This is a genomic window from Arthrobacter sp. QXT-31, from assembly GCF_001969265.1.
GTDB lineage: Bacteria > Actinomycetota > Actinomycetes > Actinomycetales > Micrococcaceae > Arthrobacter.
The window spans coordinates 2,678,450-3,584,983 of the sequence record NZ_CP019304.1; the positions used below are offsets into that span (position 1 = coordinate 2,678,450).

820 protein-coding genes, 4 tRNA genes, 13 pseudogenes and 1 riboswitch (2 of these 838 only partly in view) are annotated in these 906,534 nt (G+C 66.4%); of the genes and pseudogenes, 411 read left to right on the forward strand and 426 right to left on the reverse strand.

Translation table 11 applies throughout. The features are described 5' to 3' along the window. From BWQ92_RS12055 to BWQ92_RS12080, 6 genes are all read right to left on the reverse strand, one after another. Positions 1–1,121 carry the 5' portion of an NAD-dependent succinate-semialdehyde dehydrogenase gene (locus BWQ92_RS12055; RefSeq protein ID WP_076799791.1) on the reverse strand. The gene continues 355 nt to the left of window position 1, outside the view, so the window shows 1,121 of its 1,476 coding nt (coding positions 1–1,121); the start codon lies at positions 1,119–1,121; its stop codon lies off the left edge, out of view. Positions 1,122–1,171: 50 nt separating this feature from the next. Then, on the reverse strand, positions 1,172–2,422 hold the full coding sequence (locus BWQ92_RS12060; RefSeq protein ID WP_076799792.1) for an iron-containing alcohol dehydrogenase: 1,251 nt from the start codon (positions 2,420–2,422) through the stop codon (positions 1,172–1,174). A 154-nt stretch (positions 2,423–2,576) separates the two neighbouring features. Then, a complete protein-coding gene (locus BWQ92_RS12065; protein WP_083706291.1) occupies positions 2,577–4,544 on the reverse strand; it encodes a helix-turn-helix domain-containing protein in 1,968 nt (655 codons plus the stop codon). Between the two features lie 130 nt (positions 4,545–4,674). Further along, positions 4,675–6,000, reverse strand: coding sequence for an MFS transporter (locus BWQ92_RS12070; protein WP_076803682.1), 1,326 nt, complete (start codon positions 5,998–6,000; stop codon positions 4,675–4,677). 87 nt (positions 6,001–6,087) lie between these two features. Next, positions 6,088–6,828, reverse strand: coding sequence for a FadR/GntR family transcriptional regulator (locus BWQ92_RS12075; protein WP_076799796.1), 741 nt, complete (start codon positions 6,826–6,828; stop codon positions 6,088–6,090). A gap of 77 nt (positions 6,829–6,905) precedes the next feature. Next, on the reverse strand, positions 6,906–8,267 hold the full coding sequence (locus BWQ92_RS12080) for an NAD(P)H-dependent oxidoreductase (protein WP_076799797.1): 1,362 nt from the start codon (positions 8,265–8,267) through the stop codon (positions 6,906–6,908). A gap of 291 nt (positions 8,268–8,558) precedes the next feature. On the opposite strand from BWQ92_RS12080, the gene BWQ92_RS12085 reads away from it, so the two are divergent. Continuing rightward, positions 8,559–8,996 carry a hypothetical protein gene (locus BWQ92_RS12085; RefSeq protein ID WP_087871940.1) on the forward strand — a complete coding sequence of 146 codons (438 nt, stop codon included), beginning with the start codon at positions 8,559–8,561 and terminating at the stop codon, positions 8,994–8,996. Between the two features lie 30 nt (positions 8,997–9,026). Here the strand turns inward: BWQ92_RS12085 and BWQ92_RS12090 are convergent, their stop codons facing one another. Next, positions 9,027–12,455 (reverse strand): DEAD/DEAH box helicase, encoded by a 3,429-nt coding sequence (locus tag BWQ92_RS12090; protein ID WP_076799799.1) that lies wholly within the window; start codon positions 12,453–12,455, stop codon positions 9,027–9,029. 258 nt (positions 12,456–12,713) lie between these two features. Between BWQ92_RS12090 and BWQ92_RS12095 the strand changes: the two genes are divergently transcribed. After that, complete coding sequence (locus tag BWQ92_RS12095) at positions 12,714–13,592, forward strand: DMP19 family protein (RefSeq protein ID WP_076799801.1); 879 nt, start codon at positions 12,714–12,716, stop codon at positions 13,590–13,592. Positions 13,593–13,641: 49 nt separating this feature from the next. Here BWQ92_RS12095 and BWQ92_RS12100 read toward each other — a convergent pair whose 3' ends face one another. Together BWQ92_RS12100 and BWQ92_RS12105 are read right to left on the reverse strand one after the other, a co-directional pair. Beyond that, positions 13,642–14,235 carry a DUF5655 domain-containing protein gene (locus BWQ92_RS12100; protein ID WP_083706292.1) on the reverse strand — a complete coding sequence of 198 codons (594 nt, stop codon included), beginning with the start codon at positions 14,233–14,235 and terminating at the stop codon, positions 13,642–13,644. Positions 14,236–14,290: 55 nt separating this feature from the next. Then, positions 14,291–14,815, reverse strand: a complete 525-nt coding sequence (locus BWQ92_RS12105) for a COG4315 family predicted lipoprotein (protein ID WP_076799804.1) — start codon at positions 14,813–14,815, stop codon at positions 14,291–14,293. 192 nt (positions 14,816–15,007) lie between these two features. On the opposite strand from BWQ92_RS12105, the gene BWQ92_RS12110 reads away from it, so the two are divergent. Next, positions 15,008–15,508 carry a sigma-70 family RNA polymerase sigma factor gene (locus BWQ92_RS12110; RefSeq protein ID WP_076799805.1) on the forward strand — a complete coding sequence of 167 codons (501 nt, stop codon included), beginning with the start codon at positions 15,008–15,010 and terminating at the stop codon, positions 15,506–15,508. Next, positions 15,505–16,188 carry an anti-sigma factor family protein gene (locus BWQ92_RS12115; RefSeq protein WP_076799806.1) on the forward strand — a complete coding sequence of 228 codons (684 nt, stop codon included), beginning with the start codon at positions 15,505–15,507 and terminating at the stop codon, positions 16,186–16,188. Before BWQ92_RS12110 ends, BWQ92_RS12115 begins: the two co-directional genes overlap by 4 nt. Before the next feature lie 13 nt (positions 16,189–16,201). Here BWQ92_RS12115 and BWQ92_RS12120 read toward each other — a convergent pair whose 3' ends face one another. Further along, positions 16,202–17,062, reverse strand: a complete 861-nt coding sequence (locus BWQ92_RS12120) for a DUF1206 domain-containing protein (RefSeq protein WP_076799808.1) — start codon at positions 17,060–17,062, stop codon at positions 16,202–16,204. 181 nt (positions 17,063–17,243) lie between these two features. After that, positions 17,244–18,176: a tRNA (guanosine(46)-N7)-methyltransferase TrmB gene (trmB, locus tag BWQ92_RS12125; protein ID WP_076799809.1), complete on the reverse strand. Its 933-nt coding sequence runs from the start codon at positions 18,174–18,176 to the stop codon at positions 17,244–17,246. A gap of 180 nt (positions 18,177–18,356) precedes the next feature. Between trmB and BWQ92_RS12130 the strand changes: the two genes are divergently transcribed. Beyond that, positions 18,357–19,037 (forward strand): FAD-dependent oxidoreductase, encoded by a 681-nt coding sequence (locus BWQ92_RS12130; RefSeq protein WP_076799811.1) that lies wholly within the window; start codon positions 18,357–18,359, stop codon positions 19,035–19,037. Between the two features lie 155 nt (positions 19,038–19,192). On the opposite strand, the gene BWQ92_RS12135 is transcribed toward BWQ92_RS12130, so the two are convergent. Next, positions 19,193–19,582, reverse strand: coding sequence for a hypothetical protein (locus BWQ92_RS12135; protein WP_140416329.1), 390 nt, complete (start codon positions 19,580–19,582; stop codon positions 19,193–19,195). Between the two features lie 192 nt (positions 19,583–19,774). Between BWQ92_RS12135 and BWQ92_RS12140 the strand changes: the two genes are divergently transcribed. Beyond that, entirely contained in the window at positions 19,775–21,094 is a 1,320-nt protein-coding gene (locus BWQ92_RS12140) for an MFS transporter (protein WP_076799815.1), read from the forward strand. 60 nt (positions 21,095–21,154) lie between these two features. Here BWQ92_RS12140 and BWQ92_RS12145 read toward each other — a convergent pair whose 3' ends face one another. Both BWQ92_RS12145 and BWQ92_RS12150 read right to left on the reverse strand, forming a co-directional pair. Next, positions 21,155–22,444: an MFS transporter gene (locus tag BWQ92_RS12145; RefSeq protein WP_076799817.1), complete on the reverse strand. Its 1,290-nt coding sequence runs from the start codon at positions 22,442–22,444 to the stop codon at positions 21,155–21,157. 26 nt (positions 22,445–22,470) lie between these two features. Then, complete coding sequence (locus BWQ92_RS12150; protein ID WP_076799819.1) at positions 22,471–23,742, reverse strand: M20 metallopeptidase family protein; 1,272 nt, start codon at positions 23,740–23,742, stop codon at positions 22,471–22,473. Between the two features lie 138 nt (positions 23,743–23,880). On the opposite strand from BWQ92_RS12150, the gene BWQ92_RS12155 reads away from it, so the two are divergent. Both BWQ92_RS12155 and BWQ92_RS12160 read left to right on the forward strand, forming a co-directional pair. Further along, a complete protein-coding gene (locus BWQ92_RS12155; protein ID WP_076799821.1) occupies positions 23,881–24,915 on the forward strand; it encodes an Lrp/AsnC family transcriptional regulator in 1,035 nt (344 codons plus the stop codon). A 1-nt stretch (position 24,916) separates the two neighbouring features. Next, a complete protein-coding gene (locus BWQ92_RS12160; protein ID WP_076803684.1) occupies positions 24,917–26,356 on the forward strand; it encodes an MFS transporter in 1,440 nt (479 codons plus the stop codon). An 18-nt stretch (positions 26,357–26,374) separates the two neighbouring features. Here the strand turns inward: BWQ92_RS12160 and BWQ92_RS12165 are convergent, their stop codons facing one another. From BWQ92_RS12165 to cycA, 3 genes are all read right to left on the reverse strand, one after another. Beyond that, the gene (locus BWQ92_RS12165) at positions 26,375–26,971 is read right to left on the reverse strand and encodes a dihydrofolate reductase family protein (protein WP_076799822.1); all 597 of its coding nucleotides are present in this window, start codon (positions 26,969–26,971) and stop codon (positions 26,375–26,377) included. Between the two features lie 43 nt (positions 26,972–27,014). Beyond that, positions 27,015–27,734: an SAM-dependent methyltransferase gene (locus tag BWQ92_RS12170; protein ID WP_076799824.1), complete on the reverse strand. Its 720-nt coding sequence runs from the start codon at positions 27,732–27,734 to the stop codon at positions 27,015–27,017. Between the two features lie 179 nt (positions 27,735–27,913). After that, on the reverse strand, positions 27,914–29,401 hold the full coding sequence (gene cycA, locus BWQ92_RS12175; protein WP_076799825.1) for a D-serine/D-alanine/glycine transporter: 1,488 nt from the start codon (positions 29,399–29,401) through the stop codon (positions 27,914–27,916). 697 nt (positions 29,402–30,098) lie between these two features. On the opposite strand from cycA, the gene BWQ92_RS12180 reads away from it, so the two are divergent. Continuing rightward, positions 30,099–31,967 carry a DEAD/DEAH box helicase gene (locus BWQ92_RS12180; protein ID WP_076799827.1) on the forward strand — a complete coding sequence of 623 codons (1,869 nt, stop codon included), beginning with the start codon at positions 30,099–30,101 and terminating at the stop codon, positions 31,965–31,967. A gap of 147 nt (positions 31,968–32,114) precedes the next feature. Here BWQ92_RS12180 and BWQ92_RS12185 read toward each other — a convergent pair whose 3' ends face one another. The 5 genes from BWQ92_RS12185 to BWQ92_RS12205 form a co-directional block, all read right to left on the reverse strand. After that, positions 32,115–32,765 (reverse strand): MBL fold metallo-hydrolase, encoded by a 651-nt coding sequence (locus tag BWQ92_RS12185; protein WP_076799829.1) that lies wholly within the window; start codon positions 32,763–32,765, stop codon positions 32,115–32,117. A gap of 27 nt (positions 32,766–32,792) precedes the next feature. Further along, on the reverse strand, positions 32,793–33,161 hold the full coding sequence (locus tag BWQ92_RS12190) for a DMT family transporter (protein WP_076799830.1): 369 nt from the start codon (positions 33,159–33,161) through the stop codon (positions 32,793–32,795). Continuing rightward, positions 33,161–33,484 (reverse strand): DMT family transporter, encoded by a 324-nt coding sequence (locus BWQ92_RS12195; protein WP_076799832.1) that lies wholly within the window; start codon positions 33,482–33,484, stop codon positions 33,161–33,163. Before BWQ92_RS12195 ends, BWQ92_RS12190 begins: the two co-directional genes overlap by 1 nt. Positions 33,485–33,493: 9 nt before the next feature. After that, positions 33,494–33,559: riboswitch (guanidine-III (ykkC-III) riboswitch) on the reverse strand. A gap of 117 nt (positions 33,560–33,676) precedes the next feature. Next, the gene (locus tag BWQ92_RS12200) at positions 33,677–34,207 is read right to left on the reverse strand and encodes a ferritin (RefSeq protein ID WP_076799833.1); all 531 of its coding nucleotides are present in this window, start codon (positions 34,205–34,207) and stop codon (positions 33,677–33,679) included. 42 nt (positions 34,208–34,249) lie between these two features. Beyond that, positions 34,250–34,825 (reverse strand): HutD/Ves family protein, encoded by a 576-nt coding sequence (locus tag BWQ92_RS12205; RefSeq protein WP_076799835.1) that lies wholly within the window; start codon positions 34,823–34,825, stop codon positions 34,250–34,252. 105 nt (positions 34,826–34,930) lie between these two features. Here BWQ92_RS12205 and BWQ92_RS12210 point away from each other — a divergent pair, with 105 nt between their 5' ends. From BWQ92_RS12210 to BWQ92_RS12220, 3 genes are all read left to right on the forward strand, one after another. Next, positions 34,931–35,527, forward strand: a complete 597-nt coding sequence (locus tag BWQ92_RS12210) for a phosphoribosylanthranilate isomerase (protein WP_076799837.1) — start codon at positions 34,931–34,933, stop codon at positions 35,525–35,527. 19 nt (positions 35,528–35,546) lie between these two features. Beyond that, a complete protein-coding gene (locus tag BWQ92_RS12215) occupies positions 35,547–36,722 on the forward strand; it encodes an MFS transporter (RefSeq protein WP_076799839.1) in 1,176 nt (391 codons plus the stop codon). Positions 36,723–36,796: 74 nt separating this feature from the next. Further along, positions 36,797–37,198: a YccF domain-containing protein gene (locus tag BWQ92_RS12220; RefSeq protein WP_076799840.1), complete on the forward strand. Its 402-nt coding sequence runs from the start codon at positions 36,797–36,799 to the stop codon at positions 37,196–37,198. Between the two features lie 24 nt (positions 37,199–37,222). On the opposite strand, the gene BWQ92_RS12225 is transcribed toward BWQ92_RS12220, so the two are convergent. The 8 genes from BWQ92_RS12225 to BWQ92_RS12255 all read right to left on the reverse strand — a co-directional run bounded on the left by BWQ92_RS12225 (position 37,223) and on the right by BWQ92_RS12255 (position 45,883). Continuing rightward, complete coding sequence (locus BWQ92_RS12225; RefSeq protein ID WP_076799842.1) at positions 37,223–38,092, reverse strand: DUF4031 domain-containing protein; 870 nt, start codon at positions 38,090–38,092, stop codon at positions 37,223–37,225. 148 nt (positions 38,093–38,240) lie between these two features. Next, positions 38,241–38,411 carry a hypothetical protein gene (locus BWQ92_RS23545; protein WP_157365144.1) on the reverse strand — a complete coding sequence of 57 codons (171 nt, stop codon included), beginning with the start codon at positions 38,409–38,411 and terminating at the stop codon, positions 38,241–38,243. Continuing rightward, the gene (locus BWQ92_RS12230; RefSeq protein WP_076799844.1) at positions 38,408–38,815 is read right to left on the reverse strand and encodes a hypothetical protein; all 408 of its coding nucleotides are present in this window, start codon (positions 38,813–38,815) and stop codon (positions 38,408–38,410) included. The genes BWQ92_RS23545 and BWQ92_RS12230 overlap by 4 nt, the downstream gene beginning before the upstream one ends. Beyond that, a complete protein-coding gene (locus BWQ92_RS12235) occupies positions 38,805–40,730 on the reverse strand; it encodes a hypothetical protein (protein ID WP_236782936.1) in 1,926 nt (641 codons plus the stop codon). Before BWQ92_RS12235 ends, BWQ92_RS12230 begins: the two co-directional genes overlap by 11 nt. Then, on the reverse strand, positions 40,727–42,847 hold the full coding sequence (locus tag BWQ92_RS12240; protein WP_076799845.1) for a glycosyltransferase: 2,121 nt from the start codon (positions 42,845–42,847) through the stop codon (positions 40,727–40,729). The genes BWQ92_RS12235 and BWQ92_RS12240 overlap by 4 nt, the downstream gene beginning before the upstream one ends. Position 42,848: 1 nt before the next feature. Further along, positions 42,849–43,949, reverse strand: coding sequence for a hypothetical protein (locus BWQ92_RS12245; protein ID WP_076799847.1), 1,101 nt, complete (start codon positions 43,947–43,949; stop codon positions 42,849–42,851). Between the two features lie 70 nt (positions 43,950–44,019). Continuing rightward, entirely contained in the window at positions 44,020–45,018 is a 999-nt protein-coding gene (locus BWQ92_RS12250) for a glycosyltransferase (protein WP_076799848.1), read from the reverse strand. Position 45,019: 1 nt separating this feature from the next. Then, positions 45,020–45,883, reverse strand: a complete 864-nt coding sequence (locus BWQ92_RS12255) for a glycosyltransferase family 2 protein (RefSeq protein WP_335633060.1) — start codon at positions 45,881–45,883, stop codon at positions 45,020–45,022. A 224-nt stretch (positions 45,884–46,107) separates the two neighbouring features. Between BWQ92_RS12255 and BWQ92_RS12260 the strand changes: the two genes are divergently transcribed. Continuing rightward, positions 46,108–47,259 (forward strand): family 16 glycosylhydrolase, encoded by a 1,152-nt coding sequence (locus BWQ92_RS12260; protein ID WP_236782938.1) that lies wholly within the window; start codon positions 46,108–46,110, stop codon positions 47,257–47,259. A 217-nt stretch (positions 47,260–47,476) separates the two neighbouring features. Beyond that, positions 47,477–48,169, forward strand: a pseudogene (locus BWQ92_RS24580) (S1 family peptidase). A gap of 68 nt (positions 48,170–48,237) precedes the next feature. Here BWQ92_RS24580 and BWQ92_RS12270 read toward each other — a convergent pair. Next, positions 48,238–48,573 carry a YciI family protein gene (locus tag BWQ92_RS12270; protein ID WP_076799851.1) on the reverse strand — a complete coding sequence of 112 codons (336 nt, stop codon included), beginning with the start codon at positions 48,571–48,573 and terminating at the stop codon, positions 48,238–48,240. A 298-nt stretch (positions 48,574–48,871) separates the two neighbouring features. Between BWQ92_RS12270 and clpB the strand changes: the two genes are divergently transcribed. Then, the gene (clpB, locus tag BWQ92_RS12275) at positions 48,872–51,529 is read left to right on the forward strand and encodes an ATP-dependent chaperone ClpB (protein WP_076799853.1); all 2,658 of its coding nucleotides are present in this window, start codon (positions 48,872–48,874) and stop codon (positions 51,527–51,529) included. Between the two features lie 29 nt (positions 51,530–51,558). Here clpB and BWQ92_RS12280 read toward each other — a convergent pair whose 3' ends face one another. After that, the gene (locus BWQ92_RS12280; RefSeq protein WP_076799854.1) at positions 51,559–52,308 is read right to left on the reverse strand and encodes a septum formation family protein; all 750 of its coding nucleotides are present in this window, start codon (positions 52,306–52,308) and stop codon (positions 51,559–51,561) included. 324 nt (positions 52,309–52,632) lie between these two features. On the opposite strand from BWQ92_RS12280, the gene BWQ92_RS12285 reads away from it, so the two are divergent. Beyond that, complete coding sequence (locus BWQ92_RS12285) at positions 52,633–52,866, forward strand: DUF3073 domain-containing protein (RefSeq protein ID WP_076799856.1); 234 nt, start codon at positions 52,633–52,635, stop codon at positions 52,864–52,866. A 294-nt stretch (positions 52,867–53,160) separates the two neighbouring features. Beyond that, positions 53,161–53,955 carry a VOC family protein gene (locus BWQ92_RS12290; protein ID WP_076799858.1) on the forward strand — a complete coding sequence of 265 codons (795 nt, stop codon included), beginning with the start codon at positions 53,161–53,163 and terminating at the stop codon, positions 53,953–53,955. 85 nt (positions 53,956–54,040) lie between these two features. Here BWQ92_RS12290 and purM read toward each other — a convergent pair whose 3' ends face one another. The 6 genes from purM to uraD are packed head-to-tail and all read right to left on the reverse strand — an operon-like array spanning position 54,041 to position 59,103. Beyond that, positions 54,041–55,204 carry a phosphoribosylformylglycinamidine cyclo-ligase gene (gene purM, locus BWQ92_RS12295; RefSeq protein WP_076799859.1) on the reverse strand — a complete coding sequence of 388 codons (1,164 nt, stop codon included), beginning with the start codon at positions 55,202–55,204 and terminating at the stop codon, positions 54,041–54,043. Next, positions 55,201–56,964, reverse strand: coding sequence for an amidophosphoribosyltransferase (gene purF / locus BWQ92_RS12300; RefSeq protein ID WP_076799861.1), 1,764 nt, complete (start codon positions 56,962–56,964; stop codon positions 55,201–55,203). The genes purM and purF overlap by 4 nt, the downstream gene beginning before the upstream one ends. 47 nt (positions 56,965–57,011) lie before the next feature. Continuing rightward, the gene (locus tag BWQ92_RS12305; RefSeq protein WP_076799862.1) at positions 57,012–57,368 is read right to left on the reverse strand and encodes a hypothetical protein; all 357 of its coding nucleotides are present in this window, start codon (positions 57,366–57,368) and stop codon (positions 57,012–57,014) included. A gap of 45 nt (positions 57,369–57,413) precedes the next feature. Beyond that, positions 57,414–58,259 (reverse strand): fumarylacetoacetate hydrolase family protein, encoded by an 846-nt coding sequence (locus BWQ92_RS12310; protein ID WP_076799864.1) that lies wholly within the window; start codon positions 58,257–58,259, stop codon positions 57,414–57,416. An 11-nt stretch (positions 58,260–58,270) separates the two neighbouring features. Beyond that, complete coding sequence (gene uraH / locus BWQ92_RS12315) at positions 58,271–58,609, reverse strand: hydroxyisourate hydrolase (RefSeq protein WP_076799865.1); 339 nt, start codon at positions 58,607–58,609, stop codon at positions 58,271–58,273. Further along, positions 58,606–59,103, reverse strand: coding sequence for a 2-oxo-4-hydroxy-4-carboxy-5-ureidoimidazoline decarboxylase (uraD, locus tag BWQ92_RS12320; protein ID WP_076799867.1), 498 nt, complete (start codon positions 59,101–59,103; stop codon positions 58,606–58,608). The genes uraH and uraD overlap by 4 nt, the downstream gene beginning before the upstream one ends. Positions 59,104–59,632: 529 nt before the next feature. Between uraD and BWQ92_RS12325 the strand changes: the two genes are divergently transcribed. The 7 genes from BWQ92_RS12325 to BWQ92_RS12355 all read left to right on the forward strand — a co-directional run bounded on the left by BWQ92_RS12325 (position 59,633) and on the right by BWQ92_RS12355 (position 70,401). Next, the gene (locus BWQ92_RS12325; RefSeq protein WP_076799869.1) at positions 59,633–60,316 is read left to right on the forward strand and encodes a response regulator transcription factor; all 684 of its coding nucleotides are present in this window, start codon (positions 59,633–59,635) and stop codon (positions 60,314–60,316) included. Beyond that, entirely contained in the window at positions 60,313–61,713 is a 1,401-nt protein-coding gene (locus tag BWQ92_RS12330; RefSeq protein ID WP_076799870.1) for a sensor histidine kinase, read from the forward strand. Before BWQ92_RS12325 ends, BWQ92_RS12330 begins: the two co-directional genes overlap by 4 nt. Positions 61,714–61,987: 274 nt before the next feature. Continuing rightward, the gene (locus tag BWQ92_RS12335) at positions 61,988–63,124 is read left to right on the forward strand and encodes an S-(hydroxymethyl)mycothiol dehydrogenase (protein WP_076799872.1); all 1,137 of its coding nucleotides are present in this window, start codon (positions 61,988–61,990) and stop codon (positions 63,122–63,124) included. Beyond that, positions 63,121–63,741, forward strand: coding sequence for an MBL fold metallo-hydrolase (locus BWQ92_RS12340; RefSeq protein ID WP_076799873.1), 621 nt, complete (start codon positions 63,121–63,123; stop codon positions 63,739–63,741). The genes BWQ92_RS12335 and BWQ92_RS12340 overlap by 4 nt, the downstream gene beginning before the upstream one ends. 102 nt (positions 63,742–63,843) lie before the next feature. After that, positions 63,844–66,204, forward strand: a complete 2,361-nt coding sequence (locus tag BWQ92_RS12345; protein ID WP_076799875.1) for an FdhF/YdeP family oxidoreductase — start codon at positions 63,844–63,846, stop codon at positions 66,202–66,204. A 246-nt stretch (positions 66,205–66,450) separates the two neighbouring features. After that, positions 66,451–68,220, forward strand: a complete 1,770-nt coding sequence (locus BWQ92_RS12350; RefSeq protein ID WP_076799877.1) for a calcineurin-like phosphoesterase C-terminal domain-containing protein — start codon at positions 66,451–66,453, stop codon at positions 68,218–68,220. Between the two features lie 231 nt (positions 68,221–68,451). After that, on the forward strand, positions 68,452–70,401 hold the full coding sequence (locus BWQ92_RS12355; protein WP_076799878.1) for a BCCT family transporter: 1,950 nt from the start codon (positions 68,452–68,454) through the stop codon (positions 70,399–70,401). A gap of 266 nt (positions 70,402–70,667) precedes the next feature. Here BWQ92_RS12355 and BWQ92_RS12360 read toward each other — a convergent pair whose 3' ends face one another. After that, a complete protein-coding gene (locus BWQ92_RS12360; RefSeq protein ID WP_076799880.1) occupies positions 70,668–71,792 on the reverse strand; it encodes a mandelate racemase/muconate lactonizing enzyme family protein in 1,125 nt (374 codons plus the stop codon). Positions 71,793–71,826: 34 nt separating this feature from the next. Then, positions 71,827–72,978, reverse strand: a complete 1,152-nt coding sequence (locus tag BWQ92_RS12365) for an alcohol dehydrogenase family protein (RefSeq protein ID WP_236782941.1) — start codon at positions 72,976–72,978, stop codon at positions 71,827–71,829. Positions 72,979–73,244: 266 nt separating this feature from the next. On the opposite strand from BWQ92_RS12365, the gene BWQ92_RS12370 reads away from it, so the two are divergent. Together BWQ92_RS12370 and BWQ92_RS12375 are read left to right on the forward strand one after the other, a co-directional pair. Beyond that, on the forward strand, positions 73,245–74,966 hold the full coding sequence (locus BWQ92_RS12370; protein WP_076799883.1) for a dihydroxy-acid dehydratase: 1,722 nt from the start codon (positions 73,245–73,247) through the stop codon (positions 74,964–74,966). Between the two features lie 61 nt (positions 74,967–75,027). Next, positions 75,028–75,330 (forward strand): CBU_0592 family membrane protein, encoded by a 303-nt coding sequence (locus tag BWQ92_RS12375; protein WP_076799885.1) that lies wholly within the window; start codon positions 75,028–75,030, stop codon positions 75,328–75,330. Between the two features lie 23 nt (positions 75,331–75,353). Here the strand turns inward: BWQ92_RS12375 and BWQ92_RS12380 are convergent, their stop codons facing one another. Then, entirely contained in the window at positions 75,354–76,136 is a 783-nt protein-coding gene (locus tag BWQ92_RS12380) for a FadR/GntR family transcriptional regulator (RefSeq protein ID WP_076799886.1), read from the reverse strand. Positions 76,137–76,514: 378 nt separating this feature from the next. On the opposite strand from BWQ92_RS12380, the gene BWQ92_RS12385 reads away from it, so the two are divergent. Further along, positions 76,515–76,724 carry a hypothetical protein gene (locus tag BWQ92_RS12385; RefSeq protein WP_076799888.1) on the forward strand — a complete coding sequence of 70 codons (210 nt, stop codon included), beginning with the start codon at positions 76,515–76,517 and terminating at the stop codon, positions 76,722–76,724. On the opposite strand, the gene BWQ92_RS12390 is transcribed toward BWQ92_RS12385, so the two are convergent. The 5 genes from BWQ92_RS12390 to BWQ92_RS12410 form a co-directional block, all read right to left on the reverse strand. Continuing rightward, positions 76,714–77,451 carry a cache domain-containing protein gene (locus BWQ92_RS12390; protein ID WP_076799890.1) on the reverse strand — a complete coding sequence of 246 codons (738 nt, stop codon included), beginning with the start codon at positions 77,449–77,451 and terminating at the stop codon, positions 76,714–76,716. The genes BWQ92_RS12385 and BWQ92_RS12390 overlap by 11 nt on opposite strands. 45 nt (positions 77,452–77,496) lie before the next feature. Continuing rightward, positions 77,497–78,084 carry a TetR/AcrR family transcriptional regulator gene (locus BWQ92_RS12395; protein WP_076799891.1) on the reverse strand — a complete coding sequence of 196 codons (588 nt, stop codon included), beginning with the start codon at positions 78,082–78,084 and terminating at the stop codon, positions 77,497–77,499. A gap of 409 nt (positions 78,085–78,493) precedes the next feature. Next, entirely contained in the window at positions 78,494–79,090 is a 597-nt protein-coding gene (locus BWQ92_RS23975) for a hypothetical protein (RefSeq protein ID WP_216639945.1), read from the reverse strand. 31 nt (positions 79,091–79,121) lie between these two features. Beyond that, the gene (locus BWQ92_RS23980) at positions 79,122–79,634 is read right to left on the reverse strand and encodes a hypothetical protein (protein WP_216639998.1); all 513 of its coding nucleotides are present in this window, start codon (positions 79,632–79,634) and stop codon (positions 79,122–79,124) included. 119 nt (positions 79,635–79,753) lie between these two features. Then, positions 79,754–80,215 carry a hypothetical protein gene (locus tag BWQ92_RS12410; protein WP_236782942.1) on the reverse strand — a complete coding sequence of 154 codons (462 nt, stop codon included), beginning with the start codon at positions 80,213–80,215 and terminating at the stop codon, positions 79,754–79,756. A 510-nt stretch (positions 80,216–80,725) separates the two neighbouring features. Between BWQ92_RS12410 and BWQ92_RS12415 the strand changes: the two genes are divergently transcribed. From BWQ92_RS12415 to BWQ92_RS12430, 4 genes are all read left to right on the forward strand, one after another. After that, positions 80,726–81,064, forward strand: a complete 339-nt coding sequence (locus BWQ92_RS12415) for a cupin domain-containing protein (protein WP_076799894.1) — start codon at positions 80,726–80,728, stop codon at positions 81,062–81,064. A gap of 261 nt (positions 81,065–81,325) precedes the next feature. Beyond that, positions 81,326–82,384: an APC family permease gene (locus BWQ92_RS12420; protein ID WP_236782943.1), complete on the forward strand. Its 1,059-nt coding sequence runs from the start codon at positions 81,326–81,328 to the stop codon at positions 82,382–82,384. A gap of 116 nt (positions 82,385–82,500) precedes the next feature. After that, a complete protein-coding gene (locus BWQ92_RS12425) occupies positions 82,501–83,823 on the forward strand; it encodes an ISL3 family transposase (protein WP_157365141.1) in 1,323 nt (440 codons plus the stop codon). Next, entirely contained in the window at positions 83,763–84,317 is a 555-nt protein-coding gene (locus BWQ92_RS12430) for an amino acid permease (RefSeq protein WP_076799896.1), read from the forward strand. The genes BWQ92_RS12425 and BWQ92_RS12430 overlap by 61 nt, the downstream gene beginning before the upstream one ends. A gap of 153 nt (positions 84,318–84,470) precedes the next feature. On the opposite strand, the gene BWQ92_RS12435 is transcribed toward BWQ92_RS12430, so the two are convergent. Beyond that, on the reverse strand, positions 84,471–86,108 hold the full coding sequence (locus BWQ92_RS12435; RefSeq protein ID WP_076799898.1) for a serine/threonine-protein kinase: 1,638 nt from the start codon (positions 86,106–86,108) through the stop codon (positions 84,471–84,473). A gap of 219 nt (positions 86,109–86,327) precedes the next feature. On the opposite strand from BWQ92_RS12435, the gene BWQ92_RS12440 reads away from it, so the two are divergent. The 3 genes from BWQ92_RS12440 (at position 86,328) to BWQ92_RS12450 (ending at position 89,962) form a co-directional block, all read left to right on the forward strand. Further along, on the forward strand, positions 86,328–87,230 hold the full coding sequence (locus BWQ92_RS12440) for a TerC family protein (RefSeq protein WP_076799899.1): 903 nt from the start codon (positions 86,328–86,330) through the stop codon (positions 87,228–87,230). A gap of 337 nt (positions 87,231–87,567) precedes the next feature. Further along, positions 87,568–88,932: a cytochrome ubiquinol oxidase subunit I gene (locus tag BWQ92_RS12445; protein ID WP_076799901.1), complete on the forward strand. Its 1,365-nt coding sequence runs from the start codon at positions 87,568–87,570 to the stop codon at positions 88,930–88,932. A 10-nt stretch (positions 88,933–88,942) separates the two neighbouring features. Next, positions 88,943–89,962 carry a cytochrome d ubiquinol oxidase subunit II gene (locus tag BWQ92_RS12450; RefSeq protein WP_157365145.1) on the forward strand — a complete coding sequence of 340 codons (1,020 nt, stop codon included), beginning with the start codon at positions 88,943–88,945 and terminating at the stop codon, positions 89,960–89,962. Positions 89,963–90,651: 689 nt separating this feature from the next. Here the strand turns inward: BWQ92_RS12450 and BWQ92_RS12455 are convergent. Together BWQ92_RS12455 and BWQ92_RS23550 are read right to left on the reverse strand one after the other, a co-directional pair. After that, complete coding sequence (locus BWQ92_RS12455) at positions 90,652–91,077, reverse strand: YciI family protein (protein ID WP_076799903.1); 426 nt, start codon at positions 91,075–91,077, stop codon at positions 90,652–90,654. A 133-nt stretch (positions 91,078–91,210) separates the two neighbouring features. Next, complete coding sequence (locus BWQ92_RS23550) at positions 91,211–91,348, reverse strand: hypothetical protein (protein WP_157365146.1); 138 nt, start codon at positions 91,346–91,348, stop codon at positions 91,211–91,213. Positions 91,349–91,674: 326 nt separating this feature from the next. Between BWQ92_RS23550 and BWQ92_RS12460 the strand changes: the two genes are divergently transcribed. The 5 genes from BWQ92_RS12460 (at position 91,675) to BWQ92_RS12490 (ending at position 99,655) form a co-directional block, all read left to right on the forward strand. Then, positions 91,675–91,920 carry a hypothetical protein gene (locus BWQ92_RS12460; RefSeq protein WP_236782944.1) on the forward strand — a complete coding sequence of 82 codons (246 nt, stop codon included), beginning with the start codon at positions 91,675–91,677 and terminating at the stop codon, positions 91,918–91,920. 934 nt (positions 91,921–92,854) lie between these two features. Continuing rightward, the gene (locus BWQ92_RS12470; protein WP_076799908.1) at positions 92,855–94,999 is read left to right on the forward strand and encodes an amylo-alpha-1,6-glucosidase; all 2,145 of its coding nucleotides are present in this window, start codon (positions 92,855–92,857) and stop codon (positions 94,997–94,999) included. Between the two features lie 640 nt (positions 95,000–95,639). After that, a complete protein-coding gene (locus BWQ92_RS12480) occupies positions 95,640–96,191 on the forward strand; it encodes an AMIN-like domain-containing (lipo)protein (RefSeq protein ID WP_076799912.1) in 552 nt (183 codons plus the stop codon). Between the two features lie 377 nt (positions 96,192–96,568). Next, positions 96,569–97,249, forward strand: a complete 681-nt coding sequence (locus tag BWQ92_RS12485; RefSeq protein ID WP_236782945.1) for a peptidoglycan-binding protein — start codon at positions 96,569–96,571, stop codon at positions 97,247–97,249. A 6-nt stretch (positions 97,250–97,255) separates the two neighbouring features. Beyond that, positions 97,256–99,655, forward strand: a complete 2,400-nt coding sequence (locus BWQ92_RS12490) for a hypothetical protein (protein ID WP_076799913.1) — start codon at positions 97,256–97,258, stop codon at positions 99,653–99,655. Positions 99,656–99,756: 101 nt separating this feature from the next. On the opposite strand, the gene BWQ92_RS23555 is transcribed toward BWQ92_RS12490, so the two are convergent. Both BWQ92_RS23555 and BWQ92_RS23855 read right to left on the reverse strand, forming a co-directional pair. Beyond that, positions 99,757–99,981 carry a hypothetical protein gene (locus BWQ92_RS23555; protein WP_076799915.1) on the reverse strand — a complete coding sequence of 75 codons (225 nt, stop codon included), beginning with the start codon at positions 99,979–99,981 and terminating at the stop codon, positions 99,757–99,759. A gap of 309 nt (positions 99,982–100,290) precedes the next feature. After that, positions 100,291–100,458 (reverse strand): hypothetical protein, encoded by a 168-nt coding sequence (locus BWQ92_RS23855; RefSeq protein ID WP_172804282.1) that lies wholly within the window; start codon positions 100,456–100,458, stop codon positions 100,291–100,293. 866 nt (positions 100,459–101,324) lie between these two features. Between BWQ92_RS23855 and BWQ92_RS12500 the strand changes: the two genes are divergently transcribed. Both BWQ92_RS12500 and BWQ92_RS23560 read left to right on the forward strand, forming a co-directional pair. Continuing rightward, positions 101,325–101,585 carry a GlsB/YeaQ/YmgE family stress response membrane protein gene (locus tag BWQ92_RS12500; RefSeq protein WP_076799917.1) on the forward strand — a complete coding sequence of 87 codons (261 nt, stop codon included), beginning with the start codon at positions 101,325–101,327 and terminating at the stop codon, positions 101,583–101,585. Between the two features lie 663 nt (positions 101,586–102,248). Beyond that, complete coding sequence (locus BWQ92_RS23560) at positions 102,249–102,671, forward strand: hypothetical protein (RefSeq protein WP_157365147.1); 423 nt, start codon at positions 102,249–102,251, stop codon at positions 102,669–102,671. Between the two features lie 69 nt (positions 102,672–102,740). Here the strand turns inward: BWQ92_RS23560 and BWQ92_RS12505 are convergent, their stop codons facing one another. Further along, entirely contained in the window at positions 102,741–103,037 is a 297-nt protein-coding gene (locus tag BWQ92_RS12505) for a rhodanese-like domain-containing protein (protein WP_236783219.1), read from the reverse strand. Positions 103,038–103,471: 434 nt separating this feature from the next. Here BWQ92_RS12505 and BWQ92_RS12510 point away from each other — a divergent pair, with 434 nt between their 5' ends. Together BWQ92_RS12510 and BWQ92_RS12515 are read left to right on the forward strand one after the other, a co-directional pair. After that, positions 103,472–103,858, forward strand: a complete 387-nt coding sequence (locus BWQ92_RS12510; protein ID WP_076799919.1) for a hypothetical protein — start codon at positions 103,472–103,474, stop codon at positions 103,856–103,858. Between the two features lie 250 nt (positions 103,859–104,108). After that, on the forward strand, positions 104,109–104,294 hold the full coding sequence (locus tag BWQ92_RS12515; protein ID WP_076799920.1) for a hypothetical protein: 186 nt from the start codon (positions 104,109–104,111) through the stop codon (positions 104,292–104,294). Positions 104,295–104,520: 226 nt separating this feature from the next. On the opposite strand, the gene BWQ92_RS12520 is transcribed toward BWQ92_RS12515, so the two are convergent. Continuing rightward, the gene (locus BWQ92_RS12520; RefSeq protein ID WP_236782946.1) at positions 104,521–105,492 is read right to left on the reverse strand and encodes an NAD(P)/FAD-dependent oxidoreductase; all 972 of its coding nucleotides are present in this window, start codon (positions 105,490–105,492) and stop codon (positions 104,521–104,523) included. Between the two features lie 172 nt (positions 105,493–105,664). Here BWQ92_RS12520 and BWQ92_RS12525 point away from each other — a divergent pair, with 172 nt between their 5' ends. Both BWQ92_RS12525 and BWQ92_RS12530 read left to right on the forward strand, forming a co-directional pair. Further along, positions 105,665–106,264 carry a TetR/AcrR family transcriptional regulator gene (locus BWQ92_RS12525; RefSeq protein ID WP_076803691.1) on the forward strand — a complete coding sequence of 200 codons (600 nt, stop codon included), beginning with the start codon at positions 105,665–105,667 and terminating at the stop codon, positions 106,262–106,264. Between the two features lie 93 nt (positions 106,265–106,357). Further along, positions 106,358–110,038 (forward strand): homocysteine S-methyltransferase family protein, encoded by a 3,681-nt coding sequence (locus BWQ92_RS12530; protein ID WP_076799923.1) that lies wholly within the window; start codon positions 106,358–106,360, stop codon positions 110,036–110,038. Positions 110,039–110,057: 19 nt separating this feature from the next. On the opposite strand, the gene BWQ92_RS12535 is transcribed toward BWQ92_RS12530, so the two are convergent. Together BWQ92_RS12535 and BWQ92_RS12540 are read right to left on the reverse strand one after the other, a co-directional pair. Next, a complete protein-coding gene (locus tag BWQ92_RS12535; RefSeq protein WP_076799925.1) occupies positions 110,058–112,967 on the reverse strand; it encodes an ATP-binding cassette domain-containing protein in 2,910 nt (969 codons plus the stop codon). After that, entirely contained in the window at positions 112,964–113,539 is a 576-nt protein-coding gene (locus BWQ92_RS12540; RefSeq protein ID WP_076799927.1) for a hypothetical protein, read from the reverse strand. The genes BWQ92_RS12535 and BWQ92_RS12540 overlap by 4 nt, the downstream gene beginning before the upstream one ends. 169 nt (positions 113,540–113,708) lie before the next feature. Between BWQ92_RS12540 and BWQ92_RS12545 the strand changes: the two genes are divergently transcribed. Both BWQ92_RS12545 and BWQ92_RS12550 read left to right on the forward strand, forming a co-directional pair. Next, on the forward strand, positions 113,709–114,071 hold the full coding sequence (locus tag BWQ92_RS12545) for a cupin domain-containing protein (protein WP_172804283.1): 363 nt from the start codon (positions 113,709–113,711) through the stop codon (positions 114,069–114,071). A 110-nt stretch (positions 114,072–114,181) separates the two neighbouring features. Then, the gene (locus BWQ92_RS12550; protein ID WP_076799930.1) at positions 114,182–115,150 is read left to right on the forward strand and encodes an IS481 family transposase; all 969 of its coding nucleotides are present in this window, start codon (positions 114,182–114,184) and stop codon (positions 115,148–115,150) included. On the opposite strand, the gene BWQ92_RS12555 is transcribed toward BWQ92_RS12550, so the two are convergent. The 5 genes from BWQ92_RS12555 to BWQ92_RS12575 all read right to left on the reverse strand — a co-directional run bounded on the left by BWQ92_RS12555 (position 115,147) and on the right by BWQ92_RS12575 (position 121,734). Continuing rightward, positions 115,147–115,707 (reverse strand): DUF2231 domain-containing protein, encoded by a 561-nt coding sequence (locus BWQ92_RS12555; RefSeq protein ID WP_157365148.1) that lies wholly within the window; start codon positions 115,705–115,707, stop codon positions 115,147–115,149. The two genes, BWQ92_RS12550 and BWQ92_RS12555, sit on opposite strands and share 4 nt — an antisense overlap. A 240-nt stretch (positions 115,708–115,947) precedes the next feature. After that, positions 115,948–118,455 carry a GcvT family protein gene (locus BWQ92_RS12560; RefSeq protein ID WP_076799933.1) on the reverse strand — a complete coding sequence of 836 codons (2,508 nt, stop codon included), beginning with the start codon at positions 118,453–118,455 and terminating at the stop codon, positions 115,948–115,950. Positions 118,456–118,490: 35 nt separating this feature from the next. Continuing rightward, complete coding sequence (gene purU, locus BWQ92_RS12565; protein ID WP_076799935.1) at positions 118,491–119,459, reverse strand: formyltetrahydrofolate deformylase; 969 nt, start codon at positions 119,457–119,459, stop codon at positions 118,491–118,493. A 9-nt stretch (positions 119,460–119,468) separates the two neighbouring features. Beyond that, complete coding sequence (locus BWQ92_RS12570; protein WP_076799936.1) at positions 119,469–121,352, reverse strand: BCCT family transporter; 1,884 nt, start codon at positions 121,350–121,352, stop codon at positions 119,469–119,471. Between the two features lie 31 nt (positions 121,353–121,383). Continuing rightward, positions 121,384–121,734, reverse strand: a complete 351-nt coding sequence (locus BWQ92_RS12575) for a bifunctional 3-phenylpropionate/cinnamic acid dioxygenase ferredoxin subunit (RefSeq protein WP_076799938.1) — start codon at positions 121,732–121,734, stop codon at positions 121,384–121,386. 249 nt (positions 121,735–121,983) lie between these two features. Between BWQ92_RS12575 and BWQ92_RS12580 the strand changes: the two genes are divergently transcribed. Both BWQ92_RS12580 and BWQ92_RS12585 read left to right on the forward strand, forming a co-directional pair. Next, positions 121,984–123,225 (forward strand): NAD(P)/FAD-dependent oxidoreductase, encoded by a 1,242-nt coding sequence (locus BWQ92_RS12580; RefSeq protein WP_076799940.1) that lies wholly within the window; start codon positions 121,984–121,986, stop codon positions 123,223–123,225. Positions 123,226–123,281: 56 nt separating this feature from the next. Continuing rightward, positions 123,282–124,508: an aromatic ring-hydroxylating oxygenase subunit alpha gene (locus tag BWQ92_RS12585; RefSeq protein ID WP_076799941.1), complete on the forward strand. Its 1,227-nt coding sequence runs from the start codon at positions 123,282–123,284 to the stop codon at positions 124,506–124,508. A 72-nt stretch (positions 124,509–124,580) separates the two neighbouring features. On the opposite strand, the gene BWQ92_RS12590 is transcribed toward BWQ92_RS12585, so the two are convergent. From BWQ92_RS12590 to purU (BWQ92_RS12635), 11 genes and pseudogenes are all read right to left on the reverse strand, one after another. Further along, positions 124,581–125,387, reverse strand: coding sequence for an IclR family transcriptional regulator (locus BWQ92_RS12590; RefSeq protein WP_076799943.1), 807 nt, complete (start codon positions 125,385–125,387; stop codon positions 124,581–124,583). A 221-nt stretch (positions 125,388–125,608) separates the two neighbouring features. Beyond that, a pseudogene (locus BWQ92_RS12595) lies at positions 125,609–127,107 on the reverse strand (catalase). Between the two features lie 30 nt (positions 127,108–127,137). Further along, a pseudogene (gene fdhD / locus BWQ92_RS12600) lies at positions 127,138–127,893 on the reverse strand (formate dehydrogenase accessory sulfurtransferase FdhD); the annotation flags it as partial. 22 nt (positions 127,894–127,915) lie between these two features. Next, a pseudogene (locus BWQ92_RS12605) lies at positions 127,916–129,123 on the reverse strand (IS481 family transposase). Between the two features lie 135 nt (positions 129,124–129,258). Further along, positions 129,259–129,414, reverse strand: a pseudogene (locus BWQ92_RS23565) (formate dehydrogenase accessory sulfurtransferase FdhD); the annotation flags it as partial. Positions 129,415–129,417: 3 nt separating this feature from the next. Then, complete coding sequence (locus tag BWQ92_RS12610; protein ID WP_442856726.1) at positions 129,418–130,617, reverse strand: molybdopterin molybdotransferase MoeA; 1,200 nt, start codon at positions 130,615–130,617, stop codon at positions 129,418–129,420. 487 nt (positions 130,618–131,104) lie between these two features. Further along, positions 131,105–131,353, reverse strand: coding sequence for a hypothetical protein (locus tag BWQ92_RS12615; protein ID WP_076799946.1), 249 nt, complete (start codon positions 131,351–131,353; stop codon positions 131,105–131,107). Continuing rightward, on the reverse strand, positions 131,350–132,225 hold the full coding sequence (locus tag BWQ92_RS12620; protein WP_076799948.1) for a bifunctional 5,10-methylenetetrahydrofolate dehydrogenase/5,10-methenyltetrahydrofolate cyclohydrolase: 876 nt from the start codon (positions 132,223–132,225) through the stop codon (positions 131,350–131,352). The genes BWQ92_RS12615 and BWQ92_RS12620 overlap by 4 nt, the downstream gene beginning before the upstream one ends. Then, positions 132,222–132,848, reverse strand: a complete 627-nt coding sequence (locus tag BWQ92_RS12625; RefSeq protein ID WP_076799949.1) for a cyclodeaminase/cyclohydrolase family protein — start codon at positions 132,846–132,848, stop codon at positions 132,222–132,224. Before BWQ92_RS12625 ends, BWQ92_RS12620 begins: the two co-directional genes overlap by 4 nt. A gap of 108 nt (positions 132,849–132,956) precedes the next feature. Beyond that, positions 132,957–135,449: a GcvT family protein gene (locus BWQ92_RS12630; RefSeq protein ID WP_076799951.1), complete on the reverse strand. Its 2,493-nt coding sequence runs from the start codon at positions 135,447–135,449 to the stop codon at positions 132,957–132,959. Positions 135,450–135,523: 74 nt separating this feature from the next. Beyond that, positions 135,524–136,438, reverse strand: a complete 915-nt coding sequence (purU, locus tag BWQ92_RS12635) for a formyltetrahydrofolate deformylase (protein WP_076799952.1) — start codon at positions 136,436–136,438, stop codon at positions 135,524–135,526. Between the two features lie 120 nt (positions 136,439–136,558). Here purU (BWQ92_RS12635) and BWQ92_RS12640 point away from each other — a divergent pair, with 120 nt between their 5' ends. After that, positions 136,559–137,239: a GntR family transcriptional regulator gene (locus BWQ92_RS12640; RefSeq protein WP_083706298.1), complete on the forward strand. Its 681-nt coding sequence runs from the start codon at positions 136,559–136,561 to the stop codon at positions 137,237–137,239. A 91-nt stretch (positions 137,240–137,330) separates the two neighbouring features. Here the strand turns inward: BWQ92_RS12640 and BWQ92_RS12645 are convergent, their stop codons facing one another. Further along, a complete protein-coding gene (locus BWQ92_RS12645) occupies positions 137,331–138,788 on the reverse strand; it encodes an MFS transporter (RefSeq protein WP_076799955.1) in 1,458 nt (485 codons plus the stop codon). Between the two features lie 606 nt (positions 138,789–139,394). On the opposite strand from BWQ92_RS12645, the gene BWQ92_RS12650 reads away from it, so the two are divergent. Both BWQ92_RS12650 and BWQ92_RS12655 read left to right on the forward strand, forming a co-directional pair. After that, complete coding sequence (locus tag BWQ92_RS12650) at positions 139,395–140,480, forward strand: inositol-3-phosphate synthase (RefSeq protein WP_076799957.1); 1,086 nt, start codon at positions 139,395–139,397, stop codon at positions 140,478–140,480. A gap of 195 nt (positions 140,481–140,675) precedes the next feature. Further along, positions 140,676–140,987 (forward strand): DUF6457 domain-containing protein, encoded by a 312-nt coding sequence (locus BWQ92_RS12655; protein WP_076799958.1) that lies wholly within the window; start codon positions 140,676–140,678, stop codon positions 140,985–140,987. A gap of 206 nt (positions 140,988–141,193) precedes the next feature. Here the strand turns inward: BWQ92_RS12655 and BWQ92_RS12660 are convergent, their stop codons facing one another. From BWQ92_RS12660 to BWQ92_RS12670, 3 genes are all read right to left on the reverse strand, one after another. Continuing rightward, entirely contained in the window at positions 141,194–141,466 is a 273-nt protein-coding gene (locus BWQ92_RS12660) for a MoaD/ThiS family protein (protein WP_076799960.1), read from the reverse strand. A 1-nt stretch (position 141,467) separates the two neighbouring features. Next, complete coding sequence (moaA, locus tag BWQ92_RS12665) at positions 141,468–142,598, reverse strand: GTP 3',8-cyclase MoaA (protein ID WP_157365149.1); 1,131 nt, start codon at positions 142,596–142,598, stop codon at positions 141,468–141,470. A gap of 106 nt (positions 142,599–142,704) precedes the next feature. Continuing rightward, positions 142,705–144,603, reverse strand: a complete 1,899-nt coding sequence (locus tag BWQ92_RS12670) for a BCCT family transporter (protein WP_076799962.1) — start codon at positions 144,601–144,603, stop codon at positions 142,705–142,707. 342 nt (positions 144,604–144,945) lie between these two features. Here BWQ92_RS12670 and BWQ92_RS12675 point away from each other — a divergent pair, with 342 nt between their 5' ends. Beyond that, positions 144,946–146,151, forward strand: coding sequence for an NAD(P)/FAD-dependent oxidoreductase (locus BWQ92_RS12675; RefSeq protein ID WP_076799963.1), 1,206 nt, complete (start codon positions 144,946–144,948; stop codon positions 146,149–146,151). 91 nt (positions 146,152–146,242) lie between these two features. Here BWQ92_RS12675 and BWQ92_RS12680 read toward each other — a convergent pair whose 3' ends face one another. The 3 genes from BWQ92_RS12680 to BWQ92_RS12690 form a co-directional block, all read right to left on the reverse strand. Next, positions 146,243–147,052 carry an IclR family transcriptional regulator gene (locus tag BWQ92_RS12680; protein WP_076799965.1) on the reverse strand — a complete coding sequence of 270 codons (810 nt, stop codon included), beginning with the start codon at positions 147,050–147,052 and terminating at the stop codon, positions 146,243–146,245. Between the two features lie 168 nt (positions 147,053–147,220). Continuing rightward, positions 147,221–147,793, reverse strand: coding sequence for a GNAT family N-acetyltransferase (locus tag BWQ92_RS12685; protein WP_076799967.1), 573 nt, complete (start codon positions 147,791–147,793; stop codon positions 147,221–147,223). A gap of 41 nt (positions 147,794–147,834) precedes the next feature. Further along, the gene (locus BWQ92_RS12690) at positions 147,835–149,175 is read right to left on the reverse strand and encodes a helix-turn-helix transcriptional regulator (RefSeq protein WP_172804357.1); all 1,341 of its coding nucleotides are present in this window, start codon (positions 149,173–149,175) and stop codon (positions 147,835–147,837) included. Positions 149,176–149,351: 176 nt separating this feature from the next. Between BWQ92_RS12690 and hxlA the strand changes: the two genes are divergently transcribed. Beyond that, complete coding sequence (hxlA, locus tag BWQ92_RS12695; RefSeq protein ID WP_076799340.1) at positions 149,352–149,975, forward strand: 3-hexulose-6-phosphate synthase; 624 nt, start codon at positions 149,352–149,354, stop codon at positions 149,973–149,975. Positions 149,976–150,119: 144 nt separating this feature from the next. On the opposite strand, the gene BWQ92_RS12700 is transcribed toward hxlA, so the two are convergent. The 7 genes from BWQ92_RS12700 to BWQ92_RS12730 all read right to left on the reverse strand — a co-directional run bounded on the left by BWQ92_RS12700 (position 150,120) and on the right by BWQ92_RS12730 (position 157,521). Next, positions 150,120–150,539, reverse strand: coding sequence for a hypothetical protein (locus tag BWQ92_RS12700; protein ID WP_076799969.1), 420 nt, complete (start codon positions 150,537–150,539; stop codon positions 150,120–150,122). Positions 150,540–150,705: 166 nt separating this feature from the next. After that, on the reverse strand, positions 150,706–151,695 hold the full coding sequence (locus tag BWQ92_RS12705) for an EAL domain-containing protein (RefSeq protein WP_236782947.1): 990 nt from the start codon (positions 151,693–151,695) through the stop codon (positions 150,706–150,708). A 72-nt stretch (positions 151,696–151,767) separates the two neighbouring features. Beyond that, entirely contained in the window at positions 151,768–152,115 is a 348-nt protein-coding gene (locus tag BWQ92_RS12710; protein WP_076799972.1) for a DUF202 domain-containing protein, read from the reverse strand. A gap of 2 nt (positions 152,116–152,117) precedes the next feature. Beyond that, the gene (locus BWQ92_RS12715; protein ID WP_076799974.1) at positions 152,118–152,513 is read right to left on the reverse strand and encodes a YidH family protein; all 396 of its coding nucleotides are present in this window, start codon (positions 152,511–152,513) and stop codon (positions 152,118–152,120) included. A gap of 12 nt (positions 152,514–152,525) precedes the next feature. Further along, the gene (locus BWQ92_RS12720; protein ID WP_076799975.1) at positions 152,526–153,377 is read right to left on the reverse strand and encodes a formylglycine-generating enzyme family protein; all 852 of its coding nucleotides are present in this window, start codon (positions 153,375–153,377) and stop codon (positions 152,526–152,528) included. Between the two features lie 295 nt (positions 153,378–153,672). Continuing rightward, positions 153,673–156,024, reverse strand: a complete 2,352-nt coding sequence (locus BWQ92_RS12725; protein ID WP_076799977.1) for an arylsulfatase — start codon at positions 156,022–156,024, stop codon at positions 153,673–153,675. A gap of 87 nt (positions 156,025–156,111) precedes the next feature. After that, positions 156,112–157,521 carry an MFS transporter gene (locus tag BWQ92_RS12730; RefSeq protein ID WP_076799978.1) on the reverse strand — a complete coding sequence of 470 codons (1,410 nt, stop codon included), beginning with the start codon at positions 157,519–157,521 and terminating at the stop codon, positions 156,112–156,114. Between the two features lie 457 nt (positions 157,522–157,978). Between BWQ92_RS12730 and BWQ92_RS12735 the strand changes: the two genes are divergently transcribed. Next, positions 157,979–158,788 carry an IclR family transcriptional regulator gene (locus BWQ92_RS12735; RefSeq protein WP_076799980.1) on the forward strand — a complete coding sequence of 270 codons (810 nt, stop codon included), beginning with the start codon at positions 157,979–157,981 and terminating at the stop codon, positions 158,786–158,788. A 153-nt stretch (positions 158,789–158,941) separates the two neighbouring features. After that, positions 158,942–159,481, forward strand: coding sequence for a hypothetical protein (locus BWQ92_RS12740; protein ID WP_076799981.1), 540 nt, complete (start codon positions 158,942–158,944; stop codon positions 159,479–159,481). A gap of 72 nt (positions 159,482–159,553) precedes the next feature. Here the strand turns inward: BWQ92_RS12740 and BWQ92_RS12745 are convergent, their stop codons facing one another. Next, the gene (locus BWQ92_RS12745; protein ID WP_076799983.1) at positions 159,554–159,994 is read right to left on the reverse strand and encodes a hypothetical protein; all 441 of its coding nucleotides are present in this window, start codon (positions 159,992–159,994) and stop codon (positions 159,554–159,556) included. A gap of 145 nt (positions 159,995–160,139) precedes the next feature. After that, positions 160,140–160,811 (reverse strand): GntR family transcriptional regulator, encoded by a 672-nt coding sequence (locus BWQ92_RS12750; RefSeq protein WP_076799985.1) that lies wholly within the window; start codon positions 160,809–160,811, stop codon positions 160,140–160,142. Positions 160,812–160,954: 143 nt separating this feature from the next. On the opposite strand from BWQ92_RS12750, the gene glyA reads away from it, so the two are divergent. Genes glyA through purU (BWQ92_RS12785) form a run of 7 tightly spaced genes read left to right on the forward strand, consistent with a single transcriptional unit; the run spans position 160,955 to position 169,753 of the window. Then, positions 160,955–162,295: a serine hydroxymethyltransferase gene (glyA, locus tag BWQ92_RS12755; RefSeq protein ID WP_076799987.1), complete on the forward strand. Its 1,341-nt coding sequence runs from the start codon at positions 160,955–160,957 to the stop codon at positions 162,293–162,295. After that, a complete protein-coding gene (locus BWQ92_RS12760; protein WP_076799989.1) occupies positions 162,292–163,512 on the forward strand; it encodes a sarcosine oxidase subunit beta family protein in 1,221 nt (406 codons plus the stop codon). The genes glyA and BWQ92_RS12760 overlap by 4 nt, the downstream gene beginning before the upstream one ends. Before the next feature lie 27 nt (positions 163,513–163,539). Further along, complete coding sequence (locus tag BWQ92_RS12765) at positions 163,540–163,911, forward strand: sarcosine oxidase subunit delta (protein ID WP_076799990.1); 372 nt, start codon at positions 163,540–163,542, stop codon at positions 163,909–163,911. Continuing rightward, on the forward strand, positions 163,908–166,850 hold the full coding sequence (locus BWQ92_RS12770) for a sarcosine oxidase subunit alpha family protein (protein WP_076799992.1): 2,943 nt from the start codon (positions 163,908–163,910) through the stop codon (positions 166,848–166,850). The genes BWQ92_RS12765 and BWQ92_RS12770 overlap by 4 nt, the downstream gene beginning before the upstream one ends. Continuing rightward, complete coding sequence (locus tag BWQ92_RS12775; RefSeq protein ID WP_076799994.1) at positions 166,843–167,478, forward strand: sarcosine oxidase subunit gamma; 636 nt, start codon at positions 166,843–166,845, stop codon at positions 167,476–167,478. The genes BWQ92_RS12770 and BWQ92_RS12775 overlap by 8 nt, the downstream gene beginning before the upstream one ends. Beyond that, a complete protein-coding gene (locus BWQ92_RS12780) occupies positions 167,478–168,851 on the forward strand; it encodes an L-serine ammonia-lyase (RefSeq protein WP_076799996.1) in 1,374 nt (457 codons plus the stop codon). Before BWQ92_RS12775 ends, BWQ92_RS12780 begins: the two co-directional genes overlap by 1 nt. A 2-nt stretch (positions 168,852–168,853) precedes the next feature. Next, a complete protein-coding gene (gene purU, locus BWQ92_RS12785; RefSeq protein WP_076799999.1) occupies positions 168,854–169,753 on the forward strand; it encodes a formyltetrahydrofolate deformylase in 900 nt (299 codons plus the stop codon). A 206-nt stretch (positions 169,754–169,959) separates the two neighbouring features. Here purU (BWQ92_RS12785) and bcp read toward each other — a convergent pair whose 3' ends face one another. The 8 genes from bcp to BWQ92_RS12825 form a co-directional block, all read right to left on the reverse strand. Further along, on the reverse strand, positions 169,960–170,439 hold the full coding sequence (gene bcp / locus BWQ92_RS12790) for a thioredoxin-dependent thiol peroxidase (protein WP_076800001.1): 480 nt from the start codon (positions 170,437–170,439) through the stop codon (positions 169,960–169,962). Positions 170,440–170,538: 99 nt separating this feature from the next. Further along, positions 170,539–171,264 carry a winged helix-turn-helix domain-containing protein gene (locus tag BWQ92_RS12795; protein WP_076800002.1) on the reverse strand — a complete coding sequence of 242 codons (726 nt, stop codon included), beginning with the start codon at positions 171,262–171,264 and terminating at the stop codon, positions 170,539–170,541. Positions 171,265–171,274: 10 nt separating this feature from the next. After that, the gene (allB, locus tag BWQ92_RS12800; RefSeq protein WP_076800004.1) at positions 171,275–172,618 is read right to left on the reverse strand and encodes an allantoinase AllB; all 1,344 of its coding nucleotides are present in this window, start codon (positions 172,616–172,618) and stop codon (positions 171,275–171,277) included. Further along, on the reverse strand, positions 172,611–173,813 hold the full coding sequence (locus tag BWQ92_RS12805; protein WP_076800006.1) for a glycerate kinase: 1,203 nt from the start codon (positions 173,811–173,813) through the stop codon (positions 172,611–172,613). The genes allB and BWQ92_RS12805 overlap by 8 nt, the downstream gene beginning before the upstream one ends. A 3-nt stretch (positions 173,814–173,816) precedes the next feature. After that, entirely contained in the window at positions 173,817–175,595 is a 1,779-nt protein-coding gene (gene gcl, locus BWQ92_RS12810) for a glyoxylate carboligase (RefSeq protein ID WP_076800008.1), read from the reverse strand. 191 nt (positions 175,596–175,786) lie between these two features. Beyond that, entirely contained in the window at positions 175,787–176,665 is an 879-nt protein-coding gene (locus BWQ92_RS12815; RefSeq protein WP_076800009.1) for a 2-hydroxy-3-oxopropionate reductase, read from the reverse strand. Between the two features lie 39 nt (positions 176,666–176,704). Continuing rightward, on the reverse strand, positions 176,705–177,505 hold the full coding sequence (locus tag BWQ92_RS12820; protein ID WP_076800011.1) for a hydroxypyruvate isomerase family protein: 801 nt from the start codon (positions 177,503–177,505) through the stop codon (positions 176,705–176,707). Between the two features lie 220 nt (positions 177,506–177,725). Next, complete coding sequence (locus BWQ92_RS12825; RefSeq protein ID WP_076800012.1) at positions 177,726–178,139, reverse strand: SRPBCC family protein; 414 nt, start codon at positions 178,137–178,139, stop codon at positions 177,726–177,728. Positions 178,140–178,458: 319 nt separating this feature from the next. Here BWQ92_RS12825 and BWQ92_RS12830 point away from each other — a divergent pair, with 319 nt between their 5' ends. Continuing rightward, the gene (locus BWQ92_RS12830; protein ID WP_076800014.1) at positions 178,459–178,665 is read left to right on the forward strand and encodes a hypothetical protein; all 207 of its coding nucleotides are present in this window, start codon (positions 178,459–178,461) and stop codon (positions 178,663–178,665) included. Positions 178,666–178,788: 123 nt separating this feature from the next. Here the strand turns inward: BWQ92_RS12830 and BWQ92_RS12835 are convergent, their stop codons facing one another. The 7 genes from BWQ92_RS12835 to BWQ92_RS12865 form a co-directional block, all read right to left on the reverse strand. Beyond that, positions 178,789–179,670 carry an SRPBCC family protein gene (locus BWQ92_RS12835; RefSeq protein WP_076800015.1) on the reverse strand — a complete coding sequence of 294 codons (882 nt, stop codon included), beginning with the start codon at positions 179,668–179,670 and terminating at the stop codon, positions 178,789–178,791. A 272-nt stretch (positions 179,671–179,942) separates the two neighbouring features. Continuing rightward, entirely contained in the window at positions 179,943–180,524 is a 582-nt protein-coding gene (locus BWQ92_RS12840; protein ID WP_076800017.1) for an AAA family ATPase, read from the reverse strand. Positions 180,525–180,868: 344 nt separating this feature from the next. Next, positions 180,869–180,991, reverse strand: a complete 123-nt coding sequence (gene ykgO, locus BWQ92_RS12845) for a type B 50S ribosomal protein L36 (RefSeq protein WP_076800018.1) — start codon at positions 180,989–180,991, stop codon at positions 180,869–180,871. A gap of 51 nt (positions 180,992–181,042) precedes the next feature. Further along, a complete protein-coding gene (locus BWQ92_RS12850) occupies positions 181,043–182,152 on the reverse strand; it encodes a GTP-binding protein (RefSeq protein ID WP_076800020.1) in 1,110 nt (369 codons plus the stop codon). Positions 182,153–182,252: 100 nt separating this feature from the next. Next, positions 182,253–183,098 carry a PhzF family phenazine biosynthesis protein gene (locus tag BWQ92_RS12855; protein ID WP_076800022.1) on the reverse strand — a complete coding sequence of 282 codons (846 nt, stop codon included), beginning with the start codon at positions 183,096–183,098 and terminating at the stop codon, positions 182,253–182,255. Then, complete coding sequence (locus tag BWQ92_RS12860; protein ID WP_076800024.1) at positions 183,098–183,607, reverse strand: YbaK/EbsC family protein; 510 nt, start codon at positions 183,605–183,607, stop codon at positions 183,098–183,100. The genes BWQ92_RS12855 and BWQ92_RS12860 overlap by 1 nt, the downstream gene beginning before the upstream one ends. A gap of 13 nt (positions 183,608–183,620) precedes the next feature. Next, positions 183,621–184,127 carry a hypothetical protein gene (locus BWQ92_RS12865; protein WP_216639946.1) on the reverse strand — a complete coding sequence of 169 codons (507 nt, stop codon included), beginning with the start codon at positions 184,125–184,127 and terminating at the stop codon, positions 183,621–183,623. A 156-nt stretch (positions 184,128–184,283) separates the two neighbouring features. Between BWQ92_RS12865 and BWQ92_RS12870 the strand changes: the two genes are divergently transcribed. Together BWQ92_RS12870 and BWQ92_RS12875 are read left to right on the forward strand one after the other, a co-directional pair. Next, positions 184,284–186,035, forward strand: a complete 1,752-nt coding sequence (locus BWQ92_RS12870) for an ABC transporter ATP-binding protein (protein ID WP_076800027.1) — start codon at positions 184,284–184,286, stop codon at positions 186,033–186,035. After that, positions 186,032–188,062 (forward strand): ABC transporter ATP-binding protein, encoded by a 2,031-nt coding sequence (locus BWQ92_RS12875; RefSeq protein WP_076800029.1) that lies wholly within the window; start codon positions 186,032–186,034, stop codon positions 188,060–188,062. Before BWQ92_RS12870 ends, BWQ92_RS12875 begins: the two co-directional genes overlap by 4 nt. 10 nt (positions 188,063–188,072) lie before the next feature. On the opposite strand, the gene BWQ92_RS12880 is transcribed toward BWQ92_RS12875, so the two are convergent. Continuing rightward, positions 188,073–188,816: an SDR family NAD(P)-dependent oxidoreductase gene (locus BWQ92_RS12880; RefSeq protein ID WP_076800031.1), complete on the reverse strand. Its 744-nt coding sequence runs from the start codon at positions 188,814–188,816 to the stop codon at positions 188,073–188,075. Further along, positions 188,813–190,213, reverse strand: coding sequence for a DUF6421 family protein (locus BWQ92_RS12885; protein ID WP_076800033.1), 1,401 nt, complete (start codon positions 190,211–190,213; stop codon positions 188,813–188,815). The genes BWQ92_RS12880 and BWQ92_RS12885 overlap by 4 nt, the downstream gene beginning before the upstream one ends. 261 nt (positions 190,214–190,474) lie before the next feature. On the opposite strand from BWQ92_RS12885, the gene BWQ92_RS12890 reads away from it, so the two are divergent. Further along, on the forward strand, positions 190,475–192,028 hold the full coding sequence (locus BWQ92_RS12890; RefSeq protein ID WP_236782948.1) for an amino acid permease: 1,554 nt from the start codon (positions 190,475–190,477) through the stop codon (positions 192,026–192,028). Between the two features lie 86 nt (positions 192,029–192,114). Here the strand turns inward: BWQ92_RS12890 and BWQ92_RS23570 are convergent, their stop codons facing one another. Both BWQ92_RS23570 and BWQ92_RS12895 read right to left on the reverse strand, forming a co-directional pair. After that, the gene (locus tag BWQ92_RS23570; protein ID WP_157365150.1) at positions 192,115–192,264 is read right to left on the reverse strand and encodes a lmo0937 family membrane protein; all 150 of its coding nucleotides are present in this window, start codon (positions 192,262–192,264) and stop codon (positions 192,115–192,117) included. Positions 192,265–192,399: 135 nt separating this feature from the next. After that, positions 192,400–193,323 carry a LysR family transcriptional regulator gene (locus tag BWQ92_RS12895; RefSeq protein ID WP_076800035.1) on the reverse strand — a complete coding sequence of 308 codons (924 nt, stop codon included), beginning with the start codon at positions 193,321–193,323 and terminating at the stop codon, positions 192,400–192,402. 268 nt (positions 193,324–193,591) lie between these two features. Here BWQ92_RS12895 and BWQ92_RS12900 point away from each other — a divergent pair, with 268 nt between their 5' ends. After that, positions 193,592–193,990 (forward strand): CBU_0592 family membrane protein, encoded by a 399-nt coding sequence (locus BWQ92_RS12900; RefSeq protein ID WP_076800037.1) that lies wholly within the window; start codon positions 193,592–193,594, stop codon positions 193,988–193,990. Between the two features lie 53 nt (positions 193,991–194,043). On the opposite strand, the gene BWQ92_RS12905 is transcribed toward BWQ92_RS12900, so the two are convergent. The 8 genes from BWQ92_RS12905 to BWQ92_RS12940 form a co-directional block, all read right to left on the reverse strand. Then, positions 194,044–195,459, reverse strand: a complete 1,416-nt coding sequence (locus BWQ92_RS12905) for an MFS transporter (RefSeq protein WP_076800039.1) — start codon at positions 195,457–195,459, stop codon at positions 194,044–194,046. Between the two features lie 140 nt (positions 195,460–195,599). Further along, entirely contained in the window at positions 195,600–196,667 is a 1,068-nt protein-coding gene (locus BWQ92_RS12910) for an LLM class flavin-dependent oxidoreductase (protein ID WP_076800041.1), read from the reverse strand. A 16-nt stretch (positions 196,668–196,683) separates the two neighbouring features. Further along, positions 196,684–196,905 carry a tautomerase family protein gene (locus BWQ92_RS12915; protein WP_076800042.1) on the reverse strand — a complete coding sequence of 74 codons (222 nt, stop codon included), beginning with the start codon at positions 196,903–196,905 and terminating at the stop codon, positions 196,684–196,686. An 11-nt stretch (positions 196,906–196,916) separates the two neighbouring features. Further along, on the reverse strand, positions 196,917–198,398 hold the full coding sequence (locus tag BWQ92_RS12920) for an aldehyde dehydrogenase (protein ID WP_076800044.1): 1,482 nt from the start codon (positions 198,396–198,398) through the stop codon (positions 196,917–196,919). Then, a complete protein-coding gene (locus BWQ92_RS12925; protein WP_076800046.1) occupies positions 198,395–199,135 on the reverse strand; it encodes an alpha/beta fold hydrolase in 741 nt (246 codons plus the stop codon). Before BWQ92_RS12925 ends, BWQ92_RS12920 begins: the two co-directional genes overlap by 4 nt. After that, complete coding sequence (locus BWQ92_RS12930) at positions 199,132–199,683, reverse strand: amino acid synthesis family protein (RefSeq protein ID WP_076800048.1); 552 nt, start codon at positions 199,681–199,683, stop codon at positions 199,132–199,134. The genes BWQ92_RS12925 and BWQ92_RS12930 overlap by 4 nt, the downstream gene beginning before the upstream one ends. Beyond that, complete coding sequence (locus BWQ92_RS12935; RefSeq protein ID WP_172804284.1) at positions 199,680–200,345, reverse strand: amino acid synthesis family protein; 666 nt, start codon at positions 200,343–200,345, stop codon at positions 199,680–199,682. Before BWQ92_RS12935 ends, BWQ92_RS12930 begins: the two co-directional genes overlap by 4 nt. Before the next feature lie 53 nt (positions 200,346–200,398). Then, positions 200,399–201,151, reverse strand: coding sequence for a GntR family transcriptional regulator (locus tag BWQ92_RS12940; protein WP_236782949.1), 753 nt, complete (start codon positions 201,149–201,151; stop codon positions 200,399–200,401). Positions 201,152–201,269: 118 nt separating this feature from the next. Here BWQ92_RS12940 and BWQ92_RS12945 point away from each other — a divergent pair, with 118 nt between their 5' ends. From BWQ92_RS12945 to BWQ92_RS12955, 3 genes and pseudogenes are all read left to right on the forward strand, one after another. Next, positions 201,270–202,220 carry a flavin reductase gene (locus tag BWQ92_RS12945; RefSeq protein ID WP_076800050.1) on the forward strand — a complete coding sequence of 317 codons (951 nt, stop codon included), beginning with the start codon at positions 201,270–201,272 and terminating at the stop codon, positions 202,218–202,220. 30 nt (positions 202,221–202,250) lie between these two features. Further along, a complete protein-coding gene (locus BWQ92_RS12950) occupies positions 202,251–203,930 on the forward strand; it encodes a BCCT family transporter (RefSeq protein ID WP_076800052.1) in 1,680 nt (559 codons plus the stop codon). 35 nt (positions 203,931–203,965) lie between these two features. Beyond that, positions 203,966–205,461, forward strand: a pseudogene (locus BWQ92_RS12955) (NAD-dependent succinate-semialdehyde dehydrogenase). Between the two features lie 75 nt (positions 205,462–205,536). Here BWQ92_RS12955 and BWQ92_RS12960 read toward each other — a convergent pair. From BWQ92_RS12960 to hisC, 3 genes are all read right to left on the reverse strand, one after another. Beyond that, positions 205,537–206,016, reverse strand: a complete 480-nt coding sequence (locus BWQ92_RS12960) for an Lrp/AsnC family transcriptional regulator (RefSeq protein WP_076800054.1) — start codon at positions 206,014–206,016, stop codon at positions 205,537–205,539. Between the two features lie 83 nt (positions 206,017–206,099). Beyond that, complete coding sequence (locus tag BWQ92_RS12965) at positions 206,100–207,812, reverse strand: thiamine pyrophosphate-binding protein (RefSeq protein ID WP_076800056.1); 1,713 nt, start codon at positions 207,810–207,812, stop codon at positions 206,100–206,102. Positions 207,813–207,850: 38 nt separating this feature from the next. After that, positions 207,851–208,942, reverse strand: a complete 1,092-nt coding sequence (gene hisC / locus BWQ92_RS12970; protein WP_076800058.1) for a histidinol-phosphate transaminase — start codon at positions 208,940–208,942, stop codon at positions 207,851–207,853. A gap of 322 nt (positions 208,943–209,264) precedes the next feature. On the opposite strand from hisC, the gene BWQ92_RS12975 reads away from it, so the two are divergent. Further along, positions 209,265–210,692, forward strand: coding sequence for an amino acid permease (locus BWQ92_RS12975; protein WP_083706299.1), 1,428 nt, complete (start codon positions 209,265–209,267; stop codon positions 210,690–210,692). A 23-nt stretch (positions 210,693–210,715) separates the two neighbouring features. Here BWQ92_RS12975 and BWQ92_RS12980 read toward each other — a convergent pair whose 3' ends face one another. After that, positions 210,716–211,417, reverse strand: coding sequence for an SCO1664 family protein (locus BWQ92_RS12980; RefSeq protein ID WP_076803697.1), 702 nt, complete (start codon positions 211,415–211,417; stop codon positions 210,716–210,718). 30 nt (positions 211,418–211,447) lie between these two features. Then, on the reverse strand, positions 211,448–212,095 hold the full coding sequence (locus tag BWQ92_RS12985; protein ID WP_083706300.1) for an MSMEG_4193 family putative phosphomutase: 648 nt from the start codon (positions 212,093–212,095) through the stop codon (positions 211,448–211,450). Between the two features lie 105 nt (positions 212,096–212,200). On the opposite strand from BWQ92_RS12985, the gene BWQ92_RS12990 reads away from it, so the two are divergent. After that, positions 212,201–213,589 carry a sigma 54-interacting transcriptional regulator gene (locus tag BWQ92_RS12990; protein WP_076800060.1) on the forward strand — a complete coding sequence of 463 codons (1,389 nt, stop codon included), beginning with the start codon at positions 212,201–212,203 and terminating at the stop codon, positions 213,587–213,589. Between the two features lie 31 nt (positions 213,590–213,620). Next, positions 213,621–215,627 (forward strand): vWA domain-containing protein, encoded by a 2,007-nt coding sequence (locus tag BWQ92_RS12995; RefSeq protein WP_076803699.1) that lies wholly within the window; start codon positions 213,621–213,623, stop codon positions 215,625–215,627. Positions 215,628–215,629: 2 nt separating this feature from the next. On the opposite strand, the gene BWQ92_RS13000 is transcribed toward BWQ92_RS12995, so the two are convergent. The 10 genes from BWQ92_RS13000 to BWQ92_RS13045 all read right to left on the reverse strand — a co-directional run bounded on the left by BWQ92_RS13000 (position 215,630) and on the right by BWQ92_RS13045 (position 224,036). Beyond that, a complete protein-coding gene (locus BWQ92_RS13000) occupies positions 215,630–215,974 on the reverse strand; it encodes a hypothetical protein (protein WP_076800062.1) in 345 nt (114 codons plus the stop codon). Between the two features lie 232 nt (positions 215,975–216,206). Then, the gene (locus BWQ92_RS13005) at positions 216,207–216,668 is read right to left on the reverse strand and encodes a DUF4383 domain-containing protein (RefSeq protein WP_076800064.1); all 462 of its coding nucleotides are present in this window, start codon (positions 216,666–216,668) and stop codon (positions 216,207–216,209) included. Between the two features lie 127 nt (positions 216,669–216,795). Continuing rightward, a complete protein-coding gene (locus BWQ92_RS13010; RefSeq protein ID WP_076800066.1) occupies positions 216,796–217,785 on the reverse strand; it encodes a cyclase family protein in 990 nt (329 codons plus the stop codon). Next, the gene (locus BWQ92_RS13015) at positions 217,782–218,045 is read right to left on the reverse strand and encodes a hypothetical protein (RefSeq protein WP_335633062.1); all 264 of its coding nucleotides are present in this window, start codon (positions 218,043–218,045) and stop codon (positions 217,782–217,784) included. Before BWQ92_RS13015 ends, BWQ92_RS13010 begins: the two co-directional genes overlap by 4 nt. Positions 218,046–218,050: 5 nt before the next feature. Further along, positions 218,051–219,397: a TRAP transporter large permease subunit gene (locus tag BWQ92_RS13020; RefSeq protein ID WP_076800067.1), complete on the reverse strand. Its 1,347-nt coding sequence runs from the start codon at positions 219,395–219,397 to the stop codon at positions 218,051–218,053. 79 nt (positions 219,398–219,476) lie between these two features. Next, complete coding sequence (locus BWQ92_RS13025; RefSeq protein ID WP_076800069.1) at positions 219,477–220,262, reverse strand: NAD(P)-dependent oxidoreductase; 786 nt, start codon at positions 220,260–220,262, stop codon at positions 219,477–219,479. Positions 220,263–220,275: 13 nt separating this feature from the next. Next, on the reverse strand, positions 220,276–220,905 hold the full coding sequence (locus BWQ92_RS13030) for an RraA family protein (protein WP_076800071.1): 630 nt from the start codon (positions 220,903–220,905) through the stop codon (positions 220,276–220,278). 58 nt (positions 220,906–220,963) lie between these two features. Continuing rightward, positions 220,964–221,965, reverse strand: a complete 1,002-nt coding sequence (locus tag BWQ92_RS13035; RefSeq protein WP_076803701.1) for a tripartite tricarboxylate transporter substrate binding protein — start codon at positions 221,963–221,965, stop codon at positions 220,964–220,966. Positions 221,966–222,027: 62 nt separating this feature from the next. Next, entirely contained in the window at positions 222,028–223,530 is a 1,503-nt protein-coding gene (locus tag BWQ92_RS13040) for a tripartite tricarboxylate transporter permease (RefSeq protein ID WP_076800073.1), read from the reverse strand. Positions 223,531–223,532: 2 nt separating this feature from the next. Beyond that, entirely contained in the window at positions 223,533–224,036 is a 504-nt protein-coding gene (locus BWQ92_RS13045) for a tripartite tricarboxylate transporter TctB family protein (protein WP_076800075.1), read from the reverse strand. A gap of 122 nt (positions 224,037–224,158) precedes the next feature. Here BWQ92_RS13045 and BWQ92_RS13050 point away from each other — a divergent pair, with 122 nt between their 5' ends. The 4 genes from BWQ92_RS13050 (at position 224,159) to ppk2 (ending at position 227,408) form a co-directional block, all read left to right on the forward strand. Beyond that, positions 224,159–224,956, forward strand: coding sequence for an IclR family transcriptional regulator (locus BWQ92_RS13050; protein ID WP_076800077.1), 798 nt, complete (start codon positions 224,159–224,161; stop codon positions 224,954–224,956). 23 nt (positions 224,957–224,979) lie between these two features. Continuing rightward, on the forward strand, positions 224,980–225,864 hold the full coding sequence (locus BWQ92_RS13055; RefSeq protein WP_076800079.1) for an aminoglycoside phosphotransferase family protein: 885 nt from the start codon (positions 224,980–224,982) through the stop codon (positions 225,862–225,864). A gap of 37 nt (positions 225,865–225,901) precedes the next feature. Continuing rightward, the gene (locus BWQ92_RS13060; RefSeq protein ID WP_076800081.1) at positions 225,902–226,390 is read left to right on the forward strand and encodes a universal stress protein; all 489 of its coding nucleotides are present in this window, start codon (positions 225,902–225,904) and stop codon (positions 226,388–226,390) included. A gap of 82 nt (positions 226,391–226,472) precedes the next feature. Beyond that, the gene (gene ppk2, locus BWQ92_RS13065; protein ID WP_083706302.1) at positions 226,473–227,408 is read left to right on the forward strand and encodes a polyphosphate kinase 2; all 936 of its coding nucleotides are present in this window, start codon (positions 226,473–226,475) and stop codon (positions 227,406–227,408) included. A gap of 10 nt (positions 227,409–227,418) precedes the next feature. On the opposite strand, the gene BWQ92_RS13070 is transcribed toward ppk2, so the two are convergent. Then, positions 227,419–228,222: a helicase associated domain-containing protein gene (locus BWQ92_RS13070; protein WP_157365151.1), complete on the reverse strand. Its 804-nt coding sequence runs from the start codon at positions 228,220–228,222 to the stop codon at positions 227,419–227,421. A gap of 70 nt (positions 228,223–228,292) precedes the next feature. Then, the gene (locus tag BWQ92_RS13075) at positions 228,293–229,327 is read right to left on the reverse strand and encodes a LacI family DNA-binding transcriptional regulator (RefSeq protein ID WP_076800083.1); all 1,035 of its coding nucleotides are present in this window, start codon (positions 229,325–229,327) and stop codon (positions 228,293–228,295) included. Between the two features lie 226 nt (positions 229,328–229,553). Here BWQ92_RS13075 and BWQ92_RS13080 point away from each other — a divergent pair, with 226 nt between their 5' ends. The 6 genes from BWQ92_RS13080 (at position 229,554) to BWQ92_RS13105 (ending at position 237,259) form a co-directional block, all read left to right on the forward strand. Then, positions 229,554–230,810 carry an ABC transporter substrate-binding protein gene (locus tag BWQ92_RS13080; RefSeq protein ID WP_076800085.1) on the forward strand — a complete coding sequence of 419 codons (1,257 nt, stop codon included), beginning with the start codon at positions 229,554–229,556 and terminating at the stop codon, positions 230,808–230,810. Positions 230,811–230,928: 118 nt separating this feature from the next. Then, positions 230,929–231,897, forward strand: coding sequence for a carbohydrate ABC transporter permease (locus BWQ92_RS13085; RefSeq protein ID WP_236782951.1), 969 nt, complete (start codon positions 230,929–230,931; stop codon positions 231,895–231,897). Beyond that, on the forward strand, positions 231,897–232,781 hold the full coding sequence (locus tag BWQ92_RS13090) for a carbohydrate ABC transporter permease (RefSeq protein WP_076800087.1): 885 nt from the start codon (positions 231,897–231,899) through the stop codon (positions 232,779–232,781). The genes BWQ92_RS13085 and BWQ92_RS13090 overlap by 1 nt, the downstream gene beginning before the upstream one ends. A gap of 56 nt (positions 232,782–232,837) precedes the next feature. Then, positions 232,838–234,592: a DUF5605 domain-containing protein gene (locus tag BWQ92_RS13095; RefSeq protein WP_083706304.1), complete on the forward strand. Its 1,755-nt coding sequence runs from the start codon at positions 232,838–232,840 to the stop codon at positions 234,590–234,592. A gap of 53 nt (positions 234,593–234,645) precedes the next feature. Then, a complete protein-coding gene (locus BWQ92_RS13100) occupies positions 234,646–236,457 on the forward strand; it encodes a hypothetical protein (protein WP_076800089.1) in 1,812 nt (603 codons plus the stop codon). Between the two features lie 46 nt (positions 236,458–236,503). Further along, positions 236,504–237,259: an SDR family NAD(P)-dependent oxidoreductase gene (locus BWQ92_RS13105; protein ID WP_076800091.1), complete on the forward strand. Its 756-nt coding sequence runs from the start codon at positions 236,504–236,506 to the stop codon at positions 237,257–237,259. 17 nt (positions 237,260–237,276) lie between these two features. Here BWQ92_RS13105 and BWQ92_RS13110 read toward each other — a convergent pair whose 3' ends face one another. Continuing rightward, a complete protein-coding gene (locus BWQ92_RS13110; protein ID WP_076800093.1) occupies positions 237,277–237,957 on the reverse strand; it encodes a GntR family transcriptional regulator in 681 nt (226 codons plus the stop codon). Between the two features lie 110 nt (positions 237,958–238,067). On the opposite strand from BWQ92_RS13110, the gene BWQ92_RS13115 reads away from it, so the two are divergent. From BWQ92_RS13115 to BWQ92_RS13125, 3 genes are all read left to right on the forward strand, one after another. Further along, positions 238,068–238,853: an alpha/beta fold hydrolase gene (locus BWQ92_RS13115; RefSeq protein WP_236782952.1), complete on the forward strand. Its 786-nt coding sequence runs from the start codon at positions 238,068–238,070 to the stop codon at positions 238,851–238,853. A 67-nt stretch (positions 238,854–238,920) separates the two neighbouring features. Next, on the forward strand, positions 238,921–239,424 hold the full coding sequence (locus BWQ92_RS24325) for an ABC transporter substrate-binding protein (RefSeq protein WP_335633063.1): 504 nt from the start codon (positions 238,921–238,923) through the stop codon (positions 239,422–239,424). Further along, the gene (locus BWQ92_RS13125; protein WP_076800097.1) at positions 239,421–240,431 is read left to right on the forward strand and encodes a cation transporter; all 1,011 of its coding nucleotides are present in this window, start codon (positions 239,421–239,423) and stop codon (positions 240,429–240,431) included. Before BWQ92_RS24325 ends, BWQ92_RS13125 begins: the two co-directional genes overlap by 4 nt. An 18-nt stretch (positions 240,432–240,449) precedes the next feature. Here the strand turns inward: BWQ92_RS13125 and BWQ92_RS13130 are convergent, their stop codons facing one another. Continuing rightward, entirely contained in the window at positions 240,450–241,094 is a 645-nt protein-coding gene (locus BWQ92_RS13130; protein WP_076800099.1) for a VOC family protein, read from the reverse strand. A 119-nt stretch (positions 241,095–241,213) separates the two neighbouring features. On the opposite strand from BWQ92_RS13130, the gene BWQ92_RS13135 reads away from it, so the two are divergent. The 15 genes from BWQ92_RS13135 to BWQ92_RS13205 all read left to right on the forward strand — a co-directional run bounded on the left by BWQ92_RS13135 (position 241,214) and on the right by BWQ92_RS13205 (position 254,790). Then, the gene (locus BWQ92_RS13135) at positions 241,214–242,428 is read left to right on the forward strand and encodes a Vgb family protein (protein WP_157365152.1); all 1,215 of its coding nucleotides are present in this window, start codon (positions 241,214–241,216) and stop codon (positions 242,426–242,428) included. Positions 242,429–242,460: 32 nt separating this feature from the next. Beyond that, a complete protein-coding gene (locus BWQ92_RS13140) occupies positions 242,461–243,462 on the forward strand; it encodes a LacI family DNA-binding transcriptional regulator (protein WP_076800104.1) in 1,002 nt (333 codons plus the stop codon). A gap of 230 nt (positions 243,463–243,692) precedes the next feature. After that, complete coding sequence (locus BWQ92_RS13145; RefSeq protein WP_157365299.1) at positions 243,693–244,994, forward strand: extracellular solute-binding protein; 1,302 nt, start codon at positions 243,693–243,695, stop codon at positions 244,992–244,994. 18 nt (positions 244,995–245,012) lie between these two features. Further along, positions 245,013–246,008 carry a carbohydrate ABC transporter permease gene (locus BWQ92_RS13150; RefSeq protein WP_236782953.1) on the forward strand — a complete coding sequence of 332 codons (996 nt, stop codon included), beginning with the start codon at positions 245,013–245,015 and terminating at the stop codon, positions 246,006–246,008. Positions 246,009–246,010: 2 nt separating this feature from the next. Beyond that, positions 246,011–246,907: a carbohydrate ABC transporter permease gene (locus BWQ92_RS13155; protein WP_076800108.1), complete on the forward strand. Its 897-nt coding sequence runs from the start codon at positions 246,011–246,013 to the stop codon at positions 246,905–246,907. 54 nt (positions 246,908–246,961) lie between these two features. Continuing rightward, positions 246,962–248,500, forward strand: coding sequence for an arabinosylfuranosidase ArfA (arfA, locus tag BWQ92_RS13160; RefSeq protein ID WP_076800110.1), 1,539 nt, complete (start codon positions 246,962–246,964; stop codon positions 248,498–248,500). 85 nt (positions 248,501–248,585) lie between these two features. Next, positions 248,586–249,167: a sugar O-acetyltransferase gene (locus BWQ92_RS13165; protein ID WP_269466404.1), complete on the forward strand. Its 582-nt coding sequence runs from the start codon at positions 248,586–248,588 to the stop codon at positions 249,165–249,167. Further along, on the forward strand, positions 249,164–249,709 hold the full coding sequence (locus tag BWQ92_RS13170) for a TetR/AcrR family transcriptional regulator (RefSeq protein ID WP_076800112.1): 546 nt from the start codon (positions 249,164–249,166) through the stop codon (positions 249,707–249,709). The genes BWQ92_RS13165 and BWQ92_RS13170 overlap by 4 nt, the downstream gene beginning before the upstream one ends. Further along, on the forward strand, positions 249,706–250,962 hold the full coding sequence (locus tag BWQ92_RS13175; RefSeq protein ID WP_076800114.1) for an MFS transporter: 1,257 nt from the start codon (positions 249,706–249,708) through the stop codon (positions 250,960–250,962). Before BWQ92_RS13170 ends, BWQ92_RS13175 begins: the two co-directional genes overlap by 4 nt. Beyond that, a complete protein-coding gene (locus tag BWQ92_RS13180; protein ID WP_172804285.1) occupies positions 250,952–252,148 on the forward strand; it encodes a hypothetical protein in 1,197 nt (398 codons plus the stop codon). Before BWQ92_RS13175 ends, BWQ92_RS13180 begins: the two co-directional genes overlap by 11 nt. 297 nt (positions 252,149–252,445) lie before the next feature. Next, a complete protein-coding gene (locus BWQ92_RS13185) occupies positions 252,446–252,889 on the forward strand; it encodes a DUF3592 domain-containing protein (protein WP_236782954.1) in 444 nt (147 codons plus the stop codon). 42 nt (positions 252,890–252,931) lie between these two features. Continuing rightward, entirely contained in the window at positions 252,932–253,153 is a 222-nt protein-coding gene (locus BWQ92_RS13190; RefSeq protein WP_140416407.1) for a hypothetical protein, read from the forward strand. A gap of 85 nt (positions 253,154–253,238) precedes the next feature. Continuing rightward, positions 253,239–253,523, forward strand: a complete 285-nt coding sequence (locus BWQ92_RS13195; RefSeq protein ID WP_076800121.1) for a hypothetical protein — start codon at positions 253,239–253,241, stop codon at positions 253,521–253,523. 129 nt (positions 253,524–253,652) lie between these two features. Then, positions 253,653–254,198 (forward strand): hypothetical protein, encoded by a 546-nt coding sequence (locus BWQ92_RS13200; RefSeq protein ID WP_157365154.1) that lies wholly within the window; start codon positions 253,653–253,655, stop codon positions 254,196–254,198. Then, complete coding sequence (locus tag BWQ92_RS13205; protein WP_076800125.1) at positions 254,185–254,790, forward strand: DUF6036 family nucleotidyltransferase; 606 nt, start codon at positions 254,185–254,187, stop codon at positions 254,788–254,790. Before BWQ92_RS13200 ends, BWQ92_RS13205 begins: the two co-directional genes overlap by 14 nt. Before the next feature lie 165 nt (positions 254,791–254,955). On the opposite strand, the gene BWQ92_RS13210 is transcribed toward BWQ92_RS13205, so the two are convergent. The 4 genes from BWQ92_RS13210 to BWQ92_RS13225 are packed head-to-tail and all read right to left on the reverse strand — an operon-like array spanning position 254,956 to position 258,068. Next, positions 254,956–256,005 carry a sulfate/molybdate ABC transporter ATP-binding protein gene (locus tag BWQ92_RS13210; RefSeq protein ID WP_076800127.1) on the reverse strand — a complete coding sequence of 350 codons (1,050 nt, stop codon included), beginning with the start codon at positions 256,003–256,005 and terminating at the stop codon, positions 254,956–254,958. Further along, complete coding sequence (locus BWQ92_RS13215; RefSeq protein ID WP_076800129.1) at positions 256,002–256,865, reverse strand: ABC transporter permease; 864 nt, start codon at positions 256,863–256,865, stop codon at positions 256,002–256,004. The genes BWQ92_RS13210 and BWQ92_RS13215 overlap by 4 nt, the downstream gene beginning before the upstream one ends. Next, a complete protein-coding gene (gene modA, locus BWQ92_RS13220; protein WP_076800131.1) occupies positions 256,843–257,661 on the reverse strand; it encodes a molybdate ABC transporter substrate-binding protein in 819 nt (272 codons plus the stop codon). Before modA ends, BWQ92_RS13215 begins: the two co-directional genes overlap by 23 nt. Continuing rightward, entirely contained in the window at positions 257,658–258,068 is a 411-nt protein-coding gene (locus tag BWQ92_RS13225) for a TOBE domain-containing protein (RefSeq protein WP_076800133.1), read from the reverse strand. Before BWQ92_RS13225 ends, modA begins: the two co-directional genes overlap by 4 nt. Before the next feature lie 129 nt (positions 258,069–258,197). Between BWQ92_RS13225 and BWQ92_RS13230 the strand changes: the two genes are divergently transcribed. From BWQ92_RS13230 to BWQ92_RS13245, 4 genes are all read left to right on the forward strand, one after another. After that, entirely contained in the window at positions 258,198–258,542 is a 345-nt protein-coding gene (locus tag BWQ92_RS13230) for a PadR family transcriptional regulator (protein WP_076800135.1), read from the forward strand. Beyond that, positions 258,539–258,934, forward strand: coding sequence for a hypothetical protein (locus tag BWQ92_RS13235; protein WP_076800137.1), 396 nt, complete (start codon positions 258,539–258,541; stop codon positions 258,932–258,934). The genes BWQ92_RS13230 and BWQ92_RS13235 overlap by 4 nt, the downstream gene beginning before the upstream one ends. Before the next feature lie 109 nt (positions 258,935–259,043). After that, positions 259,044–260,012: a GNAT family N-acetyltransferase gene (locus BWQ92_RS13240; RefSeq protein ID WP_076800139.1), complete on the forward strand. Its 969-nt coding sequence runs from the start codon at positions 259,044–259,046 to the stop codon at positions 260,010–260,012. Positions 260,013–260,146: 134 nt separating this feature from the next. After that, positions 260,147–260,659, forward strand: coding sequence for a flavin reductase family protein (locus tag BWQ92_RS13245; protein ID WP_076800141.1), 513 nt, complete (start codon positions 260,147–260,149; stop codon positions 260,657–260,659). A 37-nt stretch (positions 260,660–260,696) separates the two neighbouring features. Here BWQ92_RS13245 and BWQ92_RS13250 read toward each other — a convergent pair whose 3' ends face one another. From BWQ92_RS13250 to BWQ92_RS13265, 4 genes are all read right to left on the reverse strand, one after another. Then, the gene (locus BWQ92_RS13250) at positions 260,697–261,290 is read right to left on the reverse strand and encodes a GNAT family N-acetyltransferase (protein WP_076800143.1); all 594 of its coding nucleotides are present in this window, start codon (positions 261,288–261,290) and stop codon (positions 260,697–260,699) included. After that, the gene (locus BWQ92_RS13255) at positions 261,287–263,410 is read right to left on the reverse strand and encodes a penicillin acylase family protein (protein ID WP_076803710.1); all 2,124 of its coding nucleotides are present in this window, start codon (positions 263,408–263,410) and stop codon (positions 261,287–261,289) included. The genes BWQ92_RS13250 and BWQ92_RS13255 overlap by 4 nt, the downstream gene beginning before the upstream one ends. 151 nt (positions 263,411–263,561) lie before the next feature. After that, positions 263,562–265,745: an amylo-alpha-1,6-glucosidase gene (locus BWQ92_RS13260; RefSeq protein ID WP_076800145.1), complete on the reverse strand. Its 2,184-nt coding sequence runs from the start codon at positions 265,743–265,745 to the stop codon at positions 263,562–263,564. Between the two features lie 126 nt (positions 265,746–265,871). After that, positions 265,872–266,399, reverse strand: coding sequence for a hypothetical protein (locus tag BWQ92_RS13265; protein ID WP_076800147.1), 528 nt, complete (start codon positions 266,397–266,399; stop codon positions 265,872–265,874). A 271-nt stretch (positions 266,400–266,670) separates the two neighbouring features. Here BWQ92_RS13265 and BWQ92_RS13270 point away from each other — a divergent pair, with 271 nt between their 5' ends. Further along, positions 266,671–267,879: an aspartate transaminase gene (locus BWQ92_RS13270; protein WP_076800149.1), complete on the forward strand. Its 1,209-nt coding sequence runs from the start codon at positions 266,671–266,673 to the stop codon at positions 267,877–267,879. Positions 267,880–267,906: 27 nt separating this feature from the next. Next, entirely contained in the window at positions 267,907–268,584 is a 678-nt protein-coding gene (locus tag BWQ92_RS13275; RefSeq protein WP_076800151.1) for a 4-carboxy-4-hydroxy-2-oxoadipate aldolase/oxaloacetate decarboxylase, read from the forward strand. Between the two features lie 86 nt (positions 268,585–268,670). Here the strand turns inward: BWQ92_RS13275 and BWQ92_RS13280 are convergent, their stop codons facing one another. Together BWQ92_RS13280 and BWQ92_RS13285 are read right to left on the reverse strand one after the other, a co-directional pair. After that, positions 268,671–270,383: an HNH endonuclease gene (locus BWQ92_RS13280; RefSeq protein ID WP_076803711.1), complete on the reverse strand. Its 1,713-nt coding sequence runs from the start codon at positions 270,381–270,383 to the stop codon at positions 268,671–268,673. A gap of 201 nt (positions 270,384–270,584) precedes the next feature. Further along, positions 270,585–271,370, reverse strand: coding sequence for an IclR family transcriptional regulator (locus BWQ92_RS13285; RefSeq protein WP_076800152.1), 786 nt, complete (start codon positions 271,368–271,370; stop codon positions 270,585–270,587). 228 nt (positions 271,371–271,598) lie between these two features. On the opposite strand from BWQ92_RS13285, the gene BWQ92_RS13290 reads away from it, so the two are divergent. After that, positions 271,599–272,696 (forward strand): alcohol dehydrogenase family protein, encoded by a 1,098-nt coding sequence (locus tag BWQ92_RS13290; RefSeq protein WP_076800153.1) that lies wholly within the window; start codon positions 271,599–271,601, stop codon positions 272,694–272,696. A gap of 46 nt (positions 272,697–272,742) precedes the next feature. After that, on the forward strand, positions 272,743–273,852 hold the full coding sequence (locus BWQ92_RS13295; RefSeq protein ID WP_076800155.1) for a mandelate racemase/muconate lactonizing enzyme family protein: 1,110 nt from the start codon (positions 272,743–272,745) through the stop codon (positions 273,850–273,852). Positions 273,853–273,879: 27 nt separating this feature from the next. Here BWQ92_RS13295 and BWQ92_RS13300 read toward each other — a convergent pair whose 3' ends face one another. Further along, positions 273,880–274,113 (reverse strand): hypothetical protein, encoded by a 234-nt coding sequence (locus BWQ92_RS13300; protein WP_076800157.1) that lies wholly within the window; start codon positions 274,111–274,113, stop codon positions 273,880–273,882. Positions 274,114–274,246: 133 nt separating this feature from the next. Next, the gene (locus BWQ92_RS13305; RefSeq protein ID WP_076800159.1) at positions 274,247–275,167 is read right to left on the reverse strand and encodes a LysR substrate-binding domain-containing protein; all 921 of its coding nucleotides are present in this window, start codon (positions 275,165–275,167) and stop codon (positions 274,247–274,249) included. Positions 275,168–275,788: 621 nt separating this feature from the next. On the opposite strand from BWQ92_RS13305, the gene BWQ92_RS13310 reads away from it, so the two are divergent. The 9 genes and pseudogenes from BWQ92_RS13310 to BWQ92_RS13350 all read left to right on the forward strand — a co-directional run bounded on the left by BWQ92_RS13310 (position 275,789) and on the right by BWQ92_RS13350 (position 284,125). Beyond that, complete coding sequence (locus BWQ92_RS13310) at positions 275,789–276,577, forward strand: LamB/YcsF family protein (protein WP_076800161.1); 789 nt, start codon at positions 275,789–275,791, stop codon at positions 276,575–276,577. 1 nt (position 276,578) lies between these two features. Continuing rightward, positions 276,579–277,304 carry a 5-oxoprolinase subunit B family protein gene (locus tag BWQ92_RS13315; protein ID WP_076800163.1) on the forward strand — a complete coding sequence of 242 codons (726 nt, stop codon included), beginning with the start codon at positions 276,579–276,581 and terminating at the stop codon, positions 277,302–277,304. After that, the gene (locus tag BWQ92_RS13320; protein WP_076800165.1) at positions 277,301–278,314 is read left to right on the forward strand and encodes a biotin-dependent carboxyltransferase family protein; all 1,014 of its coding nucleotides are present in this window, start codon (positions 277,301–277,303) and stop codon (positions 278,312–278,314) included. Before BWQ92_RS13315 ends, BWQ92_RS13320 begins: the two co-directional genes overlap by 4 nt. A gap of 48 nt (positions 278,315–278,362) precedes the next feature. Continuing rightward, entirely contained in the window at positions 278,363–279,703 is a 1,341-nt protein-coding gene (locus BWQ92_RS13325) for an MFS transporter (RefSeq protein ID WP_076800167.1), read from the forward strand. Positions 279,704–279,739: 36 nt separating this feature from the next. After that, positions 279,740–280,495 (forward strand): SDR family oxidoreductase, encoded by a 756-nt coding sequence (locus BWQ92_RS13330; protein ID WP_076800169.1) that lies wholly within the window; start codon positions 279,740–279,742, stop codon positions 280,493–280,495. 73 nt (positions 280,496–280,568) lie between these two features. Beyond that, positions 280,569–281,510, forward strand: a complete 942-nt coding sequence (locus BWQ92_RS13335; protein ID WP_076800171.1) for a 2-hydroxyacid dehydrogenase — start codon at positions 280,569–280,571, stop codon at positions 281,508–281,510. A 184-nt stretch (positions 281,511–281,694) separates the two neighbouring features. Continuing rightward, positions 281,695–282,465: an SDR family oxidoreductase gene (locus tag BWQ92_RS13340; RefSeq protein WP_076800173.1), complete on the forward strand. Its 771-nt coding sequence runs from the start codon at positions 281,695–281,697 to the stop codon at positions 282,463–282,465. Then, positions 282,465–283,583, forward strand: a pseudogene (locus BWQ92_RS13345) (L-idonate 5-dehydrogenase). The gene BWQ92_RS13340 and the pseudogene BWQ92_RS13345 overlap by 1 nt, the downstream one beginning before the upstream one ends. Then, positions 283,580–284,125 (forward strand): gluconokinase, encoded by a 546-nt coding sequence (locus tag BWQ92_RS13350; RefSeq protein WP_076800175.1) that lies wholly within the window; start codon positions 283,580–283,582, stop codon positions 284,123–284,125. Before BWQ92_RS13345 ends, BWQ92_RS13350 begins: the two are co-directional and overlap by 4 nt. A 3-nt stretch (positions 284,126–284,128) precedes the next feature. On the opposite strand, the gene BWQ92_RS13355 is transcribed toward BWQ92_RS13350, so the two are convergent. The 6 genes from BWQ92_RS13355 to BWQ92_RS13380 form a co-directional block, all read right to left on the reverse strand. After that, the gene (locus BWQ92_RS13355) at positions 284,129–284,578 is read right to left on the reverse strand and encodes a hypothetical protein (RefSeq protein ID WP_076800177.1); all 450 of its coding nucleotides are present in this window, start codon (positions 284,576–284,578) and stop codon (positions 284,129–284,131) included. 285 nt (positions 284,579–284,863) lie between these two features. Further along, entirely contained in the window at positions 284,864–286,249 is a 1,386-nt protein-coding gene (locus BWQ92_RS13360) for a DUF3100 domain-containing protein (protein ID WP_076800179.1), read from the reverse strand. Further along, positions 286,246–287,472: an amidohydrolase gene (locus BWQ92_RS13365; protein ID WP_076800181.1), complete on the reverse strand. Its 1,227-nt coding sequence runs from the start codon at positions 287,470–287,472 to the stop codon at positions 286,246–286,248. The genes BWQ92_RS13360 and BWQ92_RS13365 overlap by 4 nt, the downstream gene beginning before the upstream one ends. A 13-nt stretch (positions 287,473–287,485) precedes the next feature. Next, positions 287,486–289,033 carry an aldehyde dehydrogenase family protein gene (locus BWQ92_RS13370; RefSeq protein ID WP_076800183.1) on the reverse strand — a complete coding sequence of 516 codons (1,548 nt, stop codon included), beginning with the start codon at positions 289,031–289,033 and terminating at the stop codon, positions 287,486–287,488. A 61-nt stretch (positions 289,034–289,094) separates the two neighbouring features. Further along, entirely contained in the window at positions 289,095–290,021 is a 927-nt protein-coding gene (locus BWQ92_RS13375) for an NAD(P)-dependent oxidoreductase (protein ID WP_076800185.1), read from the reverse strand. 58 nt (positions 290,022–290,079) lie between these two features. Further along, complete coding sequence (locus BWQ92_RS13380) at positions 290,080–290,973, reverse strand: MurR/RpiR family transcriptional regulator (RefSeq protein WP_157365155.1); 894 nt, start codon at positions 290,971–290,973, stop codon at positions 290,080–290,082. A gap of 170 nt (positions 290,974–291,143) precedes the next feature. On the opposite strand from BWQ92_RS13380, the gene BWQ92_RS13385 reads away from it, so the two are divergent. The 3 genes from BWQ92_RS13385 to BWQ92_RS13395 all read left to right on the forward strand — a co-directional run bounded on the left by BWQ92_RS13385 (position 291,144) and on the right by BWQ92_RS13395 (position 294,975). Next, the gene (locus BWQ92_RS13385; RefSeq protein WP_076800187.1) at positions 291,144–291,782 is read left to right on the forward strand and encodes a GOLPH3/VPS74 family protein; all 639 of its coding nucleotides are present in this window, start codon (positions 291,144–291,146) and stop codon (positions 291,780–291,782) included. Between the two features lie 143 nt (positions 291,783–291,925). Next, entirely contained in the window at positions 291,926–294,421 is a 2,496-nt protein-coding gene (locus tag BWQ92_RS13390; protein WP_236782955.1) for a sensor domain-containing protein, read from the forward strand. Then, positions 294,388–294,975, forward strand: coding sequence for a DM13 domain-containing protein (locus BWQ92_RS13395; protein WP_076800191.1), 588 nt, complete (start codon positions 294,388–294,390; stop codon positions 294,973–294,975). Before BWQ92_RS13390 ends, BWQ92_RS13395 begins: the two co-directional genes overlap by 34 nt. Positions 294,976–294,980: 5 nt before the next feature. On the opposite strand, the gene BWQ92_RS13400 is transcribed toward BWQ92_RS13395, so the two are convergent. From BWQ92_RS13400 to BWQ92_RS13460, 13 genes are all read right to left on the reverse strand, one after another. Further along, positions 294,981–295,949: a sugar kinase gene (locus tag BWQ92_RS13400; protein WP_076800193.1), complete on the reverse strand. Its 969-nt coding sequence runs from the start codon at positions 295,947–295,949 to the stop codon at positions 294,981–294,983. Then, complete coding sequence (locus BWQ92_RS13405) at positions 295,946–296,632, reverse strand: bifunctional 4-hydroxy-2-oxoglutarate aldolase/2-dehydro-3-deoxy-phosphogluconate aldolase (protein WP_083706306.1); 687 nt, start codon at positions 296,630–296,632, stop codon at positions 295,946–295,948. The genes BWQ92_RS13400 and BWQ92_RS13405 overlap by 4 nt, the downstream gene beginning before the upstream one ends. A 105-nt stretch (positions 296,633–296,737) precedes the next feature. Beyond that, on the reverse strand, positions 296,738–298,126 hold the full coding sequence (locus BWQ92_RS13410; protein ID WP_076800194.1) for an MFS transporter: 1,389 nt from the start codon (positions 298,124–298,126) through the stop codon (positions 296,738–296,740). Between the two features lie 123 nt (positions 298,127–298,249). Continuing rightward, positions 298,250–299,302 carry an NAD(P)-dependent alcohol dehydrogenase gene (locus BWQ92_RS13415; protein WP_076800196.1) on the reverse strand — a complete coding sequence of 351 codons (1,053 nt, stop codon included), beginning with the start codon at positions 299,300–299,302 and terminating at the stop codon, positions 298,250–298,252. After that, positions 299,299–300,822 carry a mannitol dehydrogenase family protein gene (locus tag BWQ92_RS13420; RefSeq protein ID WP_076800198.1) on the reverse strand — a complete coding sequence of 508 codons (1,524 nt, stop codon included), beginning with the start codon at positions 300,820–300,822 and terminating at the stop codon, positions 299,299–299,301. Before BWQ92_RS13420 ends, BWQ92_RS13415 begins: the two co-directional genes overlap by 4 nt. A 2-nt stretch (positions 300,823–300,824) precedes the next feature. Next, positions 300,825–302,042: a D-mannonate dehydratase ManD gene (gene manD / locus BWQ92_RS13425; RefSeq protein ID WP_076800200.1), complete on the reverse strand. Its 1,218-nt coding sequence runs from the start codon at positions 302,040–302,042 to the stop codon at positions 300,825–300,827. After that, positions 302,039–303,019, reverse strand: coding sequence for a 2-hydroxyacid dehydrogenase (locus BWQ92_RS13430; protein ID WP_076800202.1), 981 nt, complete (start codon positions 303,017–303,019; stop codon positions 302,039–302,041). The genes manD and BWQ92_RS13430 overlap by 4 nt, the downstream gene beginning before the upstream one ends. A 2-nt stretch (positions 303,020–303,021) precedes the next feature. Continuing rightward, positions 303,022–304,011, reverse strand: coding sequence for a LacI family DNA-binding transcriptional regulator (locus tag BWQ92_RS13435; RefSeq protein ID WP_076800204.1), 990 nt, complete (start codon positions 304,009–304,011; stop codon positions 303,022–303,024). Positions 304,012–304,198: 187 nt separating this feature from the next. Continuing rightward, on the reverse strand, positions 304,199–305,863 hold the full coding sequence (locus tag BWQ92_RS13440) for an FAD-dependent oxidoreductase (protein ID WP_076800206.1): 1,665 nt from the start codon (positions 305,861–305,863) through the stop codon (positions 304,199–304,201). Further along, positions 305,860–306,945 (reverse strand): alcohol dehydrogenase catalytic domain-containing protein, encoded by a 1,086-nt coding sequence (locus BWQ92_RS13445; protein ID WP_076800208.1) that lies wholly within the window; start codon positions 306,943–306,945, stop codon positions 305,860–305,862. Before BWQ92_RS13445 ends, BWQ92_RS13440 begins: the two co-directional genes overlap by 4 nt. Before the next feature lie 9 nt (positions 306,946–306,954). Then, positions 306,955–307,263, reverse strand: a complete 309-nt coding sequence (locus BWQ92_RS13450; RefSeq protein WP_076800211.1) for a YciI family protein — start codon at positions 307,261–307,263, stop codon at positions 306,955–306,957. Positions 307,264–307,422: 159 nt separating this feature from the next. Further along, positions 307,423–308,319: a LysR family transcriptional regulator gene (locus BWQ92_RS13455; RefSeq protein ID WP_076800212.1), complete on the reverse strand. Its 897-nt coding sequence runs from the start codon at positions 308,317–308,319 to the stop codon at positions 307,423–307,425. A 118-nt stretch (positions 308,320–308,437) separates the two neighbouring features. Further along, the gene (locus BWQ92_RS13460; RefSeq protein WP_076800214.1) at positions 308,438–309,766 is read right to left on the reverse strand and encodes an MFS transporter; all 1,329 of its coding nucleotides are present in this window, start codon (positions 309,764–309,766) and stop codon (positions 308,438–308,440) included. Between the two features lie 205 nt (positions 309,767–309,971). On the opposite strand from BWQ92_RS13460, the gene BWQ92_RS13465 reads away from it, so the two are divergent. The 10 genes from BWQ92_RS13465 to BWQ92_RS13510 all read left to right on the forward strand — a co-directional run bounded on the left by BWQ92_RS13465 (position 309,972) and on the right by BWQ92_RS13510 (position 320,852). After that, on the forward strand, positions 309,972–310,757 hold the full coding sequence (locus BWQ92_RS13465; protein ID WP_076800216.1) for an IclR family transcriptional regulator domain-containing protein: 786 nt from the start codon (positions 309,972–309,974) through the stop codon (positions 310,755–310,757). Further along, entirely contained in the window at positions 310,757–311,554 is a 798-nt protein-coding gene (locus BWQ92_RS13470; RefSeq protein ID WP_076800218.1) for an IclR family transcriptional regulator, read from the forward strand. Before BWQ92_RS13465 ends, BWQ92_RS13470 begins: the two co-directional genes overlap by 1 nt. Before the next feature lie 195 nt (positions 311,555–311,749). Next, positions 311,750–313,120 carry an MFS transporter gene (locus BWQ92_RS13475; RefSeq protein ID WP_076800220.1) on the forward strand — a complete coding sequence of 457 codons (1,371 nt, stop codon included), beginning with the start codon at positions 311,750–311,752 and terminating at the stop codon, positions 313,118–313,120. A 45-nt stretch (positions 313,121–313,165) separates the two neighbouring features. Beyond that, positions 313,166–314,329, forward strand: coding sequence for a Gfo/Idh/MocA family protein (locus tag BWQ92_RS13480; protein WP_076800222.1), 1,164 nt, complete (start codon positions 313,166–313,168; stop codon positions 314,327–314,329). Positions 314,330–314,332: 3 nt separating this feature from the next. Beyond that, complete coding sequence (locus BWQ92_RS13485) at positions 314,333–316,423, forward strand: oxidoreductase (protein WP_076800224.1); 2,091 nt, start codon at positions 314,333–314,335, stop codon at positions 316,421–316,423. Beyond that, complete coding sequence (locus BWQ92_RS13490) at positions 316,420–317,283, forward strand: sugar phosphate isomerase/epimerase family protein (protein ID WP_076800226.1); 864 nt, start codon at positions 316,420–316,422, stop codon at positions 317,281–317,283. The genes BWQ92_RS13485 and BWQ92_RS13490 overlap by 4 nt, the downstream gene beginning before the upstream one ends. Beyond that, positions 317,280–318,143 (forward strand): aldo/keto reductase, encoded by an 864-nt coding sequence (locus BWQ92_RS13495; protein ID WP_076800228.1) that lies wholly within the window; start codon positions 317,280–317,282, stop codon positions 318,141–318,143. Before BWQ92_RS13490 ends, BWQ92_RS13495 begins: the two co-directional genes overlap by 4 nt. 20 nt (positions 318,144–318,163) lie before the next feature. Next, a complete protein-coding gene (locus tag BWQ92_RS13500) occupies positions 318,164–319,954 on the forward strand; it encodes an FAD-dependent oxidoreductase (protein ID WP_076800230.1) in 1,791 nt (596 codons plus the stop codon). Positions 319,955–319,987: 33 nt separating this feature from the next. Then, on the forward strand, positions 319,988–320,341 hold the full coding sequence (locus BWQ92_RS13505; RefSeq protein ID WP_076800232.1) for an ArsR/SmtB family transcription factor: 354 nt from the start codon (positions 319,988–319,990) through the stop codon (positions 320,339–320,341). Between the two features lie 13 nt (positions 320,342–320,354). Next, entirely contained in the window at positions 320,355–320,852 is a 498-nt protein-coding gene (locus BWQ92_RS13510; protein WP_076800234.1) for an SRPBCC family protein, read from the forward strand. Positions 320,853–320,954: 102 nt separating this feature from the next. Here BWQ92_RS13510 and BWQ92_RS13515 read toward each other — a convergent pair whose 3' ends face one another. The 4 genes from BWQ92_RS13515 to BWQ92_RS13530 all read right to left on the reverse strand — a co-directional run bounded on the left by BWQ92_RS13515 (position 320,955) and on the right by BWQ92_RS13530 (position 325,739). Next, positions 320,955–321,137 carry a hypothetical protein gene (locus BWQ92_RS13515; RefSeq protein ID WP_076800236.1) on the reverse strand — a complete coding sequence of 61 codons (183 nt, stop codon included), beginning with the start codon at positions 321,135–321,137 and terminating at the stop codon, positions 320,955–320,957. A gap of 333 nt (positions 321,138–321,470) precedes the next feature. Then, a complete protein-coding gene (locus tag BWQ92_RS13520) occupies positions 321,471–323,231 on the reverse strand; it encodes an acetyl/propionyl/methylcrotonyl-CoA carboxylase subunit alpha (RefSeq protein ID WP_076800238.1) in 1,761 nt (586 codons plus the stop codon). Next, positions 323,231–324,979: a 5-oxoprolinase/urea amidolyase family protein gene (locus tag BWQ92_RS13525; protein WP_236782956.1), complete on the reverse strand. Its 1,749-nt coding sequence runs from the start codon at positions 324,977–324,979 to the stop codon at positions 323,231–323,233. The genes BWQ92_RS13520 and BWQ92_RS13525 overlap by 1 nt, the downstream gene beginning before the upstream one ends. A 1-nt stretch (position 324,980) precedes the next feature. Then, on the reverse strand, positions 324,981–325,739 hold the full coding sequence (locus tag BWQ92_RS13530; RefSeq protein WP_076800240.1) for a LamB/YcsF family protein: 759 nt from the start codon (positions 325,737–325,739) through the stop codon (positions 324,981–324,983). A gap of 104 nt (positions 325,740–325,843) precedes the next feature. Between BWQ92_RS13530 and BWQ92_RS13535 the strand changes: the two genes are divergently transcribed. The 3 genes from BWQ92_RS13535 (at position 325,844) to BWQ92_RS13545 (ending at position 329,032) form a co-directional block, all read left to right on the forward strand. Continuing rightward, on the forward strand, positions 325,844–326,518 hold the full coding sequence (locus tag BWQ92_RS13535) for a GntR family transcriptional regulator (RefSeq protein ID WP_076800242.1): 675 nt from the start codon (positions 325,844–325,846) through the stop codon (positions 326,516–326,518). A 343-nt stretch (positions 326,519–326,861) separates the two neighbouring features. After that, entirely contained in the window at positions 326,862–328,223 is a 1,362-nt protein-coding gene (locus BWQ92_RS13540) for an MFS transporter (protein ID WP_076800244.1), read from the forward strand. Further along, entirely contained in the window at positions 328,220–329,032 is an 813-nt protein-coding gene (locus BWQ92_RS13545; protein WP_076800246.1) for a putative hydro-lyase, read from the forward strand. Before BWQ92_RS13540 ends, BWQ92_RS13545 begins: the two co-directional genes overlap by 4 nt. Before the next feature lie 111 nt (positions 329,033–329,143). Here BWQ92_RS13545 and BWQ92_RS13550 read toward each other — a convergent pair whose 3' ends face one another. After that, positions 329,144–329,938, reverse strand: a complete 795-nt coding sequence (locus tag BWQ92_RS13550) for a carbon-nitrogen hydrolase family protein (RefSeq protein WP_076800248.1) — start codon at positions 329,936–329,938, stop codon at positions 329,144–329,146. 49 nt (positions 329,939–329,987) lie between these two features. Here BWQ92_RS13550 and BWQ92_RS13555 point away from each other — a divergent pair, with 49 nt between their 5' ends. Continuing rightward, positions 329,988–330,644: a GntR family transcriptional regulator gene (locus BWQ92_RS13555; RefSeq protein WP_076800250.1), complete on the forward strand. Its 657-nt coding sequence runs from the start codon at positions 329,988–329,990 to the stop codon at positions 330,642–330,644. 72 nt (positions 330,645–330,716) lie between these two features. On the opposite strand, the gene BWQ92_RS13560 is transcribed toward BWQ92_RS13555, so the two are convergent. After that, positions 330,717–332,117: an MFS transporter gene (locus BWQ92_RS13560; protein ID WP_076800252.1), complete on the reverse strand. Its 1,401-nt coding sequence runs from the start codon at positions 332,115–332,117 to the stop codon at positions 330,717–330,719. A 149-nt stretch (positions 332,118–332,266) separates the two neighbouring features. Between BWQ92_RS13560 and BWQ92_RS13565 the strand changes: the two genes are divergently transcribed. Continuing rightward, positions 332,267–332,953 (forward strand): DUF2848 domain-containing protein, encoded by a 687-nt coding sequence (locus BWQ92_RS13565; protein ID WP_076800255.1) that lies wholly within the window; start codon positions 332,267–332,269, stop codon positions 332,951–332,953. Positions 332,954–333,050: 97 nt separating this feature from the next. Here BWQ92_RS13565 and BWQ92_RS13570 read toward each other — a convergent pair whose 3' ends face one another. Next, on the reverse strand, positions 333,051–334,331 hold the full coding sequence (locus tag BWQ92_RS13570) for a pyridoxal phosphate-dependent aminotransferase (RefSeq protein ID WP_076800257.1): 1,281 nt from the start codon (positions 334,329–334,331) through the stop codon (positions 333,051–333,053). Between the two features lie 165 nt (positions 334,332–334,496). On the opposite strand from BWQ92_RS13570, the gene BWQ92_RS13575 reads away from it, so the two are divergent. The 6 genes from BWQ92_RS13575 to BWQ92_RS13600 all read left to right on the forward strand — a co-directional run bounded on the left by BWQ92_RS13575 (position 334,497) and on the right by BWQ92_RS13600 (position 339,053). Then, entirely contained in the window at positions 334,497–334,964 is a 468-nt protein-coding gene (locus BWQ92_RS13575) for a hypothetical protein (protein WP_076800259.1), read from the forward strand. Beyond that, entirely contained in the window at positions 334,965–335,873 is a 909-nt protein-coding gene (locus BWQ92_RS13580) for an LssY C-terminal domain-containing protein (RefSeq protein WP_076800261.1), read from the forward strand. Positions 335,874–335,883: 10 nt separating this feature from the next. Beyond that, a complete protein-coding gene (trxA, locus tag BWQ92_RS13585; RefSeq protein ID WP_076800263.1) occupies positions 335,884–336,309 on the forward strand; it encodes a thioredoxin in 426 nt (141 codons plus the stop codon). Then, positions 336,306–336,815 carry an ASCH domain-containing protein gene (locus tag BWQ92_RS13590; protein WP_076800265.1) on the forward strand — a complete coding sequence of 170 codons (510 nt, stop codon included), beginning with the start codon at positions 336,306–336,308 and terminating at the stop codon, positions 336,813–336,815. Before trxA (BWQ92_RS13585) ends, BWQ92_RS13590 begins: the two co-directional genes overlap by 4 nt. 730 nt (positions 336,816–337,545) lie before the next feature. After that, the gene (locus BWQ92_RS13595; RefSeq protein ID WP_076800267.1) at positions 337,546–338,142 is read left to right on the forward strand and encodes a J-domain-containing protein; all 597 of its coding nucleotides are present in this window, start codon (positions 337,546–337,548) and stop codon (positions 338,140–338,142) included. A gap of 26 nt (positions 338,143–338,168) precedes the next feature. After that, positions 338,169–339,053: an HNH endonuclease gene (locus BWQ92_RS13600; RefSeq protein WP_076800269.1), complete on the forward strand. Its 885-nt coding sequence runs from the start codon at positions 338,169–338,171 to the stop codon at positions 339,051–339,053. 22 nt (positions 339,054–339,075) lie between these two features. Here BWQ92_RS13600 and BWQ92_RS13605 read toward each other — a convergent pair whose 3' ends face one another. Together BWQ92_RS13605 and BWQ92_RS13610 are read right to left on the reverse strand one after the other, a co-directional pair. Next, complete coding sequence (locus BWQ92_RS13605) at positions 339,076–339,399, reverse strand: DUF6221 family protein (protein ID WP_076800271.1); 324 nt, start codon at positions 339,397–339,399, stop codon at positions 339,076–339,078. A 57-nt stretch (positions 339,400–339,456) separates the two neighbouring features. Further along, positions 339,457–341,301 carry an ABC transporter transmembrane domain-containing protein gene (locus BWQ92_RS13610; protein WP_076800273.1) on the reverse strand — a complete coding sequence of 615 codons (1,845 nt, stop codon included), beginning with the start codon at positions 341,299–341,301 and terminating at the stop codon, positions 339,457–339,459. 266 nt (positions 341,302–341,567) lie between these two features. On the opposite strand from BWQ92_RS13610, the gene BWQ92_RS13615 reads away from it, so the two are divergent. Further along, positions 341,568–341,936, forward strand: a complete 369-nt coding sequence (locus BWQ92_RS13615; RefSeq protein ID WP_076800275.1) for a hypothetical protein — start codon at positions 341,568–341,570, stop codon at positions 341,934–341,936. Between the two features lie 17 nt (positions 341,937–341,953). Here BWQ92_RS13615 and BWQ92_RS13620 read toward each other — a convergent pair whose 3' ends face one another. From BWQ92_RS13620 to BWQ92_RS24485, 3 genes are all read right to left on the reverse strand, one after another. Then, positions 341,954–342,253, reverse strand: coding sequence for an antibiotic biosynthesis monooxygenase family protein (locus tag BWQ92_RS13620; protein ID WP_076800276.1), 300 nt, complete (start codon positions 342,251–342,253; stop codon positions 341,954–341,956). 70 nt (positions 342,254–342,323) lie between these two features. Continuing rightward, positions 342,324–342,545: a hypothetical protein gene (locus BWQ92_RS13625; protein WP_076800278.1), complete on the reverse strand. Its 222-nt coding sequence runs from the start codon at positions 342,543–342,545 to the stop codon at positions 342,324–342,326. Positions 342,546–342,749: 204 nt separating this feature from the next. Further along, the gene (locus tag BWQ92_RS24485) at positions 342,750–342,881 is read right to left on the reverse strand and encodes a hypothetical protein (protein ID WP_257787650.1); all 132 of its coding nucleotides are present in this window, start codon (positions 342,879–342,881) and stop codon (positions 342,750–342,752) included. Positions 342,882–343,103: 222 nt separating this feature from the next. On the opposite strand from BWQ92_RS24485, the gene BWQ92_RS13630 reads away from it, so the two are divergent. Continuing rightward, positions 343,104–343,715, forward strand: coding sequence for an NADPH-dependent FMN reductase (locus BWQ92_RS13630; RefSeq protein WP_076800279.1), 612 nt, complete (start codon positions 343,104–343,106; stop codon positions 343,713–343,715). Between the two features lie 7 nt (positions 343,716–343,722). Here the strand turns inward: BWQ92_RS13630 and BWQ92_RS13635 are convergent, their stop codons facing one another. The 3 genes from BWQ92_RS13635 to BWQ92_RS13645 are packed head-to-tail and all read right to left on the reverse strand — an operon-like array spanning position 343,723 to position 347,973. After that, positions 343,723–345,246: a carboxyl transferase domain-containing protein gene (locus BWQ92_RS13635; RefSeq protein WP_076800281.1), complete on the reverse strand. Its 1,524-nt coding sequence runs from the start codon at positions 345,244–345,246 to the stop codon at positions 343,723–343,725. A 2-nt stretch (positions 345,247–345,248) separates the two neighbouring features. After that, positions 345,249–346,520 (reverse strand): CaiB/BaiF CoA transferase family protein, encoded by a 1,272-nt coding sequence (locus BWQ92_RS13640; RefSeq protein ID WP_076800283.1) that lies wholly within the window; start codon positions 346,518–346,520, stop codon positions 345,249–345,251. A gap of 52 nt (positions 346,521–346,572) precedes the next feature. Next, positions 346,573–347,973 (reverse strand): SLC13 family permease, encoded by a 1,401-nt coding sequence (locus tag BWQ92_RS13645; RefSeq protein ID WP_076800285.1) that lies wholly within the window; start codon positions 347,971–347,973, stop codon positions 346,573–346,575. A 128-nt stretch (positions 347,974–348,101) separates the two neighbouring features. Between BWQ92_RS13645 and BWQ92_RS13650 the strand changes: the two genes are divergently transcribed. From BWQ92_RS13650 to BWQ92_RS13675, 6 genes are all read left to right on the forward strand, one after another. Then, a complete protein-coding gene (locus BWQ92_RS13650) occupies positions 348,102–348,803 on the forward strand; it encodes a FadR/GntR family transcriptional regulator (protein ID WP_076800287.1) in 702 nt (233 codons plus the stop codon). A 4-nt stretch (positions 348,804–348,807) separates the two neighbouring features. After that, positions 348,808–349,539 carry a glutamine amidotransferase gene (locus BWQ92_RS13655; protein ID WP_076800288.1) on the forward strand — a complete coding sequence of 244 codons (732 nt, stop codon included), beginning with the start codon at positions 348,808–348,810 and terminating at the stop codon, positions 349,537–349,539. A gap of 110 nt (positions 349,540–349,649) precedes the next feature. Next, positions 349,650–350,876, forward strand: a complete 1,227-nt coding sequence (locus tag BWQ92_RS13660) for a globin domain-containing protein (RefSeq protein ID WP_076800290.1) — start codon at positions 349,650–349,652, stop codon at positions 350,874–350,876. Between the two features lie 210 nt (positions 350,877–351,086). Next, entirely contained in the window at positions 351,087–351,485 is a 399-nt protein-coding gene (locus BWQ92_RS13665) for a cupin domain-containing protein (protein ID WP_076800292.1), read from the forward strand. Positions 351,486–351,533: 48 nt separating this feature from the next. Then, positions 351,534–352,550: a magnesium and cobalt transport protein CorA gene (locus tag BWQ92_RS13670; RefSeq protein ID WP_076800294.1), complete on the forward strand. Its 1,017-nt coding sequence runs from the start codon at positions 351,534–351,536 to the stop codon at positions 352,548–352,550. 229 nt (positions 352,551–352,779) lie between these two features. Next, positions 352,780–354,876, forward strand: coding sequence for an Ig-like domain-containing protein (locus tag BWQ92_RS13675; RefSeq protein WP_083706309.1), 2,097 nt, complete (start codon positions 352,780–352,782; stop codon positions 354,874–354,876). A gap of 115 nt (positions 354,877–354,991) precedes the next feature. Here BWQ92_RS13675 and BWQ92_RS13680 read toward each other — a convergent pair whose 3' ends face one another. Next, entirely contained in the window at positions 354,992–355,522 is a 531-nt protein-coding gene (locus tag BWQ92_RS13680) for a hypothetical protein (protein ID WP_157365156.1), read from the reverse strand. 323 nt (positions 355,523–355,845) lie between these two features. Continuing rightward, positions 355,846–356,682, reverse strand: a complete 837-nt coding sequence (locus BWQ92_RS13685; RefSeq protein WP_076800297.1) for an alpha/beta fold hydrolase — start codon at positions 356,680–356,682, stop codon at positions 355,846–355,848. Positions 356,683–356,824: 142 nt separating this feature from the next. On the opposite strand from BWQ92_RS13685, the gene BWQ92_RS13690 reads away from it, so the two are divergent. Continuing rightward, positions 356,825–357,871: an LLM class flavin-dependent oxidoreductase gene (locus BWQ92_RS13690; protein ID WP_076800299.1), complete on the forward strand. Its 1,047-nt coding sequence runs from the start codon at positions 356,825–356,827 to the stop codon at positions 357,869–357,871. An 83-nt stretch (positions 357,872–357,954) separates the two neighbouring features. Next, positions 357,955–358,200, forward strand: a complete 246-nt coding sequence (locus tag BWQ92_RS13695; RefSeq protein ID WP_076800301.1) for a hypothetical protein — start codon at positions 357,955–357,957, stop codon at positions 358,198–358,200. On the opposite strand, the gene BWQ92_RS13700 is transcribed toward BWQ92_RS13695, so the two are convergent. The 3 genes from BWQ92_RS13700 to BWQ92_RS13710 form a co-directional block, all read right to left on the reverse strand. Further along, positions 358,201–358,866 (reverse strand): nucleoside/nucleotide kinase family protein, encoded by a 666-nt coding sequence (locus BWQ92_RS13700; RefSeq protein WP_076800303.1) that lies wholly within the window; start codon positions 358,864–358,866, stop codon positions 358,201–358,203. A gap of 66 nt (positions 358,867–358,932) precedes the next feature. Next, positions 358,933–359,406, reverse strand: a complete 474-nt coding sequence (locus BWQ92_RS13705) for a sensor histidine kinase (protein WP_076803716.1) — start codon at positions 359,404–359,406, stop codon at positions 358,933–358,935. Between the two features lie 199 nt (positions 359,407–359,605). Continuing rightward, positions 359,606–359,842, reverse strand: a complete 237-nt coding sequence (locus tag BWQ92_RS13710) for a hypothetical protein (protein WP_076800305.1) — start codon at positions 359,840–359,842, stop codon at positions 359,606–359,608. Between the two features lie 140 nt (positions 359,843–359,982). On the opposite strand from BWQ92_RS13710, the gene BWQ92_RS13715 reads away from it, so the two are divergent. Then, positions 359,983–360,597, forward strand: a complete 615-nt coding sequence (locus tag BWQ92_RS13715) for a TetR/AcrR family transcriptional regulator (RefSeq protein ID WP_076800307.1) — start codon at positions 359,983–359,985, stop codon at positions 360,595–360,597. A gap of 31 nt (positions 360,598–360,628) precedes the next feature. On the opposite strand, the gene BWQ92_RS13720 is transcribed toward BWQ92_RS13715, so the two are convergent. Further along, positions 360,629–361,087, reverse strand: a complete 459-nt coding sequence (locus tag BWQ92_RS13720) for a hypothetical protein (protein ID WP_140416438.1) — start codon at positions 361,085–361,087, stop codon at positions 360,629–360,631. A 405-nt stretch (positions 361,088–361,492) separates the two neighbouring features. On the opposite strand from BWQ92_RS13720, the gene BWQ92_RS13730 reads away from it, so the two are divergent. Next, a complete protein-coding gene (locus BWQ92_RS13730) occupies positions 361,493–362,014 on the forward strand; it encodes an Hsp20/alpha crystallin family protein (RefSeq protein WP_076800313.1) in 522 nt (173 codons plus the stop codon). A 7-nt stretch (positions 362,015–362,021) separates the two neighbouring features. Here the strand turns inward: BWQ92_RS13730 and BWQ92_RS13735 are convergent, their stop codons facing one another. After that, positions 362,022–362,765: a GAF and ANTAR domain-containing protein gene (locus tag BWQ92_RS13735; RefSeq protein ID WP_076800315.1), complete on the reverse strand. Its 744-nt coding sequence runs from the start codon at positions 362,763–362,765 to the stop codon at positions 362,022–362,024. 288 nt (positions 362,766–363,053) lie between these two features. Between BWQ92_RS13735 and BWQ92_RS13740 the strand changes: the two genes are divergently transcribed. Further along, complete coding sequence (locus BWQ92_RS13740) at positions 363,054–363,926, forward strand: NAD-dependent epimerase/dehydratase family protein (RefSeq protein ID WP_076800317.1); 873 nt, start codon at positions 363,054–363,056, stop codon at positions 363,924–363,926. Positions 363,927–364,094: 168 nt separating this feature from the next. On the opposite strand, the gene BWQ92_RS13745 is transcribed toward BWQ92_RS13740, so the two are convergent. Together BWQ92_RS13745 and BWQ92_RS13750 are read right to left on the reverse strand one after the other, a co-directional pair. Further along, positions 364,095–364,292 (reverse strand): hypothetical protein, encoded by a 198-nt coding sequence (locus BWQ92_RS13745; protein WP_076800319.1) that lies wholly within the window; start codon positions 364,290–364,292, stop codon positions 364,095–364,097. A 102-nt stretch (positions 364,293–364,394) separates the two neighbouring features. Then, positions 364,395–364,649, reverse strand: coding sequence for a hypothetical protein (locus tag BWQ92_RS13750; RefSeq protein WP_076800321.1), 255 nt, complete (start codon positions 364,647–364,649; stop codon positions 364,395–364,397). 224 nt (positions 364,650–364,873) lie between these two features. On the opposite strand from BWQ92_RS13750, the gene BWQ92_RS13755 reads away from it, so the two are divergent. Together BWQ92_RS13755 and BWQ92_RS13760 are read left to right on the forward strand one after the other, a co-directional pair. Beyond that, positions 364,874–365,575 (forward strand): phosphatase PAP2 family protein, encoded by a 702-nt coding sequence (locus BWQ92_RS13755; protein WP_083706462.1) that lies wholly within the window; start codon positions 364,874–364,876, stop codon positions 365,573–365,575. A gap of 2 nt (positions 365,576–365,577) precedes the next feature. Beyond that, a complete protein-coding gene (locus tag BWQ92_RS13760; protein WP_076800325.1) occupies positions 365,578–365,883 on the forward strand; it encodes an MmcQ/YjbR family DNA-binding protein in 306 nt (101 codons plus the stop codon). A gap of 3 nt (positions 365,884–365,886) precedes the next feature. Here the strand turns inward: BWQ92_RS13760 and BWQ92_RS13765 are convergent, their stop codons facing one another. Continuing rightward, the gene (locus BWQ92_RS13765; protein WP_157365157.1) at positions 365,887–366,273 is read right to left on the reverse strand and encodes a MerR family transcriptional regulator; all 387 of its coding nucleotides are present in this window, start codon (positions 366,271–366,273) and stop codon (positions 365,887–365,889) included. Positions 366,274–366,393: 120 nt separating this feature from the next. Here BWQ92_RS13765 and BWQ92_RS13770 point away from each other — a divergent pair, with 120 nt between their 5' ends. The 3 genes from BWQ92_RS13770 to BWQ92_RS13780 all read left to right on the forward strand — a co-directional run bounded on the left by BWQ92_RS13770 (position 366,394) and on the right by BWQ92_RS13780 (position 367,700). Then, positions 366,394–366,816, forward strand: a complete 423-nt coding sequence (locus tag BWQ92_RS13770) for an Hsp20/alpha crystallin family protein (RefSeq protein WP_076803718.1) — start codon at positions 366,394–366,396, stop codon at positions 366,814–366,816. Between the two features lie 107 nt (positions 366,817–366,923). Then, positions 366,924–367,277 carry a J domain-containing protein gene (locus tag BWQ92_RS13775; RefSeq protein ID WP_076800327.1) on the forward strand — a complete coding sequence of 118 codons (354 nt, stop codon included), beginning with the start codon at positions 366,924–366,926 and terminating at the stop codon, positions 367,275–367,277. 33 nt (positions 367,278–367,310) lie between these two features. Then, positions 367,311–367,700 (forward strand): hypothetical protein, encoded by a 390-nt coding sequence (locus BWQ92_RS13780; protein WP_076800329.1) that lies wholly within the window; start codon positions 367,311–367,313, stop codon positions 367,698–367,700. Here BWQ92_RS13780 and BWQ92_RS13785 read toward each other — a convergent pair whose 3' ends face one another. Beyond that, complete coding sequence (locus tag BWQ92_RS13785) at positions 367,701–369,209, reverse strand: AAA family ATPase (RefSeq protein WP_076800331.1); 1,509 nt, start codon at positions 369,207–369,209, stop codon at positions 367,701–367,703. 192 nt (positions 369,210–369,401) lie between these two features. Between BWQ92_RS13785 and BWQ92_RS13790 the strand changes: the two genes are divergently transcribed. Both BWQ92_RS13790 and BWQ92_RS13795 read left to right on the forward strand, forming a co-directional pair. After that, positions 369,402–369,794 (forward strand): VOC family protein, encoded by a 393-nt coding sequence (locus tag BWQ92_RS13790; protein WP_076800333.1) that lies wholly within the window; start codon positions 369,402–369,404, stop codon positions 369,792–369,794. 65 nt (positions 369,795–369,859) lie between these two features. Then, positions 369,860–371,428, forward strand: a complete 1,569-nt coding sequence (locus BWQ92_RS13795) for a GH1 family beta-glucosidase (protein ID WP_076800335.1) — start codon at positions 369,860–369,862, stop codon at positions 371,426–371,428. Between the two features lie 30 nt (positions 371,429–371,458). Here the strand turns inward: BWQ92_RS13795 and BWQ92_RS13800 are convergent, their stop codons facing one another. Genes BWQ92_RS13800 through BWQ92_RS13810 form a run of 3 tightly spaced genes read right to left on the reverse strand, consistent with a single transcriptional unit; the run spans position 371,459 to position 374,063 of the window. Beyond that, positions 371,459–372,532 carry an App1 family protein gene (locus tag BWQ92_RS13800; RefSeq protein ID WP_076800337.1) on the reverse strand — a complete coding sequence of 358 codons (1,074 nt, stop codon included), beginning with the start codon at positions 372,530–372,532 and terminating at the stop codon, positions 371,459–371,461. A 52-nt stretch (positions 372,533–372,584) separates the two neighbouring features. Then, positions 372,585–373,319, reverse strand: coding sequence for a DUF72 domain-containing protein (locus tag BWQ92_RS13805; RefSeq protein ID WP_076800339.1), 735 nt, complete (start codon positions 373,317–373,319; stop codon positions 372,585–372,587). Positions 373,320–373,328: 9 nt separating this feature from the next. After that, positions 373,329–374,063, reverse strand: a complete 735-nt coding sequence (locus tag BWQ92_RS13810; protein WP_083706310.1) for a GAF and ANTAR domain-containing protein — start codon at positions 374,061–374,063, stop codon at positions 373,329–373,331. 149 nt (positions 374,064–374,212) lie between these two features. On the opposite strand from BWQ92_RS13810, the gene BWQ92_RS13815 reads away from it, so the two are divergent. From BWQ92_RS13815 to BWQ92_RS13830, 4 genes are all read left to right on the forward strand, one after another. Continuing rightward, a complete protein-coding gene (locus tag BWQ92_RS13815) occupies positions 374,213–376,018 on the forward strand; it encodes a glycoside hydrolase family 15 protein (protein ID WP_076800341.1) in 1,806 nt (601 codons plus the stop codon). Positions 376,019–376,093: 75 nt separating this feature from the next. Further along, the gene (locus BWQ92_RS24720; protein WP_236782957.1) at positions 376,094–376,504 is read left to right on the forward strand and encodes a YegP family protein; all 411 of its coding nucleotides are present in this window, start codon (positions 376,094–376,096) and stop codon (positions 376,502–376,504) included. Next, positions 376,504–377,199 (forward strand): HAD family hydrolase, encoded by a 696-nt coding sequence (locus tag BWQ92_RS13825; RefSeq protein ID WP_076800343.1) that lies wholly within the window; start codon positions 376,504–376,506, stop codon positions 377,197–377,199. Before BWQ92_RS24720 ends, BWQ92_RS13825 begins: the two co-directional genes overlap by 1 nt. Before the next feature lie 74 nt (positions 377,200–377,273). Beyond that, positions 377,274–378,830 carry an IS1182 family transposase gene (locus BWQ92_RS13830; protein WP_076800345.1) on the forward strand — a complete coding sequence of 519 codons (1,557 nt, stop codon included), beginning with the start codon at positions 377,274–377,276 and terminating at the stop codon, positions 378,828–378,830. A 256-nt stretch (positions 378,831–379,086) separates the two neighbouring features. On the opposite strand, the gene BWQ92_RS13835 is transcribed toward BWQ92_RS13830, so the two are convergent. Continuing rightward, positions 379,087–379,383, reverse strand: a complete 297-nt coding sequence (locus BWQ92_RS13835) for a hypothetical protein (protein WP_236782959.1) — start codon at positions 379,381–379,383, stop codon at positions 379,087–379,089. A 171-nt stretch (positions 379,384–379,554) separates the two neighbouring features. Between BWQ92_RS13835 and BWQ92_RS13840 the strand changes: the two genes are divergently transcribed. Then, entirely contained in the window at positions 379,555–380,730 is a 1,176-nt protein-coding gene (locus BWQ92_RS13840) for a zinc-dependent alcohol dehydrogenase (RefSeq protein ID WP_076800347.1), read from the forward strand. Between the two features lie 92 nt (positions 380,731–380,822). Here BWQ92_RS13840 and BWQ92_RS13845 read toward each other — a convergent pair whose 3' ends face one another. The 6 genes from BWQ92_RS13845 to BWQ92_RS13870 form a co-directional block, all read right to left on the reverse strand. After that, on the reverse strand, positions 380,823–381,620 hold the full coding sequence (locus BWQ92_RS13845) for an SDR family oxidoreductase (RefSeq protein ID WP_157365159.1): 798 nt from the start codon (positions 381,618–381,620) through the stop codon (positions 380,823–380,825). A gap of 20 nt (positions 381,621–381,640) precedes the next feature. After that, positions 381,641–381,997 (reverse strand): VOC family protein, encoded by a 357-nt coding sequence (locus BWQ92_RS13850; RefSeq protein ID WP_076800351.1) that lies wholly within the window; start codon positions 381,995–381,997, stop codon positions 381,641–381,643. 133 nt (positions 381,998–382,130) lie between these two features. After that, complete coding sequence (locus BWQ92_RS13855) at positions 382,131–382,943, reverse strand: bifunctional allantoicase/(S)-ureidoglycine aminohydrolase (protein ID WP_076800353.1); 813 nt, start codon at positions 382,941–382,943, stop codon at positions 382,131–382,133. 10 nt (positions 382,944–382,953) lie between these two features. Further along, complete coding sequence (locus BWQ92_RS13860; RefSeq protein WP_076800355.1) at positions 382,954–384,225, reverse strand: DUF6986 family protein; 1,272 nt, start codon at positions 384,223–384,225, stop codon at positions 382,954–382,956. Between the two features lie 3 nt (positions 384,226–384,228). Further along, complete coding sequence (aceB, locus tag BWQ92_RS13865) at positions 384,229–385,827, reverse strand: malate synthase A (RefSeq protein WP_076800357.1); 1,599 nt, start codon at positions 385,825–385,827, stop codon at positions 384,229–384,231. A 23-nt stretch (positions 385,828–385,850) separates the two neighbouring features. Beyond that, positions 385,851–387,305, reverse strand: a complete 1,455-nt coding sequence (locus BWQ92_RS13870) for an NAD-dependent malic enzyme (protein ID WP_076800359.1) — start codon at positions 387,303–387,305, stop codon at positions 385,851–385,853. Between the two features lie 213 nt (positions 387,306–387,518). Here BWQ92_RS13870 and BWQ92_RS13875 point away from each other — a divergent pair, with 213 nt between their 5' ends. Next, positions 387,519–388,274, forward strand: coding sequence for an IclR family transcriptional regulator (locus tag BWQ92_RS13875; protein WP_076800361.1), 756 nt, complete (start codon positions 387,519–387,521; stop codon positions 388,272–388,274). 131 nt (positions 388,275–388,405) lie between these two features. Here the strand turns inward: BWQ92_RS13875 and BWQ92_RS13880 are convergent, their stop codons facing one another. Continuing rightward, the gene (locus BWQ92_RS13880) at positions 388,406–389,887 is read right to left on the reverse strand and encodes a nucleobase:cation symporter-2 family protein (RefSeq protein ID WP_076800363.1); all 1,482 of its coding nucleotides are present in this window, start codon (positions 389,885–389,887) and stop codon (positions 388,406–388,408) included. Positions 389,888–390,176: 289 nt separating this feature from the next. Next, positions 390,177–391,085, reverse strand: coding sequence for a factor-independent urate hydroxylase (gene pucL, locus BWQ92_RS13885; RefSeq protein ID WP_076800365.1), 909 nt, complete (start codon positions 391,083–391,085; stop codon positions 390,177–390,179). 375 nt (positions 391,086–391,460) lie between these two features. Between pucL and BWQ92_RS23860 the strand changes: the two genes are divergently transcribed. Beyond that, entirely contained in the window at positions 391,461–391,634 is a 174-nt protein-coding gene (locus BWQ92_RS23860) for a hypothetical protein (protein WP_172411654.1), read from the forward strand. Positions 391,635–391,790: 156 nt separating this feature from the next. On the opposite strand, the gene ligD is transcribed toward BWQ92_RS23860, so the two are convergent. Both ligD and BWQ92_RS13895 read right to left on the reverse strand, forming a co-directional pair. Further along, positions 391,791–393,035, reverse strand: a complete 1,245-nt coding sequence (gene ligD / locus BWQ92_RS13890; protein ID WP_076800367.1) for a non-homologous end-joining DNA ligase — start codon at positions 393,033–393,035, stop codon at positions 391,791–391,793. 45 nt (positions 393,036–393,080) lie between these two features. Next, complete coding sequence (locus BWQ92_RS13895; protein ID WP_076800369.1) at positions 393,081–394,484, reverse strand: 8-oxoguanine deaminase; 1,404 nt, start codon at positions 394,482–394,484, stop codon at positions 393,081–393,083. Between the two features lie 404 nt (positions 394,485–394,888). On the opposite strand from BWQ92_RS13895, the gene BWQ92_RS13900 reads away from it, so the two are divergent. From BWQ92_RS13900 to BWQ92_RS13930, 7 genes are all read left to right on the forward strand, one after another. Next, on the forward strand, positions 394,889–395,383 hold the full coding sequence (locus BWQ92_RS13900) for a nucleoside deaminase (protein WP_076800371.1): 495 nt from the start codon (positions 394,889–394,891) through the stop codon (positions 395,381–395,383). A 6-nt stretch (positions 395,384–395,389) separates the two neighbouring features. Continuing rightward, positions 395,390–396,955 (forward strand): NCS2 family permease, encoded by a 1,566-nt coding sequence (locus tag BWQ92_RS13905; RefSeq protein ID WP_076800373.1) that lies wholly within the window; start codon positions 395,390–395,392, stop codon positions 396,953–396,955. Positions 396,956–397,154: 199 nt separating this feature from the next. Beyond that, positions 397,155–398,552: an XdhC family protein gene (locus BWQ92_RS13910; protein ID WP_076800375.1), complete on the forward strand. Its 1,398-nt coding sequence runs from the start codon at positions 397,155–397,157 to the stop codon at positions 398,550–398,552. Next, positions 398,543–399,481: an FAD binding domain-containing protein gene (locus tag BWQ92_RS13915; protein WP_076800376.1), complete on the forward strand. Its 939-nt coding sequence runs from the start codon at positions 398,543–398,545 to the stop codon at positions 399,479–399,481. Before BWQ92_RS13910 ends, BWQ92_RS13915 begins: the two co-directional genes overlap by 10 nt. 2 nt (positions 399,482–399,483) lie before the next feature. After that, positions 399,484–402,402, forward strand: coding sequence for a molybdopterin-dependent oxidoreductase (locus BWQ92_RS13920; RefSeq protein WP_076800378.1), 2,919 nt, complete (start codon positions 399,484–399,486; stop codon positions 402,400–402,402). 57 nt (positions 402,403–402,459) lie between these two features. After that, positions 402,460–403,440 (forward strand): aldo/keto reductase, encoded by a 981-nt coding sequence (locus BWQ92_RS13925; RefSeq protein ID WP_076800380.1) that lies wholly within the window; start codon positions 402,460–402,462, stop codon positions 403,438–403,440. Further along, on the forward strand, positions 403,440–404,078 hold the full coding sequence (locus BWQ92_RS13930; RefSeq protein ID WP_076800382.1) for a uracil-DNA glycosylase: 639 nt from the start codon (positions 403,440–403,442) through the stop codon (positions 404,076–404,078). The genes BWQ92_RS13925 and BWQ92_RS13930 overlap by 1 nt, the downstream gene beginning before the upstream one ends. 5 nt (positions 404,079–404,083) lie before the next feature. Here BWQ92_RS13930 and nboR read toward each other — a convergent pair whose 3' ends face one another. After that, on the reverse strand, positions 404,084–404,707 hold the full coding sequence (gene nboR, locus BWQ92_RS13935; RefSeq protein WP_076800384.1) for a nicotine blue oxidoreductase: 624 nt from the start codon (positions 404,705–404,707) through the stop codon (positions 404,084–404,086). 183 nt (positions 404,708–404,890) lie between these two features. Here nboR and BWQ92_RS13940 point away from each other — a divergent pair, with 183 nt between their 5' ends. Continuing rightward, entirely contained in the window at positions 404,891–405,082 is a 192-nt protein-coding gene (locus BWQ92_RS13940) for a YegP family protein (protein WP_076800385.1), read from the forward strand. An 85-nt stretch (positions 405,083–405,167) separates the two neighbouring features. Here the strand turns inward: BWQ92_RS13940 and aceE are convergent. Next, positions 405,168–407,920 (reverse strand): annotated as a pseudogene (aceE, locus tag BWQ92_RS13945) (pyruvate dehydrogenase (acetyl-transferring), homodimeric type). Positions 407,921–408,226: 306 nt separating this feature from the next. Between aceE and BWQ92_RS13950 the strand changes: the two are divergent. From BWQ92_RS13950 to BWQ92_RS13970, 5 genes are all read left to right on the forward strand, one after another. Next, positions 408,227–409,795, forward strand: a complete 1,569-nt coding sequence (locus BWQ92_RS13950; RefSeq protein WP_076800387.1) for an NCS1 family nucleobase:cation symporter-1 — start codon at positions 408,227–408,229, stop codon at positions 409,793–409,795. Positions 409,796–409,899: 104 nt separating this feature from the next. After that, entirely contained in the window at positions 409,900–410,643 is a 744-nt protein-coding gene (locus tag BWQ92_RS13955) for an aspartate/glutamate racemase family protein (protein ID WP_076800389.1), read from the forward strand. A 63-nt stretch (positions 410,644–410,706) separates the two neighbouring features. After that, on the forward strand, positions 410,707–411,468 hold the full coding sequence (locus tag BWQ92_RS13960; protein ID WP_076800391.1) for an SDR family oxidoreductase: 762 nt from the start codon (positions 410,707–410,709) through the stop codon (positions 411,466–411,468). Positions 411,469–411,628: 160 nt separating this feature from the next. Continuing rightward, on the forward strand, positions 411,629–412,633 hold the full coding sequence (locus tag BWQ92_RS24335; protein WP_236782960.1) for an endonuclease domain-containing protein: 1,005 nt from the start codon (positions 411,629–411,631) through the stop codon (positions 412,631–412,633). Positions 412,634–412,822: 189 nt separating this feature from the next. Beyond that, positions 412,823–414,301, forward strand: coding sequence for a cation:dicarboxylate symporter family transporter (locus tag BWQ92_RS13970; protein WP_076800393.1), 1,479 nt, complete (start codon positions 412,823–412,825; stop codon positions 414,299–414,301). Between the two features lie 158 nt (positions 414,302–414,459). Here BWQ92_RS13970 and BWQ92_RS13975 read toward each other — a convergent pair whose 3' ends face one another. The 3 genes from BWQ92_RS13975 to BWQ92_RS13985 form a co-directional block, all read right to left on the reverse strand. Then, a complete protein-coding gene (locus tag BWQ92_RS13975; protein WP_076800395.1) occupies positions 414,460–414,882 on the reverse strand; it encodes a sterol carrier family protein in 423 nt (140 codons plus the stop codon). Between the two features lie 27 nt (positions 414,883–414,909). Continuing rightward, complete coding sequence (locus BWQ92_RS13980) at positions 414,910–415,926, reverse strand: asparaginase (protein ID WP_076800397.1); 1,017 nt, start codon at positions 415,924–415,926, stop codon at positions 414,910–414,912. A gap of 80 nt (positions 415,927–416,006) precedes the next feature. Beyond that, on the reverse strand, positions 416,007–417,584 hold the full coding sequence (locus BWQ92_RS13985) for a molybdopterin-dependent oxidoreductase (RefSeq protein ID WP_157365160.1): 1,578 nt from the start codon (positions 417,582–417,584) through the stop codon (positions 416,007–416,009). A 152-nt stretch (positions 417,585–417,736) separates the two neighbouring features. Here BWQ92_RS13985 and purD point away from each other — a divergent pair, with 152 nt between their 5' ends. Together purD and BWQ92_RS13995 are read left to right on the forward strand one after the other, a co-directional pair. Further along, complete coding sequence (gene purD / locus BWQ92_RS13990; protein WP_076803723.1) at positions 417,737–419,065, forward strand: phosphoribosylamine--glycine ligase; 1,329 nt, start codon at positions 417,737–417,739, stop codon at positions 419,063–419,065. 2 nt (positions 419,066–419,067) lie between these two features. After that, positions 419,068–420,006, forward strand: a complete 939-nt coding sequence (locus BWQ92_RS13995) for a phosphoribosylaminoimidazolesuccinocarboxamide synthase (protein ID WP_076800399.1) — start codon at positions 419,068–419,070, stop codon at positions 420,004–420,006. A 103-nt stretch (positions 420,007–420,109) separates the two neighbouring features. On the opposite strand, the gene BWQ92_RS14000 is transcribed toward BWQ92_RS13995, so the two are convergent. Further along, the gene (locus tag BWQ92_RS14000) at positions 420,110–421,372 is read right to left on the reverse strand and encodes a helix-turn-helix domain-containing protein (RefSeq protein ID WP_076800401.1); all 1,263 of its coding nucleotides are present in this window, start codon (positions 421,370–421,372) and stop codon (positions 420,110–420,112) included. A 134-nt stretch (positions 421,373–421,506) separates the two neighbouring features. On the opposite strand from BWQ92_RS14000, the gene BWQ92_RS14005 reads away from it, so the two are divergent. After that, the gene (locus tag BWQ92_RS14005) at positions 421,507–421,701 is read left to right on the forward strand and encodes a hypothetical protein (RefSeq protein WP_076800404.1); all 195 of its coding nucleotides are present in this window, start codon (positions 421,507–421,509) and stop codon (positions 421,699–421,701) included. Between the two features lie 110 nt (positions 421,702–421,811). Continuing rightward, entirely contained in the window at positions 421,812–422,165 is a 354-nt protein-coding gene (locus BWQ92_RS14010; RefSeq protein WP_076800405.1) for a hypothetical protein, read from the forward strand. Between the two features lie 48 nt (positions 422,166–422,213). Here BWQ92_RS14010 and BWQ92_RS14015 read toward each other — a convergent pair. The 5 genes from BWQ92_RS14015 to BWQ92_RS14035 form a co-directional block, all read right to left on the reverse strand. Further along, positions 422,214–422,290 (reverse strand) — tRNA-Pro (locus tag BWQ92_RS14015). A gap of 83 nt (positions 422,291–422,373) precedes the next feature. Then, complete coding sequence (locus tag BWQ92_RS14020) at positions 422,374–424,266, reverse strand: ABC transporter ATP-binding protein (RefSeq protein WP_076800407.1); 1,893 nt, start codon at positions 424,264–424,266, stop codon at positions 422,374–422,376. Beyond that, entirely contained in the window at positions 424,263–426,080 is a 1,818-nt protein-coding gene (locus tag BWQ92_RS14025) for an ABC transporter ATP-binding protein (RefSeq protein WP_076800409.1), read from the reverse strand. Before BWQ92_RS14025 ends, BWQ92_RS14020 begins: the two co-directional genes overlap by 4 nt. A 143-nt stretch (positions 426,081–426,223) precedes the next feature. Continuing rightward, positions 426,224–427,171 (reverse strand): metallophosphoesterase, encoded by a 948-nt coding sequence (locus BWQ92_RS14030; protein WP_076800410.1) that lies wholly within the window; start codon positions 427,169–427,171, stop codon positions 426,224–426,226. 2 nt (positions 427,172–427,173) lie between these two features. Next, a complete protein-coding gene (locus tag BWQ92_RS14035; RefSeq protein WP_076800412.1) occupies positions 427,174–429,504 on the reverse strand; it encodes a transglycosylase domain-containing protein in 2,331 nt (776 codons plus the stop codon). 37 nt (positions 429,505–429,541) lie between these two features. Here BWQ92_RS14035 and BWQ92_RS14040 point away from each other — a divergent pair, with 37 nt between their 5' ends. From BWQ92_RS14040 to BWQ92_RS14050, 3 genes are read left to right on the forward strand one after another with little or no spacing between them, the layout of a single operon-like run. Then, positions 429,542–429,697 carry a DUF4177 domain-containing protein gene (locus tag BWQ92_RS14040; RefSeq protein WP_003797879.1) on the forward strand — a complete coding sequence of 52 codons (156 nt, stop codon included), beginning with the start codon at positions 429,542–429,544 and terminating at the stop codon, positions 429,695–429,697. Between the two features lies 1 nt (position 429,698). Continuing rightward, on the forward strand, positions 429,699–430,232 hold the full coding sequence (locus BWQ92_RS14045; protein ID WP_076800415.1) for a RidA family protein: 534 nt from the start codon (positions 429,699–429,701) through the stop codon (positions 430,230–430,232). Between the two features lie 16 nt (positions 430,233–430,248). Next, a complete protein-coding gene (locus tag BWQ92_RS14050) occupies positions 430,249–431,160 on the forward strand; it encodes an NUDIX hydrolase (RefSeq protein ID WP_076800417.1) in 912 nt (303 codons plus the stop codon). Between the two features lie 131 nt (positions 431,161–431,291). Here BWQ92_RS14050 and BWQ92_RS14055 read toward each other — a convergent pair whose 3' ends face one another. Continuing rightward, the gene (locus BWQ92_RS14055) at positions 431,292–431,969 is read right to left on the reverse strand and encodes a Crp/Fnr family transcriptional regulator (RefSeq protein ID WP_003797871.1); all 678 of its coding nucleotides are present in this window, start codon (positions 431,967–431,969) and stop codon (positions 431,292–431,294) included. Positions 431,970–432,161: 192 nt separating this feature from the next. Between BWQ92_RS14055 and BWQ92_RS14060 the strand changes: the two genes are divergently transcribed. Beyond that, positions 432,162–433,346, forward strand: a complete 1,185-nt coding sequence (locus tag BWQ92_RS14060) for a MarP family serine protease (RefSeq protein WP_076800418.1) — start codon at positions 432,162–432,164, stop codon at positions 433,344–433,346. A gap of 24 nt (positions 433,347–433,370) precedes the next feature. On the opposite strand, the gene BWQ92_RS14065 is transcribed toward BWQ92_RS14060, so the two are convergent. The 7 genes from BWQ92_RS14065 to BWQ92_RS14095 form a co-directional block, all read right to left on the reverse strand. Beyond that, positions 433,371–434,402 carry a DUF2332 domain-containing protein gene (locus BWQ92_RS14065; protein ID WP_076800420.1) on the reverse strand — a complete coding sequence of 344 codons (1,032 nt, stop codon included), beginning with the start codon at positions 434,400–434,402 and terminating at the stop codon, positions 433,371–433,373. 2 nt (positions 434,403–434,404) lie between these two features. Further along, positions 434,405–434,881 (reverse strand): type II 3-dehydroquinate dehydratase, encoded by a 477-nt coding sequence (gene aroQ, locus BWQ92_RS14070; RefSeq protein ID WP_076800422.1) that lies wholly within the window; start codon positions 434,879–434,881, stop codon positions 434,405–434,407. A 60-nt stretch (positions 434,882–434,941) separates the two neighbouring features. Next, a complete protein-coding gene (galE, locus tag BWQ92_RS14075; protein WP_076800424.1) occupies positions 434,942–435,967 on the reverse strand; it encodes a UDP-glucose 4-epimerase GalE in 1,026 nt (341 codons plus the stop codon). Between the two features lie 105 nt (positions 435,968–436,072). Next, entirely contained in the window at positions 436,073–438,277 is a 2,205-nt protein-coding gene (locus BWQ92_RS14080; RefSeq protein ID WP_076800426.1) for an alpha-galactosidase, read from the reverse strand. Between the two features lie 131 nt (positions 438,278–438,408). Next, positions 438,409–439,749 (reverse strand): ABC transporter substrate-binding protein, encoded by a 1,341-nt coding sequence (locus tag BWQ92_RS14085; RefSeq protein WP_076803724.1) that lies wholly within the window; start codon positions 439,747–439,749, stop codon positions 438,409–438,411. 46 nt (positions 439,750–439,795) lie between these two features. Beyond that, complete coding sequence (locus BWQ92_RS14090; RefSeq protein ID WP_076800428.1) at positions 439,796–440,734, reverse strand: carbohydrate ABC transporter permease; 939 nt, start codon at positions 440,732–440,734, stop codon at positions 439,796–439,798. A 10-nt stretch (positions 440,735–440,744) separates the two neighbouring features. Further along, positions 440,745–441,695 carry a carbohydrate ABC transporter permease gene (locus BWQ92_RS14095; protein ID WP_076803725.1) on the reverse strand — a complete coding sequence of 317 codons (951 nt, stop codon included), beginning with the start codon at positions 441,693–441,695 and terminating at the stop codon, positions 440,745–440,747. A gap of 215 nt (positions 441,696–441,910) precedes the next feature. On the opposite strand from BWQ92_RS14095, the gene BWQ92_RS14100 reads away from it, so the two are divergent. Beyond that, positions 441,911–443,113: a Gfo/Idh/MocA family protein gene (locus tag BWQ92_RS14100; protein WP_076800429.1), complete on the forward strand. Its 1,203-nt coding sequence runs from the start codon at positions 441,911–441,913 to the stop codon at positions 443,111–443,113. A 26-nt stretch (positions 443,114–443,139) separates the two neighbouring features. Then, entirely contained in the window at positions 443,140–444,159 is a 1,020-nt protein-coding gene (locus BWQ92_RS14105; protein ID WP_076800431.1) for a LacI family DNA-binding transcriptional regulator, read from the forward strand. Between the two features lie 7 nt (positions 444,160–444,166). On the opposite strand, the gene BWQ92_RS14110 is transcribed toward BWQ92_RS14105, so the two are convergent. Beyond that, on the reverse strand, positions 444,167–444,949 hold the full coding sequence (locus BWQ92_RS14110) for a DeoR/GlpR family DNA-binding transcription regulator (protein ID WP_076800433.1): 783 nt from the start codon (positions 444,947–444,949) through the stop codon (positions 444,167–444,169). Between the two features lie 133 nt (positions 444,950–445,082). Beyond that, positions 445,083–447,092: an acetate--CoA ligase gene (acs, locus tag BWQ92_RS14115; protein ID WP_076803726.1), complete on the reverse strand. Its 2,010-nt coding sequence runs from the start codon at positions 447,090–447,092 to the stop codon at positions 445,083–445,085. A 413-nt stretch (positions 447,093–447,505) separates the two neighbouring features. On the opposite strand from acs, the gene BWQ92_RS14120 reads away from it, so the two are divergent. The 3 genes from BWQ92_RS14120 (at position 447,506) to BWQ92_RS14130 (ending at position 450,590) form a co-directional block, all read left to right on the forward strand. Beyond that, positions 447,506–448,963 carry a hypothetical protein gene (locus BWQ92_RS14120; protein WP_076800435.1) on the forward strand — a complete coding sequence of 486 codons (1,458 nt, stop codon included), beginning with the start codon at positions 447,506–447,508 and terminating at the stop codon, positions 448,961–448,963. Between the two features lie 128 nt (positions 448,964–449,091). Further along, positions 449,092–449,916, forward strand: a complete 825-nt coding sequence (gene nth, locus BWQ92_RS14125; protein ID WP_076803727.1) for an endonuclease III — start codon at positions 449,092–449,094, stop codon at positions 449,914–449,916. Beyond that, entirely contained in the window at positions 449,913–450,590 is a 678-nt protein-coding gene (locus BWQ92_RS14130; RefSeq protein WP_076800437.1) for an NUDIX hydrolase, read from the forward strand. Before nth ends, BWQ92_RS14130 begins: the two co-directional genes overlap by 4 nt. Positions 450,591–450,621: 31 nt before the next feature. Here the strand turns inward: BWQ92_RS14130 and BWQ92_RS14135 are convergent, their stop codons facing one another. Both BWQ92_RS14135 and BWQ92_RS14140 read right to left on the reverse strand, forming a co-directional pair. Beyond that, entirely contained in the window at positions 450,622–450,885 is a 264-nt protein-coding gene (locus tag BWQ92_RS14135) for a YegP family protein (RefSeq protein ID WP_335633066.1), read from the reverse strand. A gap of 258 nt (positions 450,886–451,143) precedes the next feature. Next, entirely contained in the window at positions 451,144–452,922 is a 1,779-nt protein-coding gene (locus BWQ92_RS14140; protein ID WP_076803728.1) for a bifunctional 3'-5' exonuclease/DNA polymerase, read from the reverse strand. A 155-nt stretch (positions 452,923–453,077) separates the two neighbouring features. On the opposite strand from BWQ92_RS14140, the gene ssd reads away from it, so the two are divergent. From ssd to BWQ92_RS14175, 7 genes are all read left to right on the forward strand, one after another. Next, complete coding sequence (gene ssd / locus BWQ92_RS14145; RefSeq protein ID WP_236782961.1) at positions 453,078–454,274, forward strand: septum site-determining protein Ssd; 1,197 nt, start codon at positions 453,078–453,080, stop codon at positions 454,272–454,274. 59 nt (positions 454,275–454,333) lie between these two features. Further along, the gene (locus tag BWQ92_RS14150; protein ID WP_076800441.1) at positions 454,334–455,617 is read left to right on the forward strand and encodes a TadA family conjugal transfer-associated ATPase; all 1,284 of its coding nucleotides are present in this window, start codon (positions 454,334–454,336) and stop codon (positions 455,615–455,617) included. Next, entirely contained in the window at positions 455,614–456,411 is a 798-nt protein-coding gene (locus tag BWQ92_RS14155; protein ID WP_076800443.1) for a hypothetical protein, read from the forward strand. The genes BWQ92_RS14150 and BWQ92_RS14155 overlap by 4 nt, the downstream gene beginning before the upstream one ends. Positions 456,412–456,489: 78 nt before the next feature. Then, positions 456,490–457,104, forward strand: coding sequence for a type II secretion system F family protein (locus tag BWQ92_RS14160; RefSeq protein WP_076800445.1), 615 nt, complete (start codon positions 456,490–456,492; stop codon positions 457,102–457,104). A gap of 320 nt (positions 457,105–457,424) precedes the next feature. Then, positions 457,425–457,712, forward strand: coding sequence for a DUF4244 domain-containing protein (locus BWQ92_RS14165; RefSeq protein ID WP_076800447.1), 288 nt, complete (start codon positions 457,425–457,427; stop codon positions 457,710–457,712). Then, positions 457,709–458,254: a TadE family type IV pilus minor pilin gene (locus BWQ92_RS14170; protein ID WP_236782962.1), complete on the forward strand. Its 546-nt coding sequence runs from the start codon at positions 457,709–457,711 to the stop codon at positions 458,252–458,254. Before BWQ92_RS14165 ends, BWQ92_RS14170 begins: the two co-directional genes overlap by 4 nt. Further along, the gene (locus BWQ92_RS14175; RefSeq protein WP_076800449.1) at positions 458,251–458,646 is read left to right on the forward strand and encodes an Rv3654c family TadE-like protein; all 396 of its coding nucleotides are present in this window, start codon (positions 458,251–458,253) and stop codon (positions 458,644–458,646) included. The genes BWQ92_RS14170 and BWQ92_RS14175 overlap by 4 nt, the downstream gene beginning before the upstream one ends. Positions 458,647–458,798: 152 nt before the next feature. Here BWQ92_RS14175 and BWQ92_RS14180 read toward each other — a convergent pair whose 3' ends face one another. Together BWQ92_RS14180 and BWQ92_RS14185 are read right to left on the reverse strand one after the other, a co-directional pair. Next, on the reverse strand, positions 458,799–461,195 hold the full coding sequence (locus tag BWQ92_RS14180) for a DEAD/DEAH box helicase (protein WP_076800451.1): 2,397 nt from the start codon (positions 461,193–461,195) through the stop codon (positions 458,799–458,801). Positions 461,196–461,241: 46 nt separating this feature from the next. After that, positions 461,242–461,934 (reverse strand): GNAT family N-acetyltransferase, encoded by a 693-nt coding sequence (locus BWQ92_RS14185; protein WP_076800453.1) that lies wholly within the window; start codon positions 461,932–461,934, stop codon positions 461,242–461,244. Positions 461,935–462,058: 124 nt separating this feature from the next. Here BWQ92_RS14185 and trhO point away from each other — a divergent pair, with 124 nt between their 5' ends. After that, positions 462,059–462,952, forward strand: coding sequence for an oxygen-dependent tRNA uridine(34) hydroxylase TrhO (trhO, locus tag BWQ92_RS14190; protein ID WP_076800455.1), 894 nt, complete (start codon positions 462,059–462,061; stop codon positions 462,950–462,952). A 49-nt stretch (positions 462,953–463,001) separates the two neighbouring features. On the opposite strand, the gene BWQ92_RS14195 is transcribed toward trhO, so the two are convergent. Genes BWQ92_RS14195 through BWQ92_RS14205 form a run of 3 tightly spaced genes read right to left on the reverse strand, consistent with a single transcriptional unit; the run spans position 463,002 to position 464,672 of the window. After that, a complete protein-coding gene (locus tag BWQ92_RS14195) occupies positions 463,002–463,565 on the reverse strand; it encodes a hypothetical protein (protein ID WP_076800457.1) in 564 nt (187 codons plus the stop codon). Positions 463,566–463,618: 53 nt separating this feature from the next. Further along, entirely contained in the window at positions 463,619–464,074 is a 456-nt protein-coding gene (locus BWQ92_RS14200; protein WP_076800459.1) for a hypothetical protein, read from the reverse strand. Between the two features lie 10 nt (positions 464,075–464,084). Next, entirely contained in the window at positions 464,085–464,672 is a 588-nt protein-coding gene (locus tag BWQ92_RS14205; RefSeq protein ID WP_076800461.1) for a hypothetical protein, read from the reverse strand. 125 nt (positions 464,673–464,797) lie between these two features. Between BWQ92_RS14205 and BWQ92_RS14210 the strand changes: the two genes are divergently transcribed. Then, the gene (locus tag BWQ92_RS14210) at positions 464,798–466,414 is read left to right on the forward strand and encodes a DUF7059 domain-containing protein (protein WP_076800463.1); all 1,617 of its coding nucleotides are present in this window, start codon (positions 464,798–464,800) and stop codon (positions 466,412–466,414) included. 128 nt (positions 466,415–466,542) lie between these two features. On the opposite strand, the gene BWQ92_RS14215 is transcribed toward BWQ92_RS14210, so the two are convergent. Beyond that, the gene (locus BWQ92_RS14215; RefSeq protein WP_076800465.1) at positions 466,543–466,857 is read right to left on the reverse strand and encodes a hypothetical protein; all 315 of its coding nucleotides are present in this window, start codon (positions 466,855–466,857) and stop codon (positions 466,543–466,545) included. Between the two features lie 186 nt (positions 466,858–467,043). Here BWQ92_RS14215 and BWQ92_RS14220 point away from each other — a divergent pair, with 186 nt between their 5' ends. The 5 genes from BWQ92_RS14220 (at position 467,044) to proC (ending at position 473,546) form a co-directional block, all read left to right on the forward strand. Further along, positions 467,044–467,760: an ArsR/SmtB family transcription factor gene (locus BWQ92_RS14220; RefSeq protein ID WP_076800467.1), complete on the forward strand. Its 717-nt coding sequence runs from the start codon at positions 467,044–467,046 to the stop codon at positions 467,758–467,760. Between the two features lie 105 nt (positions 467,761–467,865). Beyond that, entirely contained in the window at positions 467,866–470,589 is a 2,724-nt protein-coding gene (topA, locus tag BWQ92_RS14225; protein WP_076800469.1) for a type I DNA topoisomerase, read from the forward strand. Positions 470,590–470,638: 49 nt separating this feature from the next. Next, positions 470,639–471,088 carry an SseB family protein gene (locus BWQ92_RS14230; protein WP_076800471.1) on the forward strand — a complete coding sequence of 150 codons (450 nt, stop codon included), beginning with the start codon at positions 470,639–470,641 and terminating at the stop codon, positions 471,086–471,088. 140 nt (positions 471,089–471,228) lie between these two features. Next, positions 471,229–472,221 carry a Ppx/GppA phosphatase family protein gene (locus BWQ92_RS14235; RefSeq protein WP_076800473.1) on the forward strand — a complete coding sequence of 331 codons (993 nt, stop codon included), beginning with the start codon at positions 471,229–471,231 and terminating at the stop codon, positions 472,219–472,221. A gap of 491 nt (positions 472,222–472,712) precedes the next feature. Continuing rightward, positions 472,713–473,546, forward strand: a complete 834-nt coding sequence (gene proC, locus BWQ92_RS14240) for a pyrroline-5-carboxylate reductase (RefSeq protein WP_076800475.1) — start codon at positions 472,713–472,715, stop codon at positions 473,544–473,546. Between the two features lie 84 nt (positions 473,547–473,630). Here proC and BWQ92_RS14245 read toward each other — a convergent pair whose 3' ends face one another. Together BWQ92_RS14245 and BWQ92_RS14250 are read right to left on the reverse strand one after the other, a co-directional pair. Continuing rightward, complete coding sequence (locus BWQ92_RS14245; protein ID WP_076800477.1) at positions 473,631–474,317, reverse strand: potassium channel family protein; 687 nt, start codon at positions 474,315–474,317, stop codon at positions 473,631–473,633. After that, a complete protein-coding gene (locus tag BWQ92_RS14250) occupies positions 474,310–475,740 on the reverse strand; it encodes a TrkH family potassium uptake protein (RefSeq protein WP_076800479.1) in 1,431 nt (476 codons plus the stop codon). Before BWQ92_RS14250 ends, BWQ92_RS14245 begins: the two co-directional genes overlap by 8 nt. A gap of 107 nt (positions 475,741–475,847) precedes the next feature. Between BWQ92_RS14250 and BWQ92_RS14255 the strand changes: the two genes are divergently transcribed. Together BWQ92_RS14255 and BWQ92_RS14260 are read left to right on the forward strand one after the other, a co-directional pair. Further along, a complete protein-coding gene (locus BWQ92_RS14255) occupies positions 475,848–477,059 on the forward strand; it encodes an acetoin utilization protein AcuC (RefSeq protein WP_076800481.1) in 1,212 nt (403 codons plus the stop codon). 70 nt (positions 477,060–477,129) lie between these two features. Next, entirely contained in the window at positions 477,130–477,804 is a 675-nt protein-coding gene (locus BWQ92_RS14260; protein WP_076800483.1) for an ArsR/SmtB family transcription factor, read from the forward strand. 82 nt (positions 477,805–477,886) lie between these two features. On the opposite strand, the gene BWQ92_RS14265 is transcribed toward BWQ92_RS14260, so the two are convergent. Then, positions 477,887–479,248 (reverse strand): alpha-hydroxy acid oxidase, encoded by a 1,362-nt coding sequence (locus BWQ92_RS14265; RefSeq protein ID WP_076800485.1) that lies wholly within the window; start codon positions 479,246–479,248, stop codon positions 477,887–477,889. Positions 479,249–479,359: 111 nt separating this feature from the next. Here BWQ92_RS14265 and BWQ92_RS14270 point away from each other — a divergent pair, with 111 nt between their 5' ends. Together BWQ92_RS14270 and BWQ92_RS14275 are read left to right on the forward strand one after the other, a co-directional pair. Further along, positions 479,360–480,067 (forward strand): FadR/GntR family transcriptional regulator, encoded by a 708-nt coding sequence (locus tag BWQ92_RS14270; RefSeq protein WP_076803731.1) that lies wholly within the window; start codon positions 479,360–479,362, stop codon positions 480,065–480,067. Between the two features lie 65 nt (positions 480,068–480,132). Then, positions 480,133–480,723 (forward strand): TetR/AcrR family transcriptional regulator, encoded by a 591-nt coding sequence (locus BWQ92_RS14275; protein ID WP_076800486.1) that lies wholly within the window; start codon positions 480,133–480,135, stop codon positions 480,721–480,723. Positions 480,724–480,847: 124 nt separating this feature from the next. Here the strand turns inward: BWQ92_RS14275 and BWQ92_RS14280 are convergent, their stop codons facing one another. Beyond that, entirely contained in the window at positions 480,848–481,861 is a 1,014-nt protein-coding gene (locus BWQ92_RS14280; protein ID WP_076800488.1) for a LacI family DNA-binding transcriptional regulator, read from the reverse strand. A 217-nt stretch (positions 481,862–482,078) separates the two neighbouring features. On the opposite strand from BWQ92_RS14280, the gene BWQ92_RS14285 reads away from it, so the two are divergent. Genes BWQ92_RS14285 through BWQ92_RS14300 form a run of 4 tightly spaced genes read left to right on the forward strand, consistent with a single transcriptional unit; the run spans position 482,079 to position 486,529 of the window. Next, complete coding sequence (locus tag BWQ92_RS14285) at positions 482,079–483,485, forward strand: Gfo/Idh/MocA family protein (RefSeq protein ID WP_076800490.1); 1,407 nt, start codon at positions 482,079–482,081, stop codon at positions 483,483–483,485. A gap of 22 nt (positions 483,486–483,507) precedes the next feature. After that, positions 483,508–484,494 carry an NAD-dependent epimerase/dehydratase family protein gene (locus tag BWQ92_RS14290; protein ID WP_076800492.1) on the forward strand — a complete coding sequence of 329 codons (987 nt, stop codon included), beginning with the start codon at positions 483,508–483,510 and terminating at the stop codon, positions 484,492–484,494. Continuing rightward, positions 484,491–485,396, forward strand: a complete 906-nt coding sequence (locus BWQ92_RS14295; RefSeq protein WP_076800494.1) for a 5-dehydro-4-deoxyglucarate dehydratase — start codon at positions 484,491–484,493, stop codon at positions 485,394–485,396. Before BWQ92_RS14290 ends, BWQ92_RS14295 begins: the two co-directional genes overlap by 4 nt. Beyond that, complete coding sequence (locus tag BWQ92_RS14300) at positions 485,396–486,529, forward strand: mandelate racemase/muconate lactonizing enzyme family protein (RefSeq protein WP_076800496.1); 1,134 nt, start codon at positions 485,396–485,398, stop codon at positions 486,527–486,529. The genes BWQ92_RS14295 and BWQ92_RS14300 overlap by 1 nt, the downstream gene beginning before the upstream one ends. Positions 486,530–486,596: 67 nt before the next feature. On the opposite strand, the gene BWQ92_RS14305 is transcribed toward BWQ92_RS14300, so the two are convergent. Together BWQ92_RS14305 and BWQ92_RS14310 are read right to left on the reverse strand one after the other, a co-directional pair. After that, positions 486,597–487,763 carry a M24 family metallopeptidase gene (locus BWQ92_RS14305; protein WP_083706311.1) on the reverse strand — a complete coding sequence of 389 codons (1,167 nt, stop codon included), beginning with the start codon at positions 487,761–487,763 and terminating at the stop codon, positions 486,597–486,599. Further along, on the reverse strand, positions 487,760–489,811 hold the full coding sequence (locus tag BWQ92_RS14310) for a DUF6807 family protein (protein ID WP_076800498.1): 2,052 nt from the start codon (positions 489,809–489,811) through the stop codon (positions 487,760–487,762). Before BWQ92_RS14310 ends, BWQ92_RS14305 begins: the two co-directional genes overlap by 4 nt. A 397-nt stretch (positions 489,812–490,208) precedes the next feature. On the opposite strand from BWQ92_RS14310, the gene BWQ92_RS14315 reads away from it, so the two are divergent. The 3 genes from BWQ92_RS14315 (at position 490,209) to BWQ92_RS14325 (ending at position 493,589) form a co-directional block, all read left to right on the forward strand. Then, positions 490,209–491,153, forward strand: a complete 945-nt coding sequence (locus BWQ92_RS14315; protein ID WP_076800500.1) for a carbohydrate ABC transporter permease — start codon at positions 490,209–490,211, stop codon at positions 491,151–491,153. Then, complete coding sequence (locus tag BWQ92_RS14320; protein WP_076800502.1) at positions 491,143–492,090, forward strand: carbohydrate ABC transporter permease; 948 nt, start codon at positions 491,143–491,145, stop codon at positions 492,088–492,090. Before BWQ92_RS14315 ends, BWQ92_RS14320 begins: the two co-directional genes overlap by 11 nt. A gap of 140 nt (positions 492,091–492,230) precedes the next feature. Continuing rightward, positions 492,231–493,589 (forward strand): ABC transporter substrate-binding protein, encoded by a 1,359-nt coding sequence (locus tag BWQ92_RS14325; protein ID WP_076800504.1) that lies wholly within the window; start codon positions 492,231–492,233, stop codon positions 493,587–493,589. A 72-nt stretch (positions 493,590–493,661) separates the two neighbouring features. On the opposite strand, the gene BWQ92_RS14330 is transcribed toward BWQ92_RS14325, so the two are convergent. The 3 genes from BWQ92_RS14330 to BWQ92_RS14340 form a co-directional block, all read right to left on the reverse strand. Continuing rightward, the gene (locus BWQ92_RS14330; RefSeq protein WP_076800506.1) at positions 493,662–495,695 is read right to left on the reverse strand and encodes a beta-galactosidase; all 2,034 of its coding nucleotides are present in this window, start codon (positions 495,693–495,695) and stop codon (positions 493,662–493,664) included. A 41-nt stretch (positions 495,696–495,736) separates the two neighbouring features. Next, the gene (locus BWQ92_RS14335; RefSeq protein WP_076803733.1) at positions 495,737–497,815 is read right to left on the reverse strand and encodes a DUF6807 family protein; all 2,079 of its coding nucleotides are present in this window, start codon (positions 497,813–497,815) and stop codon (positions 495,737–495,739) included. A 245-nt stretch (positions 497,816–498,060) separates the two neighbouring features. Then, positions 498,061–499,083 carry a LacI family DNA-binding transcriptional regulator gene (locus BWQ92_RS14340; protein WP_076800508.1) on the reverse strand — a complete coding sequence of 341 codons (1,023 nt, stop codon included), beginning with the start codon at positions 499,081–499,083 and terminating at the stop codon, positions 498,061–498,063. A gap of 170 nt (positions 499,084–499,253) precedes the next feature. Between BWQ92_RS14340 and BWQ92_RS14345 the strand changes: the two genes are divergently transcribed. The 8 genes from BWQ92_RS14345 (at position 499,254) to BWQ92_RS14380 (ending at position 507,530) form a co-directional block, all read left to right on the forward strand. Continuing rightward, positions 499,254–499,622 (forward strand): L-rhamnose mutarotase, encoded by a 369-nt coding sequence (locus tag BWQ92_RS14345; RefSeq protein ID WP_076800510.1) that lies wholly within the window; start codon positions 499,254–499,256, stop codon positions 499,620–499,622. Between the two features lie 92 nt (positions 499,623–499,714). Further along, positions 499,715–500,881 carry an L-rhamnose isomerase gene (gene rhaI, locus BWQ92_RS14350; RefSeq protein WP_076800512.1) on the forward strand — a complete coding sequence of 389 codons (1,167 nt, stop codon included), beginning with the start codon at positions 499,715–499,717 and terminating at the stop codon, positions 500,879–500,881. Between the two features lie 5 nt (positions 500,882–500,886). Further along, positions 500,887–502,923 (forward strand): bifunctional rhamnulose-1-phosphate aldolase/short-chain dehydrogenase, encoded by a 2,037-nt coding sequence (locus BWQ92_RS14355; protein ID WP_076800514.1) that lies wholly within the window; start codon positions 500,887–500,889, stop codon positions 502,921–502,923. Next, complete coding sequence (locus tag BWQ92_RS14360; RefSeq protein ID WP_076800516.1) at positions 502,920–504,386, forward strand: rhamnulokinase; 1,467 nt, start codon at positions 502,920–502,922, stop codon at positions 504,384–504,386. The genes BWQ92_RS14355 and BWQ92_RS14360 overlap by 4 nt, the downstream gene beginning before the upstream one ends. A gap of 44 nt (positions 504,387–504,430) precedes the next feature. Continuing rightward, the gene (locus BWQ92_RS14365) at positions 504,431–505,441 is read left to right on the forward strand and encodes an acetylxylan esterase (protein ID WP_076800518.1); all 1,011 of its coding nucleotides are present in this window, start codon (positions 504,431–504,433) and stop codon (positions 505,439–505,441) included. Between the two features lie 320 nt (positions 505,442–505,761). After that, on the forward strand, positions 505,762–506,898 hold the full coding sequence (locus tag BWQ92_RS14370) for a 3-deoxy-7-phosphoheptulonate synthase (RefSeq protein ID WP_076800520.1): 1,137 nt from the start codon (positions 505,762–505,764) through the stop codon (positions 506,896–506,898). Positions 506,899–506,996: 98 nt separating this feature from the next. Beyond that, positions 506,997–507,209: a helix-turn-helix domain-containing protein gene (locus tag BWQ92_RS14375; RefSeq protein ID WP_003797758.1), complete on the forward strand. Its 213-nt coding sequence runs from the start codon at positions 506,997–506,999 to the stop codon at positions 507,207–507,209. Between the two features lie 222 nt (positions 507,210–507,431). Then, on the forward strand, positions 507,432–507,530 hold the full coding sequence (locus BWQ92_RS14380) for a 30S ribosomal protein bS22 (RefSeq protein WP_003792170.1): 99 nt from the start codon (positions 507,432–507,434) through the stop codon (positions 507,528–507,530). A gap of 174 nt (positions 507,531–507,704) precedes the next feature. On the opposite strand, the gene BWQ92_RS14385 is transcribed toward BWQ92_RS14380, so the two are convergent. Continuing rightward, entirely contained in the window at positions 507,705–508,523 is an 819-nt protein-coding gene (locus tag BWQ92_RS14385) for an HAD family hydrolase (protein ID WP_076800522.1), read from the reverse strand. Positions 508,524–508,606: 83 nt separating this feature from the next. On the opposite strand from BWQ92_RS14385, the gene BWQ92_RS14390 reads away from it, so the two are divergent. Beyond that, positions 508,607–508,864, forward strand: a complete 258-nt coding sequence (locus BWQ92_RS14390; protein WP_076800524.1) for a glutaredoxin family protein — start codon at positions 508,607–508,609, stop codon at positions 508,862–508,864. An 86-nt stretch (positions 508,865–508,950) separates the two neighbouring features. Next, positions 508,951–509,646 carry a redox-sensing transcriptional repressor Rex gene (locus tag BWQ92_RS14395; RefSeq protein WP_076800526.1) on the forward strand — a complete coding sequence of 232 codons (696 nt, stop codon included), beginning with the start codon at positions 508,951–508,953 and terminating at the stop codon, positions 509,644–509,646. An 89-nt stretch (positions 509,647–509,735) separates the two neighbouring features. Here BWQ92_RS14395 and BWQ92_RS14400 read toward each other — a convergent pair whose 3' ends face one another. Continuing rightward, positions 509,736–510,650 carry a hypothetical protein gene (locus tag BWQ92_RS14400; protein WP_076800528.1) on the reverse strand — a complete coding sequence of 305 codons (915 nt, stop codon included), beginning with the start codon at positions 510,648–510,650 and terminating at the stop codon, positions 509,736–509,738. A gap of 277 nt (positions 510,651–510,927) precedes the next feature. Beyond that, on the reverse strand, positions 510,928–511,476 hold the full coding sequence (locus BWQ92_RS14405; RefSeq protein ID WP_076800530.1) for a YceI family protein: 549 nt from the start codon (positions 511,474–511,476) through the stop codon (positions 510,928–510,930). Positions 511,477–511,674: 198 nt separating this feature from the next. On the opposite strand from BWQ92_RS14405, the gene BWQ92_RS14410 reads away from it, so the two are divergent. The 5 genes from BWQ92_RS14410 to ccsB are packed head-to-tail and all read left to right on the forward strand — an operon-like array spanning position 511,675 to position 516,584. Next, positions 511,675–512,340: a histidine phosphatase family protein gene (locus BWQ92_RS14410; RefSeq protein ID WP_076803734.1), complete on the forward strand. Its 666-nt coding sequence runs from the start codon at positions 511,675–511,677 to the stop codon at positions 512,338–512,340. Between the two features lie 3 nt (positions 512,341–512,343). Then, on the forward strand, positions 512,344–512,955 hold the full coding sequence (locus BWQ92_RS14415; protein ID WP_076800532.1) for a TlpA family protein disulfide reductase: 612 nt from the start codon (positions 512,344–512,346) through the stop codon (positions 512,953–512,955). Positions 512,956–512,962: 7 nt separating this feature from the next. Beyond that, positions 512,963–513,718: a cytochrome c biogenesis CcdA family protein gene (locus tag BWQ92_RS14420; RefSeq protein WP_076800534.1), complete on the forward strand. Its 756-nt coding sequence runs from the start codon at positions 512,963–512,965 to the stop codon at positions 513,716–513,718. After that, positions 513,718–515,484: a cytochrome c biogenesis protein ResB gene (gene resB, locus BWQ92_RS14425; protein ID WP_076800536.1), complete on the forward strand. Its 1,767-nt coding sequence runs from the start codon at positions 513,718–513,720 to the stop codon at positions 515,482–515,484. The genes BWQ92_RS14420 and resB overlap by 1 nt, the downstream gene beginning before the upstream one ends. Further along, positions 515,484–516,584, forward strand: a complete 1,101-nt coding sequence (gene ccsB / locus BWQ92_RS14430; RefSeq protein ID WP_076800538.1) for a c-type cytochrome biogenesis protein CcsB — start codon at positions 515,484–515,486, stop codon at positions 516,582–516,584. Before resB ends, ccsB begins: the two co-directional genes overlap by 1 nt. 392 nt (positions 516,585–516,976) lie before the next feature. Here ccsB and BWQ92_RS14435 read toward each other — a convergent pair whose 3' ends face one another. After that, on the reverse strand, positions 516,977–517,597 hold the full coding sequence (locus BWQ92_RS14435) for a hypothetical protein (RefSeq protein ID WP_236782963.1): 621 nt from the start codon (positions 517,595–517,597) through the stop codon (positions 516,977–516,979). A gap of 602 nt (positions 517,598–518,199) precedes the next feature. After that, positions 518,200–518,694, reverse strand: coding sequence for a PLD nuclease N-terminal domain-containing protein (locus tag BWQ92_RS14440; RefSeq protein WP_076800542.1), 495 nt, complete (start codon positions 518,692–518,694; stop codon positions 518,200–518,202). 129 nt (positions 518,695–518,823) lie between these two features. Here BWQ92_RS14440 and BWQ92_RS14445 point away from each other — a divergent pair, with 129 nt between their 5' ends. Further along, positions 518,824–519,147 carry a DUF4229 domain-containing protein gene (locus tag BWQ92_RS14445; RefSeq protein ID WP_172411778.1) on the forward strand — a complete coding sequence of 108 codons (324 nt, stop codon included), beginning with the start codon at positions 518,824–518,826 and terminating at the stop codon, positions 519,145–519,147. A 132-nt stretch (positions 519,148–519,279) separates the two neighbouring features. On the opposite strand, the gene BWQ92_RS14450 is transcribed toward BWQ92_RS14445, so the two are convergent. The 5 genes from BWQ92_RS14450 to BWQ92_RS14470 all read right to left on the reverse strand — a co-directional run bounded on the left by BWQ92_RS14450 (position 519,280) and on the right by BWQ92_RS14470 (position 523,731). After that, the gene (locus BWQ92_RS14450; RefSeq protein WP_076800546.1) at positions 519,280–520,161 is read right to left on the reverse strand and encodes a 1,4-dihydroxy-2-naphthoate polyprenyltransferase; all 882 of its coding nucleotides are present in this window, start codon (positions 520,159–520,161) and stop codon (positions 519,280–519,282) included. An 89-nt stretch (positions 520,162–520,250) separates the two neighbouring features. Beyond that, positions 520,251–521,411: an AMP-binding protein gene (locus BWQ92_RS14455; RefSeq protein WP_076800548.1), complete on the reverse strand. Its 1,161-nt coding sequence runs from the start codon at positions 521,409–521,411 to the stop codon at positions 520,251–520,253. A gap of 66 nt (positions 521,412–521,477) precedes the next feature. Further along, complete coding sequence (locus BWQ92_RS14460) at positions 521,478–522,431, reverse strand: 1,4-dihydroxy-2-naphthoyl-CoA synthase (RefSeq protein WP_076800550.1); 954 nt, start codon at positions 522,429–522,431, stop codon at positions 521,478–521,480. A gap of 21 nt (positions 522,432–522,452) precedes the next feature. Beyond that, entirely contained in the window at positions 522,453–522,893 is a 441-nt protein-coding gene (locus BWQ92_RS14465; RefSeq protein ID WP_076800552.1) for a VOC family protein, read from the reverse strand. A 76-nt stretch (positions 522,894–522,969) separates the two neighbouring features. Then, entirely contained in the window at positions 522,970–523,731 is a 762-nt protein-coding gene (locus BWQ92_RS14470; RefSeq protein WP_076800554.1) for a CPBP family intramembrane glutamic endopeptidase, read from the reverse strand. 150 nt (positions 523,732–523,881) lie between these two features. Here BWQ92_RS14470 and BWQ92_RS14475 point away from each other — a divergent pair, with 150 nt between their 5' ends. From BWQ92_RS14475 to BWQ92_RS14490, 4 genes are all read left to right on the forward strand, one after another. Next, entirely contained in the window at positions 523,882–524,844 is a 963-nt protein-coding gene (locus tag BWQ92_RS14475) for a metal ABC transporter substrate-binding protein (RefSeq protein ID WP_076800555.1), read from the forward strand. Then, positions 524,841–525,650, forward strand: coding sequence for a metal ABC transporter ATP-binding protein (locus BWQ92_RS14480; protein WP_076800557.1), 810 nt, complete (start codon positions 524,841–524,843; stop codon positions 525,648–525,650). Before BWQ92_RS14475 ends, BWQ92_RS14480 begins: the two co-directional genes overlap by 4 nt. 3 nt (positions 525,651–525,653) lie before the next feature. Further along, positions 525,654–526,526 (forward strand): metal ABC transporter permease, encoded by an 873-nt coding sequence (locus BWQ92_RS14485; protein WP_076800559.1) that lies wholly within the window; start codon positions 525,654–525,656, stop codon positions 526,524–526,526. 285 nt (positions 526,527–526,811) lie between these two features. Continuing rightward, the gene (locus tag BWQ92_RS14490; RefSeq protein WP_076800561.1) at positions 526,812–528,581 is read left to right on the forward strand and encodes an ABC-F family ATP-binding cassette domain-containing protein; all 1,770 of its coding nucleotides are present in this window, start codon (positions 526,812–526,814) and stop codon (positions 528,579–528,581) included. 85 nt (positions 528,582–528,666) lie between these two features. Here the strand turns inward: BWQ92_RS14490 and BWQ92_RS14495 are convergent, their stop codons facing one another. After that, positions 528,667–530,496, reverse strand: a complete 1,830-nt coding sequence (locus BWQ92_RS14495; RefSeq protein ID WP_076800563.1) for a hypothetical protein — start codon at positions 530,494–530,496, stop codon at positions 528,667–528,669. Beyond that, positions 530,493–530,963: a hypothetical protein gene (locus tag BWQ92_RS14500; protein WP_157365161.1), complete on the reverse strand. Its 471-nt coding sequence runs from the start codon at positions 530,961–530,963 to the stop codon at positions 530,493–530,495. Before BWQ92_RS14500 ends, BWQ92_RS14495 begins: the two co-directional genes overlap by 4 nt. Positions 530,964–531,363: 400 nt before the next feature. Between BWQ92_RS14500 and BWQ92_RS14505 the strand changes: the two genes are divergently transcribed. Further along, on the forward strand, positions 531,364–532,827 hold the full coding sequence (locus BWQ92_RS14505) for an amino acid permease (RefSeq protein ID WP_076800567.1): 1,464 nt from the start codon (positions 531,364–531,366) through the stop codon (positions 532,825–532,827). 135 nt (positions 532,828–532,962) lie between these two features. Here BWQ92_RS14505 and BWQ92_RS14510 read toward each other — a convergent pair whose 3' ends face one another. Then, positions 532,963–533,139, reverse strand: a complete 177-nt coding sequence (locus BWQ92_RS14510; RefSeq protein ID WP_076800569.1) for a CsbD family protein — start codon at positions 533,137–533,139, stop codon at positions 532,963–532,965. A 173-nt stretch (positions 533,140–533,312) separates the two neighbouring features. On the opposite strand from BWQ92_RS14510, the gene BWQ92_RS14515 reads away from it, so the two are divergent. From BWQ92_RS14515 to BWQ92_RS14525, 3 genes are all read left to right on the forward strand, one after another. After that, complete coding sequence (locus BWQ92_RS14515; protein WP_076800570.1) at positions 533,313–533,771, forward strand: SRPBCC family protein; 459 nt, start codon at positions 533,313–533,315, stop codon at positions 533,769–533,771. Positions 533,772–533,821: 50 nt separating this feature from the next. Further along, positions 533,822–534,460, forward strand: coding sequence for a pentapeptide repeat-containing protein (locus BWQ92_RS14520; RefSeq protein ID WP_076803735.1), 639 nt, complete (start codon positions 533,822–533,824; stop codon positions 534,458–534,460). 91 nt (positions 534,461–534,551) lie between these two features. Further along, a complete protein-coding gene (locus BWQ92_RS14525) occupies positions 534,552–536,042 on the forward strand; it encodes an FGGY-family carbohydrate kinase (RefSeq protein ID WP_236782964.1) in 1,491 nt (496 codons plus the stop codon). On the opposite strand, the gene BWQ92_RS14530 is transcribed toward BWQ92_RS14525, so the two are convergent. Next, a complete protein-coding gene (locus tag BWQ92_RS14530; RefSeq protein WP_076800574.1) occupies positions 536,039–537,004 on the reverse strand; it encodes a sugar-binding transcriptional regulator in 966 nt (321 codons plus the stop codon). The genes BWQ92_RS14525 and BWQ92_RS14530 overlap by 4 nt on opposite strands. A gap of 160 nt (positions 537,005–537,164) precedes the next feature. Here BWQ92_RS14530 and BWQ92_RS14535 point away from each other — a divergent pair, with 160 nt between their 5' ends. The 7 genes from BWQ92_RS14535 to BWQ92_RS14565 all read left to right on the forward strand — a co-directional run bounded on the left by BWQ92_RS14535 (position 537,165) and on the right by BWQ92_RS14565 (position 545,140). After that, positions 537,165–538,292, forward strand: a complete 1,128-nt coding sequence (locus tag BWQ92_RS14535; protein ID WP_076800576.1) for a zinc-binding dehydrogenase — start codon at positions 537,165–537,167, stop codon at positions 538,290–538,292. Positions 538,293–538,428: 136 nt separating this feature from the next. Continuing rightward, positions 538,429–539,733, forward strand: coding sequence for an RbtT/DalT/CsbX family MFS transporter (locus tag BWQ92_RS14540; RefSeq protein WP_076800578.1), 1,305 nt, complete (start codon positions 538,429–538,431; stop codon positions 539,731–539,733). Between the two features lie 33 nt (positions 539,734–539,766). Further along, entirely contained in the window at positions 539,767–541,491 is a 1,725-nt protein-coding gene (locus BWQ92_RS14545; RefSeq protein WP_076800580.1) for a dihydroxyacetone kinase family protein, read from the forward strand. 55 nt (positions 541,492–541,546) lie between these two features. Next, positions 541,547–542,005 carry a ribose-5-phosphate isomerase gene (locus BWQ92_RS14550; protein WP_076800582.1) on the forward strand — a complete coding sequence of 153 codons (459 nt, stop codon included), beginning with the start codon at positions 541,547–541,549 and terminating at the stop codon, positions 542,003–542,005. A 176-nt stretch (positions 542,006–542,181) separates the two neighbouring features. Beyond that, positions 542,182–543,393, forward strand: coding sequence for a thiolase family protein (locus BWQ92_RS14555; RefSeq protein ID WP_076800584.1), 1,212 nt, complete (start codon positions 542,182–542,184; stop codon positions 543,391–543,393). Positions 543,394–543,458: 65 nt separating this feature from the next. Further along, positions 543,459–544,289 (forward strand): enoyl-CoA hydratase/isomerase family protein, encoded by an 831-nt coding sequence (locus tag BWQ92_RS14560; protein ID WP_076803736.1) that lies wholly within the window; start codon positions 543,459–543,461, stop codon positions 544,287–544,289. Beyond that, on the forward strand, positions 544,286–545,140 hold the full coding sequence (locus BWQ92_RS14565; RefSeq protein WP_076800586.1) for a 3-hydroxyacyl-CoA dehydrogenase family protein: 855 nt from the start codon (positions 544,286–544,288) through the stop codon (positions 545,138–545,140). The genes BWQ92_RS14560 and BWQ92_RS14565 overlap by 4 nt, the downstream gene beginning before the upstream one ends. 60 nt (positions 545,141–545,200) lie before the next feature. On the opposite strand, the gene BWQ92_RS14570 is transcribed toward BWQ92_RS14565, so the two are convergent. Genes BWQ92_RS14570 through BWQ92_RS14580 form a run of 3 tightly spaced genes read right to left on the reverse strand, consistent with a single transcriptional unit; the run spans position 545,201 to position 546,771 of the window. Further along, positions 545,201–545,431, reverse strand: coding sequence for a DUF6480 family protein (locus BWQ92_RS14570; RefSeq protein ID WP_076800588.1), 231 nt, complete (start codon positions 545,429–545,431; stop codon positions 545,201–545,203). Positions 545,432–545,460: 29 nt separating this feature from the next. After that, positions 545,461–545,892 (reverse strand): SRPBCC family protein, encoded by a 432-nt coding sequence (locus BWQ92_RS14575; RefSeq protein WP_076800589.1) that lies wholly within the window; start codon positions 545,890–545,892, stop codon positions 545,461–545,463. Positions 545,893–545,919: 27 nt separating this feature from the next. After that, a complete protein-coding gene (locus tag BWQ92_RS14580) occupies positions 545,920–546,771 on the reverse strand; it encodes an SGNH/GDSL hydrolase family protein (RefSeq protein WP_172804287.1) in 852 nt (283 codons plus the stop codon). A gap of 118 nt (positions 546,772–546,889) precedes the next feature. Between BWQ92_RS14580 and BWQ92_RS14585 the strand changes: the two genes are divergently transcribed. After that, positions 546,890–547,597, forward strand: coding sequence for a tyrosine-protein phosphatase (locus BWQ92_RS14585; RefSeq protein ID WP_083706313.1), 708 nt, complete (start codon positions 546,890–546,892; stop codon positions 547,595–547,597). Further along, positions 547,594–549,639 (forward strand): S1 family peptidase, encoded by a 2,046-nt coding sequence (locus BWQ92_RS14590; protein ID WP_076800595.1) that lies wholly within the window; start codon positions 547,594–547,596, stop codon positions 549,637–549,639. The genes BWQ92_RS14585 and BWQ92_RS14590 overlap by 4 nt, the downstream gene beginning before the upstream one ends. 9 nt (positions 549,640–549,648) lie before the next feature. Here the strand turns inward: BWQ92_RS14590 and BWQ92_RS14595 are convergent, their stop codons facing one another. From BWQ92_RS14595 to BWQ92_RS14610, 4 genes are all read right to left on the reverse strand, one after another. Continuing rightward, positions 549,649–549,945, reverse strand: coding sequence for a putative quinol monooxygenase (locus tag BWQ92_RS14595; protein WP_236782965.1), 297 nt, complete (start codon positions 549,943–549,945; stop codon positions 549,649–549,651). A 107-nt stretch (positions 549,946–550,052) separates the two neighbouring features. After that, positions 550,053–551,381, reverse strand: a complete 1,329-nt coding sequence (locus BWQ92_RS14600; protein ID WP_076800599.1) for a hypothetical protein — start codon at positions 551,379–551,381, stop codon at positions 550,053–550,055. A gap of 125 nt (positions 551,382–551,506) precedes the next feature. Continuing rightward, a complete protein-coding gene (locus BWQ92_RS14605) occupies positions 551,507–552,256 on the reverse strand; it encodes an ABC transporter permease (RefSeq protein WP_076800601.1) in 750 nt (249 codons plus the stop codon). A 36-nt stretch (positions 552,257–552,292) separates the two neighbouring features. Beyond that, a complete protein-coding gene (locus BWQ92_RS14610) occupies positions 552,293–552,646 on the reverse strand; it encodes a PaaI family thioesterase (RefSeq protein WP_236783224.1) in 354 nt (117 codons plus the stop codon). Between the two features lie 268 nt (positions 552,647–552,914). Between BWQ92_RS14610 and paaZ the strand changes: the two genes are divergently transcribed. Beyond that, positions 552,915–555,026 (forward strand): phenylacetic acid degradation bifunctional protein PaaZ, encoded by a 2,112-nt coding sequence (gene paaZ / locus BWQ92_RS14615; protein WP_076800603.1) that lies wholly within the window; start codon positions 552,915–552,917, stop codon positions 555,024–555,026. Between the two features lie 133 nt (positions 555,027–555,159). After that, positions 555,160–555,567 (forward strand): VOC family protein, encoded by a 408-nt coding sequence (locus BWQ92_RS14620; RefSeq protein WP_076800605.1) that lies wholly within the window; start codon positions 555,160–555,162, stop codon positions 555,565–555,567. A gap of 118 nt (positions 555,568–555,685) precedes the next feature. Here the strand turns inward: BWQ92_RS14620 and BWQ92_RS14625 are convergent, their stop codons facing one another. Both BWQ92_RS14625 and BWQ92_RS14630 read right to left on the reverse strand, forming a co-directional pair. After that, positions 555,686–556,516 carry a DUF427 domain-containing protein gene (locus BWQ92_RS14625; RefSeq protein WP_076800607.1) on the reverse strand — a complete coding sequence of 277 codons (831 nt, stop codon included), beginning with the start codon at positions 556,514–556,516 and terminating at the stop codon, positions 555,686–555,688. A 55-nt stretch (positions 556,517–556,571) separates the two neighbouring features. Then, positions 556,572–557,189 (reverse strand): TetR/AcrR family transcriptional regulator, encoded by a 618-nt coding sequence (locus BWQ92_RS14630; RefSeq protein ID WP_076800609.1) that lies wholly within the window; start codon positions 557,187–557,189, stop codon positions 556,572–556,574. Positions 557,190–557,444: 255 nt separating this feature from the next. On the opposite strand from BWQ92_RS14630, the gene BWQ92_RS14635 reads away from it, so the two are divergent. Continuing rightward, positions 557,445–559,634, forward strand: coding sequence for a multicopper oxidase family protein (locus tag BWQ92_RS14635; protein WP_076800611.1), 2,190 nt, complete (start codon positions 557,445–557,447; stop codon positions 559,632–559,634). A gap of 49 nt (positions 559,635–559,683) precedes the next feature. Here BWQ92_RS14635 and paaK read toward each other — a convergent pair whose 3' ends face one another. Genes paaK through BWQ92_RS14655 form a run of 4 tightly spaced genes read right to left on the reverse strand, consistent with a single transcriptional unit; the run spans position 559,684 to position 563,228 of the window. Further along, a complete protein-coding gene (paaK, locus tag BWQ92_RS14640; RefSeq protein ID WP_076800613.1) occupies positions 559,684–561,036 on the reverse strand; it encodes a phenylacetate--CoA ligase PaaK in 1,353 nt (450 codons plus the stop codon). A 10-nt stretch (positions 561,037–561,046) separates the two neighbouring features. Further along, entirely contained in the window at positions 561,047–561,502 is a 456-nt protein-coding gene (locus BWQ92_RS14645) for a hotdog fold thioesterase (RefSeq protein ID WP_076800615.1), read from the reverse strand. A gap of 36 nt (positions 561,503–561,538) precedes the next feature. Further along, a complete protein-coding gene (locus BWQ92_RS14650) occupies positions 561,539–562,396 on the reverse strand; it encodes a CPBP family intramembrane glutamic endopeptidase (RefSeq protein WP_076800617.1) in 858 nt (285 codons plus the stop codon). Next, complete coding sequence (locus BWQ92_RS14655) at positions 562,374–563,228, reverse strand: CPBP family intramembrane glutamic endopeptidase (RefSeq protein WP_172804288.1); 855 nt, start codon at positions 563,226–563,228, stop codon at positions 562,374–562,376. Before BWQ92_RS14655 ends, BWQ92_RS14650 begins: the two co-directional genes overlap by 23 nt. 263 nt (positions 563,229–563,491) lie before the next feature. Here BWQ92_RS14655 and pta point away from each other — a divergent pair, with 263 nt between their 5' ends. Together pta and BWQ92_RS14665 are read left to right on the forward strand one after the other, a co-directional pair. Continuing rightward, entirely contained in the window at positions 563,492–565,654 is a 2,163-nt protein-coding gene (gene pta, locus BWQ92_RS14660) for a phosphate acetyltransferase (protein WP_076800621.1), read from the forward strand. Between the two features lie 8 nt (positions 565,655–565,662). Beyond that, positions 565,663–566,817 carry an acetate kinase gene (locus tag BWQ92_RS14665; RefSeq protein WP_076800623.1) on the forward strand — a complete coding sequence of 385 codons (1,155 nt, stop codon included), beginning with the start codon at positions 565,663–565,665 and terminating at the stop codon, positions 566,815–566,817. A gap of 69 nt (positions 566,818–566,886) precedes the next feature. Here BWQ92_RS14665 and BWQ92_RS14670 read toward each other — a convergent pair whose 3' ends face one another. From BWQ92_RS14670 to BWQ92_RS14680, 3 genes are read right to left on the reverse strand one after another with little or no spacing between them, the layout of a single operon-like run. Next, positions 566,887–568,422: a putative bifunctional diguanylate cyclase/phosphodiesterase gene (locus BWQ92_RS14670; RefSeq protein ID WP_076800625.1), complete on the reverse strand. Its 1,536-nt coding sequence runs from the start codon at positions 568,420–568,422 to the stop codon at positions 566,887–566,889. After that, positions 568,412–568,843: a DUF7793 family protein gene (locus tag BWQ92_RS14675; protein ID WP_157365162.1), complete on the reverse strand. Its 432-nt coding sequence runs from the start codon at positions 568,841–568,843 to the stop codon at positions 568,412–568,414. Before BWQ92_RS14675 ends, BWQ92_RS14670 begins: the two co-directional genes overlap by 11 nt. Next, entirely contained in the window at positions 568,844–569,911 is a 1,068-nt protein-coding gene (locus BWQ92_RS14680) for a hypothetical protein (protein WP_076800629.1), read from the reverse strand. A 211-nt stretch (positions 569,912–570,122) separates the two neighbouring features. On the opposite strand from BWQ92_RS14680, the gene BWQ92_RS23575 reads away from it, so the two are divergent. Next, positions 570,123–570,275, forward strand: a complete 153-nt coding sequence (locus tag BWQ92_RS23575) for a hypothetical protein (RefSeq protein WP_157365163.1) — start codon at positions 570,123–570,125, stop codon at positions 570,273–570,275. A 70-nt stretch (positions 570,276–570,345) separates the two neighbouring features. On the opposite strand, the gene BWQ92_RS14685 is transcribed toward BWQ92_RS23575, so the two are convergent. Continuing rightward, complete coding sequence (locus tag BWQ92_RS14685) at positions 570,346–572,112, reverse strand: ATP-binding response regulator (RefSeq protein ID WP_076800631.1); 1,767 nt, start codon at positions 572,110–572,112, stop codon at positions 570,346–570,348. Between the two features lie 135 nt (positions 572,113–572,247). Here BWQ92_RS14685 and BWQ92_RS14690 point away from each other — a divergent pair, with 135 nt between their 5' ends. Then, positions 572,248–572,622: a DUF7793 family protein gene (locus BWQ92_RS14690; protein WP_076800633.1), complete on the forward strand. Its 375-nt coding sequence runs from the start codon at positions 572,248–572,250 to the stop codon at positions 572,620–572,622. Between the two features lie 52 nt (positions 572,623–572,674). Here the strand turns inward: BWQ92_RS14690 and BWQ92_RS14695 are convergent, their stop codons facing one another. Both BWQ92_RS14695 and BWQ92_RS14700 read right to left on the reverse strand, forming a co-directional pair. Beyond that, positions 572,675–573,481: a class I SAM-dependent methyltransferase gene (locus BWQ92_RS14695; protein ID WP_076803738.1), complete on the reverse strand. Its 807-nt coding sequence runs from the start codon at positions 573,479–573,481 to the stop codon at positions 572,675–572,677. 351 nt (positions 573,482–573,832) lie between these two features. After that, complete coding sequence (locus BWQ92_RS14700) at positions 573,833–576,073, reverse strand: S9 family peptidase (RefSeq protein WP_076800635.1); 2,241 nt, start codon at positions 576,071–576,073, stop codon at positions 573,833–573,835. A gap of 193 nt (positions 576,074–576,266) precedes the next feature. Between BWQ92_RS14700 and BWQ92_RS14705 the strand changes: the two genes are divergently transcribed. Beyond that, positions 576,267–576,449, forward strand: coding sequence for a hypothetical protein (locus tag BWQ92_RS14705; protein ID WP_076800636.1), 183 nt, complete (start codon positions 576,267–576,269; stop codon positions 576,447–576,449). Between the two features lie 282 nt (positions 576,450–576,731). Then, positions 576,732–577,070: a hypothetical protein gene (locus BWQ92_RS14715; RefSeq protein WP_083706315.1), complete on the forward strand. Its 339-nt coding sequence runs from the start codon at positions 576,732–576,734 to the stop codon at positions 577,068–577,070. Positions 577,071–577,166: 96 nt separating this feature from the next. Here BWQ92_RS14715 and ctaD read toward each other — a convergent pair whose 3' ends face one another. Both ctaD and BWQ92_RS14725 read right to left on the reverse strand, forming a co-directional pair. Continuing rightward, positions 577,167–578,915: an aa3-type cytochrome oxidase subunit I gene (gene ctaD / locus BWQ92_RS14720; protein ID WP_076800642.1), complete on the reverse strand. Its 1,749-nt coding sequence runs from the start codon at positions 578,913–578,915 to the stop codon at positions 577,167–577,169. A gap of 130 nt (positions 578,916–579,045) precedes the next feature. Continuing rightward, the gene (locus BWQ92_RS14725) at positions 579,046–579,510 is read right to left on the reverse strand and encodes a DUF4383 domain-containing protein (protein ID WP_076800644.1); all 465 of its coding nucleotides are present in this window, start codon (positions 579,508–579,510) and stop codon (positions 579,046–579,048) included. 567 nt (positions 579,511–580,077) lie between these two features. Between BWQ92_RS14725 and BWQ92_RS14735 the strand changes: the two genes are divergently transcribed. Beyond that, positions 580,078–580,989: an FRG domain-containing protein gene (locus BWQ92_RS14735; RefSeq protein ID WP_076800648.1), complete on the forward strand. Its 912-nt coding sequence runs from the start codon at positions 580,078–580,080 to the stop codon at positions 580,987–580,989. Positions 580,990–581,011: 22 nt separating this feature from the next. Here the strand turns inward: BWQ92_RS14735 and BWQ92_RS14740 are convergent, their stop codons facing one another. Then, the gene (locus BWQ92_RS14740; protein ID WP_076800650.1) at positions 581,012–581,428 is read right to left on the reverse strand and encodes a CBS domain-containing protein; all 417 of its coding nucleotides are present in this window, start codon (positions 581,426–581,428) and stop codon (positions 581,012–581,014) included. 54 nt (positions 581,429–581,482) lie between these two features. Beyond that, the gene (locus BWQ92_RS14745) at positions 581,483–581,905 is read right to left on the reverse strand and encodes a hypothetical protein (RefSeq protein WP_076800652.1); all 423 of its coding nucleotides are present in this window, start codon (positions 581,903–581,905) and stop codon (positions 581,483–581,485) included. Positions 581,906–582,461: 556 nt separating this feature from the next. Here BWQ92_RS14745 and BWQ92_RS14750 point away from each other — a divergent pair. After that, positions 582,462–583,880 (forward strand): ABC transporter substrate-binding protein, encoded by a 1,419-nt coding sequence (locus tag BWQ92_RS14750; RefSeq protein ID WP_076800655.1) that lies wholly within the window; start codon positions 582,462–582,464, stop codon positions 583,878–583,880. Between the two features lie 21 nt (positions 583,881–583,901). Here the strand turns inward: BWQ92_RS14750 and BWQ92_RS14755 are convergent, their stop codons facing one another. The 6 genes from BWQ92_RS14755 to BWQ92_RS14775 form a co-directional block, all read right to left on the reverse strand. Continuing rightward, positions 583,902–584,894 carry an ADP-dependent NAD(P)H-hydrate dehydratase gene (locus BWQ92_RS14755; protein ID WP_172804289.1) on the reverse strand — a complete coding sequence of 331 codons (993 nt, stop codon included), beginning with the start codon at positions 584,892–584,894 and terminating at the stop codon, positions 583,902–583,904. Next, positions 584,878–585,636: a histidine phosphatase family protein gene (locus tag BWQ92_RS14760; RefSeq protein ID WP_076803739.1), complete on the reverse strand. Its 759-nt coding sequence runs from the start codon at positions 585,634–585,636 to the stop codon at positions 584,878–584,880. Before BWQ92_RS14760 ends, BWQ92_RS14755 begins: the two co-directional genes overlap by 17 nt. A 276-nt stretch (positions 585,637–585,912) precedes the next feature. Beyond that, a complete protein-coding gene (locus BWQ92_RS23580) occupies positions 585,913–586,077 on the reverse strand; it encodes a hypothetical protein (RefSeq protein WP_157365164.1) in 165 nt (54 codons plus the stop codon). Between the two features lie 33 nt (positions 586,078–586,110). Continuing rightward, positions 586,111–587,208: an LCP family protein gene (locus BWQ92_RS14765; protein ID WP_076800657.1), complete on the reverse strand. Its 1,098-nt coding sequence runs from the start codon at positions 587,206–587,208 to the stop codon at positions 586,111–586,113. A 53-nt stretch (positions 587,209–587,261) separates the two neighbouring features. Continuing rightward, on the reverse strand, positions 587,262–587,885 hold the full coding sequence (locus BWQ92_RS14770) for an arsenate reductase/protein-tyrosine-phosphatase family protein (protein WP_076800659.1): 624 nt from the start codon (positions 587,883–587,885) through the stop codon (positions 587,262–587,264). A gap of 70 nt (positions 587,886–587,955) precedes the next feature. After that, positions 587,956–588,429 (reverse strand): hypothetical protein, encoded by a 474-nt coding sequence (locus BWQ92_RS14775; RefSeq protein ID WP_076800661.1) that lies wholly within the window; start codon positions 588,427–588,429, stop codon positions 587,956–587,958. A gap of 94 nt (positions 588,430–588,523) precedes the next feature. Between BWQ92_RS14775 and BWQ92_RS14780 the strand changes: the two genes are divergently transcribed. Both BWQ92_RS14780 and BWQ92_RS14785 read left to right on the forward strand, forming a co-directional pair. Next, entirely contained in the window at positions 588,524–589,084 is a 561-nt protein-coding gene (locus tag BWQ92_RS14780) for a universal stress protein (protein ID WP_083706318.1), read from the forward strand. 75 nt (positions 589,085–589,159) lie between these two features. Further along, complete coding sequence (locus BWQ92_RS14785; RefSeq protein ID WP_076800663.1) at positions 589,160–589,447, forward strand: DUF6221 family protein; 288 nt, start codon at positions 589,160–589,162, stop codon at positions 589,445–589,447. 7 nt (positions 589,448–589,454) lie between these two features. On the opposite strand, the gene BWQ92_RS14790 is transcribed toward BWQ92_RS14785, so the two are convergent. From BWQ92_RS14790 to BWQ92_RS24340, 9 genes and pseudogenes are all read right to left on the reverse strand, one after another. Beyond that, a complete protein-coding gene (locus BWQ92_RS14790) occupies positions 589,455–590,129 on the reverse strand; it encodes a DUF6766 family protein (protein ID WP_076800665.1) in 675 nt (224 codons plus the stop codon). Positions 590,130–590,221: 92 nt separating this feature from the next. Beyond that, on the reverse strand, positions 590,222–590,638 hold the full coding sequence (locus BWQ92_RS14795) for a hypothetical protein (RefSeq protein ID WP_083706319.1): 417 nt from the start codon (positions 590,636–590,638) through the stop codon (positions 590,222–590,224). Next, complete coding sequence (locus BWQ92_RS14800; protein WP_076800667.1) at positions 590,625–591,248, reverse strand: Rho termination factor N-terminal domain-containing protein; 624 nt, start codon at positions 591,246–591,248, stop codon at positions 590,625–590,627. The genes BWQ92_RS14795 and BWQ92_RS14800 overlap by 14 nt, the downstream gene beginning before the upstream one ends. 577 nt (positions 591,249–591,825) lie before the next feature. Then, on the reverse strand, positions 591,826–592,053 hold the full coding sequence (locus BWQ92_RS14810; protein WP_076800672.1) for a hypothetical protein: 228 nt from the start codon (positions 592,051–592,053) through the stop codon (positions 591,826–591,828). Next, positions 592,043–592,420 carry an ANTAR domain-containing protein gene (locus tag BWQ92_RS23205; protein WP_083706320.1) on the reverse strand — a complete coding sequence of 126 codons (378 nt, stop codon included), beginning with the start codon at positions 592,418–592,420 and terminating at the stop codon, positions 592,043–592,045. Before BWQ92_RS23205 ends, BWQ92_RS14810 begins: the two co-directional genes overlap by 11 nt. 485 nt (positions 592,421–592,905) lie before the next feature. Then, positions 592,906–593,667, reverse strand: coding sequence for a GAF and ANTAR domain-containing protein (locus BWQ92_RS14820; RefSeq protein ID WP_076800674.1), 762 nt, complete (start codon positions 593,665–593,667; stop codon positions 592,906–592,908). A gap of 465 nt (positions 593,668–594,132) precedes the next feature. Continuing rightward, positions 594,133–594,773 (reverse strand): annotated as a pseudogene (locus BWQ92_RS14825) (DUF3618 domain-containing protein). Further along, positions 594,770–595,201, reverse strand: a complete 432-nt coding sequence (locus BWQ92_RS14830; RefSeq protein WP_076800676.1) for a phage holin family protein — start codon at positions 595,199–595,201, stop codon at positions 594,770–594,772. The pseudogene BWQ92_RS14825 and the gene BWQ92_RS14830 overlap by 4 nt, the downstream one beginning before the upstream one ends. Next, a complete protein-coding gene (locus BWQ92_RS24340) occupies positions 595,198–596,082 on the reverse strand; it encodes a hypothetical protein (protein WP_442856727.1) in 885 nt (294 codons plus the stop codon). The genes BWQ92_RS14830 and BWQ92_RS24340 overlap by 4 nt, the downstream gene beginning before the upstream one ends. Positions 596,083–596,220: 138 nt before the next feature. On the opposite strand from BWQ92_RS24340, the gene BWQ92_RS14840 reads away from it, so the two are divergent. Beyond that, positions 596,221–596,496, forward strand: a complete 276-nt coding sequence (locus tag BWQ92_RS14840; protein WP_076800678.1) for a GlsB/YeaQ/YmgE family stress response membrane protein — start codon at positions 596,221–596,223, stop codon at positions 596,494–596,496. Between the two features lie 238 nt (positions 596,497–596,734). Further along, complete coding sequence (locus BWQ92_RS14845) at positions 596,735–598,195, forward strand: protein adenylyltransferase SelO (protein ID WP_076800680.1); 1,461 nt, start codon at positions 596,735–596,737, stop codon at positions 598,193–598,195. A 30-nt stretch (positions 598,196–598,225) separates the two neighbouring features. Here BWQ92_RS14845 and BWQ92_RS23585 read toward each other — a convergent pair whose 3' ends face one another. Continuing rightward, the gene (locus BWQ92_RS23585) at positions 598,226–598,381 is read right to left on the reverse strand and encodes a hypothetical protein (protein ID WP_157365165.1); all 156 of its coding nucleotides are present in this window, start codon (positions 598,379–598,381) and stop codon (positions 598,226–598,228) included. A gap of 205 nt (positions 598,382–598,586) precedes the next feature. Further along, positions 598,587–599,300, reverse strand: coding sequence for a GAF and ANTAR domain-containing protein (locus tag BWQ92_RS23590; RefSeq protein WP_076800682.1), 714 nt, complete (start codon positions 599,298–599,300; stop codon positions 598,587–598,589). 348 nt (positions 599,301–599,648) lie between these two features. Here BWQ92_RS23590 and BWQ92_RS14860 point away from each other — a divergent pair, with 348 nt between their 5' ends. After that, on the forward strand, positions 599,649–600,224 hold the full coding sequence (locus tag BWQ92_RS14860) for an ArsR/SmtB family transcription factor (protein ID WP_076800686.1): 576 nt from the start codon (positions 599,649–599,651) through the stop codon (positions 600,222–600,224). Between the two features lie 381 nt (positions 600,225–600,605). Here BWQ92_RS14860 and BWQ92_RS14865 read toward each other — a convergent pair whose 3' ends face one another. The 4 genes from BWQ92_RS14865 to BWQ92_RS14880 all read right to left on the reverse strand — a co-directional run bounded on the left by BWQ92_RS14865 (position 600,606) and on the right by BWQ92_RS14880 (position 602,579). Beyond that, positions 600,606–600,983, reverse strand: a complete 378-nt coding sequence (locus BWQ92_RS14865; protein WP_076800688.1) for a VOC family protein — start codon at positions 600,981–600,983, stop codon at positions 600,606–600,608. A 304-nt stretch (positions 600,984–601,287) separates the two neighbouring features. After that, on the reverse strand, positions 601,288–601,689 hold the full coding sequence (locus BWQ92_RS14870) for a response regulator transcription factor (RefSeq protein ID WP_076800692.1): 402 nt from the start codon (positions 601,687–601,689) through the stop codon (positions 601,288–601,290). Between the two features lie 201 nt (positions 601,690–601,890). Beyond that, positions 601,891–602,319: a hypothetical protein gene (locus BWQ92_RS14875; RefSeq protein ID WP_076800694.1), complete on the reverse strand. Its 429-nt coding sequence runs from the start codon at positions 602,317–602,319 to the stop codon at positions 601,891–601,893. 2 nt (positions 602,320–602,321) lie between these two features. Next, positions 602,322–602,579 carry a hypothetical protein gene (locus BWQ92_RS14880; RefSeq protein WP_076800696.1) on the reverse strand — a complete coding sequence of 86 codons (258 nt, stop codon included), beginning with the start codon at positions 602,577–602,579 and terminating at the stop codon, positions 602,322–602,324. 404 nt (positions 602,580–602,983) lie between these two features. Between BWQ92_RS14880 and BWQ92_RS14885 the strand changes: the two genes are divergently transcribed. From BWQ92_RS14885 to BWQ92_RS14895, 3 genes are all read left to right on the forward strand, one after another. Further along, positions 602,984–603,229 carry a hypothetical protein gene (locus BWQ92_RS14885; RefSeq protein ID WP_076800698.1) on the forward strand — a complete coding sequence of 82 codons (246 nt, stop codon included), beginning with the start codon at positions 602,984–602,986 and terminating at the stop codon, positions 603,227–603,229. Between the two features lie 129 nt (positions 603,230–603,358). Then, positions 603,359–603,727, forward strand: a complete 369-nt coding sequence (locus tag BWQ92_RS14890) for a VOC family protein (protein ID WP_076800700.1) — start codon at positions 603,359–603,361, stop codon at positions 603,725–603,727. Between the two features lie 79 nt (positions 603,728–603,806). Beyond that, positions 603,807–604,214: a VOC family protein gene (locus BWQ92_RS14895; protein ID WP_076800702.1), complete on the forward strand. Its 408-nt coding sequence runs from the start codon at positions 603,807–603,809 to the stop codon at positions 604,212–604,214. 101 nt (positions 604,215–604,315) lie between these two features. Here the strand turns inward: BWQ92_RS14895 and BWQ92_RS14900 are convergent, their stop codons facing one another. Then, entirely contained in the window at positions 604,316–605,782 is a 1,467-nt protein-coding gene (locus BWQ92_RS14900) for a sugar porter family MFS transporter (protein ID WP_076800704.1), read from the reverse strand. Between the two features lie 138 nt (positions 605,783–605,920). Here BWQ92_RS14900 and BWQ92_RS14905 point away from each other — a divergent pair, with 138 nt between their 5' ends. Next, complete coding sequence (locus BWQ92_RS14905; protein WP_076800706.1) at positions 605,921–606,928, forward strand: LacI family DNA-binding transcriptional regulator; 1,008 nt, start codon at positions 605,921–605,923, stop codon at positions 606,926–606,928. 14 nt (positions 606,929–606,942) lie between these two features. Here the strand turns inward: BWQ92_RS14905 and BWQ92_RS14910 are convergent, their stop codons facing one another. After that, positions 606,943–607,587 carry a GDSL-type esterase/lipase family protein gene (locus BWQ92_RS14910; RefSeq protein ID WP_076800709.1) on the reverse strand — a complete coding sequence of 215 codons (645 nt, stop codon included), beginning with the start codon at positions 607,585–607,587 and terminating at the stop codon, positions 606,943–606,945. Between the two features lie 114 nt (positions 607,588–607,701). On the opposite strand from BWQ92_RS14910, the gene BWQ92_RS14915 reads away from it, so the two are divergent. Next, a complete protein-coding gene (locus tag BWQ92_RS14915) occupies positions 607,702–608,136 on the forward strand; it encodes an arsenate reductase ArsC (RefSeq protein WP_076800711.1) in 435 nt (144 codons plus the stop codon). Between the two features lie 38 nt (positions 608,137–608,174). Further along, positions 608,175–609,209, forward strand: coding sequence for a thioredoxin-disulfide reductase (gene trxB / locus BWQ92_RS14920; protein ID WP_442856728.1), 1,035 nt, complete (start codon positions 608,175–608,177; stop codon positions 609,207–609,209). Positions 609,210–609,663: 454 nt separating this feature from the next. Here the strand turns inward: trxB and BWQ92_RS14925 are convergent, their stop codons facing one another. Continuing rightward, positions 609,664–610,704: an NAD(P)-dependent alcohol dehydrogenase gene (locus tag BWQ92_RS14925; protein WP_076800713.1), complete on the reverse strand. Its 1,041-nt coding sequence runs from the start codon at positions 610,702–610,704 to the stop codon at positions 609,664–609,666. 292 nt (positions 610,705–610,996) lie between these two features. Between BWQ92_RS14925 and BWQ92_RS14930 the strand changes: the two genes are divergently transcribed. Further along, positions 610,997–611,728, forward strand: a complete 732-nt coding sequence (locus BWQ92_RS14930; RefSeq protein WP_076800715.1) for an SDR family NAD(P)-dependent oxidoreductase — start codon at positions 610,997–610,999, stop codon at positions 611,726–611,728. Between the two features lie 179 nt (positions 611,729–611,907). Here the strand turns inward: BWQ92_RS14930 and BWQ92_RS14935 are convergent, their stop codons facing one another. Next, positions 611,908–612,126, reverse strand: a complete 219-nt coding sequence (locus tag BWQ92_RS14935; protein WP_076800717.1) for a three-helix bundle dimerization domain-containing protein — start codon at positions 612,124–612,126, stop codon at positions 611,908–611,910. A 194-nt stretch (positions 612,127–612,320) separates the two neighbouring features. Here BWQ92_RS14935 and BWQ92_RS14940 point away from each other — a divergent pair, with 194 nt between their 5' ends. Beyond that, a complete protein-coding gene (locus BWQ92_RS14940; protein ID WP_076800719.1) occupies positions 612,321–612,737 on the forward strand; it encodes a CBS domain-containing protein in 417 nt (138 codons plus the stop codon). Between the two features lie 281 nt (positions 612,738–613,018). After that, positions 613,019–613,828 (forward strand): SGNH/GDSL hydrolase family protein, encoded by an 810-nt coding sequence (locus tag BWQ92_RS14945; protein WP_087874738.1) that lies wholly within the window; start codon positions 613,019–613,021, stop codon positions 613,826–613,828. 136 nt (positions 613,829–613,964) lie between these two features. Here BWQ92_RS14945 and BWQ92_RS14950 read toward each other — a convergent pair whose 3' ends face one another. Continuing rightward, positions 613,965–614,879 (reverse strand): trypsin-like serine protease, encoded by a 915-nt coding sequence (locus tag BWQ92_RS14950; RefSeq protein WP_172804290.1) that lies wholly within the window; start codon positions 614,877–614,879, stop codon positions 613,965–613,967. A gap of 249 nt (positions 614,880–615,128) precedes the next feature. Between BWQ92_RS14950 and BWQ92_RS14955 the strand changes: the two genes are divergently transcribed. Next, positions 615,129–615,656, forward strand: coding sequence for an alternate-type signal peptide domain-containing protein (locus tag BWQ92_RS14955; protein WP_076800723.1), 528 nt, complete (start codon positions 615,129–615,131; stop codon positions 615,654–615,656). Positions 615,657–615,852: 196 nt separating this feature from the next. Here BWQ92_RS14955 and BWQ92_RS14960 read toward each other — a convergent pair whose 3' ends face one another. Continuing rightward, entirely contained in the window at positions 615,853–616,461 is a 609-nt protein-coding gene (locus tag BWQ92_RS14960) for a helix-turn-helix domain-containing protein (protein ID WP_076800725.1), read from the reverse strand. Between the two features lie 98 nt (positions 616,462–616,559). Here BWQ92_RS14960 and BWQ92_RS24590 point away from each other — a divergent pair, with 98 nt between their 5' ends. Together BWQ92_RS24590 and BWQ92_RS14970 are read left to right on the forward strand one after the other, a co-directional pair. Further along, a complete protein-coding gene (locus BWQ92_RS24590) occupies positions 616,560–618,197 on the forward strand; it encodes a bifunctional NAD(P)/FAD-dependent oxidoreductase/class I SAM-dependent methyltransferase (protein ID WP_076800727.1) in 1,638 nt (545 codons plus the stop codon). Between the two features lie 70 nt (positions 618,198–618,267). Beyond that, positions 618,268–619,005: a GAF and ANTAR domain-containing protein gene (locus BWQ92_RS14970; RefSeq protein WP_076803744.1), complete on the forward strand. Its 738-nt coding sequence runs from the start codon at positions 618,268–618,270 to the stop codon at positions 619,003–619,005. A 22-nt stretch (positions 619,006–619,027) separates the two neighbouring features. Here BWQ92_RS14970 and BWQ92_RS14975 read toward each other — a convergent pair whose 3' ends face one another. The 5 genes from BWQ92_RS14975 to BWQ92_RS14995 form a co-directional block, all read right to left on the reverse strand. Further along, on the reverse strand, positions 619,028–619,438 hold the full coding sequence (locus BWQ92_RS14975; RefSeq protein ID WP_076800729.1) for a four-helix bundle copper-binding protein: 411 nt from the start codon (positions 619,436–619,438) through the stop codon (positions 619,028–619,030). Positions 619,439–619,567: 129 nt separating this feature from the next. Continuing rightward, positions 619,568–620,458 carry a F510_1955 family glycosylhydrolase gene (locus BWQ92_RS14980; protein ID WP_083706322.1) on the reverse strand — a complete coding sequence of 297 codons (891 nt, stop codon included), beginning with the start codon at positions 620,456–620,458 and terminating at the stop codon, positions 619,568–619,570. Positions 620,459–620,569: 111 nt separating this feature from the next. Continuing rightward, a complete protein-coding gene (locus BWQ92_RS14985) occupies positions 620,570–621,259 on the reverse strand; it encodes a DUF305 domain-containing protein (RefSeq protein WP_076800731.1) in 690 nt (229 codons plus the stop codon). Positions 621,260–621,395: 136 nt separating this feature from the next. Further along, entirely contained in the window at positions 621,396–621,863 is a 468-nt protein-coding gene (locus tag BWQ92_RS14990) for a hypothetical protein (protein WP_076800733.1), read from the reverse strand. A gap of 99 nt (positions 621,864–621,962) precedes the next feature. Further along, positions 621,963–624,128: a copper-translocating P-type ATPase gene (locus BWQ92_RS14995; protein WP_076800736.1), complete on the reverse strand. Its 2,166-nt coding sequence runs from the start codon at positions 624,126–624,128 to the stop codon at positions 621,963–621,965. A gap of 373 nt (positions 624,129–624,501) precedes the next feature. Between BWQ92_RS14995 and BWQ92_RS15000 the strand changes: the two genes are divergently transcribed. Beyond that, a complete protein-coding gene (locus tag BWQ92_RS15000; protein ID WP_076800738.1) occupies positions 624,502–625,773 on the forward strand; it encodes a glycosyltransferase in 1,272 nt (423 codons plus the stop codon). A gap of 5 nt (positions 625,774–625,778) precedes the next feature. Further along, positions 625,779–626,438, forward strand: a complete 660-nt coding sequence (locus BWQ92_RS15005) for a class I SAM-dependent methyltransferase (protein ID WP_076803746.1) — start codon at positions 625,779–625,781, stop codon at positions 626,436–626,438. Positions 626,439–626,835: 397 nt separating this feature from the next. Here BWQ92_RS15005 and BWQ92_RS15010 read toward each other — a convergent pair whose 3' ends face one another. Next, entirely contained in the window at positions 626,836–628,134 is a 1,299-nt protein-coding gene (locus tag BWQ92_RS15010) for an Nramp family divalent metal transporter (protein ID WP_216639947.1), read from the reverse strand. Between the two features lie 136 nt (positions 628,135–628,270). Continuing rightward, on the reverse strand, positions 628,271–629,212 hold the full coding sequence (locus BWQ92_RS15015) for a dihydrodipicolinate synthase family protein (RefSeq protein ID WP_076800740.1): 942 nt from the start codon (positions 629,210–629,212) through the stop codon (positions 628,271–628,273). A 170-nt stretch (positions 629,213–629,382) separates the two neighbouring features. Here BWQ92_RS15015 and BWQ92_RS15020 point away from each other — a divergent pair, with 170 nt between their 5' ends. Then, positions 629,383–630,402 carry a LacI family DNA-binding transcriptional regulator gene (locus BWQ92_RS15020; RefSeq protein ID WP_076800742.1) on the forward strand — a complete coding sequence of 340 codons (1,020 nt, stop codon included), beginning with the start codon at positions 629,383–629,385 and terminating at the stop codon, positions 630,400–630,402. Between the two features lie 9 nt (positions 630,403–630,411). Then, positions 630,412–631,593, forward strand: a complete 1,182-nt coding sequence (locus tag BWQ92_RS15025) for an FAD-dependent monooxygenase (RefSeq protein ID WP_076800744.1) — start codon at positions 630,412–630,414, stop codon at positions 631,591–631,593. A gap of 7 nt (positions 631,594–631,600) precedes the next feature. On the opposite strand, the gene BWQ92_RS15030 is transcribed toward BWQ92_RS15025, so the two are convergent. Further along, complete coding sequence (locus tag BWQ92_RS15030) at positions 631,601–632,644, reverse strand: hypothetical protein (protein ID WP_076800746.1); 1,044 nt, start codon at positions 632,642–632,644, stop codon at positions 631,601–631,603. 199 nt (positions 632,645–632,843) lie between these two features. Here BWQ92_RS15030 and BWQ92_RS15035 point away from each other — a divergent pair, with 199 nt between their 5' ends. Continuing rightward, complete coding sequence (locus BWQ92_RS15035; RefSeq protein WP_076800748.1) at positions 632,844–633,479, forward strand: hypothetical protein; 636 nt, start codon at positions 632,844–632,846, stop codon at positions 633,477–633,479. A gap of 39 nt (positions 633,480–633,518) precedes the next feature. Here BWQ92_RS15035 and BWQ92_RS15040 read toward each other — a convergent pair whose 3' ends face one another. Next, positions 633,519–633,872 (reverse strand): DUF202 domain-containing protein, encoded by a 354-nt coding sequence (locus BWQ92_RS15040; protein WP_076800750.1) that lies wholly within the window; start codon positions 633,870–633,872, stop codon positions 633,519–633,521. 3 nt (positions 633,873–633,875) lie between these two features. Then, positions 633,876–634,277: a YidH family protein gene (locus tag BWQ92_RS15045; protein WP_076803748.1), complete on the reverse strand. Its 402-nt coding sequence runs from the start codon at positions 634,275–634,277 to the stop codon at positions 633,876–633,878. Between the two features lie 105 nt (positions 634,278–634,382). Here BWQ92_RS15045 and BWQ92_RS15050 point away from each other — a divergent pair, with 105 nt between their 5' ends. Together BWQ92_RS15050 and BWQ92_RS15055 are read left to right on the forward strand one after the other, a co-directional pair. Continuing rightward, positions 634,383–635,186, forward strand: a complete 804-nt coding sequence (locus BWQ92_RS15050) for an alpha/beta fold hydrolase (RefSeq protein ID WP_076800751.1) — start codon at positions 634,383–634,385, stop codon at positions 635,184–635,186. A 257-nt stretch (positions 635,187–635,443) separates the two neighbouring features. Continuing rightward, a complete protein-coding gene (locus BWQ92_RS15055; protein ID WP_076803749.1) occupies positions 635,444–636,484 on the forward strand; it encodes an EAL domain-containing protein in 1,041 nt (346 codons plus the stop codon). Between the two features lie 97 nt (positions 636,485–636,581). Here BWQ92_RS15055 and BWQ92_RS15060 read toward each other — a convergent pair whose 3' ends face one another. The 7 genes from BWQ92_RS15060 to BWQ92_RS15090 all read right to left on the reverse strand — a co-directional run bounded on the left by BWQ92_RS15060 (position 636,582) and on the right by BWQ92_RS15090 (position 641,480). Continuing rightward, complete coding sequence (locus tag BWQ92_RS15060) at positions 636,582–636,875, reverse strand: antibiotic biosynthesis monooxygenase family protein (RefSeq protein ID WP_076800753.1); 294 nt, start codon at positions 636,873–636,875, stop codon at positions 636,582–636,584. A 47-nt stretch (positions 636,876–636,922) separates the two neighbouring features. Continuing rightward, positions 636,923–637,357: an SRPBCC family protein gene (locus BWQ92_RS15065; protein ID WP_083706324.1), complete on the reverse strand. Its 435-nt coding sequence runs from the start codon at positions 637,355–637,357 to the stop codon at positions 636,923–636,925. Positions 637,358–637,422: 65 nt separating this feature from the next. Next, a complete protein-coding gene (locus BWQ92_RS15070; RefSeq protein WP_076800757.1) occupies positions 637,423–637,692 on the reverse strand; it encodes a hypothetical protein in 270 nt (89 codons plus the stop codon). Positions 637,693–637,844: 152 nt separating this feature from the next. Beyond that, a complete protein-coding gene (locus tag BWQ92_RS15075; protein WP_076800759.1) occupies positions 637,845–639,266 on the reverse strand; it encodes an FAD-binding oxidoreductase in 1,422 nt (473 codons plus the stop codon). A gap of 215 nt (positions 639,267–639,481) precedes the next feature. Beyond that, positions 639,482–639,919, reverse strand: coding sequence for a hypothetical protein (locus BWQ92_RS15080; protein WP_236782967.1), 438 nt, complete (start codon positions 639,917–639,919; stop codon positions 639,482–639,484). A 92-nt stretch (positions 639,920–640,011) separates the two neighbouring features. After that, complete coding sequence (locus BWQ92_RS15085) at positions 640,012–640,506, reverse strand: MarR family winged helix-turn-helix transcriptional regulator (protein ID WP_076800761.1); 495 nt, start codon at positions 640,504–640,506, stop codon at positions 640,012–640,014. 128 nt (positions 640,507–640,634) lie between these two features. Next, the gene (locus BWQ92_RS15090) at positions 640,635–641,480 is read right to left on the reverse strand and encodes a PRC and DUF2382 domain-containing protein (RefSeq protein ID WP_076800763.1); all 846 of its coding nucleotides are present in this window, start codon (positions 641,478–641,480) and stop codon (positions 640,635–640,637) included. 971 nt (positions 641,481–642,451) lie between these two features. Here BWQ92_RS15090 and BWQ92_RS15095 point away from each other — a divergent pair. Then, a complete protein-coding gene (locus BWQ92_RS15095; protein ID WP_076800765.1) occupies positions 642,452–642,748 on the forward strand; it encodes a hypothetical protein in 297 nt (98 codons plus the stop codon). A gap of 423 nt (positions 642,749–643,171) precedes the next feature. On the opposite strand, the gene BWQ92_RS15100 is transcribed toward BWQ92_RS15095, so the two are convergent. Further along, positions 643,172–643,726, reverse strand: coding sequence for a DUF3090 domain-containing protein (locus tag BWQ92_RS15100; RefSeq protein ID WP_076800767.1), 555 nt, complete (start codon positions 643,724–643,726; stop codon positions 643,172–643,174). A gap of 360 nt (positions 643,727–644,086) precedes the next feature. On the opposite strand from BWQ92_RS15100, the gene BWQ92_RS15105 reads away from it, so the two are divergent. Continuing rightward, positions 644,087–644,557 (forward strand): hypothetical protein, encoded by a 471-nt coding sequence (locus tag BWQ92_RS15105; protein ID WP_076800769.1) that lies wholly within the window; start codon positions 644,087–644,089, stop codon positions 644,555–644,557. A gap of 227 nt (positions 644,558–644,784) precedes the next feature. Here BWQ92_RS15105 and BWQ92_RS23595 read toward each other — a convergent pair whose 3' ends face one another. The 4 genes from BWQ92_RS23595 to BWQ92_RS15125 form a co-directional block, all read right to left on the reverse strand. After that, positions 644,785–645,159: a hypothetical protein gene (locus BWQ92_RS23595; RefSeq protein ID WP_157365167.1), complete on the reverse strand. Its 375-nt coding sequence runs from the start codon at positions 645,157–645,159 to the stop codon at positions 644,785–644,787. Positions 645,160–645,179: 20 nt separating this feature from the next. Then, entirely contained in the window at positions 645,180–646,784 is a 1,605-nt protein-coding gene (locus BWQ92_RS15115; protein ID WP_076800770.1) for a radical SAM protein, read from the reverse strand. Further along, a complete protein-coding gene (locus tag BWQ92_RS15120; protein ID WP_236782968.1) occupies positions 646,781–647,056 on the reverse strand; it encodes a hypothetical protein in 276 nt (91 codons plus the stop codon). Before BWQ92_RS15120 ends, BWQ92_RS15115 begins: the two co-directional genes overlap by 4 nt. Before the next feature lie 83 nt (positions 647,057–647,139). Then, entirely contained in the window at positions 647,140–647,898 is a 759-nt protein-coding gene (locus tag BWQ92_RS15125; RefSeq protein WP_076800774.1) for a prolipoprotein diacylglyceryl transferase, read from the reverse strand. A 171-nt stretch (positions 647,899–648,069) separates the two neighbouring features. On the opposite strand from BWQ92_RS15125, the gene BWQ92_RS15130 reads away from it, so the two are divergent. Together BWQ92_RS15130 and BWQ92_RS15135 are read left to right on the forward strand one after the other, a co-directional pair. After that, positions 648,070–648,594 carry a TetR/AcrR family transcriptional regulator gene (locus tag BWQ92_RS15130; RefSeq protein ID WP_076800775.1) on the forward strand — a complete coding sequence of 175 codons (525 nt, stop codon included), beginning with the start codon at positions 648,070–648,072 and terminating at the stop codon, positions 648,592–648,594. Positions 648,595–648,672: 78 nt separating this feature from the next. Then, on the forward strand, positions 648,673–649,347 hold the full coding sequence (locus BWQ92_RS15135; protein WP_076800777.1) for an NAD(P)H-dependent oxidoreductase: 675 nt from the start codon (positions 648,673–648,675) through the stop codon (positions 649,345–649,347). A gap of 105 nt (positions 649,348–649,452) precedes the next feature. Here the strand turns inward: BWQ92_RS15135 and BWQ92_RS15140 are convergent, their stop codons facing one another. Further along, complete coding sequence (locus BWQ92_RS15140) at positions 649,453–650,217, reverse strand: IclR family transcriptional regulator (protein ID WP_076800778.1); 765 nt, start codon at positions 650,215–650,217, stop codon at positions 649,453–649,455. A 174-nt stretch (positions 650,218–650,391) separates the two neighbouring features. Between BWQ92_RS15140 and BWQ92_RS15145 the strand changes: the two genes are divergently transcribed. Beyond that, positions 650,392–651,669, forward strand: a complete 1,278-nt coding sequence (locus tag BWQ92_RS15145) for a lyase family protein (protein WP_076800780.1) — start codon at positions 650,392–650,394, stop codon at positions 651,667–651,669. Continuing rightward, the gene (locus BWQ92_RS15150) at positions 651,666–653,021 is read left to right on the forward strand and encodes an MFS transporter (protein WP_076800782.1); all 1,356 of its coding nucleotides are present in this window, start codon (positions 651,666–651,668) and stop codon (positions 653,019–653,021) included. The genes BWQ92_RS15145 and BWQ92_RS15150 overlap by 4 nt, the downstream gene beginning before the upstream one ends. A 448-nt stretch (positions 653,022–653,469) precedes the next feature. On the opposite strand, the gene BWQ92_RS23600 is transcribed toward BWQ92_RS15150, so the two are convergent. The 4 genes from BWQ92_RS23600 to BWQ92_RS15180 all read right to left on the reverse strand — a co-directional run bounded on the left by BWQ92_RS23600 (position 653,470) and on the right by BWQ92_RS15180 (position 660,059). Further along, on the reverse strand, positions 653,470–653,637 hold the full coding sequence (locus BWQ92_RS23600; RefSeq protein ID WP_157365168.1) for a hypothetical protein: 168 nt from the start codon (positions 653,635–653,637) through the stop codon (positions 653,470–653,472). 104 nt (positions 653,638–653,741) lie between these two features. Continuing rightward, on the reverse strand, positions 653,742–654,062 hold the full coding sequence (locus BWQ92_RS24490) for a heavy-metal-associated domain-containing protein (RefSeq protein WP_083706325.1): 321 nt from the start codon (positions 654,060–654,062) through the stop codon (positions 653,742–653,744). Between the two features lie 240 nt (positions 654,063–654,302). Next, positions 654,303–657,884, reverse strand: coding sequence for a CBM96 family carbohydrate-binding protein (locus BWQ92_RS24350; protein WP_236782970.1), 3,582 nt, complete (start codon positions 657,882–657,884; stop codon positions 654,303–654,305). Positions 657,885–658,583: 699 nt separating this feature from the next. Next, complete coding sequence (locus tag BWQ92_RS15180; protein WP_157365170.1) at positions 658,584–660,059, reverse strand: hypothetical protein; 1,476 nt, start codon at positions 660,057–660,059, stop codon at positions 658,584–658,586. Positions 660,060–660,510: 451 nt separating this feature from the next. On the opposite strand from BWQ92_RS15180, the gene BWQ92_RS15185 reads away from it, so the two are divergent. Continuing rightward, positions 660,511–660,912 carry a hypothetical protein gene (locus BWQ92_RS15185; RefSeq protein WP_076800788.1) on the forward strand — a complete coding sequence of 134 codons (402 nt, stop codon included), beginning with the start codon at positions 660,511–660,513 and terminating at the stop codon, positions 660,910–660,912. A 5-nt stretch (positions 660,913–660,917) separates the two neighbouring features. Continuing rightward, complete coding sequence (locus tag BWQ92_RS15190; RefSeq protein WP_172804292.1) at positions 660,918–663,476, forward strand: DUF4132 domain-containing protein; 2,559 nt, start codon at positions 660,918–660,920, stop codon at positions 663,474–663,476. A gap of 51 nt (positions 663,477–663,527) precedes the next feature. Here BWQ92_RS15190 and BWQ92_RS15195 read toward each other — a convergent pair whose 3' ends face one another. The 3 genes from BWQ92_RS15195 to rfbA all read right to left on the reverse strand — a co-directional run bounded on the left by BWQ92_RS15195 (position 663,528) and on the right by rfbA (position 667,908). Continuing rightward, complete coding sequence (locus tag BWQ92_RS15195) at positions 663,528–664,337, reverse strand: SGNH/GDSL hydrolase family protein (protein ID WP_076800792.1); 810 nt, start codon at positions 664,335–664,337, stop codon at positions 663,528–663,530. A gap of 151 nt (positions 664,338–664,488) precedes the next feature. Further along, positions 664,489–666,798 (reverse strand): acyltransferase family protein, encoded by a 2,310-nt coding sequence (locus BWQ92_RS15200; RefSeq protein WP_157365171.1) that lies wholly within the window; start codon positions 666,796–666,798, stop codon positions 664,489–664,491. A gap of 204 nt (positions 666,799–667,002) precedes the next feature. Continuing rightward, entirely contained in the window at positions 667,003–667,908 is a 906-nt protein-coding gene (gene rfbA / locus BWQ92_RS15205; RefSeq protein WP_076800795.1) for a glucose-1-phosphate thymidylyltransferase RfbA, read from the reverse strand. A gap of 65 nt (positions 667,909–667,973) precedes the next feature. Between rfbA and rfbB the strand changes: the two genes are divergently transcribed. The 8 genes from rfbB (at position 667,974) to BWQ92_RS15245 (ending at position 675,535) form a co-directional block, all read left to right on the forward strand. Further along, positions 667,974–668,972: a dTDP-glucose 4,6-dehydratase gene (gene rfbB, locus BWQ92_RS15210; RefSeq protein ID WP_076803753.1), complete on the forward strand. Its 999-nt coding sequence runs from the start codon at positions 667,974–667,976 to the stop codon at positions 668,970–668,972. A 4-nt stretch (positions 668,973–668,976) separates the two neighbouring features. Further along, the gene (locus BWQ92_RS15215; RefSeq protein WP_076800797.1) at positions 668,977–670,386 is read left to right on the forward strand and encodes a sugar nucleotide-binding protein; all 1,410 of its coding nucleotides are present in this window, start codon (positions 668,977–668,979) and stop codon (positions 670,384–670,386) included. A 177-nt stretch (positions 670,387–670,563) separates the two neighbouring features. Beyond that, a complete protein-coding gene (paaA, locus tag BWQ92_RS15220) occupies positions 670,564–671,604 on the forward strand; it encodes a 1,2-phenylacetyl-CoA epoxidase subunit PaaA (protein WP_076800799.1) in 1,041 nt (346 codons plus the stop codon). Beyond that, on the forward strand, positions 671,601–672,011 hold the full coding sequence (paaB, locus tag BWQ92_RS15225; RefSeq protein ID WP_076800801.1) for a 1,2-phenylacetyl-CoA epoxidase subunit PaaB: 411 nt from the start codon (positions 671,601–671,603) through the stop codon (positions 672,009–672,011). The genes paaA and paaB overlap by 4 nt, the downstream gene beginning before the upstream one ends. Beyond that, positions 672,008–672,922 (forward strand): 1,2-phenylacetyl-CoA epoxidase subunit PaaC, encoded by a 915-nt coding sequence (gene paaC, locus BWQ92_RS15230; RefSeq protein ID WP_076800803.1) that lies wholly within the window; start codon positions 672,008–672,010, stop codon positions 672,920–672,922. The genes paaB and paaC overlap by 4 nt, the downstream gene beginning before the upstream one ends. 5 nt (positions 672,923–672,927) lie before the next feature. Then, positions 672,928–673,479, forward strand: a complete 552-nt coding sequence (paaD, locus tag BWQ92_RS15235; RefSeq protein ID WP_157365304.1) for a 1,2-phenylacetyl-CoA epoxidase subunit PaaD — start codon at positions 672,928–672,930, stop codon at positions 673,477–673,479. 11 nt (positions 673,480–673,490) lie between these two features. Next, complete coding sequence (paaE, locus tag BWQ92_RS15240) at positions 673,491–674,717, forward strand: 1,2-phenylacetyl-CoA epoxidase subunit PaaE (protein ID WP_076800805.1); 1,227 nt, start codon at positions 673,491–673,493, stop codon at positions 674,715–674,717. A 38-nt stretch (positions 674,718–674,755) separates the two neighbouring features. Next, positions 674,756–675,535: an enoyl-CoA hydratase/isomerase family protein gene (locus tag BWQ92_RS15245; RefSeq protein ID WP_076800807.1), complete on the forward strand. Its 780-nt coding sequence runs from the start codon at positions 674,756–674,758 to the stop codon at positions 675,533–675,535. Positions 675,536–675,566: 31 nt separating this feature from the next. Here the strand turns inward: BWQ92_RS15245 and BWQ92_RS15250 are convergent, their stop codons facing one another. Further along, a complete protein-coding gene (locus BWQ92_RS15250) occupies positions 675,567–676,025 on the reverse strand; it encodes a VanZ family protein (RefSeq protein WP_076800809.1) in 459 nt (152 codons plus the stop codon). Positions 676,026–676,113: 88 nt separating this feature from the next. Here BWQ92_RS15250 and galU point away from each other — a divergent pair, with 88 nt between their 5' ends. After that, positions 676,114–677,004 (forward strand): UTP--glucose-1-phosphate uridylyltransferase GalU, encoded by an 891-nt coding sequence (gene galU, locus BWQ92_RS15255; protein ID WP_076800811.1) that lies wholly within the window; start codon positions 676,114–676,116, stop codon positions 677,002–677,004. Positions 677,005–677,147: 143 nt separating this feature from the next. On the opposite strand, the gene BWQ92_RS15260 is transcribed toward galU, so the two are convergent. From BWQ92_RS15260 to BWQ92_RS15285, 7 genes are all read right to left on the reverse strand, one after another. Further along, the gene (locus BWQ92_RS15260; protein WP_076800813.1) at positions 677,148–677,774 is read right to left on the reverse strand and encodes an LPXTG cell wall anchor domain-containing protein; all 627 of its coding nucleotides are present in this window, start codon (positions 677,772–677,774) and stop codon (positions 677,148–677,150) included. Between the two features lie 160 nt (positions 677,775–677,934). Next, positions 677,935–679,812 carry a DUF4012 domain-containing protein gene (locus tag BWQ92_RS15265; RefSeq protein ID WP_083706328.1) on the reverse strand — a complete coding sequence of 626 codons (1,878 nt, stop codon included), beginning with the start codon at positions 679,810–679,812 and terminating at the stop codon, positions 677,935–677,937. A 50-nt stretch (positions 679,813–679,862) separates the two neighbouring features. Beyond that, positions 679,863–681,299, reverse strand: coding sequence for a sugar transferase (locus BWQ92_RS15270; protein ID WP_076800815.1), 1,437 nt, complete (start codon positions 681,297–681,299; stop codon positions 679,863–679,865). Positions 681,300–681,432: 133 nt separating this feature from the next. Next, complete coding sequence (locus tag BWQ92_RS23605; RefSeq protein ID WP_157365172.1) at positions 681,433–682,458, reverse strand: hypothetical protein; 1,026 nt, start codon at positions 682,456–682,458, stop codon at positions 681,433–681,435. Between the two features lie 68 nt (positions 682,459–682,526). After that, entirely contained in the window at positions 682,527–683,477 is a 951-nt protein-coding gene (locus tag BWQ92_RS15275) for a glycosyltransferase family 2 protein (protein WP_076800817.1), read from the reverse strand. Positions 683,478–683,738: 261 nt separating this feature from the next. Next, positions 683,739–685,106: an O-antigen ligase family protein gene (locus tag BWQ92_RS23220; RefSeq protein WP_083706329.1), complete on the reverse strand. Its 1,368-nt coding sequence runs from the start codon at positions 685,104–685,106 to the stop codon at positions 683,739–683,741. Between the two features lie 237 nt (positions 685,107–685,343). Next, positions 685,344–686,876 (reverse strand): UDP-N-acetylglucosamine 1-carboxyvinyltransferase, encoded by a 1,533-nt coding sequence (locus BWQ92_RS15285; RefSeq protein ID WP_076800821.1) that lies wholly within the window; start codon positions 686,874–686,876, stop codon positions 685,344–685,346. Between the two features lie 229 nt (positions 686,877–687,105). Here BWQ92_RS15285 and BWQ92_RS15290 point away from each other — a divergent pair, with 229 nt between their 5' ends. Then, on the forward strand, positions 687,106–688,665 hold the full coding sequence (locus BWQ92_RS15290) for a polysaccharide biosynthesis tyrosine autokinase (protein ID WP_083706468.1): 1,560 nt from the start codon (positions 687,106–687,108) through the stop codon (positions 688,663–688,665). A gap of 294 nt (positions 688,666–688,959) precedes the next feature. Further along, entirely contained in the window at positions 688,960–689,517 is a 558-nt protein-coding gene (locus BWQ92_RS24725) for a WecB/TagA/CpsF family glycosyltransferase (protein ID WP_442856765.1), read from the forward strand. A gap of 430 nt (positions 689,518–689,947) precedes the next feature. Here the strand turns inward: BWQ92_RS24725 and BWQ92_RS15300 are convergent. From BWQ92_RS15300 to BWQ92_RS15315, 4 genes and pseudogenes are all read right to left on the reverse strand, one after another. Continuing rightward, positions 689,948–691,017 (reverse strand): annotated as a pseudogene (locus BWQ92_RS15300) (UDP-N-acetylmuramate dehydrogenase). Between the two features lie 96 nt (positions 691,018–691,113). Next, positions 691,114–692,376, reverse strand: coding sequence for an oligosaccharide flippase family protein (locus BWQ92_RS15305; protein WP_083706330.1), 1,263 nt, complete (start codon positions 692,374–692,376; stop codon positions 691,114–691,116). Then, positions 692,354–693,031, reverse strand: a complete 678-nt coding sequence (locus BWQ92_RS23865; RefSeq protein ID WP_172804294.1) for a glycosyltransferase family 4 protein — start codon at positions 693,029–693,031, stop codon at positions 692,354–692,356. Before BWQ92_RS23865 ends, BWQ92_RS15305 begins: the two co-directional genes overlap by 23 nt. A 622-nt stretch (positions 693,032–693,653) precedes the next feature. Next, complete coding sequence (locus tag BWQ92_RS15315; protein WP_076800831.1) at positions 693,654–694,118, reverse strand: Lrp/AsnC family transcriptional regulator; 465 nt, start codon at positions 694,116–694,118, stop codon at positions 693,654–693,656. A gap of 160 nt (positions 694,119–694,278) precedes the next feature. Here BWQ92_RS15315 and pdhA point away from each other — a divergent pair, with 160 nt between their 5' ends. The 5 genes from pdhA to BWQ92_RS15340 all read left to right on the forward strand — a co-directional run bounded on the left by pdhA (position 694,279) and on the right by BWQ92_RS15340 (position 701,739). After that, entirely contained in the window at positions 694,279–695,538 is a 1,260-nt protein-coding gene (gene pdhA, locus BWQ92_RS15320) for a pyruvate dehydrogenase (acetyl-transferring) E1 component subunit alpha (protein ID WP_076800833.1), read from the forward strand. Next, a complete protein-coding gene (locus BWQ92_RS15325; protein WP_076800835.1) occupies positions 695,535–696,647 on the forward strand; it encodes an alpha-ketoacid dehydrogenase subunit beta in 1,113 nt (370 codons plus the stop codon). The genes pdhA and BWQ92_RS15325 overlap by 4 nt, the downstream gene beginning before the upstream one ends. 4 nt (positions 696,648–696,651) lie before the next feature. After that, positions 696,652–698,163 carry a dihydrolipoamide acetyltransferase family protein gene (locus BWQ92_RS15330; protein WP_076800836.1) on the forward strand — a complete coding sequence of 504 codons (1,512 nt, stop codon included), beginning with the start codon at positions 696,652–696,654 and terminating at the stop codon, positions 698,161–698,163. Positions 698,164–698,462: 299 nt separating this feature from the next. Beyond that, complete coding sequence (locus BWQ92_RS15335) at positions 698,463–699,278, forward strand: MBL fold metallo-hydrolase (protein ID WP_076800838.1); 816 nt, start codon at positions 698,463–698,465, stop codon at positions 699,276–699,278. A 1,219-nt stretch (positions 699,279–700,497) separates the two neighbouring features. Further along, positions 700,498–701,739 (forward strand): ATPase, encoded by a 1,242-nt coding sequence (locus tag BWQ92_RS15340; protein WP_076800840.1) that lies wholly within the window; start codon positions 700,498–700,500, stop codon positions 701,737–701,739. A gap of 100 nt (positions 701,740–701,839) precedes the next feature. Here the strand turns inward: BWQ92_RS15340 and BWQ92_RS15345 are convergent, their stop codons facing one another. Then, positions 701,840–703,723: a glycosyl hydrolase family 28-related protein gene (locus BWQ92_RS15345; protein WP_172804295.1), complete on the reverse strand. Its 1,884-nt coding sequence runs from the start codon at positions 703,721–703,723 to the stop codon at positions 701,840–701,842. A gap of 539 nt (positions 703,724–704,262) precedes the next feature. Here BWQ92_RS15345 and BWQ92_RS15350 point away from each other — a divergent pair. From BWQ92_RS15350 to BWQ92_RS15370, 4 genes are all read left to right on the forward strand, one after another. Next, positions 704,263–705,363: an acyltransferase family protein gene (locus BWQ92_RS15350; RefSeq protein WP_257787673.1), complete on the forward strand. Its 1,101-nt coding sequence runs from the start codon at positions 704,263–704,265 to the stop codon at positions 705,361–705,363. A gap of 52 nt (positions 705,364–705,415) precedes the next feature. Next, positions 705,416–705,913 carry a hypothetical protein gene (locus tag BWQ92_RS15355; protein ID WP_076800846.1) on the forward strand — a complete coding sequence of 166 codons (498 nt, stop codon included), beginning with the start codon at positions 705,416–705,418 and terminating at the stop codon, positions 705,911–705,913. A 556-nt stretch (positions 705,914–706,469) separates the two neighbouring features. Then, positions 706,470–708,686 carry a S8 family serine peptidase gene (locus BWQ92_RS15365; protein ID WP_076800850.1) on the forward strand — a complete coding sequence of 739 codons (2,217 nt, stop codon included), beginning with the start codon at positions 706,470–706,472 and terminating at the stop codon, positions 708,684–708,686. 168 nt (positions 708,687–708,854) lie between these two features. Then, positions 708,855–710,324 (forward strand): NCS1 family nucleobase:cation symporter-1, encoded by a 1,470-nt coding sequence (locus tag BWQ92_RS15370; protein WP_076800852.1) that lies wholly within the window; start codon positions 708,855–708,857, stop codon positions 710,322–710,324. Between the two features lie 855 nt (positions 710,325–711,179). On the opposite strand, the gene BWQ92_RS24005 is transcribed toward BWQ92_RS15370, so the two are convergent. Further along, the gene (locus BWQ92_RS24005; RefSeq protein WP_216639948.1) at positions 711,180–711,884 is read right to left on the reverse strand and encodes a hypothetical protein; all 705 of its coding nucleotides are present in this window, start codon (positions 711,882–711,884) and stop codon (positions 711,180–711,182) included. A 233-nt stretch (positions 711,885–712,117) separates the two neighbouring features. Here BWQ92_RS24005 and BWQ92_RS15380 point away from each other — a divergent pair, with 233 nt between their 5' ends. After that, positions 712,118–712,942 (forward strand): hypothetical protein, encoded by an 825-nt coding sequence (locus BWQ92_RS15380; protein ID WP_076800855.1) that lies wholly within the window; start codon positions 712,118–712,120, stop codon positions 712,940–712,942. A gap of 139 nt (positions 712,943–713,081) precedes the next feature. Continuing rightward, complete coding sequence (locus tag BWQ92_RS15385) at positions 713,082–714,347, forward strand: S1C family serine protease (protein ID WP_076800857.1); 1,266 nt, start codon at positions 713,082–713,084, stop codon at positions 714,345–714,347. A gap of 88 nt (positions 714,348–714,435) precedes the next feature. Here the strand turns inward: BWQ92_RS15385 and BWQ92_RS24010 are convergent, their stop codons facing one another. Then, the gene (locus BWQ92_RS24010) at positions 714,436–715,911 is read right to left on the reverse strand and encodes an FG-GAP repeat domain-containing protein (protein ID WP_216639949.1); all 1,476 of its coding nucleotides are present in this window, start codon (positions 715,909–715,911) and stop codon (positions 714,436–714,438) included. A 275-nt stretch (positions 715,912–716,186) separates the two neighbouring features. Between BWQ92_RS24010 and BWQ92_RS15395 the strand changes: the two genes are divergently transcribed. Then, entirely contained in the window at positions 716,187–716,828 is a 642-nt protein-coding gene (locus BWQ92_RS15395; protein ID WP_076800861.1) for a LysE family translocator, read from the forward strand. A gap of 10 nt (positions 716,829–716,838) precedes the next feature. On the opposite strand, the gene BWQ92_RS15400 is transcribed toward BWQ92_RS15395, so the two are convergent. Further along, positions 716,839–717,726 carry a helix-turn-helix transcriptional regulator gene (locus BWQ92_RS15400; protein ID WP_076800863.1) on the reverse strand — a complete coding sequence of 296 codons (888 nt, stop codon included), beginning with the start codon at positions 717,724–717,726 and terminating at the stop codon, positions 716,839–716,841. A gap of 136 nt (positions 717,727–717,862) precedes the next feature. On the opposite strand from BWQ92_RS15400, the gene BWQ92_RS15405 reads away from it, so the two are divergent. From BWQ92_RS15405 to BWQ92_RS15415, 3 genes are all read left to right on the forward strand, one after another. Beyond that, positions 717,863–719,140 carry an MFS transporter gene (locus BWQ92_RS15405; RefSeq protein WP_083706332.1) on the forward strand — a complete coding sequence of 426 codons (1,278 nt, stop codon included), beginning with the start codon at positions 717,863–717,865 and terminating at the stop codon, positions 719,138–719,140. Positions 719,141–719,217: 77 nt separating this feature from the next. Beyond that, positions 719,218–720,267 (forward strand): zinc-dependent alcohol dehydrogenase family protein, encoded by a 1,050-nt coding sequence (locus BWQ92_RS15410; protein WP_076800865.1) that lies wholly within the window; start codon positions 719,218–719,220, stop codon positions 720,265–720,267. Positions 720,268–720,375: 108 nt separating this feature from the next. After that, a complete protein-coding gene (locus tag BWQ92_RS15415; protein WP_076803757.1) occupies positions 720,376–720,798 on the forward strand; it encodes an Hsp20/alpha crystallin family protein in 423 nt (140 codons plus the stop codon). Positions 720,799–720,914: 116 nt separating this feature from the next. Here BWQ92_RS15415 and BWQ92_RS15420 read toward each other — a convergent pair whose 3' ends face one another. From BWQ92_RS15420 to BWQ92_RS15430, 3 genes are read right to left on the reverse strand one after another with little or no spacing between them, the layout of a single operon-like run. Further along, positions 720,915–722,423 (reverse strand): tripartite tricarboxylate transporter permease, encoded by a 1,509-nt coding sequence (locus BWQ92_RS15420; protein ID WP_076800867.1) that lies wholly within the window; start codon positions 722,421–722,423, stop codon positions 720,915–720,917. After that, positions 722,423–723,070 carry a tripartite tricarboxylate transporter TctB family protein gene (locus tag BWQ92_RS15425; protein ID WP_076800869.1) on the reverse strand — a complete coding sequence of 216 codons (648 nt, stop codon included), beginning with the start codon at positions 723,068–723,070 and terminating at the stop codon, positions 722,423–722,425. Before BWQ92_RS15425 ends, BWQ92_RS15420 begins: the two co-directional genes overlap by 1 nt. Further along, entirely contained in the window at positions 723,067–724,047 is a 981-nt protein-coding gene (locus tag BWQ92_RS15430) for a Bug family tripartite tricarboxylate transporter substrate binding protein (protein ID WP_076800871.1), read from the reverse strand. The genes BWQ92_RS15425 and BWQ92_RS15430 overlap by 4 nt, the downstream gene beginning before the upstream one ends. Before the next feature lie 239 nt (positions 724,048–724,286). Between BWQ92_RS15430 and tcuA the strand changes: the two genes are divergently transcribed. Beyond that, positions 724,287–725,780, forward strand: a complete 1,494-nt coding sequence (gene tcuA, locus BWQ92_RS15435; RefSeq protein ID WP_076800873.1) for an FAD-dependent tricarballylate dehydrogenase TcuA — start codon at positions 724,287–724,289, stop codon at positions 725,778–725,780. Positions 725,781–725,877: 97 nt separating this feature from the next. Next, positions 725,878–726,543 carry a GntR family transcriptional regulator gene (locus BWQ92_RS15440; RefSeq protein WP_236782972.1) on the forward strand — a complete coding sequence of 222 codons (666 nt, stop codon included), beginning with the start codon at positions 725,878–725,880 and terminating at the stop codon, positions 726,541–726,543. A 296-nt stretch (positions 726,544–726,839) separates the two neighbouring features. Here the strand turns inward: BWQ92_RS15440 and BWQ92_RS24730 are convergent. Continuing rightward, positions 726,840–726,938 (reverse strand): annotated as a pseudogene (locus BWQ92_RS24730) (quinone oxidoreductase); the annotation flags it as partial. 44 nt (positions 726,939–726,982) lie between these two features. Then, on the reverse strand, positions 726,983–728,416 hold the full coding sequence (gene rox, locus BWQ92_RS15450; protein ID WP_076800877.1) for a rifampin monooxygenase: 1,434 nt from the start codon (positions 728,414–728,416) through the stop codon (positions 726,983–726,985). Between the two features lie 73 nt (positions 728,417–728,489). Between rox and BWQ92_RS15455 the strand changes: the two genes are divergently transcribed. Next, the gene (locus tag BWQ92_RS15455) at positions 728,490–728,987 is read left to right on the forward strand and encodes a DUF2975 domain-containing protein (RefSeq protein ID WP_076800879.1); all 498 of its coding nucleotides are present in this window, start codon (positions 728,490–728,492) and stop codon (positions 728,985–728,987) included. Beyond that, on the forward strand, positions 728,987–729,271 hold the full coding sequence (locus BWQ92_RS15460) for a helix-turn-helix domain-containing protein (RefSeq protein WP_076800881.1): 285 nt from the start codon (positions 728,987–728,989) through the stop codon (positions 729,269–729,271). Before BWQ92_RS15455 ends, BWQ92_RS15460 begins: the two co-directional genes overlap by 1 nt. Here the strand turns inward: BWQ92_RS15460 and BWQ92_RS15465 are convergent. Then, entirely contained in the window at positions 729,268–729,687 is a 420-nt protein-coding gene (locus tag BWQ92_RS15465; protein WP_076800883.1) for a hypothetical protein, read from the reverse strand. The genes BWQ92_RS15460 and BWQ92_RS15465 overlap by 4 nt on opposite strands. 97 nt (positions 729,688–729,784) lie before the next feature. Here BWQ92_RS15465 and BWQ92_RS15470 point away from each other — a divergent pair, with 97 nt between their 5' ends. The 4 genes from BWQ92_RS15470 to BWQ92_RS15485 all read left to right on the forward strand — a co-directional run bounded on the left by BWQ92_RS15470 (position 729,785) and on the right by BWQ92_RS15485 (position 732,830). After that, positions 729,785–730,135 (forward strand): ArsR/SmtB family transcription factor, encoded by a 351-nt coding sequence (locus BWQ92_RS15470; RefSeq protein ID WP_076800885.1) that lies wholly within the window; start codon positions 729,785–729,787, stop codon positions 730,133–730,135. Continuing rightward, the gene (locus BWQ92_RS15475; RefSeq protein ID WP_076800887.1) at positions 730,132–730,830 is read left to right on the forward strand and encodes an aquaporin; all 699 of its coding nucleotides are present in this window, start codon (positions 730,132–730,134) and stop codon (positions 730,828–730,830) included. The genes BWQ92_RS15470 and BWQ92_RS15475 overlap by 4 nt, the downstream gene beginning before the upstream one ends. After that, the gene (locus tag BWQ92_RS15480) at positions 730,827–731,237 is read left to right on the forward strand and encodes an arsenate reductase ArsC (protein WP_076800889.1); all 411 of its coding nucleotides are present in this window, start codon (positions 730,827–730,829) and stop codon (positions 731,235–731,237) included. The genes BWQ92_RS15475 and BWQ92_RS15480 overlap by 4 nt, the downstream gene beginning before the upstream one ends. Before the next feature lie 213 nt (positions 731,238–731,450). Beyond that, the gene (locus BWQ92_RS15485) at positions 731,451–732,830 is read left to right on the forward strand and encodes an FAD-dependent oxidoreductase (protein WP_076800890.1); all 1,380 of its coding nucleotides are present in this window, start codon (positions 731,451–731,453) and stop codon (positions 732,828–732,830) included. 76 nt (positions 732,831–732,906) lie between these two features. Here BWQ92_RS15485 and BWQ92_RS15490 read toward each other — a convergent pair whose 3' ends face one another. Together BWQ92_RS15490 and BWQ92_RS15495 are read right to left on the reverse strand one after the other, a co-directional pair. Beyond that, positions 732,907–733,146 carry a hypothetical protein gene (locus BWQ92_RS15490; RefSeq protein WP_236782973.1) on the reverse strand — a complete coding sequence of 80 codons (240 nt, stop codon included), beginning with the start codon at positions 733,144–733,146 and terminating at the stop codon, positions 732,907–732,909. A 91-nt stretch (positions 733,147–733,237) separates the two neighbouring features. Continuing rightward, entirely contained in the window at positions 733,238–736,447 is a 3,210-nt protein-coding gene (locus BWQ92_RS15495) for a bifunctional cytochrome P450/NADPH--P450 reductase (RefSeq protein ID WP_076800894.1), read from the reverse strand. A gap of 447 nt (positions 736,448–736,894) precedes the next feature. Between BWQ92_RS15495 and BWQ92_RS15500 the strand changes: the two genes are divergently transcribed. From BWQ92_RS15500 to BWQ92_RS15520, 6 genes are all read left to right on the forward strand, one after another. After that, entirely contained in the window at positions 736,895–738,544 is a 1,650-nt protein-coding gene (locus tag BWQ92_RS15500; RefSeq protein WP_157365174.1) for a M23 family metallopeptidase, read from the forward strand. A 247-nt stretch (positions 738,545–738,791) separates the two neighbouring features. Then, complete coding sequence (locus BWQ92_RS15505) at positions 738,792–739,559, forward strand: ATP-binding cassette domain-containing protein (RefSeq protein ID WP_076800896.1); 768 nt, start codon at positions 738,792–738,794, stop codon at positions 739,557–739,559. A gap of 11 nt (positions 739,560–739,570) precedes the next feature. Continuing rightward, positions 739,571–740,470, forward strand: a complete 900-nt coding sequence (locus BWQ92_RS15510) for an ABC transporter ATP-binding protein (RefSeq protein ID WP_236782974.1) — start codon at positions 739,571–739,573, stop codon at positions 740,468–740,470. A gap of 102 nt (positions 740,471–740,572) precedes the next feature. Then, positions 740,573–742,057, forward strand: coding sequence for an ABC transporter substrate-binding protein (locus BWQ92_RS15515; RefSeq protein ID WP_257787651.1), 1,485 nt, complete (start codon positions 740,573–740,575; stop codon positions 742,055–742,057). Next, a complete protein-coding gene (locus BWQ92_RS24355) occupies positions 742,057–742,377 on the forward strand; it encodes a hypothetical protein (protein ID WP_236782975.1) in 321 nt (106 codons plus the stop codon). The genes BWQ92_RS15515 and BWQ92_RS24355 overlap by 1 nt, the downstream gene beginning before the upstream one ends. Next, a complete protein-coding gene (locus BWQ92_RS15520) occupies positions 742,332–743,861 on the forward strand; it encodes an ABC transporter permease subunit (RefSeq protein WP_236782976.1) in 1,530 nt (509 codons plus the stop codon). The genes BWQ92_RS24355 and BWQ92_RS15520 overlap by 46 nt, the downstream gene beginning before the upstream one ends. Positions 743,862–743,915: 54 nt before the next feature. On the opposite strand, the gene BWQ92_RS15525 is transcribed toward BWQ92_RS15520, so the two are convergent. The 3 genes from BWQ92_RS15525 to BWQ92_RS15535 all read right to left on the reverse strand — a co-directional run bounded on the left by BWQ92_RS15525 (position 743,916) and on the right by BWQ92_RS15535 (position 747,549). After that, the gene (locus tag BWQ92_RS15525) at positions 743,916–744,731 is read right to left on the reverse strand and encodes an IclR family transcriptional regulator (RefSeq protein WP_076800900.1); all 816 of its coding nucleotides are present in this window, start codon (positions 744,729–744,731) and stop codon (positions 743,916–743,918) included. A 145-nt stretch (positions 744,732–744,876) separates the two neighbouring features. Then, positions 744,877–746,133, reverse strand: coding sequence for an aminopeptidase P family protein (locus BWQ92_RS15530; protein ID WP_076800902.1), 1,257 nt, complete (start codon positions 746,131–746,133; stop codon positions 744,877–744,879). 36 nt (positions 746,134–746,169) lie between these two features. After that, positions 746,170–747,549 (reverse strand): MFS transporter, encoded by a 1,380-nt coding sequence (locus BWQ92_RS15535; protein ID WP_076800904.1) that lies wholly within the window; start codon positions 747,547–747,549, stop codon positions 746,170–746,172. 455 nt (positions 747,550–748,004) lie between these two features. Between BWQ92_RS15535 and BWQ92_RS15540 the strand changes: the two genes are divergently transcribed. Beyond that, positions 748,005–748,562: an NADPH-dependent FMN reductase gene (locus BWQ92_RS15540; RefSeq protein WP_076800906.1), complete on the forward strand. Its 558-nt coding sequence runs from the start codon at positions 748,005–748,007 to the stop codon at positions 748,560–748,562. A 328-nt stretch (positions 748,563–748,890) separates the two neighbouring features. Here the strand turns inward: BWQ92_RS15540 and BWQ92_RS15545 are convergent, their stop codons facing one another. The 6 genes from BWQ92_RS15545 to BWQ92_RS15570 form a co-directional block, all read right to left on the reverse strand. After that, positions 748,891–750,219: a flavin monoamine oxidase family protein gene (locus BWQ92_RS15545; RefSeq protein ID WP_076800908.1), complete on the reverse strand. Its 1,329-nt coding sequence runs from the start codon at positions 750,217–750,219 to the stop codon at positions 748,891–748,893. Positions 750,220–750,239: 20 nt separating this feature from the next. After that, positions 750,240–750,665: a universal stress protein gene (locus BWQ92_RS15550; RefSeq protein ID WP_076800910.1), complete on the reverse strand. Its 426-nt coding sequence runs from the start codon at positions 750,663–750,665 to the stop codon at positions 750,240–750,242. A gap of 122 nt (positions 750,666–750,787) precedes the next feature. After that, positions 750,788–751,654: a substrate-binding periplasmic protein gene (locus tag BWQ92_RS15555; protein WP_076800912.1), complete on the reverse strand. Its 867-nt coding sequence runs from the start codon at positions 751,652–751,654 to the stop codon at positions 750,788–750,790. Between the two features lie 56 nt (positions 751,655–751,710). Beyond that, positions 751,711–752,373 (reverse strand): amino acid ABC transporter permease, encoded by a 663-nt coding sequence (locus BWQ92_RS15560; RefSeq protein ID WP_076800914.1) that lies wholly within the window; start codon positions 752,371–752,373, stop codon positions 751,711–751,713. Beyond that, a complete protein-coding gene (locus tag BWQ92_RS15565; protein ID WP_076803760.1) occupies positions 752,373–753,020 on the reverse strand; it encodes an amino acid ABC transporter permease in 648 nt (215 codons plus the stop codon). The genes BWQ92_RS15560 and BWQ92_RS15565 overlap by 1 nt, the downstream gene beginning before the upstream one ends. 8 nt (positions 753,021–753,028) lie before the next feature. Then, positions 753,029–753,820, reverse strand: a complete 792-nt coding sequence (locus BWQ92_RS15570; RefSeq protein ID WP_076800916.1) for an amino acid ABC transporter ATP-binding protein — start codon at positions 753,818–753,820, stop codon at positions 753,029–753,031. Between the two features lie 340 nt (positions 753,821–754,160). On the opposite strand from BWQ92_RS15570, the gene BWQ92_RS15575 reads away from it, so the two are divergent. Both BWQ92_RS15575 and BWQ92_RS15580 read left to right on the forward strand, forming a co-directional pair. After that, positions 754,161–754,928 carry an SDR family NAD(P)-dependent oxidoreductase gene (locus tag BWQ92_RS15575; protein ID WP_083706336.1) on the forward strand — a complete coding sequence of 256 codons (768 nt, stop codon included), beginning with the start codon at positions 754,161–754,163 and terminating at the stop codon, positions 754,926–754,928. 52 nt (positions 754,929–754,980) lie between these two features. Beyond that, positions 754,981–756,636, forward strand: a complete 1,656-nt coding sequence (locus BWQ92_RS15580; RefSeq protein ID WP_076800918.1) for an amino acid permease — start codon at positions 754,981–754,983, stop codon at positions 756,634–756,636. 228 nt (positions 756,637–756,864) lie between these two features. Here BWQ92_RS15580 and BWQ92_RS15585 read toward each other — a convergent pair whose 3' ends face one another. Next, positions 756,865–757,560: a maleylpyruvate isomerase family mycothiol-dependent enzyme gene (locus BWQ92_RS15585; RefSeq protein WP_076800920.1), complete on the reverse strand. Its 696-nt coding sequence runs from the start codon at positions 757,558–757,560 to the stop codon at positions 756,865–756,867. 267 nt (positions 757,561–757,827) lie between these two features. Next, entirely contained in the window at positions 757,828–759,420 is a 1,593-nt protein-coding gene (locus tag BWQ92_RS15590; RefSeq protein WP_076800922.1) for a PucR family transcriptional regulator, read from the reverse strand. A 133-nt stretch (positions 759,421–759,553) separates the two neighbouring features. Between BWQ92_RS15590 and BWQ92_RS15595 the strand changes: the two genes are divergently transcribed. Together BWQ92_RS15595 and BWQ92_RS15600 are read left to right on the forward strand one after the other, a co-directional pair. Beyond that, positions 759,554–761,086, forward strand: a complete 1,533-nt coding sequence (locus BWQ92_RS15595; protein ID WP_076800924.1) for a purine-cytosine permease family protein — start codon at positions 759,554–759,556, stop codon at positions 761,084–761,086. A 31-nt stretch (positions 761,087–761,117) separates the two neighbouring features. Beyond that, positions 761,118–762,077: a polysaccharide deacetylase family protein gene (locus BWQ92_RS15600; protein WP_076800926.1), complete on the forward strand. Its 960-nt coding sequence runs from the start codon at positions 761,118–761,120 to the stop codon at positions 762,075–762,077. A gap of 522 nt (positions 762,078–762,599) precedes the next feature. Here the strand turns inward: BWQ92_RS15600 and BWQ92_RS15605 are convergent. The 4 genes from BWQ92_RS15605 to BWQ92_RS15620 all read right to left on the reverse strand — a co-directional run bounded on the left by BWQ92_RS15605 (position 762,600) and on the right by BWQ92_RS15620 (position 766,249). Beyond that, positions 762,600–762,776: a CsbD family protein gene (locus tag BWQ92_RS15605; RefSeq protein ID WP_003804064.1), complete on the reverse strand. Its 177-nt coding sequence runs from the start codon at positions 762,774–762,776 to the stop codon at positions 762,600–762,602. Positions 762,777–762,898: 122 nt separating this feature from the next. Continuing rightward, positions 762,899–764,371, reverse strand: a complete 1,473-nt coding sequence (locus BWQ92_RS15610; protein WP_076800928.1) for a PepSY-associated TM helix domain-containing protein — start codon at positions 764,369–764,371, stop codon at positions 762,899–762,901. A gap of 295 nt (positions 764,372–764,666) precedes the next feature. Next, positions 764,667–765,452: a YcnI family copper-binding membrane protein gene (locus BWQ92_RS15615; RefSeq protein WP_076800930.1), complete on the reverse strand. Its 786-nt coding sequence runs from the start codon at positions 765,450–765,452 to the stop codon at positions 764,667–764,669. Positions 765,453–765,634: 182 nt separating this feature from the next. Then, positions 765,635–766,249, reverse strand: coding sequence for a hypothetical protein (locus tag BWQ92_RS15620; RefSeq protein WP_076800932.1), 615 nt, complete (start codon positions 766,247–766,249; stop codon positions 765,635–765,637). Between the two features lie 284 nt (positions 766,250–766,533). On the opposite strand from BWQ92_RS15620, the gene BWQ92_RS24015 reads away from it, so the two are divergent. Beyond that, on the forward strand, positions 766,534–766,920 hold the full coding sequence (locus BWQ92_RS24015) for a hypothetical protein (protein WP_076800934.1): 387 nt from the start codon (positions 766,534–766,536) through the stop codon (positions 766,918–766,920). A 15-nt stretch (positions 766,921–766,935) separates the two neighbouring features. On the opposite strand, the gene BWQ92_RS15630 is transcribed toward BWQ92_RS24015, so the two are convergent. Both BWQ92_RS15630 and BWQ92_RS15635 read right to left on the reverse strand, forming a co-directional pair. After that, positions 766,936–767,628: a potassium channel family protein gene (locus BWQ92_RS15630; protein ID WP_076800936.1), complete on the reverse strand. Its 693-nt coding sequence runs from the start codon at positions 767,626–767,628 to the stop codon at positions 766,936–766,938. Further along, positions 767,621–769,012, reverse strand: coding sequence for a TrkH family potassium uptake protein (locus BWQ92_RS15635; RefSeq protein ID WP_083706338.1), 1,392 nt, complete (start codon positions 769,010–769,012; stop codon positions 767,621–767,623). Before BWQ92_RS15635 ends, BWQ92_RS15630 begins: the two co-directional genes overlap by 8 nt. Positions 769,013–769,458: 446 nt before the next feature. Here BWQ92_RS15635 and BWQ92_RS15640 point away from each other — a divergent pair, with 446 nt between their 5' ends. Then, the gene (locus tag BWQ92_RS15640; protein ID WP_076800938.1) at positions 769,459–771,441 is read left to right on the forward strand and encodes an APC family permease; all 1,983 of its coding nucleotides are present in this window, start codon (positions 769,459–769,461) and stop codon (positions 771,439–771,441) included. Between the two features lie 384 nt (positions 771,442–771,825). Then, entirely contained in the window at positions 771,826–772,674 is an 849-nt protein-coding gene (locus BWQ92_RS15645) for a phosphatidylinositol-specific phospholipase C/glycerophosphodiester phosphodiesterase family protein (RefSeq protein WP_076800940.1), read from the forward strand. 63 nt (positions 772,675–772,737) lie between these two features. Here BWQ92_RS15645 and BWQ92_RS15650 read toward each other — a convergent pair whose 3' ends face one another. From BWQ92_RS15650 to glgX, 3 genes are all read right to left on the reverse strand, one after another. Continuing rightward, on the reverse strand, positions 772,738–773,403 hold the full coding sequence (locus BWQ92_RS15650; RefSeq protein WP_076800942.1) for a class F sortase: 666 nt from the start codon (positions 773,401–773,403) through the stop codon (positions 772,738–772,740). A gap of 24 nt (positions 773,404–773,427) precedes the next feature. Beyond that, positions 773,428–774,351, reverse strand: coding sequence for a hypothetical protein (locus BWQ92_RS15655; protein WP_076800943.1), 924 nt, complete (start codon positions 774,349–774,351; stop codon positions 773,428–773,430). A gap of 297 nt (positions 774,352–774,648) precedes the next feature. Then, positions 774,649–776,814 carry a glycogen debranching protein GlgX gene (glgX, locus tag BWQ92_RS15660; RefSeq protein WP_076800945.1) on the reverse strand — a complete coding sequence of 722 codons (2,166 nt, stop codon included), beginning with the start codon at positions 776,812–776,814 and terminating at the stop codon, positions 774,649–774,651. A 216-nt stretch (positions 776,815–777,030) separates the two neighbouring features. Between glgX and BWQ92_RS15665 the strand changes: the two are divergent. The 6 genes and pseudogenes from BWQ92_RS15665 (at position 777,031) to BWQ92_RS15690 (ending at position 785,025) form a co-directional block, all read left to right on the forward strand. Beyond that, positions 777,031–778,247 (forward strand): annotated as a pseudogene (locus BWQ92_RS15665) (MFS transporter). A gap of 268 nt (positions 778,248–778,515) precedes the next feature. Beyond that, a complete protein-coding gene (locus BWQ92_RS15670) occupies positions 778,516–780,057 on the forward strand; it encodes an ABC transporter substrate-binding protein (protein WP_076800946.1) in 1,542 nt (513 codons plus the stop codon). 43 nt (positions 780,058–780,100) lie between these two features. Continuing rightward, positions 780,101–781,042 (forward strand): ABC transporter permease, encoded by a 942-nt coding sequence (locus BWQ92_RS15675; protein WP_076800948.1) that lies wholly within the window; start codon positions 780,101–780,103, stop codon positions 781,040–781,042. Then, positions 781,035–781,880, forward strand: a complete 846-nt coding sequence (locus BWQ92_RS15680) for an ABC transporter permease (protein ID WP_076800949.1) — start codon at positions 781,035–781,037, stop codon at positions 781,878–781,880. Before BWQ92_RS15675 ends, BWQ92_RS15680 begins: the two co-directional genes overlap by 8 nt. Beyond that, complete coding sequence (locus BWQ92_RS15685; protein WP_083706339.1) at positions 781,873–783,627, forward strand: ATP-binding cassette domain-containing protein; 1,755 nt, start codon at positions 781,873–781,875, stop codon at positions 783,625–783,627. The genes BWQ92_RS15680 and BWQ92_RS15685 overlap by 8 nt, the downstream gene beginning before the upstream one ends. Positions 783,628–783,642: 15 nt before the next feature. Further along, complete coding sequence (locus BWQ92_RS15690) at positions 783,643–785,025, forward strand: MFS transporter (protein ID WP_076800951.1); 1,383 nt, start codon at positions 783,643–783,645, stop codon at positions 785,023–785,025. A gap of 74 nt (positions 785,026–785,099) precedes the next feature. On the opposite strand, the gene BWQ92_RS15695 is transcribed toward BWQ92_RS15690, so the two are convergent. From BWQ92_RS15695 to BWQ92_RS15715, 6 genes are all read right to left on the reverse strand, one after another. Next, the gene (locus BWQ92_RS15695) at positions 785,100–785,780 is read right to left on the reverse strand and encodes a hypothetical protein (RefSeq protein WP_236782977.1); all 681 of its coding nucleotides are present in this window, start codon (positions 785,778–785,780) and stop codon (positions 785,100–785,102) included. A 337-nt stretch (positions 785,781–786,117) separates the two neighbouring features. Continuing rightward, a complete protein-coding gene (locus BWQ92_RS15700; RefSeq protein ID WP_076800952.1) occupies positions 786,118–786,666 on the reverse strand; it encodes a hypothetical protein in 549 nt (182 codons plus the stop codon). 58 nt (positions 786,667–786,724) lie between these two features. After that, the gene (locus BWQ92_RS23870; protein ID WP_172804296.1) at positions 786,725–787,048 is read right to left on the reverse strand and encodes a hypothetical protein; all 324 of its coding nucleotides are present in this window, start codon (positions 787,046–787,048) and stop codon (positions 786,725–786,727) included. A gap of 419 nt (positions 787,049–787,467) precedes the next feature. Next, positions 787,468–788,757, reverse strand: coding sequence for an aminotransferase class I/II-fold pyridoxal phosphate-dependent enzyme (locus BWQ92_RS15705; RefSeq protein WP_076800954.1), 1,290 nt, complete (start codon positions 788,755–788,757; stop codon positions 787,468–787,470). Beyond that, entirely contained in the window at positions 788,754–789,611 is an 858-nt protein-coding gene (locus BWQ92_RS15710) for a class I SAM-dependent methyltransferase (protein WP_076800955.1), read from the reverse strand. Before BWQ92_RS15710 ends, BWQ92_RS15705 begins: the two co-directional genes overlap by 4 nt. Before the next feature lie 252 nt (positions 789,612–789,863). Beyond that, positions 789,864–790,820 carry a phosphatase PAP2 family protein gene (locus BWQ92_RS15715; protein ID WP_076800957.1) on the reverse strand — a complete coding sequence of 319 codons (957 nt, stop codon included), beginning with the start codon at positions 790,818–790,820 and terminating at the stop codon, positions 789,864–789,866. A gap of 159 nt (positions 790,821–790,979) precedes the next feature. Between BWQ92_RS15715 and BWQ92_RS23620 the strand changes: the two genes are divergently transcribed. Both BWQ92_RS23620 and BWQ92_RS15720 read left to right on the forward strand, forming a co-directional pair. Then, positions 790,980–791,138, forward strand: a complete 159-nt coding sequence (locus BWQ92_RS23620; RefSeq protein ID WP_157365176.1) for a hypothetical protein — start codon at positions 790,980–790,982, stop codon at positions 791,136–791,138. An 83-nt stretch (positions 791,139–791,221) separates the two neighbouring features. Next, a complete protein-coding gene (locus BWQ92_RS15720) occupies positions 791,222–791,614 on the forward strand; it encodes a hypothetical protein (protein ID WP_076800958.1) in 393 nt (130 codons plus the stop codon). A 147-nt stretch (positions 791,615–791,761) separates the two neighbouring features. Here BWQ92_RS15720 and BWQ92_RS24020 read toward each other — a convergent pair whose 3' ends face one another. The 4 genes from BWQ92_RS24020 to BWQ92_RS15740 form a co-directional block, all read right to left on the reverse strand. Beyond that, a complete protein-coding gene (locus BWQ92_RS24020; RefSeq protein ID WP_076800960.1) occupies positions 791,762–792,079 on the reverse strand; it encodes a hypothetical protein in 318 nt (105 codons plus the stop codon). A 55-nt stretch (positions 792,080–792,134) separates the two neighbouring features. Further along, positions 792,135–792,632 (reverse strand): hypothetical protein, encoded by a 498-nt coding sequence (locus BWQ92_RS15730; protein ID WP_157365177.1) that lies wholly within the window; start codon positions 792,630–792,632, stop codon positions 792,135–792,137. 128 nt (positions 792,633–792,760) lie between these two features. Then, entirely contained in the window at positions 792,761–793,495 is a 735-nt protein-coding gene (locus BWQ92_RS15735) for a response regulator transcription factor (protein WP_076800963.1), read from the reverse strand. Beyond that, positions 793,492–795,189, reverse strand: a complete 1,698-nt coding sequence (locus tag BWQ92_RS15740; RefSeq protein WP_076800965.1) for a sensor histidine kinase — start codon at positions 795,187–795,189, stop codon at positions 793,492–793,494. Before BWQ92_RS15740 ends, BWQ92_RS15735 begins: the two co-directional genes overlap by 4 nt. A 589-nt stretch (positions 795,190–795,778) precedes the next feature. Here BWQ92_RS15740 and BWQ92_RS15745 point away from each other — a divergent pair. From BWQ92_RS15745 to BWQ92_RS15770, 6 genes are all read left to right on the forward strand, one after another. Continuing rightward, positions 795,779–797,251 (forward strand): BTAD domain-containing putative transcriptional regulator, encoded by a 1,473-nt coding sequence (locus BWQ92_RS15745; protein WP_236782978.1) that lies wholly within the window; start codon positions 795,779–795,781, stop codon positions 797,249–797,251. Beyond that, on the forward strand, positions 797,244–798,635 hold the full coding sequence (locus BWQ92_RS15750; protein WP_076800968.1) for a sensor histidine kinase: 1,392 nt from the start codon (positions 797,244–797,246) through the stop codon (positions 798,633–798,635). The genes BWQ92_RS15745 and BWQ92_RS15750 overlap by 8 nt, the downstream gene beginning before the upstream one ends. Positions 798,636–798,807: 172 nt before the next feature. Continuing rightward, the gene (locus tag BWQ92_RS15755) at positions 798,808–799,806 is read left to right on the forward strand and encodes an o-succinylbenzoate synthase (RefSeq protein WP_076800970.1); all 999 of its coding nucleotides are present in this window, start codon (positions 798,808–798,810) and stop codon (positions 799,804–799,806) included. A 232-nt stretch (positions 799,807–800,038) separates the two neighbouring features. Beyond that, positions 800,039–802,129, forward strand: a complete 2,091-nt coding sequence (locus BWQ92_RS15760) for a PhoX family protein (protein ID WP_076800972.1) — start codon at positions 800,039–800,041, stop codon at positions 802,127–802,129. A gap of 327 nt (positions 802,130–802,456) precedes the next feature. Next, complete coding sequence (menD, locus tag BWQ92_RS15765; RefSeq protein ID WP_442856766.1) at positions 802,457–804,220, forward strand: 2-succinyl-5-enolpyruvyl-6-hydroxy-3-cyclohexene-1-carboxylic-acid synthase; 1,764 nt, start codon at positions 802,457–802,459, stop codon at positions 804,218–804,220. Between the two features lie 351 nt (positions 804,221–804,571). Continuing rightward, complete coding sequence (locus BWQ92_RS15770; RefSeq protein ID WP_335633068.1) at positions 804,572–805,405, forward strand: hypothetical protein; 834 nt, start codon at positions 804,572–804,574, stop codon at positions 805,403–805,405. A gap of 127 nt (positions 805,406–805,532) precedes the next feature. Here the strand turns inward: BWQ92_RS15770 and BWQ92_RS15775 are convergent, their stop codons facing one another. The 4 genes from BWQ92_RS15775 to BWQ92_RS15790 all read right to left on the reverse strand — a co-directional run bounded on the left by BWQ92_RS15775 (position 805,533) and on the right by BWQ92_RS15790 (position 809,580). Continuing rightward, entirely contained in the window at positions 805,533–806,336 is an 804-nt protein-coding gene (locus BWQ92_RS15775) for an amino acid ABC transporter ATP-binding protein (RefSeq protein ID WP_076800976.1), read from the reverse strand. Between the two features lie 12 nt (positions 806,337–806,348). Next, a complete protein-coding gene (locus BWQ92_RS15780; RefSeq protein ID WP_076803765.1) occupies positions 806,349–807,143 on the reverse strand; it encodes an amino acid ABC transporter permease in 795 nt (264 codons plus the stop codon). 102 nt (positions 807,144–807,245) lie between these two features. Then, positions 807,246–808,052, reverse strand: coding sequence for an ABC transporter substrate-binding protein (locus BWQ92_RS15785; protein ID WP_076800978.1), 807 nt, complete (start codon positions 808,050–808,052; stop codon positions 807,246–807,248). A 205-nt stretch (positions 808,053–808,257) separates the two neighbouring features. After that, positions 808,258–809,580 carry an isochorismate synthase gene (locus tag BWQ92_RS15790; RefSeq protein WP_076800980.1) on the reverse strand — a complete coding sequence of 441 codons (1,323 nt, stop codon included), beginning with the start codon at positions 809,578–809,580 and terminating at the stop codon, positions 808,258–808,260. Between the two features lie 114 nt (positions 809,581–809,694). On the opposite strand from BWQ92_RS15790, the gene BWQ92_RS15795 reads away from it, so the two are divergent. The 4 genes from BWQ92_RS15795 (at position 809,695) to BWQ92_RS15810 (ending at position 814,217) form a co-directional block, all read left to right on the forward strand. Continuing rightward, positions 809,695–810,474, forward strand: coding sequence for a demethylmenaquinone methyltransferase (locus tag BWQ92_RS15795; RefSeq protein WP_236783228.1), 780 nt, complete (start codon positions 809,695–809,697; stop codon positions 810,472–810,474). 4 nt (positions 810,475–810,478) lie between these two features. Then, complete coding sequence (locus BWQ92_RS15800) at positions 810,479–811,813, forward strand: geranylgeranyl reductase family protein (protein WP_157365178.1); 1,335 nt, start codon at positions 810,479–810,481, stop codon at positions 811,811–811,813. A 9-nt stretch (positions 811,814–811,822) separates the two neighbouring features. Then, positions 811,823–812,923: a polyprenyl synthetase family protein gene (locus BWQ92_RS15805; RefSeq protein WP_076800986.1), complete on the forward strand. Its 1,101-nt coding sequence runs from the start codon at positions 811,823–811,825 to the stop codon at positions 812,921–812,923. Between the two features lie 448 nt (positions 812,924–813,371). Then, the gene (locus BWQ92_RS15810) at positions 813,372–814,217 is read left to right on the forward strand and encodes a type IV toxin-antitoxin system AbiEi family antitoxin domain-containing protein (protein ID WP_076800989.1); all 846 of its coding nucleotides are present in this window, start codon (positions 813,372–813,374) and stop codon (positions 814,215–814,217) included. 123 nt (positions 814,218–814,340) lie between these two features. Here the strand turns inward: BWQ92_RS15810 and BWQ92_RS15815 are convergent, their stop codons facing one another. Beyond that, positions 814,341–814,763 (reverse strand): hypothetical protein, encoded by a 423-nt coding sequence (locus tag BWQ92_RS15815; RefSeq protein WP_076800991.1) that lies wholly within the window; start codon positions 814,761–814,763, stop codon positions 814,341–814,343. A 14-nt stretch (positions 814,764–814,777) separates the two neighbouring features. Next, a complete protein-coding gene (locus BWQ92_RS15820) occupies positions 814,778–815,449 on the reverse strand; it encodes a trimeric intracellular cation channel family protein (RefSeq protein WP_076800993.1) in 672 nt (223 codons plus the stop codon). Positions 815,450–815,509: 60 nt separating this feature from the next. Between BWQ92_RS15820 and BWQ92_RS15825 the strand changes: the two genes are divergently transcribed. The 5 genes from BWQ92_RS15825 (at position 815,510) to BWQ92_RS15845 (ending at position 821,334) form a co-directional block, all read left to right on the forward strand. Then, positions 815,510–816,370, forward strand: a complete 861-nt coding sequence (locus BWQ92_RS15825) for a sirohydrochlorin chelatase (RefSeq protein WP_076800995.1) — start codon at positions 815,510–815,512, stop codon at positions 816,368–816,370. Between the two features lie 146 nt (positions 816,371–816,516). Then, positions 816,517–818,256, forward strand: coding sequence for a nitrite/sulfite reductase (locus BWQ92_RS15830; protein ID WP_076800997.1), 1,740 nt, complete (start codon positions 816,517–816,519; stop codon positions 818,254–818,256). After that, a complete protein-coding gene (locus BWQ92_RS15835; RefSeq protein ID WP_076800999.1) occupies positions 818,253–818,969 on the forward strand; it encodes a phosphoadenylyl-sulfate reductase in 717 nt (238 codons plus the stop codon). The genes BWQ92_RS15830 and BWQ92_RS15835 overlap by 4 nt, the downstream gene beginning before the upstream one ends. Continuing rightward, entirely contained in the window at positions 818,966–819,913 is a 948-nt protein-coding gene (gene cysD, locus BWQ92_RS15840; RefSeq protein WP_076801001.1) for a sulfate adenylyltransferase subunit CysD, read from the forward strand. Before BWQ92_RS15835 ends, cysD begins: the two co-directional genes overlap by 4 nt. Continuing rightward, complete coding sequence (locus tag BWQ92_RS15845) at positions 819,913–821,334, forward strand: sulfate adenylyltransferase subunit 1 (protein WP_076801003.1); 1,422 nt, start codon at positions 819,913–819,915, stop codon at positions 821,332–821,334. Before cysD ends, BWQ92_RS15845 begins: the two co-directional genes overlap by 1 nt. A gap of 91 nt (positions 821,335–821,425) precedes the next feature. On the opposite strand, the gene BWQ92_RS15850 is transcribed toward BWQ92_RS15845, so the two are convergent. Then, positions 821,426–821,869, reverse strand: coding sequence for an SRPBCC family protein (locus BWQ92_RS15850; protein WP_076801005.1), 444 nt, complete (start codon positions 821,867–821,869; stop codon positions 821,426–821,428). A gap of 96 nt (positions 821,870–821,965) precedes the next feature. On the opposite strand from BWQ92_RS15850, the gene BWQ92_RS15855 reads away from it, so the two are divergent. From BWQ92_RS15855 to BWQ92_RS15880, 6 genes are all read left to right on the forward strand, one after another. Beyond that, a complete protein-coding gene (locus tag BWQ92_RS15855; RefSeq protein ID WP_076801007.1) occupies positions 821,966–823,132 on the forward strand; it encodes an RtcB family protein in 1,167 nt (388 codons plus the stop codon). Positions 823,133–823,259: 127 nt separating this feature from the next. Further along, complete coding sequence (locus BWQ92_RS15860; protein WP_076801009.1) at positions 823,260–824,414, forward strand: ABC transporter substrate-binding protein; 1,155 nt, start codon at positions 823,260–823,262, stop codon at positions 824,412–824,414. A gap of 53 nt (positions 824,415–824,467) precedes the next feature. After that, positions 824,468–825,193: an ABC transporter ATP-binding protein gene (locus tag BWQ92_RS15865; RefSeq protein WP_076801011.1), complete on the forward strand. Its 726-nt coding sequence runs from the start codon at positions 824,468–824,470 to the stop codon at positions 825,191–825,193. After that, entirely contained in the window at positions 825,183–826,169 is a 987-nt protein-coding gene (locus BWQ92_RS15870) for an ABC transporter permease (RefSeq protein WP_157365179.1), read from the forward strand. The genes BWQ92_RS15865 and BWQ92_RS15870 overlap by 11 nt, the downstream gene beginning before the upstream one ends. A gap of 202 nt (positions 826,170–826,371) precedes the next feature. After that, on the forward strand, positions 826,372–827,643 hold the full coding sequence (gene cobA, locus BWQ92_RS15875; protein ID WP_076801013.1) for a uroporphyrinogen-III C-methyltransferase: 1,272 nt from the start codon (positions 826,372–826,374) through the stop codon (positions 827,641–827,643). An 87-nt stretch (positions 827,644–827,730) separates the two neighbouring features. Continuing rightward, entirely contained in the window at positions 827,731–829,197 is a 1,467-nt protein-coding gene (locus BWQ92_RS15880) for an FAD-dependent oxidoreductase (RefSeq protein WP_076803767.1), read from the forward strand. Between the two features lie 54 nt (positions 829,198–829,251). On the opposite strand, the gene BWQ92_RS24360 is transcribed toward BWQ92_RS15880, so the two are convergent. The 3 genes from BWQ92_RS24360 to BWQ92_RS15895 are packed head-to-tail and all read right to left on the reverse strand — an operon-like array spanning position 829,252 to position 831,833. Next, positions 829,252–830,631, reverse strand: coding sequence for an SRPBCC family protein (locus tag BWQ92_RS24360; protein ID WP_236782979.1), 1,380 nt, complete (start codon positions 830,629–830,631; stop codon positions 829,252–829,254). Between the two features lie 34 nt (positions 830,632–830,665). Then, positions 830,666–831,490 (reverse strand): DUF1206 domain-containing protein, encoded by an 825-nt coding sequence (locus BWQ92_RS15890; RefSeq protein WP_076801015.1) that lies wholly within the window; start codon positions 831,488–831,490, stop codon positions 830,666–830,668. A gap of 52 nt (positions 831,491–831,542) precedes the next feature. Beyond that, complete coding sequence (locus tag BWQ92_RS15895; protein ID WP_076801016.1) at positions 831,543–831,833, reverse strand: hypothetical protein; 291 nt, start codon at positions 831,831–831,833, stop codon at positions 831,543–831,545. 168 nt (positions 831,834–832,001) lie between these two features. Between BWQ92_RS15895 and BWQ92_RS15900 the strand changes: the two genes are divergently transcribed. Further along, positions 832,002–832,535: a hypothetical protein gene (locus BWQ92_RS15900; protein WP_076803769.1), complete on the forward strand. Its 534-nt coding sequence runs from the start codon at positions 832,002–832,004 to the stop codon at positions 832,533–832,535. Positions 832,536–832,640: 105 nt separating this feature from the next. On the opposite strand, the gene BWQ92_RS15905 is transcribed toward BWQ92_RS15900, so the two are convergent. The 3 genes from BWQ92_RS15905 to BWQ92_RS15915 form a co-directional block, all read right to left on the reverse strand. Further along, entirely contained in the window at positions 832,641–833,831 is a 1,191-nt protein-coding gene (locus tag BWQ92_RS15905) for an AI-2E family transporter (RefSeq protein WP_076801018.1), read from the reverse strand. Positions 833,832–833,913: 82 nt separating this feature from the next. Beyond that, positions 833,914–834,594 carry a FadR/GntR family transcriptional regulator gene (locus BWQ92_RS15910; RefSeq protein ID WP_076801020.1) on the reverse strand — a complete coding sequence of 227 codons (681 nt, stop codon included), beginning with the start codon at positions 834,592–834,594 and terminating at the stop codon, positions 833,914–833,916. A 6-nt stretch (positions 834,595–834,600) separates the two neighbouring features. Then, positions 834,601–835,911: an MFS transporter gene (locus BWQ92_RS15915; protein WP_076801023.1), complete on the reverse strand. Its 1,311-nt coding sequence runs from the start codon at positions 835,909–835,911 to the stop codon at positions 834,601–834,603. Positions 835,912–836,052: 141 nt separating this feature from the next. Between BWQ92_RS15915 and BWQ92_RS15920 the strand changes: the two genes are divergently transcribed. The 4 genes from BWQ92_RS15920 to BWQ92_RS15935 are packed head-to-tail and all read left to right on the forward strand — an operon-like array spanning position 836,053 to position 841,404. Then, on the forward strand, positions 836,053–837,660 hold the full coding sequence (locus BWQ92_RS15920; protein ID WP_076801024.1) for a CYTH and CHAD domain-containing protein: 1,608 nt from the start codon (positions 836,053–836,055) through the stop codon (positions 837,658–837,660). Between the two features lie 11 nt (positions 837,661–837,671). Further along, positions 837,672–840,344: a PEP/pyruvate-binding domain-containing protein gene (locus BWQ92_RS15925; protein WP_076801026.1), complete on the forward strand. Its 2,673-nt coding sequence runs from the start codon at positions 837,672–837,674 to the stop codon at positions 840,342–840,344. Positions 840,345–840,395: 51 nt separating this feature from the next. Beyond that, a complete protein-coding gene (locus BWQ92_RS15930) occupies positions 840,396–840,674 on the forward strand; it encodes a YciI family protein (RefSeq protein ID WP_076801028.1) in 279 nt (92 codons plus the stop codon). A gap of 46 nt (positions 840,675–840,720) precedes the next feature. Next, positions 840,721–841,404: an alpha/beta fold hydrolase gene (locus BWQ92_RS15935; RefSeq protein WP_076801030.1), complete on the forward strand. Its 684-nt coding sequence runs from the start codon at positions 840,721–840,723 to the stop codon at positions 841,402–841,404. 44 nt (positions 841,405–841,448) lie between these two features. Here the strand turns inward: BWQ92_RS15935 and BWQ92_RS15940 are convergent, their stop codons facing one another. Then, the gene (locus BWQ92_RS15940) at positions 841,449–842,885 is read right to left on the reverse strand and encodes a PucR family transcriptional regulator (protein WP_076801032.1); all 1,437 of its coding nucleotides are present in this window, start codon (positions 842,883–842,885) and stop codon (positions 841,449–841,451) included. Positions 842,886–843,027: 142 nt separating this feature from the next. Between BWQ92_RS15940 and BWQ92_RS15945 the strand changes: the two genes are divergently transcribed. The 3 genes from BWQ92_RS15945 (at position 843,028) to BWQ92_RS15955 (ending at position 847,091) form a co-directional block, all read left to right on the forward strand. Continuing rightward, on the forward strand, positions 843,028–844,458 hold the full coding sequence (locus BWQ92_RS15945) for a gamma-aminobutyraldehyde dehydrogenase (RefSeq protein ID WP_076803770.1): 1,431 nt from the start codon (positions 843,028–843,030) through the stop codon (positions 844,456–844,458). 157 nt (positions 844,459–844,615) lie between these two features. Next, positions 844,616–845,971, forward strand: coding sequence for a 4-aminobutyrate--2-oxoglutarate transaminase (gene gabT / locus BWQ92_RS15950; protein WP_076801034.1), 1,356 nt, complete (start codon positions 844,616–844,618; stop codon positions 845,969–845,971). A gap of 253 nt (positions 845,972–846,224) precedes the next feature. Continuing rightward, positions 846,225–847,091 (forward strand): universal stress protein, encoded by an 867-nt coding sequence (locus BWQ92_RS15955; RefSeq protein ID WP_076801036.1) that lies wholly within the window; start codon positions 846,225–846,227, stop codon positions 847,089–847,091. Positions 847,092–847,184: 93 nt separating this feature from the next. On the opposite strand, the gene rarD is transcribed toward BWQ92_RS15955, so the two are convergent. Next, positions 847,185–848,288, reverse strand: a complete 1,104-nt coding sequence (gene rarD / locus BWQ92_RS15960) for an EamA family transporter RarD (protein WP_236782980.1) — start codon at positions 848,286–848,288, stop codon at positions 847,185–847,187. 115 nt (positions 848,289–848,403) lie between these two features. On the opposite strand from rarD, the gene BWQ92_RS15965 reads away from it, so the two are divergent. From BWQ92_RS15965 to BWQ92_RS16010, 8 genes are all read left to right on the forward strand, one after another. Then, the gene (locus tag BWQ92_RS15965) at positions 848,404–849,402 is read left to right on the forward strand and encodes a DNA topoisomerase IB (RefSeq protein ID WP_076801040.1); all 999 of its coding nucleotides are present in this window, start codon (positions 848,404–848,406) and stop codon (positions 849,400–849,402) included. Positions 849,403–849,647: 245 nt separating this feature from the next. Continuing rightward, positions 849,648–851,081 carry an FAD-dependent oxidoreductase gene (locus BWQ92_RS15970; RefSeq protein WP_076801042.1) on the forward strand — a complete coding sequence of 478 codons (1,434 nt, stop codon included), beginning with the start codon at positions 849,648–849,650 and terminating at the stop codon, positions 851,079–851,081. Positions 851,082–851,147: 66 nt separating this feature from the next. Then, positions 851,148–852,524, forward strand: a complete 1,377-nt coding sequence (locus tag BWQ92_RS15975; RefSeq protein ID WP_076801044.1) for a GAF domain-containing protein — start codon at positions 851,148–851,150, stop codon at positions 852,522–852,524. Positions 852,525–852,685: 161 nt separating this feature from the next. Then, complete coding sequence (gene exaC / locus BWQ92_RS15980; RefSeq protein ID WP_076801046.1) at positions 852,686–854,209, forward strand: acetaldehyde dehydrogenase ExaC; 1,524 nt, start codon at positions 852,686–852,688, stop codon at positions 854,207–854,209. A 95-nt stretch (positions 854,210–854,304) separates the two neighbouring features. Then, complete coding sequence (gene adhP / locus BWQ92_RS15985; protein ID WP_172411554.1) at positions 854,305–855,327, forward strand: alcohol dehydrogenase AdhP; 1,023 nt, start codon at positions 854,305–854,307, stop codon at positions 855,325–855,327. Next, positions 855,324–855,809, forward strand: coding sequence for a DUF779 domain-containing protein (locus BWQ92_RS15990; RefSeq protein ID WP_157365309.1), 486 nt, complete (start codon positions 855,324–855,326; stop codon positions 855,807–855,809). Before adhP ends, BWQ92_RS15990 begins: the two co-directional genes overlap by 4 nt. A gap of 364 nt (positions 855,810–856,173) precedes the next feature. Beyond that, a complete protein-coding gene (locus BWQ92_RS15995; RefSeq protein WP_442856767.1) occupies positions 856,174–861,828 on the forward strand; it encodes a peroxidase family protein in 5,655 nt (1,884 codons plus the stop codon). A 261-nt stretch (positions 861,829–862,089) separates the two neighbouring features. Next, positions 862,090–863,637, forward strand: a complete 1,548-nt coding sequence (locus BWQ92_RS16010) for an amino acid permease (RefSeq protein WP_076801051.1) — start codon at positions 862,090–862,092, stop codon at positions 863,635–863,637. A gap of 78 nt (positions 863,638–863,715) precedes the next feature. On the opposite strand, the gene BWQ92_RS16015 is transcribed toward BWQ92_RS16010, so the two are convergent. The 5 genes and pseudogenes from BWQ92_RS16015 to BWQ92_RS16035 form a co-directional block, all read right to left on the reverse strand. Further along, positions 863,716–864,351, reverse strand: coding sequence for a DUF2461 domain-containing protein (locus tag BWQ92_RS16015; protein ID WP_076801053.1), 636 nt, complete (start codon positions 864,349–864,351; stop codon positions 863,716–863,718). A 154-nt stretch (positions 864,352–864,505) separates the two neighbouring features. Then, positions 864,506–866,605 (reverse strand): DUF6541 family protein, encoded by a 2,100-nt coding sequence (locus BWQ92_RS16020; protein ID WP_076801055.1) that lies wholly within the window; start codon positions 866,603–866,605, stop codon positions 864,506–864,508. Positions 866,606–866,612: 7 nt separating this feature from the next. Beyond that, on the reverse strand, positions 866,613–867,842 hold the full coding sequence (locus BWQ92_RS16025; RefSeq protein ID WP_076801057.1) for a polysaccharide pyruvyl transferase family protein: 1,230 nt from the start codon (positions 867,840–867,842) through the stop codon (positions 866,613–866,615). Positions 867,843–867,975: 133 nt separating this feature from the next. After that, positions 867,976–869,468 (reverse strand): annotated as a pseudogene (locus tag BWQ92_RS16030) (catalase). Between the two features lie 19 nt (positions 869,469–869,487). After that, complete coding sequence (locus tag BWQ92_RS16035) at positions 869,488–869,961, reverse strand: Fur family transcriptional regulator (RefSeq protein WP_076801058.1); 474 nt, start codon at positions 869,959–869,961, stop codon at positions 869,488–869,490. Positions 869,962–870,037: 76 nt separating this feature from the next. On the opposite strand from BWQ92_RS16035, the gene BWQ92_RS16040 reads away from it, so the two are divergent. After that, positions 870,038–871,309, forward strand: coding sequence for an MFS transporter (locus BWQ92_RS16040; protein ID WP_076801061.1), 1,272 nt, complete (start codon positions 870,038–870,040; stop codon positions 871,307–871,309). 39 nt (positions 871,310–871,348) lie between these two features. Then, positions 871,349–872,218, forward strand: coding sequence for a zinc metalloprotease HtpX (htpX, locus tag BWQ92_RS16045; protein WP_076801064.1), 870 nt, complete (start codon positions 871,349–871,351; stop codon positions 872,216–872,218). A gap of 143 nt (positions 872,219–872,361) precedes the next feature. On the opposite strand, the gene BWQ92_RS16050 is transcribed toward htpX, so the two are convergent. Together BWQ92_RS16050 and BWQ92_RS16055 are read right to left on the reverse strand one after the other, a co-directional pair. Next, positions 872,362–872,817: a GNAT family N-acetyltransferase gene (locus tag BWQ92_RS16050; RefSeq protein ID WP_076801066.1), complete on the reverse strand. Its 456-nt coding sequence runs from the start codon at positions 872,815–872,817 to the stop codon at positions 872,362–872,364. Positions 872,818–872,946: 129 nt separating this feature from the next. Further along, the gene (locus tag BWQ92_RS16055; protein WP_076801068.1) at positions 872,947–873,438 is read right to left on the reverse strand and encodes a YajQ family cyclic di-GMP-binding protein; all 492 of its coding nucleotides are present in this window, start codon (positions 873,436–873,438) and stop codon (positions 872,947–872,949) included. A 199-nt stretch (positions 873,439–873,637) separates the two neighbouring features. Between BWQ92_RS16055 and BWQ92_RS16060 the strand changes: the two genes are divergently transcribed. After that, on the forward strand, positions 873,638–873,892 hold the full coding sequence (locus BWQ92_RS16060) for a hypothetical protein (protein WP_076801070.1): 255 nt from the start codon (positions 873,638–873,640) through the stop codon (positions 873,890–873,892). Between the two features lie 116 nt (positions 873,893–874,008). Further along, positions 874,009–874,090 (forward strand) — tRNA-Tyr (locus BWQ92_RS16065). Positions 874,091–874,168: 78 nt separating this feature from the next. Here BWQ92_RS16065 and BWQ92_RS16070 read toward each other — a convergent pair. Both BWQ92_RS16070 and BWQ92_RS16075 read right to left on the reverse strand, forming a co-directional pair. Continuing rightward, complete coding sequence (locus tag BWQ92_RS16070) at positions 874,169–874,903, reverse strand: potassium channel family protein (RefSeq protein ID WP_076801072.1); 735 nt, start codon at positions 874,901–874,903, stop codon at positions 874,169–874,171. 97 nt (positions 874,904–875,000) lie between these two features. Beyond that, positions 875,001–876,020 (reverse strand): LysM peptidoglycan-binding domain-containing protein, encoded by a 1,020-nt coding sequence (locus BWQ92_RS16075; protein WP_076801074.1) that lies wholly within the window; start codon positions 876,018–876,020, stop codon positions 875,001–875,003. 398 nt (positions 876,021–876,418) lie between these two features. Between BWQ92_RS16075 and trxA (BWQ92_RS16080) the strand changes: the two genes are divergently transcribed. Continuing rightward, complete coding sequence (trxA, locus tag BWQ92_RS16080; RefSeq protein WP_076801076.1) at positions 876,419–876,856, forward strand: thioredoxin; 438 nt, start codon at positions 876,419–876,421, stop codon at positions 876,854–876,856. A 75-nt stretch (positions 876,857–876,931) separates the two neighbouring features. Here trxA (BWQ92_RS16080) and BWQ92_RS16085 read toward each other — a convergent pair whose 3' ends face one another. After that, the gene (locus BWQ92_RS16085) at positions 876,932–877,210 is read right to left on the reverse strand and encodes a putative quinol monooxygenase (protein WP_076801078.1); all 279 of its coding nucleotides are present in this window, start codon (positions 877,208–877,210) and stop codon (positions 876,932–876,934) included. 100 nt (positions 877,211–877,310) lie between these two features. Between BWQ92_RS16085 and BWQ92_RS16090 the strand changes: the two genes are divergently transcribed. Continuing rightward, the gene (locus tag BWQ92_RS16090; protein ID WP_076801080.1) at positions 877,311–878,984 is read left to right on the forward strand and encodes an AMP-binding protein; all 1,674 of its coding nucleotides are present in this window, start codon (positions 877,311–877,313) and stop codon (positions 878,982–878,984) included. 68 nt (positions 878,985–879,052) lie between these two features. Here BWQ92_RS16090 and BWQ92_RS16095 read toward each other — a convergent pair whose 3' ends face one another. Next, the gene (locus BWQ92_RS16095; RefSeq protein ID WP_076801082.1) at positions 879,053–880,072 is read right to left on the reverse strand and encodes a DNA-3-methyladenine glycosylase family protein; all 1,020 of its coding nucleotides are present in this window, start codon (positions 880,070–880,072) and stop codon (positions 879,053–879,055) included. 153 nt (positions 880,073–880,225) lie between these two features. Between BWQ92_RS16095 and BWQ92_RS16100 the strand changes: the two genes are divergently transcribed. The 7 genes from BWQ92_RS16100 to BWQ92_RS16130 all read left to right on the forward strand — a co-directional run bounded on the left by BWQ92_RS16100 (position 880,226) and on the right by BWQ92_RS16130 (position 887,432). Continuing rightward, positions 880,226–880,627 carry a VOC family protein gene (locus tag BWQ92_RS16100; protein ID WP_076801084.1) on the forward strand — a complete coding sequence of 134 codons (402 nt, stop codon included), beginning with the start codon at positions 880,226–880,228 and terminating at the stop codon, positions 880,625–880,627. 65 nt (positions 880,628–880,692) lie between these two features. Further along, positions 880,693–882,078 (forward strand): cystathionine beta-synthase, encoded by a 1,386-nt coding sequence (locus BWQ92_RS16105; protein WP_076801086.1) that lies wholly within the window; start codon positions 880,693–880,695, stop codon positions 882,076–882,078. Between the two features lie 32 nt (positions 882,079–882,110). After that, positions 882,111–883,271 (forward strand): cystathionine gamma-synthase, encoded by a 1,161-nt coding sequence (locus tag BWQ92_RS16110; RefSeq protein ID WP_076801087.1) that lies wholly within the window; start codon positions 882,111–882,113, stop codon positions 883,269–883,271. After that, positions 883,268–884,587: a glycosyltransferase family 87 protein gene (locus BWQ92_RS16115; protein ID WP_076801090.1), complete on the forward strand. Its 1,320-nt coding sequence runs from the start codon at positions 883,268–883,270 to the stop codon at positions 884,585–884,587. Before BWQ92_RS16110 ends, BWQ92_RS16115 begins: the two co-directional genes overlap by 4 nt. Before the next feature lie 32 nt (positions 884,588–884,619). After that, complete coding sequence (locus BWQ92_RS16120; protein ID WP_076801092.1) at positions 884,620–885,168, forward strand: winged helix-turn-helix transcriptional regulator; 549 nt, start codon at positions 884,620–884,622, stop codon at positions 885,166–885,168. Then, positions 885,165–886,580 carry an MFS transporter gene (locus BWQ92_RS16125; RefSeq protein WP_236782981.1) on the forward strand — a complete coding sequence of 472 codons (1,416 nt, stop codon included), beginning with the start codon at positions 885,165–885,167 and terminating at the stop codon, positions 886,578–886,580. The genes BWQ92_RS16120 and BWQ92_RS16125 overlap by 4 nt, the downstream gene beginning before the upstream one ends. Positions 886,581–886,661: 81 nt before the next feature. Further along, positions 886,662–887,432: an SDR family oxidoreductase gene (locus BWQ92_RS16130; RefSeq protein WP_076801094.1), complete on the forward strand. Its 771-nt coding sequence runs from the start codon at positions 886,662–886,664 to the stop codon at positions 887,430–887,432. A gap of 4 nt (positions 887,433–887,436) precedes the next feature. Here BWQ92_RS16130 and BWQ92_RS16135 read toward each other — a convergent pair whose 3' ends face one another. From BWQ92_RS16135 to BWQ92_RS16145, 3 genes are all read right to left on the reverse strand, one after another. Beyond that, the gene (locus BWQ92_RS16135) at positions 887,437–888,384 is read right to left on the reverse strand and encodes a DUF6454 family protein (protein WP_076801097.1); all 948 of its coding nucleotides are present in this window, start codon (positions 888,382–888,384) and stop codon (positions 887,437–887,439) included. Between the two features lie 125 nt (positions 888,385–888,509). Then, positions 888,510–889,250 carry an SDR family NAD(P)-dependent oxidoreductase gene (locus BWQ92_RS16140; RefSeq protein ID WP_076801099.1) on the reverse strand — a complete coding sequence of 247 codons (741 nt, stop codon included), beginning with the start codon at positions 889,248–889,250 and terminating at the stop codon, positions 888,510–888,512. Between the two features lie 79 nt (positions 889,251–889,329). Beyond that, complete coding sequence (locus BWQ92_RS16145) at positions 889,330–889,728, reverse strand: nuclear transport factor 2 family protein (protein ID WP_076801101.1); 399 nt, start codon at positions 889,726–889,728, stop codon at positions 889,330–889,332. A 141-nt stretch (positions 889,729–889,869) separates the two neighbouring features. On the opposite strand from BWQ92_RS16145, the gene BWQ92_RS16150 reads away from it, so the two are divergent. After that, positions 889,870–891,426 (forward strand): IS1182 family transposase, encoded by a 1,557-nt coding sequence (locus BWQ92_RS16150; RefSeq protein ID WP_076800345.1) that lies wholly within the window; start codon positions 889,870–889,872, stop codon positions 891,424–891,426. Positions 891,427–891,629: 203 nt separating this feature from the next. On the opposite strand, the gene BWQ92_RS16155 is transcribed toward BWQ92_RS16150, so the two are convergent. The 5 genes from BWQ92_RS16155 to BWQ92_RS16175 are packed head-to-tail and all read right to left on the reverse strand — an operon-like array spanning position 891,630 to position 898,048. Beyond that, a complete protein-coding gene (locus tag BWQ92_RS16155; RefSeq protein ID WP_157365180.1) occupies positions 891,630–893,276 on the reverse strand; it encodes a phospholipase D family protein in 1,647 nt (548 codons plus the stop codon). 55 nt (positions 893,277–893,331) lie between these two features. Continuing rightward, positions 893,332–894,552, reverse strand: a complete 1,221-nt coding sequence (locus tag BWQ92_RS16160) for an acyl-CoA dehydrogenase family protein (RefSeq protein ID WP_076801103.1) — start codon at positions 894,550–894,552, stop codon at positions 893,332–893,334. A 49-nt stretch (positions 894,553–894,601) separates the two neighbouring features. Next, on the reverse strand, positions 894,602–896,125 hold the full coding sequence (locus BWQ92_RS16165) for an APC family permease (RefSeq protein ID WP_076801105.1): 1,524 nt from the start codon (positions 896,123–896,125) through the stop codon (positions 894,602–894,604). 13 nt (positions 896,126–896,138) lie between these two features. Continuing rightward, positions 896,139–897,359, reverse strand: coding sequence for a glutathionylspermidine synthase family protein (locus BWQ92_RS16170; RefSeq protein ID WP_076801107.1), 1,221 nt, complete (start codon positions 897,357–897,359; stop codon positions 896,139–896,141). 2 nt (positions 897,360–897,361) lie between these two features. Further along, on the reverse strand, positions 897,362–898,048 hold the full coding sequence (locus BWQ92_RS16175) for a Tat pathway signal protein (RefSeq protein ID WP_076801109.1): 687 nt from the start codon (positions 898,046–898,048) through the stop codon (positions 897,362–897,364). A 220-nt stretch (positions 898,049–898,268) separates the two neighbouring features. On the opposite strand from BWQ92_RS16175, the gene BWQ92_RS16180 reads away from it, so the two are divergent. The 4 genes from BWQ92_RS16180 to BWQ92_RS16195 all read left to right on the forward strand — a co-directional run bounded on the left by BWQ92_RS16180 (position 898,269) and on the right by BWQ92_RS16195 (position 901,954). Next, positions 898,269–898,922 carry an MOSC domain-containing protein gene (locus BWQ92_RS16180; RefSeq protein WP_076801111.1) on the forward strand — a complete coding sequence of 218 codons (654 nt, stop codon included), beginning with the start codon at positions 898,269–898,271 and terminating at the stop codon, positions 898,920–898,922. Positions 898,923–899,424: 502 nt separating this feature from the next. Next, the gene (locus BWQ92_RS16185) at positions 899,425–901,455 is read left to right on the forward strand and encodes a DEAD/DEAH box helicase (RefSeq protein WP_076801113.1); all 2,031 of its coding nucleotides are present in this window, start codon (positions 899,425–899,427) and stop codon (positions 901,453–901,455) included. Positions 901,456–901,747: 292 nt separating this feature from the next. Further along, a tRNA-Thr gene (locus BWQ92_RS16190) sits at positions 901,748–901,819 on the forward strand. A gap of 61 nt (positions 901,820–901,880) precedes the next feature. Beyond that, a tRNA-Met gene (locus BWQ92_RS16195) sits at positions 901,881–901,954 on the forward strand. Positions 901,955–902,132: 178 nt separating this feature from the next. On the opposite strand, the gene BWQ92_RS16200 is transcribed toward BWQ92_RS16195, so the two are convergent. Then, complete coding sequence (locus tag BWQ92_RS16200; protein WP_236782982.1) at positions 902,133–902,759, reverse strand: HNH endonuclease family protein; 627 nt, start codon at positions 902,757–902,759, stop codon at positions 902,133–902,135. 339 nt (positions 902,760–903,098) lie between these two features. Between BWQ92_RS16200 and BWQ92_RS16205 the strand changes: the two genes are divergently transcribed. Together BWQ92_RS16205 and BWQ92_RS16210 are read left to right on the forward strand one after the other, a co-directional pair. Further along, positions 903,099–903,662 carry a dihydrofolate reductase family protein gene (locus tag BWQ92_RS16205; protein ID WP_076801115.1) on the forward strand — a complete coding sequence of 188 codons (564 nt, stop codon included), beginning with the start codon at positions 903,099–903,101 and terminating at the stop codon, positions 903,660–903,662. 67 nt (positions 903,663–903,729) lie between these two features. Next, on the forward strand, positions 903,730–904,389 hold the full coding sequence (locus BWQ92_RS16210; RefSeq protein WP_076801117.1) for an SDR family oxidoreductase: 660 nt from the start codon (positions 903,730–903,732) through the stop codon (positions 904,387–904,389). A 93-nt stretch (positions 904,390–904,482) separates the two neighbouring features. Here BWQ92_RS16210 and BWQ92_RS16215 read toward each other — a convergent pair whose 3' ends face one another. Then, on the reverse strand, positions 904,483–905,685 hold the full coding sequence (locus BWQ92_RS16215) for an ROK family protein (protein WP_076801119.1): 1,203 nt from the start codon (positions 905,683–905,685) through the stop codon (positions 904,483–904,485). 226 nt (positions 905,686–905,911) lie between these two features. Here BWQ92_RS16215 and BWQ92_RS16220 point away from each other — a divergent pair, with 226 nt between their 5' ends. After that, positions 905,912–906,534: the beginning of an ABC transporter substrate-binding protein gene (locus tag BWQ92_RS16220; RefSeq protein WP_076801121.1), read on the forward strand. The gene runs 703 nt beyond the window's last position; the window shows 623 of its 1,326 coding nt (coding positions 1–623); its start codon is at positions 905,912–905,914; the stop codon falls past the right edge of the window.

Here is a 906,534-nt window from a genome sequence, read left to right on the forward strand (position 1 = left end):
CCGTTCCCTTCGGGCAACTGCCCGCCGGTGAGGAGGCGCGCACCCTGGTCGAGAGCATCGCGCACCAGGGCGTCAACCTTCAGGACACTGGCCTCGTCCACCAGGGGCCCCACCTCGGTGGAGGGGTCTGTGCCCGGTCCGACTGCCAGGGCTGCCATGCGGCTCGCGAGGCGGCTCGCGAACTCCGCCTGGATTCCGCGCTGGACGTAGATCCTGTTGGCTGCCGTGCAGGCCTGGCCGCCGTTGCGCATCTTGGCGATCATGACGCCGTCGATCGCCTTGTCCAGGTCAGCGTCCTCGAACACCAGGAAAGGTGCGTTGCCGCCCAGTTCCATGGAGCATTTGAGCACGTTGTCGGCCGCCTGGCGCAGCAGGTGCCGTCCGACGCCGGTGGAACCGGTGAACGAGAGCTTTCGGACGCGGGGGTCTGCCAGGATCGGTGTCATGACGTCGCCCGTCCTGGCGGTGGTGATCACGTTGACGACGCCGGCCGGGACCCCGGCGTCGACCATCAGTTGGGCGATGGCCAGCGAGGTCAGGGGCGTCAGGGTGGCCGGCTTGAGCACGGCAGTGCAGCCGGCGGCAAGCGCCGGTGCCAGCTTGCGGGTAGCCATGGCGGCGGGGAAGTTCCACGGAGTGATCAGCACGCACACGCCGATCGGCTGGTGCTGCACCAGGATGCGGTTCGCCCCGGACGGCGAGATGGAAACATCTCCGATGATCCGGACTGCCTCCTCGGCGTACCAGCGGAAGAACTCGGCGGCGTATGCCACCTCCCCGCGGGCGTCAGGCAGCGCCTTGCCGTTTTCCAGGGAGATGAGGTGCGCCAGCTGCTCGCTGCGCTCGGTCATCAGCTCGAAGCAGCGGCTGAGGATTTCGGCGCGGCGCCGGGGCGGTGTGGCAGCCCAATCCGGGAAGGCGGCTGCGGCAGCATCGACGGCGGCCAGGCCGTCCTCGACGTCGGCATCCGCGATGGCGGTGATGACGGTCCCGTCGGAAGGATTGGCGACGTCGACGGTGCGGCTGCCGGCGGCGTTACGCCAGCTGCCGTCGATGAGCAGCTGGCGGGGGACCGCCAGCTCGTCGATGTCGAGGGGTTCGTGGGCGGAGAGAAGTGTCATGGGGATCCTCAGGTATTGATCAGGCAGTGGCAGTGTTTCTGCGAAGAGTTTCAGGCGATGGTGCGGTCGCCGGCGTACGCGGCCTGCACGATGGCGGTAACGGACTCGAGGTCGAGCGGCACCGGGTTGTTGTCAATGAGCCGCTTGGAGTTCAGCGACAGCCTGGCAATCTGGCCAAGGTCGCCCTCCTGTACCCCGAGGTCCTGAAGCGTGGCAGGCAGTTCGATGGTGGCGATGATTTCGTCGATGGCCTCAACGCCGGCGATGGCCGCGCTTCGGGTGTCCATGCCCTTGATGTCGCGTCCAAGCGCATCGGCAACCTGTGCCAGCTGCGGTTCGATCGCGCGGAAGTTGTGGCGCACGACATAAGGGAGCAGCAGGCCGACGCCCACGCCGTGCGGCGTGTGGGTCAGCGCCCCGACGGGGTACTGGATCGCGTGTGCCGCTGCCGTTCCGGCGTTGCTGAGCACTATGCCGCCGTAGAGTGCGGCCAGCATCATGTCTGCACGGGCATCGGTGTTGTCCGGGTCCTTGTACGCGGTGGCCAGGCTCCGGCCCAGGAGCCGGATCCCGTCCAGCGCGAGGGAGTCTGTCAGGACATTCTTGCCTACGAACACGCGCTCGTTCGCGAGCGTGCGGGTTGGTTCCCGGGTTACCGCGGTAAACGACTCGACCAGGTGGACGAAGGTGTCGGCGCCGGTGGCCGCGGTCAGTGACGGCGGGCAGGTGTAGGTCAGTTCAGGGTCGCAGACCGCGGCGAAGGGGATGATGTGGGGGCTGGAGATGCCCATCTTCATGCCGAGGGCGGGGTCGGAAACCACGGCGATCGCCGTCGCTTCCGAGCCGGTGCCGGCCGTGGTGGGCAGGGCGATGACGGGCTTGACGGGGCCGGGAACGGCGAACTCGCCGTAGTAGTCGCTGGGCTGGCCGCCATGGGTCAGCAGCACCGAGACCACTTTGGCCATGTCCATGCAGCTGCCGCCGCCGAAGCCGATGACGACGTCGACCTTGTGTCCCTTGAGCTCGTCGACGCAGGCCATGATGCCGGGCGTGGGCAGTTCGGCCTCGGTTTCTCCATAGACGCGGACGGACAGCCGCCGGCTTTCAAGACTTGTGACCAGGGCCCGCAGTTCGTCGGAGGCGGCCAGGCGGGGGTCAGTGCAGATGAGGACGGTGTCGCCGAGATCGGCTGCGATATCGGCGATAGCAAATCGCTGCTGGGCACCGACGACGATGTTCCGCGGCAAGCGCAGGACGCCGAAGGTTGCGGGACGGATGCCCGCTGCATGCGCACACGACATTGTGAATGACTCCTAGGAAATGGGGATCTTGGCTACCGGAAAGGTGCCGCAGATCTCATGGTTCCAGAGCCGTGTGGTGTTCCCTATGGAAGTTCCTGCCATATTTGGGGGCTGAACATGTGGGAACACACCACACCCCTGCGGGCGGTGGAGGTCAGGACCCGTTGCTGTTGAGGCCGGCGGATTTCAGCCGCCACAGCCGGAGGGCCACGTGCACGTCCAGCGATCGTCCGCCCCGGCGCCAGCCAGTGCCAAGGACGGTGTCGATGCGCTCCAGCCGCTGACGGAGCGTGTTGGGATGGATGTGGAGTGCCTCGGCCGCAGCCGTAGCGGACGCGTCGTTCTCCAGAAACGTCCATGCCGTCAGGACCAGCTGGGTTCCGCGGCGGCTGTCGTAGTCCAGCAGGGGTCCGAGCTGGGCAGTCAGCAGTTGGGTAGCAAAGGGGCTGTCCATGGCGCCCAGCAGCATCCCGGCGGTGCCGAGGGCAGCCCGGTCGGCGGCCTCGCCGTCGCGGGACAGTGCCCGCAGCGCGCGCAGCACGGCGTCGGCTTCGGCATGCGCGCCCGGCAGCCGGGAGAACCCGGCCACCGCCTCTGATGACCCAACGCTTGCCTCGATGCGATGCTGCCTCAGGGTATCGACGAGCGATTGCCCGTTGTCCTCGCCACGGTCCCGACGGTGACTACCGCCACGGCGCACAGGCGGTTCAATGACGCACAGATGCGATTCGTGGAGGGCAGTGATACCAGGCCTGTCCTGGGCTTGCTGCTTCAACACGGCGAGTGCCCTTTGTCGCTGGTCCTCCCGGACATCCACCACACGGACCACGAGCGGGATGTTGTCCGCCAGGCCGAATCTTCCGGCCCGCCGCTTCAATGCTTCCGTGTCCCCGGAGCGCGGATTAAGGAGTTCATCGATGAGCTCCAGCTGCAGCCGGTACTGCGCGTCCTGAAAGGTTCGTTCAAAGAGCAGCGCCGCGCTGAGGACCAGGGCGCTTCGCTCCAGCACGGCAAGCCGGTCCTGACTGAGATGCCCGGCTACGACCAATGACGCAAGGTGCTGGTCGCCTGCAACCGCGGACATCACTGTGTACTGGCGGCCTTTGACTGTGAAAGGCACGGGCAGTGACCGCTTGGCAGAGAGCTCCGCCGCACTCAGCGCAGCTGGGTTTCCAAAATCCGGGTTTGTGCCCAGCCCTGCCACGGTTTCGCCCATGGGCGAAACCACGGACACTTCGCTCTCCATCGACTCGGCCAAAAGCAGCATGAGGTTGGGCAGGCTGTTGGCGGACGCCAGGGTTTCCATCAGCCTCTGGTCGAGGGAGGAAAGCTCTTCCAGCGCCTTCACATGGGCAAGGTTCTGCTGCTGCGCCTGGTCCAGCCGCGCCAGGGCGTTGGCCATTTCGGTGAAGTGACGCGCGTTCTCCAGCGCCACCGCGGCGTGGGTGCCAATGGATTCCATCAGGGTGATGTCGTCGCTGCTGAAGCTGTGCGCATACCGGTCCGCGACGAGCAGCGCGCCGATGACTTTGCCCTCGGCCCGCAAGGGGACGCCCATGATGGCCTTGACGCCCTCTGCCGCGACCGCCGCATCACTCGACTCGAGGTGGGATTTCGTCTGGTCGGTCAGGTAGTCCGCGGATTGTGAGGGGGCTTCACCGGTGGCCACGGCACCGAGGACTCCTTCGCCCAGGGGCATCCGGATGTTCCGGAAGAGGGCCGTGGCAGCACCGTCCGTCACCCGAATGTACGACTCGCCGGAGCCGTAGTCGTTGAGGCTCAGATAGGCAATGTCGCTGCCGATGAGCGAGCGTGTTCTGCGGACGATGGCCTTCAGTACCGCCTCAACGTCCCGGATGCCGGTGAGGTCGGTGGCGGTGTCGTAGAGGACGCGGAGCAGGCCCTCCCGCCGGCTGGCCTCGCGGAGCCGGGCATTGAGGCTGCGGGCAGCTGCTGCCATCCCCTGATCGATGGCGTTCTCCGCCTGCATCGCTGCCAGCTGTGTTTCCAAGGCTTCGGCAGAGATGCCATCCCCGAGAAGGGCGAGAAGCCGCCCCAGGGCCATCCCCTCCGGGGAAGGAACGACGCCGGCGCGGACGGGCTGACGGTCTTGGGCACCCATAGGGCCAATGCTAATGTCTGCCGCCGGCTGCGCTGCCGGGTTGCCGCGCCCTGCCCAGGTTTAGGGGAGAAAAAGCAGTGTTCCCGGCAAAAGCCTGCCCGGGAACACTGCTCAAATCGGTGGAGTAGGTTCACTTGCCGGCAGCGATCACGGCACCTACCTCGTTCTTTTCGCGGTTTCCCCAGGTTTCCCGGGTTGCGAGCGCCGCAATGAGGCCGATCGCCCCGCAGGCGATGTAGACGATGGATACCCCGCTCCAGCCCCAGGCCGCCGCGGTGGCAGCGGCGATCAGTGGGATGAAGCCGGAGATGGCCGCGGAGAACTGGTAGCCGATGGATGCGCCGGAGGTGCGGGTGTTGGCGTTGAACAGTTCGGAGAACCACGCGCCCTGGGCGCCGGCCAGCATGTCGTGGAGCACGGGCAGGCCGACGATGTACACGAGGACGATCAGGAACGGGACGGCTGTGTTGACCATGAGGAACATGGGGAAGCCGAACAGGATGATGCCGGCGCAGCCTGCAAGGTAGAGCTTGCGGCGTCCGATCCGGTCGGTGACCCGGCCCCAGAGGATGGTCATGGCAACGCCGAGTGCGGCTGCCAGCACCAGTCCGGTCAGGCCGACCTGCCGGTCAACGATCTTGTTGGTGGTGATGTAGGAGAGCAGGTAGGTGACGATGACGTAGAAGCCGCCGGATTCAGCCAGGCGCAGGCCGATGACGCGCAGGATGTTCCGCCAGTCGTCCTTGATGACGGTTAGCAGCGGGTTCTTGACGAGTTCCCCGCGGGCCTTCGTCTCCTCAAATTCAGGGGATTCGCTGACCTTCATGCGGATGATGATGCCGGCGATGATCAGGAGGGAGCTGGCCAGGAACGGCACGCGCCAGGACCACTCGTTGTTCCAGCCCGTGGTGCCGAGGAAGACGAGGTTGGCCAGCAGCAGGCCGAGCGGAACCCCGGCCTGCGGGATGCCGGTGTACTGCCCGCGCTTGCGCCACGGGGCGTGCTCGAACGTCATCATAATGGCGCCGCCCCATTCGGCACCGAAGGCCAGGCCCTGGATGATGCGGATGGCCACGAGCAGGATCGGTGCCAGAACGCCGACCTGCTGGTACGTGGGCAGAATGCCGATCAGGAACGTTGCCGCGCCCATCACCAGCAGCGCGCCTACCAGGACCGGCTTCCGGCCGTACTTGTCGCCGAGGTAGCCGCCGATCAACCCGCCCAGGGGGCGCATGGCGAAGCCGACGGCAAGAGTGGCGAAGGCGAGGAGGGTGGCGGCGAGGGGATCCTGGCCCGGGAAGAAGGCACTGCCGAAGTACAGTGCGGCGGCCGTTCCATAGGCGAGGAAGTCGTAGTTTTCAATGGTCGTTCCAACGGCGCTGCCGACGGCGACCTTCATCTTGTCCGGTGATCCGTGCTCGGCCTGCTGGGCGTGCGTTTGCGTGAGGGTGCTCATCGCGTTCATATCTCCTTCGATATGGGACAGGATTTCCTGCCCCTGCGGTCGCCGCAGGCGCTGTCCCCGTGGACGCCGGCCCCGGCGTCACCAGGGCTGTTTCAGAGCCTTGGCGTTGTCAATGTTGTAAAAACTGCGGATGTGGTCGCCCACGGTCCGCCGTGCCTCATCGGCATCCCTCCGGCGGAGCGCCGCAAGGATCTCGCGGTGTTCGCTGCGGACCACCTTCGCTGTTTCCCGCCAGTTCTCCAGCCGGGCATAGGCCTCGATCATCTGGCGGTTGATGGCCGTTCGCAGGGAGCCCATCAGGTGTGCGGTGAGGGAGTTGCCGGTGGATTCCGCGATCCGCACGTGGAAGGCAGCATCCAGCCGGTTGAACTCGGGGGTGGAGATGTCCGGATTGTCCATCTGGTCCAGGATCTGTTCCAGTTCCACCAGATCCTCCTCGGTGGCCCGCTGGGCCGCCTCCTCGCAGCACCATGTTTCGAGGGCGATCCGCGTCTCCAGTACCTCGTTATGGTCAAACTGGCCGAGCGCAAGCTGAAGCTTGAGGAGGTTGATGAATCCGGACCCCGGCTCCTCAACCAGCACCGCCCCGCCGTCTGCTCCGCCGCCCGGGCGGATGTCGACGATGCCGAGTGCTTCCAGGACCCTGAGTGATTCCCGCAGCGACGGGCGGGAAACGTTCAGGAGGGCGGACAGGTCACGCTCGCTGGGGAGCTTGTCCCCGGCCTTGAGCCTGCCGTCCAGGATGCGTTCCTCGATCTGGGCCATTACCTGTTCGTAGGTACGGACCCGCTGTACCGGTTCCCAAGCTTCTGCTGTCATGCCGACCACCTCTTTGATTTGTCTGCCAGCGGCAGAGGGCCGCGACACCTTCATCGTAGTTGCTCGGCCTGACCGTCTTACCGTTGCAGCTGGAGGAGCTCGGCGCGCGCTTCGTCCTCAAGCTGGCGGCGGATCTGGACGGCCAGCAGGCTCTCATCGGCGTCGACGTCGTCCCACGAAACCGTGCGGTCCTTGGGGACGTCGCGCTTCAGCTTCATGCCGTGGGCCAGGCCCAGCGGCAGGGCATTGTGCTCCAGTGAGATGCGCGCCGGGGCCAGCTTGCCGAATGCGGTGTAGCCGCCTTCACCGTCGAGGACTTCGCCGGCCTTGAGGTCCTTCTTCGCGGTAGTCACGACGTCACCGCGAAAGCCGGTCGGGGCGCCGGTGGCTTCCCCGCGGAGAACGGCGGAGGCGATGCTAACACCAAGCTCCAGCCCGATCATGTGGTACGGGCGGTAGAGCGAGCCGTAACGTCCCGTGGAGTCGGTCTTAACCCCGTATTCCGCGAAGCACTGCACGGCGTAATCGGTTTTGGCCTCGAAGGTGACGTACACGCCCCAGCGGAGATCGCGGTCCACCTCGGTGCCATCGCGGTTCAGGCTAGAGGCGATCTCCACCGTACCGCGGCGGGTAAGGACGCCGCCGACGGACTGTTCGCGGTAGACGTGCGGAAGATCATCGACTCCGGCCGGCGGGAAGAATAGCCCCTCGTCCTGCGGCGTGAGCCCTGTGCCGTTGGCGACGGCCGCCATCTCGATGGCGGACTTGGTGCCGTCCAGGAACGAGTTGAACATTTTCGGGTTGAAGTCACCGCTGGCGAGCTGCTCGTCTGTGAAGCCGTAGTAGTTCCAGACTGTATCCGGCGTTGAGTAGTTGTATTCGGGCAGGTACTTGGTGCCCTTGCCGGCCGCCACCACGTCGAAGCCCACTGTGCGGCACCAGTCGACCATTTCGCAGATCAGGGCCGGCTGGTCGCCATAGGCCATGGAGTAGACGACACCGGCGGCCTCGGCGCGTCGCTGCAGAAGTGGGCCCACCATGCAGTCGGCTTCCACGTTGACCATGACGATGTGTTTGCCGTTGTCGATGCTCTGCACTGCATGGGCGGTGCCGACGATTGGGTTGCCGGTTACTTCGAGGATTACCTCGATCTGAGGCTGCTGGATCAAGTCTGCGGAGCTGTCGGTAACGAAGGTGCTGCCGTTCCGGAGCGCCTCGGCAAAGCTGGTGGCAGCGTAGCGTTCCGCCGGCCAGCCCGTTCGCTGCAAGGCTCCCTTGGCTTTAGGGACATCGATGCCCGCGACACCGACAACGTGGATTCCCTCTGAATTCAGGGCCTGGGTCAGAAACATCGAGGCGAACTTTCCCGCGCCGATGACGCCGACGCGGATAGGGCCTTGGAGGGCTGTTCGTTTCTGGAGGAGCGAGTGGAGGTTCATGGACTACTTCCTCGTAGCGGTTGGTGGTCGGGAATCATTACTGGTTAGTTGGTCTGACCATCTGATGTTGCAACCATGGCATGGGTGCGTGGAATGTGTCAAGCGTCACCTGCGTCCGGCCTGCGTACCGCAGCCCGGAGACGGGTAGCCGCTGCGGCAAAGACGGGTAGCCGACCCCCGTGACTTGGTTGCAGGGGCGCGCGTTGAATGGTCTGACACCCGCCGGGGTACAGACAGGGTAGCGGGGGACAGCGCAACGACGGAGGAAACGAACATGGAACGGTGCAGGCCATGAATTCCGGGCTGGCGGCGGCAGCGGGCTTCGCGGGAACCCTGCCGGGGTCCATCCTGCTCACGCTGGGGCAGGCCGTGGTGGTGGTGTGCGCCTGTTCGGACATGGTGCGCCTGCTGTACGTGCAACGCTCGCGCAGAAGATACCTGGCCAACACCGTCTTCCGCACACTGGCACCGCTGGCGATTCTGGCCACCGCCGTCAGGGCGCTGCTCGACGCTGCCTCCGGCGTCTGGCCGAACGTCACGGCCGGCATGTTTGTGCTGGTGGTCCTGATCTACCGGTGGCGGACCGACACCGACGAGGACAGTTGGTGGAAGGGCAAGGGCAAGGCGCTGGGGCGCTGGTTCAGCAAACGGATGGCCTTTGGGCTGCGGCCTGCCACGGCCACCGCGATGCAGGCCGCAGCAATGCGGGAGGGCCTCCCAGTCCGGTAATGGGCTCAGCCGCAGCCGCCTGCCGGCTACTCAGTCGTTGAAAAGCCCCGCCAGGTCCTCGGCTGTGAGTGTGCCGCTGGAGAGGGCATCGCCCTCCATCACATCGGCGAACAGCTGTGACTTCTTGGCCTTCAGGGCCATGACCTTTTCCTCGATGGTGTCCTTGGCCACCAGCCGGTACACCATGACGTTCCTGGCCTGGCCGATGCGGTGCGTGCGGTCCACGGCCTGGGCCTCCGACGCCGGGTTCCACCAGGGGTCGAGCAGGAACACGTAGTCCGCCTCGGTCAGGTTGAGGCCGAAGCCGCCGGCCTTGAGGCTGATCAGGAACACCGGGGCCGTGCCGTTCTTGAACTCATTGACGACGTCGGAACGGTTCCGGGTGCCGCCGTCGAGATAGCAGAACTCGATGTTCTCCTCGGTGAGGCGCTCGCGGACCTTGCCCAGGAAGCCGGTGAACTGGCTGAAAATGAGCGCACGGTGGCCCTCCGCCACAAGGTCCTCCAGCTGCTCGAACAGCACGTCCAGCTTGCTGGACCGCACGCCGGACAGCGACTCGTCCACGAGCGAGGCGTCCAGGCTGAGCTGGCGCAGCAGCGTGAGCGACTGGAAGATGGTGAACCGGTTCTTGTTCACGTCCTCGATCAGGCCCAGGATCTTCTGCCGCTCGCGCTGCAGGTGTGTCTGGTAGACCTTCTGGTGCCGCGGGTTGAGCACCACCTCCAGCACCTGTTCCTGCTTGGGCGGCAGGTCCTTGATGACCTGTTCCTTGGTGCGGCGCATCATGAGCGGACGGACCCGACGGCGGAGCTTGTCCAGTTGCGCCTTGTCGCCGTTTTTCTCCACCGGCCTCTGGTAGTACTCGGCGAACCGCGAAGGACTCGCGAACAGCCCCGGCGCGACGATGGAGGTCAGGGCCCAGAACTCCATGAGGTTGTTCTCCAGCGGCGTGCCGGTGATGGCCAGCTTGAATGCCGCCGGGAGCTTCCGGGCGCACTGGTAGGCCTTGGACTGGTGGTTCTTCACGAACTGGGCCTCGTCCAGCACCAGCCCGGCCCACTGACGCCCCGCGTAGGACTCGTAGTCGATCCGGAACAGTGCGTAGGACGTGATGACCACGTCGGCCCCGGCCAAGGCTTCGGCGGGGTCCGCGCCACTCTTGGCAAACGTCTCGCCCACGGCGCGGACAGTCAGGCCGGGCGCGAAGCGGGCGGCCTCCGCCTCCCAGTTGCCCACGACGCTGGTGGGCGCCACCACCAAAAAGGGCGTGCCGCCGTCGTTCTGTTTGGGATTCAGTGTTGTGGCGTCCGCCGTCTCGGTTTCCGCGGAGGACGCGGCGTGCTCCTTGGCCGCGCACATCAGGGCCAGCGCCTGGACCGTCTTTCCCAGGCCCATGTCGTCAGCGAGCACGCCGCCGAGGCTGTGGCGGTACAGGAAGCTCAGCCAGTTGTAGCCCTCCAGCTGGTACGGGCGCAGTTCGGCGTTGAGCGTCGCCGGCAGCGGCAGGCCCTGGACGCCGTCCTCCAGCAGTCCGCCCACGGCCGCGCGCCAGGCGGCCGCCTGCTCGTCCACGATTCCCAGCTGGGCAAGCTCATCCCACAGGCCGGCCTGGAACCGGCTGATCTGCAGCGGCGCGTCCTTGTTGTCCTGCAGACTGCGGGCCTCATCGATCAGTGCCCGCAGCTGATGCAGCTCCGGAAGGTCGAGGGAGAAGTAGGCGCCGCTGGGCAGCAGCATCCGCGTCTGCCCGGCGGCGAGGGCGGAGAAGAGGGCCGCGAAGGACACCGGCTGGCCCTCGAGCGTGATCACGATGCCAAGGTCGAACCAGTCGCGCTGGTCGGTGGCCTTCGTGGAGATCGCCACCACCGGCGCCTCCTCGGCCTCCCGGTAGTCCGCAATGTCGCCGGAGGTGTCCACGTCGACGCCGGGCGTAGCCTTCAGCTTGGGGAGGACCTCCTCCGTGAAGGCCAGCGTGTCCAGCCCGCTCAGCTCCGCCGTGGCCGCGAGGCGCGGCGTGCCCCAGCCGCCCGTGGCGGACTCGGCCAGCTTGGGCACCATATCCCAGGGCTGGCCCACGGCCTCCAGGATCCGGGCCTCGGCCGGATCGTCCCGGTAGCCGTGGTCGCCGGGGTGGCGCCAGAGTGGCTGGGCAGTGACGATGTTGCCCGACTTGTAGTGCCACTCCCAGTGCAGGCGCACCCGGTGGTCGGTGCCGTAGTTGGCCAGCAGCGACAGCGTCGGGACGGCGAGTTCGGGCAGCTCGACGGATTCGTCCGCCGCCGTCACGCGCGCGGTCTGCTTGAGCTTGGGGTAGAAGCCGGTGAGGAAGCGACCCTCGTCCCGTGCCGGGATGTGCAGCGTGCTGCCCGCGGTGACGAAGGCCAGCAGCTCCTCGCTCAGCCCGCTTTCCAGCGGGGCAAGCGTGATCACCTCGTCCGCGGCGACCCCCGGCAGCGAGTTCCCGCCTGAGGTGAGGAAGATGCCGTGTGCCGGGCGCCCGATGGTGCCCACCGACGCCGGGTCAACCTCGGCCCCGTCGACGGTAATCGTGGAAGCCAGCTCCAGGCCCCCTTCCTGGGCGTCACTGCCGTAGCGGCCCAGGTTCAGGCCCACCGCCGCCGGGTCCGCCGCTACCTTCACCGGCTCCTGGCCGCGGCTGTGCACCAGCGCGACGCCGATCTGCCGGGCCTCCTCCAGCAGGCTCCACAGATTCTTTCCCGCGAACGTGTTCAGCCCCAGCCAGGGGGCGGACGACGACGAATACGTCCGGTTTGCGCCGGCGGTGTGCGCGGCGAGGAAGGTTTGCATCCATTCCACGTGCGCCTGGTTGCACTCGCGCTTGAAGCCCAGGTAGCTCAGGGTGTTCCACGAGACGTCGCCACGGATCCACTTGCCTTTGGCGCCCATGATCACCGGGCGGGCCTTGAGCTGGCGGACGCTGCGGAGCGGGTCCCGGCGGCCTGTGTAGGAGAAGTGCGGGGCGGGTTCCTCCACCTCGAACTGCAGGGCAAGCGGCGTGCCGCCGCTTGGCTGGGCAGGGCCCGCCTGCGAGATGAGCGGGCTGAGTGCCTGCTCCCAGTCCGAGAGTGCCGGGACCGACTGTTCCCGCGACACCCTTGACACGTCGGCGGGGGACAGCAGCTGCACCCTGACGGCCGGGTTGTCCTCGGCGGCGAACAGCAGCGCGGCCACGTGTTTGCAGTCCTTGCGGACAGGGCAGCTGCAGACGCCCACCGTGCAGCTCCAGCCGCCGCCCTTCCGGACGAGTTTGGCGGTGGTGGAATACGGCACCTCGGCACCGCCCCGGACCTTGCCCAGCATCAGGCCGGTGCCGGCGTCGAACGAGATTCCCGAGACGCGGCCGCCCATGGCATAGGCAAGCCCGGCCGCGAGGGAGCGGTCGTTGATCGCGGGGGTTTGGATTGCCAGTGCCGCACTGTCGTCCGGTTGGGAAGGCATGGGGTGCGCGCTACTTTCGGCAGGTCGAGAATCTGCAGGTTATCTGATCCATCTTAGTCCGGCGGAGGGGGCTCTCAAATTTGCCGCCGCCCGCCGTCGGGCTCTCTTGTGGCGGTCCTGCCGGAGTCCTGATGGTGCCCCTAACAATGAGGCGCAAACTTCGCCTGACGTTCACTTCGCCCTAAACCTCCGGGCTGCCGGCGGCACATACGTTGAAGGAGTCCCGAGCACCACCGGCTTCTGCAGTAAGGATTTCCCATGACTTCCAACGAATACCCCGTTGTCCTGACCGTCGAAGGCGCCGCAGGCGGCCACAGCGGCAGCGATGCAGAGACAGTTGATTCGAATGTTGCCGTGGTGAACACCATGTACCAGGAGCTGCTCGGTGCGGGTGAGATCGCCCCCAACGCCCTGCGCAGCTATTTTGTGGACTTTTACCTGACCCAGTCACTCGGTGGCGGCTTTGCACAGTATGTCTTCACCGCTCCGGACCGTGAGGAGTTGGACGCGTACATCCGCGAGGGCCTGGAAAGCATGGGCGCCGCCGGACACGTTGACCTCTTCGACCGCACCGTGGACGCCTTCGACTCCCTGTCGGAGGAGGAGACGGACATCTACCTGGACGGCGTGCCTGACGGCGGTGAATCTGATGAGGATGGCGTGCTGCCGGAACGCGTGCAGGCCATGGAGGACCTCGACGCCGAATTCGAATCGCTCCTTGAAACGGAGGACATTGTGGCGCTCAATGCGGCGTGGCTGCGCGGGCAGGAAGGCCTGCTGGTCCTGAACGACGACGAGCTCACCGCCCACATCGCCAAGCGCGTGGCGGCGCTGCCGGACCTCGAAGAGCGGCGCGCCGAGGCCGAAGAGGAGGCTCTGGAGAACGCCCCGGAATTCGAGGTCATCATCCGCGAGCTGTGCGACATCGCCGGGTATGAGCTGCAAAAAATCACCATGGGCGACCCGAATTACGACCACAACGGCGAGACGGTGCTCGCCTGGCGCTTCAGCACCGACCACGGCGACTTCCTCATGATCGAGGACGACGACGAGGCTTTCATGCTGAACCCGGACACCAAGGAAATAGTGGCCGCCGTCGAGTTCGAAGAGCTGGACGGGGACCTCGTGGAGGCATAGCGGAGGGCGGCGCAGCCGGTATTTCCCGGTGCCGGCTCGACCGGCGGCGTCAGCTGTTTTGCCCGAGCGCCGTCTCGAGGAAGTCCAGCATTTCCTGGTCCACCTGGTCCTCCGAGGTGAGCCGGACCTTCCGGTCGAAGACGTCGCCCTCGCGGACCCTGACCGCCTTGAGGCGCTCCCCCACGGGCGCCTCAAGGCGGAGGGTCACATCCACTGCCGTATTGTTCGCGCGGGTCACCTGCGCGAACTTCCGGCGGCTGCTGTGCAACGACACGTAGCCTTTGCGCATCTGGATTTCCACGCCCGGATGGGCTGCGGCCCATGCCAGGAGGGTGTTGGCGATGGGCCGCAGGTTCGGGTGGTCCCTGTACTGGCCATCAAGGAGTTCGTCGGCGTCCCGCAGCATGAAATCGGGGTAGCCGAACATCTCCCAGGACACGGCGTACTGGGCGTAGCCTGTGATCCCGTGCTCGCCGCGCATCCAGTCGCGCAGCTCGGCGTCGTTCTTCACCCCGGCGGAGCGTCCCTGCTCCGCCCACCAATGGACGTCATGTCCTGACTTCCGCAGCAGCAGTGCCTGGTTGCTGTCCACCATGGACTTCCAGGTTCCGGCCGTTGCTGTCAGATCGTGTGGATTCGCCATGCTCCGATGGTAGTGCCGGCGCCCGCGAAGAGGCGCCGGCCCCATACCCGGAGGCTTACTTGATCATCTCCCCGTCAGGTGCCACGAGGTACCAGACATTGCCCACGCCCTGGCCTGTCACGTCACCGGGAGCCTTGTCCTTCTCCCACAGGTATACGGGCATGCCGTTGACCGTCACCTGCTTCTTGCCGTCAGGTGTATCAATGGTGCCCACCGTCCCCGTCACGCCCTCAACCTTGGGGGTGTCCGTTGCGGAAATCACCGGAGGCCATGCCACGAGGCAGTCGCCCGTGCAGTTGCTCTTGCCTGAATCCTTCACGTCCTTGGTGAAGTAGTAGACGCTCATGCCCTTGCCGTCCACCACGATGTCCCCCTTGCTGGAGGATGCAACCTTCAGGTCCACCATGGCCGTTTCGCTGGCGGTTGCCGTCGTGATTTCAGTGGTCGTTGCCGTTGGTGATTCAGTGGCGGGCGGCGCCGCGGGCGTTGTGGTGGTGGTTGTGCCGGTTCCGCCGCCGCAGGCTGTGAGTGAGGCGGCAAGGGCCAAAACTGCGAGGCCAACGCTCAGTTGCTTGTTCATGTGCTGCTCCTTGGCTCGGGCCGGCAGACTGGGAGACCGGCGCTATTTGGAATGACGCACAAAGGTGAAGAATGGTTCAAAGAATCCGACGCCGGCCGGAAGTGAACCTATCGCCAGCCTCCGACGTCGTATTTGCCAGGAAAGCCGGCCCGCCCGGAACGGCTTCATCAGGTCACTGCAGGGAGGCCTCAGGTGCCGCTGGATGAGGATTTTGTCACGGAGATCTACCGTGAGCATGGAACGGCGCTCCGCCGGTTTGTGCTCAGCGCCTCCAGGGACCCGCACTTGGCCGACGACATCGTCCAGGAAACAGTTCTTCGGGTCTGGCAGCACGCGCCCAAAGTTACGGGCAGCATGCGCAGCTACCTGTTCCGGACGGCCCGGAACATCATGATCGATAACTACCGGAAGGCCCAGCGCCGGCCGCTGGAAGCGGAGGACCGCGACCTCGCCGACGCGGAGGAAGCCGCCGGGCGGGTGGACGATCTCCTGAACAAGGTGTTGATGGAGGAGGCGCTGCTGCGGCTAAGTTCGGAGCACCGTGATGTGCTGGTGGCACTGCACTACCGGCGGTTCACGGTGGGCGAGGCGGCGGTCCAGTTGAACATTCCGAGCGGAACGGTGAAATCCAGGGCCTTCTACGCGGTGAAGGCCCTGCGGACAATACTCGATGAAATGGGTGTGGAACGGTGAACGGCAAGGAAGTCCATGAGCTGCTGGGGGCATACCTGCTGGGCGGGCTTGACGACGCCGACCGGCTGCGCTTCGAGGAGCACCTCAAGCAGTGCGGCACGTGCCGGAGCGAACTGTCCGACCTGGAATCCCTGCCGGCCCTGCTGGATGCCCTGCCAGTCCCGGATGCCGTGGCGCTCGCCGTTCCGGCGCCGCGCCGTCCCGGCACAGATCCCGCGTCACCTGACCTGGCCCCCGTCCCCCAGCCGGTCCTCGACGAACTGGCCGGCCGCCGTCGTAATTCCCGACGGCGGCTGACGGCACTTGTGGGGGTGGTGGCAGCGGCCTGCCTGGCCTTGGGCTTTGCGGCGGCGCCGCTCTTTGATCCCGCAGACAAACCCGACGCGAGCTACTCGGTCAGGGCCGACACCGGCCTGCAGGTCACGGTGGGAATGGTCAAGAAAACCTGGGGCACAGAACTGGCCGTCGACGGTCGGAGCCTGCCCCAGAACGGACGGCTGTCACTGTGGGTGAAGGACCGTGCCGGGGGTGAGGACCGGGCGTGTGCCTGGATGGCGACGCCGAGCGGCAGGGTCCGGGTGACCAGCGCCACCCCGCTGCAGTACACGAGCATCGCCAGCGTCGAGGTGCGGAACGACCGGCAGCAGACGATTGCCGTCATCCCGGTCCCGGGCAGCTGAACCGGGCTGGCTCTCACATTTTGGCGAGCCGCGCCCGCACCACCGTGAAGACCCCGTAGCAGATGAGGCCCGCGCCCACCGCGGCCAGCACGTAGACCCCGTAGGGCTGTTCGCGCAGGGCATGAAGGCCGCCGTCGAGGCCTGTCGACTGCTCGGGACGGGCGGTGACCGTCGCGATAACCACCAGCAGGCCCGTCACGAACAGCGCAACACCCTTGGCCACGTATCCCGCCACGCCCAAGGCGGTGATGGCTTTGCGCCCGTTCGGGGAAGGCGGCAGATTGATGTGCTTTTCGAAGGACTTCCTGAACCCGCGGACCACATAGACGATCCCGACGATGGCCACGGCCGCCCCGATGAGCACCAGAAGCAGGACGCCGCCGGGTGCTTTCATCAGGTTGACCGTCATGTCACTGGCTGACTCGCGGTTGTCTTTGCCGGCACCCCGCGCAAAGGCGGCCAGCGTGACAGCCAGACCGGCATAAACCACCGCCTGCGCGGCGGCCTTCAGTTTCTTGCCGGCCTTGTGCTTGGCCGGCAGGTGTTCGAAGTCGAAAATTGCGTCGCCGGCCTGCCACAGGGCCAGGGCCACACAGCCGGCGAAGCTGCACCACAGGAGCAAAGGGCCGGCGGGCTGGGTGGCAAGTTCGGCGACAGCGCCGCTGACATCGGCCTGGCCGCCCGCGCCCCTGGCGAGCCCGAAAGCGATGAGGCCGACCAGCACGTGCAGTACACCGCTCGCGGCATAGCCGCCCCGCGCGAGCATTTCGAGCGGCCTGGAGTTCGTGACGTCCTCGGCTTTGCCGGCTGCGCTTCTCAGTTCCCGTTTGATGATCATTCCTTTGGGCCGGCACACCGTACAGTTGCTCTGCATCCGTGCAACTGCTGTGGCACTCCGCCACACGCTTATCGTGCCACGGTGTGGCACCGGGGAACAGAGCCCTGGACAGGACGGGCCAGCCGGTGCTGCCACGCCGGATCTTGGTGTACGCCGGGGGCCACAACTGTACGTTCGCGCTGCAGGAACGTGCTGCAGGAGCGCGCTGCAGGTTCGGCTAGATCCGGCGGTAGCAGAGGTCGAAAATCATCCGGCCGGCTTCGTGCGCCTTGTTTTCAAAGCTGGTGCGGATGCGGCCCTCGAAGCGCGGAGCCCACCCGCCCCGTTCGTCGACGCCCTCGTTGGGTCCCGTGTGTTCGGTGCTCACAGGCGCCCGGCCCTCCTTGACCGGGGCACCGCCTACGAGCGTTTCGACGCCGGTCTGCCACACCCGCGTGAGGGGACTCTCGGCACCGCTGCGCTCGCCGTCGTGCAGGTTTTCGAATGCATCTGACCCGGCAAGGACATCGCGGACGTGCACGGCGTAATTGGACCAGTCCGTGGCGATGCGCCAGAGGCCGCCCGGCTTCAGCGCCTTCGCCGCGAGCTCTGCGAACTCGGGCTGGATCAGGCGGCGCTTGTGGTGCCTGGACTTGTGCCAGGGGTCCGGGAAAAAGACCCAAAGTTCGCTGACCGAGCCGGGCGGCAGCATGGTGGCCAGGACCTCCGGGGCGTTTGCCTCCACCACACGCACGTTGGTCAGGCCACGGCTGTTGATCTTGATCATGGTGTTGGCCAGGCCCGGCGTGTAGACCTCGACGGCGAGGAAGTCCTTGTCCGGGTTCTCTTCCGCGGCATGGCAGACGGCTTCACCCAGGCCCGACCCGATCTCGACGATCAGCGGTGCCTGGCGCCCGAATTCGGCTTCGGCATCGAACGAGTAGTCGGGGTGGACCGACGTGTTGGCCACGTGGCGGGGCACGTCGATGGCCCAGCGCCCGGAGTGCTCCTCCCACGCGGCCTGGCGGCGCCCCTGCAGCCGGGTTCCGCGGCGGACGAAGCTGACCGGCCGCCCGCCGTAGGTTCCGTAGGACGCCTGGCTTCCGGGCGTGACGGGCCGTGGCTGGTTTGGATTTGCCGGCGGCTGCGGGGTTTCGGGAGTTTCGCTCATCCCTTCCAGAATACCGGCGGTCCGCAGGGCCGGTTTCCGGTTTCCGCCCGCTGCTGGCGGGCGTACAGTGATGCTATTCCACCGGATGCCGAGCGAAGACGCTTATGGGTTTCCCTTTTCCTTCGGGACATTTTCCCGCCTCCTTCGGGACATTTTCCCGCCGCGGCGGCGGATGAACGCATGGCTACGCAGCTCAGGAAACGCCATGGAACCATCTGCATTCCTCCCCGAACCCGTAAAGTCCCCCGGAACCATAGCCATCCTCTGGGCGGGACCGGCGGGGCCGGTGCGATCAGGGGAGAGGGCGGGCAGGACTCGGCCAAATGGTTCTGCGCCATCGGCACCAAGGAGCGGATCGGCTTTTCCGGCGCGGAGGAAGCCCGGAAGTTCCTGCAGGACCGGTGCCCGCGGGTTCTCGAGTTCACCGGTGAGGAGCAGGTAGCGGCTTTTGCGGACAGGACGTGCTACCACATCGGCCGCAGCCTGAGCTGTTCCCAACTTCACGGCGGGAAAGCGGTCCTGATCGGGGATGCAGCCGCGCCGTATCCTCCGATCGGACAGGGCGTGAACGGGGCCATGGAGTCAGCCATGGTTCTCGACGAGTGCATCCGGGATGCAGGCAGTTCACCTGGCTCCTTTCCGGGGGCGGCGGCAGAATACACGGCACGGTGGAAGCCGGAAGCTGATGCTGTGTCCTGGATCAGCGAACGAAGCCTGTTCGAAAATCGGTTCCACACGGTCCGCGCGCTCGCCACGTCCGTGCTGAGACTGAGCATCTTCGAGCAGGCCAAAAGCGCGGATGTGCCGTACTCCCAGGTGCGGCGCCGGGCCGAGAAGCTGTGGCCGCTCTGGGCCCGCTGACGCCGGGTGTAGGCGGTCCCTAAGAACGTCCGGGCGCCTCAACACCGGCCGCCTCAACAGTGGAGTTAGCGAGACAGTGGAGTTAGCGAGGCAGCTGGCTCCAGGGCGGGCGAAACAGGACGGGGCGGGCATCGACATGCAGTCGTGTCCATTGGCTAGTAGCCACGCTGGAGCGACGGCACAAGCACGAAGACGGCCATCACGGCCGTCACTGTCAGTCCGATAGCGCCGCTCCTGTACCCCGTAGAACCTCGACGTGTCCCCCACAGTGCGAGGAGCCCGAAAAGCAGGGAGAACAGAGTGAGCGACACCGGCGGGCCGAAGAGGACCGTGCTTGCGACCCATTCCCTGCCACTTCTTCCACGGTCCGGGCGCGTGAACAAGGAGACGAACGCCGCGGGGAACACCATCATCATCATGCTGGGCAGAATCAGTGCCCCACACGCCAGGCTGGCCACTCCCATCCCGGAATCGCCAAGGCGCCGGTGACCAGGACCATGTCCAGGTGAGGGCCCGCCGGGTTCCTGTGCCTGTGGAAAGCTCATGGTTCCCCTCCTGGATCGGGCCGGGCTGGCCCCGGCACGGCTGTCGCCCGGATTGGCTGCGGTCCGACCAGACTATTGGCCTGCCGGCAGGCGGGATACCGGGCTAAGTCCGTATGTGGATAACTTCAGCAGTTGGAAGTGCCGCCAGGGTCGGGGCCGGGCCTCAGGCTGCGCGACTGCAAGAATGGGCGGGTGACCGACACCCGGAATCCACGCAAGAGAAATACCCCGCCGCAACACTCTGCAGCCAGTGCAGACGCCCTTGCGGACACGCTCGTTGATGCAGAGGCGGACGAGGTTCCCGCGGCTGAACCCACCCGCGTAGGCAGCCGCCGGACCCTGGCCTACCTGGGCCTGTGCCTCGTGCTGATCGGGCTGAACCTGAGAACTGTATTCTCCAGCTTTTCGGCCGTCCTTCCCGAGGTAACGTCCGACGCCGGCCTGCCGGGCTGGGCGGTGGTGGTGCTGACCACAGTGCCGGTCACCCTGCTCGGCGTGTTTGCCCCGCTGGCGCCGGTTTTGGCCCGCCGGTTCGGCGCGGAACGGGTGCTGCTGGGCGCCATGGCGGTCCTGACGGCCGGCCTGCTCGTAAGGCCCGCCGAGATCCCGGGCGCCGGGCACCTGCCGGCGCTGTTCGCCGGGACGGCCGCGTGCGGGGCCGCGATCGCGCTGTGCAACGTTCTGCTGCCCGGACTGGTGAAGCGCGACTTTCCGCACCGGCTCGGCCTGATGGGCGGCCTGTACACCACGGCCATCTGCGCCTCGGCCGCCCTGGGCGCCGGCTTCACCTACCCCGTTTTCACCGCCGCCGGACACTGGACAGCCGCGCTGTGGTTCTGGGCTGTACCGGCCGCCGTCGTGCTCTTGCTTTTCCTGCCGGTTGCCGCACGGCAGCGGCACGGCCAGCACACAGCCGTGCGGGAGGGCGTTAACGTGTGGCGTTCGGCGGTGGCCTGGCAGGTCACGATCTTCATGGTGCTGCAGGCCATGATGTCGTTCAGCGTCTTTGCCTGGCTGGCGCCGATCCTGCGCGAGCGCGGGGTGGACGGCGGGACAGCAGGGCTGATGGTGTCGGTGTCCATCGTGTTGCAGATGCTGGGCTCGCTGTTCGCTCCGGCGCTCGCGGCCCGGTTCCGCGACCAGCGGGCGATCAACACAGTGGTGGCGCTCATGACCGGCGGCGGCTTTGCCCTGAGCATCTTCGGCCCGCTGGATTTCGTCTGGATATGGACCGGCCTGCTCGGGCTGGGCCAGGGAAGCCTCACCGCCGTCGCCCTGACGATGATCATGCTCCGCACCCGCGACGGGCACACCGCAGCCCACCTCTCCGGCATGATGCAGGGGGTGGGCTACGGGCTCGGCTCCACGGGAACGCTGCTGGTGGGCCAGCTGCACCAGGCAACGGGATCCTTTGCGGCGGCGGGGCTCCTGTTCCTCGTTGTTGGCCTTCTGGCGGCAGTGTTCGGCTACCGGGCGGGGCGGAACAGGTTTATCGGAGACCGGTCCAAGTAGCTCGCAGTTGTTGTCGTTATGAGCCTCGGCAACGACAACAACTGCGAGTCAGTTGGGTGGTCAGTGCGCCAGGTCCTTGCCCTTGGTCTCGGGGATGGTGAAGATGAAGGCCACGCTGACGGCCAGCAGCACCACCGCGTAGACGTTGAACAGCTGGGGCATCTGGAGGGTGGTGCCCAGCCACTGCTGCAGGTACGGGGCGGTGCCGCCGAACACTGCCACGCAGATCGAATAGGGCACGCCCACGCCGACGGTGCGGATGCTGGTGGGGAACAGTTCGGCGTAGACGGCAGGAACGATGGCGGCGCTCGCGGCGATGAAGATGAGCATCACGGACATGGTCACGGCCAGCTGCCAGGCGGAATCCTTCAGCAGCCAGGTCATCGGGAAGTGCATTACGGCGGAACCGATCGCGCCGGCCCACAGCACCTTCTTGCGGCCGATCCGGTCGGACAGCTTGCCCCAGACCGGAAGCGCGGCGATGAACACGATGTTCCCGATGACGCCGGCCCAGAGTGCCTCGCCGCGGTCGATCTTCAGGGCGGTCGTCGCGTAGCTCGGCGCCACCACGCCCCAGATGTAGTAGATCACCGTCAGGCCCACGGTCAGGCCGATCACCTGGCCGGCCTGCTTGCGGTGCCGGACAATCTGCGGCCAGATCGGTGCCCGCTTCTCCCCGGCGGTCTCGCCCTCGAAGGCGTCCGTCTCGTGCAGCCGGGAGCGCATGATGAGGGCGTACAGCCCCATTGCGGCTCCCAGCAGGAACGGGATGCGCCAGCCCCAGGCGTTCATGACCTCGGTGGTCAGGGCCATGTTCAGCACCGCCCCCAGCAGCGTGCCGAAGAGGATGCCGACAGTGCCGGACGTGTAGATCAGGGTGGCCCAGAAGCCGCGGTGCTCCCGGGGCGCCATCTCCGAAAGATACGTTTGCGACGACGGCAGCTCGCCGCCGTGCGCCAGGCCCTGGACCAGCCGGGCCACCAGCAGCATGAGCGAGGCCCATGCCCCGACGCTGGCGAACGTGGGGGCGATGCCGATCATGAGGCTGCCCAGGGACGCCAGTCCGACGGCGAGCGTCATGGACGCCTTGCGTCCCACCCGGTCGCCGATCCAGCCGAACAGGAAGCCGCCGAAGGGGCGGGCAACGAAGCCGACGGCGAAGATCGCCAGCGTGGACAGCACGGCTGAGGCGGGGTCGGACTTGCTGAACAGCTGGCTGGCGATGAACGGCGTGAAAGTGGCGTAGATGGCCCAGTCGTACCATTCGACGGCGTTTCCGATGCCGGTACCGACGATGGTCCTGCGGGTCGAGACCTTGCCCTCGTGCCGGGCGTTGATGGTGGCGGTCATGGTTGTGTCTCCCTGGATTGGGCGGGTTAAAGAGCCGGGACGGAAGCGGGGGCGGCGGCCAGTGCTTCCAGGCGGGTGATGGCGAGTTCCGCGTAGAGCGCGGCACCGTCCGCCAGCACGCCGTCGTCGAACGTGGCGTACGGCGAGTGGTTGAACGGGGAGGTGGCGTGGTCCGCGCCCCGGGGGACGGCGCTCAGCCCGATGAACGTGCCGGGCACTTCGGCCAGGACCCGGGAGAAGTCCTCGGAGCCGCTGAGCGGCGTGGCCCAGCGCGAGAGCCTGGAATCGCCGAACATCTCGCCGATGACCTTTTCCGCGGTATGGGTTTCGTCCTGGTCGGTGACGGTGAGGGGGTACTCCTGCTGGTAGTCCACGTCCACCTCGAGGCCGTGTGCTGCCGCGATGCCCTTGAGCAGCCGCGGAACGGCGTCCATCATGCGCTGCCGGTTCTCCTCGGAGAACGTCCGGATGGTGGCCTCGATGCGTGCCGTTTCCGGGATGACGTTGCGCTTGGTTCCCGCCTGAAGCACGCCGACGGAGAGGACCACGGGATCGAACATGTTGAACTGGCGGGTGACCATCACCTGCAGGGCGGTGACCATCTCCGCTGCGGCCGTCACAGGATCCTTGGCTGAGTGCGGGGCGGAGCCGTGGCCGCCGGCGCCTAGGACCGTGACCACCAGGCCGTCGGAGGCGCTGAGCATCACGCCGGGCTTGGTGCAGAACGTTCCGTGCGGTTCGAGGGAGGAGAACACGTGCATTCCGTAGGCCGCGTCCACCCGCCGGCCGGGGGCATCGAGGACGCCTTCGCGGATCATGTAGCTGGCGCCGTCGCAGCCTTCCTCGCCGGGCTGGAACATCAGGACCACGTCGCCGGGCAGCCGGTGCCGCCGCTCGGCAAGGAGGGTGGCAGCGCCGGCGAGCATGGCGGTGTGCAGGTCGTGGCCGCAGGCGTGCATTGCGCCGTCGATGGTGGAGGTGTAGCCGACGCCTGTCTTCTCCTGGACGGGCAGCCCGTCCATGTCCGCCCTCAGCAGGACGGCAGGCGGCAGCACGGCGGGTGCCGCGCCGGCAGTCCCGCCGGGAGTTCCGCCGTCGTACGCCCCGCCGCGCAGCACTGCGGTGACCGACGTCGTCTCCTTGCCCAGGGTGATTTCGTACGGCAGGCCCTCCAGGGCCTTCAGTACTTTTTCCTGGGTCCGCGGCAGCTGCAGCCCGATCTCTGGTTCCCGGTGCAAATCGTGGCGGAACCGGGCAAGGTCTTCCTGCATCTGGCGGGCGTCTTCGGCGATCGGCACGTGCTCTCCTCGTTGGTGGTCAGGTTGTGGGTCTATTCTGGAGTGGCCTGGTTCACATCTGGCTGAAGAGCTGGAAAAATGCAAAAGCCGGGCCTTGTATGCAGGATTCGTGCACGATCGTCATAGGGGGTAGGAGCGCTGGACGTCACGGAGGAGGACCTCGCGCTGGTCAACGCGCTGCAGATCGCACCGCGGCTGAGCTGGGCGGACGCCGCGGAGGTGCTAGGCGTGCACGCCACCACGCTCGCGGCACGGTGGGAAAGGCTGACGGCAGCCGGCGCGGCCTGGGTCACGGCCCACCCGATGGGGGATCCGCAGAAGATGTGCCTCGCCTTCGTTGACGTCGAGTGCGAGCTGCACCGCCGGGCTGAGGTCACCCAGGCGCTGGCTGCGGTGCCGGAGATCGTCACCGTGGAGGAGGCCGCGAGCAACCGGGACCTGATGCTGACAGTCATCACCGGCTCCCTGCAGCACTTCACCGCCGTGGCGTCGAAGCTGCACGCCATCGAAGGGCTGGTGAAATACCAGACCTCGCTGGCCACGCGGCTGCACACCGGCGCCTACGCCTGGCGCATCAATGTGCTCAACCGCAGCCAGCTCCAGGCGCTCCGGGCGCTCGCGGGTCCCGAGGCAGCGGCCTCGGCACCCTCGGCGGCGGTGCGGGAGCCGTTGCCCGCCAGCCATCTGGCGATCCTGCCCTTCCTGTCGAAGGACGGCCGGGCGACGGCCGCCGACATTGCAAGGGCACTGGACCGCCACCCGGCCACCGTGCAGCGCCAGCTGAACAGGGTGCTCGCCAGCGGCATGCTCTCTTTCCGCTGCGAGATTGCGCAAAGGTACTCGGGCTTCCCGGTGACCTGCCACTGGTTCGCCAATGTCCCGCCGGGCCAGCACGAGGCCGCGGCCGAGGAGCTCCGCAGCTTCCGGAATGTGCGGCTGAGCGCCTCCACCACGGGGCGCACCAACTTCGTCATCATCATGTGGCTGCAGTCCCTCGCCGACGTCATGACCGCGGAGCTGGCCCTCCAGCAGCGCATCCCGGGCATCGAACTGGCGGAGAGCGTGGTCATGCTGAGGACCGTCAAACGGGTGGGCTGGATGCTGAACCCCGATTCGACGGCGAGCGGTGACGTCGTGGCTGTACCCGCCGCTGCGCCGGAGCTGGTGGGCTGACATGCATGAATCCGCCCCGCCCCGGCCCGCCCCGTCCGGCACGGGGATCCTGCAGCGGCCCTACCTGCTGGTGACGGTGGGCGCCTGCGCCCTGGTGTTTCTGGCCGCGTTCGAGTCCCTCGCCGTCACCACCGTCATGCCCGTCGTGAGCCGGGAGCTCGGCGGGGCCGGCCTGTACGCGCTCGCCTTCGCGGGTCCGCTGGCCACCGGCGTGATCGGCATGGTGGGCGCGGGGAACTGGTCCGACCGGCGCGGACCCGTCGGCCCGCTGTTCGCATCCGTGGCGGTCTTCGCGCTGGGACTGCTGGTGGCGGGCACTGCAGGAACCATGTGGGCGGTGGTGGCCGGCCGGCTGGTGCAGGGGCTGGGCGGCGGCGCCATGACGGTGGCCCTGTACGTGGTGGTGGCCCGGGTTTATCCGGCCGTCCTGCACCCGAAGATCTTCGCGGCCTTCTCCGCCGCGTGGGTGATCCCGTCGCTCGTGGGGCCGTTCGCCGCCGGGCTCGTGGCCCAGCTGGCGAGCTGGCACTGGGTGTTCCTCGGCGTCGTCGTGCTGGTGCTGCCCGCTCTGGCCATGCTGTTTCCTGCGCTGCGGGGCGTGCGGTCCGGCAATGCGAACGGGAACGGCTCGGCGGACGGGAACGGCCCGGCGGACGGTACCGCGGAAGGGAACGACGGCGGTCCGGACCCGGCAGGTGCCCCGGTGCCCTGGGCACCTGCCCGGCTGGCCTGGGCGGCACTGGCCGCGCTGGCGGTCCTGGGCCTGAACCTGTCCTCCGGACTTCCGGTGGCCGGACCGCTTTTGGCGGGAGCCGCCGTCGTGATTGCACTGCTGGCAGTCCGGCCGCTGGTGCCCCGCGGAACCCTCACCGCCCGGCGGGGGTTGCCCAGCGTGATCCTGATCCGGGGACTGGTTGCCGCCGGCTTCTTCGGCGCCGAGGTCTACCTGCCGTACCTGCTCGTGGAGCGCTACGCCTTCTCGCCCACCTTCGCCGGCCTCACCCTGACCGGCGGAGCCCTCGCCTGGGCCGCTGCGTCGGCCGTGCAGAGTCGGCTGGGCGGGAGGCTTGGCAGCCCGGTCGCCGTGCGGATCGGTTCGGTGATGGTGCTGCTGGCGATCGGCCTGGCGCTGGTGACCACCGCGCTTGGCTGGCCGGCCGCCGTCGTGATTGCCGGCTGGGTTCTCGCCGGCGGCGGGATGGGGCTTGCCTACCCGCGGCTGAGCGTGATGACCCTTGCCCTTTCCACGCCGGACACCGAGGGCTTCAACAGTTCCGCGATGTCCATTTCCGATTCGCTCGGCGGCGCCCTCGCGCTTGCCGCAACAGGGATCGTGTTCACGGCATTTACGACGACGGCGGCCTCCTTCACCGGCGTCTTCGTGCTGACCGCGGTGATCGCCGCCGCCGGGGTCGCCATAGCGCCCCGCGTCGCCCACTAAAACTCCAGGCTAAGCAGGTCAGATGCGGGGGAGGACCTTGTAGTACAGGTGGGTCACGGCGTCGCCCTGGATCACCGCGGTCTGCTCGAGCTTCACCGGGGCCGCCGCGAGGTTGTCGAAAAACCGGATGCCCTGGCCAAGGATCCGCGGCGCCAGGTTCACCCGGATCTCCTCCACGAGACCGGCGTCGATCGCCTGCCGGATGATGTCCGGCCCCGCCAGGGCCACGTCCTTGTCCCCCGCCAGTGCGGTGGCGGCCCGCACCGCATCCGCGAACCCGGTGGTGACGAACGTGTAGGGGATGCCGTCGCGCGGCCAGCCGTCCGGGACGGAATGGCTGAGCACCACGATGGGGCAGTCGATGGGGTGCCGGCCGTCCCAGCCGTGCGTCAGGTCGAAGATCCGGCGGCCCACCAGCATGGCACCGGCCGTGGTCACGGTGCGCCGGAGGTGCATCGCGCTAGCTTCAGTCACGTGCCAGGTCATGTCCGGCCTGGCAGTGGGGACCTCCACCGGGCCGTTGCTGTACCAGTCGAAGAGGCCGTTGACGGAGTCGTCCGGGAGGGCGATGAAGCCGTCCAGGGACATCGTCATCTCGGCAACCAACCTGGCCATCCTGCGCTCCTCTCGACGGGTGTCCGTGCAGCAGTTCCGGGCTTTAGGCTCGTTGGGGCTGCAGGCGGGTGGCGCGCAGGACGGCATCTGCGAGCACAGCCGTCTGCCCGTCCGGGCCCGTGGCCTCCCGCTCCCGGCTGGCCGCCACCTCTACCCGCCATTCGGGCGGCGCGATGCCGAGTTCGGCTGCTGCCTGCTCCGCGGTGAAGAGCATCTCCGGACTCCTGTGCGCGCCGCCCCCGCTGGCGTGGCCTCCGTCAGCGTGGCCGTTTCCATGCGAGTGGCTGCCCTGGCCAGACATGCTCCGCCACGGCGGCAGCCCCTCGGGATGGTGGCCGACGATCAGCAGCGTCCCGCCAGGCCGCACCGCGGCCGCGGCCACCCGGTGCGGCCCCTGCCACGGCGCCTCAGTGGAGTGCAGAAACTGGGCGGACACAAGGTCGAACTGCTCCTCGGGCGCCCACGCGTCAAGGTCGCGCTGCAGCCAGGTGATGCGGTCCCGGACCTCCGAGCCGGCGGCATGCTGCTCGGCCCGTTCCAGCGCGACGGCGGAGACATCCACCGCGGTCACCGTCCAGCCCTGTTCGGCGAGCCAGAGGGCATCGGCGCCCTCGCCGCAGCCCAGGTCCAGGGCAGTGCCGGGCTCCAGCCCGCTTGCTTCGGCCACCAGTTGCGGGTTGGGCCGGCCGCTCCACACCCGCGGGCGGCTCCGGTACATTTCGTCCCAATGGCGCGCGGCGCCGTCGTGCCCCTCGTGGTCCATGGGGAATACCCTGCCACAGAATCCAGGGGGCAACTAGGGCGTGCGACGGCACAGAAACAGCATCAGCCAGAGAAAAAGCATCAGGCACAGAAAAACCGCGCTGCGGCCACCGGGGTGGCCGCAGCGCGGTTTCTGGTTCGCACGGTTTTCTGTTCGTGCGGAACTGGGAGTTGGCCGAACTAGGAGCTGACGGCAGCAGCCGGGCTGGTGCTGTTCGCGGCCTTCCATTCCTCGATCCGGGCCTGCTGCAGCGGCGTCTGGCGGTTGAAGTACCAGGCGGCACCCAGGAGCAGGAACCACAGCGGGGCAACCACCAGGGCGAGGCGCGTGTCCTCGGCCTGGGCCAGGGCCACGAGCATGAACACGAAGAAGCCCAGCACCACGTACGGCATGAAGGCCGAGCCCGGCATCTTGAAGGCGGACGCCTCGTGCAGTTCCGGCCGGCGGCGGCGGAACACGATGTAGCTGATGAGGATCATCGACCAGACGAACATGGTCAGCACCGAAGCCACAGACGTGACGATGGTGAACGCGCCGATCACGGAGTCGCCCGCGTACAGCAGGACCAGGCCGGCCAGCAGGAAGATGCAGGAGAAGAGGAGCGCGTTCTGCGGAACCTTGCGGACGCTCAGCTTGCCGAAGGCCTTCGGTGCGTTGCCGTCCTGCGCGAGCCCGTAGACCATACGGGAGGTGGAGTAGATGCCGGAGTTGGCGCTGGAGGCGGCCGAGGTGAGGACCACAAGGTTGATCACGACGGCGGCGATGCCCAGGCCGGCGAGGGTGAACATGCCGATGAACGGGCTGCTCGCGGGATCGATGCTGCGCCACGGGTTGACGGCCATGATGACCACCAGGGCGCCCACGTAGAAGAGCAGGACGCGGACCGGGATGGAGTTGATGGCCCGGGGGAGGTTCTTTTCCGGATCCTTGGTTTCGGCGGCCGCCGTGCCCACGAGTTCGATGCCGGCGAAGGCGAAGATGGCGATCTGGAAGCCGAGGATGAAGCCGAACAGGCCGTGCGGGAACATGCCGCCGTCGTTCCACATGTTGGCCAGGTTGGCCACTGCGCCGCTGGGCGAGGTGAAGTTGGTGGCGATCATGACGATGCCGGTGGCGATCAGGGCGATGATGGCCACCACCTTGATGATGGCGAACCAGAATTCGGCCTCACCGAAGGCCTTGACGGTGGGCAGGTTCAGCAGGATCAGGACCACGGGCGTGATCAGGGCGGGAATCCAGAGGGGAGTGCCCGGTGCCAGCTTGTCCACGTAGCCGGCGATGGCCACGATGTCGGCCACGCCCGTCACCACCCAGAAGAACCAGTAGGACCAGCCCGTGAAGAAGCCCGCCCAGGGGCCGAGGATGTCGCCGGCGAAGTCGCTGAACGACTTGTAGTTCAGGTTGGAGAGCAGGATCTCGCCCATGGCGCGCATGACGAAGAACAGCATGAAGCCGATGATCATGTACACGAAGATGACGGACGGGCCGGCGAGGGAGATGGTCTTGCCGGAGCCCATGAACAGGCCGGTGCCGATGGCTCCGCCGATCGCCAGGAGCTGGATGTGGCGGTTGCCAAGCCCGCGGGTGAGGTGCGGTTCCCTGCTCTGGCCGGGGTCGGCATGCTCTGTGGACGGTGGAACGGAAATGCTGGTGGTGCGTTCAGACATCAAGTCTTCTTCCTTGTCACAGGTGCCGGCACATGCGGATAGGTGGCGTGCCGGCCGCGTCGTTCCGCAGCAGATGTGACGGAACTAACAGTTGGGATGGTGTTAAGACTAAGAGCGGCGGAAGGCGGCCGGTGCGCGCAGGTCGGCCGTGCCGCCTGAAGTGGAGCTGCGGGAACGCCCATCTGACGGGCGGGCTGGAGCGGCCGGAAAAGCGCGTTCCCCCAGCCCAGGCGGGAATCCGGCCGCGTCAGCGGAAAATTCGCAGTGACCACGAAACGCCGCAATAGTCTTCGACATATGTCCAGTTTGCCAGCCCCAAATGTCGTCTATTGTTGTCCGTGAGCTGCGTCACGCACTTTTCAGCGGGTTGGCCGTGCCGCAGAGTCCTCCGGCTGCCGCCCAAATGAGCTCAGCGGAAGCTGCTCCCGAAACCGGGACGGGCGTGCAAGGCCCGGATGGTAGACTGGTGGCACTTGATGTGCAGTGATGCCCGCTTTGCTCTGTAATTTGGAGGCGGGCTTTTTTCATGTGAGAGGCACATCCTGCGTCGATGAACGCTATTGGTCCCGGCGGCCGTTGCCTGAACACGGCAGCAGCCCGGTTGACCACCTGACTTTTCTTCGGCGACCCCCTGGGCCAACCGGCGTCGGGGGCCGATATCCGCTGGATACCGCCTGAAAGACCCTGATAAACCAATATGACTACTTTTGCTGCCCTCGGTACGCCCAAGGCACTCTCCGAAACCCTGGCCGCCCAGGGCATCGAATCCCCGTTCCCCATCCAGGTCAAGACGCTGCCCGACACCCTCGCCGGCCGCGATGTCCTGGGCCGTGGCCGCACCGGTTCCGGCAAGACCATCGCCTTCTCCATCCCCCTCGTGGCACGCCTCGCCGAGCGGGAAGCCGCCTACTTCCGCAAGCCCGGCCGCCCGCTGGGCCTGGTCCTGGCGCCCACCCGTGAACTGGCCACCCAGATCAACGCCACGATCGAGCCGCTGGCCAAGGCCATGGGCCTGAACACCACGGTGATCTACGGCGGCATCTCGCAGGCGCGCCAGGAAAAGGCGCTGCGAGCCGGCGTCGACATTGTCATTGCCTGCCCCGGCCGCCTGGAGGACCTGATCCGCCAGCGCATCCTGACGCTCGAGGCCGTCGAGGTGACGGTCCTGGACGAGGCAGACCACATGGCCGATCTCGGCTTCCTGCCCGTGGTCAAGAAGCTCATGGACATGACCCCGAGCCAGGGCCAGCGCCTGCTGTTCTCCGCCACCCTGGACAACGGCGTGGACAAGATCGTCCAGCGCTACCTGTCCAACCCGCTGACCCACTCCGTGGACGATCCGCAGGCGGCGGTGACCACCATGGAGCACCACGTGCTGGTGGTCAACGACCAGACCGTCAAGAAGCAGCTGATTGTTGAACTGGCTTCCGGCGCAGGCCGCCGCGTGCTGTTCATGCGCACCAAGCACCATGCTCGCAAGCTGGCCAAGACCCTGACCGACGCCGGGATCCCCGCCGTCGACCTGCACGGCAACCTGTCGCAGAACGCCCGCGACCGCAACCTTGCCGAGTTCTCCTCCGGTGACGTCCGCGTCCTGGTGGCCACCGACGTCGCCGCCCGCGGTGTGCACGTCGACGACGTCGAGCTGGTCATCCACGTCGCCCCGCCCACCGAGCACAAGGCTTACCTGCACCGCTCCGGCCGCACCGCCCGTGCCGGCTCCGAGGGCACCGTGGTGACGCTGACCCTGCCCGAGCAGCAGACGGACGTCAAGAAGCTGATGAAGGCTGCCGGCGTCGACGTCACTTTCGAGCGGGTCACCGCAAACTCACCGGTTGTGGCTGAGCTGGTGGGCGAGATCGCGGAGAAGGTGGATCCCCGGACCCGCGCCGCGTTGCTTGCTGCCAAGCTGCCGCAGCAGGGCGGCGGCAAGTCCACCGGCGCCAACGCCGAACGCAAGCGTGCACGCCGCCAGGCCTCACCCACGGCCGGCGGCCGGGGCGGGCGCGGCGGCCGTGGGCGGGTTTCCGCCGAGGCTCCGCGTACGGACTTGCCCCGCGCCGAGCGCCGTGCCGCGGCCTACGAGGGCCGCGCTGCTGCCCGTGACGCCGCAGAGCGCGTGATCGAGGAGCGGCAGGACCGCGCGGATGCAGAGCGCGCCGCACGCCGCAACTCCCGGGGCCGGGGCCGCCCCACCGCCTACGCGCACCACAACGACGTTCCGTCCGCCGGCGGCCGTGCCTCGGCCGGACGCGGTTCCGACGGCCGCACCGCCGAGGGCCGCGGTGCCGGACGCCCGGCAGGCACGGGCCGTCCCGCGTCAGGTGCCGGCCGCTCCGCAGCAGCCAGCGGAGGCCAGCGCAGCGGACGTCCGGCCACCGGCCAGCGCGCCGCGGGCGGCTCCAAGGCCGTCTGGTCCTCCACCACCGGCGGCACCTCGGGCGGCTCGTACGGTTCCTCCGCGGGCGGCAGCGGCGGCAGCGGCCGCTCCGGTGACGGACGTCCGGCCCGGAAGGCCCCGCGCCGCGCATCGGCTCCGGCCTCGAACGAGCGCCGCGGCCGCTAATCCCCAACCGCCCCCTAACCTCGCAAGCTCGGTCAGGGAACCCGGCGGTCGTGGCCCCACCCAACCGAACATCGAGTGCTCCAAAACTGCCGTTATGAACGCTCATAACGGCAGTTACGGAGCACTCGATGTGTTTTTAACGGGAATTCACCAGCCGCGGGCGCGCCACTCCTCAAGGTGCGGGCGTTCCGCGCCGAGGGTGGTCGGCTTGCCGTGGCCCGGGTGCACCACGGTGTCGTCCGGATAGACGTCGAAGATCCGCTCGGTGACATCCGTGATCAGCTGGTTGAACCGCTCCGGGTCCTTCTGCGTGTTGCCGACCCCGCCCGGGAACAGGGAGTCGCCGGAGAAGATGTGCGCCGGGCCCTCGGGGTCCTGGTAGACCAGCGCCACTGAACCGGGGGTGTGGCCGCGCAGATGGACGGCCGTGACGTCGAACCCGTCGAAATTGCCGACGTCGCCGTGGTCCAGCAGCACGTCCACCGGCACGGGAAGCTCCGGGGCATCATCGGTGCCGGCAGCCGTCTTGGCCCCGGTGGCTTCAACGAGGCCCGGCAGCGCGCGGACATGGTCCCAGTGCTGGTGCGTCGTGGCGATGAGTGCCAGCTTCGGCTCGCCCGAGGTGTCGCCGGCGGCATCCGCCAGCAGGCCCTGGATGGCCGGCAGGTCGTCCGCGGCGTCGATCAGCAGCTGTGCCCCGGACCCCCTGGCCGTCAGCAGATACACGTTGTTGTCCATCTCGCTGACCGAAATCCGGCGGATGGTGATGTCCCGAAGTGAATGAATGAGCGTGTCCATGGGCCCAGTCTAGGGAGCGGAACCAGACTAGGGAGCCGAATCAGCCCCGCGCCGGTCCCGGCCGGCCGGCAGCATCTTGAGCCCCGCCGCACATGCCACAATGCCCGCGATGAACAGCACCTTGAGGAGGTTGAAGGGTTCGACGCCGGTGGCCATCGCCCAGCCGACCGTCAGTGCCGCTCCGATCCCCACCCAGACGGCGTAGGCCGTGCCGAGCGGGATGTGCTTCACCGCCATGCCCAGGCCCTGCATGCTGAGCGCGGCCGTCACGATGAAAACCACCGTGGGCAGCGGGCGGGTCAAGCCGTCTGAGAGGCCCAGGGCCGTGGCCCATACGGCTTCCAGGATTGACGATGCGAGCAGGATGATCCACGCTGTGGCGGGCTTTGCGAGCATCACGCCACCGCCTTCAGGCCAACCACGCACGCGGCGATTTCCGCGAGCAGCAGCAGCCGCACCGCCGTCGGCCGTTCAACTCTGGCGGCGATCGCGTAAGCCGACGTCAGCACCACGCCCACGCCGACCCACACCGCGTAGGCGGTGCCGGTGGGAATGGACTGCATCGCGATGCCAAGACCCGCGGTGCTGGCCACCACGGCGACGAGGAAGAGGGCCCCGGCCGCGAGCCGGCGCCGGCCGGTCGACTGGGACGCCCGGTGCAGCGCTGCCGCCCACACCGCCTCAAGCGCGCCGGAAAGAATGAGGATGAACCACGACATGACAGATCCTTTGGCCAGTCTTGTCGCGCACCGGGTACTGAACCGTCGTCCGGAGGTCCGGAAGGGGGACCTTGGTTTTTACCATAGCAACGCCCGACGGCGGTGGCCACCGTTGGTGGCAAGAGTCACCGCCGGCGGGCGCCAGGGTTAGGGTGCCGCCGTCAACGTGCGCTGCGGTTCAAAATGTTCCGGTCAGAGCCTGCCTCCGGCTGCCTCCGGCGCCGCGGCGTCACGGCCGCCGTCGCCGATGGTTTCACGGGCAACGAAGTTTTCGATGTCGAAGGTGTTGTCCGCGCGTTCGGCGATGTTCAGGAGGGTGGTCATCGAGGCGACTTCCTCAACCTGCTCCTTGAGGAACCAGAGCATGAACTGCTCGCCGAGGGCGTCGTCCTCGGCCCTGGCCGCCCGGAAGAGGCTTTCGATGCTGCGGGTGACTTCCTTTTCCTGCTGCAGCGCGAGGGACAGCGGGTCGGTAACGGAGGTGAAGTCGTTGCGGACGGCGGGCACGCCCGGGATGCTGACGGAAACGCCGCGGTCCACCATGTACTGGACCATCATCATGGCGTGGTTGCGTTCCTCCACCGACTGCCGGTAGAAGTACTTGGCCAGTTGGGGGAGGTCCTGGTTGGCGAACCAGACCGCCACGGCAATGTACTGCTGGGAGGCCGCGAATTCGTTGCCTATCTGCAGCAGCAGGAGGTCACTGAATTTTGACTTGCTCATGGCCCCGAGTCTAGGTACCGGCGCGGGGTGTGGCTAGAGCCGTTAACTAGTCACCGGATCGATTGACACTACGGCCAGGAACCCGCGGCCCAGGATCTCCGGCGTCCGGGTGTTCGAACCCACCACCACGTCGTAGCGGTCGAGTGCGGTGGGAGTTTCCGCCGGATCAGCATCGCCGGGAGTGACGCTGGCCTGCCCCTGCAGCAGGATCCCCAACTGGCCCTTGAACACCGGATGGGCACGCTTCTTGGACAGCTCCACGATGGAGGTGTACGCCTTGAAGGTGCCCTCCCTGGTGATGACGTTGAGGTTGCGGATATCCCCGGTGGGCAGCGCAGAGAAGGATTCCGCGCCTCCAGGGAACCGGAAGGGGCGGTACTTTTCCAGCGGGTGCTCGGTTCCCTCCACTGAAAGCAACAGCAGTTCGCCTTCGATGACGGTCAGCAGGCGTTCCATTCCCGGGAAAGCGGAGTACGCCCCGGCCTTGGTGACGTCGGCAATGCTGACCCGCCAGTCCCATTCGCCCTCTTCGGGGGAGTGGCTGGCCAGTTCGCGGGTGACGCCGCCGCCGTTGCGCCAGGGCTGGGGTTTGATGTCGGCGAAGCGGATGATCTGCATCAGCCCAGCCTATCCGCGCGTTGCCCGCACACTCCCTCCCCGCGTAAAGTCGGCGACGGATCGCTGCGGTCAGGGGCGACGCTTTCAACAACAAGGAGCCGGTCAATGTTCGTCAAAGTCTGCGGCCTGAGCACGCCAGAAACAATCCGGGAGGCCGTGGAAGCCGGAGCGGACGCGGTCGGCTTTGTCCTGACGGCCAGTCCCCGGGTGGTTTCACCGCACCAGGTTACCCAGCTCGTAAAGTCCGTACCTGAGGGCGTCGCCGCGGTAGGCGTCTTCCGTGCGGAACCGGCCGCCGACGCGGTGACCATCGCCCGCGCGGCGGGGTTGAGCTGGATACAGCTTCATGGGGAACGCACCCCGGACGATGTGAAAACAGCGCACGACGCCGGCATGAAGGTCATCCGTGCCGTCACCATGGGTGACGCGCCGGACGCGTTTGCCGACTGGGGAGAGGAACTGCTGCTGATCGACGCTGCGGTTCCCGGTTCCGGTGAAGCCTGGGACTACGGTTCCGTACGCGAGAAAGGCCTGGAAGGACGGCAGTGGCTCCTGGCGGGCGGGCTTGACTCCGAGAACGTGTCCCAGGCCGCGCGCGATGCCGGGGCGTGGGGCGTGGACGTGTCATCCGGCGTCGAGCAAAGCAGGGGAGTGAAGGACCTGGCTAAGATCAGGGCGTTTGTGACGGCAGCCAAGGGCTGAAACTGCCCGTGACTCCTCGATGACAGTCCACGGCGCCCGGACGCCCGCCGCACCCCTCTATGCCGCCGGATTCGTGACGGCGTTCGGTGCCCACAGCATTGCCGCCGGCATGGGCGCGCAGAGTGGCAACATCGGACTGACCCTGCTCAACCTGGGAATCCTGCTGGCGGTCTACGACATCTCCGAAGTGTTCCTCAAGCCGGTCTTCGGGGCGCTGAGCGACCGGATCGGGGCCAAGCCGGTGATCGTTGGAGGACTCATCGGCTTCGCCGCACTGTCCCTGATCGGCCTGTGGGGCGCCAATCCGCTGATGCTGGGCATGGCCCGCCTTGGCCAGGGTGCCGCCGCCTCGGCTTTCTCCCCGGCGTCCTCGGCGATGGTGGCGCGGCTCTCGGCAGGGAAGAACGCCGGGACCTTCTTCGGCAGGTACGGATCCTGGAAGAGCCTCGGATACGTGATCGGCCCGCTGCTCGGTGCCGGGCTGATTGCCGCCGGCGGCTTCGCGCTGCTGTTCGGGGCGCTGTCAGCGCTTGCCGCGGCCACCGCCCTGTGGGTCCTTCTCGCCGTGCCGCACCTGCCGCCGCTTCCGCGCCAGCGGTACACCGTGCTGGACCTGGCACGCCAGGTGGCCGAGCGCAGGTTCCTGGTCCCCACCCTGGTGCTGGCCGCATCGATGGCGGCCATGGGGGCGGCCATCGGTTTCCTGCCGGCCCTTGCCGTGCAGCACGGCCTGGACCCGGTGGGCGCCACCGCCGCGGTGAGTGTACTGGCCGTCGCCTCCCTGCTGGTCCAGCCGCGCGTCGGGGCGATGCGCGACAGGCACGGCATCGGTGACGCCGGCGGGATGCGCACCGGTCTGCTCCTCACCGCCGCCGGAGTCGCCCTCGTGGCGGTGGCACCGGGTCCGGCCACTATCTTCATCGCGGCTGCGGTGATTGGCGCGGGCGTCGGCGCGGCCACGCCGCTGGGCTTTGCGCACCTGGCGGACAGCACGCCCAAGGAAAGGATGGGGCGGACCATGGGCTCGGCCGAGCTGGGACGCGAACTCGGCGACGCCGGCGGCCCGCTCGCGGTGGGAGCCGTCGCCACGGCCGCCTCGCTGCCGCTGGGCCTCGGGCTGCTCGCGCTCCTGGTCGCCGCGGCCGCGGTCCCGCGCCTCACCCCCATCGTCAAGGTGCCAGAGCCTGAAGGCTAAGCGGCTGGGGATTAAGGGTTAAATCAGGGCACATCCCGGGTCATGTCAGGCTCCCCGACCGGCAGAATGGACGGATGAAGACACTCCTGAACATCATCTGGCTGGTTTTCGGCGGTTTCTGGCTGGCGCTCGGTTACTTCGCCGCGGGCGTCGTCTGCTGCCTGCTCATCGTGACCATCCCGTGGGGGATTGCCTCCTTCCGGATCGCGTCCTACACCCTCTGGCCTTTTGGACGGATGGTGGTGGACAAGCCGGGCGGGAACGGGGTGTTCTCGCTGCTCGGCAACGTGATCTGGCTGCTGGTGGCCGGCATCTGGATCGCAGTGGGCCACGTGGTCACGGCGGTGGCCATGGCGCTCACCGTCATCGGCATCCCGCTTGCCATTGCCAACCTGAAGCTGATCCCGGTTTCCCTGATGCCGCTCGGCAAGCAGATTGTCCCCACCGACAGGCCGTTCATCACCGCCTACCGCTGACCGGCGCTGCACGCGGCCAGCTCGTCAGGCCAGTTCGCCCTGCAGATTCCGCCGTGCGGCTTCCTGCCACAGCTGCCGGGCCCGCTCGGTGTGGAAGAGCGGGTCCAGTGCCAGCAACTGGCGGACGACGGCGGCCCGTCCGGCCGCGAAATCGGCGTCGCCGATGTGCGCATAATCTTTCCGGACGGCCGCCACATACCGGGCGTAGGGCTCCGGTTCCCCGCCCAGAACCGACAGGTCGGCGTCGCAGAGGAGGGCGCCGTCGTCGTCCCCTTCTTCCGGCCGGTGATCGGAGGTGAGCCGGACCAGCCGGGCCACTTCCTCGACCTCCGCGTCCGGGAGGCCGGTCTGGCTGAGCCGCATTTCGGCGAGCCGGGCGGATTCCTCCTCGTCCTGGCCCGCGGTTCCCCGGTAGACGGCGTCGTGGAACCAGGCCGCCAGCACCACTGGGCGCGGCGGCCTGGCGGGTTCGGTGAGCAGGTCCAGTGCCTCCAGCACCGCGAGCAGGTGCGTGCAGCCGTGGTATTTGCGGTGGCTCTCGCTCCAGCGGTCCAGCAGGTCCAGGAACAGGGCGTCGTGGCCCGGCATCACCGTATTCCAGCGGTTGAAGAGCGGAGTCTTGAGGGACTTTGTGCGGCTGCGCGCCGGAATCCGCAGCCCGCTGGCGATGAGTTTCCGGACCAGGACGCGGGCCTCCACCGGAATGGCACCGGCGGCAACCAGATCGTCATAGCGGCGCTGCGGGACGTCGTAGTGGTCGCCGTCGAAGGCCCGCTCCGGGATGCCAGCCGCGGCGGCGAACGCGTGCAGCTCCGCCAGGGAGGTGTCCGAAATCAGGTGCGAAAACAGTGTTTCGTGGGCAGGCCACAGCGGCGGATCGAGGTAGATGGCCATGGGGAGAGTCTAGTGCGCGCCGGCACAGCACGGCGTAGCAGCACGGCGCAGCCCTGCCGTGCTGCCTACGGCACGGCAGGCGTACTACCGGCCACCGCCTGCCGTGCCGTAAGACCGGATTCAGCTGTGACGAAGGAGCGAAACAACGTCAAAGCAGCTGGGTGAGCCTGGTCGCAATGGAAACACACACTATGGCAAGGAGGGCCGCTGCGGTGTACACCGCAACCTTCGGCACGCGGACATCCGGTCGAGCTATGCGCATGGCATCGCACGTCACCACTGCTACGACGGTGGCAACACCGGTCAGAAAGACGATCATGACGCACCTGCCGTCGAAGCCTGGGTCCTCCTGGCGCCAAGGACCAGAAGGAGGAGCGTGATCAGGGACAGCACGAGCACGGCCACGGGCGGGGACCACACCCGGGCAAAGACCATGGTTGTGGACACGATCGTGGAGAGGGCCAGGCTTGCTGCCACGGCGATGGAGACGGCCAGCGGAAGGGTGCCGTGCCCGCCCGAGCGGTGTGCGCCGGCACCGTCCGCGTCGTCTGCGTCTACGGCGCCGAGCCGGAGGCAGAGAACCAGGGCTGTTCCGGGCCCGGCGAGCATCAGGAGGCCGATGACCACCATCCGCAGTCCCTCCGGACCGAAATATGACAGCGGCACCGCTGCGACGGCAATGGCCGCCGCAGCCCATGCGATGTATCTGCGATCAATTGACATTGCCTACTCCTTGGATATGGAAGACCACGCCGCCGGCATTCTCAAACAGTTTCGACCAGTGCGGCAAACTGCCACAGGTGGCGATGAAGCGGTCAAGATCCCCCGGTGGCGTTGTTTCGAGAAGGTCCGAGGCCAGTTTCTGGCTTGTGGTGACGATCAGATAGGCGCCGGACTTCTCGGCGATCTTGTCGGGCACGTCGCAACTCAGCGGCTGCGGGTCGGGCATGGGCTCGGACGGCAGCAGGGCACGGTAGTCGTAATCGGCGTACTTCCGGAACTGCCAGGGCGTGTTGCCGACCGCCTCGATGAGGATTGAGCCGTTCGGTGCTGTCGCGTAGAGCTGATTGACCAGTGCGATTTCATCGGTCGTGAACTTTTCCATGCTGGTGTTGCCGTAGCGGCTGACCACGGTGGCGGACGCCAGAACGGATCCCACCGCCAGCAGCGCCAGCGCGCGCTTCCAGCCGGGGGCGCCGCGATGATCGGGCAGGAATGTCAGCACTGCCAGGCAGGCGGCGAACGGCAGGCTGAACAGGTAGAGGCGCATCAGCAGCTCGCCCCCGTATGGCTGGCCCGGGATCAGAAGCAGCGGGGCCAGGGCGCCGAGTGCGGCGGTAAGCCAGGCGGTGCGCCTCCGATGAGCCAGGAATGCCCCCAGGGCGGCGAGAAGCCATACCAGTGCCACTTCGGCCATTCGGATGGCGACGACCAGCACGTGCGGAGGGCTGCCGGCCACCCGCTCGGAAAGCGCGCCGAGGGTATGCGCCTCGATGTCGCCGAAGGATCCGAACAGGTGGGTCAGGTGGCCATCGGTGAAATCGCTTGCCACGAACACCAGCCACCCGACGGGCAGCACCAGGGCGAGGATCGGTAACGATGGCATCCGGAGCCGCCCGCTCAGGAGGAACAGGGCCAGAATCGGGATGGCGGCGAACGGCGTGAGCTGGTGGGACGCCGTCGTGGCCACGAGAAGTCCTACGCTGACCACGAGCAGGATGACCGCGTCCCGCGGCTGCGGGCTCGACATGCCCTGGTGGGGCACAGTGGGATCAAGACGGGTGGCGGTCCGGGCCAGGAACCGGGTCAGCGGGTTGCTGCCTGTCGGCCAGGCCCAGCCGCTGAAGGCGCTCAGCAGGCATGCCAGCAGGGTGACCAGGAGCAGGAAGCCGTACGCCTGGGGCGCGAGGTAGTCCTGCCCCACCCAGCTGGTCAGGTAGAAGAGCCAGACGGCCGCCCACGCCTGCCGCGGCTGCGACGTCAGCCTCCGGGCCAGCGCCAGAAGCGGTGCCAGCAGCAGCAGATTCGTTGCCAGCGGCGCCCAGGTGGCGAGGCCCATCAGGTCACCGACACCGGTGGCGCCGGACAGCAGGACCAGCAGGTTGAAGAACCCGGGCCAGTTGAAGTAGGCGTCGATGGTGGTGTCCAGCTGACCGGACTGCGAGATGTAGTCGGCTATGCCAAGGTGCCGGTAGCTGGCCTGCAGCCGGGGCAGGCCGTGGATGATCGGATCGGCGGCATGCAGGATCACCACCAGCACCAGTACCTGGGTGGCCAGCAGCGCGGGCGTGTGCCGGCGCAGATTGAGAGTGGCGACGAACGCGGTCAGGCTCAGGAGGATGGCAATGAAAAAGGCCGGGGGCACCGCTTCCACGAGCCCGGTCCCGCCGATCCGCGCGGGATCGACGGCGAGCAGGCTCCAGATCCCAAGGACAAGGGCTGCTGCCGCCATCGCGGCCAGGGTGATCAGCTTCCAAGGCGGCGTAGGGCCGTGATGTACGACGGCGGGGGGTTCCGTCCCGCCGTGCCTGGCACCGCTGTGCTTGGGCTCGGCGTGTTCGCCGTGCCTGGGCTCGGCGTGCCGGTGCGGGGTATGTGACGGCGGCGCCGACGCCGTGGACGTAGGTTCTGGTGTCATGGCTTCTCGATTCCGGTCGGCTGGTGAAGGGGCAGTGCAACCTGGACTACGTGGGCGGTGGGCCTGGCGGAGGTCAGCATCCTGAGGCGCCAGACGGCCATCAGGGCAGCAGTGGCCTGCGCGGCGGAGCAGAGAACGGAGACGCCGGTGAGGCCGAACTGTTGGGCGGTGAAGGCGGCCGGGGCGACGATGAGGACAGCGGCGGACACCGCCACTGCCGTAGCTTCGGCGATGCGGCCCTCGGCCCGGCACAGGCCGAAGTAGATCTGGGTGACGCAACTCAGCAGCAGAGCCGGCACCAGGATGGGGAGCAGGATCGCTGCCGCGGCGTACTCCGGTCCAAGGACACGAAGAAGGAACGGGCCGACGGCCAGCAGCAGCACTCCGGTTACCAGCGTGAGGCCGAGGCTGGCCTTGAGCGCCGTGGAGATAAGCCCCGACCGGGACCTGCCGCTGGCCAGTGCGGTCTGCAGGGAGAGCCCTGCCGACTGCGGTACAAAGAACACTGCGGAGGCCATCATCCACACCATGTACCAGGAAGCCGTTGCGGCATGGCCGAGGACGGCGGCGACGATCAGCGGAAGGAGGTAGCCGGGGGCATGGTCGGCGAGCATCAGCGCATGGTTGGGCAGGCCCGGCTTCAGCAGCCGCAGGGCCGGACCGGGTCTGAGCCCGTGTTTCCAGTCCGGCGCCACCCCGGCACGCCTGAGCTGGCGCAGGCCGAGGATCACGCTGGCTGCGGCGCCGGCGCCAACTGCTCCGACCACCACGGCTACTTCCCGGATTCCGGTGGCCAGCGCAAAACCCAGTACTGCCAGCTGCACCACGCTCTGGGCAAGGCTCCTGACGAGAGCGCGGTCGGCACGTTCCTGTGCCACGCCCACATGATCCAGCTGGTACGCGAATGCGGCGAACAAGGCAGTCGTGGCGAACAACGGCGTCATGAGCGGATCATGCCAGGCCAGCCCCAGGCCGGACCCCAGCACATAGGTCACGCCAATGATGGCGCCGGCCAGAACAAGTGTGGAAACCCCGACGCTGAGAAAACTGCCGGCAATCAGCCGCCGGCCGCCGTCGGACTGTTCGGGAAGCAGGGTCAGGGTGGCCTGCCCTACTCCCAGCATTCCCAGCTGCACCGTCAGGTGCGCCGCAGCCGCAACGGCGGAACCCATGCCCAGCTGCTCGGGTGGCAACATGAGGGCTGCCACTGCCCAAAACAGGAACCCGATGGCCATCGGTGCCACCCGCGCCGCGGTCAGCCAGGCCGCGTTCCCGCCCACGGAGAGACCGGTGCCGGGCGGGCGCAGGAGTTCCCCGAACATCGATCTGTAGTTGTACACGAGGAAGCAGACCCAGTAGGCGAGGAAACGGGGTGCCTGCAGCAGCGACAAGCCGACGCCCCGGATCGTGGCCAGCAGCGGCAACACCAACAGCCAGCCGGCGCGGCCGGGGTGCTTGCGGATGGTGCGTGCGAGCCCGGCTCCGTCCTGGAGCCACTGGTCACGCGCGGTGTCGAAGGAGTCCGTGAACCGGTGCCGCACAGCTGTGGTGCTGGAAACGCCGAGCCGGTAGCCGGCATCTTCAAGCCGGATCCTGAGCTCGATGTCCTCGCCGGAGCGGAAGGCGTCGTCGAATGGCACGGACAGCAGCACGTTCTTCCGCATGAGCGTGGCGGAGACGCCGAACCACGAGCGGACCCGGCTGTGGATGTGGTGCCAGGCCAGGGCAGCGCCCCAGTACCCGGGCCCATCTGCCTCGCTCACCAGGCCGAACTGCAGGCCGTCGTAGCCGCAGGCCTTGAACTCGTCCAGAAGCCCGGCCAGGGCACCAGGGGGAAGAATGACATCGGCGTCGATCAGCGCAACCAGGTCAGAGCGTGCGCTCTGGACGCCGAGCATCCGTGCTGCCGGAAGCCCGCGGCCCCCGTCAGAGATGACCCGGGCGTCCATGGACTGCGCGATCTCCACCGTATCGTCCGTGGAACAGCCGTCCACCACGATGATCTCCCGCGGATTTTGGGCGCGGATCGATTCCAGGCAATCGCCGATCCAGTGGGCCGCATTGCGCGCGGGAACCACAACGGACACCTCGAGGTTGCTGACGTGGGCACCGCCCATGTCACTCCTCCAGTTTGGAGCCGATCAGGCCCGCAACGTAGTCAGACGTCCGGTCGGCGGACCACGCGGCGGGGATCCTGAGAAGGGAGCACGGCACGCCCTCCAGGGCCCGGCGCACCACGGCTGCCTTCTGGCTGAAGAATTCGTCCAGCGGAACCAGGCCGGTTGCGCCGAGGGCCTCGATCAGCCGCCGCGAGACTACCGGGAGCTCCGAATGGAAGTTTCCGACGATGCGGGAGGTCATCCATTCACGGCTGCGCGTCTCCAGCCGGGCTTCGGATCCGTCGTAGCGTTCCAGGAAGATTGCCAGCCGGGTAGGCGCCGCCGGCGAGATGCCGGCCTGCCCGAAGACGAGTTCCGGATGGACCATCCGGTGTTCGGGGGACCAGCGGCGCGTGAAGGCGGCTGTCTTCGGATAGCGGACGATCACCGGATGGACGGCCGTCGCGAGGTGGGCCACCGTATTCGTGAGCCAGCCCGGGGCGAGGGGTTTGCGGGCACCGCTGAACACCTCGGGGTAGATCCTGCGGTGGTGCGGCTTGAGGAACATCGGCTTCGCATAGCCCAGGAGCATGCCGTCGGCGTCAAGGAACGCCCAGTCATCTGCCATGAACCGCACGCCGGGCATGGCCACAAGTTTGGCAACCGTGCTGGTCTTGCCTACGCCGCCCCACGCGGGAAGGAGGACTCCCGAGCCACGGAAATCCACCACCGCCGCGTGGATCATGGCGGCGTTCTGCGTGATGCAGAGCCGGTCCAGCAGGGGGATGACGGCCGTCAGCAGCTCGCCGCGGCCCCGGACAGAGTAGCCGTCACCGGTTTCCTGCACCTGGACGCGGTCCGCCGGAATGTAGAGCGATTCCGCTGTGAAGCGGTAGGCATCCTCTGCGTGCGACTGTTCGGCCACGTCGGCCGCTTCGGCGCTGACGTGCAGCCGGAGCGGCGCACGGGACGGTCCCAGGAACGGAGCGAGCATGTCCCGCAGCTGTGCTTCGCCGGGTGTTTCGGCGGCCACATCGATGCCAACGAGGCCATGGACATCAAAGCTGGCGCCGGTGGACGGGATCGCGTCCCTCAGCATGTCTTTCTCTGACTGGCTCATGCCCGGTGGCCTCCGGAGGTCTCGGCGGCCCTGGCCGTAGAGGCAGGTGTGTAGTGCGGGTATATCCGGATCATTTGACTTCCCTCCAGCTGGCGTGTGGCTCGTGCGGCGCGAGTTCAGCGTCCGCCGGAACAAGGGGCAGGCGGCGTCCCCGGATGTACCCGCAGGTGGTGACGGCCAGCACGGCGACCGTGGCCATGGCACGGCGGAAACCCGCGGGGTCCGTTCCCCGGATCCTGCCTGCTATGCCCGAGGCCACGGCACGCGGCAGCACACCGCGGACGTACCGGCGCTCGGGGCCAAGGGCACGCTTGTGGCCGACGATCTTGCTGACCAGTGCTTTGGATATCCCCTCAGACCAGCCACGCCGCAGCATGTAGCTCAGCGTGCCCCGCTGGGCGGGAACGTAATGGTTCACCAGGGCCGCCGGTTCGTACACCACGCGGCCGCCCGGCGAACCAATGACCGCCCGGATGCAGATCTCCGTTTCCTCGCAGCCCAGGGGCAGCGAGTTCTGGCGACCAAGGGCAGTGTTGAAGCCACCCACGACCTGCAGGACCTGGGACCGGAAGGACATGTTGGCACCGATGACGTTGCGCACCTCGGCCGCCACCTTGGGCATGCCGCGGTGCGTGCAGCCGACAATCCAGTCCAGCTCCTGGCCGAAATAATCCGGCCGGCCGGTTTCCCAGTCCGGCACCACGCGGCCGCCCACGGCGAGCACGTCGGGGTCGTCGTACAGGGACCCCAGCCGCTCCAGCCAGTCAGGGGCAGCCACTGCATCGTCATCGAGAAAGGCAACCACACCGGCCGTCGCCGCAGCGGCGCCTGTGTTCCGTGCTCCGGAGAGGCCCTTGGGCCCGGTGTTCTCCAGGATCACCACGTCGTCGACGTTGAAGATGAGCCGCTTGTAGAGGTCCACGTTGTAGTCCACCACCACAATGGTCTGCTGGGGCGGCAGCGTCTGGGCGCGGACGGATTCGACGGCGGCCATCAGCCTGTCCCAGCGGTCTTCCGTGTAGGAGCAGATCACAACCGAAATTGCCGGAAGCCCTTCAGAATGGTTCACCTTATTCACCCGCTACCAGGCCAAGGACGGTTGCCGGATCCGTCGGAATGTGGGGGAAAAACATGCTGGGATATCTGTATTTCACGCGTCTTAGTGATTCGGGCCGGGCGCCGGCTGTGGGTGCTTCCCAGCCCACGCATTCACGCGCCAAGGTCCGCAGGACGCGCCATCCGTCACGGAAAGTATGAAGATTCGAGTTGCCGGAGATCCGGGTCAGCTCGTTGCTGGGGACCTCGGCAATCCGCAGGCCCGCCCTTGCGGCGCGGACGATCAGTTCGGTTTCGATTTCGAACCCTTCCGATTCCAGCTCGAGGATCTGCAGGCATTCGCGCCGCATGGCGATATAGCCGTAGCAAAGATCGGAATAGTTGCTGTGCAGGACCAGGTTGGCGAGGCCGGTCAGGGCGCGGTTACCCGCGCTGCGGAGCAGCGTGATGTCCTCGGAACCGCCGCCCGTCACATACCTGGAGCCCTTGACGAAGTCGAACTCATGCTGGAGCGGCGAGACGAACCAGCCGATTTCCTGCGGATCCATGCTCCCGTCGGCGTCCAGCATGACGATGATGTCGCCGGATGCCGCGGACAGTCCGGCCCGTACGGCGAAGCCTTTTCCGGCGTGCGGTTCGGAGACCACCACGACGTCCAGGCGCAGCGCGCGGGCGACCTCAACGGTGCTGTCCAGGGAACGTCCGTCGACGATCACAACCTCGTCCACATACGAGGGCATGCGTCGCAGGACCCATGGAAGGTTCATGGCCTCATTGAGGGTGGGAATTACCACGCTGATGGAGGCCAGGGGTACCGGTAGAGCATTTGGTGCACGGACAGATGAAACTTGTATTGGGATGGTCACTAGCCTCACCACTCATCGGAGTCGTATGCCTATGCCCCTCCCGCGCAGCCCTCCCGGCTGGGTACGGGAAAATTGAAGCGCCTGCTGCTGCGGTATTGGCAACTTTGCTTGCACTCCCCCTCGGAACATGTTGGGCTGAGCAACTTGTAAAAAGCTTGGGAATTCTTCAACCGGGCCCAGTTTTAGGGGTATAGGAACCCTAGGAAACCCCCAAGCTCCTATGCCACACTGTCCCCATGGCCGAGCCATCGCGCAGTCCCCGCCAAAAACATCGCATGCGCTTCGGTGTGCTCGCCGCGGCGGCGACGCTCACGGCCTGCGGCATTATGGCCGGACCGGTGGGCATGGAAGCACAGAGGGTGCCATCGGACCGCCCTTCGTCGGCGGAACCGTCCGAAGCATCTGCAGCACTCCCCACAGTGAGTCCATCAGTGCGGGCGTCCTCTGCGGCGCGCGAGGCAGCAACACCACGCCGCGCACCATCATCCCCGGCGGCGGAATCCCGGGAAACAGCGCAGTCGGCAGCACCGCGTCCCGCACCGGAACTCAAGGCGGCGGAACAGCCAGCGGCGGAACGGCCGGCGCCGGAACAGCCGGCGGCGGGGCCTGTGGAGGCGCCGCCGCCTTCCACCGAATCGATCCACAAAATGCCAATAGGCGACCTTCCGGGCTGGAAGCAGGTATTTCGGGAGGAGTTCAACAAGGGCAATGTGCCGATCGGCGCTTTTCCAGGTCCGGCTTACTCTGCGAAATGGAGTGCAGGATATAAAGACGGAACGCCGGATACCGCAGGTCAGAAGGGGACGAAGTCCGGCTACTACCCGTCCAAAGTGCTGAGCGTTAAGAACGGCATGCTGGACTGGTATCTCCATTCGGAGAAGGGGATCTCCATGGGAGCGGCGCCTGCGCCCAAGATTCCGAATGACAGTAATCGTGACAAAAGCCTGCTACCGCGGCACAACAGCCTGATGTACGGGAGGATTTCGGTGCGGTTCAAGGCCGACTCCCTCCGCGGCTATAAGGTTGCATGGCTCCTTTGGCCGGATAGCGGTGTATGGCCCCGGGACGGAGAGATAAATTTCCCGGAGGGGGACCTCGCCAAGACCTTCTACGGCGCTGCCCATTACCGGGGGAATGACCCTGCGGCGTCTGACATGTTCCAGTCGCACACCACTTTCACGGATTGGCACGTCGCCACGATTGAGTGGACTCCGGGCAAGGTCGAATTTATCCTTGACGGCCGGTCGCTGGGAGCCAGTACAACACTGACGCCTAATACACCCATGCACTACATTCTCCAGTCCGAGTCATGTCTTCCCCGGTGTCCTGCACCACAGACAGCAGGGCATCTCTACTTGGACTGGATCGCAATCTGGAAGCCGGCCTAGAAGCCGGACCCGGGCACATACTCCTAGCGTCGTGCGGAGTTACTGACAGCTGCGGTAATGGATATGACAAAATCTGTCATCGACAGGTAGGCTCGCGGTCGGACCCGCACCGACGTTTAGGAGCCTCCCGTTGAAGATCTCGAAAATCCTGGTTAAGGCCGCGGCCAGCACGGCATTGCTGGCCCCCGTTCTGTGCGGTCCGGCCCAGGCGGCTGGAGTGCCGGAAGCGCCGGCCCCAATCGATGACCGCACCTTCAGTAAGGACATCGCCGGTGGTGCCACCACCACCGTTTCAGCCGCCCCTTACGTGGCGCAAGTTTCCTTCGACGCCGCCGGCACCAATGTGGGGTGCACCGGCAGCCAGATCGCGGCCACCTGGGTCATCACAGCGAAGCACTGCAACTCCACGAGCCTGAAGTCGGTCCGGCTCGGCACAAGCTATTTCGGATCCGGTGGTGCCATCCGTTCCGTTGCTGCCCGCTATCCGGCCCCGGCCGGGGACGTCCTGCTGCTCAAGCTGTCCACGCCGTACTACGGGGCCTTCGTAGGCTTGTCCAACGCCTTTCCTGCCACCGGAACGCGCGCAAAGGTATAGGGCTGGGGCGATCAGTCCGAGGGGTCCGGCGCCATGTCCTACTACCTCAAGGCGGCGGACGTCTCAGTGGTGTGGCAGGGGCTCGACAACTATGGCGGCCCGTCTGTCCGGACCCGGTCGGAGAGCGGCCACACGCTCAGCGGCGACTCGGGAGGCCCGCTGATCGTTAACGGCAAGCTGGCGGGCGTCCTGTCCGCATCGGACATCCTGCCGGCCCGGAACCCCGCCAATTTCACCGGCTACTACAACGACCACGCCTCTGTGGTGCGGAACCTCGCCTGGATCACCAGCGTCTCAGGAGTCCGGGGCTCCTAGGAGCAGGCGTGCCCGGCCGGCAGCCGGGGCCCGCCCGGCAGGCGGCCCGCCAGGCGCGCCTGGGCGTGTTACATCCCGGGCAGGTCGAGCGTCTCGTAGACCTGAATGCTCGCACCGGGCATCATGAGGTGCGGGTGCCCCTCGATCAGGGCCAAGGCGCCGTCCATGTCCTCAGCCTGCAGGATGCCGTATCCCCCCACGTTCGTATTCGTGTCCGAGGTGCCTGCCTGGCTGACCTCCTTGCCGGCGCCCAGCGGCAGGCCCATGTCAACAATCCCGCTGCCTGCCCGGGTGGCCCACTCCATCCACGCCTTCATGCCCTCCTGCGCGGCCTCCGGGGTGCTTTCCGCCATCTGGGATTGTGCCGACTGCGGAGCGTTGTAAAGCACTACGAACTTCTTCATTGCCGGTCCTGTCTCTGAGGTAGTGGTCGCTGGGATCGTGGCCTGGCAGCTCTGGGCTGAGGGTCCCCAAGCTGATGCTCCTGGAGCAGCCGCACCGGGGCTTCCCCCGGCAGCCACAGGTCGATCCTAGGGGGATTCGGGCGACGGCGATACAGTTCAAGGGCCACCGTTCTCGGAAAATTCGCATGCCCGCACCAATGGCATTTCGCTGTGGGAAAACTTGGCCGTGAAGAGCGGAAAAGCAAACTTGAGCGTAGTAGACTCAACTTAGCTAAACCGCCCTCGAAAGGAGCTCTCTTTGGACGTCAAATTCACCACCAAGAGCCAGGAGGCTCTTTCGGCTGCCGCCATGAACGCCTCCACGGCAGGGAATCCGCAGGTGGAACCGGCCCACCTGCTCAAGGCGCTGATGGATCAGCGGGAGGGTGTCGCCGTCGCCCTTCTGCGCGCCACCGGGGCAGATCCGGACGCCGTCAGTGTGCAGGCCAGCACCGCCATCAAGGCCCTTCCCGCCACTTCCGGAAGCTCGGTCCAGCAGGCCCAGCTGTCCCGGCCGTCCCTGCAGGCGATCCAGAACGCCCAAAACGAGGCTGACAAGCTGGGTGATTCCTTTGTCTCCACCGAGCACCTGCTGCTAGGTCTCTCGGCCGGCAGCGACGGCGTGGGCAGGCTGCTGCGCGACGCCGGCGTGTCCCACGAGGCCCTGGCCGCGGCGCTTCCGGGCGTCCGCGGCGACCGCAAGGTCAACTCGCCCGCCCCCGAGAACACCTTCCAGGCCTTGGAAAAGTTCGGCACCGACCTCACCGCCGTGGCCCGTTCCGGGAAGCTTGATCCGGTGATCGGCCGTGACAGTGAAATCCGGCGCGTGGTACAGGTGCTCAGCCGCCGCACCAAGAACAATCCGGTCCTGATCGGCGAACCCGGCGTGGGCAAGACCGCCGTCGTGGAGGGCCTGGCCCAGCGGATGGTGGCCGGCGACGTGCCGGAAAGCCTGCGCGGCAAGACCCTGATCGCCCTGGACCTGGCCTCCATGGTGGCAGGCGCCAAGTACCGCGGCGAGTTTGAAGAGCGGCTCAAGGCCGTCCTCGAGGAGATCAAGAACTCCGATGGCCGCATTGTCACGTTCATCGACGAGCTGCACACCGTGGTGGGGGCCGGGGCCAGCGGTGAAAGCGCCATGGACGCCGGCAACATGCTCAAGCCGATGCTGGCCCGGGGCGAGCTGCGGCTGATCGGCGCCACCACCCTCGACGAATACCGCGAGAACATCGAGAAGGATCCCGCCCTGGAGCGCCGCTTCCAGCAGGTGTTTGTCGGGGAGCCCAGCGTGGACGACACCATCGGCATCCTCCGCGGCCTCAAGGAACGGTACGAGGCCCACCACAAGGTTGCCATCGCCGACTCCGCGCTGGTGGCCGCCGCAACGCTGTCCAACCGCTACATCTCCGGCCGCCAGCTGCCGGACAAGGCCATCGACCTCGTGGACGAGGCCGCCTCCCGCCTGCGCATGGAGATCGACTCCGCTCCGGAGGAGATTGACCAGCTCCGCCGTGCGGTGGACCGGCTCACCATGGAGGAGCTTGCCCTGCAGGGCGAGACGGACGCCGCCTCCGTGGAGCGCCTTGCTGCCCTCCGCGCGGACATGGCGGACAAGAAGGAGCAGCTGGCCGGACTGAACGCCCGGTGGGAGGCGGAGAAGGCCGGCCTGAACCGGGTGGGCGACCTGAAGGCGAAGCTGGACGAGCTGCGGTCCACCGCGGACAAGGCGCAGCGCGAGGGCGACCTGGAAACGGCATCCCGGATCCTCTACGGCGAAATCCCCGCGCTGGAGCGCGAACTGAACGATGCCGCGGAGGCCGAGGCCGCCGTCGCCGACAAGGCCGCCCTGATGGTGGCCGAGGAGGTCACCGCCAACGACATCGCCGAGGTCATCGCGGCCTGGACGGGCATTCCGGCCGGCCGCATGCTCCAGGGGGAAAGCCAGAAACTGCTGCACATGGAGGAGGAACTCGGCCGGCGGCTGATCGGCCAGTCCAAGGCCGTCACCGCAGTGTCCGACGCGGTCCGCCGCGCCCGGGCTGGCATCAGCGACCCCAACCGGCCCACCGGCTCCTTCCTGTTCCTCGGCCCCACAGGCGTCGGCAAAACCGAGCTCGCCAAGGCGCTCGCGGACTTCCTGTTCGACGACGAACGCGCCATGGTCCGGATCGACATGTCCGAATACAGCGAGAAGCACTCCGTTGCCCGCCTCGTCGGTGCGCCTCCGGGCTACGTCGGCTACGAGGAGGGCGGCCAGCTCACCGAGGCGGTCCGCCGCCGGCCCTACTCCGTGGTGCTGCTGGACGAGGTGGAGAAGGCCCACCCCGAGGTGTTCGACATCCTGCTGCAGGTTCTCGACGACGGCCGCCTCACCGACGGCCAGGGCCGCACCGTGGACTTCCGCAACGTGATCCTGGTGCTTACCTCCAACTTGGGCAGCCAGTTCCTCGTGGACCCCACTTTGGATGCGCAGGCCAAGCGCAACGCAGTGATGGCCACGGTGAACGCCAGCTTCAAGCCGGAGTTCCTCAACCGGCTGGACGAGGTGGTGCTGTTCGATCCGCTGTCCGTCGAGGAGCTGGCCCGGATCGTCGAGCTGCAGGTGGCCGAGCTGGCCAAGCGCCTGCACGAACGGCGGCTCTCGCTCGAGGTCACCGAAGGTGCGCGCGCCTGGCTGGCGATGTCCGGCTTTGACTCCGCCTACGGCGCCCGGCCGCTGCGCCGCCTCGTCCAGCGGGAAATCGGCGACAGGCTGGCCAAGGCCATCCTCGCCGGCGAAATCTCCGACGGCGACACCGTCCTGGTGGACACGGCCGCGGACCTCGGCGAACTCACCGTCGAAGGCCTGGAAGCACTGTCACGGTCCGACGGCGGTGCGCCGCTGGGCAGCGGGCTCACCGTCCGCCGCCGGGACTAGCAGGCGGGATTAGCCGCCCGGGGACATCATCAGGGCAGCAGGCTTGCCTTGATGATGTTCCCGGATGCGGTGACGTAGCAGTCCACGCGGCGGTCACCCTTGGCCCAGCTGGACGTGCTCGGATAGGCGAGGCGGTAGTTCAGGTTGTAGGCATTGGACTTCTCCGTCAGGGCCGCCGTCTGGCACGTCTCCCTGGCCTTGGTCTTCATGGCCTCACGGCCCGGGTATGCGTCACCGTCCGCGTACTGCGTGACCGCCACCAGTTGGGCCGAGTGGTCGGTGGTGCAGGCAACCACCGTGGATTTTGCCGCCTCGGGGTCGAAGTCCTTGAAGCAGTCGCCCACCCGGAAATCCAGCGGACTGACGCTGGCCAGGGGCAGGCTGGGCCTTGGTGAGGCGGCCGGTGCCGGCGGCGCGGCGGCCGTGGGATCCGCCGCCGCGGCAGGCCGGTTGGCGGACTGCATCGTGGCGGTGGCCAGGAGCGAGGTCAGAAGCCATACGAGCAGGCCGCCCACCACGAGCAGCGCGAGGACAAAGCCGATCTTCGGCAGCGTTTGCCGCATTCCAGGCTGCCTGAGCCGGGACTGGATTGAGCCGGCGAGGCTTGTGAGCCTTGATGCCGCGGGTACTGATGTGGGTTCTGCTGCGGGCTGGGCAGGTTCGGGCTTGGCAGGTTCGGGCCGGGCAGGTTGCCCGGCCTGCGCAGGTTGCTGGGAGTGCACGGCGACGGCATGGGCCGGCCCGCGTTCCCCGTCGTGGTTGGGATCGTTGTCATTCATATGGGGCGGCACCCCTTCCTGGCGTTCGCTTGGCGGTGAGCATCCGGCGCTCTGCGTTTCCGCGGTGCGGCCCCGGCGGCCAACAGCCGGATCTCCATGCCCGCTTAATTCAGTCGTTCAGGAGACTCTATCGAACAAAAAATCCCTGCACGCTTCGAATTGCCGCGGAGAAGCGGGCCACGGCGGCCACCCAAGGTCCCCGTGGCAAGCAGATGCCGCCGAAAGCATGTAATCTAGGGGTACGACAAATTGACCAATCATTCCGGGGCCTCACCATCGCCAAAGGTGACCACCTCCGGTCCAAGTACAAAAGGGGGTCACGCCATGGGGCGCGGCCGTCAAAAGGCAAAAGCTACTAAGCAGGCTCGGGACATCAAGTACTACTCCCCGAACACCGATTATTCGGCCCTACAGCGCGAGCTCACGGGTCCGGGCAGTCGTGCCACGAGCCATTTCGCGAATGAACCGGCCGAGCCGGACTATTCAGCTTACGTGGATAAGTACGCGGACGATTTGGATGAAGACGACGACGAGGTAGACAGCCGTCGCATCGGTTAGTTGCTGCCGCTGACCTGCCGCAAGGCAGTACGCTGTACGCCGCCGTCGTGCACCTCCCGGGCAATTCCCGCATTCGGGCTGCCCGCTTCCCTCCCTGACCCGGATATCTGGCCTTAGCCAGAAACCTGGGGCAGAGGGATCCGTCCGGTGTCACCACAGCTACTAAGGCCCGCCGGGCTCGCCAGTCTTTGGCGTGCCCGGCGGGCCTTTGGCATCGGCCGTGAATCCCGTCGAAACCGCGCCCCTGAGGAATTAGGCTGGGAGGAATTCAGCCAACGAAAGGGGCACGGACGCATGGTGCAGCGCAACGGGTACGGCCTCGGAGAGCTCTGCTGGGCGGACGTCCAGACACCCGACGTGGCGGCTGCGAAGGCCTTCTACGCCGCCGTCTTCGGATGGCGCTACGAGGACTTTCCCACCCCCGATGGACGCAGCTACGCCAAGGCGTTCCTCGATGACGACCTCGTGGCTAGTGTGGCGCCCCAGCCGCACCAGGGCGGCGCAGCGCTGCCTGCGCACTGGAACGTCTACTTCGCCGCAGTCGATGCCCGGGCCGCCGCAGAGGAAGCCCAGCATGCCGGCGGCACTGTCCAGTTTGGGCCGGAGGATATCGGGGACACCGGAACCATGGTGTTCGTGGAACCGCCGGGCGGTGGTGCCACGGGCATCTGGCAGGCCGGAACACACCCGGGCAGCGGCCGGCACAATGAGCCCGGCGCGTTCGCTTGGGCCGAACTGCTCACGCCCGAGCCGCAGGCCGCCGTCGGATTTTTCCAGCAGCTGTTCGGGCACGAGGCGACCGAGTACCCGCAGGACGACGGCGGCACCTACACCACGCTGATGGTGAACGGCACCGAGGTGGCCGGCGTCGCCCCTGTCCCGGAAGAGGATGAAGACGACGCAGGTGGCGAGTCCGGCAGCCGCGGGTGGCAGGTGTACTTCGGCGTCTCCAGCGTCAAGGAAGCCGTGCTGGCCGCCGTGGCGGCCGGAGCCGAGGTACTGGTGGAGCCGGAATTCTCCGAGGACGGCGGCACCATCGCCACCCTGAAGGACCCGCAGGGCGGCGTGTTCAGCGTCCTGGAGGTCTAACCCAAGCGCCTTAAACGCCGAGTGCTCCGTAGATGCCCTTATGAACCTTCATAACGGCAGTTACGGAGCACTCGATGTGCTTAAGCTACGCGTAGGCGTTGACCAGCTGGACTGCGCCGCCGTCTACGCCCTTGGCCCCCTGCACGTAGTCCGGTCCGGTCTTCACCACGGCGTCGGAATCGGCGCTGACGGAGCCCATGATCCAGGACGGCAGGCCGCGCTCGTTCAGGCGGGCCACGGCGGCGTCTGCGGCCTCGGGGGAGACCACGGCCACCATGCCGACGCCGAGGTTCAGCGTGCGCTCCAGATCGGCCAGCGGCACGCGGCCCAGTTCGGAGACGAGCTTGAAGATGGCGGGCAGCTCCCAGGTGGAGCGGTCAACGGTGGCCACGAGGCCCTGCGGCAGGACGCGGGCCAGGTTGGCGGCGAGCCCGCCGCCGGTGACGTGGCTGAAGCCGTGCACGGCTTTGCCGGCGGTGACGGGGAATTCCCGCGCGAGGTCCAGGCAGTCGGCGGCGTAGACACGGGTGGGTTCCAGCAGTTCCTCGCCCAGCGTGCGGCCGAGTTCGGAAACCTGGCGGTCCAGGGCCCAGCCGGCGTGGTTGATGACGCGGCGGACCAGGGAGTAGCCGTTGGAGTGCAGGCCGGAGGAGGCCATGCCGATCACCACGTCGCCGGCACGGACGCGGTCGGGTCCGAGCAGCGCGTCGGCTTCCACAACGCCGGTGGCGGCACCGGCGACGTCGTATTCGTGTTCGCCCAGCAGGCCGGGGTGCTCGGCGGTTTCGCCGCCCACCAGCGCGGTGCCGGCCACGGAGCAGGCGGCAGCGATGCCGCGGACGATGTCCGCGATGCGCTCCGGAACCACCTTGCCGCAGGCGATGTAGTCGGTCATGTACAGCGGCTCGGCGCCCACCACCACGATGTCGTCCACCACCATGCCCACGAGGTCGTAGCCGATGGTGTCGTGGATGTCCATGGCCTGGGCGATGGCCACCTTGGTGCCCACGCCGTCCGTGGACGTGGCCAGCAGGGGCTTCTTGTAGGTCAGGAGCTTCGAGACGTCGTACAGGCCTGCGAAACCCCCGACGCCGCCAATCACCGACGCGTTGTGGGTCGCCTTGACGGCGTCCTTCATGAGCTCGACGGCGCGGTCGCCTGCCTCAACGTCCACACCGGCGGCCGCGTAGGTGATGCCGGTGTTGTTCTGGGCAGCATTCATGTCAGCAGTGGAGGAAGCGGAAGTCATAGGGACTCTTTCTTGTCAGCGCCAACGGTCGCAGCGTCGGGGTGGAGATCGGGCACGCGGTCGGCGTCGGTGAGCAGGTTCTCGAGCTCGGAATCCGGTCCCGGATCACAGCCAGTGGCCCCCGGCTTTTCGGCGGGGTCCTCGGTGACCGGGATGTTCTCCGGGTTGCCGGGGGTGGCGGCGGCCGGTTCGATGGCGGCTTCCGCCGCGGCCTCGGCCGGGGCACCGGCGGTTGCTGCTGTTGAACCGGCAGCCGCACTGGTGGTGCTGGCGGAGGTGGCAGGCAGGCCGCCCAGGTCCGTGCGCTCCAGCAGGTTCTTGCCGAGCTTGTCGGCGCCGGGCAGTTCGATGGGGTACTTGCCCGTGAAGCAGGCGGTGCAGAGCCGCTCGCGCGGCTGCTGGGTGGCACCGATCATGCCGTCTTCGGAGATATAGGCCAGGGAATCGGCGCCGATGGCCTGGGAGATCTCCTCGATGGTGGCACCGTTGGCGATCAGCTCCGCCCGGGAGGCGAAATCGATGCCGTAGAAGCAGGGCCACTGGACCGGCGGGGAGGAAATCTTGACGTGGACGGCGGCTGCACCGGCTTCCCGCAGCATCCGGACGATGGCTCGCTGGGTGTTGCCGCGGACGATCGAGTCATCCACCACCACCACGCGCTTGCCGCGGATCACGGATTCCAGGGCGTTGAGCTTCAGCCTGATCCCCAGCTGGCGCAGCGTCTGCGAGGGCTGGATGAACGTGCGGCCCACGTAGGAGTTCTTGACGAAGCCGTGCGCAAACGGGATGCCGGATTCCTCGGCGTAGCCCACGGCCGCGGGGGTGCCGGATTCGGGGACCGGGATGACGATGTCGGCCTCGTGCGTGTTCTCGCGCGCAAGCTGGCGGCCCATCTCCACACGGGATTCGTAGACGGAGCGTCCGCCAATGGCGGCGTCGGGGCGGGCGAGGTAGACGTATTCGAAAACGCAACCCGCCGGCGTCGGATCCGCGAAGCGGCGGGACCGCACGCCCTGTTCGTCGATGGCGATGAACTCGCCGGGTTCGATCTCCCGGATGAAGCTGGCGCCGACGGTGGCGAGGGCGGACTGCTCGGACGCCACCACCCAGCCGCGCTCCAGCCGGCCCAGGCAGAGCGGGCGGATGCCGAAGGTGTCGCGGGCCGCGTACAGCGTGCCTTCATCCATGAAGACGAAGCAGAAGCCGCCGCGGATCTTGGGCAGCAGTTCGAGGGCGGTCTCCTCGAGGGTCTTGCCCTCTTCGCCTTCCAGCAGCGCCGTCACCAGCGCGGTGTCGGAGGTGTTGCCCTGCTTCATTTCGCCGCTGAGCTGGCCGCCGTTGCGCTCGTGGATCATGGCGTTGAGTTCGGCGGTGTTGGTGAGGTTGCCGTTGTGCGCCAGGGCCACCGTGCCGGTGGCGGTCGCGCCGAGCGTGGGCTGCGCGTTGGCCCAGTGGCTCGCGCCGGTGGTGGAGTAGCGGCAATGGCCGACGGCCAGGTGCCCGGTCAGGGTGTTGAGCGTGGTCTCGTCGAAGACTTGGGATACGAGGCCCATGTCCTTGTAGACGTTGATCCGCTTGCCGTCGCTGGTGGCTATACCAGCCGACTCCTGACCGCGGTGCTGTAGTGCATACAGCCCGTAGTAGGTAAGTTTTGCTACTTCTTCACCTGGTGCCCAGACCCCGAAGACGCCGCAAGCGTCCTGTGGGCCCTTTTCGCCAGGGAGAAGATCATGAGAAAGTTTTCCATCGCCGCGTGCCACTGGTCGATTATCTCACGTCATGGGGTAAGGAATTTCCGGCGGCCGGATTATGACCGCAGGCCGGGGCTCCCGCCGTCGTCGTCTCCGGTCTCCCCGGTGGCGTCCGGAACGGCTTCGACGACGCCGCGGCGGGAGCGGCGGACGCTGGCCCGGTCCAGCACCAAGGCGGTAATTGCGCCGAGAATCACACCGGCCGCCGCGCACGGCACCATGAAGAAGCCGTACACGGTGCCGCGGTCGTAACTGACATCGCCGGGCAGGGCGAAGGCGATGACCGCCGCCGCGGCGAAGCCCAGCAGCCCGCCCACGATCAGGAAGGGAACATACTTGGGGGCACGCCTGACGGTGATTTCGCGCCGTTCAGGAAGTTCGTGCCGTTCAGGGGTGGGCTGGTCGGAAGACATGCCATCTAGCCTACTGTCATCCCGGCCGCCGGGCCTGCCGGGGGTTCAGGCCTGCACCAGCCGCTGCCGCTGCTCGCCCAGGAGGTCCCCGCCGGACAGCCGCATGACGTCCCCGGCTTCCAGGTACGGGAAGCGCCCGGACAGGGCTACGCCCTCCGGAGTTCCGGTGGTGATCAGGTCGCCGGGTTCGAGCACCATGTACTGCGAGAGCCGGCGGACCAGTTCCGCGGGGCCGAACACCATGTCCGCCGTCGAGCTGTCCTGCCGGACCTCGTCATTGACCCAGGACGCAAGCCGGATGTCGTCTTCGTCGACGGCCGCCGCCGGTACCAGCCACGGACCCACCGGGTTGAAGGTGGGGCAGGACTTGCCGAGCGACCATTGCGGGCCGGAGTGCTCCAGCTGGTACTCGCGCTCGGAGACATCGTTGGACAGAACGTAGCCGGCAATGCACCTGGCTGCCTCGGCATCGGATGACAGGTAGCTGGCCCGCCGGCCGATCACCACGCCCAGCTCCACCTCCCAGTCCACGCGCTGCGCCCCGGGCGGGATGACGACGTCGTCGTCCGGGCCCACCACGGTGTTGGGGTGCTTGAAGAAGATAATGGGTCGCTCCGGCACGGGAAGGCCGGATTCGGCGGCGTGCGCGGCGTAGTTCAGCCCCACGCCGATCACGGCGCCGGGCCTGGCGATCGGCGCTCCGATCCGCTTGCCGTCGACCGTTACCCGGGGCAGGCCCGTCAGGTCCAGGTCGGGCAGTTGGCCGGCCCAGGTCTCCAGGAAGTTCCCGTCAATGTCCTGGGTGACCGGCCGCAGGTCGTAAGCCTGGCCGTCGTCGTCGATGACCACCGGAACTTCATTGCCCGCCGGGCCAATGCGCATCAGCCGCATGCTGTCTCCTTTCAGCTGCCGCGGTAGGTGGAGTAGGCGAACGGGCTCAGCAGCAGCGGCACGTGGTAGTGCTCGGTGCCGGTGACCTCGAAGACCAGGTCCACCTCCGGGAAGAACGTTGTGCCGCCCTGCTGGGCGTAGTAATCGCCCGTGGCGAAGTTGAGCCGGTAGTTTCCGGGGGCCAGGACCTCCGGACCCAGGTCCTTCGCGCGGCCGTCTGCATCGGTGATGCCGCTTGCCAGCTCTGTCCACTTGTCGCCGTCGTTCGCGTAAAGCACGACGGCGACACCCGCCGCCGGGCGTCCGGCGCCAGTATCCAGGACGTGGGTTGTCACGTGGGAAACGCTCATTCGCTGATCACTCCTTCCAGACGCAGCAGGGCGATTTCCCGCAGCTGCTGTGCAACGATGGCGTCTTCCTGCGCCGGGGTGTTGGCCAGGCGCTCGTTGAGCGCTGCCAGGATTTCGGGGGCGGTGCGGCCTGCGGCGCGGATCAGGAAGACCCGGCCGAACTTTTCCTCGTACGCGCGGTTGCCGCGTGCGAGGGCGTCGGCCACCTCGGTGTCAGCGGGGTCCACGCCGGCCTGTTCGGACCTGGACATGGCCGCCTCGGTGGTCTGGGCCTTGGGGCGTTCGCCGATCCGGGGATGGTGTGCCATGGCGCCCTCCACCTCTTCGGGGGTGAACGGTGCGGCGGCGGCGCGGGCTCCGTCAAGGAGCTCCTGGCGCGAGGCGAACGGGCGCGCTGCGGCGACCTGGTCCACCCAGCGCGGGACGTCGATGCAGGGGCGCAGGACCGCGCTGGCGGCATCCCTGTCCGCGGCATTGAATTCGGCAAGCTTCACGTTGTGATCCTCAAGCAGATGCTGGCATCCATGGTGACGGCTATGCGGAGGTCCGGGTCCTCTCCCGGTGCTCACGGTCCCCTTTCATCGCAGACCATGAGTTCCGCATCATGGAACTGTTATTTCAGCATACGTAATAGTGAAGCCGAGCATGCGCGCCGGTGTCAAGAGACTACAGCAGGGGGCCGAGCGTGGCGGATATCGCAATGCAACCGTGTATATAGGCGCTTCCTCACCTTTCGCCGGGTCTTTCCCCGACCCTCCATCACTTGCTGCCGAATACTTCCGCACGCTCTCTCAGTTGTCGTGTCCTTTTGACCGACGCTCTTTCACCCGGTGAGAGAGGGTCTGCGTTTTTCCTGCGCGTAGTGAGAGAGCGTCGCTGGCTGGGGGGGGGGCGGGCTCGGGGGCGGGGCGGGAGGGGGGAGGGGGCCCTCGATGGCCCAAGAATTGCCAAAGCTGTGAGAACTAGCCTGTCCACGCCGTGGCTATCCACCGCGGCACCGTACTGGCCGGAAGATAATCGGATATGCAGATCCTGGTGGTTGAAGACGACGAATCGGTGGCGGCCGGAGTGCTGGAGGGCCTGACGAGGGCCGGGTTCCAGGCTCGGCACGTTGCCCACGGGGCCGGGGCGCTCGCCGAGGTCCGCTCCGCCAGTCCCGATTTCGTGCTGCTGGACCTCGGCCTGCCGGACATGGATGGCACGGACGTCTGCCGGTCCATCCGCTCATTGACCAGGACGCCAATCATCGTCGTCAGTGCCCGCGACGAGGAAATCGACCGGGTGCTGGCCCTGGAGCTGGGGGCGGACGACTACCTGGTGAAGCCGTTCGGAATGCGCGAGCTCATCGCACGGATCCGGGCCGTGGCCCGCCGCACGGCCGATCCGCAAAGCGATGCCACTCCGCCCGCCGACGGCACCCGCACCATCGGCAGCCTGAGCATCAACCAGCGCTCGCGCCGGGTCCTGGTGGCCGGCAACGAAATCCACCTCACCGCCAAGGAGTTCGAGCTCCTGTACTACCTGGCGGAGGACCCGGGCGCCGTCTGCCAGCGCACCGACATCCTGCGCGCGGTGTGGGACGGCACCTGGTACGGAACCACCGAGACCCTGGATGCGCACGTGGCCGCGATCCGGAAAAAGCTCGGCGACCCCCGCTGGATCGAGGCGGTGCGCGGCGTAGGGTTCAGGCTGGACGTGCCCGGATGAGGTGGCGGCTGATTTCCGCGTTCATGGCCATCACGCTGCTGGTGGTGCTGGTGCAGGACATTCCGCTGGGCAGCTACCTGGTCCGGGTGGAACGCGACCGGCTGGCCACCTCCCTGGAACGCGACGCCTTCCTGCTCAGCGGGCGGGCACAGCAGCTGCTCGAAACGGGCGGCACTGCCGCCGGGACGGTGGCCGTCGCCGTCCGTGATTACGGCCGCGCCAGCGGCGCCCGCGTCGTCGTCGTGGACCGCTCAGGTACCGCAGTGGCAACGTCCGACGACGACCAGTCATCTACCGGTTCCTCTTACCTTTCGCGCCCCGAAATTTCCGCCGCGCTCGCCGGCCGGATCACCTCCGGACAGCGGCACTCGGACACGCTGGGGTTTGACCTGGTGTACGTCACGGTTCCCGTCCTCAGCGGAGAGAACATCACCGGCGCCGTCCGCCTGACCTATCCGGCGTCCGTGGTGGAGGACCGCGTGACCGGGCAGCTGAGGGTGATGTGGGCCGTTGCGGGCACCACCGTGCTGCTCGCCGGACTGCTGGCCTACCTGATGGCCGGTGCCGTGACCAGGCGCATCAAGCGGTTGCAGAAGGCCACGGAACTGCTGGCGGAAGGCAACCTCGCCACCCGCACCGAGGAGGAGCAGGGGCCGCCCGAGCTGCGCACCCTGGCCCGGTCCTTCAACCAGATGGCGGACCGGCTGGAGCACGTGCTGCAGCAGCAGCGGGGCTTTGCCAGCGACGCCTCCCACCAGCTGCGCACGCCGCTGACAGGACTCCGGCTGCGGCTGGAGAACGCCGTGGACGCGGTCGGCAACGATCCCGACGGCGCACGCGTCATGGTGGCCGACTCGCTGGAGGAGACGTACCGGCTGCAGCGCATCATCGACGGCCTGCTCCTCCTCAGCCGGGCGGATGGGCGCAATGTGGAGCGTGAGGAAGTGGATCTCAGCGGGATCGCCCGGACCCGCGTGGAGCAGTGGGAGGCGCTGGCCGAGGAAAGCGGAGTGCGGACGGTACTGGACGCGGTTCCGGGGGCGAGGGTCATGGCGATGCCGGGAGCTGCGGAGCAGATCATCGACAACCTCATTGACAACGCGCTGGCCGTGGCACCGCCGGACTCGGAGATCCGCCTGCTGATCCGGCCGGACGGCACCTCCACAGGGTATGCGCTTCACGTGCTCGACGACGGTCCAGGGCTTTCCGAGGAGGACCGGCAGAAGGCCTTCAACCGGTTTTGGCGCGGCCAGTCGACGTCGGAGGGCAGCGGACTGGGCCTGGCCATCGTCCAGCAGCTTGCCGAGGCAAGCGGCGCGAGCGCGTCCCTGGAGGCCCGGCCCGGTGCCAGAGGACTGGATGCACGCGTCCTGTTCAAAGCTGCTTCGCGTCCATAACGCGACTTGCGCGCTTCATGGACTTACGGATATGTGTGAGGCCTGTCATACTTGTTGAAGACGCGTTATGTGCGCCGTGTTGTGTAATACGCAATTAGGCACTCCATGACGAAGAAGAAACCTGAAGATCGGCGCCGCCGCCCGCATCCACGTCGAACATACCGAACTGAGTGTCCGGTCTGCGGGACGGGGATTTCGAACCATGGCCGGTCAGTTACATTTGGCTGAGGTGCCGCAGCCAAAGAGCCCTGCGCTCAGGAAGGAACGTGAACTCGTGGTTCATAAAGTCAAGGCAGTTGTCGTCCGGGAAAAGGACGCCCCGGTATCGGTGGAGACGATCCTGGTACCGGATCCGGGCCCGGGCGAGGCCCTCGTGGACATCCTGACGTGCGGGGTGTGCCACACGGATCTGCATTACAAGCTGGGCGGCATCGGGAACGACTTCCCGTACCTGCTCGGCCACGAGGCCACCGGTGTGGTGTCCGCGGTCGGCGAGGGCGTCACCGAGGTCGCCGTCGGTGACCGGGTGATCCTGAACTGGCGCGCGGTGTGCGGGCAGTGCCGGGCGTGTGCGAAGGGCCAGCCGCAGTACTGCTTCAACACGGCCAACGCGACGCAGAAAATGACCCTGGAGGACGGCACCGAGCTGTCCCCGGCGCTGGGCATCGGAGCCTTCGCCGAGAAGACCCTGGTGGCTGCCGGGCAGTGCACCAAGGTCGACGAGGACGCCGATCCGGCCGCTGTGGGGCTGCTAGGCTGTGGTGTGATGGCCGGCATCGGTGCCGCGATCAACACCGGCGAGGTCAAGCGCGGCGAGTCGGTGGCCGTGATCGGCTGCGGCGGCGTGGGTATCGCCGCGATCGCCGGTGCGAAGCTGGCGGGTGCGACGACGATCATCGCCGTCGACATCGACGACAACAAGATTGAGATGGCCAAGTCCCTGGGTGCGACGCACGGGGTGAACTCCCGTGCCGGTGATCCGGTTGAGGCCATCCGGGCGCTCACGAACGGCAACGGCGCCGACGTCGTGATCGAGGCCGTCGGCCGTCCCGAGACGTACAAGCAGGCGTTCTACGCCCGCGACCTCGCCGGCCGTGTGGTCCTGGTGGGTGTCCCGACGCCGGAGATGCAGCTGGAACTGCCGCTGCTGGACGTGTTTGGCCGGGGCGGATCGCTGAAGTCCTCCTGGTACGGGGACTGCCTGCCCTCCCGCGACTTCCCGATGCTGGTCTCGCACTACAAGCAGGGCAACCTGGACCTGGACGCGTTCGTGTCCGAACGGATCACCATCGACCAGGTCGAGGAGGCCTTCGACAAGATGCACGAGGGCAAGGTCCTGCGCTCCGTCGTCGAAATCCAGCCCGCCGCCGAAACCCGCACCGTCACCGCAACCGAAGGAGCATCAGTATGAGTGTCACCATCGAAAACCTCGTCACCTCCGGTACGTTCTCGCTCGACGGCGGGACCTGGGATGTGGACAACAATGTCTGGATCGTCGGCAACGATGAGGAATGCGTGATCATCGATTCGCCGCATGACGCGGCCGCGATCATCAACCAGGTCAAGGGCCGCACGGTCAAGGCCATCCTGCTGACCCACGCGCACAACGACCACATTGGCGCCGCCCGTGAGGTCTCGGAGGCTGTCGGTGCCCCGATTTACCTGAACCCGGAGGACCGCGTCCTGTGGGAGCAGGTCTACCCGGACTTTGAACCGCAGCGGCAGCACGCCGACGGCGACGAATTCCAGGTGGGCGGGGCAACGCTGAAAGCCATCCACACGCCGGGCCACTCTCCGGGGTCCACCTGCTTCTACCTGGAAAGCGAGGGGACCGTGTTCACCGGGGACACCCTGTTCAACGGCGGACCCGGCGCGACCGGCCGCTCGTACAGCGACTACCCGACCATCCTGACCTCCATCCGCGAACGCCTCCTGACCCTGCCGGCGGAAACGGTCGTCCGGACCGGGCACGGAGACAACACCACCATCGCCGCCGAACGCGAAACCCTCGCCAAGGTGGCCCAGTAAGAAAAAACCACGACCGCTGAACGCATGGCGTACCGGGAACGTCCGGTGCGCCATGCGTGGCGGTCAGACAGGCACAAAAGCAGCCATAAGGAAGTTGGAACAATGAAGTTCGGGAAGCAGCCCGCCCCCGTCGCGGACATCAACGAGGACGAGCTTGAAGTCCACAAGCCGAAGACAGAGGCCGCCGGCGTCAAGGCCGTGATGGTGGCGCTGGAACGCGCCGTGGCGCAGGCGGGTGTGACCCGCACCGCACATTCGCTGCTTCGGCTGAACCAGCGCGGCGGCTTCGATTGCCCCGGCTGCGCCTGGCCGGAGTCCGACAAGAAGCGCAAGGCCGCCGAATTCTGCGAGAACGGCGCCAAGGCCGTGGCCGAGGAGAACACCCTCCGCACCGTGGGCGCGGAGTTCTGGGCGAAGCACTCCATTGCCGAGCTGTCGGAGAAGACCGAGTACTGGCTGGGCAACCAGGGCCGCCTCAGCGAACCGGTGGTCATCAGGGAGGGTGAGACGCACTACTCGCCGATCTCCTGGGCCGACGCGTTCGAACTGATCGGCGAGCACATCCGGGCCAGCACGCCGGACCGCTGCGTCTTCTACACCTCGGGCCGCACGGCGAACGAGACGGCGTTCATGTACCAGCTGTTCGCCCGGTCCCTGGGTACCAACAACCTGCCGGACTGCTCCAACATGTGCCATGAGTCGTCGGGTTCGGCGCTGAACCCGACCATCGGCATCGGCAAGGGCACGGTATCGCTGGATGACATCCACGACGCCGAACTCATCTTCGTCGTCGGGCAGAATCCCGGCACCAACCACCCCCGCATGCTGTCCGCGCTGAAGGAATGCAAGGACAAGGGCGGCAAGGTGGTGGCCGTGAACCCGTTGCCCGAGGCGGGCCTGTTCAACTTCCGGGACCCGCAGACGATCTCCGGCGTGGTGGGCGGCGGCACGCCACTGGCCGACGAATACCTGCAGATCAAGGTCGGCGGCGACCTTGCCCTGTTCCAGGCACTGGGCCACCTGCTCCTGAAAGCCGAAGAGCAGAACCCGGGGACCGTCGTCGACCGTTCCTTCATCGACGCGCAGACGGACGGCTTTGAGGCGTACGTTGAAGCCCGCCAGGAACTGGACTGGGAGGAGACGGAGCGGGCCACCGGCCTGAGCCGGGAGCAGATCGAGACCGTGGCGGGCATGCTGGTCAAGTCCAAGGCCAGCATCTTCTGCTGGGCGCTCGGCGTTACCCAGCAGCCGCATTCCGTGGACACCATCAAGGAGATGGTCAACGTTCTGCTGCTGCAGGGCAACTTCGGCAAGCCCGGCGCCGGCGCCTGCCCGGTGCGGGGACACTCCAACGTCCAGGGCGACCGGACCATGGGGATCTGGGAGAAGCCCAAGGAATGGCTGCTCGAAGCCCTCGACAACGAGTTCGGCATCCAGTCGCCGCGGCACCACGGCCATGACGCCGTGGAGTCCATGGAGGCGTTCGAGCGCGATGAGGTGGACGTGTTCGTGTCCATGGGCGGAAACTTCTCGCTGGCATGCTCGGACACCGAGACCCTGGAAGCCGGAATGCAGCGGATCGGGCTCACCGTCCACATCTCCACCAAGCCCAACCGGTCACACATCGTGCACGGCCGCACCTCCCTGATCCTGCCCACGCTGGGACGGACGGACAAGGACGACAAGCACCCCAAGGGTGCCCAGTTCCTGTCCGTGGAGGACTCCATGTCCGTGGTCCACTCCACCCAGGGCAGGCTGCAGCCGGTGTCGGACCACCTGCTCGCCGAGCCCGTGATCGTGGCACGGATGGCCGAGGCCACGTTCGGACCGGACCACTCCGTGAACTGGCGGGCCATGGCCGAGGACTACGACGTGGTCCGCGACCACATCGCCCGCGTCCTGCCCGGATTCGAGGACTTCAACGCGCGGGTCCGGACCAAGAACGGCTTCGTGCTGCCCAACCCGCCGCGCGACACCCGGTCCTTCGCAACGGACATCGGCCGCGGCCGCTTCACGGTCAGCCCGCTGGAGTACCTGACGCCGCCGGCCGGCCACCTGGTGCTGCAGACCATCCGCAGCCACGACCAGTACAACACCACGTTCTACGGCCTGGATGACCGGTACCGCGGCATCTCCGACGGCCGCCGCGTGATCCTGGTGCACCCGGAGGACCTGGCCGAGCAGGGCTTAAAGGACCGAGACCTCGTGGACGTGGTCAGCACGTTCCAGGGGACAGACCGCCGGGCCGAGAAGTTCCGGCTGGTGGCCTACCCGACGGCGAAGGGCTGCGCCGCGGCGTACTTCCCCGAGGCCAATGCCCTGGTCCACAAGGAAAACGTGGCCCGCGTATCCAACACCCCCGGTTTTAAGGCCATGTTCGTCCGCTTCGAGCCGCACGCGGGCGGGATTACGACGGCGGAGGCCGGCGCTGCTGCGGACCTCGAGACCGCTACGGCTGGCTAGCAGACCCGCACAACGGCCCCGCTTCCTTTCGGAAGCGGGGCCGTTGTGCTTTGCGTGTTCCCTGCCGGAGGGCGAGTGGTTACGTGGACGTCCGCTTTCCGTGACCTACCCGTGGGTAACCGTTCACCCGGTCCTGTGAGGGTGGGTGCTGCCGGCCGAAATGGCCGGGAGCATTCACTCGACCGGAGGATCTTCGTGTACCTGACCGCCAGACCGTTTAAGTTACGCCCCGCCCGGCCTTTGGCCATGACCGCCAGCACCCTGGCCGTCATTGCCGCCGGGTCCCTGCTGAACCCCGCCGCCGGCAACGCCGCCGAGGCAACTGACTGGACGGCCACGGCCTACCGCGGAAGCGTCAACGTCGTCGAAGGACCTGACGAAGACCAGCAGGTTGTGGACGGCGTCGCCTTTGTCGACTCGGACCAGGACTCCGTGCAGGACGAAAAAGAGCGCGGTCTTGCCGGGGTGACCGTGTCCAACGGGCGTGACGTCACCAAGACGGACAGCCAGGGCCGTTACCAGCTGCCGGCGTTCGACAACATGACGGTGTTCGTGACCCAGCCGCGCGGCTACCAGGTCCCGGTGGACTCGGACAACGTGGCGCAGTTCTTCTACCACCACCTGCCCGAGGGCTCCCCGGATCTGAAGTTCGGCGGCATCGACCCCACCGGCCCGCTGCCGGACCAGGTGAACTTCCCGCTGGCCAAGAGCAGCCTGACGCAGTCGCCTGAACAGCACTGTGTAATCGGCGGAGATGTCCAGACTTACGACCAGGACGAAGTGGAGTACGCCCGCACGGGCGCCTTCGCCGACCTGGCGGCCCGCAACGACTACGCAGGCTGCGGCGCCCTGTTCATCGGCGATGTCGTGGGCGACGACCTCTCGCTGTACCCGCAGACCCGGGAACTGGCCGGCATGCTGAACGGCCCCGCCCGCTTCCTGCCCGGCAACCATGACCTGGACTTCGATGCCGTCAGCAGCGAGCACACGTTCGACACCTTCAAGGCCAACCTTGGCCCGGAGTACTACTCGTACGACGCCGGCAAGGCCCACGTCGTCGCGCTGAACACCGTGGAGTTCCCCACCAAGCTTCCGGCCGCCAAGGGCGACTACACCGGCTCGCTGGATGAGCAGCAGCTCGAGTGGCTGCGCAGGGACATCGCCCAGGTGCCGCGGAACCAGCTGATCGTGCTGGGAGCACACATTCCGCTGCTCGACTATGCCGACCAGGGCAGCAGCAAGCACCAGGTGGAGCAGGTCAAGGAGATCTACAAGATCCTCGAAGGCCGCAAGGTCGTCGCCCTGGGCGGACACACCCACAGCATCGAGAACCTCCGGGAAGGCGACTCCCTGGCAGGCTGGTCCGAGGTCTTCGGGGTGGAAAAGCTGCCGTTCACGCACATCACCGCCGGCGCCATCTCCGGCGACTGGTACTCCGGGCGCCAGACCTCCGAAGGGTACCCGCTCGCTTTCCAGCGCGACGGCGGCCTGCCGGGCGTGCTGACACTGGACATCAAGAACACAGAGTTCCGGGAGCGCTTCACGGTCCGCGGTGAGGATGAATCCCTGCAGATGTCCCTCGGCCTGAACACCCCACGCTACCGCGAGTGGTATGCGGAGAACGTGGACAACAAGGGCGAGGCCCCCGAGTTCACGGACCCGCTGACCGTTTCCCGCGAGGACCTGGCCAACACCACCTGGCTGACCACAAACTTTTGGATGGGCAGCACCGGAGCCACCGTCAAGGTACAGATCGACGGCGGCCAGGCCGTCGAGGCGGTCCGCACCCAGCAGATGCAGGGCGAAGGCCAGCTGGCCGGCGCTGAATACTCCGATCCGGTGGCCGTGCAGGAACAGCTGGTCAACGGCGGCAGCCTGGCCGACCGCATGATGCACCTGTGGCGGCTGCAGCTGCCCGCCGACCTGGCGGCCGGCCAGCACACCGCCACCGTCACCTCCACCGACGTGTACGGCCGAACGTTCACGGAGACCCTGACCTTCGAGGTTGCCGGATAACAACAGGCGCACTGCCCGCATCCGGCAAGCCCCGGCACGACTCATCGTGCCGGGGCTTTACCGTTGCGGAAGAGCGCATAAGCGTTCGACAAATGAACGTCATGTTTAAAAAATAAGCGCGGAAGTCTTGTCGGCTGTATGTGATCCACGGCACAATGAACATCGCGTTCAATTCGTTTGGGAGGGACGACGTCGTCCTTGCCCCTAGTGAAGACAGTCGAAAGAGGTTTCATGAGTACGGGAAGTTCCACATCAGAACCGCCGGTTATCGAGGTGGCAGACGAGTCTCCGGTAGATGACACTGCCCACCTGCACCATGCCGAGGCGGAGGAGGTAAAAATCCTCGAAGAGCTCAGGGACGGGGCGGAAAAGCGCCGCAGCTTCCTCAAGCGGGGCTTTGAAGGCCTGGACAAGACGATCTTCGCCGTCACGGGGGCACTCGTCATCGCCTTCGTCATCTGGGGCTTTGCCGACACGGCCAGCTTGTCCACCGTGTCCCAGGCCGCGCTCGACTGGGTCCTGGCAAGCACCGGTTGGGTCTTCGTGCTCCTCAGCCTCCTGTTCCTCGTCTATGTGCTGTGGGTGGCCGCCGGACGCTTCGGCCACATCTCCCTCGGCAGGGACGGGGAACGCCCGGAATTCCGCACCTCCTCCTGGATCGCGATGATGTTCGCCTGCGGCATGGGAATCGGGCTGATGTTCTACGGCGTCGCCGAACCCCTTTACCACTACATCTCCCCGCCCCCTGCCACCGTGGATGGCCAGACGGCCGAAGCGGTCGAGACCGCCATGGCCACCACGCTGTTCCACTGGACGCTGCACCCATGGGCCATTTATGCCGTCGTCGGTCTCGCCATGGCCTACAGCACGTTCCGCATGGGGCGCAAGAACCTGGTCTCTGAGGCCTTCGTGTCCCTCTTCGGGCGCCGCGCCATGAATGGCGCCGGCGGCAAATTCATCAACATCCTGGCCATCTTCTCCACCCTCTTTGGCTCCGCGACGTCACTGGGGCTTGGCGCCCTGCAGATCGGCAGCGGCCTGCAGTTCAACGGCGTGGTGGGGGAAGTCGGCACGCCACTGCTCGTCGTCATTATCGCGGTGCTCACCATCTGCTTCGTGGTCTCGGCCGTCTCCGGGATCGAGCGCGGCATCCAGTACCTGGCCAACACCAACATGGTCCTCGCGGTCCTGATGGCTGTCGTCATTTTTGTCATCGGCCCCACCCTCTTCATCCTCAATCTCCTGCCCTCGGCGCTCGGCTCCTTCGCCGAGCAGTTCCCGTCCATGGCTGCCCGCACCGAGGCTTCCGGGGACGAGGCAATGCGCCAGTGGCTGTCCGGATGGACCGTCTTCTACTGGGCCTGGTGGATCTCCTGGACGCCCTTCGTCGGCATGTTTGTGGCGCGCATTTCCCGCGGCCGCACCATCCGCCAGTTCGTCACCGGCGTCCTGGCCGTCCCCTCCCTGGTTTCACTCCTCTGGTTCGCCATCTTCGGCGGCACCGCCATCGACATCCAGCGCCAGGCGGACGCCTCAGCAGATCCCAATGACGGAATAGCAAAAGTGGTGGACGGCGCGCCCACCATCTCCTTCGACGGGGCCCTGTTCGCAATGTTCAACAACCTCAACGTGCCCCAGATTGTGACCATCGCTCTGGCCGTGCTGGCCATGGTCCTCACGTCCATCTTCTTCATCACCGGAGCTGATTCCGCGTCCATCATCATGGGCTCCATGAGCTCGCGCGGCACACTCGAACCCTCAAAGCCCGTCGTGGTGTTCTGGGGAACCCTGATGGGGGCGGTCGCAGCCGTGATGCTGCTGGCCGGCGGAGACACTCCGGCAGAAGCCCTGGCAGGTGTCCAGCGCATCACCATCGTGGCCGCCTTGCCGATTGTCCTGATGATGCTGGGCATGTGCATCGCCCTGACCCGCGACCTGCACAAAGACCCCACATATCTGCGGGAGCGCCTGTCGGAGTCCGTGATCCGGCGCTCTATCCGCAAGGCCGTGGACGAACACGGCCACAAGAAGTTCACTCTCACCACCGAGGAGAGCTCAGAACCGCTCACCGGGCAGATGCAGGCCATCGATGCCACCGCCGCCGGCCAGCCCATCTACCCCTCGGGGAAGGGCAAGAAGGACGGGGCAGAGAGGCGTCAGGCGACCGAGGTGCGTAGCTAAGCACCCCGCCCTACCCCGACCGTTCTCCAACCGGACAACAAAATGGCCTCCCCTGAGGGGAGGCCATTTTGTTGTGGGGAAATCAGTGCGGGCGTCCCTGAGATTCCGGAGCGGACAGAGCTGTGTGGGTGAACCGCCGCCGTCGGGCTTCCGCACCCCGACGGCGGATGGCCTCCGGGTCTCTTCCGGGGAAGCTGGCAGATCACGAAAAAACGCTTGGTTCCCCTGGCCCGGGGCCAGGGGAACCAAGCGTTTAGCAGGTGACTTTAGTTGGACCAGACGGCGACGGGCTCGCCGAGGACGTCTTCGTTCACTTCGATGCCGAGTCCGGGTGCTTCCGGGGGCAGGATGCCGCCGTCGCGGTGGATGACGTCGAACTTCGCGGTCTCGAGGGTGACCATGTCGGCGGTGTTCAGGACGCAGCGGAGCAGCTTTTCGGGGATGGTGGCACCGAGGTGGGCGACTCCGGCGAACGCGATGGCCGAGCCGACGGTGTCCTGGACGCTGACGGTAAGTCCGCCGCCGCGGGCGATGTCGCGCTGGCGCCGTCCGGGGGTGAGCCCGCCGGACTTGGAGACCTTGAGGTTGATTCCGTCGGCGGCGTCCTGGGCTATGGTCCAGATGACGTCCTCGTCCTGCTGGATGAGCTCATCCAGGATGATGGGGTACTGGAACCGCTGGCGAAGCGACATGGTCTCACGGCGGGTGGACACTGGCGCCTCGAACACGAAGTCCAGGCCGGGCTTGAGCAGCGCCTGCATGCGCAGGACGGTTTCGGGCGTCATGCCGCCGTTGGCATCGACAAAGTAGAACTCTCCCGGCTCCCGGTCCGCGAGGCAGGCGGTGATGCGCTCGGCGTCGAGGGCGGGGCCGCCCTCGCTGTCGGCCGTCCCGACCTTAATGGAGTGGCCCCGGTAACCGCGGGCCCGGTGGTCGGCGACCCGTGCGCGCATTTCCTCGGGGTCCCCTGCGTGGATCGAGGACATCATGCTCATCGGGACGCCGGTGGAGCCGCCGAGCAGTTCGTAAACCGGCAGCCCCACGGACTTGCCAAAGATGTCCCAGCAGGCGATATCCAGCGGCGCCTTTGCGTGGTTGTGGCCCACGAGCGTGGCGTCCATCAGATCGTAGTTCCGGTCCACCTGGCGGGGGTCGCGGCCCAGGAGTGCCGGTGCGAGCTCGGCAATGCCGGCCCGGGCGCCCAGGGCGTGGGCGGCGACGTACGTGGCGCCGAAGGGCGTGCTTTCGCCCCAGCCTGTTGTTCCGTCGTCCGTGGTGATCTTGACGATGGAGGCGTCGAAGGACTCGTAGGTGCGTCCGCCGGACAGGTGGTAGATCCCGCCGGAGTAGGGCAGGTCCACCTGGAACAGTTCAATGCGTTCGATTTTCATGGTCAGATTTCCGTCTTGTTGGGGTTTGCGGGGTTCACGCGTGGGCAGCAGGCGGGAGGAGGACGAGCTTTCCGGTGTGCTTCTTGGACAGGAAGTCCTCCTGGGCCTGGGCAATGTTGGACAGCGGGTAGGTTTTGGAGACGACCGGGTGGATCTCATTGGCCTCGATGTAGGTGATGAGGTTTTCGAAGACCTCGTCCTCCTGGAAGGTGCAGCCGAGCAGGCTCAGGTCCTTGAGGTAGATGGTGCGCAGGTCGATCTCGGCCACGGGGCCGGAAATGGCGCCGGCGATGGCGTAGCGGCCGCCGGAGCGCAGGAGCTCGAGCAGTTGCCCGGCTTCCGGTCCGCCCACAATGTCAATAACGACGTCGAACGAGTTGCGTCCCAGCTCGGCCACCAGGTCCGTTCCGCGGTCGACGGTACGGTCGGCGCCTTCAGCCCTGACCTGGGCGGCCTTGGCGGCAGAGCAGACGGCCGTGACGGTGGCGCCGCGGCGCTTGGCCAGCTGGACGGCGGCGAGGCCGACGCCGCCGGACGCTCCGGTGATGAGGACGCGTTCGGCGCCCGCTTGGGCGCGGTGCAGCATGTTCTCCGCCGTGGAGTAGGCGCAGGGAATGGCGGCCAGATCGGCGTCGGACCAGTCTGAGTTAACGGCGTAGGTCTCCCGTGAGGGGGCGACGGCGAACTGGGCGAAACCGCCGTCGCATTCGCTGCCAAAGGTCCAGCACTCATAGGGGCGGTACCCGACGTAGGTGCGCAGCATGTTCCGTACGAGCACCCGCTCGCCGATCCGGTCAGGGGAAACACGCTCACCGACGGCCACGATGCGTCCGGCCGCGTCGGCGCCCTGGATCCGGGGGAAGGTCAGCGCCTCGCCTGACCAGGTGGCGTCCGAATCGGAGATTTCAGCAAAACCTTCGGCGCCGCCGGCATTGGTTCCGGAATCGACGGCTTTGGAGTACCAGCCGATCCGTGTGTTGATGTCGGTGTTGTTGATCCCGGCTGCTCCGACTTCGATGAGAACCTCGCCCTCACCGGGGGTGGGAACAGGAACATTAGTGCGGTACTCCAGCTTCTCCAGCCCGCCATGCCCGGTCAGCAGCACCGCCGCCATGACCTCGGGGAGCGTACCTTGGGAAGTTGCTTCCAGACCGGAAACGGTCCCTTTTTCAGTGCCAGTGCTCACAGAACTCCTATGTTCGTCTCTGCTGTTGATCGAAGGACATCCCTGACGAGGGCTCTCCAGCGGATCACCTCACATACTTGAACGTCACGTTCATTTTCAGGCCCATAACCTTATCGTGTCAACGGTAAACCGTTTGCTTGACTAGCTGTGAGCTGTGCCATAAATTGAACAAGGCGTTTACTAAATGAACGCACTGGTTTGGATCTCCAGGCTTTCCTTGCCAAGGATCCGGGCTGGTGTCGACACAAAATTTGAGAGGTGGCCTGATGCGTAGCGCACAGTGGTTCGGACGGGATGATCTCGCAGGGTTCCTGCACCGCTCGTCGCTGGCGGGCACCGGGCTCGGCCGGCACGCTCTTGATGGGCGGCCGGTCATCGGCATCTGCAACTCGTGGTCGGACCTGGTCAGCTGCAACTTCCACCTGAAGGGCCTGGCTGATGCTGTCCGGCGCGGCGTCGCGCAGGCCGGCGGCGTCGCGGTGGAGTTCACCACCATGAGTCTTGGCGAGGCCCTGATGAAGCCGACCGCAATGATGTACCGCAACCTCGTGGCGATGGAGGTCGAGGAATCCATACGCGCGTATCCGCTCGACGCCGTGGTGCTGCTTGGCGGATGCGATAAAACGGTTCCGGCGCAGCTCATGGGAGCGGCCGGCGCAGATGTGCCGGCGATCGCGCTCACCGGCGGCCCGGCCAATCCCGCTGTCTTCCGCGGCCGGGAACTCGGAGTCGGAACGGACCTGTGGGCCTACGTTGACGAGCTGCGTGCCGGACGGATGAGCCAGTCCGACTTCGCTGAACTCGAGGCGGCATCCGGCCCCTCGGTCGGGCATTGCCCGGAGCTGGGCACTGCATCCACGATGGCAGCGCTCACCGAAGCACTCGGGATGGCCCTTCCGGGCAGCGCCACCGTGCCGGCCACCCACTCACGCCGCTACGCCCTGGGCGAGGCCACCGGCGAACGGGCCGTGGATCTCGCCCGCAGCGGTCTCCGGCCCTCCCGGATCCTCACCCCCGCGGCCTTCGACAACGCGATCACCGCCCTGATGGCCCTCGGGGGATCCACCAACGCTGTCATCCACCTGCTTGCGATCGCGCGGAAGGCCGGGGTGGAGCTTGCCCTGGACCGGTTCGACCAGATCTCCGCCCGGACCCCCCTGATTGCCAACCTGCGCCCCAGCGGGGAAGAGCTCTTCGCGCGGCTCAACACCGTCGGCGGCATCCCCGCAGTCCTGCACCGGCTGGAGCCCCTGCTGGACACGGACACGCTGACCGTAACCGGAAAGCCCCTCCGCGAAAGCATCCGGCCGGCCGCCGTCGAGGACGTGGTGCTGTCCACGCTCGACAGCCCGTTCGCCCCCAGCGGGGGCATCGCCGTCGTCAAGGGCAACCTCGCACCCGACGGCGCGCTGATCAAGACCAGCGCCGCGACCCCGGCGCTGCTGCGCCACCGTGGCCCCGCGCTGGTCTTCGATGACCATCACGAGCTCAGCCACCGCATCGACGACCCTGACCTGGACGTCACGGCCGATACCGTGCTCGTGCTCCGCAACATCGGCCCGGTCGGGGGACCGGGAATGCCGGAATGGGGAGCGCTGCCCCTGCCCGAGAAGCTGCTCCGGCAGGGAGTCACTGACATGGTCCGCATTTCCGATGCCCGCATGAGCGGAACGTGCTTCGGCACCATGGCCGTGCACGTCGCCCCGGAAGCCGCCGTCGGCGGACCGCTGGGCAAGCTGCGCACCGGGGATCCGGTGGTGCTCGACGTCAGGCAGCGGACTCTCGCCGTCGACCTCCCGGACAGTGAGTTCCTCAGCCGGCCATCCTTTACCCCTCCCCGTACCCCGCCCAAGGGATACCGGAAGCTGGTCAACGACCACATCCTCCAGGCCGACAAGGGCTGCGACTTCGACTTCATGGCCGACGGCGGGCCCGCACCGGACCTGGCCCCGGGCTCCATCCCGGCGGGATGGCACGGAGGTTGGTAACGCCACGGGGTGCCGACATCCAGAAAATAACAGGGGAAGAGGGACGAAGATGTTGACGGTATTGGCTGACATAAGTGGATGGGTAGGCGCCTTCACCACACTTGCCGCGTATACCGCCTTTTCCATGGGCTGGATTACCAACGGACGTCTCTTCCAGACAGCGAACCTGATCGGATCCGCCGCGCTGATAATCAACGGCTACCACCAGGAAGCATGGCCCTTCGTGCTCCTGAACGCCGTCTGGGGCACCATCTCCATCGCGGCCCTGGTCCGCCTGCGACGAAACAGGCCCAGCGGTAACCGCTCAACTCCGCTCGCGGCCAGGGTAACCAGGCCCGCCGCCGTCGACGTCCTGACCGACTGACACGACGGGCATGAGGATGGCGTTTAGGCGCTCATGACTTCGCCTGCGGCGTCTTCCTGGATGGCTCGGCTGTATCCGAGTGTGAGTTTCGTGTCGATCAGGTGGAAAATGTTCCGCCGAATGTGCTCGAGGACCAGTTTCTGGGCTTTCTCGGTCTGGTCCTGGGCAACCGCCCGGACCAGCTCCAGGTGTTCAGCAGTTGCCGTTTCGGAGTCAAGTTCCCCGCCGAGGGGAGCCCACAACTGTAGGACTGACTCTTCCTGCAGCCGGATTTCGGCCGCCGCGAGCCTCGGTGACTGCGGCGAAACGGCCAACTCAATGTGGAAGCGGCTGTCAGCGGAAGCACGAACCTCCGGGCTCCTGGCCAAAATCAAGGCGCGGGCAAGTTCGCGAAGACGCTCAAGGTTATGTGCTTCCGCACGTTCACAGGCCAGGCGTATGGTGGTGGCCGCAATCGCCGAGTGTTCGTCCCCGATGTCACGGATCTCGGAAATGGATGTCGAAAGAAACCAATCACGGACCCTGTCGGTAGGGGTTTGCGGCTGACTGACCACAAAGGTACCTCCGCTCCGGCCGCGGCGGGTCTCGACGATGCCCCGGTCCCGTAACTCGGCCAAAGCTTCCCGAAGCGTCGCGCCGCCAACTCCGAACATCTCCGAGAGCGCCGCTTCAGGCGGCAGCCGCTGACCCACCTCAAGCAAACCGAGGCCGATGCCGGTGGAGATTCTTTCGACAATCGCATCCGACCTCTCGATTTCCGGCAGGGACCGATAGATCTGCGACTGCAATGACGTCGTCGAGGTCATTCTCCGCTCCCACCATGATTAAGGGTCGTAAGTATTACTGCAGCGCGTCGACCGGACCCATCCCGTTGCGAAAGCGGTGATCCGATGCGCCTCCACTTGCCCCGGCGCGCCCCGCGTCTGGAGCAAAGCTACCCTCCAGAAAACATTAAGTACAGTCTTTTTTGCAGCGGGTCGATCCGGCGCGAAAGCCGGCCATAGTCCCGGCGGAGTCCAAATAAGTCTTTTCAAATTGGCCGAGTAAAAGTGCTGGACTGAATGTATTGAAGGGCGTATCTTTGCTAGAGCAAAGGACGTGACTACCGTCACACCGGCAACAGCAGCCCTCCAGCCGTGGGCGGCAACAGACCACCGAAGAACGAGCAGAAAATGGAAGCCGCCATGACCGCACTCACTAACTCCATCGATATCCATGTCACGACCCGGCGCGCGCTGGACGAGCGCCTTGAGGAAGCCGTGAACAAGCTCCAACAACTGGCCATGCACACCCGCACGCACGGCATTGTGGTGGCCCGTAACAAGCCGGGACACTATACGGCCGCGCTCTCTGACCAGGTCCCGTTCGGGGTTACGCGCGAAATTATGCGCTAACTGCTGCGGAAGCCTTCAGCGGGTCGGTGTAGATCAGCGCGAGCCCCAGGTGGGGGACATCCAGGGCCAACCGCTGCTGCTCCGCAGCTCCGGGTTTGATCCGGTCGCCCACCAGATACATCGGGGAGTTGCCGAGAATGACGCGGTTGCTGGCGTTGATGAGGGCGGCGTTGCCCGGGACCACGCGCAGGTGGGGCATGATGAGGGCTTCCAGGTCCTTGATGCGGATATCGCATCCAGCGACCCCCATGAAGGTTCCGTGGACGTAAACGGGGGCTGTGAACGTCAGGATGTACTCCTCGAAGCCGAGATAGTCGATGTACGGGCCCCAGAGGGTCTGTTCACCTGTGGACGCGGCAGTCGAGAAGAAGGGCAGCTTCTCAAAGTCGTAGTACCGGTTACTGCCCGGAGTGCGGTCAAGATCAAGCCGGCCCATGGATCCGGGTTCCTTGCGGGACCACCACTCCAGGGCTTCGCTGCCCTCCGCAACGAAGCCAGGAGCGAAGAACGTCCCGGCCCCGACGGCGAAAGCGTGATTCGCCAGGAACTCCTGCGAGAGCTTATCCAGTCCGGCTAAGGCTGCTTTGTCGATCTTTGATTTGCCGCCGGGATTTCGTTCAAGCAGCGAGGCGACGCTGCCGGCGAGTCCCTTAATCCCGGCGGAGACGCCCTTGGTCCACGAAGTGAGGGCGGTGGCAGCATGCGCGGCTTCTTTGTCGTGGTTCATGGGCCTCCTGAATTGATTCGCTGTAACCGTGGGGCAGTCTCCGGGTTAGACGCCGGCTTTGGTCAGGAGTGCGTCTACGAGTGTGAAGAACATGGTGCGGTGGTCGGTGGCTTTGGGGTTGGTGAGGTATTGGATGGCTGCGCCGTCGTAGATCATGAGGAAGGACCGGGCGAGGGTGGGGAAGTCTATGAGGCTTTTTTCGCCGGTGGTTTGGGCTGCGGTGGAGAAGATGTTGCCGAGTTCTGTTTCGTAGGCGGGGTAGATTTTGGCGGCGAGGGGGCTGGCGGGGGCGTTGCGGGTGGCCCAGAGGATGAGTTCGATTTCGGCGAGGAGGCTGGCGGGTTCTTCTTCCAGTGCCCGCCAGTAGCCTTCGGCGACTTGTTCGACGGCTTTGCGGAGGCCGAGTTCGAAGTGGATGTCGCCGGAGAAGCTGCTGAGGTTCTTGAGCCAGGCTTCGGCGGCGGCGTCCATGATTTCGTCTTTGCCGCTGAAGCAGTAGTGTGCGGTGGCCAGGGGTGCGTTGGCTTCTTTGGCGATGGCCCGGACGGTTACTGACTGGACGCCTTCGCACCGCATCAGTTCAACGGTGGCTGCGATTAGCTGTTCTTTGCGTTCCTCTGCGGGTACCCGCATAGCTCACTCTCTCGTCTCCCGGCATCAGGCCCCCGGTGAGGGCCTTGTCCTAAGACTATTGCCTGGATAAACATCGCGCACCATTCATGAACTATTGACTCGAACGGCTGTCCCTGTCGTGCGGAAGTCCGTTGCCCGGGTCCGGGTCTGGGTGCCGGTGCCGGCCCGGTTGCGGTGGCGCGCCACAGCCCCGCGGTCCGGTGTGGGCCGCGGGGCGGAGGCGTGCGTGGTGGTTTACCTTGCGGCCAAGGTATCGGTGAGGTCTTCGGGCGTGTCGGTGTTGATGTCCTGGCCGGTGTTGATGTCCTGGCTGGTGCCGTGGAGGTAGCGTTCGAGGGAGTCGTCCATGGCGTTGAGCCAGCGGGTGTGGTGTGGGTGGCCATGGTCCCGGTGATGACGGAGCGGTGGGTCATGTCGCGGTAGCCGAGGATGTTCTCGTGTTTGTGGCGCATCCAGTCTTTGAAGAGCTGGGAGACGGCGTCCAGGTCGAAGGGCGGGTAGTCGGTGGCGTTGATGAGTTCGCGCAGGTAGTCGGTTTGGAAGTCGGCTTCGGCGTCGTGGTCGGGGAGGCGGCCTGGCGGTCGAGCCAGTGCCGGATGTCGGTGTCGCGTTCGGTGATGGAGGGCAGGTCGATGACGCCGGTCATGACGTCGCGGGCGAACCAGGCCTGGGCGTCGAACATGTTGAAGGTGTAGTACTGGTCCTGCGCGCCGAGGTAGAACAGGTTGGTGTTCTGCTGCCAGACCACGCCCTTGTAGAGGTTGCCCGGGTAGAGCACGTTCGGCGATGTCAGGGACAGTTCGCTGGGCAGGAAGGGTATTTGTGCTGGTAGCCGGTGCAGAGCACGACGGCGTCGAAGTCGTCGTGGGTGCCGTCGCTGAAGTATGCGGTGCTCCCTGGAAGTGGTGACGAGGGCGTCCACGGTGGTGTCGGGCCAGTGGTAGCCCATGGGGTTGCTGCGGTAGCTCATGGTGATGGCGGCGGCGCCCATTTTATGGGCCTGCATGCCGATGTCTCGGCGGAGTAGCTGCTGCCGATCATGAGGAGGCGTTTGCCGTAGAAGCGTTCGGCGCCGCGGAAGTCGTGGGCGTGCATGACTTCGCCGGGGAAGGTTTTGATGCCTTGAATTCGGGGACGGCGGGGACGTGGAAGTGGCCGGTGGCGACGACGAGTTTGTCGAAGATGTGGGTTTCGGTGATCCCGGTTTTGAGGTTCGACGGTGACGGTGAATTCCCGGGTGGTTTCGTTGTAGCTGGTGTGGCGGGCGACGGTGTTGAACTGACGTACTGGCGGACGTCGGATTTTTCGACCCGGCCCTTGATGTAGTCGAAGAGGACCTCCCGCGGCGGGAAGGAGGAAATGGGCCGGCCGAAGTGTTCGTCGAAGGAGTAGTCGGCGAACTCGAGGCATTCCTTGGGGCCGTTGGACCACAGATGGCGGTACATGCTGGAGTGGACCGGTTCGCCGTGGCCGTCCAGGCCGATCCGCCAGCTGTTGTTCCACTGCCCGCCCCAGTCGTCCTGTTTTTCGAAGCACTTGATCTCGGGGATGGCGGCGCCTTTCTGGCGTGCTGATCAAAGGCCCGCAGCTGGGCCAGGCCGCTGGGGCCGGCACCAATGATTCCTACTCGCAGTGTCATCTTGCTCTCCAATTCCAATGAAAATTTCGGTCACGGATCCGGATCTCCGGTCGCGGATCCGCGACGGTATGGGGACGCGCTAACGCGTGGGGGGGTGGGGATGCTGCCCGGGGGATCAGGCGGGGAAGGTGCGGTCGCCGGCGAAGAAGCCGAGGCCGTAGTCGGGGGTTTCGAACCTGACGGTCGTGCCTTCGGGAAGAACAGCACGTCGCGCTCCCTGGCGTGGGTGACTTCGCCGGTGGTTTCGTCGGTGAGGATGAACTCACCGGCGATGACGACCTTCATCTCGTCGTAGGTGTACGTGTACACCAGGGGTTCGGAGGCCTTCAGCTCGAAGAAGCCGGCGCTCATGACCGAGCCTTCCGGGTTGTGCAGCGAGTCGCCAATCGCAGCGACCGTGCCGGGTTCGTTCATCGACGGCAGACCGGTGTAACCGCCAACGACCTTGTGGATGGATCCGGCCTTGCTCAGGGTTCCTACGAGGGTTTCCATAATCTCTCCTGGATCGATAGTGCGTGCATGATCAGCCCAGAACTGCGCCTTTGACAGAACTGGAAGCGGACGGGACCTGCGGGGCTGCACCGAAGGCAGCCGGGGAGCCCGATCGGGGACCCCGCGAGAGTCAGTTGCAAACCGGAGTTCTCCGGATCTGCAGGGCCAACCAGGCCCCGGCTGGTGTGATGCCAGTCACGTTTGCTCGTGGCAGAAACTCTGACATGAACGAATGTATTAGTCAACCGTCCAAGTTCAGTTCTTTTGGGATTCCCGGGAAGTCAATGTGCAGTCCATGTCACTTATCTGGAACCGTTGACTAGGACTGCCGTCCGTGTCAGAGTGTTCCGCAGCGTGGTGATCTAGATCACAGCTGCGCTTCTCGTGCGATTCACCGCCCCGTGCAAAATCCCCATTCCGAGAAAACGGGTAAAGACAATGACGACAACCACCCCTCAACTCGCGACACTTACGACCGGTGCCCCAATCGATTTCTGGCCGGCGGAGTCCATGACGGTCATGAGAGCCGAATGGCCGCGGTTGCGCTGCAGGTTCATCAACTCCAAGCCTGTAGGCCGGTGGAGCGAGTTCATCCTCTCGGAGTGGGAGCTGGAGGCGTGTGGCTGGGAGGACTTTCATCCCCACACCGAGACGAACTTCGTCCTGGAAGGCGAACTCCACATCCAGAGTGAAGGCAAGACGGTCATCCTGAAGCCGGGCGACGCGGCGCGTGTTAATTCAGGACAACTGGGGCGGTACTGGGCGCCCGTCTACGCCCGGATGGTTACCACGTACGGCCCGAACCCGGAAGGTGCAGAGTCGCACTCCTTCCGGTACTTCGAAATCTAGTTCGGCACTCCTGCACATGCAGTTGGGGCTGCAATGTGCAAGGCGGTTTTCTGCATCTTTTACATCCAGCAATAGCTGCCGCCGACTGCCATTCTTCTTGAATCAAAACCACCCCCATTGATTCTGCGGGGCCAGTTGCAATCCTGCCTTACCCACTGTCTGCAGGCGCTATGGCTCTTTTCGCTGCCACTTTATCTTTTCAAGAATTAATTTCACGCAACTAAAAGACCGGACGGCTTCAGTCGTCTAAGGGAGACTGTTATGAGTAAAAATCTTTCGGATGGTGTTGGTTACCTGGAAAGGTCGATTGACTGGAAGCAGGGCCTGGCCATCGCTCTGGGTGTGCCTTTGCTGATTCTGCCCTCTTTGGGCTACCTGCCGATGTATCTGTCGGCCGCAGCCATCCTCATCTGGGGGCTGTCCGTCATTCAGGGCTTCTTTCAGAACGCGGCGTACGCTGAAATGGCCACCACCTTTCCCAAGGCCTCCGGTCTGCCGGGTTTCGCGCAGCAAATATTCCGCACCGAGAACTACAAGGGCAAGTATGACAAGGGCAAGCTGATCGGGGGCTTCAGCGCCTGGAGCTACTGGTTCGCCTGGAACCCGGTCCTCGCGATTTTCGCCATCCTGGTCGGCGGTTACCTGCACGGGCTCTTCCCGGCACTCGGGCAGACCTTCAGCGAGTACCAGCTTTCACTCATCTCGGGTCTGGTGATCTTCACGGGACTCTTCATCATCAACTGGTTCGGACTCAAGGAAGGCGCCATCCTGGGCTACGTCCTGGCGGCTTTTTCCCTCATCCCGCTGGTGGTCCTGACCGCGGCACCTTTTGCCACCGGACACGTCGAGCTGGCCAATATCACCGGCAACTGGCTGCCGGCCGACTGGTCCTGGGACGCGCACCACATCCTGATCCTCTTCGGCATCTTCGCAATCGCGCAGTGGAGTGCCTGCGGCTGGGAAACGGCAGCAATCTACGGCCCTGAATACAAAAACCCCGCCAAGGATATCCCCAAGGCACTGTTTGCGTGCGGCATCATCTGCCTTTTCTCGTATGTACTCGTGCAAACTGCAGTGATCGGCGTGCTGGGTGTTGACGGTGTGGCGGCCGAAGCTGTGTCACCGCTGATTCCGGTCGCCCAGGCTACCTTTGGCCAAGCCGGCTCCGTCGTCACCATCATCATGCTGATCGCCGCCATGATCCTGATCATCCAAACGGCCTACCTCGGTTCCTCCCGTGCCCTGCACTCGATGTCGACCGAAGGCAACCTGCCCAGGTATCTCGGCCCTTCGCAGATGAGCGTGGTTAGGGCGGTCTGAGACTTCCGCCGCGGCGTTGGACGTTTTCCGGTACGGCGTGGTGCGGCAGGAAAGAGGTCAGGGCCTCTTTGAATTGGTTGCGACCAAGCAAACCAATACCCAAAAGAGACCCTGACATGAATAACTCTATGTCTTGTTCCCACGGCCGGTGGTGCACGCGCGCGGATACGCTGCTCGGTGTTGAGGGCATCCACATCAGCTCTGTCACGGCGACCGGGGCCGGCCTCGTTCTGGGCGTCGAGACCGGGGAAGACGTCACCGGTTGTCCGGACTGCGGCGTCGTTGCCGTGGGCCACGGCCGCCGGCCGGTCCGGCTCCACGACATCCCGTGTTTCGGCCGGCCGGTGCGGCTGCTCTGGGCGAAGCGCGTCTGGCGATGCCCGGACCCTGACTGCCCCAGAACGACGTTCACCGAGGAGCATCCAATGGCGGTATCCCGAGCGAAACTCACGACCAGGGCAGTCGGGTGGGCGACCGATGCGCTGCAGCGTTTCGACACCTCGGTTTCCGCTCTGGCCCATCAGCTCGGCGTTTCGTGGCACACCATCTGGGACGCTGTCCGAGTGGAAGCCTCCCGCCGGATCGCAGCGACGGACCGGCTGACAGGGGTGGACGCGCTCGGGGTTGATGAGCACGTCTGGTCCCACATCGGCCCACCGGGATCCGGCATGGTCACCGGGATCGTGGACCACACGCGCGACGCCCACGGTGTGGTGCACGCCAGGTTGCTGGACCTTGTCCCGGGCCGGTCCGGGAAGGCCTACGCCGACTGGCTCAAAGAGCGCGGGACCGGGTTCACCGCCGGAATCAAAACGGCTGCGCTGGATCCCTTCCGCGGCTACGCCAACGCGATCCGCGACGAGCTGCCCGAAGCCATCACCGTCCTGGATGCCTTCCATGTCGTGAAGTTAGGCTCAGCCATGGTCGATGAGGTCCGCCGCCGGGTCCAGCAGGACACCCTCGGGCACCGCGGCCGCAAGGGCGATCCGCTCTACGGCATCCGCCGGACCTTGCAGATCGGGGCCGAACACCTCACCGACAAACAGGCCGCCCGGCTCGACGCGAAGCTCACCCTCGGGGACCCGGACCACGAAGTCAGCCTGGCCTGGCAGTGCTACCAGAAGCTCCGAAACATCTACCACGCCAGACCGGAGAAGGGCCGCCAACTCGTCAGCGAGGTGATGGCCCAATTCCCGACCTGCCCGATCCCGGAAGTCGCCCGGCTCGGCAGGACACTCAAACAATGGAAGGCAGCGATCCTGGCCTACTTCGACACCTTCGGCGCCTCCAACGGCCCCACCGAAGCGATCAATGGGGTCATCGAAACCACCCGCAGAATAGCCCGCGGCTTCCGCAACTTCACCAACTACAGACTCCGATGCCTACTCGCAGCCGGCGGCCACCGCCCCTACCGAATCAACCAGACAAACCATGCCTAAATGCGAAGGGCCGGTATCTCGGCAAAACAAATCGCCATGGAACCCCGTTCATTGCCCTGCTCGTTACCGCGGCATTCAACATGGTGCTAATTTCCACGGGGTCCCTCGCCGCCATCCTTGCAGCTGCCGCGATCGGCTACACCTGCGCCAACGGCATCAGCCTGTTCGCCTACGTCAGGGCCAGGAAGCACCCGGCCCTCGCCCAATTGGAACGGCCCTTCAAGGCACCCAGGGGCTGGAAACACGTCGCCATGCTCTTCGGCCTGTTCAACCTGCCGCTGTGCCTGGTCGGCGTCGTCTACCTGAACAGCCTGGAGATCGGCTGGACCTCAACCTGGCTCGGCTTCATCGTGTTGTCCCTCTACATACCAATCTGGCTGTATTCCCAGCACGAGACGAGGCGCAGAAACAACAGGGAACTGCCCACCACCATCCCTTCAAACAGCAAACCAGACGACGACGCCGCAGACCTGGAGAAAGTACCCAGCCTCTGACTGTCCTCAACCGCTATTGAACCCCGCCTCCTGCCGGGACGAACCATTCGTTCGTCCCGGCAGGTCCGCGTGCTGGGCCGTGGGCGGACACCCTTGTCGACCCGGCCGGACCGCCGTCTTGGACTTCCTCCGCCGGAATCTGCCACCCGGACCCTACCTATTGCTCTTGGTCCCGCTTTGGTTGTTGGCCTTGTCGGGTTTGGGCTTGTCGACAGCGCCGGGGCCCGGAACGGGCCGCTTGGACTGACCTTCGGCCATGACCTTGTTCTCTTGCTGCTGGACAGGATCCTCAGTCCCGGTCTGTGTGCCGGGCGATGGGTTTACGACGACGAGCGGAGCAGGTTCCAGGTTCCCTGCAGGAATGCCGTTCCGCGTGGGCGCAGGCTGGGGAGCGGCGGGAAGTGCTTCAACGGGTGATTTTGTGGAGGTTGTGATGAGTGTCTGCAGGTCGTTGCGGACCAGGCGGATGGCTGCGGTGATGTTCCGGTATTGTTCGAACGTCAAGCCGTTGCGTGCGGCTTCGTCGGTCGCGTCTTTTTCGAGGCGGTCCAATTGCACAAGGGCGCTTTGCAGGTCCCCGTCGCGTATGGCTTGGCGCACCTGGTCAAGAATGGACCGGAGCGCGGTTGAGGGCTCCAGGGCTGCCTGGAGTTGATGCAGATGGAAATCCAGAGGATTGTTTTGCACGGGCACTGCCTGTGGGGTGGGCGCTGCGGACCGATCCGGGCCAGCAGGCCCGAAGGTGGCGGACGTGGTTCCGGTCAGAATAACGGCCGCAATGGATGCGACGATCACCGTCCGCATATGCCTGCCAGGTTTGCGGCCCGCCCGCGAAGCAACATTTGGCGGACGTGAAGGAATGGGAGGACATGGCCTGCTCCGGACCTCCGGCAAGGGCGTGACGCTGACGGACGTCTGAGGAGCGACGGGAGTCTTACTGCCCGGTGCCAGCGCCAGTCGCTGCAGGGCAGTCGCGGCCTCGGCCGCAGAGGGGCGGTCGGTCGGGTATCTGGCGGTCATCGCGGTCAGCAGGGTCTTCCACTCCGGGCTGACACTGTCCGGTACGACGGGGTTCCTGTGGATTCTTGCCACGCCGGACTCGATCTGGCTTCCGGGAAACTCGACCGTACGGGTGAAGCACTCCAGCAGCACCAAACCCAGGGAGTAGATGTCGCTGGTACCGTTCAATGGCTCACCGAGGGCCTGTTCCGGACTGAGGTACGCGGCAGTGCCGACGGTGCAGCCTGTCCTGGTCAGGTGCTCTTCGTCCATGACCCGGGCGATGCCAAAATCCGTGAGTTTGGCGCGCCACTGCTGTCCCGGCTCACCCGGGCGGGGGTTGTAGAGCAGCACGTTGCCGGGTTTGATGTCGCGATGGATCACGCCGCGGCTGTGGACATAGTCCAAGGCGGAAGCCAGATCTGCTCCCAAAGCTGCGACGTCGGCCTGCGCCAGGCTGTCGGTCCGCAAGTGGCGGCGGAGGTCCGGGCCGGCTACGTACTCCATGGCCACGAAGCTGCGTTCCATCGCGGGGTCGGTACCGGCATCGAACAACGTCACCAGGGACGGATGGACCATTGAGGCGAGAATCCGGATTTCGGCTTCCTGACGGGCCAGCAACTCCGGCTCGCCGCCTTCCTTGGAAAAGACCTTCAGGGCCACTTCACGGCCTAATGCTTCGTCGACCGCCCTGTACACCGCTGCCGCGGCACCACGGCCGACCAGTTCCTGGAGACGGTAACGCTGGCACATAAGCTGCCCGGTCACGACCGGCCGCTGTCCCTCAGTCATGCGAACTCCCACACTGCGTCTCATTTGTCGTATCCGGCCTGCTGTCAGGTCGCGGAGTATTCGCTGGTCTTTACACCCCGCCCGGTAGAACGCGACGGGTAGTAAGACTGCTTAGTATTACACGCGCGGAGCTTCGTACGCCATGAATCAGCCCCGCTGATCTCCGATCGGAATTCGCCCTTTCCTGTTCCAGGAAATGGCGTCGGTTACACTTCGTAAGTGGACTTAGCATTTGAACTGACACCGGACCTTGCCGTTGCTTTCGTTACGCTTTTCGTGCTGGAAATAGTTCTGGGCGTGGACAACGTCATTTTCATCTCGATCCTGGCCAGCAAGCTGCCCTTGGAGCAGCAGGCTAAAGCCCGCAACCTCGGTCTGACCTTGGGGATGCTGATGCGGATCGTGCTGCTGTTCGCCGCATCCTGGATCATCAGCCTGACGAACGATCTGTTCGAACTGTTCGGGAAGGGCTTTTCAGGCAGGGACCTGATCCTGACTTTTGGCGGCCTGTTCCTGGTCTACAAGGCAGTCACCGAGATCCACGAAAAACTCGAAGGACGCGAGTCCCACGGCCCGGGCCGGCTCACCAGCGTGACGTTCGGTGCGGTGCTGACCCAGATCATCCTGCTGGACATGGTGTTTTCGTTCGACTCGGTGATCACCGCCGTCGGCATGGTCGATAACCTCCTGGTCATTGTCACCGCGGTCCTGCTCTCGTTCACCATCATGCTCTTCTCCTCGAAGTTCATCTTCTCCTTCGTGAACCGGCACCCCACCGTAAAGATGCTGGCCCTGGCCTTCCTGGTGCTGATCGGAACCTTCCTCATCGCCGACGGCTTCGAGGTCAAGATCGACAAAGCCCTGATCTACGGCCCCATGGCCTTCGCCATCATCGTCGAAGCCCTGAACCTGACCTACAAACGACGCCAGGAAAAACTTTCAGGCGAACCCATCGAACCGGTCCACCTCCGCCACGCCTACTCCAAAGCCGATGACCACGACGCCATCGCCGCCGCCACATCGACCGGGCCAGAAGCCGGGGAAGTCTGCCTCTCCCGCAAGCCCGTGAGCGGCAGGATTGTCGACGGCGACGGCCACCAGGAACCCGCCGGCCTGGGATAGGCCGAACCTGAGGGTCCCCTCTCCCTGCCGGCAGACCTCACAGGGCGCGGCACGAGCTGTCCCCCGGGGGTGTGGCGTCACGCCCAGGGGCGTCGGGAGCCGGAGCTGCAGCAAGCAATAATGAAGACGTCAGAAACTGTTGAGCGTGCGATGAGCTACCTAAGCTGCGCGGGGACCCTGCCGTCGTCCTCTGGCTCCAGGCTGCGGCGGGAAAACGCTTACTCCATTTGATGAGAGCTTTCTCTTCTCCCAGTAATGCATGAACTCCTGGCCCATGGGTACGTTTGCTGCAGCAACGTGTATTTGTGTTCCTCTGGTCCGGCGGTAGGAGTGACGCGTGCTCACCGACGTGTATTTCCAAGTGCAACCTGTTGATCTTCTGGCGGCGCGCCTTCAGATGGCGCTGTCGCTGGGATGGCACATCATCGTCGCTTGCTTCGGAGTCGGAATGCCGGCAATCACGTTGTTGGCCGAGTGGCGTGGTTACAAGACCGGCGACCTGAACTACCGGCTGCTGGCAAGGCGCTGGGCCAGGGTGATGGGTGTCCTCTTCGCGGTAGGAGCCGTATCGGGAACGATTCTTTCGTTTGAGATGGGCCTGCTCTGGCCGGGGCTGATGGGCGTTTACGGTGAGGTCATTGGTCTGCCGTTCACGCTTGAGGGCATAGCGTTCTTCATTGAGGCTATTTTTCTCGGCATTTACCTCTATGCGTGGGACCGCCTCTCGCCGCGTGTCCATATGCTTACCGGTATCCCGGTGATCGTGGCAGGGGTGGCCAGTGCTTTTTTTGTGGTCACAGCGAATGCGTGGATGCAGCAACCCACCGGCTTTGATGAGGAAAACGGGCGGATCATCGCGGTGGACCCGGTGGCGGCCATGTTCAGCCCGGCCACTCCGCCGCAGACCGTCCACATGATCCTGGCTGCCTTCATGGTTGCCGGGTTCGGAATGGCTTCGGTCTATGCCGTTGCCATGCTGCGCGGTCGGCGGGACAGGTACCACCGGCTGGGTTTTGCGGTGCCCTTTGCTGTGGCTGCGGCCATCACTCCTGTCCAGATCGGTGTTGGGGACTGGGCCGCCCACTTCGTGGCAAGCTACCAGCCAGTCAAGCTCGCCGCCATGGAGGGCATTTTCGAGACCCAGCGCAACGCCCCGCTCCACATCGGCGGGGTCGTCATCGACGGCGAGATGCAGTACGCCATTGAGATCCCCAGCGGCCTGTCGCTTTTGGCGCACTTTGATCCGAATGCCGAGGTAATGGGCCTGAACGAGGTACCCGAAGACGCCAGGCCGCCGGTGAACGTTGTCCACCTCGCTTTCCAGGCCATGGTGGGCGGCGGATTTGCCCTGTTGGCACTGTCCGTTTGGATGGCGGTCGCCTGGAAACGCCGGAAGGACCTCCCCCGGTCCAAGTGGTTCCTGCGGGCAGCGTCGGTCTCCGGATTGATCGCCGTCGTATGCCTGGAGGCCGGCTGGGTAGTCACCGAAGTCGGCCGGCAGCCCTGGATCGTCTTTGGAGTTTTACGCACCTCCGACGCGGTCAACCCGGCGCCGGGACTGTTCTACGGTTTCATTCTGGTCTCTGTGGTGTATCTCTTCCTCACGATCGCCACGGTCTATGTGCTGCGGCGGCTCGCCAAGGACAAGCCGGTACCCCTGGCGCCACAGGAGTCAGACGTGACCGGCTACAAGATCATCTAGGAGGCCTGCCGTGCCGCTTGCTGAACTGCTGATGGCAGCGATGTGGATCTGTTTGACAGCGTATGCCCTGTTTGGAGGGGCGGACTTCGGCGGTGGCTTCTGGGACCTGGTCGCAGGCCGGGCGGAGAAGGGGCGTCCGCAGCGAAACCTGATCGAGCACTCGATCGGGCCGATCTGGGAGGCCAACCATGTCTGGCTGATTTTTGTGATCATCCTAACCTGGACCGTTGTACCGTCAGTGTTCGCTGCCGTCTCCTCCACCCTCTACATTCCCCTCACCCTCGTCGCGCTGGGCATCATCAGCCGCGGAGCCGCCTTTGCCTTCCGCAAAGTGAGCCAGGAGCTGTGGCAGCAGCGCCTGTTCGGCGGAGCCTTTGCATTGTCGTCGGTGCTGACACCCTTCTTCCTTGGAACGGTGGGCGGCGCCCTCGCCGCTGAGCGCGTGCCGCCGGGCATAGCGGCCGGCGACCCCGTGACAAGCTGGATAAACCCGACCTCGATCACCAGCGGCTTCCTGGCTGTGGCCACTACCGCCTACCTGGCTGCCGTGTACCTGACCCATGATGCTAGAAGGGAAGGGAACCCGGAGCTAACCGAGGCCTTCCGGCGGAAAGCCCTGACCGCAGGCGTCGTCACAGGCGCCCTGGCGGTGGTGGAGCTTGTAGTACTCGCAGCGGATGCCCCCGGGCTGTTCCGGCAGCTGCTGACGCTGCCCGCACTGCCCTTTGCAACCCTGTCAGTAGCCGCCGGGTTCGCTTCACTAGTGTTGATGTGGCGTCGCAGGTTCCTGACCGTGCGCGTCTCAGCTGCCCTCGCCGTCACCGCCTTGCTATGGAGCTGGGGAATTGGACAATATCCCTTCGTACTTCCGGGCCTCACGCTGGCCGAGGCCGCAGCCACCGAAAACGTCCTTGCTGCCAACACAATTGCAGTGCTGCTCGCCGGAATTCTGGTGCTTCCATCACTTTGGTGGCTCTACTCCATCTTCCAACGCGACCAGTTTCCCCGGGCCAACGAACCCCACCAGTAGGGCCAGCGGTACTGAAGCCGGAAGCCGCTACTTCTCGCTGCTTTCGGAACGCCGGTAATGGCGGTTCCGTCAACCTGCCGGACACGAGCGGTAGCCCATCGCATATGTGCCACGGCCTGTGGCACATATGCCGGTCGGTAGGGGTGAGGCATGGTGTCCTGAGAAATCGATCTGCCAGCGGACGACGCGGACCTGCTGGAGGAGCTGAAGGCCCGGATCTCTGGTGCCAGGATCCAAGCCCAGAGGACTGGCAACATGCTGGTCATCGAGTTGTATTGGTCGCTGGACAGGGACATCATGCTGAGGTGATTTCCAGCTGAAGGGACCCTGCCGGCAATAGCTGGCAGCGTGCCGTCCGATATGGCCGGCCTCGGGTGCGCGGTGTGCGTGACGCCGTTCTGGTTCGGACGAAGGGGCGTTCGCCAACGTAGTCCGGATCAATAGGGAAGCTGTCCCCGAGGGCCATGGGCTTCGGTATGTAGTCGTCAATCGCCACGCCGATAGCCTTCCAGCCCGTTTAGGGGTCCGTCTGTTCCAGGAACATCTCGATCGCCGGGTGCTGGCGGACGATGGTCCGCAGCCCTGTCGCCATGTCGGTGTGCACCTTCGATCCCCGCGTCCCCGCGCACGGCGTCCAGAGTGCACTGGCTCGCTGGGGCGCGGCCGCCCATCTGTCTGTCGCTCTGCTGTTATGGCTGGTTGAGTTCCTCGCGCCAGCCGGCTTCCTTTTGGAGGAACTCGTTGTCGGCGAAGTCTTCAAAGTCGCTCATATCGGTCACGCGGCGGACTTCGAGCTTGTTGCCCGGGCCCAGGGGACACCGGCTGGCCCACTCGACGGCTTCTTCCTTGCTGGCGGTCTGGATGATCCAGAAGCCGTTGAACAGTTCATGGGTTTCCCCGTACGGGCCGTCAGTAACAACGGGGTTGTCGCCCGAAAAATCAACTACAAAAGCTTCGCTCATGTCATCGGTCAGCCCTTCCCCGGCAAGCAGCACCCCGGCGTTCATGAGCGATTCGTTGTACGCTCCCATGGCATTGATGATCTGTTCGATGTCGGCCGTTGCGTAAGCCTTCTTTGCCTCGTCCGTGGCGCGCATGATCAGCATGAACTTCACTGTTCTACTCCTTCGTCCCGGGAACGCCTGATGCATCCTTCTACTGTTGCGTCGAACAGGCAAGCGCCGGATCGACAACGATCAGAAAAATTCTTTTTCAAAGACGCCTGATCGCAAAGAACCAATCCGCTTCTCATTCGTTCGGCTCGTCCGCAGGGGCCTTGCGGACGGGCTGGTCTTCGTCTTCTGCAACCTGGTCGCGGCGGACACGCTGCGGGGCGCCCACCAGATCGGCGGGTACAGGAGGATCCTTCTCATCATCAGCTGTCATGAGGCTCATCCTATGGGTAACGAAGGGCTGCGGTAGCCGTTCACCCAAGGCGCGCCCCTCCAAGCCTGTGCGCAGGACTCGAGCAACCGGCGTGTTCTGTCGTTCATGCTCGAGTTCCCGCAGGGGGGGCGGTGTCGTTACTGCGCCGAACTTCAGGGGCTTCTGCCGCGTGGAGCAGGACGACTGGCTTCCTGATGAGATCAGCCGTTTCGGAAACCAGGTCAATTTCGTATCGAGGAAGTCATTCGTCGGAAACGCGGGCGCAAACTTCAGCCCCTACTCTGAATTACCGGGGTCAACCCGTCGGCATGAACGGAGGAGGGGACGTGACGGAAGAACAAGCAATCGGAGTCGTACAGGACCTAACGAACCTTGCCGTTGGCGACGTTATTGAAGCCTGGCACGAAGGACGGTGCTACAACCGTGGAAAGGTGCTGCAGACGATCCCGTCCATGGGGATGTTCTGGATTCTGGACACCGGCAGCGGCACCCGCAAGCTCGTTGATTTCGAATCGCTGCTGGTCCGCCGCCTCCCAGTGGAAGAACCCCGAACCAGCCCTTCCGTGGCCTAACTTCTGGCCCCGGTGTGTCCGGCGCCAACCTGAATACTGACAGACCCGCTTTCTGCGCCCCATGCAGTAAGTTCCCCGCCTTATTCGTTCGCCGGTAATGGGGTTTCGTCAACCGGTGATAAGGGATCCGGCGACCAGCGGATCAGGACGCCATGGTAGTTCGGGTTGCCCTCATCAGCCGCGTGTGGAGCCCGGGATGGGGACCGCCCTGGAGCGCTTTCTGCAGACGCGGAAGGTGGAGCTCGATGTCCCTTGCGACGGCAGTGGCGGTGGTCCAGTTATCCAGCGCCAGGGCCAGCTCAAGTCCAGTGCACAGCTGGTTCATGTGCAGAGCTCCGACCAACCAGGATTTCGTCTTCAATCGCAGTGAGGCATCCAGCGCCAGATCCCTGTTGCGGGTGCCGACGGCGGACCTGATTTGCTCAACGTACCGGGGGAGCAAAGACCTATAGTCAGCGGTAAATGACTCTGCCGCCTCCAGGGAAGCCTGTCCCGCAAGTATTTGGAGATGCTGAATGTCCAGCGTCGGTCTGGCCCTGTTGTCCATATGTGCCCCCCCTGCGCAGTGTACAACTCGTTTCCCGCCCACGTCGGGTGTGGATCACGGCCCCAGATGCCAGAAGGCGAGTGATTTCTGTTGCCGTCAGCCTCTGTCCTGCTTTTGCAGGTCATAGCCAGAGTGCATGGCCGGCATCAAGGATGCCGCAGCGAACGCGCAGGATGAGGTCAAGATGCTGCAAGCCAACCACTCGAGACATGCCGTCCGAGGGTCCACGGCATCCGGATAGTCGGCGGACAGCGGTGGCCGTCCTGAGACTTGCCGAGGCCGGACCGATCAGGCGAAGGCCGGGGACGCACTCGCCGTTGCCAACCCACAGGCGTAGATTTAGTAGCCAGGTTGCAGTTTGGTTCGTGGTTTTATGAGGAGCCAGAGTTGGCTGGATGGAATGCAGACAATGCGGCTGGATCCATGGGCGAAGGGGCCATAACCCTCGTCGCCGGCTCGTCCTTTTGTATCTCCTTGCCGAACGGGGACATCGTTCCGAGCCACCCCCACGGGGTGTTTCACCGGGACACCCGGATCCTGTCACGTTGGTCCATCGCTATTAACGGGCAGCCAGTGGAACCGTTGGGAGCCTGGAACCCTTCGCCCTACCAGGGCACCTACATGGGCAGGGCAGCGCGGGCCGATGGCCGCGCGGACACTCCACTGACCGTGGAGCGCAAACGCGAACTGGGGTCCGGCATCGTCGAGGACATCACCATTCACAACTATTCGGTCCGCCCGGCCTCCTGTGAACTGGCACTTGCCGTGGATGCTGACTTCGCGGACCTTTTCGAAGTCAAGGACGGCCGGCCGCAACGGCAGTGGGAACGAACAAGGACTGCCAGGGCCGGGTTGCTGAGGATCGAAGCGGTGTGGCAGGAAACCAGGAAAGAGATCGTGGTGCGGATGCGCGACGCCGAAGCCACCTCCGACGGTCTCCTCCTGCGAATGGACGTCCCCGCGCGGGGCCACTGCAGTGTCCGGGCCACCGTCCTGCCGCTGACAGCGGAAACCGAAGTTGATACAGAACTGCCCACGCTCGTCCTCTCCGCCGAGATCATCGCAGCACAGCAGGGACGGCAACGGGCATGGGATGCACACGTCCCAATGACCAGGGTCGGGAATCCGACCGTCGAACGAAGCCTCGCACGCAGCCATGACGACATCGGAGCGCTGCGCCTGGTTGACCCCGACCACCCTGACCGGATGGTCATCGCCGCCGGAGCGCCCTGGTTCATGGCGCTTTTTGGCCGCGACTCACTCCTGACCTCCTTCATGTACCTTCCCGTCGACCCGACGTTGGCCTTGGGCGCCCTGCAAACACTGGCCGACCGGCAAGGACAGAAAACGGACCCGCTGACCGAAGAGCAACCGGGCCGGATCCTGCATGAGGTCCGGCTCGATGTCGGCACCGGCCTGGCCCTGGGAGGCCGGTCAGCCTACTACGGAACCGTGGACGCCACCCCGCTGTTCGTCACGCTGCTGGGCGAAGCCCGGCTCTGGGGACTCCCGGCCGACGACATAGCCGCACTCGTGCCCCACGCCGACCGCGCCCTGGACTGGATCCAAAACTACGGCGACCGGGACGGCGACGGGTTTGTCGAGTACGAACGCCTCAATGACCAGGGGCTCATCAACCAGGGCTGGAAAGACTCCTGGGACGGCATCAATTTTGCCGACGGCCGGCTCGCTGAGCCCCCGATCGCCCTGTGCGAGGTGCAGGGCTACGTCTACAGCGCCCTCATGGCACGGGCCCGGATAGCGTACGACGACGGCGACAATGCCCTCGCCCTCGATCTCCGGCACCGTGCCGGGCTCCTCAAAAAACAATTCAACGAACAGTTCTGGATACCAGACCGCGGATACTACGCCGTCGCCTTGGACGGCGAGAAGAGACCGGTGGATGCCTGCGCATCAAACATGGGCCACTGCTTATGGTCAGGCATAGCCGACACCGACAAGGCCGCTTACGTTGCGCACCGGCTCCTTTCAGCGGAGATGTTCAGCGGCTGGGGGGTCCGCACCCTCGCCACCGACATGGGCGCCTACAACCCCGTCAGCTACCACAACGGCTCAGTCTGGCCGCACGACAACGCGCTCATCGCGGCAGGACTGATGAGGTACGGCTTCGTGAAGGAAGCCCAACTGATCGCCACAGCGCTGATGGACGCCGCCGAACACACCAACAACCGACTGCCTGAACTGTTCTGCGGATTCAGCCGGTCCGATTGCCCCGTACCGGTCCCGTACCCCACCGCCTGCGCTCCCCAGGCCTGGGCATCAGCGACACCGGTGATGCTCGTACGCACCCTCTTGCGCTACGCCCCGCACATACCAGACGGGCTGTTCTGGATGCAGCCGGCATTGCCACTATCCTGGGGCACCCTTCACAGCGAGAACCTGCCACTAAAGGGCGGACGGGTCACCATCGACGTGACCGGAACCCGGGTGAACGGCGTGGACGGGCTGCCCTCCGGTGTGGTCTTCCGAAACGGGACCCGGCCGCAGGCCGAAGACTTCGCCGCATCCTAACCCGCCATTACCGTCACGGTGATGTGCACAGCCTTGTAGATGGCCTGGAAGGCACTTGGAGGCTTTACCGTGGTCGCATGGCCACATCATCACTTGACGCTCTCCCGAGGATTGGAATTCCCGCCACTCGCGCCTTGCATGCTGCCGGTTATATCACTCTCAGGGGACTTGCCGGGGCGTCCCGGGCGGACCTGGCAAAACTCCATGGAGTCGGACCCAAAGCGCTCCAGATCATCGAGACGGCACTGAAGGAACACGGCTTAGCCTTGAGGTAGACCTGAGCTATAGGTTCCCCGACTCCCGAATCACACAACGTGCACCTTCCGCGGTCCGGGACGACTGTCCGGGCGCCTCTCGTTCCCTGGGTGGTGGACGGCGCAGGCTTGCCGATGACGGACCTGGACCTGACGTCCCATTGCCCACCTCCTTATGGCCGTTACCAGCGGTAACGGCGGTGTGGAGAAAGGGCCACGAACGCCTTTCGACTGCCCCCGAAACGCGCTCCGGAATTACGCTCCCGTGACCGGAATCCTTGCCGATTAACGGTTGCACGAAGAACCGGAAACATCCCTCGTTTCGGGCCTGTGGCGCTCCTACGCTGGAGTCACCCCATCACTCACACCCGAAAGGTGTACCCCATATGAAAAAACTAAGTGCCTGGCTGACAGCCACCATTGTGGCTCTCGGACTGGGCCTGCTGGCTCCAGGGCCCGCCTCCGCAACCCCTTCCTACTGCGGACTGGTATGGAGCTCCCTCGGCAAATCGAACCAGGCCATGAGCGGCGCATCGGTAACCAACATACGCTCGGGACAGCACCCCTGCTTCGACCGGCTGGTCATCGACATCAAGGGAAAAGCAGCCGGCTACAACGTCCGCTACGTCTCAAAGGTCGTGCAGGACGGATCCGGACATCCAATCAAATTGAGGGGCGGCGCCTTCCTGCAGGTTACCGCCAACTCACCCAGCTACGACAACGCAACTGGCAGGGCCACCTTCACGCCGGCCAATCGTTCCGAGGTCACCAACGTTTCGAAGTACCAGACATTCCGGCAGGTTGTCTGGGCAGGCAGCTACGAAGGCTACACCACCCTGGGCCTCGGCGTCCGCGCCCGGCTGCCCTTCAAGGTCCACGCCCTGCCCGGCCCCGGCAACGGAACCAAGCTCGTAATCGACGTCGCCCACCATTGGTGACACCAGATGTGACAGCCGCCAAAGTTTGACATCAAAAAGTCAGGCATGCCGGTGCCCTGCTTCCGACCGGAGGCGGGGCGCCGCTTTGCCCGCACCGTGCGGCTAGGCCTGATCCACCAACTAGCATCTCCGACTGTCGGCGAGCCTTGGGACCCGGACAGGAACAGGTCACCCCGCATCCATGCCGGACCGCCGTCGCAGGATTCGTGGGGCGGATGCGATAACGCCGGCGCCGGACCGTGGCGGCAGGTCGGTGCCGGGCCGGCGATCAACTTTTGCCAGATGATCATCATGCTTACTATTGAGTCGCATGAGGCGCATCGGTATGGGAGCCCTTCGCTGGGGAGGGCTGACCGGCGCCGGAATGGAGCTTGAACGTGAGCAACGAACAGGATCTGACCCCGCTGACCGATGAAGAACTGCTGGCGCAGCAAGGCGCCGCCCTGCCTGACAAGGAAGTCGCCTCCGTGCTGGACCTGAATGCGGACCTCGACCTTGGCATTGACGCGGCAGCACCAATTGACCTTGCCGTGGCAGCCAACGCCAATGTCGCAGCCCCGATTGATGCCGCGGCCGCGGCCAATATTCTCTCGTTCGGCTCGGAGGCGCAGGCGCTCTCCGACCAGGGGGTCATCATTAATCAGGGCATCACCGCGGACGCTACCGCGGAATCGGCACAGGACAGCACAATCGACCAGGGCAATGACACTGTCGATGACGGAACCGCCACGGAGGAACCGGCCGCTGACGGGCTGCTTCCCGGCAGCGGAACAACGGACCTGGGTGCGCTGCCTACCGATCCGGCTGCTGCCTTGGACGGCGATCTGTTGAACGTCAATGTGGATCTTGCCGCAGATGCCGACATCGCCGCGCCGATCAACGGTGCGGTGGCGGCGAACGCAAACGTTGCTGCACCGATCGACGCAGCCGTGGCCGCGAACATCGGCTCGATCGACAGCAGCGCCACCGCTGTCTCCCAGCAGGACGCCATCATCAACCAAGGGATCGAGGGCGCAGCCACGGCGACCGCCGACCAGCAGTCCGACCTGCAGCAGTAAACCAGGATGGCTACCGCGCACGGCGGACCGTTCACCCAGAGCGGCCCGCCGTCTCCTGCCACGCCTCAGGGTCCTGCCGCCCGACCCGGAGGCGTTCCGGAATATCCCGTACGGGCCGAGGGCGTGCAGCTGCTGGGTGAGGCGAAGGACTCCGGCTACCTGGAACCGCCCTCCCTGGTCCGCAGGGCCGACGGTCAGGCCCTGCACCTGACCCGCTTGCTGTACCTGGTGATGGAGGCAGCGGACGGGACCCGCAGCATCGAGGACATCGCCGGCGACGTGACGCCGGCCTTTGGCCGGCTGGTCAGTGCCGAGAACGTGCGCGCTCTGATCCGGACGCAGCTGCTCCCCCTTGGCCTGCTGCGGCTCGCTGACGGCTCCGAGCCGGAAGTGAAACGCGCCGATCCCCTACTGGGAATGCGCCTGCGCTACACCGTCACCGATACGACGCGGACGGCCAGGATTACCAGGCCCTTCGCTGTCCTGTTCCACCCGCTCATCGCCGTTCCGGTGGTCGCTGCATTCCTGGCTGCATGCGGGTGGCTGCTGCTCAGTAAGGGACTTGCCTCGGCAACGCATAACGCCTTTGCCAACCCCGGGTTGCTCCTGCTCGTCTTCCTCGTGACCGTCCTGTCGGCGGGGTTCCACGAGTTCGGGCACGCCGCCGCCGCGATGAGGGGCGGTGCCACACCGGGAAGGATGGGCGCGGGCCTGTATCTGGTGTGGCCTGCGTTCTTCACGGACGTCACCGATTCCTACCGGCTGGGCCGTGGCGGACGGCTCCGCACAGATCTTGGCGGCCTCTACTTCAACGCGATCGTGGCCGTCATCATCATGGGCATCTGGTGGCTGACCAACGACGACGCGTGGCTGCTGGTGATCGCCACGCAAGTGCTGCAGATGGTGCGGCAGCTCCTGCCGCTGCTGAGGTTCGACGGCTACCACATCCTTGCCGACGCCACCGGCGTGCCCGACCTGTTCCAGCACATCAAACCCACCCTCCTGGCGCTCCTGCCCTGGCGCCGGAACACCCCGGAAACCCGGGCGCTGAAGCCGTGGGCCCGTGCCCTGATCACGGTGTGGGTGCTGGTGACCGTCCCACTCCTGTTGCTGAGCCTGGTCCTGATCGTGCTTGCGTTGCCGCGGCTGCTCGCCACCGCGGGGGCCGCCGGGGCCGCACGCTACGCGCAGGCTACCGGCAGCCTGGCAGCCGGTGACTTCACCGGAGGTGCGGCGAACATGCTGGCGATGGTGGCTATCGCCCTGCCGGTCCTGGCAATCCTGTACATGCTGCTGCGGCTGGCCCGCCAACTGCTGCAGGCCATCCTGAAACGGACCAAAGGCAACACCCTCCGGCGCGGAACGGCCCTGGTGACTATCGCGGCAATTCTTGCCGGGCTCGCCTGGGCCTGGTGGCCTCGGCCGGAAACCTACCGCCCGGTTCAGCCATACGACCGCGGGACCCTGCTGGACGCCGTCCCCACCGCCCTGTCGGGGCCCGGTTCGGCGGGACTGGTGGAAGGCCGCCAAGGCGGGACCGTGGCCCTGTGGCCGGACGGGGCGGAACTGCCGACCCGGGAAAAACCGCAGCTGGCCCTGGTGCTGGTGCCCCGCCCGGACGCCGGAACGCCGCCGGACGAGGCGTCCCGAACAACCGTCGAAGACGGGAACCAGGTGGCGCCGTCATGGGTGTTTCCCTTCGACAAACCCCAGGCGCCCTACGGGGACGGCAACCAGGCGCTGGCGGTCAACACCACGGACGGGTCCGTCGTCTATGACATCGCCTTCGCCCTGGTCTGGGCGGACGACGGCACGCCCGTCGACACACGCAACGAGGCCTACGCCTTCGCCAACTGCACCGGCTGCGCAGCCGTTGCGGTGGGATTCCAGGTCGTGCTGGTAGTGGGGCAGGCGAACGTGGTTGTTCCCGAGAACCTGTCCGCGGCCGCGAACTACAACTGCGTATCCTGCCTCACCTATGCCCTTGCCAGCCAACTGGTGCTGACCCTTGACGGGCCGCTCAGCGCCGAGGGTGCAGCCAGGCTGCAGGCACTCTGGGAAGAGATCGCCGAGTTCGGACGCAACCTCCGCAACGTCCCGCTCACCGACATCCAAGCCCGGCTGTCTGCCTACAAGGAAATGATCACCGAGATCATCCGCACAGACCCCAGCACCGGAACACGGACCCCTGACACAACAGGCACCCAACCGACGTCACCAACCACCCCTTCGCAGACCCCGGACGGCGGGGAACCGCCCGCCCCTCCCGCGCCGGGGGACACCACGCCCGCCAGCCCAGTCCCGGCCGTTCCCGCACCCACGGTGCCGCCGGCACCGACGATATCCGGGACACCGGCGCCTACATCGACCACCACCCCGTCTCCGGGGCTCCCGCCAGCGGGCTAAGGCGCCGGCGCCGGAAACCGGAAGGGCTGGTCCTACTGATATCCGGGGCAGGGGACTTGCCTTGGTGATTTCAGCAGCGGCTGACGACCGGGACCGGCAGGCTAATTGGCACGGCGCCTGCCTTTCCAACGTCCCGGCGGACGCCTTCGGCGCCGGGACAGGCGACGGGCCAGGTCGATGGCGGCCCACAGACCGACGGCCACCGACAGGACGACAGAGCCGTAGACGAACAGCAGCCAGGCCAGGGTGCCCAGCGGAGGGCGGCTTCGGCTCGCCGCGGCCGGGAAGTACTGGCTCCGGACGACCCGGCGCAGGGATATCACCACCCATACTCCTTCAGCACGACCGTGGCGCTGCCATTTGCTGTAGGGCCGATGGAGAGGGGTCCACAGGTCATGCCGGGATCAGCCGTATGGAAACGAAGGGAACTTACTGATGAGGAAGCCATGGCGGCCCTTCCCGCTACTGGGATTGACGCCTACTGCTCGACTCCGTCACTTTAAGTCTCCTGACGTAGGTCATGTCAATAAGTCTGCTTTCTACCCCGAAGGCTCTCCGGCCCTGCCTGTCGCCCTGTCCGGACGGCAGCCGCGCCGGGGACGAAGTCCCTCGGCGGCCTCAGTGGGGCAGTGACCTCACCCTCCTGTTGGTCCTACCCAGGCGCTGAAGTCGCCCTTTCCTCCGCCGCCGCTATCGTCATCTTTGCCGCAGCGCAGGCAGCGCTTATAAAGGCTGCCGTCTTCGGTGTGTTCGACGTGCCACTCGTGCCGAATGTTCAGCTTGCACATCAGGGCCTTCAACATGACCTTCTCCGATCCGCGTAGTCAGCCGTCCTGGCATTTCAATGATGGCCCTGGTGGTGCCGCCGGAGAAGAAGGAACTGCTTGTACACCTGCCGGGCAGTCACTGCCCGGCCGCGAGCAGTGCCAGCAGCTAGTATGCAGGCGTGCCCAAACGGATGAGGTTCGCGGCGTTCAGGGGGAAGCAGTTCGAGGACGTGTACCTGCCCCACGTCACCGCCGTGAACAGCCTCGTTGAGTAGCTCCGGGAGGACGAGTCGCCGGCGGGGCGGGGCTGGGGCTCATATACATCGCTCCCCTTCACGGTGGTCAGAGGCAAAGACCCTGAAGTTCGCGCCGGGGAAGCGCGACGGGTTCCGGCCTTTGAGGAAGTCAGCGTGGAGCTTCGCAAAAGTCGCTAGGAGCCGGGCGCGCCGACCCCGGAAGATGGCGGCCCTGGTTGCAGGCTGGCGGCGGTGCATCAAGGGTACCGGCCTCGAGGGCTGGGCTCCTCTTCGAAAGCGTCGTCAGTGAGCCCGGTATCCCAAGAAACTCCACGGTCATTCCAAGAATGAATGCTGAAACTACTGGGGGCGGCGGCGGTCCACTAACCCACCCGGGGTCCTCGCTCCTCAACCAGTCCGCCGCTCGCCCCGCCAATGAGGGGATGGGCGTGACGAATGCCGCCGTTTCCCCTGATCGGAAGCCGCGCTCACAGCGGCAAGTTCCTGCGCTGATTCCCCGATGATCGGCCTAATGGGATACGACTACCCCCAGAAGGAACGGTTTTAGCATGCTGACGATCCGCCTCACAGTCTTCCGGTATTGACGATTGCGTTAAGTTACTAAGTACTCTTATTGTTTTTGGGAGTGTTAGGGGAAGGAAAATCATGATCGGTTTCATCGTTGCGGGTCTCGTGATCGGGGTACTGGCGCGGTTCATTAAGCCAGGCAGGCAGAATCTGAGCTTGGTCGCCACGCTGCTGCTTGGGCTGGCCGGTTCTGTCGTAGGAGGGGTTATCGCTAGCCTGCTGGGCACCGGGGACATCTTCGAACTGAACGTCCTTGGATTCATCGTTGCCGTCATCGCCGCCGTTCTTCTGATTGGCGTCGCGGAAGGGATCTCCGGCCGCAAGGGCGCCCGCCGATAACAAGATCACGACTGCCCCTGGCGGTTCAGCACCCCGGTGCCGGAGTTCCCGTCAGCTCAGGCACGGGTGCCCAAAACCGGACAGGGCCTGCCGAGAACCGGGGGAGGGGAGGCGCCTGGTGAAATCAGCGGCGGCTGACGACCCGGACCGGAACGCCATTTGGCGCGGCGCCTACCTTTCCAGCGTCCTGACGGACGCCTCCGACAGCGGGACAGGTGGCGAGCCAGGTCGATTGCAGCCACAGACCAAGGGCCGCCAACACGACGACAGAGGCGTAGACGAACAGCAGCCAGGCCCGGGCGCACAGCGGCGGGCGGCTTCTGCTCAGCAATGAAAGTCCGCCAGGATCCCGACTGACACAGAAGAGAACCACCCGCGTAAGTGGGGCCCAGACGGAAAGTACTGGCGCCGGCCTCCTGACGGGCTTGCACGGAGTTGGAGTCTCGCATAGCGGAGTAGTGGCCCTAGTCAATCATCACGAGCGATCTATATTTCAGTCAGACGGAAAAGGTCAAGTTCATCCCCGTCGTTGTGAGCGGAGAGGACGTCAGATTCATCTCTCCTCCCTTGGCCCTGACGAACTTCTATGAGATTGGCGTTCCGGGCAATCGGAGCTTGGACAGATTGCTTCGTCACCTTCACGGTCAGCCAGCCTTGGTACCAGTGGAACTGGGTGAAGTCCCGGTTTTGAACGCTCCCGATTCTAGCGACCCACCTAGAGACGAAAATGACGAGCTGTTTTCATGTGCCCTCGACTTGGCATCCCGAGGTGCAGTACAAGAAGCAGAAGAGAAGATTTTCCCCCTACTTGATTCCGGAGTCCCCGCCATTGCATCAAGGGCAGCGCACGCCATTGGAAAGATCCGACTGCAGGATGAACAATATTCGGCATCTACTAGTGCGTTTAGACGAGCGCTGGAATGGAGCGGCGACCCGATATTCACTGAGTTAGTAGCGGAAGACCTGCGTGTTGCTCTAGCTGTTATGAACTCGCACTATGGCGAGGGAGGGCCAGTTGAAGCATCGCTGTTTTGCTTTACATACGATCAATTATCGGCGTCACAGCGCGTAGAGAAGAAGCTGTGAAGCTCCAGTCGCGAGGGAACCAGGGTCTAGGATTTCGCATCGTCGATAACTCCAGCGGAGACAAGTCATTCAATCGGACTTTTTGCGCAGTGCTGCCCAGGCTTGGAAACCGCCGACAAGGTCAGTCGCATGGATCAGCCCTAGCCGTTGCAGGGTGTGTGCAGCGAGACTGGAGCTGTAGCCCTCATTGCAAACGACCACGATCCGCCGGGCGGGGTCGTCGGCGATCGCGAGCCGGTGGGGGCTGGAAGGGCCGAGCCGCCACTCGAGAACGTTTCGGTCAATGACGACCGCTCCCGGAAGATCACCGTCGCGGTCTCGCTGATCGACCGGCCGTGTGTCTACGACAAGGGCGCCCGCTGCCATCTCCCGCTCAAGATCCGACGCGTGAACACGCTCGAGCCCGCTGCGGCTCTCAATCAGTAATTCGTTGATCGTAAGAGTCCCGGGGGAACCGCTCTGATCTGAACTGCTTTGGCCGGTCGCGGCGCCGTCGTCTGAGAAATGACACTGCTTCACCGTTTTCCTCGCTTGCCTGCTGATTGCTCGGTCGTTTCCACTATGAAGCGAAATGATGGGCTATTTTGGTCGTCAATTTCAAGGCTATGGAGGGAGCCAGTTCAACGGAGATGCGATTGGAGGCGTTTGCGGAGGACGACTCAATCCGACGTCCAGCACGGTGGTTGTTTTGAGGTGCGGGCTTGTTCGCCATGGATTTGTGGGAATGAAAGACAGGCGGCAGTGGCTCGCGTTTGTCCTGTGCCTGCTGATCCCTCTGACCGGCAGTGCGGGGTGCGCCTATGAATACCCCGAACCCGCGCATACCCCAACAACTGGCTCCGCGCCCGTTTACGCACCGGCAGCTGACCCGACGCCACGTACCAGCTACCGCGAAGCCCTACAGTGCTCCGGAGGTACTGGAGCGGGAAGCTGGGAACTACGCTGAGCTGGACCGGCTCCTTGAGTCAGTGCCGGGTCCGGTCCTCCTTGCCGATGTAGGGCCGTTGGACGGGCCTCTCAGGGGTCTTGACGGCATCGAGAAGGTGCCTGCGGCCGGGCAGTACACGGTCACCGCCGCCTGTGTCGGCGCGTCCGCCGCGACGGTCGCCGTCGGACAGGAGAATCCAGGTGCCCCCTTCCGGCCGATGGAGCTCGCGCTGGATCGCGCCGTTGCCGCTGGGGCTTAGCCGCAAGGACGTAGTGCAACTGCACGAGGCCATGATGCGCCTCATTGCAGCGACCAGGGCTGTCCCGGTGCCGTAAACAGCAAGGAAAACAGCCTGCTCGCAGCTGGGGCGAGGGGTTGTCTTTTAGCTGTAGGGTGGGGCAGTGCAAGCAGGGAAGGAATGCCGTAGCACTGTCCGGTCCGCGGGCGCGGAGCTGGCCGTGTTCGAATATGGGCCACCTCCAGGAAACGGCGTTCCCAGTCTGCTTCTCGTGCACGGATACCGGGATGACCACCGGCTTTATCTTCCGGTCATCGCCGAACTGGCCGCAGCCCACCACATCATCACCTACGACACCCGCAACGCCGGGATGTCCTCAGTGCGGCACGCTCCTGATGACTTCACTCTCAACGCCCTGGTGAACGACGCGGCAACCGCTTCCCCGCCGGAGAGGTAACGGCCCCGGAGTCGGTACATTTGCCCGTTGCCGTAGTGGTTCCCCTCAAGGATCCCTTCCTCTCACCACACCTGAGGGAGGGGCTGGGGTCCTGGGTCAGTGACCTGACCGTCATTCACGTCGACGGCGGGCACTGGTGGCCTGCCACCCATCCCAGGAATTCGCGCACCTCCTGCGGGGTCGATGAAGCCCCAGAGGGCAGGCCCTGTCCTGCTCGGGGCGCCGCCTAAGACAGCACCGCCGGTGGGAAGGCGGCTCGCTTGGCCGCCTCTACTGCAAGGCGGGTGTCCTCGTCCACAAGATCGGCATTGATAGCAGTGGCTGCCTTAACTCCTGCCGAGGCTGCTGTTATCACTTCTGCCGTTGGGTCACAGATATTGCCGGCAGCCCATACGCCCGCAGCAGTCGTCAGACCATTGGGGTCCGCGCCCAAATGCCGGCCCTGCGCGGCGCCGTCTGCCTGCTGCAGTCCGAGCGACTGAAGCACCGGCGACTCGGTCCTGGCGGTGGGTTTCACGACGAGGTAGTCGCAGGCGACCGACTGGCCGGATGCCACGCGCAGTCCCCTGAGGGTGTCCTGCGATATTTCCAACGCAGCCACGCGTCCTTTGACGACGCGGATTGACCGGGCCTCAAGCTGTTCACGGTCTCCGGAATCGAGGTCCTCCAGGAGGTGCTGAAAGAAAGTGACGTTGCCGCTCCACTGCCGGAAGAGCAGTGCCTCCTGCACCGCCGCGGGTTCCGTGGCAAGAATTCCTATGGCCCGATCGCGGATTTCCCAGCCGTGGCAGTACGGGCAATGCAGCACGTCGCGGCCCCATCGTTTGTTGATGCCAGTCACCTCCGGCAACTCATCCTCAAAGCCGGAAGCGATGAGCAGGCGCCGCGAACGGAGGCTCCGCCGGTCCTGCAGCTCAGTGATGAAAATGCCGGCTTCTTTGCGTGCCGAGACGGCCCGCCCCTGCAGGATCTCACCACCGTATGCCCGGACTTCCGTGCGGCCAGCCGCAAGAAGCTCGCCAGGCGGCAGGCCCTCATGGGCGAGGAACCCGTGCACCTCCGGGGAACGGCCGTTCCGTGGCTCACCGGCGTCGATGACCACCACGGAACGCAGTGCCCTGCTGAGAGTCACAGCCGCGCTCAGGCCGGCTGCTCCTCCTCCGACAACCACGACGTCATAGATCTTTTCCGGTGCCATGCGGTCCCCTAACCAGCTTCGCTTCATACGTTTCCGTACCCTCTGCATACCGCCACTAAGAGGAGCATCATAAGCATACTTATCAATCCCTTGCCATGCCGGCCTGACCCAGTCCTTTAGGCGTAGACAGAACGGTCTGTCTACGTGCATCGAGACGATGTATTATCCGTGTGTGCAGACCCCAGAGAGCCGGGCCGAGGAGCCCAAGCGCCTTGCGGCGGACGGGCCTCGGGAGAAGATTGTTGCCGTCGCCTACGAGCTGTTTGCCCGCCGCGGGATCCGCGATGTGGGAGTCGACGAGCTGATCCGTGCTTCAGGAGTGGCCAAGGCAACCTTCTACAGGCACTTCCCCTCCAAGGACGACGTCGTCCTGGCCTTCCTCGAGCAGTGGTACCTGGAACGGACGGCGGCGATCCAGGAGGCGATCGCCCGGCATGCGACCAGCGACGGGGCAGCCGTGCTGACCATCTTCGACGTCTTCGACGATTGGTTCCGCCAGGGCGCGGCGCAGGTCGGCTCGTTCCTGCACGTGATGATGGAAATGGGCCCCGAGCATCCCCTCGGCAAGGTGAGCATCGAGTACCTGGACAAAACGCGGCAGGAGATCGCCGAACTTGCAGAATCCGCTGGCCTGGACAACCCCGACGACTTCGCCTGGTCCATCCACATCCTGCTTAAAGGTGCCATCGTTGCCGCGGCCGAAGGTGACCCCCACGCCGCTGCCCGCGCCAAGGCCATGGCCGCGCTGCTCATGGACGACCGCCGGTCCTGACCGGAGGCGGCTTGAAGGACAGCAGGCCACCCGCCGTCGTAGCACACGGACACACGAAGCAATGTTTCGGCGACTCGCCCGTAACCTGTTTAGATGCCTCGTTTTGCTCTTGATATAGAATCCGTCGCCCGCCCTGCCCGTTCGCAGGAACTCCTGGACGCCGTGAACCACCGGGTCGTCATCGCCGACGGTGCGATGGGCACCATGCTGCAGGGCCGCGAGCTGTCGCTCGAGGTGGATTTCCAGGGCCTGGAAGGCTGCAACGAGATCCTCAACCACACGCGCCCGGACGTCATCGCCGACATCCACGACGCGTACTTCGCCACGGGCATCGACGCGGTGGAAACCAACACCTTCGGCGCCAACTGGTCCAACCTCTCCGACTACGGCATCGACGACCGCATCACCGAACTCGCGCTGAAGGGCGCGAAGATCGCCCGCGAGCGTGCCGAGGCGGCAGAAGAAACGGACGGCCGGATGCGGTGGGTCCTTGGCTCGATGGGGCCGGGCACCAAGCTCCCCAGCCTCGGCCACACCAGCTACGACTACCTCAAGCAGACGTTCGCCCTGCAGGCCGAAGGCCTCATCGACGGGGGAGCGGACGCATTCCTCATCGAGACCAGCCAGGACCTCCTGCAGACCAAAGCCGCCGTCAACGGCTGCAAGCAGGCCATCGTGGCCCGCGGCATCCGCCTCCCGATCTTCGTCGAGGTGACCGTCGAAACAACCGGAACCATGCTGATGGGCTCCGAAATCGGCGCCGCGCTCACCGCGCTCGAACCGCTCGGCGTCGACGCCATCGGCCTGAACTGCGCCACCGGCCCCGACGAGATGAGCGAGCACCTTCGCCACCTCTCCAAGCAGTCCTCCGTCGCGATCGCCTGCATGCCCAACGCCGGCCTGCCGGTGCTCACCGCCGACGGCGCGCACTACCCGCTCTCGCCTGCCGAACTCGCCGCCTCCCACGAACAGTTCGTGCGGGAGTTCGGCCTGGGGCTCGTGGGCGGCTGCTGCGGTACGACGCCGGAGCACATGGCCGCCGTCGTCGAACGTCTTGCCCCCTTCCGCACCATAAGCAACGCGCCCGACGGCGGCGCTGCCGCCGGCAGCGGGAACGGCACGGGCAGCGGGAACGGCGCCGCCCGCGTCCCCACCGAGCAGGACCCGGGCATCGCTTCCCTGTACCAGCATGTGTCGTTCGACCAGGACGCCTCCTACCTGGCCATCGGTGAGCGCACCAACGCGAACGGTTCCAAGGCGTTCCGCCAGGCGATGCTCGAAGAGCGCTGGGACGACTGCGTGGATATCGCCCGCGAGCAGATCCGCGTCGGCGCGCACCTGCTCGATGTCTGCATTGACTACGTGGGGCGCGACGGCGTCGCCGACATCAAGGAGGTGGTCTCGCGTTTCGCGTCCGCTTCCACCCTCCCGCTCGTCATCGACTCCACCGAACCGCCCGTCCTGCAGGCCGGCCTCGAACTCATCGGCGGCCGCCCGGTGGTCAACTCCGTCAACTACGAGGACGGCGACGGCCCGGACAGCCGCTTCGCGCGCATCATGCCGCTCGTCAAGGAACACGGCACCGCCGTGATCGCCCTGACCATCGATGAGCACGGCCAGGCGCGCACCACAGACGGCAAGGTGGCCATCGCCTCGCGCCTCGTCGACGAACTGGTGGGCGAATGGGGGATGCGCGTCGAGGACATCATCGTCGACTGCCTGACCTTCCCCGTGGCCACCGGCCAGGAGGAGACGCGACGGGACGGCATCGAAACGATCGAGGCGATCCGCCAGATCACTGCGAAGTACCCCGGCATCAACACCACGCTCGGCGTCTCCAATGTGTCCTTTGGCCTGAACCCTGCCGCGCGCATCGTCCTGAACTCCGTGTTCCTGCACGAGGCCGTGCAGGCAGGACTGACCAGCGGCATCATCGACGCCGCCAAGATCGTGCCGCTCGCCTCCCTGCCCGAAGAGCAGCGCCAGGTGGCCCTGGACCTCGTGTGGGACCGCCGCGAATACGACGCTGACGGCAACACCACCTACGACCCCCTGGCCCGCATGCTGGACCTCTTCGCCGGCGTCGACACCGCAGCCCTCAAGGACCAGCGCGCCGCGGAACTCGCCGCGCTGCCCACCGGTGAACGCCTGCAGCGGCGCATCATCGACGGCGAAGGCAAGGGCCTCGAGGAGGACCTCGACCTGGCGCGCAGCGAGGGCATGACCGCGCTCGGCATCATCAACGACCACCTGCTCGAAGGCATGAAGGTGGTGGGTGAACGCTTCGGCGCCGGCGAGATGCAGCTGCCGTTCGTGCTGCAGTCCGCCGAGGTGATGAAGAACGCGGTAGCCCTGCTCGAACCGCACATGGAGAAGTCCGACTCCTCGGGCAAGGGCACCATGGTGATCGCCACCGTCCGCGGCGACGTACACGACATCGGCAAAAACCTCGTGGACATCATCCTCACCAACAACGGCTACAACGTGGTCAACATCGGCATCAAGCAGGGCATCGCCGAGATCATCGCCGCCGCGGAGGAGCACGACGCCGACGTGATCGGCATGTCCGGGCTGCTGGTGAAATCCACGGTGGTGATGAAGGAGAACCTCGCGGAGCTGCAGTCCCGCGGCCTGGCGAAGAAGTGGCCGGTAATCCTCGGCGGGGCTGCCCTGACCCGCGCCTACGTGGAGCAGGACCTGGCGGAGCAGTTTGACGGCGTGGTCAGGTACGCCAAGGACGCCTTCGAAGGCCTGGGCCTCATGGAACCGCTGGTCCGCGTGGCCCGCGGCGAGTCGCCGGATGACGTCGGCCTTCCGCCGCTGAAGAAGCGCATCCACCGCGGGGGCGCGAAGCTCACTGTGACCGAGCCGGAGGCGATGCCCGGCCGTTCCGACGTGGCATCCGATAACCCTGTGCCTGCGCCGCCGTTCTGGGGTACCCGCATCGTGCGCGGTGTTGCGCTGCACGACTTCGCGGCCTTCCTGGATGAGCGTGCCACCTTCATGGGGCAGTGGGGGCTGAAGCCCGGCCGCGGCGAGGGCGGCGCCACCTATGAGGAACTGGTGGAACGCGAGGGCCGGCCGCGCCTGCGGTATTGGCTGGACCGCATCCTCGCCGAGGGAATGCTCGACGCGTCCGTCGCGTACGGCTACTTCCCGGTGGTTTCCGAAGGGGAACAGGTGGTGGTGCTGCACCACGCGGAGGATCCCGACGGCGTGCTCGGCACCCCGGGCCTCCTCGCCACGGACGGCGGGTCAGGAGGACCGATCGGTACCGAGCGGCTGCGTTTCGACTTCCCGCGCCAGCGCCGCGACAAGCACCTGTGCCTCGCCGACTTCGTGCGGTCGCGCGAATCCGGGACGATCGACGTCCTGCCGGTGCAGCTGGTCACCGCCGGTGCCAAGATCGACGAGGTGCTTGCGGAGATGTTCGCGGGGAACCACTACCGCGACTACTACGAGCTCAACGGGCTGGTCATGCAGCTCACCGAGGCGCTCGCGGAGTTCTGGCACGCGCGCGTCCGCTCGGAGCTGGGTTTCGCCGCCGAGGAACCGAAGGACAAGGCAGGACTGTTCAAGCTCGACTACCGCGGTGCACGCTTCTCGCTCGGATACCCCGCGTGCCCCGAGATGGAGGACCGCCGCAAGGTGGTGGAGCTGCTGCGTCCCGAGCGCATGGGTGTGATCCTGAGCGATGAGCTGATGCTCCAGCCCGAACAGTCCACCGACGCGTTCGTGTTCCACCACCCGGAGGCGAAGTACTTCAAGGTGTAAGGCGAAGCCGGTCTTTGGCCTAGATGGACAGGGTCTGCGTGGCTTGAGCCTGCATGGCCTGCCCGCTTCCGCCGAAGACCGGCTTTACCCGCCGCAGCGCGGCAAGGATCGCCCGCCCCACCACACAGATTCCGATGATCGTGGTGACGGCGCGCAGCGTGTCCCAGCCGGCCGTGGAGGTCAGGAGCGAGTAGAGCAGGAAGCTGCTGAGGTTGGTGCCCAGCGGAGCGCCAGGGACGTAGGAGATGCCCGTGCCGGCGCCGACGGCGAAGGGCCAGAACCACAGGTTCGTCAGCAGGCCGAACAGGTAGGACGCCAGGGCCCCGTAGCCGCACAGCATCCACAGCTCCGCTTTCCCGCGCACCCGGCGGGGGAGCAGGCCGGCCCCGGCGCCCACCCACGCGCAGGCGAAGATCTGGAACGGCGTCCACGGTCCGATGCCGCCCCACAGCGCACTCGAGACGGCGATGGTGGCGGCACCGAGGAGCAGACCGAAACGGGCACCGAAGGCGCGGCCGGCCAGGATCAGCAGAATAAAGACTGCCTCAACGCCCCCGACGCCGGTGCTCGCCACCCGCACCACCGAACCGACGGCGGCCAGCACGCCGAGCAACGCGACAGTGTGCGCGGAGCGCACCGAGCCGTCGAGGGACACCACGACGGCGACGGCGGCAAGGGGCGCTATTGCCAGCGCCGCGTAGGGTGTGGCGGCGGCGGCATCCTCCGGGAGGGCCGTCGCGAGCAGCGGCCAGCAGAACGTGGCCAGAGCCAGGAGGTTTGCTGCCGCGAGAACCGCAACTTCGACAGCCCGTGGCATCCGGATCCGGCGGGTTTTTGCCCTTCCCTGCATATCCGTTGGTTGGGGAGAGACCCAAGGCTTCCGTGCAGTGCCTGCCGCTGCTGTGCCCGCCGGGGAGGTGGCCGTCAGCGCCGTAGCTGCTTCCGGGGGAGCGTTGAGAGGCGGTTCGACGGCGCCGGGTAGGACAGCGCTGGGCGACACTGATGAGGGGGTGACGCCGTCGTGCATCGGCAGGATCCGGGCGCCGAGGCCATGGGCGAAATCAACATCGTGCGTGGCAATCAGGACCGCCGCACCGGCATCCGCTGCGGCCCGCAGCGCCGCCGAGACTGCGGTGCGCGCCGCAGGATCGAGGCCGCGCGTCGGCTCATCGATCAGGAGCACCTGGGGATCGTCCATGGTCTGCAGCGCGATGGCAAGGATCCTGCGCTCGCCGGCAGAGAGGTCCCGGGGATGCTCGTGCCCGATCGGCATCCGGGCATTTCCCCGTAGCCGGGCAAGGCGTGATTCCGCAGGCACAGGGTTTGAACCCCCCGGGCTTGAACGCCGCGAGTCACGCGCGTGGCGCCGCTCTGCCGCCCGGAGCTCCGCCGCCACGGTGTCCCTGGTGAAGAGGTCGTCAGAGGCGTCCGGAACGAGGGCCACGCGCCCGCCGCCGGCTGCGCCTTCAACGCGCGTCCCCTCAAGCGTGCCTTCACCCAGGGCAAGCGCCACAAGGAGCGATGACTTCCCGGCTCCGTTCGGCCCCACCAGGGCCACGACTTCCCCGCGGTGGAGGGTGAAGGATGCGTCGCGCACCAGCGGCTTGCCCTCGCGCTGCACCTCGAGTTTCGTAGCCGTCAGCACGGGCGCGTGCTCCGCCGGGTTTTCCCCTGCTTCCCCGGGCGTTGGATGGGGAACGGCCGTGGCCGGAGCGGAGGGTGCGACGCCGGGAACCAGGGTGCCGTCGTCGATGGTCCACCAGGAGTCGGCAATGGGCACGAGCGGCTTCGCCCGGTGCTCCGCCACGATGACGCAGACGCCCGCTTCGCGGGCCAGGGCGTTGAGCACGGCGATGACGCGGCCGCGTGCTGCGGAGTCAAGGTCGGCCAGGGGCTCGTCGACCAGGAGCAGGGCCGGGTGCTCCACCACCGCAGCGGCGATGGCCACGAGCATCGCCTCACCCGCCGAAAGCGTGCTGATGTTCCGGTCCAGCAGGGCCGACACCCCGATACGCTCCGCGACCTCCGATACCCGTGCCTTGGCGGCGGCTGATGCCACGCCGCGCAGTTCGAGGGCGAGGGCGATTTCGTCGCGGACCCGGGTGGTGGCGAAGGCGGCGCGCGGATTCTGCAGTACGACGCCGATGAGGCGGGCGGTGTCCCGCGGCGGCGTCGCGGCCCGGTCCGTTCCGGCGATGCACAGCGTGCCGGAAATGCCGCCGCCGTCAACGTGTGAGAGGAGGCCCGCGATGCCCCGCAGGATCGTGGACTTGCCGGAGCCGGTCGGCCCGGTTATGACCGTGATGGACCCGCTCGACGGCGTGAACGTGGGGACGCGGACCTGCGCGTCACCAATGCTGAAGTGTGCGTCCCGGACGAGCAGCGGTGCTTCATCGCCGCGGCCGGACTGGAGCGGCGACCGGCTCCCGAAGCCCCGCAGCTCCAGGGCTGCGGCGACCCGGCTGGCGTGCTCGAGGGTGCGCTCGAGCACGGGAACCAGCGCGCGGGGTCCGAAACGTTCGCCCCGCAGCCGGAAAGCCAGGCGCACGGAGCCCACGGCGTCGGAGAGCGCGGGCAGCGCTGCCCAGGCCACCACAAGCATCCGGGCCATGCCCTGCATGGGGCCGCCGCGGGCCAGGACGACGAAGCCACGGGCCACGTCCACGCAGGCGTTGAGGAGGCCGAAGCCGAAGATCAAGCCGGCAATCGGCAGGGCGGACAGGACCGCCTCCTCCAGGCCCTGGGCCGTTACCGGCCCGAAGAGGACCACATGGGCATACGGGGCAGGCAACGGGATCGCCGGTATGTCGAACAGAACCGAATCACCAATGCCTGCCCCGTTGAAAAGGATGCGGTAGATGACCCGCGCCGCGATGAAAACGACGGCGAGAGCCGCCCCTGCCCGTAACGGCGCGGGTCGAAAGGTCACGCCGTCGGTGCGGCCGGTGCGCCGTCGACCGTGTAGAGCAGCTCCAGGCTCTGTCCCGGGCTGACCTTCAGGGTGGCGAGGCCTTCCTGCGCGTATGCCCAGGGGCCGGATTCCGGCTTAACCCACAGGGACCAGTAGGCGAAGGCGGCAGGCATCTTCTTGCATTCCTCGCGGTACGTGCCGCCCTTGTGGGTGATGTCCAAGTCCGCGGCTGGCACGCCGTTCACCCGGCACACCAGTTCCTTGGGGTATTGGTCGGTGCCCTCGGTCTTCACCTTTGCCTCATCGAGCACCTTGGAAGCGAGAGTCGGCGCGTCCACGGGCACGCAGACGGATGTGTCGGCGGCAGCCTGCTTCAGGGCGCCCGAGTCGACGATCACCTTCACCCCGGCGCAGGGCTCGGTGGCCGCGCTGGATTCAGAGGCGGCGCTGGTGGAAGCCGCTGCTGTGGAAGTCGTTTCAGAAGCGGTTGGCTGGGTGGCGGCCGGCGAGGAGCAGGCGGCGAGGCTAAACAGGAGACCTGCGGCGGCGAGGGAGCTCGCGGCGGCGGTGCGAATCTTAGTCAGTGTCACTTGTTAAGGGTAGGACGTTGCCTGCCCGGAACCGGATGCCTTCGCGTTGTGTGACGTTACTTTGGCCCTCTTGACCGAAGTGAGCGCATGTGCCACATTGAACACAATGTTCATATTATGAACGCCCCCCGTGTGCATGATGACCGTCATGCATGATGAAAGGAAGCACATGACGAACGCACAAGTAAAAGTCCTCCGTTCGCTGGAGAACCTGTCCCTCGGCGACCTGGTCCTCAAGCCAACAGCCGTCAACGGCACCGAGCCGAAGGACGCGGCCGACAACGCCCTCACCGTCAACGCCAGCAGCGTGGACCTCGGATTCTGGGAGTGCTCGCCGGGCAGCTTCAAAACCGCCCGCCAGGGCGTCAACGAGGTCATCCTGGTGCTGGAGGGCAAGGGAACCCTCGTCTCCGACGCCGGCGAGCGGGTGGACCACAAGGCGGGCGACATGGTCCTGATCCCGAACGGCTGGAGCGGGGTCTGGGAAATCCACGAGCACTTCAAGAAGCAGTACGTCACCATCGCCGTCTAGTTGTATTGACCACGGACGTTAGTGACGCTCGGCGTGGTTCGGTGACATGAAGAAGACCTCCGGGTGGAGTGGGGCTTGTCTAGAGTCCAATTCCACGCACGGAGGTCTTCATGTCCCACCCTAACGCTCTTCTGACGCCCCGTGGCCGGCTGCAGCTCGCGCAGTGTGTCGTTGACCAATGTTGGAGTCTGCGCCGGGCCGCGGAACGGTTCCAGGTCTCGGTCCCGACCGCTGCGCGCTGGGCTGAGCGCTACCGCGAGCATGGACCGGAAGCAATGGAGGACCGCTCCAGCCGCCCGCACTCTTCGCCTCGGCGGACTGCCACGCGTACCGAGCGGCGGATCATCGCCCTCCGTGTGAACCGCCGGTGGGGCCCTGCCAGGATCGGTTATCTGCTGGGCATCCACCCCTCCACCGTCCATCGTGTGCTGTCCCGCTACCGGCTCGCGAAACTGGCCTGGCTCGATCGCGGCACCGGCAGGGTGATCCGCCGCTACGAACACGACAAGCCCGGGGACCTGGTCCACGTCGACATCAAAAAGCTCGGCCGTATCCCCAATGGCGGCGGACACCGGGTCCTGGGCAGGACCGCCGGGTGGAAGAACAAGACCGGCACCACGGCCAACCGCCGGCCCGGCTATCACTACCTCCACAACGCCGTCGATGACCACTCACGTCTTGCCTACAGCGAGATCCTCACCGACGAGAAAAAGGAAACAGCAGCAGCCTTCTGGTCCCGGGCCAATGCCTGGTTCAACGCCCACGGAATCACCGTCCAGCGCGTCCTGACCGATAACGGGAACTGCTACCGGTCCCGCGCTTTCGCTGAAGCCCTGGGCCCGGACATCAAGCACAAACGCACCCGCCCCTACCGGCCACAAACCAACGGCAAGGTCGAACGCTTCAACCGGACCATGCTCGAGGAATGGGCCTACATCCGCCCGTACCGCTCAGAGGCCGAGCGTGTCGCCGCTTTCCCCGACTGGCTCCATGCCTACAATCACCACCGATCCCACACCGCCCTCAAAGGTCAGACACCGGCCAGCCGCGTCACCAACCTCTCAGGTCAATACATCTAGTTTGGGCCGGGGAGCCTCAGGTCGGCATCAGTGGTCCTTCGGGCCGTTCCCCGGTTGAGCGCCAAATGCCCGCCCAGGAAACCGGCGCCCGCCAGGACTGCATTCCCCGCGAGTCCAAGCCCCGCACCGAGGCCATGCCGGCCGCGCAGCCGCGCGACCAGGGACCCGAGGAACAGGAAGATGGCGACGTCGGTCCCGAGACCGTGTACTGCCCCGATCCGGCGCTCGGCGCCGGTCATCTCCGCCCAGTCCCCGGCACCCGCGAGAGAGGTTGGCCCGGACGCTACCAGGCCGGCCCCCACCAGAAGCGTTGCCCCGGACCGGGCCTGGGTTCCTCCGGCCAGGTCGAGAATGGAGGCGGCGGTCCAGCACCCAATTGTCACGTCAGTCAGTGGGGGATGGGCTGAGTGGCCGAGGACGCCGGTGTGGAACAGGCTGCGCCGTGCCCAGGCCGGTATCGGGCCGTAGAGGAGCTCCTGGGCGGCAGCCAGCTTTTCCGAGACAGGGCTCGAGCCCACCGCCCGGGCCACGCGCTGCGGCAACGACAACTCATTCACGGGTCACACGCTACGCCCTCGGCTCAGCTCTGGACAGGGTGCCACCTCTGGACAGGATCAGTGCCCGGCAACTGCCAGCCGTCCTGACCCTTTCTTAACCAAGAACGACGGCGACACGCCGGATCTACCGGTGTGTCGCCGTCGTTCCCCAACCGCCCCCTAACCTCGCAAGCTCGGCCAGGGAACCCTGCGGTCGTGGGCCCAGCTTCAAAGAAGGTCAGGACGGCCCCGCAAAGCGGGTTAGCCGCGGAGGCGCTCCATGCCGGGGTCGAACAGCGGCTCGGCGCTGACCGTGGCGGCGACGCGGCGGCCGAAGTACTCGATCTCCACGGCGTCGCCCTCGGAGACAGCGGCAGGCAGCCAGGCGTAGGCGATCGGCTTGCGGATCGAGTAGCCGTACGCGGCGCTGGTGACGTAACCGGACGCTACGCCGCCCACGAACACCGGTTCCTTGCCCAGCACGATGGACGTGCCGTCGTCGACCGTCAGGCAGCGCAGCACCTTGTCCACGGGCTGTTCCTTGAGGGCCTTCAGGGCCTCCGCCCCCACGAAGCCTTCCTTGTCCTTCGCCACGGAGAAGCCGAGGCCGGACTGGTAGGGGTGGTGCTCGGTGGTCACGTCCGTGCCCCAGAGGCGGTAGCCCTTCTCCAGTCGCAGGCTGTTGAAGGCACCGCGGCCGGCGGCGATGATGCCGTGCTCCTGGCCGGCCTCGAACAGCAGGTCCCAGAGCTTGAGGCCGTACTCGGCGGTGGTGTACAGCTCCCAGCCGAGTTCGCCCACGTAGGACAGGCGCATGGCCGTGACGGGGATGCCGCCCACGTTGATTTCCTTGGTGCGGAAGTACTTCAGGCCGTCGTTGGTGACGTCGTCGGTGCTGACCTTGCCGATGACCTCGCGGGCCAGCGGGCCCCACAGGCCGATGCAGCAGGTGCTGCCGGTGATGTCTGTGACGTGCACCCACTTGGCCGGATCGGCGGCCGACTGCTTGCGGGCCTCGACGCGCAGGTAGTCGAAGTCCACGTTGCTGTTCACGCCAAGCTGGAAGTCTTCCTCCCCGAGGCGGGCGACGGTGACGTCACTGCGGATGCCGCCGTCGTGCTCGAGCAGCAGGCAGTAGGTGACGGCGCCGGGCTTCTTGGCGATGTTGCCGGTGCTCAGCCGGTGCAGCAGCTCCTGGGCGCCGGGGCCGTTGACGGCCAGGCGCTTCAGCGGCGTCATGTCGTAAAGCGCGACGGCGGTGCGCGTCTTCCACGCTTCGGCTGCGGAAATGGGGGAGGAGAACATGGCGGCCCAGGGCTCGCGTTCGGGTGCCTGCCACTCTTCCGGCAGTTCGTCCAGCAGGGGACGGTTGGCCTCGAACCAGTGCGGGCGCTCCCAGGCGGCCGACTCCAGGAAGAAGGCGCCGAGTTCCTTCTGCCGGACGTTGAACGGGCTGACGCGCAGGTCCCGCGGGGATTCCTTGGGCTGCAGCGGGTGCAGGACGTCGTAGATCTCCACGAAGTTCTGCTGCGAGGTCTCGCTGACGTAGTCGTCGCTGGTCTGGACCTTCTCGAAGCGGGTGAGCTCCGTGCCGTGCAGGTCGATGCGGGACCGGCCCTCGGTGAGCAGCTCGGCCACGGCCTTGGCCACACCGGCGGAGTGCGTCACCCACACGGCCTCGGCAACGAAGAAGCCGGAGAGCTCCGGGGCTTCGCCGATCAGCGGGCCGCCGTCGGGGGTGAAGGAGAAGATGCCGTTGAAGCCGTCCTGGATCGCGGCGCTGCGCAGTGCCGGCAGCAGGTCCTGGCTGTCTTCCCACGCGGGCACGAAGTCTTCAAGGGTGAAGTCCAGGCGGGAGGGCATGCGGTGGTCGGACATTTCCTCGGCCGCCACCTTCGGCAGGGCGGACATATCCACCGGCATCGGGCGGTGGGCGTAGCTGCCGATGCCGATGCGGTCGCCCCATTCGCGGTAGTACAGGTCCCTGTCCTGGTAGCGGAGGATGGGCTTGCTGGCGCCCTTGGGAAGCTCGTTGACGCCCTCGAGTTCGGGAAGCGGGGTGCTGACGACGTACTGGTGGGCCAGCGGCAGCAGCGGCACCTCCAGGCCCACCATCTTGCCAAGCTCACGGCCCCAGAAGCCTGCACAGGAGACCACGACGTCGGCGGGAATCACGCCGGAGGAGGTCTCGACGCCGGTGACCTTGCCGCCCCACTGCGAGATGCCGGTGACGGTGGTGGAACCGAGGTAGGTCACGCCCCGTTCGCGGGAGCGCTCGATCAGCAGCTGCACGGCACGGGCAGCCAGGGCCAGGCCATCGGTGGGGATGAGCAGGCCGCCCAGGACCTCGCGGCCGCCGGTGAGCTTGCCGGTGTTCAGCAGCGGGTAGATCTTTTCGCATTCGTCGGCGTCGACGATCCGGCTTTCGACGCCCCAGGAGGTCATCACACCCATCTTGCGCTTGAGGTCGGCCAGGCGCTCGGGAGTGGTTGCCAGCTCCAGGCCGCCCACCTGGTTGAAGCAGGACTCGCCGTCCTTGCTCAGCGCGAGCAGCTTGTTGACGGTGTAGGTGGCGAATTCCGTCATGGTCTTGGACGGGTTGTTCTGGAACACCAGGCCGGGGGCGTGCGACGTTGAACCGCCGGCCAGTTCCAGCGGACCCTGCTCGACGACGGTGATGTCCGTCCAGCCGCGGCTGGACAGCTCGTCCGCGAGGTTGGTGCCGACGATGCCGGCGCCGATGATGACGACGCGTGGTGATGCGCTCATGGTGTGTGTTTCTCCTGGATCGCGTTAGCGGAAAATTAACGGAAGACGACGGTGCGGGTGTTGTTGAGCAGGACGCGGTGCTGGCAGTGCCACTTCACCGCGCGGGAGAGCGCCTGGGTCTCGGCGTCCCGGCCCACCGTCACCAGCGCGTCCGGGTCGAGGGCGTGGTCCACGCGGAAGACTTCCTGCTCGATGATGGGACCTTCATCGAGGTCGGCGGTGACGTAGTGGGCCGTGGCGCCCACCATCTTCACGCCGCGGTCGTAGGCCTGGTGGTACGGCTTCGCACCCTTGAAGCCGGGCAGGAACGAGTGGTGGATGTTGATGGCCCGTCCGCGCAGCTTCTTGCACAGGTCGTCGGACAGCACCTGCATGTAGCGGGCCAGCACCACGAGGTCGGCGTCGTATTCGGCCACGAGGTCCAGCAGGCGGGCCTCGGCCTCGGGCTTGGTGGCGGCCGTTACGGGCACGTGGATGAAGGTCAGCCCGGCCGCTTCGGCCATGGGGCGCAGGTCCTCATGGTTGGAAACCACGACGGCGATCTCCGCACCCAGGCTGCCGGCCCGCCACCGGAAGATGAGGTCATTCAGGCAGTGGCCGAACTTCGACACCATGACCAGCAGCCGCTGCGGGCGTCCGTCGTGGATGCTGAAGTCCATGCCGAACTCGCCGGCGATGGCTGCGAACTCTGCGGTCAGGCTTTCGGCCGTCTGCTGGCCGGGCTCACCGAGCCTGGCGAAAGGACCCTGGTCGCCGTCGATGCCGCTGTGCGTGAAGGCGGTCCGCAGGTACAGGTTGCCGCTGACGTGGTCGTCGAACTGCTGGTGCTCCACGATGTCGAAGCCACGGTCCGCCAGGAAGGTGGTGATGGCGCGGACGATGCCCGGCCGTTCCGGGCAGGCCAGGGTGAGGACAAATTCCGCAGCGCGGGCTTTTGCCGGAGTGCCGCTGTTGGCGGCGGTGGTGGAGGCGACTGCGGGGGCGCCTTCAAGGACTGTGGACAAGATTTTCTCCTAGGGTGTAGCAGACTGGGCTGCGGTTGGGGCGGTGGCAGGGGCATCGGTGGCCCGGCCACTGCAGGGGGCGTCATCTGGGCAATGCGGGGTGCATTCGTGTTTGGTGACGAGGTCGAAGTGGACACCGCCGTGTTGCTGGACGCCTGAACGGATGGCCCGTTCGACGACGCTTGTGGCCAGCCTGCTTCGCAAGGCCAGCGGATCACGCCGCAGGTCCCGGGCCAGGGCAAGGCACAGGAGCAGCATGACCAGGACAAAGGGCAGGGCGGCGACGATGGTGATGCGCTGCAGCCCCGATAGTGCTTCGGACGGTTCATCTCCGCCGGCCAGCAGCATCACCGCGGCCACGCCGCCGGTCAGCAGGCCCCAGAAGATGACCAGTCCGCGGCGGGGTTCGCTGGATCCGTTGGAGCTCAGCGACGCCATGATGATGGAGGCCGAGTCGGCTCCGGTGACGAAGAAGATGGCCACCAGGACCATGGCCAGGACGATGACGGCGGTGGTGGCCCAGGCCGGCATGCTCAGGTTCGAGACCAGGTCGAAGAGGGCGCCGTCAAAGTCGATCGACGGGGATCCGCCGGCCATGGACACCAGGCCGTCGGCGGGGTTCTCCGTCCGGTCGGCCTGCTGCTGGATTCCGAAGGCGGTGCCGCCGAAGATCCCAAACCAGATCACACTGACGATGCTGGGAACCAGCAGCACGCCGGTGACGAACTGCCGGATGGTCCGTCCCCGGCTGATCCGGGCGATGAACATCCCTACGAACGGCGTCCAGGACACCCACCAGGCCCAGTAGAAGATGGTCCAGCCGGACAGCCAGCTGCGCAGCGCCTCGTCGCCCACGGCTTCGGTACGGGAGGACATGACCGCCAGGTCCCTGGCGTAGTCACCCAGCGCGGCCGGAACCAGGTTGAGGATGAACAGTGTGGGGCCGGCAACGAAGACGACGACGGCCAGGACGACCGCGAGGACCATGTTGATGTTGGACAGCCACTGGATGCCCCGGCTGATGCCGGAGACAGCGGAGGCCACAAAGCAGGACGTGAGTACGGCCACGATCACCACGAGCACCGGTGTGCCGATTTCCCCGACCCAGCCGTTGGAGGTGAAGCCGCTGCCGATCTGAAGCGCACCCAGGCCCAGCGACGCGGCCGTGCCGAACAGCGTGGCGAAGATCGCCAGGATGTTGATGAACTTGCCCACCGGCCCCTCGACCATGCGAATGCCGAAGAGCGAAGTGAACGCCGCGGAAATCAGCTGCTTGCGGCCCAACCGGTAGGTGCCGTAGGCCATCGCGATTCCCACCACGGCGTACATGGCCCAGGGGTGCAGCGTCCAGTGGAAGATGGATGTGGCCATGGCGGTCTGGACCGCTTCCGGGGTACGCCCGTCAACAGTCCCGGGCGGCGGCGCAATGTAGTGGTAGAGCGGCTCTGCCACGCCATAGAACATCAGCCCGATGCCCATGCCGGCGGCGAACATCATGGCCACCCAGGAAACGGTGCGGAACTCCGGCTTTTCACCGTCCTTGCCCAGCGGGATGTTGCCGAACTTGCCCAAGGCCAGCCACAGGACAAAGACCACGAACAGCGAAGCCAGGACCATGAACAGCCAGCCGGTGTATTCCATCACCCAGCCGAGGACGCTTTGCGACGTGGCCGCAAGGCTGTCCCGGCCCAGGAAACCCCAGAGCACAAAGGCGACGGCGAACACCCCGGTAATCCCGAACGTCACCTTGTCGAGGGTGAGGTGGCGGTTACGGCGCGCCGACACCGCCTGCTCGGTTTTGCTCTGCCGGAGTTCCTGAAGGATCTGGACGTGCTCGTCCAGTTCCGGCAGGCGCGCGTCGCCGCTGCTCCGGGTGCCGCTGTTCAGGGCCATGAAAGTCCTTTGCTCCGATTAAAGGGCTCGCTTAGATGTGGCCGTTAACCGTCAGGCCCGGGGGAAGGTTGGGCTCGTCCTCGGACTCGATGACCATGATGTCGCCGTCAACAACCTGGACTTCGTGCACGCGGACGGGGAGTTTGGCCGGCGGTGCGTCAACCTGTCCGGTCCGGAGATTGAACTTGGAGGCGTGCAGCGGGCACTCGACCTCGCAGCCTTCCACCCAGCCGTCGGTCAGCGACGCGTCCTGGTGGGTGCAGGTGTCGTCAATCGCGAAAAGCTCGCCCTCCTCGGTGTGGAAGACGGCGATGGGCGGCGCGGTGTTCAGGCGCAGGGCTTCCCCTGGTGCCAGTTCGCTGAGCGGGCATGCCTTGTGCATTGGGGGGCCTCTTTTCTCGTGTGGAACGTATATATGTGGTGCTGACGGGTTGTTCCGTATAGTTCAACAGCCGTCGTAATATGCAACAGAGTGCTTTCCGTCACAGCCTTTTGTCAAGGGCAGGGGGCCCGATTACGCGCCCGTTCTTTTATGAGTCATTTGCCCCTTGACAGTGACGGTGGCATGGATCACTCTGTTGCATATAGCGATTGTTGTTGCGCTAAAAGCAATAGAAAGAGGGGTGTACATATGCAGACGCTTGCGATCGTGGGAGCCTCCCTGGCCGGTCTTTCCGCCGCGCGGGCAGCCCGCGCCCAAGGCTTTACCGGACGGCTCGTCATCATCGGCGATGAAGAGCACCGTCCGTACGACAGGCCGCCGCTCTCCAAGGACTTCCTGCTCGGGTCCATCACGGCGGAGGACCTGTCCCTGGAGACCGAAACCGACGACCTCGATGCCGAGTGGCTGCTGGGCGTAGGAGCCGTGTCCCTGGACGCGTCGTCGAAGATCATTGGCCTGTCCAACGGCAAGGTGGTCCAGGCCGACGGCATCGTCATCGCCACCGGCGCACGCGCCCGTCAGCTGCCGGCCCTGGCCGGCCTGAGCAACGTCTTCTCATTGCGCACCCTCGCCGATGCGCAGAGCCTGGCGCCTGAACTGGTGCCGGGCAGCAAGATGGCCGTCATCGGTGCCGGCTTCGTTGGCGCCGAGGTTGCCTCTTCCGCAGCTTCCCGCGGGATGGACGTCACCCTGGTCGACACCAAGCCCGTGCCGTTCGCCGCCCAGCTGGGCATGGAAATGGGCTCTGTGGTGGGCGGACTGCACACCACCAAGGGTGTCCGGCTCATCTCGTCGGCAGTCATTGAAGACTTCTACTCGGGTGAAGGGAACGTGACCGGCCTCCGGCTGGCCGACGGCACCTACATCGCCGCCGACGTTGTGGTGGTGGGCATTGGCGCGGAGCCGAATGTTGAATGGCTCGCCGGTTCCGGCGTGGAGGTCGACGGCGGGGTGCTGTGCGATGCGATGGGACGCACCAATGTTCCGGGCATCGTAGCGGTCGGTGACTGCGCCGCCTGGTTCGACGCCGCTGTTGACAGGCACCGCCGGGTGGAGCACTGGACCGGCGCCCTGGAGCGGGCCGCACTTGCGGTGCAGGCCCTGTTCGACGACGACGCCCCGGCTCAGCCGCTGAAGCCGCCGTACTTCTGGTCGGACCAGCACGGCGTGAAGATCCAGTTCGCCGGCCACTCCGCCGGCTACGACCGCCTCGAGGTCGAGGCGGGCGATGCTGCCGAGCACAGCCTGCTGGCCATCTACTACCGCGAAGACGTTCCCGTCGCCGTTCTGGGCATGAACCAGCCGCGGCTGTTCACCAAGTGGCGCAGGAGCCTCGCGCCGTCGGCACCCAGGCCGGCAGCCGCCGTCGTGCCCTCAGCTTTGGCGCCGGCGGGCGAACCCGCCCTTGCCGGTGCCGCCGCGGGGCTTTAGCCCCAACCCTTTCTTTGTAATTCGTGTTGTTTGTGCTGTTTTGTTAGGAGAACAAATTGTCTGTTGAGGTATCCACCCCGAGCCTGATCCCCACGCTGGGCGGCCACCTGTACACGGATCCGGCGATCTTCCGGGCCGAGCAGGAGCGTATTTTCGAGCAGATGTGGTTCTGCGCGATCCGGTCCTCGGACCTGGGGAAGCCCGGGGCATGGCAGACGGTGCAGATTGGCCGCGAAAGCGTGCTGATCTCGCGCACCCGCAAGGGCGAGATCCGCGCCTTCTACAACGTCTGCCGGCACCGCGGCGTGAAGCTGTGCATGGAGGAAAAGGGCGAAGCTGCCCGCAACTTCCAGTGCCCGTACCACGCCTGGACCTATGACTTCGAGGGCAAGCTCATCGCGGCCCCGAACCTGACCAAGATGCCGGACATCGACCGCGACGAGTACGGCCTGTCCAAGGTCCACATCCGCGAATACCTGGGCTACGTGTGGGTCTGCCTGGCCGAGGAGCCGCCGTCCTTCGAAGAGGAAGTCATGGGCGCAATCGAGGAGCGCCTCGGCAACGTCCACGCCATCGACGGCTACGATGTGGCCAACCTGTCCGTGGGCCGCCGCATCCGCTACGACGTGAAGGCCAACTGGAAGCTCATCATCGAGAACTTCATGGAGTGCTACCACTGCGCCACCATCCACCCGGAGCTGACCGAGGTCCTGCCCGAGTTCGCCGACGGCCTGGCCGCGCAGTACTTCGTGGGCCACGGCGCCGAGTTCGGTGAGGACATCAAGGGCTTCACCGTGGACGGCTCCGAGGGCCTGGACGTCATCCCGGGCGTGGCCGAGGACCAGGACCGCCGCTACTACGCGATCACGATCAAGCCGACCGTGTTCGTGAACCTGGTTCCGGACCACGTCATCATCCACCGCATGTTCCCGATGTCCGCAGACCACACCATCGTCGAATGCGACTGGCTGTACCTGCCCTCCGTGGTGGAGTCCGGCAAGGACGTCAGCGCCTCCGTTGAGCTGTTCCACCGCGTGAACATGCAAGACTTCGACGCCTGCGAGCGTTGCCAGCCGGGCATGGCCTCCAAGTCCTACGCCAAGGGCGGCGTGCTCGTCCCCAGCGAACACCACATCGGCGCTTTCCACGACTGGGTCCAGGAAAAGGTCGGCGACGTCCCGCTGTCCGGAGAAGCCCTGCTGGGCCTCACCCCGGACACCCCGCCGCTGGAAGAGCGTGCAGAAACCATGCAGCAGAAAGAGACCGCAACCCCGGCCTCCTAAAGCTCTAGCCCACTGACTGAGCCTGCCGAAACCACAAGTTTCGGCAGGCTCAGTCGTTTAAGCCGGCGGGTTCTACCGGTGCGTGTAGCCCATCTTTCCGCTGATGACCAGGCCGGCATCCTTCAGGCCCTGGATCAGTCCCGGAGTGTTTTCCGGGTCGAAGCGGAAGGCAGGGCCGGAGATGCTGACGGACCCGATAACTGTCCCGAAGTGGTTGTAGATGGGCACGGCAACGGCGGTCAGGCCTATCTCGAACTCCTCGTGGACAATGGCATAGCCGTCGCGCGACACGTCGAGGAGCTGTTTTTCCAGGGTGTCCCGGTCCGTGATGGTCCGCGGGGTACGTGCAGGCAGGCCCGTCTTCTGGAGGATGCGTGAGCGTTCTTCGACCGGCAAGGCCGCCAGCATTACCTTGCCGCTGGAGGTGGCGTGGAGGGGCGTGAGGCTGCCCACCCAGTCGGAGGTCGCCAGCGTCGACGGGCCCATGGCCTGGTCCACGTTTACCGCGTAGTTGGAGCGCAGCACGGCGAGGTTGACGGTCTCCTTGTACTGGTCCGCGAGGCTCTCCAGAACGGGGCGTGCCTCGTGGACCAGGCTCAGCCTGCCGGGAATGGAGCTGGCCAGGCGCAGGATGCCAAAGCCCAGCTGGTACTTGCCGCGGTCGCTGTTCTGCCGCACGATCTCCCGGGACACCAGCGAGCCGATCAGCCGCGAGACGGTGGACTTGTGGACCCCCATCTCTTCGGCGATTTCACTGACGCCTGCATGCCCGTCCCGGGCCAGGATTTCCAGGATCTGGAGGGCGCGGTCGACGGACTGGACGCCTCCGCCCTGGGCGTCCGGACCCCGTTCGGTCCACTGTTCGTCTCTTGCAGCCATCAGAAGGTGCTCCCGGTTCGTCGCCGTAACCAGCGGTCAGGCGCTCCGCCTTTCCGCCTGGTTCACACTTCCGATCCTAGACTGAGACGGATCGCCGGCGTCATTTTCCCCACAAGACGCTGATGGCCCGGCTCCACCGGCTCTTAACGCAGGGAACCCCGCCGCGGTGGTGAGCGGGTCACTGTGCCGTGGCGGGGTTCCGTGGTGTTTAGCCGTGGTGGTTAGCCGATTTTGTTGGCGGCTTCGGCGTCGGAGAGGGGTGCTGCGCCGAGGTTGGCGCGGAGTTTGGCGCCGAGTTCGGCGTCGACGTTGGTCCAGTACTGGATGGCGCGTTCCTTGATGCCGGGGCTCTTCACGCCGCCCACGGCGCCGGTGATGGTGTCCAGGAAGCGGGCCTTTTCGGCGTCGTTGTAGACCTCGCGGTAGAGGGTGCCGGCCTGGCCGAAGTCGCTGTCCTGGGCGTGCAGGGAGTGCGCGGCGTGGGTGAGTTCGCCGTCGTTTTCCCAGCCGCCGGCCGGGGACTGCGGTTCCACGGCGGCCGGGCCGCCGAGGGTGTTCGGGGCGTAGACCGGCACGGTGGGGGCGTTGAACAGGTAGCGTCCGGCGCCGTCCTGGCTGTAGTTGTTGACCGGGCTCTTGGGCTGGTTCACCGGGATCTGGGCGTGGTTGGTGCCCACCCGGTAGCGGTGGGCGTCGGCGTAGGAGAAGATCCGGGCCTGGAGCATCTTGTCCGGGGACGCGGCGATGCCGGGCACGAAGTTCGACGGGGCGAAGGTGGCCTGTTCGATCTGCGCGAAGTAGTTTTCCGGGTTCCGGTTCAGTTCCATGGTGCCGACCTTGATCAGCGGGTAGTCCGCGTGCGGCCAGACCTTGGTCAGGTCGAACGGGTTGAACCGGTAGGTCTTGGCGTCCTCGTAGGGCATGACCTGCACGTGCAGGTCCCAGGAGGGAGGTTCCCGGCTTCGATGTTTTCGTGCAGGTCGCGGATGTAGAAGTCCGCGTCCGAGCCGGCCAGCGCCTCGGCTTCCTCGCCGGTGATGTTCTTCACGCCCTGGTTGGAGTGGAAGTGGTACTTGACCCAGAACCGTTCGCCTTCGGCGTTGATCCACTGGTAGGTGTGCGAGCCGTAGCCCTGCATTTCGCGCCAGGACGCGGGCAGGCCGCGGTCACCCATCAGCCAGGTGACCTGGTGGGCGGATTCGGGGGACAGGGTCCAGAAGTCCCACTGCATGTCCGCGTCGCGCAGGTGCGTGCCGGGCAGGCGCTTCTGGGAGTGGATGAAGTCCGGGAACTTGATCCCGTCGCGGATGAAGAACACCGGGGTGTTGTTGCCCACGAGGTCGTAGTTGCCCTCGGTGGTGTAGAACTTCACCGCGAAACCGCGCGGGTCCCGCCAGGTGTCGGGGGAGCCGTTCTCGCCGGCGACGGAGGAGAAACGGATCAGCATCTCGGTCTCGACACCGGGCTGCAGGAACGCGGCCTTGGTGTACTTGGAGATGTCCTCGGTGGTCCTGAACGTGCCGAACGCGCCGCCGCCCTTGGCGTGCACCACGCGCTCCGGGACCCGCTCACGGTTGAACTGCGCGAGCTTTTCCACCAGGTAGTGGTCCGTGAGGATGATCGCGCCGTCAGCACCGACAGACTTCGAATGCGAATCCGAACTGACAGGCGCACCCGACTGCGTGGTCGACACAGCAGGCGCAGAGATGTTCAAAGTCATCTTTCTCCTAATTACTTGATTACTTGCCATCTACGTTTGCAGGTTTTGGGCCGGGTGCGGACCCGTCAGCGCAGGTGCCAGGCGTTCCTGGCCCACATACGCGTTCAGGCTCTTGCCCCGACTGAAGCCCACGAGGGTTACGCCGGTATCGGCGGCGAGGTCGGCTGCCAGGCTCGAGGGCGCACTGACCGCTGCCAGGACCGGGATGCCGGCGAGGGCGGCCTTCTGGACGAGCTCGAACGACGCCCGGCCCGAGACCTGCAGGACCGTGCCGCGCAACGGGAGGAGCCCTTCGCGCAGCGCCCATCCGATCACCTTGTCCACGGCGTTGTGCCGGCCCACATCCTCACGGAGGCACAGCAGCTCAGCTGAACCGCCGTCGTCGATCCTGAACAGCCCTGCCGCGTGGACGCCGCCGGTCTTGTCGAACAGCGCCTGGGCTTCGCGCAGCTGTTCTGGCAGGCGCGCAAGCACGTCGACCGGCACGCGCAGCCGGTCCTGGTGCACGTCATGGTTGAGGGTCTTGCGGACGGCCTCGATGGACGTGCTGCCACAGATCCCGCAGGAGCTGGAGGTGTAAACGTGCCGCCCGGTGTCCGGAAGGATAAGGCCGGGACGGAACTGCGCTTCCACCACGTTGAAGGTCTGCCGGCCGGTTTCGTCCTCGCCGGCGCAGAAGCGGAGCGACACAAGGTCCTCCTGGCTGCGGATGATGCCTTCGGAGACGAGGAACCCGGCCACGAGGTCAAAGTCGTCGCCGGGGGTCCGCATGGTCACGGCAAAGGAGTGTGATGTCTCGGGACATTGACTACAGATGTCCCGAGACATCGACGACACCCCCGGTCTTCGGACCGGGGGTGTTTTGTTTTTTCGGCTGGTAGCCGCGGGCGGGGTTGATGGTGAACTCGGCGAGGATTTCGCCGGTGCCGTGTTCGACGGCGGTGGCGTCGGTGTCTCTGACGAGCAGGATGATGCGTTTGTGCTTGTGGGCGCGGCCGATGCCGAGGTGCCGGAGGCGTCCGGCGTGGCGGAGGGTGACCTTTCCGTCGGCATCGACGCGGTCGGTGCGGATCCGCCAGTGTTCCCCTTGGGCGGCGATGGCCGGTGCAGCCTTGGGGGTCGCTGCGTAGGCCCGGAAGGTGTGCGGCGTTTGAGGGCCCGGTGTGGCCGTTCGTGGTTGTAGACGTGGCGGAACTTGGCCAGGAGCTCGTTCAGGTCGGCGATGGTGTGGGCCTCGGGCTGGTTTTTGAGCCATTTTTTGAGGGTCTGGTGGAAACGTTCGATCTTGCCCTGGGTCTGGGGGTGACTGGGGCGGCCGTTCTTCTGCGTGATGCCCAGGGACGCGATGAGGGTTTCGAAGGCGTTGCGTCCGCCGCGCCCGCCGGCGAGGCGGGTGGTGTAGACCAGGCCGTTGTCGGTGAGCGTGGAGGCGGGCAGGCCGTGCTCTTGTGCGGTGTCCAGGAAGGCATCGGTTACGACGGTTCCGGTGACTTTGGGGTGGGCGGTGAGGTGGAGCAGGTAGCGGGAGTGGTCGTCGATGAAGTCCAGGATCTCCACCTCGGTGCGGTCGGCCAGGGTCCAGTAGGTGAAGTCGGATTGCCACATCTCATTGGGTTGGGCGGCGGTGAAGCGGCGCAGTGAGGAACGGGGCCGCTTGCGCGGTTCCGGGGCCACGGTGCCTGCGGCGCGCAGGATGCGGTGGATCGTAGATCTGGCCGGCGGGGTTCGGCCTTCGCGTTCGAGGTGCGCGGCGATGGTCTCGGCGCCGGCGTCGAGCCCTTTTTTGGTCAGCTCGGCGCGCAGCGCGAGGATGCGGGCGCGTACGTCCGGGTCCGTGGCCTGTGGGTTGGTGCGGGGTCTGCGGGAACGGGGCGCCAGGCCCGCGTCGCCCTCGGCCGCGTACCTGGCAAGGAGTTCGTGGACCCATTGGCGGCCGACGCCATAGCGTCGGGCAGCCTCTGATTTGGACATTCCGCCCTCAAGTACGGCCAGGACGATGACCTTGTTCTTCGACATGGCCCATCGTCGACGGCCGGGGTGTCGCCGATGTCCCGGGACACGCCAAAGACCGTCGCCGATCTCCGAGGACATGTGTCGCGTATCAGCTGTCGTGCATGTCCCGAGACATGTGTCGCCTATGTCCTGAGATCACACAGTCACGGCAAAGGAGAGGTTTCCGAAGCGGATCTCCAGCGGTTCCTCGGCCGCCAGCACGTCCTCGCGCACCCGGACAGGGAATTCCATGGCGGCTTCCGAGCCGTCGAGCAGGTAGCGGTGCACCTTGCGGCGCTGGGTCAGGCGTGCCACTCCCTAGTCCCCCCAGACCAGATCGCCGGGCAGCCGGGGCTGCAGCGGCGGGCACCAGGGGAGGGAAAAGGCCGGAACCGGCTCCCCCAGCTGGGCGCCCCGGGACGGAACCGCCATGACGCCGTCGGCGCTGGCGAGTCCGCGCATCATGCCGGGGCCCGTGAAGTCGGCGGGAACCGCCAGGCCGTTGACCCAGCGGAACGGCAGAAGCCGGGTGGATGCCCGGTGGGCGTCAATGGTTGTGCCGCACAGCACCCGGCTGACGCCGGGCAGTGGCTGGTGGCCGAGGGCGGCCAGCAGGGGACCGCCAATGGTGAAGAGGGCCATCAGTGCGGCGAGCGGGTTGCCGGGAAGTCCGACGACGAAGCGGCCGTTGGGCAGTTTGCCCAGGGCCGCGGGATGGCCGGGCCGCATGGCGATGCCGTCGATGAGGAGCCGGCCGCCGAGCGCTGCCACGGCATTGCGGAAATGGTCCGCGCCTGAGCGTCCTGTGCCGCCTGTGGTCACGACGACGTCAGGCCACTGGCCCATCGGCGCTTCGGACGCACCCAGGGCCGTGAGCCATTCCTCGTACGAGTCCCCGATCCTGACCAGCGGCCCAGGGACACCTCCGAGCATCTGGATGACAGTGCGGAGCTGCGGTCCGAAGGCGTCCCTGACCTGTCCCGGCTCCGGGATGCTGGCCGTGACCACCTCTGAGCCGGTGACCAGCATTTTGACCAGCGGCTTGCGGCGCACCACCAGCTGGTCGAAGCCGGAGACGGCGGCCAGGGCGATATGCGCAGGGTTCAGGGCCGTCCCGGCAGGGATCAGGACCTCGCCGGCTGCCGCTTCCTCGCCTGATTTGCGTATGTGCTGGCCCGGGCGGGGTTCGCCGGGGGATGCGCCGTCGCCGAGCATCAGCAGGGCCCGGCCGGCTGGGGAGGTGGTGAGCCGTCCGCTCTCGACGCGGAGCACCGACTGGGTGCCCGGAGGGATGACGCCGCCTGTGACCACCGGGCTGGCCTCCCCGTTGCGGAGCGGCCGTCCCGGTTCCGTCAGTGTCCAGGGGCCCTCACCGCTGACCGTCCAGCCGTCCATGGCGGACGATGCGTAGTGGGGCAGTTCCTGAAGTGCGACGACGTCGGCCGCCAGCGTCCTTCCGCTCGCCTCGGCGAGCGGGACACGTTCCGGGCCCAGGGGGCCGGCACACTCGAAAGCCACACTGCGTGCCTCGGCCCAGGTGTGCTCTCGGTGAGTGGTGTGGTTCCTGTGAGCGATCTGCTCCGTGTGAGTGGCCCGCCCGGTGGCCCTGTCCGGCCTCTCGATGGCTTGAAGGGCTGGAGCTGTCACTGGTCGTTCCCTCGTTGGTGAAAATGCTAGCTGAAACGGGCGGCCGCCTGGCGGCGCGGCGCGGGCCAGGTTTGCGCAACGGGAAAGCCCGCCGCTGCTGTTCGTTTCCCGAAAGCGGTGCTTCGGCGCTTACCTCCCCAGGTATTTCAGGCCTCCGAAACACCGTTCACGGGAAACGAAACTGATTTATGCCCTCGACGCGGGCCCGGGCTCTGCGCCCTTGGCGGCCGCCCTGATATTCCAAATATATCTCACAGATATATCAGAGGGAAGGGGTAGAAGCCCCTGGTTTTCCGCTGATTCAATTTGTGCCGGTTCCCGCCTTCTGGGGCTGGCTCTCTGGCGAGGTGTTTGGTGCCTAGGGAGCCTCGACCATGACGACGTCGCCGTTCTCCCGGCAGAACATGCGGCGGCCGCCCCCGTAGGTGCGGACCAGCCACAGGATGCCGCCGTCCTTGGTCAGATCATCGATCCAGCCGCTGTGGTGGTACCCGTACGACTCCAAAACGGTGACGAAATCGCCTCGCGTGAGCGTGGTCCAGTCCGCCACGACCTCGGCACCGGTGGACGGCGCCGAGGTACTGGGTGCCATGACTGCCGCGGTCATGGCGTGAGGACCGGCGTCCGGGCGCGGAGCTGGTCGCGCGCCGCCTCGGCGGTGTGGAGGAGCAGCAGCGCCGTGGTGACTGAGCCGACACCGCCGGGGACCGGCGTCAGTGCGGCGGCGACCGTACGGACGCTGGCTTCGTCGACGTCGCCGACGAGTGAGCCATCGGAAAGCACGTTCGTTCCCACGTCGATGACCACTGAATGTTCCGAAACGTCAGTTCCGGTGAGCAGCCCGGTGCGGCCGGCAGCCACAACCACCACGTCGGCAGCTTTGGTGTACTTCCCGAGGGGGCCGGACTTCGAGTGGCAGACGGTTGTGGTGGCGTCCTTCTGCAGCAGCAGCAGGGACAGCGGCTTGCCAACCACTGTGGAACGCCCGACCACCACCACGTTGCGGCCAGCCACCGGAATTTCGAAGTGGTCCAGGATTTCCACCACGGCGCGCGCCGTGGCCGGAGCGAAGGCACGTTCCCCGACGGCGAGAAGCCCCAGGCTCTGCGGGTTGGCGCCGTCGATGTCCTTTTCCGGGGAAATGTACTTGACCAGTTCCTGGGTCCTGACGCCCGGGGGCAGGGGAGTCTGCAGGATGATGCCGTTGACGGAAGGCTCGGCGCTGAGGTCCTTCAGAACTGTGATGAGCACCTGCTCGGTCGCGTCATGTCCGACGTCGATAATCCTGCAGTTGATGCCGGCCGCTTCCGCAGCGCGCTCGATGGAGCGCACGTACCAGTGCGTGGAGCTGTCCTCCGTCGCAACCACGACGGCCAGGGTTGGGCAGGAGCCCTCTTCGGCCAGTGCTTTGGCTTCAGTCTGGGCCTGCTGCTGGATCAGTTTGGCGAGAGGCTTGCCGGAGAGCAGTGAGGCCGTCATCGGAGGATCCTTTCCCGTACCTGGCGTGAGAGCGAGTCAGCTGCCAGCACAACTTTTTCTTCGAGTCCGTCAGTTTGTTCAGCCAGTGCGGCGCGCGCCTGGGCATCCTTGATGGCGACGACGTTGATGTCGATGTTGACCCGGGCCGTGGTCGCGGCTGCCCTGGCCGCGTCGGCTGCCGCGGCAATGTCGCTGATGACATTGGGGTTCGCAATATCCAGAAGTTCTGCTGCGAGATCCACGACGGCGGCCGACAGCCTGATCAGCTGTGCCGGCGGCTGGGCAGCCTGGCCCAGCGCGGCGTCGATGGCGGCTGCCCGCGCAGCACGCTCGGAGTCGCTTTCGGCGGGCAGCCTGTAGGAGGCGATCACGCCCTTGAAGGCGGCCTCGTCGGCGTCGGCAAGGCCGAGCGTTTCCCCGACGAGCTGGTCGGCGGCGGCAATGATCCTGGACGTCGTCTCGGCATGCTGCTCATATTTGCCGCCGGTGCTGAACCTTGCCACCATCGCCACCAGGGCCGCACCCTGCGCCGCGTGGAGCGCCGCGGCCGCGCCGCCGCCGGGGGTGGGCTGCCGGGCGGCAAGCCGGGCCAGGTAGTCATTAATTGTTTCTGAACCGATCATTTGTTCATTCCTGGTAGAAGCTAAAACGGAAAGGGGGCTGCACGCAGCCCGGCTCCCGTTGCGAGGATGAGCCGGGCTGCGTGCCCCCCAGTGGGCCCTGCGGGCTGGTTAGCCGCGGAGCCGGGTCATTTTCGGGTCGTACAGCGGCTCTTCCGAAACGGTGGCCGCGATACGACGTCCGAAGTATTCGTTCTCGACGGAGTCGCCCACCGAGACGGCGCCCGGCAGGTAGGCGTAGGCAATCGGCTTGGCCACGGTGTATCCGTAGGCGGCGCTGGTCACGTAGCCAACCGCCTGCTCCTTGTAGAAGACAGGTTCCTTGCCGAGGACGATGGACCGGCCGTCGTCGATGGTCAGGCAGCGCAGCCGGCGGGCCGAGCCCTCCTCGGTCCGGCCTTCGAGCGCGCCCTTGCCGATGAAGCTCTCCTTGGCCATCTTCACGGCGAAGCCAAGGCCTGCCTCGAAGGGGTCGTGCTCCGTGGTCATGTCCGTACCCCAGGAGCGGTAGCCCTTCTCGAGCCGCAGCGAGCTGAACGCTGCCCGTCCGGCGGCGATTACTCCGAAGGGCTGTCCCGCCTGCCAGAGCGCATCCCACAGCCGCTGTCCGTTGTCGGCGCTCGTGTAGAGCTCCCAGCCGAGCTCTCCGACGTAGGACAGGCGCATGGCCGTAACGGGGACCCCGCCGATGACGACGTTCTTGGACCGGAAGTACTTCAGGCCGTCGTTGGAGAAGTCATCGTTGCTGACCTTGCCGACCAGGTCGCGTGCCAAGGGACCCCAGAGGCCGATGCAGCACGTGCCGCCCGTGGTGTCGCGCACCTGGACCCAGTCAGAGGCGGAGCCGCTCTGCGTCTGGTGCCGGGCCGCCCTCGTGAAGTAGGCGGTGTCGATGTTGCCGTTGGCGCCGAGCTGAAAGGTGTCCTCGCTCAGGCGGGCCACCGTGATGTCGCTTCGGACGCCGCCGGCGTGGTCGAGCAGCAGGGTGTAGGTGACCGCACCCGTCTTCTTGGCCAGGTCCGCCGTCGTCAGTTCCTGCAGGAGCTTGAGGGCGCCCGGGCCGGAAACCTCGAGGCGCTTGAGCGGGGTCATGTCGTACATGGCCACGGCCGTGCGGGTCTTCCACGCTTCGGCGGCGGCGATCGGGGAGCTGAACATTCCGGACCAGGCGTCACGGGCCGGCGGCAGCCATTCGGCCGGCATCTCCTTGAGGAGGGCGGCGTTGGACTCGAACCAGTACGGCCGCTCCCAGCCGCCGGACTCCAGGAAGAACGCGCCGAGCTCCCTGTGCCGGGCGTGGAACGGGCTGACGCGAAGGTTGCGCGGGGACAGCTTGGGCTGGAGTGGGTGCAGCACGTCGTAGATTTCCACGAAGTTCTGCTGCGAGGTTTCGCTGACGTACTCGGGGGTGAGCTGGACGTCCTCGAAGCGGGTGATGTCGCACTCGCCCAGGTCGGTTTCGGACTTGCCCGTGGTGAGCAGCTCCGCCATGGCCTTGGCCACGCCGGCGGAGTGCGTCACCCACACGGCCTCGGCGACGTAGAAGCCGTCGAGCTCCTTGGACTCGCCAAGGAGCGGCCCGCCGTCGGGGGTGAAGGAGAAGATGCCGTTGAAGCCGTCCTCGATTTCGCTTTCCGCCAGTGCGGGGAGGAGCTGCTTCGTGGCCTCCCAGGCCGGCAGGAAGTCCTCCAGGGTGAAGTCCAGGCGGGAGGGCATGTTGTGTTCGCTGACCGTCTCCGGGGCGTACGTGCCCAGGGTGTCGACATCGACCGGCATGGGGCGGTGGGCGTAGGAGCCGATGCCGTAGCGCTCGCCATGTTCGCGATAGTAGAGGTCCTGGTCCTGGTGGCGCAGGATGGGCAGCTGGGCGCCGTTGGGCAGTTCGTTCTTGCCCTTCTGGGCCGGCACCGGGGTGGTCTTGACGTACTGGTGGGCCAGCGGGAGCAGCGGAACGGACATGCCGATCATGGCACCGATCTTTGCACCCCAGAACCCGGCGCAGGAGATGACGATGTCGGCCGGCACTACGCCTTCGGCGGTCTCGACGCCGGTGACCCGGCCGCCGGACTGCTCGATTCCCGTCACGGTGGTGGAGCCGCGGTACTTGACGCCCGCCGCCTCGGTGCGCTTGATCAGCAGCTGCACGGCGCGCGCCGCGCTGGCCAGGCCGTCGCTGGGAACGTGCAGGCCGCCCAGGATGTTCTCGTCATCCAGGAGCGGGTAGAGCTCCTTGCATTCGGTGGCGGAGAGGATCCGTCCGTCGATGCCCCACGAGGCGGCGTAGCCCAGCTTGCGCTTGAGGTCAGCGAGGCGGGTTTCCGTGGTGGCGACTTCCAGGCCGCCCACCTGGTTGAAGCAGCTGACGCCGTCCTCGGTCAGGGACAGCAGCTTTTCCACCGTGTACTTGGCGAAGGATGCCATGGTCTTGGAGGGGTTGGTCTGGAAGACCAGGCCCGGAGCGTGCGAGGTGGAGCCGCCGGGCATGTTCAGTGGCCCCTGGTCCAGGACCGTGATGTTGTTCCAGCCCCGCGCGACCAGTTCGTCGGCGAGGTTTGTTCCGACGATGCCGGCTCCGATGATGACAATACGTGGCGTGGATGCCATGTGCTTTCTCCTGCAGATTAGAGGTACTGGGCTGCCGCGGCCTGTGGGAGGCTGCTTGGCGGAACGACGCTGGTTTAGCGGAAGACGATGGTGCTGGCCTGGTCAATCAGCACGCGGTGCTCGCAGTGCCAACGGACGGCGCGGGCAAGTGCCAGGGCTTCCGCGTCCTGCCCGACCGTGGAGAGCGTGCCCGGTCCGAAGCTGTGGTCCACGCGGATGACTTCCTGCTCGATGATCGGGCCCTCGTCGAGGTCTGCCGTGACGTAGTGGGCGGTGGCGCCCACCAGCTTGACGCCGCGGTCGTAGGCCTGGTGGTAGGGGCGTGCTCCCTTGAACCCCGGCAGGAACGAGTGGTGGATGTTGATGGCCCTGCCCTCGAGGGACCGGCACAGGTCATCGGAAAGCACCTGCATGTACCGGGCCAGGACGACGAGGTCGATGTTGTACTCGTCGACGAGTTCGAGCAGGCGCCGCTCGGCGTCCGCCTTGGTCTCCGGAGTCACGGGGATGTGCACGAAAGGAAGGCCTGCGGCCTCGGCCATGGCCCGGTGCGTCTCGTGGTTGGAAACCACCAGGGCCAGCTCGCCGCCGAGGCTGCCGCCGCGCCAGCGGAAAATCAGGTCGTTGAGGCAGTGCCCGAACTTGGACACCATGACCAGAACGCGCTGCTTGGTCTCGTCGTGGACGCTGAACTTCATGTCAAAGCGTTCCGCGATGGGCCGGAACTCGTCTTCGAGCTTCTGCAGCTCGTACCCGGTTGCGCCGGAGAAGGCCGTGCGCAGGTGCAGGGTCTGGCGGAGGCCGTCGTCGAACTGCTGGTGCTCTTCGATGTTGAACCCGCGCTCGAACAGGAAGGTGGTCACGGCCTGGACGATGCCGGCACGCTGTGCGCACGACAGTGTGAGCACGAACTTGCCGGTCTTGGTTTCTGCAGCGGCTTCCGTCTGCGGCGCCGGGCTGCTTTTAGTGGCTGTATCCACAACGGTCATCTCTAATCCTTTAGATATATGGTTGATCACCTTATTGATATATCAGGGCTGATGGCCAGCGTATACTGGTGTGCGGATGAGGTCAATAGTCGAATGTTGGCCCATAGGAGAGGCGGAGCGGTGGCGTTTGAAGCTTTGGCGACGGCGGAGGCCGGAGGCTCGAGGTCGCTGGCCGATGTGGCCTATGAACGGATACGTGACAGGCTGCTGACCCTGGAGATCCGGCCCGGAGATCCGCTCTATGACGAGGGGATCGCCAAGGAGCTCGGCGTGGGGCGCACCCCCGTCCGGGAGGCGCTGAAACGGCTTGAAGTGGACCGGCTCGTGGTGACGTATCCACGGCGCGGCACGTTCGCAACGCGCGTGGAGGTCACCGACCTCGCCTTTATCTCGGAAATCCGTGCGCAGCTCGAGCCCCTGGCGGCTGCCCGGGCTGCGCGTGTGGCCACCCCGGCCGTGCGGGACCGCCTCCGCCTCATCGTGGAGGAAGTGAAAGCCTTTGATGTTGACAGCGCATCCGTCGTGGAGACCCTGCGCCTGGATGCCAGGGTGCACCAGGGAATCTACGCCGCCGCGGCAAACCCGCACCTGGAAGACGCCCTGATCCGCTATGACAACCTGGCAACGCGCATCTGGTGCATGGTGCTCGACCGCCTGCCGAACCTTTCCGGGCACGTGCACGAGCACGTTGACCTGCTGGAAGCGGTGATCGACGGCGACGAGGCCCGGGCGGCAGAGATGGCCCGCGCCCACGTGGACGGCTTTGAAAAGGCCGTGCGCACCGCCCTGTTTGCTGCCTGACCAGCCAGCCCTGGCCGCACCTGAATACCGCCCATAAAGCAGTGTCCCCGTCGTTCTCACGACGGGGACACTGCTTTATGCTCGCGTGGGCCTAGCGCCACGCCTGCTGGGAAGCGACGAGCTCGTGCGCCTCCTCTACCGTGTCCACGCTCGGCATGGAGCCCGGCAGCGGCCGGCGGGCGGATTCACGCAGGAAGTAGATGGCAATCGCCCCAATGACCGACGTCGCCATCAGGTAGTATGCGGGGGCCATGTCGTCGCCCGTGGCCTCGATCAGGGCCTGGATGAGGAACGGCGTTGTTCCGCCGAAAATGGCCACCGAGAAGTTGTAGGCGATGCCCATGCTGCTGTAGCGGACGGAAGTGGGGAACAGTGCGGGCAGTGCCGAGGCGAGGTTGGCCACGTAGAACGTCACGGGAAAGGCGACCAGGGCGAGGCCGGCCAGCGTTGACCAGGTCTCGCCGATGCCGATCAGGGTGAAGGCAGGGACGGCGAACAGGACGGTGCTTCCGGCGCCGATCCACAGCACGGGACGCCTTCCGATGCGGTCCGAAAGCTTGCCGGTGAGCGGGATGCACAGCGCCATGACCACCAGCACCGGAATGGTCAGCAGGGTTCCGTGCACGGGGTCGTAGCCCTTGGATTCCGTCAGGTAGGTCGGCATGTAGGACGTCAGCGCATATCCGACGGTGTTGGCGGCGCCGGCGAGGATCATCGCCAGCACGATCGGGCGCCAGTATGCAGCGATGATGCCCACGGGGCCCTTGGCAACAGCCGCATCGCCGGAGGCGGCTTCGACGGCGGCCGACTCCTGCGCGTTCAGGGCTGCCTGGAACTGGGGGGACTCTTCGATCCTGTTCCGGAAATAGATGGCCACCAGGCCCAGCGGCCCGGCCACCAGGAACGGCAGCCGCCAGCCCCATTCCTCCATCGCGGCTTCGCCGAGGGTGATCTGCAGGACTGAGACGGTGGCAGCGCCCAGGGCGAAGCCGATGTAGGAACCCATGTCCAGGAAGCTGGCAAAGTACCCGCGCCGCTTGTCGGGCGCGTATTCACACAGGAACGTGGTGGCGCCGGCGTATTCCCCGCCGGTGGAGAAGCCCTGCACGAGCTTCAGGAGCACCAGCAGCGCGGCGGCCCAGACGCCGATCTGTGCGTAGCCGGGCAGCAGGCCGACGGCGAAGGTGCTGGCCGCCATCAGCATCAGTGTGGCCGCGAGGACTTTCTGCCGCCCCACCTTGTCGCCAAGCCAGCCAAACACGACGCCGCCGATCGGGCGGGCGATGAAGGTGGCCGCGAACGTGCCGAGCAGGAACAGCGTCTGGACGGTCCTGTCTGCCTCCGGCAGGAACACCGGGCCCATGGTGGTGATCAGGTAGCCGAACACGCCGACGTCGTACCACTCCATGGTGTTGCCCACCACTGTGCCGCCGAGGGCCTTCTTGAGCATCCGCTGGTCCACGACGTTTACGTCGGACGCCGTGAGTCGGCGGGAGGCCTGTCTATCCTTACTGCTTGGCTCGGTTGTGACATCACCTTTGATTGTCATAAGGGGTTCCTTACTGGGTATTGACGGGACGGACGTGCAGCGAGCTGCGGCCCCGCGGACAGGTTCGGCTGGTCCTCGGACTCCAGGGTTGGGGAAGCCGCCGTCCGGGACTATGACTTTCTATATGGGACCGGCACTGCGGCCGGGGGCGGGTCAAGGGATCCAGTGCGAAGAATGGGCCCGCCTGCTTGCAGCTAACGCCGCCGGGGGAGCGGACTCGTAGGCTGGCAGGGCGTGGGCAAGAAGCACCTTGTTCGTCAGGAGGTGCGTGAGCACGTGTGATCCTCTCGTGTTCCGCATGAATCAACAGGGTTCGGTTTATGCAACAGAGTGCGTCAGCTCACAGTCATTGTCAAGAACATGACTTTCGACGGCGCGGCCTTCTGAAGGGTGAATTTCGCACCACCTGCCCGTTTGGGTAGGCGCTACCGCCCGATCGTGACATTGCGCGCGTCCGGGACCGCGGGGGACGATGGAAGGCAGCATGTTCGGATGAGATCGGCACCGCAGGGGGCGGTGCTTCGGGTGGTCCGAGATCGCTTCTGCCCCTGCCGGCCGGTGCCCTCAGTCCCGGCCCGGCAACAGCTTTTCCCCCAAAGGAGTTCCGTGTCTTCGAATCCGATTCGTGTAGCTATTGTCGGTGTGGGTAACTGTGCCGCTTCGCTGGTTCAGGGTGTCCATTACTACCGGGATGCTGACCCGCGGGCCACGATTCCGGGTCTGATGCATGTGGAGTTCGGCAGGTACCACGTCCGTGATGTGCAGTTCGTGGCCGCGTTTGATGTGGACGGCAAGAAGGTCGGCCATGATCTGGCGGATGCGATCCTGGCCAGTGAGAACAACACGATCAAGCTGGCCGAGGTCCCGCCGACCGGTGTGACGGTGCAGCGCGGCCACACCCTGGACGGGTTGGGCCGGTACTACCTGGAGACGATTGAGCAGTCCACCGAGGAGCCTGTTGACGTGGTCCAGGCGCTCAAGGACGCGCAGGTGGATGTCATGGTGTGCTACCTGCCGGTGGGGTCGCAGGAGGCTGCGGAGTTCTACGCGCAGTGCGCGATCGATGCCGGGGTGGCGTTCGTGAACGCTTTGCCGGTGTTCATCGCCGGCACCAAAGAGTGGGCTGACAAGTTCACCGCAGCCGGTGTCCCGATCGTGGGCGATGACATCAAGAGCCAGATCGGTGCCACCATCACGCACCGCGTCATGGCGAAGCTGTTCGAGGACCGGGGTGTGACGCTGGACCGGACGTACCAGCTGAACGTGGGCGGGAACATGGACTTCAAGAACATGCTGGAGCGTGACCGGCTGGAGTCAAAGAAGATTTCCAAGACCCAGGCCGTGACCTCGAACGTCGAGGCCGAGCTGTCGGCCAAGGATGTGCACATCGGTCCGTCCGATTATGTGCAGTGGCTTGATGACCGGAAGTGGGCGTTTGTGCGCCTGGAGGGCCGGAACTTCGGTGACGCGCCGGTGTCTTTGGAGTACAAGCTGGAGGTGTGGGACTCGCCGAACTCGGCCGGTGTGATCATTGATGCGATCCGTGCGGCGAAGATCGGCCTGGACCGGGGCATCGGCGGTCCGCTGGTCTCGGCGTCGAGCTACTTCATGAAGTCCCCGCCGGAGCAGTTCAACGACGACCTCGCCCGCGAAAAGGTCGAGGCCTTCATCCGCGGCGACCTCGACCGCTAAACCCCCACCCGACGCTCTATCACTTCCTGCAGGTTTCGGGCCGACGCCCTATCACTCCCTGCAGGTTTTGACACGATGCCCTCTCACCTCCGGGCGGGGGAGCATCTACCGGTGACTTACGCCGCCACGCCTTGTAAGGTCGGGGCACCAGCTTCGAGATGAAGCCTCAACGGGTACCCAGCAAGGAGAGAGATCATGGCCGGCGACGATGAAATGCAGATCCTGAGTGCGTGGTACGAGCAGCTGGCGAGGGCGTTGCAGATCCCGTCCCTCGACGTCGATCAGGAGCTGTTGCTGGATCTGGCGAGGAAGTCCGCCGATTCAGTGATTCATGCTGCGGCACCGGTGACAGCGTTCATGGTGGGATACGTGGCGGGGCAGGAAACCGCACCCGAGAAGGCCGGTTCTGAGGCCTCCAGGAACGCGACAGCCCGGGCCGCAGAAATCGCATTCGAGCTGTGCCGGAACTGGACGGACGGCAGGACCGGCGGGGCGGCGTCGCAATAGTCGGTCGGTCCCGTCAGTCAGTGGGTCGCATTAGTCAGTCGGTCTCAGGGCCGGAACAGAAAAAGCACCCGTGGTAGTCGCAGTCATCCAGTGCGCGGTCTTCGCCACGTTCGATTTCTACATCCGCCATTGTGGACGCTGTTAGGGCCATGTGGGTGCCTTTCTAATTAAGACGCGTTGGGACGCGCCCGTCGGTAGGGAGAGGGTCAGCCGCCCGCGAAGGGCGGGAGGACGTCCAGTACGTCTTCCGGGCCGAGTGCTATCGAACGGTCGCGGACGGCGACTTCGTTCCGGAGAAAGCTGCTCCTGGTCAGGAGCCTGTTCAGCTCCGGCGTGCCGGCCGGTGGCCGGGGCCGGTTTGCCGCGACGATTTCGGACAGCAGGTTGTCCAGTGTTGAGCCGGGGGCGAGGCGGTAATGTTCCTCCGTGGTGCCGGCAGCGGCTGCCGCAGCGGCAAAGTAACGTACCAGTACTGCCAAGTCAGCCTCCGATGGCGCTCATAGTGCGGTCCGGCTGGACGAAGTCGTCTGCATCCAGCCCTGTCTGTTCCCTGCCGTGCGCCTTCGGTTTGGCCCACATGGCATCCTCCCAGCGGCGCGCCAGTTCGTCGTCGGACGCACCTGCCCGCAGGAGGCCCAGAAGGTCGAACTCCTGGCGGGAGAAGAGGCAGCTCATGATCGTGCCCTCGGCCGTGATTCGGGTTCGCCGGCAGTCCGAGCAGAACGGCTCCGTGACGGAGGCGATGATTCCCACCGTGCCCAGCACGGGGCCGGCGGTTCCTTCGGTGAGCGGGTTCCGGCGCTGAACGCGGAAGCGTTCGGCGGGCGCGCCGTCGCGCTCCCCGGGATCGCGGGAGAGCACGAACTCGGTGGCCAGAAGCTCCCGGATTTCCGCTGCGGTGATCATCTCTCGCCGGGACCAGCCGTGGTCGGCGTCGAGCGGCATTTGTTCGATGAACCGCAGCTCATGGCCGCTCCCCAGGGCCCATGCCAGCAGCCCCGCTGCTTCGCCGTCGTTGATGCCCCGCATGAGCACGGCGTTGATCTTGACCGGGCCGAGGCCCGCGGCCGAGGCTGCCTGGACGCCGGCCAGCACGCGGTTCAGGTAGGGGCGCCGGGTGATCTTGGCGAAGGTTTCTTCGTGCAGGGAATCAAGGGAGACATTGATCCGCGTGAGGCCCGCGTCCTTCAGTGCCTGCGCTTTCCTGTCCAGCCCCACCGCATTGGTTGTCATGGAAATGGGAAGATCCGGATGGCGGTGACGGAGTGCCCTGACGATGTCCACGAGGTCGCCCCGGACCAGCGGTTCACCGCCTGTCAGGCGAAGTTCCCTGACGCCCAGATGCCCGACGCCGATCCCCACGATCCGTACGATCTCTGCAGCCGTCATTACGGCCGGCTGGGGGAGCCACTCCAGGCCTTCGGCAGGCATGCAGTACGTGCAGCGCAGGTTGCATTTGTCCGTCACCGACAGCCGCATGTCAGTGGCACGCCGGCCGAAACGGTCGAACAGTCCCGAGGGCTGTCCGGCCGGCCGCTGCGGCGGTGCCTGCAGAAGGCTGGTTCTGGGGACTTCCTTGCGCAGGACAGGCAAGCCCAGCTGGACGGTCATGAGTTTGAGGTTCCCTTTCCGGGTTGGCGTTTTTGGATGAGTGTGAAAGCGGCCGGATCCCGGTGATACCGGGCTCCGGCCGCTCTGTCTTTAGTGTTCTCGGTGCCTAGTGGTGCTTGTCCCCGCTCGGATCAAGCTCACCCTTGGCGCACCGTTCATCGCATTCGTGCTTGGTCACAAGATCGAACTGGACGCCTCCGTGCTTTTCCACCCCGCTCCGGATGGAGCGCTCGACGACGGATGTAACCAGCCGGCTCCGCAGTGACAGCGGGTCCCTGCGCAGGTCCCTCGTGAGGGCAAAGCACATCAGGAACATCACGATGACGAAGGGCAGCGCGGACACGATGGTTATCCGCTGCAGTCCGGAGAGCGCCTCGGCGGGCTTGTCACCGCCGGCGAGCAGCATCACTGCGGCGACGGCGCCGGTGAGGGTGCCCCAGAAGATAACGACGCCGCGGCGCGGTTCTTCAGCACCGTCGGAGCTGAGCGAACCCATCACGATGGAGGCTGCGTCGGCGCCCGTGACGAAGAAGATGGCCACCAGGACCATCGCCAGGACGGACACCGCGGCGGCGATGACCGTGGGCAGGGACAGGTTGTGCAGCAGGTCGAACAGGGCACCGTCGAAGGAAATCGAGGGAGTCCCGTCCACGATCGTGGCCAGGCCGTCGCCGGCATCCGGGGTGGCATCTGCCGCGGACTGGATGTTGACGGCAGCACCGCCGAAGACGCCGAACCAGATCACGCTGACGATGCTGGGGACCAGCAGGACGCCGGTGACGAACTGGCGGATGGTGCGGCCGCGGCTGATGCGGGCGATGAACAGGCCTACGAAGGGGGTCCAGGAAACCCACCAGGCCCAGTAGAAGATGGTCCAGCCGGACATCCACGTGCGCAAGGCGTCGTCGCCGACGGCCTCGGTCCGGGAAGCCATCTCGGCCAGGTCCCGAGCATAGTCGCCGACTGCAGCCGGGATCAGGTTCAGGATGAAGAGCGTTGGCCCGGCAACGAACACGATAACTGCCAGGACTGCAGCCAGGACCATGTTGATGTTGGACAGCCACTGGATGCCGCGGCTGATTCCGGAGACCGCCGAGGCCACGAAGCAGGCTGTGAGCACGGCAACGATCACCACGAGCACGGGGGTGGCGAGCTGGCCGCCGATCCAGCCGTTGGAGGCCATGCCGCTGCCGATCTGCAGGGCTCCGAGTCCGAGCGATGCTGCCGTTCCGAACAGCGTGGCGAAGATGGCCAGCATGTTGATGAGCTTGCCGAGGGGGCCGTCCACGCGCTTGATGCCGAACAGGGACGTGAAGATGCTGGAAACGAGCTGCTTCCGGCCCAGTCGGTAGGTGCCGTAGGCCATGGCAACGCCCACCACCGCATACATGGCCCACGGGTGCAGGGTCCAGTGGAAGATTGAGGTTGCCATTGCAGTCTGGATGGCCGCGGGAGTCTGGCCGTCAACCGTGCCCGGCGGCGGGGAGATGTAGTGGTAAAGCGGTTCGGCCACGCCGTAGAACATCAGGCCGATGCCCATGCCTGCGGCGAACATCATGGAGACCCACGAGACCATGGAGTACTCGGGCTTTTCCGCGTCTTTGCCCAGCGGAATGTTTCCGAAGCGGCTCAGCGCCAGCCACAGCACGTAGACCACGAACAGGGAGGAGAGGGCGACGAACAGCCAGCCGGTGTTTTTCATGACCCAGTCCAGGACCACCTGGGACGTGGAGGCCAGGTTCTCCCTGCCGGCAAATCCCCAGATAACAAAGGCGAGCGTGAGCAGTCCGGCGACGCCGAAGACTACCTTGTCGATGCCTCCCTTGCGGAACAGCTGGCTGCTGCGGCGTGCTTCTTCATGCTCTGATTCGGTTTCCCGGAGGGCCTGAAGGATTTGCAGGTCTTCCTGGGGAGGAACAGGTTCCCGTTCCAAGGTCGGTTCCACCCCCGAGGCCCGACCGTCTTCACTGCTTTCATCGATAGTGACGTCACTATTGATTGTCATAAGGGGTTTCCTTATCTGGATTTGGGGCGGCTCAGCTGCTGCCGGCTGTTACGCCGGCGGCAGGTTGGCTCATCCTCGGATTCGATTGTCGCCATCGACAATCTTGGTTACGTGTATGCGGAGCGGCAGTTCCGTCGGGGGAGGAGCGACGGATCCTCTTATTTAACCGTTCCGCGATAATCAACGCGTTTCGTCCACAGCAACAGAGTGCTTTACGTCACAACGCTATGTCAAGACCCTGCTGTTGCTCCCGTCACTTATTGACACTACATATGAGATGGGCCACGCTGTTGCATATCGTGACTTTCGTTGCGCATCAAGCAATTAAGGAAGAAGTGATTTATGCAGACGCTTGCGGTTGTGGGAGCCTCGCTGGCCGGTCTTTCGGCGGCCAGGGCGGCCCGCGCTCAAGGCTTCTCCGGACGGCTGGTCATCATTGGCGATGAGCATCACCGTCCCTACGACAGGCCCCCGCTCTCCAAGGATTTCCTGCTCGGCACCATTACGGCAGAGGACCTGTTCCTTGAGACCGATGATGACGGATTGCACGCGGAGTGGATTCTGGGCGGCGGTGCCGTTGGACTGGATGCAGCCGAGCGGACCATCCGCCTGCACGACGGCGGCACCGTCACTGCCGACGGCATCGTCATAGCCACCGGTGCACGCGCGCGCCAGATCCCCGCCCTCGCCGGCCTGGAGAATGTCTCCTACCTGCGGACCATGGCCGATGCCCAGGCGCTGACGCCCAGGTTGGTGGCCGGTGGCCGCATGATCGTGATCGGTGCCGGCTTCATCGGCGCCGAGGTTGCCTCCTCCGCCGCCTCACGGGGGATGGAGGTGACCATGATCAACAACGGCCCGGTCCCGTTCACTGCGCAGCTCGGCGAGGACATGGGTTCCGTGGTGGCCAGGCTCCATGCGGCCAACGGGGTGAACCTGGTCTGTGGCACCGGCATCGAGGAGTTCCACCGCGCGGGCAACAGCGTGACGGGGCTCCGTTTGGCGGACGGCCGGGAGCTCGCCGCCGACGTTGTGGTGGTGGGCATCGGTGCGGAGCCGAATGTTGAATGGCTCGCCGGTTCCGGCGTGGAGGTCGACGGCGGTGTGCTGTGCGATGCGATGGGACGCACCAATGTTCCGGGCATCGTCGCCGTGGGCGACTGCGCCGCCTGGTTCGACGCCGCTGTTGACAGGCACCGCCGGGTGGAGCACTGGACCGGCGCCCTGGAGCGGGCCGCCCTGGCGGTGCAGGCCCTGCTCGACGACGACGCCCCGGCTCAGCCGCTGAAGCCGCCGTACTTCTGGTCGGACCAGCACGGCGTGAAGATCCAGTTCGCCGGCCACTCCGCCGGCTACGACCGCCTGGAGATTGAGGCGGGCGATCCGCAGGAGCACAATTTCCTCGCCATCTACTACCGCGAAGACGTTCCCGTCGCGGTCCTGGGCATGAACCAGCCACGGCTGTTCACGAAGTGGCGCAGGAGCCTGGCCGTTCCGGCGCCGCGGGCGGACACGCCGCAGGGCCTGGCGGCGGCAACCAAACCGTAGCCGCCTTCCTGCTGATTGAGCAGCAACTGCTGGTTGACCTGTAACCGCTGGTTGAGCCTGTCGAAACCCCGACAAGCTCAACCAGCGGTTTTTAACGCCGGGTGTAGCCCATGTTCGAACTGATCTTCATGCCGGCCTGGCTCAGGCCATCGATCAGGCCGGGTGTTTTCTCCGGGTCAAAGCGGAAGGCCGGGCCGGAGATGCTGACCGCGCCGATCACGGTTCCCAGGTGGTTGTAGACCGGCACCGCCATGGAGTTCAGCCCAATTTCAAACTCTTCAAGGACCACTGCGTAACCGTCGTGGGCGACGTCGATAAGCTGCTTTTCGAGCTTGTCGCGGTCGGTGATGGTCCGCTGGGTCCGGGCCGGAAGCCCTGTCTCCTCCAGGATGCGTTCCCGTTCATCTGCCGCCAGCGCTGCCAGCAGAACCTTCCCGCTCGACGTCGCGTGCAAGGGCGTCAGGCTGCCCACCCAGTCGTAGGTGGCCAGGGTTGACGGCCCCATGGCCTGGTCCACGTTGACGGCGTAGTTGGAGCGGAGAACGGCGAGGTTGACGGTTTCCTTGAACTCCTCCGCCAGGCTTTCGAGCACAGGGCGCGCCTCCCGGACCAGGCTCAGCCGGCCGGGAATGGAACTGGCCAGGCGAAGGATGCCAAAGCCGAGCTGGTATTTTCCCCGTTCGCTGTTCTGGTGAACAATCTCCCTGGTCACCAGGGAACCGAGCAGCCTGGATACGGTGGATTTGTGGATTCCCATTTCCTCGGCGATTTCGCTCACGCCTGCATCGCCGTCGCGGGCCAGGATCTCCAGGACAGCGAGGGCTCGATCGACGGACTGGACGCCGCCCTGCTGGCTGCCTTCACCGTCGGCATCGGATTCAAGGACAATGTTCGAAGCCATGACCCATACTCTCAGTTAGTTTCTTCGGCTGCTTTGCCGGGAATGGATCGGCCCCGTGGCCGATCCCACACTCCTGATCCTACGGGGAAAGTGTGACTTAGCTGACATTACGTTAAGCCGATTACCGACGTCGTGCATTCCGGTTCCTGGATCCAACGGCCGGCCGGCTCAGCGGAGACCAAGGCGCATGAGCACCCGCGGGAAGCCGTTGAGGACGGAATCGGTATCGGCGGCCTTGGTGAAGCCTGCCGCCTCAAAGAGCCTGCGGGTGCCGACGTAGGCCATGGTCAGGTCCACCTTCCTGCCCTGGTTGTCCACCGGATAGCCCTCAATGGCGGGCGCGCCGTAGGAGCGCGCAAAGTCGACGGCGCCCTGCAGCAGCCGGTGGGAAATTCCCCGGCCCCGGTACCCCGGGCGGACCCGGATGCACCACACGGACCACACCTCCAGATCGTCCACGTGGGGGATCCGGCGGTTGCGGGCGAAGCTGGTATCGGCGCGCGGATGGACACCCGCCCACCCGACTGGTTCCCCGCCGTCGTACGCCAGCACGCCGGGCGGCGGATCCTGCGTCAGCAGATCCCGGACCAGGTCCCCGCGGGCAGTGCCCCGCAGCTCCAGGTTCTGTTTGGAGGGGATGCGGTAGCTCAGGCACCAGCAGACGGTCGCGTCAGGCCGTTTGGGCCCCACCACCGCTTTCACGTCCTCAAACTGCGTCGCGGGACGGACTTCGATCGCCATGCCGCCACCCTGTCACCGGTTTCGGGCGGGGGCAAGGGCCGCTAGTGCAGCCCGCTGCTGTGCGCCATCGCGATGGCCTCGGTGCGCGACGTGGCGCCGAGCTTGCGGTAGATGTTGCGGAGATGGAACTTCACGGTGTTCTCGCTCAGGTGCAGCTTCGCGGCAATCGTCCGGTTCCGCTGCCCGGCGGCGAGCTGTTGGAGCACCTCCAGTTCCCGCTCGCCCAGGTCCCAGGCGGCGGCGTCGGGCAGTTTGCGCCCCGGCGGGTCCAGCGGCAGGGTGACGGCGATGTCGGCGCCCCAGCCCTGCATCAGGTCCATCGTCATGCGCCCGTCCAGGACCTCCACCCGTTGCGCCAGCCGGGCGATGCTGGGGGCATCGGTGGAAAGATTGCCCATGCCGTCGTCGCGGACGTTGATGAGGAGGTTCTCGCCGTCGCAGTCCCACTGGGTGCGGATGCGCCGTACTTCCGGCTGTTCAACCATGGCGAGCACCAGGCCGCGGACGATGGCCCGGGCAGCATGTGCCACTTCCCCGGGAAGTGCCCGGCCGTTGACCGGCGGCTCGATGAACTGGACATCGATGCCGCTGAAGTGCGTGAGCGGGCGGAGATCCTCGCGGAGGCGCTGGAAGGCCGTGGCAACAGGCTCTTCGACAAGTTCGGTGGTCCGGTCGTTGAGCGTGCGCAGTTCCACCAGGGCCTTGGCGGCGACGTCGGTGGCGGACTTCCGCGCCGCGTCGTCGGCCAGCGCGGGGGAGCGCAGTGCGGCCAGCAGGGTCTCCAGCGTCGTTGAGTGCCGGTCCACCAGCTCCGCCGTCACCCTGACCCGTTCGGCGGACGCCGCCCGGGACTCGATGAGGTACGACGGCGGTGCATCCGCCACCTTTTCCCGGATACGCTCCGCCGCGAGGTTCCACAGGTAGCGGACCAGCCACGGCACGTCTTGTCCCGTCAGGTCCGCAAGTTGTCCGGGTACGTCTTGTCCGGGTGCGTCCTGTCCGGGTGCGTCCTGTCCCGCCGCCGGCCGCGGATCGACCAGAACCAGCAACGCATTCGTCGGTGAGGGGAGGGCAAGGACCGGGTGCTCCTGCCCGCCGATAGGTGCCCGGCCCTGCCAGGTTTCATGCCCGTCCAGGAACGATCTGACGGCGTCCAGCTCCGCAATGGAAACCTGGCTGATGACGGACTCCGCGCCGGACTTCTTCTGCGGCCGGCCTGTGCAATCCTCGGTAAAAATCACCATGGCGGTACTGTCCAGGTACGGCCGGGTGGCCTGGTGCAGCCGCTGGGCAATCTCGGTGAGCGGAGCCGTGGACAGTTGCGCGATGGCCTCCAGCAGCGGACCTGCGCTCTCCGGCATCTCCGGCACGGGGAAAGGCATGGTGGCTTGGGGAGTGGCGGGCACCTGTCCATTGTATCGAAATCCGGCATGGCACCTATCCCTTTGGGTGGGAAAGACCGTCCGATAATGTCGTGGCGCCCACCCGCCTGGCATTCGAGGATGGAACCAGGGAGAAACCAATCCTGAAAGATCTCACCAGCAAAGGAATAAACACCATGAAGCTCCAAGTTGCCATCGACCTCCTGACCACCGAAGCTGCCCTCGAGCTGGCCGGCAAGGTTGCCGAGCACGTTGACATCATCGAACTGGGCACCCCGCTGATCAAGGCCGAAGGCCTCTCGGTCATCACCGCCGTGAAGAACGCCCACCCGGAGAAGATCGTCTTCGCCGACCTGAAGACCATGGACGCCGGTGAGCTCGAAGCCGACATCGCCTTCAAGGCCGGCGCGGACCTGGTCACCGTTCTCGGCTCCGCCGACGACTCCACCATCGCCGGTGCGGTCAAGGCAGCCCAGGCCCACAACAAGGGCGTTGTCGTTGACCTCATCGGCATCGAGGACAAGGTCACCCGTGCCAAGGAAGTCCGCGCCCTGGGTGCGAAGTTCGTTGAGATGCACGCCGGCCTGGACGAGCAGGCCAAGCCCGGCTTCGACCTGAACGGTCTGCTCCGCGCCGGTGCCGAGGCCCGTGTTCCGTTCTCCGTGGCAGGCGGCGTGAAGCTGGCCACCATCGGTGACGTCCAGAAGGCCGGCGCCGACGTCGCCGTCGCCGGCGGCGCCATCTACGGTGCCGAGGACCCCGCACAGGCCGCAAAGGAACTCCGCGCCGCCATCGTCTAGGGGCCTTTCCGCAACAAAGGGCTCTTCGCAACATGGGGCTGACTTCAGTCCCCGCCGCACGGCGGTCCTCACCAAAAGGTGGGGGCCGCCGTCGGCGTTTAATGCTGCTGAAGAGCGGGCTGGCGCTGGGTCATCCGGGGCCGGCTAGGAGCACGATTCTTCGGCTGAATCCCCGCCGGTGGCATCGACGCCGGGCAGGGATTTGAGCACCACTTCCACGCCAGCGCTGACGGATGGCTGACGGCTGGCCTGGCCCCACACCCTGGTTTCAGCGGCTGCCTCCACCCCGACCTCCGCCGACCAGTTCTGCCCTGTCCTGCTCTTGCCGGTCCTGCCGTGGGAACTCCCGTTCCGCTCCGACCAGTCGGCGCGGTGGATATGGGTGCTGCGGCGGTGTTCCCCGTGGTCCTGGTGATCCCGGGAAACAGCAGATATGAGGATCACAACCTCCTCCGTCACCTGCTGCTGGCCCTGTCCCTGTGCGGAGAGAGTTCCGCTGCCTGCCGCGCCCACGAGGATGGCGATGCCGGCCACGGCGGCGGCCCTGCGTGTCAGTATCTTCATGTTGGCCTCTTCCGGACCCGGCGGCCGAGATCTCCAGCGCGGGTGCAGCGGAGAGAAGGCCCTTTCTCGAAAGTTACGCCCGCTTGGCTGCGACAAAAAGCCCGCAGGGCAGATTAAGAGGGAATTCCCAGCTTCACAGGTTGCGGGCATCCAGGGTCCGCGTGCTTTATTCGCGGTCTTCCACCGGCTCAGGATCGCCGGTCCAGGCTGCCCAGTCCCGCGGGTCCACCGAGGGCCTGCCCAGCAGGTAGCCCTGGCCCCTCGAGATTCCCAGTTCCGTGATGGCGTTGAGTTGCTCGCGGGTTTCGATTCCTTCCGCGGAAAGCGTTGCGCCGGTCTGCTCGGCCAGGGCTAAAACGAAGGGGCTCGTGGCCGGGCGGCCGCCCGAGGCGGCGGGGCCACAGAGAAAATCGCGGTCGACCTTGATGATGTCGGGGAGCAGATGGAGGATCTGCTTCGCGGAGGTGGCGCCCGGCCCGGATCCGTCCACGGCGAGGCGCACACCATGCTGGCGCAGCGGGCTCAGGACCTCGGCGAGGGCCGCGAGTTCCCGGTCCGCAATGTCGCCCATGATTTCGATGACCAGCCTGTCCGGGGCGACGGCCCCTCCCAGCATCAGCGCCTGAACGCGGGGGTCGGCGCAGGCGGTGGGGCTCAGGTTGACGGACGCGAAGAGGTGCGCCGGAATCTCTCCTGCTGCAGCCAGGGCGAGATGCAGGGCGGCGATTTCCAGGTCCGGCCCCAGTCCCATGGCCGCTGCCCCCCGGAACCAGACGTCTGCGCTGGTCCCTTCATGGCTCACGAACCGTGACAGCGCCTCAACCCCGATCACTTCTCCGCCGGCCAGCAGCCTGATGGGCTGGAACGCCGTCATCAGCATCCTCGGGACGTCCCCGGAAGAGTCTTCCGGCTGATTCTCGTGGGACGAGGCAGGGACGTTCCTGGTGCTGATCAGATGGTGCAGGAGGGCCTGTTCGGGGTCATCCATGTGGGCCGCCAGGAGGTCAAGCAGCTGCTCCCTGGCCCAGGCCTTTTGCGGATCCGAGTCTGCGAGGACGTCGCTGATGATCTCCAACACCTGGCGCCGAAGGGTTGCGCGGTCCACGTTGGAGAACAGCTCCGGTGTCAGTTCACCGTTTGCGGGCGACTCGTCCATGGCCATCACACTACCCCTCGGTAGCGAATGCCGCGATTTGGGGGACTGCGGGATTGTGGCCCGCCATGCTGGTCACGGCACCAAGGGAAGGAACACGACCGTGTAGATTCCGAGCAGGGCAAGGATGATCACGCTGGCCGCCACGGCTGCCGTGGAAGCGGTGTCCGGAGGCATTTGTCCTTGCTGAATGCCCCGGATGGCGCCGTGGAGCCGTCGCTTTCGGGTGACTTGGATAGCGGCGGCGGTGACCACGGCGGCTGCGACGAGGGTGCCTGCGAACCAGCCGTGATGGGGCAACCAGCGCAGGAAGACGGCCGCGGCCATGACCATCGACAATGTGGTGCGTCCCCATGCCAGGTCGGTGCGTTCTGGCTGCAGGCCGTCGTCGCCGTGGGTGGGGATGTGCTGTTGCAGGGGCATGGTCAGGCGCCCGTGGCGAGGACGAATGCGGCCACAATGACGGCCACGACGGCGGCGCCCGTGGCGAGGACCGGTGCAATCCAGGGCAGGGGCAGGGGCGCCTTGTGGCGCATGGAGCGTTCGACGTTGAGCCAGCGGAAGAAGGATCCGCCGCCGATCACGAGTGCCAGAAGCAGCAGGAGTGCCGCGACGGTTTTGCGTAGTTCCGGGCTAAAGAGGTCTCCCATGAAAGCCTCAACCGCGACACCGCCGGCGAGCAGGGCCAGGGACGTACGGATCCAGGCGAGGAAGGTGCGTTCATTCGCAAGGGTGAAACGGGGGTCGGGTTCGCTGCCTCCGCGCAGGATCCGGGCGGAAAGTCCGCTGCGCCGTCGGCTGGACGGTGCTGTTTGCGTCACGTCGTGTTCTTCCTAGTTGGTGGCGACGGTGCGGAAGCCGCAGTTGCCGGAGGAGGATTCAGGGGTGTTGAAGGTGCGGGCGGCGACGCGGTAGCGGTTGCAGTACGAGTCATGGCAGAGGTAGGAGCCGCCTCGCATAACGCGCCCCTTGCCGATGGTGGGCCCTTGAGGATTGTCGGTGGGGGAGTTCCAGTAGTACTTGGGCAGGAACCAGTCGCTGCACCATTCCCAAATGTTGCCTGCCATTTCGTAAAGCCCGTAGCCGTTAGGAGGAAAAGACATAACGGGGGCGGTACCCAGGTGGCCGTCCTCTTGGATGTTCACTGCGGGGAACGCGCCCTGCCAGATGTTGCAGCGGTGTTCCCCGCCGGGGGTGAGGTCGTCGCCCCACGCGTAGCGCATGCCGTTCAGTCCGCCGCGGGCGGCGTATTCCCATTCGGCTTCGGTGGGCAGGCGGCGTCCGGCCCAGGCACAGTAAGCCAGTGCATCGTGGTGCGAGACGTGCACCACCGGGTGGTCCGGGACATCCCGCCAGTTCGATGACGGTCCCGTCGGGTGTGCCCAATAGGCGCCGCGGATCTCAAGCCACCAGGGGGCCCCCGCGGCGGCACCGAGGACATCGCTGCCGGTCGCCGTGCACAGCAGATGGAACACGGCGGAGGACCCGTACTGCTCCGCCTCTGTCCGGTAGCCCGTGGCGTCTACGAACGCCGCGAACATTGAGTTGGTCACTGCCGTCGCGTCGATACGGAAGCCATCCACGCGCACCTCGTGCACCGGTGTCTCGCCGTCGGACGGATAGCCTTCGCCAAAAGCATCACCCATCTGGAAGGGCCCACCGGGAATCTCGATGTCACGGTGCATGTCCGGCCCGGGACCAGGTGTGGAGTGCGCCTTAGGCCTGGCGGCGTCTTCCGTTGGCCGGGGTTCACGGGATGGTGTGCAGCAGCCCTTGCCAGGGGCGCCCGTGTGAAGGCCACGGGGTTCAGCGTAGTTCGTGGAGCTGAGGGGCAGCAGGTTCATGATCGTGGGTTTCCCAAGCATTGGTTCGATTCTTCTGTGTCCGCCGATGCGGTGAGGCCGACGGCGGACACAGAAGGGGCAGCTTTGCGGGTGTGCTTCCTGTCAGAAGATGTCCGGTACTGGCTGGTTGTGCCGGCTACTGGTGGGCCAGGGCAATGCGCTGCCGGTCGGTTGCCGTGAGGTGCTGCTCTGTTCCGTCGTCGTGCAGGTCGATGCGCACGGTTTCGATTGTTCCGGTGAACGCGTTGTGCACCGGGAGATAGTCGTCGGTGACTGGCGTGCCGCGGTCGACCCCGACGTTGAGCGTTTCATCGAAGGAGAAGTAATAGGCGGTCGTCTGCTCCACACGGCCCTTGCCGACGACCTTGCCGCCGGCGGCGAGCCGGACCTCCCCGCCCCTGCCGATGCCGCCGCCGTCGTACTGGAACTCAAAGGTAAGTTCCTGGGGACCAGCTTCCAGCCGCTCATCCGAGCGCACAGTGTAAAGATCCCGGCCGTAGCAGTTGTGGGCATAGCTGAGGTGGCCGTCCACCACATACAGGGACCAGCCTCCAAAACGCCCGCCCTGCGCAATGAGGACCCCGTCGCCGCCGCCTTCCGGGATGTCCACCCGTGCAGTGACGCTGTGCGACCTGTTCTTCACGTTAAGGGTTGTCTCCTCGGTAAAGCGCCCCATTCCGCCCCGATAGGTCACTGAGGTCCTGCCACTGAACAGGTCGATCCGGCCGGCCACTTCCGGGTTCTCCCGTTCGGTGACACGGTCATCGAGGGGGAACACGTTGTACTTGCTGGCTTCAATCAGGAAAAGGTGCTGAAGTTCCCGCAGTTTGTCCGGGTACTTTTCTGCCAAGTCGTGCGCTTGGCTCCAGTCGGTCCGGGTGTCGTAGAGCTCCCACACATCCTTGTCGAAGGCCGGGAGTCCTTCGGGCACCATTTGCCAGGGAGTGCCATGGCGGGTGACTGCAGTCCATCCCTCGTGGTAGATGCTGCGGTTTCCGCACATCTCAAAGTACTGGGTCCGCCGGCGGTCCTCAGCGTCGGGAGCGTTGAAGGTATAGACCATGCTGGTGCCCTCGATGGGCTGCTGACTGACGCCGTTGACCAGAACAGGGTGGGGGACTCCTGCTGCTTCGAAGACCGTGGGGGCGATGTCGATGACGTGGTGCCACTGGTGCCGGATCCCGCCACCGGCTTCGATACCTTGGGGCCAGCTCATGATCATGCCGTCCCGGGTGCCGCCGTAGTGCGAGGCGACCTGTTTTGTCCATTGGTATGGGGTGTTCATGGCCAGCGCCCACCCGACAGGGTAGATGGCGTAGGTAGTTGCGTCCCCCAGGGCATCGATCTCGTTGGCCATTGTTTCGGTGCTGTCCTGAAAACCGTGGCCGACCAGGTGCTCACGCATCGTGCCTTCGATGCCGCCTTCGCCCGAAGCACCGTTGTCACCGAGCATGTAGATGAACAGGGTGTTGTCCAGTTGGTCGATGTCCCTTAGAGCGTCCACGAAGCGCCCCACCTGCCGGTCCGTGTGCTCGGCGAAACCTGCGTAGGTTTCCATGAAGGCTGCGGCGACGCGGCGTTCTGTGCCGTTCAGTTCGTCCCAGTGCGGCACGACATCGGCCCAGGGCCCGAGTTCGGCAGATTCCGGGACAATGCCAAGTTCCTTCTGCCGGGCCAAGGTCGCTTCGCGCTGGGCGTCCCAGCCGCCGTTGAAGCGGTCGCGGTACTTGTCCTTCCATTCCTTGCCGACATGGAAGGGACCGTGCGTGGCGCCGAAAGCGATGTAGCTGAAGAACGGCTTCTCCGGCGTGAGTGTCTTCTGCGTGCGGACCCAGTCGATGGCGTGATCGACGAGGTCTTCGGAGAGGTGATAGCCATCTTCTGGCAGCCGGTCCGGTTCCACAGGAGTGGTTCCGTCAAACAGTTGGGGGTACCAGTGGTTCATCTCGGCGCCCATGAAGCCGTAAAACTTGTCGAAACCCTCACCAATGGGCCAACGGTCAAAGGGACCTGAAGCGCTGACTTCCCGCGGAGGGGTCTGGTGCCACTTTCCGAATGCGGCCGTGCTGTAGCCGTTCTGGCCAAGCGTCTGCGCAATCGTGGCGGCACTGGCCGGGCGGAAACCGGTGTAACCGGGGGCGGACGTGCTCATCTCGGTGGTCACTCCCATGGCGACGGAGAGGTGGTTCCGGCCAGTCATGAGCGCCTGGCGGGTAGGGGAGCACAACGCCGTGACGTGGAAGCGGCTGTACCGGAGGCCATCGTCGGACAGCCTGTCCGCCGTCGGCATCTCACAGGGGCCACCGAAGGCGCTCGAGGCACCAAATCCCATGTCATCGATCAGGACGATCACCACGTTGGGAGCACCTTCGGGTGCCCTGAGCGGAGCCACCGGGGTGAACGCGCTCTCCTGATTGTGGATGCCCATTGCCGTGGTCACGGTCCGGTTCCGCTCCGGGATCGGGAGGATCTCGCGAATCTCGGTCATTGTCTTGCTGCTCCTTTTGGTCTGTGGGTGAGTGATTCGCGCCTGTGGGACGCGGCTGGGGAGGTAGCCAATGGCCTGCTTGCTTCGCTACGTGATGTCAGCGCCCTGCCTGGGGTTACTGCCGGCGGTGGAGATGGGCGCAGGCTGAGGGGACGTCGCCATCACCTCAATCGCACCGGTCTCTTCCAGCGAGCGGTTCCGGGTTTCTTCAGCCCAGGCGATGCAGGCGAGAAAGCCGATGAACGTGATGCCCGCGCCGATGTACATCGTCGTCGACGTGCCCAGGGTTGATAGGGAGAGCGGGACCAGGAAGGTTCCGATAGCGGCACCGAAGCGGGTCAGTGCAACGGCCATCCCCACAGCGGCGGCGCGAATGCGGGTTGGGAAGAGCTCGTTGGGATAGGCCCACTCAAGGATGCTCGGGCCTCCGGAGAACAGCGCGTACAGGCAGAAGAAGCCTACGACGAACGGACCCGGGGCATTAGTCCACGCCCCCAGTGCGAGCAGCGGGAGCACCATCAGGCCAAAGGACCAGATGATGGTCTTGCGTCGGCCAATGTTGTCGAGCATGCGCATGGCCGGCAGGCAGCCGATCGCGAACACGAGGTTGATGAGGGCTGTTCCGAGGTTCGCCTCGTTGCCTGATTCCATGCCCAGCGATCCCAGCAATTGCGGACCGAAGGTGAGCAATGCAAACAGCGGTACGATCGCGCAGGTGAAGAAGACGACGATGAAGACCATGCGGCGCAGGTAAATCCCGCGGAAGAGGTCGGCGATATTGCCCCGCCCTTCGTTCGAGAGGGGCATGGAGCCTGCCAGTTCAGCGGGTGTCACCTTGGTGTCAAGGGTGGACTCGATGACCTTGCAGGCCTCGTCGATGCGTCCGGCGCCGACCAGCCACCGCGGTGATTCCGGCGTGCCCACACGAAGCAGGAAGACGATCGTGGCAAGCACCGCGGCGGTTGCGAGCATCCAGCGCCAGCCGTCGTCGCCCATCACTTCGTTGATGAGATACCCCACCAGGTAGGCCAGGGACGCGCCGATGTACCAGATGATGATTACTGCGCTGAACATGCGGGCTCGCCGTTTGGTCGGGAGCCACTCAGAAAGCAGCGCGGTGGCAATGGGATAGTCGGCAGCGATAGCGGCGCCAATGACAAAGCGCAGGATGATCAAATGCCAGGCTTCGGTGGCAAAGATTGAAAGCACCGAGGTGACGATCAGGACAAGCAGATCGAGGGTGTACATGGGTTTTCGGCCAATGCGGTCCGTCAGCGGGCCGCAGATCAGGCCGCCGAAGAACATGCCAATCAGTGAGGCGACGCCGATCATCGCTTCAGTGCTCGTTGGCAAATGCATTTCTCTAGTGATGCCGGGAAGTGCGATGCCGACAATCGCGAGCAGGTAACCGTCAAGCAGGGGGCCTCCTGAACACGCAACTATGAGCTTGCGATGGAAGCCCCGGATGGGGGCCTCGTCTACTGATCTGAAACTCATGGGTCTCCTCACAATCACTTTCGGTGGAGTAGGAATGGCAGGGCGCGGGCGAAGGCCGGAATTGAAGGCACGCGTCTTCGTCGTGACGTTCAACGGCTTCTACGGGTTGCGCCACTTTTGGAAGAAAAGGGCGAATGGTCGATCAGGGGGTCGGGACGCAGAGCAGGGGATGTGTTGCTCCCTTCAAATCCCGCTGGTCCGCATTGGGGTGACGCAGACCCTCTAGGGCGTGGTTGCGGTAGAAGCAACAACATTTCCTATGTGAAACAGTCTGAACGGCAGTGTTCGCGCTGTCAATAGGATTTGTCGTATAAATCACAGTCAGCCTTGTTGCGCTGTGCGCACACTCACTGTTTGCGCCGTCGCCCTTTGGTAGTAGACCGCATTTCAGGAAAGCGGTCAGCCGATCGAAACCGGTTGCGTTTCTTGGCCGCTGATTCGTCTGAGAAAATGGGGCATGCTGTCTCACAAAACGCAGGGACCGGATTACGCGGCGGACGGGGAGCCGCAGGCAAGTCTGCAGTCTGTTGAGCGGGCCATTACAGTGCTGAAAATTCTCGCCCGGACGGGCGGTGCAGGAGTCAGCGAAGTCGCAGAAGAAATGGGTGTACACAGGTCCACCATTTCCCGATTGCTGCGCGTGCTCGAAGCCCGGGGAATGGCACAACAAAACAGCGGCCGCGGCAAGTACCAGCTGGGGCTTGGGATCCTGCAACTCGCAAATTCCATACCGGTGCGCCTCAATCTCGTACGGGAAGCCCGGCCCGTCCTCGAAGCCCTTGCCGCGCAAACTGGCGAAACCGTGAACCTCGCCGTCCTGAGCTCCAATTACGTCGTGAATGTCGACGAGGTAATGGGCCCATCGACCCTGGCCACCCAGGACTGGATCGGCAGGCTAACCCCGATCCATGCCACGTCCAGCGGCAAGGTTTTCCTTGCGGCGATGGACGCTGCCGAACGTAGCCGCGTGCTTGGCGAGACGGGCATGCCTCCTACAACTCCGAGGACGATTACATCGAGGCAGGATCTGGAAGCGCAACTCGTTGAGGTTGCGGAGGCGGGTTACGCAACTGTCTATGGAGAACTTGAGTTGGGGCTTAACGGGATCGCCACCCCGGTGTTCGGCCATTCCGGGACGGTCCTGGGAGCCATCAGTGTTTCGGGGCCAGAATTCCGCTTCGACCCCCGCAAATCACGCACCCTGGTCCGGGAACTCAAACATTCCGCCCGGGAGGTCAGCAGGAGGATGGGGCACGCTGAGGCGTAGCTGTCCATCTAAACCTCCGCCCGTTAGGTTCACAGCCTCCTGACAGTTTCCGAACAGCGGCGCCCTAACCTGTTCCCCGATCTTTGAGGAAGGGGGCTAGGACAGATGCCCTTCCGCTCAAAGCCGTAGTGCACGGCCGATCAAGGAGACACCATGTCACGAACCAAGAGAATCACCCTCGGCATCACCGCTGGCGCCCTGGCGCTGGGTGCAGGAATGGGAGTTACCGGGATGGCCTCCGCAGCCACTACCCCCAGCCCCAGCGCCACCTCGGGCACATCGACGGACAGCAGCGCCCCGACTGACGGCTTCCGGGACCACAAGGGGGGCCACGGCCAGATCGCTGCAGACCTTGCCACCAAGCTGGGCGTTGACGAAGCGAAGGTCACCGAGGCGATGCAGGCGTTCCGCGAGGCCAACAAGCCGACGACGCCGCCGACCGAGGGCACCAAGCCTGACCGCACCGCCCAGGACGCGGCGATGGCCAAGTCCCTTGCCGCGGCGCTCGGCGTCGAGGAGTCCAAGGTCACCGCGGCCCTGACGGAAATCCGCGAGGCGAAGCAGGCCGAACGCGCGGCCGCGCTGAAGACCAGGCTGGACACGGCGGTCAAGGACGGCACGCTTACCCAGGCCGAGGCCGACGCCGTCACGAAGGCCGTCGAGAAAGGCGTGATCGGAGGGGGTGGCCGCTAACGCCTGCTGAAACACATGAAAGGAGAGGAGCCCCCGGGAAAGTCCCGGGGGTTCCTCTCACCTCGCGGGAAACTAGCCCCGCTGCAGGGTCACGGTCCAGCTGCCGCCGGCATTCAGAGACGAGCACCGGAACTCCGTGGGTGAAGCCTTGCCGGCGGTCGGGTCAGTGTAGGAGCCGGAGGTTTCGAAGGTTCCGCTCTTCGCCTTGGCGGATGACTTGGTGCCGGGCTGGACCTCGGCGGTGGGGTACTTCTCCGTCACCTGCATTTCGCACACAGAACTGGCCTCGTCCAGGAGCTCCGCGTCCGCCGGCTGCGCGGCTTCCTCACTAGGGGAGGCAGGGCCCGGTGCGGCGGTGGTGGAAGCGGGAGCGGTGGCGGCCTGCTGGTCCGCGGACGGACCCGGCGCCGAAAGGGCAATGACGGTGCCCACCAGAACCACCGCCACGGCAGCAAGGAGGATGAGAAGCAGACGACGGCGGGACGCGCCATTGGGGGTGGGTGCAACGGACACGGCGTGCCTCTTTCGAAACGCTGGTCAGGGCCTGGAAGTGGCAGGTACCTGGCCCTGCAGTCACCCTCATTGGCGGCGGACGTTTCTGGCAGAATAACCGGCCGCGTTTCGGTCAACAAGGCATAGGGCGACCCGGCGCCGAAGCCTACAGCACCTTGCGGATGGTCTCCTCGAAGCTGGTGACGTGGTGCAGCGCCAGTTCCCCGGCCTTGTCCGCGTCCCCCTCGGCCACGGCCTTGAGCAGATCCACGTGCTCGTTGATGTGGCCGCTCACCGACGGGACCTTGTCCAGTACCAGGCACCAGATGCGGGTGGCCAGGTTGTCGTACCGGATCAGGGTGTCCTCAAGGTGCGGGTTGGCCGCGGCGCGGTAGATCAGGCGGTGCACGGTCAGGTCGTAGCGCATCAGCTCCCGGGACTGGGCGGGGGTGGGCGCCAGCTCCGAGATGGCCTTGGCGACGTCCAGCAGCTCCTCGCGCATGGCGGTGTTGGCCCTCTTGGCGGCCCGGCGTGCCGCGAGCGGTTCAAGCAGTTCACGGATTTCCGAGACATCGGCCAGTTCCGTGAAGTCCACGGTGGTGGCAAAGGTTCCCCGGCGGGGGTAGGACACCACCAGGTGGTCCACCTCCAGCCGCTTGATGGCTTCGCGCACGGGCGTGCGCCCAAAGCCGAGCTCAGTCGCCAGCTGGCCGTCATTGATCGGCTCACCGGGGCGGATGTCCAGCATGATCAGCTTGTCGCGCAGCTGCCGGTAGGCAGCCTCGGCCTGGGACAGCGATTCATCCTCGGCAGGCAGCACGGCGGGAAGGGCATTCACAGCGAGGCTCCGTTCATGGGCTCCAAGCGGAAGCGGATAGTCATTTTGCTTCGGCTATTGACTCTGTTGTGAGCTCAATCATACCATTGTCGTCATACTGATATATCAGTCCCAAGCTAAGTGGTATTTCATAAGGAGTATTCGTGGTTGAGCAGTTGAACGACCGACTTTCCGTAGTCGATCCCGAGATCCAGCAAGCAGTAGCCCGTGAGCTGGACCGCCAGCAGTCCACGCTGGAAATGATCGCCTCGGAGAACTTCGCTCCTGCGGCCGTTATGGAGGCACAGGGCTCGGTCCTCACCAACAAGTACGCCGAGGGCTACCCGGGTAAGCGCTACTACGGTGGCTGCGAGCACGTCGACGTCGTCGAGCAGCTGGCCATCGACCGCATCAAGGCACTCTTCGGCGCCGAGTTCGCCAACGTCCAGCCGCACTCCGGTGCGCAGGCCAACGCTGCCGCCATGTTCGCGCTGCTGAACCCGGGCGACACCATCCTCGGCCTGGACCTGGCCCACGGCGGCCACCTCACCCACGGCATGCGCATCAACTTCTCCGGCAAGCTCTACAACGTGGTCCCGTACCACGTCCGCGAATCCGACTTCCGCGTGGACATGGCCGAGGTTGAGGCCCTTGCCCTGGAGCACAAGCCGAAGCTCATCGTGGCCGGCTGGTCCGCCTACTCCCGCCAGCTCGACTTCGCCGAGTTCCGCCGCATCGCCGACCTCGTCGGTGCCTACCTGATGGTGGACATGGCACACTTCGCCGGCCTCGTCGCCGCAGGCCTTCACCCCAACCCGGTGCCGTACGCCGACGTCGTCACCACCACCACGCACAAGACCCTGGGCGGCCCCCGCGGCGGCGTCATCCTGGCCAAGGAGCAGTACGCCAAGAAGATCAACAGCGCAGTCTTCCCCGGACAGCAGGGCGGCCCGCTGGAGCACGTCATCGCCGCCAAGGCCGTGGCCTTCAAGCTCGCAGCATCCGAGGGCTTCAAGGAGCGCCAGCAGCGCGTCCTCGAAGGCGCCAAGCTGCTGGCCGAGCGTTTCCTGCAGTCCGACGTCGAAGCTGCCGGCATCACGGTGGTCAACGGCGGCACGGACGTCCACCTGGTCCTCGTTGACCTGCGCAACTCGGAGCTGGACGGCCAGCAGGCCGAGGACACGCTGCACCGGATCGGCATCACCGTCAACCGCAACGCCGTGCCGTTCGACCCCCGCCCGCCGATGGTCTCCTCCGGCCTCCGGATCGGTACCCCGGCCCTGGCCACCCGTGGCTTCGGCGCTGCCGAATTCACCGAGGTCGCCGACATCATCGCCAAGGCCCTGATCGGCGCCGCCGGCACCGGAACGCTCGACGACGACACCGCCGTCGAACTCCGCGCACGCGTCACTGCGCTCGCCGAGCAGTTCCCCCTGTACCCCCAGCTCAGCGGTGCCAATGACATCGCCGCATTCGAGAATGACATGATCGGAGCAGCCCAGTGAGCACGCACCACCTCCCGGAGCACCCGGAATTCCTGTGGCACAACCCGGACCCCAAGCCCTCCTATGACGCCGTGATCGTCGGCGGCGGCGGGCACGGCCTGGCCACCGCCTACTACCTGGCCAAGAACCACGGCATGACCAACATCGCCGTCCTGGAAAAGGGCTGGCTGGCCGGCGGCAACATGGCCCGCAACACCACGATCATCCGTTCCAACTACCTCTGGGACGAGTCGGCCGCCATCTACGAGCACGCCCTGAAGCTGTGGGAGATCCTGCCCGAGGAGCTGGACTACGACTTCCTCTTCAGCCAGCGCGGCGTGATGAACCTGGCCCACACCCTGGGCGACGTGCGCGAGAGCATGCGCCGCGTGGGCGCCAACAAGCTCAACGGCGTGGACGCGGAATGGCTGGACCCGCAGCAGGTCAAGGAACTCTGCCCGATCCTGAACATCCGCGATGACATCCGCTACCCGGTCATGGGCGCCACCTACCAGCCGCGCGCCGGCATCGCCAAGCACGACCACGTCGCCTGGGCCTTCGCCCGCAAGTGCGACGAGATGGGCGTGGACATCATCCAGAACTGCGAAGTCACCGGCTTCATCAAGGACGGCGAGCGCGTGGTGGGCGTCAAGACCAACCGCGGCACCATCAACACCGAAAAGGTGGGCCTCTGCGCCGCCGGCCACAGCTCGGTCCTGGCGGAGATGGCAGGCTTCCGGCTCCCCATCCAGTCCCACCCGCTGCAAGCACTGGTGTCCGAGCTCCACGAGCCCGTCCACCCCACTGTCGTCATGTCCAACCACGTCCACGTGTACGTCTCCCAGGCGCACAAGGGCGAACTGGTCATGGGCGCCGGCGTCGACTCCTACAACGGCTACGGCCAGCGCGGCTCCTTCCACGTGATCGAGCACCAGATGGCTGCCGCCGTCGAGCTGTTCCCGATCTTCGCCCGGGCACACGTCCTCCGGACCTGGGGCGGCATCGTGGACACCACGCTGGATGCCTCACCGATCGTGGGCACCACCCCGGTGGAGAACATGTTCGTCAACTGCGGCTGGGGAACCGGCGGCTTCAAGGGCACGCCGGCTGCCGGCCTGACCTTCGCGCACACCATCGCCACCGGCGCACCGCACAAGCTCAACAAGCCGTTCGCCCTGGAGCGCTTCGAAACCGGCGCCCTGATCGACGAACACGGCGCTGCCGCCGTCGCCCACTAGCCACGGTCCTTAAGAAAGAAGACGCACATGCTGCTTATCTCCTGCCCCAACTGCGGCCAGCGGGACGAAACCGAGTTCCACTACGGCGGCCAGGCCCACGTGCCCTACCCCGAGAACCCCAACGACCTCACGGACCGGGAATGGGCCGAGTACCTGTTCTACCGTGAGAACACCAAGGGCACCTTCGCCGAACGGTGGGTGCACAGCACCGGCTGCCGGCAGTGGTTCAACATGCTCCGCGACACGGTCACCTACGACATCCAGGCCGTCTACCCGATGGGGACGCCGCGGCCCGCCGCGCCCGTCCCCCCGGCAGCTGACACCGGCACCGCAAGCACGGGCCCCGCCAGCACCACCCCCCTCAGCCCCAGCACCGCCCCGGAAGGAGCGACCAAGTGACCTCCCAGAACGCGCGCCTCAGCACCGGCGGCCGTATCGACCGCAGCATCTCCTGGCGCTTCACCGTGGACGGCGAGGAATTCACCGGTCACCCGGGCGACACCCTGGCCTCCGCACTGCTGGCCAACGGCCGCATCGCCGCCGGCAACTCGCTGTACGAGGACCGCGCCCGCGGCATTCTGGCCGCCGGCGTGGAAGAACCCAACGCGCTGGTCCGGATCGAGGCCCGGTTCCCCGGTGACGTGGCCGAGTCCATGCTCCCCGCCACCACCGTTTCCCTCGTGGACGGTCTGCAGGCCGGCTTCCTGAACGGCCTTGGCAAGCTTGACCCGGCCGATGACCGCGCCGAGTACGACAAGAAGTACGTCCACACCGACGTCCTGGTGATCGGCGGCGGCCCCGCCGGCCTCGCCGCTGCCCGCGAAGCAGTCCGCAGCGGTGCCCGCGTCATCCTCATGGATGACCAGCCGGAACTGGGCGGTTCGCTGCTGTCCGGATCCACCGCTCCCGAACTGGCCGAGACCATCGAGGGCAAGCCCGCGCTGGAGTGGGTTGCCGACGTCGAGGCCGAGCTCGTCTCCGGCGCCGAAAGCACCGTGCTGAACCGCACCACCGCCTTCGGCGCGTACGACGCCAACTACGTCATCGCGGTCCAGAACCGCACCGACCACCTCACCAGCCCGGCCGCCGCCGGCGTCTCCCGCCAGCGGATTTGGCACATCCGTGCCAGCCAGGTTGTGCTGGCCCCCGGCGCCCACGAGCGTCCGCTGGTGTTCGAGAACAACGACCGCCCGGGCATCATGCTCGCCTCGGCCGTGCGCACTTACCTGAACCGCTACGCCGTGGCTGCGGGTTCGCGCGTGGTGGTCAGCACCACTAACGACAGCGCCTACGCCCTCGTCGCGGACCTGCGCGCTGCCGGCATCAAGGTCGCCGCCGTGGTCGACGCCCGCTCCAGCCTCACCCCGGTGGCTTCCGCCGCCGTCGAGGCCGGCACCCGCGTCCTCATCGGCAGCGCCGTGGCCAATACCGCCGCTGATTCCGACGGCCGGCTGAACAGCGTCACCGTCCGCAGCATTAACGACGACGGCGAACTCACCTCGGGCGTCGAAGAGATCGCCGCCGACCTGCTGGCAGTATCCGGCGGCTGGAGCCCGCTGGTGCACCTGCACTCACAGCGCCAGGGCAAGCTGCGCTGGGACGAGGACCTCGCTGCCTTCGTGCCATCCACCCTGGTCGCCAACCAGCAGACCATCGGCTCCGGCCGCGGCAGCTTCGACCTCGCCGACTGCCTGGCCGAGGGCATCTCGGCCGGCGCCGCCGCCGTGATTGCCGCCGGCTTCGAGTCCTCCGTCGAACCGTCTGTCCTGGCCGAGCCGAAGGCATCCGCCCCGACCCGCCAGCTGTGGGTTGTCCCCGGCCAGACCGGTACCCCCGACGACTGGCACAACCACTTCGTCGACTTCCAGCGTGACCAGTCCGTGGCCGACGTCCTGCGCTCCACCGGCGCCGGCATGCGCTCGGTTGAGCACGTCAAGCGCTACACCTCCATCAGCACCGCCAACGACCAGGGCAAGACGTCCGGCGTGAACGCCATCGGCGTCATCGCCGCGGCCCTCCGCCAGGCCGGCGAGGCTTCCCGTGGCATCGGCGACATCGGCACCACCACCTACCGTGCACCGTTCACCCCGGTGGCCTTCGCGGCACTGGCCGGACGCCAGCGCGGCGAGCTGTTCGACCCCGCCCGCGTCACCTCGATCCACCCGTGGCACGTCGCCCAGGGCGCCCTCTTCGAGGACGTCGGACAGTGGAAGCGGCCGTGGTACTACCCGCAGAACGGCGAGGACATGGACGAGGCCGTACTGCGCGAGTGCGCCGCCGTCCGCGACTCCGTGGGCTTCATGGACGCCACCACCCTCGGCAAGATCGAGATCCGTGGCAAGGACGCCGGTGAATTCCTGAACCGCATCTACACCAACGCATTCAAGAAGCTCGCCCCGGGGTCCGCCCGCTACGGCGTCATGTGCCTCGCTGACGGCATGATCTTCGACGACGGCGTGACCCTGCGCCTGGACGAGGAAACGTACTTCATGACCACCACCACCGGCGGTGCCGCCAAGGTGCTGGACTGGCTCGAGGAATGGCTGCAGACCGAATGGCCGGAACTCGACGTGCACTGCACCTCGGTGACCGAACAGTGGAGCACGATCGCCGTCGTCGGACCCAAGTCCCGCGACGTCATCGCCAAGGTCGCCCCGGAACTGGCAGCCAACGGCGGCCTGTCCGCCGAGGCCTTCCCGTTCATGACCTTCCGTGAAACCACCCTCGCATCCGGCGTGCAGGCCCGCGTTTGCCGGATCTCGTTCTCCGGTGAACTGGCCTACGAAATCAACGTGCCGTCCTGGTACGGGCTGAACACCTGGGAATCCGTTGCCGCGGCCGGTGCCGAGTTCAACATCACCCCCTACGGCACCGAGACCATGCACGTGCTGCGCGCCGAGAAGGGCTACCCGATCGTCGGTCAGGACACCGACGGCACGGTCACCCCGCAGGATGCCGGCATGGAATGGATCGTCTCCAAGGCCAAGGACTTCATTGGCAAGCGCTCCTACAACCGCATCGACCAGCACCGCGACGACCGCAAGCACCTGGTCAGCGTCCTGCCCGTGGACGGCTCGCTGAGGCTTCCGGAAGGAACCCAGCTGGTGGAGAAGGGCATCCCGGCGAACCCCGCCTACGGCCCGGTCCCGATGCAGGGCTTCGTGACCTCCAGCTACCACAGCGCCGCCCTGGGCCGCTCGTTCGGCCTCGCGCTGATCAAGAACGGCCGCAACCGGATCGGCGAGACCCTGGTGGCTGCCGCCGGCAACCAGCTCGTCGACGTAGTCGTGGCAGAAACCGTACTGTTTGACCCCGAAGGGACCCGCAAAGATGGCTAACACCGCAGCCTTCACAGGCATCAATGGACTCCGGGAAATCCGCCGCAGCCCAGCCTCCCACCTGGCCGAAGCATTCGAGACCGGGTCCGTGCAGGGAACCGTCACCCTCAAAGAGGGCCCGTTCCAGACCATGGCCGGCGTCCGGGTTGACCCGAACTCCGAGGCCGGCGCCCGGATCGGCTCCGTCACCGGCGGCCTGCCGGTGCGCTGCGGCGAGGTCCGCGGCACCGACCGGGTGAGCGCCCTTTGGCTCGGCCCGCAGGAGTTCCTGGTCGTGGCCCCGGAGGACGCCCACGACTCCCTGGGCGGGGACCTGATCGGCTCCCTCAAGTCCGCCCTGGGCGACGGCGCCGGGCAGGTGGTGGACCTGTCTGCCAACCGCACCACGTTCGAGCTGTCCGGCCCGCGGGCCCGCGCGGTGCTGGAAAAGGGCTGCGCCCTGGACCTGCACCCGCGCACCCTCAAGGCGGGCACCGCCCTGAACACCGAAGTGGGCAACATCCCTGTGGTCCTGTTCAAGGACGGGGAGGAAAGCTTCCGGCTGTTCCCCCGCGCCTCGTTCGCTGACTACCTGGGCCGCTGGCTCCTGGACGCAATGAGGGAGTTCGCTTCCCCCGAGGTGCCTTAATGGCGCTTAGCGCACTGGACCTGTTTTCCGTTGGCATCGGGCCGTCGTCGTCACACACGGTCGGCCCGATGCGGGCGGCAAAGCAGTTCGCCGACGGACTCAAGGGCGGCGGGCTGCTGAGCTCGACCACGCGGGTCCAGGCAGAGCTCTTCGGATCCCTGGGCGCCACCGGCCGGGGCCACGGCTCCGACAAGGCCGTGGTCCTGGGGTTGCAGGGCCTGGAGCCGGAAACCGTGGACACGTCCACCGCGGATGACCAGGTGGCCGCGGCCGCGCTCGACGCCGAACTCCGGATCGGCGGGGACCACCGGGTTGACTTCAACTGGGACGAGGACGTGGTGCTGCACCGGCGCAAGTCGCTGCCGGCCCACCCCAACGGCATGACGTTCCGCGCCCTGGACCACGCCGGCAGGGTGCTGAGCGAACGGAGCTTCTACTCCATCGGCGGCGGTTTCGTTGTTGACGGCGATGCCGACGCCGGCGCCAAGGTGGTGGCGGACGAGACCCCGCTGGCATATCCCTTCAGCACGGCCAACGAGCTCCTGGAGATCTGCCGCCGCGAAAACATGTCGATCTCCGACGTCATGCTCGCCAATGAGCTGGCATGGCGCAGCGAGGCGGAGCTCCGCGAGGAACTGCTGAAGCTGTGGGCCGTCATGCGCGAATGCGTGGAGAACGGCTGCTCCGCGGAGGGCATCCTGCCCGGCGGGCTGCAGGTGAAGCGGCGCGCGCCGCAGCTCTTCCAGACCCTGTCCAAGGACTCGGCCAGCACGGACCCGCTCCGCGCGATGGAGTGGGTGAACCTCTTCGCGCTGGCCGTCAACGAGGAGAACGCGGCCGGCGGCCGCATCGTCACCGCCCCCACCAACGGGGCAGCCGGCATCGTGCCGGCGGTCCTGCACTACTACGTGAAGTTTGTTCCTGGAGCGAACGACGACGGTGTGGTGCGGTTCCTTCTGGCGGCGGCCGCCGTCGGAATTCTGTTCAAGATCAACGCCTCCATCTCCGGCGCCGAGGTGGGCTGCCAGGGCGAGGTCGGCTCGGCCTGCTCCATGGCCGCCGCCGGGCTCTGCGAGGTGCTGGGTGGCACCCCCGCGCAGGTGGAGAACGCCGCCGAGGTGGGGATCGAGCACAACCTCGGCCTGACCTGCGACCCCGTGGGCGGCCTGGTGCAGATCCCGTGCATCGAACGGAACGCCATCGCCAGCGTCAAGGCCATCAACGCGGCCCGGCTCGCCCTGCACGGGGATGGCAGCCACAAGGTGTCGCTGGACAAGGCCATCAAGACCATGCGCGAGACCGGCGCCGACATGAAAACCAAGTACAAGGAAACCTCTCGAGGAGGCCTCGCTGTGAATGTAATTGAGTGCTGACCATGACTGCTATTCAGACTGAGTCGCGTGCCGCCGGGCAGTCCGCCAACAGCGTCGAGCACGTGCTGACCCTGGACTGCCCCGAAGGCCCGGGCATCGTGCACGCCGTCTCCGGCTTCCTGCTGGAATACGGCTGCGACATCATCGACAACAAGCAGTTCGGCGACCGCGCCGAAGGGCACTTTTTCATGCGGGTGCACTTCGCATCGGACGGCAACGAGTCCACCCTGGAGCAGCTTCGCGCCGGTTTCGCCCCGGTGGCGGAGAAGTACAACATGAAGTGGCGGCTGGAACGCAACGGCTCCCGCCGCAAGGTCCTGATCATGGTCTCCAAGTTCGGCCACTGCCTCAACGACCTGCTCTTCCGTGCCCGCGTGGGGGAACTGCCCATCGAGGTTGTGGGCGTCGTTTCCAACCACACGGACCACCAGGCCCTCGTGGACTGGCACGGCATCCCGTTCTTCCACATTCCCGTCACCGCGGACACCAAGCCGCAGGCCGAGGCGCGGCTGCTGGAAATCGTGGACGAGCTCGATGTTGAGCTGGTGGTGCTGGCCCGCTACATGCAGGTCCTCAGCGACGACCTGGCCCGGAAGCTGGACGGCCGCGCGATCAACATCCACCACTCGTTCCTGCCGTCCTTCAAGGGTGCCAAGCCGTACCACCAGGCCTACGCCCGCGGTGTGAAGACCGTGGGCGCCACCGCGCACTACGTGAACGCCGAGCTTGACGAGGGCCCGATCATCGCGCAGCAGGTCGTCGAGGTGGACCACACCTTCGGCCCCGAGGACCTGGTTGCCGCCGGCCGGGACACGGAGTGCAAGGCGCTCAGCAACGCCGTCCGCTGGCACTGCGAAGGCCGGATCATCCTGAACGGCAACCGGACCGTGGTCCTCAAGTAACAATGGTCCTGAAGTAGGGACGCTCTATCACTTCCTGCCGGGTATTACAGGACGCTCTTTCAGCTCCTGCCGCTTAACCGGAACCCTCCTGCAGTTTGATGCAGGAGGGTTCCGGTTAAGCGGTGAAAGGGTGAGAGAGCGTTTGAGGTTAAGCGGTGAAAGCTGAGAGAGCGTCGGTCAGAACGCTGCGGAAAGTGAGAGAGCGTTTAGACGCCGAGCTGTTCGCGGAGCGCCTGGACGTGGCCCTGCGCCTTGACCTGGTACTGGGCCAGCGTGACCTTGCCTTCGGGATCCAGGACCACGGTGGAGCGGACGATGCCCTCGTGCACCTCGCCGTCGATGAGCTTCTCGCCCCAGGCGCCGTAGGCCAGGGCAACGGCGTGGTCCTCGTCGGCCAGCAGCGGGAAGGTGAGATCGAAGTCGCCCGTGAAGGTGGCCAGCTTCTCCGGCGCGTCGGGGGAAATGCCCAGCACTGCGTAGCCCGAGCCCTGGAAGGAGGCCAGGTTGTCCCGGAAGTCGCACGCCTCGGTGGTGCAGCCGGGGGTGGCAGCCTCGGGGTAGAAGTACACGATGACGTTCTTGCCGCGGTAGTCGGCCAGCGCGGTCTGCTTGCCTTCTGCGTCCCGCAGGGTGAAGTCCGGCGCCTGGGTTCCGGGCTGGAGCTTGGTGGTCAGTTTGGGGCTCATGGCATTCCTTCTGATGGATCTGGGTCGAGCGAAAATCTGGTCAAGCAAAATCACTGATCTGCAAAATCACTGATCGGACTGAGATGGATAACAGCAGCCCTAGATGCTGTATTCCGCAGGGCCGCGCACGGTGGCTGCGGGCCCGCAGATGAAGCGGTAGCCGCCGCCGCGGACGGTGGCGATCGCGTGCCGGCCGCCGCACAGCTTCCGCCGCACCCGGCCCACGTACACGTCGATGGAGCGGGCGGCGGCACCGGGGCTGTCGCACGACTCCAGGAACAGCCGCAGCTCCTCCCGGTCAACGGTCCGCGAGCAGTGTTCCACCAGGTAGCGCAGCAGCTTGAACTCGACGCCGGTCAGCGGCACCCGCTCGCCGTCCAGCAGCACCTCGGACCGGGCCAGGTCCACAGCCACTTGGCTGACGTGCCCGGCCGACGGCGGGAGGTGGGCGGCGCCGCCGTCGTCCGTCTCCCGGGACTCCGCGTCCATTGGATCCTGTTGCGAGGGGTCCGGCTGCGGGGAATCGGGGGAGGACGACGGCGGCACTGTCGTTCCGCCGTCGGGCGCACCGTTGGGCGCCCCCTCCCCAGGGGGCGGGCCCGGGCGCGTCCCGGCGGCGGAAGTTGCAGCTCCGGCGGCGGGCCAGTGGACTTCCGCCTCCGGAGCAAACTGAAGGGCCCGTGCCAGCACCAGCTCCGCGGCCCGGGCCAGGACGTCGGGATCGATGTCCTGGCCCTCGGGGGGAGCTACCCAGACGGCCAGGCCGTGGGCCTTGGCGCCCCAGGGGGCCGAAGTGCCGCGCGGTGAATGGGCATGCACAGCCACCGCGCGGCCCTCAGATGCCGCCGCGGCGGATCAGCTTGCCACCGGGGGTCCTGCCGTCCACCACGCTGCCGCGCAGGTAGGTGCGGCGGACCACGCCGGAGAGAGCCTTGCCGTCGTACGGGGTGATGGGGTTCTTGTGCTTGAGCTTGGACACGTCCACCACGAAGGCCTCGTCCTGGGCGAAGACGGCGAAGTCGGCGTCGTACCCCAGCGCCAGCTGGCCCTTGTTGGAGAGCCGGGCCAGGGACGCGGGCTTCTCGGCCATCCACGACACCACCTGCTCCAGCGGAATGCCGCGGTGCCGGGCCTCGGACCAGATCAGGGACAGGCCCAGCTGCAGCGAGGAGACGCCGCCCCAGGCCACGGCGAAGTCACCGTTTTCCAGATCCTTCAGATCCAGCGTGCTGGGGGAGTGGTCGGAGACGATGCAGTCGATGGTGCCGTCCTGCAGGCCCTGCCAGAGGAGCTCGCGGTTGGAGGCCTCCCGGATGGGCGGGCAGCACTTGTACGCCGTGGCGCCGTCGGGGATCTCCTCGGCCATGAGCGTGAGGTAGTGCGGGCAGGTCTCCACGGTGAGGTGCACGCCGTCGCGCTTTGCCGAGGCGATCATCGGCAGCGCGTCGGAGGACGAGAGGTGCAGGATGTGGGCGCGGGCGCCGGTCCAGCGGGCGCGCTCGATCACCTCCGCGATGGCCTTGTTCTCGGCGCCGCGGGGGCGGGAGGCCAGGAACGTGGAGTAATGGGCGCCGCCGGGGTGGGGCGCGTGGTCGATGGCGTGGGAGTCCTCGGCGTGGACGATCATGAGCGAGTCGAAGGACTTCAGCTCGCGCATGTCCTCCTCCATCTCGTCCGCGTCCAGGTGCGGGAACTCGTCCACCCCGGAGTGCAGCAGGAAGCACTTGAAGCCGAAGACGCCCTCATCGTGCAGCGGGCGAAGGTCGGACTTGTTGCCGGGGATGGCGCCGCCCCAGAACCCGACGTCCACGAACGCCTGGTCCTCGGCCACCTCGCGCTTGAGCTTGAGGCCGTCGACGTTGGTGGTGGGCGGGATGGAGTTCAGCGGCATGTCGATGATAGTGGTGACGCCGCCGGCGGCCGCGGCGCGGGTGGCGGACGCGAAGCCCTCCCACTCGGTGCGGCCGGGCTCGTTGACGTGGACGTGGGTGTCCACCAGGCCGGGGATCAGGGTTTCGTCGTCGGCGAGTTCCACCACCTCGTCCCCCTGCAGGCCATTGCCGAGCGGCTCGAGGGCGACGATCTTGCCGCCGCGCACACCCACTTCACGGGCGGCGATTCCGGCGGTGGTGAGGACGCGCCGGCCCCGGATGACCAGGTCAAAGCGTTCTTCAGACATTCAGGGGCTCCTTCGTGTTCGCAGTGTCGGTCACGTGCACGCCAATGTGCTGACCCAATTCCTCAAGCAGGCGTCCTGCTTCGGCTATACATATCTCTACATTGCTCTCCAGCGCCGTCAGGGGATAGACCTGCCGGAAGCCGGAGTTCTGCTGCTGTTCGGGCGAGAGCGTGGTGCGGCCGCAGACGGCAACCACCGGTACGGCGGCGGCAGCTGCCGCGCGGGCAACGCCCATGGGCGTCTTGCCCAGCAGGCTCTGTTCGTCGAGGCTGCCTTCGCCGGTGATCACCAGGTCCGCGCCGGCCAGGCGGTCGGCGAGCCGGGTGAATTCAAGTACGACGTCGATGCCCGGCCGCCGTGATGCCGCCAGTGCCGCGATGGCGGCGTAGCCGACGCCGCCGGCTGCCCCGGCGCCCGGCGCGCTGGCGGCCTTGACCGCCCGCGGCCCGATCTCCGCGGCGAGGACCTGGACGAAGTTGGCCAGGGCGGCGTCCAGTTCGCCGACGTCGGCGGCGGTGGCGCCCTTCTGTGGTCCGAAGATCGCGGCTGCGCCTTCCGCTCCGAGCAGCGGGTTGTCCACGTCGCTCGCCAGGATGAAGCGGGATTCCTCCAGCCGGGTGTCGAAGCCGGAGAAGTCGATTTCCGCCAGGTCCGCGAGGGCGGCGCCGCCGAGGGGCAGTTCGTTGCCGGCGGCGTCGAGCAGCTTCGCGCCGAGCCCCTGCAGCACCCCCGCACCGCCGTCGGTGTTGGCGCTGCCGCCGACGCCGAGGATGATCTGCCGGCAGCCGGCGTCGAGCGCCGCGCGGATCAGTTCGCCGGTGCCCAGGCTGCTGGCAGTCCGGGCCGTTACGGAATCCGGCCGCCCGCCGTCGTAGTTGGGAAGCACCGCCAAACCGGAAGCCGCGGCCATTTCGATCACGGCCTCCCGGCCGCGGACCGCGAACTCGGCCGTCAGCGGCTGTCCGGTGGGGCCGCTGACCACGGCACGGCGGCGGGTGAAGCCGGAGCCGACGGCGGCGTCGAGGGTGCCCTCGCCGCCGTCGGCCACGGGAATCCGCAGTACCTCAAGTGAGCGCCGTCCCTCATGGCTGACGCCGTCCGCTGTGGCGGAACGCAGCCCGGTTTCAAGGTGCCGGGCCACGTCAGGGGCGGAGAGTGAGCCCTTGAACTTGTCCGGCGCGATCACGATGCGCATTGCTTAGTCCTGCAGCGCCAGGATGGCGGTGGGGGCGTCGGCGGCGCTGGTGGCCAGCTCCTCGAACTCGTTCACGGCGTTGATCTCCAGACCCATGGAGATGTTGGTGACCTTTTCCAGGATCACTTCCACCACCACGGGAACCTGGAACTCGCCCATCAGTGCCTTGGCCTTGTCGAAAGCGGCCGGCATGTCCTCGGGGCTGGTCACACGGATGGCCTTGCAGCCCAGACCCTCGGCGACCTTGAGGTGGTCCACGCCGTAGCCCTCGGTCTCGGGGGAGTTGATGTTGTCGAAGCCCAGGGACACGTGGTAATCCATGCTGAACCCGCGCTGGGACTGGCGGATCAGGCCCAGGTAGGAGTTGTTCACCACCACGTGGATGTACGGCAGGTTGAACTGCGCGCCCACGGCCAGTTCCTCGATCATGAACTGGAAGTCGTAGTCACCGGACAGCGCCACCACGTTCTCGCCCGGCTTGCCGCGCACCACGCCGAGGGCGGCCGGGGCGGTCCAGCCCAGCGGGCCTGCCTGGCCGGCGTTGATCCACTTGCGGGCGCCGAACACGTGCAGCATCTGCGCGCCGGCGATCTGGGACAGGCCGATGGTGGACACGTAGGTGGTGTCCTTGCCGAACGCCTTGTTCATCTCCTCGTACACGCGCTGGGGCTTCATCGGCACGTTGTCGAAGTGGGTCTTGCGGTGCAGGGTGGCCTTGCGCTCGGCGCACTCGGCAACCCAGGCGGAGTAGTCCGGCAGGGCCTTGGCGGCCTGGCGCTCGCGGGCGATCTCCAGCAGGCCGTCCAGGGCGGCGCCGGCGTCGGAAGCGATGCCGAAGTCCGGGGAGAACACGCGGCCGATCTGGGTGGGCTCGATGTCGATGTGCACGAACTTGCGGCCGGCGGTGTAGGTGTCCAGGCCGCCGGTGTGGCGGTTGGCCCAGCGGTTGCCGATGCCGATCACGAAGTCGCTGCGCAGGAAGTTCTCGTTGCCGTAGCGGTGGCTGGTCTGCAGGCCCACCATGCCGGCCATCAGCCCGTGGTCGTCCGGGATGGCACCCCAGCCCATCAGGGTGGGGATCACGGGAACGTTCAGCAGCTCGGCCAGTTCCACCAGCTGGGCGGAAGCGCCGGCGTTGATGATGCCGCCGCCGGCCACGATCAGCGGGCGCTCGCCTGCCGTCAGCATGTCCAGGGCCTTCTCCAGCTGCTTGCGGGAGGCCTTGGGCTTCTCCACGGGCAGCGGCTCATAGGTGTCGATGTCGAATTCAATCTCGGCCATCTGCACGTCGATCGGCAGGTCCAGCAGCACCGGACCGGGACGGCCGGAACGCATCAGCTGGAAGGCCTTCTGGAATGCGCCGGGGACCTGGCCGGGCTCCAGGATGGTCATGGCCATTTTGGTGACGGGCTTGGCGATGGACTCGATGTCCACGGCCTGGAAGTCTTCCTTGTGCAGCTTGGCAACCGGGGCCTGTCCGGTGATGCAGAGCATGGGGATGGAGTCTGCCCATGCTGCGTACAGGCCGGTGATCATGTCGGTGCCGGCCGGGCCGGAGGTGCCGATGCAGATGCCGATGTTGCCGTCCGCTGCGCGGGAGTAGCCGTCGGCCATGTGGCTGGCGCCTTCAACGTGGCGGGCCAGGGTGTGGCGGATGCCGCCGTGGGCTTTCATGGCGGAGTAGAACGGGTTGATCGCCGCGCCCGGCAGGCCGAACGCCTCGGTGGCGCCCTCCTTTTCCAGGATGGCGATGGCAGCGTCTACGGTGCGCATCTTGGTCATGGTGTGCTCCTAAAAAGTCTGGGTGGCTGAGCTGGTCAACCTGTTTTTGGGTGTGCTGAAGGAAGCCCCGGCGTTTGCTGGGCACTTAGTGGGGGTGCCGCCGTCGTAATTCCCGACGGCGGCAGGTGAGTTTTTGTACAGATAATGGCCTCTGGCAGGCCTTTAGGGCCGATTATCTGTACAAAAACTCCTTACTTGCGGCCGCTGAGCTGGAGGACCTGCTTGAAGAGTCCGGAGTGGTCCAGTCCGCCGTCGCCCTGGTTGACGGTGGCGGCGACGAGCTGGGCGACGACGGCGCCGAGCGGGATGGAGACGTTGGCTTCGCGGGCGGCGGAGGTGACGATGCCCAGGTCCTTGTGGTGGAGGGCGAGGCGGAAGCCGGGGTCGAAGTTGCGGTCGAGCATCTTCTGGCCCTTCTGGTCCAGGACCTTGGAGCCGGCCAGGCCGCCGCCGAGGACCTTGAGGGCGGCGTCGGTGTCCACGCCGTAGGCCTCGAGGAAGGCGATGGCTTCGCCGAGGACCTCGATGTTGACCGCGACGATCAGCTGGTTGGCTGCCTTGACGGTCTGGCCGGAGCCGGAGGGGCCGACGTGGACGATGGTTTTGCCGACGGCGTTCAGGACGTCCGAGGCGGCGTCGAAGTCTGCCTTGTCGCCGCCGACCATGATGGAGAGGACGGCGTCGATGGCGCCCTGTTCGCCGCCGGAGACCGGGGCGTCGAGGGGGCGGATGCCGGCGTCGCGGGCGTCGTCGGACAGGCGCTTGGCGACGTCTGGGCGGATGCTGGACGCGTCGATCCAGAGGGTGCCCTGCTTGGCGTTGGCGAAGACGCCGTCGGGGCCGCTGACGACGCCTTCGACGTCGGGGGAGTCCGGGACCATGGTGATGACGACGTCGGCGTCCTTGACGGCGTCAGCGATGCTGGAGGCGCCCTTGCCGCCTTCGGAGACGAGCTTGTCGATCTTGTCCTGGCTGCGGTTGAAACCGGTGACGGTGTGGCCGGCCTTGACGAGGTTGATGGCCATGGGCAGGCCCATGATTCCGAGTCCGATGACTGCAACGTTGCTCATGATGGTTCTCTTTCTGAAGTCTTTGTCTGGTTCTGCTGGTCAGGAGGCGGCGTGTTCGCGGATCGCCCAGCTGAAGGCGGTTTCCTGCGGTTCCTTGTATTCGAGGCCGATGTAGCCCTCGTAGCCGAGTTCGCGGCTGCGGGCGATCCACTCGCCGAGGGGAAGCTCGCCGGTTCCGGGAGCCCCGCGGCCGGGGTTGTCGGCAATCTGGATGTGGCCGAAGTCCTTGGCGTGGTTTTCGATGACCGTGGCGACGTCGTCCCCGTTGACGGCCAGGTGGTAGAAGTCCGCGAGGAGCTTGATGTTCCGGGCGCCGGATTCGGCCTTGACCCGGGCGATCACGTCGAGTGCGTCCTGGGCCTTCAGGAGCGGGTACCGCGGGGCTCCGCTGACGGGTTCGAGGAGGACGGTGCCGCCGATCCGGGCCACGCCTTCCGCGGCCGCGGCGAGGTTCCTGGCTGCGAGCTCGTCCTGCTCTTCCGGGCTGAACTCTTCCTGGCGGTTGCCGTAGAGGGCGTTGAAGGCCTTGCAGCCGAGGCGCTCACCGATGCCGGCGACGACGTCGATGTTGTCCTTGAACTCAGAGCAGCGGCCCTTCCAGGACACCAGGCCGCGGTCGCCGCCGGGCATGTTGCCGGCATTGAAGTTCAGGCCGGAAAGCTGCACGCCGGCGTCGGTGATGGCGCGCTCGAAAGCCGTGATCTCGGCGTCGGAAGGGACTGAGCTCTCAAAAGGCCACCAGAACTCGACGGCGTCAAAACCGGCCGCCTTCGCGGCTGCGGGGCGCTCGAGCAAGGGCAGCTCCGTCAGGAGGATGGAGCAGTTCACTGTGTACGTCATCGTAGGTCCTTCCGGGGAGGGGCGTTGATCTATCTTCCCTGCTTCTCGGCTTTTCGACCGTTTCCGCTTTGTGGAATTTAGATTCTGCTTTATGAAAAGTGTAGGGAAGGGGTGGCGGGAGAGTCAAGGGGAGCGGCCGGGGCGACCGTACTGGAAGCACAGGAGGGCCGGCACCAGCGGTGCCGGCCCTCCTGATCTGGGGCGGAATTTGGTGCTGCGGCTACGGCTGTGCAGCCTCGGCGAGGACGTCGTCGATGCGGGAAAGCACCCCGGGCCAGCCGTTGCCCATGCCCTGGAAAGCCTGCTGCCCCATCGGGGTGTCCAGCTTGAAGCCGGAGTGTTCGAAGTGCAGGACCGTGCCGTCCTCAACCGTTTCGAGGGTCCATGTCACGGTGGTGTCCAGGGCGCCCTCGGCGAACAGGAAGCTGATGGAGGCGCCGGGATCGACGCTGAGGACCTCGCACTGCTGGGTTCCCCAGCCGCCCATGTCCAGCGTGAAGCGGTGCCCGACAGTGGGGGCGATGTCGCCGGCCGCCCACCACCGCGCGAGCAGGTCCGGCGTGGTGAGCGCCTTCCAGACTGCCTCCGGCGGGTGTGGGAAGTGCCGTGTAAGGCGGATCGTGTTGTCGGTCATGTCAGGTTCTCCTCGTTCAGTAGGTTGCCATCCAGCACGTTGCCCGGCGCGTCGAGGCGCGGTTCCGAGCATATCTGCACCACTTTGGCCGCAGCACTGGCGATTCGGGTGCGGGGAAGCCCAAAAACCCCTGTTTCACTGGGCTCCGGGCTCGTAAAATAAAGGTGGGGCCGACGGCAAGAGCCTCGGAGAGCGATCCTTACGAGCCCGGGGTGCCTTCCCAACCGCCGCCGGCCCTTACGAATGCCGCCAGGTTCCGATCCGGTCACGCTCCGGCATCAGCTCTTCCCGCAAGATCACGGCCATGTGACCATTGGGCATGAGCGACGAACTTATGGCGGCGGCACCCTCCGGCGGTGGCGCTCCCCGCAACCGAACAGCCGGACTGATCCACTCCGAAGGCTCCGAGGCCACACGGAAGATGCGCGAGCAGGCCAAGCGGCGCCGGGAAGCAGAAGCGAAGCTGCAGCTGCACCTGATGGAAACCCGCAACAAGGCAGCAGGAACGCCGGACCCCGCACTCTGACAGACACCCCGAAAACCAGGCCGGCCCAAACGCCGGCGGTCCAAAAGTACGCGAACAGCAATCACGGCGGCACCTTGAACGGTGCCGCCGTGATTGCGCTTCAGTTGTCAGCCGAGCGGGCCTCTAGTGCTGGCCGCTGGTGCCGCCAAGGGGCGGGATGGTTCCGGGGCCGCGGTCTGCCCTCTCGGCCCGGTCCGCGGCGCTCTGTGTGTCGCTGGCTGCCGTCTCGTCCGAGTCGCCTTCGTCGTCAATCAGCCCGTTGGTCTGGTCGAACGGATGCGCGATGGTCTCGTCCGTCAGCGCCGAGCCCGTGCCGGTCGTGTCGGCAACAGTGGTTTCGGTGTATTCCGGCACCACCGGGGTGACAGTCTCGTCCACGACATAAACCGTGTCCGCATCCTTGTCCTTGCTGCCCGCGGCAGCGGCCACTGCCGCACCTGCTGCAGCCGCCACTCCGGCGGCCGCGGCCGCCTTGCCGGAGATGCCTGCCTTGCCGCTGTCGCCGAGCGACCCGGCAGCATGCTCGACGCCCGGCGTGCCTACCGATCCGCCTTCGTTGACCGAGCCGCGCCAGGCGCCGCTGGCGTAGCCTTCGTCCTCGATGAATTCCTTGAACCTCTTGAGGTCGGCCTCGGCCTGGTGCTCCACCACATGCAGTTTGTCACCGATCTTCTCCACGAGCCCTTCGGGTTCGTAGTCGATGAAGAGCTTGATGGAGGTCTGGCCGCCGCCCACGTCTTCAAATTCCACCGATCCGGCGTTGGTGGCCCCCTCGGTGGCTGCCCAGGCAACCTTCTGGTCAGGCTTCTGCTCCAGGATCCGCGCCTCCCACTTGCGCTTCACACCCGCGATCTCGGCCACCCACTCGAGGCGGTCGTCGCTGAGCTGGGTCACTTTCTTGACGCCGCCCATGAAGTGCGGAAAGTCCTCGAACTGGGTCCACTGGTTGTATGCCGTGCTGACCGGCACGTTCACCAGAATGCGCTTCTCAACCCTCGTGCTCATAGTGTCTCCTTCGTCGAAGTGAACAGATGATGGTCCGGTAATCCGAAGTCATCAGCATGCTTACTATATCGTCGACGGCGGAGTGTGGCCAGTGCGGGCAGTGGCCGATTGTGATGCTTGGGGGGAAGCGTGAAGCCTCCGCGCGAATCATCGGACTCAAGCGCGGAGGCTTCCAGCGCTCCATTTTTTGGGGGGAAAGAGGAGAGCTGGCACTAATGTACAGGCGGCGGGAGTTCAGTAAAGGCGTATTCGGCCGTTTCGGCAATTCTTGACTAAACCTTGAGTTGCCGGCGGAAATCGACCGCATCAACCAGCCTGGCGACCACCTCGGCCGGGGGACCGTCGGCGTCGATCTTCACCATCCCCGCGTACTCGGGCAGTGCCCGGTAGGCGTTCCGCAGGGCGGTCAGTTCGGCCACGGATTCCTCGTCCGTGCCGCGCGCCACGATCCGCTGGTGTGCGGCTTCGGGGCTCACGTCCAGGTAGAGGACGAGGTCCGGGGCGGGCAGCCTCCGGAGGAGCCAGGGGAGAAGCCAGCCGCGGCGTAGGCCCCGTGCTTCGCGCAGCGCCAGCTGGCAGTGGAGGTGCCGGTCCATGACAACCAGGCCCTGGAACCGGGACGCCCGCACAGTGGACACCAGCACGTTGAACACCCGCATGGTGGTTTCCAGGGCGTCGGCCAGGCGGGCTGGCAGCCGGATGCCGAGCCTGGCGCTGAGCAGGGACATTCGCCGTCGGCCTGCATAGTTGTTCAGCAGGAGTGCGCTGCTGCCCTTCTCACGGGCTGCGGCAGCCAGCGAGCGGGCCGCCGTCGTTTTGCCCGAGCCGTCGATTCCTGTCAGGACAATGAGCATGTGGCCTCCTTCCGTCCCCTGTCCAACGTCCGGGGGGCGGCCAACGTTGCGGCTTTGAGGCGCACGTCACGTTATCATGCCCGGATTGCCGCGGGCCAAGGCCGCCGCACTTCAAAACGGACGACGGCGGTGCCAGCGGATCTTGCAGTGATCCTTCCGGAAAGTTGCGCCTTTCTTGAGCCTGTCGGAGGACAGTATTCCGCAGGGGCCGTGCAGAAGCGCCGCGGCCCCGTAAAACGACCCGCTACGAACATCACGGATTCACCCAGGAAAGCCATGGACTGGGACGGGCAAGGCGCAATGGGGCACCGGCCCGTCCCCGGCACTAATTCCTGACGCGGGGCTCAGCCTTGACGGGCCTTCATCCTCGGATTCTTCTTGTTGATGACAAACGTCTTTCCGCGGCGGCGCACCACCTGGGCTCCCGGAATCTTCTTCAGTGCGCGCAGCGAATTCCGTACCTTCATGTGGCTTTCTCCTTCATGTGGTGATGGTTGGGCGTGTAGTGATACTGCGGGTCAGTTCCGCTGGGTGAGACCAAACGGATCGTCCAGGGCCTCGAATCCGGCATCCATTTCTGACTCGGTGAGCTCGCAGGATGCGAGCAGCTCGGCGATCCGGTCCCCGTCCAGGCTGTCGCCGGTGGCGGCGAGTACCGTCCCGCGGCCGCCCGGACCGGTGTGCGGGTCCTGCAGTGCGCCAGGGTGTGCGGCCTCTTGCGCCAGGTGCGGTTCGGCCCTGCTGGTTGGCCATGGCCCGGTATTCTCCAGCCAGATGCGCGGGCCGATGCCGTGGATGGCGATCCGGCAGCCGGGGGCTGTTGCTATCCAAAGGTGGCCGCGGAGCCAGCAGCATCCGGCGGCCAGCGTGGCCAGGGCGTGCCGGAACCTCTCCGGGTGGAGCGGGCGGCGGATCCGGTGGGTGACCGTGGTGAACGGTCCGCCGGACGTGCGTGCTGTCCGCACGGTTCCGGGAACTGTTCTGCCGACGGCGGCGGCGTAGTCGTGCCGGCCCGGCCGAATCCGCGCCGCGTCCTCGGCGAGGTCGGCGTGCGGTGCCAGTTCACGGAGGAGTTGCAGGCCGCGGGCCCGCCCATCGGGATCTACGGGGAGAAGGTCCGGTTCTGCGGCAAGGATGGTGTCGCAGAACGATAGCTCTCCCATGACGAATTCGCCGGACGTCCGCTCGTCATCGGGCACGGGTGTGAAACCTGATTCGAACAATGTGTGGCGGTCCCAGATGTGGTCCTCCACGCAATCCGGCGCGCAGGCGTGGACGGCGGAGCTCACCCGGCAGTCCCGGCCAAGCTCCTGCCTGAGCGCGGCGATAGTGGTGGACGCCGGCACGCCCGAAGGTAGCCCAACAATGACGTGTTCCTCCCCGCGCGCCATCAGCTGCCTGACGGTGGGCACCACGTCCAGGCGCACGGTGCAGCTCAGGCAGCCGTGTTCCAGAACTGTTTCGTGCCGCTGGACCGGCCCGTCGTGGCTGAAGACCCGGCGCACAACAGTGCCGTTTTCCAGGAGGTCATGGACCACGACGGCGGCCGAGGGGTGTGCCGCGGCCAGCGCTTCGCACGCCTGCTGCCGGCAGAGGGAGTCGAGGGAGCTGAGGACGGTCAGGATCATGTACCCAGCATAATGAGAACCATTCTCATTTACAAGCTAGGTGCCGCAGTGCGGCGGCACCGGCTTGCATTAGGACGGCGGGCATCCGCCGCCAACCGGATCAGAGGAAGACGCTGCCCCTGACCACCGTGCGGCTGGTTCCGCCCACCCAGATGCTGTCGCCTTCGCTGGTGATGGTCAGCCGGCCGCCGCGGCCCAGGGCAGTGCCCTGGCTGACGGTGTAGTTGCCCTCCGCCGCACCCGAGCCGATCAGCCACTGGGCGAGGCCCGCGTTCAGGCTGCCGGTGACCGGGTCTTCGGGGATGGCCAGTCCGGGAAGGAAACCGCGCACCTCGAAGTCGGCCGGTCCGCCGTCCCCGTAGGCACCGATGACGCCGACATTCAGCTGTCCCATCGCGGTGAAGTCCGGCTTCAGGTCGAGCACAGCCCGGGCCGAGGCCAGCCGGATACCGAGCCAGCCCGGTCCGTTGTCCACCCAGTTGCTGTCGAGGACCTCTTCCGGAGTGATGCGCAGACTCGTGATGGCCTGCTCCAGGACCTCAGGCTCCAGAGGCCCGGAGTGACGCAGCGGCGGGGCCTCGAAGAACTGCTCGTTCGCGGTCTGGCTGATTTTGACCAGCCCCACCTCGCATTCCTGCACGAGTTCGCCGGGGCGGTGCGGCTGGCCGCCGTTCTCCAGCCACGCGTGTGCGGAGCCGAGCGTGGGGTGCCCGGCGAAGGGAAGCTCGGACGCCGGCGTGAAGATCCGCAGCCGGTAGTCCGCCTCCGGCCGGGTGGGCCTGAGCAGGAAGGTGGTTTCGGGGAGGTTGGTCCAGTTGGCGAAGCTTTGCATCTGCTCAGCGGACAGGTCATCGGCATTATGGACGACGGCCACCGGGTTGCCGGGCTGCGGCCCCGGGGCGAAAACGTCAACCTGCGAAAAGGGGTATTCGCTCACGCTGGTCATTATGCCTCCGCCGGTTCCCGCGGCCTGGCGAGCCCGTCCACTACCTCGACGCCGGGGAGCTTGAGGAGCTCGGCCGGGTCGAGGACGATCTTGCTGGACCTGTTGCCCCCGCCCATGACCACCCGGGGCACCTCCGTCACGGCCCGGTCCACGTACACGGGCAGCCCCTCGATGCCGGGCACGGTCACGCCGCCCACCAGCATGCTGGTCAGCGCGGTGGTGGTTTCGGCGTCGGCAAACGAGGCGCGCTTGACGTCGAGCAGGGCCCGGACCGCACGGTTTACGTCGAGGCGGGTAGTGCCCAGGACCACGCACACCGCATACCGCGGCGGCTCCACCTTCTTGGAGGCGACCAGGATGGTGTTGGCCGCCTGCTCCAGGCTGAAGCCGTAGTGGGCACAGAACTCCGCGGTGTCCGCCAGCTCCGGCAGGCATTCGAGGACCTCGTGGGCCACGCCGTGGGCGGCCAGGGCATCGGCCACGGCGGGCAGCAGGAGCGTATCACTCACAGCAGTTCTCCTTTCAGTGCGGTGTCTTTGAAGCCGCGTCTTTGAGCGTGCTGTCGCTAAGGGCGGCGTCCGCGCCGGACACCGCCGGCACAGGATAGGCGGTAACGCCGCGGTGCAGCAGGAAGAACCGGTTGGACACGGGCAGCCACATGAGCGTGGCGCCGGCCAGTGTCAGGAGCAGGCCGGCAAGGATCAGGACGGTGAGGTCGACAGGTGCGCCGAGCGCCGAGAGGGCCGCAGCGGCCGTAAGGAGGATGCGGGCCCACCGCTCGCCGTGCAGCAGATGCTGGGCCGCCAGGACCTGCAGAGCAGTCAGCGGGACGGCGAACGCCACGAGATAGGGCACGGCCCAGTCGGGGATCGACTGGCCGAAGTCGATTCCCGAGACCTCCAGGATGACAGGCATCATGCCCGCCACCACGGCGCTGGCCACCCAGCAGGCTGCCGAGAGCCGGACAGCCGCCGGTGTGTTTCCGGGCTCGCCAAAGCCCAACTGCTGATCGCCCAATGAAGTCCCCATTCTTCAATTTGCGGTGCTTGTTCCCCGCACACACTGCGCGGTGTTTATTTGCCGTGCCCGGATTTCCGGCGACGGCTCCAGCCTACAGGCTGTCCTTCAGCGGCCGGACGTACACTGGCCTTCCCATCTCTTCGAGGACCTGCTGCGAGTGCCTGAATGCTCTGGAAGCTTCTTGTCCGGTACCTGCAGCCGCAACGGCGGCTGCTGATCGCCGTCGTCGTTTTCCAGCTGGCGCAGTCCATTGCCTCCCTCTACCTCCCCACCCTCAACGCGGACATCATCGACCTGGGTGTGGCCAAAGGAGACACGGGCTACATCCTGCGCGTCGGCAGCCTCATGCTGGTCATCACCCTGCTGCAGATCGCGTGCGCGGTGACGGCGGTGTACTTCGGGGCCAAAGCGGCGATGGGCATGGGCCGGGACCTGCGCGGGGCGATCTTCACCCGGGTGGGCGGGTTCTCCGAGCAGGAGGTCACCCAGTTCGGCCCCGCCAGCCTGATTACCCGGTCCACGAACGACGTCCAGCAGGTGCAGCAGCTGGTGCTGATGTCCGCCACACTGATGGTGGCCGCACCCATGCTCAGCATCGGCGGCGTGGTGATGGCGGTCCGGCAGGATGCCCAGCTGTCGTGGCTGATCGCGGTGAGCGTGCCGGTGCTGCTGGCCGGCGTCGCGGTGATCATCAGCCGGATGGTGCCCCTGTTCCGCCTGATGCAGCTGCGGATCGACGCCGTCAACAGGGTGCTCCGCGAGCAGCTGGCCGGCATCCGGGTGGTGCGGGCGTTTGTGCGCGAGGACCTGGAAACGGAGCGGTTCGCCGGTGCCAACGCCGACGTGACGGATACGGCGCTGCGGGCCGGGCGGCTGATGGCGCTCGCGTTTCCCGTGGTGATGCTGGTGCTCAACGTGTCCAGCGTGGCGGTGATCTGGTTCGGGTCGTTCCGGATCGAGGACGGCTCCATGCAGGTGGGGACACTGGTGGCGTTCCTCAGCTACCTGCTGCAGATCCTGATGTCCGTCATGATGGCCACCTTCATGGCCGTGATGATCCCGCGCGCGGCCGTCTCCGCGGACCGGATCGGTGAGGTGCTGGAGACGGAGTCCTCCGTGCGGCCGCCCGAGCACCCGGTGCGTTTTGCCGGCGATGCGTCCGGCGGCACCGCCCGCGGTGAGCTGGAAATGCGCGGCGTCGGATTCGCCTACCCGGGTGCCGAGCGGCCGGTCCTCAGCGGCGTCAGCTTCACCGCCGCCGCGGGCAGGACGACGGCGGTCATCGGCAGCACGGGCTCGGGGAAAACCACCCTGGTGAACCTCATGCCGCGGCTCTTCGACGCCACGTCAGGATCCGTGCTGATGGGCGGCGTGGACGTGCGGGAACTGCACCCTGACCTGCTGTGGGGGCACATCGGCCTGGTCCCGCAGCGGCCGTACCTGTTCTCCGGGACGGTGCGGAGCAACCTGCTCTACGGCAAACCGGACGCCACCGAGGAGGAGCTGTGGCACGCCCTGTCCACAGCCCAGGCGGAGGACTTCGTGCGCAGGATGGAGGGCGGGCTGGACGCGCCCGTCTCGCAGGGCGGCACCAACGTCTCCGGCGGGCAGCGGCAGCGGCTGGCGATCGCCAGGGCACTGGTGAAACGGCCGGAGCTGTACATCTTTGACGACTCGTTTTCCTCACTGGACACCGCCACGGATGCCCGGCTGCGGCAGGCGCTGCGGCGGGACACCGCCGGGGCCACGCTGGTGATCATCGCCCAGCGCGTCTCCAGCATTGCGGACGCGGACCAGATCCTGGTGCTCGACGGCGGCAGGATTGTCGGGCGCGGAACGCACAGTGAGCTTTTGGAGACGTCGGAGACGTACCGCGAGATCGTGTCCTCGCAGCTGGCGGCGGAGGAGACGGCATGAGCACAGCCCGCGGAACCCCGCCCGGCCCCGGAGCTGGAGCCCCCGGAACCGGAGCTGCCCCGGGAACCCGGCAGGCCGCCGTCGTACGCATTCCCCGGCCCGCCGGAGGGCCCGGGCGCGGCGGGCCGTTCGCGGGGATGAATGTCCCGGCGGAGAAGGCGCTGAACTTCGGGCCGTCGGCCCGGCGGCTGCTGGGGGAGCTGCGCCCCGAACGGGCGTGGCTGGCGCTGGTACTGGCGCTCGCCGTCGTCAGCGTGGCGTTCTCGGTGACCGGGCCGCGGCTGCTGGGCGAGGGCACCAACCTGATCTTCGCCGGCGCCGTCAGCAAAAACCTGCCGCCCGGGGCGAGCAAGGAGCAGGTGATCGCCGGACTGAGGGCGTCCGGGCAGGATGAGCAGGCGGACATGCTGGGCGCGATGACGCTGACGCCGGGCACGGGGATCGACTTCGCCGCGCTGGCGAGCGTGCTGCTGTTGGCGCTGGCGCTGTATGTGCTGGCCTCGGCGTTCGGCTGGATCCAGGCGTACGTGCTTAACAGTGTGGTGCAGCGGACCGTGTACCGGCTGCGGGAGCGGATCGAGGCGAAGATCCACCGGCTGCCGCTGCGGTACTTCGACTCCATCCAGCGCGGCGAGCTGCTCAGCCGGGTGACGAACGACGTGGACAACATCTCGCAGAGCCTGCAGCAGTCGATCAGCCAGGCAGTCACGTCGCTGCTCACGGTGCTGGGCGTGCTGCTGATGATGTTCCTGCTCTCGCCGGTGCTGGCGCTGATTGCCCTGGTGACGGTGCCGCTGACGCTGGTGACGACGGGCCTGATCGCCAAGCGCTCGCAGAAGCTGTTCGTGGCGCAGTGGAAGCACACGGGGGAGCTGAACGGGCAGATCGAGGAGACGTACACGGGGCACGCACTGGTCAAGGTGTTCGGCCGGCAGCGGGAGGTGGAGGAGCGGTTCCGGCAGAAGAATGCGGAGCTGTTCGAGGCGAGCTTCGGCGCACAATTCATTTCCGGACTGATCATGCCGGCGCTGACGTTCATCGGGAACCTGGTGTACGTGGCGATCGCGGTGGTGGGCGGGCTGCAGGTGGCCTCCGGGGCGATGCAGTTGGGCGACGTACAGGCGTTCATCCAGTACTCACGGCAGTTCACCCAGCCGCTGGCGCAGCTTGGGTCGATGGCCAACCTGCTGCAGTCCGGGGTGGCCTCGGCGGAGCGGGTGTTCGAGCTGCTGGACGAGGAGGAGCAGTCTCCCGAATCTTCAGGTGCTGCCCCTTCCGGCGGCGGCGGGCGGCTGGTGTTCGAGAATGTTTCCTTCTCCTATTCGCCCGACAAGCCGCTGATCACGGACCTGAGCCTGGTGGCGGAGCCCGGGCAGACGGTGGCGATCGTCGGCCCCACCGGGGCCGGCAAGACCACCCTGGTGAACCTGATGATGCGGTTCTACGAACTGGATGCCGGGCGGATCACGCTCGACGGCGTGGACGTCACCGCTGTTCCGCGGCGCGAGCTGCGCTCGCGGATGGGAATGGTCCTGCAGGACACCTGGCTGTTCGGCGGGACCATCCGGGACAACATCGCCTACGGCCGGCCGTCGGCGTCGGAGGCCGAGATCGTGGAGGCAGCGCAGGCGACGTACGTTGACCGGTTCGTGCGCGCCCTGCCGGAGGGGTACAGCACGGTGCTCGAGGATGAGGGATCCAACGTCTCGGCCGGCGAGAAGCAGCTGCTGACCATCGCCCGGGCTTTCCTTTCCCGGCCCTCGGTGCTGATCCTGGACGAGGCCACTTCTTCCGTGGACACCCGGACCGAGCTGCTGGTGCAGAAGGCCATGAGCGCGCTGCGGTCGGACCGGACTTCGTTTGTCATTGCCCACCGCCTCTCCACGATCCGCGACGCCGACCTGATCCTGGTGATGGAGGCGGGGCGGATCGTGGAGCAGGGCACGCACGCGTCGCTGCTGGCTGCGGGCGGGGCATACGCACGCCTGTACGAGGCGCAGTTCGCGGCCCCGGCGGCGGAGGTTTAAGGACTGAGGCTCAGGAGGGCGCACCCACGAGGTGGCCGGCCGTGAGGGGCAAGCGCTGCCCGTTGATCCGTTCCGCCTCCAGGCCGAAGATCCGCTGTACGGCGTCGGCAAGGACACTGACATCGGTGAAGTCCGGAAACTTCCGTTCCGGCTGGGCTGCGCGCATCCGGTCATCGACCAGGGCCTTGACAACGAAGACCAGGGCGGCTGAGCGGCTTTCGTTTCCTCCCTGCAGATGCCGGAAGCCGTCGGCCACGGCAAGGGTCCATGCCTCGGCGGCGGACTTGACGGCGGCATAGGCGGCGCCGTCCGCTGTCGGCGATGAAGCGGACTGTGCGGAAACGATGGCCAGACGGCCCACCGGGGAGGCAGCCAGATCCTGGTAGAAGGCGCGGCTGGTGTTCCTCAGGGTGGTGAGGACGCTGGTGTGCAGGAAGTCCCAGTCCTCATCCGTCTGGCCTGCAATGCCCGTGCCGCCCCGCCACCCTCCGACAAGATGAATGAGCCCGTCCACCGGCCCCAGATCGTTACGGACAGATGCCGCCAGGTCCTCAACGGCTTGCAGGTCCGCAAGGTTGCAGACATAGCCCGTGACATTGTCGTAGGATCCCGAGAGCTCCTGCACGCGGTCCTCAAGAATGTCCACGGCGGCCACGCGCGCCCCGGCTTCGGAGAGGGTGCGGACTACTGCGGCGCCGGCTGCGCTTGTCGAACCGGCGACGACGACCGTACGCCCTGAGAGTTCCTGGCTCATGCGCCCGCCCCGCCCTCGGTCTTCACGGGGCTTTTACCGGTGATCCCGGCAGTTGATTCAATGACCGGGGACATCTTCTTCTCCAGTGCCTCATAGAACATCGACAGGGGGAATTCGTCGTCAAGGATCTGGTCCGTCAGTCCCCGGGGAGGGCCGTCGAGCGGAAGAGCCTCCGGTCCCTTGGCCCACACGGAGGCCGGGTGCGGGGTGAGGGTTTCCGAGACGAGCTCATAGGCGGCCAGCCAGTGTGCGGTCTTCGGGCGGTCGATTGAACGCCAGTAGAGTTCCTCGATGCGAAGGCCCAGCTCGACGACCACGCCGGCGACGTCCTTCCAGTCGATGCTCAGCTTTCCATCGGTCCAGTGCAGGACCCGGTGCTGGTGCATCCAGGCGAACAGCAGTTGGCCGCCCACGGCGTCGTAGTTACGGACCCGGTTCCCGGTAATCGCGAAGCGGAAAATGCGGTCGAAGATCACGGCGTACTGGACCAGCTTGGCGTGCTTGCGGGCGTCCTCGGAAGCCGTTTCGTCCCGCTCGATGAGGACTGATTCGCGGAAGGCGGTTAGGTCACAGCGGAGCTCCTCCAGGGAGTACAGGAAATACGGCATCCGCTGCTTGATCATGAACGGGTCAAAGGGCAGGTCGCCACGCATGTGGGTCCGGTCATGGATCAGATCCCACATCACGAAGGTCTTCTCCGTGAGGTGCTGGTCTTCAATCAATTCCGCGGCGTCGGCCGGCAGGTCCAGGGACGTGATGTCGGCAGCAGCTTTCAGGACGCGGCGGAACCGGGCAGCTTCACGGTCCGCGAAAATGCCTCCCCATGTGAAGGAGGGGGTGCTCCGGACCGCGACGCTCTCGGGGAAGAGAACGGCGGAGTTCGTGTCATAGCCGGGTGTGAAATCGACGAAGCTGATGGGGACGAACAGCTTGTTGGAGTAGTTCGCCGCCTCCAGTTCAGCGACGAAGGAAGGCCAGATGACCTCGATGAGGACGGCCTCGAAGTAGCGGTTGGTGCTGCCGTTCTGGGTGTACATGGGGAACACGACCAGGTGCGGCAGCCCGTCGATGCGCCACTGCTCGGGGTGGAAGGCTGCCAATGAGTCGAGGAAATCCGGTACAGCGAAGCCCCCGGCCGCCCACCGCTGGAAGTCCTGCACCAGCAGTTCAAGGTAGTCCCTGTCGTGGGGGAGGTGGCGGCACAGGTCACTGACCGCGTCAGTGATGATGCCGACGTTCCGGCGGGCCTGGTCATGGTCAGCGGCTTCAGGAACGGAACCGTCCTGCACTTGAACCTGCTGCAGTTCCATGACGGCTGCCTTCAACGCCTGCCACGCCGGCAGCGGTTTCAGGTCTTCTGCCCGGCTCGTCGTCACTTCGGGGCTTGCAATGGACATCTTCGTTCCTTCCGTTGAGGGGTCCGGATGAACGTAGCAATGGATAAGCACGATTGATGTGCAATTTCGACAAGAGTAAGAAACTCTTGCGCTCACGCGGCTGCTTTTCGGGCCTATCCGTAAGACTTCGATCATTCGCCGGGCAACATTCGCTTCGCCGGAGGGCCCGTTCCGCTCATGTGTTAGCTTGATCACCGTCCTTCCCGGCCGGGCCCGCCGGAAAGCTCCATCCACCGCAGCTACCTTCCCGGAGGCATCTCAATGAGCACGACTTCCACAGGCATCAAAGACGATGCAGTGGCACAACCCGGATACGCCCCAGCCACAGGGGCGGCCCGCGCGTCCGACGAAACCGCCAACGATCTCAAGCGCGGACTCAGCAGCCGCCACCTGCAGATGATCGCCATCGGCGGTGCGATCGGCACCGGGCTGTTCGTGGCCTCGGGCGGCACCATTTCCCAAGCGGGCCCCGGTGGGGCGCTGGTCGCCTACGCGCTGGTCGGGCTGATGGTGTTCCTGCTGATGCAGTCACTGGGCGAAATGTCGGCCAAAATTCCGGTCGCCGGTTCCTTCCAGTCCTTTGCCACCCGTTTTGTCTCCCCGTCCTTTGGCTTCGCGATCGGCTGGAACTATTGGTTCAACTGGGCCATCACGGTGGCCGCCGAGCTGGTGGCGGCCGGAATCATCATGGACTTCTGGTTCCCGGGCGTCCCCGGCTGGGTGTGGGCCGGCATCTTCCTGCTGGTGCTGGCTGGACTCAACGCCCTCTCGGCGAAGTCCTTCGGTGAGTCGGAATTCTGGCTGTCCCTCATCAAGGTCACCGCCGTCGTGCTCTTCCTGATCGCTGGTGTGCTGATGATCTTCGGCATCCTCGGGGGCAACTCCCCGGGCCTCAGCAACTGGGAAAACCGGGATGATGTGTTCCACGGGGGCTGGGTCTCGATCATCTCGGTCTTCATGATTGCCGGGTTCTCCTTCCAGGGCACCGAGCTGGTAGGCGTGGCCGCAGGCGAAGCCAAGAACCCGCGCCGCGAAGTGCCGAAGGCTATCCGCACTGTCTTCTGGCGCATCATGCTGTTCTACATCGGTGCCATCTTTATCATCGGCTGCCTGATCCCGTTCACCGATCCGAGCCTGCTGGCTTCCGGCGAGGCCGACATTGCAGCATCGCCGTTTACCCTCGTCTTCTCGCGCGCCGGGATCGCCTTCGCAGCGGCCCTGATGAACGCAGTGATCCTGACCGCCATCCTGTCCGCAGGTAACTCCGGACTGTATGCCTCCACCCGGATGCTTTACGCCATGGCCCATGACGGCATGGCCCCGAAGGTCTTCGGGCGGACCAATGCGCGCGGCGTGCCGATCCCGGCATTGCTGGCCACCTCGGCCGTGGGACTCTTCGGATTCCTCTCCGCAATCGTCGGTCAGGGCGCGGCCTACTCCTGGCTGCTGAACATGTCAGGCCTGTGCGGTTTCATCGTCTGGGCGGGGATCGCGGTTTCCCACCACCGTTTCAGGCGCGGCTTCCTGGCCCAGGGGAACAAGGTCAGCGACCTGCCATACAAGGCATCCCTGTTCCCCATTGGCCCACTGCTGGCCTTCGCCCTGCTCGTGCTGGTGATCGCGGGACAGAACTACGAAGCCGTGCTTGCGGGGAGGGCGATGGAGGTGCTTTCCTCCTACATCGGGCTGCCTGTCTTCATCGGCCTGTGGCTAGCTCACCGCTACATCACCAAGTCCAAGGTAGTGCCGCTGCTCGAGATGGATCTCTCGGCACCTAAGGACCTCGAGGACGAACCTGCCCGCGTCACCCGGTGACCGGGAATTCACCCGGCTTTCCTGTTGCCCTGTGGTCTATGCAACTGTTTCTGACCACAGGGCGGCAAGGCTTTCAAAATTTCGTACTACACGCGGGAGGATCTGCCCCGGATGAAATGGAAGACCAGGACGACCATGGCTATTACCAGCAGCAGGTGAATTAGCCCGCCGCCTATGTTGCCGAGCAGGCCGAGAAGCCAGAGAACTGCGATGATGATGGCTATCCAAAGCAACATGGGAGTCTCCTTCGCCTTTGCGGCTGGAAATGCCAATTCCAGCTGTGGTGCCTATCACAATAGGCCCGGATCGGGTTGCCGGAAATAGCCGTATCCCATCTAATTGCCGGAGAATTTGGGACTAGTAGAAAACGCTCACGACGTCGACCGGGTGTCGAACGCGGCAGCGGATTCCCGCAGCAGGCGCGCGACCGTGTCCACCGGGCTGCTGGCAGACCGCCGCCGGTCAAAGCGCCGCAGCACAATGCGCCGCGTGCCCAGGCCGGGGACGTCCAGAACGTCCACCCCGTCCTGGACGACGCCGCTCAACGCCAGGGTAGGCACGATGGCGACGCCCTCACCTGCAGCGACCAGCGCCAGGGCGGTCAGTGTGTCCTGGTACTGGTGCACGGTTTCCAGCTGGGCGCCCGTTGACTCACGGAGCCGGCCGAGCACCGACGCGTTGGCGGCCGAGGACTCGACGCCCAACCACGGAAGGGGCAGGCGGCCGAGGTCGATGTTCTCGGTGCTGAGCAGTGCGCCGGCTGGTACCACCAGTTTCCAGGGCTCATCCAGCAGGGGCTCCTCGGTCATTCCGGCGGACATCGAACGCTGGCCGGACGTCGTCGAATCGAGCTCGACCACCACGGCGTCGAGCGCGCGCTGCCGGAGCAGCCGCATCAGGGCCGGGAAGTCGTCCTCAATCATCCGGATCTGCAACTGCGGATACTGGCTGCGCCACTCGGGCAGGCGCGGGATCACCACCGTGCGGACAAAGCTGGTGAATCCGCCCACCCGCACCACGCCGGAGATCTTGGCGCCGCCTTCTATCCGGGCTCGCGCCACACTGAGGGCGCGCTCGATCTCTTCGCCGGCCTCTGCGACGGCCAGGCCGGCGGGCGTGAGAACCGAGCCTTTGGGCGTGCGCACGACCAAAGCGTGCCCCGTCTCTTCCTCTAATTTGTTCAGTTGCTGGGACACGGCCGACGGCGTAATCCCCAGTTCGTCTGCCGCGGCGAGGACCCCGCCCGTGCGGGCAACAGCCAGGAGGACTCGCAGCCTTCGCGGATCGATATCCATGTTAAGAAGTTCTAAACCATATCTTCAGCGGAATGCAATTGATCTAAAGATCCTTCTTCCTCATAATTGCTGTTGTAACTACAGGACAGTGGGAAAATTAAGGCCGGGCGGACCAACTGGAAGGTCCACATCCCGGGGCCAAGCCAACGCTGGTACAGCGTCCCTTATCCCTTCGGCAATGGAGCCTCTTCTGAACCACACACATATATAGCCCGCCCCTCCACTCCGATCAGCGAATGGCAGCCGGGCACAACCCTGAAAGGACGTCATGGAACTGCTGTTTGAAATTTCTGGTTGGGCAGGGGCGGTTGCGATCCTCAGTGCGTACCTGGCTGTGTCCATGGGGTGGCTGAAGGCTGGCAAGGGCTTCCAGATCGCGAATCTCCTCGGTTCCTGTGCCTTTATTGTCAATGGCGCGTTCCACGGAGCGTGGCCGTCCGTGGTCACGAACATCGCCTGGTTCCTCATTTCTGCGGTGGCGCTGGTCCGCATGCGCGCCGCGCAGGACGCTCCGGCACCGGCCGCCGAAGCCCCGCAGGTGCAGTTTCCGGGCGTCCCCGAAACCGGCCAGTTGGCCATCATTGAGGCGCCGCAGGTGCAGTTTCCCGGTGTCCCCGAAACCGGCCAGCTGGCCATTGTTGACGGCCCGCAAGCACGCTGTGCCTAAAGCGGACGACGGCGGGACGTCCCGCCGTCGTCCGTCTCACGGCATTTCTGCTGTTACACCGCTTCATTAGGGGCGGCGGCTGCCTGCACATACGAGGCCGAGACCCGGCGGTAGACCGGGGTCAGGAAGGCTGCCAGGGCGGCCGCGATCATAATCACACCGGCCACCAGGAACACCAGGGCAATGCCGCGGGAGGTACCCTCGCCCAGGAGCGGGGCCAGCTGCGCTCCGCCCTCGGCGGACCGCGCGTAAGGGATGATCCAGAACTGCGCGATGGGGGCAATCAGGAACGCGGTGACCGGTGCCGCCGCGGACTCGAAAGCCATGGCGAATCCGAACACCCGGCCCTGGCGGGGCAGGGGAACCACCTGCTGGATGACCGTCTGCTCGGCGGCCTCCACGAACGGTATCAGGACCAGGTACAGCCAGATGCCCGCCACGTACAGCCAGGCCCACTCCCGCAGCGTGAACACGGCACCGAGCAGCCCCATCACGGCCACGGCGATGAGCATGGTGCGCAGCGGGTTGGCGCCGAGCCCGAACTTGCCGATCAGCGCGCCGCCGATGATGAATCCGGTGGAGCCGAGAGCGAAGACGGCGCCCCACATCTCCACGGAGAACATCTCCAGCCCGTACGGATCCATCAGCGCCATGTAGACGCCGCCGATGAAGTTGTTGAATGTGGAAAACAGGATGAGCGCGAACAGCCCGGCGATGGCAAGCACCGCGGCGAGTGAACCGCGCAGATCGAATCCGCCCTGCGCATCAGTGGCGGCAGCGCGCACTTCCTCGGGCATTCGCAGGGTCAGCAGATGCGCGAAGGCCAAAGCGGTAAGCGCCAGGGCGACGACGATCGTCCACCCCATGCCGAGCAGCCCGACGGACAGCCCGGAGAGCAGGGAGGTGACGATGAACATCAGTCCCTGCACCATGCCCACCATCCCGTTGGCATTGGCACGCCGGTCGGGCTCGATGAGGATGGTTACCGTGGTGGACAGTGCGATGTTGCGCATGTTCTCCACCACCGCACCGACCAGGATGATCAGCGTAAAGAGCCAGAACCACGGCTGCGTCAGGTCCAGCAGCATGGCGGCGGGTGTCAGCAGGAACATGACGCCGGACAGCAGGAACATCACCAGGGTGAAGGCGGCGGCGAAGCGCATCACCGCCAGTTTGCGGTAGCGGTCCACGAAGGTGCCGAAGCTGATGCTGGACAGGGCGATCAGCAGCATGTACGCGCCACCGACCACCCCGGTGGCGATCACGTTCCGCGTCTCCAGGTACACCCAGAACGTCAGGGCGAACCACAGATAGCTGGTGGTGACGTTGGCCAGCGCGGTGTTCACCACGATTCCGGCGAAGGTGCGGGACCGCTGCGCTGGAGTGCGCAGGGATGTGTCGACGGCGTCGGGATCGGTCAGATGCGGAGCCTCGGCCTCCTCGACCGGGGCCGGATCCTGCTCGGTCATGCGTCCCAGTGTACTGACAACCCACGCGCCGGTCACGGCCCGTGGGCGTGCTTAAACTGAGCGCGAACGTACAGTTGTGGCCCCAAAACGCCGTGAAAATGGGGCCACAAGTGTCCGTTCGCGCTCAGTCCTGCCCCGGCTTAGCGTGCCGCGGAGACGGGCTGCTCCTGGAAAGCCGGCATGACCTGTTCGATGAAGAGCTCGAGGGAGCGCTTCTTCTCCTCGTGGGTCAGGCTGTTGTCGGACCAGAGGCTGAACTCGGTCACGCCCAGTGCCTCGTAGTGGCGGAGCCGTTCGATGACCTCATCGGGCGTGCCGATCATCGCGGTCCGGTGCAGGGACTCCGGGGTGAACTCCGGGCGTTCGGCGAACTTTTCTTCCGGGCTGGGCTCCAGGAAGCCGTTCTTCGGGGTGGTCTTGTTGCCGAACCAGGCATCAAACGTCCGGTAGAACTTGTTGATACCCTCGGCCGGACGCCGCCAGCCTTCGGGGTCGTCCGCGGCGTGGACGTGCGTGTGGCGGAGCACCATGAGGTCCGGGCGGGGGACACCGGGATTGTTCTCGACGGCGGTGTCGAACTTCCGCGCCAGGTCCTCGACCTCCTCGTCGCCCTTCATCAGCGGCGTCACCATCACGTTGCAGCCATTGGCGACGGCGAACTCGTGCGAGGAGATGTCGCGGGCGGCGATCCACATGGGCGGCGTCGGCTTCTGCAGCGGCTTGGGCACGCTCGTGGAGGTGGGGAACTGCCACACCTCGCCGTCGTGCGCGTAGTCACCTTCCCACAGGGCACGCACGGCAGGCACCATTTCGCGCAGGTGCTTGCCGCCGTCGACCGCCGACATGCCGCCCATGAGGCGGTCGAACTCGAACTGGTACGCACCGCGTGCCAGCCCCACTTCCGCCCGGCCGTTGCTGATGACGTCCAGGAGGGCGCACTCGCCGGCGACGCGTAGCGGGTTCCAGAAGGGAGCGATGATCGTGCCGGCGCCCAGCCGGATGCGGGAGGTGCGCGCCGCCAGGTATGCGAGCTGCGGCATGGGGCTGGGGGAGATGGTGTACTCCATCGAGTGGTGCTCACCGATCCAGACGGTGCTGAATCCGCCGGCCTCCGCGATGAGGGCGAGCTCGGTCAGGTTCTCGAAGCATTCCTGGTGCGAGACGGACTCGTCCCAGCGTTCCATGTGGACGAAGAGGGAAAAGCGCATTGGTGACTCCTTGGTCTTACTTGCTGGACGCCTGTTGTGCGACGGATGCAGCGTTGCGTTCGGCGATGGTCTGGTTGCCGCGGGACCAGTGTTCGTGCTCGATTTCACGGACGATGACGGTGGTGTTGTCCGGCACCGCGCCCACAGCGGTCTCAGCGGCTCGGTGCAGCTCGGCGATGAGGGAGCGGAGCTGCTCGGGGGTCCGGCCGCGGGCGATGGAAACTTCGATAAGAGGCATGGCGGGCTTCCTCAGCTGCGCAGGACGAAGGGGTCGGAGACGGGTCCTTCGTCGGTGTTGATCCAGACGCTTTTAAGCCGGGTGTACTCATGCATGGACTCGAGCCCGTGCTCGATGCCGACGCCGGAGTTCTTGAACCCCTGCCGCGGGGACATGGGGGACATAGCGCGGTAGGTGTTGACCCACACGGTGCCTGCTTCCAGCCGGCGCGCCATTCTGTGGGCGCGTGCGAGGTTTTGCGTCCAGATGCCGGCGGCGAGGCCGTACTCGGTGTCGTTGGCCAGGCCCACCACCTCGTCCTCGGAGTCGAAGGGCATGATCGCGGCGACCGGCCCGAAGATTTCTTCGCGCACCACGCGCATGGTGTTGTCGACGTCGGTCAGCACGGTGGGCGCGAAGAAGTAGCCGGGCAGGTCGATGTCCGGGCGCTTTCCTCCTGTCCGTACCGTGGCACCCTCACTGACGCCGATGTCCACGTAGGAGCTCACCTTGTCCAGCTGGGCGCCGAAGGCGAGTGGGCCGAGCTCCGTGGTGGCCAGCCGCGGGTCGCCGATGATGATCGAAGCCGCACGTTCGGCAACGCGCTCAACGAGTTCGTCGTAGACGCTGCGGTGCGCGAAGACCCTGCTGCCGGCAATGCAGGTCTGGCCCGCTGCCGCGAAGATCCCGGCGATGACACCCATCGCCGCATTGGATACGTTGGCGTCCTCGAACACGATGTTGGGGGACTTGCCGCCGAGTTCAAGGGTCGAGCCGATGAAGCGAGACGCGGTCTCCGCGGCGATGCGGGCACCGGTCTGGGTGGATCCGGTGAAGGAAATCTTCGCGAGATCGCGGTGGCTGACCAGCGCGGCCCCGGCTTCCTGGCCGAAGCCGGTGACGACGTTCACCACACCGTCCGGGAACCCGGCCTGGGAGGCCAGTTCGGCCACGCGGAGGATCGTCCGGGAGGTGTACTCGCTGGGCTTGATGACCACGGTGTTGCCGGCGGCCAGCGCAGGGGCGAGCTTGGACGTGGTTAGCGTCAGCGGCGAATTCCATGGTGTGATGGCACCGACAACGCCGAGGGGTTCGCGCTGGGTGTAGTTCAGCATGGTGATCGAGTTGGTGGGGATCTGGCTTCCCTGGACCTTGTCCGCGAGCCCGGCGTAGTAGTAGAGGTACTCGGGCAGGGAGGCGAGCTGGCCGCGCATCTCGCGCAGCAGCTTGCCGTTGTCCAGGGTTTCGAGCTCGGCAAGCTCATCTGCGTGCTCGCCGATCAGGTCACCAAGGCGCCGGAGGAGGTGGCCGCGCTTCGTTGGTGTGAGGTCGCGCCACAGCGGGGATTCGAACGCCTCCTTGGCTGCTGCCACGGCACGGCGGACGTCTTCCTCGGTTCCCCTTGCAGCTTCGTAGAGCAGCTCGAGGGTGGCCGGGTTGGTGCTGGCGAAATATTCCCCGCTGGCGGGAGCAGACCAGGTACCCCCGATGAAGTGGTCGAGTCGAAGCGTCATGCCCGTTCTCCTTCGGATTCTTGGATGAAGTCGTTGATGGCCCCGGCCAGGACGTCGGCGTCCTGGACCGGCAGCATGTGCCGTGCGCCGGGCACGACGAGACTCTTCGCGCCCGGGACGGCAGCCGCCAGGCGCTGCGTCATCTCGGGTGTCGATCCCGGGTCCAGCTCTCCGGTGACGGCCAGGGTAGGAACTTGGATGTTGCCGAGTTCCGGACCGATGACCGCGTCCCCGAGGGCGAAGACGCGGTAAGCGTGCACAAAGGACCCGACGTCGTTCGCCTCCAGGGTGCGCCGCGTCGCTTCCACAACATCAGCGGGCACGGACGTTCCGGTGTACCAGCGGTCGATGGATGCCTCGACGGTCGCCATGAAGTTCTGCTCGGCGGAGACAAGCCTTGCCATCACCGCCTGTGATTCAGCCTCCGTGCGCCGGCACACGGAGTTCACGCACGTCAGAGTCGCAACCCGATCGGGGTGGTATCTGGCGATGTACTGGGCGATAAGGGCGCCGAGCGAAAACCCCACCAGGTGGCTTCGCCCGGGTAGCCGGGCCAGCACATCCTCGGCCAGTTCGGCCAGGGAGGTGGGCTGCGTCAGGGCCGGCTGCCGTCCATGGCCCGGCAGGTCGATGGCCACCGAGTTCCGCTTGAGGGCATCTTGGACCGGCGCCCACATGCCCGCGTCGAGGCCGACACCGTGCAGGAGGGCAACGGAGGTTTCAGGCACGTGGGTCATTGCTCCGTGGACAGTGGCGCCAGGCGCTCCTGCGGCCGGCCCTGGGCGGAGGCTGCAAGGGCGATGAGGATCTCACCGGGATGGGGAGCGTCAGCCACCCTGACCTCGACGCTCTGGTGGTGCGAGCGGATGGTGGCATCCGTAATGTGCTTCATCGGGATGTCGAAGACGGTACCGGCCGGCGCGCGCTTCTCGACGGCGGGCAGCAGCGTGGTGGCGGAAGCGGCCTTGCGATAGTGGTCACCGAACTTCAGGGTGTGAATCAGCGCCGAGCCGTGCTCGATCTCGCCTTCGATGCCGACGATGGCCGCCTTGCCGTAGGCCTCGACGGGAGCGCCGAGGGTTTCAATCACCTTGGGGGCCAGGAGGGCGCCGAGGTCCGAGGCGGTGGCATCGATGCCCTCGGTGAGATCCTCGACGAAGCCCTGGCCGGCCCAGGGGTTGTCCACGACGGCGACGGCGATCGCGACCCGGGCACCGGGCGTTACGGGGCGGCCGCCCTCGGTAAGGATTTCTTCGGACAAAGTAACGATCTTGCGGATGTTCACGGCAGGATTCCCTCCAGGATTTCAGCGGTTACGGGGCGGTCGGTGGTTCGGTCACCGATGCGGGGATGCGGACGCGACCCCGTAGAGGCGGCGGCGACCACGACAATCTCGTTGGGGTGGGGCGCGTCGCTCAGGTTCAGCGTCAAGGTTTGGTAGTGGCTGCGCGTGGAAGCGGCTTCCTTGTGCCACATCGGCACGGCGATGGTGGTTCCAGGCTCTGCCCGGTCGTCCGAGAAGGAGAGGATTGACGTGCCTTCGAGGAACTCGCGGACGAGGTTGCCGAAGAACGGGGTGTGAATCAGCGCCGCGGCGTGCTCAACCTCGCCCTTCAGCCCGACAACGGCGGATTTGCCGAAAGCCTCGATCTCGCCGGCACCTCCCAGAGCTGCCGTGAGGCGGTCGGTGAGAATTTTCGCGAGCACGGGAGCTATGCGTTCGGTTTCGGATGCCAGGTCGGTTGAGACAGCCGAACCGATCCACGGATTGCGGATGACGGCGGCTGCGGCCGCCCTGGTCACGCTGGTGGCCAGGGCACCTGACCCGTCCCGGAGGATTTCTTCCGTTAGGACGGTGATCTTCCGGACCCCGAGTTCGCGGGCGAGTTCTTCGACGGCGGACGCCGGGTTGGTTCCCTCAGCGACGGGTGTGATTGTCTCGGACACGGTTCAACCCTTCTTTGGGGAGCTAGTGGCAGTCATGGGGTTCCTTTCGGTAACTAAGCTTCTTTTTCTGCCCCGGCTTGTTCTGCACCGGCGGCAGTGCCGGTGTCGGCGCCGACACCGGCGGCAGTGCCGGTGTCGGCGCCGCGCGCCGCAGCCAGGCTGGAGGCATTGACGTGGCCGCGCATGGCAAGCTCGGCGCCAACAGGATCCTTTTCCAGGAGCGCATCCACCACCGACTGGTGTTCCCGGATGGAGGCGCGCATACGGGCGGGGCGCTCAACGGTCTCGAGCACAATCCGGTGGTAGGCAAGCTGGTTCATGAGGCGCCCGTAGTGCTCGACGAGCTTCGAGTTGTCGGAGCCCCTGACGATCGTCCAGTGGAACTCGTGGACTAGTTCCGCGTACCTGGCGCTGTCCGCAGTCCGTTCAGCGCGCTCCGACTCCTCGATGTTGCGCTTGAGGATTTCCATTTCCGGGACAGGGCCCCGCCGGGAAAGCAGGCTTGCGGCCAAGCCCTCGAGGCTTTCCTTCAGCTGGAAGAGCTCAACGATCTCGCGGCGCGTCGGAATCCGGACAAAGGTCCCTACCTTGGGCCTGATTTCAACAAGGCCTTCGTTCTCCAGTTGCTTGAGCGCCTCCCGCACGGGCGTCCTGCTCACGTCAAACTCCTCCGCCAGGAACAGCTCCGGCAGCGGGGCGCCCGGAGGGTACTCACCGCTGAGGACCAGCTTCCGCAGCTTGTCCAAAAGGCTGACCTGATTAGCGGACGCCGGGGCGTCCTTTCGCAACTGGATGGCTTCTTGCATGCATCAAACCTATGTTGCATACAAGAGCCTCGTCAAGGGGTTGGCGGGAACTCGGGGATTTTCCGCACTTTGCAGTACACCTATTGACGTAGATCACACTCGGGCCTACGGTTGTGGCATGCAACAGACATTCTCTGACACCTTGACCGCAGCGTGGACGGCAGCCTGGGACGAGGGTGACGTCAACGCTTTCGACGCAATCGTCACTGCCGACTACCGCCGTGAGAGCGCCGGCACGAAAAAGATCACCGGCCTGAAAGAGCTGCAGCAGGAAATCCTCGATGTCCGGGCGGCATTCCCGGACCTCACCACCCGCATCGACAAGGTCATCGCCAGCGGTGACGACATGGCGATCTTCTGGACCACGACCGGCACGTTCACGCATCCCCTCGGCGGGGTTCCGCCCACAGGACGCGTCGTCGAGACCCGCGGCTCAAACGCCATCACCCTGCGCGATGGCCGGATTGCCTATGAGCGGGTTACCTGGGACGCGGCCGAACTGCTTGCCCACCTGGGTATCCCGTCCCTCAACTCGGCCTTCGAGGATGGAACGCCGGACGTCGTTGTGGACAACCTGTCCGGCAACCTCCCGCTGGACATCATGAAGGGATTCAACCGCCAGTTCATCACCGGGGTTACTGTCGTGACGACCGTTGACGAAACCGGCACGCCGCGGGGCCTGGCCGCCAACTCCTACGCCTCAATTTCCCTGGACCCGCCGCTGGTTCTCGTCTGCGTCCAGAAGACGTCGTCGACCTATCCCGCGCTGTTCCAGTCCTCACACTTTGGAATCAATATCCTCAGCAACGACCAGCTGGGGACCGTGCGGACATTCGCCTCGAAAACACCTGACAAGTTCGCAGACCTGGAATGGCATGCAGGACCCAACGGCGTGCCACTCATTGACGGGTCGGCGGCTTCACTCGAGGCCGAAATCAAGGAACGCTTCCAGGCCAAGACCCACACGATCTTCGTCGGCCGGGTCCGGCACGCCGAAGTCGCTGAAGCGGCTCCGATGGTCTATAAAGCAGGCCACTTCTTTGACGGCGCGCGCCTCGAGGAACTCTGAGACGCCAGCGAACTGCAATTTGGAGCACTCATGACCCACATCAAAAATGCTGAGGACCTGATGGAAGACACATCCTCCGGCATGGGCGAAAACCACCAGCTCGCCGACTCGCCCACTGCCGGTGAGCCGACGGCTGAAACAGCAATGGCCAAGGCAGACCGCCTGCGGCACAAACCCGGAGCAGTGTTCTGGGCGGCCGTCGGGCTGATCGGCGCGTTCACGGCCTGGGCATCATTGGCACCCGAGAACCTGAGTGCCGTCATGACCGCGGCCATGGACTGGGTGGCACAGAGCGTCGGCTGGAGCTACCTGGCTGTGACCCTCGGCTGCATCGGACTGCTCATCTACATCGGCCTCAGCAGGTTCGGAACCATCCGGCTCGGCGCCGACGACGCGAAGCCCGACTTCAGCACCTGGTCGTGGCTGGCGATGATCCTCTCCGCGGTCATGGGAATTGGCCTCATCAGCTACGGTGTGGCCGAGCCGATCTCGCACTTCGCTTCGCCGCCCCACGGTTTGGCCGAAGCCGGCACCTCGGAGGCCGCGGTCCGGGCCATGCAGTTCTCCTACTTCGACTGGGGCCCCCACGCCTGGGCAGTATTCGGCGTCTTCGGCCTCGCCATCGCATACTCCACGCACCGCCGCAACAATGCAGGGTTGGTGTCACCGATGCTGCGCCCGGTCTTCGGCAAGCTGGTCGACGGCTGGTTCGGCAAGATGATCGACGTGTTCGCCATCATCGCCACCCTCTTCGGGACGACGACGTCCCTCGGGCTCGGCGCTTCCCAGATCGGCGAAGGCATCGACCGTGTGTTCGGCATCCCCTCCAACCTCCTGGGCCAGATCCTGATCATCGCCGTCATCACCGTGATCTTCACACTGTCCGCGCTCTCCGGCGTGCACCGCGGCGTCAAATACCTAAGCCAGGGAACAATGGTTCTCTCCGCCGGGCTGGGACTCTACGTGCTGTTCGCCGGTCCCACCAACTTCATCTCGAACCTGTTCTTCCGCTCGCTCGGCGAATACCTCAGCGGTTTCTTCGCGGTGAGCCTGCTGACCCCCAGCACGCCGGAAGACGTCCAGTGGATGCAGTGGTGGACCTACTTCATGATGGCCTGGTGGCTGAGCTGGGGCGCCTTCGTCGGCGTCTTCCTCGCAAAGATCTCCGGGGGGCGCACGGTCCGCCAGTTCATCGCAGGCGTCATGATCGTCCCGAGCATTGTCTTCTTCGCATGGTTCACCATCTTCGGCGGCTCAGCAATCAAGTTCGACATGGAAAATGGGGGCCAGATCGGGGCCGCTGCGCTCGAGGACGTCAACTCAGCGTTCTTCGCCACCCTCGCCGAGCTCCCCCTGTCCGGGCTCACCTCCGTCGTGTCGATCTTCCTGGTGGTGATGTACTTCGTCTCCGGCGCGGACGCGAACACCTTCGTCCTGAGCATGATGTCCTCCCGCGGAACGCTCAATCCAACCAAGCCGGTCCTGACCACCTGGGGCCTGCTGACCGGGCTGTGCGCGGTCGTGCTCCTCATCGTCGGCGGCCTCAGCGCACTCCAGCAGGCAGCAATGCTGTCGGCACTGCCGTTCACCGTGATCGTGGCCCTCCTCGGAGCCGGCCTGGTGATCGAGCTGAGGAAGGACCCCCAGTTCGAAGGGACACGCGCCCTCACGCAGCGCGATCTCAACCGGATCCTCAAGCCCCAGGCCTAGCACCAGCTTCTGACACCTCCTAAAAGGACTTCCTGATGACAGTTACTTCTGCGCTTTCCCCTGCCGCCTCGACCGAGCTGGAATCCTCCCTCCTCGCCTCCGTGCCGACCGGCCTGCTGATCGGCGGGCAGTGGCGGGACGCGTCCGACGGCGGCACGTTCGACGTCGAGGATCCGGCGACCGGCAAGGTTCTGGCAACGCTGGCCAGCGCGACGAGCGAAGACGCCCTCTCCGCGCTGGATGCGGCCGACGGCGTCCAGGCGGCCTGGGCGCGGACCGCGCCGCGTGAGCGGGCAGAGATCCTGCGCCGGGCCTTCGAGCTGGTGACCGAACGGGCGGAGGACTTCGCCCTGCTCATGACCCTCGAGATGGGCAAGCCGCTGGCCGAGGCGCGGGGCGAGGTGGCCTATGCGGCCGAGTTCCTGCGCTGGTTTTCAGAGGAGGCGGTGCGGGATTACGGCCGCTATCTGACCACTCCCGAGGGCAAAAACAAGATCCTCGTCCAGCACAAGCCGGTCGGCCCCTGCCTGCTGATCACCCCGTGGAACTTCCCGCTCGCCATGGCCACCCGCAAGGTTGCCCCTGCCGTGGCGGCAGGATGCACCATGGTGCTTAAGCCCGCAAAGCTCACGCCGCTGACCTCGCAACTCTTTGCGCAGGTGATGACCGAGGCGGGCCTGCCAGCCGGGGTACTGAACGTCGTGTCGTCGTCGTCGGCCTCATCCATCTCCGGGCCCCTGATGAAGGATGCGCGGTTGCGGAAAGTGTCCTTCACAGGCTCGACGCCGGTGGGCAAGCAGCTGATGGCGGAGGCGTCCCGGAACGTATTGCGCACCTCGATGGAGCTGGGCGGGAACGCCCCGTTCATTGTGTTTGAGGACGCCGACCTGGACAAGGCGGTGCAGGGCGCGATGGCGGCAAAGATGCGGAACATGGGGGAGGCGTGTACCGCCGCCAACCGGTTCCTCGTGCACGAATCCGTGGCGCAGGAGTTCACCGGCAAATTCGCCGAGGCGATGAAAGCCCTCCGGCCCGGCCGCGGCACCGAGGCCGGCGTGACGGTGGGCCCGCTGATCGACGCCGGCGCACGCAAGGATGTGCACGCCCTGGTGGAAGACGCCGTCACCGCCGGCGCAACACCGGCGGCGCGCCTGTGGATGGCCCCGGCTACTTCTATCAGCCCACCGTCCTGGCGGGCGTATCAAACACCGCGGAGATCCTGCGCACCGAGATCTTCGGTCCGGTCGCCCCGGTCACCACGTTCAGCACCGAGGAACAGGCCATTGCCATGGCCAACGCCACCGAGTACGGCCTGGCCGCCTACCTCTACACCCGCGACTACGAGCGGATGTTCCGCGTGTCAGAGCAGATCGAATTCGGCATGGTCGGTTTCAATGCAGGCGTCATCTCCAATGCCGCGGCACCCTTCGGCGGCGTCAAGCAGTCCGGGCTGGGGCGTGAAGGAGGCTCGGAAGGCATCACCGAATACACCACCACGCAGTACATCGGCATCGCAGACCCCTACGCCTAAAGCCCGGCAAAGCGCGAACGGACAGTTGTGGCCCCAAAACGCCGGGAAAATGGGGCCACAAGTGTACGTTCGCGCTTAACCGGTTTTGTGTGCGGCCTCGGCTTCCAGCAGCGGCAGGGTCCTTCCCTGGAAGTGGGTGTTGAGGACGATCACCGTGGTGGAGCGCAGCACCGTCTTGGTGGACATCATCGCGTCGAGCACCCGCTGCAGGTCCGGATTGGAGCGGGCGGCGATGCGGGCCATGAGGTCCGAGCTGCCGGAGACCGTGTGGATCTCCGTCAGTTCGGGGATTTTGGTGAGCGCGGCCACCACGGCGTCATGGCCCAGGTCCTGGTTGATGGTCAGCGAGCAAAAGGCCACCACGGGGAAACCGAAGTGGGCGGGGTCGGGCTGCGGCACCCACGAACCGATCACGCCCTTGTCCGTCATGCGGTCCAGCCGGGCCTGGACCGTGGCCCGCGCGATTTTGAGCACCCGCGAGGCCTCCAGCACGGAGGCGCGCGGCGCATCCGTGAAGAACCGGACAATTTTCGCATCCAATGCGTCCACGTTCATGGCGTGCTCCCGCTTCCTCCGGATCCGGCAGCACAAACTGCTGCCGGATCTGCCAATGCCTTAGGCAAACTGGCACCATGATCTCACGCCGGAGCGGCGACCCCTGCGAGTGCTGGTTCCTGGGATGCCGATTCCTGCATGGCGCGGGCCTGGTCGGCGGCGAGGACCGGTGCCATGCTCTCCCGCATGTAGTCCGCCACCACGCTCTGCGAAATCGCCACATCGAGGACAAAGAGGCCGCGCGCCCCGGCCGCCTGCCATTCCCGCAGGGCGGCAATGTCCGCCAGGGAGCGCATCTTCGTTCCCTGGGCGCCCATCGCCCTGGCCACGGCGCTGAAGTCCACTTCCTCGATCTGCATGGCCGTATCGTCCAGTCCACGCACCGCGTACTGGTGGATCTCGGCACCATAGGCGGCATCGTTGAAGACCACCATGACGCCGCTGGCGATCTCCCGGACGGCGGTTTCAAGGTCCGCCAAAGCCATGAGCGCACCACCGTCGCCGGAGATCAGCACCGTCGTCCGGTCTGGCCGGGCCGCCGCCGCCCCCACCGCCGCGGGCAGTCCCAGCCCGATGGTCTGGAAGGCTGTGCCCACCATCATCAGGCCCTGCGGATCCGGCACCTGGCAGTACATGGGCATCCAGCCGCAGAAGTGTCCGCCGTCCTGGACGATCGTGCGTTCCGCGGGGAGAACCGAGTCCAGCAGCCGGGCAACGGCATGCGGGTTCAGCCGGCCGTCGGGTGCGGACTCCGCTGCCGCCTGGTCGAGGCCGACGGGGCCGGCCAGCAGTTTCGGATGCTTTGCGCGCCAGCCGCCGTCCGTTGCCGACGGAACTGCTGCGGCCAGCTGCCAGGCAAAGGCCGCGGCATCCGCCTGGACGAAGTCCGTCACCTGGTCGCAGGTTGCTGCCGGCTGCTCGTCAATCTGGATCACGGTGGTCCCTGGGGCAAACAGGGAGCCATACCGGGTCTGGAAGAGGTTCAGCCCGGCCCCCACGACAAGCACGGCGTCGGCCTGCCGCATGATGTCCACGGCCTGGGGGCGGGCGAAGCCGCCGGCAATGCCCAGGTCCCAGGGCGAACCGAAGAAGTTCCGTGCCATAACGGACGTGGCATACAGGGCCCCCACCCGGTCGCCAAGTTCCAGGAGGGCAGCCCGGGCGTTGGACAGCACCGCACCGCGCCCCGCAATGATCAGCGGCCTCTCCGCCTGGTTGAGCAGTGAGGCTATCCGCCGCACGTCGAGGCTGTCCGGGTGCAGGACCTTCCCGGCGGGACGGGCTCGGTCGGGCTGCTGCTCTACGGCGGAGAGTGAAGAGATGTCATAGGGCAGGGCCACCACAACAGGCCTCCGCTCCTGGCGGGCAATCGTCCACGCTTCCTCGGTGGTCCGCGCGGCATTGTCGGCAGCAACGGTGACGGTCTGGACGCCTAGCCCCCGGGCCACCATGACCTGGTCAATGTCCCAGGGGCGGGGGCCCGCCGCCGGTGCGTCACCGACCACCACCACCATCGGGATCCGTGCCTTTGCGGCTTCGGTGAGGGCGGTCAGGCTGTTGGTAAATCCCGCGCCGTAGGTCACCGTGGCGACGGCAACCTTGCCGCTGGCCCGGTGGTAGGCGTCAGCCATCGCGATCGTCCCCGCCTCATGCCGGGCGCTGATGTAACGCATGCCCCGGCTGGTGAGGCTGCTGATGAAGAAGGCGTTTCCATTCCCCATCAGCCCAAAGATGACGTCGGCGTGGCTGGCGCAGACGTCTGCAACAACATCGGATACGGTCAGGCGGTGTGTCATCGGGTTTGTTCCTCGTGGCTAGAAGTTGGGGGAGTGGGTCAGTGTTGGCGGAGCAGCAGGCGGCCGGCCCGGCGGGCGATCTCCAGGACGCGGTCGTTGGCGTCGGCTGTCCCCACGGAGACGCGGATTCCCTCAGTCGGGAAGACACGGACCGCGATGGCGTTGGCCTCGAACAGTGCGGCCACCTCCGCGGTATGGATGCCGGTGTCCAGCCAGAGGAAGTTCGCACCTGACGGCCTCACCGGAAGTCCGGCCCCGAGCAGCCCGGAGTAGACGCGCTGGCGCTCGCTGATCAGGCTGTCGATGCGGTCCTGAAGTTCCTTCCCGGCCCGCAGGGAGGCCAGCCCTGCCTCCTGTGCCAGGGCTGTGACGGCGAAGGGGATGGCCACCTTGCGCAGGCCGGCAATCAGTTCGGGCGTGCCAATGGCATAGCCGAGGCGCAGGCCCGCCAGACCGTAAGCCTTGGAAAAAGTGTGCAGGACAACCACGTTCGGGTGCCGCCGGAACAGGTCCACTCCGACGGCGGTTTCCGGGTGGTCGTTGAAGTGCAGGTAGGCCTCATCGATGACCACCAGCACGTCCGACGGCACCGTGCCGAGGAACCGTTCGGCGGCGGCGGCAGTCAGGACTGCGCCCGTAGGGTTGTTCGGGTTGCACAGGAAAATGACCCTCGTGCGCGGGGTGACCGCGGCAGCCATCGCCTGCAGGTCATGGCCGCCCTCCGGGGTCAGGGGGATTGGCTGGGGTTCCGCTCCCGCCACTGTGGCCAGGATCGGATAGGCCTCGAAGGACCGCCAGGCGAACATCACCTGGTCACCCGGGTTGGTCACGGCGTGGATGATTTGCGAGGCAACCTCCACAGAGCCGGCCCCGAACGCGATGTTGCCGGCGGTGATGCCCCACTCGTCGGCAATTGCCGCGGCCAGGGCGTCCGCAGCCAGGGAGGGATAGCGGTGGATGCCCGACACGGCGCCGGCCACGGCCTCCGCCACCGAGGGCAGGGGCGGATAAGGATTCTCGTTGGAGGAAAGCTTGAACGGTGCGAGCCCGTCCACAGGTTTGGGTGCTGCTCCCTGCCGGTAGGCCGGGATCGTGTCGAGGCCTGCCCGTTGCCCGATGGTAGTGGTCATGGTTTCCTCCGGATGATGCTGCCCTGCAGCTCTGTTGTGGTCTGGGGCACACCGTAGGGAACGGGTGAAGGGCTAGACAAGTTAGCAATCAGATAGTGAGCAAAGTGCACAGCCTGTCCGCGGGTGGACCCGTACCGGTAGGCAATTTGCCAAGCGGATATGCAATTGGTTGCCACACCCCCGCAGAGTGACTAGCGTCACTTCCGGACTCCCCAACGACGGAGCCGCGACCACTGGGCCGGTCAACGATGACCTGCCCTTTTGGCTGTCCATGACCTCCAAGCGGTCCGCCCGCTTGTCACACCCTGATACGAGGCAATCTATGAACAAGGCACCCACCATCGCCAACGCACCGGCGGCAGCTCCACCCGCGCACGGACCTACAGCGCAGGGACCCAGCGCGCAGCGGCCCACACTGGGCCGCTCCCTGAAGTCCCGCCAACTGACCATGATGGGGCTGGGCAGCGCCATCGGTGCCGGGCTGTTCCTGGGTTCGGGAGTCGGAGTAAAGGCGGCCGGGCCGGCTGTATTGATCTCGTACCTGGTGGCCGGAACCCTTGTCATCCTGGTCATGCGGGCGCTGGGGGAACTCGCGGCCGCGAATCCGAACATCGGGGCGTTCTCCGTTTACGCGCAGAAGGCGTTTGGAAAGACGGCGGGCTCGACTTTGGGCTGGCTCTGGTGGTTCCAGCTGGTGGTGGTGATCGCGGCCGAGGCGGTCGGAGCCGCTGGCCTGCTTGCGACGGTGTTTCCGGATCTGCCCGTCTGGCTCCTGTCGCTGGTCTTCGTCACGGTGTTCACGGCCGTGAACGTGGCCGGCGTCCGCAACTACGGCGAGTTCGAATTCTGGTTCGCGATCCTGAAAGTAGCGGCCATCGGAGCCTTCATCCTGATCGGCGCCGCCCTCATCTTTGGCTGGCTACCGGCCGTGGACTCACCGGGCCTGTCCAACCTCTTTGGCAACGGCGGCTTCGCCCCGACCGGTCTGGCGGGCGTGGCGTCCGCACTGCTCGTGGTGGTCTTCGCCTTTGGCGGCACGGAAATCGTCAGCGTTGCGGCCGCCGAGACCCAGGACCCGGTCCGCAGCGTCGGCAAGGCGATCCGCACCGTCGTGTGGCGGATCATGGTGTTCTACGTCGGCTCGCTTCTCGTCATCGTCACCGTTGTCCCCTGGGATTCAGAGCAGCTCGCCTCCCCGTTTGCCGCAGTGCTGCGCGTGGCGGGCATCCCGGGGGCGGAAACCGCCATCACCCTGGTCGCCGTCGTTGCCCTGCTCTCTGCGCTCAACGCCAACCTCTATGGCGCCTCCCGCATGGTGTACTCCCTTGCTGAGCGCGGCGAGGCGCCCAAGGGGCTGACCCGGCTGAACAGGGCGCAGGCTCCGGTCCGCGCCGTGCTCGCGTCTGTGGCCTTCGGCGTCGGCTCGACGGTTTTGGAGCTCTTCTTCCCGGGGAAGGTATTGCCGCTTCTGCTCAGCCTGGTCGGCTCCACCATCCTGGTGGTGTGGACTTCGGTGCTTCTTTCCCAGTTCGTCCTGCGGCGGCGTGCTGACCGGGAAGGCCTTAAACTTCCGCTGCGGATGTGGGCCTTTCCGTATCTGAGCTATCTGGCCATGGCTATCCTGGCCGCCATCTTTGTCCTGGGCTTCCTCGACGCCGGCACCAGGATTCAGCTGCTCTCGACGTTCGCGCTCACGGCAGCCATCGCCGTCGCCTGCCGCCTGACGGGCCGCGCACGCAGCCGGAGGTAGGAAGCGGGAGGCAGGAAGCCGGGCTAGACAAGCGGCCACGGGTAGCGCATGCCGGTGCGGTCAATGGGCAGCACCGGCTCGCGCAGCAAACGCTGGACCCGGCGCCGCAGGGCGCTGACCTCGGATCCGTCGAGGAGCTCGGCAACCTCGGCGGGTACGGCGTCGGCGAGGGGGGTGATGTCCTCGAGCAGGGTTTCGGGAACGGGGTCACCTGCGAAGTCCCAGATCACGGTGCGGAGTTTGAAGATTGCCGAGAAGCACAGGCCGTGGTCGATGCCCCACACCCGCCCGTCGTCGCCGCGCAGCACGTGCCCGCTCTTGCGGTCCGTGTTGTTGGCGACGTAATCGAACAGTGCTATCCGCGCGAGGTCGCCGTGGGTTTCCGGGACGTCGGCGTACAGCGTGAAGTAATGCTCGCTGAAGTCGCAGTCGATGAACCACTGCAGCGACCCGACCCCGAGGGGCGCCTCCTCGCGGATCACCGTGGGCGGCACGAACCCCCAGCCCAGGGACTCGCTGAGCAGGTACGCCGCGCGTTCCCGCCGGTACAGCCCGGGCTCGAAATCGGACAGTGGCCGCTCTCCGGCCTCGGGTTTGTACACGGCAAAGGCAGAGTCGTCCCCGGCGAAGATCCGGACCAGGAACGTCTCGTTGCTGCTGCGCGGGATGCGCCCGATCAGCTCCACATCGCCCCCGGCCAGAAGTGTCAGCTCCCGTCCGGACACCGGCTGCCCCACGTCACCGTCGGTCCCATGTCACGCCCGCAGTCCGCTCAGCGGTTCCGACGTCGAATTCACCATGAGCACGGCGGGCGCCCGGCCGTCCGACAAGGAGATGGCCGAGACCGATCCCGGGCTGATGACAATTCTCTGGAAGAGGTCCAGGTGCGTGCCCAGGGCGTGCGCGACGGCCGCCTTGATCGGGTCGGCATGGGAGAAGCAGACGACGACGCCCCCCGCGTGCGCGGTGCCCAGCACCTCGAGCGCCCCCACCATCCGCGCCTGCATCTGCGTGAAGCTCTCGCCGTTGGGAAAGCGGAAGGCTGACGGGTTGTGCTGCACCGTCTGCCACTGCGGAAGGCCCGCCAGTTCGGAAAGCGCGACGCCGGTCCACTCGCCGAAGTCACATTCGATCAGGCCGGCCTCCGCGCGCACCTCCAGCCCGGTGCGCGATGCTGTGGGTTCGGCTGTCTCGCGGGTGCGCTCCAGCGGCGAGGTGTAGATACCGGAAACCGGAAGGCCGGCGAGCCGTTCCGCGACCCGCTCGGCCTGGGCGCGGCCCCGGTCGGACAGGTGCAGTCCCGGCGCCCGCCCCGGCAATACCTGGCCCGTGGTGGGCGTTTCCCCGTGGCGCACCAGAAGGAGGAGGGTGCTCTCCGGTTTCGACGGCGGTGCGGCAGTCACAGCACAAGCCTAAGCGTTCGCCGCCTGCCCCGTGCAGCTCTCTTACGCACTGCTTTCCGAGGAAATCCCTCGATTCCCTGCGCGGTCCGGGACTACGGTAGAGGGGTGAGTGATCGTCCCGATATCTTCACCGTTGGCGAACTGCGTGCTTCCGGGCACGTCCACAAGGACCTGCGCCACGAGATCCGCGACAACCTGATCGCCGCGCTCGCCGCCGGCCGCGATCCCTGGCCCGGGTTGTTCGGATTCAGCCGCACCGTCCTTCCCCAGCTTGAGCGTGCCCTGATCGCCGGGCACGACGTCGTCCTGCTCGGCGAACGCGGGCAAGGCAAGACGCGGCTGCTCCGCACCCTGGCCGGGCTGCTGGACGAGTGGTCCCCGGTGATCGAGGAATCGGAACTCAACGAGCACCCGTACGAGCCGATCACCGAGCAGTCCCGCGCCCGTGCCCTCACCGAAGGGGACCGCATGCGGGTGGCCTGGCGGCACCGCTCCGAACGGTATGTCGAAAAGCTCGCGACACCGGACACGTCGGTCGCCGACCTCATCGGCGACGTCGACCCGATGCGGGTGGCGGAGGGGCGCCGCCTCGGCGACCCGGAAACCATCCACTACGGCCTCGTTCCGCGCTCCAACCGCGGGATCATCGCCATCAACGAGCTGCCCGACCTTGCCGAGCGGATCCAGGTGTCGATGCTGAACGTGATGGAGGAGCGCGACATCCAGATCCGCGGCTACGTGCTGCGCCTGCCGCTGGACGTGCTCGTCGTCGCGTCGGCCAACCCTGAGGACTACACCAACCGCGGCCGGATCATCACGCCCCTGAAGGACCGCTTCGGTGCTGAAATCCGTACCCACTACCCGATCGAGCTCGATGACGAGGTCTCCGTCATCCGGCAGGAGGGGAAGCTGGTGGCCGACGTCCCGCCTGTCCTCCTTGAGATTCTGGCCCGCTACACGCGGGCGCTGCGCCAGTCCCCGGCCATCAACCAGACTTCCGGGGTTTCCGCCCGGTTCGCCATCGCGGGCGCCGAAACCGTTGCCGCCGCAGCACTGCGCCGGGCCAGCGTCCGCGGGGAGGACCAGGCGGTGGCGCGGATCATCGACCTGGAGACCGCGGTGGAGGTCCTCACCGGAAAGATTGAGTTTGAGTCGGGTGAGGAGGGGCGCGAGCAGGGCGTCCTGGACCACCTCCTGCGGACGGCCACCGCCGAAGCCTGCCGGGCGCACTTCAAGGGCATCGACATGGGCCCGCTGGTGGCCGCGCTCGACGGGCACAAGACCGTCACCACGGGGGACCAGGTCACGGCGCGGGAGTTCCTGGCGAACCTGCCGTCCCTCAACGGCTCAAGTCTCTACGACAAAATCAGTGAGCGCCTGGGCGCGGAAAACGACGGCCAGCGGGCTGCCGCCGTCGAACTTGCCCTGGAGGGCCTCTACCTCGCCCGGCGGATCTCCAAGGAGTCCGACGACGAGGAAACGGTCTACGGCTAAGCCCAGTTCTCGCTTTGGTACAGGAGGCATGATGACCCTGCATAACCGGTCCAGGTACGGCCGGTACGCCGGAGGCCCCGATCCGCTGGCCCCGCCGGTGGATCTGACGGAGGCGCTGGACGCCGTCGCCGAGGACGTCATGGCGGGGTACTCGCCGCGGCACGCCCTGCAGGAGTACCTGCGGCGGGGCGGCCAGAACCGCGACGGGCTCGACGACCTGGCCCGGCGCGTCCAGCAGCGGCGGCGTGAACTGCTGGGCCAACACCGGCTGGACGGCACACTCAACGAGGTCAGGAAGCTGCTCGACACGGCCGTGCTGGAGGAGCGCAAGCAGCTGGCGCGCGACGCCATGATGGACAACACCGACCGGGCCTTCCGCGAGATGCAGCTGGAGAACCTGCCCCCGTCCACGGCGGCTGCGGTCAATGAGCTCGCGTCCTATGACTGGCAGTCGAGCAGTGCCCGGGAGGCGTACGAGAGGATCAAGGACCTGCTGGGCCGGGAGGTCCTTGACCAGCGGTTTGCCGGCATGAAGCAGGCGCTGGAGAATGCCACGGATGAGGACCGCGAAGCCGTGGGCGAGATGCTGCGCGACCTCAACGAACTGCTGGGCAAACACCGGCGCGGCGAGGACACCGACGCGGATTTCCGGGAGTTCATGGCCAAGCACGGTGACTTCTTTCCGGAGAACCCGCAGTCAGTCGAGGAGCTGGTGGACGCCCTTGCCAAGCGCGCAGCCGCGGCCCAGCGGCTCCTGCAATCGATGTCCGCAGAGCAGCGCGACGAGCTGATGCGGCTGTCCGCCCAGGCCTTCGGCTCGGCCGAACTGATGGCACAGCTCAACCAGCTCGACGACAGCCTGCGCGCCCTGCGGCCCGGCGAGGACTGGAGCGGCTCCGAACGCTTCGGCGGCCAGGAAGGGCTCGGGCTGGGCGACGGCACCGGTGTGCTGCAGGACATCGCCGAACTCGACGAGCTGTCCGAACAGCTCTCCCAGTCGTACAACGGGTCCACGCTCGACGACCTGGACCTGGATGCCCTGGCGCGGCAGTTGGGCCAGAACGCCGCAGTGACGGCGCGCACCCTTGCCGAGATTGAACGGGCCATGCAGGAGGGCGGCTACCTGCGCCGCGGCTCCGACGGCGACCTCCGGCTGTCGCCGCAGGCCATGCGGCGGCTTGGGAAGTCGCTGCTGCGGGACGCCGCCAAGCAGCTGTCCGGACGGCAGGGCCGCCGGGACACCCGGGTTGCCGGGGCCGCCGGAGAGCAGACCGGCTCCAGCCGGCAGTGGGAGTTCGGCGACGCCGAGCCCTGGGATGTCACCCGCACCATGACCAACGCCATCCGCCGCACCATGGCCGACGGCGGTGATCCGGCCGGCGGACTGCACCTCGCCGTCGGGGACATCGAGGTGGCGGAGACGGAGGCGCGGACCCAGGCCGCCGTCGTCCTCCTCGCGGACGTGTCATTCTCAATGGCCGCCGAGGGGCGCTGGGTGCCCATGAAGCGCACCGCACTCGCCCTGCACCACCTCGTCTCAACCCGGTTCCGCGGGGACCGGCTGCAGCTGATCACGTTCGGCCGCTACGCACAGGCGATGGACATCGGCGAGCTGACTGCCCTGCCGGCCCTGCGGGAGCAGGGGACCAACCTGCACCACGGCCTGCTGCTGGCCGGCCGGTTCTTCCGAAAGCACCCGTCAATGCAGCCCGTCCTCCTTGTGGTGACCGACGGCGAGCCCACCGCGCACCTGCTGCCGGACGGCGAGTCGTGGTTCTGCTGGCCCCCGGACCAGGAGACCATCCGCGTGACGGTCGCTGAGCTGGAGCGGCTGGGCCGTGCCGGCACGCAGGCCACCTTCTTCCGGCTCGGCGACGACCCCGGCCTGGAACGCTTTACCCGCCGGCTGGCCCGCCGGATCGACGGCAAGGTGGTGGCACCTGAGACCGGCGACCTGGGGGCCGCGGTTGTGGGTGCGTACCTCCGCACGCACTTCCGCGATGGACTGTACGACGACGACTGGGTCGCGGGGATTTAGAGTCAGGCGGCCGCCAGCACTGATTCGGCCACCGGAAGTACTGCAAGCTTCGGCGCTGCAACCTTCGGTGCCAGGATGCTGAACCGGTAGTCGCGCTGGAGCGGGTCCACCTGGACGGGCAGGTGACGCGTGCGCGCGCAGCCACGGAGCTCCTCCATGGCCTGGGGTTCCACGTCGGCGAGGGTCATGTCCAGTTCCAGAGCCAGCCCGGGGACCAGGGAGTCCGCGCGCTTCATCACGTCGTACAGGCCCTGAATGCTTTGGATAGTTACGTGGCCCTGGGTCTTAACCTGGGCCTTGGCGCCGTCGAGGTCAACGCTGACCAGCACCCGCAGCTTCTCGTTCACTAAGTTTTCTCCCCGTTTTAGAAAGGGCCACCACGCTGTGGCCCCCGACAACGATAGACGAATGTGACGTGGGTAACAAGTCCAGGGGCTGGGAGGCGCAGTTGGGATCTCTCGCGACCGGTGGCCGCCGGGTGTAATGGCAACATGAGCAGGAGCGGAAATGCCGACGGCGGTACCGCCGGCAACGAGGGTGCCGGCGGTACCGCCATCCAGGCAGTCAACCGTCCGCCGCTCAGCGTGACGTGGCTACTCCCCTCGCGCGCGGGTCACGGGAAAGCAGTATCGCCAAAGCGATCATGGCCAGGCCAAGAAGCAGGTGCAGCCAGTTATCAGCACTGTTGACCGGGACGAAGTTGGCGACGCTGTCGTGGTCGACCAGCAGGCCGTACAGCCACAGAACGAGGTAAACGACGCCGCCGTAGAGCAGGAAGTTCCTGGACCCGCTGTGGGACCGGGCCATCGCCAGTCCCGCTGCTCCAAACAGCAGGTGGACGATGTTGTGCAGCACGGAAACCTGGAAGATGCCCAGGAGCAGGGCTTCGGAGCCGTGCCCTGCGAAGCTCAGGGAATCGTAGTTGCTGGTGATCCCGGGAATGAAGCCGAGGACGCCGACGAGCAGGAAAACCGCTCCTACGCCCTGTGCGGCCTTTTGCAAGTTGGTTGTGCGTCCGGTGGTCCTGTTTGTGGTCGCCAATGTGGTGGCCTTTCTGCTCTCCGGTGCGGGTCGGCTGCTACTGGTGAACCAGCGCGCCACAATAATAAGCATGCTTACGATGAAATGGTAAGCAGGCTTGCTAAATTGTGACCGGAAGGCAATCTCGCTACGTCACCGCCGTCGCATTGGCGGGCGAACCGGTGGCCCCCGTGATGTTCAGCGGCTTGATGGTGACGAACGCATCCCAGGAGCCGGCCGCCCTGAGGTGCCGGCTGAGCGGGCCGAGCTGCCAGAGTTCTCCCAGGGGCAGGCCGAGCTTGGCGAGGAGCTGCTGGTGCATCATGCCGTGATCGTTCGGGGCCGTGTCCCGGAACGGGCTCGTGGGGACCGCCGGCAGGCATTCGACGGCGAAGTTGTCCGCGGCGATGACAGCGAGTCGGTTATCCCAGGCCCAGGCAACGAACTCGGATGATTGTTCGATGCCGCTGGCCCGCCGGCTGTCACGGAGGCTCTCCTTGTCCTCTGCCGGCAGTGAGAGGAACCATTCGCACCACCCTGTGTGCAGCATGAGGATGTCCCCGGGCCGGAGGGACACGGACTGCGCTGCGGCGGCGGCCTGGACCAGCGCGAGGCCCAGCGGCTGCCCGGCCGCGTGGTCGATCGGCGTGCCCTGTTCCCGGCAGTAGCCATCGAGGTCCACCAGGATGCCGCGGCCGACGATGGGCTGCTCGGCCCACGTCTGGATGCCGAGGTCGGCGGTCCCTTCCCGGATGCGGTCGTCGGGCGTGCCGTTGTAGAAGCCCACATCGTCTGCCCGGCGGTGCCGGAGGCCGTCGATCTGGCTGGAGCCCTGGAGGTAGTACCCGTCGAGGTAGTCGTCGCGGTGGGCAGGGTGCGCTGAGTAGATCGTGTGCCGGGGAGCCCGCCGTTTCAGGGACATGCCGGGGTCGAAGGCGTCGGCGGGGTAGTCGAGGCCGAAGGCGGTGCCGGTCCGGATGCAGCCGGCGGCTTCCCTGACGGCGTCCGGGCCGATGAAGGACGGGGTGCCGCGTCCGGCGTCGGGAAACAGGCCCCACGAGGTCCCCGAGAGGTGCCCATCCCGTTCCAGCAGGGACTTGTACGAGGGGTAGGTGGTGTCGGATTCCGTCGCGGTCATGGGGTACGGGCTTCCTGCTGCCGCTGGTCTTGTTTTGCCGGCTGCTTGTAGCTGAGCAGGAAGCCGGTGATGGCGCAGATGGACGCGGCGATGCAGGCCGGGACCTTGACGCCCTCATTCAGGGCTGCCAGCCACTCGCCCTGGCCAGTAACCAGGGCGAGGGCCTGCCCGGCAACGAACACGATGCCGGCGATGAGCAGTAGGGCCAGGCTGGCCACGAAGACGGAGTTGACGGTGCGTCGTAGCTTCTGCATTTCCATGCTTCCTAGAGGGGAACGCCGATGGGGAGAACGCCGACGGCGATCAGCACGCCGATGGCCAGCAGGGGCAGGGCGTAGAGGGTGAACAGGCGGGCAAAGGTCTTGATCGGGTCGACGTCGGCGATGCCGCAGGCAACGTACAAGGGGGCACCTCCCGGCGGGACCGCGGCCTCGCAGGAGGAGAAGACCAGCACGGCCACTGCCGCCGTGGTGGCAGGCACGCCGGCGGCTACCAGTGTGGCCACGCCGACGGTTCCGACGGCGGCCATGGTCGCCGTCGCGGACAGGGGCGCGGCGACGGCGATGACGATCAGCCCGATCAGGACGGCCAGCAGCCACAGCGGCAGCTGGAGCTCGTTCAGCAGTGCCGTCATCTGTTTGGGCAGGCCGGTTGCGGCCAGGGCGTTGGCGCCGGCGAACGCGAACACCACCGTGACGCCCACGACGCCGAAGCGCGGGGCGGACTGCTGCAGGAAGTCCCAGTATGCCTTCGGGCCGCGCGGCAGCCGCTTCCGGCCCAGGATGGCCCCGGTGATGATGAGGATCACCGGGATCCAGACGATGACGCTGACCGCTTTGGTCACGTCCGCGCCGGCCCAGTCCGTCAGGGCTGCGGCGATGGCACCGGAGGTGATGATCAGGGGGATGGCCACCACGGCGAACAGGAGCAGGGTGGCCCAGCCATGGCTGAACGCCCGCCGGATGGGCGTCCGGTGGGCGTGGTCCAGGGGCGCCATGCCGCTTTTGCGGATGAGCACGTAGGTGATGATCAGGCGGTGCAGGAAGCACCAGAGCCCGCCCAGCAGCAGGGGAAGGACAAGGTCGTTGACCTGCAGCAGCGGGCCGACGGTGGCGGATCCTACGAGGACGAACATGGAGGCACTGAACGGAAAAGTAATGCCCATTCCGGCGTTCCCGGCCACGAGCGTGGCCGCCGACGGCTTGTCGAGCCGGGACTTTTCCATCCAGGGGATGGTCACCGAGCCCACGGTCGCCGCGATCGCGGCCTGGTTGTGGACCACACCGCCCAGTCCGGCCGACGCGACCGTGGAGACCCAGGCCGGGCCGCCCTTGACGCCGCCGATCAGGGAGTTCAACAGGTCGATGAGCCGGTCCAGCACGCCCGTCCGCTCCAGCAGGTACCCCATGAAAACAAACGCCATGGTGGCGTAGACGATCTCATCGGTGATGGCGTCGTAGAACGAGCTCCAGCCCACCTGTGCGGCGGCCCCGGTGAACGGAAGGACAACGAGGAACCCCAGGAGCATGGCTTCGCCGACGCTGCGCTTGATGACAGTCGTCCAGAGCAGGATGACGGCCAGGTAGGCTCCCAGCGCCCAGATGCCGGTCATCGGGCTGCTCCTTCGGGCTGTTTGTTGGTTTCGGGGTTCATCGTTGACTCCCTGTTCATTGATTCTGCCTCATGCGCGGTCAGCGCAGGGCTGCCTCCGGTGCCGGGACTGCGGCGATCCGGGCCAGGGCGGCCGCCGAGGCTTCCGTCATTTCCGCCGGGGCGCCGAGCTCTGCAAGATAGCTGGCGGTGTCCTGCATTTCCCGGGACCTGCGCACGGCGTGCTTGGCCGTTCCGGTGAGGAACCTGTCGATGACGGCCTGGCCGTCGCCGGCGAGCTGACGCGCGATCTGCTCCCGGATCCAGTCTTCCAGCCCTGCTGCCCGGCCGGCAGTGACGGCTTCGACAACAACCGACGCCAGACCCTTCATCAGTACGCTGCGCAGCAGCTTGTGGGACATAGCCGCCCCCGGCCCGCCGTCGGCAATTTCGATGTCGGGCCCCAACGGCGTCAGCAGCTGTGCCACCGCAGCCGAACCGGGACCGCTGACCATGAGCGGCGTCTTGACTCCAAGGGCGGCGACGGGGCCGAGGATCGCGACGTCGGCGAACAGCGCCTGGCTGGGCAGCTGGCCGAGTTCCTCCATGACAGTGGGGGAGGAGGAGGTGAGGTCCGCGTAGGTGCTGCCGGCCGGAAGCACCGGCAGGCAGTCCTCGGCGACGCTGCGGGCGGCGGCGGCGCCGGTGAGCACCAGGACAATCTCCGCGTCCCGGCAGGCTTCGGCGGCGGTGGCCGCCCGGGTGATTCCCGGCGGGGTGGACGGGGCCACCGGGTCGAAGCCGGTGACCTGGTGGCCGGCGGCAGCCAGGGCTTCGGCGTAGGCAGCTCCTGCTTCGCCCAGGCCGATGATGGTGCACTTTGTCATGGGAGGTCTTTCCTTACTCCTGGCCGCGCGCGGCGATGATCGACGCGCGGCGGTTGGTCTCGTCTGCGAAAACTGCTTCTGCGGCGTCCGCCACGGCCGCGGCCTGCTCACGGGGGATGACGACGACGCCGTCGGAGTCGCCGATGATGATGTCGCCCGGCAGGACCGGAACGCCGCCGAAGGCGACCGGACCGCCGATTCGGTGCGGCCCGTTCTTGTACGGGCCTGCCGGGGTGACCGCACGGGCGAAGACCGGCATGCCGATTTCGCCCAGGGCCTCGGCATCGCGGGCAGCGCCGTCAAGGGCGAAGCCGGCGATGCCGAGGTTGATGGCACGCTCGCCGATCAGCTCGCCCAGCAGGGCGCGGGACTCGTCGCCGCCGCCGGAGACCACGATGACGTCGCCCGGCTTGGCCTGCTTCAGGGCCTCGTGGATGCCCTGGTTGTCGCCGGGGCGGGTCCAGACAGTGAAGGCCGGTCCGGCGATTTTCGCCCCGGGCCAGATCGCCTGGATCGCTGAGTCGGCGACGCCCAGCCGGTCCATGGCGTCACCGATGTTCGCGGCGGGCAGCTTGGCCAGCCGCTCGACCAGTTCCTGGTCCGGGCGGATGAAGGAGGTGTCCTGAAGGGCGGGGGTGGTCATGGCGGTGTCTTCCCTGGTGGTGTTGGTGTGGGCTGGGACGGGCGGGGGAGGGTTCGGGCTAGTCCTTCTTCTGAACCAGGGGCAGGACCTTCTTGAAGTCCCCTTCCTGGCCGGCCCAGAACGTCTCGTAGTCCTTGCCGGAGAGGTAGCTGGTCTGCAGGCCGAGGTCGTTCATCTTCTTGACGACCTCCGGGTCCTCGATGGCCTTCTGGAGCGCGGCCTCGAGCTTCTTGGCAACGGCGTCCGGCAGGCCGGCGGGGGCGGAGTAGCCGCGGGCGGTGCCGGCCTCGACGTCGTACCCGCTTTCCTTGAACGTGGGCACGTCCGGCAGCGACGGGGACCGCTCGGCGGTCATGACGCCAAGGACACGGGCCTTGTTCTGCTTGGTCAGGTCGGTCACGTCACTGACGTTCGCCACCAGGATGTCCACGTGCTTGCCCAGGAATGCCGTGGTGGCCTGGGAGGCGCCCTCGGAGAAGTGGACCGGGACGAACTCGGCGCCCGTGGTCTCCTGGATCTGGGCCATCGCGAAGTGCTCGCCGGTCTGCAGACCGGTGGTGCTCGCGGTCATGGATTTCGGCTTGGCCTTGGCCGCGTCGAGGAGTTCCTTGAGGGTCTTGTACGGGCTGTCCGGCTGGACGGCAATGACGGCGGGGTCAATGACCTGGCGGCCGAGCGGCTGGAAGCTGCTGCGCGTGTACTTCGCACCGCGCGCCGGGTCCAGCGGGGATACGACGACGGACGGGGAACCGGTGGCGCCGATGGTGTAGCCGTCGGGCTTGGCGCTGGTCAGCTGGGTGTAGCCGATCTGGCCGCCGGCGCCCGGTTTGTTGATGACCTCGACGTTGGTGCCAAGTTCCTTTTCCAGCACGGGCTGGACGAGGCGCGCTGCGGTGTCGACGGCGCCGCCCGATGAGAACGCGACGATGAGCTCAACGCTCTTGCCCTTCCTGGGGAAGTCGTCCCCGGAGGCGGCGTTTGTGCCGGCATTGGCGCCGCATCCGGTGAGGGCGAGCAGGGCGGCTCCGGCGAGGGCCGCGGTTACTTTCTTGCGTGACATGTTCTTGCGTGACAAGGGTCTTCTCCTTCGAAGAGGCTGGTTGTTGTGTAGTTGGGGACGGTTTAGGTTTCGGGGTCGTCGTCCATCAGGGCCTTGGGCTTCCGGAGCTTCAGCAGCGGGCTGCAGATGATCAGCGCGCCGAGGAGGATCAGCACCATGGAGATCGGGCGGTTGAGGAAGATGCCGAAGTCGCCCTGGGAGATTTCCAGCGATTCGCGCAGCGACCGTTCCATAAGCGGGCCCAGGACCAGGGTGAGGACCATGGGGGCCAGCGGGATCTGCAGGTGCCGCAGGGCCAGGCCCAGCAGGCCGAAGCCGATCATGACGAAGACGTCGAAGACGCTGAAGTTGATCGTGTAGGCGCCGATGACCATGAAGAGCAGGATCAGCGCGGTCAGGATGGAGGACGGCACCCGAAGGATCGAGGTCCAGAGTCCCACCAGGGGGACGTTCAGCAGCACAAGCAGCAGGTTGCCGATGAAGAGGCTTGCGATGATCGCCCAGGCAATCTCGGAGTGCTCGGTGAACAGCGTCGGCCCCGGGGTCAGGCCCTGCTGCAGGAAGGCCCCCATGAGGACAGCGATGGTCGGCGAAGCCGGGATTCCGAGGGTGAACAGGGGGATGAGTGCCGCGTTGGCGTGCGAGTTGTTGGCTGTTTCCGGCCCGGCGACACCCTCGACGGCTCCGCTACCGAGCTCGTTGCGATACTTGGAGAACTTCTTCTCAGCACCGTAGGAGAGCAGGGAGGCGACCGATCCGGTCATGCCGGGGATCAGGCCAAGCCCGAAGCCGATGCCGGTTCCGCGGGCCATGGCCGGCGCGCTGCGGCGCCATTCCTTGCCCGTGGGCAGCAGCGAACGGAAGCCGGGGGCGTGCACCACCGTCGACTCGCCCTTGCGGTAGGAGAGGATCTCGGACAGGCCGAAGACACCCACGATGACGGCCACGAAGCTCACGCCGTCCAGGAGCCGGTCCACGCCGAACGTAAACCTCGGGGCTCCCGCGACGGGGTCGATGCCAACCATGGAGATCAGCAGGCCCAGGGCCCCGGAGATCAGGGCCTTGACCATGGACTTTCCTGCCAGCGCCACCAGCAGGGAGATGCCGACAACCATGAGGGCGAAGAACTCCGGCGGGCCGACCAGAAGGCCGAGCTCGCCCAGTGGTTTGGCGGCGGCCACGAGTCCGAGCGTGGCGATGGTGCCGCCGACGAAGGAACCGATGGCGGCGATGGTCAGGGCAGCGCCGGCCTTGCCGATCTTGGTCATGGCGTGGCCGTCGATGGTGGTGATCGCCGATGCCGCCTCACCGGGCGTGTTCAGCAGCACGCTCGTGATGGTTCCCCCGTAGGCAGTGCCGTAGAAGATGGCGCAGAGCATGATGATCGAGCCGGTGGCGTCCATGTTCAGCGTGAGCGGAATGAGCAGGGCAACGCCTGCCACGGGGCCGATGCCCGGCAGCACGCCGATGACTGTGCCGAGCAGGCAGCCCAGGAACGCGAAGATGAGGTTCTGCCACGTCAGCGCGGCCGCGAAACCGTTCAGCAGTTCATTGAGGGTGTCCATGTCTAGAGTCCGATCAGGTTCAGGACGTTGATGGATGAGACGGGCAGGGCCACGTTCAGTCCGTAGTTGAATGCGTAGAAGGCTCCGACGCTTCCGGCCAAAGCGGTCAGCAGAGAGGACAGCCAGCTCCTCTTTCCCCGGATCTTCAGGTGGTACATCAGGAAGAGGAACATGCTCAGCTGGAAGCCGAGCAGGTCCATCACCGCGGCCAGCACCAGAAGGCTGACGACGACGGCTGTCACCAGTCCGCGGTCGGCACCCTCACCAGCGGCGCTGGGTTTCTTGAGCTCCTGCAACAGCCACAGCACCGACATCGACGCGAGCAGCGCGCCCATGGCGAACGGGAACAGTCCGGGCCCGGGTCCCAGGGAAGTCCAGAGGCCGAGGCCCACCGAACTAACCAGTACGTAGGCGCCCAGTGCCGCGAAGGCGGTGATCCCTGCCAGAACGCTGCGCGCTGGCCTCGCCCGGGCAGGGGACTGGGTCATGGTCGACTCCGTTGTCATTCGAAATGCCTTCCAATTGCTTTCATAGAATGAAAGTCTCTTACATCAGAAGAAATAGTGACACGGCCCACAGGTGCTGTCAAGCGGAGGGAATGAGGGCAGAAGTTACATAGAATGAAAGAATGACGGTCACCAATGCCCAGCCCGGCACTGCGGCGGACGACGGCGGCAAGCCCTCCAACATGCGCTCGCTGTCCCGGGCCTTGGAAGTGTTCGCGGAACTGCAGCGGGCCGACCGGCCGCAGCGGCTCAGCGACCTGGCGCGGAACTGCGGCATGAGCCTGCCCACGACGCTGCGCATCCTGCGGGTCCTGCAGGACTTCGGCATGGTCAGCCAGACGGACAAGACGTACCGGATCGGACCGGCCGTCCTGCCCGCGGCACGCAGCTACATTGAAAACGACCCCCTGGTGACCGCGTCCCGCCCCGTGCTCCAGCAGGTGGCGGCGCAGACTGGAATGACCGCGTCCCTGTACACCCGCCTGGGCCTTGAACGCATCCTGGTGGTCCGCGTCGACGGCGACGCCCCGCTGCGGTATGACATGCCCCTGGGCAAGCGGCTGCCCCTCACCGTTGGTGCTGCCGGCAAGATCCTGCTGGCCGGTGCCCCGGACGAACACCTCGAGGGCGTGGTGCAGGGCGCGGTGGCGGCCGGGCATGAAAAGCCCGACTTCAGCCTGGCCGAGCTCAAGGCCCGCCTGCCCGAACCCGGAACGGACTACGCCTACTCGGCCGATGAGCGTGCCACCGGAGTGCTCTCAGTCGCGGTGGCCATCAGCAGGTCGGGGCTGCCCAGCGAATCGATCGCGCTGACCAGCCCCGTGGAGGCAGCCACCGAGGACGGGCTGAAGGCAGGGGTGCCCGAGCTGCGGCGCGCTGCTGCCCGGCTTGCCGAACTGCTGGAGGGAACCGTCTACTAGGGACGGGAAAGGCGGGAGTCTTCATGGCAGGAATGCCGCCGGCCACGGTGGAGGTGAGTCCCGCCGTTGTCCATGCCCTCATCCGGGACCAGCGGCCCGACCTCGCCGGCCGCTCCCTGGTACGGATAGCGAACGGCTGGGACAACGCGACATTCCGGCTCGGTGCGGACCTGGCGGTCCGGCTGCCCCGCCGCGAGGAGGCTGTGCCGCTGGTCCTGCATGAGCAGCGGTACCTTCCCGGCATCGCCGGCCGTTCGCCGGTCCCGGTTCCCGTGCCCGTCCACGCCGGCTGGCCGACGCCGGACTTTCCCTGGCCGTGGAGCATAGTGCGGTGGGTTCCCGGCGCTGCTGCGGCCGACGCCGGTCCGGCGGACCGCGAACACGCCGTTGACGGCCTGGCCGCCTTTATCCTGTCCCTGCACGTTCCCGCGGAAGCGGACGTCCCGGTGAATCCCGTCCGCGGGGTGCCGCTGGCGGACCGGGACGCGGTGCTGCTGGAAAGGCTGGGGGACCGGGAACGCTACCCAGACGCCGCCGGGTTGAACGCGGTGTGGGCTGAGGCCCGTGCGGCCGCAGCCTGGGACGGTCCGGCAATGATGCTCCACGGGGACCTGCATCCGGCCAACATCCTGCTGGCAGCCGACGGGTCACTGGCTGGCGTGATCGATTTTGGTGATGTCGGGGCCGGGGATCCGGCAGTGGATCTCGCCGTCGGCTGGTTGATGTTCGACGCCGGGACGCGCCAGCGCTTCACGGGCGCCTTTGGCTCCTCGGTAGACAGCGCCACCTGGGCCCGTGCCCGCGGCTGGGCACTCGTCCTGTCGACCGCGATGGTGAGCAACTCCGACGACAACCCACGGATGTTCTCGGTGGGGGAGTTCGGGATCCGGCAGGTCCTGGAAGGCTGAAGCCAGGCCGGGCGGCAATTCCGCGTAGGGTGGGCGCATGGAAACCGGTGGGAACGAGGGATCCGCATGGACAGACGGACCCCTGATCCTTGGTGTGCCGTGGGAACCGCCCCGCCGGTTGATTGCCGCCGCTGCCGGCCTCGCCGACGGGCTGGGCGTGCACCTCATCTGCGCTTTCGTGGATCCCTCCGGCTATCTGGCTGAATTCGAACCTGCACGGTCGCGCACGGCCAGCTCCATCGACCCCGACACCAACAGTGAGGCGCTGTTCCCGGCCGCTGACGTGCGGTCCTCGCTGGAATCGGTCATGGGCGCCCCCGGGGAGGCGTGGTCCCTTCGGGTGCTCAATGGTTCCGTTCCGGATGCCCTGGCACGGCTGGCCGACAGCACCGGAGCCTCGGCAATCGTTGTCGGAGGTCCCCGCCGCGGCGCCCGGGCGCGTTTCAACCGGATGCTTGAGCAGCCGGTGTCTGCCCGGCTTATGGGCATCCAGCGCCGACCCGTGGTTGTCATCCCGGAGGTGTAGCCGGGCGCCGCCTCGTTCACCTGGGCTTTAAGCTGGCCTGTTAAAATCCGGACCACGATCCGCTGACGTGAAGGAGATCCCGATGGCACAGTCCTCCAACCCAATGGTGCCCGGCGAAGACTGGTGGGTCCGGGAAAACCTGCGCCAGGCGATCGACGACCTCGTGGAATCGGGGTACACGGTCAGCGGCGGGCAGGGCGAGGACCCCGAGCTGATCGACCCGGGCGGATCCGCGGTGGAGACGTGGCGGGAGGACTATCCGTATGCAGAGCGGATGACCCGCCGGGAGTACGAGATGGAGAAATACCTGCTGCAGATCGAGCTCCTGAAATTCCAGTACTGGGGCCAGGACAACGGGCTCAAGAACGTGATCGTGTTCGAGGGCAGGGACGCGGCCGGCAAGGGAGGGACGATCAAGCGCTTCACCGAGCACCTGGATCCCCGGTCGGCCAGGACCGTGGCGCTCGGCAAGCCCTCCGACCGGGAACAGGGGCAGTGGTATTTCCAGCGCTACGTCCAGCACCTTCCGACGGCGGGCGAGATCGTGATGTTCGACCACTCCTGGTACAACCGCGCCAACGTGGAAAAGGTCATGGGCTTCTGCACGGACGAGGAGTACCGCAGCTTCATGTGGCAGGTCCCGGAGTTCGAGCGGATGCTGGTGGACTCCGGAATCCACCTGAACAAGTTCTGGTTCTCCGTGACCCGCCGCGAGCAGCGCACGCGCTTCGCCATCCGCCAGATCGACCCGGTCCGGCGCTGGAAGCTCTCGCCCATGGACCTGGCTTCACTGGACAGGTGGGACGACTACACCGAGGCCAAGGAGCAGACGTTCCTGCGCACCGACACGGACGACGCGCCGTGGATCACCATCAAGTCCAACGACAAGAAACGCGGCCGGATCAACGCCCTGCGCTTCTTCCTCAACCAGTTCGACTACGAGGGCAAGGACACCTCCGTGGTGTACGAACCCGACCCGCTCATCGTGCGGCGGGGCCGAGAAGCGGTGGGCGACTGATCCTGCGTCTCTAGTAGTCTTCGTCAGGCGGGGAATCCCCGCCAGCCGCCTTGCGGCCTGCGCGCCATCCCGGCAGGGCGGCATCCAGCGCGTCTGTCCGATCAGGGGTGAGGTCGCCGTGGCGGAACTTGTACCGCTGGCTGCGCAGCCAGCCGCCGAGTTCCTTTTCCGGCACGGCCACGCCGGGGGTGGTGCGTGGCCAAGGGTGTCCCGCGGCCCGGTACGCGGCCAGCTGCTGCAGATGGTCCTGCCACTGCTGCTCCTCCCTGACCTCCCGGGGCCTGCGGCGCCAGTCGGGCAGGACGGACAGGCCTTCGGCGATGACCGGATGCAGGATGCCCGCGTCCGCATCACGGCGGCGGCGGCGCAGCCACTGGGCCAGTTCCCGCTCCGCCTTGTCCTCGGCGTTGCGGGACGGGTAGCGGCCCGTTGCGTCGACCATGGCCAGCAGCTGATACAGGCGTTTGAGGCCGGGCGCCGCGTAGCTTTTTCCGGCGGCAGTTGCTGCGCGGTGCTCGGTTTTCAGGGCGGGATCGGCGGCCTTGACTGCCGCAAGGTGGGCCGCGACGGCGGAAGCCTTGACCCGGGCCAGCTCGGCGATCTTCTTCCGGGACATGCCCTTGCGGTACATCAGGGTCCACTCCGGATGCGCATCCCTTGGCGTCTCGAGAGGGCCGGCGTGTTCCTGGTCCACCATGGTCATGACGTTCTGCAGGGCAGTTTGGCGCGGATCCGCACCCCGGGTGTAAGGGGAACCATGGGCAAAGGATAGCCAGAGGAGTCCGCTGCCCGGCCGGGTGTCCCTACTTTTCACCCAACGTTCATCCAGGGAAGCACAGCCGGAGCGGTGCTGGGGTTGGGCGGCGGGTGCCCCCGGTGTCCGGCTACTTACCGGCCACGCGCGACGTCGAGTCACGGATCACGAGCTCGGGTTCGACGACGTAATGCCGGGCAGGTTCTCCGGTCAGGATCTGGTGGTGGAGCATCTTGAACGTGGCGATGCCCAGTGCCTGGAAGTCGAGCTTCATGGTGGTCAGCGGCGGCGAGAAGTAGGCGGCGGCAGGCATGTCGTCCACCCCGACGATGGAAAAGTCCCGGGGCGCCCGGAGTCCGCGTTTCTCCATGGCACTCATGAAGCCGAGGGCAATCTCGTCATTCGCGGCGAAAACAGCCGTGAACGTGCCGGACTCTGCGGCTTCGCCTGCCTGGTATCCGGCGTCCGAGGACCAGTCCTTGGCGACATCGAGCACCTGGGGGTTAAGGCCGGCGCTCTGCATGGCATCACGGTAGCCGCGCTCACGCTCCCGGGCTTCATTGCGGGTGGAGGGTCCGGCCACATGCAGGATGTCACGGTGTCCCAGTCCGATGAGGTGGCGGGTCGCCTCCCAGCCGGCCGCGTGCGAATGCGTGCCTGCTGAGCCTTCGTCGGAGGACGGAAGCTCCGAAACCGTGATCAGCGGCGTCGACTGGTCCCAGCCGGCGAGCAGCTTGTCGACGCCGGGCAGCGGTGTGGACACAACTACCCCGTCGACCTGGATGGACTTGAAATGCGCCAGTGCCCGCCGAGCCTCGGCTTCCCAGTTCTTTGCCTCAAAGTCGAGATTCAGCGCGGCAATCGTGAGGGTGAAATCGGCCTCGCGGGCCGCAAATCCCAATCCCGTGAGCACGCCCGCGCTTCCGTAGACAAAGGCGCCCATGGTCAGTACGCCCACTGAGTTCGTCCGGCTGGTGCGAAGGGCCCGGGCAGACTGGTTGGGCACATACCCCAGTTCCTCGATGGCGGCGGTGATCCGCTCGCGCGTCTCGGCGCGGACGTAACCGACGCCCGTGAAGTAGCGCGACACCGTCTGGGTGGAGACGTTGGCCAGCCTGCCGACGTCGGCCATGCTGGGACGCGCTCCCGCCTTCGATCTCGTCATGTCCGCCTTTCTTCGCAGCAGTCTGCACCCTATGTGGTCCCCAGATAAGTTTACGATCACCCATGTCTGAACTGGGCCGATTTGTCCTTTTTGAAGGAATATTGGTCAACCGGTTGACGTGAGTTATCGTAAACCCCCATACTCCTTATGGGCTAGGTCACACATCTTCGGCCGAGATAGCAGTGACGAAAGCACCCTCAACTGAAACCTACGAAAGGACGCGACGATGCGTTTGCTTGCCAAAGGCGCTGTTGCTCTGACCGCCATTGCCGTTCTGGCTGGCTGCTCCGCCGGAGCCGGCTCCTCTGCTTCCGGCAAGACCCAACTCGACTGGTGGGTGATCAACCCGGCCTCCCCGACTGCGGCTGCGGCCCAGGACAAGATCATCAAGGATTTCGAAGCAGCAAATCCGGACATCACCATCAAGAAGACCAACCGCGCCGTTGACGCGCACAAGGACGCGCTGCGGACCTCCATCGGCACCTCCGCCGCTCCCGACATCTACGACTTCTGGGCAGGGCCAGGCCTCGGCGGCGAGCTGGTCAAGAACGGCGCCAGCGCCGACCTCAGCAGCGAGTACACCCAGTACAAGTGGCCGGAGCGTTTCACCGAGGCTGCACTTGGGCCGGCCAAGCAGTATGGCGGCTACCACGGCGTTCCGTGGAAGCTCAACGGCGAAGCCCTCTACTACAACAAAGCCCTGTTCGAAAAGGCCGGCATCACCAAGCTGCCGACGACCATCGACGAGCTGAACGACGCCGCCGCCAAGCTCAAGGACGCCGGCATCACCCCGATCGAGTTCGGCGGCACCGTCAACTGGCACGTCATGCGCCTGCTGGACACCTTCCTTGAGGGCTACTGCGGCTCCGAGACGTTCGACAAGCTGGTCACCAACAAGGCCAACTGGGGCCAGGAGGAATGCGTCACCAAGTCCTTCACCAACCTCCAGAAATGGTCCAAGGACTACTTCAACACCGGCTTCATCGGCATCAACAACGACGAGTCGTCCGCCCTGTTCTTCAGCGGCAAGGCCGCCATGGCACTCGAGGGCGACTGGTTCAACGCCCAGATCAAGGACAACGCCAAGGCCGAAGACTTCGGTGTGTTCCCCCTGCCCACCGGGACCGGGCGCATGTACGGCTTTGAGCAGGCCATGTACATCACCAAGGACAGCAAGCACAAGGATGCCGCGGCCAAGTTCCTGGACTTCATGATGTCCACTCCGGTCCAGCAGGAAACCCTGGGCCAGTTCTCCACCCAGTCGGTGAACAAGGAAGTCAAGCCCGCGGCCTCGGACGAACTGAGCAAGTCCTGGAACGGCATCTTCGAGAACGCCGAGGGCCTGTACATGAACAACGACCAGAACCTCACCCAGGCCCAGACCACTGAGTACTGGCGGATCCAGAACCTGGTTGCAACCGGAGGCCTGGACCCGGCCAACGCCGGCGCTGAATTCCAGAAGTTCCTCGATTCGAGCAAGTAGCTCGTTCGCTGAAGGGCGGGACTGCGCCCCGCACGCGGCCCGCCCTTCAGCTCCCCGCCCTTCAGCACCCCTGCCCTTCAGCCCACTGACCGATCCACAGATCAAAGGCGACCTACTCTTGTCTAAGCTCACAGCCACGCGCCTGGAGACACTACCGGGCCCCGTTACGCGGCAACCATCAAAGAAGCCGCTCCTGAAGCGCATCGCCGGCGGCGGCTTCGTCGCAGCCCTGCCCTTCCTCGCTCCCGCCCTGGCAGCCTACGTTGTCTTCGTCATCGGCCCGATGGTCAGCGCCGTGCGCCTGAGCCTCTTCGAGTGGTCCGGCTTCAACGCGGACCCGCAGGTATTCGTCGGCTTCAAGAACTACGTCCGGCTCTTCACCGCCGATCCGGTGTTCTGGACCGCCATGCAGAACACGATCGTCTGGGTTCTGCTCTCCCTGGTGATCCCCACCAGCCTCGGCCTGGTGATGGCCCTGGCACTGAACCGGCCCATCTTCGGCCGGAACCTGTTCCGCTCCGTCTTCTACATTCCCGGCGTCCTGGCGCCGATCGCCATCGCCAACATGTGGCGCTGGATGTACAACCCGAACTACGGCGTCTTCTCCGAACTCGCCAGGGCGTGGCACATCGGTGACGGCTCGGGCGTCACGTTCCTCAGCGACCCCAAGGTGGCCATCTACGCCATCTTCGCCGCCTTCGTCTGGCAGATCGCGGGCCTGAACATGGTCCTCTTCCTCGCCGGCCTGCAAAGCGTCTCCAAGGAACTGGTCGAATCGGCCCGCCTGGACGGGGCTAACAACTGGAAAGTCTTCCGGCACGTGACGTTCCCGGCCCTCCGGCCCACCGTCGTCGTCGTTCTGGTGCTGACCATCGTCCACTCCATCAAGGTCTTCGACCTCGTGGTCGGCATGACCGGCGGCGGCCCGGCCCAGTCCTCGCAGGTGCTGGCCCTGTGGTCCTACTCCCAGTCCTTCCTGCAGCACGACTTCGGCATGGGCAACGCGGTGGCCACGGTGCTGCTGGGCATCACCCTTGTCCTTGTCATCCCCTACCTGATCTGGTCCACCAAAGGAAACGAAGACTGATGAGCACCCTCACTCTCGGGCGCGCAAAGCACGCCGACGGGACCGCCCGTCCACGCCGCAACGTCGACTACGTCAGGATCGGCCTCTGGCTCGCCCTGGCCGTGACCATGGTCATCTGGGCCATGCCCCTGATCTTCGTGATCTTCACGTCCCTGAAGTCAGAAGCCGCCATCTTCTCCACCTCGTCCTTCGCGTTCCCCGGCTCGCCTGAATGGCAGAACTACACCGAGGCGCTGGAGACCGGCAACCTCCTCACCGCCGGCGGCAACAGCCTCCTCATCGCAGCGATCAAGGTCCCCCTGGGCCTGCTGTTCTCCGCCGCTGCGGCCTTCGGCCTGTCCCGGATCCGCTTCAAGCACAGCAAGCTGCTGCTCGGAGCCTTCGCGCTTGGTTCCATGGTGCCCATCCAGGTGGCCCTCGGCCCGCTGTTCAAGACCATCCTGGACATGGGCCTGCTCAATCACCCGCTCGGCGTGATCCTGCCCTACATCGGCTTCGGACTGCCCATCCAGGTCTTCATCCTGCACGGCTTCTTCAGCGCCGTGCCGAAAGAGATCGACGAGAGCGTCCGCGTAGACGGCGGCGGCAACTGGCGGCTGTTCTGGCAGATCATCCTGCCCCTGTCCAAGCCGGCCCTGGCTGCCCTGTTCATCCTGGACTTCGTGGCCACCTGGAACGAATACGCGATCGCCCTTGTCATCCTCCAGGACCAGGCCGCACAGACCATCCCGCTGGCCATCCAGGGCTTCCAGTCCCAGTTCACCAGCTCCTACGGCCCGCTGAACGCCTTCACCATCATGTCCATCCTGCCCGTGATGATCGTCTACCTGCTGTTCCAGCGCTACTTCGTCCAGGGCATGTTCACCGGCGCCGTCAAGGGCTAACCGGCCCTTCCGGTCCCCACCATCTTCCACCCCACTTTCACCGCAGAAAGGCCACCATGGCGACCTTTACCGCACAGACCCCGCTGTTCGATGTCATGCGCGACCCCGCAGGGCACGAGATCCTGGCCAGCCACGTCCCCGACCTGGCAGCCAACCCCCTGCTGCACACGCTCTACCACTACCAGCTCGGCCTGATCCTCGGCACCGAGGAATCCCTGCGCGACGACCCCCAGAAGAGGGCGGAGATCCTCGCCAAGATCGAGGCGCTGGACCCCGTACCTGCCGGCCAGGACCGCTCCGTGCGGGACATCGAGCGGCCCTCCGGTTACGAACCGGACTCCGTGGAAACCGGCAGCGCCGCCGCCGAGTATCCGGCCGAGGCCCGCAAATGGCAGCGCTTCGAGCTCACCCTCCAGGGTTCCTCGCACGGCAACCCGTTCACCGACGTGGACCTTCACGCGACCTTCAGCAACGGCGACCGGACCCTGCGGGTTCCGGGTTTCTACGACGGGAACGGCACCTACCGCATCCGTCTGCTGGTGCCCGCGGAGGGCGGCTGGTCCTTCACCACGGAAAGCAACGCCCGCTCACTGGACCAGATCACGGGTTCGTTTACAGCGGCAGGCACCGAACCGGCGTCGCGCGGTGTGGTCCGGGTAGCGGATAAGTTCCACTTTGCTTACGACGACGGCACCCCCTACCTGCCGATCGGCACCACCTCCTACGTCTGGACGCACCAGGGCAATGAGCTCGAGGAACAGACGCTCGCGTCCCTGAAATCGGGACCGTTCAACAAAATGCGCATGTGCGTCTTCCCCAAGTCCTACCTGTTCAACGAAAACGAACCCGGGATCTACCCCTACGAGGGATCCCTGCAGGAGGGCTTCGACTACACCCGCCCGAATCCTGCCTACTACCACCACCTGGAACGGCGCATCAGCCAGCTCGAAGAGCTGGGCGTCGAAGCCGACCTGATCCTCTTCCATGCCTACGACCGGTGGGGCTTCTCCACCATGAACGCCGCGGCCGACGACCTCTACGTCAAGTACGTCACCGCCCGCCTGGCCTCGCACCGGAACATCTGGTGGTCCCTGGCCAACGAATACGACCTCATGTTCGAGAAGACCACCGAGGACTGGGAACGCTTCGCGGCCATCGTGCAGGAGAACGACCCGAACCAGCACCTGCTCTCCATCCACAACTGCCGTGAGTTCTACGACCACAGCCGGCCCTGGGTCACGCACTGCAGCATCCAGCGGCGGGACATCTACAAGACCGCCGAGATGACCACCGAATGGCGCGAGCAGTACGGCAAGCCGGTCGTCATCGACGAATGCGCCTACGAGGGCAACATCGACCAGGGCTGGGGCAATATCACCGGCGAGGAAATGACCCGGCGGTTCTGGGAAGGCGCCATCCGCGGAGGCTATGTGGGCCACGGCGAAACCTACGTCCACCCGGAGGACATCCTCTGGTGGGCCAAGGGCGGCGAGCTTCGCGGAACCAGCCCGGACCGGATCGGCTTCCTGCGCCGCATCCTCGAGGAAAGCCCCGGCGGGCACCTCGAACCGCTGCCCGGCCACTGGGACGCCCCCAGTGCAGGCATCAAGGACCGGTACGAACTGATCTACTTCGGGTTCAACCAGCCGACGTACCGCCGGTTCGTCAAGCCGCAGGACCAGACCTTCCAGATCGATGTCATCGATACCTGGAACATGACCGTGGAAACCCTCCCTGGCACGTTCTCCGGCCGGTTTAGGATCGAGCTGCCGGGCAGGCAGTTTGTGGCCGTGCGGCTGCGCGCCGTCTGACCGTCCCCGATGGCCGGGGACAGGTCTTCCTGTCCCCGGCCGTCACACCGGATGTGAACCATCCCGACCTCGAAGCCCTTCCGACCGAAAGCGCAGACGTGATCCTCGCCGAGAACGAATCCCGACTCCATGCACCGGCCCGAACGATTGAGAACGGCCCGTGGCGCGTGCAGCTGCGCGGGGACGAACTGGCGGACATCGAGTACCAGGGACACCCCGTCCTCAGAGCCATCAGGCCAGTGGTCCGGGACCACGACTGGCGGACGCTAGTACCTGAAGTCGAATCCGTCCCCGAGGTTGAATCTGCGACTGGCGACGACGACGACGCGTCCCTCCGGCTCGCCGTCGGCTTTACCGGTTTTGGCTCCGAGTACGCTGCCGACGTGGCCGTCAGCTTTTCGGGCGACGGGCTCACGGTTGCCTTCGACGGTACCGCGCCTCAGGATTTCCGCAGTAACCGGATCGGCCTGGTTGTCCTGCACCGGCCCGACGACGGCGGACGGCGCGTCATCATCACAGCCCCAGACGGGACCCGCACAGAGTCAGCTTTTCCAACCGACGTCAGCCCGCACCAGCCCTTCATGGACATTGCCGCGCTGGCCTGGGAACGCGACGGCACCGCCTACACACTCGAGTTCAGCGGCGACGTCTTTGAAACCGAAGACCAGCGGAACTGGACCGACGCCTCCTTCAAGACCTACAGCACCCCGCTGTCCCGCCCGTTTCCGGTCAGTGTGCGCGCGGGGGAGCGGGTGCAGCAGAGCATCCGCCTCACGGCCGCACCCACGGACCAGGCGGCCGGATCAACAGCCCCTTCGACTTCCGCGGAACGGGCCGACGGCGTGCTGACGGTGCACCGGCAGGTCCAGGGTTTTGTCCCTGGGCTGGGAACGTCAGCGTCCCGCTCAGCGGCGAGGCTCGGCGTCGTTCCCGGGCTGGACGCCCTAATCGTTGAGCTGCCGGGCAGCGGCCCCGCAGCAGCGGAAGTCCTGCACCACGGAGAGCGGCAGGCCGCCGAGCTGGACGCTCCGCTGGACGTGCGGATCACCGCGGCCAGTGCCGCCGACATTGCCCCCAGGCTGGACCTGCTGCCCCTCGGGAAGGTGGCCAGGCTCGGGGTGTTCAGCTCCGACGGCCATGTCACCGAACCGGAACTGTGGGACGAACTGCGCGTCGAAGCGCAGCGGCGCGGCTTCACCGGCACCCTGCTCGCCGGCGCCCGCTCCCATTTCACCGAGCTCAACCGCCGCCAGGACGTCCTTCCCGGTGACGCCGGCGCCCTCACCTACAGCATCACGCCGCAGATGCACGCCACCGAGGTGCCTCATATCGTCGAAAGCCTCCCGATCCAACGGCTCACGGCGCTGAACGCACTCCGCATCGGGGCCGGCAAGCCGCTGCACATTGGCCCGGTCACACTCAAGGCCCGGTTCAACGCCGTCTCCACGGACGGTGGCTATGACCCTGCGACAGTCGAAGCGATGACCACGGATCCGCTGCAGGGCGAGGACTTCACCGCCGCCTGGCTGCTGGGCAGCATCGCGGCCCTGACCCTGCCCGGCGTCGATTCCGTCAGCTACTTCGAGGCCAGCGGACCCAGAGGCTTTATCGCCGACGACGGGACCCCGACGCCGGCCTTCCGGCTCTTCGAAAAACTGGCCGCCCTGCGCGGCGCCGAAGTGCTGGAGGCACCGCAGGGGATCCCCGGGCTGGTCCTCTACCCGGTTTCATCAGGCTCCGGCGTGTTGCTTTTTGCCGCGAACCTCACGGCAGAACCGCTGACCACAGCGGTCCGGCTTGAAGACGGCGAAACCCACACCTTCGACATTCCCGCCTGGTGCCACACGGCCCGGCGGCTCGACTGATCCCTCCACCCGGAGCCGATCCATCCACCACGAAATGAGGAACAAGATGTCCACCAGGCTTGCAGGCAAAACCGCTCTGGTCACCGGCGCCGGATCCGGAATCGGGCTGGCCGTGGCGCAGCGCTTCGCCGCCGAAGGCGCCCGCGTGTACTTCGCCGACATCAACGCCGAAGCTGCCGAAAAGGCAGCCGCGGCCACCGGCAGCGAACTTGCCGCAGCGCTGCCCGTGGACATCTCCGATGAAGGCAGCGTGGAAGCGGCCTACGCCTCCGTCGCGGCCGGCGGACCGCTGGACATCGTGGTGGCCAACGCCGGAGTCCAGCTTTTCGGCCAGGACGCGAAGGTGGGCGAGCTGTCCCTCGAGGTGTGGGAGAAGACCGTGGCCGTCAACCACCGCGGGGCGTTCCTGACGCTCAAGTATGCGGTGCGGGCGCTGCAGGGGAGGGGCGGCTCCATAATCTGCACCGGCAGCCCCACCGCGGTGGTGGCCTGCGGGCAGACGTTCACCGCCTACTCCAGTTCGAAAGCAGGCGTCCACGGACTGGCGCGCGTCGTCGCTGCTGATTACGCCAGGGAGGGCATCCGGGTGAACACCGTGGTCCCCGGCTACACGGAGACGCCGCTCGTGCAGACCATTGCGGATGATCCTGCCAGCCGCGCCGGCCTGGTCGACTCCACCATGCTGGGCCGCGCCGGCACCGCCGCGGATGTCGAAGGCATCATGGTCTACCTCGCCAGCGATGAATCGGCGTACGCAACCGGCGGCCTGTTCACGGTCGACGGCGGCCTTACGGCGCTCTGAGGTGCGGCCTCCTGAGGTCAGGCGCGCCGCTGCTCCAGCAGATCGTGCTGGGCGGTGACGATCTGTTCCTCGCCGCCGACGACGAGCTTGCGCACCTCGGCGGCGATGGCCTCCGGGTCTCCTCCGTAGACGGTGTCAAGCATCTGGCGGTGCCAGTCCACGGAGCGCGACAGCGGCTCATCCAGTGCTGTGGTGAGCCGGAATAGCTCCGTGAAAGTGGGTACCTGCTGCTCCCAGACCGCCAGGAGCCGGCGGTTGCCGCACGAGGTGAAGAAGGCTGAGTGGAATGCTGCATCTGCGGTGGCAAACGCGTCCGTGTTGCCGGCTTCGGCCGCGGTGCGCATGTCCTCCAGGGCGGCTTCTGCTTCCTGGCGCAGTCCCTCGGGGTTTTCCGCCGCGCACTGCTGGGCCGCGGCGACCTCGAGCAGCTCACGGAGTGCGAAGAGGTCGCGGAGGTCCTGCTGGTCCAGGCCGACAACCCGGTAGCTCCTGCCGGAGGCCGCGATTAGGCCCTCGCCGGCGAGGGTTCGCAGGGCGTCCCGGACGGGTCCGCGGCTGACGCCAAAGGATTCCGCGAGTGCGGCCTCCACCAGCAGGTGCCCGGGAGGAAGATCGCCTGTAAGGATGTCGGACCGCAGCGCTGCCACAACCTGTTCTCCCAGTGCCTCCGCACGGGTCACGCGTCGGGCCAAAGCCATTGGATTCCACCTCTCGTCAACTGCTGTTCATTCTAACGGTCAACCGGTTTCGGTTAACCGCCGACAAAATCATCCGTGGCGCCGGCAACCACCCGGCGTTAGGATGCCGTGTGACGTTCAGGCAGGGATACGCGGACAACGGCGGCCTCCGCATGTACTACGAGGTCCACGGCGAGGCGCAGACAGGCAGGGCACCCCTTCTCCTGATCCCCGGCGGGGGATCCACCATCCAGACGAACTTCTCCAGCATCATTCCGTTCCTGTCCGAGCGCCGCCTGGTGATCGCCGTCGATGAGGAAGGCCACGGCCGGACGGCCCCGACCGATCGGCCGCTCACCGCCGAGAACTCGGCCGGGGACGTCCTGGCGGTCCTCGACCAGCTGCACCTGGACGCGGTGGATGTGCTCGGGTTCAGCGCCGGCGGCCACACCGCCCTCGCTTTGGCCATGCAGCACCCGTTCCGGGTGCGCCGCCTCGTCGCCGCCTCCACGTTTTTCAGCCGGGACGCCGTGCCAGACGAGTTCTGGGAGGGGATGAAGGCGGCCACCCTGGACGACATGCCCGCTGTCTACCAGGACGCCGACCGCAGCATCAATCCCGAGCCCGGCCACCTGGAGCGCCTGTTCGAACTGGACCGGCAGCGCATCCTCGGCTTCCCAGGCTGGACCGACGAGGAGCTCGGCAGAATCACTGCGCCAACCCTGGTGCTCTGCGCCGACCAGGACGTGGTGAGCCCGGAGCACGCAGTGCGCATGAGCCGAGCGATCCCGGATGCCCGCCTCCTGATCGTGCCCGGCGGCCACGGTGACTACCTCGGTGAACTGGCCGCCAGCGACGGCGACCTGCAGGCCATGCACGCTACCCTCCCGTTCCTTCAGCGCTTCCTGGACCGCTAGCGCGGCGCGGAATAGCCCCTTCGGCTAGGGTTCAGGAAGAAGGGCCTCGGCGCGAAAGGTGGATCCAGTGTTGCTCTCCAGGACTCGGGCGGCGTACGCGCTCGCCGCGGTCTTCCTGTCCGCCGGCTGCCTGCTCACCGGTTGCGCCATGCCCGCCGACCCGAAAGGAACGCTGGGAAACATCACGGGAGGAACGCTCCGGGTCGGAGCGACAGAAAGCGTCAGCAAAAGCGGCGACTGGGTCCGGCTGGCTCCAGGCAGTGATCCGGCGGGCATCGAACCGGACCTGGTCCGGAGCTTCGCGGCCTCCCGAGGTGCAGCCGTGGACTGGCGCAGAGGCAGCGAACAGGACCTCGTCAGCGACCTCAAGCACGGGGACCTGGACCTGGTGGTCGGCGGGTTTGCCGACGACACACCATGGTCCAAGGACGCCGGCCTCACCCGCCCCTTCGCGGAAAGCACGGACGAGCGCGGCAAAACCGTCAAGCACGTCATGCTTGTCCCGCACGGCGAGAACGCCTTTCTGCTGGAACTGGACCGCCACCTGCTGGCGCAGGAGGTGACACCGTGAACCGCGCGGACAGCAAAGTAACAGCCCGGTTCGGGCATACGCGGCTCCCCGAGGAACAGCGCGCAGCCCTCCACAAAGCCAGGAAGCTCGAATGGCTGACCATCGCCTTCCTGGCCGTGACCGTCACGCTGGTCTTCCTGGTGCTGGGCAGTTCGCAGGCCATGAAGGCGGCCTGGATCGAGGACCTGCTCTCTTTCCTGCCGCCCATCGCTTTCCTCGTGGCCGCCCGGGTCATCCGCCGTCCGCCCACCGAGCAGCACCCGTACGGCTACCACCGCGCCATCGGTGTTGCCCACGTCGTGGCGGCCGTCGCCCTGCTCGTGATGGGCGGCTACCTGCTCGTCGACTCCGCACTGGCACTCATCACGGCGGAACACCCCACCATCGGCGGCATCGAGCTTTTCGGCCAGACGGTCTGGCTGGGCTGGCTGATGATCGGCGTCATGCTGCTCATCGCCCTGCCGCCGGTCTTCATCGGCCGGGCCAAGATGAAGGTCGCCGAGAAACTGCACGACAAGGTCCTCTACGCCGACGCGGACATGAACAAGGCCGACTGGATGACGGCGGTGGCCGCCGCCGCCGGAGTGGCGGGCATCGGCGTCGGGTGGTGGTGGGCGGACGCTGCCGCGGCCCTCGTCATTTCGGCCGGCATCACCTCCGACGGCGTCAAAAACCTCCGCGGGGCCGTCGCCGACCTGATGGACGCCCGGGCGAGAACGTACGACAATGCCCGGCCCCATCCGCTTGCCGCGCAGATCGAAGCTGCGCTGGTGGACACCGGATGGGTCGCCCGGGCCAGAAGCCGGATCCGCGACGAAGGCCACGTCTTCCACGTTGAAGCCTTCGTGGTTCCCCGCGAGGGCGTCATCCCGTCCCTGGACCACATCGAACGGGCGCGCCGCGAATGCGTCGCCCTGGACTGGAAAGTGCAGGACATGGTGGTGGTTCCCGTCGCCGAACTGCCTGAGGAGTTCCTGCCGGGAGCCACTCCGGGCGGCGAACGCTAAAAGGGGACGGAAGAAAGATCAGTCGCGCCCCTGCCACGTGCAAATGTCGACCACGTTGCCCTCGGGATCTATGAGGGAGACCCATGCGGGGGCGTAGCGGTCGCCGAGGACGCGGCCGCCGGCGGCCAGGACTGCATCGATACGCGCCTGCGCCTGGTCATGCGGGACCGAGACGTCCATGTGGATGCGGTTGTGCGGCGGGACGGACTCTTTGTCCTGGAACCACGCGGACGGGCCGACGAGGTTAGGTTCGACCAGGTCCTCATCCCCGACGGCGACGTAGCCCAGCGCCGCACGCCAGAATTCCATGACGGCCGGCCGGTCGGAGGCGTCGAACGCGAGCTGGACGTGCTGCACGGCCGACGGGTCTGCTTTCAGCCCAAGCCCGGCAGCAACGCCGGAGATGCTGCGGGCAAGCTCGAGGTCGCGGTCGCTCAGCCCCACGCCCGGTGTGACGACCTGGACCGTCACGGTGTCCGGCCGCAGGTCCACCAGAGGGGCGTGGCCGAGTGCTTCCGCAGCCTCAGCGATGGCGGCAACGAACTGTGCGCCGGTGGCGAAGTCGCCGGTCTGGTACAAAGTCTTCGCACCCCAGAACAGCACGCGCCACTCCTTAACACCGTCGGCGGCTGAGAAGTCTCCATCGGAAATCGCTGTTGCCATGCCCCCACTATTCGGAGTCCGCGGGCGGTGGTCAATGGCCTTGTCCCGGTAACTAGTAGGCTTCTCTGGGTTGGCTTCGCGCCGACTCATCATTGGGGAATCTGTTGGGGGAAAATTTCATGAGGTACCGCTGGGCCGCGTCCACTGCCGTTATCGGAGCCATGCTGGGTCTAGCGGCAGCGCCAGCAGTGGCGGCAGCTGACGAAGCAATCTATATCTACGGCACCCCCGTCCGGGTGGCCATCGCCGCAGACGGAACGGCATACCTCGGCAATTACGGCCAGGGCGGTGGAGTCTTCGTGGTTCCCTCGGGCACCACGAAGGCGGCACGCACCCTCAGCACCGGCGGACGCATCACCACTGGACTCGCGCTCGGCCCGGATGGCACGCTCTACGTAGCCACGGCGGAGGGGGACCAAGGCGCCGTCGGGATCATCCCGCCCGGTGCTGCAGGTGTGGAAAGGACCGTTCCGGTGTCCGCAGGCCTCCATCCGCTAGCCGCCGGACCGGACGGAACGGTTTACGTTGCCAACCCCGCCGGGAATTCAGTCTCAGTGATTGCGCCGAACGGAACCGCGGTGGACCGCACCATCAAGGTCGGAGCGGGACCGGCGGAAATAGCGGTCACGAAGGACGGAACCGCGTTCGTAACCAGCCAGACTGCCGGCACCGTCTCCGTGATCCCGGCCGGGGCGGACACTGTTTCGAAGACCATCGAACTGATCTCGGACACCGGAACGTCAGAGCAGCCCCACGGCATCGCCGCCGGACCCGATGGAACCGTCTACGTAGCCAACATCAAGTCCAGTGACATCGCCGTCATCAAACCCGGCGCCGACACTGCGGCTGAGCGGATCTTTGTCGGGGGCGGGCCGCAGGACGTGGCCATCGCATCCGACGGCTCGCTGTACATAACGAGCCTGCTGTCCCAGAAGCTGTCGGTCATTCGGCCGCACGCCAAAGACGTGGCGGGCTCGATCCCCACCGACGGCGGCCCAGGTCACCTGGCGGTAGCCCCGGACGGGTCCGCCATGGTGATCAGCCCCGCGGTGTCATGGCCGGGGGACGGGGCCGTGGTCCGCTACTCCGCGGCTGCCCTGGCGGCCGCGTCGCAAGGTTCGACGGCGGCGGCACTGTCCGCAGCTCCTGCCGGTGAAGCGGCTGTACCGGCAGCCGCCGGCTCCGGGAATGCCCTGCCGGCCGGCTTTTGGTACACACTGCCTGGCGGGGTAGGGGCCGCCGTCGTCGCCCTCGCCGCCTGGATCCTGGTGAAGGGCCGCCGCAGGCAAGGCCGTCCAGAGGACGGCGCCAGCTCAGCGGGTAGCGGGCTGTAACATCGTTCACATACGTCTTTGAAAGGGGAGCAGTGCGCGCAACGGTCAAGGACGTCGCGCGCCGTGCCGGGGTTTCACCCAAGACGGTGTCAAACGTGATGAACGGCGTGGTGCCGGTCAGCGGTTCCACGCGGCTCAAGGTGGAGCAGGCCATCCTCGAACTGGACTATGTCCCCAACCTCTCCGCCCGGGGGTTGCGCAACGGCAGGTCCGGCGTTATAGCCCTGGCGCTGCCGGACCTGGCAACGCCGTACTCCGCCGAGATCGCGCACAACATCGTGGAGGTCGCGCACGAACAGGGCTGGAGCGTCCAGATTGAGGAAACCGGCTCCGATCCGCGCCGCGAATACGAACTGATGTCCCGCGCGCGTTCCAACCTCATCGACGGGCTGATCCTCAACCCTGTGGTGCTGGATGAGAGCGCCGTCAAAGTTGGCGTCTCCCTGCCTCCGGTGGTCCTGCTCGGCGAGGTCTCTCAGCAGCTGGCCGACCGGGTGTGGGTGGACAGCGTTGCCGCCGCCCGCGACATGACCCTCGCACTCGCCCGGACAGGCCGCCGCCGCATCGCCGTGCTGGGTACGGCGGAAGGCCGGCACTCGGCAGCGGCAGTCCTGCGTACCCGGGGTTACCAGGAGGCGCTCGATGAACTTGGGATTGACCAGGATGAGTCGCTGCTGATTCCGTGCGAGAAGTGGACGCCCCAGACCGCGGCGGAAGTACTGGGCCCCTGGCTGGACTCGCACCCGCTGCCGGAGGCACTGTTCTGCTTCACCGATTCCATGGCCATCGGCGCGCTGAGTGTGCTGTGGAAGCGCGGCATCAGGGTTCCGGACGACCTGGCAGTGGCCGGCTTCGACGACATCGCCGATGGGCAATACGCCGTGCCCTCACTGACCACCGTCTCCTTCGACAAGCGCCGTGTGGCCAGCGAAGCCCTGCGCCTGCTTACCGAGCGGATGGCTGACCGCTCCGGTCCGCAGCGGGTAGTCACGGTCGGCTACAGCATCATGGAGCGCGAGAGCACGCGCAGCTAAACCGAGACTGCCGAATCACATTGTTGGCGCTAACAATTTTTCCTTGTGCGCTCTTTTACAACGATGTAATGTGAGGTCTGCGTCACACGCCAGCTGCACCGGACCCCGGATGCAGCAAACCGGAACGGCTGGCAGGGCGCCATCAGGACTACTTTCAGCGGACCCATCCAAAGGAGTGACGGGTGAAGCAGTTTGATTTTTTCGCCGGCAGGCAGCTGCCCGGCCAGCAGATGTCCCGGCGGCAATTATTGACAGGAACAGCAGCCCTGGGCGGCGTGCTGGCTGCGGCCGGACTGACGGGCTGCGGCGGGACCGCCTCGGCGGCGGCCGTGCGGGACATTGCCTTCTGGCACCTGCTGTCCGGCGGCGACGGCGTCAAGATGCAGGCCATGATCAGCGCGGCGAACGGGGCCAACCCCGCCTTCAAAGTCCATCCGACGGTCCTGGCATGGGGCCCGCCGTACTACACCAAGCTGGCCATGGCATCGGCCGGCGGCAGGCCGCCGGAACTGGCCATCATGCACGCCAGCCGGGTTCCCGGCTATGCACCGGGCGGGCTTATCGACCCCTGGGACATGTCCCTGCTGGCGGAGCACGGCGTTACGGCGGAGAGTTTCGCACCGAGGATCTGGGACAAGAGCCAGCAGGACGGCCAGGTGTTCTCCATCGCGCTGGACTCCCACCCCTTCGTCATGTTCTACAACACCAACGTTGCCGGCAAGGCAGGGCTGCTCGCCGCCAACGGCCAGCTGCAGCAGGTGACTTCCCCGCAGGACTTCCTCGCCATGGCCCGCGAGATGCAGAAGGTGACGCAGGCGCACGGCCTGTCCTTCGGCTACCTCGGCAGCGGCTCGCAGATGTGGCGCCTGTTCTACACCCTCTACAAGCAGCATGGCGCGGACATGGAACTCACTCCGGGCCAGCCGATGAAGGTGGACAGGGATGCCGCCGTCGAATCCCTGGAATTCATGGCGTCACTGTTCGACGACACCATCGCCGCACAAAGCGGTGACATCAGCACGGGCATTGCCGAATTCGCCCGCGGCGGTTCCGGGATGCTGTTCAGCGGCGTCTGGGAACTTCCCACTTTCAAGAAGGCGGGCCTGGCCGTCGACGCCGCCACCATCCCCACGCTCTACGGGACCCCGGCGTCCTATGCGGATTCGCATTCCTTCGTCCTGCCGCGCCAATTGAACGTCGACGACGAAAAGCGGCGCGACGTGTACAAGTTCGTCAGCGACATCCTCAAGGGGTCGCTGTCCTGGGCCGAGGCCGGCCACATTCCGGCCTACCAGCCGGTGGTGCAGTCGCAGGCATACCGGGAACTCACGCCCCAGATCCACTACGCCAACGCCGCCGACATCATCACCTACGACCCCGAGGCCTGGTTCAGCGGCTCGGGCTCGGATTGGCAGACGTACTTTGCGGAGAGCGTGCAGAACGTACTCCTCGGCCGCGACAAGGCAGCCGACGGCTGGGACGCCTTTGCGCGGCGCACCAACACCCTTCTTTCCCGGCCCAACCCGGTCTGAGCGACAAAGGAGTCACCCATGAGTTCCTTGGCAACATCCCAAAGCGCCGCGCCTGAAACATCGTCCCTGCCCGGCAAGCCCCGCAGCAACCGCCCCCGCCGAAACCCGTCCCTCCGTGACGGAACCGGTTCGGCAATTGCCGGCCCACGGCGCACCCGGGACAACCTCAACGGCTGGGGCTTTGCCGCCCCGTTCCTGGCCTTCTTCCTGGTGTTCCTCGTCTGGCCCCTGCTGTACGGCCTGTACATGAGCCTCACCGGCAAGTCCCTCACCGGGGCGAATGACAGCCTGATCGGGCTGGCCAACTACGCCGAAGCGCTGGCCGACGCCGACATGTGGCATTCCCTCGGCAACACGCTCTACTTCACGGTGATCAGCACGGTCCCGCTGGTGCTCGTCGCCCTCGTCATGGCCGCCCTGGTCAACGTCGGGCTGCCCGCGCAATGGCTGTGGCGGCTGTCCTACTTCGCCCCGTACCTGCTCGCCTCCACCGTGGTTTCCCTCTTCTTCACCTGGATGTACAACCCGCAGCTGGGCCTCATCAATGATTCTTTGGCGAAGATCGGCCTGCCCAAGGTGGCCTGGCTGAACGACCCGAACGTGGCCATGTGGGCCATCGTCATAGCGACGCTGTGGTGGACCGTCGGCTTCAACTTCCTGCTGTACCTGGCTGCCATGCAGAACATTCCCGCCCAGCACTACGAGGCCGCGTCGCTGGACGGCGCCGGAGCCTGGCGGCAGTTCTTCTCGATCACGCTGCCACAGCTGACCCCGACCACCGTGATGATTGTGCTCCTGCAGATCCTGGCCTCGCTCAAGATCTTCGACCAGGTGTACCAAATGACCGCCGGCGGCCCCGCCGGATCCACCCGGCCCGTGGTGCAGTACATCTTCGAAACCGGGTTCACCGGTTACCGGCTGGGCTACTCGGCAGCGATCTCCTACATCTTCTTCGGACTGATCGTGGCCGTTTCGGTCATGCAGTTCTTCGTCACCCGCCGCAGGAGTGCATAACCATGGCAACCCAGACCCTCACCCGCCCGGCCCTTCGCACCACGTCCGCCACCCAGCTCCGCCGGCCCCGCAGAAAGATGACGGCCGGAAGGGCGGCCGTCCTGGCGGTCGCCGCGATCCTGGCCGTCCTCTGGCTTGTCCCCTTCGCGTGGGCAACCGTCACCGCTTTCAAGAGCGAGACGGACGCCGCCGCGTCGAAGGTCAGCTGGATCCCGCCGTCGGGCTTTACGGCCGACGCCTTTGTGAAGGTGTTCCAGGACGGCAACATCCCGCTGTGGACCTGGAACTCGCTCTACACCTCCGCCGCCATCACCGTGATCACCCTGGCCATCTCCGCGCTGGTGGCCTACGCCCTGTCCCGCATCGACTTCCGCGGCAAGAAGGTGCTGATGACCGTGATCATCGCCTCCATCATCATCCCGCCGCCGGTGCTGATCATCCCGCTGTTCTACCAGATGGTGGCGATGCACATGATCGACACCTCATGGGCCATCATCCTGCCGCAGGTCATCCACCCGGCCATGGTGTTCGTGCTGAAGAAATTCTTCGACCAGATCCCGCGTGAACTCGAGGAAGCCGCAGTGATGGACGGCGCCAGCCGGATGCGGATCTTCACCCAGATCATCCTGCCGCTTTCACGCCCCATCCTGGCCGCCGTCGCGATCTTCGTGTTCATCAGTGCCTGGAACAACTTCCTCTGGCCCTTCATCGCCACCAATGATGGCTCCATCCTGACCCTGCCGGTGGGGCTGCAGACCATCAAGAGCGCCTACGGCATCCAGTACGCGCAGAACATGGCCTCCGCGCTGCTCGCGGCGCTGCCGCTCATCCTCGTCTTCCTGTTCTTCCAGCGCCAGATCATCAAGGGCGTTGCGACGACGGGCCTCGCCGGCACCTGATCCGGCACCACTGCTTTCACAACAGTTCTGAACCACTACCAAGGAGACCCAAACATGTCCCGCGCAAGGATCACCCTCGACCGCGACTTCACCATCGGGGAAGTGCCCCGCCGCCTTTTCGGCTCCTTCGTCGAGCACATGGGCCGCTGCGTCTACACCGGCATCTATGAGCCCGGCCACCCGGAGGCCGACGAGAACGGCTTCCGGCAGGACGTGCTCAGGCTCGTCAAGGAGCTGGGGGCCACCGTCATCCGGTACCCCGGGGGCAACTTCGTGTCCGGCTACAACTGGGAGGACGGCATCGGCCCCCGGGAAAACCGCCCCCGCCGGCTCGACGGCGCCTGGCACACGCTGGAGACCAATGCCTTCGGACTGCACGAGTTCGTGGACTGGTCCCGGCAGGCCGGCACGGAAATCATGGAAGCCATCAACCTGGGCACCAGGGGAGTGGACGCGGCCCGCGAGATAGTGGAATACGCCAACCACCCCGGCGGCACCTACCTCTCCGACCTGCGCGCCAAAAACGGGCACAAGGACCCGTTCAACATCAAGCTGTGGTGCCTCGGCAACGAGATGGACGGGCCGTGGCAGATCGGCCACAAGACCGCCGAGGAGTACGGCCGGCTGGCGCAGGAGGCCGCCAAGGCAATGCGCTTCGTGGACCCGGACATCGAACTGGTGGCCTGCGGCAGCTCCAACTCCGGGATGCCCACCTTCGGAGCCTGGGAGCAGACGGTGCTGGCCCACGCCTACGAGGAGGTGGACTACGTTTCGCTGCACGCCTACTACCAGGAGCACGACGGCGACGTCGGCAGTTTCCTCGCCAGCGCCGTCGACACCGACTACTTCATCGAGTCGGTGATCGCCACCGCCGACGCCGTCCGCGCCAAGGGCAAGCACAAGAAGCACATCAACCTGTCCTTCGACGAGTGGAACGTCTGGTACCAGCGCGGCCTCGACACTGAGGACCAGCCACACAACGTCAGCAAGGCGGGCTGGCGGGAGCACCCCCGGGTCATCGAGGACAAGTACAACGTCACGGACGCGGTTGTCGTCGGAACCCTGCTCAACTCGCTGCTCCGCCACGGCGACCGGGTGAAGATCGCCAACCAGGCGCAGCTGGTCAACGTGATCGCGCCGATCTTCAGCGAGGAAAACGGCCCGGCCTGGCGGCAGGCCATCTTCCACCCCTTCGCCCGCATGGCCGAGATGGCAAAGGGCCAGATCCTGCGTCTGGCCGTCGACTCGGACAAGTACGCGAACGCCCGGTTCGGCGACACCGACCTCGTCGACGTCAGCGCAACCTGGAACGAGGAAACGGGCCGGCTGGCGCTGTTCTTCGCGAACCGCGGCCTGGAGGAGGCCGCCGACGTTGAGGTGGCGCTGCGCGGCTTCGACGCCCGCCAGGTTGTCCGCGCGGAGGTCCTGGAAATTCCGGAAGGCGGGGACCGCTTCACGATCAACAGCCAGGGGAGCCCGGACCGCGTGGGCCTGAAGCCGCTGGAAGGGGTCAAGGCCAGCGGCCCGGAACTGCGGCTGACCCTGCCGGCGCTGTCCTGGACCGCCGTCGAGCTGGACGTGGCCAAGAACTGATCCTTCCCGCCCCCCAGGGAGGGTGTTATGTACACCCGTACACAAGCAGTGTACGCTTGTACATAACGCCCTTCTGGAAGGAACCATCTTGGAGCAGTACTTTGCCGGCGACAGCAGGACCATGCAGGAGCGGATGCTCGCCGGGGACCTCTACATCGCCGACGATCCGAACCTTGCCGCCGACAACATCCGCGGCATGGAACTCGCCGACCGCTACGGCAGGACATGGCTGGCGGACCGCGGCGAGGCCAAGCAGATCCTCGCCGACCTCCTCGGCGCGATCGGCGAGGCCACCGAGATCCGCCCGCCGCTGTACGTCGACTACGGCAAGTACATCCGGATCGGCGCCCGCACCTTCATCAACTTCAACTTCACCGCTCTGGACGTCGCTGCCATCACCATCGGCGACGACGTCCAGATCGGTCCCAACGTCCAGCTGCTGACGCCCACCCACCCGCTGGAGCCCGGTCCGCGGCGCGACAAGCTCGAGGCGGCGAAGCCCATCACCATCGGCAACAACGTCTGGATCGGCGGCGGGGCGATCATCCTGCCCGGCGTGACCGTCGGGGAGAACTCGGTGGTCGGCGCCGGCTCCGTGGTCACCAAGGACGTGCCGGCCAACGTCGTCGCCGTCGGCAACCCCGCCCGCGTCACCCGCAGCCTATGAGCGTGCGGCGCCACGACCCCAACCGCCGGCAGCGCCTCATCGAGGTTGCCCTCGACGTCATCGCCGAGCACGGCGTCGCGGCCACCACCCACCGGAAAGTCGCCCAGGCCGCGGACGTTCCGCTCGGTTCGCTGACCTACCACTTCACCGGCCTCGACGACCTCCTTGCCGCCGCCTTCACGAAGCTCGCCGACGACACCGCCGACGGGTTCGAGGCGGCCCTCGCCGGCGCCGGGAGCCCGGACGCCGCCCGGGAAGCCGTGGTGGGGCTCATCACGGGCGAGCTGCTGGGGGCCAGGCGGAACATCCTGCTGACCTACGAGCTCTACGCCCTGGCCGCCCGCCGCCCGGACCTGCGCCGCGTGACCGACACGTGGATGGCCAGGAGCCGGGCCGCCCTGGCGCGGCACTTCGATCCCGACACCACCGTGATGCTCGACGCCCTGATCGAGGGCCTGTCCATCCACCGGGCACTGGCCCTGAACCCCATGTCCGCCGAGACCGTTCGTGAAGCCGTGAACAGAATTGTGACCCCGCAGTGAACAGCCCTTCGACAACAGCAGCCGTCCTCTCCGCTCCGCCAGCCGGCTCCGGCAGGGCCCGCGCCGCGGTGGCACTGCTTTTCCTCACCAACGGCGCGCTCTTCGCCAACCTGCTGCCCCGGTATCCGGCCATCATGGAGGAACTGCGCCTGAGCAATGCTGAATTCGGCCTTGCCGTGGCGGCATTTCCCCTCGGCGCCCTCATCGCCGGACTTGCCTCCGGTGCCCTGATCCGCCGCTTCCGATCCTCGCGGGTTGCCGTGGCGGGCACCATCCTGACCAGCCTGGGCATCCTCGGCGCGGGCACGGCGCCATCCTGGGCGGTGCTGGCGGCCGCACTCTTCTTCGCCGGAGCCATGGACGCCGTCACCGACGTGGCCCAGAACGCCCACGGGCTGCGCGTCCAGCGGCTGTACCAGCGCTCCATCATCAACTCCCTGCATGCAGTCTGGAGCATCGGCGCGGTGCTCGGCGGCCTGATGGGGGCCGCGGCGGCGGGCCTGAACCTCGCACCCGGAATCCACCTCAGCATCTCCGCCGCCCTCTTCGCGGCCCTGACGCTGTGCTGCTACCGCTTCCTCCTCCGGGGACCCGAAACGGACGACGACGGTGCTGCCGCCGCCGCTGCGGATGGCCAGCCTGCCCTGGACGCACCCAAGGCCGCCCGGGGGACAGCTGCCAAGTACGGCATTCTGGCCGCGCTGGTGCTGATCGCCACGGCGGGCGCCCTGGTGGAGGATGCGGGCAGTTCCTGGTCCGCCATCTACCTCAGCGACACCCTGGAAGCGGCCACCACCGTGGCCGGACTCGGCTTCGTGGCGCTGACCGGCGCACAGTTCATCGGCCGCCTGCTGGGAGACCGGCTCGTGGACCGCTTTGGCCAGCGGACGGTGGCGCGGGCAGGCGGGATCATCGCGGCCGTTGGCATGGGTACGGCCCTGCTGGTTCCCAGCATTCCCGGCACCATCCTCGGCTTCGCGGCGGCAGGCCTGGGCGTGGCCACCCTCGTTCCCGCCGCCATGCACGCGGCGGACGAGCTCCCCGGGCTCCGGCCCGGAACGGGGCTCACGATGGTCAGTTGGCTGATGCGCGTCGGCTTCCTGGTGTCCCCGCCTGTGGTGGGAGCCATCGCTGATGCCGTCAGTCTGCGCGCCGGTCTCTTCGTGGTGCCGCTGGCGGGCCTCCTGGTCCTGGCGCTGTCCCCGGTACTGGCGAAGCGGACGGCGAGCTTGGCTACGGGTCGTGTCATATGAACTTTCTGTTTTCGGGACCAATGGGTTGACTGCCGACGCTCTGGCAGATCTTATTCGCTCAGCCAGCATCATGCATGTGGAAGAGGTTCCAGACCCGGCAGCCAACGGACCAGCGTTGCTCACAGCAGTGCGCGGCAGCCGTCGGGTCGACTCTTTCAGCGTCGAAGGACCCTTCCACGTGGAGCCTGAAGACGTTCCGGAGGACGTCACCGCCGCTGTCCTGGATCCGCAGTTCATGTACCAGGTGCTGGCAGTGGGCGGCGCACAGGACATCCCCCACGCAGTGCGGTTTGGGAAGAAGCTGGCGACAGCGGCAGGCGGTGTCCTGGTGGATGAGCAAACCGAGGAAATCTGGCCCAAATCGTCCCGTCGAAAATCGCCGCGGCGCGAATCCGGGGATAAACCCGACGAGGTGGATGTCACGATCTATTTCCTTGCCGAAGAAGCGCCAGAAGACGTCCCCGCCCGCTTCCTGAAGCTCGCAAAGACGTATTTGCCGGAGTCTTTTCCACGCCGTTTTGGCACGTACGAGCCGCTTCAGGGCCGCGTTGACCGTGACGGCGAGGTAGCCTTCCTGGCCGCATGCGAAGAGGAATCCGTGACCGGCATGTTCTTCACAACCGGGTCCCCGGTCCTGTTAGGACGCCTTGACCTGCCAAGACCACGGTACCGTCGGGACATCGGGAAACTTAGTCTCATACTGGCCCGCGATGCGTTGACTGATGCAGCCTGGCGTCGGTCCTTGCGCCGCTTCTTCATGGGCGCGGCGACAGAGTTCAATGCTTTCTTCGCGAGTGCCGAAGTCCTGCGGCGAACCCCTCCAGAGGGAGTGCCCAAGGTCGGAGGCACTGAGCTCCCGCGGCGCCCCATACTGTTTGGCGAGTGGGTAGGCTTGCCACCGTACCCACAGTGGTGGAACTGGTTCGGACCGCTGTGGGCAGACACCGTCCGGCCGTACCTGGTAGGAGAACCGGAAGAACATCCGACAGGGCTGTTTCACGCTTGGTCAGAGGAACCTTTGGACCGCGACCAAATCGCGGCACTCCTTCGCGACCCGACACAGCCTTGGGTGCCCGCCCAATACTCGGCTGTCTACGGGGACGGGGTCGAAGCGCTCCGTGTCGCCGAGGTCGTACCCGGTCGGCTCACCAGAAACACCTTCCGGACGACTGACCAGGCATCCTAGAACAGTCTGCCAGAGCCTTCGGCATCTCCTGCGCCGTCTCAGTCGTCATTCTTTCCAGCTGAATGATCGGAACTCCCACGGGGCGTCACGTGTGAGGCGATCCGCTTGCATGCCTGGTGGCATGGCTGCCAGCTGCGCGAGGGAAGGATCAGCTTTTCCTGCCAGCTGCTCGGCTCTGAACACCAGATCCCTCATCTTGCGCGCCATGAAAACCCGCATAGGTGCTGCCGGACCGTGATCGATTCAATACTCAGGCTCGTCCTTGAGAGACTTTTAGTGCTGTTTACTGTCTGCGACATGGGGATCGCTGTGAAAATCGTGCTGTACATCATCTGGGTGCTGTTCGCCGCTGGCGCGGCGGCTGCCTCCATCCATGCGCTGCGGAAGACGCAGGCCCAGGAACGGCTCATTGACAGCTGGCCCAAGGGGCAGGCAACGGTCACCGGCAGCCGGCAAGGCTGGACTTCCGGTGCCGGTAACGCGAGCCGGAACCAGCGGTACTGGCCGAGGTACGAGTTCACCGGACCGCAGGGCGTCCTGTACCTCGGCGAATCTGAGGTCTCGCGTGTGGAGCGGCCCGTTCCCGGATCGGTGCTGGAGGTCGCCTACAACCCGGAGAACCCGGCCGAGTCCTTCGAGGTCGCGCACCCGTCCAAGGTCGTGCTGGGCTGCCTGATCCCGGTTATGGCGTTCTTCGCGCTGGCGTCGTTCTGGTTCATAGGAGTGTTCCCGCTCGGCTGACCAGTACCGGCCGCCATCCCGGTCCCGTGGCACACTGGCCGCATGGAGGAATTGATCAGCTATCCCGAGCCGCCTGAGCTTCCAGCCGAGAAGATCCGGGAGCTGATCGACTACGCGGAGCAGATGGCCGCGGCCATGGAAGCTGAAATGAAAGTGGTCCGCCGACTGGGCAGGGCATCCCCGGAACACGACCTGACCAAGATCATCGAAGGCTGGAAACTCGTGGCCTTGTCCATCAGGGAAAGCTACGACGGCCGCTTCTGACCGCCGCAGGATCGTCTTGGAGAGCTCGGCAACACGCGGGACCTGCGTCCACAAACATGTCGGCCCCCGGGCGCACCATGGGGCTATGACAGCTCCAACGGTTGAGGCTGCGATCCACGAACTGATGGATCTGGCCTGGAATCTTGTCTACGACCTCCTTCAGCACCGGGGTCTGCTGGGCGACGGGTTCTTCGTCGAGGAGTACACCGGCATCCATTCCTGGGTGGACGGGCAGCGGCGGTACACAGTCGTCCATTCGCGGGACGTGGCGGTCCTGTTCGTGGACACCCGGCCGGTGGACGCCATCGTCTTCCGTCACGATCTGCTGGGCGCGGACGACCCGAAGAGCTTTTTCACGGTAAGCGCCTGAAGCAGATTGCCGGGAAAGCGGGCTCAGCCAATGGGGCAGCGGTGTCCGTATGGAGGCGACAGGATCTCAAGCACGTGCTGATCGCTGAGAACCCCCGTAGCTCCCCTTGTATGGGGGTACCATACAAGTGTGGACGATGAGATGGTGAGCCGTTTGGCTGAAGAGGCCAAAGCCTGGACACGAGAAACTGAGGCTGTCCGTCAAAAACTTTTGCTCACGGCCCGCCGCCGGCAGGAGAGTATCCTCGGTCTGCACGCTTCCGGCCTGTCGGTGCGTGCCATCGCCGCCCGCTTGGGGAGCAGCCCCGCGGTGATCCAGGACGCCATCAGAGCGGCTAAGGCCAGGCATCCGGCCGCCCGGCGGGAGGAACGGTTCCCCTATGAGTTGCATGTCATGGTGGGAATAAGGCTGCACGAGGAACCGGAGCGGCTCCGCAAGGTCGCCCGGACGAATATCGAAAAGATGCGCGGCACTTCGCGTGCACCCATCGCCGAAGGATGGCTGGATCGGTGGGAGGAATTGCTCCATTTGTCCGATGATGAGCTGGAGCGGGCCATGCTGGCCGATGATGAAGAAGGCAGGGACCTCCGGCAAATCAGCCCGTTTGCCGGAGCACTGAGCTCGCAGGACCGGCTGGTCGCAATGAGGAAGGTGCAGTTGCTTGAAAAGGGATGAGCTGGAGCATGCGATCCGTGCCGCGACGCAAATAATCAAGCAAGACCAAGTGATCATCATAGGAAGCCAGTCGATTCTCGGTTCGTTCACCGAAGATCAGTTGCCTGACGTGGCCACCATGTCGCCGGAGGTGGATATTGCTCCGGTGCGCGACGTGGACGCCGAAGCTCTGAGCGACCAACTTAGTTTTGATGCAGGCGAGCTGTCGGAGTTCCACCAGGAGTATGGCTTTTACATTGAAGGCGTTGGACGGCGGACGGCGATCCTGCCCCCGGATTGGGAATATCGTTTGGTTGGCGTCAGGAGCGAGGCCACCAATAATGCCACCGGTCTTTGTTTGGAGCCGCATGACCTTTGCGCGGCAAAACTTATGGCGGACCGACAAAAGGATCTCGACTTTGTCCGGGCGCTGGTGGAAGCGCGGCTGGTCGATCCCGCAATTCTTGAACAGCGTCTGGCGTCGATCGACTTGGCGGGGGTCGACAGCGACCAAGGCGAAGAAGCGTTGGCCTATCGCCAGCGAAAATCCATCGAGTGGGCCAAGGCCGCCCAGACGCAGGCAGGCACTCAAGACCCCCGCAGAACTGGCTAGGACCAATAGCAGCGTCAGGCCTCGACCTTGTTTTCCCCCAATGAACCCCATGCCCGGAGATTACCGGCATCCGCCAGCATGAGCTACCCGCTGACCTGCCCGGAGCGGTGAGTCCTTGCCGATGGGACCTATCCCGGTTAGGGCGCAGGGTTCCGGCGCCGTAGGCTAGGCCGGATAGACGGCGATTGCGGTGGCCTTGATGACGAAGTGGACGGTCATCCCGGGGTGAAGGCCGAGGTCCGCCGAGGCTGCCGGGGTGATGTCCGCCGACAGGCCGCCGGCGTGGACCCGGATCTGGTCGCCGTGCGGTTCCAGGTCCGTGATGGTGACGGCGAACGAATTCCGCGGGCTGCCGTGTTCATCGCCCGGGAAGACCGAGACCGCCGTCGGCGAAAAGACGGCGACGCCGTCCTGGCCGGGGACGGCACCGTCCTCGGGGTGTGCGGTGATGTCCAGCCCGCCGTCGGACGTGAGCCCGTGCGCGATGATGGTGCCGGGGAGAAGGTTCATTCCCGCCAGGCCCGCCGCGAACTTGCTGCGCGGTCTTTCCAGAACGCCGCGGGTGGGACCTTCCTCCGTGATCCGTCCGTGCTCCATGACGACGGCGCGGTCGGCGAGCATCAGGGCATCCAGGACATCGTGCGTGATGATGATGGCCCGGCGGTTTGCCAGGACGCGCTTGAGGAGCCGGCGCAGCATGGGGGCGGCATGGATGTCGAGGGCTGCCATCGGCTCGTCGAGGAGCAGCAGTTCGGGGTCGATGGCCAGGGCGCGCGCGATGGCGACGCGCTGTGCCTGCCCGCCCGAGAGCTGCCCGGGCCGCCGGTCCGCGAACTCCGCCGCATCCACCTCGGCCAGCCAGTGCCGTGCCGTCTGCAGTGCATTGGCCCGGCCCACACCGGCCGCGCGCGGCCCGAAGGCGACGTTCTCCAGCACGCTCATGTGCGGAAACAGCAGTGGCTCCTGGGCCAGCAGCGCTGTTCCCCTGGCGTGCGGGGGCAGGAAGTGGCTGTTGCCGCCGTCGAGATTGAACAGCGTCTTTTCACCCAGGTCCGCGCGCCCGCTGTCCGGGCGGAGCAGTCCTGCGACGATTCCCAGCAGTGTTGATTTGCCGGCTCCGTTGGGACCAAGCACGGCTATGGTTTCGGAGGCCCCGAGCGTCAGGGAGACCTCGAAGTTGCGGGCGTGCAGGGCGGCCTCGAGCGTGAAGGTCATTCCGGACCCGCCTCCGCAGCCAGCGCGCGGGGGCGCCGGTAGGAAAGCCCGACGACGGCGACCGCCACCGCCACGAGCACCAGGGACAGCGCGACGGCGGCATCGGCGTCGGTTTCCCGCTGCAGGTAAATTTCCAGCGGCAGGGTGCGGGTGACACCCTGCAGGCTGCCGGCGAAGGTCAGGGTGGCACCGAACTCGCCAAGGCAGCGGGCGAAGGACAGCACGGCCCCGGAGGCAAGTCCAGGCAGGACCAGCGGAAGGCTGACGCGGCGCAGCACCGTGGTGGGGCGGGCGCCGAGGGTTGCCGCAACCGCCTCGTACCTGGTCCCGGCCGTCCTGAGTGCGCCCTCGAGACTCACCACCAGGAACGGCAGAGCCACGAACGTCTGGGCAAGAACGACGGCGGTGGTGGAGAAGGCGATCTGGATGCCCGCCAGCTCCAGGCTCCGGCCGAGCAGACCCTGCCGGCCGAATGTGTACAGGAGGGCGATGCCGCCGACGACGGGCGGCAACACCAGGGGGAGCAGCACGAAGGCCCGCAACAGGCGCTGGCCGGGGAAGCTGGCGCGGGCCAGGACGAGGGCCAGGGGCACGCCGAACACGATGCACAGCACCGTGCTGGCTGCCGAAGTCCGAAGGCTCAGGCCCAGCGCGGTCAGGGATGATTCCGAGGTGACGAGCGGGATGAACTGCCCCCAGTTGACCCTGGCCGCCATGGCGGCCAGCGGCAGCAGGACAAGCAGAGCCCCCGCCGCCGCGATCGCGAACACCCACGGCGGGACGCCGGTGTATCCGGTGTTCCGCCGGTTTGTTAACGTGCTGGCGGCAGCCTTTTTGCTACGGGGTGCCGAAACCGGCATCACTGAGGACCTTCCTGCCTTCGCTGCCGGTAACCATGGCGATGAAGGCCCTGGCCACTTCCTTGTTGCTGCTGCTGCCGACGGCCGCGATCGGGTAGGTGTTCACTGCCTGGTCCGCTTCGCTGAACGGAATGCCCCTGACCTTGTCCCCGGCGTTCCTGACATCGGTGACGTAGACCAGGCCGGCGTCGGCTTCCCCGGAGGTGACCTTGCCCAGCACGTCGGTTACAGAGGATTCCTCACTGACCGGCTTCAGGGTGGTTCCGGTGGCCTCTTCAACCTTCTCGGTGGCGGAGCCGCACGGCACTTGCGGTGCGCAGACAACCACCTTGACGCCTTCCTTCGCCAGGTCGGCGAAGGAACTGATCGACGCCGGGTTGGCAGCTGGGACGGCGATCTCCAGGACGTTGGTGGCGAAGTTGCTTGCCGGGCCGTCGATGAGCCTGGCGTCGGAGAGTCTGGCCATGTTCTTGGTATCGGCCGCGGCGAACACATCGGCCGGCGCACCCTGGCTGATCTGGGTGGCCAGGCCCGAGGACCCGGCGAAGTTGAGCGTGACGTTGGTCCCTGGGTTCTTGTCCTCGAATTCGGAGGCGATCCTGGTAAAGGTCGCCTTCAGGGACGCGGCGGCGAACACGGTGAGGGTCCCGGCCTGACCGGCTGACTTACCGTTCGCCGTCGAACCGCCACTTTGGGTGGTGCCGGATGCGGTATTGGAGGCGGCGCAGCCGGCCAGCCCGGCGGCAAGGAGGGACGCGGCCAAGAGCGCGGTGGGGCGCGCACGGGTGATGCTCATATGACGCTCTTTCCCTGGGGCGTCTCGATGATGACAGTGGTGGCTTTGACCACGGCGGTGGCCACCGAGCCGAGTTCCAGGCCGAGTTCCCTGACGGCTTCGCTGCTCATCAGGGACACGACGCGGAAGGGTCCGCACTGCAGCTCGACCTGGGCCATGACCTTGTCCGCGGTGATGCCGGTGACCAAGCCAACGAACCTGTTGCGCGCCGAGCTGCCCATGCGGGTGGGGTCATCGGGCAGCTGCGCCTGGTCCCGGGCGAGCTTGGCCAGTTCCAGTCCGTCCACGGCCAGGCGGCCGGAGGAATCCTTGACGGGGGAGAGGGTCCCGTTCTCCGTCCAGCGGCGGACGGTGTCATCGCTGACGCCCAGAAAGCGCGCGGCTTCGGAGATCCGGATTTTCGGCATGACAGCATCGTGGCATATCTGCGGAGTTATTGGCTACTTATTCCCGCGTATGCGGAACTCGCACTCGCCCTCCGGTGCGGTAGCCCGGGAAGGGTTGCAACCCAATGTAAGTAGTGACACTATCTAGCTATGAGCGGAATCGACTGGCAGCAGGAGCTGACCCGCGCTGCTCTCCCGCATGCAGTGCTGGGCCTCCTGGCGAACGGCGGAATGCACGGCTACGCCATGATCGAAGTCCTCCGCTCCGGCGGGTTTCCTCGGACGCGGGGCGGGACGCTGTATCCCCTGCTGCGCCGGCTCGAGGAGCAGGGGCTGGTCAGCCATGTGTGGCAGCACGACACCGCGGGGCCGGGCCGCAAGCAGTTCGCCATCACCGGCGAGGGCCGGGCGGAACTGGCCCGCGCGGCGGACGCCTGGCAGCAGATGGATGAAGCACTCAGCAGGATTCGGACAAGCGGAAAGGAAGCCCCATGACGTACGAGCGTGACCTGGCCTTCAACCTTCGGATACGCGGTGTCTCTGAGCGCCAGATCGCCGAAACGCTGGAGGAAGTCCGTGCCCACGAGGCGGCCTCCGGGACGTCGGCAAAGGACGAGTTCGGAACTCCTCAGGACTACGCGAAGCAGTTCCCCAAAGGGAAGCGCCGGTCATGGGGAACCACCGTGACCACAGTCGCCGTGGCAGTGGCGCTCGCGTACGTGCTCGCCGTCGTCGTCACGCCTTTCCTGGGCCTCGACATTAGGGAAGCCGTGGGGCCGGTCACGCTCCTGCCGGCGCTCGCCGTCCTGCTGGCCGGCGTCATTGCCGGGTTCCTGACCGACTACCTCCGCCCGGCGCCGCGTTCCCTCCAAAGTTCCGCTCGGTAGGTTTTCCGTGGCCGTTTGCCCAGGCACTGTACGGCCTGCCTGGCTCGCGGCATAATGCACCTCACCAATCAACGCGCACAGCCATTTCCAACCTCGACGGGGCAGGCTCATGAACGCAGACCAATCCGAGAGAAAGAGTGGCGGCGGCCCGGTATCGGTCCGCCCGTTGCGCAACGACGACCTCGATCGCGCCGATGAGATTCTGAGAGTTGCGTTTGGTACCTTCCTCGGCATTCCCGATCTGTTCGGGACGGCTGACTACGTCCGTACGCGGTTCGCTGCTGATGCCCACGCCGCGTTTGCCGCTACGGTGGACGGTGACCTCGTCGGATCGAACTTCGCCGCCAACTGGGGCAGCGTTGGCTTCTTCGGACCGCTGACCGTGCGCCCGGACCTGTGGGACCAGGGCGTCGGTCAACGCCTGATGGAGCCGGTCATGGCCTGCTTCGAGACCTGGGGAAACAGGCACCTTGGCCTGTTCACCTTCTCGCACAGTCCAAAACATCTCGAGCTATACCGCCGTTACGGCTTCTGGCCCCGTTTCCTGACCGCCGTCATGCGCAAGAAGGTGGTGCCCGCGGGCCCTGTACCCGGCCGGATGTTGTATGCCGAGCTGTCCGCCGCCGAGCAGGCCGACTACCTTGATGCATGTCGAGCACTGACCGATGCCGTGTATAACGGGCTGGACCTGGGACGCGAGATCACGGCCGTGCACGCCCAAGGGCTGGGTGACACCGTGCTGCTTCAGGGCGAATCAGGGCTTGATGGGCTCGCAGTGTGCCACTGCGGACCGGGATCAGAGGCGGGCACGGACGTGTGCTTCATCAAATTCGGTGCCGTCCGCCCCGGGCCCCACGCTGGTGACAGATTCGAACGCCTGCTCGATGCCTGCGAGCAACTGGCAGCCGAGCGCGGACTGGGCCAGCTCGATGCCGGGATGAACCTCGCCCGCACGGATGCCTATCAGCGCATGGCCGCCCGAGGTTTCCGTACCGGGCTGCAGGGCGTGACCATGCACCGGCCGAACGAGCCGGGGTACAGCCACCCAGACTCCTACGTGATCGACGACTGGCGCTGAATCCTGCCTGTTTTGTTACTCCCCGCTTCGGGCGGTGAAGCTGCGTTTCGGTGCGCGTCCATAGGTTGCATCCCGGGTTGGGAACCGGGCGGCGAGGTGCTTGATTGGGGTGACACGCATCGAAAGGACTCACCATGACGGAACTCTCAGACCTCAGCCCGCGCCGGATCCGTAACGTGCTGGGCCATTTCGCAACCGGCCTGACCGTTATTACGGCCGCGACGGAGAACGGTCCTGCCGGGTTCACCTGCCAGTCCTTTGCCTCCCTTTCGCTGGAACCGGCGCTGGTGACCTTCAGTCCGGCACGGACCTCCAGCACCTGGCCGCTGCTGCGCGCGGCGGGCCGCTTCACCGTCAACATCCTTCCCGCCGAACACCAGCACCTTGCGGCCCAGTTCGCGCGGTCCGGCGCGGACAAGTTCGCGGGCGTCGACCACTCGCCGTCGCCCCTCGGCAACCCGGTCCTGGACGGTGCGTTGGCCTGGGTGGACTGCGAGCTGCACCAGGAGTACGACGGCGGCGACCACACCATTGTGGTGGGTGCAGTCCACGCCCTCAGCGCCCGTTCCGACGTCGACCCCCTCCTCTTTTTCAAGGGTGGCTACGCCTCCCTGCAGGAGCATAAGATCCTGGCGGGCGTCGCCTGACGACGGCGGGCGGCAGCCGACGGGGGAGTGGGAATCGCTACGAGGCCTGGCTTTCGAACCGTTCCCGTGTGAGGAACACGAGCTGTGCTTCCTTCTCCGCGAGTTGCACCGTCGGCCCCAGTTCGAAACCGCAGCCCTCAAAGCGCCGGATCGCTTTGGCATTCCGGGCATCCGGCTCGGCAACGACGCGGTCCTTGGCAGGGTCCGCCAGCAGGAAGCGGGTCAGCGCCGCGACAAGCGTGGGCGTGAAGTTCCGCACCGGCCGGTCGGCGGGAGCCAGGAGCAGATGCATGCCCGTGTCTTCGGCGCGGGCCTCGTACGCTTCGCTGACCGGGTCCTGGAGGGGCTCGTAGGTCTGGAAGATGCCCGCCGGGTTCCCGTCCACGCACATCAGGTACCCGTGATGCGTGTCCAGGCTGTCGAGGAACTGGTAAATGTCCCGGACCTCATCCCGGCTCAAACTGAGCATGCCCCAGAACCGTGCACGCTCCTCCCGCACCCAGCTGTAAAGCAGGTCCGCGTCGGACTCCGGTTCGATGGTGACAAGCCGGAACCGTCCCAGCCCCTGCAGCTCTTCCTCGTAAACGGTGGGCCTGGCGGAAAGCGCGAGGTTGGTGCGGGTGCCGTTCATGTGGTCTCCTTCGTGAGCTGTTCCCAGTCCGTAATGACAGGGATGAGTTCCCCGGCGGCCCAGAGGGGCAGCTGGCTGGCGAAATGCTGGTCTTGTGGAAGTCCGGAGGCGCCGAAAGGCACCACCCACCGGCTGTTCGCCCGGTCCGCGATGTCCCAGATGTAGCGCGCCACGGGTCCCCGGAAGCACCGGTCGCTGGCGCCCGGCAGGCTTTCGGTGGACAGGACGCAGGCCGTGTCTCCGGACAGGCGGGTGGGCGGGACGCCGGGCACAGCCCCGCCGCCGCCCGCTTTTTCTACGGCACTGCCGTGTTCCAGGAGGGCATGGAGCGGCAGGGCCGTGTGGCGGTCACCCCAGGTGCCGGCCGACGCCGCGGCGGCGGTTTCCTCCAGTGCGGTTTCCTCCAGTGCGGTTTCCTCCAGGGCGCGGCGGGCCGCCGCGTCGACGTCCAGGCCCAGGGCCCTACCGTTGGTGAGGAGCGACTCCAGGGCGAATCCTGTGCGCGCCACCGGATGCAGCCACGGTGCAAACAGGGCAGGGTAGCCGTGCGGGTCGGCCAGCCGGAGCAACGCGGGTGAGTTCGCCAGGTCAAGGACCAGCGCGGACCGCCACGCTGCAAAAAATGCGGCGTCACCGCTGTCCGCGTCCATATGGCCGGACCACTGCAGCAGCCGATCGCGGAGTTTGAGGGCGGCGTCGGACAGCGGAGCAGAACCTTCGAGCAGCGCCCGGAATACGGGCCACGAACCGAGCCACGTGTCCGTGTGGATGTCCTGCATCGTTGCTGCGTCCAGGCCGGGGCCATGTTCTTCCAGCAGTTGCCGGATGCGGCGGGCGCGATGGGCCGGGGCAAACTCGAGCCCCAGCCGGTCGCCGCCGCCGGCCTCGCGGTCGTTGGCGTGGACGGCCAGGCCCGGAACAGGGGACGCCGGAAGGTCCTCCCAGTCGCCCGTCCACTGGTGTTCTGCCGACCATCCGGGCACGGGGCGGACGCGGTTGTCCCGGTTCCTGGCCGGGACCTTTCCGGCCACAAGCTGGCGCACCACACCGCCGGAATCGGCCACGAGGACACAGTTCACCGGCTCCACCCAGGCACCCAGCGCCTGTTCGACGTCGTCCGCCGAACGGCTCCGCAGGAGCGGCAGCAGCGCCTGGAACCCAAGGGATTCCGCCGCCCGGGCGGGTGTCCGCAAACTCAGCGCCCCGCCGTCGGGCCCGCCCAAAATCACCGGACCGCGGTCTGTTTCAATGACTTCAACAGTCTCGGCCGCGCCGCCGCGCACCAGGATCGCTTCCTCGTGGTGGGCCCGGACGGGGCTGTCGCCGTCGGGTCCGAGCGCCAGAAGGACGTTCCCGCTGCGCCGCAGCTGTTCCTGGTACAGGTCCTGGTAGTCCGCCATGGCATTGGTGATGGCCCAGGCAACCGTTCCGGCGTGGCCAAAGTGGGGCAGCCCGGGGACGCCCGGAAAGGCGAGTCCGACGACGTCGAACTCCGGGCACGCCAGCCGCACCTGCTGGTACACGCCCGGGAGTTCCAGGAGCCGGTGCGGATCGCCGGCGATAAGCGGGGAACCGGTGGCTGTCAGCCCGCCGGCCGCGGCCCAGGCGTTGCTGCCCGCCCAGACCGGCGCCTCGATGCTGAACAGCGCCACGGCGTCGGGGCCGAGGGTTTTGGCAATGTGTTCCCGCCAGAGCTTGTTGGGGAAAGTGCCGAAAAGGATGTGGTGCACCATGAACACCCCCAGGGGCGTCCACGGCTGCCAGGCCGCAGGAGCGGTGCCGGCGTTCCGGAACTCCGGCGCGTCGCGGAGCTTGGAGTCGAGGGCGTGGTTCACCCCGTCCACGTATGCGGTGCACCAGCGCTGTGTCTCGGCGTCGAGGTTTTGGAAACAGCGGCGGGCGGTGTCGTCCAGGCGCGCACGGCGGGCGAAGCGGTCCCACTCGATCCCGTCGGCGCCCAGGTGCTCGGCGGTCCTGCCTTCTGCGCGCCACCGCTCCATCTCGATTTGCCAGGAGCGGTCCGTGGCCGCATTCTTGCCCTGGAGGAAAGCAAGTTCGTCTGCCGAGTCCGCCCGCAGATGCGGGATGCCCCACGGGTCGCGGAATGTCTCAGCAGACATCGGCGCGGGCATCTTGCGGGCATTCCGGGTGTGCAGGCACACGACTCTCCAACTCTTGTTAGGTAAGGCTTAGCTAACACGAGAATAATCGGCCTGCCTGCGCTGCCAAAATGCAGCGGTAACAGAACCGCGCCCTGGTGGGCAGGCCGGGTTACCGCCCCCAGCTTTCGGACCGTTCCGCCCGGCGGTGACCGGCCTGCTGGACGAGCTCGATCATCCAGGGACGGTGCCCCTGATGGAATGTCATCCCTTCGGGAAGTCCTTGGACGGAGGGGACGGAACCGGCGATGTCGATGGTGATGCGGCCGCCGCCCAGCGGGGCGTTGGTGATGTGCAGGTCCCCGAAGGACTTCGGGAGGACAGGGTCCATCCAGACGCCGCCAGCGGAGACGACGGGGTCGTAGCGCATCAGGCTCGTCACCATCTGGATCGGCGCGGTGGCCGCCCAGGCCTGGGGCGAGCACGCCGTCGGATACGGCACAGGCGCGGCGAGCTGCTCCCGGCTGAAGCCGCAGAACAGCTCAGGGAGCCGGCCGTCTGAGTACTCGGCCGCATCCATCATGCCGGTGGCGATCCGCTGCGCCTCTTCCACGAAGCCATAGCGGAGGAGTCCGGCGGCGACGATGGCGTTGTCGTGCGGCCAGACTGATCCGTTGTGGTAACTGGCGGGATTGTAGGCGCCCATGTCGCTGGCGAGGGTGCGCACGCCCCAGCCGCTGAACATTTCCGGCGACATCAGGTGTTCGGCCACCATGGGGGCCTTGTCCTGGTCGATCAATCCCTGCAGCAGGCAGTGCCCCATGTTCGAAGCACAGGCGTCCACCTGCCTTTTCTTGCCGTCCAGGGCAATGGCGTAGTACCCACGCTCGGGAATCCAGAATTGCTCGTTGAACTGTTTCTTCAGCCGGTCCGCGCGGTCGGTGAGCTCATTTCCCAGAGCCGTGTCTCCGGCGTCGTACGCCAGCCATGCCCGCGAAAGGTAGGCGACGTACACATAAGCCTGGACCTCGCACAGTGCGATCGGCGGCTCGGCCAGGGTGCCGTCGGCGAAGTTGATCCCATCCCAGGAGTCCTTCCAGCCTTGATTGATGAGCCCCTGGTCATTGAGGCGTTCGTACTCGACGAAGCCGTCGCCGTCGCCGTCCCTGTCCCCGTATTTCGTGATCCACTCGAGCGCGCGGTCCGCATGGGGCAGCAGGGCGGCGATCGTGTCGGCGGCGAAGCCCCAGCGGCTGACCGCTCCGAGCACCATCAGGAACAGGGGCGTGGCGTCGACGCTGCCGTAGTAGGCCGACTTGCCGCCCAAGGACAGCCCGCTGGAAACGTCGAGCCGGACCTCGTGGAGGATCTTGCCCGGCTCCTCCTCCGTCATGGGGTCCACCACAGTTCCCTGGCGGTCCGCAAGGGTCTGCAGCGTGCCCAGCGCCAGCGACGGATCAACCGGCATCGCCATCACTGAAGCCCACAGCGAGTCCCGGCCGAACAGGGTCATGAACCAGGGTGCTCCGGCGGCTACTACGACGCGTTCAGGATGCTGGGGATCCTCGATCCGCAGGGCGCCGAGGTCGTCATAGCTGCGGCGCAGGGTCCGCTCAACCGACCGGTTTCCCATCTGCAGGACCGGAATCTTCGCCACCCACTCCCGACGGCGGCGGTCCCTGGGCGACAATCCATCCCCCTCAGCGTGGACGAACGCCGTCGCCGAATCGGTTCCCCCGGTGCTGGGCAGCACGGTCAGGACGGTGCTCCAGTGTCCGTGCGCCGGGACGGAGGCCCGGTACCTTACCGCGTCCGGGGAAACCTCCGCGCCCGGGGCCTGGACCACCACGCCTTTGCGGATGTCCTGCCAGACGGCCCGGATGGTGAGCGCGGCGCCGTAGGCCTGCCGCGTTTCGTCCCAGCGCCGCTGGATCCGGGCCTCTTTCACTTCGAAGAGGTCAGCGAAGTCCGCGCCGATCTTCAGCGCGATTTCGCAATCGGCCGGTTCGGGGGAGTAGTTCCGGACGGTAACCTGCTCCTGGATGCCGGCTCCCACTTCCCGCAGGCGTTCCACGATCAGCGGGCTGTCGGCGTAGCCGTCCGAGCGGGGAACCCGACCGACGAACAGGGCCCGGTACGGCTCCTTCGTCTCGGCCGCCAGCGGCTCCAGCGCCTGGCCGTCGACCGTCAGGTTCCAGCCGGCGAGGATGCGGGCGTCCTGCACAAAGAGGCCATGCGGATGATCGGCGCTGATGTCCCCGTTCGGCAAGGAAATACAGAAGGATGATCCCTCGACCAGGGTGACCGTCCCGGCCCCTAAGGGGCCCGCCGCCGTATCAGCATTCCACCCAGCCATCGCGGCCACCTCCGAGTAAGTAGCAACAGTGCAACTAGCAACAGCGTGCAGTTCGACGCTACGCTTGCTGGCCCGGCCTAGCTAGGCCTTGCTTTTCGGGGTCGAACGACGACGGCGGGTGGAGGCTTACGCCGGGATCGCCCCGGCTTCGGGCTGGATGCCCCAGGTCATCTTCCTGATGGTTTCGCGTTGCAGCCCGCTCAGGGCGGCGAGCTCGTAATCATCCAGGACCCCCCGCCGTCGTGCTGTTGCCAGGAGGTTGAGGCGGCGGTCTTCCAGCGCGGTCCTGGACTCCTCAAGTTCCGCCAGCTCCGACTTCAGCTGCCTGATCAGGGCAAGATGCTCCTCGGCCGGTACACCGGAGGGGACCAGGTCGTCGGCCGACAGGCCCACAGTTCGGACCGTCCAGCGGGAGAGCTCCGCGGCCGCGGCGAGGCGGGTGACTTTCATGCCATCGCAAAGCGCCTGCGCGAGCTGCTGGTTGAGGCGGACGGAGACGGCCCGCATGCTGGTGGCATTGAAGGAGAGTCGCTGCCGGCTGTCCCTGAGCAGTCTTCGTGTCTTCTCGGCCTGGACTGCAGTGTTGTCGGGTTTTGGTGTTCCCCGGTAGCGGTAGTAGCCCTCGCGGCGGTCGTCGCCGTGCAGAACAGCCAAGAGCACTCCTCGGTTCGGATTGACGTCGGGCGGTGTGACTGTGGCCTGACTTACCTAGAAGGCTAGGCAGAACGGGCGGAGGTGCGGAAATACCTATAGTGCGTGGAGCCATAACCAAAAAGTTTGGGTTGGCTGCTCTTTCTGGCGGCCGACGGCGGTCCATAAGGGACGCTTATCCGTCCACGCAGATTAGGTCTTATCCATACACGCCGGGATTCCCTAGTGTCGAAGGAACGAGTATCGCTCCGTCCTGACTCCCTAGGAAGAGACCATGTCTGAATTTGAACCCGCATCTCGAGTGTCCCGCATCAAGCAATCCGCCAGCGTGGCCGCAGCAGCCCGCGTGCGTGAGCTGAAGGCAGAAGGGCGCCGGATCCTGGACCTGACGGTCGGTGAGCCGGACTTCGATACCCCTGAGCACATCAAGGGCGCTGCGGTTGAGGCCATCAGCAAGGGCGAGACGAAGTACACCTCCGTCACCGGAACGCCTGCGCTGCAAACGGCGATCCTCCAGACCATCGAGCTGCGCACCGGCATTCACTACACCCCCGCCGAGATCACCATCGGCGGCGGCGCGAAGCAGGTCATCTTCACCGCTTTCATGGCTTCCCTGGATGCCGGCGACGAGGTCGTGGTGCCCGCACCGTACTGGGTCTCCTACCCGGACATGGTGCTCGCCAACGAGGGCACGCCGGTGGTCGTCACGTGCGGCGAGGAGTCGGGCTTCAAGCTGACCCCGGTGGCCCTGGCCGGCGCCCTGAACGAGCGGACCAAGTGGGTCATCCTGAACACGCCGTCGAACCCCACAGGTGCCGTGTACTCCCGGTCCGAGCTCCGGGCACTGGCCGATGTCCTCGCCAACTTCCCGCAGGTCTACGTCCTGACGGATGAAATCTACGACCAGATCTACTTCGGCTCGGGCAAGATCTCGAGCCTGGTTGAGGTTGCGCCGGAACTGAAGGGCCGGATCCTTGCCGTCAACGGCGTTTCCAAGGCCTACGCCATGACCGGCTGGCGGCTGGGCTATGCAGCCGGGCCGGCCCCGCTGATCGCGGCCATCAACAAGCTCCAGTCACAGATTTCCTCCTGCCCGTCCTCCGTGAGCCAGGCAGCCAGCGTCGCCGCGCTGACCGGCGACCAGACCTTTGTACGGGAAAGCGTCGAGGTCTACCGCAGCCGGCGGGATGCAGCGGTAGCCGGGCTGAACGCCGTCGAAGGTCTTTCATGCGCGACGCCGGAAGGCGCCTTCTACGCGTACGTCAACTGCGGCGGTGCTATTGGCAAGACCACCCCGGAGGGGAAGGTCATCGCCAACGACGAGGACTTCACGCTGTACCTTCTCGAGGCAGCCAGCGTCGCAGTGATCCAGGGATCGGCTTATGGACTGGGCCCGTACTTCCGCATCTCCTACGCCACCAGCCTGGACGTCATAGAAGAGTCCATCGCTGCCATCGACAAGGCCGTCCGGGCCCTCAGCTAAACCCCCATCCAAACGAAGGAAAAATCCGTGATCCACGTAAAGACCAACATCGAACGACCCGACGCTGACGCCGTAGCGCGCCTGGCGAAGTTCTCCTCGGCCACGATCCACGAGGCACAGGGCCGCAAGGGCGCGCTCAGCTCCAAGATCAAGCCGATCGACCGCAGCATGTCCTTCTGCGGCCCCGCCACCACCGTCCGCTGCGCCCCGCGGGACAACCTCATGCTGCAGGTGGCCATCCACTACGCCGAGGCCGGCGACGTTGTCCTGGTGGCGGCAGGGGAGTACGAGGAAGCCGGCACCTTCGGCGACGTCCTCGGCAACGCCATGAAGGCCAAGGGCCTCGCGGGCATGGTGACGGACTCCGGTGTCCGGGACACCCAGGACCTCATCGAACTGGGGCTGCCTGTCTTCTCCGGAAGCGTCTCCATCAAGGGCACCGTTAAGGAAACCATCGGCCCCATCAACCACCCGGTGGTCTTCGGCGACGAGATCATCTATCCCGGCGACGTCCTGCGCGGCGACGCCGACGGTGTGGTTGTGGTCCGGAAGGACGAGATTGAGGAAGTCATCCGCCTCTCGCAGGAACGTGAGGACGCCGAACGCGAACTCATCGAACTTTACAAGGCCGGCGGAACCACCATCGAGCTGTGCAACCTCACCGAGGTGCTGAAGGCCAAGGGCCTGCTCGTCGAGCACGCATAGCCAGGTAGCTGTGTAGCCTGACTGCCTTGACCGGCGCTGGCCATTACCTCGGGCGGGACAGGAATACTGTCCCGCCCGAGGCGTACTTAGGCTGCCGGGCTGCTCCTATCGGTGGGTTTCGTTACCCGCGCTCCCGGCGGACCGGTTTCACTCAACCCCTTTCCGGGCAGCCTGGTTCCCGGTAGCGGGGGTGCGGTGGAGCGGTAGGTGTGGCCGGTTGGGGTGGTGATTTCGAAGGTGTGCCGCGGCCCCGGTCGGGGTTGGGCTTTCCAGCCGGGGAGTTCTTTGGTGTGGTTGCAGGCTTCGCACAGTCCGGCGCCGTTCTCGAGGGATGTTGGACCGTCATCGTGCCAGGGAGCAATGTGGTCGTGGTGGCGGATCGGGGCGTCGCAGTAGGGCGTCCGGCAGGTGTCATCGCGGACCTGGATGAAGCGGCGCAGCGGTGCCGGGAAAAGCCGCCGTTTTGAGTCCATGGCCACCAGGTCACCGGTTTCCGGTTCCGTGTAGAGCCGGCGGAGCCAGACCTTCAGGTCTTTCACTGCGTCGTTCGCGGTACCTTCTCGTTGCCCAGTTTCGTGTGCTTCTTCCTGGTTGACGAGTTCCCGCGCCCAGCCAGCGGGGACGGTGCCGTAGCCTACGAGTCTTGCTGGTTCGCGGTCGGCTTGGAGCAGGGTGCGGTCGGTCATGACGAGGTTTACCTCGATGCCGGTGATGCCGCCGGGGGTGCCGGTGGTGCGTTCGACGAGGGTGTCGGCCATGGCCTGGGTCCGGGAGCGCGGGTCACCGGCGGCTTTGAGGGCGTCGGCCTGCCGGGTCAGGGCAGCGTAGACGGCGACGCCCTGGTGGGCGGGCAGCAGTGCGGTCAGGTAGGTCATGCAGTCCGGGGCCGGGCGCAGGCTCACGCCCCGTTCCGATGCGGCGTGACTGGCGCGCTGGGTGACCGAGCGCGGGTCCCGGCGGGTGGCGGCGGCCTTGACGGCGGCGATGACGCCGCGGGTCCCGACCCCGTTGAAGGTCCCCGTATCCGCAGCGAGTTCCTCATCGACGGCGGTCCGGTCTTCGACGGTCAGGACGGCGGTTTCCTTCACAACGTACATGGCGCGCTCTTCGTTCAGCTGACCGGTATCCAGTGCACCGAGGGTGTGGGGCATCTCGGTGACCAGGGCCTTGGCCATGCCAAGGAGCCGGCCGCCGCGGTGCGGGGACTCGCCCCGGGCCAGGGCGATCTGCTCGGCCACGCCCAAGTTGTCTTCTTTGGGGCGTCTCTTGCCCAGCTCCTCGGCAGCCAGGGTGCTGCCGTTAGCCATCCCCGGTCTGGTCTCGGCGCCAGGTGCAGCTTGTTCCTGGCGCTGTTTGGCTTCGAAGGCGACGGCGAGCCTGGCCTGTTGCCCGGCGGCCCAGCATTTGAGGTCCTCCAGCGCCCTGGTCTGGTCGATCAGCCCGGGACCGTCGGCGGTGAGGTCGACCGGCAACAGGGCAGGTGCCGCAGCGATCCGGTCCGCGACGGCTGGCCGCGGCGTTCCGGTCCTGGGCGTATCGGGGCCCGGGGCGTCGCCGTCGTCAGGCAGGACATCATCAAAAGGGATGCTCCCATACTGCAGTTCGGGAAACGGGTCCTCCGGAAAAGATTCCGGATACTCATCGTCGAAGGGAACACCGTCGTCCACGAACTCAGCTGCAGGCAAGACTTCGTCATTGAACCAGCCACCAGAGAACCAGCCGTCGGGAACCGCGGCAGCATCCAGGTCGTCGCCGCGCGGCGCCGCTCCCGTCAGTGCTGGATTCCCGATGACCTCCATGAACACAGTCTGCCAAGGGGTACCGACATTTAAGGGCCCATCAGGCACCAGACGCGAGCGGAATCGAAAAACATTTTTGATCCACGCGGGAACGACAACTCGGTAGCAGATGAGGGCGTCCCCAGCCCTGAGAACGCCCTGATCTGCCACCCAGTTGGGCGCCGGGGAGACAGGAGCCGCCGGGTCAGGAGCAAGCCGTCCTCAAAACGTACTGACAATCTTGCCGAGCTGCACTGCGGCGGCGCGCAGTTTCTCGACATACAGGTCGACGCTTGTGGACTTCATTCGCTGCGAGAGACCTGACACAGCCAGGCCTGAGACGAGCTTCCCTGCTTGGTTGCGAACAGGTACTGCCACCACGAACAGTCCTTCTTCAAGTTCCCCGTCAAGTGTGGCAAAGCCTTGGGAACGCGTCTTGTCCAACTCCGCGAGCAATGCTGTGCGGTCGGTGATGGTGAAGGGAGTCATCGCTTCAAGGCGCTCCGGGAGCAGGGCACGGATCTCGTCATCGTCGAGGTTTGCGAGCAAGACCTTCCCCGTCGCAGTCGAGTGCAGGGGAAAGCTGCGGCCCACATACTGCTGGGAAAGAGCAAGCAAGCGGCTACCGGACGCCTGTGCGATTGTTTCCTGGGTCGTAGGGCCGGTGAACATCACGAATTCTGCGGACTCATTAAGATCTTCCGCCAGGCTTCCCAGCACCAACTCAACACGGGGGAGAATGCCTCGATAGGGGTCCGCGAGGCGCCCGAGCTGGGCTGTCCGCCAGCCGAGCTTGAAAGTGCCGCCATCGCGGGCGAGGAGCCCCGTATGGGCAAGGCTTAGCAGGATCCGAAACGTCGTGGGTCGGGGAATGTCCGTCTCGATAGCGAGTTCTGCCGCACTGGCCCCCTCAGGGTGCCCGCCTGCGGCGATGAGCAGTGACGCCGCCCGGAGTGCGGACCGATTCATCGCGTCAACATCTGAGTTGGAATCGGTCTCTTCGTTCATTTATGCCGCCTGTTCGTGGGTGCTGCTCACGTCGGTTCTGCTTTCCATCCTAGGGATAATGCCGGATGGAGGCTCACACCCCTCCGCACTCGACTTTACCGGGCTATTGTCAGGCGATGAGCCTCATGTGAAAATGAACATCATGTCCACTAATTGAACAGAAGGATGACTCTTGGCGTTGCTCAAACAGTGCTCACACTCCAGGAATTCTTTACGAAAGGATCGAAGATGACCCTGCCCGCCACCATGGCTGCTGTGCTTCTGACCGGACACGGCGGCCTCGAGAAACTTGAGTACCGCACCGACGTGCCCGTGCCCCGGCCCCGTGCTGACGAGGTGCTGATCCAGGTCGAAGCCGCCGGGATCAACAACACCGACATCAACACGCGCATCGGCTGGTACTCGAAGGCCATCAGTGGCGATACCAACTCGACTGCAACAAAAGGCGCGAACGAGCCGGATGACGACGATGCCTCCTGGTCCGGAGTTCCCCTGACATTCCCCCGCATCCAGGGCGGCGACGTTTATGGCCGGATCGTGGCCGTTGGTGACGATGTGGACCAGCGCCGGCTCGGCGACCGGGTGATCGTCCGCAACCTGATGCGCCACTACGTCGACCGCCGCCCCTACGAGTGCTGGACGTACGGCAGCGACTGCGACGGGGGTTTCGCGCAATTCGCGGTGGCCCCCTCCATTGAGGCCTACTCCATTCACTCTGATCTCTCATCCGAAGAACTTGGCGCGATCTCAATTGCCTACTCCACAGCGGAAGGAATGCTGCACCGGGCCGCGGTGGGTGCCGAGAAGGTCGTCATCACCGGCGCTTCCGGCGGGGTAGGCCTCGCCGCCGTGCAGTTGGCAAAGCTGCGCGGCGCCGAAGTCACCGCGGTCTGCTCGCCCAGCAAGGCCGACGTCGTGCGCGCAGCCGGGGCGGATCACATCGTGGACCGCGGGGAAAGCCTGACTGCGGCGCTCGGATCCCGCTTGATGGACGTCATTGTTGACGTTGTTGGCGGCGAGGGCGTCAGCGACCTTCTGGGCCTGCTGCGACGCGGCGGCCGGTATGCCATTGCCGGAGCCATCGGCGGTCCCATCACGGAGATCGACCTGCGCACGATCTATCTCAACGACCTCTCCCTGCTCGGATGCACGTTCCAGGAGGATGCAGTCTTCGAGAACCTGGTGCGCTATGTCAACAACGGCCAGATCAAGCCTCTGGTTTCAGGGATCTACCCCTTGGCCGAAATACACCGCGCTCAGGAAGACTTCATCTCCAAGAAATTCCCGGGGAAGCTCGTCCTCGTGCCGCCGCCGGTCGAGTCCTGATCGCCACTGCATCAATTAAACGAGAAGCAAAGGATTCAAGAACCGTATGAAAATCACTGAGATCGCGGTCTACGCCCACGACCTTCCGGTGCGAAATGGCCCGTACCGCATGTCACACGGCGAGATCTTCTCCCTCGATACCACTTTGGTACGGATAACAACCGACGTCGGACTCGTCGGCTGGGGCGAGGCCTGCCCGGTAGGACCGGTCTACGAGCAGCACCACGCGGCAGGCAACCGCGCCGCTCTAGCCGAGGTGGCACAAGGACTGATCGGCCAGGATCCCTCCAACATCGTGCTGCTCCACCGCCGTATGGACCAACTTCTCAACGGGCACCGCTACGCGAAAGCAGCGATCGACATCGCAGCGCACGACGTTACCGGCAAACACTACGGCGTCCGCGTTGCCGACCTGCTCGGAGGCGTGGAAACCGAACGAATCCCCTCCTACTACGCGCTGGCCGTCGACGACCCCGACGTCGTTGCGGACCGCGCAGCCGAAAAGGTAGCCGAGGGATACCCGCGGCTGCAGCTCAAAGTCGGCGGACGTCCGGTTGAACTTGATATCGAGACGATCCGCAAGGTGTGGGAACGGGTGGGAAACCGGGGCATTGGCCTCTCAGCTGACGCAAACCGCGGCCTCATAGTGCGTGACGCCCTGCGGCTCAGCCGGGAATGCCCCGACATCCCGTTCATCATGGAACAGCCCTGCAACACCCTCGAGGAAGTGCTTGCCCTGCGTGAACGCGTGAACCACGCGATCTACCTCGACGAAATCACCACTGACCTCGTAAAAACCGTAGGCGCCGTGGCGAAGAGCCAGTGTGATGGATTTGGTTTGAAAGTTACCAGGATTGGCGGCCTGCACCCCGCCTCGGTCATCCGGGACGTGTGCGAGGCGTACACCACGCCGCACACCTCCGACGACTCCTGGGGCGGGGACATCATCGCCGCAGCCTGCGCGCACCTTGGAGCCACGGTGCGACCGGAGCTCAACGAAGGCACCTGGGCCGCCCAGCCCTACATCGAAGGCAGCTATGACCCTCGGGGCGGAATAAAAGTCGACGGCGGACACATACGTCTGCCCGAAGGTCCCGGACTCGGGATCGAGCCGGACGAAACCCTCTTCGGCGAACCCGTAGCAGTATTCGCCTGAAGACATCATCGGAGCGTTGCCGGGCCGTTATACGCGGTGGGGGACCGGGTAGGACGGGGCGCCGAAGACGGCGTCCTCCAGATACCAGACCGTCGATCCCCCGCCACTCACCGGCATGATGCTGCCCTCAAAGACGAAAATCGGATCAGCGGACCGGTCCTCCGGGCGCCAGAAACCATTGGTGGGGCAATGGGACCCGGTTTTCGCCACAAGGCGCAGGCTCGGGTCGGTGGTTCTCCGGATGGTGCTGATCTTTTTCATGGCAGGCTCCCCGTTGATTGTTTGCGGAATATGTTCATCCGCAATTTCTAGGCTCGCTGCCAATATTAGAATCCCGGGAAGCCGGTTACTAAGACAAATGATGAGTGCCCTAATAAGCGGAACCTATGAACCGCTATCGGCCGTACTTATCGTTGAGCATTTCCTGCAGCATTTCCTTCAGCACCAGGAGCACGGCCGAGGCGGCCTCCGAGAGGGGATCGTGGTCGGGCGTGCACAGGGCGATCTTGCACTGCAGTGCGGGATCCACGATCCGCAGGACATTAAAGTCCTCCTCGTGGAACAGGGCGTCGGCGGCCGATTTGGGCATGATGGTGGCACCGAGGTCGGCGCGCAGGAGCCTGGCGATGGACGGCACCGACTCCACCTCGCCCACGAGCTGGAGCTTCAGTCCCTTGCTGTCGAAACCCGCCTCCACGGCCTGACGGAGCGTGTGGATCTTTTCGGGAAGGAAGAGCCCCAGCCGGGCCACCTCCTCCAGCGTGACCTCACCGTTCGTGGCGTCTATATCCGTACGGGCGGCGTTGACCACCAGGTGCAGGTCCTCGACGATCATCGTGGTGAAAAGGACCCCGCGGATGGGCCCCGGCTCATAGATGAGGGCCATGTCCAGCCGGCCGTTCTTGATCGCTTCGCTCAGGACGCCGCCATAGATCTCGGTGGCGTGCAGGACGATGTCCGGGTACCGCCTGGCGACTTCGCTGATGATCTGCGGGGTCAGGCTGGACGCCATGCTGTAAGGCGCAATGGCAATCGACACACGGCCCGACGGCGCGGCCCCCGACTTGGCAACGTCTGTCCGGGCCTGCGCGACAAGCCGAAGGATGGACTGGGCGTGGCGGTACAGCGTGTGCCCGGCGGCGGTGGGCTGAACGCCCTGCTTGCTGCGGATCAGCAGCCGCTGCTTGAGCTCGTTCTCCAGCGCCGAAACCTGCTGGCTCAGGGCCGGCTGGGCCACGTGCAGCGCGGCCGCCGCCTTGGTGATGCTCCCCGAGTCCACGATCTGTACGAAGTACGCAAGCTTCCGGGTATCCACGGCCGCCCTCTCTCATCGCGGCGTCCTGGACCCAGAAGGTCATAACGGGTTGCTATGCAGGGATACGCAATAGGTCTTTGTGTGATCCGCATCGCTGACACTAGGTTGAAACCAGAACGCTATTTCATTAGGCCTACATTCTATCCCGTCGGGTGACATGCGATTTCCTGATGGGGCCAGATGCATTTTGCATAAAAGCGGCTTTTGCCGAAATCACCGGCTTCTTTTACATTCCGGAAATAATCGCTCCATATCTTCAAAGCAATGAGACCGCACCACCCTTGGCGCGGATTCTCCTCAAAGGGAAAGGGACGGCAAATGCGAGCAGGTTTCACAGGCGCGGGTGTCCCGCAGGGTGCGGCCGGCGCGGCCGCACCGGTGGCAGCCAGCCCTGCACTCCGCCGCAGGGCGGGTCATAACCGGCTCCTATCCCGTGACACCGATTACGTCTTTGTGCGAGAAAAAACCCGATGCCACACTTTTTAGCAGAAGCCGGTAGCCCGGCAGTACCGGACCCGAGGACCTTCGCAGGGCCCGTTCGGACACACCTCATCACCAGCGCAGCTGATCCCTTTGCCCCCGCGGGCGGGACTGCTGCTAACCACCCCAGGAAGGCAGATAATGGGACCCACAGTTGATCTCGTAGCAGATCTCGGTGAAGGCTTCGGCGCCTACTCGATGGGCGACGACGCGGCCCTGCTTGAGGTGGTTTCCAGTGCCAACATCGCCTGCGGTTTCCACGCCGGTGACCCGGACATCATGCATGCCACGGTCGCCGAATGCGTCCGCCGCGGAGTCAGCATCGGGGCGCACCCCAGCTTCCCTGACCTGCGGGGCTTTGGCCGGCGCGCCATGGACCTGACGGCGGACGAGGTCCGCAACGACGTCCTGTACCAGTTCGGCGCGCTGAGCGCCTTCGCCGCCTACCACGGCACCAGCGTCGCCCACATCGCACCGCACGGCCGCCTGGGCAACCTGGTCGCCACCCGGGCCGACTATGCAGCAGCCGTGGCCGACGCCGCCGCCCGACTGAATCCCGGCCTCATTGTCCTGGCGCAGGACGGAGAACTGGCCTCCGCTGCCGCTGAACGGCAGCTTCCCGTGGGCATCGTCGGCATTGCCGACCGCGCCTATGAAGCCGACGGAACCCTCGTGCCCCGCAGCCACCCGGGCGCCGTGATCCACGATCCGGCCGCAATCGTGGAGCGCACCGTGCGGATGGTCTGCGAGGGGCTCATTGAAACCGTCGCCGGCACGGACCTGCCGATTGTTGCCGATACCGTCCTCCTGCACGGCGACACCCCCGGCGCGGTGCAGCTGGCCCGCCAGGTCCGCGCCGAACTGGAGAGCGCCGGCGTGACCATCGCCCCGCTGACCCAGGTGCTGGCCGCCAAAGAAAAGGTCGCCTGACATGGCTGCGACCCCAAATCCAACTCCGGTGGAGATCTTCGAGTCGGGGGATTCCGCCCTTCGCGTCGTCGCCTCCTCCGCTGACACGGAGGCCAACTGGAGCACTGTCCATTCCCTTGCGCAGTGGCTTGAGACAGCAGAGGCCGACGGCGTACACGGCGCAGTGCCCACCTACGACTCGCTGCTCGTGGAATTTGACCCGGGGGTCACCTCGGCGCGCCAGGTCCGGGCCTTTGTCCTCCTCGGCCTGCGCCAGCTCGAGCACACCGGTGCACCGGCCCGCACACCCCGCGAATTCAGCGTCCCCGTGGTTTATGGCGGCGAGTACGGTCCCGACCTGGAACGGGTTGCCGAGCACGAACAGCTTTCCGTGGAGGAAGTCATCGCGCTCCACACGGCCAAGTCCTACGTGATCCGCTGCCTGGGTGCCCCCGCAGGCTCACCTATGATGGACGGACCCGACTTCCCACTACCGGTTCCCCGGCTGAAGGATCCCCGGCTGTCCGTCCCTGCGGGTGCTGTTTCCGTTGCCGGCCGGCAAGCGGTGATCGCCCCGGCGGCGGCGCCCGGCGGCTGGTGCGTCATCGGGCAGACCCCGCTGACCGTCCTTGATGCCGCCAGCGAGCCGCTGGTTCCGTACCTGCCCGGCGACCGCCTGACGTTCCGCCAAATCCAGCCGGAGGAATTCGCGGAATACGCGGGCCGGAAGCTGGAGGCAGCACGATGAGCGGGTCACTGATCATCCAGCAGCCCGGAAACTCGGTGGTCACGGACCTGGGCCGCTTCCGCGGACCCCGGTTCGGACTTCCCGTCAACGGGGCCCTCGACCAGTTCTCGGCGAGGGCGGCCAACATCCTCGCCGCCAATGCGGACAACGCCCCGCTGCTGGAAATTACCGCCCTCGACTTCCGTATGCGTGCCACCAGCGACCTGCTCATCGCGGTCACGGGCGCACCATTGACTCTGACCGTTGACGGGCGCGAATGCCAGCAGTGGGAGCCGGTGTCTGTCCGTGCCGGGGAGACGGTTGCGGTGCGCCGCATCACCGGCGGCCTTCGCGCCTACCTCGCCGTCCACGGCTCGGTGGAGGCGCCGGCCCTGCTGGGAAGCTGCGCCCCTGATACGGTCATCGGCTTCGGCCTCCGGCTCTCCGAAGGCATGGAACTGAAGACGTCCAGGAGCGTCGGGCCCATCCGGCAGCCATACTTTGACCTTCCGCTGTTCAGGCTTGGGCTGACCCGGCCCGAGTTCAGCAGCAGGGCGGTCATTGACGTCACGGACGGTCCGGACGTCGACGAATTCGGTGACACAGCAGAGCTGCTGTACAACACCGAATACACCGTCAGCGCCCGGAGCAACCACATCGGGCTGCGCCTCGGCGGTGCCCTTCCCGAACGCCAGACGTCAGCAGAAGTGCTGTCCCGCGGCGTTCCGGTGGGAGCCATCGAGGTTCCGTCCAGGGAAGAACTGCTGGTGCTGCACCGCGGACGCGGCGTCACGGCCGGCTATCCCGTCCTGGCAGTGGTTACCAGCCGTTCCCTGGACACCCTTGCCCAGGCCCGGCCGGGACACACCATCACCTTCCGCAAGACCACCGTCCCCGAAGCCACAGCAAAGCATCGGGCGGCTTTACGGGAACTGGAGAACCTCCGTTCCCGAGTCAGCACAGTCTTCGCCCTCCTTGGCATCGGCAAAGAGCCCGGCTGGCCGGAACTCGCACCGGCAGCCGGCAGCTAAGGATCACCGATGACCTCCCCTCGGACTAACCCCAAGTTAGGAATGAAAATGTCTTCACCAACGCGTGCGGCCGTTCCGCAGCATGACCGCCTCGATGCGAGGCAGACCCGCAAGGTAGTGACCGCCGGCTGTGTCGGCATCTTCGTGGAGCTTTACGACAACGGCATTTTTGCCTTCATGGCCGGAACCCTGGCCCTCGTGTTCCTGGCGCCCGGCAACCCGGACAACGCCCTGCTGTTCGTCTTCGCCGGCTACGCCGTGTCCTTCTTCGTCCGCCCGCTCGGCGCAGTCGTCTGCGGCATCCTGGGGGACAAGATCGGACGGCAAAAACTACTGGTCTTTGTCATCCTGCTGATCAGCGTGGCGACGGCGGGCATCGGCCTGCTGCCTGCCTACTCGGCCATCGGTATCGCAGCACCGGTGCTGCTGGTGCTGCTCCGCATGATGCAGGGCTTCTCTGTGGGCGGCGAGGCCGCCGGCGCCATGACCTTCCTCGCCGAGCACGCCCCTGAAGGCAAGCGCGGCATCATCACCTCCTACGCCCAGATCGCCTCCTTCGCTGCCCTGCTCACCGGCACCCTCGTTGCCTACTCCATGTCCCCGTGGCTCACCCAGGCAGCCATCGATGGCGGCGGCTTCGGTTCCTTCGCATGGCGCATTCCGTTCCTGGTAGCCATCCCGATGGGCGTCATCGGCTGGTACATCCGCAAGGCCATCAGCGACACCCCCAACTTCCAGAAGCTCAAGGAAGAGGGCGGCCTGTCCAAGAACCCGCTGAAGGAAGCCTTCGCTTCCGCCGAACACCGCCGCGCCATGCTGCTGGCACTGTTCATCCCGCTCATGAACGGCTCCGGCTACTACGTCCTGTTCTCCTACATGCCGACGTTCCTCAAGGGCAAGCAGCTCAACTTCACCATCGGCGAGGCCCTGCTGGTCACCGCCTGCAGCCTGGTGGTCATCTGCATCGCCATCCCGTTCATGGGTGCCCTCTCCGACCGCGTCGGGCGCAAGAAGGTCATCGCCGGCGCCGCCATCGCCATGGCCATCCTCGGTATTCCCGCCTACGCCCTGATCGCCACCGGCAACATGGCCCTGGCCATCCTGGGTGCCTGCATCATGGCCGTCGTCTTCGCCGGACACACCGCGGTGATCCACATCCTGATCGTGGAACTGTTCCCCACCCGGGTCCGCTACTCGGCCTACGGCCTGGGCTACAACATCTCCTCGGCACTCTTCGGCGGAACTGCCCCGCTGCTGATGACCTGGCTGATCTCCTCCACCGGCAATATCTACATGCCCGCCTTCTACGCCGTCATCACGGCGCTGGGCACGCTGGCGGCCGTCAGCACCGTCAAGGACCGGGCGCACCTGCCGCTGCGCGACGCCTAACCATTTCCACTGCACTGCAATAACCAGGAGACTTAAATGCCGTTTTCCGACTACTCAACCGCACTCGTCACCGGCGCCTCAACAGGTATGGGTGCCGCGATCGCCGAGCGCCTCGCCAAGCGGGGACTCACCGTCCACGCCGTGGCCCGCAACGAGGAGCGACTGAACGACCTGGCCGACAAGACCGGCGCCATTCCCCACGTCGTCGACCTGACTGACACCGCAGCCCTGACGGCCGCCGTCGGGAACCTGGAGGTCGACGTGCTGGTGAACTGCGCCGGTGTGTCCCGCCCGGGCAACATCCTGGACTCCTCGGAGAGCGACATCGACGAACTCGTGGACGTCAACCTCCGCGGCCTGCTCCAGCTGACCCGGCTGGTCCTGCCCGGCATGGTGGAACGCGACCGCGGCCACGTCATCAACATCAGCTCCATCGCCGGCCTGTACAACTTCTACGGGCACACCGTGTACCACGCCACCAAGGCAGCCGTGCACCAGATCTCGCGGCAGCTGCGCAACGACACCGTCGGCAAGCGCATCCGCGTCACCGAGATCTGCCCCGGACGCGTGGAAACCGAGATCTTCGGCCGCAACATGGGCGGTACGCCCGAGGCCATGGAAGAGGCGTGGAAGACGTACTACGAAGGCTACGAGTCCCTGACCACGGACGATATCGTCAACGCCATGGACTACGCCATCGAAACGCCCCGCCACGTGAACGTGGGCATGCTGGAACTCATGCCCACATTCCAGGTTCCCGGCGGGCTCACGTTCGACCGGCGCCAAGCTTAAAGCTCCCACAGGTGGGGCCGGCCGGACCGGCTCCACCCTGTTTCCCCGCTCCTCCCAATCGATAGGTTTTCCGATGCAAACAGTCCGCACCGTCAGCTTCCCCGACTCCCAGCTGCTCGCTGATCTCTCGCCCCTTCCCGAAGGGCTCAAGGGAGTGGTGTGGGACCTGAAATCGGATCCCGACGGCGGGACGCTGGGCGAGATCGACGGCGTCATCCTCCCGTACATCAACGCCGGTGCGGTTCTGGGATCCCTCGCCAAGGTTGAAAACCTGAAGTACGTCCAGACACAGTCCACCGGATACGACGGCGTGATTGAGGCTGCCGGTCCGGCGGCCGGCGTCGCCAGTGCCTCCGGCGTGCACGCTGCGGCGACGGCGGAACTGGCCGTGGGCCTGATCCTGGCCAAACTGCGCGGCATCGACCAGGCCGTCCGCGACCAGCAGCACGGCCTGTGGCGGCCGGAGCGCCGCCAGTCCCTGGCCGACCGGCGCGTGCTGCTGCTGGGCGTGGGCGGGATCGGGCACGAGATCGCCCGCCGGCTGGAGCCCTTCGAGGTCACCGTTACCCGGGTGGGCAGTTCCGCCCGTACTGACGAGCACGGCGAGGTCCATGCGTCCAGCGAGCTGACTGCACTGGCCGCCACGCACGACATCCTCGTCTCGGTGCTGCCGCTGAACGAGCAGACGAACCAGCTGATCGGTGAAGAGGTCCTCGCGTCCCTGCCGGACGGCGCGCTGGTGGTGAACGTGGGCCGCGGCCCGGTGGTGGACACGGACGCCCTGACCAAGGAAGTACTGTCCGGCCGCCTGAACTGCGCGCTCGACGTCGTCGATCCCGAACCGCTGCCGCAAGACCACGCGCTGTGGTCCGCGCCCAACGCCCTGATCACGCCGCACGTGGGCGGCAACGCGTCAGCCTTCGAGCCGCGGATCCTGAAGCTCCTCCGGGAGCAGCTCGAAGCTCTGGCCGCAGGCCAGGCCCCGGCCAACCTCGTACAGCGCGGCCCCTTCTAGGACAAGCGCCTTTCAAGGACCACTCTCCAATCAAGCGCGAACGTACACTTGTGGCCCCGAACAGGGCCGCAATTGGGGCCACAAGTGTCCGTTCGCGCGAAAGCCGCGGCCTGCCGGGCCCTACTACAACGAACAACCATTGCGCACACAGCGCAGGACCGCGGCGAAGGAGCTGCTCTTTTTCATGACTTCACTTTTTGATTTGACCGGGCGGGTTGCTTTGGTGACGGGTTCGAGCCGGGGGATTGGTAACGCCCTGGCGCGGGGGTTGGCTGACGCGGGCGCGACGGTGGTGTTGAACGGGGTGGATCCGGAGCGGTTGAAGGCTGCGGAGGCATTGATGGCTGCGGATTATGCGCCGGGGCGGGTGCACAGTGTGGCGTTTGATGTCACGGACGACGCCGCAGCCCAGGCGGGGGTGGCGTGGGTCGAGGAGCACGTGGGCCCGTTGGAGGTCCTGGTGAACAATGCCGGGATCCAGCACCGGGTGCCGATGCTGGAGCTGGACGTGGCGGACTGGGAGCGGGTGCTGTCGACGGACCTGACCAGCGCGTTCCTGGTGGGCCGGGCCGCGGCCCGGCACATGGTGGCCCGGGGGCACGGGAAGATCATCAATATCTGTTCGGTGCAGACGGACCTGGCCCGGCCCACGATCGCCCCGTATGTGGCGGCGAAGGGCGGGCTGCGGAACCTGACCCGGGCGATGACCGCGGAGTGGGCCGGTTCCGGGCTGCAGATCAACGCGATCGCGCCGGGGTATATCCATACGGAGATGACGCAGAACCTGGTGGACGATGAGCAGTTCAACGCCTGGATTCTGGGCCGGACTCCGGCTGCGCGGTGGGGCACGGTGCAGGACCTGGCCGGCCCGGCGGTGTGGCTGGCCTCGTCCGGGTCTGATTTCGTGAACGGGCAGACGATCTTTATCGACGGCGGAATGACGGTGGTGGTCTGATGACAACGGCGAACGGTACAACAACACACAGCACAGCAGAAACAGCAGCAGCACCAGTGGAAGCGGAACTGCCGGCCTCGGGTCCGGCGGTGGTGGCGCACGGCAAGGGGATCTGCGGATCGATGACCTCCCGGTCACAGCGCCGGGGCCGGGTGAGACGGTGGTGGAGGTCCTGTACGGGGGGATTTGCGGGTCGGACCTGCATTACTGGCTGCACGGCGCGGCCGGGGAATCGATCCTGAAGGCGCCCCTGGTCCTGGGGCATGAGATCAGTGGCCGGGTGGTGCGGGCCGCGGCGGACGGGACCGGCCCGGCGGCGGGGACGCCGGTGGCGGTGCACCCTGCGACCCCGGGCCCGGGGGACGGGACGGTGAAGTACCCGGTGGAGCGGCCGAACCTGTCGCCGGGGTGCACGTACCTGGGCTCGGCGGCGCGGTTCCCGCACACGGACGGGGCGTTCAGCCGGTACGTGAACCTGCCGGTGCGGATGCTCCGCGCCCTGCCCGAAACCCTGGATCTGCGGACCGCGGCGCTGATCGAACCGGCCAGTGTGGCGTGGCATGCGGTGTCCCGGGCCGGGAGACGTCACCGGCAAAACCGCCCTCGTGATCGGGTCCGGTCCGATCGGGGCGCTGACCGTCGCCGTGCTCAAACGCGCCGGGGCGGCCCGGATCGTCGCCGTCGACATGCACGAAAAGCCGCTGGAGATCGCCGCGGCCGTGGGCGCGGACGAGGTCCTGCACGCCGGTGATACAGACGCGATCGCCGGAGTGCAGGCCGACGTCGTGATCGAGTCCTCCGGGAACCACCACGGCCTGGCCTCCGCGATCCAGGGCGCGGGCCGGGGCGGGACCGTGGTCATGGTCGGGCTGCTGCCCACCGGACCCCAGCCGGTCCTGATCTCCCTGGCCATCACCCGCGAACTGGACCTCAAGGGCTCGTTCCGGTTCAACAACGAAATCGACCAGGTCATCACCGCCCTCGCCGACGGCACCCTGCACATCGGACCGGTCATCACCCACGACTACCCCGTCACCGACGCCCTCCAAGCCTTCGACACCGCCCGCAACTCCGCCCAATCCGGCAAAGTCCTCCTCAACTTCGGAGCAACATCATGATCACCAACCTGCCGCCCCTGGTTGTCATGGGCGTCTCCGGCTGCGGCAAGTCGACCATCGGCGCGCTGCTGGGCGAGCGTCTGGGCGTTCCCTTCTTTGACGGTGACGACTTCCATCCGCCGGCCAACAAGGCCAAGATGGCCAGCGGCACGCCGCTGAACGACGAGGACAGGGCACCCTGGCTCGCGGAAATCGGGACCGCGCTGGCAACGCCCGGTGACGGAGCAGGCACGCGCATCATCGCCTGCTCGGCACTCAAGCGGAGCTACCGGGACCTGCTCCGCAGCCACGCACCGGAGCTCGTGTTCATCCACCTTTCCGGCGCGGAAGCCACCATTGCAGGCCGGATCAGCGGCAGGGCGCACGAGTATATGCCCAGCAGCCTCCTTGCCTCGCAGCTTGCAACGCTGGAGCCGCTGGGCCAGGATGAAGCCCACATTTCCGTGGATATCCTCGGCGACCCGGCGTCGCTGGTGGACGGCATTGTCCGTCAACTGGAACTGGCCGAACAGGATGTACTGGCCACTACGGCCGGCAGCTAGACCTTATTGCTGCGGTGGGAGTCCGGTGCCGGCGGGCTTGGTGAGCGTTAGCTCCGTGTGCACTATGACAGTGGAACACTGGAATTGCACGGTGCAGCTCTGCAAAAGGAGCGTGGCTGCGGCCGTCCCTTCATCGAATGCCATCACGGTTGGAACCACGCGCAGGGTGACGGTTTGGGACTGTTTGGTGCAGCTGATCTGGTCACTTCCGATGCCGGAGGCGATGCGCCCGTCGCTGACCCGTTGGCTGAGCTGGACCAGGGGAACGGCCATGATCAGGCCGGGGTCCGTGTCGCACGTGAAGGTCACGGGGATATCCACTGCGGCACCATCCGCCACGAGGACCCCGGGACCTGCCTCCAGCGTGCCGGGAGTTGCGTGGGCGGGGGCGGCGACGGCCATGAGACCGGCGGTGAGAACGGCGGCGGCGAGGCGGCAACTGGTGCCTAACATCAGGTACTCCCTTGTATGGAAACCTTGAATGGAAGCAGGGCGTCACGGGTTCCCGCAGCGGTACCGGCGGGTCGCCGGGCGCCTGGTTACGGGGCCACGCCAGTGGAGGTCATGGCCCCTGACGGCAGCGCCTGCCGGGCGCTGCCCGATGCGGCCGGAAGTCCGGCTGGCCGCACAATACTCACGTATTTGTGGAGCTGGCAAGAGCCAAAAACAAAGGGAGCGGACGACGGCGGGACCTCCCGCCGTCGTCCGCTCCCTTTTGTGCTGTTCAGCGCTACAGACTCAGTGCCAAAGCCCTAGGGCAAACTCCGCAATCACCGTGGACAGCAGGAACGATGCGGTGATGGCGACGAGGCCCACCGGGATGATCTTCCAGCCGATGTTTCTCAGGAGCGGGATGTCCTTGCCCAGGGACAGGCCGGCGAGCGTCAGCATGACCGTGGCGATCGACAGGAAGTCCACCGCCTTGATGGGCCCGTTCAGCGCCCCGGCTGCGAAGAACCAGGGGCTGGAGATGTAGGCGCCGATGGTGGTGATGTAGACGATCGCCGAGATCTTCTTGGTGAGCTTGGCCAGGGCAATGCTGACCAGCACCAGCGCGAGCATGATGGCGTACCCGGCAACGATGGTCAGGCTGAATCCCTTGGCCGCGATCGAGGCCGTGCCGATGCCCAGGACCGTGAGGACCGAGAGCGAGAGCCACAGCGGCAGGTGCATGGCGGCCGAGGATTCGGCAACCCGTTCGCGGAACCGGCGGTTCTCTTCGGCCTGGGCCTCCGCTGCAGCGTCGGTATCGGCGAGCTCGGCGCCGGTGTGCTGCGACGGGGCGCCGGCCGTGACCGCTGCCTCCTCCCGGGTCTGCTTGCGGGTCAGCGCCCGGTAGAAACGGTCCGCCAGCGGCAGGGCAAGGTAGATGCCGACGTAGACGCCCAGGATGGTGGTGATCAGGTTGGAGATGGCGGCCATGCCGAGGATGGCCTCCTGGTCGCCGGGGTAGGCGGCGATGATGCTGGCCGAGGAGGCCGCCATCATGGATCCGGACCCCACGCCTGCGCCCATGGCCAGGGCCAGGGGGTCGAAGATCTTCCAGTTGGAGATGAGGGAGGTCAGCAGCGTGATGTACACGGCGCCGAACAGGGTTCCGAACACGTACATGGCCAGGACGCCGCGGTACTGGTCGGAGTCGGGGCCGTACTTTTCGGAGACCATGGCGAAGGACGGCTCCCGGTCAAGGGAGAACGTTGCCCCCACGGTGGCCTTGCCCATGCGGAGCAGGACGGCGAGCGGCAGTGCCAGCGCGATGGTGCCCAGCAGGTGCCCGACCTCCTGCAGCAGCAGTGCAGGACCGGCCTTGAGCAGGGTGGGCAGGCTGGGGCCGATGTTGAAGGCCAGCCGCGCCACCAGGAGCAGCACAGCCACACCGACCAGGGCGGCGGCCACGCGCTGCAGGTCCAGTCCCAGGGGCTTGAACTTCTGGACCGAGACCAGCAGGCCGAGGATAAGACCCCAGACCATGGGGAAGATGACGATCGCGCCGATGCCGACGTCGATCTTGGCCTGGCCGATCAGCTGGACCGCCAGGGCAATGACAAAGGCCAGCGCGGCGATGGGAAGCGTCAGCCGGGCACCAGCCCGGTCTGTCCGCGCGGGTGTGGTGCTGGTGCTCATGATGTGCCTTCCTGTGTAACCGTCTGACGGCGGTAAGCCGCTTTGATCAGGCGTGCCCTTTCGGTGGGTGTGGTGGCCGCGGCGGCGACGGTCCAGGCGAGCGCGGTGGCTGCCTCGGACATCACGGCGTAGGCCTCCTGGGAGTCTGCCAGCGCGGCGAAAGCGTGCGAGTGAATGGGAACGTCCGCGCCGGGAATGCTGAGCCAGGGGTGCAGGCTCGGGATGACCTGCGAGATGTTGCCCATGTCCGTTGAGCCGCCGCTGATGCCTGCCGACGGGGAGGTGTCCTTGCCGAACACGTCCATGGCCTCGGTCCAGTGCGCCGCCAGGGCGTCGTCCTGGATCAGGGGTTCGTACAGGGGTTCCGTGTCCTCGATGGCCAGTGTGGTGCCCGTGGCGAGGGCCGCCCCTTCGAAGCAGCGGCGGACGCGTTCCAGCAGCGCCTCATATTCCTTCAGGGTGAAGGCCCGGCATTCGAACTCCACCACCGCCCGTTCCGGAATGATGTTGGTGACGTGTCCGGCCTCTGCGACATAGAGGGCAACACGGTGGTCGCCGGGGATCTGCTGGCGCAGCAGGCCGACGGCGACCTGGCTCAGCACCGCGGCGTCCGCGGCGTTCACGCCCTGGTGCGGGGCAGCTGCCGCATGGGCTGCCTTGCCCGTGAACGTCGCCCGGTAGCGGCCGACGGCCTGGGCGCTGGTGCCAGCCGGGTTGTACGTCACCCCGTCCTGGACCGGGTGGACCATGAGGGCGAGGCTGACGCCGTCGAAGGCGCCTTGTTCCAGCAGGAGCGACTTGCCGCCGCCGTGTTCCTCGGCGGGGGTTCCGATGGCCTTGAGGGTGATGCCGAGCTCGTCGACGAGCGGGCGCAGGGCGAGGGCTGCGCCCACCGAGGCGCCCGCGATCAGGTTGTGGCCGCAGGCGTGTCCGATATCGGGCAGTGCGTCGTATTCCACGCACAGGGCCACTACCAGGTCGCCGCTGCCGGCGGTGGCGGTAAACGCGGTGGGAAGTCCGCCTGTTCCGTGTTCCACCTCGAAGCCGCCCTCAGCGAGCAGGTCTGCCGCCGCCCGGGCGGAGTGGACCTCCTCGAAAGACACCTCCTTGAGGGCATGGATCTGCTGCGCCATGGCCAGGACCCGCGGTTTCCAGTTGCTGACGCCCTCCGCCAGCGCGGTGCGGTGGGCCTGCAGGGCAGGCGTTGGTTCGTTCAGTTCCATGGGTATGCCTGCCTTAGTAGGAGAGGGACGGGAAGGGGGCACCTGCCGCACGGGTCGGCACCCAGATGGCCTTGGTCTGCGTGTACTCGTCCAGGACACCGGGGCCGGACGAGCGGCCGTGGCCGGAGTCCCCGAAGCCGCCGAACGGCACCGCCACGTGGATGGTCTTGTACGAGTTGATCCAGAACGTGCCGGCCTTCACCTGGCGGGCAACGTGGTGAGCGCGTGAGACATCCGAGGTCCACACCGCGCCGGCCAGGCCAAAGTTCGTGTTGTTGGCCCTGGCGATGGCCTCGGCCTCCGTGTCGAAGGCGTCGGCCCCGACGACGGGCCCGAAGACCTCGGTGGTTTCGAGCCGGTTCTGCGGCGTCACGCCGTCGAGCAGGGTGGGCATCACCCAGTGGCCGCCGGACAGCGATGACCCGGCCAGAGCGTCGGGAAGCGTCCCGCCGGTAATCCGGCGTCCGCCGTCGTTCATTCCTGCCTCAATGAGCGAGGTGACGGTGGCGAACTGCTGGGCCGTGATGATGGGGCCCACCTCGGTGTCCGCGCTCAGCGGGTCGCCGACGCGCAGCCGGGCGGCGCGGTCCGCCACCAGTTCGACGAACCGGGCGTGCACGCTGTGCTCCACCAGGAGCCGTGAGCCGGCGACGCAGGACTGGCCGGCGCCGGAGAAGATGGCCGCGATGGCGCCGTCGGCGGCGCGTTCCAGGTCCGCGTCCGCGAACACGATGTTGGCGCTCTTGCCGCCGAGCTCCAGCAGTGCGGGGATGCCGGCCTGTGCTGCCGCGACGGCCACGCGCCGCCCGGTGGGGACGGAGCCGATGAAGCTGACTTTGCCGACGCGGCGGTCGGTGGTGAGGGCCGCGCCCACGGTCTGGCCGAGTCCTGCGGCCACGTTGAACACGCCTGCGGGCAGGCCGGCTTCATGCGCCAGCTGGGCGAGGCGGACGGTGGAGGCGGGCGTGAATTCGCTGGGCTTGATGATGACCGCGTTGCCGGCGGCCAGCGGGGCGGCGGAGTTCCAGCCGGCGGTGAACAGCGGCGCGTTCCAGGGCGTGATGGCGACGACGACGCCCCACGGTACGCGCTCGGTGTATGTGTGCCAGGGGCCGGGAACGGGGATGGTCTGGCCGGTCAGCTTGTCGGCCCAGCCGGCGTAGTAGCCGAACATTTCGGCGACCTTGGCGGCCTCCATCCGGGCGTCGCGGATGGGTTTTCCGGTGGTGGCGGACTCGAGGATGGCAAGCTCTTCAGCGTGGTCCTCCACCGTGCGGCTGACGTTGCGCAGGATGGCGGCGCGTTCGAAGCCGTTCAGCCCGGCCCAGGCGGCGGCGCCGGCCACCGAGCTTTCCAGGATGGCGTTGGCGCCCTCTGCGCCTGGGTCCGCGTACGTGGCGAAGGGCTCCCCGGTGGCCGCGGCGGTGAGCGTGATGCCCTCGCCGCTGCCGGGGACGGTGCGGCCGTCAAGGAATGCGCCCAGTCCGTTGGGGAATGCCGCGTCCAGGACGGCGCGGGCGGTGGCCGCGGAGGAGGAAGTGGGTGCTGTGGCGGTGCTCAAGGTGATGGTCCTCTGGTTTGTGTTGGTCGTTTTGCTCTGGGGGCCGTTAGGCGACTGGGCTTTAGGCGACGGCGGTGGTGGTGTCGTTCTTGGTTCCGGGTGCGCCCGCCGGGGTGATGGCCGGGGCGACGGTGCGTGCAATTTCCGTGAAGTCCGCGCGGGGGCCGAGGGCGGCGAGGGCTTCCTGCCACTGGCCGGCGACGGCGGCCAGCAGTGCCGGGTTTTCGCCGATCTGGGCGGCGACGTCGACGGCGAGGGCGGCGTCGCGGGCCATGAGCCCGAGCGAAAAACCGGAGTCGTGGGTTCCGGAGAGCACCCAGTTGGGGTACATGTTCGCGGAGACTTTGCTGCCGCCGGAAGCCTCGCTGATGCTTGCTGCCGCCTTGGCCGGATCGATGCCGTAGGCCTTGGCGACGCCGAGGGCCTCGCCGACAGAGACCAGGTTGGCCGCCGCCAGGACGTTGTTGAGGAGCTTGACCACGTTGCCGCTGCCGGGCCCGCCGATGTGGCTGTACTTGCCGCCCGTGAGTGCCAGCAGGACGGGTTCCGCCGCAGCAAGGGCGGCGTCGGTTGCCCCCACGAAGGCGCTCAGCGTGCCCGTTGCTGCGCCGTCGCGGCCGCCGGAGACCGGGGCGTCCACGAACGCTGCGCCCCGTGCCTCGGCCAGTTCGGCCAGCTGCTTGCTTGTTGCCGGTTCGGAGGTGGTGGTGTCAATGATCGCGATGGTCCCCGGTGCTGCCAGGAGCTGCGGGACCGTGGCTTCAACGACGCTCGCCGCAGGGAGGGAGAGGACCGCGTAGGGGGTGCCGGCCAGCTTCTCGATGCTGGCGGCGGTGGCGATCCCGGCCTCGGCTGCGGCGGTCCGTGCCGATTCGGAGGGGTCGAAGCCGGTGACTTGCCAGCCGGCCTGGTGCAGCGTGGCCGCCATCGCCCCGCCCATGGAGCCGAGGCCAATGACGGCGATGCGGCGGTCGGTGCTGGTGTTCATGAAGGTGCTCCTGGAAGAAAGTGTGCGGGAAGGCTTGTGTGCTGAAGAGGACTGCGGGTCAGTCGAGGTAAATGTCGAGGTCTTTCCACAGCTGCTGGGTGCGGCGGATCGCTGCGCGGCTCCGCTCCGGGTGGGCGGCCTCCATGCCTGCCAGCAGGCCGTAGACCAGTGAATTGGCGGCGGTGACGGACTGGAAGAAGGAGATTCCCTCCGAGGCCACCACCAGGAGGTGGTCGGCCACGGCTGCGAGGCGGCCGCGGCGCATGTCGGTGATGGCAACGACCTTTGCACCGGCCTGTTTGGCAGCCTCGGCGGTGACGATGATTTGCCGCATGGATCGCCACATGTTGATGACCACCAGGACGTCGCCCGGGCCCAGGGCGTTGGCGCTGGAGGCGAGGTGGACGGCACCGCGGTTCTCGAGGGTGATGGGATAGCCCATGGTCGAGCCCAGGTGTGCCATCACGCTTGCCGGCCCGGCGAAGGAGCCCAGCCCCAGGACGATGATGGACTTGGCCGCGGCCAGGGTGGCGATCGCCGCCTCGGCGTCGTCGGCGGTGTTGGAGTCCAGGGTCAGGCGCAGGTTCCCGATGTCGTGGTTGAGCGCATCATGCAGGGGACTGCGGTGTTCCCCGTGCTCGGTCAGCGTGTCCTCGGTGGAAATCATCACCAGGTAACGCGACCGCAGTTCCCGCTGGAGGTCCGGCCAGCCCCGGTACCCCAGGCGCTGTGCCGCGCGGACCACGGTCGAGTTGTTGACGTCGGCCCGCTGGGCAATCTCCGCGATGTCGGCGTACGAGGACAGCTGCGGGTTGCGGGCAATCACGTCGACAACCCGGGTCTGGGCTTTGGACAGCGGAACGTTCGGAAGCGCGTCGCCGAGCCACGCATGGGATGCGGGTGCGGCGGCGGTTCCCGTGCTGGTGTCCACTCCGGCCGTGTCGGGGTTCAAGGTCAGCCTCTTCCTTTGACGGGATCTGTTACTCGGATCACTCTGCAAGTTCGTTTGCGTCCAATGTACTCTGCAATTTGGTTTGCGAAAAGTGCTTTCCGGTTTGCCGGCTCCGAAACCCGGACCCAAGGCCCATTGCAGCAGCGTTAAGACCGCGCCACCATGAACTTATGAGCACCGAAACACCGGGCACAGGGGAGCTAAGCCTCCCGCAGGCGTTCCTCCTCCTGGCGACGAATGACAAGGACGGCGAGCCGGAAGTGCCGCCAAGCGTTCTGAAAGCCGGATTGGCCGGGGCGATCCTGGCCGAGCTGGACCTGCTGGGGGCAGTCCGCTTAGACGGAAAGTACGTGCGGGCGGTAGGTGAGCCCCCGCCGTCGGACTTCCGGCACCAATGGGAACTCATCCACGACAAGTCCCGGCCGCACAGTCCCCGGCGGTGGGTTGCCATGCTGGAAAACCGCGCCGAACTGCACCGCGTCTATGAGGGCATGGCGGCTCTCGGCGTCGTGACCCACGTCGGCGAAAAGCATTTGGGCGTCTTCAGGACCACCCGGTACCCGGAAAAGGACCATGTGCCGAAAGCGGCACTGTTGGCGAGGATCGAAGGCGTACTCAACGGATCGGCGTCGGACGCCAGGACAACGGCGCTGATTGGCCTGCTGCACGCGGCAGGGCTGATGGACAAGCTTTTCCCGGGCGCGGGTCCCGGCAGGCTCAGGGAGTTGACCGGTGAGCATTGGCCCTCCCGCGCGGTGCGGGACGAACTGCGCATGATCCGGCTCGCCGAGGCGGAAGCGGCCACGTAGCGGGCACTTGCGGAAAAACCCGGCCTGCTGATTTACTTCCCCCACGGTTCCTTAAGCAAACGGGTCCGAGTGCTGTAGCGCGCTGCTATGGGGGAGCACCATTCGGAGGATCAATGGCCGGGGAACACCGTGACGATCTAGTCATGCAGTCACTGCTGCTGGACGAGATCGGCCAGTCAGTGATCGGCATGGACGGCGACTGGCGCATCACCTATTGGAACCGCGCCTCAGAGCGTCTGTACGGGTTCGGCCGGGACACAGTATTGGGCCTGAAGATCTCGGATCTGGGAATCCTGGGAGCCGAGGCGCGGGGCCAGAACGCCACGGACCGGGAGATGGCTGGCAGGCTTGCCCGCGGCGGGGACTGGGCAGGCGAACTGTGGGTCCGCCACAGCACAGGCCGTGAGTTCCCGGTCCACGTAACAGTGAGCCGGATCAGGGGCCGGCACACCGTGCCGGTCGCGGTGGTAGCCATCTCCAAGGACATCACCGACCGCAAGCACACCGAGGCCATCCTGCGCAGGCTGTCCGCCATGGTCGAATCTTCCGGGGACGCCATCATCGGCGCCGATCTCAGCGGGAAGATCACCAGCTGGAACGCCGGCGCGGCGAGGATGCTGGGCTGGAGTTCCTGGGAGGCTGTGGGGCAAAGCCTCTCCCTGTTCACGGCCGACGACGGTCTGTACTTCGGCGCGGACGTCACCGCCCGCACGGGGAACGGGACGTTCATTACGGGTGTGGGCGCGAAGTGGCGCTGCAAGGACGGGGGAGTGATCGACGTCGAACTGACCGTGTCCCCCGTCTATGACCAGGACGGCGTCCGGGTGGGGGCATCGGCCATCGCCCGGGACATCACCGAGATCCAGCGGCTGAAGGCCGCCGCAGAGGCCGAACGGGAGCGGCTCCTGGCTGCCCAGGAAATTGCCCACGTCGGCAGCGTTGAACACACGGTTGCCACGGGGGAGACGTGGCACTCAGAGGAATTCGACCGGATCCTGGGGTTCTCCAAGGGGGACCGGAAGGACCGGGAAACCATTTTGGCGCGGATTCACCACGAGGACCGGGACCGGGTGCTGGAAGTGTGGGAGAACCTGGGGCGCGGCCTGGGCTTCGCAGATTTCGAATACCGGATCATCCGTCCCGGCGGCGAACAGCGGTGGCTGCATTCCCGGATCCGCAGTATCAACGGCGCAGACGGCAAGCCGATCCGGTTCCTGGACACGGTCCTGGACATCACTGACCGGAAAAAGGCGGAACAGATCCTGGAGTGGCGGGCCCGGCACGATGCGCTGACCGGCCTGCCCAACAGGTACATGGTCACCGAGGTGCTCCAGGATGTCCTGGACGGGGAGGCCCGCCCGGTGGTGATGTTTGTCGACGTCGACCGGTTCAAACTGATCAATGACGGCATCGGCCACGGAGCCGGCGACGCCATCCTGGTGCTGCTGGGCGAGCGGCTGAAGGCGGCCGTCCGGGCAGGCGACACGGTGGGCCGGTTCGGCGGCGACGAGTTCGTGGTGATCTGCGAGAACCTGCAGATGTGCGGTGCCCAGGGTCTGGCTGAACGGATACGGGAGGCCACCCGACAGCCGTTCGACGTGGACGGGCGGCAAATCTACCTCAACGTGAGCGTGGGAATTGCCCTGGCGGACGAGGAGGACACGGCCGAATCCATGCTGCAGGGGGCCGACGCCGCCATGTACCGGGCCAAGTCCGCGGGCGGGGATTCGTCGGCCATTTACGACGCGCGCATGGCCGGGCGGGCCACCGGACGCCTTGACCTCGAATCCGACCTGCGGCTTGCGCTGGAGCGCAATGAGCTGTCCCTGAACTACCAGCCGATCATCGACCTTTCCACCGAGGGCGCCGTCGGTTTTGAGGCGCTGCTGCGCTGGGACCACCATGAGCACGGCCCGATCATGCCCGACACCTTCATCCCCATTGCCGAGGAGACGGGCCTGATCCTGCCGATCGGCACGTGGGTGCTGCGCGAGGCAGTGCGCCAGGTGCAGCGGTGGCGCACGCAGGTTCCGGGGGCGGAGAACTTCACGGCGGCAGTGAACATCTCCGGGCGTCAGCTCGTGGCCAACGACTTTCCCGAGATCGTGGAGGCGGCCATCCGCGACACCGGGATCGACCCGGCCGCCGTCCACCTGGAAATCACCGAAACAGTGCTCATGGACCAGCCGGACCTGCCCAAGGAAACGCTGCAGCGGCTGGCCCGCCTGGGCGTCGGCCTGTCCATCGACGACTTCGGCACCGGCTACTCGTCGCTGAGCTACCTCAAGTGGCTCTCCGCCCGCACCCTCAAGATCGACCGCACCTTCGTCGAGGAACTCGGCACCGACCCGCACGGGGCAACCATCATCGAACTGGTCCTCGGCATGGCGGAAAGCCTCCACCTTGATGTCGTGGCCGAAGGCGTGGAGACGAATGCCCAGCTCGCAGAACTCCGCCGGCTCGGTGTGCGCCTCGCGCAGGGCTACCTCTGGAGCCAGCCCCTGACGGCGGAGCGGATCCCGGCCTGGCTGAAGGCGCACCCCGGCAAGGTCCCCGCGGAGGAGTCCCTGCCGTCGGATGAGTCTTTCGGGAGTAGATTGGCAGCATGCAGGAGCGCAGACGCAAGCGCCGCTGGGTGATCGCCGCTGCCGCGGGTGCCGTTGTGGTGGCTTTGGGACTCGCGCTGTTCAAGCCGTGGCTGCTGTTCATCGACGTGCGGGTGGATGAGCAGCTTCCCACCGTTGCGGCCTCCACTGTTGGATCCTCGCCGTCGCCGGAGCGGACAGCCCCCTCCGCCACCGCGAAGCCGACTTCCGGAAGCCCCAGCACAGCGCCCGCCGGGCCGGTCCAGCTTGCCGAAGGCCGCCTGATCAGCCATGAACACGCCACCACCGGGACAGTCCGGATTGTCCGGCAGCCCGGCGGATCACGGGTCCTGACGCTGGAGAACCTGGACACTTCCAACGGGCCGGATGTGCACGTCTGGCTCAGCGCCGCCGATGTGGTGGAGGGAACAGCGGGATGGTTCACGGCCGGCTCCGCCGAACACTATGACCTGGGCCTGATCAAGGGGAACCAGGGCAACCAGGTGTACGCGATCCCCGACGACGTCGACCTGAGCCGGTACCGGTCCGTGGACCTGTGGTGCGTCCAGTTCAGTGTTTCTTTCGGGGCGGCCCAGCTCTCACTTTGAACCTGCTAGCGGGAGACGGGTTCCTTCGCCTCGAGGAGCGCCAGTTCGTGGCGGCGGGGAAAGCCTTCCCAGTCGCCGGGGACCAGGCATGCGAAGGCGCCGGTGGCCGCGGCGGTGCGCATTCGCTCTTCAGGCCCGCGGCCTTCCATGAGTTCGGCCAGGTAGCCGGCCACAAAGGCGTCACCGGCGCCGACCGTGTCCACCACCGAGACGGCAACAGCCTCCTGGCGGAACACCGTTCCCTCTACCAGCGCGAGGGCCCCGTCGGCGCCGAGCTTGATCACGGCCTGCTCCGGCCCCAGGGCTGCAATCCTCTGGGCAAGCTCCTCAGGATCACCGGGGCCGACGGCGATGGCTGCCTCGTCCTCGCCGGCGAACACGATGTCCGCCAATGGAATGATGTCGCGGTAGACACTGCCCGCACCCTCCGCGGACCAGAGGTTCCCACGGAAGTTCAGGTCGAAGGACACGGGAACACCCGCAGCCCTGGCCACACCGATCGCATGCCGTAGCGTCGCCTCCGCCTGGGCGGACAGGGCGGGCGTGATGCCGCTGGCGTGCAGCAGCCCAGCGCCGGCAATGAGCGCCTCGTCAATGTCGGACGGTGCAAGGCGGGATCCGGCGCTTCCGGAACGGTAGTAGCTGACGCGCTGCGCATCGGGCGTCCGGCGCTCCTTGATCATCAGCCCGGTGGGGGCGGACGGGTCGACGGCGATCCGCACATCCACGCCCTCCGCCCGGATCTCGCGCTCCACGAGCTGGCCCAGGGAATCCGCTCCCACCCGTCCGCACCAGACGGACTGGACGCCGAGCCGGCGCAGTCCGATGGCGACGTTGGATTCGGAGCCGCCGATGCCCAGGCTCAGGGTGGAGGCGTGTGCCAGCGGTCCCACCTGGTCGGCACGCATCAGTGCCATGGTCTCGCCGAAACTCAGGACGTATGGCGCATCATCCGCCGGAATGCCGGCGCTCATTTGCCGGCCTCCAGCTGTTCCGCGGTCCGGTCGATCAGCTCGCGCACTCGCCGTGCCCTTGCGGTGAGATCCTGCAGGTCGCCGCCCTTGAAGGCGTCGCCCAGCAGCGGCCCGCCGAGGCTGACGGCCAGCGCTCCGGCCCTGATCCACGCAGGTACGTCCTCGATGTTGACGCCGCCGGACGGGATCACCTCGATGTCCGGGAACGGGCCGCGCAGCTGTGCCACGTAGCCGGCGCCGACAGTGGAGGCCGGGAAAACCTTGACGGCGGTGGCCCCAAGTTTCCAGCCGGTGTGCAGCTCGGTGGGGGTCAGGCCACCCGGGTAGACCGGAACGCCGCGCTCAACGCAGGCGGCGATGACGCCGGGATCCGTGACCGGTGTGACGATGTAGGCCGCCCCCAGTTCGAGGGCCGTCTGGGCTTCCGAGGTGTCGGTGACCGTGCCGACGCCGATCTCGAGGGAGTTCCCGAAGCGCTCGCGGAGGAGGGGCAGTTCGTCCCAGACGCCGGGGGTGCTGAGCGTGAGCTCGATGCTCAGCACGCCGCCGCGCTGCAGCGCCTCGATGACCGGCGCGTAATCCGAGGCGTGGCGGGCCCGGAGGACGGCAACGGCCCGGGTGTCGCGGAGAACTGCGGACGGGGCCGGCCGGGACACCGTGCCGGGGCTTTCGAGGCGGAGCATGGGATTCCTTTGGAGTTGGCGGGCGTGGGTAGCGGGGGAGAACTGGCAGTGCACGACGGCGGGTGGGTGCCGCCGTCGTGCACGGCCAGTTAGGGACTGTGTTGGTTACTTCGCAGTGCGGGCGGCTGCCAGCTCAGCCGCCGCGGAAGGGGTGGCGACCACACCGCCGTCCCGGCGGGCGTCCTCCGGATCTGTGAGATCGCGGTTGAGGGTCTCCGGGGAGAGCCGGGTGGCGATGAAGCTGACGAGCATGGTGAGCGACATGTAGACGGCCACCGGGATCCAGGAGTTGCTGAAGAGACCCAGCAGTCCGGCGCAGATCATGGGTGCGACGCCGCCGCCAATGATCGAGGAGAACTCACGGCCCAGGGTGACGCCAGCGTAGCGGTAGCGGCTGCCGAAGATCTCCGGGAAGTAGCTCATGTGCACACCCACCACACCCTGGCAGGCCAGCATGAAGCCGATGATGATCACCATCACGATCGCCACGGGGGAACCGGTGGTCAGGAGCATGAAGGCCGGTGCCGGGAAGAGGATCAGCGCGCCGGTGATCAGCGAGACAACGCGCCGGCGGCCGATCTTGTCGGACAGGATTCCGAAGGACACCGCCGCGACGCCGCCGCAGAGTGAACCGATGAGCAGCACCGGCGGGATGAACTTGGGGTCCGTGCCGACGACGGTGATCAGGTATGACGCCATGAACACCTGGATGGTGTAGGACTGCGTGCTGACGCCAAAGTTCATGAGGATGACGCGCAGGACATTGGCTTTGCCGCTCCTGGCGACTTCCTTGAGCGGGGCGGGCGGCTCGGTGCGGGCCTGCTTGATCTCCTCGAACACGGGGGATTCATCGAGTTTGCGCCGGATAATCAGGGCGGCGACGGTGACGAAGATGCTGGAGAGGAAGACCAGCCGCCAGCCCCAGGTCAGCATGTCGTTCGGGGCCAGGGACTGGGCGGCGATCCACACCAGCGCGCCGAGTGCGGTGCCGGCAGCGGCGCCGACCATGATCAGCGAGGCCAGCTTGCCCCTCGTGCCGGGGGCTGCGGATTCGGTCAACAGCGTTGCGCCGCCGGACTGTTCCGCGCCAGCGCCGAAGCCCTGGGCTGCACGGCATACGCAGAGCAGGATCGGGGCGAGCAGGCCGATCTGCTCGAAGGTCGGCAGCACGCCGATGGCCATTGTGGCGCCGCCCATCAGGAGCAGGGTGACCACGAGGATCCACTTCCGGCCGAGGCGGTCACCGAAGTGGGAGAAGAAGATCCCGCCGAGCGGGCGGAACAGGAAGCCGACGGCGAAGGTGGTGAAGCTGGCGATCAGCGCCGCGGCGGGGGAGACATTGGGGAAGAACAGTTTGCTGAAGACGAGCGCCGAGGCGGTGCCGTAGATGACGAAGTCGTACAGTTCGAGGGTGGTGCCGATAAGGCCGGCGACGGCGGCCTTCCGGACCTTGCTCTGATCGATTTCCCCTGGGGGGACGTGTGCTGTGGTCATTTCCATACTCCTTTGAATGGATGCTGCAAGGGCTGAGCCTGGCGCCACGACCGCCGGGTTCCCTGTCCGAGCTTGCGAGGCTAGGGAGCGGTTGGGGAGGGTCGACAAGCTCAACCAGCGGGGTCAGTAGGTGATGAGTACTTTGAGGTTGGTGGGGTCGGTCACCGGTGCCGTGAGGGCGGCGGCGGCGTCTTCGAGCGGGAATGTGCTGGTGATGATGGACCGCAGGTCCACAGTGCCGGAGGAGGCGAGGTCGATCGCCGTCGGGAACGCGTTGGCGTAGCGGAATGCGGTGACGAGGTCGATCTCGTAGCGCTGGAGGAACCCGAGTGGGATGCCGTCCACCGTGGGCTTGGCCTGGCCGACGACGGTGGCCCGGGCTGCGGGTGCCAGGGTCTGGATGCCGTCTGCGAGGGCCCGGGTGTTGCCGGAGCATTCGATCAGCCGGTCCATGCCCGCCAGGTCCAGTGGAGTGGCTGCCGTGTTGACCGTGCGGGTGGCGCCGAACTTCGTGGCGACGGCGAGGCGGTCGTCGTTCACGTCGGTCACCACGATTTCCGCGGCACCCCGGGCTGCGGCGACCTGGGCAACCAGCAGCCCGATGGGTCCGGCACCGGTGATCAGCACGCGGTGGCCCCTCCGGATCTGCGCGCGTTCCACCGCCCAGACGGCGACGGCGAGCGGTTCGATCGCTGCCCCGATTTCCGCCGGGATGCTGGCCGGCAGCCGATGGACGGCGGCTTCCGGCACCACCACGTGGCGGGCGAACAGCCCGTCGGTGGGCGGGGAACCGAAGCAGGTTCCGGCCGGGCAGAGATTGTAGCGCCCGGACAGGCAGGTGGGGCATTCCCGGCAGGGCAGCGCCGGTTCGATGGCGACGGGGGTGCCGGCGGCGACTTTCGCGGCCGGCCCGGCGGCGATGACGACGCCCGCTCCTTCGTGGCCCAGGACGGTGGGCTGGCGCAGCACGTTGGTGCCGTTGCGGCCGTCGGCGAAATAGTGCATGTCCGAGCCGCAGATCCCGCCGGACCGCATCTCGACAAGTAGGTCGTTGGGGCCGAGGGCAGGCAGCGGCTTGTGTTCGATGCGCAGGTCGCGGGCACCGTGCAGCACGGCTGCCTGTGTGCCGGTGGGGAGCCCGGCAGTGTTCGTTGCCGGAATGGCTTGGGTAGTCATGGCGTGCTCCGTATGGTTTGAAGGGAGGCGGCGTGATCCAGGGCGGTGCTGGCTTCTGCGATGGCTGCCAGCGGGCCTGCCGCATGGATGATGTCGATGAACTCGCCGGTGCGCAGGATGAAGTCGTCGCGTTCGGCCAGTTCGTCGCCGAGGAGGTGGTGGTCGCCGAGAACTTTCCGCGCGAGGTCGGCGCCCGAGCGGGAGCCGGAGGCCAGACCGGCGAGCAGGCTGCGGGCCGGGTCCTCCATGGCGTGGGCCTGGGGGCCCGGATCGAACCCGGGCAGCGGGGCGATGCATGCGAGATACGCGGCGGTGGTGAGGGCCAGCAGCTGTGGCATCCGACCGTCGTCGAGCATCTGCAGTGCCGGCAGCGGGATGCGCTGCCGGAGTTTGACGGACCCGTCGGAGCCCACCTGGCTGGTGCGGTGGCCCAGGGCCGTGTTGCGCCAGCGGGAGAAGAGCTGTTCCTCATAGGCGTCCACGTCTACGCCGGATGGCACCGAGACGCTGGGCAGGTACTCGTTCCGCAGGACGGAGCGGGCGGCCAGTTCGATGTTCGGGTGTGAGACGGATTCCGGGATGGTGACGGCGCCGGTGAGGGCTCCGAGGTAGGCGATGAGGGAGTGCGTGCCGTTGAGCAGGCGGACCTTCAGCTGCTCGTAGCCGGCTACTTCATCGGAGAACACCGCGCCGCCGGCTTCCCACGTGGGGCGCCCGGCGATGAAGTTGTCCTCGACGATCCACATGGTGAACGGTTCGGCCGGCACCGGGATCCGGTCGTGGTAGCCGCGCTCGGATGCGACCAGTCTGCGGTAGTGGTCCGTGGTGGCCGGCACGATCCGGTCCACCATCGAGGAGGGGAAACTGGTGCGGGTGTCGATGAACGCGAGGGTCTCGGCGGCTTCGGCGGGCGGGAGCAGCGAGGCGAATTCGCGGACCAGCCGCTGCGTGTGGTGGCCGTTGTCGGCGAGGTTGTCGCAGCTGAGGATGGTCACCGGTTCGCCGTGGCTCCGGGACCGGTGCTGCAGCCCGCGGACGATCTGCCCGATCGGCGTCTTCGGGGCGCCGGGGTGCTCGAGGTCGTGCCGGATGGCGGGGTCCTGCAGGTTCAGCGAGCCGGTGGCGGGGGTGTAGTTGTAGCCGTTCTCGGTGACCGTGAGGGAGACGATCCGGGTCCCGGCCTCGCCAATCGCCTTGACTACGCGCTCCGGGCTGGCGGCGGCCGTGAAGGCGTCCGTGTGGACCCGCGGAACGGAGAACTTGGAGCCCTCCGGTGAAATTTCCACCACTGTGTAGAGCATGTCCTGGGCGTGCATTGCGTCCGGGATGGCGCTGGACCGGCTGGCGACGCCGATGATTCCCCAGTCGCCGCCGTGGGCAGCGACTGCGGCATCGGTGTAGACGGCCTGGTGAGCGCGGTGGAAGTTGCCGAGGCCCAGGTGCACGATCCCGGCGGCGGGTGCTGCGGCCCGCCGGAGGATGCCGGGCATGGCCGCGGACAGCGGGGGAATGGAGGTCATGGTCACCAGTCCTTCATGGAGCCGTCGAGCTCGCGGGCGATGGGCAGGTAGGCCTGCTTGTAGGGGAACCGGGCGGCAGCGTCCTCGTCCACGTGCACGCCGAGGCCGGGCTCGTCGCCGGGGTGGAGGTAGCCGTCCTCGAAGCGGAAGCTGGACTGGAAGACCTCGGACACCAGGGGGTCGTAGCCCATGTATTCCTGGATGGCGAAGTTGCTGGTGGCCAGGCCGAGGTGGAGCGAGGCAGAGAGGTTGATCGGGGAGACATCGGAAGGCCCGTGCGGCGCGCCCTTGATCTGGTAGACCTCGGCGAGGGCGAGGATCTTGCGGACGTGCGAGATGCCTCCGGCATGGACGACGGCCGTGCGGATGAAGTCGATGAGGCGTTCGGTGATGAGGTGTTCGCAGTCCCAAACCGTATTGAAGACCTCGCCGATGGCCAGAGGGATGGTGGTCTGCTGCCGCAGCGTGCGCAGGAGCCGCTGGTTTTCTGCAGGGGTGACGTCCTCGAGCCAGAACAGGTCAACGTCCTCGAGTGAGCGGGCCAGCCGGGCGGCTTCGGTGGGGTTGAGCCGGTGGTGGACGTCGTGGAGGAGCTTGAGGTCCGGGCCCACGTGCTCGCGGACGGCGGACAGGACCTTCGGGGCGTGGCGGAGGTAGGCGGAGGTGTCCCAGTCCTCTTCGACGGGTCCGGCGCCGCGGCCTGCCGGTTCGTAGCTGGCGGCGCCCTTGGTGACGCCGTAGACCTTGTCCAGCCCGGGCACGCCGGATTGGGCGCGTACGGCGCGGAAGCCCTGCTCGCGGCGACGGTCCACGGAGTCGAGGAGTTCCGGGACGTCCCAGCCGGTGGCGTGGGTGTAGGTGAGGATCTTGTCCCGGGCGGCGCCGCCCAGCAGCTGGTAGACGGGGACGTCCAGCGCTTTGCCCTTAATGTCCCACAGTGCCAGGTCGATTGCGCCGATGGCCGCCATGGTCACCGGTCCGCGGCGCCAGTAGGCGCCGCGGTAAAAGTACTGCCAGGTGTCTTCGATCCGGTCCGCGTCCCGGCCCAGCAGGGCAGGGGCGAGGTGGTCGCGGAGGTAGCTGGCCACGGACAGTTCGCGGCCGTTCAGGGTGGCGTCGCCCCAGCCGGTAATCCCGTCGTCGGTGGTGATCTTCAGGGTGACAAAATTGCGGCTGGGACTGGTGACGAGGACGTCGACGTCGACGATTTTTCGGGTCATCGGGAAATCACTACATTCTTCAGTGGCTGGTTCGCGGACAGGCGGGTGATGTTTTCGGCGATCTCCCGGGCGCGGCCGCGGAAGGTTTCGGCGGTGACGCCGGAGGAGTGCGGGGTCATGATGACGTTGTCCAGCCGGCCGAACGGCAGGGACGAGGGTTCGCCGCGGCCGTCGGTGCCCGGGTACTGGTACCAGACGTCGATGGCGGCGCCGGCGATCCGCCGGTCCTTGAGGGCTTCGTAAAGTGCTGTCTCGTCGACGACGGGGCCGCGGGCCACGTTGACGAGCTGGCCGTCGGGGCCGAGGTTGTCCAGTTCGGCCGCGCCGATCAGTGAGGTGGTTCCGGCGTCGAGCGGGATGCTGACCACGAGCACGTCGGATTCGCTGAGGGCCTCGCCCAGGCGATCCGTGGCGCCGGTCCAGCGCAGGCCGTGCTCGCCGGCGTTGACGGAGCCGCTGCGGGTGATGGCGATGCCTTCCGCGCCGAAGGCCTGGAGCAGTTTCCAGCTGGCGCTGCCGATGTGGCCGAAGCCGAGGAAGGTGACCACCGCGCCGCGCAGTGTCTCGGGCTGGCGGATGTCGGGGGAGTAGACCGAGGAGGACCACACGCCGGTGCGCAGTGCGGCGTCCTGGCCCAGCAGGTTACGGCGGAGGGCCACGAGCACGGTGGCGATGTGTTCGGCGATGGAGCCTTCGTGGTGGAAGGTGTTGGCGCATACGGCCCCGGCGGGCAGGGCGTCCGCATCGATGCCGTCATAGCCGGCACCGCCCACGTGCACCAGCCGGAGGTTCCCTGCCTTCGCGCCCATGGCGGCGGTGAACTTGGGCCCGACATAGACGTCGGCGTCCTTGAGGTCGGTCAGCACGGAGTGCTCGTTCCAGCTGTCGTGCCAGGAGGTGATGGTGCCTTCCGGCAGCGCCGCCTCGAAGACGGCGCGCTGGGGCATCAGGTTGGGGTCTGCGATGACGATTCTCATGGTTACTTTCCCTGGAGGGTCTGGTCGGCGTTGCGGGCGGCGAAGGTGGAGCCGCGCACGATGAGCTGCGAGTTGAGGTGGACCGCCTCGGTGGCGGTGGGCTTGCCGGCGATCTGCTCGAGGAGGAGTTCGAGGGCGAGGGAGCCGCTTCGGCTGATGGGGACGCGGACGGAGGTGAGGCCGGGTTCGGCGGCCGCGGCGATATCGAGGTCGTCGATGCCCACCACACTGATGTCCTCGGGGCAGTGGTAGCCGAGAGTCCGGGCACCGGCGAGCATGCCGATCGCCACGAGGTCGTTGTAGGCGATGACGGCCGTGGCACCGCTGGCGACCACCGAGGCGGCGGCGGCCAGGCCGCCGTCGACCGTGGCGTTCTGGTTGCCCACGGTGACCAGTTCGATGCCCCATTCGTCGCAGAGGCGCGTGATGGCTGCAAGGCGCTGGCCGTTGGCCCACGAGGAGGCCGGGCCGGGGATGTAGGCAAGCTTGCGGTGGCCGAGGGCGTGCAGGTGTTCGACGGCCTGCCGGATCCCTTCGCCGGCCTCCATCAGTACCCGGGCGGCCTGGTCCGCCTCGCCGTTGATGACCACGAGGGGCGCGCTGCCGGCGAGGTTGTGGATCTGCTCCGACGGGAGCCGCGGAGAGCAGAGGATGATGCCGTCCACACCGGTGGCAAACGCTGCAAGGTGGTCGCGCTCGCGGGCTGAGGATTCGCCGGTGTCCGCCAGGACCATGCGGTGGCGTCCGTGCCAGGCCTGGTCCTGGATCGCCTTGATGAGTGCGGCGAACACGGCGTTGGAGATGTCCGGGACGACGACGCCGAAGGTTCGGCTGCCGTTGAGGCCTGGGACGTCATACCCGAGCTGGGCGGCGGCGTCCATGACCTTCTGCCGTGTTTCGGCGGCGAGCCGGCCGGGGTCGCCGAACGCCCGTGACGCTGTGGCGAGCGAGACGCCAGCGAGCTTTGCGACGTCCGTAAGTTTTGCCGCCATCGGTCCTCCAGTTGCTTCGTTGAAACCCTTCTCCTCAAGTATGGAAAAACTTGTACAAGCTTGTCAAGCATTTTCCATGAGTTGCATCACAGGGTCGGCGGGGGACGGCGTTAACGCAAGAGGACGACGGCGGGAGGTCCCGCCGTCGTCCTTCCTTTGTTTGGAGTTCTTGTACAGATAATGGCCGCTAAAGCGCCTCGAAGTCGCGATAGGTGGACAAAATCTCCGCCAGGTGCTCGCCGGCCGTGAAGGCGCGGGTGACGGCGGAGCCGAGGGTCGCCCCGCCTCCCGGGTAGTTGTTGCGGAAGACGCCGGCGGAGACGTTGCCGGCAGCGTAGAGTCCGGGGATCGGCTGCCGGTGCCGGTCGAGGACCCGGCCGGAGAAGTCGGTGTCCAGGCCGCCGGAGGTTCCCAGCACGCCGGCGGAAATCCGGACGGCGTAAAACGGGGCGGAAGCGAGCGGGGCCAGGCACGGGTTGGGGGTGTTGGCGGCGTCGCCCAGGAACCGGTCCTGCGGGGTTGCGCCGCGGTGGAACTCCGTGTCCACTCCATTCGAGGCGTCCGCGTTGAACCGGGCCACCGTGGCCGCCAGCCCGGCGGGGTCGATCCCGACCTTTTCGGCCAGCTCCTCCAGCGAACCCCCGGCTGTGATCCAACCCGCCGGGGCTCCGGCGGCGGATCCCGCCACCGGATACTTCGCCAGGTACGCCGCATCGAAGACGAGCCATGCCGGGTTGTTCTGCTGGCGGCCGGTCAGCGGGTCGACGGAGGCGAACACCCGGCACGCATCGTGGTAGTTCAGCGCCTCGTTCACAAACCGCGTCCCGGCAGCATTCACAGTGATCGAGCCAGGCAGTGTCATTTCCACGTTCCCCATCCGGCCGGAGCGCACGCCGTCATATTCGTGAGATGCCTCGGAAATCACCGGCACTCCCCAGATTGCGGTCATGTCCGCCACGGCGGCGCCCGCCTTCAGACCCAGTTCCAGGCCGTCGCCCTGGTTGGACGGCGCGCTGATGGGCGTCACGGGAAACGGCAGGAATGCCTGGCGGAGCCGCGGATTCCACTCGAAACCGCCGGACGCGAGGACGACGGCGGCCGCGGACACCGTTCTGCCCGATGCAGCACCGCCGAGGGTCACGACCCATCTGTCCCCATCGCGGGCCAGATCTTCGAACGGCGCAGAGACCGCGATCTCCACGCCGCGGTCCAGGGCGCTCACCACCAGCGAACCCACCAGCGCGCCGCCCATGGTCCGCACGCCCGTTGCGGCGCGCCGTGCCAACAGCTCCGGATCCGCCGCCCGGCCGTTGAGCCGGTCGCGTTCAGTCATGGTCAGCAGCGGAAAATACGACGACGGCCGGATCGCCTCCGCGAGGCCCGGGTACCCCGACATGTCGAAGGCGCCGTTGTCCAAGCTGCGTCCGCCGTCGGCCGCGCCTTGCCATTCCATGTGGTAGTCCGGGCGGGCGATCGGCGTCAGCGAAACCCTGGTTTCGGCGTCGAGATAGGCGACGGCGCGCGGCGCCGTGCTGACGTACCACTCCACCTCCTCGTGGCTCAGCACGTGCCCCGCAGCTTCGGCGAGATACGCAACGCCGTCCTCATGGCTGTCCCCGTAGCCGGCCCGGCGGCCCAGATGGTTGTTGGGAGCCCACATCACGCCGCCTCCGGCCGCGGTGGTTCCGCCGAGGAGCTCCGCCTTCTCGGCCACGAGCACCCCCAGCCCGGCGTCGGCCGCCCGGATGGCCGCCACCAGGCCGGCCGCGCCGCTCCCTGCGACCACCACATCGTAGGTGTCCGAGACATTCCCGGCGGGGGTGAGCAACGGGGTATTCGCCGCCCGGCTCATGCCTTGGCTCCCGTGAAGGCGGGGGTGTCCGTTTCGCAGGCAGCGGACGAGGCGGGCATGTCCACCACGATCTTGCCTACCGGCTCGGTGCGGCTGCGCATCAGTTCGAAAGCCTGCTGCAGGCTGTCGAAACCAAAGCGGTGCGTCACCAGCGCGCGGGCCTGGTCCCGGTGCCGGGCCAGCAGTTCCAATCCCGCCGGAATGAGGTTCAGGCTGTTTCGGCTGCCCAACAGGTCGATCTCCTTGAAAGGGATGGCGTTCACGGGAATGGACGCCATCCTCGCCGAGATTCCGACCTGGACGACCCGTCCGGCACTCGCCACCAGGCGCACGGCGTTCTCCAGCGAAGACGGAACACCCGTGGCCTCGATGACCAGCTCCGGCCCGGCTAAATCCGTCAGCGCGTCCAGCCGGGCGGCCTGGGCCGCGCCCGGGAACTCCGTGCGGGGATCCACCTGGAACGTGTCCACGGCACCGAATTTGGCGGCCAGCTCCAGCCGGTCCGGCTCGGTATCGGCGCAAACCACCCGAACACCGAGGTCCGTCAGGTACAGCGCCGCGAGCAGCCCGATTGGACCGCTGCCCAGCACCAGCGCCGTTTCCCCGGCCGACGGCCGGCCCCGGTTCACGGCCTGCATCGCAATCGACGCGGGCTCGGCCAAGGCCGCGAGATCCAGGTCCACGCCGTCAGGGACCAGGCACAGCTTCTCCACCGGTACGCTAACCAGCTCCACCAGTGCTCCGTCCGAGTAGCAGCCAATGCAGCCGATGTTCTCGCAGACGTTGAACCGGCCCATGCGGCACGGGCGGCACTGTCCGCAGTAGACCATCGGGCTGACGGCGACCCGGTCACCGGTGCGGATGCCGGCGCCGTTGGTTCCGATGGCCTCGACGATGCCGGCGAACTCATGGCCTTGGATGACGGGCAGCCCGGCGGGATAGTCGTCCTCCCAGATGTGCAGGTCGGTGCCGCACAGGGTGACGTTGTGGACGCGGACCAGGGCGTGGCCGGGTGCCAGGACCGGCTCCGGAACGTCCTCGTACCGGATGGTTTCCTTGGCGACCGTGCGGGCAATCAGCATGACGCGCTCCTAGTTCCCGGCGGCGCCGGCGGCGGCGTCAGCACCAAAGACGATGTTCCACTGCCGGATGCTGCGGTGCTCCACAAGTCCGTGGCGGAAGAACGGGTCCTGGTCCATCAATGCTTCGGCGTCGGCCTTCGAGTCCGCCTGGATGATCAGCAGCGCACCCGGATCCTCCCCGGGCCCGAAGGGGCCGCTCTTCACCAGCCTGCCGTCGTCGAACTGTTCCTGCAGGAATGCCACGTGGCGGGGCCGGTGTTCGTCCCGTCGCGGGGACGTGGCGGCGGAGTAGGCGTAGGTAACAGCGAAGGTTCCCATGGGTGTGTCCTCATCGTTGAGCTGACGGTTGTTCCCTCCATGGTGGGCACCACGATTGTGCCGCGTCCAACACTTATTCGGTCTATGAGTATGTTTGGAAAACACATAATGCACGACGGCGGGAGGCCGGGCGGGGTGCCCGGGGGACCGGTGCGGGACTCAGCCGGCAGGTGTGGGGAGGACTTCCTCTGCGACGGCCAGGGCCACCGCCAGGGCGGGGGAGATGCCTGCCGGATTCCATGCCAGGCCCGATTCCAGCAGCGGTGTGGTGCCCGTCAGAGGAATGAACACGGTTCCGCCGGGCATGATGGTGGCGACGGAGGCGGGCATCAGGCTCACCCCGACACCGCCCGCAACGAGCGACAGCGCCGTATAGGGATCGGTGACCTCCTGCGCCACTCTCGGCCTGAAACCGGATGCGGCGCAGGCGGCAAAGATGGCCTCGCGGAGCGTGGACCCCTGGGCGGCGCGCATAGTGACAAAACCGTCGTCGGAAAGCTCGGCGAGCGCGATCGCCGGCCGCTCCGCCAGCGGGTGGTCCACCGGCACGGTGGCGCCCAGCTGTTCGAGGGCGATGGTGCGGGTGGCCAGGGCTGCCGCATCCAGTGGCAGCCCGACAAAGGCAAGGTCCAGTGAACCGCTCCGGAGCTGCTGCAGCGCGTCCTGGGTCAGCAGTCCGCCGGTGAGCGTGAGGTCCAAGGCCGGGTAGCGGTGCCGGAGCGCCCTGGTCAGCGGCGGAAGCGTCCGGTGGTTCAGGGCGCCGGAGAAGCCGATGCTGAGCCGGCCGTAGAACGTGCCGGGCTCGGTGACGGCGGAACGCCGGGCGAGATCAAGTTCGTCCATGACCCGGCGGGCGTGGGGGAGAAAGGCGACACCCGCCGTCGTCAGCGCCACAGAACGGGTGCTGCGCTCAAACAGCTCCGAGCCGAGCTCCTTCTCAAGCTTCCTGATGGTCTGGCTCAGCGGCGACTGGGCCATTCGGAGGCGGTGCGCTGCCCGGCCGAAGTGCAGCTCCTCGGCCACGGCAAGGAAGGCCTCGATTTGCCGAAGCTCCATGCAGTTCCTCCTGTGCCCCGCAGCGGCGGGTCCGAATATGCAGATAATGCCCTCAAATTAGCAATCTGAGGGCATTATCTGCTTGTTCGCGCTTGGTTGCTGTGCGTCCAGAAGGAAGCTAGCGCACCGGGTTGCCCAGCTGCCGCAGCGGGGTCTTGTGGGTTTCGCGGGCCCAGTACGCGCCGGCCACGGCCAGCAGCGAGGATGCCGCGACGATCCAGGCGGCAGGGCCCCAGTTGGCCTTGTCGGCGCCGACCAAGGCAGTGCCCAGCAGGGGGGTGAAGCCGGCGCAGAGGATGCCGACCTGCAGGCCGATGGCCATGCCCGAGTAGCGGACCTTGACGTTGAACAGCTCGGAGAACCAGGCCGGGTAGATCGCGTTGGACATGGAGTACGTGCCGGCGGTGATCACCGTGCTGGCGAGGAAGATCATGGGGATGTTGCCGGTGGAGATGACGGAGAAGTAGACGAAGATCATCAGTCCGGACCCCAGGACGCCGGCGATGAACACCGGGCGCCGGCCGAAGCGGTCCGAGAGGTGAGCCATCAGCGGCTGGCTGGCGATGGCGATGACGTTGCCGACGATGCTCACCCAGAGCATGGTGGACGCCGGTACGCCGACCGACACGGCGTAGGCGAGGCCGAAGGACTGCATGAACGTGTTGGTGACGGTCTCAAAGGACATCAGGGCAACCTGGAAGAACTGCGCCGGGTGCGTCTTGAACATCTTGGCGAACGGAAGCTTGACCAGTTCGCCGTGGTCGTGCTTTTCCTCGAACACCTCGGGCTCCTCGAGGGAACGCCGGACCAGGTAGGCGACGACCAGCACCACCAGCGAGAGCCAGAACGGAATGCGCCAGCCCCAGGCGAGGCGGTCCGCCTCGCTCATCGCGGCCACGGGCAGGAAGGCAAGGGAAGCGAGGACGATGCCGGCGGAGATGCCGCTCATGGCGAAGCTGGCGAAGAAGCCGCGGCGGCCCTCCGGGGCCTCCTCGGTGGACAGGGCTGAGGCGCCTGCGGTCTCCGCGCCGGCGGACAGGCCCTGCATGAGGCGCAGGACCACCAGCAGGGCGGGTGCCCAGTAACCGACAGCGTTGAAGTCCGGGAGCACGCCGATCAGGAATGTTGCCGAACCCATGAGCACCAGGGTCAGTACGAGCGTGTTTTTGCGGCCGATCTTGTCCCCCAAGTGGCCGAAGACGATGGCGCCAAAGGGGCGTGCCACATAGGCAACACCGAACGTGGCAAAGGAGGCGATGAGGGCGACAGTTGCATCGCCTGCGGGGAAAAAGATCTTGGAGAAGACCAGTGATGCCGCGGTGGCGTAGATGAAGAAGTCGTAGTACTCCAGCGCGCCGCCGAGGAAGGCGGCGAGGGCGGCCTTTTTGGCACGCTTCAGCTGGTATTGCTGCGCCTCGGTGCTGACATTAGGGGCAAGCTCGGTCATTGCAGGGTCCTTCCGCACTGAAAGACGGGGTCCGGATTTTCAAATTGTGCGTATCGCGAACAAGCGTACGATATGCGACTAGAAGAAGAATAGCGCAGAGTGAAGTGACTCACAATCCGCTTCTGTTTGCCCGCCCTCCGCGTTTGCGGCGGACCTTATCCTTGGTAGGTCAGGAACAGTTCGCAGCTTGAAGTGCAGGGAGCCCATGGACGAACAGCCGGCCTACTTCGTGAAATCGGTGGAGAAGGCGTTCGATGTGCTCCTGGCGTTCACCCCGAACTCCCCGCGGCTGACGGTCTCCCAGGTGGCTGCCGCAGCGGACATGACCAGGGCTTCCGCCCGCCGGTTCCTCCTCACCCTCGCCGACCTCGGCTACCTGCGCACGGACGGGACACGCTTTGAGCTGACGGCCCGTTCGCTGGACATCGGCCGGTCGTACCTGGCCAACCTCGAGCTTCCGGCCATCGCGGACCGGCACCTGAAATCCCTCGCCGCCGAGCTGAACGAGACCACCTCGCTCTGCGTGCTGGACGGGGCCGATGTCGTGTATGTGGCGTGCGTGCCCTCGCCGCGGCTGCTCAGCGTCACCATCACCGTGGGAACCAGGTTCCCGGCCTGGGCGACGTCCATGGGGCGCGTGCTGCTGGGCGGCCTGGCCGAGGAGGGGCTGCAGGCCTACCTCGAAAACGTCCGGCTGCAGAAACTGACCGAGCACTCGATCGCGAGCCCGGACCAGCTGCGCACGGAGATTGAACGCGCCAGAGCCAGGGGCTGGTCCATGGTGTCGCAGGAACTGGAGGAGGGGCTGCGCGGCGTGGCCGTGCCGGTCTGGCGCGGCCATGACATGGTAGCGGCCGTCAACGTCTCCCTCCAGACCCACCGTTCGCCGGCCGACGACATCGAAAAGTCGGTGGTGCCGCGCCTGCAGGAGGCTGCCCGGCAGATCGGCCTGGATTATGGCGGGGACGCGGCCGGGCTGCGGGGGGCCTGATGGCCAACTCGCCCTCCGGCGAATCCGTCATTCAGCGGGTGGTGAAGATCCTCGATGCCTTTTCGAAGGGCCGTCCGCGGATGTCGCTGAGCGAACTGGTCCGCGCCACGGGCATGTCCAGCAGCACCGCCCACCGGCTGGCCAACGACCTGGTGGACAGCGGGCTGCTGAACCGCAGCGACGCCGGTGACTACGGCGTCGGTATGAAGATGTGGGAACTTGCGTCCCGCAGTAATCCCCTTGAGGAATTCCGGCGGCGGGGCCTGCCGTTCCTGGAAGGGGTACACGCCGCTGTCCGGGAACAGGTCTCACTCTCCATTCCCGACGTCGATTCCGGCACCGTGCTGTACCTGGAGCAGCTGGACCGGCACGGCACCGTCACCAATCTCGCTGCAGTGGCCGGCCGGCTCCTGATCCACAACACGTCCTCCGGGATGGCCATGATGGCGCATATGCCGCGTGACGTGCAGGAACGGTTCCTGGCGGGTCCGCTGGAGAAATCCACCGCCGCCACAGAGACCGACCCCGCCCGCCTGCGCGCCCAGCTCGCCCTGATCCGGGAGCGCGGCTACGTGCGCATGGCGGGCGTGCTGGTGGAAGAAAACACCGCCTACGCCGTCCCCGTCTTTGGTGAGGGCAACAGCGTGATCGGGGCGATCGCCGTCGTAATTCCGACGGCGGACGAGGATCCCAAGGTGGTCCTTCCTGTGCTGGTGGCCGCGGGGCGCGGCCTGTCCCGGACCATGGGCGCCGAACGGCGGCCCTACGGCACACGGCCCTGGCTCCAAGGTGCCTGACCTGAGGCTCTGAGCTCCTGGCCGGACGGCAGCTTCCCAGCTGCCATCCCATTGAACGGGAAATGGCGCCGCGATGCTTTTCCCTGCTCCTAGTGTTTTTCCCCAGAGCCACAGGCACCGGACACGGTGCAGGCCAACACTTCCGGCCCCCTGATTTCGGCGGGGCCGCCCTGGAAACTCAATGAGGAGAAACCTATGGGACACGTCCAACCCCCAACCCCCGCCGGGGAGACCGCCGTCCTGGAACGCGCGGAAAGCCTCCCGGCAAAGACCCCGCGGAAGGCCGCCCTGGCTTCCTTCCTGGGATCCACGCTGGAGTACTACGACTTCTTCATCTACGGCACTGCCGCGGCGCTGGTGTTCCCGAAGATCTTCTTCCCCGGCGGAGATCCTGTGGTTGCCCTGCTCGGTGCCATGGCCACATTCGGCGTCGGCTACCTGGCCCGGCCGCTGGGCGGGGTCATCATGAGCCACTTCGGGGACAAGATCGGCCGCAAGCAGGCACTGATGATCACGCTGGTGATCATGGGCGTGGCCTCCATCGGCATCGGCTTCCTGCCCACTTACGGCCAGATCGGTTACTGGGCCACGGCCCTCCTGCTGGTGGGCAGGCTGGCCCAGGGATTCTCCGCCGGTGCCGAGGCCGCGGGGGCCTCCACCCTGACCATGGAGCACTCCCCGGAAGGACGCCGCGGCTTCTTCACCAGCTTTGTGATGACCGGCTACGCCTCCGGCATGGTGCTCTCCACTGTGGTGTTCATCCCGCTGGCCGCCCTCCCGGAGGAGCAGTTGCTGGGCTGGGGCTGGCGGGTCCCGTTCTGGCTGTCCGCCGTCGTGCTGCTGGTTGCCTACTGGATCCGCACCAGGCTGGAGGAGCCGCCTGTGTTCGAAGAGACCGTGGAGGCGAAGAAGCCCAAGGGCATTCCGGCGGCTGAGGTGCTGAAAACCCAGTGGCGCGATGTCCTGCGGGTGGCCCTGGTGATGCTGTTCTCCGTCATGCAGACCACGTTCACCGTCTACGCCCTGGCCTACGCCACCGGCAAGGGCATCGGGCTGGACCGGACCCTGATGCTCACGGTCAACGCAGTCACCATCGGCCTGTCCATGTTCACCATCCCGCTGGCCGGCATCATCTCGGACCGCTTCGGCCGCAAGAAGGTGCTGCTGGTGGGTGCCCTCGGCTGCGCCGTCACCTCGTTCGGGTACTTCTGGGCCATCAGTGAGCACAACATCCCCCTGATCTTCGCCTTCGGGATCCTGAACATGTCCGTTTTCTACTCCTGCTGGAACGGCGTCTGGACGGTCTTTTTCCCTGAGATGTTCCCGGCGCCGGTCCGCTACTCCGGGATGGCCATCGGCAGCCAGGTGGGCCTGATCCTGACCGGCTTCGCCCCCGCCATTGCCACCCTCCTGGCCCAGCCCGGACCCGGAGGCTGGGTCCCGGTGGCAGCCTTCACGGTGGCCTGCCTGGCGGTGTCCGCGATCGCCATCGCCACGGCCCGCGAAACCCACAGAACGCCGCTCGAGGAACTCGGCCTGCCGCGCCAGCGCCGGATGTCCGCCTGATTCCCCGTTCCCCGTCCCTTCCCCTCCAGAAAGAAAGTTGGAACCATGACCCCGCCAGCAACCGCCCGCCGAACGTACAGAGCCGGAATCGTGGGCTGCGGCGCCATCTCCCGCAACCACCTCGAGGCCTTCGCCGCCCTGGATAACGTCCAGGTGGTGGGTGTGTGCGACATCGACCCGGACCGGGCACGCGCCACCGCCCGTGCCTGGGACGTGCCGAACGCGCTGAACACCGTGGACGAGCTCCTGGCGCTGGGCCTGGACATCCTCTCGGTGGGCACGCCCCACCCCACCCACGAGGAGGTGGTGCTCAAGGCCGCGGCAGCAGGGGTACATGTGCTGTGCGAAAAGCCCATCGCCACGCGGCTGGAGCCGGCCGAGCGCATGGTGGCTGCCTGCGAGGACGCCGGCGTGCAGTTCGGCGCGCTGTTCCAGCGCCGCTTCTGGCCGGCGGCGCAGCGGATCCGCTCGGCGATCGACGACGGGACGCTGGGCCGGCCGCTGCTGGCCCAGTGTTCCGTGATGCTGCACCGCGCGCCGGAATACTATTCCCGCGACGCGTGGCGCGGCACCTGGAAGAACGACGGCGGCGGCGTCCTCATGACGCAGGCCATCCACCAGATCGACCTGCTGCAGTGGTACCTCGGCGACGTCGCGGAGGTCTACGGAAAGGTCAACACCTACCGGCACGGCGACTACATCGAGGTGGAGGACTCCGCCACGGCCGTCATCACCTTCACCTCCGGCGCCATGGCAACGCTGGAAGCGTCGACGGCGGTGTCCCCCAACCTGGGGATCCAGCTCCGGATCACCGGTGAAACAGGTGCCTCGGCATCGCTCACTGAATTCCCCGAGGGCAGCGACGGCCGGCTGGACCTGTGGGCCGTGGGGGAGAAGATCACCGTGGAGCCTGTCCACCCCGAGGGCGTGGAGCCCAACGTGGACCTGTCCACCATCAATGGCCAGTTGATTCCGCACCACACCAGCCAGGTCCGGGACTTCGTGCAGGCGCTGGAGGCAGGCACCGCACCCGCCATCACCGGCAAGGATGCCCTGAAGTCGCTGCGGATCCTGCTGGCGGTCTACGAATCCGCACGCACCGGGCTCCCGGTCCGCTTCGCTGATGCCGAAGCTCCGGCGAGAGTCCAGCTGCCCGCCGACGTCGAGGTTTCAAGCGGCACCCGGGTCCCGGCGGAAGCTGCAGGCTGAGCCATGAACAACACTCGCCACGCCGCCCGCCCGCTCACCCTCGGCCGGAACGGCCGCACGCCGCGGACACTCCGCAACCGGCTCGCCTCCGCGCCGATGGAACGCAACTACGGCACCGCCGACGGTCACATCACCGAGCAGTACATCGACTACCTCGTCACCCGGGCCAGGGCCGGCCTGGGGCTGGTCACGACTGAAGCCACGTACGTCCGGGCCGACGGCAAAGGCCGCACACACCAGCTGGGCCTGCACACCGACGCGGTGATTCCCGGGCTGCGCCGTCTCACCGGTGCGCTGCACGCGGAAGGTGCGCTGGCCGCCGTCGAACTTAACCACGGCGGCCGGACCGCCCAAACAGCGGTGTCCGGGCACAAAAACGTGGCGCCGTCCCCGGTGCCGTGCGAGGTGGCCGGAGGGGAGGTTCCCCGGGAGCTGACCACCAGCGAATGCCATGAGCTGGTGGCCTCTTACGCCGCGGCCGCCCGCCGGGCGGTGGCCGCGGGCTTCGACGTCATCAACATCCACGGCGCCCACGGCTACCTGATCCACCAGTTCATGTCGCCGATCTCCAACCACCGCACCGACGAGTTTGCCGCGCCCGAGCACTTCCTCAACCTGGTCATCGACGCCGTCCGCGATGCCGCGCCGGATGCCATCATCGGCATGCGGGTCTCCGTCCTGGAGGGCCCGGCGGACGGCATCAGCGCAGAGTTCCAGGTAGCCATCATGGCCAAGGCGCACCTGGAGCAGCTGGACTTCCTGGACCTGTCCGCCGGCAGCTACGACGCCGGCGAATGGATCGTGCAGCCCGGTGAATGGGAGCCCGGGCTGCTGCGCGACTACGCAGCGGCCTATCGCCGGTTCGGGCTTCCCCTCGGCATGGCCGGGCGGCTGAACACTCCGGCCGTCATCGAGGAGGTCCTCGGCGATGGCGTCTGTGACTTCGTCAGCCTGGCCCGGGCCATACACGCCGACCCCGGCTTTGCAGGCGGCGTCCTGCGGGGTGAGGTTTACCGTCCCTGCATCGCCTGCAACGTCTGCATCGACACCCTCGGCCAGGGGCAGGTTACCTGCACCGTCAACCCTGCCGTCGGGCGCTCGCGGGTGCCGCTTCCCACGCCGGCCGTGCGTCCGGGAGCCCGGATCACCGTGGTGGGTGCCGGACCGGCGGGACTTACGGCCGCCCGGGAACTTGCCCTGGCAGGTGCGCGGGTCACCGTGTTCGACGACGGCGCCCGGCCGGGCGGGCAGTTCGCCCTTGCGGAACAGATGAAATCGACGCCGGATTTCCACCGGTTCACCGACTGGGCCGCCGCCGAGAATGACCGGCTGGGTATCGAGCTGCGGCTGGGCTGCCGTATCAATACCCGCGACGCAGGGGCGCTGGCCCGGGAAACCGGAGCCGACGCCGTCGTCCTGGCCACAGGCGGGACCCGTCCCGGGGCAGACTTTCCGGGCGCCGACCTGCCGGGAGTTATGGACGTGCGGGACTGGCTGGCGGACCATCCGGAAGTGAATGAGTCAGGCGATGTTCCGGAAGCTGTGACCATCTGGGGCGCCGACTCCGTGGCCATGAGCCTGGCGGATACCCTCGCGGACCGCGGCACCGCGGTGCTGCTGGTGGGGCCGCAACACGTCCTGGCACCGGAATCCGGACGGCGGGCGAAGATCCTTGCCGTTCCACGGCTCGAACAGAATCCCCGGGTCCGGATCCGGCTGGGTGCCACGATCGAGGAATACGACGGCGGCCGGATCCGGATCTCGGGACCGGCACGGGACGGGTCCGGAGCCGACGAGTGGCTGGACGCGCCGGGAAGCCTCCTGGTGTCCCGCTCGGTGCTGCCGCTGGACGCTTCCATCCCGGTGGCTGACCGCGAGGCGGACCTGACCCGGGCTGCCGGCGTGCCGGTGGTGTTCGCCGGAACCGTGGCGGACCCGGCCCCTGCCATTGCGTCCAACGCCGTGAAGAGCGGCCATGACGCCGCGCAGCGCATCGCCGCAGCCCTCGCCGCCGAAGCCGCGGGCGGTGCAGAACCTGACCGTCCCGGCATTCCCACAGACAGCGAACTCAGCATGAACGGAGCAGCATCATGAGCGCACCTGGCCGCCTGCTGGGCCTGGCCCAGCTCTCCCTCCTCAACACCGCCCCGCCGCAGCTCGTGGCCATCGCCGCAGAGGCCGGCTTCGACTTCATCGGCGCCCGCGTCCGCGCCGTCACGCCCACCGAGCGGCCCTACGACCTGCAGCCGGGATCGCCGATGCTGAAGGAGACGCTGGCCCGGATGGCCGACACCGGGGTCACCGTCCGCGACATCGAGTTCCTGCTGCTGGACGGCACCGACCAGCGTGGCTCGTGGCTGGCGATGATGGAAGCCGGGCAGGCGCTCGGTGCCGCGTCCCTGACCGTGGCCGCGTCAGACCCGGACACCGCCCGCCTGGCGGACACGCTGGCCCAGATGGCGGAGGACGGCCGGAACCACGGAATCGTGCCCACCCTCGAGCCGATCTCTTATCAGGCGGTGAACTCGATCCCCGCCGCTGTGGTCCTTGCCCGCGCCGCCGGCTGCAGCATTGTGGTGGACGCGCTGCACCTGAACCGCTTCGGTGCGGTCCCGGGCTCGCAGCAATGGCAGGACCTTGAAGAGAACCTGGATCTGGTGCCGCTGCTGCAGCTGTGCGACGGACCGGCACAGGGTCCGGCCGACCGTGCGGCGCTGGTGGCGGAATCGCGCTCGGAACGCGGTGTGCCCGGCGAAGGCGGCTTTGACCTCGCCGCCCTGGTGCACCTCTTTCCCGCGGACGTCCCGGTGAGTGTCGAGGCGCCGTCTGACAGCACGGTGGCACGGCTGGGGGAGCTGGGCTGGGCGCGGCGGCTGAGGGAAGCGGCGCTCGCCGTCCTCGCGCCGGTGTCTACAGAGAGAGCGTCAGCAGCAGCGAAAGCGGTAAAAGCATGAGGGAAACAGCAGCAGAAGCAACCGCAACCACGGCGGAAACAGGAACGACGGCGGAACTGGCACCCGGCGTCGTCATTCCGCTCATAGGACTGGGCACCTGGCCCATGACCGGCGAAGACGCGGCCAGTGCCGTGGACCGCGCCATCGCCAACGGATACCGGCACATCGATACCGCGGAGAATTACGGCAACGAGGAGGCCGTGGGGGAGGGGATCCGCCGCAGCGGCATTGACCGCGGGGACCTGTTCCTCACCACCAAGTTCAACCGGCACTGGCACAGCAAGGCCGGTGTGCGCGAGGCCTTCGGTGCAGCAGCCCGGCGGATCGGCACCGAGTACCTGGACCTCTTCCTCATCCACTGGCCGAATCCTGCCCAGGGCCGGTTTGTCGAAGCGGCGGAAGGGCTCACCCGGCTTGCAGAGGAGGGACTGATCCGGTGCTGGGGCGTATCCAACTTCAAGCCTGCCCACCTTCGGGAGCTGCAGGCGGCAGGCCTGGACGTTCCGCTCAACCAGGTGCAGGTTGATCCTGAACACCAGCAGTCGGATCAACTGGCCTTCCATGCGGAGCATGGCATTGCGACCGCCGCCTACAGCCCGCTGGGCCGCGGCGGCGGATTCCTTTCCGACCCTGCCGTCATGGGCCCGGCCGGGGAATATGGCAAGACGCCGGCGCAGGTGGTGCTCCGCTGGCAGGTCCAGTCCGGCAGGGTGGCCATCCCCAAATCCGCCGACGACGGGCGGCAGCGCGAAAACCTCGACGTCTTCGGCTTTGCCCTCACCACCCCGGAAATGGCAGCCATCGACGCCCTGAACACCGGAGCGCCGCCGCGGCTGGACTCAGACGAATTCGGACACTGAAAGTACCACTGGAGTAAAAGATGACTTCCCCGATTGATGCAACAACCCTTTCGCTGAGCTGCGACGTGCTGGTGGTGGGCTCCGGCGCGGGCGGACTGGCCGCCGCCGTGACGGCCGCCTACCACGGGCTAAGGGTTGTGGTGGTGGAAAAGGCGGACGTGTGCGGCGGTGCCACGGCGTGGTCAGGCGGCTGGGCTTGGGCGCCCGGCAATCCGTTGGCCAAGGCCGCCGGCGTTAGCGAGGACAAGGAGGCGTTCCGGACCTATCTGCGCGGTGTCCTGGGACCCGACTACCAGGCGGACAGGGTGGACGCATTCCTGGAAGCCGTGCCGCACATGGTGGGCTTCTTTCACGACAAGACGGCGCTGCAGTTCGTTCCCGGCGCCAACATCAACGACATCTACGGCGGGCTCCCCGGCGCCGGGACCGGTCACCGCTCCGTGGGGCCCAAGCCCCTGAACGCCCGGCGGATCCGGCCGGAGGTACGCGCCAAGCTGCGGCACCAGCTGTATGAAACCTCGTTCCTGGGAATGGGCATCATGGCAGGGCAGGACCTGGGCAAGTTCCTGTCCGCTTCCCGGGGCAATCCGCAAGGGATCCTCCATGCGGGCCGGCGTTTTGGCCTGCACCTCGTGGATCTGCTGACGCACCGGCGCAACATGCAGCTGGTCAACGGCACGGCACTCACCGGCAGGCTGCTGCAGTCGGCGGACCAGCTCGGTGTCGACATCCGCGTCTCCACGCCTGCCCGCCGCCTCCTGACCGACGCGGCAGGCAAAGTGGCGGGCGCCGTCGTCGAAACTCCAGAAGGGGAGTTGCGGATCAACGCCTCACGTGGAGTTGTCCTGGCCGCCGGAGGCTTCCCGCGCGACGTAGAGCGCCGGAAGGCGCTGTTCCCGCACGCGCCTTCCGGGCACGAACACTGGACCTTGGCCCCTGCGGAGGCCAACGGCGACGGAATCAGCCTGGGCCAGTCGGTGGGTGCCCGATTCAGGACCGACGTGAAATCCGCCGCTGCGTGGTGCCCGGTGTCGCTGGTGCCGTACCGCAGCGGCCGGACCGGCACGTTCCCGCACATCATGGACCGCGCCAAGCCTGGCAGCATCGGCGTCCTGCGCAACGGGAAGCGGTTCGTCAATGAGGCCAACGGGTACTACGACTACGTGGCGGCAATGCTCGAGGCCACGCCGGCGGGGGAGCAGGCGGAGGCCTGGCAGATCGCCGATGCCCGCTTTGTGCGGCGCTTCCCGCTGGGCATGGCCAAGCCGCTGCCCGTGCCGCTCTTCCCCTATCTGCGCTCCGGCTACCTCAGGAAGGGCCGCACCATCGAGGAACTGGCCGCAAAATGCGGCATCGATCCTGCCGGATTGAAAGAGACGGTGGAGCGGTTCAACCGCCATGCGGCCCTTGGCGAGGACCCGGACTTTGGCCGGGGTGCCACGGCGTTCAACCGGTACGGCGGCGATGCTGCGGTGAAGCCGAACCCCTCGCTCGGCCCCATCGGGAAGGGCCCGTTCTACGCCGTGCGCATCGTGCCCGGGAGCTTCGGCACCTTCGCCGGCCTGGATGTGGACGGCCGCTCCCGCGCCCTGGACGACGACGGCCGGCCGGTCCCGGGCCTGTACGTCGCCGGCAGCGACCAGGCCAGCGTGATGGGCGGGCACTATCCGGCCGGCGGCATCAACCTGGGGCCGGCGCTCGCGTTCGGGTATGTTGCAGGCCGCGATCTGGCTGGCGTGGTGGAGTACGAGGACGACGGGACCAGACCCGCGGAGGCAGTCGCCGAGGCGGATGCTCTCCAGACCCATTGACACCCGCGGCGGGCGGCCATATCCTACAACCAAATGGTTGTAGATCAGCTTAGTGATGCCGAACTTGACCGCCTTTTTCAGGCGCTCGCGGACACCACCCGGCGGGACATCATGCGCCGGGTGACGGTGGGTGACTACTCGGTGACCGGTCTGGCGGCCCTCTACGCCATGAGTTTTGCCGCCGTTCAAAAGCATGTGGCGGTGTTGGAACGCGCGTCCCTCGTCACGAAGGAAAAGCGCGGAAGGGAGCAGATCGTGCGGGGCAACCACGATGGCCTGGAGAAAGCCCGCCGCCTGCTTGACGAGTACGAGGCGATCTGGCGGCAGCGCGTCGCCCGGATCGCAGACATCCTCACTGAAGAAGCGGGCATCCGCACTGAAGAATAGGAAGGGTCCGGCAATGACGGTTATCAGCACCAGCAAGAATCCCGAGGAACTCAGTTTCACCCTCGTGGCAGAGTTCGACGCCGATGTGAAGCGCGTCTGGCAGATCTGGGAAGACCCGCGGAAGCTCGAGCGCTGGTGGGGCCCGCCCACCTACCCCGCCACATTCAGCCGCTACGAATTCACTCCCGGCGGAGAGGCCTCCTATTACATGACCGGCCCGGAAGGCGAGAAGCCCCACGGCTGGTGGCGCATCACCGACATCCAGGCACCGCACCGGCTCGAATTCGACGACGGGTTTGCCGACGACAACGGCGCCCCGGTGGAGGCCATGGGCGCCTCCCACGCCACCGTCACGCTCGAGGATATCGGCGGCCGGACCCGGATGACGGTCCGGTCCGTGTTCGAGTCCGAAGAGCAGATGAACGAGATGATGGAAATGGGCATGGAGGAAGGCATGAAGGAGGCCGCCGGGCAGATTGATGCCCTCCTGGCCGAGCACTCCGTCGCCTAGCTGATGCCCTGGCCGGGACGGGCTGCCGGCCAAAGGGCAAAAAGCAAGAGGACGACGGCGGGAGGTTCCCGCCGTCGTCCTCTTGCGTTGGATTGGTGCTGGTTACAGCGCAGCCGTGTTCAGGCTGAGCGTGAAGGTGTTCGGACCGGTGAGGTGGACGGCCACGTCATTCTTGTGGGCGTTCGCCCGGCTCGAAAAATCGTGCACCAGCGACTCCAGGGTGTGGTCCACAGCGGAGCGGTCCCAGATCTTGATCGTCATTGATTCAGCGTTGTCAAAGGTCATCTCTCAGTGCTTTCGTGTCTGGGCAAGGCGCCTATGCGATGCCGCGGAACAGGACAGCCCAGGAACGCTCGGAGGCCTAAGGCAGCTCGACGAGCTCACCGGTTTGGCCTCATTGCGTCCACCAGGATTTTGTTGTGTTTGAACTTCTCAGCAAGTCCGAATCGGAAAGCGTATTCCTACTCGGTCTCACTCCATGATGCACAGGCGCGGAAGGGCATTTCAACCGATTTGACCCCGAAGGGCGGGTGAGGTTAGCCACACCCCATTACGCGCGAACGTACACTCGGGGCCCTCAGCAAGCGCTTGCCAAGGGCCACAAGTGTACGTTCGCGCTCAGCCGATGACCGCCAGGACTGACCCGGCGGTGACCACCTCGCCTGCTCCGGCGGCGATGCCGGACAGAATGCCGCCCCGGTGCGCGGGGACGCTGGTCTCCATCTTCATCGCCTCCAGCACCACCACCGGGTCGCCTTCGGCCACCTCGGTTCCCGGCTCCACGAGCCACTTCACCACGGTGCCGCTCATGGCGGCGCGGAGCTCGGCAGGGTCGGAGGAACCGCCGTCGGACGGGCCTCCGCCGGCGTGAACAGCCGCAACACCGCCGGGAAGTCCCTGCCCTGAGCGTGCCCAGCCGTCCAGCAGGTCGGCAGGAAGGCCGACGGCGAGCCGGCGTCCGTCCACGTCCACGGTGATGGTGCGGCGCCGGCCTTCGGGTCCGGTGGGGCTGAAGTCGGGATCGGCCGGAATGCTGTCCGCGAAGTCGGTCTCGATCCAGCGGGTATGCACATTCAGGGCGGCCTCCGAAACGAAGTCCGGGGCCTCCACTACGGCCCGGTGGAACGGCAGGACGGTGGCCACCCCGGTGATGCTGAGTTCGGCGAGGGCACGGCGGGCCCGCCGCAGCGCCTGCTGGCGGTCGGCTCCGGTGACAATCAGCTTGGCCAGCAGCGAGTCGAACTGCGGTGCCACGAAAGAGCCGGAGCGGACTCCGGTGTCCAGCCGGATGCCGGGGCCGGTGGGTGCGGTGAATCCGGTGACGGTGCCGGGGGAGGGCAGGAAGCCGCGCCCCACGTCCTCGGCGTTGATCCTGAATTCGAAGGCATGGCCACGCGGTGCGGGATCCTCGGTGAAGCGGAGCCGTTCCCCGGCGGCGATGCGGAACTGTTCCTGGACCAGGTCGATGCCCGTGGTTTCCTCGGTGATGGGGTGTTCCACCTGCAGCCGTGTGTTCACCTCAAGGAAGGCGACGGTGCCGTCGGCGGCGACCAGGAACTCCACCGTCCCCGCGCCCGAGTAGCCGGCTTCCCGGCAGACTGCCTTGGCGGCGTCGTAAATCCGGGCCCGCTGATCCTCGGTGAGGAACGGCGCCGGGGCCTCCTCCACCAGCTTCTGGTGGCGCCGCTGGAGGGAGCAGTCCCGGGTTCCGACGACGATGACGTTGCCGTGCGTGTCGGCCAGCACCTGCGCCTCCACGTGGCGGGGCCTGTCCAGGTACCGCTCCACGAAGCATTCACCGCGGCCGAACGCGGCCACCGCCTCGCGGACGGCTGAATCGAAGGCCTCCTCGACCTCGTCCATGTTCCGGACCACCTTCAGGCCGCGGCCGCCGCCGCCGAACGCTGCCTTGATGGCGATCGGGAGCCCGTGCTCTTCGGCGAAGGCGTGCGCCTCCGCGGCGGATCCGACCGGCCCGTCACTGCCAGCCACGAGCGGGGCGCCGGCGCGGACGGCGATCTCGCGGGCGGTGATCTTGTTGCCGAGCTGGCGGATGGCCTCCGGCGACGGCCCGATCCATGCGAGCCCGGCGTCCAGCACCGCCTGCGCAAAATCCGCGTTCTCCGACAGGAAACCGTATCCGGGATGGACCGCATCCGCCCCGGCAGCGGCAGCCGCGCCGAGCAGCTTCCCAATGTTCAGATAGGTGTCCGCCGGCGAGTTTCCGCCAAGGCTGAAGGCCTCGTCGGCGGCGGCAACGTGCAGGGCGTCCGCGTCGATGTCGGCATACACGGCCACGGAGGCCAACTGCGCGTCGTCGCACGCCCGGGCGATGCGGACGGCGATTTCACCGCGGTTGGCAATGAGGACCTTGTGCATCAGTTACTCGCTTTTCGTTCGGAAATTTCGTCGGAGGGGCCGGCCGGGGCGGCGGCCGATTCGGGGGCGATGCGGAAGCGGATGCTGCCGCCGATCGGGACCTGGGCGGCGAGGTCCAGCTGGTGGTCCACCACCACGCCGATCACGGGGTAGCCGCCGGTGATGGGATGGTCGGCAAGGAAGAGGACCGGCAGGCCCTCCGGCGGCATCTGGATGGCACCCGCCACGGTCCCCTCGCTGGGCAGCTCGCCGGTGCGGCTGCGCTGCAGGGGTGTTCCCTGCAGTCTCATGCCCACGCGGTTGGACTCCGGCTTGACCGTCCAGTCCTGGCCGCACAGGGAGTCGATCGCGGCCTGGTCGAACCAGTCCGCCCGCGGTCCCGGGACAATGTCCAGCACGGTGACGCCGCCTTGCGGATAGTCGGGCTGGAGTTCCGGGCTGCCCACGACGCCGGATTCGGATTCGCCCCCGGAGGGCAGCAGTTGGCCGGGCGCCAGCGGCTGCGGTCCGATGCCGGACATCGTGTCGGTGGAGCGGCTGCCCAGCTCCGGCTTCACGTCCACACCCCCGCGGACAGCGATATAGCTGCGGAAGCCCGCCTCGGGCACGCCGATGGTCAGGATTTCGCCGTCGAGGAGGGCGAACGGCGCAGCCATGGGAACGGTGCGCTGACGCGCCCCTGCTCGGGTGTCCGTCGCATCTGCGGTTTCCGTCTTGCCGGGGGAGTCCGACGGCGTCACAACGGTGAGTGCCGACGGCGCCCCCGTGACGGCCATGACCTGGTCACCAACGGCCTGCAGCCTGAGCCCGCCGGAGACGGTCTCTATGGCGGCGGCCGACGGCGCGTTCCCCACAATGCGGTTTGCCCGCCGGAGCGAGGCCCGGTCCAGGGCGCCGGCAGCGGAGACACCAAGGGCCGAATGCCCCTGCCGGCCCAGGTCCTCGATGAGGCTGTGGAGCCCGGGCGACAGGACACGGAGGCCGTGCGTGGTTGCCGGGGCTGACTGTGTGCTGTTGGCCTGCTTGCTGTCGGTTGCGCCGTTGTCCGCCGAGGCTTCAGGCGCCATCCGGACCACGTCGCGGACGGCGCGGAACTGAACCCGGTGACCGGGGCTGGCCAGGGCGGGCTCGGGGCGGTCGAGGTCCCACATCCTGGCTCCGGTGCGGCCAATGAGCTGCCACCCTCCCGGCGACTTGCGCGGGTAGACGGCAGAGTAGTTTCCGGCGAGCGCCACCGATCCTGCCGGAACAGCGGTGCGCGGGGAACTCCGGCGCGGAACTTCCAAGACCTGGTTCTCACCCACCATGTAACCGAAGCCCGGCGCGAAGCCCGCGAAGGCGACGGTCCAGACCTGGCCGGTATGGGCCGCGACCACGCCGTCGGCACCGAGGCCGGTGAGCGTCCCCACTTCGGCGAGATCCTCGCCGTCGTACACGGTGTCAATGACCACCAGTCCGCCGGCCTGCTCCGCCGGCGCCGTGAGGTCCAGCTCCAGGAGGGCCTGCCCGATCCGCCGGGCAGCCGCGGGTGATTCCGCCCTGACCATGACGGTTTCGGCGGCGGCCAGGACGTCCTGCTGCCCCGGCAGCGGAGCCTCGAGGAGCGCGGCCTGGAGGGCGACCACTTCCTGGGTGCCGGAAACCTCGGCAAGGACGGTGCGCGTTCCCACCGGCCGCACCGAGCGCACCCTGCCCGGGCTGGTTGCAACGTTGGCGTTCGCCATCGGGTCCTGAATCCGCCGCTTCATGCTAGGCGAAGGCCCTGATGTTGATTCCGGCGCCGTCCAGCGCGCGCTTCACGGCCACAGCCATGGCCACCGCGCCCGGGGAGTCCCCGTGGACGCACACCGATTCGGCGTCAATTTTCAGGCTGGAACCGTCGATGGCACGGATGGCCTCCCCGGTGGTCATCTGCAGGACGCGGGCCGCAACCATGTCCGGGTCTTCGAGCACGGAACCGGGCTGGGAGCGGGACGTCAGCGTGCCATCCGGGTTGTAGGCGCGGTCCGCGAAGGCTTCGGTGACGGCCCGGAGCCCTGCGGCCTCCGCGAGGCGCAGGACTTCTGAGCCGGGCAGGCCAAGGATGGGCAGTTCCGGATCCACGGACTTCACCGCGTCCACCACGGCGCCCGCCTGAGCGGTGTTGTGGACGATCGCGTTGTAGAGGCCGCCATGCGGCTTGACGTAGCGGACCCGGGTGCCGGCCGTCGCTGCCAGGGCCTGCAGCGCACCGATCTGGTAGACGACGTCGTCGGCCAGCTCGCGCGGGTCCACCTCCATGTACCTGCGGCCGAATCCGGCCAGGTCGCGGTAGCCCACGTGGGCGCCGACCACCACGCCGGCCTTGGCGGCCGCCTCGCAGGTGGTTCTGATGACGCTGGGATCGCCGGCGTGGAATCCGCAGGCTACATTGGCGCTCGACACGGAGGCCATCATGGCTGCGTCGTCTCCCAGGCTCCATCGCCCGAACGATTCACCGACGTCGCTGTTCAAATCTATTGCGTGCATTGTGACCCTCATCTCAACTCGTCCTAACACAAGGATGCACCCTCCGGCAGAAATGTTCAACAATTCAACAATCCAATTGTGGTGGATTCGTGTAGATTCGGTGTATGGCCACAGTGAACCCGAGCCCAGGCGTCTCCCGGCTGCGCGTGGCTGTGCCGTCGGTGGCCACCCGTGTGGCGAGTGAGCTCCGGCTCCAGATCGCGGAAGGTGCGCTTCCGCCGGGGACCAAGCTGAAGGAAGAGGCGCTGTCCGAAGAGCTCGGGGTCTCCCGCAACACCGTGCGCGAAGCATTTGCCGAACTGGCCAGCGAGCGGCTGGTGGTCCGCCAGCCCAACCGGGGCGTCTTCGTGGCGAGCCTTGACGCCAGCGACATCCACGACGTCTATGCCGTCCGCCGGGCCATCGAGGTCAGCGCCGTCCGCGGCGGCGGAAGCGCCGAGAGTATTGCCGCAGTGCGTGCCGCCGTGGAGGAAGGTAAGCGCGCGGCCGAGGCCGGGGACAGTGAAGGGCTGGGCAGCGCCAACCAGCATTTCCACGGCGCCCTCGTGGCCATGGCCGGCAGCGAACGCCTGAACACCATCATGTCGCAGGTGCTGGCCGAGATGCGGCTGTTCTTCCACAAGGCCTCCATCGACGGCGGCTTCTACCAGGACTACCTGGCGGACAACGAGCAGATCTGCAAGGCATTGGAGGCGGGAGAATACGAGCGCGCCGCCGAGCGCCTCCTGGCCTACCTGGACCGGTCCGAGGAGCACCAGACCGCCGTCCACTCGTCCTAGTCACAGCTCGTCCTAGGTACAGCGCGAATTAAGTACAGCGCGAACGGACACTTGTGGCCCTTGGGAACTGCTTTCCAAGGGCCACAAGTGTCCGTTCGCGCTTTAAATCCTTGACCGTGTGAACCCTTGACCATGTGATCTGGGTCGCGTACATTGTTCAACAAGTTCCGGATTGTTCTACATTTCCACAATCCAACAGAACGCTCCGCTATCGGCGGCTGTCCGGGGGAAGCCGCCACCCAGCCTCAGCGCCCGCGCCTGTCAACGTCGCAGGCCGGACAGACTGGCGCACCAGTGCATCCGCAGCTAACGGATGCCATCCACACTTTCCATGGAGGAACTAATGGCCAACCAATCCGCACTGGCCTCCGCAGGTACCAGGCCCGCCGTCGGGCGCAAGGACATGTACAAGGCATTCGCGGCCAGCCTCACGGGAACGGCGTTGGAGTTCTATGACTTCGCCGTCTACTCCGCCGCTGCCGCCATCGTTTTCCCGCTGATCTTCTTCCCGGCGTCGGACCCTGTGACGGGGACCCTGCTGGCCTTCTCGACGTATGCGGTGGGCTACATCTCAAGGCCGGTCGGCGGCATCATCTTCGGCCGTCTCGGCGACGAAATCGGGCGGAAGAAGATCCTGGTCTTCACCCTGATGCTCATCGGCGTGGCCACCTTCCTCATCGGCCTGCTGCCCACTTACGACAACATCGGCATCATCGCCCCGGCCATCCTTGTCTTCCTCCGGTTTGCGCAGGGCGTCGGTGTTGGCGGCGAATGGGGCGGCGCAGTCCTGCTCTCCAGCGAGTTCGGGGAACCGAGCCGCCGCGGCTTCTGGGCCTCCGCGGCGCAGATCGGCCCGCCCGCCGGAAACCTGATGGCCAACGGCGCACTCGCCGTCCTCACCCTGGCCATGTCCGAGCAGGCATTCCTGGACTACGGCTGGCGGATCGCCTTCCTGATCTCGGCCCTGCTGGTGGCGTTCGGGCTGTGGATCCGCCTGAAGCTCGAGGACACGCCCATCTTCAAGGCCATGGAAGCCCGCGGCGACCAGCCCAAGGCCCCGATCAGGGAAGTCCTCACCACGCAGCGCAGGCCGCTCCTTGCAGCGATGCTCAGCCGCATCGGCCCGGACGTGACCTACGCGCTTTGCACCGTCTTCACCTTGACGTACGGCATCCAGGAACTCGGCTTCGACCGCGGCCAGGTGCTCGTGGCGGTGCTGGTCGGTTCGGCGCTGCAGCTCTTCACGATGCCGCTCGCTGGCGCCATCTCCGACCGGATCAACCGGCGCCTGGTCTACGGGATTGCCGCAGTGGCGGCAGCAGTCTGGGCCTACCTGTTCTTCATCGTCCTCGAAGGGCGCTCCCCGGTGATGCTCGTGGTGGGCACCGTGCTGGGCCTGCTGTGCCACTCCTTCATGTACGGCCCGCAAGCCGCGTTCGTCGTCGAGCAGTTCACGCCGCGGCTCCGCTCCACGGGCAGCTCGCTGGCATACACCTTTGCCGGCATCATCGGCGGCGCCATCGCACCGTTCATGTTCACCCTGCTGCAGAGCACCTTCCACAGCTGGGTTCCGGTGGCCGTCTACCTCAGCGTTGCCTGCCTGCTGACCCTCGTGGGCCTTGCCCTGGGCCGCGACTCGAACGTGGCCGAGGACGAGGAATACCTGCGGGGATCCGCAGAACCTGCCGAAAGCGCAACCCGATGAGCAGCGCCCGGGTAAACCAGGCCAACGCACTCCTGCCGCCGTCGGAAGCCCGCCTGCAGTTCCGCAACGGCTTGGTCACACCCACCTCCGGCTGGAGCGACGGGTACACCCAGGCCAACCTGATCGCGGTGACAGCCGACTACGCGGACGAATTCCTCGAATTCTGCCGGCTGAATCCCAAGCCCTGCCCCGTCGTCGACGTTATTCCCGCGGGGCAGTACGAAAGTGCCCTCGCCCCCGGCTCTGACATCCGGACCGACATCCCGGCCTACCGGGTGTGGAAGGACGGGGTTCTGGCCGCGGAGGTGCCCGACGTCCGGTCCCTGTGGCGCGACGACATGGTGGGCGTGCTCATTGGCTGCAGCTTCACCTTCGAGGCTGCGCTGGCCGCCGAGGGCATCCCGTTGCGCCACACCGAGATGGGCCGCAACGTCCCCATGTACCGCACGAACGTCGAGTGCACCCCGGCGGGGCGGATCCATGGCCGCATGGTCGTCTCGATGCGCCCGATGCCGGCCGAACTCGTGGACACCGCCATCCGGGTCACTGCGGAAGTGCCCAAGGTCCACGGCGCCCCGGTCCACGCCGGATCGCCGGAAGCCCTGGGCATTGCGGATATCGCCCGCCCCGACTTCGGGGACCCCGTGGACATCCGGCCGGGGGAGGTCCCGGTGTTCTGGGCCTGCGGTGTCACCCCGCAGAGCGCGGTCATGGCGTCCAGGCCTGCCTTTGCCATCAGCCACGCTCCCGGACACATGTTCATCACGGACGTTCCGGAGAGCACGTACCGGGTGCCGGCCGGGCAGTAAGGCAGAACGGCAGCAGGGAAGAACGACGGCGGGGCAGGGCCACTCGGTGTGGCCCCGCCCCGCTTTTCGTTGCCCTGCTGTAGTTATGGCCGGGCTGTAGTTGTGGCCGGCCTAGAAGCTCCTGGCGTTCGCCAGCACGGGCAGCTTCCCGCGGACGTCCGGAATGATGGACGGGTCGATGTCGATGACGGCCAGTTCGGGTTTGCCGCCCAGCGCCACCAGCGGGGAACCAAGCGGCGAAATCACCGCGCTGTGGCCGATCCCGGTGGGGGCGGTGCCGGCGGACGGCAGCCCCAGGGTGGCCGGGTCGGCCTGGCCGCAGGCCACCACAAAGGTGGTGCTGTCCACGGCCCGTGCACGGACCAGCAGGTCCCACTGCTCCGCCTTGCCTTCGCCGGCGCCCCACGATGCGCAGACGATGTTGATGGCGGCTCCGGCCCGGGCATTGGCCGTGAACAGTGCCGGGAAGCGGACGTCGTAGCAGGTGGCCAGGCCGATGACGGTGCCGTTCAGCTCGAAGGTCACCGGCGAGGTTCCGGCATCCACCGAATCGGACTCGGCAAATCCGAACGCGTCGAAGAGGTGGATCTTGTCGTAGGACGTGTCGATCCCGGGTCCGGTCACCAGGAGCGTGTTCCGCACCCGTCCGCCGTCGCCGGGGGTAAACATCCCTGCCACGACGGCGATGTCGAGGTCCCTGGCGATCGACCGCACCGTCGTGGCCCACGGTCCGTCCAGCGGCTCGGCGATATCCGCCAGCGGGTTGCCGAAGGCACGCATGGCCGCCTCCGGGAAGACCACCAGCTCGGCCGCGGCCTGTTTTGCCTGCGTGGCGTAGTCTCGGATGAGCTCCAGGTTGGCTTCGGGACTGGCGCCCGTGACGATCTGGGCGACTGCTAAACGCATGTATCTGCTTCTCTCTGTCGTATACACGATCCTGTTGTATACCTGATGTATGCGAAAAAGTTCGGGGACGGCGGCGTCCGGCCGGGAGAAGGCGTACGCCTATCTGCGTGAAAACATCCTGACCAACCCGGAGATGCAGGGCCGCTTCCTCAACGAACAGGAGCTGGCTGCCGAGATCGGGGTTTCCCGCACCCCTGTCCGCGAGGCCCTGCTGCTCCTGGTCTCTGACGGGCTGGTGGAGCTGATCCCGCAGCGCGGCGCCTACGTACCCCCGGTGACCGGCCGGGAAATCTCGGAACTGATGGAACTGCGCGGCGTGCTGGAAAGCCACGCCGCCCGGCTTGTCATTGAGCACCGGAGCGTGCCGGCCGGCAAGATGCAGGAGACCCTGGACCAGCAGTCCAAACTGCCGGAAGACCAGAGTGCCGAAGCCGCCCAGGAGTTCATCCGGCTGGACACCCTCTTCCACCAGCACCTCATCGACGCGGCCGGCAACGAACTCATTTCCCGGACGTACAGCAAGCTGCACGTCCGGCAGATCGTCGTCGGGGTTTCCGCCCTGTTCCGGACGGGAGGCCGGCGGGAGCAGGTGTGCTCCGAACACCAGGACATCCTCGATGCCCTGGTGTTCGGAGACGCGGTGAAGGCGCAGGAGGCCATCGACCATCACCTGGCCGTCACCCGCGACATCCTGCTCCGCACCTGACGGAGTTTTTGTACAGATAATGGGACTTCCGGGGCCCTCGGCGGCCAACATCTGTACAAAAACTCGGAACCGCTAGGCGGATTCGACGCCGGACTGCTGGCGGGCCGATGCGGAACCTTCCAGCAGCAGCCGGTAGTCCAGGTCCTCCACGGCGTCGTTGTCCCGGCCGAGGGCCAGACCCAGGAGGGTCACGGCTGCCGCCACGGCCACGTAGATGGCCACCGGAATCCAGGTTCCGTACTCAGCCAGCAGTACCGTGAACAGCAGCGGCGCGATGGCGCCGCCGATGACGCCGGCGAAGGTGTACGCCAGCGAACTGCCGGTGGAGCGCAGCCGGGGGGAGAACTGCTCCACGATGAAGGCGGCCTGCGGGCCGTACATGAACGAGTGCGCCATCAGACCCAGCACAATGCCGACGATCAGCATCGGCTGGTTGTTCCCGCCGAGGACGCCGAAGAAGATGAACGTCCAGACCGCTCCCACCGTGGCGCCGACGCCGTAGACCAGGCGGCGGTTGAAGCGGTCGGAGACGGCGCCTGCCAGCGGGATCATGAACAGCTGGAAAGCGGAGCCGATCAGGACGGCGGTCAGGACCTGGTTGCGCTCGTAGCCCAGGACCTGGATGCCGTACGTCAGCGTGAAGACGGTGAACAGCGCGTACAGCACGTCAGGTCCAACGCGGCACAGGATCGCGGCGATCAGCGGGCGGAGTTCCTTACGGAAGACCTCGTGGATCGGGGCGTGCGGCTGCTCGCCGTGGGCCTGGATGGCCTTGAACACCGGAGTGTCCTCCAGCTTCAGCCGGATCCAGAGGCCGAAGCCGACCAGCACGGCAGATACCAGGAACGCGATGCGCCAGCCGAAGCTCAGGAATTGCTCCTCGGTGAGTGCGACGGTCAGCACGGCCAGCGCGCCGTTGGCCAGGAGGTTGCCGGCGGGCGGGCCCACCTGCGCGGCGGAGGCCCAGAAGCCGCGGCGGTGCGGATCACCGTATTCGCTGGAGAGCAGCACGGCGCCGCCCCACTCGCCGCCGACGCCCACGCCCTGCGCGAACCGCAGCAGGACCAGGATGATCGGGGCGGTGACTCCGATGCTGTCGTACCCGGGAAGCACGCCGATCAGCACCGTAGCTACACCGATGATCATCAGCGTGGTGACGAGGATTTTCTTACGGCCAATGCGGTCCCCGAGCCGGCCGAAGATGATGCCGCCCACCGGGCGGGACACGTAGCCCACCGCGTAGGTGGAAAACGCGAGGATGGTGCCGGTCAGGGGATCGGACGCCGGAAAGAAGACGATGGGAAATACGACGGCGGCCGCCGCCGAGTAGACGGCGAAGTCGTACCACTCAAGAGCCGTGCCGGTAAGGCTGGCGGCGAAGGCCTTGTACAGGCCCTTGGGGTGAACCGTCGGATGCGGCTGCGGGTGCGGGTGCGGCGCTCCACCGGAAGCCGGAACTGGGACGTTAGCCATTTGTGTAGTCCTCCACGAGGTTTTTTATAGTGACGCCTGTCACGCTGGCGTTAAATGTATACATTACGCATACTGGATGTACATTGGCGACCGTTTCCGGTTTCCGATCTGTAAATTTCTTCAGCAGCACTGCAAAGGATGGATCCACGATGACGACTCTGAGCTTCGAACTACCTGGCGGCCGCACCCAGGACGTGGAGGTCAGGCACCTCCTGAATGCCGGCTACGCCGGGCGTGAGCAGGATGAGGTCCAGGCCCATATTGCCGAGCTCGCTGAACTTGGCGTTCCGGGACCCACCACTACTCCCGCCTTGTATCCAGTGTCCCCCTATCTGGCGCAACAGGTATCGGAAGTTCAGGTGCAGCATGGACGGACTTCCGGGGAAGCGGAATGGGCCATGGTCATCACCGGGGACGGGGTGCTGCTCACCGTCGCCTGCGATCACACCGACCGCGCCCTCGAAGTGCATGGGGTGGCCTGGAGCAAGAACGCCAGCCCTGATGTGCTGGGGCGCAAGGCCTGGCGCCTCGATGACGTGCGGGACCACCTGGACCAGATCACCCTGAAGGCATGGGTGGGGGAAGGGGACACCCCGGACACCCTCATCCAGGACAGCTCTCTGGAGGCCCTGCTGACGCCTGACTACTGGCTGGACGTCCTCACCGAGCGCGGCTTGAACGCCCCCGGAACGGTACTCATTTCCGGAACGGTGGCCATGACCCACGGCGTCAACCAGTTCGCCCGCAGCTGGAAGGTGGAAATGACCGATCCGGTGACGGGCGACTCCGTGGACGTCCAGTACGTCGTGGAGCAGATGGCGGAGCCGATCGGCTGACGGTCGTCCTACCCGGGCAGAAGAACAGTGCCGGGTACAGCAACAGAAAAGCGGACGACGGCGGGAGCCTCCCGCCGTCGTCCGCTTGCGCCAGTGCCTAGGCGGTCAGTTCGTCCTGGCCGTGGTGGGCCGCGTTGCCGGACATGGCGCGGGCGCGCCCGGCTTTGGCCCGATACGAGGACAGGAAGGTGGAGATGCGGCGCACGGCCTCGCGGATGTCGTCCACCGCGGGCAGGATGACGAACCTGAAATGGTCAGTGGCGTGCCAGTGGAACGCCGTCCCGTGCGAGACCAGGATTTTCTGGTCCTGCAGCAGGTCAAGGACGAACTGCTCGTCGTCCACGAACGGGTACATCTCAGGATCCAGCTTCGGGAACAGATACATCGCGCCGGCCGCCGGCACGCAGCTCACACCGGGAATCTCGTTAAGCAGCCGGCAGGCAAGATCGCGCTGCTCCCGCAGCCGGCCGCCGGGCCGGATCAGGTCCGTGATGCTCTGGTAACCGCCCAGCGAGGTCTGGATCGCGTGCTGCGCAGGAACATTGGGGCAGAGCCGGAGCGAGGCCAGCAGCTCCAGGGACTCCCGGTAGGCGGCGGTGGCCCAGCGGGGACCGCTCACGGCCACCCATCCGGCCCGGTAGCCGGGCATCCGGTAGGCCTTGGACAGGCCGGAGAAGGTCAGCACCGGGATGTCCCGGGCCACCGAAGCCATGTGAATGTGGACGTTGTCCTCGAACAGGATCTTCTCGTAGATCTCGTCGGAGAACAGCACCAGGTCATGGCGCCGGGCCAGATCGGCGAACCCCTCCAGGATGTGCCGGGGATACACAGCCCCGGTGGGGTTGTTGGGGTTGATCAGCACGATGGCCCGCGTGCGCTCGGTGATCTTGGCCTCGACGTCCGCCATGTCCGGCCACCAGTTGTTCTCCTCATCGCACACGTAGTGCACGGCGGTGCCGCCGCAAAGCACCGTGGCAGCGGTCCACAGCGGATAGTCCGGCGAGGGGATCAGGACCTCGTCGCCATCCTCCAGGAAGGCCTGGAGCGTCATGGAAATGAGCTCGCTGACCCCGTTGCCGATGAAGATGTCCTCCACACCGATCTCCATCAGGCCCTTGGTCTGGTAGTACTGGGAGATGGCGGTCCGGGCCGAAAAGATGCCCTTCGAGTCGCTGTAGCCCTGCGCCTCGCGGAGGTGGTGGATCATGTCCACCACGATGGACTCCGGCGCGTGCAGGCCGAACGGCGCCGGATCCCCCAGGTTCATGCGCAGGATGCTGTGGCCTTCCGACTCCATTTTCTTCGCCGCATGCTGCACCGGACCCCTGAGGTCGTAACGGACTTCTTGCAATCGGCTGGAATTCTGCATGGCACGCATGAGGCATGTTTTCACAGCTCTACGGGTCCGGACAATGTGAAGACGTCCGGGTCAAACGGCGGCGGGACGTCCCGCCGTTGGCGGCCGCCGGCGTTGCCGCGATTTGTGGCAACACGTAAGTTTCAGGATAGAAATGCCCAGCACACAGCCTGAAGGAGAGCCGGGATGTCCCTGGTCAAAGGACTAGTCAACGGAGCGCTCGCCGGCGCCGCGGGAACCACCGCGCTGAATGCCGCCAGCTACCTGGATATGGTGTGGCGGGGCCGCGCCGCGAGCACGACCCCCACCGACTCGGTGGAGCGGCTGGCCGAACGGACGGGGGTCACCATCCCGGGAACCGAGGCCCAGCGCGGGAACCGGGTGGAGGCCCTTGGACCGCTGCTCGGGATCGCCACCGGCATGGGCCTGGGTGCCGTGCTGGGAGCTGCAGGGTCGCTGGGCTTGCGCACCGGACCCGTCGCATCGGTGGGCGTGGCGTCCCTTGCAGCCCTTCTCGTCTCCAACGTTCCCATGACCGCGCTGGGCATCACCGATCCGCGGACCTGGAGCGCCGCGGACTGGGTCAGCGACATCGTGCCGCACCTCGCGTACGGTGCGGTGACGGGGCACCTGCTCGAGCACCTGCCCAGGTAAGTGGCTATCCCCAAAGATACCCAGGCGCCCCAGGAGCCCAAGCATGCCCGGCCCGTCAGCCGGAAGGCACGCTGGGGCAGCCGCTGGGCCACCGTCGTCGCCGTGCTCCAGCGGCTGCTCTACGTGGCCACCACCGCCGCCGTGGGCTGGGCCGTCTATTTCTTTTTGCTCGCCCGGCTGGCAAAGGGGCCGGAACAGGTATGGGTGTTCCTTCCCGTATGGCTGATTGCGGCCTACGCCTTCCTGCCCCGCGTCCACAAGATCCTCAGCAGCCTCTACCTGCCGAACTACTTCATCGGGCGAGCCCGCACCGGCGACGGCGTGCTGGGTGATCCGGTCAATCTCGCGGTCATTGGCCCGGCGGAGGAGCTGCGCACCGCGATGCTCACGGCAGGATGGACCGAGGCCGACCCCGTGACCCCGGCCACCGCTTGGCGCACCCTGACCTCGACGCTCCTGGGCCGGAGCTATCCGCAGTCGCCGGTCAGTAACCTGTACGTCTTCGGCAACAAGCACGACATGGCGTTCCAGCGCGAAATCGACGGCAACCCGCGGAAGCGGCACCACGTGCGGTTCTGGAAATGCCCGGACGGGTGGATGCTCCCCGGCGGTTTCGCCGTCGACTGGGTGGGCGCCGGAACGTACGACAAGAGCGTGGGCCTCTCGCTCTTCACCTTCCAGATCACGCACAAGATCGCCGACGGCACCGACGAGGAGCGTGACTTCATCATCGGCACGCTGCAAACGGCTCACGCCGTGGAATCCGTGCACGTGATCCGCCACTTCTCCTCCGGCTACCACCACCGCAACGGCGGCGGAGACAGCATCCGCACCGACGGGCACCTTCCCATCATCGACCTCCGCCCGCGCGGCCAGCACGATCCGGCACTGCCGCCGGAAACAGGATAGGAAGGACAACATGGACAAGGCGATCATCAAATGCCCGCACTGCGGCCAGGCCAACCGTGTGCCGGCTGCGGCTGAGGGCCGGCCGCGGTGCGGAAAATGCCGCCGCGACCTGCCTTGGGTGGTGGAGGCGGGCGACGACGACTTCGCAGTCATTGCCGAACAGTCCCGCGTCCCGGTGCTGGTGGACTTCTGGGCGGTCTGGTGCGGGCCCTGCCGCATGGTGAGCCCGGTGTTGGACCAGCTGGCCCACGAGCGGGCAGGCGAGGTCAAGCTCGTGAAGGTGGATGTGGACAAGGCTCCCCGGCTTTCCGCCCGCTTCGCCATCCAGGCCGTCCCGACGCTGCTGGTGATCGTGGATGGAAAGGTCGTGGCCCGCCAGGCAGGCGCGGCGCCGGCCCCCGTTCTGGACCGCTGGCTGAAGGAGGCGCTCACGTGAGTGAGGACATTCTTCCAGCCGTGGATACTGCCGCAGCCGGGCTCTTCTGGTCTGACTATGCGGCAGCCTGCCCCGAAGCTGTCCGCATCTGTCCGGACTACACGGTCGAACGCTTTGGGGATTCCGCGGACCTGGCCGATGAGCTGCTTCGGGCAGTGACGGAAGGAACCAAACGGGCCACTTCCGAGCTTGCCGACGAGTTTCTTGCGGCCGGGGCCGGCCTGCCCCGCATCGGGTCGCACTGGATAGCCTGCGATGGGGCCGGTATCCCGCACGTCATCCTGCGCACCGTCGAGCTGCGTCTCGGCCCGTTCGCCAGCGCAGACGAGGCGTTCGCCCGGGACGAGGGCGAGGACGACCGCTCGCTCGCAAGCTGGCAGGCCGGGCACCGGAAGTACTGGACCCGGATCCGGGCCCGCCGCGGGATGGAATGGACCGAAGCCGACGAGATTGTTTTTGAGCGGTTCCGGGTGGTGTGGCCGCCCGCACTGGCGGACCCGGCCTAGGGTCTGCCAGCCGGGACAGCCGGCCCGCGGCGAGTGCCCAAGTAGCGGGCGGCGTCCAAATTCGAGTACCTGATACGGGTGCCACTGCCCGCGGCAGCCCATAGGGTGGAAGTATCGGGTGGTGGAAAGTGTGCCGGCACCGTCAGATGCAGGCACACACGGGGCTGGGGACGGCCGCCACGGTTGTTGCCGGACCGGCCGGTCCTCCCCGGCTGATTCGGCACGTCATTGGTTGAGTATCCGCTCCGGCCTTAAGTTGCCGCCTCACCTGCGAGGGCCCCCATGAAGATTCCGAGGTCTGAACTACCCGTCGTCACGGCGGCTGTGAATACGGCACCAGTGAAGGCGGTACCCGACCCCCCTTCCGGTCGGGCCACGGCGGCCGGCGCATCCGGAATGCGGCAGGACAAGGGCATCCGGCAGGACAACGCCACTCGGCAAGACAACGCCACTCGGCAAGACAGGGGCACCCGGCAGGACAAAGACGCCGCCCCTGCGCCGGCCCGCGCGGATATCGGCAACTGGCCCGACCCCATGTAGGCACAGTTCAGCATATAGGCACCGTTCAGCAGCCCTGATGCAGCGGACGACGGCGGGAGGTCCCGCCGTCGTCGTTGTCCGTTTTTGCCCTGCCTCCCATCCGTTGGGAGCGGACTTTCGTTGAAGAGTCCGGCACGTGCCGGGAATACTGGAAACGGGACAAACTCCGGCGGCAGGGCGGTGAAAAGCGATGGGTTCAGCAGGCGGCGACTTCAGGCGGAAGGTGGAGCGCGCGGCCGAACTCCGCGCCCTCCGCTCCTCAGGCGGGACAGCGGAGGAGGATGCGGAGCTCTCTGCCGCCGAGGCCGAACTGCGGGAGAAACGCCGGAAGGTCAGTGACGCGGCCCGGGCCGATTACCTGGTTCGGGACGCGATGGCGCAGGGAAAGTTCGACAACTTGAAGTACTCCGGCAAACCGATTCCTGGCCTGGGGGAAGCCTACGACCCGGACTGGTGGGTCAAGGGCCTTATCCAGCGCGAACACCTCAGCGGCTTGGGGCCAAAGGCGATCCTGCTGCGCGCCGAGGATGCGGAACTGGATGCCAGGCTGGACGCCCAGTTCACGGAAAAGCAGGTGCGCGACATTGTCGAGGACTTCAATGCCCGCATCATCGACGCCCGCCGCCAACTGCAGGGCGGACCGCCGGTGGTCACGAAAACGCGTGACGCCGACATCGAGGTGCAGCGCTGGCGCGAGCGGTGGGCAGCGGCGGCCGCGGCCGCACCGGATCCGCTTCCGGAAGCCAAGGCGCCGTGGTGGCGGCGCCGGCGCAAGCGCTCCTCCTGAAGCCTTGCAGGTGGCACGATAAAGGAATGGTGGCTGTTCTGCTGGGCTGGAACCCGGGCGTAGGCGATACCTGGCCGGGCTATTCGCGCGTGGTGGATGAACTGGCCACCGCCGGCGTGCACCGGCGCGCGTGGCCTGTCGGGACCGGGGCCCGGCCCACGCCGGGAACGGACGCCTGGCTCGTGCTGCACGGAAAGACAGGCAGCGGGCTGATTGGCCATGGCGTGGTTGTTTCCGCTCCGTATCTGGCCGCCGGGCCGGATCTGCCGTATCCGCCGTTGTCTCAGCTGCCGGGCGAAGCCTGCGTTGACGTTGACTTTGACATGCTGTTGCCGCTCGGAGACCAGATCCCGGTGGACATTCTGGCAGCGCGCGCGCCGCTGACCGACTGGGCGGCCGCACCTGTAGCGGGCGGATGCCAGCCGGTTCCCGAGGAGCAGTCACGCGCCATCCGGGAGCTCTGGGCCGAGTGCCTGCCTGCCGACGAGATCGATCCCGTCCTTCCGGTGCCCGGCACACTGCCCCAGGACGCCATGATCCGGGTGGGCGTGAACCGGTACGAGCGGAACCCGTACGCCCGCCGCGTTTGCCTGGCGCACCATGGCACCTCCTGCGCCGCCTGCGGGTTTTCCTTCGAGGCCGCGTACGGCCCGGAAGGCGAAGGGTTCATCCAGGTCCATCACCTGGTGCCGGCAGCCCAGCTGGGCCCCGGCTACGAACTGGACCCTGTGGGGGACCTTGTGCCGTTGTGCTCCAACTGCCATGCCATGGCGCACAGACGCCGGATCCCGTACACGGTGGCTGAACTCCGGGCCATGAGGTCCCGTGCGGGGTACATCAGCGGATCCGTGGTGACCCAGCAGGAGCTGGACGCCCAGGCCGACGCCCGCCGCATCCTGGGCAGCACCTAGAACAACGGCTGGTCCCCTACCGTCAGGGGGACCAGAGCCAGTCCCGGTTGAAGTCCGGATGGTCACTGTAGGGGACCGCCAGCGCGTTGAGGGACAGTGTGGTCCATTCCAGCGCCTGCGGAATCCACTCGGTCCCGTCCCCGAAGGGATCACGCACGAGCGTGGCAAGGGCGGTCTGCCTGGCAGACTCCACGATGCCGATCAGCCGCCGTTTGGCTTCGCATTCCAGCAGCAGGCGCCGTTCGTACCACTTGCCTGATTCCGACGTCGTGCGGTCCTCGAGCAGCTTGCGCGCCACGGCCTCGTCCTCGGCGATGCGCGCGGACAGGAACTCCACAATGTCCACTGTCTGAGCGTACGCCCGCCGCAACGCCTGCACATGGGCTACACTCCGGGACGCCGGCTACACGGCAGCGGGGAGGTCCAGCGCGCCGCGGAGCTCCGCTGCCCGGCTCAGCTCTACGGCGGTGCTGAGGTCCGCCGGGGACAGCGGCAGGTAGTAGGCGGAGCGGTAGCGGGTCCGGTCGCCGGTCACCACCCAGGCAGACCCCTTTCGCACGCGGAACCGCTTGGTCAGGACCGTCCGGTCGCGGTGTACGAGGTGGGCCAGGACATCTGCCATGACGTCCTCGTGGGTGCACAGGACAGTCCCCGTTCCGCGGGCCTTGGCCACAAGGTTCAGAGTGCCCGCCAGGCTGCCGCCCGCCAGGTGCTCTGAACGCTCCACTTCGAGGGATTCCCGCCGCGCGAGTTCGGCGACGGTTTCGATGCAGCGGGGTGAGGGTGCGGCGAGGATGCGTTCGATGTCGAACATGGCTCCCAGTGAGGCGAGTGACCTGGCGGCCTGCTCACCGGCCGGTGCCAGCGGCCGGGCGCCCGCCTCCGGGTCCCAGGCGTCCCGTTTCGTCATTTCGGCCCCGCGCACCAGCAGCAGCATTTTTTCCCGCCGCGGGGCAGGCCGGACGCCCAGTTCAAGCTGGAGCCTGGCGCCCAGGGCAAGAATCGCGGGCCTGTCCCGCGGTTCTGTCACCGTGCGCAAGGCTGCCGGCAGCGAAAGCCACCTGATCAGGCTGACGACGGACGACTTGCCGGCACCCGTCGGGCCGGTGATCGCCACGACGCTGCCCGGCTCCGCCTTCAGGTCAATCCCGTGCAGCACATGCCGGTCGCCCTGGTAGCCGAAGCTCACCCGCCGCAGTTCCACCGCACCGGCCAGCCGCGGCGCCGGCCTCGCGCCGGGCCGGTCCGAGATGGCCGGCGCGGTGTCCAGGATCTCCTGGATGCGTTCTGCGCTGGCCTGGCCGCGGCTGATGACGGTGGTGAGCTTGGCCAGGGACTTCATGGGGGAGTACAGGGCCTTGAGGTAGGCGAGGAAGACCAGCAGCAGGCCCAGCGTCAGGGTTCCGTCCAGCACGCGCTGCGCGCCGATCCAGATGACCAGCACCGTGCCCAGGGTTGCGATGATGTCCACCAGCGGCGAGAACATGGACTGCAGCCGGATGACCCTCAGGCCGGCGTCGCGGCGTCCGTCATTCCGGGTGCGGAAGTCCTCCTCGTGGTGCGCCTCGCTCGTGTACGTCTGCATCACGCGCACCGAGGCGAACGTCTCCGACATCGCCGCCGCGATGTCGCTGTCCCTGCTGCGGGCCTCCTTCGACGCGCCCTTGATGCGCCGCCGGTAAAACAGCACCGTCATGAACAGCAGCGGAGACACCGCAAAGGTGGGGTCGATCAGCATGCAGATGGTGATGACGAATCCCAGGATGAAGATGTTGGGCAGCAGCACCGACAGGATCGACACCATGAGGGCTCGCACGTAATCGACGTCGGTGGTGGTCCGGGTGACCAGGTCGCCCAGCCGCTGCTTGTCGTGGAAGGCCAGTGACAGCCGCTGGAGATGGGTGAAGACTTCGGCCCGGATCGTGGCCATGGCCCGCTCACCCACGCCGTTGAGGAGCCGGGTGCCGAGGTAATCCGCTCCGGCGTTAAGTACTGTCATGGCGAGCAGCGCGGACGCGGCGAGCAGAAGCAGCTGGAGCTGGCTCAGGCCGGCCAGGCCGAGGAAGGCGGGCATCTCGTGGAGCTGGGAGCTGCCCGAGGGCTGCAGCACGTCGTCGACTATGACCTTCATGGGCCACGGCACCGCCACCTCCATGGCGGCGACGAACACCACCAGCAGCGCGCCGATCCCCAGCGCCCAGGCATGCGGGACTATCGCCCCGCGGAACCGCCAAAAGGTTTGAAACATTTCTCCCCCTAGAATCCGGCGGTCGCGAGCATCGTCCGAACACTGGATGCCGGGCGATGCTCTGAGACCGTCCAGGGATATCCCTGGTCCGGTCCACTCTTCCCTGAAGAGCTTTGGGAAAACCCTGCCGGAGCTTGGGGAAAACCTGCTGGCGGGCTAGGGCCGACGGCGGTCAAAACCGTTTGGGGGGCTTACAACCGGGCTGTCACGGACTACCGTTTGCAAGTAGAGGCATATTTCCCGCCCGCAGCAGCAAAGGAGTCGCAATGGGTGACGTGTGGATCCGCACGATCAGCCACAGCCTGGTGCGGGCCGACAGGGTCACGGAGATCGCCTCATCCCGCGGATCGGTCCATGAGGAGCGCGGGTACTCGATCAAAGCGGTGGCCGAAGGCAAGGCGTACATCCTCATTGACAACAGCGACCTTGAAGGGACCACGAAGGCACGGTTCGCGCATGCCGGCCGGATGCAGGCGGGACTGCTGCTGGCCGTGGACGAGGCAAGTACTGCCGCCGAGCCCACGGTTATCAGCTATGAACAGGACGGGGAACGCTGGGTCATAACCCCGGCGTCCGATATTGCGGGGGTGTCCCTGCCAATTGCACCTGCCGTAGGTGCCGCCTATACGGAATGACCCTGGACGGAAGCCAGTTAGATTTTGGCCGCCAGGTCATAGTCGGCGCCGCGCATGTTCTCACACAGGGCCACGCACGCACCGATGCGGGTCTTGAAATCGGGTGACTGCTTCCACGCGTCACGGGACGCCTCGTCGGTCCATTCCGAGAAGGAAACGTAGTGCCCGGCCGTGCCCCGGTCCCGCAGCAGGTTCGCCTCGACCATGGCCGGGAAGTTTTCCCGGGACCATTGGAGGAACTCCTTCCAGCGCTCCACGAATTCCTCGTCCTTGCCCTCCTTGACCTGCCAGACCCCGGAGGCGTAATGCTCTGCCATCGGTCTCACACCCTTTCCCAGATGCCGGATAGTCATCATTTTAGGACTGGGCACCATTTATGGGAGGTGCCTAGCGTGCCACCCCGTTGGCGTCCTCCGGGCCCACAAAATCGCATGAGCCCTGATGGCGTTCGGGCAGGATGCAGGTCCGGCCGGTAGCCAGGTGCACATTGCCGCAACGGCCGGCCAGTGCCACATCTTCCCGGACATGAAGGCTTCTAAGATCAGGGCGTTCGCCGCCGCGTACCGGCGAGGTTGCAGGCATTGGTGCGTCGTCGTCGGAATAATTCATGCTGGCGAACTCCTCGTCGAGTGGCTGCCCCTGATGTGCCAGGCCAGTCGTGTGGATCCAATGGTCCCAGTCTCCCGCCCCCGTATTAACGGCGGGTTACGGCGCTGTTAGATCCGATTGGCGAAGTTGTCCGGTCATGCTGCGCATGACCGGACGGCCCCCAGGGCAGGAAGTGCCGGGACGGGTGCGTTGCGGCCGCGGGGGTCAGTCAGGGGTGTCCGCGCCCTCTGCCGGATCCTGCGAGTGCATCCGGATGTCCGTGGGGTCGGCCGTTTCATCCCCTTCGGCGGGGGCTTCGCTGTGGATGCGCTGCAGCGCCTCCGGGGTTTCGCTCATGACTGCCGCTCCTCTGTTGGGCTGTGTGCTGCGCTTAACCTTCATCTAGCTACCGCACCGCTCACGCTGTCAAGAACCGGCTCCCCGCTCTGGCCGGGTGAAAGGTTCTGTGTTGAACTGTTGGGGTTGCACCCGATATGCCTCCGCGGCTGCCAGCCGCAGCACTGCCTCTGCACCGTCGGCCCAGCCGGTTCGCGCCGGCTGCCGGGAAGGAACACAACCATGGCAAAGCACAAGATCGGCTATTTCGTAGGGAGCCTGGCCAGCGGCTCCATCAACCGGACCCTCTCCAAGGCACTCATCAGGCTCGCGCCCGAGGACCTCGAGTTCACCGAGATCCCCATCAAGGACCTTCCCCTGTACAGCTACGACTACGACGCCGACTTCCCGCCGGAAGGCCGTGCACTGAAGGAGGCCATCGAAGCGTCCGACGGCATCCTCTTCATCTCCCCGGAATACAACCGTTCGATTCCCGGCGCCCTCAAGAACGCCATCGACTGGGGCTCCCGTCCATGGGGCACCAACTCGTTCGCCCGCAAGCCCACCGGCATCATCGGCGCCTCGCCGGGAAGCATCGGCACGGCGGTGATGCAGTCCTCCATGCGCGCTGTGCTGAGCTTCCTCGACGCCCCGCAGCTGAATGCGCCCGAGGCCTATGTGAAGTTCAACCCCGACGTGTTCGGCAGCGACGGCGAGGTCAAGAATGAATCAACCGCAGCCTTCCTGCGCCACTACATGGAGGAATACGGCGCCTTCGTCCAGCGGGTCCTGGCCGCCAACGCGCCGGGCCACATCGGCGACCGGGAACCCGACGCCCAGAAGCTCTCCCGGTAGGCACCTCCTAGAGGGGGAGGGGGACGAGGCCGCCGAGGGTGCGGTACTTCTCGAGCCGCAGCGGAAGGAGCTCCGCCACGCCGGCGGCCGAGAGCGCGGCCAGCTCATACTCGATGGCCTGGCCCAGGCGCTGGCAGAACGCCCTGCCCTCGACGGCGGCGTCACCGCGTTCGTCCACGATGTGCTCCACCATGCCGTGGGCGTACAGCGACGCCACGTTGACTCCCTGCGCCTCGGACATGGCCGGGGCGAACTCCGTGCTGCGGTGCACGATGGCGCTCGCGCCTTCGGGCGGCAGCGGGGACAGCCAGGCATGCTGTGCTGCGATGGTGCGGTCGGCCGGGAACAGCGCCAGCGCACCGCCTCCGGTCCCCTGGCCCATGAGCACGGACACCGTGGGGGAGTTCAAACCGATGAGGTCGTGCAGCGACCTCGCGATTTCACCGGCGAGCCCGCCTTCCTCCGCCTCTTTGGAGAGCGCCGCGCCGCCGGTGTCGATCACCGTCACCAGCGGCAGGCCGAGTTCCTCGGCCAGCCGCATGCCACGCCGGGCCTCGCGCAATGACGCCGGGCCCATGGCCGTCTGCTGGGAGGGGCGGGGCCGGGTGTGCCCGATCACCACGCAGGACTTCTGCCCGAACCGGGCAAGTGCCAGCAGCAGCCCCGGGTCCTTTTCACCTTGGCCGGTGCCGTTGAGCGGCAGCACATCCCGGGCCCCGTAGGCCAGCAGCTGCCGCAGGTCCGGACGCCGGGGGTTCCGGGAGATTCCGATCGATTCCCAGGCGCCGGCGTCGGACGGTTTGACGGACAGCGTCCGCGGCGGACGGACACGTGCGTGCGGCCCGGCGACCAGGATGCTCAAGGCGCGGTCGACGACGTCGGACAGCTGCCACGGCGGGACAACCGCGTCCACCAGCCCCTTGTCGAAGAGGTTCTCGGCCACCTGGACGTTCTCAGGGAACGGTGCACCGTACAGCGCCTCGTAGACGCGCGGCCCCAGGAAGCCGAGGAGGGCACCGGGCTCGGCCACGGTGATGTGTCCAAGCGAGCCCCAGGAAGCCATGACACCGCCGGTAGTCGGGTGGCGCAAATACACGAGGTAGGGCAGGCCCGCTTGCCGGTGCGCCCGCACCGCCGCGCTGATTTTCACCATGGAGAGGAAGGCGATGGTGCCTTCCTGCATCCGGGTGCCGCCCGACGCCGGCCCGGCGAGCAGCGGCAGGCCTTCCCGGGTGGCCCGTTCCACGGCGTTCACGATCCGTTCCCCTGCGGCGAGGCCGATGGACCCGGCGAGGAAACGGAATTCGCTGACAATGACGGCCACGCGCCGCCCGCGGATGAGCCCTTCGCCGGTGAGGACGGACTCGTCCACGCCGGTCTTTTCCCGGGCCGCTGCCAGTTCCTGCCGGTATTCCGGGCTGGGGTCGGGGTCCGCCACGGGCGAGTCCCAGCTGCGGTAGGAGCCGGGGTCGAGCACGGCGGCGATGAGTTCGGTGGCGTCCAAGTGCCGGACCTTCTGGGTTTCAGGCATGGTCAGCGGCCTTCCCCTGCAGAGCCGGCGGCGGCATTGGCCGGGACAAGCCCGAGCCACTGCCTGATCTGCTCGCCGTCCTGGTCCAGCAGCGGCGGAGCAGTATGTGCCTTGAGCGTGGTCTCGGCGGTGTCCGCGGCGCTGAAGAAGCGCAGCGGCGGCCCCGGCAGGGTGACGTTCCCGAGGATCTTGTGGTCGACGTCGATCACCAGCCCCTGCGAATGGACCTGTTCCCATGCGTAAACCTCGTCCAGGGTGCGGACCTTGCCCGCCGGGACGCCCGCCTCGTTCAGTTTGGCGAGCAGCGGCTCAGCCTCGTAGTCGGCGAAGACGCGCTCCACCTCCTCGATGACCTTTTCCCGGTTGCGGACGCGCTCAGCGTTGGTGGCGAACTCCGGGCGGTCCGCAGCAATGCCGAACGCGGCAGCAAACGTCCGCCACAGTTTCTCGCTGCCCACGCTGATCTGTACCCGTCCCTGCCGGCAGTGGAACAGCCCGTACGGCGCGATGGACGGGTGGTGGTTGCCCTGGGCTTTCGGCACCTCGCGCGCGACGGTGGCGCGGGTTCCCTGGAAAGCATGCACACCGATCAGCGCTGCGAGCAGCGAGGTCCGCACAATCTGGCCCTGTCCCGTCCGTTCGCGCTGCAGCAGCGCAGCCAGCGTGCCGAACGCCCCGTACATGCCCGAGAGCAGGTCCGCGATGGGCACCCCCACCCGCTGTGGATCGTCGGGGCCGGAACCGGTCAGGGACATCAGCCCGGCCTCGCCCTGCAGGATCTGGTCGTAGCCGCTGCGGCGCGATTCCGGGCCGTCGTGGCCGAAGCCGGTGATGGACAGGACCACCAGCGACGGGTTCAGCGCATGCATCTGCGCGGCCGAGAATCCCAGCCGGGCCAGCACGCCGGGCCGGAAGTTTTCAATCACGACGTCGGCCCGTTCCAGCAGTTCGCGCAGAACCGTCCGCCCGTCGTCGCTCTTCAGGTCCAGGGCGATGGATTCCTTGTTGCGGTTGCAGGAGAGGAAGTATGTCGCCTGGGGATCGTCCTCGGGGCCAACGAAGGGCGGCCCCCAGCCGCGGGTATCGTCGCCGGTGCCGGGGTTCTCAACCTTGATGACCCGTGCGCCGAGGTCCGCGAGCATCATGCCGGCATGCGGTCCGGCCAGGGCGCGGCTCAGGTCCACCACGAGGTAACCGGCGAGGGGGCCTTGGGGCTGGGACGTACCTTGGGGCTGGGGCAGGCTTTCCGACTGGGAGGTGGATTCATGGTTCATGCTGGGTGTTCCTTCTCTTGCTTGCGGGGCTGCTGGTGCTCTTCCGGCCGGCTTACATCCAGCCGGGGAGGACCATGACCAGCCAGGCGATGGCGGGGCCGGCGATGACGACGACGCCGCTGTAGGCCAGGATCTGCTTGTAGAACTTGTCCTTGTCCACGTCCTCCGGAGCGTTGGCGAGGACCAGGGCGCCGTTGGTGGAGAACGGCGAGACGTCCACGATCGTGGCGGCGACGGCCAGGGCGGCGATGACGCCGACGGCACCGATTTCGCCGGTGGACAGGAACGGGACGGCCAGCGGGATGAGGGCGGCCAGGATGGCGGTGGAGGAGGCGAAGGCCGAGACCACGGCGCCGATGTAGCAGATCAGCAAGGCCGCCAGCAGCGGCATCCCGAGCTGGGCGACGCCGTCGGACACGAACTTGATGGTGCCGGCTTCCTCGAGGACGCCCACGAAGGTGAGCATGCCGCAGATGAGCAGGACGGTGGACCAGCTGATCTTGTTGACCGCGCCCTTCTGGGCGGCGGGGGAGACGAGGGCCAGGACCATGGCGATGGTGATGGAGACGAACCCAACGTCCACCTTGAAGCCGAGCGAGATGACGGCGAGGGCGATCAGTCCGGCGATGGTGACCAGCTGCGGAACGGTGGCGCGTGCACCGCCGGCCTCCGCCCCGTCCGTGGTGGCAGGTGAGGCCGGGGAGCAGCCGGACGTTCCCTTGCGGGCGACGCCGGAGGGGGAGATGTCGGAACCGGAGCCCTGCAGGGTGACGCCGGCGGCGCGGGCTCCGACGCTGACGGCCATTCTGGACTCGGCAGCCTGCTCCACGAGCCGGCCGGTCTTGGTGGAGAGCAGTTTGCTGCCGCCCAGCACGATGAAGAGCACCACGGCGATGGCGAGGTTGAAGACAAAACTGGCGAGGAAGATCATCATGGGGCTGGCTTCGAGGTCCGTTTTGCCGATGATGCCGTTGACCGTGACGCCGTAGACGGCAATCGGGGAGAAGCCGCCGGCCTGAGCCCCGTGGATCACCATCATGCCCATCATCAGCGGGTTGATCTTGTGCTTCGCGGCAAAGCTCAGGGCGATCGGCGCGATGATTGCGACGGCGGCCGGAGACAGGGCGCCGACGGCGGTGATGACCGCCGTGATGGCGAACATGACCCAGGGGATGAGCGCTACCTTGCTGCCCACCATCCGGACTGCGCCGCGCACCAGCAGGTCGATGGTTCCGTTGTTCTGGGCAATCGCGAAGAGATACGTGACACCGACGATGGTCAGGAACAGACCGCCGGGAAAGTTGGCGAGGATGTCGCTGGTGGACATCCCCAGGACCACCGAGCCGAGCAGGAAGGCACCCACGAAAGCCAGGGCGCCCATGTTGAGAGGCAGCACCGTGGCCAGCAGGAACATCACCGCCAGGATGATGATGGACAGGACAGGAGCGGACATCGTTGTTCCTCCGGGATGAGAGTTGATGTGATGTGGCTTACAGGCTCACTGGCCTAGCCTCCTAGACACTAGGTGACTTTGTCAATACTCCTCCGCTAAGCTGGACCCAGAACGCCGGAAGGATGCGCATGCCAAGGAAGACTGCAGCCCAACAGATTTCCCGAGTCGCCCGCCCGCGCCTCTACGAGCAGCTCGTGGAGCAGCTGATGGACTTCATCGAGTCCGCGCAGCTGGGCCCCGGCGACACCCTCCCCGCCGAGCGGGACCTGGCCGAACGGCTGGGCGTCTCGCGGGCAACGCTTGCCCAGGCGCTGGTGGCACTCGAGGTCCTCGGCGTCATCGACGTGCAGCACGGGACCGGCGCGGTCCTCGTCTACCGCCCCAACGTTCCCTCCGTACTCAAGGGACTGCGGGAGCACCGGAGCCGCCTCCCCGAGATTGCGGAGGCCCGCAGCACCCTCGAAGTGAAGCTGGCCGAGCTTGCCGCCGAGCGGCGCACCGACGAGGACATGCAGGCGATTGACAAGGCGCTGGACGCCATGGCGGAAGAGGTGGCCTCGGGCGCAAAGGGGGCGCACGGCGATGAGCTGTTCCACCAGGCCATCACTGCCGCGGCGCACTCCGGCGTATTGGCCCAGCTTATGACCTTCATTGCGGAGATGATCCTGGAAACGCGGCTGGAGTCGCTGGGGCAGCCCGGCCGGCCTGAACAGTCCCTGGCATCCCACCGCAAGATCGCCGATGCCATCCGGGCCCAGGATTCGGAGGCAGCCGCGGCAGCGATGCTGGACCACATCACCCTCGTGTCCGACGTCGCCCTGCTGAAGTAAGCCCGTGAAGCCGTTTCTGCTGCTCGCCTCACGGGCCGAGGACGTCGCCGCGGAGGACGAATACGAGGCGTACCTGCGCTTTGGCGGGCTGGAGCCGCACCAGCTGAAGCGGATCCGGATGGAGCGCGAACCACTGCCGGAGCTGGACTTGGACGACTACTCCGGCGTCATCGTGGGCGGCAGCCCGTTCACCTCAAGCGACCCGCCCGAAAAGAAGAGCGAAGCCCAGCACCGCGTGGAGCGTGAACTGTCCGGGCTGCTGGACCGGATCGTGGCGGAGGACTTCCCCTTCCTGGGCGCCTGCTACGGCGTCGGCACCCTTGGCCTGCACCAGGGCGCGGTGATCGACCGGACGTACGGCGAGCAGTTGGGCGGCGTGACCATCAGCCTCAGCCCCGAGGGCCTGCGGGATCCCCTGCTGGCCGGCCTTCCCGCACAGTTCACGGCATTCACGGGCCACAAGGAAGGGTGCACGGTGCTGCCCCCGCACGCCGTGCTGCTGGCGAGCTCCGCCGCCTGCCCGGTCCACATGTTCCGGATCAAGCAGAACCTGTATGCCACCCAGTTTCATCCGGAACTCGACGCCGAGGGCCTGGTGACCAGGATCGACATCTACCGCCACGCCGGGTACTTCCCGCCGGAATCCGCTGAAGAACTGATGGCGCAGGCCCGGACCTTCACCGCCACCGAACCGATGAAGATCCTGCGGAATTTCGTGAAGCTCTACGGACGGTAACTCCGGCGTCCGTCCGGGCTGTCCCGGGAAGGGGTATGTCCTTACAGGCGGGCCGGTGCTAGCGTCGGGGAATCCACAATCCGGCTTGGGCTTTCAAGGGAGAAATAGCCATGCTGTCAGATTCTTCATTCCCGGTGGTTAAGGCAACGCTGCCCGTCGTGGGCGAGCACATCCACGAGATTGCAACCCGTTTCTATCAGCACATGTTCCAGGAGCACCCCGAATTGCTCGACGGGCTGTTCAACCGCGGCAACCAGGCCGACGGGAAGCAGCAGCAGGCGCTCGCCGGATCAGTCGCGGCTTTCGCAGGCTTCCTCGTCAACGATCCCACCCACCTTCCCGACCATCTGCTGTCCCGCATCGCCCACAAGCATGTGTCGCTGGGGCTGAGCCCCGACCAGTACGACATAGTCCACGACAACCTGATGTGGGCGATCGTGGACGTCCTGGGTGATGCCGTCACGCCGGAAGTGGCCGCGGCCTGGGATGAGGTGTACTGGCTCATGGCCAACATGCTCATCAACAAAGAGCGCGGGCTTTACAACGCGGTGCGGCTCACTCCCGATACGGTCTGGCGCACATGGCGGGTGGCCGAAAAGATCCGGGAGACCGACGACGTCATCACCTTCGTCGTGGAGCGCACCGATGAGCGCGAGGTCAAGCCGTCCCTTCCGGGCCAGTACGTGACGGTCAAGATGAAGATGCCCGACGGCGTACACCAGCCCCGCCAGTACAGCCTGACCCGGGCAGACGACGGGCAGCACAGGCACTTCGCGGTCAAGCGGGTGAGGGCGGAAGGCGCGCCGGATGGCGAAGTGTCCAACTTCCTGCACGACAACGTGCACGTAGGGGACGACATTACGCTGTCCGCCCCCTTCGGCGACGTTGTCCTGGAGTACACGGACCGGCCTCTCGTCCTGGCCAGCGCGGGAATCGGCGTTACGCCCATGGCCGGAATGCTGTCCCACCTGGCCAAGTCGGGATCGCAGCGGAAGGTACTGTTCCTCCACGCGGGCGAGTCGCTGGCGTCATTCGCGCTCCGGGACCAGGTGACAGCGGACCTCGCGAAGCTGCCCGATGCATCCATGGCCACGTGGTTCCTGAACCAGGAAGACGCCGGTACCCAGGGGCAATTGCACGGTGCCTTGGGGCCGGTGCACAAGGGGTTCATGGATGTCCGGGCAGTGGACCTGCCGGACGACGCCGAGTACTACCTGTGCGGTCCCATGGCCTTCATGCAGGCTGTCCGGACTGCGCTCGTTGCCTCCGGCGTGCCGGCGAAGGACATTCAGTACGAGGTGTTCGGTCCAGACCTGTGGCTGGCCGACTACCAGTAGGCCGGCCACCCCGGTCCATTGCGTTCCGGTCCATTGACTTCGGCCTGCAGAGGTCTAACGTTGAACTACGTCAACATTGGATCTGTTGCGTGCGCGTGCGGCGAGGGGGTATGCCGCACCAGTTCATGCGGCTGTTGCCCGGTCACGCCTCCGGTGGCAGTCCGCACGCCTTCAATTTTTAGGTCTCAACCAAATCTGCAGGTGCCGTCCATGACCGCCAATTTCATCACCGCCCTCGCCGTCAAATCCTTCGATGAACCGGACAAGAAGAGGTGCCCGGACAAAGCCGAGGTGGACCTGGTCAGCGTCAACGACTTCTCCGTTGCCCGGCTCATCCTCGCTCCCGGCTGGCGCTGGTCCGAGTGCACCAAGCCCACGGAACAAACACCCTTCTGCCAGCACAGCCACCTCGGCTTCTGCGTGTCCGGGGTCATGGAGGTGGAGACGCCTGAGGGTGGCCGCTCCTCCATCCGGGCCAACGACACCTACGCGATTCCGCCGGGGCACGATGAATGGGTGGTGGGGTCCGAACCGTTTGTGGCTGTGGAATTCCTCGGCGCGGCGTCGTTCGGGCGTCCCGTCAGCAGGGGGCTGCACGCCCGCATCTGAAAGCCCCCGGACCAGAGCGTCTGCCGGTCCACCTGAGGAGTCGCTGCCATGGCCATCATCGACAATGCCGTGTACGTGGCAGGACGCCGGACTGCGGATCCGGAAGGCCTGGAGGAGACATACTTCCTGCTGCGGCAGCGCGAGGGAATGGCCTGGATCGGCCTCTACCGTCCCGATCCCCACGAGTTGCGGTCAGTGGCGGACGAGTTCCAGCTCAGCTCCCTGGCGGTCGAGGACGCACTCACCGGGCACCAGCGCGCCAAGCTTGAGCATTACGGTGAAACGCTCTTCCTGGTCCTGCGCCCGGCACGGTACCTTGACGACGTCGAAAAGGTGGAGTTCGGCGAGATCCACGTCTTTGCCGGACCGGATTTCGTGGTCACCGTCCGCCGCGCGGAGTCGCCGGACCTGGCCCGGGTCCGCCGCCGCATGGAATCCCGGCCGGAGTTCCTGGCCCTGGGCCCGGACGCCGTGCTGTACGCGATCCTGGACCAGGTGGTGGACGAGTATGAGCCTGTGGCGGCCGGACTCGAGAATGACATCGACGAGATCGAGGATGAGCTGTTCGGCGCGGACCCGGAGGTGTCCCGGCGCATCTACGAACTGTCCCGCCAGGTCATCACCGTGCAGCGTGCCACCGGGCCGCTGGCGGGAATCCTGCAGGCCCTGATCAGCGGGACGCCGGAGCACCATCCCGGACCCGAGCTCCAGGACCACCTCCGCGATGTGCTGGACCACGTCCTGCGGCTCAATGACCGGATCGCGTCCTTCCGGGCGCTGCTGCAGAACGCGCTCGCGGTCAATGCAGCCCTCGTTGCCCAGCGCCAGAACGACGAGATGCGCCGCCTCACCGAGTCCAGCTTCGCTCAGAGTGAGCAGGTCAAGAGGATCTCCGCCTGGGCGGCGATCCTCTTCGCCCCCACGCTCATCGGCACCATCTATGGGATGAATTTCCGCACTATGCCCGAACTCGACTGGATCTTCGGCTATCCCATGGCGATCGGCCTGATGATTGGCATGGCGCTGATCCTGTACGCCACCTTCAAGCGCAACAACTGGATCTAGGGCGGCGCCGGCCGCTTCAGCCGGCGTTTCAGTCCAAAGGCGCAGGATTAAGCCGGTTTTACCGCAGCAGGCGAAGCTTCATCCAAGCTTCCGTGCAGTTCGGGCCGGGCGCAGGGCCGCGGAAAATACACTGGAATCAGCCTTCCAGTGGATTCACCCGCCGCCCTCAGCTCTCCGAAGGAACCCCAAAATTCGCGCTTCGTCTGTTCTCCGTCCTGCCCTGGCCTCGTTGCTGCTGACGGGCTGCACCGCCGTCTTCACGGGAGTCTCGCCGGGCATTGCCGCCCCAGATGCCCGGGAGGAAACTCCTGCCCGCTACATCGTGCGCTATTCCACCGGGACCGATGTTTCCTCGGCCGTGCGGAGCCTGCGCTCGAAGAACATCGCAGTCGGACGCACCTTCGCCAAAGCCATCCGCGGTGCCGTGGTGACGGCAACGCCGGCGCAGGCGGCGGAACTGAAGCGTTCGGCGGGTGTGTCCGCCGTCGAACCCGATGCCCGGGTGACGGCCAGCGATACCCAGCAGTCCGCAACGTGGGGGCTGGACCGCATTGACCAGCGGTCGCTGCCACTGTCCGGGACCTACACCTCGGCGTCCTCCGGCGCCGGCGTGAGCGCCTACGTGATTGACTCCGGCGTGCTGTCTGCGCACGCGGAGTTTGGCGGCCGCGCTGCCTCCGGATGGACCGCAATTTCCGACGGGCTGGGCACCGGCGACTGCAACGGCCACGGCACCCACGTTGCCGGCACCATCGCGGGAAAGACCTACGGCGTGGCCAAGGCGGCCACCGTCATCCCCGTCCGCGTGCTGGACTGCAGCGGCTCGGGCTACAACTCCGGTGTGATTGCCGGGCTGGAGTGGGTCGCCTCCCACCACCAGGCCGGAACCCCGGCCGTGGCCAACCTGAGCCTCGGCAGCACCGCCAGCGCCATGGTGGACGCCGCGGTGCAGGGCATCATCAACGACGGCGTCACCGCAGTGGTTGCCGCCGGCAACTCGGCCACCGATGCCTGCAACAGTTCCCCGGCCCGCCTTGCCGGCGCGCTGACCGTTGCCGCCAGCGACTCCACGGACAAACAGGCCACGTTCTCCAACTACGGAAGCTGCGTCGACCTGTACGCTCCGGGTGTCAGTATCAGGTCCGCCTCCCCGGCCGCGACCACCGCGACAGCCCTGATGAGCGGCACCTCGATGGCCTCTCCGCATGTGGCGGGCGCGGCAGCCGTGATGCTGTCCCGCTCGCCGGGGCTGCCGCCGGCGGACGTGGCGTCGACGCTGCTGTCCGCCGCCACCGCCGGCAAGGTTTCCGCCGCCACCGCGGGAACGCCCAACCGCCTGCTGTACGCCGACCCTGCCGCGGCGGCCCTTGCCGCGCCGGCCGTGACGGCACTCAGCCCGGCGGCGAATGCCTCCGGCGCCGCCGTTGCAGCCAACGTCACCGCCACCTTCGGCACCACCGTCCAGGGCGTGGACGACTCCACCTTTGTCCTTCGGAACGCCGCCGGAACAACCGTCCCGGCTGTGGTCAGCTACGACGCCGCCACGCGTAAGGCAACGCTGAACCCTGAGGGCCTCCTGGCCGCATCCCAGAAGTACACCGCCACACTGACCGGCGGAGCCTCGGCCATCCGTGACGCCGCAGGCACCCCCTTCGTGACGGGCAGCTGGTCCTTCACCACGGCCGCGGCCCCGACGGTCAGCGCCCGCACGCCCGGCGCGAACGCCACTGCCGTTTCCGCCGGAAGCAACGTCACGGCCACCTTCAGCACGGCGGTGCAGGGCATCAACGGCAGCAGCTTCGTGCTGCGCGGCCCGGGCGGCACCCTCGTTCCGGCGGCCGTCACCTACAGCGCCACCACCCGGACCGCCACCCTGGACCCCGCGGCCAACCTCGCCAACGATGCCAAGTACACGGTCACCCTGACAGGCGGAGCCGCGGCCATCCGCGACACTGCAGGCACCCCGCTGGCCACCGCCAGCTGGACGTTCACCACCGGTCCTGCCCCTGCCATCACCGCCATGACACCGCGTCCCGGCGCCACGCTGGTGCGGCGCGCCAACAACATTGCCGTGACTTTCAGTGAGGCCATCCAAGGCGCCGGCACCGCCACGGTCAGGCTGAAGAACACCGCCACCGGCGCCAGCGTGACCGCCACTGTTTCCCGCTACGGCACCACGAACCAGTGGATCCTGAACCCCTCGGCCAACCTGGCCGCGCGGACCAGCTACACGGTGAGCGTGACCGGAGGCGCCACGGCGGTCCGCGACCTGGCGGGCAACCCGCTGAAATCAGCCAGCTGGACGTTCACTACCGGCTCGCTCTGAGTGACCGGAAGACCTGGGCACAGCAAAACAGAGGACGACGCCGGCACCCAAGTGCCGCCGTCGTCCTCTGTTTCAGTTAGTTAGATGAAGGGCCGGCCCGAAACGCCTGGCCGTGTCAGTACTTGCGGCCGAAATCGACCGTCCCATCGGCGCTGTCTTTCTTGGTTACGGTGTGGGACTTCTTGCCGTCCTTGTCCTTGAAGCTGATCTTGACGACGTGGTACACCTTCTCCTCGCCACCCTTGCGGCCAGTGTCCTTGACCTCAGCCTTGGTGTGCTTGGTGACCTTGTCCTTGACGTTCTCAATCTTGCCGTGGCGGTCCTTGATCAGGACCCACTTGCCGTGCTTCTTCTGGAAGATCCAGTGGTCAAACTTCACATCGGTCTTCTTGTCGCACCAGACTTTGAACTCGAACTTTACGTCCACGGACTTCTTTGTGTACTTGCCGTAGTTCACTTTCTCATCTACGGTCTTGGCCTTGACCCAGCACTCGATCTTTTTGTCCGGCTTATTGTCGTAGGCTGCAGCCGACGCCGGTCCGGCGACCGCCAGGGAACCCCCTATAAGGCTCAGGGATGCTGCGGATACCAGTGCGAGTCGGGCTGCCACAGGGCGCCGCTGCCGTGATGGCATGGTAGTTGTCATTGTTTCTCCCGCGAGGTGTGTTCGGGCATCGCTGGCCGATCACGTGACGCGTGGAGACCTATCAACCACTTCTGCCCGCTTTTATGATCGTCCACCCGGACTGGCCGGGTGGCCCTGAATCCGGAACCGCGTTGAAGGCAACTGCCCGGGTCCGGTGTTCAAATTTTACTCCCAGAAGTGGGTGTCAACCCTTATTTACCGGAACTGTCAACCAATGGCGGTTGTTTCACAGGCAGCGGTCGGGGTTTCACAGACAGGGGCTGGGTGTGTAAAGGCGGCTGGCGGCGGGACCGTCCGCCGCCAGCTGTCCTCCCATCCGCGGGCTACTTGCGCAGGAAGGCCAGCAGGGCCTCGTTGACCTCTGCTCCGTGGGTCCAGAGCAGGCCGTGCGGGGCGCCGTCGATCTCCACGTAGTCAGCCTCCGGGAGCGCCTTGCTGAACTCGCGGCCAGTGGCGTCAATGGGCAGGATGTTGTCAGCCGTGCCGTGCACGATCAGCGCCGGGACATCGATCTTCGGAATGTCGGAGCGGAAGTCGGTGATCCACGTGGGCTGGGCGGCCACAGAGGCAAAGGCGCCTGAGCTCGCGGCGAGGTTCCAGCTGGCCCGGACGGACTCCTCGCTGAGCCGCGGCGTGCCCAGGAAGGTCTCGCTGTTGTAGAAGTTCTTGAAGAACTCCGTGAAGAAGGCGTAGCGGTCCCCTTTGACGGCCTCGGCCAGGCCGTCAAAGACGGACTGCGGCACGCCCGTCGGGTTGTCGTCGGTCTGCAGCAGGTAGGGTTCCAGGGAACCGAGGAAAGCGGCCTTGGCCACGCGGGCAGACCCGAACGTGGAGAGATACCGCGCCACTTCGCCGGTTCCCATCGAGAAGCCCACCAGCACCGCGTCGTTGAGGTCCAGGGTGGTCAGGACCGTGTTGAGGTCGGCGGCGAACGTGTCGTAGTCGTATCCGACGGTGGGCTTGCTGGACTTGCCGAAGCCGCGGCGGTCGTAGGTGATGACGCGGTAGCCGGCGTCCAGCAGGGCGGCCGTCTGCTTCTCCCAGGAGGATCCGTCCAGGGGATAGCCGTGGATGAGGACAACAGCCTGTCCGGTTCCGTGGTCTTCGTAGTAGAGCTCGATGTCGGTGCTGTTTTCCTGTCCAACGGTGATGAAAGCCATGTCAGCATTCCCTTCGGTCTCGTGAGAACGGACGTCCTCAAGCGGTGCTACCAACCTATCGGCATCACGGAGAGGAGCGCGCGGCCTGTCACAGTGCGTAGCCTGCAGGAATGGCAGCGGCTGCGGGGGTGTTGAGCAGGGCATGAAACGAATTGGCTTCCTGTCCTTCGGCCACTGGGGCCCGGTGCAGGGTTCCCGCACCCGGACCGCCCGCGACGCGCTGCTGCAGGGGATCGAACTGGCCGTGGCCGCGGAGGAACTGGGCATCGACGGCGCGTTTTTCCGCGTGCACCATTTCGCCCGCCAGCAGGCCGCGCCGTTCCCGCTGCTCGCGGCTGCCGCGGCGCGCACCAGCCGCATTGAACTCGGCACCGGGGTCATCGACATGCGCTACGAGAATCCGCTGTATATGGCCGAGGAGGCAGCGGCCACGGATCTCATCAGCGGCGGCCGGCTCCAGCTTGGCATCAGCCGCGGTTCACCCGAGCCTGCCCGCAACGGCGCCGCCGCCTTCGGCTATGTGCCGCGGGAGGGCGAAACGGATGCCGACATGGCGCGCCGCCACGCCGAGGAGTTCCGGCGGGCCATCGCCGGCGCCGGCGTGGTGCAGGCGGATCCGCGCTACGCCGGCGGGGCCACCGGGCTGCTGCCTGTCCAGCCCCGCTCGGAGGGGCTGCCCGAACGGATCTGGTGGGGAGCCGGCACCCGGAAGACGGCGGTCTGGGCTGCCGAGCAGGGGATGAACCTCATGAGCTCAACCCTGCTGACCGAAGATACCGGGGTGCCGTTCCATGAACTGCAGGCCGAACAGATCGCCATGTTCCGTGCGGCATGGGCAGCGGCCGGCCACGGCCGTGAACCGCGGGTCTCGGTCAGCCGCAGCGTCCTGCCGCTGGCTGACGACGAGGACCGGCAGTACTTCGGTCTGAGCGCCCTCCGCGAGGGCCGGGACCAGGTTGGCGCCTTGGACGGCACCCTGGCCCGCTTCGGCAAGAGCTACGTCGGTGAGCCGGACGTCATCGCCGCGGAGCTCGCCGCTGATACTGCCGTACAGGCCGCGGACACACTCCTGCTCACGGTCCCCAACCAGCTCGGTGTTGAGTACAACGCCAAACTCCTGGGGACCATCGCCCGGCACGTTGCCCCCGCCCTGGGCTGGACGCCGCAGCAGGTGCGGGAACGGGCGTGACTGCGGCGGTCCTAGTCGCCGCGGTTCCGTTCTCTGTGCCTAGACTGGGACGTGACCGGCATTTCCCAGTGAAAGGCAGTGGCATGACTGACAGCAAGCGCAACGCGCACGAGCCCAGCGACCTTCGGGGCCCTGGCGACCCGGACGCCGTCGAGCAGGAGCAGCCCCAGCCCGAGGCCGGGACGGCGCACAACATCCGCGAGGAACAGATGACACAGCCGGGTGGGACGGTGCCCGCCAGCTATGTGGGCAGCGGAGCGCCGGAGGGCGGACCCAAACCGGAAGAAGCCGCGGACGAATCCGGCATGTGGGATGCCGGGGACAGGTAGCTAAAACCAGGGGATAACCCTGCTGGCACGGGAACGCGTGGCTTCGATCAGGCGGGCATTGGCTGCGTCCGGCCCGTTGGCCCACGCCTCGGCCGCCGCCCGGTCCATGCCGTAGAACATGTGCCGTTCCACGAGGCGGGCAAGGCGCACGTCATGCGGTGTGTCGATGAACCACACCTCGTCCAGCTGTGCCCGCACCTGCTGCCAGCGGGGATCCTCATTGAGCAGGTAGTTTCCCTCGGTGATGATGACGGGGACGGTGGCCGGGATGGCAAGCGATGCGGCAACGGGCTCATCGATTGTCCGCCGGAAGTCCGGCGCATACACCACATCCTCGTCCCGCCGCGCAAGCCGCTGCAGGAGCGAGAGGTAGCCGCCGACGTCGAACGTGTCCGGCGCGCCCTTGCGCTGCCGCAGCGGAGTGCCGTCAATGATGGCGTTGCCCAGGTGGAAGCCGTCCATGGGGACAACGAGGGCGGAACCCGTGCCGAGGGCGTCTGCCAGGCAGGCCGAGAAGGTGGACTTGCCGGACCCGGGGGAACCGGCAACGCCCAGCAGAAACCGCCGGCGGGACGTCAGCCTGCTGCGCAGTTCGGCCACTGCCTGCTGGATTTCCACGGACTCGAAGGCCCGGACAGCCGGAGGCTCAACGTTCGGAAGGGTCATGCACAGCATCCTAGGCGAGGGGGCGCGGACTGTGCTCCGATGCGCCGGGATTCAGCCGTGGGGACCTCAGTCCAGCGGAATGGTGATGGTGACGGCCGTGCCGGTGCCCGGAGCCGAGATGATATCCACGGTCCCGCCTGCCTCCTCGACAGCCTGTGAAATCGTCCTGAGTCCGTGGCCGGTGACTTCTCCTGCCGCGGGCAGAGCCGATTCGAAGCCGGCGCCGTTATCGGCGACCATGAGGCGGATCCCGTGGAAGACTGCGGCAAGCCGGACCGTGACGTCCGTGGCGTGCGCATGCTTGAACGTGTTGCTCAGCGCTTCCTGCGCGGACTGGTAGAGCAGGGAGGCGCAACCGGACGAGATCTCCACCCCGTGGCGGGGCGTCTCCCAGCGGACGCAGGTGCCTTGGCGCCGCAACGGGACTGTGAGCCTGTCGATGCACCCGGCGAGCCCCAGCCGGTGAAAGTCCACGGGCCGGCTGTCGGTGATGACGCCGCCGATTTCGACGACTTCCTCGAGAGTTGCTGACTGGTTCATGACGCCCCCGCTTCCCTGCGGTCCCTTGTGCATACTGTCCCCGGAAGGATCGCTCCTCCAGGGGCTGACGCTCTAAGGGTGGCGCGGCCCCATCAAACTTGCCGCAGGTTTACCCTTGGATCCACTCAGGTTTCCGCAATATGTTCGGGGGCTACGGGGCTACGGGGCTACGAGCTATGCGGCTCACGGGGCCAGGCGGCTACGGAGCGAGCATCCAGGGCTGCAACGACTGCTGCGGATATGTCGCAGCGTCGGCCGCGTCGAGGACTTCCAGCGCCGTCATGTGCGCTGCGGCTGCGACCTCGCGGATCGGCTTGCCGTGGGTTACTGCCGCCGCGACTGCGTGCTGCAGGGTTTCCGCCGCGGGATCGTGCTCTACTGCTGCGGATTCCAGCGTCGCCACGGCCTCTTCCACGGCGCGAATGTCGTCGTCCATCTGTGCCCTCCAGTTTCTGCCCCATTGCAGTGACACCAACGCCCGGGAGCCGCAACTGCCCCAAGACGAAGTGTCATGTTCCTAAAACAATAAGACAGACAGGTCTGTCTCTGCCAGTGCCAAGGTACACTGAATTTCTGATGAGTGCTCCTGATGCAACCGGGGATGCCTTGCTGCCTGAAGAGGTGCGGACCGGCCATAGTGAACCAGTGGACCGGATCCTCGCCACCGCCTACGAGCTTTTTTCCCACCGCGGGGTCCGCGACGTCGGCATCAATGAGCTGATCGAGCGCTCTGGAGTGGCCAAGTCCACGTTTTACCGCCACTTCCCGTCCAAGGACGCGCTGGTCCTGGCATTCCTCGCACTGCGCGACCAGGTATGGACCGTGGACCTGATCGTCTCCGAGGCCAGGCGCAGGGGAACCACCCCCGAAGGGCGGCTGCTGGCCATCTTCGATGTCTTTGGCGACTGGTTCCAGCGGGACGACTTCGAGGCATGCACGTTCATCAACGTCCTGCTCGAGATGGGCCCCGGGCATCCGCTGGGTGAGGCCAGCATCGGCTACCTCGCCAGAATCCGCGGCCACATCCAGGCGCTTGCCGAGGAGGCGGGGCTGGAACACACTGATGAATTCGCCCGCTCCTGGCACATTCTGATGAAGGGTTCCATCATTTCCGCGACGGAAGGCGACTTCCTCGCTTCCAAGCGGGCGCAGCAGATGGCCGGCTGGCTGATCGAGCACCACAGGAGCTGACAGCGCTCCTGACCCGCCGCCGTCGTCCTTGCTAATCAATCCGCAGCAGGTTCCGCAGCGGAGCCGGCACCCACTTCGCCCTTGGTCCGTCCTTTAGGTTCCCGCCTTCGTTTGCGCCGTCACTGGGTCCGGCCGTGAAGTAGTCTCCGCCCGCCGGGAGGTAATCCTCGGCCGGGAGGTTGCCGGGGCCCGTTGCCGGCGGGAGGCAGGCATTCTCACTCAGGTGGCACAGCAGTGCCTGCTCAGGGGACCCCGGATGCGAGGCCAGGTGCTGCAGCAGCCGGTGCCGGGATTCCGACCGGACATCGGTGGTGGCGAGGATGTCCAGGATGAGTTCGATGACCTGGGCGCGCATCACTGTCCTGTCGATCGACCTCAGCGAGTCGCTGCAGAAGATCTCCAATGCTTCCGCCTCATCCTGGGCGCATCCCGGGCCGGTGGCAGTCTTCAGCCATTCGGGTTCACCAGGGGTGGGGACACTAGCGTCCATCGGGACCTCCGTGACGGTTCGCGTTTTCCGCCGGGAAAACGGCTTTGGCTGAAGGCATGCTTCTTTGCATGGTGCCAATGTGCGGCAGTGCTCCTGTGAAAAGCTCGGCGCGTGGACCCCTCGATGGGCCGTTCCGGGTGGAAACGGGGGGACCCATGATGCGAAAAGGCCTCTTCCTGCCTGTTTTGGGAGGAATTCCCCGGGAAGGTCCCGGCTTTTCATAAGGAAACTCTCGGGAATCCTGCGGCCGGCTTTGCCCTTGCCGGAGCTGTTCCGCCACCCGCGGTTGGCTTCCAACGCCGCCTTAACAAGCGTTGCGCAAGGGCGTAGCTTTGTTGGTGTTGGGACCCGTACCGGTCCTTCGCATCCTGCAATGGGGCCGGAAGCTGACAGGAGGTAACAGCGATGACCAACATTTTCAGGCGTGCCGGGGTGGACATCCCCGAACCGTTCCGCCGTTTCCTGGAGGGGGACATGGACGCCTGGCTCCGGGTGGAGGAATACCGCGAGGCCGGCTCCCTGGTGGTAAAGGCCGAAGCGGCGGGGATTGATCCAGACAATGATGTCGACATCACCCTGGCGGGCAGCCAGCTGCAGATCACCGTGCGGCGTGAGGAAAAAACGGAGCACAGGGAGAAGGAAGGTTACCGCTCGGAGTTCCGCTACGGCTCGTTTTCGCGGACCGTAAACCTTCCCGCCGCCGTGAACCAGGACGACATCCGGGCGTCGTACAACGACGGCGTTCTTGAGGTGCGCATTCCGCTGCCCGAGGAGCCTGCTGCCGGAGGCCGGAAAGTCCGGGTGTCCCGCGGTGCTGAAGCAGGCGGCGCCGAAACCCGCGGCACCGGAACCGGCGCGGCGGGAACCGGCGGGCCGTCACGGACCATGGGGGAGGATTCCGAAGGCCAGAGCTTTGGCGGACCCTAGCTGCCGGTCAGCCCTCGTAGTGGGTCTTTGCCGGGCCCTGGCCAAGGGAGTCGACGATTGACGTTGCCACGCTGTGCAGCTTGATGTTGCGGGTACTCGACGCTGCCTTGAGCAGGTCGAAGGCTTCTTCCTGGCTGCACCTGTTCTGCGCCATGATCACGCCGACGGCGACGTCGATGACGGTCCGGGTTTCCAGTGTGGCCTTGAGGTTTGCCGCCGCGTCGCTGTAGTGGGCGAAGCGCACGGCAAGCCTCAGTGCCATCGAAGTCTGGTTGACGAAGTCCTGGGCGAGTTCCAGGACGCGGCCTTCAAAGCGGCCCGGCCGGTGCGAGTAGAGGTTCAGGGCGGCCCGGGTCTCGCCCTCGAGGACGAACGGAATGGCGAGGATGGAACGGACGCCCTGTCCTAGGACCTTCTCGGCGTAGCTGGGCCAGCGGTCGTGGTTCTCGAGGTCCGTGATGTGGATGGTGACCTGGTCGCGCGACGCCGTCATGCAGGGCCCGTCGCCGAAGTCATACTGAATCTCGTCCATGGCCTGTGCCTCAGGGCTGCTGCTGGCCACGGTGGCCGCCTTCCGGTGCCGCAGCAGGGTCACGCCGCACAGAACCTCGTCCCCGGGTTCAGAGAGACTGCGCGCAGAAATCCGGGCAAGCTCGTGGAGGAATTCACCCACGTCGGAGCTGGTGAGCACCAGCTCGTTAAGGTGCTCGGTGATGGAGGCTTCAGGTTTTGCGGTCGACTCGCTGGCCACGATCTTTCGGTACCGTTTCGCTAGGGTCAAGACGAACCGGCGGGCGCGGTGCAGGTACCCCGTGGCGGGGGCGCATGGCAGCGAGCAAGGTGCCGGATCGAACAACAATCCAACGGCCTTCTGCTAAACCGTACCGAGAAAATATACACCAGTTCGTGCACGCAATATGACCGCTGTTGCGGCCCGGGCCCTAGGCTGAGGGAAGGTGCCCGGCAGCGGAAGCAGCCAGGACCATGGAACACTGCCGCCCGGGCGAGGGCCGGCAAACCAACGGGAGGAAATGCCGCAATGAGAATTGCCGTAACGGGAGGCAGCGGAAAGCTCGGGCAGAACGTGGTCCGCAGGCTGGTGGCGGACGGGCACTCGGTCCTCAACCTGGACCGCACCGGCAGCCGGAGCCCACACTTTGCCGCCGTCGATCTGCGCAATTACGGGCAGGTGGTGGATGTCATCCTCGGCCTGGACGACCGGCACCAGGGCTTCGACGCCGTCGTCCATCTGGGTGCCATCCCGGCTCCCGGCCTGGTGCCTGACGCCGCCACGTTCGAAAACAACATGCTGTCCACGTACAACGTGTTCCAGGCGGCCCGCAGGGCCGGCATCAAGAAAATCGTGTACGCCTCCAGTGAGACGGTGCTGGGACTGCCGTTCGACGTCGATCCTCCCTATATCCCGGTGGATGAGGAATATCCCGCGCGCCCGGAGAGCACCTACTCGCTGGTGAAGCATCTTGAGGAGCAGATGGCCATCCAGATGACGCGCTGGGACCAGGAGCTGAGCATCACCGGCCTCCGCTTCTCCAATGTCATGGACCCGGAGGACTACGAGGAGTTCCCGTCCTTCGACTCGGACGCCGCGCTGCGAAAGTGGAATCTCTGGGGCTACATCGATGCCCGCGACGGCGCCCAGGCAGTGGCGCGTGCCCTCGAATACCGCACGCCGGGCTTCGAGGCCTTCATCATCGCCAACGACGACACGGTCATGAGCCGCTCCAGTGCCAGCCTTGCAGCGGAGGTGTTCCCCCGGGTGAAGGTGACGAAGGAACTGGGCGAGCACGAAACCCTGCTGTCCATCGACAAGGCCAAGCGCCTCCTCGGCTACGCGCCCGAACACAGCTGGCGGACCTACCACTCCAACCGGACGACGCCCACGGAGGACTGAGCGCCGAGCCCGGGCTGAGCGCGAACGTACACTTGTGGCCCTTGGGAAGCGCTTCCCAAGGGCCCCAAGTGTACGTTCGCGCTTGACCCTGGACGCTGTCCTGGACGGGGAGGACGCGCGCGTGAATCAGGCAATGCGCCGTTAGGCGAAGCGGCAGGAGGGCCTTTGCTACTTGGAAGGCTGGGGCACTTCGCAGGTCAGCTTGGGGTTGGCGCCCATGTAGTTCAGCGGTCCGGCGGCGATGGTGATCGCCACGGTTCCGGCCTCCGTGCAGGAGTCCGGGGAACCGCCGAAGTAGCCGCGCTGGAATGCGGCAAAAACGCCGATGATGAGCCAGATGACCACAAGCAGTCCGATGATCCTCACGGCAGCCTCCGTAGCCCCGTTGCCACTTGAATGTGTGACCAATTATCCACCGCGTCCGTCATTCAGGACAGGGCTACCGGAACGGGTCTATCGGTTTTGCGCCTAACTGGGCTCAGTGGTGTCTACGGGAGTTTCCTCGACGTCCGGGGTCTCCTCCGCCGTGGCGATCTGGTCATCGGTGGGTGTGCCGGTCTGCGTGCCGCCTGGGGCGCCATTCCTGCCCTCCTCCGGTTCGAACGTGTTCGGCTCACCCGCACCCACCGCGACGCCGGTGCCGGAATCCGGAACGCCGTCCCCCTGCGTCTGCGGTGACGTTCCGCTGTTCTGGTCTTCCTGGCCGGTTCCTTCAGTGCTCATGTCGTCTCCTGAGACCTCGTGGGCTGGAAGTTTTACCGTAACAGCGGGGGAGGACATCCGTAAGGGGTCCGGGTTCCTGCCGCCCGGCGCCGAACAGGGATAACCTTCAGTTCTAGACACTTTCCCTCAGCGCACAGGCGGTCTTTCAGGTGGCAGATGAATCAGTGAGCAAACAGGGACGGTGGCGGGTTTTCCACGACAAGTTCGTGGTGGAAGAACGCTACATGGAACCCGGCGCGAGAAAAGCGCTCTACGTGACGGCGATCGTGCTCGCTGTGGTGGGGGCCGCCGTATTCTTTGTGACGCTGTCCGGCGTCCTGGAACGTGACGGCCTGGCCAGCGCCGACGATGCGGCGCAGCGCTGGCTCCTGACCACGCGCTCGGAGGTCCTGACCGTCGTCATGATTGTCCTCGCCGTCATCTTCGGCCCCGTGGCGCTGCCCATCATCGTCCTTGTGGTCACGGTGGCGTGGGGCATCCTGGCCAAGCATGCCTGGCGGCCCATTCTGCTGGCGTCGGCAATGCTGACAGGCGTGGGTCTGGCCCAGCTAGTCGGCAGGACCGTGGGGCGGGAACGCCCTCCCGTGGACCAGATGCTGTTCGGTGCCGACCACACTTTTTCTTTTCCGTCCGGTCACGTGCTGGGCGCCTCGGACTTCCTGCTGGTCACCACGTTCCTGGTCTTTTCCCGCCACCGGAAGCCCAAGGCCGCGGTCATAGCCTTTGCCTGCGCCATTATCGGCATCGTCCTGTCCGCGATCAGCCGGCTGTACCTCGGCTACCACTGGGTGAGCGACTCCGTGGCATCCGTTGCCCTCTCGCTGGTGGTCCTCGGCGCGGTGATCGCAGTGGACACCTGGCGCACCGCCCGGATACCCGGGGAAGAGGTTACGGGGGAGCTGTCGAAGGCGGACACCCAGGACTAGGCATGGCCACTGAAGCCGATGTCCGCAGGTTGTGCCTTGCCCTGCCGGGCGTGACTGAGCGCGCCAGCTGGAACCAGCCGGCCTGGTTCGCCAGGACCCTGATGGCCCGGATCTGGGAACCGGGCGTGCTTACGGTCAAGACAGCAGAGCGCGAGGCTCTCGCCGGAACGGATCCGGACACCTACTTCTGGACGCCGCACCATGAGCGGTCACCCCGGCTGGTCCTGGTCCGGCTTTCCAGGGTCGACGGCGGCCGGCTCGCCGAACTGCTCGAAGATTCCTTCCTGCTGGCCGGCGGGCGGCTATAGCCCTCAGGCTTCGCCGTCCTGGCTGGCAGACCCTGCTGGCAGGTCGCCGTCGTCGGTGCCAGCTCCACTGCCGGTGCCGGCTTCAGTCCCGCGGGCGCGGGCGCGCTTGAGCTGCCGCCGCAGCCGGGCATTGTCCATTTCCAGTTCGAGCACCTTCGCCACGCCAGCGAGGTTGAGCCCCTCGTCCAGGAGCTCGGCGATGCGCCGGAGGACCGCCAGGTCGGCTTCGCTGTACTGGCGGGTGCCGCCCTCCGTCCTTTCCGGGGTCAGCAGTCCGCGGCGCTCATAGAGCCGGATGTTCTGCTGGCCCGTTCCCACCAGCTCCGCCACCACGGAAATCGCGTAAAGCCCGCGCCCGGCGCTGTCCCGGTTGCCCATATGGTTCCCCATCCAGATTTCCTGATTTTCCTCTTGCACCAGTTTGGCACCGGTGCTATAAAAAATCTATATCCACCACCATAGGTAAACACGGTGGATAGCCAACCTACATGCTGAAGGGAGTGGGAAATGATGCTAATCCGTACTGACCCGTTCCGTGAGCTGGACCGGCTCACACAGCAGGTCTTCGGAACAGCAGCCCGTCCGGCAGCCATGCCGATGGACGCGTGGCAGGAAGACGGGGAGTTTGTGGTGGCCTTTGACCTGCCCGGAGTTTCACCGGACGCCGTGGATCTGAACGTTGAAAGGAACGTCCTGACTGTCCGGGCCGAACGCCGTGACGCCACCCAGCCCAACGTCGAACTGGTGGTGTCCGAGCGGCCGCGCGGCGTCTTCAGCCGCCAGCTCATTCTCGGTGACACCCTGGACGCAGACAACATCAAGGCCAGCTACGACCTTGGCGTCCTGACGCTACGGATTCCGGTTGCCGAGCAGGCAAAGCCACGGAAGATCGAGATCGAAAGCAAGGGCCAGCTGCACCAGATCGAAACGTAGCCGGCCGCCGTGCAGGCAGGGGCGGCCTGCGGTTTCCAGCCGGATTCCGCCAGGCCGCCCAGCCGCGCCCATCAACAAAAGTTCCTTCCAACTGCCAGGCTTCAGTCATGACCAGCCCCTCACCGGACTACTATGCGGTGCTGCAGGTTCCGCAGGCGGCGTCGCAGCAGGAAATCGCCCGCGCCTACCGCACCCAAATGCGCCGCCACCATCCGGATGTTGCCAGCGGTGAAGGGGTGCCGGCCGAACTGCAGCTCGTCATGCAGGCCTTCGCCGTGCTCCGGGACCCGAAACGCCGTGCGGCCTACGACCGGGAGGTCCTTGCCGCCGCTGCACGTGAACCTGCCGGCGCCCAACCATCCGCCAGCAAAGCACAGGACATTCCCGTCCACGTGGTCCGCCACCGGGAGCCGCCGCTGCGCGTCACACCAGTCCGGTGGGAGAGCGGGCCGTGGGCCTGAACCCGATCCGTATGCCAGAGGAGAACCACAGCCATGAGCGATTGGCGCCGCTATGACTCCCACCTGATCCCGGCCTTCCATGAGCGCTTCGAACAGCGCTGGGGCAAGGGAACAGCGCCGTTCCTGGATCCCGAGGCCCACGAGGAGCCGATGCCCCGCGCGCAGTGGATCAACCCCGCCACCGGTGCCGCCCTGGCCGTGGTGCCCGTCTGGTCGGACGACGACCAGCAGCACCGCTCCTTCGGGGTGTTCTATCTGCCGCCGTCGGGGGATATCTGGGTGCTTCGCCCAGGCCTCACCCAGTTCCTGGAGCCGGGCGCGGGCGGCTCCGCCAACCTGGTGGCCCTGCGGAACGATGCCTTCCGCAAGGCCGTGTCCCACGCCAACGAATTCCTCTTCGGCCCGCCGCCACTGGTGGATTGATTAACCCGGTCCGGCGAAGCCTGTGGACCCCGGTCCGAAGGGACCGGGTCCGGGGAATCCCGGTCCGGGAAAACCGTGCCCGCCAAACCCGGCCCCGGGCAGGCCCGGGCCGCCCAACCCGTCCCCGCCGCCGGCGGGGCCGCTGCCCAGCAGGCTCCTGGTGAGGGTCTCGCCGTCGGCCATCAGTTCTTCCACCGCCCCGAGCAGGTAGCTGTCCGACACAGCTGAACCGTCCAGGGCGGCACGCACAACGGCCCGGCGGACCAGTTCACGCGCGAAGGAGGCCGTCGTTCCCTCGGTGCGGGCGGCCGCGTCCCGGACGGCACCAGGGCTGAACGGAATGCCGCGTGCATACAGGGTCACCAGCCCGATGCGTTCGTCCAGCGCCGGCAGCGGAATGTCCACGGCCAGATCCACACGGCCGGGCCGCTGGGCGAGGGCCCGCTCGAGCATGTCCACCCGGTTGGTGGTAAGGATGAACGCGACGTCGGCGTCATGGTCCAGGCCGTCCATGGCGTCGAGCACCTCGAACAGCAGCGGCTGCGGCCCGTGCCCGAAGCTCCGGTCCTCGGCAATCAGGTCGCAGTCCTCAAGCACAACGATCGACGGCTGCAGTGCCCGGGCCATGGCGGCAGCCTCGGAGATCCTGGCCAGTGACCCTCCGGACAGCAGGATCGCCGTGATGCCGGTACTCTGGCTCAGCAGGTACCGCACGGTGTGGGTCTTGCCGGTGCCCGGCCGGCCGTACAGCAGGATGCCGCGCTTGAGGTGCTGGCCGTACTCGTTCAGCGACTCCCGGTGCGCGGCGATGCCCAGGGCGTGATCGGCCACTTTCCGGAGCAGCCCCTGGGGAAGGATGACGTCGGAGGCGGCGAGCCCCGGCCGGGCATGGAAGGTGACTCCGCCGGTGCTGGGCCCGTACTCGCCCATGACCAGGGAGATGACCTGGCCTTTCAGCACGCTGCCGCGCTGCATCCGCCGGCGGAACTCGGCCAGGAAGTCCGCGGTGTTCTTCGCCTCGGAAGCCAGGACCTCGAGGCATGCCGTTTGCCGCCCGTACCGCGGCGCCGCGTCCCGCTGGAGGACAGCAACCGGGCGGCCTTCGTGCCTGAACAGCCACAGGCCCAGCGCCACGGCCTGCCGCTGTTCGTCCGGGCCCACAGCGAGGTTGATGTAGTCGGGCTGGGACAACGGAAACTGCGGGAAAAACTGGGACTGCTGCAGCATGTCGCTCAGCGACTGGTGATGGCGCTGGTCTCCGCCGCCGATGCCCACAAGCCGGAACTGATCATCCTCAGCGGCGAGTTCGGCCATCAGGATGTCCGCGTCCACGAACCGGTGCGCGGGCACCTCCTCCACCACCACCGCGAGCGATTCGGCCGGCACCTCCAGATGGTCCGTGATCGTTGTCACCAGCTGCCTTCCGGCCTTCACCCGGTGCTGTCCGGACTGCGCGATCTGAACCAGCTGCGCGAAATCATCGATGAACTTCCCCAATTTTTCATCCATGCCGCAGACCCTACCAGCGGCGGTCAACACCTGGCGGAGGATGGTGCCCGGCGGGCAGGCGCGGCGACGCCCGGCTCCCCTTCCCGGCCCCTCGTCAGCGAGCCCGGCCTGTGCCATTCTGGGAGATACCGCAGTCCCGGAAGGTGCAGGAGTACGGCGGCGCAAGGACCTGAGCTGCTGAAGGAGAAGGCCATGTTTGTGCCCAGGGGTTCGTTTTCCAGCTTCAGCGTCGATGACGTGGCACGGGCGAGGGAGTTCTACGGGCAGACACTGGGCCTGGCGGTATCCGACGGCGCGATGGGCACGCTGGAGCTGTCCATGCCGGAAGGCCACAGGATTTTCGTTTATCCCAAGGACAACCATGAGCCCGCCACCTTCACCGTGCTGAACCTCGTGGTGGACGACGTCGAGGCGGCCGTTGACGAGCTCAACGCGGCTGGCGTCCGGACCAAGATCTACGACGATGCCGACCTGCCCACGGACGCGAAGGGAATCGCCCGCGGGATGGGGCCGGATATCGCGTGGTTCAAGGACCCGGCCGGGAATGTGATTTCTGTGATTAATCCGGGCAGCCCGGCGCCCTGAGCGGTAGACTCCGGCAATCTGAAGTTTCGGTTACCAGCCGTTCACAACGTCACAGAGGTCCAGCGATGCATCCTTCCGCCAAAGAATTGGCCGCCATGGTCCCGACCGGTTTCACCCTCGGGGTGGCTACAGCCGCGTTCCAGATTGAGGGGGCGCTCGATGAGGACGGCCGCGGACCTGCCGGCTGGGACGTCTTTGCCGCCAAGCCCGGGACGATCGTGGACGGCCACAGCCCCGCCGTGGCGTGCGACCACTACCACCGCATGCCGCAGGACGTGGCCCTTATGAAGGAACTCGGCATCGATTCCTACCGGTTCTCACTGGCGTGGCCGCGGATCCAGCCCGATGGCCGGGGACCGGTGAACCGGGCCGGCCTGGACTTCTACGACCGGCTGCTGGACGAGCTGCTGGCCAACGGGATTTCCCCGATGGTTACGCTCTACCACTGGGACACGCCGCTGGCCCTCGATGAGGACGGCGGCTGGCTTAACCGGGACACCGCCTACCGGCTGGGGGAGTTCGCCGCCATCGCCGCGGCCGCGTACGGGGACCGGGTGGCCCGCTGGGTGACCATCAATGAGCCCGCCACCGTGACCACGAACGGCTACGCCCTGGGCCTGCACTCCCCGGGGAAGGCCGACTTCGCCAACGGCCTGCCCACCGTGCACCACCAGCTGCTGGGCCACGGCCTTGCCCTGCAGGCACTGCGCGCGGCCAAGGTGCCTGGCGAAATCGGCATGACCAACGTGTACTCGCCCGTGGTGCCCAACTCCGGCAACCCCCTCGACTGGATCAGTGCCGGCGCCATGGATGTGGCTCAGAACCGGCTTTACGCGGACCCGGTGCTTACCGGGAAATACCCGGACCTGATCCGCCTCGGGAAGTTCTTCTCCTCCTTCGACCACCCGGATGAGGACATGGCCGTCATCTGCCAGCCGCTGGATTTCTACGGCATGAACTACTACATGCCCACCCGAGTGGCTGCCGGCGGCGGCGACAGCCCGGTGCCGGCGGCCATGGCGGAGGCGATGGGGGATGACCTCAAGGACGCCACGCCCGGTGCGCCGCTGCATATTGAACCGTGGCCGGACACCGAAACCACCGCCTACGGCTGGCCCGTGAAGCCGGAGTACATGGCCGTGGCGCTCAAGGAAATGGCCGAACGGTACCCGAACCTTCCGCCGGTGATCATCACGGAGGGCGGGGCGAGCTTCGAGGACGTCAAGGTCCGCGACAAGTCCACCAACCGGACCTTCATCCCCGACGAGCGGCGGCTCCGCTACCTGTCCGACCACCTCGGCACCGCCCTCCGCGCCACGGCCCCCGGCGGCGAGGCGGAGAAGATCGACCTGCGCGGCTATTACGTCTGGTCCCTGATGGACAACTTCGAATGGTCGGGCGGCTACAAGCAGCCGTTCGGCCTGGTCCACGTGGACTTCGAGACGCAGGAGCGCACGCCGAAAGCCTCCTTCTACTGGTTCCAGGAACTCCAGGAGGAACGGAAGCTGGCCGCCTCGGCGGATGCCGCCGTCGCGGCTGCGGCGGCCGCGCCGGAGGGTGCCGTAACTGATGGCATGCTGACAGACATAGGGATGTCCGACGGCGGAATGCCCGACGGCGGGCCTGTCACCTAAGGCGGCCTGTCACCTAAGCAGCTTGGCCGCCTAAAGCAGTTCGAGCTCCCTGAGCTGCCGGGCTATGCCCGCCCCGTCAGGGGAGTAGATCCAGGGCACCGTCGAGGCGCTGTGGTCCCCGTCCTCAGAATGGCCGCCGGCGAAGACTGCCTCACTCACGGACAGCTGCCGGATGGCGATGGCCGCCACCTTGTCCGCGTTGTGCTGGGTGAACTGTGAGTAGATCTGCTCGTCGTGCTGGCCGTTGTCGCCGATCAGGAGCCAGCGCATGTGCGGAAACTCCGCCGCCAGCCGCTCCAGGTTGCGGCGTTTGTGTTCCTGCCCGCTGCGGAACCAGCGGTCCTGGGTCAGGCCCCAGTCCGTGAGCAGCAGCGGGCCGGCCGGGTACATGTTCCGGGTGAGGAAGCGTGCGAGGGTAGGCGCCGCGTTCCACGGGCCGGTCGAGAGGTAGATGACGGGCGCGTCGGGGTGTTCAACAGTCAGCCGGTCCAGCAGCACGGCCATGCCCGGGGTGGCCATCCTGGCCCGCTCGCTCAGCACAAAGGTGTTCCAGAGGGCCAGGAAGGGCCGGGGCAGTGCCGTCACCATAACCGTGTCGTCGATGTCGGAGACGATGCCGAACTTGGTGTCAGGGGAGATTACAAAGATGCTGGCTTCCGCCGGTTCGGTGCCCGCCGAGCGGAGTATGGCCGTGTGCCAGCCGGGGGAGAGGGACACCGGAATGTCGATGTCCACAAGTCCGCCACGGTCGGCCTTCACCTTCGTGACGGTCCCGGCGATCTCGATCTCCACCTCTGAACGTGGAATGGGAACGCTGGTGAACGCGCGCCAGCCACGCACATTCTGGGTGCCGTTCCGGGCGGCATGGTCGGCACGGCTGCCCGGCACGGGCTTGCTGGCCAGCACTACCCGGCCCAGGACGCGGACCCACTCCGTGGAGCCGTACCCCTGGTAGGCGATCGTCTTCGGTTCGAACTTCCAGCGGCGGGCGAGCTTGAGGCGCGACGTATTGATCGCGTCCGAGAGCCGGTGGGCCAGGCGGAAGACCCGGGTCCCTGACAAACTCGTCCCTGCCAGCGGTGATTCCTGTGACGGCATGTCCATGGCTTCACTCTGCCACAGGGCGGCAGCCCATGGGCTGCCGGCCCGCACTCTGTTACTCGCCGTCTCCCAGCATCCCCCGCAGCGTGGCCGCATTGCGCACGGCGTTGCCGCCGCCGTCGTTATTGAAATAGGCGAAGACTTCCCGGCCCGAGCCGCGCCACTCACGGATCCTGTCCGCCCACCAGCGCAGGTCGTCGTCTGAGTAGGAGCCGCCGTACAGGTGCCGGTGGTCGGGCCCGTGCAGCCTGACGTAGACGAACGGTGCGGTGGCCTCCAGGTTGCAGGGCAGGTTGGCGCCGCTCATGACCGTGTATGCAGCCTGGTGCCGTTCAAGCAGGCCATACACCTCCGGCTGCTCCCAGCTCGGATGCCGGAACTCCACGGCCACGCGGATCCAGTCCGGCATGACGGCAAGGAAATAGTCCAGGCGGGCGTCATCGCGCGCCATGTCCGGAGGCAATTGGACCAGCAGCACCGCCCGCTTGTCGCCCAGCTCATGCCAGCACCGCGAGATCCGTTCGATCCAGACTTCGGGGGCATACAGCTTCTTGCCGTGGGTGAGCCCGCGCGGGGCTTTGACGGAGAGCGCAAAACCGGCCGGCAGCCTGGTCCGCCAGCCGGCAAAGGTGGTGTCCCGCGGCCAGCGGTAGAAGCTGGCGTTCAGCTCCACGGTGCTGAACCTTGCCACATAGTGCTGCAGCCGGTCGCGGGTGGGAAGCCCGGGCGGGTACAGCACATTTTCCCAGTGGTCATAGCTCCAGCCGGACGTGCCGATATGGGTCCTCATGTGGCGGACTCACTCGAAGTGGGTTGTGACGTTGCCGCCGCCGGCGGACTCCACGATGGCCGCAGCGACGTCGCGCAGCTTCAGGTTGCGCGTGCTGGACGCCGACTTGATGAGGTTGATGGCGTCCTCCTGGGTGCAGCGGTTCTGCGCAATGATGATGCCCACGGCCGTGTCAATGATGGTCCGCGATTCCATGGCCCGCCTCAGGTTGGCGGCGTTCTCGTTGCGCTGGGCCAGCATAACCGCGAGCCGGAGACCCTTGGAGGCCTGCCGCACATAGTTGACTGCCCGGTCCACGGCGGCGGCGTCAAAGACGTTTGGCTTCTCTGAGTACAGGTTCAGTCCCGCCCGGGCGTCGGCGCCGGGCAGCTCGAAAGGCACCGCCAGTACCGCACGTATGCCGTTCTTCAGCACGGTTTCGTTGTAGTCCGGAAATTCCGTGTCCAGCTCGAAGTCCGGAACGTGGACAACGACACCTTCCCGGCAGGAGCGAAGGCAGGGACCGTCGCCAAACTGGTACTGGAGTTCGTCCAATGCCTGGGCGTGCTTGCCGCTGCTGGCTACCGTGGCCGCCGAGCGGTGCCGCAGAAGGGTGATGCCACAATAGATCCGGCCGCGCGGTCCCGACATATTGTCCGCGGAGAACCGTGCAAGCTCCTCGAGGAAGTCCTGCACATCCTGGGTGTCCAGCAGCATCTCCTGGACGCGGCCCACCACGTCAGTCTCGTTCAGGCGACTATCCACGCAATGCTCCACTTCCGCCCGCCGAACCGGCGATTCCGGAAGGGCTGGGCAAGCTTATTTGGACAGGGCTCCGGCGGCCGCTCCGCCTAGCTTCAGGCTACACCCGGCTACCCCTCGTGCGGCGGGGCCGCCTGTGGCACTGTAAGGGCATGGTACGCATCGAGGATTATGCGATGGTCGGGGACCTGCACACCGGCGCCCTGGTCAGCACGGAAGGTTCGATTGACTGGCTGTGCCTGCCGCGCTTCGATTCGCCGGCGTGCTTCAATGCGATCCTGGACACCCCCGAATCCGGCCGCTGGCTCCTGGCCCCTGCCGGGGGAGGAGAATGCGCCCGGCGCCGCTACCGCCGGCACACGCTCATCCTGGAAACCGAATGGGAAACCGACGACGGCGCCGTCCGGGTCATCGACTTCATGCCGCCGCGCGACGAGGTGGCAGACATCGTGCGGATCGTGGTGGGCCTCCACGGGCACGTCCGAATGCGGTGCGAGCTGGCCCTGCGCTTCGACTACGGCCACATCATCCCCTGGGTGCGCAGGGACAGCCAGGGCCTGCATGCCATCGCCGGCCCGGATTCCGCCTATTTGGTGACCACCGCCCCCCTGCGCGGCGAACGCATGCACACGGTCAGCAACTTCACTGTCAAGGCCGGCGAGCGGGTGCCGTTCGTGCTGACGTGGGCGCCGAGCCATGTCCGCCGGCCGCGGTCCGTGGACGCCGAGGAAGTCCTGGACTCCACCGAGCGGTTCTGGCACGAATGGACCGATAAGTGCAAGGTGGCCGGACCGTACAAGGACGCCGTGCAGCGCTCGCTGATCACGCTCAAGGCATTAACCTACGCGCCAACCGGAGGGATCGTGGCAGCGGTGACCACGTCGCTGCCCGAACAGCTGGGCGGGCCGCGCAACTGGGACTACCGCTTCTGCTGGCTCCGGGACGCCACCCTGACGCTGCAGGCGCTGCTGGCCGCCGGCTACACCTCAGAGGCGGCCGCCTGGCGGGACTGGCTGCTGCGGGCAGTGGCAGGGGATCCGGCTGACCTGCAAATCATGTACGGAATCCACGGCGAACGCCGGCTTCCCGAGCTGGAACTTCCCTGGCTGTCCGGCTACGAGAAATCGGCGCCGGTCCGGGTGGGCAACGCAGCCGCGGGTCAGCTACAGCTGGATGTGTGGGGTGAAGTGCTGGATTGCCTTGCCCTGACCCGCAACTCACTGCTGAAGCACACCGACGAGGCCTGGGACGTCCAGGTGGCGCTGATGGAATACCTCGAGGGAGCCTGGGACCAGCCGGACAACGGGCTGTGGGAGATGCGCGGCCCGCGCCGCCATTTCACCCATTCCAAGGTGATGGCATGGGTCGCGGCGGACCGGATGGTCAAAGGGGTCCGGGACTCAGGGCTTCCCGGCCCCGCAGACCGCTGGGAGGAACTCCGCGACACCATCCATGCCCAGGTCATGGAGAACGGCTTCGACCCCGTCCGGAACACCTTCACGCAAAGCTACGGCCGGCCCGAGCTCGATGCCAGCCTGCTCCTCATTCCCCGGGTCGGGTTTCTGCCGCCCGACCATCCCCGAGTGGTGGGCACCATCGACGCCATCCAGCGTGAGCTGACGGAGGACGGCTTCGTGCTCCGGTACCGGCCCCAGGTGAGCGACGACGGCCTGCCCGGGGATGAGGGGGTATTCCTCGCCTGTTCCTTCTGGCTTGTGGAAGCACTGCTGGGTGCCGGCAGGCGCAGGGAGGCCACGGAACTGTTCGAGCGGCTACTGTCCCTGCGCAACGACGTCGGCCTCTTGAGCGAGGAATGGGGCGTCCAGAGCGGGCGGCATCTGGGGAACACCCCGCAGGCCTTCAGCCACTTCGCGCTGGTCACCAGCGCGCTGGAGCTGAACCAGCGCAAGCCCCGCCGAAGCGACAAACCACTCCCCGCAAAGGCCCGTACCGGGTGACGTCTCTCACCTTTGACGTTAGGTAAGTATACTTACTAACACCTCACCGAACGGTGAAGAAGGAGGAAGGCCTAAATGTCTGGATATTTCGAGTTGGTGGATGCTCCCGACGGCGGATACAGGATCCGGCTGCTGGACGGGACGGGGGCGCTGATGGCGGTGTCTGTCACCTTCCCGACGAAGCGTGCAGCGGTTGCGGGAATTGCGCAGGCGCGGGAGATCGCCGGAACCGGCCTGATCCGGGACCTCTGCAAGGATGCCGTCAAGCGGCCGGCCCAAAAGCGCCACATGAAGCCCTCCCGGCAGGCATTGAAGTCTGCGGTCAGTGCCGGTCATAGCTCACCGCTGGCTCCCCCGTCGCAGCGTAAGGTCTCACTGCAGGGCAACGCTGCCCCGCAAGGCAAAGTGTCCCCGCCGGGCAAAGTGTCCCCGCAAGGCAAGGCGATGCCGCAGCGCGTGCCCGCCCCGATGCTGGCCGAGCGCTGATGCGCATGAGAGGAACCGATCGCCGGAAGGGTGTCCTGTTCGATGTTGACGGGACGCTAATCGATTCCGCCTACATCCACACCCTCGCCTGGTGGCATGCGTTCCGCCAGTCCGGCTACGACGTGCCCATGGCCCGGATCCACCGCTGCGTGGGGATGGGCGGGGCGCGCCTGGTGGACACGCTGCTGCCGGACTCCCGGAACAAGGATGAGGTGGATGAGGCTGTCCTGTCCGCCCATTCGGGGGTTTTCGGCACATACTGGCCGTCGCTGAGGCCCCTCGACGGGGCCCGCGACCTGGTTGTGCAGTGCAGCGAGAGCGGGCTGGCGGTGGCGCTGGCCTCGTCCGCCAGGCAGCAGGACCTCACGGCGCTCCGGACGGCGTTGTCCGCGGATTCCTTCATTCACGCGGCAACCAGCGCCAACGACGCCGAAAACAGCAAGCCCGAGCCGGACATCCTTGTGGCCGCGCTGAAAGCTGTTGGGGTTGAGGCTTCGGAAGCTGTCTACGTCGGGGACGCGGTGTGGGATGTCATGGCCGCCAATGCCCTCGGCATGCCCACCATCGCGCTCACCTGCGGGGGAACCAGCGAAGCGGAGCTCCTGTCAGTCGGGGCGGCTGAGGTGTACGCGGGGCCGCGGGAACTGCTGGAGAACCTGGGCAGCAGCGCGATTGGAAAGCTGCTCGCCGCCTAGGAGACTGCTGAACTAATCGGCGGTAGTGGGGCGCGTCGGCTGGACTCGTGAGCTGGGTGGTTAAGACTGGGCTTATGCAGGGACGCGAAGACGCGCAGCGTGGGTATTTGGATGTGGAGGCGCTGGCCGGGGAGTTGTTGGCCCCGGGCAGCGTTTTCGCTTTTCTGGCCGCGGATCGGGGGCGGCTGTTCCCGGATTCAATGATGGAGGACCTGTTCCCGTCGCACCGGGGCAGGCCATCGGTTCCGGCCCCGGTGATCGGTTCGGTGCTGGTGCTGCAGGCATTGCTGGGTTTATCTGACCGGGAAACCGCCGAGGCTTTGACTTATGATCTGCGGTGGAAAGCCGCATGCGGGTACGGGCTCACTGATACGGCGTTTCACCCGAGCACGCTGACGTACTGGCGCAGGCGCTTGGCCGCCTCGAAGAACCCGCACCGGATCATGGAGGCCATCGCCGAAGTCGTCGCCGAGACCGGGGTGCTGAAGGGGAAGCGCCGGCGGGCGGTGGACTCCACGGTCCTGGACGACGCGGTCGCCAGGCAGGACACCATCACGCAGCTGATCGCGGGCATACGCCGTTTTGGCCGTGACGTCCCCGGCGGGCAGGATCTGATCACCACCCAGGCCACCGGGTATGACTACACCCGCACCGGCAAGCCTGACATCGCGTGGGATGACCGGGACGCAAAGGACGGGCTGATCTCGGCTCTGGTCACCGACGCCATGGCCCTGCTTGCGGCGGTCGATCCCGAGACCCTGGATGGCAGGGCCGCTGATGCGTACGCGCTGTTGGCCCTTGTCGCCGGGCAGGACGTGGAGCCAGCCGAGGATTCGGACGGGACGGACGGGCGGTGGAGGATCGCCCGGAAAGTCGCCCCGGACCGGATGATCTCCACCGTGGACCCGGACACCCGGCATGCGCATAAGACCCGGGAAGACCGCCGGGATGGCTACAAGGCCCACATCGTGATCGAACCGGACACCGGACTGGTGACCGCCGCGGCGCTCACCAAGGCCGCGGGCGAGGGTGCCACCGATGCCGAAGCCGGGGCCATGCTTTTGGAGCTGGACCAGACGATCACCACCGGCGTGCAGGTGCTGGCGGACTCGGCCTATGGAACCGGAGAACTGCTCAGGACCCTGGCCGCGGCCGGGCATACCGCCTTGATCAAGCCCAAGCCCCTGGCCCGGGCGATCGAGGGCGGATTCACGATTGATGACTTTACCTACGACCATCAGGCCGGAACGCTGACTTGCCCTAACGGGCTGGTGCGCGCGATCACCGCTAAGGGATATGTCACGTTCGGCGCAGGCTGCACCGGTTGCCCGCTGAAGTCCCGCTGCACGACCGCAGCCCGGGGCCGGAAAATTGAGCTGCATCCCGAGCACGCCCTGATGCGCGAGCACCGCACCGCAGCTCAAGAAAACAGCTTCCAGGCCGACTACACGCGTCACCGGCCCATGGTCGAACGCTCCATCGCGTGGCTCGTGAAAGACAACCGGCGCCTGCGCTACCGCGGAACCACGAAGAACCAAGCCTGGTGGCAATTGCGCATCGCCGCAGTGAACCTCAAACGCCTCCTGAAGCTCGGGCTCACCAGCGAACAGGGATCCTGGGCCATCGCCTGAAACCCGAAGCCAGAAGCCAGAAGCCAGAAGCAGGCCTCTCACGCCGGGCCGCAGACAACCCACCCACCCGATCAACAGGCGCCAAAGCCCGAAACCACCTAAAACGACCCAGTCCCGAAAACCCAGACAAGTGACAAAGGGCTGGCCCGGAACACATGAACGCCCCGGACCAGCCCTTCAAAAGCAATTAGTTCAGCAGTCTCCTAGGTTCCCCGGCCTGGGTTCGCTGGCAGGGAAACGTTCCCTGGCGGCCCGGTCAGGCGCCGGCCGTGTCAGCCCTGGTCTCGGTGGTTGTGAACCCGCCACCCTCGGGCTCATCGGCGTAGGACCCCTTGTTCCAGGACACCGCCACCGCGACGGAGCCGTCGTCGTTCCTGACAACCTCGGTGACCACATCCGACACCGACGCGCCCATGGCGAGGATCTTTGCACGGTACGTGGTCACCAGCTCCTCGAGGCTCGCCTCCGTCCATTCGCCGGGGCGCATGCGCGTGGAGATTTCCACCGGTTCGGGCTGGTACAGCGACATGATGTTGCCTTTCTTCAGGGGCACGGTCGGTTCCTACGCTAGGAGCGTTCCGGGCCGGAGACAAGAGAAAAGCAAGTGTGCTTACTTTTCGCCTTTGCGGCCCGCTAGGATTGATAAGCATACTGATCTTCACATCCGGACCAGGGCACGTTACGGTCGAATGGACGCGACGTGCAGCGACAGGAAGGCATTCCATTGAAGGCTCTGACTTGGCAAGGCAAGCGCTCGGTGAGCGTGAAGGAAGTACCGGATCCCGTCATCCAGGAGCCCACGGATGCGATCGTGCGGATCACGTCGTCTGCGATCTGCGGCTCCGACCTCCACCTGTACGAGGTGCTTGGCCCCTACATGCACAAGGACGACGTGCTGGGCCATGAGCCCATGGGCATCGTGGAGGAGGTGGGCAGCGCCGTCACCAACCTCAAAAAGGGGGACCGCGTCGTCGTTCCCTTCAATATTTCCTGCGGCCACTGCTACATGTGCTCCCAGGGCCTGCAGTCACAGTGTGAAACCAGCCAGGTCCGGGAAAAGAACTCCGGCTGTGCGATTTTCGGATACTCCGAGCTGTACGGGTCTGTCCCCGGCGGGCAGGCGGAGTACCTGCGGGTGCCGTTTGCTGACTATGGCCCCGTCAAGGTGGGACAGGAGCTGCCGGACGAGCGCTACCTGTTCCTCTCGGACATCCTTCCCACCGCCTGGCAGGCAGTGAAGTACGCTGATGCCCCGGCCGGCGGGACGCTGGCGGTCTTCGGGCTCGGCCCGGTGGGGCAGTTCACGTCGCGGATCGGCAACTATTTCGGCCAGCGCGTCATCGCTGTGGATCCCGTGCCGGACCGCCGCGAGATGGCGGCGCGCCACGGCGTCGAGGTTTTGGACTATTCCAAGGGCATTGCGGACGAACTGCGGGAGATGACCGGCGGCAGGGGCCCGGATGCGGTGGTCGACGCCGTCGGCATGGAGGCACACGGCTCGCCGGTGGCGGGATTCGCGCACCAGGCACTCGGACTCCTCCCCGACAAGGTGGCCCAGAAAGCCATGGAAACCGCCGGCGTGGACAGGCTGGCCGTGGTCCACGCGGCCATCGATTCAGTCCGGCGCGGCGGCACGGTTTCCCTGAGCGGTGTCTACGGCGGCACGGCCAGCCCCATGCCGCTGCTCACCATGTTCGACAAGCAGATCCAGCTGCGCATGGGCCAGTGCAACGTCCGCCGGTGGACTGACGAACTGCTTCCCATCGTGGAGGACGACGCCGACCCGCTGGGCGTGATGGATCTGGTCACCCACACCGCGGGGCTGGCCGAGGCGCCGGAGCTCTACGAAAAATTCCAGAAGAAGGAGGACGGCTGCATCAAGGTTGTCCTCAAGCCCTGACGGGCTACCAGACGCCGGGCTTCAGCAGCGAGGTCCGGGAAAGCGGCCGGCGGGAGCACTCTCCCGCCGGCCGCCTTCCGTTCCGGCTCTTCCTACTGCTCGCGCCACTCGTGGCCGGTGATGTGGGAGCCGGCCTGCGGCCCCATCTGGAGCATGCCGCCGTCGACCGCCCACGACGCCCCGGTGACGTAGCTCGACGCCGGTGACGCGAGGAAGGCGATGACGGCGGCCACCTCGCGCGCATCGCCCGGCCGGCCCAGCGGAACACCCGGCCGGTCCACCTGGTGCGGATCCTCGTCCGTCTGGCCGGTCATCGGCGTCGCGATTTCTCCGGGGGCCACGGAGTTGGCGGTGATGCCGTGGCTTCCCAGCTCCAGTGCAATGGTCTTGATGAGCCCGCCCAGTCCGTGCTTGGACGCGTCGTAGGCGGACGAACCCACGCGGGGCTGCGTCTCGTGGACGCTGGTCACGGCGATGATGCGGCCGCCCCGCCCGGCGTCGACCATCCGGCGGGCCGCCGCCTGGATGCAAAGGAAGGCGCCGTTGAGGTTGGTGTCCAGCGTTTTAGCCCAGGTCTCATAGTTCAGCTGGAGGAACTTGGTGCCGTCGCCTGTGCCTGAGTTGTTGACGAACACGTCAACTCCGCCCAGGTCCTCGGCCAGGCTATCGATGACATCCGCGCAGGTCAGGAGGTCGGTGGTGTCGAGCTGCCGGACCACCGCGTTCCGGCCAGCCGCCCGGACCTCCCGGGCCGTCCGCTCGGCACCGTCCTGGTCCGAATGCCAGGTGATGCCGACGTCAAGGCCGGCCCTGGCCAGCGCCACCGCGGTTGCCCGGCCGATCCCTGAATCGCTGCCGGTGACGATGGCGGTACGTGGCGAAAATTCCATGGTGCGTCCTTTCGGGGGCATCAGGCGGCCGCATCCACCACGCAGAAGCGGTTGCCGTCGGGGTCTTCCAGCACGATGAAGTCGGGGTCGTCCGGATAGGAGTCCCAGTCCACGCGGGATGCCCCGAGTTCGACGAGGCGTTCCACCTCGGCTGCCTGGTCATCGGCGTAGAGGTCCAGGTGGAGGCGCGGGTGGGGCTGCACGGCGGTTTCGCTGAGCATGAGGGCGAGCCGGGCGCCGTCGCCCTTCTGCGGGATGAGCACCACCCAGGTTTCGTCGCCGTCTTCCCGGGGGACGTAGCCGAGGGCGTCGCACCAGAAGGCAGTGGCGCGGGCGACGTCGTTGACGCCAAGGACAGTCGTTCCGATCGTCAGCATGCCTTCATGCTTCCGCGCCCCCGGTTGTGGCGCAAGGGGTAGGGCTGATTAGCGAAGTCGCCGGAAACGCACGAAATCGCCGGAAGCCTGCGGCGAACTGGCAGGCTTCCGGCGATCTCGGTGGCAGAGGCGGCTAGGTCAGGCGGACCTGGCGGTTCATGTCCTTGTAGAGCAGGTAGCGGAACTCGCCCGGGCCGCCGGCGTAGCAGGCCTGCGGGCAGAAGGCGCGGAGCCACATGAAGTCGCCGGCCTCCACCTCCACCCAGTCGTTGTTGAGCAGGTACATGGCCTTGCCCTCCAGGACGTACAGGCCGTGCTCCATCACGTGGGTCTCCGGGAACGGGATCACGCCGCCCGGCTGGAACGTTACGATGTTCACCTGCATGTCGTGGGCCAGGTCGCTGGAATCGGTGAAGCGGGTGGTCTTCCAGACGTCGTTGGTGTCCGGCATCGAAGTCGGCTCCACGTCCTTCTCGTTGGTGACGAAGGACTTGGCCTCGTACCCTTCAAGGCGTTCATAGGCCTTGCGGATCCAGTGGAAGGACACGATGTCCTCCGAAACGTTCTCCAGCCCCCACTGCGCCCCGGCGGCGAGGTAGGCGTAGCCGCCCTCCTCGAGCTGGTGCAGTTCGCCGTCGAGGGTCAGGTTGACCGTGCCCTTGGTGACGAAGATGACGCCCTCGACGCCCTCCTCGAATTCGGCCCGGGGCGCCCCGCCGCCCGGTCCGATCTCGACGATCAGCTGGGAGAACGTGGTGGCGAAGCCGGAGATCGGGCGCGCAATGATCCAGGAGCGGGTGTTGGAGAAGCCGGGGAGGTTGCTCGTCACGATGTCGGTCAGCACGCCCTTCGGGATGACCGTGTAGGCCTCCGTGACGATGGCGCGCTCGGTGGTGAGGTGGGTCTGCGGCGGCAGGCCGCCTTCGGGATAGTAGTACTTGCCCATGTCTGGATCCTTAGTTTGAAGTTGTGGTGAGGCGGGGGTGGGCCAGCGACGTGAGCTGGGGGAGTCCGACGCCGGCAAGCGCCTGCACTTCCTCGGCACCGACCGCTCCGCACTGCACGCCGCGCAGGACGAACGCTGCGAGTGCGCGGGCGGTGGCCGGCTCATCCATGACGCCGCCTTCCGTCTGCTCCACGTAGTTCCGCAGCCGCCCGGCCGCGGCCGGAAGGCCCTGGCGGTAGAAGGCATACGTGGCCGCGAAGCGGCTGGGCAGCTGGGCCGGGTGCAGGTCCCAGCCCTGGTAGAAACCCCGCTCCAGGGAACGGCGCACCAGGCGGCCGTGCAGCTGCCAGGCATTTTCGACGTTGTCGCCCACGGGAATGATGTTGGTGGACCCGTCCGAGAGCCGGATGCCGGTGCCGGCCACAGCGAGCTGCATGACCTCCTTGGCGAAATCCGCTACCGGGTGCTCCATCGACTGGTATTCCGCCGAAATCTGCAGGGAAGCGGAGTAGTCGTAGGTGCCGTAGTGCAGCCCGCTGATCCGGCCGGGGACCGCGTGCGGCAGCTGCGCCACCGGGGAGGTCCCCTCCGGGCCGAGGATGAGCTGCGGGGTTTCCACCTGCACCTCGAACCGGAGCCGGCCGGCGGGGAGCGAATGGATTTCCTCGAGCCGGGAGACGGCGTAGTCCATGGCCTGGACCTGCGCCACGGTGGTGACCTTGGGCAGGGTCAGGACCAGGCCCGCGGGCAGTTCGCCCGCCGCGGCCAGGCCGGTGACGAACAGGTCGAGGGTGCGCAGCCCGCGGGCGCGGGTGGGCGCCTCGAAGCACTTGAACCGGATGCCGATGAACGGCGGCGCGGAGCCGGCCGAAACTGCGGCGGCCACCGCGGACGCCGCGGCAACGGCGGCGGCGTCCTCGGCGTCGTCGCCCCGGTCCCCAAAGCCGTCCTCGAAGTCGAGCCGGAGATCCTCGATCGGCTCGGTGCCCAGCTTCGTCTCCACCCGGGAGGCGACTGCCTCGGCGAGGTCGGCGTCCTGGCCCAGCAGCGAACCGAGCCGGGCCAGCCCGCCGTGGGCGGCCGCCGTCGACAGCGCCTGGTTTCCCCAGTCGGCGGCGAGCGACGGCGTGAACCGGTCAGCGGGGACGTACACCGTGTGCACCGGCTGGCGGGAGCCGTCGTCGCCCGGGTAGTTCTGCTCGAGCAGCCGGTCGGTGTCCGCCAGCTGCCCGTCGATCCGGGCCAGATCCGCCGCGGTCAACGAGGTTTCGGGTACCGCCATGCCTCAGCCCACCAGTTCGTAGGCGGGGGTGGTGAGGAAGTCGGTGTAGTCCTCGGAGAGGCAGATGTCGCCGATCAGGGCGCTGGCGGGCTGGTAGTACCGGGCGAAAGCCTCCTCGCCCACCTCGCCGCGCAGCTTCTCGGTTTCCTCGGCCAGGATCCGGGTGACGAGTTCACGGGTGACCTTGTTCCCGGTGTCGGCGAGGACCACCTCGTTGCGGATCTGCTGCCAGACCTGCGAACGGGAGATTTCCGCCGTTGCGGCATCCTCCATCAGGTTGTGGATGGCCACCGCGCCGTTGCCGGAGATCCAGACGGCGGTGTATGCCACCGCGACATAGAGGTTCAGGCGGAGGCCGGCTTCCGTGACCTGGCCTTCGGCGGAGGCGATGTCCAGCAGCTGGCCGGCCGTGACCGAGACCTCGGGACGCTGCTTGTCCAGCTGGTTGGGCTTGTCCCCGAGGACGGAGTCGAACACCTCCCGGCAGACGGGCACGAGGTCCGGGTGGGCGACCCACGAGCCGTCGAAGCCGTCGTTCGCCTCGCGGGTCTTGTCCGCACGGACCTTTTCAAAGGCCTGCGCGGTGACCTCGGGTTCGCGGCGGTTGGGGATGACGGCAGCCATGCCGCCCATCGCGAACGCACCGCGGTGGTGGCAGGTCTTGACCAGCAGTTCGGTGTAGGCCCGCATGAACGGTGCCGTCATGGCCACGGTGGCCCGGTCCGGCAGTACGAAGCTGGAACCGGCGTCGCGGAAGTACTTGATGATGCTGAACAGGTAGTCCCAGCGGCCGGCGTTCAGGCCCGAGGCGTGGTCCCGCAGCTCGTAGAGGATCTCGTCCATCTCGAACGCAGCCGGGATGGTTTCGATCAGGACCGTGGCGCGGATGGTGCCCTGGCCGAGGCCGAGGAAGTCCTGGGCGAAGACGAACACGTCGTTCCACAGGCGGGCCTCGAGGTGGCTCTCCATCTTCGGCAGGTAGTAATACGGACCGTGGCCGTTGAGGACCAGCTGCTTGGCGATGTGGAAGAAGTGCAGGCCGAAGTCCACTAGCGCGCCGACGGCGGGTTCGCCGTCGAGCAGCAGGTGCCGCTCCTCCATGTGCCAACCGCGGGGGCGTGCCACCACGACGGCCAGCGGGGCGTCGGTGCGGAGCCGGTATTCCTTGCCCTCGGGCGAGGTGTAGCTCAGCGTCCCGGTGGCGGCGTCACGGAGGTTGAGGATGGCGTCGATGACGTTGCCCCAGGTGGGGGTGCTGGCGTCCTCGAGGTCGGCGAGCCACACCTTGGCGCCGGAGTTCAGGGCGTTGATGGCCATCTTGGCCGGCGAAGCCGGCCCGGTCATCTCAACCCGGCGGTCCTGCAGGGCCGCAGGTGCCGGCGCAACCTTCCAGTCGCCGTCGCGCACGTCCTTGGTCTCCGGCAGGAAATCCAGGCTGCCGGTCCGGGCCACCTGCTCACGCTTGGCCTTGCGGGCCTCGAGCAGCTCGCCGCGGCGCCCGGCGAAGCGCTTGTGCAGCTCCTCCACGAACGCGAGGGCCTTCGGGGTCAGAATCTCCTCAGCACGCTCGATCGGCCGGGGGTCTGTGACTGTGATAGCCATTGTGGGTCCTTTCCAGGGCTGATTCAGGCGTTGGCGAGAGCCGCGTCCGCGGGCGCTGCTTCCGTGGGTGCTGCGTGTGCGGTCCGAACACCGGCGGCCGCGTGTGCGGCGTGCGCTACCGCACTGGCGACGTCGGCGGCCACGTGGGGATCGAAGACGCTGGGGATAATGTAGCTCGCATTCAGTTCGTCGTCAGCAACCCGGTTGGCGATTGCCTCGGCGGCGGCCACCAGCATCTCCGGAGTGATGTCCGATGCCCCGGCGTCCAGCAGGCCCCGGAAGAAGCCCGGGAAGGCCAGGACGTTGTTGATCTGGTTCGGGAAGTCGCTGCGGCCGGTGGCCACCACCGCGGCGTGCTTGGAGGCGACTGCCGGGTCGATCTCCGGCGTCGGGTTGGCCATGGCGAAGACGATCGCGTCCTTGGCCATGGAGGCAACCTGCTCCTCGCCGATCACGTGCGGGGCGCTGACGCCGATGAAGACGTCGGCCCCCTTGAGGGCCTCGTGCAGCGTGCCGGAGAAGCCTTCTTCGTTGGTGTTGGCCGCGATCCAGGTGCGGTGCTCGTCGTCGTACTTCTCGCCCGAGTGGATGGCGCCGGAACGGCCGGCGGCGATGATGTGCTGCGCGCCCTGGGCCTTGAGGAGCTGGATGATTGCCGAACCCGCGGCGCCGACACCGGAAACCACGATCCGGACGTCGGCGAGCTTCTTGCCGACGACGCGCAGTGCGTTGACCAGGGCTGCCAGTGTGACGATCGCGGTGCCGTGCTGGTCGTCGTGGAAGACCGGGATGTCCAGTTCCTCGCGGAGCCGGTTCTCAATCTCGAAGCAGCGCGGGGCGGCGATGTCCTCGAGGTTCACGCCGCCGTAGACCGGTGCCATGGCCTTGACGATCCGAATGATTTCCTCGGTGTCCTGGGTGTCCAGGCAGACCGGCCAGGCGTCGACGTTGGCGAACTGCTTGAACAGCGCGGCCTTGCCCTCCATGACCGGCAGTGCAGCCGCGGGGCCGATGTTGCCGAGGCCGAGGACGGCGGAACCGTCGGTGACCACGGCGATGGTGTTGCGCTTGACCGTGAGGTTCCGGGCGGCGTCGGGGTTTTCGGCGATGGCGAGGCAGACGCGGGCGACGCCGGGGGTGTAGGCGCGGGAGAGGTCGTCGCGGTTGCGCAGCGCGACCTTCGGGACCACCTCGAGCTTGCCGCCGAGGTGCATCAGGAAGGTGCGGTCGGAAACGTTGCGCACGGTGACGCCGTCGAGCGCGTTGAGCGCATCCTTCACGCGGTCCGCGTGGTCCTGGTCCGTGGTGTTGCAGGTGACGTCGACAACGAGCGTCTCGTGGTGGGACTCGGTGACGTCCAGCGCCGTGATCGCTGCTCCGGCCGCACCGACGGCGGCCGCGAGCTCGCTGGTGGCCGTGAAGCTCGACGGCGCCTCCACGCGCAGGGTGATTGAGTTTCCGGGGCTCGGGTTCGCCATTGAATGTCCTCCTGGTTGGGCCTGCCGCTGGGGCGGGCCGGTCTGCTGAATGTTTTCGTATTATGGATATTATTATTCTCTTTGTGGAAATTCAAGCCCCTGGTTACTTCCATCGACGGGGTGCGGCGGCTTGCTGTATCTTTGGCTGTCTAAGCAACTTTTTTCACGATGCGGATAAGAGTTGTCGTATTCGAGGCAACAGGAGAGTGCTACATGGCTGAAAAGGCCACCGGAGGCGTGCAGTCCGTTGAGCGCGTCTTTGAACTTTTGGAACTGATCACGGACGCCGGCGGCGACGTGACGCTCAGCGAGCTCTCCTCCTCCACGGACCTGCCCCTGCCGACGATCCACCGGCTGCTGCGCACGCTCGTGGCCCTGGGTTACATCCGCCAGCTGCCCAACCGCCGCTATGCCCTCGGCCCGCGGCTGATCCGGCTTGGCGAAGGCGCCAACAAGCAGCTCGGGGCCCTGGCACGGCCGCAGCTGAAGTCCCTCGTGGACCGGCTGGGGGAGACGTCCAACATGGCCGTGCTGGACTCGGACATGGTGATCTACGTGGCCCAGGTGCCGTCGCTGCACTCCATGCGCATGTTCACCGAGGTGGGCCGCCGGGCCCACACCCACGACACCGGCGTCGGCAAGGCGATCCTGGCGCAGCTGGATGATGAGGTGGTGCGCGGCATCGTGACCCGCACCGGCATGCCCACGCCCACGGCCAAGAGCATCGGCGACTTCGATTCCCTGATCGCGGACCTGAACCGGATCCGGGAACGCGGCTACTCGATCGACGAGGAGGAGCAGGAGCTCGGCGTTCGCTGCTTCGCCATGGCCGTGCCCAACGCTCCGACACCCACCGCCATCTCCGTCTCCGGGCCGGTCTCCCGCGTGGACGACTCCTTCGCCGAGCGCGCGGTCCCGCTCCTCCGCCAGGCGGCCCAGGCCATCTCGGACGAGCTCAACCAAAACTGACGCCCTTTCCCAAACTGGCCTCCCGCCGTCGTTCTTTCATCCCGCGGACCCGCCCGAGCGCGAACGTACACTTGTGGCCCCAATTCTCTGCAGAAATGGGGCCACAAGTGTACGTTCGCGCCTATGGGTCGCTAGTGCTCAGACGTTGAGGACGCCTGGATGGGGACTTCCTTGCCGTCGCAGTCGATCAGCTTCCCGCCTTCGAAGCGGTCGCCGTCCATCAGGCACTTGATGTCCTGTTCCTGGACCACCCGCTCAGTGCCTGCGACGAACACCGACTGGTTGTCCGAGTTGCCGGCCTTGAGGTGGTTGAAGAGCAGGTTCAGCAGGATGGCCATGACCGCTGCCGAGCTGATGCCGGAGTGGAAGATGGTGCTGAACCAGGACGGGAACTGGTCATAGAAGGCCGGTGCCGCGATCGGGATCATGCCGAAGCCGATGGACGCGGCGACGATGATCAGGTTCATGTTGTTGCGGTACTCCACCTTGGAGAGGGTCCGGATGCCGCTGGCGGCAACAGTTCCAAAGAGTACGACGCCGGCACCGCCCAGGACGGGCGTCGGCACCGCCGCGACCACCCGGCCAAGGATCGGAAGGAGGCCGAGGATGACCAGGATGAGGCCGCCGGCGCTCACGACGAACCGGCTCTTGACGCCGGTGATGGCCACGAGGCCCACGTTCTGGGCAAAGGCGCTCTGCGTGAAGGAGTTGAAGAGCGGGGAGATGGCGCTGGAGAGCATGTCGGCCCGGAGGCCGTCGCCGATCCGCTTGGAATCGACCTTGGTGCCCACGATCTCGCCCACGGCGATGATGTCCGCGGACGTTTCGGTGAGCGTCACCAGGATGACGATCAGCATGGAGATGATGGCCGCGATCTCGAACGTCGGGGGACCGAAGGCGAACGGCGTGGGGAAGGCGACGATTTCACCCTGGCCCACCTTGGAGAAGTCGGCCATCCCGAAGACGAACGCAATGCCGGTTCCCAGCACCATCGCCAGGAGGATGGACAGCCGGGAAATGGCGGCGTTGCCCACCTTGCTGAGCAGCAGCACGATGGCCATGGTGGCGGCGGCAAGGCCGATGTTGGCCATGCTGCCGTAGTTGGGGGCCGACTTGTTGCCGCCCATGGCCCAGTTGGCGGCCACGGGCATCAGTGTGAGGCCGATGGTGGTGATCACCGTGCCCGTGACGACCGGCGGGAAGAACTTGATGATCTTGGAGAACAGGGGTGTGATCAGCAGGCCGATCAGGGAGGCCGCGATCACGGAACCGAAGACAGCCTGAATGCCGCCACCGCCGTGGACAATCGCCACCATGGTGGAGACGCCGGCAAAGGAGACGCCCTGGACGAGCGGGAGCTGGGAGCCGAAGAAGCGGATACCGACGGTCTGGAGGATCGTGGCCAGGCCGCCTACGAAGAGGCAGGCCGCGATGAGCAGGCCGATGTCCTGGGATGACATGCCGGCCGCGGCGCCGATGATGAGGGGCGGGGCGATGATGCCGCCGTACATGGTGAGGACGTGCTGGAACCCGTAGGCGAAAGTGCTGCCGATGGAGAGGCGCTGGTCTTCCGGGCGGGTTGCCGCTGGGCGGCTTTTCTTGGTGATGTTCATGGCAGACTTTCTTGGTTCATGGCAGACGTCTTCGTCTGGCTAACAGTGTCTGGCTAACAATTTGAGTCTTGCGGCGTGTGGCCCGAGCTGTGGATGGGGCTTGGCTGTGGAGTTTCCGTCCACTCATTGGTGCTTGGGGGCGGCGCTGAGGCCGCGGTATCTGTACAAAAACTCGGGGGGCTTTGCTTCGGTGTGTTGCTGTGTTGCTGTGTTGCTGTGTTGCTGTGTTGCTGTGGGGTGCCGGCGGGCCCGCCGGACCTCTCGTGTCCGCGGGCCCGCCGGCTGGGGTTTAGCAGAAGCCGGCGATGCCTGACCAGGCGGCGTCGGCTGCTTCGGCGTCGTCGCGCTGGATGGTGGCCTCGATGAGTCCGTACGGGCGGTCGGCCGCGTAGAAGACCTCGTTGTGGTTGTCGAGCCCGAACGGCGAGAGGTCCACGAGGAAGTGGTGCTTGTTGGGCATCGAGAACTTGATTTCCTCGATCTCGCTGTGGGCCTCCAGGACCTTCGCGCCCATGTCGAACAGGGTCTGCTGCAGGGCGTGGGAGTACTTCTCGGTGAAGCCTTCCAGCAGGAGGCTCTTGACGTCCTCGTAGCTCTTGTTGAAGTCCAGCGAGCTGAAGTCCGTGCCGGACTTGAAGCGCCAGCGGGCCGAGACGTCGGTTGCCAGGATGCGGTCGGTGGTCTCCTGCAGGGTGGTGTACTTGTCCTTCGGGTATCCGACGAAGCCGGACTGCGTGGACTTCAGGACGGTCAGGTCCTTGAGTCCGGAGATCAGGTGGGTGGCGGCGCCGTCGCGGACCAGGACGGCGGTGCGGACTTCCTGGCCCTTGCGGACGAAGGAGTGGTCGTGTGCGGTGCCGTGCGCCTGGATGCGTTCCCAGGCGTAGGACTCCGCCTCCCAACGGCCGCCGGTGACCCAGTCGAAGCTGGAGGTGAAGTGCTCGCCGAGGCGGAGCAGGAAGGCCTCGGGGGAGCCGACACCTTCCCGGGCGAAGGCGTAGATGGTGTTCTTCTGGGTGTCGGTGGCCACCACGTGGGCGTTGTCGCCCTCGAGGTGGGCGGCTTCGAAATCACCGCGGAGCTGCGAGGTGACGTTCAGGTCCTCGATCTCATGGCGGTCGGTGTCGCGGGTGATCTTGACGACGCGGACTTCGGCCTTGCCGTACTGGTTGTGGCCGAGGACGATCTTGTTGCTCATGGTCTGTTCCCAACTTCCGGTATGTGGAACGAAGGTCCCACATAGAAATTAAGTGCGTGTTTCCCACGCATTTCCTGTGGCGTCGACCCAAACAAAAAATGAGCCGACATCAGTTGATGCCAGCTCATTACGACCCTGCCTGCTGCTCCCAGGTTACGTGACCTAGGCCACGAATTGCCTACAAGCGTAGCGCAGCTTTCCGGTGGTGTACATCACAAATTCAAAAAACCGATTGTGACCGAGTGGTGGAAGGTTCCTCGGGTGGAGGCTCTTGACGCACCGCCCCGCGTCTCCATAAGATTTCACATATCAAAAACAAATTTCCGCGTTGCGAAAATAATGCAAGCGGGCAAGGCAAGAAACGAGGAGGAACAGATGGACTCGCAGGATCAGAACAACGTCGCGGAATTCCCGGCGCCCGGCCAGGAGCTGTACCTGCCGTTCGGCGCCACGGATCCCGACTTCTACATCCCGGCGGACTGCGACCGGCGCTCCGGCAGCCTGTCCCGGTGGCTCCGGGCGCTCCCGGTCTTTGGCCGGCGCCCGTAACCCGCGACGGCGAACTGTAAGTACTGCAGGACGCGCATATGGTCCGGCGACACCCGAATTCAGGTGTCGCCGGGCCATTTCCGCGTCGCCAGGCCATTTCCGTGTCGCCACGATTTATTTGTGTCCCCGGGCGGTCTGCGCGTCAGTGCCCCGGCCTCAGGACGCCGGGCGCCCGGGCCATTCCTTGCCTGCCCACGGGTCGTAGTCGGCGATCAGCTCTTCCTGCAACGGGCGCTCAGCTTCAGGGACATGCTGCAGATTCACCCGTACCCGGTACCAGAGCGAGCTTGACCCGCGCATACCGTCGACCAGCACGTCGGCCGGAGAGAGCGCCGGCACCACGCCGGCATGCCGGGACTTCCACTCCTCCAGCGCGGCAAGCGCCTCGGGCTTGGTCCTGGTGCGGGCCACCTCGATAAGCGGCATCACCGACTGCCGGCGGCCGGAACCGTTGACCCCGCGCGGGGCCTTCTCGGCGGGCCCAAGCTCGGCGGCCAGCGCGAGCAGCCCGTCGAGGGTGCCGGCGGCATCGTCAATTCCCTCATGCGGGTCACCCACGTCCGCGAAGCGTGCCGGCACGGTGGAGACCGTAAACTGCTCCGGCCGGGCAGAACGGACCTCATCCCATGTGAGCGGCGTCGAGACCCGGGCATCGGGCAGCGGCCGCACCGAGTAGGCCGAGGCCACCGTGCGGTCCTTCGCGTTCTGGTTGAAGTCCACGAATACGCTCTCGCCGCGCTCCTCCTTCCACCAGCGTGCGGTGGCAAGGCCGGGAGCGCGGTTTTCGACTTCCCGGGCAAGGGTCTCCGCCGCGAGCCGCACGTCCCGGTACGACCACCGCGGCGCGATGCGGACCAGGATGTGGAGTCCCCGCGATCCGCTCGTCTTCGGCCACCCGACGAGACCCACGTCGTCGAGCACCTCCCGCGCGACATAGGCGACGTCGACGATCTGCGACCAGTCGACCCCCGGCATCGGATCCAGGTCCACGCGCAGTTCGTCCGGATGGTCGAGGTCCTCGGCGCGCACCGGATGCGGGTTGAGGTCGAGGCAGCCCAGGTTCACCACCCACGCCAGGCCCGCAGCATCCCTGATCACGGCTTCCTCCGCGGATGTCCCCGACGCATAGCGCAGCGTCGTCGTGTCGATGAACTCGGGGTGGTTTTCGGGCACGCGCTTCTGGAAGAACGGCTCCGCGTCGATGCCCTTCGGGAAGCGCTTGAGCACCATCGGCCGGCCGCCTGCCCCGCGGAGGGCGCCATCGGCGACGGCCAGGTAGTAGCGCACCAAGTCGAGCTTCGTCAGTCCGGGCTCCGGGAACACCACCTTGTCCGGACTCGAGATGCGGACCTCGTGGCCGGCAATGTCCAGGATCTCGGCCGGTGTCTTCGACGGAGTCATGCCGCCACGCTAGCAGTTGGCCAACCACACCGGAACGGCTCGGCGTCAGCCGTTGACCAGCCGGCGCGCAGCCGCCGAATGGTCCGCGATCAGCCCTGCCACGTCCAGCCCCGGAATCTGTCCGTCCATAACCCGCCACTCGCCGCCCACCATCACCCGGTCGGCGCGGTCGGCGGCGCACAGCAGCAGGGCGGCAAGAGGGTCGTGACTGCCGGAGAACCGCAGGTCATCCAGCCGGAACAGGGCGAGGTCCGCCTGCATGCCGGGTGCCAGTTGGCCGAGGTCCGGACGCCCAAGCGCCGCCGCCGATCCGCGCGTTGCCCAGCCGAGCGCCCGCTCCACCGGAACCTGGGCCCCGTAGCGCAGCCGTTGCAGGTACAGTGCCTGCCGCGCCTCGAGAATCATGTTGGACGCATCGTTCGACGCCGATCCGTCCACTCCCAGCCCCACGGGCACTCCCGCTTCCTCCAGTTCGAGCACCCGGGCCGTGCCGGACGCGAGGCGCATGTTCGACGTCGGGCAGTGGGCGACGGCGGTTCCCGCCGCCCCCAGCCGGGCAATTTCAGCGTCGCTGAAATGGATGCCGTGGCCCAGCCATGTCCGCTCCGTCAGCCAGCCGACGCTGTCCAGGTAGTCCACGGTGCGCAGACCGAACGTCTCGAGGCAGAACTGCTCCTCATCCAGGGTTTCGGCGAGGTGGGTGTGCAGCCGGACGTCGTGCCGCTCCGCCAGCGCGGCGCTCTCGGCCATGATCTCCTTGGTGACGGAAAACGGCGAGCAGGGCGCCAGCGCAATCTGGATCACGGCCCCGTCGCCGCGCTCGTGGTACTCGCGGATCAGCCGTTCGCTGTCCGCCAGCACCACCTCCGGCGCCTGCACCGTCGACTGCGGCGGCAGGCCGCCGTCGTTCTCTCCCAGAGTCATGGATCCCCGGGTCAGCGTGGCCCGCATGCCCAGGCGCCGGACGGCGCCGACCTCGACGTCGACCGCGTCCTCCATCCCGCCCGGGAAGAGGTAGTGGTGGTCGGCGGCGGTGGTGCAGCCGGAGAGCAGCAGTTCGGCGAGGGCCACCGTGGCGGCGAGTTCAAGATCCTGCGGGGTGAGCCTGGCCCAGACCGGGTAGAGGTTCTGCAGCCAGGGGAACAGGGGAGCGTTGGCCACGGGCCCCCAGGCGCGGGTGAGTGTCTGGTAGAAGTGGTGGTGCGTGTTGATCAGGCCGGGCAAGAGGACGTGGTTGCCGGCCTCGAAGGTCCGGTGGCACGGTGCGGAGGGCGTCTGGCCGGCGCCAAGCACCTCCACGATTCTGCCGCCGCTCACCACAAGGCCGCCCGAGGCGTCGAGGCTGTTGGCGGTGAAGGCTGCGAGCGGGTTCCGGATCCAGAGCCGGGAAGCGTCGGCCGGGAGTTTTGCTGAAGGGGCAGGTGCTGAAGCGTTAATCGGCTGGGTCATGAAGGTCCTTGTCTGAGCGTGCTGATACTTTCCAGCTCAGTGGTCCTGTCTGCTGATCCAGGGGACGTGCTGCCCCTGTAACGTGACACGCGGGCGGCAGGTCGGCACCAGCGTAGGGCTGGCCAGGGCGGGCGGTCAATGGCGGCGGATTGTGACCGCGGGGTGTGAGCAGTCGGTGACACGCATTTCACATTGCGAAATTAAGTTTCCAGAAAACTATGGCGCGGGCCACAATCCGGTGCTAATCTCGATGTTGCCAAAGGCGGGCACCCGGGCTCCGGGAAGCTATCTACCAGGCGCAACTTAACCTTCAAAAGCACATGCTGAAGCCTGGTAACCGTCGCATCTGGTCCTTTCCGTTCCGTCCGCGGGGTACCGGCTTCCACAGCAAAGGGAGTCGCATCATGAGTACCACCGTCACGGCCGAGGCATTCCTGGCCAGGGCCATCCAATTGGCCACCGCCAACGTCCTGAACAGCGGAGGCCCGTTTGGCGCCGTGATCGTCACCGCCGACGGTCAGACGTTCGACGGCGTCAACCGGGTCACGGCCGACAACGATCCCACCGCCCACGCCGAGGTCACGGCAATCCGCCGCGCGTGCAGCGGGCTTGGCACGTTCGATCTCCGCGGGGCCACCCTCTACAGCAGCTGCGAGCCATGCCCCATGTGCCTCGCCTCCGCGCTCTGGGCACGCATAGACCGCGTCGTCTTCGCCGCCGACCGGCACGATGCCGCCTCCGTGGGCTTTGATGACGCCGTCTTCTACGAGTACTTCGACAACAAGGACCGGAACAGCCTGATGCCGGTCTCTAAGCTTGAGTTGGGTCACCCGGACGCCCCGGCGATCCTGGAACCGTTCAACACCTGGAACACGCTCGAATCCAGGATTGACTACTAGGGCCCGGTGGCTGACATGACAATCCTGGACAATTCCGCTGAAAAGCAGGCTGCGCTCGAGGGTGCAGGGCAGACAGCGGCACTTGAAATGCACCAGTCAACCGGCAAGGCGCAGCGGGGCACCAGCCCCAAACCCCCGGCGTCGAACTCGTTCCTGGACCGCTTCTTCCACATCACGCGGCGGGGTTCCACCGTGGCCCGCGAGGTGCGCGGCGGACTGGTCACCTTCTTCACGATGGCCTACATCGTGATCCTCAATCCACTGATCCTCGGCGGGTTCAGCGCGGACAACGCTCCGACGGACGTCGCGGGCGGCTGGCTGTCGGCGGCGCAGGTGGGCGCGGTCACCGGGCTGACAGCCGGCGTCATGACCATCGCGTTCGGACTGATCGCGAACCTGCCGTTCGGCCTGGCAGCCGGACTGGGCATCAACTCCTTCCTCGCCGTGGCGGTGATCCAGGAGGTCACCTGGGCGGAGGCCATGGGCCTGGTGGTCATCAACGGCATCCTCATTGTCCTGTTCGGTGTCACCGGCGCGCGGACAGCGATCTTCCGGGCCGTGCCCAAGGAGCTGAAGGCTGCCATCACGGTGGGCATCGGCCTGTTCATCGCCTTCATCGGCTTCGTGGATTCGGGCTTTGTCAAGGCCACCGCCGGCGGACCGCCCGTCCAGCTCGGCGACAACGGGTCCATCACCTCGGTGCCCACCATCGTCTTCATCGTCGGCCTGCTGACCATGGGCATCCTCGTGGCACGGAAGGTGCAGGGCGGCCTGCTCATCGGCATCGTCGCCACCACGGTGCTCGCCGCGGTCGTGGAGGCCGTGCTGCACATCGGCCCCGCCAGCGACACCAACCCCGGCGGCTGGCACCTGAACACGCCGGTGCTGTCGGGCCACCTGGTCTCCGCGCCGGACCTCAGCCTGGTGGGGCAGTTCGACCTGTTCGGAGCCTTCGGACGGATCGGCGGTCTCGCCGCCACGATGCTGGTGTTCACGCTTGTGTTCACCAACTTCTTCGATGCCATGGGCACCATGACCGGGCTCGCGAAGAGCGCAGGGGTGGCGCACAAGGACGGAACCTTCCCCCGGCTCAAGTCCGCCTTCATTGTTGAAGGCGTCGGTGCGGTGGCCGGCGGCGCAACGTCGGGTTCCTCCAACACCGTGTATATCGACTCCGCTGCCGGGATCGGCGAGGGCGCCCGGACCGGGCTCGCCTCGGTAGTCACCGGCGCGCTGTTCCTGGGCTCGATGTTCCTCACCCCGCTCACCAGCGTGGTGCCGCTCGAGGTGGCCGCCGCCGCCCTGGTGGTGGTGGGCGCCATGATGATGGCCCAGATCCGCGAAATCAAGTTCACCAAGTTCGCGGTGGCCCTGCCGGCCTTCCTGACCATCGTCACCATGCCGCTGAGCTACTCGATCGCCAACGGGATCGGCGTGGGCTTCGTGACCTGGGCGGTGATCGGCGCGGCCTCCGGCAAGGCGAAGAAGATCCACCCGCTGATGTGGGTGGTGACCGTGGGCTTCGTAATCTACTTCGCACGGGGACCGGTCGGGGCGCTGCTCGGGGCCTAAGGACCCGGCCAGGAAAATGCGGCACGACGCGGAAAATGCTCCGCGACGCGCAAACGGCCGGCGGACACGGGAATTCCCGCCTCGCCGGACCGTTTGCGCGTCGCCGGGCCCGACTGGCGCCGAAACCTCGCCAAATGCTTTCCACTACCAAGGATAGGAACGAGAATATGGGCACCACACGGGAAGAGGGAGTGCTGCCATGCTGGATCTGATGCCTTCCCTGGCCGGCTGGCGCCCGGCCGCCTCCGGTGAACGGTGTGCCGTTGCCACCATCATCACCGCCAGCGGCTCGGTGCCGCGCCCGCCCGGGACCTCCATGCTGGTGTCCGAATCGGGCGAGATCCTGGGCAGCCTCTCCGGCGGCTGCGTGGAGGGGGCCGTGGTTGCCTCCGCACTGGAGGTGATGGCCGACGGCGGCAGCCGCCTTGAGGCGTTCGGGTACAGTCCCGAGGACGCGTTCGCCGTCGGTCTCACCTGCGGCGGTGAGCTGGAAGTCCACATCCAGCCCCTGGATGGCAGTGCCGCCGGCCTTGGGGCGCTCCGGACGATGGCCGCCAGTGATCCCGAGCGGCCGCTGGCCCTGATCCGGCGCATCGACGCCCCGGGGGACGGGGCGGATGCCGGCGGGACGCTCTCCGGCACAACATTGTCCGACAGCGCATTGGGGGCTGCCGGAAAAGGCGCGGATGCGGGCGCACAGTCCCCTTCCGCCGTCGTGATTCCCGACCCGGGAAGCTACCGGGTGGCCAAATCCGCCGAGCTCGCTGCGCTGCTGGGGCTCGACGCTCCGGGCCTGGACGCTGGGGCCAGGCGGGAAGCGCTGCTGGCGGCGGCGGCCCAGCTCGAACCGCTGCTGCGCGGCGGCAGGACGGGGCTGGTCCGGCTGGCGCCGCCGCAGGGCTGTGCCGGGGTTACCTCGCCGGAGCCCGTGACCCTGCTGGTGGAAAGCCGGCTGCCGCAGGCCCGGCTGCTGGTGTTCGGCGCCAACGACTTCGGCGCGGCGCTGGTGCCGGCCGCGAAGCTGCTCGGCTACCGCGTCACACTGTGCGACGCCCGGCCGGCCTTCGCGGCACAGGAGCGCTTCGCCGCCGCGGACGAGGTGGCCAGGGACTGGCCGCACCGGTACCTCGCCGCGGAAGCAGCCGCCGGGCGGATCGATTCCCGCACGGTCATCTGCGTGCTGACCCACGACCCGAAGTTCGACATTCCGCTGCTGCAGGAAGCCCTGGGGCTGGATGTTGCCTTCGTTGGCGCCCTGGGCTCCCGCCGCAGCCACCGGCAGCGCATCGACGGGCTGCTCGAGGCGGGCGTTGCCCCGGAGCTGCTGGCACGGCTGCATTCACCCATCGGCCTGGACCTTGGCGCGGTCACACCGGCGGAAGTGGCCGTCTCCATCACCGCCGAGCTGATCGCGGCCCGCACCGGCTCCGTCGCCTGCACTCCGTTGCGGGACGGCACCGGGCCCATCCATTCGCTTCCCGCCGGGAACGGCGGCGCACCGGCGCCTGGACCGTACCCGGAACCCGGCGCGCCGGCAGCCGGCCCAGCCCCGGCATTCACTAAAGAACAGGCATCCCAGGAGATCGCATGGACATGAACACCATCGAGGCGGTGGTCCGCACCACCGACCCCGCCGACTGGCGCGACGGCGACGCCTGGCTGGCGGGCGGCACCGTCCTCTTTTCCTACGGCAGCACCGCCTTCGGCCCCGAACCGCTGCGGCGCCTGCTGGACCTCGGCTCGGCAGGCTGGCAGCCCGTCACCGTCACGGAAGACGGCATTGAGCTCGCCGCCACCTGCACCGTAGCCGAACTGTACGCGCTCCCGGAACGGCTGGCCGCCGAAGACGCCGGGGCAGCCGGCTGGCCCGCTCATCAAAGCTGGCCCGGCCTGGACCTGGTCCGGCCCTGCTGCGACTCCTTCGTGGCGTCCTTCAAGGTCTGGAACATGTCCACCGTGGGCGGCAACCTGTGCACGTCCCTGCCTGCCGGTCCGATGATCTCGCTGTGCGCGGGACTGGACGGCACGGCCACGCTCCTCGGCCCGGGCGGCTCCCGGCGGGAGCTGCCGGTGGCCGATTTCATCACGGGGGACGGGCAAAATGCCCTGGCACCCGGCGAGCTGCTCCGCAGCATCAGCCTCCCGGCGTCGGCCCTGTCCTCCCGGGTGGCGTTCCGCCGGCTCTCGCTGAGCAACCTCGGCAGGTCGGGGGTGCTGCTGATCGGAAGGCTCGACGGCGGCGGCCGCTTTACGCTTACCGTCACCGCCGCCACCAAGCGGCCCGTGCAGCTCCGGTTCGAAGAGTTGCCCGGGGCGCAGGAGCTGGCCGGCGGACTCGGGTCCGCCATTCCGGAGGGCCTGTACCACGACGACATCCACGGGCTGCCCGCCTGGCGCCGGGACATGACCCACCGCCTGGCCGGGGAAATCGTGGCCGAACTCGCCTTGCCCGCCGGAGCGCCGGTGACAGTCTCCGGCGACTTCTGGCCGCCGCAAACTACACAGCAGACCAAGAGAGGGGCCTGAGCATGGCCATGGAAATCAACGGTGCGCCGGTGCAGGCGCAGCCGCGGCCCGGCCAGTGCCTGCGCACGTTCCTTCGGGAGCAGGGCAACTTCGGCGTCAAGAAAGGCTGCGACGGCGGCGACTGCGGTGCCTGCACTGTACACGTTGACGGCACTCCGGTGCACAGCTGCATCTACCCGGCCGTGCGCGCGGAAGGCCATGCCGTCACCACGATCGAAGGCCTCGCGGCCACCAGTGAGGGGGCCGAGCTGCACCCCGTGCAGCAGCAGTTCCTGGACCGCCAGGGCTTCCAGTGCGGGTTCTGCACGGCGGGTATGGTGATGACCGCGGCCACGTTCGACGACGCCCAGAAGGACAACCTGCCGCGCAACATGAAGGGAAACCTGTGCCGCTGCACCGGGTACCGGGCCATCGCGGATGCCGTCTGCGGCCACGAAGGCCACCCCGCCCCGGAAGGACCGGGCTCGGGAATCGCCGGCGAGGGGCAGCCCGCGCCGGAGCCCGGCCGGCTGGGTGACGACGTCCCTGCCCCGGCCAGCCGCGCCGTGGTCACGGGGCAGGCCCGCTACACGCTGGACGTCCCGGCCGAGGCGCTGCCTGGCCTGCTGCACCTCAAGCTTGTGCGCTCCCCGCATGCCCACGCCCGGGTGCTGTCCATCGACACGGCGGCGGCCATGCAGGTGCCGGGTGTGGTGGCAGTGCTCACCGCGGAGGACGCACCCGGGCAGCTGTTTTCCAGCGCCCAGCACGAGCTCTATACTGACGACCCCGACGACACGCGGGTGCTGGACACCGTGGTGAGGTTCCGGGGCCAGCGGGTGGCCGCCGTCGTCGCCGAATCGGTGGCTGCCGCGGAAGCCGGCGTCCGTGCGGTCCGTGTCGAGTACGAGGAACTGCCCGCGGTGTTCACCCCGCAGGACGCGATCCTGCCCGGCGCCCCCGCCCTGCACGGGGACAAGGACGCCGGTGAGGCACGGATCGCCCAGCCGGAACGGAACATCGTTGCCGAGCTGCACTCCGAACTCGGCAGTGTCAGCGACGGTTTCGCGGCCGCCGACTTCATCCACGAGCAGACGTACCGGACCCAGCGCGTCCAGCACGTCGCGCTGGAAACCCACGCCGCCATTGCTTCAGTGGATGACGACGGCCGCCTGCAGGTGCGCACCTCCAGCCAGGTGCCGTTCCTGGTGCGCCGCACGCTTTGCCGGGTGTTCGGGCTGCCGGAGGACCAGGTCCACGTGGTGGCAGGCCGGGTGGGCGGCGGGTTCGGCGGAAAGCAGGAGGTGCTGACCGAGGACATCGCGGCGCTCGCCGCCCTGAAGCTGCGCCGCCCGGTGCAGCTCGAGTTCACCCGCACGGAGCAGTTCACCGCCAGCACCACCCGGCACCCGTTCACCATCAAGCTTAAGGCCGGCGCCAGCAAGGACGGCAGGCTCACGGCCCTGCATCTGGATGTCCTGACAAACACCGGGGCGTACGGGAACCACGCCCCGGGCGTCATGTTCCACGGCTGCGGCGAATCCCTGGCCGTCTACAAGTGCGACAACAAGAAGGTGGACGCGCTCGCCGTCTACACCAACACCGTGCCGTCCGGCGCGTTCCGCGGGTACGGGCTCAGCCAGATGATCTTCGCCATCGAATCGGGGATCGACGAACTGGCGGCGGGCATCGGCATGGACCCGCTGGAGTTCCGCCGCCGCAACATGGTCCGCGAGGGTGACGACATGCTCTCCACGCATTCGGAGCCGGAGGAGGACGTCCACTACGGCAGCTACGGGCTGGACCAGTGCACGCGCCTGGTGCAGGACGCGCTGGAACGCGGCCGCGAACGCTACCGGGCCGCCGGACTCGATGACCTCGGCCCGGACTGGGTCACGGGGGAGGGCACGGCACTGTCCATGATCGACACCGTGCCGCCGCGGGGCCACTTCGCCCACGCCAAGCTCCGGCTCCTGGCCGACGGAACGTACGCCGCCGACGTCGGAACCGCCGAATTCGGCAACGGCACCACCACGGTCCACGCCCAGCTGGCGGCGACCGCGCTGTCCACGGTGGCCGCGCGGGTTGCGGTCCGGCAGTCCGACACGGACCTGATCGAGCACGACACCGGTGCGTTCGGCTCGGCCGGCACCGTGGTGGCCGGCAAGGCGACGCTCGCCGCCGCCGAGGAGCTGGCCGTACGGATCCGCGCTTTTGCCGCCGGCGTCCGGCAGATCCAGTCGTCCGGCTGCGTGCTCGACGGCGACGCCGTCGTCTGCGAGGGAACCCGCGTCCCGCTCACTGAACTGTTCGACGCCGCCCGGCAGGCCGGCGTCGAACTCGAAGCCGAGGGGCGCTGGGGCGGCACGCCACGTTCGGTGGCCTTCAACGTCCACGGCTTCCGGGTGGCGGTTAATACCGGGACCGGTGAGCTGCGGATCCTGCAGAGCGTGCAGGCGGCCGACGCCGGCGTGGTGGTGAATCCGCGGCAGTGCCGTGGCCAGATCGAGGGCGGGATCGCCCAGGCCCTGGGTGCCGCCCTTTACGAGGAGGTCCGGGTGGACGACGCCGGCCGGGTCACCACGGACATCCTCCGGCAGTACCACATCCCGTCCTTCGCCGACGTGCCGCGCAGCGAGGTGTACTTCGCGGACACCAATGATGCAATGGGGCCGCTCGGTGCCAAGTCCATGAGCGAAAGCCCCTTCAATCCCGTGGCACCCGCGCTGGCCAACGCCATCCGGAATGCCACCGGTGTGCGGTTCGCCGAGCTGCCGATCGCCCGGGACAAGATCTACCTCGGACTGAAGGAGGCGGGACTGGTTCCTGCTGCCAGCGTTCCGGCTGGCAGTGTTCCTGGCGCCAGCGTTCCCGCAGGCGGTGTTCCTACAGGCGGTGTTCCCGCAGGTAGGGGCAACGCGGAGTCACTTTGCGCCCAATAACCCCCGCCGGAGGGCGCGAAGTGACCCGGCGTGGGCTTCGCAACATATAGTCGGGGGATGGAACAGCGCATCTTAGGCAAGACCGGACGGAACGTTTCAGTCGTTGGACTGGGAACCTGGCAGCTCGGCGCGGACTGGGGCAACGTTGACCCGGCCCAGGCACAGGCTATCCTCGCCGCCTCCGCGGAGGCCGGCGTGACCTTCTTTGACACCGCGGACGTCTACGGGGACGGGCGCAGCGAGCAGGCCATCGGAGCATTCCTCGCCGACAATCCGGGCACGGGCATCACGGTGGCCACGAAGATGGGCCGCCGGCTCGAGCAGCAGCCCGAAAACTACAACCTGGCCAACTTCCGCGAGTGGGTGGACCGGTCCCGCCGCAACCTGCGGGCCGAATCGCTGGACCTGGTCCAGCTGCACTGCCCGCCCACCGCCGTGTACAGCCGCAACGAGGTGTACGACGCCCTGGACACCCTGGTGGCGGAGGGTGCCATCCAAAACTACGGCGTCAGCGTGGAACGGACCGACGAAGCCCTCGAAGCACTGCTCCACAGTGGCACCGCCTCGGTGCAGATCATCCTGAACGCTTTCCGGCTCAAGCCGCTGGAGGAAGTGCTCCCCGCTGCGAAGTCCGCCGGCGTGGGCATCATCGCCCGGGTTCCGCTCGCCTCCGGCCTGCTGTCCGGGAAGTACACGAAGGAGACAGTCTTCGCCGCGGACGACCACCGCAACTACAACCGCGCCGGTGACGCCTTCGACGTCGGCGAAACCTTCTCCGGCGTTGACTTCGAGCTGGGGCTCAAAGCGGTGGCCGAGTTTGAGCAGCTGGTGCCGGAAGGAACCGGAACCGCGCAGGCGGCCATCGCATGGGTGGCGGCCCAGGCCGGCGTCACGTCGGTCATTCCGGGTGCACGTTCCGTGGAGCAGGCCAGGGCCAACGCCGCCGCGGCAGCAACTGTGCTGAGCCCGGAATTCGACGAGGGCGTGCGCTGGATCTACGACCACTACTTCCGCGAGGCAGTCCACCCCCGCTGGTGATGGCTTCCGTCGAGGAGTTCATTTCCCGGCTCGCCGCCGTGGAAACCACTCCGGCGCGCAACAACTTCTTCGACCACTCGGTTCCCGCCAACGCCCTGCGCCGGCACAACCTCGCGGCCTACCTCGGGGACATGCTGGAGCGGGCGCCGAGGGTGCTGCTGGTGGGGGAGGCGCCGGGCTTCCGAGGCATGCGGATCACCGGTGTCCCCTTTACCAACCGCACCATGTTCCAGGGACCGGCCAACCACTTCGGGCTCGTCGGTGCCGGTCACCGGTATGTGCTTCCGCCGGAGGCCGCCGGAGTGGCTGCGGAGCCAACGGCCACCGTGATGTGGGAGGTCCTGGCCGAGCTCGACTTCCTCCCCTTGCTGTGGAGTGCCTGCCCCTGGCACACGCATGTGCCGGGAAAGCCGCTGTCCAACCGCACTCCCACACCTGCGGACGCCGCGCTGGGCACCCCCTTCTGGCAGGCCCTGGCCGGGATCTTTTCCATCGAGACCGTGGTGGCCGTGGGAAATGTCGCGCACAGCAGCCTCCGCCGCAGCGGCCTGGACGTGCCGAAAATCAGGCATCCGGCCCATGGCGGGAGGGCCCGCTTCAAGCAGGGGCTGCAGGACCTTCTCGCAGCGGGGATGTAACAGGGTCAACCGAGCAGGTGCAGCTGATCCGGGGTGTCGAGGTCTTCGCCGCCGGACTGCCCTGAACCAGGCGGCAGGGTGCAGTCCACCAGGTCGACCAGCCCAGGGTGGGCCTGCAGGAAATGCCGGGCCCCAGCGTCGCCACCCGCCGACGCCGCAGCCTCCGCCCGCACCGTTGCATCGAGCAGCAGCGGGTGGCCGCGCCGGAGTTTCCCGGACGAATCCCGGTAAGCTGCCGCCGTGACCCGGCCCGGCCGGTGCACCCGCAGCAGCCGGGCGACAGTTTCCGCGGTCAGCCCCGGCTGGTCCACGAGCGCCACCAGCACGTGGTCTTCCGGGCGTGCGGTCTCCAGTCCCAGCCGGAACGAGCTGCCCATTCCGCCGGCCCACGCCGGGTTCTCCACCACAACGTGACGGGCCAGGTCGGTCCGGGCACGGACGTCCCCGGCGCCCGCGCCGAGCACCACCACAACTTCGCGGCAGCCGCCGTCGAGCAGCACGTCCGCCAGGACCTCCACGAGGGTGCGGCCGCGGAACGGGAGCAGTGCCTTGGGCCCCCGGCCCAGCCGGGTGCCGGCGCCTGCCGCCAGCAGGATGCCGGTGGTGCGGGGCGGGGTAGAGGCTGTCATGGGATCACCCTAGGCCATGCCCTGATGGGGCATCCCGCCGGGTTCCGATTTCGGCGCGGCGAAATGCTACCCGGTAGTAGGGGTGGCTTGGCCAGTGAATGACGGCTAACGTCGGATATGTCGTGTTGGCAATTGGGGGCCATAATGCCGGCTGCAAGGGTGCAGCGGGCGGAAGGAGCGTATATGGCAGGCAAGTTCGTAATCGAGACAGCAGGCGCAGGACAGTACCGGTTCAGGCTGACAGCCGACGACGGAACCGTAGTTGCAGTTTCGCCCAGCTTTTCCAACATCAAGGCAGTCACAGCAGGGATCACGGCGGTCCGGGAGAGCGCAGCCACCGGCTTCATCGTTGACCGGCGCGCGTCCCTGCCGTAACTCAAAACAACGCCCGACGGCGGCCCCCACCATCCGGTGCGGGCCGCCGTCGTTTTTTTGTGCTGTCGGTTCAGCGCACGGGAGGTCAGGCGTCGCCGCCGGCGCCTCCGGTTGTTCCCGCGGTGACGTCCAGGAGCTTGTAGCGGTCCATGGCGTACGACGGCGCCCCCTCCTGAACCTCACCCCTCGCCGCGAGCAGCTGGAGGGTTTTGACGACGATGGAGTGGGTGTCGTTTTTGAAGTAGCGGCGGGCGGCGGCGCGGGTGTCGGAGAAGCCGAAGCCGTCGGCGCCGAGGGTGGCGAATTCGTTCGGGATGAACTGCCGGATCTGGTCCGGGACGGCCTTCATGTAGTCGGAGACGGCGACGACGGGTCCCTGGGCTCCGGCGAGCTGGCGGGTGACGAAGGGGTCGCGGGTGTCCTTGCCGGGGTTGAGGAAGGCTTCCTCTTCGGCGGCGAGGCCGTCGCGGCGCAGTTCGTTCCAGGAGGTGACGGACCAGACGTCGGCGGAGACGCCCCAGTCTTCGGCGAGGATCCGCTGGGCTTCGAGGGCCCAGGGGACGGAGACGCCGGAGGCGAGGATCTGGCTCTTGGGTCCTTCGGCGGGGGAGTCCGCGAGCTTGTAGATGCCTTGAGGACGCCTTCGACGTCGAGGTTCTCCGGTTCGGCGGGCTGGACGATGGGCTCGTTGTAGACCGTGAGGTAGTACATCAGGTTACGGTCTCCGTTGTCTCCTTCGGAGCCCTGCCCGTACATCCGTTCCAGGCCGTCGCGGACGATGTGGCCCATTTCGTAGCCGTAGGCGGGGTCGTAGGTGACCACGGCGGGGTTGGTGGAGGCGAGCAGGGGGGAGTGTCCGTCGGCGTGCTGGAGTCCTTCGCCGGTGAGGGTGGTCCGTCCTGCGGTGGCGCCGATGATGAAGCCGCGGGTCATCTGGTCGGCGGCGGCCCAGAAGGCGTCGCCGGTGCGCTGGAAGCCGAACATGGAGTAGAACACGTAGACCGGGACCAGGGGGACGCCGTGGGTGGCGTAGGCGGTGCCGGCGGCGGTGAAGGCTGCCACGGCGCCGGCTTCGTTGATGCCGGGGTGGATCAGCTGGCCCTGGGCGGATTCCTTGTAGGCCAGGACCAGGTCCCGGTCCACGGACAGGTAGTTTTGGCCGCCCGGGTTATAGATCTTCGCCGTGGGGAAGAAGGCGTCCATGCCGAAGGTCCGCGATTCGTCGGGCACGATGGGGACAATCCGGTGCCCGAACTTCTTGTCGCGGAGCAGGTCCTTGAGCAGGCGGACGAACGCCATGGTGGTGGCGGCCTGCTGCTTGCCCGAACCGCGCTTGGCGACGTCGAACGTTTTCGGGTCCGGCTGCTCCACGGCCCCGGGTCCGGGACGGCGCTCGGGGACGGAGCCGCCCAAAGCCTTCCGCCGCTCCAGGAGATAGGCAATCTCGGGGGCGTCCGCGCCAGGGTGGTAGTACGGGGGACGGTAAGGATCCTCTTCGAGCTGGGCGTCGGTAATCGGAATCCGGAGGTAATCCCTGAATTCTTTCAGGTCGTCGAGGGTGAGTTTTTTCATCTGGTGGGTGGCGTTGCGGCCTTCGAAGTGCGGGCCGAGGCCGTAGCCCTTGACCGTTTTGGCCAGGATGACGGTGGGTTTGCCCTTGAATTCGGTGGCTGCCTTGTACGCGGCGTAGACCTTGCGGTAGTCGTGGCCGCCGCGCTTGAGGTTCCAGATCTCGTCGTCGGTCAGGTCCGCGACCAGGTCCTTGGTCTGCGGGGTTTTGCCGAAGAAGTGTTCGCGGACGAACCCGCCGGATTCGGCCTTGTAGGTCTGGTAGTCCCCGTCGGGGGTTTCGTTCATGATCTTCACCAGCGACCCGTCGGTGTCGCGGGTGAGCAGGTCATCCCATTCCCGGCCCCAGACGACCTTGATCACGTTCCAGCCGGCGCCGCGGAAGAAGGCCTCGAGTTCCTGCATGATCTTGCCGTTGCCGCGCACCGGCCCGTCCAGGCGCTGGAGGTTGCAGTTGATCACGAAGTTCAGGTTGTCCAGGTTCTCGTTCGCGGCGAGCTGGAGCAGGCCGCGGGATTCGGGCTCGTCCATTTCGCCGTCGCCCAGGAACGCCCAGACCTGCTGGTCGGAGGTGTCTTTCAGGCCCCGGTTGTGCAGGTAGCGGTTGTTCTGGGCCTGGTAGATCGCGTTCATCGGGCCGATGCCCATCGACACGGTCGGGAATTCCCAGAAGTTCGGCATCAGCCGCGGGTGCGGGTAGGAGGAGAGGGCGTGGCCTTCCTTGGACTTTTCCTGCCGGAACCCGTCCAGGTCCTCCTCGGAGAGGCGGCCTTCCATGAACGCCCGGGCGTACATGCCCGGGGACGCGTGGCCCTGGAAGAAGACCTGGTCCCCGCCGCCGGGGGCGTCCTTGCCGCGGAAGAAGTGGTTGAAGCCGACCTCGTACAGGGTCGCGGCTCCCGCGTAGGTGGAGATGTGCCCGCCGACCCCGATCTCGGGCCGCTGCGCCCGGTGCACCATGACCGCGGCGTTCCAGCGCATGTACGCCCGGTACCGGCGCTCGTACTCCTCGTTGCCCGGGAACTGCGCTTCCTGGTCCACCGGGATCGTGTTCACGTAATCGGTGGTGGTCACCATCGGAACCCCGACGCTTTGCGCGCCGGCACGCTGCAGGAGACTGCGCATGATGTATTGGGCACGCTCCGTGCCCTGTTCCCTGATCAGCGCATCCAGGGACTCAACCCACTCGGCGGTCTCTTCCGGATCACGATCAGGCAGCTGGTTAGTCAACCCGCTGAGGATATGGGAGGTATCTTCTCCTGCAGCCACGGCAGCCTCGTTTCATCTTTGAATGTTGGGCTTATGTTTTCGTATTGTGAGAAAACATTCTTGCCATTCGAGATTATCCGGCAGGTCGGATCACGGTCAAACGTGACCGGAAGGGATCTCCGAAATCAGCCCGGGCACGATCACTCCCGCGGATTGTGACTGCGGGCCCAGGGCTGGGGCATCTTGACCCGAGGGTGATGCAGGTCATACCCTTATTTCACCATTCAACAAGTTTATTTCGCGATGTGGAATAACAGCACCGCCGCAGGCTCACCACCGCGAATAACAAAGAAACTGGAGAACCAGATGCAAACGACTCCCCCAGTCAGCGTCGAACCGGCTCCCGCCCCGACAGCGCCGTCGGGCCAGCACGTTCACCAGGCCGAGGCCACCGACGCCCTCTGCCATGCAGCCAGCACAGCCACCGGCCGCGACATCAGCCCTACCCTCTACAACGCCGACCTCGCACCGACCAAGCGGCAAGGGCGCCGCTGGACGGGCTACAGCATCTTCACCCTGTGGGCGAACGATGTGCACAGCCTCGGGAACTACGCGTTCGCCGTCGGGCTCTTTTCCCTGGGCCTGGGAGGCTGGCAAATCCTGACCGCCCTGGCCATCGGCGCCGTCCTGCTGTTCATCCTGCTCAACTTCTCCGGCTTCATGGGGCAGAAAACAGGCGTTCCGTTTCCCGTCATGAGCCGCATCAGCTTCGGCATCCGCGGCGCCCAGTTTGCAAGCCTTATCCGCGGTGCGGTGGCGGTGGCCTGGTTCGGCATACAGACGTTCCTGGCCTCGGTGGTGCTCCGGGTCATGCTGGTGGCCATGGTTCCCTCCCTCCGCGAACTCGACACCAACTCCATCCTCGGTCTGTCCACACTCGGCTGGATCTCCTTCGTGGTGCTGTGGATCGTGCAGCTGGTGATCGTCAGCTTCGGCATGGAGATGATCCGCAAGTACGAGGCATTCGCCGGGCCCATCATCCTGCTGACCATGGTTCTGCTGGCGATCTGGGTCTTCATCGAGGCACGCGGCAGCATCCAGTGGACCGGCATCCGCGGGCTTGAGGGCGGTGACATGTGGCGGACCATCTTCGCCGGCGGCGCCCTCTGGGTGGCCATCTACGGAACGTTCGTCCTGAACTTCTGCGACTTCACCCGCTCCGCCGTGTCCAAGAAGTCGATCGTCCGCGGCAACTTCTGGGGCATCCCCATCAACATGCTCCTCTTCGGCGCCATTGTGGTGATTCTGGCCGGCGGGCAGTACAAGATCAACGGCACCGTCATCGAAACGCCGTCGGACATTGTCGAAGGCATCCCCAACACGCTGTTCCTGGTCCTGGCCTGCCTCGCGATCCTCATCCTCACGATCGCAGTGAACCTCATGGCCAACTTCGTCGCCCCGGTCTATGCCCTCACCAACCTTTTCCCCAAGCGGCTCAACTTCCGCAGCGCGGCCTGGGTGAGCGGCACCATCGGCCTGGTCATCCTGCCGTGGAACCTGTACAACAACCCGCTGGTGATCGTGTACTTCCTGGGCGGCCTCGGCGCCCTGCTCGGCCCGCTGTTCGGCGTCGTCATGGCCGACTACTGGCTGCTCCGCCGCGGAAAGGTCAACGTCCCCGAGCTCTACACCGAAAACGCGGACGGAGCCTACTTCTACAAGAAGGGTGTCAACCCGCGGGCCATCATCGCACTGGTGCCGGCGTCTGTCCTGGCCATCCTCGTCGCGTTCGTCCCCGCCTTTGAGCCCGCGGCGCCGTTCGCCTGGTTCTTCGGTGCCGGCGTCGGAGCACTGAGCTACTACGTGATTGCCGACCGCAAGCAGCGGTTCCAGGACGTCGACGGCGAGGCCATCGCCGTCGCCAGCACCCACTAACTCCCACCCCACCCCAACTGACTCGCACTAGTTGTCGTTTTGAACGCCCAGAACGGCAACAACTGCGAGTCAGTTGGGCAATCCCCTTCGAGGAGGACACCCAAATGCGCATACTCGTCGCGAACGTCAACACCACCCAGTCCATGACCGACTCCATCGCCGCCCAGGCCCGCAGCATCGCGGCGCCCGGAACCGAGATCGTCGGGATCACGCCCCGCTTCGGCGCCGACTCCTGCGAAGGCAACTTTGAGAGCTACCTGGCCGCGATCGCCGTGATGGACCGGGTGGTCAACTACCCCGAACCGTTCGACGCCGTCATCCAGGCAGGCTACGGCGAGCACGGCCGGGAGGGGCTGCAGGAGCTGCTGGACGTGCCCGTCGTCGACATCACCGAGGCGGCGGCCAGCACGGCCATGTTCCTGGGGCACAAATATTCAGTGGTCACCACCCTGGACCGTGCCGTGCCGCTGATCGAGGACCGGCTCAAGCTGGCAGGGCTCGACGCCCGCTGTGCTTCCGTGCGGGCCAGTGGCATGGCCGTGCTGGAGCTGGAGGAGGAGCCGGAGCGGGCAGTCGAGGCGATCATCAGCCAGGCCCTGCTGGCCGTCCGGGAGGACAAGGCCGAGGTGATCGTCCTGGGCTGCGGCGGCATGGCCGGACTGGATGAACAGATCCGGCAGCGCGCCGGAGTGCCCGTGGTGGACGGCGTCGCGGCTGCCGTCACCATCGCCGAGTCCCTGGTCCGGATGCAGCTTTCCACGTCCAAGGTGCGGACGTACGCCGCCCCGCGGCCCAAGACCGTCATAGGCTGGCCGCTGGCGGCAAACAGCGTCACAGCCACCGCGTAGGGTTCCGGCAGCAGCCTAAGTTCCGGCAGCAGCCGCAGGTTTCAACAGCACAGGAGTAGCAGCATGACCGTTCCATCCACTCCGGCGCGGGTCGCCGTCGTCACCGGCGCCGGTTCCGGCATCGGGCGCGCGGTTGCCCGGCAAATGCTGGCGGACGGTTACCGGGTGGCCCTGGCGGGCCGGCGCGAGCCGCAGCTGGTGGAGACGGCGGACGGGCACCCGGAGGCGCTGGCGGTGCCGTGCGACGTCACAGTGCCCGACGACGTCGAGCGCCTTTTCGCTGCAGTCCTCCGGCGCTGGGGCCGGGTGGACGTCCTGTTCAACAACGCCGGCGTCTTTGGCCCGGCGGCATCGGTGGACGAGATCAGCCTTGCCGACTGGGAAGCCACCGTGGCCGTGAACCTGACCGGTTCGGTGCTGTGCGCCGGGGCCGCTGTCCGGGCGATGAAGGCGCAGTCGCCGCAGGGCGGCCGGATCATCAACAACGGGTCCATCTCCGCGCACTCACCCCGGCCGCGGACCGTTGCCTACGCCGTCACCAAGCACGCCATGACCGGCCTGACCAAGAGCATCGAGCTGGACGGCCGCGAGTTTGGCATCACCTGCGGGCAGATCGACATCGGCAACACCGCCACGGAAATCATGGACACCATCGGCGTTGGCTCCGGCGCGCTCCAGGCCGACGGCAGCCGCAAGGTGGAGCCGATGTTCCCGGTGGAGGACGCGGCCCGGGCGGTGCTGATGATGGCGGGGATGCCGCCGTCGGCCAGCGTGGGCTCGGTGGTCATCACAGCCGCCGGAATGCCCTTCGTCGGCCGCGGCTGACCTCACCTGCCCTTCCTTCCTTCCTAGTTTTTGTCCAGATATCGCAACTTAAGGGCCCCTCAGCGGCGAATATCTGTACAAAAACTTCCCTTCGGGAAGGTCAGCCTGTGGATAACGTCCCGCAGGCCTCCTCGGGGTGCCTCAATGGAACATGACCAGATTGTCACCGCTCCCAGAGGACATCAGTGGCCGGCCGTTCGCCGTCACCGAAGCGGCCGCCGCTGATATCCCCGCCGGCAGGCTCTTCGCCCGAGACATGCACCGTCCCAGCCGGGGCATCCGTGTACCCAAGTCCTGCAGCCCGGACCTGCCGGCGCTTGTCCGGTCGCACACTGCACTCGATTCGGACAGCTTCGCTGCGCTGCTTACGGCTGCGGAAGTGCACGGCGTTCCGTTGCCACCGTGGGCGGAGTTCCGGCCCGACGACGGCGGGCCGGTGACCGCCGTCGTCGAACCGGTGCCGTGGGGCAAGAAGAGCGGGCCCCATTTCCGGGAGCCGGGGCGGTTCCTGCACCTTTCCCGGGACAGCGGTGGGCCGCTCCCGCGGCGGCGTGGGATCGCCGGGCACCGGCTCAAGATCCGCGATGGTGATCTTGTTGAGATTGACGGACTCCGGCTGACTTCGGTCGCCCGGACCTGGGTGGACCTCGGTTCCGTCCTGCCCCTCGACGATCTTGTGGTGGCCGGCGATGCGATCGTCAGTGAGCATGCGAGACTCTTCGGTTTGCCGAGGATTGCCATGGTGCCGCTCGCCGAACTGCGCGCGTTTGTGGACAGGGCCAATGGCATCCATGGCGTGCGGAAGGCGCGGCTTGCGCTTGACCTGCTGCGCGTCGGCGTCGACTCTCCGCCCGAAAGCAAGCTCCGCCTGCTGCTGGACGACGCCGGTCTTCCGGCGTTCACACCGAACTGCCGTGTGGATGACGTCCTGAACAGGCCGGTCTGGACGGACTTGGGCTGCCCCCGGTACCGGACGTGTCTCGAGTACGACGGCGTCCATCACCTGACGCCCGAACAGCAGGCACTGGATGCCTACCGGGACCAGCGCGTGACCGACGCGGGCTGGCGGCAGGTAAAAATCAACAGCGTCGACATGAACCGCGGCCCCGACTGGGTGGTCTCGAGGGTGCGGCAAGCGCTGCGGAAACAGGGCTGGCAGCTGTAGGAGTTTTTGTACAGATATTGGCCGCTGGAGGCCCCTGAAGTCCCAATAACCGTACAAAAACTCAAATGTGACCAACCCTCACACTTCCGTATCGTGAAAAGCTAATTTCCTCTTGCGGAATATTGTGACCGGGGTTACGTTGGGAACAGACCCCGATCCGGGGCGTTCCCAATTGATAGGTACAGATCAATGAAGATCCCAGATTCCTCGGCGCTGAAGGCGAGTTCGGCGCCGTCGAAGAAGAAAGGCCTGCACAGGTCGCTCTTCTTCCAAATTCTGATCGCCGTCGTGGCAGGTGTTCTCATAGGACATTTCTGGCCGAACCTGGGCGCTCAACTGAGGCCGCTTGGTGACGGCTTCATCCAGCTCATCAAGATGATCATCGCGCCGCTGATCTTCCTCGTGATCGTCACGGGAATTTCGGCCGTTGGCGACGTCAAGGCGGTCGGAAGGGTAGGAGTCAAGGCTCTCGTCTACTTCACTGTGGCCACGCTTTTCGCCTTGGTCTTCGGTCTGGTCGTCGGCAACATCGTTCAGCCCGGAGCGGGCCTGAACATCGATCCGAGCACCCTGTCCCAGGAGGCGCTGGACGCCAAGACCGGCCATGCCGCACCGAAGGACGCGGCGGCATTCATCCTGGACGTTATCCCCACGAGCGTCATCGGTGCCTTCGCCAACAACAGCCTGTTGCAGGTCCTCTTTTTCTCCGTGTTCTTCGGCGCCGCGATCGTCGTCATCGGCCGTGAGCGGTGCCAGCCGGTCATCAGCCTCATGGAGACGGTCCTGGAACTCGTTTTCAAGATCATGTCCTGGATCATGAAGGTTGCCCCGATCGGTGCATTCGGTGCGATGGCCTTCATCATCGGCCAGTATGGTCTGGACACACTCGGTACCTACGCCAAGCTGATTGCCGCCTGCTACGGTGCCGCGGTTGTGTTCATCGGGCTCCTGTTCCTCGTGGCCTGGGGATTCGCCCGGGTTCCGCTGTGGCAGTTCCTCAAGTACACCCGCGAGGAATTTTTGCTGGCGCTCGGCACCGCCTCCACGGAAGCCGTGATGCCGCGCATCATGACCAAGCTGACGAACGCCGGATGCTCCCGCGCCACCACCGGCTTGGTGGTGCCCACGGGCTACTCGTTCAACCTGGACGGGGCAGCGATTTATCTGTCCATCTCCCTCCTGTTCCTCGCCCAGGCTTTCGGCCACAACCTGGACCTCGGCCAGCAGCTTGCAGCCCTCGGTGTCCTACTGCTGACCTCGAAGGGCATGGCCGGTGTTCCAGGCTCCTCCTTCCTGGCGCTTTCTGCCACTGCAGCCGCGCTCGGAATCTTCCCGGTGGCGGGAGTGGCCCTGCTGCTCGGCGCCGACCGGCTCATGGACTCGATGCGAGTGGTGGTCAACCTGCTGGGTAACTGTGTGGCTACGTTCGTGGTCTCCAAATGGGAGGGCCAGTTCGACCGCAGCGTTATGGCCCGTGCCTTCCGCGGCGAGATCACCAACCACGACTCCGCCGTCATGCTCGGTGTCGAGGAGGACTTCCAGGACCAGGAGCTGGAGCGGATCAGCAAAGGCGGCCAGGCCTCGCCCAAGTTCCGTGGCGGCCCGACCCCCGGCGAGATGCCGGAGTTCGAGATGAGCAGGCCGTCGGCAGCCATCAACCACGAGTAACATCAGGAGTTTTCGTACAGATAATGGCCGCTGAGCGCCTCTGAAGTCGCGGTATCTGTACAAAAACTCAGGAGAAATGAACACAGGATCCCGTCCGGGCTGGCAGCATCAGTCCCGGGCGGGATCCTGGTTTTTATTCGTGGGCGGGATCCCTGCTGCTAGAGGGGGAGCAGCGCCGACAGGTCCGCGCGCAGGCCCGAGGCCGCCACGCGGCCGGCGCCCACGGCATCCGCCCAGCTCAGCCGGCCGGTCACCATCGCAAGCCAGGTGGCGGCGTCGCACTCGATGACATTCGGGGGAGTGCCGCGTGTGTGGCGCGGGCCCTCCACGCACTGGGTGACGCCGAACGGCGGCACCCGCACCTCCACCGAATTCCCGGGCGCCCGGGCGGTGACCTCCTCGAGCGAGTACCGGACCGCCGTCGCAATCACCGAGCGGGGAACCGCGGGTGGGGCCGCCGGCCCGGACGCAGCGGACGGTGCGGCAAGGGCAGCGTCCGACGGCGGGACGGCGCCTGCCGCCCACTCGTTCAGGGCCGCCTGGCCGTCCGCCGGGTCAATTCTGCGGCGCGCAATAGCCACCGGAACCTCCTTGAAAAGCTAAATTTGCTAGTCCAGCAGTGCCGAGACGGCGTGGCCCAGGCGGATCTTGCCCACGGGGCGGCCGCCGCCCAGGACCGGCTCCACCACCTTTTCGAGCACGCTGGAGACGCCGGGAATGTCGACCGCTCCGCAGGCCGCAAGCAGGGTCAGGCCGACGAGCGAGGTGGCCCGCAGATTGCCGTCAAGCATCTTCAGGGCCACGGACACGCCCTGCGGGGTGGCCATGACCAGGATGCCCTCGGCGCCGATCTTGGCGATGACGTCAAGCTCCTCCATCACGATCGTGTTGGCCTCGCCCCTGCCCTGGACGGCCCACGGGTAGTCCAGCATCGAGGTCGCGATGGTCGCAGCGCGGGCGTTGGAGGTCTTGTCGGACGGGGCCTTGGCGAGGAGGGAGTAGGCACGCGCCAGCCCGGTCAGCGAAATGGCGGCCACCGGAGCGCCGCAGCCGTCGATGCCCAGGTGCGCGATCCGCTCGCCCGAATACTCTTCGATCACCGTGCGGATCCGCTGCTGCAGCGGATGGTTGGGTTCCAGGTAGCTGTGCGTGTCCCAGCCGTTTTCGGTGCAGGCCCACAGGAACGCCGCATGCTTCCCCGAGCAATTGAACGCCAGCCGGGACTTGCCCCGCTCGGACCGGGTCAGCCAGTTACGGGCCGTCTCGTCCTGCGGCCACGCCGCGGGGCACTGCAGCTGGTCCTCCTTGACTCCGGCGGCCTTGAGCATCCCCTCGACGACGTCCATGTGGTCGAGCGACCCCGTGTGGCTGGCGCAGGCGACGGCCACCTGGGCGCCGCGCAACGGAACACCGGCCTGCATCGCCGCCAGCGCCTGCAGGGGCTTGAGCGTGGACCGGGCCAGGATGGGCGTGGTGATGTCGCCCAGCTGGGTGACCACGTGGCCGTCCGCGGCGAGGACCACGGCCGCCCCGATGTGGCGGGACTCCACGAATCCGCTCCGTTCAACCACGGCGAGTTCGACGGCGGAATCCACAGTGAACGTGGCGTGCGAATTTAGGGCCATGGGGCCAGTCTATGGTGCGGCGCGGGCATTCCCCGGGAGCCGTCCGGGGCTTTTGGCAGGTTAAAGGGGTGCTGAACGAACTACTCAACCGTGACCATGACCGACTGCCAGCCGGAGGCGCCGTCCGGTACGGGGTCGGCGCGCTTCTCGGTCTGCACCTCGCCTGTCCCGTCCGTGGCGCGCGCCCTGATGTAGTGTTGGCCCGGCTTGGCGTCCCACAGGTAGGACCACTGCCGCCACGTGTCCACGGAAGCCTCGTCCGACAGCGCCGCCTCGGCCCAGTTCCCGCCGTCGACCTGCACTTCCACCCTGGTGATGCCCCGCCTCTGGGCCCAGGCGGTACCGCCGATGGCCACCCTCCCTGCCGGCACCGTGGCGAAGGACTTGGGTACCTCGATCCGGGCCATCGTCTTGATGGGGCCGCGCTCGGACCAGCCGCGCTCCGTCCAGTAGGCCTTGCTGTCGGCGAAGCGGGTCACCTCCAGTTCCACCACCCATTTGGTGGCGGAGACGAAGCCGTACAGTCCCGGTACCACCATGCGCACCGGGTAGCCGTGCTCCAGCGGCAGCGGCTCGCCGTTCATGCCGATGGCGAGCATGGCGTCGCGGTCATCCTGCAGGACCTCCAGCGGCGTGGAGGCGCTGAACCCGTCGACGGAGGTGGAGAGCACCATGTCCGCGCCGGCGGTGGGCCTGGCCCGCTTGAGCACCTCGCGGACCGGGAGCCCGAGCCACCGGGCATTGCCGGCGAGGTTGCCGCCCACCGGGTTGGAAACGCAGGTGAGGGTCACGTGGGACTCGATCAGATCGGCGCCGAGCAGGTCCTGGAACGTGAGCCGGACCTCCTCCTCCACGAGCCCGTGGACGCGCAGCTCCCACTCCTCCGCCCTGATTTCCGGAACGCTGAGGGCCGTGTCGATCCGGTAGAAGTCCCTGGCCGGGGTCAGCCACGGCGTCACGCCGGCGGTGGCCGACTGCACCCCGCCGGGCACCGCCGCTGCGGGCCGGGCGGGCGCCGGCAGCCGGAGTGACTCCCGTGCCTGCGCCACGTTGCTGCGCGCGGCGCTGAGCAGGCGGCCCCCGGTGGCGGCGATGGCCGCCGCAGCCGCAGTCAGGCCGGTGGCCGCGAAGAACGCGCGCCGGGAGGTGGCCGGGCGTTCCGGCTCCTTGGCCGCGACGTCGGCCGGCGCATCCGGAAAAACCTGCCGGCGCCACAGCCGCGACACCAGCAGCCGCAGCACCACCAGCCCCGCCGCGGTTCCCGCCAGTGAGGGCACGGCGTCCAACGGCCTGACGCCGGCGCGGGTCACCACGCTGGCCACGATCACCGCGCCCATGAACAGCACGCCGGCAGCACCCAGCGCCCATCTCCGGTACGCCATCACGCCCAAGACGCACGCCAGTACGAAAACCGTCACGCCCATCCCGGCGAAGAGCGCGGCCTTGTCGTTGGTTCCGAACGTCGCAATCGCGAAGTCCTTCAGCCACGGCGGCGTGAAGTCAATGAACGTCGAGCCCAGGGCAACCAGGGGAGTGGCGCGGGCCGTAAAGAACGCCCCCGCCAGTTCCGCAACGGAAAGAACGACGGCGGCGGCGGCCACCCCGGCGAGGGCCGCCAATGCGGCCGGTCCCCTGAACCACCTCATGAGCTTCTGCATGACATTGGTTCGTAGCGGCGGGCCGCCCGGATTGTCCCGATCCCAACGGAGAGCCGGCCGCAACGAGCGGACCGCAACCGGAGCCCCGGCCACAACTGGGAGCCGGTCACAGCTTAGGAGCCAGCACGGTGCACAAAGTACCCTTGGAGACTGTGAAGGTACTCGTCATTGGCCCCGGTGGCCGCGAACACGCCATTGTCCGCTCCCTCCTTGCCGACCCCAACGTGTCCGAAGTCCACGCGGCTCCAGGCAACGCCGGCATCAGCAAGCTCGTCCCTACGCACGCCATCAACGGGAACGATCCGGACGCGGTGGCGGCGCTCGCCACCCGGCTCGACGTTGACCTGGTGGTCGTTGGTCCCGAGGCTCCCCTCGCCGCCGGCGTTTCCGACGCCGTGCGCGAAGCCGGCATTCCGGTGTTCGGCCCCAGCAAGGCGGCCGCCCAGCTCGAGGCCTCCAAGGCTTTCGCGAAGCAGGTGATGGCCGAAGCCGGCGTACCCACCGCCATGGCACTGGTGGCCGCCAACGCTGAAGAAGCAGCCGCGGCACTGGACACCTTCGGTGCACCCTACGTCGTCAAGGACGACGGCCTGGCTGCCGGCAAGGGCGTGGTGGTCACCGACAACCGGGACGACGCCCTGGCCCACGCCCAGAGCTGCTTCGACGCCGGCGGCACCGTGGTCATCGAGGAGTTCCTGGACGGCCCCGAGGTCTCCGTGTTCGTCCTGTGCGACGGCCGCAACACGGTGGCCCTGTCCCCGGCCCAGGACTTCAAGCGCATCTACGACAACGACGAAGGCCCCAACACCGGCGGCATGGGCGCGTACACCCCGCTTGACTGGGCCCCCGAAGGCCTCGTCCAGGAGGTCATCGACCGCATCGCCCAGCCCACCGTGGACGAGATGGCCCGCCGCGGTACCCCGTTCGTGGGCGTGCTGTTCGTCGGCCTGGCGCTGACCAGGCGCGGCACCCGCGTCATCGAATTCAACGTCCGCTTCGGCGACCCCGAAACGCAGGCCGTCCTCGCCCGGCTCAAGACGCCCCTCGGTTCCCTGCTCCTGTCAGCTGCCAAGGGCGAACTGGACCAGGCGGAAGAGCTGCGCTGGTCCAAGGACACGGCGGTCGCCGTCGTCGTTGCCTCCGAAAACTACCCGGACACCCCGCGCACCGGTGACCGCATCCGCGGGCTCAAGAAGGTGGATGAGCTGGAAGGCGTCCACGTGATCCACGCCGGAACCAAGCTCGACGATCAGGGCAAGGTGGTCTCCGCCGGCGGCCGCGTGCTGGCCGTGGTGGCGCTGGGATCCGACCTCGTGGAGGCCCGGGAACGGGCGTACGACGGCGTGGAGCTGGTTCAGCTTGAGGGCGCCCAGTTCCGCACGGACATAGCAGGCAAGGCCGCGCGCGGCGAGATCAAGGTGTCGTCCGCCGTTGCAGCCCCCGCTGCCCAGGCCGGCCCCGCTGCAGAAGGGAAGGCGTGACAGTGGCTGAGCAGAAAAGAACCCGCGGCCTGGACACGGCCCACGCCGAGCTGCCCGGCTGGAAGCACGTTTACTCGGGCAAGGTCCGGGACCTGTACGTCCCCGCCACCGAATCCATCAATGAGCAGTTCGGACAGGAATGCGTGCTGGTGGTGGCCAGCGACCGCATCAGCGCCTATGACCACGTGCTCAGCAGCGAGATCCCGGACAAGGGACGGATCCTCACCCAGTTGAGCCTCTGGTGGTTCGAGCAGCTGGGCGTCGAACACCACGTCCTGGCATCAACCGTGGAGGACGGCGTCCCCGCCGCAGTCGAGGGCCGTGCCATGATCTGCAAGAAGCTGGAAATGTTCCCGGTGGAATGCATCGCCCGCGGCTACCTCACCGGTTCCGGGCTTGTGGAGTACCGGCAGTCCGGCACCGTCTGCGAGATCCCGCTGCCGGAAGGACTGGTGGACGGCTCCCGCCTGGAGCACGCCATCTTCACCCCGTCGGCCAAGGCCGAGGTGGGCGAGCACGACGAAAACATCACCTACGACGCCGTCGTGTCCATCGTGGGCGACGACATCGCCGCGCGCCTGAGCGAACTGACCCTGCGGATCTACACCAAGGCCGAGGAGATCGCCCGCGAACGCGGCATCATCCTGGCCGATACCAAGGTGGAGTTCGGCTACGACGTGGTGAACGGCGCCATCACCCTCGGCGACGAGGTCCTCACGCCGGACTCGTCCCGGTTCTGGGACGCCGCCACGTACGAGCCCGGCAAGGCGCAGCCCTCCTTCGACAAGCAGTTTGTCCGGGACTGGCTCACCTCCGCCGAATCCGGCTGGGACAAGGCGTCCGATACTCCTCCGCCGGCCCTGCCCGCTGACATCGTGGACCGCACGCGGGCCCGCTACGTCGAGGCCTACGAGAAGCTGACCGGCCGCACCTTCAGCTAGGTTCCGGAGCAAACTGCAGCAAAGGGCGCCCTCTTCGGAGGGCGCCCTTTGCTTTGGGTTCTGCTGCTTGCTTTGGGTTCTGCTGCTTGCTTTGGGTTCTGCCCTAGCTCGCCTCCGCCGCGGCGGCCCGGCGCTGGGCGAGCCGGATCTCCAGCACGGCATCGAGGGCCTGCTGGACCCGGTCCTGGGCGCCGGCGGCACTGAACGCCTTCTGTGCCTCCTCCAGATAAACCAACGCCTCATCAAGTTCGCCCGCAGCCTTGAGCGATTTGCCGAGCAGCAGCGAGACCTCGCCGGCCGTGTGCTTGCCCAGGCCGGCGCGTTCGGCGTGGATGTCACGCAGCTTCTGGACAGCGGCCACGATATCGCCGGTGAGGTAGAGCCACCGGGCGCGGATGAACGCGACCTCCAGCTGGTCCGCCTTGTTCCCGCCCACGATGGACAGCGCGAGTTCGGCGCGCTCAATGGCCGACAGGGTCTCCGGTTCGACGATTCCGGACGAGAGACGGACCGCGGCGGATGCCTTGTTGAAGCGCGCCCAGAGCTCGATGTCGTTGGCGGGGGAGAGCAGCTTTGCTGCCCGCTCGTGGTGCTTGATGCCCTCCGGGTAGTCGTGCCGCATGAACGCGACGTTCCCGATCACCCACGCCACTTCGCCGGCGAGCTGGGACATCGAATGCTCATCCATCTGCTCGTTCATGTCCTGGCAGTACTTCCACGCCTCGTCCAGCCTGCCGCCGTCAGCCAGCGCCCCGATCAGCGCGCGGAGCGCACCGATAATCAGTGTTGATCCCTTGGGCAGCTGCGCGCACAGCTCCACCGCCTTCTCGGCGTGTTCGACGGCGATGCCGAGCTGGCCCTGTGCGTGGCACAGCGCGGCGAGCATCTGGCGTGCACGGACACCGAGACCGGCCGATTCGGTGGCCATGGGATGCTCGGACAGGTGCTCCATGATCTTCTGGCATTCCTTGAGCTGGCCCTGCTTCATGAGGCACTCGGCCTGCATGTAGGTCATGTTCCACCAGGCGCTGGTGTTCTTGCCCTCGAGGGCAATCCGGGCAGCGTTGGCCGCGTGCTCGGCCGCCAGGGAGTAGTCGCGCAGGTCCCATGCCTGCCGGGCGTAGAGTCCTGCCAGCACGTATTCGGCGTCGCTGACCGAGATGGGCTGGCTCCACGCCTCGAGCGCCTTGGGCGCGAGCTCCAGCCTGCGGGCGAGCTCTTCGATGACGTCGGCTGTGGGTTCCCGCCGGCCGGTTTCCAGCAAGGAAATGTAGCTGGGGGAGTACAGATCTTTGCCCAGTTCGGCCTGGGTCAGTCCGCGCTCCAGCCGCTCGGCGCGAAGCTTCTCCCCGAATCCATTACCCACTGGGGCTCCCTCCTATTCCGGACAGCCTTTGTACAGAATGCTTGACACCCTCTGTGGAAAACATTTTACAATGTATGTCAACAAGGATTGTGCTGACTGGGTAAGGAATCCGACTCGTATTGAGGAACTCTCACATGTTGAAGAAGATAGCAGCCGCTGCCGTTTTGGCGGGGGCCCTTGCATTTTCTGCTGCGGCTCCCGCCGCTCTGTCTGCTCGCTCGATCGCGGATAACGCGGGCACCTGGGTTGCCATTGGCAACTGGCCGGATCCGATGCACGTCGAGGACGTGAACAAGACCGATATTGGCAACTGGCCCGATCCCATGTAAACAGCTTCCATGAGGAAAACGGCTCCGAACATGCACATCGTGTTCCGGAGCCGTTTTTCTGTCCCAAAGCAGCACCCATAACCAGCATCCGTAAATAAGGAGTGGGGACCATGACGCGGAGAGCGACCGACGGACAGCAGCGGGCTTTTTTCCTTTGGACCATCGCCGGCACGTCGCTGATCGTGGCGGCGGCAGCGGGTGCCGCCGTCGTTGAAGTATTCCAGGGAACGGCCGACGCCGGGACGTTCGTCTGGGGGATGATCGGCATCGCGGCGCTGCTGGAGTCGTTGGTCCTTTTCGCCGTCGGCCTGCGCTTGCGCCACCAATACCTGAATCAGGTTCAAAGCTACGCCAGCCGCGGAGACTACCTGCCGGACGACGGATCACGCCGCCCAAGGATGCCACTGCTGGGCGACGGGCAGGCGACGCAAAACATCCAGCACCAGAACCCTGGCGGAAACTAAGCTGACAAACAGAAAGAGGGCCTCCCAACGGGAGACCCTCTTTCTTTGTGGTCGGGATGACAGGATTTGAACCTGCGACCTCTTCGTCCCGAACGAAGCGCGCTACCAAGCTGCGCTACATCCCGATCCGTTGCTGCGAAAGCAACTGAACAAGGATATCCGATACCTGGCCAACATGTGAAATCGAGGCCCGGGCGGGGTTACCGGCTCAGACCAGCGAGTCCTTCCAGGCGCTGTGCAGCCGGGCGAAGCGGCCGTTGCCGCCGATCAGTTCCTCCGGTGTTCCGTCCTCCACCACCCGTCCGTCGTGGACCACGAGCACCCTGTCTGCCGTCTCCACGGTGGAGAGCCGGTGTGCGATGATCAGCGCGGTGCGGGCGTTTCCATCGCCGGTGGCCCGGCCGGCTGCCGTCGCGACGGCTCCAGTCCCCTCCCCGGCTGGGCCGGCGCCGTCCATGCCGCGCAGCAGCCCGGCGAGTCCGTTCTCCACAAGGCGTTCCGAGGGGATGTCCAGCGAGGACGTGGCCTCGTCCAGGATCAGGACCGCCGGCCGGGCCAGGAACGCCCGCGCGAAGCTGATCAGCTGGCGCTGGCCCGCCGAGACGCGGCCGCCGCGTTTGTTGACGTCGGTGTCGTACCCATCGGGCAGTTCCAGAATGAACTCATGCGCGCCCACGGCCTTCGCGGCGGCTTCGATCTCCTCGCGCGGGGCATCCGGCCGGCCGAGGGCGATGTTGTCCGCTACCGATCCGCTGAACAGGAAGGCCTCCTGGGTGACCATCACGATGTTCCGGCGCAGGTCCGCGGTGGCCAGCTGCCGGACGTCCACGCCGTCGAGCATCACCGAACCGGCGGACACGTCATAGAAACGGGCAATCAGCTTGGCCAGCGTGGACTTGCCGGCCCCGGTCTGGCCCACCAGCGCCACGGTCTGGCCCGCCGGGATAGTGAGGTTCAGCGCGGGAATGATGAGCGGCCCGTTGCCGTACCGGAACTCGACGTCCCGGAACTCGACGGCGCCGCGGGCATCGTGCAGTTCCACCGCGTTCCGCGGCGGACGCACCGTGGGCACCTCCTCGAGCAGGCCCGAGACCTTCTCCAGCGCGGCCTGCGCGCTCTGGAAGGAGTTGTAGAACATGGCCATCTGGTCCACGGGCTGGAAGAAGCGCTTCGTGGAAAGCATCAGGGCCAGCAGCACACCCACGGCCAGGTCGCCGGTCAGCACCCGGAAGCCGCCGAACAGCAGGACGACGGCGACACAGGCGTTGCCGATCAGCACCAGGCCGGGCTGGAAGATGCCGTTCAGGTTGATGGAGCGCACGGTCGCCTGCCGGTAGTCCTCGGCCAGTTCGCCGTAGCGGGCGGCGTTCTCGCGCTCCTTGCGGAACGCCTTGACCGCGCGGATGCCGGTCATGGTCTCAATGAAATGGACGATGAGCCGGGCCGAGACCACCCGGGACTGGCGGAACGCGATCTGCGAGTGTTTCTGGTACCAGCGGGCCAGGAGGAACATGGGCAGGGCTGCGGCCAGCACCACCAGCCCACTGCGCCAGTCGAGGGCGAAGACGGTGACGGCGGTGAGCACCATGAACAGCGCACCGGAGGCGAGGGAGGTGACTCCTGAATCCAGGAGCTCGCGCAGCGCTTCGAGGTCCGAGGTCTGCCGGGCGATGATCCTGCCCGAGGTGTACTTTTCGTGGAATTCGAGGCTGAGCCGCTGGGTGTGGCGGAACACGCGCAGCCGCAGGTCAAGCAGCATGGCCTGGCTGAGGTTCGCCGTGGCGGTCACGTACAGGGCCGTCAGCCCGGCGGCCGCCAACGCTGTGGCGAGGTAGGCGGCGCCGGTCAGCACCAGCGGAAGACTGTTGCCCGCACGTAAAGCAGGCAGCGCGTGGTCGATGCCGAAGGCGATCAGCGCCGGGCCGGCCACCCGGGCCGCCTGGGACAGGACCACCGTGGCGATGGTGAGCCAGAACCGCAGCCGGACGGGACGGATCAGCGACCCCAGCAGGGCGAGCGACCGCCGTCGTACTGCCTTGCTGTCGCTCTTGCTCAGGTGGGCGTTGTCCTCGTTGGCAGTTCCAAAGGCTGTGGCGCTCATCGGGTGACCTCCTCTGCGTCGTCGATGGCCGACAGTTCGGAGTCCAGGTCGCGGGGCTCCGTTTCCAGGCTCGCGATCACGTAACGGTAATGGCTGTTTCCGGCCAGCAGTTCGGTGTGGGTTCCGACGGCGGCGATGCGACCGTCCTCCAACAGGGCCACCCGGTCCGCCAGCGCCACGGTGGAGGGCCGGTGGGCGACGATGAGGGTGGTGGTGCCGGACAGCACTTCCCGCAGGCGGTTTTCCACGAGCTCCTCGGTGTTCACGTCCAGGGCGGACAGCGGATCGTCGAGGACCAGTACGGAGGGGCGGGCGGCGATGGCCCGGGCCAGGGCGAGGCGCTGGCGCTGGCCGCCGGACAAGCTTAGGCCCTCCTCGCCGATGAGGGTGTCCAGCCCTTCGGGCAGCGAATACGCGAAGTGCGCCTGGGCGGTGTCCAGGGCCTCCGCCAGGATTTTCTCCCGGGTGTCCGCGTCAGGGTCCTGGACCCCGAGCAGCACGTTGTCGCGGACCGAGCTGGAGAACAGCGTGGTGTCCTCGAAGGCCACAGCCACGGCGGTGCGGAGCTCCTCCACACTGAATTCCCGGAGGTCCACGCCGTCGAGCGTGATGGAACCTGCCGTGACGTCGTAGAGCCGGGGCACGAGCTGCAGCAGGGCACTCTTGCCGCTGCCGGTGATGCCCACCAGCGCCATGGTCTCGCCGGGACGGATGTCCAGCCGGACGTCTTTCAGGACCGGCTTGTCCGGGGCGTCGTCGAAGGCGAACGTCACGTTCCTGAAAGTCAGCGCCCCTGTGATTTCGGACGGGCGGCGCGGTTCGGCCGCGCTGGTGATGGTGTTTTGCGAGTCCATGACCTCGAAGTGCCGGTCCAGTGCAGTCTTGGCTGTCAAGGCCATCGCGAGCAGCATGCCAGAAAACTCCACGGGCGCGGCGATGACCGCGGCGGTGGCGAAGAACGCCACGAGGGAGCCGATGCTGAGCTCGCCGCCGGCGGCGAGCAGAATGCCTGTCACCAGGCCTGCGCCCAGGGCCAGTTCGGGCAGGAGCGTCACCACCATGCTGAAGACGGCCTGGTGCCTGGCCTTGGCGATCTCCGTCTGCCGCAGTTCCTCGGCCTGGCCGTTGAAGGTTTCCAGTGCTTCGCGGCTGCGGCCAAAGGCCTTCAGGACGCGGATGCCGTGGACGGACTCCTCAACGGTGGTGGCGAGGTCGCCGGCCTGGTCCTGGCTCCGCCGGGTGACCTTGCTGAAGCGCCTCCGGAAGCGGAAGCCGTAGACCATCACGGGTCCGGCGGCGGCCAGGAAGATCAGGGCCAGCTGCCAGCTCATGGTGAACATGACGACGACGCCGATCACCACGGTCAGGGTGGTCACCACCAGCATGATGGCCCCGAAAGCCATCCAGCGCCGGATGAAGTTGAGGTCCGTCATGGCGCGGGAGAGGAGTTGGCCCGAGCCCCAGCGGTCATGGAACGAGACGGGCAGGTCCTGCAGGTGGCCGTAGAGCGAGACCCTCATCCGTGTCTCCACGGTGGTGGCCGGGTTGATCACGAAGGTGCGGCGCAGGGCAACCAGCACGGCTTCGGCGACACCCAGGGCAAGAATGAGGCCGGCCGAGCCCCAGACCGCCTGCATTGTGGCCCCGGGACGGAGGGAGTCGTTGATGAGCACGCGCAGCACCTGCGGAATGGCCAGGGCAACCACGCTGGCCAGGAGCGCGGACAGCAGGCCCATCAACAGCCGCGGCAGGACCGGCTTCACATGCGGATAGAGACGGCTGACGGATCGAAAAAATGAACTCTGCTTGGCCATGCCCGCTTCTTGAACTCAGCTGTTTCGGTTAACAGTGATGTAGTTTCCCGTAGCAACTACCCTATGCCATGGGCGGCGGCCTTCACAGACGGCTGGTCAGCCGAGGACAAGCAGTTTCCGGAAGCCGGCGGGCGATCCCGGAGTCAGGCGCGCGGCGTGAGTGTCAGCAGGACGGCCTCAGGCTTGCAGGCGATACGGACGGGCGCAAAGCGGGACGTGCCGATCCCGCCCGAGACGTTGACCGGCGTCGTACGTCCGTTGCTGCTCCAGTCATGGAGCCCTTTGGCCCGCCACGTGGGGATGTCGCAGTTGGCCACGACGGCACCGTACCCTGGGATGCACAGCTGGCCGCCGTGCGTGTGGCCGGCCAGGAGCAGGTCCGCGCCGTCCTCGGTGAAGTGGTCCAGGACGCGCTGGTAGGGGGCGTGGATGACGGCGACGCGGAGATGGTCCTTGGCATTCTGGCCGCGGGTGCCGCGCGGCCAGCCGGCGTACCGTTCGCGGTTGAGGTGCGGATCGTCTACCCCGGAGAAGTCGAACCGCATACCCTGCAGAACGAGTGACTGGTGCCGGTTGGTCAGGTCGACCCAGCCGCCCATGCCGAAGCCGGCCCGGAGCCGGGGCCAGTCAAGTTCCTCCCGGTCCGGCGCCGCCTTGGAGGGGCCCAGCAGATAGCGGGCGGGGTTCTTCAATTTCGGGGCGTAGTAGTCATTGGAGCCCGGAACAAACACGCCCGGGAATTCCATGAGCGGCGCCAGCGCGTTGATCAGCGGGTCCACGGCCTTGGGATGGCTGAGGTTGTCACCCGTGTTCACCACCAGGTCCGGCCTGAGTGCCGCGAGTGACTGCAGCCACGCGGCTTTGGCCTTCTGGCCGGGGACAAAGTGGATGTCGCTCAGGTGCAGGATGCGGAACGGTGCCCTGCCGGCGGGGAGGATCGGGAGGGTCTCCTCGCGGAGGACGAACTGGTTCTTTTCCCACAGCCCGTAGGCCGTGGCGGCGACGGCGGCCGCGGTCCCGGCGCCTGCGGTGACGGCAAAGCCGCGCCCGATGCTGCGGACGCGGCTTGCCAGCTGTGAAAGGTCAGCCACGGTCAGTCGTTCCCCCTGTTACCGTTTCCGTTTCCGTTTCCGTTTCCGTTATTGCCGGTGTCGCCGGTGCTTCCACCTGTGCTGCCGCCGGTGTTACCTCCCGTGTTGCCGCCCTGGGAGGGGTTGTTCGGGACCGTGGGCTGGAACTGCGGCGTGCCGTAAAGCAGGTTCGACGGCGGTTCCGGGAAAGGTTCGGTGCCGTAGCCGGGAGCGATGTCCGCCATGAACCGGGAGAACATGGGCCCGGCGATCATGTAGCCGTCGATGCCCGTGTAGAACTTGCCGTTGACCGTCACGTTCTGGCCGGCCCGGTCCTGGGCGCCTAGTGCGTCGCCGAACCAGGCGGCCGTCGCGAGGCCCATGGTGTGGCCGACAACCCAGGTGGAGCCGTTGTTGTTGGAGGTACCGGTCTTGGCCGCGATCGGGAAGTTGGTCCGGGTGGAGATCCGCGGCTCGATCAGGGAGCCGGAGCCTTCGTTGAGGACCTGCTGGAGGGCGTAGTTCACGCCGCGCGCCACCTCGGGCTTGAGGGCGTCCCGGCAGGCGGGGGCCTGCGCGGGGAGCTGGGCCCCGGTGTGGTCGGTCACGGACGTGATGGCGATCGGGGCGCAGTACTTGCCGTCGTTGGCGAACGTGGCAAAGGCCGTGGCCATCGTCAGCGGCGCCGTCTGCGTGGAGCCCAGCAGGTTGCCGAGGGTGGTCATGGTGATGCTCGGGTTCGCGTCGACCACCGCGTTGGTGTCCTTGTCACGGGCCGGCAGGCCGCCGTGCAGTCCGACGGCGTCCACGATCTTCTGGATTCCGCACAGGTCAACCTGTGCCGCCGAGGCGAACGTTGCCGTGTTGATGGAGTTCTTCAGGCCGTCCAGCACGCTCATGTTCCGGTAGTAGCCTTCTTCGGCGTTCTGGAGGTCATCAGTGCCGTTCGTGCTGTCATACCAGCCCACCGTGGGGGTGGGGCAGGTGTTCTGCCACGGGAAGTTCTGCGGGTAGCGGCGCTGGGCGGCGTTGACGATGGTGTTCATCGACTTGCCTTCATTCAGCCACTCGGCAAACGTGAACGGCTTCATCGTGGAGCCAGGCTGTGCGCCGCCGAGGCCGTTCAGGTCGTTGCCCTGGTCGTCGTACTGGTCCACGTTGAAGTTGATCTGGGACTCGAACTTGCCCTTGCCCGCAAACCACGCGGTGTTCTGGGCCATGTTGGTGATCTTGCCCGTGCCCGGTTCAACCGATACCAGGGCAGCGCCCCACTTGTCCGGGTTCGCACCGGCGGCCGCGTTCACCTGGTCCTGGGCAACCTTCTGCGCCTTCGGGTCCAGGGTGGTCTTGATGGTCAGGCCGCCGCGGAACACCTTCTTCTCACGCTCGGTGGCATCCGCACCATAGGCCGGGTTGTTGAGCAGCAGGTGAAGGACGTAGTCGCAGAAGTACGGGGCGGTGGGCGAGTAGGCGCAGCCCTGCCGTGCCGGGGTCACCTTCGGCGTGACCGGAGTGGCGACGGCGGCGGTGTACTGGGCCTTGGTGATCTTGCCGTGGGTGAGCATGGCGCTCAGCACCAGGTCCCGGCGCTTCTTGGCGCTGTCCGGATTGGTGATGGGGTCGAAGGCCGAGGGGCTGTTCACCAGGCCGGCGAGCAGCGCAGCCTGGGGGAGGGTGAGGTCCTTGGCGGTGGTGCTGAAGAAGAACTTGGAGGCGGCCTCAATACCGTATGCGTCACGGTTGAAGAAGACGATGTTCAGGTAGCCCTCAAGGATCTGTTCCTTGCTGAACTTCTTTTCCAGGGCGATTGCGAGCTTCATCTCGCGGAGCTTGTCGCCGACGCCCTTGTTCACGCCGTTGAGCTTGATCTCGTCGGCGTTGCCCTCAGCCTCAAGGTTGGCGTTCAGGACGTTGTTGACGTACTGCTGCGTGATGGTGGAGGCACCCTGCTTGTTGCCGCGCGCCGTGCTGACGAGGGCTCGGAGGATGCCGGTGGTGTCCACGCCGCCATGTTCGTAGAACCGGCTGTCCTCAATGGCGATCACCGCGTCCTTCATGTACGGGGAGATCTGGTCCAGCTCGACCCGGGTGCGGTTTTCCGCGTACAGGTTGGCGATCACGCTCCCGTCGGCGGCCAGGACCTTGGTGGACTGGCTGGGCGGGTCCACCTGGAGCTCTGCCGGCAGGGTGTCAAAGAATTCGATCGAGCCACTGGCCGTGCTGCCCGAGACGGCGGCTGCCGGAACCAGCAGGCCGGCCACGAGGACGCCACAAATAGCGCTCACGCCAAGGAATCCGAAAATTTTACCGAGGGTGGTGGCCGTGTCGAATATGGGGTTCTTACGAGTCGCCATGTTCTCCAGTTTACCGGCAACGATTAGGCTTTATTTCATGACCAAATGGGAGTACGCCACGATTCCGCTCATCATCCACGCCACGAAGCAGATTCTTGACCAGTGGGGAGACGACGGCTGGGAGCTTGTCCAGGTAGTCCCCGGACCCGACGGCAACGGCCTTGTCGCCTACCTTAAGAGGGAGAAGCAGTAGCATGACCACCCCGCAGGAAACCGCTTCCAGCACTGCAACGGCGCCTTCGTCCGCCGTCGAGCAGCGTCTCGCTGAGCTGGGTCTGACCCTCCCGGAAGTTGCCGCGCCCGTCGCCGCGTACGTGCCGGCCGTCGTCTCCGGCAACCACGTTTACACCTCCGGACAGCTGCCGTTTATTAACGGCAAACTCGAAGCTACGGGCAAGGTGGCCGCCGGCTCCGAGGGCACCTCGGACGAGCCGACTGTGTCGCCGGAAGACGCGAAGGCCTACGCCGCCGTCTGCGCGGTGAACGCCCTGGCAGCGGTAAAGAGTGTCATCGGCGACCTCGACCGCATCACCCGCATTGTCAAGGTTGTGGGCTTCGTCTCCTCCGATCCTTCCTTCACCGGACAGCCCGGCGTCATCAACGGTGCGTCCGAGCTCCTGGGCCGGGTCTTTGGTGACGCTGGGCAGCACGCCCGTTCCGCCGTCGGCGTTTCTGTCCTGCCGCTCGACTCTCCCGTGGAAGTCGAACTGATCGCCGAATTCAGCTAGGGAGCAGTCGGTTCCTTTGCCTCACCTAGCACGCCGGGTGTTTGTTCTTCCTCCCGATCTTGAGGGGGCGGCACGCAGCTGGCTCGAACACGGCGAACGGACTCCGCGAGCCCCCCGCCTGGCTTCATCAGTGGTGCTTCTCCGGGACTCACCCGCCGGCCTGGAAACCTGGCTCGGTTACCGTCCCGGAGAATCACCGCTCGGCGTCGTTGCCTTTCCGGGCGGATCGCTGGACGCCTCCGACGACGACCCCATCGGCTGGCTGGGGCCCTCGCCCCAGCACTGGGCCGAGCAGATGGGAACGGACGACGTCGGACTGGCCCGCCGCCATGTGGTTGGCGCGGTCCGCGAACTGTTTGAGGAAACCGGTGTGCTACTGGCGGGCCCGGACCTGTCCTCCACCGTGGAGGCGACGTCCACGCCCGAATGGATGAAGGCGCGGGAAGCCGTGGCCGTGCAGGAAAAGTCGTTCAACGAGATCCTGTCCATCCGCGGCCTGTCCATCCGCACCGACCTGCTCAAGCCGCTCGTGAACTGGCTCAGCCCTGACTTTGCGCACCGGCGCTTCAACACCCGCTATTTCGCCGCCACCGTCCCCATGAACCAGCAGCCATCCCTGCTGGAGAGCAAGGGAGTCTGGGGGCGCTGGGTGTCGGCCACCAAGGTTGTTGCCGAACGCGACTCCACGGCCCTGGGCGACGAGGTGGGCCAGGAGAACACCGTGGGCCTCACCCTCGGCCAGCTCATGGTCCCTGGCTCCGAGATCATGCTGGAGAAGATGGCGAAAGCCAACGGCTGCATCGCCTACCTCAGCTACAAGCGCACCCCGCACGTCTATCAGCCCCGCCTCGTCGACGAAAACGGCACGCTCATGCTCGAAGTCGAGGCGGCCAAGACGGTAGCAGGAGAGCCCCAGCGGGAACGCTAAGCCTCTTCCGTCTGCTTTGGTCACCTCCGCCGGTGGTGACGAAACGCCGATGGTGAGCTGTCGGTAGCAATCACGTGGGTTAAAAGCGAAAGGCCGCCCGAGATGAACGGGCGGCCTTTTGCTGTTGTGAACTAGCGGGAGCGCTGGCGGAGGCGCTGCATGTCCAGGATGACGACGGCGCGGGCCTCGAGGCGGAGCCAGCCGCGCTGGACGAACTCGGCCAGTGCCTTGTTGACGGTCTCGCGGGAGGCGCCAACCAGTTGGGCCAGCTCTTCCTGGGTGAGCTCGTGTGCCACCAGGACACCGTCGGTGGCGGGACGGCCGAACCGGTCGGCGAGGTCCAGGAGGGCCTTGGCGACGCGGCCCGGCACGTCGGAGAAGACGAGGTCGGAGAGGGAGTCGTTGGTGCGGCGGAGGCGGCGGGCCAGGGCCTGCAGCAGCTGGGCCGAGACCTCGGGGCGGGTCCGGAGCAGGGAGTTCAGGCTCTCGTTCTTGAGGCCGGCGAGGCGGGTCTCGGAGACGGCGGTGGCCGTGGCGGTCCGCGGGCTCGGGTCGAACAGGGCCATCTCGCCGAAGAGTTCACCCGGGCCGAGGATGGCCAGCAGGGACTCGCGGCCGTCGGGGGAGGTGCGGCCGAGCTTTACCTTGCCGGAGACGATGAAGTACAGCTGGTCACCCTGGTCGCCCTCACGGAAGACGGACGCGCCGCGGGACAGGTCGACCTCGGTCAGTTCGTCCGTCAGCAGGCGGAACGCGTCGTCGTCCAGAGTGGCGAAAAGGGGTGCGCGGCGCAGTACCTCGATGTCCATGAATTCTCCTGAGTAAAAGTGTCGTCTAGGGCGCTTGTGCCATTGTTTCAGAATTTTCAACGGTCTGTGACGTACTTGGCAGCTGAAACGCCCTAAAAGTCGCCGCGAGACCAGCGCCGGCGCCGGGCATCCACGGCAAATTGTCAGACTTCGCCAGTAGAATCGGGACTCAGCTGCTTTTGAGGAGACCCGGTGTTTGGCCTGACCGTTCTGGACCTTGCGTTGATTCTCACGCTTTTGTCCTATCTCATTTACGGCCTGCGCAACGGCTTCCTGGTGACCGTCGGCGGCCTTGCCGGTTTTGCGGCCGGTGCCGTGGCCGCCTTTCTCTCCGTTCCGCTGGTCAGCGACTTCGTGGAGGACAGCGGGTGGCGCCTGACCGCCATTATCGGCACGGCCGTCCTTCTGGTGGTCCTCGGCAACGCATTGGGCACGATGGTCGGGCGCAGCATCCGCAGCGCCGTCCGGATGAGACCGCTCCGGGCGGTGGACCGGCTCATCGGCGGGGCAGTGAACCTCATAGTGTCCGCGCTGGTCATGTCCATGCTGGCCTTCAGCATCAGTGCACTCGGTGTGCCCTTCGTTTCGCAGCAGCTGGCCGAATCCAAAGTGATCCGTTTCATAGACGGAATGACGCCCAACCCGGTCAAGTCCGCCATGGCCCAGCTTCGCTCGGCGGTGATCGGCAACGGGATCCCGACGCTCATCGAGGGCATCGGGCAGGACCAGCAGGTCCCCGTTCCAAACGCCAACACGGACACCCCGGCACTGAACAGGGCAGCCGGTTCGGTCCTGAAGATCGCCGGAACCGCGTTCCAGTGCGGGCAGAACCAGACCGGAACAGGCTTTGTGGTCTCGCCCGGACGCGTGGTGACCAACGCGCACGTCGTGGCAGGCGTGTCGCAGCCCGTGGTGGAGGTCCCCGGGGGCGGCGCCATGCCCGGCAGGGTTGTGTACTTCGACAGCAAGCGCGACCTCGCAGTCCTGGCCGTGGACGGACTGCCCACCGCGGCGCTGCCGCTCAGTTCCGACCTGCCCGCGGGAACCGCCGCCGCGGTCGCCGGCTACCCGCACGGCGGCCCCTACCAGTCCAAGCCGGCCACAGTGCAGGGCATCTCCACGGTGCTGGTGCCGGACATCTATGGCAACAACCCGGCTCCGGACGAGGTGTACAAGCTCGCAGGCGACGTCCAGCCGGGCAACTCGGGCGGGCCGCTGCTCACCACCAACGGGGAGGTGGCGGGAGTGATCTTCGCGAAGGCTACATCCAACGCTGCCTTGGGCTTCGCGATTCCGATGATCGACCTCCGGCCGGTGGCAGCAGAGGCACCGAGCCTCTCCAGCCCGGTATCGCCGGGACAGTGCATCCAGCAGTAGGGCCATCCGCCAGCACGGATCCGGCTAGAGCCAGTCCAGGCGCTGGCCGTGCGGGCCCGTGATGGCGACCGGCCGGCCGTCATGCTGCAGCAGGAAGTTCCCGCGGAGCCGGCCGGCGTCCATCTCCGGGACCACGGAGGAGCCGTCCTCCTGGAAGATCACCGTCTCGCCCTCGTTGGACAGCCAGTGGCAGCCACGGTCACGCGCCAGGCCCTGCATGGTGGCCCGGAACTGCGCGCGCCCGTCAGCGTTGAGGTAACCCATGACGGCGCTGTGCAAGACCACCAGTGCGGCATCGGCGGGTGCCTGGGCGGCCAGCGACGGCAGCTGCGCGTTCAGATCGCCGGCCACCAGCAAAGGGGGATCCTCCCGGGCGACGGCAATGGCCCGCCGCAGCCGCTCGCGGCGGAACTCCTGCTCCGGCCAGATCAGCGCCTCAAGCCAGGCGACGTCGTCGGGATTCCGCACGTCAAGGGGGTTCAGGTCAATCCCGGCCCGCCACACCACCTCCGGAAGGCTGTCCGGCAGGGGAACGGGGCCGGATGTCCTGCAGCGCAGGACAGGAGGCTCCGGGCGTTCGCCGGATGCATGGGGACCCACCCGCGTAACCGTTCCGCCGTCGTCGAACTCATAGCTGTAGCGGTCCGGGAACAGGGCGAGCCCCGCGGAGGCGCCCACCTCGATCAGGGCGAGCGGCCGGCCCTCGGTGGCGGCGATCGCCGCAAGCGAGGGAAGCAGGGTGGCGCAGCGGCCCACCTCGTTGGTCTGGGTTGCGCGGGACAGGACGATGCGCGAGACCTCGTCCCAATGCTCGTCCAGGAACTTCCGGAACTCTGCGTACGGGGACATTCCGGCGCCGAGGAAGCGGGCCGCGGCGAGCATCAGCAGGGGCTGCCGCTTGTTGTACGGCCATTCGTCGATCCGGGCGATAAGCTCGGGATCGCCGGCGATGTGCACGGACCAGTCGGCGTAGCAGGGTGAGGAACCGGGGGCATCAACGGTGCCGAAGTGCCGGTACCACTCCGCGGTGCCGGTGCCTGACCCCGCCGCCGGCATGGTCAGGCCTTGCCGGCGTTCAGGTCGGCGAGGTACTCCACGGCGAACCGGTAACCCATAATCCCGGCGCCGGCGATCACGGCCTTGCTGATGTCCGAGAGGTAGGAGTGGTGGCGGAATGGCTCGCGGGCGTGCACGTTGGTGATGTGGACTTCCACCGCGGGAACCTGGACCGCGGAGATGGCGTCCCGGATGGCAACCGAGGTGTGGGTGTAGGCCCCGGCGTTCAGCACAATGCCGATGGCCTTGCCGCGGGCGGCGTGGATGGCGTCCACCAGCGCGCCTTCATGGTTGGACTGGAAGCACTCGACGTCCAGGCCGTGGGCGGCGGCGGCGTCCTTGGCGAGCTGTTCGACGTCGGCCAGGGTGGCCGTGCCGTACTTCTCCGGTTCGCGGGTGCCGAGGAGGTTCAGGTTGGGGCCGTTCAGGACGAGGATGGTGCCGCGGCCGGCTTCGGTGGCGGAGGGGGCTTCAGTCATGACTGCCAATCTATCGCGTCCGGTTGCCGTGCCGTGCAACCGCTCACGCTGGGCAGCCAACTAGCGCCCGTCTGAGCCGGCGTAGCCATTGGGGTTGTTCTTCTGCCAGCGCCAGTGGTCCTCGCACATCTGGTCCAGCGACCTGGTGGTGGACCAGGAGAGGTCGGCCATGGCGGAGGTGGCGTCCGCCCAGAAAGCGGGCAAATCTCCCGGCCGCCGGCCCGTGATCTCGTACGGGATGGAGGTGCCCACTGCTTTTTCAAAGGAGCGCAGGACTTCCAGCACCGAGGACCCGGTGCCCGAACCGAGATTCCAGCGGTACACGCCGGCCTTTCCCGCAATGTGATTCAGGGCTGCCACGTGGCCTTCGGCGAGGTCGACGACGTGGATGTAGTCGCGCAGGCACGTTCCGTCGGGCGTGTCGTAGTCGCCGCCGAACACCATGAGCTTTTCACGGCGGCCTACGGCCACCTGCGCGATGAAGGGCACGAGGTTGTTGGGGATGCCCTGCGGGTCTTCGCCGATCCGCCCCGAGGGGTGGGCGCCCACCGGGTTGAAGTAGCGCAGGAGGGCGATGTTCCAGCGGCTGTCCGCGGCGCCAAGGTCGGAGAGGATGTCCTCGATCTGTTCCTTCGTGCGCCCGTAGGGGTTGGTGGCGCCAATTTCCATCTTCTCCACGTACGGAACGGCGTTGTGCGCGCCGTAGACCGTGGCCGAGGAGCTGAAGACGATCGAGCGGACGCCGTGACGGTCCATTGCGCGGATCAGGTTCAGGGTGCCCACGAGGTTGTTGTAGTAGTACTTCACCGGTTCGTGGACCGATTCGCCCACGGCCTTGAGCCCCGCGAAGTGAATGACGGCGTCAATGTCGTGCTGTCCGAAGACGGCGTCGACGGCCGGCTCGTCCAGGAGGTCCGTGTGGTGGAATGCAGCCTGCTTGCCTGTGAGCCCGGCGACCCGCCGCAGCGATTCGCTGCTGGAGTTGGCGAGGTTATCGATGACCACCACGTCATGGCCGGCTTCCTGCAGGGAGAGGACGGTGTGGGAACCGATGTACCCGGTGCCGCCAGTGACCAGAATCTTCATAGGTGTTCCGTTCGTCTGAAATGGAGCCTGCCCGGCGCCCCCGCCAGTCCGGGGCGGGGACGCAGGGGACTGGCGGGGACACCGGGGCAGGCTTCACTGATCGGGTTAGAGCGCCGTGACCTGCAGGACCAGGCCGTGCTCCGGGTTCAGGTTGGGCATCGGCAGCCCGACCTCGGACAGGAAGCGGCCGCTGGCTTCGGCGCCGGAGCCCAGCCAGGCCGGCGGCTGGATCTGGGTGAAGGTGTGGCCGTAGTCGGCGTCCCCGGCGACGGGGAAGATGGCTTCCACCCGGTAGCGGCGTGCCCCGTCCAGTCCGGGCAGCGCAACCCGGCCCGGCTGCTCCGCGAACGAGGTGCGCGTGCTGACCAGGGCGAACAGGGCCGCGGTCGTGCCCGCAGCAGCACGAGCAAGCTGAGCTGAGCTGGCCACCACACCGTGCAGCATGAGCGAATCGTCGGGGACGTCGGCACGGACCACCCGGCCGCTGTGGATGAGCCCACGGTGTTCCTTGTAGAGGGCGATGAACCGCTTCAACTCCTCGCGCTCGGCGCCCTGCACCTCCCGGACGTCCCACTCCATCCCGAAGTGGCCGAACAGCGCGGTGATGGCCCGGAAGGACAGGTCGTGCGTACGGGCGGTGGTGTGGGAGGTGGTGGGGCCGACGTGGCCGCCGACGAGTTCGGGCGGAACCACGACGCCGGTCCAGCGCTGGATGGTCTGCCGTTCCAGGGCGTCGTTGCAGTCCGAAGCCCAGATCCGGTCGGTGCGCTCCAGAATGCCCAGATCCACGCGGGCCCCGCCGGAGGAACAGCTTTCAATCTCGACGCCGGGATGGGCCTTCCGCAGCTCGTCGAACAGGCGGTAGGCGGCGAGGGTCTGGGCGTGGACGGACGAGCGTCCGGCGTGCCCGTGCTCGGTGAGGTCGCGGTTCTGGTCCCACTTCAGGTAGCTGATGTTGTTCTCGCGCAGCAGGGCATCGATCCGGTCAAAGATGTACTGCCACGCCTCCGGGTTCACCAGGTCGATGATGTGCTGGTTCCGCCATGCCAGGGGCAGGCGCCCACCGTCCTTGTGGGATACGGCCGCCGGTCCCACGATCCAGTCCGGGTGCGCCCGCGCCACGTCCGAGTTGAGGTTGATCATCTCGGGCTCCACCCACAGACCGAACTCCATGCCCCGGGAGGTGACGGCGTCGATGAGCGGCGTCAGCCCGTCCGGCCAGAGCGTCTCGTCCACGAACCAGTCGCCGAGGCCCGCGGTGTCGTCGCGGCGGCCGCGGAACCAGCCGTCGTCCAGGACGAAGCGCTCCACGCCGAGGTCGGCGGCCGAGTCCGCGAGTTCGATCAGGGTGTCCAGGTTGTGGTCGAAGTAGACAGCCTCCCACGTGTTCAGCACCACCGGGCGGGGCTTACCGGTGGGCTTGCCGCCGCCCGCAGCCGGAAGCACGTGGTGCGGGCGGGAACGGAACCAGCTGTAGAACGCCTCGCTGATGCCGTCCAGGCCGCGGCCCGAGTAGGCGGCGAAGAGCTTGGGTGTGGTGTAGCCGGCGCCCGGTTCGAGGATGACCTCGGCCGGGCCCAGCAGTTCGGAGCCGCCAATCATGGTGCGGCCGTCGCCGATGGTGTCCGCGAACTGTTCGTGATTGCCGCTCCAGGCCAAGTGGGTGGCCCAGACCTGGCCATGGCGGTTGCCGAAGCCGGCCGTGCCGGCCGCGAACAGCAGCGAGGAGTCGTGCCCGGTCCGCCCGTGCCGGCCGGAACGCACCCAGGTGCCCTGCTGGATGGGGCGGCGCTGCGGGTGCCGTTCCCGGCACCAGCGGCCGGTCAGGTCGAGAAGTTCGACGGCGTCCGGAGCCACCGGGAGAACCGTGGCCAGTTCGTCCAGCTGGAACGGCGACGTTCCGGTGTTGGTGACGGTGTGCTGCAGCTCCAGCAGGCCGCCGTCGTGCAGGGTAAGGGAGGACTGGACAGTGATGCCGGCGTCGGCGTCCTGCTGGACGACGGCGGCACAGCTGCCGGCCAGTTCGGCGTGGACCGCGCGCAGCCGGACAGAAAAATCGAGCCCGGAGGCGCCGTCGGCAATCCTGTGGCCGCGCAGCGCCGGCCGGCCGCGCCAGCTGGAGGACGCCTGGGGGAGCAGTCCCACCGGGACGGTGACGTCGATGGCGGAGTTGGTGATCGCCGGCGTGAGGATGGACAGGTCAGGGAGTTCGCTGCCAAGGTCGGCGCCCCAGTGGATCACCTCGGCCTCCCCGCTGTCGAAGCTGATCACCAGGCTGGTGCCGGCGGAACGGAGGTGCAGGGGATCCATACGTAAGTCTCTTTCGTGGTTTAGCAGGTAGCTAGAAGGTGGTGCGGGGCCGGCCGCGGCATCCGCGGTCCCGGCCCCGCCGGTGGTGCTGGCTGGATTCGCCGGGCCTTTATTTATGCCCGGTTGAATCCCTACTTGAAGAGGGCGTTGACCTGGCTGTTGGCGTCGGTCAGGGAACTGGCCGGCTGCTTGCCGGAGACCACGGCGTCCATGGCAGGCTCCATGATGCCCTTGACCTTGGCGGTGTTGTCAGTGATGGGGTACAGGAAGGTGGTCTTGTTCTTTACCTGGTCGGTGAAGGCCGTGACGTCGACGCCCTTGGCCTTGAACGCTGCAGAGGCCTTGTCTGACGATGCCTTAAGGGCGGGGAAGACGACAGCCTTGGACGCAACGACGTCCTGGCACGGTGCGGAGGCAAGGTACTCCACCCACTTGATGGCTGCGTCCTTCTTCTTGGTTCCGGCCCAGACCGAGTCGGCCAGGCCGTTGAACATCGACGCACGCTTGCCCTCCGGGCCCGCCGGAGTGGGGGCGATGCCCACCTCGATGCCCTTGTAGCCGGTGTACTGGCCGATCATCCACGAACCGTGGGCATTGATGGCCGACTTGCCGGCAGCGAACGTGTCGGCCATGGCCGCGCCGATGGTGGACTCAAGCTTGGGCATGTACCCCTTCTTGACCAGTCCGGCGAACCAGTCGATGGAGGACTGGAACTTGGGGTCGTCGTAGTTGTAGTGCGTCCCCCACGGGTTCTTGTCCGTGTGGGACCAGCCGGTGGTGTTGGTCAGGTAGCTCCACTCGGTTTGGCCGGAGGAGTCGCCGCCGCCGTTGAGTCCTAGGCCGTAGACGGCCACGTTGTTCTTGTCGAAGCCGGCTTCATCGCCGCGCTTGCCGTTCTTATCGACGGTCAGGCGGGCGATGACCTTCTCGTACGTTCCGCCGTCCTGCGGGTTCCAAGTCAGGTTCTTCATCTCGTCCTCGGAGATGCCGGCCTTGGCGAGCATGGCCTTGTTGTAGAAGAGCCCGATGGTGTCCCAGTCCTTCGGCAGGCCGTAGCGCTTGCCGTCCTGGCCAACCCAGAGGTCCGCGAGGCCCTCGTTGTAGGCTGTCAGGTCCACGTTGTCCTTCTTGACGGCGTCGTCGATGGGCAGCAGCTGCTTGTTCTCGGCGAGTTCGCCGTAGCGTCCGAGATGGTTGGTAAAGACGTCGGGGGCCGTGCCGCCGACAAACCCGTTGGTGAGCGTGCTCCAGTAGTCGTCCCAGCCGCGCTGGGTGATCTTGACCTTGATGTCGGGGTTGGCCTTGGTGAAGTCGTCGGCGCACTGCTGGTAGGCGGGCAGCTGGTTGGCGTCCCAGAGCCAGTAGCTGATCTCGCCCTTGGCCGATTCTGCGGAGGATCCTGAACCGCCGCAGGCGGAGAGGGAGAGCGCCATGGCGGCGGCGACGGCGACGGTGCCGAGGGATTTCTTCATCATGTTCTTTCCGTTCGGGTGGGGTGGAGGAGGAGCAGGGGGGTGTTTATTTGATTCCGGAGAATCCGATGGAGTTGACGATCTTCTTGCCGAAGGCGGCGAAGAGGACCAGGACAGGCAGCGCCGAGACCAGGGTGGCGGCCATGAGGCCGGACCAGTCCGGTGCGCCCTGCGGGGACTGCGACTTGAAGACGCCGAGTCCCACCTGAAGGACGCGTACGTCGTCCTGGGATCCGACCAGCAGGGGCCAGAAATATTCGTTCCACTGGCCGATGAAGGTCAGCAGCGCAAGGGTGGCGATGGGTGCAGCGGCGTTGGGGAGAACGATCTGGAAGAAGATGCGCAGGTGCTTGGCGCCGTCGAGCATGGCTGCCTCCTCAACTTCGCGGGACATGTTAAGGAAGAACTGCCGGAGGAAGAAGATTGCGAACGGCGTCATGAAGACATAGGGGAGGACCATCCCGAGCATCGTGTTGAGCAGGTCCAGGTTTTTGATCAGGAGGAAGTTGGGCAGGGCCGTGAAGATCGGCGGGACCAGCATGGTGCCCAGGAAAAGGCTGAACACTGCGTTCCGGCCCTTCCAGCGGAGCCGGGCGAAGGCGTAGGCAGCCATCGCGCTGAAGAACACGGCCCCGGCGGTGGTGATGGAGGAAAAGACGACCGAGTTGCGCAGGTACAGCCAGAAGTCGATGGCGGCACCGGAGCCGCCCTCCGCGACGGCGTCGGCCGGGCTTTGCAGCCCGAAGACGCGCATGAAGGCGCCAACTGTGAAGTCTGCAGGGAGCAGGCTGGCCGATTGGGTGGCCAGCGCCCCGTTGGTGGACAGTGCGGTCCGGAACACCCAGAGGAACGGGAGCACCGAGACGGCGATGGCGAGGGCCAGCAGGGCCCAGGCGCCCGCACGGCGGGCGTTAAAGGTACGACGGCGGGTGGTTGCGCGGCGCGGTGCGGTGGCCTGCTGCGGTGCACGGCTGGTGGTGGTCATGCGGGACTCCTTAGTCCAGGTCCGACTCGTTGCCCCGGAGGAACTTCATCTGGATGAAGGCAACGAGGGCGAGGATGAGGAAGAGGATGACGGCGATGGCGGATCCGTAGCCGAAGTCCGACTCGGTGAAGGCGCGCTGGTAGATGTAGTACTGGATGACGCGGGTGGCGTTGACCGGTCCGCCCTGCGTGGTTACTGCCACGGTGTCGAAGACCTGGAAGGAACCGATCACGGTGACCACCAGGACCAGGACCAGGACCGGGCGAAGCAGCGGCAGGGTGATCTTGCGGAAGGTCTGGAACGGTGACGCGCCGTCCAGTTTGGCCACTTCGTAGAGGTGCTGCGGGATGGCCTGGAGGCCGGCGAAGATCAGCAGTGCGGTGTAGCCCATGTGGCGCCACGTGTTGATCAGGGCCTGGGTGGGAATGGCCCACTCCTCGCTGCCGAAGAATGCGACGCGGGGGAGGCCTGCCCATTCGATGAACTGGTTCACGATGCCGATCTGGTAGTCCAGCATCCAAAACCACAGCAGTGCTGCGATGACGTTCGACATCAGGTAGGGCAGGAGTAGCGCACCCCGGACCAGGGTGGACTTTGCCACCCTGTCCATCAGGAGCGCCAGGACCAGCGCCAGCGCCGTCTGGAGTGCGATGTTCATGAGGACGTACTGGCCTGTGACGCCCAGGGAATTCCAAAACAGCGGGTCCTTGGCAATCGCCGCGTAGTTGTCCAGGCCCACCCACTCCGGGTCGCCAAGGATGTTGTACTCCGTGAAGCTCAGGTAGATCCCCCGGATGGTGGGCACTACGTAGAACAGGATGAAACCGATCATTGCCGGGGCGATGAAGAAGAGGGCGATCTTGAGGTCGCCGTACCGCCGGAGGCCGCCTCGGCGTTTGCTGCCGGACCACGCCGGCCGCTGATCACTCCTGGCTGCTGGGTTCTTGGTAAGGGTGGTCATCATCGACCCTTCCTGGGTGTGTGATGGAACTAACAATCGCCAACGAATCTACACGAGTAGATGAGGGGGCGCAAGAAAAATTTTGTTGCCGTTACTGCGCCGAAGTTCTGCAACGTTGCGGGCGTTGACTCGAGTAGACTTGGGTGCAAGACTGTGGCGCAGCATATGCGCGGGCCGTAAACGCGGCGCTGCCCAAACCTTGGAAGGCAGGAACAATGGCGTTTTCAATCGGAGTAGTCGGGGTCGGGCAGTTCGGTGCCCAGTTCGCCCATCTCTTTCACCTGCATCCCGGAGTCAGCGACGTCTTCGTGGTGGACGAGCGGCCGGAACGCGCCGCCGAGGCCATCGAACGTTACGGGCTGGCCGGCTCCCTTGGCACCTTCGACGAGCTGCTGGCGTCCGACGTCGACGCCGTCGCCATCTTCACGCAGCGGTGGACTCACGGGCCGCTGGTGGAGCGGGCGCTCCGCGCCGGAAAGCATGTCTACTCGGCGGTGCCCATGGCTGTCACCGAGGATGAGATCGCCAAGATCATCGACGCCGTCCGGGAGACCCGCAAGGTCTACATGATGGGCGAAACCAGCTACTACAACCCGGCCACGGTCTATGCGCGCCAGCAGCACGCGGCCGGCAAGTTCGGGCGGGTTTTCTACTCCGAGGGCGACTACGTGCACGACATGGACCTGGGCTTCTACGACGCCTACCAGTACAGCGGCGGCGAACGCTGGAAGGAGACGGCCAGCTACCCTCCAATGCTGTACCCGACCCACGCCATCGGAGGGGTCCTCGGCGCACTGCCGGCGCACGCCGTCAGCGTCAGCTGCGTCGGCGTGAAGGACGACCGCCAGGACGGCGTGTTCGACAAGGACATCAGCATGTTCGGGAACGACTTCTCCAACGCCACGGCGCTTTTTGAACTGAAAGACGGCGGAGCCATGCGGACCAACGAGATGCGCCGGGTGGGCTACCCCTCGCACATCCGGGAATCACGGTTCCGCTTTTTCGGCACCGAGGCCAGCTTCGAGCAGCTGGCCAAGGTGACGGTCTGGCAGGACAAGGCCAACGTCCATGACATCTCCGAGCAGGTGGAGTCCCGGCCCAGCATGGCCCTGGACGACCCCTCGCTCGCCAACGTGGCGCCTGAGCTTCGGGATGCCTTCGTCTCCGGGCTTGCTCCCGTGCACGACAGCGACAGGCTGCCGGAGGAGTTCCGCGGCGCGCCCAACGGCCATGAGGGCAGCCACCACTTCCTCGTGGACGACTTCGTCAGGGCCGTGAACACCGGGTCCCTGCCGCCCGTCAACGCCTGGACGGCCGCGCGCTTCACCCTGCCCGGCATCGTGGCGCACGAATCTGCCCGGCGCAACGGCGAACGCCTCCCCATCCGTGACTTCGGTGATGCCCCGGCCACGCTCTGATGCCGGCTGTGGCTAGCATGGACACCATGACCATTCCGGCAGTGCCCACCCCGCGTACCCAGGTGACCCGCAAGGATGTTGCCCGGTACGCCGGGGTGAGCACCGCCGTCGTCAGCTACGTGGTTAACGGCGGGCCGAAGAAGGTGGCGCCTGCCACCGAAGCGAAGGTCCAGGAAGCGATCCGGCAGCTGGGCTACCGCCCCAACGCCGCTGCCCGGGCCCTGAAGCTGGGCTCCAGCGAGACGATCGGCCTGGTCATTCCGGACAACAGCAACCCGTTCTTCTCCATGCTGGCCCACGCCGTGGAGGACGCGGCGGGGGCACTCGGCTACGCCCTGGTGCTGACGAACTCGGACGGGAACCTGGCCAAGGAGCGCCGGAACATCCGGAACCTGGCGGCCCGGCAGGTGGACGGCGTGGTGCTGGCCAGCGTGCTGTTCGAGCCGGACCTGGCGGATCTGGAGAGCGCCGAGATCCCGTCCGTGCTGCTGAGCCACAGCGGCAGTTCGGTGGGCGTCACCACGGTGGGCGTGGACCTGGCCAAAGGTGCACGCACCGCCGTCGAGCATCTGATCGGGCACGGCCACACCAACATCGGGCTGGCCATGGGCACCACCACGGGCAACGAGGCGGACGCCCGCGAAGAGGGCTGGGTGCAGGCGCTGAGGGATGCCGGGCTGCCCGAAGGCCCCATCGCCCGCAGTGCCTTCACCCGGGTGGGCGGTTACGCCGCCGGGCAGCGGCTGCTGGCCTCCGGGCACCGGCCCACCGCCATCTTCGCCAGCTCGGACATGCAGGCCATCGGCATCCTCCGCGCGCTCCACGAGGCCGGCCTGTCCGTGCCGGGGGACATCGCACTGGTCTCGTTCGACGGGTCCGAGGACGCGGAATACTCCTGGCCGACGCTGACCACGGTGGAGCAGCCCGTGCGCGACATGGCCGAAGCTGCCGTGCGGGCGCTGGTCGGAGCGGACCGCGGCGAGCCGGCACAGCACCGCGTCTTCCCGACGAAGCTCCTGGTCAGGCAGTCCTGCGGCTGCCCCTAGACAGCCCCTAGACGAGCCGCAGCCTGCCCACCCGGTCCCGGAGGATCCGCTGGGCGTCGGGGGACAAGCCGGAATCGCAGATCACCTCGTCGGCTTCCTCGAGTTTGGCGATGGTGCTGATTCCCTGGGTGCCCCATTTGGTGTGGTCCGCCAGGACCACCACCTTTCGGGAGGCTGTGATGAAGGCGCGGTTGGTTTCGGCCTCCAGGAGGTTCGGTGTGGTGTAGCCGGCCGCGGCGTCCATGCCGTGCACACCGAGGAACAGCAGGTCCAGGTTCAGCTGGCGCAGCGCCGCCGTCGCGATGGGTCCCACCAGGGCGTCCGACGGCGTGCGCTCGCCGCCGATGAGGATCACCGTTGAGGCGTGCCGTCCGGAGCCCGAGACGGACGCATGGTGGAAGAGGTCGGCGATTTTCACTGAGTTGGTCACTGCTGTGATCCGGGGGCCGCCGGCAAGTTCCTTGGCGAGCGCCCAGGTGGTGGTGCCGGCGCTCAGGCCCACCGCCATGCCCTCGTGGACCAGGGCGGCGGCCTCCACGGCAATGGCGCGCTTCTGTGCAGTCAGCTGCGTGGACTTCAGTTCGAACCCGGGCTCGTGCGTGCTGGCATCCCCGGGCAGCTTGGCTCCGCCATGGATCCGCTCAACCTGGCCGCTTTCCTCCAGCATCTCGATGTCGCGGCGCACGGTCATCAGGGACACGCCCAGCTGCTGGGCGAGGTCCGACACGCGGACCACCCGGTCGCGCCGGACGGCGTCCACGATCGATTGGTGGCGGGCCGCGGGAAGCATCGGGATCCTTTCACTCGGCAGGTCAGGGCAGGAGTGTTACTGCCCATCATCGCCCAGAACTGACTGTAACTTCGTCACAGGGAACAGGAAAAGGGCCCGCCCGGTGGTCCGGACGGGCCCTGCTTTCGCTTGTCTACTTCTTCAGCGATGCGGCGATCTGCTGCATGACGCTGTTGTCGGCGAGGGTGGTGGCGTCTCCGACGTCGCGGCCTTCGGCGACGTCCTTGAGGAGCCGGCGCATGATCTTGCCGGAGCGGGTCTTGGGCAGCTCGGGCACTACGAGGATGGTCTTGGGCTTGGCGATCGGGCCGATTTCCTTGCCGACGTGGTTGCGCAGGTCCTGGACGATCTCGTCGCCGGAGTCCACGGCGTCGCCGCGGAGGATGACGAACGCGACGACGGCCTGGCCGGTGGTTTCGTCGCTGGCGCCCACGACGGCGGCCTCCGCCACCGCCGGGTGGCTGACCAGGGCGGACTCGATTTCGGTGGTGGAGAGCCGGTGCCCGGAGACGTTCATGACGTCGTCCACGCGGCCCAGGAGCCAGATGTCGCCGTCCTCGTCCTTCTTAGCCCCGTCCCCTGCGAAGTACATGGTCTCGAACCGGGACCAGTAGGTGTCCTTGAACCGGTCGGGGTCGCCCCAGATACCGCGGAGCATGGCAGGCCAGGGCTCACGGATCACCAGGAAGCCGCCGTGGCCGTCCGGGACCGATTCGCCCATTTCGTCCACGACGTCCACGGCGATGCCGGGCAGCGGCACCTGCGCGGAGCCGGGCTTCGTTTCCGTGACGCCGGGCAGCGGGGCGATCATCTGCGCGCCGGTTTCGGTCTGCCACCAGGTGTCCACGATCGGGGCTTTGTTGCCGCCGATGACGTCCCGGTACCACATCCAGGCCTCGGGGTTGATGGGTTCGCCCACGGAGCCGAGGACCCGGATGGAGGAGAGGTCGTACTTGTCCGGGATGTCCCGGCCCCACTTCATGAACGTGCGGATCGCGGTGGGGGCGGTGTAGAGGATGGAGACCTTGTACTTCTCCACGATCTCCCACCAGCGGCCCTGATGCGGGGAATCCGGGGTGCCTTCGTACATGACCTGGGTGGCGCCGTTGATGAGCGGCGCGTAGGCGACGTACGAGTGCCCGGTGACCCATCCGACGTCGGCCGTGCACCAGTACACGTCCGTCTCGGGGTGCAGGTCGAAGACGGCCTTGTGGGTGTAGGCGGTCTGGGTGAGGAAGCCGCCGGTGGTGTGCAGGATGCCCTTGGGCTTTCCGGTCGTGCCGGAGGTGTAGAGGATGAACAGCGGGTGTTCGGAATCATGCCCGACGGCGGTGTGCTCGGCTGAGGCTGTCCCGACCGTGTCCGCCCACCAGTGGTCCCGGCCCTCGTGCCAGTCCACGTCCTGGCCGTTCCGCTTGACCACCACGACGTTCTGGACCGTGTGGCCGGCGCCGTTCCCTTCGAGTGCGAGGGCGGCGTCGACGGCGGGCTTCAGGGCGCTGGGCTTGCCGCGCCGGTAGGTGCCGTCCGCGGTGACCACGAGCTTGGCCTCGGCGTCCTCGATCCGGGACCGCAGCGCGTCGGCCGAGAAGCCGCCGAACACCACCGAGTGCACCGCACCGATCCGGGCACAGGCCAGCAGCGTGACGACGGCCTCGGGAATCATCGGCAGGTAGACGGCCACCCGGTCGCCCTTGGACACGCCGAGGGATTCGAAGGCGTTGGCGGCCTTCTTCACTTCCTCGGTCAGTTCCGCGTAGGTGTAGGAGCGGGAATCGCCCGGCTCGCCCTCGAAGTGGATGGCAACCCGGTCGCCGAGGCCGTTCTCCACGTGCCGGTCCAGGGCGTTGTAGGCCGCGTTGACCTCCCCGCCCACGAACCACTTCGCGAACGGCGGGTTGGACCAGTCCAGCGCCTCATCGAAGTCCTTGCTCCAGGTCAGCAGCTCACGGGCCTGCTTTGCCCAGAACGCCGGCCGGTCAGCCGCCGCCTCCTCGTAGACCTCCGCGCCCACCACGGCGTTGGCGGCGAATTCCTCGGACGGGGCAAACTTGCGGTTCTCATGCAGCAGGTTTTCAAGAGCATCGCCCTGCTGGCTGGGGGTGGCAGCGGTGGCCGTCGAGCCGGGGGTGTCCTGGGACATGGTGAACCTCATCATTCATCGATCTTTGCTGCGCGGTCCACCGGTCCCGGCCTTTGCCCGGCCGCACGGTGTTGGCCGCACGACGGAGGGCACCGGCCCGTTCCGGAAAACCGCAAAGAGCTGTTCCGAAACCAGACTAGCGCTTCCGGCATCGGCGCGTGGGCCGCGTCACACCGGGAGCCGTGAGCGGTGTCCATTTAGCGGTGAATGGTCCTTTGGCGCAGCTGTGCGGCTTCTGTGAGCACGCCGCGCCGCGGCCAGTCAGCTAGTGAAGCACCCTCCACTTGACTAGGCTGAGATGGACTCGTGACAGTGGCCGGGGGCAGCCAGACCGCTTGTGGTCAGGCTCCGGCCGTAGGGCGGAATCACGCAACGGACGCCAGTCCGGGCGCCGCCACGCTAAGGAGAACAGAATGAATCAGCAAAGCCAAGGCCAGCCGGGCCCGGCCCAAGCGCACAATGCTGCGCCGAACTTCATGAAGCAGCAGGGTGTGCGGAATGAGGCGGTAGCCGGACCCTTTACCGTCCGCGACCTGACCGTCTTCGGGGCCACGCTGGTTCTCTTTGTCGCATCACTGATTCCGATGTTCGCTGTGCGCTACAACCTGTGGAATCTGGGAAGTCTGTTCTTCCTGGGGCTCGGCGTGGTGCTGCCGCTCATTGTTGCCGCATTGTTTGTGGCCCGCAGGCTCGCCCCCGAGACGAAGGTCCGCATCGGCTCCCTGTCTGTGGACCAGTTCGGTTCCGTGGTGGCATCCTTCGCGGTCGGCTTCTTCTTCCTGTCCGTCGCCGGCGCCTACACCCCGAGCCTTCTCGTGGCGCTGATCGGTTCCCTCGTGCTGCTGGCCGCCACGGTGCTGGCCCGCTACATCCCGTTCTTCGCCGGGGACTTCCTGGACCGCGCCGAGGTGCCGGCCCACATCATGGCCCGCGACTCGGCCGTTCCGGTGCGCAAGCCCAAGGCGCCCAAAGAGGCGAAGCCGGCCGCCGTCAAGCCTGGCGGTGCTGCCGCCGGCGCGGTTCCGGCAGGTCCTGAAGCCCGCGGCGCCGCCTCCCCTGGTCCTGTTTCCTCTGGTCCGGCTACCTCCGGGCATGTTTCCCACGGCCATGTTTCCCACGGTGCGACGGCGGTCAGCCAGCCGGGACAGGGTACGGCCCAGGCCGGCACCGCCGGTGCCGTAATCCCCGGTGCCACAGCTGACATTCCCGGCGCGGCAGGTGCCGCACCGGGGACCGGCGTGTGGCCCGCAGCCAATGCGGCCAGCAGCGCCGCAGCATCCCCCGAAACCGGACCGGCCGCCGTCGTACCCTCCGCCCAGACCCGGGACGCCGCGGCGCAGCCGGCCACAGCGGCCGAGCAGACCCAGCCGAACCGAGCCCCCGTCTCCCCGGCAACCGGCGCACCGGCAGCCGGTGCGGAAGCTCCGGCGGCACAAGCTGCACCTGAAACAGCCGCAGCCCCGGCACCGGAAGCGGCCGGCGCCGCCGGCCAGGGTGACAAAGCTGCGCGGGCCGATACAGCTGCGCGGGAGGCAGAGGCGGCACGGGTGGCCTCTGCCACGCCTGCCACCGCCGTCCACCCGCGGGTGGACCTGCAGGAGCAGCAGCGGTCGCAGGAACCGATCGGCGCCACTGTGGACCCCTCGAGTCGGCCTGAGGAGTCCGAGCAGGAGCAGGTCCACGAGGCCTTCTGGTTCGCCGTCGCCCAGCACCGCACCGCAGTGGACGAGCGCACGGGCGCGCCGCTGTTCGGCATCGAACCCGGCGGCTGGGTCCTGGCCCTCGAGGACCGCGGGGACGAGTTCCTGGTCCAGCACACGGACGGCCGGGTGGGCGTCCTGCGCGACCTCAGCAACATCGAGCGCGGCTAGCGGCCGCCGTGGCCGATTCCGCTTCGCGCCGGCGCGGCACGCCGGGCGGCGCCGTGGTCCCCGCCCCCGCGGAAGTCTCCGTTGAGGCTTCCGCGGAGGTTCCGGAAGCTGCCGTACCGGAAGCTGCCGTGGCCGCCGGAAGCGGGCCGGCGGCAAGCAAGCCGGCCCGCTCCGGTGAGTCGCCTCTCGCCCTGAAGCGCCGCGCCCGCCGCATCAACCGGGCACTCGCCGAGCAGTACCCGTACGCCCACGCCGAGCTGGACTTCCGGAACCCCTTCGAGCTCCTCGTGGCCACGGTGCTCTCCGCGCAGACCACGGACGTGACGGTCAACCTGATCACGCCGCTGCTCTTCTCCCGCTACCCGGACGCCCGCGCCATGGCGGAAGCGGACACCGCGGAGCTTGAAGCCATCATCAAGCCGACGGGGTTTTTCCGGGCCAAGTCCAAGAACCTCCTCGCGCTGGCGAACCGGGTGGTGGACGAGTTCGACGGTGTGGTGCCCGGCCGGCTGGAAGACCTGGTGACGCTTCCCGGCGTCGGGCGGAAAACCGCGAATGTGGTGCTGGGCAATGCGTTTGGCGTCCCCGGCATCACGGTGGATACCCACTTCGGGCGCCTGGCGCGGCGCTTCGGCTGGACCGAGTCCGACGATCCGGTCCGGATCGAGTCCGACGTGGCGGAGCTGTTCGAGCCCAAGGACTGGACCATGTTGTCCCACCGCGTGGTGTTTCACGGCCGCCGGGTCTGTCACTCCCGCAAGCCCGCCTGCGGGGCGTGCGCGGTGGCCAACTGGTGCCCCAGCTTCGGCTCAGGCGAGACGAATCCCGCCAAGGCGGCGAAGCTGCTGAAATACGAACTCGCGCCCGGCAACGAGGAGCTCCTGGCGAAGCTGATGGCCGAGACGCACCGCGCCGCCGAGATCCGGATGGAATCGCAACGGAGGACGCCGTGACAGCGCGCCAGGACCTGGTGGACCTGGTCGAGTCCATCCGGGCAGGAACCGGGCCAGCGCGCAACCCGTACTGGCGCAAGCTGACCGTCGACGAGTCCGTTGCCCGAAAGGCCGCGGTCCTGATCCTCTTCGGAGCCCTGGACGATGTGCCTGCGGCCTCCGGCAAACCGCTGGCAGCTGCCGACCTGGACGTCCTGCTCCTGGAACGCGCCCACACCCTCGATGACCATCCCGGCCAGGTGGCCTTTCCCGGCGGCGGCATCGACGCGGGGGAGACCCCCGTGGAGGCCGCGCTGCGGGAAGCGGAGGAGGAGACTGGGCTGGACCCTGCCGGCGTCGAAGTGCTGGGTGCCCTGCCGGAGCTGGCCCTGCCGCGCGGAAACTTCCTGGTGACCCCGGTCCTGGCCTGGTGGGCTGCGCCGTCGCCGGTCCGGGTGGTGGACTACGGCGAGTCGGCCCAGGTTTTCCGGGTACCGGTCCGTGACCTGCTGGACCCCGAGAACCGCACCATGGCGGCCGTGACCCGCATGAACCAGACGTTCCAGAGCCCGGCGTTCACCGTGAACAGCCTGGTGGTCTGGGGCTTTACGGGCATGATCCTGAACGAACTGTTCGACCAGCTGGCCTGGGCCGTGCCATGGGACCGGACCAGGCTCCATCCGCTGGACCTCTAGGCTGCTTCTTCCCGGCGCAGCCGACGTGGCGTCAGTGCTGCGATTTCCGCAGATCCACCACCAGGCCTGTGGCCGCGTTTTCGCGCAGTGCGTTGATGCCCGCCACTACTCCCGAAACGCTCTTGAACCGCGGTGACTCTGCCACGATGTTCCCGGCCCCATCCATGAGCCGGAATTTGTAAGACTGATCGCTGTCCTGGTGAACTTCAAATTTGCCCGCCATTGGCGTGGAAACCCCCTGCTGATGCTTCGTCGCATGTGCCGGGCCAACTCGTTGCCACTGCCCGGCCACCATCGACCTTAGTGGTCCACGCCACACGAAGCGAACTACCCGCCGGTAAGTTACTCTTTACAACCGCGGATGCCGGAAGTGACGGATGTGACTTTTGTTTCCTGTCGGCAGGGGTTACTGTCCCGCTCCGGCCTCCGCGGAACCGTCGTGGGGCACTTTGGGGGTGCCGCCGTCGTAATGACGACGACGGGCCGCGTGTTGGATGCCAAAGTGCCCCGTTTCGGTATGGGCGGTGGCCGAGTTAACGGTCAGGGGCGGCTTCTATTTTGCGTTGTCGTAGGAGTCGACGACGGCGACGCCCACCGGGAACTCGACCGGAATGGGCCCGAAGAGCAGCTCCTTGGCAGCATTGGCGGCCTCCTCGATGGCGCGGATGCAGGCGTCCACGGCGGAATCCGGGGCGTGGACCATTACCTCGTCGTGCAGGAAAAACACGAGTTCCCCGGCCGCCGAACCATTGGCACGCATGGTGCGCAGCCGCCGTCGCAGTTCAGCGAGCCAGCAGGCGGCCCAGTCTGCCGCTGAGCCCTGGACCACGAAGTTGCGGGTGAAACGTCCGCGGGAACGGGCGATGGCATCCGCCCGGCGCTGCTCCTCCGCCGACGTGGACCGCTGGCTGCGGAACCACCGTTCCGACGGCGGCGGACTGCTGCGCCCCAGACGGGAGGTGACCGTGCCGCCGGCTTCGCCCTCGCGGGCTGCGCGCTCGACGAAGCCCACCGCCCGCGGGTAGATCCGGGCGAGCTGCGGCATCAGGCGGCCTGCCTCGCCGGAGGTGGCGCCGTACATGGCTCCGAGCAGGGCCATTTTTGCCTTGCTCCGGTCACCGCCGAATCCCCTGGCGGCGATCCCGGCATAGAGATCCTGGTCCCGGGCGGCCTCTGCCATGCTGGAGTCCTGCGCGAGGGCAGCGAGAACCCGGGGTTCCAGTTGCGACGCGTCCGCCACGATGAGCTTGTGTCCGGGGTCTGCGTGCACCGCGCCGCGGACCTGGCGGGGGATCTGCAACGCCCCGCCGCCGCGTGATGCCCAGCGGCCCGACACCACTCCGCCCACCACGTATTCGGGCCGGAACCGCCCGTTCCGCACCCACGCATCCAGCCATACCCAGCCGTTGGCAGTGTGCAGCCGCGACAGTTTCTTGTACGCCAGCAGGGGCGCGATGGCCGGATGGCTGGACCCCTTCAGCTCCCATTGCCGCGTCGACTTCACCTCGATGCCATTGCGGTGCAGGGCGCGCATCAGCTCCTGCGGGGAGTCGGGGTTCAGCGCGGGCGCGTTCAGCAGGGCCCTGAGCTCGGTGTTCAGGGCCTCAAGTTTGGCGGGCCGGTGGCCGAGCGGCGGCCGCGGCCCCAGGTGCTCGGCGAGGATTTGCTCGTGCAGCTCCTCGCGCCAAGGCACCCCGGCGTGCTGCATCTCGGCCGCCACCAGGGCGCTGGCGGATTCGGCGGCGAGGAGGAGCTGGAGCCGCTGCCTGCGGTGGCCGTCAGCTGCTCCGGTTGCTGTTCCGGTGGCTCCGGTTGTTGTTCCGCCGGCGGCGGCCAGGGCCTCCTGCTGGGCGGCATATTCGGCGCGCAGCCCGGCCAGGGTCTGCCGCGGTTCGGCGGCCGTGCCCGGGTCCTCGAAGAGCGCGCCCTGGTCGGCCGGCGGAGGGGGTGGCTGAAGCAGCCGCGGCGGCTGCAGCTCGTCGTCCTGTGTGAGCTTCTCGGCGTTTTTCGCGTACGGGGTGTGGGCCGTGAACTCGGAATGCGCCAGGATGGCGCCGCACAGGGAGAGGTCGTAGCAGCGCTCCACGTCCACGCCCGCTGCCAGCAGGGACGGGTACCAGTCCTGGGTGCGGTGCCAGATCCAGCGCGGGCGCCGCTTTTCGAGTTCGCGGACGACGGCGGCCAGCCCGGTTCCGCTGCCGGGTGCGGCTTCCGCTCCGGCGCGGGGCAGGCTGACGATCCGTGGCTTCGGATTGGCGGGGGAGGGGAGACCCGCTGCCGTGACTTCCTGTATGGCTGCGCCGTCAGGGTGGGCGGCGAGCAGCAGATACATGTATCCAATTCTGCCCTGCTTGCCGCTGCTCGCTGCGCCCGGCCTCTTGTCCTCCACGGCTGGCCGGGCTTTTCCCTATGGCAGCTGGGTGCCCGTTTTCCACATACACTCATCCGTCCCTGACGGCGGCCCCGTCTTTTGGGCACAGTTGCTGCATGAGCAGGCAACACGCCCGGAACCGGCGACTCCCATCAGAACCGGACAGCGCGCTGGTGGATGCTGCCGCGCCTGATACTGCACTGACGGCTCCGCCAGGGCGGGTACCTGCTTATGAGCCCGGAACCTGGCTCCCGGCTGACGGCGGCGACATCCTGCTCGTCACGGGCTTTGAATTCCTGCGCGGCGAAGTGGAACGGATTGTCGCGGCGGCCGGCGGACGCCTCCGGGTGGTGGACGATGTGGCGGAAGCCGCGCCATTCTGGGATTCCGCCGCCGACGTCCTGGTGGGCAGCGATGTCCGTGAACTTCCGCCCCGGCGCCGTGCCCCCGCCGTTCTCGTCGGCCTGAGCGGGGAAGGGGACACACTCTGGCATCTCGGCGCTGCCTTGGGGGCACAACGCGTCGCCGTTCTTCCCGACGCCGCAGCCTGGCTGGCGGAGTACCTCAGCAGGTCCCGTTCGCCGGAGGCCGGAGGACTGGTGCTCGGAGTCACCGGAGGCTGCGGAGGGGCGGGCGCCACCACCGCGGCGGCATGGCTCGCGCAGGCGGCGGCTGAACTGGGTGTCCGCGTTCTGCTGGTGGACGCCGATCCCTGGGGCGGCGGCCTCGAACTGGCCCTGGCGGCGGAGGAATCCCCAGGTCTCCGCTGGCCGGATCTGGCCGATGCCAGCGGCAGCATTGACCCGCAGCAGCTCGCGGACGCCCTTCCCGTCGCCGGCGGGTTTTCGTTCCTTTCCTGGCCCGGAACCCGGGAACGGCCGGCCCCCGTGGACCCGGTCACCGTGGGCGGCGTCCTCGACGCCGCACGGCGGGGCTACGAGGTGGTCATTGTCGACATCGGCCGCAGCGCCGAGCCGCTGCGCACGTTCGCCTGGGACTGCGACCGCCTCCTGGTTGTCGTCCCCGCCCAACTAAAGGCTGCGGTTGCCGCCGCGCGGCTGCTGCAGGAACTTCCTCCGGTCGAATCGGCCCTCGTCATCCGGGGCAAGGCCGGGGTGGCGCTGGACGCCGCGCTGGTCGCCGAATCCGTGGGGCTCCCCCTGCACGGCGTGATGCCCGAGGTGCGGGGCACGGCCTCTGCCACCGAGCTGGGCCGCCTGCTCGATCAGGGCAAGCGGAAGACCGTTCGGCGCTTCGCATCCTCGGTGCTGGGCCTCCTCGCCGGTGACCCACAGGCCGGTGACCTCCGGTGAGTGCCCATCTCGGAGCGCCCGGGGCCGGTGCCGCTGCCGGTGTCCGTGCCCCATCCGGAATGCCTGGTGCACCCGCATCCCGCGCGGCGCTCGCAGAGACTGCGGGGCGGCGGCGTGGGGCCAGGGTCCTGGACGCGGGGCTTCTGGAGACTGTCCGGGAGTCGGTCATGGCAGAAGCCGGGCCAGTGACCCCGTCGCGGGTGGCGGCGGCGGTGCAGGCCACCGGAAAGCTGCTGGGCACGGCCGGTTCCCTCGCCGCCGCAGAACGGATCAGCGCTGAGCTCAACGGCCTCGGGCCCCTGCAGCACCTTGTCCGGGATCCATCGGTTACGGACATCTTCGTTAACGCCCCGGACTCCGTCTGGCTGGACAGGGGACGCGGCATCGAAAGGACATCGGTGTCCTTCGCAGGGGAGACCCAGCTCAGGGCCCTTGCCGCCCGGCTGGTGGCATCGGGCGGCAGGCGGCTGGACGACGGATCGCCGTGCGTGGACGTGCGGCTGGAGGGCGGCTACCGGGTCCATGCCGTCCTGCCGCCCATCTCGGCGGCGGGCACGCTCCTCAGCATCAGGATCCGGCGGGAACAGGTCTTCACCATGGACGAGCTCCGGGACGGGGGCATGTTTGGGCCATTGGTTCAATGTGTACTCGAGCGCATGGTCGAGCAGCGGCTGAGTTTCCTGGTCAGCGGAGCCACTGGCTCGGGAAAAACGACCCTCCTGTCCACTCTGCTGGGGCTCTGCCACCCCGGGGAGCGGCTGGTTCTGATCGAGGACGCCTCGGAGCTGAACCCGGTGCACCCGCACGTGGTCTCACTGGAGTCGCGGCACGGCAACCTTGAGGGAGGCGGCGCCGTGGACCTCGGTGAACTCGTTCGCCAGGCCTTGAGGATGCGCCCGGACCGGCTGATTGTGGGGGAGTGCCGGGGATCCGAGGTGCGCGAACTCCTGACAGCCATGAACACCGGCCACACCGGAGGCGGCGGCACCATCCACGCGAACACGGCTGGCGCGGTCCCGGCCCGCCTCACTGCTCTGGGGGCGCTGGCCGGGCTCGGCCAGGATGCGGTCCGCCTGCAGGTGGCCAGCGCCCTTGACGTGGTGGTGCACGTGGCCCGGTCGAGGCAGGGACGCTATGTCGCGAGCATAGGCGTCCTGACCGAGCGGTCCGGTGGCCTCGATGTCGCCCTGGCTTTGGACATGTCAGCGGGGACGCCTGTTCCGGGGCCGTCCTGGGAGCTCCTTTCCCGGCGGCTTGCCCTCGATCCGGGTCTTGCCGTTGTCCCTGACGCTGTGCCCGATGGCGGCACTGAAAACCTCGGGGCCCGCAGGGCAGCGGCATGACCGCGGCCTTGATTGGTGCACTGGCGCTCGCCGCGTGGCTGGTCCTGGACCCGGCGCACGGGCTACGGCAGCGGGCGCGGAGTGCCTTCGGCGCTACATCTGGCGCCCGGGCGGGCCGAGGCGGCCGCTCGGCCACGCAGGTCCGGGGCGGGCATGGCCTCGGCAGGGGCCGACGCCAAGAGTCTTTCGTGTCCCTGACAGTTATGGTTCAGCAGCTGGCTGCCCTGCTGAAGGGCGGCCGGTCCCCGTCACGTCTGTGGGACGAACTGTGGCAGCTGTACGTGGAGCAGGGGCCTGCAGGGGACGGCGGACGCCGGCCGCGGCTCAGCCCCGGATCGGCGGCTGTTTTGTCGGCTGCCCGGGGAGCGGCCCTGCGGGGAGCGCCGGTAGCCGAGGCGATACGGTCGGCAAGTTCGGCCTCACGTCACGGAGCGGGAGGCCGTGAGCCGCGGATCTGGGGTGAGCTGGCGGCCTGTTTCGAGATAGCGTCCGCCAGCGGCTGTCCGCTGGCGGACGTTCTCACCCGCTTTGCCGCGCAGCTGGAGGTTGAAGACGACGCCGAGGCAGCCCGGCAGACGGCGCTCGCCGGACCGAAGGCGACGGTCGCGCTGCTGACGTGGCTCCCCCTGCTCGGACTGGGGCTGGGGGTCTGCCTCGGCGTGGACCCGCTGGCGATGTTGCTGGGCACACCGTTCGGGGTGGCTGCGCTGGTCGCAGGCATCGGATTGACCGTTGCCGGCCGCATCTGGTCCGCAAGGCTCGTGCGTGCAGCGGCCGGAGCGGCTGCGCCATGAGGACCCGCCGGCCCGGCTGCCCCTGCCTACCTGGCTGCCCCTGCTTCCCGGGCTGCCCTCGTTCGCAGGAGCAGCTCCATGAGTGAGCCGGTTCTGGCTGCTGCCTTCGTCTTCCTGGGGCTGGCGGCCGCCGCATGTCTCGCCTTTGGCGGAACTGCTCACGGAAGATCAAGGGTCCTCCGCCGGAACGGCCTCGTTACGGGCGACGGTAATGCCGACGGGGAACACGGCTCGCAGAGCCGGGCGGAACACATACCGGGGTTGCGCGACACCGCAATGATGCTGGAGCTGATTGCCGCCATGCTCCATGCCGGTGCGGGTATCGGTCGTGCTTTGGAACTGGTGGCCGCTGCAGCCTCACCCGAGTACGGCCGTGCCCTGCGTCCTGTCGTGGGAGCCATGGCCATTGGTGCCGACTGGGAGACGGCCTGGCGGAGTTCAGACGTGCGCTCGCCGGAGATACTGGCCCTGCGGGACGCCCTGGGCTTCGCCGCGCTGACGGGTGCGCCATCGTCATCCATCCTTTATGCCCAGGCCGCCAGAATGAGGCGGGAACGCTTCCGGGCCGCGGAGAAGCGTGCGGCTTCCCTCGGGGTCAAGCTGGTTGTTCCGCTGGGACTCTGTTCACTGCCCGCCTTCATCTGCCTGGGAGTCGTTCCGGTGCTGCTTGCACTTGTTCCTTCGGGCGGCTGACTTCCCCGGCCTCGCAACCCGTTTTGGTACGGGAGACTGAACTCTTTCTCCTCGGCCACAAACTCCTGCGCCACGTTGCAGGCGTAGCTGGCGCATTGCTTCCGTGGCGCCCCGCCGTACGTTGCCGCTTCCACATTTCTCACGGCGCGGGGGGCCTACCGCTTGCGATGCTGTCGCGGCTGCTGCAGGGCACTTTCCCTCCACAGGCGGCCGCCCTGGCTGCTTTTCCACTTAGGGAAGTTCATGCCTTACCGGTCCGGACAGCGGGCGGGAGAGTCGAATGCACCGGCAGTTCGCCGGAACTCCAGAAAGGAAATTCCATGTCCCTCAACCACCACACCCCGGGTGAAGCCGCCCGGCCCCTTCGTCAGGATTCGGAAGAAGCCGACGTGCTGGAGATCTACCCGGGTGCCAGCATGGCGCCGCGGGTGAAACCACGGCCGCGCAGGCGTCTCATGGGTTCGGAAGCCGGCATGGCGACCGCCGAATATGCCATCGCCACGCTGGCGGCGGTGGGCTTCGCGGGGCTCCTGGTGTTTATCCTGCGAAGCGACGAAGTCCGCGGATTCCTGCTCACCCTGATCCGTACGGCGCTGGCCCTGCCGTGAAACCCGTTCCGCAGACCCTGACGGCGGCCGGGCTTAAGTCCTGCCGGCAGCACAGGAGCCGTTCCGGAGAAGACGCCGGCAGCCGCGGGCAGGGGAAGGCCCGCGGCGCCGAGGGTAACCACGCGGACAGCCGCGGCGCCGTGACCGCGGAATTTGCGGTCACTCTTCCGGCGGTCCTGCTGCTTCTGGCAATGCTGCTGGCGGGGTCTGCGGCGGGAATCACCCAGCTGCGGCTTGAGGACGCGGCCCGGGCCGGCGCCAGGGCACTCGCCAGGGGTGAAGACCCTGCCGCCGTCGACGGGATCGTCCGCAAGCTGGCTGGCCCGTCGGCCTCGTCGGCAGTGGCTTCCGGCGGCGAATGGATGAGCGTCACGGTGTCGGACCGGGTTGCGGGGCCGGTGGGGCGCATGGTGCCGTGGACGCTGACCGCCAGGGCCGAGGCACGCAGCGAAACGGCGGCATCTGCGCCGTCTCCGGACGCGGCGCAACCGGCGCAGGCGGTACCGGCGGGGCGTGGCAGTACTGACGGGCAGTTCTTATGAGGCGGTTCCGGAAACAGCCCCTCGGCCAGCACAGGAGTCCCGTGTCCGATGCTGAATCCGAACGTGGATCGGGCACTGTGCTGGCTGTCGGCCTGGGCATGGTGGTTGTCATGGTCATGGCCTTGCTTCTCCTGCTGGCGCAGGCGTCGGCAGCGGCGTCCAAGGCCGCCGCTGCGGCCGACCTTGCTGCGTTGGCCGCAGCTGACGCTTTGCGCGGTGTGTCGGCGGGGGAGCCCTGCTTCGTGGCTGCCGGGGTCGCGGCCCGCCACAAAGCGACTCTCGTCAGCTGCACCGAGGGAGGGGACCAGTCCGTCGAGGTCAGCACGGAACTGGCCGCGGGGCCCCTCCTGGGGGTCGCGACAGGCCGGGCACGGGCCGGACCGCCGCCCTAAGTTTCGCGGGGCAGATTTCGTGGGCAGATAAGGCACCGTGCCCAGGCAGCCACAGCGCTGGAGTGTGCGGGCCTCTTCCAGTCTGGCTCCCCGCATCGGCGCAGACGCATTCGTGTCTGGACCGCGTTCCTCACCCGGAGCGTGTTCCTCATCTAGACCGCGTTCCGCGCCGGCGCACCAGCCCTGGAATCCTCCGGCGCGGCCGAGTCCCGGGCATCCTTCAGCAGGACATCGATCAGCGTGACGGCGGCATCCTTGTCCAGAGGGTTGTTCTTGTTGCCGCACTTCGGCGACTGGACGCAGGAGGGGCAACCTGATTCGCACTCACAGGCTTCGATCGCGTCCCTCGTGGCCGTGAGCCATGCCTTGGCTTTTTCGAAGCCGCGTTCGGCAAATCCGGCACCGCCGGCGTGCCCGTCGTACACGAAAATCGTCGGCACACCGGTATCGGCATGGAGCGCGGTCGAAACCCCGCCGATGTCCCAGCGGTCGCTTGAGGCCACGAGCGGGAGCAGGCCGATGGCCGCGTGCTCGGCAGCGTGGAGGGCGCCGGGGAACTGCGCTTCGATAAGTCCTGCACCTGTGAGCGACCGGTTCTCCACCTCAAACCACACCGCCTTCGTAAACAGGTCCCTGGCTCCGAGGTCCAGGGGTTCCTCGCCCAGGACTTCATTGGAAATCAGGGCCTTCCGCTGAAAGGAGATCACTTGCGTTGTGACCTTGACGTCGCCGAAGTGCACGGCAACGTCTCCCCACTGCGCCGTCCGCTGGGTCTCGAGGACCTCGATCTGCGTGATATCCCGCGCCGTCGTGTAGTAGTCGGGGTTGGCCCGGCGCACCACCACGCAGTGGTCATCCTCATTCAGGTCCTCCACCACGTAGCTGTCACCCTGATGGACGTACACGGCTCCGGTGTGGGCCTGGTAGTGGGTCTGCGGCGAATCCATCGTCCCCAGCAGGGAACCGGTGTCGGCGTCCACGATGCTCACCGGTCCGCCACCGTCGGCGCGGAGATTCACCATGGCCGCCGCGCTCTGGGGATGGGTCCAGAACCAGCCGGCAGGGCGCCGCCGCAGGTAGCCCTGGGCCACCAGCTGGCCGAGGAGTTTCTCCGCAGTGGTACCGAACAGCGGCAGCTCCGCCACGCCCAGCGGGAGTTCAGCGGCCGCGGCACAGAGGTGCGGGCCCAGGACATAGGGATTCGACGGGTCAAACACCGTCGCCTCGACCGACACGTCGAAGATGGCTTCAGGATGGTTGACCAGGTAAGTGTCCAAGGGATCGTCGCTGGCCACGAAGGCGGCAATGGCATCCTGTCCGGCGCGGCCCGCGCGGCCGATCTGCTGGAAGAGGGACGCCCTGGTGCCGGGCCAGCCCGCCACCAGCACCGCGTCCAGCCCCGAGACGTCGATGCCCAGTTCGAGCGCTGAAGTACTGGAAATGCCGAGGAGCTCTCCGGTCCGCAGCGCTCTTTCCAGGGCACGGCGTTCCTCCGGGAGGTAGCCGGAGCGGTAGGCCGCCACGCGCTGCGGCAGGCTGGGGTCGACTTCGTCCAGGAGTCGCTTCGTGATGGAGGAGATGGTTTCTGCGCCGCGCCTGGATTTGATGAACGCGATGGTCCGGATCCGTGAGGAGACAAGGTTCGCGAGAAGGTCGGCAGTCTCGGCCACCGCGGTCCTGCGTTCCTTGGCTCCGTTTTCGCCGCGTACCTCGGTGAGCGCAGGTTCCCAGAACGCCACCGTCGTGGACCCGTGCGGGGAGGAATCTTCCGAGACTCCCCGGACCGGTGCGCCAATCAGCCGGCCAAAGGACTTCTCGGGCTCGGAAGCAGTGGCGGACGCCGCGATAAATACTGGCCCGGCGGAGCTGCCATCGGCCGCATAGTAGGCACAGATGCGCCGCAGCCGGCGCATCAGGTTGGCCACATGGGAGCCGAAGACGCCACGGTAGCTGTGCGCCTCGTCCACGATCACGTAGCGCAGGCGCCGGAAGAACCCGGCCCACCAGGCATGGTTCGGCAGGATGCCGAAGTGCAGCATGTCAGGGTTGGCCAGAATGAAGTTTGCGTGGTCGCGGATCCAGCGGCGGGACGCCTGGTCGGTATCGCCGTCGTAGGTTTCCGCGCGGACGGTCGGCAGGTTCAGGGAGCGGATCGCCGAGAGCTGGTCCGCCGCCAAGGCCTTGGTGGGGGACAGATACAGTGTCACCGCGCCGTCGTCGTGGATTTTTCCGGGCTCGGACAGGACGCGTAGCTCCGAACGGTGAATCGCATCCAGCGCCGGCAGCTGGTAGGCCAGGGACTTCCCCGACGCCGTGCCGGTGGCGATCACCACGTGCCCGCCGCCGTGGGCGATGTCAGCTGCCCGGATCTGGTGCCGGTAGGGCTGGTGGATGCCGAGCTTGCCGTAGGCGGCGACCAGGTCCGGGTGGGCCCAGGCCGGCCACTGTTCGTGCACGGCGTTGCGCGCCGGGATGGTCCGCACATGCCGGAGCTGCTCCGGGTCCGGGCCACGGCCCAGCAACGGAATCAGCGAGTCATGGGGGTTCACCCCAATATTCTTTCATCCGGACAAAAATCGCCCGGCACTGAAAGGGTCAGACCACGGAGAGGTCCGCGCCCTCATCGGAGGCGGAGAGCATCAGCACATGGCACACCGAGGACCAGCCGAGATGTGAATACAGCTTCTGTCCGTCCAGGGAGGCCAGCAGGAGGCCGTCTTCCACATCGTGGGAAAACGCCTGCGCCGCCAGCGCCTTCATGATGAAGCTCCCCAGGCCCCGGCGCTGGAAGGCGGGTTCGGTCACGATCTTGTCGAACACCGCAGTGCCATTAATGACGGTCACGCGGCCGCTCACTGCCAGCGTCTCGCCCGAGCGTACTTCGGCGAAGTGGACACCGTCGGACTCCCACGTCTTCAGGGACAGTTCGTCGTCGGAGAGCCACGGGTCTTCCGCGTCCTGGGTTTCCATGTCCACGACCATCATGGCCTGGGAGGCTGACGTGGTGTTGAGGTTGTGTTGCTCGGCCAAGAGCTTGTACCGGGCCACGTCATTGGTCAGGATGGTCAGGATCCGTTTGGGGGCCTCGGCCGTCTTGGCCGCCAGGTCCGCGAACTCGGCATCTGTCGGATCGGATGCGAAGTATTCCCAGTCCCCGGTTGTGTCAGCACGCAGGGCGGCGGGGAACCGTCCCTCGGTTCGCGTTTCATAGCCCCGGCAACCAGCCCAACCGGCTACCCAGACTTCAAGCAGATGAGTGATGTCTCCAACCATGGCTTCTGGCGTCATGTGACGAGGGTATTCCAGCGCTGTCATAAGCAACAGGGCTTTGGCGCTTGCTTATGCAATTGTGATAGGGAGCTCTTCCACGGCCCGAATCCTGCCCCAGCGGCCAGCAAGTACCCTTAAATACGTGGCTTTGAACCGAATCGTGCTCTTTTACGGCTTTACTCCCATCGCAGACCCGGACGCTGTCCGGCTCTGGCAGCGCGCCCTCTGCGAAAAGCTCGGCCTGACCGGGCGCATCCTGATCTCCAAGGACGGCATCAACGCCACCGTCGGCGGGGAGATCGGGGCCGTCAAGCAGTACGTGAAAACAACCCGCGAATACAAAGGCTTCCGCGGCATCGACGTTAAGTGGTCCGACGGCGGGGCAGAGGACTTCCCCCGACTGAGCGTCAAGGTCCGCGATGAGATTGTTTCGTTCGGCGCTCCCGGCGAGCTGAAGGTGGATGAGAACGGCGTCGTGGGCGGCGGGACGCATCTGTTGCCCGAGGAACTCCACGAACTCGTCGACGCCAAAAAGGCCAGCGGCCAGGACGTCGTCTTCTTTGACGGCCGCAACGCGTTCGAGGCCCAGATCGGCAAGTTCAAGGACGCGGTGGTCCCGGACGTGGCCACCACGCACGACTTCATCACGGAACTCGACTCCGGCAAATATGACCACCTCAAGGACCAGCCGGTGGTCACCTACTGCACTGGCGGCATCCGCTGCGAGGTGCTGTCCAGCCTCATGGTGAACCGTGGCTTCAAAGAGGTGTACCAGCTGGACGGCGGCATCGTCCGCTACGGGGAAAAGTTCAAGGACCAAGGGCTCTGGGAAGGGTCCCTGTACGTCTTCGACAAGCGCATGCACCTCGAATTCAGCGAGGACGCCAAAACCGTCGGCGAATGCGTCCGGTGCCAGGCACCCACGAGCAAGTTCGAGAACTGCTCGAACCCCAGCTGCCGCACGCTCACCCTGTACTGCGCCGGCTGCGCGGCCGCCCCCGAGACTCTCCGTTGCCCGGACGGCTGCGCCGCCTAAGGGCCGTTGCCCAAGCACCGGAACGGCTCGCCCGGGGTAGCAACGTGCGTCATATCCGGCTGATCCGGTAGGCGAAATTGGCGTCCCTCCGCGCCTCGACCGTTACCCGTAGCACGGAGTCCTCCGACAGGTGCACCACATTGACTCGGGACGTGCCGCAACGCAGGCTCAGATCCACCAGGGCGAAGTCGGAATCGCGAATGGTGAACGCCACCCGCCGCCCGCTGCGGCAGGCGAGGGTGAGAGAGTATGTGCCGGCCGGCAGCTGCTTGGTGGATTCGGTCTTGCTCCGGCCCCTGGAAACGCTGCCGTAGCTGGTGTGGAAAACCTGCCCCTCGGCGTCGGGCAGTACTTCCTTCGCCCATGCGGTGAGCTCCGGGCCGGATACCGGCATGTTCTCCAGCGGATCACGGGGCACCACGGGATCCGTTACCACAGGCGCCGCGGCTGGAAGCTCGCCGCGGCCGTCGTCATAGCTGTACTCACAGCCGCCCAGGGCGGGGGCAGCCAGCACGGAGAAGAGCACGACGGCGGCTGCCGGCGCCCGCAGCGAAAGCGTGCGTTGCGCCCGCCCGGAAAAACGATGCGCGGAGGCCATCCGCACCGTGGGCATACCCCGACTTTAAGCCCGCAGGGGGCGACGGTACAGATGGCAATTCGGCCGGTTTAGCGCGCGGGAACCAGGTGGTAGGCGTACAGGAGCGGCGCGTCCACGCTGGAGGCGCTGATCTCCATCCGCCCGGCCTTCGGTACAGCGATCTTCGCGGTTTCGCGGCTGCCGTTGCAGGCGGCTCCGGCCTCCGTCAGTTCCTCGCCGGCGAGCGTCACCGCGAAGAACGCCTTGCCCCCGCCGTCGCACGTGATGGTCAGTGTGTAGTCTCCAGCCGGAACGCTGGCCGCTGACTGGACGATCCTGTTCCGGTTGAGGATCTTGCCGGAATCCTGCAGCACGGCCTGGCTGTCGGAAGGCAGCGCAGTTGCCCGCCACTGTGGAACATCGGCATTTTCGATTGAAACCATGGGGGAGCAGGCAGTGGCTGCCAGCATTATGGCGGCGGCTGCCGCCGTGCCCAGGGTGCGGGAAATCAGGGCACGGGAAACCAGGGGACAACGTTCAGCCATGACCTCAAACTTACCCGTTCGGGACGGTGCCGCTTTCCCTCCGGCCCTGCCTGCCCCGCTGCGAGACGACAAAAGAGACAAGTCTGTCTGCCTCGGCCAGCACCTTGGCCATGCCTGCGGAAGCCGCCACCACACGCTCGCCCCGTGACTCCAGGGTGACGGGAAAGCCGGCGGCCCGTGCCGCGGCGCCCGGCGGCGCCGCCGTCTGCGGGGCTGCCTGCCCGGCGGCTTCACGGTCCGGATGTTGCGGTTCCGGGACCGCGCGCCTGGCGCTTTCCTCGGACAGGGTCAGGGCATCGATTTTGGCGCCGCCGATCTTGTCCAGCAGCTCGTAGTCCTCGTCGGTGCACAGATCGCTGGCGGCCAGATGCTTCAGCGCAACCAGCCCCACGATCGCCCTGCTGAAGTCGCGCTCCATGGCAAGGTCGATGGCCCACTGCGTCCGCTTCCACCACTGGTCCCGCCGGTCCGCCTGCCGCCGCTGCGCGAGCGTGCGCCAGGCGATCCAGCCGGCGATGACGGCGGCCAGCAGCGGGGCGAATGCCGCCGCGTAGGGCAGCCAATCCGAAGCGGCCGCCACTGCCTGGGTTCCGAACATGGCCCAACTGTAACTTCCGGCGAGGACAATACTGAGGCGCCACCCGCGGCGGGGTTGCCATAGGGCGCGGGCACGGCAACCGCCGGGGGACCGGCACTGGCGCGGCCGGGAAATAGACTTGCCCGGTGACTGAACCAACGCACTTCACCACCGGCAACACTCCCGACGCACCGCGCAGCGACCATCCCGACCTCCTGCAGGCGCTGGCCGCGGACCTCCGCGAGGTGGGCTACACCCTGGAAGGAGTCGCGGAACTGCTGGGGGAGTCGGCCAACGCTGCCCTGGACCGGGACCAGCTCATCCCCGCACTGATCGTGACTGAAGAGGCAGCCGCCAGTGAGCCGCGCACCGCGGCCCTGGCCGCCGTCGTGCGTTTCTGGCTGTTGGCCGTTCCGCAGGAAGCCGAAGTGCTCGACGCCGCGCTGCCGCGGACCCGTGCAGCCGGCCTGGCGGCACTTGGGCTGGCAAAAATAACGGGGACCCAGGTGACCGCCGAAGCGGACCTGCGGCCCTACGGCTGGGACTCCGGCGACGGCGGTGTCGAGATCTGGGTGGCCAGCGACCTCGCCGCACACCAGCGGCCCGGGGTACTCCGGTACGACCACGTGCTGGGAATCGGGCAGGCGTCCACCACCCTCGTCCAGTCCACGATCCGGCGGCCTGCCGGCAGGGCGCTGGACCTGGGCACCGGCTGCGGCATCCAGACCTTCCACCTTCTGCAGCATGCCGGCCACGTCACGGCCACGGACGTCTCGGCGCGCGCCCTCGCGTTCACCCGCTTCAACCTCCTGCTCAACGCCGACGCGCTGGCCATTGATCCTGCGCGGCCGGCAGAGCGCGTGAGCCTGCGGCTGGGATCGCTCCTGGAGCCTGTTGCCGGCGAGGCGTTCGACCTCGTGGTGTCCAATCCGCCGTTCGTCATCACCCCGCGCACCGCCGGCGAGGCCGCGGCTGACCAGTTCACCTACCGTGACGGCGGACTGCCGGGGGACGACATCGTCGCGTCGCTCATCCGCTCGCTGCCCGATGTGCTCGCCCCGGGCGGAACAGCCCAGCTTCTGGGCAACTGGGAGATCCGGGAGGGCTCGGCCTGGGATGAACGGCCGCAGAGCTGGGCCGGCCCGGACACCGACGCGTGGTTCATCCAGCGCGAACAGGTGGGGCCGGAGCAGTACGCGGAGACCTGGCTGCAGGATTCCTCCGAAACCCGCGACCGCCGGCACTACCAGGATGCCTATGGCGCCTACCTGGCGGATTTTGCGTCGCGGAATGTCGAAGGGATCGGCTTCGGCATGGTGTTCCTGCGCCGGCCGGCCGCTGAACCGCGTATCCGCCGGTTCGAGGAGATCACCTACCCCATTGAACAGCCTGTCGGCCCGCATCTGGGTGCAGCGGTGGAACGGGCCGACTGGCTGGCCGAGCACGATGTTTCCGCCGCCCACCTGCTGGTGGCCGAGGACGTCACCGAGGAGCGGCACCAGCGCCCCGGCGCAGAGCATCCCGGTGTGATCCTGCTCCGCCAGGGCGCCGGGCTGCGCCGCACCAACCTGCTGAGCACCGAACTGGCCGGTTTTGTCTCTGCATGCGACGGCGAGCTGACCGCCGGGCAGATCATCGGCGCCCTTGAGGCGCTGCTGGGCGGGACGGAGGAGTTCGACGGCGACGCCTTCCGGCGCGGGCTGCTCGCCGAGGTGTCCAACCTGGTCCGCGACGGATTCCTGCTGCCCGCAGACCCGGCCTGACCCGTCCGCAAACGCAAAGCGCGAACGCAAAGCGCGAACCGAAGCGCGAACGGACAGTTGTGGCCCCAAATCCCTGCGGATCTGGGGCCACAACTGTCCGTTCGCGCTTGACGGTGTCAGTTAAGGAGTCAGTTAATGTGGGCGCGCTGCATTCCGGGAGCGGGCACGTCGATGGTGAAGCCGCACATGCAGCGGTAGGTCACGGCGTCGGCTGCGCCCACGGCCTTCATCGAGCGGATCAGGCGCTGGCCATCCACCCTGATGGCCATTTCCAGGGAGAATTCCTGATCCAGCCGCTTCATGGGCCGCCGGCAGTGCCGCGGGGCGCCGGTGCCGGCCAGCAGCGAGTTGCGGGAGGCTGCGCCCGTTTCCAGGCTGGCGTCCGCCAAGTGGCCGGCGGGCTGGGATGCCGGCGTCAATATGTCTTCGTCGAGGGTAATCATGGTCTTCCTTTGGGCTTTTCACGGGGCTGCCATCGGTGGCCGCCCCGCCGCGAAACTGCTTGCGGGAGGTCTGCTTACGGAAGTAAGCAAAGCATGCTTACTAATTCCGGGGCAAACCGGACGGCTGTGGCGGGCGGATATCAAGCACTTCTTTCAGAGCCCTGGCCGCCTGCGTAGACTGAAGAAATGAGGACTGACAGGCCGTCGCCGGAGCCGCCGCAAACCCCTGCGGCCGCGGTTGAAGCGGCTGCGCCGGAACCGGAATCCGCGGCTGCGGCGGGACCCGAACCTGCGGGTGCGCCGCGGCGCAGGAACCGGCAGGAAAAGAAGGTGGAAATCACCGATCCCAAAGCGATCCGCGCGCTGGCCCATGCCGCCCGGCTGGAGGTCATCTCCGAGCTGTACTCCACACAGTCCAGCCGGACAGCAACCGAACTCGCGCAGCAGACCGGGCTCACTCCCAGTGCCATGAGCTACCACCTCCGCGCGCTGCAGAAGTGGGGCATCGTCATCCCGGCCGAGGCGTCGGACGATGCCCGTGAACGCCGGTGGAAAGCGGCGGGCACGGACTTTGCGATCAACTCGGGTGGCGCTGTGGCCGGCCCGGACTTTGCCGTGATCGACATCGAACTTGATGCGTTCCGGCGCCGGGCCAGCGCCTACGCCCGCGCCCGGGACGAACATCGCCAGCGCGGCGGGGCGGAGGAGGCGCCGCCGGCTGTGCTGCTCGCCAGCAACCTCCTTTACCTCACGGCAGAACAGCGCGGCGAGCTGACGGAAAGGGTCTTTGAGCTGCTCCGGGGCTATGAACTGGAGGATCCCACCAGCATTCCGCCGGGTGCCGAGCGGATTGCCACCATGTGGTCCATGATTCCCGATGACCGCACACTGCCGGAGCCGTGACGGGGGCCACCGTTTTCCACATGACAGCGCAGAATTCTGCAAAATATGGTGAACTAGGCCAATATGGGCTGATCTGCCCGAGCAATCTTTTTCTGTAGGAGCACTGTGCCAAGCAAGGCCAAAACCGGCAAGAAACTCGTGATTGTGGAGTCTCCGGCCAAGAGCAAGACCATCGCCAAGTACCTGGGCGAGGGCTTCATCGTTGAGGCCTCCATCGGTCACATCCGCGACCTGCCGCAGCCGTCCGAGCTCCCCGCGGACCTGAAGAAGACCTCCCTGGGCAAGTTCGCCGTCGACGTCGAAAACGACTTCAAGCCCTACTACGTCGTCTCCCCGGACAAGAAGAAAAAGGTGGCCGAGCTCAAGGCCCAGCTCAAAGACGCCGACGCGCTCTATCTCGCAACCGATGGGGACCGCGAGGGCGAAGCCATCGCGTGGCACCTCCTGGAGGTCCTGAAGCCCAAGGTCCCCGTGTACCGGATGACCTTCGGCGAAATCACCAAGGAAGCCATCCACCGGGCCATGGACAACCTGCGCGACGTCGATGCCGCCCTGGTGGACGCCCAGGAAACCCGCCGCATCCTGGACCGCCTTTACGGCTACGAGATCTCCCCGGTGCTGTGGCGCAAAGTGGCGCGCGGACTGTCCGCCGGCCGCGTGCAGTCCGTTGTCACCCGCATGGTGGTGGACCGCGAACGGGAGCGCATGGCGTTCAAGGCCGCGTCCTACTGGGACCTCACCGGGCAGTTCGGGGCGGACGCCGGCTCCTTCAAGGCGAAGCTCGCCGCCGTTGACGGCGCCAAGGTCGCCACCGGCCGGGATTTTAACGACGACGGCGAACTCACCTCGCGCAATGTGGCGCACCTGAACGAGGAACTCGCCACCTCCCTGGCAGCCGCCCTGCAGGACGCCGATTTCCGCGTCCGCTCGGTGGACACCAAGCCGTACACGCGCCGCCCGGCGGCGCCGTTCACCACCTCCACGCTGCAGCAGGAGGCCGGCCGCAAGCTGCGGTTCTCGTCCAAGAGCACCATGCAGATCGCCCAGCGGCTGTACGAGAACGGCTACATCACCTATATGCGTACGGACTCCTCGGCGCTGAGCGACGAGGCCGTCACGGCCGCCCGCCGCCAGGCTTCCGAGCTCTACGGCCCCGAATACGTGCCGCAGTCGCCGCGTGTCTACACCAGCAAGGCCGCCAACGCCCAGGAGGCCCACGAGGCCATCCGTCCCGCCGGTGACTCCTTCCGCACCCCGGCCCAGGTTGCCCAGCAACTCAGCGGCGACGAGTTCCGGCTGTACGAACTGATCTGGAAGCGCACCGTCGCCTCGCAGATGGCCGACGCCAAGGGCTCCACGGCCACCATCCGGCTGGGCGCTCTGGCCACCGACGGCCGCGACGCCGAATTCTCCGCCTCCGGCACGGTCATCACGTTCCCCGGCTTCCTGGCCGCCTACGAGGAAGGCAAGGACGAAAGCCGCGGCGACGACGATTCCGACGAGGGCCGCCGGCTGCCGAACGTCGCGAAGGGCGACGGGCTGTCCGCCTCCGACATCATCGCCGTCGGGCATGAGACCTCGCCGCCGCCGCGCTACACTGAAGCTTCCCTGACGGCCGAGCTGGAGAAGAAGGGCATCGGACGCCCGTCGACCTACGCCTCCACGATCTCCACTATCCAGGACCGCGGCTACGTGCGGAAGCAGGGCTCTGCCCTGGTGCCGAGCTGGATCGCCTTCTCCGTGGTGCGGCTCCTCGAACAGCACTTCACGGATTATGTGGATTACGAGTTCACTGCCGACATGGAAGGCGACCTGGACAAGATCGCCAACGGCCAGGCCGTGGGTGCCGCCTGGCTCAAGCACTTCTACTACGGCGAGGACACCGATCCCGGCCTGCTGAGCATCGTGAACAACCTGGGTGAGATCGACGCCCGGGAGATCAACTCCGTGCCCATCGCCGACGGCATCACGCTGCGGGTCGGCAAGTTCGGGCCGTACCTGGAGAGCTCGCTGCCCACGGTGGACCCCAAGACGGGTGAAGTGGTGGAGTCCGCCCGCGCCAACGTCCCGGACGATCTTGCCCCGGACGAGCTGACGGCCGAGAAGGCCGTGGAGCTCATGGAAACCGCGGCTCCCGAGGAACGGGTCCTGGGCGCTGACCCGCACACCGGGCACACGGTTGTAGCCAAGAACGGCCGGTACGGCGCCTATGTCACCGAGATCATCCCCGAGATGACCGAGGAGCAGCTGGCCAGCCTGCCCGTGGAGTACTACAAGAACGGCAAGCCCAAGCCGCCGAAGAAGCCCGTCAAGGCCAAGCCGCGCACCGGTTCGCTGTTCAAATCCATGACCGTGGAATCTGTGACCCTGGACGAGGCGCTGCAGCTGATGAGCCTTCCGCGCGTGCTCGGTGAGGACGCCGAGGGCAACCCGATCACGGTGCAGAACGGCCGTTTCGGGCCGTACCTGAAGAAGGGCACGGACTCGCGGTCCATCGGCTCGGAAGAGGAAATCTTCACCATCACGCTGGAACAGGCATTGGAGATCTACTCCCAGCCCAAGCAGCGCGGTGCCCGCGCGGCCGTGCCGCCGCTGGCCGAATTCGGTCCGGACCCGGTGTCGGAGAAGAACATCGTGGTGAAGGAGGGCCGCTTCGGTCCGTACATCACCGACGGCATCACCAACATCACGGTGCCCCGCAGCACGTCACTGGAGGAACTGACCCGGGAACGCGCCGTCGAACTTCTGGCCGAAAAGCGGGCCAAGGGCCCGGTCAAGCGCACCACCACGCGCAAGGCCCCGGCCAAGAAGGCTGCCGCGAAGAAGTAGGGGCTGGGGACGAATTGCTTCGCGCCGGGCATCGTGGTCGAGTAGATACATGACTGAACAGCCGGAACCCGCAGACACCACGCCGCTGAACGACCTCGAGGAGAAGCTGGCCCGGGGCGGCCATCCGGACGCCGACCCGGTGGACGTCATCCTGTCGTTCCTCAACAACGAGGTCTACATCATCAGCTCCGACACGCTCGAGGGCGAGGACTCCCAGGTGGAGCCGCTCGTGCTGGGCAACGCGGACGGCCAGCCGGTCCTGGCCGTGTTCTCGCACCCCAGCCGGGTGGACGCCCAGTATCTCGAGGCCGCTCCCAACGTGCTCGGCACACAGGGCGCGGCGATCATCGCCAACATCGGCGATGAGTTGGGCATGGTGATCAACCCCGGCGCGGCCTATGGTTTCGAGATCAATCCCGAAGGCATCGCCAACATCAAGCGCGACTTCAAGCGCGCCGACGAGGTGGACCCGAACCCCGCAGGGCTGGAAGGCGAGTAACTCCGGCCGGCTCTCCGCAATCCCGGCGGACAGCAAGGGTGCGGGGCAGCGCGGACAGCAAGCCGATGGGCGCAATGTGGATGTGCGCAATGTAGGCGTCGGGTTGCGTCCGCTGTGCCGGCGGGAGGAATAATGGCAGGATGCGGCTAGGCGTCCTCGACATCGGTTCCAACACTGTCCACCTCCTGCTGGTGGACGCCCACCCCGGCGCACGGCCTGTGCCCTTCGCCTCGCACAAGCGGCCCCTGTCGCTGGTGCAGTACCTCGATGCGGACGGCAACATCACGGACGCCGGCCAGCACGAGCTCACGGAGTTCGTGCTGGAGGCCTGGGAGTTCGCGGCCCGCCACAAGGCCGAAGACCTGCTGGCATTCTGTACGTCGGCCATCCGCGAGGCCACCAACGGGCCCGCGGTCCTGGCCCGGGTCAAGCACGAAACCACGGTGACGCTGCAGGAGCTCACGGGCAGCGAGGAAGCGTCCATGACCTTCTTCGCCGTCCGACGCTGGTATGGCTGGGCCGCCGGCACCGTCCTGAACTTCGACATCGGCGGCGGTTCGTTTGAAATGGCGCTCGGGCAGGACGAGCTGCCGGAACTGGCCACGTCCGTGCCCCTCGGCGCGAGCCGGCTGACCCGGGACTGGCTGCATGAGGACCCGCCGTCGGCGAAGAGCGTCAAGGAACTGCGCCGCTACATCCGGGCGACCCTCAAGCCGGTGGTCCGCAGCTTCAACGAGGTGGGCAGGGCGAACGTCGTGGCCGGCACCTCCAAGACCTTTCGTTCCCTGGCGCGGATCGCCGGGGCAGCCCCCAGCGCTGCTGGTCCCTACGTGAAACGCGACCTGAACCGCACAGACCTGGGCATTTGGGCGCAGCGGATTTCCGCCATGAAGTCCGAGGACCGGCTCCACCTGCCGGGCGTCTCCGAGGCCCGCGCCAACCAGCTCCTTGCCGGTGCGCTGGTGGCCGAGGCGGCACTGGAGCTTTTTGAGTACAAGAAAATCAAGATCTGCCCATGGGCCCTGCGCGAGGGCCTCATCCTCCGGCGCCTCGACCAACTGGTGTTCGACGGTCCGCTGGAACCCGCCCCGCACGTGGGCATCCAGCAGGCCTCCGCTCTGCCTGCGCTTTAGGATTCACCGGCGTCTTAACACGTAGCCGGGGGCGCCTTAACGAGTGAGCGCCGGCCGGTTACGCAGAAGAAGCTGGGGGGAACGCTTCTGCAACCGACCGGCGCCGCGCCGGCCCCGAAGGACCGGTTCCATCACTCGCACCTGTGAGGCGTTTACGACTCTAGCGACGCAACATGGGTGTTCCTGGGGAGCTGCCTGAATGCCCGCTGGGAGCCAGTCCATGTGAGGCACCCGGCCCGGCGGAGGGTCCCTAAAGCAAAGACACCGACGGCCTGCTGCAGAAAAATGGGCAAAACCACTGCAGAACCGCCGGTGCCTGACAAGCATCCCCATGCTTGCTTCATCACTCGCACCCTCAATGAGGTACTACCTAAGTTAGGGGCCCAAGGTGTGTGAATGCTCCGACAAACATGTGAGCTTCCTGTGAATGGGCGGGCTCCGGTGACTGGACGCCGTCTGCATCGGCAGCGCTGAACTGCAATGATGGACCAATGAGCAACCGAATCGCATTCCTTGGCTGTGGATCAATGAACGAGGCCATTTTGGGCGGCCTGCTGGAGGGGGGCATGGATCCCATGGAGATCGTGGCCACCGTCCGCCGCGCGGAACGTGCAGCGGAGCTGGCGGAACGGCACGCCGGCATCACGGCCATCGCCGGCAGCGAAGAACCTGACAACAACAAGCAGGCCGCGAAGGCTGCAGGCATTGTCATTCTCGGCGTGAAGCCCGTGGGTATCGCCGAGCTCGCCCGGGAAATCAGTGACTCCCTTTCCCCCGATGCGATCGTCATTAGCGTTGCTGCCGCCGTCTCCATCGCCCAGCTCGAAGCCGCGCTGCCCGCTGGTCAGCCGGTGATCCGGACGATGCCCAACACCCCGGCGAAGCTGGGCCGCGGCGTGGTCTCGGTGTCTCCCGGCACCAACTGCACGCCCGAGCAGCTCCAGCGGGCGAAAGACATCCTCGGCGCCGTGGGGACCGTCGTCGAAATCCCGGAGGAGCAGGTGGACGCCCTCAGCGCCATCAGCGGTTCCGGTCCGGCCTACGCGTTCTACCTGGCCGAGGCCATGGCCGCCGCCGGCGTCGAACTCGGCCTTGACCAGGAGCTGGCGCTCTTGCTGGCACGCGAAACCGTGGCGGGGGCCGGCCTCATGCTGGCCGAACCCGGCGCCGAACCCAGCGCCCTGCGCAAAGCCGTGACCAGCCCCAACGGCACCACCGAACGGGCCATCGCAACCTTCGATGACCGCGGCATGCCGGCCATCATCGCCGCAGGCGCCCGCGCCGCGGCTGACCGCGCGGCCGAGATCACCAAGCAGCTCGGCTAGTCCCCACCCGCACCCTAACCTCGCAAGTCCGCACTGCTCCCAGCCCCGCAGGCTCGGTCAGGGAACCCTGCGGGCGTGGGCCCCCTACGGCCGCGCGGCGAACCGTTCCAGCAGGTCCACGTGGCCGGAGACGATCAGCATGTCGCGGGCGGACACCTTGGTCTCGGGCCGAGCGTAGGTGAAGTCTTCACCCGGGGACTTCACGCCCACGATGGTCACGCCGTACTTGGACCGCACCTTGGACTCGTCCAGCGTGAAACCTACTGTTTCACGCGGGGGATACATCTTGACGATCGCGAAGTCGTCGTCGAACTCGATGAAGTCCAGCATGCGCCCGGAGACCAGGTGCGCGGCGCGGACGCCGGCGTCGGCCTCGGGGTAGATGACGTGGTTGGCGCCGATGCGGGTGAGGATTTTGCCGTGCGACGGCGTGATGGCCTTGACCCACAGGTGCTCGATGCCGAGGTCCACCAGGTTCACGGTGATGAGCACCGAGGACTCAATGGACGTGCCGACGCCGACGACGGCAGAACTGAACTCCTGCGCACCCAGCTGGCGCAGCGCGTCGATGTTGGTGGCGTCCGCCTCCACCACGTGGGTCAGGAGGGGGGCCCACTTCTGGACGAGGGACCTGTCGCGCTCGATGGCCAGCACCTCGCGTCCCTGCTTCACCAGCTGCTCGGCCGTGGAGGAGCCGAAGCGGCCCAGCCCGATCACCAGTACCGGTGCGTTGTGGGCGGGGCGGGCGGGGGCACCTGAGGAATTAGCCAATGATGGGCCTCTCTTCCGGGTAGTGGTACAGCTGGCTGCGCTGGCGCAGTGCCAGGGCAGCGGCGAGGGTGACGGTGCCGACGCGGCCGGCGAACATCAGGGCGGACAGGACATACACGCCCGACGGCGGCAGCTCGGCGCTGAGGTTGGTGCTCAGGCCGACAGTGGCAAACGCCGAGATGGTTTCGAACAGCACCCGGTCCAGCGACGCCCCGCTGATCTGCAGAAGCAGGAACGCGGACGCGGAAACCAGCGTGGCACCTGCCACGATCACCGAGATCGCCACGCGCATGGTCCCCTCGGGGATGGTGCGGCCATAGACCTTGACGTCCGCGTCGCCGCGGGCCTCGGCGATGATGGCCAGGAACATGACGGCGATGGTGGTCACCTTGATGCCGCCGGCCGTTGAAGCCGAGCCGCCGCCGGCGAACATGAGGGCGTCCGTCAGCAGCATGGTGGTGGATTCCATCTGGTTCTGGTCCACCAGGTTGAAGCCGCCGGAGCGGGTCATTACGGAGGCGAAAAGGGAGTGCGTGATCTTGTCGCCCAGGCTCATGCCGCCGATGGTGCGGGCGTTGTCCCACTCCATGAGGGCCCACAGCACCGTGCCGGCAGCGAGCAGGATAAACGAGACCTGGATGGTGAGCTTCGTGTGCAGGTTCCACTTGTGCCAGTTCAGCCCGTTCTGCTGCAGGACCATGACCACGGGGAAGCCCAGGCTGCCCAGGAACACGCCCAGCATGAGGGGGATGAGGATCCAGAGGTCTGTTTCGTAGGGGACGATGCCGTCCGAGTGCGGGGTGAAGCCGGCGTTGTTGAAGGACGAGATGGCGTAGAAGACACCGTGCCAGACGGACTGCCAGAACGGCTCGCCGAGGACCATGAAGCGCGGGATCAGGGCGATCGCGAGGGCGGCCTCGATGACCACCGAGGTGGTGATGACGATCCGCAGCAGCGTACCCACCTCGCCAAGGCGGCCGGCGTTCATGGCCTCCTGGGCGATGAGCTTGCCGCGGACACCAAGCTTCTTGCTCACCATCAGGGCCAGCAGCGAAGCCAGGGTCAGCGTGCCGAGGCCGCCGACGAAGATGCCGATCAGAATGATGAGCTGCCCGAAGAAGGACCAGTGCACGGCGGTGGACACCACGGTCAGGCCCGTGACGCAGACAGCCGAGACGGCGGTGAAGAGGGCCTGGTGGATCGGGGTGAAGTCGCCGGTTGCCGAGGACGCGGGCAGCGACAGGAGGCCGGTGAAGAGGAGGATGACCACCACGAACGCGCTCAGGGCAAGGCGGGCCGGCGACGTGTTGGCGATGTCGTCGATGAAGTCACGGATGCCCGTGAATATCCAAAGGCCCTCGCGCTCCGGCGCTCCGGGGTGCCAGTTGGCCGGGCTTTTGGACCTCGACTGGCTTTGGGTCATGTGCGGCTGTTCCTAGGTTGACTCTCTGCTTCCTCAAGTAGTAAACCACTAAACCCCGGGCCAATGGCCGGGTCGGGAGCGAACCTGGCTCGGGTAGCCTGTGAGTGATGACATTCCAGTCCGGACTCAGCCTCCCCGCACTGCCAACGACGGTGGTGTGGGACGCCGCCATGACGGCGTACAACTTCGGCCCCGGCCACCCGATGGCGCCCGAGCGCCTGGACCTGACCGCCCGGCTGGCCCGGAGCCTGGGCCTGCTGGACCTTGACCACGTCACACTGTCGGCCCCGGACGTGGCCGGCGACGGCGAGCTCACCACCGTCCACAGCGCCGACTTCGTGGCTGCCGTCCGCCGGGCCAGCGACAACCCTGCCGCCGCGGACGAGTCCTACGGGCTCGGCACCGAGGACGATCCCGCCTTTGCCGGCATGCACGAGGCCGCGGCCCGGCTGGCCGGCGGCTCGCTCCTCGCCGCGAGTACGATCCTGGACGGCTCGGCCGTGCGGGCTGTGAACTTCGGCGGCGGGTTGCACCACGCCTCCCGGGAGCGCGCCAGCGGCTTTTGCGTCTACAACGACGCCGCCCTGGCGGTGCGGAAACTGCTCGACGGCGGCGTGCAGCGCGTGGCATATATCGACGTCGACGCGCACCACGGGGACGGGACGCAAAGCATCTTCTGGGACGATCCCCGCGTCCTCACCATCTCCCTCCACGAGACCGGCATGACCCTTTTCCCCGGGACCGGCTTCGCCAACGAGATCGGCGGTCCCGAAGCCCTGGGGAGTGCCGTGAACGTGGCACTGCCGGCGGGAACGGGCGACGCCGGCTGGCTGCGGGCCTTCCACGCCGTGGTCCCGCAGCTCGTGGGCGCCTTCGGGCCCGACGTCATCGTCAGCCAGCACGGCTGCGACTCCCACCGGCTCGATCCGCTGACCCATCTCAGCGTAAGCGTGGACGGACAGCGCGAGGCCGCCACCGCCGTCGCAAATCTCGCCGCGCGGTACTGCGAAAACCGCTGGATCGCCACCGGCGGCGGCGGATACCACATCACCGGCGTGGTGCCACGGACCTGGAGCCACCTGATCGGCATCGCCGCGAACCGCCCGGTGCCGCTGCGGACCCCCGTGCCCGGGGCGTGGCGGACCTATGTGCAGGAGCGCTACGGCGTGGACACCCCCGAGAGCATGGGCGATGACGCCGATGTCTGGTGGCGCTCGTGGGAGGTGGGCTTCGACCCCAACGACGACGTCGACCGCACCGTGATGGCCACCCGCAAGGAAGTCTTCCCGCTCCACGGGCTCGACCCCTGGTTCGACTAGTTCTTCACGGGAGCTGACGCCCGCGAAATAGTAGATGCCATTAGGCGTATATGTCGCTAGGGTGGGTCTCATGGTGACAGACGACGTATTTGCCGTCATTGCTGAGGCAACGCGGCGGGACATTCTCGTGTCCCTCCAGGCGGGGGACAAAGCTGTGGGGGAGCTGGTCGAGGAGCTCGCGGCGAGCCAGCCCACCATCTCCAAACACCTCAAGGTCCTGCGGGAAGCAGACCTCGTCAGCATGCGCGCCCAGGGCCAGAAGCGCTACTACGCGATCAACACCAAGCCGCTTGAGGGGGTCGCCAGCTGGCTTGAGACGTTCGACGTCGGACGCGCGGCTTCCGCCGCAGCGTCACCGGAAGCCGCAACACAGCAGGCCGCAGCACAGCGTGCCGACGAAACCCAGACCGGCACCGCCCGGACTGCGGCGGGCGCCGGAAGCCCCGCCGCCGCAGCCGCCGCGGCCTCGGCCGGCGTTGCCGGCCCGGCCGCCGAGGTCCCGGACGCGTTCGCTGCTGCCGTCGCGGCACCCGCTGGCGGCACGCCGGAGGCCGCAACCCACGCGCCCGGGCGACCGTCGAGCGGACAGCTGAGTCCCGCCGTCGTGGTTCCCGGCGGACAGGTGGCCGGAAGCGCCGGCCAGGACGACACCGTCCCGCAGCAGATCGGCCGCACCGTAGGCCGCGCCGCGACGAAGGCCGCCGACCTGCTGGCCAACCTGCCCAAGTTCGGCCGCAAAAAGTAAACCTCTCCCAACTGGCTCGCATTTGTTGTCGTTTTGACGCCCCAGAACGACAACAACTGCGAGCCAGTTGGGTAGCCCCAGGTTACTTGCCGAGGATCCGCACGTGGTCCGGGGTCAGCTCGGAGATGCTGCTGACGCCGAGGAGGGCCATTGTGCGGGCCATGTCCTTCTCGAGGATCTGCAGCACGCGGTCAACCCCGGCCCGGCCGCCCGCCATGAGCCCGTACAGGTAGGCGCGGCCGATGAGCGTGAAATCTGCGCCGAGGGCCAGCGCGGCGATGATGTCCGCGCCGCTCATGATGCCCGTGTCCAGCATGACCGCGGCATTGCTGTTGTCCGCCTTGAGTGCCTTCGACACCTCGGGAAGCAGGTGGAAGGGGATGGGGGCACGGTCGAGCTGGCGGCCGCCGTGGTTGGACAGGACGATGCCGTCGGCGCCGTGATCCACCACCTTGCGGGCGTCCTCCACGGTCTGGATTCCCTTGACCACGAGCTTGCCCTTCCAGGTCTCGCGCAGCCAGTCCAGGTCCTCGAACGTGAGGGTGGGATCGAACATGGAGTTGATGAGCTCCGCCACCGTGCCCGTGTACCGGGAGAGCGAGGCGAAGGTGAGCGGCTCGTGGGTGAGGAAGTTGAACCACCAGGCAGGGCGGTAGGAGGCGTCGAGCACGGTCTTCAGCGTCAGCGCCGGCGGAATGGTCATGCCGTTGCGGACGTCACGCAGCCGCGCCCCCGCCACGGCCGTGTCAACGGTGACCATCAGGGTGTCGTTGCCGGCCCTGGCCGCGCGCTCGATCAGTTCGAGGGAGCGGTCCCGGTCCGTCCACAGGTACAGCTGGAACCAGTTCCGGCCGTTGGGTGCCGCGGCGGCCACGTCCTCGATCGACGCCGTGCCCATCGTGGAAAGCGTGTAGGGGATGCCCGCGGCCTCGGCGGCCTGGGAGCCGGCGTATTCGCCTTCGGACTGCATCATCCTGGTGAAGCCGGTGGGGGCGATGCCCACGGGAAGCCGGGAAGGCTTGCCCAGAATGTCGGTGCTCAGGTCGATGCTGGACACATTCCGCAGGATGCCCGGGCGGAACTCGATGTCCAGGAACGCCTCGCGGGCCCGCCGCAGGGTGATCTCGCCCTCCGCCGCGCCGTCCGTGTAGTCGAAGGGGGCCTGCGGGGTGCGGCGCTTGGCGATGTCGCGCAGTTCCCATACCGTGCTGGCGCGCTTGAGCCGGGCTTCCTTGCTGAACTGGGGCTTCTTGAACTGCATCAGCGGGGCCAGGTCCGAGTACTTCGGGATGCGGCGCTTCAGAGCGGCCGGAACGGCGGCGGTCCCCGCGGCGACCGGGACGGGGACGCCCGCAGCGCCGGTGCCGGGCCGGGTGGCCGGGATGTCCGTTGCGTCCGGGGCGGGGGTGGTCTCGGGGTTGCTCGGCTGGATGGTGTGGGTCATAGCTTTCCTCCGTGGGCATGCCGGGAGGTGCTGAACAGCCAGAGCCTCCCCGGTGTGGTCTAACCACACTCTAAAGGATGTGGTCCAACCACATCAAGTACCATGGGGACCATGCGCACGCACCAACTTGTCCTGCGGTGGATCGAGGACCAGCTCTTCGGCGGCCGGCTCGCCGTCGGCGGACGCCTTCCGGCCGAGCGGACACTGGCCGAGCAGCTCGGCGTCTCCCGCACCTCCGTCCGTGAGGCCATCCGCGTCCTTGAGGCCATGGGTGTGGTCCGGGCGGGGGTGGGTTCCGGCCCCGAGGCGGGGACCGTGGTGATCTCGGACCCGACGGCGGCACTCGGCTCCGCACTGCGGCTGCACGTGGCCACGCAGCACCTGCCGGTGGAGGACGTGGTGGAAACCCGCGTGTTGCTCGAGTCCTGGGCGGCTGGCCGGGCCAGGCCGGACGCCGCCGAACTTGACCTCGCCGGGGCACTGCTCGACGACATGGACGGGGACCACGGCATCGACGACTTCCTGGCCCTCGACGTCCGCTTCCATCTGGCCCTGGCGGATGCCGCCGGCAACGCCGTCGTCAGCGCCATGATGGGGTCTTTGCGCGAGGCCATCCAGGGCTACGCCGGGCAGCTGACCGCCAACCTGCCGGACTGGGACAACACCGCCTCGCGTCTCCGGACAGAGCACCGGGAGATTCTGGCCGCCATCCGGAAGGACGACGGCGGCCGGGCAGCCGAGCTTGTTGCCGCCCACATCAGGGGGTACTACAAAGAAGCCGGGCTCGAGGGGAAGGACGCGGGGCACGCGCACCCGTAGCGGGACTGTGTTTTTGCAGACATCCCTGCCTCCGGTGGAGCAGGACGTTGAAATAAACTGGCGGAATGTCGCCGTCAAAGCCCCGCGGGCAGTACGCCAAAGGTGCCGAACGCCGCGAGCAGATCATCCAGACCGCCACGGATGTCTTTGCCACCGAAGGCTTTGAGCGGACGGCCCTGAAGCGCGTGGCCGAGCTCGTGGGCGTCAAAGAGGCCACGCTCTTCCACTATTTCAGCGGCAAGCAGGAGCTCCTGACGGCGGTACTTGCCGAGCGCGACCGCCGCAGCCGGGAGGCCGGCAGCCTGGATGAGTCCGGGCTGGCAGCATTGGCCTCTGTGGCGGAGCGGAACACGAACGAGCCGGGCCTGACCACGCTCTACGCCGTGGCGTCGGCCACGGCCAATGACCCGGACCACGCGTCCCACGGATACTTCCAGGACAGGTACGCACGGCTGGTGGAGGAGCTGGCGCTCGATATCCGCCGCCGCCAGGACGCGGGGGAGGTCCGGGCCGACGCCGGGGCAGAGTCGCTCGCGCGGCTGGTCATCGCCGCGTTCGACGGCCTGCAGCTGCAGTGGCTGTACGACAAGAAGGTGGACATGGCCGGCGGCCTGGCGGAGCTCGTTGACGTGCTGCTGGCGCCGGCCCGGCGATAAGGACGGCGGCCCCTAGGGTCGCACGCCGTCCTAGGTTCGCATCGTGCGTGGAGCTTTGTCCACCTGTCACGATTTGAGGGACATTCAGCGGCCATTGTCCGTACAAAAACTCCATAGGAGCGGGCTATGTTGCGGCCGGGCCGGAGCTCCCGCGGATCTCGAGCCGCGGCTGGAAGGTGCTCTCCTCGTCCGGGGCTTCGGCGTTGCGGATGAGCGCCAGCAGCCGGTGCCAGGCCCGTTCGCCGAGCTCCGTGATGGGTACCGCGGCGGTGGTGAGCGGCGGGGTGGTGTACCGGGCGAAGGGGATGTCATCGAATCCGGTGACCGAGATGTCCTCGGGGACGCGGACGCCGCGCTCGTGCAGTCCGCTGAGCAGTCCCATGGCCACGAGGTCGTTGAAGGCCAGGACGCCCGTGGCCCCGCTGGCCAGCACCGCGTCCACCGCTTCATGTCCGGTTTCGAAGCTGGACCCGCCCTCAAGCATCAGGAGTTCGACGCCCGGATTCGCTGCCCGGAACTTGTCCAGTCCGGCCATGCGGGCCCGGTTGGAGGCGCTTCGGGCGGGACCGGCCAGGAACGCGACGCTGGTATGCCCCAAGCCCACAAGATGTTCCGCGAGTTCCTGGACGCCCTGGCTGTAATCCACCTCAAGGCTTGGCACTCGGGTTTCCCTGGTGCTGCGGTTGATCAGGACCATGGGGTGCAGTGAGGGCGCCAGCTCCTCGAGTTCGGCGTCACCCATGCGCGGCGCGCACAGCACCAGGCCGTCGCAGCGCCGCCGCGCCTCTCCGGCCAGAATGGCCTCCTCGCTGGAGACTTCCGAGGAGTCGGCGATCAGCACCCGGTAGCCGTCTTGGGCTGCGGCCATGCTCACCCCCCGGAGGATGGCCTGGAACGTGGGGTTGGCGAGATCGGGCACCACGATGCCGATGGTGTCGGTCTTGCCCAGGGCGAGGCTGCGGCCCACCGGGTTTGGCTGGTAGTTCAGTTCCGCCGCGGCGTCCCGCACGCGCTGGGCGATGGCGGGGTCCACCGTGAAATTGCCGTTCATGACGCGGGAAACGGTGGCATGCGAGACGCCGGCCTTACTGGCAACGTCCGCAATGCCGATGCGCCGGGTGCCCGTTCTCCTGGCCATAACTTCCTTCCCTCTGTCCTGTGCCGCGGCCCGGCGCCACTGAGATGGCAACGGCCTGAGTCGCGGCCCGTGCGGCTTCTAAAAGACGGTTGACGTGCTCGCCGCTGTCTTGATACAAAGCTTATAACGTTTCGAGAAAACGCTTTCTCAGGATTCTTCCTTCATGTGGGCAGGGCGTCAAGCGGCCCGCCTACCGCCTTTGGAAAGGGGCCCACCCATGGTCAACGTCGACACCGCCCGCCCGCATCAACCGGGGACTGCCGCAGCAACGAAGCGGTCGCGCATCGCGCTGATCGGCACCGGGGGCCGCTCGGAAATGTACATCCGCGCAATCCTTGGCCAGCACGCGGATGTGGCCGAACTGGTGGCCCTCTCGGATGCGAATCCCGGCCGTGTGGAGTACTACCAGCGGCTTATGCAGGAACTGGGCGCGGAGGGACCGGCGGACTCGTTCGAGCCCGGCAGCCTGACCGAATACATCAGGGCCAACGCCATCGACCGTGTCATCGTCACCACGCCCGACTACACCCACGCGTACTACATCGTCGAGGCACTCGAGGCGGGGGCCGACGTCGTGGTGGAAAAGCCCCTGACCATCGACGCCGAGGGTTGCCGCCGGATCACCTCGGCGGTGGCGGCCACCGGCCGGAACGTGGTGGTTACCTTTAACTACCGCTACTCGCCCCGGAACAGCGCGCTGAAGCAGGTGATCCAGGACGGCGTAATCGGCAAGGTCACCTCCATCGACTTCAGCTGGGTCCTGGACACGGTCCACGGCGCCGACTACTTCCGCCGCTGGCACCGCGACAAGCAAAACTCCGGCGGGCTGCTCATCCACAAGGCATCGCACCACTTCGACCTGGTGAACTGGTGGATCGATGATGTACCCGAACGGGTCTATGCTTCGGGCGGCCTGCGGTTCTACGGCGCCAAAAACGCGGCGGAGCGCGGCCTTGGAGCCAGGCCCGATCGCGGCACCACAGAAGGCAGCACCCTGGAAACCCGGGACCCGTTCGCCCTGGACCTCCGCGAGGACGAGCGGCTGCGCGGGCTGTACTACGACAACGAGAAGTTTGACGGCTACCGCCGGGACCAGGACGTCTTCACTGACGGCATCACCATCGAGGACAACCTGGCCCTCACCGTGGACTACGACGGCGGGGCCACGCTCAGCTACTCCCTGAACGCCCACAGCCCCTGGGAGGGCTACCGGGTTGCCGTCAACGGAACCGAAGGAAGGGCCGAGCTGGAGGTGGTGGAACGTGCCGCCGTCGTCCACAGCACCGACAAGAAAACGGTGGTGGACCCCTCCGCCACTCCCGTCGAGGAAGACGACGCCGTACGCCGGAACGGTGAGCGCCTCGTGGTCCAGCGCCACTGGGAGCCCGCATATGAGGTGCCCATCGTCAACGGCGAAGGAGGCCACGGCGGCGGCGACAACCTCCTGCTCTCCGACCTGTTCAACGGCCCCGGCGAGGACCCGCTGGGGCGGCCCTCCGGCTACCTGGACGGGGTGCGCTCCGTGGCCGTCGGCATCGCGGGCAACGCGTCGCTGGAAACCGAACTCCCCGTCCGCATCAGCGAGCTTGGCCTGGGCGTGGAACTGCGCCGCGGCCGGGCCTGAGCAGAGCAGGAAAAGAACACCCATGAGCAGAATCCTTGTCACCGGCGGCGCCGGACGCCTGGGCCGCAGCGTGGTCGCCGGCCTTGCCGGGGCGGGCCACAACGTCATCTCGGCGGACCGGGACGCCGTTCCGGCCGGCACGTTCCCGGCAGGCGTCGAACAGGAAACCGCGGACCTGCTGGCCCCCGGTGAGGCGTTCCGCCTCCTGGAACGCACAGCGCCCGACGCCGTCGTCCACCTCGCTGCTATTGCCGTGCCTTTCAGTGCACCCGAGGAGGTCATCCTCAGCACGAACACCCGTCTCGCGTTCACGGTGGTCAGCGCGGCCACAGAACTCGGGATCGGCAAGATTGTCACGGCCAGCAGCCCCACTGTGCTGGGCTACGGCTCCCCGGCCGGCTGGTTGCCGGAGTCCTTTCCGGTGGACGAGGACACGACGCCCCGGCCCTGGAACGCCTACGCCTTGTCCAAGCTGATCGCCGAGCAGACGGTGCAGATGTTCGCCGCCGCCCAAGGCAGCCGGATCCGCTACGCTGCCTTCCGGCCGTGCTACGTCATCTCGCCGGAAGAATGGGACGGTGCCCCCACGCAGCAGGGGCACACGGTCCGCGAAAGGCTCGCCGACCCGGCGCTGTCCGCACCGGCCCTCTTCAACTACGTGGACGCCCGTGACGTGGCCGACTTCCTGGACGTGCTCCTGCGGAACATGGACACCATCCCCAACGGCGAGACGTTCTTCGTGGGCGCGGCCGACGCGCTGGCCACCGAACCGCTGGCCACGCTGCTGCCCCGGTTCTTGACGGGCAGCGCCGAGCTTGCCGCCGGACTTACGGGCACCAGCCCCGCCTTTTCCATCGCCAAAGCCAGGCGGCTGCTCGGCTGGGAACCGAAACGCACGTGGCGCAGCGAGCTGGGCGTTGCCGGTGAAATCAGTGAAGAGGAAACCTTGGTCGGCGCGGCCGCAGCATCAGCCAGCACAGGATCACCCACACCACAGGAGACCAAATGAAACTCGACGGCGTACTCTTCTTTCCCGTCACCCCTTTCGGCGCGGACGGCGCAGTGGACGTAGAAGTCCTGAGGCAGCACATCGCCTCGCGCCTGGAGCACCGTCCGGGAGGAGTGTTCCCGGCGTGCGGAACCGGTGAGTTCCATGCCCTGAGCATCGACGAGGTGCGCACCGTGGTGGCCACCGCCGTCGAAACCGTCAACGGGCAGGTGCCGGTCATCGCCGGCGCCGGGGGACCCTTGGGCCATGCCCTTGCCGCGGCCCGTGCGGCCGAGGAGGCGGGTGCCGACGCCCTGCTGGTCCTGCCGCCGTACCTGGTCACCGGACCCACCGACGGAGTGGTGGCCTACATCGAGGCGGTGGCCGGGGCGAGCAGCCTTCCGGTGATCGTGTACCACCGCGGCACGGCCAAATTCACGGCCAAGGCCATCGCCCGGCTCGCCGGCAACCCCAAGGTGATCGGCTTCAAGGACGGCATCGGCGACGTCGGATTGGCCCAGGAGATCGTCTCCGCCGTCAAAGCCAGAGGACGCGAGGACTTCCTGCTCTTCAACGGGCTCTTGACCGCCGAACTGACCCAGGGCGCCTACCGCGGACTCGGCATCCCGCTGTACTCCTCGGCCGCCTTCGCCATGGCACCGGAAATCGCCATGGCCTACTACGACGCCTACGCCAGCGGCGACGAGGACCGCCGGCAGGCCCTGCTCGACGGCTTCTATGCGCCCCTGGTCCGCCTGCGGGACCAGACGCCGGGCTTCGGTGTCTCCCTTATCAAGGCCGGGCTGCGGCTCAACGGCCTGGCGGTCGGGCCGGTGCGGCCCCCGCTGGTGGACCCCACCGAAGAGCAGCTCGTGGAGCTCAAGGCGATCCTGGCCAAGGGCCACGAACTGGCCGGCCGCTGATGCCGGTCAGGATCACGGGGCTGCACACGCGCCTGATCACGGTGCCGCTGCGGCGCAGCTGGGGAGCGGAGGCGCCCGAGAACCACATCATTGCCACCAGCCTTTTTACCGATGACGGCGGCGCGGGGCACGGTTTTTCCTGGACCCCCACCATCGGGCCGCAGGCGGTCAAGGCCCTCCTTGACCACGACATCGCCTCGTTCATCACCGGTCTGGACGCGAAGCCGGAAGTGGTCTGGGACCAGCTCTGGAAGCGCCTGCATGAGGCAGGCGGGGGCGGGCTGACCACCATCGCGATGGCCGGCGTCGACCTCGCCCTATGGGACCTGGCGGCCCGCAACGCGGGGTCGTCAGTGGCCGGGCTGCTGGGCCAGCGGCACGAATCAGTGGAGGTCTACGGCTCCGGCGTGAACCTGCACTACACCCTGGACGAACTCGTGGCGCAGACCGAACGATGGGTGGCGGCCGGCCACCAGGCCGTAAAGATCAAGGTGGGCAAGCCGGACCTCGCCGAGGACGCCGAACGGGTGGCGGCGGTCCGGTCAGTGCTCGGTCCCGATCGCCGGCTGATGATCGACGCGAACCAGCGCTGGGACCTGCCCGCTGCCCTCCGCGCCCTGGACGTGCTGGGCCAGTTCGGCCTGGACTGGCTGGAGGAACCGCTGCGCGCCGACGACCTTTCGGCCTACCGCCGCCTGCGGAAGCAGTCGCCGGTGCCCATCGCCCTGGGTGAGAACGTCCACACCATCTACCGTTTCCGCGACTTCATCGAGGCCGAAGCGGTGGACATCATCCAGCCCAACGTCGTCCGCGTGGGCGGCATTACGCCGTTCCGGCGCATCGTCGAGCTGGCCGGCGCCAACAGCACCCGGGTGGCGCCGCACCTGCTGCCGGAGCTGTCCGGCCAGCTGGCCCTGACCCTCGCCGAGGCCGTCAGCGTGGAGGACGTGGAGGACGCGTCCTTCGAACAGCTGGGCATCCTGGCCGACCCGTCACCGGTCCGGATCCGCGACAGCCGCCTCTATAGCGAGGACCGGCCGGGCCTTGGGTTCAGCTTCACCGCCGGACTCGCACCCGAACCGCGGGACCGCGCCTTCGACCTGCCGGCGGACCCTGCGTTCCGGCTCTCGTAACTCTCCATCCACCTAACAAGAAGAGGGCGTTCCCGGATCCGGGAACGCCCTCTTCTGCTGTTTACGGCTACAGCTGCAGCGTCAGCGGCCGGGGGAGTCCGTTGACGTCCGCCGACGGCCACCGCGGATCCAGTGTCAGCACGTTTTTGCCAGCCAGGGTCAGCTGGACCGTGTCCTCGATCTTGACGCCAGGGCCGGAAGGATTCCAGGTGAAGGTCTGGTTGGGCACCACGGCGTCGTCGGTTGCGGGAGTGGCACGGGGATCACGTCCCGCGTACCCGGCCGGCCCGCCCTGGTGGTGCCGCGTCCACTGGTCGGCCCCGAAGCCGTGCCGGGTGTAGGCTGCCTGGATCTCGGCGAAGATGCCGCTGAGCCGGGCGCCCGGGACCGTGGCCGCGAAAACATCCGCTTCAACTGCCGCGATGCGGGCCTCGGCGTCCCGCTCGTCCGGAGTGCCGGCGTCGAACCGCACCCACCTGGTCAGGTTTGCCACCAGGCCGTGCCGCCGGGCGCAGACCACGGCCATCGCCCGCCGCCCCAGGGGCGCATGCTTGGCGAGCGGGTGCCGGAACGCGCTGCGTGAACTGCCGCTGCACAGCAGGACCAGCGGCTCGGCACCGGCCGCGACGATCCGGGCCGCCAGGGCGGAAGCGATCTCGAACTCCGTGGTGTCCGGCGTTGCCCCGGACAGGACCTCGGTCATGGCGCCGGCGGCATCGGCGCACAGCCGCGCATACCGCGCACTCTCACCGGGCAGCATGGACTGCCGCGCCGCCCGCAGCTCAGCTGCCACGGACTTCTCCGCCAGCGGTACGCCGGCTCCGGCCAGTGCACCGGCAGCGTGGGCCAACTGTCCGTGCCACGGAACCATGTGAAGTCCGACGCCGGGCGGCAGCTCTTCGGCGGCGAGGCGTTCCGCCTCGTTGCTAAAGGTGATGAGGTGGTCGCCGGTGCGGTCCACGAGAAGGGCGGCTATCGGGTCTCCGGCCAGGCTGATGTGCACGCGGCTGCCGTCGAGGTACCAGGTAAGGGCGGTGTGGCTGGTCAGGAGCACGGAATCGTTGCCCTTGGCGTCCAGTATGTCCAGGACGCGTTGCCGTTTGGCGGCCCGGTCGTCCGGGTTTCCGGGCAGGCTGATATCCGCGGGGGCTGACGGTGCCGCGGGCAGGATAGCTCTGGCCGGCGCGGTTCCAGACAGGGCGGTTTCATTCAGGGCGGTTGCAGGAACGTTCATGCGGTTTCCCCCAAAGAGTCAGTGAGCCGTGAGACGTCTGTGGTGCTCAGGATGCCGTCGGCGATCAGGACCGTGACGGTGCGCCGGACCGGTTTGTCCCGGCTTGCGAGGACAGGCCTGTCCCAGGCGAGCGACAGCCCGACGCCCGGGTAGCCGGCCAGCCGCACGAACCATGGATCCGGTGCCTGCGGAGCGGCGAGGAACACGAGGGTGGCTGCCCCTTCTGTTTCGGACATTCCGGCTGGCCCGAACACGCCGCTGCATGCCAGCCACGGCGCCACGCTTCCGTGCACGGCCTCCTCGCCTGCGGCCGCAGCCGTCCAAATGCGCGCGCCGGTAACAGGCGGCAGGCGCCAGAAGAAGCCACCATAGCCGCCGTTTTCCCGGCCGTTGGAGCCCGGGCTGCCAAGCGGCACGGGCTCCGGTCCTGCGGGTGCAAGTTCAGAGTCGAGGCGCAGCCGCCACACGGACGGGCCGACGGCGTCATACCGCCAGCGCCGCTGTTCGGTCAGCAGCGGCGTACCGTCGGGTCCGAACCAGCGCAGTGACTGAACCAGGGCCCCGGGGGACTCGGTTGTATCCGTTATTTCGATGCGGCCGTGGTCGTCACGCCACACGTACCCGCCGGCCTCGCGCGTATAAGTCCGACCGCCCCAGAAGTTCACGCCGGCAACGTCCTGGATTGCCACGCCGGCGCCAAGATGCCATACATGATCGGTGGGCTGGTGGTCGGTCACCACGGTGCCGGCAAGAGTCCGGACAGGATGCAGGTAAGGCCGCGGGGATGAGCTGGGGCGGATGTGGCTGCCGTCCTGATGGCTTGCTACTTCGCGTCCACCGACGTTGCAAGTGGCTGCCGTCTCCAGCAGTTTGGCCCATGGTGCGCCGAGTTCGGAGAACGTTGCCTGGGCGAGGAGGGCCCGGTTTGTCAGTTCAGCGATTCCCTCCACGACCGCATGGGCATCATCACCGCTGCCTTCCCACGTGATGTACTTGTTGTCGATCTGCCGGGGTGAGGGTGCCGTGCGGATTGCTTCGAGCACAGCCATAAAGGCTCCCGAGCCGGACAGCGGGCTGAGCAGCTCTCCGCCCGAGGCGCGCACTTCCAGCAGATTCTCCAGCAGGTCCACGCGGGCGAATACTTCCCGGCGCTCGCCGTGGGCAGTGCGCACCACCAGTTCATCCTCGGTGTAGAAGAGCTCTGCCTTGCCTGCCGTGCCGAAGACAGTTACGGATGGACGTGTCTGCCGGGCAGCGCAAAGGGTCAGCGCGCACGTGAGAACCTGTCCCGCGGAAGTGCGCACCCTGACTACTGACGTGTCGTCGCTTTCAGTTGGGTGGGCACGGTAGAGATCGGTGTCCACGCCGGCCACATCATCAAGGGTTCGGGCAGCGGCGACGCTGAGGCCCGTCACCACGGCGTGTGCCAGCGCGTTGGTGGCGACGCCGTCAACAACATCGGTTCCATTGATTGCCCGCTTGCCGGCCCACCGTGAGCGCTTGAAGTAGCCCCGCGTCCTGAGCCAGGTTCCCTTGGCGCCGAGTCCCAGCACGTCACCGATTTCGCCGTTCGCGATGAGCCCCCGGATGGCGGGCAGCGCATCAGATCCCAGGCTTTGGAAGCCAACCTGGACGAGGCGCCCTGCTGACTCGGCGGCCTGCAGCAGTTCCCGGAACTGCTGCAGGGACGCCGCCGGAGGCTTCTCAACGTACACGTCCGCGCCTGCAGATATGGCAGCCACGGCGAGGGGAACATGCGTTTGGATGGGGGTAGCCAGGATGACCACATCCGGGGCGGTTCCGGCCCGAAGGAGGTGATCGAGAGTCTCGAAGACGGCCACGGATTCCTTCAGGACTCCCTTACCGGGAGGGCGGGGGTCCGCTACAGCCACGAAGTCGAGCATTCCGGCGGCCTGCAGCCGAGCCAGGTTGGCCAGGTGCCGGGCGCCGAAACCGTGCACGCCGACGAGGGCGATCCGGGGCACTGGGTTCTGTGGCCTTGGGCGTACATCAGTAGGGGAGGGAGCGTAAGCGGAAGATTGTGACATGCGGTTGATCCTTGCCGGTATGTAACTGCTGGACAGGGAGGAAACGGAAGCACTAGCATCGTATCCGAGAAAACGTTTTCTGGCTCGTGTTTGCGGGCTGGCTTGCGATCATTTTGGTGCGGGACCTGCTCCATTCGCCCAGCAGGGGAAAGCGTTTTCCAAAAGTTCCGAAATAATCTGTACATCATCTTGGAAAGCGTTTACCGTTGTACCGACCGCTCCGCAAAAGTGACGAAGGGCACAAAGTCCTCCACTTGACCGAAGCTTAAAACCGCGGCAAAGAGCGGCCCTGGGACTTCCCGGGACGGACCGCCCCCGCGGGAATGGCCACGATGACCAAAGGAGACCGCATGGCCGCTCAAAACATACCCAAGCCGCAGCGAGCGAGGTGTGCCCCGTGAGTGCCATCACCGAACTCACGTCCCTCTCACGCCGAAAGGGGCCGAAGACTGCCGAAGAAAAGAAGGCAAACGGCCGCGACAACAAGGCCGCCTATATCTTCCTGCTGCCCTGGCTGGTGGGACTGGTGGCCATCACGGTCGGTCCCATGCTTATGTCGCTGTATCTCTCTTTCACCGACTACAACCTGATTCAGGCCCCGGAGTGGGTAGGTCTGGAGAACTTTCAGCGGATGTTCACCGATGCGAGGCTGCACAATTCGCTCGGCGTGACGTTTACGTACGTGCTCGTCGGCGTTCCGCTGCAGCTGGCGGTTGCCCTGCTGATCGCGCTGGTGCTCGACAAGGGCCTGCGCGGACTGCCGTTCTACCGTTCGATCTTCTATTTACCATCGCTACTGGGCGGCTCCGTGGCAATCGCAATCCTGTGGAAGCAGATCTTCGGCACCACGGGTCTGGTGAACCAAGTACTTGCCCTTGCCGGCATCGAGGGGCCGGGATGGATTTCGGACCCGAGCACGGCGCTGGGGTCGATCATCCTGCTCCACGTCTGGACCTTCGGTGCTCCGATGATCATCTTCCTGGCCGGCCTGCGCCAGATACCCAACATGTACTACGAAGCCGCGGAAGTGGACGGGGCCACCAAGCTCCAGCGGTTCTGGCGCATTACGCTTCCGCTCCTGAGCCCCATCATCTTCTTCAACCTTGTGCTGCAGATCATCGGATCATTCCAGTCGTTCACCCAGGCGTTCATCGTCTCCGGCGGCAACGGCGGCCCTTCGGATTCGACCATGTTCTTCACGCTCTACCTCTACCAAAAAGGCTTCGGCCAGTTCGATATGGGATACGCCTCCGCCATGGCCTGGTTCCTGCTGGTCATCATCGGCGCCTTCACCGCCATCAACTTCATCGCTGCAAAGTATTGGGTTTTCTATGACGACTAAGCTGGAGACGCTGCCCGCCCCGAGCAAGAAAGCTCCGGCCGGCAAGCCAACGAACCCCCGACGGCCACGCAAAAGCCGTGAATCGCCCGGCACCCTGGCCTTTAGCCGCCAGGCGCGGTCCAAAGCCCTGATCAAGCACGCGATCCTGATCGTCACCGGCGGAGTCATGATCTACCCGCTGCTGTGGATGGTTGTTTCCTCGCTGCGTTCCAATGAGCTCATCTTCCGCGAGCCCAGCCTGTGGCTCAACAGCCTCGAAATGGGCAATTACACCGACGGTTGGTCGGCGCTGACCCACCCGTTCGGCCACTACATGATCAATTCCGCGGTGGTTGTGCTCGGATCCATCCTGGGCAACCTGATCTCCTGCTCCATGGCCGCTTACGCATTCGCGAGGCTCCAGTTCACAGGGCAGAAGATCTTCTTCGGCATCATGCTGCTCACGATCATGCTGCCGTTCCACGTGGTGATTGTCCCGCAGTACATCCTGTTCTCGCAGATCGGCTGGGTGAACACCTTCTGGCCGCTCATCGTACCGAAACTCCTGGCAACGGACGCGTTCTTCGTGTTCCTCATGGTCCAGTTCATCCGCGGCATTCCAAAGGAACTGGACGAGGCTGCAAGGATCGACGGCGCCGGCCATCCGCGGATCTTCCTGCGCGTGATTCTGCCGCTGATGGTTCCCGCGTTGGCCACCACCACCATCTTTACCTTCATCTGGACCTGGAACGACTTCTTTGGGGCCCTCATCTACCTGACGGACCCCGACATGTTCACGGTTCCCGTGGCGCTGCGGGCGTTCGTGGATTCGCAGTCCGCCACCAGCTGGGGCTCACTGTTCGCCATGTCCATCGTTTCCCTTCTGCCCGTGTTCCTGGTTTTCCTCTTTGGACAGAGATTCCTCATCAAGGGAATCGCGACGACCGGCATCAAGTAGGTGCGAACTAACGACGCGCCTGGATTCCGGTAACAACGGACCAACCACCCGCAGTACTTGTAAGACAAGATAGCTACTTATATTATTAGTTGGAAAGCGTTTTCCTCATCCTTCAAGATCAAAGAAGATCGGAGTGAACTGTGCAACTGTTCTCCACCAGGCCTGCCCCTGAGGCCGAGCCCGGACGGCCCAAGGCATCCAAGACCCCGCGAAGGCTGCGTAAGGGGGGAGCTGTTGCTGCCGCAGCCGCCGTCGTCCTTGCACTCAGCGCATGCGGCGGTGGATCTGCCGCCCAGAGCGCCGATGGAAAGGTTGAGCTCCGCTTCTCCTGGTGGGGCAGTGACAAGAGGGCGCAGGTGACCCAGGAAGCCATCAAGGCCTTTGAAGCCGAAAACCCGAACATCAAGATCAAGCCGGAGTACGGCGACTGGAGCGGCTACTGGGACAAGCTGGCCACGCAGGTGGCTGCCAATGACGCTCCCGACATCATCCAGATGGACGAGAAGTACATCACCGAGTACTCCAGCCGCGGAGCGCTGCTTGACCTCTCGAAGTACGACATCGACACGTCGAAGCTCGACGAGGCCACTCTTAAGGCGGGCCAGAGCGCCGACGGTCTGACAGGTATCCCGGCCGGCATTAATGCGGCCACCATACTTGCGAACCCGGCGGTGTTCAAGGCTGCAGGCGTGGCATTGCCCGACGACGCGACCTGGACCTGGGCGGACTTCGAACGGATCTCGGCCGAAGTGACGGCGAAATCCCCGAAGGGCACTTACGGAGCCGCCGCCTACGGGACTGATGAGGCATCCCTCGGAGTATGGCTGCGGCAGAACGGAAAGTCCCTCTACACCGAAGATGGCAAGCTCGGCTTCGAGCCGGCGGATGTTGCCGCTTGGTGGGCGTTCCTCAAACAAATGAGCGAAGGCAAGGCAGTTCCCTCGGCGTCGGAGGTTGTTGAAGCTGAAGCAGCGCCTCTGGACCAGAGCGGTCTCGCAACGGGTAAGAATGGACTCGCCTTCTGGTGGTCCAACCAGCTTCCCGCCCTGGAAAAGGCCGCAGGCTCCGAACTGAAGATCCTGAGGTTCCCCACAAAGACCGGCTCGGCAGCCGACGCCCAGCTCTGGTACAAGGCCTCGCAGTTCTGGTCGGCATCCTCCAGAACCAAACACCCGGAGGAGGTCGCCAAGTTCATCAACTTCCTGGCGAACGACGCCAAGGCCGGCCAAGCACTCCTGGCCGACCGCGGTGTCTACCCGAACACCGATGTGCGCAAGGCGATCTCCGCCAAGCTGACCCCTGCGGACGTCAAGGTTGTGAAGTTCATTGACCAAATCAAGAATGAACTGGGCGAGGCTCCCGCCCCGCCGCCGAAGGGCGCAGGTGCCATCCAGGAAATCATCAAGCGTTACACCTCGGAGGTGCTGTTCAACAGGCTCTCGGCAGATGAAGCCGGCAAGAAAGCGGTGGATGAGATGAAGTCCGCCATCAGCAGCTAGCTCCATCCAAAGAAACCCGGGCAGTCTCCGTACGGAGACTGCCCGGGGTTTTTCTGGAGGACCGCGGCACCTTCAGTCCTCGGCGATCACCGCCGCCCCTCCGCCGGGCACGAAGCCGGCGAAACGTCCGCCGCCCAACAGCTCTTCGCCGTCGGCCTTCACTGCCGCATCCGCCCGGCCGTGGTTGATGGCGAAGAGGAAGCGGCGCCCGTCGGCGGTGACCCGCCTGGTGAGCTCGACGCCGGCAGCGGCCTCCGCGACGGCTGCCACTCCCGCTTCGGCCAGGAGCTTGTCCAGGAGGTTTTCGATGCCGTCCCGGTCGGGGAGGGTTGCCAGATACCAGGCCGCGCCGCTGCCGGTGGCCCTTCTGGTGAGTGCCGGCACGCCGGCGAGCGGGTAGCCGGTGAAGGTGGCCAGGGTTTCCGCGCCCTCGGCATGCACGTGCTCGCTCCAGACCCGGCCCGTGGTGCCGTCGCTCAGGGCAACCTGGTAATCCTCGAGCAGCGGGTGGAACTCCTCCGTCCGGATTCCCAGCAGTTCGCGGAAGGCGCCCGGGTAGCCGCCCAGCCGGACGTGGTCGCGTTCGTCGACGATGCCGCTGAAGTAGCTGACCAGCACCGTGGCACCGGCTTCGGCGGCGCCGACGATGTTGGCCGCGGCGGCGTCGGTGACGCAGTAGAGCGTGCAGACCAGGACCAGGTCGTAGCCGGTGAGGTCCGCGGCGGGATGCACGAAGTCCACGCCGACGCCGCGCAGGAACAGCGAACGGTGGAATTCGCGGATCAGGTCGAGGTACTTCACATCCATGCTTGGGTGCGAGTCCAGTTCGCTCGCCCACCACGCCTCGTAGTCGAAGACAATGGCCACCCGGGATTCCACGGTGGAGCCCTTGACCGCCCCGAGTTTGCCAAGGGCTTCACCCAGGGCCACCACTTCCCGCCACACCCGCGTGTCCCGGCCGCCGTGCGGCACCATGGCCGAGTGGAATTTCTCGGCGCCGGCAACGCTCTGCCGCCACTGGAAGAACATGACGGCGTCGGCGCCGCGGGCCACGTGCGCCAGCGAATTGCGGAGCATCTCGCCGGGCATCTTTGGCTGGTTGCGCGGCTGCCAGTTCACGGCCGACGTCGAATGCTCCATCAGGATCCATGGCCTGTTGCCCGCAATACCGCGGGTGAGGTCCGCGCTGAACGCCAGTTCGATTTCCCGTTCCCGGTCCGCGGCCACCAGGTAATGGTCGTTGGCCACCACGTCCAGGGCCCCGGCCCAGTGGAAGTAGTCCATGGACTTGGTGGCGCTGGACACCATGAGGTTGGTGGTGGCCGGAATGTCCGGGGTCACTTCCCGGATCACGGCCAGCAGGCAGCGGTAGTAGTCCAGCAGCGCCCAGGAGCTGAACCGCTGGAAGTCCAGCCGCTGCGTCGGGTTGAGGATGGCGGGGGCGGCCCGGGGCGGAATGATCTCCTGGAATGACGCATAGTGCTGGGACCAGAAAGCCGTGCCCCAGGCCTCGTTCAGCGCCTCGACGCTGCCATAGCGCTGCTCCAGCCAGCGCCGGAACGCCGCTGCGTCCTCGTCGCCGTAAAACTCTGACACGTGGCAGCCCAGCTCGTTGTCCACGTGCCACAGCGCCAGGGCCGGATGGTCCTTGTACCGTTCGGCCAGCTTCCGGGTGATGCCAGTGGCGTACCGGCGGTAAGCAGCGGACGACGGCGAGTAGTGCCGCCGGGAGCCACGTTCCAGGACGGTGCCCTCGGCGGTTACCGGCAGGACCCCCGGATGCCTCCGGACCAGCCAGGCCGGGGGAGCGGCCGTCGCCGTGGCGAGGGCAACCTTGATGCCGGCGCCGTCCAGGCTGTCCAGCACCTCGTCCAGCCAGCCGAAGTCGTACTCCCCTTCGCGGGGCTCCAGGAGCGCCCAGGAAAAGATGGCCACGCTGAGGAGGGTTACGCCGGCCTCCTTCATGAGGCCGATGTCCTCCCGCCGCACGTCAGCCGGCCACTGCTCGGGGTTGTAGTCACCGCCGAATGCCAGGCCGGGGCCACTGTTCCATCGGGGAGCGCTGTTCCATCCGGGAGCGCGGGAAGAGGCTTGGTGCTCGGGCATGCCGCTCCTTACTCGGGACGTGATCAGTCCTCGGGACGTGGTCAGCCTAGTTCGTGACGCCCGGACACCACCAGGGATTCGACGGCGGCCGGTGACAGTTCGCCGTCGCACACCCAGACCCTGAGGCTCCGCCGGAGCGATTCGCCGGCGGCCAGCGTCACCGGCCTGTCCCAGGCCAGGGCAGACCCGACCCCCGGATACCCGGAGGAGCGGACAAACCACGGGTCGTCCGACTCGGCGGGCGCACCGAACACCAGCGTCGCGCCCTGCCCGGAGCGGATGCCGGGAACCTCGCCGAAGGAGGCCGTCCATGCCAGCCACGGCGCAACGGAACCGTGGACGGCCGGTTCCCCTTCGGCGTCGGACGTGAAAACGCGGGCGCCGCTGCAGGCCGGGAGGCGCCAGAAGAAGCCGCCGTAGCCGCTGCCCGCGGCACCATTGGAGCCGGGACTGCCCAGTGAAACATCGACGACGGCGGTCAGTTCACTGCGCAGGTCCAGGCGCCATGCGCGCTCGTCCAGGATCTCGCGGCCGAGGATCCGCTGTTCTGTCAGCAGCGGCTGGCCTTCAGCGCTGAGCCAGCGGAGCTGCCATATGGCGGGTTCGCCCGGCAGCGCACCCCCGGCGTTGGCGGGCAGCAGCTCGATCCTGCCGTGGTCCTGCCGGGACACGTACGCTCCGGCGTCGCGCAGGTAGGTCTTTCCGCCCCAGAAGTTGGTGCCGTTGACGTCCTGGAGCGCGAACCCCGCGCCCAAGTGCCAGGGGTGGTCCGCGGGCAGATGGTCCGTCACCACGGTTCCGCCGAGGGTGGTGACGGGGTGCAGGTAGGGGCGCGGGGACAGCCCCGCATTGAGGCCTGCCCCGGTGCGCTGGACGGCGAGGGTCCTGCCGCCGGCGTCGAACAGGACTCCGGTCCCGGGCGGATCGGCGGGGCGCGCCCACGGCAGGCCCAGCTCACTGAAGGTGGCGTGGGCCCGGATGGCCCGTTCCAGGGCGTCCTCAATGCCGGGAATAACCGCACGGGCGGCGTCTCCCTCGCCCTCCCAGAGCACGTGGGTGGGGCCGATTGGCGCCGGCGGCTCTGCCGTGCGGACGGCTTCGAGAACCAGCATGAACGCACCGGAGTCGTTGAGGGCGCTGGTGAGTTCCGTGCCTCCGGCCAGGTGCTCCAGCAGGTTTTCGGTCAGGTCGTCTCGGCCGAACTCCATCGTCTGCTCTCCGGCGGCGTTGCTGATCTGCAGCCGGTCCTCGGTGTAATGGAAAACAGCCGTTCCCTCTGAGCCCTGCAGTGTGATGTATGGCTCCACCGATTCCGAGGCGCACAGCGTCAGGGCGCAGGTGATCGGCAGCCCGGCGGCGGTGCGGATCCGGATGACCGACGTGTCATCGGATTCGATGTCGTTCGCCCGGTAGAGGTCCGTCTGCACGGAGGCCACGTCCTCCACCGTCCGGGCGCCTGCGATTCGCAGGGCGGTGGCAATGGCATGCGCCAGGGGATTGGTGGCCACGCCGTCCACCACATCAATTCCGTCGAGGCTGCGCTTGCCGGCCCAGCGCGAGCGCCTGTAGTACGCGCGGTCCCGCACCCAGCGACCGGTTGCGCCGATTCCCTCCAGGGTGCCGATGGTGCCGTCTGTGAGGAGCTTTTCGATGGCGGGCAGTGCCTGCGACCCCAGGCTTTGGAAACCGACCTGCACGCTCCGCCCGGATGCCCCGGCGGCCTCCTGCAGCTGCCGGAAGTCGGCCAGCGAGGCCACCGGCGGTTTCTCCAGGTAGAGGTCGGCGCCGGATGCCAGGGCAGCGAGGGCGAGGGGCGCGTGGGTCTGGATGGGCGTGGCCACAATGACAACATCGGGCCTGTGGTTGCCCGCAAGGAGGGACTGCAGGTCGGGGTGGACCGCGGTGGTGGCCGGCAGCGCACCCGGGGACGGGGGATTGGGGTCCGCCACGGCCACCAGTTCCACCGTGCCGGCCTGCCGCAGCCGTTCCAGGTTCTTCAGATGGATGGCCCCGAAGCCGTGGACGCCGACCAGGGCCACCCGTGCCGGACTGGTGCGCCCGCGTGACGCGGCGTGCTCATCCTGCGCGCCTGGGTTTGCAGCGTCCGTGGTGGGAGGCATCTCCATCGTGCTCCTGTCCGGCGCTGCCCTGCTGTGCGACGCCATCGTCTTTCCACACCGGGGGAGCGTGCCTTGCCGGAGGTTAGGCAAGCGCTTTCCGAGGTTTTTTGTGTAAGTGTACTCGCCACGACCAATTTATGTAACGTTTCAAAAGGTCGTTCCCGCCCGCCGGGGTGAGCGCGTCCGGTTTCCGTGCCCGGTTTCGTCCGGGGCCGGTGCCCGCCACTCGCATCGCCCCGTGCGGGTCAGCGGGCTGGAGCGCCGGCAGTGCTCTGCCGGACTACCAGCTCTGGCGTGAAAACGACGGCGCGGTGCCGCGGATGCTGGCCGTCCAGTTCCTCCATCAGGAGTTCAATGGCGGTTCTGCCGATATTGTCCGTGGGCTGGCGGACGGACGAGAGCGGTACCACCGCGGACACCGCGAAGTCGATGTCGTCGTAGCCAATCAGGGCCACGTCCTCAGGGATGCGCACGCCGTTCATCATGGTCAGCGACTGCATCACCCCGAGCGCCAGCAGGTCGTTGGCGCAGAAGATCCCGTCCGGCAGTTTCCCGGTGCCCCGCTCCACGAGATTGTTGCCCACGCCGCGTCCGGCGAGCACGGACTGGCCGTCGGAGTCGAGCACCTCCAGGGTTGCCCCGTCCACTTCGGCCACAGCCCGGCGGGCCCCTGCGAGGCGGTCGGCCACCTGGCGGATGGACAGCGGCCCGCCCACGAAGGCCAGATTCCGGCGCCCCAGCTCAAGGAGGTGCCGGGCGGCAAGGTACCCGCCGGCGTCGTCATCCACCGAGACGGAACTGAACCGGTCCTCGTCGGCCAGCCGGTCCACCAGGACGGTGGGGACACCGCGCTGGCGCAGGGCGTCCAGCCGGTCTGCGACGTCCCCCACCGGTGAGATGAGAAGACCCTGGACCCGCTGCTCCTGGAAGAGGTCGATGTAGTGCGATTCCCGTTTCGCATCATGGCCGCTGTCACCCAGCAGCACGGCGCTGCCGTTTACTGCCGCCGCATCCTCGGCGGCGCGGACCACTGAGGTGAAGAAAGGGTTGCCGACGTCCAGGACCACGACGCCGATGGTGCGGCTGTGTCCGGCGCGCAGCTGGCGGGCGGCGTCGTTGCGGACGAACCCCAGTTCATCGATGGCCTTCAGAACCCTGTCCCTGGTGCGCGCGGACACGCGGTCGGGATTGTTGAGGACGTTGGAGACCGTGCCCACCGCAACCTGTGCGTGGTTGGCGACGTCCTTGATGCTGGCTGCCCGCGACATTCTGCTGTTCCTCCGAAGACCGATTGCCCATCCAGGTGAAAACGCTTGACACCCTTCTTTCCTCCAGCGTACTTTGAATCGTGTCAATGAAACGATTCAAGACCTCAGCGACCTGAATGAATTCTGTTCTGGCTGCTTCCCCACCATCGAGACGTCCACAGGAGTGCCACATGAGGGTTTGCTTCCGATCCTCCGTCCAGCCGGAGCTGCTGGCGGAGTACCGCCGGCGGCACGCGGCCGTCTGGCCGGAGATGCTCGCCGCACTCAAGGGCGCGGGCTGGAACAACTACTCGCTGTTCCTCGACGGCGACGGACTGCTGGTCGGCTACCTCGAATGCGACGACTTTGACGCGGTGCGTGCCCGGATGGCACTCACGGACGTCAACGCCCGCTGGCAGGCCGAAATGGCCACACTCTTCCGGAACAGCGACGTTCCGCCCGACCAAGGCTTCCGGGTGCTCGACGAGGTGTTCAACCTCGACCAGCAGCTGGCAGCGGCCGGCGGCGCCACCTCGGATGCCGCTGCCGCCGGACAGTGAAACTTCCAAAACAGACACTGCCCACGCACTGCCACACAAGCAGACACTTCCCAACCTGACCAGACACTTCCCAACCTGACGAAAGAATCATCATGAACAACACAGCATCGGCTCTGGGCCGGCTTTCGGAGCTGGCGATCGAGGTCCCTTCGTGGGCTTATGGCAACTCGGGCACCAGGTTCAAGGTGTTCGGCACTCCCGGTACCCCCCGCATAGTGCAGGAGAAGCTGGCGGACGCGGCGAAAGTCCATGAGCTGACGGGTTTGGCGCCCACCGTGGCGCTGCACATCCCGTGGGACAAGGTGGACGACTACGCCGCCCTGAAGGAGTACGCGGCCGGTTTGGGGGTGGGGCTGGGCACAATCAACTCGAACACGTTCCAGGATGACGAGTACAGGTTCGGCTCGCTGACGTCCTCGGATGAGGCCGTGCGCCGCCGGGCGATCGACCACCACTTCGAGTGCATCGACATCATGCACGCCACCGGGTCCCGGGACCTGAAGATCTGGCTCGCGGACGGCACGAACTACCCGGGCCAGGATGATATGCGGGGCCGGCAGGACCGGTTGGCCGAGTCCCTGCGGGAGATCTACGCCCGCCTCGGCGAGGACCAGCGGCTGGTGCTGGAGTACAAGTTCTTCGAGCCGGCTTTCTACCACACGGATGTCCCGGACTGGGGCACCTCGTATGCCCAGACCCTGGCCCTGGGGGAGAAGGCGTTCGTCTGCCTGGACACCGGCCACCACGCCCCGGGCACGAACATCGAGTTCATCGTGATGCAGCTGCTGCGCCTGGGCAAGCTGGGCTCGTTCGACTTCAACTCCCGCTTCTACGCCGACGACGACCTGATCGTGGGCGCCGCGGATCCGTTCCAGCTGTTCCGCATCATGCATGAGGTGATCCGCGGCGGCGGCTTTGGCAGGGACTCCGGTGTCGCGCTGATGCTGGACCAGTGCCACAACCTGGAGGAGAAGATCCCGGGCCAGATCCGCTCGGTCCTGAATGTGCAGGAGATGACGGCCCGGGCCCTGCTGGTGGATACGGCCGCGTTGGCCGAGGCGCAGCGTGCCGGGGATGTGCTGGCCGCGAATGCGGTGTTCAACGACGCGTTCTACACCGACGTCCGGCCGGTCCTGGCCGAGTGGCGTGAATCCCGCGGCCTGCCCGCCGACCCGATCGCTGCCTACAAGGCCAGCGGCTACCAGAAGAAGATCAACGAGGACCGCGTGGGCGGCCAGCAAGCCGGATGGGGCGCATAAAAGCCATGACGAACAAGACTGTTGAAGACCTGATTACCCGTTCCAACCGATTGGGCGCGGACAAGCGGAACACGAACTTCGCCGGCGGCAACACGTCCGCCAAGGGTTTCGAGAAGGACCCCGTCACGGGCGAGGACGTCGAGCTGCTGTGGGTGAAGGGCTCCGGTGGGGACCTGGGCACGCTGAAGGCCGAGAACCTTGCGGTGCTGCGGCTGGACCGGCTGCAGGCGCTGAAGAACGTTTACCCCGGCGTTGAGCGTGAGGACGAGATGGTGGCGGCGTTTGATTACTGCCTGCACGGCAAGGGCGGCGCCGCGCCGTCGATCGACACGGCCATGCACGGGCTGGTGGATGCCGCACACGTGGATCACCTGCACCCGGACTCCGGGATCGCGATCGCGACCGCCGCGGACGGTGAGGCGCTGACCGCCAAGATTTTCGGCGACAAGGTGGTCTGGGTGCCGTGGCGCCGGCCCGGGTTCCAGCTGGGCCTGGACATTGCCGCGATCAAGGACGCGAACCCGCAGGCGATCGGCACCATCCTGGGCGGGCACGGCATCACCGCCTGGGGCGCCACGTCCGAGGAAGCCGAAGCCAACTCGCTCTGGATGATCGAACAGGCCGAAAAGTACATCGCGGAGAACGGCAAGGCCGAACCCTTCGGCGCCAAGCTGCCCGGTTACGCTGCACTCCCGGAGGCGGAACGGCGGGTGAAGGCCGCCGCGCTGGCCCCGGTGATCCGCGGCCTGGCTTCCGCGGACCGGCCGCAGGTGGGCCACTTCAGTGACCACCCCGGGGTGCTGGAGTTCCTCGAGTCCGCCGAGCACCCGCGCCTGGGCGCGCTGGGCACCTCGTGCCCGGACCATTTCCTGCGCACCAAGGTCAAGCCGCTCATCCTGGACCTGCCCGCGGACGCCTCCATCGAGGACTCCGTAAACCGGCTGAAGGAACTGCACGCCGAATACCGGAAGGACTACCAGGCCTACTACGACCGCCACGCGGACCAGGACAGCCCGGCCCTTCGCGGCGCGGACCCGGCGATCGTACTGGTCCCGGGCGTGGGCATGTTCTCCTACGGCAAGGACAAGCAGACCGCCCGCGTGGCAGGGGAGTTCTACCTGAACGCGATCAACGTGATGCGCGGCGCCGAGGCGATCTCCTCCTACGCCCCGATCGAGGAGGCCGAGAAGTTCCGCATCGAATACTGGGCCCTGGAGGAAGCCAAGCTCGCCCGGATGCCCAAGCCCAAATCCCACGCCACCCGCATCGCCCTGGTGACCGGTGCGGCGTCGGGCATCGGCAAGGCCATCGCCACCCGCCTCGCCACCGACGGTGCCTGCGTGGTCATCGCCGACCTGAACCTCGAAAACGCACAGAAGGTCGCCGAAGGACTCGGCGGCCCGGATGTCGCCGTCGGCGTCCAGGCCGACGTCACCGACGAAGCCCAGGTCGCCGCAGCCATCGACGAAGCCGTGCTGGCCTTCGGCGGCCTCGACCTGATCGTGAACAACGCCGGCCTGTCCATCTCCAAGCCGCTGCTGGAAACCACCGAGAAGGACTGGGACCTGCAGCACAACGTGATGGCCAAGGGCTCCTTCCTGGTGGCCAAGGCCGCCGCCAAGGTCATGATCGGCCAAGGCCTGGGCGGGGACATCGTCTACATCTCCTCCAAGAACTCCGTGTTCGCCGGCCCGAACAACATCGCCTACTCCGCCACCAAGGCCGACCAGGCCCACCAGGTCCGCCTGCTCGCCGCGGAACTGGGGGAGTACGGCATCCGCGTCAACGGCATCAACCCCGACGGCGTGGTCCGCGGCTCCGGGATCTTCGCCGGCGGCTGGGGCGCCAAGCGCGCCGCCGTCTACGGCGTGGAGGAGGAGAAGTTGGGTGAGTACTACGCCCAGCGCACCCTGCTCAAGCGCGAGGTCCTGCCCGAGCACGTCGCCAACGCCGCGGCCGTGCTCACCAGCAACGAACTCTCCCACACCACCGGTCTGCACATCCCCGTGGACGCCGGCGTCGCGGCAGCATTCCTCCGGTGAGCACCGCACATCTGACCGATGTCGACGGCGGCCTGTTCGCCGGCGGTGTGTTCGCCGCCGTCGATATTGGCGCCTCCTCGGGCCGGGTCATCCTCGGACGGATCAGCGCCGGCACGGCGGAGATGGAAACCGTCCACCGGTTCCCCAACGGTGTAGTGCAGTCCGAAGGCGGCCTCCGCTGGGATTTTGACGCGCTCTTCACCGAGGTGCTCACCGGCCTCGCTGCCGCCGCCAAGACGGCGGCCGGCCACGGGCAAACGGTCACCAGCATCGGCATCGACACCTGGGCGGTGGACTACGGCCTGGTCAACAAAGCCGGCGAAATCACCGCCCAGCCCTACAGCTACCGGGACGAACGCAGCCGTGCCGCCGTCGCCCGGGTCCACGAAAAACTGGACCCGGCCCGGCTCTACGCCGCCACCGGCCTGCAGTTCCTGCAGTTCAACACCCTCTACCAGCTCGCCACAGAACCGGACCTGGACGGGCTGCAGGCCCTGCTGATCCCGGACCTGATCGGGTACCTGCTCACGGGTGTCCGGCGGACCGAGGCCACCAACGCCTCCACCACCGGCCTGCTCGATGCCCCCACCGGACGGTGGGCCAACGGATTCTTCACGGCACTCGGCTTCCCGGAGGACCTCTTTCCGCCGCTGATCCGGCCCGGCGAAACCCTGGGCGCCCTGCTGCCCGGCATCGCCGAACGGACCGGACTGCCCTCGGCAACGGAGGTGGTGGCCGTCGGCTCGCACGACACAGCCTCCGCCGTCGCGGCCGTTCCCGCGGAGCAGGAAAACTTTGCCTACATCTCCTCCGGCACCTGGTCCCTCGTGGGGCTCGAACTGCAGCAGCCGGTGCTCACCGAAGCCAGCCGGGCGGCCAACTTCACCAACGAACGCGGCGTCGACGGCACGGTCAGGTACCTGCGCAACGTCGGGGGACTCTGGCTGCTCAGTGAATGCCAGCGCGCCTGGGCCGCAGACGGCTACAGGCCAGAAATTGGGGACCTGCTCGACGCCGCCGCGGCGCTGCCGCCCGGCGGACCCCGGATCAACCCCGATGACCCCGCCTTCATCGCCCCGGACAACATGCCGGACCGGATCCGCGCCGCTGTCCGCGCCACCGGTGCCGTCCTTCCCGGTGAACCGGCCGCGATCGTGCGTTGCATCCTGGACAGCCTCGCGGCGGGCTACGCGCGCACCATCGCCGACGCCGAACGCCTCGCCGGCCAGCCCGTGGACGTGGTGCACATCGTTGGCGGCGGCTCACAAAACAAGTTGCTGTGCCGGCTCACCGCCCAGGCCACCGGAAAACCTGTCATCGCCGGCCCGGTCGAAGCCACGGCCCTCGGCAACGTCCTCGTCCAGGCCCGCGCAGCAGGCGCGCTCGCCGGCGGACTCGATGCGCTCCGGGAGGTGGTCCGGGCGTCACACAGGCTCGACAGGTTCGAGGCGGCGCTGGTCTGATAGGACGCACGCAGGAAGCCAGTCCCAGGAAGAACGGAAAACCCATGCCGCTGTTCGATCTGCCCCTCGAGGAGCTCCGCCGGTACACGTCCGCAGTGGCAGTGCCGCCTGATTTTGAGGCTTTTTGGGACCGCACGGTCGACGAAACACGGGCCTTTCCGCTGGACGCTGTTTTCGAGCCGGTCGAGAACTACCTGACCGTCGTGGATACCTTCGACGTCACCTTCGCCGGCTTCGGCGGCGCCCCGGTGAAAGGGTGGCTGCACCTGCCGGTGACCCGGGAAGCCGGGACCGAGCTGCCCGCCGTCGTGCAGTATGCCGGCTATTCGGGCGGCCGCGGGCTGGCCAACCAGGACACGAGGTGGGCGCAGGCAGGCTACGCGCACTTCATCATGGACACCCGGGGCCAGGGTTACCGCGGGGCGGTCGGCGACACCGCGGACCCGCACCCGTCGGCCGGGGAGGTGGCGTATGCGGGCCTCATGACGCGTGGCGTGGCCAGCCGCGAGGATTACTACTACCGCCGCGTGTACATGGACGCGTTCCGCGCCGTCGAGGCGGCGCAGTCGCATCCGGACGTGGACGCCGCCCGGGTGGTGGTGGCGGGCATCAGCCAGGGCGGCGGCATGGCCGTCGCCGTCGCCGGGCTCGCGGCCGGTAGGCTCGACGGCGTCATCGCCGCCCTGCCCGACGTCCCGTTCCTCCAGGATTTTCCGCGCGCCATCGATATCGCGCCGCGCGGACCGTACCCCGAGATCGCGGAATTCCTCGGGCGGCACCGCGGGAAATATGAACCCATGCTGGCCGTGCTGAACTACTTCGACGGCGTCAACCTGGGCAGGTCCGCGGCGGTCCCCGCGCTGTTCTCTGTGGCGCAGATGGATGACGTCTGCCCGCCGTCGACAGTCTTTGCCAGCTACAACGCCTACGGGGCGGACGCCGGCCCGGCCGCAGGCGCGAAGGACATCGAGGTGTACCGCTTCAACAACCACGAGGGCGGCCAGGAGCACCACTGGATCCGGCAGTTGCAGTACCTCCGCAAGCTGCTGGGCTGAGGCGGACCCACCACCTGGCCGAGCGCGAACGTACACTTGGGGCCCTTGGAAAGCGCTTCCTTGGGGCCACAACTGTCCGTTCGCGCTCGTCCCGCCGTGCGTAACCGATTTGCGGTGCCGGCAAACCCGCGGCTATGGTGTGGCTATGACTAACCGTTGGTATGCGTATTTTTCGTTGGCTCTGGAGGGGCCCGCGTCTAACTGACACGCATCCAACTTTTCCTTCAGAGCCAACAGGGCAGAGATCATTCTCTGCCCTTCGCCATATCTGCGGCGGGTTCTGACCAGGGGCCCGCTCCCACCCGGAACAGGACCCCCACATGAGCGCAACAGCCACCGAAACCCAGCAGCCGACGTCGAAACGCCAGTCCACGTCCAACCTCAGGGTCAGTGAAATCACCGCCTTGCCCACTCCGCAGGAGATGATTGCAGAACTGGCGCTGGACGCCAAGGCGGCCGACGTCGTCGAACGCGGCCGCGACGAAGTCCGCGCCATCATGGACGGCGTGGACGACCGTCTGCTGGTGATTGTTGGCCCGTGCTCCATCCACGACCCCAAGGCGGGCCTGGAATACGCCCGCCGGCTGGTGAGCCAGGCCGAGAAGCACAAGGAAGACCTGCTCATCGTCCTGCGCGCGTACTTCGAAAAGCCGCGGACCACCGTGGGGTGGAAGGGCCTCATCAACGATCCGCACCTGGACGGCAGCCACGACATCGCCGGCGGCCTGCGCGCCGCCCGCAGCTTCCTGCAGCAGGTCACCGCCCTGGGGCTGCCCACCGCCACCGAGTTCCTCGAGCCCATCAGCCCGCAGTACATGGCCGACCTCATCTCCTGGGGCGCCATCGGCGCGCGGACCACGGAAAGCCAGATCCACCGCCAGCTCGCCTCCGGCCTGTCCATGCCCATCGGCTTCAAGAACGGGACCGACGGCGACCTGCAGGTGGCAGTCGACGCCTGCAGCGCAGCCGCGTCCGCCCAGGCCTTCCTCGGGATCGACGGCGACGGCCGGGCCGCGCTGGTGTCCACCGCCGGCAACCCCGACACCCACGTGATCCTGCGCGGCGGGCGGAAGGGCCCCAACTACTCCTCGGCCGACGTCGAAGCGGCCTCCGCCAAGCTCGCGGCCAAGAACCTCAACCCGCGGCTGATCGTGGACGCCAGCCACGCCAACAGCGGCAAGAGCCACCACCGCCAGGCCGAGGTGGCGCTCGAGATCGGCGCCCAGCTCGAAGACGGCGGAACCGCCGCCGGGGCGATCGCCGGCGTCATGCTGGAGAGCTTCCTGGTGGGCGGCGCGCAGAACCTGGACGTGGCCGAACACGCCGCCGGCCACTCGCAGCTGGTCTACGGCCAGAGCGTCACGGACGCCTGCATGGAGTGGGATGTGACGGCGTCCGTCCTCGAACAGCTGGCCGCGTCATCGCGGAAGCGGCGGGCTTTCACAATGGCCACGTGAGCATCTAGAGTAACTAGAACACGGTTGTTCGATGGCTCAGCATCGGCGCACACCGCAGATAGACCGGCGTCGTTGCTGAGAGCAAAGGAATATGGGTAATGTCCGCAGAGTCGAACTTCTCGAACGCCAAGTTCTTGACCGTGGCCGAGGTGGCTGAGGTAATGCGTGTCTCCAAAATGACCGTGTACCGCCTTGTCCATTCGGGGGAGATGCCCGCCGTTAGGTTCGGCCGCTCCTACCGCGTCCCGGAGACCGCCGTCGAACAGTACCTCAAGGGTGCTGTCGTGGACGGTCACACGGGCACCGCCTGACCGGACCCGACTGACCGCACCGATCCTGTGGTTGCTGCAGCCGCCTTGGGGGCCGCTGCACGCCACGGGAGCAGTGCTGGTCAGGGGGTGCTCCGGATAGGCGGTACCCTGTTAAGGAACGTTTTACGTCATTGTAAGAATCTGTCAGTTGTTCAGTCTGTTGCTCAGTCCACGGACCTTCTCCATCAGACAGGTACTGCATCTAGTTTGTAAGGAACTTTCGTGGGTTCAGTTATTAAGAAGCGTCGCAAGCGTATGGCCAAGAAGAAGCACCGCAAGTTGCTTCGTAAGACCCGCCACCAGCGCCGCAACAAGAAGTAGAGTCCGCTCTACGCTTCAATGCCCGTTCCCTTCCGGGGGTGCGGGCATTTTTGCGTCTTCCGACACCCAATCCGCCCTGCGACGCGCCAAATGCCGGGCGCTACGCAAATTCCGGTATCGAGGGGACCTTCGCGCGTCGCAGGGGAAAAACCGCGTCGGAAGGGAAGGGCAGCGTCAGGCCCGGGGACCGCGGAATCTCGTGTAGCCGCGCCAGAGGCCGTAGACCGCTCCGCCTGCCGTGGCTGCCTTCAGGCCCAGGGTGGCGGCGCGGCGACCGGAGCGAAAATCGTAGACCGGCCAGTTGTGTTCGCGTGCGTGCTTGCGCAGCCGGCTGTCGGGGTTGATCGCCACCGGGTGGCCCACCATCGTCAGCAGCGGGATGTCGTTGTAGGAGTCGCTGTACGCCCAGCAGCGTTTCAGGTCCAGCCCATGCGCGTCCGCGATGCCCTGGACCGCCACGGCCTTGGCGGCGCCGTGCAGGATGTCCCCGACGAGCCGGCCCGTGTAGAAGCCGTCCTTGGTTTCGCCCACAGTCCCGAGGGCGCCAGTCAGCCCCAGCCTGGTGGAAATCACCGTGGCCACCTCGATGGGGGTGGCGGTGACCAGCCAGACCTTCCGGCCCACACGCAGGTGCTGCTCGGCCAGGGCCTTGGCTCCTGGCCAGATCCGGGAGGCGATCATCTCGTCGTACACTTCTTCGCCGAGGGCCTTGATGTCCTCCTCCGTGATGCCGGCGGCGAGCCGCAGCGCCGAATCCCGCACCGCGTGGACGTCATTGAGGTTCTCGCCGCGGAGGATGAACTTGAGCTGCTGCCATGCCATGCCCGCCGCCTGCGGAATGGTGAAGGCCCCGCGCTGGTGCATTTTCCTTGCCACGTGGAACAGGCTTGCGCCCCGCATGAGTGTGTTGTCGACGTCGAAGAAGGCAGCCTCGCCGTGTTGCTGCTTCGCAACCGGACGGTGGGCCACAGCGACGTACTTCTCCTCGGGCATGCCACTGAGTCTAGTCAATGCAGTACGCCACATCCGACGGCCGCCGCGTCGCTCCCCGCCGTCAACGGCGCTACGGTTGAAGCATGGCAAACCCCGACGTCGTTCTCCTCACCAAAGCTGACTGCCACCTGTGCGCCGCGGCGCGCGACGCCGTCGGAAGGGTGACTGCCGGGCTGGGACTTTCGTGGTCGGAACGGCAGCTGGACGCCGACGATGAGCTGCGCGACCGCTACGCCGAGGAGATCCCGGTGGTGCTGGTGGACGGCATCCAGCGTGACTTCTGGAAGATCGACGAGGCACGCCTGGAGCGTGTGCTGCGCCGTGCCATGGCGGGGGATTAGCCCATTTCGAACAGTGGCATTGGCTTTGTTGACATAACTGATGGGGATCTAGAGTGGACTCACAACGCGACGCAACGGAGCAGATAGTGACTTCGCTCGATTCACCTCCCCAGGCTGTGCCCGGGCCCACGGGGGCTGCCGGAAAGCAGATTCCGCCGGCGGCCGTGGCCCGGCTGACGATCTACCTGCGCGCGCTGAACTCCCTGCTGGCCGAAGGCACCGAGCGGGTTTCCTCCGAGTCACTGGCTGAACTTTCCGGCGTCAGCTCCTCGACCCTCCGCAAGGATCTGTCCCATGTGGGCTCCTACGGCACCCGCGGCGTGGGCTATGAGGTGCAGTACCTCAGCCGCCACATTGCCGCCGCGCTGGGCCTGACCCATGACTGGAAGGTCGCGATCGTCGGTGCCGGTAACCTGGGCAAGGCGCTGGCACGCTACGGCGGCTTCGAATCCAGGGGCTTTGATGTGGTTGCCATCTTCGACGCCGACCAGATGGTGGTGGGCAACGAGGTGGGCTGGCTGCGGGTCAGCGACGTCGCGGACCTCGAGACCGTCCTGGCGCGGACCGGCACCAACATGGTGGTGCTGGCGCTGCCGGCCGCCGTCGCCCAAAGCGTGTGCGACAGGGTGGTGAACGCAGGCGTGCGCAGCATCCTCAGCTTTGCGCCCGTGATGCTCCAGGTGCCCGACGGCGTGACGTTGCGGAAGGTGGACATGGCCACCGAGCTGCAGATCCTGGCCTACCACGCACAACGGGCGCAGACCCCCGGCCAGCCGGAGTAACTCCGGCTATCCAGGAATCCGCGCCCGCTGGCGGTTTCAGGACTGTTGCTTTGCTCCGCGGTGCCTTGTCTGCGCCTCGGTTTTCGCTTTTAGCGGCCGTACGGGCCGGGCTGCGAATACGGGTTGGCGAACGGCTGCCGCTTCTGGAAGTACGGAGCCGCTCCCGGCAGGTACAGCATCACGATCGCCGCGATGCCGAGCAGGCCCACGAGGGTGTTCAGGCCCGCTGGGAAGAGGCTGAAAACGGACAGCGCCGCAAAGACGGTGCCCAGGATGCGTGCCCAGTTCTTGCCCTTCCGGATGTTGAAGGCAACCAGCGCATAGAGGCCCGCTCCGATCAGGGCAAAGACCACCAGGGATCCGACAATGAAGCCCTTGATGTCCTCGAAGGCAATCTCCTGACCGCTGGTGCGCAGCTGGTCCTCGAACGTGCGCCGCATGGCCGGGTCGTCCAGGGCAGGAATCGTGAGCAGGGCGGACAGGACCGACAGGACGCCCGCTGCGATGATCATCCAGAAGGAATAGTTGACGAGCTTCGGAACGCCGTCGCCCGTGGTCGCCTGGGCCTGCTCCGAGGGATACTGCCCGTAGGGGGACTGGCCATAGGGGCTCTGGCCGTACGGTGATTGGCCGTACTGCGGGGGGTTCTGGCCGTACTGCGACTGCCCGTACTGGGGCGGGTTCTGGCCATAGGGGGACTGCCCGTACTGGGGCGGGTTCTGCCCGGTCTGGCCGTACTGGGGCGGGTTCTGCCCCGTCTGACCGTACTGGGGCGGGTTCTGCTCGCCCTGCCCATACTGGGGAGCGCCCTGCTCGCCCTGGCCGTACTGGGGAGCGCCCTGCCCGTACTGGGGCGGGTTCTGGTTCTGGCCATACTGGGGAGTGTTCTGCCCGTACTGGGGCGCGTCCTGGCCGTAGCGGGGCTGCCCGTTGGCTGCCTGGGAACCGTTGTCCGGCTCGTTGGAGCCGGGGTCATTGGAGTGCGGGACTGGAGGATTGCTCATGAGCGGTCCTTTGCATAGTGACGACTGAATCGGCTACCGGTTCAGACACCTGCCCTCCCCAGCCTGGTTCACTTCCCACCGTACCCCTCAGCGGGTGTGCGGTGGATCATTCCGGAGAGGTATTAAAGCCGTGCCAACCTGCGGAAACGCTGCCCGGCCGGGGAGCTGTCGGGCCAGGGACAGCCGACTCGAAAACCTCCGGAACGCCGAACGCCCCGCCTGCGGAGATCCGCGGGCGGGGCGTTTCGGGCCAGTAACTGTGGCTAGGCGCTGGAACCTAGGCTGCCGGTGCGATGAAGGCCAGTTCGAGGTTGATGGCAACCTTGTCGCTGACCAGGACGCCGCCGGCTTCCAGCACGGCGTTCCACGTCAGGCCGAAGTCCTTGCGGCTGATCGTGGTTTCGGCGGAAACGCCGGCGCGGGTGTTGCCGAAGGGGTCAACTGCGACGCCGTTGAATTCGGTCTCGAGGGAGACGGGGCGGGTGACACCCTTGATGGTCAGGTCGCCCTTGAGTTCGTAGCTGTCTCCGTTGGCAACGAGGCCGCTGGAGACGAAGTTGATCTCGGGGAACTTTTCGACGTCGAAGAAGTCTTCGCCGCGGACGTGGCCGTCGCGGTTGGCGTCACCGGAGTCGAAGCTGGCGGTCTGAATGGTGGCCTCGACCTTGCTGGCGGTCACGTCGTCGGCGAGGTCCAGGGTGGCGGTGGCGTCCTTGAACTGGCCGCGGACCTTGCTGATGCCGGCGTGGCGAACAGTGAAGGCGATCTCGCTGTGGGAGTTGTCGAGGGTCCAGGTGCCGCGGGTGAGCTCGGTGGAAAGTGCCATGGTGGTTCTCCTTAGTATCAGTGGTCGTACTGGTGATCATTGAAGCTTTTGTTGAAGCCTCAACTAACTGCTGCATCCAGTATAAACATGCATTTGCATCTTTTATTCCACCGGCGGGGAACTTTTTGAAAAATTTCTGAGTTCTACTCGGTGTAGAAGATTTCGCCATTGCCCCTGCCCTTTGAGAAACTGGTAGACATGCCCCAAGCCACTGTCCATTTGCTCCGCCACGGCGAGGTTCATAACCCCGACGGCGTCCTGTACGGCAGGCTGCCTGAATTCCACCTCTCCGAACTTGGCCGGCAGATGGCGCAGACGCTCGCCGAGCACTTCCGCGAACGCGTATCCCAGGGCGCCAACATCGTGTACCTGGTGGCGTCCCCGCTCACGCGCGCGCAGGAAACTGCCCAGCCCACGTCGGAGGCGCTGGGGCTGGACATCCACACCGACAACCGCATCATCGAGGCCGAAAACCACTTCGAAGGGCTGAAGGTCACCAAGGCCGAGCTGCGCAAGCCGAAGCACTGGCCACACCTGATCAACCCCTTCCGCCCCTCCTGGGGCGAGCCCTACAAACGGCAGGCAGCCCGCGTGACCGAGGCCGTCCAGGAAGCCCGGGCCAAGGCCATCGAACTCGGCGGCGACGGCGCCGAGGCCATCCTGGTCTGCCACCAGCTTCCCATCTGGGCCACCCGGCTCAGCGCCGAGGGCAAGCCCCTGTGGCACGACCCGCGGAAGCGCGAATGCACCCTGACCTCCCTCACCTCCCTGGTTTTCGGCGACGACGGCGCCCTGCTCCGCGTGGAGTACAGCGAGCCCGCCGCCGCCCTTCTTCCCGGTGCCTCGAGCACCCCCGGAGCCTAAGTTATGACTGAAACACCCAATAGTTCCCGCCGCAGCGTCCTCGCCGCCGGCGGCCTGGCCCTCACGGCGATCACCCTGGGCCTGTCCGCCTGCGCCCAGGAGGACGCCCTGGCGAAGCAGGCCAAGGCCGGGGACAACAAGAACTACGTGGCCGGCGACGGCTCGGTGACCGAGTTCGCCGCAGCGGAGCGCAAGTCCGGCATCCAGATCCAGGGCACCCTGTTTGACGGCACCACCGTGACCCCCAAGGACTTCCAGGGCAAGGTCACTGTGCTGAACTTCTGGTTCGCCGCCTGCGCGCCCTGCCGCGTGGAGGCGCCGTCCCTGGAGGCGCTGCACCAGGAGTTCAAGAGCAAGGGCGTGCAGTTCTTCGGCGTGAACCTGCGCGATGAGAAGGCCACGGCCGACGCCTTCGACAAGACCTTCGGCCTCACCTACCCGAGCTTCGACGACAAGGACGGCAGCGTACTGCTGGCCGTGTCCGGCCTGGTGCCCCCGGGCGCCGTCCCCACCACGCTCGTGGTGGACAAGCAGGGCCGGGTGGCGTCGCGCGTTCTGGGGGAGATCGAGAAGGGCACGCTCAAAGCCCTCATCCAGACCGCCGTGGCAGAGTAACCCTCCCATGAACAGCCCCTTCGCCGAAGCCATCCTGAACGGTTCGCTGCTTCTCGCCATCCCGGTGGCGCTGCTGGCCGGACTCGTGTCCTTCCTTTCGCCGTGCGTACTTCCGCTGGTGCCCGGATACCTGGGCTACGTCACGGGACTCACGGGCGTGGACCTGCAGAAGCAGAAGCGCGGCCGCATGCTGGCAGGCATCGGACTGTTCGTGCTCGGCTTCTCGGTGATCTTCGTGCTCCTTGGCGGCGCTTTCGGACAGCTGGGGTCCCTGATCTCCGGCGGGCAGAACGCCTGGATCACGCAGGTCCTGGGCGTCCTGGTGATCCTGATGGGCGTGGTGTTCATGGGCGGATTCTCCTGGTTCCAGCGCGACGCCAAGATCCACGCCAAACCGCCGGCCGGCCTCTGGGGTGCGCCGCTGCTGGGAATCACGTTCGGTCTCGGCTGGGCGCCCTGCATCGGCCCCACCTATTCCGCCGTCCAGCTCCTGAGCCTGTCCGGGGGCTCGTCCGCCGCGAAGGGCGCGTTCCTGGCCTTCGTCTATAGCCTTGGGCTGGGCATCCCGTTTCTGCTGATTGCCCTTGCAGTGCGCCGCGGTGCCGGCGTGATGTCGTTCTTCCGCAAGCACCGGCTGGCCATCCAGCGCACCGGCGGCGGAGTCCTGATTGCCCTGGGCATCCTGATGGCCACGGGCCTGTGGGGAGCCTGGGTCACCGAGTTGCAGTACTGGTTCCAAACCGACGTGAAGTTGCCGATCTGATGAGCGAGCGTGTGAAGTCAACCGAGAAATCCGCGGCCGGGGACGTCCCGCAGCCCGGGTCCAGCCAGCCCGGCCAAGACGGCGCTGAGCAGAAATCCGCGCCCAAAGACACCCTGAAGGCTGCCAAGGCGGGGGCAGCCCTCCCGTCCCTGGGCTTCCTGGGCATGCTCCGCTGGGCCTGGACGCAGCTGACCAGCATGCGCACCGCGCTGTTCCTCCTGCTGCTGCTGGCGGTGGCCGCGGTGCCGGGATCGCTGTTCCCACAGCGGCCGGCCAACCCTTCAGTGGTCACGCAGTACATCAAGGACCACCCCGACTACGGCAAGCTGCTGGACTCGCTGCAGCTGTACGACGTCTACTCCTCGGCCTGGTTCTCGGCCATCTACATCCTCCTGTTCATCTCGCTCATCGGTTGCGTGGTGCCCCGGGCCATCGCCCACTACAAGGCCATGCGGTCCCAGCCCCCGCGGACCCCGAAGCGCCTGTCCCGGCTGCCCGAGTACGGCACCCTGGTGGTGCCGGCGGACGCCGGCATCCCGGCGTCGGACGCCATTGAGGACGCGGCGGCGCTGCTGAAGAAGCGCGGCTACCGCGTTGAGGTAAGGCACGACGACGGCGCGCGGCCGTCTTTGGGGGCCGAGCGCGGCTTCCTGAAGGAAGTGGGAAACCTTGTCTTCCACACCTCGCTGATCGGCGTGCTGGTATCCGTGGCCATCGGCGGCCTGTTCGGGTACAGCGGCCAGCGGATCCTGGTGGAGGGCGACACGTTCGTGAACACCCTGGTGGGCTACGACCAGTTCAATCCCGGCACCAACTTCCAGAGCAGCCAGCTCCAGCCCTACTCGATCCAGCTGGACAAGTTCCAGGCCACGTTCGACCGTGAATCCCAGGGCAAGTTCGGCCAGCCCATCGACTTCACGGCTGACGTCACCACCAGGGAAAACCCCGGGGCCCCGGCCAAGAAGGAAGTGCTCAAGGTCAACGACCCCGTGACCCTTGGCGGCACCAGCATCTACCTCACGGGCAACGGCTACGCCCCCGTGGTCACGGTCCGGGACGGCAACGGCAACATCGCCATGCAGGGGCCTGTGGTGGCCAAGCTGCAGGGCGACAACTACTACTCCTCCGTGGTGATCAAGGTGCCCGACGCCAAGCCTGACCAGCTGGGCTTCGCCGGGTTCTTCCTGCCCACGGCGTTCGTGACGGAGGAAGGCATCTCCTTCAGTGGCGACCCGGAGCTCATCAACCCGCAGCTGAGCCTGAACTCGTACTACGGCGACCTGGGCCTGAACAAGGGTGCCCCGCAGAACGTCTTTGAGCTCGACGTCAAGGACCTCAAGGAACTCAACAGCCGCAACCTCGAAGCCGGTGGCATCACGCTGGCGCCGGGCAACACCTACACGCTGCCCGAGGGCAAGGGTTCCATCACGTTCGACGGCGTGAAGAAGTATGTGGGCGTGGACATCCACCACAACCCCGGCCAGCTCTCGGCGCTGATCTTCGCGCTGCTGGCGGTGGCCGGGCTCATCGTCTCGCTTTACGTGAACCGCCGCCGGGTCTGGGTCCGCACCGGCACCCACGAGGACGGCCGGACCATGGTGGAATACGGCCTCCTGGCGCGCGGCGAGGACCACCGGCTGGCCGGCGAGGCGGCAGCGCTGCGCGGCCTGCTGTCGCGCAGGTGGAACCTGTCCGACGACACCCCCGAAACAGCACCTTCCAACTCCTCACCAGCTGGCTCGCCTGAGCCGAAGAAGGACCAGTAATGCTTCCCATCAACGAGACCATGGGCCAGTACAGCGAGCTCTTCATGCTGCTTGCTGCCGGCACCTACACCGTCGCCTTCATCGCGTTCGCGTGGGACCTGGCCAGGAGCAGCAAGGCCCTCAAGGCGGTTGACCTCAAGGCCGCAGCCGCCGGAGCGACTGATACGTCCGCCAAGGTTCCGGTGGCGGCGGGCACGGCTGCAGCCGCGTCGCGGGCAGAGAGCGGTGGCGGGGACCGCCTGGCCGGACCGGCAGACCGTGCCGAGCGGCCGTCGTCGTACTCCTCGGGCGCCGTACATGCCGGCCAGACCGCCGACGACAGCATGCGGTACGCGGCGGAGCGCCGTGCCGCGGCCCGTGTGGGCGTGGCACTGACCGTCCTGGGCGCAGCCATCCACGCCGCCGCCGTGCTGACCCGTGCAGTGGGCGCCGGCCGCGTGCCGTGGGGCAACATGTACGAGTTCCTGACCACCGGCGCGTTCGTGGCTGTGGCCGTGTTCCTCGTGGTGCTGGTCCGCCGCGACCTGCGCTTCCTCGGCACGTTCGTGGTGAGCCTGGTGATCATCATGCTGGTGGCCGCGTCCGTGGCGTACTGGACGCCCGTCGGCCACCTGGTACCCGCGCTGCAGAGCTACTGGCTGATCATCCACGTCTCCATCGCTGTGCTGTCCTCGGCACTGTTCACGCTGACGTTTGCCATGTCCGCGCTGCAGCTGGTCCAGTCTCACCGGCAGAAGACCATCGCGGCCGGGGGCGCCGACAAGCTGGGGTTCATGCGCCTGGTGCCGTCTGCGCTGAGCCTGGAGAACCTGTCCTACCGCATCAACGCAATCGCCTTCATCGGCTGGACCTTCACCCTCATGTTCGGTGCGATTTGGGCCGAGAAGGCCTGGGGTCGCTTCTGGGGCTGGGACACCAAGGAAGTGTGGACGTTCGTGATCTGGGTGGTCTATGCCGGTTACCTGCATGCCCGGGCCACCCGCGGCTGGACGGGGACCCGCGCGGCCTGGCTGTCGATCGTGGGCTACCTGTGCGTAATCTTCAACTTCACCATCGTGAACCAGTTCTTCAACGGCCTGCACTCGTACTCGGGGCTGTAGGGGTCCCTTCGCGCCTGGCGCCTGCGCCGATTTACCGAAAAGGGCCGCATGGGCTCCTCGATTTACCCAAAAGGGCCACCTGGCATGCTTGCTGGGCGGCCCTTTTTGGCGAAACGGCGAAGCCGCGGGACGGGCGAGGGCTTCGCGTGGCGGGTGGGCTGCGGGTCGCCCTGCTGATCAGCCGAAGTCTGCCGATTTACCAATAAGGGCCGCATGCACTCTTCGATTTACCTAAATGGGCCGCATGGGTACGTTGATTTACATATAAGGGCCGTTTGGCTTGCTTGCTGGGCGGCCCTTTTTGGCTAAAGGGTGAGACCGCGGGAAAGGCCGGCAGGCTTCGCGGGGCAGAGCCGGGCGGGTACCTGCGGGGAGGGGCGAAACGTCGAAGACTAGCGTGATGGTTTCCAGCCGCGCTTTGTCAGTGCTGCTCGGACCTTGGTGATGGCGGTGGGTTCCTCGCCCGGCACGATGGGATCGAGATCCAACTGCGTCAGAACCAGGACGAGCCAGCCGAGGCTCCGGGCTTTTTCGTCCCGGTAGATGTCGCTCCTCCGCTGGGCCGGGGTTGCGTGGTGGCCGCCGTCGTACTGGAGGGCAACCTTGAACTCCTCGTAGGACATGTCGGGGTCCTGCACCCAGCCGCCGGTCTCATCGAACATAGGTACGTTGATGCATGGCTCGGGGAGTCCGGCTGCCGTCAGTAGGAGCCTCAGCTCAGTCTCTTTTGGAGAATCGGTGTTTGCGCGGATGAGAGCCCTGGGCTTCATTGCCTTGGGGTACCCGGCCCTGCCCTGCTTCTCGGCGAGGAAAGCGTCCATTGCCCCTGGCGTTGAAAGCGGATCCCTGCGGCGCAGAAGGAAGTCACCGGCAATCACCAGGTCCTTCAGTGACAGAAGGCCCGCAAGGTCGAACCACGTCCGAAGCGGTGACGTGCAGGCCACGTAACGGCCGACGAAGATGTCCTCTTCGGGCAGCGGAAGTTGGTGGCCGCAGACGTTCTTCCTTCGCACGGCCCTGGCGCCGTCCCGGCTAGTCAAATGGATTACTGCGTGATCCTCAAAACACAGCGGAAGAGGGAAACCCCAGAGTGCAGCGGCGGAGAGATGGCTTATGACCGCTCCGGTTGCGAGTACAAGCCCCCGCGCCCGGACAAGGAGGGTGATCTCCACCGCCGCAGACGTGCGCACCCCATGGCAGGGACTGGCCAAGTCGAGGGCGCGTGTGCGTCTGCGAGTCAGGCCCGCAGCTGAGGCCTGGCGGATGGTGAACGGCTGCGCCTGCAGTGCGGGCGGCAGAGGGCGTGGACGCGGCATAGAAGCATTCTGCTGCCCGGGCGGGGCTTTAGGCCGTTATCCACAATTTTGGGCCGGTGTGGAGGGATAGTCGCCGTGGCCACGCTCCCCAGCGGGCCAGCACCATGCTTCGCGGTATTGCCACAAAAGGCCGCCTGCCGAAGCCCTGAAGCGGCCGTTTTGGGCAATTCGACTCTGGGGAGCGGCCGTTTTTGGTAATCGAGGCGCCGCCGGGCAGGAGAGATGGGCGACGGCATCGATTTACCAAAAAGGGCCGCTCAGCTAGCTGCTGGGCGGCCTTTTTTGGCGAAAGAGCGGGTCTACTTCGCCTCGGGGTTGCCTTCGGCGTTGGCCTCGCCCGCCGCGCCCGGCTTGCGCGGACCGGGCTCGCCTGCGGGCGGGTTGCCCGTACCTGAATTGCCGCTGCTCGTGGTGCCGGCGCCAGTGCCTGGGGCAGATCCCGTGGCGCCCGTGCGGTGCGGCCCGGCGTCGGCCTGGTTCTTTCCGGTAGCATCGTTCCGCAGCTTGCGGAGCCGCTCCGCCTCGCGACGGCGCTGTTCGAGGTTGCGCAGGAAGTCGGGGTCGTCGTCGGGGGCGGTGGGATGCTGCGGGTAAACCGGCCGGGCCGTGGCCGATGCACGGGGGCGGCCGATCAGGAACCACAGCGCTGCGCCGATGAGTGGCAGAAGGGCAACCATGATGATCCAGGTTGTTTTGGAAAACCCGCGGGTCAGATGCTTGTCGGTTCGGATAACGTCCACCAGTCCGTAGACGTAGATGGCGAGAATGACGACTGCGAGGACAACACGAGGCATGCAATCAGTCTAGCCGCCGTATGCCCCGGCGGAGACTACAGTATGCCCACAGTCATGCGCCAGCAAAACGCCGGACCGGGGCCGCAGATGACGCAGGCTACGGTCTGGCAGGACGGCTAAACTTGGATAGTGGCTTTTCTGAAATACTCCCTGATCCGGCTCGCGATCTTCCTGCCCCTGTTCGTGCTGTTCGTTTTCCTGCAGTTGGGGTGGTTCCTGGCCGTCGTCTGCGCGGGGCTGATTTCCTTTGCCATCAGCTACCTTTTCTTCCAGAAGCAGCGCGATGCCGCGACGGCGTCACTGCACGCCCGCTTCTCCGGCCGCGCCAAGCCCATCCGCACTGCCGGGGAGATCGACGATGCCCAGGCCGAGGACCACCTCGTGGACACCCACCCGGACGTCACCATCCGCAACGAAGTCAAGAAGCGCGAACCGCGCGGCGAGGACGCCTAGCACTGGAAAGGGCCTGCACCTGCGGACGCCTAGCCCTGAGGTGCCCGGGCCTGCCGTTCCCCAGCACTGAAGGGTCCGGGAGCACTGAAGGGGCCGGGCCCTGAAGATGCCCGGACCTGAAGGCGCCCGGGCTTACAGTCCGCTGCTCAGCACGAGTCCCAGCGAGAACAGCACGGCGTAGCCGAGGTTGATGAGTCCTGTCTGCTTCAGGACGGGAATCAGGCTCTTGCGCTTCCGTCCGTTGATCATCAGCCAGGCCGGCATCAGGCAGGCCGGGATCAGCAGCAGCACGATCAGCATCCACGGCCGCGTCGGCGCCAGGATCACCACGAGCAGAATGGCCACGGCAAGCATCAGCACGTAGCTTTCGCGGGCATGCTTGTCACCCAGCCGCACCGCCAGGGTCTTCTTCCCGGCCTGGATGTCCGACGGGATGTCCCGCACATTGTTGGCCATCAGCAGGGCGCAGGCGATGAGGCCCGTGCCGATCGCGCCGATCACCGCGGGCAGCCCGATCTGCCCCGCCTGCGTGTAGGTGGTGCCAAGGGTGGCCACGAGCCCGAAGAACACGAACACGAAGACGTCGCCAAGGCCCATGTAGCCGTACGGGTTCTTGCCTCCCGTGTAGCCCCACGCCGCCATCACGCAGCCCACGCCCACCAGCAGGAGCCACCACGTCTGGGTGATGATGACCAGTACCAGGCCCACCAGCATCGCCAGGCCGAAGGCGCCGAACGCGGCATACTTCACGTGTTCAGGCCGGGCAGCACCGGAACCGACCAGCCGCAGCGGGCCCACGCGGTTCTCGTCCGTTCCGCGGATCCCGTCCGAGTAGTCGTTGGCGTAGTTGACGCCGACCTGCAGCAGCAGCGCCACGAGGGCAGCCAGGACAGCATTGAGCAGGAGGAAGGAACCCATCTCATAGGCCGCTGCCGAGCCGATCAGGACAGGGGCGATCGCGGCCGGCAGGGTGCGGAGCCGGGCGCCTTGGATCCATTGTGCGGCTGTGGCCACGGTAATACCTCGTGTTGGGTCGGTGGTACGTTCGGAAAGCATGGGCATGCGCAGGGCACGCGAAGCCGCAGCGGCGCGGCAGAACTACTCTATTTTCCCTGATGGAGCGCGTTGAGCCGTTCAATCATGGCCAGCCTGTCCGGTTTGCCGTTCGGCAGCATGATCAGCTCACTGGCCGGAAGGACGGTCTTCGGACCCAGCAGCCCCAGTGTCCGGTGCCATTCCTCGGCCCAGGCCGCCCCGTCCCGTCCGGCAGCGGGAGCAGAGCTCCCGTCGCCGGAAACGGGGGCGACTGCAACATAAGCCGCTACGGCCTGGCCCCATTTCGCGGACGTGACGCCGGCGACGAACGCCGCCGTGACGCCGTCGGACTTTTCCAGCTCAGCCTGCACGTGCGCGGCGGAAACCTTGACGCCGCCGGTGATGATGACGTCGTCGGCGCGGCCCAGCACGGTAAGCCGGCCGTCGGCGTCCAGTGCACCAAGGTCGTTGGTCCGGTACCAGCGGTTGCCGTCCTCTTCGACGAAAGCCTCGGCCGTCAGCGACGGCGCGTCCAGGTAGCCCGCTGCGAGGGTGGCTCCGCCGAGGTGGATCCGGCCGTCCTCGGCGAGCCGCAGGGCCACGCCCTCGAGCGGATAGCCGTCGTACACGCAGCCGCCGCAGGTTTCGGCCGCGCCGTAGGTGGTGACCACGCGGAGGCCTGCGTCCCGGGCGGACTCGAGGAGCTCGGCAGAGGCCGGCGCGCCGCCGAGCAGGATGCCGTTGAAGCGGCGCAACACGGCGAGCGTGTCCGCCGACGGGTCCGCGAGCAGGCGCTGCAGCTGCGTGGGCACCAGCGAGGTGAAACGGATGTTGTCGGTCAGCTCCAATGCCGCCGCGGTGAAGGCGTTCGCGGTAAAGCCTTCGGACAGGTCCATCGCCCAGGGCCGGGTGCCTGCGAACAGCGACCGGACCAGCACCTGCACGCCGGCCACGTACTGCAGCGGCAGGGCCAGGAGCCACTGCCCCTCGCCTTTGAGCGCGAAGGCGGTGGCCATCGACGACGCCGCCAGCGCGTCCACCGTCAGGACCGTCGCCTTGGGCGTCCCGGTGGACCCGGACGTGCGGACCACAGCGACGGCGTCCTCGAACCCGGGTGTCTCCACCGGCGTCACCACCGGCTCGCCGTCCGGGCCGGCGGAGAGTTCGACGGCGGGACCCTCACCGTGGAGCGCGGCCGCCAGCGCCTTGAGGGCCGGCTCGATATTCACTGCGGGCGCCTGTGTTGTGTGGGCATGGGGTGCGCGGGCATGGGGTGCCTTCCGACGAGTGCGGGCTTAGAAGTAGTACGGGAACTTGGACCAGTCGGGGTCGCGCTTCTGCAGGAACGCCTCCTTGCCCTCCACGGCCTCGTCCGTCATGTAGGCCAGGCGGGTGGCTTCGCCGGCGAACACCTGCTGGCCTGCGAGGCCGTCGTCGGCGAGGTTGAAGGCAAACTTGAGCATCCGGATGGCCTGCGGGGACTGCCGGGCGATGTCCGCCGCATACTCCAGGGCCACCTCCTCGAGGCGCTCGTGGTCCACTGCCTCGTTCACGGCGCCCATCCGAACCATGTCCTCGGCGGAATATTCACGCGCGAGGAAGAAGATTTCCCGCGCTGCCTTCTGGCCGATCTGCCGGGCCAGGAGTGCCGAGCCGTAGCCGGCGTCGAAACTTCCCACGGTGGCGTCCGTCTGCTTGAACTTGCCGAACTGGCGCGAGGCGATGGTCAGGTCCGAGACCACGTGCAGGGAATGCCCGCCGCCCGCTGCCCAGCCATTAACGACGGCGATGACCACCTTGGGCATGGTCCGCATGAGCCGCTGGACCTCCAGGATGTGGAGCCGGCCGGCGCGGGCAGGGTCGATGGTTTCCTGCGTCTCGCCGTCGGCATACCTGTAACCATCGCGTCCCCGGATCCGCTGGTCCCCGCCCGAGCAGAACGAATGCCCTCCATCCTTGGGTGAGGGACCGTTGCCGGTGAGCAGCACGGTGGCCACATCCGGCGTCATCCGCGCGTGGTCCATGGCCCGGTACAGCTCGTCCACCGTTCCCGGGCGGAAGGCGTTGCGGACCTCCGGACGGTTGAACGCGATGCGGACGGTGGGCAGGTCCCGCGTGACGGTGCCGTCCCCGGACCGCTCCACCTGCCGGTGGTAGGTCAGGTCCTGGAAGTCGTCGAAGCCGGACACGGTGCGCCAGCGGGACGGGTCAAAGACGTCGGATACCTTGGCGGGGAATTCGTTGCTCACCGTCCAAGTCTAGTAATCGGCTCAGCTGATGCAGAACTCGTTGCCCTCGGGGTCGGCCATGGTGTGCCATTCGTGCGGTCCCTGGCTGGCGGTCCAGAGGAAGGTGGCGCCGCGGGCCTCGAGTTCGGCGCGGACCTCGTCCTTGTCCCGGCCGTCGAGGCGCACGTCCCAGTGCACCCGGTTCTTGATGGTCTTCTGCTCCGGCACGGTCTGGAACAGGAGGCGCCGTTCCGGTGCTTTCGACTCGAGTTCCTCGGTGGGCCGGATCGCCGCGCCGTCCCGCCAGACGAGCTTGCCGTTGTGGGTCATGGTCTGGTCTTCCGTGGCGAAGCCCTGGCTGATCATGGACCGGATGAAGCCCTCGTCCTGCGGCTCCACGGACCAGTCCAGCGTCTCGGCCCACCAGTCGGCGAGGTCGTGCGGGTTCTTGCAGTCGATGGCGATCTGAATGTTGAGTCCCATGGCACCAAGCTATGATGGCGGCGCCGCCTACGGAAAGGGGTCCGGACGCATCCGTCACGTGTACGGCGCGCCCTTGCTAACCCTGGACCCGCTGCAGCTGGTCCAGGAGTTCCGGCGGGATGGTGTACAGGAAGATCGCGGCCAGCAGGTTCTTGGCCGCGTGCACGAAGTAGGCGAACATCAGGTTGCGCCCCGTCCAGACGTAGACAAACACCAGCGTTCCGCCCATGGCCAGGTACGGCATGAGGGCGGCAAGGGTGAGCGCCTCCTGGCCCACGATGTGCAGGGCGGCGAAGAGGACCACGGACAGGGTGCAGCAGATCCAGATGTTGACGCGCCTGCTCAGCTTTCCGATCAGCAGATGCCGGAACACATATTCCTCGACGAACGGCCCGACGAGGACGATCAGCGGCACCATCAGCCAGGCCGGCACCTGCCGCATGAGCGCCTGCAGCCCGGCCTGGTTGGCGGAGGTCTCGGCGGTCGCGCCCACGGCCACCAGGAAGGCGGTGACAACCATCATCACGACGACGGCCAGCGGCACCATCGCGAGCGTGAACCAGGGGCGGGTGGCCAGCACCTTGAGGTCCCGGGACACCACCCCGCGCGCGGCGAGCAGCGCCAGGGCGCCGACGCAGCCGTAGAACAGGAGGTTCACGCCGTAGGAGGCGACGGCCGGCGTCGGAGCCAGCTCCCGGAGCAGCGGCAGCAGGAGTTCGCCGGCCAGCGCGAAGAAGGCGGCGACGGCCACATAAAGCCCGACGGCGGTGAGGTCCAGCGGCGAAAACCGATACAGATCCGGCCGCGGAGCAGGAAGCATCCGTCTGGTGTTCACCATGCTTCCAGCCTAGTGCGCCAGCACCTGCGCGAACGGACACTTGTGGCCCTGCACGAACGGACAGTTGTGGCCTCGCACGAACGGACATTTGCGGCCCCGGTGTGACGCATCACATTGCAGGGCTGGAACGGCGCCGATAAAATATTCGGTATGCCTAACTTTTGGTTTCGGTGCGCCAAAGTAGTCCGCCGAACTCTTGCCCTTGTGCCCACCCGCAGCCGGGGAGCAGCCTCAGTGGTGCTTCTTTGCCTGGCCCTGACAGCGTGCGGCGGAAACGCCACGGGCGGCGACGGCCGGCCCGTGGTGCTGACGACGTTCACGGTGCTGGCGGACGTGGCCAGGAACGTGGCCGGTGACAAGCTGCAGGTGGAATCCATCACCAAGGCCGGCGCCGAGATCCACGGCTACGAACCCACCCCCGGGGACATCCGGAAGGCTTCACAGGCGGACCTGATCCTGGATAACGGGCTCAACCTGGAGGCCTGGTTCGGTCAGTTCGTCGAGGGCCTGGATGTGCCGCACGCCGTGGTGAGCGGGGGCGTGGACGTGTTGTCCATCCGCGAGGACTCGTACCAGGGCAAGCCGAACCCGCATGCATGGATGTCGCCGGTCAACGTCCAGATCTACGTAGACAACATGGTGAAGGCCTTTTCCAAGCTGGATCCCGCGAATGCCGAAGTTTTCGAGGCCAACGGCAAGGCCTACAAGGCGAAGCTCCAAGCCGTGCAGGACGAGATGAAAGCCAAGCTCGCCGCCCTGCCCAAGAATCAGCGTGCCCTGGTGACCTGCGAAGGCGCCTTCTCCTACCTGACCCGCGACGCCGGCCTCGACGAGGTGTACATCTGGGCCGTCAACGCCGAGCAGCAGGCCACGCCCCAGCAGATCACCGAGGCGATCGCGTACGTCCGCGCCAACAAGGTGCCAGCCGTCTTCTGCGAGTCGACGGTCTCTGACGCCCCGATGCGGCAGGTGGTGGAAGCCACAGGCGCAAAGTTCGGCGGCGTGCTGTACGTGGACTCCCTCTCCGAAGCGGACGGGCCGGTGCCCACGTACCTGGACCTGATCCGGCATGACTCCCAAGTGATTACCACTGCCCTCGCAGGTGCATCATGAGCGCCTTCACCGTCCACCGCGCCGCAGAAGCCGCGCAGGCACAGCCGCAACCGGCAATCCAGGTCGAGAACGTCACCGTGCACTATGGCGAGGTCCTTGCCCTGGATGCCGCCTCGCTGGTCCTTGAGCCGGCGCGGATCTGCGGGCTGGTCGGGATGAACGGTTCGGGCAAGTCCACGCTGTTCAAGACCATCATGGGCATGATCAGGCCCGACGCCGGCCGCGTCCTGATCAACGGGGCGCCGCCGGCCAAAGCGCGGAAGGTAGGCGGCATCGGATACGTCCCGCAGAGCGAGGACGTGGACTGGCAGTTTCCGCTGTCCGTCCGCGACCTGGTGATGATGGGGCGCTACGGCCACCAGGGCTTCACCCGGCGGCCGTCCAAGGCAGACCGTGCTGCCGTGGATGAGGCCCTGGACCGCGTGGAACTTGCCGATTTCGCCAGCCGGCAGATCGGCCAGCTGTCCGGCGGCCAGAAGAAACGCGCCTTCGTGGCACGGGGCATAGCGCAGGGTGCCACCATCATGCTGCTCGACGAGCCGTTTGCCGGCGTTGACAAGCGCTCGGAGGCGACCATCACCCGGCTGCTCCGCGAGCTCGCGACGGACCGCTGCACGATCCTCATTTCCACGCATGACCTCCATGCGCTGCCGCAGCTGTGCGATGAAGCCGTGCTGCTCATGCGCAAAGTGCTCATGCACGGGGCGCCGGAGGTGGTGCTGCAGCCGGAGAACCTGGCCATGGCGTTCGGGCTGGATGTCCTGAACCGGGACGGGGAGCACGGCCGGCACGGGGCAGGGAGCTGAATCATGGATCCGATCACTCTCCTGCTGGAGCCCCTCGGCTACGACTTCATGGTGCGGGCCATCCTCACCACTGCGCTCGCCGCAGTGGTCTGCGCGGTCCTGAGCTGCTGGCTGGTCCTCATCGGCTGGTCCCTCATGGGTGATGCGGTCTCCCACGCGGTCCTGCCCGGCGTCGTGCTGGCGTACATCGTGGGGGCGCCGTTTGCGCTCGGGGCGCTGGTGTTCGCGCTGGTGGCCGTGACGCTCATCGGGGTGGTCCGCAACACCAGCCGGGTGAAGGAGGACGCTGCGATAGGCATCGTGTTCACGTCCCTTTTCGCCCTCGGCCTGGTGCTGATCTCGGTGACGCCGAGCCAGACAGACCTCAACCACATCATCTTCGGCAACCTGCTGGGCGTCAGCATGCCCGACCTCATCCAGGTGCTCGTGCTGGGCGTGGTGGCGTTCGCCATCCTCATCCTGAAGCGCCGGGACCTCACGCTCTACGCCTTCGACCCCACACACGCCCACGCCATCGGCCTCTCGCCGCGCCGGCTGGGGGCATTGCTGCTGGGGCTGCTGGCGCTGACCTCGGTGGTGGCGCTGCAGACAGTGGGCGTGGTGCTCGTGGTGGCCATGCTCATCATCCCGGGTTCCACCGCGTACCTGCTCACGGACCGCTTCTCCCGCATGCTGGTGATCGCGCCAGCGATCTCCGCGGCATGCTCCATCGCCGGGATTTATTTCAGCTACTACCTGGACACCGCGTCCGGCGCCATGGTGGTGCTCACCCAGGGAGCCGTGTTCGCCGTCGTTTATCTGTTCAGTCCCCGGCAGGGGCTGATCGGCACCCGGCTGGCCAAGGCCCGGCGCCGGAAGGCGGCCCTGGCCGTTTAGCCGCAGGGGGAGCCCGACGCCGGTCCGCGCCTTGGGGAGTGCGCGAACGGACAGTTGTGGCCCCGAGTGAGCGCTCATTTAGGGCCGCAAGTGTACGTTCGCGCTCCCAGCGTAGTGGGCCCGACGGCGGTGCGCGCCTTGACCGCGCAGCCCCCGCCGGGCAGGCTTGACCCATGAAGTCCTAGACCGTGGCGCCGGCAGCCGCCGGCCTGCACACCGCAATGGCCCGATCAGGCCCGTCGAGCTCGAGCTCCGGGGCTGCCCTTTGGACTGCGAGGACTTCTTATGGCTGAACACAATTTCCGCACCGAACAGCTGCGCCTGTCCGGCGTCTCCCACAGCTACGGGGACCGCGAGCTCTTCAGCGGCGTCGAACTGGTGATCGCCGCGGGGGAACACGCCGCCGTCGTGGGCGAGAACGGCGCCGGCAAATCCACCCTGCTGCGGATCCTCGCGGGCATCGAGGCGCCTGCTGCAGGCAGGGTCCAGCGGCAGGGCCGGGTCGGTTACTTGGCGCAGACCTCAGGGCTTCCTGCCCGGCTGACCGTGGCGGACGCGATAGATGACGCGCTCCGCGCGCTGCGCGGGATGGAAGCCGAGCTGGAACGCCTGGAGGTCGGCCTGGCATCGGCCGGCCCCGCAGAGCTCGAGGCTTACGGGAACCTGCAGACCCAGTACCAGTTGCGGGAAGGCTACGCCGCGGAAGCCCGGGTGGAGGCGGCGCTGGACCGGTTGGGCCTGGGCGGCGTGGAGCGCAGCAGGACGCTCGGTTCGCTGTCCGGCGGGGAGCAGGAGCGCGTGGCGCTGGCATGCCTGCTGGCTGATCCCGCGGACATCCTGCTCCTGGACGAGCCCACGAACCACCTCGACGCCAGCGGCACAGCTTGGCTGGAGGGACGCCTCGCTGCGCACCGGGGCGCCGTGGTGGTGGTTTCGCACGACCGCGTGCTGCTGCGGAAGGTGGCCACCGCCGTGATCGAGGTGGACGCCGAGCGCCGGACCGTGAACCGTTACGGCAACGGCTACGACGGCTACCTGAAGGAGAAGCGGGCCGAACGCCAGCGGTGGGTGCAGCAGTACCACGGCTGGCTCGACGCCATGGACGCCGAACGCCGGCAGGCGGATACCGTGGCCGGACGGATGGGCTATGCCCGCCGCCGGGACAACGACAAGGCCGGCTTCGACTTCAAGACGGGAACCTGGGAGCGGGCCGCCGCCAGCAAGATCCGCAATGCACAGGAGCGGCTGCGCCGCTTGGAGGACAACCCCGTCGAGCGCCCGCCGGAACGCCTGAAGCTCGACGCCGGGCTGAACGGTGGGCTGAACGGCGCGCTCGACGGCGGGCCGGACGGTTCCGCTGCCGCTTCCGGCACGGGCGCCGCCGGTTCGGACGGAGCCCCGGAAGCGGCGGGCCGGGTCCTGCATGCCCGCAATGCACGCGTGCCTGGCCGCCTGGATATCCCGGAGTTCCGGGTGGACCGCGGGCAGAAGATCCTCATCACGGGGCCCAACGGTGCCGGGAAGTCCACGCTGCTCTCCGTCCTGGCCGGCACCCTCGAGCCGGACGCTGGCCAGGTGCTGCGCCACGGCCGGATCGGTTACCTGCAGCAGGAACTGGAGCTGCCCGAGTATCCGTCCCTGCGGCTGCTGCCGGCCTTTGCCGCCGGGCTGGGCGGAAACATCGACGACCACGCGGAGGCGCTGCTGCGCCTGGGCCTCTTCCGGACCAGCGAGTTCCACGTGCCGGTGGGCGCGCTGTCCGCAGGCCAGCAGCGCAGGCTGGCACTCGCGCGGCTGCTGCTGGGCCACAACGAGGTCATGCTCCTGGACGAGCCCACCAACCACCTGGCCCCGGCGCTGGTGGAGGAACTGGAGTCGGCGCTCGCGGACTTCTGCGGAACGGTGGTGATGGTCAGCCATGACCGGGCGCTGGGGGAATGGTTCGACGGCTGTGCCGACCGCGCCCGCGGCCGGGCCGGCGGAGGTACGCCGGGCACGTGGCTCAGGTACACGATGGCTGACGGGGAGCTGGAGAAGGTTGCGCTCCCGGCCTGAGAAAAAACCCAGGCCCGGCGTGTTGCCGGGCCTGGGTTTTCCTTGTCAGCGGAATATGCCGCAGGGGGAATAAAGGAGTTTGGAACTACCGGAACAATGCGCTGTAGGTTCCCATGATGATCCGGTCACCGGGGGTCGCCTTCCTCATGTAGTCCACCACTGCCCAGTCGTCGAGCGAGATGCAGCCCGCCGTCGGGACCTTGTTCATGTGCAGGAAGATGGCGAAGCCGGCATCCTGCACGATGTTGGGGCGGTTGTAGTTGATCACCACGCCCTGGCGGTAGTCGTGCGTGGCCCGGGTGGCGAAGTACCACATGTTCTCGTCCCAGCCCACCCACGATGAGGACTCGAAGTACTTGTTGTACGTCGCGGTCCACGGATTTCCGCCCCAGCGGGACCGGGGGTTCAGCGTGCGGTACGGGAGCTTCGTTCCGGGGTTGCCCAGGCCGAAGGCCTCCGTCACGGAGAATGAGCCGGTGGGGGAGTACAGATAGCGCGTAGGACCGGAGGGGACTCCCGGCGGCTTGAAGCCGGAGGCTCCCACATAGCCGTCGGTCTTCCAGTCGGCAACGTACAGCCCGGCCATGCGGACGCAGTAGATGTTCGTCGCCCGGGACTGCCCGTACCCTTGCGTGAAGGTCAGCAGCACGCGGTTGGCGCCGTGCGTCGGGTATTTGCTCCGCCCGTTGTTGAGTTTGGAGCATTCCGTCATGGCGTAGACCCGGACACCGGTTGTGCTGGTCCAGCCGATGTAGCCCCGCTGGAAGGACTGCACGCACTGCGACCCAGCGCAGCGGAGCCTCGCGGTGGGGTAGCCGAGCGAGCTCCGGCTGGCACCCATGCTGGCGTACTTGGTGCCGATGACGCCGCGTGAAGCCCAGGCTCCGGTGGCAGGGGACCAGTAGATCGTTCCGCCCTGGAACCGCTGGAGGCAGCCGCCGGCCGGCTGGCCGCAGACCTGGTTGGCGACCGGGTAGCCCAGAGCGCCGTTGTGGCCGGCCTCTGCGCGCCACCGTTGATTGATGAGGCCTGTCACGATCCGGGCGCCGGTGGCCGGCGACCAGTAAATGTTGCCCTTCGCGAAAGCCTGGGCGCACCCGCCGCCCTTCAGCCCGCAGAATTCCCTGTTGATCGGCAGGCCCAGGCCCTTCTCAGCGCCGAGGGCAATCCAGTAACGGCCCACGCCGCCTGTGCCACGGACCTGGTACACGCCCTTCGGGATCCATGCCAGGATCCGTCCGGTGGCAAACCGCTGGATGGTTCCGCCCGGTGCCGCCACCTCGTCGGTGGTGGGGTATCCGAAGGTGGGGAGGGTTCCGCCCGCGTACCAGGCGGGCCCGGTGTGGCCGGAGTTGCGCAGGACCGGATGGGCGCCGGTTTTTGCCGTCCAGTAAATGTTTCCGCCCCTGAAAATTTGGTGGCAGAGGCCGCCACCGCAGAACTGGCTCGTACGGGGCGCACCCAGAACCCCCGCCGCTCCCTTCATGGCCTGCCACTTCGCACCGATCGGGCCGGGTACTGCGATTGGTTTTGGCGCTGCCGGCGGAGCAGTGGCGGGCGGCGGGGTAGAAGGCGAAGGGGTTGACGGCGGCGGGGTAACTGCCGGGGACGTGGTGTCAGACGGTGTGGTTTCCGGTGGCGAGGTTGCTGACGTCGTGTCCGAGGGCGACGGCGAGACCGGCTCGGAAGGCAGCGGTGCCTCCGGGATGGTTCCCGCGGTGTCGGTTGGGGCGGGCGAGGCCCCGTCCGTCGCCGGGCCGGTCACCTCTGTTGCCTGCACCTCTGTTGCCTGCACCTCTGTCGTCTGCGCGGCCGGCATGGCGGACGTGGAACCAACGGCGAGCGCAGGAGTGGACACGAACGGTCCGGCCGCCAGGCCCAGGAGCAGGGCAGCGGCAAGTATTGGTTTTTTCACGAAGCATCCTCCACCGACACAACCGGTTCACACGTGCCGGTCTGGCCCGTGGTCTTGGCGAAGTTCTCCGCAGAAACCTCAGCCGATTTCCCTGCCTGCACGGTTTCCGTGATCAGGGCGTGGCCCTGGACAGCCGCGCCCACCGTGACGGCAATGGCCACGGTGTACGTCTTGGCTTTGTCCGAGGAGTTGACCAGTGTCCCCTTGAACGTCCATTGCCCGTCCGGACCGGCCGCGCAGGTGTGATCCTGCAGTGCATCGATCGCGTTCAGTGACGTGGAAACGTCGGTGGGCAGGGAAGGGGCCGTAGTGGGTGGTGAGGATTCCGACGGCGGCTCGGTCACCGCCGTCGTACCGGTTGGTGGTGAAGCGCTGGAGCTGGTTCCGGCGGGGGCTGTGCCCCCGCCGGAACACCCCGAGGCTGCCAGCAGCAGGGCAGCCGGCAGCCGTAATGCTCTCTTTCTCATAGTCCCCCCTGAAAATGGCGCGAGTGCCGGCGCCCGCATGAGACGGTGCGGAAGCCATGGCCGGGAACGGATCCCCGGTCATGGTGCTCAGAGTAGCGGCAATGCGGGCCCCAGAGGGAGCTTTTTCTCCATGCGTTTTTCTGTTGCGGAGGCGGGCGCGGCCGGCCTGTGACGGACATGCCAAAAACCGGCAGGAGCACGCGGAATGTTGCCCCCGTCACGGAGCTGTCTGGAAGTCTTGTACGATAGATGGGCCGTGCGAACCTTCGATGCTTCATGAGTTCTTCTACAGATGCCGTCCTCAAGAGGGGCTGAAAGCCGAATTATCTGTACAAAAACTCCAGGTTCCGAAACCGGCAGTGCCCTACCCAAGGCAACCCCCGACCTACAAGGAACAGTTGTGCCTCAAAGTACCCCCACAGAACTTATGAGCCCGACGGCTCCATCCGCCGCCGTCGACTCGACCCTCAGCGCCGAGGGCTACAAGAAGACCCTGAGCCGGCGCCACGTCACCATGATCGCGATGGGCGGCGCCATCGGCGTCGGCCTCTTCATGGGAGCCGGCGGCCGGCTGGCCTCCACCGGCCCCGCCCTGATCTTCTCCTACGCCATCGCCGGCGTCATCGCCTACCTGCTGATGCGGGCCCTCGGCGAGCTCATCATGTACCGCCAGACCTCCGGCTCCTTCGTGAGCTACGCCGGCGAGATGTTCGGCAGGAAGGGCGCCTACCTGTCGGGCTGGATGTACTTCATCAACTGGGCCATGACCGGCATCGCGGAACTGATCGCGATCGGCCTGTACTTCCAGTTCTTCTTCCCCAACGTCCCCGTGGAACTGTCCGCCATCGCAGCGCTGGTGCTGCTGGTGGCCGTGAACCTGCTCAGCGTCAAGGCGTTCGGTGAATTCGAGTTCTGGGCGTCCTGCCTCAAGGTGGGCGCCATCGTGATCTTCCTGGCCGTGGGCTCCTTCATGGTGATCACCAACGCCAAGGTCGGTGACGGCCACGCGTCGCCCGTCAACCTCTTCGCCGGCGACGGCGGCATGTTCCCCAAGGGCGCCCTGGTGATGATCCTGGTGCTCAACGCCGTCATCTTCGCCTACAACGCCATCGAACTCGTGGGCATCACCGCCGGCGAGATGGAAAATCCTGAACGCGAAGTGCCCAAGGCGATCCGCGCCGTCGTGGTCCGCATCGTGGTGTTCTACGTCGGCTCCGTGACCCTGCTGGCCATGCTGCTGCCCTCGGACCAGTACAAGGCGGGCACCTCGCCGTTCGTCACCGTCTTCGGCCAGATGGGCCTGCCGTGGATGGGCGACGTCATGAACATGATCGTCATCACCGCCGCGCTGTCCTCCTGCAACTCCGGCCTGTACTCGATCGGCCGGATCTTCCGCACCATGGCCAACAACGGCCACGCCCCGCAGTGGCTGACCAAGATGTCCCGCCGCCACGTGCCGTATGCGGCCATCCTGGCCATCGCCGTCGTGTACCTCGTGGGCATCCTGCTGAACATCTGGCTGGGCGGTTCGTACGCGTTCGACCTCGCCCTGAACACCGCCTCGATCGGCGTGATCTTCACCTGGGGTTCGATCTTCGCCAGCCAGATCGCGCTGCGCAAGAAGAGGGGCAATGTCTCCAGCCTGCCGATGCCGGGTTCGCCGTGGACCAGCTGGGCTGGACTCGTGGCGCTGCTGGCCATCACCGTCCTGATCGGCTTCGACACCATGACGGACAAGGCCACGGGTGACGTCTTCCTGCTGGGTCTTTGGACCCTCGCCAGCATCCCGTTCTTCGCCCTGGTGCTGTGGCTGGGCTGGCAGAAGGTCAAGAACAACCAGCCGAAGAGCGAACTCTTCAGCTAGTTTTCCTGCTTTGATCACGACGGCGGCGGGTCACCTTTTGCGAAAGGCGGCCCGCCGCCATCATTGGCCCTGCAGAAACGGCGACGCCGGGCTCCCCCCAAGGGAGTCCGGCGTCGCCGTTTGATGGTGGGTGTATTAATCCCGCTTAAAGTCGTCCTTAACGTCCTCGCCGACCTTCTTGGCGTCGGCTACCACCTGGTCCTTCTGGCCCTCTGCCCTCAGGCGGTCATTGTCCGTCGCGTTGCCTGCTGCTTCCTTGGCCTTACCGCCGAAGTCCTCTGCAGCATTCTGGATCTTGTCTCCGATACCCATGAGGGGCACCACCTTCCGTTGCCGGTTGATCTGACAAAGCCATTTCAGCCTAACACGAAGCATGCTTACTATTTCAAGTCGTTTCCGGTTTCTCTGCGGAGGCTTTGCGGGGCGGCGCCGCGCGGGAGGGTTTTCGCGCCCGATTGTCGGTGCCCGCGGCTAGGCTCAAAGGCATGAATCGCAGCATCAGCCTGAGTCAGCACGTGAACGCCAGCCCGGAGAAAGTCTGGGCGGTGATCTCGGATATTCCAGGGTCCGCCGCCACGCTGTCCGGGGTGGAGTCCATCCAGATGGTCAGCGAGGGGCCGTACGGCGAAGGCACCCGCTGGAAGGAGACGCGCTCCATGATGGGCCGGCGTGAGACCGTGGAAATGTGGGTGTCCCAGGCGGATCCGCCGCGCAGCACAACGGTGAAGGCGCTGCAGGGCGGAGCGGACTACACCACCCGGTTCACGCTGGAAGAACGGGACGGCGGGACTGACCTGGGACTGACCTTCGGCGCGGAGGTCCTCCGGCCCACGATAGTCAGCAGGCTCATGCTTGCTGTCTTCGGGCGAATGGGCATGAACCTGACGCGCAAGGCCCTGGCAAGGGACCTCGCCGAGATCGCGGCGAAGGCGGAGCAGCCGTAGTGGCGGGAAGGTCCCTGGGCAGGCCGCGCCAAGGTGCGGCGTTGAAGGTCATGGCACCGAGGCTGACGCCGGTCCGGCTTGAGGGCCTCCGGGATGAGGGTGCGCCGGACTTCCGGCGGGCCGAACGGTATGACGGGATGCGGTACAGCCGCGCTGCCGCGGACGGGCTGGAGCTCAGCGGCATCACCTTCGCAGAATGTGAATTTGCCGGGGTCTCCTTCAATGAGGCCCAGCTCCGGGGCGCCACCTTCCGGGACTGTGTCATCGGGGAGGCCTACGCCCCTGTCTTCAATGCCGCCCGCTCCACCATGCACGACGTCATCTTCAGCAACCCCAGATGGGGATCGGCGGAGCTTTATGAGAGCGGCTGGCAGTCGGTGCGGATTGACGGCGGCAAGCTGGATTACCTGAACCTGCGGGGCTCGGGGCTCGCGGACGTGCAGATCAGCGACTGCATCATCAGCGAACTGGACCTCGGCTCCGCCACCGCGGCCCGGATTGCGCTGAAAAACTGCACCATCGGCACCCTGGAGCTCGCCGGGGCCAGGCTGAAGGACTTCGACCTCCGCGGCACCGACTTCCGGAGCATCAGCGGGCTGGACAGCCTGGCCGGCGTCGTGATTGATGAGTACCAGCTGGGGCTCCTGGCACCGCTGCTTGCGGCGCATTTGGGCATGGTAGTCGCATGAGGCGGCAGTTTCCACAAAATCAGCGGTGCCGCCGCGGGATACGATGGCCGCAGTGCCCCGCAACGGGCCCCACAAGGGAGGTGGTCGGCGGTTGTTCCTAGGACTCGACATTGGTACCGGCAGCAGCAAGGCCGTGCTGGCCACGTCCGACGGCAGGATCCTCGACTCCGCCACCGTGCACCACGCTCCCTCGCTGCCGCGGCCGGGTTGGGTGGAATTCGATGCGGAGAACACATGGTGGGCAGAAGTCCGGCAGCTCTGCGGGGAACTGTTCGCCAGGCAGGACCCGCGCCGCGTTGCCGGAGTGGCGGTCAGTGGCATGGGACCGTGCCTCGTCGTCACGGACGCCAACCATGTGCCCCTGCGGCCGGCCATCCTCTACGGTGTGGACACCAGGGCCGGCAGGGAAATTGACGAGCTCAACGACGAATTCGGCGTAGGGCGGATCGAGGCTGACGGCGGAAAGGCGCTGTCGTCGCAATCGGTAGGGCCAAAGCTGCGCTGGATCGCCAATAACGAACCCGGGACTTTTGCTGCCGCACGGTACTGGTACTCCTGCAGTTCATTCCTGGTGCAGCGGCTCACCGGCGAATATGTGATGGACCACCCGACGGCCGGCCAGTGCGATCCGCTGTACGACATCCACCGACTGGAGTGGATCGGGGACCGGGCTGCCGCCGTGGCCGGCCATCTGCCGCTGCCCCGGCTGCTGTGGCCGGCTGACATAGCCGGCCAGGTCACTCCCGAAGCCGCGGCGCTGACCGGCATTCCCGCAGGGACGCCCGTCTGCGCGGGAACGGTGGATGCCTGGGTGGAGGCGCACAGCGTGGGGGTCCGGCAGGCGGGGGACACCATGCTGATGTACGGCTCCACCATGTTTTTTGTGCAGCGGCTCAAAACGTTCAGGAGCCACCCGAGGCTGTGGCCTGTTCCCGGCGTCGAGCCACGTTCGATGACGCTGTCCGGCGGCATGGCCACCTCGGGAAGCCTCCTGACCTGGCTGCAGCAGATCACCGGCGGGGCGCCGATGGCCGACCTCCTGGAGGAAGCCGCCCGCGTGCCCGCCGGCGCCGAAGGCCTGCTGGTGCTTCCCTATTTTGCCGGCGAACGGACCCCTATCCTCGACCCCGACGCCCGGGGAATGATCATGGGCCTGACACTGAGGCACGGACGCGGCCACCTCCTCCGGGCGGCGCTTGAGGGCGTCTGCCTCGGCCTGCGGCAGACGCTGGACCTGGTGGAGGAAGCGGGGGAGCCGGTGTCCCGGCTGCTGGCCGTGGGCGGCGGGCTCCAGGCGCGGCTCTGGTCCCAGATCGCCAGTGACGTCATCGGCAGGGTGCAGGTTGTTCCCCGGGTGACCATTGGGGCCAGCTACGGGGACGCCCTGCTGGCTGCTGTGGGAACCGGAGCCGTCGCTCCGGATACGGACTGGATGCAGGTGTCAGGGCATGTGGAGCCAAGGCCGGAAGCGTCGGGTGTCTACGAGGAGATGTACGGAACCTACTGCGGCCTGTATCCGAGCAACAGAGAGCACATGCATGCGCTGGCCCGGCTGCAGGAGCGGACGGCAGGTTCAGGCTAGGCCGCCAGATAGTCCAGGACTGCCCGGGCGGTAACCGCGTCGGTGACCAGCTTCCGGAAGTAGCCTCCCCTGGCCCCGCCAACTATACTGCTGGCCTTCTCGGTTCCGACGGCAACACCGACCGTGTGCGGGATCGCGTGCAGAATCTCCGGCGGTGTGGCCACCACGCGGTCGCTGCCGGGAAACTCCACACGTTCTCCTCGGACGTCGAAGAAGTTCAGGCAGATGTCGCCCACGGCGCGGGCCAAGGAATCGTCGTCCTTGGGAATGAAGCGTGAAATGGAGCTCCGGGTGGTGGGCGGAGCGCCAACGCCCAGGAGCGCGCCCTTGGCCGACTCCCACAGCCGCTGGATCCTGAGGAAGTCCGGATCCCGCTGCAGGAACTGATGCATCTCGGGGGAGGGGAGCGCCTGGGTCCAGAGGAACGCGGGATGTGCGCCGGCATGTTCTGCCATGGCGCGGGCAATTTCATTGGTCTGGTACCAGGGCTCCGGCTCGGTCTGGCCCCCCACGCTGGGGGCAACCAGCACGCCGGGAAGCTTTGGCAGCACGGCCTGGCTGAGTTCATATACGGTCCTGCCCGAAGAAGCCAGCAGAACGTCGCCGGGGGCCAGGGCCATCTCCGTTATGGCCTCGGATACCTGGGGGAGCAGCCCGACCCGGAGCCGGTGTGACTGGTCGCCGTCGGCCAGGTAAACCTTCTGAAGCGACAGGGCTTCGGAAAGCTCACTGCCCAGGGAGTCGGAGGCGTGCCGGGACGGATTCACCACCTCGATTTTGACCAGGCCGATCCGCCGGGCCTCCGCCAGCAGGCGGCTGACGGTCGGCCGGGACACGTCCAGCGCCTGGGAGATCTTTACCTGGTTGGCATCGTCCAGGTAGTACATCCTCGCAGCCTGATACAGCAGCTCCAGCGGAAATTTGCTCCCGGTGCCGGCCGGACCGTCGTTGGCGTCCCGCATGGATCCGTCCCCTCATCGCGTGTCAGATGCCTACATTCTAGCGGACCCCTGAACAAAATTTCTCACCATTATCGCCTCAGAAATTTTGTTCTTGACATTTGTTCAGCAGGATCCCACACTGGATTCATTGACCCAGGTCACACGTTCCAAGGAGGGAACCATGACAACCACGTACGAAGAACAGGCAGCAACGGATACCGCTGTGCCGGCCGTCATGCAGGCAGTCATCTGCCATGGGCCGGAAAACTACACACTTGAAGAGGTGGCAACCCCGGTTCCCGGCGAGGACGAGTTGCTCATGAAAGTCGAGGCCGTTGGTGTCTGTGCCAGCGACCTCAAGTGCTACCACGGGGCCGCAAAGTTCTGGGGCGACGAGAACCGGCCCGCCTGGGCCCAGAAGGAGGTCACGCCCGGCCACGAGTTCGTCGGCACCATCGTGCGCGGCGGGGCGGCTGCCCTGGCCCACCATGGCCTGGAACTTGGCGACCGCGTTGCCTGCGAGCAGATCGTGCCCTGCGAGGAATGCCGGTACTGCCAGCGCGGACAGTACTGGATGTGCGGCCCGCACGACATGTTCGGCTTCCGCAACTACAACGGAGCTATGGCCGAGTACCTGGTGGTCCCGATCAACGCCCGGGCGCACAAGGTCTCCAAGGAGCTGGCACCCCAGCATGCAGCCTTTGCCGAACCGCTGTCCTGCTCCCTGCATGCCGTGGAGCGGGCCAACATCCAGTTCAATGACGTCGTGGTGATCGCCGGCTGCGGTCCGATCGGGCTCGGCATGATCGCCGGCGCCAAGGCCAAGAGCCCGCTGAAGGTTGTCGCCCTGGACATGTCCGACGACAAACTGGCCCTTGCGCGCAAGTGCGGTGCCGACGTCGTCATCAACGTCGGGCGCGAGGACGCTGTGCAGGCGGTCAAGGACATGACGGACGGCTACGGCGCCGACGTCTACATTGAAGGCACGGGGCATCCCTCGGCCGTGGGCCAGGGGCTAAACCTGCTGCGAAAGCTTGGCACCTACGTCGAATACTCCGTCTTCGGTTCGGATGTTTCCGTGGACTGGTCCATCATCAGCGACGACAAGGAACTCGACGTCCGCGGCGCGCACCTGGGCCCCCACTGCTGGCCCGCCGCCATCAAAATGATCGAATCAGGCATCCTGCCGATGGACGAGATCTGCACCAACCAGTTCCCCCTGGACAGGTTCCAGGACGCCCTGGACCTGGTGGGCGACACCGCCGGCGCTTCCGTCAAGGTCTCGATCCTTCCCGGCGCCGCACGCTAGCCACCGCGCGTAGCGCCGCACGCCAGACACCGCGCGTAGCGCCGCACGCCAGACACCGCGCCCCAGCGGCCGGCGGGACCCTGCGTCCCGCCGGCCCTGAAGAACCCATCCCCCCAAAAACAAAGGCGTTTTCCCAATGACCACAATTGCAACGCCCGTTGCCCCCTCGCGGGAACGGCTGCTCGATCGAATCGGCATTCCGCATTCCCTGCGCTGGGGCTTCCTCGGCGTCCTGGTCTTCATGACCGGCAACGGCGTCGAGTCGAACTTCATCGCCCCGCACATGGCCGCGGCCCTCGGTAACCAGGCCATGCTGGTCCCCACCATCATCACCATGTACGGCGTCGCGGTGACGGTCGCCTCGTACCTTTCCGGCGCCCTTTCGGACCTTGTGGGACCGCGCCGCGTGATGACCCTCGGCTTCGCCGCTTGGGTCACGTTCGAGATCCTGTTCCTGGTCAGCCTGAATGCAGGGTTTACTCCCGGCATCATGGCCAGCTACTTCCTTCGCGGCCTGGGCTATCCGCTGTTCGCCTTTGCGTTCCTGGTCTGGATCAACACCGTGGCGCCGCGGAAGAGCAACGGAACGGCCGTGGGCTGGTTCTACGTCATGTTCACCGGCGGCCTGCCGACGTTCGGCTCCCTGTTTGCGCTGACCTTCATCCCGCTGTTTGGCGGCGGCCACACCGGCGAGTCGCTGACCATGGCCGCCTCGATCGGCCTGGTTACGGCCGGTTTCCTCATCGCCCGGCTGGGCGTCCGGGAGGAGCGCGGCAGCAGGCGGCTCGCCCCCCAGGGCGAGTCGACGGCGGAAGTCCTCACCGGCGGCATCCGCCTCCTGGCGCGGGAACCGCGGATCCTCACCGGCTTCATCGTCCGGCTCATCAACACCGCACCCCAGTACGGCATGTTCGTGATCCTGCCCGGCGTGATCAGCGGTGAACTTGGCTGGTCCCAGACGCAGTGGCTGATGATGACGGTCATCGTGTACGCATCCAACATTTCCTTCAACGCCGTCTTCGGGGCCATCGGCGACAGGTGGGGATGGCAGCGCACGGTCCGCTGGTTCGGCGTTGTCGGCTCGGCAGCGGGCCTGCTCGCCTGGTGGTACGTGCCGCACCTGGTGGCCCCCGGCTCCGATTGGGGCTACTGGCTGTCCGTCCTGGCCGGCGTCGTCTTTGGAATCCTGCTGGCGGGCTTCGTGCCGATGGGCGCGATCATGCCTGCGCTGACTCCGGACCGCAAGGGCGCCGCCATGGCGATGTACACCACGGCAGCAGGCGGGGCGGCGTTCCTCGGCGCAGCGGTCGTTGCGGCCGTCCTCCCCTGGGGTGGAAACGCCGGCGTGGTCTGGGCGTTTGTGGCACTGTACGGCGTCGCCTTTGCCCTCACCACCTTCCTCAAAGTGCCGGAGGACAGCGCCGGCACGCGCCACCACTAAGACCCCTGACATCAAGATTTTGGAGCAAGCCCCATGACCAGGATTTTCAACGATCCCGCCGAATTCGCCGAAGACCAGTTCGCCGGCTTCCTTGACCTCTATGCGGACCGCCTCCGCGGCGTCCCCGGCGGGGCCGTGGCGCTGCGCACCGGCGAACCGCAGGTGGCCGTCGTCGTCGGCGGAGGCTCGGGGCACTATCCCGCCTTTGCCGGCCTGGTGGGCAGCGGATTCGCCACCGGTGCCGTCGTGGGAAACGTGTTTACCTCGCCGTCGGCAGCGCAGGTGTACTCGGTCGCGAAGGCCGCCCACCAGGGGCGGGGAGTGGTCCTGACCTTCGGCAACTACGCCGGGGACAACATGAACTTCGGCATCGCCGCGGAGCGCCTGCGCAAGGAGGGCATCGATACCCGGATCGTGGTGGTCACGGACGACGTCGCCTCCGCAGCCGAGGAGGACAAGCGCCGGGGCATTGCGGGGGACTTCTCCGTCTTCAAGGTGCTCGGCGCCGCAGCGGCGGCCGGGCTGGACATCGACGGCGTTGAGCGGGCCGGGCGTGCCGCCAACGCTGCCACCCGGACCATCGGCGTCGCCTTCTCCGGCTGCACCATGCCGGGGGCCGGGCGGCCGCTGTTCACGGTCCCGGAGGGGCAGCTGGGCCTTGGCCTGGGCATTCACGGGGAACCGGGCATCCGGGACCAGGCCATGCCCCCGGCCGCCGAACTGGCGCAGCTGATGGTCACGTCACTGCTCGAGGCCGCGCCGCAGGGCGCCGGCAGGCGCGTGGCACCCATCCTGAACGGGCTCGGCACCACCAAGTACGAAGAGCTTTTCCTCCTCTGGGGCACGGTGGCCCGGCTGCTGCGTGAGGCGGGACTGGACGTGGTGGACGCCGAAGTCGGTGAACTCGTCACCAGCCTGGACATGGGAGGGGTGTCGCTGACGCTGATGTGGCTGCATGACGAGCTCGAGACGTTCTGGACAGCCGACGCGTACACCCCGGCCTTCCGGAAGCAGCGGGCTCCGGTCGCGGCTGCAGCCGGCTACGTGCAGGACACAGGCGGCGGGGTCCGGGAGACCCGGGCCATCCCGGAAGCGAGCCCGGCCGCCGTCGTTCTTGCCGGAACCGCCCTCAATGCCCTCGAAAGCATGGCCGCATGCCTGCATGCGAATGAAGCGCGCCTGGGCGAGATCGATGCTGTGGCCGGTGACGGGGACCATGGCCGCGGCATGGTCAAGGGCATTGACGCCGCTCTTGCGGCTGCCCGCACGGCGTACGATGGCGGGGCTGGCGCGGCTTATCTGCTGCAGTCGGCCGGCCAGGGCTGGGCGGAGCATGCCGGAGGCACCTCCGGAGTGCTGTGGGGAGCCGCCCTCGAAGCGGCGGGCCAGTCCCTCACCGACGGGAAGGCGGACTACACGGACGGCGACTTCGTGGCTGCCGTCCAGGCCTTTTCCGGCGCGATCCTGGACCTGGGCCGTGCCGCTGTGGGGGACAAGACCCTCGTGGACGCTCTCCTGCCATTCGTCGGCGAGCTCGCCGACGGCGTCGGCCGGGGCAGCTCCTTCGCTGCCGCCTGGCGGGCCGCGGCCGAAGTAGCCACAGAACAGGCGGAGGCGACGGCGGCCCTGCGGCCCAAGCTGGGCCGTGCCCGCCCGCTGGCAGAAAAATCCGTTGGCACCCCCGATGCGGGCGCCACCTCGTTCGCGCTGCTCGTCCGGGACCTGGCCGGTCTGCGCAGCGGGATACCCGCCTCCTGACCATCCTGACCAACCTGACCAACCACCCTGACCAACCCCCGAAAGGCCCACCCAAATGGCAGAAAAACTCCGAATAGTCGTCGGCTGCGATGACGCCGGCTTCGAATACAAGGAAGCACTGAAAAACGATCTGGCCGCACACGGCCTGGTGGCGGACGTCGTCGATGTCGGCGTGGGCCCGGACGGCCACACCGCCTATCCGCACGTGGCGGTTGAGGCCGCACGCATGGTGGCCAGCGGCGCCGCGGACCGGGCGCTCCTGGTCTGCGGCACGGGCCTGGGCGTGGCGATTGCCGCCAACAAGGTCAAAGGGGTCCGGGCCGTGACCGCCCACGACTCCTTCTCCGTGGAGCGCGCGGTGCTCAGCAACAACGCCCAGGTCCTGTGCATGGGCCAGCGCGTAATCGGCCTCGAGCTGGCACGCCGGCTCGCCAGGGAATGGGTGGGCTACACCTTCGACGACAGCAGCCCCTCGGCGGACAAGGTCGCCGCGATCTGCGGCTACGAGGACTGACGCCCGGGCTGAGGAGTTTTTGTCCACTTGTCATGACTTCAAGGCCCAATAACCCGCGACAAGTGGACAAAAACTCCGCTCCCGTTGACCGGCTGCCCGCACCGTGTAATCTTTATAGAACGAACGGTCGGTAATTTATTCGCTTCCGGCCCAGCTTCTGCGAAAAGGATGTTCTCATGGTCGAGGCTTTTCTGGTCGGCGGTGCCCGCACCCCGGTAGGACGATACGGCGGAGCGCTCTCGGCGGTCCGGCCCGATGACCTGGCCGCGCTGGTGGTCCGGGAGGCCGTGGCCAGGGCGGGCGTGGATCCGGACGCGATCGATGAGGTCATCCTCGGCAACGCCAACGGCGCCGGCGAGGAGAACCGCAACGTGGCCCGCATGGCCACCATCCTCGCCGGCCTTCCACTGCACATCCCGGGCATCACCGTGAACCGGCTCTGCTCCTCGGGCCTGAGCGCCATCATCATGGCCAGCCAGATGATCAAGGCCGGGGCCGCGGACATCGTGGTGGCCGGCGGCGTGGAGTCCATGAGCCGCGCGCCCTGGGTCCAGGAGAAGCCGCAGGCGGCCTTCGCAAAGCCCGGGGACATCTTCGACACCTCCATCGGCTGGCGCTTCGTGAACCCCCTGTTCAAGAAGGGCGAGCTCTCCCGCGACGGCAAGATGACGTACTCCATGCCCGAAACCGCCGAGGAGGTGGGCCGCGTGGACAACATCTCCCGCGAGGACGCCGATGCCTTCGCCGTCCGCTCCCACGAACGGGCGCTCGCAGCCATTGCGGCGGGCCGCTTCAAGGACGAGGTCGTCCCCGTGACAGTCAAGACCCGCAAGGCCGAGACGGTCGTCGACACGGATGAGGGCCCGCGCGCGGGCACCTCCATGGACGTCCTGGCGGGCCTCCGCCCCGTCGTCCCCGGCGGCTCGGTGGTCACCGCCGGCAACTCCTCCTCCCTCAACGACGGCGCCTCCGCCATCATCGTGGCGTCCGAATCAGCGGTCGAGCGGCTGGGCCTCACGCCCCGCGCCCGCATCATCGACGGCGCGTCCGCCGGCTGCGAGCCGGAAATCATGGGCATCGGCCCGGTCCCGGCAACCCAGAAGGTGCTCAAGCGGAGCGGGCTCAGCGTCGGTGACCTTGGCGCCGTCGAACTTAATGAGGCTTTTGCCACCCAGTCCCTTGCCACCGTGCGTCGCCTTGGGCTGGATCCGGAGATCGTGAACAACGACGGCGGCGCGATCGCTCTGGGGCACCCGCTGGGTTCCAGCGGCTCCCGGATCGCCATCACCCTGCTGGGCCGGATGGAGCGGGAAGACGCACGGATCGGGCTCGCCACCATGTGCATCGGCGTGGGCCAGGGCACGGCCATGCTGCTGGAGCGAGTGTAGTGCCGGGCCAGGCCAGCGCGAACGGTCAGGCCAGCGCGAACGGTCAGGCCAGCGCGAACGGACACTTGAGCACCCTCGAGTTCAGCACCCTCCTTGTCGAAGAACGTGAGGACCGCGTGGTGGTGCTCCTCAACCGCCCGGACGTCCGCAACGCCATCGACCAGCAGATGGTGGATGAGCTCCATGCCGTGTGCGCCGCGCTGGAAAAGGACCCCAAAGTCCTCATCATCGCGGGCACGGAAGGCGTTTTTGCCTCAGGCGCGGACATCGCCCAGCTGCGGGAGCGGCGCCGCGACGACGCGCTGCAGGGCATCAACTCCACCATCTTCGTCCGGATTGCCAGGCTGCCCATGCCGGTGATCGCCGCGCTGGACGGCTACTGCCTGGGCGGCGGCGCCGAACTGGCATACGCCGCCGACTTCCGGATCGGCACTCCTGCGGTGCGGATCGGCAACCCGGAAACCGGCCTCGGCATTCTTGCCGCCGCCGGCGCCAGCTGGCGGCTGAAGGAACTCGTGGGTGAGCCGGTGGCCAAGGAAATCCTGCTGGCAGGCCGGGTCCTCAAGGCCGAGGAGGCCCTCGCCGTCAACCTGGTCACCGAACTTCATGAGCCTGCCGAGCTTATGGACGCCGCCCACCGGCTGGCCGACAGGATTGCCCGGCAGGACCCCCTGGCCGTCCGGATCACCAAGTCCGTGTTCCACGCCCCGGCCGAGGCGCACCCGATAATTGACCAGCTGGCGCAGGGCATCCTGTTCGAGTCACAGGCCAAGTTCGACCGGATGCAGAACTTCCTGATCAGGAAAAGCACAGACAGGAAGAACACTGACAGGAAGAGCACCGACAAGAAGAATACTGACGCACAGAACAGCACCACAGACGGGACCAAGTCATGACCGCCATTCCCCAGCACGTCGGCGTCCTCGGCGGCGGCCGCATGGGCGCCGGGATAGCCCACGCCTTCCTCATCAAAGGCGCCACCGTGGTGGTGGTGGAGCGCGACGACGACGCTGCCGCCGGCGCCCGCACGCGGGTCACCGATGCCGTGGCCAAGTCCGCTGCCCGCGGCGTCCTGGACGGGACCCCGGAGGAGGTTCTCGCCCGCTTCCGCACGTCCACCGACTACTCCGCCTTCGGCGGCTGCGGCCTGGTGGTGGAAGCGGTTCCGGAGGATTTCGAGCTGAAGGTCAGTGCCCTGAAAGCCGTGGAGGAACAGCTGTCAGCACATGCCTTCCTGGCTTCCAACACGTCGTCGCTCTCGGTTACTGACCTCGCCGCACAGCTGCAGCGGCCGGCCAATTTCGTGGGGCTGCATTTCTTCAACCCCGTGCCCGCCTCCACCCTGATCGAGGTGGTGGTGGCCAGGGAGACGTCACCGGAGCTGGCGGCCCAGGCGAAAGGCTGGACGGAAGCGCTCGGCAAGACCGCCGTCGTCGTAAATGATGCCCCGGGGTTCGCGTCCTCGCGGCTGGGCGTGGCAATCGCACTGGAGGCGATGCGCATGGTGGAGGAGGGCGTGGCCTCCGCGGAGGACATCGACGCCGCCATGGTGCTCGGCTACAAGCACCCCACCGGGCCGCTGAAGACCACCGACATCGTGGGCCTGGACGTCCGACTGGGCATCGCCGAGTACCTGCACTCGGCACTGGGGGAGCGCTTCGCGCCGCCCCAGATCCTGCGGGACAAGGTGGCCCGGGGCGAACTGGGCCGGAAGACCGGCAAGGGGTTCTTCGACTGGACGGACTGACGCCCAGGAACCGGGACGAAGCCCGAAAGCCCGTGCGAACGCACGGAGACCGGCCGCCGCCTACAGCAGGCCGACGATGTAGCCGACGAAGAACAGCAGGCAAAACAGCACCAGGATGCCGAGTGCCACCAGGACCGCCACCTGGGTTCCGCGCGGCGGTCCTCCCTCGTCGTGCCCCTGCGGTCCGCCGGTGGAGCCTTCAGCCGGAGGTGTTTCCCCGGGCGGCACTCCGCCGCCGGGTTCCAGCCCGGTGATGTGGTCCTCGAGGGGATCGGGATTTTGGCTGGTCACGGAGTCCTCCTGTACTGGCTTGCGGACGGCTACAGCGATTCGAGTTTCTGCCGGAGCCCGTTCAGGGCCGGGTTGCGGAGCTTCATGAACTGCGGCGTGAGGAACGGCTGCAGCAGCTTGTAAGGCCAGTTGATCCTGAACTGCGCGTTGTACACGACCTCGGAACCGGAGCTGAGCGAGCGGACATCGATCGAGTCAAAAGCCACGAGCTTCTGGTGTTCGCCCCGGAGCTTGATGTGGTTATCGAACAGTTCGACGACCTCGTACTCGATGGGCTGGCGTTTGCCGCGGAACACCGCCTCCGCATGGTAGCGGTGGCCGACGGCGACGGGTCCCTCGGTCAACTTGTCCATCACCGGCGTGCCCGGGTCCCACTCACTCGTGTGTTCGAAGGCGGACAGGTAGGCGAACGCAGTCCGCGCCGGCAGGGAGGAACCAACAGTGCCAGAGACTGTGATCATGACACCAGCCTAGCCACCCCGGGGCAACTAACCGAGAGCTGCCGTGATCGACGCGGCGTAGCCTCTGGTGTAGCCGTCGGCCGTGGGGTGGAAGATGTCCGCCACCGACGTCCCGCACGTTGCGGAGGCCTCACAGAGCGTCGGCGGGCCCACAATCCACGGCTGTGCGGAACCGATGCCGTGGCCGGCGAACGCCTGCGACACGTCCACGAAGTGAACCTTCGCGCGCCCGCCGTCCGCCTCGCGCGCTGCTGCAGCAATGACGGCATTCAGCTGCTGCGTCAGCCCGTTTATAGGATCAGCGGCCGGGCCGGCGCCGGGCTCGAACAGCAGCGGGTACCCGGCGACGTAGATGTCGGCTCGCGGTGCTGTGGCCTTGATGTCGTTCAGCATTCCCAGCAGATCCTGGAAGAAGGGGCTTGTCCCAGGGCTGGCCAGGGCAGTCTGCAGGACAGCCGCCCGCTGGGCCAGTGCATCCGTGCACGCCTGGCCGGGGTCCACCGCACAGATCGCCAGCGCGCCAATGGAGTCCAGGTCATTTCCGCCCGCGGTCACGGTCACCAGGTCCACTTTTTTGCTGAGCACGGGGATCTGGCTGTCCCGCACACTGCCGGTGGTGGCACCGCTGCAGGCCGCGTTTCCGGTCAAACCGATCTTGGGGGCTGCGTCCAGCACCGCCGGATAGCCGAGGGTGCTCCTGAAGCAGGCATCCAGATACGGACCGGCGCCCTGGCCTGCGGCAAAAGAATCTCCGAGTGCCACGTAGGAATCGAACCTGTCTGCGGATGCCGGGGCGGGGGTCAGGCCAGCCAAAACCAAGGCCGCGAGGACGCCGGAAAGGCGGGTGATCCGTCGTCGTAAAGGCTGTCCAACTGTCATCAGAATCCCCATCCATGAGCAGGCCCGGGAGCGGCGCCATGTCCCAAGGGTACGCCCGCCGTCAACGCCTGCCCCGGAACCCGTGCGGCCACCGGGGAAGGTGTGGTTAGCTGGCTCCGTGAACGCGAGGGGACAGATCGGCTGGGACGGGGCGGTGAACGCCTGGCTTGTGGCCGGCTCCGTCTACCGGATGGGGCGGCGGGAATGGGTCACGGCGGCGGGCTGGCAAGAAGCCTACCGGGACGGGATCCGCACCATCATCGACCTCCGGAACCCCGGCGAACGGCTCCGCCGGCCCAGTGACCCGGAAGTGGGCGAGGCGCTCGCCGCGTTCGACCTGGTGCTTGCCCCCACCGAGGACCCGGAAAACCCTGAGTTCAAGGCACTGTGCGACCCCTACCTGAACGATCCGGCGCACTACGCAGCCAACGCACGCCTCTTCCCGGACCGGCTCGCCGCCGTGTTCAAAGCCGTGGCTGCTGCGTCAGGGGGCGTGGTGATCCACTGTTCAGCCGGCAGGGACCGCAGCGGCATGATCGCCGCCATGCTGCAGGACCTTGCAGGCGCAAGTGATTCCGAGATCGTGGCCAGCTACCAGGCCGCCATGCGCAGCATCAACGAGCGCCACCGGACCCTGTGGCCGCCGCATCCGCACGAACGCTACCTGGACGAGGAAACCCTCGCCCCGCTCCTGGAAACCCGCGGCGCTACGGTTCTGGACTTTGTGCGCCGGCTGAGGACCCGGGAGTTCCTGCTGCGGCACGGTGTCACCGGGCCCGAGCTGGATGCAGTGCTCGCAGCCCTCGGCGCTAGGGTAGCCCTGTGACTTCACCCGTTTCCGGCACCGCGCTCCGGCGCGCGCTCGCCCTCACGGCCGCCGTGGCGCTGGGCAGCACGCTCGCCGCGGCACCGGCTTCTGCCGCCCTGGAAAGTACGACGGCGGCGGCGGCCGGCGGCGCACAGTCCTCGCCGGCGGTGCCGTCCCCGGCTTCTCCTGTTTCCCCGGCGGGCGGGGTATCGGGGGAGGGCCTTGCTGAAGCCGTGCAGCGTGACCTGGGCATGACGCTCGAGGAATTCTACGCCGCGGGGGAGCAGGGGAAACGTGCGGCTGCGGAACCTGCTGCTTCGGAACCGGGCGCTGCCCCCACCAAGCCGGCCGCCACCCCGGACGCGCCCGAGGACCGTCGTGCCGTGAGCGTCGAACAGCTCTACCAGGCGTACCTCCGCGAGGTGGGACCTACGGGACTCCAGGCCGTGGCCGAGGCGGACGGCAGGTTCATCATCCGTACGGGCGGGATCAACGAGCCCCAGGCTGAGCCGCAGCCGGCAGCCGGACCGGGCAGCACCGGACCGAACAGCACCGAAGTGGACAGTACTGAATCGGAAAGCAGCGAAGCGGACGGTGCCGGCCCCGCAGAAAGCCGTGCCCTGGCGTCGGCTGGCCCGGCATTGGTGGAGCAGGCGGGCGGCGGGCGGCTGTCGCCGTCGGAATTCGTGGGGCAGTATGCCAACGTGGTTCTGGAGAGCGGCGAACCGCTGGCGCCGGAAGAGGACTTCTTCGGCGGGCAGGGGTACCGGATCGACGGCGGGGTGGTCTGTTCCGCCGGCTTCAGCGCGTTCAGCCCCGTCGGCGAGCCCCTGGTCCTCACAGCCGGCCACTGTGCCGACGACGGCGCCGCGCGGCTCGCCGAGGTGACGCTGCCGGCCGGGGATCCCGCAGGCGGATTCCTGGCGGACAACGCGGTCACCGGGAAGCTTGGGACGTTCGGCTTCAGCCAGTTCGGCGGTCCCGGGAATTCGTGGGTCGCGGATCCGGAGAATCCCGGCACGCCGGGGAATGACATCGCGGTCATCGAATCCATCCGCGCGGACCTCGAGCCGCTACCCGCCACCGCCACGTGGGCGGACCCCACCAGGCTCGGCACCGGCTCCGTGAAGATCGTGGGCATGGCGTCGCCGTTCGTGGGGCAGGCCGTGTGCCGTTCCGGACGGACCGCGGGATGGTCGTGCGGCACTGTGGACGAGGTGGGGATCTACGTCGTCGGCGGCGGCTCGGGGGACCCCGCCGATCTGCGCTCCTTCAGCGGATTCCTCTCCACATCGGTGGAGTCCAGCGGCGGTGATTCCGGCGGGCCGTGGATCAGCGGGAACTACGCCGTGGGCACACATTCGGCGGGGAACTCCGCCGACTCCGTCGAGAATTTCGCCGTCGCGGCCACGCTCCAGCATTCCATGTCCGTCCTCCCGGGCGTGCAGCTGAGGCTGTTCCTGAACAAGCCTGTCCTGGCCGGCACCCTGCCGGCTGGGCCCATCGCCGCCGGGCAGCGGGTCGCCGGGCGGCTGGCCTCGGCCCCGGCCACCGACGTTCCGGCGGGAACGCGGGTCCGGATCGCGTTTCCGGGCAGCGAACCGTTCGACGTGGACGTGGATGCCCAGGGCAACTGGGCCTTCAGTGCGCCCGTCACCGCCGACGGCTTCACCGCGCAGGCGGTGAACGGCTTCAGCCGCTCCGAGCTGAGCACCTTCAGTACCGCACCGAAGCCCGCAGCACCTGAACCCCCGGTTGAGGGCGGTTCCGGCACACCTGGAGCCGGCGGCTCGCCGGTTGCTTCTCCGCCTGCGTCCCCGCGGGCAGCGGCGAAGGGCGGCGAGCCCGCGGTGCTGGCGCCCGCGCCCCAGCCGACGGTGGTGGCCGTGCATCCTGCTGCCGGGTACGTCCCACCGGCCGGCCTGGGCGGTGATGCGTCCCCGATGGCGCTGGCCGACACGGGTGCCTCAGGCCTGACACTCGCAGCCACCGGGGCAGGTGTGGCTCTGCTGCTCGGTGGCGTGATGCTGGCCCTGGTGCGGCGCCGCAGGAGGCGCTAAGCCGCAGCCTCAGCCGATGACGGCGGCTTCGTCCAGGGTGTGCGGTTCGAAGTGCTCAATCAGGTCCCGCATGGACGCGATGCCCTCCGTGTAGGTCGCCGATGACCGCCACTGTTCCACCTGCTCCACTGAGGCCCACGGACCGGTACTGATGAAGCGGTTGGGGACGTCGCGGTCACGCATCAGCAGGCCGTGCCCGCCGGGGTACTCCCTGTGGGTGCGGTCGGCGATGTCCTTCCAGGCCTTCACGAAGTCGTCCTCGCGGCCCGGCTTCACGAGCCAGATACCCAACGTGTAAACAGACACATCCACCACCTCCATTGGTGTGCAGAGCGGATACCTGATTATCTTCCGGCGGCGCAGCGCGCGGAAGAACCTGGCGGAAGTGCCGGCGTCGACGCACCTGCCCCGCGCTAACAGTTAGGCGGCCGGTATTCGTAGGCGCCGGCGTCGGCCTTTCCGGATCCTGAGCATTGACCGCCCTGCGGAACGGCCACCTGGTCCAGGTCCGTCTCGGACGGGCTGCTGCCCGCCCGGTCTATCGCCGGGCTGCCGCCGGCGAGGTGGAGGTCCTTGGGGGCGTGGACGAATTTTGCGGGAGCCGTCGTCGAGGTGCTGTCCAGCGGAACGTTGCTGGGGCCGTTGACGACGTTGGACTGCTCCCTCCAGCCGGATCCGTCCAGCCAGAGGGCGTCGCGCACGGCAACGAGGATGTTGGCCCGGATGACCGTTGAGGACGGACAGGAAGCGTGGCAGACCACGCCGCGGGAATGTTTGCCGTTCAGCCACACCGTGTTGAATTCGAAGGTGGTGCTGTTCGTGGGGCCGTATTTGGTGTTCGGGCCACGAATGATCAGGCCAGCGGCTTCCCTGCAGTCCGACCCGCACGAGGAGCGGACGAGGTTGTAGCGGAACACATTGCCGTCGGCGGTACCGTCGGAGCGTCCGACCTCGGAAAAAACGTTGTTGTCGATGGCCTTGTTGTTGTGGACGATGTTGCGGTTGCCGTCATAGATTTCGAAGGCGCTGCCGTCACGGCTGAAGTCGTGGGAGAAGGCTGTGGAACCGGTGACGGTGTTGCCGGAGAACTCGTTGTCGTTGCCGTTGATCAGGATGCCGAAGGCACCGGAATCGTCGCTGCATTTGGCTGCCTTTGCAGTGCCGCACTGCCTTCCGCGGGTATTGACGTTCATGATGTTGTTGTCCGTCAGGACGTTGTTGAAGTACTTTCCGAAGTTTGAGCCCATGCTCACCTTGATGCCGGCGGTGTTGTCCGAGGCCTCGGAATTCCTGATCACGACGTGGTCGCCGTTGACGTTGAATCCCGCGTACCCGCAGTCGGTGGCCCGCAGCCCGTCCACCTCGATGTAGTTGCCGTTCAGCTCGAAGCAGTTTTCGCCTTCCCGCGTGGTTACCGTTGGCAGGCTCCCGTTGCCGTAGCTGTCCAGTTTGATGGCCGACGCCGATGTGCCGCTTTCGTTCAGGGTGACGGTGCCGACCCACTCGTCCCCCTTGCGGAAACTGATGGAGTCGCCGGGCCTGAAACCCGTCTCATTGATTTTTCGCAAGGACTGCCAGGGTGAAGCGGGGGACGTTCCGACGTTGTTGTCGCTTCCCAGCGCGCTCACGTAGTAGTGGGTGCTGTCCGCCGAGGGGTTCGCCTGCCCGGTGCAGCGCACCAGCAGGAACATCAGAAGGACAGCCGCCAGCGCGGCGCCAACCCGTGCGGAACGTCTGCTCATGATTGCACCTGCCGGGAAGCGGATAATGCCCGGCCCAGCAGTGCCGCTGCCTGTGGCCCGGAGCGGTCAGCGTATAAAGCCGCCCCGGGCAATGTCAACGGCGCGCGGGACGGGTGTGCGGCCGCCTATGCGAGCGGAGCGGGCCGGACACGGACCGGGGCCAGCAGGCTGATCAGCAGGATGGCGGTGACGGCCCCGGCGGCCATGATCGCGGCGAGAACCACGATCTGGAACCGGCCTGCCTCCAGCGGCGACAGCCCGCCGAAGATCGCCCCGACAAAGGCCCCGGGCAGGGTGACCAGCCCGGTCGTTTTGGTCTGGTCCACGGTGGGAATCAGCGCGGAGTACACGGCGCTGCGCGCCATCTCATGGGTCGCCTGCCGGGCCGTGGCGCCCAGGGCGAGCCAGCCCTCCACCTGGTCCCAGCGGTCGATGACGGCCTCGTTGAACCTGCGGCCGGCGAGCGCCGCAATCGCCATGGAGTTCCCCACCACTATTCCGCCGATCGCCAGCACAAACCGGGATGTGAACTCGATGGCGCCGGTGCCGAACACGATGACCAGCGACGCGAGGACTCCGGCGGCCATCGAACCGGCCACTACGGCGAAGTGGCGCCAGGACCAGCCGAGGCGGCGTGCGGCGGTCACAGCGGCCACGGTGAACATGACGCCCAGCGCCACGGCCACCCACTCGGCGCTGGCGATCACGGCCCCGAGGACCAGGCTCACGGCGGCAAGCTGAGCCGCGCCGCGGAGGATGGCGAGAGCCGGTGAGAAGGCATGCGGAACCCGGTAAGCGCCGAGGACGGCCGCCGTCAGTGCCATCAGGAGGCCCACCGCGATCAGGGTGGGTGTCAGGCTGCCAGGCTCGGTCACCAGATCAGCCTAGCCGGGGCAACCCGTCGGGTGGCTTCAGGTCCTTGGGGCAAGCAGCAGGTTGGTGATCCGCATACTGCACAGCCGCTGGCCCGCCTCGTTGGTGATCAGCACCTCGTGGGTGGTGAGGGTGCCGCCAAGGTGGATGGGGGTGGCGGTGATGGTGATGAGGCCGGCGCGGGCGGACCGGTGGTGCGTGGCCGAGACATCCACCCCGACGGCGGTCTTGCCAAGCGTGCTGGCGTGAATCACTGCCGCCCACGATCCCACGGCTTCGCCCACGGCCAGCGAGGCGCCGCCGTGCAGGAGGCCGAACGACTGCCGGTTCCCCTCCACCGGCATGGTCGCCACGACACGATCGACGGACTCCTCCACGATTTTGACGCCCATCTTCTCGTCGAGCTCGCCTAGGGTGATCTTCCACAGCTCCCCGGGTGTGGGCCCCCCAGGTGCTTCTGCAGCCAGTTCGGTGTCGCGGGCTTCCTGCGTCACGTGCTCTCCTCGGTGATGTTGGGCCGCTTTGGCGCCCAAAGCGGTTATCAGTCGCCCCTAGTGTGCAGCGGGGCACATTCATGTACTGTAGACATATTACCGAACGGACGGTCAGTAATGTTCTGGCCCGATCAGATTTGTCCCCCGTTGGAAGGACCCGTCAACGATGACCACCACCGCCGCCGCCCCCGAAGCCACCCTGGACACCGTGGAGACCGTCCCCAGTTTCGTGCAGGACTCCTGGTGGACCCCCGACGCCGGCTCTGCGGCTTCCGCTGTGGCCGTCCGGGACGCCAGCACGGGGGAAATCCTGGCCAAGGTGAGCACCGACGGGCTGGACCTGGCCGCCGTCGTCGATTACGGACGCACCACGGGCCAAACGGAACTTGGCGCGCTGACCTTCCACCAGCGCGCCCTCAAGCTCAAGGAGCTGGCGCAGTACCTGAACGCGCGCCGCGAGCATTTCTACGCATTCTCCGCCCAGACCGGCGCCACCAAGATCGACTCGATGATCGACATCGACGGCGGCATCGGCGTGCTGTTCACGTTCGGCTCGAAGGGCCGGCGCGAGCTGCCCAACGCGCAGGTGGTGGTGGACGGTCCCATGGAGGTGCTGTCCAAGGACGGCTCGTTTGCCGGCGAGCACATCTACACCCGCATTCCCGGCGTCGCCGTGCAGATCAACGCCTTCAACTTCCCGGTCTGGGGAATGCTGGAGAAGCTGGCCCCGGCCTTCATCGCCGGCGTGCCCACCATCGTCAAGCCCGCCACCCCCACGGGCTACGTCGCGGCGGCCGTGGTGAAGGCCATCATCGAATCCAACATCCTGCCCAAGGGGTCGCTGCAACTGATTTCCGGCTCGGCGCGCGGGCTGCTGGATGTGCTGGACTACCGCGACCTCGTAGCTTTCACGGGCTCGGCGTCCACGGCACAGTCCCTGAAGTCGCACCCGAACGTGGTGCTTGGCGGCGTGCGTTTCACGTCGGAGACCGACTCGCTGAATGCCGCCATCCTGGGCCCGGACGCCGTTGAAGGCACACCGGAGTTCGATGCCTTCATCAAGTCCGTGGTCACCGAGATGACGGTCAAGGCCGGGCAGAAGTGCACCGCGATCCGCCGCGCCATCGTCCCCCAGGACATGGTGCCCGCCGTCGTGTCCGCGATCGGCGCCCGGGTGGAGCAGCGGGTGGTGCTCGGCGACCCCCGGGCCGAGGGCGTCACCATGGGCGCACTCGCCTCGCTCGAGCAGCTCGCCGATGTCCGGGCCGCCGTGCAGTCCATGCTCGACGCCGGCGGTGAGCTGGCGTACGGGACGCTCGATTCGCCGTCGGTCACCAGCGCGGACGGGGCCACCGGCGTCATCGAAGGCGGCGCGTTCATGTCTCCCGTGGTGCTCAGCTGGTCCGACGCGGAGGCCGAGCCCGTCCACTCGCTGGAGGCCTTTGGCCCCGTGTCTTCCGTGATCGGGTACAAGGACATTCCCGACGCCGTCCGCCTCGCCGCCCGGGGCGGCGGCTCGCTGGTCGCCTCGGTCTGCACCAACGATGCGTCCGTTGCCCGGGAACTGGTCACCGGAATCGCCGCCCACCACGGCCGCGTGCTCATGCTGAACCGCGAGGACGCGCGCACCTCCACCGGCCATGGCTCCCCGGTCCCGCACCTGGTCCACGGCGGGCCGGGACGTGCCGGCGGCGGCGAGGAACTGGGCGGTATCCGCTCGGTGATGCACCACATGCAGCGGACCGCCATCCAGGGCTCGCCCAACATGCTCACCGCCGTGACGGGAATCTGGCACACCGGAGCCGACCGCAACTTCACTCTGGAAACGGAGGGCACACACCCGTTCCGGAAGTCCCTCGACACTTTGCACATCGGCGACGCCGTCCGCTCCGACCTGCGCCAGGTCGCGCTGGAGGACATTTCCGCGTTCGCCAACTCGACCGGTGACACCTTCTACGCCCACACCAACCAGGAGGCCGCAGAGGCAAACCCGTTCTTCCCGGGCATCGTGGCGCACGGGTACCTGCTGCTCAGCTGGGCCGCCGGGCTGTTCGTGGAACCTGCACCGGGCCCGGTCCTGGCCAACTACGGACTGGAGAACCTGCGCTTCATCACGCCCGTGGCTGCGGGGGACTCCATCCGGGTGACGCTGACCGCCAAGAAGATCACCCCGCGCGAGACCGACGAGTACGGCGAGGTGGCCTGGGACGCCGTCCTGACCAACCAGAACGACGACATCGTGGCCACCTACGACGTCCTCACCCTCGTGGAGAAGTAACCCCCACCGGACGCGTCCTCACATCCTGTCGGGTTTCCTGGAACGCCTCCTCAATGGTGCTGCGTCGCGTGGAAAATTCCCCGATCTTTCCGGGATTCCCGGGCGTAAAATGACCCCCGTAGGAGGTGGCGAAATGAACCTAGCACTAAGAACAGCCACAACCATCCTGCCTGTCGATGATCCGGACCGCGCCCGCGGATTCTACGCGGAAACGTTGGGCCTCCCACACCGTGGCAAGGCGGAGGATGGAAGCGATTTATTCGGCAATGCTGACGGCCCGATGCTGCAGCTGATGCCTGTGAAAGATGGAAAGCACTCTGAGCACACCACGTTGAGTTTTGAGGTCACGGACATTGAACGGACCGTCCAGGACATGGAGTCCAAGGGCGTTCGGTTCCAGGACTATGACCTGCCCGACCTGAAGACCGACCACCACATCTGTACGACCGACGCCGAGAAGTGCGCCTGGTTCATGGACACCGAAAACAACATACTGTGCGTGCACGAAAGCCTCGGAACGCAGGCTGAATATCAGCTCTGATCCATTGCACCGTTGCAGGTTCCCAAACCCTCCCTCACCTAGCTGAGGGAGGGTTTGGTTTTGGGCGGCGAAAGGTGAGGAAGGGTTCCAGGGGAGGCGGCGAAAGGTGAGGGAGGATTTAGGACCAGGGGGTGAGCGGGTGGCCCTGCGGCCCGCCGTCCACGTACACGTCGGCCCGCTCGTTGAAGAAACAGACCAGCCCGTGGATCTGCCGTGCGTCGATGAACCGGGAATCGTAGGCCCAGGCGATGTTGCGGCCCCGGGGTGACTCCGGATAGCTCCAGTACCTGGCCTCGCCCTTGTAGGGGCAGATGGTCCGGTGCGGGCTTGCCTCGAGCAGCTCCATCCGCACGTCCTCAGGCGGGATGTAGTAACGCACAGGCAGCAGAGTCTCGTACAGCAGCTGGGCGCCAACAGTGCCAGCCAGCACCACGCCGTCGAGCTTCACTTCGATGTGCCGCAGCGTGGCGCGCACATCGACGCGGTGGAACGGGTCACGTGGGTGCCCGATGATTTCCTCGTGGTCCTCAAGCCAGTGGAACGCGCCGAAGTCCAGCACGACGTACCCTTCGAGGTCCGGATCCGAGAGCCGGAAGGCTGCCCGGGGAACGGGGAACCCGGAGGCCACGACGTCGAGCTCCTCGCCCGCCGCCGTGTGCCGCCTGAACCCCGTCCGCGGATCCAGTGCCGGGGGTGTGTCGGCCATCAGGCGGACCGGGTACTCGTCAACGCCCTCGCCCTCCGCGGAGGGAGGCTCGAGCCGGGCCAGCATGTCCTTCTCGGGGACGGCATACACCGGGGTGACGCGCTTCGGCTCCCACACCAGGAGCGCCTCTTCGGTGTCGACGACGGGGCTTCCGTCGATGCCCGCACGGACCCTTTTGGACGTGGGCTGGTACCGGAGCTCGGAAAATGCGCCGAGCAGAAGTTCCGACAGTTTCGTGGCCATGCATTCAGCGTGGGCACCGCGCCGGCCCTTCGTCAACGCCTATTTACCGGTACCGTCAGGGCTTGGCGTGCAGGCCCTCGAACGCCATGCTGATGACGTCGTCGGCCAGCTGTTCCGGCGAGAGGGAGCCCCCGGGCTTGTACCATTCGACGATCGAGTTGATGGTGCCGAACAGGAGGCGGGTGACGGTGCGCGGGTCGATGTCCTGGCGCAGGGATCCCTCGTCGCGGGCAGCGGAGATGAGCTCGGCCACCTTGTGGTCGAAGGCGCGGCGGCGTTCCATGGCGTTGCGCTCAATATCCGTGTTGCCGCGCAGCCGCAGCAGCAGGGTGACGAACGGCAGCCGTTCCACCAGCACGGCGATGGTCTGCCGCAGCACGAACTCCAGCCGCGCATCGGCCGCCCCCGAGGTGGCCCCCGGCTGGTCCAGAATCGCCTCGAGACCGCCAAGCGCATGGTCCAGGGCCAGCTTCAGCAGGTCGCCTTTCGATGGCACATGGTGGTAGATGGCAGACTTCGAGATGCCCAGGTTTTCGGCGAGGATGCCCATCGAGGTGGCATCGTAGCCGTGGCGGTTGAAGACATCGACGGCGATCAGCAGAACGGATTGCTGGTCGTATCCGGGACGGCCGCGCTTTGTGGGGGCTGCTGTACTGGCTGCTGTGCTGGGCATACCCGCTATTTTCTCATGAACGTTCGGTAATCCGAGCACGCGGTCTTGCCAGACCCCAAATCGGAGGGTCCGGGCCATCCGCCGCCAGCCTTTTTCCAAGGTGGGAACCCCACATTAATCGCCGGGGAGTATTCGCGGAAAGAGCTGACACTGCGGGACAAGGAGGTCCCCGGTCTGGAATCGGTCTCGGAACCACTTACGTGTTCACGGGGCGATTGAGTTGGCTTGCGCCCCCAATGCCAGGAGGCGCGGACCATGTCAGAGGAATCTTCAAACACCGGCGGCCTCGCCCGCCGCACACTGCTGCGTTTGGGCGCGGCCGGAGGTGCCGGAGCGGCATTCATGGCCGCCCAGACCTGGGCATCGCCGCTGCTGGCCCAGCGGGGACTGCTCTCGGCCGACGGCGCATTCGCCGCCGCGTCCACGGCGCTGAGTGACACCCTGTTCTACATCGAAAAGTATCCTACGAGCCCGCTGATCCTCTCGCCTTTCAGGGACCCGCTGCCTATCCCCAGGGCCCTGGCCCCGGTGCCGAAATCAGTGGTGGAGACGTGGAGCAACCCGCCGGGCCCCGGACCGGGACAGCAAAACTCGCTGCGCAACGAGCAGCACCAGCTCTGGCCAAGCCGGATCGGATATCCGGACCCGATTGTCTACAAGATCAACCTCATGGTCCGGACGCACGCATTCACGACGTCCCAGGTGCTGCCCATTGACGACGACGGCGAGCCCACGGAATCCTTCGATTCGAACCGCAAGAAGTATCCCGCCGGCACCAAGCGGTATCTCCCACCCAGCACGATCTACGGGTTCAACGGGGTCTTCCCCGGTCCGATGATCAACGCCGAATACGGCAAGCCGGTCCTGGTCCGCTTCGAAAACCACCTGGACGAGAACCCGCTGAATCTGGACCGCCAGGACTTTGGCTCGCCGGACTGGTCCTTCCTGACCCACCTGCATAACGGACACACCGCACCGGAAAGCGACGGCAACCCGCACTACTCCATGGTGGCCGGGCCGAAGCGCCGGGGCTTCCTGCCGAAGATGTTCGTGGACAACCTGTACCTGAACTGGCCCGCCGGCAGTGACGACCGGGAGAAGCAAAGCTTCTTCTGGTTTCACGACCACACGATGGACCACACCGGCTCCAACGTCTACAAGGGCATGGTGGGCCTTTATCCGATCTATGACCCGAAGAACGGCATGGACATGGGCGACGAGCGCCAGGGCCTGCGGCTGCCCGGCGTCCGCACCAATAACCCGGACGGCTCGTTCGACGTCAAGTACGACATCCCGCTGGCGTTCTCCGACATCCGCCTCGATGACGGCGCCACCATCCACAAGGACATCCACGACGTGCAGGGGGAGTTTCCTGCGGCCAGGAATCCGGCCGAGCACCCGGAGTGGTGGGGGAAGACGTTCTACAAGCACTTCCCCAACCACGGCTTCGTGGGCGACATCTTCGCCGTCAACGGCACCGCGTACCCCGTGCTGGAGGTGAAGCGGCGCAAATACCGCTTCCGGTTCCTGGACGCCTCCGTCGCAAGGATTTACGAGTTCAAGCTGATGAGCTCAACGCTCGGCCCGAAGTCCTCGGCATCGCTCGGCTACGTGGATGACGAACTCCAGGGCCAGTACCGCATCCCGGACGGCCAGCAGTGCATGCAGTTCACCCAGATCGCGTCCGACGGCGGGCTGCTGCCGCTTCCGGTCAAGCGGGATTCGTTCGAGCTCTGGCCCTCGAAACGCCGCGAAGTCATCATCGATTTCACCCGGTACCAGGACGGCACGCCCACCACCAAGGGCGACGTCATTTACCTCACCAACATCATGAACATGCCCGACGGCAGGATGTGGGAAAACTCGTCCCGCTTCTCCCCGGACCCGAAGTACAAGGTGCCGGTGCTCAAGTTCGTCATCGGGGACACCGCCCCGGACGACAGCCGGATGCCCGCGGCGCTCCGGCCGCTGCCGCCGCTGCCGAGCAACTGGCAGACCCTGCTGAGCAACCGCATGATCTTCGAGGTGAAGCGCGGCAGCCTGGGCGGGGAAACCGAATGGCTCATCAACGGCAAGCCTTTCGACCCCGCGGCGGTGGCCGCGAGCCTGAAGAATCCCGCAGGGCGCGCGCCCCTGGCCCAGCAGCGGAAGGGCAGTTTCAACCTGTGGGAGGTCCGCAACGGCGGTGGCGGCTGGGTCCATCCGTTCCACCTGCACATGGAGGAGCACCGCACGGTCATGCGCAATGGCAAGGACGTGACGCGTGGCGGTGATCCGGGGCATCCGGACGACGCGTCGAGGGAGGACGTGGCGGCGCTCGACCCCGGCGAGTCGGTGATCATCTACCGCGGCTTCCGGGACTTCGTGGGCCCGTACGTGGCGCACTGCCACAACCTTGCCCACGAGGACCACGCCATGATGTTCGGCTGGTCAATCACGCCGTGACCAGCGGCTAAACCATCAGCGGGAGTCGCCCAATGACCTGCCCGGAGGACTACCCCTTCGGGCGCAGGTCGTAGATGCGGCGCAGCTTGCCGTTGGAGCGCTCGAGTGATCCGGGCTCCATCACGTTCACGGTGCACGAAGAACCCACGTGGATCTTGATCTGCTCGCGGAGGGTGTGGGCCGCCGTCGTGCTCTGCTCGGAGGTGACATTGTCACGCCGCTCGATCTTCACCGTCAGCTGGTCCATGCGCTGGCCCTCGGGCCGGGTGAGCTCGAGTTGGAAGTGCGGGCTGAGCTCGGGGATGCGCAGCGCGATTTCCTCGATCTGGGACGGGAAGAGGTTCACGCCGCGGAGGATGATCATGTCGTCGCTGCGGCCGGTGATGCGCCCCATCCGGCGGTGCGCGGGGCGGGCGGTGCCGGGGAGCAGCCGGGTAAGGTCCTTGGTGCGGTAGCGGATGATCGGCAGGGCTTCCTTGGTGAGCGAGGTAAACACGAGCTCGCCGTGCTCGCCGTCGCCCAGCACGTTTTCCTTGCCGGGTGCGGGGTTGAAAGGGTCGATGATTTCCGGGCGGAAGTGGTCCTCCCAGATGTGGCTGCCGTCCTGGGTCTCCACGCATTCGCCGGCGACGCCCGGGCCCATGACTTCGGAGAGCCCGTAGATGTCGCAGGCCTTGATGTTCATGGTGACCTCAAGCTCGTGGCGCATCTCCTGCGTCCACGGCTCGGCGCCGAGCACCGCGTACTTCAGCGAGGTGGATGCGGGGTCGATTCCCATGTGCGCCATGGCATCGGCGATGGTGAGCAGGTAGGTGGGCGTGGCCAGGATGACGTCCGGCTCGAAGTCCTGGATCAGCTGGATCTGGCGCTCGGTCTGGCCGCCGGACATCGGGATGACGGTGCAGCCCAGGGCCTCGGCCCCGGCATGGGCACCCAGCCCGCCGGTGAAAAGGCCGTAGCCGTAGGCGTTGTGCACCTTCATTCCGGGGCGGACGCCCGAGGCGCGGAGGCAGCGGGCCACCAGTTTTGCCCAGTCAGCCAGGTCCTGCTTGGTGTAGCCGACGACGGTGGGCCGGCCCGTGGTGCCGGAGCTTGCGTGCACGCGCGCCACTTCGCTCTGCGGCACCGCGAACATGCCAAACGGGTACTCCTGGCGCAGGTCCTCCTTGGTGGTGAAGGGGAAGTTGCCGAGGTCGGCCAGTTCGCGCAGGTCCGAGGGGTGGATGCCGGCGTCGTCGAACTTGCGCTTGTACAGCGGCACCCGGTCGTAGGCGTAGGCGACCGTGTGCTGGAGGCGGCTGAGCTGGAGCGCCTCCAGCTCGTCCCGGGAGATGGTCTCCTCGGGGTCGAGGACGGCGTCGGCGGGCGCGGTGACAGTGGGTTCGGGGGCGTGGAGGGTCATGGTGTGCTTCCTACTTCTTGGGGATGGTGCGGCTGCGTCCGCGGAACTCGGCAATGAGTTCGCCGGGCTTGCCCGAACCGGGCTCGGTCCCGGGGTCGGCAGCGAAGATCTGGATGTCGTACAGGCCGCTGCGCCCGGCGCTGGAGCGGCGGTCGGCGACGGCGGTGATCACCTGGCCCTGGTAGGCCGGCTTAAGGAAGTTGATGTCGACGCCGGCAGCAACGGTGATGCTGTCAGGGTCGGCGGGCGAGGCGGGGTTGCAGGCGAGGGCGAAGGCGGTGTCGGCGAAGGCGAAGATCATTCCGCCGTGGGCCATGCCGAAGCCGTTGAGCATTTCCTGCCGGAGGGTCATCCGGACGGTTGCGTGGCCGTCGCTGAGGGCGAGGACTTCGATGCCCATCCATTCCGAGGCGTAGTCGTTTTCGAGGATGGGGTGCGCCACACCAGGGATTGCCGTTTCAGCCATGCGTCGTTGCCTCCAGCTTTATTTACCGAATGTTCATTAGGTAATCCCATGGGAGGGGTCTGTGTCAAGGGTCCGGGCCAGCCGAAGGGGGCCGGCAACGGCGATGACCACCAGCGCCGCCAGCACATGCAGGAGTGCCACGGTCCACCAGAGCGTGAGGTAGTCCGGCCCCAGCAGGGAAGGAAACACCAGGGCGCCGGCTGTGTTGAAGGCGGCGTGGAAGACCATGCAGACGGGAACGCTGCCGCTGCTGTTGTAGAGCCAGGCCAGCAGGACGGACTGTGCCAGGACCATCAGCAGGAACGGCAGCGGCGGCCGTTGCCCGGTGGGATCCGAGATCAGCTCCGGCAGGTGCCAGGCACCCCACGCCAGCCCGAGGAGCAGCGCAGCAGAGAGGGCCGGCCGGTTCCGCTGCAGGAGGGGCAGGGCATAGCCACGCCAGCCCAGCTCCTCGAAGATGCCCACGATGACCAGCGTGAACGCGAACGTGCCGAGCAGCATGAACCAGCCCGGGTTGGGGCCGAGCTCGGGGGCGGGCGCGCCACCTGAGACCGTGAGCGCGGTGGCCACCGTCACCAGCAGGCACGGCAGCCCCACGGCGAAAACGTACCAGCGGCCGGCCACGCGCCACCGCGCCAGTTTGCCCAGCAGCCGCATCAGCTCGGCCTTGCCGCCGGTCAGGGCGGCGGTGATGATGGCGGCCAGGGCGGGCCCGAACGGTATCAGCGGCGAGCTGTTCGGGTTGAGGAGGGTCAGCGGCCATGCCAGCCAGGAAATGGCGAAGGCCAGGGCGAAGAACAGCGCCAGCCGGTGGCGGGCCGGCCACGCTTTGGCGCCGCCGGATACTTTGGTCCCGGGCCGCATGGGCTGCTCAGCTGGCGACGGCTGCGCCATGGCCCGTCCCCGCTGGCAGGGCGCGGAATTTCCGCAGCAGCACAAGGACCACCAGCAAAAGGGTGGCCGCGGCAATCTGCTGCCATGCGCCGTCGAACACTGGAAGTTTTGACTGCTCCGAGGCATTAAAGGAGGCGTGGAGCAGGGCCACGATCAGCACACTCTGCCCCGTGCCGAGGTAGGCGATGCCCACCAGGAGCCGGAAGAGCGGGGCGAAGACCAGGAGCACGCCCCAGGCCAGGGCCACGTCGGGCCACGGTGTGCCGGTGAAGCCCTTGTCCGCAAAGGCCAGCGGGAGGTGGATGAGCGCGAAGGGGATGGCGGTGAGCAGGCTGCCGCCCGCCATTCCGTGGCGTTCCATCAGCCGGCGCTGGACCACGCCCGTCCAGGCCAGTTCCTCCCAGATGTTCCCCAGCAGGGCGCCGATCACCACTGTGTTGAGCATGTACGCCCCGGCCACGGATGCCCACTCGCCCGTCGGCTGGCGGGCGGTGCCGGTGGCGGATGCGATGAGAACGGTCAGCACGGGCAGGGCCAGGACCGCCGCCACGTACCAGCCGGCTCCGACACGCCAGCGCACCGTTTGCCGGAACAGGGCCCGGACGCCGGGCTTGCCTTCGGCTGCCGCAGTCACCAGGACGGCCGTTCCCAGCAGGATGAGCAGTTCGGCGAGGATGCCGGGGAGCGCGTTGCCAAGGAGAGCGATCGAAAGTACGAGGGCCACCCAGCTCAGCGCGATGGCAATGACCAAAAATGCCGTAACAGGGTGGGCAGCGATGTGCCGGCGGAGGGAAGCGGCGGACGGAGCGGAGGCGCGGCCAGCGTGGTTCATCGGTACCACCATCGTTCAGGAGGTTGCAGGTCAGGACACTGCTGTGGATGGACGGTCCCGGGGTGCTGGCCCACTCCGGTCCGGGACGGCGAAAATGCGCCGACGTGGCGATCAACACCATTGTGTGCTCCCGGAAGCGCGGCAACAAGTGAAAGTATGGGGGAGGGCGGGCTCCGGCCAGCCCAGTCAGTACACCCATTCAGTACACCGGTACGTCCAATGCAGTACGTTCCACGCAGGAGCTTCCAACCAGAGGACAGATCATGGCCAAAGGGATATATGTCAGTGCGACCACTCCGGGATCGGGGAAGTCGCTCATAGCGCTGGGTTTGGCGGACACGCTGCACCGGCACGCGGACCGGATTGGTTTCTTCAAACCCGTGGTCCACGGAGACGACGCCGGCGCGGATCCGATGGTGGCACTGATGAAGTCCCGCTTCGACCTGGACGACCGGCGCTGCCGCGGCGGGCTGACCTTCACCGAGGTCCGCGGCCTGCTCGCCGAGGGCAGGCGCGAGGACATCGATTCCCGCTGCGTCGAGATCTTCGCTGAGATGGGCCGGCACTGCGACGTGATCATCGTGGAGGGAACGGACCTCACCGGCCATGACGCCGCCGTCGAATTCGACCTCAACGCCCGCCTGGCGAACAACCTGGCCGCGCCCGTCGTGGCGGTGGTGGGCGCCAAGGGCCGCAGCGTGGCGGAGGCAGCCGCCGCCGTCGACGTTGCACGCAAGGAACTGGCCGCCGAGAAGTGCTCGCTGCTGGCCATGATGGTGAATCGGGCCGACCCGGAGGACGTTGACGCGATCGTCGCCGCCGTGAAGCCCGGCGCGTCCGGCCGGCCCGTTTACGTCTTCCCGGAGCTGGAGGAGATCGCCCGCCCTACCACCGGCGAGGTGGGCGCGGCCCTGGCGCTGCGGCAGATCGCCGGCCGCGCGGACATGGAACGGGACGTCCGGGACGTCAAGGTCGCCGCCATGAATGTGGGCAACTTCCTGAACGTGCTCGACGACGGTGCGCTGGTGATCGTGCCGGGCGACCGGGCAGACGTGATGGTGGCCTGCCTGGCGTCGTCGTTCTCACCCGAGTTCCCGGTTCCGTCCGGGCTGATCCTCACCGGCGGCCTGGCCCCGGACGCCAACATCTACCCGCTCCTGGCCTCCGCCCCGTTCCCGGTATTCGCCACGGAGGATGACACCTACACCACCGCCCGGCGCGTCTCGGAGGTGCGCAGCGAGATCTGGAGCGGCCACCGGCGCAAGGTGGCATCCGCGCTGGGCCTGTGGTCACGGCAGGTGGACGAGGCCGAGATGCTCGAGCGCCTGCACCTGCCCCGCGCCGAACGGATGACGCCGCTGCGCTTCCTGCACGACCTCATCGAACGCGCCCGCTCGCAGCGCCGCCACATCGTGCTGCCGGAGGGCAAGGACATCCGGATCCTGAAGGCCGCCGAAATCCTGCACCGCCGCGACGTCTGCGATCTGACCCTGCTGGGCCGCGAGGCGGACGTCAGGGAGCTCGCCGCGAGCCGGGGCATCGACCTCGCCGGCATCAACATCGTGGACCCCGCAACCTCTGAGCTGCGCCAGGACTTTGCCGCCAGGTACGCGGAGCTGCGGGCGCACAAGGGCGTGGACCTGGCCCGGGCGCTGGAGGTCATGCAGGACGAAAGCTACTTCGGCACCATGATGGTCCAGCTGGGCGTGGTGGACGGCATGGTCTCCGGCGCCGCGCACACCACGGCCCACACGATCCGCCCGGCCTTGGAATTCGTGAAGACCCGGGACGGCGTGAAGATCGTTTCCTCGGTGTTCCTCATGCTCATGCCGGACCGTGTGCTCGTGTACGGCGACTGTGCCGTGAACCCTGATCCCAACGTGGAGCAGCTCGCGGACATCGCCCTGGCCTCGGCGGAGACCGCCGGCCAGTTCGGGGTGGAGCCCCGGGTTGCCATGCTGTCCTACTCCACCGGCGGTTCCGGCTCCGGCGAGGCGGTGGAGGAAGTCCGGCAGGCCACCGACCTGGTCAGGGAGCGGCGCCCGGACCTCGCCGTCGAAGGCCCCATCCAGTACGACGCCGCCGTGGATGCCTCCATCGCAGAGTCCAAGATGCCCGGCTCGTCCGTCGCGGGGCAGGCGACGGTGTTCATCTTCCCGGACCTGAACACCGGCAACAACACGTATAAGGCGGTGCAGCAGAGCTCCGGAGCGGTCGCCGTCGGGCCCGTCCTGCAGGGGCTGCGCAAGCCCGTCAACGACCTCTCCCGCGGCTGCACCGTGGAGGACATCGTGAACACGGTGGCCATCACCGCCATCCAGGCGCAGAGCCCGGCCGGCGGCGCGCCGGAAGCGTCCGCCACGGACCTCTCTGCCGCAGAACCGTCCACTTCGGAACCGTCCGCCGTTTCAGCAGCCAAGGCTTAGGAGGCCCCATGCTCGTGCTCGTCATCAACTCCGGCTCGTCCTCGCTCAAGTACCAGGTGCGCGATGTTGCCGAGGGCAGCGTCCTGACCGAAGGGCTGATCGAGCGGATCGGCGTGTCCAACGGCGGCCAGGGCGACGGCGAGGTGGTGGGGCCGGCGGACCACGCCGAAGCCCTCGAACAGGTGGACGCGGCCATCCACGACGTGCTGGGGGACCGGGAGCTGGACGCTGTGGGACACCGGGTGGTGCACGGCGGCGAGCGCTTCGGCGAGCCCGTGCTGATCGACAACGAGATCACCCGTGCCATCGAGCGGCTCAATCCGCTCGCGCCGCTGCACAATCCCGCCAACGTGCTGGGCATCCGCGCGATCACCAGGAAGTGGCCGGACATGCCCCAGGTGGCCGTCTTCGACACCGCCTTCCACCGCAGCCTGCCCGAGCACGCCTGGCGCTATGCCGTTCCCGACGACCTCTACACCAACCACGGGATCCGCCGGTACGGCTTCCACGGGACCTCGCACGAATACGTCACCAACCGTGCTTCCGCGCTGCTGGACATCCCGGTGGAGGAGTTCGACGGCGTGATCGCCCACCTCGGCAACGGCGCCTCCGTCACGGCGATCCGCGGCGGCAAATCCGTTGACACGTCGATGGGCTTCACGCCGCTGGAGGGCCTGGTCATGGGCACCCGCTCCGGCGACCTGGACCCGTCCATCCTCGTGTTCCTGGCCCGCACCGGCTGGAACGCGGAGGACGTCGACTCGATGCTCAACCGCGAGTCCGGGCTGAAGGCGCTCGCCGGCAACAACGACATGCGCTCGGTGGTGGAGGCGGCCGAGTCCGGCGATTCCCGTGCCGCTATGGCCTTGGCGGTCACGTCCTACCGGCTGGCCAAGTACATCGGCGGCTACCACGTGGCGGTCGGCGGGGCCCGGGCACTGGTGTTCACGGCCGGGATCGGCGAGAACTCGCACCAGTTCCGTTCCCTGGTGGGGGAGAGGCTGGGGGCGCTGGGCATCGAGCTCGACGCCGGCCTGAACAGCCAGCGGTCCAAGGAACCCCGCGTGATTTCCACCGAGGCCTCCGCCATTCCCGTGCTGGTGGTGCCCACGGACGAGGAGCGCGCCATCGCCGAGGCAACAGCCGCCGTCGTCGGGGGTTAATCCCGTCGAGTGCTCCGTAGATGCCCTTATGAGCCCGCAAAACGGCATCTACGGAGCAACGGATGGGAATTAGCCGGGCCAGGCGTCCTGCGACGCGAGGCGTTCGGTGAATTCGGCCGCGGGGAGGGGACGGCTGAAGTAGTAGCCCTGCCCGCTGATGCAGCCGGTGTTCCGCAGGTGCTCGGCCTGCTCCGCGTTTTCCACGCCCTCCCACACGGCCTCGAGCCCGCAGGCCCGGATGAGCTGGAGGATGGCCGCGATCAGTACAGGCTGCGCGGGGTCGCTGCCGAGCGCCGTGAGCAGTGTCCGGTCCACCTTGACGCGGTCCACGGGCAGCCGCCGCAGGTAGCTGATCGAGGAATACCCGGTGCCGAAGTCGTCGATTTCCAGGCCCACGCCGAGCTTGCGCAGGCTGGCGAGCGTATACCTGTCGAGCTCGTTGCCCTTGATGATGTCGCTCTCCGTCAGCTCGAGGACCAGCAGCCCGGGCTCGAGGTCCGCGGCGGTGAGCGCGTCCCGGACGTCCTCGACGAACTCGAGCCGCTGCAGGTCCGCCGCCGAGACGTTGATGCGCATGTCGAAGTTGTGGCGGCCGGTCTCCGGGGAATTCCGCCAGCGCCGCAGCTGCTCCACGGAGTTCCTCAGCACCCAGTTGCCGAGCTCCGAAATGAGTCCCGTTTCCTCGGCGATGGGGATGAATTCGTCCGGCATGATCAGGCCGCGCGTGGGGTGTTTCCAGCGGACCAGGGCCTCCACGCCCTCGATCTTTCCCGAGGCAAGCTCGATCACCGGCTGGTAGTACAGCACCAGCTGCGATGTGGCGATGGCCTCGCGCAGTTCCCCGACCAGCTGGTTGCGGAGCTGCCGGGCATGGAGCATGGCGGGCTCGAACACCCGCAGCTTGTTGCGGGCGTCGGCCTTGGAGGCGTACATCGCGATGTCCGCCTCCATGAGCAGTTCCTCGGAGGTTTCGCCGGGATCGGCAATCCGCAGGCCCAGGCTCGCTCCGCAGCGGATGGTCTTGCCGTCCACCTCCAGCGTCCCGTTGAGGGAGTCCAGGATCCGGTTTGCGACGGCGGCCGCCCTGGCCGGCGTGGTGGCAGGCAGCAGGACGGCGAACTCGTCGCCGCCCAGCCGGGCCACCATGTCTTCGTCGCGCACGCACGAACGGATCCGGGCACCCACCGCGGCCAGCACCTGGTCGCCCATCGAGTGGCCGTAGGAATCGTTGATGCTCTTGAAGGCGTCCAGATCCAGCAGCAGCAGCGCCGGCGGCAGCCCGCCGTCGGCCGCTTCCGCCTGCGCCGAGTTGACGGCGCTGACCAGCGCCGAGCGGTTGTAGAGTCCCGTCAGGGAATCGGTGAGCGCCATCTGCTGCAGCTCTTTGTGCGCCGCATTGAGCATCCGCGTGCGTGTTTCCACGCGTTCCTCGAGCTCCTGGTAGATGATTTGCAGGTCCTCGGCGAGCAGGTTGACGCCCATGATCACCGCGTCCAGTTCGTCCCGGGCCTCGGAAATTTCAATGCGCGAATGGAGTTCCCCGGCCGCCAGGCGGACGATGCCGTCCAGCAGCTTCCCGAGCCGGGGATCGTCGTTAGAGAACATCGTCAAGGTGGCTCAACCAGTCGAGGGCATCGTTTTCGTCGGTGAAGTACCGGGCCGGCACCGAGCTGAATTCGCCGCCCAGCAGAAAGTGCCCCAGCAGCCTGTCCACCGGGGATTCGCCCAGGATCGCCCAGGCGGACACCGAGGGGATCGCCGCATAGGCGGCCCGCGCCGCACGGGTCACAGACTGCACACCGGTCAGTTCAAGAACGACGGCGACCCTCCGGTCCCCGGCCAGCTCGCCAAGGCGGCGGTACAGTTGGCCGGCCGCGTTCTCGTCCAGGTCCGCGCCGCGGGGCAGGACCGCCTTGACGGCGAGGTCGGGCAGCACGGTGAAGGCGACGACGGGCGCGGGAGCCGGGCTCGCCGGGGACTCCGGCTGCAGCGGTGCCGCACCGGGAAACACTGTCGCTTCTGGCATTTACCCCCCCTGGAGAAATTGCTGTTGGCGCCGGTCCGATCGCTCCTTGGAGGCGATAAAACCACGGACGGTGGCGCTACGCTCCGGTGCAGCAGCTGTATCGAACAGCGTAACGGCCTCGTCAAGCATCTGCAGGGATTCCGTCTCGTGTCCCTGCGCCATTAGGGCCTTGCCCAGGATGAAGGTGCCCTCCGCCGCCGTCTGGGTGGCGAGGATGGGGAACTTGGTGCGGAGCGGGGTCAGGAGGCTGATTGCCGACTCCATGTCCCCGGTGAGGTAGTACCAGTGCGCACGGACCAGGGACATCTCCAGGATGTCCCGTTCGCTGCCGCCCACCACCTCGGTGGCGAGTTCGGCACGTTCGATGCAGCGCAGCGTTGCGGCGTCAGACAGCTTGGCCTGGAGGCGCATTTCCGCGGATCCGCGGTTGAAGCGGGCCCACAGGTCGACGTCCTGCGAGGGCGAGAGTTTGCCCGCGGCGAGGTCGTGGTAGTGCCCACCTTCATTGACCCGGTTGCTGAGGAACGCGACGTTGCCGATCACCCAGTAGGCCTTGCCGGCTGTGTCCTCGTCCACGTGGTCGGTGAGCAGCGACTCCAGGTCCAGGCACTCCTGCCAGGCATCTTCGTGCCGGCCGCTTTCGGCCAGGGCGGCGATCAGGGCCTGCTGGGCCTGGATGTGAAGATAGACGTTCTCAAAGTCGCCGGCCACGAGCCGGGTGGCGGTGGAAGCGGCATTCACCGCTTCGGGGAGCCGGCCGAGGCCCTGCAGCGAATGCGCGAGCAGAATGGCGGCCCGGGCGCCCAGGTCGGGAGCGGAATGCGCAACGGGATGGGCTGAAAGTCCGGCGGCCAGCTGCTGGCACTCCTGCATGGCGCCCCGGTCGCGCAGGCATTCGGCCTGTAGCAGGACCATCTTCCACCAGCGCAGCTCGTCGCCTGCCTCCCGGGCCAATTCGGCGGCGTGACCGGCTTCCATATATCCCGCGGCGTAGTCCCGGCGCTTCCAGCTTTCGCGCGCGGCCAACTCTGCAATCACGAAGGGGGACAAGTCACGCTGCATGGGCATGCCCCCATTATCCATAATCCGCCCCGTGGACGGTGCGGCCCGGGGGCTAACTCCCTGTATTACGGCCAAGGCAAGACAGTGGCGGAAAAACAAGGCCAATCCTGTGGAATTGACAGGAAATGACTTGATTAAACCTTGATCCGATGACCGTATACTGTCGCCCGTAATACGCGATTCGCTTCACAGCCATAAACAATGAAAGGGACAGCGGATGAAGAAACTTGCCGCAACACTCGTTATGACCGGCATCCTTGCAGTGGCAGGTTTCGCTGCTCCTGCAAACGCTGCACCGAAGGGCGATACCACCTCTTCTTCCTCGAAGGCTGAAACCAACTACGCCTCCGTCGGCTGGTGGCCCAGCTAAGGCGGCAGTAGGCAGCCAGAATTACGAAAACCGCCCCGGGCCGCAGGTCCGGGGCGGTTTTCGCTTGGGATCAGTCCGTTTGTGGTGAGATGGCCGCGTCGTCGCCGCCGGCCTCGTCGTCGTCCGTTTCATCCGCTGGGGGACCGTCCAAGGGGAGCTGCACCGCAACGGTGGTTCCCTGGCCCAGCGCGGAGGACAGGTCCAGTGAACCGCCATGGCGCCGGACGATATCGTGGGCGATCGCCAGGCCGAGCCCGCTGCCCGGAATGGCCGCGGAGGAAGCGTTGGACGCCCGGTAGAAACGGGTGAACACCTGCGCGATTTCCTGCTCCGGAATTCCGACGCCGGTGTCCGTGACCTTGACGACGGAGCAGGGGCTGCCGGCCTGGGACGTGGCGGTCATGAAGCTGATGCTGATCCGGCCGCCGTTCGGGGTGAACTTGATGGCGTTGGCCACGATGTTGGTGAATACCTGCTCCAGCTGGGCTTCGTCCGCCAGGACCTTCACGTCCTCGTGCGAATCGGCGCCGGTGATGGCCACGTTCCGGGAATCCGCCAGCGGGCGCAGCGCGGCCACCACGATCCGCAGGACCTGGCCGAGCTCCACCTGCTTCAGGTTCAGGTTGCCGGAGGTGTCCTGCTGGGAGACCGTGAGCATGTCCTCGATCATCCTCCGGAGGCGGTCCGAGTTCCTGGAGATGACTTCCATCATGGATTCGATGCCGTGGGGAACGGGGCCTCCTGCGCCGTCACGGATCATGTCCAGGTAGGCGGTGATGGAGGTCAGGGGCGTGCGGAGTTCGTGGTTTACCGTGGCCAGGAAGTCTGTCTTGGCCTTGTCCAGCTCGCGAAGCTGCTGCAGCACCTGGAGCTGCGCGCTGATCAGGTGGCCCTGGATGAGGCTATGGGCGAGATTGCCGGCCACATGCTGGATGAGGGCGATTTCGGCCCTGGTCCAGTCGCGTGCCTTGTCCAGCTGTGCAATCCAGATGATTCCCAGCGCGGACTCGCCTTCACCCACGGGCAGGGCGACCGAGGCGCGGACGGAGCCCAGGCCGGACCATTTCAGCAGTCCCTCGGCCAGGGCGGCCGACTGGTCAGACTGGTGCTCCGGCACCGTCTGGTGGTCCGGCACCGTCGGGTAGTCAGGAACGGTGTGGTGGTCCGGAACCGCCAGGGCTTCGGCGGCCGACCACAGCGAGGTGGTCTGTTCCCGGGCCGCGTCCTCAAGGGTGCCGAGCGTGTCCGGCAGTTTGGCGTGGCCGGGCAGCGACCATTGAGCGCTGATCCGCGGCACACGGGAATCCTGGAACGTGGTGAACCAGACGTGGTCCACGCCAAGGGATTCGCCAAAGCCGCGCACCAGGTGGCTGGCCATCTGCTGGGGGCTGTTGGTGCCGCGGATGGCGGCGGAGACGTTACGGAGGCTCTCGCGCAGGAACTCGGCTTCCGCCCGGATGCGACGCCGTTCCCGGGCCCGGCCAATGAGGGTTTCTACCCGGCGGGTGAGTTCCCGGGCCGGAGCGTCGCGGGAGATGTAGTCGGCGATACCCCACAGCTCAAGGCGGGCAAGGTCGAAGTCGCCGGCCAGGTCCACGAGGAGCAGCACCGGGGTGCCTTCCCACCGGTACCCGTCCGTGAGGGCCGCATCAAGAAGGACGACGGCGGCCTGCCCACCTTCCAGCTCCCCGGCGAGGGAGCCGGCGTCGGGCGCCTTGCGGACGGTGAAGCCGGCGTCTTCCAGGACAGACGCCACGGCGTCCAGGCGTGCGGCATCGGTGAGCGCGACCACCGCCGCGCGAGGTGCGGAGGGATACTCCGCCGGTGCCTGGACCATGTGCCCCCTGTGTTGCGAGTGCCTGTTGAGGCTACCGTGATTTTGGACTCACATTATCAGTAGGCAGGCGGGGGTCGCGTCCCGGAGGGATGTACCGTGATACTTGTCCACGCTAGCCCACTGCGGAGGTTTGAATTGAATTCCAACAGCACCGGACGCAACACGCTGTTCGACTTGGAATTGGATGCCGAAGGCGTGCTGCGGCTGACGTGGGCGAGGGACGCCAGCATTACCGAGGCGGACGCCGAGGCTGCCATGGAGCAGGTGAACGTGCTCTCCGGCGACAGCCGGCACCCCATGATCGTGGACATGGCCACCACTGCTGATGTGAGCCGCGGAGCCCGTGCTGTTTTTGGCCGTCCTTGCCAGGCTTCGAGGATTGCGCTGCTGGGTTCATCGCCGGTGGACCGGGTGCTTGCAAACTTCTTTCTCGGCCTCAACAAGCTCCCGTGCCCCACGAGGTTCTTCACGGACCGGACCGAGGCACTCTCCTGGCTGAAGGCCCGGTAGTTCCCGGCCATCTTCGGTCCCGGGGCCGCTCGGTTCAGCGGGCCTTTCCCTTTCAGCGGGCCTGGAGCACGGCGAAGTAGCCCGGGATCTGTTCCGGGTGGTTGGCGGATGTGAGGGGCCGGGTCTCAAGGGTCACCGCCCCGTCTTCCACCACATCCCAGCTGGCCTCGGGAAACGCCCGCCTGCGCTGCTCGGCTCCGAAACGCCCGGGAATCGGTAGCGCGCGGATGGCCCTCTCCAAAGGCCCGGGGATGGACTGCAGGGTGGCTCCGAGGTGGCTGACGTACTGGACCGGGTTCCCGCGGAAGTCGGTCTCGGCCAGGAACACACGGCCCCGCCTGCCCACGAGCGTATGCAGCTGCGCGGCGAGGGCCGCCTGCGCCGGCCTCTTGAGTACGTGCAGGACGCCCCGGATGAAGATGTTGGCTTCGCCGGGGAACCCGGCCCCAGCCAGGGCATCGGTCACGGCGCGGACGCCAGCGGGTGCTGTCATGTCGGCCGCGATGTAGGTGACCCGCTCCGTTCCGTCTGATTCCGCGGCTGCGCGGGCAACGGCGTTTGCTGACACGTCCACCCCCAGGACATGCGGAAAGTAGGGGGCAAGAGCGCGGGTGTAGACGCCGCTGCCGCATCCGACGTCGACGAGCGGAAGGCTGGGGTCCAGCTGCCGCGTCAGGTGCTCCAGATATGCCTGCAGCTCGTGGTCGCTGCCGGAATCCCAGAGCACGTCGCCGCCGGCCCCGGTCGCCCTGACGTTGCCCCAGTACTGGTCCCAGGCTACGCGCGGGTCCTTCGGCGCGTTGGAGGACAGCTTCACCAGTTTCGGGAGCAGCAGGTATTTCTTGAGCGCCGGGAGCATCATTCAAATATATGTTGCCCGGAGCACAGTCCAGTCCTCAGCCCGAAGCGTTACGGGAGAGAGCCGCCGTCGTTCTTTCCCAAGTCCCAATCGATTGCTCCGTAGGTGCCCTTATTAGGCGTCAAAAGGTCACCTACGGAGCAATCGATGGTTTATTTGAGCCCGGCGCCTGGCACCGGTACTGTCCTGCCGTTGTCGCCGTTGCCTGTTCGTTCCGGCGCATTACCAAAAAAGGCCGCTGACCCGGGCGGGCAGGTGGCCGAATTTGGCAAATCGGTGCGAAACCCCGTCGAATGCTCCGTAACGGCCCTTCTGAGCGTTAAAAAGGGCCTTTACGGAGCAGTCGATGGCCTACTTGAGCCCGGCGCCGGGCAGCAGTTCCGTGGCACCCAGCGAATCGGCGATGAAACCGTAGTCCCAAGCGCGCTCCCGCCACTGCACGTAGCGGCCGGAAGCCCCACCGTGGCCGCCGTCCATCTCGATTTTCATGAGGATGGGTTCGCTGCCCGTGGTTTTGTTGCGCAGTTCCTGCACCCACTTGGCCGGCTCGACGTAGAGCACCCGGGTGTCGTTGAAGGACGTGACCGCAGCGATCTTCGGGTAAGCGACCTCGCGGACGTTCTCGTAGGGTGTGTAGGACTTCATGTACCGGTACACCTCGGGATCGGTAATGGGATTGCCCCATTCCTCCCATTCGAGGGCCGACAGCGGCAGCTCCGGATCCAGGATGCTCGTGAGGGGATCCACGAACGGAACCTGCGCCACGACCGCGGCGTATTTCTCCGGGGCGAGGTTGGCCACGGCGCCCATGAGCAGGCCGCCGGCGGAACCGCCCAGCGCGGCAATCCGGTCCGGCGCAACCCAGCCGGACTGCGCCAGCCAATCGGTGGCGGCTATGAAGTCCGTGAACGTGTTTTTCTTGCTGAGCTTTTTGCCGTCCTCGTACCAATGCCGGCCGAGCTCGCCGCCGCCTCGGATGTGGGCAATGACGAACACGATTCCGCGGTCCAGCAGGGAAAGCCGTGCGATGCCGAAGCCCGGGTCCATGCTCAGCTCATAGGAGCCGTAGCCGTAGACCAGGCCTGCCGCCGTCGAGTCCTGGTTGACGGACTTGTGCCGCAGTACCGACAGCGGGATACGGGTGCCGTCGCTGGCCACTGCCCATTCCCGGGTGGCCACATAGTCCGCGGAATCGTAGCCGCCCAGCACCGGGCTTTCCTTGCGGAGAAGCAGTTCCCCGGCGGGCTGCTCCGGGGTGGGCAGGACGAAGTCGTACACGCGCGAGGGCGTGAAGTAAGAGGTGTAGCCGAGCCGGATCACGGGCGCCTCATAGTCGGAACCGCCAACCCCTGCGGTGTACAGCTCCTCGTCAAACGCCGGTTCCACCGGAGCCTGCTGCGAAGCGGTTCCCAGCCCGGACAGCCCCATCACCTGGACCCGCTCAATGGTGTCCTTCCGGATCGAGACCACGAGGTGGGTGGCGGTGACCCCCGCCCCGTTGACCCGGACGTCGTCGGAATGTTCGACGACGGTGGTCCACTGCTGCTCGGACAGTGGCTTGGACAGTTCGGCCGGGTCCACCAGCGAAACCATCGAGTTCACGGCATTGCGGTTGTGGGTGAGGAGGATGCGTTCGGTCTTCTGGCCGTCGGGGCCCTCGAGCAGGAACGGTTCGGCCTCGTAGAGCACGCGCTCATTGCGGGAAATCACCGTGGAGAGGCCGCCGGCGGGATCGTCAAAGCGCATCAGGCGCGTCTCGCTGTACTCAGAGCAGCCGATGCCCAGCACGAGGTAACGGCGGTCTGCGGAGAGCTCAAAGCCCAGCCACATGGCGGCGTCGTCCTCCTGGTAAACCACCTCATCGTCGGTGACGGGAGTGCCCAGGACGTGGGACTTCACCTGGTACGGCCGCCAGGAGTCATCCACCACCGTGTAGAAAATGCGGGTGCCGTCCGGGGAGAAGGACACCCCGTAGAAGACGTTCTCGATGACATCCGGCAGCAGTTCGCCGGTCCGCAGGTCCTTGATCCGCAGCGTGAACCGCTCGTCGCCCGCGTTGTCCACCGCGTACGCGTAAAGGTTTCCGTCGATGGTGACGGCCGTGCCGCCCACGGAGAAGAACGGCTTGCCTTCAGCCTCGACATTGCCGTCCAGCAGGACCTCCTCGCCGGGGATTTCGACGCCGGCCTCCACCGCCGGCGGGGTCCAGTCCGCCACCGGGTTGCCCGTGTTTTGGGCGCGGACCCGGCACTGGATGCCGTATTCCTTCCCTTCGACGGAGCGGCTGAAGTACCACCAGCCGTCCTTGCGGTTGGGAACGGACAGGTCTGTCTCTTTGGTCCGGCCCTTGATCTCCTGGAAGATGGCCTCGCGCAGCGGTTCCTGGTGGGCTGTGAGGGCTTCCTGGTAGGCGTTTTCTGCCTTCAGGTGTGCCACGACCTCCTCGGACTCCTTGTCCCGCAGCCATTCGTACTGGTCCACGAAGATGTCCCCGTGGTGCGTGCGCTGGGTGGGCACCCGCTTGGCGACGGGAGGCCCGGGCGTGGCAGCGGCGGGGGAACTTGCGGGTTGCTGCAGGGAAGTGTGGGTCATTCCCTCAATATATAGAGCCGCCCTGACATTTGGGCCGCCGTTCGCTACCGGGGGAGTCCGCTGCCGGGGGGAGAGGGCGGCTTTCTTACGCGTCGCGGACGCCCTTCCCGGCCCCTGTCCCCGTTCCGGCGCCGGGCGTATGCTGAACTCGCGTCAGCAATAAGGAACCCACAAGAGCCTTCGAGGGGGAAGCATGACCATCCCGCCAGTCCACGAGCCAGAGCCGTTCCCGCCGGAGCCCGGTCCCGATCCCATGCGGCCGGACCCGTCCCGCCCCGCACCGCCGAACCCCATTCCCACGCCCGAACCGCCGGGCCCGCTGCCGGTGCCCGACCCCGGTCCCGAGCCGCTGCGGCCAGACCCGACCAGGAGTTAGCCGGCCCCACCGGAGCGGGCGGCCCCCGGACTCTGCGCCGCCGTCGAACGGTCGAAGGAGACCAAAATGGCCCGGGGACGCTGAATCCACGCGTCCCCGGGCCATTCGCATGTCCGCGGACCGTCCCCAGTGTCTGCGGACCAGGCGCGCGTCCCCGGCCCGGCCGATAAGTCCTGAAAGTCCCATTTCTGAAACATTTGGAATTTTCCTGTTACCTGAGTCACATGCACGCTAGGGTTATACCCGGTCGCAGCGTCGCGGCCGCGCATGAGGGGAGAAGTTTTGAACCAGAAGCTCAAGGTACTGGTCCGCGTGGATCTTGACTGCGGCGAGGCTCAGGTCGCCGCCCAGGGTCACGTAACCGCCCAAAGCATCCAAGCTCTTTACGTCGTTATGAAGCGCGCCAACCACCTTCGCCAGGGCCTGCAGCTCGTCGTCGATGTCAGCCACGCCCGCGTGGAGCCCGTCGCACTCGAGCAGCTGCAGGAATGCTCCAAAACGCACCACCTGCCGCGTTCCATTGATCCGCAGCAGTCCGAATGCAACGTCCGCGTCCTGGCTCCGGCCCACGCGGGCACGGGCGCCGGAGCGCGCCGCTTCCCGGTGGCAGCGGCTGCCTAGGGGTTTGCATATTTATCTGAAGTGAACACGCACTGAGGCCCCGGACTCCCTTTGGAGTCCGGGGCCTCAGTGCGTGTGGAAGCCGGCCGGCTGGCGCTACTCGTCCGGGCTCGGGCTGCGCACGTCGCGCTCGCCAATGTCCGCCGCACCCAGAACGTCGGCAGCAGTGCTGTGCACGGCGTCGTGTTCGCGGACGCGCAGTTCTGGATGGTGCAGGTCCAGGGACGGACGCTCGGAGCGGATGCGCGGCAGGGACGTGAAATTGTGCCGCGGCGGCGGGCAGGACGTGGCCCATTCCAGCGAGGCGCCGAAGCCCCAGGGATCGTCCACCTCCACCTTCTCCTTGCTGCGGGCCGTGATGAACACGTTCCAGAAGAACGGAATCAGCGAGGCGCCCAGGAGGAAGGAGCCAAAGGTGGAGAACTGGTTCATGGCCGTGAAGTTGTCCTGCGGCATGTAGTCCGCGTAGCGGCGGGGCATGCCTTCAACGCCGAGCCAGTGCTGGATCAGGAAGGTGCCGTGGAAGCCCACGAGCAGCATCCAGAAGTGGATCTTGCCGAGGCGCTCGTTGAGCATCTTGCCCGTCCACTTCGGCCACCAGAAGTAGAAGCCTGCGAACATCGCGAACACCACGGTGCCGAACACCACGTAGTGGAAGTGGGCCACCACGAAGTAGGAGTCGGAGACGTGGAAGTCCAGCGGCGGGGAGGCCAGGATGATGCCCGTCAGGCCGCCGAAGAGGAACGTGATGAGGAAGCCGATGCTCCACAGCATCGGGGTCTCGAACGTCAGCGAGCCGCCCCACATGGTGCCGATCCAGTTGAAGAATTTCACCCCGGTGGGGACGGCGATGAACATGGTCATGAGTGCGAAGAACGGCAGCAGCACGGAACCGGTGACGTACATGTGGTGCGCCCAGACTGTGGCCGACAGGGCAGCGATGGCAATGGTGGCGTAGACCAGGCCCTTGTAGCCGAAGATCGGCTTGCGGCTGAAGACCGGGAAGATCTCGGAAACGATGCCGAAGAACGGCAGCGCGATGATGTACACCTCGGGGTGGCCGAAGAACCAGAACAGGTGTTGGAACAGCAGGGCCCCGCCGTTTTCGGGGTCGTAAATGTGGGCGCCGAAGCGGCGGTCCGCTCCGACGGCGAAGAGCGCGGCCGCCAGCGGCGGGAACGCCATCAGCACCAGCACCGAGGTGATCAGGGTGTTCCATGTGAAGATCGGCATGCGCCACATGGTCATGCCGGGGGCGCGCATGCAGATGATGGTGGTGATGAAGTTGACGGCGCCGAGGATGGTGCCGAAGCCGGATAGCGCCAGGCCAAAGACCCACAGGTCGCCGCCAATTCCCGGTGTGAAGGTGGTGTTGTTGAGCGGCGCATAGACCGTCCAGCCGAAGGCTGCGGACCCCTGCGGCGTGATGAAGCCGGATACGGCGATGGTTGAGCCGAACAGGAAGAACCAGTAGGCCAGCGCGTTCAGCCGGGGGAACGCCACGTCCGGGGCGCCGATCTGCAGCGGCATGATCACATTGGTGAACCCGGCGAACAGGGGGGTGGCGAACATCAGCAGCATGACCGTGCCGTGCATGGTGAACATCTGGTTGTACTGCTCTTTTGTCACCAGGACCTGCATGCCTGGCTCGAAGAGTTCGGCGCGGATGAGCAGGGCCATCACGCCGCCGAGGCAGAAGAACACGAAGGAGGTAATCAGGTACAGATACCCGATGGTCTTGTGGTCGGTTGTGGTGACCCACCTGACCACCATGTTGCCTTTTCGGCGGGGCACAACCCTGGGAGCCTCAGTGGTGATGCTTACTGGTTGCTGATATGCGGTCATCGTCTGCCACTCCCCGGCATCGCGCTTCAACGCCCCGTTTGGTGCGAGGGTGCCGGCAGGACCGTGAGCGGTTCACAGAACCGACGGCATCAGGATAGCGCCTGCGGCACCCCCGCAAAAGGTTTACCGGTTAATGGCCTGTGGCGGGACCGGGGACCCTCCGGGTGTCACGGGACAGCATCAGGGCCAGGCCGACCATCCCGACACCCAGCAGCAAATGCAGCCAGTTGTCGGCCATGTTGACCGGAACAAAGTTTGCAGCGGTCTCGTGCCCGATCAGCAGGCCATACAGCCACAGGACCAGGTAGATGATCCCGCCGTACAGCAGGTAGCTCCGTGCTTGCCCCGGCGTCCGTGCCATAAGAAGTCCGGCCACGCCAAAGAGCAGGTGGACGATGTTGTGCAGGATGGACACCTGGAAGACGCCCAGCAGCAGGGCGTCGGACGCGGGCCCGGCCATTCCCAGAGCCGCGTAGTTCGTGGTGATGCCGGGAATGAACCCGAGGATGCCGACGAGCAGGAAGACTGCCCCTACGGTCTGGGCGGCCCTTTGCAGCCGGGACCTTGCACCGGCCGCGCTGCCCATGGTGGTCATGGCGACTACTCCTTCAAATGGAATTGGGTGGAACGGATAGTGAATGGTGCCTTTAGGAAGCCCGCTTTCGGTGGCGCCTAAACCATGGTTTTGTTTCCGCGGCGGCGTCGCCAAACAAAGATGATGAGAGCGGTGATGATCAATACCGCCCCGATGACATACGGGGCCCAGTTGAGGCGGTTGGCTTCCGATTCGGCCGGTTCTCCCGTGCCTGGATTGGCGGGAGGCTCGGACGGGGTTGCGGACGGCGACGACGTACCGGTGGGCGCCGGCGTTCCGGCCGCATCGGACGTCCCCGCTTGCACGGGGACAGAGTGCGCGGTCACAGGGTGAACCGTCACAGTGTGGCCCCCCGTTGCAGCCGCGGCGGAAGGTCCCGCATGGGACGGTGCAGCGAGCGAAAGCGCGGCGCCGGCGATGGCAACTAGGGCGGCGAGAGTAGCAAACAGCCTGCGCATAAATTCTCCTGCGGTTGTCCGGTGCTGGCATGAATATAGTAAGCATGATTAGTATCTAAAGATAAGTTCCCTTGGTAATTTATGCGGCTCCAGTCCAAAAGGCGGTCTCGTGGGAAACGGACAGGAAGTCCACGTTGAAGATCTTCAGCAGCTGATCTTTGCCCTGACGCAGGACCAGTGGCAGCCGTCAGAGGCGAAGTACCGCATCAACATCGCGTACCGCGGCCTGTCCTCGGACGAGTATCCGCTGGAGACCGGACTGGCCAGGCTGCAGGCCGAAGCCGCCGGCGGCCTGGAGCAGCATCTGCTGCGCAACTTCAAGAAGTACGCCCACCGGGATGCCACCCCCGGGGATTCGCTGTGGAACTGGCTGAGCGTTGCGCAGCACCACGGACTGCCAACTCGCCTGCTCGACTGGACGTTTTCCCCGTACGTCGCCCTGCACTTCGCCACCTCGAATCCGCGGGGCTACGGCCGTCCCGGCGTGATCTGGTGCGTCGATTACGTGGCGGCGCACGAGCTCCTGCCGCCGGGCCTGCGGACCCACGTGGAGCCGCTGGGCCACGGCCTGTTCACCACCGAAATCCTCACTGCTGCCGCCGGGTCGCTGGAAGCTTTTGATGAATACAGGTCCGACGACGGCGCCGGCGTCCCGCTGTTCTTCGAACCGCCGTCGTTGGATGACCGGATCGTCAACCAGTCGGCCGTCTTCTCGATCATGACTGATCCGGAGGCGTCGCTGGCAGACTGGCTGGCAGGGCACCCCGAGCTCTACCGCAAGGTGGTGTTTCCGGCGGAGCTGAAGTGGGCCATCCGGAACCACCTGGACCAGGCCAACGTCACTGAACGTGTGCTGTTGCCCGGCCTGGACGGCCTCTGCCGCTGGCTGGCCCGCTATTACGGCGACCGTCCCGAGCAGGTGTATCCGGACGCGCAGTTCTCGCCGACCGAGGCAGCCGATCCGGATTCGGCCGATGCCGGACCTGCGGCACCGGGCGCCCGATTAAGGGGGCCCGGTTAAGGGACGCCCGGCCTGAGGACGCTCAGTAGGAGATGAACTCCACGAGTTCGCCCACCCGGTCTTCCGGGTAGTTCCTGGCAATGTCGGCCTGGCTGAGCATCCCGACCAGGTCGTGGCCGTCAATCACCGGCAGCCTGCGCACCTGGTGCTGCTGCATGGTTCGGATAGCTTCTTCAATCGTGTCGTCGGCGCCAATCGTCACGGGTTTACCGGCAGCGAGATCGCCCGCCGTGGTGCTCTTGGGGTCGCCGCCCTCGGCCAGGCAGCGGACCACAATGTCCCGGTCTGTGAGCATCCCCTTGAGCCGGTTGTCCTCCCCGCAGATCGGCAGCGAACCGACGTCGAGGTCCTTCATCTTCCTGGCAGCCTGCTCCAGGGTTTCGTTGACGCCGATGCACTCGGCCCCGCCGGTCATGATGTCGCGAGCCAGGATGGACATTGCCGTTCTCCTCATTCCGGGGTTTTCTGTCGAGCCCTTGTGCGGGGCTCTTGTTCAGTCGGGCACTTCCATTTGGAATCCGCAGCCGCAACGCAGCAGCCGGGTGGGCAAGTGGACGTCGTGGATGGTCGGGTAGTGGCCGAGCTCCGAACCGTAGATGCTGCTGGTCCCCGAACTGAGCGAAGCCATCGGGGTACCGCAGTGGAAGTACTCGCCGCCGAACTGCAGCACCCCCATCACCTGGCCGTGGCGGTTCAGCACACCCGCCACGTCATGGACACCGGCGGCGTGGGCGTAGAAGTGGTCGCATTCCACGCAGGTGTAGGAAACGTCGACGACGCCGTCCTGAGGGGGATGAAGGGCCTCGATCGATTCGACGATCAGATGTTCATCCGTCTGGCACTGCGAACACCACAGGGGGTCGCCGGAGGGACGCTGCGCTTCGCCGGGCAGGTGGGCGTTGGAGATGGTCGTCATTGACGCGCTCCTGGTTAGGGGGCATCGGCGCCCTGCTGCTTGAGCTCAATCCCACGCTTAAAATACTCCCGGCCAGACGGGCCTAGCAATAGCACCCCAAGCCGGCGGGGAGCCGCAGGAACAGCCGGCCGTCCGCCGTCGTCAGCTCCCGTTTTCCCGTCCCGACGGCGCCGGATCCGGAAGGAAAATACCCGCAGCCGGGACCCCTTGTGGCGGGGTGGAGCCGGTGCTATAAAACATCTACAGCCAGCCCACGCGGCCGGCAGTGAACGGGAGGACCCGGGGCTTCAATTTGGCTGCCAGAGGGGCGGTTAGCCCGGGAGCACGCCACCGCGCCAGACAGCGCACGGCAGCAGCGTCCGGATCCTCTCGCGGACGGCCTCCGGCTCAACGAGCGGAGGCCGTCCCTTCATGTGGGCATTCATTTTCCGGGTCAGGCAGGCCCGGCTGACAGCCGGGAACCTATTGGCTACGCTTATCACACAGGTCTCCTAGTTGTACGGGGTTGACGCCCCGCGTGCCTCCGTACTGCGGACACGTATGGCAGGAGTGCCAAGTGAATAGGACCAGAGGCCAAGTCAGGGCGGCTGTTCTAGCGGTAGTCTCCTTGGCGGCGGCCTTTCTCGTGTCCTGTACGCCCGGCAACGGCCAGCCGCCCGGGCCTGCCCCGGATATCGACCACCACAACATCACCGTCTGGACTACCGAGACGCTTCCGGACCGGATGGCCAAGCTCCGCGCCGTCATCGAGGATTTCACCGCCGCCACCGGGGTGAAAGCCGACCTCGTGGGCGTTCCGTCGCACCGCTTCAACCAGGTCATGGCGTCTTCAGCCGCCTCCGGAGACCTTCCCGACGTGATGGCTTCCCTGTCGCTGGGGCAGGTCCGGACCATGGCGGCCTCCGGCCACATCAACTCCGCGGCCAACGCGGCCATCGTACAGAGCCTCGGGGAACAGACGTGGGCCGCCCGGGCGCTTGAACTGACCCGCCACAACGGCCAGCAGTTGGCCGTTCCGGGCTCCGCCTGGCACCAGTTGGTCTATTACCGCAAGGATCTCTTCGCGAAGGCCGGGCTGAAGGCGCCCCGGACATACGCGGACCTTGTAGCTGCGGCCAGGACGCTGGATTCCCCGGCGCTCGCCGGAATAGTTGCGGCCAACAAGACAGGCCAGGCGTTCACGCAGCAGTCGTTTGAGCACGTTGCGCAGGGTAACGGCTGCGAGATGGTGGACGCCAAGGGAGGCATCAGCTTCGACAGCCCCCAGTGCGTTGCGGCCCTGCGCTTCTACCGTGACCTGCTCAAGAACTATTCCGTGCCCGGCATACAGGACATTGACTCCGTGCGGTCCGCCTATTTCGCCGGCAAGGCAGCCATGGCGATCTGGCCCACGAACATGCTGGATGAGCTGGCCGGTACCCGGACCGATGCCCGGCCCGGCTGCGCGGAATGCATCAAGGACCCGCTGTTCCTGGCACGGAATACCGGAGTGGTGGCCGGTCTCCAGGGCCCGGACGGGGAACGGCCGGCGCACTTCGGTGAAGTGGTCTCGTGGACTGTCACGGCTGATTCGGACGCCGAACCTGCCCGCCGCTTCGTGGAGTACTTCCTGACCGGCGGCTATGCTGACTGGCTCGCCATTGCACCGGAGGAGCGCATTCCTGTGCGCTCGGGCAGCACTGCAAACCCGGCCGAATACGCCGAGGCCTGGATGTCCACGCAGGTTGCGGCCGGCCGGACCGAACGGCTCGGCAGCGTTTATGCCAGGGACGTTCTCTCCACCCTGCTGCAGGGCGCCAACGACCTGGAGCGCTGGGGGATCGTCGAGGGCCACGGGGAGCTTGCCGGAGCTGCGATGACTGAACTGCCCATAGCCAGGGCCGTCGGCGACGTCGCAGCTGGCCGCGCCGAGCCGCAGGCCGCAGCCACCAAGGCTGCCGCATCGCTCCGGTCCATGCTGAAGTCGATGAAGTGATCCGCTGGCGGCACCTCCTGCCTACGTGGCCAGCTCCATCATGAGCCGCGGCAGTTCGTCGGCTAGTTCCCTCGCCAGATAGCCGAGGCTGCCCACCCGGCTGGCCAGTCTGTCGCCTGCCACTGCATGAAGATGCGTCCCCCAGCACGCAGCCTGCGCGTCGCTGGTTCCCCGGGCCCGGAGCCCTGCGATGGCGCCCGCCAGGATGTCGCCGCTGCCCGAGGTTCCCAGCCCGCCGTAGCCGGTGGTGATCTCCCAATGGCCCCCGGTGGCGGGGGATTCACTGTCCGGAGAGCCGCCGTCGGGGTTTCCGCCGTCCGGATTGCCGGCGCCGGGAGGCCCGGCAATCACGCCCTGGCAGCTCACCACTGCCCCGTACTTCCGGGCGATTTCGACGACGTCCGCCGCCAGATCTTCCGTATCCCGGCCAAGCAGGACTCCCGCTTCGGTGGGGTTGGGCGTGAGGATCAGCCGGCCAGCCCAGGGACCGAGTTCGTCAACCAGCCGGGGGAGCGCACCCAGGGCATAGGCATCGAGCACCAGGGCCGGCGCATCACCGGAATCCCGGGACGAGTCATGCCGGAGCAGTCCCCGCAGCAGCGCCTCGGTCTGGCCGATGTCATCCAGCCCCGGGCCAATCAGCACCGCATCCGCAGAATCATAATCCCCGACCAGGTCCTCGAGTCCGGCGTCACCCACCGAGCCGCCCGGAGCTTCGGGCAGTCCGATCACCCCCGCCTCGGGCAGCGTCACGGCCAGCTGGACCGCCACCGATTCGGCGACTGCCAAGGTCACCCGCCCAGCCCCGGCCCGAAGGGCGGCCGTGCCGGCGAGCAATGTGGCGCCCGGGGTGCGGCGGCCGCCGCCGACCACCAGCACCGCGCCGCGGGAGTACTTGTCCTCGCCGGCCGAGGGCAGCGGCCAGCTTCGCAGGAGCGTCGGAGTGATCAGGGTGCCGGCATTGTCGGTGGAAGCATTGGGGGCAGCGTTGGAGGCCTCAGCGCGGGTGGACATTGGCATCTCCCGCGTGTTCGGTTACTTCAACGCCCTGCTCTATGAGGTGGTGGGCCACGTTGAAGCTTTCCAGCGTCCATGGGCCCACGCCCTCCGGCCGGACATAGCGGGTCAGCGATGCGTTCAGGACCGGGTTGCTGGCGGCCACGTCCAGGAGCTCCCGTTCAGACATGCCCTCCAGGATGTACCGGAACAGCATGACCACGGCGTCATGGCACACCAGCATGACCCGGTGGCCGCTGCCGAGCGCGTTCAGTTCGCCGATCACAGAGCGGAGCCGCAGCGCCACGTCCGCCCAGGATTCCCCGCCCGGCGGCCGGTAATAGAACTTGCCGAGCCACCGCCGTCGTTCTGCCTCCTCGGGGAGCCGGGTTTCCACGCCAAAGGCCGTGAGCATGTCCAGAATGCCCAGCTCACGGTCGCGGAGGCGCTCGTCCGAGCGGACGGGGACGGGCCAGCCCGCCGTCTCCACAGCGATCTCGGCCGTCTGGTAGGCGCGCATGTAGGGGGAGGAGATGACGACGTCGGGCCGCCGGTCCTCGGGGACCGCCGCCAGGGCGCGGCCCAGGGCAGTTACCTGCTCCCGTCCCGTGGAGGAAAGCTCGACGTCGGCATCACGGGCCGGGACGGCGATCACCTCCGCGCCGGAAACAGTGGCGTCGGTGGCGGCCACGTTGCCCTGGCTCTCGCCGTGCCGGATCAGGATGAGCTCCACGGCGCCGGCTGTCCAGGCAGCGGGCACCGGGGCATCCTTGTGCGTTCCGTCAGCGGAGGTTCCGTTCTGTCCCACGATTGCACTCCCGTTCCGGCTAGGCCTGCGAATTTTCACGTTACTAGTGCCTTACCCGGAATGTCAGCAGAGTAATCACCCGCCCGGAACCTCGTCCGGAACTCCAGACGCGTCCTCAGATTTAGTCGCCTCGAGCCAAACGCTCCCTCACATCCTGCTGCCAAACGGGAAACGCCCTATCACCGGTGAGGACGCGTCTGGAAAAGGCGGCAGGAGGTGAGGACGCGTTTAGGGGATGCGTTTGCCGCCCGAGCGGTTGACGAAGAACACCAGCAGGGCTGCCAGCAGGAGGACAGGCGCCAGCCACAGCAGGAAGGACACGGCCTCCACGGCGGCGCCCACGATGAAAAACAGCACCGCAACAATTGCGATGACCCAGATCAGCTTATTCACTGGCTACCCCTAACGATCGGCGCTCCAAGAGCGTCACTTCCCCAGCGTCGCGGCGTATTGCCCCAGCCGGTCCCTCCCGAGCGCCGCCCCCACTGCGGCCACAGCGGAGGGGTCCTGCAGCACGATCGACTGGCCGTCCGTGCTGAACCCGGTGCCCGCCGTCGGAAGCGTGAAAAACACCGCGTCCTGCATCCTGACGTTCCGCAGGCTGTACGCGAGGCTGGCCAGCCCCGCCGCGTTCAGTCCCTTGTCCACCGTGATGTACTTCGACGCTGTGTTGACCAGCTTATACAGCGTCACCGGGTTGGCCAGGGTCCGGGCGGAAAGCAGTTTGGCCAGGGTGGAGCGCAGGAACAGCTGCTGGTTCGCGACCCGGCGGTAGTCGCCGTCGGTAAACGCGTAGCGTTCGCGGACGAACTCGAGCGCGCGCTGGCCCTTGAGCCGGTTCACGCCGGCCGGGAAATGCTGGCGCGTGTCGTGCGTTGAGGTGAAGGCCTGCGGATTGTTGACGTCCACGCCGCCGAGCGCCTCGGTGATGCCCCTGAAGCCTTCGAAGTCCATCATGACGGCGTGGTGGATCTTCTGCCCGAACAGGGATTCCACGGTCCTCACGGCCAGCGGGATTCCGCCCTGCTCGAGCGATGCGTTGATCTTGGCTTCGCCGTAGCCGGGGATTGAGACCCAGAGGTCGCGCATGAGCGAGATCCCGTAGGCCTGTTTTCCGTCGCCGGACAGATGCACCAGCATGAGGACATCAGCGCGCTGGTTTGGCAGGCCGCTGGGCAAGGCGGGATCACCCCTGCGGTGGTCGCTGCCGATCAGCAGGATGTTCATGGGCAGCTTGGCCGGCGCCGGCGGTTTCAGCGGTTTGGGCGCAGGCTTCTTGGTGGGGGAGGGCTTGGCGGTTGCTGTCTGCGTGGGGCTTTCGGGGGCCGCGCTGATCTCTGTCTTGGCGGTCTGGTTGTTCCAGACCTGGGCCAGGCTGACCAGGAAGGCGCCCGCCACGAGGGCAATCCCGAGCACCGCTGCCAGCACAACGTTGCGTATGGGCCGTTTGGGTTTGGTGCCGCCGTCGGCACCCGGAGCGGGGTCGCCGTTGGCCCCGGCTCCCGGACTGTTCCGGGATTTCATGATCGGAAGGTATCACCAAAAGCCGTCCGTGAGAACGACGGCGGCCGGCCGCCTTAAGTGGGCGCGTTGAGCCGGGCGAAACGCAGGATGGAGATGATCGCCGGGGCCAGCTCGTCTTCCATCTGCCGGTAGTAGTCGGCGCTGCGGCGGTAGGGGTCGACGACGTCGTTGTCCGCGGCGTCGGGGGCCAGTGCGAGATGCCGGACCGATGCCGCCTGGGCGGGGAGCTTGCGCCAGAGCTTCGTGTTGGCCGCGAGCCGCCCACCGTTGAGGCCCGCCGCCGGAGGTGCCTGGCCTTCGCGCTCCTCCAGGACATCGAGCATCCTGGCGAACTCGCGGATGGTGAAGGTGCGCTTCAGCAGCGAGGCATCGAGCTGGAGCACCTCACCCCGGTGGCCGGAGGTCATGGTGAGGACCAGGTCCACGTTCCGGAGGATCTTGCCCGTCAGCTGGCGCGCCGCGAAGTCCTCCGCTGTCCCGCCAAAGGTGTGGATGATGTCCGCGGAGAGCGGCTGGACGGGATCGCCCACCAGGGCACGGGTTCCCGCGCTGCGAACCTCAAAGCCGCCGGGAAGCACCTGGTCCAGACCCGCCTGGAGGAGGCGTTCGGCTACCGGGGAACGGCAGATGTTGCCCGTGCAGACGGTCAGGATTCGGACTGGCGAATGCGGTTCCACGTATTGGCTCTCCCAGACTGGCGTGTAGGGCAGGTCTGCCCCACCGATTCAACTTAACATGCGGGCTGCATTATCCCGGGTACGCTGCGGCACCCGGGCCGGACGGCTTCGTGGCCCGTGTTGTCAGCCGCTGAACCAAAACAAACGTCAGCAGGGCCGCGGCAATGTGCACGTGGAGCAGCACATGCAGCGGCTGGGACGGGACGCCTTCCAGCAGCAGGCGGGGGCCGGTGAACTGCGCGGCGGACGCATGTCCATGGCCGCCGCCCAGGGTGGTGGCGAGCGGATTGGCGAAAAACGCAAAAGCCCAGTGGACGGTCTGCTGTCCCATACCCGCCAGCACCAGCAGGGCCCAGTTCGGAACACCGATGCGGGCCACGACTGCACCGGCCAGGCCCAGCAGTGCGGCTGTGGCGACGACGAGCGGCACCGCGGGCACCGGATGCCCGGTCCCGGCGTGGATGATCAGGCCCAGGACAACACTGACCGAGCCGAAGAACCAGCCGGCGACGGCATGCTGCCTGCTACCTCCGCGTTCCGCCATGCGCCCATCCTCCGTCAGGTTGCCCGCCGGTGCCAATGGGCCCTAGTAGGCTGACAATGAGAGTCACCCCGATCTGCCGTAAGGACAGCGTGGAATGGCAGCACTCATGAACGAGCCAGCGAAGAAGGCCGGGCTTCCCAGCGGCGAGGGCGAATTCGTCCCCCAGCGCATCGCCGGCCCGGTGGTGGCGGGCGTTGTGCCCGGGCAGCCGCCCGCCGTCGTGCAGAATGCCGCCCGGCTGGCTTACTCCCTGAACGTCAAGCTCATCTGCGCCTATGTGGACATCACGTCCTACCTCAGCAATGAGCGGGACGACCAGGACCTTCTGCAGTCGGCGGGCGCGGGAACCGTTGACGACGCCGAGCAGACCAGCGCCCGTCTCAGGGAGCACCTGCAGGGTGTCCTCGGCAAGGCCGGGATCCGCTGGTCGCTCCTGACCCTTGTCGGGGAACCTGCGCGGGCGCTTGCCCGGCTGGCCGATTCGGCCGACGCATCGGTGATCGTGGTGGGGACGCGCGAAGGAAGGGTGGGCGCCCGGCTGGAGCAGCTGCTGCTCGGTTCCGTGGCCGTCCACCTCACGCACCGGCAGACCCGGCCGGTGGTTGTTGTTCCGCTCGCCCCGCAGCGGCGGCACCGTCCGAAGGAGGAAGCCTGACGCCATACCGACGCGACTGAGGGTCCGGACGATGGACTCTATCCACCTACCCAAATTGAATGCGAGGGACTTCATATGGCCGACCTGATCGATTTTCTGGAAGCGCGGATCGCGGAGGACGAGGCGGATGCCCGGCAGGGACTGGAGACGGAAGGAACGGCGGGACCCGTCGTCGGGTGGTTCAATCCCGGCCGTGTGCTGTCGGAATGCGCGGCGAAACGGAAGATCTTGGGCAATGTCCCGCTGGTCACCGACGTTCCCACCGCCATCGGCGCCACCAGTGAATACGTCCTGATGGCCCTCGCCGCTGTGTACAAGGACCATCCGGACTACCAGGAAGGCTGGGCCGTCGACGGCCTCTGAGCCGGCATCAGCCGGTTGTGCCGGTGTCGTCGTGCGCCGAGCCCACGGGCTTGGACTCGGGTGAGCCGCGCTGGCGGAGGTAGATGGACAGCACAACCATGGATCCGACGGCCAGGAACTCGGACTGCCAGTTCTGCAGCGTGCGGTTCCAGAACTCCGGCGAGGCGATGTATTCCGTCCAGCCGACGGGCTGCTCGAAGTTTTGGATCTGCTCCTGGTTGTAGTTGCTGTTGCCGGAAATGGACTGCACCAGCCAGGACAGGACAAAGATCAGCCCCATCGTCAGCCCCAGCGAGTTGGAGTAGAGGGTACGCCGCCAGCCGGAGACGCGGGCCCACTTCGGCGATTTGGCGTTGCTGAACTCGCCCACGAGCTGTTCCTTGTCCGACTCGGTGCCGGGCTCGTTCAGCTCCTTGGATTCCGGGGAGCCCTTCTGGACCAGCCAGATGGTGGCAAAGATGTACAGCAGGAACTGCAGGTACTCGGACTGCCAGTTTTCCGAGACGTCCACGGCAAAGTTGGACGACACCAGGTACTGCGCGAGGCTGATTTCCTCCAGCCCGGAGCTGAGCTGTTCCTCGTTGTACAGGGCATGGCCGGTGAGGGCCTGGCCGAGGAGGGCGAGGAGGAAGATCAGGCCGAAGAACAGGCTGAGGCCGTTGTTTCTCAATGCTTTTTTCAAAGTCCGCCTATCCGTGCATCAGGCCGACAGCGGCCATGTACGCCAGGCCGCCGAGGATCAGGACCAGGTACAGGGTGAAGCTCCAGCGCATCTCACCTGCCTCCCACTTCACAGGCGTAGGGCGCCTCTTCGCCGTTGGGCTTGCAGCCGGCGGCGGTGACCTTCCAGCCTCCCTCGGAGACGGCGAGGAAGACGGCGTCGTTTTCGAATTGAACAAAGGCGTCCTGGCCGTACTGCTCGGTGCGGAGCACGTTTCCGGGGTCCGTGAGCTTCGCCTTCTCCTTCTCCAGTTGGTCCTCGCAGGTTCCGGAGTCGCTGGAGCGGGCCGTCTCCTCCCGGGTGTGGGGCTGCAGCAGCGAGCAGGCGGCGGCCATGTCGGAACCGGCCAGGGCACGGTGAAATGCTTCGGCCGCGCCGGTGGCGGCCGTTCCTTCGGGGGCGCAGCCGGAGAGCGCTGCCAGGGCGATGAGCCCTGGCAGGAGGCCTCCGGCGCCCCTACGCGTCTTCACGTTCCGGATTTTCCAGCCGGAAGAAGTTGGACTGTGTTCCGTCGGTGCGCTGTTCCTGGTAGATGAAATTGAGACGGCGGTCGTCAAACGTCTTGAACCATTCTTCCCAGCTGACGCGGCGCAGCTTGCTGTCGTCGCCGCCGAAATCAATGCGCAGCACGCCCAGGTGGTCGCCGTGCTCGGTGCCTTCAACGGTGGCCGGGGATCCGCCGCGTTCCTCTGCCCACTGCCTGATGACCTCATGGTGGGTCGTGGCCAGGCTGCGGCCTTCGCGTTCCGGTTCGTCCTCGGTGGAGGTGACCTCCTGTGAATATTTCAGCGAGCTGGATGAGGCGTCGCCGTGGCGGATCTTGCCGCCTTCCGGCCCGGCGCCCAGATCGTCAGCGTCAGCACCGCCGTCGTTGTTTTCCCCATCCCGGGAGTCACTGCCCCCGCCCTGGGAACGGGCGTTGGCGACCTCTTTCACCAACTCCTCCTTGCGCATGTTCGAGGCTCCGCTGATGTTCTCGCCGCGGGCCTCCTCACGCAGCTCATCCGCCTTCATTTCCCGGAGTTCGGTCTCGCTGACATTGGGAGTGTCCGGCGTCTGGTTACCTGGCTTTTCACTCATGGCAATTCCTCCTCGTGCTGGACGATAGCGATTACTAAGGTTACTTATTGTTTAGTCCGTGCCGGGTGGGCCGTCAAGTTCCCCAACCGGCTGAACAGGACGTAACCGGCGCCTTATGCAGCAGGCCGATCACTGCTAGTTTGGCAGGACGCATCCATTGCCTGCCGTCCCCACCGGCCGGTGCAGGCTGTTGTTTTAGGAGGTTTCTTTCATGAACGATGTTCCTGGACACGATGAACTGCCCTTGGCCGATTATGACCACATTCCCAGCGGAACCTTGCCCTCCCGGATCTCAGCCTTGGACGAAGGCGGCGTGGGCCAGTTGCTGGAGTACGAACGTGCCCATGGCAACAGGCTTCCGGTCGTCCAGATATTGGAGCACCGGTTGGAGGCGCTCAAGGGAGGCGCCGAGCCCAGCGGAAGTTCGGCTCCCCCCACCCCGGAAGTTAGCGGTGCAGACGGCGGATCGAAGGTGACCCCAGCAACGTCGGGACCACCGGTGAATCCGCCCCCTCACGGAGTCCCCACGAACCCATCCCAGCAACCGCGCTGAACGGGTTAGTCGTCGCTGAACGGGTCAGTTGTCGAAAGAATTGCCCAGTTCGTAGATGGCGTGGTCGAGAAGGTCCCGCTGGATGGGGCGCAGCATGTAGGAGCCGTGGAGGTAGGCCTCAATCTCCATCGCTCCGGCGTCGCCGCCGATGCTGAAGTAGTGCATCCAGAGCTCGTCGACCTCAAGGTCCGTCGAACGGAATGCCTTGGCAGTCCGTTCCCGCTGCTCCTCGCCGTCCGGGTCAAGATTCATGGCGACCGGCGGCGAGGTCCATGGTCGGTTCGAGGATCCCCAACGCCACGGCGCTGAGTAACGCTTCCTCCGTGCGCGAGCGCTTGATCATGACCTGCAGGGCGTCCCGTTCGCCCACCTGCAGCCGCTCCATGAGCACACCCTTGGCCATGTCGATGACGCTCCTGCTGTGCAGGGCATCTTTCAGGGCAGCGCTGAGCGCCGAGGCGCGATCCCGGGCCTGCAGGTTGGACAGGAAGAGTGCTGCAGGACCGGCCAGGAGGGACAGGATCTGCTCGCTGTGCTGATCAAAGGCATGCGGCCGGTCTGCGTAGACCTTCAGCGCTCCAATGGGCTCCTGCCCGCTCGCGCCGGTGGCGTCCGGCACCCACAGCGGGACGCTGAGGCAGGACAGCAGGCCCAGCGGAGCACTGGCAGCGCTCCACTCCGGCCAGCGCCGTTCCTCGCGAAGATCGTCAACGCGGAGGGTCGCGCACCGGCCCAGGCGGACAGGCAGGGACCCTCCCCGAGGTCGTACTGCAGGCGGTCCATCTCTTCCACCAGGGCGTTTGTCGACGCCGTACTGGTTGGCCTGCCTTGGGCATCGATCAAGGTGCCGCCTGCGCCGACACTGCCGGCTACACTTTCGTGCGCTACCTGTGCCAGGCTTTCCACGGCATGGTCGACCACTGTTTCCGTCAGCAGGAGTCCGGCCACGCGTGCGAAGATCTCGGACAGTTCACCTGCCATGGGTTGGTTCCGCGTCACGGGGTGGCCTCACATGTCATCAGGATGGGAAACGCCCCTCTGCGAGGTGCGTCCGGCAGGTGCTTCCCATCATAGTCAGGGGTCCTGCGGCTACTTCCGGAGGGCTTATCCATGCGTTTCATCACCGTGTCCTGCCCGCTCCGGAAGCTTTGCGCCGTTCAGGATGTCCGCTGCTATCCGCTTCAACTGCTGTTTGCTGGACAGCGCCATGTCGTGGAGGATTCCGGCTGCTTCGTCACGGCTGCTGCGCGTTTGGGCCATGACCAGGCTGAGGGCGGCATCGACGACGGCCCGGGACTGCAGGGCTCCGTGCAGCCGTTCGGGGTGTAGTGCCACCCGGTGGACGCGCAGGGCGAGGCGCAGTATGCGCGACAGCGAATGGGCGTAGGACTCGACCGAGGCGATGGCGGCCTCGTCAAACAGGTCGGTGCTCATGGCATAGCAGTTCAGGGCTGCTGAGGCGTCCGGTCCGGCATCGATGGGAACAGCTAGAACGGATGCAGCCCCGTGCCCCACCGCCCCGGCGTAGCGGCGCCACCGTTCAGACTCCTCGAGGTCCTCGACCAGCACCCTCCGGTTTTCCCTCAGGGCTGTCAGGCAAGGGCCGTCGTCGAACCCGTACTGCTTTTCATCCATCCTCTTGGCTGCCTCGCTGCTGCTGGCCACGGTAACCGGCCGCCCGTCACGTTCCACGGAAATCGCGCACAGCATGGGCTCGGGCGCAGCGAGTTTCGCCGCCGAAAAGACGCTGAGTTCAAGGAGGAATTCGTCAAAGCCCGGGCTCTCCAGCAGCAGATCCTGCAGCTGTTCCAGCGACGGCGGCGGATTTTGGGCAGACGAGGCTGCCTGGCCAGGCTCAGCGGCCATCGCATGCCTCGATCCACTGGGAGGAGGATCCCACAATCCATTCTTTGGGCCGGATCCAAGCTCCGGAAACGATCGCGGACTGGTTGGATCCACGGCCAACGCGTAACAAACAAGGCGAACACCACCGCAGGAGCTCCGCGCTTCACCTCTGCTTTCGAGCCTACTCCCAATATTCTGCGCGGGATACGCGACGCCCGGACCCGGCGCCGGCGCGGCCCAACTGACTGGCTGTAGATGCCGTTTTGAGGGCCCAAAACGGCATCTACTGCGAGTCAGTTGGGTGGTCATCGTTTGGTTCCGATCGGTTCTTGGGCGGTGGCTGTACGCGGACTGGATTTAAGAACGCCTGAAGACGACTGGAACGCTGCATCCACGAGGTTGCGGATGCAGCGTTCCAGGGGACATGCAGCAGGGCGGATTCAGTGCTGGGACAGAGCCCTGCTGAATCAGTCCGGCTCATGTCGACTACGTGTTTTTGACGTGGTCTTTGGCGTCGGTGGCGGTTGCTTTGACGTCGGAGGCGGCGGTTTGGCCTTCTTCCTTGACGTGCTGGGCGGCGTCGGTGGCGGTGGCCTTGACGTTTTCGACGGCTTCCTGGGCGGGTTCCTTCCAGCCCTGGGCCATGTCCTTGGCGGTTTCGGTCAGTTGGGTGGTGACCGGTTCGGCCGCGGTCTTGAGCTTGTCGGCGGCTTCGCGTTCCTTCTCGCTGGGCGGGATCAGGGAGGAGACGAGCAGTCCGGCGCCGAAGGCGATGAGCCCGGCGGCCAGGGGGTTGCCCTGGGTTTTCGCGGCGACCTGGCGGGGTGCGTCGGCGATCGCTTCGCCGGCGCCGTGGAGGGCGTTGCCTGCGGCGTCGGTGGCCTGGTGGACTCCGCCGCCGGTGGTGTGGGCGGCGGAGTGGATGCTGCCGGAGGCGCTGTGGGTGGCGTGTTCTGCGGTGCCCATGACTTTCTCCTTTACTCCGAAGACGGCGTCGCGGACCTTGCTGGTTGGCGGTGGACGATGTTGGAGGGGGTGACCTTGTCGGCGACCGCGTCCACGTTGGTGCCGAGGCGGGCGCGGGTGGCTTCGATGTCGGCGCGGATGGCGTCCGGGTTCTCACTCATCGGTGGTCTCCGTTCGGTTTGAGGGTGGGCGGGATTTCCTTGGCGGTTTCGACGGTCTGGGGCATGCCCTTGATGGCTTTGAGTTCCTTGCGTCCGACGGAGGCCAGGATCGCGGCGATGATGCCCCAGATCACGGCGACGACGACGGCGGACCAGCCCAGTCCCATTAGCTCGCCGAGGGCGTACCAGAGGGCGATGGAGAGGAACAGGAGCACGAAGTGCCCGGCGACGCCGGCGCCGGCGAGCATGCCGCCGCCCTTGCCGGCGCGGGTGCCGGACTGTTTGAGTTCGGCTTTGGCGAGTTCGATTTCCTGCCGGATCAGGGTGGACAGGTCCCGGGTGACCTCACCGAGGAGGTCGCCCAGGGACGTGGTGTCGGCCTTCGCGTGCGCGGCCGTTGGCGGTGTATCGGGTATCTGGCTGCTCACAGGGGACGACCTCCACCCTCGGTGTACGGGTCCTCGGGATCGCGCAGCGGAACGCCGGCTGAACCCGGAGCGTCAAATCCGGGGCGTGCGGGCTCGCCATACACCGTCTCCGCGTAGCTCGTCGGGGTTGCCTGCGGTGCGTCATACAGGGGAGCGGCCGGTGAAGTCAGGCTGCTTTCCGTGACGGGCGGCTGGACGGGGTACCGCGGGACGGTCCCGGTGTAAGCAACTCCGGTGCCGGTTTCGGGGGCGCCGGCCTGCAGGCTGCGGCCCAGGCGTCCGGCGAGTAGGCCAGCGCCTGCCGCGAGGAGCAGGAAGGTGCCGGGGCGCTGGCGGGCGAAGGACTTGACCTCATCCAGGAGCGAGCCCGGGTCCCGGTTGTCCAGCCAGGACGCGACGGATTCGGAGCGGTCGGCGGCCTGCCGGATCAGGTCCGAGGCCACGCCCTGCTGGTCCGGTGCCTCGGCCATGGTGCGCAGCTGCGAGGAGATGCTGCGGATGCCTTCGGCGGCCTTCGTCTGCTGGGTGCCGGCCTGGCTGGTCAAGTCAGACTTTGCCTGGTGCAGCAGGTCCCGGGCGCTGTTCTTGGCCTCGTAGGCGACGTTCTTCGCCTCGGACTTGGCCGTCTCGGCCACGTTCTGGGCTGCCCCGGCAGCGTGGCCCGCCACGTGGGCGGCCTCGTCCTTGGCCACATCCTTCTTGGAAGCATCGTCCTGGTAGGCCGTGGCGGAGCCGCTTGTGCCGTAGCCGGCACTGCCCGCGCCCGTGGCGTTGTAGCCGGTGGTGCCCGTTCCAGTTGTGCCGTAGCCCGTGGTGCCCGAACCGGTCGTGCCCGGGCCCGTGTTCTCCACGTCGGTGCCGAATGGGTTCTCGGTCATCATTGCTCTCTTTCCTTTGAGGGTTAGCTGCTGCTGATGAACCAGCACGCAGCAATAGTAAGCATGATTACGATCTAATAGTAAGTAGACTTCCTACACCATCTCAGAACTTGTCATGTGCAAGTAGGAAGGCTATGGATCATGATTGGATTTATCGTCGCCGGTCTCGTTATCGGGGCCCTTGCCCGCCTCATCAAACCGGGAAGGCAGAATCTCGGGATCGTCGCCACGCTGCTCTTGGGGCTGGCGGGGTCCGTTATCGGTGGAGTTGTGGCCAGCTTGCTCGGTACTGGCGACATCTTTGAGTTGAATGTCCTCGGCTTCATCGTTGCTGTTGTTGCGGCCGTTGCCCTCATTGGTGTCGCGGAGTCGATGGTAGGCCGCCGTCGTCGCGGGACACGCACCCGTCGCCTCTGACGGTTACCGTCGCTCCCGCTTCCATACCTAGTGCGTGCACTTCGTGCCTGCACTAGGTATGGAAGCGTTGGCCAGGCGGCGACGGGATGTGATGGAGCGTTGGCCAGCCAGGAGGCGACGGGATGTGATGGAGCGTTGGCGAAAAGGCGGCAGGATCTGATGGGGCGTTGGGGGAAAGGCGGCAGGATCTGATGGGGCGTTGGGGCGTTGGGGCGGGCAGCGAACGTATGCTTGAAAGATGAGCGCTTCAGCCGCATCAACCGTTACCTTTGAAAGCCGCTTCGCCACTGAGCTTGCCGAAATGGGCATTCCCTGGAAGGCCGAGGAGGTCCCCAGCCCCCGGCTGCTGGTCCTGAATGAGCCGCTGGCCGCGGAACTGGGTTTTGATCCGGCTTTCCTCAGCAGCCCCGAAGGGCTTCCGCTGCTGATCGGCAATGCAGTGCCCGACGGCGCCACTCCCGTTGCGCAGGCATACTCCGGCCACCAGTTTGGCTGGTTTGCGCCGAGGCTGGGTGATGGCCGTGCGCTCCTGCTCGGTGAGATTGCCGGCGTCGACGGCCGCCTCCGTGACATCCACCTGAAGGGTTCCGGCCGCACACCGTTCGCCCGGGGTGGCGACGGCTTGGCCGTCGTCGGGCCGATGCTGCGCGAATACATCGTCAGCGAAGCGATGCACGCGCTGGGCATTCCCACGACCCGGTCGCTCGCCGTCGTGGCCACTGACCGTCCTGTCCAGCGGGAAACCGTGCTGCCGGGAGCGGTCCTGACGCGCATCGCGGGCAGCCATCTGCGGGTGGGAAGTTTCCAGTACGCCCGGGCGACCGGTGACGGCGCTCTCCTCCGCCGCCTTGCCGACCACGCGATTGCCCGCCACTATCCGGACGCCGCGGAGGCGGGCAACCCATATCTGGCACTGTTCGATGCGGTGATCGGGGCCCAGGCTTCGCTGGTGGCCCAGTGGATGCTGGTGGGCTTCATCCACGGCGTGATGAACACGGACAACATGGCCGTCTCGGGCGAGACCATCGACTACGGCCCCTGCGCCTTCATGGACGCCTTCGACCCCGCCACCGTCTACAGCTCCATCGACGAGACCGGCCGTTACGCCTATGCGAACCAGCCCCTCATCGCAGAGTGGAACCTTGCGCGCCTGGCGGAGGCGATGCTGCCGCTGTTCGACGACGACGAGGAGCGCGCCGTCGAGCGCGCCCAGGAGTCGCTGGGGGCATTCCGCCAGCAGTACAGTGCCGCCTGGTTCGCGGGCATGAAGGCGAAGCTCGGGTTGGACACTGTGGCCGATGACGATGCTTCGCCTCTGACTGACGAACTGCTCGGGCTTCTGCGGGAGGGGCGGGTCGACTACACGTCGTTCTTCCGGCAGCTTGGAAGCGCGGCCCGCGGCAAGGTCGGGCCCGCACGGAGCATGTTCTTAGAGCTAGAGGCATTCGATGCCTGGGCAGAACGCTGGCGGGCACTCAACCCGGATGCGGACGCCATGGACCGGATCAACCCTGCCTATGTTCCCCGCAACCACCTCGTTGAGGAAGCACTCGGCTCTGCGACCGAAGGTGACCTTGGGCCGCTCCAGCGGCTGCTCGAAGCGGTGACGGATCCCTATAACGAGCGTCCCGGCGTCGAACGCTATGCGGAGGGCGCGCCGGAAAGCTTTGGTCCCTACCGGACCTTCTGCGGTACCTGAGCCGCCTGGCGCCTGGCCAGGTGGAGCAACCTAGCTGACGCCGGGGTGCACCAGGGTGTCCGTCTCCAGTTCGCTCGCCGGTGCGTCGGCCAGTCCCGCGGGCGTGAGATCCAGGTCGTCCAGAGCGACCACGCCTGCGGTCGGGGCGGCGTTCAACCCGGCACCCGGGGCAATGTTGTTAGTCATGGTTCTCCTGAAGTAAGCGGGACGTGCATTGTGTGCTGTCTCGCTATTTTCCTTGGAACTGGCGCGCGCGCCAAAATTGCGCAGAGCCGGAAAATGCTGTAGCCAGCTGCCGCCTCACCCGCCCCTGGCCCCGGAAGTGAGGTTACTGACGACGGCGGCAGCCCCCTCATGCGCATGCAAGCGCCGTGTGTTTTATGACGGTCGGTTACACGTCGCCGCCGCCGATAATGTCCTCGGCGAGCTGGTGTAGCGGTTCGTTCCGGCGTCTGGAGGCACTGATGAGCGTGGCGAGTGCCTGGCCGCGGCTGACATGGAGCCGTTCCATGACGATTCCGCTGGCTGTGCCGATGGCATCGCGGGCGCCGAGGGCGCCGATGAGCCCGTCACTGAGGTGCTGTGCCGTGTCGCGGGCCTGGGTATTGGCAAGCATGAGGGCAGCAGGGCGGGCCAGCAGTTCAAGCAGGCGGACGGCCTTGGAATCGAAGCCGTTCGGAACGGACGAGTAGACCTTCAGCGCACCGATGGCGCCGTCCGGAGTGGATAGCGGAGTGCTGATCACCGAGCGCACAGGCAGGCTGGCGATGGCGCGGCTCCAAGCGGGCCACCGGTGGTCGGTCCGGGTGTCCTCCACGGTCACGGTTGTCTGCTGGGCCCAGGCGGTCAGGCATGGCCCCTGCCGGAGGTCGTACTGGAGCTGGTCTGCCTGCAGGATGTCGGGGTCGGTTGAGGCCGTGCTGGTGCGCCGGCCTCGTGTATCCATCAGGCTGACTCCCGCCCCCAACGTTCCCGGGATGGCCTCTTTCAGGGCCTGGGCCAGCGCCGAAATGGCTTCGTCGACAGTTTCGTGGGTCAGCAGGAGGTCGGCGATCCTGGCGGTGAGAGCTGCCAGTTCATCGGCGAGGGGCAGGTTGGCTTGCATCAGGACCTGGCCAACATGTGGCGGGCTGGCCCGCAGGGGCCCGGCCGGCTGCGGGGGCGGGTTCCGGTCCTTCCAGGAGTGGCTGGTGAGACAGGCATGGGTGTTCGTTCCTTTCCTGGGCCAGCAGGGTGCCGCGCCGTCCCGGGTGGCAGACTGCCGTATGTTGAAAACGATTAAGGCAATTATTTCAGCGCAGTGCGTCCGCCGGGAGGGGTATTGGCCCTTGCATGACAACGAATTCAGCGTGGTAATGCCGCAGTGGAAATGCCAATTCCATTGCGCTGGCGAGGGTTTTGTGGGGAGATAATCGGTAAAGAACATGTGTGTTTCTGTCAGATTGGGGCAGCTGTGACGGAACGTGCAGGACTCGGGGAACGGGTCGCGGCTGGTGACGCGGAACTGTTCAAGGCGCTGGCGCACCCTGCCAGGGTCCATGTGCTTGCGGTGCTCGCGTCCGGCCCTGCCAGCGTGGCGGAATTGTGTTCAGCCACAGGACTGAAGCCATCGCATCTTGCCGGTCATCTCGCTCAGTTGCGTGCCCAGCACCTTGTGAGTGGACGCCGGACAGGCGGGCGCCTGCAATACTGGCTGTCCGTTCCCGAGATCGCGGATCTGCTGCTTGTTGCCGAGTCCGTGCTGCGCGCCCGGGCCGCCGCGGACGCGGGCGGCCTGGCCCGCATCAGAGAGTCGCAGGCAGTGTCGGGTGGCTTGGAGGCGGCCGTCCTGACCGACCAGTCCGCGGCTGTACTGGAGGAATCGCTGGGAAGGCGCGCGCTGGTAACTGACGCTGTCCGGACCGTCAGTGCAAGAACCGGCCGCACCACCGAGCAGGTCCTGGCCGGATTCCTGACTGAGGCGCGGGAGCGCAGCCTCACGCTGGCCGAGGTGTCCGGCGAGGCGGTTGCGGACTCCGGCGCCCGCTGAGCCTGTCGTAGCCCGAAGTTGAGCCTGCCGACACCCGAAGTTGAGCCTGTCCAAACCGGCTTGGAGGCCCCACCCGGGCGCATGTCCGACAGGTCTCGATTTGGGCACTAAGGGTTTGGGCTATTGACGGCAAAGGCGGCCCTCGGCGAGACTCGTAATTGAGGAATTGATGAATTTATGGTTTTTTCAATCCTCTTCTTTGGGGGCCCTCTGCTCCGGCGGGGCAGAGGGATCAAGCGTCGCGGGGCAGGTGAGACCTTTCACTGCCCGGGGGCCGCGAAATAGGCGGAAAGGGGCCGGAACAGCGTGGTTCCGACTCCTTTCCGGTTCCGCCCCCGGCATGGCGCCGCACCAAACTGCGCGAACACGGAGCTGCCGGAACTACGGCATTTCGAAGAGGCTCAGAATGTTGCCTTCGCTGTCCAGGAACCAAGCCGCCTTGCCGGCATCCGAGCTGGCGATGCCGTTCTCGGTCTTCAAGCCGGGGAGATCGTAGTCCTCGAAGACGACGCCGCGGCTCCGCAGTTCCTGCACGTCACGCTCGACGTTGTCCGTGACCCACCCCATCTGGGTGTTCTTCGCAGTGCCCGCGTTGTCTGTTCGGTACAGCAGGAACCTGGTTCCGTTGCCGCACTGGTACATCACGTCGTCGTCCCCGGGTGCCAGGGGTTCCAGTCCCAGCTTGTCCCGGTAAAACTCCTTCGCCCTGGCAATGTCCTTCGCCGGAAGGACAGCTGCGACTGGTGTGTCTTTGAGCATGACAGTTCACTCCTCGTTGAGTTGATGGCGTTGGTCCCCGGTCAGTTCCGGGAACGGGTCGGCTCCGGGAGCGGACTGGCCGTCCTTGCCCGGGCCGCGTGGCCGCCCGTTTCGCCGACAGCCGGGGCGGCCGCCTGGGACCCTGCGGCGCCCTGCCAGCTCACCGGCGCGAGTGTCCCCGAAGTTTTATGGGGACATTATGGAGCCGATGTCCCGCCTGCGCATACAGGGCGCGGAAACAGAAAGGAACGACGCCGGCCGGCTGGCTGGCGCTGTTGCCGGAACCCCGTGCTGCGGTGCGCCGTCAGGCCCGTGGTTCGAGGCCGTGGGCCGTCAGCGGACCGACGGGGCACAGCTCGTTGACCGCCTCTGTGAGCTGCCGCGGGCGGAAAGGCTTGATCAGGTAGGCGGCGGCTCCCGACGCCATGCCGGCCCATTCGTCGTCGAGCTCCGCCCGGGCCGTGATGAACAGCATCGGTGCCTCGGAGCGGGCGCGGATGTGCTGCGCCACCGCCAGTCCGTCCATGTCCGGCAGGTTCAGGTCCAGCGTCACCAGGACGGGATGGTGTTCCCACGCAGCGGCCACCCCGTCAGCGCCGTTGCCCACCGCGTGAACGTCAAATCCGATCCGCGCCAGGATCAGAGTGACCAGATCTTGAATGTCCTGGTCATCCTCGATGACCAGGCAAAGCCCCCGTGTACCCAACGTGCCCCCCGGCCTGTAGTAGGTGTGCCCAGTGTAAGGCGGGAACCTCAAGACGGGAGGGGCCGGGGCGCGAAAAAGCCCCGCACCATTGTGAAGGCGGTGCGGGGCTTCCCGGGGACGACCATCCGCATGGGGGAATAGGATGGGGCCCCGCACAAAGTTACCCGGGCGTAAGTTTGTACTTCAAATGTACGATTCCCGTCATTCGGGCAGTTCCATCTGGAAGCCGCACACGCATCTGAGGACACGGGTGGCCAGGTAAACATCAAGATTGTCCTCCGCTGCGCCTTCCGTGGACAGCGGTGCGGACAGCCGGCGGAGCTCCGATCCTGCCTTGGCCATCGGTTGTCCGCAGTGCATGTAATGCCCGCCGAAGATCAGGACGTCCCCTGATTGTTTCCGGCGCCCCAAAACCGCGGACAGGTCGGCGACCTGGGCAGGATGTTCACTGAAGAGCCGGCAGCGGCTGCAGGTGTAGGCAACCATGACGACGTCGGGCGGACAGTCCCGGATGTCCGTCACCGATCTGACGGTGAGGTGGTAATCGGTGCCGCAGCGGCTGCACATCACGGGCCGGACCCGTGCTTCGCCGGCGCCGTCGGAACGGAAGTCGGGGGAACTGAGCGACATGGTCAGCCGGCGTAAGGATGGCTGGCAAGAATGTAGTCGGCCGCGGCGCGCCCTTTCATCCGCCGCTTGGTGCCGCGGAGGTTGATGCGGCAGCGGCGCATGCCGGCCCGGAAGGACGAGTCGGTTTTGGGCGTCAGCCCCTGGAGCAGGCACCAGCTCGTATACAGCCCGTAAAGGCAGTCCGGCCCCAGCGGGCTGTCAGTTTCGTGAGCGGGGGAGGTGGCGTCGTGAAGGAACTGCTGGAAATGCGAGGTGGCCATGGCAGGCTCTTTCCTCTGGGGTGCGGAATGGCCACCGTGAGGCTACAGCGGCGTTACCTCCGGGCGGTGCACAACACCTGAAGGGGTCGCTGCAGGAAGATCGCAGAGGCCTGTATTGAATTTACCCGCCAGTAGCTCGCTTGTACAGCATACGCGGCTGGCAGCCGGGGGAGCAGCATCGTTTGGGGCCGGCGGCGGACTGGGTTAGGCAGCCAGGTCCCGGAGGGTGGACCAAGGGCCACCGCCGCCGGCCCTGGATAAAGTATCGGCGTTCATCCTTGGAAGAACTTTGGGGTTCCTTGGGCCCCACGGGGGAACGGGGGGTCCGCAGGGTGTGAACTGAGGCGGCGTGTTGCCCGGGCCACGTTCACAGCCTGTTCACCTGCAGCTGGTTCCATAGATGGATGGATGCGAACACTGGCAACGATCACGACGCCGACCTGCCGGCAGCGTGGGGGACACTGGCCCCGGGGCCGGAGATGGAGACCCGGAACCCGGGCAGCCCTGTCCGCTCCGGCGCCGCCGGCAGCGTGCCGTTTGGCGGCTCCGTTGTTTTCACCTGGATTGACGGGCAGTCTTCCCGCAGGCTGCACTTTGCCGGAGACCCCCTGGTTGTCCTGCCGGAACTCGACCACACGGACGCGTTTTAGCAACTTTGGTGTTGAACAAGTGTTGTGTCGGACAAGTGTTGTGCCGCCCACACCCAGCCCTTCGGCCGTGCCGCGAGTACCATCGGAAAAAGTACGTGGCCCGGAACGTTCCGGAGACTGGAGCAGCTCATGCAACTCGGCGCTTTCTCACTCAGCCTGGCAGTCAAGGACATCGCGGCATCGGCGGCGTTTTACGAGAAGCTGGGATTCACCAAATCCGGGGGCGACGCCGACCAGCACTGGCTGATCCTCCGGAACGGGCAGACGGTGATCGGGCTCTTCCAGGGAATGTTTGAGAAGAACTCCCTGACCTTCAACCCCGGATGGAACCAGGACGCGCAGCAGCTGGAGTCGTTCACCGATGTGCGCGATCTCCAGCGCCAGCTGAAGGAACTGGGTGTTCCCTTCATCGCTGAAACCGGGGACGGTACGGGGCCTGCCAGCTTCATCCTTGTGGACCCCGACGGCAACCCCGTCATCGTGGACCAGCACGTCTGATCCGGGCTTTCACCCGACGGGGTTTCCATCTGATGAGGCTTCCGTATAGAGGCGACTCCCAACTTAAGGAGAAAGGGAAATGTCCAGCAACCCCGAGGATCTGGCAAACGTCAAAGACCTGGTCAGTGTCCGGTACATGGTGGACGACGTCGATGCCGCCGTCGGCTTCTACACGAAGCACCTCGGCTTCACCGTAAGAATGAACGCCGCACCGGCCTTTGCCGACGTCGCGCGCGGGCAGTTGCGGCTCTTGTTGAGCGGGCCCACCAGTTCGGCGGGCAGGCCAATGCCCGACGGCGCGGTCCCGGCACCGGGCGGATGGAACCGCATCCATCTCATCGTGACTGACATCGCCGCCGAGGTGGACAGGCTGCGCGCCGCGGGAGTGCCGTTCCGGAACGACATCGTCAAGGGGCCGGGCGGCCAGCAGATCCTGCTGGAGGATCCGGCCGGCAACGTCGTCGAACTCTTCCAGCCGGCCGGCTAAGTCATTGGGAACGCCGAAGCCCCGTCCGCCGGCTTCGGGTGAATCCGGCGGACGGGGCGGGGCAACACGGGGCGGGCAACAGGGGGCTGGTGCGACAGTGGCTAGTGCGCCGCGGGCGCAGGGGTCTTGTGCACCAGGTAGATGGCGCCGGTGGTGACGTCCTCCTCGAGGGCTTCGAGCGTCCGGCCGCGGGTTTCCGGCACCTGGGTGTAGATGAAGATGAGGGCCAGGATGCCCACCACACCGAACATGAAGAACGTTCCGGTGATGCCGACCGCCGCCACCAGGGACGGGAAGAACAGGCCCAGGAAGGCGTTGGCGATCCAGAGGCAGAAGATGGAGACGCCGATCGCGAAGCCGCGGATGTGCAGCGGGAAGATCTCCGAGAGCATCACCCAGACGGCGATGTTCAGGAAGGTCTGCATGGAGCCGACGAAGGCCACCACCAGGAAGAGGATCACGAAAGGCCGCGCTGAATTGCCGACGGGCAGCGCGATGGAGGCGATGCCGATGAGGAAGTGGCAGATGGTGGTCAGCGTGAAGCCGACGAGCAGGGTGGTGCGGCGGTTGACCCGCTGCATCATGCTTAGGGCGATGACACCGCCGACGACGGCGATGACGCCCGGGGCGATATTGGCAATGAGGGCGGCACCGGAGTCGAAGCCGGCCTCAACCAGCACCGACTGGCCGTAGTACATGATCGAGTTGATGCCGGTCAGCTGCTGCGCCACGCCCAGGCCGATGCCGACGAGCAGGATGCGCAGGATCCACTTGTTCTTCAGCGCGCCCCAGCCGGAGAGGTTCATTTCCTTTTCCTCGTCAGCGAGGTGCTTGACGTCGGCCATTTCCGCCTCGGCGCGGTCGGCTGAGCGGATGGTCTTCAGTACGGCCAGTGCGTCCTGGTTGCGGCCCCGGGAGATCAGCCAGCGCGGGGATTCGGGCATCCGGAGCATGCCGACGAACAGGGCGACCGCCGGTACCGCGGCCACGGCTAGCATGATGCGCCAGACGCCGCCGAACTCGCCCCAGACGTTGCCGATGATGGCGTTGATGACAAATGCCGCGAGCTGGCCGATGACGATCATCAGTTCGTTGCGGCCGGCCAGCGAGCCGCGGATTTCGTAAGGGGCCAGTTCGGCGAGGTACACGGGGACCACGGAGGAGGCGCCGCCCACGGCGAGGCCGAGGATGACGCGGCCGATGACCATCACTTCGAAGTTGGGCGCGAAGACGCAGGCGAGGGCTCCGACGAGGAACAGGACAGCCAGCAGGATGATGGTTTTCCGGCGGCCCCAGGTGTCGGAGAGCCGGCCGCCGCCCACCGCGCCCGCGGCGGCGCCGAACAGCAGGGAGCTGGTGACGATGCCCTCGGTGATGGGGGTCAGGCCAAGATCGGCCGTCATGGGCCGGAGCGCGCCGTTAATGACTCCGGTGTCGTAGCCGAACAGCAGGCCGCCGAAGGTTGCGATCGTGGCGACCATGCCGAGGCGCTTGCGGTGCGGGCCGTTGGTCAGCGGGGGAAGTGAGGGACTGGATGCGCCGTCGCGCTGGGCTTGGGTTGCAGACATCAGGACTTCCTTGTCTCAGTTTTGCGGGTCGTGTGCCCGTCGTCACAGACCAGACTAACGCGCGAAAGGCTTAAATGTAAGGTCAAACTTACAAATGATTTTAATTTCCGGTGTTTCCCGCCGTGGGAGGATGACGGTATGACTCTTGAGCGGCAGCACCGTCCGGCCACCCAGGCTGATGTTGCGCGCGAAGTCGGCGTCTCCCGCACCCTCGTGTCCTTCGCCTTCCGCGGCGCCGCGGGGGTCAGCGACGAGACGAAACAGGCCATTTTCGATGCCGCGAAACGTCTGGGATACCGGCACAACGCGGCAGCCGCCGCCCTGGCAAGCAAGTCCCGGACCGCCGTCGGACTTTATCTCCTGGACCTGCGGAACGAGGTCTTCTCGGACGTCCTCAACGGTGTGCGGCTGGCGTTGCCGCAGGCGCGCAACCGGCTCATCTTGAGTGTCGCCCGCTCGATCGGCGGCGAGGACCAGGGCGCGGTCGACTCGCTGATCGAGGCGCGGGTGGGGATCATCATCGCGGCGACGCTGCTCGAGACTGACGAAAGGGTACGGGAACTGGCGCAGACGGTTCCGGTGGTCAGTGTCACCCGCCGGGTGGAGGGGGTGGACAGCGTGTACCCCGACGACCGCGCAGGGGCGCGGGCCGCCGTCGAGCACCTGCTGGGCCTCGGGCATACGCGGATTGCCCATCTGGCCGGACCGCCCTTTGACGGCCACACCGTCCGCCAGGAGACCTACGAGCAAGTGATGCGGGACGCCGGCCTGAGCCCGCGGACCGTCGTGGCTGGCGATTTCACCCAGGAGGCCGGGGAACGTGCGGCGGCGGAGCTGCTTGGCGGACCCGGCCGCCCGACGGCCGTCTTTACCCACAACGACCAGTTCGCCCTGGGTGTCCGCGAAGCTGCGTACGGGATGGGGCTGACGGTTCCCGGCGACCTCTCGCTCGTGGGCTACGACGATTCGCGGACTGCCCGGCTGCACGGGATCGACCTGACGTCCGTGGACATGCACGCGGTGGAGCTGGGAAAAATTGCCGGCGGCGTCGCGCTGGAGCGGCTGAGCAATCCCGGCGCCCCCATTGCGGACAGGTGCGTCACGCCCCGGCTGGTGGTCCGCGGCTCCACAGCCCCGCCCCGGTGAATCTGCTGGGGGTGTCAGCCGCCGATGACCGTTGACCGCGGCGCCCGGCGGTTCGGGTCCAGCAGCGCGCCGATCGCCTTGGCAATCTTGGCCCCGCCCTGCACGGAGGGTTCAATCGGGTTGGCGTAGTCGCCGTCGTGGGTGCAGATGATCCGGAGGTCGATCAGGCTGAGGCCCCGGGTAAACGCCGCCCTGGTCACGCGGTCATTGAACACCGTGAGGGCGGTCCTGATCAGCCGGTAAAGGGGGCCGGCGGAGGGCGTGTCATAGATGGTGCACACCGTTCCCGGCAGGCCGGATGCCGCAAGCGCGCCTGCCATCAGTTCGTAGTCGGCGCCGAACCGCTCCTGAGCATCGGCGAACAGCTCCAGGGCCTCGGCCACCGAGCGTGCGGGCGCTTCGAGCAGGTGGGCGAAGCCGAGCGCATCGTTGCCGCCGGCGCTGACCACCAGGTGGGTGGCGTCGTCGGGAAGGGCGAGCAGCTGCCGGTGGACTCCGGCGATCACGTCCCCGTCAAGGGCCAGCAGCGTTGCCTTCCAGCCGGACGGGAGTTCACCGCGCAGCTGCTCAACGACGTCGGGGCCGCCGTCGACGTACGCCTTGTTGTCAAAGATTGAGTCTCCGAGCAGAACCACATGGCCACCCGCACCGCTGTTCATGCCGCATCGTCCCACAAAATTCACTGCATTCCCATGCGCCCTTTCCCCTCGGGCTCTTGATTGAACTGGCCGCTCTTGTTGCACTTGAGTACGCACCAACTTCAGGAGACAGCCATGACCGAGGATCCAGCGAAGAAGCCCACAGTCCTGTTCGTCTGCGTGCACAATGCCGGCCGGTCGCAGATGGCCGCCGGTTTCCTCACCAGCTTGTCCCGCGGGGCAATTGAGGTGCGTTCTGCCGGCTCGGAGCCCGCGTTCGAGGTGAACCCGTCGGCCGTCGATGCCATGGCCGAGGTCGGCGTCGATATTTCCGCGGAGGTGCCGAAGGTCCTCACCACTGGAGCCCTCAAGGAGGCCGACGTCGTGATCACCATGGGCTGCGGCGACGAGTGTCCGGTGTTCCCCGGCAAGCGCTACGAGGACTGGGAGCTCGCAGACCCCGCAGGTAAGGGCATTGAATCCGTCCGCCCCATCCGCGACGAGATCCGGACCCGCGTGGAGGCGCTGGTCACCGAGCTGCTGCCCGGCCGCCACGCCGATGCCCAGTAGCAGTTTGCCTGAATGAGTCCGAAGAGAAGGAGCCAGCCGTGACCAAGACCGCCAAGCCCGAGGATGCCGCCGCAGGGGACGCCAGTAGAGCGAAGGTCAGCGCCGAGCAGCTGATCATCATCGGCTCCGGGCCCGCCGGCTACACGGCCGCGATCTATGCCGCCCGGGCTGGCCTCAGGCCGCTGGTCCTGGCCGGTGCGGTCACGGCCGGCGGCGCGCTGATGACCACCACCGAGGTGGAGAACTTCCCCGGTTTCCCGGAGGGCGTCCAGGGGCCGGAGCTGATGGACGGCCTGCAGCAGCAGGCGGAGAAGTTCGGCGCGCAGGTGGTGTTCGACGACGCCACTTCCGTTCAGCTCAAAGGCCACCTCAAGCGTGTGGTCACCGGGGGCGGCGAGATGTACGAGGCGCCCGCCGTCATTCTGGCCACCGGTTCGGCGTACAAGGAATTGGGGCTGGCCGAGGAGAAGCAGTTCAGCGGCCACGGGGTCTCGTGGTGCGCCACCTGCGACGGGTTCTTCTTCCGCGACCACGACATCATCGTGGTGGGCGGCGGCGATTCCGCGATGGAGGAGGCCACCTTCCTGACCCGCTTCGGAAAGTCCGTGACCGTCGTCGTCCGCAAGGGCGAGCTGCGCGCCTCGCGGATCATGGCGCAGCGGGCCAAGGACAATCCGAAGATCACGTTCGCGTGGAATTCGGCCGTCACGGCGATCCACGGCAACGGCAAGGTCAGCGGCGTCACCCTGACCGACACCCGGACGGGCGAAACCCGGCAGCAGCCCGCGACGGGGCTGTTCGTGGCGATCGGGCATGTGCCCCGGACAGAGCTGGTGGCGGGCCAGGTGGAGCTCGATGCCGAGGGCTACATCAAGGTGGAGTCGCCCACCACGTGCACCAACCTGAGCGGCGTGTTCGCGTGCGGCGACGCCGTGGACCACCGCTACCGCCAGGCAATCACCGCCGCCGGCACCGGCTGCGCCGCCGCCCTGGACGCGGAACGCTACCTCGCCGCGTTGGAGGACGCCGACAGCATCGCCACAGCGCTGGTCGAGGAGCCCACGCACGCCTGAGCTTCCCGAATTAACCCAACTGACTCGCAGTAGTTGTCGTTTTGAAGGCTGAAAACGGCAACAACTGCGAGTCAGTTGGGAATTTAAGGGACGGCGGCGGCTGGGGGGGTCGCCCTGGTCTCAGACAGGCGACACCGCCGCCGGCCCAGCCCCGGTGGTCGATTTAATTATCGTCCTCCGCCAGCCGTAAGAAAAGTGGGAGTGAGCGCTTGTATACCCCCAAAACGGGTGGTCTGGGGCGCGTGCGGCGTTGGGATCCGGTTTTCTCCAAGTCCGTTCCGCCAGTATGGGAAAGCCCCGGCGGGATCGCGTCTATCCCGTGCCGGGACAGTGCGGCCGGATCCGTCAGCATTCCCCCCAGGCCCTGCGGATCCGGCTGCTGATAAAGGCAATTTCCGTACGACGGCGGGCCGGCCCCCTTAGGTGACCGGCCCGCCGTCGGGCGCTTATTGCCTTAGAGCGTGGCGGTGTCGATCACGAAGCGGTAGCGCACGTCCGAGGCGAGGACGCGTTCGTAGGCTTCATTGATCTTGTCCGCCGGGATGACCTCGATCTCTGCGCCGAGGCCGTGCTCGGCGCAGAAGTTGAGCATCTCCTGGGTTTCGCGGATGCCGCCGATCATGGAACCGGCGAAGGCGCGGCGTCCGCCGATGAGTGCGAACGCGTTGACCGGGAGCGGCTCGGCGGGGGCGCCGACGTTGACCAGCGTGCCGTCGAGGGACAGCAGCTGCAGGTAGGAGCTGATGTCGATCGAGGCGCTGACCGTGTTGATGATCAGGTCGAAGCTGCCGGCGAGGGCTTCGAACGTGCCGGGGTCGCTGGTGGCGTAGTAGTGGTCCGCGCCGAGGCGGAGGCCGTCCTCCTGCTTCTTGAGCGACTGGGACAGCACGGTCACCTCGGCGCCCATGGCGTGGGCGAGCTTGACGGCCATGTGGCCGAGTCCGCCGAGGCCGACGACGGCGACCTTCTTGCCCGGGCCGGCGCCCCAGTGGCGCAGCGGGGAGTACGTGGTGATGCCCGCGCATAGCAGGGGAGCGGCGACGTCGAGTTCGATGCCGTCCGGGATGGTGACGACGAAGTCCTCGACCACCACCACGTGCGTGGAGTAGCCGCCCTGCGTGATGGTGCCGTCGCGGTCAACGGCGCCGTAGGTGCCGACGTTGCCCTTGAGGCAGTACTGCTCCTCGCCGGCCAGGCAGTTGGCGCACTCCTTGCAGGAGTTGACCATGCAGCCGACGCCGACCCGGTCGCCGACCTTGTGGCGGGTCACCTCGGAACCCACCTCGGTGACGATGCCGGCGATCTCGTGGCCGGGGGCAAGCGGGTACTGCTGCGGGCCCCAGTCGCCGCGGACGGTGTGGATGTCGGAGTGGCAGATGCCGGCGTACTTGATTTCGATGAGGACGTCGCGCGGGCCGACGTCGCGGCGTTCAATGGTGGTGGGGATGAGATCCTCGGTAGCGGACGGCGCGGCGTAAGCGTTGACGGTAGGCATGGTTCTCCTGTGTATCGGTGCGGGTGGAACGGGCCGCAGGTGAAAACTTCACCCACTCGCGGTGGCGAGAGGCAGGCCCTGCCGTAAGGGGTAACTACAGGACCCCCGAATCTCTTCCCGCCCTGCCGCGGGAATTTCCGGCCGGCTCATGGCCGGGACCCGTTCACATCTTCACCGTAGGGCCTCTCTTAACAGCCGAGGGAGTCCCTGCCAATACCACCCAAACGAGGGATGCCGGCTTTACTGTTGATCAGGCAGTCTGATACGCGGCAAGCGCGGAACGGAGCACAGATTGGCGAGAATTTTCATCACCGGTTCTGCCGGCGGGCTCGGGCTGAACGCCGCCTCGGCACTGATTCGGCAGGGCCATGACGTGGTGCTGCATGCCAGGAATGAGTCCCGGCTCGCGGACGCCGGCGAGGTGCGGGAGCAGGCCGCGGGGACCGTCGTCGGGAATCTGGCCGACCCCAATGAGACGGTGCAGGTGGCAGAACAGGCCGCCAGATACGGCCCGTTCGATGCCGTCATCCATAACGCGGGCGTGTACAGCGGCCACGAGATCTTTACGGTGAACACTGTGGCGCCGTACGTCCTGACTGCGCTCATGTCCCGGCCGCGCCGCCTCATCTACATCAGCAGCGGCATGCACCGGTACGGCACGCCGGACCTCCGCGGAATCGACTGGACGAATGCTGCGACGAGGCCTGCGGCCTACTCCGACAGCAAGCTGTATGTCACGGCGCTTGCAGCGGCGTTGGCCGACCGCTGGCCGGAAACTGAAGTCAATGCAGTGGATCCGGGCTGGGTGCCCACCCGCATGGGCGGACCTGCCGCACCTGATGACCTGGAGCTGGGGCATGTCACGCAGGTGTGGCTCGCCACGCGCTCGGGTGGGGACCACGGGTCCGGAGGATATTGGTTCCATCACCAGCGCCGGGAGCCCCATCCCGCCGTAAAAGACGCAGCGTTCCAGGCGCAACTGCTCGGGGCGTTGGAGAGCCACACGGGCATCGCGCTGCGGTAGTGAAGGCACCGGGTCCGGGGAGGGCCCGCCGTTCCCGGTGCCATGCCGGGTTTCGCGCGGCATACGAGTGTCCGGCAAGAAAAATTCTTGCCGGACAACCTTGGGAAAACCTTTGGGGCGCGGCAGTGGAACGGCCTTAAGGGGCCACCGCGTGAGAACCGGGGGCCGGCGCGTAAATGTCAGGTGACCTCGGGTGCCAATTCGTTGCGGAGCCGGGCCTTCGCGCCCTTTTCCACCAGGGTGGGGATGAACGCTCTGATCCGGCCGGAGTCAAGGGCGTCATACTCTTCGGACACTATCCCCGCGATACGTCCACGGTCGGCATCCGGGAAGCGCCCGGCCAGCCGTTCAACGACCTGGTTGATGGTCGACTGTTTCTCTTCATCAGTGCCGTTCATCGCCTTAGTGTCAGGCACGGGAACGGAACCGTCAATGGACAGCCCGGGAGCCCGCCAACCTTTCACGTCTGGACAGCAACGGTCAGCATACTTAGCGTTAACGCGTGACCGTTGATGCGTCTGGTGCGCAATCGAAGGCACCGGCACCACCGGCGCGGCCCAAGAGCCTATCCACTCAATGAGGAGAGAGCGCCATGACCACAGCACGCGAAATCATGACCGGCGGCGTTGAATGCATCGGTGCAAACGAAACGCTGGAAGCAGCCGCGCGGAAGATGAAGGAACTGGACGTAGGTGCCCTGCCAATCTGCGGGGAGGACAACAAGCTGAAAGGCATGCTCACCGACCGCGACATCGTCATCAAGTGCTTCGCGGAAGGCGGCGACCCCCGCACGGCCAAGGCCGGCGATTTCGGCCAAGGCAAGCCGGTGACCATCGGTGCCGACGATTCCATCGAGGAAGCGATCAGGACCATGGAAGAACACCAGGTCCGCCGGCTGCCGGTTATCGACGGCCACGACCTGATCGGCATCCTCACCCAGGCGGACATCGCCCGGAACTACCCGGAGGACCGCGTCGGCGAACTTGTGGAGCTCATCTCCTTCTACTGAGAGCCCAGGGAGCGCGAACGGACACTTGTGGCCCCATTTCCGCACGGAAACGGGGCCACAACTGTACGTTCGCGCCGGGGGCGGGCCGGGAAAAAATTCACAAGTCGAGGCACTTTTGAGGAATTTCGCGGAGGCTTCGAACGTTCCTTGGATAACGCCGCAGGCGTACAGCGCCGGGGCGCAAGGGAGAGGACGAGGCGATGAAAAACATCGGCCACTTTGGACCCCGAAACTCCGCTGCGGACGCAACGGCTTCACACCCTTGGAGCCGCTATGTGGCAATGGGAGATTCGTTTACCGAGGGTGTCGGCGACCCCGAGGAACGCTGCGCCGGAGGGCTCCGGGGCTGGGCGGACCGCGTGGCAGAGGAGCTCAGCGCAGAGCGGAAAGACTTTGCCTACGCCAACCTGGCCATTCGCGGCCTGCTTCTGGGACAGATTCTTGATCAGCAGACGGAGCCAGCGCTGGAGCTGAAGCCGGACCTGATCACGCTGTCGGCCGGCGGGAACGACATGGTGTTCCACCGGACCGATCCGGACAAGCTGGCCGCCAAACTCGAGGCCGGCGTGGAACGGCTCAGTGCAACCGGCGCCACGATCATGCTGTTCGCCGGCCCGGACTGGCGGCACACGCCGTTCCTGGGACGGAGCCGTTCCAGGGTGGCAATCTTCAACGAGAACATCCGGATCGTGGCCGCCGCGCACGACTGCCTGCTGGTGGACCTCTGGACCCTGCGGCAACTCAGGGATCCGCGGATGTGGGACCCGGACCGGCTGCACTTCTCGCCGCTGGGCCACCACACCATCGCCATGCAGGTGCTGGACACCCTCCAGGTGCAGCACTCGCTGCAGCCGCTGGTGCCGAAGGCCCTGCCCAACAGCAACTGGCGCGACGCCCGGGCGGGGGATCTGGCGTGGGCACGGAACTACTTCCTGCCGTGGGCATGGCAGCGGATTGCCCTGCAGCGCCTCGCCCTCCCGGGCGTCGAGCACCCGGCGCCTGCGCCCCTGCTGCCGAAGCGCCCGGTCTTTGCGCCGGTTTATGCGGTGCGCACCGTGGCGGCAAAGGTGGCCTCGGAGTTCCTGGCGTAAGGGCCGGAAGCCGGGCGCTGCTGTAAAGGTGAACGGTCGACGGCGGGCGGGCACCCGCCGTCGAACGCGTCCGACGGCGGGTGGTGAAGTTTGTCCCCTGAACGGGGCGGGTCCGCGCGGTTCTGCCCGGGAAGGGTCAGCCGGCGGCGGGGGCGAAGGCGATCTGGGCGAACTCGCTTCCGGTGGTGGCCGCGATCCAGTCGATCACGTCCTGCCGGTCCGTGCGGTAGGAGAAGTTCGTTCCGTTGCAGTACCGGTTGTGGGTGAACGACGTGATGCCGGTGATGGTGTTGGACTCGGCGGTGCCGTAGAACAGCGGGCCGCCGGAGTCAGCGGTGCAGGTGCCGCCGAGGCCGTTGCCGTTGCCGTTGGTCTGGATGTTGTAGCCGTCGGTGCTGGCACTGGTCAGGTTGGTCAGCCGGGACTGCGCCATGAGCCGTTCCCGGAAGGAGGTCTCGCCGCCCGGACCGGCCGCGGAAATGCCGTAGCCGCTGGAAGTGAAGGTTGTGTCCTGCTGCCCGCGCTTGGTGGCCAGCGCGTCCAGGGTCCCCGGTGCGGCGAGCCGGGCGTACTCGTCGAGCACGATCGGCTGGTCCAGGATCACCAGGCCGGCGTCCTTGGTTTCGGGGACCGCGGCCATGCTGGTGTAGCCGTAGTTGTACATTTCCGAGGAGGTGGCGCACTGGGTTCCCAGCGTTCCCTCCGCGCAGCTGCCCGGATAGCCGGTGTCCGGATCAGTCCCGGTTTCCGGGCTCCAGTCCACGCCGGCATCCTGCTGGAAGTACACCCGGGCCGAGGACGCACCGGCGGTGCAGTGCCCGGCTGTGAGGAGCACCGTGGGCGTGAGCAGGGAGCCTGAGCACCGGTGGTGGAACCCGCCGCCGGGGCCGTAGAACACAATGAGGCCAACGAACGGATGCTCGTTGTCCTTGACGTAGTCACCGGTGACCGCACCGGCCGGACCCGCTGTTGTCACGGCCAGCATTGCGGCAACGGCCAGCGCACCGCTTCCGGCGCGCAGTTTCTTCAAACAGCGCAGTTTCTTCGGCACGCGAAGATTCTTCAAAAAGCGCATACAAGCCCCAGCTTCCTGTTGCACGGGTGTCCGCAGCGCGCATCGGTGCACGCGGCAGGTGCCAAATTGGAGTCACCACCCGAACGGGGCGGTGACTCAAGATACCACTCATCAGCAGGCTGTTTTTCTTGACTGATTCTTGACCTTTTGCGGCATAGATACCTGAGTTTGCCCCTGCAATGTTCTTCCCAGAACATCTGCTCACAAGATTTGAAGGGTCTCATCATGAAGAACAGCGCACTGATCAAGGGAACCGCCGCCATTACCGTTGGTGCGGCGCTTCTGCTGGGCGGCGGCGGAACCCTGGCCTCCTGGAACGCCTCCGATACCGGCGCCCCGGGCACCATCGTCGCCGGTGACCTGAACGTCGCCGCAGCCGCCGGCGTCTGGAAGGACCGGGCCAACAACACGATCAACATCAACACCTACAAGGTTGTCCCCGGCGACAAGCTCACCTACACCCAGAACCTGACCGTCACCCTGACCGGTGACAAGATGGCAGCCACCATCACCGCCGCCGGCACCGGCGCGGAGAACGGCTTCACTCCCGCGAATGTTGTTGTCACCGCCCCTGCCCTGACCATCGGCAGCACTCCCGTGAGTAACCCGCTGAAGACCTCCGCGACGGTCACCGCCACCATCACGTTCGAGTTCCTGTCCTCCACCACGGGCCGCTCCGACGTCGGCAAGTCCTACAACTTCGGCAGCGTCGGCTTCAACCTGAACCAGGTCACCCAGACGGGCCTGTCCTAGCTTTACCTGGCACCTTCCGGGCGCCGTACAGGGCGGCCGGAAGCGGACGACGGCGGCCGGTCACCTTCCCCCAGGGTGGCCGGCCGTCGTCGTACGCCGCCCAACGTTTAGGAGTTTTTGTTCAGATAATGGGGGATAAACGCCCCCGAAGTCGTGACAGCTGGACAAAAACTCCAAGCACCACAGAGGTTTCCAGTCAGTCGTCAGCGGCACTCGCCTTCGGGTCGCGCGGGGCGGCCCGGAGGTGGGCCCGCTCGCCCTGCCGGCCGAACAGGCTGAGGAACTCCACCGGGCCGTCGCTGGTGGCACCGAACCAGTGCGGGGTCCGTGTGTCGAATTCCGCGGCTTCGCCCGCCTTGAGCAGCAGGTCGTGCTCGGCGAGGACCAGCCGGAGCGTTCCGTTGAGGACGTACACCCAGTCATACCCCTCGTGCGTCCGAAGCTCGGGTTCAGCGTTGTCGTCGCCGGCGGGCTTGACGATTTTGTAGGCCTGGATGCCACCGGGGCGGCGGGTCAGGGGGAGAATCACCGAGCCGTCGCCGGACGGGATGGGGCGCAGGTTGATCCGCGGGTTCCCGGTGGGCGGAGCGTCCACAAGCTCGTCGATGGTCAGGCCGTGGGCGCGCGCCAGGGGGAGCAACTGTTCCAGGGTCGGCCGCCGCAGCCCGGACTCGAGCCTGGACAGGGTGCTGACCGAAATCCCCGTCTCGCTGGCAAGGTCGGTGAGCGAAAGGTCGCGGCGCTGGCGCAGGCGCTTCAGGCGCGGGCCGAGGGCATCGAGCGTCCGGTCGATGGAGTCGTCCATCAGGTGTTCTTTTCCGTTTGGCAAATATCTTTGCCGATCTTCGCCCTTCCTGGGAATCATTGTCAATAAGACGCAGGAGCGGACAACGTGGAGGACTGATGAACAGCCAAGTCAAAGAGATGCAGGACGTGATAGTCGTGGGCGGCGGTGCGGCGGGGCTGAGTGTGGCCATGATGCTCGCCCGGTCGCGGCGGAGCGTGGTGGTGGTGGACGCGGGGTCGCCGCGCAACGCCCCCGCCGACGGTGTCCACGGACTGCTGGGCCGTGACGGGATGAGCCCGCTCGAGCTGCTGTCCCGCGGCCGGGAGGAGGCCCGCTGCTACGGCGCCGGGATCGTGGACGGGGAGGTCACCGACGTTTCGCACGCACCGCACGGGTTCACGGTGACTCTGCGCAGCGGCGACGTGCTCCAGGGGCACCGGCTGCTGATCGCCACTGGCCTGGTCGACGAGCTGCCGGACATCCCCGGGGTGCGCGAGCGGTGGGGCCGGGACGTCCTGCACTGCCCGTACTGCCATGGCTGGGAGGTCCGGGACCGCCGGATCGGCGTGATCGCGTCCGGGCCCATGTCGGTCCACCAGGCACTCATGTTCCGGCAGCTCAGTGACCAGGTCACCTTCTTTGCCCAGGACCACGGGCTCGACGCCGGTGATCGGGCCAGGTTCGACGCCCTGGGAATCGCGGTCATCACCGGCCGCGTCGCCGCCGTCGAGGTTAACGACGACCAGATCACGGGCGTTCTCCTGGCTGACGGGACAGTTGTCGACGTCGAGGTGGTCGTAGTGGGGCCGCGGATGGTGGCGCGCTCCGAACTGTTCGCCGGCATCGGGATCCAGGCCACCGTGCACCCGGCCGGCGCGTTCATCGAGACCGACGAGTTCGGCGCCACCTCGGTGCCGGGTGTCTGGGCGGCCGGCAACTCCTCCGACCTGAGCGCCCAGGTGGGCGCCGCCGCTGCGGCCGGTGCCCGGGCTGCCCAGCACATCAATGCCCTTATGGTCACGGACGACGCCGACCGGGCCGTCGCAGGGCACGTCACCAAGGTTGGTTCCCCGGCACCCGACCATGACCACACGCCTACGCACTCGTTCGACAAGGACTACTGGGAGCAGCACTGGCAGGAGGGTCCAGGCTTCGAGGCCCGGAACGCGGTGAACCCCCATCTGCTCCGTGAGGTCGGTGGGCTCGCCGCAGGCTCCGCGCTCGATGCCGGATGCGGCACCGGCGCCGAGGCAGTCTGGCTGGCGTCCCGGGGCTGGCAGGTGACCGCGGCGGACATCTCTGCCGCAGCCCTGAACCGGGCCAGCGCCCATGCGTCCGCCACGGAAAGTCCGGAGGTCAGCGGACGCGTGCAGTGGACCGAAGCCGACCTGGAGACCTGGGATCCGGGCCGCACCTTCGACCTCGTGACCACGCACTATGCCCACCCCACGATGCCCCAGCTCGACTTCTACGACCGCATCGCCTCGTGGGTCGCGCCCGGCGGCACTCTGCTCATCGTCGGCCACCGCGACCAGTGGCAAGATCAGGGCCACGGGCACAGCCATGACGACGAACGCGGCCACCAGGACCATCCCCCGGCCAAGGCGACCGCCACCGCCGCAGCCATCACGGCCCGACTCGACCCCGCCGTCTGGGACGTGGTCACCGCCGACGAGGTGAACAGGACCCTGGGCAACGGCGGGCGCGAGGTGAATCTGCACGACGTTGTTGTCCGCGCCCGCCGATGCGCCTGAAGTTTTGGCACAGATAATGGGCTGAAGGACGGTCTTGTCCGAGTGTCCCGCTGCTCCTAACTTGGAGGTCATGAGTACTGCCGATCAGTCGGACGATTTCGAGCAGCTGCATGCCCTGATCACCAATACCGCGGACATCAGGGGCTTCCTCGACGGGATGACTGGTTTCGCTGCCGCCATGATGACGCGTTCCACAGGCCACCGGATTGAATGCGCCGTGACGCTGAACCGGCGCAAGCGCAGGGCGTCGATTGCGGGCAGCAGTAATGAGGCAGTCATGCTGGACGAGATCGAACAGCACCTGGGCCAGGGACCCTGCGAGGACGCGCTTCGGACGGGTGCCCCGGTGCTCGTCGCTGATGTCGCCACCGATCCGCGCTGGCCGCAGTACCGCGAGAGCCTCGAGGCGGCCGGGTGCCGGAGCGTTCTGGGCATCCCGCTCACACTGGGGCCGGACGCGTCCGCGGTCCTGAACTTTTTCGCCCCGGCCAGCGGCCTGTTCACGGAGGACGCCATTGCCGACGCCGAGGTCTTCGCCGTCGTGGCCGGGCAGGCACTGCATCTGGCGCTGCGGATCGCCGCCGCCGACCAGCTCGCCGAAAACCTCAGGGCAGCCATGGAAAGCCGGACCGCGATCGACCTGGCCTGCGGCATCATCATGGCCCAGAACCGCTGCTCCCACGACCAGGCCTTTGAGATCCTGCGGCGCGGCTCCAGCACACGGAACCAGAAGCTGCATGCCCTCGCCGAGGAGATTGTCGCGGGGGTTTCCGGCGCACCGGTGGCGGCGGCCCACTTCGAGGACTGAGGCGGGTCCTCAAGTAGGACGCCTAGCTGAGTGACTCCAGTAGCGCGGTGCAGGCGTCTTCACAGCGCCGGCTGGCTTCGGCGCAGATCCTGCAGTGTTCGTGCATGTGTGCGTGCTTTTCGCATTCGGCAGCGCAAACGGCGCAGGCGGTACGGCAGGCCTCGAGCATGGACCGGACGATCGCGGAGCTGTCGCCGGTCTGACGGGTGACTATGGCACCGGTCGCGGCGCAGATGCCGGCGCAGTCCAGGTCGGTGCGGATGCACCGGGTCAGGTCAGCCACCGTTTCCTCGGCCAGGCAGGAATCGGCGCAGGCGGTACAGGCCTGGGCGCACTGGAAGCAGGCGGCAATGCACGCTGCTAGCTTCTCCTTGTCCTCCGAACCGGTGCCTCCGGGGTGGGCATTGAGCATCGCGGTGATGTGGTGCGTCATGATCTGCTCCTGTCGGTGGTGGCCGTGCCTGCCATTGATGACGCCACCATAGACCCGCCAGGTTCCTGCTGTCTGCCCTTCCTCGGTTGGGCGGGATCTTCGGTTGGAACGGAAGGCTCAGGCGCGGCGTCAGTCCGCGTCCGCGGGCCGGAACGTGGCCCCACCGTCCGTGGAAACAACGATGCCGCTGTCCGTGGCGGCCCAGATCCAGGGCTTCCACTTCTGGCCCTTCACGACGGACATGGCCTGGACCCCGCCGTCAACGCGGCCTGTCCTGGTCCAGGTGGCTCCGCCGTCGGCCGAGACGTGGACGGTGCCGTCCGGTTCTACGCCGGCGGCCTCGCCGGGGCTCGCGAACCCGGCAAACTGGATCACCGGTGCGGCGCTGTTCAGCGTCCATGTGGCGCCGCCGTCGATTGAACGCTGAAGGCCGTCGCCGGTGGTGGCGAGGACGGTGTCACTGTCCGGATGCCCTGCCAGGACTGCGGGAGCGAACGCCGCCTTCACGCTCGTCCATGCCTTGCCGTCCGGGCTGACACGCAGGGTGCCGTCATAGGCGACGATCCCGGATTTGGTGCTGGTGAGGGCATGGAAGTCGGACTCTCCCTGGCGGGAGAGCAGCTCCCACGTTTTCCCGCCGTCCCGTGACCGGATGAGTCCCAGCGGATTGGGCAGGCTGGAACCCTCGCCGGGATGGCCGGAAGCGTAGAACACGCCCTGCTCTTTCCCGGGAGTGAAACCCATGAGGTCGTTGGTCCCGCCGATTTTGGCGGCGGGCCGCTTCGTGGCGTCGAACAGGCCGTCGTGGGTGGCCAGGAGCACCTGTCCGGTATCCGGGTCAACGGCCAGGCCGTGGATGTGCGCGCTGGGGAGGGCCGGGCCCTGGCTGTGCGTGGCGGCACCCGCCGGACTTGTGGCGGCCGGCTCCGGGGCGGCACAGGCCGAAACCGAAAGCGTGAAGAGGACGACGGCGGCCAGGGCGGGCACCCGACGGGCCCGGTCGGTGGGGGGAAAAGGCAAGGTGATGCTCCAAAAAGTGATGTGGACGGACCCGGCACCGGCGGCACTTGACCGCCGGTGCCGGCAGGGGCGAGGTATGGTGAGCCGGCATCCGGCCCGCCCGAAGGCCGGTCAGAGAGTGGCCAGCAGGTCCTTCATCTCCTGGATTTCCTTCTCCTGGGCGGTGATGATGGCCTTCGCCAGGGCAACGGCGTCGGGGTTCTGTCCGGTGCTTTCCTCGGTCTTGGCCATCATGATGGCGCCCTGGTGGTGGACGGTCATCTGGGTCAGGAACAGCTTCGCGGCTTCCGTGCCCTGTGCGGCGTCGAGTTTCTTCATGTCGTCGTCGCTCATCATCCCGGACCCCATGCCGGAGCCCATGCCCGAGCCCGAGCCAGAGCCGTGAGTGGACGAGCCCGAGCCGTGGGTGGACATGCCGTGTCCGCCGGGCGCTGCAGTGGGTTCGTTCCAGCTCTTGAGCCAGCCGGTCATCATTTCAATCTCCGGGGCCTGCGCGGCCTTGATCTTCTCCGCCAGGGCCGTGACGTTCGCCGGAATATCCTTCTTAGCGAGCATCATGTCGCTCATCTTCACGGCCTGGGCGTGGTGGGGGATCATCATCTGCGCGAACATCGTGTCCGCCGCGTTGTGTTCCGCGGCGACGGTTGCAGCGCCAGTCGGCGCAGTTGCGGATGTGGTGGCCGGCGTGGAGGTGTCCGTACCGGTGGTGGCGGTGCCGCTGCCGGATCCGCCGCCGCAGCCGGCCAGGGCGATCGCCGCCGCGAAGGCTGCCGTGGAAAGGGTCAGAAATTTCTTGTTCATTTAGATCAGGTCCTTCAAGCGTTCTATCGGCGCCGGGCGCCGGAGAGGGGTTGGCGCGCTTCAGTCAGCGCGTGAAGGCGCGGCACGTGCCGCGCTTGTGGTGCTTGCGCCGGGATGCTTCCCGGCGGGTCCTGTTTTACGTCCGGCTGATGGACAGGTCGCAAGGCGTGGGCGTGGCCGGCTTATGGGCGCTGCGTGCGCTCACCTGTCCGACTGGGCCGGCCCGGACAAGCGCTGCGGCAAACACGGCCGTTCCAGGCAGCGGCGCGGCCAATGAGCCTGTCTTGCCCGCCGGGATGCAGGAGACGGTCATCGCCTGTGCACCGCTGCAGTCCCCGTCCGGGCATCCGGCGGCAGCGGGAATTTCTTGACCCGCGTCAGCAGCACCTGCGGTGACAGCGGCGGCTTCGCCTGCCGCATGCGCGTGGTGCAGGTGGCCGGACTGCCCCAAGGATTCGGTGCCCGTCACCGCACTCACCGAGTGCATGCTGTGGTGGCCAGTCATCACGTGCATGCCGAAAATGCCGGCGATCAGGGCTAACACCAGGGAGAACATCCCGGCACGGTGCAGGAACACTGAGGCGAGGCTGCGGGCTGCAGTCACGACGGTTCCTCCTTCCGTGCCGGAAAAGTCCGGTAGCAGGTATGTCCCTTAAGGCTACCCGGCGAAGGCCGCCGGGTAGCTGACGTTTAATCCCAGGGGTCAACGAACCTGGGCCGGGTTCAGTTTCACCCGGCGCAGCAGCTGGGCGTTAAGTGCGACGACGATGGTGGACACCGACATGAGCACGGCACCGGCCGCGGGGGAGAGCATGATGCCGGCGAAGGCGAGCACGCCCGCCGCCAAAGGGACAGAGATGACGTTGTAGCCCGTCGCCCAGACCAGGTTCTGCCACATCTTCCGGTAGCTTGCGCGGGACAGGTCCACCATGGACAGCACGGCCCGGGGGTCGTTGCCGGCCAGCACCACGCCAGCGGATTCCATGGCGACGTCGGTCCCGGCACCGATCGCGATGCCCACTTCAGCCCGGGCCAGGGCGGGTGAGTCGTTGACGCCGTCACCGACCATCGCCACCTTCAGGCCGCGGTTCTGCAGTTCAGTGACCTTCTTGTCCTTGTCCGCGGGCAGGACCTCGGCGAAGACCTCGTCGATGTTCAGCTCGCCCGCCACGGCCTGGGCCACCTGCCGGGCGTCGCCGGTGATCATGGCCACCTTGATGCCCCGGTCCTGCAGGGCCGCGACGGCCTGCCGCGATTCAGTACGGACGGCGTCTTCGAGGCTGACGGCGCCCAGCACCTGTCCGTCGGCCAGGACGTGCAGCACGGCCGCGCCGCGGTCCATCCAGGCTCCGGTGGTTGCCGCGAGCTCCGCGGGTTCGGTGACCGCGAGTTCCCGCAGCAGGGAAGGGCCGCCCACCTGCACCCTCCGGCCGTCCACTTGGGCACTCACGCCCCGGCCCGTCATCGAACTGAATCCCGTGGCGGAAGGAACGGAAAGGCCCTGGTCCCGGGCCGCCCGCACGATCGCGCGCGCCACAGGATGTTCGCTGTCCGCTTCCACAGCGGCAGCCAGCGCCAGCAGCTCAACCCGGCCCACGCCGTCGGCCGCTGCAACATCCCGGACTTCCGGCTCGCCCTTGGTGAGCGTGCCGGTCTTGTCGAAGAGAACGACGTCGACGGTCCGCATCCGCTCCAGCGCCATACGGTTCTTGATCAGCACGCCGGCACGGGCGGCCTGCTCGGTGGAGATGGCGATGACCAGCGGGATGGCCAGGCCCAGGGCGTGCGGGCAGGCGATGACCAGGACGGTGACAGTGCGGGTGACGGCCTCAGGAACGCTGCCCAGCAGGGTCCAGACGATGAAGCTGATGACGCCGGCGCCGGCGGCGAAGTAGAAGAGGAAGGCAGCAGCCCGGTCCGCGAGGGCCTGGGCCCGGGACGATGAAGCCTGGGCCTCGGCCACGAGGCGCTGGATGCCGGCCAGGGCGGTATCGTCCCCGACGGCGGTGATGCGTACCCGGACCGAGTTGTCGGTGGCAACCGTGCCGGCAACGACGGTATCCCCGGGGGAGCGGGGCACCGTCTTGGATTCGCCGGTGATCATCGACTCGTCGAACTCGGCGCGCCCCTCGGTCACCGTGCCGTCGGCGGGCATCCGCGCCCCGGAGCGGACCAGCACCAGGTCCCCGGCCCGGAGTTCGGAGACGCTGACGGTTTCGGTGCCGGCGTCGGTAATGCGCTCGGCCTCGTCCGGCAGCAGCGCGGCCAGGGCGTCAAGCGCTCCCTGTGCTGATCCGAGGGCGCGCATCTCGATCCAGTGGCCCAGGAGCATGATGGCCACCAGCAGGGCGAGCTCCCACCAGAAGTCGAGATCGAAGCCGCCGATGCCCAGGCTGGTCACCCATGAGGCAACGAACGCGACGCTGATGGCCATGCCGATCAGCAGCATCATGCCCGGGCGGCGGGCCTTCAGCTCATGCACGCCGCCCCGGAGGAAGGGCTGGCCGCCGTAGAGGTAGATGACGGTGCCCAGGACCGGCGGGATCCAGGCGGATCCGGGGAACTCGGGCGGCATGTAGCCCAGCAGGTGGGCGAACATCGGGCTGAAATAGACCACGGGAACGGACAGTGCCAGGGTCAGCCAGAACCTGTTCTTGAACATCGCCGTGCTGTGTCCGGCGTGCTGGCCGTGGGTGTGGACCACGTGGTCGTCGTCGTGGGCGTTGTGTCCCGTACGCGGACCCTGTTCCGTGTGTGAACCGTGTCCGACGCCGGCGGCCTGGGCAGGTGTCGGGGCGGCGGTTGCGCTGTGCTCCGCGTGTTCGGCTGTTGCCTCGTGCGGTGCGACGTGCGCGGTGTGGTCTTTCATGATTTGTCAGCTCCATTCCACTGTGACGGATGGTTGCGCTGGGGTTGAACGGCTGTGACGGGGAGGTAATCCCCTGGACATACCACTTCACTGACAACACGATCAAGATACCCCCTGGGGGTATATCCGTCAAGGGTCCTAGGTGCTTCCTCACCTCCTGTCGCCTGCACGCCAACGCTTCCTCACTTCCTATCGCCCGCGACCAAATGCTCGCAGCTGCACGTGAGGGAGCGTCGGGCTGGAGGCGGCTAAAGCTGAGGGAGCGTCGGGCTGGAGGCGATCATAGCTGCGGGAGCGCTGGCCGCATCTTGCGCCGCAGGGCGCAGGAGTCCCACCTCTGTTCCTGAAGGGTTGCAGGCCCTAAGCTCCACCCATGGCTTCAGTCATCGTTTGCAGCGGGCCGCACGACGGCCACGTATCGCCCATGCTCGGAGTGGCCCGGCAGCTGATGGACCGCGGACACAAGGTGAGGTTCCTGACCGGCCCCAAATACGAGGACGCGGTCAAGGCCAGCGGCGCCGAGTTCCTGGCTCTGGGGCCGGGCGCGGACGGGCAGCCGCAAAACAGCAATGCGACCGGGCTGCAGGCGATCCGCGACGGCGTGAAGATGCTCATCATCGACCCGGCCGAGGGCCAGTACGTGCCGCTCACCGCCGCCATTGCCGCCGAGCACACGGACGCCGTCCTCGCGGAGATCAGCTTCATGGCGGCCTCCATCCTCACCCGTCAGCCCCGGGACAGCCGACCTCCGGTCATCGCCTGCGGCATCCTCCCCCTGACCCTGTCCAGCCCGGACTGCGCACCCTTCGGACTCGGGCTGCCGCCCGGAACCGGGCCAGTTTCCCGCCTGCGGAACAGGACGCTGAACTGGCTCGTGGCCAACGTCGCGCTCAAGGACACGCAGCGGCAGGTGGACCGGCGGATGCGCGAGCTGGGCGGGGTGGGCCTGAACGGCGACTTCTTCCTCGACTGGGCACGCAACGCCGACCTCTATGCCCAGTTCACCGTGGAGGAGTTTGAGTACCCGCGCTCGGATGCCCCGGACACCCTCCGCTTCTTCGGACCCATGGCCCGGCATGCCGCCTCGGCATCGGTGACCCCGAAGCCGGACTGGTGGGGTGAACTGGACGGCTCCCGCCCGGTGGTCTACGTGACGCAGGGGACCGTCTCCAACGAGGACTTCACCGCCCTGGTGGGCCCTGCACTGGAGGGCCTTGCGGGGGAGGACGTCACCGTCGTGGTCAGCACCGGACGCCGTCCGCTGTCAGCGCTTCCGCCGCTTCCGGCCAATGCCTGCGCCGCGGAGTTCCTGCCGGACGCGGAGCTCATGCCGAAGGTCGCCGTTTACGTCACGAACGGCGGCTACGGCGGCCTCCACTACGCCATGGAAAACGGCGTGCCCATCGTGGTCGCCGGGGACACCGAGGACAAACCGGAGGGGGCTGCCCGGGTGGCCTGGGCCGGCGTCGGACTTAACCTCAAAACGGGACGGCCCAAGCCGGAGGCGATCCGCGAAGCCGTGCGGAAGATCCTGGGTGACGGCCGGTACCGGGCCGGGAGCCAGCGGATCGGGGCTGCCATCAAGGCTTCACCGGGAGTGGACGGGCTGATCGACGAGATGGAAGCGATGCTGCGGAAGGAGTGAACGGCATGGACGGTCCAGGGAACGGCAGCGATGCGCTGAAGCGGCTCCAGCACCCGCGCTTCGCCCGCGCGTACGCGCGCGCGGTCGGGCAGATGAACCGCCGCGGCGCCACGGAAAACCGCCGCCGCGTGCTGGCCGGCCTGCACGGGACGGTCATTGAGGTCGGCGCCGGTGACGGATCGGCCTTTGCGCTCTACCCGTCGGCAGTCACCCGCGTCCTGGCCCTCGAGCCCGACGATTACCTCAGAAGTCTCGCCCTGGACCGCGCCGCCACGGCCGCCGTGCCGGTGACGGTGTTGCCTGCCGCGGCCGAGCGTATCCCGGCCGACGACGGCAGCGCGGATGCCGTCGTCGCCAGCCTTGTGCTGTGCAGCGTCGCTGACCAGGCTGCCGCCCTCGCGGAGATCCGGCGCGTCCTGCGCCCGGGCGGGACCCTTGCCTACTACGAGCATGTCCGCTCCGAGCGCCCCGTCCTGGCCGCCGTGGAAGACCTTCTCACCCCGGCATGGCGGCGCATTGCCGGAGGATGCCACCTTAACCGGGACACCCTCGGCTCCATCATTGAGGCCGGATTCACCATCCAGGACAACCAGCGGTTCGGCTTCTCCGTCCAGGCCCTGACCCCTCCCGTGGCGCATATCCTCGGCCACGCGACGCGGTCCTGAAATCTCGGTGATTGAGGTGCCGTCTGGTGGTTGAGCTTGCCGAAATCAGCCCCGCCAGGCTGGCGCTCGTCCTTTCGCCACAAAAGGCCGCCCAGCAAGCAAGTCAGGCGGCCCTTTTGGGTAATCGGTGAAGCCAAGCGGCCCTTATTGGTAAATCGGCAGGCTTCGTCTGAAGAGCAGTGCCGACTCGCAACGACCAGCCACGAGGCTTCGACAGGCTCACCACCCGGCGGTTCCGGTCCGCTTTCCGGCCGGCGCTCGCGCTTTCGCCAAAAAAGGCCGCCCAGCAAGCGAGCTAGGCGGCCCTTTTGGGTAATTCGGTGAAGCCAAGCGGCCCCTATTGGTAAATCGGCAGGCCTCGGCTGAAGAGCAGTGCCGACTCGCAGCTGATCGGAAGCTATCCGATGAGGGTGGTGATGAGCCGGATGGATGAGGCCACGATGGCCACCATGCCAATGATTCCGAACAGGTTCTGCCACCAGCTGTTGCGGAGTTCGCCCATGACGGCTGCCTTGTTGCTCATGATGAACAGCAGGGCGCCGAGCAGCGGGGCGATGAGAACGGTCAGCGATTGCGCGATGACGATCAGGCCGACCGGTGACGTCTGGAACGTGAGGGTGACGACGAGCCCGAATGCAAGGATGACGCCGGTGACGATGCGGGCAGCGGGCGACCCTGCATTCGCACCCCGGCCCATGGCGTCGGAGAACATGGTGCCGCCCGCCGTGGCATTGGCGATCATCGAGGAGAATGCCGCGCCGGAGAGGCCCAGGGCGAAGAGCATGGACCCGACGGGACCGGCAAGGGGTTCGAAGACCGAAGCCAGGGCTCCGATGGACGCGGCGTCCCCACCTGTTTTGCCGAGGACTGCGGCGGCAACGAGGATCACGAGGGCGGTCATGATGCCGGGAGCGACAATCCCCGGGATTGTGTCGACGAGCGTGATGTCCCGGTAGTCGGCGCGGGTGCGCTTGTTCTCCTTGATGCCGTAGGAGGTGTAGAAGGCGGCGTTGATGGAGAAGTTGGTTCCCACCAGGGCGACGATGAGGATTTCGCTGCCGGCAGGCAGGGTTGGAACCGCTCCTTCAAGCGCACGGTACCAGTCCGGCTGGGCGACGACGGCGCTGGCGATGAACGCGACGGCCATGAGTGCGACGATGGCCAGGAGCGCTTTTTCGATGATGCCGTAGACGTTCCGGAACGCGAGGACGAAGGCGACGGCGGCTGTGCAGGCTACGGTCCAGAGGACAGGTGATCCGCCGAAAACCAGGGACAGGCCCAGGCCCGAGCCGGCCGCGTTGCCGACGGAGAACATCAGGGTGATGCCAAAGACGCCAACCCCGGCCAGGACGCCCACCGGCCTGCCCAGGTGTTCCTTGATGGATGTGATCAGGGAGGACGGTGTGGCGATGCCGAGCCGGACGCTCATGTCGGTGAAGAAGATCATCAGGATGGTGGAGACGGCGATGACCCAGACCAGGGTGTAGTCGAAGCGGCTGCCGGCCTGCACCGCGGTGGTGAGGTTGCCGGGGCCGAACTGCCAGGCGCCGACGACGAAGGCGGGGCCCATCAGGGCCAAGTAGCCCAGGAAGGTGCGGCGCTTTGGTGTGGTGGCGGCGGGCTGGTTTCCTTGCTGGGTTGCCATCTGTTCTTCCCTGTGACCTGTGCGGGTGATGGTCTTATTCTGCTCGCGCATCGGCGAGTCCTCCTTATACAGCAACGGTGCTGGGGGTCGTCGTTGACCGGGGTGGAGTGTAAAGAGTTTTGGCTACGGGTGGCGGGCAGTGCCCGCCACCCGTATGGATCCTTGGTTGCCCCTGTGGGGCCGGGGATCAGACGGCAGCGGTGGCGGAGACCTTGCCGATGTTTGCGGCGGCGAAGGCTTCCGCGATTTCGGTGTTGGCGCCCGCGGGCAGGGGCAGGAGCGGAGTGCGCACTGTGGCGTGGTCCAGAATGCCGCGGTTCACGAGGCCCCACTTCAAGGCGACGGTGCCCTCCATGTGGGACCCGCGGTGGTAAACGTTCTGGGTCACCGGCAGCAGCCGCTGATGAATTGCGTGGGCACGCTTGTAGTCCTGCGCTTTGCCGGCTTCGATCAGTTCGACGAGCAGTTCGGGGGCGATGTTGCCGTAGCCGACGAGCAGACCGTCGACATCGAACATGGTCGGCAGCAGGTACTCGTCATGGCAGGACAGTATCTGCAGCTCGGGGTACGCGGCGCGCAGCGCGGGGATCTCGGTGTACCACCGGCGCATGTTCCGGACACCGTTCTTCGTGGCAAAGACGCCCTCCTGGCCGGCGATCTCCAGCTGAGTGTCGAGGTCGTAGGTGGCCTTGGTGTTGTCGGGGTACTGGAAGAGGATCAGCGGCAGGCCGGACTCTTCGTAGATCTCCTGGTAGCGCGACTGTGGGGCACCCTTCTGGTAGCCGAAGCGCAGCCACCCGTGCGAGGGGTAGACAAGACCAGCTGACGCGCCGGCCTCAACGGCCTTCTTGGCCTCGAGGGCCGCGGTCTTGTTGCCCTCCTTCGTGATGCCCGCCACGACCGGTACACGGCCGTCGGTGGACGCCACGAACGCGCGGATAACGTCCAGCTGCTCCTCTTCGGTAAGGAACGTGCCTTCGCCGGCGTGCCCCAGAACGACGAGGCTCTTCACGCCCTCAATCGATCCGAGCCACGAACCCAGACGCTGGATCGCAGCGAAGTCGACAGCGCCATCTTCGGTGAACGGGGTGACGGGAGCGGGGCTGAGGCCGCGGAGATCGAGTGTCATTTCTTCTACCTTCTTGTCTTCTTCGATGGTCGGCAGTCCCGCTGTTTGTGAAAACGTTTGCGGGAACGTTTTCAAGTTTGCAACGTGGTCCAGGTCACTGTCAAGAGAACGTTTTCATCCGGGAGGAAATAGAGTGTCTTTCAGGACAATCCCTGCAGAGGAGCATCGCTATGGAACCCGCAGGCGCAGCCGCGAACGTCACCCTTAAGGACGTTGCCGCGGCCAGTGGAGTGAGCATCTCCACCGCCAGCCGCGCACTCGACGAACGCGGCACAGCTTCCAGGTCCGCGGCCGCCGCGCACGTCCGCAAGGTCGCGGAGGAACTGGGCTACCGCCGCAACTCGTTTGCCTCGAGCCTGCGCCGGGGCGAGACACGCACCTTGGGCGTCCTGGTGCCGCGCCTGAGCGACACGGTGATGGCCCTGATGTTCGAAGAGCTGGAACGCGCCGCCGCGGACCGCGGCTACTTTGCCATGGTCGCCACCAGCGGAGACGAGCCGGACGACGAGCGGCGCGCCGCCGAAACCCTGCTGGACCGCAATGTGGACGGTCTGATCCTGGCCACCGCCCGTCTGGATGACGAGCTGCCCCGCCTCCTGCGCCAGCGCCGGGTGGCCCACGTACTAGTGCTTCGCACAGACGGGGTCAGTCCGTCCGCACTGGGAGACGACGATACCGGCGGTTACCTGGCCGTGCGGCACCTGATTGATCTCGGGCACCGGGACATCGCCGTCGTCACGGGGCCGTCTTTCACGTCCACAGCGAATGCACGTTTGGCGGGCGCCCGGAGGGCCATGCAGGAAGCCGGCATTGAACTGCCGGAAAAGTGGAGCCTCGCCGCCGGCTACGGCATCGAAAACGGCTTCTCCGCCGGAGAGTCGCTGCTGAGCGGAGACGCCGCGGAACGCCCCACTGCGATTTTCGCCGCGAACGACAACATCGCCATGGGCATCATGGCCGCTGCCCACCGCTACCGGCTGAGCATCGGAGGGGACCTGTCGCTGGTCGGATACAACGACATCCCCCTGGCGTCCCGGCTTCCTACCCCGCTGACCTCGGTCCGGGTTCCGCTGGCCCAGATCGCCAGGACCGCCATCGATCTCATCATCGATCCGGACAAGGAGCCGCGGGTGAGCAGGTCCATGCCCACCCTCATTCCCCGCGAGTCCAGTGGACATCCCCGGGCGTAGCGGCCGGCCATGAAGGCCATCGTGGTCGGGGCGGGCATCGCCGGGCTCGTCGTGGCCCGGCAATTGGGCCTTGCGGGCTGGGATGTCGTGGTCCTGGAAAAGTCGGACGGACCCCGTCCGGACGGTTACATGATGGATTTCTTTGGCCCCGGAGTGGAGGCGGCAGAGGCGATTGGGCTCTACCCGCGGCTGGCGGCGGCCGCGTACCGCGTGGAGGCGGCCGAGTACGCGGACGTGGACGGGCATCCCACTGCACGCCTGGACTATGCGAAGTTTTCCCGCCTTGCCGGCGGAAAGGTCCTCACGCTCATGCGCCCCGACATGGAACATGCCGCGTTGGCCGCACTCGACGACGTCCCGCCGGGCCGCGTCCGGGTCCGCTACGGCACACGCGTTTCCCGCACGTGGACCAATGACGACGGCGGGCATGTGTGGGTCAGCGGCCCAGAGAACACCGTGCTGGACGGAGACGTCCTCATCGGGGCCGACGGCATCCACTCCGAGGTCCGCGCCGGCGTGTTCGGCCCGGAAAGTGCCTACCTGCGTCCCTTGGGCATGCGCGCCGCCGCGTTCGTGGTCACCGATGCCGGCCTCAATGAGCGCTTTCGGAACCGGTTCGTGCTGACCGACAGCATCGGCCGGACGGCCGGGATCTACGGGCTCCGGGCCGACGAGGTGGCAGCATTCCTCGTCTACCGGGACGGGCCTTTGCCGGACGCCGGAATACGGACAACCCAGGAACGGCTCAGCCGCGAATTCAGCGATCTGGGAACCCACATGGACAGGCTTCTGGAGCTCTGTCCGGAGCATCCGTACGACGACGTCGTCGCCCAGATCGTCATGCCTTCCTGGCATAAGGGGCAGGCGGTGCTGGTGGGCGATGCCTGCGGCGCGGTTTCCCTCCTTGCCGGCCAGGGCGGATCACTTGCGGTTGCCGGGGCCACGCTCCTTGGCCAAGTCCTCGGCCCGGTGGACTCCCCGCAGGGCATCGCACCGGCGCTCGAAGCGTTCGAGCAGCGCTGGCGGCCGGTGGTCGCCACAGCGCAGGCGTCCGGGAGGCGGGCTGCCTCAACATTCCTCCCCGCCAACCGCACCCAGCGCTTCGTCCGGCGGGCGGTCATCCGGGCGACCCGCGTGCCAGGAATCGACCGGTTGGTGGCCCGGCAGGTTTTGCGGACCGTCGCCAAGTAGGGCCTTGCTAGGGAGCGGAACGCGAACCTTCGTCCGTTTGCGAGCCCGACGTCGGAACGAACCTCCAGTCGAAGGACCCGTCGGGCCGGAGCGTCATCCGGAGGAAGCCGTGAGTGTCGCTGAACCGCTTCTCGATGTACGGCGGATCGCTGGTGAATGGCCGGAGACCGATGCCTCCCGTGGAAACCTGGAACGCCGTCATGCCGTCCTCGACGCACTTGTCCTCGTTGTTCACCGGGCATGAGCGTTCGTAATTGTGCTGTGAGCCGGACAGGGTGAGCCGCACCCGGTGCTTCCACATCACGTCAATCCATGGTTTGTGCTCGGCGGCCCGTTCATGTGACTTCGTGTTCGACGTGAAGTAGGGCTCGTGGTACACGACCGCCAGGTGCTTACCCGCCGCCTTCGCCGCGGCGAGGTCGTCATCCAGCCACTTCGTCAACGCCCGGGCCTCTCCCTGGTTGTACCGCCAGTGCGCGGACGACAGGAAGGCGAAGTGCCAGTTCCCGAAGTCCTTCGAGTACGGTTTCCCGTTCCTGATGAACCCGCGCTCCTTGTTGATGGCGGCCTTGTCCGCGTTGCCCGGGCACTGGCCGTTCATGAAGTTATCGAGGTCTTCGTTCCGCCCGGGTTCCCAGTCATGGTTGGGTGCGGACACCCAGTACAACTTGGGTTTCGTTCCACCCCAAAGCGGCGTCCAGTAGTCCACATAGTCCTTGCAGTACGCGGTGTCGTACTGGAAGTCGCCGAGCCCCATGAACGCGTCAATCTCGTTGTTCTCCACCAGTTTGGTGATGGCCGCACCGTTCCGTCCGGAGGGGCTGTCCGGATCGGTCGTCCTTGGGCCGTTCATGTCGCCGACAGCAGCGATCCTCACGTCACCCTCGTGGACGGCGGTCTGGGTGGGAGCCGGTGGCGTGGCGAGGGTCGTCGTCGGTTCCGGCGCAACGGTGCCATTCCCGCCGCCGAACGCGAGGAAAAGGGCCCAGAGACCGGCTGCGCCCAGGAGGACAGCGGCGACTACAGCGATGACAACACGGTTGCGACGCATGGGGCGTGCCTCCCGTCGTAGGGTGCGGAGTATTTTACTCCGGGCGACTGGGGTCCACCCGGTACATCTGGCTTCGAGTGTAGAACAGCCCGTACTGCGCCGGAGCGCCACCACGGCAACGTTCCACTGTTTTCCCAACCTTGCGCGCGTACGCTCCTGTGAGCTTGTGAAGTCGCGGCCCTACGACAGGAGAGGTGCCATGAAGAAGACAGCACTCGGAGTTCTGGCGCTGGCCGGAACCCTCTGCGTCCAGCTCGCCACCGCTGCGCCAAGCACCGCGTCGGAGCGGCCGGTCACCACGAAAACCGTCACGAAAGGGGAGGGGCTGACCGCGGAATTCGACCGCACGGACGGCTGCATCCAGACGAGGGTCAGCATGTTCGGCAGCGTCTTCACGGTCCGCGGATCGGCGGCGTCCGAGAAGCTGGGCGTTGTGTCTGTCACGCAGACTGATATCTGCACTTTCACAACACTAATTAATGGTTTCGCGGAGGCGGAGGCCCTGGATCTGCGTGTCCGGGACGCCCTGGCCAGGGGGCATCTAAAGATGTCGATGGAATTCACGGACTTTGCCGACTCCGACAACCCGGCAGTTCTGCCGATGACGGTCAACGTGTCCTTCCGGGCTACCGCTCCGGCCACCGCGACTTCCGCAAAATCCAAATCCATGTCAGAGGGCATCCGCTTTGTCTCGTCGAGAGGTACAAAGAGCCGGCCGGTCGCTGTTAAAGGCACCGTAACCCTCGGGGCTCAAAAGGTGGTTGCGCCGGATATCCCGTCGTACTTCGCGACCATAGGCTCGGTCATCACCAAAGAGAAGACGGTCACCCGGTGATTGGGCGTGCAGAAATCCCGGTCCGGTCAGCCAAACAGCCTAGGACAGCACCAGCCACACCCCGATCGCTCCCAGTGCAAAGCACGCTCCGGCGGTCCACAGGATGGCAGCGATGCCTGGCGCCAGCCGCCCCTCCCTGATCCCCTCGGCGCTCCGCCGGTAGCGCCGCCGCTGCGTGAGATAAATGGCGGTGCCCGCTGCGACGGTAAGGCCGAACATGGCCAGCACGAACGGCCCCTGCTCCGGAATCCACCGCAGGCAGATGGCACTCGCGGCAATCAGCGTCAGGACCGTCCGGCCCCAGGCGAGCGCGGTGCGCTCGGGCTGGAGCCCCGGGTCACCATGGAGGGGACCGTCGTCAGGCAGGGGAGCGGTGGCCGGGTTTTCGGGCATGGGTCAGGCAAGAACGACGACGGCGATCACCACGCCTGCTGCGACGGCGCAGCCGGCGGCGAGCAGCGGGCCGATCAGGGGCAGCGGCAGGGGACGCTTCGAGCGGAGGCTGGCCTCCACCCGCAGCCAGCGAATGGCGGAGCCGGCGCTGAGCAGCATGCCCAGCAGAAGGAGCAGGACGGCCAGTCCGCGGCGGACGGGCTCCGGGAAGATATCGGTGGTGAAGGCCTCCACCGCAATGCCGCCGGCGAGGAGTGCCAGCGAGGTGCGGATCCACGCCAGGAACGTGCGCTCGTTGGCCAGGGTGAACCGCGGGTCCGGCTCAGTGCCACCGGGCAGGAGCTTTTCGGCGAACCGGCTCCTGCGCGGATCGGGACCGGATGGCGAAGGCTGGGTGGACGGCACGGTCACAGTCTAGCCAGTGCTGTTTTCGGGCTAGGCGGCCCACGCAGGGGAGAGTAGATTACGAATGCCGTTCAGCCGGCGGCCGAAGGGGATAGGAGTGCCGTAATGGGGCGGTATGTACAGGCCGGGGACCTGGACATCTGGACGGAACAGGTCGGCGAGGGGCCGGATGTGCTGCTGATCGGCGGGCTGGGGGACACTGTTGAGTCCTGGCAGTTCCAGCTGGACGGGCTGGCCAACCGGTACCGGATGACAGCGTTTGATAACCGGGGTGCGGGGCGCACTTCCATGCCGGAGGGGCAGCCCACAGTTGCGGCGATGGCGGACGATGCGGCCGCAGTGCTGCGGGGCCTCAGCGTCTCTCCGGCGCATGTGGCAGGGTTCTCTGGCGGCAGCATCATCGCCCAGGAGTTAACACTGCGGCATCCAGAGCTGGTACGAAGCCTGGTGCTGCAGAGCACCTGGCCCGCAATGGATGAGTACATGAAGACGCTCTGCCGGTCCATCCGCTGGCAGGCCACGCTGGCACCGGACGAACGCGCCTTCCTGGAGTTCTTCTTCCTGCTGGTCTATACGCCCCGGGCTCACAACAGCGGAATGGTCAGCCAAATCATCGATGACGCGCTCGCATTCCCGTACCAGCAGTCCACCGGGGACTTCCTGAAGTTCCTGGACGCGTTCGTGGTCCACGAGACGGCAAGCCGGTTGGGGCAGATCAAAGCGCCCACCTTGGTCCTCGCCGGCGGAGTGGACCCGATGAGCCGGCCGGAACTGGGTGAGGCCGTTGCCCGCCGCATACCGGGCGCGCAATTCGAGGTGATGCCGGAGGAATCCCACCAGCCCTTTCAGGAGATCCCGGAGGTCTGGAATGCACGCGTGGACGAGTTCTGGCGGCAGCTCATTGGCTAACGACACCGGCAGCAACAGGTTAGGGCGCTGGCACTGTTCTTTACGCTTTCACGAAATTCTTTTCACAGATATGTAAAGGCAGTTGACGTGCCCTTATGATGCCTGCAGGGGCACAACGGGGGAAGATGACCCGCCTCCGGGAACCCCAGCCCTCGGCCGGCAGGCCGGAACCCAGAGGAGTGCCATTGGTTGATTTCCCGTTTCCCGCCGATGACAGTTGGCCAGGCGACAACCGGCCTGGTTCAGAGGTTCCGCTGATGCGGGAGCAGGCTTACGAAATCATCGACGCCGTCCTGGCGGGCACGGATCCTGACGGCGCCGAAGCCCGGGACCGGCTGCGGGAGCATGTGGCAGCGCATCCCGGAAACCCGGAGGCAGCACTCCACGAGCACCTGGTCTTCACCCGCTCGCTGGCGCGGCAGGCCAGCAAGCGGCCCACCGCCGGCAAACAGCCTGCGGATCCCGCCGGCGTGCACAACGAAGCCGAAGGTAACGGACACGCGGCCATCGAGGCGGTTCTGCACGCTGGCATGCTCGTCACGGCCTTCCAGCCCATCCACGACCTCGGCCGCGGCGGTGTCATCGGCGCAGAAGCCCTGACGCGGTTTGTGTGGGAGCAGGACAGCCAGAGTGCAGGTTCCTGGTTCAGGAATGCCGCCGCCGCCGGGCTGGGCGCGGACTTGGAGTTCTCAGCGCTGCAGACGGCGGTGGCCGCTGCGCAGGATCTGCCGCACCACCTCATTGTGGCCCTGAACCTCTCCCCGGCCGTATGCCTGGATCCGCGGTTGCCGGGACTCCTGGAACACGCGCCTCTGGAACTGTCCCGGATCATGCTGGAACTCACCGAACCGCTGCAGCCCGGCGAATTGGACCCGCTGCTGGACGTTCTGACGCCGCTGCGCAGATCCGGCATGGGGCTGGCGGTGGATGAGGCCGGCACGAACGCTGCCTCAATGCGCCACATCCGTTCCCTTCGGCCCGACGTCATCAAAATCGGCCGCGGCCTGGTCGCAGGTATCGACGCCGACCCAAGCAGTCAGTACCTGGTGGCCGACCTCGTCGAATTCGGACGCCGGACAGGAGCGGCCCTGGCTGCAGTGGGAATCGAAACCCCCGCCGAGCTTGCCGTCCTGACCCGGCTGGCAGTGGCCGCCGGGCAAGGCCACTTGCTGGGAAGGCCCACCATCAACGTGAAGGAATGGGCCACCTGGGCCGGTCATGCAGCACCGGAAGCGCGCAGCGCGCATGGAAGGCACGCGGCAGGGCACCCACCAGAGCAGGCCGGGAACCAGCGTTAGCCCGCCAGCGTCAGCCCAGTCGCGCGGCGTTTCCCAGAAAACAGCTGGCGGCCGCTCCCTGCTTCGGGAACGGCCGCCATACGTGTGGACCCCGGAGTCAGAGTTCGACGACTTCGAATTCGAGGAGGTCGGCGCCGGTCGCCACGGGGGAGCGGTCGCCGCCGCCGTGGACCTCGCCAGCCTGGCCGGTCCGCCAGTTCTGGAAGTCCTCTTCCGTGGACCAGGTGGTGACCACAAAGTAGCGGTCGTCGCCCTTGACCGGGCGGAGCAGCTGGAAGCCTTCGAATCCGGGCTGGCCGTCGACGGCGTGTGCCCGGGCGGCGAAGCGCTGCTCAAGCTCGGCGCCCTTGCCTTCGGGCACGTGGATGGCGTTGATCTTCACAACAGACATGGTGTTCCTTTCATGGGTGGTACTTGGACGAAGCAGCAGGGCAGCGTTCACCGGGTCTCCGGGGTCCGCTGGAGGAGTTCGGCCCTGGCTTTCACAGCCTGGAGGTAACGTTCCAGGTCCGCGGAAGAACCGGCGAGGGGCACCCGTTGCCGGAGCTGCCCGGACAGGGGGCCGCGGAACTGATCGGTGACGAGCAGGAGGGTGCCGCCGTCGGCCGGTGTCAGGGTCCAGGTGCGTGTGGCACGGAAGAAGCCGAGGGAGTGGGACCAGGTCATCGCGCTTTCGGCTGCCAGTTGGACCGTAAAGGTGCAGTGGTGCTGGCCGTCGCTGCTGCTGACGGTGACGTGCGAGCCGTCCCGGACGTCGCCGTCGCGGTGCACCATCCCGGAATCCCACACCTCAAGGTTGCTCGCATCGGTCAACACACCCAGGAGGGATGCAGGGCTGGCCGCCACTAACTCCGTGGCCTCGAAAATTAGCACTCACTCAGGGTACTGTCCGGAGCCGGGTTGCGGGAGGACCAATCTGTCCTCCCCATCACCACGTGTTAAGACGCCGTCGCGCGGACGACGCGCATGTCCGGTACGCCCACCATGGTCATGGGGCGCGCCGGTTCGTTCTCGAGTTTGAGGGTCACCAGGCCGGCGTCGTCCCGCTGGGCGGCCTTGACGCGCAGGGGGACGCCCCCGACCGTCACCACGTCGCCGGCGCGCACGGCCTTGAGCTGCACCGTGTCTTCGATTGTGTTCTTGATAATTGCTGCCCGCCAAATCGGCCCTGGCGCGGATGCCACGGCAGGGAAAAGTGATTCCGCCAACGGGCTGCTTCATCGCGCGGCGAACCCAGTTCATCCGCAACGGCCACAGCATGTCAAGCCGTGTGCCAGCGTTAGCGCTGCTGCGCCGCCCATTCCGCGACCCGGGATCCTGCCCGTTCCCGGCAAAGGTTGGGGATCAGCGGATCAGCGGATCAGCCACCGGTGGGCAGGATGTTGTGGTTGTAGCGGAACACGTTCTGCGGGTCATAGCGGTTTTTGACGGCCACGAGACGCCGGTACTTGTCCTGCCCGTAGGACCGGCGCGCCGCCTCAATATCCTGCTGCCCGAGTTCGGCACCCAGGAAGTTGACGTATTCGCCGTGCTCCGAGAACGGCTGCATCACGGCGTATGCCTTGCGGGCGAAGGCAGTGAGCCGGGCGTCCTCGGAGGCGTCTTTCCAGAACCCGTAAACGTTGAGCCAGAAGCGCGCGGACCGGTTCGGGAACGCCGTGGCTTCCTCCGGTACCCGTCCGAAGGCGCCTTCCAAGTGGTGGATGTCGATCCCGGTCCCTTGCCAGGTCACTTCGGAGGCGAAGCTGAGCAGCGCGCTCACCACCTCCTCGTCCAGGCGGGAGAACGAAACATTCTTCCAGTAGCCCCGTGCGCCCTTGGGGAACACGGTGTCCATGGCGCTTTGCCAGTCCAGCCACGACGTAGTACCTATTTCGTGTTCGTCGGGCGGAGCCTGGACCCTTAGCTGTTCAACGAGGCCCAGGCCGGTCTGGTGGTCCCCGGACGCCCAGGCGAATCCAATCAGCATCCACGGCTCGTCGCCCATCCCGAACTCCGGCGGCAGAACCAGGAAGGAGATGATCGGGTTCATCTGCTCAGGCAGATTACGGGTCCAGGCTGCGAACGCCACGAGGGCGTTCCGCCAATGCGGTGGCCGGTAGAAGAGGTTTCCGCACAGCGGTGTTGCCGGCAGCGGGTGGGCGCGGAACGTGAAGGAGGAGACCACGCCGAAGTTCCCGCCGCCGCCGCGCAGTCCCCAAAACAGGTCGGTATTGTCCCGTCTGCTGGCCTGCAGATGCTCTCCGTCGACAGTTACGACGTCCGCAGCGTCCAGGCTGTCCAGGCTTAGCCCGTAGGTGCGCGTCAGCCAGCCGACGCCGCCGCCCAGGGTGAGGCCGGCCACTCCCGTTCCGCTGATCACCCCGAGGGGAACAGCCATGCCGTGGGCCGCCGTCGCCCGGTCCACATCTGCCAGCGTCGCGCCGGGCTGCACCGTGACGAGCCCCTTGCGGGCGTCGACCTTCACATTCCGTAGCTGTCCCAGATCCAGGACGAGGCCGCCCTCAACAGTGCCGTGCCCGGCGATGTTGTGCCCGCCGCCGCGGACAGCCAGCGGAAGTCCGCTGCGCTGTGCGGCGTGGAGCGCCACGTCTATATCTGAGACAGCGCCCGCGCGGGCGACGGCGAGGGGACGGACATTCACCATGCCGTTCCATACCGCCCGGGCTTCGTCGTAGAGCGGATCCTGTGGCTCGATCAGCTCTCCCGACAGCCGGCGGCGTAACTCGTGCAGCGTCTGTTCGATTTCACGTTCGGGGCTTTTTTGATGAACTGTAGCCATCGGTGGTGCTTCCGGGTCAAAGGGTGCAGCCCTTGGTCAATATTGTGCGAACGCGGCCGGACTCACCGCGTTCCGATGGTCACCCGGGGTGGTTTCTCAGAGATGGAACACCGGCGCCGTCCCGGAGAAATCATTCGGGAACCTTTTGTGATGTCCCGAGTTTAAAGTGGCGGCCTGCGCCCGGCAACAGCGTTTTTGTTCGCTGCTGGGTGGCACTAGGAGCCCTGCCGGAGCAGACTTTCGAGTTCGGCATCGTCCATGTTGGCTGCATCCCGGAGGGAGGCCGGCCCTGCTCCGCACCGGATGGCTTTGCGTACTGCGTCCGCCAGTATCTCCTGCGCATGGTCAAGCTCCCACCGCAGTGATTCCAGCCGGGCGGACATCAGGCGGACAGCGTTTAGGGGATCCGTTTCCTCGGTAGTGGCCGCGGCCATCCGGAAGCCGCAGGCGCAAACCCACTCGGCATTCGCGGGCTCTTCCACGGCCCAGGGGAGCCGCGGAAGGATCGGGCCCGAGGCCAGGGTCATGCCGGTTCCGCAGTGTACCGGCGTCTCGGGGAGTTCGACGGCGAACCCGGCCGGGAATTCTTCGAACACCATACCCGGCGCGAAGTCCTTCGACTTGACGCTGGTGGGTTCCAGTACTTCGGTCATCGTTGCCCCAATGCATCTAGTTAGAAATAAATGTATCTTGGTTAACTAGTTATATAACGCATCGGAACTGGAAGTCCACTCTTTCCTTTGGATCAGGCGTCGATGGCATCCACGGCGTCGCGCATGCGGTGGAGGAAGTCGACGACGATGCCCGCCTCGTCCGCCGACAGGGATGACGCCACCTCCATCATGCGCCGATGCATCAGCCCGAGGGTGTGCCGGACTTCGTCGTCGGACCCCTGGGTGGGCCTGAGGATCAGCGCCCGGCGGTCGGTGGGGTGGGGTTCGCGGCGCACATGGCCGCTCTTGACCAGTCGGTCCACGAGGGTGGTGGTGGAAGCTGACGTGACGCCCAGGCGGGCGCCGAGTTCCTTCGGCCCCACGGTCTTGCCCGCAGCCTCCGCCTGGAGGAGGTATCGCAAGGCCAGGAGGTCGGTTTCGCCCATGCCCATCGAAGTGCGGGTGCGCCGCCGCATGGCGGCCTCGGACGCGCGGTAGTCCCGCAGGGCGTTAAGTACCCCTACTGCCCCTGCCTGGTGCTCCGTGTCCTGTTCATACCAGTAGCCGTTGGTTTTGGGCCCCTGCATCTTCCCGATCCTTCGATAGACGTAAATCTTGATTGTCTAGTTATCTATCCTAGGCCACGAGCGGGAGTTGATGGCACAAGGAAAGGGCCACGGCTGCAGCCGCGGCCCTTCCTGTGACGCCAGAGTTGCTAGCGCCGGGTCTCGTCCAACTCGTCGGTGTCGATGCGTTCCTTGCGGACCTCTTCGGTGACGGTTTCCTGCTCGGTGACGGTGTCCTTGTCCAGGCGGACCCGCTCGACTGGAACGGTTTCCTTATCAACGACGGGACGTTCCTCGTGGAGGATGACTTCGTGTTCTTCCTCGCTGATGTCCGGTCCGCGGAGGGCGGCGTCGCGGTTGGCGTCCGTGATCGGCTCACGCTCCACCCTGACCTCTTCGCGCTGGACCGGGACTGTCTTGGTGACGTTCTCGGTGGTGACGTACTTGCGCAGCCGGGCCCGGCCGGTTGCCTGCCGTTCGGTGCCGACGTTCAGGCGCTCCTCGGAGCGGGTCATCGCGTCATCGGTCGTGGGTCCGGAGGTGTCGTGGCCTACCGTTCCGCGCGCATCGTATTCCCGGTCCGCGCTCGTGTCCGTGGTGTCCCTGTAGCCGCCGGCGATGGTGGTGTCCCTGTCGTCCCGGCCGGTGGTGGTGTCCGTGTAGGTGCGCTGGCCGCCGCCGTTGAGGCTGTAGTGCTGGTAGAGCCTGTCTTCCTCGGCCGGATCCAGGTGTCCGTCCGGGTCCACGCCCGGGGCGTCCTTGACCTGGTCCTTGGTGTAGGGGACCACGATGTCATCGCCGTCCACCCGTGCTCCCTCGAGCGGAACGAAGGATTCGCGGGTGCCGAACAGGCCGGTCTTGACCGTGACCCAGGTGGGCTGGCCGCCGTTGTCGTCAGCGTAGACCTGGCCCACGCCGCCGATCTTGTCCCCGTCGGTGCCCACGACGTTGCCGTGGCCGGCGAGCAGTCGGTCGATATGTTCGTTGGTGATCATGGTTGCTCCTTTGGTCCTTGGTCCAGCTTCTTGTGCAGACGTTCTACGTACACCGGAACGGCGCGCTGCGCCTCCGATGTCACAGGAGATGAGGGGATCGCCCTGCCGGAGTTTTCGCTCCGAGCCACCAACACTAGCCACAGGCCGGGAAAGAAAGCAAGCATACTTACCAATTTTGCTCGACGGGATTTTGTGGCCGGTCATGCCGTACCGGCGGATCGCGGAGCGCATTGCCGCCAGCGAGCTCAAAGACGACGGCGGGAGAGGCCGAAACGAGGAGGTCATTTTCTGAATCCCTGGAGGGCTGCAGACTACGCTGCCGGCCACAGGGCAGAGCTCCAACGTTGACGTGAATCAAGGCGATACGGGCGAAGGAATCGAGCTTCCCGGGGCCGGCCGATGGGGTAACGGGTCGTATCTCATTACGGCCGATCATCCGGAGAAACGCAAGAAGCTGCGACTGTCGGCACAGCTTCCAATCAAGAGTTAGCTCTTGCCTGTGGGCTTTTGCCACTGTCGAACCCCCTTATGGCGGGGCGAGCGGCGGACTGGTTGAGGAGCCAGGACCCTGAATGGGCCATGTGGACCGCCGCCACCCCTGGAACAAGTTTCTGATCTTGTCCTTGGAAGGACCATGGCGTTCCTTGGGATCCTCGACTCATAGCTCCGACGTCTTCCAGGCGGAAGGCGGGCCACCCCTGAGGGCGGTACCCTTGCTGCACGTCCGCCAGGTCGGTGGCTAGGGCCGCCATTGCCCGCGTGGGCGGAGCTGGGTCTTCTGCCGGGTCCCCAAATAATCGATTCAGCGCCGCAGCACGTCCCGCTGTGTGACATGCCTGGGCCAACCGGAAGGGCTGGCCAATGTCCCTTTGTTTTTCGTTATTGACGGCCATTTTCGACCGGCGTAAACCATGCCGTATCAGCTCATTTGCCGCCGTCACTGGACGGCGGCCAATTGTAAGGAGAGGGCCATGGCTGTGGCTGTCATTATGGAATTCACTGGCGCCACGCTTGCGCAGTACGACCAGGTCATCGAAAAGATGGGCCTCACCCGCGGCGGGCCCGGCCCGGAGGGGGCGCTGTCCCACTGGGTGACGGAAACGGATAACGGATTACTCGTCACGGATCTCTGGAAGACCCGGGAACAGTACGACGCGTTCGCCAGGGACCAGATTGGCCCCTACACGAAGGAGGTCGGAGTCCCGGAGGCGCCGAAGATCACCTATTACGACGCCCACAACTACTTCACCCCAGGCTCGGACGCCTGACTGCCCCGGCTGCGCGCGGAACCGACGACGGAGCTGGGCGACAGCCGGTTCGGGGCTAGTTGCTGGCGAGTGCACGGGCTCGGGGTGCTCTTGGGCACCCCTCGGACCCGAGAATCAGCAAGCCCAGGACAAAACCGGCCCGCCTACGCTATGACAGCCGTCACCGGGACGGCACTTCTCATTGGCGAGGCATCACGGTTGAACCGTTCAAGCGCCGTGCCCGTGACCGATGTCGGCCAAGGATCTGCGCCGATAGCGGGCTGCAGCCACCCCGCCAGAGACCGCCTGTCTGCAGAACTCAGCAAAGAACTGCAACCGACAATGCGGAGTTCGCCGCCGATGGGCAATCCAGCCAAAATCTAGGTGGGTCGCTCTATCGGGCCAATCACCGCTACACACACCAACGCAATTACGGCGTCGGCATCAGACCTCGGGAGGAGTGCAGATATGTCCGCCGACGTCCATAGGGTTACCACAGAGCGGGCATATGGGACGTCCGGCGCCTACTACCTCACGTGTGCGCTTGGCGAAGGCGCGGGCGGCGCCTACCGGCATCCGCACCAACAGCATTTCGGGTACGTCATTGCCGTCCTGATCAAGGGATTCGCCGTTGTCACCAGCGTCGACATCGGTGATGGGGTAAGCCTCTATGACCACATGCGCCGTCGTCGGATCCCACCCTAGGCTCATTGCGCCGGTTCGAAACTGCTCCTCAACGGCCTCCAGCGGATCATTGTCGACCAATTCGATGGGAGTCCCGGTTGGAACACTGAAGCGGTTGCCTTCGACGGTGATGAGCTGATCGAGAATCTCGTCAATTTTCTCGGCGAGCAGAGCGGATTGCTGCTTCTCCAGAGCGATAGAAACAATTTCCGTCCCTGCGCGTACCTGCAGATAGAACGTGCGCGCGCCCGGAACGCCGACGGTGCCGATGACGACGCGATCGGGCCAGACAAACTCGTGAACACGTGTAGGCATGGCAGTAGTTTAGGCGGCAGGAGGTTTGCCTGGAACGCGATCCTGCGGGCGGTAAACGCTCCGCAATTCTTCGTGGACGCGCCCCTCCGGGTATTTCCCTTCAGCCGACAGGACACGGGTTCGTTTTTCGCGGCCACGCCGGCGCTGATTCTGGGTGCGGGGCCATTGTGCGCAGCGACGGCGGATCATGATCGCCATCTTCGATTCTGATGAGCGCGGGAAACACCACCGATCATAAGTATGCTTGCTAATCTGTGCGGTGTGTGGCTATGTAGATCAGAAGCAGCTCGGGGCCTCTGACGGGGCGTCCCGCGGCTACGAATCCAGTCAATGCTTCACTGATCCAACCAGGAGGTTCTCTTGCGTACTGAGGTAGAAACGAGCCGTGCAGCCCAGGCCCGGCAGCTCCAAGATGCTCTCGTTCTGCGCCTTGCGAAGGGCAGGGAATGGGCGACGCCCGGCATCGAAGCGGCGTTGCGACGCATGCTGACCGGCATAGACAGCGGATTGGAAGCCGCGTCTCCCCGCTTGCAGGCGAGCCTGCGCACGCTGGCCGACGAGCTCGCCGGGGGAGTGGAAGCTGCAACGCCGCGGGTTCATGAGAGGATAACGCGGCTCATCCCCGAAGCGGCCATCCCGGCTCGGGCCGTCCCACCTGTCAAACCAGCCCGGAAGGCTTGGCTGGTTGCCGCAGTCGCCGCGGCGACAATTACCGCCGGTGTCGGCCTCTGGCAGGCAATCCGTTCACCCGAGCAGGAGTCCGCTAACGAACGGACAGGCGCGGCTCAGCCGGCCCGAGCTGAGCAAGTGGACATCAACCAACTGTCGTAGCCATTTACAAACCCTGAGGGTTCTGGATGCTTCACCGCAAGCAACATGAGGGGCCACATAGCAGTGGCCCCTCATGGCACAAAAGTCGCATAACCCTTGGGAAACGAGACGTCGCAACGAGTGAAATGCCAGCTGAACCGGCGGGACAACCCCGGCGGGATGCCGTTGCCCGAACCAGTCATGTCCTCAGAATTGGCCTCTAATGGGCGGGGCCACCGCTGTGCGCGCTAAAAGCCGAGCAGGTGAGCTGCCAGCGCATACATCCCCCACAACCCAGCCGCTAAAAGGACGCCCAGATAGGCCAGGACCAGCCTGGTATCGCGGAGGAAGCACTTCGACTTCGTCAGGCCCCGCCGTCGAGCTTTCCAATAGCCCGCGAAGCCGACGGCCGCGAACACTGCCACTGCCACCGGACCCGCTGCCCAGCCGAGCAGGGCAACGGTAGCGAAGATGCACAGGCGCAGTGGATCAAAGGGCGGCGGGGACTGCGGATCCGTTTCAGGGTCAGGCTTATGTCCATGCCGGCCTGGGCGTTTGGCGCGCACCAGCTGCGAGGGCAATGGCCCGGCGGCAACGCGCCGGGCATCAGAAGCAGAATCCATCGTTCCTACCTGCCGCTGACTCAGACCTGGCGGACCGGGAGAAGCTCCCGGCCTGTGGCTGTGCTCATTCGTTGCCTGGCCAGGGCCGGCCATGCCTGGACGGCACAGAAGGGAGCGCACTGGTGATCGCCGGCGTCGCTCTTTGTGCCTACGTGGACGCAACATTGGGTGAGCCGTTCCTCGATCATCGTGGACATGTCCATGAAGGGCTTGACCATGATGCGGGTGATCCGTTCGCCGAGGAGCCTGCGCAGCCGCTGCTGCTGCCCCGGCAGCTTGCCGGCAGCCAGTGTGGTGAGCGTGCCGATGCCGAGGTCGCACTGGGTGCAGATGTTCTTCCAAAGGTCCATTGTCCGCGGGTGGGACAGCGAGGCCTGCTCGCTGAGCAGGTCCAGCAGGGAGGACTTCATGAGGGTGCGCAGCTCGAGCGGGATCGCGCTGTCGGCAATGCGGTTGGCGATGCTGTCGGGATTTAGTTCCAGCCAGGCGAGCAACTGGTCGTGCCCGATGAGGGCAGTCAGCGAACGCCAGACCCCGGCGTCGTCCTTCAGCATGTAGCCCACGGACGCGCAATGCGGATGGGAGCAGGGGAGTGCTGTCAGGTCGTGCCATGAGACCACCCCTCCGGTTTGCTCCGCGAGCCGTTCCAGCACGCCTGTGTGGGTGAGCCTGTCGGTGGGATCAATGCCGTGGCCCCTCCCTGACTCGAACACCGGCTGCAGCGCAACCCCACCCACGAACGGGGTTTCCAATGCCCTCATGACGACGGCGCCCACCTCACCGTCGTTGACGCCGAGTGCCGCTGTCATGGTCAGGGTGGTGAAAACGCCCGCCTCGGACAGGCGGGCGATGGCCATGTCCTTGAAACGGGTAAGGTCTCCGCCCCGGTGGTGGATGGATGCTTCTTTGGACGGGCCGTCGTATTGGAGGTACACCTCCACGCGGTCCCGGTGCCTGGCCAGCAGGGCGAGGAGTTCGTCGTCGGTGGCTATGAGCATGCCGTTGCTGTTCACCATGATCCGGACGATCGGCCGGGTGACGAGTTCATCCAGCAGTTCGGCCAGCTGCGGATAGAGCGTCGGCTCGCCGCCGGAGAGCATCAGCACGTCCAGCCGCCCGTTTTCGCGGGCAAGCCTGGCGTCGATATTCGCCAGGATCTCGCTGAGCGGCGCGACTCCCTGCAGCTGGGGACCGGAGGCGGTGAAGCAGGTGGGGCAGCGGAGGTTGCAGTGCTCGATGACGTCCTGCAGCAGGAGGCACGTGTGCTGCGTCTGCATCGCGGGCAGCCCGTAGGCGTAGGCTTCCGGTATTTGGCGGTAATTGCCGGCCTGGTCCGGGATGTGCTGCTTGGTGGGGGCCTGCCACTTCTCCAGGTAGCGCAGGATTTCCGGTGACTCGTCGTAAAGCGTCCGGACGAGCCCGTGGTCCGGACAGCCGCGTTCGAGCCAGACCCGGTCATCGCGGACCAGCAGTACGCCGGAGAGGCGCCGCACCTGCGCGAGCGGGGGATTTGCCTCGTGGCAGTAGGGACAGAAGGCTGTGACGTACCGGTGGATGCGGTCTCCGCGCAGCGGCTGGCCGGGGCCGGGCAGCGTCTGCCGGGAAGAGAACGGTGACGTGTTCATATCTGGCCTCTCATCTGGGAGAGGGCCATGACGCAGATCCCGCCGCCGAGCAGGGTGAAGATCCCCAGACCGATCAACAGCCCCGCACCCAATCGGGATGTGCGTGGCCGGACTGCCAGAACACCGGCTATGGCGAGATACACGCCGATGGGGATGAAGACTGCAGGCCCGGCGAGGAAGGTCTTGTACCCTTCATCCGGAGCGATACCCGCTGTTGTCCCGAAGAAGAGGGCATAAAGGGCAACAGCTCCCAGCAGAATTCCGAGCAGCATGGAGCCGCGCCTTGGTTCAGAGGGCGGCTCCTCTTTTCGGGGCGGTGGCAGTGGGCTCCTGGGTTCTTCGGGGTTGTCATCGCTCATGCCGCTCTTCCTTCCACCTTCGGGCGGAGTGGTCCCCCGAATACCCGCAGCATCCGCCAGAACAGCAGGGGGAGAATCATCAAAAGGAACCATTGGGGACGGCTCATCCCCAGCCACAGCACTTCATTGCCGCGGACAAATTCGACGCCGAACCGGAACAATGCGTAGGAAGTCACGTAGCAGATGAAGAGGTCGCCAGGACGGGGCAGGCGGTCCCGATAACGCCACATGAGCGCGAATGCAGCCACGTGGAAGACGATTTCATAGGCAAAGGAAGGGTGGAGCCCTGTCTCTGGAACTCCACCCAACATCGCAGCCTGGCCGGGCGTGAGCGATATCCCCCATGCGCCCCCGGTCGGGGTGCCGGGCAATTCCGTGAGGAGACAGCCCACCCGACCCATGACCAGCGCCAAGGCGACCGCCGGTGCAAGCAGATCACCGGTGGATTCGCGGTAACCCGTCAGTCGTTTACCCAGATGGACGCCTAACCATGCGCCCACAAGCCCCGCGAGGATGCTGCGGTCGCCGTTGCCCCACCAGTCCGCCAGGGAGACCTGCCGGGAAACATCCCATGTGAGGATCCGTGAACCGATGGCCCCGAAGGCGATCGCGAAACCTGCAATGGGCCACAACCGGGGGTCCGACAGGCCGCGCCGGCGCTTTTCATAGGCGTAGAACAGCAGAGCTGCGAGGATCCCCAGCCCTAACAAGGCAGCGTGCACCAGTCCGTCTCCCGCAAAGGGAAGCCCGATCATGAGCAGAGTGTAGCAGTGCCTATTCCCGCCTCCTCCGGTCCTGCATCTGGAAATTCTCGGGAACGCTTGACCTGCGGCGTGCCGGAGGCAGCACTGCTCAGGCGGAAGCATTATTACGGCCGTGTATAACGGTCGTTGTATCTGGTAAAACGTTCGTTGTAGAGTGCTCGTATGCGGAACTTGAGGGAAGAAATCATTGCTGCGTCGGAGCATGCCTTCGACCGTCACGGGTTCACGGCGACAGGGATGGACGCGTTGACGCAGGCCGCCGAGGTTTCCACCCGGACGCTGTACAAGTATGTGGGGAATAAGAATGCGCTGATCGCGGCCGTCCTGGAGTCCCGCAGCGAGAAATTTTTCAACAGCATCAGCGCCACCACCGTGGATGGGTTGTTCGAGGATCTGGATCGCTGGATCCAGCTTGAGGGGGCCAGGGGGTGTCTCTTTTTCCGGGCCCAGGGCGAGGGGGCGGCCACCGTGCCGGAAGTGGCCGACGTTATTTCCTCGTACCGCCGGAAACTGCGCGAACTCATCGACCGGCTAGTGCGTGCAGAAATATCCAGGCAGGACCCCACGCTTGTCGGGCAGGTCCTGGTTCTCTTCGAAGGCGCTGTCACTGCCGCCTCATATCTGGGCGAAGAGGCCGTCAGTGCGGGACGGGCAGCAGCCAAAACCCTGATGGAACGCGCCCGGTAACTTCGAAGCCGCCGCGCGCCGGCCATCCTATGATTCCGCCCTCATGGGCATGCAGCAACCTACTTGAATGGAACTTAGATGCACCTGCTTACCGTGTTTTCACACCCCGTCGCCGGAACCTACCCGTCGGCTGTCCTGGAGGCCTTCCACCGCCCCTTCAAGGAAGCCGGACATACCATCGACACGCTGGACCTGCATGCCGAGGACTTTGATCCCCGCTTCACACGGGATGACCATGCCCACTTCTGGGGCGGACCCATCCCCGAGGGCATCGCTGATATGCACCGCCGCGTGGAAGCAGCCGACCGGCTCGCCTTCGTCTATCCGGTCTATTGGTGGGGCATGCCGGCGATGATGAAGGGCTGGATCGAACGGGTCTTCACCGGCGGCTGGGCCTACCAGTTCGGCGCAGGTGTCGAAGACCGCGGGACCGAGGACATTGCCGCCTCCATGCTGCCAGGTGTCCCGACCACCCTGATCGGTATCGCTGGCTCGACCAAGCGCGCCTATGACAAATACGGCTACAGCGACGCCATGCGGACCCAACTCGATGTGGGCACCTTCGCCTACTGCGGGATCACCGACGTGGAAAGCCATCTGATCTACGACGTCGAAGGCAACCACAACGCACCCAACCGCGACGCGGGACTGACCCAGGCGGAGCAGATCGCCCGGGCATTCATCTCACCTGACCGGGTGGCACGCAATGCGAAGGAAGAACATCTGAACGGCCGCCTCGCCGCAGCGCGCTAAGCGGAGCACACCCCACTTCTGGTACGCACACAACCCCTTCGCGGGACAGTTGGAATCCAAGTTGTCCGCCGCCCGGAGCCAGCAGGGGTTGGTGTACAGAGAAGCTTAGATTCTGCGTGATCCGAGGTTCTGGGTAATTGCCTTCGATGCCGTCATGAGCAGTTGTCCGATTGAATCCGTTCGGTTGATGATCCGGGATGTGGGTGCTGAGACATTCAGCACGCCCGCTATGTGGCCCATGCGATCACGAACCGGTGTTCCAATGGAGGTGAGCCCGATCTCAACCTCTTCGGACGCGATGGAGTAGCCCCTGGTTCGCTCGAGGTGGACCCTCTGCAGGAGCGCAGCCACGTTCTTCGGCGCACCGGGGGCCGACGTAGGAATTTCCATGTCGTCAGACGTGAGCGTTTCGATGTGTTCGTCGTCGAAGTCGAACATCAGTGCCCTACCCGACGCGGTGCAGTGCATGGGGGAGCGTCTTCCGACCCAGCCGCCGGCCTGGAGGGATTGCTGCGATTCTTCACGCAGCACCGTGAGTGACCGGTTGCCTTCCTGAACGGACAAAAGGGCCACTTCCCCGGTCTTGGCCACTAGGGCCTGCAGCGCGGGTCTGGCGGCCTGCACGAGCGGATAGTTGCCTGCACCGGTGGACAAGATTCGGAAGTTCCATCCCAATCGATAGGTGCGCCGGTCCGGGTCCTGTTCGACAAGGCCGCTTCGTGAGAGCGCCTTCAGCATTCGTGAAACCTGGCTGCGCTCTCTGCCCACTGCCCTGGCAAGTTCGCTGACTGAGTGTTCCCCTCCTGCCTGTCCCGGGTTTTCGAATGCCAGAAGCAGCGCGGCTACCCGTTCCGCTGCGGTATCGCCCATCCCCACACTCCTCACACTGTTGTTGCTGCAGCAACTGGTCAACAACTAAATCATGGCTTGAGCTAGCGGAAATGCGAAGTTAAGTTGCCTTCACAGCAACACCCTTACCGGAACCGGTTTCCGCGGCCGTACCTTCGATGCATTGTGGTTCGCATCACTCGAAAGGTTTAGAAAATGACGGTCCTTCAGACACAGACGTCCAACGGCCAAGTCCTGTACGGCAAGCAGTCCCAACTCGCCGTGGACAATTTCGGCACTTCCGGCCGCACGGTTGCCGATGTGCCGGCCTTTGTCCGGAACTATGCATTGGTGAAAGCCTCAGCTGCGCGGTCCAACGCCAAGCTCGGCGTCCTTGCACAGCACGTGGCGGAAGCAATTGAAACTGCGTGTGGTGAGATTATCTCGGGCGAGCACTCATCCCAGTTCCCCACTGCCCTCGTACTCGGCGGAGGTGGCACCACGACGAACATGAACTTCAATGAAGTCATCGCTGCCCGGGCCACACAGATCGCCGGTGAGCCTGTCCATGCCAACGATCACGTCAATGCCTCCCAGTCGACCAACGACACCTACCCCACAGCCATGGCGTTGACCATCCGGGAACTCTCGGAAAAGCCGCTGGAAGCTCTCACCGCTCTTGCCCAGGCCTTTGATGACAAGGCTACAGAGTACGACACGACCCAGCGTCTCGGCCGGACGTGCCTTCAGGATGCGGTCGTCCTTTCGGTGGGACAGACACACCGGTCCCATGCCACGGCTATCCGCCGGGTTGCGGAGGGGCTCCGGACCGCAACAGCCGAGCTGGATTCGATTCCGATCGGGGCCACGGTCCTGGGAACCGGCATCGGCGCACCCGAGGGCTACCGCGAGCTCTGCCTGCAGGACCTGAGCAACGCCACGGGGCGGCAGCTCACGGGATCAGAGGATTTGGTGGACGCCCTCGCGCATCTCGACCCGTACGCGGCGATCGCCTCCGCAGGTGCCCGCGCGGCGATCACGATGGCAAAAATCGCTGCAGACTTGCGGTTCCTTTCCTCCGGTCCCGGTGGAGGAATCAGCGAAGTCACCCTCCCGGCAGTCCAGGCAGGCTCATCGATCATGCCCGGCAAGATCAACCCGGTCATTCCGGAATTCGTCATGCAGCTCAGCTACCGTATCCGCGGGGCTGCCCACACCGTCGAGTGCGCTGTCGCCGCCGGCGAACTTGAGCTGAACATCATGGAACCAGTCATCGTCGACTCCATCCTGAACATCTTCGAAGACCTCACCGCTAGCGCGACCACTTTCGCCCGCAAATGCATCAAGGACCTGACCTGGGACGGCCGCCGGCTCCACGAAAACATCAACGCAGGGTTTGACAGGTGGGTCGTGATGGCCGCCGAACACGGCTACGACGCCACTACCCAGGAAGTCAAGAAGGCCCGCTCTGCCGGAACGGAGGCAACCCGATGAGCACTGCAACTGCATCAACCAAGTACGAGGACATCCCCCTCAACCGCTTCCACGCCCGTGTTGCCATTGCAGGCTCCGGCGGCCAGTTCAGCGACGGCTTCGTCCTGGGCATCATCGGCATCGTGCTCGCCTCCGCCAAGCAGGATCTGCAGCTCACTCCGCTCCTGACAGGACTCCTGGGTGCAGCCACCCTTTCCGGTCTCTTCCTCGGAGCCGTCATCACCGGGCCCATCGCGGACCGGATCGGACGCAGCCCCATCTTCCGCTTCGACATGCTCCTGATTGCGTGCCTGTCAGTCTCGCAGTTCTTCATCCAGGAAGCCTGGCAACTCCTCGCCATCCGGCTCGTCATCGGACTGGTACTGGGCGCGGACTACGTCGTCAGCAAAACTTTGGTCACCGAACACGCACCGCGCCACTTCCGCGGCAAGCTCCTCAGCATGCTCGCCGTCGCGTGGGCCGCCGGTTACGTCTTCGCCTACCTGGTCGGGTTCCTCCTCTCCGGTGTGGGAGATGAGCCGTGGCGCTTCATGCTGATCGCCAGCGCGATCCCCGAACTCATCGTCTTCGCCTTCCGGGTCGGCATCCCCGAGTCCCCGCTCTGGCTGCTGCTCAAAGGCAAGACAAAAGAGGCAGCCGCGATCGTTGCCCGCGTCGCGGGCCCCAACGTGGAAATGCCCGCCGTTCCGGCAGCCGCGGCCAGGAAGCAGTCCCGGTACGGGGAGCTCTTCAACCGCGCGTACCGTCGCCGCACGATCGTCGGGGTGGTCTTCTACGTCTGCCAGGTCATCCCCTACTTCGCACTTGGCACCTTCGCGCCGCAGATCATGGCAGCCCTCGGGGTCACCAACAGCCTCGCCGCCGGTGCCACCTACAACATCTTCCTGCTCACCGGCGCCATCGTCGGCATGATCATCGTCGACCGCCTTTCACGCCGGCTGTTCCTGATCGGGAGCTTCTTCATCGGGGCTGCCCTCTTGGCGGCTCTCGTCATCCTGTCCCCGTCCAGCACCCTGCTGGCAGTGATCCTGTTCGCGGCCTTCGCACTCGTCCTCGCCGCTGCAGCGAACCTCGAGTTCATCTACCCGCCCGAGCTCTTCCCCACCGAGATCCGCGCATCCGGCCTGGGCATCGTCACCGCCGGCAGCCGCATAGGCTCCGCCGCCAGCACGTTCCTGCTGCCCCTGGTTCTCGCAGGACTCGGCATCAACGTGGCGCTCTTCTCCTGCGTAGCGGTGCTGCTCATCGGCGGGCTCGTCTGCTGGCTCTGGGCGCCGGAAACCCGCCGGGAATCCCTCGTCACACTCGACAGGGCCGCCAGCACAACCCATCAGACCGAACACGTGCGGTGACCTGACCGGCATCCAGGAGGAACGGCCCGGCCCTGTCTGCCGGACCCCTGCAACAGAGGGGGCGCACTTCAACAGGTGCGCCCCCTCTGCCGCCTTGTCGCACTCTGCCCCCTTGTCGCACTCTGCCCCCTTGTCGCACTCTGCCCCCTAGGAAGGAACCTGTTCATCATGCCTAGTCAGTCCACCGCGCATTTGGAAGTCCTTGTGAATAATTCGAGTCGGCTTAACGAACTACTCGATAACGCGGAGGCCCTGCTTCGCCAGGAGCCCCAACGGCACGCGGGCATCCTCGTCACACGCCATGAACCTGGCAGGTACACCCTCGAGCTGAGCGAGAACGTACCCTTCGGCGAAACCCGGGAGCTACTACTCTCCTGACCATCGACCGGCGGCACCGGCGTGGCCGCCCTCATTTATGGGCGTGCACGCCGGTGTTTTGTCCCTGCGGCTAGTGGCTCGTCTGGTCTACCTCCGCGGCAGCGGACTTGCCGTCCGCGTTCGCCGTTACTTTGGAGGGCAACGTGGCGGCGGCCAGCATTCCGGCGGCTATGAGCAGGCCTAGGACCGGGCGGCTGTGCCGGGCTGACGTGCTGCCCGCTGTCTGGTGGTCACTCACCTGTAAAAGGGCGCCGTCCGCCGTCGTGCGCTTCTTCGGTTCCTCTCTTTAGAGGAGCCGCCGATTCCGGGCGGTGACTGCAGAAGAAGCGTGAAGTACGGGGCTTAGTCGTTGCTGAGGGTGTAACCGGCGGAGGTTACGGCCCCACGGACAGCGGCTCGGGTGGCTCGACCGCCGATAATCAGTCGTGAACGGCCCCCGGGTACGAGTTCGACAGTAGCCGCTTCCACGCCTTCGATTGCCGCGACGGCCTTCTCAACTCGCTGGACACAATGCCCGCAGGTCAGGCCCTCAACAGTGAACTCCACAGCGCCGGACGTGACGGGTGCGGATGAGGATTCGGATGAGCAGCAGCCACATCCCGCACCTGCAGAGGTGAGGGGCAATTGGGCACGGTTTTCAATATCAAGCATGTCAGCTTCCATTCCTTGACGAAGGATCAATGGGTGCTGGGGTTGACGGCTGTGAGGGCGGGGTGCAGCACACCTGGCCGGGACATACCATGTCACTGACAACGCTCCCACTATACCCCCTGGGGGTATAGTGGCGCAAAGTCGAGGGGATCCGTCCGTAAGCTGCTGACCGCCTGATGGCGACGCGACGCTGGCCGGGACTTCATCCTCCTGGATGAAGTCCCGGCCAGCTTTGTCCTCTTCCTGCTTGACCTATCGCAGGGTGAGGACGAGTTTGGGTGCGGCTGTGGTGCTGGATTCTTTGGAGTTGAGGTCCAGGCCGTCGCTGCTGTTGGCGTCCAGACCAAGGGAGAGCTGTTGGCCGAGTTCACCGGTCAGGCCGGCGATGGTGAGCGGAATGTTGTAGTTGGTGTTGGTAGTTGTCGGGCCGAGTCTGCCGATGCTGGTGCCGAGGGCTGGGCGGTTGGTGTAGGTGATTCCGGTTTCGGTCCAGGTGTCGGTGGTGACGAGTTTGACGTTCTGGGTGCCTGTGGATCCGCTTCCGGCGCTGCGCAGTTGCAGTGTGGCGCTTTCCAGTGTCCTGCCCGCGTACGCGGACAGGTCGAACTTCAGGTACGTGACCTCCACCGGGCTATTGTCCACGCCCAGCAAGGTACTCGTGCCGTTGTTCGTCCCCGTTGCCCCGCTGGAGACATAGCTGTCAGCGGTGGCCGTGAGCGTCACGGTCTCGGCGGTGCCGCCGCCCGCGGCTGCGGCCGTGGTGAACTGCCAGGTCCTGTCCGTGGCCAGCGCGTTGCCGGCAGCGTCCTTCACTCCCGCGGTACCGCTCTTGATCGTGGCCGTGTAGGTCGTACCGGCGGTCAGGTCGGCGTCGGGGTTCAGCGTCGCGACCCTGTCCGTGCTGTTATACGTCACTTCGGCCGGCACCGTCGTCGTTCCCGTCCTCAGCGCGAACGTGTCCGAGGTGAGCGTGGCCGTGTCCATCGCCTCGGAGAACGTTCCGGTCACATTCGCCGTCATGGCGACGCCGGTCGTCTCGGCAGCCGGCGACGTGGCCGTTACCGTCGGCGCTGTCGTATCACCACCGCCCGTGTCACTGGTGGTGCCGGCACCGCTAAGGGTGAGGACGAGCTTGGGGGCGGCTGTGCTGCCGGCTTCCTTGGAGTTGAGGTCCAGGCCGTCGCCACTGGTGGCGTCCAGACCAAGGGAGAGCTGCTGGCCGAGCTCACCGGTCAGGCCGCTGACGGTCAGCGGGACGGTGTAGTTGGTGTTGGTGGTTGTCGGGCCGAGCCTGCCGATGCTGGTGCCCATCGCCGGACGGTTGGCATAGGTGATCGCGGTCTCCGTCCAGGTGTCACTGGCCACCACCTTCACATTCTGGGTACCCGTGGATCCGCTCCCGGCGCTGCGCAGCTGCAGTGTCGCGTTCTCCAGGGTCCTGCCCGCGTAGGCCGAGAGGTCGAACTTGAAGTAGCTGGCTTCCACCGGGCTGCCGTCGACACCCAGTGTGGTGCTTGTACCGAAGTTCGTCCCTGTTGCCCCGCTGGAGACATAGCTGTCAGCGGTGGCCGTGAGCGTCACGGTCTCGGCGGTGCCGCCGCCCGCGGCTGCGGCCGTGGTGAACTGCCAGGTCCTGTCCGTGGCCAGCGCGTTGCCGGCAGCGTCCTTCACTCCCGCGGTACCGCTCTTGATCGTGGCCGTGTAGGTCGTACCGGCGGTCAGGTCGGCGTCGGGGTTCAGCGTCGCGACCCTGTCCGCGCTGTTGTAGGTCACAGCGGCCGGCACCGTCGTCGTTCCCGTCCTCAGTGTGAACGTGTCCGAGGTGAGCGTTGCGGCGTCCATCGGTTCCGAGAAGGACCCGGTCGCATTCACCGCCACCGCGACGCCGGTTGCACCGGCAGCCGGCGACGTGGCTGTCACGGTAGGAGCCGTGGTATCACCAGCATCGCCGCCTCCGCCGACGCCACCGGCGCCGCTGAGTGTGAGCACAAGCTTGGGGGCGGCTGTGGTGCCGGCTTCCTTGGAGTTGAGGTCCAGGCCGTCGCCACTGGTGGAATCCATACCGAGGGAGAGCTGCTGGCCGAGTTCACCGGTCAGGCCGCTGAGGGTCAGGGGAACGCTGTAGTTGGTGTTGGTGGTTGTCGGGCCGAGCCTGCCGATGCTGGTGCCCATCGCCGGACGGTTGGCATAGGTGATCGCGGTCTCCGTCCAGGTGTCACTGGCCACCACCTTCACATTCTGGGTACCCGTGGATCCGCTCCCGGCGCTGCGCAGCTGCAGTGTCGCGTTCTCCAGGGTCCTGCCCGCGTAGGCCGAGAGGTCGAACTTGAAGTAGCTGGCTTCCACCGGGCTGCCGTCGACACCCAGTGTGGTGCTTGTACCGAAGTTCGTCCCTGTTGCCCCGCTGGACACGTAGCTGTCCGCGGTGGCGCTGAGCGTCACGGTTTCGGACGTGCCTCCGCCGGCGGCAGCAGCGGTGGTGAATGTCCAGGTCCTGTCCGCGGCCAGGGCGTTGCCGGCGGCGTCCTTTACCCCGCTAGCGCCGCCCTTGATCGTGGCCGTGTAGGTCGTATCGGCAGCCAGATCGGCGTCGGGGTTGAGAGTCGCGACCCTGTCCGCGCTGTTGTAGGTCACATTGGCCGGCACCGTCGTCGTCCCTGTCTTCAGCGTGAACGTGTCCGAGGTGAGCGTCGTGGAGTTCATCGCTTCGGAGAACGTTCCCGTCACATTCGCCGTCGCCGCCACACCGGTCGCACCGGCGGCCGGCGACGTGGCCGTCACCGTCGGCGCCGTCGTATCCGCCGTGCCGCCGCCGCCGGCGCCGCCGGTGGGGTCGTAGTAGTGCCAGTACCGGCTGGTGGCGTTCACGTCGGCGAGTACCAGGAGGCCGCTGTTGGCGGTGCCCCGTGCGGTGCTGTTGAGGTTCTGCTTGGTCGAGGTCACGTTGTGGACGTACTGGTCGGCATCCACGATGCGGTCCGTCTTCGTGGTGGTGAAGCTGATGTTGTCCAGGGGCGTGGACTTTTCGTAGATCGCGCCTCCCGAGCTGGTGCAGACGCCGGCGTTCGTCGTGCCGGACGGTTTCGGGTAGGTAGCGAAGGTCCGCAGCCTTTGCGTGCTCTCGTCAATCAGGACGATCACCCGGTTGGGGCACTCCGACACGTTAGCGATCGTGTGCGCCGACCACGAGGATGTCGCAGTATTCAGTGCCAGCAGCTGGATCAGCGGCTGGGATGCGGACGTGAACGACGTCTTGATGGCGGCGAACACCCGCCCACCCGAGGAGTCCAGCCACTTCAGGTTCATATGGTCATCACCGCTGCGAGCCCCCGTCACCGCCGCGGCCGGCGCAGTCCAGGAGGTGTTCGATGCTCCATCCACGTGGGAGCTCCAGTACATGCCGTCGCTGGCATCCCCGACCTGGCGGCTCCACATCACGCCCATCTTGCCGGGGCCGAACGCGATCACTGCGGAGGTGTCGTCCACCGACACGTTGCTTAACGATGCAGGGTGCGGGAATGGCGTCCCCCAGGTCGCGCCGTCGGTGCCGGTGACGTTCAAATAGATCCGGTTGCCCTGCTGCCACGTCGCCCAGAGCCGGCCGGTCGAGTCCTTGTCGATCGTCAGGGTTTCGACGCGGTGGTTGTTGATGTTTGAAGAGCCCAGCAACGAGTAGGTCTTCTGGGTCGGGTTGTAGCTGTAACGCCGCATCGTCGTCGGGAAATTCGGCTCCGCGGGCAGGCCGTCGTTGACGAACCGGTAGCTCGCCACGTACAACGTCGTCCCGTCCCACAAAACGTCATGATGGGTGTTCGCCCGAGTGTCTGTCGCCACACCCGTATCCACCCACGAACTGGTCGCGGCGTTGAACCGGAAGATATGAAAATCCGAGCTGGCAGTGTCCCACAGGTTCCCCCACCAGGACCCGTCGTTGAACCACAAGGCGCTCGTCGCCCGCTTTGTACCCGTCGGGGTCCCCGTCCCGGTATGCGACGGACCCTCTACCCCGACATCACCCGGGGCAGCCGACGCCGGCACCACCAGACCAGCCAACGCAAGCAGCAACGCCGTCAGCAGTGTGGGGAGCCGCAGATTCCACGGCCCGCGCAAAGTAAGGCCAGCCGAGCGGGAGCGTCCGCGCCGTAGTCCAGGCCAGGAAGCCCTGCGACCTCCACCTTGCCCGCGCAAGCGGACTAATGTATGGCCGGGCAGCGTTGCTTTCCGGAGTTGAACGTCGGCCGCGGTTGGGATGCTCACTAGCCTCACCACTCTTATTGGAGTTGTTTGCCTATGCCGTCCGAACAAACCTCGCGCTGAATATGAGAAATCGAAGCGCCTGCTGCTGCGGGTTCTGGCAACTTGCGTACCCCCCTCGGAACATGTTCGACGGAACAACTTGCAAAAAGGTTGGGCGTTCGTGAGCCAGCCCCAGATTTAGGGGGGCCAAAGCCGGTGGCCGGAGCAGACTCTGCTCCGGCCACCGATCCAGCAGAAGAGATGATCACCTGTAATCGTGCTGACCGGGTAGAGGTGTCAGTTCCCGGCGATGATGTGGTTACTCCACCCGCCGGTGTATGTCTCCCGGGGCCCCCAGGCGCTCTTGTTTGCCGGGTAGTAGTGGAGAACGCCGGCCGAGTCGCGGGCCCTTAGGCCGACGGTGCCGCTGCCGTGCAGCCCGGAGACGGCGTGGATGGAGTCCATGGTGTTCCATCCGCTGCCGATGATCGTGCGGTTCTCGGAGATGAACGAGCCGGCGCCGTTGGTGCGGAACAGCTTCAGTTGGCCGGATGAGTTCTTGGCAATGACGTCGGTGTTGCCGTCCTTGTCCCAGTCGAGCAGGTTGAAGGAGAGTCCTTTCCAGCCGGTGCCGATCTTTACCGGTGCTGACAGTCCCTTGCCGGACGCGTTGGCGTAGTGGAAAAGATCACCGGTGATGTTGTTCCTGGCGATGATGGACGGGTACTTGTCCGTCTTCTTCCATTTGCCCACCGTGATGTCATAGTTCAGCCAGCCGTTGCCGATGCGGTGGTCCGTGAATTCTCCGGTGGTGAGGCCCTCGCGATATGTGAGGATGCCGTCCCCGCCCAAGGTGCCCGCCTGGTCCTGGACGATCATGTCCGGAACACCGTTAGTGTCAGCATTCCAGTTGGTGACGAAGAAAGCCTTGGGGATTGGAGCTCCTGCAGGCCCAATAGCGCGGGCTTCCGGTGTCACGCCCGGGGTCATCCAGGCATAGGACCAGAGACCGCCTTCGGGGTCATAGGCAGCCACACTGGATGTTGAGCTAATGGAGTAGTCCCAGTGGGTGCGCGACGTGTCCGTTATCTGGGTGCCTGCGATGATGTGGGGATTCCATCCGCCGGTGTATGTCTCCCGGGGCCCCCAGGTGCTCTTGTTTGCCGGGTAGTAGTGAAGGACGCCTGCCCAGTCCCGTGCCCTCAGTCCGACTGTGCCGCTGCCGTGCAGCCCTTCGACGGCGTGGATGGAGTCCAGGGTGTTCCATCCGCTGCCGATGGTTGCGCGGTTCTCGGAGATGAAGGAGCCGGCGCCGTTGGTGCGGAACAGCTTGAGTTGGCCGGATGAGTTTTTGGCGATGACGTCGGTGTTGCCGTCCTTGTCCCAGTCGAGCAGGTTGAAGGACAGTCCTTTCCAGCCGGTGCCGATCTTTACCGGTGCTGACAGGTTCTTGCCGGACGGGTTGGCGTAATGGAACAGGTCACCGGTGATGTTGTTCCTGGCGATGATGGACGGGTACTTGTCCGTCTTCTTCCATTTGCCCACCGTGATGTCATGGTTCAGCCAGCCGTTGCCGATGCGGTGGTCCGTGAATCCGCCGGTGGTGAGCCCCTCGCGATAGGTCAGGACGCCATCCTCGATGCCCGCCTGGTCCTGGACGATCAGGTCCGGAACACCGTTCGTGTCAGCGTTCCAGTTGGTTACGAAGAAAGCTTTCGGGAGCGGTAGCCCCTGCCCGATGACCCGGCGCTCCGGTGTCACTCCTGGGGTCATAGACGAAAAGGACCAGAGATTACCGCCGGGATCATAGGCAGCCACGCTGGATGTTGAGTCTATGGAGAAATTCCAGGAGGCATCCACTGCATGGGCAGGGGGTGTCAGGATTGAGCCGCACAGGGCGGCGAGGAGGGCTCCCAGCCCTGCTCTGGTACGAACGGTTTTTTTCACGTGGCTGCTGGGCCTTCCCCAATTTATTGTTAGAAACACTGGACGTGTTTCCACGGAGGCTACCCTTTTTCAATCAAATGTAAAAAGTGTTTCTGTGCGTTCGAAACGCTTTGCAGCCGAACCGGTATATGCCTTGAATAAAACGCCCACCCATCGTGAATTCGGGGCCTGGTTTTGGCCGGTCCGGCAAGCCCTATACGATGCGGTCTGTGCCCTATCCGAGGGCCGAGCCGTTCCCGGTCTTGAGCAGCCTGGACGGTCATGGGGGAGGACCTGTATGGCTACATTGCGCATTTGTGATGAAACACTGCCCGGCGCTGGGGCGTCGGAACAGCCTGAACTGTCCGGGCTGCCGGACGTCATCACCGTCGAAGAGCTGATCCGCTGGCGCGTGCGTGAAGAAGTGGCACGCCATAACGCGCACAGCACAGCAAGATTCACCGGTCTCGTCGAACCTTCCGCCGCTGAGCGTGAGCTCAACAGCCCGGGGCGTCCGGAATCCAACCGAAAGCGCGTGGACTGGGAGCAGCAGGCTGACACTGCGGTCCGGGGCTTTGAACGGAACGCATTCTTCGTGATGGTGGATAGCCAGCAAGTGTGCAACCTCTCGGACGAGATCGACGTCCTGAAGGCCACCGAAGCCACCTTCATCAGGCTCGTGCCGCTGGTGGGAGGATGAGCGGCGTGGCCGAGGCATGGGAGCACACCGTCATGCCCGCAAGCCTACGCGTGCCTGCCGAGGAGCAACGCGGTCAGCTGCTGGGATTCCTGGAGACTCCGCACTCGGGTTGGACCCCCGGCGGGCCGGATCAGGACGAGTATCGCGAGCGGTTCGCCCGTTACCTGGACCAGCTCGATCCGTCCGGGCTAAAGGGCGCATTCGCGCAGACGTTCAGTCACGTGGACGAGCACAGCTACGGGATCGCGGAAAGATACTACGAACCCTTCGGTCTCCCGGCTGGTCTGGCGCATATGCCAAAGCCGGTCGAACTTGCGCTTTACGTTTTCGCGTCTCTTGCCCCGTTGGATTGGAGCGCTGAGGAGCTCAACTGGATGCTCTCCAAGGCGCCCTACTCTCGGTACATCTATCCCTCCTGGCGCCGGGCATTCCACCAGCCAATCAGCTCTCTCGAACCCGCTGAGCGCCGGACAATCCCGCGCGCGACCCGGCGTATGCAGGGAATGCTGCTCAAGGAATTGAAGTGCGGGCTGATCGATTACCGGGATGTTCGGGCATTCAGTGAACTGCTGCTCGACGACGGCAGGAAAGATGGCCGTATTCCGTTGCAGTATGTGAGCGGCGGGGACGACGTCGGCCCCCAGGTGCGCGAGGCCGTCCGGCCGATCATGCCTGAGTATCGGTGCGCCCGCCTGTTTCTCTTCATGAGCGAGCTGACCGGGCCGAAGCCCACAGCGAAATGGAAGCGCGCAGCGCACGCACGTATTGCTGAGGAGCCAGAGACGCTGCAGGTCGCCCAGGCCCTGCTGGGGCTGGCCGCAGAACGGACACCCACGGCGGACCGGGGAAAGATCTCATCTCTGAGCCCGTATACCGGGGCAATCATGCGTGGCTCTGTTTGGCTCCTGGCCCTCCAGCCCGGTGCCCCTGCCCACATCAGCCTGATCGGTGACGCGGCGGCCTACCTTGGCGCCGGGCATAACGGCCGGAACGGGGAATCCAGGTCCTCCACGGCGGCGAACGCCGCCATCGAAGCGCTGCTGGAAATCGCCGGAAACTTTGAAGCGGCAACCACGGACGTAGTGGGTGCTCTGACCCGGATCCGGGACGTGGTCAAGAACAGGAACCTGCACAAGCGCCTCGTCAAAGTCATCGACCAGCTCTCCGCTGAACGCGGCGTCTCGCCCTCCGAGCTGCTGGAAACGGCCGTTCCCGATCTCGGACTGGACCGGGAGGGCGCCAAGACCCTTCCAGCCGGCGCGCACACGGCAAGGATCGCCCTGACGCTGGAAGCCGGTGCGCCCACGGTGGCACTGACGTGGCTCACGGACGAAGGCGAATCCGAACCGGTGCCGGCTGCGCTCAGGAACACGCCGGAGCTGGCCGCAGTGAAACGGGCAGTGAGCGAGGCAAAGAAGGCCCTCGCCATCCAAGGCCGCAGAATTGAACGGCTCATGGCCTCCGACCGGCAGTGGACCGGCGCTGATTTCCGGGCGCGCTACCTGGAGCACCCCGTAGTCGGCGCCGTGGCACAGGGCCTGCTTTGGACCATCATCACGGAGGAGGGCGGGTTCTCCGGGTATCCGCGGCGGGCACAGGCGTCCACGGTCTGGGAACTGGTGGGAGCGGAAGGCGACACCCGCGGAATAGCCGGGGACGCCGTCGTCGTGCTTTGGAAACCGTGGGAACGGACTGCCGGGGAGGTGCGCTCCTGGCGTTCGCACCTGGTGGAACACCGGCTCAGGCAGCCGTTCCGGCAGGTCTACCGGGAACTGTATCTCCTGACGCCCGCGGAGCGGGAGACCGGACAGTACTCCAACCGCTTCGCCGCCCATATCCTGGCCAATCCGCAGGTGCACGCACTTGCGAAGGAGCGCGGCTGGCATGGTGCGCAGCTCGGAGCGTGGGACGGTGGACAGGACACGAAGCTGTATCTTGAGTTCCCCGATGAGCGGCTGAGGGCAGGATTCAGCATCGAACTCGTGGAACCCGAGGAGGGCCTTGCCTCCCTGTGCTCCACCAACAGGGTGTGGTTCGAGCGCCGCGTTGCCGCCGACACCTGGGACAACATAGCCCTGGCCGACGTGCCGCGCGCTGTGTTCAGCGAAGCGATGCGCGACGTTGACCTGTTTACCGCGGTGGCTGCCATCGGCCCGGACCCGGACTGGGTGGACCACCCGAACGGCCATGTGAGGGACTACTGGGGCACCTCACACACGGCGGAACTGTCGGAATCCGCCCGCACCCGGCACGAATATCTGGGCGGGCTGCTTCCCCGCACCGTCCTCGCCGACCGCTGCCAGTTGACCGAGCGCCACCTCATCGTCCGCGGCACCCACCGCTCGTACAAGATCCACCTCGGATCGGGGAACATCCTGATGGAACCGGACGACTCCTACCTGTGCATCGTGAAGGCGCCGGGCGCACGGGCCGACCGCATCTTCCTGCCCTTCGAGGAGAAAGCCGGACGGCTGGCGACCATCCTGTCCAAGGCCTTCATGCTGATGGACGACCATAAGATCAAGGACGAGTCCATCCTCAGGCAGATCCACGGAAACCGGTAAAGGGTCGGGACGGCGGGGGAGCCGGTCCCGGTTAGGCCCTGCCCTCCGATGCTATCCCCACCAGGAGCTCGACCAGGTGACCCGGGCGAGGTTGGCCTGACCGCGGAGGCTGGGGTGGAAGTAGTCCAGGGAGCTCACGTCGCCCGCGGTGAACTTGTAGTTGTAGACCGCGTGGTTGTCGAAACGGCAGTTGGCGACGCTGGCGCACTCCTGCTCCAGGATGGCGTTCAGCTTTATCTCATGGGCCTGAACGTCCAGCCGGGTCTGCTCGCTGTTGCCGGTGGAGAGCATGGACTGGCAGATGTCCGCCACGGGCCAGACGAACTGTGCTGTGGAGTTGGTGTGCAGGAGGCCCCAGAGCTGGTAGATGTTCGGGATGCTGCTGACGAAGATCCGGGACCTCGGAAGGCCCGTAGCCAGGGTTTGCAGCCCCGCCCGGATCTGCGCCCGGAAATCCGTCTCCGACGTCATCGTCGCCGGGGAGGAAGTGCAGACGTCGTTAGCGCCCATCAGAACGGTCACGTACTCGGCCTTCTGGCTCACCGCCAAGGTGGCCTGGCCCTTCAGGTCGACGGCTTTCGCGCCGGCTCTGGAATCGTTGTAGGCGACCACTCTGGGGTTGATGCCGCCTCGGATCCTCTCATAGTGGCTGGACACGCCGTCCCAGCCCGCAGAGCCTGTGGACCACGAGTTGGCGGGGTGGTCTCCGTACCAGCAGCAGGCGTCAGTCGCCCGGGTCATGGAATCACCCAGTGCGGCAATGCTGTCCGGCCGTTGGGGCGACGCTGAGGCCATACCAGCTGTCATGACGGAGAAGGCAAAGATGAAGGGGAGTACCAGTAGTCGGACTGCTCTGCGCATGACTGCCTCCGGCCGCCGGCCGCCGCAGGGTCCCGGCAGCGTCCAAGACCGGCGTGTTGGTCAAAGATAGACCCGGCCACTGGCAGGCGTCGAGTGAAGCGCAGCTCTCAGGCAGGATGTGTTCTGCCTTTGCACGCCATTCGGACCGCCATTACCCGACGGCGAGAGCTTCGGCCAGTACGGGTTCAAGTGACCGTGAATACGCTGCCGTGAGGTGCGCCCCGTCGGCATGCATGGGTGACGTTCCGGCGAAAGCGGGGCAGTGCCCGGCCACGCAGAACCATCCGACGGTCTCCACGAAGTGAACGTTCGGCTGCCCGGCCGGGTCAAGGGCCGCCCGCCCGGCGGCCGTCATGTCCAGCGAGAGTTGCTGCACCTTTGACGCACAGTCCGCAGGCGTGCTGATCTTCGTGGCGCAGTCAGCGAACTTCTGCCCGCGGGGAGGCGGGTCAAGCACGAAAACCTGTTTGGCCGAGGCGGAGAGTTCTGTGTAGAGCTTTTTGGACGCCTCGGTCCACTCGTCGGCCGCTGCACCGCCCGTTGCCCCGCTGGAAAGGCGTGCCAGCGTTCCCGCTGAACTGGCAGCGATCACCATGTCAGGCTTCATGGCGGCTATCTGCTGAAGGGCCCACGTCCGGAATGGGGCGCACTTGGGGTGTGCCGATTTGGCAGACTTGATCACGTCAACCCCCGCCGCCGGGCACTGCTGCATGGTGAACACATGGATCTTGTAGCCCCGCGGCTCAAGTGCGGCACGTATGCCCGGAACCCAGCTGATGCCCACTGAGTCGCCGAGAACGACTGCCGTCTTCGTGGCCGCCTCGTCGCCGTAGATGCAGCGGGCTGCATTTTCTGCCGGGTCCTCCAGGGCACCTCGCTCGTCGGCCAGGCATCCGTCCTCGACCCATTCGGGCGCTTTCGCCTCGTTGCCGAGGGTGTCGATGGCCGGCGTCAGCTCCGGCCACTGGGCCGCCGAGAGAGCAAGAGTGAGTTCCTGGCTCAGCTTTCCTGCGGGGGTGTTTGCAGCAGAGGAGGAGGCGCCCGGTGACACGGGTGGAGGCGCAACAGCCGTTTGGGTCGCCGGGGCGGCCTTCACCAGGGTGACGCTGGCGACGACGGCGGCAACCAGGGCAAGAGTAGCGAGCGCTCCAAAGGCCAGCCGGGGCGAGGCCCTGTGCGGCGCCCCGGCCCCGCGCCGGCTCGTGGCTCGGTGCGGCGCCCCGGCCCCGCGCCGGCTCGTGGCTCGGTGCGGCGCCGCGACCCCGTGCGGCGCGGAGGCCCCATGCACCGCCCCGGCCGCCTTAACTGCCTTCGGTTCGAGCCATTGCGAGTGCCTGACCGGCTCTTCAACGAAGCGGTAGGACCATGCCGAGAGCGCCAGGGTGAGGGCCAATGCGACGGCGTAGTCCACGAAGGCGGTCGCTGGCCGAAGTGCTCCAAGAAGGATGATGACGGGCAAGTGCCACAGGTACAGGGAGTATGAAATGTCACCCAGGTAGCGGGAGACGCGGTTGGTCAGGGGAGCCAGCAGCCGTTGCTCCCCTCCGGTCCCGGCGGCGATGACCGCCATGGTTGCAAGAACCGGCACCGCTGCCCATGGACCCGGGAAGGTCACTTCCGGAGTCAGGGTGAAGGCGCCGACGACGATTCCTGCGAGGCCGAGGTAGGCCAAGGCGGGCCTGATATGGTCCGGGATGCGCAGCAGAACCGGCGCGAGGACGGCCAGCAGGCCGCCGCAGCCGAGCTCCCAGGCACGGGAAAACGTGGAGAAGTAGGCGACAGTGGGTGCGGCGGAGCTTTCCCACATGGCGAAGGCAAAGGATGCTCCCACCACGGCAAGCAAAGCCAGGCCCAGTGGACGCCGGGACAAGGAGGACGAACGGCCCAGCCTGTAAGCTCCCCACCCGAGCATGAGCGCGACCAGCCATGGCCAAACGACGTAGAACTGTTCCTCGACGGCCAGCGACCAGAAGTGCTGCAGCGGGGACACCGCCCCTCCGGCCTGCATGTAGTCAGTGCCGGTGATGGCCATACGCCAGTTGGCCGCAGACAGGAACGCCCACAGGCCGTCCTGGGCAATGCCCGCGAAGCGCGCCGTGGAGAACACGGCCCATGACCCGGCCAGGGACAGGACGATGACCAGCGATGCCAGCGGCAGGATGCGCCGCGCCCGGCGCCGGTAGAAGTCCGCGAAGGAGATCCTGCCGTTCCTGTCATGCTCCCGGAGCAGGCTGGCAGTGATCACGAAACCGGAGATCACGAAGAAGACGTCCACGCCGATGAAGCCACCGGTTGGCAAGGCCAGCAGGTGATCCGCAATAACCAGGAGAACCGCCAGTGCGCGAAGGCCCTGGATGTCGTAGCGCTTTGATGAGCCGGGATGGTCCGTCCCCACCGCCGCAGAATTCGCTTTGCGTTGAGCGGCCCGGCCTGCGGGCACGCGGGCATCAGTGATGGACAAGAGAATTCCCCCAAACGAGACCGGCGTCGGTGATATTTTACCCGCCGGCCATATCCGCTTAGGTCCGGAAAGATGAACGACGACGGCGATCACCTGCCTGCCACACGCCCTGTCCCGCGCCAGGGGCAGGCTGCCGTGGACGATTCGGGCGCACGCCCCCTCCCGGTCGGTCACCGCTTGGGTGCCCAGTCGGGTAGTGCGGGGTTACAGGAGGGAAAGAGCCAGCCGCTCGGGGTTTTCCGCGGCGTCCTCGGCGAGCAGGTCCAGCAGGTAGCGGCCGTAGCCGCTCTTGCCGAGGGGTTCGGCGCGTTCACGCAGCTCGTCATCGCTGAGGAAGCCGAGCCGCCAGGCGATCTCTTCGGGGCAGCCAATGGAGAGGCCCTGACGCTTTTGGACCGTGCGGACAAACTCTGACGCCTCGTTGAGGGAATCGAACGTGCCGGTATCGAGCCAGGCGGTGCCGCGCGGGAGGATCTCCACCTGGAGCTTGCCCCGCTCCAGGTATTCGCGGTTCACGTCCGTGATTTCCAGTTCGCCACGAGGCGAGGGCTTCAGATTGCGGGCAATTTCGACGACGTCGTTGTCGTAAAAGTAGAGCCCGGGCACGGCGTAATGGCTTTTCGGCTTCGCCGGCTTTTCCTCGAGGGAAATGGCTTTGCCTGTGACGTCGAACTCGACGACGCCGTAGGCGGTCGGGTCTGCAACGCGGTACCCGAACACGGCGCCGCCATCGATGTCAGCGAATCTGCGGAGCTGGGTGCCCATGCCGGGGCCGTAAAAGATGTTGTCGCCGAGGACAAGAGCCACCGGTCCGTCGCCGATGTGCTCTGCACCAAGAACAAAGGCCTGGGCCAGCCCGTCGGGAGAGGGCTGCTGGGTGTAAGTGATGTTGATGCCGAACTGGCTGCCGTCGCCCAGCAGACGCTGGAACTGGTGAGCGTCATGCGGAGTCGTGATGATCAGGATGTCGCGGATGCCGGCGAGCATCAGCGTTGACAACGGATAATAGATCATCGGCTTGTCGTACACGGGAACCAGCTGCTTGCTGATGCCCAAAGTAATCGGATGAAGTCTTGAACCGGTCCCCCCGGCGAGGATAATCCCGCGCATGGAATCTAGTTTCGACGTTATTGCGGGTTCAAACAAATCGGTGGCGTTATGGAAATATGGGCAGCATGCAGAAATTCCTCGTGACCGGTGGCGCCGGTTTCATCGGCTCCAATTTTGTGCACTATGTCCTTAATCACACCGATAACGCCGTTACCGTCCTCGACAAGCTGACTTACGCGGGAAACCGTGCCTCGCTTGCGGGGTTGCCGGAGGATCGCTTTCAGCTTGTTGTTGGGGATATCGCCGACACGGCGCTCGTAGACGGCCTGGTTGCCGATTGTGACGTTGTGGTTCATTACGCCGCCGAGTCACACAATGACAATTCCCTGCATGACCCGAGGCCGTTCCTCGACACAAACATCATCGGCACATACACGCTGATCGAGGCCGCCCGGAAGCACAACAAGCGCTTCCACCACATCTCCACTGACGAGGTGTACGGCGACTTGGAACTGGATGATCCGGAGCGCTTCACGGAGAGCACCCCGTACAACCCGTCCAGCCCCTATTCCTCTACGAAGGCTGGCTCCGACCTGCTGGTCCGGGCATGGGTCCGCTCCTTTGGACTTCAAGCAACCATCAGTAACTGCTCGAACAACTACGGCCCGTACCAGCACGTCGAGAAGTTCATCCCGCGCCAGATCACTAACGTTATCGACGGCATTCGGCCGAAGCTCTATGGCAAGGGCGAGAATGTGCGCGACTGGATCCACGCCAACGACCATTCGTCGGCAGTGCTGGCCATTATCGCCAAAGGCCGCATCGGCGAAACGTACCTGATCGGTGCGGACGGCGAGAAGAACAATAAGGACGTCGTCGAGCTGATCCTGAAGCACATGGGCGAGGCGCCCGACGCTTATGACCACGTAGTGGATCGCGCCGGTCATGACCTGCGGTACGCCATCGATTCCTCGAAGCTCCGTACGGAGCTGGGCTGGCAGCCAGAGTTCTCTGATTTTGATACCGGCATTGAGGATACGATTGCCTGGTACCGGGACAACGAGGACTGGTGGCGGCCCCAGAAGGCTGCCACAGAGGCGAAGTACAAGGAACAGGGCCAGTAGCGCCATGACTATCGAGTTTTCGAAGCCGCTTCTTGCCCAGGAAACGCCAATCCCGGGCGTGGTTCTGTATGACCTTCCCGTCCACGGTGATAACCGCGGCTGGTTCAAGGAGAACTGGCAGCGCGAGAAGATGATCGCGTTGGGATTGCCAGATTTCCAGCCTGTCCAGAACAACATCTCTTTCAATGAGAAGGCCGGCACCACCCGCGGCATTCACGCGGAGCCATGGGACAAGTTCATCTCGGTGGCCACGGGCAGGATTTTCGGCGCCTGGGTTGACCTGCGCGAAGGGCCCTCCTTTGGAGCCGTTTTCACCGCTGAACTAGATGCCAGCCAGGCCATCTTCATTCCCAGAGGTGTTGGCAACGCATTCCAGACACTCGAGGACAACACGGCCTACACATACCTGGTTAACGACCACTGGTCCGCAGATGCCCAGGGCCAGTACACCTTCCTGAATCTCGCCGATGAGAGCGCCGACATTCAATGGCCGATTCCCTTGGAGCAGGCAGAACTGTCAGAAAAGGACAAGGCCCACCCCCGGCTAGCAGATGTCCTCCCGATGGCGCCGAAGAAAACGCTGGTGCTGGGTGCCGACGGGCAGCTCGGCAAGGCCTTGCGGGCCACCTTTGACGGCGATGACTCCGTCGAGTTCGCGAACCGGGCGGAGTTCGACCTGGCTAGCGTGGACGCATATAGCAGCCGGAACTGGAAGAACTATTCGACGATCATCAACGCGGCCGCCTATACAGCGGTCGACGCGGCTGAAACCCAAGAAGGGCGTGCCGTAGCTTGGGAGATCAACGTCAATGCCGTTGCCCGCCTCGCCCGCATCGCAGTCGAATACGACCTGACGCTGGTCCACGTATCGTCAGACTACGTATTCGACGGTGACCGTGGCATTCACGACGAAAGCGAGCCCTTCTCGCCGCTCGGTGTATATGGCCAGACGAAGGCCGCAGGCGACGCCATCGTCAGTGTCGTGCCCAAGCACTACGTCGTGCGGACCAGTTGGGTCATCGGTGAAGGAAACAACTTCGTGCGCACCATGGCGTCACTAGCTGAACGGGGGATCAAGCCGTCAGTGGTCAACGACCAGGTGGGGCGGCTTTCCTTCACGCAGGATATCGCAGCCGGCATCAGGCACTTGCTCGAGAGCGGCGCCGCACATGGCACCTACAACCTCAGCAACAACGGCGACCCGCAGTCGTGGGCGGACATCGCCTCCGACGTCTTCGAACTGGCTGGCTCGTCCAGGAACGATGTGACTGGGGTCAGCACCGCGCAGTACTTCGAAGGCAAGGCTGCTGCTCCAAGGCCGCTTAATAGCGCTCTGGACCTGGCGAAGATCCACGCTGCAGGATTCTCCCCCCGGGATTCCCGTGATGCCCTGAGTGAGTATCTGCGGCAGTAATTCCGCCCACATGATGTTCCGAAAGCGCCGCTGACTTCGCACGGAGTCAGCGGCGTTTTTCTGTGTCACTTGCTTGACGCTGCACTTTTCTTCCGCATATCCTGAACGAACGGTCGGTAAATAATCTTTCCGGTGCGGACAGAGGTTCCGTACGGACGTGAATGCATAGGAGCAACCATGGCAGCGCAGAACCTGCAGTCAGTGCCTGGCCAGCCGGCAGCCCCCGGTGCGGCGGCGCAAAACACAGAAGGCGCTGGCAGGGCACAGGACCAGCTGGAGGCCGAGGGCCAGGCGTACTTTGACCGCGTGATCTCCGAGGATTCCCGGATCGAGCCGCGCGACTGGATGCCCGCCGCCTACCGCAAGACGCTCCTGCGCCAGATCTCGCAGCACGCGCACTCGGAGATCATCGGCATGCAGCCGGAGGCCAACTGGATCACCCGCGCTCCCAGCCTGAAGCGCAAGGCGATCCTCATGGCCAAGGTCCAGGACGAGGCCGGCCACGGGCTCTACCTCTACTCGGCCGCAGAAACCCTCGGCCAGTCGCGGGACCAGATGATGGACGACCTCATCGCCGGCAAGGCCCGCTACTCCTCGATCTTCAACTACCCGGCGCTCACCTGGGCGGACATGGGAGCCATCGGCTGGCTGGTGGACGGCGCCGCCATCTGCAACCAGGTGCCGCTGTGCCGCGCCTCGTACGGTCCCTACGGCCGGGCCATGGTGCGCATCTGCAAGGAAGAGTCCTTCCACCAGCGCCAGGGCTTCGAGATCCTGCTGGAGCTCTCGAACGGAACGCCCGCGCAGAAGCAGATGGCGCAGGACGCGGTGAACCGCTGGTACGCCCCGGCCCTGATGATGTTCGGCCCGCCGGACGACGATTCCCCCAACTCCAAGCAGTCCATGGCCTGGAACATCAAGCGCTTCAGCAACGACGAGCTGCGCTCGCGGTTCGTGGGCATGATGGTGGAGCAGGTCAAGGTGCTGGGCCTCACCCTCCCGGATGACCAGGTCCGCTACAACGAGGACACCAAAAAGTGGGAACACGGCCCGCTGGACTGGAATGAATTCAAGGAAGTTTTGGCCGGCCGCGGCCCCTGCAATTCGCAGCGGCTTGAGCGCCGCCGGCAGGCGCACGACGACGGCGCCTGGGTCCGCGAGGCAGCGGCCGCCTACGCAGCAAAACAGTCAAAGACGACGAAGGAATACGCAGCATGAGCCCCCATGGCAACCCGGAATTCCCTGGCGAAAAACCGGTGACTGAGAACAGCCCCGTGGCCCCGGTGCCTGAGCCCGAGAAGTCCGCAAGCCCGGCGGTAGAGCCTGTCGAGGCCCCGCTGCACCGCAGCGCCTGGCCGCTCTGGGAGGTCTTCGTGCGGTCCAGCCGCGGGCTGTCCCACGTGCACGCCGGCAGCCTGCACGCGCCGGATGCCGCCATGGCCCTGCGCAATGCCCGCGACCTCTACACCCGCCGCAACGAGGGCGTGTCCATCTGGGTGGTCCCGGCCGACGCCATCGCCAGCAGCGACCCGGACGCCAAGGGCGCGTTCTTCGAGTCGCCCCAGGGCAAGGACTACCGGCATGCCACGTACTACACCAAGAGCGAAGGCGTGAAGCACCTGTGACCACCCCCGAGACAACGCACACAGAAGGCCACGGCGACATCTCCGTCGGCGTCGCCGGGGCAGGCGCCAGCGGCGACGGAAGCGCCAGCGCCACCCGCATCACCCCGGGCAACGCGCTCCGCCCCGAGGACATCGCGCTCGAGGTCCGCACGGGCCTGGCCCGGCCCACCGAGGACGTGGCCGAGTACGCGCTGCGCCTGGGCGACGACGCCCTGGTCCTGGCCCAGCGCCTGGGCCACTGGATCTCCCGCGCCCCCGAGCTGGAGGAGGACGTGGCCCTGGGCAACATCGCCCTGGACCAGCTGGGCCACGCCCGGAGCTTCCTCAGCTACGCCGGGGGAGCCTGGGAAAAATCCGAGGATGACCTCGCCTACTTCCGCCGCGAGCACGAGTTCCGCTCCGCGCACCTGTTCGAGCAGCCCAACGGGGACTTCGCCGTCACCATCGCCCGGCAGTTCGTGGTGAGCTACTACCAGTTCGAGCTCTACCGCCGGCTCACCGAATCCACGGACGCAACACTGGCCGCCATCGCCGCCAAGGCCGTGAAGGAAGTGGACTACCACCGCGACCACAGCACCCAGTGGGTCCTCCGCCTCGCCGGCGGAACGGAAGAATCCAGAACAAGGATGATCCACGGCCTGAAGCTCATCTGGCCCTACGTCGGCGAGCTCTTCGTGGACGATGAGCTGACGCACAGGCTCGCAGAGTCCGGTGCCGCCGTCGAGCCTTCCAGCCTGAAGGCGGACTTTGACCGCCTCACCGGCGCGGTCCTCGCGGAGGCCGGGCTGGAGGTGCCGGACGTCCCGGCAGCGCCGGGCGGCGGCCGCCAGGGCAGGCACTCCGAACACCTGGGCTACATCCTCGCCGAGATGCAGGTGCTGGCCCGCGAGCATCCCGGAGCAAGCTGGTGACTGCCATGGACATCTCGGACTTCCAGACCAGGACCGGGGAAACCGCCCGGCAGAAGGCGTGGGACATCGCCGCCACCGTCTGCGATCCGGAGATCCCGGTGCTCACCATCGAGGACCTCGGCATCCTTCGGAATGTGCAGGTGACGCAGGAACAGAACACAGCCGACGGCGGGCCGGTGCCCGCTGTCCAGGTCACCATCACGCCCACATATTCCGGCTGCCCGGCGATGGACGCCATCCGGGACGACCTGAAGGCTGCCTTTCGCAAGGAGGGCTATCCCAGCGTGCACGTGGAGCTGGTGCTGAGCCCGGCGTGGACCACGGACTGGATGACCGAGTCCGGCAAGGCCAAGCTGAAGGAGTACGGCATCGCACCGCCCACCGGCAAAGCAACCCTCGGCCACAACGGACCGGTCCGCTTGAGCCTGGCCGTGAAGTGCCCGCAGTGCTCGTCGCTGAACACCAAGGAACTCACCCGCTTCGGTTCCACCTCCTGCAAGGCGCTCTACGTGTGCCAGGACTGCAGGGAACCGTTCGACTACTTCAAAGTCCTGTAAGGAAAAAGCCCATGCCCGTTGTCCGCCAGACCGCAGCCGAATCGGCAGAGGCCGCCGGCCGCCGTCGTCCGACCTTCCATTCCCTGACCGTCGCGGAGGTGCGCCGCCTGACGGAGGACGCCATCGAGGTGACCTTCACGGTGCCGGCCGAGCTGGCCGGGCAGTTCGACTACCTGCCGGGCCAGTACGTGGCCCTGCGCACCACGCTCCCGGACGAGACCGGCGAGCCGAAGGAGATCCGCCGCAGCTACTCCATCTGTGCCGAGCCGCGCAGCTTCGCGGACGGCAGCAGCGAGATCCGGGTGGCCATCAAGAAGGACCTGGGCGGGCTGTTCTCCACGTGGGCCAACGCCGGGCTGAAGGCGGGGGACACCCTGGACGTGATGAGCCCCATGGGCGCGTTCGTCTCCAAGCACGGCCGGGACGGCAACACCGTGGAGCAGAATGTCATGAACTCCATGAACCATCCCGAGGAGCTGCCGGGGGAGCCGGGGAATTTCGTGGCGATCGCCGCGGGCAGCGGCATCACCCCGGTGATCGCGATCGCGCGGACGCTGCTGGCCGCCAACCCGGACACCCGGTTCGACCTGATCTACGCCAACAAGGCCGCCATGGACGTGATGTTCCTGGAGGAGTTGGCGGACCTGAAGGACAAGTACCCGCAGCGGCTGGCGCTGCACCATGTGCTGTCCCGGGAGCAGCGGATCGCGCCGCTGCTCAGCGGCCGGATCGACGCCGAGAAGCTGCAGAAGCTGCTGGGCACCGCCATCCACGCGGACGACGTGGACGAGTGGTTCCTGTGCGGGCCGTTCGAGCTGGTGCAGCTGTGCCGGGACACCCTGGCCGAGCGCGGCGTGAAGCCCGAGCACGTCCGGTTCGAGCTGTTCACCTCCGGCAAGCCGGACCGGCCCGAGGGCAACGCCGGGCGTCCCGTCATCGAGGACGAGTCCCAGGAGACCTACAAGATCACGTTCAAGCTGGACGGCCTGCAGGGCGACGTCGCCAGCCCCACCCACGCCCGCGAGTCCATCCTCAATGCCGCGCTGCGGGTCCGCCCGGACGTGCCGTTCGCGTGCGCCGGGGGAGTGTGCGGCACCTGCCGCGCCAAGGTGGTCACGGGTTCGGTGACCATGGACGAAAACTACGCGCTGGAGCAGGATGAGCTGGACAAGGGCTACGTCCTGACCTGCCAGTCCCACCCCACCAGCAAGGAAGTCACGGTCGACTTCGACGTTTAGCCCCTTCTGAATATTTGGTCTCAACGCTAGGAGCACCCATGATTTCCCTCTCCATCGCCGGCGGCGTCGCCGATGTGGTCCTCAATGCCCCGCAGAAGCTGAACTCGCTGGACGAGCAGGCGCTCGCGGAGCTGTCCCAGGCGTACGACGACGCCGCTGCCGCCGCCTCCCGCGGTGAGGTGCGGGCACTGCTGCTCAGGGGAGAGGGGCGCGCCTTCTGCGCGGGCCGGGACATCTCCGGCGTCACGCCGGAAAGTGACGACGCCGAGGCGTACCTGGGTGGGCTGGTGCAGCCGTTGCTGGAGAAGATGAGCGCGTTCCCTGCGCCCACGTTTGCGGCCGCGCAGGGTGCCTGCCTGGGCGTGGGGCTCGGGCTGCTGCTGGCCACCGACGTGGTGTACGTGGCGGAGAACGCGAAGTTCGGCTCGCCCTTCGCCAAGCTCGGGGCCACGCTGGACTCGGGCGGGCACTGGTACTTCACCGAGCGGCTGGGCATGCACCGGACGCTGGACCTGATCTACACGGCCGAGCTGATCTCCGGTGCTGAGGCTGTGGCGCAGGGGATGTTCAGCCGGGCGTTGCCTGCGGATGAGCTGCTCGATTCAACCCGCGCCATCGTGGCCCGCGTGGCCACCGGCGCGACGGGTGCGTTCAAGGCCAGCAAGGAGCTGGTGGCGCACATCCGGGACCAGCGCCTGGGCCTGTGGACGTCGATGAAGGAAGAGAACTCCGAGCAGGCACGCCTCTGCAAGATGGAGGACTACGCGGAAGGCTTCAAGGCGTTCCAGGAAAAGCGGGAGCCGCAGTTCAAGGGGTGATGGGACGACCGCTGGTTGAGCTTGTTGAAACCTACCGCTGCCGGACCCTGTCGAATCCGCCGTCCCGCCCCCAATCCTCAATGAGTCCCAGCACCCAGATCCCCAGCATCGCCCCGGCCGTATTCGCCACGATGTCCATTGCGCTCGGAACCCGATCGTGTAGAAAGAGCTTTTGCCCCAGTTCCATGCAGCAGGACGCCAGAAAGGCGCTCAATACGATCCGTCCACGGTGAAACGCCGGGAAAGCCAAGGCAGCCAGCATGCCAATCGGCGTGAACATCAGAATGTTGGACGCAAATTCCACGAAGTTGTAGTTGATCAGTTCGGGAACTCCTGAGTGATGAAGAACAAACAGCGCCGCCTGAAGCCGCCCAGCTACAGGACGGTCAACCGGGGTCGGCCAGAACGCCACGAACGCAAGGGCCGCCAGGTACAGGGCCAGCAGGGCGCGGGCAGATCCCACGACGTCGGTTCGGTTCCATTTCCCCATACGGAAAACGCTACGGGGAACTACTGCCTATGCCGAAATCTGGATCCTCAAATTTCTTTTTCCGCAAGTCAATTTGTAAGGTTCGATCATGACAGTGGGGAAATCAGTACGCAAAGCAGTTATTCCGGCCGCCGGCTTGGGCACGCGTTTCCTGCCTGCCACCAAGGCGATGCCGAAGGAGATGCTGCCGGTCGTGGATGCGCCGGCCATACAGTACGTCGTTGAGGAGGCCATCAGTGCTGGCCTGGACGACGTGCTCATGATCACCGGCCGAAATAAGCGGGCACTGGAGGATCACTTCGACCGGGCTCCCGCTTTGGAGCGGACGCTGGAACTAAAGGGCGACCAGGCGCGTCTCGAGGCAGTTCAGCATGCCTCCGGTCTGGGGCCAATACACTACGTGCGGCAGGGCGAACCGAAGGGCTTGGGACACGCGGTCCTGTGTGGCCGCCAGCACGTCGGTGACGAGCCCTTCGCCGTGCTGCTGGGGGATGATCTCATCGATGAGCGGGACGAGCTGCTGACGACCATGATCGAGGTCCAAGCCGAGACAGGTGGTTCCGTTATTGCGCTGATTGAAGTGGAGCCGTCCCAGATCAGTGCCTACGGCTGTGCCGACATCTCGGCAGTCGACGGCGAGGGTTACGTCCGTGTCAACAGTCTGGTGGAAAAGCCTTCCGTGGATGAGGCGCCGTCCAACCTGGCTGTCATTGGAAGGTACGTGCTTCACCCAGCGGTGTTTGACGTTCTTGAGAAGACCGAGCCGGGCCGCGGCGGTGAGATCCAGCTGACAGACGCCCTGCAGACCCTTGCTGCAGCGGAGGGGGAAGGAGCCGGTGTCTATGGTGTCGTCTTCCGCGGCCGCCGCTACGACACGGGTGACAAACTGAGCTACCTGAAGGCTGTTATCACGCTGGCTTCTGAGCGTCCGGAGTTCGGCGAGGACCTGAAAGCCTGGATGAAGAACTTCAACGGGTAAGAAGGCTGACCTACAGCCTAGCAAGGGAAGCCCCGACCGTCTGTCGGGGCTTCTTGCGTTGCAGCCTACTGGTGGCGACAAGAAAGGACCCGTTCCGATGATCCGGAACGGGTCCCTTACTTTGAAGCGTGGAAATCTGCTGTTTAGGCAGAAGCCTCAGCGTTAGCGCGGCGGCGAACGACGATCACTGAAGCGGCGCCCGCGGCGAGTGCACCGCCACCGACCAGCGACCAGAGAACCAAGCTCGAGTCAGCACCTGTGTTGGCAAGACCGACGCCGTTATCACCCGTGTTGGAAAGGCCTGTGCCCGTGTCAGTGCCCGTGCCGACGCCGGTTGCCGTGCCTGCAACGGTGACGGTGACCGGAGTGCTCGTGACGCCCGATTCAACGCCGGTTGCCGTGACGGTGTAAACGCCCGGTTCGCTAATGGTCAGCGGCAGGGCGACTGCGCCGGCAGCGTCAGCCGTTGCATTGAATTCCTGTGCGGCAGTGAAAATGCCGATTTTGCTGGGAACTGCACGGCTTGCGCCGCCTCCTGCAATGCTGGCACCGGTGGCGGCCGGAGCAGCGCCAGGCGTCACGCGGATGATCAGCGGTTCGCCGGCACGGAAGCCCCTGGCGGAGAAGGTGAAGGCTTCGCCGGGTCCAACAACGCCGTCAGAGACTGCTGCGTTGGCTGGCGTTGCCGGGTAGTTGGCGGCCATGGCCGGCGCGACGCCGGTCAATGCGATGGTTCCTGCTAGCGCGAGCGCAGCAATAGACTTCTTCATTTGTGTCCCCCCTGAGACCTTTTAACACACGGATGTCACATTCGACGTGGAGATTCCCCATCCCCATGTGACCGTGGGGCGAATCTCGTGGTTTTACCCACAGAGAGACTAACACCTCTGAGGGCTGGCTCCAAAGTGAATCCAGACACTTTACATACTGTTAATCGGTGGTTTCCGCAGGAGGGCCGCATGTCGCCGATTTTGTTTCTAGGACGACGTCCTTCAGCGACTGCACCATCGGAGTCACCACTATCTCGGGATCCGCGTGCTGCACTATCCTTCCGAATGTGAAATCCACCGTTTGACTCTGGCCAGGAGCAAGCCGGACCGTGACAGTTCCTACCGGACGTCCAGCGTGCCGCTGAGAAGAAAAGTTGGATTTCTGACCAGCAACGAAGGCTTCTTCTACGTTCGACTGAACAGGCCCGTAAGCCACGATATTTGTTTGGACACTACCGGCCGGAACTCCAAAAGCGCCGGCGCCGGTAACGTACGCAGGGAGGGAGTTCCCTGCATTCCTAGGGGCAGTGTTTGTATTTGTCACGCGAACTCTAACTTGTGAATAACCATTGGCGCGGCATTCCTCGATGAGCTGCACGGTCCTTTTGACGTGGTAATCCATTTTCGCTCCGGTTCCATCGTTGAAGTAAACGCTGAATTGAGAGGGCGATATGCTTGGACCCGAAATTGAACCACTCACCCTGTACCTGCTTATCACGGTTTGCTCATCAGGGTCAGCGGACCATAATAAGATCCGGCCTTCTCCCGCACCCTTGGAGATTCCTTTCAAAAGCCTCTGGCTATCATTGGCATCCGCAGATAGAGCATTAAAAATCTTCTTGGCTACGCCTGCGAAGTAGAGGTCCTGAAAAGCAGGTTGGGGTATCTTTGCGTAAACATCCGACAATAGGGTCTTGACCACGTTCCCGCTCGTAAGCTGGCTCGGCAGCGCACTATTCGTAGCGAGTTGTTGAAGCTGTGCATCGAGGACGACTGCTCCGGTCCCCTGCAACAAATAACTCAGGGCAACCGGATCGATAGAAATGACTCCATCCATCCTCTTGCCTGTCTTTTGCTCCCACATCGCAACTGCCGTACTAGCCGACGTCGGAAAGTCGGGCGTTAGGTTGACATCCTGCATAAATTTGCCAACGCGGTTCGAGTAGATCGTTGCCTGCTCGAACTCAACCGGGATGGTGGGCGACATCACACCAAGTTCCGTAGCGCTCATTTGGTCGCCTAAGGTTAGCTTGCCCTTATCGAACCGCAAAACCGCTAATGCTCCTGGAATGCCTCCAGTGGAGCGTATCTCGGCATTGTTTTGAATCAGCAGCAGGTAATTTCGCGCTTTTGTATGGCCCATCATGCTCGGTGCGATTGAGATGGCATCCGCGGCCGCGTCTATACCGATGCGCAAAGAATTGAGCTGTTCTCGTGCTTTGATCAAGGGCACCGAAACTTCTGGCAGCATGGATTCGGTGTCCAAGTTATTCAGACGTCCGGATGAAAGCCGTATAGCACGGGCCGCCGCCGATATTTTGGGCTGCGCAGCTGTTAAGGGCTGCAGATCCACGCCCTTACTATTTGGCGCGAGCCTGTCCCAGTCGAGCGATTGAAAAGCGCTGACCAGTGGTCCGGCGCCAAGGTTCGCGATCTCGTCGGCGGAAAGGGCGACTGCACTGACCGCCTGGATGTTCGGTCCCAGCCAAGGTACCGTCTGAGACATTGCCCAAAGCGGATCTGATGCGATTTGTCTCGCCTCCGAAGTATGCTTTTTCAGCTCTGCCAGCGTAGCGGAAGCGGCGGCGGTGTCATTGGCAAGTATGTTGTCTTGGAGTTGGGGAACGAGTCCTTGGGCCGCACTTAGCTCGCCCCTAATGGTAACGGCCTTGATGCCGAGCCAGATTCCTGCACCGATAAGAAGTGCAACGGCTCCAACCGCAAACCCGATAATTTGGTACCTTCGACGTTTTTTTATTGGACGGGAAGGCGTCGACGAGGTTAGGGGCTTCTGCTGTCCAAGAATGTCGGGGTCCATTACGGGCGGAGGCCTTCCAGTTTTGTGATGCGCGTTTAGTGAGTTCGGATTCAGTAGGCGCCCGTGCTTTTAAATACAGCACGGAACGTCTTCAACATGATGATGATGTCGCCAGCGAGCGACCAATTCTCGACGTAGTACAAGTCAAGTCGCACAGAGTCCTGCCATGACAGGTTTGACCGACCGCTTACCTGCCACAGTCCCGTGAGTCCGGGTTTGACAAGTAGTCGTCGCCGGACATCGTTTTCGTAGGCTTCAACCTCGCGCGGGAGAGGCGGCCGCGGTCCAACTAGGCTCATTGTTCCTGCCACCACATTGAATAGCTGAGGCAACTCGTCCAGACTGAATTTACGTAGGACCCGTCCGAGAGGAGTAACGCGCGGATCGTCCTTCATCTTGAATAAGAGCCCGCTCCCTTCATTTTGGGCAGCTAACTCGGCTAAACGATCTTCCGCGTTCACCACCATCGAGCGGAACTTAAGCATAGAGAAATGCTCTCCACCAATCCCGACACGTTCTTGTCTAAACAAAATAGGACCGGATCCGCCGACTCTAATCATGACGGCAATCAGCCCCATAATTGGAAGCAAAAGGATAATCAGAAGGCCTGAGATCAATACGTCGAACAGCCGCTTAGCCACCCGCTGGCCGCCTTCTAGCGACGGCGTCGTCACGTGAATCAGCGGAAGGCCCGCCACTTGCTGAGTGTGAATGCGAGGACCTGCAATATCTGTGAGTGCCGGTGCCATTATTAGACCTATATTGCGTGATGCCAATTCCCAGCCCAGGTGCCGCAGGGTCTGCGGATGAAGCTGCACGCCCGCAGAGACGGCCACTGCATCCGCTCCACAGACCTCGATGGCCTCCAGAATGGCTTTTGTTGTCGATTCGTACCCAAGGATAGGGAGACCCGCTTCGGAGCTTGAATGTTGGGAGTCGGCATGCCCCGGAAGATATGCGGCAACGGGAAGATAGCCGGCATGTCGAGCTCTAGATAAAGTTGAGGTCAGATGTTCCACAGCGCTGCGTCCACCTATCAGCATAAGCTTGGACATGCTGGCGCCTTTCTGTCTGTCGACATTAAGGTGCTGTCGTACTAGCCAGCGTGCTGCAAGCAAGCCAGCTAGTCCGCAGGGCAACGCAATGCCCACGTAGCCTCGTGCCGTGTCTATCCGCAAGACATACGAGACGATGGCGAGCAAGCCGAAAAGCCACAAAGAGGCTGCAGCGACGCGCTTGTATTCCTCCGCTCCCGCACCCAGTACGTGGCTCTGCCTGCTGTGCCAGGCGCCGAGCATTGACCACCAGATAAGTGATAAGGCGCCTGATAGCCAGGCGTAATGCGCCTCCTGACCGGAGACTACAAGCCCTGGCTCCACACCGAAACGAATTACGTAAGCGCCGTACATAGCCCAGACAATGACGAAGCCATCTACAATCCGAAGCGTTCGCGACGCTCGAAGTCGCCAATCGAAGCCATTCCCCAAAATTTTCCCCGCATTATTCTACAAAATTAAAAGACACGCAATGCATTGAGACTCGGCACTAGTCATTTCAGCCGGCATACCGTTTTCTTCCACATACTAGTAAGCGAAGAGTCTGCAAACCCGTTCGTCAAAATCACTGAATCGACGAAGAACTAATTTCACGCTTCTCGTGGCGCCCAATTTCCAATATTAGATCAACGGCACTTTTCGCATTCACATCCGTGTCAAAATGAGCCCTAGCCTCATGCTGCGAACCACTACTAAGACCATTTTCGCGGACGCTCCGGACTGCGCGTCGAATTTCGTGACTCCAGCGCTCTGCATCGCACGCTGAAATCGATTCATAATCATCAGCTAATTGTGAATTTATGCCCACTGGCGAAACTACAGCTTTCATTCCCGCGCACAAGTAAAGGATAGCCTTGTACCCGGACTTTCCACGTTCCCATTCGGTATCTGGCAGCGGCATGAGCCCAATACTTGCTGATCGAAGTAGCTCCGCCTCGGTTTGATTTGACCATCTGCGGGCACGCAAGCGCGGATGTGCCGGTAGATCTTCAATGTTCGTACCGCCCAATACGTCTAGGAAGATTTGTTCTTCGTCGCAAACTTCAAGTACTTCCGTCAGTACCGTTTGCAGGCTGCCCAGAGTACTTTGGCTTCCGGTCCATAGGAGCGTTATGGGCGCCCCGGGCTGATGTTCTATCTCGAATGTGCTCGAAGGAGGACACGTCGGCTGGTAAACGGCAGTTGCTTTTCCGCTTCCATATGTCTCTACAAGTGACTCATTTCCACAAAGGATGAGATCAAATATTGACGCGAACTCGAGGGCTCTAACCGGCTGTCGTAATAAGCGTCGCCAATCACGAATATGGGTCGGAGCAGCATGTATTGCGTCGTCAATATCGAGGATCGTCACTTGCGACCGCTTTGCAGCCAATCTCTCCATGAGAGGGGTGAAGAAAGGGAACGCCTCTCTGTGGACGACAAGGATGTCGCAGCGTCTGAATAAAAAGAAAATTCGTGAGACGATCCGAAGCAGGAGAACTGCGGCCGCATAAATTCGAGCCGCGCCCCGCTCATTCTTCTGAGTAAACGCTTTGTCAGAAAATAGCTCGTGGACCTGAACATCAATGCCACGGAGGCGCAATTCAGCCACCAAAGGTTCTATTCGCAGACGACGACTAGCATCCGTCTTGGGGTACGTGGTGAGGACGTGTGCCCGTTTTATCTCTTTAGAAATTTTTTTCTCCAATGATCATCCGTGCCAGCAAACGTGGCAATCAGGGCGAATCCATAGCCCTGTGCCTTCGCAAAGAGTATGCGACGTTCGTCTCCCGTACGAAGCAGTGCCTTTGCCGTCAGAGCAGCAAAGTGAGTCAGTGCGCTCACCCAGATTGCGCTAAGGATGACAGGACGACTGGGCCCCGAAGCAAACTTTCGGTGATAACGCCGCCGGCTATTTTCAATCCAAAAAGTGGTGGCCTTCCGGTAATGCTTGGCTGTACCCTCACCGTCGTGGACTGCGCGGTGATCTGCCAGGAGGACAATGCGCCCCGTGCTTCCCAGCCTGGCGCATAGATCTACGTCCTCGAAGTACATGGGGAAAGATGTATCGAAGCCTCCAATGCGGCGCATGACGTCTGTTCGTACGGCAAGAACAGCGGCAGCGGGCTGTTCAACGTCTAAAACAACGGCGCCCGCAGGCAATCGAACAAGGGTGGACCACATTGTGTTGGGTTGTCTATCGGCACCTATAATCCGGGCCAGCTCTGTCCAGACCGAAGGCAAACGGCGAACTGACAGCTGCTCTGAGCCATCGGGGTAAACCAATCTGGGAGCAACGGCCACAGTGTCATCTTCACGTAGAGCCGACCACAGAGCATGAAGCGTTCCAGCATCGATAGCAACGTCTGGGTTCATTACGAGGAAAGTGTCATACTTGGCGCGCCGCAGGTTTGAATTATGTCCGGCGCCGAAACCTAGGTTGCTTGCACTCTCATGTACATCAACGAAACTGGGCCACTCAACCTGCTCTGTCCTCTCGGCCCCGTTATCATGAACCAAAATTTCGATCGGAAGTTCGCTACGTGCATTGAGAATCGAGTTAATGCATGTGGCCGTTCTCTCCCAGGTGTTGTAGGTGACGATGCTGACGGAGATCCCACTCTTCAACATTACTAATTCCCCAAATCTGTAATTCCTCGCTGGAGGAGTCGACGCGGTGGTGGGCGGAGGAGATCGCACCTCGTGAATGATATCCGACGAAAAGAGGATGGAGCGAAGGCTAACCCGGCAGACCCGTAACGTACCCAAGAACCAGCGGTGAAATTCCCGGGAGGTGCCCCCGCAACTGCCTCGGCGGGCGTGAATGTGACGTCATTCAGGAGCGGATGCGGATGCCTGGTCGCAGCGTACAGGCTTGGGCGGGACTTCAAGTCAACTTGATTGCCTTGAAGGGCTGAGTGCGGGGCCGTGGAAAGTGTCGTCCGAGCGTGGCGGACAGGCTGCTGCGGATTCCTTAGGCGATTGATGGATGTGAAGGGCAAGAACTATGAAGCACCACATCACCGGCGCTTGGATAAGGTCGAGCGTGGCTGCAGTTGCCGATATTCCGACAAGAGTTGAAGCTACGCCTAGAGCGGTACGCATTGTTCGGGCAATACCCGCCAGGATTATGGCGATGACCAGTCCGAGCCCCACGATGCCGCCCTCTGCACCCACCAATAAGTACGTGTTTAGGGGGTCGGTTTGCGGTAGAAATGCGCTGACGCCGAACGCATTTAGCGGTACGAGCGCGTGCGCCAATGGCGCAAGATGTGTTTGAAGATTTCCGATGCCTAGGCCGCTTAACCAATTTTCTTTTAAAATCTCAAATGCGGCTGCCTGCAGAATTGACCTAGACCGTGTGCTAGCGTCGACCCCGGAGAACCTCTCGATCAAGGGCTGGCCAACAGGGGAATAAGCCAATAGTAAGGCAATTGATAGGGCACCTAGTCCAATAGCCGCCAGGCGCGATGGGCGCAACAAATGCGAGTATTTCCGAGATGCAAAGAAACAAGCCGCCAACACGGCTCCTAAAAAAGCACCACGAGAAAAAGTGAGTACAAATGAGAGGCCATAAACGGTCCACATTGCCGTCTTTGAAAACCGGGTCCAGTTGCGTGTCACGAAAGCAACACCAGGAACCGCACAGAGTAGCGTGACGCCCAGATAGTTAGGGTCGCCGATTGTAGACGCTGCTCGCCGGATTCCTCCGACGTCAGCGGCCGTTTGATCCTTCCACCCCGTGTAGATTATGGACGTGTGCGTTAGGCTTTCGTAAAATCCTATGCCTGCATGAAAGAGGCCTGCGAGTCCAAGCACCCAAAGCACCGAGGATGGTCCTTTTTTCAATAGCAAGTAGGCCACGGCGGCGGTAAGTAGAGGAGTTGAAAGTCCCGATAGCTCTGATACGTCAGTTGGACTTATCAGAATGACAACGCCAAACATCAGTGACCACACGGGCCAACGAATGATCTTCCTGTCTAGACGACCCACGCTGTCCTGAACAAGTAGCGTGGCAAGACACAACGCTAAACAAATGTTTACTACGGTTACGCCGCCTATTCGTGGGGGATCGAACGCGCCGATGCACAGGGTCACCAAGATAACTGAGCTGGCGCCGAAAATAGGCTTTCTCACCAGCAGAGAGATAAAGCCGATGCCACCGAATATTGCGATGGCCGTGGGCAGCCCCAAACCGGTCACCCCGCCCGCCACGAACGCCGAGGCTGCCAAGGCAACGGAGCTTGCCAGTCTCTGCATACCCCCAGCTGGCAGAATTCTGCGTATGGGGCTATTGATGCCCTGTCTCGGCCTACCCGGCAACTTCGGCTCTTTTCACGAGTAACGGTTATCTGCGAGCAACGGCACGCTGGTCCGTGGGCAGGCCCGGAGAGCCAGACGCCGGCCCTAGTCTACTATGGCCCGACCTATCCCACATGCCGCAGCAACTGGCAAGAAAATGCTGCATGCGCGGCCGGTTGGGGTGATTTCTGATTCCTAATCTTGGAAGTACTCAATGGCTGCACCAATAGTGTTAAGCCGCTCTGCAAGGTCTTCATAGCCTCGTTCAATAACATAAATATTCCTCAGCTCAGAAGTGCCCTTGGCTGCCAGCATGGCCAATAGGAGGCACGCCGCCGGGCGCAGAGCCGGTGGACAACCAATTTCCGCTGACCGCCATTTTGTCGGGCCTGTCACGTCGATCCTGTGAGGATCTAAGAGGCGAACTCCCGCTCCTAGCCTATTTAACTCGGTTAGATAAATAGCACGATTTTCATAGACCCAGTCGTGAATCAAGGTCGCTCCTTCAGCGCAGGCGGCAATGACGGCAAAGAAGGGAAGGTTGTCGATGTTGAGTCCTGGAAACGGCATGGGATGAATCTTGTCGGCCGCCGCTCGCAGCCTCGACGGCAGGGTGGTGATGTCAACGAGCCGTGTTCGCCCGTTTTTAGCCGTGTATTCATTGGATTTATCGTATTTAAAGCCCATATGTTCAAGTGTGCTGAGCTCGATCTCCATGAACTCGATGGGAACGCGCCGAATTGTCACCTCGGAATTTGTGACTATGCCGGCCGTGAGGAGACTCATGGCCTCGATGGGGTCTTCGGACGGCCAGTACTCTACATCGACGTCGATACGCGAACGACCGCGGATTGTCAAAGTGGTGCTGCCTATGCCAGTTACATCAATGTTAAGTGTCTGCAAATAAAAGCAGAGATCTTGCACCATATAGTTAGAACTGGCATTTCTGATCGTCGTGGTGCCCTCACGTTGCGCGGCCGCCATTATTGCGTTTTCGGTAACGGTGTCGCCACGTTCTGTAAGCACGAAGCTCCTATCTAGGAGATCGGGCTCTGGCCCCTCTACTAGGTACGATCCGGCATGGGCTTCGACCCGCAGGCCGAATTCTTTAAGGGCCTGCATGTGCGGTTCTACGGTCCGAGTGCCGAGGTCACAACCCCCGGCATAGGGCAAGCGGTAGGATGTACTTTCGTCCAGGAGCGGTCCGAGCAGCATGATCACGCTACGCGTTCTACGCGCCGCTTCGGTGTCCATCGACGCCAGATCCAGCACCGCTGGGCGGCGGATCTGCAGGTCATTGGAATTTAGCCATCGGCATTTCACCCCGATGCTAGTAAGAAGCTCAACGATCCTGTTGACTTCTTCGATGCGAGCAATTTTTCGGAGAGTCGTGGTGCCTCTGTTGAGTAGGCTAGCGCACAACAGGGCTACACTTGCGTTTTTGCTGGAATTCACATCTACGGCTCCGGAGAGCGGGCGTCCACCGAGAACGCGCAGGTGAGTGAGCTTCGGCTTGGCGCCTCGTTCAAGCGAGACAAAGCTGCGGCCGAAAATAGTTTCCATACGCTGCAACACCTTTGGGCTGGGTGGGATGCTGCTTTCTTCTATGTTTTGTATTGTGACGCTAGTGGTGCCTATTTCAGCAGCAAGCTGTTCTTGCGACCATCCCTTTTCGAAGCGTGCGTGTCGCACGAGTGCACCGAAATCTGCAGTTGCTTGCGAGTTCATGCCTCCAGTACTACCACGCTAAAGCCGGATTCCTTGAGCCGATCAGCGGCTTCATTAATCTCAAAGTGCAAGATTCCTGCCTGAAATGATGGGTGAGCGCATAAGCGGACTGTCGAGGAAAAGGTCGGTGGCCACAGCTGGGCTGGAAACAGATGCGTTCAGCAACGCGTAAACTGGTGCGGGCTGTCGCGTGCAGCAGCCGTCGTGCACTAGGGGAGAGGCTCTGCTGTTGGAACCGAAGGACTATCTTGCGCTCATGCGCCGAAGTTGGCTGTTAATTACGTGCCTCGCCCTTCTGGGATTGCTCGGAGGGGGAGCCTCGGCTCTGCTGGTGAAGCCAACTTACGAATCTGAGACGCAGCTTTTTGTAGCCATACAAAACTCAGGATCTGTTCAGGAGCTACAACAAGGTAACACCTTTAGCCAAGCTCGAGTTCAGTCGTATGTAAAGACGGTCGCTACGCCCGCTGTATTGCAACCGGTCATCGACAGCCTTGGATTGTCGGAGTCGCCGCTGCAGCTTGCCGAACGGGTGAAAGCAACCTCCGATCTCAACACTGTTCTCATCACCATCGCCGTCGAGGATTCTTCTCCGGTGCAGGCCGCTGCGATAGCTCAGGCCACGGGAACGAGTCTCATCAAGGTGGTGGATTCACTCGAACGTTCCGACAAGACGTCCGAATCTCCGGTCAAGCTCTCAGTAGTAACACCAGCCGTGGCCCCAACTACCGCGATAAGTCCGAACACGAAGCTGAGCCTGAGCCTAGGACTAATGGGAGGCCTAGTTGTTGGACTTGGCGCGGCAGTTCTTCGGCATCGCCTGGACAACAGGATTGGAGGAGAGTCCGATCTGCGAGCCATTACTGACTCGCCCATTCTCGGTGGTATCTCCTTTGAGTCGGAGGCGAAAGGCAGGCCGCTGATCACGCAAATCGCTGGTCAGAGCCCACGCGCGGAGTCATTCAGACAGTTGCGGACCAATCTCCAGTTCGCGACCGTGGGCCAGAAGTCGGCGGCAGTTCTTGTCACTTCATCGCTTCCAGGTGAAGGTAAGACCACAACTGCCACCAACTTGGCCATTGCTCTTTCACAAGCGGGTCAATCTGTCGTCCTCGTCGACGCCGATTTGCGGCGCCCAATGGTGTCAGAGTACTTAGGCCTAGAACGCAACGTAGGGTTGACTACGGTTCTTATCGGAACAGCTGAACTCAATGATGTTTTGCAGCCGTGGGGTGACGACAACCTTTATGTTGTTTCGTCCGGTCGGATTCCTCCCAATCCAAGCGAGCTCTTGGGTTCGGAAGCTATGGTGCAGGTGATAAAAAGACTCGAAGCTACCTTCGACGTCGTGATTATTGATTCCCCGCCTCTGCTGCCGGTTACAGATGCCACCGTCCTGTCTCAGAGCGTCGGCGGGGTGATTTTGGTTGTGGACAGCAAGAACACGACGCAGGCGAGTGTCCAACGTTCACTGCAGTCGCTGAGTATGGTCGATGCGAACTTGCTTGGAGTTGTCCTGAACCGTCTCCCTGTGAAAGGTCCAGATTCTTACGGGTACAGCTACCCGGCATATGCAGCACGGACGGATGAGGCCATGCAGACTAGCGTTTCGCCGACAGAGTCGGGATGGGCGGGGCGTCGCCGCGCTAAGAGGGATGGTCGTTCGGCGGCAAAGGTTGAATCAGAACCGGCCAGCCCAGGGCAAGACGTGGCAGCCGAAACCCTTTATGACGAGGCGATGAATAGTAGAAGCCGGTCGGCGACCAGATTTCCCAGCAGGGGCCGTTAGCTATGCCGACCTAAATAGATGACTTGAGATTCGTTCCGGAGCTCGCTTGAGCACGCGGGCTGACAATATTTCCAGGTTCCAGGAGGGAGAATGATGCGGGCAATGAGGGCAGCAAGTATGCGCTGGCATGGGAAAACAGTGGGTATATCGGGGCTAGCCGTGGCGGATGCCTCTCAAGAGGAAATAATAGATTGGCTTGCAAGTCGGCGAAATCCCAAGCAGCCGCTTTTAGCATACGCACTGCACGTCGGCGGATTGGTTTCACTCGATGCCAACAATCAGTTCCGTGAAATAATGTCGGGTGCCTCACTCATTTATGCCGATGGCGTTGGGCCTGTGCTGCTCGGTCGAGTGCGAGGGGGGCGTTTGGGGCGTTCCGCGACCACTGACATTGCACCTGCCATCTTAGAGCGATGGGCGGCTGAGGGCGATCTCCCCCGCATCGCGCTCCTCGGAGGCCCCGAAGGTCTGGCCGCAGCCGCTGGACAAGCGTTAGAAGACCGGGGACTTGGCCGGGCAGTATATGCCGAAAGTGGCTTTCAAGATGACTACAGTGATGTCCTTGCAAAAATTCGAGCTATCCGACCCGATGTCCTATTCGTCGGAATGGGCGCCCCTCGTGAAATGGAGTGGTGCGAACGGTACCTCGGGGAACTACCATCCTGCGTTGTTATTACGTGTGGAGGATGGTTTGGCTTCCTGACGGGGAAGGAACGCCGTGCGCCGCGAGTGGTACAAGCCTTTGGGGGGGAATGGATTTGGCGGCTGGCTCAGAGCCCCAGACGACTGATGGGGCGGTACGGCAGAGGTCTGATGATAGTTCTGAAGGAGCTTAGCTCTGGCAGAGGTTAACGCTGCTTTTGGCCCAAATCGTGCTGACACCCTAGACGAGCTAAGCCAGGCCGGTGAATAGCCCGACGACGATGGTGTCGGCGCCGGTGTGGAGCCCTTTTTGGGTCGCTCGGTGCGTAGGGCAGGGATCCGCGCCCGCCCGTCCGGGTCCGTATCCTGAAGGTTGGTGCGGGGTTTGCGGGACTGGGGCTCGAGGCCCCGCGTCGCCCTCAGCCGCGTACCTAGCCAGGAGTTCATGGACCCATTGCCAGCCCACGCCGTAGCGTCAGCCTGTGATTTGGACATTCCGCCCTCAAGTAAGGCGAGGACGATGACCTTGTTCTTCGACATGGCCCAGCGTCGATGGCACGGGTGGCGCCGATATCCCGGGACCGGTGTCGCCTACCTCCTGAGATCACACGCCCACGTAAGTCGCGGCTGCGGATCTTAATTAATTAAGTTTTAGGCCGATCAGGAGCGGTTCGGGGTGCAGTTCAATGCCAAAACGCGTGACGACGCCGGCACGCACCTCGCGCGCGATCGCCACCATATCGGCCGCACGGGCAGAGCCGCGGTTGGTGATGGCCAGGGTGTGCTTCGTGGACAGCGACGCCCGGCCGCCGGTGACGCTCCCGTCCTCCAGCCCGAAGCCCTTGCCGAAGCCGGCGTGGTCAATCAGCCAGGCCGCGGACAGCTTGACCTGGCCGTCGGAGCCGCCCGGGTACCGGGGCGCGGATTCCGGAAGGCCCGCCGCCACTTCCTCGGGGACGATCGGGTTGGTGAAGAACGAGCCCGTGGAGTAGGTGTCGCGGTCGGCAGGGTCCAGCACCATGCCCTTGGACGCCCGCAGCCGCAGGACCTCCCGGCGTACGTCGTTCGAGTAGGCACGCTGGCCCTGCTCCACACCGAGGACCCGCGCCAGCTCGGCGTACCGAATGGGTGCGCTCATGCGGCCCAACGGCAGCTGGAATTCGACCGTCAGCACCACGTAGCGCGGTGAGCCGTTCACGGTGGTCGGCTTGAGGACCGAATCCCGGTACCCGAACTTCAGCTCGGAGTTTGTGAAGGTCTGCACGGCGTTGCGCTCCCGGTCCCAGGTGCGGACCGCGGCGATGGTCTGCGAGACGTCCGAGCCGTAGGCGCCCACGTTCTGCACGGGGGTGGCTCCGGTGGCACCGGGGATCCCGGACAGGGCCTCGATGCCGGACCAGGCGTGAGCACGGCGTGTTCCACCAGTGCGTCCCAGTTGTGCCCGGCCTGGACCACCACGGATACGCCCCCGCAGGAGTCCTCGGCGTTGACGGTGAACCCCTCCGAGGCGATCTTCAGGACGGTTCCGGGGAACCCGTCGTCGGAAATCAGGAGGTTGGAGCCCCCGCCGATGATCAGCAGCTGCTCACCTGCCGCATCGGCGGCGCGCACCGCCTCGATGATCTCGGCCTCGGTGCGGGCCTCGACGTAGTTGGCGGCGGGACCGCCGACGGCGGCGGTGGTCAGCTCGGAAAGCATTGCGAGAGTCATTCTCATACAATAGTCAGCAGACAACCACCGTTATAACTCGCCGGGTCGATGAGTGCTTTGACCGAGGATCGAACTGATCGAGCGGCCAATGGGGGATTAGTCCCTTGACATTAGCAACTTTCCCTTGCGTGCCGAACGCGGCGTGCTCGCACGAGCACGGATACTGCGGTGTCCCAGCAGATATACGAGGCCACTGGCGTAGCCCAACGATGCTGCGAGCGAAGCCCCTAACGCACCCATGTCGGCACCGATGAAGATTAACACAGCTATATCGACGCCAATTGCAATCAGGCACGAATACAGGACTCCGAACTTGTGCCCGCGAATGATCTCTGCATTTGAAATGTACCTATAGACGGAAAGAACGCAGATGCCCGGCAGCAGGCCCCACACTGCAAATACGGATTCCTTATAATCCGTTCCAAAGAGAAGTGGCACTAAGGTTGGGCTGATGGCAGCTATGGTCACGGATGCCAACGCAGACAGACCCAGCACTATCCATGTGTCTGTTCCGATAGAACGAGAGTGGTCAACCGCGTAGGCGGGGGCCCTCACAACAGCCGCTGTCATGGACGCCACGAGAACGAGCTCAGCGAGGGCTACTGCCGCTGAATATAATCCGACCTCCTTAGAGGTGCTAATGGCATTCAGGATAATGACATCGAGGCGATAGGACATGAACAATACAATAAGCGTAATGTTCGTCGTCAAGACGAAATTCCAAGGTACCGCGTCCCTGCCCCCCAAGGCTGACTTCCTAATCTTTGACGACTTGGCCCATAGAGCGCAAGTGTATGCTGCGACTATTGTTGTTCCGGTAACATACCCAAGTAACGCGCCGCCTAACTGAAAGAAGGTAAGGCCGACGATCATAAGAAACCCAGGCAGAAAGATCTGAAAGATGCGGAAAAGTGCTAGCGCCCTAAACGCCCTACGAGCCTGCAGAAGCGCCGCAAAAAACTCTGGAATGATAAGGGCAGGTCCGATGAAAGATGCTATGCCGGCCAATAGGTTGATAGGGGAAAGCTCCCCTGAAGTCGACGCTAGCTGGACTAGAAAGCAAATGGATGCACCGATGCTTGCCGTCATTAATGACCAGCGAAGAAGTTTATGAATTCGGGGTCCGACCGCACCGTTCTTGCTCACATCCATGACGACTACTTGCGGGCCGGCTAACATCGCAATAGTGCTGATGATAGCCGGTATCAAGGTGGCTACCGTATATATGCCTTTGTCTGTCGGCCCAAGAAGGCGAGCAGACAAAATACCAAAAATTGCCGTCAGTCCTATGACGCCAACGCGACTTCCAAATGTCCAAAAGTATGTCGAATAGCGCCTAACTACGGTCATGGACGGCATTCACTATAGGGGCGATAGTGCCCACTTCGTGCATTGCTTCTGCGATCTCGCAGCGTTCGTGTGGGTCCAGTCGACGCGCCTCTGTCACGGCTTGTGTCAGCTTTCCAGGGGTTGGTTGAGTACTGGATGGCGTTCTTCCGGTAAAGTTGTAACTCTGCAACTCGTCAAGGTTCGAAAGCGTAGCAAGGCCGTGAGTGCCCTCGCTTGTTGCAACAATAGTAGGCCTGCCTGCTGCCATGCATTCAATGGCCCCTCGTCCAGCTGTCACAACAACGCTGGCTCGGGTAATCCACGGGCGTGGATCGGTAACGGCGCCAACAAACGTAATATTCGTCTGGAAGCCCTGCTCTTGAACAGACTGACGTAATTCGCTCTCTTGTGGACCGCCTCCCACAACAATAAGCTCTAATCCCAGGTCGGCCACAGCCACGAATAACGCGGAAAGGGGAGCGGTCTTGTTGGGCGTCAGTGTTCCAAGGAATATGACAGGTCCATTAGGATCATAGCCTTCGATAACTTGTCCCAAGGCGTCGCCCCAATACATTTCGGCGCGAAATATGTTGCCGATTTCTTCCACCGGCGTATTGGGTGATTGGATCTTAAGAAACTTGGAAGTCTCGGATGTCGCGGCAAGGAGTCCTGCGAGTCGGCTCATGGTTGACGTATGGTCGCGAAAGGGCCACTCGACTTGCGTAGTGCCATGGACAAGAGCCATCCTTTTCACGGCTGGCCATTGGCGGTCGCTGTGCTCCGCAAAGAACGCTGTCGGCCCCGGCTGGGAAGTAACTATGAGGGACGCCTTATTCGCAACCGTTGCGAGACGCCGTGCGCTCGCAGCTTCGAGCGCACGTAGCACGATTTTCTTGACCCAATTTCGGCCCCCTGTGGCCGTGCCCTCTCGCCACATTACTCGGATGCTCCGAGCGGACAGCTTTGCTTCCTTGTACCACGGGCCGGGCTTGGCCACCAAGACAGGCTCGATTCCATGGTTATCTAGCATGCGAGCTAGAGCAAAGGCGTAGGTCTGTGAGCCGCCGGGGCGAAAAGCGTTCATCGCGATAATCACGACAGGTCGAGACGGATCCTTCAGCATTCCCCCATCGTACGTGCCATCACCTAATGGAGCAGGACTTGTGTTAACGTTTGCCTGAAAAATTTGGGTCTGGACACTAAGGTGTCTGTGGTGGAGTCCACACTGGTTTGCATGCAATCACTGGCGGAAATGCCGGGCTCCCGTTGAGTGTGAAAGGCGGATGTTGAAGCATTTGCTACGCCCTTTATCGCGTATCGACATCCTCAAACACCAAAAACGTCTGTGTATCCAACACGCCGGGCATCGACTGCAGCTGATCGAAGATCACTCGCCTTAGATGCACGTTGTCCACGGCCCGCACCAGCAGGATCACGTCGAATTCCCCGCCCACCAGGGCAATGTGGTGCACCTCGGGGATTGTCCGTAACTGTTCCCGCAACTCCCGCCATGAGTGCTGCTGCACCTTAAGTGTCACGTAGGCGGAGGACTTCAGTCCCGCCTTAATGGGATCAACAACTGCCGTGAACTTTGTCAGCACACCCTGGCTCGTCAGTCGGGCTATCCGTGTGTACGCGTGGGCCCGGGAGATATGCACGTTCTCGGCCACCTGGGTGACGGACATCCGGCCGTCCCGCGTCAGCTCGGCGATGATGTTGCGGTCCACGTCGTCGAGCGGCACCGCTGCCTGTTCCTCGTCCGGCTCGGCCATTTTGTCTACAACTCCCGTTCGTTACACAGCTCACATTTGCAATTTGTCTTTCAGAATAGGGGAGTTTCGCGTACTTCTCCACGATTCGCGCTGGCACTGGATACGAAACATCGTCCGGGACCATACTGAGAGTGAATAGTGGCTACAGAAGGACGGACCAATGACGATCTCCGCAGACCACACTGCGCCCGGCAAGGCAGGGCAGGGCGAGCCTGCCCCGGAGCAGGCCGAGGACACGTACCTGCCCGGCGCTGCCGCCGAAGCCGTACGCAAATTCGGCATCACCGCCGAGGACTACATGCTGCCCGCACGCCATCAGATCCAGATGGTCGACCAGGACGGCAACCTGAAGCACCATTCAGAGCAGGGCACCGAGCCCGGCCATGAGTATCCGCTGCCCGGCGACGACGAACTCCTTGCCGCCTACGAACAGCTCGTTGTCGGCCGGCGGGTCAATGACCAGAACTCCGCACTGGTCCGGCAGGGTCGCATGGCTGTCTATCCCTCCAGCCACGGCCAGGAAGCCTGCCAGGTGGCCGCGTCACTTTGTCTCGCTGAAGGTGACTGGATCTTCCCAACCTACCGGGACGCCGTCGCCGTCATGGCCCGCGGTGTCGATCCAATCGAAGCCATGACCATTTTCCGCGGCGACTGGCACGGGGGCTATGACTCCCTCAAACACAAAGTGGGGATCCAGTGCACACCGCTCACCACGCAGCTGCTCCACGCCGTCGGCGTCGCACACGCGGCCAAGCTGCGCGGCGAGAACACAGTGGTCCTGGCGATGTGCGGTGACGGTGCCACCAGCGAGGGCGACTTCCACGAAGCCCTGAACTTCGCCGCCGTCTTCCACCTGCCGGTCATCTTCTTCGTGCAGAACAACCAGTACGCCATCTCCGTGCCCCTGGCCCACCAGTCCGTCGCGCCGTCGCTCGCCCACAAGGCCGTGGGCTACGGCATGGCCGGTGAACGCGTGGACGGCAACGACGTCGTCGCCCTCCTCGCCGTCCTGGACCGTGCGGTCAAGCTCGCCCGTGAAGGGTCGGGCCCGCTTCTCGTCGAAGCCCACACCTACCGCATGCAGGCCCACACCAACGCGGACGACGCCACCCGCTACCGCCAGGACAGCGAGGTGGCCCAGTGGGTTGCCAGGGACCCGCTCACCCGGATGAGGAAGTACCTCACGGACAGAGGACTGCTGGACGACGGCGGAGAGGCCCGAATCACAGAGAAGGCGGAAGCGGTTGCCGCGCAGCTCCGCACCGGCCTCGGTGAAGACATACCCGTCGATCCCCAGGACCTGTTCAAGTACGTCTTCGCCAACCAGACGCCACAGCTCAAGGAACAGTCTGCCCTCGTCGCCGACGAGCTCGCCCGCGACGCCGCCAGCGCCGCAGCCGCAACGGAGGCCACCAAATGAGCCCGACAATCACCACGTCCTCAGAGGCGAACGGCAACGTCAGCGCCGCCACCGCCCGCGCGGCCGCCTCGGCCGCGGCCAGCGCCGCAGCCGCCGGGCCGCAGCCGGTCACCATGGCCAAGGCGCTGAACACCGCCATGGCGCACGCCATGGGTGCCGACGAATCAGTCCTGGTCTTCGGCGAGGACGTCGGCAAACTCGGTGGCGTCTTCCGCATCACGGACGGCCTCATGGCCACCTTCGGCGAGCAGCGCTGCTTCGATACTCCTCTGGCTGAGTCCGGCATCGTCGGCATGGCGGTGGGGATGGCGATCAACGGCATGCGCCCCGTCGTCGAGATGCAGTTCGATGCCTTTGCCTACCCGGCTTTCGAGCAGATCGTCAGCCACGTGGCCAAGATGCACAACCGGACCAGGGGCCGCGTCAGGCTGCCCATGGTTATCCGGGTTCCCTACGCCGGCGGGATCGGGGGAGTGGAGCACCACTGCGACTCCTCCGAGTCCTACTACGCCCACACGGCCGGTCTAAAGGTATACACGCCGGCCACTGTCGCGGATGCCTACCGCATGCTGCGGGAAGCGATCGATTCGGACGATCCAATCATGTTCATGGAACCCAAGAAGCTCTACTGGTCCAAGGACCTGGTGGACCTGGAGCTGCTCCGTGAGGAGTATGAAGGGAAGAACGACGGCGGCCGGGCCACCGAGGGCCGCGCCGCTGTGGCCCGTTCCGGCACCGACGCAACACTCATTGCTTACGGCCCGTCCGTTCCGACGGCGCTGGCGGCAGCTGCCGCAGCGGCGGAGGAGGGGCGCTCGCTCGAGGTCATCGATATCCGCACCATCGTGCCGTTCGACGACGAGACCGTCGCGGCCAGCGTCCGGAAGACGGGCCGTGCGGTCGTCATTGCGGAGGCCCATGGGTTCGCTTCCGTATCCTCGGAGATCGTGGCCAGGGTCCAGGAACGGTGCTTCCACTACCTGGCGGCCCCGATCCGTCGCGTCACCGGCTTCGACGTACCGTACCCCGCACCGAAACTCGAGCACTACTACCTGCCCGGCGTGGACCGCATCCTCGACGCCGTTGACGACCTCCAGTGGGAAGACTGATCAGATGACCGAAACCAAAGTGTTCCTCCTGCCCGACCTCGGCGAAGGGCTGACTGAAGCCGAACTTCTGAACTGGCTCGTGGCCGTCGGCGACGAGATCCGCGTGGACCAGCCCATCGCCGAAGTGGAAACCGCCAAGTCGGTAGTAGAGGTTCCGTCCCCGTACGCCGGCACCGTGGCCGAGTTGCACGGCGAGCCGGGCCAGACCCTGGACGTCGGCAAGCCCTTGATCTCGGTGGCACCGTCGGTCGAAACCACGGAACCTGTCGAGCCCAAATCCCCGCCGGTTAAACCTGTCGAAACCAAGGCTGGCGACACCGATGAAACCACAGCCGCCGAAACCTACCGCACGGAAGAACGAGCAGGCTCCGGCAACGTTCTCATCGGCTACGGAACACCTGGCGGCACTGCAACCGTCCGCAGAAGCCGCGCCCGGCGGTCCACTTCGCTGGTCGAGCCGGTCGATACCCAAACACCGGCAACTAAGGATGACACCGAAACCAAGCTCACCACCCCCGCTGATGACGCGCTGCTCCTGCGGACCCGCGTCCCCGGCAAGCTCGGCGCCGTGATCTCACCACTCGTCCGACGGATGGCCAAGGAACACGGCGTGGACCTTGGGCACGTCCACGGTTCGGGGGAGAGCGGCCTCATCATGCGCCGGGACGTGGAAGCCGCAATTGCCCAGCCGGATGCTGTACCTGGTCATACCCGGCTGGTTGAGCCTGCCGAAACCCAGGCCCTCGAAACCGCACGGCTCGAAACCAGCAACCACGCCACCGACTCAAGAACCGGCCTCGGAATCACGACCCGTACACCGGTGCGAGGAGTCCGCAAGGCCGTGGCCGCCAACATGACCCGCAGCCGCACCGAAATTCCGGAAGCCACAGTCTGGGTGGACGTCGATGCCACCGCCCTGGTTGAACTTCGGGCGGGACTCAAGAAAACTGACCCGCACAAAACGCCAGGACTTCTTGCCTTCATCGCCCGCTTCGTCACGGCAGGGCTGAAGAAGTACCCGGAGCTGAACACGCGCTTCGCAAGCACTGAGGATACATCCGGTGGCGAGTCCCAGGAGATCCTGTCCTTCGCCGGGGTCAACCTCGGATTTGCTGCACAGACCGAGCGCGGTCTGGTAGTTCCGTCCATCCGCAACGCGGATAAGCTGACGGCCCGTGAACTGGACGTCGAGATCAAGCGACTGACCGCCGTCGCACGAGATGGGAAGGCGACTCCTGCTGAGCTGGGCAGCGGAACCTTTACACTAAACAACTACGGCGTCTTTGGAGTGGACGGTTCAGCGGCGATCATCAATTACCCGGAAGTCGCAATTCTGGGCGTTGGCCGGATCATCGACAAGCCGTGGGCGGTCAACGATGAACTCGCCGTTCGCAAGGTCACCGAACTGACCCTCACATTCGACCACCGAGTGTGCGATGGCGGGACGGCTGCCGGCTTCCTGCGTTATGTCGCCGACGCTATCGAAAACCCAGGTACTGCGCTCGCTGACCTTTGAGGGGGATCTAGACGGCTACGTCCGAATGCATCGAGCATTTGACGACGCCTGCCCGGCTGCTTCCGTCACGGCGGTACGACATCACGTGGTTGGTGATTGCATCGCACTCGTAGCAGAAGTGTCTGTGTTACTCAGCCCATGAGCAGACCATGCCCAGATGCGGATTTCACTCACGCAAAAATCCCCCAGGCCCACTTCCTCCGACTGTAGGAGCGACCATTGTTCCTGATAACCCCCAGTTCGATGAGTAGAATCGAGGCCAGACCAACGGTAACGCTCCCGGAAAGTACGGAGAAGAAATGTCACGATGGCTCGACGTCGGTGCGGACAACTACGTCCTAATAACCGAAGGATGCAAGCTTAATACCGGTCTGATTGTGGGGGCGGAACGGGCGATGGTGATCGACACCGGGTGTGGGCCGCGTCAGGGGAAAGAAATCCTGGACGCCGTCCGGGAGAAGACCCCGCTGCCGCTGGTTGTCGTGAACACGCACGCCCACTACGACCATTTTTTTGGTAACGCCGTTTTTGCCGAAGCCGGCGTGGACGAGTTCTGGGCACATGAGAACTGCGCCGAGGAGATCGGCGAAAACGGCGATGTCCAGCGTAGCGAGGTCACTGAATACGAACCGGAAATGGCCGCTGGCGACGGCGAGAACGTGGAGTTGGTGGTTCCCAACGCCATCGTCCGCGACCAACCGGTGCTTGTGGACCTTGGCGGGCAGACCGTCACCCTGTTCTATCTGGGCCGCGGGCATACGGACGGTGACCTTCTGGTGGGCACCACCACCACCCTGTTCGCAGGCGACCTTGTTGAACAGGGCGCGCATCCCTCCTTTGAAGACTCCTATCCGGAGGAGTGGGCGGATGCCCTGCGGCACCTCTCTGCGCTCCGCCACCGCTATGAGTTCCTGGTGCCAGGCCATGGCGAGCCGTGCAGCGACCGGTTCGTCAAGACCATGGCCGACACCATGACGACCGCCGTACGGCAGGCGCGGCAGTCCATCCGCGATATGCCTGCTGATGCCACCAAAGCAATCCCTGTGCTGCCGTACGGGCCGGAGCAGTCGCGCTGGTTTATCAAGCGGCTGCAGGAGACCCGCCCGCAGCACTGAAGCGAGTAGTCATGTCGGCACGGGTAGCCGGCGTTCGGAAAGACAGGTAGTGACTACGCTGGGGGCGTGGGGCCAAGGTCCCTAGGTTTAGAGTATGAAGACCGGAATCCGCCTAGTCATCCGACACTTCATCGAGCGGCACATCGTCGCCGATGACCCATTCCCTGGGCGGTCCTGGCTGGACCAACATGATATGCCCCGCTTATCGGAAGCTACGAGGACGGTCGTGGCTGGCCTCCCTGTTGATCCACTGCCCCCGCTTCCTGAGACCCATGCACGGCATGGCCGACTCCGGCGGAGGAGCAGCAACCTACAGACCCGCTGAGGACCCTTAGTGAGCCCTCCGTGCAATGGAAATTGGCATCTTGAGCAATTCTTGAGGAACGCCTGAGCTTTCCTTGAGAATGTGTGCCTAGCATCGCTCGGGTGAGTACTTATGGGGGAGCCCGCTACGGGCGCGTGAGCCGGCGCGAAAAGCGCGGCCGATATCTCCGCATCTTATCGTACGTGGGGCTAGTCGCATTGGCCCTAGTGACAGCAGTGGTGGTGGTGCTGGCCGTGAAGCGTTAACAGCGGGCGTGGCGAATGACAATTGAATGTTTTGACTGCATTAGTTACCGGGCGTGTCCGATTGGACAGCGCCCTAAAATGCTAAGTAGGCTGGCCAATAATCCCGATTTTGGGGGATTCCACTTCCAGCCACTTCGTCGTGTCTGAGCAATGCTGCTTTGGAGACGTCAAAAGTGCTGCCGCATCCGGAGGTCTCAACCGTGGCTTTCACCGACTTTGTCCTTGCGCTAACCAGCCTTCTTGGGAGCCTGCTCCTTCCGTTCGCCGGGCTGTACTGGATGCTGCGCCTTAAGCGCCGCGCCGTTGATGTTACGACCCCACCCACCTCTTCAGTGTGCGCGGTAGTCCCAGGGGCGGTGAAGTAGGCGTGCCGTACATCGACATCAATCCGCACCGCAGCCGGCCCAAATGGTGGAGCTACGTGGCCTTAGGCATTCTCCTGGTGCTCACTGTGCCCGTAGTCGCCGCTGCCCTGATCCACGGCTGAATCGGTTCGCTCTGCTTGGCCAACGTCCTTTCTGGGCGGCTGGTAGGAGCTGTTAGCAAGGCTGCTGACTAATACAAGCTCCGCCAGCACCTAGAATGTCTTTTTGAATCAGACCGATTGACGATCACAGCGGGACGCCGCTGTGGGTCCGGGGGACCTTACATGCCTGAACCAGCGGATAACCGATTAGCCGACGCCGCCACCGAGGGGGAGCAGCCTGAGCTCCGCCGCCGCTACCGCCGCCGCAGCGCCGACGGCACCGACGCTTGGACAGGAACTATCCCCGCCGTGACACCCGAGCCCACCGCCCCGACGCCCCCCATCCGCAGCTCCTCATGGGCAGAAGCGGCAGCCGCGGCCGATGCACTCTCCGACACCTCCCCGGCGCCTGTAAACCCGCCGGCGCCGACCCGCCGGCCGGCTGCAGCACCGCCGGTCGAGGAGCCGGAAAGCCTGTCCGAATCTGACGTGCGGGGAGCAGATGCTACGGCGCTTCCGGCGTCGTTTGTCCGGGAGCAGAAGCCCCGCCCCAAGAAGGGCCTTAGGGGATTTTTGTACCGGGCGACTGGCGGCGCCTGGAATTTGGGTCTCAGCGCTCAGGAGCGGGAGGAAGACGAGTTGGCCCGCCGGATCTCGCGCCAACTGCAAGGCAGCTTCAACACCGCCGTGCTCAGCCTGAAGGGCGGCATCGGCAAAACCTCCACCACCGTGGGTGTCGGCCTCACCCTCGCCGAGTTCCGTGGCGACCCGCCCTGCGCGATCGATGCCAATCCGGACTCCGGAGACTTGGTCGAGCGGGCGCTGGGCGAGGGTATTTACCAGAAGACCACCCCGCGGACCATCACGGACCTGCTTCGAAACATCGAGTCGGTCGATTCACTGACCGAGCTGTCCCGGTACATGCACCACGCGGGCCGGCTGCATCTCATCGCCGGCGAACAGGACCCCGAGGTGTCGGACTCGCTTACCGCCGAAGAATATCTCCGGATCCGCCGGCTCATCTCCAGCTACTATTCGGTGGCGTTGACGGACTGTGGCACCGGAGTAACGCATAACGCGATGAAGGGGATCCTGCAGTCCGCTGACAATCTAATCATCGCGGCCGGTTATGCGGTCAGCGGCGCCAAGCGCGCCCGCAGCACTCTCCAGTGGCTGGCTAGTCATGGCTATGAGGACTTGGCCCGCAATGCGATTGTGGTGATAACGGACAAGGACGAGGTGTCCAACCGTGTGGACAAGGACGCGATCGAGGAGCATCTGGCAGGACTGTGCCGTCAGCTAATCGCCGTTCCGCACGACCGGGGAGTGGCTGACGGTGATCTGGTGACCCTCGATCACCTGAGGCCGGAGACCCGACGGGCTTACAAGGAGATAGCTGCTGCGATCGTGGACGGGTACCGATAAGACTGCCAGGGCCTACTTCAGCTGATGTCGTATCACACTAGCTGGATCTTGCTGCTAGAGGTGAGGGAGGACGACGAGCAAAACCGAACATACTTGACCGTCAGACGGTGAGCCACTGTGTGCCGTCTGTGATAAAGGTCACCGTTGCCCATTGAGGTAGCGTCTTGGAGGCCGCACCATCAATTAGGCCGCCGCCCAAGGACCGTACGGTACAGCTGGATACGTTCACATTCTTGATAGTTACTGGGTAACCGACTGATGCCAACGTAGGGTCGGGCAACGTTTGAATGAGCGTGCCACCATCGGAGATGACGTATCTATCGGCAGCGGTGATGGTCTGACTTGTTGTCTTTGTGGATATAGGCGACACCGTGGTGTCAGTGACCAGCCCCAGGTTGGCCAGCTTTGCCGTTAGGGATGCCTGAGCTGCTGCCGATCCACGTGGGCCAGCCACGGCCTGTTGAGCGACAGGCGCTAGCCCATAGAACCCGATTTTCTGTGCGGGGCTTGTGCTGAACTGTGTGCCGGTAGTGGAGCCTGTCACGAGGTTCACGCCGTCGGATAGTGACATCGTGTTCTTGAGCACGATGGTCCCCGACGAGCGGCTGATAAAGATCGGCTCGGAGAGTAGTGCTCCGTTGTCGTCATAGCGTCGGATTGCCAGACCGGTACCGGTGTTGGAGCCAGTCTCTGCACCTCCGTCAGAAACGATCTTCCAACGGTCAAGGGTGTTTGTCTTGATGGACAGGCCCAAATTGCCCAATGGGGTAGGTGAGTCTGCCTCGAAGCCCTCAGTGGAGAGCACACGGTCGCGCACGGTCATGCCGATGCTGCGGTTGTAGAGTGACCGAAGAGTTACGACGTTGTGGCTGGAGCAGCCAAAATGCTGAATCAGACCATAGTTGCCATCAGCCGCTTCGATGTCGGATTTGAGCCTCTTGGCTCCAGACCCGCCAAAGAAGTAATGCCCCACGAGTGTGCCAATCGGGTAAGCCGCTTCGAACTTAACGCCGACAACAGTATTGTCCACGACCTGCGGAACGTTAGGATTCAGGTAAGTGCCGCACTGGACCAAGGTGGTTTGGTAGCCGTAGAGTCGGAAGCCGTACTCAATCGGGGCGTCCGCGTGACACTTGGAGTAATGGCTGCTGTTGGAGAAGTCTTCGAAGCCAATTTTCGTGGCGCCCTTTGATGGCTCGGCCCAGACGTGCACGTCCTCCAGCATGGCGTTGTTGCCGACAGGCAGGGTCACTCCATACTCGTAGTTCATGACGAGAACCTGCGCGAACGAGTGGTCCCCGGAATTTTCCGAGAGGATACCCCGTGAACCGGTGATGACACTGCCGTTGTTGATGATGCGGATGTTCGAGAGGATCGCTTCGGCGGCTCGGCCGATTGCTCTGCTGTCTCCGAGTTTAATGCCGGCAGCGTTACCGCCGTGAACGGTGAGGTTGTTCAGCTTGAAGTACAGGAAGTTCCGGACGTGTATGCCGATGGCCGCGTTGGTGTTCGCATCAATCGTGCCGCCGCCGACGATGGCCCCGTTGTCATAACGCTTGCTCAGCTGGGTCCGCACCACGGCGGCCATTCCAGGGGCCCCGGCCGTGATAATGGCCCCTTTGGAGAGGTGGACGTTATGGAAGTTCTCCAATGGTGAGGTCACCTTGTAGACGCCATCCGGAAAGTAGACCTGGGCACCGAATGACGCCGCAGAATCAATGACCGCCTGAACGCCCGACGTGGCGTCCGTGGTGCCATTTCCCAGCCGCTTCGGCACGCTTGATACCATCGCGAAAGTGGCGGAAAAGTCAGGAAGCTGCGAAAGCGGGACCTTCGCATTAAGATCTAAGACTGCTACGCCCGACGCGGCGCCCTTTTCCGCTAGGGGAATGTATGCTGCCGATGGCGTTGTACCATTTGGGGCTGCCAGCGCACAGGATGCTCCGATATCTGACACCGCGGAAGCTCCAGTAATTGCCGCCATAAGGGTTCCTATTCTGAGGAGCCCGCGGCGCCTAACTCCGCTCTCGCGTCGGAGTGCTGGACGAGCCGTCTTGCCAATTTCACTTCCCATGGCTCGAAGGTACGTCCTTGAGATTTGGCCGGGCCACCGTGGAGGATACGTAATTTATCCGCAGCCAGTACCCGCGTGCATCAAGGACATACTCAGTTAGCGGAGAGCCTTGCGAAGATGCAGTCCCTGTATTCAGGAAAAACGCGTCCTGGATCCACAGTGCAAACTGTCCAACATGGGAAGGCCCTCATAGCACGAGCCCGTGCAGATAATTGCCAGGTAGCGCTGCTCCCAGGCGCCGACGAACTCCGCAAAGCGCGACTGCCTCGGCAACTGTAAACCTTCGAGGTCCTCGATGATCTCTGTCAACGGTGGTCGAAAGCTTTAGGCGCAAGCCGTTACCATTTTGTGATAATCCTCTTTTTCGTGGGTAGACTGGAGCGTTCACCGCTGTCTCACTGAGGGAGAAAAGAGCAATTTCACGCGCCAGGCTGGACACACTGACAGGACTGCGGTTCATCGCCGCCATGCTCGTGGTCCTGTACCACGCGGCAGTGACGGTGGTGCCGGAGATGTACCCGCTGGTGTCCATGGGGCAGACGGGCGTGACGTTCTTTTTCCTGCTATCCGGCTTCGTGCTGGCCTGGTCCATGAAGCCAAGCACCTCCAAGCGCCAGTTCTATTGGCGGCGCGTCGCACGAATCTGGCCTCTGCACGCGCTCACGGCGGCAGCCGCCGTCGTCCTTGCCTTCGCCGCCCAAGGTGACCAGTCCCTGCCCAAGCTCATTGCCTCGCTGCTGCTGGTGCAGGCCTGGCTCGGCGAGCAGCACTGGGTCTACGCCTACAACGGGGTGTCCTGGTCGCTCTCCTGCGAGGCCTTCTTCTATGCGGTGTTCCCATTCCTGGCAGTACGGCTCTCACGTCTCGAACCGGGGCAGCTCCTCCGGATCGGCGCCGCGGTCTTCGCTGCCGCTGCCTCCCTCATATTCGTCCTGCTCGCCGTTGCCCCCGGCTTCGACTGGGGTGCTCTGTTCTACACGTTCCCGGCGTTCCGGATCGCGGAGTTCACCGTGGGCGTCTGTCTCGCCGTCGCCATGCGGAAAGGCTGGAGGCCCCGCTTTGGCCTGCGCGCCGGCGCGGCTGCGGCCATCGGCTCGTTCCTCCTGCTCGAGGTGGTTGACGGCATCGCGCTCTGGCATACAGCAGGTCCGCTCTCAGGCGCGCTCTGCATTCCCGGCTTCGCCCTCCTGATCGCCGCTTATGCGGAACGAGACCGCACCGGCAGCGGCCCCACCTTCGCCAGCGCCCCCGCTATGGTGAAACTGGGCGAATGGTCTTTCGCCCTGTACCTGGTCCACGAGCTCGTGCTGCGGGGTGCCCTGGAACTGGGGCCGGAGACCCTTACCGAGCGGGCCTTGTTCGCCCTCGTAGGAATTGCCATCTCCATCCCGCTCGCCGGCGCCCTGTACACGTTCTTTGAGCGCCCCGTTGAGGCCCGGCTCAGGAACTGGCGCTCCCTCGGCGGCCCGGGGCCGATACGCCCAGCCCGAGAAGGGCCTGCTGGGGTGTTAGAGCAAGCAGACCGTCTATACACATTGGCGGACAAGTAAGACCGGCACGGGAACATCGCCGGATCTATCTGCCCCTAAGATGGGGAGACTTATGGATGGTTTCATTGACGACATCAAGTTCGCGGTGCAGCATGGCCGCTGGGTCCTCGCTCTAGCCGGCACGTTGGCCCTCCCGGACATCTGCGCCGCCATGCAGTCCGAGAACGGCCAGACCACGGGCTCGAAATACAAGAACTGGGTCCGCGCCCATCTGGCAGAAAAATACCCTCGGCTTGATCCCGGTGAGATGTACAAGATGCGCTGCAGCCTTCTTCATCAAGGCACATCGTCGACGGTGAAGTACAGTCGAATCATCTTTATCGGCCCTGAATCCAACCTCCAGATCCACAACGGACTCGTGAGGCACGGTGACGAATCCGTACTGATCCTCGACCTTCCAACCTTTTGCGCCGACGTAATAGCCGCCGTAAACGCGTGGCGTGATGCCGTCAAGGAAACAGCGAACTACCGCCGGAATATCAAAACGATGATGCGTTGGAGGCCCGAAGGCATCGCCCCTTTCATTGCCGGCGGCCGGGTACTTACCTGATCCACGAATAGGTTCCGCCCGACTGGTTATGGGGACGGATGCGTTTCCCGGATCCAGCAGAATCAGGGCAACTACTTCTGGGGGATGAAGCCATTGGGCGCGCATGCAAACGTTATTCGTAACCGTCTGGGCCGGGACAACGCGCTCAACCTCATCCGGCTTCTGCTGGCCGTGCTTGTGATCGTGTCCCATGCCTTCCCTATCGCCGGGTTCGGAGCGGACGCCGCTTTTGGCGGCTTGGGACTCAGAAGCTTCGCGGTGGGCGGGGTCTTTGCCATTAGCTGTTACCTCATCACACAGAGCCGTTACCGCAGCGACCTCACGACGTACTCCATCGAGCGGGCCCTGCCGGTCGCGGCGCTACGGTGCAGAAACTTCCGGCCCCGGTGAAAACCGGGTGGCCGGGTCGCACCTGCGTAACTATTTCGGGAAGACCGGACCCGTTATGCCGTCCCCGAGGGCACTGCCGCTAAACTCGATCCTGAACGCGGCGGGGGCCGCGACTCATAACTGCGCCTCGGCACCAGCGGCTGGGGCGCCGTACAGGATGGTCTCGATGTCACTTACGCGCCGAACACGCTTCTCTGCTGCCATCATGTCCGCCGGCATCGCCGGCCTGGTGGCATCGGCCCTCGTTGTGCCTCCCGCGTCAGCGGCCGACGGCGATCCCCACCTGCCGTCCATCCCTCGCCGGCCGTCTGTCTCCACCGCGCCCACGGACCAGTTCATCGTGAAGTTCAAGAGCACGGGCCGGTCCAGCTCTGCCCTGCGCGCCCAGTCGGTCACGCGCGCGGCCGCCAAGCTCGATGCCACCGCCAAGGACCTGCGGGCCACCGTCAACGGCGCGCGCGTGGTGCGCACCAGCAAGGAACTTGGCCAGGACGACGCCGACAAGCTGCTCGCCTCCCTCCGCGCCGATCCCGCCGTCGCCTACGCCGAACCGGACGTGAAGCTGCAGGCCAAAGCCGCGGACCCGAACGACACGTTCTTCCCCTGGCAGTGGAACCTGTCCGCGGAAACCGGCGGCATCAAGGCCACCCGCGCCTGGGACGTCACCCAGGGCGCCGGGCAGGTGGTGGCCGTCATCGACACCGGCAAGACTGATCACGTTGACCTGAACGCCAACATGCTCCCCGGCTACGACATGATCGCCGATGACAGCGACGCCCGTGACGGCGACGGCCGGGACCCCGACGCCACGGACGAGGGCGACTGGTCCACCGCAGGCCAGTGCAGCAGTGGTTCGTTCGAAATGGCATCCTCCTGGCACGGCACCCATGTTGCCGGCATCATCGCCGCCGTCGCCAACAACGCGGAAGGCGTCGCTGGCATCGCGCCCATGGCCAAGATCCTGCCGGTCCGCGTACTGGGCCCCTGCGGCGGACAGCTTTCCGACATCGCCGACGCCATCATCTGGGCTTCCGGCGGCGCGGTGGACGGTGTGCCGGCCAACCCCAACCCGGCCCGCGTGATCAACCTCAGCCTCGGCGGCAGCACAGACCCCGAAAACCCCGCCTGCCCGCGAACCTTCCAGGACGCCATCGACGCCGCCACCGCCCGGGGCTCGGTGGTGGTTGCGGCCGCCGGCAACGAGATGGCGGACGCCTCCACCTCCAGCCCGGCTAACTGCGACAACGTCATCGCCGTCGCAGCCAGCGGCCGCACCGGCGCCCTGGCGCCCTACTCCAACTTCGGATCCGCCGTCGACATCACCGCCCCCGGCGGCGACATGAGGCCCACCAGCGTCATCGACCCGGACAGCGGCGTCCCCAACGGCATCCTCTCCACCCTGAACGACGGCGACCAGACCGCCGGGCGGGAAGCCTACTTCTTCGCCGAAGGCACCTCCGCCGCGGCACCGCACGTCTCCGGCGCGGCCGCGCTGCTGATGGCCCAGATGGGCCCGACGGCGACCCCCGCCGCCGTCGAAGCCCGCCTTAAGCGCACCGCACGGCCCATGCCCGACGACTGCCCGCAGGGCTGCGGCACCGGCCGGCTGGACGCCGCCACCGCCGTGCTGCACATGACCGCGGTCCTCGCCGCAGGGGACTTCACCGGTGACGGCAAGGCCGACATCCTGGCCCGCGAAAACTCCGGCTTCCTGTGGCTCTACCCGGGCAACGGTGCCGGCGGCTGGCTGGCCCGGAAGCAGGTGGGCTCCGGCTGGAACGGTTTGACGTCCCTCGTGGCCCCAGGTGACTTCAACGGCGACCGGCGCGCGGACGTTCTGGCCCGCGACGCCTCGGGCGCGATGTGGCTGTACCCGGGCAACGGCACAGGCGGCTGGCTGGCCCGCAAGCAGGTGGGCTCCGGCTGGAACGGGTTCACCGCCATCGTGGGCGCGGGCGACCTCAACGGCGACGGCAAGGCCGACGTGCTGGCCCGCGACAGCACCGGCGTCCTCTGGCTCTACCCCGGCAACGGGCGGGGCGGCTGGCTGACCCGGAGCAAGGTGGGCTCGGGCTGGAACGCGATGACCGCCATCGTGGGCCCCGGCGACCTGACCGGGGACCGCAAGGCCGACCTCCTGGCACGCAACGCCGACGGCGTCCTGTTTCGCTACTCCGGCAACGGCCGCGGCGGCTTCGGCAGCAGCGTCCGGCTGGGATCCGGCTGGAACTCCATGACCACCATCACTGGCCGCGGCGACTACAGCGGCGACGCCCGGACGGACATCCTGTCCGTGGACATCAACGGCACGCTGTGGCTCTACCGCGGCAACGGCCTGGGCGGCTTCTCCGCTGCCACGCAAGCCGGCACCAACTGGGACTAAAACCCCCACCAAGCGCGAACGTACACTTGTGGCCCTCGCGCACTTGCCGCGTGTGCCCGCCGATCCGCAAAAAAGTGAAAAGGGAGTATATTAGCACTGGCAGATGCCCTTCTGTAATGCATTCAGAGTATTAATTTCAGAATGCGGAATTAGGGAAGTGAGGATTCCATGGCTCACACAATTCCCCCGGGTGCCAGTACGCGCCTGTACAACGAAGACCTCGCGCCGGCCGAACACCGCACATGGGGTTTCTATTCGCTGTTTGCGATGTGGATGTCCGACATCCACTCGCTGGGCGGCTACACCTTCGCGGCCGGCCTCTTCGCGTTGGGTCTCGGGGCCTGGCAGGTTTTCCTGGCACTCGTTGTGGGAATCATCCTCGTTTTCTTCCTGATGAATTTCTCCGGCTACGCAGGCCAGAAGACCGGCGTCCCCTACCCGGTGCTCGCCCGGATCTCGTTCGGAACGTTCGGAGCCAACCTCCCGGCCCTCCTCCGTGCCCTCGTCGCCATCGCCTGGTACGGCATCCAGACCTGGCTCGCCTCCCGGGCGGTCATCATCATCGCGCTGAAGATCTGGCCCGAGCTCGAGGGGCTGACCCGGAACAACTTCCTGGGTGAATCCACCCTCGGCTGGCTCGCGTTCCTGCTGATGTGGTCGCTGCAGCTGCTGCTGCTTCGGAACGGCATGGAGACGATCCGGAGATTCCAGGACTGGGCCGGCCCGGCCGTGTGGGCGGTGATGGGCCTCCTGGTCATCTACATTCTGGTCAATGCGGGCTGGAACCTGTCCCTGGACCTGCCGGGTGGAACTGCACAATGGGGCACCACGCACGCCTTCTTTGCCGCCGTCGCGCTGACCGTGACCTACTTCTCCACCCTGATGCTGAACTTCTGCGACTTCTCCCGCTTCGCCCCGACCCGCAAGGCGGTCCGCACGGCGAACCTGTGGGGGCTGCCCGTGAACTTCATCGCCTTCTCCGTGGTCTCCGTGGTGGTCACGGCCGGAACCTTCCAGCTCTACGGGGAGTACATCTACGACCCAGTGGAAATCGTCGGGCGGATCGGCAGCATCTGGGCCCTGCTGCTCGGCGCCGTGACCTTCGCTGTTGCGACGCTGGGAATCAACGTCGTGGCAAACTTCGTCTCACCGGCCTACGACCTGGCGAACGTCTGGCCATCCAAGATCGACTTCAAGCGGGGCGGCCTGATCGCCGCGACGATCGCCCTCCTGATTACGCCCTGGAACCTCTTCAACAGCCCTGTGGTGATCAACCTGTTCCTTGGCGGCCTGGGTGCGCTGCTCGGCCCGCTGTTCGGAATCATCATGGTGGACTACTACGTGCTCCGCAAACAGCACGTGCTGGTGCCGGACCTCTTCATTGAGCAGGGCTACTACACCTATACGGGCGGCTGGAACCGCAAGGCCGACATTTCATTCATCGTCTCCGCCGTGCCCGCAGTGGTCATTGCGCTCGTCCCCGTCTTTGGCGCCCTCTCGGCCTTCTCATGGTTCATCGGAGCTGCCCTTGCGGCCGTGGTGCACTACGCCCTCTCGCGCAACGATACGACGCTTGCTGCCTCCGTCAGGGCGGCAACCGAGGCGGAAATCGCCGAGGACGCGGAGTCCAAACGCTGAAGTCCGTTCAGATTGCGACTCCATGCATTCGGTCACCTTCTTATGGATAGGTGACGTGGCTTAAATGTGCGGCCAGTTGCCGGTGAATGTCGCCATACCGGCTGGTCAGTGCGTATGCGCGCAACCAAGTAATAGGTGAGGCCGAAAAACGAGTACTTAATGGGGGTGCGAGCTAGTTGCACTTCACCTAGGGTAGGTAAATCTCAAGTCCTCTAGTCACAGGGGCGAAGTAGCGGCAAGGCCAGCTGGGGGAGCCTCGGTGCGGATAAGAGAAGTACGGGATCTGCACCCTTTTCCTGTCCTTACACGTCTACCTGCGCGCTGAAGCGCAGTCACAATCAAAGCAAAAGAATGAAAAATCCGAACTTATGACGCTCGGATAGTCGCTTTCCAGTCTATTTGACGCGCCTGGAAAGCGCCGGCGAAGAGCTCTGGTGGGCTGACGCCGGATTAGGCCGTTGGCCATGGGAAATCCATCCGAGCGCTGTAATCGCGCACCCCTGCGCCTTCGTCGCGCTTGGATAACCTGGTCGTTTGTTCTCCGTCCGGGCCCTTCGGAGCGAATAGGGGTGAACGCAGGGCTGTTTCCCATGGAATTCACATTTTTGAGTATCAAAGTGCAAATGGAAGTAACTAGGGCATATGTGCCCGCCTGGGATTGGGAGAAATCATGAGCACAAAGTGGGGTTTCGTTGGGATCGTGGCTGTTTTTGCCGTAGTGACAGTGATCTGCGCGGGGTTGTACCTGCTGGCGATTTTATGATCCCCGCAGTCGAGAGCAGTGTCTGCTGACACCTCACAGCTGCTCCAATAGCTGGCAAGGGGACGCGAGTGGCCGCCGGCTACACGCGCGGCTCAGCCATTCGTACCGTCCGGATCGGGGCTCCCGCCGCGGTTCCGCGCTTCGTCCGACCCGCCGTCGCCACGACCTGCCTCATGATCTCCGTGGCAGGAGTGGTTTCCGTGATGTTCGGCGTGACCGCACTCGACACCAGCCGTCGGGGGATCTGTAGGCACGGGATCCACCTGCCTGAAGCCGGGGTCGACAGCCGGTGGTGTCTTGGTTGGAACCGGGGCCGCACCCTTCTTGGCCGCGGCATCCTCGGCTGCCTTCTTAGCTTCCGCGGCTTTTTTGGCAGCGGCGGCCTTCTTGGCTTCGGCGGCTTTGGCTGCCTTCTTAGCTTGGGCCGCTTCGGCGGCCTCCCTGGCCGCTTCGGCCTTCCCGGCTGCTGCTGCCTTGGCCGCGGTTGCCGCTTTGGCAGCCGCAGCCGCTTTGGCTGCCGCAGCCTCAACGGCCGCTGCCTTGGCGTCAGCCTGGGCGTCTTCAGCCGCCTTCGCCTCGGCGCTCTTTACGGCCTCGGCAGCATTCCACTGGGAAACCCCGATTTCCGGCCCCTCGGTGGAGCCCGCCCCGGTGCTGTAGCTGCTGCCGCCGGTGCCGGCGGCCGTGGAGCCTGCAGGCTGGGGGTATGACGCCGGGTCGGCGGTACCTGCCTCACATGCCGAGGTGGCAAGCAGAACCGAGAGCATGGCAACGGACAGCAGACATTTCCTGCGCATGAGAACAAAATCCTCTTCGGGGGTGCGAAACGGGCAGGCCGCCGGGAAACGAGTCCTGCCCGAAAGTTGGGCGCGGTCTGAGGCAAAGCAAAGGCCGCTGCCCCCTGGGGACTTACCACACGAACGGGGACCCTGACTGTTCTGTCGGGCGTGTGTGCCAACCGGTGACACAAACGTTACATTGACCCGAAGCGACAGGCCAATTGTGTGATCCACGGCTATACAACCAGGCGATGCTCGACGCCGTCGCCCGTTCCGGCATGAGTGTCACCGAGAACATGGCCAAGCAGACTGACGCCTACGGGCGGAACGTCTACAGCCAGGGCCAGCTCCAGGCCAACCTGGTCGACACGTTCAACAAGACGAAGACCGCGGCCGGCCAGTTCGGCATCACCGGCACCGCCGCCGACAACCTTGCCCGCGATATCCTCGGCATCCCGCGCGGCGTGGATATCAAGTCGTGGATGAGCGACTACGCCAAGCGCATGGCCGAACAGACTCTCGGTGCCATGAACGCCGTGGACGGCAAGACGGTGAACACCTACGTGAACCACCACGAGACGACGTTCATCCGGGTCGAACGGTCCGAGTCGGTACACAACTCCACCGGTGCCGCCGCTGGCCGCTCCGGTGCGCGCACCGGGTTCTGGACCGGCGGTGCCGTGCGCCACTTCGACGGCGGCGGGTTCAACGGTCCGGTCTTCGGCCCGGGCACCGGCACCTCCGACTCGATCTTCGCCGCCCTGTCGAACGGTGAGTTCGTCATGAAGGCCGCCGCCGTGAACCACTACGGCCTGCCGCTGATGGAGGCCCTGAACTCCGGCACGGTCCCGTCCGGCATGGCGCATGCCCCGGCCACCTCCAACGGCTACGCCGGCTCTGCCGGTACGGCCGGTACGGCACTGCGCCCTGTCATCAACGTCACCGTGGAGGTCCCCGGCATGTCCGAACGGTTCACCGCGAAGATACGCGACGTGTCCACCCAGACGATCAGTTCCGCGCTCCAGGAGCTGTCGAACGGCCGCAACTCGTCCCAGAAGGGTGTGTACATCTCGTGAGACATGGCAGCGTCATTAGGCGGTCCGCTGCCTTCACAGGCTCCGCACAGCACCGGGACAGAACGGCCAAAGCCCGGCTGGACAGGATGAGGGGGAAAGCTCCGGTAACCGACGGAGCGTTACCCCTGAGGAGCCACCCATGTACACGGAGACCGGCCACACCCCTGTCCCTCATGCCACTGTCCTGCAAGAAACGGCGCGGCCGCGGGACAAAAAGCGGGTAGGTCCGGGCGTCTTCGTTACCTGCCTCGTGGCTGCCGGACTGCTGGGCGGGGGAGCGGCCACCGGTGTTGCGGCCCTGTGGCCCGACGCCCCGGCACAGACAACCGCCACCGCCCAGGCCGCGATCAGCCCGGTGATCGTCAACAACACCGAGAGCGTCAACGTGGTCACGGCCGCCGCGCAGAAGGCCTCGCCCAGCGTGGTGACCATCAGCGCCACCTCCGGCAGCTCCGGAGGCACCGGCTCGGGTATCATCCTGGACACCGAAGGCCACATCCTCACCAACACCCATGTGGTGACCCTGGACGGGGCAGCCGCGGATGCCGCCGTCGAGGTCCGCCTCAACGATGGGCAGGTTTATAAGGCGACCATCGTGGGCACCGACCCGCTCTCCGACCTGGCCGTCATCAAGATCGACGCCAACGGGCTGACCCCGGCAACGCTCGGCGACTCCGGCGCCGTCAACGTCGGCGACACCGCCATTGCCATCGGCGCGCCGCTGGGGCTGAGCGGCACCGTCACGGACGGCATCGTCTCCGCGGTGAACCGCACCATCGAGACGGAGTCCTCTGCCACCTCCGGCGACGGGTCCTCCGGCGGCGGATCCTCCCAGGGCGGGTCTTCGCCGTACCCGTTCGGATCCCAGCAGGGCCTTTCGGCCTCGGCCCAGGATTCCGTCAGCATCAACGTCATCCAGACGGACGCGGCCATCAACCCCGGAAACTCGGGCGGCGCCCTGGTCAACGCGCAGGGTGAGATCATCGGCGTCAACGTGGCCATCGCATCCGCCGCATCTACGTCCTCGTCCACGCAGAGCGGCAACATCGGCGTCGGGTTTTCCATCCCGATCAACCAGGCGAAGCGGGTGGCCGGGGAGATCATCGCCACGGGTTCCGCCTCCCATGGCCAGCTGGGACTGTCCGTTCAGGACAAAACGTCCGGGCCGTCGTCGGACTTCACCGCCGGCGCGGAGGTGGCCTCGGTGACCTCCGGGTCAGCGGCGGACAAGGCCGGGCTGGAGGCGGGCGACGTGGTCACCGGCCTGGCCGGCCGGACCGTCACCGACGCCTCAGAGCTGACGGCTGCCGCCCGTGAGCAGGCCGCCGGGTCCACCGTGACGGTCACCTTCCAGCGGAACGGCCAGGAGCAGTCTGCGGACATCACCCTGGACGCGGCGTCCTAGACGCTTTCGCGGCAGCCAGTGAGCCGCCGTCGGGCCCCAACTGTACGTTCGCCATAGCGCGAACGTACAGTTGAGGCCCTTGCCGGTTCTATCGCAGGACGTTGAAGGTGCTCCAGCCGGTGCCGATGATGGTCCGCGCGCCCCAGGTGCCCCTGCTGAAGGGGTAATGGGCGAGGCGGCCGTCGGTGAGCTGGGTGATGAGCCCTGAGCTTCCCGTGGTGAATCCCTCCACGGCCGTGATGCTGCTGATGCTGTTCCAGCCGGTGCCCACCGTGGGCCTTGCTCCTGAGACGAAGCCGCCGGTGCCGGTTGAGCGGTACAGAATGAGGCTGCCGTCGCTGCGCTTGGCCAGCAGGTCCTGCGCCCCGTCCTGGTCGAAATCGGTCATGGTGAGGTAGAGGCCGCCCCAGCCGGATCCGGTCTTGATACGCGGTGACAGCGATGCTCCGGCGCTGTTGCCGTAGTACCAGAGGGTCCCGGAGGCGTCGTACGCCAGGATTCCCGGGAACTGGTCGGCAGTGCGCCAGTCGCCCACGGTGATGTGGTAGCCGCCCCAGCCGGTGCCGATGGCCCGGGCCGCGACGAATCCGCCTTCGGGTCTTCCGGCGTAGAAGCTGAGCCGGCCGTCCTTCCACTGGGCGATGACATCGTGCGTGCCGTCACTGTTCCAGTCCGTTATGAACCCTTTGGCCAGCCCGGCCCAGCCGGCGCCGATCTTCTGCCGGGCCCCGAGCGAACCCTGGCCGGTGGCCGGGTAGTTCCACAGCGTGCCGTCAGAACCCACCGCAAGGACGTCCGCGGCACTGCGGATGGACGGAGTGGCGGCGGCCCGCGGGGAGGCCTTGATGACGAGGTCGTCTACGTAGGTGTCGCCCATCTGGCGGTTGTGTTCGGCGCCGAGCTGGACCCTGTCCAGGGTGGTGGCAGCGCTGACTACCTGGTTGCTGGAGTACACCTGGGCGCCGTCAAACCAGACCTCCACGGTGGATGCGGCCCCGTTGGCGGTGGTCCGCATGGCCACGTGGTGCCACGCGTTGAGCGTGATGCTTGTGGTGGTCAGCCGGGTAAAAACGGAGGCCCCGTCAGGGGCGGTGACGCGGAGCCAGAGCTGTCCGTTGTCGTTGAACCGGTAGATGTCGGCGACCCGGATGCTACCGGAGAAAAACCGGAGATACGGGACATTGTTGCCCACCACCCCGGCCTGGGTGATGTTGAACCAGCCGTCGGCATAAGCCGTGGCCGTACCCGCCGGCAGGGGCGTGGACAGGTTCGCGACCGAGCCGAGGTCGGCCGTGGCGTGCACGTGGGCGGAGCAGGTCCCTGAGTGGAACTGGTCCGAGGAGACCTCCGTGGTGCCGGTGCCTCCGGTGGTGGACGAGAACCCGTTCAGGGTGCCGGACTCGAAATTGTTGGCCATCACCGTTGTTCCCGGATAACTGCTGGCCGGGGCAGGGGTTTCTGGCACGCACGTCGCCGCCTGGGCCGGGACAGCACCCACCGCCAGCGCCCAAATCAGGGACGCCGAGGTACCCCCAACCACACCAAATCTGATGAGTTGCTTCATTTTCCGCGCTCCAATGTCATTGAACCGGTGGTTCAACCTGATAGAGCTGTTCGGCGACAGTGGCCAGTTCTCGACGACCAGTACACGGCAACTTAGTCGCGGGGCAAGGAGCCGGGCAACCGTGGCGGGTACTCAAGTTTTTGGTCCTGTCCGGCCAAGTAGTTGGGCCGACTACCTGCATCGGTGGGGGCCGCATCATGGGGGAGCGGCCCCCGGCGCCTTGCTCGGCCCGATGCCTTTGGGGGAACAGGCGACCTTCAGGGATAATCCTCAGCATGACCCTCGCTTCGCTCGCGGCCTTCGCCGGACTGTGCCTCATTCTGTCCCTGACGCCCGGACCGGACACCTTCCTGGTGCTGCGCATCGCGCTGAAGCGGCCCAGCGCAGGGATTGCGGCTGCGGCGGGCTCGGCGGTTGCCGCCATCGCATGGGCGGCGCTCGTCGGCGTCGGGCTGGCGGCGATCCTGGAACAGTCAGCGGAGGTGTTCCGCTGGCTCAAGATCGCGGGCGGGCTCTACCTGCTGTACCTCGGCATTTCCGGCTTCCTGAAGACGCGGAAGGCCGCAAAGGAAGGCCTGCAGGGCGGCGCGGAAGCAGGCGACGTCCGCTACAGCAACCTCGCCGGCCTCGGCGCCGGCGCGCTGTCCACGCTGCTCAACCCCAAGGTTGGCCTCTTCTTCCTGGCCGTTGTTCCGCAGTTCATCCCCGAGGGCGGTAACACCATGGCGGCCGCGATGATCCTGGGCGTGGTGGAGGCGGTCATCGCGTTCGCCTACCTGGCCGTCGTCGCGCTCATCGCCTACAAGGCGATGGCGCTGCTGCGCCGCCCTAAGGTGAGCACCGGCGTCGAGCGCGTCAGCAGCGGCATCATCGCCGGCCTTGGCGTCGGCGTCATCGCCTCCGGCGCGAGCAGCTGACCCGCCACCTTCACTTTGCTTCAGCCGGAGTGGTGGCTGCCCAGCTGGTCAGGAGCTTGAGCTGCTCTTCATGCTTGGTTCCCGGCTCAGCTGTGTAGACGCTGAGCTCGTGCACCGCCCGGGGAAGGGTGGGCAGGGCCAGGGACTGGTAGGTCAGTTCGAGGTATCCGACGACGGGGTGCTGGAGCCGCTTGATGCCGTCGTGGCGGAAGCGGATGTTGTGTGAGCCCCATAGCGTGCGGAACTCCGGGCTGACCGTGGAGAGTTCTCCGATCAGCTCGCGGAGGGCCTTGTCGTTGGGTTCCCGTCCGGCTTCCGTGCGGAGGAGGGCGGCCGTGGCAGCCGCTCCCGCATCCCAGTCGACGAAGAAGTCACGCGCGGCAGGATCCAGGAAGTGGAAGCGTGCGAAGTTGGCACGTCCATGGGCGGCGGTGGTGGGGCTTGCGAACATGGGGGCATGCAGGGCCCGGCCCAGCGGATTGGCGGCCACGACGTCCAGCCGGCCGTTGCGGATGAACCCTGCGGACATGGTCATGGAATCAAGCAGCCAGCGCACCGGTGCCGCCACGTCGGCCTCCTTGCGGCGAACCGGAACACGGTTGGCAGGCCTTGCCGCCCGGGCGAGCTCGAAAAGGTAGGCGCGTTCTTCGTCGTCGAGGTTCAGCGCCCGGGCGACTGCATGGAGGACATCCTCGGACACGCCGCTGATGTTGCCTTTCTCCAGCCGCGTGTACCACTCGGTGCTCACACCGGCGAGCACCGCGACTTCCTCGCGGCGCAGCCCGGGGACCCGGCGCCGGCTTCCGGAGGGCAGTCCCACCTCTTCCGGCCGGAGTTTGGCCCGGCGGCTGGCCAGGAAGTCCCGGATGTCGGCGCGGTTGTCAGGCAGGTTGTCCATAAAGTCACGATAACGCCCGTCCGTTCCGGTGAGGGGGTTGAGTTTGTACCCCCGATAAACACAGCCTTCTACACCCGTTGATCAGCCGGTGGAATGGATAACGAAGATATTTTCCACTGCAACGAGGAGCTTTCACATGGGTGGGCCAACGGCCAATCTCGAGGACGGCGTTACCGCCGGTCAGGCCACTGCCGGCGGTGCCGGCCAGGGCCGGCGCGGGCTGCCGCTGGCGGTCTACGTGCTGGCGCTGGGGACGTTCCTGATGCTCACGAGCGAGTTCGTGGTGGCCGCCATCCTGCCGCAGATCGCAGGCGACCTCGGCGTGGGCGTCGCCCAGGCCGGGTCCCTGATCACGGTCTTCGCGGTCGGCATGGTGGTGGGTGCTCCGCTGATGGCGATGCTGACACTCCGGCTGTCCAAGCAGCTGACCCTGGTCCTCGCCCTCATCGTGTTCGTCCTGGGGCATGTGGTGGTGGCGCTTGGCACGGAGTTCGCAGTGCTGATGGCGGCACGGTTCGTCAGCGCACTGGCCACCGGAGCGTTCTGGGCGGTGTCCGCGGTGGTGGCCACCCGTGCCGCCGGACCCTCCTCCGGCGCGCGGGCAGTGGGGGTGGTGGGTGCCGGCGGCGCGCTGGCCACGGTCCTCGGTGTTCCCCTGGGGGCGTTCATTGCGCAGCTCATCGGCTGGCGGGGGACATTCTGGACGCTCGCGGCCGCCGCCGCCATGGCCGCCGTCCTGGTGGCGCGCCTCGTCCCGCAGGACGCTCCCGTGCAGCAGGCGCCGTCGGTCCGCACTGAACTGGCCGGGCTGCGCTCGGGCCGGTTGTGGCTGGCCCTGGCTGCCTGCGCCACCACGTGCGGGGGCGTGCTCGCCGCGTACTCCTTCATCGCCACCATCCTCACCGACCAGGCGGGCGTGGCCGTCTCCCACGTCCCGCTGGTGCTCACCGGGTTCGGCGTCGGCTCCGTCATCGGAACCCTCCTCGCCGGACGCTTCGGCGACGCCCACCCGGGCCCGATCACCATCATCACGCCCGCCGTGACCACGGTCCTGCTGCTCGGAATCAGCCTGCTCTCCGGCTCGCCGTGGCTGACCAGCGCACTGGTGGTCCTGCTGGGCCTGTTCGGACTCAGCGCCAACACCGTGCTGATCCACCTCGCCGTCCGCTTCGCCGGGCCGGCGGCAACCCTGGGCTCCGCCCTCAGCGTCTCGGCGTTCAACGCCGGAACCGCCTTGGGGACCGCCGTCGCCGGCGCCGCCCTGGCCTCGCCCTTGGGCACCGCAGGACCCGCCCTCGTGGGAAACGTCATCGTGGCGCTGACCCTGGTCCCCGCCATTGCCCTGGCCGTCGCTGGCCGCCGGCTGGCTGGCGTGAAGTTCGACGGCGGCGCAGTAGACCCAGCCATCCCCTAAGCCGGCGGGCGGCACCCGTGCCGCGTCCCGCCGTCGTAATCCAACAGACAATCAGAACCATAACGAAGGAAAAAGCGATGCGCGCAACCCTCATGTACGGCCCCGGCGACGTCCGCGTTGAGAACGTCCCGGACTCAGTCATCAAGCACCCCACAGACGCGCTGGTGCGCGTCACGGCGTCCTGCATCTGCGGCAGCGACCTGCACCCGTACCACTCCATGTCCGCCGGGAACGGTCCGGCCCGGATGGGGCACGAGTTCATCGGCGTCGTCGAGGACATCGGCTCGGCGGTGACCACCCTGAAGAAGGGCGACCTGGTGGTTTCCCCGTTCGCGATTTCCGACAACACCTGTGAGTTCTGCCGCGAAAACCTGCAGACGTCCTGCTCCCACCACGAGGCGAACTTCTGGGACGGCATCCCCGACGAAGGCGGCCAGGCCGAGGCCGTCCGCGTCCCGCTGGCCGACGGCACCCTGGTGAAACTGCCCGTTGCCGCCGACTCGGCGCTGATCCCGTCGCTGCTGACCCTCGCCGACGTATTCGGCACCGGCTACCACGCCGCGCTCAAGGGCGGCGTCAACGAACGCACCTCCGTCACCGTGATCGGCGACGGAGCCGTGGGCCTGCTGGCCGTCATGTCAGCAAAGCGGCTCGGCGCCGAACAGATCATCCTCATGGGCAGGCACAAGTCCCGGACCGACCTTGGCCTCGAGTTCGGCGCCACGGACGTCGTGTCCGCCCGCGGCGAGGAAGGCATCGCCCAGGTCCGCGAGCTCACCGGCGGCCACGGCTCCCACGTGGTCCTCGAAGCCGTGGGCCACACACCGGCCTACGACCAGGCCGTGGGCATCATCCGTCCCGGCGGCGTCATCAGCCGGGTGGGAGTGCCGCAGTACAACGAGGCGCCGGTCGGCTTCGACAGCCTGTTCGGCGGCAACATCACCCTCACCGGCGGTCCCGCCCCGGTCCGGGCCTACATCGACGAGCTCATGCCGGACATCCTCAGCGGCGCCATCGAACCGGGCAAGGTCTTTGATGCCAGCACCGGCATGGACGGCGTCGCCCAGGGATACAGGGACATGGACGAGCGCCGCAGCCTTAAGGTGCTCATCAAGCCCTCCCTTTAACCCCTTGCGCCTGCTTGTGGACCGTGTTATAAAAAATCTGTATCCGCCACTATAGATATTCGGGAGGCGGATCACCGGTAAAAACTACAAGCTGAAGGAGTGGGAATGATGTTGATGCGCACGGACCCGTTCCGTGAACTGGACCGCCTGACGCAGCAGGTCTTTGGAACAGCGGCGCGTCCGGCCGCCATGCCGATGGATGCATGGCAGGAGGACGGGGAGTTTGTGGTCGCCTTTGACCTGCCCGGCGTCTCGCCGGACACGGTGGATCTGAACGTGGAGAAGAATGTCCTGACCGTCCACGCCGAGCGCCGCGACCCGACCCAGCCGAACGTTGAGCTGGTGGTGGGCGAGCGTCCGCGGGGCGTCTTCAGCCGCCAGGTGATCCTTGGTGAAACCCTCGATACGGACAACATCAAGGCAAACTACGACATGGGCGTGCTGACGCTGCGGATCCCGGTCACGGAGAAGGCCAAGCCACGCAAGATCGAAATCGAGAGCAAGGGCGTGCAGCAGCAGATCGAGAAGTAAGTGTTGCTGACTGCCTAGCTCCGCGTGGGGTATTTCCGGCACAGATGGGGCCCCTGTGCTTCCATTCCTGTGAAAGGCTATGGAAGCGCAGGGGCCCCGGTTCGGTTGCTGGGTTATCAGGCCTTGCTGCTGGCCCGGTGGCGGAGGTGCTGGACGGCGCTGAGGGCGAGAGCGGCGGCCAGGACCAGGTAGAGGGTCACGGTGATGGGGCTGTTTACCAGAATGCCAAGATCTCCTTCCGAAACTGCCAGAGCGCGGCGGAGTTCGGTTTCAGCCATGGGACCGAGGATCACTGCAATCAGCACCGGTGCGAGCGGGATGTTGTAACGGCGCATGAGGAATCCAATGAGGCCGATGGCGATGAGCAGCCACAGGTCTAGGATTGCCGAGCTTACTGCGTAGACGCCGAGCATGGAGAAGACGGTGATGCCGGCGTACAGGTAGTGCTTGGGGATGCTCAACAGCTTCGCCCAGACGGAGGCGAACGGGATGTTGATCATCACGAGGATTACAAGGCCGACGAACAGCGAGGCCAGCAGGGCCCAGACCAGGTCACCGCTTCGTTCGAAGAGCAGCGGCCCTGGCTGCATTCCGTATTGCTGGAACGCCGCAAGCATGATGGCGGCCGTGGCCGATACCGGCAGTCCCAGTGCTAGCAGTGCCCCCATCGCGGTGCCGGCGGTGGCGTTGGCGGCTGCTTCGGGTGCGGCGAGGCCGCGGATGGAGCCGCTGGTTCCGAACTCCGGATCGTTCCTGCGTTTGGCGAGCTGTTTTTCGGTGCCGTAGGCGAGGAAGGTGGGGACTTCCGCGCCACCGGCGGGGATCAGCCCAAACGGAACACCGAAGGCGGTGCCGCGCAGCCATGCGGGCAGGGCCGTCCTGAAGTCGGCCAGGCCCAATCGGGCGCGGCCTTTGGTGTGGATGCGGGTGGCTGCGGGGTCGCGGTGGATGCGGGAAGCGATGTGGAAGACCTCCCCGAGGGCCAGCAGCCCTACGGTGATGACGATGACGGAGATTCCGTCGAAGAGTTGGGGCATGCCGAGGGTGAACCGGGCGGTTCCGCTGGGGCCGTCGATACCGACAAGGGCAAGGGCGAGTCCGATGCCGAGGGCTGCGATGCCGCGGATCACGGATTCTGAAACGACGGCCGAGATGGCCAGGAAGGCGAATACTGCCAGGGCGAAGTACTCGGCCGGGCCGAAGACGGTGGCCATCTTGACCAGGGTTGGCGCGAAGAAGACTACGAGGGTGGTGGCGATCAGCCCGCCGATGAACGCGCCGATCGCGCAGGTAGCCAGGGCTTTGGCGGCCTGGCCGCTTTTAGCCATACGGTGTCCCTCAAACGTGGAGGCAATGGCGGAGGAGTGGCCGGGGGTATTGAGCAGGATCCCGGAGGTGGAGTCCCCGAAGAGTCCGCCGAAGTAGATGCCGGCGAACATGATGAAGGCCGCTGTGGGCTCGAGTGAAAACGTCACGGGCAGGAGCAGCGCCACTGCCATTGCCGAGCCCAGTCCGGGGACGACGCCCACTGCTGTACCCAGGAGCGCGCCGATCAGCACCCAGAGAAGGTTGAGGGGAGTCAGGGCGTTGGCGAAGCCGCCCATGAGGAGTTCAAGTTGTTCCATTAGAAAATTCCTCCTACGAAGCCAGGGGGCAGACTGAGGCCCAGAGCAGCCCCGAAGGCCAGTTGAATGATTGAGGAGAAGAGCAGGCCCACCCCGATGTCGAAGATCGGGCGGCGGCTGCCGAGGGCGTAGGCGACAAGCCAGAACAGCGCTGCCGCGCTGAGGATCCAGCCGAGTGCTTCCAGCAGCAGGACAAAGGCCATGACGCCGCCAACCAGCAGCCCGATGGTGCGCCAATCGGAATAGGTCTTCCAGGTCTTGCCGGGAGTCTGGGATGGTGCGGCGTCGTAGGCCGCGTCCTCTTCCTTCCCCAGGTGGCCGAGATCGTGCAGCATGTCGGCCGAGAACTGGCCGTGCCCGGGGTGGACGGTGTTGTCCGGGACGTTCGGCTTGCGGAGGATTTGGATGGCCAGCAGCGTGGCCGCCAGGTACAGCACGATGCAAACCAGGATGGGGAAGAACTGTGGCCCCGGGGCGGATTTGCCCTGCACGTTCATTGTCGCGGTGCCGACGGTGAGGAAGATGGCCACTGCGTAGAGGACGGCTACAACGACGAACTCGCTGCGGCCTGTCCCGAAGCGGGCCTTTGCTTTGCCCACTGGCTTCATGCCGGATCCTGCTTCGGTTTGGTGCTGGGTGATGCTCATAGGCCGAGGTCCTTTACGATTTCTTGGGCCGTTGCAACTTCGTTGCTGATGAACTGCTGGAATTCGTCACCGGTTGAGAATGTGTCGGTCCAGCTGTTGCGCTTCAGGGCTTCCTGCCAGTGCCCGGTGCTGCGCATCTCGGTGACGATCCTGATGAATTCCGCCTTCGCTTCGTCCGTGGTTCCGGGTGCGGCGACGAATCCCCGCCAGTTGGACATGGCAGCGTCGACACCCTGTTCCTTGAAGGTGGGAACGTCCACGCCTTCCAGTCGCTCCTCTGAGGAGATGGCCAGGGCACGCAGGGTGCCGGCCTCGATCTGGTCCCGGACCTCGTTGTAGCCGGACATGCCGGCGGCGGTGGTGTGGGACAGCAGGGAAGTGAGTGCTTCGCCGCCTCCGGAGTAGGCGATGTAGTTCACGTCCTTGGGGTCGATGCCGACGGTTTTGGCGACCATGGCGCTGAGCAGATGGTCGATCGAGCCCAGGGAGCCGCCGCCAATTGAGGTTCCTCCCGGGTCTTTTTTCCACGCCTCAAGGAAGTCATCAAGTGTCTGGAACTTGGAGTCGGCGGGAACCACCAGAGCCGCGTAGTCATCGGCCATCCGGGCAATGGGGACAGCGTCGGCCATTGATTCGGGATTGTCGCCGAGTTCGATGGCCCCCACCATCACGCCCCCGGTGACCAGGAGGGCGTCTTCACGCCCTGGAGTCTGCACGAACTGGCTCAAGCCGATCGTTCCACCTGCCCCGGGAACGTTGACCACCTGTGGGTTATTGACAACGCCGCCGCTCTTGAGCGCCTGCTGTCCTTCACGGGCAAACCCGTCCCAGCCGCCACCGGGTGCTGCGGGTGCGATCAGGGTGAGTTTATTCCGCGCCGTGCTCGTTCCGCCGGCCGTGCCGGCATTGATGAACGCGAGCACGGCCACGACAGCAACGACCAGGCCGAACATTGCACTGCGTAGGGGGATTTTCATAGTTCTCGTTCCGTAACGACGTTGTTGGGCGGTGCGAAAAGTACTGTGCCGAAGACTCGTCCCCGGGCAAAGCCGTGCAGGGATCGCAAGTATTCATCAGCATACCTTTGTACACAATGAAGTACAGTTATACCTGTGATGGCTATCACTGGCAACTTCTCCCTAGTAGAAACCTCTATTGCACCTTTGCATACCGTTGTATACAGTTGGATTCACCGACCCACTGAAAGGACCTATGGATGTCTATTGGTAACGAAGCCAGGACCGAGAGCTTAGCCAGCGCTGACGTGATTGTGGTGGGCGGCGGAAACGCCGGATTCACCGCAGCGCACGCGGCGGCAGTGCGGGGGCGGAAGGTCATTCTGCTCGAAAAGGGCAGCGAGGACATGGGGGGCGGGAACAGCTTTTACACCGCCGGCGCCACACGCATCGCCCACAGCGGCCTCGCTGATCTGCTGGACTGGGTGGAACCGGACGAGCGGCATGACCGCACGGAAGTACCGCCGTACTCGGCCGATGAATACGCCGCTGACCTTGCGAAGGTCACGGAAGGCCGCAATGACCCGGACCTGACGAAGGTGCTGGTTGAGGAATCCCAGCCGACGCTGCGCTGGCTCAACAGTCTGGGCCTGAAGTACCGCCTGATGTATGAACGCCAGGCCTATGAACGCACGGACGGCTCCTTCCTGTTCTGGGGCGGCCTTCACGTGGGCAACGTCGGCGGAGGCGAAGGACTAATCGCTGACCACACCCGGGTGGCGGCCGAGCTGGGCATCGAGGTGCGCTACGGCCATGCCGCGAAAAGCCTCGTGCTGGAGAACGGCCGCGTCACCGGCGTCGCGGTCGAAACAGCTGACGGGGAGGTGCGCCTGAGCGCAGAGTCGGTTATTCTCACGGCCGGCGGCTTCGAGTCAGACCCCGAGTGGCGACGGGAGCACTTGGGGGAAGGGTGGGAAAACGCCAAGGTCAGGGGCACTCCGTACAACACCGGCGACATGATCGCTGCGGCGCTGGAAGTCGGCGCCACCAAGGGCGGCGACTGGAGAACGTGTCACAGCGTGCAGTGGGACGCCTTCACCCCCACGAACGAGAGCAACCGGGAGCTTACCAACAGGCTGACCCGTCAGAGCTACCCCCTGGGCATCATCGTGAACGCCGAGGGCAGGCGTTTCCTGGACGAGGGAGCAGACTTCCGGAACTACACCTACGCCAAGTACGGCAAGGAAATTCTGAAGCAGCCCGGGTCAGTGGCGTACCAGATTTTTGACGCAACCCTCCGGCCGATGCTCCGCACCGAAGAATACGACATGCCAGGCATATCCGTGGAAGTTGCCGACACTCTCGAAGAACTGGCAACCAAGATCGGCATCGACCCTGAGAAACTGTCAAAGACCGTGAGTGACTTCAACAACTCCATCGACCGCAACGTCACCTTTGACCCCAATGTCAAAGACGGGCGCGCCGCGGCAACGGAGCCGGTCAAGAGTAACTGGGCCGCCCCCATCGAAACCGGGCCCTTCTACGCCTACGGCGTCACCTGTGGCATCACCTTTACGTTCGGCGGCATCAAGGCCGACACCCACGGACGAGTCCTCGGCGCTGACGGCAAACACATCGAGGGCCTTTTCGTAGCCGGCGAAATGCTGGGCGGCCTGTTCAGCACCAACTACCCAGGTGGTAGCGGGCTTGCTGCCGGATGCGTCTTCGGGCGACGGGCGGGAACTCTGGCGTAAAGTTGCTTCGAACACGCCGCCGCAGCGGCACGTGAGCACTGTTCAGCCCCATTTTCCAAGGACCAGTCAAGTGACGGATACAGCATCAGCCCCACGCGTGGATGGCGAAACCATCTTCCTGACACTGCGCGGCGAAATCCTGGCCGGAGTCCATCAACCCGGAACCGCCATCCGGGAAACGTCACTAGCTGAACGCTTCGGCGTCTCCCGTACACCCGTACGGGAGGCGCTGTCGCGACTCCAGCACGAGCGTCTCCTTGAGCGGGTAGCTAGGGGTCTGCAGGTTCCACAGGTAGACCCGCAGCAGGTCATTCAGATCTATGACATGCGCATCCTCCTCGAGGAAGAAGCCGCGCGGCAAGCAGCCAAAGCCCGTCAGTTCCCGGACCTCATGCGGCTCGAGGCCCTGCTGCAGCGCGATAGGCAACTTCAGGACCCGGACGACCACACCAGAATCACAACAAACCTCGAGTTCCATGCGGCCATGTGGAACTGCGCTCACAACGCGGTCCTCAGGGACCTTCTGGACCGGCTGTCAACGCACCTGATCCACGCGCCCCGGTCCACGCTCTCCACAGGAAACCGCTGGGCCGAATCTTTGGATGAGCACGAGGCACTAATTCATGCCATCGAACAGCAAGACAGCGATGCGGCCGGAAAAATTGCCCGCCAGCACATGGAAACGGCGCGTACCCTGCGCTTGCAACTGCTCCGAGAGACGGCCCTGCAACATCCGCTGGCAGACCACCGGTCCCAGCGGTAGCGCTGACCCCTCCGGGCGGCAGAAACGGCCATAATCCGGGGGAACCGTTTTATTGACTGCCGGAACCCGTTCCGGCATGCGTGAGCCCTGATCCTGCATGCCTTCGCAACAGCAGCCCGAAAGTCGGGCGCAGGACAAGGCCAACGCGTGGGAGGCGGGGCGGCTCCAATGTTGCCCTGCCTCCTCCAACTCACACACGCCCGGCTGCAACACCGCAGAACCTGGACGATCCTGATCTGTGGGAGAGTGTCCCGTCAGGAGCGTCCCAGTTTAAAGACGACTGACCCCGGTACTCCTTACGGGGTGAGCAGGAGCTTGCCGTTGGCCGCCCGCGACTGCAGCAGCTCGTGGGCGCGCCGGACCTCCGCCAGGGGGAATGTGCCGGCGACGCGGACGTCGAGCGATCCGTTGAGCTACGCGGCGGCCGTCAAGAGGCCTGTCATCCGCTGTGGGAGGCTGCCCCGAACCAGGCCGGCAGGTGGCGGAGCAGGTCATCCTGGTCCTTACCGATCCAGGCGACGTGCCCGTCCGGCCGGAGCAGGACGGCGGGCGCCTCCAGGTCCGCGCCGGCGTCCGCAACGTGGTCGACCCGGTCCGCCCACCCCGCAACGGAGAGTCTGCCGGTCCGGTCCAGCAGGAGCCCGCGGCCGTCGCGCATGAACTCGTAGAGGCGGCCATCTGACAGCGGAATGTCGCGCAGCCGCCGGCCGAGCAGCCCGGGGCCTTCGCCGAAGTTGTAGCGGATCCCGGTGGAGCTGATCCTCTCCGCCAGGAACCGGCTGACGGGCTCGAAGTCCATCAGCTCGGCCAGCAGGCGGCGCACGGCCTGCGGGCCGGGTTCGGGGGAGATGAGTTCACTCTGGGCGCGGGTGATGGTCAGGACGTCTTGGGCGACGGGGTGGCGTTCGGCGTGGTAGGTGTCCAGGAGCCCCGGCGGCGCCCAGCCGTTGACTTCGGCGGCGAGCTTCCAGCCAAGGTTGAACGAGTCCTGGATGCCGAGGTTCAGGCCCTGCCCTCCCAGCGGCGGGTGGACGTGCGCCGCGTCGCCGGCGAGGAAAACCCTGCCGGCGCGGTACTGCTCGGCCAGCCGGGTGGCGTCGGTGAAGCGGGACAGCCAGCGCGGCGAATGGATGCCGAAATCGGTCCCGGCATAGGCCCGCAGCTGCGTCTTGAGCTCCTCCAGTGTGGGCGGGACCGTGCGGTCCTCGGCGACGGTGGCCGCCGGCACCACCGCACGGAACAGCCCGTTCCCGGCCGGGCCGACGCCGAACCCGCGGTGCGTCTTGCGGACCTCCTCGACGACGGCGGCCAGCTCGTCGGGCGGTGCTGTCACCTCCAGCTCGCTGTGGATCCACTCCGTCGTGGCGGGGTCGCCGTGAAAAGCGATGCCGAGCGCCCTGCGCACGAGGCTCCGCCCGCCGTCGGCGCCGACCAGCCAGCGGGAGCGCACCCGGGTGCCGTCGGCGATCACGATGCTGACGCCGTCGTTATCCTGCTCGAGCCCGGTGACCTCGCAGCCGCGGCGGATCTCCGCGCCGAGCTCGGCGGCACGCTCGGCCAACAGCCGGTCCGTGACGGGTTGCGGGATGCCCAGGATGTAGGCGTGGGCGGTGTCCAGGTTCTCCGGCAGGGGCTTGTCGATGCCGGCGAAGCGGCCGACGCCGGGATATTTCTGCCCGTTTGCGAGGAACCGGTCCAGCAGCCCGCGCTGGTCCATGATCTCGATGCTGCGCGGGTGCAGGCCGAGCGAGCGGACCGCGCTGCCCGGCTCCGCGTCCTTCTCCAGCACGAGCACGTCCACGCCATGCAGGCGGAGTTCGCTGGCCAGCATCATCCCCGTTGGCCCGCCGCCGCTGATGATCACGTCGAACACGGTGAAACCCCCATTCCAGGAACGTCTTAAACAGCGTATTGACTTTCGATAGATAACTCCAGATTATTGAGCCATGTCTATTGTAAGTCGATTGGTCCTCCCGCTTCGGGTCCTGCTGGTGATGGTGTTCCTCGGGCTGCTGGTGGCCCAGGTGATGTCGTTCCCCGGCGAGTTTCTCTTCACCCGCGAGGAGGGGCCGCGGATGGATCCGTGGCGCTGGCCCATGCTCCTGTTTTTCGAGCTGGAAGCCGTGTGCCTGCAGGTTGTGATCGTGTGCATCTGGCGGCTGCTGACCCTGGTCCAGCGCGGCCGGATCTTCACCCCGGCCTCGCTGCGGTGGGTGGACGTGATCATGTGGGCGTTCGTCTCGGCGTGGCTGCTGCTGGCGGTCATGGCAGGATCCCTCATCTCGTACATCTACTTCACCCCCGAACTGCGCGACCCCGGACTGCCTGCGGTGCTGATCGGCATCACGCTGATTGGTGCGGTGCTGGTTCTGCTGATCGTGGTGCTGCGCGATCTGCTGCGGCAGGCGACGTCACTGCAGGCCGACATGGAAGGGGTGATCTGATGGCAATCGTGGTGCGCATCGACGTCGAACTCGCCAAACGCAAGATGAGCGTGGGGGAGTTTGCCGAGCGGGTGGGGATCACCCCCGCCAACGTGGCGGTGCTGAAGAACGGCCGGGCCAAGGCGGTCCGATTCAGCACGCTGGATGCGATGTGCCGGGTCCTGAACTGCCAGGCGGGCGACCTGCTCGAGTGGGTCGACGACGGCCCTGCCGGCGATGCTGCTGCCGATGGAACGGGGACGGGCGGCGATCCGGCGGCGGGCGGCGATCCGGGGGAGGGCTAAGACCCGCGGGGCACTCTGTCCGGGTGCACCATGTCACCGAATCCGTGCACCATCCAGCGGCCGTGGTCCGGACGCCACACGAGCGTGATCAGCAGCGGGTCGTCCAGTGCTGCGGGAGGTGTCAGGGCCATATGTGCCTGGGCTTCGCGGATGACGCGCATATAACAGACGTCCAGGTCGCCGTGGGCGTAGACAGCTTCCTGCAGCATGCCGGGGTCTTCGATGGAGTCCAGCAGGGCGGCGGCGATTTCGAAGGATCCCCACAGGGGCCGCGACTCCGGGGTGACGATCAGGTGCAGGTCGTCCAGGTTCCTTGCCCTGTCGTGCAGCGCCCTGAAGAACCAGTATCCGATCCGGCGTGGATCGTCAGCTATCTCCTGCGATTCTTCCGACTCCAGGTCAAAGTCCCTAGTCATGGCATAAAGCTACTCGCGGGACAGTGCGCTGGCGAGAGGTTGGCACGGTAACGGTCTTGCATCAAACATAGACGAGTGTAAATATTTATATGTGTCTATGTCTTTGGAGCTGACCCCGGTCCAGACGGTCGCCTGCTGCTCGCCCCTGGCGCGGGAGCCTTTGTCCGAGAACGAGGCGGCGCAGATCGCCCCGCTGCTGAAGGCGCTGGCCGATCCGGTCCGGCTGCGGCTGATGTCCCTGGTCGCCTCGCACGAGGGCGGCGAGGCGTGCGTCTGCGACCTGAACGACGCCTTCGAGCTCTCGCAGCCGACCATCAGCCACCACCTGAAGCTCCTGCACGAGGTGGGTTTGCTGGACCGTGAGAAGCGCGGAGTCTGGGTCTACTACCGTGCCCGGACCGAGGCGCTGCAGAGCCTCGCGGCTCTGATTGGGGGACAGGCCAAATGAGCATCCTCGCCCGCCGGGCCGCGGCCGAGGTCATCGGCACCGCCTTTCTGGTGATGGCCGTCGTCGGGTCCGGTGTGATGGCCACGCGGCTGTCCCCGGACGACGTCGGGCTGCAGCTTTTGCAGAATAGCCTCGCCACGGGCGCCGCCCTGGTGGCGCTGATTGTCGCCCTGCAGCCGGTCTCGGCCTCCTTCAACCCGGTGGTGACGCTGGTTGAGCGGGCCCTGGGCATGCTCGACACCAGGACGGCAGCGGGACTGGTCGGCGCCCAGTTCGCCGGCGGTCTGGCCGGCACCATCGCCGCGAACCTGATGTTCGGCCTGGACGCGGTCACCGTCTCCACGCAGGAACGCACCGGCGCGGGGCTGTGGCTGGGCGAGGTCATCGCCACAGTAGGGCTGCTGCTGGTCGTCTTCGGCGCCGTCCGGTCCGGCCGGGCGGACCGGGTGGCGTTCGCCGTCGGCGGCTACATCGCCGCGGCGTACTGGTTCACCAGCTCCACCAGCTTCGCCAATCCCGCGGTGACCCTAGCCAGAACTGTCACTGACAGCTTTACCGGCATCGCGCCGTCGTCGGTACCGGCATTCATCCTGGCCCAACTGCTCGGTGGCGCCGCCGGCTATGTCCTGGTCCGTTTCCTTTACCCGACTCTCGCAACCTCCGCCGTCGAGGCCGACCGAAAGGTGCTCTCATGAGCCAGAAGCCCTCCGTCCTGTTCGTCTGCGTCCACAACGCCGGCCGCTCCCAGATGGCCGCGGCGTTCCTCACCACGCTGTCCCGGGGCGCGATCGAGGTCCGCTCCGCCGGGTCCCAGCCCGCCGAGAAGGTGAACCCGGCCGCGGTGCAGGCCATGGCCGAGGTGGGCATCGACATGTCCGCCGAGATCCCCAAGGTCCTCACCACCGAGGCGGTGCAGGACTCCGACGTCGTGATCACCATGGGCTGCGGCGATGAGTGCCCCTATTTCCCGGGCAAGCGCTATGAGGACTGGGTCCTGGAAGACCCGGCCGGCAAGGGCGTCGAGTCCGTCCGGCCCATCCGCGACGAGATCAAAACCCGGGTCGAGGCCCTGATCGCCTCCCTGACCCCGGCCACCGCATAAACCAACCCGCCAGGGGAGGGGGTGACACACATGAACACCGGCTGCTGCGACGACGACTGCTGTGACGACGGACAGGGCTGCTGCTGACTGCCCTCCCGCTTTCCTGCCCAACTAACTCGCAGTTGTAGTCGTTTTGGGCCCTCAAAACGACTACAACTGCGAGTTAGTTGGGCTCCCAGCCGCCGAACTCACTCCTACACGAAAGTGGACAGCATGACTGCACTGAATTCCCTGCCCGTCGCCGTGATCGGTGCCGGACCTGTTGGCCTGGCAGCGGCCGCGCACCTGCTCGAGCGCGGGCTGGAACCGCTGGTCCTCGAAGCCGGCCAAGCGGTCGGTGCCGCCCTGCGCGAATGGGGCCACGTCCGGCTGTTCTCCACTTGGCAGTACAACCTCGACGCCGCCGCCGTCCGTCTCCTGGAACGCGTCGGCTGGCAGGCACCCCGGCCCACCGCGCTGCCCTACGGATCGCAGATCGCCGCGGACTACCTCGAACCCCTGGCCGCCACACCCGAACTCAAAGACCGGATCCGCACCGGGGTCCGGGTTGTTGCCGTCACCCGGCATGGCATGGACAAGGGCCGCAGCCTGGGCCGCGACGAGACTCCGTTCCTCCTCCGGATACAGCACAGCAACGGCGACGTCACTGAAGTTCTGGCCCAGGCCGTCATCGACGCCTCCGGAACCTGGGCCACCCCGGCGCCCCTCGGTACCTCCGGGCTGCCCGCCCCGGGGGAGGCCGAAGCCCGGACCGCCGGCTTGGTCACCGGACCCCTGCCCGACGTCACCAAGGACGGCTTCGCCGGCCGCCGCACCCTGGTCATCGGATCCGGGCATTCGGCCGCGAACATGGTCCTTGACCTGGCCCGCCTGGCTCGCACTCATCCCGGAACCGAGGTTCTTTGGGCCATTCGCGCCGTAACGCCGGCGCGTGCCTACGGCGGCGGTGACGCCGACCAGCTGCCCGCCCGCGGGCAGCTCGGCGCCCGGCTCCGCACCGCCGTCGAAACCGGAGCAGTACGGCTCCTGACCAGCTTCCAGACCAGCCGCCTCGAATCCGCCAGCAGCGGTGTGGTGACCGTCCACGCCGTCGATGGCCGCAGCGTCGAGGCTGAGCGGATCATCGCCGCCACCGGGTTCCGGCCCGACCTGACCATCCTCTCCGAGCTGCGGCTGGACCTGGACCCCGCCGTCGATGCGCCCAAGGAGCTGGGACCGCTGATCGACCCGGACTTCCACAGCTGCGGCACCGTCCCGGCGCACGGTGCGAGGATCCTGGCCCAGCCGGAGAAAGACTTCTACCTTGCCGGCATGAAATCCTATGGCCGGGCGCCCACCTTCCTCATGGCCACCGGTTATGAACAGGTGCGCTCCATCGCCGCCGCCCTGGCCGGGGACACTGCAGCCGCGGACGCCGTCGAACTCGAACTCCCCGAAACCGGCGTCTGCTCCACAAACATCCCCGATCCCACAGGCTTCACGGAAGAACCCGCCGGGGACCCGCGCTGCGGAGGCTCGGATCCCGTCCCCGCCACGTTCGGATTTCCCAGCGGACTCCAGCACGGCCGTGTCGGAGAAACAGCCCTCCCGTGACTCGGCAGGGCTCTCCCGGAGGGAATGGGCGTTCAACCCAGCCGGCATCGACGGCCACTGATCCGCTGCAGCGACCCTACTGCCTTTGAACTATGTCGTCCGCGACCCGGTGAAGATCCTGGGCCCAGCCGGTGGAACGGTTGCGTGTTCCCGAACCGGCCTCAAAGTTGGTGAGCGCTTCCGCTATGCGCTCCAAGGCCTCCGAGATGTTGGCCTTGACGGCTTCATAGCCTTCCTCCGAGCGGGGATCTGCCGAGGCTACCTTCAGCAGCTCCGCACCGGCCGCGATGATCAGTGAAGCCTCGTACTCGTTCACACTCGTACCTCGGATTTTCTTGGTGGTCGATGGTGCGCGATCTGCCTGCCAGCACAACTGTACATCCGCCTCCCGGTGTCCTGCCGGGAACCTACGTGAAGATGTCCGCCACGTACCTGCCGTGCGTGCGCTCCACCTCGTCCATCCAGGCATCGGCGTCCGCTTCCGAAGCGCCCGTGGCCTCCTGGTAGATGCGCTCGCAGGTGTCGCGGACCTCCGGCGCCATGTTCTTCCCGTCGCCGCAGACGTACACCGTGGCACCCTGCCGCACCAGTTCCTTCACGTCCGCCCGGTCCGCCCAGAGCCGGTGCTGCACATACTTCTGCCCGTCGGACGGCGCCTTGGAGAACACCGGCCGCAGGTCCAGGTTGGCCTGCTCCGCCCAGGACTCGAGCTCGGCCCGGTAGAGGAAATCCGTGTCCGGCGCCCGGCACCCGAAGAACAGCAGGGACTTCGCCGGCCTGATGTCCTCCGCCTGCGCCCGCAGCGCCCGGTCCTGCACGAACCCGCGGAACGGCGCCAGCCCGGTCCCGGCGCACACCATGATGACCGGCATCGCCAGGGACTCCGGCGGATGGAAGGCCGCGTTCGACGGCCGCACCGTCACCGCCACCCGCGATCCCGGCCGCGCCTGGGCCAGGTACGTGGACGCCGCCCCCTCGAAGGTGCCGCGCCCGGACCACGCCGGGGCCTGCACGACGGCGAACGTCAGGGTCGCGTGGTCAGGGCTCCAGAGCGGGGACGACGAGATCGAGTACCGCCGCGGGGTCAGCTGCGTGAGCAGCTGCAGGAACGTCGTGAGCGGCAGCTGGCACGACGGGTGCATCTCCAGCAAATCCAGCAGCGAAACCCTCTTGTCCACGATCTCGGCCGCATGCCGCTGCCGGTCCTGCGCCAGTGCATTGAGCTTCATGCGCTCCTCCATGTCCGTTGCCACCTCGGCCAGCTGTTCCAGCTGCGGCCGGGTGGCCGGCACCGCGAGTTCCACATAGCTGCTGAGCAGCTCGCCCACGGCCACGGGCGTGCCGGTGGGCAGGAACGTGTCCCCGTGCTCCATGGACAGCACCACGTGGGAGTCGTAGTCCAGGTTGAGGCGGGTGAGGGCCCGCTGCACCAGGTCCGCAGGGTTCAGCGGCAGCACGGCCAGGTAGTCGCCTGCCCGGTAGCCCATGCCCTCCGGCAGCGCGATCTCCACGTGCCGCTTGGACCGGGCGTCGGGCTTGGTCAGGTCCACCAGCTCCCGGTTGACGACGACGGTGCCCAGCGCCAGATCACCCTGCCGCAGCAGCGCGTCCCGGACGTTGCCCACGAACTGAACCTCCAGCTGCGGTTCGCCGGCGGGTGCGGTGGTCTTCTGCCCGAGGGCGCCGTCCACCGCAGGCCAGAACCCGGCGTACCACTCCTCGAAGTCGCCGAAGAAATCGCCCCGGGCGTTGGCCTCGCCGCGTTCGTAGACCCGCTCGGCGCCGGCCGCCTCGAGCCGCGCGTCGATGGCCTTGGGCACCTCCTGGTACGTCCGCGCCCAGTCCCGGTTGCCGTTGCCGAACACCGTGTACCGCACCCCGGCGAGGCTGCCCGGCGGCAGGCTTTCAGTCCAGGTCATGAAGCGCTTGGCGTTGTCCGGCGGCATCCCCTCGTAGGAGGAAGCGACGACGGCGACCAGCCCCACCGTGGGCAGCCCGCCGGCCGCCTCGTCCAGCGGTGCGATGGTGGGGCTGTAGCCCCGCCTCCCGGCGTCGTTCGCTATCCGCTGCGCAAAGTCACGGGACGTGCCCGCGTTCGACCCGTACAGCACCCGCACCGGGACGCCGTTGGCGGCGGCCTTCGGCGCTTCCTGTTCCCTTGCTCCCGGCGCTGTGTCCGCCTGCCCTCTGTCTGCCTGCCCGACGGCGGCACTTGCCGCTGCGTCAATCCGGACGTCCCGCCGTCGGACATGTACGTAAAGCCCTTCGGGCTTCATGGTCAGGGTGTGCTTGATGTTCAGCTCATAGTTCGGGTCCGCGGCCGTGATGTCGAAGCGCTGCAGGGCCTTGGCCAGGAAGAGCATGGCCTCCTGCAGGGCAAACCCGCGGCCGATGCACGAGCGCTGCCCGTTGCCGAACGGCTTCCACGCGTTGGGCGGGATGGACTCGACGCGCTCGGGGGAGAAGCGGTCCGGGTTGAAGAGTTCGGCGTCCTCGCCCCAGGCCGCCTTGTCCCGGTGCAGCTTCGGGATCAGGACCATGAGGGGCTGGCCCTTCGCCACCTCGTACTTGCCGCCGATGACCGTGTCCTCGTAGGCCGCCACGTTGAACGCCGGGGCCGTGGGCCACAGCCGGAGCGACTCCTTGAGGATCTGGTCCAGGTACCCCAGCCGGGGCAGGTGCTCGAACCGGGCGGCTTCCGTGCCCAGCACCTCGTCAACGAGGGCCTGGGCCTTCCGCATGACCTCCGGATGCCGCAGCAGCTCGTACATCGTGAAGCTGAGCAGGCCGCTGGTGGTCTCGTGCCCGGCCACCAGGAAAGTGACCATCTGGTTGCGGACGTTGCTCTCCGGCAGGCGCTCGCCGGTCACCGGGTCCGCCGCGTTGAGCATGGTGTCCAGGATGTCCTCGCTGCCTTCCGGGCTGGGGTTGCGGCGCCGATCGCCGATGAGATGCTCGGCCACCTCGAGCATCAGCGCGTTGTCCTCCTCCAGCTGGTGCCGCTTGCGGATCATGAGCTTGTTCTGCACGGGCAGCCGGGTGGACCTGTCCCGGGACTCACTCAGGGCACGAACCATGGCCCCGATGAAGGGGTGCATCTCGTCGCGGTAGAGGCTGTTGAACCGGTAGCTGAACGAGCACAGGGCAATGGTGTCCAGGGTCAGCCGGGTGGCGTTGTCCGAGAAGTCGATCCTCGCCGTCGGGCCCAGCCGCTCCCACTTGAGCAGCAGCTGCTCGAGGATGTCGTCCATGCCGGCGAACATCTGCGTCAGCGCCTTCGGGCCGAAGGCGGGCATCAGGATCCGGTGCGCCTTTTGCCAGTTGGGTTCCTCGGTCTCGGCGGTGAACAGGCCGTCCCCGATGAAATCCCGCACCTGGCGCAGGGAGATGCCGAGCACCTTGCCGAAGCGGGTTTCGTCGCAGATTTCGTTGACGAGCTCCTGGGACGAGACTGCGATCATGCTCCGGTTGAAAACCTGGATGCGGACGATGGGCCCGTACTGTTCCGCCACTTCGACCAGGCCAAGGATGCCCTTGCTGGAGTCGATGTCCGGCAGGTTGCCGACCAGCGGTTTTGCCGGCGGCTGGGGGATGGGGGCGGTGTTCGATGAAGTCATGGTGCCCTCCTAAGCGGTCTTCATTGACACTTGCCTGTGCTGGTTCTCTATTGCTTTTCGTTGCCGGGAGGGGGCGCCACGTTGTGCTCTTCTGTGAACGGGGCTGGCCGGGCGTCACGGGCCGGGCGCAGTACAGGATACTCCCGGGGGGTGCCGGCGACTACGGGTTATTTCTTTGGGGACGGGGTTGCGGGGTTCGGGGCGGGGCCGGGGTCCTAGCCGGGACTTCATGCCGGGGCCCTAACGTGCGACCGGCACATCGGGAAGCTCAACTTCCTGCGATGATTTACGCAATTCACCTACGGGATCGGTCAAGATTTTCCGAGCTTATCCACATAGGCGGCGATATCTGTTTCGCCGGCCTGCGCGGCGTGCTCCCATGGAACGAGCAGCCGCCATCCACCACCATTCCGACAGCATCGGGTGGCCTTCACTGGGGAGAACCAATTGGCAAAGCATCTAGAACCTGCCGCTGACCGGACCACGCCAGCCGTCGACCGGCGCATCCCGCAGGACCCGCGTCCTGCCGTCCTGAGCCGTGGCGTCCTGAGCCGTGCCGTCCGGGTCGGCGCGGGCACAGCGTTCCTGGCGGTCTACGCCGTTGGATTCCCGGGCACTGGCCCCGTTCTTTCGTCCGGGCAACTGCCCGCGGAGGTGGCTGCCGCCGTCTCCGTCAACGGGGCACTCGGATCCGGCGCCGTTGCCTCCGGCTCCGTTTCGGGCCCCTCCATTTCGGGCGCAAGCTCCGTCACGGCCTCCGGGAACGCGTTCCTGTCCTACAGCCAGACTCCCGTCTTCACCGTGGCACAGTCGGTGAACCAGCAACTCGACGTGCTCTCCACCAAGGTGCGGCGCCCGGCGGCCGGAACCCTGATGGCGCCGTTGGCCGTCCTGGTCCCCACCTCGCACTTTGGCCTCAGGACAAGTCCCATCACCGGCTCGGCGGGTGAGTTCCACTGGGGCCAGGATTTTGCTGCAGCCTGCGGCACCAACGTCTATGCAGCCGATGCCGGCGTGGTACGGACAGTGGGATGGCATCCGTGGGGCGGCGGCAACCGTGTGGAAATCGACCACGGCAACGGCCTGATCACCACCTACAACCACCTCGAAGGCATCGGTGTGAAGAAGGGCCAGACCGTCCAGGTGGGGCAACTCATCGCCAAGGTCGGGACCACCGGCGCATCAACCGGATGCCACCTCCACTTCGAAACCATTCTTAACGGCAAACACGCGGACCCCGACAACTGGACCCTGCTGCGCCACCGTTCCGCCGGGCCGGTTCCCGGTGTGAAGATGACCGACTACCGCAACGGCACCGCTTCGGGGACGCCGAGCTGGGCTATTCCGGTCGGCGTGAGTGCTCACAACAATGCGTCGGACGAAGGGCATGAAACGGCGGCCAGCGCTGTTGCCGCGGCGATCTATTGGCAGCCCGCCGCGTCCGTTTCCGCAGCCACGCCTTCAGATTGGCTGACCCCGCTGCCTGCCGCGAAGGTTGCCGCGCCCAAGCCTGCAAAGCCGGTTCCCGCCCCGAAGGTTGCCGCGCCCAAACCTGCAAAGCCGGCTCCCGCTCCGAAGGGCGCGCCGAAGGTGACCAAGCCGGCTCCGGCTCCGACGGTCACTGCGCCCAAGCCGACGAAACCGGCTCCGGCTCCTGCACCTGTTGTCGCCCCGGCCCCGGCCCCGGTTGTCGAGCCGGCTCCAGCACCGGCGCCGGTTGTCGCCCCGGCCCCGGCGCCGGTGGTCGCCCCGGCCCCGGTTGTCGATCCGGCTCCAGCACCGGCACCGGCACCTGCGCCAGCTCCCGCACCTGCTCCGGCCCCCGCTCCGGTTGTGGATCCGGTTCCGGCTCCCGCTCCGGCGCCAGCTCCGGCCCCGGCACCTGCTCCGATTGTGGATCCGGTTCCCGCACCGGCTCCGGTTCCCGCGCCGGCCCCTGCTCCTGCTCCGGCTCCCGTTGTCGACCCGGTTCCCGCTCCCGCGCCTGCTCCGGCGCCTGCGCCTGCACCGGCTCCGCAAGAAATCCAGGAACCGGCACCGGCCCCGGCAACCGAACCTGCCGCCGCCGCTGCAGCCCCCGCGGAGGCCACCAAGTAGCCACAACAAAATAGACCGCGCGGAGAGATCCGCGCATAAAAGGCAAGCGACGGCGATGAGTCCCTGGGAGGGGCTCATCGCCGTCTGGCTTGCCAGGGCCTCACAGTTCAGGTTTCCCGCTGCCTCATAATTTCCTGCTGCCTCATAAGGTGCCGTGCAGGACCAGATATAGGCTCGGATTCATTAATGCGAATGATTATTGATAGCATGAGGCGGTCCCGTAAGCCTTCCTAGAAATGACCCCACGATGCCAACTCCCGCCCTGTCGGTAAGGAACCTCGCGCTTTCCCTCGGTGCCCGGGAGTTGGTGCAGCCGCTGACGTTCACCGTTGGTACAGGGGAGCGAGTGGCACTGCTTGGTGCATCCGGTTCCGGGAAGTCCCTGACAGCCTCAGCCCTGACTGGCACTGTGCCGGAAGGAATCACCGCGAGCGGTGACGTAGCCTTTTCCACGACGGCCGGCACCCGGCCCGGTGCCGGTAGTGCTGCACTGATCAGGCAGGATCCGGCCAGTGCACTCAACCCGCTGGTTCCGGTGGGCAAGCAGGTGGCCATGCCGTTGCGCAGGTTCGGCCTTAGCCGGCGGGAAGCACAGGCGGAGGCCGGACGGCTGCTGGTACGTGCTGGGATGGATGGAACCGACCGGATCCTGCCGCGATACACGGGGGAACTGTCCGGCGGGCAGCTTCAGCGGGTGTGCATCGCGCTTGCCCTTGCCTGCGGCAGCAACGTGCTGGTGGCCGATGAGCCGACCACCGCGCTGGATGCGGTCACCCAGCGCAAAGTTCTTGCCACCCTCCGCACCTTGGCGACTGAGGGCCGCAGCCTTGTCTTCATCACGCACGATCTGCCGGTGGCGGCGTCCCTGTGCACCAGGGCGCTGGTGATGTCGGCAGGCAGGATCGTCGAGGACGTTCCGATGCGCGAGCTGCTGGACAACCCGCAGCACCCGTATGCCCGGCGCTTGGTCGAGGCCGGAAGGCGGGCTTCACTGCCGCTGGCGGCGGCAGCGTGACTGGCGGCAGCGTGACTGGCAGCAGCACAACGGGCAGCAGCGTGAGCGACGCCCTCCGCGTCACCACCCGCACCGGAGGAACGAATGCCGGCGGCTCAACCGGCCGCCCCCCAACCTGCCCTCCCACGCCCGGCGACCTCACGGCGGACAGCCTCTCGTTCGCCTACCCGCCGCGGGGCTTTCTGCGAAAATCTCCCGGGCACGCGCTTCAGGACATAACCCTCCGGCTCTCCCCGGGGAGCAGCACAGCCCTGGTGGGACGTTCCGGGTCCGGCAAGTCCACGCTGGTGCGCATCATGCTGGCGCTGACCAAGCCCTCCAGCGGCACGGTGTCCCTCGGTCCCCGTCCCGTTCAGCCGGGCTCCGCCAGGGCCCTCCGCTGGTACCGGCGGTCCGTGCAGTACGTTCCGCAAAACCCTGCCGGCAGCCTGGATCCGCGTATGACCGTGGCCCAGCTGCTCACTGAGCCGCTCCGGCAACTGCGGGTCGAGGGAAACCACCGGATGCTGGTGGCCCAGGCACTGGAGCGTGTGGAGGTGGCTGCAGCGCTGCTGGACCGCCGCCCGGGCGAGCTTTCCGGGGGCCAGAACCAGAGGGTCGCCGTGGCCCGCGCACTGGTTGCCTCACCTTCCTACCTGCTGGCCGACGAGCCCGTGAGTGGACTTGACCTGCCACTGCGGGACACCGTCCTGGCCCTGCTCGACAGCCTGGTCCGGCACGACGGCCTGGGACTGCTCCTGGTCACCCACGACCTTGCCACTGCAGCCAGGATGTGCGGCACCACTGCTGTCCTCGACGACGGCCGGATCGTGGAGCACGGTCCCACACACCAGGTTCTTAAGGATCCCCGGAATGAGGCCACGGCGGCCCTTCTCGAGGCATCGCCGGACCTGCTGCGCACTTACGCATAGCTCCGGCTCCCAGGGCGGGGGCCACTTTCATGATGAACAGAAGGAACAGGTACTACCGTGGCTAAACCGCGACTAAAAACAGGGGTAACCGCACTATTTTCTGTGCTGCTGGCAGCGGGTCTGGCCGGGTGCTTTCCCGCCGGCAACGAGAAGTCGGCAGGAACGGGTAATGACTCCGGACGGGTCCGGCTTGCCATGCTCCTGCCGCCGCGGTCCGGTCTGTCACCGCTGAGCGACGACGCGTTCAAGCTATCCCGCTGGAAGACCGCCGAGACGCTGGTGGTGCTGGATGACCTGGGGGAGGCCCGGCCGGCACTGGCCACGGAGTGGCAGCAACTGGACTCCACGTCGTGGAAATTCTCCATGCGGCAGGGCGTCAAATTCCACGACGGCACTGCCCTGACCTCCGCCGAGGCGGCAGCCTCCATCACCGCCGCTGCGCAGGCCAGCCCAAAGCCCAGGATTCTGGACGGCGTGGAGCTGAAGGCACAGGCTGAAGGGACCGCCGTCCTTATTAAAACGGCGACGCCGGACCCGCTGCTGCCCCAAAGGCTCTCCAGCCCCCAGTTGGCGGTGCTGTCCGCGGCGGCCTACAAGGAAGGCGGCGTGGTTGATCCCGTCAACGCCGGTACCGGCCCCTACCGCCTGGTGTCCGTGAACGGTACGTCCTCGGCCCGGCTGGACCGCTTCGACGGCTACTGGGGAGAGCCTGCCGGGGCTGCCGGCGTCGACGTGCAGTTCGTTCCGGACGGCACCGCGCGTGCAGCCGCCCTGCGGACCGGCGGCGCGGACATCGTCGAAGCCATTCCGGTGGGCCAGGTGGCCCAGGTTGACCCCGCCCTGGTGCACGAGGTGCCCATGCCCCGCACCAACACCCTGTACCTCAACACCTCCTCCGGGCCCTTCGCCGATCCCGCCGTCCGTGCGGCCGCCCGCGAGGCGATCGACGCCGGAACCATCGTTGACCGGGTCTATGAAGGCCGGGCGGACAAGGCTTCCGGTCTGCTGGGCCCTGCCCTCCCGTGGGCGGCGGACGAACGCGGCAGCAGCAGCTACGCCGCCGCCCTAGCCAAGCGGGTTGCGGCCAAAGCCGTCAAGGGAACACCCATCCGGCTGGGGACCTTCACGGACCGGGCGGAGCTGCCCGAAGTTGCCGTGCAGCTGGAACAGCAGCTGGAGGCCGCCGGGTTCGCCGTGGAGCAGGATGTCCGCGAGTACCAGCACATCGAGGCGGACGCCCTGGCCGGCGCCTTCGACGCCTTCATCCTGTCCCGGGCCACGGTGCTGGATTCGGGCGACCCTGTGGCCTACCTCTACAGCGATTTCTCCTGCGCCGGCTCCTTCAACATCTCCCAGTTCTGCGACGCCGGCGTGGACCGCGCCCTCGCCAAGGCCGCCGCCATTCCCGCCGGGCCGGAACGCCGCGCCGCCATCGCCGCCGCGGAGAGCCTCATCCTGGCCCGCGATGCCGCCATCCCCCTGCTGCACGAACGCGTCATCCAGGGGGAATCCGCCCGGGTACGCGGGGTGGAGCGGGATCCGCGTGAACGCGCCCTGATCACCAGCAGCACGGGGATCTCCGGCTGATGCCTGCCGGGGCCTTCCTGAAAATCACCGCGTCGCGGGTCATCGCCCTGCTGGCGCTGGCTGCGCTGGTGGGCTTGCTGCCGTGGCTTTCCGGCCGCGGGGCGGAGTACACCATTCTCCGAGCCCGGTACTCGGACCGGGAGCCGACGCCCGAGGCGCTGGCTGCCGTCCGCGCGGAACTCGGCCTCGAAGAGGGCCCCGGAACACTCCTGCTGGCCTGGATCCGGGGGTCTTCAGCGGAGACCTCGGCACCTCCTGGATCAGCAACACTCCCGTGGGGCCGGGCATTGCCGCCGCCCTGGGCGTTTCGGTCACGCTGATGGGGTTCGCCGTCGCCGTGGCCGTGCTGATTGCTTTGATGACCTGCATCCCGGCACTGGCGGACGGTGTCCGGGAGCGGCGCAGGCCTTCCTCCGGTGCGGTCTCTGCCGCGCTGACTGCGCTGCCCGAGTTCCTGCTGGCCGCCATGCTGCTGGTGGCGGGCAGCATCTGGCTGAACTGGTTCCCGCCCTTCGGCTGGACCGGGCCGGAGCACGCCGTGCTGCCGGCCCTCTCGCTGGGCATCCCGGCCGGCGGCCTGATGGGTCTGCTGCTCTCCGACGCACTCCGCGCCGCCTTCGGCGAAAGCTGGGTTGCCACTTGGCAGATGGCCGGCGCGCACCCTGCCCGGCTGGTGGCCGCGGTCCTGCGGCGCGCACTGCCGGCGGTGCTGCCGCAGGTGGGGCTGGTCCTGATCGGGCTGACCGGCGGCGCCGTGGCAGTTGAAAAGGTCTATGCCATCCCCGGCCTGGGCCGCGCCCTCCTGGGCGCCGCCAGCGCCCAGGACATTCCCGCCCTGCAGGCCGGCATGCTCGCGCTGATGGGCCTGGCGCTCGCCGTCGGAACATTGACGACGGCGGTGCGTTACCTTTTGCTCGGCCCTGCGGTCCGCTTCGGCACGCTTCCCCTGCCGGTGCCTTCCCGGCGTCGGAACCGGAGGGCGTTGGCGGTGCCGGCTGGGGCAGCCGCCGCCCTGCTGCTGGTTGTAGCGGCAGGACTGCTGCGGGATCCGTACACCTCTGCCCATCCCAGGCTGGCGCCACCCGCGTGGTCGCTGCCTTTCGGGGCCGACGCCAGCGGCCGGGACCTGCTGGCCCGGGTGGGGCACGGCGCCGTCGCCACGCTGGGGACTGCGCTGCTGGTGGTGCTGGTCTGCCTGGTGGTGGGGATAGCCGTTGGCCTTTTCCCGCTGGCGGCGGCAGGGCCGGTGGAGGTCACCAACGCGGCGCCGCCCATCCTGGCAGGCCTGGTGGTCGCCGCGGTCACCGGACCTTCCCCGATGGGCGCCGCGCTGGCCGTTGCCGCCGTGAGCTGGGCGCCGCTGGCAGCCCACACGGCAGCGCTGGCCCAGGAAGCCCGCGCGCAACCCTATGTGCAGATCCTGCCAGTCCTCGGGGTGGGACGCGGACGCATCATGGTCCGCTACATCCTGCCGGCAGTGATCCGGCCGCTGGCCCGGCATGCCATGCTGCGGCTGCCCGGCATTGCTTTGGCCCTCGCCGCGCTCGGGTTCCTGGGCCTGGGCCCGCAGCAGCCTTCACCGGAGTGGGGCCTCGTCCTGGCCGAGGGCATTAATTATGTTGAGCGGGCACCGTGGGCCGTGCTGGGGCCGGCGTCGGCACTGGCGCTGGCGTCTGTACTTGCCGTCAGCCTCGCCGGTGCCGGGACGGGGACCCGCGCCGCCCGACCCCTGGCGTCCCGGGACTCCGACACCGTCCCTGCGATATCCCCGACCGCGGCGGGGGCGGAAATGCCCAAGGTCTGATGCGTTACATCGCGGCGCGCTGGCGAAGTTATGCGCCGCGGCGTGCAGGCGGGCCTATGCGCTGCGGCGCTCCCTGGGGGCCGCACCGCCCAGGCGCTGCGTGACCTCCCGGGCCGCGCTGGCGCAGGCTTCGCCGAGGCTTTGCAGGGTGTCGGGGGAGACCCGGAACTTGGGGGCGGGGATCAGGACGGCGGCCACGATGTTTCCGCGGTGGTCGTACACGGGGGCGGCGATGCCCACTTCCTCGATGGACGTCTCGCCGTAGTTGATGGCCCAGCCGCGCTCGCCGACTTCCTCCAGCCGCTGCAGGTACGCCCCGACGGAGTGGTCATCGAGGCCGGGGAGGGTGATGGTGCCGCTGCGGAGCAGGGCGCCCACCCGCTCGGGCTGTTCTGCGGCGAGGAAGATCTGGACCGAGGCGCTGAGTGCGTCGCTGTACCGGGCGCCGAGCGGGGTGGTGTGCTTGACCTGCTGGCGGCTGGCGATCTGCTCCACGCACATGGACTCGCTGCCGTTCCACACCATGAGCGCGCTGGTTTCGCCGGTGCGTTCAGTCAGTTCCCGCAGCACCGGGTACGCCACGCGCCGTTCCTCGAGTTCTGCGAGCAGCGGTCCGGCCACCGCGATCAGGCCAAGCCCCAGGCGGAAGCGGCGGGTGTCCGGGTCCCGTTCCACCAGGTGCTCCTGCTCGAATGTGGCCAGGATCCGGGACACGGTGCTCTTGTGCAGGCCCACGCGGCTGGCGATTTCGGTGACGCCCAGCATGGGCTCGTCGGCGGTGAAGCTGCGCAGCACGGCGATGGCGTTGACGATCACCGAGGCGCCGCGGGCGTCGCCGTTGCCTGCCTCTGGGGAAACCGGGGGAGTCATAGTGTTCACTATATTTCTTTGCACAGAAGGTGACGGGCACGCCCTCCCCGCCATCCGCCGTCGTACTTAACCCAACGCTGCTAAATTGCAGCCTTGCGTTCTCGGCGGGCGGGGGAGGGCATGCCCTGTTGCTGGTTGGCCGGATTTAGGCGCTGATGATGTTGTGCTCGGGGCCGAACGGGAACTTGGTGATGTTCTCCGCGCCGTCCTCGCCCACCACCAGGATGTCGTGCTCGCGGTAGCCGCCGGCTCCGGGCTGGCCGTCCAGGACGGTGATCATCGGCTCCATGGAGACCACCATGCCCGGCTCGAGGACGGTCTCGATGTCCTCGCGCAGTTCGAGTCCGGCCTCGCGGCCGTAGTAGTGGCTGAGGACGCCGAAGGAGTGGCCGTAGCCGAAGGTGCGGTTGGCGAGCAGACCGTGCGAAATGTAGATCTCGTTGAGCTCGGCGGCGATGTCCTTGCAGACCGCGCCGGGCTTGATGAGTTCCAGGCCGCGCCGGTGCACCTCGACGTTGATGTTCCACAGTTCGAGCGAGCGGGCATCCGGTTCGCCGAAGAACAGCGTCCGCTCCAGGGCCGTGTAGTAGCCGGAGGTCATGGGGAAGCAGTTCAGGCTCAGGATGTCGTGCTCCTGGATCTTCCGGGTGGTGGCCCAGTTGTGCGCGCCGTCGGTGTTGATGCCGGACTGGAACCAGACCCAGGTGTCGCGGATCTCGGAGTTGGGGAAGGTGCGGGCGATCTCGTGCACCATGGCCTCGGTGCCGATCAGGGCCACCTCGTATTCCGTGATGCCGGCCTTGATGGCGTTGCGGATCGCCTCGCCGCCCAGGTCGCCGATCCGGGCGCCGTGCTTGATGACCTCGATTTCCTCGCCGGACTTGATCATGCGCTGGCGCATCGCCGCCTGCGCCACGTCCACCAGGGTGGCGGACTCGAACGCGGCCTGGATCTTGTTGCGGTTGTCCAGCGGCAGGGAGTCGTCCTCGACGCCGAGCCGGCGGACGTTGATGCCGCGGGTGCGCAGCACCTCCTGGATCGCGTGGATGAAGTTGTCCCGGCGCCAGTCCGTGTACACCAGGTTCTCGCCGTAGCTGCGGCGCCAGGGCATGCCGGCGTCGATATTTGCGGTGACGGTGACCGTGTCCTCCTTGGTGACCACCATGGCGTACGAGCGGCCGAAGTAGGTGAACAGGAAGTCGGAGTAGTACTTGATCGAGTGGTAGCTGGTCAGGACGACGGCGTCCAGGTCCTTCTCGGCCATGATCCGGCGGAGGCCGGCGAGACGGCGCTCGAACTCGGCGTCGGAGAAGGTCAGGGCCACTTTCTCGCCGTTGTTGAGGACCTTCAGGCGCTCGAGCTTGGCGACGTCGTTTACGGCTTCGTTCTCGGTGGTGGTCATGCTGCTCTTTCCTTTTCTTTTCTTGGGGTGGTGATGTCAGTGCTGCTGCAGGGGCTTCTTGGAAGTTTCCGCGGCGAACAGGACTGCGATGAGGGAAACCAGTGAGGCGGCCACGAGGTACCAGCCGGGGGCCAGCTTGTTGTGCGTGAGGCCGATGAGGAGGGTGGCCATGAACGGGGCGGTGCCGCCGAACAGGGCGTTGGAGACGTTGAAGCTGACGGCGAAGCCGCTGTACCGGATCTTCGTGGGGAAGAGTTCGGCCAGGAAGCTGGGCAGCGTGCCGTCGTTGAGGGTGAGCATGCCGCCCAGGAGGATCTGGACCAGCACGATCACCAGGAAGTTGCCGGTGTCCAGGAGCATGAACGCCGGCACCGTCACCAGCATGAACAGCACGGACGCGGTGAGCAGCATGGTCTTGCGGCCGAACCGGTCCGAGGCCATGCCCGTCAGGAAGATGAAGCCGATGTAGCTCGCCAGCGCAATGGTGGTGGCCAGGAACGACTCACCCGCACCGAACCCCAGTTCCTCGCTGAGGTAGGTGGGCATGTAGCTGAGGATGACGTAGAAGCCGACGGCGTTCAGGAGCACCGCGCCGGTGGCAATGATGAGCTGCCTCCAGTTGTTCCGGAACATGTCCCTGGCGGGTGCCTTTGTTCCTTCCTTGTCATCGGCGAGGGCACGGAACGCGGGGGTGTCCTCGAGCTTGGTGCGGATGTAGCGGCCGATCAGGCCCATGGGTGCAGCCAGCAGGAACGGCAGCCGCCATCCCCATTCGTGCAGCTGGGCTTCGCTGAGTGTTGTGGTCAGCAGGGCGGCCAGGAGGGAGCCGAGGAGCAGGCCTGCGGCCGTGCTGGCGGGTACGACGGCGGCATAGAGTCCGCGCCTTCCCGCCGGTGCGTACTCCACCAGGAAGGCGGAGGCGCCGGCGTACTCGCCCGAGGCGGAGAATCCCTGGACCACGCGGACCAGCAGGAGCAGGACCGGCGCCAGGATGCCGATGGTCCCGTAGCCCGGGATCAGGGCAATGCAGAACGTGGCCACGGACATGATGACGATGGAAAGCGACAGTGCTTTCCGCCGGCCGAGCCGGTCGCCGATGTGGCCCCAGAAGAAGCCGCCCAGCGGACGGACGAAGAACGATATGGCGAAGACGCCGAAGGTCGCCAGGAGCGCCGTCTGCCGGTCTGCCTCCGGGAAGAAGACCGTGGAGATGACGCCGGCCAGGTAGCCGTAGACGGCGTAGTCGAACCATTCGACGAAGTTGCCGATGAAGCTCGCGGTGACCACCCGGCGTCGGGTGTCCTTGCTGACGTCGTCGCCGGTGTGGGGTGCTTTTTCGTTGACGGGGCCGGCCTGGCCGCTCAGCTGCGCTGCTGCTCCGGCCGCTTCGGAAAATTGGGATGTCGGGGGTTTCATGTGTCCACCAATGAAATCTCGGGTTGCTTTCACTGCAACGCTGTTGCACCAGACTAGACGTGACGGCGCTCACCCGTCAATGGGTATTTTCTGGTTACTTCGGGGAAGAAGGTCGGCTTGGGGCGGGCGCGGTGCGCCGCGAGGGAAACTTGCTGGGTTGCCAGAGTTGCAACAATGTTGCTCTCGGTGATGCATGGGGATGGGCCAAGACAAAACGCTCCCTCACTTTTCGTCGCCTTTTCCTGGACCGTTCCTCACCTTTCGTTGCCTTGTTCCGGACCCTTCCTCATCTGGCCGCACCGGGCTGGGGAGGCGATTGAGAAACGGCGGCGGGATCTGAGGAAGGGTCGAGGGAAAGGCGACAGGATATGAGGAGGCGTTGGCTGGCGACCGGACTAACGGGCTCGTCGACTGCGTTGTACTGAGGGACAGCCTCGATGAGCGGAGGGTGAATCATGATGAAGATTGCGGTCGTCGTTGGCAGTACGCGTCCGCAGCGCCGCAGCCGGCAGGTTGCAGAGTGGGTGCTTTCCCGCGCAGTTGCCAGGGGCGGCGCGGACTTCGAGCTGCTCGACCTGGCGGACTACAACCTTCCGTTGCTGGACGAGCCCATGCCGCCGTCGATGGGTCAGTACTCGCACGAGCATACGAAGGTCTGGGCCGAGGCCATTGCGCGCTTCGACGGATTTGTCTTCGTGACGGCCGAATACAACCATTCAGTCCCGGGGGCGCTGAAGAATGCGCTGGACTACGTTTACGCGGAGTGGAACAACAAGGCCGCGGGGTTTGTCAGCTATGGAAGCGCCGGGGGAGTGCGGGCTGTTGAGAACCTCCGATTGATCACGGCTGAACTGCAAATGGCCGGCGTCCGAGCGCAGGTGGCGCTGCCTTTCGCAACAGAATTCGAGAATTACACCGTCTTCACGCCGAGCGATGACGCTGAAGAGGCGTTGAAACCTCTGCTGGATCAGCTCATCTCCTGGTCCGCCGCACTTAAAACGCTCCGGACCTGACCGTGCCTTTGCCCGGGGGCTGGTGTCCGCTGCCCTTGCAAAGTGCGCGAGGGATTGGGAAGAAGCGGCAGGATCTGATGGAGCGTCGGGGTAGAAGCGGCAGGATCTGATGGAGCGTCGGGGTGGGGGCGGCAGGATCTGATGGGGCGTCGGGGTAGAAGCGGCAGGATCTGATGGGGCGTCCGGGGTGGGGGCGGCAGGATCTGATGGAGGGTCGGGGTAGGGGCGGCAGGATGTGACGGGGCGTTGGGGTGGGGGCGGCAGGATGTGACGGGGCGTTGGGGGTAAGGCGGCATGGACCCAGACGAGGCCCATGCCGCCGTCGTGCCTAACTCGCGGGCTTCAGGGATGCCCGGATCAGCGAGGCAACGCGTTCTGCCTCGGTGTAGGCCCCGTGGGTGCCGGCGGTCTCTGACGTGTAGTCGCCGGCAAAGTGCAGCGACCCGATGGAACGCTGAAGCTCAGGCAGGGCTGCTGCCCGCTCCGGGCTGAGCAGGGCAAAGCAGTGCTGCCAGGTCTGGGCGTGCACGCCGAGGACCCGCCCGCGGAGCTGGGGTGCCACCGTGTACACGTCCTCCATCCACTGCGCGAGCCGTTCCTCGTCGTCGGCAAATCCCGGAAGGTAGCCCGAGGAATTTCCGTAGCAGGTCAACTGGAGGATGTTTGCCTTCAAGGTCTCTTCTGTGCCGCCGGGGACAGGGTTGATGATGGCGTCGAAGGGCATCCCGACGGTCACGATGAAGGCCCAGTCCTTGAACTCCGGGAGCCCTTCAATGTCTGCAACAATGTTCAGCGTAGTGCTGCCGGGGCTGGCCACGCGGTTGAGCGCCGTCGTCTTCCACTCGGGCAGGTCCTTGACGACGCCGGGAACCACGGGGGCGGGAACGGCCAGGACCACATGTTTGGCAGTGAGCGTGTGGTGGCCGCCGTCGTCCGTCACTGAAACCTGGTAGACGCCCTCCTCTTCGAGCAGGGTCACGTCCGTTACCTGCGTGTTGTAGCGGACCGTGCCCCCAGGCAGGCGCTGCAGAATGGCCCGCGGGATGGCCTGCATCCCCTCCAGCGCGAACAGGCGGTTGTCCTTCTCCCGCGCCAGGTAGCTGGCAAAATAGCGCAGCGCGTACTTGGCTGAAAGATTGGCCGGATCGCCGACGGCGCCGCCACGGATTGCGGTGGCAATAATGTCCCGGACAGCCGGCTGGAGGTCGCCGATCCGGTCGGCCACCGTCTCGCCGGAAAGTTTGTTGAGTTCGCCGGCTGTGGTCCTGTCATTGACGTAGTCCCGGTACTCCGTGAGGGACGTATCAATGAACTTGATCAGCTCGGTTTTCTCAGAGTCCGTGAGGTTGAGGCCGGCCACAACATCCTCGTTGGCCGCCGCCACCACGGTTTTGCCGTTGACGTGGATGCCGTACGTTTCCGGGAGGAAAGGAACAGTCCTGATCCCCAGCTCATTCACGAGCTCCTCCGACTTCGTTCCCTTGTAAACGAACATCGCGCCGGAATTGGCCGACGTTCCGGCGAGCTGCACCGTGTGTGACCGGCCGCCGATGTCATGGCCGGACTCCAGGATGAGGACGTCCAGCCCCGAGTCCCGCAGGTAGTACGCGGTGCCAAGTCCCGCGGCACCGCCACCAACAATTACTACGTCATGCAATCTGGGCTCCTCGTGAAAAATCAGTCGTCGTAAGTGTTGGCAATGTAGACGTCGCAGGTCGCGCTGTGAGCCACGCTGTTAGCCACGCTGCCCAGGACGCGTCCAATGCCCCGCATCCGGCGGTTGCCCACCACGATGAGGCGGGCCTCTTTGCTCAGTGCTTCCCTGATCAGGGCATCGGCCGGCCGGCCGGAGGCGGCAGCGTAGGTGATCTTGATGTCCCCGCCGAGGGTGTCAGCCACGGATCTGGCGACGTGTTCGGCCTTGTCGGCGTCCGAGACGAGCCATTTGCTGCTGCCCGTGCCGAAGACGTCCGAGCGGTCGCTGTCAAAGGCCGACACCACATGAAGGGTCGCGCCAAGTGCTGTGGCGAGGTCTCTTGCAGCCTCCGCTGCCTTTCTGGCCGTGGCGCTGCCATCGACTCCTACAACTACGGTTCCGCTCATGTGCATGCTCCTTTGCTTGCTTTGAAACCCGAAAAAATGGGCGCAACTTCGGCGCCTATAAAACGTCATCAGGGCGGCGCCGGACAGGACATCCGGCGCCGCCTATAGAGGGAGAACTCCCGTTAGAGTTCGGTGGGTGCGCCGGGCTCGCCGACGGAGGCGTCCACTCCGTACTTCTCGAGGAGCTTCTTGATGGTTCCGTTGTCGCGGAGTGTCTTGATGTCCTCGTCCAGCGCCTTGCCCAGGGCCTCGTTGTCGAGGCTGGACGGCAACATGACCTGGCCGACAGCGGCGAACTGTGGGACCTTCGGGTTCGGCTTAACGTCGACCACCTTGGCGCCCTCGATGGGGGCGTCTTTGAGCCGGTAGTTTGCGGATGCGGAGGATGCCACGAGCGCGTCGATGCGTCCGGCCTTGAGATCGGCGTAGATGGATTCGTCGTCCTGGTAGATCTTGAACTTGTCTCCGAGCCACTTCTGCATGCTGTCGTTCCAGAGGTTGCCGGCGACCGAACCGACCACGTGGCCCTCGAGATCATCGCTGGTGAGGCCCTTCGTCGAAACGATCCCCTGCGGATCGTTCCACAGCGGTGTGCTCATGTAGACGATCTTGGTCCGTTCCTTGGTGCGCAGCCAGTTTCCCGAGCCGATATCAACGCGCTTTGACTGCACTGACGGGATCACCGCTCCGGCACCGCCTGAAGTGCTCACCGTGACTTTGAGGCATTCGAGCTTGGCGATCTCGTTGATCAGGTCGCCCTCCATGCCGGTGACATTTTCACCTTCCAGGATCGTGGCGGGTGCGTAGTCGTAGCTGGCGACGGTGAGCTCGCCGTCGGTAATGGTTTTGAGGTCACTGTGTGCCGGTTTGCAGTCGGAGGCGACGCTGCTGGTTTCGCTGCCGCCGCAGGCGCTGAGGGAGATCGCGAGCAGGCCGGCGGCGCTGCCGGCTGAAAGTGCGCGCACAAGGGTACGGGGATTCCGTGACATGGTTTTCCTTTGTTGTGTGGTGTGGGCGGTTTGCCCGGGATAAGTGGAGCGGAGGCTTAGTTGCGTTGCAGGTGGCGTCCGAGGCGTTGTTCCAGCACCCGGATGAGGCCGAGGAAGACGAGGGTGAGGGATCCGTAGATCACTGCGGTGAGGGTGTAGACGCTGAGGTATTCGAAGGTGATGGATCCGATTTCGAAGGCTTTGGACATCAGTTCGGGCACGGCGATCACGAAGGCGAGGGCGCTGCCTTGGAAGACGAGGACGGCGAGTCCGGCCAGGGGCGGGGTGGAGATCCTTAGTGCCTGGGGCAGGATGATGAGCCGGAACCCGGTCCAGCCGCGCAGCCCGGAGGTGAGGGCTGCTTCTTTCTGGCCCAGGGGTACGGAGGCTATTCCGGCGCGGAAGTATTCGGAGGCGTAGGCGCCGGTGTTCCAGGTCAGCGCGATGATCGCGGTGGTGAGGGAGGTCAGGGTGATGCCGGCGTCGGGGAGGCTGAAGTAGAGCAGGTAGAGCAGGACCAGGGCGGGCAGTCCGCGGCCGATCTCGACGAACAGGAATGAGATCCATTGCAGGGGCGCGAGTTTGGAGGCGGCCATGACGGCGAAGAGCAGGCCGAGGGGGAAGCCGAAGAGCAGCGAGAGCCCGGTGAGCTGGAGGCTGACCAGGAGTCCGGGGGTGAGGTTGGGCAGCCAGGAAAGCCATTGGGTGAGGAGTTCCATCACGCGACTCCGATCTTTCGGCGCAGGGTGAGGTCGACCCGGCGTGAGATGAGGGCGACGACGAGGCTGATGACGATGTAGAGGACCCCGGCGACGACGAAGGAGAGGAGGCCTTCGTGGGTTTGTTTGGCGGCCTGCTGGGCGTAGTAGGTGATTTCCCGGACGCCGATGGTGGAGGCCAGGGCGGAGTCTTTCAGGAGTCCGATGCCGTAGGTGGCGATCGCGGGCAGCGCTACGCGGAACGCCTGCGGGGTGATGATGTGCCCCACGGTGGTGACGGTGGACAGTCCGAGGGCGTGGGCGGCCTCGCGCTGGCCGTCGGGGATGGACAGCAGCCCGGAGCGGTAGATTTCGGCCATGAACGCGGAGGCGATGATGGAGAACCCGATGATCGCAGCCTGGATCGTGCTCAGCCGCAGGGAGTACTGGGGCAGGCCGAAGTAGATCAGGAACAGCCAGGTGATCGGCGGGATGACCCGCACGATGTTGATGTAGAGGGTCGCGGCCGCGCGGATGATGGCGATGGGGGAGCGGGCGGCGCCGACCAGGACCAGGCCGATGAGCCCGCCGATCAGGAGCGAGGCGCCGGTGACGTAGAGGGTGAGTCCGACGCCGCGGGCGATCGCTGGCAGCAGTTCTGCAATCATGACCGGGCTCACCGGTCCAGAACGGCTTTGAGGAACTGCCGGGTGCGTTCGTTCTGCGGGTCCGACATGACCTGTTCGCTCGGGCCGATCTCCAGGACGCCGCCGTTGCCCATGACCATGATCCGGTCCGAGACGTCCCGGGCGAAGTGCATTTCGTGGGTGACGACGAGCATGGTCATGCCCTCGTCGGCGAGGTCGCGCATGACGGCGAGGACTTCCAGGCCGATTTCCGGGTCCAGGGCCGAGGTGGGTTCGTCGAAGAGCATGACCTTTGGTGAGAGTGCCAGGGCGCGGGCGATGGCGATGCGCTGCTGCTGCCCGCCGGAGAGGCGGGCCGGGTAGGCCTTGGCCTTGTCCGGCAGGCCGACATGCTTGAGTAGCCGGTTCGCGGTCTCTTCGGCCTGTTCCTTGCTGGCCCCGAGGACCTTGCGCTGGGGCAGGGTGATGTTCTCCATCACGGTCAGGTGCGGGAACAGGTTGAAGCTTTGGAAGACCATGCCGGTGACGCGGCGGAGGTGGTCCAGGCTGGCCTTGTCCGGCAGCTTCCCGCCGGCCACAACCCGGGCACCGCCGATTTCGATCGTGCCCTCGGTCGGTGTTTCCAGGTAATTCAGGCACCGCAGGAACGTGCTCTTGCCCGCCCCGGACGGGCCGATGATCGAGACCACCTCGCCCTCGTTCATCGCCAGATCCACATCCGACAGCACACGGGCTGCGCCGTAACTCTTGCCAAGCCCGGAGACCACGACCTCGCCAGAAAGCGCGATCGGGGAAGCTTTTGTGCCAAAACTGAAGCTCATCCTTTGGTTCCTTTGGATAGCGGGACTTCCTTGTCCCGGAGGTCGTTCCGTTGCGATGCCGTGCCCTGCAGCAGCGGCACCCTTGGGCCACGGCTCCAGTCGCACCTCGCTTGCGATGTATGAAGTAGATCACAGCTTCCGACATATAAGCAATACTTTAGGAATATATCTTTTAAGCTCTGCAGTCCACGGTTGCAAGCAACTGAAGCAAAAAAACATTTAAAACTAAAATCTATTGCTCAGCCCATGTGACCTCCATTACAGTAGAGGAAATCCCGGCTCGTGACACGCATCACGCCGGCCCATCACACCCCACGCAAAACTCCCACGGAGGAACAAGATGAATGCTCTGACCCTGACCGGCCAGGTTGCCCTGGTGACCGGAGCCGGCCACGGCATCGGCCGCGCCAGCGCCCTGGCGCTGGCGGAGGCCGGCGCCTTGGTGGTGGCCTCGGACATGGACTTTGCGCGCGCCGCCGAAACCGAGCAGCTGATCAAAGACGCGGGCCACAAAGGTGTGGCGGCAGTTGCTGACGTGACCGACGAAAAGGCGATGGCCGCCGTCGTCGATGACATTGTCCGGACCCACGGCCGGCTGGACGTTGTCCACGCCAACGCGGGCGTGCTCATGGCGGGAACCGCCCTGACCCAGACCCTCGACGAGTGGGACAAGACCTTCCAGGTCAACGTGCGCGGCACATTCCTCACGGTGCGGGCGGTGCTTCCGCAGATGATCAAGCAGAAGTCGGGCGCGATCATCATCACGGCGTCCGTTTCCGGCCTGATCGGGGAGCCGGACCTCGTTGCCTACAACACGTCCAAGGGCGCGCTGGTGAACCTCACCCGGCAGCTCGCCGTTGAGTACGCCAAGGACGGAATCCGCGTCAACGGCGTGTGCCCCGGATGGATCGAAACAGGCTTCAATGACCCCGTGCTCGGCCACCTGGACACGGAAGAACTCGATCAGCTCGTCGGAACGCAGGTACCTCTGGGACGCCAGGGTACACCGGAGGATATCGCCCCCTCGGTGGTGTTCCTCGCGTCGGACTGGGCCCGGTACATCACCGGGCAGCTCCTGCCCATCGACGGCGGCCTGACGTCAATGTAGACGCCGGCCCTCCCGTCCCAACCATCGGCTCAAGACCCAAGGACTTATTGCCATGTCTGTCACCAAACCACAACGGTCCGACGACGAACTCCTCGCCAACCTCGGCTACAAGCCCGAACTGAAGCGTTCGTGGTCCGGCTTTTCCAACTTCGCCATCTCCTTCTCTGTCATCTCGATCCTCAGCGGCCCGTTCATCAGCTTCTTCATCGGATGGAACAACGGCGGCCCGGCGGCCATCAGCTGGGGCTGGCCCATCGTCTGTGCCCTCATCCTCGTGGTGGGCCTGTGCATGGGCGAACTTGTCTCCGCGATGCCCACCTCCGGCGGCATGTACTACTGGGCGGCCAAGCTTGGCAGCCTGCGCTCCAGCTACTTCACCGGCTGGCTGGACTTCCTGGGCCTGCTGGCCATCGTCGCCGCCGTGTCCTATGGCTGCGCCACCTTCATCGACGTGACCCTTTCGTCGTTCAGCTCGGCCTGGGCCGAAGGGTACTCACTGTCCCGGGTGTTCCTGATCTTCATCGCCGTGCTGGTGGTGGTCACGATCCTCTCGATCTTCTCCAGCCACCTGCTGGCCATCTTCAACAACATCTCCGTGTGGTGGCACGTCATCGGCACCGCGGCAATCATCGCCATCATCATCTTCGTGCCGGAACGCCACGCCAGCATGGCCGACGTGTTCAGCCAGCGGATCAACAACACCGGATGGTTCGACGGTGCCACTACCGGCATGGGATTCATCTTCCTTGTGCTCCCGCTCGCCGTGATCCTGCCGCAGTTCACCGTCACCGGCTACGACGCCTCCTGCCACATGTCCGAGGAAACCAAGGGCGCCTCCAACTCCGCCGCCAACGGCATCTGGCAGGCCATCCTCTACTCGGCAATCGGCGGCTGGATCCTGCTGCTGGGCATCCTCTTCGCCGTGCAGGACGCCGACGCCGTCACCGCAAGCGGCGGCAGCGTGGTCACCGTGCTCAACCAGGCACTGAGCGGCCCGTGGGTCAGCACCGTGCTGGTGATCTCCACCGTGGGCCAGTGCTTCTGCGCCATGGCCTGCATGACCTCCACCACCCGCATGCTGTTCGCCTTCAGCCGGGACGGCGCGGTGCCCGGCGCCCGCATCTGGCCCCGCCTCAACAAGAGCGGTGTTCCGCTGTACAGTGTAGCCCTGGTTGCCGGCCTGGCGATCCTCCTGGCCCTGCCCGCCCTCGTGGAGGTGGATATCAACGGCGCCCCCGTGCCGGTGGCCTTCAACGCGGTAGTCTCCATCGGCGTCGTCGGCCTGTACTTGGCCTTCGCTATCCCGATCTACCAGCGCCTCCGCAAGGGCTCCGCCTTCGAGCGCGGCTCCTGGCACCTGGGCCGGAACTACAAGTGGCTGGGCACCATCGCCGTCGTGGAGATCGCACTGACCACGGTGATCGCCCTCCTGCCGACCTCCCCGCTCGGAGCTCCGTGGAACCCCGACTTCGAGTGGAAGTACTTCAACTACACACCGCTGGTGGTCGGCGGAACCCTGCTGGTGCTGTGGCTGGCCTGGCAGCTCCGGGTCAGGCACACCTACACCGGCCCGCGCCACACCGTGGACCTGCCCAACGGACTCACCTCGGCCGACGAGCTGGAGATCGAGTACGAGGAGCACCACCCCGGCCACCACCACGCGGTCCACGGCAGCCACGAGAAGTCCGACGCCAACCACCGCGCGTAACTCACAGTTCAATACGTAACTAACAGTTCAATACGGAGGGCCTGGCTGCGCTGAGCAGCCGGGCCCTTCCGACGCTCCATCACTTCCTGCCACTTTCCCTCGGACGCTCTATCACTCCCTGCCGTTTTCCCTCGGACGCTCTATCACTCCCTGCCGGATTCCCCCGACGCGTCCTCACGTCCCGCTGCCTCCAGCTAAACGCTTCCTCAGATCCCGCCGTCGTTCTGTCTATGGCGTAAGCGGACCACGGATGACGCGCAAGGCGAGCTCAGTGTCGCCGTCGATCGCGGCGGTGTTCGACAGGTTGGAGCGGCCCCAAAGGCCGAAGTACATGTCCCGTGGGGTTGCGCTGACCTCCGCTTTGACGTCCCCGGATCCGACGGTCCAGGCCGTGCCGTGGGGGATGCGGAAGGTCACGGCCTTTCCGGGGTCCGGCATCCGCTGTAGCCGGATCTGCCGCGGGGCGACCATTGTTAGGGCCTCGTCGATGCCGTCCAGCAGGAAGTCCTCTGGGAACTCCGGTTCCCGTTGCCCTGACGCCTGGTGGGCGTCGAGAAGGTGGATGGCGTGCTCGTGCGCCTGCCGGCGAAGCCAAAAACCCGCAGTGCGCGGGGGAGGTCCGAAGTTCCAACACGGGGCCGTCGGGTCCAGCGAGGTCATCGTGGCAAGGAAATCAGGCGCTCCTTCGAGGAACCAGCTCGCCGCTCCTGCTGTGGGCGGGGCCGGTGCCTCAACATGCTTGCCGGTGCGGACCACGGCGGCAGCCCATCGTTCGATGGAGCCGACATGCCCAAAAAGCTCATCGAGCGTCCAACCCGGACAGGCCGGAACGGAGCGGGCCAGTGTGCCCTCCGACTGGCGGGCAAGCTCTTCGAGTGATCCGAGGCAGTGCGTGAGTTCGGCCAGGTAGCGTTCGGGCAGCATGGGTCGAGCATATCCAGTCCGGTAGTGCGGAAGCGTTCGGTCCCAAGCGGCGGGATGTGAGGAAGGGTCCGCCTGGCGGCGGGAGGTGATGGAGCGTTGGGGAAAAGGCGGCGGGAGGTGATGGAGCGTTGGGGAAAAGGCGGCAGGAGGTGATAGAGGGTCGGGGGAAAGCGGCAGGAGGTGATAGAGGGTCGGGGGAAAGGCGGCGGGAGGTGATAGAGGGTCGGGGGAAAGGCGGCAGGAAGTGAGAGAGGGTCGTATGTAGGGCTAGGGGAGTCGGGCCAGGCGGGTGGCCAGGTGCAGGCTCGCGAGGCGGCCGGTTCCGCGGGGGTCGCCGCCGCAGAGGTCGAAGATGCGCTGCAGCCGGTGGTACATCGACTGCCGTTCCAGGTGCAGCTCGCGGGCAGCCTGGGCCGTGTTGCAGCCGGAGTCCAGCCATACGGTCAGGGTGTGCAGCAACTGCGAGTTCCGCTGCTCGTCGTGCTCGAGGACCGGGCCGAGCGTTCGGCGGACGTAATCGCGGCGGGCAGCGGCGTCGAGGCTCTCGGCTGCCAGGCGCTCGACACCAAATGCCTCCGCATCCAGGACATGCCGGGAGCGGCCGGCCCGCGGCGCCAGATCCAGCGTCCGCCGCGCTTCCGCCATCGACCACGCCGCCTCGCCGATGCCCTGCCCCAGAGGTCCGATGGCGACCGCGGAACCTTCCGGGACCTCGAGGGACCCCAGCGCCTCGAGCAGCGATGCCCGTGCGGACCGTGTTCCCTCGCGCGGGAGGCCGGCCAACGCGATGAGCTCCAGCTTGTCGGCATAGCTCGCGGCATGCGGAACCGCCCCCGCAAGGACTGCGTCCAGCGCGGGACGCAGCCGGCCCGAGGCGGCGGAACGGATCATGACGGCGGCCACCGGACCGTCGACGGCGAACCCCGCCGCCGCCCCCAGCTGCTCGAGCCGCCACGGCTGGGCCCCGGAATGGACGGCTCGCATCAGCTCAGCGCCCGCCAGTTCCTTCAGGCCCGGCGGCATCCGCTGCAACAGCGCCAGGCCGAGGATGTCGACGGACCGTTCGCCCGCCACCCGGACGAACGCCGGGTCGACGCCCTCAGTCAGCTCAAGTTCGAGGCGGGCAGCCAGCACACCACGGACCGGAACGTCGACCGCCGTCGTACTCACTGCCCCGGGGCTAACTCCCGCCAAACCTTCGGTGCCAAGACCGCCGTCGGAATTTCCGCCGTCGGAAGCGCCGCCACTGCCGCCAGCGCCGCCGCCGCCCCCGCCGCCAGCGCCGCCGCTGCCGGAGGAACCAACACCGGCGCTGCCCAGCGTCACTCCCGCCGGCGACACCAGGCGCACCCCGGTTCCGGTCTGCCCGGCGAGCACGGCGAGCACCTCGTCCAGCCCGCCGCCGTGGGCGAGTTCGGCGGCCATGGCGTGGCTGATCTCATCCCCGCGCTGCAGCAGCTCCACGGACTGGCCCACCAGGATCGAGTTGATCTCCTGCATGATGCCCACGAAGGGTGCCACTTTGCGGAGCTCGAACAGCGGCAGGCCGTTGGACTCGGCCGCCACCAGCATCAACTCCGGGATGTCAGGCAGCACCGGCCCCGTCTCGATCGCAACAGCCGCCACGCCGCGCCCGGCCAGCTCGCGCACGTAGTCCACGCGCCGCTGGTCCGAAGCGGTGGCCAGGGCCTGCCCGCCGCTGAGGAGAAGCTCACCGCCGCGCAGCAAGGGAGCGATATCCAGGACCTCGCTGGAGTGCACCCACCGCACCTGCCGCCCGGCCACGGCAGAGCCCGCCGCGCGGAGGAGCGGATCGGCCGCCTGGACGCTGCGGTGCTTCAAAACGTCTTCGAGGAACACTGACCTTACACTCCGTCATAGGCAAGAGGATTCTGCTAGACAGATCGTACCTTGTTGCTGTGATGGAGCCCACATACGCTTAATTCATCCCTTCTTCACGGAGGCTCTTCTTCCTCACACGGAGGCTTTTCCGATGCACAATTCCTCAACACCGCAGTCCGGGCCCGCAACGGAGCAGGCCGAGGACTTCGAAGCCTGGCTCCAGCCCATTCCGGAAACCGCGCGCACCCGCAAGGTGTCCGGCCAGTTCTGGATCTGGGCCGGCGCAAACCTCGCCCCGATCAACTGGGTCCTCGGCGCCCTGGGCATCAACCTCGGCCTTGGCTTTGCCGACACCGTCACCGTTCTGGTCCTGGGCAACCTGATCGGCATGCTGCTCTTTGGCTGCTTCGTCCTGCTGGGCCAAAAGACCGGGGCCACCGGCATGGTCCTGGCCCGCGCCGCCTTCGGCCGCCGCGGCAACTACCTTCCGGCCGCCATCCAGGCCCTGCTGGTGGTGGGCTGGTGCGCCGTCAACACCTGGATCATCCTCGACCTGGTCATGGCGCTCTTCGGCACCCTCGGCTGGGTGGACCCACAGGCCCACAACTACGCCTGGAAGATCGGCGTGGCCACGTTCATCATGGCCGCCCAGGTTGCCATCGCATGGTTCGGCTACAAGGCGATCGCCGCCTTCGAAAAATGGACCGTGCCGCCCACCATCATCATCCTGGTGGTCATGTCCGCCGTCGCCTGGTTCGGCCTCAAGATCGACTGGACCTACGCCGGCCCCGCGGGCAACATCCTCGAAGGCTCCGAACGGATCGCCGCCATGAGCGCCGTGATGACCGCCATCGGCATCGGCTGGGGCATCACCTGGTTCACCTACGCCGCCGACTACTCCCGCTTCGTCAGCACCACCGTCCCCAAGAAAAAGGTCTACCTCGCCTCCGTCCTGGGCCAGTTCATCCCGGTGGTCTGGCTGGGTGTCCTCGGCGCAAGCCTCGCCACCAACAGCGGCGAAATCGATCCCGGCAAGCTCATCGTCCAGAACTTCGGTGCCCTGGCGCTGCCCGTGCTCCTGATGGTGCTCCACGGCCCCATCGCCACCAACATCCTCAACATCTACACGTTCTCGGTGGCCACGCAGGCGCTCGACATCACCATCAGCCGCCGGAAACTCAACCTGTTCGTCGGCGTTTTCTCACTCATCGCCGTCATCTACTTCATCTTCCAGGAGGACTTCGCCGCCGTGCTGGACGCCTGGCTCATCGGCCTGGTGGCGTGGGTGGCAGCCTGGGGCGGCGTGATGCTGGTGCACTTCTTCTGGCTGGAGCGGCGCTGGCCCGGCAACGTGGAACGGCTGTTCGACGGCGTCGGCACCCGCCGCCTGCCCGTGGTCAACTGGGCCGGCGTGACCTCGCTGCTCGCCGGGATCTTCGCCACCTGGCTGTTCATGTACGGGCTGGTCCCGGTGATGCAGGGGCCCATCGCGGTTGCCCTGGGCGGCTGGGACCTCTCCTGGCTGGCCGGCGGACTCACCAGCGCCGGGGTGTATGCGGTGCTTGGCCCCCGTCTGCACCGGCAGTACGTGACGGTGACGCCCGACGGCGGCACTGCAGCCGTTGCTGTCAGCGCACCTGCCGCCGGGCAGGCACCCCAGCCCGTTCCCGCCGTCGACCTCTAACCACTCCCTTACTACGAAAGGAACCCACGGCATGAGCCCCAGCGCCTTCCCGGATTCCCAGCACCCCATCACCTGGCCCGCCAGCTACACCGCCGCCGCATCCTTCACCTTCGATGTCGATGCCGAATCCTGCGTCATCGCGCACGACCCCGCCAGCACCCGGCGGATGTCGCTGATGAGCCACCAGTCGTACGGGCCCAGGGTTGCGGTGCCGCGGCTGCTGCAGATCCTGGCGCGGCAGGAGGTCCGTGGGACGTTCTTCATCCCCGGGTTCACCGCGGAAAGCTACCCGGACGTCGTGCGGCAGATCGTCGACGGCGGCCACGAGGTTGCGCACCACGGCTACCTGCACGAGCCGATGCAGGGGATCGACGCCGTGACGGAGGCCTCCTATATTGACCGCGGGCTCGAGGCGCTGGAGAAGGTCGCCGGGATCCGGCCGGTGGGGTACCGGGCGCCGTGGTGGGAACTGAACTGGCACTCGCCGGCGCTCCTCGCAGACCGCGGTTTCCTCTACGATTCCAGCCTGCTCGACGGCGACGCGCCGTACCGGATGTCGGTCTCGCAGGATCCTTCCTCCGGGGATACCCGCGACATCGTGGAGATCCCCGTGGACTGGACGCTCGACGACTGGGAGCAGTACGCCTTCTACCCGGGAGTCACCGGCAGCGGCGTGATCGAAAGCCCGGCCAAGGTGCTGGAGATGTGGACACTCGAGGCGCAGGCACACCATGCGCAGGGAAGCTGCTTCGTGCTCACCAACCACCCGTTCATCTCGGGCCGGCCCTCCAAGGCAGTGGCCCTGGAGCAGCTCATCGAGCGGGTCAAGGGCATGGACGGCATGTGGGTGACGACGCTGGAGCAGATCGCGGAGCATACTGCGGCGACTGTTGCCGACGTCCACACCCACGCCCGGATCGAGGTGCCTGTTGCTCCCGGTTTCGGAGCCCGCTTCAAGCCGGGGCAGGTGCAGGTACCCGCGCTGGGGTAGCCCGGCAGGGCTCGGGGCGAAGCTGAGCGCGAACGGACACTTGTGGCCCTTCACACGAGGGCCACAAGTGTCCGTTCGCGCTTGGTGGTTCCCTGGTGCCGGGCGCGGATGCTTGGCCCGCGCGCGGTGCTGCCTGGCCCCGCGCCGCATTGCCGGAAAGGGCCGCATTGCCGGAAAGGGCCGCCTGGAAGCATTTTGGGCGGCCACTTTTGGTAATTGGTGGAGAGCGAGCGGCCATTTTTGGTAATCCGCCAACGACGGAGGCTCGGCAAGGGCGGCGTTAAGCACGGACCGCGGCCTGAGGGCAATGAAAAAGCCGCCCTGCGGTGTTGGGGGCCATCGCAGGACGGCATGAATTCAAAGGTACTGTCCCGGTCTTCGCCACAAAAGAGTTTCCACCCGCGGCGCAGAAATTTTAACGTTTTCTTTACGCCTGCCCTCGTCTGGCGCGCTGAGGGCAGAACACGCGGCGGGGCCCTGTCCGCTCTTACCGGACAGGGCCCCGAGCTCTAAAGCTGGACCTTAGTGCCTCCTGAAGGCGTCCTTGATCTTTTCGCCGGCCTGCTTGAGGTCGGCCCTGATGTGGCGGGCCCTGCCTTCGGACCGGAGCCGCTCATCTCCGGTCGCGCGGCCGGCTGCTTCCTTGCTTCTGCCGTGGAGTTTTTCGGCGGCGTTGTGGATCTTGTCACCCAAACCCATCGTGACCTCCTGTTCGGGAAGGCCGGGGCGGCCTGATGCCGCGGCGGCCACTTTCAGTCTATCGACGGCGGGCCCGGGCAGCCATGCTCTCCTTCCGGTCCGCGGCATTACAGGGTGGGCGCTTACTTGTGAGCTTCGGCCACGTCCGCTTTTGGTTCCGGAGAATAACGACGACGGCGCCTGGCTTCACCTATCACCGCGTCCAGGAGGAGGAAGGCGAGGAGGCTCCAGCCAAGGAGCGGCAGGAACATGCCCACGAGGACCATCGCCGTGATCGCGGCCAGGACGCCTGCCCAGTGTCCGCGGACGAAGGCTCCCCGCGGCGCCGGCCGGCCCACGGCCCAGGCGCTGCCGCGGGTGGGGCGGCGCTTCCACCACATCACGTAGCCCCACACCACCATGGCGGCCAGTCCTGCGGCCACGGCGAGCAGGACGAGCTGGTTGGGCAGGCCGAAGAGCAGGCCCATGTGCGCCGCGATGGCCCAGCGGGTCAGCTTCGCCGCCAGTCCGAAATCCTTGAAGTCGGCGCGGCTGGTGACCTTCTCGGAATCCGGGTCGATGGCAACTGCGCTGGCGGTGGCCGGCCATTCCCGGCCTGCCTCGGTCACGGTCCAGGCCGTGCCGGCCTTTGCGGGCGGCTTGATGTCCACCATGGGGGCCGTGATGATGTCCGCCCGGGCGATCCGCTCGACGGTGTCGTAGGTTGCCGGGTCCGCTGCCGCGCCGGTCGGTGCCGACCCTGAACCGTGCCCGGCGTGGTCACCGGCCGGTGCGGACGCCTCCCCATTCAGTGACGTGGAGACAGTGGGGGTGAGCCAGCCGAGGCTGGTGCGGACCTTGGTGATGTTCTCGCCCGCGCTGGCGGACCAGGTGAGGCCGGAGGCGGACAGGAACAGGAAGGCGGCGAGCAGGACGGTGCCCGTGGTGCCGTGGAGCCACACCATCCTCGCCCGGCCGGAAGCGGGGCGGGCCTTCGGAGACGATATTCGGCGTCGGCGGATCCTGCCGATCCACAGACCCAGCCCGCCGAGCGCGACAACCCAGAGCCAGGACGCAGCCAGTTCACTGTAGATCCGGCCGGGCTCACCGAGGTTCAGGGAGCGGTGGAGGTTGGAGATCCAGGTGCGCGTGGGGAGCGACCCGCTGCTGCCATAGGTGGTGAGGTCTCCGCGGATTTCGCCCGTGCCGGGATGCACAAAGACGGTCCTGTATTCGGATTCACCCAGCGTAGGGTCGGCGAAGAGCACGCGGGTGGTGTCCTCGGAGCCGGGCGCCGGGCGGACGGCAATGGGCGTAGCGCCGCCGGCGGAATCCATCGCCGTCTTCACCTGTGCGGAGAGCGGCAGAGGGTGGGCGACCGCCGGAACGCGCAGCTCCTTGGCGTGGACGGCCTGTTCCAGTGCCGGGGTGATGGCGTAGAGGCCGCCGCTGACCGCGGCGACGAAAAGGAAGGGACCGGCGAGAATGCCAGCGTAGAAGTGCAGCCGGAGCAGGAAGGCGCGGAACCATCCGCGGCCGTCCGGTCCGTTGCCGGCGGGGGCAGCCTCCGGCGGTGATGGTTGCCTGGACTTTTGGGGGTTGGCTAATAGGGTCATGGTCTTGTCTTTCGAGGACTGGTGGCGCTGCGGACGTGCGCGTGGGGACCACTAAGGGACCGGCTTAAACGGCCGGGTTGAGGGCAGCACGGCGCACGGAACCGGCTGTGCATATCGACGGCGTGGGGCCCCGAAGGCGGGCAGCCCGGAATTGGGCACAGCGCATTTGGGCAGCGCGAAGCGTTTGTGGGTAGCGCACAGGAACCTCCCGCCCGGTCAGCCGGGTGAGGGGCTCAGTGCGTAAAAGAAGTACGCGGCGCCCGGGCCGGTTGCCAGCCCAGGCGCCGCGTCGCTGCTAGCTGTTGCCGCGGCTGGCGCGTGTGCGTGCCAGCGCCGTCACGCCGGCTGCGAGGCCGATGAGTCCGGCGGCGAGTCCGATCCATCCTGCGGTGTCGCCGCCGGAGGAGGAATCCGACGACGCCGGCGCCACTGCGGAAGCCTGCGTGGCGGTGGGGGCGGCAGCTCCGTGGCCGTCGTCTTCAGCTGCCGTGGTGACGAACGTCGGTGCCGGGCGGGACTCCTTCGCCTCTGCGGCAGGCGTTTCCGAGGCGCCCGCGGAGGACGTTGCCGACGCGTGGCCGTGGTCGGCAGCCGCATCGGCCCAGTTAACGGTGGTCCCGTCCGTGTAGCCCTGGGCCGCCGGCAGGGTCACCGTGGTCCCGGCAGCGGGGAGGCGGCCGACCGACAGGGTGAAGGTCTGGAACTCGTTCTGCCCGATCTGGTGCGCAGCGTCGGCAGTCCAGACCACGCTGGTGGGTGCCTTGGTCACGGTGGCCCCGTTCACCTCGACCGGTTTGGGCAGGGTGCCGGTAATGATCTTGGCCTTCCAGCCGTCCATGGGCTTGACCGAAACCGACGTCAGCGGGGTGTCGGTGGGCAGTTTCACTTCGAGGCGGTTGGTCTTGGCGGTCTCGGACTCGTTGGGAACGCTGAACGTCAGCTTGGTGAAACCGCCCTCAGCGGTGGCGGAGGGGTCGACAGTGACGTGGGCGGAGGCGGCGGCCGCGCCGGCGGCCAGGAATCCGGCCGTCAGCGTGGCGGCAGCGGCGGTCTTGAGGGTACGGCGAAGCGAGGTATTCATGGCAGGTGCGCCTTTCACAGGTTCAATTTCACAGGTATGAGGGGTCAGGAATGGCAGGCCGGTGGGCCTGTCCGGGAAGCGGAAGAACCGCCGTCGGAAGTTCCTGCCCTGCGTGAAAAGGGGCCTGTGCAAAAGGTGCCCTGGTGAAAGGGCCCTTGCGTGAAAGGTGAAAGGAACTGTCTCTAGGCGGCGGCTGCGGGCAGCGGCGGGCCGCGGCGGGACGGCAGGCGTACCGAATGGTGCCGGGGCGGAAGCAGCACGGCCGCGAAATGCGGGCGCGGAACGCGGACCGGAACGATGACGGCCGGCTCGGGGTTCCAAAACAGCGGGCCCAGCCAGTCGGCCAGTGCACCGAGGGCCCGCTCGCCGCGGGCGAGGAGCAACGCCGTGACCAGGGTGGCGACGGCGTGGGCGGCGAACATGGGCCCGTCGGGCACAGACCCGTGGGCCGGGGCGGCCAGCATCAGCGCTTCGGGATTCAGCGCGGCCGAGGCGTGTCCGGCGTGTTCGGAGAGCAGCGCCGGGGAAGCGGCTGGAGGAGCTCCTGCGGACATGGCGTCAAACGCCCAGTGAAGCCAGACCTGTCCGCCGCCTATCAGCCCGGTCAGAACCGGCAGCGACAGCTTGAAGCGTGTCAGGGCCGCGACCGGAACCATGGTCACGGCGCACAAGGCCGCGAGGATTGCGGGCGTGGGCAGTTGGCCTCCGCCGGCCAGGTGCCCTCCGGCGGCCAAGCCCAGGATGATGGATCCGATCAGCCCGGAGCGGAACAGGCGGAACGAAGCATGCGGCTTCACGGGCTGTCCTTTCTCCTGGCGACGACGTTGGCACAACAGTGGAATCCACTTCCGGTAATGATATGACGCGGATCACACGGCCGGGCGTTTATGACGTATTTCGGTTCCCATTCTGCCCGATTCCTGGTGCCCCTTTTCCGTATTTCCCGGATCGCGTCCCGAAGTGCGCTCACGGGCGCAACCGGTAACAGCGCAGACACATGGCAGGACCCAACCCGAAACGTTTTAGAAAACATCGTGGGGCAGGCTGGTGCCATCAACATTCCAATGGAGGGGGATCGGACGTGAACGAAGACATGGGCCTTGAAGTGCGGTCCAGCGCCGAGCTGGCGGTAGGGGACGTGGTGGAGGCGTGGCACCGCGGACGGCTGGCGCACAGCGGGACTGTGAGCAGCACCTTCCGGGACATCGACCTCTTCTGGATCATCGACGCCCGGACCGGCGCGCGGCGGCTGCTGGACCTTGAGCAGCTCAGCGTGCGGCGGGTGCCGGCCGCGAAAGCGGCAGGCGCCGTCGGGCATTCCACGGGGGCGCGTTCCACAGGTGCAGGGAAACTGAAGTCCGACGCCGGGAACCCGGCTTACGCCGTCGGCAAGCCTGCCCGGCGGCGCAGGAAGCCGGCCACCAGCCTGGCCCAGTTGGTGTTTATCGAGGCGCCGGCCACCCGCTAAAAGGCCGGGACACGGTCACTGCATGTTGCTGAAGCGCTCCGCCTGCGTCTTGCTGCCCTGCACAATGATCTGGTCCTCCTCGTACAGGACGGTCTGCGCCGTGGTGTGGCCCCAGATCCCGCCGGGGCGCTTGACCGCCACGATGGTGATGCCGTACTTGTCGCGCAGGCCCAGGACGCCGAGCGGCCGGTCGCAGGCCTCGGCGGGCGGGCTGGTGCGGATCATGACGAAGTCGTCCTCGAACTCGACGTAGTCCAGCAGCGAGCCGCGGACCAGGTGGGCCACGCGTTTGCCCATGTCGTGCTCGGGGCGGATCACGTGGTCCACGCCGAGCTGGTTGAGGATCTCGGCGTGCGGCTCGCTGATGGCCTTGGCCCAGATCTGCGGCTTCTTGAAGGTGAGCAGGCGCGACGTCGTCAGGATGCTTGCCTCGATGTCCGTGCCGATGCCCACCACGGCGCGGTCGAACTCGTGGACGGAGAGCTGGCGCAGCACCTCCTCCTTGGTGGAATCGGCGCGGACCACGTGGGTGAGGCGGCCGTTGTAGGACTGGACGGTGTCCTCGTTGGCGTCGATGCCGAGCACCTCGGTGCCCTGCGCCTCGAGCTCCAGCGCCAGGGCGCCGCCGAAACGGCCCAGTCCGATGACCACCACCGTGTCCGCCTGACCCGCGGCTTCGGGTGAACGGGAAAAGAGGTTCTTAGCCAATGAGGGGCCTTTCCTTCGGGTATTCGTAGAGAAGCGGGCGTTCGCGCAGGGCCAGTGCGGCGCCGAGCGTCACCGGGCCGAGGCGGCCGACGAACATCAGCAGGATCAGCACCACCTGGCCGGCCGGCGGCATGGAGGCGGTGATGCCGGTGGACAGCCCCACGGTGGCGAACGCGGAGATGACCTCGAACAGGATCCGCTGCTGCCCGAAATCGGTGATGAGCATGAGGAACATCGTGGAGCCGACCACCAGCGCGATCGCGAGCAGCACCACGGTGATGGCCTGCCGGTGCACGGCACGGGAGAGGCGCTTGCCGAAAATGTTCACCGCGGTGCCGCCCTGCAGTTCGGTCAGCAGGATGAAGAACAGCACGCCGAAGGTGGTGATTTTCAGGCCGCCTGCAGTGCCGGCGGGGCCGCCGCCGATGAACATCAGGATGTCCATGCCCAGCCAGGACACCTCGTGCATCTGCCCGATGTCGATGCTGTTGAACCCGGCCGTGCGCGTGATGACGGACTGGAAGAAGCCGGCCAGAATTCGCTCGCCGGGCTTGAGTGCGCCGAGCGTGGCGGGGTTGGACCATTCGACGGCGGTAAGGAAGACGGTGCCGGCGGTGAGAAGGACGGCGGTGCCCACCAGGACCAGCTTGGTGTTCATGCTCCAGTGGATGGGCCGCTGGTACTGCCGCCGCAGCTCGAACAGCACCGGAAAGCCCAGGCCGCCGATGATCACCGCGGCCGCGATGGGCAGGCAGATCCAGGGATCGCCGGCGAAACCGATGAGGTTGTCCGTGTGCAGCGCGAACCCGGCGTTGTTGAACGAGGACACGGAATGGAAGACGCCGTGCCACAGCGCCCGCCCGGGCTCGTAGCCGTACCCCGCGACGAGCCTGGCGGCCAGGATCCCCGCCAGCACAATCTCCACGGTGAGGCTGATGGTCAGCACGCCGAGCAGGACGCGGCGCACGTCGCCGAAACCCGTGCTCTTGATCTCCGCGGCCGTTGAGAGCCGTGACCGCAGGCCCAGCCGGCGGGCCAGGAGCACACCGAGCAGCGTGCCGAAGGACATGACCCCGAACCCGCCGATCTGGATCAGGGCCATGATCACCACCTTGCCGAAGCCGCTCCAGTACACCGGGGTGTCGACCGTGACCAGTCCCGTGACGCACACCGAGGATGTGGAGGTGAACAGGGCGTCGAGGAAGGGCGCACCCTCCGGCCCGTTCCGCGCGATGGGCAGCATGAGCAAGCCCGTTCCGACGGCGACGGCGGCGGCGAAGCCGAGCACGATCACCTGCGCCGGATGCTGGGGTGCAAAGACGTTGAGGATGCGCGGGAAGACCGTGCCGGTAGGCCGGGCCTTCTGGGCAGGAATGTCGCGCATAGGCGTCACGCTACCACCGCGAAATTCCCTGCGGCCCGGTGTGAAGGACGAGGCGTTAAGAAAGCGTTAAGATCCCCGGTTTTCGCAATTTTCGGATTCCGGCCGGTGCTACGCTCCCGTGGTCATCAGCAAACTGCCCATGTGAATCGAAGGACCCCGTGGCCACCTCAAGCACGCAAGGCCGTGTCCCGCCATGCTGACCCAAAACGCCCCGCTGCTGTGGCTGATCCTCGGGATCGGCGCAACCGGCTACATGATCTACCGGCTCATCAGAGCAACCAAGTAGCCCCCGCCGTCGGACGCCCTCCCGTGGTCCGACGGCGGGTCCCCGACCCTTCCTCACCTTTCGCCCCCTGTTCCCCGACCCTTCCTCACCTTTCGCCGCCTGGTGCCCGATCCTTCCTCACGTGCCGGCGCCCGATCCCCGAAATCCAGAAAGACATTTCATGACCGCACCAGCCCAATATTCCGTTCCGGCCAGCGTGCCCAACCCCGAGCGGGAAAGCGGCCCCGGCGGCGCGTTTACGCGGTGGCTGCTGGAGCACAAGGTGCACCAGCCGGTGGGGCCGGAATCGGCGGAAGGCACCGGGCACCAGCAGAGCTGGTGGAAGGTCATGTGCCTGACCGGCGTGGACTACTTCTCCACGCTGTCCTATCTGCCCGGCATCGCCGCGCTCGCCGCCGGTGCGCTGTCGCCGCTGGCCACGCTGCTGATCGTGGCCCTGACCCTGCTGGGCATGCTGCCGATGTACCGCCGCGTGGCGCATGAGAGCCCGCACGGGCAGGGCTCCGTGGCCATGCTCGAGAACCTGCTGCCGTTCTGGCGCGGCAAGGTGTTTGTGCTGGTGCTGCTCGGGTTCGTGGCGACGTCGTGGATCATCACCATCACCCTCTCCGCGGCCGACGCCACCGTGCACCTGCTGGAGAACCCGTACCTGCCGCCGTTACTGGAAGGCCAGGCCGTCCCCATTACCGTGGTGATGCTGCTGATCCTGGGCGGGGTGTTCCTGCTGGGCTTCTCCGAGGCCGTGGCCGTCGCCATTCCGCTGGTGGGCGTCTTTCTGCTGCTGAACGCCGTCATCATCGGCACCGGAATTTACGACGCCGTCACTCAGCCGGGTGCCGTGGCTGCCTGGATCGCTGCACTCGGTTCATTTGGCGGCGGCTTGGGCAACATTGCCGGGCCTGCCATCCTCGCGTTCCCGCTGCTGGTGCTGGGCCTTTCCGGCTTCGAAACCGGCGTGAGCATGATGCCCCTGGTGGCCGCGTCCGGCTCCACGCCGGAGGAGACGCTCCGCAACCGGATCCGCAACACGCGCAAGCTCCTGACGGCGGCGGCCGTGGTCATGAGCGTCTACCTGGTCGGCAGCAGCTTCGTCACCACCGTGCTGATCCCGGCCGAGGCGTTCCAGGAGGGCGGTGAAGCGAACGGCCGTGCGCTCGCATACCTGGCACATGAACGGCTCGGCAACGGCTTCGGGTCCGTGTACGACATCAGCAGCATCCTGATCCTGTGGTTCGCCGGCGCGTCCGCAATGGCCGGGCTCATCAATATCGTGCCCCGGTACCTGCCCTCCTACGGCATGGCCCCCGACTGGTCCCGGGCCGTGCGCCCCGTGGTCCTGGTGTACACGGCCATCAGCATCCTCATCACCATCGGCTTCAACGCGGACGTCAACGCCCAGGCCGGCGCGTACGCAACCGGGATCCTGGCCATGATGGTCTCCGGCGCGGTGGCTGTGAGCATTTCCGCCGCCCGCCAGAAGAAGCGCAGGGCCGCCGTCGGGTTCACCGTCCTGACGCTCGTGATGCTCTACGCGCTGATGGAGAACGTGATCGAGAAACCCGACGGCCTGGCGATCTCCGGATTCTTCATCCTGGGCATCGTGGTGGTGTCGCTGGTGTCCCGGGTCTCGCGCACCACTGAGCTGCGGGTGGACCGGATCGAGTTCGATGAGACCGCGCGTCGCTTCATCACGGACACGATTGACTACGACGGGCGCATCAACATCATCGCCAACCGCCCGCAGGCCAGGGACGCGAAGGAGTACGCGCAGAAGGAGGCCGCGCAACGGGAAAACAACCCCGTCCCCGGCACGGCTGACGTGATGTTCCTGGAGATCGACATCACGGACCCGTCGGGCTTCAGCGATGTGCTTACCGTGCGTGGCGTCGAGGTGGCCGGGCACCGGGTCCTCCGCGCGAACAGCCCGGCCGCGCCCAACGCCATCGCCGCGATCCTGCTGGCACTGCACGATGCCACGGGAGTCCGCCCGCACGCGTACTTCGAGTGGGCCGAGGGCAACCCGCTGGCCCACCTGATGCGCTACCTGCTCCTGGGCCGCGGCGACACCGCCCCCGTGGTCCGGGAGATCATCCGCGAAAACGAGCCCGACCCCGCCCGGCGCCCGGGCATCCACGTCGGCTAGCCCGGCTACGCGTTGCCGTTGCCCGAGTCCTCCCGCTGATCGGGCCTGCCGATATTCAGGGCGGAAACGCTCTCTCACTTTTCGTCGGGTTTTACTGGACGCTCTCTCACCTCCAAAACGCGGGTGAGAGAGCGTTTGGAATGAGGCGACAGGATCTGACAGAGCGTTGGGAAATTGGCGACGGGATCTGAGGACGCGTTGGGGATTAGGCGACAGGATCTGAGGGAGCGTTGGGGTGGCGGCTCAAGACATGTCCTGTTCACCGGAGCGTCAGCAGCTGGTGGGCAAGCGTTAGTTGCCGGCGGGCAGGGTGGTGGGGCACGCCGTCGGACATTCCCAACCGGGAAGCGCGGGTGCATCCCAACCGCACTGAAGGAGAACCCTGTGCTGCTCAAAAGCACCGTCACTGCCCTCGTCGCCCTCACGGCGCTCGCCGGAATCGCCACCCCGTCCGCCGCGGCGCCGGATGCCGCCGTCACACTGGGGGAGCCGCATCCCGCAGCGCATGCGCACAACGACTACGAACACGACCGCCCGCTGCTGGATGCGCTGGAACACGGTTTCACCAGCGCGGAAGCGGACGTCTGGCTGGTGGAGGGCGAGCTGCGCGCGGCTCACGACCTCGAGGATGCTCGCGCCGGCGTCACCCTCGAAAGCCTCTATCTGGACCCGCTGGACCAGCTCGTGCGGCAGCAGGGCCACAGCGTCTACCCGGGCTGGGACGGCAGCCTGCAGTTGCTTATCGACATCAAGAGCGACGGCGAAACGACCTATGCGGCCATCGAGAAGGAACTCGCCGAGCACCCGGAGCTCATGACGCGTTATGCCAACGGCAAGGTGTCGGCCGGCCCGGTGACCGCCGTCATCAGCGGCAACCGGCCGCTCGCCACGATGCAGGCTGCGGACAAGAGGTTCGGTTTCTACGACGGCCGGTCGGCTGATCTGGCTTCGGGGAAACCTACCGCGCTGATGCCGCTGGTCAGCGACAACTGGACCAAGCTGTTCACGTGGCAGGGTGTCGGGCCGATGCCTGAGGCTGAGCGGGCCAAGCTGCGCGCTTACGTGGAAACGGCCCACGCCAAGGGGTACCGGGTGCGGTTCTGGGCGACGCCGGACCAGGCAGGGCCGGCCCGCGACGCACTGTGGGCCGAGCTGCTCGATGCCGGCATCGACCACATCAACACTGACGACCTTCCCGCGCTGGATACATTTCTGAGCGGGCGCGGGGAGTAGCCTGCTTCCTTCGAAAGGTGGGGAGGGTCCGGAAGAAGGCGGCGAGGGTGAGGAAGGGTCCAGTCAGGATGAGCGTGCCGGGGAGGCCGTGACCACCACGTTCTTGCCCCAGGGGTCCTCGGTGTAGCAGCTGATCAGGACCAGCCGGTTGGGCACGACGTTCCAGATATCGCTGTCCTTAAGCGTGTTCTTGTCGTGCGTCGTGACGGAGTCGATGGTGTACGTCAGCGTCCCCTTTGCCGTCGTCACGGTGACTTCCTTGCCCGCGAGCGACTCGTCGCTGAGCCGGTTGAAGGGCGCATCCCGGCCGTCCCAGCTGTGACCCACGATGTACGTCGTGTTCGTCGAGCCGGCTCCGGGCATGCCGTAATTGGTCAGCCAGTATGCGTCAACCGTGAGCGGGGGAACGAGCGACCCGGACGACATCTCTTCCGCGCTGGGAGTCAGCGGCAGAACCCGGACGTCCAGCCCTGCCGCCATGATCGCCACCGCGGTGGGCGCAGCTACGGCTGCCGGACGCGCAGGTTTGCGGACCGCGCCGGTGCTCTGGGTTGCCACCGCCGAGGCGGTGGCTGAGGGCACGACGGCGGTGCTGCCGCCGTCGTTTGGGGGGACAGCGTTCGACGGCGCCAGGAAGAGAGCCGCTGCCAGACCCGCCGTGGCTACGGCAGGCACGGCAAGCCAGCGCCGGCTGGGCCGGCGCCGGCTGGCCGTGGTTTGCGACTCCAACAACTGATGCCTTAGTGCTGGTGCCTAGTTGCGGCCGCGTTCCAGGCGGCGCATCCGCAGGGCGATGGCGGCAGGCACGGAGATGCCGGCCGCGAGCAGGGCGGCGAGCAGCGCCAAGCCGGGGTGGCCGCCTGGCTCAGTCTCGGCCGCGGTCTGCACATTCAGGCCCTTGTTGGTCGCCACCGTGGCGGTGCCGACCCCTGCTCCGGGGGTGGTGCCGACCCCTGTGGGAGCGGCGGTGACAGGGTTGGCGACTGCCGGCGTCGTGCCTCCCGGCGTCGTGGTGTCCGGCACCGTCACGGGCGGCGTAACAACCGGGTCCACTCCGACAGAGTCCGGATTGCATGCTGCGAGGAACGCTTCAAAGAGCCCCGCAAGGCTGGCTGCGGAGCCTTCGTCCAGCGAGACGGCGGCGAGTTCCTGTTCGAAGGCGGCGACGGCGGTGTCGAAGGCGTCCTTGACGTCAAGGAACTCCTGCGAAGTCCAGGCGGCGTCATACTCCGCCTGGCGGAGCTCCAAAGCGTCCCGGGATTCGCCGCGTGCATCATCTGCTGCGTCGTAGGCAGCCTGCGCCGCTGCGATGGCTTCTGGATCGCCGGACGTCTGGGCCTCTACGAGCGCATCTTCGGCGGCGTCCTTGGCGGCCTCGTCCGCGGCGAGCTGGGCCTCGGCGGCCGTCAGAGCAGCGCCGGGCCCGTCCTCGATAGCCTGCTGCGCCGCCACGTATGCCGCCTCGGCGGAGGCAGCGACCTCCGCGAGGGCGTCGAGGCGAGCAATGCTTTCCTCGGTGATTCCGGCGGCTGCGAGCGCGGCCTCGAACTGGACGGAAGCCTGCTGGCAGGCGGCGTCACCGGGCGCTGCGATGGCTGTCGGAGCCCCGATGAAGAGCCCGCCGGCGAAAACAGCTGCTGACGAGCCAGCGGCGACCCATTTGGATACAGCGGTCATAGTTTGTGTCCCCTCAAACACGAAGCGGCCGCCGGGGCCGTCCCCGGCGGTTTCAGCGCGCGGTAGAGCGGCTCTTGGCGGTTTGCTCCGAAACATTTCCGGGTGGACCAGGCAGGGACGCTCGTACTGCTGATCTCCGGAGTAAGACGGCGAGACCTCAGGTTTACCCTGAACGCCGCCCGAAAGATCGCTGTGGAGCTAAAAATACCTATCGATGCCCGTTGTGGCAAACGTCACGAAGGGTTTGGGGGGAGGCGGCAGGAGGTGAGGGAGCGTTGGTTCAGGCCGGACAGAGGGCTACTCCAACCAAGCGGCCTGCAGGTCGTGGGCCACGGACAGGTTGGGCTCTGGCTGGGTCAGGTCGCGGGCGCGCAGGACGGCCATGGATTTCGCGGCCACCTTCAGCACCGAGCCGGCGTCGATGGGTCCGCGGTCCACTCCTGTTCCGGCGGTGTTGACCACCATGTCCCAGGCCTCGGCGAACTCGCCGGCCGGGAGCGTGAACTTGATGTCGTCGTCGTGCGCGTTGAAATACAGCAGGAAGTTCACGTCCGTGATGCGGCGGCCGCGGTCGTCGCGGCCCTGGATGCCGTCGCCGTTGAGGAACACGCCGATGGTCCGGCCGAAGCCGCGGCCCCAGTCCTCGGGCAGCATTTCGATGCCCGCTTCGTTGAGCCAGACGATATCCGGCAGCTTCTCGCCCTTGCCGCGGCGCACCGGCCTGCCGTCGAAGAAGGTGCTGCGCCGGAACGTGGGGTGCTGGGCGCGCAGCCGGTTCACCGCGGCCGTGAAGTCCATGAGCGGCATGTCCAGGGTGTCCCAGTTGATCCAGCTGAGCTTCGAATCCTGGCAGTAGACATTGTTGTTGCCGTGCTGCGTGCGGCCCAGTTCGTCGCCGTGCGTGATCATCGGCACGCCCTGCGAGAGCAGCATGGTGGCGATGAAGTTCCGCTGCTGCCGTGCCCGGAGCGCCAGGATCTTCGGATCCAACGTCGCGCCCTCCACGCCGCAGTTCCACGAGCGGTTGTGCGATTCGCCGTCGCGGTTGCCTTCGCCGTTGGCCTCGTTGTGCTTCTCGTTGTACGAAACCAGGTCGCGCAGCGTGAAGCCGTCGTGCGCCGTGACGAAGTTGATGGAGGCGACGGGACGGCGCCCCGACCGCTCGTACAGGTCCGCGGAACCGGTCAGCCGCGACGCGAACTCGCCGAGCGTGGCAGGCTCGCCGCGCCAGAAGTCGCGAACGGTGTCCCGGTACTTGCCGTTCCATTCCGTCCACTGCGGCGGGAAGTTGCCCACCTGGTACCCGCCGGGCCCGACGTCCCACGGCTCTGCGATCAGTTTCACCTGCGACACGATCGGGTCCTGCTGCACCAGTTCAAAGAACGTGGACAGCCGGTCGACGTCGTAAAACTCCCGGGCCAAAGCAGCGGCGAGGTCGAAGCGGAACCCGTCCACATGCATCTCGGTGACCCAGTACCGGAGCGAATCCATGAGCAGCTGCAGGGAGTGCGGGTGCCGCACGTTCAGGGTGTTGCCGGTGCCGGTGTAGTCCACGTAGTACTGTTTGTCGTCCTCCAGTAGGCGGTAGTACGCGGCGTTGTCGATGCCCCTGAAGCTCATGGTGGGCCCCAGATGGTTCCCTTCCGCCGTGTGGTTGTAGACGACGTCGAGAATCACCTCGATCCCCGCGCGGTGCAGGGTGCGGACCATCGCCTTGAAGTCCTGCACCTGCTGGCCCATCTGGCCGATCGAGCTGTACGTGTTCTGCGGCGCGAAAAACCCGATGGTGTTGTAGCCCCAGTAGTTGCTCAGCCCCTTCTCCTGCAGGGTCCCGTCGTTGACGAACTGGTGCACCGGCATCAGTTCGATCGCCGTGACCCCCAGCCGCTGCAGGTGCGCAATGACGGCAGGATGCGCAACGCCGGCAAAGGTGCCGCGCTGCTCTTTGGGCACCTCGGGGTGCAGCTCGGTGAGCCCCTTGACGTGCGCCTCGTAAATGACGGAGCGGTGGTAGGGAATCTTGGGCGGCCGGTCACCTGCCCAGTCGAAGAACGGGTTGATCACCACGCCGAGCATGGTGTGCGGGGCGGAGTCCTGGTTGTTGCGGGACGAGGGGTCGCCGAAGTTGTAGGAGAACATCGCCTGGTGCCAGTGCACCTGCCCGGCGACGGCCTTGGCGTACGGGTCCAGAAGGAGCTTGTTGGGGTTGCAGCGCTGGCCCCGGGCGGGATCGTAGGGCCCGTGGACGCGGTAGCCGTACTTCTGCCCTGGCTGGATCTGGGGCAGGTAGCAGTGCCACACATACCCGTCCGCCTCGAGGAGTTCCACGCGCGTTTCGGTGCTGTTCCCGGCTATCAAACACAGCTCGACGGCGGTGGCCGCCTCGCTGAAGAGCGCGAAGTTTGTCCCCATCCCGTCAAAGGTCGCACCCAGTGGATAAGCGCTGCCCGGCCAGACTTCCATGATCACTCCTGCGGCTGTTCAGTTATTCCGAACCATAGTCGATGTCCAATGGGGTCCGCGCGCCTCGCCCTGACTTACAAGGCTAAGCACACTTATTAATTTGGCCAAGGCCCGTTGGGCAGCAGGAGGCGATGTTTATCAAATTGTTTGTGTTTCGAGATTCCCGGAGCCCGCGTCACAGCTGCGCGCGCCGCGCCCGCACCTAGGATGAAGGGGATGACTCCGCCGCCAGACAGCCCGCCGCCCTTCAGCCTCCGCGGCATCGCTGTTCCGGCCTTCGGCCCCGCCCTCCTGTTCAGCGTGGGCCAGGGCGCGATCCTGCCGGTGGTGGCGCTGTCCGCCCGCGAACTGGGCGCGTCCGTTGCCGTGGCCGCCCTGATCGTCACCCTGATGGGGCTGGGCTCGTGGTTTTTCAACCTGCCGGCGTCCATGATCACCCTGAAGTTCGGTGAACGCTGGTCCATCGTGGGCGCGGCCGCCGCCGGTGCCCTGGCCCTGCTGGCGGCCGGACTGTCCTTGGTGATTGGCAACGGACTCTGGCTGCTCGCGGTGGCGATGGCCGTCGTCGGGATGTCCGCCGCGGTCTTCAGCCTGGCGCGGCAGAAGTACCTCACCGAAGCCGTGCCGGTGGAATTCCGTGCCCGTGCCCTGTCCACGCTGGGCGGCGTGAGTCGGATCGGCACGTTCATCGGCCCGTTCATCGGCGCCGCGGCCATGGCCCTGGTTGGCATCAGCGGCGCGTACTGGGTGGGCGTGGCCGGCATGGCCGCCGCCGCGCTGCTGGCCGTGAACGTCCGCGACCTCGTGGCGGTGGACGGCCCCTCCACGCAGGCCGGTCCGGAGCCTACCCTGCGCGGCGTGGCCGTCTCGCATGCCGGCGTCTTCCTGACTGCCGGCGTGGGCATCCTGCTGCTCAGTGCCCTGCGCGCCTCCCGCCAGGTGGTGATCCCGCTGGGCCGACCACCTGGGCCTGGACCCCACGCACGCTTCATTGGTGTACGGACTTTCCGGGGCGATCGACATGCTGGTCTTCTACCCGGCGGGCAAGGTGATGGACCGGCGCGGCCGGCAGTGGGTGGCCATCCCGTCCACGCTGATCATGGGCTTGGCGCTCGTGCTGATCCCACTCACGGCCGGGTTCACCGGCCTGCTGCTGGCGGCCCTGCTGATCGGCTTCGGCAACGGAATCAGCTCCGGCCTGGTGATGACCCTCGGCGCGGACTTCTCGCCCAGCCGCGGCCGCGGGCAGTTTCTGGGCCTCTGGCGCTTCATGGCCGACGCCGGCTCCACCGGCGGACCCTGTCCTCCTCTCCGTGGTGACGGCTGCGGCCTCCCTCGGCGCCGGGGTGACGGCCACAGGAGTACTGGGGTTCGCAGCGGCAGGTGTGTTCGCCGTCGTACTTCCCAGACTCAGGCACCGGCGCAACTACTGACGCCCGCCGCACCCAACTGGCGCCCTCCCCGCACACCCAACTGGCGCCCGCCCCGCACACCCAACTGACTCGCAGTTGTTGTCGTTTCCAGCCCTCAAAGCGACAACAACTGCGAGTCAGTTGGGCCAAGAGCGCTGATATATTACGACGGCCGAGGGGGCGGTTTTGGGAGCGGGAGTTAGGTTAGCCTAAACTCAGCGTGGCCCTTTCGGCCGTCCGCTCTTGCGCCTGCCGCGCTGCGCAGGCAAATCAATCTAGGTGGTACCCGTTGCGCTCTTCCTTCCCGCTGTCCGTGTCCTTGGGGCTCGCGGCGCTTCTTTCCCTGTCTGCTTGTGGCTTCAGCGGCGAAGCCAGTAAAACCGGCCAGGCGGCCGATCCGAACCAGCGGATCGTCGTGGACAACTTCCGTGCCCCCGTGGCGGACTGGGCGCTGGAGAGCGACGCCGCCTACATCCTCTCCCTGTCCGGCTGCCTCGAAACCCTGACGCGCTACGACGAGACGCAGGGCAAGATCGTGCCTTCGCTCGCCACCGAGTGGAAGCAGGTCTCCGACCTCGAGTGGGACTTCACCCTCCGCGAAGGCGTCAAGTTCCAGGACGGCGCCGCACTCGACGCCAAGGCCGTGGTGACCTCCCTGCAGAACGTGCTCGACGCCGATGTCCCGGCCCGCGCGTTCAGCCCCAAGGTGGTCAAGGCCGTCAAGGCCATCGACGAGAACACCGTCCGCGTGACCGCGCCCACCGAGAGCCCGCTGGTTCCCTACCGGCTGGCGAGCGTCAACACCGGCGTCCTGTCGCCGGCCGCCTTCAAGGGTGCGAACGTGGATCCGTTCGGCCACTGCACCGGCCCGTTCAAGCCCGTGTCAGAGAAGCCGAAGCAGTCCTTGACCCTGGACCGCAACGAGGACTACTGGGGCGGGGACGTGCAGCTTGCCGGCGCCGAGATCCGATTCATCGCCGACGGCGCCACCCGCACCGCACAGGTGCAGACCGGCGAAGCGGACGTGTCCCTGTCCATCCCGGTGTCGGGCCTGGCTGCGCTGGAGTCGGATTCCAACGTGAAGCTGCTCAAGGCGGATTCGCCGCGGACCGCGACGCTGTACATGAACAACGGACGGGCCCCGTTCGACGACGTTGACTTCCGCAAGGCGGTCCGGTCGGCACTGGACCTGGACGCCCTCGCGGCCAGCGTCTACGAGGGTGCGGCCATCCCGGCCACCGGTCCTTTCGCCCCTTCGGAGCCGTGGGCCATCAAGGATGCCGGGGCGCCGAAGCAGGACGTGGAGGCCGCCAAGAAGCTGCTCGCCTCCGCCGGCTACACTGCCGGCCGGCCGCTGGAGATTGTCGCCATCGTGGAGCGCGCCGAGTTCGCTGACGTGGCCACGGTCATCCAGGAGAACCTGAAGGCCGTGGGCGTTCCGGTGAAGATCACCACCAAGGAGTACGCCGCGGTGGAACCGGACCTGCTGTCCGGCAATTACGACATGGTGCTGAGCCAGCGCAACCGCCTGATCGACATCGCCGATCCCATCGGCTTCCTCACCGCGGACTACACCTGCGACGGCACCTACAACCTCAGCCACTTCTGCAATGCCGAGTACGACAAGAAGATCACGCAGGCCGCCACAACCGCCGACAGCCAGGAGCGTTACCGGCTGTACGCCGAGGCCGGGCAGATCCTCCAGGACCAGGCCGTGAACGTGTGGCTCGTCAATGAACAGGCCATCGACGCCGTTCGCACCGACCTGCAGGGCCACGTCCAGGACCCGCTGGCCAGGTACGTGCTCCGGGCCGAGTCGGCCAAGCCCTGACCGTGACGTTCCCGTACCACGGACCCCGAGAACAGGGTCCGGCATGATGCTGTTCCTCGCCAGAAGAGCGGCGGCCCTGGTGGCCGCCGTTCTTCTGGCGTCTTTCGTGGTGTTCCTCATCCCGTACGTCACCCCGGGCGACCCGGTGCGGAAGATCATCCGTTCCCGGGTGGCCGGCGACGCCATCGATGACTCCGCCGTCGAGTCGGTAGCTCTCCAGCTGGGACTGCAGGATCCGCTGTGGACGCAGTACCTGCGCTGGCTGGGCCGGTTCCTCAGCGGCGACATGGGCCTGTCCTACACCAGCCGGACACCCGTTGCGGAGCAGGTGCTGCCCGCGCTGTGGGTCACGCTCAGCCTGGTGGTCATGGCACTGGCCGCGGCCGCCCTTATTGCTGCCGTCCTCGGCGTCACCGCCGCCCTGAACGAGGGGCGCGCAGCGGACAAGGCCATCACCGCGGTTTCCCAGGCGTTCATCGCGATGCCAGAGTACTGGCTCGCGCCGATGCTGGTGCTGGTCTTCGCGCTGAAGCTGTCCGTGCTTCCTTCCGCCGGTTGGGAAGGCCCGACGTCGGCAGTTCTACCCGTGGCGGTCCTCGCCTTGCGTCCGGCGAGCCATTTCATCACCGCCGTCCGCGACGGCATGCTCGACGCCCTGGGCGCGGACCACGTTACCGCCGCGCGGGGGAGGGGCCTCAGCCACGTGCAGACCCTCCGGAAGCACGTGATCCCGAACGGGCTGCTGCCGCTCACCACCCTGGCCGCCGTGTGGTTCGCCGGCCTGCTGGGCGGCTCGGTCATTATCGAGGTTATTTTCGCCATCCCCGGGATGGGACGGCTCCTGTTCGACGGCGTCCTGAACAACGACATTCCGCTCGCCCAGGGAGGCGTGGTGGTGGTCGTCGGACTGGCCGTCCTGCTCACCACGGCCGCGGACCTGGTCCACGGCCTCCTCAACCCCCAGGTCAGGATGCGGCATGCGTAACCTTCCCCTGCATATCCGGATCGCCGTCATCATCCTGGCCGTCGTCGTGCTGTCCGTGGCCCTGGCCGACTGGATCGCACCCTATCCGCCCGCCGGGCAGGACCTTGCCTCCAGGCTGGCCGCCCCCAGCGGAACCCACTGGCTGGGCACCGACCACCTGGGCCGCGACACCCTCAGCCGGCTCCTCGACGGCGGACGGTTCTCGCTGACCATCGCCGCCCTCGCCACCGTGCTCACCGCCGTCATCGGCACGGCCATCGGCGTGCTCAGCGCCCGGCGGCGGGGCTGGCTGGATGAGTTCTTCACCCGCACCAACGACATCCTGCTGGCCATGCCGGAGATGGTGGTGGCGCTGTTCCTGGTCGCCGCGCTCGGCGCAGGCTACCCCTCGCTGCTGCTGGCCCTGACGGTGACCGGCTGGACGCCCTTCGCACGGCTCGCCCGGGCGCTGGCATACGACGTCTCCGCCCGCGGCTTCATCGAGGCGGCCCGCGTGCTGGGCTGCACGCCCTGGTTCACGGTGCGGCGCCACATCCTGCCGCACCTCGCCGGTCCGCTCATGGGCCAGGCCACGCTCCGGTTCGGCCAGTTCCTGATCAGCGTCGGCGCCTTGTCCTACTTGGGCCTGGGGGTGCAGCCTCCGCAGTCGGACTGGGGCTCCATGCTCGCCGCGGCCCAGCCGTACGCCGTGAGGTCACCGATGACCATCCTGGCGCCCGGCCTGGTGATCTTCGCCGTCGCGCTGTGCGTCACGCTCATCGGCCAGCACCTGGCACGCATGTCCAGCAGCCGGCTGCTGCTCGCGTCCGCCCCCGCACCGGAGGTCACCCATGCCTGACGGCCTGCTCATCGAGGACCTGCACCTCAGTGTCCGGACGCCCTCGGCGCCGTCGGCACGGCCGGTGCTTTCCGGCGTCGGCCTCTCCGTGGCACCCGGCGAGTTTGTTGCCCTGGTGGGGGCTTCCGGAAGCGGCAAGACCATGACCGCGCTGTCCGTCCTGGGACTGCTGCCGCCGCAGATCCACGTGGAGTCCGGGGCCGTCAGCCTGGGCGGGACTGACCTGCTCGGGGTGAGCGGCAGCGAGCTCAACCGGCTGCGCGGCGGCCGGATTGGGATGCTGTACCAGCAGCCCAAACGGATGTTCAACCCGCGCATGACCATTGGCAGCCACCTGGCCGAACCGCTGAAGCTGCACCGCCAGCTGCGCGGACGCCAAGCCAGGGCGCAGGCCCTGGAACTGCTCGGCGGCGTCGGATTCGACGATCCGGCACGCGTTGCCAGGTCGTACCCGCACCAGCTCTCGGGCGGCATGGCGCAGCGGGCCATGCTGGCTGTGGCGATGGCCGGGCAGCCGGAGCTGCTGCTCGCCGACGAGCCGACATCCGCGCTGGACAAGGTGCTGGAGCGGCAGATCCTGGAACTGATCGACACCCAGCGGCGCCGGCACGGGCTCGGGGTTCTCTACATCACCCACGACCTTGCCACCGTGTCCGCGTTCGCTGACCGGGTGGTGGTGATGGACGCCGGCCGGGTCCAGGAAGAGGGCCCGGCCCGGACCGTCCTCGGCGCGCCCCGGACCGCGTGCGCCCGGGAGCTGCTCGAAGCGTGCGCCCTTACCCGCCGCCGCATTGAGGCGGCCGGGGAGGCTCGTGGTGCCGCACCTGCCCGCGACGTCCTGGCGCTGGACAGCGTCACCAAGCGGTTCGGCGGCGACGGGCGCGGCGCCCGGCCCGCCCTGGCGGACGTCTCCCTTGGCCTCCGGGAAGGCGAGATCCTCGGCGTCCTGGGCCAGTCGGGCTCCGGGAAGAGCACCCTGGCCCGACTCCTGGTGGAGGTCGAGGCCCCGGACCGCGGCACCATTAGCCGGACGCTGCCCTCGGGGTACGGAAAGCACGACGGCGGTGGTGCCGGGTCCGGCGCCCGCCGCACCCAGGTGCAGCTCGTCTTCCAGGAACCGCACGACGCCTTCGATCCGCGGATGAAACTGTTCGCCAGCCTGGAGGCCCCGCTGCTGCGGCAGCGGACCCTCAACCCGGACGGGCGCCGGGAGCTCATCCACCAGGCCGTCCAGGACGTGGAGCTGGAACCCGGACTGCTGGAGCGGTACCCGAGCCAGTGTTCGGGAGGGCAGCTGCAACGGCTCACCATCGCCCGCGCGCTGCTGCTGGACCCGGACGTGCTTATCTGCGACGAGGCGACGTCGGCGCTGGACGCCGTGACGCAGCGCAAGGTCCTCGACCTGCTGCTGCGCCTGCACCGGGAGCGCCGGCTGTCGCTGATCATGATCTCCCACGACATGAATGTCATCCGGTACATGAGCCACCGGGTGGCCGTGCTGTACCGGGGAGCCCTGGTGGAACTGGCGCCCACCGCCGACTTCTTCGCCAGCCCCCAGCACGCACACAGCAAGGAGCTGGTGGCTGCCGCCCTCGTCCAGCCGGCGGCCTGCACGGCTCCGGTGGCCTGCGGCGACCTGGCGGCCTGCGTTCACCGGGCGGCGGTCATTGCCTTGCGCGCCCCCGTCACCGGTGCGGCGGATGTGCCCGTCCGCACCCTGGAACTCATCGGCACTCCGGACGAATAAGGATCCACCTGACCCATGCCGTACCTGCCCGAAACACGCATCCTGCTTGGCACCCAACTGGTGTTCAACGTGGGCTTCTACGCGGTCATTCCCTTCCTGGCCGGCGCCATGGGCGGGGATTTCGGGCTGGACGCCGCCGCCGTCGGACTTGTCCTGGGTGCCCGCACGTTCAGCCAGCAGGGCATGTTCCTGTTCGGCGGCCTGCTGGCCGACCGGTGGGGTGCCCGGCGGGCGATCCTGACCGGCTGCCTGGTCCGCATCGCCGGGTACGCTACCCTGGCGGCAGCTTCGGATTTCACGCTGTTCCTCCTCGGCGCCGTGCTGACAGGTGCGGGAGGTGCGCTGTTCTCTCCGGCGCTGGAGTCCCGGTTGTCCCATGCCGACCGTGCTGAACACACCGACGAACGGGGTCCGGGCAAGGGCCGGCGCTCGGTGTTCGTCTGGCTGGCGATCACGGGGGAGATGGGCGCCCTTGCCGGCCCGCTGCTGGGGGCTGCCCTGCTCGGATGGGGCTTTGACGCGGCGCTGGCGGCGGGAATCGTAGTCTTCGTTGCCGTGACCGTGCTGCTGTGGTTCCGGCTCCCCGTGGCTCCGGGGGCTGTTTCGGCGGGAGCGCCGAAGACATCGGGTGCAGGGAAACAGGAAGCCGCACCGGCCCATTCCAACGGCGCGCTCGGATGCCTGAAGAACCGGCGCTTCGTGGCGTTCTGCCTCCTGGCCAGCACCAACATGGTGGCCTACAACCAGATGTATTTCGCGTTCCCGCTTGAGCTGGAGCGGCGGGGCCTGGACGCCTCGTGGCTGGCAATGCTCTTCCTGCTCGCCTCCGTGCTGACGTTGCTCCTGCAGCTGCCGGTGGCCGCGGCCGGCCAGCGGCTGGGGCCGGGACGGACCATGTCGGCCGGCTTCCTGCTCGTGGGGGCTGCCCTGGCGGCGGCCGCCGTGACGTCCGTGGATGCCGGATCCGTCCCGGCGGAAGCTTCCGGTTCTGCGCCGGGCGTTTCCTCCCCGGTCGTTTCCGTGGCACTGATGGCGGGCATCGTCGGCGCGCTGATCCTGGGCCACATGCTCCTCACGCCCACCATCCTGTCGCTGATCCCGCGGTTCATCCCGGCAAAGGGGCCGGCGTCGGGCCGTGGCGCCTACTACGGACTGTCCGCAACGTGCGGCGGCGTGGCCGTGCTGGCGGGAAATGCGGTGCTGGGGTGGCTGCTGGATCTGACCGGGCGTCACCACTGGTGGCCGGGTACACCCTGGCTGCCGATGATCGGGCTCGCGGTGCTGGCCGCGCTCACGCTGCCGCGGCTGCTGCAGGGACTGCACCGCGGCACCACCCAAGGTTCGGCGGCCGCAGCTCCCGAGGCTACAGCTCCCGAGGCGCGGGCCCGGCCCAACTGACTCGCAGTTGTTGTCGTTTTGAGGGCTGAAAACGACAACAACTGCGAGTCAGTTGGGCAAGGGCGAGCGTCCTGTCAGTAGCCGTACCAGCGGCGGAGGGTGCTGTTGACGAGGCCGATCAGCACGGCCGTCCACCAGCACGCCTGTGAGATGCTGAGCGCGATCAGCAGCCGGTTTCGCAGCCGGCGCGCCAGTTCAGTGAAGCGTGTTTCCGGCGGGAGAGCGAACATCCTGTGCATGGCCGGGGCGATGCTCAGCCCGTTCAGCATCAGGACAAGCACGCAGACGAGCTTGATGACGGTCACCGGGTTGGTGAGGTCGGGCTTGATGAGGGCTCCGGAGACCAGCAGCAGTGCCAGCCCGCCCCAGATCAGCGGCTTGGCTGCAGCCTCGAGCTTGGGCGATTCGTGCATTTGCACCTTGCCCATGAGCCACAGCAGGCCGAGCCAGTCGACAACGAGGATGGTGCCGAAGGACAGCACCAGGGCGAGAATGTGGACGGCGAGCCCGATACGGTGCAGCTCCGGGCCGCAGTCCACGAAGTGCCCCACCAGCAGGGAGGCAACCCAGCCGGCGGTGCAGAGAATGCCGAGCAGGAACAGCCGGATGGTCTGCTTGAGGGTGAAGGTACGGATGCGGTTGTCCCGCCTGCGCCGGAATGGGCCGGAAGGGCGCTTGGAGCCAGGCTGGGGCACGGGGGTGGTTGCGGTTGAGGTTTCAGGGCGGGTCAAGGTGGTGCGGGTGTCGGCGATCATAAATGCCGGCCTTTCATCACTGTTGTGCTCCCCTGAGAATGGTGCCGGGAGCGGGCTGGCCGGGACGTTCCGGACAGCAGGGAATTGCTGGGCTCGATTTGGGGATTTAAGGGTGCCGGGAGTGTCAGACGCGCTGCGGCGCAGGCGAGTTTCGGTCTACCTAAATGAATACGATACAGGTTGATTTCCGAATTAAGCAAAGAAAATTTCTCACTCTTCGGCGCGTCGGCTGGAAATTTAACCCTACGTTCAGGTAATGCGCACAATGCGATTAGGGCCGCAGACAACTGCAGAGGGCGCTGCCGCAGAGCGTTTATGCTCCGAGGTAATTTTCGTTTCAGTCGTCGGAACCGTGGCCGCCGCTGTCGTCGTCCGGTTCAGCTGCCTTGCGCTGTCCGCCCTTGTCATCGCCCGGTTCCGGGACCGTGCGCAGGCCACCTTTGTCGTCCTCCGGCTGGACAACGACGGCGGCACCACCGGCGGCGGGCCGGGAACCGGTGGTGCCGGTCGGCTGGGAGCCGGCGGGACCGGCGTCGTTCTTTTCCCCAACAGTGCCGCCTTTACCGTCACCGGGCACGGGCAACGGTGCCTTTTGCCGGCCGCCGTTATCGTCGTCATTGCGGTCCCAGGTTTCCGGCGGCACAGCCGTCTTCCTCGTGGCGGGAGCCGTGCCGCCGCCGGCGGACGCCGCATCCGGCGTCGCCTTAGCGCTGGCGGCGACGGCCGGGGTCGGGGTCCTGCCCGAGCTGTCCGGCAGGAGAATGCTGTTTGCGTTGCCGGTGCCTGCCGGCGTGGTGTTCAGCACCTGCGTGTTGACGGCGAGGGCAGCGGAACCGGTCACGAAGACGCCTGCCACGGCCAGCGAGAGGGCTGCTCGGGTTTTCATGGTGCACTCCAGGGGGTGTCGGAAATGATCGGGTGCAGGGCCCGGGCCGGGGCGGCAGTCACGTGCCGTCCTGGATCTCATGCAAATGCGCCAGCATCGCCTGTTCCGGGTGGCCGGGATGTTCGGAGATGTGCCTGAGCAGCGACAGCCGGATCTCGGGATTCAGGTCGTCGTCGCCGAGGATTTCACCGATGAGCCGCATCAGTTGGCGGTGCAGTATTCCGCCCTGTGGCGCGTGTTGGGGTCCGCGCTGTGGGGTGTGCCCGGCAGCGGGGGCGGCGGGGAGTGCAGCGGATCGGCCGGCCGGATGGCTGGCGGGCCACCGCTCCGGCGTGGGTGGCTGCCAGTGGCTGCCGCCTGGTGAATACGGGTCCGGGCTCATTTTATTTACCTTCCACCTTCGCCGCCCCGCGGGCCCTTCCGGCTGCGCTGAGACCGGCGGCGTTGCCGGCAATCCCCGTTGGCAGGAGGATGTGCCGTCTGACGGTATTGTTCGTCGGCGCCATGGTGGATTGCCGGTGAACCTTGGACTGCGGATCCCCCCGCTGCCGGGTGTGGCGGCAGTGCGCGGCTCCGGGATGGAAACCGGAAGCTGGGGGTCCGGGTTCTCCAAGGTCTAACGGGATTTTCCGAGGAACGGTTGGCACGATCTTTCTATCTGGTCCGCCGCCACAGCCGCGAGTGGCGGTTCAGCCAGTTCGCCGGCCCGGCATCGCACCCCCCTGACATGCCGGGCCGGCAACCCCCAGGCCCTTGGAGCACCCGACTGATCACCAGGCCTTCAATAGGTGGAAGGAACGGTCAGGGCAGCTTCCTCGGGCTGGCGGGAACGATGGGGATCAGCCCGGTCGGCAGCTTGATCTCGGCGTCCTCGGGCCGGTCCTGTCCCGCACGTTCGATGGCCGCCCGGAAGTGGGGCAGGCTCCGTTCCACCATGTCCTCGCTGGCCGTGAGGGATATCCGGAAGAACCCCGGTGTTTCGAACAGGACGCCCGGGAGCACAAAGACGTCCTCCTGGCTGAGGGCCTCGGTGAAGGCCTCGTCGTCCTGGATGGGGGAATGGACGAACAGGTAAAAGGTGCCTTCGGCGGGCCGGAGCCGGTATCCCATGCCGCCCAGCTCCTGGACCATGCGGTCCCGCTTTTGTTGCAGCTGGCCGACGTCGATAGTGAACGTCTCCAGCCGCGGGAGCGCATACTGCAGCACCGCGTTGGGGTAGATCCAGCCCATGGCCAACTGCATCGCCTCGATGGCGGTGCCGAGCTCCTTGCGGTCCGGCATGCTCGGCGGCAGTGCCAGGTACCCGATCCGCTCGCCCGGCGACAGGTGCGTCTTACCGTAGGAGTAGGCCAGCAACGTGTAGGGATAGAACTCCGCCGGGCTGTGGAAGCGGGCGCCGTCGAAGACGATCCTGTTGTACGGCTCATCGGACACCAGGTAGATCCGCCGGCCTATCCGCTCCGACGCGTCGTCGAGGAGCGCGGCCAGCTGGCGGAGGAGCTCGGGCGGGTAGATCCTTCCGGTCGGGTTGTTTGGCGAATTGATGATGACCACGCGGGTCCGCTGCGTGATGGCCGCTTCGATGGCGGCCAGATCGAGGTCGAAGGTTTCGAGGTCGATGCTGACCTTGACCGGGACCAGTCCTGCCTCGACGGCGAGCGGCTCGTAGAGGAACCAGGGCGGCAGGCTGTAGATGACCTCGTCGCCCGGATCGGTGACTGATTTCAGTGCCAGGGCGATGGCGGTGAAGCCTCCGGTGGTAAGGTACAGGTCCTCGGCTTCGAACGGGACCTTCAATAACCGGCTCAGGGAATCTGCCGCCGCCTCCCGGGCGTCCACCTCGTTGGTCTTGTACGCGAACCACTGGTCATTGTGCGGGTGGAGCGCGTCCCGGAGGGCATCAACGTAGGCGTCCTGCGGCATCTGGTGCGGGTTGCCCAAGGTGAAGTCGCAGACGCCGGGCAGATGCTTGCGGCGGGCGTAGGTGGAATGGTTCAGGTGTTCCGAGATCCTCCGGAACGAGGGAATGCCGGCCACCTCAAGGGCGCGGCGCGATGCGGGTGAGCCGGCGGCGGCGGGGGAGTCCGTCACAGCCCGGTTTCCTGGGGCTTGGCATTGGTCTTCGCCGTGAGCAGCAGGTACTCCCACTCCATCTGCGCCGGCGTATCACCGTGGGCTTCGATGTACGTGCCGGCGAGCTCCGTGAGGGCCTCGTCCAGGGCCTTGGCCTTCTCGTCGTCACCGGACAGCGACTTGTACAGGGAGATGGTGGGGCCGTAGTGCGACTTGAAATAGCGCACGAAGTCTTCAGGGTGGCGGAAACTCGTGATGGCCACGGTCCGCTTCTGCGCCCGGATGTCGTCCAGGCGGTCGCCGAACAGCTTGCGGACATGGTCTTCGCTGCCCCACAGCGGTGCGGGCTGCGCGCCGGGCGGTGGCGGCGGAGCGAAGGGCTTCATGGTGGCGAACATCTGCCCGATGAAACCCTCCGGTGTCCAGTGCAGCAGCCCCACGGTTCCGCCCGGCCTGCAGACGCGCACCATTTCGTCGGCGCTCGCCTGGTGGTGCGGGGCGAACATGGCGCCGAGGCAGGACATGACGACGTCGAACTCGCCGTCCGCGAAGGGGAGGTTCTCGACGTCGGCCTCCACCCATTCGAGCTCAACGCCGCGGTCGGCAGCCTGCCGCCGGCCGGCGTCGAACATCTCCGGGGTGAGATCGCTGGCGACAACCCGGGCACCCATCATGGCCGCGGGGACGGCCGCGTTGCCGGCACCTGCGCCCACGTCCAGGACGCGCTGGCGCGGCTTAATGTTGCAGGCCTCCACCAGGATGGCGCCCAGATCCGCGATGAGCTCGCTGGCGAGGGCAGGATAGTCACCCTGCGCCCACATCGCCCGGTGTTTTTCCTTCAGGGCTTTGTCCGCCCCGTCCTGGTCGTTCATGTCCGCGCACCTCTGCTTTCGCAGGCTCAGTTGCAGCACACTGCCGGGTCAGTGGAGGCTGGCCCAGTGAGGCTGTGGCAGTGGAGGCTGTGGTGCGACTTATTGTGGGCTTCACGGCTGGGCTTGTAAAGGTCGCCGGCGCAACCGCGGGACCCAACTGACTGGCAGTAGTTGTCGTTTTGACGCCTGAAAACGACAACAAATGCGAGTCAGTTGGGTGGTAACGCAGGGAGGGGAGGGTGGCGCCTTCCGTCAGTCCCGCCGTCGGACGGCATACGCGAACAGGGACGTCGTGGCCACGGTAGCCAGGTACCCTGCGATCACGATCAGCGAGATGCCCGCCCAGAAGTAGTTGGTGGTGCTGGCTTCCTGGCCGATGCCCGGGGCGATCATGACCAGCGAATACACGGACACCGCAGCCGAAGCCAGCCCGAGCACCGCGGGCAGCCCGATCCACAGCCGCGCCGATCCCCAGTGGCCGTCGAAGCCGTCCCAGACGTTCCACTCACGGCCGTCGTTGCGGAGGATCAGCCAGCCCGCGGGAATCGTGAAGCAGCCCACCACGAGGAACGCCGCCACCACATCCGCCGGCCGGTGCCACTGGTTCACGAGTGTGGACATGCCCGAGGCGATGGCGAACGTGCCGCCCACAAAGCCAGCCAGCGGGCGCCACCGCGGGGACGCCATCAGGAACACGGCCGCCGCCGCGGACGCCGCCAGGGTGGTGTGTCCGGACGGCAGCGAATTCAGCTCCAGGGTCTCCACGCCGCGGTCCGGCCGCACCGGCAGCAGGGCCTTGAGCACCTGCGTGGCGATGTTCGCCGCGATGCACGCCGTGACCGCTATCCCCGCGTCCCGCCAGCGGCGGTGGATCACCGTCACCAGAAGGACGACGACGGCGGCCATCACCAGGGAGATGGTGGGCAGCCAATCCAGGAAGCGGGTGGTCACCTTGCCCGCCGGCCCGTGGATTTCCACCGCCTCAACGAGGGCCGACTCGTCGATGAACTGGCCCGTCGTGGTGCGGACGAAGTAGTAGTAGGTGGCCGCGAGGCCCGTGGCGCAGGCCAAGGTGGCCACAGCAAACAGGAAGCCGGTGCCCGCTGCGAGGCGCATCCGGCCGGCTGACGGCTGGCGGCCCGGCTTCTGACGGCCCTGCTGCTGGCGGCCTTGCTTCTTACGGCGGGGGTCCCTGAGCTGGAAAGTCATCGTTACAAGCGTGTCACAGTTTGCTGGGAGGCGCCTGACCGGCGGGTGGGTGCCGCCCGTTTCCGGGCACCCTCGTCAAGGCGGCGCGGCTCTCGACACTCTCGCACACTCGACGGCGGGCCCCTCGACACGGCTGTGCCGCACGATTACGTTGGGGCCATGAGCGAAAACCCAGACAAGCCCCGCGCCGACCGCGATGAGCCCGCTCGCGAAGAAACCGACCTGAGCACCAAGCTGGACCCGGATTTCATCCCGCAGCAGGGCGAAACTCCTGAAGCGGAGCGCGCCCGGGAGCACCCCGAGGAAACCGGGAGCTGACGACCCGCCGGCGCTAACGACCCCGCCGCTGCTATGAACAGCGGTGGCTAAGAACAGGGCCGGCCGGAGGCTAAAGTTGGTGCATGGGCGGTCTCGTGGATGCACTTGGCCCCATCCTGGAACTAATGACGTGGGTGGGCTTCCTCCCCGGCGTGCCGTTGCTCGTGTGGGGGCTGATTATCGAACGGCGCCGCTGCGCCTGGACCAAGACCACGGGTGAGGTTTACACCGCCGGCGGCTTTACCGGTTTCCGCTGGACCGACCAGGAAAACGTGCCGCGCCAGACCCTCGTCGATTCCGACGTGGCACGGGGGCTAGTGGCCGGAACCCAGGTGGAGCTCCATTACGACCTCTGCCACCCTTCACGGTGGGGCCTGAAGCCGCCCAAGCACGACAACCTCATTCTGATCCTCGGCTGGATCCTCACCGGCGTAGGCGTCCTGAGCTTCATCGGGGGATTTGTGGTGCTGCTCTGAGGCTCCTGCCTCTTTTGTAAACCGCACCGGGCCGGCTGCTTGGGCCACCCAGCCTGGCCGGACATGCATCGGGTACCCGTGCCGCGGCGGGTACCCGGTCTGTGGGGCAGCCGGAGCTGCCGTATTTGTCTCTCATGTGTTCGTCCGTTAGGCGTGCGGTTCGGCTGCTGCAGCCCGCTCGCCGCGCGGGGGACGCCCGCCGCGCCGGTTCCTGTCGCGCAGGTGGTCCAGCAGCGCCTGTTCGGGATGCCCGGGGTTCTCCGCCAAGTGGCGCAGGAGCCGGCGCCGCACCTCGGAGCGCGGATCGGCGGTGGAGAGCACGTTGTGGATGATGTCCAGGACCTGTTGATGCAGCTCCGAGTCGTCCACCATCACGGTGGTCGGCTGGCCGTAGGGTGAGTCGACCGTGGAGCCCCACCGGTCCGGCGGAATGGGCTCGTACAGATCGCGGAATTCGGTGTGCATCACTGACTCCTTATTGCGGTGGGAAACTGCTTCTTCGGGTTGCCGCCGCGTGCGTTTATTCATTGCTGCTGCCACTCCTGCCGCTGGTGCCGGAGGGGCCGCTGGTGCCGTCGAGCCGGTCCGGGGACGTTGGGCCCGAGGACGTTGAATCGTCAGTGGGTTCCACTGCCGGCGAAGTGACCTGGCCCGGTTCCACAAGCTCGACGCCGGTGACCTCGCTGGAATCCACGTCAGCATCCGGGTCGTCGGGAGCCAACCCGGTCTCCGCCGGGTCGGTTGGCTTGGTGGAGCGGGGCGAGGAGGTGGCAGGGTCCAGCGGCGCCCATTTCCGCGCCGGTGATGTGGTCCTGGGCGTCGCCGTGGGATCGGTAAGCCTCGACAGTCGCGGGTCCTCAGTGAAGCCCTCGATGTTGAAGACCGGATCGCGGGGGTCCGGTTCACGAACAATTACGCCGGCTTCCTGATCTGTCGGAGCCCCGATGACGGCCTGCGCCCAGACGGTGATGCTGGCGAGTCCCACCAGCGGAACGCTCAGCAACAACCACCTCTTCATCGGCCTGCCACACCTCCTTCGTGCTTCAACTTTGGAGGGTGAAGGTGAGGCACGGATGAGACGTGGATGAGAGTCTTCTCATGCACCGTCGGGCTGGTTGCAGCCAGTGAGCCTATGAGCCGGCGGACCTATATTGAATGGTCCTCGGCAACATCCGCGGTGCCGGATGGATCATCCGGGGCCGTCGTGGAGGGGCCGGGCAAACACACGAGGCGGTAACCCACGCCGCGGACCGTCTGGATGCGCTCCTGGCCGAGCTTGTGCCGCAGGTACCTGACGTACACGTCCACCACATTGGAGGAGCCTTCGAAGTGGTAGCCCCACACCCTGCTCAGGAGCTGCTCGCGGCTGAGCACCTTGCCGGCGTTCTCCATGAACGTCCGGGCCATGACGAATTCCCGCGCGGACAGGTCGATCACATGGCCGCCGATCTCGGCGGTGCGCAGGTTGACGTCGAGCGACAGGTCGCCGCAGACGAGCGTCGGGGCGGAAGCCACCGCCTGCGCGCCCCGGAGCCGCAGCTTGATGCGGGAGAGGAGTTCCTCGAACCGGAACGGCTTGGTCATGTAGTCGTCCGCGCCGCCCTCGAGCGCTGCCACCGTGCTTTCGAGGCTGTCCGCTGCCGTGAGGATGATCACCGGAATCGTGGAGCGCATGTCGCGGAGGTTCTTGAGCACGGTGAGGCCGTCCATCCTCGGCATGCCGATGTCCAGGATGAGGAGGTCGAACTCCCCGGATGTGGCGTAGTCCAGTGCCTTCACCCCGTCCGAGACCTGGGTGGTGGTATAGCCGGCCGCCGTAAGGCCTTTGGTGAGGAAAGCCGCAATGCGGGGCTCGTCGTCGGCGATCAGGATCCGGGTCAAGAGGTACCTCCCGCCCGGGTGGCCAGTTCAATGCCCGACGCCGGTCCCGCCGGCTTTGGTTTGCCGCCTCCCGTGCCCGCTCCCTTATGCCGCGGTCCCTTGGCGGCGTGGCCCCTAGCGGCACGGAGGTCAGCACTGCTGCCGCTCCGGCCGGCGCTGTCTGCCGCGGCTGAATCATCCGCCTCGCTGTCCGCCTGCCGTCCCCCGGCCGGGATCCGGAGCACGAAGCGGCTGCCCTTGCCCACCTCCGATTCCAGCAGCACCGTGCCGCCATGCGCCTCGGCGATGGCCTTCACGATCGACAGCCCCAGTCCGGAGCCCTCCGAGGTCTCCGCGTTGCTGCCCTTGCCAAAGCGTTCGAAGATGCGCTCATGGTCGCCGGCGGGGATCCCGGTGCCGGTATCCGACACCCAGATCTCCAGCACCCTGGATACCGGGTTTCCCAGCTCCCGCACAACTACCGCCCGACCGCCCTGGGAGGCGCCGCCGTCGTCCTCCATCCACGCCCCGCCAACGGAAATGCGGTCCGACTCGGACGTGTGCTTGACGGCGTTGGCGGCGAGCTGCTCCAGTGCCTGGGTAAGCCTGCGGCGATCGGCGCGGATCAGGCCCCCGGGCCTGGCGTCCAGGTGCCACTGGCGCTCGCCGAGGACGCGGACCCGGTTCAGGACGTCCTCCAGAAGGTCGTCCGCCTCCACCCAGTCAGGCGTCACGAAGTCCGGCCGGCCGCTGCGGGCAAGGATCAGGAGGTCATCCACGAGTACCTGCATCCGGTCCAGCTCGTCCAGGAGCAGCATGCGGGTCTGGTCGACGTCGTCGGGATCCCCTGCGCGGAGCAGTTCCAGGTAGCCGCGGATGATCGTCATGGGAGTACGCAACTCATGGCTGGCATCGTGGACGAAACGGCTCTGGTTGTCGAAGCCGGACTCAAGCCGCTCGAGCATGCGGTTGAAGTTCATGGCGAGCTGGGCTACGTCATCAGTGCTGTCGGGCACCTCAACCCGTTTGGTCAGGTCCTCATAAGTCGTGGCCTCAGTGGCTTCGCGGAGCCGCCGGACGGGACGCATCAAACGGCCGGTGACCAGGTAACCGACCAGACCGGTCAGCGCGAGCGTCCCCATGGAGGCCAGGGCAAACGTCCACATCGAGGCGAAAACCTCGGAGCGCTGGGCGCCAATCTCGCTCGAGGCAATCAGCAGGCCCTGGTCCTGGCGGCCGCCGGCCAGGGACACTGCAGTAATGGCCAGCCGGACCTGCCGGCCGTCCAGTTCAATGTCCCGCATCACGGTCTCGCCCGGGACGCTCCAGTCCCAGACATGGTCGGTGACGGCCTCGGTGTTGAGGTTGGTGGGCTGTTTGGCTTTGGGAAGGATGACGATGCCGCCGCGGATGATGGTCATCACGGACTCGTAACCGCCCGGAGCCCCATTGCGCAGGTAGGTCGCAAAGAGCTCGTGCAGGGAGGAGTAGCCCGCGCCAAAGTTGTTCGGCGAGCCCAGCCGTGCCAGCACGTCCAGGTTGTCCCGGGGCAGCAGCAGTTCAGAGTTCACCCGGTCGTTGAGGCTCTTCAGCTGGGCGGCATGGGTGGCGGCGCCGGCCACAAAGAGGCCTACGGCCATGAAGACGAGCAGCGTGGCCAGCAGCCGGAAGCGGACGGAATGGATTTCCGTGCGCAGTGCGCCGGCCGTATTCATGGGTCTACCCGGCCTCTTCTGGTATGTGACGCGCGTAACACAACACACGCCAGGGCCAGCCCGGCAGAAATTTTTTGAAATCCGGGGCGGCCAGCAAAGACGCACATCGCCGAGTACTCGGAGTACTTGGTTGTACCCGGCCCGGCCATAGGACGCGTCATTGGATCACCCATTTCATGCTGGCTCGGCGGTCCTCCGGGGACGAGGATCGCAGTAGTACCGCTCTAACTGCAGTAATACGACTGTAGCCCCGGGTTCTTGGGAAAAACTTGGTGCTGTTGGACCCCACCGCCGTTGTTCGCGCCGGTTCGAGGGGAGCCGCGGGCCACCCCAACCGCGTGGTGCCCGGTCTATGCAAAAGCAACCAAGTAGTACCTGCCCCGAAATTCGAGTACTCGCTACTCGTGCCCCTACTTGCCTGAGTGACAAGTATGAATCCAAGCCATTCATGGGGAATGCAGTTCATGGGGATAGTAGGTGCAGAAAAATGGTTCAGACCGTTGCAGAAGATACTCGTTGGGCCCGGAGAGTCAATGACGACGAGTACCTTCCAAACTCACTGGAAGATGCTGGTGGCACAACGACGAAGTTGTCCATCAACATCCTGGGTCCGCTCCGGGTCCGCCGCGGCGGAGTCGTGATCGGATCCCACGAGCTGGGCGGTCCCAAGCCGCGCCAGGTCCTTGAAATCCTGTTGCTCAAGCTGGGGACCCCGGTCTCCAAGAACCACCTGATCGACGTGCTGTGGAACGGCCAGCCGCCGGCTGAGGCCCTGTCCACGCTCGAGAGCTACGTCAGCGTCCTGCGCCGGCACCTTCAGCCGGGAAGCGGCAAGGGCGGCGCTCTCCGCACGGTCACCGGCGGTTACATGATCGACCGCAGCATGGTTGATCTGGACCTGGACCGCTTTGATGACCTCCTCAAGCAGGCCGGGCATGCCTCTCCCGAGGAATCCTTCCGGCTGCTCGAGAAGGCCCTCGACATCGCCTCGGTGCCGCTGCTCGGTGATGAGCTGCTGGCCGGCTGGGCTGAAGAGGAACGTGCTCTCCACTCCGCACGCGTCGCCAGCATCAAGGCACGGGCAGCGGAAGCCGCCGTCGCCGTCGGACATCCGGAACGCGCGGTGGCCCTTGCCAGCGAACTGCTGGTGGACGATCCCATCAATGAGCGCGCCTGGACCGCCCTGGTCCTGGGCCTCGAGGAATCCGGGCAGTACATGGAAGCACTGCGGGCCTACGGGCGCTGCCGCCGGGTCATGGACCAGGAGATCGGCTGCCTCCCCGGACGTCCGCTGCGGGAAGCACACGCCCGGCTGCTGCAGGCAACGGCCGCCAGCGAGGACGACATGGATCTCTCAGATGCGGATGCTCCGCTCCAGGCAACTTCCCAGAACACCCGGGAAATCAGCATCCTGACCATCGACGACCACAGCACGTTCACCGAACTGCTCACGGCCGCACTCGACCGCGAGCCGGACCTGCGGAGCGTCGCTTCGGCCACCACCGCCAAGAGCGGCGTGGAGCAGAGCATTGCCCTCAAGCCCGACGTCGTGATCATGGACTTCCACCTGCCCGACGGCGACGGCCTCACCGCCGCTGCCCGCATCCTGACTGACGCGCCGAACACCCGGATCGTCATGCTCACCGGCGACCCGACGCCGGAAGCTCTGCGGACCGCCGCCTCCATGGGCATCTGCGCCTTCCTGCCGAAGGGCGGATCGCTGTCCACGCTGCTGGATACCCTCCGCTACGCACGGGCCGGCAACATGGTGGTCCACCCCTCGCTGGTGGCCCAGCTGGGCATGGCAACTCCCGCTCCGGCCCCCGCGGCCCGCGAAGTGGAGCCGGGCGGACCCGTCCTGACCCCCCGGGAACTGGATGTGCTGCGGCTGATGGCCGGTGGCCACGGGTCGAAGGAAGTGGCCAGCAAGCTGGACATCTCCCTCAACACCTGCCGCGGTTACGTGAAGGCGATCTTCGCCAAGCTGGGTACGCACTCGCAGCTCGAATCGGTCATGGAAGCGTCACGGCGCGGCATGCTCGAGCAGCCGACAAATGGCTAGGCCATCGCTCGGTAAACCTGCCCTTTTCCGCCCGTTCGAATCGCCGGCCTACCACAATTCCGAGGTTTTCAAGGCAGTCCGGCGGTTCCTGCTCATGGGGCTGGTTGCCCTGGTGGTGGTCACCACCCCGGTGGCCTTCTGGATCTGGTCCGAGGCTGAACGCCACGCACTGCAGAACTCCAAGGACGCCACCCACCACCTGGCCAACAACGTGGTGGGGCCGCTCCTGGATGAGGAAGTCCTGTCCGGCCAGCCCACGGGGACTGAACGGCTCGAGGAGCGCCTCCGCCCCTGGGTCGAGTCGTCCTCGGTGTTCGAGATCAGGCTTTGGGACAAGGACGGGCGGATCGTCTACGCGGACGACCCCAAGCTCGTCGGCCAGACCTTCGGCCTGCCGCACGAGGCGCAGGACGTCCTGGCCGGCGGGGACGTGCCGGCCAACCTGGAGATGCAGAAGGACGAGGTCAACACACCCGGCGTCGAAAACGGCGAGCTCGTGGAGGTCTACGTGCCCGTCACATCCCCGGACGGGCAGAAACTGGTCTTTGAGAGCTATTACGACGACGACGGGGTCCGCCAGGAGCAGGCCGCCGTTCTGTTCGGCATGGCTCCGCCGTTCCTCCTGTCGCTCGCCGTCCTGCAGCTGGCGCAGCTGTTCCCGGCAGTCCAGCTGGCACGCAGGATCCAGGCCTATGAAGCTGGCCGGAGCCGCCTGCTCCGCCGGGCCATCGAAGCCTCCGAGCTTGAGCGGCAGCGCATCGCCCGGGACCTGCACGACGAGGTGATCCAGGAACTCTCGGGCCTGTCCTATGTGATGGAGTCCGAGGAACTGCACAGCCCGGTGGGCCAGCGGGCGCTGTTTTCCGACGCACGGCGGATCCTGCAGGACAATGTCCGCAGCCTGCGGGCCATGACCAGCGAGCTGTATCCGCCGGACCTGAACCGCCTTGGCCTTTCCGGGGCGCTGGCACGGCTTGGTGATCCGCTTGAGGAACGCGGGATCAGCCTGGAACTCGACCTGCCGGAGAAGTGCGAGCTGGACCGGGACCGCGCGGCGCTCTTCTACCGGGTGGCGCGTGAAGCCCTGGCCAACACCGCAAAGCATTCCCGGGCGTCCAAGGCAGAACTCCACCTCCACCAGGACGGCGGCCGCTCGGAGATCCGCATTCAGGACGACGGCTGCGGCTTCGACCAGAGCGAGGGATCGCCGGAAGGACATTTCGGCCTGCGCATCATGAAGGACACCATCGGTGAGGCCGGCGGAACGCTCCAGGTCATGTCCGCGCCCGGCCGGGGAACCACGGTGATCGCGCGCTTCGGGGGCGGGGGCACCGACGTTCCGGCCTCCTTCGGCCACGAGTCGGAGCCGGTGCCCACGGCGTAGCTCCCGGCGCGCACTGCACCCACAGACCGCCGGTCCCTCCAATGAAGTAGGGGCCGGCGCAGTTCCGTCCCAAACCCTCTCGCAGTTTCTGCCGCTTTTCCCCAAACCCTCTTGCAGTTTCTGCCGCTTTTCCCCAAACCCTCTTGCAGTTCCGCGCCGGTACAGTGAAGCCATGCCCCTCCAGCACCCGTCCCTTGAGGAACTGCTCTCCAGCGCCCGCGTCGTGACACTCCCCATGCGCGTCAAGTTCCGCGGGATCCTGGAGCGGGAAACGCTGCTCCTTCACGGCCCGGTGGGGTGGGGCGAATTTGGTGCCTTTCCCGAGTACGGCGACGCCGAGGCCTCCCGCTGGCTGGCGTCGGCCATCGAGGCTGGGTGGCACGGTTTCCCGGAGTCCGTGCGGACCAGCATCCCCGTCAACGCCACCGTGCCCGCCGTCGCGGCAGAACGGGTGCCGGACATACTGGCCCGGTTCGGCCGTGTGGACGCCGTCAAGGTCAAAGTGGCCGAGCGGGGCCAGACGCTCGACGACGACACCTCACGGGTGGCCGCTGTCCGCGCTGCGCTTCCGGAGGCCGCAATCCGGGTGGACGCCAACGGCGGTTGGGACATTCCGGCGGCGGTGGCGGCGCTCACCCGGCTCGCCGACGCCGGCCTGGAGTACGCCGAGCAGCCGGTGGCGGAGATCGACGGCCTGGCCGAGGTGCGCCGGCGGCTCCGCGCTGCCGGGGTGCCCGTCCTGATTGCCGCGGACGAAAGCGTGCGCAAGGAAGAGGATCCTCTCAAGGTGGCCCGGGCCGGCGCTGCCGATCTGCTCGTCGTGAAGGTTGCCCCGCTCGGGGGAGTCCGGCGCGCGCTGGAGCTGGTGGCGCAGGCGGGGATGCCCGCCGTCGTGAGTTCCGCTCTCGATACTTCCGTCGGGATCCGGGCTGGGCTGGCGCTCGCGGCCGCGCTGCCTGAACTCCCGTACGCGTGCGGGCTGGGAACAGTCTCGCTGCTGGCGGCGGACGTCGTCGCCGAGCCTTTGGTGGCCGACGACGGCGCCATCGCCTTGCGCGATGTTGTCGCCGACGAGGGGCTGCTTGAGGAGTACGCCGCCCCGGCTGAGCGCCGGGAATGGTGGCTCGCCCGCCTCCGCCGCGCCTACGCCCTGCTGCCCGCCCCGGCCTAACCCGAACCTCCCCGCCGATCCTCTCTCACTTCCTGCGGGTTTTCCCACGACGCTCTCCCACTTCCTGTCGGGTTGCGGCCGACGCTCCCTCACTCCCTGTCGGGTTGCGACGGACCCTTGCTCACCTGGGGAAGCCGAGTTCACCAGATCTTCATCCGAGTGTCGACTTCCGGTTGGCTTTCACTGGAAGGGTGGCGGTGCCGCATCTAAACCCTTGGAAGGTCTCTCTCCAATGTCTGAAATCTCCGGACGCAAGTTCGCTCTGCTGCCCATGCTCGGCCACACCAAAGGCAAGCGCAGCCCGATCACCTGCGCGCTCAAGTGCGACAACGCCTGCGCGGGCGACGTCTGCAACACGAGCTCGAACAGCTACTTCCGCGACATTGCCTCCACCACGCTGTCCCGCCGCGCCGCCCTGGGCTTTGGCGCCGCCGGTGCCCTCGCCGTCGTGCTTGGCGGTGCCGTAAGCGGCAGCGAGAAGGCCGTCGCCGACGGCGGAACGGGACTGTCGGCTGCTGCGAAGAACGGCTTTGGCCTGGGTGCGTCCAAGCTGCAGTTCACTGCCATCCCTTCCATTGCTGCCGACGTCGACGCCGTGACGGTGCCCGCCGGCTTTACCTGGCAGCCGGTCATCCGCTGGGGCGACCCGATCTTCAAGGGTGCCCCCGCCTTCGACCTGAACAAGCAGACCGCTTCCGCCCAGGAGCGCCAGTTCGGCTACAACAATGACTACACGGACATCCTCGAAATCCCCGGTAGCAAGGGCCGTCGCGCGGTGCTGTTCGCGAACCATGAGTACACGAACGACGCCATCATGTTCCCCCCGTCCAAGCCGGCCGGCGAGGTGCGCGACGTCAGCCAGGCCGCTCATGGCCTCTCCGTTGTGGAGCTGGAGCGCAAGAACAAGAACAAGCCGTGGAGCTACGTGCAGGGTGCACCCCTGAACCGGCGGTACCTGAACAGCACGCGCTACGAGCTCACCGGGCCCGCTGCGGGCTCCGCGCTGGTCAAGACCGTTGGCGACCCAGAGGGCCGCTGGATCAACGGCACGCTGGGCAACTGCGCCGGCGGCACCACCCCGTGGGGCACCATCCTCTCCGGCGAGGAGAACTTCAACGGCTACTTCGTTGCCCCCGGCACGTCCGCCTACGACAAGCGCTACGGCCTCACCAACAAGCCCACGGCCCGCCAGTGGGAGCTGGACGATCCGCGCTTCAACACCAACAACCCCGGCCACGAAAATGAGGCCAACCGCTTCGGCTGGATCGTGGAGGTTGACCCGTTCGACCCCACCTCCACGCCCAAGAAGCACTCTTCCCTGGGCCGCTTCAAGCACGAAGGCGCCAACGTCATCGTGGCCGGGTCCGGTCACGTGGTGGCCTACTCCGGCGACGACGAGCGCTTCGACTACCTGTACAAGTTTGTCTCGAAGGCCAAGTACCGCGAGGGCGACCGCAAGCACAACATGACGCTCCTCTCCGAGGGCGACCTCTACGTTGCCAAGTTCAACGGCGACTCCCCGGCTGCCGAAATCGACGGCACCGGCAAGGTCCCCTCCGACGGTTCCTTCGACGGCACCGGTGAATGGCTGCCCCTGGTGGTCGGCGGCAAGTCCAAGGTGGATGGCATGTCCGTCGAGGAAGTGCTCGTGTACACCCGCATCGCCGCCGACAAGGTGGGCCCCACCAAGATGGACCGCTGCGAGGATGTGGAACCCAGCCTGCACACCGGCAAGGTCTACGTGGCATGCACCAACAACTCGGACCGCGGCAAGATCGGCAAGGAGGGCGCCACCGAGGTCAACCCCCGCAATGCCAACCGTGACGGCCACATCGTGGAAATCACGGAAACCGGGGACCAGACGTCCACCAAGTTCACGTGGAACCTGCTGATGGTCTGCGGCGATCCCTCTTCCGGTGACGTCACGTACTTCTCCGGTTTCCCGGCCGACAAGGTCTCGCCGATCTCCTGCCCGGACAACCTGGCCTTCGATTCCGTGGGCAACCTCTGGATCTCCACCGACGGCGCACCGTCCGGCATCGGAAAGGCGGACGGCCTGTTCAAGGTCACCCTGGAGGGGGCCGAGCGCGGCCGGGTGGGGCAGTTCCTCGCCGTGCCCCGCGATGCCGAAACCTGCGGCCCTATCATCCACGACGACGAGCGCACCGTGTTCGTCTCGGTGCAGCACCCGGGGGAGGAGGGCACATTCGAAGCCCCGAACTCCTACTTCCCGGACTACGTTGCCGCCGGAGCAACTGCCCGTTCTGGCCAGGCCCGGGCTCCCCGCCCGTCCGTAATCCAGGTGTTCCGCACCGACGCCTAGGGTTTTTCCCGACGCGCCATCAGATCCTGCAGGGATTCTCCCGACGCGCCATCAGCTCCTGCCGGTTCCCGGTCAACGCTCTCTCACTTTCCCTTGGGAAAGTGAGAGAGCGTTGCCGATTAAGCGGCGGGAGGTGAGAGAGGGTTTGGGGTTGGGCGGCGGGAGGTGAGAGAGCGTTTGGGGTTGGGCGGCGGGAGGTGAGAGAGGGTTGGTTGGTGGCAGACTGGTTCGGTGACTTCCGAGCCCGACGAGCCTTCAGCCTCCACTTCCGACGCACCTTCCGCATCCATCTCCGACGGACCTTCCGCCCCCACTTCCGACGCGCGCATGGAACCTGCCGACGTGCCGGGCGGCACCCCTTCTGACTCGCCGAGCGACGCCGACGCCGGTGACGATCCCGCGCTAACGTCGGTCGCTTCCGCACGGATCGCCGTCGCGGCGCTGCTCGACGGCGGAGTCCGGTACGTCGTTGTCGCTCCCGGTTCGCGGTCCGCCCCCATGGCCTACGCGCTGGCGGAGGCATCGGCGGCGGGGAAAGTCGAACTGCTGGTTCGGATCGACGAGCGTTCGGCCGGGTTCACCGCGCTCGGACTGTCCCTGGCCACGGGCGCACCGGTAGCTGTGCTCACGACGTCGGGGACCGCCGTCGGGAATCTCCTGCCGGCGGTGATGGAGGCCAACCACGCCGCCGTCCCGCTGGTGGTGCTGTCAGCTGACCGGCCGGAAGAACTGCGTGGAACAGGCGCGAACCAGACCACCATCCAGCTGGACCTCTTCGGTGAGCACGTCCGGTTCGCCGTCGACATTCCCGCCGGGACGAGCCCGCAGCGGGCGGTGGAAACGGCGCTGGCCGCTGCCACCGGTGCCTTCGAGGACACCCCGCCGGGACCCGTTCAGCTGAACCTCGCCTTCCGCGACCCCCTGGTTCCCGAATCGGGGGAGCGGCTGCCCGAACAGCGCGGCCACGGGACGTTCCGGATCGGCACTGACCCGCTCACCATGACCCTCGATCCCGCCCCGGCTCACCTTCCCGAACGGCGCACTGTTGTCCTCGCCGGGCACGACGCCGGTCCGGTCGCCGAGGCGTTCGCCCGCGCCCACGGACTGCCGCTGCTGGCCGAGCCATCATCCAACTCCCGCTTCGGCCCCAACGCTGTGGGCCCGTACCGGCTGCTCCTGGAGCACTTCGGTCCGGACTCCGCCCTGCCGATCGAGCGTGCCGTGGTGTTCGGCCGGCCTACGCTTTCCCGGCCGGTGTCGGCGCTGCTTGCCAGGACGGACATCCCGGCAGCGCTGTACGAGCCGGTGCCGGTGGCCTGGTACGAGCCGGGGCGCCGCCGGGAAGCGCCCATCGCCAGCCTGGATGAGCTCGCCGAATTCGCCGGGCGGGGGTCATCCTTGTGGCTGGATGCATGGCTGCTGGCCGGCGCCGCGGCCCAGCATGCCGTCGACGGCATACTTGCCACCGAAGAGTCAGCAACGGGTCCGTCCGTCGGCGCCCTCGTGTGGCAGCACAGCCGCGGACAGCTGGTCCTGGGATCGTCCAACGGCATCCGGGACGTCGACCTCGCCGGGCAGCCCGCACCCGAACCGTCCGCCACGGTCTTCGCCAGCCGCGGCCTCGCCGGCATCGACGGCACCATCTCCACCGCCACCGGCATCGCACTCGGCGGCCACCAGGAAACCACCCTGCTGCTCGGCGACGTCACCTTCCTGCACGACGCCGGCGGGCTCTTCCTCGGCGCGGGCGAGGAACAGCCGCAGCTGCGCATCGTCGTGCTCAACGACGCCGGCGGTGCGATCTTCAGCCTCCTCGAACACGGCGCCGTCGCCGAGGCAGGCGGCTATGGGGACGCCGTCGAACGCCTCTTTGGTACCCCGCAGTCAGTGGACATTGCGGCACTCGCCGCAGCGTACGGCGTCGGGCACTGCTCTGTAAGCACGACGGCGGGACTCGCCGAGGCGCTTGCCGCGCCGTTCGCCGGACGCACGATTATTGAAGTGCGCACCGACCGGCACGAACTCCGCGCCCTGCACGGCAGAATCAAGGCGGCGGTGGGCTCGGCAGTGGCAGGCGTGCTCGCTGGCTAGGCCAGAGCGACACGGTGCCTGTGCGGCGACGCCTTGCCTGCCCGGCGACGCGCTGCCTGTCCGGCGACGCGCCAATTACCTGCCGCGGCGCAAATTCCGTGCGCGCCGAGTAGTCTGCGCGTCGCAGGGTAACTTCCGTGTCCTCTGGCTGTCGGTGGTCAACGCCGGGATATCCACATGGCGGCACGCACTTCTGTCGGACCGGCACCCTGTCCTGCGAGACTGCGAGCCATGGCAGAGCTACCAAGACTTATCCTCGCTCGCGAGTACATACAGCAGGGATTGACGCCGAATATGCTTGCCCGCCGGTGTAGTTCCGGTGCGCTCGTCCGGCTGCGGCAGGGAGTCTATGTGGACGGGGAAACCTGGGGCTCCCTCCAGCCATGGGACCAGTACCGGCTGAAGGTGCAAGCAGCGGCCGAAACCTTTACTTCGCCGACGGTGTTCACCTGGCATTCGGCGGCCAGTGTTTGGGGCGTTCCGACTGTCGGCCATCAACATCCGGTGCATGCGCTGACGTTTCAGAACGGCGGCGGCAGGTCCCGGGCTGGCGTCCGACGGCACTACGCGGATCCGGCCGGCGTGAAAGTGTTCCGTAACGACGACCTTTTGGTGACCGGCCGCGTGCGTACTGTCCTGGACCTCGCTGCATTCACATCTTTCGCAGAAGCCATCGTTCCCCTGGACCACGTGCTCAAACCCGACAGGGCCAGGAAGCTGCCGGCACTGTCGAAGGAACAGCTCCTCGCCGAAATCGAGGGAAACTACACCACCGCAGCAGTGCGGCGGATCACCCTGGCCGTCGAGTTCGCAAATGCGCGGTCCGCCTCACCGGGCGAGTCCTACAGCCGGGCACTCATGCATGTGGCAGGCTTCGAGGCACCTGATCTGCAGCACGAGATCCGGGTCGGGGCAGGTTTGGTTGGCTACTCGGATTATTACTGGGACGGCGCCCGTATCGCCGGAGAGTTCGACGGCGTGGAAAAGTACATGAAGCCGGAATACCTGAAGGGACGGACTCCGTCTCAGGTGGTGGTGGACGAGAAATGCAGGGAGGACCGGATCCGGGCTACCGGCTGCACCGTGGTCCGTTGGGTGTGGGCCGACCTCATGACGCCGGGACGGCTGGAACGGAAGCTGGCAGCGGCAGGAGTGCCCCGGCGTCGTGCTCGGTCCGCACAGTGATGCCGAGGCCTCCGGCGACGCGTAAATTCCCCCGCGATGCAGAAATGCCCTGGCGCTACTGGAATTCCAGCAGCGCCAGGGCATTTGCGCATCGGGGGACGGAATGCGCGTCGTGCGTCCCGCGGGCCTACTCGGCGATCTCGATGTGGGTGGGGTCCAGCACGCGGCGGAGGAACTCCTTGGTGCGGCCCTGGGTGGGGGAGCCGATGACCTGCTCGGCCGCGCCCTCCTCGACCACCACGCCGCCGTCCATGAACACCACGCGGTCGGCGACCTCGCGGGCGAAGCCCATCTCGTGCGTGACCACCAGCATGGTCATGCCTTCCTTGGCCAGGTTCCGCATGACCGAGAGGACGTCACCGACCGTTTCAGGGTCGAGCGCCGACGTGGGCTCGTCGAAGAGCATCAGTTCGGGGTCCATGCTCAGCGCGCGGGCGATCGCCACACGCTGCTGCTGGCCGCCGGAGAGCTGGTCCGGGAACCGGTCGGCAAGGTGCCCCAGCCCCACACGCTCAAGGTTGGCGCGGGCGATGCTGTCGGCTTCCGCCTGCGAACGCTTGAGCACCTTGGTCTGCGCAATTGTGCAGTTCCGCAGCGCGCTCAGGTGCGGGAACAGGTTGAACTGCTGGAACACCATGCCCACCTTGCGGCGCATCCGGTCGATGTCCACATCCGGGTCGGTCGCGTCGAAGCCGCCCACGTGGATGCTGCCCTGGTTGGGCTGCTCGAGCAGGTTAACGCACCGCAGCAGGGTGGACTTACCCGAACCGGAGGGGCCAATGAGGCATACCACTTCGCCCGGTGCGACGTCCAGGCTGATGCCCTTGAGGACCTCGTTGGAGCCGTACGACTTTCGCAGGTCCTTGATGGCCACGCCGGCGGCATGGACGGCACCCTTGTTACCGGGGGAGTGAATTACGACGTCGTTCATTGACTTCTCTGCCTATCGCTTGGTCCGCGCGGAGCGGCTTTCGAACTTCCGGGCCAGGAGGCTCAGCGGGATGGTGATCACCAGGTAGAAAGCACCGGCCACCAGGAGCGGGGTGAGGCCCGCGCCCAGGCTTGAGATGCCGTCGCGGCCGAACTTGGTGAGGTCATATTGGGACGCCGTCAGGCCAAGCACGTAGATCAACGAGGAGTCTTTGGTCAGGAGGATGATCTCGTTGGTAAGCGGCGGCAGCACGATCTTAAAGGCCTGCGGGATGACGATGGTGACCATCGCCCGCCACTGCGGCATGCCCAAGGAACGTGCGGCTTCCATCTGGCCCTTGGGAACAGCCTGCAGGCCGGCACGGAGCGTTTCCGCGATGTAGGCCGCAGCCACCATGCCGAGGGAAACCATCGCGATGACGGTGACATTCCACTGGACACCGAAGGCGAGCGGAACGCCGTAGCCAAAGGCGATGAACACCAGCAGCGCCGGGATACCTCGGAAGAACTCGATGTAGCCGGTGGCAATCCACCGGTACAAGGGAAAGCTGGAGAGCTTCATCAGGGCCAGCAGCAAGCCGCCGGAGAGGCCGAGGATGAAGCCGAGGGCCGTGTAGAGCAGGGTGTTCGTCAGGCCAACGACGAAGATATCCGGGAAGATCGGCGCGAGCTTGCCGAAGTTGAATACGCTGTTAGCGATGGTCTTCCAGTCGGTGGCCAGGATCAGCGCGGCCACAGCCACGACAAAGATTGATGCCTGAACGTACAGGCTCACCCTGGCCCGCTGTCGTGCGGTCATTGCGGTCATTGCCATCGTTGTCTCACATTCATTTTGCGCAGGTGAGGCCCCGTACGGACTGTGAACAGATCCCGGACGGGGCCCCTGATGCGTAGGCGTCAGGCGCGCCGGTTACTTGGCGGCTTCGCCGAACCAGTTGGTCTCGAACTTCTTGAGGCTTCCGTCGTCGGTGAGGCGCTTGAGCGTCTTGTTGACCTGTTCAAGCATGGCGGTGTTGCCCTTCTTGACGGCGATGCCGAGCTTCTCACCGGTGGCGTAGTTCTCGACGCGCTTGTACTTGGCGTCATCCTTGATGGCGTAGCCGAGGACCGACTGGTTGCCCAGGGCGGCGTCGATGGTGCCGGCCTTGAGCGCCTGGACCAGGAGGCCGGTGTCCTCGAACTGCTGCGCGTCGAGGCCCTTGTCCTTGGCGTACTTGGCACCCGTGGTGGCCTGCTGGACGCCCACCTTCTTGCCCTTGGCGCTGTCGAGGTTGGTGATGCCGGAGGCATCGGAGGCGACCAGCGTCAGGTCGTCGTTCAGGTACGGGTCGGAGAAGTCCATAACGGCCTTGCGGGTGTCCGTGATGGAGACGGACGAGATGGAGACGTCGCACCCCGTCAGCGCGGTGCCGGTCTCGATGGCCTCGAAGGAGCTGTCCACCACGTTGACTTCCGCGTTCATGTCCTTGGCCAGTTCGGCTGCGATGTCCATGTCGAAGCCGACGATCTTGCCGTCCTTCTGGAATTCGAAGGGCTCGTAGGGGACGTCGGAGCAGATGGTGAGCTTTCCGGCGTTGATGAGCTGGACGCCGCTGGTGGTGGTGGCAGCGGGAGTGGAGCTGCCGCCGCCGCAGGCGGTGAGGGTGAGGGCCCCGACGGCGAGGATTGCGGCTGCCTTGGCGCTGAATTTGGCCGTGGCAAGGGACTTGAGCTGCATTTCTTTACCTTTTGTTGCAGGGGTATGCGGAACTAAATCGGTTCATAGTGTATCGCCGTTGAGGAGATGTACGTCACAGAAAACTAAGTTTCACTATTTGATAACTAAACCACAGCACTTTTCAAGGGTTTTAATCGGGGGGATGTCCGAAATCCCGGACGCTTCCAGCCGGATGACCGGATCAGTCGTCAGAGGCGGGCCACTCTCAGTTGCTGATCCCCAGCGACTCCAGCATCGGCCGGAACTTCGCCCACGTCTCCGCCAGTTCCGCCTCGGGCTGCGAGCCCTCCACGATTCCGCAGCCGGCATATAACCGCACGGTAGTGGGGGATTCGATGACGGCTCCGCGGAGCGCGATGCCCCACTCGCCGTTGCCCGCGGCATCCAGCCAGCCCACCGGGCCCGCGTATGGTCCCCGGTCCAGGTGTTCGAGTTTCCGGATCAGTGCCCCCGCCACCTGCGTGGGGGTGCCGCAGACGGCGGCGGTGGGATGAAGGGCGTTGATCAGGGCCAGGCACGTGGGGACGTGGCCTTCCACCTCGGTGAGCTCGGCCTTGACGTCGGAGGCGAGGTGCCACACGTTCGGCAGCTCCAGGATGAACGGCTCGTCGTGCGCGTTCATGGCCTCGGAGAAGGGTGCGAGCTGGGTGGTCAGCGACTGGATGGCAATCGCGTGCTCGTGCCGCTGCTTCTCCGACCCCGCCAGGACCCGCTCGGCGTAATCGAGCGGCAGCCCGGCCTCGCCCACGGCATCGCGGCGGTCCAGCGTCCCGGCGAGCACCCTGGCCTGGGCGGTTCGTCCCTCCACCTGGATGAGCATCTCCGGAGTCGCCCCCACCAGGCCGTCCACTCCGTAGGTCCAGCATTCCCGGTACCGGCTGGCCAGCTGCCGCAGCACCTCGGCGGCATGGACGCCGTGGGGAACGGTGGCCACGATGTCCCGCGCCAGGACGAGCTTCTCGAGTTTCCCCGTACGGATCTCGGCGACGCCGGCGGTGACGGCGGCCATCCAGTCCTCTTCGCTGAGGGACCCGGTCGTCAGCGTTGCGGGATCCTGCAGGGCCGGGGGGTCGGAATGAACGACGGCGGGCGGCGGGTCCGACTCCAGCCACCCCTTCAGGGCGGCGAGGGCGCCCTCTTCGGTGAGTTCGCCGTCGTCGGCCGTTATCTGGGTGAGCCAGGCGCGGCCGTCCCGGACGCCCACCACGATCTCCGGCACAATCAGGCGGGACTCGTGGTCGGAAGCCTTGGAAAAAGCGAAGGATCCGAACGCCACCGGGCCGGTGCCGGGGCACTCCACATGGTCCGTGATGTCTGCCTCGATGACCAGGTGGCGCCACCAGATGTCCGCCTCCAGGAACCGCTCAGGGCCCGTGGCAGTGAAGCGCGCCACTTCGCCGAAGCCCACCAGGCCGGCCTCGCGGCGGGTCCAGCACAGAACGTCATCGCGGACCAGATACGGCGGCAGTCCCTCGGGAGCCGAATCTCCATCCAAAGGGACTGTCAGGGTGCGGAGGGTGCTGGTCATGATGGGTCAACACTACTCTGTCGGTACTTGAAGGTACTTGGGTACCAGAGCGCAGCACCACGCCCGGCCGCGCCCGTGGCACGGAGCCTGCTGATCTTTTGAGACAATGACATGGTGAACCGAGCATCCTTGGATAAGCGTCCGGACGAAGTAGCCACGATGTTTGACGACGTCGCACCCAAATACGACGTCGTCAACGATGTCCTCTCGATGGGGCAGACGCGCCGGTGGCGCAAGGTCGTGGTCGAAGCCATGGATGTCCGGGCCGGCCAGCGGGTGCTGGACCTGGCCGCCGGAACGGGAACCTCCAGCGAGCCGTATGCCGATGCCGGCATAAATGTGGTGGCCTGCGATTTCTCCCTCGGCATGCTCAAGGTGGGCAAGCGCCGCCGCCCCGACATCGACTTCATCGCCGGGGACGCCACCAACCTGCCCTTCGCCGACAACACCTTCGACGCCAGCACCATCTCCTTCGGCCTGCGCAATGTCAACGAGCCCAAGAAGGCCCTGGCCGAGATGCTCCGGGTCACCAAGCCGGGCGGCAAGCTGGTCATCGCCGAGTTCTCCCAGCCCGTCGTTCCGCTGTGGCGCACCATGTATACCGAGTACCTCATGCGCGCCCTGCCGGCCATTGCCACCAAGGTCTCGTCCAACCCGGACGCCTACGTGTACCTGGCGGAATCGATCCGCGCCTGGCCGGACCAGGACCACCTCGCCGCCTGGCTGCAGGAATCCGGCTGGCAGGACGTCACCTACCGCAACCTGAGCGGCGGGATCGTGGCCGTACACCGGGCCAACAAGCCGGTCAGCGGCAACGGCTCGGCGGAAGCCATCGCCGCCCACACCGGTCCGGTGGCCAAGCTGCGCCGCAACCTTCCGCGGACCGCGCGCTGACGCTGTGAAAGTACTGATTGTTGGCGCGGGTCCCGCCGGGTCCACCGCCGCGTATTACCTTGCCAAAGCCGGCATCGACGTCACGGTTCTGGAAAAGACCAGCTTCCCGCGCGAAAAAGTGTGCGGCGACGGTCTTACCCCACGGGCTGTCCGTGAAATCCAGAAGCTCGGCCTGCCGCACCCTGAGCAGGACGGCTGGCGCCGGAACAAGGGGCTGCGCCTGCTGGCCGGCGGCCGCACCCTGGAACTGCCGTGGCCCGAGGTCTCCGACTTCCCGCAGTACGGCCTGATCCGCACCCGGCTCGGCTTCGACGAGGAACTGGCCCGCCACGCCCAGGCCGCCGGCGCCACCGTACTGGAACGCCACAGCGTCACCGAGGCGCTGCGCAACGGTGACGGCCGCGTGACCGGGGTGCGCGCTGCGGTCCTTGACGAGTCCGGACGGAAGACGGGGGAGACGCTCGACTTCAGTGCCGACGTCGTGCTTGCCGCTGACGGCAACTCCACGCGCACTGCCGTCTCGCTCGGCATCCAGAAGCGCGACGACCGGCCGCTGGGCGTTGCGGTGCGCACCTATTTCCAGAGTCCGCGGCACGACGACGACTGGATGGAAGGCTGGCTGGAACTTCCAGGCCGCGACGGCAAGCTCCTGCCCGGGTACGGCTGGGTGTTCGGCGTCGGCGACGGCACCTCCAACGTGGGCCTGGGCATCCTCAACTCCTCCAAGGAGTTCGGCAAGCTGGACTACAAGCAGGTGCTCCGCGAGTGGACCGCCGGCATGCCTTCCGAGTGGGGCTTCACGCCCGAAAACCAGGTGGGGGAGATCCGCGGCGCCGCCCTCCCCATGGGCTTCAACCGCACACCGCACTACTCGCCTGGCCTGCTGCTCCTTGGCGACGCCGGCGGCATGGTGTCCCCGTTCAACGGCGAGGGCATCTCCTACGCCATGGAGTCCGCCCGCTTCGCGGCCGAGTTCATCATTGATGCAGCTGGGCGGGTCGCTTCCGGTGGCTGGAACGCGTCCGACGCCGATACCCGCCTCGCGGGGTACGAGGACTATGTGCGTGAACAGTGGGGATCCCACTTCACGCTGGGCCGAGCCTTCGCAACGCTGATCGGCAAGCCTGCCGTCATGAAGCTCGCGCTGCGGACCGGGATGCCCATCCCCGTGCTCATGCGCTTCGTGGTCCGCCTGCTGGCCAACCTGACCGACCCGTCGGCCAAGGGCTTCGAGGACCGCGTGATCCGCGTGCTCGAACTGCTGGTTCCCGCCACGTCCAACACCTCTGCCCTTGCCCCCGCCGGCCCCAAATCAGCGGTTTCCGCAACAAAAAGTTAGGGTTAACCCGTGACCAACTCCGCGAACCACAGCTGGACGCACGCCGGGCACGGCCTGCCGGACTCCGAACCCAGCCTCAACACCACCGCCATCGCCACCGGGCTGCAGCTGCCGGCAGGCTTTGCGGCCATCGCGGAAGACCCCGACCTGGGTCCTGCCATCACCACCAACCTTGCCCGGGTGGAGAAGAAGCTCCGCGAAGCAATCGCCAACTCCGACCCCCTGGCTGACGCAACGTCGCGTCACCTCGTGGAAGCCGGCGGCAAGCGCATCCGCCCCCTGCTGACCCTCCTCTGTGCCCACCTGGGCGACGCCTCCCTGCCCGCGGTGGTGCAGGCCGCCGTCGTGGTTGAACTGACGCACCTTGCCACCCTGTACCACGACGACGTCATGGACTCCGCGCCCTTCCGCCGCGGCGCCCCCACGGCCCACGAGGTCTGGGGCAACTCCGTGGCTGTCCTCACCGGTGACCTCATCTTCGCCCGCGCCTCCATCCTGGTGTCCGAGCTGGGCTCGCGCGCGCTCGGCATCCAGGCCAGGACCTTCGAGCGGCTGTGCCTGGGCCAGCTGCACGAAACCGTCGGGCCCCGCCCGGACGAGGACCCGGTGAAGCACTACCTCTCCGTGATCGCGGACAAGACCGGCTCCCTCGTGGCGGCCTCCGGGCAGTTCGGCGCCATCTTCTCCGGCGCCGACGAGGCTTACGAGCAGGTTCTGGTGGAGTACGGCGAGAAGGTGGGCGTGGCCTTCCAGCTCGCGGACGACGTCATTGACGTGACGGGCGTCAAGGTCAAGTCCGGCAAGTCCCCGGGCACGGACCTGCGCGAAGGCGTTCCCACCCTGCCCGTGCTGCTGCTCCGCAACGCCGCAGCGGGCGGCGACCAGTCCGCCGTCGAACTTCTCAAGCTGATCGACGGCGACCTCTCCTCGGACGAGGCCCTCGCCGAAGCCGTCGCAGGGCTGCGTGAGCACCCGGTCACGGCGGAGTCCTGGGTGGTGGCCCGCGCCTGGGCGGATGACGCCATCGCCGCACTGGCCCCGCTTCCGGAGGGCGTTGTGAAGGCCTCGCTGTCCAGCTTCGCGCGCGCCGTGGTGGACCGCGCCAGCTAGCGTATTGCGGCTTCAGACCCGCCAAGGAAGGCCCGCCCCCAAGGTGCCGGGCCTTCCTTGTTTAACCCGGTCTGCAGAAGCCGGGCCTGCAGATGCGGAACGGCCCCGGTTCTGCGCAGCGTCACGAGTCATACGCTGCGCGGAACCGGGGCCGTCTCTCCGTTCGCATCAAATCCACCGGAGGCATTCAGTGGACCCAAAAACACTCTATGACAGGTTTGTCATATCTGCAAAGTCCTTTGTTAATCGGGGTGTCACACGCTTTTGTAACCCGGTGCCCGCCGTCGTGACCTTCTTTGGCTCAGGAGGGTGGAAGACGCGCCGCAATATGGGGCTTTTGGCAGGTTTCACGCCTCAAAACGGGTCGGGACGGCGGCCCGGCCAATAATTGTCCACATGGCGAAGCCCAGGGCTGCCCGCGGCTCCGGTACTCGGCCACCTTTAAGTCATGGACCTTGAACTCTTCCTTGCCCGCCGCGGCGGTGTGGCCAGGAGAAGCGACATCCTGCGGGCGGGTTTCCAGCGGATCCAGCTGGATGCTTCGGTGGCTGCCGGCCGCCTGTACCGTCCGCAGCGGGGTGTGTACGCAGTGTTTAAGGCGGACCGCGACCTTCTTGCCGCGTTCAGGGCCAACGGGCAGCTGACGTGCGTCTCGGCCGCACGCTTCTATGGTCTGTGGGTCCTTCATCCGCCCCAGGCCCTGCACCTAAGCTGCGGTAACGGTGTGCCGAAGCGGGGAGTGATTGACCACGGGGCGTGCGTTCACGAAGCCACGTTGGCGTACCCCGTGGCTGCGTTGGCGGACGTACTCCTGCACGCGCTGAGATGCCTGCCGGAGCTCGAAGCCCTGGTCATGGTGCAGTCCGCCACCGGCGCAGGACAGATCTCGGTCAGTTTCCTGAGGAAGAAACTCATCGGGAACAGGAACGGCCGTGCCCGCGCGGTGCTGGACCTCCTGATTCCCCGGGCAGATTCCCTCCTGGAGGTGCTGGCGCATACCCATTTCGTTCGTGCGGGCCTCAAGGTGAGAATGCACGTGGACCTCCCGGGCGTGGGGGAGGTGGACTGCCTCGTGGAGGAATGCCTTGCGGTCGAGCTGGATGGATCGAGCCACTTCGAACCCAAGCAGATCAAGAAGGATCACAGAAGAAACAAAGCGGGCATGCTCGGTGGCCACCTGACTTTGCACTATTTCTATGACGACGTGGTCCACCAGCCAAAGGCGATGGTGGAGGAGATCCGCGCCTTGCTGCACCTGTGGGCAACGGGCAGGTTCGCGCCCAACCACTGGTAGGGCAGGACTCCGCCGTCGTGACCCTCTTTGCCGGGCGCAGGGCCGAAATACGCGGACGTTTGCGGCGTGTCACGGCCGCCAGGAGGTCAAACAGGGTCGGGACGGAGGAAGAAACCGAAAAACCTAGTCCTCGTCGTTGAAGGCCCAGTCGAACATGTCGAAGACGAACTCCGAGAACGTGCCTTCCTCGCTCTTCCACTGCCCGCGGACGTTGTTCCGGCGGTACACAATGGGGTCCGGGATGCTGAGGTCGCCCACGCGGAAGCCCCAGGTGAAGTTCTCTTCCTCGTCCTCGAGGAACATGAGGAAGCCTTCGTCATCCACTTCGAGTTCCTCGGGATCCCAGAAGTAGTGGTAGGCCTCCATGAGGTCCTCACAGCCGCCGATCGCGAGGTAGAACTCGCGCAGCACCAGGGGGATGGTGAATTGGTGGTCGGCGAGCTCCGCGTCCAGTTCGTCGGCGGTCAGCCCGTCCTCTTCCTGCCATTCGTCTTCGAGATACTTCGGGACCAGCGCGCGGAACTTCTCGAGGAACATGTCAGTCATGGCATTTATCCTAGCTAATCCCGGGGCCGTGAATTTCCGGGTTCCAGGCCCAGCCGGTACCACCCGCGGACCGCCAGCGGAATGCGCCAGGAAAGGCGCCACGCCACCACCCGGAAAGTGAAGGCCAAGGCCGCCACAACGCATGCCGTGATCGGATTGAACGCGTCCAGCTCCCACAAGATCGCAGTGAGGGCGGCACCCAGGAAGGCCGGCAGTGCGTAGAGGTCCCGGGCATCGAAGAGCCGGGGCACCTCGTTGGCTGTAATGTCCCGCAGCAGGCCGCCGCCCACCGCCGTCGTTACCCCGAGCAGTACCGCGGAGATGGGGTTCATTCCAAATGACAGCGCCTTCAGTGTCCCGGTGATGCAGAACAGGGCCAGCCCGGCGGCGTCGAACAGCGTGAGGAGCGAGGTGTAGCGCTGCACGCTGGAGAACAGGAAGTAGACCAGCCCGGTGGCCAGCAGCGGCGGCACCAGATACGCCGGGTTGCTGAACACCGCGGGCGGGCCGGCGCTGAGGATGATGTCGCGGATCACACCGCCGCCCAGCGAGACCAGGGAGGCGAGCAGCAGGGATCCGAGGAGGTCGAATTGCTTCCGCGCAGCGAGCAGCGATCCGGACACCGCGAAAAAGAAGATGCCCGCCAGGTCCAGCCATGCCAGGGCGATGTCAAAAGAGAATGTCATGGAGCGTCCCGGCAAACTTCAGGGGGCGGACAGTGCAGCTCCAACGTTACGCTAGCCCCTATGAATAGCCCGATCATGATCGCCTGTGCCCATGGGACCTCCAACGCGCAGGGAGCTGCCGAGGTCAACGCGCTCCGCGACGCCATTGCCGCGCTGCGCCCGGGGCTCGACGTCCGGGAGGCGTACGTGGACGTCCAGCAGCCCGATCTGGTGGACGTGGTCGCCGGGCTTCCCGCGGATACTGTCGCCGGGCTTCCTGCGGACACGGCAGCGTCCGACGGCGGTGCTGCCGCCACCTCTGGTGCTGCACTCCAGGCCGCAGCACCCCAAACCGCCGGTGGGCAGGGCGCCGCCGGCGCCTCCGCCGTCGTCGTTCCTCTGCTGCTCAGCGTGGGCTACCACGTGAAGGTGGACATCGCCAAGGCCGTGAAGAGCCGGCCGGGCACGGTGGCCGCGGCGCCGCTGGGGCCGGACCCGCGCCTCGCCGCCCTGCTGGACCAGCGGCTGCGGGAGGCCGGGGTTACGGACAATGACGCGATCGTGCTCGCCGCCGCTGGCTCGTCCAATCCGAACGCAGCGCTCAGCGTCGAGGAGCTGGCCGGACAGCTGCAGGCGCTGCGCTCCAACCGGATCGTCCCGGCGTACGGTGCCTCGGCCAAGCCGTCCGTCCCCGAAGCCGTGGCCATGCTCCGCGAGGAGGCCGCGGGCGGCGCCGGGGCAGGGGAGTCGGCAGGGGGCGTGAGCGTTGGCGGCCGCGTGGTGATTGCCTCGTACCTCCTGGCGCCGGGCTTCTTCCACGACCAGCTCGCCAAGGCCGGGGCGGACCTGGTGACCGAGCCGCTGCTGCCTTCGCCGGTGCTCGCCGAGATCGCGCTGGAGCGGTACGACGCCGCCCTGGCGGCCTACGCCGTCACCTCTTAGAGCGGCCCTGAAACGGACGCCGCCCGAAGCACAGCCAGGCCCCGCCGTTCAAGGCCTCCCGGCGAGTCATGACGAAATGTTTCTTTAGGTGACTTAGCATTTCCGGGCCTTTGTGACGTGTTTCGGCGCGGCTCTACAGTCGATGCATGACTGATACAGCTCTAGCCGGAGCGTCCACGGACAAGCCCGCGCGCCCCGCCCGTGCCTCCCGCCCCGCCGCCAAGCCTCACGGCCAGTGGAAGGTGGACGGACCCACCCCGCTTAACGCCAACGAAACCTGGAAGCAGGAAGACGACGGCCTCAACGTCCGCGAGCGTATCGAGTCCATCTACGCCAAGGAAGGCTTCGACGCCATCCCCGGCCAGGACCTGCACGGCCGCTTCCGCTGGTGGGGCCTGTACACCCAGCGCAAGCAGGGGATCGACGGCGGCAAGACCGCAACGCTTGAGCCGCACGAGCTCGAAGACAAGTACTTCATGCTCCGCGTCCGGATCGACGGCGGTGCGCTGACCACCGAGCAGCTGCGCGTCATCGGCCAGATCTCCGTGGACTTCGCCCGGGACTCGGCCGACCTGACCGACCGCCAGAACATCCAGCTGCACTGGATCCGCGTGGAGGACATCCCCGAGATCTGGCGCCGCCTGGAGAGCAACGGCCTGTCCACCACCGAGGCATGCGGCGACGTTCCGCGTGTCATCCTCGGTTCGCCCGTGGCAGGCATCGCCAAGGACGAGATCATCGACCCCACCCCGCTCATCGCAGAGCTGGGGGAGCGGTTCATCGGCAACCCGCTGCTGTCCAACCTGCCGCGCAAGTACAAGACCGCCATCACCGGCCACCCCAGCCAGGACGTGGTGCACGAGATCAACGACTGCGCCCTGGTCGGCGTCCGCCACCCCGAACTCGGCGTGGGCTACGACCTGTGGGTAGGCGGTGCCCTCTCCACCAACCCGATGCTGGGCAAGCGCCTTGGCGCCTTCGTCACGCCCGAGCAGGCCGCGGATGTGTGGCTGGGTGTCACCAGCATCTTCCGCGACTACGGTTACCGCCGCATGCGCACCAAGGCCCGCCTGAAGTTCCTGCTGGCCGACTGGGGACCGGAGAAGTTCCGCCAGATCCTCGAGGACGAATACCTCGGCTACAAGCTGGCCGACGGCCCCGCCGCACCCAAGCCGTCCACGCCGGGCGACCACGTGGGCGTGCACGAGCAGAAGGACGGCAAGTTCTTCATCGGCGCCACCCCCATTGCCGGCCGCCTGTCCGGCTCGCAGCTGGTGAAGCTCGCGGACACCATCGAGGCCAGCGGTTCCCGCCGCCTGCGCACCACCCCGCACCAGAAGCTCGTGGTGCTGGACGTCCCCAAGGACGAGGTGGAACCGCTCGTGGCCGGGCTGGACGCCCTGGGCCTGTCCGCCCGCCCGTCCGTGTTCCGCCGCGGCACCATCGCCTGCACCGGCATCGAGTACTGCAAGCTGGCCATCGTGGAGACCAAGGTCACCGCGGCCACTGCCGTTGCCGAGCTGGAGCGCCGCCTCGCTGACCTGGCGGACAGCGGCCAGCTCCCGCAGGCACTGTCCTTGCACATCAACGGCTGCCCCAACTCCTGCGCCCGCATCCAGACCGCGGACATCGGGCTCAAGGGCATGATGCTTCCCACGCCCGACGGCGACCCCAGCCCCGGTTTCCAGGTCCACCTGGGCGGCGGGCTGGCTTCCACCGAACGTGACGAGGCCGGCCTGGGACGCACAGTCCGCGGCCTGAAGGTCTACGTCGCCGACCTGCCCGACTACGTCGAACGTGTTGTCCGCCGGTTCGTCGCCGACCGCGCCGAAGGCCAGACCTTCGCCGAGTGGGCGCACGCAGCAGACGAGGAGGCACTGCAGTGACGAACGTCCAGGTCAAGCGCTCCAATGAGGAGCTGAAGGCCCTCGCCGAGGCCGGTGCTGCCGAGCTCGGCTGGGACGCCCCGGCCCGCGACGTCATCGCCTGGGTCGAGCGCAACTTCGACATGCCCGCCGTCGCCGTTGCCTGCTCCATGGCCGACGCCGTCCTGCCGGCGCTGGTCGCGGACCAGCTTCCCGGCGTCGACGTCCTGTTCCTGGAGACCGGCTACCACTTCCCGGAGACGTACGCCACGCGCGACGAGGTGGCCGCGAACCTCCGCGTCAACGTGGTGGACGTGCTTCCCGAGAACACCGTGGAGCAGCAGGACCGCCTGCTGGGCAAGGACCTCTTCGCCCGCGACGCCGCCCAGTGCTGCGCCCTCCGCAAGGTGGCCCCGCTGCAGCGCACCCTGGCCGGGTACGAACTCTGGTTCACCGGCGTCCGCCGCGACGAGGCCCCCACGCGCACCAACACCCCGCTGGTGTCCTGGGACGAAAAGAACGGTCTGGTCAAGGTCAACCCGATGGCCGCGTGGACGTTTGACCAGCTGGTCCAGTACTCCGACGACAACCTCCTGCCCGTCAACCCGCTCCTGTCCCAGGGCTACCCGTCCATCGGTTGCCAGCCCTGCACCCGCAAGGTGGCTCCCGGCGAGGACCCCCGCGCCGGCCGCTGGGCAGGAACCAACAAGACAGAATGCGGACTACACGTATGAGCACTTTCCTGACTGAGGAGTCCACCCTGGTGACCGACGCCGCTGAATCCACGCGCCTCTCCAGCCTGGACACCCTCGAATCCGAAGCGATCCATATCATCCGCGAGGTTGTCGCCGAGTTCGAGAAGCCGGCGCTGCTGTTCTCCGGCGGCAAGGACTCTGTGGTCATGCTGCACCTGGCCACCAAGGCGTTCTGGCCCGGCAAGGTGCCCTTCCCCGTGCTGCACGTGGACACCGGCCACAACTTCCCCGAGGTCATCGACTTCCGCGACCGGACGGTGGAGCGGCTGGGACTGAAGCTCGTCGTCGGCTCCGTCCAGGAGTTCATCGACCGCGGCGAGCTGGCGGAGCGTGCCGACGGCACCCGCAACCCGCTGCAGACCGTCCCGCTGCTGGACGCCATCCAGTCCAACAAGTTCGACGCCGTCTTCGGCGGCGGCCGCCGGGACGAGGACAAGGCCCGCGCCAAGGAGCGCATCCTGAGCCTGCGCGACGAGTTCGGCCAGTGGGACCCGCGCAACCAGCGCCCCGAACTGTGGAACCTGTACAACGGCCGCCACACCGTGGGCCAGCACGTGCGCGCGTTCCCCATCAGCAACTGGACCGAGCTGGATGTGTGGCGCTACATCGAGCGCGAAAGCATCGAACTTCCGGGTCTGTACTACGCCCACGACCGCGAGGTTTTCGCCCGCGACGGCATGTGGCGTGCGGTGGGCGAGGTTTCCCAGCCGCTGCCGCATGAGGAAGTCGTCACCAAGACCGTCCGCTACCGGACCGTCGGTGACATGTCCTGCACCGGCGCCGTTGAGTCGGCTGCCGCCACCGTGCGCGACGTCGTGATCGAAGTTGCCGCCTCCACCATCACTGAACGTGGCGCCACCCGTGCGGATGACCGCATCTCCGAGGCCGCCATGGAAGACCGCAAGAAGGACGGCTACTTCTAATGACTACCGACATTGACACCGCCCGCGCCGCGGCGCTCCTGGACGAGGCTCCGCTCGCTTCCGCTTCGCTGTTCCGCTTTGCCACCGCCGGATCGGTCGACGACGGGAAGTCCACTCTGGTGGGCCGCCTCCTGCACGACTCCAAGGCCATCCTCGCCGACCAGCTCGAGGCCGTTGCCCGCACCTCCTCGGACCGCGGCTTCGGCGGCGACAAGGGCGGCATCGACCTGGCACTGCTGACCGACGGCCTGCGTGCCGAGCGCGAGCAGGGCATCACCATCGACGTGGCTTACCGCTACTTCGCCACGGACCGCCGCAGCTTCATCCTCGCGGACTGCCCCGGGCACGTGCAGTACACCAAGAACACGGTGACCGGCGCGTCTACCGCGGATGCCGTCGTCGTACTCATTGACGCCCGCAAGGGTGTCCTGGAGCAGACCCGCCGGCACCTCTCCGTGCTGCAGCTGCTGCGCGTGGCCCACGTGATCGTTGCCGTGAACAAGATCGACCTCGTGGACTTCAGCGAGTCCGTCTTCCGCGAGATCGAGGCCGACGTGCAGCAGGTGGGCCGCGAGCTGGGCCTCGGCTCCGATGGCATTTCCGACCTGCTGGTGGTTCCGGTTTCCGCGCTCGACGGCGACAACGTGGTGGAGCGCTCGGAGCGCACCCCCTGGTACGCCGGGCCGGCGCTGCTCGAGGTGCTTGAGACGCTGCCCGCCGCCGACGAGCTGGAAAGCCACCTGGAGAGCTTCCGCTTCCCCGTGCAGCTGGTCATCCGGCCGCAGGGTGCGCTGGCGCCGGACGCCGTTGCCGCCGGGCTCGACGTCGAGGCGTACCGCGACTACCGCGCCTACGCCGGTCAGATCACCGAGGGCTCCGTGAAGGTGGGGGACCAGGTCAGCGTGCTGACCCCCGGCCAGGACCCGCGCACCACCACGGTCACGGGCATCGACTTCGCCGGTGCCTCGCTGGAGGAAGCCTCGGCTCCGCAGTCCGTGGCGATCCGTCTGGCCGACGAGTTCGACGTCGCCCGCGGTGACACCATCGCCGCCGCCGGCACCGTCCGCGAATCCTCGGCCGACCTGTACGCACAGCTGTGCTGGCTGTCCCCGAAGCCGCTCCGCGAGGGCGCCAAGGTCCTGGTCAAGCACGGCACCCGCACCGTTCAGGCCCTGGTCCGCAGCGTCAGCGGCAAGCTGGACCTGGCCACGTTCAACCTCGAGGGTGCCTCCAGCCTGGAGCTCAACGACATCGGGCACGCGCAGCTCCGGCTCGCCGCCCCGCTGCCGCTCGAGAACTACCTGCACCACCGGCGCACGGGCGCGTTCCTGGTGATCGACCCGATCGACGGCAACACCCTCGCCGCCGGCCTGGTCAAGGACCACCCGGGCGACCACGAGGACGAGCGCTACAGCATCTGATTCCGCGAACCCGCCGGAATGCCACGAGGCCGCCGTATCCGTACGGCGGCCTCGCTGCATTCCGGCGGGTTCGGCGGTTAAAGGGCTGCGGTTAAAGCGCCGCGTCGCCTTCCAGGATCGACTTGAGCTTTTGCAGGTCCTTGCGGGTCGCCCTGCGGATCATCGGCGGCATAAGCAAACCTGCGAGCTTCGAGAACCCGGACGGCTGGCCGCTGTTGCCCAGCGTCATCCGGGTTCCACCGCTGATTTCCGCCCAGGTGTAGGTTGTCTGCATCGGAAAGGGCCCCTGGGCGGTGCGCATCACGAGCTTCTCGCCCGGGACGTACTCGACGAATTCGTAGGTGTAGTTCAGGTCCCGGCCCATGAACTTGGCGGTGAAGGCCACCTTGGATCCGACGTCGATCGGTCCGGCCGACAGGCGCTGGGCAGAGTGGATGTTGTCGTACCATTCCGGGGCGTTGTCGGGGTTCGCGGCGTACTCCGCCACCTCTTCCCGCGGCCGCCGGATGAGGATCTCGGTTTCGACGTTCACCATGCTTGCATCTCCTTCGTGGGGACTGGTCCTTGTGCGAGGCCCGGGGTTTAGCCTTGAACCTACGTTAGTCCCCGCTGATCCAGTAGGAGGCGCAGCATGGAAACCATCACCGGCCGGCTCATCAACTGGGCGTCAATCCTGGACGACAAAACCCGCGAGCAGGCCCTGACCACGTCCCGCCTGCCCTTCATCTACCCCCATCTGGCGCTGATGCCGGATGCACATCTGGGCAAGGGCGCAACGGTGGGATCCGTCATCCCGACGCTGGGCGCGATCATTCCGGCCGCCGTCGGGGTGGACATCGGGTGCGGCATGATCGCGGTGCGGACCCAGTACACCCTCAAGGACCTCCCGCGGGACCGGAAGCCGCTGCGTGAGGGGATCGAGCGCGCCATCCCGCTGTCCGCCGGCCACAACAACCGGAAGGTGACGGCCACTGCGGAGCCACGCATCGCCGAACTGCACCGGCGCGCCGAAAAGGCCGGCTTCAACCCTGCGCAGTACGTGGCGAAGTGGGAGCTGCAGCTTGGCTCGCTTGGCTCCGGAAACCACTTCATCGAGGTCTGCAAGGACGAGACCGACGCCGTCTGGCTGTTCCTGCATTCCGGCTCCAGAGGCGTCGGCAACAAGATCGCCCAGCACCACATCCGGGTGGCGCAGGGCGTGGCCCGCGACAAACGGATCACGCTGGAAGACCCGGACCTCGCCTACCTGGAGGAGGGCACGCCGGAGTTCACGCGTTACATCAAGGAGCTCCGGTGGGCCCAGCACTTCGCCCTCCTGAACCGCGAGGAGATGATGGACCGCGTCATCCGCCAGTTCAGTGACTGGGTCGGCGGAACGGTCAAGGAGACGGAGCGGATCAACTGCCACCACAACTTCACCCAGCAGGAAACGCATTACGGAAAATCGGTCTGGGTGTCGCGCAAGGGCGCCATCAAGGCGGAAGCGGGTGATCCCGGCCTGATTCCGGGGTCCATGGGGACGGCGTCCTATGTGGTGGAAGGGCTTGGCAACACCGCCTCCCTGAACTCCTCGCCGCACGGTGCCGGCCGGGAGTATTCGCGCAACGCCGCACGCAAGGCCTTCTCGCTGGCCCAGCTGAAGGAAGCCATGCACGGCATCGAGTTCCGGGCCACGGAAGCGTTCATCGACGAGATCCCGGCAGCCTACAAGCCCATAGACCAGGTGATGCACGACGCCGCAGACCTGGTGAAGGTGCGGCACCGGTTGCGTCAGCTCGTCAATGTCAAGGGGGATTAGCCCGCGAAACGTAGTGGGGGCACCAGCACGCTGTTTTTTGTGGCCGAATGTGACGTTGCATGAACCTGCGTGACCCCGGGTTTCCGCTTCATTGAACCCCGTTTAGGCGAGTCCCTATGGTGAATCCATGAGTACTCCCAGGCCGGGCATGACCCGCATTGTGGCCGGCGAAAGCCAGACGCCCAAGCGCCGCCGTGCCCTGGAAGTCGCGCTGGCCGTCGGCCTCGTCCTGCTGATCAGCGTGGGAGCCGTTGTTGCGTCAGCTGTGGCCCGGGATTCCAACGCCCTGGCCGCCCCCAACGCCGCGGCCGCCCCGGCGGACGAGCTGAAGCTGGGCTACTTCGGTAACATCACGCACGCCCCGGCGCTGGTCGGCGTCAAACAGGGTCTCATTGCGAAGAGCCTGGGCGAGACCAGGCTGAGCACGCAGGTGTTCAACGCCGGCCCGGCCGCGATCGAGGCGCTGAACGCCGGTGCGATTGACGCCACCTACATTGGCCCGAACCCGGCCATCAACTCCTTCGTCAAGAGCAAGGGTGAATCCGTCAGCATCATCGCCGGCGCAGCGTCAGGCGGTGCGCAGCTGGTGGTTAAGCCGGAGATCAAGAGCGCGGCTGACTTGAAAGGCAAGACCCTGGCTTCCCCGCAGCTGGGCGGCACCCAGGACGTGGCGCTGCGCGCCTGGCTGGGCGAGCAGGGCTATGAAACCACTCCCGACGGCGGCGGGGACGTTGCGATCAACCCCACCGAAAACGCGCAGACCCTGAAGCTGTTCCAGGACGGCAAGCTCGACGGCGCGTGGCTGCCCGAGCCTTGGGCCTCCCGCCTGGTGCTGCAGGCCGGGGCGAAGGTCCTGGTGGACGAGAAGGACCTGTGGGACGGGTCGCTGACGGGCAAGCCGGGTGAGTTCCCCACCACGATCCTGATCGTGAACAGGAAGTTCGCCGCCGAACACCCGCAGACTGTGGAGGCCCTCCTCAAGGGCCATGTGGACGCGGTGAAGTGGCTCAACGACACCCCCTCCGCAGAGAAGGCCGCCGTCATCAATGCCGCCCTCAAACAGGATGCCGGCAAGGCACTGGCGCAGAACGTCATCGACCGCTCGCTGAAGAACATCGTGTTCACGGTGGACCCGCTGGCCGGAACGTACCAGAAGCTGCTGCAGGACGGCGTCGATGCCGGCACCACCAAGCAGGCCGACCTCAACGGCCTCTTCGACCTCCGGGCGCTGAACGCAGCGTCCACGGAAAAAAGCTCGGCAGCAGGGCTGGGCCGGGACTAGCCCGGCCGCACTGCAACCGCCGCACGTAACGCACACGAACAAAGGACGGGACCATGCCAGTCGTACTGGAGAACCTGGGCAAGCGCTTCGGCGAAGGCGCCCCGGTGCTGGACGACGTCAACGCCACCATCGGCAAGGGCGAGTTCGTTGCCCTCCTCGGTGCGTCCGGCTGTGGCAAGTCCACCCTGCTGAACATCATGGCGGGACTGGAGCTCCCGACGTCGGGCGCCCTTGAGGTGCCCAGCGACGGCGCCGCCTTCATGTTCCAGGACTCGGCACTGTTCCCGTGGCTCACTGCGCGCGAGAACGTCGAGCTGGCGCTGAAGCTGCGCGGCGTGGGCAAGGCCGAGCGGCGGGTGAAGGCCGCCGAACTGCTGGACCTGGTCCACCTGGGCGAGGCGGCGGACCGCCGCCCGCACGAGCTGTCCGGCGGCATGCGCCAGCGTGTGGCCCTGGCCCGCTCGCTCGCGCAGGACCGCCAGCTGCTCCTCATGGATGAGCCGTTCGCCGCCCTCGACGCCATCACCCGCGACCTGCTGCACGACGAACTTGAGCGCATCTGGAAGGAAACCGGACGCACCATCGTCTTTGTGACCCACAACGTCCGCGAGGCGGTCCGGCTCGGCCAGCGCGTCCTGCTGCTGTCCTCCCGGCCCGGCCGCGTGGTGCAGGAATGGGAAGTCACCGAAGAACACCGTACCGACGCCGGTCTTGCCGGACAGCTGACCGGGGTTATCACCGCCCGGCTGCGAGAGGAGATCCGCCGCCATGCCAAGTAACTCATCTCCCGTGGCTGAACCCGTCGAGACACCGGTGGCCGAGCCTGTCGAGGCATCCGGCGCTGCGTCCTCGTCTACGGGTGAAAAGGTGCATGCTGCGCTGACCCGGTCGTCCACGGGCTCGGCCGACCTGCGTGAGCTGGAGTCCGGGCTTGATTCCCTGCAGTCCGATGCCGTCCGGAAGGCACGCGTGGACTGGAGCCGGATCCTGCTGCCGGTTGCCGCCGTCGTGGTCCTCATCATCATCTGGCAGTTCTATGTGTCGCTTGGCCTCAAGCGCCGCGACCAGGTGCCCGGCCCCATGGATGTGCTTGAGCAGTTCGGCACGCTGTGGGCTGAGGGGTCACTGCAGGAAGCTGTCTGGACCTCGCTGCAGCGGGGGCTCCTGGGATTCCTGATCAGCGTCGCGATCGCCACGCCGATCGGTCTGCTCCTGGCCCAGGTGGCGCCGCTGCGCAGGGCGTTCGGCCCGCTGATTTCGGGGCTGCAGGTCCTGCCCTCGGTCGCCTGGGTCCCCGCGGCCATCATCTGGTTCGGCCTCACCGACGCCACGGTGTACTTCGTGGTGTTCATGGGCGCGATCCCTTCCATCATTAACGGCCTGATCTCCGGCGTGGACCAGATCCCGCCGCAGTACCGCAGCGTGGGCACCGTCCTCGGCGCTTCACGGCTGCAGATGGCCGTGCAGATCATCCTGCCCGCGGCGCTGCCCGGGTACCTCAGCGGCCTCAAGCAGGGCTGGGCGTTCTCCTGGCGTTCGCTCATGGCCGCGGAAATCATCGCGGTGGGCGGCACCATCGGCTTCGGCCTCGGCTCCATGCTGAACCAGGGCCGCGACCTCGCCGACATGACCATCGTGATGTCCGCGATCCTCCTGATCCTGGCCGTGGGCATCCTCATCGAGCTGCTGGTGTTCGCCCCGATCGAGAAGCGCCTTCTCCAGCGCCGCGGCCTCCTGGCAGGCAGCACACGCTGACCCTCCGCACTGAACCCGAAAGCCCGACGGCGAATCCCGCCGTCGGGCTTTTTGCTGCCCGGCTGCCGGGCGAAGCTGGGGCACTTAGCTTTGGGCCCCCTGGACGCCAACAATTCATCCCAATGTGACGCAGCGTTACCTTGCGTGAACTGGTGTTTCCGCGCCGTTGGCCGGGTCCGTAACACGGCCCTACCGTTGATTCATGGCAATTCAGGACATTTACCCCACGGCGCTGCGCCTCCTCGGCCGCCCCGTGCTGGTGGTGGGCGGCGGACGCGTTGCTGCGCGCCGCGCGAAGGGCCTGCTCGACGCCGGTGCCCGCGTCACCGTGGTCGCCCCCGAGGCCACCGCCCCGCTCCGCGAACTTGCCGACGCCGGCCTGCTCACCTGGGAGCCCCGCACCTACCGCTCGGAGGATGTCGACGGCGTCTGGTTCGTCCAGACCGCCACCGGCGATCCCGCCGTCGACACCCGTGTAGCCGCCGACGCCGAAGCGCAGCGCGTCTGGTGCGTCAATGCTTCCGACCACGAGTCGTCCGCCGCCTGGACGCCGGCCGTCGCTGAAGTGGACGACGTCAAGATCGCCGTCAACGCCGGGGGAGACCCGCGCCGTGCGATGGCCCTGCGCGACGCCGTCGCCACCGCCCTGGAATCCGGCGACCTGCCGCTCCGCCGCCGCCGTGCCCACCGCGGATCAGTTGCCCTCGTGGGCGGCGGCCCCGGCGATACCGGCCTCATCACCGTCCGCGGCCGCCGGCTGCTCGGCCAGGCCGACGTCGTGGTTGCCGACCGCCTCGGCCCGCGGGAACTGCTCAATGAGCTTGCCCCTGACGTTCGCGTCATCGAGGTCGGCAAGACCCCCGGCCACCACCCCGTCCCGCAGGCGGAGATCAACCGGATCCTCGTCGAAGAGGCGCTGCAGGGCCACCGAGTTGTCCGGCTCAAGGGCGGCGACCCCTACGTCCTCGGCCGCGGCGGCGAGGAAGCGGAATTCTGCCGCCAGCACGGCGTCGAGGTTGAAGTTGTTTCCGGCGTGACGTCGGCGATCTCCGTCCCCGCCGCCGCCGGCATCCCGGTCACGCACCGCGGCCTGGCCAAGGGCTTCAGCGTGGTCACCGGCCACGAGGAACTGTCCGAGGTGCCGGCCCGTCCCGATCACACGATTGTCCTGCTCATGGGCGTCGGCCAGCTGCGCGAGTCCGCGTCCGCCCTCGGCAAAGCCGGTCTGCCCGCTGACACGCCAGTTGGTATCGTGGAGAACGGCTACCTGCCGGACCAGCGCGTCACGATCGGCACCCTCGGCACCATTGCCGACCAGGCCGAGGCCGCCGGCGTCGCCAATCCTGCAGTGATCGTCATCGGTGACGTTGTCCGCGTCAGCCCTTTCGCGCCGTCGCACTTCAAAACCGCTGACTACAGCACCACCAGCCCCAACAAGCCCCGCACAAGCACCACCCGCGTTCTCACCCCCTGAAACCCATCGATTGCTCCATAACTGCCCTTATGAAGGTTCAAAAGGGCGTCTACGGAGCAACCGATGCAGAAGAAAAGGAACACAGCCGTGTCAACCAGCACCACCGTAGGAACCGCCGCCCGCCCGTTGCGCGTGGCCGTCATCGGCTCCGGCCCGGCCGGCGTCTACGCAGCGGACATCCTCACCAAGAGCGAGGCCGTCAAGAGCGGCGAGCTGACCGTGAGCATCGACCTCTTTGACCGCTACCCGGCGCCCTACGGACTGATCCGCTACGGTGTGGCCCCGGACCACCCGCGCATCAAGGGCATCGTCAACGCCCTGCACAAGGTCCTGGACCGCGGCGATATCCGCTTCTTTGGCAACGTGGACTACGGCACAGACCTCTCCATCGAGGACCTGCGCGCACACTACGACGCCGTCATCTTCGCCACCGGCGCCATCAAGGACGCCGACCTGAACATCCCGGGCATCGAACTCGAGGGCTCCTTCGGCGGCGCCGACTTCGTGTCCTGGTACGACGGGCACCCGGACGTTTCCCGCGAATGGCCGCTGGATGCCAAGGAAATCGCCGTGATCGGCAACGGCAACGTGGCCCTCGACGTGGCCCGCGTCCTCTCCAAGCACGCCGACGACCTGCTGGTCTCCGAGATCCCGGACAACGTCTACGCCGGCCTGAAGGCATCGCCCGTCACCGACGTCCACGTCTTCGGCCGCCGCGGCCCCGCCCAGGTCAAGTTCACCCCGCTGGAGCTGCGCGAACTGTCCCACTCCAAGGACGTGGACATCATCCTGTACCCGGAGGACTTCGAGTTCGACGAGGAATCCGACCGCCAGATCCAGACCAACAACCAGACCAAGACCATGGTTGGAACGCTCACCAACTGGATCGCCGAGCAGCCCGAGGACGTCTCCGAGCTCAAGGCTTCCCGCCGCCTGCACCTGCACTTCCTGCACAGCCCGGTGGAGATTTACGACGACGCCGAGAACCCCGGGCGCGTCAGCGGCATGAAGTTTGAACGCACCGAGCTGGACGGCACGGGCAACGCCCGCGGCACCGGCGAGTACGTTGACTACCCGGTCCAGGCCGTCTACCGCGCCATCGGCTACTTCGGTTCCGCCCTGCCGGAAATCGAGTTCGACCACAAGAAGGGCGTCATTCCCAACGCCGGCGGCCGCGTCCTGGACGCCTCCGGCGAGCACGTCCCCGGCGTCTACGCCACCGGCTGGATCAAGCGCGGCCCGGTCGGCCTCATCGGCCACACCAAGGGTGACGCCCTCGAGACCGTGACGTTCCTGCTGGAAGACCGCGAGAACCTGCCGGTTGCCGAGGCACCTGCTGCTGACGCCGTCGTCGAACTGCTCGAAAGCCGCGGCGTGGAATACACCACCTGGGAAGGCTGGCTGGCACTGGACGCCCACGAACTTGCCCTCGGCGCCGAGGCCACCGCTGCCGGCGGCTCGCATGGGGTTGAGGTTGTGCGTGAGCGCATCAAGGTGGTGCCGCGCGAGGACATGGTCGCCATCTCCCGCGACGGAATCGCCGCCAGCGTCTAGCACCTAACTACCACGAATGTGGGCCCGCATCCTTGGATGCGGGCCCACATTGCCTTAAGTCCCCGCGCCGCCGGCGGCCATGAGCTCCAGGCGCTGCAGGGTTTCCTTGTTGCGCACCGTGATGAGCGGATCCCGCAGTGCCTTGGGAACAGCCAAGCCGGGGCCGCGGACCGCGTCCTCGGCCATGGTCACCCGGCACTGCTCGCCGAGGTCTTCTAAGGTGATGACCACCTTGGCCTCCCCGAGGGGCCAGCCCCGCGCGATCAGCTCCAGCCGCCGCTCAGGTTCCACTGCCGTCACCTTCGTTGAATCGTCGATGAGCAGCGGCCAGGCACCCACCGAGTGGTGGAGCCGGGTATCGACCTGCGGCCAGTGCGCATCCACGTCGCGGATACGTGAGGCACCGACCACCCAGCCCGAATAGAGCCAGCCGTCCGCTATCACCCGCCAGACTGCCGATGCCGGTGAATTGAAGACCTGCGTGACGGTTGACATGCTGTTCCTTTCGTCGGCCGAACCCCGACGCCGGACGGCGGAGTTCAGGTCTGTGGAGCCGGCGGGTTCCGGTGCACCAACCATGCGGGCAGCGGGGCGCCGGGCGGCACGGTAGGAGCGCTCCCGGAGCCGGCGCGTCCAGGCATACGTTCCCGCCCCGGGCAGGGGGTGCTTCAGTGGATCGAAGCGGATGGGCGTGTCCGCCCTGGCCGTGCCGCCGGAGGCCGCGGCTGCGCTTTCAGGAACAGCGGCCCTCAGGTGCAGTACGCCGGCCTGCACCCACCGGCCTGCCGGCGTGGCGTATGACAGCGCCAGGGTCCAGTCTCCGGTGGCCAGCGATTCCCTGAAGTTACCGCCGGTGTCTGCCCTCCCGGTCGCGCGCGGGGGCAGGGACAGCGTGCGCAGCCCCAGAAGGACGGGGCCCTTGGCCCCCCGGTACGGCATCAGCGTGGTGAACCTGGCGGTGCCGACATCCAGCTTGGGCACCAGCATGAACCGGGCCGGCACACCCCAGCCGGTCGAGGCGAACAGGACGTCGCCGACGTCGGCACTGTCGCCAAAGGCATCAAGGTCACCGGCGCCGGAAGCGCCGGAAGTACCGGAAGCACCCGAAGTCCGCAGCGCCAGGCCCAGAATGTCCGGCAGCGATTCCGGAAGGCCTACAGAGCGAGAGAACCGTCCGCGCACCCGGTACGTTGCGGCGTCGTCGAGCCATGAGATCCCGCTGGCTGCCGGGAGCCCCGCGGCAGCGCGGCCCGCGGCGCCGGTGAGCGTCAGCTCCCCAACCAGGCTGATGCCCCGCGGATGGATCGGCCGTCCGGGGCGCACTGCTTTGAGGCTCCGGAAAACGGCGGCAAGGCCGCGGCCGGCGAGGTCTGCCGCCCGGTTGGATGTGCGGTTGGGCGCGCCGCCCGGGTCACCGCTGAACCGTCTACTCATGCGTCGTCCTCCCAAAGCCAGAGCTTTCCCGTAGCTACATCCTGCCGAACTTTGACCGGACCAGGGCGAAAATTCCGTAGCAAATAAAGCCGGCCCCGATCGCGAACAGCAGGTAGGGGCCGTATTCGTGGTCGCGCAGCGCCTTCAGGCTGCCGTCGAGGCCGGTGGATTCCTCGGGGCTGCGCTTGGCGGCCGCGATGGCGAAAAGGAGCCCGGTGAGGAACAACGCGATGCCTTTGGCCACGTGTCCGGTTACACCAAGGGAGTCGATGAGTTTGCCCCGGCGGCTGCCGTCAAAGTGGAGCTCCTCCTTGAACCGGCGCCGGACGCCCTTCACCACGAAGTAGATGCCCACACCGATCACTGTCAGGCCCAGTGCACTGAGGATCACTCCGCCGAACGGATTGCTGAGCAGGGCTGCGCTCACGTCCCGCGTGGACTCGCCGGAATCACCGCGAAGCCCCACTGCAAAGCCGGCGAAACTCAGCCCGACGCTGCCGTACGCGATCGCGAGGAAGCCGGACGAAATCAGCTTCCCGATCCGTTCCTTGCGGGGCAGGTGGCGGGCCCGGAGAGTGGCCTCGCTCAGCTGCCAGAGGGAAAGCCCGGCGCATCCCACCATGCATGCCCACATGAGTGCCGGCCCCCAGGGGTTGGCGGCCAGCTGTTCGATGGCGCCGGTGGGGTCGGCCTCCCCGGGATGACCGAAGGCCAGGGCAATCGCGATGGCGCCGACAATGATGTGCAGCAGGGCCATGACAGCGAAACCGGAGCGCGCGACGACGTCGAGCGCCTTGGTGTTCGATGCAGCCTCCGCGGCGTCGGCCGCCTCGCTGATCGTCGAGTCCCTGTCTGTCATGCCCTCCGCTTAACCGTTTACGCAGCGCCCGGTCCCGGGCCCTTATGCCGTCTTAGCCGTTCATCGGCCCTTCCGCATGCATCCGCTCCGAGCCCTCGCCCACGAGCCTTACCGTGCAGCGCACCACGAGGTCGTCCGGTGCCGTTTCGATGTCCACGAGGGCGTCGCCCGCGCTGAGCACGGTGAACGCCTCCGAACCGGGCTCGACGCCGAAGCCCTTGCTCTGGGCGGTCTGCGTGGCGTTTGCCAGGGCCTCACGCTTCAGCCCGTCCACGTACGCCTGGTCGTCCTCGCGTTCGGAGTCGCCGAATGCCCAGCCGAAGAGTGTTCCTGTTGATCCCATGGCGTTGATTTTACGCACAGAACCGTTGATATTACGGGCTACCGTAACGTTAGTAAGTGTGCTTACCATGTGGGGACCACGTCTTTGGTAGGGCTGGCGGGCACCCGGATACGGGGTCCGCGGAAGCCACTGCTCCGGATTGAATCTCTCGTGATTAGGAAGGACATCATGGCTGGAAATCTTTTTGCGCGGTCAGTACACGACCTCACGGCAGCGGCCTGGTTTGGCGGCTCCCTGATGGGTGCGGTCGGCCTCAATGGGGCCGCCGCGGAGGCGAAGGACCCGGCCGAGCGCACGCGTCTCTCGAGCCGGGGCTGGATGAGATGGGCTCCCGTCCAGGCGGCTGCCTTCGGAACCCATCTGCTGGCGGACCTGTTCATTGCGCTGGAAAACAAGGACAGGATCGCAAGCCAGGAGGGCGTCGCCCGGGACACCGTGCTCAAGACGGCCGTCACGGTGGCGGGAGCTGCGGTCACCCTGTACGCAGGGATGCTGGGGAAGAAGGTGGACAAGCTGGCCGACGAGGGTGCCGAAGGCGCCACCGAGCCCCGTGCCGGCGCGTCGGCCAAGCTGCAGTCGGCGCAGAAGCAGCTGAAGGCGCTGCAGTGGGCCATTCCGGCCTTCGCGGCCTCTGTCATCGTCCTCGGCGCCAAGCACGGCGAGATGCAGCGGCCCAAGAATGTGTTCAAGGGTCTGCGTTGAGGCATTTCGCTTAGGGGATAAACGCACGACGGCGGCCGGGCACTTGGGTGCCCGGCCGCCGTCGTGCGCGTATCACCCTCCGTCTGCTGGGTGACTCAGGTGTGGCTACGTCGGCTGGGTGTCTGCCGGCGGCAGGTCGGGGTTCATGTCCTGGAGGTGGGGGTCCTCGGCGGTCCACACCTGGATGATCGCCCATGCCACGGCGGCCAGCGGCACGGACAGGACGGCTCCGATGATCCCCGCCAGGATGGTCCCGGCCGTCAGGGCCATGAGGATGACGAGGGCGTGGAGCTGCAGTGACTTGCCCATGACGATCGGCTGCAGCAGGTCACCTTCGAGCTGGTTCACCGCAATGACCACCGCCACCACGATCAGAGCCACCACCGGCCCGTTGGCGACAAGAGCCACCAGCGCGGCGAGGATCCCGGCCACCGTTGCCCCGACAAGGGGAACGAAGGCGCCGATGAACACGATGATGGCCAGCGGAACGGCCAGCGGCACCTGCAGGATCAGCAGCGCGGCGCCGATGGCCACGGTATCCACCAGTGCCACGATGGCCGTGCCGCGGACGTAGCCGCCCAGGACCTCGAGCGTCCGCTTGCCAACGCGCCGCAGCCGGGCTTCCCGTTCGCCGGAGAACGGCCGCAGCAGGAAGTTCCAGATCTTCGCGCCGTCCTTGAGGAAGAAGAACAGGATCACCACCATGAGGGTCGCGCCGGCCAGGAACTCCGTGACCATGGACAGGCCGGTGATGGCACCGGAGCGGACCTGGCTGCTGGTGGCGAACTGGACGGCGCCTTCCCGGGCCTGGTCCAGCTGCTCGCGCTCCAGGGCGAGGGGGCCCGAGAGGAGGAAGTCCTCAAGTTGGTCGAGCCCGTTGGAGGCCTGCTGGACCAGCTCGGTCCACTGGCTGCGGACGGAGAAGTAGATCACGGTGCCGATGCCGGCCAGCAGGATCAGCAGGGCCACGAATGCCACGGCCGTGGCGGCCCCGCCCCGCATTCCCCGGCGCCGCAGCAGATTGACGAACGGGCCGATTGCGGCGGCCAGGATCAGCGCGATCAGCACCGGAATGACCAGCAGCCGGACCTGCAGGAGGCCGTACACGGACACGGCGGCGACGGCGAGTATCAGGAGCACCTGGGCGCACCGGATCCCCACCCTCCCGAGGCCGTCGGACCACAGCTCCCGGGGCGGTTTATGCTCTTTCTTCGGCGGCGCCGTGCTGGGCGTGAGAGGACCGGGCATGACCTCTTGGGGCCGATCCTGCTCGGACGGTCGGGCTGTTCGGGCCATCGGAACTCCTACTCATCAGGTCAATCAGACGACTGGCTTAATTGATAAGCCTACTGATGTTCCCTGTTGTGGAGAAAGCCTGTTACTCCTGCAGCCACTCCGAGCAGGAGTTAAGGTTCCGGTGCACGCTGGCCACGGCCGCGTTGCCGTCATGCGCTTCGATGGCGTCCACTAGTTCCCCGTGGCCCGCGTCCGGCAGGCCGTTGAAGCCCGGGCGCAGGTGCTGCTTCAGCAGGTCGGCGTGGAAGACGTCGCCAAAGCTGACGTACAGCTCGTGCAGCAGGGGATTGCCGGAGGCCTGTGCCAGCCGCTCGTGGAAGCCCCAGTCGGCGCGCGCCCAGCCCGCGTAATCCTCGGCGTGCCAGGCCTTATCACGCTCTGCGAGCAGCGCGCGCATGGCGGCGATGTCGTCGGGTGTTGCATTCCGGGCGGCGAGGCGCGCGGCCTGGGTGTCCAGCCCCACGCGGACCTCGAGGACGTGTTCATTGGTGTGTTCCTGGTAGAGCCGGCGGGCGGCCCCTGAGATTTCACTGGTGGCGCGGACATAGGTTCCGTCTCCGCGGCGGACCTCGAGCATGCCGCTGTGGGCCAGGGCCTTGACGGCTTCACGGAGCGTCCCGCGGGACACACCGAGTCCGGACATGAGCTCCGTTTCGGACGGGATGCGCTGCTGCAGCGGCCATTCGCCCGTCTGGATCATTTCGCGGAGCTTGGCAGTGACTTCGTCCGCCAGCGGCGGGCGGTGCGACGTGCTCAGGGTCATGGTGTCCTATTCTTTCATTCCGCCGGCGTTCGCCCCGGCGGCCCCACGGGAGGCTGCGCCGGCGGATGCACCCGCGGATGCACCCCGGGGTCCGGAGGCGCTCACTCCGGCAGTGCGGCCGCTGCTCAGCAGGTGTGCCACCACGATCTGCACCACGGCGACGACCAGGAGCAGTGCCAGCGGCAGCATCCAGCTGCCCGTGGCGCTGTGCAGCAGGCCCATGCCGAACGGGCCGACGGTGGCCAGGAGGTAGCCGGTGGACTGCGCCAGCGTGGAAAGTGCCGTTGTCTCGGCGGTGTTCCGGCCACTGCGGCTGATGATCACCATGACCAGGGGGAAGATGCCCAGGCCGAAGCCGAGCAGCACCGCCGGGATGACGGCCAGCGAGACGGGAAGGAACAGGAGCGCGGCAATGCCGGCCGTCATGGTGAGGGTGGCCAGGTAGACGGCGGGACGCAGCCTCCGGGGCCGGGAACCGATGGCGATCAGCAGCATGCCGGCCGGAACCGAGACCAGCTGCATGACGCCGAACATGAGGGCGCTGTCCGCCGCGCTGAGGCCCATGGTGGTGAGCATGTAGGGGAACCAGCTGAGCAAGGCATAAGCCAGCAACGCCTGCAGCGTGAAAATGGCGGTAAGCAGCAGGCCGGTCTTGGTGCGCAGCAGCGGCCACGGGGAAACGTGCCCGGCGGATTTCCGGACAGTGTTGCGGTGGGCGTGCAGCGTCACGGGCAGGAAGCCCAGAAAGGCGGAGAGGGCGAGGATCCCGATGGCGCCCAGCCCGGCCGACGGCGACCCGAGCAGTTGCGACAGGGGAACCACCACCACGGCCATGACGGTGGCGCCGCTGGTCATGGTCACCGTGTAGACGGCGGTCATGAGCGAAGTGCGGGCGGCGAAATGCTCCCGGATGAAGGACGGCATGGACACGTTGCAAACAGCCAGTCCGGACATCCCAATCACCGTACCGGCCACCAGCATGCCGGTGGTGGGAATGCCCCGGACCAGGAGCCCGCCTGCCAGCATGGCAAGGGCGAGCAGGATGGCCTTTTCGACGCCGACCTTCCCGGTCAGCCACGACGTCGCGGCCCCGGCCACGGCGAAGCACAGCGTGGGAATCGAGGGGATGAGTGAGGCGACCAGCGGCCCGTAGCCCAGGACCTGCTGCAGGTCGTGCAGCAGGGCGGAAGCGCCCGTGATCCCGGCCCGCAGGTTCAGTCCGATGAGCACCAGGGCAATGACGCCCGCGACGACGGCGGTCCGGGGCTTTGCCGAAGGGGTTGCCAGGGCCGGGGGTGCTGAAGAGGTGGTCGCCATCCCTTAACGTTAGACGTAAGACGTTTGATGTCTAGAACTTTGTGGGGAAACTCTCGTGGCCCGATTCGGCCGGGGCATAGACTCGGCCCAGCAGGAGCATCGCGCGCAGCAACCCGGCAAGGGGAAAGGACGCCGCCCACCATGACAGCCGAAGGCCTGGAAACCGAGAAGAAGTACGACGTCGACGCCGGCACGACGGTGCCGGACCTTGCCGCCATTCCAGGCGTGGGCCGGGCAGGCGAGCCGCGCGAAGCCCAGCTTGAAGCTGTCTACTTCGACACGGAGGACCAGGTTCTCGCGGCCCGCCGCATCACCCTGCGGCGCCGCGCCGGCGGGACCGACGCCGGCTGGCACGTGAAGCTGCCGCCGGGACCCGCAACGGCTGAAGGGCCCGGTCCCCGCCAGGAGATCCACGCCCCCCTGGGCCAGGCCGACGTCGTTCCCGCCAAACTGCTGGCCCACCTGCACGCCTACCTCCGCGGATCGGACCCCGTGCCCGTGGCACGGCTGAACACGCGGCGCATCACGCATGCGCTGTACGGGGACGACGGCGTGCACCTTGCCGACCTTTTGGACGACACCGTGGAGGCCGAGCTTCTCCGGCGGGCGGGCCAGCAGCAGGCAGACCAGAAGCTGCAGTGGCGCGAATGGGAACTCGAGCTGGTTCACGGCAAGCCGGAGCTGTTCACAGCCGCTGCCGAGGTCTTGGCCGCGGCCGGTGCGCGGCCGTCAGCACATGAGTCAAAGCTGCGCCGTGCGCTCGGTGAAAGCCTGCCGGAAACCCGTGCGGCGGACGCCGGAGCAAAGCAGCCCGGCGGCGGAAAACCGGACAAGAAGAGGCCCGCGTCCGCCGTCGTCAGCGAATACCTGGACGGGCAGATCGACGAAATGCTGGCGAACGACGCCCGGGTCCGGCTGGAGGAGCCGGATGCGGTCCATGCGATGCGGTCGGCCGCTCGCCGCATGCGGTCGGCCCTCGGGGTCTACCGGAAGCTCTATGGCGGGGGTGCGGTGGGCAGGCTCCGCGACGAGCTCAAGTGGCTGGGCCGGATCCTCGGTACGCCCCGCGACGCCGAAGTCATGCAGGACCGGCTGCGGACCAGCCTCGGCAAACTTCCGCCGGGGGAGGGGGCCGACGAGGTGAAACAGCGGATCGAGCGCGAACTGGGGACCAGGCTGGACGCGGGCTACCGCAGGACGCTGGAGGTGCTGCTGACCGACCGCTACTTCCGCCTCCTCGACGACCTCGAGGATTTCCGCGACCATCCGCCTGTCCGGCCGTCGGCGGCGCCCGCGCGCAAGGCCGCCCGGAAGCTGGTGGGCAAGTCGGCCAAGCGGCTGCGCCGCGCCCATAAATCGGCCCTGCGGGTCAAGAACGGCCCCGGTGAAAGGCCGGACATCGGGCACAGGGACGCCACGGCGCACGAAACCGCCCTGCATCAGGTGCGGAAGGATGCCAAGCGGCTGCGGCATGCGGCCGAGACGATGGACCCGGTCTTTGGCCGGCGCGCCGCCAGGCTGGCCAAGGCGGCGCACAAACAGCAGAAGATCCTTGGCGACCACCACGACGGCGTGGTGGCGCGGATCTTCCTGGGAAAGCTCGCCGGCGGCCCCGACCTGCCGGAACCTGTGGCCGCGGCCTACGGTTCGCTGCTGAAGCGGGAGGAGAAGAGCGCGGCCAAAGCCGAAGCCAAGTACCGCAAGGCGCACCGTAAGTCGCGGAAGCTGATCCGGCGCGGGCTTGCATAGGGGAACAGCCGGTGGAAAAGCACGCGGACCGGCATGAAGCCAGGCCGGTGGGCCCTGTGATCAGCCTGGCCCACGTGCATACCGCCATGCTGCCTGAAGTGGGTGGCAAGGCTGCCAACCTCGGCGTGCTCCTGGCCGCCGGCTTGCCGGTCCCGCAGGGGTTTTGCGTCACCACCGGGGTGTACCGGCAGGTGGCGGACGCGGCGGGGGTAGATCCGTCCGGGCCGGCGGAGCTGGCACGCAGCAGGCTGGCCTCGGCGCCCATACCCGAGGACACCACCGAAGCCATCCGTGCCGCCTACTCCGGTCTGGGCGAGGACACCCCGGTGGCCGTGCGGTCCTCCGCCACCGCCGAGGATCTCGCGGAAGCCAGTTTCGCCGGCCAGCTGGACACCTGCCTCAACGTCGTCGGGCCGGATGCCCTGCTGGATGCGGTCCGCCGCTGCTGGGCCTCCCTGTGGACGGACCGGGCGGTGGCCTACCGCGCCGATCACGGGATGGATCAGCGCGAGGTGGGCATCGCCGTCGTCGTTCAGGAAATGGTGGATGCCGACGTCGCCGGCGTGCTCTTCACGGCCAACCCGCTGACCGGCCGGCGCAAGGAAACGGTGATCGACGCAGCGCCCGGACTCGGTGAAGCGCTGGTCAGCGGGGCCGTGAACCCGGATCAGTTCACGGTCGACACCGCCACCGGGCGGATCCTCCGGCGGAGCCTGGGCGACAGACTCGTCGAAAGCCGGCCCGCCCCGGGCGGCGGGACGCGGCTGGTGCCCCGGCGGGATCTGTCGCAGCCGTACGACGGTGGGCGGCAGGCGTGTCTGACGGACGGGCAGGTGCGCGCGCTGGCCAGGCTGGGAACCTGGGCCGAGGAGCTGTACGGCCAGCCCCAGGACCTGGAGTGGGCGATCGCGCCGGACGGCGGGATCCGGGTGGTGCAGTCCCGTCCGATCACGACGCTGTTTCCCCTCCCGGAGCTTTCCAACGATGACGGCGGGGTCCGGGCTTACCTGTGCGCGAGCCTGCTGCAGGGGCTGACCCGGCCGCTGACACCGATGGGGCTGGCATCCTTCAGCCTGATGAGCGACAGCAGCCGGTCAGCAGGCAGGGGAACGTCCCCCTACCGGTCCGCCCAGATCGGGATGCGCATGTACGTTGATGTCACCCCCCTGCTGCGCAGCAAGGGCGGAAGGCGCGGCCTGCTGAGAGCCATGAAAGTAGCCGATGCCAGATCCGTTGACGTGCTGGCCTACCTGGCCGCAGACCCCCGCTTCGCCGTCAGCAGGGCGTCCAACCTGACGTCGCTGAAAGCGGAATTCCGGGCCCCGCACCGCCTGGGCCTGATCGGTCAGATCCTGCGCGCGATGGCCAACCCCGGTGCCGCGCTGGAGCGGGTCCGGGCATCGGACCGTGACATGGACCAGACGCTGGTCCTGCCGGAGCCGGCCTCCAGCACCATGCGGCTGGACTTCGTGGAACGGGGCCTCACCAAAGACATCGTCCCCGGCGTGATGCGGATACTGCCGCCGGCCGCCGCCGGGTACATCTGGCTGGGCCTGGCCCGGCTGCTGCTGGGCAGGCTTGCCCAGGCCGGCGACCTGCAGGCCGTGCTGCGCGGCCTGCCGCACAACGTGACCACGGAAATGGACCTGGAGCTCTGGCGTGTAACCACCGCTGTCCGGGCGGACCCGGAGTCCGTGCGCGCACTGACTGGGGAGGCCCCGCAGGTGCTCGCGGGCCGCTACTTCGACGGGACGCTGCCGGCCATCTGCCAGGGCGCACTGCGTGGCTTCCTCGACAAGTACGGGCACCGTTCGGTGGCCGAAATTGACCTCGGCGTTCCCCGCTGGGGCGAGGATCCCGCCCACATCATCAACGTCCTGGCCAATTACCTGAAGCTCGCGGACCCGGACCTCGCCCCGGACCGGGTCTTCCGGCGGGCTGCGGAAAAGGCCGAAGCCAAGGCCGCCGAACTGGCTGCACGCGCTGCCCGCGCCAGGGGCAGGGTTTTCGGCAGAGCCGTTGCCCACAGCCTGCGGCGTGCACGAGAAACCGCCGGAATGCGCGAGCACCCCAAGTTCCGCCTGATCATGGCCTTCGCCGTCCTCCGCCACCAGCTCCAAAAGGTGGGCGAGGACCTCGCAGCCGCGGGCCGTATCCCGGTGCCGGACGACGTCTTCTTCCTGGACCTCGCCGAAGCGCGCGCCGGCCTCCGTGGCGGCGACCTGCACGGCCTCGTCGAAGAGCGTCGCCGGAACTACCAACGCGAGATGCGGCGCCGGCACATTCCCCGCCTGCTGCTTTCCGACGGTACCGACGTCGAGGCGGCCATGGCCGGGCAGGCACGGGCGCCGTCTTCGGGTCAGACGGGAGCCCTGGCCGGGGCACCGGCCTCGGCCGGTACCGTGACAGGCAAAGCCAGAGTCATCCTGGACCCGGCCGGCGCGCACCTGGAGCCGGGTGAAATCCTCGTGGCGCCGTCCACGGACCCGGGATGGACGCCGCTGTTCATGACCGCTGGAGCGCTGGTCATGGAAATGGGCGGACCTATCTCCCACGGTGCCGTAGTGGCCCGCGAATACGGGATTCCCGCCGTCGTCGGTGTTCCCGACGCAACCCTGCGGATCAGTACCGGGGACACCGTCACTGTAGACGGAGCCGCGGGGACGGTGATGGTGGAATCCTGACCCCATCAAATCCCTCCCGCGACGCCGGGAGCGGCCGGTAGGATCGCGTCCATGGAATCCGTCGTGATCTACAGCCTTCGTGAGGGCGTTGACCGCTCCCGCGTGCTGGAAACGTTCCCCCGCCACAAGGCCTACTACGAGGAGTTCCGCGCCGCCGGCGGCGGGCTTGTTGCACTAGGTCCGTTCCAAACTCCGGATCCGGCCGGCGCGTCCATGGGGATCTTCACGTCCCGCGAGGAGGCCGAACGCTTCATCGCCGGTGACCCCTTCGCCACCGAAGGGCTCGCAGAGCCGCGCATCCTCGACTGGGACGTCGTGCGGTTTGAGTAGGCGCCGCGGTCCGGCCGGACGCAGCGGCACCAGGCATGGAGGACGCGTGAGCACTTTCGTTCTTGTCCCGGGCGCCGGGGGAGCCGGCTGGTACTGGCACCGGCTGGTTCCGGAACTGGAGCGGTTGGGACACCAGGCCCTTCCGGTCGATATCCGCGAGGACGACCCTCGGCTGGGACTGCCGGACTACGCCGATGCCGTCGTAGCGGCTATCGGTGCCCACCGCGACGTGATCCTCGTGGGCCAATCCCTGGGCGCGTTTACGGTGCCGGTCGTCGCGGGACGGGTGCCGGTGGAGCTTATCGTCCTGCTCAACCCGATGATCCCGCTACCGGGTGAGACGCCGGGCCAGTGGTGGGAGGCCACCGGCCAGCCCGAGGCACGGGAGCTCAACGACCGGCTCAACGGACGCACTGGCGAATTCGATGAGCAGGTGCACTTCCTGCACGACGTTCCCCCGGAAGTAGCCGCCGCGGGCGCCAGCGAGCAGCGCGCTCCATCTGACACCCCCTTCGGCCAGCCCTGCGAGATCGGCCGCTGGCCGGACGTGCCCACTAAGGTCCTCATCGGCCGCGATGACCGCTTTTTCCCGGTGGACTTTCAACGGCGCGTAGCCCAGGTCCGGCTTGGCCTGACGATAGACGAAATGCCGGGCGGACACCTGGTTGCCCTGAGCAATCCGGTTGAACTCGCACTCCGGCTGGACGGCTTCGCCCGCGGACGCCTGTAACCGTTGCGCGCGGCCTCAGCGCACGGAGGACTCAGCGCGCGGCCTCAGCCGGCGTGACGTGCGCCGAGCCGGGCGACGGCCAGGGCCAGCCACAGCTGCACGCGGTCCGCGGTGACCGAGGGATCGTACCCGGTGAGTTCGGTGATCTGCGCCAGCCGGTAGCGGACCGTGTTCCTGTGTAGGGTGAGGGCTTCGGCGACGGCGGCAACGGAGCCGTTGTTGTTCAGGTAGCTCTCCAGAGTGGCCATCAGCTCGGCGCCGTGGGCGGCATCGAAGCTGCGCAGCGGGTCCAGCGATTCATTGGCCATGTCCGCCAGCGGCACGTCCTCGCTGGCCAGGAGCAGGGACGTCAGGCTGAGCCGCTCCGGCTCGTTCACCGGCAGCCCATGGCTGGCCGCATCGCGTGCCTCGAAGTAGCTCCAGCGCAGGCCGTTCGGCTTGGTGTAGGCACCCCCGATGCCGATGGTCGCGTGGATGCCGGCCTCGGCGAGGTGGTCGCTGAGGCTCTTGGCCAGCACCGTGGCGCCGCGTCCGTCGTCGGCCACCACGGTCACCAGGTCCTTTCCGACGACGGCACTCACCGCGTTCTCAAGCGCCTGCGGCAGCGAGGAGCTGACCAGCTGCTTGTGGTGCGCCTCGGATCCGGCCAGGATCACCACGTTCTTGCGGGTGCTGTTGATGCCCGTCCCGGCAAGGCGGCGGTGGGCCTCGCTGGGGTCCAGGGTCCCGTGGATGACGTCCTCAAGCACCTGGCCGGAGAGCGCCCGCTCCGCCTGGCGCTGCTTGACCATGTTGTTGAGCTCCACGCTGATGAGGTTCTGCGCGTAGCCGATGATGCCGGAGTCCTCGAACGGCTGCTTCACCCACAGCGTGCAGGCATCGCGGCGGCCGGTGGGGATCGGGTAGGTGGTCCAGGAATCAGCGGACGGCGGCTCATTGCTGCTGTTGTACAGCTGCGCGGTGAACTGGGTGAGGGCGATATCGGTGCGAAGCATGCCGCCCAGGTGGCGGAGGAGCTCGGCGAGGCCACCGCCGGTAAGCAGCGCGCGGGCCAGGATCTGGTGCCCGGCAATCAGCCGCTCCAGCTTCGAGTAGTGGTCTGCGGACTGGGCATCTGCCACGAGCTTGCTGATGGCGATGAACGGCGTGCCGTAGGGCACTTCGACCACGGGCAGTCCCCAGCGGTTCGCCTCGGCGATCAATGCCGGCGGGACGGCGTCATGCGAGAGGCCCACGCCGAAGCCGATCCCCACGGCGCCGGCGCGTTGGACCTGGCGGACAAAGCGGCGCTGTTCGGGCGCACTCTTCATGCGCAGCCCGGTGGTCAGCACCAGTTCGCCGCCGTTGAGGAAGCGCTGCGGGTCCTCCAGTTCGGTCACCGCAACCCAGCGGATGTCCTGGTGCGAGGTGGTCTCCGCGAGGCTGGATTTCTTGAGTCCCAGAGACTGCACGGCCAGCAGCGCCGCGAGGGAAATTGCCATGGATCAAGGGTAGCCGGAGGCTAGCCGATCGCACTAAAGCAGACGTTCAAGGGTGTGCAGGTGGCTATTCCCCGGGGTGTTGGGCTGGAATAGGCTCGAGTCAGCCGCATCACACCATCCAGGACGAAAGAGGTTGTACACCGTGGTTCAAACCTTGCAGAACTTCATCAACGGAGAGTTCGTCACGCCTGCGGGCACGGCCCTGATCGACATCGTGAACCCCGTGACCGGCGACGTCGTGGCCAAGTCCCCGGTATCCGTGCAGGCCGACGTCGACGCCGCCATGACCGCCGCCAAGGACGCCTTCAAGTCCTGGAAGCACGTGACCCCCGGGCAGCGGCAGCTCATGCTGCTCAAGCTCGCCGACGCCATCGAGGCCAACAGCGACGAACTCGTCGATGCCCAGCACCGCAACACCGGACAGGTCCGTTCCCTGATCGCGTCAGAGGAAGTCGCCGCCGGTGCCGACCAGCTGCGCTTCTTCGCCGGGGCCGCCCGCATCCTCGAAGGCAAGTCCGCCGGCGAGTACTTCGAGGGCCACACGTCCTTCGTCCGCCGCGAGCCGATCGGCGTCGTGGCGCAGGTGGCGCCGTGGAACTACCCGTTCCTGATGGCCATCTGGAAGATCGGCCCCGCGCTCGCCGCCGGCAACACCGTGGTCCTGAAGCCGTCCGACACCACACCGGAATCCACCCTGGTCCTGGCGCGCCTGGCCGCGGACATCCTGCCGGCCGGCGTCCTGAACGTCATCCTGGGCACCGGCGAAACCGGTGCGCTGATGGTGGAGCACAAAGTCCCGGGCCTCGTGTCCATCACCGGGTCCGTCCGCGCCGGCATCGCCGTCGCCTCGGGCGCCGCGAAGGGCCTCAAGCGGGCGCACCTGGAACTGGGCGGCAAGGCCCCGGCCATTGTCTTCAAGGATGCCGACATCAAGAAGAGCGCCGCGGCCATCGCCGAGTTCGCCTTCTTCAACGCCGGCCAGGACTGCACGGCCATCACCCGTGTCCTGGCCGAGGACTCGGTGCATGACGACCTCGTGGCAGCCATGGTGGAACACACCAGGACCCTGCACACCGGTTCGCAGAACGACGAGGACAACTACTTCGGCCCGCTGAACAACGCCAATCACTTCAAGGCTGTCAGCGCCGTTGTCGACTCCCTGCCGGCGCACTGCCGGATCGAAACGGGCGGCCACCGCGCAGGGGAGAAGGGGTACTTCTTCGAGCCCACCATCATCACCGGCGCCAAGCAGACCGACGACATCGTGCAGAAGGAAACCTTCGGTCCGGTGATCACGGTGCAGAAGTTCAGCACCGAGCAGGAGGCCGTGGACCTGGCCAACGACGTCGACTACGCCCTGGCGTCCAGCGTCTGGACCAGCGACCACGGCACAGCCATGCGCCTCAGCCGCGATCTGGACTTCGGCGCGGTCTGGATCAACACGCACATCCTCCTCACCGCCGAAATGCCCCACGGCGGCTTCAAGCAGTCCGGCTACGGCAAGGACCTGTCCATGTACGGCGTCGAGGACTACACGCGCATCAAGCACGTGATGTCCGCACTCGATGCCTGACCATCCCCACCGGCACCCTGACCTCGCTCCGCTCGGCCAGGGAACCCTGCCGGCGTGGGCCCAGCCACCGGCACCCTGACCTCGCTCCGCTCGGCCAGGGAACCCTGCCGGCGTGGGCCCAGCCACCGGCGCCCCATTCAGTAAAGAAAGAAACCCCATGACCACCACTGCCAACGAAATCACCTACCGCCTCGAGCAGAAGCGCCGCGTCCAGGCCGACTTCCCGGGCCCCAAGTCCGTCGCCCTGACCGAACGCCGCAAGGCAGTGGTCGCCGCCGGCGTCGCCTCCAGCGTTCCGGTCTACGTCGCAGACGCCGACGGCGGCATCATCCACGATGTCGACGGCAACTCCTTCATCGACCTCGGCTCGGGCATCGCGGTGACCAGCGTGGGCGCGTCCGACCCCGCCGTCGTCGGTGCCGTGAAGGAGGCCGTGGAGCACTTCACCCACACCTGCTTCATGGTCACCCCCTACGAGGGCTACGTCGCCGTCGCCGAGCAGCTGAACAGGCTCACCCCCGGTACCCACGAGAAGCGCACCGTCCTCTTCAACTCCGGCGCCGAAGCCGTGGAAAATGCCATCAAGGTGGCCCGCCTCGCCACCGGCCGGGACGCCGTCGTCGCCTTCGACCACGCCTACCACGGCCGCACCAACCTGACCATGGCGCTGACCGCGAAGGCCATGCCGTACAAGACCAACTTCGGCCCGTTCGCGCCCGAGGTCTACCGCATGCCGATGAGCTACCCCTTCCGCGAGGAAAACCCGGACATCACCGGTGCCGAGGCCGCCAAGCGTGCCATCACCGCCATCGAGAAACAGATCGGCGGCGACCAGGTGGCTGCCATCATCATCGAGCCGATCCAGGGTGAGGGCGGCTTCATCGTCCCGGCCGAGGGCTTCCTGCCGGCGCTGTCCGCGTGGGCCAAGGAAAAGGGCATCGTGTTCATCGCCGACGAGGTCCAGTCCGGCTTCTGCCGCACCGGCGAATGGTTCGCCGTGGACCACGAAGGCATCGTGCCGGACATCATCACCATGGCCAAGGGCATCGCCGGCGGCATGCCGCTGTCCGCGATCACCGGCCGTGCCGACCTGCTCGACGCCGTCCACCCGGGCGGCCTCGGCGGCACGTACGGCGGCAACCCGGTGGCATGCGCCGCGGCATTGGCCTCCATCGGTTCCATGCAGGAGTACGACCTCAACGCCCGCGCCAAGCACATCGAGGAGCTCTCCTTCGGCAAGCTGCGCGAGCTCGCCGGTGAAGTTTCTGTCATTGGTGACATCCGCGGCCGCGGCGCCATGCTCGCCATCGAGCTGGTCCAGGCCGGTTCGAAGGAACCGAACCCGGAGCTGACCAAGGCCGTTGCCGCTGCATGCCTCAAGGAAGGCGTCATCATCCTGACCTGCGGAACCTACGGCAACGTCATCCGCCTGCTGCCGCCGCTGGTGATCAGCGACGAGCTGCTGCTGGACGGCCTGCAGGTGCTCGCCGCGGCCATCAAGGCCAACGCATAGCTCCAGCGCTTACCAGGCGCGAACGTACACTTGTGGCCCCAATCGGGTGCAAAACCAGGGCCACAACTGTACGTTCGCGCTGAACGCACGGGATTGACGACGGCGGGTCGGGTACCAAAAGGTGCCCGGCCCGCCGTCATTGTTCCCGCCGTCGACCGCGGTAGAGTCATCCTCACCACTGCACTTTCCGCCGCAGGCCGGGGCGCCGCCGGGATCCGGGCGCCGGGCTGCTATACCCAAAGAGGGGTTTCGCATGCGATACGTTGTCGGCTACACACCCACCGAACGGGGCGCGGACGCCGTCGCGCTGGCCACGTCGCTGGCCCTGGCCCAGGGCGCCGAACTGGACCTGGTCTACGTGGTGAAGCCGGGCGCGCCGTATGTTGCCCTCAACCCGGAGGGCAGCCGGGTCAGCGCCGCGGAGCAGGAGGTGCTGACGGCCGAACGGGCGGGCCTGGCCCTGGTTCCGGAGGGCCTGCCGGCGAAATTCCATGTGCGCGAGGCCGATTCCTTTGCGGCAGGGCTCATCGAGGCGGCGGTCGAGTACGACGCCGGGCTTATTGCTGTGGGCGCCGCCAGCGAGGGGCTGTTCAAGCGGTACACGGTGGGCAGCGTCGCCAATGCGCTCCTCCACGCGGCGCCGGTTCCGGTGGCCCTCGCGCCGCGCGGCTACCAGCGGACGGCACCCGTTACCCGCCTCACCCTGGCGGTCGGGCAGAGGGCCGGTGCCGAGGCTGCCATCGAAACCGCCATCAGGGCAGCAAAGAGGCGGGGCGTGCCGCTGCGGCTGGTGTCGCTGGTGGTACTCGACGCCGCCGGTGACGCCGGTGAGGCCATCAACGCCGCGCACATCCACGCGAACACCGTGCTGACCGCAGCGTCGGGGAAGGTGCCGGCCGGGCATGAGGTCGGCGTGGCTGTGGCCCACGGCCGCACCATCGAGGAAGCCATCGACGGGCTTGAATGGGACGACGGGGAGATCCTCATCGTGGGCTCCTCGCGTCTGGCCGAGAAGAACCGGATGTTCCTGGGCAGCACGGCCAACAAGGTGCTGCGGGCGCTGCCGGTTCCCATGGTGGTTGTGCCGCGCGACTACGACCGCGCCGACTCCGCCCCCTGAGCCTCTCCAGGCTTGAGCGCGAACGTACAGTTGTGGCCCCAAATTCGCGGAGAATTGGGGCCACAACTGTACGTTCGCGCTTCCTGAAGGGGCTTAAGTGTCCGCTCGCGCTTCCCGGCGGGCGAGCCGCTTGGCTGCCGCGCTCTTCCGCGTGGCGGCCAGCATGTCGACGGTGAGCACCAGCAGGGCCAGCCACACCACGCCGAAGCCGATCCAGCGCTCCAGCGTCATGGCCTCGCCAAACACCACCAGGGCCACGATGAACTGCAGCACCGGTGCGAAGTACTGCAGCAGTCCGATGGTGGTCATCGGCAGCCGGCGGGCAGAGGCGCCGAAGAACACCAGCGGCACCGCCGTGATGACGCCGGATGCCAGAAGCAGCCAGAAATGCACAGGCCCGTGGGTGGTCAGCGTCGCAGTGCCGCTTGCCGCGAGGAAAATCATCGTGGCAACTGCCAGGGGAGTGAGGACGATCGACTCCACGGTGAGGCTCGTGATGGCATCGGCACGCGGCCCCACCCGCTTTTTCACGAAGCCGTACAGGCCGAAGCTGACGGCCAGGGTCAGGGCGATCCAGGGCAGCTTGCCGTAGGACACGGTCAGCACCCCCACGGCAATGAAACCGATTCCGACGGCGGCCCACTGCAGCGGCCTCAGCGTCTCCTTGAGCACGAACACGCCCAGGAGGACGGAGACCAGGGGGTTGATGAAGTAGCCCAGTGAGGCCTCCACCGCCTGTCCCGTGGTGACGCCGTAGGTGTACGTCAGCCAGTTCACCGCGATGAGGCCGGCGGCGAGCGCCAGGGTCCCGAGCACGGAACGGTTCCGCAGGGCGGCGCCCAATACGCGCCATGCCCGGGTCACCGTGATCAGGAGGGCGCAGAAGATCAGGGACCACACCACCCGGTTGGCCACGATCTCCACGGCACCTGCCGGCTGCAGGACGAAGAAGTACAGCGGGAGCAGCCCCCACAGCCCGTACGCCCCAATGCCGAACAGGATTCCCGCCGTCGTCTCCTTGTCCACCGCCTTCGGTGCGCCCGGGGAATCGGGTGTCCCGGACGAACCGGGTGCGCCGGACGAACCGGCCGTTCCGGGCTGGCCGGGGCGGCTTATCCCGGAGGGCGCGGCGCCGGGTGTTCGGGCGGTTGAAACAGGAGAGGAGACGGATCCGTCGGGGTTAGGCACAAGACCCATAACACCACCCTCAGGAGCAGTATTCCGCCTGCTATCGACCGCGGGGTGCCTGCAAAAGCAAATTAGTCAGTAGGCTTGCCATTATGAGTACGGTTCAGCGCGGGCGGGAGGTCCCATGAGGCTCCGCCACAGCAACGCTTCGGGCCGCGGATACCGGCGGGTCCGGGCCGGCACGGGGGTCAGTTACCGGGACCTGGACGGCTCCACGCTGCCGCCCGGACCGGTCCGGGACAGGCTGGAAAGCATCGGCATTCCGCCGGCGTGGACAGACGTGTGGATAGCGCCCTTCGAGAACGGGCACATCCAGGCCACGGGGCTGGATGCCGTGGGCCGCCGGCAGTACATCTACCATCCGGAATGGCGCGAACGGAAAGACCGCCTGAAATTTGACCGCGCCCTCCAGCTCGCCGAGTCGCTGCCCACCGCCCGGCGGCTGGCCACCATGGACCTCAGGTCCGACGGCGTCACCCGCCAGCGCGTTTTGGCCGCGGCGTTTAGGATGCTGGACAGCGGCTCCCTGCGGGTGGGGTCGGAACGGTACACGAACGAAAACGGCAGCCATGGGCTGGCCACCCTGCTGTGCGCCCACGTCCGCGTCCGCAAGGGTTCCCTGTACCTGAGCTTCCCGGCAAAAAGCGGCAAAACCTGGGAGTCCCAGATTGTGGACCCGGACCTCGCACCGCTGGCGCAGGCCCTCAAGCGGCGCGGGCCCAATGCCCGGTTGCTGGCCTATAAGGACGGCCGCGCCTGGCACCCTGTGACCAGCGCCGACATCAACTCCTACGTGAAGGAACGCACGGGCGACGACTTCACGGCGAAGGACTTCCGGACCCTGCGGGGCACCGCAGCGGCCGCCGTCAGCCTGGCCCGCAGTGGGCCGCAGAAAACCGAGGTGAAGCGGAAGCGGGCCATCAGCGTGGCCATGATGGAGGCGGCAGCTGTGCTGGGGAACACGCCGTCGATCGCCCGCAAGAGCTACGTGGACCCCCGGCTGCTGGACCACTTCGCGGCCGGGGAGACCATCGATCCCAAGCGGCTGGATTCTGCGGAATCGGAACTGCGCGCGCTGCTGTACCGCGAGGGCAACGTGGTGGCCCTGCGCAAAAGCGGCTGAGCGCCGTGCCGGCTGCGCCTGCGCAGCCGGGAGCGCCGTGCTGCCTCGGGCTGCGCCGGCGCCGCTGGCGCAACCGGTGCCGGCGCTGGGGGAGCCGGTCCCGCCGTCGTAAGGATGCGGTACCCGCCGCGTGCCGTCACGGCCCGCCGTGCGCCGTCACGGGTGGGGCACCCGGCCGGGCGGACAATTAGAATTGAAAACTGCGCGCCGGTGGGGCGCGGTCTCCCGTTCCGGAAGGGCTTACGGTGTCCAACACAGCTGAATCCACGGCCAAGCGCCCGCTCCGCGTCGCGATCGTCGGCGCAGGACCTGCAGGCGTCTACGCCGCGGACATCCTGACCAAGTCCAACGAGGTCAAGGACGGCGACTTCGAGGTCAGCATTGACCTCTTCGAGGCCTACCCGGCACCCTACGGCCTGATCCGCTACGGTGTGGCGCCCGACCACCCGCGCATCAAGGGCATCGTCAACGCCCTGCACAAGGTCCTGGACCGCGGGGACATCAGGTTCCTGGGCAATGTCACGTACGGCCGGGACCTCACGCTGCACGACTTCCGCGCCTTCTACGACGCCGTCATCTTCTCCACCGGTGCCATCAAGGACGCAAGCCTGGACATCCCCGGCATCGACCTTGAGGGCTCCTTCGGCGCGGCGGACTTCGTGTCCTGGTACGACGGGCACCCGGACGTTTCCCGCGAGTGGCCGCTGGATGCCAAGGAGATCGCGGTGATCGGCAACGGCAACGTGGCCCTGGACGTGGCGCGGATGCTGGTGAAGCATGCCGACGAGCTTCTCGTCACCGAGATCCCGGACAACGTGTACCAGGGCCTGAAGAACTCGCCGGTCACCGACGTCCACGTCTTCGGACGCCGCGGTCCCGCCCAGGTGAAGTTCACGCCGCTGGAGCTGCGCGAGCTCAGCCACGCCCGCGACGTCGACATCGTGCTCTACCCGGAGGACTTCGAATTCGACGAGGCCTCCGACGACGCGATCCGGAGCAACAACCAGACCAAAACCATGGTGAACACCATGACCAACTGGCTCGTCGAGGAGCACGCCGAGTCTGAGCAGCCGTCCTCCCGCCGGCTGCACCTGCACTTCCTGCACAGCCCGGTCGAGATATACGACGACGGCGGGTCCGGCAAGGTTGCCGGCATCAAGTTCGAGCGCATGCAGCTTGACGGCACCGGGAACGTCAAGGGCACGGGGGAGTTCATCGACTACCCGGTGCAGGCCGTCTACCGCGCCATTGGCTATCACGGCTCTGCCCTGGACGAGCTGGAATACGATGCCAAGCGCGGCGTCATCCCCAACGAGGGCGGCCGCGTCCTCGACGCCGACGGGAACCCCGTCCCCGGCATCTACACCACGGGCTGGATCAAGCGCGGTCCGGTCGGCCTGATCGGGCACACGAAGGGCGACGCCCTGGAAACCATCGGCTTCCTCCTGGAGGACCGGCTCACCCTGCCGCCGGCGCAGAACCCGGACCCGCAGGCGATCATCGACCTCCTCGAGGAACGCGGCATCGAATACACCACGTGGGAAGGCTGGAACAAGCTGAACGCCCACGAGGAAGCCTTGGGCGCATCCTGGTCGGAAACCGCAGCTTCGGATGGCGTGGTGCGCGAACGCATCAAGGTGGTGCCGCGCGAGGAGATGATCCAGATCTCCCGCGCCTGACTCTCCATTCGCGTGACGCCTTGGACTAGAATGTCGCGGGCAAGCGTTTGGGCGAGTGGGAGTTCGATGAAGAACCTGATCCAGCCGGCGGCACCCGGAACCGAGGCTTCGGTGCTGCTGCAGCGCCGCGCCCTGGCCGGCCACGAACTCCTGGACAGCCATGTGCACACAGAAGCCTTCCCGGACGCGGAAGAGATCCCCGGCTTGCGCCGCCTGATCCGCGAATCCTGGCAGCGGTCCGCCAAGCTGCGGGCCAACCCTGACCTCCCCGAGGCCCCGCTGGCCATCGCCGCGGACGAGCTGGAGGAATACCGGCGCCAGCACCCCCTGGCCGCCATCATGCCCGTGATCCAGAAGCTCCTCATCCGGCCCAGCCACGACAGCGGCCTGCTGGTGGCCGTGGGCGACGAGGTGGGCAGGCTGCTCTGGGTGGAAGGCGACACCGGCGCGCGCAGCCGGGCCGAGGGCATGATGTTCGTTCCCGGCGCCGACTGGTCGGAGGCGACCGTGGGCACCAGCGCCCCGGGGACGGCGCTCGCGCTGGGCCGCGGCATCCAGATTTCCGGCGCCGAGCACTACAAACGGTCGGTCCATCCGTGGAGCTGCACGGCGGTTCCGTTCCAGGACCCGGACTCCGGCGCGCTGCTGGGCGTCGTGGACATTACAGGCACGGAGGCGGCCGTCGCGCCGCACACGCTCTCCCTCGTGGAGGCCACCGTCGCGGCAGCCCAGGCCCAGTTGCGCGTCGAACGCCTGCAGCTCGCCGCTGAACAGGACCGTGCCAAAGCACGACGGCGGCACCCGGGTTCGGGCGCGGCCGGTGGTTCCGCCCGGGAAGGCAGTCTCTACCGCAACAGCCTGCAGCTGCTGGGCCGTGACCAGGCGCTGCTCAGCATCGGGGGCCGCAGCGTGGTGCTCTCCGCCAGGCACAGCGAGATCCTGGCCCTGCTGAGCACGCACCCCGACGGGCTCAGCGCCGAGGAGCTGTGCGTCCTCCTCTATCCGGGGGACGGCTCCACCATCACACTGCGCGCCGAGATGGTGCGCCTCCGGAAGGTCCTGCAGCAGCTGGACCCCGCCGCGGTGCCAGAGTCGCGGCCGTACCGGCTGTCCATGGACCTGCTGCCGGACAGCAGCCAGGTGCTCACCTGCCTGCAGCGCGGTGCACACCGGATCGCCCTCGACATCTACCGTGGCGCCGTCCTGCCCCGCTCGGAGGCGCCCGGCGTCGTCGAGCTGCGGAACCGCGTGTCCGCGCTGCTGCGTGAGGCCGTTCTGACGGACGGCAGCGCGGAGTCGCTGCTCAAGTACGCCGAGCTGCCGGAGGCGGCGGACGACGCCGGCGTCCGCCGTGCCGCGCTGAAGCTGCTGCCGCCGCGCTCGCCCAAGCGGGCCGCCGTCGTCGCCGATCTCGAGCGGCTGGAAGCCGAACTGGGCGCTTAACATCGGCGCTGGGCCCGGCCGGGGGACCCGGCAGGCGTGGGCCCACCTGCCCTTTGACTGACATCGTTGCAACCTGGCTGCAACCTGCCCGCCCCTAGGCTCAGTGCATCGGCGATCACCACGAGATATCGCCTCCGTGTTGCACAGCAAAGGAGCTAGCAATGACCGTTTACGCACAGCCCGGCACCGAAGGTTCGAAGGTCACGTTCAAGGACCGCTACGAGAACTGGATCGGCGGCGAGTGGGTTGCACCCGTGAAGGGCCAGTACTTCGAGAACATCACGCCGGTCACCGGCAAGCCCTTCTGCGAGGTGGCCCGCGGCACCGCCGAGGACATCGAACTCGCCCTGGACGCCGCGCACAAGGTGGCTCCCTCGTGGGGCAAGACGTCGGTGGCCGAACGCGCCGCGATCCTGAACAGGATCGCGGACCGCATGGAGGCCAACGTCGAACTGCTCGCCGTCGCGGAGACCTGGGACAACGGCAAGCCGGTCCGCGAAACCCTCAATGCGGACATCCCGCTGGCCGCGGACCACTTCCGCTACTTCGCCTCCGCCGTCCGGGCCCAGGAAGGCCGGCTGTCGCAGCTCGACGACGACACCACCGCCTACCACTTCCACGAGCCGCTCGGCGTCGTCGGCCAGATCATCCCCTGGAACTTCCCCATCCTGATGGCCGTCTGGAAGCTGGCGCCCGCGCTCGCGGCGGGCAACGCCGTCGTCCTCAAGCCCGCCGAACAGACGCCGACGTCGATCCTGGTCCTGATCGAACTCATCAGCGACCTGCTGCCGGCAGGCGTGGTGAACGTGGTCAACGGCTTCGGCGTCGAGGCCGGCAAGCCGCTGGCCTCCAGCCCGCGGATCCGCAAGATCGCCTTCACCGGCGAGACCACCACCGGCCGGCTGATCAGCCAGTACGCCTCCAACAACCTCATCCCCGTGACGCTGGAACTCGGCGGCAAGAGCCCGAACATCTTCTTCAACGATGTCGCCGATTCCAGTGACGCGTTCTACGACAAGGCGCTTGAAGGTTTCACTCTCTTCGCCTTCAACCAGGGCGAAGTCTGCACCTGCCCGTCCCGGGCCCTGGTCCAGGAAGGCATCTACGACTCCTTCATGGCCGACGCCCTGGCCCGGACCCAGAAGATCATCCAGGGCAACCCGCTGGACACCGAAACCCAGATCGGAGCCCAGGCCTCCAACGACCAGCTGGAGAAGATCCTCTCCTACATCGACATCGGAAAGCAGGAAGGCGCCAAGGCACTCACCGGCGGCGCCCGCGCTGAACTGTCCGGGGACCTGGCCGGCGGCTACTACGTCCAGCCCACGATCTTCGAAGGCCACAACCGGATGCGCATCTTCCAGGAGGAGATCTTCGGCCCCGTCGTGTCCGTGACCCGCTTCAGCGACTACAACGACGCCATGGGCATCGCCAACGACACCCTCTACGGCCTCGGCGCCGGCGTCTGGTCCCGCAACGGCAACGTCGCATACCGGGCAGGCCGCGAGATCCAGGCCGGCCGCGTCTGGGTCAACAACTACCACGCCTACCCGGCCGGCGCCGCGTTCGGCGGCTACAAGTCCTCCGGCATCGGGCGTGAAAACCACGCCATGATGCTGGACCACTACCAGCAGACCAAGAACCTGCTGGTCAGCTACAGCGAAAACAAGCTGGGCTTCTTCTAAAGGGCGCTCCCGTCGTCTCGACTCCGTCGCCACGACGGGGCCCTCGCGCCCCGCTCCACCCAAACAACCGATTCAACGACGCAAGGATTTCGCCAATGACGACGACAATGCAAGCAGCCGTAGTATCCGAATTTGCCAAGGACCTCCAGATCCAGGACATACCTGTCCCCGCGCCCGGCCGCGGCCAGGCACTGGTCAAACTCATCACCAGCGGTGTCTGCCACACCGACCTCCACGCCGCCGAAGGGGACTGGCCGGTCAAACCGTCGCCTCCGTTCGTGCCCGGGCACGAAGGCGTGGGCGAGGTGGTGGCCCTCGGCGAGGGGGTGACCGACCTCGCTGTCGGGGATCTGGTGGGCAACGCCTGGCTGTGGTCTGCCTGCGGCGACTGCCAGTACTGCCGCACAGGCTGGGAAACGCTGTGCGAGTCCCAGAAGAACGCCGGCTACAGCGTGGACGGCTCCTTCGGCGAGTACATGCTGGTGGACAGCCGCTTTGCGGCCCGGATTCCGGCGGGCTCGGACCCGGTGGAGGTTGCCCCGGTGCTCTGTGCCGGTGTCACCGTCTACAAGGGGCTGAAAATGACCGAGGCCAGGCCGGGGGAGTGGGTCACCATCTCCGGCATCGGCGGACTGGGGCACATCGCCGTCCAGTACGCCGTCGCCATGGGCCTGCGCGTTGCCGCCGTCGACATCGCGGACGACAAACTCGCCCTCGCCAGGAAGCACGGCGCAGAGCTCACCGTCAACGCTCTCCACGAGGACCCGGCGGAGGTCATCCAGCGGGAAACCGGAGGCTGCAGCGGAGTCCTGGTCACGGCGGTGCACCCCTCGGCCTTCGGCCAGGCCATCGGCATGGCCCGCCGCGGCGGCACCATCGTGTTCAACGGCCTGCCGCCGGGCGACTTCCCGGCACCGATCTTCGAGATCGTGCTCAAGGGCCTGACCGTCCGCGGCTCCATCGTGGGCACCCGGCAGGACCTGGAGGAAGCGCTGGACTTCTACGCGCAGGGCAAGATCCACCCCACGGTGTCCACACGGGAACTCTCCGAGGTCAACGCCGTCTTCGACGAGATGAAGCACGCGAAGATCGACGGCCGCGTGGTGCTGACGTTCTGATGGGCACCAGGCTGGACGCCGCGGTGACGGTGCCCGGGGAGGAGTTTTCCCGGGTTGCGCTCACCCCCGAGGCGGTGTCGCTGCTGCGGAAGCTCTGGGCGCGGCACGGGCCGCTCATGTTCCACCAGTCCGGCGGCTGCTGCGACGGCTCCGCGCCCATGTGCTACCCGGCCGGGGACTTCCTCACCGGTGACTCGGATGTGCTGCTGGGGCGGTTTGATCTGTCCGTTGCCGACGGCGGAGGGTCCGGTTCCGCTTCCGATGGCGGCTCCCGCCTTGCTGCCGACGGCGGAGGGTCCGGTTCCGCTTCCGACGGCGGCCAGCCGCTGGAGTTCTGGATGTCCCGGGAGCAGTTCAGCTACTGGAGCCACACCCACCTTACGGTGGATGTGGTGGACGGCCGGGGCAGCGGGTTTTCCGTTGAGGCGCCAGAAGGCAAACGCTTCCTGATCCGTTCCACGCTCATGGACTGGCCGGTGTAATCCGGCCAGTTCCCAGCTTCACAATGTCCGGGCGGGGCCACAAACAAGTGGCCCCGCCCGGACATTGAGCGTTAAAAACGTGATTGGGAACCCCCAATTTGGGGTGGCTCAACTGCGTAAAAGAACTCCGGTCCGGCCGCTTCCACAAGGTTTTCACGGGCATGGTTACGGACGATGGCACGGTCAAAACCCTCCTAGCGGCAGGTGTGCCATGAAACTCTTAGCCTGGAAGTCAGACGGGGGCGCGGATCGCGACAGATCCGCAGCCCCCACGGATCCACCCTTGAATCGGCGGGAACGCCGCAGCAAGCGACGTGAGCGGCCGGTTTCCTTCCGGCTGATTGCGGCGGCTACCACGCTCGCCATGCCGGCAGCGATGGGGCTGCCCGTGGTCGCGGCGAACGCCGTTCAGGCACCTGTCGGGGCAGGATTCAACGTCACACCTTCAGACCTGTCCTTCATCCTGAAGCAGATTAAGATCGCTGAGGCACACGTTGCCAACACCACGTCGGAAACCGGCCCCTGCGGCGCCCTTTTGGGTACAGGACCCAATCAGCTCGCCAGCCCGATGCTGTCCTTCGGGCTGCGCACTGTGGACGGCAGCTGCAACCACCTCGAGCCCGGACAGGACAACTACGGTGCCGCGGATCAGGTGTTCCCACGGCTGGGAGCTGCATCGTTCAAAGACGCGGAGAACTCGATGTTCGGGCCGCCGGCCCCGTCAAGCTACACCCAGAAGAAGGGCGACGTATTCGACTCGCAGCCGCGCGTCATCAGCAACCTGATCGTGGATCAGACCTCGACGAACCCGGCGGCCGTGTCCGCGGCCGGAAACCCGGTGCGCAGCCAGGGCAACGAGGGCGTTGTTCCCTGCACGACCGATCCGGATCCCCTCGCCGAGCCTGCGGTTGCCGCCGTGCCTGCAGGTTGCGTGCCCTCCCACAGCACCCTCTTCATCCCGAACATCACCACCGACGTCGGGCTTTCCCCGCCGTACAACTCGCTGTTTACGCTTTTTGGCCAGTTCTTTGACCACGGCATCGACCAGACGGTGAAGGGCGGAGGCAGCGTCTACGTTCCGCTCAAGGCTGACGATCCGCTGATTGCCGGTCCCAACCACAAGTTTGACGATGATCCGGCGACGGCGACGGTTGAGGGTGTCGATGACCCCGCAACGCGTGACGTCGTGGAGGGCGACGACCTGCCCGTGCACCTGCGGTTCATGGCCCTTACCCGTGGGCTGAACCAGCCGGGCGAGGACGGCATCCTGGGTGACGATCCTAAGACGACTGACGTGGACGAAAGCGCCGACGACGTGCAGGACGCGCTGAACACTGACTCCCCGTGGGTGGACCAGAGCCAGACCTACACCTCCCACCCCTCGCACCAGGTCTTCCTGCGCGAGTACGTCGCGGACACCGCGACCGGCCGTCCCCTCTCCACCGGAAAGCTGCTCGGCGGGCCTGCCGGCCCGACCGCAGGCGGCATGGCCACCTGGGCCACCACCAAGAAACAGGCGCAGGAGCTGCTGGGCATCCAGCTGCTGGACAAGGACGTTCTGAACGTCCCAATGATCAAGTCCGACCTGTACGGCAATTTCATTCCGGGACCGGCGCGCGGCCTTCCCGTGTTCGTGACGGCCAGCGGCGAGGTCGAGGCCAACCCGGCCGACAACGAGAACAAAGGAACCCTGGTTCCCGCCGATGCGCTGTACTTCAACACCCCGTTCCTCACGGACATTGCGCACAACGCCGACCCGTCGCCCAAGGACACGGACCACAACCCCGGCACCCCCGCCGTGGCACCGATCAAGGACACGGACACTACGGCATCGGCCGATTTCGCAAGCCAGCCACGGGGAACCTACGACGATGAGATGCTCGATGCGCACTTCATCGCCGGCGACGGCCGCGTCAATGAGAACATTGGCCTGACCGCCATCCACCAGGTGTTCCACTCGGAACACGACCGGCTCGTTGACGACATCAAAGCCACCCTGGCCAAGACGGAGAACGCAGATCTCAAGGCCCAGTTCGAAGACGTCAATGACGCAACGTTCGACTATGGCGAACGCCTCTTCCAGGCAGCCCGCTTCGTCACCGAGATGGAGTACCAGCACCTGGTCTTCGAGGAGTTTGCCCGCAAGATCCAGCCGCTGATCAACCCGTTCCAGCCGTTTGCCTTCACGCAGACGGATATTAACCCGGCGATCAAGGCTGAATTCGCCCACGCCGTGTACCGGTTTGGCCACTCCATGCTCACCGAGACGATCTCCCGGCGGAATGAGTACAAGCCGGGCCCGGACGCCGTGTACGGCACTTCCGACGACATCGCCGGCTCGGAGAATGACATCTCCCTGCTTGAAGGCTTCCTCAACCCGCCGGCGTATACCGACGGCGGCGACGCCGGGCAGCTGACATCGGAAGAGGCGGCAGGCAGCATCGTGATGGGCATGTCCGACCAGGAGGGCAACGAACTGGACGAGTTCGTCACCGACACGCTGCGGAACAACCTGCTGGGACTTCCGCTGGATCTCGCCACCATCAACATGACGAGGGCCAGGTCCGAGGGCGTTCCGACACTCAACAATTTCCGCAAGGAGCTGCACGCCAAAACCAACGACGGCCAGCTCAAGCCCTACACGAACTGGATCGACTTCGGCGAGAACCTCAAGCACCCCGAGTCGCTCATCAACTTCGTGGCTGCCTACGGCAAGCACCCGACGATCCTCACTGATGCAGGACCTGACAAGGTGCTGGGCAACGGGGACGACAAGCCGGCTTCACTGAAGTCGCGCCGTGACGCCGCCCGCGCCATCGTCAACCCCAACACCGTGGCGGGGGACGTCCCTCCTACAGACGCTGCAGCGTTCATGAACAGCAGTGACGGATGGGCAAACGAGAACGGTGCGTCGAAGACCGGGCTCGACAACGTCGAACTGTGGGTGGGCGGCCTCGCCGAACGCACCAACATGTTCGGCGGCCTGCTCGGCAGCACCTTCAACTTCGTCTTTGAACAGCAGCTGACGGAGCTCCAGAACGGCGACCGCTTCTACTATCTGGCACGCACCCCCGGCATGAACCTGCGGGCACAGCTGGAGGGCAACTCCTTCGCCGAGCTGATGATGCGCAACACCAACGCCCAGGCGCTCAAGGCGGATGCATTCGCCACCGCTGACTGCAAGTTCGAGCTGAAGAACCTCGCAGGTACCACTGAGGGCTTTACGAGCTTCGGCAACACGGTCGCGAACGACCCGGCCTCCGACTGCGACGAATCCAAGGTCCTGATCCGCATGTCGGACGGCACCATCAAGTACCGGATGACCAACACTGTGGACCCGTCCGGCATCAACGGCCAGAGCGTCTTCAACGGGACCGCCAACGTTGACCGCGCCTACGGCGGCAACGACAACGACACCTTCTGGGGCGGCCTAGGCAACGACGTGATCGAAGGCGGTGATGGTGCCGACGTCGCGCTGGGCGGCGAAGGCAACGACATCATCACCGATATCGCCGGCGATGACGTGCACAAGGGTGGCCCAGGCAACGATGCGATCGACGCCGGCCCCGGCCTGGACATCATCATGGGCGGTGACGGCAGCGACTTCACGAACGGCGGAGCCAACATTAACGAAACCTTCTCCGGTGAGGGCAATGACTTCGCCATCGCCGGCCAGGGTGAGGATGCTGTCTTCGGAGACGGTGGGGACGACTGGATGGAGGGTGGCGACGAGCCCGACCTCCTGATGGGTGACTCCAGCAACCTCTTCTTCCTCGATGATTCGCAGAGGCCGGGCCACGACATCCTCTTCGGTCAGGGCGGCGACGACGATTACGACATGGAAGGTGGCGACGACGTCGGCCTCGCCGGTCCGGGAATTGAGAAAATTGCCGGTGCCTCGGGCTACGACTGGGAGATCGGCCTGCACGATCCGCAGCCGCAGGACGCCGACCTGGACCTGCCCATCCTGCCTCTCGATATCCTTCAGGTGGGGGTCCGCGACAGGTACAACGAAGTGGAAGCCCTCTCGGGCGGCCCCTTTGATGACAAGCTCCGCGGCGACGACATCATCCCGAGCGAACGGGGCGGCGGCGGCTTCATCGGCTGCAACGTCCTGGATGTGCACGGCGTCAACCGCATCTCCGGCCTCAACGAACTGATCCCGGACGCCGCACGGACCACACCCATCGCCGACGTAATTGCCGCTTCGGCATCGAAGGACTGCCCGCTCCTGGACAGCTCCGCGAACGCGATGGCCTGGGGCGATGGCAACATCCTCCTCGGCGGTGGCGGCAGCGACATCATCGAGGGACGCGGCGGCAATGACATCATCGACGGCGACCGCTACCTCAACGTCCGGCTCAGCGTGCGCACCAATGCCGCTGATCCCAACACCGAGATCGGCAGCGCCACCAGCATGACCGCGCAGTACCTGAGGAATGCGACGGGCGGCCTGACCGGAGCGACCCTGCAGGCGGACGTCTTCGCCGGCAAGATCGACCCGGGCAACATCGTGGCCGTGAGGGAGATCCTCTCCACCAGCGGCGGCACGGATAAGGCCGTATTCTCCGACATCGAGGCGAACTACACCGTCACTGAAACCGACGGAGTAACCACTGTGAGCCACAACGGCGGAGGCACCGACGGAGTCGACACGCTCCGGAACATCGAGACCCTGGTCTTTGCCGACTCCGTACCTCCAAGCGCACCCACCGGCGTGACCGCGCAGGCAGGGAACGGCCAGGCCACGGTGAACTTCACCGCAGCCGAAACCGGCGGCATCACTGACCAGTTCTCCATCCGCGTTCTTGACGCGGCCTCCGGCGCACAGATCGGTGAGACCCGGACGGCGCCCGGTGGCGACACCAGCATGGTGGTCGACGGACTGACGAATGGCGTAGCCGTCAAGTTCGAGGTCCGCGCCACGAACGTGCACGGTGAAAGCACGGTTATGGTTACCAACACCGTCACCCCGGTGGCGCCGGTGCTGGTCACGGCAGTCCCGTCCATTACGGGAACCGCCACAGTCGGCAGCACCCTGACGGCGGCAACAGGAGTCTGGGGACCGGCGCCGGTGGCACTGTCCTTCCAATGGTTCAGCAACGGGGTCGCTGTAGTCGGCGCCACCGAGTCCACTTACACGGTCAGGGCCGCGGATGTGGGTCAGCCGGTAACTGTCAGGGTCACCGGGTCCAAGGACGGGTACGAGTCGGTAACGATGACTTCGGAGCCCGTTGCGGCGGAGGCCGCCCCGGTGGTTGCCAGCGCCCTTCGCGACTTCACCGGTGACACCAGGGCTGACCTGGTGGCCAGGGATTCCAGTGGGGTCCTGTGGACCTACCCGGGCACCGGCAACGGGCTCTTCGGGACCCGTATCCGCGTCGGTTCCGGATGGAACGCGATGTCAGTGATCTCCGCAGCCGGTGACCTGACCGGTGACGGGAAGCCTGACCTGGTAGCCAGGGAATCGAGTGGGGTCCTGTGGACCTACCCGGGCACCGGCAACGGGCTCTTCGGGACCCGCATCCGCGTCGGTACCGGATGGAATGCGATGTCGGTGATCTCCGCAGCCGGTGACCTGACCGGTGACGGGAAGGCTGACCTGGTAGCCAGGGATTCCAGTGGGGTCCTGTGGACCTACCCCGGCACCGGCAACGGTCTCTTCGGGACCCGCGTCCGCGTCGGTACCGGATGGAATGCGATGTCGGCGATCTCCGCAGCCGGTGACCTGACCGGTGACGGGAAGCCTGACCTGGTGGCCAGGGACTCCCGCGGGGTCCTGTGGACCTACCCGGGCACCGGCAACGGGCTCTTCGGGACCCGCATCCGCGTCGGTACCGGATGGAATGCGATGTCGGCGATCTCCGCAGCCGGTGACCTGACCGGTGACGGGAAGCCGGACCTGGTGGCCAGGGACTCCAGTGGAGTCCTGTGGACCTACCCCGGCACCGGCAACGGTCTCTTCGGGACCCGCATCCGCGTCGGTACCGGATGGAACGTCATGAGGGTTATTAGCTAGCCCAGTTCGGAGGCGGCCGTCTCCGGGTCCCCATCGGAACCCGGGGCGGCTGCCCCCCACCGCTGAAGCCTTCCGGCTGATGCAACTTTAGGCCCCACGCCCGGCCCTCCACCACACCGCGCAGCCGCAGCGCGGAGGAGGGCCGGGCGTGGTTTTTGCCTGCGTGCCGTCTCATTATTCGGGACAATTGTGGCCGTCCACTGGATGGACACTACACTTGATAGGTCTGTTTCCATCCCCTATCAGGATCGTGGACTTCCAATGAACCTTTTCCGGACCAAATCCATCGAGCAGTCAATAGCCGACGCCGATGAGCCCGGACGCAAACTGAAGCGCTCCCTCAGCACCTGGGACCTCATGATCATGGGCGTCGCCGTTGCCGTCGGCGCCGGCATCTTCTCCGTGGGCGCCAAGGCCGCCGCGAACTTCGCTGGCCCCGCCGTCACCATCTCCTTCCTGGTCGCCGCCATCACCTGCGCCCTGGCGATCATGTGCTACGCCGAATTCGCCACCGCCATCCCTGTTGCCGGCTCCGCCTACGTTTTCACGTACGCCACCATGGGCGAGGTCCTGGCCTGGATCATCGGCTGGAACCTCATCCTGGAGCTCTTCACCGCGGCCGCGGTGATCGCCAAGTACTGGGGCATTTACCTCAGCAAGGTCTTCTCCCTGATGGGAGTGGACATGCCCCCGGCCGTCTCGCTTGGCGACGTTGACCTGTACTGGGGCGCGTTCCTCATCGTTGCCGTCTTCACCGTGCTGCTGGTGCTTGGCACCAAGCTGTCCGCTCGTGTGGGCAACATCTTCACGCTGATCAAAATCGGCGTGGTGCTCTTCGTGATTGTGGTGGGCTTCACCTACGTGAAGTTCTCCAACTACACCCCCTTCGTCCCGGCCTCTGAACCGACGGCCAACGCCGGCGCCGCCGACGTCATGAAGCAGTCGTTCTTCGGCTTCCTCACCGGTGCCGCCCCCGCACAGTACGGCACCCTCGGCATCTTCGCCGGCGCCGCGCTGGTGTTCTTTGCCTTCATCGGTTTCGACGTCGTGGCCACCTCCGCAGAAGAGGTGAAGAACCCGCAGAAGACCCTGCCCCGCGGCATCTTCGGCGGCCTGGCCCTGGTGACCCTGCTGTACATCCTGGTCTCGCTCGCCCTGACCGGCATGGTCTCCTATACGCAGCTGGCCGAGGCGGAGAGCCCCACCCTCACCACCGCCTTCGAAGCCGTCGGCAACACCGACGCCGCGAAGGTGATCGCCTTCGGCTCCCTCGTGGGCCTGACGACGGTGATCATGGTGCTGCTGATGGGCCTGGCACGGGTTGTGCTGGCCATGAGCCGCGACGGCCTGCTGCCGCGCTCCCTCTCCAGGACCAGTGAGAAGCGCTCCACGCCCGTCCGCCTGCAGATCATCTGCGGCGCCGCCGTCGCCCTGGTCGCCGGACTCACCAACGTGGACCTGCTCGAGGAAATGATCAACATCGGAACGCTGTCCGCGTTCGTGATGGTCAGCCTGGGCATCCTCGTGCTGCGCAAGAAGCGCCCTGACCTGAAGCCTGCCTTCCGGGTCCCGTTCGGCAAGGTGCTTCCCATCGTGTCCGCGGTGCTGTGCCTGTACCTGATGACCAACCTTGCCGTGGAGACCTGGATCTTCTTCGGCATTTGGCTGGTGCTCGGCGTTGCCATCTACTTCGCCTACGGGCAGCGGCACTCCCGCCTCAACGAGAAGTTCGCCGATGCCAAAGCCGCCGTGGACGGCCGTTCAGCCGATCTCGACGACCGGGACGACGACGAGCTGACCAAGGTCTAGCCGGCACCCGGGACCTGCCCCCCTGGTTTGGCCGGACGGCAGCCCCTGATGCAAAACCGCCGCCCCCTGACGCAACCTTCAGGGGGCGGCGTGCCGTCCCACCCAGTCCACCAGCGGGCGGAGCTGTTCCCAGCGGGCGGCAATCTCGCGTTCCGCGTCCGGGGAGGCGAGCCATTCGGGCTCGCCTAGGGTAACACCGGCGGAGAGCGACTTGTGAGTCAGCAGCTCGGCGCGGGGATGGTCCTTCGGAAAGCCCCGGGGCACGGTTTTCAGTTTCTCGCCTTCGATGGCGAATCCCGCGGCTGCGATCGCGTCCACGATGTGCTGCAGCTGTTCGCCGGTGCTCCCCGCGTCCACGGAACTCCGGTAGCGGACCAGCTGCGCGGGTGAATGCGAGTGGTAGCCGCCGCCAACCAGCAGGCCGTCGGCACTGATCTGCAGGTAGTAGCCCACGCCCTCCTGATATGAGGCGAACGCGCCCTGGGCGGTCTTATACGGTGACTTGTCCGGGGAGAAGCGGACGTCACGGTTCGGCCGGAAGATCTTCCCTGGCCCAAAGCGCGGCTCAAGGTCCGCCAGAAGCGCCTGGAGCGGAGCCTTGACGGAATCCTGGTACACCGCGGCATGGGCATGCCACCAGTCGCGGTTGTTGTTCTCCTCCAGCTCGGCGTAGAACTTGGTTGCCGCGGCCGGGATGCCCTCGAATGTGCTCATGATTGAAGCCTAGGGATTCCCGGCGGCCCCGGCCACGGCCGCGCCGCCCATGTGGATGGCACCGCATATGTGGATAACCGCGAAATGTGGATAACAGGGGCCTGCATGGATAACAGGGGCCCGGGAGGGACGTCCGCCCCTGCGGGAGAAGCAGTCAGCGGCAGGCCGTAATCCTGTAAAGAGTGCGGCCCTCCGCGGAAGCCACTTTTTCAAAGCCCTGCCCGGCTGGCACGTTGTAAAAACCAGGCCAGCGCTTCAGGCTGACACTTCCGTGCGACGCGCCGGGGGCATCCTCGTAGAAGTGGGTGGCGCCGACCTCGCGCACCGCTTCACAGATGGCCGGGTCAGTCGCCAGCCGGTTGAAGCCGGTGCGGAGCAGCTCCTTGGCGGGGCTGCCGGCTGTCGGCGAACCCAGTTGCGTGTAGACGACGTGCCGGCCGGTCAGCGCATAGAAGTAGGTCTCGCCGTTGAACGGGTCCCCGATCACCACGGCATCAGCCGGCAGCATCTCGCCGGCCCGCTCAATGAAGGCTTGTTCTCCCCTGGAGAGCACGCCGTTCCCCGGCTTGTCGGAGACAGTGTAGTTCTGGGCGGCAACCGCCACACGTTCCACCGACCGGTAGCTTCCGGAACCCACATAAAGCGCACCGGTGACCGCGGCAGCGGCAGCCGTGAAGAGGATGGCAGGAACGGGCCACCGTCCGGCGATGCGGGGCTCAGGCGACCGTGCGGACAGGAGACGAACCAGCGCCCTGACTACGGCACCCGTCACCACAGCAAGGGCCAGCGCGGCCAGCAGGCTGCCCGTCATGGCGATAAAGGGGGCGATACGCTGCGTGTCCTTGTACCAGAACCCGGTCAGCCATCGAAGCCCGTTTTCGGGACCCGCAGCAAGCACATAAAGTCCAACGAAGGCGAGCCAGGTGACGGCCAGCGGCCTTGCCTCCCGGACAAAAATGGCCACAACCGCGCCAAGAATCACCAGTAGCCCCACCGCGATGTTGAAGTCGTCCGGCGCCGGCGGGGAGAGTGCCGGGAACCGCGGCAGGTCGAAGAAGGCAAGGTACAGGGAATCCGGGACCTCTGCCCGCACAGCCCGGCGGTAGGCCATGACACCTGCCAGCACGCGCGAGTTGGCCAGCACCGACCACGCCGTTGCCGCAAGGAGCGCCGTGCCCAGGGCTGCCGCAAGGGTAGGGAGGGGGCGGCGCCGCGCCCCGCGCACCAGCAGCGGCAGGAAGCGGGCAGCCACAAAGGGCAGGACGGCCACGGCAATGGCAAACAGGGAGCTGGGATGGGCCGCGACGCAGCCGCCGAGCAGGGCAACGAGGGTGACGGCCAGCAGGATTCGCCCGCGGGCCGGCGCAGGGACCGCTGTACCCGCGGCCGGTTCAGCCCGCCCGGGGGCCGTCCCAGCGGAGGTCCCGGAGGCCGCCCCGGCGGAGGTCAGACGCCGGAGCAGCAGCACGGCCAGGGCCAGTGTGGCGGGCACCAGAGCGGTGGCGAGGCCGTTGGGCCACTGGCCGCTGCGGAGCAGTTGGGAGAAGGGGAAGCTGATGAAGGAGGCACCGACCAGCGGCGTCAGTGCCCAGGCCGCAGGGTGCCGCGGCAGCACGGCCGTGGCCAGGAAGGCCAGGCCGGCCGGCCAGATCAGGCCCCCGATCACGATCGAGGACAGGTTGGCCGCCTCCGGGATGCTGCCCGGGACGAGGGCAACGGCGCTGTGCCAGCCCGCAGGGTAATAGGTGGCACGTCCGGCGCCGAATATCGGGGCGATGCTCCACGGGGTAGCCTGCCCGGATTCCTGGATCCACCGCAATGCGTTCAGGTGGAAGATCGGATCCCAGCCCTGGGAGGCGGCGGCGGGGTCGCCGATGCCACGGAGCAGGGCGAGACAGGTAGCAGCCGAACCGATGGCGGTGCCTGCCCCTGCGGCAAGCCAGGTCGGCAGGCCGATGCCGGCGGGCGTCAGGGGCTGTCCGAAGGCGAACCGCCTTCCGGCGAACCAGGTTGTGAGGACCAGGGGAAGGGCTGTGAGGGCGGCAGTTGCTGCATTCCACGGGAGACCGACGGCGGCCGCCGCGAAGCTGCCGGCCAGCAGCATCAGCAGCGTGACGGCGGGACTGAGCGCTATGGCCGCCGGCCACCCGGGCCTCAGCGGCAGAAGAACCAGGAGTCCCGGGAGGAAGAAAGCCGCGACAAGGAATACAACAGTCGGGACCGACGGGGCCAGCCCGAAAAGCCAATCAAGCATGGTCGATTCAGAGAGCTCCCGGCCGGACCTTGTTCCTCCGCGGCGCGGCGAGTGCCTTGTTGAAGAGCTTCGCGGCACCGGCAGTCAGCGAACCCGCGGTCAGGGGCGCTGTGGCTGTCGGCTGGTCCGGCAGCGGCGGATAGATCTTGTCAGCCTCGGCGCGCTTTCGGGCCACCAGCGCCGGGAGTTCATCGCGCAGCGAACCGCGGTTTTCAGGGATTCCGGGAGCGTCGCCGTCAAGCGCCAGCGACCAGCCACTGCCGAGGGCGGTCAGCGACTCGTGCTTGACGTCGTAGTACCCCTTCTTCATGCCGACTGCCATGCCCCGTGCCCCCGCCGACGCGGCCAGCAGGTGGAAATGGAACCGGCTGGTCACCCAGGTCTGGTCCCCGGAGAGGGGGAGGCCGTGGGCCCAGATATGCAGGAACGGCAGGAACCGTTCTTCCGGGATCAGGTCCGCCAGCTGTTCGTAGGCAACGCGGTCGGCGCCCGGGATGGCTTCAACGTAATAGGCGTTCGTTCCCTCGCTAGCGGCCTTTTCGACGGCGGTCCTCGCCAGCTCCACCGCGGTCCCGAACCGCTCGGGGTCGGCGGTGTCGCTCTGGATGCAGACGTAGAGGCCGGGTTCGGCCGTCGAGCGGGCCAGTTCGGCGGTGAGGCCGAGGAAGGCATCGTCCAGTTCCTGGCTGATGCCGTAGGCGCGGGCGCCGGCTTCGTCGCGGGCTGCTGCGTGCGCGAAGTCCTGGAACAGGGGCATCTCGGCAGGCGCCGAGGTGAGTTCGGGCATGAGTCCCTGGCCGGTGGCAATCAGCCGGGCGCCCGTGATGGCGTGGACGGCACGCATGGCAACTACCAGTCCGGCGTGGTGGGACCAGTTCTCATTGATGAAGCCGCCCCCGATGAGGTGCAGGGATTGTGCTTCGCGCAGCTTGAGGAGGCCCAGATCGTAGGAGGGGGAGCCGAGGCGAGTGACCCGGGCCCTGATGACCTCCGCCGCTTCGTCCAGCGGCATTTCAGCAGTCTCGTGCACCAGCCGCCACAGTGTGTTGGTGACGCGCAGGCGCGGATGCAGCCCATCGAAGAGGACCTGCGCCAGGCCAGGCTGGGGGCAGTCCAGCCAGACATCGGCGTCGGGCCGCACCTCGGCAAGATGCTTCAGCCATGCCGCGGCGATGAACTCGTCGCCGAAATTGGGGTTGCCCGAAGGGCCGATCAGATAAAGAGGACCCGACTGCATGCTGTTGACTATATCTTCCCGCCGGCGCGGAGCGCGCCTCGGAAGCCGATCCTGTTAACGCAGGGAACCCCGCCGCGGTGGTGAGCGGGTCACTGTGCCGTGGCGGGGTTCCGTGGTGTTTTTTCCGGTGCTGTTAGCCGATTTTGTTGGCGGCTTCGGCGTCGGAGAGGGGTGCTTGGCCGAGGTTGGCGCGGAGTTTGGCGCCGAGTTCGGCGTCGACGTTTGTCCAGTACTGGATGGCGCGTTCCTTGATGCCGGGGCTCTTCACGCCGCCCACGGCGCCGGTGATGGTGTCCAGGAAGCGGGCCTTTTCGGCGTCGTTGTAGACCTCGCGGTAGAGGGTGCCGGCCTGGCCGAAGTCGCTGTCCTGGGCGTGCAGGGAGTGCGCGGCGTGGGTGAGTTCGCCGTCGTTTTCCCAGCCGCCGGCCGGGGACTGCGGTTCCACGGCGGCCGGGCCGCCGAGGTGTTCGGGGCGTAGACCGGCACGGTGGGGGCGTTGAACAGGTAGCGTCCGGCGCCGTCCTGGCTGTAGTTGTTGACCGGGCTCTTGGGCTGGTTCACCGGGATCTGGGCGTGGTTGGTGCCCACCCGGTAGCGGTGGGCGTCGGCGTAGGAGAAGATCCGGGCCTGGAGCATCTTGTCCGGGGACGCGGCGATGCCGGGCACGAAGTTCGACGGGGCGAAGGTGGCCTGTTCGATCTGCGCGAAGTAGTTTCCGGGTTCCGGTTCAGTTCCATGGTGCCGACCTTGATCAGCGGGTAGTCCGCGTGCGGCCAGACCTTGGTCAGGTCGAACGGGTTGAACCGGTAGGTCTTGGCGTCCTCGTAGGGCATGACCTGCACGTGCAGGTCCCAGGAGGGAGGTTCCCGGCTTCGATGTTTTCGTGCAGGTCGCGGATGTAGAAGTCCGCGTCCGAGCCGGCCAGGCCTCGGCTTTCGCCGGTGATGTTCTTCACGCCCTGGTTGGAGTGGAAGTGGTACTTGACCCAGAACCGTCGCCTTCGGCGTTGATCCACTGGTAGGTGTGCGAGCCGTAGCCCTGCATTTCGCGCCAGGACGCGGGCAGGCCGCGGTCACCCATCAGCCAGGTGACCTGGTGGGCGGATTCGGGGGACAGGGTCCAGAAGTCCCACTGCATGTCCGCGTCGCGCAGGTGCGTGCCGGGCAGGCGCTTCTGGGAGTGGATGAAGTCCGGGAACTTGATCCCGTCGCGGATGAAGAACACCGGGGTGTTGTTGCCCACGAGGTCGTAGTTGCCCTCAGTGGTGTAGAACTTCACCGCGAAACCGCGCGGGTCCCGCCAGGTGTCCGGGGAGCCGTTCTCGCCCGCGACGGAGGAGAAACGGATCAGCATCTCGGTCTCGACACCGGGCTGCAGGAACGCGGCCTTGGTGTACTTCGAGATGTCCTCGGTGGTCCTGAACGTGCCGAACGCGCCGCCGCCCTTGGCGTGCACCACACGCTCCGGGACCCGCTCACGGTTGAACTGCGCGAGCTTTTCCACCAGGTAGTGGTCCGTGAGGATGATCGCGCCGTCAGCACCGACAGACTTCGAATGCGAATCCGAACTGACAGGCGCACCCGACTGCGTGGTCGACACAACAGGCGCAGAGATGTTCAAAGTCATCTTTCTCCTAATTACTTGATTACTTGCCATTTACGTTTGCAGGAAGCTTTTGGGCCCGCTGGCACTCTCCGCAGATCCCCTGGTACATGACATCCGCGATCTGGATGGTCATGGGCTGGGAATCCTCGTTCCAGTGCGGTGTCAGGCACGGGGCATGGCCGACGGCACAGTCGACGTCCTCCACCCGGCCGCAGCTGATGCAGATCGCGTGATGGTGGTTGTCGCCCACCCGCGTCTCATACAGTGCCGGCGAATGCGGAGGCTCAAAACGGCGCAGCATTTGCAGGTCCGTCAAATCACCCAGCACCACGTACACGGACTGCGCCGTCAGTTCCGGCAGTTCCTCGCGGGCAGCCGCCAGGATGTTTTCCGCCGGGGAGTGCGGGTGGTGTTCGACGGCGGCCAGCACTGCCAGCCGCTGCTTGGTCACCCGTCGGCCGTGGGCGCGCAGGGCCGCGGCCCATGCTTCGTGGCTTTCCGGGTGATCGGTCATGACTCCATTGAAGCACTTATTTTGACTAGATCACAATAAGGTGAGGCTAAGTTCCTCCTGAGGCTAAAGTTGCCGGGTGGGAAAACTTCTGGCTGACATCACTCCGCTGCGCGAAAGCCCTGATTTCCGCCGGCTGTGGATTGGCTCGGCGGTCTCCAACATCGGCAGCCAGCTCACCCTTGTGGCTGTGGGCCTCGAGGTGTACCGGCTCACCCAGGACAGCCTGTACGTCGGCCTGCTCAGCATCTTTGCCCTGGTTCCGCTGGTGTTCGGCGGTCTGCTCGGCGGCTCCATCGCCGACTCCCACGACCGCCGCACGGTGGCGCTGCTGTCGTCCGGGGTGCTGTGGCTGACCACCGGCGGACTCGCCCTCCAGGCCTGGCTGGAGGTGGGCAGTGTGTGGCTGCTGTACGGGCTGGTGGCCGTGCAGAGCGGGGCGCAGGCGATCAACCAGCCGGCGCGCAGCGCCATCATTCCCGCGCTGCTGCGCAAAGAGCTCCTGCCGGCCGCCAACGCACTGAACATGGTGACGTTCGGCCTGTCCATGACGGCGGGGCCGCTGCTGGCCGGCGTCCTGGTGGCCAGTGTCGGCTTCGGCTGGACGTACACACTGGACGCCGTCAGTTTCGTCTTTGCCTTTTGGGCGCTGCTGAAGCTTCCTCCCATGCCGCCGGCGGAGGAGGCGGGGCGTGCCGGACTGCGGTCCGTCGTCGAGGGTTTCCGGTTCCTGGGCACGCGGCCCAACCTGCGGATGACGTTCATCCTTGACCTGATTGCGATGATCCTGGCCCAGCCGCGGGCGCTGCTGCCCGCCGTCGGAGCCCTCATGATCGGCGGCGGGGAAACAACGGTGGGTATTCTGCTGGCCTCCGTGGCGGTGGGCGCCTTCCTCGCCGGCCTCTTTTCCGGGCCGCTCGGCGCGATCCGGCGGCAGGGAAGCGCAGTGGTGTGGTCCGTCATGGGCTGGGGTGCGTCCATCGCCGGGTTAGGCCTGGTAGTGGTGCTGGCCGGGCGGTCCGGGTCCGAAGGAGTGACCCTGTGGCTGATTCCGGCGGCCCTCTGCTGCGCCCTGGCGGGAATCTCCGACTCGATCAGCGCCGTCTTCCGCACCACCATCCTGCAGGCCGCGACCCCCGACCACCTGCGCGGCCGCCTGCAGGGCGTCTTCATTGTGGTGGTTGCCGGAGGCCCCCGGCTTGGCGACATGCTGGCCGGTGGCGGCACTAAAATTCTGAGTGAGGGCTGGGTCCTGCTGCTCGGCGGCGTCCTGTGCATCGTCGTGGCCTGGACAGTGGCGCGGTGGCAGTCCGGCTTCATGAAGTACGACGCGCGGAATCCGGTTCCGTAGGGAGGTGCCGGTCCGTCTTCTGAGCTGCGGGAGGCAAGAGTGCACAATCACCACAACGGACTGAAAACGGCGGCGCTGTTCGGCGTGCTTTGGGCGATCCTGCTGGGCCTGGGAGCGCTCATTGCCGCCAACACCCGCAGCTCCACCCCGATCCTGATCATGGCACTGATCGGCGTGGGGACCACGGCCTACGGTTACTGGAACAGTGACAAGATCGCACTCCGGTCCATGCAGGCTTATCCCGTCTCCGAAGCGCAGGCGCCGCAGCTGTACCAGATGGTCAGGGAGCTCTCTGCCCGCGCCAACCAGCCCATGCCGCGGATCTATGTCTCGCCCACCATGGCGCCCAACGCCTTCGCCACGGGGCGGAACCCGCAAAACGCGGCCGTCTGCTGCACGGAAGGGATCCTGCAGCTCCTCACCCCGCGGGAACTGCGGGGCGTCCTCGGCCATGAGCTCATGCACGTCTACAACCGCGACATCCTGACCTCGTCCGTGGCCGCTGCGGTGGCGGGAGTCATCACGTCGGTGGGGCAGATGCTGCTGTTCTTTGGCGGCGGGGACCGGCGGAATTCGAATCCGCTGGCGCTCATCGCCATGGCGCTGCTGGCACCGCTGGCAGCATCACTGATCCAAGTGGCCATCTCCCGCACGCGGGAGTACGACGCCGACGAGGACGGTTCGCAGCTAACCGGCGATCCACTGGCCCTCGCCTCCGCCCTGCACAAGATCCACCAGGGCGTCCAGGCTGCGCCGCTTCCGCAGGACCAGCGGCTGGTCAACGCCTCGCACCTGATGATCGCCAACCCGTTCCGGGGCGGCGGGCTCAGCAAGCTCTTCGCGACGCACCCGCCGATGCAGGACCGCATCAGCCGCCTGGAGCGAATGGCGGGCCGGCCGCTCAGGTAAGGGCCGCCGTCGTACTTTCCGCTCTGTGGCACCCGCCGCACCCTGCGACATGCACAATTTTCTGCGACGCGCACAATCCCTGGCGCGGCCGGAATACCTGCAGCGGGTGGGAATTTGCGCGTCGCCTGGTAAGGCGGGCCGTGTCAGAGAGACCGGGCGTAGCAGACGGACAGCGGCTCGCCGGCGTAAGGCCCGAAATTGTCGATGGGCCGGTAGCCCTCACGCTCGTAAAAACGGATGGCGTCCGGCTGGGCTGTGCCGGTTTCCAGTTTGAGCTCTGCCAGGCCCAGGCGGGTGGCCTCGGCCTCCAGGCTTCGCAGGACGGCCGTGGCCGCGCCGCTTCCGCGGTGCTCCGGCAGCACGAACATCCGCTTGATTTCCGCGGACCGGGAGTCCAGCTGGCGCAGGGCGCCGCACGCGATTGCTGTTCCCTCGCGGTTCCGGGCCACCAGGAACACGGTGATGTCCTCGGCGCTCGGCGCTGATCCGGGCTCGTGGTCGTCGCTGCCGTAACGGGCATCGAGTTCGGCGCGCTGCATGCTGCGGAGCGCGGCGCCGTCCTCGGCGTCCCACGGTTCAGGGGTGACCGCGAAGTTCATGTCCTGTCCTTTCTCCGAGACGCGGAAAATTGCCTATGACGCGCAAATGGGCCGGCGACACCTGAATTCCAGTGTCGCCGGCCCATTCGCGCGTCGCCAGACCGGTGGCGCGTCGCCAGACCCGTTCCGCTAGCTGCGGAAGTTCACGAACTGGAGGTCGGCCTCGTCGAAGTCCTTCAGCAGGGCCATGGTGGCCTGGAGGTCGTCGCGGGACTTGGACGAGACGCGGAGCTCATCGCCCTGGATCTGCGACTTGACGGACTTCGGTCCCTCGTCGCGGATGAGCTTGTTGATCTTCTTGGCGAGGTCCTGCGCGATGCCTTCCTTGATGGAGGCCTCCAGCCGGAATTCCTTGCCGGACGCGTACGGTTCGCCGGTGTCCAGGGACTTGAGGGAGATGCCGCGGCGGATCAGCTTGGACTGCAGCACGTCCAGCACTGCCAGGACGCGCTCCTCGGAGTTCGCCTTCATCAGGATCTTCTCGCCGCTGAAGTCGACCTCGGCACCCACGCCCTTGAAGTCGTAGCGCTGGGCGAGTTCCTTTTGCGCCTGGTTCAGCGCGTTGGCCACCTCCTGCTTGTCTACCTTGCTTACGACGTCGAATGTGGACTCGCCTGCCATGACTCTCCTTTGCTGGTGCGTGCGTCGCCCGGGCGGTGACGCTCCGGGCAGGGTAGGGATATCTGGATTCCAGCGTAGTACGGATGGCGGGGAAGTGAAGGTGGGCGGCATTCACAGTTCACTCATAGCCAAGTCAGGGCGGGAACGAAGCTTCGGCGCCCAGAGTTGTAGCAGTTGGAAGCCGCTCGGAAGGAAAGCAATGACCCACAAGGCCGTCCGCTACGTCACCAAGTCCACCGCGGCAGCCGCCGGGACCATCGCCACGGCCGCCTCTTCCGTGGCGGCCGCTGCCGTGGCCGCATCCATCATCCTTAGCCCCGTAGCCGACGCCTCGACCCGGCTGGAGGGAGTGCAGGCGGATCTCCAGCGGGCCGTGCAGCTCAACCAGATCACCGAGGAGCAGGCGCTGCGGTTCCAGGCCAAGCTCGCCGGCCGGATCCTCGGCGAAGCCTGATTTCGCGGGCGTTTCGGGCTCGGCGGCGCTCGATTCGATTCTTGGGCAGAAGTTCTGTAAGGTTGTCTTGCCCGCGGGGATGGAAACAAAACCGGGGTGATCTTCTTTTGAAGTTCGGCAGATTACCCGAGCGGCCAAAGGGGGCTGACTGTAAATCAGCTGGCAACGCCTACGGGGGTTCGAATCCCTCATCTGCCACATTGTGAAAGGCCTCCGGAACCTACTGGTTCCGGAGGCCTTTTGCTTGCCGGTCCTGCTTTCTTGGGTTCCGCAGACCTAGGGAGCAGGATCGCGCCGCAGCTCGGCGATCTCGCGTCTAAGGGCGGCGACCTCGGCTGCCAGTTCGCCCACCTCCGTCAGTACCGGCTCCTCGGCCGACTCGGCCGCTGCCACCGTTGTTTCTTCGACCCGGCGCACCAGCCACGAGGCAATGGCGGCCGTCACCACGCCCAGAACCGCAATGCCGCTCATCATCAGCGCCGCCGCCACGAGGCGGCCGAGCCCAGTCACCGGGTACATATCGCCGTAGCCCACCGTGGTGATGGTGGCCACGGCCCACCACACGGCGTCGCCGAACGTGAGGATCTTGGCATCCGGAGCGGACTGCTCGACGTCGAGAACGGCCAGGGCGCCGACGAACACCAGCAGGGCTGCGGAGGCGGCCACGTAGGTCACCACCCTGCCGCGCAGCGTTTCACCCACGGTCCGGTGGAGCACCGACAGCAGGGTCACCAGGCGGAGCAGCCGCAGGGGGCGGAAGAACGGCAGGGCGACGATCAGCAGTTCGTGCAGGTTCCGGACAAACCAGCGCCAGCGGTCTTCTGCCAGCCACAGGTTGGCCGCATAGTCCAGCACGAAAATGCCCCACGTGGTCCACATGGTGGCCTCGAGCCACTCGGCTCCGCGGCCTTCCATCCTGCCGATCACCTGCCACGCGTACGCCGCCAGGAACACGATGGCCGTCCCCATTAGCGGCCATTCGGCAAGGTCCCGGTAGCGTTGCTGAGTCATGGGCATGATCTTACGGGCGGGGCCGGAGCAGCCGCGCCCGTTCCCGGCCGGGAATTCCTGGTGTCCCGGCCGGTCCCGAACCCGTCGCGGAATCCGGTCAGTTCAGCGCTATGACGAGCATCTGGGTGGTGCCGGGGATGCAGGTCTGCAGGACCGCCCGGGGGAAGCCGCCGAACACTGCAGCGACATGATTGGTGGTCCCGGGGTTCGGCACCTGGCCGCGGGCCGATACCAGGTAGGAGCCGTAGCCCGGAATGTCCACACGCTCACCGACACCGATTCCGGAGAAGCGCGCCCAGCCGCCGCAGAAATCGTGCTCCGTGATGAAGAGCGAGTACCCGTCGGTGGGCGTGAAATGGATGGGCCCGATGCAGGCGTCCACCATCGCCTGGCCGCCGGCGCCGGCCACGTAGATGGTCCGTACGGCCGGGGCTGGAGCAGGAGCCGGCGCAGGTGCGGGCGCTGGCGCGGGTGCAGGAGCAGGAACAAGCGCGGGAGCCGGTGCGGGCGCCGACACCGCGGGTCCGGTCAGCTTGAGCGTCTGGCCGGGAAAGATGACGGAGCTGGGTCCAAGGCCGTTGGCTGCGAGCATCCCCGCGGTGCTGACGTTGAAGCGTGCTGCAATCGAACTGACCGTGTCGCCGGCAACCACCCGGTATGTTGTCGGCTTCGGCGCAGGGGCCGGCGCAGCTTTGCGGACGATTGCCGTTTTCGCCGGCACCTTGGCGGCGGTTGGTGCTTTGGCGGCTGCCTTCGCTGCCGTCTTGGGCCCGGTCTTCACGGGTGCCTTCGCTGCAGGCGCCGCGGTCGCGGGTGCTGCCAGGGCCTTCGCCGGTGCATTGGCCGCCGGCGCCGCTGCTGCGGAGGGGGCCGAGGGTGCTGTCTGTTCGACGGCGACAAGCTGGCCGACGGCGGCGGCCGGGTTCCCGCCGTCGGACGCTACCAGGGCACTGACGCCCGCGGAGGCCGCCAACAGGGCGGCGGATACCGCGGCGGAAATGACCAGCAGCCGGGCGGCCGGCCTTCCGGCCAGCGGTCCATGCCGCCCTAAGGCGGGTTCGGCGAAGCTGTTGTGGCCAGAGGTATCGGGGGGATCTGGCGTCTCCTGTTGGTTCATGGCGGACCTTTGCGTGATGCGCAGGCGGATGTCCGGGTGCGCGGCGGACGGTGACGCGCAGACACAGGAGTCGCTCGGGCCCACGGGGGCGGAAGCACGGCATATGGGGGCGCATGACCGCTATTCAGAAGTGGTGCACGCTCGCTAACGTGCCGGCCCCAGCCTGATTCGAGTGTAGGAAGCACCGGGCGGGCGGTGCACGAGTAGGAAATACTCGTTTTTCCGGGAGCAGGCACTTGTTTTCCGCAGAAGCCGCAGATTTTCCGGATGCCGGACGGGCCCTGACGCCCCGGGCAACGGGTGTACTTCGGCCGGCATGGAATATTCCCGGTGACGCGGGGAGCGAACAAGACTCCGGGCCGCGGGACTTCCGGACACGGCTCGCGTACGGTTGAACCATGGCTACCGTTGACATCACAGGTGAACAGTTCGCATCGACCATCGAGGGCAATGACATTGTCCTGGTGGACTTCTGGGCTGAATGGTGCGGCCCCTGCCGCCAGTTCGCTCCCACGTTCTCCGCGGCGTCCGAGAAGCACCCGGACGTCGTCTTCGCGAAAGTGGACACCGAAGCCGAGCAGCAGCTCGCAGCGGAGGCAGGCATCTCCTCGATCCCCACGCTGATGGCATTCCGCGAGAAGGTGCTGGTGTTCTCGCAGCCCGGCGCGCTGCCCGCCGCGCAGCTAGAGCAGGTCATCGACGCCGTCAAGGCCCTCGACATGGAGGAAGTCCACGCGCACGTGGCCCGCTCCCAGGCCGAGGCTGCCGCAGCGGCCGGCAACGCCCCAGCCAAGAACGCCGGACCGCAGGACGGCTCGCAGATCCCGGACTTCTAAGCGCTCTCTCTTAACCAGAAAACGCGGGGTCATTCTCTGGCAGAGAATGACCCCGCGTTGTTCGTTGCCGAAAAACTAGAGGCGTTCCACCTTGACCGGTTCGGCCAGCAGCGCGCTGAGGGATTCGTTCAGGTCCTGCAGGGCGATGCCCTTGGAGTGCGCGTCGAGGGCCTCTTCCGACTCCCAGCGCTCAGTCAGGACCAGCTTCTCCTCCGTCGCCTCGGTGAGCTCGTACCGGATGCAGCCGGGCTCGTTGACTACCTCGTCGATGGCGATTTCCAGGGCGAGCTTCACACGGAAGAATTCGCCGTCGTTGGGGATGAACGTGGCCTGCAGGTCGATGGGTGCACTCATGGATTTCACAATACCGGCCCGCGGCAGTGCGCCCTGACCGGTTACGTCAAGCGGCCCCGTACTGCTTCTCTGGCATCCGCCCAGTTGATAGCGTGCCACCATGCGCGCTTACACCGCCGGGGACGCAGACGTCCCCCTGCTCGAGGAAACCATCGGCCAGAACTTTGAGCGCGTGGTGGCGCAGTTCCCGCTGCATGACGCGCTGATCGAAGCCGCCCCCGTGCCGGGCGCGGATGCCCGCCGCTGGAGCTACACCAAACTGAACGACGACGTCGACCGGCTGTCCCGCGGGCTCCTCGCCTTGGGCGTCGCGAAGGGTGAGCGGATCGGCATCTGGAGCCCGAACTGCGCGGAATGGACCATCCTGCAGTACGCCACCGCGAAGATCGGGGCGGTCCTGGTGAACGTGAACCCTTCGTACCGCAGCCACGAGCTGGAGTTCGTGGTGAAACAAAACGGCATGCGGATGCTGGTCACGGCACCCTCGGACCGGAACAGCGACTACGTGGGCATGGCCCGCCAGGCGCTCGCCGAATGCCCCGACCTCCGCGAGCTCGTGTTCCTGCCGGATTTCGGATTGGAGGGGCTCGACGCCGGCGTCCCCCTAAGTGAGCAGGAGCTCACCTACGCTGAGCTGCTGAAGCGGGCTGACGCCGTCGGGCATTCTGTCCTGCTGGCCCGCATGGCCGGCCTCGGTCCGCACGATCCCGTCAACCTGCAGTACACCTCCGGAACCACAGGCTTCCCCAAGGGCGCCACGCTGACGCACCACAACATCCTCAATAACGGGTACGCCATCGGCGAGCTGCTGGGGTACACCGAGCACGACCGGGTGGTGATTCCGGTGCCTTTCTACCACTGCTTCGGAATGGTGATCGGGAACCTGAACGCACTGAGCCACGGCGCCGCGACGATCATTCCGGGACGGGGCTTCACGCCGGCCGCCGCGCTGGAGGCCGTGCAGGATTTCGGCGGAACGTCGCTGTACGGGGTTCCCACCATGTTCATCGCCGAGCTCGCGCTGCCCGACTTCGCCTCGTACGACCTCTCCACGCTCCGCACCGGGGTGATGGCCGGCTCGCCGTGCCCCATCGAGGTGATGAACCGGGTGATTTCCGAGATGAACATGAAGGACGTGGCCATCTGTTACGGCATGACGGAGACGTCGCCGGTGTCCACCATGACCCGCGCCGGCGACACCCTGCAGCAGCGGACGGAAACCGTAGGACGCACCATGCCGCGGCTGGAAAGCAAGATCGTGGATCTGGCCGGGGAGGTCGTGGAGCGGGGCGAGATCGGTGAACTGTGTACCCGCGGCTACGCCGTGATGCAGGGGTACTGGAACCAGCCCGAGAAAACAGCCGAGGCCATCGATGCGGACGGCTGGATGCACACCGGGGACCTGGCGCGGATGGACGACGACGGGTACGTGGTGATCGAGGGCCGGATGAAGGACATGGTGATCCGCGGCGGCGAGAACATCTACCCGCGCGAGATCGAGGAGTTCCTCTACACGCACCCGTCCGTCCAGGACGTGCAGGTGATCGGAGTCCCGGACGCCAAGTACGGCGAGGAACTCATGGCCTGCGTCATCCTCAAGCCCGGGGCCGCGCCGCTGGACGCCGCGGCGGTGGCGGAGTTCTGCCGCGGAAAGCTGGCGCACTTCAAGGTGCCCCGCTACGTCGAGGTGCGGGACAGCTTCCCCATGACGGTGTCCGGCAAGATCCGCAAGGTGGAGATGCGCGAGGAAGCCGTCGCCCGCCTGGGTCTCTGAGCGCGAGCGTACAGTTGTGGCCCTTGGAAAGCGCTTCCCTGGGGCCCCAACTGTACGTTCGCGCCAGATCAGTGGGCGCGGTGGTCCTGGATGGTCATTCGCGGGCCGAAGGTGGGTTTCCGGAAGCCGCTCAGGCCAAGCATCCGGACCACCCGCTGCCGGTGCCCTGCCCACGGCTCCAGCAGCGCCAACATCCCGGCGTCGTCGGTGCGCCGTCCGGTCAGCGCCGCGCCCACATAGGCGGCCAGGTGGTAGTCGCCCACGGCGATGGAGTCCGGGCAGCCGTGCGTCCGCTGCACCACCTCCGCGGCCGTCCACACCCCGATCCCCGGGATGGTCTGCATCTTGGCGGCTGCCTCGGCCGCCGGCAGGGCAGCCAGGCGTTCAAGTGCGACGGCGGAACGCAGGGCGCGCATGACGGTCGCCGACCGCTGCGGGCCGACACCCGCCCGGTGCCATTCCCAGGACGGGACGCGGAGCCAGCCCTCCGCGGTGGGCCGGACCAGCAGCCCGGGAGGTGCGACGGTACCGGCGCCGGGGGCGGGCGTTCCGTGCCGGTACATCAGGTAGCGGAAACCCCGCCGCGCCTCGATGACGGTGACCTTCTGCTCCAAAATGGTGGGTACAAGGGAATCAACCATCCGCCCGGTGGACGGCAGCCGGACTTCCGGGTTCCGGCGTCGGGCTTCGCGGACCATGCGGGGGAGCGTGGCGGCGAAGGAAGGCTCGTCGAATGCGGACCAGTCGTCGCCGGCACCGAGCAGCCGGGGAAGAGCTGCGAGGGCAGCACCGGAACCTGGACCCCAGGCCTGGGCATCGATGCAGGGGCCGCCGTCCGGCGCAGATCCGGCCCGGTCAGTCGGAGATCCGGCCCGGTCATCTGCCACGGTGAGGCGCAGTGTCACCGGGCCATCCGGCGTCGTAAACGCCATCCACAGCCCGTCCGGCCGCGAGGAGAAGGAGGGGTCACCGTTGCCGCGCATCAGGATTCCGAGGGTGCGGCGCAGGTCATACGGGCCGCCCGGATGCCACCTCAGGGACGCGTCCGCCGCGGCGGCAAGCCGGGCGGGGGCGTCAGCAATGGTCATGCATTCATCGTCCCACGCCGGACTGACAAAGCTGCCGCCCGTCCCGCCGGGAGGGTTTCCACCAGGCCCTTAACCGGGGATGGTGCCCGGACTACAATCCCCAGTGTGGCGCGGGTGGGCCGCGTCCCTTCCTTCGAGCTGTAGGTGATCGCAATGGGTGGAGTGGTGCATTTCGAAATCCCCGCGGACGACCAGGACCGCGCAAGAAACTTCTACAACCAGGCGCTCGGCTGGCGGATCGACCCCATGCCGGAAATGGATTACAACGTGGTGATCACCACCCCGATGGACGAAAACGGCCGGCCTACGGAGCCGGGCGCCATCAACGGCGGCATGATGGCCAGGGAGGGGGAGCTGACCACGCCTGTCATCACCGTGGACGTGGAGGACATCGATGCGACGCTGCGCACGGTTGAGCAGCTGGGCGGTTCGGTGGTGAAGCCCAAGGAGACCATCCCGGGCATGGGCCACTACGCCTACTTCAAGGACACTGAGGGGAACATCCTGGGGCTCTGGGAGAACCTGCCGGCAGATGCAGGCGGCGCCGCCGGCTGAGGCAAGCGGCCAACGTGGGCCGTGGCCGCGCGGGTGCCGCGGCCCAAGACGGTAAGTTGGTACCCATGAAGTACGCCCAGTCGGTCCTGGACCTCATCGGCAACACCCCGCTCATCAAGCTGAACCACGTCACGGAGGGCGTCAAGGCCACCGTCCTCGTGAAGCTGGAATACGTGAACCCCGGCGGATCCATCAAGGACCGCATCGCGGCGAAGATGGTTGAGGAAGCCGAACGCGACGGCAAGCTCAAGCCGGGCGGCACCATCATCGAACCCACCTCGGGGAACACCGGCGTGGGACTGGCCCTGGTGGCGCAGCAAAAAGGCTACAAGTGCATCTTCGTGGTCCCGGACAAGGTGGGCGAGGACAAACGAGCAGTCCTGGAGGCCTACGGTGCCGAAGTGGTGGTGACGCCCACCGCCGTCGAACCTGACAGCCCCCAAAGCTACTACGGCGTTTCCGACCGCCTGGTCACCGAGATTCCCGGCGCCTACAAGCCGGACCAGTTCTCCAACCCCGCCGCGCCGCTGAGCCACTACGAGACCACCGGCCCCGAGATCTGGCGCGACACCGACGGCAAGGTGACGCACTGCGTCATCGGCGCCGGCACCGGCGGCACCATCACCGGCACCGGCCGGTACCTCAAGGAAGTCTCGGCGGACCGTCCGGAGTCCGAGGGCGGCCGGGTCAAGATCATCGGCGCCGACCCTGAAGGTTCGGTCTACTCCGGCGGGACGGGGCGCCCGTACTTCGTCGAGGGCGTCGGCGAGGACATGTGGCCGGGCAACTACGACAAGTCGGTCCCGGACCAGGTCCTCGCCGTCAGCGACGCCGACTCCTTCGCCATGACGCGGCGGCTTGCCCGCGAGGAGGGCCTGCTGGTGGGCGGCTCCTCCGGCATGGCCGTGGTGGCCGCGCTGCGCACCGCCAGGGACCTCCCCGAGGACGCAGTGGTGGTGGTGATCCTGCCCGACTCCGGCCGCGGTTACCTCGCCAAGATCTTCAACGACCAGTGGATGCGCTCCTACGGCTTCCTCTCGGGCGGCGAGGAGGCCTCCGTGGGCGAGGTCCTCAAGTCCAAGACGGGCGAACTGCCGGATCTGGTGCACATCCACCCGAACGAAACCGTCCGTGACGTCATCAACATCATGAACGAGTTCGGCGTCAGCCACATCCCCGTCCTGTCGGCGGAGCCGCCCGTGGTGATGGGCGAGGTGCTCGGCGCCGTGGATGAACGGTCCCTGACCGCCAAGCTGTTCCGCGGCGAGGCCAAGCTGACGGACAAGATCGCCGAGCACATGGGGGAGCGGTTGCCCGTGATCGGCTCGCTCGAAACCATCTCCGCCGCCCGCCAACTGCTCTCCGACGTCGACACCGTAATGGTGACATTCGTGGGCGCGCCCATCGGCATCCTGACCCGCCACGACCTCCTCGCCTACCTCAGCAACTGATCCCTACCTCAGCAACTGATCAAGGAGCCCCCATGCCTGAAGAGAACCAAGGATTCAACACCCGCGCCGTGCACGCCGGCCAGGCCTTCGAGCCGCGCACCGGCGCCGTCGTTCCGCCCCTGCACTTCAGCTCGACGTATGCCCAGGACGGCATCGGCGGGCTGCGGGACGGTTACGAATACGGCCGCGGCGGCAACCCCACCCGCGACTCACTGCAGGAACAGCTTGCCGCGCTTGAGGGCGGCACGCACGCCTTCTCCTTCAGCTCCGGGCTCGCGGCCGAGGACTCGCTGATCCGCGCGCTGATGCGTCCCGGCGACCACATCGTGCTCGGCAACGATGCCTACGGCGGCACCTACCGGCTGATCAGCCGCGTGCTGGGCGAGTGGGGGATCGGCAATACCCCCGTGGACATGGCCGACCTCGCGGCCGTCGAGGCGGCCGTCGCCGCCAACAAGACCCGCTTCGTCTGGGTGGAAACGCCGTCCAATCCGCTGATGAAGATCACCGACATCGAGGCGCTCGCCAAGGTGGCGCACGACGCCGGGGCCCTCCTGATCGTCGACAACACCTTCGCGTCGCCCTACCTGCAGACCCCGCTTGACCTGGGTGCCGACGTCGTGGTCCATTCCACCACCAAGTACATCGGCGGCCACTCCGATGTGGTGGGCGGTGCGGTCGTGGTCAAGGACGCCGGCCTGGCTGAGAAGATCGGCTTCGTGCAGTTCGCCGTGGGCGCCGTCTCGGGCCCGATGGACGCCTTCCTCACCACTCGCGGACTGAAGACGCTGGGCGTCCGCATGGACCGGCACAGCGACAACGGCCAGGCCGTGGCGGAATGGCTGCTGGAACGGCCGGAGGTCGAAGCGGTCCTGTATCCAGGCCTGCCCTCGCACCCCGGCCATGAGCTGGCCAAAAAGCAGATGCGGAAGTTCGGGGGCATGGTCTCGGTCCAGTTCAAGGGCGGCGAGGCCGCTGCGCGCAAGGTGGCCGAATCGACGTCGGTCTTTACCCTCGCTGAATCGCTGGGCGGCATCGAGTCGCTCATGAACTACCCCTCCGAGATGACCCACGCCTCGGTCAAGGGCACCGAACTGGCTGTACCCGTTAACCTGATCCGGCTCTCCTGCGGCATCGAGGACGTCGAGGACCTCATCGCCGATCTCGAGCAAGCCTTCACGCACATCCAGTGACGGCCTCTCCGCAGACGCAGGAAGTCCCCGGTGCAGGGCCGGGGACCGGCAGCCGGGCGAGGGCACGGCGTGCCCTTGGATGGTTGGCGACGGCGGCCGGTGCGGTTGCCGCCGTCGTTGCCCTGAAGGTGCTGTACGCGCAGTACCCGCCGGACATGAACGACTTCGAGGTCTACTATTACGGCGGCACCAAGGTGCTGCAGACCGGCGAGACCGGCATTAACGAGCTGTATGCACCCCGGGACGGCCTGCCGTTCACGTATCCGCCGTTCGCTGCGCTGCTGTTCGCCGGCCTGGCCACCATGACGCTCGGCCAGAGCGGGCAGCTCTTCATCTGGGCCGCGCTGGGCGGCGCGGCGGTGGTGTCGGCATGGCTTGCCCGGCACTACTTCGGGATGACCCGCTGGCGCGACGCGTTTGCCGACTGGCGGTTCCGGACCGTGGCCCTGGCCGGGACGGGTGCGATCGTGCTGCTGGGCCCGTGGCGGGACACCTTCGTGTTCGGGCAGATCAACATCATCCTGATGGGCCTGATCCTGGCCGACTTCGCGCTGCACGGAAAATCCCGCGCGGGTGAGATCCGCTGGCCTGCCGGCCTGCTGATCGGCGTCGCCGCCGGCATCAAGCTGACCCCGCTCGCGTTCGGCCTGTACTTCCTGGTCCGCCGTGATTTCAAGGCGCTGGGCTGGATGGCGGCCGGCTTCCTCGGCTCCATCGCCGTGGCCTGGGCGGCGCTGCCCCATGCTTCAGCCATGTTCTGGGCCACAATCCTGCCCAACACCGGGCGCATCGGCGATCCGGGGTACGTGGACAACCTGTCGCTGAAGGGGCTGCTGCTCCACCTCGGACTGCCGGATTCGGGGTCCACCAGCCTGCTCTGGCTGGTGCTCGCACTGGCCCTCGCCGGTCTCACTGCTCTGGTCATCAGGTGGGCGGTGGCGGTGGAGGAGAACTTCGTGGCAGTGTCGGCGACCGCGGTGCTCATGCTCCTGGTCAGTCCGGTGTCCTGGTCCCATCACTGGGTGTGGATCGCGGTGGCCCTGCCGTCGATGGCCTTCGCCATGCACCGGGTCCCTTCCCGGACCGGCCGCATGCGGCTGGCCGGCTGGGTGGTGGTGGCGGCGTCGGCCGTGGCCTTCTACCTCGCCCCCAAGGACCTCGCGGTGGCGGCCGGGGCGGAGGTGTGGGGCGTGAACCCGCAGACGCAGTGGCCGCTGGTGGCCTCCAGCCTGGGCGTGGCGTGCGGCGTGGCGCTCCTTGCCTACTGGGCCACCGCCTACCGGCCCTCGAGAACCGGGATCCGTTCGCGGAGCTAGCTTTCTTCAAGAAAGTCAGCTACGGTCGGAGCATGCCTCTCCGCTCCGACTGGTCCCAGCGCAACTGCAGCATGGCCCGTGGCCTGGACATTTTCGGCGACCCCTGGGGAATGCTGGTCCTCCGTGAGGTCTTCTTCGGCAACGGCCGCTTCGACGCGATGAAAACCCGCCTCCAGGTGGCTGACTCGGTCCTCACCCGGCGCCTGTCCGCCCTCGTCGAAGCGGGGCTGCTGTCCAGGCAGCCCTATGACGACGGCGGCCGCACCCGGCACGAATACGTCCTCACCGCCAAGGGCGAAGATGCGCTGCCGGTGCTGAACGCCGTCGTGCTCTGGTCCGAAAAGCACCTGCAGGCGCCGTCGGAGCAGGCACATGTGTACATCGTCCACGCAGCCTGCGGGCAGCGCACTTCGTCCGCGGACACCTGCACGGAGTGCGGAGAACGGCTCACCGTGGAGAACACCAGCTGGCACAGCCTGACCCGCAGCGATGAGCCGATCCCGCTGGCGACGGCCCACAAGCACACCGAGACAGCAGCCAACCGCGTTCATGGCGGCGGAGAAAGAGGAACGGGCGCATGAGCACCTCCGAAGAGCCCCGAGTTTTTGTACAGATATCGCGGCCTGAAGGGTCTTTAGAGGATGATATCTGGACAAAAACTCCAGAGGACAAGCCTAAGAAGCGGCGCCGGCTGCACCCGGCATGGACCGTTGCGGCCGTCGCGTTCCTGGCGCTGGTCGGGGCAGCCGGATTCCGTGCCGCGCCCGGTGTGCTCATGGTGCCGCTGCAGCAGGAGTTCGGCTGGTCCACCACGGTGCTGTCGGCCGCGGTGAGCATCAACCTGGTGCTCTTCGGGCTTACGGCCCCCTTCGCCGCCGCCCTCATGGAACGGTTCGGCATCCGGGCCGTCACCGCCGTCGCCCTCGCGCTGATCGGCGCCGGGAGTGCCCTGACCGTGCTGGTCAACCAGTCCTGGCAGATCCTCCTCACCTGGGGCCTGCTGATCGGGCTCGGCACCGGTTCCATGGCACTGGTGTTCGCGGCGACCATCGCCAACACCTGGTTCACCAGGAGCCGGGGACTGGTGATCGGCATCCTCACCGCCGGCAGCGCCGCCGGACAGCTGGTCTTCCTGCCGTTCATCGCAGTGCTCGCCCAGGACCCGGGCTGGCGCCAGGCCTCGTTGCTCATCGCCGCCGGTGCCCTGGCAGTGGTTCCGCTGGTGCTGAAGTTCCTGAAAAACTCACCGTCCGACGCCGGGGTGTTGCCTTACGGTGCGGAGGAACCGTCCGCTGCCCCTGCAGAAAATGCGCCCGCCGTGGGAGCAGGAACGCCCGCCGAACCCCGCCGCAACGCTGCCGTCCGGGCACTGCTGGTGCTGCGGAGCGCCAGCCGGAACCGCACGTTCTGGGCGCTCGCTGCCGGATTCGCCATCTGCGGCGCCACGACGAACGGGCTGATCGGCACCCACTTCATCCCCTCCGCCCATGACCACGGCATGCCGGAGACAACAGCGGCCGGCCTGCTCGCCGTCGTCGGGATCTTCGACATCCTGGGCACCATCGCCTCCGGCTGGCTGACCGACCGGTTCAATCCGAGGATCCTGCTGGCCGTGTACTACCAGTTCCGCGGGATTGGGCTCCTGGTGCTCCCGCTGCTGCTGGGCTCCTCGGTCCAGCCGAGCATGATCGTGTTCGTGGTGATTTACGGCCTCGACTGGGTGGCCACGGTACCGCCCACCGCCGCGATCTGCCGCCAGGTGTTCGGCGCCGACGGCAGCGTGGTGTTCGGCTGGGTGTTTGCGGCGCACCAGTTGGGTGCCGCCGCGGCCGCCCTCGCAGCCGGGGCCATCCGGGACGCCACCGGCCACTACACGTACGCCTGGCTGGGGGCCGCCGCCATGTGCACCATCGCCGCGGTGATCAGTGCCACCATCCGCAAGGACGGCGGACGGCCGCAGCCCGCCGCGGTGGCTGCCGCTTCAGTAGACTAGCCGCTTCTGTAAACTGGGCGGGCGCCCCGGGGGAGGCTCCTGCAGGCGCAAAACTGCCGCACGACCACTGGGGGACGCGACATGGGACAGACCGACGGCAATGCCACGGCCAAAACGGCACTCGTGACCGGGGTGGGACGGCTCGCGGGGATTGGCGCGGGGATCGCCCGGCAGCTGGCCGCCGACGGCTGGGACCTGGTGCTGACCTACTGGCAGGACTACGACGCCCGCATGCCCTGGGGAATTCAGCCGGACGACGTCGGGCGGCTCACCCCTGAACTGCAGGCCGCAGGCTCCAGGGTGCTGGCCCTGCCCGCCGACTTTCAGGACCCGGGCGCCGTGGACCGGCTCATGGCCGAAGCTGCAGCTCAGGCAGGAACCTTGCACGGGATGGTGCTCAGCCACGCCGAATCCGTCGACTCGGGCATCCTGGACACCACGCTGGAAAGCTTCGAGCGGCACTTCGCCGTGAACACCCGGGCCAGCTGGCAGCTTGTCCGCGCCTTCGCGCAGCAGGCAGTGGACGACGGCGGCGCGATCGTCGCGCTGACCAGCGACCACACAGCGTTCAACCTCCCGTACGGGGCGTCGAAAGGGGCGCTGGACAGGATCGTGATCGCCGCGGCGCGTGAACTGGGGCCGCTGGGGATCAGCGCCAATGTGCTGAATCCCGGACCCGTGGACACCGGCTGGATGGATGATGAACTCCGCGAAGGGCTCGCCCGGCGGCAGCCCGGCGGCCGGCTCGGCACGCCCGCCGACGTCGCGGGAACCGTGGCTTTCCTGCTGTCCCCGGCAGGCCGCTGGGTGTCCGGGCAGCTCATTAAGGCCGACGGCGGGTTCTCGGCTTAACGCCTCAGGGGCGGGCTTCGAAGATGAAGAGCTCGGTGCCGGCGGCCTCTTTGCCGTCGTCGGGGGCGGCGAACAGACGCAATACCTCTCCGTCGGATTCCAGGGCGACCGGGTTGCGGGTTATCGAGTGGCCGGCGGTGGAGAACTTCTGGAAGGGGACCCCGTGGGTGATAGTGCCGTCCGACAGGTCGGTCAGGGCGAGGCCGCCGAGTTCGAAAGGTTTCCCGTCGGCGGTTTTGAGGCCGGTCACGCCCGAGCAGAGCTGGTGCCCGGCACCGGCGTACTCGCAGTCCTGGTAGTCAATGAAGTGGCTGGGGTTGCCCTGTGTCCCCAGCAGCCGGCCCTGGCTGTTCCAGGTGAACAGCTTGCGGGAACCCCAGCTCACGCCGCTGATCCGGTTGGTCTTGCGGTCTGCGACGACACCGCCGATGTGGTCCGCCTGGCGGAACTGCTCTATGACCTCATAGGTGTCTGGGTCGATGGTGTAGACGATGGAGCTGCTGTTGGGCCGGTACTCGGCCACGGGGACCCAGACCCTGTCGCCGTCGAAGTCCGTGCCGCCCGGATGGTAGATGGTGCCTTCGCCCAGAACGATGTCCTTCAGGAGCTTGCCCTGCCGGTCGATGACGAAGACGTGGCCGCGGCCCTTGCCGGTTGTGCGGTCGTAACCGTCGACGGGGGAGGGGTAGCGCACGGTCGGTTCGAGGATCTCGACGCTGCTGAGGAAGATCTTGTCGCCGACGAGCGACATGCCCTGCGGGTGGAAGGTCGGGAAGTCCAGCTTGAGGTTTTGGACCTCCTTCCACTGCGTGTTGCGGTCCACCTTGATGAAAGCCTCGGCCTCCGCCGTGAGGCCCTGCGGGGTCTGCCCGTTGGTGGCCACAGCCGAGGTTCCGGCTGTCAGGGCGGCGGCTGCCACTGCGGCAATGGCCAGGGCGCGCTTCGTCTTCATGTTTTCTCCAGGTGCGTGATGGGATGCCCGGTTGCGGGTGCGTTCAAACGTAGGCATCCCGGATGGCACGGCAGATAACGGCAGGTATCGGGAGGGTGAAGCGAGAAGCCGGAAGGTCATTGGGTTTAGTGAAGGGATTCATTCTCCTTGTGCATGAAGTAGTCAACGCCGGTGTACCCGCCGTCAGCGACGATTGATGTTCCTGTGATGAACGATGCGTCGTCGCTCAGGAGGAAAGCGACCGTCCGGGCAATGTCGAGGGGACTTCCATTGCGACCCAATGGTGTCAGGCTTGCTGCTTCATAGGATTCAGTCAGAATGCCGGAGTCCACCCAGCCTGGACTCACAGCGTTCACCCGGACGCCCCGGGGGCCAAGGACGTTTGCGAGGCTACGAGTGACTGAAACCAGAGCCGCTTTGCTGGCCGAGTAGGCGAAGCTTCGGAAGGATCCGATGTAGGCATCAATGCTGGCAATGTTTACAATGCTCGCGCCACGGGACATGTGAGGGCCGATTGTTTGGGCGAGGATGAGCGGTGCCGTGACATTGACTTCAAAGGTCCTGTCCCAGGCATCGAGAGTCATTTCCCCGAGAGGCTCCTTTTCGAGGATCCCGGCATTGTTGACAAGTCCGCCGAAGGAAAATTCCTCACTGATCCGGCGGGCGAAGTCCAGTGATTCGGCTCTGTCTGCCAGATCCACCTGACGTATCTCCACGCCGTGCGTTCGCGCCAGCTCCCTTGCTTGATCGAGGCCGGTGTTATAGGTGGCAACCACCTTCCAGCCGCTTTCCGCTAACCGTTCGGCAACTGCCCTGCCGATTCCGCGGGCGCCTCCGGTAACCAGAACAGTGCGTTCGGCTGTCATCTTGATGCCTCCATTGGGACCTCGAACTGGGTACTTACAGATAGACATGCCGTGAGCAGTGGGCGAGCTGCCGACGAGCCTACGGGCTCACCGTGTCGCCATGCCGGTGGACGACCCTCCATTCGCCGTCCTCGCGCCGGTACACCTGCGTGGCCCGCAGGACATAGCTGCGCGGCTGGCCGTCCACGGAGGCCGAAGTGTGTTCCAGTCCGGCTGTGTAGGCCATGTCTCCCACGACGTCGTATGCGAGCAGTTCGAAGCGGTACGAGGTGCAATTGGAGAACTGCTTCGCAAGGCCTGCGAACAGCTCATCCAGTTCCTGCTGCCCGAAGGCGTTGCGCCATGCGCCCAGGACGCTCACGGGTTCGTTGCGGGACCAGATCGCCCGCCGCGGCCCGGCGTCGCCGTTGTGGATGGCCAGTTCCGCTTCGTACAGCGCCGACCCCACCCAAACCAGAAAATCATCCGAGTCAGACATGTGCCCAGTATGCTCCCGGCTGCCCGGCCCCGCGAGGGCCGGGGACAGCGGCAGCCTGCTTGCCTAGGAGACTGCTGAACTAATCGGCGGTAGTGGGGCGCGTCGGCTGGACTCGTGAGCTGGGTGGTTAAGACTGGGCTTATGCAGGGACGCGAAGACGCGCAGCGTGGGTATTTGGATGTGGAGGCGCTGGCCGGGGAGTTGTTGGCCCCGGGCAGCGTTTTCGCTTTTCTGGCCGCGGATCGGGGGCGGCTGTTCCCGGATTCAATGATGGAGGACCTGTTCCCGTCGCACCGGGGCAGGCCATCGGTTCCGGCCCCGGTGATCGGTTCGGTGCTGGTGCTGCAGGCATTGCTGGGTTTATCTGACCGGGAAACCGCCGAGGCTTTGACTTATGATCTGCGGTGGAAAGCCGCATGCGGGTACGGGCTCACTGATACGGCGTTTCACCCGAGCACGCTGACGTACTGGCGCAGGCGCTTGGCCGCCTCGAAGAACCCGCACCGGATCATGGAGGCCATCGCCGAAGTCGTCGCCGAGACCGGGGTGCTGAAGGGGAAGCGCCGGCGGGCGGTGGACTCCACGGTCCTGGACGACGCGGTCGCCAGGCAGGACACCATCACGCAGCTGATCGCGGGCATACGCCGTTTTGGCCGTGACGTCCCCGGCGGGCAGGATCTGATCACCACCCAGGCCACCGGGTATGACTACACCCGCACCGGCAAGCCTGACATCGCGTGGGATGACCGGGACGCAAAGGACGGGCTGATCTCGGCTCTGGTCACCGACGCCATGGCCCTGCTTGCGGCGGTCGATCCCGAGACCCTGGATGGCAGGGCCGCTGATGCGTACGCGCTGTTGGCCCTTGTCGCCGGGCAGGACGTGGAGCCAGCCGAGGATTCGGACGGGACGGACGGGCGGTGGAGGATCGCCCGGAAAGTCGCCCCGGACCGGATGATCTCCACCGTGGACCCGGACACCCGGCATGCGCATAAGACCCGGGAAGACCGCCGGGATGGCTACAAGGCCCACATCGTGATCGAACCGGACACCGGACTGGTGACCGCCGCGGCGCTCACCAAGGCCGCGGGCGAGGGTGCCACCGATGCCGAAGCCGGGGCCATGCTTTTGGAGCTGGACCAGACGATCACCACCGGCGTGCAGGTGCTGGCGGACTCGGCCTATGGAACCGGAGAACTGCTCAGGACCCTGGCCGCGGCCGGGCATACCGCCTTGATCAAGCCCAAGCCCCTGGCCCGGGCGATCGAGGGCGGATTCACGATTGATGACTTTACCTACGACCATCAGGCCGGAACGCTGACTTGCCCTAACGGGCTGGTGCGCGCGATCACCGCTAAGGGATATGTCACGTTCGGCGCAGGCTGCACCGGTTGCCCGCTGAAGTCCCGCTGCACGACCGCAGCCCGGGGCCGGAAAATTGAGCTGCATCCCGAGCACGCCCTGATGCGCGAGCACCGCACCGCAGCTCAAGAAAACAGCTTCCAGGCCGACTACACGCGTCACCGGCCCATGGTCGAACGCTCCATCGCGTGGCTCGTGAAAGACAACCGGCGCCTGCGCTACCGCGGAACCACGAAGAACCAAGCCTGGTGGCAATTGCGCATCGCCGCAGTGAACCTCAAACGCCTCCTGAAGCTCGGGCTCACCAGCGAACAGGGATCCTGGGCCATCGCCTGAAACCCGAAGCCAGAAGCCAGAAGCCAGAAGCAGGCCTCTCACGCCGGGCCGCAGACAACCCACCCACCCGATCAACAGGCGCCAAAGCCCGAAACCACCTAAAACGACCCAGTCCCGAAAACCCAGACAAGTGACAAAGGGCTGGCCCGGAACACATGAACGCCCCGGACCAGCCCTTCAAAAGCAATTAGTTCAGCAGTCTCCTAGAACGGGGTGCCGTGCATCCGGCGGGGGCGGCCGTCCGGGTCTACCACGAGGCGGTTGGCAGCCTCCGCCCAGAGACGGTGAATAGGCCGCACGGGTTCTGTGGTGTGGTGGCGCACATGTCCCTTGGGGCGCGGCGAGCGGCGGCCGCCCCTGTGCCACTGGTCCAGAGCATCGGCGGCGGCGTTCCAGAGTTTGAGCCCAGCCGCCGGGTCCTGGAGCTGAGGGTCATTCTCGTCCAGGCCGAGGTGTTCGGCCCAGAGCTGGAGCCGCAGCCCGTAGGGCAGCGGGCGGGAGGTCCCGGTGTCCGTCTCCGCGCCGGCCGGTTCCCTGCGGGTGGCGCTGGTGTCGATCACGGCGCAGGTGAGTTCGCTGTCGGTGGTCCAGGACCGGCGGTTGAAGTTGTCCGATCCGCAGGTCAACCACACGTCGTCGATGATGCAGATCTTGGCATGGACATAGATCGGAGTTCCGGCCGTGTTTTCCAGGTCAAACACTCCAACTCTGTCGGGTGCAGCCTGGCGCATCCTGTTGATGGCACGCATCTGCCCGAGCCGCTTGGGGGGCCCTCCGAGAATGCCGTCGGAGTCCGGGTAGCGGGGAACGACGGCGATCACGTTCAGCCCGTGGTTATGTTCAAGCGCCGCTGCGATTCCGGCTGCGACCTCTTCGGACCAGAGGTACTGGTCCTCGATGTAGATCAGTGAGCGGGCCTGGGCGAAGGCTTTCGTGTAGGCCCGGGCAACGCTCCGCTCACCACTGGGTGCGAACGGGAACGGCGGATGCTTCATGCCGTAGGTGCGCAGCAGCTGCACGGCGTGGGGTCCCGCAGGTGGTGGCGGCGGCGCAGTCTCTGGCAGCGGTTCGGGGTGCCGGGGCATGTCGGCCAGGCGTTGCAGCAGCATCCGGTAAGGCGTGCGACGGTCCAGGGGATGGGGGTCATTCCACCGTTCGGCGAACAGTTCCAGCACATCGGCCACTACCGGGCCATGCAGTTCGAGTGCGGCGTCATGCCACGGTGGCTGTTTCCCGTACCGGGAATCCATGGTCAACGCCTGCGGGTCGCCCCGGTGTTCGGCATCGTCCCGGTCAATCCCGCCCACGAACGCGACGTCCAGCGCGGGGTCGTCGCGCCGGCGGATGACCACCAGTTTCTGGTGATGGCAGCCGAAGAGTCGCACACGCTGATCCAGCAGCACCTCCCCGCCGGCGTCGTTGATCCGGCGGCTGAGGAGCTCGTTGGACCGCCAACTCATCGGGGCCTTCACGCGCTCGCCGTGGGATCGCCAGATCAGGCCGCGCACTTCCACGCCCGCTTTGGCCAGCCGCGCCAGCAACTCGCCAATAGCCGCTCCGTCAGCGGTCAGCCGCTCGTCGGAATCGCCGCGCCAGTCGGTGAACCACACACGGTCTCCCGGCTTCAGGGCCGACAGCTCCTCATGCAGCCGGGCGAAGTAGGTTGCCCCGTCAATCAGTGGCCGCACGAGGTTGCCCTCCGACCAGGACAGCGATCCGGAGCCGCCCGCGTGTACGTCGGTGGCTGCATTCTCCCGCTCATCGCCGCTGAGGAACCATGCAGCAGGACTACTGTCCACCCGATGTTCCCCGGTCCCTCCCAAGGCGAGGAAATCGTCAGCGTCAGCCATGTGCCCAGTATGCTCCCGGCCGTGCGGCCACGGCGAGGGCTAAAGCCGTTCGGGATCAGCGGAACGCCGGGAGCCCCGTGATGTGCTGGCCGAGGATCAGCGTGTGCACCTCGTCCGTCCCTTCGTAGGTGCGCACCGACTCGAGGTTGGCGGCGTGCCGCAGGGGCGGATAATCCAGCGTGATGCCGTTGCCGCCTAGGATGGTCCGTGCTTCCCGCGCCACCTTGATGGCCTCGCGGACGTTGTTCAGCTTGGCCAGCGAAATCTGTTCGGGCCGGAGGTGGCCGGAGTCCTTGAGCCGGCCCAGGTGCAGGGCGAGCATGGTGCCTTTCTGCACCTCGAGCAGCATGTTCACGAGCTTCTCCTGCGTCAGCTGGTGGCCGGCCAGCGGCTTGCCGAACTGCTGGCGGTCCAGCGAATACCGCAGCGCCGCCTCATAGGAGTCGCGGGCCGCGCCCATGGCCCCCCAGGCGATGCCGTACCGTGCCTCGTTGAGGCAGCTGAACGGACCGCCCAACCCCAGCGCGCCCGGCAGCAGTGCCTCCGGACCCAGCCGCACGCCGTCGAACGTCACATCGCACTGGATGGACGCGCGCATGGACAGCTTGCGCCCGATCGGAGCGGCGGTAACGCCCGCCGTGCCGGCGGGCACGAGGAAGCCGCGGACGCCGTCGTCGGTCCTTGCCCAGACCACCAGAACATCGGCAACCGACGCGAGCCCGATCCAGCGCTTGGCGCCATCCAGGACCCAGCCGGCATCCTCGCCGGTTCCGTCCTGCCGCGCGACGGTGGCCATCGACGACGGGTCCGACCCCGCCGTCGGCTCCGTCAGCGCAAAGCAGCCGATCACCTCGCCCGCGGCCATCCGGGGGAGCCACTCCTGTTTCTGGTCCTCCGAGCCCCATTTGTGGATGGCGGTCATGGCCAGGGAACCCTGGACCGAGACGAACGTGCGGATTCCGGAATCGCCGGCCTCGAGCTCCATGGCGGCCAGGCCGTACTCGACGGCGGACCGGCCGGGGCAGCCGTAGCCCTCCAGGTGCATGCCCAGGACGCCCAGCTCGCCGAGCTGCGCGGGCAGGTGCATCGGGAAGACGCCCTGCTCGTACCAGTCGGCGATGTCGGGACGGATCTGCTGGTCGGTGAAGTCGCGGATCCGCTGCCGGAGGGCCAGCTCATCGGGGGTCAGCAGGGAATCGAGGGCCAGGACATCCGAGGGGTCCGGGAGGCCGTACTCGGCCGAGGCTTCCGCTGCATCAAGGGCGTCGTTGCTCATGCCAGCATCCTACGTGGCCCGGGATGCCGTCCTGGGTCAGATGCCGGGCCTACCGACCCGCCGGAACCTGCCTCCCGCCCAGGAAGTACCCGCGGGTCGACGGCAGGAACCGGCAGACCGCGGCGAGCACCACGCCGAGGGCCAGCAGCACCACGCCGCTGACAAAGGCCCCGCCGACGCCGAAGATCTCCGTGTCCCCATATGCCGGATCCCACATCTGCGCCGCCGAGACGAAGAACGCCGCGGTCAGCAGCAGCGCCCCCAGCAGGGGGAGGATGCCCCGGAACCACAGGTTGCGGCCGGACGTCCGCAGGGTGTCCCGGAAATACCAGGCGCAGGCGAAGCCGGTGAGGGCATAGTAGAACGCGATGAACAGGCTGATGGAGCTGATGGAATCGGAGAGCAGGTTCTCGCTGAGGAAGCTCATGGCCACGTAGTACACGACCGCGGCGGCGCCCATTACCTGCGTGGAGAAGCCGGGGGTCTGATTGCGCTCGTGGACCTCGCCGAACTTTGGCGGCAGGGCTCCGTGCACACCCATGGACAGGGTGCCGCGGGCGGTGGGCAGGATGGTGGTCTGGGTGGAGGACAGCACCGAGGCCAGCACCGCCACCACAATCAGCCAGCCCCACGGACCCAGCACCACGTCCTTCATCGCCAGGAACACGTCGTCCTGGTTCTCGGCGTTGGCCAGTCCGATTCCCTCTGTTCCCACCGAGGCGTACATCATCACCAGCAGCGCCACCGAGACATAGATGGCCACCAGCACGAACGCCGAGATGACCGCCCCGCGGCCCGGGGTGGTGGCCGGGTTTTCGGTTTCCTCGTTCACCGCCAGGCAGGTGTCCCAGCCCCAATAGATGAACAGGGCCAGCAGGATGCCGTGGACCACCGCGCCGGGATCGGCGAACGCCCCGGCCGGGTTGAACCACTCGACGTCGAACGTCTGGCCGGCCGGAGCCTCTCCGGTCAGGCCGGCGATCCGGACGATGATCGCCACGGCGAAGATGCCCAGCGAGATGTACTGGATGTAGGTCAGGGTCCGCTGGACGTGCTCACCCAGCCGGATCCCGCGGTAGTTCACGAGGGTCATGAAGGCGATGAATACGACGCCGGTGGCCGTCACCACGGCCTTGTTCCCCGCCAGAGACCCGTCGCCGATGAGGAGCCAGAGGTACTGGCCCGCCACCTGCGCCAGGTTGGCCAGAACCACGACGCCGGCCAGGGCCACCCCCCAGCCGCCCAGCCATCCGGCCCAGGGGCCGAAAGAGCGGCGGGCCCAGATGAAGGTGGTGCCGCAGTCCGGCATGGCGCTGTTGAGCTCCCGGAAGGCGTAGGCGATGAACAGGACGGGAATGAAGCCCAGGACCAGGATCAGCGGGGTGTAGTTCCCGTTGACGGCCACGATCAGTCCCAGCGTCGCGGCCAGCGAGTACACCGGGGCGGTGGAGGCCAGGCCCAGCATCACGGAGTCGCCAAGGTCCAGGATCCCGGCCCTCAGACCCTTGCCGGGAACGGCACCGCCCTGCTGGCCCCCGGCGCCGCCGGCCGCCGTCGTCGTTCTGGTTCTCATTTGGTTCCTGTTTTCATAGCGCAATACCTGCCTTGTTTGCGGTGGCCTGGGCCGCCTGGACACTCAGGGGCGCCGGCGCGTCAATGGTGTTCGGGACGAAGCGGCAGAAATAGTCGGTGACCGGACCGTCGGACTCGCGGATGCCGCAGCCCACCGACTCGCCGTCCACCACCCACAGACCCAGCACCGGGTGGTTGCCGTCGAAGTCGGGGAGGGAGTGGTACTGCTGGTAGCACCAGCCCTCGCGGCCGTAACCGCCGGGCTTCTCCAGGCGGATGCCCTCTGCGTGGATCCGGATGTTGTCGCCCTCCCGGCCGTGGAGCGGCTTGGCCACCCACTCCCGCAGCGGACCCGGATCGCCGAGGTAGGCGGGCAGCAGGTTCGGATGGTCGGGGTAGAGGTGCCACAGTGCCGCCAGGAGCGCCTTGTTGGACAGCAGCATCTTCCACGCCGGCTCCACCCAGCGGGGATTGTGCGCCCGCTGCAGCAGGCGGTGGCCGAACGGCTCCTTCATCATCAGCTCCCACGGATAGAGCTTGAAGATGGTGCTGATCATGAAGTTGTCCAGGTCCACGAAGCGGTTCAGGTTCGGGTCCCAGCCGATGTCGGACATGTTGATGCCGATGGTGGTCCACCCCGCCTGGCCGGCGACGTCCCGCATGTAGGCCGCCGTCATCCAGTCCTCGCCCGATTCCTCCGCCTCGGAGTGGGCCACGTGCAGGGTGCTCATCCCGGTGCGGTACTGCAGCTTCTTCCACTGCCGGATCAGTGCCTCGTGGATCCCGTTCCACTGGTCCTTCTCCGGGAAGACGTCCTGCAGCCAGAACCACTGGGCCACGGCCGCCTCGATGAGGCCTGTGGGCGTGTCCGCGTTGTACTCGAGCATCTTGGCGGCGCCGCCCTGGCCGTCATAGATGAAGTCGAAGCGGCCGTAGATATCCATGTCCCCGGCCTGCAGCGACTCGGCAGCGAGTTCGAGCGCCTGCGGTCCGATGCCGATGGGGCCCATGGCGCCGGTGGCCAGGAACTTGGCGGCCTCGATGCACATCCTGTGCATGTCCTCGGCCGTGACCTCCAGCGCTTCCACCTCGTCCATGGTGAATTCGTAGTAGGCGGCCTCGTTCCAGTACTCAATGGTCTTGCCGCCGGGCAGCGTGGTGGTGGAGAACACCAGGCCCTGTTCCTCAATTTTCTGCTTCCAGTCCGGCCTGGGTTCCGAGAGTAGCCGCTTCACGCCTAGCCTCCCGTGCTTCCGCCCTTGGAGCTGCTGCCGAAGCCGCCCCTGCTGACAGTGCCGCCCTTGGTGCTGTAGCCCGTGGACGTCTTGGCGCCCTGCGGCACCGTCCGGGTGAAGTTCGGGTAGGCGGTCCGGTTCTGGCCGATGCCCGGAACGCTGGCACCCCGGGCGTAGAAGTACCAGGCGTAGAGGGCGCCGCCGCGCCCGGCCGAGCTGTTGCACTGCGTGTCCTCGACGCGCTCGCCGGTTTCCTCGTTGAAGCAGACCTGGGCGTAGTCGGGATCCTGCTCATTGCTTGCCACGATGGCCGTGATGGTGCCGGCCAGGAGCGCCGTGACGCCGAGGCCCACCACCACCGTGCGGCGCTGCGACCGCTTCTTCCTGGCTGCCGCCTCGCGCTCGCGGTCACGGGCGAAGGGATCGAAGACGGGGCCGGGCTGGGGTAAACCGGGCCGGTTCTGCTGTTCTGGGCCCTGGTTGCCCCCGGCTGGCTGTCCCGGTCCTTGCTGTCCCGGCATGCCGGGGGTCAGCAGTTCGGGGCGGAGCTCAGGCTTGGGCACCTGCCATGGCGGCGGCTTGGCAGGCCCGCCCCACGGGTTGTCCCCGCCGGACGGGTTGTCCGGGCCGGAGCTGCCGTCGTTTCGGCCCCCGTCAGCGTCCTTGCTCGGGTCCTTTTCCGGGTCCATGGTTCCCCTTGCTGCTCCATGCTGTTTGGCGTTGCTGTTTAACGGTGCTGGTGGCGGCCGGAACGCGTTGCTGCGGCCGGCCGGACCGGCTGGCCATCCAGCCGGAAATACTCCAGCCAGCCTAGTGGCTGGAGGGTCCTGCGGTGAATAAGCGTCCTCCTGCAGCGGTCACCTGAAACCGGCAAACCCGCTGGTCAGGCCGAGAACCTAGACTTGTCGCATGCATACCGCCACTGTTCTTGCCGTTTGCCGGGTCCACCAGCTCCTGCCGGATGAAGGAAGCGTGGGCGTTACCGCCATCGACAAGCGCCCCGTGGACGGGCCGGTGAAGGTGCACAAGCTCGGGTTGCACGGTGACGTCCAGGCCAGCCGCATCCACCACGGGGGAGTGGACCAGGCCCTGTACGCCTACTCCCAGGCCGACGCCGACTACTGGGTCGGAGAGCTGGAGCGCGAGCTGCCGCCGGGGATCTTCGGCGAGAATCTCCGGGTGGCAGGGATCGAAACCACCGGTGCCGTCATCGGTGAACGCTGGCGGATCGGGCTGGACGTTGAAGTCGAGGTCACCTCGCCGCGTGTTCCGTGCGCCACCTTCCAGCGGCGCATGGACGAGACCCAGTGGGTCAAGCGCTTCACGGAGGCCGGCCGGGTGGGCACCTATCTGCGCGTCATCAAGACCGGTTCGGTGCAGGCCGGGGACCACATCCACCGCCTGTTCGTGCCGAAGCACGGCGTGACCATTGGCCAGTGGTTCAGCGAGCCCGACATGGATGCCATCGAGGCCCTGCGGGACGCCGAGGCCGACGGCGAAATCCGCCTGCAGCCCGAATACCACGACCGCTTCGAGAAGATGCTCCGCCGGGTGGGCCGCTAGTCCCGCCGTCCTGCCGCATTGCTGCACCGCTTTCGGCAGCCCCCACCCGACGTGCCCCTGAATCGGTGCGGCCGCGGGAACCGGCCGAAGGATCCGGCAGAGGTGGAAACCGGTGCAGAAATGCCGTGTGTGCCCAAGCTCACCGCCCCTGCCGGACCCCCGGTTCGTCCGCATGCGGCGCCATGCCCTACACTTGAAGCATCCCCCACTCCGGAAATCCCTTATTCCTGCCCAATTTTTGAGGCAGGACTGGCAAGTGTTGGGGCCCGCAAATGTGACGCGGGCAGTTTCATAGGGAGAGCCGGCTGAAGAAAACGCTGTACAGACTGCTGGGATAGCAGCCAAGAGATGCAGTGCGAAGTCCTGCCATGGGATTGCGAAAGCGCCGGACTTCGACGTGACCGGCCGGTCAATGGATGCCCGGCGCCCACGGCACATGTACTGCGGCTCCGCTCATTCCGGGTTGTGCCGCCTGGCCCCCTATGGATGAGGAAAGTTTCCTATGCCCGAAAATCACGACGACGCCACTACCGAAGCCGCGGAAGTAACCGAAGCTCCCGAAACCGCGGCTGCCGCCCAGGCCCCCGCTGAGGCGGAAGAAGAAGGCGTCCGCTTCGCCGACCTTGGCCTCGACGGCCGGGTCCTCGCCGCCCTCCAGGACGTCGGCTACGAAAAGCCCTCTCCCATCCAGGCAGCCACGATTCCGCTGCTGCTGGAAGGCCGCGACGTTGTTGGCCTGGCCCAGACCGGTACCGGTAAGACTGCAGCATTCGCAGTACCGGCACTGTCCAAGCTGGCCGAACTCCACGACCTGAACGGCCCGTCCCGCAAGACGCAGGCCCTGGTCCTCGCCCCGACCCGCGAGCTGGCGCTCCAGGTTGCCGAGGCGTTCACCTCCTACGCCAAGCACATCGACGACTTCACGGTGCTGCCCGTCTACGGCGGCTCCGCCTACGGCCCCCAGCTGGCGGGCCTGCGCCGCGGCGCCCAGGTTGTTGTCGGCACCCCGGGCCGCGTCATCGATCACATCGCCAAGGGCTCGCTCGACCTCTCCGAGCTGCAGTACCTGGTCCTGGACGAGGCCGACGAAATGCTGCGCATGGGCTTCGCCGAGGACGTTGAGCAGATCTTCCAACAGACGCCGGAGGACCGCCAGGTGGCGCTGTTCTCGGCCACCATGCCGAGCCAGATCCGCCGGATGTCCAAGCAGTACCTCAACGACCCCGCCGAAATCTCGGTGAAGTCCAAGACGTCCACGGGCACCAACATCCGCCAGCGCTACCTGCAGGTCATGGGCCCGCACAAGCTCGATGCCATGACCCGCATCCTCGAGGTTGAAGAGTTCGACGGCGTCATCGCCTTCGTGCGCACCAAGATGGCCACCGAGGACCTCGCCGACAAGCTGAAGTCGCGCGGTTTCCAGGCTGCCGCCATCAACGGCGACATCCCGCAGCAGCAGCGTGAACGCACGGTTGACGCGCTGAAGGAAGGCCGGATCGACATCCTGGTGGCCACCGACGTCGCCGCCCGCGGCCTCGACGTCGAGCGCATCAGCCACGTGGTCAACTACGACATCCCCCACGACACCGAGTCCTACGTGCACCGGATTGGCCGCACCGGCCGGGCAGGCCGCGCCGGCGATGCCATCCTGTTCATGACACCGCGGGAGAAGTACCTGCTGCGCGCCATCGAGAAGGCAACCCGCCAGACGGTGGAGCAGATGCACCTGCCCACCGCTGAGACCGTAAACTCGCTGCGCCTGGGCAAGTTCGCCGAGCGTATCACCGAGACCCTGGAGTCCGAGGACGTTTCAATGTTCCGCGATCTCATCGCCTCCTACGAGGAAGAGCACAAGGTGCCGGCGGCAGAAATCGCCGCGGCACTGGCGGTCATGGCGCAGGGCGGCCAGCCGCTCCTGGTCAAGGAACTGCCGGCAGCTCCCGAGTACCAGAAGCGCGAACGGTCAAAGGACGGCTTCGGTTCCCGAGGCCCGACCCGCCAGCTGACCGAGGGAAACGCCACCTACCGGATCGCCGTAGGACGCCGCCAGCGTGTCATGCCCGGTTCCATCGTGGGCGCCATCGCCAACGAGGGTGGCATCTCCTCGTCCCAGATCGGCGGGATTGACATCCGCTCGGACCACTCGCTGGTGGAGCTGCCTGCTGACCTGAGCCAGGAGCAGCTGCGCGCCCTGTCCCGCACGCGGATCGGCGGCGAGCTGATCCACCTTGAGCTGGATTCCGGACGTCGTCCCTCGGGTGACCGTGGCGACCGTGGTGGCTACCAGGGCGGCCGTGGCGGCAACTTCAAGGGCGGCGGCGGCTTCAAGAAGGAGTTCCGCAAGAACGACGGCGAGCGTTCCTCGGCTGACCGTGGCGGCCGTGCGTACAGCGAACGTTCCGAGCGCGGCTTCGGGGGCGACCGGGGCCAGTCCAGCGACTCCCGCTACGGCGGCCACGGTGACGGCGCACGCAAGCCGCGCCACGGCAGCGAGGGCGGCCACCGCGACTTCAACCGCAAGGGCAAGTGGTAACCACTCATCCCGATGAATGACGTTGCGGTGACTTTCGCATCCAAATAGAAACAGGCCGGCTGAACAGCCGGCCTGTTTCTATTTAAGGCTGCTGTCCCTTGCGCCAAGCCTGCCCTCCCGCGCGGCTGTGTATCCTTCGTCACATCCATGCCCAAAGGTCCCTTCGAAAGCCGCCCCGGGCCGCCTTGCAGGCCGCTTTTGGCCCGGATTTCCAGGCTTTTTCCGCCCAAAGGACCCCGTTCCGCCGTCGATTTGTTGAGTGCCAGATCTTCCGGTAGAGTATTTACTCGTTGCCCCCCTAGCTCAGTGGTAGAGCGCGTTCTTGGTAAGAACGAGGTCACCGGATCGATTCCGGTGGGGGGCTCGGAATGAGGGCCTGTGTCAAGGCGGTCTTGACCGGCTTGACACAGGTTTTTCTCATTCGTGGCGGTGTAGCTCAGTTGGTTAGAGCGCACGACTCATAATCGTGAGGTCGGGAGATCGAGCCTCCCCACCGCTACAGAAACTGCAGGTCAGAGGCGTTCCGCCCCTGGCCTGCTTTTGTTTGTGGGCCCGGGACCCCCAAGCCGTCGTGGGGCACTTTGGGCCCGCCGTCGTCGTCATAACGACGGCGGCCGGCGAGTCCCGCACCAAAGCGCCCCAGCTGCGTGCTGGCTCAGACCCAGGCCCGCGCAGGCCTAGACCCTGGTGACGCTGATGCGCACGTTCGCGCAGGAGTCGGCGTAGCGGATCAGGGCTGCCTTCTCGGCGCTGTCCACCCGCAGGCCCCAGCGGATCTTCACCGCGATCCAGTTGCCGATGTACTCGCACCTGTTCGCCGGCGGCATCCACGCCTCCGGCCCCTTGGCCTGCTTGGCTGAGTTCAGCGACGCCGTCTGCGCGTTGAGGGAGCGGGTGTCGCCGAGGTCGTTGTAGAACGCCACCCGGCGCGCCTGCGACCAGTAACGGGCGCCGGATCCCCATGCCTCGTGGACGGGAACGGTGTGGTCGATCTCCACGGCCGACGCCAGATAGTGCGTGCGGTTGTCCCACCGGGTGATCCAGCGGGATGTGCGCACGGTGCAGCGCCGCGAGGTGGTGTACGTCGCTGCTGCCTTTGCCTCCTGGAGCAGGACCTCCGCCCGGGTGTTCTGGCAGTCACGGTTGGTGTCCAGCCAGCTGCCGAAATAGCGCGTGCGGTCATAGCCGGCGTTGTTCTCCGCGCTCACCGTGAGGGCACGGGCGGCGGTGCGCAGCGGCGCGGAATAGTACGAGGCAGCCTCCGCGGGGACGGCTAGCCCGGTGAGCAGGAGGCCGGCGGTCACGGCGGCAGTGGACAGCGACCTGAACCAAGGGCCGGACGTGACGGACGCAGTGATGGCAACCACCCGTCGTCGGGCCTGTTTGAGCGGGTTGGCGGCCCGAGAAGGGCGTGCGTGATTGAACGTGCCTAGCGGCATGATTCCCCCAATGATGATTCCTGAACAGTACGGATTGCTTGATGCGTCAACCAGCATGGCAGCCGAAACAGGGGAGAACCGGATCCTTGATCAGGTCTTGATCCAATCCTGTGCGAACGCTGGGAATGACCCGGAACCGTTGCGGTCCGCGCGGCGGGAACCTAGGGTCGAACTGCACACCACAGGCGGAGAACTGGAGCCGGCATGGCCAGACTGATCTATTCGGGCCTCATCTCTGTTGACGGGTACATGGCGGACCGGGAGGGCAACTTCGACTGGGCCGAGCCGGACGCCGAGGTGCATTCCTTCATCAACGGGCTGCAGCGAACGGTCGGAACCTATCTGTTCGGACGCCGGATGTACGAGGTGCTGGCGGTCTGGGAGCACCCGGAGTCCTTCGGCGAGGTGCCGGCGTACATCCGGGACTTTGCGGAGCAGTGGCAGGCGGCGGACAAGGTGGTCTACTCCCGGACATTGCAGGACGTGTCCACTGCCCGGACACGGATCGAGCGGGAGTTCAGCGCTGACGCCGTCGCTAGGCTCAAGGAGCAGGCTGGCCGGGACCTGGCAATCGGCGGCCCCGAGATTGCCGCGGAAGCCATCCGTGCCGGTCTGGTGGACGAGTTCCAGATGTTCGTCACACCCGTGGCCGTGGGCGGCGGCAAGCGCTTCCTCCCGGCCGACATCCGCCTGGGGCTCGAGCTGCTGGAGGAACGGCGCTTCAGCAACGGCACGGTCTTCCTCCGCTACGCCAACCGGGCGGGTTGATCCTGGGCGGGTTGATCCTGGGCGGGTTGAACCGGACCGGAGAACCCGCCTGGGACACAATGGGGACATGACCCGCATCGCAATCATCGGCGGCCACGGCAAGGTGGCCCTGCAACTGTCCGCCCTCCTGACGGAACAGGGCCACAGCGTCACGTCCTTCATCCGCAACCCTGACCACGCGGAGGACGTCGCCGCCACCGGCGCATCGCCGTCGGTCCTGGACGTTGAAAAGTCGACGACGGCGGACATCGCCGCCGCGCTCCGGAACCACGACGCCGTGGTCTGGTCAGCCGGTGCCGGGGGAGGGAACCCGGCCCGCACGTACGCGGTGGACCGGGATGCCGCCATCCGTTCCATGGACGCTGCCGTGGAGGCCGGCGTCGGGCGGTATGTGATGGTGTCCTACTTCGGCGCCGGGCCGGACCACGGGATTCCCGAGGGGCACAGCTTCCGGCCCTATGCCGAGGCCAAGGCCGCCGCTGACGAGTACCTCCGTGGCACGGGGCTCGCCTGGACCATCCTGGGGCCGGGGTCGCTAACCGAGGGGCCGGGAAACGGGCTCATCGACGTCAACCCTGCCGACACCAGCGCCGGCACCCACACGTCCCGAGCCAACGTGGCGATCGTGGCTGCGGCAGTGCTGGACTGGCCTGGGACCGCCGGCCGGACCATCGAGTTCCGCGACGGCGCCCAGCCCGTTGCAGCCGCGCTCGAAGCCCTGCAGTAAGCGCCGGCCGAGCCAAGCGCGAACGTACACTTGTGGCCCTAAATCAGGGTGTTTTTGGGGCCACAAGTGTACGTTCGCGCAGTTCGTGGACAGTTACGCCGGGACGTTGAGCTCCAGGTCGAGGGAGTTCTTCTCCACGTAGTCCAGGGCCCGGCGGACTGCGCCCACGGTCACGATTGAGTCGCCCAGCGGCGAGACCGCCACGCGCGGCGGGGTGGCTGTGAACTCCGGCAGCCGGGCGGCAATGGGCACGAGCAGGACTCCCGCGGAGTTGGCGACGGCACCGCCGATCACCACGAGTTCGGGGTTGACCATGGTGGCCACCGAACCGATGACCCGGGCCATCCTGTCCGCCAGCCGGTCCAGGATCTTCAGCGCCTCGGCGTCGCCGGCCGCGGCCGCGGCAAAGACGTGCTCCGCCTCCGCCCCCGTGGCCGCATGTGCACGGAGGGACGTCTTGGCGGGGCCTTCCAGCACCTCCGCGGCCCAGATTCGCGCCAGGGTCGCGATGCCGTAGGTGTCGCCGACGCCTTCCAGCAGGTCCAGGTACGCAAGTTCCCCCGCGCCGCCGCCACTGCCGTGCAGCAGGCGGCCGCCTTCGATGACGCCGGAACCGAAGCGCTCGCTCGCCAGGATGACGACGACGTCGTCCACACCCGCGCCCGCGCCCCGCCACCGGTCCCCAAGTGCGGCGAGGTTGGCGTCGTTCTCCAGCAGCACGGTCCATCCGTGCAGGTCGTCCAGCGCGGACCTGAGGCCGACGTCGAACAGCCCCCAGAAGTGCTGTGATGCCAGCACGTTGCCCTTCCGGTCCACCGGTGCGGCGATGCCGGCGCACACGGCCAGCACCGAGTCGGTGGAGGCTCCCACGCTGTCCAGCGCCATCAGGGCGGCCTTGTCAATGACCGCCACGCGTTCCGCGGGGGAGATGTCCTCAATCTCAAAGGGCTGGCTGGCCCGGCCAAGCGCCTTGCCGCGAAGGTCCGACACCACCACGGTCGCCTTGGAGAAACCGACGTCCATGCCCAGGACGTAGCCTGCCCGCTCATTGAGTTCGAAGCGGCGGGCCGGACGTCCCTTCTGGTAGCCGCCAAAGGCGCGCTGGTTTTCCAGTTCGGTGATCCACCCGCGCTGCATGAGGTCCTCGCACACGGAGATCGCCGTGGCCCGGGTCAGTCCCGTGGCCTGGATGACGTCGGTAACCGTCACCGCGCCCGAAGCGCGCATGAAATCCAGGACCGCTCCGGCACTCACTCGGCGCAGCAGCTGGGGCGTTGCCGCCGTCATCTCGGACATGGTGTTGACCTCCTTGTGCTCTGCCCCACATAATACTTGAGGAACTAAATTTAGATTCCATATAAATTCTCCCCGTGGGCCGGACGGCCGCCGGCCACGGGATCTTCCTTCCAGCTTTTTCCTCAGCCTTTTGCAAAGGAGCAACTGTGAACAGCCCCTTGTACTGCCGTCGCCGTGCCTCTCAACGGCCAGCCACCCGCCTGCTTTCCGCCCTGGCTCCAGCGCTGTGAACCGGATTCCACCCCGTTCCCGCGCCGGCCGCGAAACTCCGCTCACCCGCCGCGCGCTGTTTAAGGCCGCGGGTCTTGCCGGCGCAGCGGCCGTCCTGCCTCTGGCCGGCTGCGGTTCTGTTCCCGCTGCATCCAGCCAGAACGGCGTCACCACCCTGCGCTTCATGCAGAACAAGCCCGAGGTGGTGGCCTACTTCAACCAGGTGATCAAGGACTTCGAGGCGCTCAACCCGGACATCCGCGTCATCCAGGACTTCAATGAGGGCAACTTCGTTCCCGGCCTGGTCCGCAACGACCCGCCCGACGTCGTGACCCGCGGCTTCGCCCAGGCCACCGCCGACTTCGTCCGCAAGGGCGTCTTTGCCGACCTCTCCGACCTGCCGGCGGCAGCCACGATCGACCCCAAGATCCAGGATCTGGTCAGCTCATGGGGACAGTACAACGGGCACGAAACCAGCGCCTTGCCGTTCTCCCTGGCCGCCGCCGGGGTCATCTACAACCGCGATATTTTCGAGGCCCACGGCGTCCAGGTTCCCGCCACGTGGGACGAGTTCGTCGCGGCCTGTGGAAAGTTCAGGGCTGCCGGCATCACGCCCATTTACGGCACCTTCAAGGACAA

What these genes read in the sequence shown, in the direction of transcription:
- BWQ92_RS15635 (WP_083706338.1), bottom strand. Translation starts at nt 769,012, where the DNA reads ATGCGCGACATTCCTGCCCAGAAGGCCCGGCCTACCGGCACGGTCTTC.
- gabT (WP_076801034.1), top strand. Translation starts at nt 844,616, where the DNA reads ATGACCACCACTGCCAACGAAATCACCTACCGCCTCGAGCAGAAGCGC.
- BWQ92_RS14555 (WP_076800584.1), top strand. Translation starts at nt 542,182, where the DNA reads ATGGTCGAGGCTTTTCTGGTCGGCGGTGCCCGCACCCCGGTAGGACGA.
- BWQ92_RS12105 (WP_076799804.1), bottom strand. Translation starts at nt 14,815, where the DNA reads ATGAACAAGCAACTGAGCGTTGGCCTCGCAGTTTTGGCCCTTGCCGCC.
- BWQ92_RS14390 (WP_076800524.1), top strand. Translation starts at nt 508,607, where the DNA reads ATGGCAAACCCCGACGTCGTTCTCCTCACCAAAGCTGACTGCCACCTG.
- BWQ92_RS16125 (WP_236782981.1), top strand. Translation starts at nt 885,165, where the DNA reads ATGAGCACCTCCGAAGAGCCCCGAGTTTTTGTACAGATATCGCGGCCT.
- BWQ92_RS15555 (WP_076800912.1), bottom strand. Translation starts at nt 751,654, where the DNA reads ATGTCACGGAATCCCCGTACCCTTGTGCGCGCACTTTCAGCCGGCAGC.
- BWQ92_RS16050 (WP_076801066.1), bottom strand. Translation starts at nt 872,817, where the DNA reads ATGAACTTCGCGGTCACCCCTGAACCGTGGGACGCCGAGGACGGCGCC.
- BWQ92_RS14095 (WP_076803725.1), bottom strand. Translation starts at nt 441,695, where the DNA reads ATGACCACCCTTACCAAGAACCCAGCAGCCAGGAGTGATCAGCGGCCG.
- BWQ92_RS15040 (WP_076800750.1), bottom strand. Translation starts at nt 633,872, where the DNA reads ATGCCCGAAAACCCGGCCACCGCTCCCCTGCCTGACGACGGTCCCCTC.
- BWQ92_RS13030 (WP_076800071.1), bottom strand. Translation starts at nt 220,905, where the DNA reads ATGACCACCCCCGCCCTTCAGGACACCTCCTTCATCCGCCCGGACCAG.
- BWQ92_RS13955 (WP_076800389.1), top strand. Translation starts at nt 409,900, where the DNA reads ATGCGCATACTCGTCGCGAACGTCAACACCACCCAGTCCATGACCGAC.
- BWQ92_RS13310 (WP_076800161.1), top strand. Translation starts at nt 275,789, where the DNA reads ATGGGACCCACAGTTGATCTCGTAGCAGATCTCGGTGAAGGCTTCGGC.
- BWQ92_RS12330 (WP_076799870.1), top strand. Translation starts at nt 60,313, where the DNA reads ATGAGGTGGCGGCTGATTTCCGCGTTCATGGCCATCACGCTGCTGGTG.
- BWQ92_RS12625 (WP_076799949.1), bottom strand. Translation starts at nt 132,848, where the DNA reads ATGATCGGTTCAGAAACAATTAATGACTACCTGGCCCGGCTTGCCGCC.
- BWQ92_RS15610 (WP_076800928.1), bottom strand. Translation starts at nt 764,371, where the DNA reads ATGACCCTATTAGCCAACCCCCAAAAGTCCAGGCAACCATCACCGCCG.
- BWQ92_RS14385 (WP_076800522.1), bottom strand. Translation starts at nt 508,523, where the DNA reads ATGCCCGAGGAGAAGTACGTCGCTGTGGCCCACCGTCCGGTTGCGAAG.
- BWQ92_RS15655 (WP_076800943.1), bottom strand. Translation starts at nt 774,351, where the DNA reads ATGACCGCTGTATCCAAATGGGTCGCCGCTGGCTCGTCAGCAGCTGTT.
- BWQ92_RS13845 (WP_157365159.1), bottom strand. Translation starts at nt 381,620, where the DNA reads ATGGAATTTTCGCCACGTACCGCCATCGTCACCGGCAGCGATTCAGGG.
- BWQ92_RS15995 (WP_442856767.1), top strand. Translation starts at nt 856,174, where the DNA reads ATGCCGGCAGCGATGGGGCTGCCCGTGGTCGCGGCGAACGCCGTTCAG.
- BWQ92_RS14575 (WP_076800589.1), bottom strand. Translation starts at nt 545,892, where the DNA reads ATGATCACAGTCTCTGGCACTGTTGGTTCCTCCCTGCCGGCGCGGACT.
- BWQ92_RS12870 (WP_076800027.1), top strand. Translation starts at nt 184,284, where the DNA reads ATGCTCTGGAAGCTTCTTGTCCGGTACCTGCAGCCGCAACGGCGGCTG.
- BWQ92_RS14700 (WP_076800635.1), bottom strand. Translation starts at nt 576,073, where the DNA reads ATGACCCACACTTCCCTGCAGCAACCCGCAAGTTCCCCCGCCGCTGCC.
- BWQ92_RS13755 (WP_083706462.1), top strand. Translation starts at nt 364,874, where the DNA reads ATGGAACCCGGCGCGAGAAAAGCGCTCTACGTGACGGCGATCGTGCTC.
- BWQ92_RS12915 (WP_076800042.1), bottom strand. Translation starts at nt 196,905, where the DNA reads ATGCCTCTTATCGAAGTTTCCATCGCCCGCGGCCGGACCCCCGAGCAG.
- BWQ92_RS15285 (WP_076800821.1), bottom strand. Translation starts at nt 686,876, where the DNA reads ATGAACTCGCAAGCAACTGCAGATTTCGGTGCACTCGTGCGACACGCA.
- BWQ92_RS14005 (WP_076800404.1), top strand. Translation starts at nt 421,507, where the DNA reads ATGTTGAAGAAGATAGCAGCCGCTGCCGTTTTGGCGGGGGCCCTTGCA.
- BWQ92_RS13365 (WP_076800181.1), bottom strand. Translation starts at nt 287,472, where the DNA reads ATGGAACTGAACGAACCAACGCCTGCCCTGCAGGCCCACCGCACCGCG.
- BWQ92_RS15095 (WP_076800765.1), top strand. Translation starts at nt 642,452, where the DNA reads ATGGCTGTGGCTGTCATTATGGAATTCACTGGCGCCACGCTTGCGCAG.
- BWQ92_RS13440 (WP_076800206.1), bottom strand. Translation starts at nt 305,863, where the DNA reads ATGAGCCGGGCGGCGAATACCCCGTTGCTCACCCCCGCCGGGAATGTC.
- BWQ92_RS13750 (WP_076800321.1), bottom strand. Translation starts at nt 364,649, where the DNA reads ATGAGCACTGAAGGAACCGGCCAGGAAGACCAGAACAGCGGAACGTCA.
- BWQ92_RS14255 (WP_076800481.1), top strand. Translation starts at nt 475,848, where the DNA reads ATGACATTCCAGTCCGGACTCAGCCTCCCCGCACTGCCAACGACGGTG.
- BWQ92_RS13790 (WP_076800333.1), top strand. Translation starts at nt 369,402, where the DNA reads ATGTTTGTGCCCAGGGGTTCGTTTTCCAGCTTCAGCGTCGATGACGTG.
- BWQ92_RS13010 (WP_076800066.1), bottom strand. Translation starts at nt 217,785, where the DNA reads ATGACCGCGACGGAATCCGACACCACCTACCCCTCGTACAAGTCCCTG.
- BWQ92_RS12225 (WP_076799842.1), bottom strand. Translation starts at nt 38,092, where the DNA reads ATGGCCATCTACCTCGATCCGCCGCTGTGGCCTGCCCACGAAACACTG.
- BWQ92_RS14945 (WP_087874738.1), top strand. Translation starts at nt 613,019, where the DNA reads ATGGGAGATTCGTTTACCGAGGGTGTCGGCGACCCCGAGGAACGCTGC.
- BWQ92_RS23865 (WP_172804294.1), bottom strand. Translation starts at nt 693,031, where the DNA reads ATGAGCCGACTCGCAGGACTCCTTGCCGCGACATCCGAGACTTCCAAG.
- BWQ92_RS15540 (WP_076800906.1), top strand. Translation starts at nt 748,005, where the DNA reads ATGATGAAGATTGCGGTCGTCGTTGGCAGTACGCGTCCGCAGCGCCGC.
- BWQ92_RS15100 (WP_076800767.1), bottom strand. Translation starts at nt 643,726, where the DNA reads ATGCCTACACGTGTTCACGAGTTTGTCTGGCCCGATCGCGTCGTCATC.
- BWQ92_RS12340 (WP_076799873.1), top strand. Translation starts at nt 63,121, where the DNA reads ATGAGTGTCACCATCGAAAACCTCGTCACCTCCGGTACGTTCTCGCTC.
- BWQ92_RS15030 (WP_076800746.1), bottom strand. Translation starts at nt 632,644, where the DNA reads ATGCGTCGCAACCGTGTTGTCATCGCTGTAGTCGCCGCTGTCCTCCTG.
- BWQ92_RS13315 (WP_076800163.1), top strand. Translation starts at nt 276,579, where the DNA reads ATGGCTGCGACCCCAAATCCAACTCCGGTGGAGATCTTCGAGTCGGGG.
- BWQ92_RS12070 (WP_076803682.1), bottom strand. Translation starts at nt 6,000, where the DNA reads ATGAGCACCCTCACGCAAACGCACGCCCAGCAGGCCGAGCACGGATCA.
- BWQ92_RS14975 (WP_076800729.1), bottom strand. Translation starts at nt 619,438, where the DNA reads ATGACGCACCACATCACCGCGATGCTCAATGCCCACCCCGGAGGCACC.
- BWQ92_RS14320 (WP_076800502.1), top strand. Translation starts at nt 491,143, where the DNA reads ATGACGACTAAGCTGGAGACGCTGCCCGCCCCGAGCAAGAAAGCTCCG.
- BWQ92_RS12350 (WP_076799877.1), top strand. Translation starts at nt 66,451, where the DNA reads ATGACCGCCAGCACCCTGGCCGTCATTGCCGCCGGGTCCCTGCTGAAC.
- BWQ92_RS15830 (WP_076800997.1), top strand. Translation starts at nt 816,517, where the DNA reads ATGACTGATACAGCTCTAGCCGGAGCGTCCACGGACAAGCCCGCGCGC.
- BWQ92_RS14755 (WP_172804289.1), bottom strand. Translation starts at nt 584,894, where the DNA reads ATGTCCACCCGCGCTGAGGCCTCCAACGCTGCCCCCAATGCTTCCACC.
- BWQ92_RS12835 (WP_076800015.1), bottom strand. Translation starts at nt 179,670, where the DNA reads ATGAGCACGAGGGTTGAGAAGCGCATTCTGGTGAACGTGCCGGTCAGC.
- BWQ92_RS13460 (WP_076800214.1), bottom strand. Translation starts at nt 309,766, where the DNA reads ATGACCGAGCTTGCCCCTAATGTCAGCACCGAGGCGCAGCAATACCAG.
- BWQ92_RS13405 (WP_083706306.1), bottom strand. Translation starts at nt 296,632, where the DNA reads ATGCTCCGCCTCGAAAGCCCCGGCACGGTGTCCCGGCCGGCCCCGTCC.
- BWQ92_RS14100 (WP_076800429.1), top strand. Translation starts at nt 441,911, where the DNA reads ATGGCGTTTTCAATCGGAGTAGTCGGGGTCGGGCAGTTCGGTGCCCAG.
- BWQ92_RS12100 (WP_083706292.1), bottom strand. Translation starts at nt 14,235, where the DNA reads ATGGCGAATCCACACGATCTGACAGCAACGGCCGGAACCTGGAAGTCC.
- BWQ92_RS12680 (WP_076799965.1), bottom strand. Translation starts at nt 147,052, where the DNA reads ATGGCTTCGAACATTGTCCTTGAATCCGATGCCGACGGTGAAGGCAGC.
- rhaI (WP_076800512.1), top strand. Translation starts at nt 499,715, where the DNA reads ATGAACAACACAGCATCGGCTCTGGGCCGGCTTTCGGAGCTGGCGATC.
- BWQ92_RS14520 (WP_076803735.1), top strand. Translation starts at nt 533,822, where the DNA reads ATGGCACCGAGGCTGACGCCGGTCCGGCTTGAGGGCCTCCGGGATGAG.
- BWQ92_RS12520 (WP_236782946.1), bottom strand. Translation starts at nt 105,492, where the DNA reads ATGGCACCGGAAAAGATCTATGACGTCGTGGTTGTCGGAGGAGGAGCA.
- BWQ92_RS12945 (WP_076800050.1), top strand. Translation starts at nt 201,270, where the DNA reads ATGCAACAGACATTCTCTGACACCTTGACCGCAGCGTGGACGGCAGCC.
- BWQ92_RS14165 (WP_076800447.1), top strand. Translation starts at nt 457,425, where the DNA reads ATGTCCCTCAACCACCACACCCCGGGTGAAGCCGCCCGGCCCCTTCGT.
- BWQ92_RS12325 (WP_076799869.1), top strand. Translation starts at nt 59,633, where the DNA reads ATGCAGATCCTGGTGGTTGAAGACGACGAATCGGTGGCGGCCGGAGTG.
- BWQ92_RS13900 (WP_076800371.1), top strand. Translation starts at nt 394,889, where the DNA reads ATGAGTACCACCGTCACGGCCGAGGCATTCCTGGCCAGGGCCATCCAA.
- BWQ92_RS12120 (WP_076799808.1), bottom strand. Translation starts at nt 17,062, where the DNA reads ATGCAGAGCAACTGTACGGTGTGCCGGCCCAAAGGAATGATCATCAAA.
- BWQ92_RS14260 (WP_076800483.1), top strand. Translation starts at nt 477,130, where the DNA reads ATGGTGACAGACGACGTATTTGCCGTCATTGCTGAGGCAACGCGGCGG.
- BWQ92_RS14400 (WP_076800528.1), bottom strand. Translation starts at nt 510,650, where the DNA reads ATGAGCAATCCTCCAGTCCCGCACTCCAATGACCCCGGCTCCAACGAG.
- BWQ92_RS12815 (WP_076800009.1), bottom strand. Translation starts at nt 176,665, where the DNA reads ATGAGCAACGTTGCAGTCATCGGACTCGGAATCATGGGCCTGCCCATG.
- BWQ92_RS14610 (WP_236783224.1), bottom strand. Translation starts at nt 552,646, where the DNA reads ATGGGCGTCAAAATCGTGGAGGAGTCCGTCGATCGTGTCGTGGCGACC.
- BWQ92_RS13830 (WP_076800345.1), top strand. Translation starts at nt 377,274, where the DNA reads ATGCAGGGACGCGAAGACGCGCAGCGTGGGTATTTGGATGTGGAGGCG.
- BWQ92_RS12910 (WP_076800041.1), bottom strand. Translation starts at nt 196,667, where the DNA reads ATGCGCTTTTCCCTCTTCGTCCACATGGAACGCTGGGACGAGTCCGTC.
- BWQ92_RS13290 (WP_076800153.1), top strand. Translation starts at nt 271,599, where the DNA reads ATGACCCTGCCCGCCACCATGGCTGCTGTGCTTCTGACCGGACACGGC.
- BWQ92_RS13420 (WP_076800198.1), bottom strand. Translation starts at nt 300,822, where the DNA reads ATGACCTCCATTCCCCCGCTGTCCGCGGCCATGCCCGGCATCCTCCGG.
- BWQ92_RS13680 (WP_157365156.1), bottom strand. Translation starts at nt 355,522, where the DNA reads ATGACAACTACCATGCCATCACGGCAGCGGCGCCCTGTGGCAGCCCGA.
- BWQ92_RS13760 (WP_076800325.1), top strand. Translation starts at nt 365,578, where the DNA reads ATGGCCACTGAAGCCGATGTCCGCAGGTTGTGCCTTGCCCTGCCGGGC.
- BWQ92_RS12965 (WP_076800056.1), bottom strand. Translation starts at nt 207,812, where the DNA reads ATGACACACCGCCTGACCGTATCCGATGTTGTTGCAGACGTCTGCGCC.
- BWQ92_RS16135 (WP_076801097.1), bottom strand. Translation starts at nt 888,384, where the DNA reads ATGAAGACGAAGCGCGCCCTGGCCATTGCCGCAGTGGCAGCCGCCGCC.
- BWQ92_RS15055 (WP_076803749.1), top strand. Translation starts at nt 635,444, where the DNA reads ATGCGGGAGCAGGCTTACGAAATCATCGACGCCGTCCTGGCGGGCACG.
- rfbA (WP_076800795.1), bottom strand. Translation starts at nt 667,908, where the DNA reads ATGCGCGGGATTATCCTCGCCGGGGGGACCGGTTCAAGACTTCATCCG.
- BWQ92_RS15485 (WP_076800890.1), top strand. Translation starts at nt 731,451, where the DNA reads ATGACTGCACTGAATTCCCTGCCCGTCGCCGTGATCGGTGCCGGACCT.
- BWQ92_RS12095 (WP_076799801.1), top strand. Translation starts at nt 12,714, where the DNA reads ATGACTTCCAACGAATACCCCGTTGTCCTGACCGTCGAAGGCGCCGCA.
- BWQ92_RS14080 (WP_076800426.1), bottom strand. Translation starts at nt 438,277, where the DNA reads ATGGATCCCCTGCACCTCCGTTCCGCCGGCACCAGCCTGGTGATCAGC.
- BWQ92_RS15505 (WP_076800896.1), top strand. Translation starts at nt 738,792, where the DNA reads ATGCCAACTCCCGCCCTGTCGGTAAGGAACCTCGCGCTTTCCCTCGGT.
- BWQ92_RS12960 (WP_076800054.1), bottom strand. Translation starts at nt 206,016, where the DNA reads ATGAACGTGGACGCATTGGATGCGAAAATTGTCCGGTTCTTCACGGAT.
- ligD (WP_076800367.1), bottom strand. Translation starts at nt 393,035, where the DNA reads ATGACTCCGTCGAAGACACCGGCCGAGATCCTGGACATTGCCGGCCAC.
- BWQ92_RS12490 (WP_076799913.1), top strand. Translation starts at nt 97,256, where the DNA reads ATGGCTACCGCGCACGGCGGACCGTTCACCCAGAGCGGCCCGCCGTCT.
- BWQ92_RS12550 (WP_076799930.1), top strand. Translation starts at nt 114,182, where the DNA reads ATGTCCCACCCTAACGCTCTTCTGACGCCCCGTGGCCGGCTGCAGCTC.
- BWQ92_RS15475 (WP_076800887.1), top strand. Translation starts at nt 730,132, where the DNA reads ATGAGCATCCTCGCCCGCCGGGCCGCGGCCGAGGTCATCGGCACCGCC.
- BWQ92_RS14475 (WP_076800555.1), top strand. Translation starts at nt 523,882, where the DNA reads ATGCCTAACTTTTGGTTTCGGTGCGCCAAAGTAGTCCGCCGAACTCTT.
- BWQ92_RS12355 (WP_076799878.1), top strand. Translation starts at nt 68,452, where the DNA reads ATGAGTACGGGAAGTTCCACATCAGAACCGCCGGTTATCGAGGTGGCA.
- BWQ92_RS14200 (WP_076800459.1), bottom strand. Translation starts at nt 464,074, where the DNA reads ATGGCTGAACGTTGTCCCCTGGTTTCCCGTGCCCTGATTTCCCGCACC.
- BWQ92_RS14410 (WP_076803734.1), top strand. Translation starts at nt 511,675, where the DNA reads ATGCCCCAAGCCACTGTCCATTTGCTCCGCCACGGCGAGGTTCATAAC.
- BWQ92_RS12380 (WP_076799886.1), bottom strand. Translation starts at nt 76,136, where the DNA reads ATGACCTCGACGACGTCATTGCAGTCGCAGATCTATCGGTCCCTGCCG.
- BWQ92_RS13400 (WP_076800193.1), bottom strand. Translation starts at nt 295,949, where the DNA reads ATGAGCGCCGGCATTCCGGCGGATGATGCGCCATACGTCCTGAGTTTC.
- BWQ92_RS15870 (WP_157365179.1), top strand. Translation starts at nt 825,183, where the DNA reads ATGCCAAGTAACTCATCTCCCGTGGCTGAACCCGTCGAGACACCGGTG.
- BWQ92_RS12210 (WP_076799837.1), top strand. Translation starts at nt 34,931, where the DNA reads ATGTTCGTCAAAGTCTGCGGCCTGAGCACGCCAGAAACAATCCGGGAG.
- BWQ92_RS14085 (WP_076803724.1), bottom strand. Translation starts at nt 439,749, where the DNA reads ATGAAGAAATCCCTCGGCACCGTCGCCGTCGCCGCCGCCATGGCGCTC.
- gcl (WP_076800008.1), bottom strand. Translation starts at nt 175,595, where the DNA reads ATGACCAAGATGCGCACCGTAGACGCTGCCATCGCCATCCTGGAAAAG.
- BWQ92_RS15690 (WP_076800951.1), top strand. Translation starts at nt 783,643, where the DNA reads ATGCCGTACCTGCCCGAAACACGCATCCTGCTTGGCACCCAACTGGTG.
- galU (WP_076800811.1), top strand. Translation starts at nt 676,114, where the DNA reads ATGACAGTGGGGAAATCAGTACGCAAAGCAGTTATTCCGGCCGCCGGC.
- BWQ92_RS14665 (WP_076800623.1), top strand. Translation starts at nt 565,663, where the DNA reads ATGCTCGTGCTCGTCATCAACTCCGGCTCGTCCTCGCTCAAGTACCAG.
- BWQ92_RS13800 (WP_076800337.1), bottom strand. Translation starts at nt 372,532, where the DNA reads ATGGACATGCCGTCACAGGAATCACCGCTGGCAGGGACGAGTTTGTCA.
- BWQ92_RS14540 (WP_076800578.1), top strand. Translation starts at nt 538,429, where the DNA reads ATGACCACAATTGCAACGCCCGTTGCCCCCTCGCGGGAACGGCTGCTC.
- BWQ92_RS12545 (WP_172804283.1), top strand. Translation starts at nt 113,709, where the DNA reads ATGACGAACGCACAAGTAAAAGTCCTCCGTTCGCTGGAGAACCTGTCC.
- BWQ92_RS13870 (WP_076800359.1), bottom strand. Translation starts at nt 387,305, where the DNA reads ATGGCGAACCCGAGCCCCGGAAACTCAATCACCCTGCGCGTGGAGGCG.
- BWQ92_RS13525 (WP_236782956.1), bottom strand. Translation starts at nt 324,979, where the DNA reads ATGAAGCGGCGGATTCAGGACCCGATGGCGAACGCCAACGTTGCAACC.
- BWQ92_RS15050 (WP_076800751.1), top strand. Translation starts at nt 634,383, where the DNA reads ATGGGGCGGTATGTACAGGCCGGGGACCTGGACATCTGGACGGAACAG.
- BWQ92_RS14890 (WP_076800700.1), top strand. Translation starts at nt 603,359, where the DNA reads ATGCAACTCGGCGCTTTCTCACTCAGCCTGGCAGTCAAGGACATCGCG.
- BWQ92_RS14040 (WP_003797879.1), top strand. Translation starts at nt 429,542, where the DNA reads ATGACCAAATGGGAGTACGCCACGATTCCGCTCATCATCCACGCCACG.
- BWQ92_RS16185 (WP_076801113.1), top strand. Translation starts at nt 899,425, where the DNA reads ATGCCCGAAAATCACGACGACGCCACTACCGAAGCCGCGGAAGTAACC.
- BWQ92_RS15260 (WP_076800813.1), bottom strand. Translation starts at nt 677,774, where the DNA reads ATGAAGAAGTCTATTGCTGCGCTCGCGCTAGCAGGAACCATCGCATTG.
- BWQ92_RS15495 (WP_076800894.1), bottom strand. Translation starts at nt 736,447, where the DNA reads ATGACTTCATCGAACACCGCCCCCATCCCCCAGCCGCCGGCAAAACCG.
- BWQ92_RS16165 (WP_076801105.1), bottom strand. Translation starts at nt 896,125, where the DNA reads ATGAGAACCAGAACGACGACGGCGGCCGGCGGCGCCGGGGGCCAGCAG.
- BWQ92_RS13960 (WP_076800391.1), top strand. Translation starts at nt 410,707, where the DNA reads ATGACCGTTCCATCCACTCCGGCGCGGGTCGCCGTCGTCACCGGCGCC.
- BWQ92_RS13130 (WP_076800099.1), bottom strand. Translation starts at nt 241,094, where the DNA reads ATGGCAACAGCGATTTCCGATGGAGACTTCTCAGCCGCCGACGGTGTT.
- BWQ92_RS13720 (WP_140416438.1), bottom strand. Translation starts at nt 361,087, where the DNA reads ATGGACGCTAGTGTCCCCACCCCTGGTGAACCCGAATGGCTGAAGACT.
- BWQ92_RS14510 (WP_076800569.1), bottom strand. Translation starts at nt 533,139, where the DNA reads ATGGGTATCGGAGACAAGATCCAGAATGCTGCAGAGGACTTCGGCGGT.
- BWQ92_RS14205 (WP_076800461.1), bottom strand. Translation starts at nt 464,672, where the DNA reads ATGTTCGGAACCCAGGCAGTGGCGGCCGCTTCGGATTGGCTGCCCTAC.
- BWQ92_RS13785 (WP_076800331.1), bottom strand. Translation starts at nt 369,209, where the DNA reads ATGGATGAAAAATTGGGGAAGTTCATCGATGATTTCGCGCAGCTGGTT.
- BWQ92_RS15775 (WP_076800976.1), bottom strand. Translation starts at nt 806,336, where the DNA reads ATGAACGACGTCGTAATTCACTCCCCCGGTAACAAGGGTGCCGTCCAT.
- BWQ92_RS14675 (WP_157365162.1), bottom strand. Translation starts at nt 568,843, where the DNA reads ATGCCAGAAGCGACAGTGTTTCCCGGTGCGGCACCGCTGCAGCCGGAG.
- BWQ92_RS15410 (WP_076800865.1), top strand. Translation starts at nt 719,218, where the DNA reads ATGCGCGCAACCCTCATGTACGGCCCCGGCGACGTCCGCGTTGAGAAC.
- BWQ92_RS14905 (WP_076800706.1), top strand. Translation starts at nt 605,921, where the DNA reads ATGACTCTTGAGCGGCAGCACCGTCCGGCCACCCAGGCTGATGTTGCG.
- BWQ92_RS15420 (WP_076800867.1), bottom strand. Translation starts at nt 722,423, where the DNA reads ATGGAACAACTTGAACTCCTCATGGGCGGCTTCGCCAACGCCCTGACT.
- BWQ92_RS16025 (WP_076801057.1), bottom strand. Translation starts at nt 867,842, where the DNA reads ATGCAGTCGGGTCCTCTTTATCTGATCGGCCCTTCGGGCAACCCCAAT.
- BWQ92_RS15380 (WP_076800855.1), top strand. Translation starts at nt 712,118, where the DNA reads ATGCTCGACGCCGTCGCCCGTTCCGGCATGAGTGTCACCGAGAACATG.
- BWQ92_RS13485 (WP_076800224.1), top strand. Translation starts at nt 314,333, where the DNA reads ATGAACAACACTCGCCACGCCGCCCGCCCGCTCACCCTCGGCCGGAAC.
- BWQ92_RS16180 (WP_076801111.1), top strand. Translation starts at nt 898,269, where the DNA reads ATGCATACCGCCACTGTTCTTGCCGTTTGCCGGGTCCACCAGCTCCTG.
- BWQ92_RS13740 (WP_076800317.1), top strand. Translation starts at nt 363,054, where the DNA reads ATGAGAATTGCCGTAACGGGAGGCAGCGGAAAGCTCGGGCAGAACGTG.
- BWQ92_RS15425 (WP_076800869.1), bottom strand. Translation starts at nt 723,070, where the DNA reads ATGAGCATCACCCAGCACCAAACCGAAGCAGGATCCGGCATGAAGCCA.
- BWQ92_RS14025 (WP_076800409.1), bottom strand. Translation starts at nt 426,080, where the DNA reads ATGGCCAAGCAGAGTTCATTTTTTCGATCCGTCAGCCGTCTCTATCCG.
- BWQ92_RS12725 (WP_076799977.1), bottom strand. Translation starts at nt 156,024, where the DNA reads ATGACCGAGATTCGCGAGATCCTCCCGATCCCGGAGCGGAACCGGACC.
- BWQ92_RS12505 (WP_236783219.1), bottom strand. Translation starts at nt 103,037, where the DNA reads ATGGCAGCGGGCGCCCTTGTCGTAGACACACGGCCGGTCGATCAGCGA.
- BWQ92_RS23550 (WP_157365146.1), bottom strand. Translation starts at nt 91,348, where the DNA reads ATGACAGCTGATGATGAGAAGGATCCTCCTGTACCCGCCGATCTGGTG.
- allB (WP_076800004.1), bottom strand. Translation starts at nt 172,618, where the DNA reads ATGTCTGAAGAACGCTTTGACCTGGTCATCCGGGGCCGGCGCGTCCTC.
- BWQ92_RS15465 (WP_076800883.1), bottom strand. Translation starts at nt 729,687, where the DNA reads ATGACTAGGGACTTTGACCTGGAGTCGGAAGAATCGCAGGAGATAGCT.
- BWQ92_RS15900 (WP_076803769.1), top strand. Translation starts at nt 832,002, where the DNA reads ATGGCTGGAAATCTTTTTGCGCGGTCAGTACACGACCTCACGGCAGCG.
- BWQ92_RS15385 (WP_076800857.1), top strand. Translation starts at nt 713,082, where the DNA reads ATGTACACGGAGACCGGCCACACCCCTGTCCCTCATGCCACTGTCCTG.
- BWQ92_RS12305 (WP_076799862.1), bottom strand. Translation starts at nt 57,368, where the DNA reads ATGTCTTCCGACCAGCCCACCCCTGAACGGCACGAACTTCCTGAACGG.
- BWQ92_RS14305 (WP_083706311.1), bottom strand. Translation starts at nt 487,763, where the DNA reads ATGAACGTTCCTGCAACCGCCCTGAATGAAACCGCCCTGTCTGGAACC.
- BWQ92_RS13025 (WP_076800069.1), bottom strand. Translation starts at nt 220,262, where the DNA reads ATGACAAAGTGCACCATCATCGGCCTGGGCGAAGCAGGAGCTGCCTAC.
- menD (WP_442856766.1), top strand. Translation starts at nt 802,457, where the DNA reads ATGGAACCTGCCGACGTGCCGGGCGGCACCCCTTCTGACTCGCCGAGC.
- BWQ92_RS15530 (WP_076800902.1), bottom strand. Translation starts at nt 746,133, where the DNA reads ATGACCACCACCGAGAACGAAGCCGTAAACGACGTCGCCAAGCTCGAG.
- BWQ92_RS15585 (WP_076800920.1), bottom strand. Translation starts at nt 757,560, where the DNA reads ATGCTGCCCGAACGCTACCTGGCCGAACTCACGCACTGCCTCGGATCA.
- exaC (WP_076801046.1), top strand. Translation starts at nt 852,686, where the DNA reads ATGACCGTTTACGCACAGCCCGGCACCGAAGGTTCGAAGGTCACGTTC.
- BWQ92_RS12240 (WP_076799845.1), bottom strand. Translation starts at nt 42,847, where the DNA reads ATGGGCGGTGCCCACGTCAGCAACCTCGAGGTGTCCGTTGTGGTTCCC.
- BWQ92_RS15760 (WP_076800972.1), top strand. Translation starts at nt 800,039, where the DNA reads ATGTCTGAAATCTCCGGACGCAAGTTCGCTCTGCTGCCCATGCTCGGC.
- BWQ92_RS13575 (WP_076800259.1), top strand. Translation starts at nt 334,497, where the DNA reads ATGTCCCTGGTCAAAGGACTAGTCAACGGAGCGCTCGCCGGCGCCGCG.
- BWQ92_RS12730 (WP_076799978.1), bottom strand. Translation starts at nt 157,521, where the DNA reads ATGAGTTTCAGATCAGTAGACGAGGCCCCCATCCGGGGCTTCCATCGC.
- BWQ92_RS14685 (WP_076800631.1), bottom strand. Translation starts at nt 572,112, where the DNA reads ATGGTCCAGGCACCGGCGGAGTATCCCTCCGCACCTCGCGCGGCGGTG.
- BWQ92_RS15820 (WP_076800993.1), bottom strand. Translation starts at nt 815,449, where the DNA reads ATGACATTCTCTTTTGACATCGCCCTGGCATGGCTGGACCTGGCGGGC.
- BWQ92_RS15020 (WP_076800742.1), top strand. Translation starts at nt 629,383, where the DNA reads ATGGAACCCGCAGGCGCAGCCGCGAACGTCACCCTTAAGGACGTTGCC.
- BWQ92_RS12170 (WP_076799824.1), bottom strand. Translation starts at nt 27,734, where the DNA reads ATGGACCACGAGGGGCACGACGGCGCCGCGCGCCATTGGGACGAAATG.
- BWQ92_RS15365 (WP_076800850.1), top strand. Translation starts at nt 706,470, where the DNA reads ATGTCACTTACGCGCCGAACACGCTTCTCTGCTGCCATCATGTCCGCC.
- BWQ92_RS24340 (WP_442856727.1), bottom strand. Translation starts at nt 596,082, where the DNA reads ATGATGACCGAGAACCCATTCGGCACCGACGTGGAGAACACGGGCCCG.
- BWQ92_RS15275 (WP_076800817.1), bottom strand. Translation starts at nt 683,477, where the DNA reads ATGTTGAAGAGTGGGATCTCCGTCAGCATCGTCACCTACAACACCTGG.
- BWQ92_RS14535 (WP_076800576.1), top strand. Translation starts at nt 537,165, where the DNA reads ATGACAACCACGTACGAAGAACAGGCAGCAACGGATACCGCTGTGCCG.
- BWQ92_RS14725 (WP_076800644.1), bottom strand. Translation starts at nt 579,510, where the DNA reads ATGACCACCATGGGCAGCGCGGCCGGTGCAAGGTCCCGGCTGCAAAGG.
- BWQ92_RS23870 (WP_172804296.1), bottom strand. Translation starts at nt 787,048, where the DNA reads ATGAGCCCGGACCCGTATTCACCAGGCGGCAGCCACTGGCAGCCACCC.
- BWQ92_RS14160 (WP_076800445.1), top strand. Translation starts at nt 456,490, where the DNA reads ATGAGTGAGCCGGTTCTGGCTGCTGCCTTCGTCTTCCTGGGGCTGGCG.
- BWQ92_RS13775 (WP_076800327.1), top strand. Translation starts at nt 366,924, where the DNA reads ATGACCAGCCCCTCACCGGACTACTATGCGGTGCTGCAGGTTCCGCAG.
- BWQ92_RS14995 (WP_076800736.1), bottom strand. Translation starts at nt 624,128, where the DNA reads ATGAAAGACCACACCGCGCACGTCGCACCGCACGAGGCAACAGCCGAA.
- BWQ92_RS12700 (WP_076799969.1), bottom strand. Translation starts at nt 150,539, where the DNA reads ATGAAGATACTGACACGCAGGGCCGCCGCCGTGGCCGGCATCGCCATC.
- BWQ92_RS15115 (WP_076800770.1), bottom strand. Translation starts at nt 646,784, where the DNA reads ATGAACACGTCACCGTTCTCTTCCCGGCAGACGCTGCCCGGCCCCGGC.
- BWQ92_RS12685 (WP_076799967.1), bottom strand. Translation starts at nt 147,793, where the DNA reads ATGGCGATCGAAGTCCGTCCCGCGACGCAGTTTGAGGACGTGAAAGCG.
- BWQ92_RS16010 (WP_076801051.1), top strand. Translation starts at nt 862,090, where the DNA reads ATGAACCTTTTCCGGACCAAATCCATCGAGCAGTCAATAGCCGACGCC.
- BWQ92_RS13615 (WP_076800275.1), top strand. Translation starts at nt 341,568, where the DNA reads ATGGGTGACGTGTGGATCCGCACGATCAGCCACAGCCTGGTGCGGGCC.
- BWQ92_RS13825 (WP_076800343.1), top strand. Translation starts at nt 376,504, where the DNA reads ATGCGCATGAGAGGAACCGATCGCCGGAAGGGTGTCCTGTTCGATGTT.
- BWQ92_RS13075 (WP_076800083.1), bottom strand. Translation starts at nt 229,327, where the DNA reads ATGACGAGATCGAAGGCGGGAGCGCGTCCCAGCATGGCCGACGTCGGC.
- BWQ92_RS14010 (WP_076800405.1), top strand. Translation starts at nt 421,812, where the DNA reads ATGACGCGGAGAGCGACCGACGGACAGCAGCGGGCTTTTTTCCTTTGG.
- BWQ92_RS13455 (WP_076800212.1), bottom strand. Translation starts at nt 308,319, where the DNA reads ATGGAGCTTCGGCAAATCGAGGCCTTCCTTGCCGTGGCCGAGGAGCTG.
- BWQ92_RS12130 (WP_076799811.1), top strand. Translation starts at nt 18,357, where the DNA reads ATGGCTACGCAGCTCAGGAAACGCCATGGAACCATCTGCATTCCTCCC.
- BWQ92_RS12260 (WP_236782938.1), top strand. Translation starts at nt 46,108, where the DNA reads ATGGCCGAGCCATCGCGCAGTCCCCGCCAAAAACATCGCATGCGCTTC.
- BWQ92_RS14565 (WP_076800586.1), top strand. Translation starts at nt 544,286, where the DNA reads ATGACCGCCATTCCCCAGCACGTCGGCGTCCTCGGCGGCGGCCGCATG.
- BWQ92_RS15785 (WP_076800978.1), bottom strand. Translation starts at nt 808,052, where the DNA reads ATGCAGCTCAAGTCCCTTGCCACGGCCAAATTCAGCGCCAAGGCAGCC.
- BWQ92_RS13235 (WP_076800137.1), top strand. Translation starts at nt 258,539, where the DNA reads ATGACGTACGAGCGTGACCTGGCCTTCAACCTTCGGATACGCGGTGTC.
- pucL (WP_076800365.1), bottom strand. Translation starts at nt 391,085, where the DNA reads ATGAGCAACAAGATCGTCCTCGGCCACAACCAGTACGGCAAGGCCGAA.
- BWQ92_RS13230 (WP_076800135.1), top strand. Translation starts at nt 258,198, where the DNA reads ATGAGCGGAATCGACTGGCAGCAGGAGCTGACCCGCGCTGCTCTCCCG.
- resB (WP_076800536.1), top strand. Translation starts at nt 513,718, where the DNA reads ATGAGCGAGCGTGTGAAGTCAACCGAGAAATCCGCGGCCGGGGACGTC.
- BWQ92_RS15355 (WP_076800846.1), top strand. Translation starts at nt 705,416, where the DNA reads ATGGATGGTTTCATTGACGACATCAAGTTCGCGGTGCAGCATGGCCGC.
- BWQ92_RS15400 (WP_076800863.1), bottom strand. Translation starts at nt 717,726, where the DNA reads ATGGACAACCTGCCTGACAACCGCGCCGACATCCGGGACTTCCTGGCC.
- BWQ92_RS14915 (WP_076800711.1), top strand. Translation starts at nt 607,702, where the DNA reads ATGACCGAGGATCCAGCGAAGAAGCCCACAGTCCTGTTCGTCTGCGTG.
- BWQ92_RS12615 (WP_076799946.1), bottom strand. Translation starts at nt 131,353, where the DNA reads ATGACCGCGGCAGTCATGGCACCCAGTACCTCGGCGCCGTCCACCGGT.
- BWQ92_RS13540 (WP_076800244.1), top strand. Translation starts at nt 326,862, where the DNA reads ATGGCCAACCAATCCGCACTGGCCTCCGCAGGTACCAGGCCCGCCGTC.
- BWQ92_RS14220 (WP_076800467.1), top strand. Translation starts at nt 467,044, where the DNA reads ATGAGGACTGACAGGCCGTCGCCGGAGCCGCCGCAAACCCCTGCGGCC.
- BWQ92_RS12385 (WP_076799888.1), top strand. Translation starts at nt 76,515, where the DNA reads ATGACCGCACTCACTAACTCCATCGATATCCATGTCACGACCCGGCGC.
- BWQ92_RS14355 (WP_076800514.1), top strand. Translation starts at nt 500,887, where the DNA reads ATGACGAACAAGACTGTTGAAGACCTGATTACCCGTTCCAACCGATTG.
- BWQ92_RS15195 (WP_076800792.1), bottom strand. Translation starts at nt 664,337, where the DNA reads ATGCGCAGAGCAGTCCGACTACTGGTACTCCCCTTCATCTTTGCCTTC.
- BWQ92_RS14440 (WP_076800542.1), bottom strand. Translation starts at nt 518,694, where the DNA reads ATGCCTCGTGTTGTCCTCGCAGTCGTCATTCTCGCCATCTACGTCTAC.
- BWQ92_RS14365 (WP_076800518.1), top strand. Translation starts at nt 504,431, where the DNA reads ATGCCGCTGTTCGATCTGCCCCTCGAGGAGCTCCGCCGGTACACGTCC.
- BWQ92_RS15250 (WP_076800809.1), bottom strand. Translation starts at nt 676,025, where the DNA reads ATGGGGAAATGGAACCGAACCGACGTCGTGGGATCTGCCCGCGCCCTG.
- BWQ92_RS15930 (WP_076801028.1), top strand. Translation starts at nt 840,396, where the DNA reads ATGGAATCCGTCGTGATCTACAGCCTTCGTGAGGGCGTTGACCGCTCC.
- BWQ92_RS16015 (WP_076801053.1), bottom strand. Translation starts at nt 864,351, where the DNA reads ATGAGCACATTCGAGGGCATCCCGGCCGCGGCAACCAAGTTCTACGCC.
- BWQ92_RS12645 (WP_076799955.1), bottom strand. Translation starts at nt 138,788, where the DNA reads ATGACAATCAAAGGTGATGTCACAACCGAGCCAAGCAGTAAGGATAGA.
- BWQ92_RS14740 (WP_076800650.1), bottom strand. Translation starts at nt 581,428, where the DNA reads ATGTCCATCCTGGCTCGCGACATCATGACCGGCGGGGCCGAGTGCATC.
- BWQ92_RS12630 (WP_076799951.1), bottom strand. Translation starts at nt 135,449, where the DNA reads ATGGCATCCACGCCACGTATTGTCATCATCGGAGCCGGCATCGTCGGA.
- BWQ92_RS15140 (WP_076800778.1), bottom strand. Translation starts at nt 650,217, where the DNA reads ATGGGCGATACCGCAGCGGAACGGGTAGCCGCGCTGCTTCTGGCATTC.
- BWQ92_RS15915 (WP_076801023.1), bottom strand. Translation starts at nt 835,911, where the DNA reads ATGGCGACCACCTCTTCAGCACCCCCGGCCCTGGCAACCCCTTCGGCA.
- BWQ92_RS12415 (WP_076799894.1), top strand. Translation starts at nt 80,726, where the DNA reads ATGACGGTCATGAGAGCCGAATGGCCGCGGTTGCGCTGCAGGTTCATC.
- BWQ92_RS14310 (WP_076800498.1), bottom strand. Translation starts at nt 489,811, where the DNA reads ATGTCACAATCTTCCGCTTACGCTCCCTCCCCTACTGATGTACGCCCA.
- BWQ92_RS13770 (WP_076803718.1), top strand. Translation starts at nt 366,394, where the DNA reads ATGCTAATCCGTACTGACCCGTTCCGTGAGCTGGACCGGCTCACACAG.
- BWQ92_RS13595 (WP_076800267.1), top strand. Translation starts at nt 337,546, where the DNA reads ATGGGTTCAGCAGGCGGCGACTTCAGGCGGAAGGTGGAGCGCGCGGCC.
- BWQ92_RS14370 (WP_076800520.1), top strand. Translation starts at nt 505,762, where the DNA reads ATGAGCGCAACAGCCACCGAAACCCAGCAGCCGACGTCGAAACGCCAG.
- BWQ92_RS12185 (WP_076799829.1), bottom strand. Translation starts at nt 32,765, where the DNA reads ATGGACACGCTCATTCATTCACTTCGGGACATCACCATCCGCCGGATT.
- BWQ92_RS13880 (WP_076800363.1), bottom strand. Translation starts at nt 389,887, where the DNA reads ATGAACATCACCAAGAAAAGCCGCCCAGCGGCAACCCGCCCGGAAGAC.
- BWQ92_RS14470 (WP_076800554.1), bottom strand. Translation starts at nt 523,731, where the DNA reads ATGGTGAACACCAGACGGATGCTTCCTGCTCCGCGGCCGGATCTGTAT.
- BWQ92_RS14655 (WP_172804288.1), bottom strand. Translation starts at nt 563,228, where the DNA reads ATGAACCACGCTGGCCGCGCCTCCGCTCCGTCCGCCGCTTCCCTCCGC.
- BWQ92_RS15130 (WP_076800775.1), top strand. Translation starts at nt 648,070, where the DNA reads ATGCGGAACTTGAGGGAAGAAATCATTGCTGCGTCGGAGCATGCCTTC.
- BWQ92_RS13050 (WP_076800077.1), top strand. Translation starts at nt 224,159, where the DNA reads ATGACGGTCACCAATGCCCAGCCCGGCACTGCGGCGGACGACGGCGGC.
- BWQ92_RS14895 (WP_076800702.1), top strand. Translation starts at nt 603,807, where the DNA reads ATGTCCAGCAACCCCGAGGATCTGGCAAACGTCAAAGACCTGGTCAGT.
- BWQ92_RS12060 (WP_076799792.1), bottom strand. Translation starts at nt 2,422, where the DNA reads ATGTCGTGTGCGCATGCAGCGGGCATCCGTCCCGCAACCTTCGGCGTC.
- BWQ92_RS16110 (WP_076801087.1), top strand. Translation starts at nt 882,111, where the DNA reads ATGCCTGAAGAGAACCAAGGATTCAACACCCGCGCCGTGCACGCCGGC.
- BWQ92_RS16035 (WP_076801058.1), bottom strand. Translation starts at nt 869,961, where the DNA reads ATGACCGATCACCCGGAAAGCCACGAAGCATGGGCCGCGGCCCTGCGC.
- BWQ92_RS15395 (WP_076800861.1), top strand. Translation starts at nt 716,187, where the DNA reads ATGACCCTCGCTTCGCTCGCGGCCTTCGCCGGACTGTGCCTCATTCTG.
- BWQ92_RS14910 (WP_076800709.1), bottom strand. Translation starts at nt 607,587, where the DNA reads ATGAACAGCGGTGCGGGTGGCCATGTGGTTCTGCTCGGAGACTCAATC.
- BWQ92_RS15780 (WP_076803765.1), bottom strand. Translation starts at nt 807,143, where the DNA reads ATGACCGCAATGACCGCACGACAGCGGGCCAGGGTGAGCCTGTACGTT.
- BWQ92_RS12135 (WP_140416329.1), bottom strand. Translation starts at nt 19,582, where the DNA reads ATGAGCTTTCCACAGGCACAGGAACCCGGCGGGCCCTCACCTGGACAT.
- BWQ92_RS13190 (WP_140416407.1), top strand. Translation starts at nt 252,932, where the DNA reads ATGGAGGAATTGATCAGCTATCCCGAGCCGCCTGAGCTTCCAGCCGAG.
- BWQ92_RS24485 (WP_257787650.1), bottom strand. Translation starts at nt 342,881, where the DNA reads ATGAGCGAAACCCCGGAGGCGCTGCAGCGCATCCACAGCGAAGCCCCC.
- BWQ92_RS15470 (WP_076800885.1), top strand. Translation starts at nt 729,785, where the DNA reads ATGTCTTTGGAGCTGACCCCGGTCCAGACGGTCGCCTGCTGCTCGCCC.
- BWQ92_RS13215 (WP_076800129.1), bottom strand. Translation starts at nt 256,865, where the DNA reads ATGCCGGTTTCGGCACCCCGTAGCAAAAAGGCTGCCGCCAGCACGTTA.
- BWQ92_RS15910 (WP_076801020.1), bottom strand. Translation starts at nt 834,594, where the DNA reads ATGACCCTGAGCACGTCGCACCGCCCGCCGCTGGCGGACGAAGTCACT.
- BWQ92_RS15860 (WP_076801009.1), top strand. Translation starts at nt 823,260, where the DNA reads ATGAGTACTCCCAGGCCGGGCATGACCCGCATTGTGGCCGGCGAAAGC.
- BWQ92_RS13860 (WP_076800355.1), bottom strand. Translation starts at nt 384,225, where the DNA reads ATGGCGGTACCCGAAACCTCGTTGACCGCGGCGGATCTGGCCCGGATC.
- paaB (WP_076800801.1), top strand. Translation starts at nt 671,601, where the DNA reads ATGAGCCCCCATGGCAACCCGGAATTCCCTGGCGAAAAACCGGTGACT.
- BWQ92_RS16070 (WP_076801072.1), bottom strand. Translation starts at nt 874,903, where the DNA reads ATGACTCAGCAACGCTACCGGGACCTTGCCGAATGGCCGCTAATGGGG.
- BWQ92_RS12500 (WP_076799917.1), top strand. Translation starts at nt 101,325, where the DNA reads ATGATCGGTTTCATCGTTGCGGGTCTCGTGATCGGGGTACTGGCGCGG.
- BWQ92_RS13545 (WP_076800246.1), top strand. Translation starts at nt 328,220, where the DNA reads ATGAGCAGCGCCCGGGTAAACCAGGCCAACGCACTCCTGCCGCCGTCG.
- BWQ92_RS13465 (WP_076800216.1), top strand. Translation starts at nt 309,972, where the DNA reads ATGGACGAACAGCCGGCCTACTTCGTGAAATCGGTGGAGAAGGCGTTC.
- ssd (WP_236782961.1), top strand. Translation starts at nt 453,078, where the DNA reads ATGAGCAGGCAACACGCCCGGAACCGGCGACTCCCATCAGAACCGGAC.
- BWQ92_RS23590 (WP_076800682.1), bottom strand. Translation starts at nt 599,300, where the DNA reads ATGCAAGCCAACCTGCCCCTCGCCGATGAACTGGCAGCTCTCACCGCC.
- BWQ92_RS13710 (WP_076800305.1), bottom strand. Translation starts at nt 359,842, where the DNA reads ATGGACGACGACATTCGCGCCGTGGAAGAGGCCGTGGCGACGCTGGAA.
- BWQ92_RS12940 (WP_236782949.1), bottom strand. Translation starts at nt 201,151, where the DNA reads ATGCAAGAAGCCATCCAGTTGCGAAAGGACGCCCCGGCGTCCGCTAAT.
- BWQ92_RS12820 (WP_076800011.1), bottom strand. Translation starts at nt 177,505, where the DNA reads ATGACGTACACAGTGAACTGCTCCATCCTCCTGACGGAGCTGCCCTTG.
- BWQ92_RS12875 (WP_076800029.1), top strand. Translation starts at nt 186,032, where the DNA reads ATGAGCACAGCCCGCGGAACCCCGCCCGGCCCCGGAGCTGGAGCCCCC.
- BWQ92_RS13610 (WP_076800273.1), bottom strand. Translation starts at nt 341,301, where the DNA reads ATGTTTCAAACCTTTTGGCGGTTCCGCGGGGCGATAGTCCCGCATGCC.
- BWQ92_RS12920 (WP_076800044.1), bottom strand. Translation starts at nt 198,398, where the DNA reads ATGACGCTTCGACTCGACCACTTCATCGGGGGTACCTGGTCTGCTCCC.
- BWQ92_RS24725 (WP_442856765.1), top strand. Translation starts at nt 688,960, where the DNA reads ATGTCGGGTGCCTCACTCATTTATGCCGATGGCGTTGGGCCTGTGCTG.
- BWQ92_RS23595 (WP_157365167.1), bottom strand. Translation starts at nt 645,159, where the DNA reads ATGGATTCTGCTTCTGATGCCCGGCGCGTTGCCGCCGGGCCATTGCCC.
- BWQ92_RS13510 (WP_076800234.1), top strand. Translation starts at nt 320,355, where the DNA reads ATGACGGTTATCAGCACCAGCAAGAATCCCGAGGAACTCAGTTTCACC.
- BWQ92_RS15890 (WP_076801015.1), bottom strand. Translation starts at nt 831,490, where the DNA reads ATGACAGACAGGGACTCGACGATCAGCGAGGCGGCCGACGCCGCGGAG.
- BWQ92_RS13225 (WP_076800133.1), bottom strand. Translation starts at nt 258,068, where the DNA reads ATGCCGAAAATCCGGATCTCCGAAGCCGCGCGCTTTCTGGGCGTCAGC.
- BWQ92_RS15955 (WP_076801036.1), top strand. Translation starts at nt 846,225, where the DNA reads ATGCGATACGTTGTCGGCTACACACCCACCGAACGGGGCGCGGACGCC.
- BWQ92_RS15090 (WP_076800763.1), bottom strand. Translation starts at nt 641,480, where the DNA reads ATGATCACCAACGAACATATCGACCGACTGCTCGCCGGCCACGGCAAC.
- ctaD (WP_076800642.1), bottom strand. Translation starts at nt 578,915, where the DNA reads ATGACCGCATATCAGCAACCAGTAAGCATCACCACTGAGGCTCCCAGG.
- BWQ92_RS23575 (WP_157365163.1), top strand. Translation starts at nt 570,123, where the DNA reads ATGAAGAAACTTGCCGCAACACTCGTTATGACCGGCATCCTTGCAGTG.
- BWQ92_RS13300 (WP_076800157.1), bottom strand. Translation starts at nt 274,113, where the DNA reads ATGAAAAAGATCAGCACCATCCGGAGAACCACCGACCCGAGCCTGCGC.
- BWQ92_RS16130 (WP_076801094.1), top strand. Translation starts at nt 886,662, where the DNA reads ATGGGACAGACCGACGGCAATGCCACGGCCAAAACGGCACTCGTGACC.
- BWQ92_RS13170 (WP_076800112.1), top strand. Translation starts at nt 249,164, where the DNA reads ATGAGCGTGCGGCGCCACGACCCCAACCGCCGGCAGCGCCTCATCGAG.
- BWQ92_RS15940 (WP_076801032.1), bottom strand. Translation starts at nt 842,885, where the DNA reads ATGGCAATTTCCCTCGCGGCGCTGCTGGCCGTGCAGTCTCTGGGACTC.
- BWQ92_RS14405 (WP_076800530.1), bottom strand. Translation starts at nt 511,476, where the DNA reads ATGGCACTTTCCACCGAGCTCACCCGCGGCACCTGGACCCTCGACAAC.
- BWQ92_RS13490 (WP_076800226.1), top strand. Translation starts at nt 316,420, where the DNA reads ATGAGCGCACCTGGCCGCCTGCTGGGCCTGGCCCAGCTCTCCCTCCTC.
- BWQ92_RS13650 (WP_076800287.1), top strand. Translation starts at nt 348,102, where the DNA reads ATGCCAAGGAAGACTGCAGCCCAACAGATTTCCCGAGTCGCCCGCCCG.
- BWQ92_RS14020 (WP_076800407.1), bottom strand. Translation starts at nt 424,266, where the DNA reads ATGAGCGCCACAGCCTTTGGAACTGCCAACGAGGACAACGCCCACCTG.
- BWQ92_RS14840 (WP_076800678.1), top strand. Translation starts at nt 596,221, where the DNA reads ATGATTGGATTTATCGTCGCCGGTCTCGTTATCGGGGCCCTTGCCCGC.
- BWQ92_RS14480 (WP_076800557.1), top strand. Translation starts at nt 524,841, where the DNA reads ATGAGCGCCTTCACCGTCCACCGCGCCGCAGAAGCCGCGCAGGCACAG.
- BWQ92_RS24720 (WP_236782957.1), top strand. Translation starts at nt 376,094, where the DNA reads ATGTCTGGATATTTCGAGTTGGTGGATGCTCCCGACGGCGGATACAGG.
- BWQ92_RS15335 (WP_076800838.1), top strand. Translation starts at nt 698,463, where the DNA reads ATGTCACGATGGCTCGACGTCGGTGCGGACAACTACGTCCTAATAACC.
- BWQ92_RS14110 (WP_076800433.1), bottom strand. Translation starts at nt 444,949, where the DNA reads ATGCTTCCCGCGGCCCGCCACCAATCGATCGTGGACGCCGTCCGGCGC.
- BWQ92_RS12675 (WP_076799963.1), top strand. Translation starts at nt 144,946, where the DNA reads ATGCAGACGCTTGCGGTTGTGGGAGCCTCGCTGGCCGGTCTTTCGGCG.
- BWQ92_RS14175 (WP_076800449.1), top strand. Translation starts at nt 458,251, where the DNA reads ATGAGGCGGTTCCGGAAACAGCCCCTCGGCCAGCACAGGAGTCCCGTG.
- BWQ92_RS12085 (WP_087871940.1), top strand. Translation starts at nt 8,559, where the DNA reads ATGAATTCCGGGCTGGCGGCGGCAGCGGGCTTCGCGGGAACCCTGCCG.
- BWQ92_RS13915 (WP_076800376.1), top strand. Translation starts at nt 398,543, where the DNA reads ATGGACATGAACACCATCGAGGCGGTGGTCCGCACCACCGACCCCGCC.
- ykgO (WP_076800018.1), bottom strand. Translation starts at nt 180,991, where the DNA reads ATGAAGGTACGGAATTCGCTGCGCGCACTGAAGAAGATTCCGGGAGCC.
- BWQ92_RS13530 (WP_076800240.1), bottom strand. Translation starts at nt 325,739, where the DNA reads ATGCACGCAATAGATTTGAACAGCGACGTCGGTGAATCGTTCGGGCGA.
- BWQ92_RS14550 (WP_076800582.1), top strand. Translation starts at nt 541,547, where the DNA reads ATGGCAGAAAAACTCCGAATAGTCGTCGGCTGCGATGACGCCGGCTTC.
- BWQ92_RS14485 (WP_076800559.1), top strand. Translation starts at nt 525,654, where the DNA reads ATGGATCCGATCACTCTCCTGCTGGAGCCCCTCGGCTACGACTTCATG.
- BWQ92_RS15345 (WP_172804295.1), bottom strand. Translation starts at nt 703,723, where the DNA reads ATGGCGGCAATTACTGGAGCTTCCGCGGTGTCAGATATCGGAGCATCC.
- BWQ92_RS14885 (WP_076800698.1), top strand. Translation starts at nt 602,984, where the DNA reads ATGGATGCGAACACTGGCAACGATCACGACGCCGACCTGCCGGCAGCG.
- BWQ92_RS16160 (WP_076801103.1), bottom strand. Translation starts at nt 894,552, where the DNA reads ATGAGCAACGACGCCCTTGATGCAGCGGAAGCCTCGGCCGAGTACGGC.
- BWQ92_RS16150 (WP_076800345.1), top strand. Translation starts at nt 889,870, where the DNA reads ATGCAGGGACGCGAAGACGCGCAGCGTGGGTATTTGGATGTGGAGGCG.
- BWQ92_RS15060 (WP_076800753.1), bottom strand. Translation starts at nt 636,875, where the DNA reads ATGTCTGTTGTGAAGATCAACGCCATCCACGTGCCCGAAGGCAAGGGC.
- BWQ92_RS15920 (WP_076801024.1), top strand. Translation starts at nt 836,053, where the DNA reads ATGACAGCCGAAGGCCTGGAAACCGAGAAGAAGTACGACGTCGACGCC.
- paaA (WP_076800799.1), top strand. Translation starts at nt 670,564, where the DNA reads ATGGCAGCGCAGAACCTGCAGTCAGTGCCTGGCCAGCCGGCAGCCCCC.
- BWQ92_RS14630 (WP_076800609.1), bottom strand. Translation starts at nt 557,189, where the DNA reads ATGCCCAGCACAGCAGCCAGTACAGCAGCCCCCACAAAGCGCGGCCGT.
- BWQ92_RS15085 (WP_076800761.1), bottom strand. Translation starts at nt 640,506, where the DNA reads ATGCAGGGGCCCAAAACCAACGGCTACTGGTATGAACAGGACACGGAG.
- BWQ92_RS13715 (WP_076800307.1), top strand. Translation starts at nt 359,983, where the DNA reads ATGAGTGCTCCTGATGCAACCGGGGATGCCTTGCTGCCTGAAGAGGTG.
- tcuA (WP_076800873.1), top strand. Translation starts at nt 724,287, where the DNA reads ATGTCTATTGGTAACGAAGCCAGGACCGAGAGCTTAGCCAGCGCTGAC.
- moaA (WP_157365149.1), bottom strand. Translation starts at nt 142,598, where the DNA reads ATGACCGTCCAGCTGGGCTTGCCTGTCCTGCGCAAGGAAGTCCCCAGA.
- BWQ92_RS14880 (WP_076800696.1), bottom strand. Translation starts at nt 602,579, where the DNA reads ATGGCCACCTCGCATTTCCAGCAGTTCCTTCACGACGCCACCTCCCCC.
- BWQ92_RS16095 (WP_076801082.1), bottom strand. Translation starts at nt 880,072, where the DNA reads ATGACCATTGCTGACGCCCCCGCCCGGCTTGCCGCCGCGGCGGACGCG.
- BWQ92_RS14335 (WP_076803733.1), bottom strand. Translation starts at nt 497,815, where the DNA reads ATGCCTCCCACCACGGACGCTGCAAACCCAGGCGCGCAGGATGAGCAC.
- BWQ92_RS14185 (WP_076800453.1), bottom strand. Translation starts at nt 461,934, where the DNA reads ATGACGCCAGAAGCCATGGTTGGAGACATCACTCATCTGCTTGAAGTC.
- BWQ92_RS14940 (WP_076800719.1), top strand. Translation starts at nt 612,321, where the DNA reads ATGACCACAGCACGCGAAATCATGACCGGCGGCGTTGAATGCATCGGT.
- BWQ92_RS13765 (WP_157365157.1), bottom strand. Translation starts at nt 366,273, where the DNA reads ATGGGGAACCATATGGGCAACCGGGACAGCGCCGGGCGCGGGCTTTAC.
- manD (WP_076800200.1), bottom strand. Translation starts at nt 302,042, where the DNA reads ATGACCCGAAAAATCGTCGACGTCGACGTCCTCGTCACCAGTCCCAGC.
- trxA (WP_076800263.1), top strand. Translation starts at nt 335,884, where the DNA reads ATGGACAAGGCGATCATCAAATGCCCGCACTGCGGCCAGGCCAACCGT.
- BWQ92_RS13390 (WP_236782955.1), top strand. Translation starts at nt 291,926, where the DNA reads ATGCAGTCACTGCTGCTGGACGAGATCGGCCAGTCAGTGATCGGCATG.
- pdhA (WP_076800833.1), top strand. Translation starts at nt 694,279, where the DNA reads ATGACGATCTCCGCAGACCACACTGCGCCCGGCAAGGCAGGGCAGGGC.
- BWQ92_RS13700 (WP_076800303.1), bottom strand. Translation starts at nt 358,866, where the DNA reads ATGACCCTTCCGAACGTTGAGCCTCCGGCTGTCCGGGCCTTCGAGTCC.
- BWQ92_RS13970 (WP_076800393.1), top strand. Translation starts at nt 412,823, where the DNA reads ATGAAGATCCCAGATTCCTCGGCGCTGAAGGCGAGTTCGGCGCCGTCG.
- BWQ92_RS12950 (WP_076800052.1), top strand. Translation starts at nt 202,251, where the DNA reads ATGACCCACATCAAAAATGCTGAGGACCTGATGGAAGACACATCCTCC.
- BWQ92_RS14695 (WP_076803738.1), bottom strand. Translation starts at nt 573,481, where the DNA reads ATGCTCCCGGCGCTCAAGAAATACCTGCTGCTCCCGAAACTGGTGAAG.
- BWQ92_RS13020 (WP_076800067.1), bottom strand. Translation starts at nt 219,397, where the DNA reads ATGACCGGCATCTGGGCGCTGGGAGCCTACCTGGCCGTCATCCTGCTC.
- BWQ92_RS13815 (WP_076800341.1), top strand. Translation starts at nt 374,213, where the DNA reads ATGGTACGCATCGAGGATTATGCGATGGTCGGGGACCTGCACACCGGC.
- BWQ92_RS13185 (WP_236782954.1), top strand. Translation starts at nt 252,446, where the DNA reads ATGGGGATCGCTGTGAAAATCGTGCTGTACATCATCTGGGTGCTGTTC.
- BWQ92_RS15560 (WP_076800914.1), bottom strand. Translation starts at nt 752,373, where the DNA reads ATGGAACTCCTCACCCAATGGCTTTCCTGGCTGCCCAACCTCACCCCC.
- BWQ92_RS13940 (WP_076800385.1), top strand. Translation starts at nt 404,891, where the DNA reads ATGGCAGGCAAGTTCGTAATCGAGACAGCAGGCGCAGGACAGTACCGG.
- trxA (WP_076801076.1), top strand. Translation starts at nt 876,419, where the DNA reads ATGGCTACCGTTGACATCACAGGTGAACAGTTCGCATCGACCATCGAG.
- BWQ92_RS12285 (WP_076799856.1), top strand. Translation starts at nt 52,633, where the DNA reads ATGGGGCGCGGCCGTCAAAAGGCAAAAGCTACTAAGCAGGCTCGGGAC.
- BWQ92_RS14345 (WP_076800510.1), top strand. Translation starts at nt 499,254, where the DNA reads ATGAGGGTTTGCTTCCGATCCTCCGTCCAGCCGGAGCTGCTGGCGGAG.
- BWQ92_RS13375 (WP_076800185.1), bottom strand. Translation starts at nt 290,021, where the DNA reads ATGAACACCAGCACCGACCGCCGCATCGCCGTCATTGGCCTCGGCTCC.
- hxlA (WP_076799340.1), top strand. Translation starts at nt 149,352, where the DNA reads ATGAAGCTCCAAGTTGCCATCGACCTCCTGACCACCGAAGCTGCCCTC.
- BWQ92_RS23220 (WP_083706329.1), bottom strand. Translation starts at nt 685,106, where the DNA reads ATGCAGAGACTGGCAAGCTCCGTTGCCTTGGCAGCCTCGGCGTTCGTG.
- BWQ92_RS15850 (WP_076801005.1), bottom strand. Translation starts at nt 821,869, where the DNA reads ATGGTGAACGTCGAAACCGAGATCCTCATCCGGCGGCCGCGGGAAGAG.
- BWQ92_RS15685 (WP_083706339.1), top strand. Translation starts at nt 781,873, where the DNA reads ATGCCTGACGGCCTGCTCATCGAGGACCTGCACCTCAGTGTCCGGACG.
- BWQ92_RS15215 (WP_076800797.1), top strand. Translation starts at nt 668,977, where the DNA reads ATGACTATCGAGTTTTCGAAGCCGCTTCTTGCCCAGGAAACGCCAATC.
- BWQ92_RS12430 (WP_076799896.1), top strand. Translation starts at nt 83,763, where the DNA reads ATGCCTACTCGCAGCCGGCGGCCACCGCCCCTACCGAATCAACCAGAC.
- BWQ92_RS15370 (WP_076800852.1), top strand. Translation starts at nt 708,855, where the DNA reads ATGGCTCACACAATTCCCCCGGGTGCCAGTACGCGCCTGTACAACGAA.
- BWQ92_RS12215 (WP_076799839.1), top strand. Translation starts at nt 35,547, where the DNA reads ATGACAGTCCACGGCGCCCGGACGCCCGCCGCACCCCTCTATGCCGCC.
- BWQ92_RS16100 (WP_076801084.1), top strand. Translation starts at nt 880,226, where the DNA reads ATGGGTGGAGTGGTGCATTTCGAAATCCCCGCGGACGACCAGGACCGC.
- BWQ92_RS14420 (WP_076800534.1), top strand. Translation starts at nt 512,963, where the DNA reads ATGAACAGCCCCTTCGCCGAAGCCATCCTGAACGGTTCGCTGCTTCTC.
- BWQ92_RS15015 (WP_076800740.1), bottom strand. Translation starts at nt 629,212, where the DNA reads ATGACACTCGATCTCCGCGGCCTCAGCCCCGCTCCCGTCACCCCGTTC.
- BWQ92_RS15565 (WP_076803760.1), bottom strand. Translation starts at nt 753,020, where the DNA reads ATGATTGCAGAACTGCTGCCAGCGATCGCCCGCGGCGTCGGACTCACC.
- BWQ92_RS12975 (WP_083706299.1), top strand. Translation starts at nt 209,265, where the DNA reads ATGAACAAGGCACCCACCATCGCCAACGCACCGGCGGCAGCTCCACCC.
- BWQ92_RS12395 (WP_076799891.1), bottom strand. Translation starts at nt 78,084, where the DNA reads ATGCGGGTACCCGCAGAGGAACGCAAAGAACAGCTAATCGCAGCCACC.
- BWQ92_RS12360 (WP_076799880.1), bottom strand. Translation starts at nt 71,792, where the DNA reads ATGAAAATCGAACGCATTGAACTGTTCCAGGTGGACCTGCCCTACTCC.
- BWQ92_RS13570 (WP_076800257.1), bottom strand. Translation starts at nt 334,331, where the DNA reads ATGCGTGCCATGCAGAATTCCAGCCGATTGCAAGAAGTCCGTTACGAC.
- BWQ92_RS12065 (WP_083706291.1), bottom strand. Translation starts at nt 4,544, where the DNA reads ATGGGTGCCCAAGACCGTCAGCCCGTCCGCGCCGGCGTCGTTCCTTCC.
- BWQ92_RS23585 (WP_157365165.1), bottom strand. Translation starts at nt 598,381, where the DNA reads ATGACTAACAACATTGCCCCGGGTGCCGGGTTGAACGCCGCCCCGACC.
- BWQ92_RS14270 (WP_076803731.1), top strand. Translation starts at nt 479,360, where the DNA reads ATGCGCACGCACCAACTTGTCCTGCGGTGGATCGAGGACCAGCTCTTC.
- BWQ92_RS15605 (WP_003804064.1), bottom strand. Translation starts at nt 762,776, where the DNA reads ATGGGTTTGGGTGACAAGATCCACAACGCCGCCGAAAAACTCCACGGC.
- BWQ92_RS14105 (WP_076800431.1), top strand. Translation starts at nt 443,140, where the DNA reads ATGACCATTCCGGCAGTGCCCACCCCGCGTACCCAGGTGACCCGCAAG.
- BWQ92_RS15010 (WP_216639947.1), bottom strand. Translation starts at nt 628,134, where the DNA reads ATGCGCGAGCAGAATAAGACCATCACCCGCACAGGTCACAGGGAAGAA.
- BWQ92_RS12570 (WP_076799936.1), bottom strand. Translation starts at nt 121,352, where the DNA reads ATGGCCCTGAACAGCGGCACCCGGAGCAGCGGCGACGCGCGCCTGCCG.
- BWQ92_RS13625 (WP_076800278.1), bottom strand. Translation starts at nt 342,545, where the DNA reads ATGAATTATTCCGACGACGACGCACCAATGCCTGCAACCTCGCCGGTA.
- BWQ92_RS14900 (WP_076800704.1), bottom strand. Translation starts at nt 605,782, where the DNA reads ATGTCTGCAACCCAAGCCCAGCGCGACGGCGCATCCAGTCCCTCACTT.
- modA (WP_076800131.1), bottom strand. Translation starts at nt 257,661, where the DNA reads ATGAGCATCACCCGTGCGCGCCCCACCGCGCTCTTGGCCGCGTCCCTC.
- BWQ92_RS15750 (WP_076800968.1), top strand. Translation starts at nt 797,244, where the DNA reads ATGGCTAGGCCATCGCTCGGTAAACCTGCCCTTTTCCGCCCGTTCGAA.
- BWQ92_RS15675 (WP_076800948.1), top strand. Translation starts at nt 780,101, where the DNA reads ATGATGCTGTTCCTCGCCAGAAGAGCGGCGGCCCTGGTGGCCGCCGTT.
- BWQ92_RS16215 (WP_076801119.1), bottom strand. Translation starts at nt 905,685, where the DNA reads ATGTCCGAGATGACGGCGGCAACGCCCCAGCTGCTGCGCCGAGTGAGT.
- BWQ92_RS15145 (WP_076800780.1), top strand. Translation starts at nt 650,392, where the DNA reads ATGACGGTCCTTCAGACACAGACGTCCAACGGCCAAGTCCTGTACGGC.
- BWQ92_RS14415 (WP_076800532.1), top strand. Translation starts at nt 512,344, where the DNA reads ATGACTGAAACACCCAATAGTTCCCGCCGCAGCGTCCTCGCCGCCGGC.
- BWQ92_RS15330 (WP_076800836.1), top strand. Translation starts at nt 696,652, where the DNA reads ATGACCGAAACCAAAGTGTTCCTCCTGCCCGACCTCGGCGAAGGGCTG.
- BWQ92_RS13330 (WP_076800169.1), top strand. Translation starts at nt 279,740, where the DNA reads ATGCCGTTTTCCGACTACTCAACCGCACTCGTCACCGGCGCCTCAACA.
- BWQ92_RS14775 (WP_076800661.1), bottom strand. Translation starts at nt 588,429, where the DNA reads ATGGCGGAACGCGGAGGTAGCAGGCAGCATGCCGTCGCCGGCTGGTTC.
- BWQ92_RS15315 (WP_076800831.1), bottom strand. Translation starts at nt 694,118, where the DNA reads ATGGCCGAGCCGGACGAGGAACAGGCAGCGGTGCCGCTCGACGACGTG.
- purU (WP_076799999.1), top strand. Translation starts at nt 168,854, where the DNA reads ATGACTGCTATTCAGACTGAGTCGCGTGCCGCCGGGCAGTCCGCCAAC.
- BWQ92_RS12425 (WP_157365141.1), top strand. Translation starts at nt 82,501, where the DNA reads ATGAATAACTCTATGTCTTGTTCCCACGGCCGGTGGTGCACGCGCGCG.
- BWQ92_RS16175 (WP_076801109.1), bottom strand. Translation starts at nt 898,048, where the DNA reads ATGGACCCGGAAAAGGACCCGAGCAAGGACGCTGACGGGGGCCGAAAC.
- BWQ92_RS15755 (WP_076800970.1), top strand. Translation starts at nt 798,808, where the DNA reads ATGCCCCTCCAGCACCCGTCCCTTGAGGAACTGCTCTCCAGCGCCCGC.
- aceB (WP_076800357.1), bottom strand. Translation starts at nt 385,827, where the DNA reads ATGGCTATCACAGTCACAGACCCCCGGCCGATCGAGCGTGCTGAGGAG.
- BWQ92_RS12720 (WP_076799975.1), bottom strand. Translation starts at nt 153,377, where the DNA reads ATGCACCGTGACATCGAGATTCCCGGTGGGCCCTTCCAGATGGGTGAT.
- BWQ92_RS16210 (WP_076801117.1), top strand. Translation starts at nt 903,730, where the DNA reads ATGACCCGCATCGCAATCATCGGCGGCCACGGCAAGGTGGCCCTGCAA.
- BWQ92_RS15480 (WP_076800889.1), top strand. Translation starts at nt 730,827, where the DNA reads ATGAGCCAGAAGCCCTCCGTCCTGTTCGTCTGCGTCCACAACGCCGGC.
- BWQ92_RS13780 (WP_076800329.1), top strand. Translation starts at nt 367,311, where the DNA reads ATGAGCGATTGGCGCCGCTATGACTCCCACCTGATCCCGGCCTTCCAT.
- BWQ92_RS14155 (WP_076800443.1), top strand. Translation starts at nt 455,614, where the DNA reads ATGACCGCGGCCTTGATTGGTGCACTGGCGCTCGCCGCGTGGCTGGTC.
- BWQ92_RS14490 (WP_076800561.1), top strand. Translation starts at nt 526,812, where the DNA reads ATGGCTGAACACAATTTCCGCACCGAACAGCTGCGCCTGTCCGGCGTC.
- BWQ92_RS16075 (WP_076801074.1), bottom strand. Translation starts at nt 876,020, where the DNA reads ATGAACCAACAGGAGACGCCAGATCCCCCCGATACCTCTGGCCACAAC.
- BWQ92_RS14925 (WP_076800713.1), bottom strand. Translation starts at nt 610,704, where the DNA reads ATGCCTACCGTCAACGCTTACGCCGCGCCGTCCGCTACCGAGGATCTC.
- BWQ92_RS12865 (WP_216639946.1), bottom strand. Translation starts at nt 184,127, where the DNA reads ATGGGGACTTCATTGGGCGATCAGCAGTTGGGCTTTGGCGAGCCCGGA.
- BWQ92_RS16140 (WP_076801099.1), bottom strand. Translation starts at nt 889,250, where the DNA reads ATGACAGCCGAACGCACTGTTCTGGTTACCGGAGGCGCCCGCGGAATC.
- BWQ92_RS13145 (WP_157365299.1), top strand. Translation starts at nt 243,693, where the DNA reads ATGTCCCGGCGGCAATTATTGACAGGAACAGCAGCCCTGGGCGGCGTG.
- BWQ92_RS12370 (WP_076799883.1), top strand. Translation starts at nt 73,245, where the DNA reads ATGCGTAGCGCACAGTGGTTCGGACGGGATGATCTCGCAGGGTTCCTG.
- galE (WP_076800424.1), bottom strand. Translation starts at nt 435,967, where the DNA reads ATGAAGATTCTGGTCACTGGCGGCACCGGGTACATCGGTTCCCACACC.
- BWQ92_RS13060 (WP_076800081.1), top strand. Translation starts at nt 225,902, where the DNA reads ATGGAAACCGGTGGGAACGAGGGATCCGCATGGACAGACGGACCCCTG.
- BWQ92_RS14650 (WP_076800617.1), bottom strand. Translation starts at nt 562,396, where the DNA reads ATGGCGCAGCCGTCGCCAGCTGAGCAGCCCATGCGGCCCGGGACCAAA.
- BWQ92_RS14845 (WP_076800680.1), top strand. Translation starts at nt 596,735, where the DNA reads ATGAGCGCTTCAGCCGCATCAACCGTTACCTTTGAAAGCCGCTTCGCC.
- BWQ92_RS14600 (WP_076800599.1), bottom strand. Translation starts at nt 551,381, where the DNA reads ATGAGCAGACGTTCCGCACGGGTTGGCGCCGCGCTGGCGGCTGTCCTT.
- BWQ92_RS14195 (WP_076800457.1), bottom strand. Translation starts at nt 463,565, where the DNA reads ATGCCCACGGTGCGGATGGCCTCCGCGCATCGTTTTTCCGGGCGGGCG.
- BWQ92_RS15730 (WP_157365177.1), bottom strand. Translation starts at nt 792,632, where the DNA reads ATGAAGAGGTGGTTGTTGCTGAGCGTTCCGCTGGTGGGACTCGCCAGC.
- BWQ92_RS14465 (WP_076800552.1), bottom strand. Translation starts at nt 522,893, where the DNA reads ATGGGACTCAACATTCAGATCGCCATCGACTGCAAGAACCCGCACGAC.
- BWQ92_RS15615 (WP_076800930.1), bottom strand. Translation starts at nt 765,452, where the DNA reads ATGAATACCTCGCTTCGCCGTACCCTCAAGACCGCCGCTGCCGCCACG.
- BWQ92_RS12855 (WP_076800022.1), bottom strand. Translation starts at nt 183,098, where the DNA reads ATGACCAGCGTGAGCGAATACCCCTTTTCGCAGGTTGACGTTTTCGCC.
- BWQ92_RS15865 (WP_076801011.1), top strand. Translation starts at nt 824,468, where the DNA reads ATGCCAGTCGTACTGGAGAACCTGGGCAAGCGCTTCGGCGAAGGCGCC.
- BWQ92_RS13240 (WP_076800139.1), top strand. Translation starts at nt 259,044, where the DNA reads ATGAACGCAGACCAATCCGAGAGAAAGAGTGGCGGCGGCCCGGTATCG.
- BWQ92_RS12705 (WP_236782947.1), bottom strand. Translation starts at nt 151,695, where the DNA reads ATGGACGAGTCGCCCGCAAACGGTGAACTGACACCGGAGCTGTTCTCC.
- BWQ92_RS12510 (WP_076799919.1), top strand. Translation starts at nt 103,472, where the DNA reads ATGAATACCCCGAACCCGCGCATACCCCAACAACTGGCTCCGCGCCCG.
- BWQ92_RS13805 (WP_076800339.1), bottom strand. Translation starts at nt 373,319, where the DNA reads ATGAGGACCCATATCGGCACGTCCGGCTGGAGCTATGACCACTGGGAA.
- BWQ92_RS13355 (WP_076800177.1), bottom strand. Translation starts at nt 284,578, where the DNA reads ATGTTAGGCACCAGTTGCCGCCTCGCCGCCGCCGTTCTCACCGCCGGT.
- BWQ92_RS12670 (WP_076799962.1), bottom strand. Translation starts at nt 144,603, where the DNA reads ATGACAATCAATAGTGACGTCACTATCGATGAAAGCAGTGAAGACGGT.
- BWQ92_RS13930 (WP_076800382.1), top strand. Translation starts at nt 403,440, where the DNA reads ATGGCTTCCGTCGAGGAGTTCATTTCCCGGCTCGCCGCCGTGGAAACC.
- BWQ92_RS15405 (WP_083706332.1), top strand. Translation starts at nt 717,863, where the DNA reads ATGGGTGGGCCAACGGCCAATCTCGAGGACGGCGTTACCGCCGGTCAG.
- glgX (WP_076800945.1), bottom strand. Translation starts at nt 776,814, where the DNA reads ATGGAAGTCTGGCCGGGCAGCGCTTATCCACTGGGTGCGACCTTTGAC.
- BWQ92_RS13385 (WP_076800187.1), top strand. Translation starts at nt 291,144, where the DNA reads ATGAGCACCGAAACACCGGGCACAGGGGAGCTAAGCCTCCCGCAGGCG.
- BWQ92_RS13685 (WP_076800297.1), bottom strand. Translation starts at nt 356,682, where the DNA reads ATGGCTTTCATCACCGTTGGACAGGAAAACAGCACCGACATCGAGCTC.
- BWQ92_RS13320 (WP_076800165.1), top strand. Translation starts at nt 277,301, where the DNA reads ATGAGCGGGTCACTGATCATCCAGCAGCCCGGAAACTCGGTGGTCACG.
- BWQ92_RS12530 (WP_076799923.1), top strand. Translation starts at nt 106,358, where the DNA reads ATGCCTCGTTTTGCTCTTGATATAGAATCCGTCGCCCGCCCTGCCCGT.
- cycA (WP_076799825.1), bottom strand. Translation starts at nt 29,401, where the DNA reads ATGTCTGAACGCACCACCAGCATTTCCGTTCCACCGTCCACAGAGCAT.
- BWQ92_RS12310 (WP_076799864.1), bottom strand. Translation starts at nt 58,259, where the DNA reads ATGCGGCTGATGCGCATTGGCCCGGCGGGCAATGAAGTTCCGGTGGTC.
- BWQ92_RS12775 (WP_076799994.1), top strand. Translation starts at nt 166,843, where the DNA reads ATGGCTAACACCGCAGCCTTCACAGGCATCAATGGACTCCGGGAAATC.
- purM (WP_076799859.1), bottom strand. Translation starts at nt 55,204, where the DNA reads ATGACTTCCGCTTCCTCCACTGCTGACATGAATGCTGCCCAGAACAAC.
- BWQ92_RS15700 (WP_076800952.1), bottom strand. Translation starts at nt 786,666, where the DNA reads ATGAAAACCCGAGCAGCCCTCTCGCTGGCCGTGGCAGGCGTCTTCGTG.
- BWQ92_RS13435 (WP_076800204.1), bottom strand. Translation starts at nt 304,011, where the DNA reads ATGGCGGCAAAACTTACGGACGTCGCAAAGCTCGCTGGCGTCTCGCTC.
- BWQ92_RS15640 (WP_076800938.1), top strand. Translation starts at nt 769,459, where the DNA reads ATGACCGCACCAGCCCAATATTCCGTTCCGGCCAGCGTGCCCAACCCC.
- BWQ92_RS14330 (WP_076800506.1), bottom strand. Translation starts at nt 495,695, where the DNA reads ATGCCCGAGCACCAAGCCTCTTCCCGCGCTCCCGGATGGAACAGCGCT.
- BWQ92_RS23975 (WP_216639945.1), bottom strand. Translation starts at nt 79,090, where the DNA reads ATGCAGGCCCATAAAATGGGCGCCGCCGCCATCACCATGAGCTACCGC.
- BWQ92_RS15790 (WP_076800980.1), bottom strand. Translation starts at nt 809,580, where the DNA reads ATGACCAGCACCCTCCGCACCCTGACAGTCCCTTTGGATGGAGATTCG.
- BWQ92_RS16020 (WP_076801055.1), bottom strand. Translation starts at nt 866,605, where the DNA reads ATGCTTGATTGGCTTTTCGGGCTGGCCCCGTCGGTCCCGACTGTTGTA.
- BWQ92_RS16205 (WP_076801115.1), top strand. Translation starts at nt 903,099, where the DNA reads ATGGCCAGACTGATCTATTCGGGCCTCATCTCTGTTGACGGGTACATG.
- BWQ92_RS12220 (WP_076799840.1), top strand. Translation starts at nt 36,797, where the DNA reads ATGAAGACACTCCTGAACATCATCTGGCTGGTTTTCGGCGGTTTCTGG.
- BWQ92_RS14280 (WP_076800488.1), bottom strand. Translation starts at nt 481,861, where the DNA reads ATGGCCAGGAGAACGGGCACCCGGCGCATCGGCATTGCGGACGTTGCC.
- BWQ92_RS14960 (WP_076800725.1), bottom strand. Translation starts at nt 616,461, where the DNA reads ATGGACGACTCCATCGACCGGACGCTCGATGCCCTCGGCCCGCGCCTG.
- BWQ92_RS13285 (WP_076800152.1), bottom strand. Translation starts at nt 271,370, where the DNA reads ATGAACGAAGAGACCGATTCCAACTCAGATGTTGACGCGATGAATCGG.
- BWQ92_RS15340 (WP_076800840.1), top strand. Translation starts at nt 700,498, where the DNA reads ATGCCTGAACCAGCGGATAACCGATTAGCCGACGCCGCCACCGAGGGG.
- BWQ92_RS13980 (WP_076800397.1), bottom strand. Translation starts at nt 415,926, where the DNA reads ATGGCCCTAAATTCGCACGCCACGTTCACTGTGGATTCCGCCGTCGAA.
- trmB (WP_076799809.1), bottom strand. Translation starts at nt 18,176, where the DNA reads ATGAGCGAAACTCCCGAAACCCCGCAGCCGCCGGCAAATCCAAACCAG.
- BWQ92_RS13040 (WP_076800073.1), bottom strand. Translation starts at nt 223,530, where the DNA reads ATGGACACCCTCAATGAACTGCTGAACGGTTTCGCGGCCGCGCTGACG.
- BWQ92_RS14285 (WP_076800490.1), top strand. Translation starts at nt 482,079, where the DNA reads ATGGTCAACGTCGACACCGCCCGCCCGCATCAACCGGGGACTGCCGCA.
- BWQ92_RS13515 (WP_076800236.1), bottom strand. Translation starts at nt 321,137, where the DNA reads ATGACCTTTGACAACGCTGAATCAATGACGATCAAGATCTGGGACCGC.
- BWQ92_RS15845 (WP_076801003.1), top strand. Translation starts at nt 819,913, where the DNA reads ATGACTACCGACATTGACACCGCCCGCGCCGCGGCGCTCCTGGACGAG.
- BWQ92_RS13080 (WP_076800085.1), top strand. Translation starts at nt 229,554, where the DNA reads ATGCGTTTGCTTGCCAAAGGCGCTGTTGCTCTGACCGCCATTGCCGTT.
- BWQ92_RS12825 (WP_076800012.1), bottom strand. Translation starts at nt 178,139, where the DNA reads ATGACCGACAACACGATCCGCCTTACACGGCACTTCCCACACCCGCCG.
- ccsB (WP_076800538.1), top strand. Translation starts at nt 515,484, where the DNA reads ATGCTTCCCATCAACGAGACCATGGGCCAGTACAGCGAGCTCTTCATG.
- BWQ92_RS12420 (WP_236782943.1), top strand. Translation starts at nt 81,326, where the DNA reads ATGAGTAAAAATCTTTCGGATGGTGTTGGTTACCTGGAAAGGTCGATT.
- BWQ92_RS15245 (WP_076800807.1), top strand. Translation starts at nt 674,756, where the DNA reads ATGATTTCCCTCTCCATCGCCGGCGGCGTCGCCGATGTGGTCCTCAAT.
- BWQ92_RS16060 (WP_076801070.1), top strand. Translation starts at nt 873,638, where the DNA reads ATGACCCACAAGGCCGTCCGCTACGTCACCAAGTCCACCGCGGCAGCC.
- BWQ92_RS12735 (WP_076799980.1), top strand. Translation starts at nt 157,979, where the DNA reads ATGCTGTCTCACAAAACGCAGGGACCGGATTACGCGGCGGACGGGGAG.
- BWQ92_RS14150 (WP_076800441.1), top strand. Translation starts at nt 454,334, where the DNA reads ATGCCTGGTGCACCCGCATCCCGCGCGGCGCTCGCAGAGACTGCGGGG.
- BWQ92_RS12880 (WP_076800031.1), bottom strand. Translation starts at nt 188,816, where the DNA reads ATGAGCCAGGAACTCTCAGGGCGTACGGTCGTCGTCGCCGGTTCGACA.
- BWQ92_RS12200 (WP_076799833.1), bottom strand. Translation starts at nt 34,207, where the DNA reads ATGAGCAAGTCAAAATTCAGTGACCTCCTGCTGCTGCAGATAGGCAAC.
- BWQ92_RS23860 (WP_172411654.1), top strand. Translation starts at nt 391,461, where the DNA reads ATGGACTCGCAGGATCAGAACAACGTCGCGGAATTCCCGGCGCCCGGC.
- BWQ92_RS24010 (WP_216639949.1), bottom strand. Translation starts at nt 715,911, where the DNA reads ATGAAGCAACTCATCAGATTTGGTGTGGTTGGGGGTACCTCGGCGTCC.
- BWQ92_RS12575 (WP_076799938.1), bottom strand. Translation starts at nt 121,734, where the DNA reads ATGCACAAGGCATGCCCGCTCAGCGAACTGGCACCAGGGGAAGCCCTG.
- BWQ92_RS14780 (WP_083706318.1), top strand. Translation starts at nt 588,524, where the DNA reads ATGGCAGCACTCATGAACGAGCCAGCGAAGAAGGCCGGGCTTCCCAGC.
- BWQ92_RS13350 (WP_076800175.1), top strand. Translation starts at nt 283,580, where the DNA reads ATGATCACCAACCTGCCGCCCCTGGTTGTCATGGGCGTCTCCGGCTGC.
- BWQ92_RS15680 (WP_076800949.1), top strand. Translation starts at nt 781,035, where the DNA reads ATGCGTAACCTTCCCCTGCATATCCGGATCGCCGTCATCATCCTGGCC.
- BWQ92_RS13415 (WP_076800196.1), bottom strand. Translation starts at nt 299,302, where the DNA reads ATGACTACCCAAGCCATTCCGGCAACGAACACTGCCGGGCTCCCCACC.
- BWQ92_RS13855 (WP_076800353.1), bottom strand. Translation starts at nt 382,943, where the DNA reads ATGGGCAAGTACTACTATCCCGAAGGCGGCCTGCCGCCGCAGACCCAC.
- BWQ92_RS15720 (WP_076800958.1), top strand. Translation starts at nt 791,222, where the DNA reads ATGGGCGGTCTCGTGGATGCACTTGGCCCCATCCTGGAACTAATGACG.
- BWQ92_RS15570 (WP_076800916.1), bottom strand. Translation starts at nt 753,820, where the DNA reads ATGAGCTTCAGTTTTGGCACAAAAGCTTCCCCGATCGCGCTTTCTGGC.
- BWQ92_RS12620 (WP_076799948.1), bottom strand. Translation starts at nt 132,225, where the DNA reads ATGACGGCCTCACTGCTCTCCGGCAAGCCTCTCGCCAAACTGATCCAG.
- BWQ92_RS14065 (WP_076800420.1), bottom strand. Translation starts at nt 434,402, where the DNA reads ATGCCGGCGGCGGGGTCAGGCACCGGCACCGCGGAGTGGTACCGGCAC.
- BWQ92_RS24355 (WP_236782975.1), top strand. Translation starts at nt 742,057, where the DNA reads ATGCCTGCCGGGGCCTTCCTGAAAATCACCGCGTCGCGGGTCATCGCC.
- BWQ92_RS12280 (WP_076799854.1), bottom strand. Translation starts at nt 52,308, where the DNA reads ATGAATGACAACGATCCCAACCACGACGGGGAACGCGGGCCGGCCCAT.
- BWQ92_RS15000 (WP_076800738.1), top strand. Translation starts at nt 624,502, where the DNA reads ATGGCTTCAGTCATCGTTTGCAGCGGGCCGCACGACGGCCACGTATCG.
- BWQ92_RS13295 (WP_076800155.1), top strand. Translation starts at nt 272,743, where the DNA reads ATGAAAATCACTGAGATCGCGGTCTACGCCCACGACCTTCCGGTGCGA.
- BWQ92_RS12480 (WP_076799912.1), top strand. Translation starts at nt 95,640, where the DNA reads ATGAAAAAACTAAGTGCCTGGCTGACAGCCACCATTGTGGCTCTCGGA.
- BWQ92_RS14290 (WP_076800492.1), top strand. Translation starts at nt 483,508, where the DNA reads ATGAGCAGAATCCTTGTCACCGGCGGCGCCGGACGCCTGGGCCGCAGC.
- BWQ92_RS12840 (WP_076800017.1), bottom strand. Translation starts at nt 180,524, where the DNA reads ATGCTCATTGTCCTGACAGGAATCGACGGCTCGGGCAAAACGACGGCG.
- BWQ92_RS13950 (WP_076800387.1), top strand. Translation starts at nt 408,227, where the DNA reads ATGCAAACGACTCCCCCAGTCAGCGTCGAACCGGCTCCCGCCCCGACA.
- BWQ92_RS13925 (WP_076800380.1), top strand. Translation starts at nt 402,460, where the DNA reads ATGGAACAGCGCATCTTAGGCAAGACCGGACGGAACGTTTCAGTCGTT.
- BWQ92_RS13035 (WP_076803701.1), bottom strand. Translation starts at nt 221,965, where the DNA reads ATGTCACGCAAGAAAGTAACCGCGGCCCTCGCCGGAGCCGCCCTGCTC.
- BWQ92_RS14035 (WP_076800412.1), bottom strand. Translation starts at nt 429,504, where the DNA reads ATGGCGACTCGTAAGAACCCCATATTCGACACGGCCACCACCCTCGGT.
- BWQ92_RS14635 (WP_076800611.1), top strand. Translation starts at nt 557,445, where the DNA reads ATGTCAGAGGAATCTTCAAACACCGGCGGCCTCGCCCGCCGCACACTG.
- BWQ92_RS15600 (WP_076800926.1), top strand. Translation starts at nt 761,118, where the DNA reads ATGAGCCCCAGCGCCTTCCCGGATTCCCAGCACCCCATCACCTGGCCC.
- BWQ92_RS13875 (WP_076800361.1), top strand. Translation starts at nt 387,519, where the DNA reads ATGGCTGAAAAGGCCACCGGAGGCGTGCAGTCCGTTGAGCGCGTCTTT.
- BWQ92_RS13690 (WP_076800299.1), top strand. Translation starts at nt 356,825, where the DNA reads ATGAAACGAATTGGCTTCCTGTCCTTCGGCCACTGGGGCCCGGTGCAG.
- paaD (WP_157365304.1), top strand. Translation starts at nt 672,928, where the DNA reads ATGGACATCTCGGACTTCCAGACCAGGACCGGGGAAACCGCCCGGCAG.
- BWQ92_RS13430 (WP_076800202.1), bottom strand. Translation starts at nt 303,019, where the DNA reads ATGAGAATCGTCATCGCAGACCCCAACCTGATGCCCCAGCGCGCCGTC.
- hisC (WP_076800058.1), bottom strand. Translation starts at nt 208,942, where the DNA reads ATGACCACTACCATCGGGCAACGGGCAGGCCTCGACACGATCCCGGCC.
- BWQ92_RS14670 (WP_076800625.1), bottom strand. Translation starts at nt 568,422, where the DNA reads ATGTTCTCTAACGACGATCCCCGGCTCGGGAAGCTGCTGGACGGCATC.
- BWQ92_RS15135 (WP_076800777.1), top strand. Translation starts at nt 648,673, where the DNA reads ATGCACCTGCTTACCGTGTTTTCACACCCCGTCGCCGGAACCTACCCG.
- BWQ92_RS13450 (WP_076800211.1), bottom strand. Translation starts at nt 307,263, where the DNA reads ATGGGAACCTTCGCTGTTACCTACGCCTACTCCGCCGCCACGTCCCCG.
- BWQ92_RS13665 (WP_076800292.1), top strand. Translation starts at nt 351,087, where the DNA reads ATGACCGCCAATTTCATCACCGCCCTCGCCGTCAAATCCTTCGATGAA.
- BWQ92_RS14745 (WP_076800652.1), bottom strand. Translation starts at nt 581,905, where the DNA reads ATGACGACCATCTCCAACGCCCACCTGCCCGGCGAAGCGCAGCGTCCC.
- paaZ (WP_076800603.1), top strand. Translation starts at nt 552,915, where the DNA reads ATGACCACCACCGCCGCCGCCCCCGAAGCCACCCTGGACACCGTGGAG.
- BWQ92_RS13445 (WP_076800208.1), bottom strand. Translation starts at nt 306,945, where the DNA reads ATGCTGATTGCCCGCACGGTCGCCAAGGAAACCATCCGGTACGAGGAC.
- BWQ92_RS14625 (WP_076800607.1), bottom strand. Translation starts at nt 556,516, where the DNA reads ATGGCCACGAAACTGTCGGAACTTCTGCTCGGCGCATTTTCCGAGCTC.
- ppk2 (WP_083706302.1), top strand. Translation starts at nt 226,473, where the DNA reads ATGGCACAGTCCTCCAACCCAATGGTGCCCGGCGAAGACTGGTGGGTC.
- BWQ92_RS14645 (WP_076800615.1), bottom strand. Translation starts at nt 561,502, where the DNA reads ATGGCTGAAACGGCAATCCCTGGTGTGGCGCACCCCATCCTCGAAAAC.
- BWQ92_RS12190 (WP_076799830.1), bottom strand. Translation starts at nt 33,161, where the DNA reads ATGCTCGCAAAGCCCGCCACAGCGTGGATCATCCTGCTCGCATCGTCA.
- BWQ92_RS15265 (WP_083706328.1), bottom strand. Translation starts at nt 679,812, where the DNA reads ATGGACCCCGACATTCTTGGACAGCAGAAGCCCCTAACCTCGTCGACG.
- BWQ92_RS15305 (WP_083706330.1), bottom strand. Translation starts at nt 692,376, where the DNA reads ATGCCGTCCATGACCGTAGTTAGGCGCTATTCGACATACTTTTGGACA.
- BWQ92_RS14765 (WP_076800657.1), bottom strand. Translation starts at nt 587,208, where the DNA reads ATGAAATCCCGGAACAGTCCGGGAGCCGGGGCCAACGGCGACCCCGCT.
- BWQ92_RS14680 (WP_076800629.1), bottom strand. Translation starts at nt 569,911, where the DNA reads ATGCCCATGCAGCGTGACTTGTCCCCCTTCGTGATTGCAGAGTTGGCC.
- adhP (WP_172411554.1), top strand. Translation starts at nt 854,305, where the DNA reads ATGACGACGACAATGCAAGCAGCCGTAGTATCCGAATTTGCCAAGGAC.
- BWQ92_RS12925 (WP_076800046.1), bottom strand. Translation starts at nt 199,135, where the DNA reads ATGACCCACGTGCCTGAAACCTCCGTTGCCCTCCTGCACGGTGTCGGC.
- BWQ92_RS14135 (WP_335633066.1), bottom strand. Translation starts at nt 450,885, where the DNA reads ATGGTGGCCGGGCAGTGGCAACGAGTTGGCCCGGCACATGCGACGAAG.
- BWQ92_RS12080 (WP_076799797.1), bottom strand. Translation starts at nt 8,267, where the DNA reads ATGAACCTCCACTCGCTCCTCCAGAAACGAACAGCCCTCCAAGGCCCT.
- BWQ92_RS12740 (WP_076799981.1), top strand. Translation starts at nt 158,942, where the DNA reads ATGTCACGAACCAAGAGAATCACCCTCGGCATCACCGCTGGCGCCCTG.
- arfA (WP_076800110.1), top strand. Translation starts at nt 246,962, where the DNA reads ATGTCCCGCGCAAGGATCACCCTCGACCGCGACTTCACCATCGGGGAA.
- BWQ92_RS15180 (WP_157365170.1), bottom strand. Translation starts at nt 660,059, where the DNA reads ATGACCCCAGGAGTGACACCGGAGCGCCGGGTCATCGGGCAGGGGCTA.
- BWQ92_RS15550 (WP_076800910.1), bottom strand. Translation starts at nt 750,665, where the DNA reads ATGAGCGGAACCGTAGTTGTAGGAGTCGATGGCAGCGCCACGGCCAGA.
- BWQ92_RS13105 (WP_076800091.1), top strand. Translation starts at nt 236,504, where the DNA reads ATGTCCACCAGGCTTGCAGGCAAAACCGCTCTGGTCACCGGCGCCGGA.
- BWQ92_RS16090 (WP_076801080.1), top strand. Translation starts at nt 877,311, where the DNA reads ATGCGCGCTTACACCGCCGGGGACGCAGACGTCCCCCTGCTCGAGGAA.
- BWQ92_RS13090 (WP_076800087.1), top strand. Translation starts at nt 231,897, where the DNA reads ATGAGCACCCTCACTCTCGGGCGCGCAAAGCACGCCGACGGGACCGCC.
- BWQ92_RS13055 (WP_076800079.1), top strand. Translation starts at nt 224,980, where the DNA reads ATGGCAGGAATGCCGCCGGCCACGGTGGAGGTGAGTCCCGCCGTTGTC.
- BWQ92_RS13920 (WP_076800378.1), top strand. Translation starts at nt 399,484, where the DNA reads ATGGCCATGGAAATCAACGGTGCGCCGGTGCAGGCGCAGCCGCGGCCC.
- BWQ92_RS13270 (WP_076800149.1), top strand. Translation starts at nt 266,671, where the DNA reads ATGTCTGAATTTGAACCCGCATCTCGAGTGTCCCGCATCAAGCAATCC.
- BWQ92_RS13670 (WP_076800294.1), top strand. Translation starts at nt 351,534, where the DNA reads ATGGCCATCATCGACAATGCCGTGTACGTGGCAGGACGCCGGACTGCG.
- BWQ92_RS16155 (WP_157365180.1), bottom strand. Translation starts at nt 893,276, where the DNA reads ATGGCTGACGCTGACGATTTCCTCGCCTTGGGAGGGACCGGGGAACAT.
- BWQ92_RS13475 (WP_076800220.1), top strand. Translation starts at nt 311,750, where the DNA reads ATGGGACACGTCCAACCCCCAACCCCCGCCGGGGAGACCGCCGTCCTG.
- BWQ92_RS12230 (WP_076799844.1), bottom strand. Translation starts at nt 38,815, where the DNA reads ATGTCAATTGATCGCAGATACATCGCATGGGCTGCGGCGGCCATTGCC.
- BWQ92_RS12590 (WP_076799943.1), bottom strand. Translation starts at nt 125,387, where the DNA reads ATGGCTGCAAGAGACGAACAGTGGACCGAACGGGGTCCGGACGCCCAG.
- BWQ92_RS15710 (WP_076800955.1), bottom strand. Translation starts at nt 789,611, where the DNA reads ATGAACGACCAGGACGGGGCGGACAAAGCCCTGAAGGAAAAACACCGG.
- BWQ92_RS15810 (WP_076800989.1), top strand. Translation starts at nt 813,372, where the DNA reads ATGGACCTTGAACTCTTCCTTGCCCGCCGCGGCGGTGTGGCCAGGAGA.
- BWQ92_RS12850 (WP_076800020.1), bottom strand. Translation starts at nt 182,152, where the DNA reads ATGATCCTGACCGTCCTCAGCTCCCTCGACTCCCTCTGCCGGCAGCAG.
- BWQ92_RS13245 (WP_076800141.1), top strand. Translation starts at nt 260,147, where the DNA reads ATGACGGAACTCTCAGACCTCAGCCCGCGCCGGATCCGTAACGTGCTG.
- BWQ92_RS24020 (WP_076800960.1), bottom strand. Translation starts at nt 792,079, where the DNA reads ATGCACACCGAATTCCGCGATCTGTACGAGCCCATTCCGCCGGACCGG.
- bcp (WP_076800001.1), bottom strand. Translation starts at nt 170,439, where the DNA reads ATGAGCCCCAAACTGACCACCAAGCTCCAGCCCGGAACCCAGGCGCCG.
- BWQ92_RS14275 (WP_076800486.1), top strand. Translation starts at nt 480,133, where the DNA reads ATGTCGCCGTCAAAGCCCCGCGGGCAGTACGCCAAAGGTGCCGAACGC.
- BWQ92_RS12900 (WP_076800037.1), top strand. Translation starts at nt 193,592, where the DNA reads ATGGAACTGCTGTTTGAAATTTCTGGTTGGGCAGGGGCGGTTGCGATC.
- BWQ92_RS13630 (WP_076800279.1), top strand. Translation starts at nt 343,104, where the DNA reads ATGGCAAAGCACAAGATCGGCTATTTCGTAGGGAGCCTGGCCAGCGGC.
- BWQ92_RS13260 (WP_076800145.1), bottom strand. Translation starts at nt 265,745, where the DNA reads ATGGCTGGGTGGAATGCTGATACGGCGGCGGGCCCCTTAGGGGCCGGG.
- BWQ92_RS14865 (WP_076800688.1), bottom strand. Translation starts at nt 600,983, where the DNA reads ATGCTCAAAGACACACCAGTCGCAGCTGTCCTTCCGGCGAAGGACATT.
- BWQ92_RS12895 (WP_076800035.1), bottom strand. Translation starts at nt 193,323, where the DNA reads ATGGATATCGATCCGCGAAGGCTGCGAGTCCTCCTGGCTGTTGCCCGC.
- BWQ92_RS23545 (WP_157365144.1), bottom strand. Translation starts at nt 38,411, where the DNA reads ATGATCGTCTTTCTGACCGGTGTTGCCACCGTCGTAGCAGTGGTGACG.
- BWQ92_RS15185 (WP_076800788.1), top strand. Translation starts at nt 660,511, where the DNA reads ATGGCTACATTGCGCATTTGTGATGAAACACTGCCCGGCGCTGGGGCG.
- BWQ92_RS12075 (WP_076799796.1), bottom strand. Translation starts at nt 6,828, where the DNA reads ATGACAGCAGAAGCTTGGGAACCGGTACAGCGGGTCCGTACCTACGAA.
- BWQ92_RS16105 (WP_076801086.1), top strand. Translation starts at nt 880,693, where the DNA reads ATGAAGTACGCCCAGTCGGTCCTGGACCTCATCGGCAACACCCCGCTC.
- BWQ92_RS13135 (WP_157365152.1), top strand. Translation starts at nt 241,214, where the DNA reads ATGAGGTACCGCTGGGCCGCGTCCACTGCCGTTATCGGAGCCATGCTG.
- BWQ92_RS13850 (WP_076800351.1), bottom strand. Translation starts at nt 381,997, where the DNA reads ATGCTGACGATCGGAACGACTGTCCTTGGCGTCAACGACGTCGCCCGC.
- BWQ92_RS15695 (WP_236782977.1), bottom strand. Translation starts at nt 785,780, where the DNA reads ATGATCGCCGACACCCGCACCACCTTGACCCGCCCTGAAACCTCAACC.
- BWQ92_RS13340 (WP_076800173.1), top strand. Translation starts at nt 281,695, where the DNA reads ATGACTTCACTTTTTGATTTGACCGGGCGGGTTGCTTTGGTGACGGGT.
- BWQ92_RS14340 (WP_076800508.1), bottom strand. Translation starts at nt 499,083, where the DNA reads ATGTCGCGGGCAGCCAGCATCAAGGACGTCGCCAACCACGCACAGGTT.
- BWQ92_RS14580 (WP_172804287.1), bottom strand. Translation starts at nt 546,771, where the DNA reads ATGACAGTTGGACAGCCTTTACGACGACGGATCACCCGCCTTTCCGGC.
- BWQ92_RS14810 (WP_076800672.1), bottom strand. Translation starts at nt 592,053, where the DNA reads ATGAATCTTGACCCGGACGGCGAGGAGCAGCGGGAACGGACTGCCAAG.
- BWQ92_RS16055 (WP_076801068.1), bottom strand. Translation starts at nt 873,438, where the DNA reads ATGGCAGGCGAGTCCACATTCGACGTCGTAAGCAAGGTAGACAAGCAG.
- BWQ92_RS12890 (WP_236782948.1), top strand. Translation starts at nt 190,475, where the DNA reads ATGAGCACGACTTCCACAGGCATCAAAGACGATGCAGTGGCACAACCC.
- BWQ92_RS14530 (WP_076800574.1), bottom strand. Translation starts at nt 537,004, where the DNA reads ATGCGGGACGCCAACGACGGTCCGGCCGGCACCGGGAGCAAATTTCCG.
- BWQ92_RS12780 (WP_076799996.1), top strand. Translation starts at nt 167,478, where the DNA reads ATGGCGCTTAGCGCACTGGACCTGTTTTCCGTTGGCATCGGGCCGTCG.
- proC (WP_076800475.1), top strand. Translation starts at nt 472,713, where the DNA reads ATGAGCAACCGAATCGCATTCCTTGGCTGTGGATCAATGAACGAGGCC.
- BWQ92_RS15080 (WP_236782967.1), bottom strand. Translation starts at nt 639,919, where the DNA reads ATGACCGAAGTACTGGAACCCACCAGCGTCAAGTCGAAGGACTTCGCG.
- BWQ92_RS14090 (WP_076800428.1), bottom strand. Translation starts at nt 440,734, where the DNA reads ATGACCACCACCAGCCGTGCACCGCAGCAGGCCACCGCACCGCGCCGC.
- cobA (WP_076801013.1), top strand. Translation starts at nt 826,372, where the DNA reads ATGGCAATTCAGGACATTTACCCCACGGCGCTGCGCCTCCTCGGCCGC.
- BWQ92_RS13500 (WP_076800230.1), top strand. Translation starts at nt 318,164, where the DNA reads ATGACTTCCCCGATTGATGCAACAACCCTTTCGCTGAGCTGCGACGTG.
- BWQ92_RS12165 (WP_076799822.1), bottom strand. Translation starts at nt 26,971, where the DNA reads ATGGCCAGGTTGGTTGCCGAGATGACGATGTCCCTGGACGGCTTCATC.
- BWQ92_RS13985 (WP_157365160.1), bottom strand. Translation starts at nt 417,584, where the DNA reads ATGCAGAAGCTCATGAGGTGGTTCAGGGGACCGGCCGCATTGGCGGCC.
- BWQ92_RS14265 (WP_076800485.1), bottom strand. Translation starts at nt 479,248, where the DNA reads ATGACCCACACCATCCAGCCGAGCAACCCCGAGACCACCCCCGCCCCG.
- BWQ92_RS13705 (WP_076803716.1), bottom strand. Translation starts at nt 359,406, where the DNA reads ATGAACCAGTCAGCAACTCTCGAGGAAGTCGTCGAAATCGGCGGCGTC.
- BWQ92_RS14045 (WP_076800415.1), top strand. Translation starts at nt 429,699, where the DNA reads ATGACCACCCCGCAGGAAACCGCTTCCAGCACTGCAACGGCGCCTTCG.
- BWQ92_RS13910 (WP_076800375.1), top strand. Translation starts at nt 397,155, where the DNA reads ATGCTGGATCTGATGCCTTCCCTGGCCGGCTGGCGCCCGGCCGCCTCC.
- BWQ92_RS12205 (WP_076799835.1), bottom strand. Translation starts at nt 34,825, where the DNA reads ATGCAGATCATCCGCTTCGCCGACATCAAACCCCAGCCCTGGCGCAAC.
- paaK (WP_076800613.1), bottom strand. Translation starts at nt 561,036, where the DNA reads ATGACCCTCCACGCCCCCGAACCCACTGTCACCGCGCCCGCCGACGCC.
- BWQ92_RS12235 (WP_236782936.1), bottom strand. Translation starts at nt 40,730, where the DNA reads ATGACACCAGAACCTACGTCCACGGCGTCGGCGCCGCCGTCACATACC.
- BWQ92_RS13600 (WP_076800269.1), top strand. Translation starts at nt 338,169, where the DNA reads ATGGTGGCTGTTCTGCTGGGCTGGAACCCGGGCGTAGGCGATACCTGG.
- BWQ92_RS13535 (WP_076800242.1), top strand. Translation starts at nt 325,844, where the DNA reads ATGGCCACAGTGAACCCGAGCCCAGGCGTCTCCCGGCTGCGCGTGGCT.
- purU (WP_076799952.1), bottom strand. Translation starts at nt 136,438, where the DNA reads ATGACCGTTGTGGATACAGCCACTAAAAGCAGCCCGGCGCCGCAGACG.
- BWQ92_RS16145 (WP_076801101.1), bottom strand. Translation starts at nt 889,728, where the DNA reads ATGTCTGACTCGGATGATTTTCTGGTTTGGGTGGGGTCGGCGCTGTAC.
- BWQ92_RS14120 (WP_076800435.1), top strand. Translation starts at nt 447,506, where the DNA reads ATGAATCAGCAAAGCCAAGGCCAGCCGGGCCCGGCCCAAGCGCACAAT.
- BWQ92_RS15430 (WP_076800871.1), bottom strand. Translation starts at nt 724,047, where the DNA reads ATGAAAATCCCCCTACGCAGTGCAATGTTCGGCCTGGTCGTTGCTGTC.
- BWQ92_RS13520 (WP_076800238.1), bottom strand. Translation starts at nt 323,231, where the DNA reads ATGCACAAGGTCCTCATTGCCAACCGCGGTGAAATCGCCGTCCGCATC.
- BWQ92_RS15535 (WP_076800904.1), bottom strand. Translation starts at nt 747,549, where the DNA reads ATGAAACCCCCGACATCCCAATTTTCCGAAGCGGCCGGAGCAGCAGCG.
- BWQ92_RS13795 (WP_076800335.1), top strand. Translation starts at nt 369,860, where the DNA reads ATGCATCCTTCCGCCAAAGAATTGGCCGCCATGGTCCCGACCGGTTTC.
- BWQ92_RS13110 (WP_076800093.1), bottom strand. Translation starts at nt 237,957, where the DNA reads ATGGCTTTGGCCCGACGCGTGACCCGTGCGGAGGCACTGGGAGAACAG.
- BWQ92_RS14235 (WP_076800473.1), top strand. Translation starts at nt 471,229, where the DNA reads ATGCGGCTAGGCGTCCTCGACATCGGTTCCAACACTGTCCACCTCCTG.
- BWQ92_RS13560 (WP_076800252.1), bottom strand. Translation starts at nt 332,117, where the DNA reads ATGGCTAACGTCCCAGTTCCGGCTTCCGGTGGAGCGCCGCACCCGCAC.
- BWQ92_RS13470 (WP_076800218.1), top strand. Translation starts at nt 310,757, where the DNA reads ATGGCCAACTCGCCCTCCGGCGAATCCGTCATTCAGCGGGTGGTGAAG.
- BWQ92_RS13555 (WP_076800250.1), top strand. Translation starts at nt 329,988, where the DNA reads ATGCGAAAAAGTTCGGGGACGGCGGCGTCCGGCCGGGAGAAGGCGTAC.
- BWQ92_RS13095 (WP_083706304.1), top strand. Translation starts at nt 232,838, where the DNA reads ATGGCGACCTTTACCGCACAGACCCCGCTGTTCGATGTCATGCGCGAC.
- BWQ92_RS13495 (WP_076800228.1), top strand. Translation starts at nt 317,280, where the DNA reads ATGAGGGAAACAGCAGCAGAAGCAACCGCAACCACGGCGGAAACAGGA.
- BWQ92_RS13155 (WP_076800108.1), top strand. Translation starts at nt 246,011, where the DNA reads ATGGCAACCCAGACCCTCACCCGCCCGGCCCTTCGCACCACGTCCGCC.
- BWQ92_RS14955 (WP_076800723.1), top strand. Translation starts at nt 615,129, where the DNA reads ATGAAGAACAGCGCACTGATCAAGGGAACCGCCGCCATTACCGTTGGT.
- BWQ92_RS12765 (WP_076799990.1), top strand. Translation starts at nt 163,540, where the DNA reads ATGCTGCTTATCTCCTGCCCCAACTGCGGCCAGCGGGACGAAACCGAG.
- BWQ92_RS15595 (WP_076800924.1), top strand. Translation starts at nt 759,554, where the DNA reads ATGCACAATTCCTCAACACCGCAGTCCGGGCCCGCAACGGAGCAGGCC.
- BWQ92_RS12090 (WP_076799799.1), bottom strand. Translation starts at nt 12,455, where the DNA reads ATGCCTTCCCAACCGGACGACAGTGCGGCACTGGCAATCCAAACCCCC.
- rarD (WP_236782980.1), bottom strand. Translation starts at nt 848,288, where the DNA reads ATGGGTCTTGTGCCTAACCCCGACGGATCCGTCTCCTCTCCTGTTTCA.
- BWQ92_RS14970 (WP_076803744.1), top strand. Translation starts at nt 618,268, where the DNA reads ATGAGTACTGCCGATCAGTCGGACGATTTCGAGCAGCTGCATGCCCTG.
- BWQ92_RS12345 (WP_076799875.1), top strand. Translation starts at nt 63,844, where the DNA reads ATGAAGTTCGGGAAGCAGCCCGCCCCCGTCGCGGACATCAACGAGGAC.
- BWQ92_RS15150 (WP_076800782.1), top strand. Translation starts at nt 651,666, where the DNA reads ATGAGCACTGCAACTGCATCAACCAAGTACGAGGACATCCCCCTCAAC.
- BWQ92_RS23570 (WP_157365150.1), bottom strand. Translation starts at nt 192,264, where the DNA reads ATGTTGCTTTGGATAGCCATCATCATCGCAGTTCTCTGGCTTCTCGGC.
- BWQ92_RS23855 (WP_172804282.1), bottom strand. Translation starts at nt 100,458, where the DNA reads ATGTTGAAGGCCCTGATGTGCAAGCTGAACATTCGGCACGAGTGGCAC.
- BWQ92_RS13645 (WP_076800285.1), bottom strand. Translation starts at nt 347,973, where the DNA reads ATGTCCGCTCCTGTCCTGTCCATCATCATCCTGGCGGTGATGTTCCTG.
- BWQ92_RS15715 (WP_076800957.1), bottom strand. Translation starts at nt 790,820, where the DNA reads ATGACTTTCCAGCTCAGGGACCCCCGCCGTAAGAAGCAAGGCCGCCAG.
- BWQ92_RS12435 (WP_076799898.1), bottom strand. Translation starts at nt 86,108, where the DNA reads ATGACTGAGGGACAGCGGCCGGTCGTGACCGGGCAGCTTATGTGCCAG.
- BWQ92_RS13045 (WP_076800075.1), bottom strand. Translation starts at nt 224,036, where the DNA reads ATGACAACGGAGTCGACCATGACCCAGTCCCCTGCCCGGGCGAGGCCA.
- BWQ92_RS12270 (WP_076799851.1), bottom strand. Translation starts at nt 48,573, where the DNA reads ATGAAGAAGTTCGTAGTGCTTTACAACGCTCCGCAGTCGGCACAATCC.
- BWQ92_RS12655 (WP_076799958.1), top strand. Translation starts at nt 140,676, where the DNA reads ATGGCCGGCGACGATGAAATGCAGATCCTGAGTGCGTGGTACGAGCAG.
- BWQ92_RS13895 (WP_076800369.1), bottom strand. Translation starts at nt 394,484, where the DNA reads ATGACCCAGCCGATTAACGCTTCAGCACCTGCCCCTTCAGCAAAACTC.
- BWQ92_RS15580 (WP_076800918.1), top strand. Translation starts at nt 754,981, where the DNA reads ATGTCTGTCACCAAACCACAACGGTCCGACGACGAACTCCTCGCCAAC.
- BWQ92_RS12180 (WP_076799827.1), top strand. Translation starts at nt 30,099, where the DNA reads ATGACTACTTTTGCTGCCCTCGGTACGCCCAAGGCACTCTCCGAAACC.
- BWQ92_RS14500 (WP_157365161.1), bottom strand. Translation starts at nt 530,963, where the DNA reads ATGAGAAAGAGAGCATTACGGCTGCCGGCTGCCCTGCTGCTGGCAGCC.
- BWQ92_RS15825 (WP_076800995.1), top strand. Translation starts at nt 815,510, where the DNA reads ATGAATAGCCCGATCATGATCGCCTGTGCCCATGGGACCTCCAACGCG.
- BWQ92_RS15325 (WP_076800835.1), top strand. Translation starts at nt 695,535, where the DNA reads ATGAGCCCGACAATCACCACGTCCTCAGAGGCGAACGGCAACGTCAGC.
- BWQ92_RS13550 (WP_076800248.1), bottom strand. Translation starts at nt 329,938, where the DNA reads ATGCGTTTAGCAGTCGCCCAGATCGTCACGGGCGCCAGTCCCGAAGCC.
- BWQ92_RS15415 (WP_076803757.1), top strand. Translation starts at nt 720,376, where the DNA reads ATGTTGATGCGCACGGACCCGTTCCGTGAACTGGACCGCCTGACGCAG.
- BWQ92_RS15120 (WP_236782968.1), bottom strand. Translation starts at nt 647,056, where the DNA reads ATGCTGCTCGGAATTCTGCTGGGAGCTGTTGCCCTTTATGCCCTCTTC.
- BWQ92_RS12390 (WP_076799890.1), bottom strand. Translation starts at nt 77,451, where the DNA reads ATGAACCACGACAAAGAAGCCGCGCATGCTGCCACCGCCCTCACTTCG.
- BWQ92_RS12145 (WP_076799817.1), bottom strand. Translation starts at nt 22,444, where the DNA reads ATGACCGCCACCATCAACGCCCGGCACGAGGGCAAGGTCTCGACCCGC.
- acs (WP_076803726.1), bottom strand. Translation starts at nt 447,092, where the DNA reads ATGTCCCAGGACACCCCCGGCTCGACGGCCACCGCTGCCACCCCCAGC.
- BWQ92_RS15895 (WP_076801016.1), bottom strand. Translation starts at nt 831,833, where the DNA reads ATGGGATCAACAGGAACACTCTTCGGCTGGGCATTCGGCGACTCCGAA.
- BWQ92_RS13695 (WP_076800301.1), top strand. Translation starts at nt 357,955, where the DNA reads ATGACTGACAGCAAGCGCAACGCGCACGAGCCCAGCGACCTTCGGGGC.
- BWQ92_RS13505 (WP_076800232.1), top strand. Translation starts at nt 319,988, where the DNA reads ATGGTTGTAGATCAGCTTAGTGATGCCGAACTTGACCGCCTTTTTCAG.
- BWQ92_RS15460 (WP_076800881.1), top strand. Translation starts at nt 728,987, where the DNA reads ATGGCAATCGTGGTGCGCATCGACGTCGAACTCGCCAAACGCAAGATG.
- paaE (WP_076800805.1), top strand. Translation starts at nt 673,491, where the DNA reads ATGCCCGTTGTCCGCCAGACCGCAGCCGAATCGGCAGAGGCCGCCGGC.
- BWQ92_RS15855 (WP_076801007.1), top strand. Translation starts at nt 821,966, where the DNA reads ATGGAAACCATCACCGGCCGGCTCATCAACTGGGCGTCAATCCTGGAC.
- BWQ92_RS12290 (WP_076799858.1), top strand. Translation starts at nt 53,161, where the DNA reads ATGGTGCAGCGCAACGGGTACGGCCTCGGAGAGCTCTGCTGGGCGGAC.
- BWQ92_RS15455 (WP_076800879.1), top strand. Translation starts at nt 728,490, where the DNA reads ATGTCTATTGTAAGTCGATTGGTCCTCCCGCTTCGGGTCCTGCTGGTG.
- BWQ92_RS12160 (WP_076803684.1), top strand. Translation starts at nt 24,917, where the DNA reads ATGCATGAATCCGCCCCGCCCCGGCCCGCCCCGTCCGGCACGGGGATC.
- BWQ92_RS15905 (WP_076801018.1), bottom strand. Translation starts at nt 833,831, where the DNA reads ATGGCCCGAACAGCCCGACCGTCCGAGCAGGATCGGCCCCAAGAGGTC.
- BWQ92_RS14515 (WP_076800570.1), top strand. Translation starts at nt 533,313, where the DNA reads ATGAATCGCAGCATCAGCCTGAGTCAGCACGTGAACGCCAGCCCGGAG.
- BWQ92_RS13280 (WP_076803711.1), bottom strand. Translation starts at nt 270,383, where the DNA reads ATGGAGGTCATCGGGAATCCAGCACTGACGGGAGCGGCGCCGCGCGGC.
- BWQ92_RS14820 (WP_076800674.1), bottom strand. Translation starts at nt 593,667, where the DNA reads ATGGCCGCTGAGCCTGGCCAGGCAGCCTCGTCTGCCCAAAATCCGCCG.
- BWQ92_RS12905 (WP_076800039.1), bottom strand. Translation starts at nt 195,459, where the DNA reads ATGACCGAGCAGGATCCGGCCCCGGTCGAGGAGGCCGAGGCTCCGCAT.
- BWQ92_RS13640 (WP_076800283.1), bottom strand. Translation starts at nt 346,520, where the DNA reads ATGAACCATGAATCCACCTCCCAGTCGGAAAGCCTGCCCCAGCCCCAA.
- uraH (WP_076799865.1), bottom strand. Translation starts at nt 58,609, where the DNA reads ATGAGCGTTTCCCACGTGACAACCCACGTCCTGGATACTGGCGCCGGA.
- BWQ92_RS14705 (WP_076800636.1), top strand. Translation starts at nt 576,267, where the DNA reads ATGACCATCCCGCCAGTCCACGAGCCAGAGCCGTTCCCGCCGGAGCCC.
- BWQ92_RS13620 (WP_076800276.1), bottom strand. Translation starts at nt 342,253, where the DNA reads ATGGCAGAGCATTACGCCTCCGGGGTCTGGCAGGTCAAGGAGGGCAAG.
- BWQ92_RS13395 (WP_076800191.1), top strand. Translation starts at nt 294,388, where the DNA reads ATGCAGGAGCGCAGACGCAAGCGCCGCTGGGTGATCGCCGCTGCCGCG.
- BWQ92_RS14230 (WP_076800471.1), top strand. Translation starts at nt 470,639, where the DNA reads ATGACTGAACAGCCGGAACCCGCAGACACCACGCCGCTGAACGACCTC.
- BWQ92_RS14620 (WP_076800605.1), top strand. Translation starts at nt 555,160, where the DNA reads ATGAACCTAGCACTAAGAACAGCCACAACCATCCTGCCTGTCGATGAT.
- BWQ92_RS12995 (WP_076803699.1), top strand. Translation starts at nt 213,621, where the DNA reads ATGACCCTGCATAACCGGTCCAGGTACGGCCGGTACGCCGGAGGCCCC.
- BWQ92_RS12560 (WP_076799933.1), bottom strand. Translation starts at nt 118,455, where the DNA reads ATGAGCGCATCACCACGCGTCGTCATCATCGGCGCCGGCATCGTCGGC.
- BWQ92_RS12830 (WP_076800014.1), top strand. Translation starts at nt 178,459, where the DNA reads ATGAGCGACGAACTTATGGCGGCGGCACCCTCCGGCGGTGGCGCTCCC.
- BWQ92_RS12580 (WP_076799940.1), top strand. Translation starts at nt 121,984, where the DNA reads ATGCAGACGCTTGCGATCGTGGGAGCCTCCCTGGCCGGTCTTTCCGCC.
- cysD (WP_076801001.1), top strand. Translation starts at nt 818,966, where the DNA reads ATGAGCACTTTCCTGACTGAGGAGTCCACCCTGGTGACCGACGCCGCT.
- BWQ92_RS12690 (WP_172804357.1), bottom strand. Translation starts at nt 149,175, where the DNA reads ATGCCTTTCCCCGTGCCGGAGATGCCGGAGAGCGCAGGTCCGCTGCTG.
- BWQ92_RS24360 (WP_236782979.1), bottom strand. Translation starts at nt 830,631, where the DNA reads ATGAGTAGACGGTTCAGCGGTGACCCGGGCGGCGCGCCCAACCGCACA.
- BWQ92_RS13195 (WP_076800121.1), top strand. Translation starts at nt 253,239, where the DNA reads ATGACAGCTCCAACGGTTGAGGCTGCGATCCACGAACTGATGGATCTG.
- BWQ92_RS13210 (WP_076800127.1), bottom strand. Translation starts at nt 256,005, where the DNA reads ATGACCTTCACGCTCGAGGCCGCCCTGCACGCCCGCAACTTCGAGGTC.
- BWQ92_RS13410 (WP_076800194.1), bottom strand. Translation starts at nt 298,126, where the DNA reads ATGACCACAGCACACGTCCCCCCAGGGGAAATCGATCAGAGCAAGGTC.
- BWQ92_RS15075 (WP_076800759.1), bottom strand. Translation starts at nt 639,266, where the DNA reads ATGGCTACAGTTCATCAAAAAAGCCCCGAACGTGAAATCGAACAGACG.
- BWQ92_RS14875 (WP_076800694.1), bottom strand. Translation starts at nt 602,319, where the DNA reads ATGTCGCTCAGTTCCCCCGACTTCCGTTCCGACGGCGCCGGCGAAGCA.
- nboR (WP_076800384.1), bottom strand. Translation starts at nt 404,707, where the DNA reads ATGACAGCCTCTACCCCGCCCCGCACCACCGGCATCCTGCTGGCGGCA.
- BWQ92_RS14375 (WP_003797758.1), top strand. Translation starts at nt 506,997, where the DNA reads ATGTCCGCAGAGTCGAACTTCTCGAACGCCAAGTTCTTGACCGTGGCC.
- BWQ92_RS14250 (WP_076800479.1), bottom strand. Translation starts at nt 475,740, where the DNA reads ATGACCCAAAGCCAGTCGAGGTCCAAAAGCCCGGCCAACTGGCACCCC.
- BWQ92_RS13335 (WP_076800171.1), top strand. Translation starts at nt 280,569, where the DNA reads ATGCAAACAGTCCGCACCGTCAGCTTCCCCGACTCCCAGCTGCTCGCT.
- BWQ92_RS12195 (WP_076799832.1), bottom strand. Translation starts at nt 33,484, where the DNA reads ATGTCGTGGTTCATCCTCATTCTTTCCGGCGCGCTTGAGGCGGTGTGG.
- aroQ (WP_076800422.1), bottom strand. Translation starts at nt 434,881, where the DNA reads ATGACTGAAGCCCCCTCCGCCACCGAAGCCGGCCGCGGCACCATCCTC.
- BWQ92_RS15125 (WP_076800774.1), bottom strand. Translation starts at nt 647,898, where the DNA reads ATGATCGGGCTTCCCTTTGCGGGAGACGGACTGGTGCACGCTGCCTTG.
- BWQ92_RS15005 (WP_076803746.1), top strand. Translation starts at nt 625,779, where the DNA reads ATGGACGGTCCAGGGAACGGCAGCGATGCGCTGAAGCGGCTCCAGCAC.
- BWQ92_RS14545 (WP_076800580.1), top strand. Translation starts at nt 539,767, where the DNA reads ATGACCAGGATTTTCAACGATCCCGCCGAATTCGCCGAAGACCAGTTC.
- BWQ92_RS13730 (WP_076800313.1), top strand. Translation starts at nt 361,493, where the DNA reads ATGACCAACATTTTCAGGCGTGCCGGGGTGGACATCCCCGAACCGTTC.
- BWQ92_RS12410 (WP_236782942.1), bottom strand. Translation starts at nt 80,215, where the DNA reads ATGGAAACCCTCGTAGGAACCCTGAGCAAGGCCGGATCCATCCACAAG.
- BWQ92_RS23620 (WP_157365176.1), top strand. Translation starts at nt 790,980, where the DNA reads ATGAGCGAAAACCCAGACAAGCCCCGCGCCGACCGCGATGAGCCCGCT.
- BWQ92_RS15525 (WP_076800900.1), bottom strand. Translation starts at nt 744,731, where the DNA reads ATGACTCCCCCGGTTTCCCCAGAGGCAGGCAACGGCGACGCCCGCGGC.
- BWQ92_RS15575 (WP_083706336.1), top strand. Translation starts at nt 754,161, where the DNA reads ATGAATGCTCTGACCCTGACCGGCCAGGTTGCCCTGGTGACCGGAGCC.
- rfbB (WP_076803753.1), top strand. Translation starts at nt 667,974, where the DNA reads ATGCAGAAATTCCTCGTGACCGGTGGCGCCGGTTTCATCGGCTCCAAT.
- BWQ92_RS15025 (WP_076800744.1), top strand. Translation starts at nt 630,412, where the DNA reads ATGAAGGCCATCGTGGTCGGGGCGGGCATCGCCGGGCTCGTCGTGGCC.
- BWQ92_RS24590 (WP_076800727.1), top strand. Translation starts at nt 616,560, where the DNA reads ATGAACAGCCAAGTCAAAGAGATGCAGGACGTGATAGTCGTGGGCGGC.
- BWQ92_RS24490 (WP_083706325.1), bottom strand. Translation starts at nt 654,062, where the DNA reads ATGGAAGCTGACATGCTTGATATTGAAAACCGTGCCCAATTGCCCCTC.
- BWQ92_RS14985 (WP_076800731.1), bottom strand. Translation starts at nt 621,259, where the DNA reads ATGAACAAGAAATTTCTGACCCTTTCCACGGCAGCCTTCGCGGCGGCG.
- BWQ92_RS13325 (WP_076800167.1), top strand. Translation starts at nt 278,363, where the DNA reads ATGTCTTCACCAACGCGTGCGGCCGTTCCGCAGCATGACCGCCTCGAT.
- BWQ92_RS16120 (WP_076801092.1), top strand. Translation starts at nt 884,620, where the DNA reads ATGCCTCTCCGCTCCGACTGGTCCCAGCGCAACTGCAGCATGGCCCGT.
- BWQ92_RS15815 (WP_076800991.1), bottom strand. Translation starts at nt 814,763, where the DNA reads ATGACTGACATGTTCCTCGAGAAGTTCCGCGCGCTGGTCCCGAAGTAT.
- BWQ92_RS13360 (WP_076800179.1), bottom strand. Translation starts at nt 286,249, where the DNA reads ATGAGCACCAGCACCACACCCGCGCGGACAGACCGGGCTGGTGCCCGG.
- BWQ92_RS14300 (WP_076800496.1), top strand. Translation starts at nt 485,396, where the DNA reads ATGCCGGTCAGGATCACGGGGCTGCACACGCGCCTGATCACGGTGCCG.
- BWQ92_RS14055 (WP_003797871.1), bottom strand. Translation starts at nt 431,969, where the DNA reads ATGGACATCGAGGTACTGCGCCGCGCACCCCTTTTCGCCACTCTGGAC.
- BWQ92_RS12710 (WP_076799972.1), bottom strand. Translation starts at nt 152,115, where the DNA reads ATGCCCCTGCAACAGCACATCCCCACCCACGGCGACGACGGCCTGCAG.
- BWQ92_RS13015 (WP_335633062.1), bottom strand. Translation starts at nt 218,045, where the DNA reads ATGGAAATGCAGAAGCTACGACGCACCGTCAACTCCGTCTTCGTGGCC.
- BWQ92_RS13565 (WP_076800255.1), top strand. Translation starts at nt 332,267, where the DNA reads ATGACGACTCTGAGCTTCGAACTACCTGGCGGCCGCACCCAGGACGTG.
- BWQ92_RS14215 (WP_076800465.1), bottom strand. Translation starts at nt 466,857, where the DNA reads ATGATTACCCTCGACGAAGACATATTGACGCCGGCATCCCAGCCCGCC.
- BWQ92_RS15740 (WP_076800965.1), bottom strand. Translation starts at nt 795,189, where the DNA reads ATGAATACGGCCGGCGCACTGCGCACGGAAATCCATTCCGTCCGCTTC.
- BWQ92_RS15975 (WP_076801044.1), top strand. Translation starts at nt 851,148, where the DNA reads ATGAAGAACCTGATCCAGCCGGCGGCACCCGGAACCGAGGCTTCGGTG.
- BWQ92_RS24005 (WP_216639948.1), bottom strand. Translation starts at nt 711,884, where the DNA reads ATGCGCAGGAAATGTCTGCTGTCCGTTGCCATGCTCTCGGTTCTGCTT.
- BWQ92_RS12805 (WP_076800006.1), bottom strand. Translation starts at nt 173,813, where the DNA reads ATGCGCATCGTGATCGCGCCGGACAAGTTCAAGGGCTCACTCTCCGCC.
- BWQ92_RS16085 (WP_076801078.1), bottom strand. Translation starts at nt 877,210, where the DNA reads ATGAGTGCACCCATCGACCTGCAGGCCACGTTCATCCCCAACGACGGC.
- BWQ92_RS13480 (WP_076800222.1), top strand. Translation starts at nt 313,166, where the DNA reads ATGACCCCGCCAGCAACCGCCCGCCGAACGTACAGAGCCGGAATCGTG.
- BWQ92_RS13150 (WP_236782953.1), top strand. Translation starts at nt 245,013, where the DNA reads ATGAGTTCCTTGGCAACATCCCAAAGCGCCGCGCCTGAAACATCGTCC.
- BWQ92_RS15035 (WP_076800748.1), top strand. Translation starts at nt 632,844, where the DNA reads ATGAAGAAGACAGCACTCGGAGTTCTGGCGCTGGCCGGAACCCTCTGC.
- BWQ92_RS15965 (WP_076801040.1), top strand. Translation starts at nt 848,404, where the DNA reads ATGAGGCTCCGCCACAGCAACGCTTCGGGCCGCGGATACCGGCGGGTC.
- BWQ92_RS13660 (WP_076800290.1), top strand. Translation starts at nt 349,650, where the DNA reads ATGCTGTCAGATTCTTCATTCCCGGTGGTTAAGGCAACGCTGCCCGTC.
- BWQ92_RS13250 (WP_076800143.1), bottom strand. Translation starts at nt 261,290, where the DNA reads ATGAACGGCACCCGCACCAACCTCGCGCTTTCCGCCAGGCCCACCGTT.
- BWQ92_RS12885 (WP_076800033.1), bottom strand. Translation starts at nt 190,213, where the DNA reads ATGTCCATTGCAAGCCCCGAAGTGACGACGAGCCGGGCAGAAGACCTG.
- BWQ92_RS12245 (WP_076799847.1), bottom strand. Translation starts at nt 43,949, where the DNA reads ATGAGCCAGTCAGAGAAAGACATGCTGAGGGACGCGATCCCGTCCACC.
- BWQ92_RS13635 (WP_076800281.1), bottom strand. Translation starts at nt 345,246, where the DNA reads ATGCCTGAAACCCAGAAGGTCCGGCACTTGGACGCCACCGAACTCATC.
- BWQ92_RS14800 (WP_076800667.1), bottom strand. Translation starts at nt 591,248, where the DNA reads ATGAGTGAAAAGCCAGGTAACCAGACGCCGGACACTCCCAATGTCAGC.
- BWQ92_RS14785 (WP_076800663.1), top strand. Translation starts at nt 589,160, where the DNA reads ATGGCCGACCTGATCGATTTTCTGGAAGCGCGGATCGCGGAGGACGAG.
- BWQ92_RS14935 (WP_076800717.1), bottom strand. Translation starts at nt 612,126, where the DNA reads ATGAACGGCACTGATGAAGAGAAACAGTCGACCATCAACCAGGTCGTT.
- pta (WP_076800621.1), top strand. Translation starts at nt 563,492, where the DNA reads ATGGCCAAAGGGATATATGTCAGTGCGACCACTCCGGGATCGGGGAAG.
- BWQ92_RS13255 (WP_076803710.1), bottom strand. Translation starts at nt 263,410, where the DNA reads ATGTCTGCTGAGACATTCCGCGACCCGTGGGGCATCCCGCATCTGCGG.
- BWQ92_RS14140 (WP_076803728.1), bottom strand. Translation starts at nt 452,922, where the DNA reads ATGTATCTGCTGCTCGCCGCCCACCCTGACGGCGCAGCCATACAGGAA.
- BWQ92_RS14295 (WP_076800494.1), top strand. Translation starts at nt 484,491, where the DNA reads ATGAAACTCGACGGCGTACTCTTCTTTCCCGTCACCCCTTTCGGCGCG.